At 68.6% G+C, this 884,561-nt stretch carries 830 protein-coding genes, 1 tRNA gene, 19 pseudogenes and 1 riboswitch (2 of these 851 only partly in view); of the genes and pseudogenes, 381 read left to right on the top strand and 469 right to left on the bottom strand.

The window, feature by feature from the left end; genetic code table 11:
• The 3 genes in view from ABSY19_RS18475 to ABSY19_RS18465 are tightly spaced (each overlapping or abutting the next) and all read right to left on the bottom strand, a layout consistent with a single transcriptional unit that may run on beyond the window.
• Positions 1–52, bottom strand: the 5' end (the start) of a protein-coding gene (locus ABSY19_RS18475) for a crotonase/enoyl-CoA hydratase family protein (protein ID WP_382154469.1). The gene continues 740 nt to the left of window position 1, outside the view; the window shows 52 of its 792 coding nt (coding positions 1–52); it begins with the start codon at positions 50–52; the stop codon falls past the left edge of the window.
• Positions 49–423 (bottom strand): hypothetical protein, encoded by a 375-nt coding sequence (locus tag ABSY19_RS18470; RefSeq protein WP_382154466.1) that lies wholly within the window; start codon positions 421–423, stop codon positions 49–51. The genes ABSY19_RS18475 and ABSY19_RS18470 overlap by 4 nt, the downstream gene beginning before the upstream one ends.
• The gene (locus ABSY19_RS18465) at positions 420–1,904 is read right to left on the bottom strand and encodes an acyclic terpene utilization AtuA family protein (protein ID WP_382154463.1); all 1,485 of its coding nucleotides are present in this window, start codon (positions 1,902–1,904) and stop codon (positions 420–422) included. Before ABSY19_RS18465 ends, ABSY19_RS18470 begins: the two co-directional genes overlap by 4 nt.
• 171 nt (positions 1,905–2,075) lie before the next feature.
• Between ABSY19_RS18465 and ABSY19_RS18460 the strand changes: the two genes are divergently transcribed.
• From ABSY19_RS18460 to ABSY19_RS18425, 8 genes are all read left to right on the top strand, one after another.
• A complete protein-coding gene (locus tag ABSY19_RS18460) occupies positions 2,076–2,951 on the top strand; it encodes a branched-chain amino acid ABC transporter permease (protein ID WP_291117951.1) in 876 nt (291 codons plus the stop codon).
• Between the two features lie 12 nt (positions 2,952–2,963).
• Positions 2,964–4,040 (top strand): branched-chain amino acid ABC transporter permease, encoded by a 1,077-nt coding sequence (locus ABSY19_RS18455; RefSeq protein ID WP_382154460.1) that lies wholly within the window; start codon positions 2,964–2,966, stop codon positions 4,038–4,040.
• Complete coding sequence (locus ABSY19_RS18450) at positions 4,037–4,864, top strand: ABC transporter ATP-binding protein (protein ID WP_382154456.1); 828 nt, start codon at positions 4,037–4,039, stop codon at positions 4,862–4,864. Before ABSY19_RS18455 ends, ABSY19_RS18450 begins: the two co-directional genes overlap by 4 nt.
• 82 nt (positions 4,865–4,946) lie before the next feature.
• Positions 4,947–5,735, top strand: coding sequence for an ABC transporter ATP-binding protein (locus ABSY19_RS18445; RefSeq protein WP_297401548.1), 789 nt, complete (start codon positions 4,947–4,949; stop codon positions 5,733–5,735).
• 3 nt (positions 5,736–5,738) lie between these two features.
• Complete coding sequence (locus ABSY19_RS18440; protein ID WP_382154453.1) at positions 5,739–7,595, top strand: AMP-dependent synthetase/ligase; 1,857 nt, start codon at positions 5,739–5,741, stop codon at positions 7,593–7,595.
• A gap of 38 nt (positions 7,596–7,633) precedes the next feature.
• On the top strand, positions 7,634–8,800 hold the full coding sequence (locus ABSY19_RS18435; RefSeq protein WP_382154451.1) for an ABC transporter substrate-binding protein: 1,167 nt from the start codon (positions 7,634–7,636) through the stop codon (positions 8,798–8,800).
• Between the two features lie 44 nt (positions 8,801–8,844).
• Positions 8,845–10,011 (top strand): ABC transporter substrate-binding protein, encoded by a 1,167-nt coding sequence (locus tag ABSY19_RS18430; protein WP_382154448.1) that lies wholly within the window; start codon positions 8,845–8,847, stop codon positions 10,009–10,011.
• A gap of 108 nt (positions 10,012–10,119) precedes the next feature.
• Positions 10,120–10,533 (top strand): DUF2784 domain-containing protein, encoded by a 414-nt coding sequence (locus tag ABSY19_RS18425; protein ID WP_382154445.1) that lies wholly within the window; start codon positions 10,120–10,122, stop codon positions 10,531–10,533.
• A 16-nt stretch (positions 10,534–10,549) separates the two neighbouring features.
• Here the strand turns inward: ABSY19_RS18425 and sctU are convergent, their stop codons facing one another.
• The 12 genes from sctU to ABSY19_RS18365 all read right to left on the bottom strand — a co-directional run bounded on the left by sctU (position 10,550) and on the right by ABSY19_RS18365 (position 19,051).
• Complete coding sequence (gene sctU, locus ABSY19_RS18420; RefSeq protein WP_382154443.1) at positions 10,550–11,602, bottom strand: type III secretion system export apparatus subunit SctU; 1,053 nt, start codon at positions 11,600–11,602, stop codon at positions 10,550–10,552.
• The gene (locus ABSY19_RS18415; RefSeq protein ID WP_382163860.1) at positions 11,599–12,081 is read right to left on the bottom strand and encodes an EscT/YscT/HrcT family type III secretion system export apparatus protein; all 483 of its coding nucleotides are present in this window, start codon (positions 12,079–12,081) and stop codon (positions 11,599–11,601) included. The genes sctU and ABSY19_RS18415 overlap by 4 nt, the downstream gene beginning before the upstream one ends.
• Positions 11,970–12,533 carry a hypothetical protein gene (locus tag ABSY19_RS18410; RefSeq protein WP_382164016.1) on the bottom strand — a complete coding sequence of 188 codons (564 nt, stop codon included), beginning with the start codon at positions 12,531–12,533 and terminating at the stop codon, positions 11,970–11,972. Before ABSY19_RS18410 ends, ABSY19_RS18415 begins: the two co-directional genes overlap by 112 nt.
• Complete coding sequence (gene sctN, locus ABSY19_RS18405; RefSeq protein WP_382163858.1) at positions 12,530–13,849, bottom strand: type III secretion system ATPase SctN; 1,320 nt, start codon at positions 13,847–13,849, stop codon at positions 12,530–12,532. Before sctN ends, ABSY19_RS18410 begins: the two co-directional genes overlap by 4 nt.
• A 37-nt stretch (positions 13,850–13,886) precedes the next feature.
• Positions 13,887–14,918, bottom strand: a complete 1,032-nt coding sequence (locus ABSY19_RS18400; protein WP_382154440.1) for an FHA domain-containing protein — start codon at positions 14,916–14,918, stop codon at positions 13,887–13,889.
• Between the two features lie 6 nt (positions 14,919–14,924).
• Positions 14,925–16,220 carry an FHIPEP family type III secretion protein gene (locus tag ABSY19_RS18395; protein ID WP_382154437.1) on the bottom strand — a complete coding sequence of 432 codons (1,296 nt, stop codon included), beginning with the start codon at positions 16,218–16,220 and terminating at the stop codon, positions 14,925–14,927.
• A gap of 337 nt (positions 16,221–16,557) precedes the next feature.
• Positions 16,558–17,007 (bottom strand): CesT family type III secretion system chaperone, encoded by a 450-nt coding sequence (locus ABSY19_RS18390; protein WP_382154434.1) that lies wholly within the window; start codon positions 17,005–17,007, stop codon positions 16,558–16,560.
• A 25-nt stretch (positions 17,008–17,032) separates the two neighbouring features.
• Complete coding sequence (locus ABSY19_RS18385) at positions 17,033–17,305, bottom strand: hypothetical protein (protein WP_382154432.1); 273 nt, start codon at positions 17,303–17,305, stop codon at positions 17,033–17,035.
• Positions 17,306–17,338: 33 nt separating this feature from the next.
• On the bottom strand, positions 17,339–17,485 hold the full coding sequence (locus ABSY19_RS18380; RefSeq protein WP_382163857.1) for a hypothetical protein: 147 nt from the start codon (positions 17,483–17,485) through the stop codon (positions 17,339–17,341).
• A gap of 83 nt (positions 17,486–17,568) precedes the next feature.
• Positions 17,569–18,339, bottom strand: a complete 771-nt coding sequence (gene sctJ, locus ABSY19_RS18375) for a type III secretion system inner membrane ring lipoprotein SctJ (RefSeq protein ID WP_382154429.1) — start codon at positions 18,337–18,339, stop codon at positions 17,569–17,571.
• Positions 18,336–18,770, bottom strand: a complete 435-nt coding sequence (locus ABSY19_RS18370) for a hypothetical protein (RefSeq protein WP_382154426.1) — start codon at positions 18,768–18,770, stop codon at positions 18,336–18,338. Before ABSY19_RS18370 ends, sctJ begins: the two co-directional genes overlap by 4 nt.
• Entirely contained in the window at positions 18,767–19,051 is a 285-nt protein-coding gene (locus tag ABSY19_RS18365) for a hypothetical protein (protein ID WP_382154424.1), read from the bottom strand. The genes ABSY19_RS18370 and ABSY19_RS18365 overlap by 4 nt, the downstream gene beginning before the upstream one ends.
• Before the next feature lie 209 nt (positions 19,052–19,260).
• Between ABSY19_RS18365 and ABSY19_RS18360 the strand changes: the two genes are divergently transcribed.
• On the top strand, positions 19,261–19,863 hold the full coding sequence (locus ABSY19_RS18360) for a hypothetical protein (RefSeq protein WP_382154422.1): 603 nt from the start codon (positions 19,261–19,263) through the stop codon (positions 19,861–19,863).
• Positions 19,860–20,474, top strand: a complete 615-nt coding sequence (gene sctL, locus ABSY19_RS18355; protein ID WP_382154420.1) for a type III secretion system stator protein SctL — start codon at positions 19,860–19,862, stop codon at positions 20,472–20,474. Before ABSY19_RS18360 ends, sctL begins: the two co-directional genes overlap by 4 nt.
• A 6-nt stretch (positions 20,475–20,480) precedes the next feature.
• Here the strand turns inward: sctL and ABSY19_RS18350 are convergent, their stop codons facing one another.
• From ABSY19_RS18350 to ABSY19_RS18290, 13 genes are all read right to left on the bottom strand, one after another.
• Positions 20,481–21,884 (bottom strand): efflux transporter outer membrane subunit, encoded by a 1,404-nt coding sequence (locus ABSY19_RS18350; protein ID WP_382154417.1) that lies wholly within the window; start codon positions 21,882–21,884, stop codon positions 20,481–20,483.
• Positions 21,885–21,888: 4 nt separating this feature from the next.
• Entirely contained in the window at positions 21,889–25,020 is a 3,132-nt protein-coding gene (locus tag ABSY19_RS18345) for an efflux RND transporter permease subunit (RefSeq protein ID WP_382154414.1), read from the bottom strand.
• Positions 25,017–28,145, bottom strand: a complete 3,129-nt coding sequence (locus ABSY19_RS18340; protein ID WP_382154411.1) for an efflux RND transporter permease subunit — start codon at positions 28,143–28,145, stop codon at positions 25,017–25,019. Before ABSY19_RS18340 ends, ABSY19_RS18345 begins: the two co-directional genes overlap by 4 nt.
• Positions 28,146–28,160: 15 nt before the next feature.
• Entirely contained in the window at positions 28,161–29,405 is a 1,245-nt protein-coding gene (locus ABSY19_RS18335; protein ID WP_382154408.1) for an efflux RND transporter periplasmic adaptor subunit, read from the bottom strand.
• A gap of 232 nt (positions 29,406–29,637) precedes the next feature.
• Positions 29,638–30,132, bottom strand: coding sequence for a thioesterase family protein (locus ABSY19_RS18330; protein WP_382154405.1), 495 nt, complete (start codon positions 30,130–30,132; stop codon positions 29,638–29,640).
• Entirely contained in the window at positions 30,129–31,295 is a 1,167-nt protein-coding gene (locus ABSY19_RS18325) for an acyl-CoA dehydrogenase family protein (RefSeq protein ID WP_382154402.1), read from the bottom strand. Before ABSY19_RS18325 ends, ABSY19_RS18330 begins: the two co-directional genes overlap by 4 nt.
• The gene (locus ABSY19_RS18320) at positions 31,292–33,208 is read right to left on the bottom strand and encodes an acetyl/propionyl/methylcrotonyl-CoA carboxylase subunit alpha (RefSeq protein ID WP_382154399.1); all 1,917 of its coding nucleotides are present in this window, start codon (positions 33,206–33,208) and stop codon (positions 31,292–31,294) included. The genes ABSY19_RS18325 and ABSY19_RS18320 overlap by 4 nt, the downstream gene beginning before the upstream one ends.
• Positions 33,205–34,005: an enoyl-CoA hydratase/isomerase family protein gene (locus tag ABSY19_RS18315; RefSeq protein ID WP_382154397.1), complete on the bottom strand. Its 801-nt coding sequence runs from the start codon at positions 34,003–34,005 to the stop codon at positions 33,205–33,207. Before ABSY19_RS18315 ends, ABSY19_RS18320 begins: the two co-directional genes overlap by 4 nt.
• Positions 34,002–35,174 carry an acyl-CoA dehydrogenase family protein gene (locus ABSY19_RS18310; protein WP_382154394.1) on the bottom strand — a complete coding sequence of 391 codons (1,173 nt, stop codon included), beginning with the start codon at positions 35,172–35,174 and terminating at the stop codon, positions 34,002–34,004. The genes ABSY19_RS18315 and ABSY19_RS18310 overlap by 4 nt, the downstream gene beginning before the upstream one ends.
• 42 nt (positions 35,175–35,216) lie before the next feature.
• On the bottom strand, positions 35,217–36,824 hold the full coding sequence (locus ABSY19_RS18305; protein ID WP_382154391.1) for an acyl-CoA carboxylase subunit beta: 1,608 nt from the start codon (positions 36,822–36,824) through the stop codon (positions 35,217–35,219).
• 82 nt (positions 36,825–36,906) lie between these two features.
• Positions 36,907–37,803, bottom strand: a complete 897-nt coding sequence (locus ABSY19_RS18300) for an SDR family oxidoreductase (protein WP_382154388.1) — start codon at positions 37,801–37,803, stop codon at positions 36,907–36,909.
• Complete coding sequence (locus ABSY19_RS18295) at positions 37,800–38,486, bottom strand: TetR/AcrR family transcriptional regulator (protein WP_382163855.1); 687 nt, start codon at positions 38,484–38,486, stop codon at positions 37,800–37,802. The genes ABSY19_RS18300 and ABSY19_RS18295 overlap by 4 nt, the downstream gene beginning before the upstream one ends.
• A 66-nt stretch (positions 38,487–38,552) precedes the next feature.
• The gene (locus tag ABSY19_RS18290; RefSeq protein WP_382154385.1) at positions 38,553–39,713 is read right to left on the bottom strand and encodes a glycosyltransferase; all 1,161 of its coding nucleotides are present in this window, start codon (positions 39,711–39,713) and stop codon (positions 38,553–38,555) included.
• Between the two features lie 121 nt (positions 39,714–39,834).
• Between ABSY19_RS18290 and atzF the strand changes: the two are divergent.
• From atzF to ABSY19_RS18220, 14 genes and pseudogenes are all read left to right on the top strand, one after another.
• Positions 39,835–41,151, top strand: a pseudogene (atzF, locus tag ABSY19_RS18285) (allophanate hydrolase); the annotation flags it as partial.
• Positions 41,152–41,189: 38 nt separating this feature from the next.
• Complete coding sequence (locus ABSY19_RS18280) at positions 41,190–42,209, top strand: ABC transporter substrate-binding protein (protein ID WP_382154382.1); 1,020 nt, start codon at positions 41,190–41,192, stop codon at positions 42,207–42,209.
• Between the two features lie 4 nt (positions 42,210–42,213).
• Positions 42,214–43,056, top strand: a complete 843-nt coding sequence (locus ABSY19_RS18275) for an ABC transporter permease (RefSeq protein WP_382154379.1) — start codon at positions 42,214–42,216, stop codon at positions 43,054–43,056.
• Complete coding sequence (locus ABSY19_RS18270; protein WP_382154376.1) at positions 43,053–43,877, top strand: ABC transporter ATP-binding protein; 825 nt, start codon at positions 43,053–43,055, stop codon at positions 43,875–43,877. Before ABSY19_RS18275 ends, ABSY19_RS18270 begins: the two co-directional genes overlap by 4 nt.
• On the top strand, positions 43,874–44,080 hold the full coding sequence (locus ABSY19_RS18265) for an AtzG-like protein (protein ID WP_382154373.1): 207 nt from the start codon (positions 43,874–43,876) through the stop codon (positions 44,078–44,080). The genes ABSY19_RS18270 and ABSY19_RS18265 overlap by 4 nt, the downstream gene beginning before the upstream one ends.
• Position 44,081: 1 nt before the next feature.
• The gene (locus ABSY19_RS18260) at positions 44,082–45,476 is read left to right on the top strand and encodes an AtzE family amidohydrolase (RefSeq protein ID WP_382154370.1); all 1,395 of its coding nucleotides are present in this window, start codon (positions 44,082–44,084) and stop codon (positions 45,474–45,476) included.
• Positions 45,476–45,850, top strand: a complete 375-nt coding sequence (hpxZ, locus tag ABSY19_RS18255; protein WP_382154367.1) for an oxalurate catabolism protein HpxZ — start codon at positions 45,476–45,478, stop codon at positions 45,848–45,850. The genes ABSY19_RS18260 and hpxZ overlap by 1 nt, the downstream gene beginning before the upstream one ends.
• Before the next feature lie 42 nt (positions 45,851–45,892).
• The gene (locus tag ABSY19_RS18250) at positions 45,893–46,999 is read left to right on the top strand and encodes a BMP family ABC transporter substrate-binding protein (protein WP_382154364.1); all 1,107 of its coding nucleotides are present in this window, start codon (positions 45,893–45,895) and stop codon (positions 46,997–46,999) included.
• 13 nt (positions 47,000–47,012) lie between these two features.
• The gene (locus tag ABSY19_RS18245; RefSeq protein WP_382154362.1) at positions 47,013–48,110 is read left to right on the top strand and encodes an ABC transporter permease; all 1,098 of its coding nucleotides are present in this window, start codon (positions 47,013–47,015) and stop codon (positions 48,108–48,110) included.
• Between the two features lie 61 nt (positions 48,111–48,171).
• A complete protein-coding gene (locus tag ABSY19_RS18240) occupies positions 48,172–49,092 on the top strand; it encodes an ABC transporter permease (protein WP_382154359.1) in 921 nt (306 codons plus the stop codon).
• An 8-nt stretch (positions 49,093–49,100) separates the two neighbouring features.
• Positions 49,101–49,790 carry a cysteine hydrolase family protein gene (locus ABSY19_RS18235; protein ID WP_382154356.1) on the top strand — a complete coding sequence of 230 codons (690 nt, stop codon included), beginning with the start codon at positions 49,101–49,103 and terminating at the stop codon, positions 49,788–49,790.
• Positions 49,787–51,355, top strand: coding sequence for an ABC transporter ATP-binding protein (locus tag ABSY19_RS18230; protein ID WP_382154353.1), 1,569 nt, complete (start codon positions 49,787–49,789; stop codon positions 51,353–51,355). The genes ABSY19_RS18235 and ABSY19_RS18230 overlap by 4 nt, the downstream gene beginning before the upstream one ends.
• 2 nt (positions 51,356–51,357) lie before the next feature.
• Positions 51,358–52,026: a cysteine hydrolase family protein gene (locus ABSY19_RS18225; RefSeq protein ID WP_382154350.1), complete on the top strand. Its 669-nt coding sequence runs from the start codon at positions 51,358–51,360 to the stop codon at positions 52,024–52,026.
• 26 nt (positions 52,027–52,052) lie between these two features.
• Complete coding sequence (locus ABSY19_RS18220) at positions 52,053–52,787, top strand: GntR family transcriptional regulator (RefSeq protein WP_382154347.1); 735 nt, start codon at positions 52,053–52,055, stop codon at positions 52,785–52,787.
• On the opposite strand, the gene ABSY19_RS18215 is transcribed toward ABSY19_RS18220, so the two are convergent.
• Positions 52,784–53,587, bottom strand: coding sequence for a dioxygenase (locus tag ABSY19_RS18215; protein ID WP_382154344.1), 804 nt, complete (start codon positions 53,585–53,587; stop codon positions 52,784–52,786). The genes ABSY19_RS18220 and ABSY19_RS18215 overlap by 4 nt on opposite strands.
• A gap of 98 nt (positions 53,588–53,685) precedes the next feature.
• On the opposite strand from ABSY19_RS18215, the gene ABSY19_RS18210 reads away from it, so the two are divergent.
• Entirely contained in the window at positions 53,686–54,621 is a 936-nt protein-coding gene (locus tag ABSY19_RS18210) for a LysR family transcriptional regulator (protein WP_382154341.1), read from the top strand.
• Here the strand turns inward: ABSY19_RS18210 and ABSY19_RS18205 are convergent.
• The gene (locus ABSY19_RS18205) at positions 54,618–55,091 is read right to left on the bottom strand and encodes a MarR family winged helix-turn-helix transcriptional regulator (protein WP_382154338.1); all 474 of its coding nucleotides are present in this window, start codon (positions 55,089–55,091) and stop codon (positions 54,618–54,620) included. The two genes, ABSY19_RS18210 and ABSY19_RS18205, sit on opposite strands and share 4 nt — an antisense overlap.
• Positions 55,092–55,199: 108 nt before the next feature.
• On the opposite strand from ABSY19_RS18205, the gene ABSY19_RS18200 reads away from it, so the two are divergent.
• On the top strand, positions 55,200–56,180 hold the full coding sequence (locus ABSY19_RS18200; protein WP_382154335.1) for a Bug family tripartite tricarboxylate transporter substrate binding protein: 981 nt from the start codon (positions 55,200–55,202) through the stop codon (positions 56,178–56,180).
• On the opposite strand, the gene ABSY19_RS18195 is transcribed toward ABSY19_RS18200, so the two are convergent.
• The 8 genes from ABSY19_RS18195 to ABSY19_RS18160 form a co-directional block, all read right to left on the bottom strand.
• Positions 56,177–56,566, bottom strand: coding sequence for a YciI family protein (locus tag ABSY19_RS18195; protein ID WP_291111225.1), 390 nt, complete (start codon positions 56,564–56,566; stop codon positions 56,177–56,179). The two genes, ABSY19_RS18200 and ABSY19_RS18195, sit on opposite strands and share 4 nt — an antisense overlap.
• Positions 56,563–56,952: a nuclear transport factor 2 family protein gene (locus ABSY19_RS18190; RefSeq protein WP_382154332.1), complete on the bottom strand. Its 390-nt coding sequence runs from the start codon at positions 56,950–56,952 to the stop codon at positions 56,563–56,565. The genes ABSY19_RS18195 and ABSY19_RS18190 overlap by 4 nt, the downstream gene beginning before the upstream one ends.
• 14 nt (positions 56,953–56,966) lie before the next feature.
• Complete coding sequence (locus tag ABSY19_RS18185) at positions 56,967–57,446, bottom strand: hypothetical protein (RefSeq protein ID WP_382154329.1); 480 nt, start codon at positions 57,444–57,446, stop codon at positions 56,967–56,969.
• Entirely contained in the window at positions 57,439–58,665 is a 1,227-nt protein-coding gene (locus ABSY19_RS18180) for a flavin-containing monooxygenase (protein ID WP_382154326.1), read from the bottom strand. The genes ABSY19_RS18185 and ABSY19_RS18180 overlap by 8 nt, the downstream gene beginning before the upstream one ends.
• A 102-nt stretch (positions 58,666–58,767) precedes the next feature.
• On the bottom strand, positions 58,768–59,214 hold the full coding sequence (locus tag ABSY19_RS18175; RefSeq protein ID WP_382154323.1) for a MaoC family dehydratase: 447 nt from the start codon (positions 59,212–59,214) through the stop codon (positions 58,768–58,770).
• Positions 59,207–60,181, bottom strand: coding sequence for a Bug family tripartite tricarboxylate transporter substrate binding protein (locus ABSY19_RS18170; protein ID WP_382154320.1), 975 nt, complete (start codon positions 60,179–60,181; stop codon positions 59,207–59,209). The genes ABSY19_RS18175 and ABSY19_RS18170 overlap by 8 nt, the downstream gene beginning before the upstream one ends.
• Positions 60,182–60,207: 26 nt before the next feature.
• Complete coding sequence (locus ABSY19_RS18165) at positions 60,208–61,203, bottom strand: acryloyl-CoA reductase (protein WP_382154317.1); 996 nt, start codon at positions 61,201–61,203, stop codon at positions 60,208–60,210.
• A gap of 21 nt (positions 61,204–61,224) precedes the next feature.
• Positions 61,225–62,433: a CaiB/BaiF CoA transferase family protein gene (locus ABSY19_RS18160; RefSeq protein ID WP_382154314.1), complete on the bottom strand. Its 1,209-nt coding sequence runs from the start codon at positions 62,431–62,433 to the stop codon at positions 61,225–61,227.
• 88 nt (positions 62,434–62,521) lie between these two features.
• Between ABSY19_RS18160 and ABSY19_RS18155 the strand changes: the two genes are divergently transcribed.
• Entirely contained in the window at positions 62,522–63,442 is a 921-nt protein-coding gene (locus tag ABSY19_RS18155; RefSeq protein ID WP_382154311.1) for a LysR substrate-binding domain-containing protein, read from the top strand.
• Here the strand turns inward: ABSY19_RS18155 and ABSY19_RS18150 are convergent.
• From ABSY19_RS18150 to ABSY19_RS18125, 6 genes are all read right to left on the bottom strand, one after another.
• Positions 63,439–64,713, bottom strand: a complete 1,275-nt coding sequence (locus ABSY19_RS18150) for an RNA polymerase sigma factor (protein ID WP_382154308.1) — start codon at positions 64,711–64,713, stop codon at positions 63,439–63,441. The two genes, ABSY19_RS18155 and ABSY19_RS18150, sit on opposite strands and share 4 nt — an antisense overlap.
• Before the next feature lie 9 nt (positions 64,714–64,722).
• A complete protein-coding gene (locus ABSY19_RS18145) occupies positions 64,723–65,133 on the bottom strand; it encodes a VOC family protein (RefSeq protein WP_382154305.1) in 411 nt (136 codons plus the stop codon).
• Between the two features lie 37 nt (positions 65,134–65,170).
• Complete coding sequence (locus ABSY19_RS18140) at positions 65,171–65,710, bottom strand: SRPBCC family protein (protein WP_382154302.1); 540 nt, start codon at positions 65,708–65,710, stop codon at positions 65,171–65,173.
• 12 nt (positions 65,711–65,722) lie between these two features.
• Complete coding sequence (locus ABSY19_RS18135; RefSeq protein WP_291111214.1) at positions 65,723–66,154, bottom strand: YciI family protein; 432 nt, start codon at positions 66,152–66,154, stop codon at positions 65,723–65,725.
• Between the two features lie 22 nt (positions 66,155–66,176).
• Positions 66,177–66,659, bottom strand: coding sequence for a VOC family protein (locus tag ABSY19_RS18130; protein ID WP_382154299.1), 483 nt, complete (start codon positions 66,657–66,659; stop codon positions 66,177–66,179).
• Between the two features lie 107 nt (positions 66,660–66,766).
• Positions 66,767–67,132, bottom strand: coding sequence for a YciI family protein (locus tag ABSY19_RS18125; protein WP_291111210.1), 366 nt, complete (start codon positions 67,130–67,132; stop codon positions 66,767–66,769).
• A gap of 79 nt (positions 67,133–67,211) precedes the next feature.
• Here ABSY19_RS18125 and ABSY19_RS18120 point away from each other — a divergent pair, with 79 nt between their 5' ends.
• On the top strand, positions 67,212–67,493 hold the full coding sequence (locus ABSY19_RS18120; protein ID WP_382154296.1) for a cupin domain-containing protein: 282 nt from the start codon (positions 67,212–67,214) through the stop codon (positions 67,491–67,493).
• 10 nt (positions 67,494–67,503) lie between these two features.
• Here the strand turns inward: ABSY19_RS18120 and ABSY19_RS18115 are convergent, their stop codons facing one another.
• The 3 genes from ABSY19_RS18115 to ABSY19_RS18105 are packed head-to-tail and all read right to left on the bottom strand — an operon-like array spanning position 67,504 to position 70,508.
• Positions 67,504–68,472 carry a tripartite tricarboxylate transporter substrate-binding protein gene (locus ABSY19_RS18115; protein WP_382154293.1) on the bottom strand — a complete coding sequence of 323 codons (969 nt, stop codon included), beginning with the start codon at positions 68,470–68,472 and terminating at the stop codon, positions 67,504–67,506.
• Positions 68,473–68,517: 45 nt separating this feature from the next.
• On the bottom strand, positions 68,518–69,795 hold the full coding sequence (locus ABSY19_RS18110) for a CaiB/BaiF CoA transferase family protein (RefSeq protein ID WP_382154291.1): 1,278 nt from the start codon (positions 69,793–69,795) through the stop codon (positions 68,518–68,520).
• The gene (locus ABSY19_RS18105) at positions 69,792–70,508 is read right to left on the bottom strand and encodes a glutathione S-transferase family protein (RefSeq protein WP_382154288.1); all 717 of its coding nucleotides are present in this window, start codon (positions 70,506–70,508) and stop codon (positions 69,792–69,794) included. The genes ABSY19_RS18110 and ABSY19_RS18105 overlap by 4 nt, the downstream gene beginning before the upstream one ends.
• 107 nt (positions 70,509–70,615) lie before the next feature.
• On the opposite strand from ABSY19_RS18105, the gene ABSY19_RS18100 reads away from it, so the two are divergent.
• Both ABSY19_RS18100 and ABSY19_RS18095 read left to right on the top strand, forming a co-directional pair.
• Positions 70,616–71,566 (top strand): LysR substrate-binding domain-containing protein, encoded by a 951-nt coding sequence (locus ABSY19_RS18100; RefSeq protein ID WP_382154285.1) that lies wholly within the window; start codon positions 70,616–70,618, stop codon positions 71,564–71,566.
• 89 nt (positions 71,567–71,655) lie between these two features.
• Complete coding sequence (locus tag ABSY19_RS18095; RefSeq protein ID WP_382154282.1) at positions 71,656–72,891, top strand: CaiB/BaiF CoA transferase family protein; 1,236 nt, start codon at positions 71,656–71,658, stop codon at positions 72,889–72,891.
• A 62-nt stretch (positions 72,892–72,953) separates the two neighbouring features.
• Here the strand turns inward: ABSY19_RS18095 and ABSY19_RS18090 are convergent, their stop codons facing one another.
• The 7 genes and pseudogenes from ABSY19_RS18090 to ABSY19_RS18060 form a co-directional block, all read right to left on the bottom strand.
• Positions 72,954–73,556 (bottom strand): 2-hydroxychromene-2-carboxylate isomerase, encoded by a 603-nt coding sequence (locus ABSY19_RS18090; RefSeq protein WP_382154279.1) that lies wholly within the window; start codon positions 73,554–73,556, stop codon positions 72,954–72,956.
• A gap of 93 nt (positions 73,557–73,649) precedes the next feature.
• Positions 73,650–74,867: a tetratricopeptide repeat protein gene (locus ABSY19_RS18085; RefSeq protein ID WP_382154276.1), complete on the bottom strand. Its 1,218-nt coding sequence runs from the start codon at positions 74,865–74,867 to the stop codon at positions 73,650–73,652.
• 9 nt (positions 74,868–74,876) lie between these two features.
• A complete protein-coding gene (locus ABSY19_RS18080; RefSeq protein ID WP_382154273.1) occupies positions 74,877–76,094 on the bottom strand; it encodes a Tm-1-like ATP-binding domain-containing protein in 1,218 nt (405 codons plus the stop codon).
• A complete protein-coding gene (locus ABSY19_RS18075; RefSeq protein WP_382154270.1) occupies positions 76,091–76,534 on the bottom strand; it encodes an SRPBCC family protein in 444 nt (147 codons plus the stop codon). The genes ABSY19_RS18080 and ABSY19_RS18075 overlap by 4 nt, the downstream gene beginning before the upstream one ends.
• A gap of 26 nt (positions 76,535–76,560) precedes the next feature.
• Complete coding sequence (locus ABSY19_RS18070) at positions 76,561–77,391, bottom strand: phosphoenolpyruvate hydrolase family protein (protein ID WP_382154267.1); 831 nt, start codon at positions 77,389–77,391, stop codon at positions 76,561–76,563.
• Positions 77,392–77,439: 48 nt separating this feature from the next.
• Complete coding sequence (locus ABSY19_RS18065) at positions 77,440–78,393, bottom strand: branched-chain amino acid ABC transporter permease (RefSeq protein WP_382154264.1); 954 nt, start codon at positions 78,391–78,393, stop codon at positions 77,440–77,442.
• A pseudogene (locus ABSY19_RS18060) lies at positions 78,390–79,282 on the bottom strand (branched-chain amino acid ABC transporter permease). The gene ABSY19_RS18065 and the pseudogene ABSY19_RS18060 overlap by 4 nt, the downstream one beginning before the upstream one ends.
• 35 nt (positions 79,283–79,317) lie before the next feature.
• Between ABSY19_RS18060 and ABSY19_RS18055 the strand changes: the two are divergent.
• Complete coding sequence (locus ABSY19_RS18055) at positions 79,318–80,154, top strand: AraC family transcriptional regulator (RefSeq protein WP_382154261.1); 837 nt, start codon at positions 79,318–79,320, stop codon at positions 80,152–80,154.
• Here the strand turns inward: ABSY19_RS18055 and ABSY19_RS18050 are convergent.
• The 3 genes from ABSY19_RS18050 to ABSY19_RS18040 all read right to left on the bottom strand — a co-directional run bounded on the left by ABSY19_RS18050 (position 80,151) and on the right by ABSY19_RS18040 (position 82,975).
• Positions 80,151–80,855, bottom strand: a complete 705-nt coding sequence (locus ABSY19_RS18050; RefSeq protein ID WP_382154258.1) for an ABC transporter ATP-binding protein — start codon at positions 80,853–80,855, stop codon at positions 80,151–80,153. The two genes, ABSY19_RS18055 and ABSY19_RS18050, sit on opposite strands and share 4 nt — an antisense overlap.
• Positions 80,848–81,636 (bottom strand): ABC transporter ATP-binding protein, encoded by a 789-nt coding sequence (locus tag ABSY19_RS18045; RefSeq protein ID WP_382154256.1) that lies wholly within the window; start codon positions 81,634–81,636, stop codon positions 80,848–80,850. Before ABSY19_RS18045 ends, ABSY19_RS18050 begins: the two co-directional genes overlap by 8 nt.
• 112 nt (positions 81,637–81,748) lie before the next feature.
• Complete coding sequence (locus ABSY19_RS18040) at positions 81,749–82,975, bottom strand: ABC transporter substrate-binding protein (RefSeq protein WP_382154253.1); 1,227 nt, start codon at positions 82,973–82,975, stop codon at positions 81,749–81,751.
• Between the two features lie 169 nt (positions 82,976–83,144).
• Between ABSY19_RS18040 and ABSY19_RS18035 the strand changes: the two genes are divergently transcribed.
• From ABSY19_RS18035 to ABSY19_RS18025, 3 genes and pseudogenes are all read left to right on the top strand, one after another.
• Positions 83,145–84,038, top strand: coding sequence for a LysR family transcriptional regulator (locus tag ABSY19_RS18035; RefSeq protein WP_382154250.1), 894 nt, complete (start codon positions 83,145–83,147; stop codon positions 84,036–84,038).
• An 89-nt stretch (positions 84,039–84,127) separates the two neighbouring features.
• Positions 84,128–85,108: a Bug family tripartite tricarboxylate transporter substrate binding protein gene (locus ABSY19_RS18030; RefSeq protein WP_382154247.1), complete on the top strand. Its 981-nt coding sequence runs from the start codon at positions 84,128–84,130 to the stop codon at positions 85,106–85,108.
• Positions 85,105–86,075: pseudogene (locus ABSY19_RS18025) on the top strand (succinylglutamate desuccinylase/aspartoacylase family protein). Before ABSY19_RS18030 ends, ABSY19_RS18025 begins: the two are co-directional and overlap by 4 nt.
• Positions 86,076–86,094: 19 nt before the next feature.
• Here ABSY19_RS18025 and ABSY19_RS18020 read toward each other — a convergent pair.
• On the bottom strand, positions 86,095–86,985 hold the full coding sequence (locus tag ABSY19_RS18020) for an AraC family transcriptional regulator (protein ID WP_382154244.1): 891 nt from the start codon (positions 86,983–86,985) through the stop codon (positions 86,095–86,097).
• A gap of 95 nt (positions 86,986–87,080) precedes the next feature.
• Between ABSY19_RS18020 and ABSY19_RS18015 the strand changes: the two genes are divergently transcribed.
• The 3 genes from ABSY19_RS18015 to ABSY19_RS18005 are packed head-to-tail and all read left to right on the top strand — an operon-like array spanning position 87,081 to position 90,367.
• The gene (locus ABSY19_RS18015) at positions 87,081–88,865 is read left to right on the top strand and encodes a thiamine pyrophosphate-binding protein (RefSeq protein WP_382154241.1); all 1,785 of its coding nucleotides are present in this window, start codon (positions 87,081–87,083) and stop codon (positions 88,863–88,865) included.
• A gap of 40 nt (positions 88,866–88,905) precedes the next feature.
• On the top strand, positions 88,906–89,892 hold the full coding sequence (locus ABSY19_RS18010; protein WP_382154238.1) for a Bug family tripartite tricarboxylate transporter substrate binding protein: 987 nt from the start codon (positions 88,906–88,908) through the stop codon (positions 89,890–89,892).
• A 52-nt stretch (positions 89,893–89,944) separates the two neighbouring features.
• Positions 89,945–90,367 (top strand): heme-binding protein, encoded by a 423-nt coding sequence (locus ABSY19_RS18005; RefSeq protein ID WP_382154235.1) that lies wholly within the window; start codon positions 89,945–89,947, stop codon positions 90,365–90,367.
• A 1-nt stretch (position 90,368) separates the two neighbouring features.
• Here ABSY19_RS18005 and ABSY19_RS18000 read toward each other — a convergent pair whose 3' ends face one another.
• Positions 90,369–91,262, bottom strand: coding sequence for a LysR family transcriptional regulator (locus tag ABSY19_RS18000; protein WP_382154232.1), 894 nt, complete (start codon positions 91,260–91,262; stop codon positions 90,369–90,371).
• A 141-nt stretch (positions 91,263–91,403) separates the two neighbouring features.
• On the opposite strand from ABSY19_RS18000, the gene ABSY19_RS17995 reads away from it, so the two are divergent.
• The 7 genes from ABSY19_RS17995 to ABSY19_RS17965 all read left to right on the top strand — a co-directional run bounded on the left by ABSY19_RS17995 (position 91,404) and on the right by ABSY19_RS17965 (position 98,693).
• Complete coding sequence (locus tag ABSY19_RS17995) at positions 91,404–92,378, top strand: Bug family tripartite tricarboxylate transporter substrate binding protein (protein ID WP_382154229.1); 975 nt, start codon at positions 91,404–91,406, stop codon at positions 92,376–92,378.
• A gap of 82 nt (positions 92,379–92,460) precedes the next feature.
• Entirely contained in the window at positions 92,461–93,234 is a 774-nt protein-coding gene (locus tag ABSY19_RS17990; RefSeq protein ID WP_382154226.1) for an SDR family NAD(P)-dependent oxidoreductase, read from the top strand.
• Between the two features lie 123 nt (positions 93,235–93,357).
• Positions 93,358–94,923 carry a (2,3-dihydroxybenzoyl)adenylate synthase gene (locus tag ABSY19_RS17985; RefSeq protein WP_382154223.1) on the top strand — a complete coding sequence of 522 codons (1,566 nt, stop codon included), beginning with the start codon at positions 93,358–93,360 and terminating at the stop codon, positions 94,921–94,923.
• Between the two features lie 22 nt (positions 94,924–94,945).
• Positions 94,946–95,788, top strand: a complete 843-nt coding sequence (locus tag ABSY19_RS17980) for an amidohydrolase family protein (protein ID WP_382154220.1) — start codon at positions 94,946–94,948, stop codon at positions 95,786–95,788.
• 114 nt (positions 95,789–95,902) lie between these two features.
• Positions 95,903–97,117, top strand: coding sequence for a 3-oxoadipyl-CoA thiolase (pcaF, locus tag ABSY19_RS17975; RefSeq protein ID WP_382154218.1), 1,215 nt, complete (start codon positions 95,903–95,905; stop codon positions 97,115–97,117).
• Complete coding sequence (locus ABSY19_RS17970; protein WP_382154214.1) at positions 97,114–97,923, top strand: crotonase/enoyl-CoA hydratase family protein; 810 nt, start codon at positions 97,114–97,116, stop codon at positions 97,921–97,923. Before pcaF ends, ABSY19_RS17970 begins: the two co-directional genes overlap by 4 nt.
• A complete protein-coding gene (locus ABSY19_RS17965) occupies positions 97,920–98,693 on the top strand; it encodes an enoyl-CoA hydratase-related protein (RefSeq protein WP_382154211.1) in 774 nt (257 codons plus the stop codon). The genes ABSY19_RS17970 and ABSY19_RS17965 overlap by 4 nt, the downstream gene beginning before the upstream one ends.
• Here the strand turns inward: ABSY19_RS17965 and ABSY19_RS17960 are convergent.
• The gene (locus tag ABSY19_RS17960; protein ID WP_382154208.1) at positions 98,690–99,616 is read right to left on the bottom strand and encodes a LysR family transcriptional regulator; all 927 of its coding nucleotides are present in this window, start codon (positions 99,614–99,616) and stop codon (positions 98,690–98,692) included. The genes ABSY19_RS17965 and ABSY19_RS17960 overlap by 4 nt on opposite strands.
• Positions 99,617–99,735: 119 nt before the next feature.
• Here ABSY19_RS17960 and ABSY19_RS17955 point away from each other — a divergent pair, with 119 nt between their 5' ends.
• From ABSY19_RS17955 to ABSY19_RS17935, 5 genes are read left to right on the top strand one after another with little or no spacing between them, the layout of a single operon-like run.
• Entirely contained in the window at positions 99,736–100,707 is a 972-nt protein-coding gene (locus ABSY19_RS17955) for a Bug family tripartite tricarboxylate transporter substrate binding protein (RefSeq protein ID WP_382154205.1), read from the top strand.
• Between the two features lie 5 nt (positions 100,708–100,712).
• Positions 100,713–101,762 (top strand): amidohydrolase family protein, encoded by a 1,050-nt coding sequence (locus ABSY19_RS17950; protein WP_382154202.1) that lies wholly within the window; start codon positions 100,713–100,715, stop codon positions 101,760–101,762.
• Entirely contained in the window at positions 101,759–102,664 is a 906-nt protein-coding gene (locus ABSY19_RS17945) for a VOC family protein (RefSeq protein ID WP_382154199.1), read from the top strand. The genes ABSY19_RS17950 and ABSY19_RS17945 overlap by 4 nt, the downstream gene beginning before the upstream one ends.
• A gap of 31 nt (positions 102,665–102,695) precedes the next feature.
• Positions 102,696–103,562, top strand: a complete 867-nt coding sequence (locus ABSY19_RS17940) for a fumarylacetoacetate hydrolase family protein (protein ID WP_382154196.1) — start codon at positions 102,696–102,698, stop codon at positions 103,560–103,562.
• Between the two features lie 2 nt (positions 103,563–103,564).
• Positions 103,565–105,130: a bifunctional 3-(3-hydroxy-phenyl)propionate/3-hydroxycinnamic acid hydroxylase gene (locus ABSY19_RS17935; RefSeq protein WP_382154193.1), complete on the top strand. Its 1,566-nt coding sequence runs from the start codon at positions 103,565–103,567 to the stop codon at positions 105,128–105,130.
• On the opposite strand, the gene ABSY19_RS17930 is transcribed toward ABSY19_RS17935, so the two are convergent.
• Positions 105,031–106,569, bottom strand: coding sequence for a UdgX family uracil-DNA binding protein (locus ABSY19_RS17930; RefSeq protein ID WP_382154190.1), 1,539 nt, complete (start codon positions 106,567–106,569; stop codon positions 105,031–105,033). The genes ABSY19_RS17935 and ABSY19_RS17930 overlap by 100 nt on opposite strands.
• A gap of 7 nt (positions 106,570–106,576) precedes the next feature.
• Positions 106,577–107,863 (bottom strand): putative DNA modification/repair radical SAM protein, encoded by a 1,287-nt coding sequence (locus ABSY19_RS17925; RefSeq protein ID WP_382163853.1) that lies wholly within the window; start codon positions 107,861–107,863, stop codon positions 106,577–106,579.
• Between the two features lie 100 nt (positions 107,864–107,963).
• On the opposite strand from ABSY19_RS17925, the gene ABSY19_RS17920 reads away from it, so the two are divergent.
• On the top strand, positions 107,964–108,338 hold the full coding sequence (locus ABSY19_RS17920; protein WP_382154187.1) for a VOC family protein: 375 nt from the start codon (positions 107,964–107,966) through the stop codon (positions 108,336–108,338).
• A 22-nt stretch (positions 108,339–108,360) separates the two neighbouring features.
• Here ABSY19_RS17920 and ABSY19_RS17915 read toward each other — a convergent pair whose 3' ends face one another.
• Positions 108,361–108,963 (bottom strand): MarR family winged helix-turn-helix transcriptional regulator, encoded by a 603-nt coding sequence (locus tag ABSY19_RS17915; RefSeq protein WP_382154185.1) that lies wholly within the window; start codon positions 108,961–108,963, stop codon positions 108,361–108,363.
• A gap of 163 nt (positions 108,964–109,126) precedes the next feature.
• On the opposite strand from ABSY19_RS17915, the gene ABSY19_RS17910 reads away from it, so the two are divergent.
• On the top strand, positions 109,127–110,878 hold the full coding sequence (locus ABSY19_RS17910) for a tannase/feruloyl esterase family alpha/beta hydrolase (RefSeq protein WP_382154182.1): 1,752 nt from the start codon (positions 109,127–109,129) through the stop codon (positions 110,876–110,878).
• Between the two features lie 61 nt (positions 110,879–110,939).
• Here the strand turns inward: ABSY19_RS17910 and ABSY19_RS17905 are convergent, their stop codons facing one another.
• Positions 110,940–111,704, bottom strand: coding sequence for an enoyl-CoA hydratase (locus ABSY19_RS17905; protein WP_382154180.1), 765 nt, complete (start codon positions 111,702–111,704; stop codon positions 110,940–110,942).
• Positions 111,705–111,893: 189 nt separating this feature from the next.
• Here ABSY19_RS17905 and ABSY19_RS17900 point away from each other — a divergent pair, with 189 nt between their 5' ends.
• Complete coding sequence (locus ABSY19_RS17900) at positions 111,894–114,167, top strand: patatin-like phospholipase family protein (RefSeq protein ID WP_382154177.1); 2,274 nt, start codon at positions 111,894–111,896, stop codon at positions 114,165–114,167.
• A 110-nt stretch (positions 114,168–114,277) separates the two neighbouring features.
• Here ABSY19_RS17900 and ABSY19_RS17895 read toward each other — a convergent pair whose 3' ends face one another.
• From ABSY19_RS17895 to ABSY19_RS17855, 9 genes are all read right to left on the bottom strand, one after another.
• Positions 114,278–115,099, bottom strand: coding sequence for an acyl-CoA thioesterase (locus ABSY19_RS17895; RefSeq protein WP_382154175.1), 822 nt, complete (start codon positions 115,097–115,099; stop codon positions 114,278–114,280).
• A gap of 168 nt (positions 115,100–115,267) precedes the next feature.
• Positions 115,268–116,473, bottom strand: coding sequence for an acetyl-CoA C-acyltransferase (locus tag ABSY19_RS17890; RefSeq protein ID WP_382154172.1), 1,206 nt, complete (start codon positions 116,471–116,473; stop codon positions 115,268–115,270).
• 10 nt (positions 116,474–116,483) lie between these two features.
• Positions 116,484–118,883: a 3-hydroxyacyl-CoA dehydrogenase NAD-binding domain-containing protein gene (locus ABSY19_RS17885; RefSeq protein WP_382154170.1), complete on the bottom strand. Its 2,400-nt coding sequence runs from the start codon at positions 118,881–118,883 to the stop codon at positions 116,484–116,486.
• A gap of 34 nt (positions 118,884–118,917) precedes the next feature.
• Positions 118,918–119,355: a DUF2147 domain-containing protein gene (locus ABSY19_RS17880; RefSeq protein WP_382154167.1), complete on the bottom strand. Its 438-nt coding sequence runs from the start codon at positions 119,353–119,355 to the stop codon at positions 118,918–118,920.
• A gap of 38 nt (positions 119,356–119,393) precedes the next feature.
• Positions 119,394–121,190, bottom strand: a complete 1,797-nt coding sequence (locus ABSY19_RS17875; RefSeq protein ID WP_382154164.1) for an acyl-CoA dehydrogenase C-terminal domain-containing protein — start codon at positions 121,188–121,190, stop codon at positions 119,394–119,396.
• Positions 121,191–121,230: 40 nt separating this feature from the next.
• Positions 121,231–121,938, bottom strand: a complete 708-nt coding sequence (locus tag ABSY19_RS17870; protein WP_382154161.1) for a TetR/AcrR family transcriptional regulator — start codon at positions 121,936–121,938, stop codon at positions 121,231–121,233.
• Positions 121,939–122,093: 155 nt separating this feature from the next.
• Positions 122,094–122,795 (bottom strand): nucleoid occlusion factor SlmA, encoded by a 702-nt coding sequence (slmA, locus tag ABSY19_RS17865; RefSeq protein WP_382154158.1) that lies wholly within the window; start codon positions 122,793–122,795, stop codon positions 122,094–122,096.
• Between the two features lie 115 nt (positions 122,796–122,910).
• Positions 122,911–123,810 (bottom strand): acetylglutamate kinase, encoded by a 900-nt coding sequence (gene argB, locus ABSY19_RS17860; RefSeq protein WP_382154155.1) that lies wholly within the window; start codon positions 123,808–123,810, stop codon positions 122,911–122,913.
• 75 nt (positions 123,811–123,885) lie between these two features.
• Positions 123,886–125,871 carry an SDR family oxidoreductase gene (locus tag ABSY19_RS17855; RefSeq protein ID WP_382154153.1) on the bottom strand — a complete coding sequence of 662 codons (1,986 nt, stop codon included), beginning with the start codon at positions 125,869–125,871 and terminating at the stop codon, positions 123,886–123,888.
• A 212-nt stretch (positions 125,872–126,083) separates the two neighbouring features.
• On the opposite strand from ABSY19_RS17855, the gene ABSY19_RS17850 reads away from it, so the two are divergent.
• The 4 genes from ABSY19_RS17850 to ABSY19_RS17835 all read left to right on the top strand — a co-directional run bounded on the left by ABSY19_RS17850 (position 126,084) and on the right by ABSY19_RS17835 (position 129,447).
• Complete coding sequence (locus tag ABSY19_RS17850) at positions 126,084–126,611, top strand: phasin family protein (protein ID WP_382154151.1); 528 nt, start codon at positions 126,084–126,086, stop codon at positions 126,609–126,611.
• Positions 126,612–126,731: 120 nt separating this feature from the next.
• A complete protein-coding gene (locus ABSY19_RS17845; RefSeq protein WP_382154148.1) occupies positions 126,732–127,979 on the top strand; it encodes a patatin-like phospholipase family protein in 1,248 nt (415 codons plus the stop codon).
• A 12-nt stretch (positions 127,980–127,991) separates the two neighbouring features.
• A complete protein-coding gene (locus ABSY19_RS17840; RefSeq protein ID WP_291111097.1) occupies positions 127,992–128,651 on the top strand; it encodes a TetR/AcrR family transcriptional regulator in 660 nt (219 codons plus the stop codon).
• A gap of 22 nt (positions 128,652–128,673) precedes the next feature.
• On the top strand, positions 128,674–129,447 hold the full coding sequence (locus tag ABSY19_RS17835; protein WP_382154145.1) for a hypothetical protein: 774 nt from the start codon (positions 128,674–128,676) through the stop codon (positions 129,445–129,447).
• Here ABSY19_RS17835 and ABSY19_RS17830 read toward each other — a convergent pair whose 3' ends face one another.
• The 3 genes from ABSY19_RS17830 to ABSY19_RS17820 all read right to left on the bottom strand — a co-directional run bounded on the left by ABSY19_RS17830 (position 129,448) and on the right by ABSY19_RS17820 (position 133,036).
• Positions 129,448–130,548 carry a M14 family metallopeptidase gene (locus ABSY19_RS17830; protein ID WP_382154142.1) on the bottom strand — a complete coding sequence of 367 codons (1,101 nt, stop codon included), beginning with the start codon at positions 130,546–130,548 and terminating at the stop codon, positions 129,448–129,450.
• Positions 130,545–131,762, bottom strand: a complete 1,218-nt coding sequence (locus ABSY19_RS17825) for a M20 aminoacylase family protein (RefSeq protein WP_382154139.1) — start codon at positions 131,760–131,762, stop codon at positions 130,545–130,547. Before ABSY19_RS17825 ends, ABSY19_RS17830 begins: the two co-directional genes overlap by 4 nt.
• A 122-nt stretch (positions 131,763–131,884) precedes the next feature.
• A complete protein-coding gene (locus tag ABSY19_RS17820) occupies positions 131,885–133,036 on the bottom strand; it encodes an ABC transporter substrate-binding protein (protein ID WP_382154136.1) in 1,152 nt (383 codons plus the stop codon).
• Between the two features lie 182 nt (positions 133,037–133,218).
• Here ABSY19_RS17820 and ABSY19_RS17815 point away from each other — a divergent pair, with 182 nt between their 5' ends.
• The 3 genes from ABSY19_RS17815 to ABSY19_RS17805 are packed head-to-tail and all read left to right on the top strand — an operon-like array spanning position 133,219 to position 136,748.
• Positions 133,219–135,285: a molybdopterin-dependent oxidoreductase gene (locus ABSY19_RS17815; protein WP_382154133.1), complete on the top strand. Its 2,067-nt coding sequence runs from the start codon at positions 133,219–133,221 to the stop codon at positions 135,283–135,285.
• Positions 135,285–136,373 carry an aminopeptidase gene (locus tag ABSY19_RS17810; RefSeq protein ID WP_382154131.1) on the top strand — a complete coding sequence of 363 codons (1,089 nt, stop codon included), beginning with the start codon at positions 135,285–135,287 and terminating at the stop codon, positions 136,371–136,373. The genes ABSY19_RS17815 and ABSY19_RS17810 overlap by 1 nt, the downstream gene beginning before the upstream one ends.
• A 39-nt stretch (positions 136,374–136,412) precedes the next feature.
• Entirely contained in the window at positions 136,413–136,748 is a 336-nt protein-coding gene (locus tag ABSY19_RS17805; protein ID WP_382154128.1) for a polyhydroxyalkanoic acid system family protein, read from the top strand.
• Positions 136,749–136,849: 101 nt separating this feature from the next.
• On the opposite strand, the gene ABSY19_RS17800 is transcribed toward ABSY19_RS17805, so the two are convergent.
• Positions 136,850–137,104 carry an acyl-CoA-binding protein gene (locus ABSY19_RS17800; protein WP_382154125.1) on the bottom strand — a complete coding sequence of 85 codons (255 nt, stop codon included), beginning with the start codon at positions 137,102–137,104 and terminating at the stop codon, positions 136,850–136,852.
• A gap of 304 nt (positions 137,105–137,408) precedes the next feature.
• Between ABSY19_RS17800 and ABSY19_RS17795 the strand changes: the two genes are divergently transcribed.
• A complete protein-coding gene (locus tag ABSY19_RS17795; protein WP_382163851.1) occupies positions 137,409–138,842 on the top strand; it encodes a wax ester/triacylglycerol synthase family O-acyltransferase in 1,434 nt (477 codons plus the stop codon).
• A gap of 1 nt (position 138,843) precedes the next feature.
• Here ABSY19_RS17795 and ABSY19_RS17790 read toward each other — a convergent pair whose 3' ends face one another.
• The gene (locus ABSY19_RS17790; protein WP_382154122.1) at positions 138,844–139,614 is read right to left on the bottom strand and encodes a type III pantothenate kinase; all 771 of its coding nucleotides are present in this window, start codon (positions 139,612–139,614) and stop codon (positions 138,844–138,846) included.
• A gap of 67 nt (positions 139,615–139,681) precedes the next feature.
• Positions 139,682–140,350 carry a helix-turn-helix transcriptional regulator gene (locus ABSY19_RS17785; RefSeq protein ID WP_291111076.1) on the bottom strand — a complete coding sequence of 223 codons (669 nt, stop codon included), beginning with the start codon at positions 140,348–140,350 and terminating at the stop codon, positions 139,682–139,684.
• A gap of 183 nt (positions 140,351–140,533) precedes the next feature.
• On the opposite strand from ABSY19_RS17785, the gene ABSY19_RS17780 reads away from it, so the two are divergent.
• On the top strand, positions 140,534–141,766 hold the full coding sequence (locus ABSY19_RS17780; RefSeq protein ID WP_382154119.1) for a sensor histidine kinase: 1,233 nt from the start codon (positions 140,534–140,536) through the stop codon (positions 141,764–141,766).
• A 5-nt stretch (positions 141,767–141,771) separates the two neighbouring features.
• Positions 141,772–142,758: a response regulator gene (locus ABSY19_RS17775; protein ID WP_291111072.1), complete on the top strand. Its 987-nt coding sequence runs from the start codon at positions 141,772–141,774 to the stop codon at positions 142,756–142,758.
• Here ABSY19_RS17775 and cqsA read toward each other — a convergent pair.
• The 3 genes and pseudogenes from cqsA to ABSY19_RS17760 form a co-directional block, all read right to left on the bottom strand.
• Positions 142,755–144,017, bottom strand: a complete 1,263-nt coding sequence (gene cqsA / locus ABSY19_RS17770; RefSeq protein WP_291111070.1) for an alpha-hydroxyketone-type quorum-sensing autoinducer synthase — start codon at positions 144,015–144,017, stop codon at positions 142,755–142,757. The two genes, ABSY19_RS17775 and cqsA, sit on opposite strands and share 4 nt — an antisense overlap.
• A 163-nt stretch (positions 144,018–144,180) precedes the next feature.
• The gene (locus tag ABSY19_RS17765; protein ID WP_382163850.1) at positions 144,181–144,600 is read right to left on the bottom strand and encodes a rhodanese-like domain-containing protein; all 420 of its coding nucleotides are present in this window, start codon (positions 144,598–144,600) and stop codon (positions 144,181–144,183) included.
• A gap of 24 nt (positions 144,601–144,624) precedes the next feature.
• Positions 144,625–145,305, bottom strand: a pseudogene (locus ABSY19_RS17760) (MBL fold metallo-hydrolase); the annotation flags it as partial.
• Between the two features lie 225 nt (positions 145,306–145,530).
• Here ABSY19_RS17760 and ABSY19_RS17755 point away from each other — a divergent pair.
• From ABSY19_RS17755 to icmF, 5 genes are all read left to right on the top strand, one after another.
• Positions 145,531–146,640, top strand: a complete 1,110-nt coding sequence (locus ABSY19_RS17755) for a TRAP transporter substrate-binding protein (RefSeq protein ID WP_382154117.1) — start codon at positions 145,531–145,533, stop codon at positions 146,638–146,640.
• 87 nt (positions 146,641–146,727) lie between these two features.
• On the top strand, positions 146,728–147,348 hold the full coding sequence (locus ABSY19_RS17750) for a TRAP transporter small permease subunit (protein ID WP_382154114.1): 621 nt from the start codon (positions 146,728–146,730) through the stop codon (positions 147,346–147,348).
• Complete coding sequence (locus tag ABSY19_RS17745) at positions 147,345–149,309, top strand: TRAP transporter large permease subunit (RefSeq protein WP_382154111.1); 1,965 nt, start codon at positions 147,345–147,347, stop codon at positions 149,307–149,309. The genes ABSY19_RS17750 and ABSY19_RS17745 overlap by 4 nt, the downstream gene beginning before the upstream one ends.
• A 139-nt stretch (positions 149,310–149,448) precedes the next feature.
• Entirely contained in the window at positions 149,449–150,339 is an 891-nt protein-coding gene (locus tag ABSY19_RS17740) for a PPK2 family polyphosphate kinase (protein WP_382154108.1), read from the top strand.
• Between the two features lie 34 nt (positions 150,340–150,373).
• Positions 150,374–153,667: a fused isobutyryl-CoA mutase/GTPase IcmF gene (gene icmF, locus ABSY19_RS17735; protein ID WP_382154105.1), complete on the top strand. Its 3,294-nt coding sequence runs from the start codon at positions 150,374–150,376 to the stop codon at positions 153,665–153,667.
• A 24-nt stretch (positions 153,668–153,691) separates the two neighbouring features.
• Here the strand turns inward: icmF and ABSY19_RS17730 are convergent, their stop codons facing one another.
• From ABSY19_RS17730 to ABSY19_RS17715, 4 genes are all read right to left on the bottom strand, one after another.
• A complete protein-coding gene (locus tag ABSY19_RS17730) occupies positions 153,692–154,777 on the bottom strand; it encodes a DUF6352 family protein (RefSeq protein ID WP_382154102.1) in 1,086 nt (361 codons plus the stop codon).
• Positions 154,778–154,874: 97 nt separating this feature from the next.
• The gene (locus ABSY19_RS17725; RefSeq protein ID WP_382154099.1) at positions 154,875–156,200 is read right to left on the bottom strand and encodes a right-handed parallel beta-helix repeat-containing protein; all 1,326 of its coding nucleotides are present in this window, start codon (positions 156,198–156,200) and stop codon (positions 154,875–154,877) included.
• A gap of 325 nt (positions 156,201–156,525) precedes the next feature.
• Entirely contained in the window at positions 156,526–158,148 is a 1,623-nt protein-coding gene (locus ABSY19_RS17720) for a right-handed parallel beta-helix repeat-containing protein (protein WP_382154096.1), read from the bottom strand.
• An 86-nt stretch (positions 158,149–158,234) separates the two neighbouring features.
• On the bottom strand, positions 158,235–159,638 hold the full coding sequence (locus ABSY19_RS17715; RefSeq protein WP_382154093.1) for a right-handed parallel beta-helix repeat-containing protein: 1,404 nt from the start codon (positions 159,636–159,638) through the stop codon (positions 158,235–158,237).
• 351 nt (positions 159,639–159,989) lie between these two features.
• On the opposite strand from ABSY19_RS17715, the gene rocF reads away from it, so the two are divergent.
• Positions 159,990–160,907, top strand: a complete 918-nt coding sequence (rocF, locus tag ABSY19_RS17710; RefSeq protein ID WP_382154090.1) for an arginase — start codon at positions 159,990–159,992, stop codon at positions 160,905–160,907.
• 49 nt (positions 160,908–160,956) lie between these two features.
• Here the strand turns inward: rocF and ABSY19_RS17705 are convergent, their stop codons facing one another.
• Together ABSY19_RS17705 and ABSY19_RS17700 are read right to left on the bottom strand one after the other, a co-directional pair.
• Positions 160,957–161,256, bottom strand: coding sequence for an antibiotic biosynthesis monooxygenase family protein (locus ABSY19_RS17705; RefSeq protein ID WP_382154088.1), 300 nt, complete (start codon positions 161,254–161,256; stop codon positions 160,957–160,959).
• 226 nt (positions 161,257–161,482) lie between these two features.
• Positions 161,483–163,105 (bottom strand): annotated as a pseudogene (locus tag ABSY19_RS17700) (GMC family oxidoreductase); the annotation flags it as partial.
• 154 nt (positions 163,106–163,259) lie between these two features.
• Between ABSY19_RS17700 and ABSY19_RS17695 the strand changes: the two are divergent.
• Positions 163,260–164,111: a 3-hydroxybutyryl-CoA dehydrogenase gene (locus ABSY19_RS17695; RefSeq protein WP_382154085.1), complete on the top strand. Its 852-nt coding sequence runs from the start codon at positions 163,260–163,262 to the stop codon at positions 164,109–164,111.
• Here ABSY19_RS17695 and ABSY19_RS17690 read toward each other — a convergent pair.
• Both ABSY19_RS17690 and ABSY19_RS17685 read right to left on the bottom strand, forming a co-directional pair.
• On the bottom strand, positions 164,105–164,992 hold the full coding sequence (locus tag ABSY19_RS17690; protein WP_382154083.1) for a pyridoxamine 5'-phosphate oxidase family protein: 888 nt from the start codon (positions 164,990–164,992) through the stop codon (positions 164,105–164,107). The two genes, ABSY19_RS17695 and ABSY19_RS17690, sit on opposite strands and share 7 nt — an antisense overlap.
• Complete coding sequence (locus ABSY19_RS17685; protein WP_291111040.1) at positions 164,989–165,612, bottom strand: glutathione S-transferase; 624 nt, start codon at positions 165,610–165,612, stop codon at positions 164,989–164,991. The genes ABSY19_RS17690 and ABSY19_RS17685 overlap by 4 nt, the downstream gene beginning before the upstream one ends.
• 103 nt (positions 165,613–165,715) lie before the next feature.
• Between ABSY19_RS17685 and ABSY19_RS17680 the strand changes: the two genes are divergently transcribed.
• Complete coding sequence (locus ABSY19_RS17680) at positions 165,716–166,621, top strand: LysR family transcriptional regulator (protein WP_382154080.1); 906 nt, start codon at positions 165,716–165,718, stop codon at positions 166,619–166,621.
• Entirely contained in the window at positions 166,618–168,018 is a 1,401-nt protein-coding gene (gene gorA, locus ABSY19_RS17675) for a glutathione-disulfide reductase (RefSeq protein WP_382154077.1), read from the top strand. Before ABSY19_RS17680 ends, gorA begins: the two co-directional genes overlap by 4 nt.
• 6 nt (positions 168,019–168,024) lie before the next feature.
• On the opposite strand, the gene ABSY19_RS17670 is transcribed toward gorA, so the two are convergent.
• The gene (locus tag ABSY19_RS17670) at positions 168,025–169,305 is read right to left on the bottom strand and encodes an MgtC/SapB family protein (protein ID WP_382154074.1); all 1,281 of its coding nucleotides are present in this window, start codon (positions 169,303–169,305) and stop codon (positions 168,025–168,027) included.
• A 61-nt stretch (positions 169,306–169,366) separates the two neighbouring features.
• On the opposite strand from ABSY19_RS17670, the gene ABSY19_RS17665 reads away from it, so the two are divergent.
• Positions 169,367–170,872 (top strand): AMP nucleosidase, encoded by a 1,506-nt coding sequence (locus ABSY19_RS17665; RefSeq protein ID WP_382154071.1) that lies wholly within the window; start codon positions 169,367–169,369, stop codon positions 170,870–170,872.
• Positions 170,873–170,887: 15 nt separating this feature from the next.
• Here ABSY19_RS17665 and ABSY19_RS17660 read toward each other — a convergent pair whose 3' ends face one another.
• Positions 170,888–172,141: a S1C family serine protease gene (locus ABSY19_RS17660; protein WP_382154068.1), complete on the bottom strand. Its 1,254-nt coding sequence runs from the start codon at positions 172,139–172,141 to the stop codon at positions 170,888–170,890.
• A complete protein-coding gene (locus ABSY19_RS17655; RefSeq protein WP_382154065.1) occupies positions 172,138–172,617 on the bottom strand; it encodes a DUF2846 domain-containing protein in 480 nt (159 codons plus the stop codon). The genes ABSY19_RS17660 and ABSY19_RS17655 overlap by 4 nt, the downstream gene beginning before the upstream one ends.
• A gap of 266 nt (positions 172,618–172,883) precedes the next feature.
• Between ABSY19_RS17655 and ABSY19_RS17650 the strand changes: the two genes are divergently transcribed.
• Positions 172,884–175,157 (top strand): molybdopterin cofactor-binding domain-containing protein, encoded by a 2,274-nt coding sequence (locus ABSY19_RS17650; RefSeq protein WP_382154062.1) that lies wholly within the window; start codon positions 172,884–172,886, stop codon positions 175,155–175,157.
• Here ABSY19_RS17650 and ABSY19_RS17645 read toward each other — a convergent pair.
• The 5 genes and pseudogenes from ABSY19_RS17645 to asd form a co-directional block, all read right to left on the bottom strand.
• Positions 175,144–175,845, bottom strand: a complete 702-nt coding sequence (locus tag ABSY19_RS17645) for an anti-sigma factor domain-containing protein (RefSeq protein ID WP_382154059.1) — start codon at positions 175,843–175,845, stop codon at positions 175,144–175,146. The two genes, ABSY19_RS17650 and ABSY19_RS17645, sit on opposite strands and share 14 nt — an antisense overlap.
• The gene (locus ABSY19_RS17640) at positions 175,842–176,408 is read right to left on the bottom strand and encodes a sigma-70 family RNA polymerase sigma factor (protein ID WP_291111024.1); all 567 of its coding nucleotides are present in this window, start codon (positions 176,406–176,408) and stop codon (positions 175,842–175,844) included. Before ABSY19_RS17640 ends, ABSY19_RS17645 begins: the two co-directional genes overlap by 4 nt.
• A gap of 59 nt (positions 176,409–176,467) precedes the next feature.
• The gene (locus ABSY19_RS17635) at positions 176,468–177,016 is read right to left on the bottom strand and encodes a DUF3455 domain-containing protein (RefSeq protein ID WP_382154055.1); all 549 of its coding nucleotides are present in this window, start codon (positions 177,014–177,016) and stop codon (positions 176,468–176,470) included.
• A 107-nt stretch (positions 177,017–177,123) separates the two neighbouring features.
• A complete protein-coding gene (purT, locus tag ABSY19_RS17630) occupies positions 177,124–178,326 on the bottom strand; it encodes a formate-dependent phosphoribosylglycinamide formyltransferase (protein WP_382154053.1) in 1,203 nt (400 codons plus the stop codon).
• Positions 178,327–178,357: 31 nt separating this feature from the next.
• Positions 178,358–179,208, bottom strand: a pseudogene (asd, locus tag ABSY19_RS17625) (archaetidylserine decarboxylase).
• 101 nt (positions 179,209–179,309) lie between these two features.
• Here asd and ABSY19_RS17620 point away from each other — a divergent pair.
• Together ABSY19_RS17620 and ABSY19_RS17615 are read left to right on the top strand one after the other, a co-directional pair.
• Positions 179,310–180,245: an ATP-binding cassette domain-containing protein gene (locus tag ABSY19_RS17620; RefSeq protein ID WP_382154050.1), complete on the top strand. Its 936-nt coding sequence runs from the start codon at positions 179,310–179,312 to the stop codon at positions 180,243–180,245.
• Positions 180,246–180,405: 160 nt separating this feature from the next.
• Positions 180,406–181,181, top strand: a pseudogene (locus ABSY19_RS17615) (ABC transporter permease).
• Between the two features lie 4 nt (positions 181,182–181,185).
• On the opposite strand, the gene ABSY19_RS17610 reads toward ABSY19_RS17615, so the two are convergent.
• The 4 genes from ABSY19_RS17610 to ABSY19_RS17595 all read right to left on the bottom strand — a co-directional run bounded on the left by ABSY19_RS17610 (position 181,186) and on the right by ABSY19_RS17595 (position 184,953).
• Complete coding sequence (locus tag ABSY19_RS17610; protein WP_382154047.1) at positions 181,186–181,443, bottom strand: hypothetical protein; 258 nt, start codon at positions 181,441–181,443, stop codon at positions 181,186–181,188.
• A 162-nt stretch (positions 181,444–181,605) separates the two neighbouring features.
• A complete protein-coding gene (locus ABSY19_RS17605) occupies positions 181,606–182,733 on the bottom strand; it encodes a YbdK family carboxylate-amine ligase (RefSeq protein ID WP_291121182.1) in 1,128 nt (375 codons plus the stop codon).
• Between the two features lie 3 nt (positions 182,734–182,736).
• Complete coding sequence (locus tag ABSY19_RS17600) at positions 182,737–183,924, bottom strand: cation:proton antiporter (protein ID WP_382154044.1); 1,188 nt, start codon at positions 183,922–183,924, stop codon at positions 182,737–182,739.
• Positions 183,925–184,077: 153 nt separating this feature from the next.
• A complete protein-coding gene (locus tag ABSY19_RS17595; RefSeq protein ID WP_382154041.1) occupies positions 184,078–184,953 on the bottom strand; it encodes a class I SAM-dependent methyltransferase in 876 nt (291 codons plus the stop codon).
• 54 nt (positions 184,954–185,007) lie between these two features.
• Here ABSY19_RS17595 and ABSY19_RS17590 point away from each other — a divergent pair, with 54 nt between their 5' ends.
• The 3 genes and pseudogenes from ABSY19_RS17590 to ABSY19_RS17580 all read left to right on the top strand — a co-directional run bounded on the left by ABSY19_RS17590 (position 185,008) and on the right by ABSY19_RS17580 (position 187,292).
• A complete protein-coding gene (locus ABSY19_RS17590; protein WP_382154038.1) occupies positions 185,008–186,051 on the top strand; it encodes a serine/threonine protein kinase in 1,044 nt (347 codons plus the stop codon).
• Positions 186,052–186,356: 305 nt separating this feature from the next.
• Positions 186,357–186,803 (top strand): MarR family winged helix-turn-helix transcriptional regulator, encoded by a 447-nt coding sequence (locus ABSY19_RS17585; protein ID WP_382154035.1) that lies wholly within the window; start codon positions 186,357–186,359, stop codon positions 186,801–186,803.
• Between the two features lie 61 nt (positions 186,804–186,864).
• Positions 186,865–187,292, top strand: a pseudogene (locus ABSY19_RS17580) (organic hydroperoxide resistance protein).
• Between the two features lie 90 nt (positions 187,293–187,382).
• Here ABSY19_RS17580 and ABSY19_RS17575 read toward each other — a convergent pair.
• The 12 genes and pseudogenes from ABSY19_RS17575 to ABSY19_RS17520 all read right to left on the bottom strand — a co-directional run.
• Positions 187,383–187,715 (bottom strand): annotated as a pseudogene (locus ABSY19_RS17575) (hypothetical protein); the annotation flags it as partial.
• Between the two features lie 81 nt (positions 187,716–187,796).
• A complete protein-coding gene (locus ABSY19_RS17570) occupies positions 187,797–188,756 on the bottom strand; it encodes a response regulator (protein WP_382154032.1) in 960 nt (319 codons plus the stop codon).
• 25 nt (positions 188,757–188,781) lie between these two features.
• Positions 188,782–189,963, bottom strand: coding sequence for an ATP-binding protein (locus tag ABSY19_RS17565; RefSeq protein ID WP_382154029.1), 1,182 nt, complete (start codon positions 189,961–189,963; stop codon positions 188,782–188,784).
• Positions 189,960–191,285, bottom strand: a complete 1,326-nt coding sequence (locus ABSY19_RS17560; RefSeq protein ID WP_382154026.1) for a sensor histidine kinase — start codon at positions 191,283–191,285, stop codon at positions 189,960–189,962. The genes ABSY19_RS17565 and ABSY19_RS17560 overlap by 4 nt, the downstream gene beginning before the upstream one ends.
• On the bottom strand, positions 191,278–192,708 hold the full coding sequence (locus ABSY19_RS17555) for a class I SAM-dependent methyltransferase (RefSeq protein ID WP_382154023.1): 1,431 nt from the start codon (positions 192,706–192,708) through the stop codon (positions 191,278–191,280). The genes ABSY19_RS17560 and ABSY19_RS17555 overlap by 8 nt, the downstream gene beginning before the upstream one ends.
• A 115-nt stretch (positions 192,709–192,823) precedes the next feature.
• Positions 192,824–194,770: a molecular chaperone HtpG gene (gene htpG / locus ABSY19_RS17550; protein ID WP_382154020.1), complete on the bottom strand. Its 1,947-nt coding sequence runs from the start codon at positions 194,768–194,770 to the stop codon at positions 192,824–192,826.
• An 82-nt stretch (positions 194,771–194,852) separates the two neighbouring features.
• Positions 194,853–196,118 carry an esterase/lipase family protein gene (locus ABSY19_RS17545; protein ID WP_382154017.1) on the bottom strand — a complete coding sequence of 422 codons (1,266 nt, stop codon included), beginning with the start codon at positions 196,116–196,118 and terminating at the stop codon, positions 194,853–194,855.
• Between the two features lie 68 nt (positions 196,119–196,186).
• Complete coding sequence (locus ABSY19_RS17540) at positions 196,187–197,608, bottom strand: 8-oxoguanine deaminase (RefSeq protein WP_382154014.1); 1,422 nt, start codon at positions 197,606–197,608, stop codon at positions 196,187–196,189.
• Position 197,609: 1 nt separating this feature from the next.
• Entirely contained in the window at positions 197,610–199,034 is a 1,425-nt protein-coding gene (locus ABSY19_RS17535; RefSeq protein ID WP_382154011.1) for a nucleobase:cation symporter-2 family protein, read from the bottom strand.
• A 136-nt stretch (positions 199,035–199,170) separates the two neighbouring features.
• Positions 199,171–200,076: a LysR family transcriptional regulator gene (locus ABSY19_RS17530; RefSeq protein ID WP_382154008.1), complete on the bottom strand. Its 906-nt coding sequence runs from the start codon at positions 200,074–200,076 to the stop codon at positions 199,171–199,173.
• Between the two features lie 5 nt (positions 200,077–200,081).
• Positions 200,082–201,152 carry a pseudouridine synthase gene (locus tag ABSY19_RS17525; RefSeq protein ID WP_382154005.1) on the bottom strand — a complete coding sequence of 357 codons (1,071 nt, stop codon included), beginning with the start codon at positions 201,150–201,152 and terminating at the stop codon, positions 200,082–200,084.
• Positions 201,153–201,159: 7 nt separating this feature from the next.
• Entirely contained in the window at positions 201,160–201,894 is a 735-nt protein-coding gene (locus tag ABSY19_RS17520; RefSeq protein ID WP_382154002.1) for a Crp/Fnr family transcriptional regulator, read from the bottom strand.
• A 163-nt stretch (positions 201,895–202,057) separates the two neighbouring features.
• On the opposite strand from ABSY19_RS17520, the gene ABSY19_RS17515 reads away from it, so the two are divergent.
• From ABSY19_RS17515 to ABSY19_RS17475, 9 genes are all read left to right on the top strand, one after another.
• Entirely contained in the window at positions 202,058–204,004 is a 1,947-nt protein-coding gene (locus ABSY19_RS17515) for an AMP-binding protein (protein WP_382153999.1), read from the top strand.
• A gap of 17 nt (positions 204,005–204,021) precedes the next feature.
• A complete protein-coding gene (locus ABSY19_RS17510) occupies positions 204,022–204,819 on the top strand; it encodes an ABC transporter ATP-binding protein (RefSeq protein ID WP_382153996.1) in 798 nt (265 codons plus the stop codon).
• A 14-nt stretch (positions 204,820–204,833) separates the two neighbouring features.
• Positions 204,834–205,763 carry a branched-chain amino acid ABC transporter permease gene (locus ABSY19_RS17505; RefSeq protein ID WP_382153993.1) on the top strand — a complete coding sequence of 310 codons (930 nt, stop codon included), beginning with the start codon at positions 204,834–204,836 and terminating at the stop codon, positions 205,761–205,763.
• Positions 205,764–205,790: 27 nt separating this feature from the next.
• Positions 205,791–206,867: a branched-chain amino acid ABC transporter permease gene (locus ABSY19_RS17500; RefSeq protein ID WP_382153990.1), complete on the top strand. Its 1,077-nt coding sequence runs from the start codon at positions 205,791–205,793 to the stop codon at positions 206,865–206,867.
• Positions 206,868–206,958: 91 nt separating this feature from the next.
• A complete protein-coding gene (locus ABSY19_RS17495; protein WP_382153987.1) occupies positions 206,959–208,296 on the top strand; it encodes an ABC transporter substrate-binding protein in 1,338 nt (445 codons plus the stop codon).
• 114 nt (positions 208,297–208,410) lie between these two features.
• Complete coding sequence (locus tag ABSY19_RS17490; protein WP_382153984.1) at positions 208,411–209,220, top strand: ABC transporter ATP-binding protein; 810 nt, start codon at positions 208,411–208,413, stop codon at positions 209,218–209,220.
• A gap of 47 nt (positions 209,221–209,267) precedes the next feature.
• Positions 209,268–210,515 carry a phenylacetate--CoA ligase family protein gene (locus tag ABSY19_RS17485; protein WP_382153981.1) on the top strand — a complete coding sequence of 416 codons (1,248 nt, stop codon included), beginning with the start codon at positions 209,268–209,270 and terminating at the stop codon, positions 210,513–210,515.
• A 157-nt stretch (positions 210,516–210,672) separates the two neighbouring features.
• Positions 210,673–211,659, top strand: a complete 987-nt coding sequence (locus ABSY19_RS17480) for a tripartite tricarboxylate transporter substrate-binding protein (RefSeq protein ID WP_382153979.1) — start codon at positions 210,673–210,675, stop codon at positions 211,657–211,659.
• Positions 211,660–211,742: 83 nt separating this feature from the next.
• Entirely contained in the window at positions 211,743–212,756 is a 1,014-nt protein-coding gene (locus ABSY19_RS17475; protein WP_382153976.1) for a Bug family tripartite tricarboxylate transporter substrate binding protein, read from the top strand.
• A gap of 159 nt (positions 212,757–212,915) precedes the next feature.
• On the opposite strand, the gene ABSY19_RS17470 is transcribed toward ABSY19_RS17475, so the two are convergent.
• On the bottom strand, positions 212,916–213,245 hold the full coding sequence (locus ABSY19_RS17470) for a DUF1840 domain-containing protein (protein WP_382153973.1): 330 nt from the start codon (positions 213,243–213,245) through the stop codon (positions 212,916–212,918).
• Positions 213,246–213,428: 183 nt separating this feature from the next.
• Here ABSY19_RS17470 and ABSY19_RS17465 point away from each other — a divergent pair, with 183 nt between their 5' ends.
• The 8 genes from ABSY19_RS17465 (at position 213,429) to ABSY19_RS17430 (ending at position 222,449) form a co-directional block, all read left to right on the top strand.
• A complete protein-coding gene (locus ABSY19_RS17465) occupies positions 213,429–215,873 on the top strand; it encodes a bifunctional salicylyl-CoA 5-hydroxylase/oxidoreductase (RefSeq protein WP_382153970.1) in 2,445 nt (814 codons plus the stop codon).
• Positions 215,870–216,367: a MarR family winged helix-turn-helix transcriptional regulator gene (locus ABSY19_RS17460; RefSeq protein ID WP_382153967.1), complete on the top strand. Its 498-nt coding sequence runs from the start codon at positions 215,870–215,872 to the stop codon at positions 216,365–216,367. The genes ABSY19_RS17465 and ABSY19_RS17460 overlap by 4 nt, the downstream gene beginning before the upstream one ends.
• 110 nt (positions 216,368–216,477) lie before the next feature.
• A complete protein-coding gene (locus ABSY19_RS17455) occupies positions 216,478–217,335 on the top strand; it encodes an enoyl-CoA hydratase family protein (protein ID WP_382153964.1) in 858 nt (285 codons plus the stop codon).
• A gap of 85 nt (positions 217,336–217,420) precedes the next feature.
• A complete protein-coding gene (locus tag ABSY19_RS17450) occupies positions 217,421–218,536 on the top strand; it encodes an acyl-CoA dehydrogenase family protein (protein ID WP_382163849.1) in 1,116 nt (371 codons plus the stop codon).
• The gene (locus ABSY19_RS17445; RefSeq protein WP_382153961.1) at positions 218,536–220,200 is read left to right on the top strand and encodes a benzoate-CoA ligase family protein; all 1,665 of its coding nucleotides are present in this window, start codon (positions 218,536–218,538) and stop codon (positions 220,198–220,200) included. The genes ABSY19_RS17450 and ABSY19_RS17445 overlap by 1 nt, the downstream gene beginning before the upstream one ends.
• Complete coding sequence (locus ABSY19_RS17440) at positions 220,197–220,592, top strand: RidA family protein (protein ID WP_382153958.1); 396 nt, start codon at positions 220,197–220,199, stop codon at positions 220,590–220,592. Before ABSY19_RS17445 ends, ABSY19_RS17440 begins: the two co-directional genes overlap by 4 nt.
• Positions 220,593–220,725: 133 nt before the next feature.
• Complete coding sequence (locus ABSY19_RS17435; RefSeq protein ID WP_382153955.1) at positions 220,726–222,000, top strand: PQQ-dependent sugar dehydrogenase; 1,275 nt, start codon at positions 220,726–220,728, stop codon at positions 221,998–222,000.
• 131 nt (positions 222,001–222,131) lie between these two features.
• Positions 222,132–222,449, top strand: coding sequence for a c-type cytochrome (locus tag ABSY19_RS17430; RefSeq protein WP_382153952.1), 318 nt, complete (start codon positions 222,132–222,134; stop codon positions 222,447–222,449).
• A gap of 22 nt (positions 222,450–222,471) precedes the next feature.
• Here the strand turns inward: ABSY19_RS17430 and ABSY19_RS17425 are convergent, their stop codons facing one another.
• The gene (locus ABSY19_RS17425; RefSeq protein WP_382153949.1) at positions 222,472–222,696 is read right to left on the bottom strand and encodes a hypothetical protein; all 225 of its coding nucleotides are present in this window, start codon (positions 222,694–222,696) and stop codon (positions 222,472–222,474) included.
• Positions 222,697–222,795: 99 nt separating this feature from the next.
• Between ABSY19_RS17425 and ABSY19_RS17420 the strand changes: the two genes are divergently transcribed.
• Positions 222,796–223,401 carry a hypothetical protein gene (locus ABSY19_RS17420; RefSeq protein WP_382153947.1) on the top strand — a complete coding sequence of 202 codons (606 nt, stop codon included), beginning with the start codon at positions 222,796–222,798 and terminating at the stop codon, positions 223,399–223,401.
• A 21-nt stretch (positions 223,402–223,422) separates the two neighbouring features.
• Here the strand turns inward: ABSY19_RS17420 and ABSY19_RS17415 are convergent, their stop codons facing one another.
• The 8 genes from ABSY19_RS17415 to urtA all read right to left on the bottom strand — a co-directional run bounded on the left by ABSY19_RS17415 (position 223,423) and on the right by urtA (position 230,770).
• The gene (locus ABSY19_RS17415) at positions 223,423–223,671 is read right to left on the bottom strand and encodes a PsiF family protein (protein ID WP_291120365.1); all 249 of its coding nucleotides are present in this window, start codon (positions 223,669–223,671) and stop codon (positions 223,423–223,425) included.
• 450 nt (positions 223,672–224,121) lie between these two features.
• On the bottom strand, positions 224,122–224,463 hold the full coding sequence (locus tag ABSY19_RS17410; RefSeq protein ID WP_382153944.1) for a zinc ribbon domain-containing protein: 342 nt from the start codon (positions 224,461–224,463) through the stop codon (positions 224,122–224,124).
• A 10-nt stretch (positions 224,464–224,473) separates the two neighbouring features.
• Positions 224,474–225,700, bottom strand: a complete 1,227-nt coding sequence (fmdA, locus tag ABSY19_RS17405) for a formamidase (protein WP_382153941.1) — start codon at positions 225,698–225,700, stop codon at positions 224,474–224,476.
• 41 nt (positions 225,701–225,741) lie between these two features.
• Positions 225,742–226,431: an urea ABC transporter ATP-binding subunit UrtE gene (gene urtE, locus ABSY19_RS17400; RefSeq protein WP_382153938.1), complete on the bottom strand. Its 690-nt coding sequence runs from the start codon at positions 226,429–226,431 to the stop codon at positions 225,742–225,744.
• A 13-nt stretch (positions 226,432–226,444) separates the two neighbouring features.
• Positions 226,445–227,188: an urea ABC transporter ATP-binding protein UrtD gene (gene urtD, locus ABSY19_RS17395; protein WP_382153935.1), complete on the bottom strand. Its 744-nt coding sequence runs from the start codon at positions 227,186–227,188 to the stop codon at positions 226,445–226,447.
• 16 nt (positions 227,189–227,204) lie between these two features.
• Positions 227,205–228,404 carry an urea ABC transporter permease subunit UrtC gene (gene urtC, locus ABSY19_RS17390; protein WP_382153932.1) on the bottom strand — a complete coding sequence of 400 codons (1,200 nt, stop codon included), beginning with the start codon at positions 228,402–228,404 and terminating at the stop codon, positions 227,205–227,207.
• A 24-nt stretch (positions 228,405–228,428) separates the two neighbouring features.
• Positions 228,429–229,343 carry an urea ABC transporter permease subunit UrtB gene (urtB, locus tag ABSY19_RS17385; protein ID WP_382153929.1) on the bottom strand — a complete coding sequence of 305 codons (915 nt, stop codon included), beginning with the start codon at positions 229,341–229,343 and terminating at the stop codon, positions 228,429–228,431.
• A 149-nt stretch (positions 229,344–229,492) separates the two neighbouring features.
• Positions 229,493–230,770 (bottom strand): urea ABC transporter substrate-binding protein, encoded by a 1,278-nt coding sequence (urtA, locus tag ABSY19_RS17380; protein ID WP_382153926.1) that lies wholly within the window; start codon positions 230,768–230,770, stop codon positions 229,493–229,495.
• A 149-nt stretch (positions 230,771–230,919) separates the two neighbouring features.
• On the opposite strand from urtA, the gene ABSY19_RS17375 reads away from it, so the two are divergent.
• Together ABSY19_RS17375 and ABSY19_RS17370 are read left to right on the top strand one after the other, a co-directional pair.
• Entirely contained in the window at positions 230,920–234,351 is a 3,432-nt protein-coding gene (locus ABSY19_RS17375) for an ATP-binding protein (RefSeq protein WP_382153923.1), read from the top strand.
• Complete coding sequence (locus ABSY19_RS17370) at positions 234,332–235,264, top strand: response regulator (RefSeq protein ID WP_382153920.1); 933 nt, start codon at positions 234,332–234,334, stop codon at positions 235,262–235,264. Before ABSY19_RS17375 ends, ABSY19_RS17370 begins: the two co-directional genes overlap by 20 nt.
• Before the next feature lie 38 nt (positions 235,265–235,302).
• Here ABSY19_RS17370 and ABSY19_RS17365 read toward each other — a convergent pair whose 3' ends face one another.
• A complete protein-coding gene (locus tag ABSY19_RS17365) occupies positions 235,303–237,447 on the bottom strand; it encodes a DNA/RNA non-specific endonuclease (RefSeq protein WP_382153917.1) in 2,145 nt (714 codons plus the stop codon).
• A gap of 151 nt (positions 237,448–237,598) precedes the next feature.
• Positions 237,599–238,429: an NmrA family transcriptional regulator gene (locus tag ABSY19_RS17360; RefSeq protein WP_382153914.1), complete on the bottom strand. Its 831-nt coding sequence runs from the start codon at positions 238,427–238,429 to the stop codon at positions 237,599–237,601.
• Between the two features lie 160 nt (positions 238,430–238,589).
• Between ABSY19_RS17360 and ABSY19_RS17355 the strand changes: the two genes are divergently transcribed.
• The gene (locus tag ABSY19_RS17355; RefSeq protein ID WP_382153911.1) at positions 238,590–239,555 is read left to right on the top strand and encodes an AraC family transcriptional regulator; all 966 of its coding nucleotides are present in this window, start codon (positions 238,590–238,592) and stop codon (positions 239,553–239,555) included.
• An 11-nt stretch (positions 239,556–239,566) separates the two neighbouring features.
• Here the strand turns inward: ABSY19_RS17355 and dkgB are convergent, their stop codons facing one another.
• Together dkgB and ABSY19_RS17345 are read right to left on the bottom strand one after the other, a co-directional pair.
• A complete protein-coding gene (dkgB, locus tag ABSY19_RS17350; protein ID WP_382153908.1) occupies positions 239,567–240,376 on the bottom strand; it encodes a 2,5-didehydrogluconate reductase DkgB in 810 nt (269 codons plus the stop codon).
• Positions 240,377–240,401: 25 nt separating this feature from the next.
• Positions 240,402–241,610 (bottom strand): MFS transporter, encoded by a 1,209-nt coding sequence (locus ABSY19_RS17345; protein ID WP_382153905.1) that lies wholly within the window; start codon positions 241,608–241,610, stop codon positions 240,402–240,404.
• Positions 241,611–241,709: 99 nt separating this feature from the next.
• On the opposite strand from ABSY19_RS17345, the gene ABSY19_RS17340 reads away from it, so the two are divergent.
• Entirely contained in the window at positions 241,710–242,600 is an 891-nt protein-coding gene (locus ABSY19_RS17340; RefSeq protein WP_382153902.1) for a LysR substrate-binding domain-containing protein, read from the top strand.
• Positions 242,601–242,623: 23 nt separating this feature from the next.
• On the top strand, positions 242,624–243,409 hold the full coding sequence (locus ABSY19_RS17335) for an IclR family transcriptional regulator C-terminal domain-containing protein (RefSeq protein WP_382153899.1): 786 nt from the start codon (positions 242,624–242,626) through the stop codon (positions 243,407–243,409).
• A 7-nt stretch (positions 243,410–243,416) separates the two neighbouring features.
• Here ABSY19_RS17335 and ABSY19_RS17330 read toward each other — a convergent pair whose 3' ends face one another.
• The gene (locus ABSY19_RS17330; protein WP_382153896.1) at positions 243,417–243,902 is read right to left on the bottom strand and encodes an Lrp/AsnC family transcriptional regulator; all 486 of its coding nucleotides are present in this window, start codon (positions 243,900–243,902) and stop codon (positions 243,417–243,419) included.
• A 101-nt stretch (positions 243,903–244,003) separates the two neighbouring features.
• On the opposite strand from ABSY19_RS17330, the gene mdeB reads away from it, so the two are divergent.
• Positions 244,004–246,607 (top strand): alpha-ketoglutarate dehydrogenase, encoded by a 2,604-nt coding sequence (gene mdeB / locus ABSY19_RS17325; protein WP_382153893.1) that lies wholly within the window; start codon positions 244,004–244,006, stop codon positions 246,605–246,607.
• Here the strand turns inward: mdeB and ABSY19_RS17320 are convergent.
• The gene (locus ABSY19_RS17320) at positions 246,591–247,580 is read right to left on the bottom strand and encodes a 2-hydroxyacid dehydrogenase (protein ID WP_382153890.1); all 990 of its coding nucleotides are present in this window, start codon (positions 247,578–247,580) and stop codon (positions 246,591–246,593) included. The genes mdeB and ABSY19_RS17320 overlap by 17 nt on opposite strands.
• 147 nt (positions 247,581–247,727) lie before the next feature.
• On the opposite strand from ABSY19_RS17320, the gene ABSY19_RS17315 reads away from it, so the two are divergent.
• The 4 genes from ABSY19_RS17315 to ABSY19_RS17300 all read left to right on the top strand — a co-directional run bounded on the left by ABSY19_RS17315 (position 247,728) and on the right by ABSY19_RS17300 (position 253,913).
• Entirely contained in the window at positions 247,728–248,201 is a 474-nt protein-coding gene (locus ABSY19_RS17315) for a hypothetical protein (protein ID WP_382153887.1), read from the top strand.
• Positions 248,195–249,724, top strand: a complete 1,530-nt coding sequence (locus ABSY19_RS17310) for a class I adenylate-forming enzyme family protein (RefSeq protein WP_382153884.1) — start codon at positions 248,195–248,197, stop codon at positions 249,722–249,724. The genes ABSY19_RS17315 and ABSY19_RS17310 overlap by 7 nt, the downstream gene beginning before the upstream one ends.
• Before the next feature lie 268 nt (positions 249,725–249,992).
• Entirely contained in the window at positions 249,993–252,089 is a 2,097-nt protein-coding gene (locus ABSY19_RS17305; protein WP_382153881.1) for a phospholipase D-like domain-containing protein, read from the top strand.
• A gap of 9 nt (positions 252,090–252,098) precedes the next feature.
• Positions 252,099–253,913 (top strand): tetratricopeptide repeat protein, encoded by a 1,815-nt coding sequence (locus ABSY19_RS17300; protein WP_382153878.1) that lies wholly within the window; start codon positions 252,099–252,101, stop codon positions 253,911–253,913.
• Between the two features lie 57 nt (positions 253,914–253,970).
• On the opposite strand, the gene ABSY19_RS17295 is transcribed toward ABSY19_RS17300, so the two are convergent.
• The 6 genes from ABSY19_RS17295 to ABSY19_RS17270 are packed head-to-tail and all read right to left on the bottom strand — an operon-like array spanning position 253,971 to position 259,920.
• Complete coding sequence (locus tag ABSY19_RS17295) at positions 253,971–255,281, bottom strand: amidohydrolase family protein (RefSeq protein WP_382153875.1); 1,311 nt, start codon at positions 255,279–255,281, stop codon at positions 253,971–253,973.
• Complete coding sequence (locus ABSY19_RS17290; protein ID WP_382153872.1) at positions 255,275–256,105, bottom strand: creatininase family protein; 831 nt, start codon at positions 256,103–256,105, stop codon at positions 255,275–255,277. The genes ABSY19_RS17295 and ABSY19_RS17290 overlap by 7 nt, the downstream gene beginning before the upstream one ends.
• A gap of 11 nt (positions 256,106–256,116) precedes the next feature.
• Positions 256,117–257,184 carry a Rieske 2Fe-2S domain-containing protein gene (locus ABSY19_RS17285; RefSeq protein ID WP_382153869.1) on the bottom strand — a complete coding sequence of 356 codons (1,068 nt, stop codon included), beginning with the start codon at positions 257,182–257,184 and terminating at the stop codon, positions 256,117–256,119.
• Positions 257,185–257,201: 17 nt separating this feature from the next.
• Positions 257,202–258,203, bottom strand: coding sequence for an ABC transporter substrate-binding protein (locus tag ABSY19_RS17280; RefSeq protein ID WP_382153866.1), 1,002 nt, complete (start codon positions 258,201–258,203; stop codon positions 257,202–257,204).
• Between the two features lie 47 nt (positions 258,204–258,250).
• Positions 258,251–259,072, bottom strand: a complete 822-nt coding sequence (locus ABSY19_RS17275; protein WP_382153863.1) for an ABC transporter permease — start codon at positions 259,070–259,072, stop codon at positions 258,251–258,253.
• The gene (locus ABSY19_RS17270) at positions 259,069–259,920 is read right to left on the bottom strand and encodes an ABC transporter ATP-binding protein (RefSeq protein ID WP_382153860.1); all 852 of its coding nucleotides are present in this window, start codon (positions 259,918–259,920) and stop codon (positions 259,069–259,071) included. The genes ABSY19_RS17275 and ABSY19_RS17270 overlap by 4 nt, the downstream gene beginning before the upstream one ends.
• 163 nt (positions 259,921–260,083) lie before the next feature.
• Between ABSY19_RS17270 and ABSY19_RS17265 the strand changes: the two genes are divergently transcribed.
• A complete protein-coding gene (locus tag ABSY19_RS17265) occupies positions 260,084–261,007 on the top strand; it encodes a LysR family transcriptional regulator (protein ID WP_382153857.1) in 924 nt (307 codons plus the stop codon).
• On the opposite strand, the gene ABSY19_RS17260 is transcribed toward ABSY19_RS17265, so the two are convergent.
• The 7 genes from ABSY19_RS17260 to ABSY19_RS17230 form a co-directional block, all read right to left on the bottom strand.
• The gene (locus ABSY19_RS17260) at positions 261,004–261,129 is read right to left on the bottom strand and encodes a hypothetical protein (protein WP_382153855.1); all 126 of its coding nucleotides are present in this window, start codon (positions 261,127–261,129) and stop codon (positions 261,004–261,006) included. The two genes, ABSY19_RS17265 and ABSY19_RS17260, sit on opposite strands and share 4 nt — an antisense overlap.
• Positions 261,130–261,170: 41 nt before the next feature.
• Complete coding sequence (locus ABSY19_RS17255) at positions 261,171–261,953, bottom strand: ferredoxin reductase (RefSeq protein ID WP_382153853.1); 783 nt, start codon at positions 261,951–261,953, stop codon at positions 261,171–261,173.
• A gap of 87 nt (positions 261,954–262,040) precedes the next feature.
• The gene (locus ABSY19_RS17250; RefSeq protein ID WP_382153850.1) at positions 262,041–262,367 is read right to left on the bottom strand and encodes a hypothetical protein; all 327 of its coding nucleotides are present in this window, start codon (positions 262,365–262,367) and stop codon (positions 262,041–262,043) included.
• Between the two features lie 21 nt (positions 262,368–262,388).
• Entirely contained in the window at positions 262,389–263,318 is a 930-nt protein-coding gene (locus tag ABSY19_RS17245; protein ID WP_382153848.1) for a hypothetical protein, read from the bottom strand.
• A gap of 25 nt (positions 263,319–263,343) precedes the next feature.
• Complete coding sequence (locus ABSY19_RS17240; RefSeq protein WP_382153846.1) at positions 263,344–264,231, bottom strand: patatin-like phospholipase family protein; 888 nt, start codon at positions 264,229–264,231, stop codon at positions 263,344–263,346.
• A gap of 10 nt (positions 264,232–264,241) precedes the next feature.
• Positions 264,242–265,168, bottom strand: coding sequence for an alpha/beta fold hydrolase (locus tag ABSY19_RS17235; protein WP_382153843.1), 927 nt, complete (start codon positions 265,166–265,168; stop codon positions 264,242–264,244).
• 118 nt (positions 265,169–265,286) lie between these two features.
• Positions 265,287–267,041 (bottom strand): ATP-binding protein, encoded by a 1,755-nt coding sequence (locus tag ABSY19_RS17230; protein WP_382153840.1) that lies wholly within the window; start codon positions 267,039–267,041, stop codon positions 265,287–265,289.
• 173 nt (positions 267,042–267,214) lie between these two features.
• Here ABSY19_RS17230 and ABSY19_RS17225 point away from each other — a divergent pair, with 173 nt between their 5' ends.
• Positions 267,215–268,564, top strand: coding sequence for an esterase-like activity of phytase family protein (locus ABSY19_RS17225; RefSeq protein WP_382153837.1), 1,350 nt, complete (start codon positions 267,215–267,217; stop codon positions 268,562–268,564).
• 18 nt (positions 268,565–268,582) lie between these two features.
• Here ABSY19_RS17225 and ABSY19_RS17220 read toward each other — a convergent pair whose 3' ends face one another.
• The 6 genes from ABSY19_RS17220 to ABSY19_RS17195 form a co-directional block, all read right to left on the bottom strand.
• Positions 268,583–269,233 carry a response regulator transcription factor gene (locus ABSY19_RS17220; protein WP_382153834.1) on the bottom strand — a complete coding sequence of 217 codons (651 nt, stop codon included), beginning with the start codon at positions 269,231–269,233 and terminating at the stop codon, positions 268,583–268,585.
• A gap of 89 nt (positions 269,234–269,322) precedes the next feature.
• On the bottom strand, positions 269,323–270,948 hold the full coding sequence (locus ABSY19_RS17215; RefSeq protein WP_382153831.1) for a class I adenylate-forming enzyme family protein: 1,626 nt from the start codon (positions 270,946–270,948) through the stop codon (positions 269,323–269,325).
• Positions 270,949–270,950: 2 nt separating this feature from the next.
• Positions 270,951–271,931 (bottom strand): Bug family tripartite tricarboxylate transporter substrate binding protein, encoded by a 981-nt coding sequence (locus ABSY19_RS17210; RefSeq protein WP_382153828.1) that lies wholly within the window; start codon positions 271,929–271,931, stop codon positions 270,951–270,953.
• Between the two features lie 20 nt (positions 271,932–271,951).
• Positions 271,952–273,274, bottom strand: a complete 1,323-nt coding sequence (locus ABSY19_RS17205; protein ID WP_382153825.1) for a thiolase family protein — start codon at positions 273,272–273,274, stop codon at positions 271,952–271,954.
• Positions 273,271–274,263, bottom strand: coding sequence for a fumarylacetoacetate hydrolase family protein (locus ABSY19_RS17200; protein ID WP_382153823.1), 993 nt, complete (start codon positions 274,261–274,263; stop codon positions 273,271–273,273). Before ABSY19_RS17200 ends, ABSY19_RS17205 begins: the two co-directional genes overlap by 4 nt.
• Entirely contained in the window at positions 274,260–275,075 is an 816-nt protein-coding gene (locus tag ABSY19_RS17195; protein WP_382153820.1) for a cyclase family protein, read from the bottom strand. Before ABSY19_RS17195 ends, ABSY19_RS17200 begins: the two co-directional genes overlap by 4 nt.
• Positions 275,076–275,181: 106 nt before the next feature.
• On the opposite strand from ABSY19_RS17195, the gene ABSY19_RS17190 reads away from it, so the two are divergent.
• The 3 genes from ABSY19_RS17190 (at position 275,182) to ABSY19_RS17180 (ending at position 277,247) form a co-directional block, all read left to right on the top strand.
• Positions 275,182–275,868 (top strand): TetR/AcrR family transcriptional regulator, encoded by a 687-nt coding sequence (locus tag ABSY19_RS17190; RefSeq protein ID WP_382153817.1) that lies wholly within the window; start codon positions 275,182–275,184, stop codon positions 275,866–275,868.
• Between the two features lie 136 nt (positions 275,869–276,004).
• Positions 276,005–276,967 carry a helix-turn-helix domain-containing protein gene (locus ABSY19_RS17185; RefSeq protein ID WP_382153814.1) on the top strand — a complete coding sequence of 321 codons (963 nt, stop codon included), beginning with the start codon at positions 276,005–276,007 and terminating at the stop codon, positions 276,965–276,967.
• Positions 276,968–277,043: 76 nt separating this feature from the next.
• Positions 277,044–277,247: a putative motility protein gene (locus ABSY19_RS17180; protein ID WP_291112721.1), complete on the top strand. Its 204-nt coding sequence runs from the start codon at positions 277,044–277,046 to the stop codon at positions 277,245–277,247.
• A gap of 9 nt (positions 277,248–277,256) precedes the next feature.
• On the opposite strand, the gene ABSY19_RS17175 is transcribed toward ABSY19_RS17180, so the two are convergent.
• Positions 277,257–278,156, bottom strand: a complete 900-nt coding sequence (locus tag ABSY19_RS17175) for a LysR family transcriptional regulator (protein WP_382153813.1) — start codon at positions 278,154–278,156, stop codon at positions 277,257–277,259.
• 120 nt (positions 278,157–278,276) lie between these two features.
• Between ABSY19_RS17175 and ABSY19_RS17170 the strand changes: the two genes are divergently transcribed.
• Positions 278,277–278,714, top strand: a complete 438-nt coding sequence (locus ABSY19_RS17170; protein ID WP_382153811.1) for a PACE efflux transporter — start codon at positions 278,277–278,279, stop codon at positions 278,712–278,714.
• 142 nt (positions 278,715–278,856) lie between these two features.
• On the opposite strand, the gene ABSY19_RS17165 is transcribed toward ABSY19_RS17170, so the two are convergent.
• The 6 genes from ABSY19_RS17165 to ABSY19_RS17140 all read right to left on the bottom strand — a co-directional run bounded on the left by ABSY19_RS17165 (position 278,857) and on the right by ABSY19_RS17140 (position 284,470).
• Positions 278,857–279,672 (bottom strand): crotonase/enoyl-CoA hydratase family protein, encoded by an 816-nt coding sequence (locus ABSY19_RS17165; protein ID WP_382153808.1) that lies wholly within the window; start codon positions 279,670–279,672, stop codon positions 278,857–278,859.
• 3 nt (positions 279,673–279,675) lie between these two features.
• Complete coding sequence (locus ABSY19_RS17160) at positions 279,676–280,305, bottom strand: TetR/AcrR family transcriptional regulator (protein ID WP_382153805.1); 630 nt, start codon at positions 280,303–280,305, stop codon at positions 279,676–279,678.
• Positions 280,306–280,388: 83 nt separating this feature from the next.
• Complete coding sequence (locus tag ABSY19_RS17155) at positions 280,389–281,360, bottom strand: PDR/VanB family oxidoreductase (RefSeq protein ID WP_382153802.1); 972 nt, start codon at positions 281,358–281,360, stop codon at positions 280,389–280,391.
• A gap of 12 nt (positions 281,361–281,372) precedes the next feature.
• Positions 281,373–282,164 (bottom strand): SDR family NAD(P)-dependent oxidoreductase, encoded by a 792-nt coding sequence (locus ABSY19_RS17150; RefSeq protein ID WP_382153800.1) that lies wholly within the window; start codon positions 282,162–282,164, stop codon positions 281,373–281,375.
• Between the two features lie 7 nt (positions 282,165–282,171).
• Positions 282,172–283,149: a Bug family tripartite tricarboxylate transporter substrate binding protein gene (locus ABSY19_RS17145; RefSeq protein WP_382153798.1), complete on the bottom strand. Its 978-nt coding sequence runs from the start codon at positions 283,147–283,149 to the stop codon at positions 282,172–282,174.
• Between the two features lie 46 nt (positions 283,150–283,195).
• Positions 283,196–284,470 (bottom strand): Rieske 2Fe-2S domain-containing protein, encoded by a 1,275-nt coding sequence (locus ABSY19_RS17140; RefSeq protein WP_382153795.1) that lies wholly within the window; start codon positions 284,468–284,470, stop codon positions 283,196–283,198.
• A gap of 153 nt (positions 284,471–284,623) precedes the next feature.
• Between ABSY19_RS17140 and ABSY19_RS17135 the strand changes: the two genes are divergently transcribed.
• Both ABSY19_RS17135 and ABSY19_RS17130 read left to right on the top strand, forming a co-directional pair.
• Complete coding sequence (locus ABSY19_RS17135; protein ID WP_382153793.1) at positions 284,624–285,373, top strand: IclR family transcriptional regulator; 750 nt, start codon at positions 284,624–284,626, stop codon at positions 285,371–285,373.
• A 47-nt stretch (positions 285,374–285,420) separates the two neighbouring features.
• The gene (locus ABSY19_RS17130) at positions 285,421–285,807 is read left to right on the top strand and encodes a DUF1090 domain-containing protein (RefSeq protein ID WP_382153791.1); all 387 of its coding nucleotides are present in this window, start codon (positions 285,421–285,423) and stop codon (positions 285,805–285,807) included.
• A 19-nt stretch (positions 285,808–285,826) separates the two neighbouring features.
• Here ABSY19_RS17130 and ABSY19_RS17125 read toward each other — a convergent pair whose 3' ends face one another.
• From ABSY19_RS17125 to ABSY19_RS17110, 4 genes are all read right to left on the bottom strand, one after another.
• A complete protein-coding gene (locus ABSY19_RS17125) occupies positions 285,827–287,419 on the bottom strand; it encodes an MFS transporter (RefSeq protein ID WP_382153789.1) in 1,593 nt (530 codons plus the stop codon).
• 55 nt (positions 287,420–287,474) lie between these two features.
• Positions 287,475–288,368 (bottom strand): 3'-5' exonuclease, encoded by an 894-nt coding sequence (locus ABSY19_RS17120; RefSeq protein WP_382153786.1) that lies wholly within the window; start codon positions 288,366–288,368, stop codon positions 287,475–287,477.
• A gap of 211 nt (positions 288,369–288,579) precedes the next feature.
• Positions 288,580–289,905, bottom strand: a complete 1,326-nt coding sequence (locus ABSY19_RS17115) for an aspartate aminotransferase family protein (protein ID WP_382153783.1) — start codon at positions 289,903–289,905, stop codon at positions 288,580–288,582.
• A gap of 23 nt (positions 289,906–289,928) precedes the next feature.
• Positions 289,929–291,251 carry an NAD(P)/FAD-dependent oxidoreductase gene (locus ABSY19_RS17110; RefSeq protein WP_382153780.1) on the bottom strand — a complete coding sequence of 441 codons (1,323 nt, stop codon included), beginning with the start codon at positions 291,249–291,251 and terminating at the stop codon, positions 289,929–289,931.
• A 254-nt stretch (positions 291,252–291,505) separates the two neighbouring features.
• Between ABSY19_RS17110 and ABSY19_RS17105 the strand changes: the two genes are divergently transcribed.
• Positions 291,506–292,972: an amidase gene (locus ABSY19_RS17105; protein WP_382153777.1), complete on the top strand. Its 1,467-nt coding sequence runs from the start codon at positions 291,506–291,508 to the stop codon at positions 292,970–292,972.
• Positions 292,973–292,976: 4 nt separating this feature from the next.
• Here ABSY19_RS17105 and ABSY19_RS17100 read toward each other — a convergent pair whose 3' ends face one another.
• Genes ABSY19_RS17100 through ABSY19_RS17085 form a run of 4 tightly spaced genes read right to left on the bottom strand, consistent with a single transcriptional unit; the run spans position 292,977 to position 298,258 of the window.
• Positions 292,977–294,176, bottom strand: coding sequence for a pyridoxal-phosphate-dependent aminotransferase family protein (locus tag ABSY19_RS17100; protein ID WP_382153774.1), 1,200 nt, complete (start codon positions 294,174–294,176; stop codon positions 292,977–292,979).
• Positions 294,177–294,199: 23 nt separating this feature from the next.
• Positions 294,200–295,165, bottom strand: coding sequence for a LysR substrate-binding domain-containing protein (locus ABSY19_RS17095; protein ID WP_382153771.1), 966 nt, complete (start codon positions 295,163–295,165; stop codon positions 294,200–294,202).
• 51 nt (positions 295,166–295,216) lie between these two features.
• Positions 295,217–296,707, bottom strand: a complete 1,491-nt coding sequence (locus tag ABSY19_RS17090; RefSeq protein WP_382153768.1) for a M81 family metallopeptidase — start codon at positions 296,705–296,707, stop codon at positions 295,217–295,219.
• Positions 296,708–296,722: 15 nt separating this feature from the next.
• Positions 296,723–298,258 carry an acetolactate synthase large subunit gene (locus ABSY19_RS17085; protein ID WP_382153765.1) on the bottom strand — a complete coding sequence of 512 codons (1,536 nt, stop codon included), beginning with the start codon at positions 298,256–298,258 and terminating at the stop codon, positions 296,723–296,725.
• Between the two features lie 392 nt (positions 298,259–298,650).
• On the opposite strand from ABSY19_RS17085, the gene ABSY19_RS17080 reads away from it, so the two are divergent.
• From ABSY19_RS17080 to ABSY19_RS17065, 4 genes are all read left to right on the top strand, one after another.
• Positions 298,651–299,700 carry an extracellular solute-binding protein gene (locus ABSY19_RS17080; protein WP_382153762.1) on the top strand — a complete coding sequence of 350 codons (1,050 nt, stop codon included), beginning with the start codon at positions 298,651–298,653 and terminating at the stop codon, positions 299,698–299,700.
• A 117-nt stretch (positions 299,701–299,817) separates the two neighbouring features.
• Positions 299,818–300,951 (top strand): ABC transporter ATP-binding protein, encoded by a 1,134-nt coding sequence (locus ABSY19_RS17075; protein WP_382153760.1) that lies wholly within the window; start codon positions 299,818–299,820, stop codon positions 300,949–300,951.
• A complete protein-coding gene (locus ABSY19_RS17070; RefSeq protein ID WP_382153757.1) occupies positions 300,948–301,790 on the top strand; it encodes an ABC transporter permease in 843 nt (280 codons plus the stop codon). The genes ABSY19_RS17075 and ABSY19_RS17070 overlap by 4 nt, the downstream gene beginning before the upstream one ends.
• A gap of 2 nt (positions 301,791–301,792) precedes the next feature.
• Positions 301,793–302,590: an ABC transporter permease gene (locus ABSY19_RS17065; RefSeq protein ID WP_382153754.1), complete on the top strand. Its 798-nt coding sequence runs from the start codon at positions 301,793–301,795 to the stop codon at positions 302,588–302,590.
• 10 nt (positions 302,591–302,600) lie between these two features.
• On the opposite strand, the gene ABSY19_RS17060 is transcribed toward ABSY19_RS17065, so the two are convergent.
• From ABSY19_RS17060 to ABSY19_RS17050, 3 genes are all read right to left on the bottom strand, one after another.
• Positions 302,601–304,790, bottom strand: coding sequence for a copper-transporting P-type ATPase (locus ABSY19_RS17060; protein WP_382153751.1), 2,190 nt, complete (start codon positions 304,788–304,790; stop codon positions 302,601–302,603).
• Positions 304,791–304,835: 45 nt separating this feature from the next.
• The gene (gene cueR, locus ABSY19_RS17055; RefSeq protein ID WP_382153748.1) at positions 304,836–305,390 is read right to left on the bottom strand and encodes a Cu(I)-responsive transcriptional regulator; all 555 of its coding nucleotides are present in this window, start codon (positions 305,388–305,390) and stop codon (positions 304,836–304,838) included.
• A gap of 109 nt (positions 305,391–305,499) precedes the next feature.
• A complete protein-coding gene (locus ABSY19_RS17050; RefSeq protein ID WP_382153745.1) occupies positions 305,500–305,691 on the bottom strand; it encodes a heavy-metal-associated domain-containing protein in 192 nt (63 codons plus the stop codon).
• Positions 305,692–305,876: 185 nt separating this feature from the next.
• Here ABSY19_RS17050 and ABSY19_RS17045 point away from each other — a divergent pair, with 185 nt between their 5' ends.
• Entirely contained in the window at positions 305,877–308,237 is a 2,361-nt protein-coding gene (locus ABSY19_RS17045; RefSeq protein ID WP_382163847.1) for a heavy metal translocating P-type ATPase, read from the top strand.
• A 113-nt stretch (positions 308,238–308,350) separates the two neighbouring features.
• Here the strand turns inward: ABSY19_RS17045 and ABSY19_RS17040 are convergent.
• From ABSY19_RS17040 to ABSY19_RS16915, 26 genes and pseudogenes are all read right to left on the bottom strand, one after another.
• Positions 308,351–308,427 (bottom strand) — tRNA-Met (locus ABSY19_RS17040).
• A 17-nt stretch (positions 308,428–308,444) separates the two neighbouring features.
• Entirely contained in the window at positions 308,445–308,840 is a 396-nt protein-coding gene (rplQ, locus tag ABSY19_RS17035; protein WP_297396129.1) for a 50S ribosomal protein L17, read from the bottom strand.
• An 88-nt stretch (positions 308,841–308,928) separates the two neighbouring features.
• Positions 308,929–309,915, bottom strand: a complete 987-nt coding sequence (locus ABSY19_RS17030) for a DNA-directed RNA polymerase subunit alpha (protein ID WP_297396132.1) — start codon at positions 309,913–309,915, stop codon at positions 308,929–308,931.
• A 93-nt stretch (positions 309,916–310,008) separates the two neighbouring features.
• Positions 310,009–310,632, bottom strand: coding sequence for a 30S ribosomal protein S4 (gene rpsD, locus ABSY19_RS17025; protein WP_297396134.1), 624 nt, complete (start codon positions 310,630–310,632; stop codon positions 310,009–310,011).
• A gap of 153 nt (positions 310,633–310,785) precedes the next feature.
• Positions 310,786–311,190, bottom strand: a complete 405-nt coding sequence (gene rpsK, locus ABSY19_RS17020) for a 30S ribosomal protein S11 (RefSeq protein ID WP_066267872.1) — start codon at positions 311,188–311,190, stop codon at positions 310,786–310,788.
• An 18-nt stretch (positions 311,191–311,208) separates the two neighbouring features.
• Positions 311,209–311,574, bottom strand: coding sequence for a 30S ribosomal protein S13 (gene rpsM, locus ABSY19_RS17015; RefSeq protein ID WP_137917294.1), 366 nt, complete (start codon positions 311,572–311,574; stop codon positions 311,209–311,211).
• Between the two features lie 23 nt (positions 311,575–311,597).
• Positions 311,598–311,711 carry a 50S ribosomal protein L36 gene (gene rpmJ / locus ABSY19_RS17010; protein WP_009514917.1) on the bottom strand — a complete coding sequence of 38 codons (114 nt, stop codon included), beginning with the start codon at positions 311,709–311,711 and terminating at the stop codon, positions 311,598–311,600.
• Positions 311,712–311,754: 43 nt separating this feature from the next.
• Positions 311,755–311,973 (bottom strand): translation initiation factor IF-1, encoded by a 219-nt coding sequence (gene infA / locus ABSY19_RS17005; protein ID WP_086118896.1) that lies wholly within the window; start codon positions 311,971–311,973, stop codon positions 311,755–311,757.
• A gap of 9 nt (positions 311,974–311,982) precedes the next feature.
• The gene (gene secY / locus ABSY19_RS17000; protein WP_297396159.1) at positions 311,983–313,296 is read right to left on the bottom strand and encodes a preprotein translocase subunit SecY; all 1,314 of its coding nucleotides are present in this window, start codon (positions 313,294–313,296) and stop codon (positions 311,983–311,985) included.
• A 23-nt stretch (positions 313,297–313,319) separates the two neighbouring features.
• The gene (rplO, locus tag ABSY19_RS16995; RefSeq protein WP_137917291.1) at positions 313,320–313,754 is read right to left on the bottom strand and encodes a 50S ribosomal protein L15; all 435 of its coding nucleotides are present in this window, start codon (positions 313,752–313,754) and stop codon (positions 313,320–313,322) included.
• Between the two features lie 14 nt (positions 313,755–313,768).
• Positions 313,769–313,951 carry a 50S ribosomal protein L30 gene (gene rpmD / locus ABSY19_RS16990; protein ID WP_159589446.1) on the bottom strand — a complete coding sequence of 61 codons (183 nt, stop codon included), beginning with the start codon at positions 313,949–313,951 and terminating at the stop codon, positions 313,769–313,771.
• A gap of 11 nt (positions 313,952–313,962) precedes the next feature.
• Entirely contained in the window at positions 313,963–314,481 is a 519-nt protein-coding gene (gene rpsE / locus ABSY19_RS16985; protein WP_159589444.1) for a 30S ribosomal protein S5, read from the bottom strand.
• 18 nt (positions 314,482–314,499) lie between these two features.
• Positions 314,500–314,865 (bottom strand): 50S ribosomal protein L18, encoded by a 366-nt coding sequence (gene rplR / locus ABSY19_RS16980; protein WP_382153742.1) that lies wholly within the window; start codon positions 314,863–314,865, stop codon positions 314,500–314,502.
• 11 nt (positions 314,866–314,876) lie between these two features.
• Positions 314,877–315,409, bottom strand: a pseudogene (gene rplF / locus ABSY19_RS16975) (50S ribosomal protein L6).
• Between the two features lie 22 nt (positions 315,410–315,431).
• Positions 315,432–315,827 (bottom strand): 30S ribosomal protein S8, encoded by a 396-nt coding sequence (gene rpsH, locus ABSY19_RS16970; protein ID WP_382153739.1) that lies wholly within the window; start codon positions 315,825–315,827, stop codon positions 315,432–315,434.
• An 18-nt stretch (positions 315,828–315,845) separates the two neighbouring features.
• The gene (gene rpsN / locus ABSY19_RS16965) at positions 315,846–316,151 is read right to left on the bottom strand and encodes a 30S ribosomal protein S14 (protein WP_382153736.1); all 306 of its coding nucleotides are present in this window, start codon (positions 316,149–316,151) and stop codon (positions 315,846–315,848) included.
• Between the two features lie 8 nt (positions 316,152–316,159).
• Positions 316,160–316,699: a 50S ribosomal protein L5 gene (gene rplE, locus ABSY19_RS16960; RefSeq protein WP_297396180.1), complete on the bottom strand. Its 540-nt coding sequence runs from the start codon at positions 316,697–316,699 to the stop codon at positions 316,160–316,162.
• A 2-nt stretch (positions 316,700–316,701) separates the two neighbouring features.
• Positions 316,702–317,022: a 50S ribosomal protein L24 gene (gene rplX / locus ABSY19_RS16955; RefSeq protein ID WP_066267894.1), complete on the bottom strand. Its 321-nt coding sequence runs from the start codon at positions 317,020–317,022 to the stop codon at positions 316,702–316,704.
• Between the two features lie 9 nt (positions 317,023–317,031).
• On the bottom strand, positions 317,032–317,400 hold the full coding sequence (gene rplN, locus ABSY19_RS16950; RefSeq protein ID WP_009514936.1) for a 50S ribosomal protein L14: 369 nt from the start codon (positions 317,398–317,400) through the stop codon (positions 317,032–317,034).
• 150 nt (positions 317,401–317,550) lie between these two features.
• The gene (locus tag ABSY19_RS16945) at positions 317,551–319,167 is read right to left on the bottom strand and encodes an FAD-dependent oxidoreductase (RefSeq protein ID WP_382153733.1); all 1,617 of its coding nucleotides are present in this window, start codon (positions 319,165–319,167) and stop codon (positions 317,551–317,553) included.
• A gap of 69 nt (positions 319,168–319,236) precedes the next feature.
• On the bottom strand, positions 319,237–320,970 hold the full coding sequence (locus ABSY19_RS16940; RefSeq protein ID WP_382153730.1) for an ABC transporter substrate-binding protein: 1,734 nt from the start codon (positions 320,968–320,970) through the stop codon (positions 319,237–319,239).
• A 92-nt stretch (positions 320,971–321,062) separates the two neighbouring features.
• Positions 321,063–321,371, bottom strand: a complete 309-nt coding sequence (locus tag ABSY19_RS16935; RefSeq protein ID WP_382153727.1) for a DUF2160 domain-containing protein — start codon at positions 321,369–321,371, stop codon at positions 321,063–321,065.
• A gap of 10 nt (positions 321,372–321,381) precedes the next feature.
• Entirely contained in the window at positions 321,382–322,194 is an 813-nt protein-coding gene (locus ABSY19_RS16930; RefSeq protein ID WP_382153724.1) for a carbohydrate ABC transporter permease, read from the bottom strand.
• A gap of 70 nt (positions 322,195–322,264) precedes the next feature.
• Positions 322,265–323,158 (bottom strand): carbohydrate ABC transporter permease, encoded by an 894-nt coding sequence (locus tag ABSY19_RS16925; protein ID WP_382153722.1) that lies wholly within the window; start codon positions 323,156–323,158, stop codon positions 322,265–322,267.
• Entirely contained in the window at positions 323,155–324,231 is a 1,077-nt protein-coding gene (locus tag ABSY19_RS16920; protein ID WP_382153719.1) for an ABC transporter ATP-binding protein, read from the bottom strand. Before ABSY19_RS16920 ends, ABSY19_RS16925 begins: the two co-directional genes overlap by 4 nt.
• Positions 324,231–325,307 (bottom strand): ABC transporter ATP-binding protein, encoded by a 1,077-nt coding sequence (locus ABSY19_RS16915; protein ID WP_382153717.1) that lies wholly within the window; start codon positions 325,305–325,307, stop codon positions 324,231–324,233. The genes ABSY19_RS16920 and ABSY19_RS16915 overlap by 1 nt, the downstream gene beginning before the upstream one ends.
• Positions 325,308–325,472: 165 nt before the next feature.
• Here ABSY19_RS16915 and ABSY19_RS16910 point away from each other — a divergent pair, with 165 nt between their 5' ends.
• Genes ABSY19_RS16910 through proC form a run of 3 tightly spaced genes read left to right on the top strand, consistent with a single transcriptional unit; the run spans position 325,473 to position 328,625 of the window.
• Positions 325,473–326,255, top strand: coding sequence for a DeoR/GlpR family DNA-binding transcription regulator (locus ABSY19_RS16910; protein WP_382153716.1), 783 nt, complete (start codon positions 325,473–325,475; stop codon positions 326,253–326,255).
• A gap of 26 nt (positions 326,256–326,281) precedes the next feature.
• Complete coding sequence (gene glpK / locus ABSY19_RS16905; protein ID WP_382153714.1) at positions 326,282–327,775, top strand: glycerol kinase GlpK; 1,494 nt, start codon at positions 326,282–326,284, stop codon at positions 327,773–327,775.
• A 22-nt stretch (positions 327,776–327,797) separates the two neighbouring features.
• Positions 327,798–328,625: a pyrroline-5-carboxylate reductase gene (gene proC / locus ABSY19_RS16900; RefSeq protein WP_382153711.1), complete on the top strand. Its 828-nt coding sequence runs from the start codon at positions 327,798–327,800 to the stop codon at positions 328,623–328,625.
• Positions 328,626–328,898: 273 nt separating this feature from the next.
• On the opposite strand, the gene ubiA is transcribed toward proC, so the two are convergent.
• Genes ubiA through recG form a run of 4 tightly spaced genes read right to left on the bottom strand, consistent with a single transcriptional unit; the run spans position 328,899 to position 333,433 of the window.
• Positions 328,899–329,771 (bottom strand): 4-hydroxybenzoate octaprenyltransferase, encoded by an 873-nt coding sequence (gene ubiA / locus ABSY19_RS16895; RefSeq protein ID WP_382153709.1) that lies wholly within the window; start codon positions 329,769–329,771, stop codon positions 328,899–328,901.
• A 10-nt stretch (positions 329,772–329,781) separates the two neighbouring features.
• Positions 329,782–330,285, bottom strand: a complete 504-nt coding sequence (locus ABSY19_RS16890; protein ID WP_291111885.1) for a Dps family protein — start codon at positions 330,283–330,285, stop codon at positions 329,782–329,784.
• Positions 330,286–330,321: 36 nt separating this feature from the next.
• Positions 330,322–331,281 carry a LysR substrate-binding domain-containing protein gene (locus ABSY19_RS16885; RefSeq protein ID WP_382153707.1) on the bottom strand — a complete coding sequence of 320 codons (960 nt, stop codon included), beginning with the start codon at positions 331,279–331,281 and terminating at the stop codon, positions 330,322–330,324.
• A 55-nt stretch (positions 331,282–331,336) separates the two neighbouring features.
• Positions 331,337–333,433, bottom strand: a complete 2,097-nt coding sequence (recG, locus tag ABSY19_RS16880) for an ATP-dependent DNA helicase RecG (RefSeq protein ID WP_382153704.1) — start codon at positions 333,431–333,433, stop codon at positions 331,337–331,339.
• 70 nt (positions 333,434–333,503) lie between these two features.
• On the opposite strand from recG, the gene queA reads away from it, so the two are divergent.
• The 4 genes from queA (at position 333,504) to yiaA (ending at position 337,543) form a co-directional block, all read left to right on the top strand.
• Positions 333,504–334,610 carry a tRNA preQ1(34) S-adenosylmethionine ribosyltransferase-isomerase QueA gene (queA, locus tag ABSY19_RS16875; protein ID WP_382153701.1) on the top strand — a complete coding sequence of 369 codons (1,107 nt, stop codon included), beginning with the start codon at positions 333,504–333,506 and terminating at the stop codon, positions 334,608–334,610.
• An 11-nt stretch (positions 334,611–334,621) separates the two neighbouring features.
• Positions 334,622–335,839 carry a PQQ-dependent sugar dehydrogenase gene (locus ABSY19_RS16870; protein WP_382153699.1) on the top strand — a complete coding sequence of 406 codons (1,218 nt, stop codon included), beginning with the start codon at positions 334,622–334,624 and terminating at the stop codon, positions 335,837–335,839.
• 25 nt (positions 335,840–335,864) lie between these two features.
• Positions 335,865–337,037, top strand: a complete 1,173-nt coding sequence (tgt, locus tag ABSY19_RS16865; protein WP_382153697.1) for a tRNA guanosine(34) transglycosylase Tgt — start codon at positions 335,865–335,867, stop codon at positions 337,035–337,037.
• A 65-nt stretch (positions 337,038–337,102) separates the two neighbouring features.
• Positions 337,103–337,543: an inner membrane protein YiaA gene (gene yiaA, locus ABSY19_RS16860; protein ID WP_382153694.1), complete on the top strand. Its 441-nt coding sequence runs from the start codon at positions 337,103–337,105 to the stop codon at positions 337,541–337,543.
• On the opposite strand, the gene ABSY19_RS16855 is transcribed toward yiaA, so the two are convergent.
• From ABSY19_RS16855 to ABSY19_RS16835, 5 genes are all read right to left on the bottom strand, one after another.
• Entirely contained in the window at positions 337,540–338,610 is a 1,071-nt protein-coding gene (locus tag ABSY19_RS16855; RefSeq protein ID WP_382153692.1) for a serine endopeptidase, read from the bottom strand. The two genes, yiaA and ABSY19_RS16855, sit on opposite strands and share 4 nt — an antisense overlap.
• A 28-nt stretch (positions 338,611–338,638) precedes the next feature.
• A complete protein-coding gene (locus tag ABSY19_RS16850; RefSeq protein WP_382153690.1) occupies positions 338,639–339,439 on the bottom strand; it encodes a DUF2145 domain-containing protein in 801 nt (266 codons plus the stop codon).
• Entirely contained in the window at positions 339,436–339,891 is a 456-nt protein-coding gene (locus ABSY19_RS16845; protein WP_382153688.1) for a hypothetical protein, read from the bottom strand. Before ABSY19_RS16845 ends, ABSY19_RS16850 begins: the two co-directional genes overlap by 4 nt.
• A gap of 41 nt (positions 339,892–339,932) precedes the next feature.
• Positions 339,933–340,424, bottom strand: a complete 492-nt coding sequence (locus ABSY19_RS16840; RefSeq protein WP_382153685.1) for a YiaA/YiaB family inner membrane protein — start codon at positions 340,422–340,424, stop codon at positions 339,933–339,935.
• A 127-nt stretch (positions 340,425–340,551) separates the two neighbouring features.
• Positions 340,552–342,507, bottom strand: coding sequence for an MFS transporter (locus ABSY19_RS16835; protein WP_382153683.1), 1,956 nt, complete (start codon positions 342,505–342,507; stop codon positions 340,552–340,554).
• A gap of 141 nt (positions 342,508–342,648) precedes the next feature.
• Between ABSY19_RS16835 and ABSY19_RS16830 the strand changes: the two genes are divergently transcribed.
• The 3 genes from ABSY19_RS16830 (at position 342,649) to ABSY19_RS16820 (ending at position 345,994) form a co-directional block, all read left to right on the top strand.
• A complete protein-coding gene (locus tag ABSY19_RS16830; protein WP_382153681.1) occupies positions 342,649–343,380 on the top strand; it encodes a helix-turn-helix domain-containing protein in 732 nt (243 codons plus the stop codon).
• 7 nt (positions 343,381–343,387) lie between these two features.
• Positions 343,388–344,566 carry a nitrate/nitrite transporter gene (locus ABSY19_RS16825; protein ID WP_382153679.1) on the top strand — a complete coding sequence of 393 codons (1,179 nt, stop codon included), beginning with the start codon at positions 343,388–343,390 and terminating at the stop codon, positions 344,564–344,566.
• Between the two features lie 78 nt (positions 344,567–344,644).
• On the top strand, positions 344,645–345,994 hold the full coding sequence (locus ABSY19_RS16820) for a PQQ-dependent sugar dehydrogenase (protein WP_382153676.1): 1,350 nt from the start codon (positions 344,645–344,647) through the stop codon (positions 345,992–345,994).
• A 73-nt stretch (positions 345,995–346,067) separates the two neighbouring features.
• Here ABSY19_RS16820 and ABSY19_RS16815 read toward each other — a convergent pair whose 3' ends face one another.
• Both ABSY19_RS16815 and ABSY19_RS16810 read right to left on the bottom strand, forming a co-directional pair.
• Positions 346,068–346,232: a DUF1328 domain-containing protein gene (locus ABSY19_RS16815; protein ID WP_382153673.1), complete on the bottom strand. Its 165-nt coding sequence runs from the start codon at positions 346,230–346,232 to the stop codon at positions 346,068–346,070.
• A gap of 157 nt (positions 346,233–346,389) precedes the next feature.
• Positions 346,390–347,022 carry a response regulator transcription factor gene (locus ABSY19_RS16810; RefSeq protein WP_291111933.1) on the bottom strand — a complete coding sequence of 211 codons (633 nt, stop codon included), beginning with the start codon at positions 347,020–347,022 and terminating at the stop codon, positions 346,390–346,392.
• A 214-nt stretch (positions 347,023–347,236) separates the two neighbouring features.
• On the opposite strand from ABSY19_RS16810, the gene ABSY19_RS16805 reads away from it, so the two are divergent.
• The 7 genes from ABSY19_RS16805 to ABSY19_RS16775 all read left to right on the top strand — a co-directional run bounded on the left by ABSY19_RS16805 (position 347,237) and on the right by ABSY19_RS16775 (position 352,475).
• Positions 347,237–347,476: a CsbD family protein gene (locus ABSY19_RS16805; RefSeq protein WP_382153670.1), complete on the top strand. Its 240-nt coding sequence runs from the start codon at positions 347,237–347,239 to the stop codon at positions 347,474–347,476.
• A 60-nt stretch (positions 347,477–347,536) separates the two neighbouring features.
• Positions 347,537–347,977, top strand: coding sequence for a BON domain-containing protein (locus ABSY19_RS16800; RefSeq protein ID WP_382153667.1), 441 nt, complete (start codon positions 347,537–347,539; stop codon positions 347,975–347,977).
• Positions 347,978–348,094: 117 nt separating this feature from the next.
• Positions 348,095–348,406, top strand: a complete 312-nt coding sequence (locus ABSY19_RS16795) for a BON domain-containing protein (protein ID WP_382153665.1) — start codon at positions 348,095–348,097, stop codon at positions 348,404–348,406.
• 169 nt (positions 348,407–348,575) lie between these two features.
• The gene (locus ABSY19_RS16790) at positions 348,576–348,917 is read left to right on the top strand and encodes a response regulator transcription factor (protein WP_382153662.1); all 342 of its coding nucleotides are present in this window, start codon (positions 348,576–348,578) and stop codon (positions 348,915–348,917) included.
• 163 nt (positions 348,918–349,080) lie between these two features.
• The gene (locus ABSY19_RS16785; protein ID WP_382153659.1) at positions 349,081–350,400 is read left to right on the top strand and encodes a CHASE3 domain-containing protein; all 1,320 of its coding nucleotides are present in this window, start codon (positions 349,081–349,083) and stop codon (positions 350,398–350,400) included.
• Positions 350,397–351,755 carry an ATP-binding protein gene (locus ABSY19_RS16780; RefSeq protein WP_382153656.1) on the top strand — a complete coding sequence of 453 codons (1,359 nt, stop codon included), beginning with the start codon at positions 350,397–350,399 and terminating at the stop codon, positions 351,753–351,755. The genes ABSY19_RS16785 and ABSY19_RS16780 overlap by 4 nt, the downstream gene beginning before the upstream one ends.
• Positions 351,756–351,779: 24 nt before the next feature.
• Positions 351,780–352,475 carry a DUF1345 domain-containing protein gene (locus ABSY19_RS16775; protein ID WP_382153653.1) on the top strand — a complete coding sequence of 232 codons (696 nt, stop codon included), beginning with the start codon at positions 351,780–351,782 and terminating at the stop codon, positions 352,473–352,475.
• A gap of 12 nt (positions 352,476–352,487) precedes the next feature.
• On the opposite strand, the gene ABSY19_RS16770 is transcribed toward ABSY19_RS16775, so the two are convergent.
• The gene (locus ABSY19_RS16770; RefSeq protein WP_382153651.1) at positions 352,488–352,652 is read right to left on the bottom strand and encodes a hypothetical protein; all 165 of its coding nucleotides are present in this window, start codon (positions 352,650–352,652) and stop codon (positions 352,488–352,490) included.
• A 229-nt stretch (positions 352,653–352,881) separates the two neighbouring features.
• Between ABSY19_RS16770 and pyk the strand changes: the two genes are divergently transcribed.
• Positions 352,882–354,315, top strand: coding sequence for a pyruvate kinase (pyk, locus tag ABSY19_RS16765; RefSeq protein ID WP_291111957.1), 1,434 nt, complete (start codon positions 352,882–352,884; stop codon positions 354,313–354,315).
• Positions 354,316–354,418: 103 nt separating this feature from the next.
• Here pyk and ABSY19_RS16760 read toward each other — a convergent pair whose 3' ends face one another.
• The gene (locus tag ABSY19_RS16760) at positions 354,419–355,186 is read right to left on the bottom strand and encodes a YdiY family protein (protein ID WP_382153647.1); all 768 of its coding nucleotides are present in this window, start codon (positions 355,184–355,186) and stop codon (positions 354,419–354,421) included.
• 144 nt (positions 355,187–355,330) lie between these two features.
• Here ABSY19_RS16760 and ABSY19_RS16755 point away from each other — a divergent pair, with 144 nt between their 5' ends.
• Positions 355,331–356,221, top strand: a complete 891-nt coding sequence (locus ABSY19_RS16755; protein ID WP_382153644.1) for an alpha/beta hydrolase — start codon at positions 355,331–355,333, stop codon at positions 356,219–356,221.
• On the opposite strand, the gene ABSY19_RS16750 is transcribed toward ABSY19_RS16755, so the two are convergent.
• The gene (locus tag ABSY19_RS16750) at positions 356,190–356,762 is read right to left on the bottom strand and encodes a phosphatase PAP2 family protein (RefSeq protein ID WP_382153641.1); all 573 of its coding nucleotides are present in this window, start codon (positions 356,760–356,762) and stop codon (positions 356,190–356,192) included. The genes ABSY19_RS16755 and ABSY19_RS16750 overlap by 32 nt on opposite strands.
• 142 nt (positions 356,763–356,904) lie before the next feature.
• On the opposite strand from ABSY19_RS16750, the gene fba reads away from it, so the two are divergent.
• Positions 356,905–357,969 (top strand): class II fructose-bisphosphate aldolase, encoded by a 1,065-nt coding sequence (fba, locus tag ABSY19_RS16745; protein ID WP_382153638.1) that lies wholly within the window; start codon positions 356,905–356,907, stop codon positions 357,967–357,969.
• Positions 357,970–358,023: 54 nt separating this feature from the next.
• Here fba and ABSY19_RS16740 read toward each other — a convergent pair whose 3' ends face one another.
• Complete coding sequence (locus tag ABSY19_RS16740; protein WP_382153636.1) at positions 358,024–358,851, bottom strand: IclR family transcriptional regulator; 828 nt, start codon at positions 358,849–358,851, stop codon at positions 358,024–358,026.
• A 182-nt stretch (positions 358,852–359,033) separates the two neighbouring features.
• Here ABSY19_RS16740 and ABSY19_RS16735 point away from each other — a divergent pair, with 182 nt between their 5' ends.
• From ABSY19_RS16735 to ABSY19_RS16725, 3 genes are all read left to right on the top strand, one after another.
• Positions 359,034–360,722 carry a long-chain fatty acid--CoA ligase gene (locus tag ABSY19_RS16735; protein WP_382153633.1) on the top strand — a complete coding sequence of 563 codons (1,689 nt, stop codon included), beginning with the start codon at positions 359,034–359,036 and terminating at the stop codon, positions 360,720–360,722.
• A 40-nt stretch (positions 360,723–360,762) separates the two neighbouring features.
• Positions 360,763–361,761: a tripartite tricarboxylate transporter substrate binding protein gene (locus ABSY19_RS16730; protein WP_382153630.1), complete on the top strand. Its 999-nt coding sequence runs from the start codon at positions 360,763–360,765 to the stop codon at positions 361,759–361,761.
• Positions 361,762–361,890: 129 nt separating this feature from the next.
• Positions 361,891–362,799, top strand: a complete 909-nt coding sequence (locus ABSY19_RS16725) for a phosphoribosylaminoimidazolesuccinocarboxamide synthase (protein ID WP_382153627.1) — start codon at positions 361,891–361,893, stop codon at positions 362,797–362,799.
• Here the strand turns inward: ABSY19_RS16725 and trxA are convergent, their stop codons facing one another.
• A complete protein-coding gene (trxA, locus tag ABSY19_RS16720) occupies positions 362,800–363,711 on the bottom strand; it encodes a thioredoxin (RefSeq protein WP_382153625.1) in 912 nt (303 codons plus the stop codon).
• 112 nt (positions 363,712–363,823) lie between these two features.
• Between trxA and purE the strand changes: the two genes are divergently transcribed.
• The 3 genes from purE to ABSY19_RS16705 are packed head-to-tail and all read left to right on the top strand — an operon-like array spanning position 363,824 to position 366,575.
• Positions 363,824–364,312 (top strand): 5-(carboxyamino)imidazole ribonucleotide mutase, encoded by a 489-nt coding sequence (gene purE / locus ABSY19_RS16715; protein ID WP_291111981.1) that lies wholly within the window; start codon positions 363,824–363,826, stop codon positions 364,310–364,312.
• Complete coding sequence (locus ABSY19_RS16710) at positions 364,309–365,550, top strand: 5-(carboxyamino)imidazole ribonucleotide synthase (RefSeq protein WP_382153622.1); 1,242 nt, start codon at positions 364,309–364,311, stop codon at positions 365,548–365,550. The genes purE and ABSY19_RS16710 overlap by 4 nt, the downstream gene beginning before the upstream one ends.
• Positions 365,551–365,558: 8 nt before the next feature.
• Complete coding sequence (locus ABSY19_RS16705) at positions 365,559–366,575, top strand: L-threonylcarbamoyladenylate synthase (RefSeq protein ID WP_382153619.1); 1,017 nt, start codon at positions 365,559–365,561, stop codon at positions 366,573–366,575.
• Between the two features lie 163 nt (positions 366,576–366,738).
• Here ABSY19_RS16705 and dacB read toward each other — a convergent pair whose 3' ends face one another.
• A complete protein-coding gene (dacB, locus tag ABSY19_RS16700) occupies positions 366,739–368,286 on the bottom strand; it encodes a D-alanyl-D-alanine carboxypeptidase/D-alanyl-D-alanine-endopeptidase (RefSeq protein WP_382153617.1) in 1,548 nt (515 codons plus the stop codon).
• A gap of 127 nt (positions 368,287–368,413) precedes the next feature.
• Between dacB and tsaB the strand changes: the two genes are divergently transcribed.
• From tsaB to ABSY19_RS16685, 3 genes are read left to right on the top strand one after another with little or no spacing between them, the layout of a single operon-like run.
• Entirely contained in the window at positions 368,414–369,184 is a 771-nt protein-coding gene (tsaB, locus tag ABSY19_RS16695; RefSeq protein ID WP_382153614.1) for a tRNA (adenosine(37)-N6)-threonylcarbamoyltransferase complex dimerization subunit type 1 TsaB, read from the top strand.
• A 41-nt stretch (positions 369,185–369,225) separates the two neighbouring features.
• A complete protein-coding gene (gene rimI / locus ABSY19_RS16690) occupies positions 369,226–369,813 on the top strand; it encodes a ribosomal protein S18-alanine N-acetyltransferase (RefSeq protein ID WP_382163845.1) in 588 nt (195 codons plus the stop codon).
• Positions 369,810–370,652 (top strand): uracil-DNA glycosylase family protein, encoded by an 843-nt coding sequence (locus ABSY19_RS16685; RefSeq protein WP_382153612.1) that lies wholly within the window; start codon positions 369,810–369,812, stop codon positions 370,650–370,652. The genes rimI and ABSY19_RS16685 overlap by 4 nt, the downstream gene beginning before the upstream one ends.
• 41 nt (positions 370,653–370,693) lie before the next feature.
• On the opposite strand, the gene ABSY19_RS16680 is transcribed toward ABSY19_RS16685, so the two are convergent.
• The gene (locus ABSY19_RS16680) at positions 370,694–371,605 is read right to left on the bottom strand and encodes a DMT family transporter (RefSeq protein ID WP_382153610.1); all 912 of its coding nucleotides are present in this window, start codon (positions 371,603–371,605) and stop codon (positions 370,694–370,696) included.
• An 86-nt stretch (positions 371,606–371,691) separates the two neighbouring features.
• Between ABSY19_RS16680 and pyrF the strand changes: the two genes are divergently transcribed.
• The 5 genes from pyrF to ABSY19_RS16655 all read left to right on the top strand — a co-directional run bounded on the left by pyrF (position 371,692) and on the right by ABSY19_RS16655 (position 377,501).
• Positions 371,692–372,531: an orotidine-5'-phosphate decarboxylase gene (gene pyrF, locus ABSY19_RS16675; protein WP_382153608.1), complete on the top strand. Its 840-nt coding sequence runs from the start codon at positions 371,692–371,694 to the stop codon at positions 372,529–372,531.
• A 155-nt stretch (positions 372,532–372,686) separates the two neighbouring features.
• On the top strand, positions 372,687–374,546 hold the full coding sequence (locus tag ABSY19_RS16670; protein WP_382153606.1) for a DUF1800 family protein: 1,860 nt from the start codon (positions 372,687–372,689) through the stop codon (positions 374,544–374,546).
• 10 nt (positions 374,547–374,556) lie between these two features.
• Entirely contained in the window at positions 374,557–376,017 is a 1,461-nt protein-coding gene (locus ABSY19_RS16665) for a DUF1501 domain-containing protein (protein ID WP_382153604.1), read from the top strand.
• A gap of 150 nt (positions 376,018–376,167) precedes the next feature.
• Entirely contained in the window at positions 376,168–376,887 is a 720-nt protein-coding gene (locus ABSY19_RS16660; protein ID WP_382153601.1) for a glutathione S-transferase family protein, read from the top strand.
• Positions 376,884–377,501, top strand: a complete 618-nt coding sequence (locus ABSY19_RS16655; RefSeq protein ID WP_382153598.1) for a glutathione S-transferase family protein — start codon at positions 376,884–376,886, stop codon at positions 377,499–377,501. Before ABSY19_RS16660 ends, ABSY19_RS16655 begins: the two co-directional genes overlap by 4 nt.
• Before the next feature lie 9 nt (positions 377,502–377,510).
• Here the strand turns inward: ABSY19_RS16655 and ABSY19_RS16650 are convergent, their stop codons facing one another.
• On the bottom strand, positions 377,511–379,064 hold the full coding sequence (locus ABSY19_RS16650; protein WP_382153595.1) for a CHAD domain-containing protein: 1,554 nt from the start codon (positions 379,062–379,064) through the stop codon (positions 377,511–377,513).
• A 215-nt stretch (positions 379,065–379,279) separates the two neighbouring features.
• Between ABSY19_RS16650 and ABSY19_RS16645 the strand changes: the two genes are divergently transcribed.
• Positions 379,280–379,825 carry a hypothetical protein gene (locus ABSY19_RS16645; protein WP_382153592.1) on the top strand — a complete coding sequence of 182 codons (546 nt, stop codon included), beginning with the start codon at positions 379,280–379,282 and terminating at the stop codon, positions 379,823–379,825.
• A 7-nt stretch (positions 379,826–379,832) separates the two neighbouring features.
• The gene (locus tag ABSY19_RS16640; RefSeq protein ID WP_382153589.1) at positions 379,833–380,663 is read left to right on the top strand and encodes a MipA/OmpV family protein; all 831 of its coding nucleotides are present in this window, start codon (positions 379,833–379,835) and stop codon (positions 380,661–380,663) included.
• A 4-nt stretch (positions 380,664–380,667) separates the two neighbouring features.
• Here ABSY19_RS16640 and uvrA read toward each other — a convergent pair whose 3' ends face one another.
• The gene (gene uvrA, locus ABSY19_RS16635) at positions 380,668–383,721 is read right to left on the bottom strand and encodes an excinuclease ABC subunit UvrA (RefSeq protein WP_382163843.1); all 3,054 of its coding nucleotides are present in this window, start codon (positions 383,719–383,721) and stop codon (positions 380,668–380,670) included.
• Between the two features lie 275 nt (positions 383,722–383,996).
• Between uvrA and ABSY19_RS16630 the strand changes: the two genes are divergently transcribed.
• Complete coding sequence (locus ABSY19_RS16630) at positions 383,997–385,190, top strand: MFS transporter (RefSeq protein ID WP_382163841.1); 1,194 nt, start codon at positions 383,997–383,999, stop codon at positions 385,188–385,190.
• Here ABSY19_RS16630 and ABSY19_RS16625 read toward each other — a convergent pair.
• Positions 385,173–386,549, bottom strand: coding sequence for a chloride channel protein (locus tag ABSY19_RS16625; protein WP_382153586.1), 1,377 nt, complete (start codon positions 386,547–386,549; stop codon positions 385,173–385,175). The genes ABSY19_RS16630 and ABSY19_RS16625 overlap by 18 nt on opposite strands.
• 111 nt (positions 386,550–386,660) lie before the next feature.
• Here ABSY19_RS16625 and ssb point away from each other — a divergent pair, with 111 nt between their 5' ends.
• Positions 386,661–387,161 (top strand): single-stranded DNA-binding protein, encoded by a 501-nt coding sequence (ssb, locus tag ABSY19_RS16620; protein ID WP_291112021.1) that lies wholly within the window; start codon positions 386,661–386,663, stop codon positions 387,159–387,161.
• 69 nt (positions 387,162–387,230) lie between these two features.
• Here the strand turns inward: ssb and ABSY19_RS16615 are convergent, their stop codons facing one another.
• Positions 387,231–388,121, bottom strand: coding sequence for a hypothetical protein (locus ABSY19_RS16615; protein ID WP_382153583.1), 891 nt, complete (start codon positions 388,119–388,121; stop codon positions 387,231–387,233).
• A gap of 296 nt (positions 388,122–388,417) precedes the next feature.
• Here ABSY19_RS16615 and ABSY19_RS16610 point away from each other — a divergent pair, with 296 nt between their 5' ends.
• Entirely contained in the window at positions 388,418–389,167 is a 750-nt protein-coding gene (locus ABSY19_RS16610) for a ProQ/FINO family protein (protein ID WP_382153580.1), read from the top strand.
• The gene (locus ABSY19_RS16605) at positions 389,164–390,441 is read left to right on the top strand and encodes an MFS transporter (RefSeq protein WP_382153576.1); all 1,278 of its coding nucleotides are present in this window, start codon (positions 389,164–389,166) and stop codon (positions 390,439–390,441) included. Before ABSY19_RS16610 ends, ABSY19_RS16605 begins: the two co-directional genes overlap by 4 nt.
• On the opposite strand, the gene ABSY19_RS16600 is transcribed toward ABSY19_RS16605, so the two are convergent.
• The 3 genes from ABSY19_RS16600 to ABSY19_RS16590 are packed head-to-tail and all read right to left on the bottom strand — an operon-like array spanning position 390,405 to position 393,451.
• Positions 390,405–391,706 carry an FIST C-terminal domain-containing protein gene (locus tag ABSY19_RS16600; protein WP_382153573.1) on the bottom strand — a complete coding sequence of 434 codons (1,302 nt, stop codon included), beginning with the start codon at positions 391,704–391,706 and terminating at the stop codon, positions 390,405–390,407. The genes ABSY19_RS16605 and ABSY19_RS16600 overlap by 37 nt on opposite strands.
• Before the next feature lie 43 nt (positions 391,707–391,749).
• Positions 391,750–392,583: a PhaM family polyhydroxyalkanoate granule multifunctional regulatory protein gene (locus ABSY19_RS16595; protein ID WP_382153570.1), complete on the bottom strand. Its 834-nt coding sequence runs from the start codon at positions 392,581–392,583 to the stop codon at positions 391,750–391,752.
• 37 nt (positions 392,584–392,620) lie between these two features.
• Positions 392,621–393,451, bottom strand: coding sequence for an enoyl-CoA hydratase/isomerase family protein (locus ABSY19_RS16590; protein WP_382163839.1), 831 nt, complete (start codon positions 393,449–393,451; stop codon positions 392,621–392,623).
• An 86-nt stretch (positions 393,452–393,537) separates the two neighbouring features.
• On the opposite strand from ABSY19_RS16590, the gene ABSY19_RS16585 reads away from it, so the two are divergent.
• Positions 393,538–393,978, top strand: a complete 441-nt coding sequence (locus ABSY19_RS16585; protein ID WP_382153567.1) for a VOC family protein — start codon at positions 393,538–393,540, stop codon at positions 393,976–393,978.
• Positions 393,979–393,987: 9 nt separating this feature from the next.
• Here the strand turns inward: ABSY19_RS16585 and ABSY19_RS16580 are convergent, their stop codons facing one another.
• A complete protein-coding gene (locus ABSY19_RS16580) occupies positions 393,988–394,995 on the bottom strand; it encodes a fumarylacetoacetate hydrolase family protein (protein WP_382153564.1) in 1,008 nt (335 codons plus the stop codon).
• 228 nt (positions 394,996–395,223) lie between these two features.
• Between ABSY19_RS16580 and ABSY19_RS16575 the strand changes: the two genes are divergently transcribed.
• The 3 genes from ABSY19_RS16575 to ABSY19_RS16565 all read left to right on the top strand — a co-directional run bounded on the left by ABSY19_RS16575 (position 395,224) and on the right by ABSY19_RS16565 (position 397,785).
• Positions 395,224–396,099 (top strand): IclR family transcriptional regulator, encoded by an 876-nt coding sequence (locus ABSY19_RS16575; RefSeq protein WP_382153561.1) that lies wholly within the window; start codon positions 395,224–395,226, stop codon positions 396,097–396,099.
• Between the two features lie 11 nt (positions 396,100–396,110).
• Positions 396,111–397,334 (top strand): DUF3108 domain-containing protein, encoded by a 1,224-nt coding sequence (locus tag ABSY19_RS16570; protein WP_382153558.1) that lies wholly within the window; start codon positions 396,111–396,113, stop codon positions 397,332–397,334.
• A 166-nt stretch (positions 397,335–397,500) separates the two neighbouring features.
• Positions 397,501–397,785 carry a DUF3567 domain-containing protein gene (locus tag ABSY19_RS16565; RefSeq protein ID WP_382153555.1) on the top strand — a complete coding sequence of 95 codons (285 nt, stop codon included), beginning with the start codon at positions 397,501–397,503 and terminating at the stop codon, positions 397,783–397,785.
• A 49-nt stretch (positions 397,786–397,834) separates the two neighbouring features.
• Here ABSY19_RS16565 and ABSY19_RS16560 read toward each other — a convergent pair whose 3' ends face one another.
• A complete protein-coding gene (locus ABSY19_RS16560; protein WP_382163837.1) occupies positions 397,835–398,905 on the bottom strand; it encodes an AbrB family transcriptional regulator in 1,071 nt (356 codons plus the stop codon).
• Positions 398,906–398,961: 56 nt separating this feature from the next.
• On the opposite strand from ABSY19_RS16560, the gene ABSY19_RS16555 reads away from it, so the two are divergent.
• Complete coding sequence (locus ABSY19_RS16555) at positions 398,962–399,771, top strand: ChaN family lipoprotein (protein WP_382153552.1); 810 nt, start codon at positions 398,962–398,964, stop codon at positions 399,769–399,771.
• Positions 399,772–399,856: 85 nt separating this feature from the next.
• Here the strand turns inward: ABSY19_RS16555 and ABSY19_RS16550 are convergent, their stop codons facing one another.
• Positions 399,857–401,197, bottom strand: coding sequence for an aminotransferase class III-fold pyridoxal phosphate-dependent enzyme (locus ABSY19_RS16550; protein ID WP_382153549.1), 1,341 nt, complete (start codon positions 401,195–401,197; stop codon positions 399,857–399,859).
• A gap of 124 nt (positions 401,198–401,321) precedes the next feature.
• Here ABSY19_RS16550 and purU point away from each other — a divergent pair, with 124 nt between their 5' ends.
• Both purU and ABSY19_RS16540 read left to right on the top strand, forming a co-directional pair.
• A complete protein-coding gene (gene purU / locus ABSY19_RS16545; RefSeq protein ID WP_382153546.1) occupies positions 401,322–402,170 on the top strand; it encodes a formyltetrahydrofolate deformylase in 849 nt (282 codons plus the stop codon).
• Positions 402,171–402,207: 37 nt separating this feature from the next.
• On the top strand, positions 402,208–403,077 hold the full coding sequence (locus ABSY19_RS16540) for a LysR substrate-binding domain-containing protein (RefSeq protein ID WP_382153543.1): 870 nt from the start codon (positions 402,208–402,210) through the stop codon (positions 403,075–403,077).
• Positions 403,078–403,101: 24 nt separating this feature from the next.
• Here ABSY19_RS16540 and ABSY19_RS16535 read toward each other — a convergent pair whose 3' ends face one another.
• Positions 403,102–403,524, bottom strand: a complete 423-nt coding sequence (locus ABSY19_RS16535; RefSeq protein ID WP_382153540.1) for an Hsp20/alpha crystallin family protein — start codon at positions 403,522–403,524, stop codon at positions 403,102–403,104.
• 208 nt (positions 403,525–403,732) lie between these two features.
• On the opposite strand from ABSY19_RS16535, the gene ABSY19_RS16530 reads away from it, so the two are divergent.
• The 3 genes from ABSY19_RS16530 to ABSY19_RS16520 all read left to right on the top strand — a co-directional run bounded on the left by ABSY19_RS16530 (position 403,733) and on the right by ABSY19_RS16520 (position 409,626).
• Entirely contained in the window at positions 403,733–405,235 is a 1,503-nt protein-coding gene (locus ABSY19_RS16530; RefSeq protein ID WP_382153537.1) for an FAD-linked oxidase C-terminal domain-containing protein, read from the top strand.
• 132 nt (positions 405,236–405,367) lie between these two features.
• On the top strand, positions 405,368–409,144 hold the full coding sequence (locus ABSY19_RS16525) for a PAS domain S-box protein (protein WP_382153534.1): 3,777 nt from the start codon (positions 405,368–405,370) through the stop codon (positions 409,142–409,144).
• The gene (locus ABSY19_RS16520) at positions 409,141–409,626 is read left to right on the top strand and encodes a response regulator (RefSeq protein WP_382153531.1); all 486 of its coding nucleotides are present in this window, start codon (positions 409,141–409,143) and stop codon (positions 409,624–409,626) included. Before ABSY19_RS16525 ends, ABSY19_RS16520 begins: the two co-directional genes overlap by 4 nt.
• Before the next feature lie 24 nt (positions 409,627–409,650).
• Here ABSY19_RS16520 and ABSY19_RS16515 read toward each other — a convergent pair.
• Positions 409,651–411,467, bottom strand: a pseudogene (locus tag ABSY19_RS16515) (carboxyl transferase domain-containing protein).
• 182 nt (positions 411,468–411,649) lie between these two features.
• Positions 411,650–411,952, bottom strand: a complete 303-nt coding sequence (locus tag ABSY19_RS16510) for an RNA-binding protein (protein ID WP_291121781.1) — start codon at positions 411,950–411,952, stop codon at positions 411,650–411,652.
• A 261-nt stretch (positions 411,953–412,213) separates the two neighbouring features.
• On the opposite strand from ABSY19_RS16510, the gene ABSY19_RS16505 reads away from it, so the two are divergent.
• Positions 412,214–415,150, top strand: coding sequence for an EAL domain-containing protein (locus tag ABSY19_RS16505; protein ID WP_382153528.1), 2,937 nt, complete (start codon positions 412,214–412,216; stop codon positions 415,148–415,150).
• Between the two features lie 10 nt (positions 415,151–415,160).
• Here ABSY19_RS16505 and ABSY19_RS16500 read toward each other — a convergent pair whose 3' ends face one another.
• Positions 415,161–416,219, bottom strand: coding sequence for a cupin-like domain-containing protein (locus ABSY19_RS16500; RefSeq protein WP_382153525.1), 1,059 nt, complete (start codon positions 416,217–416,219; stop codon positions 415,161–415,163).
• Positions 416,220–416,267: 48 nt separating this feature from the next.
• Positions 416,268–419,240: an L-glutamate gamma-semialdehyde dehydrogenase gene (locus ABSY19_RS16495; RefSeq protein ID WP_382153522.1), complete on the bottom strand. Its 2,973-nt coding sequence runs from the start codon at positions 419,238–419,240 to the stop codon at positions 416,268–416,270.
• A 105-nt stretch (positions 419,241–419,345) separates the two neighbouring features.
• Between ABSY19_RS16495 and ABSY19_RS16490 the strand changes: the two genes are divergently transcribed.
• Both ABSY19_RS16490 and ABSY19_RS16485 read left to right on the top strand, forming a co-directional pair.
• On the top strand, positions 419,346–419,816 hold the full coding sequence (locus ABSY19_RS16490; RefSeq protein WP_382153519.1) for an Lrp/AsnC ligand binding domain-containing protein: 471 nt from the start codon (positions 419,346–419,348) through the stop codon (positions 419,814–419,816).
• A 69-nt stretch (positions 419,817–419,885) separates the two neighbouring features.
• Complete coding sequence (locus ABSY19_RS16485; protein WP_382153516.1) at positions 419,886–420,434, top strand: DUF3617 domain-containing protein; 549 nt, start codon at positions 419,886–419,888, stop codon at positions 420,432–420,434.
• On the opposite strand, the gene ABSY19_RS16480 is transcribed toward ABSY19_RS16485, so the two are convergent.
• On the bottom strand, positions 420,418–421,137 hold the full coding sequence (locus ABSY19_RS16480) for a YggS family pyridoxal phosphate-dependent enzyme (protein ID WP_382153514.1): 720 nt from the start codon (positions 421,135–421,137) through the stop codon (positions 420,418–420,420). The two genes, ABSY19_RS16485 and ABSY19_RS16480, sit on opposite strands and share 17 nt — an antisense overlap.
• Positions 421,138–421,176: 39 nt before the next feature.
• Between ABSY19_RS16480 and ABSY19_RS16475 the strand changes: the two genes are divergently transcribed.
• The 3 genes from ABSY19_RS16475 to ABSY19_RS16465 all read left to right on the top strand — a co-directional run bounded on the left by ABSY19_RS16475 (position 421,177) and on the right by ABSY19_RS16465 (position 424,481).
• Positions 421,177–422,220 (top strand): type IV pilus twitching motility protein PilT, encoded by a 1,044-nt coding sequence (locus ABSY19_RS16475; RefSeq protein WP_291121788.1) that lies wholly within the window; start codon positions 421,177–421,179, stop codon positions 422,218–422,220.
• Between the two features lie 112 nt (positions 422,221–422,332).
• Positions 422,333–423,469: a PilT/PilU family type 4a pilus ATPase gene (locus ABSY19_RS16470; RefSeq protein ID WP_291120124.1), complete on the top strand. Its 1,137-nt coding sequence runs from the start codon at positions 422,333–422,335 to the stop codon at positions 423,467–423,469.
• A 109-nt stretch (positions 423,470–423,578) separates the two neighbouring features.
• Positions 423,579–424,481, top strand: a complete 903-nt coding sequence (locus ABSY19_RS16465) for an NAD(P)-dependent oxidoreductase (protein ID WP_382153512.1) — start codon at positions 423,579–423,581, stop codon at positions 424,479–424,481.
• Positions 424,482–424,588: 107 nt separating this feature from the next.
• On the opposite strand, the gene ABSY19_RS16460 is transcribed toward ABSY19_RS16465, so the two are convergent.
• From ABSY19_RS16460 to ABSY19_RS16450, 3 genes are read right to left on the bottom strand one after another with little or no spacing between them, the layout of a single operon-like run.
• The gene (locus ABSY19_RS16460) at positions 424,589–425,251 is read right to left on the bottom strand and encodes a BON domain-containing protein (RefSeq protein ID WP_382153509.1); all 663 of its coding nucleotides are present in this window, start codon (positions 425,249–425,251) and stop codon (positions 424,589–424,591) included.
• The gene (locus tag ABSY19_RS16455) at positions 425,248–425,868 is read right to left on the bottom strand and encodes an SIS domain-containing protein (RefSeq protein WP_291120132.1); all 621 of its coding nucleotides are present in this window, start codon (positions 425,866–425,868) and stop codon (positions 425,248–425,250) included. Before ABSY19_RS16455 ends, ABSY19_RS16460 begins: the two co-directional genes overlap by 4 nt.
• Positions 425,869–425,904: 36 nt before the next feature.
• Positions 425,905–426,342, bottom strand: coding sequence for a YraN family protein (locus ABSY19_RS16450; RefSeq protein ID WP_382163836.1), 438 nt, complete (start codon positions 426,340–426,342; stop codon positions 425,905–425,907).
• On the opposite strand from ABSY19_RS16450, the gene rsmI reads away from it, so the two are divergent.
• Complete coding sequence (gene rsmI / locus ABSY19_RS16445) at positions 426,342–427,253, top strand: 16S rRNA (cytidine(1402)-2'-O)-methyltransferase (RefSeq protein WP_382153506.1); 912 nt, start codon at positions 426,342–426,344, stop codon at positions 427,251–427,253. The two genes, ABSY19_RS16450 and rsmI, sit on opposite strands and share 1 nt — an antisense overlap.
• Here the strand turns inward: rsmI and ABSY19_RS16440 are convergent.
• Entirely contained in the window at positions 427,247–427,609 is a 363-nt protein-coding gene (locus ABSY19_RS16440; RefSeq protein ID WP_382153503.1) for a hypothetical protein, read from the bottom strand. The genes rsmI and ABSY19_RS16440 overlap by 7 nt on opposite strands.
• Before the next feature lie 138 nt (positions 427,610–427,747).
• Here ABSY19_RS16440 and ABSY19_RS16435 point away from each other — a divergent pair, with 138 nt between their 5' ends.
• From ABSY19_RS16435 to ABSY19_RS16425, 3 genes are all read left to right on the top strand, one after another.
• Entirely contained in the window at positions 427,748–428,329 is a 582-nt protein-coding gene (locus tag ABSY19_RS16435; protein WP_382153500.1) for a DUF502 domain-containing protein, read from the top strand.
• Positions 428,330–428,466: 137 nt separating this feature from the next.
• Complete coding sequence (locus ABSY19_RS16430) at positions 428,467–429,093, top strand: intradiol ring-cleavage dioxygenase (RefSeq protein ID WP_382153498.1); 627 nt, start codon at positions 428,467–428,469, stop codon at positions 429,091–429,093.
• 23 nt (positions 429,094–429,116) lie between these two features.
• Positions 429,117–430,127 carry a metal-dependent hydrolase gene (locus ABSY19_RS16425; RefSeq protein ID WP_382153495.1) on the top strand — a complete coding sequence of 337 codons (1,011 nt, stop codon included), beginning with the start codon at positions 429,117–429,119 and terminating at the stop codon, positions 430,125–430,127.
• On the opposite strand, the gene ABSY19_RS16420 is transcribed toward ABSY19_RS16425, so the two are convergent.
• From ABSY19_RS16420 to dinG, 3 genes are all read right to left on the bottom strand, one after another.
• Complete coding sequence (locus tag ABSY19_RS16420; RefSeq protein WP_382153492.1) at positions 430,124–431,626, bottom strand: phospholipase D family protein; 1,503 nt, start codon at positions 431,624–431,626, stop codon at positions 430,124–430,126. The two genes, ABSY19_RS16425 and ABSY19_RS16420, sit on opposite strands and share 4 nt — an antisense overlap.
• A gap of 61 nt (positions 431,627–431,687) precedes the next feature.
• Positions 431,688–432,158, bottom strand: a complete 471-nt coding sequence (locus tag ABSY19_RS16415) for a CopD family protein (protein ID WP_382153490.1) — start codon at positions 432,156–432,158, stop codon at positions 431,688–431,690.
• 24 nt (positions 432,159–432,182) lie between these two features.
• The gene (gene dinG / locus ABSY19_RS16410; RefSeq protein WP_382153488.1) at positions 432,183–434,513 is read right to left on the bottom strand and encodes an ATP-dependent DNA helicase DinG; all 2,331 of its coding nucleotides are present in this window, start codon (positions 434,511–434,513) and stop codon (positions 432,183–432,185) included.
• A gap of 95 nt (positions 434,514–434,608) precedes the next feature.
• Here dinG and ABSY19_RS16405 point away from each other — a divergent pair, with 95 nt between their 5' ends.
• A complete protein-coding gene (locus ABSY19_RS16405; RefSeq protein ID WP_382153485.1) occupies positions 434,609–435,685 on the top strand; it encodes a patatin-like phospholipase family protein in 1,077 nt (358 codons plus the stop codon).
• Positions 435,686–435,713: 28 nt separating this feature from the next.
• On the opposite strand, the gene nadC is transcribed toward ABSY19_RS16405, so the two are convergent.
• The 12 genes from nadC to ABSY19_RS16345 form a co-directional block, all read right to left on the bottom strand.
• On the bottom strand, positions 435,714–436,559 hold the full coding sequence (gene nadC, locus ABSY19_RS16400) for a carboxylating nicotinate-nucleotide diphosphorylase (RefSeq protein ID WP_382153482.1): 846 nt from the start codon (positions 436,557–436,559) through the stop codon (positions 435,714–435,716).
• 36 nt (positions 436,560–436,595) lie between these two features.
• Positions 436,596–437,057: a bacteriohemerythrin gene (locus tag ABSY19_RS16395; protein WP_382153480.1), complete on the bottom strand. Its 462-nt coding sequence runs from the start codon at positions 437,055–437,057 to the stop codon at positions 436,596–436,598.
• Positions 437,054–437,806, bottom strand: coding sequence for a sulfite exporter TauE/SafE family protein (locus tag ABSY19_RS16390; RefSeq protein ID WP_382153478.1), 753 nt, complete (start codon positions 437,804–437,806; stop codon positions 437,054–437,056). Before ABSY19_RS16390 ends, ABSY19_RS16395 begins: the two co-directional genes overlap by 4 nt.
• A 38-nt stretch (positions 437,807–437,844) precedes the next feature.
• Complete coding sequence (locus ABSY19_RS16385; protein ID WP_382153475.1) at positions 437,845–438,834, bottom strand: ABC transporter substrate-binding protein; 990 nt, start codon at positions 438,832–438,834, stop codon at positions 437,845–437,847.
• Between the two features lie 12 nt (positions 438,835–438,846).
• Positions 438,847–439,851, bottom strand: coding sequence for a PDR/VanB family oxidoreductase (locus tag ABSY19_RS16380; protein ID WP_382153473.1), 1,005 nt, complete (start codon positions 439,849–439,851; stop codon positions 438,847–438,849).
• Positions 439,848–441,020 carry a Gfo/Idh/MocA family protein gene (locus ABSY19_RS16375; protein WP_382153471.1) on the bottom strand — a complete coding sequence of 391 codons (1,173 nt, stop codon included), beginning with the start codon at positions 441,018–441,020 and terminating at the stop codon, positions 439,848–439,850. The genes ABSY19_RS16380 and ABSY19_RS16375 overlap by 4 nt, the downstream gene beginning before the upstream one ends.
• The gene (locus ABSY19_RS16370; RefSeq protein ID WP_382153469.1) at positions 441,020–441,553 is read right to left on the bottom strand and encodes a MarR family winged helix-turn-helix transcriptional regulator; all 534 of its coding nucleotides are present in this window, start codon (positions 441,551–441,553) and stop codon (positions 441,020–441,022) included. Before ABSY19_RS16370 ends, ABSY19_RS16375 begins: the two co-directional genes overlap by 1 nt.
• A 43-nt stretch (positions 441,554–441,596) precedes the next feature.
• Positions 441,597–442,694, bottom strand: a complete 1,098-nt coding sequence (locus tag ABSY19_RS16365) for an ABC transporter ATP-binding protein (RefSeq protein ID WP_382153465.1) — start codon at positions 442,692–442,694, stop codon at positions 441,597–441,599.
• 25 nt (positions 442,695–442,719) lie between these two features.
• A complete protein-coding gene (locus ABSY19_RS16360; RefSeq protein ID WP_382153462.1) occupies positions 442,720–444,477 on the bottom strand; it encodes an ABC transporter permease in 1,758 nt (585 codons plus the stop codon).
• An 8-nt stretch (positions 444,478–444,485) separates the two neighbouring features.
• The gene (locus ABSY19_RS16355) at positions 444,486–445,526 is read right to left on the bottom strand and encodes an ABC transporter substrate-binding protein (protein ID WP_382153459.1); all 1,041 of its coding nucleotides are present in this window, start codon (positions 445,524–445,526) and stop codon (positions 444,486–444,488) included.
• A gap of 73 nt (positions 445,527–445,599) precedes the next feature.
• A complete protein-coding gene (locus ABSY19_RS16350) occupies positions 445,600–446,331 on the bottom strand; it encodes a class II aldolase/adducin family protein (RefSeq protein ID WP_291120189.1) in 732 nt (243 codons plus the stop codon).
• Positions 446,324–447,613: a Rieske 2Fe-2S domain-containing protein gene (locus ABSY19_RS16345; RefSeq protein WP_382153456.1), complete on the bottom strand. Its 1,290-nt coding sequence runs from the start codon at positions 447,611–447,613 to the stop codon at positions 446,324–446,326. Before ABSY19_RS16345 ends, ABSY19_RS16350 begins: the two co-directional genes overlap by 8 nt.
• Before the next feature lie 274 nt (positions 447,614–447,887).
• Between ABSY19_RS16345 and ABSY19_RS16340 the strand changes: the two genes are divergently transcribed.
• From ABSY19_RS16340 to ABSY19_RS16325, 4 genes are all read left to right on the top strand, one after another.
• Positions 447,888–448,868 carry a porin gene (locus tag ABSY19_RS16340; RefSeq protein WP_382153453.1) on the top strand — a complete coding sequence of 327 codons (981 nt, stop codon included), beginning with the start codon at positions 447,888–447,890 and terminating at the stop codon, positions 448,866–448,868.
• 162 nt (positions 448,869–449,030) lie between these two features.
• The gene (locus tag ABSY19_RS16335; RefSeq protein WP_382153450.1) at positions 449,031–449,318 is read left to right on the top strand and encodes a GNAT family N-acetyltransferase; all 288 of its coding nucleotides are present in this window, start codon (positions 449,031–449,033) and stop codon (positions 449,316–449,318) included.
• A 37-nt stretch (positions 449,319–449,355) separates the two neighbouring features.
• Positions 449,356–449,649, top strand: a complete 294-nt coding sequence (locus ABSY19_RS16330; protein WP_382153447.1) for a GNAT family N-acetyltransferase — start codon at positions 449,356–449,358, stop codon at positions 449,647–449,649.
• A 51-nt stretch (positions 449,650–449,700) separates the two neighbouring features.
• A complete protein-coding gene (locus ABSY19_RS16325; protein WP_382163835.1) occupies positions 449,701–450,336 on the top strand; it encodes a glutathione S-transferase in 636 nt (211 codons plus the stop codon).
• On the opposite strand, the gene ABSY19_RS16320 is transcribed toward ABSY19_RS16325, so the two are convergent.
• The 3 genes from ABSY19_RS16320 to ABSY19_RS16310 are packed head-to-tail and all read right to left on the bottom strand — an operon-like array spanning position 450,299 to position 453,036.
• Positions 450,299–450,982, bottom strand: a complete 684-nt coding sequence (locus ABSY19_RS16320; protein ID WP_291120206.1) for a MarC family protein — start codon at positions 450,980–450,982, stop codon at positions 450,299–450,301. The genes ABSY19_RS16325 and ABSY19_RS16320 overlap by 38 nt on opposite strands.
• A 13-nt stretch (positions 450,983–450,995) precedes the next feature.
• Entirely contained in the window at positions 450,996–452,525 is a 1,530-nt protein-coding gene (locus ABSY19_RS16315) for a BCCT family transporter (RefSeq protein ID WP_382153444.1), read from the bottom strand.
• A gap of 13 nt (positions 452,526–452,538) precedes the next feature.
• Positions 452,539–453,036: a MarR family winged helix-turn-helix transcriptional regulator gene (locus ABSY19_RS16310; RefSeq protein ID WP_382153441.1), complete on the bottom strand. Its 498-nt coding sequence runs from the start codon at positions 453,034–453,036 to the stop codon at positions 452,539–452,541.
• Positions 453,037–453,132: 96 nt separating this feature from the next.
• Here ABSY19_RS16310 and ABSY19_RS16305 point away from each other — a divergent pair, with 96 nt between their 5' ends.
• From ABSY19_RS16305 to ABSY19_RS16295, 3 genes are all read left to right on the top strand, one after another.
• The gene (locus ABSY19_RS16305; protein ID WP_382153437.1) at positions 453,133–454,101 is read left to right on the top strand and encodes a Bug family tripartite tricarboxylate transporter substrate binding protein; all 969 of its coding nucleotides are present in this window, start codon (positions 453,133–453,135) and stop codon (positions 454,099–454,101) included.
• A gap of 172 nt (positions 454,102–454,273) precedes the next feature.
• Positions 454,274–455,239 (top strand): Bug family tripartite tricarboxylate transporter substrate binding protein, encoded by a 966-nt coding sequence (locus ABSY19_RS16300; RefSeq protein ID WP_382153434.1) that lies wholly within the window; start codon positions 454,274–454,276, stop codon positions 455,237–455,239.
• 7 nt (positions 455,240–455,246) lie between these two features.
• The gene (locus tag ABSY19_RS16295) at positions 455,247–456,584 is read left to right on the top strand and encodes a sulfatase (RefSeq protein WP_382153431.1); all 1,338 of its coding nucleotides are present in this window, start codon (positions 455,247–455,249) and stop codon (positions 456,582–456,584) included.
• On the opposite strand, the gene ABSY19_RS16290 is transcribed toward ABSY19_RS16295, so the two are convergent.
• Both ABSY19_RS16290 and ABSY19_RS16285 read right to left on the bottom strand, forming a co-directional pair.
• Positions 456,554–457,282 (bottom strand): hypothetical protein, encoded by a 729-nt coding sequence (locus ABSY19_RS16290; protein ID WP_382153428.1) that lies wholly within the window; start codon positions 457,280–457,282, stop codon positions 456,554–456,556. The genes ABSY19_RS16295 and ABSY19_RS16290 overlap by 31 nt on opposite strands.
• Before the next feature lie 158 nt (positions 457,283–457,440).
• The gene (locus tag ABSY19_RS16285) at positions 457,441–458,355 is read right to left on the bottom strand and encodes a LysR substrate-binding domain-containing protein (RefSeq protein WP_382153425.1); all 915 of its coding nucleotides are present in this window, start codon (positions 458,353–458,355) and stop codon (positions 457,441–457,443) included.
• Between the two features lie 129 nt (positions 458,356–458,484).
• On the opposite strand from ABSY19_RS16285, the gene ABSY19_RS16280 reads away from it, so the two are divergent.
• From ABSY19_RS16280 to ABSY19_RS16245, 8 genes are read left to right on the top strand one after another with little or no spacing between them, the layout of a single operon-like run.
• Positions 458,485–459,465, top strand: coding sequence for a tripartite tricarboxylate transporter substrate binding protein (locus tag ABSY19_RS16280; protein WP_382153422.1), 981 nt, complete (start codon positions 458,485–458,487; stop codon positions 459,463–459,465).
• A 7-nt stretch (positions 459,466–459,472) separates the two neighbouring features.
• Positions 459,473–459,961 (top strand): tripartite tricarboxylate transporter TctB family protein, encoded by a 489-nt coding sequence (locus ABSY19_RS16275; RefSeq protein WP_382153419.1) that lies wholly within the window; start codon positions 459,473–459,475, stop codon positions 459,959–459,961.
• Entirely contained in the window at positions 459,958–461,463 is a 1,506-nt protein-coding gene (locus tag ABSY19_RS16270) for a tripartite tricarboxylate transporter permease (protein WP_382153416.1), read from the top strand. The genes ABSY19_RS16275 and ABSY19_RS16270 overlap by 4 nt, the downstream gene beginning before the upstream one ends.
• Positions 461,464–461,498: 35 nt before the next feature.
• Positions 461,499–462,545 carry a Rieske 2Fe-2S domain-containing protein gene (locus ABSY19_RS16265; RefSeq protein ID WP_382153413.1) on the top strand — a complete coding sequence of 349 codons (1,047 nt, stop codon included), beginning with the start codon at positions 461,499–461,501 and terminating at the stop codon, positions 462,543–462,545.
• Positions 462,542–463,495, top strand: coding sequence for a PDR/VanB family oxidoreductase (locus ABSY19_RS16260; RefSeq protein WP_382153410.1), 954 nt, complete (start codon positions 462,542–462,544; stop codon positions 463,493–463,495). The genes ABSY19_RS16265 and ABSY19_RS16260 overlap by 4 nt, the downstream gene beginning before the upstream one ends.
• Before the next feature lie 10 nt (positions 463,496–463,505).
• Positions 463,506–464,264: an SDR family oxidoreductase gene (locus tag ABSY19_RS16255; protein ID WP_382153407.1), complete on the top strand. Its 759-nt coding sequence runs from the start codon at positions 463,506–463,508 to the stop codon at positions 464,262–464,264.
• Positions 464,261–465,694: an NAD-dependent succinate-semialdehyde dehydrogenase gene (locus tag ABSY19_RS16250; RefSeq protein ID WP_382153404.1), complete on the top strand. Its 1,434-nt coding sequence runs from the start codon at positions 464,261–464,263 to the stop codon at positions 465,692–465,694. Before ABSY19_RS16255 ends, ABSY19_RS16250 begins: the two co-directional genes overlap by 4 nt.
• A 29-nt stretch (positions 465,695–465,723) precedes the next feature.
• A complete protein-coding gene (locus tag ABSY19_RS16245; RefSeq protein ID WP_382153401.1) occupies positions 465,724–467,409 on the top strand; it encodes a SulP family inorganic anion transporter in 1,686 nt (561 codons plus the stop codon).
• Between the two features lie 16 nt (positions 467,410–467,425).
• On the opposite strand, the gene ABSY19_RS16240 is transcribed toward ABSY19_RS16245, so the two are convergent.
• Positions 467,426–467,917, bottom strand: coding sequence for a DsrE family protein (locus ABSY19_RS16240; RefSeq protein ID WP_382153398.1), 492 nt, complete (start codon positions 467,915–467,917; stop codon positions 467,426–467,428).
• 165 nt (positions 467,918–468,082) lie between these two features.
• On the opposite strand from ABSY19_RS16240, the gene ABSY19_RS16235 reads away from it, so the two are divergent.
• Positions 468,083–468,556, top strand: a complete 474-nt coding sequence (locus ABSY19_RS16235) for an acyl-CoA thioesterase (protein ID WP_382153395.1) — start codon at positions 468,083–468,085, stop codon at positions 468,554–468,556.
• A gap of 62 nt (positions 468,557–468,618) precedes the next feature.
• Here ABSY19_RS16235 and ABSY19_RS16230 read toward each other — a convergent pair whose 3' ends face one another.
• The 4 genes from ABSY19_RS16230 to ABSY19_RS16215 form a co-directional block, all read right to left on the bottom strand.
• Entirely contained in the window at positions 468,619–470,331 is a 1,713-nt protein-coding gene (locus ABSY19_RS16230) for a hypothetical protein (RefSeq protein ID WP_382153392.1), read from the bottom strand.
• Positions 470,332–470,446: 115 nt separating this feature from the next.
• Positions 470,447–471,601, bottom strand: a complete 1,155-nt coding sequence (locus ABSY19_RS16225) for an ABC transporter substrate-binding protein (RefSeq protein ID WP_382153389.1) — start codon at positions 471,599–471,601, stop codon at positions 470,447–470,449.
• Between the two features lie 178 nt (positions 471,602–471,779).
• On the bottom strand, positions 471,780–473,219 hold the full coding sequence (locus tag ABSY19_RS16220; RefSeq protein WP_382153387.1) for an alpha/beta hydrolase: 1,440 nt from the start codon (positions 473,217–473,219) through the stop codon (positions 471,780–471,782).
• 185 nt (positions 473,220–473,404) lie between these two features.
• Entirely contained in the window at positions 473,405–475,099 is a 1,695-nt protein-coding gene (locus ABSY19_RS16215) for an FAD-dependent oxidoreductase (RefSeq protein WP_382153384.1), read from the bottom strand.
• Positions 475,100–475,152: 53 nt separating this feature from the next.
• On the opposite strand from ABSY19_RS16215, the gene ABSY19_RS16210 reads away from it, so the two are divergent.
• Complete coding sequence (locus tag ABSY19_RS16210) at positions 475,153–475,668, top strand: MarR family winged helix-turn-helix transcriptional regulator (RefSeq protein ID WP_382153381.1); 516 nt, start codon at positions 475,153–475,155, stop codon at positions 475,666–475,668.
• On the opposite strand, the gene ABSY19_RS16205 is transcribed toward ABSY19_RS16210, so the two are convergent.
• Both ABSY19_RS16205 and ABSY19_RS16200 read right to left on the bottom strand, forming a co-directional pair.
• On the bottom strand, positions 475,640–476,626 hold the full coding sequence (locus ABSY19_RS16205; RefSeq protein ID WP_382153378.1) for a Bug family tripartite tricarboxylate transporter substrate binding protein: 987 nt from the start codon (positions 476,624–476,626) through the stop codon (positions 475,640–475,642). The genes ABSY19_RS16210 and ABSY19_RS16205 overlap by 29 nt on opposite strands.
• 90 nt (positions 476,627–476,716) lie before the next feature.
• Positions 476,717–477,805: a tartrate dehydrogenase gene (locus tag ABSY19_RS16200; RefSeq protein WP_382153375.1), complete on the bottom strand. Its 1,089-nt coding sequence runs from the start codon at positions 477,803–477,805 to the stop codon at positions 476,717–476,719.
• A 112-nt stretch (positions 477,806–477,917) separates the two neighbouring features.
• Between ABSY19_RS16200 and ABSY19_RS16195 the strand changes: the two genes are divergently transcribed.
• The 4 genes from ABSY19_RS16195 to ABSY19_RS16180 all read left to right on the top strand — a co-directional run bounded on the left by ABSY19_RS16195 (position 477,918) and on the right by ABSY19_RS16180 (position 480,125).
• Complete coding sequence (locus tag ABSY19_RS16195; RefSeq protein WP_382153372.1) at positions 477,918–478,844, top strand: LysR substrate-binding domain-containing protein; 927 nt, start codon at positions 477,918–477,920, stop codon at positions 478,842–478,844.
• A 123-nt stretch (positions 478,845–478,967) separates the two neighbouring features.
• Positions 478,968–479,327: a hypothetical protein gene (locus tag ABSY19_RS16190; RefSeq protein WP_382153369.1), complete on the top strand. Its 360-nt coding sequence runs from the start codon at positions 478,968–478,970 to the stop codon at positions 479,325–479,327.
• 109 nt (positions 479,328–479,436) lie between these two features.
• Positions 479,437–479,709, top strand: coding sequence for a hypothetical protein (locus ABSY19_RS16185; protein ID WP_291116867.1), 273 nt, complete (start codon positions 479,437–479,439; stop codon positions 479,707–479,709).
• Entirely contained in the window at positions 479,706–480,125 is a 420-nt protein-coding gene (locus tag ABSY19_RS16180; protein ID WP_382153367.1) for a hypothetical protein, read from the top strand. Before ABSY19_RS16185 ends, ABSY19_RS16180 begins: the two co-directional genes overlap by 4 nt.
• On the opposite strand, the gene ABSY19_RS16175 is transcribed toward ABSY19_RS16180, so the two are convergent.
• On the bottom strand, positions 480,085–480,489 hold the full coding sequence (locus tag ABSY19_RS16175) for a RidA family protein (RefSeq protein ID WP_382153364.1): 405 nt from the start codon (positions 480,487–480,489) through the stop codon (positions 480,085–480,087). The two genes, ABSY19_RS16180 and ABSY19_RS16175, sit on opposite strands and share 41 nt — an antisense overlap.
• A gap of 146 nt (positions 480,490–480,635) precedes the next feature.
• Here ABSY19_RS16175 and ABSY19_RS16170 point away from each other — a divergent pair, with 146 nt between their 5' ends.
• Together ABSY19_RS16170 and ABSY19_RS16165 are read left to right on the top strand one after the other, a co-directional pair.
• Positions 480,636–481,577 (top strand): LysR substrate-binding domain-containing protein, encoded by a 942-nt coding sequence (locus ABSY19_RS16170; RefSeq protein ID WP_382153361.1) that lies wholly within the window; start codon positions 480,636–480,638, stop codon positions 481,575–481,577.
• A gap of 93 nt (positions 481,578–481,670) precedes the next feature.
• Positions 481,671–482,018, top strand: a complete 348-nt coding sequence (locus ABSY19_RS16165; RefSeq protein WP_382153358.1) for a DUF1428 domain-containing protein — start codon at positions 481,671–481,673, stop codon at positions 482,016–482,018.
• A 10-nt stretch (positions 482,019–482,028) separates the two neighbouring features.
• Here the strand turns inward: ABSY19_RS16165 and ABSY19_RS16160 are convergent, their stop codons facing one another.
• From ABSY19_RS16160 to ABSY19_RS16140, 5 genes are all read right to left on the bottom strand, one after another.
• Positions 482,029–482,454, bottom strand: coding sequence for a hypothetical protein (locus ABSY19_RS16160; RefSeq protein ID WP_382153355.1), 426 nt, complete (start codon positions 482,452–482,454; stop codon positions 482,029–482,031).
• Positions 482,451–483,146, bottom strand: a complete 696-nt coding sequence (locus ABSY19_RS16155; protein ID WP_382153352.1) for a Bax inhibitor-1 family protein — start codon at positions 483,144–483,146, stop codon at positions 482,451–482,453. The genes ABSY19_RS16160 and ABSY19_RS16155 overlap by 4 nt, the downstream gene beginning before the upstream one ends.
• A gap of 54 nt (positions 483,147–483,200) precedes the next feature.
• The gene (locus ABSY19_RS16150) at positions 483,201–483,959 is read right to left on the bottom strand and encodes a TerC family protein (RefSeq protein ID WP_382153348.1); all 759 of its coding nucleotides are present in this window, start codon (positions 483,957–483,959) and stop codon (positions 483,201–483,203) included.
• Between the two features lie 80 nt (positions 483,960–484,039).
• Positions 484,040–484,399, bottom strand: a complete 360-nt coding sequence (locus ABSY19_RS16145) for a hypothetical protein (RefSeq protein WP_382153345.1) — start codon at positions 484,397–484,399, stop codon at positions 484,040–484,042.
• Between the two features lie 40 nt (positions 484,400–484,439).
• Positions 484,440–485,642, bottom strand: a complete 1,203-nt coding sequence (locus ABSY19_RS16140) for a Bcr/CflA family efflux MFS transporter (RefSeq protein ID WP_382153342.1) — start codon at positions 485,640–485,642, stop codon at positions 484,440–484,442.
• A 509-nt stretch (positions 485,643–486,151) separates the two neighbouring features.
• Here ABSY19_RS16140 and ABSY19_RS16135 point away from each other — a divergent pair.
• The 6 genes from ABSY19_RS16135 to ABSY19_RS16110 are packed head-to-tail and all read left to right on the top strand — an operon-like array spanning position 486,152 to position 492,317.
• Entirely contained in the window at positions 486,152–489,094 is a 2,943-nt protein-coding gene (locus ABSY19_RS16135) for a monovalent cation/H+ antiporter subunit A (RefSeq protein ID WP_382153339.1), read from the top strand.
• Entirely contained in the window at positions 489,094–489,438 is a 345-nt protein-coding gene (locus ABSY19_RS16130) for a Na+/H+ antiporter subunit C (RefSeq protein ID WP_291116838.1), read from the top strand. The genes ABSY19_RS16135 and ABSY19_RS16130 overlap by 1 nt, the downstream gene beginning before the upstream one ends.
• A gap of 35 nt (positions 489,439–489,473) precedes the next feature.
• Positions 489,474–491,156: a monovalent cation/H+ antiporter subunit D gene (locus tag ABSY19_RS16125; RefSeq protein ID WP_382163833.1), complete on the top strand. Its 1,683-nt coding sequence runs from the start codon at positions 489,474–489,476 to the stop codon at positions 491,154–491,156.
• On the top strand, positions 491,153–491,644 hold the full coding sequence (locus tag ABSY19_RS16120) for a Na+/H+ antiporter subunit E (RefSeq protein WP_382153336.1): 492 nt from the start codon (positions 491,153–491,155) through the stop codon (positions 491,642–491,644). The genes ABSY19_RS16125 and ABSY19_RS16120 overlap by 4 nt, the downstream gene beginning before the upstream one ends.
• Entirely contained in the window at positions 491,641–491,919 is a 279-nt protein-coding gene (locus ABSY19_RS16115) for a K+/H+ antiporter subunit F (RefSeq protein WP_291116828.1), read from the top strand. The genes ABSY19_RS16120 and ABSY19_RS16115 overlap by 4 nt, the downstream gene beginning before the upstream one ends.
• Positions 491,916–492,317: a Na+/H+ antiporter subunit G gene (locus tag ABSY19_RS16110; protein WP_382153333.1), complete on the top strand. Its 402-nt coding sequence runs from the start codon at positions 491,916–491,918 to the stop codon at positions 492,315–492,317. The genes ABSY19_RS16115 and ABSY19_RS16110 overlap by 4 nt, the downstream gene beginning before the upstream one ends.
• Positions 492,318–492,337: 20 nt before the next feature.
• Here ABSY19_RS16110 and ABSY19_RS16105 read toward each other — a convergent pair whose 3' ends face one another.
• The 6 genes from ABSY19_RS16105 to ABSY19_RS16080 all read right to left on the bottom strand — a co-directional run bounded on the left by ABSY19_RS16105 (position 492,338) and on the right by ABSY19_RS16080 (position 498,140).
• Positions 492,338–492,871, bottom strand: coding sequence for a MarR family winged helix-turn-helix transcriptional regulator (locus ABSY19_RS16105; RefSeq protein WP_382153330.1), 534 nt, complete (start codon positions 492,869–492,871; stop codon positions 492,338–492,340).
• A 75-nt stretch (positions 492,872–492,946) separates the two neighbouring features.
• Complete coding sequence (locus ABSY19_RS16100) at positions 492,947–494,227, bottom strand: TRAP transporter large permease subunit (protein ID WP_382153327.1); 1,281 nt, start codon at positions 494,225–494,227, stop codon at positions 492,947–492,949.
• A gap of 11 nt (positions 494,228–494,238) precedes the next feature.
• Complete coding sequence (locus ABSY19_RS16095) at positions 494,239–494,736, bottom strand: TRAP transporter small permease (protein WP_382153324.1); 498 nt, start codon at positions 494,734–494,736, stop codon at positions 494,239–494,241.
• Positions 494,737–494,755: 19 nt separating this feature from the next.
• Positions 494,756–496,144 (bottom strand): FAD-binding oxidoreductase, encoded by a 1,389-nt coding sequence (locus ABSY19_RS16090; protein ID WP_382153321.1) that lies wholly within the window; start codon positions 496,142–496,144, stop codon positions 494,756–494,758.
• Between the two features lie 65 nt (positions 496,145–496,209).
• Positions 496,210–497,232: a TRAP transporter substrate-binding protein gene (locus tag ABSY19_RS16085; RefSeq protein ID WP_382153319.1), complete on the bottom strand. Its 1,023-nt coding sequence runs from the start codon at positions 497,230–497,232 to the stop codon at positions 496,210–496,212.
• A complete protein-coding gene (locus tag ABSY19_RS16080) occupies positions 497,229–498,140 on the bottom strand; it encodes a fumarylacetoacetate hydrolase family protein (protein ID WP_382153316.1) in 912 nt (303 codons plus the stop codon). The genes ABSY19_RS16085 and ABSY19_RS16080 overlap by 4 nt, the downstream gene beginning before the upstream one ends.
• Before the next feature lie 119 nt (positions 498,141–498,259).
• Between ABSY19_RS16080 and ABSY19_RS16075 the strand changes: the two genes are divergently transcribed.
• The 3 genes from ABSY19_RS16075 (at position 498,260) to ABSY19_RS16065 (ending at position 500,627) form a co-directional block, all read left to right on the top strand.
• A complete protein-coding gene (locus tag ABSY19_RS16075; RefSeq protein ID WP_382153313.1) occupies positions 498,260–498,937 on the top strand; it encodes a GntR family transcriptional regulator in 678 nt (225 codons plus the stop codon).
• A 70-nt stretch (positions 498,938–499,007) separates the two neighbouring features.
• The gene (locus ABSY19_RS16070; protein ID WP_382153310.1) at positions 499,008–499,943 is read left to right on the top strand and encodes an aldo/keto reductase; all 936 of its coding nucleotides are present in this window, start codon (positions 499,008–499,010) and stop codon (positions 499,941–499,943) included.
• 9 nt (positions 499,944–499,952) lie between these two features.
• Positions 499,953–500,627 carry a DUF6064 family protein gene (locus ABSY19_RS16065; protein WP_382153307.1) on the top strand — a complete coding sequence of 225 codons (675 nt, stop codon included), beginning with the start codon at positions 499,953–499,955 and terminating at the stop codon, positions 500,625–500,627.
• On the opposite strand, the gene ABSY19_RS16060 is transcribed toward ABSY19_RS16065, so the two are convergent.
• Genes ABSY19_RS16060 through ABSY19_RS16050 form a run of 3 tightly spaced genes read right to left on the bottom strand, consistent with a single transcriptional unit; the run spans position 500,590 to position 503,006 of the window.
• Positions 500,590–500,847 (bottom strand): VF530 family DNA-binding protein, encoded by a 258-nt coding sequence (locus ABSY19_RS16060; RefSeq protein ID WP_382153304.1) that lies wholly within the window; start codon positions 500,845–500,847, stop codon positions 500,590–500,592. The genes ABSY19_RS16065 and ABSY19_RS16060 overlap by 38 nt on opposite strands.
• A complete protein-coding gene (gene gshB / locus ABSY19_RS16055; RefSeq protein WP_382153300.1) occupies positions 500,844–501,791 on the bottom strand; it encodes a glutathione synthase in 948 nt (315 codons plus the stop codon). The genes ABSY19_RS16060 and gshB overlap by 4 nt, the downstream gene beginning before the upstream one ends.
• A 12-nt stretch (positions 501,792–501,803) precedes the next feature.
• On the bottom strand, positions 501,804–503,006 hold the full coding sequence (locus ABSY19_RS16050; protein ID WP_382153297.1) for a benzoate/H(+) symporter BenE family transporter: 1,203 nt from the start codon (positions 503,004–503,006) through the stop codon (positions 501,804–501,806).
• A gap of 160 nt (positions 503,007–503,166) precedes the next feature.
• On the opposite strand from ABSY19_RS16050, the gene ABSY19_RS16045 reads away from it, so the two are divergent.
• Both ABSY19_RS16045 and ABSY19_RS16040 read left to right on the top strand, forming a co-directional pair.
• Positions 503,167–503,529 (top strand): hypothetical protein, encoded by a 363-nt coding sequence (locus tag ABSY19_RS16045; protein WP_382153294.1) that lies wholly within the window; start codon positions 503,167–503,169, stop codon positions 503,527–503,529.
• A 7-nt stretch (positions 503,530–503,536) separates the two neighbouring features.
• Positions 503,537–505,414, top strand: coding sequence for a hypothetical protein (locus ABSY19_RS16040; protein ID WP_382153291.1), 1,878 nt, complete (start codon positions 503,537–503,539; stop codon positions 505,412–505,414).
• Positions 505,415–505,417: 3 nt separating this feature from the next.
• Here ABSY19_RS16040 and ABSY19_RS16035 read toward each other — a convergent pair whose 3' ends face one another.
• Positions 505,418–507,286 (bottom strand): potassium transporter Kup, encoded by a 1,869-nt coding sequence (locus ABSY19_RS16035; protein WP_382153288.1) that lies wholly within the window; start codon positions 507,284–507,286, stop codon positions 505,418–505,420.
• 133 nt (positions 507,287–507,419) lie between these two features.
• Entirely contained in the window at positions 507,420–508,712 is a 1,293-nt protein-coding gene (gene gshA, locus ABSY19_RS16030; RefSeq protein ID WP_382153285.1) for a glutamate--cysteine ligase, read from the bottom strand.
• A 118-nt stretch (positions 508,713–508,830) separates the two neighbouring features.
• On the opposite strand from gshA, the gene ABSY19_RS16025 reads away from it, so the two are divergent.
• Positions 508,831–509,118 carry a hypothetical protein gene (locus tag ABSY19_RS16025; RefSeq protein ID WP_382153282.1) on the top strand — a complete coding sequence of 96 codons (288 nt, stop codon included), beginning with the start codon at positions 508,831–508,833 and terminating at the stop codon, positions 509,116–509,118.
• 3 nt (positions 509,119–509,121) lie between these two features.
• Here ABSY19_RS16025 and ABSY19_RS16020 read toward each other — a convergent pair whose 3' ends face one another.
• The 12 genes from ABSY19_RS16020 to ABSY19_RS15965 all read right to left on the bottom strand — a co-directional run bounded on the left by ABSY19_RS16020 (position 509,122) and on the right by ABSY19_RS15965 (position 518,804).
• Positions 509,122–509,793 carry a hypothetical protein gene (locus ABSY19_RS16020; RefSeq protein WP_382153279.1) on the bottom strand — a complete coding sequence of 224 codons (672 nt, stop codon included), beginning with the start codon at positions 509,791–509,793 and terminating at the stop codon, positions 509,122–509,124.
• Positions 509,794–509,859: 66 nt separating this feature from the next.
• Positions 509,860–510,132 carry a DUF2277 domain-containing protein gene (locus ABSY19_RS16015; RefSeq protein ID WP_382153277.1) on the bottom strand — a complete coding sequence of 91 codons (273 nt, stop codon included), beginning with the start codon at positions 510,130–510,132 and terminating at the stop codon, positions 509,860–509,862.
• 26 nt (positions 510,133–510,158) lie between these two features.
• Complete coding sequence (locus ABSY19_RS16010; protein ID WP_382153274.1) at positions 510,159–510,659, bottom strand: BON domain-containing protein; 501 nt, start codon at positions 510,657–510,659, stop codon at positions 510,159–510,161.
• 18 nt (positions 510,660–510,677) lie between these two features.
• On the bottom strand, positions 510,678–511,958 hold the full coding sequence (locus ABSY19_RS16005; RefSeq protein WP_382153272.1) for a glutamate-5-semialdehyde dehydrogenase: 1,281 nt from the start codon (positions 511,956–511,958) through the stop codon (positions 510,678–510,680).
• A 44-nt stretch (positions 511,959–512,002) separates the two neighbouring features.
• Positions 512,003–512,314, bottom strand: coding sequence for a single-stranded DNA-binding protein (locus tag ABSY19_RS16000; RefSeq protein WP_382153270.1), 312 nt, complete (start codon positions 512,312–512,314; stop codon positions 512,003–512,005).
• A complete protein-coding gene (locus ABSY19_RS15995) occupies positions 512,311–512,793 on the bottom strand; it encodes a hypothetical protein (protein WP_382153268.1) in 483 nt (160 codons plus the stop codon). The genes ABSY19_RS16000 and ABSY19_RS15995 overlap by 4 nt, the downstream gene beginning before the upstream one ends.
• A gap of 30 nt (positions 512,794–512,823) precedes the next feature.
• Positions 512,824–513,789 (bottom strand): Bug family tripartite tricarboxylate transporter substrate binding protein, encoded by a 966-nt coding sequence (locus tag ABSY19_RS15990; protein WP_382153265.1) that lies wholly within the window; start codon positions 513,787–513,789, stop codon positions 512,824–512,826.
• A 14-nt stretch (positions 513,790–513,803) separates the two neighbouring features.
• On the bottom strand, positions 513,804–515,363 hold the full coding sequence (locus ABSY19_RS15985; RefSeq protein WP_382153262.1) for a sulfatase: 1,560 nt from the start codon (positions 515,361–515,363) through the stop codon (positions 513,804–513,806).
• A gap of 8 nt (positions 515,364–515,371) precedes the next feature.
• Positions 515,372–516,424 (bottom strand): porin, encoded by a 1,053-nt coding sequence (locus ABSY19_RS15980; RefSeq protein ID WP_382153260.1) that lies wholly within the window; start codon positions 516,422–516,424, stop codon positions 515,372–515,374.
• 126 nt (positions 516,425–516,550) lie between these two features.
• Positions 516,551–517,450, bottom strand: a complete 900-nt coding sequence (locus tag ABSY19_RS15975) for a LysR family transcriptional regulator (protein ID WP_382153258.1) — start codon at positions 517,448–517,450, stop codon at positions 516,551–516,553.
• A gap of 7 nt (positions 517,451–517,457) precedes the next feature.
• Positions 517,458–517,928, bottom strand: a complete 471-nt coding sequence (locus ABSY19_RS15970; RefSeq protein WP_382153256.1) for a CreA family protein — start codon at positions 517,926–517,928, stop codon at positions 517,458–517,460.
• 72 nt (positions 517,929–518,000) lie between these two features.
• A complete protein-coding gene (locus ABSY19_RS15965) occupies positions 518,001–518,804 on the bottom strand; it encodes an IclR family transcriptional regulator (protein ID WP_291113755.1) in 804 nt (267 codons plus the stop codon).
• Between the two features lie 110 nt (positions 518,805–518,914).
• Between ABSY19_RS15965 and ABSY19_RS15960 the strand changes: the two genes are divergently transcribed.
• The 3 genes from ABSY19_RS15960 to ABSY19_RS15950 are packed head-to-tail and all read left to right on the top strand — an operon-like array spanning position 518,915 to position 521,096.
• On the top strand, positions 518,915–519,928 hold the full coding sequence (locus ABSY19_RS15960; protein ID WP_291113752.1) for a TRAP transporter substrate-binding protein: 1,014 nt from the start codon (positions 518,915–518,917) through the stop codon (positions 519,926–519,928).
• Positions 519,929–519,933: 5 nt separating this feature from the next.
• A complete protein-coding gene (locus ABSY19_RS15955; RefSeq protein WP_382153253.1) occupies positions 519,934–520,383 on the top strand; it encodes a type II 3-dehydroquinate dehydratase in 450 nt (149 codons plus the stop codon).
• Positions 520,384–520,412: 29 nt separating this feature from the next.
• Entirely contained in the window at positions 520,413–521,096 is a 684-nt protein-coding gene (locus tag ABSY19_RS15950) for a hypothetical protein (protein WP_382153251.1), read from the top strand.
• Positions 521,097–521,312: 216 nt separating this feature from the next.
• Here ABSY19_RS15950 and ABSY19_RS15945 read toward each other — a convergent pair whose 3' ends face one another.
• Both ABSY19_RS15945 and ABSY19_RS15940 read right to left on the bottom strand, forming a co-directional pair.
• Complete coding sequence (locus ABSY19_RS15945; protein WP_382153249.1) at positions 521,313–522,959, bottom strand: alkaline phosphatase PhoX; 1,647 nt, start codon at positions 522,957–522,959, stop codon at positions 521,313–521,315.
• Between the two features lie 106 nt (positions 522,960–523,065).
• Entirely contained in the window at positions 523,066–523,956 is an 891-nt protein-coding gene (locus ABSY19_RS15940; RefSeq protein WP_382153246.1) for a class I SAM-dependent methyltransferase, read from the bottom strand.
• A 139-nt stretch (positions 523,957–524,095) separates the two neighbouring features.
• Here ABSY19_RS15940 and ABSY19_RS15935 point away from each other — a divergent pair, with 139 nt between their 5' ends.
• Positions 524,096–524,767 (top strand): winged helix-turn-helix transcriptional regulator, encoded by a 672-nt coding sequence (locus ABSY19_RS15935; protein WP_382153244.1) that lies wholly within the window; start codon positions 524,096–524,098, stop codon positions 524,765–524,767.
• Positions 524,768–524,775: 8 nt separating this feature from the next.
• On the opposite strand, the gene ABSY19_RS15930 is transcribed toward ABSY19_RS15935, so the two are convergent.
• The 6 genes from ABSY19_RS15930 to ABSY19_RS15905 form a co-directional block, all read right to left on the bottom strand.
• Positions 524,776–526,299, bottom strand: coding sequence for a tripartite tricarboxylate transporter permease (locus tag ABSY19_RS15930; RefSeq protein ID WP_382153241.1), 1,524 nt, complete (start codon positions 526,297–526,299; stop codon positions 524,776–524,778).
• A gap of 1 nt (position 526,300) precedes the next feature.
• Positions 526,301–526,747, bottom strand: a complete 447-nt coding sequence (locus ABSY19_RS15925; RefSeq protein ID WP_382153238.1) for a tripartite tricarboxylate transporter TctB family protein — start codon at positions 526,745–526,747, stop codon at positions 526,301–526,303.
• 4 nt (positions 526,748–526,751) lie between these two features.
• Positions 526,752–527,747: a Bug family tripartite tricarboxylate transporter substrate binding protein gene (locus tag ABSY19_RS15920; RefSeq protein WP_382153236.1), complete on the bottom strand. Its 996-nt coding sequence runs from the start codon at positions 527,745–527,747 to the stop codon at positions 526,752–526,754.
• Between the two features lie 122 nt (positions 527,748–527,869).
• Positions 527,870–529,282, bottom strand: a complete 1,413-nt coding sequence (locus tag ABSY19_RS15915; protein ID WP_382153233.1) for a sensor histidine kinase — start codon at positions 529,280–529,282, stop codon at positions 527,870–527,872.
• Positions 529,279–529,947: a response regulator gene (locus tag ABSY19_RS15910; protein ID WP_382153229.1), complete on the bottom strand. Its 669-nt coding sequence runs from the start codon at positions 529,945–529,947 to the stop codon at positions 529,279–529,281. Before ABSY19_RS15910 ends, ABSY19_RS15915 begins: the two co-directional genes overlap by 4 nt.
• 62 nt (positions 529,948–530,009) lie before the next feature.
• The gene (locus ABSY19_RS15905; protein WP_382153226.1) at positions 530,010–530,330 is read right to left on the bottom strand and encodes a hypothetical protein; all 321 of its coding nucleotides are present in this window, start codon (positions 530,328–530,330) and stop codon (positions 530,010–530,012) included.
• Between the two features lie 671 nt (positions 530,331–531,001).
• Here ABSY19_RS15905 and dsr1 point away from each other — a divergent pair.
• The gene (gene dsr1, locus ABSY19_RS15900; protein ID WP_382153223.1) at positions 531,002–534,802 is read left to right on the top strand and encodes an anti-phage defense-associated sirtuin Dsr1; all 3,801 of its coding nucleotides are present in this window, start codon (positions 531,002–531,004) and stop codon (positions 534,800–534,802) included.
• A gap of 330 nt (positions 534,803–535,132) precedes the next feature.
• Here dsr1 and ABSY19_RS15895 read toward each other — a convergent pair whose 3' ends face one another.
• A complete protein-coding gene (locus ABSY19_RS15895) occupies positions 535,133–536,542 on the bottom strand; it encodes a kelch repeat-containing protein (protein WP_382153220.1) in 1,410 nt (469 codons plus the stop codon).
• A gap of 282 nt (positions 536,543–536,824) precedes the next feature.
• Here ABSY19_RS15895 and ABSY19_RS15890 point away from each other — a divergent pair, with 282 nt between their 5' ends.
• Together ABSY19_RS15890 and ABSY19_RS15885 are read left to right on the top strand one after the other, a co-directional pair.
• Positions 536,825–537,916, top strand: coding sequence for a type IV toxin-antitoxin system AbiEi family antitoxin (locus ABSY19_RS15890; protein WP_382153217.1), 1,092 nt, complete (start codon positions 536,825–536,827; stop codon positions 537,914–537,916).
• Between the two features lie 3 nt (positions 537,917–537,919).
• Positions 537,920–538,837 carry a hypothetical protein gene (locus tag ABSY19_RS15885; RefSeq protein ID WP_382153214.1) on the top strand — a complete coding sequence of 306 codons (918 nt, stop codon included), beginning with the start codon at positions 537,920–537,922 and terminating at the stop codon, positions 538,835–538,837.
• A 77-nt stretch (positions 538,838–538,914) separates the two neighbouring features.
• On the opposite strand, the gene ABSY19_RS15880 is transcribed toward ABSY19_RS15885, so the two are convergent.
• From ABSY19_RS15880 to ABSY19_RS15855, 6 genes are read right to left on the bottom strand one after another with little or no spacing between them, the layout of a single operon-like run.
• A complete protein-coding gene (locus tag ABSY19_RS15880) occupies positions 538,915–540,369 on the bottom strand; it encodes an aldehyde dehydrogenase (RefSeq protein ID WP_382153211.1) in 1,455 nt (484 codons plus the stop codon).
• 29 nt (positions 540,370–540,398) lie between these two features.
• Positions 540,399–541,226, bottom strand: a complete 828-nt coding sequence (locus ABSY19_RS15875; RefSeq protein WP_382153207.1) for an ABC transporter ATP-binding protein — start codon at positions 541,224–541,226, stop codon at positions 540,399–540,401.
• Positions 541,223–542,026 (bottom strand): ABC transporter ATP-binding protein, encoded by an 804-nt coding sequence (locus ABSY19_RS15870; RefSeq protein WP_382153204.1) that lies wholly within the window; start codon positions 542,024–542,026, stop codon positions 541,223–541,225. The genes ABSY19_RS15875 and ABSY19_RS15870 overlap by 4 nt, the downstream gene beginning before the upstream one ends.
• A complete protein-coding gene (locus ABSY19_RS15865; protein WP_382153201.1) occupies positions 542,016–543,044 on the bottom strand; it encodes a branched-chain amino acid ABC transporter permease in 1,029 nt (342 codons plus the stop codon). Before ABSY19_RS15865 ends, ABSY19_RS15870 begins: the two co-directional genes overlap by 11 nt.
• Positions 543,041–543,943: a branched-chain amino acid ABC transporter permease gene (locus ABSY19_RS15860; protein WP_382153198.1), complete on the bottom strand. Its 903-nt coding sequence runs from the start codon at positions 543,941–543,943 to the stop codon at positions 543,041–543,043. The genes ABSY19_RS15865 and ABSY19_RS15860 overlap by 4 nt, the downstream gene beginning before the upstream one ends.
• Before the next feature lie 4 nt (positions 543,944–543,947).
• Positions 543,948–545,144 (bottom strand): amino acid ABC transporter substrate-binding protein, encoded by a 1,197-nt coding sequence (locus ABSY19_RS15855; protein ID WP_382153195.1) that lies wholly within the window; start codon positions 545,142–545,144, stop codon positions 543,948–543,950.
• A gap of 168 nt (positions 545,145–545,312) precedes the next feature.
• On the opposite strand from ABSY19_RS15855, the gene ABSY19_RS15850 reads away from it, so the two are divergent.
• Positions 545,313–546,293 (top strand): helix-turn-helix domain-containing protein, encoded by a 981-nt coding sequence (locus tag ABSY19_RS15850; protein ID WP_382153193.1) that lies wholly within the window; start codon positions 545,313–545,315, stop codon positions 546,291–546,293.
• Positions 546,294–546,353: 60 nt separating this feature from the next.
• Here the strand turns inward: ABSY19_RS15850 and holA are convergent, their stop codons facing one another.
• The 7 genes from holA to ABSY19_RS15815 all read right to left on the bottom strand — a co-directional run bounded on the left by holA (position 546,354) and on the right by ABSY19_RS15815 (position 553,382).
• Complete coding sequence (gene holA / locus ABSY19_RS15845; protein ID WP_382153190.1) at positions 546,354–547,406, bottom strand: DNA polymerase III subunit delta; 1,053 nt, start codon at positions 547,404–547,406, stop codon at positions 546,354–546,356.
• Positions 547,407–547,428: 22 nt separating this feature from the next.
• The gene (gene lptE / locus ABSY19_RS15840; RefSeq protein WP_382153187.1) at positions 547,429–547,968 is read right to left on the bottom strand and encodes an LPS assembly lipoprotein LptE; all 540 of its coding nucleotides are present in this window, start codon (positions 547,966–547,968) and stop codon (positions 547,429–547,431) included.
• A gap of 10 nt (positions 547,969–547,978) precedes the next feature.
• Entirely contained in the window at positions 547,979–550,660 is a 2,682-nt protein-coding gene (gene leuS / locus ABSY19_RS15835) for a leucine--tRNA ligase (RefSeq protein ID WP_382153184.1), read from the bottom strand.
• 114 nt (positions 550,661–550,774) lie between these two features.
• Positions 550,775–551,209, bottom strand: a complete 435-nt coding sequence (locus ABSY19_RS15830) for an ExbD/TolR family protein (RefSeq protein ID WP_382153181.1) — start codon at positions 551,207–551,209, stop codon at positions 550,775–550,777.
• 79 nt (positions 551,210–551,288) lie between these two features.
• A complete protein-coding gene (locus ABSY19_RS15825) occupies positions 551,289–551,966 on the bottom strand; it encodes a MotA/TolQ/ExbB proton channel family protein (protein WP_382153179.1) in 678 nt (225 codons plus the stop codon).
• A 31-nt stretch (positions 551,967–551,997) separates the two neighbouring features.
• Complete coding sequence (gene dapB / locus ABSY19_RS15820) at positions 551,998–552,762, bottom strand: 4-hydroxy-tetrahydrodipicolinate reductase (protein WP_382163832.1); 765 nt, start codon at positions 552,760–552,762, stop codon at positions 551,998–552,000.
• A 53-nt stretch (positions 552,763–552,815) separates the two neighbouring features.
• Entirely contained in the window at positions 552,816–553,382 is a 567-nt protein-coding gene (locus ABSY19_RS15815) for an outer membrane protein assembly factor BamE (RefSeq protein WP_382153176.1), read from the bottom strand.
• A 187-nt stretch (positions 553,383–553,569) separates the two neighbouring features.
• Here ABSY19_RS15815 and fur point away from each other — a divergent pair, with 187 nt between their 5' ends.
• Positions 553,570–554,013: a ferric iron uptake transcriptional regulator gene (fur, locus tag ABSY19_RS15810; RefSeq protein WP_291113688.1), complete on the top strand. Its 444-nt coding sequence runs from the start codon at positions 553,570–553,572 to the stop codon at positions 554,011–554,013.
• Positions 554,014–554,124: 111 nt separating this feature from the next.
• On the opposite strand, the gene hprK is transcribed toward fur, so the two are convergent.
• The 3 genes from hprK to hpf form a co-directional block, all read right to left on the bottom strand.
• Positions 554,125–555,075: an HPr(Ser) kinase/phosphatase gene (hprK, locus tag ABSY19_RS15805; RefSeq protein WP_291113686.1), complete on the bottom strand. Its 951-nt coding sequence runs from the start codon at positions 555,073–555,075 to the stop codon at positions 554,125–554,127.
• Between the two features lie 92 nt (positions 555,076–555,167).
• Complete coding sequence (locus ABSY19_RS15800; protein ID WP_382153173.1) at positions 555,168–555,638, bottom strand: PTS sugar transporter subunit IIA; 471 nt, start codon at positions 555,636–555,638, stop codon at positions 555,168–555,170.
• A 142-nt stretch (positions 555,639–555,780) separates the two neighbouring features.
• A complete protein-coding gene (gene hpf / locus ABSY19_RS15795; RefSeq protein ID WP_291113681.1) occupies positions 555,781–556,110 on the bottom strand; it encodes a ribosome hibernation-promoting factor, HPF/YfiA family in 330 nt (109 codons plus the stop codon).
• Between the two features lie 230 nt (positions 556,111–556,340).
• On the opposite strand from hpf, the gene ABSY19_RS15790 reads away from it, so the two are divergent.
• The 3 genes from ABSY19_RS15790 to corA all read left to right on the top strand — a co-directional run bounded on the left by ABSY19_RS15790 (position 556,341) and on the right by corA (position 560,617).
• A complete protein-coding gene (locus ABSY19_RS15790) occupies positions 556,341–558,122 on the top strand; it encodes an ATP-binding protein (protein ID WP_382153170.1) in 1,782 nt (593 codons plus the stop codon).
• A 31-nt stretch (positions 558,123–558,153) separates the two neighbouring features.
• Positions 558,154–559,419, top strand: coding sequence for a patatin-like phospholipase family protein (locus ABSY19_RS15785; protein WP_382153167.1), 1,266 nt, complete (start codon positions 558,154–558,156; stop codon positions 559,417–559,419).
• A gap of 211 nt (positions 559,420–559,630) precedes the next feature.
• The gene (corA, locus tag ABSY19_RS15780; protein ID WP_382153164.1) at positions 559,631–560,617 is read left to right on the top strand and encodes a magnesium/cobalt transporter CorA; all 987 of its coding nucleotides are present in this window, start codon (positions 559,631–559,633) and stop codon (positions 560,615–560,617) included.
• A gap of 97 nt (positions 560,618–560,714) precedes the next feature.
• Here the strand turns inward: corA and ABSY19_RS15775 are convergent, their stop codons facing one another.
• The 6 genes from ABSY19_RS15775 to ABSY19_RS15750 form a co-directional block, all read right to left on the bottom strand.
• Positions 560,715–561,407 (bottom strand): 5'-methylthioadenosine/adenosylhomocysteine nucleosidase, encoded by a 693-nt coding sequence (locus ABSY19_RS15775; protein ID WP_382163830.1) that lies wholly within the window; start codon positions 561,405–561,407, stop codon positions 560,715–560,717.
• Between the two features lie 134 nt (positions 561,408–561,541).
• Positions 561,542–563,230, bottom strand: coding sequence for a long-chain-fatty-acid--CoA ligase (locus ABSY19_RS15770; RefSeq protein ID WP_382153161.1), 1,689 nt, complete (start codon positions 563,228–563,230; stop codon positions 561,542–561,544).
• A gap of 200 nt (positions 563,231–563,430) precedes the next feature.
• Positions 563,431–564,855 (bottom strand): NAD(P)(+) transhydrogenase (Re/Si-specific) subunit beta, encoded by a 1,425-nt coding sequence (locus ABSY19_RS15765; RefSeq protein WP_382153158.1) that lies wholly within the window; start codon positions 564,853–564,855, stop codon positions 563,431–563,433.
• Positions 564,856–564,940: 85 nt separating this feature from the next.
• Positions 564,941–565,264 (bottom strand): NAD(P) transhydrogenase subunit alpha, encoded by a 324-nt coding sequence (locus ABSY19_RS15760; RefSeq protein WP_382153156.1) that lies wholly within the window; start codon positions 565,262–565,264, stop codon positions 564,941–564,943.
• 15 nt (positions 565,265–565,279) lie between these two features.
• Positions 565,280–565,642, bottom strand: coding sequence for an aspartate 1-decarboxylase (panD, locus tag ABSY19_RS15755; protein ID WP_382153153.1), 363 nt, complete (start codon positions 565,640–565,642; stop codon positions 565,280–565,282).
• Positions 565,639–566,769, bottom strand: a complete 1,131-nt coding sequence (locus tag ABSY19_RS15750) for a Re/Si-specific NAD(P)(+) transhydrogenase subunit alpha (protein WP_382153150.1) — start codon at positions 566,767–566,769, stop codon at positions 565,639–565,641. The genes panD and ABSY19_RS15750 overlap by 4 nt, the downstream gene beginning before the upstream one ends.
• 104 nt (positions 566,770–566,873) lie before the next feature.
• Here ABSY19_RS15750 and ABSY19_RS15745 point away from each other — a divergent pair, with 104 nt between their 5' ends.
• Both ABSY19_RS15745 and ABSY19_RS15740 read left to right on the top strand, forming a co-directional pair.
• Positions 566,874–567,371 (top strand): NUDIX hydrolase, encoded by a 498-nt coding sequence (locus tag ABSY19_RS15745; RefSeq protein WP_382153147.1) that lies wholly within the window; start codon positions 566,874–566,876, stop codon positions 567,369–567,371.
• 77 nt (positions 567,372–567,448) lie between these two features.
• Positions 567,449–568,816, top strand: a complete 1,368-nt coding sequence (locus ABSY19_RS15740; protein ID WP_382153144.1) for a DUF3422 family protein — start codon at positions 567,449–567,451, stop codon at positions 568,814–568,816.
• Here ABSY19_RS15740 and mnmA read toward each other — a convergent pair.
• Positions 568,813–569,964 carry a tRNA 2-thiouridine(34) synthase MnmA gene (mnmA, locus tag ABSY19_RS15735; RefSeq protein WP_382153141.1) on the bottom strand — a complete coding sequence of 384 codons (1,152 nt, stop codon included), beginning with the start codon at positions 569,962–569,964 and terminating at the stop codon, positions 568,813–568,815. The two genes, ABSY19_RS15740 and mnmA, sit on opposite strands and share 4 nt — an antisense overlap.
• Before the next feature lie 79 nt (positions 569,965–570,043).
• On the opposite strand from mnmA, the gene ABSY19_RS15730 reads away from it, so the two are divergent.
• The 4 genes from ABSY19_RS15730 to ABSY19_RS15715 all read left to right on the top strand — a co-directional run bounded on the left by ABSY19_RS15730 (position 570,044) and on the right by ABSY19_RS15715 (position 573,591).
• On the top strand, positions 570,044–571,459 hold the full coding sequence (locus ABSY19_RS15730) for an ethanolamine ammonia-lyase subunit EutB (protein ID WP_382153138.1): 1,416 nt from the start codon (positions 570,044–570,046) through the stop codon (positions 571,457–571,459).
• Positions 571,456–572,238, top strand: coding sequence for an ethanolamine ammonia-lyase subunit EutC (gene eutC / locus ABSY19_RS15725; protein WP_382153135.1), 783 nt, complete (start codon positions 571,456–571,458; stop codon positions 572,236–572,238). The genes ABSY19_RS15730 and eutC overlap by 4 nt, the downstream gene beginning before the upstream one ends.
• Before the next feature lie 32 nt (positions 572,239–572,270).
• Positions 572,271–572,675 (top strand): alternative ribosome rescue aminoacyl-tRNA hydrolase ArfB, encoded by a 405-nt coding sequence (arfB, locus tag ABSY19_RS15720; protein ID WP_382153132.1) that lies wholly within the window; start codon positions 572,271–572,273, stop codon positions 572,673–572,675.
• 172 nt (positions 572,676–572,847) lie between these two features.
• On the top strand, positions 572,848–573,591 hold the full coding sequence (locus ABSY19_RS15715) for a hemerythrin domain-containing protein (protein WP_382153129.1): 744 nt from the start codon (positions 572,848–572,850) through the stop codon (positions 573,589–573,591).
• Here ABSY19_RS15715 and ABSY19_RS15710 read toward each other — a convergent pair.
• Both ABSY19_RS15710 and ABSY19_RS15705 read right to left on the bottom strand, forming a co-directional pair.
• Complete coding sequence (locus ABSY19_RS15710) at positions 573,588–574,955, bottom strand: GAF domain-containing protein (protein ID WP_382153126.1); 1,368 nt, start codon at positions 574,953–574,955, stop codon at positions 573,588–573,590. The two genes, ABSY19_RS15715 and ABSY19_RS15710, sit on opposite strands and share 4 nt — an antisense overlap.
• Positions 574,952–575,449 (bottom strand): hypothetical protein, encoded by a 498-nt coding sequence (locus ABSY19_RS15705; RefSeq protein WP_382153123.1) that lies wholly within the window; start codon positions 575,447–575,449, stop codon positions 574,952–574,954. The genes ABSY19_RS15710 and ABSY19_RS15705 overlap by 4 nt, the downstream gene beginning before the upstream one ends.
• Positions 575,450–575,557: 108 nt before the next feature.
• On the opposite strand from ABSY19_RS15705, the gene ABSY19_RS15700 reads away from it, so the two are divergent.
• Positions 575,558–576,160, top strand: a complete 603-nt coding sequence (locus ABSY19_RS15700) for a TetR/AcrR family transcriptional regulator (protein ID WP_291113625.1) — start codon at positions 575,558–575,560, stop codon at positions 576,158–576,160.
• A 58-nt stretch (positions 576,161–576,218) separates the two neighbouring features.
• Positions 576,219–577,102, top strand: a pseudogene (locus ABSY19_RS15695) (alpha/beta hydrolase).
• 18 nt (positions 577,103–577,120) lie between these two features.
• On the opposite strand, the gene ABSY19_RS15690 reads toward ABSY19_RS15695, so the two are convergent.
• Positions 577,121–577,597, bottom strand: coding sequence for a MarR family winged helix-turn-helix transcriptional regulator (locus ABSY19_RS15690; protein ID WP_382153120.1), 477 nt, complete (start codon positions 577,595–577,597; stop codon positions 577,121–577,123).
• A gap of 123 nt (positions 577,598–577,720) precedes the next feature.
• On the opposite strand from ABSY19_RS15690, the gene ABSY19_RS15685 reads away from it, so the two are divergent.
• The 4 genes from ABSY19_RS15685 (at position 577,721) to ABSY19_RS15670 (ending at position 581,234) form a co-directional block, all read left to right on the top strand.
• A complete protein-coding gene (locus ABSY19_RS15685) occupies positions 577,721–578,923 on the top strand; it encodes a 3-hydroxybenzoate 6-monooxygenase (protein WP_382153117.1) in 1,203 nt (400 codons plus the stop codon).
• Positions 578,924–578,937: 14 nt separating this feature from the next.
• Positions 578,938–579,996 carry a cupin domain-containing protein gene (locus tag ABSY19_RS15680; protein ID WP_382153114.1) on the top strand — a complete coding sequence of 353 codons (1,059 nt, stop codon included), beginning with the start codon at positions 578,938–578,940 and terminating at the stop codon, positions 579,994–579,996.
• Between the two features lie 61 nt (positions 579,997–580,057).
• Complete coding sequence (locus ABSY19_RS15675; protein ID WP_382153111.1) at positions 580,058–580,714, top strand: fumarylacetoacetate hydrolase family protein; 657 nt, start codon at positions 580,058–580,060, stop codon at positions 580,712–580,714.
• A gap of 118 nt (positions 580,715–580,832) precedes the next feature.
• The gene (locus tag ABSY19_RS15670) at positions 580,833–581,234 is read left to right on the top strand and encodes a YbaN family protein (protein ID WP_382153108.1); all 402 of its coding nucleotides are present in this window, start codon (positions 580,833–580,835) and stop codon (positions 581,232–581,234) included.
• A 6-nt stretch (positions 581,235–581,240) separates the two neighbouring features.
• On the opposite strand, the gene ABSY19_RS15665 is transcribed toward ABSY19_RS15670, so the two are convergent.
• The 8 genes from ABSY19_RS15665 to ABSY19_RS15630 form a co-directional block, all read right to left on the bottom strand.
• Entirely contained in the window at positions 581,241–582,137 is an 897-nt protein-coding gene (locus tag ABSY19_RS15665; RefSeq protein ID WP_382153105.1) for a LysR family transcriptional regulator, read from the bottom strand.
• A gap of 12 nt (positions 582,138–582,149) precedes the next feature.
• Complete coding sequence (locus ABSY19_RS15660; RefSeq protein WP_382163828.1) at positions 582,150–583,235, bottom strand: ABC transporter ATP-binding protein; 1,086 nt, start codon at positions 583,233–583,235, stop codon at positions 582,150–582,152.
• A gap of 31 nt (positions 583,236–583,266) precedes the next feature.
• A complete protein-coding gene (locus tag ABSY19_RS15655; protein ID WP_382153102.1) occupies positions 583,267–584,997 on the bottom strand; it encodes an ABC transporter permease in 1,731 nt (576 codons plus the stop codon).
• A 74-nt stretch (positions 584,998–585,071) separates the two neighbouring features.
• Entirely contained in the window at positions 585,072–586,406 is a 1,335-nt protein-coding gene (locus ABSY19_RS15650; RefSeq protein WP_382153099.1) for an ABC transporter substrate-binding protein, read from the bottom strand.
• Between the two features lie 123 nt (positions 586,407–586,529).
• On the bottom strand, positions 586,530–587,726 hold the full coding sequence (locus tag ABSY19_RS15645; protein WP_382153096.1) for a phosphoglycerate kinase: 1,197 nt from the start codon (positions 587,724–587,726) through the stop codon (positions 586,530–586,532).
• A 70-nt stretch (positions 587,727–587,796) separates the two neighbouring features.
• Positions 587,797–589,551 (bottom strand): phosphoethanolamine transferase, encoded by a 1,755-nt coding sequence (locus ABSY19_RS15640; RefSeq protein WP_382153093.1) that lies wholly within the window; start codon positions 589,549–589,551, stop codon positions 587,797–587,799.
• Between the two features lie 65 nt (positions 589,552–589,616).
• The gene (locus tag ABSY19_RS15635; RefSeq protein ID WP_382153090.1) at positions 589,617–590,969 is read right to left on the bottom strand and encodes a sensor histidine kinase; all 1,353 of its coding nucleotides are present in this window, start codon (positions 590,967–590,969) and stop codon (positions 589,617–589,619) included.
• Positions 590,966–591,676: a response regulator gene (locus ABSY19_RS15630; protein ID WP_382153087.1), complete on the bottom strand. Its 711-nt coding sequence runs from the start codon at positions 591,674–591,676 to the stop codon at positions 590,966–590,968. Before ABSY19_RS15630 ends, ABSY19_RS15635 begins: the two co-directional genes overlap by 4 nt.
• A 110-nt stretch (positions 591,677–591,786) precedes the next feature.
• Here ABSY19_RS15630 and ABSY19_RS15625 point away from each other — a divergent pair, with 110 nt between their 5' ends.
• Entirely contained in the window at positions 591,787–594,483 is a 2,697-nt protein-coding gene (locus ABSY19_RS15625) for a sulfatase-like hydrolase/transferase (RefSeq protein ID WP_382153084.1), read from the top strand.
• 16 nt (positions 594,484–594,499) lie between these two features.
• Here the strand turns inward: ABSY19_RS15625 and ABSY19_RS15620 are convergent, their stop codons facing one another.
• The 5 genes and pseudogenes from ABSY19_RS15620 to def all read right to left on the bottom strand — a co-directional run bounded on the left by ABSY19_RS15620 (position 594,500) and on the right by def (position 597,623).
• A complete protein-coding gene (locus ABSY19_RS15620) occupies positions 594,500–594,835 on the bottom strand; it encodes an AzlD domain-containing protein (RefSeq protein WP_291121731.1) in 336 nt (111 codons plus the stop codon).
• The gene (locus ABSY19_RS15615) at positions 594,828–595,571 is read right to left on the bottom strand and encodes an AzlC family ABC transporter permease (protein ID WP_382153081.1); all 744 of its coding nucleotides are present in this window, start codon (positions 595,569–595,571) and stop codon (positions 594,828–594,830) included. Before ABSY19_RS15615 ends, ABSY19_RS15620 begins: the two co-directional genes overlap by 8 nt.
• Positions 595,571–596,550, bottom strand: a pseudogene (gene fmt / locus ABSY19_RS15610) (methionyl-tRNA formyltransferase). Before fmt ends, ABSY19_RS15615 begins: the two are co-directional and overlap by 1 nt.
• Positions 596,551–596,589: 39 nt before the next feature.
• Complete coding sequence (locus ABSY19_RS15605) at positions 596,590–597,105, bottom strand: hypothetical protein (RefSeq protein WP_382153078.1); 516 nt, start codon at positions 597,103–597,105, stop codon at positions 596,590–596,592.
• Positions 597,102–597,623: a peptide deformylase gene (gene def, locus ABSY19_RS15600; protein ID WP_291121735.1), complete on the bottom strand. Its 522-nt coding sequence runs from the start codon at positions 597,621–597,623 to the stop codon at positions 597,102–597,104. Before def ends, ABSY19_RS15605 begins: the two co-directional genes overlap by 4 nt.
• A gap of 221 nt (positions 597,624–597,844) precedes the next feature.
• Between def and ABSY19_RS15595 the strand changes: the two genes are divergently transcribed.
• Both ABSY19_RS15595 and dprA read left to right on the top strand, forming a co-directional pair.
• The gene (locus ABSY19_RS15595; protein WP_382153075.1) at positions 597,845–599,080 is read left to right on the top strand and encodes a LysM peptidoglycan-binding domain-containing protein; all 1,236 of its coding nucleotides are present in this window, start codon (positions 597,845–597,847) and stop codon (positions 599,078–599,080) included.
• 8 nt (positions 599,081–599,088) lie between these two features.
• Complete coding sequence (gene dprA, locus ABSY19_RS15590) at positions 599,089–600,195, top strand: DNA-processing protein DprA (RefSeq protein WP_382153072.1); 1,107 nt, start codon at positions 599,089–599,091, stop codon at positions 600,193–600,195.
• 16 nt (positions 600,196–600,211) lie between these two features.
• On the opposite strand, the gene ABSY19_RS15585 is transcribed toward dprA, so the two are convergent.
• From ABSY19_RS15585 to ABSY19_RS15565, 5 genes are all read right to left on the bottom strand, one after another.
• Positions 600,212–602,608: a DUF1631 family protein gene (locus ABSY19_RS15585; RefSeq protein WP_382153069.1), complete on the bottom strand. Its 2,397-nt coding sequence runs from the start codon at positions 602,606–602,608 to the stop codon at positions 600,212–600,214.
• A gap of 83 nt (positions 602,609–602,691) precedes the next feature.
• Positions 602,692–603,645 (bottom strand): protein translocase subunit SecF, encoded by a 954-nt coding sequence (gene secF, locus ABSY19_RS15580; protein ID WP_382153066.1) that lies wholly within the window; start codon positions 603,643–603,645, stop codon positions 602,692–602,694.
• A 15-nt stretch (positions 603,646–603,660) separates the two neighbouring features.
• The gene (gene secD / locus ABSY19_RS15575) at positions 603,661–605,535 is read right to left on the bottom strand and encodes a protein translocase subunit SecD (protein WP_291121740.1); all 1,875 of its coding nucleotides are present in this window, start codon (positions 605,533–605,535) and stop codon (positions 603,661–603,663) included.
• A 93-nt stretch (positions 605,536–605,628) separates the two neighbouring features.
• Positions 605,629–605,955: a preprotein translocase subunit YajC gene (yajC, locus tag ABSY19_RS15570; RefSeq protein WP_291121741.1), complete on the bottom strand. Its 327-nt coding sequence runs from the start codon at positions 605,953–605,955 to the stop codon at positions 605,629–605,631.
• Between the two features lie 120 nt (positions 605,956–606,075).
• Complete coding sequence (locus tag ABSY19_RS15565; protein WP_382153063.1) at positions 606,076–609,675, bottom strand: indolepyruvate ferredoxin oxidoreductase family protein; 3,600 nt, start codon at positions 609,673–609,675, stop codon at positions 606,076–606,078.
• 181 nt (positions 609,676–609,856) lie between these two features.
• Here ABSY19_RS15565 and ABSY19_RS15560 point away from each other — a divergent pair, with 181 nt between their 5' ends.
• From ABSY19_RS15560 to ABSY19_RS15530, 7 genes are all read left to right on the top strand, one after another.
• Positions 609,857–610,360, top strand: a complete 504-nt coding sequence (locus ABSY19_RS15560) for an Lrp/AsnC family transcriptional regulator (RefSeq protein ID WP_382163826.1) — start codon at positions 609,857–609,859, stop codon at positions 610,358–610,360.
• Positions 610,361–610,567: 207 nt separating this feature from the next.
• Positions 610,568–611,158 carry a hypothetical protein gene (locus ABSY19_RS15555; RefSeq protein ID WP_291121743.1) on the top strand — a complete coding sequence of 197 codons (591 nt, stop codon included), beginning with the start codon at positions 610,568–610,570 and terminating at the stop codon, positions 611,156–611,158.
• Between the two features lie 131 nt (positions 611,159–611,289).
• Complete coding sequence (locus ABSY19_RS15550; RefSeq protein ID WP_382153060.1) at positions 611,290–611,949, top strand: hypothetical protein; 660 nt, start codon at positions 611,290–611,292, stop codon at positions 611,947–611,949.
• Positions 611,946–612,407 carry a hypothetical protein gene (locus ABSY19_RS15545; RefSeq protein WP_382153057.1) on the top strand — a complete coding sequence of 154 codons (462 nt, stop codon included), beginning with the start codon at positions 611,946–611,948 and terminating at the stop codon, positions 612,405–612,407. Before ABSY19_RS15550 ends, ABSY19_RS15545 begins: the two co-directional genes overlap by 4 nt.
• 7 nt (positions 612,408–612,414) lie before the next feature.
• Complete coding sequence (locus tag ABSY19_RS15540) at positions 612,415–613,233, top strand: hypothetical protein (protein ID WP_382153054.1); 819 nt, start codon at positions 612,415–612,417, stop codon at positions 613,231–613,233.
• An 8-nt stretch (positions 613,234–613,241) separates the two neighbouring features.
• Complete coding sequence (locus tag ABSY19_RS15535; RefSeq protein WP_382153051.1) at positions 613,242–615,218, top strand: hypothetical protein; 1,977 nt, start codon at positions 613,242–613,244, stop codon at positions 615,216–615,218.
• A gap of 63 nt (positions 615,219–615,281) precedes the next feature.
• Positions 615,282–615,746 (top strand): hypothetical protein, encoded by a 465-nt coding sequence (locus ABSY19_RS15530; RefSeq protein ID WP_382153048.1) that lies wholly within the window; start codon positions 615,282–615,284, stop codon positions 615,744–615,746.
• 126 nt (positions 615,747–615,872) lie between these two features.
• On the opposite strand, the gene ABSY19_RS15525 is transcribed toward ABSY19_RS15530, so the two are convergent.
• Entirely contained in the window at positions 615,873–616,301 is a 429-nt protein-coding gene (locus ABSY19_RS15525; protein ID WP_382153045.1) for a helix-turn-helix domain-containing protein, read from the bottom strand.
• Between the two features lie 352 nt (positions 616,302–616,653).
• Between ABSY19_RS15525 and wbaP the strand changes: the two genes are divergently transcribed.
• Genes wbaP through ABSY19_RS15440 form a run of 17 tightly spaced genes read left to right on the top strand, consistent with a single transcriptional unit; the run spans position 616,654 to position 636,062 of the window.
• A complete protein-coding gene (wbaP, locus tag ABSY19_RS15520) occupies positions 616,654–618,240 on the top strand; it encodes an undecaprenyl-phosphate galactose phosphotransferase WbaP (protein WP_382153042.1) in 1,587 nt (528 codons plus the stop codon).
• A complete protein-coding gene (locus ABSY19_RS15515) occupies positions 618,240–619,220 on the top strand; it encodes a GDP-L-fucose synthase family protein (RefSeq protein WP_382153039.1) in 981 nt (326 codons plus the stop codon). The genes wbaP and ABSY19_RS15515 overlap by 1 nt, the downstream gene beginning before the upstream one ends.
• Before the next feature lie 19 nt (positions 619,221–619,239).
• A complete protein-coding gene (gene gmd / locus ABSY19_RS15510; RefSeq protein WP_382153038.1) occupies positions 619,240–620,391 on the top strand; it encodes a GDP-mannose 4,6-dehydratase in 1,152 nt (383 codons plus the stop codon).
• Between the two features lie 19 nt (positions 620,392–620,410).
• The gene (locus tag ABSY19_RS15505; protein ID WP_382153036.1) at positions 620,411–621,754 is read left to right on the top strand and encodes a lipopolysaccharide biosynthesis protein; all 1,344 of its coding nucleotides are present in this window, start codon (positions 620,411–620,413) and stop codon (positions 621,752–621,754) included.
• Positions 621,751–623,352, top strand: a complete 1,602-nt coding sequence (locus ABSY19_RS15500; RefSeq protein ID WP_382153033.1) for a GMC oxidoreductase — start codon at positions 621,751–621,753, stop codon at positions 623,350–623,352. Before ABSY19_RS15505 ends, ABSY19_RS15500 begins: the two co-directional genes overlap by 4 nt.
• Positions 623,349–624,284: an aldo/keto reductase gene (locus ABSY19_RS15495; RefSeq protein ID WP_382153030.1), complete on the top strand. Its 936-nt coding sequence runs from the start codon at positions 623,349–623,351 to the stop codon at positions 624,282–624,284. Before ABSY19_RS15500 ends, ABSY19_RS15495 begins: the two co-directional genes overlap by 4 nt.
• Complete coding sequence (locus tag ABSY19_RS15490; RefSeq protein WP_382153026.1) at positions 624,281–625,546, top strand: O-antigen ligase family protein; 1,266 nt, start codon at positions 624,281–624,283, stop codon at positions 625,544–625,546. Before ABSY19_RS15495 ends, ABSY19_RS15490 begins: the two co-directional genes overlap by 4 nt.
• Positions 625,543–626,655: a glycosyltransferase gene (locus ABSY19_RS15485; protein ID WP_382153023.1), complete on the top strand. Its 1,113-nt coding sequence runs from the start codon at positions 625,543–625,545 to the stop codon at positions 626,653–626,655. Before ABSY19_RS15490 ends, ABSY19_RS15485 begins: the two co-directional genes overlap by 4 nt.
• Positions 626,652–627,806, top strand: coding sequence for a polysaccharide pyruvyl transferase family protein (locus tag ABSY19_RS15480; protein WP_382153020.1), 1,155 nt, complete (start codon positions 626,652–626,654; stop codon positions 627,804–627,806). The genes ABSY19_RS15485 and ABSY19_RS15480 overlap by 4 nt, the downstream gene beginning before the upstream one ends.
• Complete coding sequence (locus ABSY19_RS15475; RefSeq protein WP_382153018.1) at positions 627,803–628,375, top strand: putative colanic acid biosynthesis acetyltransferase; 573 nt, start codon at positions 627,803–627,805, stop codon at positions 628,373–628,375. Before ABSY19_RS15480 ends, ABSY19_RS15475 begins: the two co-directional genes overlap by 4 nt.
• Positions 628,368–629,324: a nitroreductase family protein gene (locus ABSY19_RS15470; RefSeq protein WP_382153015.1), complete on the top strand. Its 957-nt coding sequence runs from the start codon at positions 628,368–628,370 to the stop codon at positions 629,322–629,324. Before ABSY19_RS15475 ends, ABSY19_RS15470 begins: the two co-directional genes overlap by 8 nt.
• 10 nt (positions 629,325–629,334) lie before the next feature.
• Positions 629,335–630,309 carry a glycosyltransferase family 2 protein gene (locus ABSY19_RS15465; RefSeq protein ID WP_382153013.1) on the top strand — a complete coding sequence of 325 codons (975 nt, stop codon included), beginning with the start codon at positions 629,335–629,337 and terminating at the stop codon, positions 630,307–630,309.
• Between the two features lie 11 nt (positions 630,310–630,320).
• Positions 630,321–631,187, top strand: coding sequence for a hypothetical protein (locus tag ABSY19_RS15460; RefSeq protein ID WP_382153011.1), 867 nt, complete (start codon positions 630,321–630,323; stop codon positions 631,185–631,187).
• Entirely contained in the window at positions 631,184–632,446 is a 1,263-nt protein-coding gene (locus ABSY19_RS15455) for a glycosyltransferase WbuB (protein WP_382153009.1), read from the top strand. The genes ABSY19_RS15460 and ABSY19_RS15455 overlap by 4 nt, the downstream gene beginning before the upstream one ends.
• Complete coding sequence (locus ABSY19_RS15450; protein WP_382153007.1) at positions 632,443–633,189, top strand: polysaccharide biosynthesis/export family protein; 747 nt, start codon at positions 632,443–632,445, stop codon at positions 633,187–633,189. The genes ABSY19_RS15455 and ABSY19_RS15450 overlap by 4 nt, the downstream gene beginning before the upstream one ends.
• A gap of 13 nt (positions 633,190–633,202) precedes the next feature.
• Positions 633,203–635,593: a GumC family protein gene (locus ABSY19_RS15445; protein WP_382153004.1), complete on the top strand. Its 2,391-nt coding sequence runs from the start codon at positions 633,203–633,205 to the stop codon at positions 635,591–635,593.
• A gap of 1 nt (position 635,594) precedes the next feature.
• Complete coding sequence (locus tag ABSY19_RS15440; protein ID WP_382153001.1) at positions 635,595–636,062, top strand: DnaJ family molecular chaperone; 468 nt, start codon at positions 635,595–635,597, stop codon at positions 636,060–636,062.
• Here the strand turns inward: ABSY19_RS15440 and ABSY19_RS15435 are convergent.
• On the bottom strand, positions 636,002–637,270 hold the full coding sequence (locus ABSY19_RS15435; protein WP_382152999.1) for a murein transglycosylase A: 1,269 nt from the start codon (positions 637,268–637,270) through the stop codon (positions 636,002–636,004). The genes ABSY19_RS15440 and ABSY19_RS15435 overlap by 61 nt on opposite strands.
• Between ABSY19_RS15435 and ABSY19_RS15430 the strand changes: the two genes are divergently transcribed.
• Positions 637,203–637,355: a hypothetical protein gene (locus ABSY19_RS15430; protein WP_382152996.1), complete on the top strand. Its 153-nt coding sequence runs from the start codon at positions 637,203–637,205 to the stop codon at positions 637,353–637,355. The genes ABSY19_RS15435 and ABSY19_RS15430 overlap by 68 nt on opposite strands.
• A 15-nt stretch (positions 637,356–637,370) precedes the next feature.
• Here ABSY19_RS15430 and ABSY19_RS15425 read toward each other — a convergent pair whose 3' ends face one another.
• The 4 genes from ABSY19_RS15425 to ABSY19_RS15410 are packed head-to-tail and all read right to left on the bottom strand — an operon-like array spanning position 637,371 to position 645,146.
• Complete coding sequence (locus tag ABSY19_RS15425; RefSeq protein ID WP_382152994.1) at positions 637,371–638,000, bottom strand: response regulator transcription factor; 630 nt, start codon at positions 637,998–638,000, stop codon at positions 637,371–637,373.
• Positions 637,997–640,090 (bottom strand): nitrogen regulation protein NR(II), encoded by a 2,094-nt coding sequence (locus ABSY19_RS15420; RefSeq protein WP_382152991.1) that lies wholly within the window; start codon positions 640,088–640,090, stop codon positions 637,997–637,999. Before ABSY19_RS15420 ends, ABSY19_RS15425 begins: the two co-directional genes overlap by 4 nt.
• Positions 640,091–640,101: 11 nt before the next feature.
• Positions 640,102–640,908, bottom strand: coding sequence for a carbon-nitrogen hydrolase family protein (locus tag ABSY19_RS15415; protein WP_382152989.1), 807 nt, complete (start codon positions 640,906–640,908; stop codon positions 640,102–640,104).
• Positions 640,909–640,937: 29 nt separating this feature from the next.
• Positions 640,938–645,146, bottom strand: coding sequence for a YhdP family protein (locus ABSY19_RS15410; protein ID WP_382152986.1), 4,209 nt, complete (start codon positions 645,144–645,146; stop codon positions 640,938–640,940).
• A 14-nt stretch (positions 645,147–645,160) separates the two neighbouring features.
• On the opposite strand from ABSY19_RS15410, the gene glnE reads away from it, so the two are divergent.
• Both glnE and ABSY19_RS15400 read left to right on the top strand, forming a co-directional pair.
• On the top strand, positions 645,161–648,073 hold the full coding sequence (gene glnE / locus ABSY19_RS15405; protein ID WP_382152983.1) for a bifunctional [glutamate--ammonia ligase]-adenylyl-L-tyrosine phosphorylase/[glutamate--ammonia-ligase] adenylyltransferase: 2,913 nt from the start codon (positions 645,161–645,163) through the stop codon (positions 648,071–648,073).
• A gap of 14 nt (positions 648,074–648,087) precedes the next feature.
• Positions 648,088–648,690, top strand: a complete 603-nt coding sequence (locus ABSY19_RS15400; RefSeq protein ID WP_382152980.1) for a rhomboid family intramembrane serine protease — start codon at positions 648,088–648,090, stop codon at positions 648,688–648,690.
• 30 nt (positions 648,691–648,720) lie between these two features.
• Here the strand turns inward: ABSY19_RS15400 and ABSY19_RS15395 are convergent, their stop codons facing one another.
• Entirely contained in the window at positions 648,721–649,566 is an 846-nt protein-coding gene (locus ABSY19_RS15395) for a ferritin-like domain-containing protein (RefSeq protein ID WP_291111587.1), read from the bottom strand.
• A 210-nt stretch (positions 649,567–649,776) separates the two neighbouring features.
• On the opposite strand from ABSY19_RS15395, the gene ABSY19_RS15390 reads away from it, so the two are divergent.
• From ABSY19_RS15390 to ABSY19_RS15350, 9 genes are all read left to right on the top strand, one after another.
• On the top strand, positions 649,777–650,367 hold the full coding sequence (locus ABSY19_RS15390; RefSeq protein WP_382152977.1) for a glutathione peroxidase: 591 nt from the start codon (positions 649,777–649,779) through the stop codon (positions 650,365–650,367).
• 338 nt (positions 650,368–650,705) lie between these two features.
• Entirely contained in the window at positions 650,706–652,130 is a 1,425-nt protein-coding gene (locus tag ABSY19_RS15385) for an NAD(P)/FAD-dependent oxidoreductase (protein ID WP_382152974.1), read from the top strand.
• Positions 652,127–652,936, top strand: a complete 810-nt coding sequence (locus ABSY19_RS15380) for a DUF1365 domain-containing protein (RefSeq protein WP_382152972.1) — start codon at positions 652,127–652,129, stop codon at positions 652,934–652,936. The genes ABSY19_RS15385 and ABSY19_RS15380 overlap by 4 nt, the downstream gene beginning before the upstream one ends.
• The gene (locus ABSY19_RS15375; protein ID WP_382152969.1) at positions 652,933–654,162 is read left to right on the top strand and encodes a class I SAM-dependent methyltransferase; all 1,230 of its coding nucleotides are present in this window, start codon (positions 652,933–652,935) and stop codon (positions 654,160–654,162) included. The genes ABSY19_RS15380 and ABSY19_RS15375 overlap by 4 nt, the downstream gene beginning before the upstream one ends.
• Positions 654,163–654,172: 10 nt before the next feature.
• Positions 654,173–654,736 (top strand): chalcone isomerase family protein, encoded by a 564-nt coding sequence (locus tag ABSY19_RS15370; protein ID WP_382152966.1) that lies wholly within the window; start codon positions 654,173–654,175, stop codon positions 654,734–654,736.
• Complete coding sequence (locus ABSY19_RS15365) at positions 654,733–656,049, top strand: MFS transporter (protein ID WP_382152963.1); 1,317 nt, start codon at positions 654,733–654,735, stop codon at positions 656,047–656,049. Before ABSY19_RS15370 ends, ABSY19_RS15365 begins: the two co-directional genes overlap by 4 nt.
• A 9-nt stretch (positions 656,050–656,058) precedes the next feature.
• Positions 656,059–656,598, top strand: a complete 540-nt coding sequence (locus ABSY19_RS15360) for a DUF3833 domain-containing protein (RefSeq protein WP_382152960.1) — start codon at positions 656,059–656,061, stop codon at positions 656,596–656,598.
• Between the two features lie 83 nt (positions 656,599–656,681).
• On the top strand, positions 656,682–657,446 hold the full coding sequence (locus ABSY19_RS15355; RefSeq protein WP_382163825.1) for an SDR family NAD(P)-dependent oxidoreductase: 765 nt from the start codon (positions 656,682–656,684) through the stop codon (positions 657,444–657,446).
• A 7-nt stretch (positions 657,447–657,453) separates the two neighbouring features.
• A complete protein-coding gene (locus ABSY19_RS15350) occupies positions 657,454–657,894 on the top strand; it encodes a nuclear transport factor 2 family protein (protein WP_382152958.1) in 441 nt (146 codons plus the stop codon).
• Between the two features lie 93 nt (positions 657,895–657,987).
• Here the strand turns inward: ABSY19_RS15350 and ABSY19_RS15345 are convergent, their stop codons facing one another.
• Entirely contained in the window at positions 657,988–658,602 is a 615-nt protein-coding gene (locus ABSY19_RS15345; RefSeq protein ID WP_382152955.1) for a glutathione S-transferase N-terminal domain-containing protein, read from the bottom strand.
• A 125-nt stretch (positions 658,603–658,727) separates the two neighbouring features.
• Here ABSY19_RS15345 and purB point away from each other — a divergent pair, with 125 nt between their 5' ends.
• The gene (gene purB / locus ABSY19_RS15340; RefSeq protein WP_382152952.1) at positions 658,728–660,155 is read left to right on the top strand and encodes an adenylosuccinate lyase; all 1,428 of its coding nucleotides are present in this window, start codon (positions 658,728–658,730) and stop codon (positions 660,153–660,155) included.
• Here the strand turns inward: purB and ABSY19_RS15335 are convergent, their stop codons facing one another.
• On the bottom strand, positions 660,156–660,578 hold the full coding sequence (locus tag ABSY19_RS15335) for a DUF3717 domain-containing protein (protein WP_291111565.1): 423 nt from the start codon (positions 660,576–660,578) through the stop codon (positions 660,156–660,158).
• 442 nt (positions 660,579–661,020) lie between these two features.
• Here ABSY19_RS15335 and ABSY19_RS15330 point away from each other — a divergent pair, with 442 nt between their 5' ends.
• The gene (locus ABSY19_RS15330) at positions 661,021–661,773 is read left to right on the top strand and encodes a TerC family protein (protein WP_382152949.1); all 753 of its coding nucleotides are present in this window, start codon (positions 661,021–661,023) and stop codon (positions 661,771–661,773) included.
• Between the two features lie 93 nt (positions 661,774–661,866).
• Positions 661,867–662,217: a phage holin family protein gene (locus ABSY19_RS15325; RefSeq protein WP_382152946.1), complete on the top strand. Its 351-nt coding sequence runs from the start codon at positions 661,867–661,869 to the stop codon at positions 662,215–662,217.
• 26 nt (positions 662,218–662,243) lie between these two features.
• On the opposite strand, the gene ABSY19_RS15320 is transcribed toward ABSY19_RS15325, so the two are convergent.
• Positions 662,244–663,938, bottom strand: coding sequence for a M48 family metalloprotease (locus tag ABSY19_RS15320; RefSeq protein WP_382152943.1), 1,695 nt, complete (start codon positions 663,936–663,938; stop codon positions 662,244–662,246).
• 57 nt (positions 663,939–663,995) lie between these two features.
• Here ABSY19_RS15320 and moaC point away from each other — a divergent pair, with 57 nt between their 5' ends.
• On the top strand, positions 663,996–664,493 hold the full coding sequence (moaC, locus tag ABSY19_RS15315; RefSeq protein WP_382152940.1) for a cyclic pyranopterin monophosphate synthase MoaC: 498 nt from the start codon (positions 663,996–663,998) through the stop codon (positions 664,491–664,493).
• Between the two features lie 10 nt (positions 664,494–664,503).
• On the opposite strand, the gene tfpZ is transcribed toward moaC, so the two are convergent.
• From tfpZ to sucC, 9 genes and pseudogenes are all read right to left on the bottom strand, one after another.
• Positions 664,504–665,280 (bottom strand): TfpX/TfpZ family type IV pilin accessory protein, encoded by a 777-nt coding sequence (tfpZ, locus tag ABSY19_RS15310; protein ID WP_382152937.1) that lies wholly within the window; start codon positions 665,278–665,280, stop codon positions 664,504–664,506.
• Positions 665,277–667,106, bottom strand: a complete 1,830-nt coding sequence (locus ABSY19_RS15305) for a Wzy polymerase domain-containing protein (protein ID WP_382152934.1) — start codon at positions 667,104–667,106, stop codon at positions 665,277–665,279. Before ABSY19_RS15305 ends, tfpZ begins: the two co-directional genes overlap by 4 nt.
• A 64-nt stretch (positions 667,107–667,170) precedes the next feature.
• Positions 667,171–667,659, bottom strand: a complete 489-nt coding sequence (locus tag ABSY19_RS15300; RefSeq protein ID WP_382152931.1) for a prepilin-type N-terminal cleavage/methylation domain-containing protein — start codon at positions 667,657–667,659, stop codon at positions 667,171–667,173.
• A gap of 187 nt (positions 667,660–667,846) precedes the next feature.
• Complete coding sequence (locus tag ABSY19_RS15295) at positions 667,847–668,650, bottom strand: 3',5'-cyclic-nucleotide phosphodiesterase (protein WP_382152928.1); 804 nt, start codon at positions 668,648–668,650, stop codon at positions 667,847–667,849.
• Between the two features lie 194 nt (positions 668,651–668,844).
• Entirely contained in the window at positions 668,845–669,474 is a 630-nt protein-coding gene (locus ABSY19_RS15290) for an FHA domain-containing protein (RefSeq protein WP_382152925.1), read from the bottom strand.
• A gap of 50 nt (positions 669,475–669,524) precedes the next feature.
• Positions 669,525–670,309: pseudogene (locus tag ABSY19_RS15285) on the bottom strand (Stp1/IreP family PP2C-type Ser/Thr phosphatase).
• A 10-nt stretch (positions 670,310–670,319) separates the two neighbouring features.
• Positions 670,320–673,013, bottom strand: coding sequence for a CHASE2 domain-containing serine/threonine-protein kinase (locus ABSY19_RS15280; protein WP_382152922.1), 2,694 nt, complete (start codon positions 673,011–673,013; stop codon positions 670,320–670,322).
• A 228-nt stretch (positions 673,014–673,241) separates the two neighbouring features.
• Positions 673,242–674,135, bottom strand: coding sequence for a succinate--CoA ligase subunit alpha (gene sucD, locus ABSY19_RS15275; RefSeq protein WP_291111541.1), 894 nt, complete (start codon positions 674,133–674,135; stop codon positions 673,242–673,244).
• Positions 674,136–674,150: 15 nt separating this feature from the next.
• Positions 674,151–675,311, bottom strand: a complete 1,161-nt coding sequence (sucC, locus tag ABSY19_RS15270) for an ADP-forming succinate--CoA ligase subunit beta (protein WP_291111539.1) — start codon at positions 675,309–675,311, stop codon at positions 674,151–674,153.
• Between the two features lie 171 nt (positions 675,312–675,482).
• Here sucC and argC point away from each other — a divergent pair, with 171 nt between their 5' ends.
• Both argC and ABSY19_RS15260 read left to right on the top strand, forming a co-directional pair.
• On the top strand, positions 675,483–676,394 hold the full coding sequence (gene argC, locus ABSY19_RS15265) for an N-acetyl-gamma-glutamyl-phosphate reductase (protein WP_382152919.1): 912 nt from the start codon (positions 675,483–675,485) through the stop codon (positions 676,392–676,394).
• Positions 676,395–676,495: 101 nt separating this feature from the next.
• Positions 676,496–678,055, top strand: coding sequence for an MFS transporter (locus ABSY19_RS15260; RefSeq protein WP_382152916.1), 1,560 nt, complete (start codon positions 676,496–676,498; stop codon positions 678,053–678,055).
• Between the two features lie 9 nt (positions 678,056–678,064).
• Here ABSY19_RS15260 and recX read toward each other — a convergent pair whose 3' ends face one another.
• Positions 678,065–678,526: a recombination regulator RecX gene (gene recX, locus ABSY19_RS15255; RefSeq protein WP_382152914.1), complete on the bottom strand. Its 462-nt coding sequence runs from the start codon at positions 678,524–678,526 to the stop codon at positions 678,065–678,067.
• Positions 678,527–678,543: 17 nt separating this feature from the next.
• A complete protein-coding gene (gene recA / locus ABSY19_RS15250; RefSeq protein ID WP_382152911.1) occupies positions 678,544–679,665 on the bottom strand; it encodes a recombinase RecA in 1,122 nt (373 codons plus the stop codon).
• 134 nt (positions 679,666–679,799) lie between these two features.
• Between recA and ABSY19_RS15245 the strand changes: the two genes are divergently transcribed.
• The 3 genes from ABSY19_RS15245 (at position 679,800) to ABSY19_RS15235 (ending at position 682,588) form a co-directional block, all read left to right on the top strand.
• Positions 679,800–680,318: a MarR family winged helix-turn-helix transcriptional regulator gene (locus ABSY19_RS15245; RefSeq protein WP_382152908.1), complete on the top strand. Its 519-nt coding sequence runs from the start codon at positions 679,800–679,802 to the stop codon at positions 680,316–680,318.
• A 100-nt stretch (positions 680,319–680,418) separates the two neighbouring features.
• Positions 680,419–681,093, top strand: coding sequence for a response regulator (locus ABSY19_RS15240; RefSeq protein ID WP_382152905.1), 675 nt, complete (start codon positions 680,419–680,421; stop codon positions 681,091–681,093).
• A 115-nt stretch (positions 681,094–681,208) separates the two neighbouring features.
• Positions 681,209–682,588 carry a sensor histidine kinase N-terminal domain-containing protein gene (locus ABSY19_RS15235; RefSeq protein WP_382163823.1) on the top strand — a complete coding sequence of 460 codons (1,380 nt, stop codon included), beginning with the start codon at positions 681,209–681,211 and terminating at the stop codon, positions 682,586–682,588.
• A gap of 4 nt (positions 682,589–682,592) precedes the next feature.
• Here the strand turns inward: ABSY19_RS15235 and ABSY19_RS15230 are convergent, their stop codons facing one another.
• Positions 682,593–683,243 carry a glutathione S-transferase family protein gene (locus ABSY19_RS15230; protein ID WP_382152902.1) on the bottom strand — a complete coding sequence of 217 codons (651 nt, stop codon included), beginning with the start codon at positions 683,241–683,243 and terminating at the stop codon, positions 682,593–682,595.
• Between the two features lie 22 nt (positions 683,244–683,265).
• On the bottom strand, positions 683,266–686,211 hold the full coding sequence (locus ABSY19_RS15225; RefSeq protein WP_382152899.1) for a DNA topoisomerase III: 2,946 nt from the start codon (positions 686,209–686,211) through the stop codon (positions 683,266–683,268).
• A gap of 97 nt (positions 686,212–686,308) precedes the next feature.
• Between ABSY19_RS15225 and ABSY19_RS15220 the strand changes: the two genes are divergently transcribed.
• The 3 genes from ABSY19_RS15220 to ABSY19_RS15210 all read left to right on the top strand — a co-directional run bounded on the left by ABSY19_RS15220 (position 686,309) and on the right by ABSY19_RS15210 (position 688,529).
• Positions 686,309–686,848: an SET domain-containing protein gene (locus ABSY19_RS15220; RefSeq protein ID WP_382152896.1), complete on the top strand. Its 540-nt coding sequence runs from the start codon at positions 686,309–686,311 to the stop codon at positions 686,846–686,848.
• 113 nt (positions 686,849–686,961) lie between these two features.
• Positions 686,962–687,762, top strand: coding sequence for a biotin--[acetyl-CoA-carboxylase] ligase (locus tag ABSY19_RS15215; protein WP_382152893.1), 801 nt, complete (start codon positions 686,962–686,964; stop codon positions 687,760–687,762).
• On the top strand, positions 687,756–688,529 hold the full coding sequence (locus ABSY19_RS15210) for an SPOR domain-containing protein (protein ID WP_382152891.1): 774 nt from the start codon (positions 687,756–687,758) through the stop codon (positions 688,527–688,529). Before ABSY19_RS15215 ends, ABSY19_RS15210 begins: the two co-directional genes overlap by 7 nt.
• 19 nt (positions 688,530–688,548) lie before the next feature.
• Here ABSY19_RS15210 and ABSY19_RS15205 read toward each other — a convergent pair whose 3' ends face one another.
• From ABSY19_RS15205 to tkt, 5 genes are all read right to left on the bottom strand, one after another.
• Positions 688,549–689,907, bottom strand: coding sequence for a S8 family serine peptidase (locus ABSY19_RS15205; protein WP_382163822.1), 1,359 nt, complete (start codon positions 689,905–689,907; stop codon positions 688,549–688,551).
• A 694-nt stretch (positions 689,908–690,601) separates the two neighbouring features.
• Positions 690,602–691,498: an alpha/beta fold hydrolase gene (locus ABSY19_RS15200; RefSeq protein WP_382152888.1), complete on the bottom strand. Its 897-nt coding sequence runs from the start codon at positions 691,496–691,498 to the stop codon at positions 690,602–690,604.
• A 10-nt stretch (positions 691,499–691,508) separates the two neighbouring features.
• Positions 691,509–692,111: a TetR/AcrR family transcriptional regulator gene (locus ABSY19_RS15195; protein ID WP_382152885.1), complete on the bottom strand. Its 603-nt coding sequence runs from the start codon at positions 692,109–692,111 to the stop codon at positions 691,509–691,511.
• A 114-nt stretch (positions 692,112–692,225) separates the two neighbouring features.
• Entirely contained in the window at positions 692,226–693,224 is a 999-nt protein-coding gene (gene gap / locus ABSY19_RS15190; protein ID WP_382152882.1) for a type I glyceraldehyde-3-phosphate dehydrogenase, read from the bottom strand.
• Positions 693,225–693,268: 44 nt separating this feature from the next.
• Entirely contained in the window at positions 693,269–695,269 is a 2,001-nt protein-coding gene (gene tkt / locus ABSY19_RS15185; protein WP_382163821.1) for a transketolase, read from the bottom strand.
• 298 nt (positions 695,270–695,567) lie between these two features.
• Between tkt and ABSY19_RS15180 the strand changes: the two genes are divergently transcribed.
• From ABSY19_RS15180 to ABSY19_RS15155, 6 genes are all read left to right on the top strand, one after another.
• Positions 695,568–696,272: an NDP-sugar synthase gene (locus tag ABSY19_RS15180; protein ID WP_382163819.1), complete on the top strand. Its 705-nt coding sequence runs from the start codon at positions 695,568–695,570 to the stop codon at positions 696,270–696,272.
• A 45-nt stretch (positions 696,273–696,317) separates the two neighbouring features.
• Entirely contained in the window at positions 696,318–697,715 is a 1,398-nt protein-coding gene (locus ABSY19_RS15175) for an aminopeptidase P N-terminal domain-containing protein (RefSeq protein WP_382152878.1), read from the top strand.
• A 132-nt stretch (positions 697,716–697,847) separates the two neighbouring features.
• On the top strand, positions 697,848–699,032 hold the full coding sequence (locus ABSY19_RS15170) for an imelysin family protein (protein WP_382152875.1): 1,185 nt from the start codon (positions 697,848–697,850) through the stop codon (positions 699,030–699,032).
• 151 nt (positions 699,033–699,183) lie between these two features.
• A complete protein-coding gene (locus ABSY19_RS15165) occupies positions 699,184–700,677 on the top strand; it encodes a di-heme oxidoredictase family protein (RefSeq protein ID WP_382152872.1) in 1,494 nt (497 codons plus the stop codon).
• Positions 700,674–701,768 (top strand): imelysin family protein, encoded by a 1,095-nt coding sequence (locus ABSY19_RS15160; RefSeq protein ID WP_382152869.1) that lies wholly within the window; start codon positions 700,674–700,676, stop codon positions 701,766–701,768. Before ABSY19_RS15165 ends, ABSY19_RS15160 begins: the two co-directional genes overlap by 4 nt.
• 99 nt (positions 701,769–701,867) lie before the next feature.
• Positions 701,868–702,980: a DUF1513 domain-containing protein gene (locus ABSY19_RS15155; protein ID WP_382152866.1), complete on the top strand. Its 1,113-nt coding sequence runs from the start codon at positions 701,868–701,870 to the stop codon at positions 702,978–702,980.
• Here the strand turns inward: ABSY19_RS15155 and ABSY19_RS15150 are convergent.
• From ABSY19_RS15150 to ABSY19_RS15110, 9 genes are read right to left on the bottom strand one after another with little or no spacing between them, the layout of a single operon-like run.
• Positions 702,977–703,408, bottom strand: a complete 432-nt coding sequence (locus ABSY19_RS15150; RefSeq protein ID WP_382152863.1) for a hypothetical protein — start codon at positions 703,406–703,408, stop codon at positions 702,977–702,979. The genes ABSY19_RS15155 and ABSY19_RS15150 overlap by 4 nt on opposite strands.
• Positions 703,405–704,352, bottom strand: coding sequence for a heme ABC transporter ATP-binding protein (locus ABSY19_RS15145; protein WP_382152860.1), 948 nt, complete (start codon positions 704,350–704,352; stop codon positions 703,405–703,407). Before ABSY19_RS15145 ends, ABSY19_RS15150 begins: the two co-directional genes overlap by 4 nt.
• A complete protein-coding gene (locus ABSY19_RS15140) occupies positions 704,349–705,431 on the bottom strand; it encodes a FecCD family ABC transporter permease (protein ID WP_382152857.1) in 1,083 nt (360 codons plus the stop codon). The genes ABSY19_RS15145 and ABSY19_RS15140 overlap by 4 nt, the downstream gene beginning before the upstream one ends.
• Complete coding sequence (locus ABSY19_RS15135; RefSeq protein ID WP_382152855.1) at positions 705,428–705,925, bottom strand: hypothetical protein; 498 nt, start codon at positions 705,923–705,925, stop codon at positions 705,428–705,430. Before ABSY19_RS15135 ends, ABSY19_RS15140 begins: the two co-directional genes overlap by 4 nt.
• Positions 705,922–706,806, bottom strand: a complete 885-nt coding sequence (locus ABSY19_RS15130; protein ID WP_382152852.1) for a hemin ABC transporter substrate-binding protein — start codon at positions 706,804–706,806, stop codon at positions 705,922–705,924. The genes ABSY19_RS15135 and ABSY19_RS15130 overlap by 4 nt, the downstream gene beginning before the upstream one ends.
• A 32-nt stretch (positions 706,807–706,838) precedes the next feature.
• Complete coding sequence (locus tag ABSY19_RS15125) at positions 706,839–707,240, bottom strand: VOC family protein (protein ID WP_382152849.1); 402 nt, start codon at positions 707,238–707,240, stop codon at positions 706,839–706,841.
• Complete coding sequence (locus tag ABSY19_RS15120; protein ID WP_382152846.1) at positions 707,237–708,310, bottom strand: hemin-degrading factor; 1,074 nt, start codon at positions 708,308–708,310, stop codon at positions 707,237–707,239. The genes ABSY19_RS15125 and ABSY19_RS15120 overlap by 4 nt, the downstream gene beginning before the upstream one ends.
• A 44-nt stretch (positions 708,311–708,354) precedes the next feature.
• Positions 708,355–708,687 carry a hypothetical protein gene (locus ABSY19_RS15115; protein WP_382152844.1) on the bottom strand — a complete coding sequence of 111 codons (333 nt, stop codon included), beginning with the start codon at positions 708,685–708,687 and terminating at the stop codon, positions 708,355–708,357.
• 19 nt (positions 708,688–708,706) lie between these two features.
• Positions 708,707–710,962, bottom strand: coding sequence for a TonB-dependent hemoglobin/transferrin/lactoferrin family receptor (locus ABSY19_RS15110; RefSeq protein WP_382152841.1), 2,256 nt, complete (start codon positions 710,960–710,962; stop codon positions 708,707–708,709).
• A gap of 198 nt (positions 710,963–711,160) precedes the next feature.
• Between ABSY19_RS15110 and bfr the strand changes: the two genes are divergently transcribed.
• From bfr to ABSY19_RS15095, 3 genes are all read left to right on the top strand, one after another.
• A complete protein-coding gene (gene bfr, locus ABSY19_RS15105) occupies positions 711,161–711,637 on the top strand; it encodes a bacterioferritin (protein WP_382152838.1) in 477 nt (158 codons plus the stop codon).
• A 142-nt stretch (positions 711,638–711,779) separates the two neighbouring features.
• Positions 711,780–712,004: a bacterioferritin-associated ferredoxin gene (locus ABSY19_RS15100; protein WP_382152835.1), complete on the top strand. Its 225-nt coding sequence runs from the start codon at positions 711,780–711,782 to the stop codon at positions 712,002–712,004.
• Positions 712,005–712,230: 226 nt separating this feature from the next.
• Positions 712,231–714,558, top strand: coding sequence for an NADP-dependent malic enzyme (locus ABSY19_RS15095; RefSeq protein WP_382152832.1), 2,328 nt, complete (start codon positions 712,231–712,233; stop codon positions 714,556–714,558).
• 21 nt (positions 714,559–714,579) lie between these two features.
• Here the strand turns inward: ABSY19_RS15095 and ABSY19_RS15090 are convergent, their stop codons facing one another.
• Complete coding sequence (locus ABSY19_RS15090) at positions 714,580–714,780, bottom strand: hypothetical protein (protein ID WP_382152830.1); 201 nt, start codon at positions 714,778–714,780, stop codon at positions 714,580–714,582.
• Here ABSY19_RS15090 and ABSY19_RS15085 point away from each other — a divergent pair.
• Together ABSY19_RS15085 and ABSY19_RS15080 are read left to right on the top strand one after the other, a co-directional pair.
• Positions 714,779–715,201, top strand: coding sequence for a ribonuclease domain-containing protein (locus ABSY19_RS15085; protein WP_382152827.1), 423 nt, complete (start codon positions 714,779–714,781; stop codon positions 715,199–715,201). The two genes, ABSY19_RS15090 and ABSY19_RS15085, sit on opposite strands and share 2 nt — an antisense overlap.
• A 54-nt stretch (positions 715,202–715,255) precedes the next feature.
• Positions 715,256–715,651, top strand: a pseudogene (locus ABSY19_RS15080) (barstar family protein); the annotation flags it as partial.
• 196 nt (positions 715,652–715,847) lie between these two features.
• Here the strand turns inward: ABSY19_RS15080 and rsmA are convergent.
• The 3 genes from rsmA to ABSY19_RS15065 are packed head-to-tail and all read right to left on the bottom strand — an operon-like array spanning position 715,848 to position 720,499.
• Positions 715,848–716,621, bottom strand: coding sequence for a 16S rRNA (adenine(1518)-N(6)/adenine(1519)-N(6))-dimethyltransferase RsmA (gene rsmA / locus ABSY19_RS15075; RefSeq protein ID WP_382152825.1), 774 nt, complete (start codon positions 716,619–716,621; stop codon positions 715,848–715,850).
• A gap of 34 nt (positions 716,622–716,655) precedes the next feature.
• Positions 716,656–718,041 carry a peptidylprolyl isomerase gene (locus tag ABSY19_RS15070; protein WP_382152822.1) on the bottom strand — a complete coding sequence of 462 codons (1,386 nt, stop codon included), beginning with the start codon at positions 718,039–718,041 and terminating at the stop codon, positions 716,656–716,658.
• A complete protein-coding gene (locus ABSY19_RS15065; RefSeq protein ID WP_382152820.1) occupies positions 718,034–720,499 on the bottom strand; it encodes an LPS-assembly protein LptD in 2,466 nt (821 codons plus the stop codon). The genes ABSY19_RS15070 and ABSY19_RS15065 overlap by 8 nt, the downstream gene beginning before the upstream one ends.
• 144 nt (positions 720,500–720,643) lie before the next feature.
• Between ABSY19_RS15065 and ABSY19_RS15060 the strand changes: the two genes are divergently transcribed.
• Positions 720,644–721,735 (top strand): aminoglycoside phosphotransferase family protein, encoded by a 1,092-nt coding sequence (locus tag ABSY19_RS15060; RefSeq protein ID WP_382152817.1) that lies wholly within the window; start codon positions 720,644–720,646, stop codon positions 721,733–721,735.
• 2 nt (positions 721,736–721,737) lie between these two features.
• Positions 721,738–722,478, top strand: a complete 741-nt coding sequence (locus ABSY19_RS15055; RefSeq protein ID WP_382152814.1) for a 16S rRNA (uracil(1498)-N(3))-methyltransferase — start codon at positions 721,738–721,740, stop codon at positions 722,476–722,478.
• Between the two features lie 5 nt (positions 722,479–722,483).
• Here ABSY19_RS15055 and ABSY19_RS15050 read toward each other — a convergent pair whose 3' ends face one another.
• Both ABSY19_RS15050 and ABSY19_RS15045 read right to left on the bottom strand, forming a co-directional pair.
• Positions 722,484–724,043 (bottom strand): methyl-accepting chemotaxis protein, encoded by a 1,560-nt coding sequence (locus ABSY19_RS15050; RefSeq protein ID WP_382152811.1) that lies wholly within the window; start codon positions 724,041–724,043, stop codon positions 722,484–722,486.
• 122 nt (positions 724,044–724,165) lie between these two features.
• Complete coding sequence (locus tag ABSY19_RS15045) at positions 724,166–724,882, bottom strand: aspartate/glutamate racemase family protein (RefSeq protein ID WP_382152808.1); 717 nt, start codon at positions 724,880–724,882, stop codon at positions 724,166–724,168.
• Positions 724,883–724,906: 24 nt separating this feature from the next.
• Here ABSY19_RS15045 and ABSY19_RS15040 point away from each other — a divergent pair, with 24 nt between their 5' ends.
• Complete coding sequence (locus tag ABSY19_RS15040) at positions 724,907–726,082, top strand: MFS transporter (protein ID WP_291121852.1); 1,176 nt, start codon at positions 724,907–724,909, stop codon at positions 726,080–726,082.
• Between the two features lie 41 nt (positions 726,083–726,123).
• Positions 726,124–726,645: a YidB family protein gene (locus tag ABSY19_RS15035; protein ID WP_382152805.1), complete on the top strand. Its 522-nt coding sequence runs from the start codon at positions 726,124–726,126 to the stop codon at positions 726,643–726,645.
• A gap of 8 nt (positions 726,646–726,653) precedes the next feature.
• Here ABSY19_RS15035 and ABSY19_RS15030 read toward each other — a convergent pair whose 3' ends face one another.
• The 7 genes from ABSY19_RS15030 to ABSY19_RS15000 all read right to left on the bottom strand — a co-directional run bounded on the left by ABSY19_RS15030 (position 726,654) and on the right by ABSY19_RS15000 (position 736,755).
• Positions 726,654–727,511: an alpha/beta hydrolase gene (locus ABSY19_RS15030; RefSeq protein WP_382152802.1), complete on the bottom strand. Its 858-nt coding sequence runs from the start codon at positions 727,509–727,511 to the stop codon at positions 726,654–726,656.
• A gap of 9 nt (positions 727,512–727,520) precedes the next feature.
• On the bottom strand, positions 727,521–729,023 hold the full coding sequence (locus ABSY19_RS15025; RefSeq protein WP_382152799.1) for a M20 family metallopeptidase: 1,503 nt from the start codon (positions 729,021–729,023) through the stop codon (positions 727,521–727,523).
• Between the two features lie 171 nt (positions 729,024–729,194).
• Positions 729,195–730,715, bottom strand: coding sequence for a methyl-accepting chemotaxis protein (locus ABSY19_RS15020; protein ID WP_382152796.1), 1,521 nt, complete (start codon positions 730,713–730,715; stop codon positions 729,195–729,197).
• 19 nt (positions 730,716–730,734) lie between these two features.
• Complete coding sequence (locus ABSY19_RS15015; RefSeq protein WP_382152793.1) at positions 730,735–732,315, bottom strand: methyl-accepting chemotaxis protein; 1,581 nt, start codon at positions 732,313–732,315, stop codon at positions 730,735–730,737.
• 58 nt (positions 732,316–732,373) lie between these two features.
• The gene (locus ABSY19_RS15010) at positions 732,374–733,930 is read right to left on the bottom strand and encodes a methyl-accepting chemotaxis protein (protein ID WP_382152790.1); all 1,557 of its coding nucleotides are present in this window, start codon (positions 733,928–733,930) and stop codon (positions 732,374–732,376) included.
• 35 nt (positions 733,931–733,965) lie between these two features.
• Positions 733,966–736,188 (bottom strand): methyl-accepting chemotaxis protein, encoded by a 2,223-nt coding sequence (locus ABSY19_RS15005; RefSeq protein WP_382152787.1) that lies wholly within the window; start codon positions 736,186–736,188, stop codon positions 733,966–733,968.
• Positions 736,189–736,227: 39 nt separating this feature from the next.
• Positions 736,228–736,755, bottom strand: coding sequence for a chemotaxis protein CheW (locus tag ABSY19_RS15000; protein WP_382152784.1), 528 nt, complete (start codon positions 736,753–736,755; stop codon positions 736,228–736,230).
• Between the two features lie 206 nt (positions 736,756–736,961).
• On the opposite strand from ABSY19_RS15000, the gene ABSY19_RS14995 reads away from it, so the two are divergent.
• A complete protein-coding gene (locus tag ABSY19_RS14995) occupies positions 736,962–737,648 on the top strand; it encodes a transglutaminase family protein (RefSeq protein WP_382152782.1) in 687 nt (228 codons plus the stop codon).
• 13 nt (positions 737,649–737,661) lie between these two features.
• On the opposite strand, the gene metW is transcribed toward ABSY19_RS14995, so the two are convergent.
• Complete coding sequence (gene metW / locus ABSY19_RS14990) at positions 737,662–738,243, bottom strand: methionine biosynthesis protein MetW (RefSeq protein ID WP_382152780.1); 582 nt, start codon at positions 738,241–738,243, stop codon at positions 737,662–737,664.
• 61 nt (positions 738,244–738,304) lie between these two features.
• Positions 738,305–739,474 carry a homoserine O-acetyltransferase gene (locus tag ABSY19_RS14985; protein ID WP_382152777.1) on the bottom strand — a complete coding sequence of 390 codons (1,170 nt, stop codon included), beginning with the start codon at positions 739,472–739,474 and terminating at the stop codon, positions 738,305–738,307.
• A gap of 54 nt (positions 739,475–739,528) precedes the next feature.
• Positions 739,529–739,604: riboswitch (SAM riboswitch) on the bottom strand.
• Between the two features lie 282 nt (positions 739,605–739,886).
• Here ABSY19_RS14985 and ABSY19_RS14980 point away from each other — a divergent pair.
• Entirely contained in the window at positions 739,887–740,294 is a 408-nt protein-coding gene (locus ABSY19_RS14980; protein WP_291115208.1) for an RNA-binding protein, read from the top strand.
• Positions 740,295–740,390: 96 nt separating this feature from the next.
• Here the strand turns inward: ABSY19_RS14980 and ABSY19_RS14975 are convergent, their stop codons facing one another.
• The 4 genes from ABSY19_RS14975 to ABSY19_RS14960 are packed head-to-tail and all read right to left on the bottom strand — an operon-like array spanning position 740,391 to position 743,452.
• A complete protein-coding gene (locus tag ABSY19_RS14975) occupies positions 740,391–741,203 on the bottom strand; it encodes an SDR family oxidoreductase (protein ID WP_382152774.1) in 813 nt (270 codons plus the stop codon).
• Between the two features lie 25 nt (positions 741,204–741,228).
• Positions 741,229–741,900 (bottom strand): LPS export ABC transporter periplasmic protein LptC, encoded by a 672-nt coding sequence (gene lptC / locus ABSY19_RS14970; RefSeq protein WP_382152771.1) that lies wholly within the window; start codon positions 741,898–741,900, stop codon positions 741,229–741,231.
• Complete coding sequence (locus tag ABSY19_RS14965; RefSeq protein WP_382163817.1) at positions 741,897–742,442, bottom strand: KdsC family phosphatase; 546 nt, start codon at positions 742,440–742,442, stop codon at positions 741,897–741,899. Before ABSY19_RS14965 ends, lptC begins: the two co-directional genes overlap by 4 nt.
• 11 nt (positions 742,443–742,453) lie before the next feature.
• A complete protein-coding gene (locus ABSY19_RS14960; RefSeq protein ID WP_382152768.1) occupies positions 742,454–743,452 on the bottom strand; it encodes an SIS domain-containing protein in 999 nt (332 codons plus the stop codon).
• 60 nt (positions 743,453–743,512) lie between these two features.
• Between ABSY19_RS14960 and ABSY19_RS14955 the strand changes: the two are divergent.
• Both ABSY19_RS14955 and ABSY19_RS14950 read left to right on the top strand, forming a co-directional pair.
• A pseudogene (locus ABSY19_RS14955) lies at positions 743,513–745,497 on the top strand (monovalent cation:proton antiporter-2 (CPA2) family protein).
• Positions 745,498–745,710: 213 nt separating this feature from the next.
• Complete coding sequence (locus ABSY19_RS14950; RefSeq protein ID WP_291115220.1) at positions 745,711–746,256, top strand: adenine phosphoribosyltransferase; 546 nt, start codon at positions 745,711–745,713, stop codon at positions 746,254–746,256.
• Between the two features lie 14 nt (positions 746,257–746,270).
• On the opposite strand, the gene ABSY19_RS14945 is transcribed toward ABSY19_RS14950, so the two are convergent.
• From ABSY19_RS14945 to rpmH, 7 genes are all read right to left on the bottom strand, one after another.
• A complete protein-coding gene (locus ABSY19_RS14945; protein ID WP_382152765.1) occupies positions 746,271–746,972 on the bottom strand; it encodes a hypothetical protein in 702 nt (233 codons plus the stop codon).
• Between the two features lie 94 nt (positions 746,973–747,066).
• Complete coding sequence (locus tag ABSY19_RS14940; RefSeq protein WP_382163815.1) at positions 747,067–747,558, bottom strand: cyclic nucleotide-binding domain-containing protein; 492 nt, start codon at positions 747,556–747,558, stop codon at positions 747,067–747,069.
• Between the two features lie 106 nt (positions 747,559–747,664).
• Positions 747,665–749,065 carry a tRNA uridine-5-carboxymethylaminomethyl(34) synthesis GTPase MnmE gene (gene mnmE / locus ABSY19_RS14935; protein WP_382152762.1) on the bottom strand — a complete coding sequence of 467 codons (1,401 nt, stop codon included), beginning with the start codon at positions 749,063–749,065 and terminating at the stop codon, positions 747,665–747,667.
• 63 nt (positions 749,066–749,128) lie between these two features.
• Positions 749,129–750,847, bottom strand: coding sequence for a membrane protein insertase YidC (yidC, locus tag ABSY19_RS14930; RefSeq protein ID WP_382152759.1), 1,719 nt, complete (start codon positions 750,845–750,847; stop codon positions 749,129–749,131).
• Positions 750,844–751,131 (bottom strand): membrane protein insertion efficiency factor YidD, encoded by a 288-nt coding sequence (yidD, locus tag ABSY19_RS14925; RefSeq protein WP_291115232.1) that lies wholly within the window; start codon positions 751,129–751,131, stop codon positions 750,844–750,846. Before yidD ends, yidC begins: the two co-directional genes overlap by 4 nt.
• On the bottom strand, positions 751,121–751,501 hold the full coding sequence (locus ABSY19_RS14920; protein ID WP_382163813.1) for a ribonuclease P protein component: 381 nt from the start codon (positions 751,499–751,501) through the stop codon (positions 751,121–751,123). The genes yidD and ABSY19_RS14920 overlap by 11 nt, the downstream gene beginning before the upstream one ends.
• A 109-nt stretch (positions 751,502–751,610) precedes the next feature.
• Entirely contained in the window at positions 751,611–751,745 is a 135-nt protein-coding gene (gene rpmH, locus ABSY19_RS14915) for a 50S ribosomal protein L34 (RefSeq protein ID WP_006299042.1), read from the bottom strand.
• Positions 751,746–751,980: 235 nt separating this feature from the next.
• Here rpmH and dnaA point away from each other — a divergent pair, with 235 nt between their 5' ends.
• From dnaA to gyrB, 3 genes are all read left to right on the top strand, one after another.
• On the top strand, positions 751,981–753,399 hold the full coding sequence (gene dnaA / locus ABSY19_RS14910) for a chromosomal replication initiator protein DnaA (protein ID WP_382152757.1): 1,419 nt from the start codon (positions 751,981–751,983) through the stop codon (positions 753,397–753,399).
• A 138-nt stretch (positions 753,400–753,537) separates the two neighbouring features.
• The gene (dnaN, locus tag ABSY19_RS14905) at positions 753,538–754,644 is read left to right on the top strand and encodes a DNA polymerase III subunit beta (RefSeq protein WP_297401592.1); all 1,107 of its coding nucleotides are present in this window, start codon (positions 753,538–753,540) and stop codon (positions 754,642–754,644) included.
• Positions 754,645–754,726: 82 nt separating this feature from the next.
• Entirely contained in the window at positions 754,727–757,342 is a 2,616-nt protein-coding gene (gene gyrB / locus ABSY19_RS14900; protein ID WP_382152754.1) for a DNA topoisomerase (ATP-hydrolyzing) subunit B, read from the top strand.
• Between the two features lie 545 nt (positions 757,343–757,887).
• Here gyrB and ABSY19_RS14895 read toward each other — a convergent pair.
• From ABSY19_RS14895 to ABSY19_RS14885, 3 genes are all read right to left on the bottom strand, one after another.
• Positions 757,888–758,862 (bottom strand): Bug family tripartite tricarboxylate transporter substrate binding protein, encoded by a 975-nt coding sequence (locus ABSY19_RS14895; protein WP_382152752.1) that lies wholly within the window; start codon positions 758,860–758,862, stop codon positions 757,888–757,890.
• A gap of 104 nt (positions 758,863–758,966) precedes the next feature.
• Complete coding sequence (locus ABSY19_RS14890; RefSeq protein WP_382152744.1) at positions 758,967–760,760, bottom strand: hydantoinase B/oxoprolinase family protein; 1,794 nt, start codon at positions 760,758–760,760, stop codon at positions 758,967–758,969.
• Positions 760,753–762,786, bottom strand: coding sequence for a hydantoinase/oxoprolinase family protein (locus ABSY19_RS14885; RefSeq protein WP_382152741.1), 2,034 nt, complete (start codon positions 762,784–762,786; stop codon positions 760,753–760,755). Before ABSY19_RS14885 ends, ABSY19_RS14890 begins: the two co-directional genes overlap by 8 nt.
• A 420-nt stretch (positions 762,787–763,206) precedes the next feature.
• Between ABSY19_RS14885 and ABSY19_RS14880 the strand changes: the two are divergent.
• Both ABSY19_RS14880 and ABSY19_RS14875 read left to right on the top strand, forming a co-directional pair.
• Positions 763,207–763,886: pseudogene (locus ABSY19_RS14880) on the top strand (integrase core domain-containing protein).
• Positions 763,887–763,890: 4 nt separating this feature from the next.
• Positions 763,891–764,793: a LysR substrate-binding domain-containing protein gene (locus ABSY19_RS14875; RefSeq protein ID WP_382152738.1), complete on the top strand. Its 903-nt coding sequence runs from the start codon at positions 763,891–763,893 to the stop codon at positions 764,791–764,793.
• A gap of 74 nt (positions 764,794–764,867) precedes the next feature.
• Here the strand turns inward: ABSY19_RS14875 and ABSY19_RS14870 are convergent, their stop codons facing one another.
• Positions 764,868–765,812 (bottom strand): LysR substrate-binding domain-containing protein, encoded by a 945-nt coding sequence (locus ABSY19_RS14870; RefSeq protein WP_382152735.1) that lies wholly within the window; start codon positions 765,810–765,812, stop codon positions 764,868–764,870.
• A gap of 333 nt (positions 765,813–766,145) precedes the next feature.
• Here ABSY19_RS14870 and ABSY19_RS14865 point away from each other — a divergent pair, with 333 nt between their 5' ends.
• The 10 genes and pseudogenes from ABSY19_RS14865 to ABSY19_RS14820 all read left to right on the top strand — a co-directional run bounded on the left by ABSY19_RS14865 (position 766,146) and on the right by ABSY19_RS14820 (position 775,164).
• Positions 766,146–767,171: an ABC transporter substrate-binding protein gene (locus ABSY19_RS14865; protein WP_382152733.1), complete on the top strand. Its 1,026-nt coding sequence runs from the start codon at positions 766,146–766,148 to the stop codon at positions 767,169–767,171.
• Positions 767,172–767,204: 33 nt separating this feature from the next.
• Positions 767,205–768,218 (top strand): ABC transporter ATP-binding protein, encoded by a 1,014-nt coding sequence (locus ABSY19_RS14860; RefSeq protein ID WP_382152731.1) that lies wholly within the window; start codon positions 767,205–767,207, stop codon positions 768,216–768,218.
• A complete protein-coding gene (locus ABSY19_RS14855) occupies positions 768,215–769,060 on the top strand; it encodes an ABC transporter permease (protein WP_382152728.1) in 846 nt (281 codons plus the stop codon). The genes ABSY19_RS14860 and ABSY19_RS14855 overlap by 4 nt, the downstream gene beginning before the upstream one ends.
• Positions 769,057–769,866, top strand: a complete 810-nt coding sequence (locus ABSY19_RS14850; protein WP_382152726.1) for an ABC transporter permease — start codon at positions 769,057–769,059, stop codon at positions 769,864–769,866. Before ABSY19_RS14855 ends, ABSY19_RS14850 begins: the two co-directional genes overlap by 4 nt.
• The gene (locus ABSY19_RS14845; protein ID WP_382152723.1) at positions 769,863–770,144 is read left to right on the top strand and encodes a (2Fe-2S)-binding protein; all 282 of its coding nucleotides are present in this window, start codon (positions 769,863–769,865) and stop codon (positions 770,142–770,144) included. The genes ABSY19_RS14850 and ABSY19_RS14845 overlap by 4 nt, the downstream gene beginning before the upstream one ends.
• A complete protein-coding gene (locus ABSY19_RS14840; protein WP_382152720.1) occupies positions 770,141–771,505 on the top strand; it encodes an FAD-dependent oxidoreductase in 1,365 nt (454 codons plus the stop codon). Before ABSY19_RS14845 ends, ABSY19_RS14840 begins: the two co-directional genes overlap by 4 nt.
• A complete protein-coding gene (locus tag ABSY19_RS14835; RefSeq protein WP_382152717.1) occupies positions 771,502–772,638 on the top strand; it encodes an NAD(P)/FAD-dependent oxidoreductase in 1,137 nt (378 codons plus the stop codon). Before ABSY19_RS14840 ends, ABSY19_RS14835 begins: the two co-directional genes overlap by 4 nt.
• Before the next feature lie 250 nt (positions 772,639–772,888).
• The gene (locus ABSY19_RS14830; RefSeq protein ID WP_382152714.1) at positions 772,889–773,956 is read left to right on the top strand and encodes a porin; all 1,068 of its coding nucleotides are present in this window, start codon (positions 772,889–772,891) and stop codon (positions 773,954–773,956) included.
• Positions 773,957–774,054: 98 nt separating this feature from the next.
• Positions 774,055–774,291 (top strand): annotated as a pseudogene (locus ABSY19_RS14825) (hypothetical protein); the annotation flags it as partial.
• Between the two features lie 15 nt (positions 774,292–774,306).
• On the top strand, positions 774,307–775,164 hold the full coding sequence (locus ABSY19_RS14820; RefSeq protein ID WP_382163812.1) for an NAD/NADP octopine/nopaline dehydrogenase family protein: 858 nt from the start codon (positions 774,307–774,309) through the stop codon (positions 775,162–775,164).
• Between the two features lie 303 nt (positions 775,165–775,467).
• On the opposite strand, the gene ABSY19_RS14815 is transcribed toward ABSY19_RS14820, so the two are convergent.
• Entirely contained in the window at positions 775,468–775,863 is a 396-nt protein-coding gene (locus ABSY19_RS14815) for a hypothetical protein (protein ID WP_382152711.1), read from the bottom strand.
• A 41-nt stretch (positions 775,864–775,904) separates the two neighbouring features.
• Entirely contained in the window at positions 775,905–777,356 is a 1,452-nt protein-coding gene (locus ABSY19_RS14810) for a hypothetical protein (protein ID WP_382152708.1), read from the bottom strand.
• A 258-nt stretch (positions 777,357–777,614) separates the two neighbouring features.
• On the opposite strand from ABSY19_RS14810, the gene ABSY19_RS14805 reads away from it, so the two are divergent.
• The 3 genes from ABSY19_RS14805 to ABSY19_RS14795 are packed head-to-tail and all read left to right on the top strand — an operon-like array spanning position 777,615 to position 780,368.
• Entirely contained in the window at positions 777,615–778,871 is a 1,257-nt protein-coding gene (locus ABSY19_RS14805) for an FAD-dependent oxidoreductase (RefSeq protein WP_382152705.1), read from the top strand.
• A 48-nt stretch (positions 778,872–778,919) separates the two neighbouring features.
• Entirely contained in the window at positions 778,920–779,660 is a 741-nt protein-coding gene (locus ABSY19_RS14800; RefSeq protein WP_382152702.1) for an SDR family oxidoreductase, read from the top strand.
• A gap of 48 nt (positions 779,661–779,708) precedes the next feature.
• On the top strand, positions 779,709–780,368 hold the full coding sequence (locus ABSY19_RS14795) for a hypothetical protein (protein WP_382152699.1): 660 nt from the start codon (positions 779,709–779,711) through the stop codon (positions 780,366–780,368).
• 73 nt (positions 780,369–780,441) lie between these two features.
• On the opposite strand, the gene ABSY19_RS14790 is transcribed toward ABSY19_RS14795, so the two are convergent.
• Positions 780,442–781,185, bottom strand: coding sequence for a TetR/AcrR family transcriptional regulator (locus tag ABSY19_RS14790; protein WP_382152696.1), 744 nt, complete (start codon positions 781,183–781,185; stop codon positions 780,442–780,444).
• 279 nt (positions 781,186–781,464) lie between these two features.
• Here ABSY19_RS14790 and ABSY19_RS14785 point away from each other — a divergent pair, with 279 nt between their 5' ends.
• The 9 genes from ABSY19_RS14785 (at position 781,465) to ABSY19_RS14745 (ending at position 793,779) form a co-directional block, all read left to right on the top strand.
• On the top strand, positions 781,465–783,042 hold the full coding sequence (locus ABSY19_RS14785; RefSeq protein WP_382152693.1) for an ABC transporter substrate-binding protein: 1,578 nt from the start codon (positions 781,465–781,467) through the stop codon (positions 783,040–783,042).
• Between the two features lie 21 nt (positions 783,043–783,063).
• Positions 783,064–784,005 carry an ABC transporter permease gene (locus tag ABSY19_RS14780; protein ID WP_382152690.1) on the top strand — a complete coding sequence of 314 codons (942 nt, stop codon included), beginning with the start codon at positions 783,064–783,066 and terminating at the stop codon, positions 784,003–784,005.
• 22 nt (positions 784,006–784,027) lie between these two features.
• A complete protein-coding gene (locus tag ABSY19_RS14775; protein ID WP_382152688.1) occupies positions 784,028–784,969 on the top strand; it encodes an ABC transporter permease in 942 nt (313 codons plus the stop codon).
• 2 nt (positions 784,970–784,971) lie between these two features.
• Positions 784,972–786,609 carry an ABC transporter ATP-binding protein gene (locus ABSY19_RS14770; RefSeq protein ID WP_382152685.1) on the top strand — a complete coding sequence of 546 codons (1,638 nt, stop codon included), beginning with the start codon at positions 784,972–784,974 and terminating at the stop codon, positions 786,607–786,609.
• The gene (locus ABSY19_RS14765; protein ID WP_382152682.1) at positions 786,606–788,102 is read left to right on the top strand and encodes a M81 family metallopeptidase; all 1,497 of its coding nucleotides are present in this window, start codon (positions 786,606–786,608) and stop codon (positions 788,100–788,102) included. The genes ABSY19_RS14770 and ABSY19_RS14765 overlap by 4 nt, the downstream gene beginning before the upstream one ends.
• Before the next feature lie 26 nt (positions 788,103–788,128).
• Complete coding sequence (locus ABSY19_RS14760) at positions 788,129–789,421, top strand: aspartate aminotransferase family protein (RefSeq protein ID WP_382152679.1); 1,293 nt, start codon at positions 788,129–788,131, stop codon at positions 789,419–789,421.
• Positions 789,418–790,464 (top strand): phosphotriesterase, encoded by a 1,047-nt coding sequence (locus ABSY19_RS14755; protein WP_382152676.1) that lies wholly within the window; start codon positions 789,418–789,420, stop codon positions 790,462–790,464. The genes ABSY19_RS14760 and ABSY19_RS14755 overlap by 4 nt, the downstream gene beginning before the upstream one ends.
• A 187-nt stretch (positions 790,465–790,651) precedes the next feature.
• Complete coding sequence (locus ABSY19_RS14750; protein WP_382152673.1) at positions 790,652–791,767, top strand: porin; 1,116 nt, start codon at positions 790,652–790,654, stop codon at positions 791,765–791,767.
• 2 nt (positions 791,768–791,769) lie between these two features.
• Positions 791,770–793,779, top strand: coding sequence for an acetoacetate--CoA ligase (locus tag ABSY19_RS14745; RefSeq protein ID WP_382152670.1), 2,010 nt, complete (start codon positions 791,770–791,772; stop codon positions 793,777–793,779).
• 10 nt (positions 793,780–793,789) lie between these two features.
• Here the strand turns inward: ABSY19_RS14745 and ABSY19_RS14740 are convergent, their stop codons facing one another.
• Positions 793,790–794,740 carry a LysR family transcriptional regulator gene (locus tag ABSY19_RS14740; RefSeq protein WP_382152667.1) on the bottom strand — a complete coding sequence of 317 codons (951 nt, stop codon included), beginning with the start codon at positions 794,738–794,740 and terminating at the stop codon, positions 793,790–793,792.
• A gap of 10 nt (positions 794,741–794,750) precedes the next feature.
• Positions 794,751–794,927, bottom strand: a complete 177-nt coding sequence (locus tag ABSY19_RS14735) for a hypothetical protein (RefSeq protein WP_382152664.1) — start codon at positions 794,925–794,927, stop codon at positions 794,751–794,753.
• 26 nt (positions 794,928–794,953) lie between these two features.
• On the opposite strand from ABSY19_RS14735, the gene ABSY19_RS14730 reads away from it, so the two are divergent.
• From ABSY19_RS14730 to ABSY19_RS14720, 3 genes are all read left to right on the top strand, one after another.
• Positions 794,954–795,163: a DUF4148 domain-containing protein gene (locus ABSY19_RS14730; RefSeq protein WP_382152661.1), complete on the top strand. Its 210-nt coding sequence runs from the start codon at positions 794,954–794,956 to the stop codon at positions 795,161–795,163.
• Positions 795,160–795,519 carry a hypothetical protein gene (locus tag ABSY19_RS14725; RefSeq protein ID WP_382152658.1) on the top strand — a complete coding sequence of 120 codons (360 nt, stop codon included), beginning with the start codon at positions 795,160–795,162 and terminating at the stop codon, positions 795,517–795,519. The genes ABSY19_RS14730 and ABSY19_RS14725 overlap by 4 nt, the downstream gene beginning before the upstream one ends.
• A gap of 166 nt (positions 795,520–795,685) precedes the next feature.
• Entirely contained in the window at positions 795,686–796,684 is a 999-nt protein-coding gene (locus tag ABSY19_RS14720; RefSeq protein ID WP_382152655.1) for a LysR family transcriptional regulator, read from the top strand.
• Here ABSY19_RS14720 and ABSY19_RS14715 read toward each other — a convergent pair.
• From ABSY19_RS14715 to ABSY19_RS14705, 3 genes are all read right to left on the bottom strand, one after another.
• Complete coding sequence (locus ABSY19_RS14715; RefSeq protein ID WP_382152652.1) at positions 796,570–797,643, bottom strand: NAD/NADP octopine/nopaline dehydrogenase family protein; 1,074 nt, start codon at positions 797,641–797,643, stop codon at positions 796,570–796,572. The two genes, ABSY19_RS14720 and ABSY19_RS14715, sit on opposite strands and share 115 nt — an antisense overlap.
• A gap of 8 nt (positions 797,644–797,651) precedes the next feature.
• Positions 797,652–798,629, bottom strand: a complete 978-nt coding sequence (locus ABSY19_RS14710) for a Bug family tripartite tricarboxylate transporter substrate binding protein (RefSeq protein WP_382152649.1) — start codon at positions 798,627–798,629, stop codon at positions 797,652–797,654.
• 107 nt (positions 798,630–798,736) lie between these two features.
• Positions 798,737–799,522: an IclR family transcriptional regulator gene (locus ABSY19_RS14705; protein WP_382152646.1), complete on the bottom strand. Its 786-nt coding sequence runs from the start codon at positions 799,520–799,522 to the stop codon at positions 798,737–798,739.
• A gap of 74 nt (positions 799,523–799,596) precedes the next feature.
• On the opposite strand from ABSY19_RS14705, the gene ABSY19_RS14700 reads away from it, so the two are divergent.
• The 4 genes from ABSY19_RS14700 to ABSY19_RS14685 all read left to right on the top strand — a co-directional run bounded on the left by ABSY19_RS14700 (position 799,597) and on the right by ABSY19_RS14685 (position 803,828).
• A complete protein-coding gene (locus ABSY19_RS14700; RefSeq protein WP_382152643.1) occupies positions 799,597–800,697 on the top strand; it encodes a CobW family GTP-binding protein in 1,101 nt (366 codons plus the stop codon).
• Positions 800,685–802,085 (top strand): dihydroorotase family protein, encoded by a 1,401-nt coding sequence (locus ABSY19_RS14695; RefSeq protein WP_382152640.1) that lies wholly within the window; start codon positions 800,685–800,687, stop codon positions 802,083–802,085. The genes ABSY19_RS14700 and ABSY19_RS14695 overlap by 13 nt, the downstream gene beginning before the upstream one ends.
• Positions 802,086–802,118: 33 nt before the next feature.
• Positions 802,119–803,114, top strand: coding sequence for a Bug family tripartite tricarboxylate transporter substrate binding protein (locus tag ABSY19_RS14690; RefSeq protein WP_382152637.1), 996 nt, complete (start codon positions 802,119–802,121; stop codon positions 803,112–803,114).
• Between the two features lie 327 nt (positions 803,115–803,441).
• On the top strand, positions 803,442–803,828 hold the full coding sequence (locus ABSY19_RS14685) for a hypothetical protein (protein ID WP_382152635.1): 387 nt from the start codon (positions 803,442–803,444) through the stop codon (positions 803,826–803,828).
• 22 nt (positions 803,829–803,850) lie between these two features.
• Here ABSY19_RS14685 and ABSY19_RS14680 read toward each other — a convergent pair whose 3' ends face one another.
• The 13 genes from ABSY19_RS14680 to ABSY19_RS14620 all read right to left on the bottom strand — a co-directional run bounded on the left by ABSY19_RS14680 (position 803,851) and on the right by ABSY19_RS14620 (position 816,862).
• On the bottom strand, positions 803,851–804,990 hold the full coding sequence (locus ABSY19_RS14680; RefSeq protein WP_382152632.1) for a porin: 1,140 nt from the start codon (positions 804,988–804,990) through the stop codon (positions 803,851–803,853).
• 153 nt (positions 804,991–805,143) lie between these two features.
• Positions 805,144–805,527 carry a nuclear transport factor 2 family protein gene (locus ABSY19_RS14675; protein WP_382152629.1) on the bottom strand — a complete coding sequence of 128 codons (384 nt, stop codon included), beginning with the start codon at positions 805,525–805,527 and terminating at the stop codon, positions 805,144–805,146.
• 2 nt (positions 805,528–805,529) lie between these two features.
• Positions 805,530–806,381, bottom strand: coding sequence for a fumarylacetoacetate hydrolase family protein (locus ABSY19_RS14670; RefSeq protein WP_382152626.1), 852 nt, complete (start codon positions 806,379–806,381; stop codon positions 805,530–805,532).
• A gap of 33 nt (positions 806,382–806,414) precedes the next feature.
• The gene (locus ABSY19_RS14665; protein ID WP_382152623.1) at positions 806,415–807,962 is read right to left on the bottom strand and encodes a bifunctional 3-(3-hydroxy-phenyl)propionate/3-hydroxycinnamic acid hydroxylase; all 1,548 of its coding nucleotides are present in this window, start codon (positions 807,960–807,962) and stop codon (positions 806,415–806,417) included.
• 12 nt (positions 807,963–807,974) lie between these two features.
• The gene (locus ABSY19_RS14660) at positions 807,975–808,718 is read right to left on the bottom strand and encodes an IclR family transcriptional regulator (protein ID WP_382152621.1); all 744 of its coding nucleotides are present in this window, start codon (positions 808,716–808,718) and stop codon (positions 807,975–807,977) included.
• 34 nt (positions 808,719–808,752) lie between these two features.
• The gene (locus ABSY19_RS14655) at positions 808,753–809,571 is read right to left on the bottom strand and encodes a VOC family protein (RefSeq protein WP_382152617.1); all 819 of its coding nucleotides are present in this window, start codon (positions 809,569–809,571) and stop codon (positions 808,753–808,755) included.
• Positions 809,572–809,667: 96 nt separating this feature from the next.
• A complete protein-coding gene (locus ABSY19_RS14650; RefSeq protein ID WP_382152614.1) occupies positions 809,668–810,441 on the bottom strand; it encodes a class II aldolase/adducin family protein in 774 nt (257 codons plus the stop codon).
• 4 nt (positions 810,442–810,445) lie between these two features.
• Positions 810,446–811,171: a dienelactone hydrolase family protein gene (locus ABSY19_RS14645; RefSeq protein ID WP_382152611.1), complete on the bottom strand. Its 726-nt coding sequence runs from the start codon at positions 811,169–811,171 to the stop codon at positions 810,446–810,448.
• A gap of 21 nt (positions 811,172–811,192) precedes the next feature.
• Positions 811,193–812,293 carry an alcohol dehydrogenase catalytic domain-containing protein gene (locus ABSY19_RS14640; RefSeq protein ID WP_382152608.1) on the bottom strand — a complete coding sequence of 367 codons (1,101 nt, stop codon included), beginning with the start codon at positions 812,291–812,293 and terminating at the stop codon, positions 811,193–811,195.
• Between the two features lie 34 nt (positions 812,294–812,327).
• On the bottom strand, positions 812,328–813,305 hold the full coding sequence (locus tag ABSY19_RS14635) for a hypothetical protein (RefSeq protein WP_382152605.1): 978 nt from the start codon (positions 813,303–813,305) through the stop codon (positions 812,328–812,330).
• A gap of 115 nt (positions 813,306–813,420) precedes the next feature.
• On the bottom strand, positions 813,421–814,281 hold the full coding sequence (locus ABSY19_RS14630; protein WP_382152602.1) for a fumarylacetoacetate hydrolase family protein: 861 nt from the start codon (positions 814,279–814,281) through the stop codon (positions 813,421–813,423).
• Complete coding sequence (locus tag ABSY19_RS14625; RefSeq protein WP_382152599.1) at positions 814,278–815,207, bottom strand: VOC family protein; 930 nt, start codon at positions 815,205–815,207, stop codon at positions 814,278–814,280. The genes ABSY19_RS14630 and ABSY19_RS14625 overlap by 4 nt, the downstream gene beginning before the upstream one ends.
• Positions 815,204–816,862 (bottom strand): FAD-dependent monooxygenase, encoded by a 1,659-nt coding sequence (locus ABSY19_RS14620; RefSeq protein ID WP_382152597.1) that lies wholly within the window; start codon positions 816,860–816,862, stop codon positions 815,204–815,206. The genes ABSY19_RS14625 and ABSY19_RS14620 overlap by 4 nt, the downstream gene beginning before the upstream one ends.
• A gap of 91 nt (positions 816,863–816,953) precedes the next feature.
• Between ABSY19_RS14620 and ABSY19_RS14615 the strand changes: the two genes are divergently transcribed.
• Positions 816,954–817,853: a LysR substrate-binding domain-containing protein gene (locus tag ABSY19_RS14615; protein WP_382152594.1), complete on the top strand. Its 900-nt coding sequence runs from the start codon at positions 816,954–816,956 to the stop codon at positions 817,851–817,853.
• A 22-nt stretch (positions 817,854–817,875) separates the two neighbouring features.
• Here ABSY19_RS14615 and ABSY19_RS14610 read toward each other — a convergent pair whose 3' ends face one another.
• Both ABSY19_RS14610 and ABSY19_RS14605 read right to left on the bottom strand, forming a co-directional pair.
• Positions 817,876–818,844 (bottom strand): TAXI family TRAP transporter solute-binding subunit, encoded by a 969-nt coding sequence (locus tag ABSY19_RS14610; RefSeq protein WP_382152591.1) that lies wholly within the window; start codon positions 818,842–818,844, stop codon positions 817,876–817,878.
• An 11-nt stretch (positions 818,845–818,855) separates the two neighbouring features.
• Positions 818,856–819,827 (bottom strand): Bug family tripartite tricarboxylate transporter substrate binding protein, encoded by a 972-nt coding sequence (locus tag ABSY19_RS14605; protein ID WP_382152588.1) that lies wholly within the window; start codon positions 819,825–819,827, stop codon positions 818,856–818,858.
• Positions 819,828–820,025: 198 nt separating this feature from the next.
• On the opposite strand from ABSY19_RS14605, the gene ABSY19_RS14600 reads away from it, so the two are divergent.
• Genes ABSY19_RS14600 through fahA form a run of 4 tightly spaced genes read left to right on the top strand, consistent with a single transcriptional unit; the run spans position 820,026 to position 823,821 of the window.
• Positions 820,026–820,706 (top strand): TetR/AcrR family transcriptional regulator, encoded by a 681-nt coding sequence (locus ABSY19_RS14600; RefSeq protein ID WP_382152585.1) that lies wholly within the window; start codon positions 820,026–820,028, stop codon positions 820,704–820,706.
• 10 nt (positions 820,707–820,716) lie between these two features.
• Positions 820,717–821,505 (top strand): cyclase family protein, encoded by a 789-nt coding sequence (locus ABSY19_RS14595; RefSeq protein ID WP_382152582.1) that lies wholly within the window; start codon positions 820,717–820,719, stop codon positions 821,503–821,505.
• Between the two features lie 42 nt (positions 821,506–821,547).
• Positions 821,548–822,543, top strand: coding sequence for a Bug family tripartite tricarboxylate transporter substrate binding protein (locus tag ABSY19_RS14590; RefSeq protein ID WP_382152579.1), 996 nt, complete (start codon positions 821,548–821,550; stop codon positions 822,541–822,543).
• Positions 822,544–822,549: 6 nt separating this feature from the next.
• Positions 822,550–823,821 (top strand): fumarylacetoacetase, encoded by a 1,272-nt coding sequence (gene fahA, locus ABSY19_RS14585; RefSeq protein ID WP_382152576.1) that lies wholly within the window; start codon positions 822,550–822,552, stop codon positions 823,819–823,821.
• A 30-nt stretch (positions 823,822–823,851) separates the two neighbouring features.
• Here fahA and ABSY19_RS14580 read toward each other — a convergent pair whose 3' ends face one another.
• Both ABSY19_RS14580 and ABSY19_RS14575 read right to left on the bottom strand, forming a co-directional pair.
• Positions 823,852–824,718 (bottom strand): serine hydrolase domain-containing protein, encoded by an 867-nt coding sequence (locus ABSY19_RS14580; RefSeq protein WP_382152573.1) that lies wholly within the window; start codon positions 824,716–824,718, stop codon positions 823,852–823,854.
• A gap of 24 nt (positions 824,719–824,742) precedes the next feature.
• Positions 824,743–825,144 carry a helix-turn-helix domain-containing protein gene (locus ABSY19_RS14575; RefSeq protein WP_382152570.1) on the bottom strand — a complete coding sequence of 134 codons (402 nt, stop codon included), beginning with the start codon at positions 825,142–825,144 and terminating at the stop codon, positions 824,743–824,745.
• Between the two features lie 105 nt (positions 825,145–825,249).
• On the opposite strand from ABSY19_RS14575, the gene ABSY19_RS14570 reads away from it, so the two are divergent.
• The 8 genes from ABSY19_RS14570 (at position 825,250) to ABSY19_RS14535 (ending at position 831,912) form a co-directional block, all read left to right on the top strand.
• Entirely contained in the window at positions 825,250–825,453 is a 204-nt protein-coding gene (locus ABSY19_RS14570; protein WP_382152567.1) for a hypothetical protein, read from the top strand.
• The gene (locus tag ABSY19_RS14565) at positions 825,450–825,749 is read left to right on the top strand and encodes a hypothetical protein (RefSeq protein ID WP_382152564.1); all 300 of its coding nucleotides are present in this window, start codon (positions 825,450–825,452) and stop codon (positions 825,747–825,749) included. The genes ABSY19_RS14570 and ABSY19_RS14565 overlap by 4 nt, the downstream gene beginning before the upstream one ends.
• Positions 825,750–826,062: 313 nt before the next feature.
• A complete protein-coding gene (locus ABSY19_RS14560; protein WP_382152562.1) occupies positions 826,063–826,485 on the top strand; it encodes a very short patch repair endonuclease in 423 nt (140 codons plus the stop codon).
• The gene (locus ABSY19_RS14555) at positions 826,485–827,699 is read left to right on the top strand and encodes a DNA cytosine methyltransferase (RefSeq protein WP_382163810.1); all 1,215 of its coding nucleotides are present in this window, start codon (positions 826,485–826,487) and stop codon (positions 827,697–827,699) included. The genes ABSY19_RS14560 and ABSY19_RS14555 overlap by 1 nt, the downstream gene beginning before the upstream one ends.
• Entirely contained in the window at positions 827,696–828,361 is a 666-nt protein-coding gene (locus tag ABSY19_RS14550) for an Eco29kI family restriction endonuclease (protein ID WP_382152559.1), read from the top strand. Before ABSY19_RS14555 ends, ABSY19_RS14550 begins: the two co-directional genes overlap by 4 nt.
• A gap of 18 nt (positions 828,362–828,379) precedes the next feature.
• The gene (locus ABSY19_RS14545) at positions 828,380–829,246 is read left to right on the top strand and encodes an FRG domain-containing protein (protein ID WP_382152557.1); all 867 of its coding nucleotides are present in this window, start codon (positions 828,380–828,382) and stop codon (positions 829,244–829,246) included.
• Between the two features lie 2 nt (positions 829,247–829,248).
• Positions 829,249–830,358, top strand: coding sequence for a DUF262 domain-containing protein (locus ABSY19_RS14540; protein ID WP_382152554.1), 1,110 nt, complete (start codon positions 829,249–829,251; stop codon positions 830,356–830,358).
• Between the two features lie 228 nt (positions 830,359–830,586).
• Positions 830,587–831,912, top strand: a complete 1,326-nt coding sequence (locus ABSY19_RS14535; protein ID WP_382152551.1) for an NAD(P)/FAD-dependent oxidoreductase — start codon at positions 830,587–830,589, stop codon at positions 831,910–831,912.
• Between the two features lie 11 nt (positions 831,913–831,923).
• Here ABSY19_RS14535 and ABSY19_RS14530 read toward each other — a convergent pair whose 3' ends face one another.
• The gene (locus tag ABSY19_RS14530) at positions 831,924–832,667 is read right to left on the bottom strand and encodes a class I SAM-dependent methyltransferase (protein ID WP_382152548.1); all 744 of its coding nucleotides are present in this window, start codon (positions 832,665–832,667) and stop codon (positions 831,924–831,926) included.
• 317 nt (positions 832,668–832,984) lie between these two features.
• Here ABSY19_RS14530 and ABSY19_RS14525 point away from each other — a divergent pair, with 317 nt between their 5' ends.
• The 5 genes from ABSY19_RS14525 (at position 832,985) to ABSY19_RS14505 (ending at position 838,249) form a co-directional block, all read left to right on the top strand.
• Positions 832,985–834,094, top strand: coding sequence for a porin (locus tag ABSY19_RS14525; protein WP_382152545.1), 1,110 nt, complete (start codon positions 832,985–832,987; stop codon positions 834,092–834,094).
• 311 nt (positions 834,095–834,405) lie between these two features.
• On the top strand, positions 834,406–835,236 hold the full coding sequence (phnC, locus tag ABSY19_RS14520; protein WP_382152542.1) for a phosphonate ABC transporter ATP-binding protein: 831 nt from the start codon (positions 834,406–834,408) through the stop codon (positions 835,234–835,236).
• Positions 835,237–835,283: 47 nt separating this feature from the next.
• Positions 835,284–836,234, top strand: coding sequence for a phosphonate ABC transporter substrate-binding protein (gene phnD, locus ABSY19_RS14515; RefSeq protein ID WP_382152538.1), 951 nt, complete (start codon positions 835,284–835,286; stop codon positions 836,232–836,234).
• A gap of 41 nt (positions 836,235–836,275) precedes the next feature.
• Complete coding sequence (gene phnE / locus ABSY19_RS14510; RefSeq protein WP_382163808.1) at positions 836,276–837,061, top strand: phosphonate ABC transporter, permease protein PhnE; 786 nt, start codon at positions 836,276–836,278, stop codon at positions 837,059–837,061.
• Between the two features lie 39 nt (positions 837,062–837,100).
• Positions 837,101–838,249: a TIGR03364 family FAD-dependent oxidoreductase gene (locus ABSY19_RS14505; RefSeq protein WP_382152535.1), complete on the top strand. Its 1,149-nt coding sequence runs from the start codon at positions 837,101–837,103 to the stop codon at positions 838,247–838,249.
• 46 nt (positions 838,250–838,295) lie between these two features.
• On the opposite strand, the gene ABSY19_RS14500 is transcribed toward ABSY19_RS14505, so the two are convergent.
• Positions 838,296–839,567, bottom strand: a complete 1,272-nt coding sequence (locus ABSY19_RS14500; protein ID WP_382152532.1) for a PQQ-dependent sugar dehydrogenase — start codon at positions 839,565–839,567, stop codon at positions 838,296–838,298.
• On the bottom strand, positions 839,564–839,947 hold the full coding sequence (locus ABSY19_RS14495; protein ID WP_382152529.1) for a hypothetical protein: 384 nt from the start codon (positions 839,945–839,947) through the stop codon (positions 839,564–839,566). The genes ABSY19_RS14500 and ABSY19_RS14495 overlap by 4 nt, the downstream gene beginning before the upstream one ends.
• A gap of 128 nt (positions 839,948–840,075) precedes the next feature.
• On the opposite strand from ABSY19_RS14495, the gene ABSY19_RS14490 reads away from it, so the two are divergent.
• On the top strand, positions 840,076–840,840 hold the full coding sequence (locus tag ABSY19_RS14490; protein ID WP_382152526.1) for a cytochrome c oxidase assembly protein: 765 nt from the start codon (positions 840,076–840,078) through the stop codon (positions 840,838–840,840).
• Entirely contained in the window at positions 840,837–841,484 is a 648-nt protein-coding gene (locus ABSY19_RS14485; protein ID WP_382152523.1) for a cytochrome b, read from the top strand. Before ABSY19_RS14490 ends, ABSY19_RS14485 begins: the two co-directional genes overlap by 4 nt.
• Here ABSY19_RS14485 and ABSY19_RS14480 read toward each other — a convergent pair.
• Entirely contained in the window at positions 841,423–842,109 is a 687-nt protein-coding gene (locus tag ABSY19_RS14480; protein WP_382152520.1) for a c-type cytochrome, read from the bottom strand. The two genes, ABSY19_RS14485 and ABSY19_RS14480, sit on opposite strands and share 62 nt — an antisense overlap.
• Here ABSY19_RS14480 and ABSY19_RS14475 point away from each other — a divergent pair.
• The 5 genes from ABSY19_RS14475 to ABSY19_RS14455 all read left to right on the top strand — a co-directional run bounded on the left by ABSY19_RS14475 (position 842,108) and on the right by ABSY19_RS14455 (position 846,994).
• On the top strand, positions 842,108–842,527 hold the full coding sequence (locus tag ABSY19_RS14475) for a c-type cytochrome (protein ID WP_382152517.1): 420 nt from the start codon (positions 842,108–842,110) through the stop codon (positions 842,525–842,527). The two genes, ABSY19_RS14480 and ABSY19_RS14475, sit on opposite strands and share 2 nt — an antisense overlap.
• Positions 842,490–843,488 (top strand): cytochrome c oxidase subunit II, encoded by a 999-nt coding sequence (gene coxB / locus ABSY19_RS14470; RefSeq protein WP_382152514.1) that lies wholly within the window; start codon positions 842,490–842,492, stop codon positions 843,486–843,488. Before ABSY19_RS14475 ends, coxB begins: the two co-directional genes overlap by 38 nt.
• Complete coding sequence (locus ABSY19_RS14465) at positions 843,485–846,091, top strand: cbb3-type cytochrome c oxidase subunit I (RefSeq protein ID WP_382152511.1); 2,607 nt, start codon at positions 843,485–843,487, stop codon at positions 846,089–846,091. Before coxB ends, ABSY19_RS14465 begins: the two co-directional genes overlap by 4 nt.
• On the top strand, positions 846,088–846,393 hold the full coding sequence (locus ABSY19_RS14460) for a hypothetical protein (RefSeq protein ID WP_382152508.1): 306 nt from the start codon (positions 846,088–846,090) through the stop codon (positions 846,391–846,393). Before ABSY19_RS14465 ends, ABSY19_RS14460 begins: the two co-directional genes overlap by 4 nt.
• 130 nt (positions 846,394–846,523) lie before the next feature.
• Positions 846,524–846,994 carry a hypothetical protein gene (locus ABSY19_RS14455; RefSeq protein WP_382152505.1) on the top strand — a complete coding sequence of 157 codons (471 nt, stop codon included), beginning with the start codon at positions 846,524–846,526 and terminating at the stop codon, positions 846,992–846,994.
• 46 nt (positions 846,995–847,040) lie between these two features.
• On the opposite strand, the gene ABSY19_RS14450 is transcribed toward ABSY19_RS14455, so the two are convergent.
• On the bottom strand, positions 847,041–847,436 hold the full coding sequence (locus ABSY19_RS14450; protein ID WP_382152502.1) for a hypothetical protein: 396 nt from the start codon (positions 847,434–847,436) through the stop codon (positions 847,041–847,043).
• 351 nt (positions 847,437–847,787) lie between these two features.
• Here ABSY19_RS14450 and ABSY19_RS14445 point away from each other — a divergent pair.
• The 3 genes and pseudogenes from ABSY19_RS14445 to ABSY19_RS14435 all read left to right on the top strand — a co-directional run.
• Positions 847,788–848,045, top strand: a pseudogene (locus tag ABSY19_RS14445) (IS21 family transposase); the annotation flags it as partial.
• Between the two features lie 594 nt (positions 848,046–848,639).
• Positions 848,640–848,894, top strand: a complete 255-nt coding sequence (locus tag ABSY19_RS14440) for a hypothetical protein (RefSeq protein ID WP_382152499.1) — start codon at positions 848,640–848,642, stop codon at positions 848,892–848,894.
• A gap of 154 nt (positions 848,895–849,048) precedes the next feature.
• Positions 849,049–849,231, top strand: a complete 183-nt coding sequence (locus tag ABSY19_RS14435; RefSeq protein WP_382152496.1) for a hypothetical protein — start codon at positions 849,049–849,051, stop codon at positions 849,229–849,231.
• Here the strand turns inward: ABSY19_RS14435 and ABSY19_RS14430 are convergent.
• The gene (locus tag ABSY19_RS14430; RefSeq protein WP_382152493.1) at positions 849,215–849,487 is read right to left on the bottom strand and encodes a 2Fe-2S iron-sulfur cluster-binding protein; all 273 of its coding nucleotides are present in this window, start codon (positions 849,485–849,487) and stop codon (positions 849,215–849,217) included. The genes ABSY19_RS14435 and ABSY19_RS14430 overlap by 17 nt on opposite strands.
• Before the next feature lie 40 nt (positions 849,488–849,527).
• Here ABSY19_RS14430 and ABSY19_RS14425 point away from each other — a divergent pair, with 40 nt between their 5' ends.
• Both ABSY19_RS14425 and ABSY19_RS14420 read left to right on the top strand, forming a co-directional pair.
• Positions 849,528–849,875 carry a hypothetical protein gene (locus ABSY19_RS14425; protein ID WP_382152490.1) on the top strand — a complete coding sequence of 116 codons (348 nt, stop codon included), beginning with the start codon at positions 849,528–849,530 and terminating at the stop codon, positions 849,873–849,875.
• An 88-nt stretch (positions 849,876–849,963) separates the two neighbouring features.
• The gene (locus tag ABSY19_RS14420) at positions 849,964–850,644 is read left to right on the top strand and encodes a hypothetical protein (protein WP_382152487.1); all 681 of its coding nucleotides are present in this window, start codon (positions 849,964–849,966) and stop codon (positions 850,642–850,644) included.
• Here ABSY19_RS14420 and ABSY19_RS14415 read toward each other — a convergent pair.
• The 14 genes from ABSY19_RS14415 to ABSY19_RS14350 form a co-directional block, all read right to left on the bottom strand.
• Complete coding sequence (locus ABSY19_RS14415; RefSeq protein ID WP_382152484.1) at positions 850,619–852,343, bottom strand: FAD-dependent oxidoreductase; 1,725 nt, start codon at positions 852,341–852,343, stop codon at positions 850,619–850,621. The genes ABSY19_RS14420 and ABSY19_RS14415 overlap by 26 nt on opposite strands.
• Complete coding sequence (locus ABSY19_RS14410; RefSeq protein ID WP_382152481.1) at positions 852,333–853,772, bottom strand: amidase; 1,440 nt, start codon at positions 853,770–853,772, stop codon at positions 852,333–852,335. Before ABSY19_RS14410 ends, ABSY19_RS14415 begins: the two co-directional genes overlap by 11 nt.
• The gene (locus ABSY19_RS14405; protein ID WP_382152479.1) at positions 853,769–855,226 is read right to left on the bottom strand and encodes a mandelate racemase; all 1,458 of its coding nucleotides are present in this window, start codon (positions 855,224–855,226) and stop codon (positions 853,769–853,771) included. The genes ABSY19_RS14410 and ABSY19_RS14405 overlap by 4 nt, the downstream gene beginning before the upstream one ends.
• Positions 855,227–855,239: 13 nt before the next feature.
• Positions 855,240–856,061, bottom strand: coding sequence for a sugar phosphate isomerase/epimerase family protein (locus ABSY19_RS14400; protein ID WP_382152476.1), 822 nt, complete (start codon positions 856,059–856,061; stop codon positions 855,240–855,242).
• A gap of 38 nt (positions 856,062–856,099) precedes the next feature.
• Complete coding sequence (locus ABSY19_RS14395; protein WP_382163806.1) at positions 856,100–856,876, bottom strand: ABC transporter ATP-binding protein; 777 nt, start codon at positions 856,874–856,876, stop codon at positions 856,100–856,102.
• A 115-nt stretch (positions 856,877–856,991) separates the two neighbouring features.
• The gene (locus ABSY19_RS14390; RefSeq protein WP_382152473.1) at positions 856,992–858,008 is read right to left on the bottom strand and encodes an ABC transporter substrate-binding protein; all 1,017 of its coding nucleotides are present in this window, start codon (positions 858,006–858,008) and stop codon (positions 856,992–856,994) included.
• A gap of 73 nt (positions 858,009–858,081) precedes the next feature.
• Positions 858,082–858,858, bottom strand: coding sequence for an ABC transporter permease (locus tag ABSY19_RS14385; protein ID WP_291120880.1), 777 nt, complete (start codon positions 858,856–858,858; stop codon positions 858,082–858,084).
• A 19-nt stretch (positions 858,859–858,877) separates the two neighbouring features.
• Positions 858,878–859,942: a dihydrodipicolinate synthase family protein gene (locus tag ABSY19_RS14380; RefSeq protein WP_382152470.1), complete on the bottom strand. Its 1,065-nt coding sequence runs from the start codon at positions 859,940–859,942 to the stop codon at positions 858,878–858,880.
• Between the two features lie 3 nt (positions 859,943–859,945).
• A complete protein-coding gene (locus tag ABSY19_RS14375) occupies positions 859,946–860,779 on the bottom strand; it encodes a GNAT family N-acetyltransferase (protein WP_382152467.1) in 834 nt (277 codons plus the stop codon).
• Entirely contained in the window at positions 860,766–861,821 is a 1,056-nt protein-coding gene (locus ABSY19_RS14370) for an NAD-dependent epimerase/dehydratase family protein (protein WP_382152464.1), read from the bottom strand. The genes ABSY19_RS14375 and ABSY19_RS14370 overlap by 14 nt, the downstream gene beginning before the upstream one ends.
• A 129-nt stretch (positions 861,822–861,950) precedes the next feature.
• Positions 861,951–862,598: a TetR/AcrR family transcriptional regulator gene (locus ABSY19_RS14365; protein WP_382152461.1), complete on the bottom strand. Its 648-nt coding sequence runs from the start codon at positions 862,596–862,598 to the stop codon at positions 861,951–861,953.
• 64 nt (positions 862,599–862,662) lie between these two features.
• On the bottom strand, positions 862,663–863,763 hold the full coding sequence (locus tag ABSY19_RS14360; RefSeq protein ID WP_382152458.1) for a nucleoside hydrolase: 1,101 nt from the start codon (positions 863,761–863,763) through the stop codon (positions 862,663–862,665).
• A gap of 6 nt (positions 863,764–863,769) precedes the next feature.
• Positions 863,770–864,750 carry a Bug family tripartite tricarboxylate transporter substrate binding protein gene (locus ABSY19_RS14355; RefSeq protein WP_382152455.1) on the bottom strand — a complete coding sequence of 327 codons (981 nt, stop codon included), beginning with the start codon at positions 864,748–864,750 and terminating at the stop codon, positions 863,770–863,772.
• A gap of 9 nt (positions 864,751–864,759) precedes the next feature.
• A complete protein-coding gene (locus tag ABSY19_RS14350) occupies positions 864,760–865,848 on the bottom strand; it encodes an adenosine deaminase (protein ID WP_382152452.1) in 1,089 nt (362 codons plus the stop codon).
• A gap of 143 nt (positions 865,849–865,991) precedes the next feature.
• Here ABSY19_RS14350 and ABSY19_RS14345 point away from each other — a divergent pair, with 143 nt between their 5' ends.
• On the top strand, positions 865,992–866,900 hold the full coding sequence (locus ABSY19_RS14345; protein WP_382163804.1) for a LysR family transcriptional regulator: 909 nt from the start codon (positions 865,992–865,994) through the stop codon (positions 866,898–866,900).
• Here the strand turns inward: ABSY19_RS14345 and ABSY19_RS14340 are convergent.
• The 6 genes from ABSY19_RS14340 to ABSY19_RS14315 are packed head-to-tail and all read right to left on the bottom strand — an operon-like array spanning position 866,887 to position 872,076.
• Complete coding sequence (locus tag ABSY19_RS14340) at positions 866,887–867,846, bottom strand: Bug family tripartite tricarboxylate transporter substrate binding protein (protein WP_382152449.1); 960 nt, start codon at positions 867,844–867,846, stop codon at positions 866,887–866,889. The two genes, ABSY19_RS14345 and ABSY19_RS14340, sit on opposite strands and share 14 nt — an antisense overlap.
• A 12-nt stretch (positions 867,847–867,858) precedes the next feature.
• Positions 867,859–868,854 (bottom strand): Bug family tripartite tricarboxylate transporter substrate binding protein, encoded by a 996-nt coding sequence (locus ABSY19_RS14335; protein WP_382152446.1) that lies wholly within the window; start codon positions 868,852–868,854, stop codon positions 867,859–867,861.
• A gap of 44 nt (positions 868,855–868,898) precedes the next feature.
• Positions 868,899–869,102 (bottom strand): hypothetical protein, encoded by a 204-nt coding sequence (locus ABSY19_RS14330; RefSeq protein WP_382152443.1) that lies wholly within the window; start codon positions 869,100–869,102, stop codon positions 868,899–868,901.
• Entirely contained in the window at positions 869,099–870,685 is a 1,587-nt protein-coding gene (locus tag ABSY19_RS14325; RefSeq protein WP_382152440.1) for an FAD-dependent oxidoreductase, read from the bottom strand. The genes ABSY19_RS14330 and ABSY19_RS14325 overlap by 4 nt, the downstream gene beginning before the upstream one ends.
• 18 nt (positions 870,686–870,703) lie before the next feature.
• A complete protein-coding gene (locus ABSY19_RS14320; protein WP_382152437.1) occupies positions 870,704–871,513 on the bottom strand; it encodes an alpha/beta fold hydrolase in 810 nt (269 codons plus the stop codon).
• Between the two features lie 8 nt (positions 871,514–871,521).
• Positions 871,522–872,076 carry a cupin domain-containing protein gene (locus ABSY19_RS14315; protein WP_382152435.1) on the bottom strand — a complete coding sequence of 185 codons (555 nt, stop codon included), beginning with the start codon at positions 872,074–872,076 and terminating at the stop codon, positions 871,522–871,524.
• Positions 872,077–872,192: 116 nt separating this feature from the next.
• Here ABSY19_RS14315 and ABSY19_RS14310 point away from each other — a divergent pair, with 116 nt between their 5' ends.
• The gene (locus tag ABSY19_RS14310; RefSeq protein ID WP_382152432.1) at positions 872,193–873,143 is read left to right on the top strand and encodes a LysR family transcriptional regulator; all 951 of its coding nucleotides are present in this window, start codon (positions 872,193–872,195) and stop codon (positions 873,141–873,143) included.
• Positions 873,144–873,152: 9 nt separating this feature from the next.
• Here the strand turns inward: ABSY19_RS14310 and ABSY19_RS14305 are convergent, their stop codons facing one another.
• A complete protein-coding gene (locus ABSY19_RS14305; protein ID WP_382152429.1) occupies positions 873,153–873,701 on the bottom strand; it encodes an NYN domain-containing protein in 549 nt (182 codons plus the stop codon).
• 145 nt (positions 873,702–873,846) lie between these two features.
• Between ABSY19_RS14305 and ABSY19_RS14300 the strand changes: the two genes are divergently transcribed.
• A complete protein-coding gene (locus ABSY19_RS14300) occupies positions 873,847–874,236 on the top strand; it encodes a LysR substrate-binding domain-containing protein (protein WP_382152426.1) in 390 nt (129 codons plus the stop codon).
• Positions 874,237–874,261: 25 nt separating this feature from the next.
• Here the strand turns inward: ABSY19_RS14300 and ABSY19_RS14295 are convergent, their stop codons facing one another.
• The 6 genes from ABSY19_RS14295 to ABSY19_RS14270 form a co-directional block, all read right to left on the bottom strand.
• Positions 874,262–874,909, bottom strand: coding sequence for a hypothetical protein (locus ABSY19_RS14295; protein WP_382152423.1), 648 nt, complete (start codon positions 874,907–874,909; stop codon positions 874,262–874,264).
• A 173-nt stretch (positions 874,910–875,082) separates the two neighbouring features.
• Complete coding sequence (locus ABSY19_RS14290; RefSeq protein WP_382152420.1) at positions 875,083–876,150, bottom strand: porin; 1,068 nt, start codon at positions 876,148–876,150, stop codon at positions 875,083–875,085.
• Positions 876,151–876,209: 59 nt separating this feature from the next.
• Positions 876,210–877,187 carry a tripartite tricarboxylate transporter substrate binding protein gene (locus tag ABSY19_RS14285; protein WP_382152417.1) on the bottom strand — a complete coding sequence of 326 codons (978 nt, stop codon included), beginning with the start codon at positions 877,185–877,187 and terminating at the stop codon, positions 876,210–876,212.
• 39 nt (positions 877,188–877,226) lie between these two features.
• The gene (locus tag ABSY19_RS14280) at positions 877,227–878,021 is read right to left on the bottom strand and encodes an alpha/beta fold hydrolase (RefSeq protein ID WP_382152415.1); all 795 of its coding nucleotides are present in this window, start codon (positions 878,019–878,021) and stop codon (positions 877,227–877,229) included.
• Between the two features lie 15 nt (positions 878,022–878,036).
• Positions 878,037–878,744 (bottom strand): alpha/beta fold hydrolase, encoded by a 708-nt coding sequence (locus tag ABSY19_RS14275; RefSeq protein WP_382152413.1) that lies wholly within the window; start codon positions 878,742–878,744, stop codon positions 878,037–878,039.
• 5 nt (positions 878,745–878,749) lie between these two features.
• Entirely contained in the window at positions 878,750–880,249 is a 1,500-nt protein-coding gene (locus ABSY19_RS14270; protein WP_382152411.1) for a carotenoid oxygenase family protein, read from the bottom strand.
• 116 nt (positions 880,250–880,365) lie between these two features.
• Here ABSY19_RS14270 and ABSY19_RS14265 point away from each other — a divergent pair, with 116 nt between their 5' ends.
• Positions 880,366–880,815: a MarR family winged helix-turn-helix transcriptional regulator gene (locus ABSY19_RS14265; RefSeq protein ID WP_382152407.1), complete on the top strand. Its 450-nt coding sequence runs from the start codon at positions 880,366–880,368 to the stop codon at positions 880,813–880,815.
• Positions 880,816–880,840: 25 nt separating this feature from the next.
• Here ABSY19_RS14265 and ABSY19_RS14260 read toward each other — a convergent pair whose 3' ends face one another.
• The gene (locus tag ABSY19_RS14260) at positions 880,841–881,674 is read right to left on the bottom strand and encodes a DUF2325 domain-containing protein (RefSeq protein ID WP_382152405.1); all 834 of its coding nucleotides are present in this window, start codon (positions 881,672–881,674) and stop codon (positions 880,841–880,843) included.
• Positions 881,675–881,924: 250 nt separating this feature from the next.
• Between ABSY19_RS14260 and ABSY19_RS14255 the strand changes: the two genes are divergently transcribed.
• Complete coding sequence (locus ABSY19_RS14255; protein ID WP_382152402.1) at positions 881,925–882,158, top strand: hypothetical protein; 234 nt, start codon at positions 881,925–881,927, stop codon at positions 882,156–882,158.
• Between the two features lie 159 nt (positions 882,159–882,317).
• Positions 882,318–882,515, top strand: coding sequence for a hypothetical protein (locus tag ABSY19_RS14250; protein WP_382152400.1), 198 nt, complete (start codon positions 882,318–882,320; stop codon positions 882,513–882,515).
• A 21-nt stretch (positions 882,516–882,536) separates the two neighbouring features.
• On the opposite strand, the gene ABSY19_RS14245 is transcribed toward ABSY19_RS14250, so the two are convergent.
• From ABSY19_RS14245 to ABSY19_RS14235, 3 genes are all read right to left on the bottom strand, one after another.
• The gene (locus tag ABSY19_RS14245) at positions 882,537–883,397 is read right to left on the bottom strand and encodes an alpha/beta fold hydrolase (RefSeq protein WP_382152398.1); all 861 of its coding nucleotides are present in this window, start codon (positions 883,395–883,397) and stop codon (positions 882,537–882,539) included.
• Positions 883,398–883,408: 11 nt separating this feature from the next.
• Positions 883,409–883,900 carry a GFA family protein gene (locus tag ABSY19_RS14240; protein ID WP_382152396.1) on the bottom strand — a complete coding sequence of 164 codons (492 nt, stop codon included), beginning with the start codon at positions 883,898–883,900 and terminating at the stop codon, positions 883,409–883,411.
• Between the two features lie 81 nt (positions 883,901–883,981).
• A complete protein-coding gene (locus tag ABSY19_RS14235; protein WP_382152393.1) occupies positions 883,982–884,224 on the bottom strand; it encodes a glutaredoxin domain-containing protein in 243 nt (80 codons plus the stop codon).
• A 237-nt stretch (positions 884,225–884,461) separates the two neighbouring features.
• On the opposite strand from ABSY19_RS14235, the gene ABSY19_RS14230 reads away from it, so the two are divergent.
• A protein-coding gene (locus ABSY19_RS14230; RefSeq protein WP_382152390.1) for a hypothetical protein crosses the window boundary here: on the top strand, positions 884,462–884,561 show its 5' portion. The gene runs 1,424 nt beyond the window's last position; only the first 100 of its 1,524 coding nucleotides appear in the window; its start codon is at positions 884,462–884,464; the stop codon falls past the right edge of the window.

Genomic DNA, 884,561 nt, shown 5'->3' with positions numbered 1-884,561 from the left:
CCAGCGTGACCACCCACACCTCGCCCAGCTTTTCGGTGGTGACGGCGCTCATGGCCACACCCCCACGCGCGGCGCGTTCAAGGCCGCGTCCAGTTCGTCCTGTGTCACGTCGATCTCCATGCGGAGCAGCGCGCCGGCCATGGCCTTGCCCAGGTTGTCCAGGCGCAGGTTGCGCGCGCCGCCACCCTGCAGCGCACCGCGCAGCACGAACTTCAGCGCGAGGATGTTGGGCAACGGCCAGGCGTCCACCTCGCCAGGCAGCCAGGGCGCGAAATGGGCCTGCACGCGCTCGGCCGTCACCTCGCGCGCCAGCAACCGGTAGCCGGCGTCGTTCCAGGCGAACAGGCCGAAGTCCACCCAGTCGGCCTTGTCGCCGCTGCGCGCGTGGGCAATTCGCACCAGGGGTATGCGGATCGTGCTCATGCGCGGTCCGGCGCAGGGCCGCCCCAAGCCGGAACAGCCCCCTCGGGGGGCAGCGACCCGCGCAGCGGCGGAGCGTGGGGGCTCATTTCCCCCAGCAGCTCCATCCGCGCGCCCGCTTCCACCTCGGCGCGGGGAATCAGCGTGGGCCAGATGCCCAGCAACTCGCTGGTGTTGTGCAGGCCGGTGAAGCCGCAGGTGTAGGCCGGGCCGCTCAGTCCCATCCAGGGGAACAGGCGGCCGAAACCATCGGCCGCGGCCTTGTCGGGCGTGCGCAGCACCAGGCGCGTCCAGATCTCGTTGGCCTGGTTGAGCGCGTCGGGTTTGGGCAGGGGCGCGAGCGCGCCGTGCGCCGAGTTCAGGCCGGGGTACTCCACATACAGCTCGTCGTGCGGGATGCGCTTGTCCTTGAGCAGTGCGCGGATGGTGGCCTGCGCGGCCTGCGCCTTGTCCCAGGCGTCCGGCCAAGAAAACCCCCAGGTGACCTCGGCCTTGTAACCATCCCGGAAACCCGCCACCACCTTGAGCGTGTCGGTGGGCGCGGTGCCGCGCGCGCCGGTCAGCCGAACGCGGTCCCCGCCCTCGTCCTGCAACTGGATGTCGCCCATGTCGAGCACCACGTCGGGCGAGAAATAGGCGTGGGGGTTGTGCACCTCGTACAACAGCTGCTGGCGCACGGTGTCGAAGTTGACCCGCCCGCCGGTGCCGGGCGCCTTGGTGATGAGCGCGCTGCCGTCCTCCCACACCTCGGCGATCGGGTAGCCGATGTGCGCCAGATCGGGAATGGCCTGCCACGCGCCCTGGCTGCCGAAGTTGCCGCCGCTGCCCTGCCCCGAACACTCGAGCAGGTGGCCCACGGTGAGGCCTTGCGCGAGGCGGTCGAGGTCGTGGGCCTGGGTCGCACCGCCCAGCGTCCAGCCCAGGCCGTGCACCAGTGGCCCGAGGAACAGCGCGGCATCGGCCACGCGCCCGGTGATCACGATGTCGGCGCCCGCATCGAGCGCGCCCACGATGGGTTGCGCCCCCAGGTAGGCGTTGCCGAACACCAGGCGCTCGCGCACCTCGGCCAGCGGCGCGCCGGTGAAGAGGTGGGCGAAGGCGCTGGCGGGCGTGGCGCCGTCGAGCAGGCGGGGCAGCACGTCGTCGCCGCTCACCACGGCCACGCGGGCCTGCCAGCCGCGGCTCTTGAAGGCCGCCAGCACCGCCTGCGCGGCGCCCTGCGGGTTCAGGCCGCCCGCGTTGCACACAAAGCGCACGCCTCGCTCTTGCATCAGTGGCCATAGCTTCATCAGCAGGGGCACCACGTCGCGCGCGTAACCCAGCGAGGGGTCGCGCTGGCGGTCTTTCTGCAGGATCGCCAGCGTGAGTTCGGCCAGGTGGTCGCTGGCGATGAATTGCACCCCGCCGCGTTCGATGCTCGCGGCCACGGGTTCCCAGTTGTCGCCGTAGAACCCGAGGCCGGCGCCGATTCGTATGGACTTCATGATGGTTTTGATCTTCATGGCACCTGAGCGACTCAGGATGGGGGACAACCCCTAGCGCCAGTCTCATGCAAGACAGCTATAAATTGCGCTCACCTGCTGGGCAGACTGCCACAAAGATTGCAGCGCCACCCCGCCGCCACCGCGTCGACAGAACCATACAGGAGACATCGCGTGCAATTGCTGCAACTGCTCATCAGCGGTGTGGCCCAGGGCTGCATCTATGGGCTGATCGCGCTGGGTTTCGTGCTGATCTACAAGGCCACCGAAACGGTGAGCTTTGCCCAGGGCGATCTGATGATGGTGGGCGCCTTCGGCGGCCTGGCGGCGATGACCATGCTGGGTTTCCCGTTCTGGCTGTCGGTGCCCGCCGCCATCGTGGGCATGGGCCTGTTCGGCGTGGTGCTCGAGCGCGTGGTGATCCGCCCCATTCTGGGGCAGCCGGCCTTCTCCATCGTGATGCTCACCATCGGCGTGGGTTACACGCTGCGCGGGCTCATCACCATGCTGCCCAACATCGGCACCGACACACACACGCTGCCGGTGCCCTACGCCAACGAGGTGCTTCGCCTGGGCGCGCTGGTGGTCTCGGCCGAGCAGATCGTGGTGATCGGCTCCACCGCCGTGCTCTGCGCCGGGCTGTTCGCCATGTTCCGCTACAGCAAGCTGGGCATTGCCATGCAGGCCTCGTCGCAGAACCAGCTCGCGGCCTACTACATGGGCATTCCGGTCAAGCGGCTCAACGGCCTGGTGTGGGGCCTGGCCGCGGCCGTGGCCGCCGTCGCCGGCCTGCTGCTCGCGCCCATCACCTTCGTGCACGCCAACATGGGCTTCATCGGCCTCAAGGCCTTCCCCGCCGCCGTGGTGGGCGGCTTCGGCAGCCTGCCCGGCGCCATCGTGGGCGGCCTGATCATCGGCATCGTCGAGGCGTTCTCGGGCTTCTACCTGCCCGAAGGTTTCAAGGACGTGGCGCCCTACATCGTGGTGCTGCTCATGCTGGTGCTCAAACCCAACGGCCTCTTCGGCGAGAAGCTGCGCAAGAAAGTCTGAGGCACCACGAACATGCGATTCCTCTTCAAGACCGACTACAACCAGGACATCCGGCTCGCCAAGCACGGTGGCCACACCTTCTGGTACAGCCTGCTGGGCCTGTTCCTGGTGGTGGCGCCCTGGGCGATCCCGGAGTACTGGCTCGCGCAACTCACCTTCGTGCTGATCTACGCCGTCGTCGGCCTCGGCCTGATGCTGCTGGCAGGTTTCACCGGGCTGTTCTCACTGGGCCATGCGGCCTTTCTCGGCGTGGGCGCGTACACACAGGCCATCATGGTGAACGCGGGCATTCCCTTTCCACTGGCCCTGGCCTGCGCGGGCCTGCTCTCGGCGGCCGTGGGCATGGTGGTGGGCCTGCCGGCGCTGCGCGTCAAGGGCATCTACCTCGGCATGGCGACGCTGGCTTTCGGCTTCATCGTCGAGGAGGTGATCGCGCGCTGGGAGCACGTGACCGGTGGCAACGCCGGCCTGATGGTGCAGTACCCCGCCCTCTTCGGCTGGTCGCTGGATTCCACCGAGGAGTTCTACTTCCTGTGCCTGGTCGTGACCGTGCTGGCCACGCTGGGCATCGTCAACCTCATGCGCTCGTCCACCGGCCGCGCCTTCGTCGCCATCCGCGACTCGGAGATCTCGGCGCAGAGCATGGGCATCCAGCTCGCGCGCTACAAGACGCTGAGCTTCGCGCTCTCGGCCGCGCTCGCGGGCATCGGCGGCGCGCTGTACGCGCACAAGATCCAGTTCCTCTCGCCCGAGCAGTTCAGCATCATCCAGTCGATCGACCTGCTGCTGATGGTGGTGATCGGCGGGCTGGGCTCGATCCACGGTGCCTTCCTCGGCGCGATTTTCCTGATCGTCATGCCCCAGCTCATCGCGCTGGGCAAGGATTACCTGCCCGAGGCCATCGGCCAGGCCGCCGGCCTGCAGGGTGCGGTGTACGGCCTCGTGCTGATCGCCTTCGTGCTGTTCGAGCCCATGGGCCTCTACGGCCGCTGGCTCAAGGTGCGCACCTGGTTCCAGCTCTTCCCGTTTTATCGCAAGGGCCTGTTCAAGCGGCAGAAAACGTTCCAGAAATCGGATCGCCTGAAATGAACCCAAACGTGCTTCTTTCGGCCAGGAACCTGAGCGTGCGCTTCGGCGGCGTGCTGGCGGTCAACAACGTGAGCTTCGACGTGAAGCGCGGCGAGGTCTTCACGCTGATCGGCCCCAACGGCGCGGGCAAGACCACGGTGTTCAACCTGATCAGCCGCATCTACACGCCCACCACCGGCACCATCGACTACGCCGGCCCCAATGGCGAGTTGCGCCTGACCGACCAGGCGCCGCACCAGATCGCCAAGCTGGGCATCGCGCGCACCTTCCAGAACATCGAGCTGTTCGAGCACGCCACGGTGCTGCAGAACCTGCTGATCGGGCGCCACACGCACCGCAAGACAGGGCTGTGGAGCGAGATCTTCTTCACAGGCAAGACGCGCGCGGCCGAGATCGAGGCGCGCGAGAAGGTGGAACGCGTGATCGACCTGCTCGACCTGCAGCACCACCGCGAGTCCATGGTGGCCGGCCTGCCCTACGGCGTGCGCAAGGTGGTCGAACTCGCGCGCGCGCTGTGCACCGAACCCCAACTGCTGCTGCTCGACGAGCCGTCGTCCGGCCTGAACGTGGAGGAGACCGAGGACATGGCGTTCTGGATCACCGACATCAAGGAAGAGCTGGGCATCACCGTGCTGATGGTCGAGCACGACATGAGCCTGGTCTCCAAGGTGTCGGACCGCGTGCTGGCCATGAGCATGGGCACCGAACTGGCCTCGGGCACACCCGCCGAGGTGCAGAGCGACCCCGGCGTGATCGAGGCCTACCTGGGCTCGATGGACGACGTCTCCAGCCTGCGCCGCGAAAACCACAAGGTGGCAACATGAGACATGCCGGGCCGCCCCAAGTGGCGAAAGCCCCCTCGGGGGGCAGCGCAGTACACGAAGTGACAAGCGTGGGGGTCATTCCATGAGTGTTGCCACTTCCGACGCCCCCGTGCTCAAGCTGCTCAACGTCGAGAGCGCCTACGGCCCGATCAAGGCGATCCGCGGCGTGAGCCTGCAGGTGCGCCGCAGCGAGATCGCCACCGTGCTGGGTTCCAACGGCGCGGGCAAGACCACCATCCTCAAGACCATCAGCGGCATCATCGACCCCCGCAAGGGATCGATCGAGTTCAAGGGCGAGAACATCACCGCGCAGGACCCGGCGCTGATCGTGCAGCAAGGCCTGTCCCACGTGCCCGAGGGGCGCGAGGTCTTCCCCCTGCTCTCGGTGCGCGACAACCTGCTGATGGGCGCCTACACCCGCAAGGACCGCGACGGCGTGGCGCGCGACATGGAGGTGGTGTTCAACTACTTCCCCATCCTGCGCGAACGCGCGTTGCAGGACGCCGGCCTGCTCTCCGGCGGCCAGCAGCAGATGCTGGCCATCAGCCGCGCGCTGATGGCCGACCCCGACCTCATCCTGCTCGACGAGCCCAGCCTGGGCCTCTCGCCCAAGCTCACCAAGGAGATCTTCGAGATCGTGGTGCGCATCAACCGCGAGCGCGGCACCACCATCCTGCTGGTCGAGCAGAACGCCAACATGGCGCTCAATGCGTCCGACTACGGCTACGTGCTGGAGAACGGCCGCATCGTGATGGAAGACACCTGCGCCCACCTGCGCGAGAAGGACGACATCAAGGAGTTCTACCTCGGCATGAAGGAAACCGGGGCGCGGGGTGAGCGGCGCTGGAAAAAGAAGAAGAACTGGAGATAAGGCATGAGTTACCTCTGGGATCTCTCACACATCCAGCCGCGGACCGAGGTGGTGCTGCCCGGCGACACCATTCCCGCCCTCTTCTGGAACGGCGTGAAGGCGCGCGGCCCGGCGATCTGGATGCGGCAGAAAGACTTCGGCATCTGGCGCAGCTGGACCTGGGACCAGACCGGCACCGCCGTGCGCGAGATCGCCCACGGCCTGATGGCGCTGGGCTTCGAGGCGCGCGAGACCGCGTCCATCCTCTCCAACACCACCGTCGAATGGGTGCTGTGCGACCTGGCCGTGCTCAGCGCGGGCGGCGTGGCCAACGGCATCTACCCGACCGACGCGGCCGAACAGGTGCAGTACCTCTGCGACGACTCGGCCACCACCGTGCTGTTTGTGGAAGACGACGAACAGCTTGACAAGGCGCTGGAGGTGCGCGCCCAGTTGCCGCGCCTGAAGAAGATCGTGGTCGCCGACATGGACGGCCTGCGCGACCTGAACGACCCGCAGGTGATCAGCCTGGCCGCGCTGCGCGACATGGGCCGCGCGCACCTGGCGCAGCACCCCGGCCTGGTCGAAGCGCGCGTGGCCGCGGTGAAGCCCGAAGACCTGGCCATCCTGGTCTACACCTCCGGCACCACCGGCCGCCCCAAGGGCGCCATGCACAGCCACCAGGGCCTGGTCTACACCGTGCGCGGCTACAACACGCTGATCGCGCGCGACGAACACGACGAGTGCATGTGCTTTCTGCCGCTGTGCCACATCGCCGAGCGCATGGGCGGCGAGTATTTTTCGCTCTACACCGGCGCCAGGCTCAATTTCGTGGAGAACCCCGAGACCGTGCCGGAGAACGTGCGCGAGATCGCCCCGACCGTGTTCACCGCCGTGCCGCGCGTCTGGGAAAAGTTCTATTCGGGCGTGATGATCACGCTCAAGGAAGCCAGCCAGCTGCAGCAGGCTGCCTACGCCTGGGCCATTGGCGTGGGGCAGAAGGTGGCCGACCGGGTGATGGCCGGGCAGCCGGTGCCCGGCGGCCTGCGGCTGCAGTTCCGCCTGGCGCGCGTGCTGGTGCTGGACAACGTGCGCAAGCTCATCGGCATCCACCGCGCGCGCTTCCTGGTCACCGGCGCGGCCCCCATCTCGCCCGATCTGGTGCGCTGGTACCTCGCCCTGGGCGTGCCCATGCTCGAGGTGTGGGGCATGACGGAAACCTGCGGCGCGTCCACCGGCATCCCTGCCGATCGCATCAAACCCGGCAGCATCGGGCCGGCCGCCACCTACAACGAGGTGAAGCTCGATCCACAGACCGGCGAGATCCTGGTGCGCGGGCCCAACGTGTTCATGGGTTACCTGAACCTGCCCGAGAAAACCGCCGAGACCATCGACGCCGATGGCTGGCTGCACACGGGCGACGTGGGGCAGGTCGATGAGGAAGGGTTTTTCCGCATCACCGACCGCATGAAAGACATCATCATCACCGCAGGCGGCAAGAACATCACCCCCAGCGAACTGGAGAACGAGCTGAAGTTCTCGCCGTATGTGACCGACGCCGTGGTGATCGGTGACAAGCGCCCCTACCTCACCGTCATCATCATGATCGACCAGGAGAACGTGGAGAAGTATGCGCAGGACAACGACGTGCCGTTTTCCAACTACGCCAGCCTCACCCGCGCGCCCGAGGTGCAATCGCTCATCCAGGCCGAGATCGACCGTGTGAACAAGAAGTTCGCTCGCGTCGAACAGATCAAGAAGTTCTTCCTGCTCGACACCCAGCTCAGCGCCGAAGACGAAGAACTCACCCCCACCATGAAGCTCAAGCGCAAGCTGGTGCAACAGAAATACGCCGAGCAGATCGACGCCATGTACCGCTGAAGCGACCGCCCCCCTTTCAACCCCCAGGAGACAAGCCCGTGACGACCGCCCGCCCCACCCTGATCGCCCTCGCGCTGTGCCTGTCGGCTGGCGCCGCCTTCGCCCAGACGCAGGGCGTGAGCAAGGACGAGATCGTTCTCGGTTCGATCCAGGACCTCTCCGGCCCGCTGGCGGGTTTCGGCAAATCCGTGCGGCAGGGCATGGTGCTTCGTGTCGACGAGATCAACGAGCAAGGTGGCATCAACGGCCGCAAGATCAAGCTGCTCGTCGAGGACAGCAAGTACGACCCACGCAACGCCGTGCTGGCCGCGCAGAAGCTCGTCAACCAGGACAAGATCTTCGCCATGGTCGCCCACCTGGGCACGGCGCAGAACATGGCGGCCATGCCGGTGCAGTTCCAGAAGAACGTGGTGAACTTCCTGCCCGTGACGGCCGCGCGCGAGATGTACGAGCCCTTCCACAAGCTCAAGTTCGCCAACATCGGCCCGTACTACGAGCAGATGCGCACCTTCCTGCCCCGCATGGTGCAAGAGAAGAAGCCCAAGGCGGTCTGCGCGATCTACCAGGACGACGAGTTCGGCCTGGAGGTGCTGCGCGGTGCGGAAGAAGGCCTCAAGGCCGTCAACATGCAGATGGTCGAGAAGACCTCGTTCAAACGCGGCGCCACCGATTTTTCATCGCAGGTGGCTCGCATGAAGTCCGCCAGTTGCGACTTCGTCGTGCTGGGCACCATCATCCGCGAGACCATCGGCACCATCGCCACCGCGCGCAAGCTCGACTTCAACCCCACCTTCTTCGGCTCGCAGGCGGCCTACACCGACCTCATCCACAAGCTCGGCGGCCCGGCCATGAACGGCCTGTACGCCACCATGACCACCCAGCACCCCTACCTGGACGAAGCCTCGCAGCCGATCCGCTTCTGGGCCAACAAGTTCAAGACCAAGTTCAACGAAGACCCCAACGTCTTCTCGGTCTACGGCTACAACGCCATCGACATCTTCGCCCGCGCCGCGGGCCGCTCCGGCGCCAACCTCACCACCGACAGCTTCGTCAAGACCATGGACAGCCTGACCGTGCCGACCGACATCTTCGGTTCGCCCGAACTGCGCTTCAGCCCGCAGCGGCGCTACGGCAGCATGGCCATGCGCCTGTCGCAGATCCAGGACGGCCGCTGGAAGGTGACGTCGGACTACGTAAACCAGTGATCCCGCATCCCCGTGTCAACCACCCTTTACAGGAGACATCAGCGATGAAAACGACACTGACCGCCGCGGCCGTGCTGGCACTGGCCGCCGGGCCGGCCCTGGCCCAGACGCAGGGCGTGAGCAAGGACGAAATCGTGATCGGCTCGATCCAGGATCTTTCAGGGCCGATCGCCGGCTTCGGCAAGCAGGTGCGCATGGGCATGCTGCTGCGCGTGGACGAGATCAACGAACAGGGCGGCATCAATGGCCGCAAGATCAAGCTGCTGGTGGAAGACTCCAAGTACGACCCGCGCAACGCCGTGCTGGCCGCGCAGAAGCTCGTGAACCAGGACAAGATCTTCGCCATGGTGGGCCACATCGGCACCGCGCAGAACATGGCGGCGATGCCGGTGCAGTTCCAGAAGAACGTGCTGAACTTCTACCCCATCACGGCCGCGCGCCAGATGTACGAGCCCTTCCACAAGCTCAAGTACTCGTTCGCCGCCACCTACTACGACCAGATGAAGATCGTCACGCCCATGCTCGCCAAGGAGAAGGGTGCCAAGAAGGTCTGTGCGATGTACCAGGACGACGAGTTCGGCCTGGAAGTCAAGCGCGGCGCCGAAGACGGCCTGAAGGCCGCCGGCATGACGCTCGCGGCGGAGACCACCTACAAGCGGGGCGCCACCGACTTCGCCTCGCAGATGCAGAAGCTGCAGGCCGACCAATGCGACCTGGTGGTGATGGGCACCATCATCCGCGAGACCATCGGCGGCATCGCCACCGCGAAACGCCTGGGCTTCAACCCCACCTTCGTGGGTTCCAGTGCGGCCTACACCGACCTCATCCACAAGCTCGGTGGCCCTGCGATGAACGGCTTCTACGCCGCCATGACGGTGCAGCACCCCTACCTGGACTCGGCCTCGCAGCCCCTGCGTTTCTGGGCCAACAAGTACCAGACCAAGTTCAACGAAGAACCCACGGTGTTCTCGGTGTACGGCTACGGCTCCATCGACGCCTTCATCCGCGCCGCCACCAAGGCCGGCCCCGGCCTGACCACCGACAGCTTCATCAAGGCCATGGACACGATGAAGATCCCGCCAGACATCTTCGGCAGCGCCGAGATGACCTTCAGCCCCACCAAGCGCCTGGGCAGCAGCGCCACACGCCTGTCGCAGATCACGGACGGCCGCTGGAAAGTGCTCAGCGACTATATGTCTGCCAAGGATTGAGTACCGCGCCGCCCGCTTCGGCGGGCCATGCGCGCAGCCGCCAGCGCCCCGTGCCCTGGCGGTTTTTTTTCGCCGGCCGTGGGGCCGGCGACGTACCATGGCGCCACCATGTGGGACCCGAACCTCAGCCCCGCCACCGCCGCCCTGCTGGCCGACGCGCTGCTGGCGCTGCACACGGGCATCGTGGTCTTCGTGGTCGGCCTGCTGCCCCTGGTGCTCCTGGGCGGCGCCCTCGGTTGGCGCTGGGTGCGCCATGCGGGCCTGCGGATCGGCCACTTGGGGCTGATGGTCTTCATCGCCGCCCAGGCGTGGCTGGGCCAGCTGTGCCCGTTGACCGTGTGGGAGCAAGCCCTGCGCCGCGCCGCCGGCCAGAGCAGCTACGGTGAGAGTTTCATCGACCACTGGCTCTCAAGGCTGCTGTACTGGGACGCCCCTTGGTGGGTGTTTGTGGCGGCGTACACAGCCTTCACGGTGATCGTGGCCCTGGCTTGGTGGTGGGTCAGGCCAACGCAGCGCACGTAAGACCCCGCCACAGACCTCAGGATCGAGGGCGCTCTGCGGGCGCCACCTCTTTCACGGCCTTCAGCACATCGATGACCAGTTCGAACAGATGCTCGGGCACAGGCTCGTCCACCTCCACCTGCGCGACCAGCGCACGGGCCAGTGGAATGTGCTGGATGATGGGAATGCCCTCTGCGCGCGCATCCCGGACGATGGCCTGAGCGTGCAGACCCGCGCCCTTGGCCAGCACCAGGGGCAGTGGGGTTTCACCATGCTCGTAGAGCAGTGCAACCGCAAGGTGCGTGGGGTTGGTGACCACCAGCGAGGGTTTGCGCTTGCCACCGCCGCCGCCCTGGACGATTTCCCGATGCAGCTTTCGGCGCTCTCCCTTGATTTCAGGCGCTCCATCGGACTCCTTGTGTTCGCGCTTGACCTCATCCTTGGTCATCATCTGCTGGCGGGCGAACAGCTTGCGCTGAATGAGCCAGTCGAAGCCTGCAATGACTGTGAAGACGAAGGCCGTGGACAGCAGCAATGACTTGATCAACAAGCCCAATCCCGCCGTCACCGGCTGGATGCCGGAGCCCGCCAGCAGCATGAGCGTCCCCAGGTTGTCGTGGACCAGCTTCCAGACGATGGCGGTGAGCGCCACCACTTTCACCACCGACTTCAGCGCCTCGATGAGGTTGCGCGCCGAAAACAGGTTCTTCACATTCGCCACGACATCCAGCTTCTGGAAGTTGAACTTCATCTTTTCCGGGGCAAACACCGGCCCTGCGGTCATCAGTTCACCAAGGACCGCCAGCACGGTGACGATCAACATCCAAGGCAGCAGCGCCAGACTCAGCTCCTTCAGCGCCAACCGAAGAAAGGCCGCCAGCACCTCGCGGAAGGGGCCGTTCGCGTGCGTGCCCGCCCACTCGATCAGGAACAGCATGGCGTCGGTGAGCTGGCTGGCGGAAAACAGCAGGTAGCCTGCGCAGGCCCAGATCATCAAGGCCTTGGACGCGTCCTTGGCGTGCGCCACATCGCCCTTTTTCCGTGCATCGGTCAGGCGCTTGGGGGTGGGCTTCTCGGTCTTCTCGCTCATCGCGCCAGCTTTCCCAGGTCCGGCAGAAACACCGCCATCGCGCGTGCGTGGTCACCCAGGTAACCCATGAGCATGGCGAGATAGATCATCAACACAAAGAGCGCGATGCAGGCCTTCACCGGCATGGCCAGGAAAAACACGGGCAACTGCGGCGCGAACATGCTGACGATGGCCAAGCCGATCTCGGCCAGCAGCATGGCGATCATGGCAGGCGCGGCCAGCATCACGGACAGGCGCATCATCGCGTCGAAAAGCTGGAGCCAATGGGCCGGAAAACCGGCATCGAGCGAGGGCCATGTGGCGGCCAGCGGCCACACGGCATAACTCGCGTAATACGTCTCCAACACCGCGTTGGCGCCGCCGTGCATCAGAAACAGGACCAGGTACAACTGAAGCAACAACACCCCCAACGGCGATGCCTCGTTGCCCGTGAGCGCATCGTTCGTGTTGCCCACCGTGGCGCCGTACTGGTTGGAAATGATGAAGCCGATGGCTTCCGCCGCCCAGAACGGCAAAGCGCTTCGGCGTTGTGTGCGTCGCGCGAGCCCTGCAGGAGGGTGCCGAACTTCTCGACCTTGATCGCCTGCTCGCGCCAAGCCCGCACCGCCTCCGACGTGCGCTGCACCGAGGCGGCCACATCCGATCGGGCCTCCTTCACGGCCTTCTGCGCGGCCAGAAGAGCGTCCTTGGCCGCCAACAGCTGGTGCTGCGCCTTGTTGAGTGCGGATGGATTCACGGTGCCCGTGAAGAGCACGCCATCGATGTCGTGCTTGAGCCGAAGACCTCTTTCGCGCGTGGTTTCCTCCGAGCGGCAGCGCTCGTCAAGCAGGAACTCAAGATCTGCCTGCTCGGCCCTTGCCTGTTTCAACGCCGCTTCCAGCGCAGTCAGGCGACGACGGTGCAACTGATCTATGACGATGATCTGCTTCATACCGCGATGCCTTCGAGATGGCGGAGCATCTCCGAGGCACTGGTTTTCTCGGACGGGCGCTGGCACAAGAAGGCGTGGATGTCGGCCATGCGATCAATGGCCTTGTCGGCCAAGCTGTCGGAACCCCGCTTGTATTCACCCAAACGCACGAGCAGCTCCACCTCGTCGTGCTTGGCCATCAGCGCCCTCACCGCTTCGGCGTGCCGGCGGTGCTCGGTACCGACCACCGCATTCATCACACGACTCACGCTGGCCAGCACATCCACCGCCGGGTAGTGCCCGGCCGCAGCCAGCTTGCGCGACAGCACGATGTGCCCATCCAGGATGGAGCGGCTCTCGTCCGCCACGGGTTCGTTCATGTCGTCGCCTTCCACCAACACGGTGTAGAACGCGGTGATGGAACCACGGTCGTTCATGCCCGCGCGCTCCAGCAACCGAGGCAGCATGGCGAAAACCGACGGGGGAAAGCCCCGCCGCGTGGGAGGCTCGCCCGCCATCAACCCCAGCTCGCGCTGCGCTCGAGCCAGACGCGTCAGCGAGTCCAGCAGCAACAGCACCCGCATGCCCTGGTCGCGGAAAAATTCGGCGATGGCCGTGGCCACGAAGCCGGCCTTCAATCGTTCCATCGGTGCCTTTTCCGAGGTGCTGCACACCACCACGGCGCGCTTCATGCCTTCTGCACCCAGTTCGCGCTCCACGAACTCCCGCACCTCGCGGCCGCGCTCTCCGATCAGGGCGACCACGGTGACATCGACATCGGCGTTCTTCGCCAGCATGCCCATCAGCGTGCTCTTGCCGCAGCCCGCCGCCGCGAAGATGCCCAGGCGTTGCCCTTCCCCGCACGCCAGCATGCCGTCCAGCGCCCGCACACCCATGTGCATGGGGCTGTCGATCATGCGCCGTTGCAAGGGATGGGGTGCGTCGGCGTACACCGGGTAATACGCTTCGGCCAAAGGCAGGTCGCCACCGTCCAGCGGGCGCCCGAAACCATCGACGACACGGCCCATCAGTCCCATGCCCACGCCGACCTTGTGGGTGTGGCCACCCGGAGTGACGATGGTGTTGGACGACACGCCACGCATGTCGCCCACCGGCGCCAGCAGCGCGTCGCCCTCACTGAAACCGATGACCTCGGCCTCCAGACGGAAGGTCTCACCAGGCGTGTGCAGCACACACATCTCGCCGATGCGCGCACTGGGCGCTGTCGCTCGAACCACGGTGCCCAGCACCTCCTTCACGCGACCGCGAACACTCACAATGGGCGCCGTCTCCAGGGCATCGTTCAGCGATGCCATCAGTGCCAGCGGCTTGCGCAGCAGCGCATTGGCAGGGACGGGTTCGCTGTCCCCCCCCTCAGCATGACAACTCCACGTCATAGCGTCCTCGCAGCCGCAACCGCTCCGGAGACACCCTTGTGATCTCGTAGCCCTTGTGACTCGCCCCTTCGAAGAGCTTGACCCCCTTGTCGGTGGTGATGCTGGCCACCTCACCGCAAGCCACCTGTCGAACCACGAAAGGCAGGCGTGCGAGGTCGGCGGCCGATGCAGGGCCAGCGGCAGTGCGCTCGGGCCGGTCGCGGGTGCGGCCCGGCACCAAATGGGATCCAGCCAGCGGCAATCCCAGCATCGGGCTCTCGACCACTGGTGCCGCAGTGGGTGCGGGGCCCAGCAGAACGAGTCCGGACGAAGACGGCTTCTGAGCTGGTGGGGAAGGCTCCTTCGCGGAAACCGGAGCAGGCTCAACCGGCCGCACCTCGGGCATCCCTGTGCCCATCTCCACCACCGGCGCTTCGGTGAATCGGGAGAGGTGCGCTGCGGTCATGGCACGCATGTTGGGGAGGTATTCCATTCCGAATTTGAACCAAGCCAGGACGCCCAGACCACCCAGGCAAAACACCGCGATGCACCAAGCCGTCCATTTCAGCCACCACAGCAGCCGGCGCGGCTCGCTGGCCGGTCTCACCGACTCGGATGCCACCACTCCTCGCGCCACCTTCACTGTGTCGGCTGCCTCGATCGACAGGGCCTCAAGAGGCGGTGGCGCCGAAACCAGCCATGAACGATTTTCTGGCCAGGGGCTGGCTTGGTGGTCCACGACCAACCAGATGTCACCCAGGTGGAATGGAACGCCTGGCAGCAGCATGAAGGGCTCACTGAGGCTGTCGCCAGCGCTCAGGCCGCAACCCGGTTGACCGGGTTGCAGAAGCAACTGAACGCCGTCCACCACAATGACCAGCGCCTGCGGCTCGATGCCAGGCCCGGCCAACACGACCTCGCACGACTCCCCGCTGCCAAGCACATGCCGGCCGTCCGAAAGTGTCAGACGCGCACCGGCCTGGAGGCCGGCGAGGACCCGCAACTCAAGCAAGATTGCGCGTTCATCCATGGATCGTCACGGCCCGAGTTCGATGCGCGCCAGCGGCTGCACGTTGATCTCTGGAACCAGTTCCTGGTAAGAGAGCACGGCCACTTCGTACAACGATTCTTCGATCATCTTTCGCACATAGCGCCGGATGTCCATGCTGGTGAGAATCACTGGCTTGTGGCTGATGGCGGACAGGTCGCCCACGGTCTCCGTGATCCGGTCCAGGAGGTTGCTGGTCTGCTCTGCATCCAACGCGAGGTAGCTGCCCATCGAAGTCTGGCGGATGCCATTGCGAATGATGTCTTCGACCGCGGGCGACAGCAGGTAAGCGGCCAGCATCTGGTGGCGGTCGGCGAACTGGTGCGAGATCTGGCGTTTGAGGGCGGTGCGCACATGCTCGGCCAGCAACACCACGTCGCGCTCCTTGCCACCCCAATCGACCAGGGCTTCGGCAATGGTGCGCAGGTTGCGCACCGACACACCCTCGCTCACCAGCCGCTGCAGCACGTCGGCCACCCGCTGCGCTGGCACGACGCGCTGCAGTTCGGTGATCAGGTCGGGATAGTCCGCCTGCATCTGCGACAACAGGAATTGCACTTCCTGAATGCCGATGAATTCGCGCGCATGGCGCTTGAGCGTCAGCCGAAGGTGGTGCGCCAACACCTGCATGGTGTCCATCGCCTGAATGCCGTACTCGCGCAACCGCGCCGCCTCATGCTCCGGCGTCCACAGCGCGGCGATGTTGGGCAGGAACGCCGCCGTCTCTTCGAAGGGAATGCCCAAGGCTTCCAGATTCTCCGGCGCCTCGCGCACCAGCAGGTGGCCTGGCTGCAGCAGGCCACGCGCAGACGAGATCTCGTGCACCAGAATCTGATAAGCGCCACGCACCAGGCCCTTGTTGTAGCGCAGGTGCACCGCCGGCAAAGGCACTCCCAGTTCCATGTAGGTCTCTTCGCGCACCCCCTGCAAGGCGGCAATCAGGGTTCGCGCGTTCAAGGTGCTTTCCAGTTCGTGCGCCAAGTCCAGCACCAGCGGCATGGTCGGTGCGTAGGAGGCCGCCGCCTTGCCATCGCCGTCACCATCGGCCTGTGCTGGCCCCGCGCCGGCACGTGCCGTGGGGCCGGCAGTGCGGTCCCCGGGTGCCGCCGCCCCCTTGAGTCCGCGCCCCAACAATACGAAGCCCACCACGCCCGCCAGCACGGCCAACGTCATGAACACCCAACCCGGCATGCCAGGAACCAGCGCGAAGCCCAGCATGATGGCGCCGGCCACCAACAGGGCGTTGGGCTGCGCCAGCACCTGCTCGGCGATGTCCCGGCCCACGTTGCTGCGCCCACGCGAGTGACATGGATCGTGCCAGCATAGTGGAACCAGTCCAGCCCCGCGGATGCGGTCACGGTGTTCAGGAACTCGGACGCCGATGCAGCACCCAGACGACCACTCATGCGGGTCGCAATGCCGGGGTCGATTTGAAGCTGAATGCCGAAGTTGGCACAGAACTCGGCCAACATCTTCGCGACGGGCGTTTCGTTGGCGTAGTAGGAATACGGGCTGCCGTCGAAAGGCAGCGGCGCGGCGTGCGCCTGAGGCAGCAAGGCAACAGCGGCGCACAGCACCATGGCCGCCTTCCATCGCACGCGGCGGCACGATCGTCTTTCACTCATGGGAGGACCGTCACAAGCCGAGCCGGTGCCGCGGTGCGGTAGGTCACGACCTCCACACCCAGACCTAGCGCCGTCCACCAGGCATCCGCGGCATTGAGAAACTGTTCGAGCGCACGCTCGACCGCAGCAGGGCCCGCTCGCGCGGGGATTTCGCATTGCAGCAGCAGGCCATCGGCGTCCGGTGACAGGCACAAGATGTCGTGACGCGTCGGCATGCGGACGGTGGAGAAGCGCAACGCCCTCTCCAGCAATGCCACACGGGCTGCACCGGGCTCAGGCAGGGAGATCAAGTGGACTTCCAGTATCAGCCGACCGTCCGCAAGAGGGTGAACGTCCAGCCTTCGGTCGCCGTCATGAGCCACCGAAAAGCGGCCATCGGCGCGAGGCTTCAGCTCCGCGACCCCCCATCTCTCCAGGGCGTGAGACAGGTCCTTGACAGCTTGCATGTCGCGATCCGATGGCTTCGAACACTCAAGCAACGTTCTTGAGCACCGAACTGACCATGTCACGCAGCGATTTCATGAGCTCCGACGTCAGCTGCGTGGCTTCGGCCATTTCGCCCGTCTCGCGCTGCACCGCCAGCAGGTCCTGGCTGGACATGTCACCCTGCTGCTGCAATTGCTGGATGAGGTCGCGGAAACGCAGGTTGTTGGCCTGCAGCATCGGCGTGAGCGTGCCGTACACGGCTCCGATGTTGATGCCAGAGCCAAGGACGTCGACACCTGAGGTTTTGAACAAAGCCATGGGAATCTCCTCGCAAAGAAAATGATGCGGGCATCAGCAACGCTGAGCGTCGCATGACGCAAGCACCTGCTGTGCCGTATCCACCGCCGTCTTCAACAGGCAGAGCTCGCTGTACCACTGAGGCGATCCCCCTCGCCGCATTGCCGAAATCACGGCTTCGCTTGCCCGTTCCAACTCCATCCGAAGCTCCTTGAGGCGAGCAGGGGTCATGCCAAGGACACCGTCCACCGCATTGAGACCCGGCATGGCATTCATGTGCATCCCTACAAGGCGACGCCATCCTGGCGCAGGCGAATCAAGAACCGCACACCCCAGGCAACGCCACCCACGATGGCCGCGCCCAGCACACCCAACAAGGTCCACAGTGCGGCAACGGATTCGTGGCCCACCCGCATGAACAGCACCTTGGCAAGGGCCGCACTCTGGCCTGAAGCCTCTGCACCGGCTGCCGGCACCAGCACCACGGCCACGCGGTCTGGCGACAACCCGGGAATGCCATTGGCCACCAAGGCCCGGACGGGCACGACCACGCTCTCTACGCCATAACCCTTCTGGAACTTCAGGAAAACGGACGCCGAAGAAGGGGTGGAGGCCTCCAGGGGACCAGCGCGCTCGGGCAGCACCACATGAACGCGGGCCGTCACCACCCCGTCGATGGAGGACAAGGTTTGCTCCAGCTCCTGCGACAACGCGTACAGGTAACGCGCTCGCTCCTCCAACGGCGAGGAGATGAGGTTCTCCTTCTTGAACACATCGCCCAGTTTGGAGCGCCGCTCGCGAGGCAGCCCATTTCGGTGCAGGATGTCGATCGCTGCGGACACCGAGCCAGCTTCCACCTGGATGCCCACACCGGTCTTGCTGGCGGTCTTGGTGGCAGAGATATCGGCACTGAGCAGCAGACCAAGCACTTCGTTCGCTTCGGCCTCCGTCAGCCCACTCACCAAATTGACGGCGCCAGAACATGCCACCAACAGGCTGGTGATCAACAGCACCCGCCACCAGCGACCTACCACCTGAAGTGCCATCAGGATCATTGCGTGCGGGAAATCTGATCGACGGTCTTGGCCGCCTGCTTGCTCAGAAGAGAAGCGAACTCCACCTCCAGCATGAAACGCTGCAGGTGCATCTGCCGATTCAGGAGGTCCGCACTGTTGAAACCGACCGCCGGATTCAATGGCGCGGCCACATGCTTCCAATGCTCTCGCGCACTCTGCCCCATGCGGTCCATGGTGTTGAGAATGGCGTCACCCAGGGTGAGAGGACGGTCCACGGCCGAGGTTTCCGCAGGCTTGGGCAATGGCGCTTCGGCCGCTGCAGGCGTCACACCCACGCGCTCGGCATGCAGGGCTGCGAACGATGCGACAGACACCGGACCTTCTGGCTTCCCTCGACCGGTCAACCCAGGCTCTGGGGACGAGACAGGAGACAGCCCCCCCTTCGCGGCAGAGATGTTCAATGAACTCACGGCATGACTCCTTTTCGCACAGCCCTGTTCCGCAATTCGGCCAGCGCCCAACTTTCAGGGACCTGGGCCAGACCCAGGCTCGCCCAGTGCGCTGCAGCTTCCCACCGGCACTGCAGCAACTCGATCAGGGACAGGCCCACATACGGGCACTCGCTCTGCAACCGAAACCCCATGAGCACCGAGAAGATCCGCTGCGCGCGCGACCAATCCTTCAGATCGATCGCAAGGAAACCCACCTCCGCCAACGACTTCGCCAAGTCGGGTGAGAGCAAGTCGGGCATCGAGATGGCCACCGCGTGTTGCACGGAAGGGGCAGGGTTGGGGGATCGCATGGCTGAGCGGACGTGGTTGAAGGGCTGAGTGCGCAAGGTCTGAAAGAAAGTTCGGGCAAGCCGCTGGCTCTTCGGGGATTTCTGACGGGTGTGAACCTTGAAGCCCCCAACCCCACTCATCCTTCCAACCGCTCCCGGACTTCGCATGCCACCGGTCCATGCCATTCATTGACTTCCCCTCCACCATGGGTATCGACGCCGCCACGCTCAGCGAGCGGTCCCGTGCGCTGCTGATGGCGGCTGGCGGCCACGCCCCCCAGGAGCCGGCAGCGCCAGCCCCCGGACAGGCGCACGTTCTGCTCTGGACCTTGCTGGTGATGCGCGTGTCGCGCCTGCGGCGATTCGCGGACCATGTGGGCATGCTGGGCGCTGGGGCCTCCCTGCGGCATGTGCTGGAAGGCCGGCGCATCGTGGCCTTCCGCGAACAGCTCGGCCACGAGCTCTACCAGTTCGGCATGCTGAGAGCGCCGTTGATCGGCACGATCTCGGTGGCCCCTTCGGCATTTGATGACCCCGGACGCGTGAGCTCGGCCGTGCGCGAAGTCGGCATGGCTGCCTTGCAGGCCTTCTGCCATGGCCCCGATGTCGAAGAACATCTCCACCTTCGCGCCCGCCTGTCGGCCCGTTTGCGTGAGATCGCGCCGAGCGACCCCACCCGAATCTTCGTCGCCCCACCGAGTGGCGCGCTCCTTCAACGGGTGCTGCGCGAAGTGGAGCCCGTGCTCGCCAGCGCCTTCGATGGCATCGGAGCCCACCCATGAGATCGGGAAAGATCATTCGCCGCGAGGATGCCAGCCACCTCCGCCAGGCCGTCCAGGTGCTGGCGGACGCCCGAGCCGAAGCGGCTTCGTTGCTGGAGACCGCGCGCCATCAAGCCGCCTCGGAGGCCGAACGCATCCGCCAGGACAGTGTGGAAGCCGCCGCCCAGGAGACCTCCCGCCTCATGCTGCAAGCCATCGCGAGCCGGGACGCCTACATGACGGAAGTCGAATCGGAGCTGGTGAGCGTGGTCATCAACGCGGTGCGATCGATCTTCTCCCAATACAACGACCACGAGCGCGCGGTCCTGGCCGTCGGCAAGGCGCTCAAGGCCCTTCGCCAGCAGACACAGGCCACGCTGCACGTGCACCCGAGCCACCACGATGCGCTGTGCGCGGCCGTCCCGGCGCTGCTGCGCGACACCCCCGGCCTGCAATCGCTGGTCGTGGAAAGGGACTCTCGACTCAAGCCCGGCACCTTTGTGTTGAGGAGCGCCATGGGCCTGGTGGAAACCGACCTCGAATCGCAATTGCGCGCGATCGAAAACGCCTTGGTGCGCAGCGTCAAGGCCTCGGACGCCGCCCGTCACATGGTGGCCGGCGTCCCGATCTGAGCGGGCTCAGCGCGCAGTCGCCGGCCAGCCGCCGCCCAATGCGGCCACCAGCGCCATGCTGGCCGCCAGCCGTTCGGCCTGCACGTCGAGCGCCGCGCGGCGCGCCGACAGCGCCAGGTTCTGCGCGGTCGCCACCTCCAGGAAGCTGATCTCGCCGGCCTCATAGCGGTAGCCGACCACACGCTCGTTCTCGCTGGCCAGCGTCACCAACTGCTGTTGCTGGCGGTCCTGCTCGGCCAGCGTGGCCAGTTGCACCAGCGCGTCCTCGGTTTCGCGCACAGCCGAGAGCACGCCACCACGCCAGGCCGCGGCCTGCTCGTCGTAGGCGGCGAGGAAGGTGGCTTCATCGGCGCGGCGCGTGCCGCCATCGAACAGCGTGGCCGCGAGTTGCGGGCCAAGTGACCACACCCGCGCGGGCGCGTCCAGCAAGCGGGACCAGCTGCTGGCCTGCAGGGTGCCGCTGGCCGAGAGCGTCAGGTCGGGCAGCCAGGCGCGCTGCGCCACGCCCAGGCGCGCGTGCGCTGCGGCGAGTGCGCGCTCGGCGGCGGCCAGGTCGGGGCGGCGGCGCAGCAGCTCACCGGGCAAGGCCCCGGGTATCGCGGGCACCACCGGCAGCCCTCCGTCGCGCGCGGCCATCGGGTAGTCGCCGGGCGTGGAACCCGCCAGCAGCGCTAGCGCGTTGGCTTCCAGCGCGCGCTGGCGCTGCAGGGTGAACACCTGTGTGCGCAGCGACTGCAGCTGCGTCTCGGCCTGGATCACGTCGGCGCGCGCCACCAGGCCGGCTTCGTATTGCAGCTGCGTGACCTGCAGCGAACGCGCATAGGCCACGTCCGCCTGGGCCTGCAGCGCCAGTTGCGCGTCCAGCGCGCGCAGCCGCACGTATCCCTGCGCGGCCGCCAGCTGCAGCGCCAGGCGCGCGGCATCCACCAGCGCTGCCTGCGCCTGCGCCCCGGCCGTGGCGGCCTGGCGCGAGAGCGCGACACGGCCCCAGAGGTCGGGCGACCAGGACAGGTCCGCACCCGCCGCGTACAGCCGGCGCGTGCCGGCGTTGGCGCCGGCGGCCGCGTTGCCACCGCTGCGCGTGGCGGACGCGCCCACCCCGACCTGGGGCAGCGCCAGCGCACGGGCGGCATCCACCTGCGCCAGCGCCTGGCGCCAGCGCGCCTCGGCCTGGGCGAGTTCGGCGTTGGCCTCGCCCACGCGGCGCAGCAGCCGGTCGAGTTCGGCGTCGGCGTACACGGCCCACCAATCGGGCTGGATCTCGGTGGCCGTCGGCTGGGTGCCGGCGTGCTGGAAGCTGGCGGGCAGCGCGATCTCGGGGGCGCGGTAGTCGGTGCTGGTGGCGCACGCCGCCAGCAGCAACGGCAGGGCGGCGAGCGCGAAGCGGGATGGATGCAAGAAAAAGGGCATGGGTTCAGGCGGTCTGGGCCACCGGGCTCGGGCCTTGCACACGGCGGCGCAGGCGCTCGAGCGCGAGGTAGACCACGGGCGTGGTGTAGAGCGTGAGCAGCTGGCTCACGGCCAGGCCGCCGATGATGGCGATGCCCAGGGGGCGGCGCAATTCCGAGCCTTCGCCCAGGCCCAGCACCAGCGGCATCGCGCCCAGCAGCGCAGCGAGGTTGGTCATGAGGATGGGGCGCAGGCGGCGCAAGGCGGCCTCGTGAATGGCGGCCTGCGGCGCCAGCCCGCGCGTGCGCTGTGCGGCCAGCGCGAAGTCGATCATCAGGATGGCGTTCTTCATCACCACGCCGATCAGCAGGAACAACCCCAGCAGCGCGATCAGGCTGAACTCGGTGTCCGAGATGCGCAACGCCAGCAGCGCGCCCACGCCTGCCGACGGCAGCGTGGACAGAATGGTCAGCGGGTGCAGCGTGCTTTCGTACAGCATGCCCAGCACCAGGTAGACCGTGACCAGCACGGCCAGGATCAGCCAGGGCTGGCGCTTGAGCGTGGCCTGCAGGCTGTTGGGGTCGCCCGCCCGCTCGCCGGTAGAGATGCTGGTGGGCAGCAGCAGGCCGTTGACGGCGCGGTCGATCGCCTGTTGCGCCTGCTGCAGGCTCACACCGGGTGCCAGCGCGTAGCTGATGCCGGCGGAGGCGAACTGGGCGTCGTGCTGCACCCGATCGCGCGTGAGGCCGTAGCGCCAGGTGGCGAGGGCGCTGAGCGGCACGCGCTCGCCGGCGTCGTTGAGCAGCTGCACCTGGTTCAGCGCGGAAGGTTCGCTGTTGCCGCGCGGGTCGGCCTCCATCACCACGCGGTACTGGTTGAGCGGGTCGTACAGCGTGGCGACCTGGCGTTGCGAGAACGCGTTGTTCAGGGCCGTCGTCACGGTGTCCATGCGCACCCCCAGGCGGCGCGCGGCCTCGCGGTCCACGTTCAGCACCACCTGCTGCGCGTCTTCACCGGCGCCGAAATCCACATCGGTCAGCTCGGGCAGCGCGCGCAGCGCCTCGCCCACCGGTTTGGTCCAGCCGCGCAGGTCCTGCAGCGAATCGGAGCGCATGACGAACAGGTACTCGTTGTCGCCGCCGCCGCTGGAAAGGCGGATGTCCTGGTCCACGTTCACGAACAGCACGCCGCCAGCGATCTGCGGGGCATTGGCGCGCAGGCGCGCCACCACGGCCGAGGCGGGCTCGCCGCGTTCCGCCAGGGGCTTGAGGCGGATGCGGAACCAGGAATTGCTGGTGCCGGTGCGCCCGCCGCTCACGCCCGTCACGTCGGCCACGGCGGGGTCGGCCACCAGCAGGCGGCGAAAAGCCTCCACCTTGGGCTGCATGCCCTGGAACGAAAAACCGTCGTCGCCGCGCACGAAGCCGCCGAGCTGGCCGGTGTCCTGCTGCGGCAGCATGCCCTTGGGAATCGCCACGTAGAGCCACACGTTGAGGGCCACGGTGCCGGCCAGCAACAACAGGGTGAGCACGCGGTGGCGCAGGGCGAACCCCAGGCTGCGCGCGTAACCCGCCTGCACGTCGGCCAGCAGGCTGGCGATGCCGCGCGCCAACGGGCCTGGCGGCTTGGGCGGGCCGGCCGGCAGGCCGTGCGCGCACAGCGCGGGCGTGAGCGTGACCGACACCGCCAGCGAGATCAGCATGGCCGCCACCAGCGTGATGGAGAACTCGCGGAACAGCCGCTCGACCACACCGCCCATGAACAGGATGGAGATGAACACCACGATCAGCGCCAGGTTCATCGCCAGCAAGGTGAAGCCCACCTCGCCGGCGCCGGTGAAGGCCGCGCGCCAGACCGTGCGCCGCCCCACCTCGCGCTGGCCGTTCGCGGCCTGCGCCGCACGCGCGCGCTCGATGTGGCGCTGGATGTTCTCCAGCACCACGATGGCGTCGTCCACCACCAGGCCGGCGGCCACGATCAAGGCCATGAGCGAGAGGTTGTTGAGTGAGAAGCCCTGCCACCACATCACCGCGAAGGCGCCGATCAGCGAGACCGGCAAGGCCAGCGCCGGAATCAGCGCGGTGCGCACGCTGCCCAGGAAGGCCCAAACCACCGCCATCACCAGCACGCAGGACAGCACCAGCGTGAACTGCGCCTCGCGCAGCGTGGCGCGGATGCCAGGCGAGCGGTCCATGACCACACGCAGCTCGGTGTCGGCCGGCAGCAGCGCGCGCAGTTGCGGCATCTGGGCGTGGATGGCGTCGATGGTCTGCACGATGTTGGCGCCGGCGCGCCGGCTCACCAGCAGCACCACGGCGGGCCGGTCGTTGTGGTAGCCGGCGGTGTAGCGGTTCTCGACCGAGTCCGTCACCTCAGCCACGTCGGCCAGGCGCACCAGCGCCCCGCCCTCGTTGCGCACCACCAGCTGCGAAAAGTCCGCCGCCGTGCGCAGCGGCGTGGGCAGCGCGATCTGCCAGCGCTGGCCGCCCTGCTCGGTCTGGCCGAGCGGGCGCCAGGCGTTGGCCTGGGCGATGGCCTGGCGCACGTCGTCCAGCGACATGCCCCGGTGCGACAGCGCCTCGGGTTTCGCCTGCACGCGCACGGCGGGCAGCGACGAGCCGTCCACCGTGACCTCGCCCACGCCCACGATCTGTGCGAGCTTCTGCGCCAGCACGGTGGAGGCGTTGTCGTACAGCGCCGACGACGGCAGCCGGGGCGAGGAGAGCGCCAGCGCCATGATGGGCGCCTGCGAGGGGTTGACCTTGACGTAGCTCGGGTTGCCCGTCATGCCCGAGGGCAGCTGCCCGCGCGAGGCGTTGATGGCGGCCTGCACCTCGCGCGCGGCTTCGTCGATGTCGCGGTCCAGGTTGAACTGCAGCGTGACGCTGGTGCTGCCCTGGTTGCTGCTGGACCGGATGCTCGCCACGCCCGCGATGCTGCCCAGCGCGCGCTCCAGCGGCGCGGCCACGGTGGAGGCCATGCTCTCGGGGCTGGCACCGGGCAGGCTGGCGCGCACCTGGATCACCGGAAAATCCACGCGCGGCAGCGGCGACACCGGCAGCAGCCGCCACGCCAGCAGGCCCACCAGCACGATGCCGATGGCCAGCATCACGCTGCCGATGGGGCGGCGGATGAAGAAGCGGGCCAGCGCGTTCATGCCATCTCGGTGCGCCGGCGCGCCAGCCGGTCGAACGCCAGGTAGACCACGGGCGTGGTGAACAGCGTGAGCACCTGGCTCACGATCAGCCCGCCCACCATCACGATGCCCAGCGGCTGGCGCAGTTCGGCGCCCGAACCGCTGGCCAGCATGAGCGGGATGGCGCCGAACAGCGCGGCCAGCGTGGTCATGAGAATGGGGCGGAAGCGCAGCAACGCGGCGCGGTGGATCGCCTCGCGCGGTGAGAGGCCCAGGCGGCGCTGCGCGTCCAGCGCGAAGTCCACCATCATGATCCCGTTCTTCTTCACCAGGCCGATCAGCAGCACGATGCCGATCACCGCGATCAGGTCCAGCGGCCGGCCCGCCAGCAGCAGCGCGGCCAGCGCCCCCACCGTGGCCGAGGGCAGCGTGGAGAGGATGGTGAGCGGGTGCACCGCGCTCTCGTACAACATGCCCAGCACCAGGTACATCACCACCACGGCGGCCAGGATCAGCCACAAGGTGTTCGCCTGCGAATTGCGGAAACCCTCGGCCGCGCCCTGGAAGGCCAGTTCCACGGCCACCGGCAATTCCACCTGCCGCTGCACGGCTTCGATGGCGGCCACGGCCTCGCCCAGCGAATGCCCGGGCGCGAGGTTGAACGACAGCGTGACCGCCGGGAACTGGCCCTGGTGCTCGATGGCCAGCGGCGCGCGCCGCTCCACCGCGCGCGCCACGGCCGACAGCGGCACCGGCTTCGCGTCGGCCCCGCCCCCGGCGGGCTGCACGTACACCCCCTCCAGCGCCTGCAGGCCACCCTGTTTCGCGTCGTCGCTCTCCAGCACCACGCGGTACTGGCTGGCGTGCGTGAACAGCGTGCTCACCTGCCGCTGGCCGAACGCGCTCTGCAGCGCGGAGGCGATGTCGCCCATGCGCAGGCCCAGGCGGGCCGCCGCGTCGCGGTCGATTTCCAGGTAGGCCTGCAGGCCTTCGCGCTGCAGGTTGCTGGCCACGTCGATCAGCTCGGGCCGCTCTTTCAAGGCGGCCAGCAAACGCCCGGCCCACTCGCCCAGCAGCGCGCTGTCGGGCGAGCTCAGCGTGAACTGGTACTGCGTGCGGCTGATGCGGTCTTCCATGCCGAGTTCCTGCACCGGCTGGAACCAGGCTTCGATGCCGCCCACGTCGCGCGCGCGCTCACGCAGCCGCTCGATCAGTTCGCTGGCCGACACCGAGCGCTGCGCGTGCGGCGCCAGGGTGAGCAGCATGCGCCCGCTGTTGAGCGTGGCGTTGCTGCCGTCCACGCCGATGAAGGACGAGAGGCTCCGCACCGGCGCCTCGGCCAGCAGCGCCTGGGCCAATGCCTGCTGCCGCTCGGCCATGGCGCCGAAGGACACGCTCTGCGGCGCCTCGGTCACGACCTGGATGGCGCCCGCGTCCTGCACCGGGAAGAAGCCCTTGGGCACGGCCAGGTAGAGCAGCGCCGTGAGCACCAGCGTGGCGGCCATGGCCAGCAGCGCCAGCGGCTGGCGCGCCAGCACCCAGTCCAGCCCGTGCCCGTAGCGCTCGATGGTGCCGCTGAGCCAGTCGCGCCGGCCTTCGGCGTGCGCGGGCGCCTGCTTGAGCATGCGCGCGGCCATCATGGGCGTGAGCGTGAGCGAGACCACCAGCGAGATGGCGATGGCCACCGCCAGCGTGACCGCGAACTCGTGGAACAGGCGGCCCACCACGTCGGCCATGAACAGCAGCGGAATCAGCACCGCCACCAGCGAGACCGTGAGCGAGACCAGGGTGAAGCCGATCTCGCTCGCGCCCTTGAGCGCGGCCTCCATCGGGCCCGCCCCCTCCTCGCGGTGGCGCGCGATGTTCTCCAGCATCACGATGGCGTCGTCCACCACGAAGCCGGTGGCGATGGTCAGCGCCATCAGGCTCAGGTTGTTGAGCGAATAACCCAGCAGCAGCATGGCGGCGAAGGTGCCGACCAGCGAGAGCGGCACCGCCACGCTGGGAATCAGCGTGGCCGCGAGCGTGCGCAGAAAGACGAAGGTGACCAGCACCACCAGCGCGATGGCGAACAGCAGCTCCTTCTGCACGTCGCGCACCGAAGCGCGGATGCTCTCGGTGCGGTCCGACACGATCTGCACCTTCACATTCGCCGGCAGCGTGGCCGTGAGCTGCGGCAGCAGCGCGCGCACCTGGTCGGCCACGGCGATCACATTGGCGCCGGGCTGGCGCTGGATGTTCAGCAGCACGGCGGGCGCGAGGCCGCAGCCGCCGCTCTGCCCCTCGGCGCAGGCCATGCCGGCCCAGGCCGCGAGAAAGCGGTCTTCCGCGCCCTCTTCCACCTGGGCCACGTCGGCCAGCCGCAGCGGCGCGCCGTCGCGCCAGGCCACGATGAGCCGCTGGTACTCGGCCGCCGAGCGCAGCTGGTCGTTCGCGTCCAGCATGGTGCTGCGCAACTGGCCGTCGAAACTGCCCTTGGGCTGGTTGTTGTTGGCCGCCGCGATCGCGGTGCGCAGCTCTTCCAGCGTCAGGCCGTTGGCGGCCAGCGCGCGGCTGTTGGCCTGCACCCGGATGGCCGGGCGCTGCCCGCCCGCCAGGCTCACCAGGCCCACGCCCGGCAGGCGCGACAGCTGGCCCGCCATGCGCGTGTCCACCATGTCCACCACGCGCGGCAGCGGCAGTGTGTCCGAGCCGATGGCCAGCGTGAGGATGGGCACATCCGCCGGGTTCACCTTGCGGTAGATCGGCGGCGCGGGCAGGTCGGAGGGCAACAGGCTGTTGGCGCTCTGCAGCGCGGCCTGCACGTCCTGCTCGGCCACGCCCAGGTCCACCTCCAGGGCGAACTTCAGGGTGATGACCGAGGCGCCGCCCGAGCTGGTGGACGACATCTGCGACAGGCCCGGGATCTGCCCGAGCCGGCGCTCCAGCGGCGCGGTGACGGTGCGCGCCGTCACGTCCGGGCTGGCACCGGGCTGGAAGGTGAACACCTGCATCACCGGGTAGTCCACCTGGGGCAGCGCCGACACCGGCAGCTGGCGCCAGGCCAGCAGGCCGGCGATGAGCACGGCCAGCATCAGCAGCGAGGTCGCCACCGGCCGCAGGATGAAGGGGCGCGAGAGCGAGAGGGGAGCGGCGGCGGAAGACATCGGCGAACGCCCCCGTCAGCGCGCCGGGGTGGCGGGCGCCGCCGGCTGATCGGGTTCCGGCGCCAGCGGCGAACCGGCGGGCAGCGCCGCCGCCTGCACCACGTTCACCGCGCGGCCGTTCTCCAGCCGGTCCAGGCCTTCGAGCACCACCGGCTCGCCGCTGACCAGGCCCTTGAGCACCACGGTGCGCCCGCCGCTCGCGGGGCCGAGCGTGAGGTCGCGCACCTGGGCCTTGTTCTCGGCGATCACATACACATAGCTGCCGCGCGAGCCGTGCTGCACCGCGTCGGTGGGAATCGTCACCGCGCCGGGCAGCTGGCGCAGCGCCAGGCGCACGTTCACGAACTGGTTGGGAAACAGCGCGTCGTCCGCGTTCTCGAAACGCGCCTTGAGCCGCAGCGTGCCCGTGGCCGCGTCGATCTGGTTGTCCAGCGTGTCCAGCCGGCCCAGGGCCAGGCGGGTTCGGTTGTCCCGGTCCCAGGCCTCGGCGGAGGGTGGGTTCTTGCCGTCGTGCGCGGCGCGCACCTCGGCCACCTGCGGCTCGGGCACGCTGAACACCACCGACACCGGCTGCGTCTGCGTCAGCGTGAACAGGCCATTCGCGTCGTTCGCGGACAGCAGATTGCCCGCGTCCACCCGGCGCAGGCCGATGCGGCCAGCGATGGGCGCCACGATGCGCGTGTAGGAGAGCTGCAGCTTCGCGTTGTCCACCTGCGCCTCGTCGGATTTCAGCGTGCCGCGCAGCTGCTGCACCAGCGCGGCCTGGCGGTCCAGCACCTGGCGGGCCACGGCGTCGCGCTTGAAAAGACCTTCATAGCGGGCCAGTTCGCTCTCGGCGTTGCGCAGCTGGGCCAGGTTCTGCTGCTGCTGGCCCTGCGCCTGCGCCAGCGCCACGCGCAAGGGCTCGGGGTCGATCTCGGCCAGCAACTGACCGCGCGCCACCTTCTGCCCTTCGCGCACCAGCACGCGCGCCAGCTGCCCGTCCACCCGGCTGCGCACCGTCACCGTGTTGTAAGGCGCCACCGTGCCTACGGCGCGGGCCTGCACCGTGAAGTCTTCGGTGCGCGCCGGCTCCACCCGCACCGCCACCGGACCGCGCCAGGCGCTGGGTGCGGCGGGGGCTTGTGGCGGCGGGCGCAGCAGGAACCACCAGGCCGCGAAGCCGACGCCCAGGAACAGGCCCAGCCACAACAGCCGGCGCGGCCAGGACAGACGGGAAGGCGAGTGCGCAGAGGCGGAAGAAGGCTCAGGTGCGGACATGAAAACGTGTGGAAAGGCGAAAGGGAGAGGCGAAAAGCGGGCCGGTGGCTGGTCGAACACCGGCCTCTCTGGCGGCGTCGACACTGGCTGCGTGAGAGCAGGCACGAACGACAGATGATAGCCATTCGCAACTGCTTGTAACGGCGTCTGACCGCGGCCGGCGTGGAAGGTTCACTTCACATCACGCCAAGTCTGTCGACCCTGGGAGAAGGCCGAGCGCACCGCCCCTTCTTCAAGAAACGATGTAAGCCCCCGCCCCCACACACAGCAACTTGCCATCCGCCCCCTCGAACGCCATGCGCGTGTTCGCCACCCGCGAGCCCAGCCGCAGCACCTCGGCGCTCAGCTTGAAGTACTCGCCCACGCAAGGCCGCAGGTAGTCGATGCGCAGGTCGATGGTGCCGAGCTTGGCGAAGCGCTGCAGGCGCTGCATCGGCTCTTCGTTCATGTGGCGCGCGCCGTTGGCGGCAATGCAGGCCAGGCCCCCCATGGCGTCGAGCGCGGCGCTGACCACGCCGCCGTGCACGCGGCCGTGCTGGTAGTGGCCGATCAGGTCGGCCTTCATGTCGATGCGCGCGGTCACGCGCTCGGGGCGGATGTCCTCGATCTTCAGGCCCAGCACCTTGTTGAAGACGATCTTGTTCTCGAACAGGTCCTTGAGCACGGCGATGAACTCGGGCTCGAACTCGGTCGGCGCGGAAGAAGTGGCAGCGGTGTGTTTGCTCATAGTCCCCATTGTCGTGCGGCCAGTTCCTTCATGATTTCCTCGGCGCCGCCGCCGATCATCATCACCTTCACTTCGCGGTAGACGCGCTCGCTCACGGTGCCGCGCATGTAGCCCATGCCGCCGAGGATCTGCACCGCGGCATCGGCGCAGAACTGCATGGTCTGCGTGGCATGGTTCTTGAGCAGGCAGACGTTGGCCACCCAGTCGCCGCCGTCGTCGCCCGCGTCCACGCGCGCGCCCAGCGCCTCCAGCCAGGCTTCGGTGGAGCGGATGCGCATCTGCATGTCCATCAGCTTGTGGCGGATCACCTGCCGCTCGATGAGCGGCGCGCCGAAGGTGCTGCGCTGTCGGGCCCAGGCCAGGGCTTCGTCGTGGCAGGCTTCGGCGAAGCCGAGCGCCATGGCGGACAGGGCCAGGCGCTCGCCGTTGAAGTTGCCCATGACCATGCGAAAACCCGCGCCCTCGGCGCCCAGGCGGTAGCGCGCGGGCACGCGCACGCCGTCGAAGCGCAGGTGCGCGGTGTCCGAGCACAGCCAGCCCATCTTCTGCAGCGCGCTGCGCGAGATGCCCGGGGCATCGCAGGGCACCACGAGCATGGAGATGCCGCTTGCGCCCTTGCTCTGCGGGTCGGTGCGCACCGCGAGGGTGATCCAGTCGCAGCGCATGCCGGAGGTGATGAACACCTTTTCGCCGTCGATGACGTAGTCATCGCCCTCCAGCCGCGCGGTGGTGCGCAGGGCCGCCACGTCGGAGCCGCCGCCGGGCTCGGTGATGCCCAGGGCCGCGATCTTCTCGCCGCGCAGCACAGGCGGAATCACCTCCTGCTGCAGCTCGGGCGTGCCGTGCGCGAGCACGGGCGGCAGGCCGATGTTGTGGGTGAACAGGCTGGCCATCACGCCGCCGCTGCCGCCGTACCGGGCAAGCGTGCGCGACATGGCGTTGCGCGCGCTCCAGGGCGCGGGCGTGCCACCCAAGGGCTCGGGGTAGCCCAGGCCGAGCAGGCCGATGTCGGCGGCCTCGCGGTGCAGCGAGCGCGGCAGTTCACCCGCGTCTTCCCAGGCGGGCACGTGGGGCGCGATCGCCTGGGTGGCGAAACGCCGCACGGTGTCGACCAGCGCGGCGCGGTCTTCGGCGGTGAAGGCGGAGAGGTCGGTGGTGTTCATGCGGCGAAGGTCACCAGCAATTGCCCGGGCGCGACCTGCTGGCCCGCCACCACCGAGAGCGCTTCCACGGTGACGTCGCGTGGCGCGGCCAGGGTGTGTTCGAGCTTCATGGATTCGATGACCAGCAGCGGCTCGCCCTTGGCGATGACCGCCCCCGGTTGCGCGTGCACCGCGATCAGTTTGCCGTTGAAGGGCGCGCGCAGTTCGCGCGCGGCGGACGCACCGCCCGCGCGCTCGCGCGGCGCGAGGCTGAGATCGGTGAGCGACAGGGTGTGCGCACCGGCCTGCACCTGCCAGCGGCCCGCGCCCAGCGGCGCGGCGGCCACGGGCCAGGTGACACCGCCGATGACCACACGGCCCGGGGCCACGCGGGCGGGCACGGTGCGCTCGCCCCAGGCCACGCTCAGGGCGCCCTGCCCTTGTTCCTGCACCGCGAGGTCCAGCACCTGGTCACCGTGCAACCAGCGCAGCGGGCGGGCGAAGGGGCATGGCAACGCGGTGGCGGGCGCCTGCGCACCGAACACCGCCGCGAGCACACCGGCCAGCACCGCGTCGGGCGGGTGCAGCAGCATGGCGCGCACGGTGTCGCCCTCTTCGGCCAGGAAGGGGATGAGCGCGCCGCCTTCGTGGAACACGGGGTGGCGCAGGCAGGCCGCGAGAAAGGCGCGGTTGGTCGGCAGGCCCAGCACCAGGGTCTGGTCCAGCGCGTGGGCCAGGCGGTCGATTGCCTCCCGGCGGGTGGGCGCGTGGGCAATCAGCTTGCCGAGCATGGCGTCGTAGTGCGGCGTGACCTCGCTGCCGGTTTCCAGCGCGTGGTCGAAGCGCAGGCCGCTCGGCAGGGGTGGCTCGGCGAAGTGCCGCACGCGGCCGGTGTGCGGCGTGTAGTGCTCGTCTTCGGCGCACAGGCGCACCTCGATGGCGTGGCCGTGGAAGCTGATGGCGTCCTGCGCGAGCGGCAGCGCTTCGCCGCGCGCGACGCGCAGCTGCCATTCCACCAGATCGAGCCCGGTGAGCGCTTCGGTCACGGGGTGTTCCACCTGCAGTCGGGTGTTCATCTCCATCAAGAAAAACTCGTTCCCCTCCACCAGGAATTCCACCGTTCCCGCCCCCACATAGCCCGCGGCCTGCGCCAGCGCCACGGCGCAGCGGCCCAGCTGTTCGCGCAGCTCGGGCGAGACGGCCGGGCTCGGCGCTTCTTCGATGATCTTCTGGTGCCGGCGCTGCACCGAGCAGTCCCGCTCGCCCAGGTGCACGCAGTGGCCGTGGGCGTCGGCGAACACCTGCACCTCCACGTGCCTCGGGCGCAGCAGGGCGCGTTCGATCAGCAGGTCGCCGTCGGCAAAACCCGCCAGCGCCTCCGAGCGCGCGCCCTTGAGCGCGGGCAGCAGCTGCGCGGCCTCGTGCACCAGGCGCATGCCGCGCCCCCCACCGCCGGCCACGGCCTTGACCATCAGCGGGAAACCGACGCGCTGCGCCTCGGCCACGAAGGTGTCTTCGCGCTGGTCGTCGCCGAAGTAACCGGGCAGGCAGGGCACACCGTGTTGCACGGCCAGCGCCTTGGCGGCGGACTTGCTGCCCAGCGCGCGGATGGCCGAGGGCGGCGGGCCGACCCAGGTGAGGCGGGCGTCGATCACAGCCTGCGCGAAGTCGGCGTTCTCGCTGAGGAAACCGTAGCCCGGGTGCACGGCGTCGGCCCCGGTGGCCACGGCGGCGTCGAGCAGGCGGTCCACGCGCAGGTAGGAATCGGCCGAGGCCGCGCCACCCAGCGCGTAGGCGCTGCCGGCCTCGCGCACGTGCAGGGCGCCGGCGTCGGGCTCGGAGAACACGGCCACGGTCTCGATGCCCAGGGCGTGCGCGGTGCGGATGATGCGACGGGCGATCTCGCCGCGGTTGGCGATGAGCAATCGTTTCATGGCTTCGGTGCCCAGGGCGCGGGCTGCTTTTTCGCGAAAGCGGCCAGACCACCGGCCGCCTCCGGGCCGCGCAGCGCGCTGGCAAAGGCGATGGCGGCTTCGTCGCGCAAGTCCGGTGTGTCGCCGCGCAGGCGCTGCAGCAGGCGCTTGGTGCTGGCCACGGCGCCGGGCGCGGCGCGCTTCATGGCCTGCACTCGTTCGGGCAGCGCGGCGGCCAACGCGCCATCGGGCACCACCTCGTCCACCAGGCCGAGCGCCTGCGCGTCGGCCGCGCGATAGGCGCGGCCTTGCAGCAGGCACTGGCGCGCGGCCGCGTCGCCCAGGCGCTGCCAGACGAAGGGCGCGATCTGCGCGGGCGGCAGGCCCAGCGTCACCTCGGGCGTGGCGAAGCTGGAGCCTTCGGTGGCGATCACGTGGTCCGCGCAGCACACCAGGCCAAAGCCGCCGCCCATGGCCGCGCCGTCCACCGCGCACACCAGCAGCTGCGGCAGCGCGCAGAGCGCGTGCAGCACGTCGCCGAAACCCCGGTTCAGCGCGATCAGCGGGTCGTCCTCGCCGGGCTGCAATGGCTGGCCGATGGCGCTGGCGAAGTTGCCCAGGCTGCCACCGGCGCTGAACGCGCCCGGCGCGCCGGTGAGGATGACCACGCGCAACGTCGAGTCCTGCTGCGCGCGCAGGCAGGCCTCGTACAGGCCCACCACCATGGCGTCGCTCAGGGCGTTGCGTGTGGCGGGGTCGTTGAGCGTCCAGCGCTCCACGTCGCCCGCGCGCTCGACCAGGAAAGCGGCGCCGCTCACTTCTGCGGCCTCTTGGCGATGCCCATGATCTTGCTCAGGATGCCCATCATCACCTCGTCGGCGCCGCCGCCGATGGAGGCCAGGCGACCGTCGCGGTACATGCGCGAGACCTTGTTCTCCCAGGTGAAGCCCATGCCGCCCCAGAACTGCAGGCAGGTGTCGGGCACGATGCGGTTGAGCCGGCCGGCCTTGAGCTTGGCCATGGTGGCCCACTCGGTCACGTCCTCACCGGCCACGTAGTGCTCCACCGCCAGGTAGGTGAGCGCGCGCAGGCTCTCCACCTCGGTCTTGAGCTCGGCCAGCTTGAACTGCACCCACTGCTGGTCGGCCAGGCTGGCGCCGAAGAGCTTGCGGTCCTGCGCCCACTCCACTGTCCAGCCGATGCAGTTGGAAAGGCTCTGCAGCGTGCTGGCCGCGCACCAGAGTCGCTCTTCCTGGAACTGCTGCATCTGGTAGATGAAGCCCGAGCCTTCGGTGCCGATCAGGTTTTTCTGCGGCACGCGCACCTCGTCGAAATAGATCAAACCGGTGTCGCTGCTGTTCATGCCGATCTTCCGGATCTTCTGCGCCACCTCGATGCCCTTGACCAGTTTGCCGTTCTCGCGCATGCGCACCATCACCAGGCTCTTGTTCTTGTGCGCCGGGCCGTCGCTGGTGTTGACCAGCATGCACATCCAGTCGGCCTGCAGGCTGTTGGTGATCCACATCTTCTGGCCGCTGATGAGGTAGTCGTCGCCGTCTTTGCGCGCCACGCTCTTGATGGCCGAGACGTCGCTGCCCGCGCCGGGCTCGCTCACGCCGATGCAGCCCACCATGTCGCCCGCGATCGCCGGCGCGAGGAATTCGCGCTTGAGTGCCTCGCTGCCGAAACGCGCGAGGGCGGGCGTGGCCATGTCGGTCTGCACGCCGATGGCCATGGGCACGCCGCCGCAGTGGATGTGGCCCAGGGTCTCGGCCATGGCCATGCTGTAGCTGTAGTCCAGTCCCGCGCCACCATATTCCTCGGGCTTGGTCAGGCCCAGCAGGCCCAGCTTGCCCAGGCCCTTGAAGATCTCGTGCGCCGGCATCATCTCGGCCGCTTCCCATTCGTCCACGTGCGGGTTGATGTGCTCGTCGATGTAGCGCTTCAGGGTCTTCTGCACTTCGCGGTGTTCGTGGCTGAGCTGCATGGTCTTGTCTCCGTGGTGTTTTGAAGGGATGGGCGGGCTTGGCTACATGCGCGCCACGCCGAACTGCATGCGCCGGGGTTCGCGCGCGGCGGCCTCGGCGCAGGTGTCCAGGCAGAAGGCGAGCACGGCGCGGGTGTCGCGCGGGTCGATCACGCCGTCGTCGAGCACCAGGCCGCTGGTGTGGAAGGCGTCGGCCTGGCTTTCGAACACGTTCACGATCTGGTCGAACTGGGCCTGCATCTGCGCCGGGTCGGGCGTGATGCCTTTGCGGGCCATGCCGGCCTCGGCCACGATCTGCATGGTGCGCGCGGCCTGCTCGCCGCCCATCACGGCGGTTTTCGCCTGCGGCCAGCTGAACAGGAAACGCGGCGAATAACCGCGCCCGCACATGCCGTAGTTGCCCGCGCCGAAGGAGGCGCCGCACTGGATGGTGATCTGCGGCACGGTGGCGTTGGTCACGGCCTGGATCATCTTGCTGCCGTGTTTGATCATGCCGCCCTGCTCGCTGTCCTTGCCCACCATGTAGCCGGTGGTGTTCTGCAAGTAGATGAGGGGGTGGCCGAGCTGGCACATCCACTGGATGAAGTGCGTGGCCTTGTTCGCGCCCGCCACGTCGATCGGGCCGTTGTTGCTGATGAGGCCGACCGCATGGCCTCCGATGCGCGCCTGCGCGCACAGCGTGGCGGCGCCGTAGAGCGGCTTGAACTCGAGCAGCTCGGAGCCGTCGACGATGCGCGCCATGACTTCGCGCATGTCCACCGGCTCGCGGTGGTGGGCGGGCATGAGGCCCAGCAACTCGTCGCGCTGGAACACCGGCTCGGGGGCCTGAGGCCTTGAAACGCCCTGCCAGCCGATGCGCTGCAGCAGGTCCCTCGCGATGCCCAGGGCCTGCCGGTCGTCCTCGGCCAGGTACTCGCCCAGGCCCGACACGCCGGTGTGCATCTCGGCGCCACCGAGCTCCTCTTCCGTCGCCACCTCGCCCGTGGCCGCCATCAGCAGGGGCGGCCCAGCGAGAAAGGCGCGCGAGCGGCCACGCACCATGATCACGATGTCAGAGAGCCCCGGCATGTAGGCGCCGCCCGCCGTGCCCGAGCCGTGCTGCACGGTGATGACGGGAATGCCCGCCGCCGAGAGGCGCGCGAGGTTGCGGAACAGCGAGCCGCCGTGCACGAAACCCTCCACCTTGTACTTGGTGAGGTTGGCGCCCGCGCTCTCCACCAGGTGCACGAAGGGCAGCTTGTTCTCCAGCGCGATCTCCTGCACGCGCAGGATCTTCTCCAGCCCGCGCGCCTGGATCGCGCCCGCGTCGATGCCCGAGTCGCTGGCCACCACCATGCAGCGCACGCCGCCGATGAAGCCCATGCCGGCCACCATGCCGCCGCCGGGCACGGATTTTTCGGGGTCCTTCGTGTCCTGCAGGTAACCGGCCAGCGCGCACAGCGTCACGTAGGGCGCGCCCGGGTCCAGCAGCAGGGCCACGCGCTCGCGCGGCAGCAGCTGGCCCCGCTTGTCGAACACGGGCTTCGATTTCGCGGAGGTCAAGGCGGCGCGGTCTTCGAGCGCGCGCAGCTGGGCGATGCGCGCCAGCATGGCTTCGCGCCGCTGTTGGGCCGAGGGGCTCTGAGGGTTGAAAGACGACTCAAATGTCATTGAACCCCCACGCTGGTCACTTCGTGTACGGCGCTGCCCCCCTGGGGGGCGCGAGCTTGCTTGGGGCGGCCCTGCGCTGCGCTCATGACTGGAACACCTTGGGCACGACGTAGCGGTGGAAACCATCGAAGGGCTTGACGGCGTCGCGGCCCTGCGCCTCGGCCGGCGCGGCCACCTGGCCCCAGCCCATGCGCACCTGCGGCCGCGCGCCGTCCACGCGCAGCACCGTGCCGCTGATGAAGCTGGCCGCCGGGCTGAGCAGGAACACGATGGCGGCCGAGGTTTCGGCCTCGTTGCCGAAGCGCCCGGCCGGCACCGTCTCGCGCATCTCGCGCAGCATGGGACCGGCCTCGGGCGGGTAGTGGTCCATGCCGTGCGAGGCGATGTAGCCCGGCGCCACGGCGTTCACGCGCACGCCGCTGCGCGCCCATTCCAGCGCGGCGGTTTCGGTGAAGTTCACCATGCCCGCGCGCGCCGCGCCGCTGTGGCCCATGCCAGGCATGGAGCCCCACATGTCGGCCACGATGTTGACGATGGCGCCGCCGTGCGCCTGCATGCTCTGCACGTAACACTCGCGCGCGAACAGGAAACCGCCCGTGAGGTTGGTGTCGATCACCGCCTGCCAGCCCTTGGCGCTGATGTTCTCCAGTGGCGTGATGTACTGGCCGCCCGCGTTGTTCACCAGGCCGTCGATGCGGCCGTGCGCGCCCACGATGGCCGTGACCACGGTGCGCACCGTGTCTTCCTGGCGGATGTCGCAGGCGTGGAAGCTGGCGCGCCCGCCGTCGCTCACGATCTCGCCGGCGGTGTCCTGCAGCCTGGCGAGGTTGCGCCCGATCAGCACCACGTGCGCGCCCAGGCTGGCGAGCTCGTGCGCGGTGCAGCGGCCGATGCCCGAGCCGCCGCCGGTGACGACGACCACGCGGCCGTGCAGCAGGCCCGGCGCGAAGGCCGAGCGGTAATGGGAAGTGGTGCTCATGCCGGCTCCTTCAGGAAAAGTTTCAAGGCCGATTCGGTGAGTTCATCGAGCGAGACGCGCGAGCGCGCCTTGGCGCTGCGGCCCGAGGGCGGCACGTACCACTGGGCCGACCAGTTGAGCGCGCCGAAGATCATGAGCCGCGCGAGCACCGGGTCGGCACCGAGCTGGCCCTGCGCGTGCAGGGCTTCCAGCTCGGGCACCCAGTCGCCCTCGTAGCGGTCCTTCAACTGGTTGACCTCGCCGCGCTGCGCGGTGTTGAGCGAGCGCCATTCGTACAGCATCACGGGAATGAAATCGCTGTCGGGCCCGAGCAGCACCTCGAAGTGGTTGCGCATCAACACGCGCAGGCGCTCGCGCGGCGGTGCACCGGGCGGCAGCAAGGCCAGCGCGGCCTGCTGGCGCTGCAGCGCGCCCTGCATGCCTTCGAGCATCACCGCGCCGAGCAGGGCATCCTTGCTTTCGAAGTGGTAGAAGGGCGAGCCCGAGCGCATGCCCACGGCGGCCGCGATGTCGCGCGTGCTGGTGGCGGCGAACCCTTGCTGGCGGAACAGGCGGGCCGCGCCCGCGATCAGCTCGCGGCGGCGGTTGCCGTCGTCGCGCTCATCGGCGGTCTTGCGCGGGCGGCCGCGCGGGCGGCGCGGCGCCTCGGCGGCGGAAGAAAGTTCGGTGTCGGCCAGGCTCATGCGCGGCACGATAGCAGCCGGCTTGATTTTCAGCAAGCAGGCGCTTTGTAAAAATAAGAAGCCCTGTCACGCGCCGGACACGCGAACCGGCGGCCCTCCCACGGCCTGCGCCTCGTCCAGCACGCGTTCGAGGATCCGCGGGATCTCGAACAGCGCGCGGTTGTCCATGCGGCGCACGCAGGCGCGGTGGCCGTCCAGGCCGGCCAGCAGCCGCGCCACCGCCGCGTCGATGCCGCGAAAGCTGCGCAGCACCAGGCCCAGGCCGTTCTCGCGCACCCAGTGCGCGTTGTAGCGTTCCTGCGGCATGGTCCAGGCGTTGTCCACCACGATCACGGGCAACCCCTGCTGCACCGCCTCGCTCAGGCTGCCCGGCCCGGGCTTGCCGATGAAGAAGTCGGCCAGGCGCATGTAGCGCGGCACCTCGGTGCTGAAGCCCACCACGCAGCGCGGCGCGCCGCGCGGCAGCGCCTGCAGGCGCGCGGCCAGGGCCTTGTTGTGGCCGCAGATCAGGATCAGCTGCGTGCTGGCCGCCAGGCGCTCGGCGATGCCCAGCATGGCCTTGGAGCCGTGGCCGCCGAACATCACGATGCCGGTGGGCCGCGAAGGATCGTGCCCGAGCTGGCGCAGCTCCTGCTCGCGGTCCAGCCGCATGGGCTGGTAGAACTCGGGCCGGATGATCATGCCGGAGGTGGCGTGCACCCGCTCGGGCGCGTGGCCCAGCGCGAGCGCCTGCGCCACCGCGCGCGGCGTGCCGCAGACCAGGTGCTGGCGCGGGTCGCGCTCGATCCAGAAATTCGGCGGCACATCGGCCAGGTCGGTCAGCACGGTGGCGTAGGGCACGCCCGGCAAGGACGCGCCCAGGCTCTCGAGCATGGCGCGGTTGAAGTTGGGCACCAGCGAGACCACCAGGTCCGGCTCGGTGCGCAGCCAGTGCTGCTGCAGCTGGCGCAGCAGCATGGGGTGCGCCAGGCGAATCAGGCCTTGCAGCAGCTTGAGCTCCTGCGCCATGCCGATGGTCCAGCCGCGCGCCAGGCGCCGGTTGTACCAGTCCTCCGGCGCGCTGCCGGTCATCTGCTGGAACTTGGCCTTGGGGTCGAGCACCTCGAACAGGTTGACGAGCCGCACGTTCCAGGGCGTGGGCTGTTCGCGCAGCACCGCCTCCAGCGCCAGGGCGGAAGCGCGGTGGCCGCCACCGGCGTTGAAATAGATCAGGTCGACGGTTCGCATGGGCCGATTGGATCGGTGGTTTGTGTCAACGGTGTGGCAGCCCTCGGGACCGCGCCGACAGCCGACCGGGGCTGGCATTCAACTTGCATGACACCTTGTATCCAAGATGGAATGCCTGTTCATGGTGCAAGACACCCTTTCTCTTCCTGCCGCAGCCGACCCGTGGGCGAAGCTCTCCGAGCCCTTCGCGCCCGAGGCCTGGATCCACCGGCCGGCGCGGCCGCTGGCCGGGTCATCGGAGGGAGCGCTCGCCGGCCTGAGCTTCGCCGTCAAGGACAACATCGACGTGGCGGGCTGGCCCACCACGGCCGCCTGCCCCGCCTTCGCCTACACCGCCAGCGCGCACGCCAGCGTGGTGCAAACCCTGCTCGATGCTGGTGCGACCTTGCACGGCAAGACCAACCTGGACCAGTTCGCCTGTGGCCTGAACGGCACACGCTCGCCCTATGGCGCCGTGCCCAACGCGATCAACCCACTGTATGTGTCGGGCGGCTCCAGCTCGGGCTCGGCCTATGCCGTGGCCACCGGCCAGGTGGACTTCTCGCTGGGCACCGATACCGCCGGCTCGGGCCGCGTGCCCGCCGGCCTGAACAACATCGTGGGCTTGAAACCCTCGCGCGGCCTCATCAGCGCGCGCGGCGTGGTGCCGGCCGCGCAGGCGGTGGACTGTGTGTCCATCTTCACCACCACCGTGGCCGGCGCGGCACGGGTGCTGGCAGCCGCCATGGGCCACGACGCGGCCGACCCCTACTCGCGCGCGCTGGTGATGGCCGGCACGCCCTTTGGCCCCACCTTTCACTTCGGCGTGCCGGCGCAACCCGAGTTCTTCGGTGACACCGCCGCCAGCGCGGCCTACGGCGATGCGCTCGCGCAACTGGCGGCCATGGGCGGCGAAGCCGTGCCGCTGGACTTCACGCCCCTCGCCGCCTGCGCCGAGATGCTGTATGGCAGCGCGCTGGTGGCGCAGCGCTACGAGGCGATTCGCAGCTTTTTTGACGCACACGAAGACGAGGTGATGGAGCCGGTGCGCGGCATCATCGCCGCCGGCCGAGGCTACAGCGCGGCCGACCTGGTGGCCGCGCAGACGCGGCTGGCCGCGCTCGGGCAACAGGCGGGGGCGCTTTGGCAGGGCATCGATCTGCTGGTGGTGCCCACCGCGCCCACGCACCACACCATCGCCCGCATGCAGGCCGACCCGGTGGCGCTCAACCGCCAGCTCGGCGCCTACACAAACTTCGTCAACCTGCTCGACTACGCCGCGCTCTCGGTGCCGGCCAGCCTGCGCGCCGACGGCCTGCCTTTCGGCGTCACGCTGATCGGGCGCTGCGGATCGGACTGGCAGCTCGCCGAACTCGGTCAGCGCTTCCACCACGCCACCGGCCTTCCCCAAGGCGCCACGCGCATGCCTTTGCCCCCGATGCAAACCATTCCGGGGCTCGCCCCAACCTTTCTTTCCCAACCCTCCAGGAGCCCCGCATGAAACACGCCCCCGCCGCCCCCACCTCTTCCACTTCCGCGCGGCGCCGCCAGGTCTTGCAGCTCGGCGTGGCCGGCGCGACCATCGGCCTGCTGGGCGCGCCCGGCGTGCTGCGCGCGCAGACCGGGCCGAAGATCCGCATCGGCTACTGGCCGATCGCCGCCGGCCTGCCGTTCTACTCGGCCATCGAACTGGGCTACTTCAAGGAGGCGGGCCTGGACGTGGAGCCGCTCAAGTTCGCCGGCGCGCAGCAGGTGATGGAGGCGGTGCTCTCGGGCCGCGCCGACGGCACCGCCAACGGCACCGGCTCGGCCAACATCGCCATTGGCGAGATCGCCCAGCCCGGCACCTTCAAGATTTTCTGCTCCAACCCGAGCAACGTGAAGCACGTGCTCGACGAAGTCATCGTGCCGGTGGCCAGCCCGGCCAAGGTGATGGCCGACCTCAAGGGCAAGCGCATCGCCTCGGGCCCGGGCATCCAGAACGTGACGCTGGCCAAGACCATCCTCGAGCGCGGCGGAGCCAGTGGCGCGACGGTCGTCGAACTGCCGATCGGCCAGCACGTGGCGGCCCTCGCGGCCGGCCAGGTGGACGGCGCCTACACGCTCGAACCCACGGGCACCATCGGCCGCATGAACGGCACCACCAAGGTGCTCGAAGCCGGCGTGATCGCGAAGTACGTGTTGGGCGACCCGATGGCGCCCTGGTTCGGCGGCTCGGCCTCGCTCTCGTCGGACTTCATCAAGAAGAACCCCGACGCGGCGAAGAAGTTCGTGGCGGCCTACGGCAAGGGGGTGGCCTTCGTGCGCACCAAGGCCGCCGACGCGCGCCAGTACCTCAAGGGCTACACCGCCATCGAAGGTCCGCTCACCGGCGAGGTGCCGCTGGCCGCGTACACCATGTACAACGAGTTCACCCCGGCCGACGTGGCGCACTTCCAGAAGTTCTTCGACCTGTTCAGCGAGAAAGGCATCTTCGCCTCGCGCCTGATGGTCGACTCCATGCTCTACAAGGGCTGAGGCCATGAGCACCACCCCGCCCGTGGTCACCGAAGCGGCCACCCCACCCTGGAACCCGCCGGCGTCGGCCGGCGCACCCACGCCAACGAGGAAGACCGACTGGGGCAAGGCCCTGCCTTTCGTGGGTCCGGTGGTGCTGTTCATCATCTGGGACCTGGCCGTGCGACTGGGCTTCATCAAGCCCATCCTGCTGCCGCCGCCGGTGGACGCCCTGGGCGCGCTGCTGAGCGGCCTGGCCGGCGGCCCGCTCATGACCGACTTCGCCGTCACGGTCTGGCGCACGGTGCAGGCCTTCCTGATCGCGGCGGTGGTCGGCATGCCGCTGGGCGTGCTGCTCGGCAGCAACGAAAAGGCCTACCGCAGCGTGGAGTTCCTGATCGATTTCTTCCGCTCAACGCCCTCGTCCGCGCTGATCCCGTTGTTCCTGATGATCTTCGGCGTCTCCGACATCAACAAGGTCGCGATCGCCGCGTTCGGCGCACTGCTGATCGTGGTCTTCAACAGCGCCTACGGCGTGATCAACGCGCGCAAGCAGCGCGTGATGGCGGCCAAGGTGATGGGCGCGACGCGCTGGCAGGTGTTCAAGGACGTGCTGGTGTGGGAAAGCCTGCAACCCAGCTTCGTGGGCCTTCGCTCGGCGGTCTCGATGGCGCTGGTCATCGTGATCGTGGCCGAGATGTTCATCGGCGCCGACAGCGGCCTGGGCAACCGGATCATCAACTCGCAGCAAGTGATGAACGTGAAGGACATGTACGCGTCCATCCTGGCCGCCGGCGCGCTCGGCTACGCGCTGAACGTGCTGTTCCTCGTCATCGAAAGAAAGATCGTTCACTGGAGTGGAAGATGAACACAGCCGTCAACGCACCGGTGTACGACGCCGACGTGCCCGCCCCCGCCTTCCAGCCCGGGCCGGCCGGCACGCACATCACCATCCGCGGCCTGACCAAGTATTTCGCGGGCTGGCCGCTGTACGAGAACTTCGACCTCGACATCCCCAAGCACAAGATCGTTTCGGTGTTCGGCCCCAACGGCTGCGGCAAGAGCACGCTGATCAACATGATCGCGGGCCTGATCCCGATCGACAGCGGCGAGATCCTGTTCGACGGCAAGAGCCTTAAGGACACCAAGATCGGCTACGTGTTCCAGAACTACCGCGAGGCGATGTTCCCGTGGATGCGCACCATCGACAACATCGCCTACCCGCTCAAGCTGGAAGGCCGATCCAAGGCCGAGGTGGACCGCCGCATGGCCGAGCTGGTCGCCTCGTTCGACGTGAAGTTCGATCTCAACCGCTACCCCTACGAGCTCTCCGGGGGGCAACAGCAGACGGCTTCCATCATGCGGGCCCTGGCGCCCAACCCCGAGGTGCTGTTCCTGGACGAGCCCTTCTCGGCCCTGGACTTCGAGATGACGCTGTTCATCCGCGAAAAGCTGCAGGAGGTCTTCATGCAGACCGGCACCACCATGATGCTGGTTTCGCACGACCTCGAGGAAGCGGTGTACCTGGCCGACCAGGTGCTGCTGCTGACCAAGCGGCCGACCAAGGTGGCCGAGATCCTGGCCTACGACGACCCGCGTCCGCGCACCACGGCGACCCTGTCCGAGGCCAGCTTCATTGCCGCCAAGAAGCGCAGCCTGGAGATCTTCCAGCGCGAGGTGCGGCGATGACCGAGGTGCAGACCCTGATCTACGTGCAGGCCGCTGCTGTGGCGCTGGACCTGCATCTGGACACGGCCCAGGCCGCGCGCGTGGCGTCCCACATGCACCGCACCGCCGCCATGGCCGCATTGCTGGACGCCGACCCATTGCACGACGAGGACGAGCTGGCCGAGATCTATTGCCCGGCACCGTTCCCATCGGAGGCGCGCTGACATGGCCTTGCCCCCCACCCTCAGCCAGACCGCGCAGGCGGTGGCCGGCGGCCAGCGCAGCGCGACCGAGGTGCTGGACGCGTGCATCGCGCGCATCGAAGCCACCGAGGCGCGCGTGAACGCCTTCACCAGCACGCGCTTCGAGGACGCGCGCGCCCAGGCCGCGCGCATCGATGCCTGGCGCGCGCGCGGCGAGCCCCTGGGCCCGCTGGCCGGCGTGCCTTTCGCGGTGAAGAACCTGTTCGACATCGCGGGCGAAGTGACACTGGCCGGCTCCAAGGTCAACCGCGGCAACCCACCCGCCACCGCCGACGCGGTGCTCGTGCAGCGCCTGCAGGACAGCGGCGCGGTGCTGGTCGGCTCGCTCAACATGGACGAGTACGCCTACGGCTTCACCACCGAGAACAGCCACTACGGCCCCACGCACAACCCGCACCGGCCCGGCCACGTGGCCGGCGGATCGTCGGGCGGCTCGGGGGCGGCGGTGGCCGCCGGCCAGGTCCCGCTCACCCTGGGCTCGGACACCAACGGCTCGATCCGCGTGCCCTCGTCGTTCTGCGGTGTGTGGGGCTTGAAGCCCACCTTCGGCCGGCTCTCGCGCCGCGGCAGCTACCCCTTCGTCGCCAGCATCGACCACCTCGGCCCCTTCGCCGACGATCTGGACGGCCTGGCCCTGGCCTACGACGCCCTGCAAGGCCCCGACCCGCGGGACCCGGGCTGTTTCGCCACCTCGGTGCAGGCCGCCGCGCCCTCGCTCTCCCAGGGGGTGCAGGGCCTGCGGGTGGGCCTGCTCGGCGGCTACTTCGTGGACCACGCCAGCGCCCCGGCGCGCGAGGTGGTGGCGCGCGCCGCTGCCGCGCTCGGCGCCAGCGCCACGGTGGCCTGGCCCGACGCGGCCCAGGCCCGCGCGGCCGCTTTCATCGTCAGCGCCAGCGAAGGCGGCGCGCTGCACCTGCAGCGCCTGCGCCGCCAGGCGGCCGACTTCGAACCCCTCTCGGTGGACCGCTTCATCTCGGGCGCGCTGCAACCCGCCGCCTGGTACGTGCGCGCACAGCGCTTTCGCCGGGTCTACCGCGACCGGGTCAACGCCCTGTTCCGCGATTGGGACGTGCTGATCGCGCCCGCCACGCCGGTGCCCGCGCCGGCCATCGGCACCGAGTGGATCGAGATCAACGGCCAGCGCTTTCCCTGCCGGCCTTCCATCGGCCTGCTCACACAACCCATCTCGTTCGCCGGCTGCCCGGTGGTGGCCGCGCCGATGTGGCCCGAAGGCACCGACGGCCTGCCGATCGGCGTGCAGCTCATCGCCGCGCCCTGGCGCGAGGACCTCGCGCTGCGCGCGGGCTGGGCGCTGGCGCAGGCCGGCGTGGCGCACCTCAAGGAAACCCGCCTGTGATGGACATCAACCTGCCCGACGTGCTGGCCGAGGTGACGGCCGCGTTCGAACGCTACGAGCTGGCGCTCGTCGGCAACGACGTGGCCGTGCTCGACGAGCTGTTCTGGAACAGCCCGCACACGCTGCGCTACGGCACCACCGAAAACCTGTACGGCCATGGCGCCATCCGCGAGTTCCGCGCGAGCCGCCCGTCGAGCGGTCTGGCGCGCACGCTGGGCAAGACCGTGATCACCACCTACGGCCGCGACTTCGCGACCGCCAACACCGAGTTCCACCGCGCCGGCAATGCCAAGGTCGGCCGCCAGAGCCAGACCTGGCTGCGCACACCCGAGGGCTGGCGCGTCGTCTCGGCCCACGTGAGCCTCATGAGCTGAACCCCGTCCCGTCCCCGTCCGTCCCCAACCAGGAGCGATCCCATGAACCACCCCGCCTTCACCCGCCGCGAAACGATCAAGACCCTGGCCGCGCTCGGCGCGGCTGCCGCCAGCCCGTGGGCCCTCGCGCAGAAGCCCATCACCGTGGGCGTGATCTATGTCGGCCCGCGCGACGACTATGGCTACAACCAGGCCCACGCCGAGGCCGCCGCGCAGCTCAAGAAGATGGCCGGCGTGAAGGTGGTGGAAGAAGAGAACGTGCCCGAAACCGCCGCCGTGCAGCGCAGCATGACCGGCATGATCGCGCAGGACGGCGCCTCCCTGGTGTTCCCCACCTCCTTCGGCTACTTCGACCCGCACATGCTCGCCGTGGCCGGCAAGTTCCCCGATGCGCGCTTCGCCCATTGCGGCGGCATGTGGACCGAGGGCAAGCACCCGAAGAACACGGCCAGCTTCTTCGGCTACATCGACGAGTGCCAGTACCTCAACGGCGTGATCGCCGGGCACATGACCAAGAGCAACAAGATCGGCTTCATCGCCGCCAAGCCGATCCCGCAGGTGCTGCGAAACATCAACGCCTTCACCATGGGCGCGCGCTCGGTCAAGCCGGGCATCACCACGCAGGTGATCTTCACCGGCGACTGGTCCATGCCCGTGAAGGAGGCCGAGGCCACCAACAGCATGGCCGACCAGGGCGTGGACGTGTTCACCATGCACGTGGACGGCCCCAAAGTGATCGTGGAGACCGCCGCCAAGCGCGGCAAGATGGTCTGCGGCTACCACGCCAGCCAGGCCAAGCTCGCGCCCCAGGCCTACCTGACCGGCGCCGAATGGAACTGGCTCACCGCCTACACCGCCTTCCTGGAAGCGGCCCGCAGCGGCAAGCCGCACCCCAACTTCGTGCGCGGCGGCCTGAAGGAGGGCTTCGTCAAGCCCTCGGCCTACGGCCCGGCGGTGACCGATGCCGCGAAGAAACAGGCCGACGGCATCAAGGCGCAAATGGTGGCCGGCAGCTTCGACATCTTCAAGGGACCGCTCAAGGACAACAAGGGCGCGACCGTGATCCCCGCCGGCAAGGTGTTCAAGCAGATCGACCTGGAGCTCGAGAAGATGAACTACCTGGTCGAAGGCGTCAACGGCAGCGTCTGACGCCTTCACGGCCATGCGCAACATCCTGCTGCCCGTCGGCGCCATCCTCGCCGCCCTGCTGCTGTTCGGGCTCTTCGTCTCGTTCGCGGGCGTGGACCCGGTGGAGGTGTGGGTGCTGCTGTTCAAGGGCGCGTTCGGCGACTGGTATTCGTGGCAGAACACGCTGCAGCGCGCCGCGCCGCTGATGCTCACCGCGCTGTGCGTGGCGATCCCCGCGCGCGCCGGCCTGGTGGTGATCGGCGGCGAGGGCGCGCTGGTCCTGGGCGGCCTGGCCAGCGCGGCGCTGGCCCACGCGGTGCCGCTGCCGGCCCACCTGGCCGGCACGCTGGCGGTGTGCCTCGCGGGCGCGCTGGCAGGGGCGCTGTGGATCGCACTGGCCGGCTGGCTGCGCCAGTTTCGCGGCATCAACGAAACCATCAGCAGCCTGCTGCTGGCCTATGTCGCCATCGGCCTGTTCAAGCACCTCGTGGAGGGACCGCTGCGCGACCCGGCCAGCCTGAACAAGCCCTCTACCCCCGCGCTGGACGAGGGCCTGTTGATCGGCGGCATCGCGGGCTCGGACGTGCACTGGGGCCTGGTGATCGGCATCGGGGTCTGCCTGCTCGCCGGCCTTTGGCTGCGCCTCACGCCCTCGGGTTTCGCGGTCCAGGTGGTGGGTGGCAACCCCCGCGCAGCGCAATTGGTGGGCCTGCCCGCCACGCGCCTGATCATCGTGGCCTGCGCGCTCGGCGGCGCGGCCGCCGGCCTGGCCGGCGCGATCGAGGTGGCGGCCGTGCACACCAGCGCCAACGCCGCGCTGATCGCCGGCTACGGCTACGCGGGCATCCTGGTGTCGTTCATCGCGCGCCACCACCCGGTCGCGGTGGTGCCGGTGGCCATCGTGTTCGGCGGTTTCGGCGCGGCCGGCAGCCTGCTGCAACGCCGCCTGGGCTTGCCCGATGCCTCGGTGCTGCTGCTGCAGGGCATCGCCTTCGTGCTCATCCTGGCCAGCGAGGCCCTGCGCGACCTGGACTGGAAACGCGTCTTCGATCGTCTGGGCCAGTTCGGGCCGTCCGAGCCGGTGCCCATCGTGATGCCCTCGCCCGACACGGCCAAAGGAGAGCCGAGGTGACCGCAGCGCCGGGCCGCCCCAAGCCAGGTCGCACCGCAGTGCGAAGCACGGAGGATTTCGAATGAGCGCCGACCAGTTCCTGATCTTCCTTGCCGGCATCGTCGGTGGTGCGCTGCGCGTGGGCGTGCCTTTCCTCTTCGTGAGCCTGGGCGAGTGCCTCACCGAAAAATCCGGCCGCATCAACCTCGGCCTCGAAGGCGTGCTGGTGCTCTCGGCCATGGTCGCCTTCGGCGCCTCCTACCTGAGCGGTTCGCCCTGGGTGGGCGTGCTCGCCGCCGCCGTGGCGGGCGCCTTGCTGGCCACGCTGCACGGCCTGTTGTGCTCGCTGCCGCGCGTGAACGACATCGCCACCGGCATCGCGCTCATGCTGCTGGGCATGGGCCTGGCGTTCTACCTCGGCAAGCCGCTGATCCAGCCGCAGGCCGCGCAGTTGCCCGCGATCCCGCTGGGCTTCTGGAGCGAGTCGCCGGCCGTGCGCTCGGCCTTGCAGATCAATGCCCTGCTGCCCATCGGCCTGCTGCTGGCGCTGGCCATGGGGTGGGCGTTCGCGCGCACCCGCGCCGGCCTGCTGGTGCGCATGGCGGGCGACTCGGCCAACGCCACGCGCGCGCTGGGGTACTCGGTCTCGGGCATCCGCATCGCCGCCACCGCGGCGGGCGGCCTGATCGCCGGCCTGGGTGGCGCCTCGCTCACGCTGTTCTACCCGGGCAGCTGGAACGAGGGCATCTCCAGCGGCCAGGGCCTGATCGCCGTGGCGCTGGTGATCTTCGCGCGCTGGAGCCCGCTGCGCTGCGTGGGTGCCGCGCTGCTGTTCGGCGGTGCGGGTGCCATCGGACCGGCGCTGCAGTCCATCGGCATCGGCTGGGGCTACCACCTTTTCAACATCGTGCCCTATGTGCTCACGCTGCTGATCCTGGTGCTCACCTGCCGGCCGGGCGTGATCGTGCCGGGCAGCCCGACCGAACTTTCGTCCAACAAGTGAGACCCGCCATGGAACGCTTCGTCGACGCCAATCCCTATGCCTGGCCTTACAACGGCGACCTGCGGCCGCAGAACACCGCGCTGATCGTGATCGACATGCAGATCGACTTCTGTGGCACCGGTGGCTACGTGGACAAGATGGGCTACGACATCTCGCTCACACGCGCACCCATCGAGCCGCTGAAGACGCTGATGGCCGGGATGCGGCAGGCGGGGTACCACCTCATCCACACCCGCGAAGGCCATCGGCCCGACCTGTCGGACCTGCCGGCCAACAAGCGCTGGCGCTCGCGCCAGATCGGCACCGACGGCGTGGGCATCGGCGACGACGGTCCGTGCGGCCGCGTCCTGGTGCGCGGCGAGCCGGGCTGGGAGATCATTCCCGAGCTCGCCCCGCTGCCGGGCGAGGCGGTGATCGACAAGCCCGGCAAGGGCTCGTTCTACGCCACCGACCTGGAGCTGCTGCTGCACACGCGCGGCATCCGGAACCTCATCCTCACCGGCATCACCACCGACGTGTGCGTGCACACCACCCTGCGCGACGCGAACGACCGCGGCTTCGAATGCCTGCTGCTGTCGGACTGCACCGCCGCCACCGACCGGGGCAACCACGAGGCCGCGCTGAAGATGATCACCATGCAGGGCGGCGTGTTCGGCGCGCACGCCACCTCCACGTCGCTCCTGGAGGCCATCGCATGACCGACACCACAGCCCCCATTGGCGGCCTGCCCCTGCCCACCGGCGCGCTCGCGCTGGATACCTATGAGATGGGCATGCAGTTCGGCAGCTTCAAGGCGCTGGACGGCGTGAGCATGAAGGTGGCGCCCGGCACGGTGCATGCCCTGCTCGGCGAGAACGGCGCGGGCAAGAGCACGCTGGTGAAATGCGTGGCAGGCTTCCAGCGGCCCACCGCCGGCAGCATCCTGATCGACGGGCGCGAGCAGGCCATTCCCAACCCGGTGGTGGCGCGCACCCTGGGCATCGGCATGGTCTACCAGCACTTCACCCTGGCACCGGGCATGACGGTGGCCGAGAACCTGCTGCTCGCCGGCGGCAAGACGCCGGCTGTCATCAACTGGAAGCGCCAGCGCGCCGAACTGGAGGCATTTCTGTCCTCCACCCCGTTCCAGCTCGACCTGGACGCGCGCCCGCAATCGCTGGCCGCCGGCGAGAAGCAGAAGCTGGAGCTGCTCAAGCAGCTCTACCTGAAGCCGCGCCTGCTGATCCTGGACGAACCGACCTCGGTGCTCACGCCGCAGGAGGCCGACGAGGTGCTGGGCCATGTGCGCCAGTTCGCGCGCAGCGGCCTGTGCACCGTGCTCATCATCACGCACAAGTTCCGCGAAGTGATGGCCTATGCCGACGACGTGACCGTGTTGCGCCGTGGCAAGGCGGTGCACCACTGCGCCGTCATGGACACCAGCCCGGCCCTGCTCGCCCAGGCCATGGTGGGCGAGTCCGGCGCCGCAACCGAACGCCAGGCCACGCGCGCGGCCCTGCCCTCGACCGTGCCGAACGCGCTCGCTTCGCTGGAAGTCCAGGGTTTGAAGGTGATGGGCGACCGGGGCACCCTGGCGGTGCAAGACCTGAGCCTGGCGGTGGCACCCGGCGAAATCCTCGGCATCGCGGGCGTCTCGGGCAACGGTCAGCGCGAGCTGGTGGAGGCGCTGGTGGGCCAGCGCCCGCGCGCGGCCGGCGCGGTGAGCGTGCAGGGCCAGGCCTACGCCGCACGGCGCGAGGAGAACCACCGGCTGAAGGTGCGAAGCCTGCCCGAAGAACCGCTGCGCAACGCCTGCGTGGGCGAACTTTCGGTGGCCCAGAACATGGCGCTGCGCGACTTCGACCGCCCTCCTCTGTGCAGCGGAGGGCGCCTGCGCTTCGGCCATTGGCGCAGCCGCGCGCGCGAGTGGATCGCCGGCTACGGCATCAAGACGCAGGGTGAAGGCGCGCCGATCCGCAGCCTCTCGGGCGGCAATGTGCAACGCGCCGTGCTGGCGCGCGAACTCCACGGCGACATCCACGTGCTGATCGCGGCCAACCCGGTGTTCGGCCTGGACTTCGCGGCGGTGAAGGAAATCCACGGCCGCCTGCGCGGTGTGCGCGACCACGGCGGCGCGGTGCTGCTGATCAGCGAAGACCTGGACGAACTGCTGGAGCTGGCCGACCGCATCGTGGTCATGAGCGAAGGCCGCATCGTGTTCGAGACGCCCGCCGCCTCGGCCAACCGGCAGACCCTGGGTGCCCACATGGGTGGAGGACATTGACCATGCGGCAGATCGACGCCCAACCGTTCACCTACGAGTTCGATGTGGCGCGCACCGCCCTGGTCATCATCGACATGCAGCGCGACTTCATCGAGCCCGGCGGCTTCGGGGAAACGCTGGGCAACGACGTGGCGCTGCTCGCCGCCATCGTGCCGGCCTGCCAGGCGGTGCTGGGCGCCTGGCGCCGCGCGGGCGGCACGGTGGTGCACACCCGCGAGGCGCACGCGCCCGATCTGTCGGACTGCCCGCCCGCCAAGCGCCTGCGCGGCAACCCCAGCCTGCGCATCGGCGACGTGGGCCCCATGGGCCGCATCCTGGTGGCCGGCGAGCCCGGCAACCAGATCATTCCCGCGCTTTCGCCGGTGGCCGGCGAGAGCGTGATCGACAAACCGGGCAAGGGCGCGTTCTACGCGACGCCATTGCATGCGCAACTGCGCCAGGCCGGCATCACGCACCTGATCTTCATGGGCGTGACCACCGAGGTCTGCGTTCAGACCAGCATGCGCGAGGCCAACGACCGCGGCTACGACTGCCTGCTGCTGGAAGACTGCACCGAGAGCTACTTCCCGCATTTCAAGGCCGCCGCCGTGGCGATGTTGCGCGCCCAGGGCGCCATCGTGGGCTGGACCGCCACGGGCCCGCAACTGATCGCCGCCTTGAAAGCACCCTGAGACGGCAAGACTGCTAGAGTTTCCCTGTGCCCACCACCCCACTCACCCGCCGCAGACCCATCTCCGCGCCACTGGCAGGCGCTCACCGCTCGCGCGCCAGCGAGGTGTACGAACAACTCAAACGCGACATCGCCGACTTCCGCATGGTGCCTGGCGACCGCTTCAGCGAGCACGAACTGTGCAGCCGGCTGGAGGTCTCGCGCACGCCGGTGCGCCAGGCGCTGACCCGGCTGCAGCAGGAAGGCCTGGTGGAGGTGATGTTCCGCAGCGGCTGGCGCGTGTTGCCGTTCGACTTCGACAAGTTCGACCAGCTCTACGACCTGCGCATGGTGCTGGAAACCACCGCCGTGCAACGCCTGTGCCTGCAGGAAGTGGAGACCTCCGGCCCCGCCCTGCAGGCGCTCAAAGACCGCTGGCTGGCACCGGCGGCCGAGCGCAGCAGCGACCCGGTGCAGGTCGCCGAATGGGACGAGGATTTCCACGAGGCGCTGGTGCGCGCGGCGGGCAACCCCGAGATGGCGCGTGTGCACCACGACGTGACCGAGCGCATCCGCATCATCCGCCGGCTCGATTTCCTCAAGCAGGTGCGCATCGACGCCACCTACGACGAACACGCCAAGATCCTGCGCGCCATCCTGGCCCGCAAGGCCGACCGGGCCGACCTGCTCATGCGATCGCACATCGAGACCAGCCGGGTCGAGGTGCGCAAGATCACGCTGCACCAGGTGTTCATGGCGCAGCAGGTGGCACCGCCGGGCTAGTTGCCCTGGGAGGGAGCGGCCACCGCGCCAAAGAGGAAGCTGTCCATGGACAGCACGCCGTGCGTGATGCCGCCGTCGATCACGTCGGCGCGGACGCCCTCGCCCGCCGCGCCCGCCGCCACCAGCAGTGGCAAAAAGTGCTCGGTGGTCGGGTGGGCGCGCTGCGCGTGCGGGGCGTCGTCCAGCGTGCGCCGCACGCGCCCGCTGTCGCCCTGGCGCACCGCCTCGCGCACCCAGGCCACGAACTCGGTGGCGTAGGCCTCGTCGTCACCGTGACCGCTGCGGAATTCGTAGAGGTTGTGGGTGAGGCTGCCCGAGCCGATCACCAGCACGCCCTCGTCGCGCAGCGGTGCGAGCGCCTGCCCGAAGGCCCAGGCGCCGGCCGCGTCCAGCCCGTGCGGCAGCGACACCTGGAACACCGGCACGTCGGCGTTCGGATACAGGTAGCGCAGCGGCACCCAGGCACCGTGGTCCAGGCCGCGGTGCTCTTCACCCTGGGCGGTCCAGCCTGCGCGCTTCAACGCGTCCAGCGTGCGGCGGGCCAGATCGGCGTGCCCGGTGGCCGGGTAGGTGATCTCGTAGAGCGGCTGCGGAAAACCGCCGAAGTCGTGGATGGTGGCCGGCTGCTCGCTCAGGCCCACGCGAGCGCCGCGCGTCATCCAGTGCGGCGAGACGATCAGCACCGCCGTGGGCGTGGGCAGCGCGGCGCCCAGCGCGTTCAGTTTCGGGCCGGCCAGGCCGGGCTCCAGCGCGAACGTGGGGGCGCCGTGAGAGACGAACAGGGTGGGCAGGCGGTTCATGGTGGCTCCTTCAAGACATCGATGGAAGGACTTTAAAAGTTCCACATCAAGAGATAAACATGATCCAATGAGACAGACTGTTCCTGATTCAGAGACAAATGGACCGATTTGAAGCGATGAGGGTGTTTGCGGCGGTGGTCGATGCCGGCAGCTTTGTCGCGGCGTCCGACGCCCTGCCCATGTCCAAGGCGGCGGTGTCGCGGCACGTGGCGGAGCTGGAGTCGCACCTGGGCGTGCGCCTGCTCAACCGCACGACGCGGCGGCTCTCGCTCACGCCGGAAGGCGAGGTGTTCCACGCGCGCTGCAAGGAGGTGCTGGCCTCGGTGGACGAGGCCGAGGCCGAGATCACCTCGCGCAGCGGCGAGGCCACCGGGCTGCTGCGCGTGAACGCGCCCTTCACCTTCGGCCTGCTGCACCTGGCGCCGCTGTGGGTGGCCTTCATGGCCAGCCACCCCAAGCTCACGCTGGACGTGACGCTGTCGGACCGCGTGGTCGATCTGGTCGAGGAAGGCTTCGACATGGCGGTGCGCATCGCGCGCCTGCCCGACTCCAGCCTGGTGAGCCGCCAGATCGCGAGCACGCGCCTGGTGCTGTGCGCCTCCCCCGGCTACCTGCGCCAGCACGGCACGCCCCGGCACCCGGCCGAACTCGCGCAGCACCAGGTCGCCGCCTACAGCCTGTTCTCCATGGGTGACCACTGGAGCTTCACCGGGCCGCAGGGGCCGGTCTCGGTGAAGGTCTCGCCCCGGCTGCGCTGCAACAACGGCGACACCTGCCGCCTCGCGGCCCTGCGCCACCAGGGCATCGTGCTGCAGCCTTCCTTCCTCGTGGGCCCGGACCTGCAGGCCGGCACCCTGGTGGAGCTGATGCCCGAGTTCCGCTCCATCGAGCTGGGCGTGTACGTGGTCTACCCCTCGCGCAAGTTCGTCTCGCCCAAGGTGCGCCTGCTGATCGACTTTCTGGTCGAGGCCTTCCGCATGCAGGCCTGGCCGACGCAGAAACGCGCCAAAGGGCGCAGCGGCGGTGAGCGCTAGCGCCGCACGGGGCGCGAGCGCCGCTGCTTGGGCAGGTCCAGCGCCGCGAGGTTGGCCTTGGCGCGCTCGGCCAGGCGGTCCATCAGCCCGTCGAGTTGCGCGACCTCCTCGGGTTCCAGCGCCAGCAGCAGCTGCCGGTTGAGCTCCACCACCACGGGCAGAAACTCGTCGTGCAGCGCGCGGCCCTTGTCCGTCAGGGACACCTTCGCCTGCCGGCGGTCGCTGGGGATGACCTCGCGAGCGGCGAGTTCGAGGTCGACCAGGGTCGTGACGATGCGCGAGGTGCGCGCGCGGTCCAGTTGCGCCAAGTCCGCCAGCTCCGACGACAGCACCGGACCGTGCCGGGCCAACACCACGATCAGCCGCCACTCGCGGCGCGACACGCCATAGCGGGCCTGGCACAGCCGCCCCACGGGCGCGACGGCCACCGCCTGAAGGCGGGTCAGGCGGTAGAGAAAGAGTTCACCCATCACACATCGACTCCACCAGTGAATACCCTGAGCATAGTTGTATTGGTCAACCAATCCAGGAGGGCATAGATTCGAAAAAGGCACCCGAACATCATCCAGGAGACTCCCATGCCATCCCCCCATTCCCCTGTGCGCGTCCTCTTGCTCGCCCTCGCGGCCGGCCTGGCCGCGCCCCAGGCCTTCGCGCAGACCTGGCCGAGCAAACCGGTGACCCTGGTGGTGGGCACACCGGCCGGCGGCGCGGTGGACGTGTACGGCCGGGCGCTGGCCGACCAGTTGGCGAAACAGACCGGCGGCACCTTCGTGGTGGAGAACAAGGGCGGGGCCAACGGCAACCTCAGCGCCGAGCAGGTCCGCAACGCGGCCGCCGACGGGCACACGCTGTGGATCAGCACCCAGGCCATGTTCACAATCAACCCCTCGGTCTACCCGGCCCTGCGCTGGAAGCAGTCGGACTTCAAGCCCATCGCCAAAGGCGTGGAGAACCCGCTGGTGCTGGTGACCCACCCGTCCGTGCCGGCCAGGACGCTGCCCGATCTGGTGAAGTGGGTGGCGGCCAACCCGGGCCAGGTCACCTACGCCTCGTTCAGCCCCGGCACGCCGTCGCACTTCCTGGGCTTCCAGCTCAACGAACGCTTCAAGCTGGACATGGTGCACGTGCCCTACAAGGGCAGCGCACCGCAGATCACCGACCTGCTCGGCGGCCAGGTGCGGCTGGGTTTCGCTCAGTTGCAGGCCGCGCTGCCGCACGTGCAAAGCGGCAAGCTCCACGCCATCGCGGTCACCTCGCGCGAGCGCACCCGCTTCCTGCCCCAGGTGCCCAGCCTGGCCGAACTGGGTTACCCGGACCTGGGCGCCACGGTGTGGTTCGGCCTCATGGCACCGTCGGCCACGCCCAAGGCGGTGGTGGACCAGATCCAGGCCGCCACGGTGAAGGCCCAGGCCGACGCGGACTACAAGGCCAGGCTGGAAGCGCAGGGCTTTGACGTGCCGCGGGAGAATGGCGAGGCCTTCGCGGCCACCATCGCAAGCGAGACGGCGCGCTGGGCCCAGGTGGTCAAGGCCACCGGTTTCAAGGCCAACGACTAACGCGTCGGTGTTTCGCTGGTCAGCGCGAACGCGCTGGCGCGCACCGGCTCGAACGGCCGGATCTCGTACTGCAGGCCGCAGGCCAGGCAGGGGTTGTCGGCCGAGAGGCGCGCGGCTTCTTCCAGGCTGGTGGCGCGCACGAACCAGAAGCCGCCCACCACCTCCTTGGCCTCGGCGAACGGGCCATCGACGATGCGCTCGCGCGTGACCAGTTTGCCGTCGCGCGCCAGCCGCTGGCCCGAGCGCATCACCCCCCGGGCCACCAGCTCGCCGTGCCACACGTAGAAGCGGTCGATCGCGGCCTGGATCTCCTCGGGCGACTTGTCGGCGTCCCACTGGCCGCGCGAGATCACCAGGAATTCCCTGGGTTCGAGGTCCGAGCTCATATCGCCACCCCGGCCGGTGGTTGCGGCGTGCGTTGCGCCGGGTCGTAGAAGAACTGCTCGGACACGATGCGCTCGCCCTCCCAGCGCTGCCAGGCCAGTTCCTCCATCTCGGTGACCGACTCGTCCCGCCAGACGAAGCGGAACCGCCAGCGGATCACCACGTGGTCGCCGTGGACGAGCACCGGGCGCACGCAGCGCGACTTGATGGACGCCGCGCGCGCCATCACCTGTCGCTCGCCGGCCACCAGCTGGTCGCGGCCCACGCGCGGCGGCGCCTGGTTTTCCTGCATGGTGGCGTGCGGCGCGTAGAAGTCTTCGATGGCCTGGTCGTGCGCGTTCTGCTCCACCAGGGCGATGAAACGTTCGAGGGTGTCGGGGTTGGGCATGGCGGTGGGTGGGTTCAGTCGTTGGGGGCCCGCAGCATCAGCGATGCGAAGCCGAGGTGGTGCATGGTCTCGCGCAGGATGAGCACGTAGGCCGCGAATTCGGGCTGCGGCGGCAGGCCCGAGGAGGTGGCGGGCCGGCCGAGCGAGACCGCCGCGATCTGGTTGAACACCTGCTCGATGTCGTCGATCAGGAGCAGCGCGCCGCCGGCCTCGCGCTCGTGCACCAGGCGGCGCAGCTCGTGCGCGGCGGCGTCCGACGTCACCAGCTGGGAGCCGCGCGGCAGCTGCCGCAGCAGCGGCATGACGGCGTTCTCCACGTGTTCGATCGCGGTCTCGATCTCCAGCGCCGTGGGCGGCGTGTGCTTGAACGGGCCGTTGCCCAGCGCGCGGGTGCCGATGTCCAGCATCCACTCCAGGCTGCCCCCTTCGACGGGCTCGGTCGCGATGAAGTTCTCCTGCTTGCCGATCTCGATGTGGGTGCGCGCCTCACGCATGCCGGCCTCCGTTCGCCTGCCGCGCCGAGATGCGCTGCGCCACCCGCGGCGCCTGCAGGGCGATGGTGCGCAGCAGGCCGCCGGGCTGGCGCACGTCGAAGCCCACGAAGTGCAGGCCTTCGAGCGCGCCCTCGCCGCTCAGTTGCAAGGGGATGCCGCGTTCGTCCAGCGGCAAGGCGGTGCGGGGAAAGAGTTCACCCAGCGCCGCGTCGTAGCCGGTGGCCAGCAGCACGGTGTCGAACGGGTGTTCGCTGCCGTCGGTGAACCGCACCCCGCCCGACGTGAGGCGCTGGATGCCGGGGTAGACCAGGATGTCGCCGGTCTTGATGCGCTGCACCGTGCCCACGTCGATCACCGGCGTCTTGCCCTCCTCGCGCAACTGGCGCAACGGCGAGACGCTCGCGCTGGGCAGGCCGTGGCGGCGCAGGTCGCCCACCGTGAGGTTGCGCAGCAGCACGGCCAGCGCATCGCCCAGCACCGGCGGCAGTTGGCTGAGCATGAGACTGGAGAGCTGCGCGGGCCGGCCGAGCACGTCGCGCCGCACGATGTTGACCGGCGAGCGCACCGAGAGCGCTGTGCGCACGCCGTGTTCCACCAGGTCCAGCGCGATCTCGGCGCCGGTGTTGCCCATGCCGACCACCAGCACGCGCTGGCCCTTGAAGGGCGCGGCGTTGCGGTAGCCGCGGCTGTGCAGCAGGCGGCCCTGGAACACGTCTTCGCCCGGCAGGCGGGGGGCGCGCGGCTGGCGGTTGGCGCCGGTGGCCACCACCACGTGGTTGGCCGACAGCTGGCGCCCGTTGGCCAGCGCCACCTGCCAGGGCGCGCCCGGGCCCTGCCGGGGTTCGATCGCCGTCACGTTCTGTCCCAGCGTGGGCTCGATGCCATGCTGGCGCGCGTAGGCGACCAGGTAGTCCACCACCCCCTGGCGCGGCACGTAACGCGGCGCGTCGTCGGGGAATGGCCGGCCGGGCAAGGCCGAATGGGTCTTGACGGTGTGCAGGTGCAGGCGCTCGTAATGGTGGCGCCAGGACGAGGCGATGTCCTGCGCGCGGTCGATCACCAGCGGGCTGTGCCCGCGCTGCACCAGGCAGGCCGCCACCGCCAGACCGGCCGGGCCGGCGCCGACGATGATCACGTCGGCTTCCGTCTCGGGGTCGAGGGGGGCGTGGTTGGAACCGCGAAATGGCTCGGTGTGGAAATCGGGCGGGTCGTGTTCCATGGCGGTGCCGTTATTTTCAGCCAGTTTGGCCGGCACCCTTTGCGCACGCCATGGGGCTTTCACCCACACGCAGGCGCCAAACCTGTCGCACAATGCCTCGCTTCAAGCCTCCGCCAACGGGCCTTGCCACAGCACCTGGGCATGGGCCTCCAGCACCACGGCCCCCTGCTGGTTGACCGTCTCACCCGCCAGCTCCACCACCCACTGCCCCGCCTTCCGGCTTTCGCGCAGGCGCTGCACCGTCCAGGTCGCGCGCAGCGTGTCGCCGGGATAGACCGGCAGCCGGTAGCGGTTGTGCTGCTCCAGCAGGGCGATGCGGCTGCGGGCGAAGCGCGCGCCGATGGCGCTGGCCATGATCGCGGCGGTGACCGCGCCGTGGAAGATGCGGCCGCGCAGGCCCGCATGGGTCGCCGCGCCGTCGCTCACGTGCACCGGGTGCGTGCCCTGGGTCAGGCGCACCGCCTGTTCCAGGTCGTCGCCGGAGAGCTCGCGCGCCAGGCCGAACCGCTCGCCCAGCGCCACCCCGGGGCCGCCGGCCGGCTCAGTCAACGCGGGCTCCGGATTCGCGCACGATGCGGCCCCACTTCGCGTGGTCCTCCTGCAGCAGGCGGGCGAACTCCTCGGGGCTGTTGGGCCGCGCCACGGCGCCGATGGTCAACATGGATTTCTGCATGCCCGGGTCGTCGAGCGCCTTGCGGATCTCCGCGTTCATGGCCATCACGATCTCCGCCGGCGCGCCCTTGGGGAACAGCACCCCCAGCCAGGGGCTCGCGACGAAGCCCGGCATGCCGGCCTCGATCAGGGTGGGTGCATCGGGCAGCTGCGGCACGCGCTTGCCGGAGGCCACGGCGATCAGCTTGAGCCGCTTGGATTCGATGTGCGGCACCGTGACCGTGAGGGTGTCGAAGCTGAGCATCACGTTGCCGGCCACGAGGTCCGCGATCGAGCGCACGCTGCCCTGGTAGGGGATGTGCATCATGGTGATGCCGGCCTCGCGCTTGAGGCGCTCCATCGCCAGGTGCGACAGCGTGCCGTTGCCCACCGACGAGTAGTTCAGCTTGCCGGGGTTGGCCTTGGCATAGGCCACCAGTTCGGCCAGGGTGTTGAACGGCGCCGACGGGTGGGCCACCAGCGCGAGCGGGATTTCCATTGCCACGCCGCTGGGCGCGAAGTCGGTGAGCGGGTCGTAGCCGACCGACTTGTACAGGTGCGGGTTGGTCACCAGCGAGGCCGTGGCGGCCAGCACCATGGTGTAGCCGTCCGGCGGCGACTTGGCCAGGTGGGCCAGGCCCAGGCTGCCGCCCTGCCCTGGCCGGTTCTCGACCACGAAGGGCTGCCCCATGGACTGCGACAGCCGGTCCGCCAGCAGGCGGGCCACGATGTCGGTGGCCTGCCCGGCGGGAAAGCCCACCACCAGTTTCACGGGACGGTCCGGGTAACGGCCGCCCTGCGCGCCGGACAGGCCGGCGAACAGGGTCAGCGTCAACAGCAAAACAAGCCAGCGCGCGGTTTTCATGTTGTCTCCTCGTCGGTTGTCGGGGTCTACAGCTCGGGGGCCACGGCGATCACGGTGCGGCCGGTGTTGCGACCCTCCACCACGTCCTTGATCACCTGGGGCAAGTCGTCGAAGGGCTTGACCTGCGCGATGCGGCCCAGGTGGCGCGGGCGCAGGTCGCTGGCCAGGCGGCGCCACACGTGTTCGCGCAGCGCGGGCTCGTTGTCGGAGTTGACGCCGATGAGCCGCACCCCGCGCAGGATGAAGGGCATGACGGTGGTCACCAGTTCCTGGCCCGCCGCGTTACCGATGCTGGCGATCACGCCGTCCTTGTTCGTGGTGCGGGTGAGCGCGGCCAGGGGTTCGCCGCCGAGCGAATCCACCGCGCCGGCCCACAGCGCCTTCTCCAGCGGGCGGGTGGCGGCCGCCAGGTCGCTGGCCGCGACCACCTCGCTGGCGCCGAGTGCTTTCAGGTAAGGCGCCTGCGCGGGTTTGCCGGTGACGGCCACCACCTCGTAACCCCGCTGGGCCAGGATGTCGATGGTGATGCTGGCCACACCGCCGGTGGCGCCGTTGACGAGCACCCGGCCCCGCCCGGGCGCGAGGCCATTGAGCTCCATCAGGTCCACCGCCAGGGCCGCCGTGTAGCCCGCCACGCCGATGGTGATCGCGTCCAGCGCGCTGAGCCCGGGCGGGATCGGGTTCACCCAGTCGGCCGGCACGCGGGTGCGGGTGGCGTAGCCGCCGTGCTGCGACACCCCGAAGCCGTGGCTGTGCACGATGACGGCGTCGCCCGGCTGGAAGCGCGGGCTCTGCGACGACTCCACCGTGCCCACGGCATCGATGCCGCCCACGCAGGGAAAGCGGCGGATGATGCGCCCCCGGCCGGTGGCCGCCAGCGCGTCCTTGTAGTTGACGCTGGCGTGGTGGATGCGCACGACCACGTCGCCCGGGTCGAGCTGCGACGGCGTCAAGGTGGTGAAGCGGGCCTGCACCGCGTCCGCGCTGCCTTCGATCAGATACGCCCGGATGGGGTCGTCCATGGTCACTCCTTTTGCTGGGGTTCAGATCACGCCGGCGGCCCGCAGGCCGTCCAGCTGGGCGTCGGTCAGGCCGAGTTCGCGGAACACGGCCTGGTTGTGCTGGCCCAGCGAAGGGCCGGCGTGGCGCACCGCGCCCGGCGTCTCGGAGAACGCGGGCACCACGCTCTGCATGCGCACCGTGCCGAGTTCGTCGTCAGGCACGCTGACGATGGCCTGGCGCGCGGCGAAGTGGGCGTCTTCGAAGATGTCGGCGATGTCGCAGATCGGGCTGAACCCGACCTCGTTGGCCTCCAGCATGCGCCCCAGCTCGTCGATGCGGTGCTTCGCGATCTCCGCCGCGAGCGCCTGGTCGAGTTCGGCCCGGTGGGCCACGCGGTCGCGGTTGGTGGCGTACCTCGGATCGTTCACCAGATCGGGCCGGCCCAGGGCCGCGCACAGGCGTTCGTAGATGCGCTGCGTCGAGGCGGCGATCGAGGCCCAGCGCCCGTCGGCGGTCTGGTACACATTGCCCGGCGCCGCGTACTGGCTGGTGTTGCCCGAACGGCCGCGCACCACGCCCAGCTGGTCGTACTCGATCGGCAGGAAGTCGAGCACGCGGAACATCGACTCCATCATCGAGCAGTCGATCTCCTGGCCGGGCCGGTCCTCACCGCCCTGGCGCTGGTGGTGCAACGCCGCGAGGATGCCGATGGCGCCGAACAGGCCGCCCACCGCATCGGCGATCGGAAAGCCCAAGTGCAAGGGCGGGCGGTCGGCCTCGCCGCAGAGGTTGGTGAAACCCGTCATGGCCTCGAACACGCGCGCGAAGCCCGGCCGGTTGCGGTACGGTCCGGTCTGGCCGAAACCGGTCAGGCGCAGGATGACCAGCCCTGGGTGGATGCCGTGCAACCAGTCCTTGGTGATGCCCCACTTGTCCAGCGTGCCGGGGCGGAAGTTCTCGACGAGCACGTCGTGCTCGGGCAGCAGACGGCCCAGCAGCTCGCGCCCCTCGTCGCGCCGCAGGTCCAGCGTGATGCCGCGCTTGTTGCGGTTGGCCGCCTTCCACCACAGCGGCACACCGTCCTTGTAGGGCGGCAGGGCGCGCAGCGGGTCGCCCACGCCGGGCATCTCGACCTTGAGCACGTCGGCGCCCAGGTCGGCCAGCAAGGTCGAGGCCCAGGGGCCGGCAATCACGGTGGAGAGGTCCAGGATTCGCAGCCCCTGCAGGGGCCCGGCGGCGGCGGTGCTCATGTCTCGAAATCCTTGTGATGGGTCGGTTTCGATGCCAGTTTAGGGAGCGGATGCAAAATACAGAATACGCATAGGAGGCATTTCAGACATGCTGATTCCGGATCGCAAAGGTTTGCAGATCGAAGACCTGCGCCACTTCGTCCAGGCCGCCGAACACGGCAGCCTCACGGCCGCGGCCACGGCCGCCGGCGTGGCGCAGTCGGCCTTCAGCCGCCAGCTCTCGCGCCTGGAAGCCACGCTGGGCGGGCGCCTGCTGCACCGCACCGGCCGGGGCGTGGTGCTCACCGAACTGGGCCGCCATGTGCTGCCGCGCGCGCACGCGCTGCTGGCCGACGCCTCGGCCCTGGTGGAGGAAGCCGGGGGCAACTGGCAGCGGCCCACCGGGGTGGTGAACGTGGGCCTGCTGCCGTCGATGTCGCGCCCCATGACCGGCCGCCTCTATGCGCGCGTGAGCGAGGCGTTCCCCGACATCCAGCTGCGCGTGGTCGAGGCCTACAGCGGGCAGATCGAGGTGATGCTGGCCGAGGGCCACATCGACGTGGGCACCTTCAACCGCTACCGTCCCCTGCAGCGCGAAAACCAGGACGCGGTGCTGTCCTCGCCCCTGTGCCTGATCGCCGCGCCCGGGGGCCCGCACAGCGGCAAGGCCTCGGTGCGCTTCTCGGCCCTGGCCGGCCTGCCGCTGGTGATGCCGATGCGGCCCAACAGCCTGCGCGCCCTGTTCGAGGAAGTGGCGGGCCGGCGGCGCCTGTCCATGCACGTGGCCCTGGAAGTGAGTTCGGCCACCGCGATGAAGGACGCCGTGATGAGCTGCGGCCTGCATGCCACGCTGCCCGCGCACGCGGTGCAGGACGAGCTGGCCAGGGGCCTGCTGGAGTGCATGCCCATCACCCACCCGGCGATCCGGCAGACCACCTTCATCGACGTGACCCGGCGCCGCCCCGCGTCCTCGGCGGTGCGCGAGGTCGCGCGGCTGCTGTCGGGGCTGGTGCGGCAGCTCGGCGCCTAGGCGCCCGGCAGCGCGGCGGCGCGCGCGCGCAGGAAGGCCTTCTCGCGCTCGTTGCCCGCGAGGTCGGCCGCGCGCTCGAACTCGGCGCGCGCCTCGCCGTCGCGCCCCAGCTTCGCCAGCAGGTCGCCGCGCACGCTGGGCAGCCAGTGGTACTGGCGCAGCGCCTTGTTCTTCAACAACGCGTCCACCAGCACCAGGCCGGCGGCCGGCCCGGCGTGCATGGAGATGGCCACCGCGCGGTTGAGTTCGACCACCGGCGAAGGCGCCACGCGCGCGAGTTCGCCGTACAGCGCGGCGATGCGGGCCCAGTCGGTGTCGGCGGAACGCACGGCGCGCGCGTGGCAGGCGGCGATGGCCGCCTGCAGGTGGTAAGGGCCCGGCTCGGCGCCGATCAGGTCGGCGCGGTCCAGCGCGGCCAGGCCGCGGCGGATCAGCAGGTGGTCCCAGCGGCTGCGGTCCTGGTCGGCCAGCAGCACCGGGCGGCCCTTGGCGTCGGTGCGCGCGGCGGTGCGCGAGGCCTGGATCTCCATCAGCGCCAGCAGGCCCTGCACCTCGGGCTGCTGCGGCGCGATGCCGGCCAGCATGCGGCCCAGGCGCAGCGCCTCGTCGCACAGCGCGGGGCGCATCCAGTCGCCGCCGCTGGTGGCCGTGTAGCCCTCGTTGAACACCAGGTACACCACCTCGAGCACCGAGGCCAGGCGCTCGCCCAGCGCGTCGCCGCGCGGCACCTCGAACGGCACGCCGGCCTCGCTGATGGTGCGCTTGGCGCGCACGATGCGTTGCGCGATGGTGGCCTCGGGCACCAGGAAGGCGCGCGCAATCTCGTGCGTGGTGAGCCCGCCCAGCAGTTTGAGCGTGAGGGCCACGCGCGCATCGGTGGAGAGCACCGGGTGGCAGGCCGTGAAGACCAGGCGCAGCAGGTCGTCGCCGATGTCGTCCTGCCGCGCCTCGTCCAGCGCGTCCACGAAATCGGGCACGTGCGTGGCGCCCAGGGCTTCGAGGTCGGCGGCGATGCCGTCGTGCTTCTCGTCGGCCATCTGGCGGTGGCGCAGGTGGTCGAGCGCGCGGCGCTTGGCGGTGGTCATGAGCCAGGCGGCGGGGTTGTCGGGCACGCCGTCCCTGGGCCAGTGCTCCAGCGCGGCCACCAGCGCGTCCTGCGCGAGCTCCTCGGCCACGCCGATGTCGCGCACCACCCGCGCCACGCTGGCCGTGATGCGCGCGGACTCGAGGCGCCAGACGGTGGCGATGGCCTGGTGGACACTGGAATGCATGGGCCGAATTTACATCTGCGCGGGGGCGGCGCTCATGTCCATCCAGAACACCTCCCATTGGTGGCCGTCGAGGTCGGCGAAACCGTGCTGGTACATGAAGCCGTGGTCCATCGGCGCGTTCGGCGTGGTGGCGCCGGCGGCCACCGCCTTGGCCACCACCTCGTCCACCTGGGCGCGGTGGTCGACCGAGAGCGCCACCAGCACCTCGGTGGCCTTCTTCGCGTCCGAGATCGGCAGTTTGGTGAAGCCCTGGAAGAAGGGCTCGACCAGCAGCATGGCGAAGATGTTCTCGCCCACCTCCAGGCAGGCGCCCTGCTCGTTGGTGAACTGCGGGTTGAAGTTCAGGCCCAGCGACTTGAAGAAGGCCTGCGAGCGGGCCATGTCCTTGATGGGCAGGTTGACGAAGATCTGGCGAAACATGGTGCTTCCTTTCGAAGGGTGAGGGGGTGAAGAAGGTTCAGGACGCCGCCGGCTTCTCGGCCAGGGACTTGAGGTAAGACAGGCCGGCCTCGAAGTCGCGGCCGATCATCTGGTCCATGTTCATGAAGACGCCGATGAGCCGCGCGATGAAGGGGCTGGGGCCGTCCATGGCCCAGGTCACGCGGGTGGCCTCGCCTTCGGGCACCAGGCTGAAGGTGACGACGTTGTGGCCCTCGAAGGGCTCGAACATGTCGAGCTGCATGGTCACGCTGGAGGGCGCGCTGGACGCGGTGATGCCGATGCGGCCCTTGCCCACGTCCTTGTTGCCCTGGAACTCGTACACCGCGCCGGGGCCGGCGGTGGGCCCGCTGTACTGGCCCTGCATGGCCGGGTCCTTGCGGGCGTAGGGGTTCCAGGTGTTGAAGCGCTGCAGGTCGTTGATAAGCGGGTGCAGCCGCTCGGCGCTCGCCTGGATGGTGGTGGAGCGCTCGACGTGGAAGCGGTCGGGCCGGCTCGCGGCGTACAGCAGCAGGGCGGCGATGGCCACGCCGATGAGCAAAGCAAGGATCTTGAGCATGGTGGCGGCTCCTCAGCGCTGGGGGTTGTGCATGGCGTCGAGCTTCTTGAAGTCTTCCAATGGCTCGCTGGGCGGGAAGTCCTCCATCTCGTAGAGCTGGCGCAGTTCGATCACGGCCTCCTTGCCGGCGCCCGCCGGGTTGGGGAAGCGGCGGCTCCACTCCATCGCCTCCTCGCGCGAACGCACCTGGATCAGGGTGTAGCCGGCGATGAGTTCCTTGGACTCGGCGAACGGGCCGTCGACGACGCGCTTTTTGCCGTCGGCGCTGTACTGGATGCGCCAGCCTTTGCGGCTGGGGTGCAGGCCCGAGCCGTCGAGCAGCACGCCGGCCTGGGCCAGCTCCTCGTGGTAGCGGACCATCTCGGCCATCAGCGCCTCGTCGGGCGCGGGCGAGGTCTCGGCTTCGAATTCGTCGCAGGACTTGACGATGATCATGAATCGCATGGTGGGTCTCCTGGAGAGGGGTTCAGGGGTGGTCGAAGGCGTGCTGCAGGGCCGCGATGTCGAGCTTGCCCATGGCGAGCATGGCCAGCGTGACGCTCTGGCGCCGCGCCGCATCGGGATGCTGCAGCTGGGCCATGAGCTGCTCGGGCACGACCTGCCAGGACAGGCCGTAGCGGTCCTGCAGCCAGCCGCAGCGCTCCTGCTCGGGCACGGCCGAGAGGTGTTGCCAGTAGTGGTCCACCTCCTGCTGCGAAGTGCAGCGCACCAGCAGGGAGATCGCGGGCGAGAACCGGAAATGCGGCCCGCCGTTGAGCGCGGTGTGCGGCTGCCCGTCGAGTTCGAAATCGATCGTGAGCACCGTGCCCTCGGGCAGCTGGGCGCCAGGGCCGTAGCGGGTGATCGCGCCGATGCGCGAGTTCGGGAACACCGACACGTAGAACCGTGCGGCCTCCTCGGCCTGTGTGTCAAACCACAGGCAAGGCTGGATGCGGGCGGGTGCGTTCATCAAGAACTCCTGTTGAAATGGGGATCTTCAACAGGCACGACGAACCAGCCCCGCGGTTTTCGACAAGCGCCGACAGAAACACCCAGGAAAAACCCTGAGGCCGGGATTCAGCCCCGGCTGTCGTCGTAACACGGCCCGAGGGCGCGCACCTCGACGGTGGCCCATTCGGCGGCCGGGCACTCCTGGGCGATGGCCACGGCCTCGTCCATGCTGGCGCAGTCCAGCAGGAAAAAGCCGCCGATCATTTCCTTGGCTTCGGCGAACGGCCCGTCCACCACCTGGGCCTTGCCGCCACCGGTGTGCACCCGCACCCCCTGGGACTGGGAGGCCAGCGATTCCGCCGCCAGCAGCTTGCCGCGCGAGCGCAGCGACTCGCCGAAACGCTGCATGCTGGCGTACGCCTCGCGGCCCTGGGCCTCGGTGCGGGTGCCGCGCTGGCCGGCCGGTTCAAGGATCAGGAGCATGTGGGACATGGAGCGCCTCGTTTCGCTGTGCACAAGCCCTCCATGCTAACGCCTCACCCCGCCACCCGATGGCCCACAATGCCTTTCCATGAACCCTGCCAACTTCGAGGCCTTTCGCCTTCAGGCCCTGATCGAAGGCTACGACGAGGTGATCGAGCGCGAGTGGGCGCCCTTCACGGTGCTGGACATGCACACCCACCCCTTTGCCGCCAAGGCGGTGGTCACGCGCGGCGAGATGTGGCTGACGGTGGGCGACCTCACGCGCCAGCTGCGCGCGGGCGACACCTTCCAGATCGACGGCGAGGTGCCGCACGCCGAGCGCTATGGCGCCGAGGGCGCCACCTACTGGGTGGCGCGGCGCAAGGACTGACCGAAAACGCTCAGTCCAGGTAGGCCTCGGCCTGCCGGATCACGGGCGACCAGCGCGCGATCTCCTGGCGCAGGTGCTTGCCCAGCCCTTCGGGCGTGGCCTTGTCCTTGCTCACGGGCAGGGCGCCCAGCTTCTGCAGGCTGTCGCGGAACGCCGGGTCGGCCAGGCCGTCCTGCAGCGCCTTCACCAGCTTTTCGGTGACGGGCCTGGGCAGGTTCTTCGGCGCGTACACGCCGTGCCAGACCGTGACCTCCAGCCCGTCGATCCCCTGCTCGCTCAGCGTCGGCAGCTCCGGCAGCGAGGGCAGGCGCTCGCGCGTGGTGCTGCCGTAGGGCTTGACGCGCGCGGCCTGGATCGGGCCCAGCGTGGTGGTGATCTGGTCGCACAGCAGCTCCACCTGGCCCCCCTGCAGGTCGGCCATGGCGGGCGCGGCGCCCTTGTAGGGCACGGTGGTCATGGCCAGGTTCAGCCGGCTCATCAGCATCAGGCCGCACAGGTGCGAGGCCGTGCCGATGCCGGCGTTGGCGAGGTTGATCTTCTTCTGGTTGAGCGTGATGTACTGGTGCAGCGCCTTGAAACCGGTCGGTTCGAGGTCGCGCTTGCCCACCAGCGTCATGGGCACGTCCGCCACCTGGCCGATGAAGTCCAGGTCGGTGGCCGGGTTGAAGCGCAGCGAGCGCGAGAGCGCGGGCAGCGTGGACATGCCGATGTTGTGGATCAGCAGCGTGTAGCCATTGGCTTCGGCGCGCACCACGGCCTCGGTGCCGACGATGCCGCCCGAGCTGGCGCGGTTCTCCACCACCACCGGCTGGCCCAGCGACTTGCCCATGGCCTGGGCCAGGTGGCGCGCGACCACGTCGGTCGGCCCGCCGGCCGAGAACGGCACGATGAGCGTCACCGGGCGCTGGGGGAACTCCTGGGCCAGCGCGGCGCTGCCCAGGCCCAGCGCGATGGCCAGGGTGAATATCCGTTTCTTCATCTTTGTCTCCTTCGTTGTGGTTCGGTCGATGGGGTCGCGGCGGTCTCAGGCCTCCGTCTTCTCGGTCCATTCGCGGTCCGCGTTCAGCAGGGGGTCGCGCACCAGAACGCCGTCGCGGTACAGCTGCCCGATCTCGTCGTCGTCCAGCCCGGCGAGCGATTTGAGGATCTCCTCGTTGTGCTCGCCCAGCAGATCGGCGCGCAGGCCGCCCGGCACGCGCCACGCGGAGAAGCGCGCGGGCGGGCCCGGGATGTCGAAGCGGCCGATGTAGGGGTCGTGCACCTCGCGCACCACGCCGCGTTCGCGCAGGTGCGGGTGCGCCATGGCCTCGCGCAGGGTGAGCACGGGCGCGCAGGGAATGCGGTGGCGTTCCAGCGCGGCGATGGCCTCGTCGCGCGTGGTGAAGCCGGCCAGCCAGCCCTCGAGGATGTGCTTGAGCGCTTCGTTGTGGTCGCGCCGCAGCGCGGCGGTGGCGAAGCGCTCGTCCTTCAGCAGCTCGGGCTGGCCCAGCGCCTCGACGAAGGCCGCCCACTGGTGCGGCAGCGTGGCCAGCGTGAGGTAACTGCCGTCGCCGCAGCGGAAGATGCCGGTCGGCCCGCCGTCGGGGTGCTGCGAGCCGGTGCGCACCGGGGTGTGGTGCTCGCGCAGGCTCACGCGCGGCACAGCCACCTCGTGCATGTTGAAGTAGGTGTCGAGCAGCGAGGTCTCGATGTACTGGCCCTCGCCGGTGCGCTCGCGGTGCAGCAGCGCGAAGCCCACCGCCATCGCCGCCGCCACGCCGGTGGAGGCGTCGCCGATGGCCATGGTGATCAGCGCGGGCTCGCCGTCGCGCTCGCCGATCAGGTCGGTGATGCCGGCATAGGCCTGGGCCACGTAGTCGTAGCCCGGCTTCTGCGCCAGCTCGCCGGCCTGGCCGGCCAGCGAGATGGAGCACATCACCAGCCTCGGGTTGATCGCCTTCAGCTCGTCGTAGCTCAGGCCCGCGCGCGCCATCACGCCGGGCGAGAAGTTCTCCACCAGCACGTCGAACTTCGGCACCATGGCCTTGATGAGTTCGCGCGCGCGCTCGCTCTTGAAGTCCAGCGCCAGGCTTTTCTTGGAGTGGTTGTGCTGGATGAAGTAGGTGCTCTGGGAGCAGCGCTTGTGCTCGGGCTGGTTGGAGCGCAGGCCGCCCACGCGGGTGCGGTCGCCGAAGGGCGCGAGCTCGAGCTTGACCACCTCGGCGCCCATCTCGGCCAGGATGCGGGTGCAGGTCGGGCCGGCCACGATCTGCGTGATGTCGAGCACGCGGTAGCCGGTGAGCATGGGGGTCTTCTGGGTCATGGGGTCTTTTCCGAGGGGGAGAACTGGCCGGCGCCGAACAGGTTGTCCCAGCGCTCGCCGGTGGGCTTGGCGCCGGAGCGGTCGACCTTCTCTTCCAGCACGGCCAGGCCGCGCTGCACCGCCGGGCGCGCGCGCACCGCCGCGTACCAGCGCTGCAGGTGAGGGAAGTCGGCGAGGTCCTGGCCCTGCCACTTGTGGGCGCGCAGCCAGGGGTAGGTCGCCATGTCGGCGATGGAGTACTGGTCGCCCGCGAGGTACTCGGCCTCGGCCAGGCGGCGGTCGATCACGGTGTAGAGCCGGCGCGCCTCTTTCGTGTAGCGGTCGATCGCGTATTCGATCCTCTCGGGCGCGTACTTGCGGAAGTGGTGCGCCTGCCCGAGCATGGGGCCGACCCCCCCCATCTGGAACATGAGCCACTGCACCACGTCATAGCGCGCGCGCAGGTCCTGCGGCAGGAAGGCCCAGCCCTGCTTCTCGGCCAGGTACATCATGATGGCCCCCGACTCGAACAGCGCGATCGGCGCGCCGCCCGGGCCCTCGGGGTCCACCAGCGCGGGGATCTTGTTGTTCGGGCTGATCCTGAGGAACTCGGGCCGGAACTGCTCGCCCTTGCCGATGTGCACGGGGATGACGCGGTAAGGCAGGCCCAGCTCTTCCAGCAGGATGGAGACCTTGTAGCCGTTGGGCGTGCTCCAGAAGTAGAGATCGATCATGGGCGGTGATGATGGTGCGCATGGCCGAGGTGCGCCAATACCGTGTCGGGCTTGGGGCATCGTGAAAAGATATGGAGCCCCCCAAGGGCCGATAGGACAATGGCCCGATGGAAATCCGCCAGCTCAAGTACTTCGTGCGCATCGTCGAACTGGGCAGCGTCTCGCGCGCTGCCGCCGACCTGTTCATCGCCCAGCCCGCGCTCAGCCACCAGATGGCCAACCTGGAGGACGAGCTCAAGGTCAAGCTGCTCTCGCGCAGCGTGCGCGGCGTCTCGGCCACCGAAGCGGGCGAGGTGTTCTACCGCCATGCGCGCGCCATGCTGCGCCAGATGGAGCGCATGCGCACCGACGTGCAGCACGCCGGCGACTACCCGCAGGGCCTGGTCTCGGTGGGCCTGCCCAGCAGCGCGGCCACGCTGCTCGCGCCTTCGCTGATCGCCGAGGCCGCCGCGAAGTACCCCGACATCCAGCTGCAGATCACCGAGAGCCTGAGCGGCCACCTGGAGGAGCTGGTGGTCAACGGCCGCATCGAGATGAGCCTGCTGTTCGAGCCGCTGGCGCCGGACACCGGCACCGCGCGCCAGAAGGTCTCCAGCCACCTGGACGTGCGCCCGCTGCTGATCGAGGACCTGTTCCTGATGTCGGCACAGGGCGTGGGCGATGGCGACACGGTGTCGCTGGCCCACGCCGCGCCCTGCGCGCTGGCCCTGCCCGGCCGCTCCAACGTGACGCGCCAGATCATCGACGCGGCCTTCCAGGCCGCCGGGCACGAGATGCGCGTGCTGGCCGAGCTCGACTCGCTGGCCACCATCCGCGCGGTGGTGGCCAGCGGCGTGGGCGCCACCATCGGCTCGGCGGCCATTCCGGGCGGCACGGCCGGCCTGCGCGTGCAGCGCATCACCGAGCCGGCGCTGCAGCGCCGCCTCTCGCTGTGCACCTTCGACATCGTGCCCCTGAGCAGCGCGGCGCACCGCATCGTCGAGCTCATCACCGAGGTCACGCACCGGCGGGTGGAGGCGGGTCAATGGCCTGGCGCCTCGCCCGTGCCGCCCCCATAGGACGGCGCGATACCGCCACGTCAAAGACCTATTTCCCCCCGCGTGGACCCGCTGCCTACACTGCGGCGCACATTTCCAACGGTGGGCCCATGACTGCAAAGATCCTCGACGGCGTGGTCGTTCTCGACCTCACGCGCTTTTTCTCCGGCCCCCAGGGCACGCTGTTCCTGGCCGGCCTGGGCGCGGAGGTCATCAAGATCGACGACCCGAAAACCGGCGACCCGACCGCCTTCGCGCCGCCTTTCGCGGGCCCGCAGGGCGTGAGCTTCCAGCGCCAGACCGACGAGGACATGGGCATTGCCTACCTCAAGCGCGCGCGGGGCAAGAAGTCGGCCACGCTCAACCTCAAGAGCGCCGAGGGGCGCGAGATCTTCCTGCGCATGGTGCGCCACGCGGACGTGGTGGTGGACAACTTCAGCGCCGGCGTGGCCGAGCGCCTGGGCGTGGGCTACGCGGCGCTGAAGGAAGCCAACCCGCGCATCGTGTACTGCTCGCTCACCGGCTATGGTGCCACCGGGCCGGACCGCCACCTCAAGGCCTACGACCTGATGGTGCAGGCCGCCGTGGGCCTGATGAGCATCACCGGCCAGCCCGGCAGCGCGCCCACCAAGGCCGGCTCACCGGTGTCCGACGCGATCTCGGGCGTGTTCGCCGCGCTGGGCATCGTGGCCGCGCTGCTGCACCGCGACCGCACCGGCGAGGGCCAGGCCATCGACGTGTCCATGGCCGACTGCCTGTTCTCGCTGATCTTCGACGAGCCGCTGGACTGCTACCCGCAGCTCGGCCTGCAGCCCCAGCAGGGCAACCGCATCATGCGCTTCTCGCCCTTCAACGCCTACCGCACGCGCGACGGCTGGGTCACGCTCGGAGCGGCCACGCACGACGACTGGCTCGCGCTGCTGGAGGTGATGGAGCGCCGCGACCTCCAGGACGACCCGGACATGATGTCGGTCGCCTGGCGCCTGGCGAACAACGCCCAGGTGGACGAGGTGGTCGCGTCGTGGGCGCGGACCATCACCACCGAGGAGGTCGAGGCCCGCCTGGCGCAGGCCAAGCTGGCCTGCAGCCCGGTGCGCGACATCCACGGTGTGCTGCGCTGGGACCAGATGGTCCAGCGCCAGATGGCGGTGCCGCTGTGGAACCCGCTGAGCCGCTCCACCATGGTGGCCGCGGGCTCGGGCTTTCCGATCAAGTTCAGCGCCGCCCCGGGCGGCTACGACCAGCCAGCCCCGCTGCCCGGCGCGCACAGCGACGAGGTGCTCACGCGCCTGGCCGGCCTGGACGCGGCGCAGATCGAGGCCTTGCGCGGCGCGCGGGTGGTCTGACCCTCCCCAAAAAAACGCCGGCTCGAAGCCGGCGTTTTTGTGAAGGGGCGCGGGAGAAACGCTCAGGCGGTGGCGCGCGCCAGCTCGTCTTCCATGAAATCGAGCCGGTCCTTGCCCCAGAACATCTCGTCGCCCACGAACATCATGGGCACGCCGAACACGCCGCGCGCCACCGCGTCGTCCGTGCTCTTGGCGAGCTGGGCGCCGGTCTCGTCGCTGGCGCTGGTGGCCTCGAACCAGTCCGGGTCCACGCCGAGCCGCTCGGCGATGGGGCGCAGGCCCGCGTATTCCACGATGCCCGCGTTGCCCTGTTCCCAATAGGCCTCGAGCGCCGCTTCGACGAAGGGCAGCTCCAGCCCCTTCTGGCGCATCGCCAGCGAACCGCGCAGCACGCGGCTGGACTTGATCGGGAACTGGCGCGGGATCTGGAACGGCAGCTGGTGCTTCTCTGCCCAGCGCATCAGGTCGCGCTTGCGGTAGCGCAGCTTGGCCTTGGACTCCTTCATGAGCTCGTACTCGTTGTTGCGGAACACGTAGCCCAGGTTGTAGGGGTGCAGCACGAGTTCGGCGCCGTGGCGCGCCACGATGGGCTGGAGGAGCTTGAACGCGAAATAGGTGTTCGTGCTGCCGATGTCCCAGTACAGATCGACGTGTGGCTTGGTCATGCGCTTTCCATGGTGGCTGTTGAGTGGCCCACAGTCTAGGAAGCGCGCCGCGCGCTGACCAATACGGAATGGCGATTCGGGTATAGGGCCGCGTTATGGGGCGCCGGCCGGCTCCAGCAGCACGTACAGGCCCATCACCGGTTTCTGCTGGTCTTCGCGCAGCGGCGCCTGCCAGGTCTGGCGCACCTGGAAGCCGTGCGCCCGGGCCAGGCGCTCCACGTAGGCCGGGGCATGCGCGTAGCGCAGGCTGGGCCGCAGTTGCAGTTCTTCGGCGCCGGTGGCGAGTTCGACCGAGAAGGCGAAACAGCCCGAGGGCTGGAGGCGCTCGCGCACCGCGGCGAAGACGCCGTCGAGCGCGCCCACGTAGATGAACACGTCGGCGGCGATCACGAGGTCGGCGGGCTCATTCCGCGCGCGCAGGAATTCGAGCAGCTCGCCCTGCACCACCTGGCGGTAGGCGCCGCTGGCGCGCGCCTGCTCGACCATGGCCTGGGCCAGGTCCACGCCGTCCACCGCGTCGGCGTGCGGGCGGATGAGCTGGCCGCACAGGCCGGTGCCGCAACCCAGGTCCAGCACCAGCGGGTAGCGCCGGCCGCCCACGCGCAGCGGCGCCAGCAGGGTCTCGTGCGCCTGGTACTTCAGCTGGTGGATCAGGTGGTGCTGGAAATCGTCGGCGTACTCGTCGAACAGCGCTTCCACGTAGGCGCGCGGCGGTTGCGGTGGCGTGGCCTCGCCGGCCTTCACCGAGGCCAGGTAGAAGCGGTGCAGGGTTTCGTCGCCACCGTGGGCCAGGGCCTGCTCGAAGCAGCGCGCGGCCTCGGCGTGCCGGCCGGCGTCGCGCAGCACGCTGCCGCGCTGGCTCCAGGCCTCGGCCAGGGTCGGGTCGAGCGCGAGCGCCCGGTCCAGCGCCGCCAGCGCGTCGTCGGGCCGGTCCAGCCGCAGCAGGCACATCGCCAGGGACAGGTGGATCTGCGCGGTGGACGCCCCCAGCCGCACGCCCTGCTGCAGCGCGTGCGCGGCACCGGCCCAGTTCGACAGCGCTTCGTGCGAGAGGCCGAGCGCGACCCAGGCGTCGCGGTGGGTGGGGTCGGCCTTCGTGGCCTGCGCCAGCGTGGCCACGGCCTCGGGCCAGCGGCCCAGGCGGCACTGGGTCACGCCCAGGTTGGCCAGGATGGACGGCCGCCCCGGCACCAGGGCCAGCGCGGCCTGGTAGCGGCTCTGCGCCTCGTCGAGTCGGTCGGCCTCGAAGAGGGCGTTGCCTTCGAAGAAAAAGGCCTTGGCCTGTTCGGTGGGGTCGGTGGCATTGCTCATGCGGCAACCTTACACCACCGCCCTCAGCTGTTCGGCCACGGCCGCCGCGAAGGCCGGGTCGTTGATGTGAAACGGCAGCGGGATCAGCCGGTGCGTGTCGCTCGCCTCGAACAGGCGCTCCAGCGTGTCGAACAGCACCGCGTTGGCCTGGGGCGCGTGGAAAGCCAGGCCGGGCGCGTCGATCATGGACAAGCCGCCCAGCGGCAGCAGCAGGCGCACCGGGCCCCGGGCGCGGTTGAGCTGTTCGGCGATGCGCCGCGCCGCCGCCGCGAGCTCCTGGGCGTTGCTGCGCATCAGCGTCACGTTGGCGTTGTGCACGTGGAAGGTGCGGCCCTGGTGCCGTTCGGGAACGGTGGACGGCGCGCCCCAGTTGATCATGTCCAGCGCGCCCACCGAGCCCACCCAGGGCAGGCCATGGCGCGCGGCGGCGTCGAGCCGGTTCGGCCCGGCGTCGCACACGCCGCCGGCCAGGTGCTGTCCCACCTCGGTGGTGGTGATGTCGACCACGGCGCGCAGCATGCCGGCGGCGGCCAGGGCCTCCAGCGTGCGACCGCCCGCGCCGTTGGCGTGGAACACCTGGGTGTCGAAATCGGCCTCGAGCAACCCGCGCACAGCCTGCACGCAGGGCGTGGTGACGCCGAACATGGTCAGGCCGATGGAAGGCTTGTCGGCCCCGTGGTCCGTCGGCGCGTGGTGCTGCAGCATGCCCACCAGCGCGTGCGCCGCGTTGGCCAGGATGGTGCGCGAGAGCCGGTTCAGGCCCGCGATGTCGGTCACCGGGTACATCAGCGTGAGGTCCACCACGCCCACGTAGGCCGAGACGTCGCCGGCCGCCATGGTGGAGACCAGCAGCTTCGGCATGCCGATGGGCAGCAGGCGCATGGCCGGCGCGATCATGGAGCTGCCACCCGAACCACCCACGCCCAGCATGGCCTGGATGCCGCCTGCGCCCAGGCGCTCGCGCACCAGCGCGCTCAGCGCCTCGCTCATCGCGATCACCGCCTCGCCCCGGTCGGAGGGCTCGAACACGGCCGCCGCGCCCTTGGGATGGTGCCGCGCCACGGCGGCGGCGTCGATGTCGGCCACGCCGATCGCGCTGCGCGTGCCGATGTCCACCGTCAGCACGCGCACGCCGGCCGCGCGCAGCAGGCCGGCGAGGTAGTCCAGCTCGGCGGCCTTGGTGTCGAAGGTGCCCACCACCCAGGCGGTGGCTGGCGCGGTGGTCATCGGGTCTTGCCGTGGTGCGCGTTGACGCACTCGAAGAAGGTGCGGAAGGTGCCTTTCACGCGCTCCACCGCCTCGGCCTCCTGGTCGGCCGGCACGTCCCACTCGGCCCACCACTCGCCGAAGCAGCGGTTGCCTTCGGTGATGGGCAGCAGGTGCATCTCGGCCACGTAGTTCTTCCAGTCGGCGTCGATGTGCAGGATCCTGTAGCGGCAGCGGTGCGTGTCGTCGGACAGCGCGAGCAGCTGTTCGCGCAGGAAGCCGCCGCCGTCGCGCACGGTGAAGTGGCGCACGCAGCCGACCTGGTCGGCCGGTTTGCCGTCCTCGATGTAGGAGTTCTCGAAGTACGGGTGGTAGTTGCCGAGCGCGCCGAAGTCGCGCAGGTAGGCCCACGCCTCCTCCAGCGTCGCGTCCATCACCGCGCTCACGTAGACCCTGGCCATGTCTTGTCTCCTGTGGTGGTTCGAATTCAGAAAGTCACTTGCTTGTAGCGCTCCACGTGCGACTTGATCGCGATCTCCGTCGGCAGCCGCTCCATGCTGCTGGCGCCGTAGAAGCCATTGCAGTGTCGGCTGTGTTTGAGCACGTGGGCCACGTCCTCGGGGCTGGAGATCGGGCCGCCGTGCGCGATCACGATCACGTCCTTGCGCACCTTTCTCGCCGCCTCGCCCCACTCGTCGATGAGTTTCACCGATTCGTCGAGCGACTTGGCCGTGGTGGCGCCGATGGTGCCACCGGTGGTCACACCCATGTGCGGCACGATGAAGTCGGCACCGGCCTCGGTCATGGCCACGGCCTCCTCGGCGGAGAACACGTAGGGCGTGGTCAGCAGGTCGATGGCGTGGGCCTGGCCGATCATCTCGACCTCGGTCGCGTAGTTGATGCCGGTCTCCTCCAGGCTCTGGCGAAAATTGCCGTCGATGATGCCCACGGTCGGGAAGTTCTGCACGCCGGAAAACCCGAGTTCCTTGAGTTTCTTCAGGAACACCGGCATGACGATGAAGGGGTCGGTGCCGTTCACGCCCGCGATCACCGGCGTCTTCTTCGCCACCGGCAGGACCTCGCCGGCCATCTCCAGCACGATGTCGTTCGCGTTGCCGTAAGCCAGCAGGCCGGCCGAGGACGCGCGCCCGGCCATGCGGTAGCGGCCCGAGTTGTAGATCACGATCAGGTCGATGCCGGCGGCCTCTTCGCACTTGGCGGAGATGCCGGTGCCGGCGCCCCCGCCGATGATGGGCTGGCGCTGGCGCACCATGTCCTGGAATTTCGCCATCAGGGCTTGGCGTTCGAAACGCGGCATGAAAATCTCCTTGAAACGGAAAACGGAAACGTGAAGGGGGCCGCGGGCTCAGGGCCCGGGGCGCGGACGGGTTCTGAGCGCATCGATCGCACCGGCGATGCCGCTGCGGAACGAGAGCACGCACACCATGAAGATCAGGCCGGTGACCAGGGTCACCCAGCCGCCGAAGGCGTCGAGGTAGTACTGCAGGCCCACCACCAGCGTGGCGCCGATGGCCGGGCCGAATACGGTGTGCATGCCGCCGAGCAGGGCCATCAGCACCACGTCGCCCGAGAGGTGCCAGTGCACGTCGGACAGCGCGGCGAGCTGGAACACCAGGGCCTTCATGGAACCGGCCAGGCCCGAGAGCGCGGCCGAGAGCACGAACAGCGTGAGCTTGTAGCGCTCCACCGGGTAGCCGAGCGAGCGGGCGCGCGGCTCGTGCTCGCGGATCGCCACCACCACGTGGCCGAACGGCGAGCGCACCACGCGGTGGATGAGCCACAGGCCGGCCACGGTGAGCAGCAGCACCAGGTGGTACATCGCGGTGTCGTTGCGCAGGTCGATGAAGCCGAACAGCGTGCCGCGCGGGATCTGCTGCAGACCGTCTTCCGCGCCGGTGAAGGGCAGTTGCAGGAAGATGAAATACACCATCTGCGCCAGCGCCAGCGTGACCATGGCCAGGTAGATGCCCTGGCGGTGGATGGCCAGCGCGCCGAACACCGCGCCCAGCAGCGCCGCGAACAGCGTGCCGCCCAGCAGGCCCAGCTCGGGCGGCAGGCCCCAGATCTTCACCACCAGGCCGGTGACGTAGGCCGCGCTGCCGAAGAAGGCCGCGTGGCCGAAGGACATCATGCCGCCGAAGCCGAGCAGCAGGCTGTAGGCGCAGGCGAACAGCGCCATGCACAGCAGCTTCATCACGAACACCGGGTAGACCACCTGCGGCACCCAGGGCACCGCGAGCAGCAGCAACAGCAGGACCCCGATGAAGGCCTTCTGCCAGGGAGCGAGCGTCTTGCTCATGCGGAGCCCTCCTTGCCGAACAGGCCACGCGGGCGGAACAGCAGCACCAGGGCCATGACGACGAAGATCACGGTGGTCGATGCCTCCGAATAGAAGACCTTGGTGAGCCCCTCGATCACGCCGATGCCCAGCGCGGTGACGATGGAGCCGAACACCGAGCCCATGCCGCCGATGACGACGATGGCGAACACGATGATCACGAGGTTGGAGCCCATGCCCGAGTTCACGTGCAGGATGGGCGCGGCCAGCACGCCGGTGAAGGCGGCCAGCGCGATGCCGCCGGCGTAGGTGAAGGTGAGCAGGCGCGGCACGTTCACTCCGAAGGACTGCGTGAGCGCCGGTTTCTCGGTGGCGGCGCGCAGCCGCGCGCCCAGCGAGGTGCGCTCGATCAGCCACCAGGTGAGAAGGCACGCCGCGAGCGCCGCGAAGATCACCCAGGCGCGGTAGATCGGCAGCACCATGAAGCCCAGGTTGAACACGCCCTGCAGGTTGGCCGGCACCGGGTAAGGCTGGCCCGAGGTGCCGAAGGCCACGCGAAAGCCCCCTCGAGCACCAGCACCAGGCCGAAGGTGAGCAGCAGGCCGTAGATCGGGTCCAGACCGTAGAGGCGGCGCAGCAGGCCGCGCTCGAACACGCCGCCCAGGCCACCCACCACCAGCGGCACCAGCAGCAGCGCGGCCCAGTAGCCCAGGCCCGCGTAGCGCTGCAGCATCCAGGCGCCGAAGGCACCTGCCATGAAGAAGGCCCCGTGCGCGAAGTTGACGATGCGCAGCAGGCCGAAGATCACGGCCAGGCCCAGGCTGAGCACGGCGTAGAAGCAGCCGTTGACCAGCCCCAGCATGACCTGGCCCGCGAGCACCGGCAGCGGCAAACCGAACACCTCCGTCATACAGCCTTCCTCTCTATGATGCGCAGGCCATGTCGATGAAACATCCCGATATCTCCACAGAAACCCATGTGCTGGGCGAGGCCACCGTGCAGACGGTGGTGCGCGCCGAACATTGCGATGCCCTGGCCGCGCGCCACATCGCCCACGTGGCGGTGGTGGACGCGGCCGCGCCCTACACGGTGGTGCGCACGCACCTGAGCGGGGCCTTCATGCAGGTCTGCCTCAGCGGCGAAGGCCAGACCCTGCTCGACGGCCGCTGGTACCCGCACAAGCCCGGCAGCGTGAGCTTCGCGCCCGCGCACGTGCTGCACGCCTTCCATTGCGTGCCGGGCCAGCGCTGGCGGCTGGCCTGGGTGCGCTTCATGCCCGACTCGGTGCGCTCGGTGGACGGTGCCATGGCCCCGACCATGAGCCCGTTCGACGGCCAGGTGCTGGAGCACGCCATCCTCGGCCTGCACGGCGAGATGCAGGGCGCGGCCGACCCCGGCACCTGCGTGGTGTGGGTGGACGTGATCGAGCGCTACGTGGCCCGCCTGCTCGAACCGCTGCAGCGCGAGCCGCGCCTGGTGCCGGTGTGGAACGCGGTGAAGGCCGACCTGGCGCGCGACTGGACCCTGGCCGACCTGGCCAGCCTGGCCAACACCAGCGAGGAGCACCTGCGCCGCCTGTGCCAGAAGAACCTGGGCCGCAGCCCCGGCCGCCAGCTCGCCACGCTGCGCATCGCGCACGCGGCCCACCTGCTGGCCACCAGCGACGAGAAGGTCGAGGCGATCGCGCGCAGCGTGGGCTACGTGAACCCGTTCGCGTTCTCCAACACGTTCAAACGGTTGACGGGATTTCGCCCTTCCGATTACAGGATGCGCCATCTCTAGACTCCGATCCTGGCGGTGATCGCGTCGAAATCGCGCAGCAGCGTGGCGGCGTCGAAGGTGTCGGTGATGCGGCCCGATTCCATCAGGCAGTGCCGGTCGGCCAGCTCGGCCGCGAAATGCACGTTCTGCTCCACCAGCACGATGGTGTAGCCCTGCCCTTTCAGCTGGCGGATGAGCTCGCCGATGCGGTCCACGATCACCGGGGCCAGGCCCTCGGTGGGTTCGTCCAGCAGCAGCACGCGCGCGCCGGTGCGCAGGATGCGCGCGATCGCCAGCATCTGCTGCTCGCCGCCCGAGAGGTGCGTGCCGGCCGAGCCGGCGCGCTGCGCGAGGTTGGGGAACAGCTCGTACAGCGCCTGCTCGCTCATGCCGCCCTCGGCCACCACGGGCGGCAGGCGCAGGTTCTCGCGCACCGTGAGCGAGGCGTAGATGCCCCGGTCGTCCGGGCAGAAGGCCAGCCCCAGGCGGCCGATGTGGTGCGGCGCCATCCCGATGAGTTCCCGGCCCTGGAAGCGGATCGAGCCCTGGCGCCGGCCCATCATGCCCATCACGGTCTTGAGCAGGGTGGACTTGCCGGCGCCATTGCGGCCGAGCAGCGTGACCAGCTCGCCTTCGCGCACGTCCAGGCTCGCGCCGTGCAGGGCCTGGCTCGGTCCGTACCAGGCCCTCACGTCGCGCAGGGTCAGCAGCGGTTCAGCCATGCGGGGCCTCCGCCTTGTGGTGCTTGCGCTGGCCGCCATGGCCATGGCCCAGGTAGGCCTCGACCACGCGCGGGTCGCGCGAAACGCCGGCGTAGTCGCCCTCGGCCAGCACCTCGCCGCGCGCCAGCACGGTGATGCGGTCGCACAGGTCGGCCACCACCGAGAGGTTGTGTTCCACCATGAGCACGGTGCGCCCGCGCGCGGCCTGGCGGATCAGCGCCGCCGCGTGGGCGATGTCCTCGGCGCCCATGCCGGCCATCGGCTCGTCGAGCAGCAGCACGCGCGGCTCCAGCGCCAGCGTGGTCGCCAGCTCCAGCGCGCGCTTGCGGCCGTAGGGCAGTTCACCGGCGCTGTGCTCGGCCCAGGCCGAGAGGCCGGCCTCGTCCAGCAGCTCGCGGGTGCGGCCGTCGTACTGGGCCAGCGCGCGGTCGCTGCGCCACCAGTCCAGCGAATGGCCGCGGCGGCGCTGCACCGCCAGGCGCACGTTCTCGAACACGCTGAGCTGGCCGAACACGGCCGAGATCTGGAACGAGCGCACCAGGCCCAGGCGCGCCACCGCGTCGGCCGGTGTGCGCGTGATGTCCTGGCCCTGGAAGCGGATGCGGCCGGCGCTCGCGTCGATGAAGCGGGTGAGCAGGTTGAAGCAGGTTGTCTTGCCCGCGCCGTTGGGGCCGATGAGGGCGTGGATGCTGCCTTCGCGCACCGACAGGTTCACGTTCGAGACGGCGTGAAACCCGTTGAAGCTGCGCGAGAGGCCCTGCGTTTCGAGGATAGAAGACATGGTGGAGAGAGGCAATCAAGGGGCCGCTGCGCACGGCCGCTCCGAAGCGGCCGGCCCGCCCCCCGGTGGGGGGTATGCGGCTACACGCAGTGAGCAAGCAACGGGGGGCTTCTTACTTCTTGACGAGGTAGCAGGTGCTCTGCGCCAGCGGCATGAAGGCTTGCTCGCCGGGGATGGTCTTCACCAGCTTCAGGTAGTCCCACGGGTACTTGGACTCGGCCGGCGTCTTCACCTGCCACAGGTACATGTCGTGCACCATGCGACCGTCTTCGCGGATCTTGCCGCCCTTGGCGAACATGTCGTTGATCGGCAGCTCGCGCATCTTGGCCGAGACGGCGTCCGGGTCGTCCGAACCGGCGGCCTGCACGGCCTTGAGGTAATGCAGGGTGGACGAGTAGTCGCCCGCGTGCGCCATGTTGGGCATCTGGCCGCCCACGCGCTGCTGGTAGCGCTTGGCGAAGGCGCGCGTCTCGTCGTTCATGTCCCAGTACCAGGCGTTGGTGAGCTGCAGGCCCTGCGCGGTCGGCAGGCCCAGGGCGTGCACGTCCTGGATCCACAGCAGCAGCGCGGCGAGCTTCTGGTTCCTGGTCAGGCCGAACTCGTTGGCCGCCTTGATCGCATTGATCGTGTCGTTGCCGGTGGAGGCCAGGCCGATGATCTTGGCCTTGGACGCCTGCGCCTGCAGCACGTAGGACGAGAAGTCCGTCGTGCCCAGCGGGTGGCGCGCGGCGCCCACCACGCGGCCCTTGGCGTTGCGCACCACGTCACCCACCTGCTGCTCCAGGCCGATGCCGAAGGCGAAGTCCACCGTCAGGAAGAACCAGGTGTCGCCGCCGCCTTCCACGATGGCCTTGCCCGTGCCGTTGGCCAGGGCGTACGCGTCGTAGGTGTAGTGCACCGCGTAGGGCGAGCACTGCGCGTTGGTCACGCCCACGTTGGACGCGTTGTTCACGATGGCGTGGCGCTTCTTCTCCTTCGCCACGCCGGCCACGGCCAGCGCCACGCCGGAGTTGGCGAGGTCGTTGATCATGTCCACGTTGCCCGAGTCGTACCACTCGCGCGCCTTCGCGGCGCCCACGTCGGCCTTGTTCTGGTGATCGGCGAAAACCACCTCGATCGGCTTGCCGAACATCTTGCCGCCGAAGTCCTCCACGGCCATCTTCACGGCCTCGACCGCGCCCTTGCCCGAGATGTCGGCGTAGACGCCGGAGATGTCGGTCAACACGCCGATGCGCAGCACGTCGTTCGACAGTTTGCCCTGCTGGGCGGTTTGAGCCTGGGCCACGCCCACGCTGGCGGCGGCGACAACGGACGCGGCGGCCCACAGTTTCAGATCCATGCTGCTTGTCTCCTGTTTTGGTGATGGCCCCGAACAAGGGTGTTCGAGTCGGGCCAATGCTAGGAGACGGGGGGCCCCTCAACCATGGTCTGAAGGCACAGGAATCTACTCAAAACCCACATGGCCACTTCCACGCATCATGTGCCATCCCTTCAACGAGGACCACCCCATGCAGATCAAATGGCTGGAAGACCTGATTGCCCTGGCCGAGACCCGGAGCTTCGTGCGGGCCGCGGCTCGGCGCCATGTCACCCACCCCGCGTTCGGCCGGCGGATCCGCAGCCTGGAACAATGGGCCGGCGCGGAGCTGGTGTCGCGGGAGGGCGCGCCGGTGAGCTTCACCCCGGCCGGAGAAACCCTGCTCCAGCATGCGCGGCAAGCGGTGGAGGCACTGGCGTCCGCCCGCAGCGAGATCCAGGACCGCGCTTTCCCCGGGCAGAACGTTCTCACGCTGGCCACCGGCCGTACCCTGGCCCGGACGCTGGCCGCCGACTGGCTGTGGCGAATCAGGGCCCACACTGCCGGGGCGCTGGTCCATGTGCGCACCGGGTCGATGGGTGAGTCGCTGCAGCGCTTCGAGCGCGGCGATGCCGACTTCCTGCTGACCTACTACCACCCCGCCATCAGCGTGCGCCTGCAACCCTCCCGGTACCTGCAGCACACCATGGCACACGACCGGCTGGTGCCGGTGTCGCGCGCCAGCGCCGGCGGAAAGCCGCTCTACAACTTCTCGTCCAGCAAACCCGTGCCCTATCTGGCCTACGCCAACACGCTGGCGCTGGGACAGCTGGTCTCCGATCACCTCTCGAACCATGCCCAAGCCCCGCGTCTGACGCCCACTCTGCAATGCGATTCGGCCGACGCCCTGCTGGAGTACGTGCTCAAGGGACTGGGCGTGGCATGGCTGCCCTGGTCGCTGGTGGTGGGGGCTCACAAGGCAGGAAAGGTCATCCCGCTGGCCGGCAAGGCGCTGGAGGTCGTTTTCGAGATCCGGATGGTCCGCACCAAACGGCGCCTCTCATCGCTGGCGGAAAGGCTCTGGGAGGTCTCCTGCGTGGGCTGATGTCAAAAAGGCACCGAAAGGTGCCGTTTCAGCACCCTGGCGAAAGGCCCCGACACCAAGAATCGCGGTTGTTCAAAGAGGAGACCCACATGAGAAACTTTCACCGCGTCCTTTCCACCGTCCTGCCGATCATGCTGTCCGTGGGCCTGGCGCCTGCCGCGCTGGCCCAGACCGACGCCTATCCAGAGCGCCCGATCACGGTCGTGGTGGCCTACCCGCCAGGCGGCAGCACCGACCTCACCGGCCGGGCCGTGGCCGACCAGCTGGCGAAGAAGCTGGGCGTCGCCGTCATCGTGGAAAACGTGGGCGGCGCGGGCGGTGCCATTGGCGCGCACAAGGTCTCGCGCGCGGCACCGGACGGCTACACGCTTCTCCTGGGGGCCAACAACGAGATCGCGATCAACCGCCTCATTTCGCCTTCGGTCAAATACAGCTACAAGGATTTCACGCCCATCGGGCTGGTGGCGTCGCAGCCCATGGTGCTGGTGGCCTCCGCGCAGAGTGGCGTCAAGACGGTGGACCAGTTCATCAAGACGGTCAAGTCCAGGCCTGGCAAGTACATCTACGGCAGCTCCGGGGTGGGCACCGCGCTGCACCTGTCGGCGGAAATGGCCAAGCAGCAGGCCGGCCTTTTCATGTCGCATATTCCTTACCGCGGTGTCGGCCCGCTGACGACAGACCTGTACGCCGGCACGGTCGATTTCGGTGTGTACGTGCTCTCCAGCGGGCTGCCGCACATCCGCGGTGGCAAGGTGGTGGCCCTGGGCATCACCGAGAAGAAGCGCTCGGCCGTCGCCCCGGACATCGCGCCGCTGGCCGATCACCCCTCGCTCAACCAGATGGACATCAGTGTCTGGTTTGCCCTGATGGCACCACCCAATCTGCCCGAGGCGATCACGGTGCGCCTGCGCAACGCGCTCGCCGAATCCCTGCAGACACCGGAGTTCCGCAAGAAGCTGGAAGACAGCGGGTCGACCGTGGCGCCGCTCAACGTCGAGATGAACGGGTTTCTCGCCGCGGAGTCGGCGAAGTACCAGAAGATCGTCGACTTCGCGAACATCAAGGAATGAGCCATCCCATGTTCTCCCTCAGCCCTCCCGACCTCGGCCGCTGGCGCGTCGGCAACACCGGCGTCGAAGGCGTGTGGCACTTCGACACCGGCGTGGCCGGCCGCCGCGTCATGCTGAGCGCGCTGGTGCATGGCAACGAGTTGTGTGGTGCCTGGGCGGTGAAGGAACTCCTCGAGGCGGGCCTGCGCCCCGAGGCCGGTTCGCTCACGCTGGCGTTCTGCAATCTGGCGGCCTTCGACCGCTTCGACCCGGCCGACAGCGATGCATCTCGGTTCATCGACGAAGACATGAACCGGCAATGGACGCCAGAGCGCCTGCGCGGTGCCGACACCCGCGAACGCCAACGCGCTGCCGCCCTGGAGCCCTTTGTCAAACGCGCGCAGTGGCTGCTGGACCTGCACTCCATGCACGAGCCAGGACAACCGCTCTCGCTGGTGGGGTTGCACGGGCGCAACCTGGCGCTGGCGCGCCAGCTGGGCGCGCCAGCGCACGTGGTCGTGGACACGGGTCATCAGGACGGGGTGCGCATGCGGGACTATGGCCAGTTCGGCCTGCCGGACGAGGACGCGCCCGACACGCGCTCCCTGCTCATCGAGTGTGGCTATCACGGCGACCCGACCAGCCTCGATGTCGCCCGCGATCAGTGCGCGCGCTTCCTGCTTCAGGCCGGCACGGTCACGCATGCGGGCGCGCTCCGATGGATGCCGGGGTGGAGGCAGCCCGATGCCCCCGGCAGTGGGCGCTGCACGTGACCGGGGCCGTGGTGGCGAGAAGCCCCCGCTTCTTCTTCACCGAGCGCTTCCTGGGTTTGGAGACGATTGCCCACGCGGGCACCGTGATCGGGGACAACGACGGCGAGCCGGTGGTGACGCCGCACGACGACTGTGTGCTCGTGATGCCCTCGACGCGGCAGGCCCGCCGGGGTGTGACGGTGGTGCGGTTCGCGCGCCGCGAAGCGCTCGACTGACCTCCCGCACGGCGTTTCGTCAGGCCGCGCCGCGCACCCCGCTGGCCACCAGCGCGCGGTAGTCCGAGGGCGTGTTGCCCACCGCGCGGCCGAAGAATTTGCTGAAGTAGGCCGCGTCGTCGTAACCCAGTTGCTGTGCCACCTGCGCCACCGGCAGCGACGAATACGCCAGCAGGCGGCGCGCCTCCAGCATCAGCCGCTCGTGCAGGATCTGCAGCGCCGACTGGCGCGCCACGTGGCGGCAGGTGCGGCTGAGGTGGTCGGGCGTCACGCCCAGGGCCGACGCGTAGAAGCTCAGCGGCTCGTGCTCGCGGTAGTGCTGCTCGACCAGCGCGAGGTAGCGCTTGACCAGCGCATCGCGCTCGCCCTGCCCGCGCTCGCGCTTGAAGTGCTCGCCGCGGCGGCGCAGGTACTGCACCGCGAGCAGCGTGGCGCTGGCCAGCAGCGCGTGCACGCGGCCCGGGTGCTGGGCGCGGAACTCGCGTGCCACCTGCGCGAAGAGGTTCGCGCATTCCGCCTCGTCCCCGTCCTGCAGGCGCGGCAGCACGCAGGAGGTGCCCAGCCCGTCGTCCACCAGCTTCGAGCCGCCCAGCAGCTGGCGCAGCGTGGTGGTGGGCAGCGTGACCTGGTGGCCCACAGCGTCGGGCGTGTAGGTGAAACCGTGCACCGAGCCCGGCGCGAGCAGCAGCATCACCGGGGCCTGGGCCTCGAAGTCCTGGCCGTCGATGGTGCCGCGCACGCTGCCGTGCGCGAGGAACTGGAACTGGTGCAAACCCTCGTGCCGGTGCGCCGGAATCGTCCAGTCCATTTCGGCGCCGCGCACCGCCACGGACTCGTAGTGCAGGCAGTCGTCGGGCTGGTCGTGGCGGACTTCCCGGAAGGGAACGAGCAGCAAGGGGGAGGCGGTCATGGCAGGGGCGGGTGGCAGGTGATGCCGGAAAAGTACCTGAATCGGGCCGAAACGTCCATCGCTTCGGCGGCGCGGCTCGCGCATCATCCGCCTCCATGACACGCAACCCCCACCCCGACGCCGCGCTGCCGCCGGCGCCCGCGACCGCCACCCCGCCCCTGCGCCTCACGGGGGCGCAGGCGCTGGTGAACGTGCTGCTGGCCGAGGGCGTGGACACGGTGTTCGGCATCGTGGGCGGCAAGCTCTCGCCGCTGTTCCATGCGCTCAGCCGCGAGCCGCGCATCCGCTTCATCGGCGTGCGCCACGAAGCCGCCGGGCCGATGATGGCCGCCGCCGTGCACGCGGGCACCGGCCGGCTCGCGGTGGCCGTGGGCGAGCTGGGCCCCGGCGGCCTCAACCTCGCCGCCGGCCTGGGCGTGGCCTTCAACAACAACCTGCCGCTGCTGGCCGTCACCACCAACCAGCACCGCGCCTCGTCGTATCCGCACAGCGGTGTGTTCATGGACCTGGACACGGTGGCCGTGACCCGGCCCCTGACCAAATGGAACGCGGTCGTGCACGACGCGCGCCGCATGCCGGAACTCGCGCGGCGCGCTTTCCGCGAGGCCCTGGGCGGGCGGCCCGGCCCGGTGCACCTGGACATTCCGCAGGACGTGCTGGGCGAGGTGCACGCCTTCGCGGCCGACGAGTTCGACGTGGCCCCCGGGCGCTACCGCGCCACGCTCGGGCCGCGCCCGGCACAGGCGGCGGTGGAGGCGGCGGTGCAACTGCTGCGCGGCGCGCAACGCCCGCTCATCGTGGGCGGTGGCGGCGTGGTGGCCGCCGGGGCCGCCACCGCCCTGCGCGCGCTGGCCCAGCGCCTGAACGCGCCGGTGGTGCCCACGCAGATGGCGCTGGGCGTGGTGCCCTCGGACAGCCCGCACTTCATCGGCCACGGCGGCATCATCGCGGGCGATTCGGTGAAACATGCCTTCGAGCGCGCGGACGTGATCCTCAGCGTGGGCTGCCGCTGGTCGTCGTGGATGTGGGACGCGCGCGGCGCGCTCGCGCGGCGCCACCACCGGCTCATCAACATCAACATCGACCCGTCCTCGCTCGGCCAGGCCGCGCTGCACGAGGTGGCCATGCAGGCCGACGCGGGCGAGGCGCTGCGCGACCTGCTCGCGGCCCTGGGTGAATCCACCGCGACGGCCGACGGTGCCTGGCTCGCCGAGCTGCGCGCGGTGCGCGCGGGGCACGAAGGCCAGCTCGCGCGCATGGTCGCCGACCCCGACCCTGTGATGCACCCCGCCGCGCTGGCCAAGGCCCTGGGCGATGCGCTGCCGGCCGATGCGCTCGCGGTCTACGACGGCGGCCACACCACCTTCTGGAGCAACGACCTCACGCCGGTGCACGAGGTGCGCACGCGCTTTCACGAACCCGGCATGTCCCACCTGGGCTACGGCCTGCCGGCCGCGATCGCGCTGCAGACGCAGTTCCCCGGCCGCCCGGTGCTCAACATCACCGGCGACGGCGCCTTCGGCTTCACGCTCAACGAACTCGACACCGCGCGCCGCCACCGCCTGCCGGTGATCACGGTGGTGCACAACAACGCGGCCTGGGGCGTGATCCGCATGGGCCAGAAGGCCGGGCTCGGCTTCGAGATGGCGACCGGCCTGGAAGACACCGACTACGCGGCCATCGCGCGCGGCTTCGGCTGCCACGGCGAGGTGGTCACGCGCGCGGCCGACGTGGCCCCCGCGCTGCAGCGCGCGATCGCCTCCGGCCTGCCCGCCGTGCTCGACTGCCGCACCCGCTTCGTGCCACACCCGGCGGTGGGCGCGTTCGTGGGCATGAACAAATACGGTTTCGCCTCGCTCACCCGGCTCGACCCGCCCTGACACCGGGCGCCCCGTTTTCCACAACAACAGGAGACAAGACATGCAACGCAGAACCCTGCTGCGCGCCAGCGCCGCCTTCGGTGGCCTGGCCACCACCGGCCTGCCCCTCTTCGCGCAAGGCCCGGCCGCCAACGCCACGCTCTGGTCCGGCTTCCCGGTCGGCGGCGGCCTGGGCGACCAGGTCGCGCGCCCGCTGATCGACCAGCTGCGCGGCAAGTACCCGCAGCCCATCATCTACGACAGCAAGCCCGGCGCGGGCGGCCGCATCGCGGCCGAGTTCGTCAAGCGCGCGGCCCCCGACGGCAACACCCTGTTCGGCTGCCCGAGCTCGCTGATGACGCTGCACCCGCACGTGTTCAAGAAGCTGCCCTACGACACGCTGACCGACTTCACCCCCATCGCCGGGCTGTGCACCTACACCGCCGTGTTCACCGCCGGCCCGGGCCTGCCGGCCGAGATCCGCACCGTGGCCGACTACCTGAAGTGGGCCAAGGCCAACCCGAGCCAGGCCAACTACGGCGTGCCGGCCACCGGCTCCTCGCTGCACCTGGCCGGCGCGATGCTGGGCAAGCAGTCCGGCGTGGACATGCAGGCCGTGCCCTACAAAGGTGGCGCGCCGTTGCTCACCGACCTGCGCGGCGGCCAGATCCCGGTCAGCTTCAACGTGGTCAGCGAGGTGCTGCCGCACATCCGCGCGGGCAGCCTGCGCGCGCTCGCGGTCTCGGCGCCCACGCGCTGGAAGGCCCTGCCCGACACGCCCACGCTGACCGAGCTCGGCTACAAGGACGTGGCATTCGTCGACTGGCTCGGCTGGTACGGCCCGGCCGGCATGGACAAGGCCAAGGTGGCCGCGCTCAACACCGCCGTGAACGACGCGCTGGCCTCGGCCGCGATGAAGGACGTGATCGACAAGAACGGCCTGGAGGTCATGCGGGTGACGCCCGAAGGCCTGGCCAAGGCCATCCGAGACAACCACGCGTTCTGGGCCCACGTGGTCAAGGTCACCGGCTTCAAGCCCGAAGACTGAGCATGGCAAGATCGCGCGCCCCTTTTTTCCCTTTCCGAACCGCCACCCCACCATGAGCCTCACCCTCGATCAAGCCCGGCAGATCCTCGACGCCGCCCTCGCCACCTCCAAGGAGAAGGCCTACGCGCCGATGGCCATCGCCGTGCTCGACGCCGCCGGCCACCTCAAGGCCTTCGTCAGCGAAGACGGCGCCAGCATGTTCCGCTTCGACATCGCCCAGGCCAAGGCCTGGGGCGCGGTCGGCATGGGCGTGTCCAGCCGCACGCTGAGCGAGCGCGCCAAGGGCAACCCCAACTTCTTCGTCTCGCTCGCGGCCACGGCCGAGGGCAAGTTCCTGCCACAGACCGGCGCCGTGGTGATCAAGGATCCGCAGGGCCGGCTGCTCGGCGCGGTGGGCGCCAGCGGCGGCACCGGCGATGAAGACGAGCTGATCTGCCTGGCCGGCGTGGCCGCCGCCGGGCTGCAGGCCGGCTGATTCAGGCCTTCGGCAGGCCGCGCAACAAGACGTCGCAGAAGAACTCGGCCGGCGGCGAGAGCGGCAGGTCGGGCCGCCGCACCAGCACGATCGCCGGCGCCGGCAGCCGCTCGCGCACCGGGATCACCTCCAGCAGGTCGCGCGTCATCGCGAAGTCCATCCACTGCCGGGGCAGCATGGCCAGCAGGTCGGTCTGCACCAGCGCCACCTGCACCGACAGCGCCGAATGCGCGCTCAGCATCACGCGCGGCGCGGGCTGGCCGTGGGTGGCGAACAAGCGTGCCAGGTCTTCCTCGGCGTTGTAGTCGATGGTGGTGCTGGCCCAGTCGGCACCGGCCAATGACTTCAGGCTGCGCACGCGCGCCAGCGGGTGGCCCTTGCGGCAGACCACCACGCGGGTGTTGTCGCACAGGTGCTGCATGGCCAGACCCGGCGCGGTCTTCTGCCAGGGCGCCGCGCCGAGGTAGAAGTCCAGGCTGCCGTCGCGCAGCGCGCCCTCCACCGCGGGCATCAGGCTTTCGGTGAGGTTGAGCTTGACCTTGGGGTAGGTCTTGCGGAACACCGACAGGGCGTCGGGCAGCATGCCCAGGTGCGGCATGATGGACAGCGCCACCGACACCGTGCCTTCGTAGCCCGGCCCGGGGTGCTGCACCTCCTCGCGCGCGCGGCGCGCTTCGCTGGAGATCACGCAGGCCCGCCGGTGAAAGCGCACGCCTTCGGCCGTCAGCACCATGCCCGTGGTCTGCCGCGCGAACAGGCTCACCCCCAGCTCCCGCTCCAGCGCGCGCACGCTGCGCGTCAGCGCGGGCTGGGGCATGTCCAGCCGCCGCGCGGCCGAGCGCAGGCTGCCGTGTTCGACGATGGCCATCAGGTGCTGCAGCTGATCGAGTTTCATGCGCGGGCGTGTCTCCATGGGGATGCGATTTTCGTATCGCTTTCGCAATCACGCCATCTTATTGGAATCCTCGTGTTTGCCTAGAGTCCGCCTCAGCCCCACCGAGCGGGGACACCAAGACCAACGATCCGGAGACACGACATGACCTGCCTTTCCAGACGCCATGCCCTGCATGCGGCTTTCCTGCTGCTCATGCTGGGCAGCACCACCGCCATGGCCCAGGCCTGGCCCCACAAACCGGTGCGCATGATCGTGCCCGTGGGCGCCGGCTCCGCGCCCGACGTGATCGCGCGCATCGTGGGCGACAAGCTCGCCGCCGCCTGGGGCCAGGGCGTGGTGGTGGACAACCGGCCCGGCGCGGGCGGCATTCCCGGCATGTCGGCGCTGGCCCGCTCGGCGCCCGACGGTTACGCCATCGGCTTCGTGCCGGCGGCCATGGGCACCATCACGCCGCTGGTGTTCAAGAACCCGCAGTTCAATCCCGACACCGACCTCACCCCGGCCGCCACGGTGGGCATCAGCCCGCTGATGCTGGTGGTGCCGGCCGCCAGCGACATCCGCTCCGTGAGCGACCTCGCCAAACACGCCAAGGCCCAGCCCGGCAAGGTGAACTTCGCCGCGCCGCAACTCAACTCGCTGCCGCACCTGGCCGGCGAGATGGTCAGCAAGGCCGGCGACATGGGCATGTTCACCGTGCCCTACCGCACCCCGCCGGAGGCCGTGGCCGCCGTGCTCGCGGGCGACGCGCTGCTCACCGTAGACGGCGTGCCGGGCCTGCTGCCGCATGTGAAGTCCGGCCGCCTGCGCGCGGTGGGCGTCACCTCGGCCAAGCGCCTGCCGGGCATCGACGCCCCCGCCGTCGCGGAGACCTACGCCGGCTACGAGGCCATCGGCTGGTTCCAGATCATCGTGCCCGCCGGCACGCCGGCCGCCATCGTCGAGCGCATCAACGCCGACGTGAACCGCATCACCGCCTCGCCCGAGGTCACCGCGCGCCTGGGCGAGCTGGGCGTGTACCCGCGCCAGGACAGCGTGGCCGGCGCGCGCGAGTTCTTCGTGCAGCAGCAGGCCGCGATGAAGCACCTGGTGACCGAACTCGGCGTGCAGCCGCAATAAGCCGCCTCAACCCCACCGCCCGAGGGCACCGGTCGCGCCGGTGTCCGGGATGAACTCACCCTTTCAACTGGAGAAACCCACCATGACCCCACGCAAAAAAGCCCTCGTGACCGGCGGCGGCACCGGCATCGGCCGCAGCGCCGTGCTGGCCCTCGCCCAGGCCGGTTACGACGTGGCCATCAACTACGCCTCCAGCGCCAAAGCCGCGCAGGCGGTGGCCGCCGAAGCCCAGGCCCTGGGCGCGAAGACCCTGCTGCTGCAGTGCGACGTGAGCGACGACGCCGCCGTGCGCCGGATGCTGGCCCAGGTGGGCGAGGCCTTCGGCCATCTGGACGCGCTGGTCAACAACGCCGGCACCACCGCCACCTGGAAGGTGAAGGACCTGGAAAGCCTGGACATGGACGCATGGGACCGCACCTTCGCGGTCAATGTGCGCGGCAACTTCCAGGTCAGCCGCGCGGCCGTGCCCCTGCTTCGCAAGAGCAAGGAACAGGGCGGTGAGCCCTGCATCGTCAACACCGCGAGCATCGTGGGCCTGCGCCCCGGCCCGCAACCGCCCCCGTACGCCGCCAGCAAGGCCGCCGTGGTGAGCCTGACCAAGATGCTGGCCTGGAACCTCGGCCCCGACATCCGCGTGAACGCGGTGGCGCCGGGCTGGATGGAGGGCGACTGGATGGAGCGCATGCTGGGCGACAAGTACGACGCCCTCATGGGCGCGCGCGCCAAGGCCACGCCGCTCAAGCGCTGCGTGACCGCCGACGACGTGGCCGAGGTGATGCTCAACCTGATCCAGGGCATGCGCTTCGTCACGGGCGAGGTTGTCGTCATCGACGGCGGCTTCACGAGCTCGACCTGACCCCACCGCACCCAGGAGACCCACCATGCTTGAAGGATTCGTTCCCTTCCCCCCGAGTACGCCGCGCGCTACCGCGCCAAGGGCTACTGGCGCGACCAGTCGCTGGCGCAGGAGTTCGACGCCGTGTTCCAGCGCTACGCGGACCGCGTGGCGCTGATCGACGGCGACGTGAGCTTCACCTACGCCGAGCTCGACCGCATCACCACCAACCTGGCGCTGAACCTGCTCGAACTCGGTCTGAAACCGCTGGACCGCGTGGTGCCCACACTGCCCAACGTGCACGAGTTCGTGCTGCTGTACTTCGCGCTGCAGAAGATCGGCTGCATCCCGATCGCGGCGCTGGTCACGCACCGCTACGCCGAGATCAGCCAGTTCGTGCAGCTCTCGGGCGCGACCACCTGCGTCTACCCGGACACGTCGGGCGACTTCGCCTTCGCCCCGGTGATCGCCCGCGTGCAGGCGGAAAACCCGTCGCTGAAATTCCGCCTCGTGCTCGGCGAGGCCGGCCCGGGCGAGGTCTCGCTGCGCGAGCTGATCAACAAGCCCGCCACGCTGCCGGCCTCGCGCCTGGCCGAGATCCGCATCGACCCGACCGACCCCTGCATCTTCCAGCTCTCGGGTGGCACCACCGGCATCCCCAAGCTGATCCCGCGCACCAACAACGACTACGCCTACAACTCCAAAGTGGCCGCCGACGTGACCGAGATCGACGCCGAGTCGGTGCTGCTGCTGGTGCTGCCCATCGCGCACAACCTGCCGCTGGCCTGCCCCGGCATCCAGGGCTTTCTGTTCAAGGGCGCCAAGGTGGTGCTGCACGCCAACACCCGGCCCGCCGAGATGTTCGCGCTGATCGAGAAGCACAAGGTGACGCACCTGAAGGTGGTGCCCGCGCTGCTGATCCGCCTGATCAACGACGACGCGGCCGAGGACTTCGACCTCTCCAGCCTCAAGCTGATCCAGAGCGGCGGGCAGCGCATGCAGCCCGAGGTGCGCGCGAAGACGCGCGCGCTGATCCCCGGTGTGTTCGTGCAGGAGAACTTCGGCATGTCCGAAGGCACGCTGATGTTCGTGCGCGCCGGCGACCCGGAAGAGGTCAAGCTCGAGACCTGCGGCCGCCCGGTGTGCGACGACGACGAGGTGCTGCTGCTCGACGAAGAAGGCCGCGTGGTGCCCGACGGCGAGGTGGGCGAGTTCACCGTGCGCGGCCCCTACACGCTGCGCGGCTACTTCGGCGTGCCCGAGTACAACGCGCGCCAGTTCACGCCCGACGGCTTCTACCGCTCGGGCGACCTGATGCGCAAGCACCCCTCGGGCAACTACATCGTGGAGGGGCGCAAGAAGGACCTGATCAACCGGGGCGGCGAAAAGATCAGCGCCGAAGAGGTGGAGAACCTGATCCTGATGCACCCCGCCGTGCAGAACGTGGCCTGCGTGCCCATGCCCGACGCGGCCCTGGGCGAAAAGATGTGCGCCTTCGTGATCCTCAAACAGGGTCAGTCGCTGCACCTGAAGGAACTCGTGGGCTTCCTGCTCACCAAGGAAATCGCCAAGTTCAAGCTGCCCGAGCGCCTGGAGGTGCTGCCGGATTTCCCGGTCTCCACCTTCGGCAAGGTCTCCAAGAAGGCCCTGGGCGAACTGATCGCGCACAAGCACGCGGAAGAAGAGGCCGCGCGCCGCGTGCCCCACTGAACACCGAAAGAAAAGAGCCACCATGCGAATCATCGACCTGCACTGCTACCCCGGCACCCCGACCTGGATCGAGTCCCAGGGACCCTACCCCGCCGAACTGGCCCGCTACTGGAAACGGGACTGGGTCGGCAAGACCGAAGACGAGGTGATCGCCGAGTTCACCGGTGCCGGCGTCGAGGCCTGCCTCGTCGCGCTGGACCTGGAGACCACGGTCGCCGCGCCGCCCTGCACCAACGAATACGTGCACGGCATGTGGAAGCGCCACCCGAAGCGGGTCATCCAATGCTGGGGCGCGGTGGAGCCGGCCAAGGGCGAGATCGCGATGATCCAGGCCCGCAAGGCGATCCGCGAGCTGGGCTTCATCGGCTTTCACTTCCATCCCATCATGCAGCACTTCGCCGTGAGCGACCGGCGCTACTACCCGCTGTTCGAGGAGATCAACGCCATGGGCGCGGCGGTGATGATCGACGTGGGCACCACCGGCATGGGCGCCGGCATGCCGGGTGGCAACGGCGCGCTGGTGCGCCACGCCCACCCCAAGCACATCGACCAGCTGGCCGCCGACTTCCCGAACCTGAAGATCATCATGGCCCACCCCGGCTGGCCCTGGGTCGACGAGACCACCGCCGTGGCCTTGCACAAGGGCAACGTGTACTGGGAGATGTCGGGCTGGGCGCCCAAGCATTTCCCGGGCAACCTCAAGGTGGACATCCGGGGCCGGCTGCAGGACAAGATCATGTTCGGCAGCGACTACCCCAGCCTGCCCTACGAGCGCATCCTGCGCGAGTGGGACGAGCTGGGCTACAAGCCCGAGGTGATGGAAAAAATCATGCACGGGAACGCCGAGCGCGTGCTCGACTTGTAACCCCCCGCGTCGGCTTCGCCGCCACCCCCCAGGGGGCGACGCTGGCGGCCCGGCAAAGCCGGTTCCGCGGCGTCCTCGACCTGGCTCCCCTTCACGCCTACCTGGTCTCACTTCATGAACGCATATCTCTGTGACGGCGTGCGAACGCCGATCGGCCGCTACGGCGGCGCGCTCTCGGGCCTTCGCACCGACGACCTCGGTGCCCTGCCCCTGCAGGCCCTGCTGGCGCGCCACCCTTCGCTGGACCCGGCGCTGATCGACGAGCTGATCTACGGTTGCGTCAACCAGGCCGGCGAAGACAACCGCAACGTGGCGCGCATGAGCGCGCTGCTCGCGGGCCTGCCGGTGGAGGTGCCGGCGGTCACGGTCAACCGGCTGTGCGGCTCGGGCCTCGAAGCCGTGGCGCAGGCGGCGCGCGCGCTGCACGCGGGCCAGGCGCGGATCGCCGTCGCTGGCGGCGTGGAAAGCATGAGCCGCGCGCCGCTGGTGATGCCCAAGCCCACGGCCGCGTTCTCGCGCCACGCCGAGGTGCACGACTCCACCATCGGCTGGCGCTTCGTGAACCCGCGCATGGAGGCGCTGCACGGCGTGGACAGCATGGGCGAGACGGCCGAGAACGTGGCCCGGGAACACCGCATCTCGCGCGCCGACCAGGACGCCTTCGCGCTGCGCAGCCAGCAGCGCGCCGCGGCGGCACAACAATCGGGTGTGCTCGCGCAGGAGATCGTGCCGGTGTCCGTGCCCGGCCGCAAAGGCGCGGCCACGCGGGTGAGCGTGGACGAGCACCCGCGCGCCGACACCACGGCCGACAGCCTGGCCGCGCTCAAGCCCGCGTTCCGCCAGGGCGGCACCGTCACCGCCGGCAACGCCTCGGGCGTGAACGACGGCGCGGCCGCGCTGCTGATGGCCAACGAAGCGGCGGCGCAGCGCCACGGCCTGCGGCCGCTCGCGCGCATCGTCGGTTGCGCGAGCGCCGGCATCGCGCCGCGCGTGATGGGCTTCGGCCCCGTGCCCGCGGTGCACAAGCTGCTGGCGCAGACCGGCCTGCGGATGCGCGATTTCGACGTCATCGAACTCAACGAGGCCTTCGCGGCCCAGGGCCTGGCCGTCACGCGCGCGCTCGGCCTGCCCGACGACGCACCGCATGTGAACCCGAACGGCGGCGCCATCGCCTTCGGCCACCCCCTGGGCATGAGCGGCGCGCGCCTGGTGCTCACCGCGGCGCGGCAGCTGCAGCGCAGCGGCGGGCGCTATGGCCTGGTGACCATGTGCGTGGGCGTGGGCCAGGGCGTGGCCATGGCGATCGAACGCACGGGAGACACGCCATGAACGATCGACCCATCCGCTTCGAGCGGCGCGGCCATGTCGCGCTGCTCACCCTCGACCGGCCGGACACGCGCAACGCCCTGAGCGGCGAAGCCATGTTCGCGGCGTTCGAACAGACCTTCGCCGCACTGAACGCCGACCTGGGCGTGCGCGTGGCCATCCTCACCGGTGCGGGCACGGCCTTCTGCTCGGGCGGCAACGTGGCCGAGATGCGCGACCGCACCGGCATGTTCGCCGGCTCGCCCGAGCAGATCGCCCAGGGCTACCGCGAGGGCATCCAGCGCATCCCGCGCGCCTTCGAGGCGCTGCAGGTGCCCATCATCGCGGCGGTCAACGGCCCGGCCATCGGCGCCGGCAACGACCTGGCCTGCATGTGCGACCTGCGCATCGCATCGACCAGCGCGCGCTTCGCCGAAAGCTTCGTCAAGGTCGGCATCATCCCCGGCGACGGTGGCTGCTGGCTGCTGCCGCGCGTGATCGGTCACGCGCGCGCGGCCGAGATGGCCCTCACGGGTGACACCATCGACGCCGAAGAGGCCTTGCGCTTCGGCCTGGTCTCGCGCGTGGTCGCCCCCGAGGCCCTGCTCGACGAGGCGTTCCGCCTGGCCGGTCGCATCGCGGCCAACCCGCCGCAGGTGCTGCGCTGGACGCGCCAGCTGCTGCAGCAGGCCCGCACCGGCACGCTGGACGAAGCGCTGATCGCCGCCGGCCGCCTGCAAGGCCTGGCCCACCACACGGCCGACCACGCCGAGGCGGTGGCCGCGTTCTTCGAGAAGCGCGCGCCCACGTTCACAGGCGGTGCGGCATGAGCGAGCTCATCCTGCTGGAAGAACGGCCCTTCGAGGGCGTGGCCCTGCTGCGCCTGAACCGCCCCGAGGTGTTCAACGCGCTCAACCTGGCCTTGCGCCACGCGCTGGCCGAGGCCTTTCGCCGGCTGGACGCCGACCCCTCGGTGCGCGTGCTGGTGCTGGCCGGCGGCCCGCGCGCCTTCTGCGCGGGCGCCGACCTGAACGAGTACGTGGACGCCACGCCCATGGACCTGCTGGCGCGCCGGCACGACCTGCTCTGGGGCCCCATCGCCGCCTGCCGCAAACCGGTGATCGCGGCGGTGCGCGGCCACGCGCTGGGCGGCGGCTGCGAGCTGGCGCTGCACGCCGACCTGATCCTGGCCGGGCGCAGCGCGCGCTTCGGTCAGCCCGAGGTGAAGGTGGGCATCATGCCCGGCGGCGGCGCCACCCAGCGGCTGACGCGCGCGCTGGGCAAGTTCGGTGCGATGAAGCTGCTGCTGCTCGGCGAGCCGATCGGCGCGGAGGCCGCCCTGCACGGCGGCCTGGTGGCCGAGGTGCTCGACGACGACGCCGTGGACGCCACCGCCCTGGCGCTGGCGCAGCAGCTGACCGAGCTGCCGGCGGTGGCGCTGCGCCTGATCAAGGAGTCGGTGCTGATGGCGATGGAGACGCCGCTGTCGGCCGGCCTGGAGTACGAGCGCAACGCCTTCCAGACCGCCTTCGCCAGCCCCGACAAGCACGAGGGCATGCGCGCCCGGCTGGACAAGCGGCCCGCCAAGTTTGCCCGCTAGGGCCGCAGCCCTTCGTTCGCCTCGCGCCGGTTCACCTCGTGGAACAGGCCGCGCAGCCAGCGATTCGCCGGGTCGTGCTGCATGCGGCGGTGCCAGAACTGCTGCACGTCGATCACTGGCACCGCGAAGGGCAAGGCGATGCGGCGGATGGCGATGTGGCGCTCCATCACGGTCGCGATGTCCTCCGGCACCGTGGCCACCAGGTCGGTGCCCGGCAGCAGCGAGAGCAGGCTCATGAAGTGCGACAGCTCCAGCGTCACGTGGCGCTGCCAGCCTTTGTCGTCGAGGTAACGGTCCAGCAGGTGCTCGCGCCCGTCGGGCCGCACCACCACGTGCCGCGCCGCCAGGTATTGGCGCTGCGTCATGCGCTCCACCGCCGGCCCGGCGTGCGCGCAGGTCACACACGCGTAGGAGGTCTTGAACAGCGCCTGCTGGAAGAAGCCGGCCTTGTGCAGGTCGGGGAAAAACCCCACGGCCAGGTCGCCCTCGCCCGACTCCAGCGCCTCGGCGGCGGCGAAGCGCGTGCGCGCCGTGGCCCGCAGGCGCACCTGCGGCGCCTCCTGCCGCAGCCGCCGCAGCACGCCGGGCAGGAAGGCCACCTCGCCGATGTCGGGCGTGAGGATGGTGAAGGTTCGCTCGGTTCGCGCGGGGTCGAAGCTGGCCTTCTGCAGGATCTCGGCGTTGATCGCCTCCACCACGCGGTGCACCGCGGGCGCCAGCTCCATCGCGCGCGGCGTGGGCTTCATCTGCGCGCCGGCGCGCACGAACAGCGCGTCGTCGAACACGGTGCGCAACCGCGCCAGCGCCGCGCTGGTGGCCGGCTGGCTCAGGCCCAGGGCCTCGCCCGCGCGGCCCACGCTGCAATGCCGGGCCATGGCGTCGAACACCACGAGCAGGTTCAGGTCCACGGTTCGAATATCCATGGCATGGATTCTATGAATCCATGGAGGCGTCTGGTCATCCATGGCGTTGATCCCTAGCATCCGCAGCGGATTCTTCCTACAACCACCGCGCCCCCGCACGGCGCCCAGGAGACAAGACCATGAAACGCAGAGACTTCGCGGGAGCCGCGCTCCTCTTGCCGCTGGCCGGCGCCTTGCACGCGCAGACCCCGGCCTGGCCGCAGCGCCCGGTGAAATTCATCCTGTCGCAGCCGGCCGGCGCCGGCCCCGACATCCTGGCGCGCTACCTCGGCGAGCAGCTCGCCCGCCTGTGGAACCAGGGCGTGGTGGTGGAGAACCGCCCGGGCGGCCAGAACGTGATCGGTGCGCAGGCCGCCGCGCGCTCGGCCGCCGACGGCTACACCTTCTACTACGCCACCACGGCCGCGATGGTGACCAACGCCTTCACCTTCAAGGCCCTGCCCTACGACCCGGTGAAGGATTTCGCGCCGGTGCGCCTGGTGGGCCGCAGCCCCTTCGTGATCGCCACCGCCAGCGCCGCGCCGTTCAAGGACCTGGCCCAGGCCCTGGCCGCCGCCAAGGCGCAGCCGGGCGCCGTCACCATCGGCACCGAAGGGCCCAAGACCTTCTCCGGCATGCTGGCCGACAGCGTGGCCGTCAAGGGCGGTGTGAAGCTCAACCACGTGTCGTACACCAAGGGCCCGGAAGCGATCCAGGACCTGATCGGCGGCCGCATCCAGCTGGTGTGCCTGCCCGACGCGGCGCTCACCGCCTTCATCAAGAGCGGCCAATTGCGCGCGCTCGCCATCAGCACGGCGCAGCGCCAGCCCGACATGCCCAATGTGCCGGCGCTCGCCGAGACCTTCCCCGGCTTCGAGTACACCGGCTGGAACGGCCTCTTCGCGCCCGCCGGCACACCGGCCGACGTGGTGGCCCGCGTGAACCGCGACCTGGAGACCGTGCTGCGCCAGCCCGAGGTGGCGCAGCGCCTGCAGACGCTGGGCTCGCTGGCCGAGCCGAAGATGTCGGTGCCCGAGTTCGAGGCCTTCATGCGCGGCGAGCACGAGCGCTGGCGCGAGGTGATCAAGTCCCTCGGCATCACGGCGGAGTGAACGGAATGAGCGGCGTGGCGGCACGGGCTTCCTGCACCTGCGGCGGCATCGACGTGCATGCGCACGTCGTGCCCGAGAACTTCCCGGCCTACATCGGCCGCAGCATGCCGGCCGACTGGCCGTCCATGGCGCCGGCGCAGCCCTGCCACCGCCACGTGATGATCGCGGGCAAGAACTACCGCACCGTGTCCGACCGATGCTGGGACGTGGCCAAGCGCCTGCAGGACCTGCCCGGCATGGGCCTGGCGCTGCAGGTGATGTCGCCCATGCCCGAGCTGCTGTCGTACTGGATGCCGGCGGCCGATGCGCAGCAGCTGCTGCGCTTCCTCAACGACCAGATCGCCGCCATGGTGGACGCCGGCGGCGGCCAGCTGGCCGGCCTGGGCGCGGTGCCGCTGCAGGACGTGGACCTCGCCATCCGCGAGCTGGAGTACGCGGTGAAGGCGCTGGGCTTCGCGGGGGTGGAGGTGGGCAGCAACATCAACGGCGTGCCGATCGGTGCACCGGTGTTCGACCCCTTCTTCGAGGCCTGCGAGGCGCTGGGCGCGGCGGTGTTCGTGCACGCCATCCGCCCCGCCGGCATGGAGCGCCTGGTGGGCCCCGCGCCCCTGCAGCAGGTGATCGCCTACCCCGGCGACGTGGGCCTGGCCGCCGCCTCGGTGATCACCGGCAACCTGCTGGTGCGCCGGCCGAAGCTGCGCATCGCCTTCAGCCACGGCGGCGGCACGCTGGCTTCGCTGCTGCCGCGCCTGCAGCAGGGCTGGGGCGTGTTCCCGGCGCTGCGCGACAGCGTGCTCGCAGCCCCGGCCGAGCAGGCGCGCCGCCTGTTCTACGACACCCTGGTGTTCGACACGCCCACGCTGCGCCACCTGGTGGCCAGCTTCGGCGACACGCAGCTGATGGTGGGCACCGACCACCCCTTCAACTTCCACGACCACACGCCGGTGCAGCGCATCGAGGCCGCTGGCTTCGATGCCGACACCACCGCGCGCCTGGTGCACCAGAACGCCGAGCGTTTCCTCGGCCTGCCGCACAAGAAAGTGAGCACCCCATGAGTTCCCCCTGGATCGAGGCCGTGCGCAGCGTGGCCCTGAACGTGCCCGACCTGGCGCAGGCCGAGGCCTTCTACACCGAGGTCTGGCGCCTGAGCGTGGCGCACCGCGGCGAGCAGGCGATCTGCCTGCGCGGCACCGGCAGCGACCACCACCTGCTCGCGCTGCACGCGGGCGGCCCGGTGCCGCAGATCCGCCAGGTCACGCTGCGCGCGCGCAGCCTCGACGCGCTGCACGCCGTGGCCGAGGCCGTGCCGCGCGCGGGCGGCACCCTGCTCTCGCCCATCGGCCCGCTCGATCACGACCCCGCCGGCGGCACCGGCCTCACGCTGCGCGACCCGCACGGCCGCGTGATCCAGGTGGTGCACGGCGATGCGCGCGGGGAAGACACCGGCCCGCAGCGCGACCAGCCCGCGCGGCTCACGCACGTGGTGCTCAACAGCCACGCGGTGGACGACACGCAGCGCTTCCTCACCGAGGCCCTGGGCTTCACGCTGGCCGACCGCACCGTGGCCATTGCCTTCATGAACTGCAACCACGACCACCACACGCTCGCGGTGGGCGTGGCCGACAACGACGCGCTCAACCACATCGCCTTTCTGATGCCCGACGCCGACTCGGTGATGCGCGGCGGCGGCCGCATGAAGGACGCCGGCCACCCCATCGAATGGGGCCCCGGCCGCCACGGCCCCGGCAACAACCTCTTCAACTACTTCATCGACCCCTTCGGCATCGTCATCGAGTACACGGCCGAGGTCGAGCAGGTGGATGAAAGCTACGTGCCCCGGGGCCCGGCGGAATGGAAATGGCCGCCCGGCCGCGTCGACCAGTGGGGCATCTCGCCGCCGCCCGGCGCCACGCTCAAGGAAGCGCAGCGCCGCGTGCTGTTCGCCTCCATGCCCTGAACCCGTTTTTTCTCCGCAACCTGACCGCACCATGAAATTCACCACCTACCTGCGCGACGGCGCGCCCCGCCTGGCCGTCGTGAACGGCGCCGACTTCGTCGACCTGCACGACGCCCAACCCCAGGTGCCGACCGACCTGCGCGCCGCGCTGAAGGCCGGCGTGGACCTGCACGCCGCCGCCCAGGCCGCGCTGGCCGGGCCCTTCAAGCGGCAGGCGCTCGCCGGCGCCGCGCTCGCGCCGCTGCTGCCCGAACCCGGCAAGACCGTGTGCCTGGGCCTCAACTACTTCGACCACGCCAAGGAAGGCGGCCGCGAGAAACCCGACTACCCCTGGTTCTTCTACCGCGGCAGTTCCTCGCTGATCGCGCACGGCGACGCCGGCGTGGTGCCCCGCGTCTCCGGCAAGTTCGACTACGAGGCCGAGCTCGCCGTCGTCATCGGCCGCACCGTGCCGCGCCACACCACGCAAGCGGATGCGCTGCAATACGTGTTCGGCTACAGCTGCTTCAACGACATGAGCGTGCGCGACTACCAGAAGCGCACGCCGCAATGGACCATCGGCAAGAACTTCGACGGCACCGGCGGCTTCGGCCCGGTGCTGGTGACGGCCGACGAACTGCCGCCCGGTGCCGCCGGCCTGAAGATCCAGGGCCGCCTCAACGGCCAGGTGATGCAGGACGCCAACACCAGCGACATGATCTTCAGCGTGGCCGAGACCATCGCGCTGCTGGCCGAGGTGCTGACGCTGGAAGCCGGCGACGTGATCGTGATGGGCACGCCCGCCGGCGTCGGCCAGGCGCGCACGCCACCCGTCTGGATGAAGGCCGGCGACACCTTCGAAGTGGAGATCGAGCGCATCGGCACGCTGGCCAACCCCATCGTGAACGAACAGGCCTGACCATGCAGCAGCGCGTTTTCGATGTCGCCATCGTGGGCTGCGGGCCCTCGGGCGTGGTGGCCGCCGGCCTGCTGGGCCAGGCGGGCCTGAGCGTGTACGTGTGCGACCGGCTCGTCGACGTGCACCAGATCCCGCGCGCCATCGCGCTGGACCACGAGATCATGCGGGTGTTCCAGCAGCTCGGCGTGGCCGATGCGGTGGCACCGTTCTGCGAACCCTTCACGCCCTCCGAGTACTTCGGCGTGGACGGCCAGCTGATCCGCCGCATGACCATGGTGGCGCCGCCCTTCCCACAGGGCCACACGCCCTCGATGGTGTTCACCCAGCCCGAGGTCGAGAAGGTCCTGCGCGCGCGCGTCGCGCAGCTGCCCAACGTGGTGGTGGAGCTCGGCGTGGAGATGACCGGCCTCACGCCGCACGACCAGGGCGTGGACCTCGCCATCGGCGGTGCGCAGGGCGGGCCCGCCCGCACGGTGCGCGCGCAATACACCATCGCCTGCGACGGAGGCTCCAGCGCGGTGCGCACCGCACTGGCCATGCCGCTGGAAGACCTGGACTTCGACGAACCCTGGCTGGTGGTGGACGTGCTCATGAACGAGCGCGGCCTGGCCAAGCTGCCGAAGGTCAGCGTGCAGTACTGCGAACCCGAACGGCCTTGCACCCTGGTCATCGGCCCGAAGAACCACCGCCGCTGGGAAATCTCGCTCAACCCCGGCGAAGACCCGAAACACGCCGCCACCCCCGAGGAAACCTGGCGCCTGCTCTCGCGCTGGATCACGCCCGAGGACGGCACGCTGTGGCGCCAGTCGAGCTACCGCTTCCACGCCTTGGTGGCGCAGCAATGGCGCCGGGGCCGCGTGTTCCTCGCGGGCGACGCGGCGCACATGCAACCGCCCTTCCTCGGCCAGGGCATGTGCCAGGGCATCCGCGACGTGAGCAACCTCGCCTGGAAACTCGCGGCCGTGCTGCGCGGCGAGGTGTCCGGCGCGAGCGCCGAGGCTCTGCTCGACAGCTACGGCGACGAGCGCAAGGCCCACGTGCGCGAACTCACCAGCCGCATCAAGCACGTGGGCGCGGTGATCTGCGAACGCGACCCGGTGAAGGCCCGCGAGCGCGACGCGGCGATGCTCGCCCAGTGCGGCGGCAAGGTGAAGGACACGCCGCGCCAGGACATCCTGCCGCCGCTGAGCACAGGCTGGCTCGCGCCGCAGGACCACGCCGCGCGCGGCAGCCTGTTCCCCCAACCCTGGCTGCTCAGCGGCCCGCAGCGCCAGCGCATGGACGCCATCGCCGGCAACGGCTGGCGGCTGGTGCTGGCCCCGGGCCAGGCCGTGCCCGGCGGGGCGGGTGCCCTGCCGTGGTTGCGCTGCGTCGCGCTCGGCACGGTGGGCGCGCTGGAGACCGACGGCGTGGCCGAAGCGTGGCTGCAGCGCCACCAGAGCGTGGCGGCGCTGGTGCGGCCGGACAACTATGTGTATGGCGTGGCCGGCACGACCGATGAGGCGGCGGCGCTGTTGTCGGCACTCGCCACGCGGCTGGGCGTGGCGGCCGAGGCCTGCGCGGCCTGAGGCCAAGCCGGGCGCAGCGCCTCCACCCAGTCCTCGAACGGCGGCGCGCCCGACTCAGCACGGCGCAGCACGGCCGCCGGGTGGTGCACCACCCAGACCGGCAGGCCATCGGCCCGCGCCTGCCAGCGCCCCAGGCTCTGCGCCACGCCCACCCCCCCGCCGAGCAGGCTGGACGCGGCGGTGGCGCCGAGCGCGATCACCGCCTGCGGCTGGACGAGGCGGATCTCCGCTTCCAGCCACTGCTCACACGCTTCGGCCGCGCGCTGGCCGGGCGTCTTGTGCAGGCGCCGTTTCCCGCGCGCCAGAAAATGGAAGTGCTTGACGGCGTTGGTGAGGTAGATCGCGTCCACCGGCCAGCCGAGTTCGGCGATGGCGCGCCGCAGCAGCGCGCCGGCGGGCCCGACGAAGGGGCGGCCCGCGAGGTCTTCCTGGTCGCCCGGTTGTTCGCCCACGATCATCAGGCGCGCGCCCACGCGGCCTTCGCCCCAGACGACCTGGGTCGCGCTGCAGGCCACCGGGCAGTCCGAGCAGTGGCGCGCGCGGCGACCCAGGTCGTCCAGCTGCTCCTGCGGTGTGCGCGGTGCGCGCGCCGCCGCGCGAGGCGCGCCGATGGGCAGGCGGCGCTGCGACTCGCTGACCTGCGCCACCATGCGCGCGCTGCGCTGCGGCGCGGTCCGGATCAGTTCGGTGATGGCCTGCGTCTCGGGCAGGTTGTGCCAGTAGCGGCGCGGCATCTCGCGCAGCATGGCGGCGGTCTTGAGCCGCGAGGGGTTGAAGATGCTGCGGTAGTAGTCGAGCCACAGGGCCTCGCCGGCATCGGGCGGGGGCGCGAGCGAGCGGTCCACCCCGGGCGAGAACTCGAGGCCTTCGCGGTTCCAGTGCACACACAGGCGCGGTGTGAGGATGGCCCAGCGCATGGCCGCGAAGCGCTGCGCGAAAAACGGCGCGGCCGCGCGAACGATGTGATGCACCGGCTCGAACCAGGCCACGTAGCGCGTGCCGCCGCCATCACCGTCCTCGATCGGGCGGAAGCGCACGAAGGCGTGCATCTTGTGGATTTCGCGCCGCACCTCGCGCGCCATGCGCTCCAGTGCGAGGCGACGGGGGTCGAGCGCATCGCGCCAACGGCGCGGGTCGGCTTGCAGATCCAGCGCGAGTTCGTGCAACCAGCGGAACCGCTCGGGGTGCGCGTGCTGCGCCACCGCATCCGCCAGGTCCATGGCCCCGGCGGGCAGGCTTCGCAGCGCGCGCAGGGGCACGGCTTCGGGCGGCGGCGCGGTGGCGGGCGAGGCCGCGTCTTCACCCAGCAGATCGCCCTGCCCTTCGGTGCCGTCGCGCCACGCCACGCCGTGCGGCTCGGCGCCGCAGGCGATCAGCGCCGACAGCGCGCGCAGCGTGGCGGGCACGTCGTTGGCGTCGTACTCGATCTGCCAGCGCATGGGCGTCTCAGGCAACGGCGGGCGCGTCGAACAGATCGGGCTGCTGGCGCACGTCGGCCTGTCTGACCGGCCTGGGCCGCGCGGTGGAAGACAAGGGCACCGCACCGGGCCGGTGGTCCGGCAGGTGCACGAAGTCCAGCGCCTTGCGGCCCGCCGTGCCCAGGCGCTCCATATCGGCGCGCCGCACCTGGCGCACGCGCCGCGCGTCGAGCAGGCGCTGCACCGAGTGCGCGCCCAGCCCGGGCACGCGCAGCAGGGTCTCGCGCGGCGCGCGGTTCACATCCACCGGAAACCACTCCGGGTGCGCGAGGGCCCAGGCGAGCTTGGGGTCCATGTCCATGGCCAGCATGCCGCCGGGCAGCACGAGTTCGCTCGCGTCGAAACCGTAGAAACGCATCAGCCAGTCGGCTTGGTACAGGCGGTGCTCGCGCACCAGCGGCGCGGCCTGGCCGGGCAGCCGGGCGCTGGCGTGCGGGATCGGGCTGAAGGCCGAGTAGTAGACGCGCTTGAGACGGTAGCCCGCGTAGAGCCCGGCGCTGACCTGCAGGATGCTGCGGTCGTCCGACGCGTCGGCGCCGACGATCATCTGCGTGCTCTGGCCGGCGGGCGCGAAACGCGGCGGTGGCGCGCTGGCGGCGGGCCGGCCGGGCAAGGAGCGGATCTGTTGCGCCTGCGTCTTCTGCTCGCGCGCTTCGTCCAGCTTCAGGCGGATGCCGGCCATCGACTGGCGGATCTGCCGGCTGCTCTTGCCCGGCGCGAGCGCGTCGAGCGAGTCCTGGCTGGGCAGCTCGATGTTGATGCTGAGGCGGTCGGCGTAGCGCCCGGCGCGCGCGAGCAGGGCCTCGTCGGCATCGGGAATCGTCTTGAGGTGGATGTAGCCGCGAAAGCCGTGCACCTCGCGCAGCTGGCGGGCCACCTCCGCGAGCTGCTCCATGGTGTAGTCGGGCGAGCGGATGATGCCGGAGCTCAGGAACAGGCCCTCGATGACGTTGCGGCGGTAGAAATCGAGCGTGAGGTTCACCACCTCTTCCACGCTGAAGCGGGCGCGCTCGACATCGCTGGAGACGCGGTTGACGCAGTAGAGGCAGTCGTACACGCACCAGTTGGTGAGCAGGATCTTGAGCAGCGAGATGCAGCGCCCGTCGGGCGCGTAGCTGTGGCAGATGCCCATGCCCTCGTTCGACCCCAGGCCCTGCTGGTCCCTCGAATCCCGGCGCGTGCCGCCGCTGGAGGCGCAGGAGGCGTCGTACTTCGCGGCATCCGCGAGGATGCGGATCTTGCGGGCGACGGACATCATGCTGTAATTTTATACAGTATCTCGTCCGGGCGCTCGCCGGCTGTCACTTGGCGGCCGTCTTGCCCTACAGTGCGCCGATCACACCGAGGAGATGCCCATGCCCAACCTGGCCACCATCGAGATCAAGGCCTTCCTGCCCGCGATCGACTTTGACCAGTCCCGGCGCTTCTACATCGACCTGGGCTTCACCGAGGCCTGGGCTTCGGAGCAGATGGCCTACCTGCATGCCGGCAGGAGCAGTTTTCTGCTGACGAAGTTCTACGTGAAGGACTTCGCCGAGAACCTCATGATGCATTTGCTGGTGGAGGACGTGGACGCGTGGTGGGCGCACGTCGAGGCGCAGCGGTTGGGCGAGCGCTACGGTGTGCGCGCCGAGCCGCCCGAAGACCGGCCCTGGGGCATCCGCGATTTCATCCTGAACGACCCGGCGGGCGTGTTGTGGCGCATCGGGCAGGACATCGAGGGCAAGTAGGTCTCGCCGCCCACGCCTTGCTTCAGCGCGAGCGTGCCAGCTTGTGCAGCAACTCCGCGAGCATGAGGTGCTCGGCCGGTGTCAGGGTCTTGAAACTGGCTTTTTCGTTGTCGAGCAAGCGCCTGGTGAGTTCCTTCACCAGCGACTCGCCTTGCTCGGTCACGGAAAGGTGAAAGCCTCGTCTGTCGTTTTCGTTTGTTTCACGAACTACCAGACCACGGCCAGCCAGCTTGTCGAGGCCGTTGGTGATGTAGGGGGCGCTCAGCCCGAGCGCCTTGGTCAACTGGGCGGGCGACACCAGCGGGTTGGCGTGGATCAAGGCCAGCAGGGTGTACTCCACCGTGCGCAGCGAATGCGAATTCCCGACCACATCCTGGAACAGGCCGATCGTGACGATGGAGGCCTGGGCCAACTGGTAGCCGAGCAGCTGCTGCAAGGCGCCCTCGCGCAGGCGCCCGGCGGGCGTTGACTCCATCGCCAGCTTGGGTTCATCGGCCCTGGCACGCACCACCTTCTGCGGCAGCCCCTTCTTCGATGCGGCAGCGGGCTCTGCGCCGTCGCGGGACTGCGCCCTGTTCTTGACGGTCTTGGAAGGTGGCGTGTTGAGGCTGCGCTGTTTGTCCATGAAGTTCTCCTCAGCACGAGATGCACCGGAGAGGGTGGATTCTGCCTGCTTCAGCTCCTAGGGTATTCACCAGTCTTTTTATTTAGTTAACTGAACTAACCTTGTTCCGCGACATGGGCGCAAACCCTTCGCAAGACACCACAAACAAACGTAGGAGACAGTCATGCTTCAAATCAGGATGGCCGCGTTCGCGACGGCCAGCACTGCGGTTTTGCTCGCGGCCTGCGGAGGAGGAGGAGGTGGTGGCGGCCAGGAAGCTGCGGCCCCGTCCACACCGACCACACCTTCCCTGGCCATTCCGGCACCCGGCTCGCTGCTGCCGGCGGCTGATGCCAAGACCATCACCGCGGCCGACTGCACGGCGGCCAAGCTGGGCACCAGCGTCGCGGTCGCGGACATTGGCGAGCCGGTGTCGGCGGTGACATTGAACGCGCCCGTCTGGACGGCCGCGGCGGGATCGAATCAGGCCTACTGTTCGCTCACGGGTGCCATCTATGCCGTGGACCCCAGCGCACCGGTGATCAACTTCCGCGTTTCGCTGCCGGCGAGCTGGAGCCTGCGTGCGGTGCACACGGGCGGTGGTGGCATGAACGGCTTTGCGCCGGGCGCGCCGTCTGCCGCCATCCTCGCGCTGGGCGCGGCCACCTGGGGCAGCGACTCCGGCCACAGCTTCCTGGACTCGACCTGGGCCCTGAACGAAGAAGCCATGATGAACCTGGGCTTCATGCAGATGAAGAAGACGCGCGATGTGGGCGTCAAATTGACCGAGCGCATGTACGGCGAAAAGCCTCGCTTTACGTATTGGCAGGGCGGCTCGCAGGGTGGCCGGGAGGGCCTGACGGTGATGCAGCGCTACCCGGCTGACTATGACGGCGCGGCCCTCACCGTGCCCATCGTCAATTTCTCCACCTTGCTGCTGGCACCCGAACTGATCCGCATCCAGGAGAAGCCCCTGGCAAACTGGGTTCCCCCCGTCAAGGTGGCGGCGATCCGCCAGGAGTTCATTCGCCAGTGCGACAAGCTCGATGGCCTGGCCGACGGCATCATCAACAACTACCAGGCTTGCCGGGACATCTTCAACGTCAAGGCGGGCGCGCCCGGCCGCAATCCGTGGCTGAGCAAGCGCTGCCCGGGCAACGTCGACCCCAATCCGACCGACAGCACGGCCACCGCCTGCTTCACCGATGGGCAGATCCAGACGCTGAATTTCATCTATTCACCTTATGAGTTTGCCACCCCGCTGGCCAATGGCGTCACGTCGTTCGGCATGTGGGCGCCCACGACCGATCCAGGTGGCTCGGGCTTGCTCATCCCTGCCCGCCATGTGGGCCAGGAAGGTGCCGACCCGGGTGCCACCAACCACACCCACCTGGGCATCCTCGGCGTGACGGGCTTCCTCATGAAGAACCTGAATGCGAACCCGCTGGACTACGTGGAAGGCGGCGCCCTCAATGCACGCCGGGTCCAGATCTCGCGGCACCTGGATGCGACGAACCCGGACCTGACAACGTTCTACCGGCGCGGCGGCAAGGTGCTGATCACCATCGGCTCGAACGACAGCCTGGCCTCCACAGGCGCACAGCTGGACTACTACCAGTCGGTGCTCGACAAGATGACCCGGCCGGTGGTGGACGCTTTCGCGCGCTTGTGGGTGTTGCCACAAACCGGCCACGGTCTGTCCGGCACCAACCACACGGTCGATGGCGATGGCGCCACCATCCCGGCGACCGCGATTCCCAATTCGTTCAACGGCCTGCAGATGGTGGTGGACTGGGTGGAGCAGAACCGCGCCCCGAGCAAGAACCCCACGGTGACGGCGGGCACCAAGGCACTGCCCATGTGCTCATACCCGCAGCACCCGAAGTACGTTTCGGGTGACGCCGCGCTGGCGGCGTCCTACACCTGCGCGGACTGAGCACGGCGGTCCCGGACAGACAAAAGGCCTCGCGATCAGCGAGGCCTTTTTCGCTGGCGCCTCACACCTTCGAGAAGTCCGGCTTCCTGCGTTCCATGAACGCGCCAAACGCCTCGCGCGCGGCCGGCTCGCCCAGCATGCGGCCAAAGCTCGCGCCCTCTTCGGCCATCACGGCCATCACCTGTGGCGTCTGGTGCTTCTTCATCAGGCGCTTGGTCTCGATCAGCGCGCTGATGGGCTTGGCCGCGAGCTTGCGGGCCACGGCCTGCGCATAACCGGCCGCCTCCATCGGGGGCAGCACGCGGTTGACCAGGCCCACTTCCAGCGCGGCCTCGGCCATGAAGGGCTCGCCCAGCAGCAGCGCCTCGGCCGCACGGTGGTAGCCCAGCATCTGTGGCACCAGCAGGCTGGACGCGGCCTCGGGGCACAGGCCGAGGTTGACGAAGGGCATGGAGAAGGCGGCGTTGTCGCCGGCGTAGACCAGGTCGCAATGGAACAGCATCGTGGTGCCCACGCCCACGGCCGGGCCGCACACCGCCGCCACCAGCGGCTTGGGAAACTGCGCGATGCCGCGCAGGAAGCGGAACACCGGCGAATCCGTGCCGGCCGGCGGGTTGTTGAGGAAGTCGGCGATGTCGTTGCCGGCGGAGAAGATGGTCTCGTTGCCCTGGAGCACGACGCAGCGCACGGCGGCATCGTCCTGCGCGGCCTGCAGCGCGTCGGCCAGCTGGCCGTACATGGCCGCGGTGATGGAGTTCTTCTTGTCGGGGCGGTTGAACGTGAGGGTGCTGACGCCGGCTTCGGTGTGGACGAGGATGTCGCTCATGGGTGTCTCTCAGTGTGCGAAGAAAGGACCCGCAAATTACCACGAACGGGCGTGCTTTTTTGAGGCGGGCCGCCCAGGGGCTGACCGGTGCGTGACAGGGTGTTTCCGGCCACGCCCGGGACACGGCCGCCGCCTACACTTGCCGCTTCCGGGCGCCATGGCGCCGCCGTTGTCCACAGGTGCCGTTCCATGCCAGCCCGACTCACCGCCCTTTTCGTCCACGGCCTCGCCGGCGCGCTCGCCCTGCTGCTGGCCGGCGCACCCGCGCTGGCGCAGCAGGCACCCGCGCCGAAGGCCGAGCGCCCGCGCGTGGGCCTGGTGCTCTCGGGCGGCGGGGCGCGCGGCTTCGCGCACGTGGGCGTGCTCAAGGCGCTGGAAGCGGCGCGCGTGCCGGTGGACCTGATCGTGGGCACTTCCATGGGCGCGATCGTGGGCGGGCTGTACGCCAGCGGCATGACGGCGGACGAGCTCGAGCGCGAGATCCTGGCGGTGAACTGGGGCGACCTGTTCGACCGCCGCGAACCGCGCCAGCTGCTGTCGCAACGCCGCAAGGAAGAGGACTTCGAACTCTCGCCGGTGCTGATGCTGGGTTTTCGCGACGGCGCCTTCGTGCTGCCCACGGGCGCGGTATCCACCCGCTCGCTGGAAATGCTGCTGCGGCGCTACACGCTGTCCACGCGCCACCTGGCCAGCTTCGACGGCCTGCCCACGCCGTTTCGCGCGGTGGCCACCGACATGGAGACCGGCAAGGCCGTGGTGCTGGACCGCGGCGACCTGGCGGCCGCGCTGCGCGCGAGCATGTCGGTGCCGGGCGTGTTCTCGCCGCTGGCGGTGGACGGGCGCATCCTGGGCGACGGCGGGCTGGTGGACAACCTGCCGGTGGCCGTGGCGCGGCGCATGGGCGCGGACGTGGTGATCGCGGTCAACATCGGCACGCCGCTGGCCGGGCGCGAGACGCTGGGCAGCGTGGTGGGCATCACCACGCAGATGGTGAACATCCTGACCGAGCAGAACGTGCAGGCCAGCATCGCCACGCTGACGCCGAACGACCTGCTGCTGACGCCGCCGCTGGGCCAGCTCACCTCGTCCGATTTCGGCCGGGCGCCCGAGCTGGTGAAGATCGGCAACGACTACGCCAAGACGGTGGGCGACGCCCTGGCGCGGTTCTCCGCGGACGCGCCGCGCTACGAGCGCTGGGTGGCCGCGCGCGAGGCGCAGGAGAAAGCCAACACGGGGCGCATCGGCACCGTGGCCTCGGTGACCTTCGAAGGCGTGAACGAGATCCGCGCCGAGCGCCTGGCCACCGCGCTGGACACCTCGGAAGGCCAGCGGCTGGACGTGCCCAAGCTGGAGAACGACCTGCAGCGGCTCGCGGCCATGGGCGACTTCGAGGCCGTGGACTACACCCTGACGCGGCGCGAGGACGGCGCCGAGGACCTCAAGGTGCACCTGCGCGAAAACACCTGGGGCCCGAACTACCTGCGCGTGGGGCTGGACCTGCGCACCGACTTCCAGGGCCAGGGCGCGTTCAACCTGCGCATCAGCCACAACCGGCACTGGCTCAACGACACCGGCGCCGAGTGGCGCAACCGGGTGCAGGTGGGCGAGACGCTGGGCCTCTATTCCGAGATCTACCAGCCGCTGACCCTGCGCAGCGACCGCTTCGCGGCGGCCTACGTGGACGCGAACCTGCGCAAGGTGGAGCTGTTCGGCACCGAGGGCGAGGCCCTGGCGCTGGTGCAGCGGCAGAGCCTGCGCGTGGGCGCCGACATCGGCTGGCCCATGGGCCTGCTCGGCAACGTGGGCGACATGCGCGTGGGCCTGGTCGCGGCGCAGCGCAAGGTGACGCCGGAGCTGCTGGCCGCCGCCATCCCGGCCGGCGCCACCACCTCGCTGAAGTGGCGCGAGGTCGGCGTGCGCGGCGCGGTGATCGCCGACCAGCTGGACTACGCGAACTTCCCCTCGCACGGCTACCGCGCGCAGGGCGAGGTGGTGTTCGGCCGGCGCAGCTTCGACGGCGCGCCCAGTGGCAGCTTCACCAGCTTCGAAGGCACGGCCACGGCCGTGAAGAGCTGGGGCCCGCACACCTTCAACTTTGGCGCACGCCTGGCGAAGACCAGCCAGATCCCGCTGGGCGCGATCGACGAGTATTCGCTCGGCGGTTTCCAGCAGCTCTCGGGTTACCGCGTGGGCCAGGTGGCGGGCAACTACCTGGTGTTCGGCCGCCTCACCTACTACCAGCGCCTGCCCTGGAGCGTGGGCGTGGCGCGCGCGCTGTTCGTGGGCGGCTCGCTGGAGGCCGGCAACGCCTGGACGGCGCGCCGGGACATCTCATTGGGCGACCTGCGCGCGGGCTCCAGCCTGTTCGTGGGCGCGGACACCGGCATCGGCCCGCTCTACCTGAGCATCGTGAGCGCGCCGCGCGGCTACACCGGCCTGTATCTTTTCCTGGGCCGGCCGTAGCAACGCACCGTCCGCGCGCCAAGCACCCGTCCGGAGACAGCGCGGAACCGGCTTTGCCGGGCCGCTGCTGTCGCCCCCTTGAGGGGGTCGCGCGCAGCGCGGCGGGGGTGCTATTCCTTGTAATAAACGATCTGGTGCGTGGTCGCCAGCAGCACACCGGCCTCGTTCCAGAGCTGCGCGGTCTGGTCGAAGAATCCATTGCGAAAGGCCTGGGCGCGCGCCTGCGCGAGCAGCCAGCCGCTGCCGGTGGCGGCGTGTTCGGCCGAACCGGCGTGGAAGTACACCGTCATGGACACCGTGCCCGTGGGCACGCGCGTGGCGCGGCGCAGCCAGATGCGCGGGTAGAACACGTCGGCCAGCGCGGACAGGCTGGTGAAGTCGAGCCCGCGCCGCGGTTCGTCGCGCACCCACATCTGGATCAGACTGGTGTCGCCCTGGCCGTCCCAGCGCTCGGGGATGATGCCGGTGACGAAATGCATGGCGTAGCGCTGAGGCCAGGCCACCTGCGGTGCGATCGAGGCCCGCGCGATGCGGTCGGGCGAAGGCACCGAGGGCATGGGCTCGTCGTCCACGCCCCAGGTCTCGCGCCGCACGGCGGTGACGGCGGTGGCCGTGAGCACGGTGGCGGGCGCGCCGCTCGCATCGGGCTGGGTGATCTCCATCACCCAGTGCTGCGTCGAGCGGTTGGTGCGCACCGGCCGCGCGGTGACGGCGAATTCGCCATCGGCCAGCGCGGCGGCGTAGTTCACCGTGAGCGAGATCGGCTCGCCCAGGCGCTCGGGGTGCTGCATCACCGACTGCATGGCCGTGGCGGCCGTGATGCCACCGAACGGCCCCACCATGTTGGCGTAGGCGGGCGAGGTGGCGCCGCGGTATTGGTGGGCGCCGGTGGGGTGCAGCGCGACGGCCTGGTCGAGAGCGTGTGTGGTCATGCGATCAGTGTGCAAGAGGCCCGAACAATTCAACGTCTACCTCGCGACAGTCCATCCGGAGCGAAGAGCAACGCCGATCCAGGGATGCCGCGGAACCGGCTTTGCCGGGCCGCAGGCATCGCCCCTTTCAGGGGGTGACGCGCCGCAGGCGCGGCTCGGGGTGGGTCGTCAGACCCTTTCGAAGATGCCGGCGGCGCCCTGGCCCATGCCCACGCACATCGTGACCATGCCGTACTTCTTGTTGTGCCGCTTGAGCGCGTGCACCACGGTGGCCGAGCGGATGGCGCCGGTGGCGCCCAGCGGGTGGCCCAGCGCGATGGCGCCGCCCATGGGGTTGACCTTGCTCGGGTCCAGGCCCAGGGTGTTGATGACGGCGAGCGACTGCGCGGCGAAGGCCTCGTTGAGCTCGATCCAGTCGATCTGGTCCTGCGTGAGGCCGGCGTACTTCAGCGCAGCGGGAATCGCCTCGATCGGGCCGATGCCCATCAGGTGCGGCGGCACGCCGCGCGAGGCGTAGCTCACGAAGCGCGCCAGCGGCGTGAGGCCGAAGCGCTTGATGGCCGCTTCGCTGGCCAGGATGAGCGCGCCCGCGCCGTCGCTGGTCTGCGAGCTGTTGCCGGCGGTGACCGAGCCGCGCGCGGCGAACACCGTGCGCAGCTTGGACAGGCCTTCGATGGAGGTGTCGGGCCGCGCGCCTTCGTCCAGGCTCACGGTGCGCGTGCTCGTGCTGACCTCGGCGCTTTCCAGATTGACGCTGCGTTCGGTCACTTCCACCGGCGTGATCTCGTCGCTGAACTCCCCGTTCTTCATGGCCAGCACAGCGCGCTGGTGCGACTGCAGGGCGAAGGCGTCCTGCGCCTCGCGCGAGACCTTCCACTTCTGCGCCACCTTCTCGGCCGTGAGGCCCATGCCGTAGGCGATGCCGTAGCTCTCCACGTCGTCGGTGTTGCGGAAGATGGTGGGCGAGAGGCTGGGCGAGTTGCCCATCATGGGCACCATGCTCATGCTCTCGGTGCCGGCGGCGATCATCACGTCGGCCTCGCCCACGCGGATGCGGTCGGCCGCCATCTGCACGGCCGAGAGGCCCGAGGCGCAGAAGCGGTTGACGGTGATTCCGCCCACGCTGTTGGGCAGGCCGGCCAGGATGGCGCCGATGCGCGCCACGTTCAGGCCCTGCTGCGCCTCGGGAATGGCGCAGCCGCAGATCACGTCTTCGATGGCCTTGGGGTCCAGGCCCGGGGCCTGCGCCAGCGCCGAGCGCAGCGCGAGGGCGAGCATGTCGTCCGGGCGCAGGTGCTTGAAGGAACCCTTGTGCGAGCGGCCGATGGGGGTGCGGGTGGCGGCGACGATGTAGGCGTCTTGAATCTGTTTCATGGGGGTGTCCTCAGTTCCGCACCGGCTTGCCGGTGTTCAGCATGCCCAGGATGCGCTCCTGCGTCTTGGGGTGCACGATCAGCGAGCAGAAGGCCTGGCGCTCCAGCGTCATCAGGTAGTCCTCGTTCACCAGCGTGCCGGGTTCGACGTCGCCGCCCGTCACCACGTTGGCGATCAGCGAGGCGATGTGGAAGTCGTGCTGGCTGATGAAGCCGCCGTCGCGCATGTTGACCAGGCTGCCCAGAATGGTGGCCTTGCCGTCGCGGCCGGCCACCGGGAACAGGCGCTTGTGCGGCGCGCGGTAGCCGCCGTTGAACAGGCCCTTGGCCTCGTTGATGGCCACGTACAGCAGCTCGTCCTTGTGCGGCACGATCACGTCGGAGTGCAGCACGTAACCGAGCTGGCGCGATTCCAGCGCGCTGGTGCCCACCTTGGCCATGGCCGCGGCGGTGAAGCCCTCGGTGAGGAAAGGCAGCAGGTCCTTGCCCGTGGAGGTCTCGGCGTTCTCGGCCGCGCGGCGCGCGATGTAGGTCAGGCCGCCGGCCCCGGGCACCAGGCCCACGCCGACTTCCACCAGGCCGATGTAGCTTTCCATGTGCACCACGCGGCGCGCGCTGTACACGGCCATCTCGCAGCCGCCGCCCAGCGCCAGGCCACGCACGGCGGAAACCACCGGCACGTTGGCGTAGCGCAGGCGCAGCATGGTCTGCTGCATGAAGCCTTCGGCGTCTTCGATGGCGCTCACGCCCACGGCCATGAAGGCCGGCAGCATGGCCTGCAGGTCGGCACCGGCGCTGAAGGGCTCGTCACCCGACCAGATCACCAGGCCCTGGTACTCCTTCTCGGCCAGGTCCACGGCGGCCATCAGGCCTTCGCACACCTCGGGGCTGATGGCGTGCATCTTCGTCTTGATGCTGGCGATGAGCACCTGTTCGTCCAGCGTCCAGAGGCGGATCGAATCGTTCTCTTCCAACGTGCTGCCGGCGGTCTCGAACTTCGGACCGGCTTCCCCGAGCAGCAGCTCGGGGAAGTGCTGGCGCTGGTAGACCGGCAGTTGCAGGCGCGCCTCGAACGTGCCTTTGGTGGGGTTCCACGAACCCTGCGCGGTGTGCACGCCGCCAGCCTCGGCCACCGGGCCCTTGAACACCCAGTCGGGCAGCGGCGCCTTGCTCAGCGCCTTGCCGGCGTCGATGTCTTCCTGGACCATCTTCGCCACCTCGAGCCAGCCGGCTTCCTGCCAGAGCTCGAACGGGCCTTGTTTCATGCCGAAGCCCCAGCGCATGGCCTGGTCCACGTCGCGCGCGGTCTCGGCGATGGTCGCCAGGTGCACGGCGGCGTAGTGGAAGCTGTTGCGCAGGATGGCCCAGAGGAAGCGGCCTTGCGGGCCTTCGCTGTTTCGCAGCAGTTTCAGGCGCTCGGCGGCCGGGCGCTTGAGCATGCGGCCGTAGACCTCATCGGCTTTCTCGCCGCCGGGCACGTACTCGCCGCTCTCCAGGTCGAAGCGCAGGATGTCGCGACCGACCTTCTTGTAGAAGCCGACCTTGGCCTTCTGGCCCAGGTTGCCGGCCTCGATCAGCGCCTTGAGCACCGGCGGTGTGCCGAAGCTGCCGTAGAACGGGTCGGTCTCCAGGCTCAGGTTGTCCTGCAGGGTCTTGACCACGTGGGCCATGGTGTCCAGGCCCACCACGTCGGCGGTGCGGAAGGTGCCGCTGCTGGCGCGGCCCAGGCGCTTGCCGGTGAGGTCGTCGACCACGTCGTAGGTCAGGCCGAAGTTCTCCACCTCCTTCATGGTGGCCAGCATGCCGGCGATGCCGATGCGGTTGGCCACGAAGTTGGGCGTGTCCTTGGCGCGCACCACGCCCTTGCCCAGGCCGCTGGTGACGAAGGTCTCCAGGTCGTTGAGGATCTGCGGCTCGGTGGTGGGCGTGGCGATCAGCTCCACCAGCGTCATGTAGCGCGGCGGGTTGAAGAAATGGATGCCGCAGAAGCGCGGCTTGATCGCCTCGGGCAGGGCTTCGCTGAGCTTGGTGATCGACAGGCCCGAGGTGTTGGACGCGACGATGGCGTGCTCGGCGATGAAGGGCGCGATCTTGGTGTAGAGGTCGAGCTTCCAGTCCATGCGCTCGGCGATGGCCTCGATGATGAGGTCGCAGTCGCGCAGCTGCTCCATGTGCTCTTCGTAGTTGGCCTGGCCGATGAGGTCGGCGTCGGCCGCCACGCCCAGCGGCGAGGGCTTGAGCTTCTTCAGGCCTTCCACCGCGCGGGTGACGATGCCGTTCTTCGGCCCTTCCTTCGCGGGCAGGTCGAACAGCACCACCGGCACCTTGACGTTGACCAGGTGCGCCGCGATCTGCGCGCCCATCACGCCTGCGCCGAGCACGGCGACTTTCTTCACTTGAAATCGGTTCATTGGTTTTCCATGAAAGGGGTCGGACGCGCGGGCTTCACTCGACACGGATCCACACCTGGGTGCGGTAGAACGGGCCGATGTAGCCGCGCATTTCCAGCTTCTTGCCGTCTTCGACGGGCTTGAGGCGCGTGCGGTAGACCTTGCCGTTGTTCGGGTCGACGATGTCGCCGCCGTCGTAGACGGTCTTGTCGTCGGCGCTCTGCTTGAGGTTGCGCAGGATGGTCATGCCCAGCACGGGCTTGTCCTTGCGCTCGTCGGTGCACTTGTCGCACACCGCGTCCTGCTTGCTGCTGGGGTCCAGCAGCTTTTCGATGGTGCCGCTGTAGACGCCGTTGTTTTCCTTGATGCGCACCAGGGACTTCTCTTTCTTCGAGTCGTCGTCGATCGTCTTCCACAGACCCACGGGCGACATCTGCGCGAACGCGTGGCCGGTGAGCACAAGAAGCGAAACTGCCAACGTGGTCTTGATCATGAAAGTCTCCTGGTGGTGGTGGGAAAGAAACCGCGTGTTTACGCCAGCGCCGCGTCGGTGTCCATCAGCACCTTGCTGCCGGCGCGCGCGGTGCGCATCAGCGTCGCGGTCTCGGGGAACAGCTTGGCGAAGTAGAAACGCGCGGTCTGCAGCTTGGCGGTGTAGAACGGGTCGGTGTTGCCGGCCGCGATCTCGCGCAGCGCGACCTGCGCCATGCGCGCCCAGAAGTAACCGAACACCAGGTGGCCGGCCACGCGCAGGTAGTCCACGGCGGCGGCGCCCACTTCGTCGGCGTTCTGCAGGCCCTTGAAGCCGATCTCGGTGGTGAACTTGGTGATCTGCTCACCCAGCACGGCCAGCGGGTTGATGAACTCGGCCATCTTCTCGTTGACGCCCTCTTCCATCACCAGCGCGCCGACCAGCTTGCCGAACTTCTTGAGCGTGGCGCCGTTGTTGCCCAGCACCTTGCGGCCCAGCAGGTCCAGGCTCTGGATGGTGTTGGTGCCTTCGTAGATCATGTTGATGCGGGCATCGCGCACGTACTGCTCCATGCCCCATTCCTTGATGTAGCCGTGGCCGCCGAACACCTGCTGACACTGCGTGGCGGCGTTGTAGCCGTTGTCGGTCAGGAAGGCCTTGGTGATGGGGGTGAGCAGCGAGAGCATCTCGTCGCTGTCCTTGCGCACCTTCTCGTCGGGGTGGTTGTGCGCCTTCTCCAGCAGCACCGAGCAGAACATGGCCAGCGCCCGGCCGCCTTCGGCGTAGGCCTTGGCGGTGAGCAGCATGCGGCGCACGTCGGGGTGCACGATGATGGGATCGGCCGGCTTGTCCTTGGCCTTGGGGCCGGTCAACGAGCGCATCTGGATGCGGTCCTTGGCGTAGGCCAGCGCGTTCTGGTAGGCCACCTCGGTCAGGCCCAGCGACTGGTTGCCCACGCCCAGGCGGGCCGCGTTCATCATCACGAACATGGCCTGCATGCCCTTGTTGGGCTGGCCCACCAGGGTGCCGATGGCGCCGTCGATCACGATCTGCGCGGTGGCGTTGCCGTGGATGCCCATCTTGTGCTCCAGGCCGCCGCAGTAGATGCCGTTGCGCTCGCCGAGCGTTCCGTCGACCTTCACGTTGAACTTGGGCACGATGAACAGGCTCACGCCCTTGATGCCGGGGGGCGCGTCGGGCAGCCGGGCCAGCACCAGGTGGATGATGTTGTCGGCCATGTCGTGTTCACCGGCGCTGATGAAGATCTTGTTGCCGGTGAGCTTGTAGGTGCCGTCGGCCTGGGGTTCGGCCTTGGTGCGCATCAGGCCCAGGTCGGTGCCGCAGTGCGGCTCGGTCAGGCACATGGTGCCGGTCCACTCGCCGCTGGTCATCTTGGGCAGGTAGGTCTTCTTCTGATCGTCGGTGCCGTAGGTGTGCAGGGCAGCGTAGGCGCCGTGCGTGAGGCCGGGGTACATGGTCCAGGCCTGGTTGGCCGAGTTCATCATCTCGTAGAAGCACTGGTTCACCACCAGCGGCAGCCCCTGGCCGCCGAACGTGGGGTCGCACGACAGCGCGGCCCAGCCACCTTCGACGTAGGTCTTGTAGGCGTCCTTGAAGCCGGTAGGCGTCTTGACCTCGTGCGTGGCCTTGTCCAGCGTGCAGCCTTCGGTGTCGCCGCTGATGTTGAGCGGGAAGATCACCTGCGTGGCGAACTTGCCGGCTTCTTCGAGCACGGCGTTGATGGTGTCGGCGTCGACCTCGGCATGCTGCGGCATGGTCTTGAAGTCGTCGGTGACCTTGAGCACTTCGTGCATCACAAACTGCATGTCTCGCAGGGGCGGGTTGTAAACGGGCATGAGGAACTCCTGTGCTGGGTTTGTGAAAAGGCGAAAGGGATCAGTCCTGCGGCTTGCGCGCAGGCACCGGGGATTTGCGGGCGCGCGCGGGGGCGTCGCCGGGGGCGTGGCTGTAGCGTTCCACGATGCCCTCGAACGCCTGCAGCGCGCGGCGCACCGAATCGGGGCTGCGCAGGAAGCGGGCTTCGTAGTGCAGAGCGAGGATCTGTGCGTGGATTTCAAACGCCATCTGTGACGCGTCGGTGTCGGCCGCCAGGTGGCCTTCCTCGATCGCGATCTCGACCGCGCGGCGCATGGCCGAGAGCCAGGTGTTGACCGAGCTGGCCAGCGCGTCGCGCACCGGGCCGGGCCGGTCGTCGAACTCGACCGCGCCGCTGATGTAGATGCAGCCCGAATCGATCTCGACCGAGGTGCGCTTCATCCAGTTGTCGAACAGCTTGCGCAGGCGCGGCAGCCCGCGCGGCGCGACCATGGCAGGGTAGAACACCTCGTCCTCGAAACGCGTGTGGTACTCGCGCACCACCGAGATCTGCAGTTCCTCGCGCGAGCCGAAATGGGCGAACACGCCGGACTTGCTCATCTGCATGACCTCGGCCAGCGCGCCGATGGACAGACCTTCCAGGCCGATCTGCGTGGCCAGGCCGAGCGCGGCATCGACGATGGCGGCCTTGGTCTGCTGGCCCTTCTGCAAGGGCTTGTGGGCCGGGGCGTCGGCGCGCGCGCGGCGGGCAGTGGGTGTGACGCTCATGGGGGTCGGTCCTGGTTGGATGAGGGCTCGAAAAAAACGACCGCCCGAATAAATACGAACGGTCGTTCTATTTTTACCGCAAAACCGGGCTCCGGTGCAAACCACCGGCGTTTTGTGTGACCTTTGTTTAGGGGCTGCGCCCTAAATGCCGTGTTTCAGTGGCGAACGATGGGCAGCAACAGCGCGAGGCTGTGCTCCAGGCTTTCGCTGGGCGAGCGCTTGAAGCCGCTGCGCGCGAACCGTTGCAGGCGCCCGACGCAGAACGCCGTGATGGCCGAGGCATCGGCCTGGGCATCGACCGTGGGCGTGGCGGCACCGGCCACCAGCGAGGTTTCGCGCAGGTTCTGGCGCAGCGCGGCTTCGATCTTGTCGAAGAACAGGTTCATGCGCTGCTGCAGGCGCTCGTTCTCGAACACCAGGGCGTCACCGACCATCACGCGCGTCATGCCGGGGTTCTTTTCGCCGAACTGCAGCAGCAGGGTGACGAGCTTGCGCGAGCGCACGTTGGCGTCGGCTTCGCGTTCGCCCAGCTGGTTGATGAGGCCGAACACCGACTGCTCGATGAACTCGATCAGGCCTTCGAACATCTGGGCCTTGCTGGCGAAATGGCGGTACAGCGCGGCCTCGCTCACCTCCAGCTTGGCGGCCAGGGCGGCGGTGGTGATGCGCTCGGCGCCGGGCTGCTGCAGCATGGTCGCCAGGGCTTCGAGGATCTGCACCCGGCGCTCGCCGGGTTTGGGCCGCTTGCGCCCACCGCCCCCATCGGCATGGGCCGCTGCGTCGATGGCCTCGGCGGCTTCACGCGCGGCAGCGGCTTTGTCTTCCGGGGAGGGGGACTCAGGGGCGTTGGATGTCATGGGCGAGCGATCCGTGTGGTTTCAAACATTCTCGCACAGCCCCTTGACTTTTTCTCAGCGCCATTGGGCCCTCCAAAGACAGTGAGTGACCGCCTCCATGAAGCGGTCACGTCACTCAGTGGGAGCGGATCATGGTGCCGAAGGGCTCGTTGCCGAGCACCTCCAGCAGCAAGGCGTGCGGCACGCGGCCGTCGATGATGTGCACCGCGTTCACCCCGCTCTTGGCCGCATCCAGCGCGCCGGCGATCTTGGGGATCATGCCGCCGGAGATGGTGCCGTCGACCACCAGGTCGTCGATCTGGCGCGGCGTGAGTTCGGTGAGCAGCTGCATGTCCTTGTCGAGCACGCCGCGGATGTTGGTGAGCATCAGCAGCTTCTCGGCCTGCAGCACGGTGGCCAGCTTGGCGGCCACCACGTCGGCGTTGATGTTGTAGCTCTCGTTCTGCTCGCCGAAGCCGATCGGGCTGACGACAGGGATGAACTGGTCGTCCTGCAGGGCCTTGACCACGGCCGGGTCGATGCTGACGATGTCGCCCACCTGGCCGACGTCGTGCTCCAGGTTCGGGTCCTTCTGGTCGGTCATGCGCAGCTTCTGCGCGCGGATCATGGCGCCGTCGCGCCCGGTCAGGCCCACGGCCTTGCCCCCGGCCTGGTTGATCAGGCCCACGATGTCCTGCTGCACCTCACCGGCCAGCACCCACTCCACCACTTCCATGGTCTCGGGGTCGGTCACGCGCATGCCCTGGATGAACTGGCCCTGCTTGCCCAGGCGCTTGAGCAGCGTCTCGATCTGCGGGCCGCCGCCGTGCACCACCACCGGGTTGATGCCGACCAGCTTGAGCAGCACCACGTCCTCGGCGAAATCCTGCTGCAGGGCCGGGTCGGTCATGGCGTTGCCGCCGTACTTGATGACCATGGTCTTGCCGTGGTACTTGCGGATGTACGGCAGCGCCTGCGCCAGGATCTCGGCCTTGTCGCGTGGCGCAATGGAGGTGATGTCGGTGGGCTCGGTCATGCGGGATTCCTGGGAAACGGGCAAAGCCAAATTCTAGGGCCGGCGCATGACACGCCCGCCGGCCCCGGCCCGCGGTCAGAAGTGAATACCGCGCATCATCTGCTGCATGGCCACGGCTTCGGGTGACAGCTGCGGCTTCGCGCCCTTCTCGCCCTTGGCCGCCGACGAGTCCGGGAACATGCGGAAGCTGGTGTTCATCACGATCTGCGCCACGCGCGGCACCAGCGCGTGCATCACCTGGCCGGTGACGCCCAGGCGCGTGGCGATGCGCACCGGCTTGAAGATGCAGGCCTGCGCGATCATGTCGGCCGCCTCTTCGGGCGCCAGCGTGGGCACGTTCTGGTAGATCTTGGTGGGCGCGATCATGGGCGTGCGCACCAGCGGCATGTTGATGGTGGTGAAGGTGATGCCCTGGTCGGCGAACTCGCTGGAGGCGCAGCGCGTCCAGGCGTCCAGCGCGGACTTGCTGGCCACGTAAGCCGAGAAGCGCGGCGCGTTGGTGAGCACGCCGATGGAACTGATGTTGACCACATGGCCCTTGCGCTTGGCCACCATGCCCGGCAGAAAACCCATGGTCACGCGCAGGCAGCCGAAATAGTTGAGCTGCATGGTGCGCTCGAAGTCGTGGAAGCGGTCGTAGCTGCCCTCGATCGCGCGGCGGATCGAGCGGCCGGCGTTGTTGATCAGGAAGTCCACCCCGCCGTGGTTCTGGATCAGCAGCTGCACGAAGCGGTCGGCGTCGGCCATGTCGGCGATGTCGGCCGGGTAGGCGATGAACTGGTAGCCCTTGTCCTTGGCCTCCTTGCAGACCTCGTCGAGCTTGTCCTGGTCGCGCCCGCAGATGATGGTGACGGCGCCCGCCTCGGCGAACTTGTGCGCCGCCGCCAGGCCGATGCCCGAGCTGCCGCCCGTGACCAGCACCACCTTGCCCGCCACCGTGCCCTTGAGGCTGCGGTCGATGTGCAGGTCGGGGTCGAGGTGGCGCTCCCAGTAGTCCCACAGGCGCCAGGCGTAGTCCTTGAGGTTGGGGCATTCGATGCCGCTGCCCTTGAGCGCGGCCAGCGTCTCGCGGCAGTCGAAGCGCGTGGGGTAGTTGACGAAGGTCATCATGTCCTCGGGCAGGCCGAGGTCCTGCATGACGGCCTTGTAGACCCGGCGCACCGGCGCCAGCGCCATCAGCCCCTTCTTCACGCTCTTGGGGATGAAGCCCATCAGCGCGGCGTTGACGAACAGGTTCATCTTGGGCGCGTGCGCGGCCTTGCTCAGGATGTCGAGCACGTCGCCGACGCGGTAGCCCATGGGGTCGACCAGGTGGAAGCAGGCACCGCTGCCGCGCTTCTGGTGGGCGATGTGGTCGAGCGAATCGACCACGAAATCGACCGGCACGATGTTGATGCGCCCGCCCTCCAGGCCCACGCTGGGCATCCAGGGCGGCAGGATCTGGCGCATGCGCTGGATCAGCTTGAAGAAGTAGTAGGGCCCGTCGATCTTGTCCATCTCGCCGGTGCGCGAGTCGCCCACCACGGCGGCCGGCCGGTACACGCTCCACGGCACCTTGCATTCCTTGCGCACGATCTTCTCGCTCTCGTGCTTGGTCATGAAGTAGGGGTGGTCGTAGTTCTCGGCCTCCTCGAACATGTCCTCGCGGAACACGCCTTCGTACAGGCCGGCAGCAGCGATCGAGGAGACGTGGTGGAAATGGCCCGCACCGATCGCCTTGGCGAACTCGACCGTGTTGCGCGTACCGTCCACGTTGACGGCGATCTGGCTTTCCTCATCGGCCTCCAGGTCGTACACGGCGGCGAGGTGGAAGAAGTGGTCGACCTGGCCCTTGAGCGCCTTCACGTCGTCGGCCGACACGCCCAGCTTCTTGGCCGTGAGGTCGCCGAACACCGGCACCGCGCGCGAGGCGCTCACGCCCCAGTACTCGCGCAGCCCCGCCACCTTGCCTTCGCTCTCCTGACGGATCAGGAAATGCACCACCGCGCCCTTGCGCTGCAGCAGCTTGGCCACCAGGCGTTTGCCAATGAAGCCGGTGGCACCGGTGACGAAGTAATGCATGAAGGTCTCCTGAAGCGGTTGGATCAAAGAAAGAGGGGCGCAGTGTGCCCGCCATTCTTGACCAGGTCGGGGGCCCCCGCCTTCCGCAAAAACCCGTGTGGGGTTTAGTCTTGCGCCCCTACACACGCCCGGCGCGCGGGCCGTACAGTGGCCCATCGTTGCGGCGGCCCGTTCGCCCACCCCGTTTTTCCAACCCCTCCAGGAGCCTCCCCATGGTCAAGAAAATCCAGAAAGCCGGCAGCGCCGCCAAGCCCACCGCCGCGGGCTTCAACTCCCCGCTGTCGGGTGCCATCAAGGACTCCGCGCAGCAGATCTGGCTGGCCGGCCTGGGTGCGTTCTCCAAGGCGCAGGAAGAAGGCGGCAAGGCCTTCGAGTCGCTCGTGAAGGAAGGCCTGTCCATCCAGCGCAAGACGCAGGCCGTGGCCGAGGAACGCATTTCCGAAGCGACCAACCGCGTGAGCAGCATGGCCGCCGACATCTCGTCCAAGGCCACCGGCCAGTGGGACAAGCTGGAAAACATCTTCGAAGAGCGCGTGGCCAAGGCGCTGAACAAGCTGGGCGTGCCCTCGGCGCGCGATGTCGAAGCGCTGATCGAACGCATCGACGCGCTCAACCGCCACGTGCAAGGCCTGAGCGGCAAGGCCCCGGCCAAGACCGCGGCGCGCAAGGCCGCACCGGCCAAGAAGGCCGCTCCCGCCAAGAAGGCGGCCGCACGCAAGGCCCCGCGCAAGGCGGCCTGAGCCGATGCGGGCCGGCCACGGCACGAAGAACCAGGGGGCGCATGACGCCCCCTTTTCGCGTCCGCGCCGCATGCTGCAACGCAGCAGTTTCGCCGCGCTTCGCGGTCTACACTCAAACGCATGACGACGTCCCGCAAAGCCTCCCAACGACCGGCCTCGCAGAAGTCGCGCCGTCCCCGCATCGCCCTGGCCCTGGCCGGCGGCGGGCCGCTCGGGGCGATCTACGAAATCGGCGCGCTGTGCGCGCTGGACGACACCCTGCCGGGCCTGGACCTCAACGACTGCGAGCACTACGTCGGCGTGTCCGCCGGCGGGTTCATCGCCGCCGGCCTGGCCAACGGCATCCGCCCGCGCCAGCTGTGCGAGGCCTTCATCGAAGACCGGCCGGGCGACGACAACTTCGACCCGTCCTGGTTGCTCAAGCCCGCCTGGGGCGAGTTCGGTGACCGGCTGCAGCGCCTGCCGCGCCTGATCGGCAGTGCCTTGTGGGCCTGGGGCGTGCACCGCAAGCCCTTCACCCACGCGCTCGAACGCGTGGGCGCGGCGCTGCCCACCGGTGTGCTCGACAACGAGGGCATCCACCAGCAGATTCAGCGCCTGTTCAGCCAGCCGGGGCGCAGCAACGACTTCCGCGAACTGCGCGCGCGCCTGACCCTGGTGGCCACGCAGCTCGACACCGGCGACGCGGCGCCCTTCGGCCGCCCGGGCTGGGACCACGTGCCGATCTCGCGCGCCATCCAGGCCAGCGCGGCCCTGCCCGGTCTGTTCCCGCCGGTGGAGATCGGCGACCAGCACTACGTGGACGGCGCGCTCAAGAAAACGCTGCACGCCACCGTGGCGCTGGACGAAGGCACCGACCTGCTGCTGTGCCTGAACCCGCTGGTGCCCTTCCACACCAACCCCAGCCTGCACGACGGCCGGCGCATCCCCTCGCTGGTCGAAGGCGGCCTGCCCGCGGTGATGAGCCAGACCTTCCGCTCGATGATCCATTCGCGGCTGGCGCTGGGCCTCAAGCACTACGAGCGCGCCTACCCCGGCACCGACATCGTGCTGATCGAACCCGACCAGCGCGACGCCACGCTGTTCTTCGCGAACACCTTCAGCTACCGCCAGCGCCGTGAGATCGCGGAGCACGCCTACCAGCAGACCCGCCGCATGCTGCTGGACCGCCAGGCCGAGCTGGGGCCGCAGCTGGCGCGCCATGGTGTCACGCTGGACCTGGCCGCGCTGCGCGACCCGCAGCGGCGCCTGCTGGGTGCCGCGCGCACCCCACCGGCACGCACCACCCTGGCCGCGCGGCTGCACGCCACGCTGGATGACCTGCAGCGGCACCTCGAAGGTCCCGCCGCGCCCGCCCACAGCCGCTGAAAGCGCCGCGCCATGGCCAAGAAAGCCCCGCGACGCACTGCCGAGCGCATCCTGGAGGTGACGCTGGAGCTGTTCAACCGCTTCGGCGAACCCAACGTCTCCACCACCCTGATCTCGGCCGAGCTCGGCATCAGCCCGGGCAACCTGTATTACCACTACCCGGCCAAGGACGAGCTGATCAACTCGCTGTTCGAGCGCTACGAGCGCTCGCTCGGTGAACTGCTCAGCGCCAGCGAAGGCGTGCGCAACGTGGAGGACGCCTGGTTCTTCCTGCACTCGCTGTTCGAAATCATCTGGGAGTACCGCTTTCTCTACCGCGACCTCAACGACCTGCTCTCGAAGAACCGCCTGCTGGAAACCCGTTTCCAGACCGTGCTGAAAAACAAGTCACGCGCGATCCGCCACCTGCTCGACGGCATGAGCCGCCACGGCGCGGTGAGCATCGACGCGCGCGAGAGCGAACCCACCGCCACCAGCATGGTGGTGGTGCTCACCTACTGGCTGAGCTTCGAGTACGTGCGCGACCCGCGCAACGCCCTGGAGCCCGACAACGCGCAGCAGGCCCTGCTGCGCGGCGCACACCACGTGCTCAACCTGCTGGCGCCCTACCTGGAAGCCACGCAGCGGCAACACCTCATGACGCTCACCGGCGCCTACGGTCCCCAGTCCTGAACACCTCCCGGGAGAATCCACCATGGCCGATTGGAAACCCTTTCCCTCCGCAGGCCACACCCCGTTGGACGCCGACCGCCTCAAGGCGCTCTGGAGCCGGCTGCACCGCGGCGATGCCGAACCCTGGCCCGACGAGTCGGCCGTGGTGCAGGCCTGGGTGCTGTTCCACAACGGCGAGTTCCAGCGCGCGGCCGAGGCCGGCCTGGCCTTGGGCGACGCGGGCATGAACGTGGCCAACAAGGCCACCTGCATCTACGCCAACTACCTGGAGGCGCGCGAGCAGGTCCGCCAGGACCTGCTGCTCGAGGCCGCGGCCCGGGCCGAAGCCCTGCAGCGCCGGCAGGCCGACCACACCGGGGCCTGGTACTGGCAGGCCTACGCGCTGGGGCGCTACAGCCAGGGCATCAGCGTGGCCAAGGCGCTCACGCAGGGCCTGGGCGTGCGCATCCGCCACGCGCTGGAGACGACGATCTCGCGCTGCCCGCACCACGCCGATGCCCACCTCACCCTGGCCGCGTTCCACGCCGAGGTGATCGACAAGGTGGGCAGCATGGTCGGCGGCATGACCTACGGCGCCAACAAGGCGACCGGCCTGTCGCTGTACCAGAAGGCGATGGCGCTCAACCCGGACTCGGTCGTGACGCTGACCGAGTACGCCAACGGCCTGGTCATGCTGGAAGGCATCGACGCGCTGCCCGAGGCGAACCGGCTGCTCGACCGCGCGGCGGCCATCGAGCCGCAGGACGCGATGGAACGCCTGTACGTCGCGTCGGCGCGGGTGGCGCTGGACAGCTGATCAGCCGGCCGACAGGCCGTCGACCGCCTGGAACAGGGCCTGCCGCGCCTGCGCCACGATCTGCGCCTTCCACTCGTCGGTGTCCACGTAGAACGCGGCCAGCGTGCGCGCCTTGATCGCGGCGCGCAGCTCGGCCGGTGCTTCCGGATGAATGTGCTGCCAGTGGTCGCCGCGCAGCGCGTCGATCACCTCGGTCACGGGCACCGTGCCGTACTCCATGGCGATGCCGGTGTACTCGGCCTGCGGGCACTCTTCGTACGCCGCGCACCACATCAGGCCGGTGAGCAGGGCCGAGGTGGACGAGCCGTCGTAGATCGACGTCACGGGAGTCTTGCCATCACCGCCCCACCAGGCCCGCGCGCGCTGGAGCGCGGCCGCATCGTCGGCGCAGGCGAAGATGCGCTCGCCCAGGCCCGTGGGTCCCAGGCCGGTGTGCAGGTCGATCCATCCGAGGCGCCGGGCCTGGCGGCCGTGCCGGCGCAGCACCGCGCGCAGCGTCTGGTTGCTCCAGGTCGCGGCGGTGCCGCCAAAGAACAGGCCGTCGGCGAACGCATGCTGGCCCTGCGTCACCGCCGCCTGGAAACGCGGGAGGCCGTGTTCGGCGATCCAGGCCTGGATCGCGGCCTCGTTCTGCGCCGTCGGCGGCCACTGCGCGGGCAGCAGCAAGCCGTGCAACTCGGCGTAGGCCGGGTTCTGCGGCAGGGGCTGGCTGAAGTCCTGGAAGTTGCGGTTGAGATCCACGTTCTCGTTCGTCACGCGGCGCACCCACGAGAAGCCGTGCGGGTTGAGCGCGTGGATGTAGAGCACGGCCACACCGGCCGAGCGCGCGTGTTCGCGCCAGTCGGCGTCGTGCGTGGCGAACACCTGCACGCCCGAGCCGCAGTAACCCTCGACCCCATGGCAGGCGCTGCTCACGATCAGCAGGCGCTCGGCATCGGGCGAGCCGTCGAGCGCCACGTCCATCGCGAGCGTCTCGCCGTCGCGGCCCGGCAGCGGGTGGTTGTGGCTGGTGATCGCCATGCCGGCGGCCGCCGCGCCTTCGAGGAAGCGCACCCGGGCGCGGGCGTAGGAAGGGGAAAAGGCGTCCTGAGGCGAGATCAAGCGGCACCTCCGGTGCGTGCCTGGCCCAGCCACTTTTCGGCCAGTCGCACCCAGAAGGTCGCCCCCAGCGGGATCAGGTCGTCGTTGAAGTCGTAGCTCGGGTTGTGCAGCATGCAGGGGCCGCCGCCATGACCCATCTCGCGGTGCGCGCCGTCGCCGTTGGCGATGAAGGCGTAGCAGCCCGGCTTTTCCTGCAGCATGTAGGCGAAGTCTTCCGCGCCCATGGTGGGCTCCTGCTCCAGCACGTGGTCCGCACCGACGATCTCGGCCATCACCTCGCGCGCGAACGCGGTCTCGGCCGGGTGGTTGATGGTGGGCGGGTAGTTGCGGTGGAACTTGAACTCCACCGTGGCGCCGAAGGCCGCGCAGGTGTGCTGGGCGATCTCCTGCATGCGGCGCTCGATCAGGTCGAGCACCTCGTAGGTGAAGGTGCGCACGGTGCCCTGGATCTCGCAGCTGTCGGGCACCACGTTGGTGGCCTCGCCGGTGTGGATCATGGTGACCGAGATCACGCCGGCGTCCACCGGCTTCTTGTTGCGCGTGATGATGGTCTGGAAGGCCTGCACCATCTGGCAGGCCACGGGCACCGGGTCGATGCCGTTGTGCGGCAGCGCGGCGTGCGAGCCCTTGCCGCGGATGACGATGTGGAACTCGTTGCTCGACGCCATCACCGGGCCGGCGCTCGCGGCGAAGGTGCCCACGGGCAGGCCAGGCCAGTTGTGCATGCCGAACACGGCCTCGACCGGGAACTGCTCGAACAGCCCGTCCTTGATCATCTCGCGCGCGCCGCCGCCGCCCTCTTCGGCCGGCTGGAAGATCAGGTAGACCGTGCCGTCGAAGTTGCGGTGTTTCGCGAAATGCTGCGCCGCGGCCAGCAGCATGGCGACGTGGCCGTCGTGGCCGCAGGCGTGCATCTTGCCGGCGTGCTGGCTGGCGTGCGCGAAAGTGTTGTGCTCCTGCATGGGCAGGGCGTCCATGTCGGCGCGCAGGCCGATGGCGCGCCCGCTTTGGCCGCCGTCGCGGCCGTGCACGATGCCCACCACGCCGGTGGCGCCCAGGCCCCGGTGCACCGGAATGCCCCAGTCGGTGAGTTTCTGCGCCACCACGTCGGCGGTGCGCACTTCCTGGAAACAGAGCTCGGGGTGGGCGTGGATGTCGCGTCGCACGGCGGCGATGCTGGCCGCCTGGGTCAGGATGGAGTCAATCAGCTTCATGGGGAACCCTCTCGATACCCCTCGGGGCACCTGTTCAAAGGGGCCATGGTACCCAAGGCAGGGGACCACGATGGCCCCCGGGGCGACAACCGAGTGCGTTCAGGGGAATCCCCCTGGCGGGCTCAGCGCCGGATGCGGCCGTCTTCGGTGAGCAGGGTCATCTCGACGAAGCGCGAGCCGGTGTGCTTGTTGGGCCCGAAATCCACCGGGAAACCACCCAGATCGAGGTTGCGCAAGCCCTGGACGGCGTGGATGAAGCTCTCGCGCGTGAGGTTGCGCCCGGCGCGCTGCGCGGCTTCGCTGAACACCTTGGCCGCGACGTAGCCCTCCATGCTGGAATGGTTGGGCACCAGGCCCGGCCGGGCCTTGACCGCGGCGAGGTACTCGCTGGCAATGGGCGTGACCGGCGTGTAGGGAAAGGGCATGACCTGGCTGACCAGCACGCCCTTGGCCATCGCGCCGAGTTCATCGAGCAGGGCCTGCGTGCCGACCACGGAGACGTTGTAGAAGTTGCCGGTGTAGCCCCGGCCGCGCGCCAGGCGGACGAAGACCGCACAGGCCTTGTAGACACCGATCTGCACGATGGCCTCGGGCCGCCGGGCCAGGATCTCGTCGACCGCTTTCACCACGTCCACCGAATGGCGTTCGACGGTGCCCAGCGCCACGGGCGACAGGTTCTGCGCCTGGAGCGCGCGCGCCACGCCCTCCAGACCAGCTTGGCCATAGGCATCGTTCTGATGGAACACGGCGATCTTCTTGATGCCGGTGCCGGTGATCTGGCGCACGATGGCCGCGGTCTCGTCCTGGTAAGAGGCGCGCACATGAATGGCATAGCGGTTGAAGGGCACGCGCAAGGCTTCGGCCCCGCTGGCGGGCGCGAAGAACGGCAGCTTCGCTTCGGTGGCCAGGGGCAGGGCCGCCGCGCTGGTGAGCGTGCCGATGTAGCCGAACAGCGCGAACACGCCTTCGCTCAGGAATTGCTGGGTGTTGGCCGCGCAGCGATCGGGATCGTCCCCATCGTCCAGGCGCCGCAACTCGATGCGCCGGCCCTGCACGCCGCCCTTCTGGTTCAGGGCCTCGAAAAACAGCTGCGCGCCCAGGTAGAACTGCAGGCCCAATTGTTCGGACGCCCCGCTGAACGGGGCCGACTGCCCCAGCACGATGCGGGTGTCGCTGATGCCCACCGACTGCGCCCGGGCGGCGAGCGCCACCCCGCCCAGGGTGGGCCAGAGGGCCAGGCGGCCCGCGTGTTCAAGCATGTCTCTGCGTCGCATGATCCGTTCCCCCAACCGCGTAAACGTGTTCCGCAGCGTAGGCCAAATCTCCGGCGAAAGTAAGGCTTTCGGCCTGCATTTCGTCGCCGATGAACGGGGGCCGCGTGAGCGAGTGCACGCAAGTGCGACCGGCAAGGACATGGGGGCGCGAATATCATGAACGGCTGCCACACCATCGCCCCATGACACCCCTCACGACCACCCCGGAACCGCAACAGGTGCGTGGCGCCTGCCCGCACGACTGCCCCGACACCTGCGCCCTGGTCACCACGGTGGAGAACGGCGTGGCCCTGCGCGTGCAGGGCAACCCGGCGCACCGCCACACCGACGGCGCCTTGTGCACCAAGGTCTCGCGCTACGCCGAGCGCAGCTACCACCCCGAGCGCCTGCTCACGCCGCTCAGGCGCAGCGGCCCCAAGGGCAGCGGCCGCTTCGAGCCGGTGGGCTGGGACGAGGCGCTCGACGACATCGCGCAACGCCTGCAGGCCATCGCCGCGCGCGACCCGCAGGCCATCCTGCCCTACAGCTACGCCGGCACCATGGGCCTGGTGCAGGGCGAGGCCATGGCCGGGCGCTTCTTCCACCGCCTGGGCGCGTCCCTGCTCGACCGCACGATCTGCGCCTCGGCGGGCGGCGAAGGCCTGGTGCAGACGCTGGGCGGCAAGGTCGGCATGAAGGTCGAGCACTTCGCGCGCTCGAAGCTGATCCTGATCTGGGGCAGCAACTCGATCGGCAGCAACCTGCACTTCTGGCGGCTGGCGCAACAGGCCAAGCGCGAGGGCGCACGCCTGGTCTGCATCGACCCGCGCCGCACCGAAACAGCCGACAAGTGCCACGAACACATCGCCCTGCGCCCCGGCACCGACGCCGCGCTGGCGCTGGCGCTGATGCACCAGCTCATCACCCACGGCTGGCTGGACCACGGCTACATCGAACGCCACACCCTGGGCTGGGAAGGCCTGCGCGAACGCGCCCTGCAATGGCCGCCCGAGCGCGCCGCCGAGGTCTGCGGCGTGCCGGTGCAGCAGATCGTGGACCTGGCGCGCGCCTACGGCACCACGAAACCGGCGGCGATCCGCCTCAACTACGGCATGCAGCGCGTGCGCGGCGGCGGCAACGCGGTGCGCGCCATCGCCTGCCTGCCCGCCCTGGTGGGCGCCTGGCGCGACCCGGCCGGCGGCCTGCTGCTCTCGGCCTCGGGCCATTTCCCCGTGCAGCGCGCGGCCCTGCAGCGGCCCGACCTGCTGGCCGGGCGCGCGGCGCGCACGATCAACATGAGCACCATCGGCGACGACCTGCTGCGCCAGACCTCGCCCGGCTTCGGCCCGAAGGTCGAGGCCGTGATCGTCTACAACAGCAACCCGGTGGCGGTGGCGCCGGAGTCCGGCAAGGTGGTGCAGGGCTTCGAGCGCGAAGACCTGTTCACCGTGGTGCTGGAGCATTTCCAGACCGACACCGCCGACCTCGCCGACTACATCCTGCCGGCCACCACGCAGCTGGAGCACTGGGACATCCACACCAGCTACGGCCACACCGACGTGCTGCTCAACCGACCCGCCATCGCCCCGGTCGGCCAGGCCCGCACCAACACCGACATCTTTCGCGCGCTGGCCGCGCGCCTGGGCTTCGACGAACCGTGTTTCGCCGACGACGACCTCACGCTGTGCCGCACCGCCTTCGGCGACGCGGTGGACTTCCAGCAGCTGCTGGACCAGGGCTTTGCCACGCTGAACCTGCCCGAGGCCCCGTTTGCCGATGGGCAATTCCCCACCGCCTCGGGCCGCTGCGAGTTCCACAGCGCGCGGCTGGCGGCCAAGGGCGAGGATGGCCTGCCCGATCACCTGCCCAACTTCGAGGCCTTCGGCAGCTCGACCCAGTTCCCGCTCGCCATGATCTCGCCGCCCGCGCGCAACTTCCTCAACTCCAGCTTCGTCAACGTGACCAGCCTGCGCGACATCGAAGGCGAGCCCTTGTTGGAAATCCACGCCGACGACGCCGCCGCGCGCGGCATCGCCAGCGGCCAGATGGTGCGCGTGTTCAACCAGCGCGGCGAATACCGCTGCAAGGCCAGCGTGTCCAAGCGGGCCCGCCCCGGCGTGGTCAACGGCCTGGGCATCTGGTGGCGCAAGCTCGGACCCTTCGGCACCAACGTCAACCAGGTCACGAGCCAGCGCCTCACCGACATGGGCGGCGGCCCGGTGTTCTACGACTGCCTGGTCGAAGTGGCGACCCTGCCCGAGGGCGCCTGATGCGGCGCGGCCTGGCGCTCATGGCCCTCGCCCTGCTGGGCGCGGGCTGCGCCAGCACCACTGGCGTCGGCTATTACTGGCAGTCGGTCACCGGCCACCTGCGGCTGATGCAGGCCGCGCGCCCGGTGGACGACTGGCTGGCCGACGCCCAGGCGCCGGAGCGCCTCAAGGAACGGCTGGCGCTGGCCCGGCGCATCCGCGCCTTCGCCGTCACCGAGCTCGCCCTGCCCGACAACGCCAGCTACCACCGCTACGCCGACCTGCAGCGCCGCGCCGCGGTCTACAACGTGGTCGCCGCGCCCGCGCTCTCGCTCACGCTGCAGACCTGGTGTTTCCCGGTCGCCGGCTGCGTGGGCTACCGGGGCTACTTCGACGAGGCCGACGCGCGCGCCTTCGCCCGCACCCTGCCCGCCGACCTGGAGGTCGTGGTCTACCCCGTGCCCGCCTACTCCACCCTGGGCTGGATGAACTGGGCCGGCGGCGACCCCTTGCTCAACACCTTCATCGGCTACCCGGAAGGCGAGCTGGCCCGCATCGTCTTCCACGAACTCGCGCACCAGGTGGCCTATGCCCGGGGCGACACCGAGTTCAACGAGGCTTTCGCCACCAGCGTGGAGCGGCTGGGCGGTGCACGCTGGCTCACGACCCAGGCAAGCGAGCAGGCGCGCACCGACTACGCGGTGTTCGACCAGCGCCGACGCGCCTTCCGCTCGCTCACCTTCTCCGTGCGCCAGCAATTGCAGGACATCTACCGGGACACCACGATCGACGACGCCGAAAAGGCGCGGCGCAAGGCCACCGCCATGACCGGCTTCCACCGCAGCTACCAGGACCTCAAGCGCGGCTGGGGCGGCTTCGCCGGCTACGACCCCTTCGTGGCCCAGGCCAACAACGCGAGCTTCGCGGCCCAGGCGGCCTACGACGGCCTGGTCCCGGCCTTCGAGGCCTTGTTCGAGCGCGAAGGGCGGGACTTCGCGCGGTTCTATGATGCGGTTCGCACCCTGGCCGCGCTGCCCAAGGAAGAACGGCAGACGCAGTTGCGCCGCCTGGCACCCGCTGGCGCGCCCCAGGTGGCCCGCCACCCCTGACCCCGACAACAACACCACCACCCACACACGAGGCAAGCCATGGCAGACATCCACATCGAACGCGAACACGCCCTGGGCCTGCCCGCCGCGCGCAAGCTGGCCTGGCGCTGGGCCGAGCAGGCCGAGAACGAGTTCGACATGAGCTGCACCTACGAGGAAGGCGACGGCTGCGACGAGGTGCAGTTCACGCGCTCGGGCGTCAGCGGCACGCTCAAGGTGTCGGGCGAACGTTTCGAACTGGACGCCCGCCTGGGCTTTCTGCTCGGTGCGTTCAAGGACCGCATCGAAAGCGAGATCGTGAAGAACCTCGACACGCTGCTGGCGGCCAGGAAGCCGGCCGCCAAGGCGGCGGCCAAAAAGAAGAAAGCCGGCTGAGCCGGCTTCGTTTTCCTCCAGGGCACCCGCGGAACCGGCTTTGCCGGGCCGCCAGGCGCGCCCCCCTGCAAGGGGGGTGACGCCGAAGGCGGCGCGGGGGGTCAGCTCAATTCTTCGATGAGGTCGACGTACTGCTGCATCGCGTCCTCGCTGCCCGTGCCCTTGAGGCCGTTCCAGGCGTCCCACTTGGCGCGGCCCACCATGTCGCCGAAACCGGGCTTCTTCTCGGCGTTGTCGCCGGTGGTGGCCTGCTTGTACAGCGCGTAGATCTTGAGCAGCGTGGCGTTGTCGGGGCGCTCGCTCAGGTTCTTGGAATTCGCCACCGCGGCGTCGAAACGGGACTTGAGATCGGCCATGAATGCTCCTGGTTTGAAATGAAACGCCCGGCGCGGGTCGGCCGGGCTTAGGGCTGTCCCGCTATCTTACGGTTTGGTCTGTCTGCACAATAGAGCCACAACCCCAAGACCCGCGGCACCGGCCTTTCAGCGGCCTGGTTCACGCACCCGAGGAGCATCCATGGTTCAACGCGTCGCCGCCCGGCCCGGCCCTTCCGCAGCGCGCCCACCCGCCACCGCCAAATCCCCGGTGGCCCTCGTGCGGGGCGCGAGCGCCTCGGTCCAGCAGGCGCTGGCGAGCACCCTGGGCATGGAAGGCGAGCGCATGAGCAAGGTGGACACCGCCTGGCTGCGCATGGACTCGCCGTCGAACCTGATGATGATCGTGGGCGTCTGGATCCTGCGCCCCGGCCTCACGCCGGATGCCTTGAAGGCGCGCGTGCGAGAACGCCTGCTGCCCTACCCGCGCTTCGTGCAGATCGCGCGCGAGGACGCCGCCGGCGCGCACTGGTCCAAGGACCCGGATTTCCAGATTGATCGGCACATCGTCACGCACAAGCTCAAACGCCGGCCCGGCCAGACTGAGCAGGACGCGCTGCAGGACCGCGTGGGCGACCTCGCCATGCAGGCGCTGGACCCCGAGCACCCGCTCTGGCGATTCGAACTGATCGAGCGATACGACGGCGGTTCGGCCCTGATCGCGCGCATCCACCACTGCATCGCCGACGGCATCGCGCTCATCAGCGTGATGATGAGCCTGGTCGATGGCGGCGGCGCGCCCCCCGAGCGCCAGCGCCGCAAGCCCCCGAAGATCGGCCTGGACGGCGCCGAGGACTGGCTGGCCGACACGCTGATCCGGCCCTTTGGCGACATCACGGCCAAGGCATTGGAAGCCGCTGGCGGTGGCGCGGCGAAATCGCTCTCCATGCTTGCCGCTCCGCAGCAGAGCCTGAGCGACACGCTGGGCCAGGCGGTGGACCTCGCGCGCATGGGCGGCCAGCTCGCCAGCGACCTGGCCTCGCTGGCGCTGATGCCCGACGACTCGCCGACCCGGCTCAAGGGCCAGCCCGGCCGCACCAAGCGCGTGGCCTGGTGCGAGCCCATCCCGCTGGACGAAGTCAAGGCCATCGGCAAGGCCATGAACTGCTCGGTCAACGACGTGCTGCTGGGCTGCGTGGCCGGCGCCATCGGCGCCTACCTGCGCGGTCTGGGCGACGACACCGGCGGCAAGGAAATCCGAGCCATGGTGCCGATCAACCTGCGCCCGATGGAAGACGCCTGGAAACTGGGCAACCGCTTCGGCCTCGTGCCCCTGGTGCTGCCCATCGGCCTGGACAACCCGATCGAGCGCGTGTTCGCGGTGCGCGCGCGCATGAACAACCTCAAGGGCAGCCTGCAGCCGCTGCTGACCTTCGGCCTGCTCTCGGTGGCGGGGCTGCTGATCAAGCCGGCGCAGGACGCCATGCTCAGCCTGTTCGGCCGCAAGACCACCGCGGTGATGACCAACGTGCCGGGGCCAGCAGCCAAGCTCAAGGTGTGCGGCGCCACGCTGGAGCAGACCATGTTCTGGGTGCCGCAGACCGGCACCGTGGGCCTGGGCGTGTCGATCCTGAGCTATGGCGGTGGCGTGCAGTTCGGCGTGATCGCCGACACCCAGCTGTGCCCGGACCCGCAGCAGATCATCGACCGCTTCGAGCCGGAGTTCGCCCGGCTGCTGACGCTGACGCTGATGCTGCCCTGGGGCGAGGCCAAGGGCTAGTTCAGACCAAGGCCAGGCGTCGGTCGGCGATTTCGAGCAGGCCGTCGAAGATCAGGCTTTCCACCAGCTCCACCTCGGTGGACATGCTGGGCGCCATCTTCCAGCCCGCGCCCCCGGTCATGATGCAGACCGGCTGCTCGCCGCAATGGCGCCGCAAGTTTTCCACCATGCGCTGCACCGCACCGGCAATGGCGAAGGTACCGCCGCTGGTGAGCGCGTCGCTGGTGTTGGTGGGAAAGTCGCAGACCTCGCCGGTGGGCACGTGCAGACCCGCCGTGCCCGACTCCAGCGCGCGCAGCATGATGCCGTGGCCAGGCAGGATGATGCCGCCCAGGAAGCGCCCCTCGGTGTCGATGGCCTCCACCGTGACGGCCGTGCCCACCATCACCACCACGCAGGGCTTCGCAGGGCCCCGGGCGAGCAGCCGCTGGCGCGCACCGATCATGGCGACCCAGCGGTCCGACCCCAGCCGGGCCGGGTGGTCATAGCCGTTGACCAACCCCGCTTCGGCGCTGCTGGACACGACCCAGTGTGGCGTCACGTCCCACAGCTCGAGCTGCTCGCCGACCCGCCGCTTGACCGCGTCGCCAGCGACCACACAACCCAACACCCATTGCGGGGCAGGCAGGTGGCGCCAGTCGCCGTCTTCCAGGGTTTCGATGTTTTCCAGAAACTGCGCACCGCTGGCCAACAGCGTGGCCCCCACGCGTGGCGCGTCGTAAAGGGCCCACTTGAGGCGGGTGTTCCCTACGTCCAGGGCCAGAAAAGTCATGCGCGGATTATGACCAAGCCACCGTGCCCGGATTGCCGCAGTGCAGCATGGGGCGCGGCAGGCGGGTTCAGATCAGTCCGATCCAGCAGGCGCGCTGCACGGCGGCCAGCTTGTTGTCGGTCTGCAACTTGGACATCGCGTTGGCGAGGTGGTAATTCACCGTGCGCTCGGAGCAGTCCATGCGCAACGCGGTCTCGCGCGCGGTCAGACCTTCGAAGGCCAGGTTGAGGCTTTCGAGTTCGCGCGGGCTCAGGCCCACGCGCTGCTCGGCGATGGTGCGTCGCAACATGGGCCACACGTTGAAGGCCGACCAGGCCAGCACCGCCGCCTCGGAGCGGTCGGCAAAGGCCCGTGGGCTGAACATGAAACACTCGAAGGCACGGCCCGCCGGCAGGCTGAAGGCCACGCGCACCAGTGTCTGGTAGCCGTGCGCCAGCCACAGGCGGCGCCAACGGCTCGACTGTTCGAACGAGGATTTGGAAATGTCCTGCCAGGCCACGAGCGGCGCATCGCTGTCGCGCCAGCCCGCGCCGAAGTCCCGACTTTCGGCCAAGGCCTCGGCGGCCCCCACCAGCCGGGGGGGATGCACCGCCAGCACCTCGCGCTGATCCCGCCCGCCCAGGGGGTTCGGACCAAGAACCAGCACGGCGTCCACCCCTTGATCGCGCAGCGCGCAGACCCAGTCGGCCAGAATACCGTCCAGCCCGACACTGTCAAAGTTGACAGGCAGGGTCATGGTTGATAACACCCTGTTGCATACACAATGCCTGATGAATCAGGATGGGAGTCACGCGCCACAGGTGTTTGGCGATCGAAGGAGTGCATATTGTCTTTTGACCGGTTGTGGATGCTCAGCGCCAAAGCCCGCATGTGGCGGTGGGTGCTGGACGAGGTTGTCCACGCGCCTGTGGAGCCTATTTTGCACCCATCGCGGTACCGGCTGCTGTGGATCGGGGCATTCACGTTCGTCGGCCACCTGGTCATCTATGGCATTTGGGGCCATCTGGTGCCCCAGCCCTATGAAAATGTGTGGGCCCGCCTGGTGATGGCCTTCCTGGCACTCATTTATGTGCTGCCCCGGATTTCGCGCGACCCGTCGTCCACGGAAAGTGGGCGCCTCTTCAGCCTGGCCACCTGGATCCAGCTGCCCTGGTTCTTCACCTGGATGTACTGGATGAACGGGGGCAATGCCGCCTGGCTGGGCAGCGTCGCCGCCATGATCCTCATTTATTACCACGCGACCGACTGGCGCCTGGCCACGCTCGGCCTGATCACCGGCGGCATCGCGGGCTGGGCCACGGCGGAGTTCTATGGCGGCAGCACCCGCCCGTTCGAGGAGCCCCTGGCGAACGTGGTGGTGATCACTTTCTCCTGGCTCATGGGCCTGATGCTGGGTTTCTCCAGCGCCAACCTGCGCCGCGCCCGCCTGCTCAACACGCTGAGCACCATGGGCGTGATGGCGCACGAGCTGCGCACGCCGCTGGCCACGGTGAACCTCATGGGCGACGTGCTGCGCAACCTGGTGCAACACGACATCCCGGACCCCAAGCGCAAGAAGCTGGAGGAACTGGCCACGCGGCTGCAGAACCTGGTGCGCAGCATGAACCGCCAGATCGACACCCAGATTTCCAACGCGCAGCTCATGCGCCTGCCGCGCGAGCAGTCCCTGATCATGGCGGCCGAGCTGGTGCAGGAGGTGGTCAACCAGTACCCCTACCGCTCCTCGCGGGAGCGCGACTGCGTTCAGGTGCACATCCAGAGCGACTTCTGCTTTTCGGCTTCCCGCCCGCTGTTCGCCCAGGTGCTCACCAACCTGATCAAGAACGCGCTGCACGCGCTGGCCGCGGCCAGCACGGCACCCAGCCCGGGCGACCTGCGGGTGGACGTGGGCCTGCACCACGGCAAGGGCCGCATCGCCGTGTCGGACGACGGCATCGGCATCACGCACGAGCAGCAGCAGCGCATTTTCGAGCCCTTCTTCTCGACCCAGAGCGGGGCCGGCAACGGCCTGGGCCTGACCTTCTGCAAGAACGTGGTCGAGGCCGCCCATGGCCGCCTCAGCGTGCACTCCCAACCTGGGCTGGGCGCGGTCTTCATGATCGACCTCCCCCTCAACACATCTGCGGCCCAGACCTTGGCCGTCTCAGGCTGACCACGATGGCACTGACGATCTCACTCTTTCACCGCCCTGGCAGCGTCCTCTTCCTGGATGACGACACCGACTACCTGGAAATGCTGGGCATGGTCATCCCCTCGCACTGGCAGGTCGAGCTCTATTCACGCCCCTCGGGCTTCGCCGCCCGCATGCAGAACGAGCCCGCGCGCTGGGAGGCCGACGCCATGGCCCAGCTGCAGATGATCGAGCGCTGGCGGCAGGGTCAGCCGCTGCTGCCGCAGGTGTTGCGGTACTGGGCCGTGAGCGCCTCGCGCTACGAGCTGGCCCAGATCTGCGTGGTGGACTACGCCATGCCCGGCACCGACGGCCTGCGGGTGCTCAACACCCTGCTCGACTGGCCGGGCTCGCGCGTGCTGCTGACGGGCCAGGCGGACGAGCAGATCGCCATCCAGGCCTTCAACAACGGCTTGATCGACCAGTTCGTGCCCAAACAGACCACGGACATCACGCGCCACCTGCTCGGTGTGCTGCGCAAGCTGTCCCAGACGCCACACCCCCGGCTCAACACGCTGTGGCGTGCCGCCCTGCGGCCGGCGCAGCAGTCCATGCTGCAGATCCCGTCGGTGGCGCAGGCGCTGCGCGCCTACACCGAGCAGCACTGGGTGGAGTACGTGGTGCTCGGCGAGCCCTTCGGCCTGGTCGGCCTGGACTCCATGGGCAACTGCCACTGGCTGCAGCTCGAACCCACGGCCAGCCTGCCCGATCTGGCCGAGCTCGCGGGCTCGGCCGGGTTGGGCTTCGATGCCGTGCGTGCCGTGCAGGCCGGGCAACGGCTGGCCGCCGTGGAACTGCACCAGCAAATGGGCCTGCGGGGCCCGGTGCGGACCGCGCAGGCTTTCCCGGTCGGGGACGACGGCGTGCTCTCCGGCGCCCTGTTCAGCCTGGACCGCGCCGACCTGCCCCAGCCCATTTATGCCTACCGGCACTTTCTGGAAGCCCAGGGCGGGCGCGAGGTTCACGACACTTAGGCCGCCAGGGCCTCCTCCTGGGCACCGGCCTGCACGCGGGCGCGCCGGGCACAAGGCCAATCCCAGGGTTTGACGATCGGCGCGATCTCGCGCGCCACCGCCTCCAGGTGATCGAGTTCGGCCTCGGTCAGCGCCGCGTTGAGCGTGAGTCGCACCAGGGCGCGCTTGCTGCTGGTGGCCGGGGCGCAGAAGATGGCGCCGAACACGCCGCGCTTTTCCAGCTCGTCGCGCAGGCGCATGGTGTCCGGCTCGGTGCCGGCTTCCAGCGAAATGATCTGCTCGGTGCCCTGGTGGATCCAGTAGCCCAGGCCGCCCAGGGTGTCGCGCACCCGGCGGGTGATGGCCTTGAGGCGGGCCCGCTCGTCGTCGGCCTTCTGCAGCACCTCGACCGTGGCCCGCAGGCCGGCGATCTCATGGGGCAGCAGGCAGGAGCTGAAGATGTTGGGGAAGCTCGAGCTCAGGATGTAGTAACGCATGCTGGCCGGTGCGGTGAAGAAGCCGGCGCGCCCCGCGACCGACTTGGCCAGGCTGGCGGAAATGAAGTGCACCCGGTCCGTCAGGCCGAGTTCGGCGCACAGGCCCGCGCCGCCCGGGCCGTGCGTGCCCAGGGAATGCGACTCGTCGACCAGGATCATGCTGCCGTGCTTTTCCACCACCTCGATCATGGCTTCCAGCGGGCACACGGAACCGGTGGTGCTGTAGACCGAGTCCACCACCACCACGCCCGGGCCGTTCTTGGCCATGATCTTGTCCAGGTGGGCCGCGTCGTTGTGGCGGAAGGCAAAAGCCGGCGCGCGCGCGGCATGGGCCCCTTCCCACAGGGAAGCGTGCGCCTGGGTGTCCAGGTACACCGGGGTGTTGGCGTCGGCAATGGACTGCAGCAGGCCGACGTTGGCCGAGTAGCCGGACTGGCAGACGAAGGCGTCTTCCTTGCCGACCCAGCCCGCAAGAGCCATTTCGAGCGCGCGCGTGGGGTGCTGCTGGAGGAGGAACACACCCGACTGCACCACGAACTCGCTGGACTTGGTGATGGCCTCGACCTGGGCCGCGACGATGCTCGGGTGGCCCGTCACGCTCAGGTAGTCGTTGCCGTCCAGGCGCACCGCATTGGGGCCGGGCGAAGAACCGTGCAGCACGAACTTGCCGCCCCAGTTGCCTTCCCAGCGGGGTTTGAAATCACGTTCCATCCGCTGAACCAGGGTGGCGGCCAGCGGTGGGTTCTTGTAAACGGCGTCTTGAGCGCGTTCCAGCGTTTCCATGGGATTCCCCTTAGCGGATAGAAAACCCCATTAAAAAAAGAAATCCGTGAAAAAACACACGACCCCTGTCAGGTTTGACAGGGGTTATGAGGCTTTCTTCTCAAGTTTCGGCTCGTTCTGCCGACAGGCGGTTACGCGGCGTAACAACCCTTGAATGGCTGGCTCAGTTCTGGCGCCAGGGCAATTCGCGGAACCGCCACCCCCCTTTGCGCCCCCGGTGGGCGTCGGCATCGGGGTCGCCTTCGAAGCCTTCGAGGATGTTGTAGGCCTCCAGCCCGAGCTCGGTGGCCCGCTTGGCGGCGGCAATGGAGCGCACGCCGCTGCGGCACAGCAGCACCAGCTTCTTGCCGCCGGCCGCTTCCCGCACCTGCTGATCGAAGGTCGGGTTCAGCGCCATGCCGGGCCACTGCTTCCAGGCAACGGGCACCGCGCCCGGCACAAAGCCCACCCACTCCCGCTCCGCGTCGGTGCGCACGTCCACCATCACGGCCTCGCCGCTCTGGACCCAGCGCCAGGCCAGTTCGGGCGATACGTCACCGGCGTAGGTGCCCTGGTGGGCGCCCGAGGGCGGCAGGGGTTGCATCTGCAGCGCGCCGTCGGCGTCGTGGCGCAGGCCGGACGTGAGGTTGGCCGGCACGGCCTCGTCGATGCGCCGGGGGCGCGGCAGGTTCAGCGAGTTCATCAAGGCCACGAACTCGGCCTCGGTCTTGCCCGCCACCCGCGTGTTGGTGGTTTTCTCGCGGCCGATGCTGGAACACGAACGGCCCTGGTAGTCGTGGCCGGGCCAGACGATGGTGTCGTCCGGCAGCGCGAACAGCACCTGGGTCAGGCTGCGGTACAGGGCCTCGGCACTGCCCGACTGGAAATCGGTGCGGCCACAGCCGTTGATCAGCAGGGTGTCGCCGGTGAACACGTGGTTGCGCCAGAGAAAGCTCATGCTGCCGGCGGTGTGGCCCGGGGTGTGCAGGGCCTTGAGCACCTCCCCGCCGAACTTCAGGGTGTCGCCATCCTGGAGCTGCACGCCCGCGGTGCCGATGCCACACCCCAGGGGCGCGGCGGTCTTGGCGCCAGCCAGCTCGGCCAGCCGGCCCGCGCTGGTGATGTGGTCCGCATGGGCGTGGGTCTCCACGGTCCAGACCAGTTTCAAGCCGTACTCCCGCAGGGTCGCGAGATCGCGCTCGATCTGCTCATCCACCGGATCGATGAGCAGCGCGTCGCGGCTGAGTTGGTCGAACAGCACGTAGGTGTAGGTGCTGGAGGCGGGGTCGAACAGCTGGATCGGTTTCATCTGAAAGCACAAGTGGAACTCGGGGGCCGACCATCATGCCCGAGGCTGGGCGTCATGGATTTTCAACAGGGCGTGAAGATATTTTCACGCCCATTTTTGGTGCCGGAACAGCCAAAAACAAGGGCTTGCGGCCACGTGTATTCACTGGTCGGTGAAAACCCTGCGCTCCGCAGTGGCACCTTGGGCGCATCATCGGCGCCTCATCAACCCGACTGGAGACAACAGATGACTGACAAGAAGACCGTCACTTCGCGCCGAGGCATGCTCAAAGGCGCCGCCGTCGCGGCCGGCGCCATGTCCGTGCCCATGATTGCCACCGCGCAGACCACCACGCTGCGCTTCCAGAGCACCTGGCCGGCCAAGGACATCTTCCACGAGTACGCAGGTGATTTCGCCAAGAAGGTCAATGACATGGCCGGCGGTCGTCTGAAGATCGAGGTGTTGCCAGCGGGCTCGGTGGTACCGGCCTTCCAGCTGCTGGACGCGGTGGCCAAGGGCACGCTGGACGGCGGCCACGGCGTGGTCGCCTACTGGTACGGCAAGAACTCCGCCCTGGCCTTGTGGGGTTCCGGCCCGGGCTACGGCATGGACGCCAACATGGTGCTCGCCTGGCACAAGTACGGCGGCGGCAAGGCGCTGATGGAAGAGATCTACAAGAGCCTGAACCTCGACGTGGTCTCCTACCTGTACGGCCCCATGCCTTGCCAGCCACTGGGCTGGTTCAAGAAGCCGGTGTCCAAGGTCGCCGACATGAAGGGCCTGAAGTTCCGCACCGTGGGCCTGGCGGTGGACGTGTTCACCGACATGGGCACCGCTGTCAATCCGTTGCCCGGCGGCGAGATCGTGCCGGCGCTGGACCGCGGCCTGATCGACGCGGCCGAGTTCAACAACGCCTCCAGCGACCGCGTGCTGGGCTTCCCCGACGTGGCCAAGAACTGCATGCTGCAGAGCTTCCACCAGTCCGGTGAGCAGTTCGAGATCCTGTTCAACAAGACCAAGCTCAACGCCCTGCCGGCCGAACTCAAGTCCATCATCGAGTACGCGTCGGAAGCCTCCAGCGCCGACATGAGCTGGAAGGCCATCGACCGCAACTCGCAGGACTATGAAGCGCTGAAGAAGGGTGGCGTGAAGTTCTACAAGACGCCCGATCCGATCCTGCGCGCGCAGCTGGCTTCGTGGGACAAGACCATCGCCAAGAAGGCGGCCGAGAACCCCTTGTTCAAGAAGGTGCTCGACTCGCAGAAGGCCTTCGCGCAGCGCGCCGGCCAATGGCAGAACGACTACACCGTCGACTTCAAGATGGCCTTCAACCACTACTTCGCCAAGAAGAGCTGAGACCCGCAGGCCGGGACGAGGGGCATGGCGCCGGCGCGATGCCCCTTTTTTTTTTGCCCGTTTCACCGCGCCGGCTGAGGAATGACGATGCAATCCATCTTGTGGACCATCGATCGGCTGTCCACGCTGATCGGCAAGGTCTTTGCCTGGTGCGCCCTCCTGCTGACGCTGCTGATCAGCTGGGAGGTGTTTTCGCGCTATGTGCTGAACGAACCCCACGCCTGGGTGCTCGACGCCCAGATCATGTTGTACGGCACCATGTTCATGACGGCCGGCGCCTACACCCTGTCCAAGAACGGGCACGTCCGGGGGGACGTGCTCTATGGTTTCTTCCAGCCGCGAACCCAGGCCACCGTGGATCTGCTGCTCTACATCGTGTTCTTCCTGCCCGGCATCATCGCGCTGACCTGGGCCGGCTGGGTCTACGCCGGCGAATCGCTCGCGATCCGCGAACAGACCTTCTCGGCCGACCCCCTGCCGCTGTACCCCTTCAAGTATGTGATCCCGCTGGCGGGCATCACGTTGCTGCTGCAGGGCCTGGTGGAGATCGTGCGCTGCGTCCAATGCATCCAGACTGGCGCCTGGCCGGCGCGTGAAGACGACGTGCAGGAAGTCGACGTCGAAAAACTCAAGGAAATGGTCAACGTGAAAGACGAAGACATCGCCGCACTCGACGCCGTGGTCGTCGCCCAGGAGAAAAAACAATGAAGCTGCGCAAGGAACTCTGGTTCGGCCTCAGCTTCATGGCCCTCATCGTGGTGCTGGCGGCGGGCGTGCTGCTCAGCGCCGAGACGATCACGCAAGGCCACCTTGGCCTGCTGATGCTCTCGCTGGTGGTGGTGGCGATCATGCTGGGCTTTCCCACCGCGTTCACGCTCATGGGCATGGGCATGCTGTTCACCTGGCTGGCCTATGAGCGGGATGTCACGCGCACGCTGGACCTGATGGTGCAGTCGGCCTACAAGACCATGGCCAACGACGTGCTCATCGCCATCCCGCTGTTCGTCTTCATGGGCTACCTGGTCGAACGCGCCAACCTGATCGAGTCGCTCTTCAAGAGCATGCACCTGGCCATGGCCCGGCTGCCCGGCGCTCTGGCGGTGGCCACGCTGGTGACCTGCACCATCTTCGCCACGGCCACCGGCATCGTCGGCGCGGTGGTAACCCTGATGGGCCTGCTGGCCCTGCCGGCCATGCTGCGCGCCGGCTACAGCGTGCCGCTGGCGGCTGGCGCCATCACGGCGGGGGGCTGCCTGGGCATCCTGATCCCGCCTTCGGTGCTGCTGATCGTCTACGGTGCCACGGCCGGCGTGTCCGTGGTCCAGTTGTACGCCGGTGCGTTCTTCCCCGGGCTGATGCTGGCTACCCTGTACATCTTGTACGTGATCATCGTGGCCAAGCTCAAGCCGCAATGGGCGCCGCCGCTGAGCGCCGAAGAGCGCCAGGTCCACCTGCCCACGCTGACCCAGCGCCTGACCACCGACCCGACCGCCCATGCGGTGCTGGGCTTGCTCAAGGGCCGGCGCAATGCCGGTGTGCCTCTGTCGCACCTGCTCAAGCAGATCTGCCTGGCCGCGCTGCCCGCGCTGATCTTCGCCGCGGTGATGATCCCGAGCTACCAGGCGGTCACCACGGTGAGAGCCGAGGCGGTGTACGAGATCGAGGAAATCGGCGCCAGCCGCTCCAGCGCCTCCGCAGGCGGTGGCCTGGCCGAGCCCCCGGCCGAAGGGGGCCTGGCCGAACCGCCATCCGAATCGGGCGGCCTGGCCGAACCTCCGGCAGACCCCGATGTGCCCGAGGCCGCCGGCGCCCTGCAACCCCCTCCCGGCGCCGAAGCCGCCGCGGCCGAACCCGCCGCTGCGGCGCAAGCAGCGGTCGAAGGTGTCGAGGTAGACAAAGAAATCGCCACGACCCAGCCCGCACCCACCTGGTGGTGGGTGGTGTTTGCGGTCATGGGCGCGCTCGTCACCCTGTTCTACCTGTTCCTCAGCTTCGCCCGCCTTGAAATCTTCAAGATGCTGCTGGCCTCGTTCTTCCCGCTGGTGCTGCTGATCCTGAGCGTGCTGGGTTCGATCGTGCTGGGCCTGGCCACGCCCACCGAGGCCGCGGCCATGGGCGCGCTGGGCGGCATGTTGCTGGCGGCCGCCTACCGGCGGCTCAACATGGCCGTGCTCAAGGAGTCGGTCTACCTGACGGCCAAGACATCGGCCATGGTGTGCTGGCTGTTCGTGGGCTCGGCGATCTTCTCCGCGGCGTTCGCGCTGTTGGGCGGGCAGGCACTGGTGGAGCAGTGGGTGCTCAGCATGGAACTCACCAAGATCGAGTTCCTGGTGATGACCCAGATCATCATCTTCCTGCTGGGTTGGCCGCTGGAATGGACCGAGATCATCGTGATCTTCATGCCGATCTTCATTCCCCTGCTGGCCCATTTCGACGTGGATCCGCTGTTCTTCGGCCTGCTGGTGGCGCTGAACCTGCAGACCGCCTTCCTCAGCCCGCCGGTGGCCATGGCCGCGTTCTATCTCAAGGGCGTGTCCCCGCCGCACGTCACGCTGAACCAGATCTTCCTGGGCATGTTGCCGTTCATGGGCATCCAGATCCTGGCCATCGTGCTGCTGTACATGTTCCCCGGCATCGGCCTGTGGCTGCCGCAGCTGCTCTACAAGTGATCTGACGGGTCCGATCCACCCCAGGGGGCGCTTCGGCGCCCCTTCTTTTTTGGGGGAAACGGGTTATATTACGTTTACGTAAACGTCAATTGACCGGATGCGCGAAGAATCGTGTCCGAGCCCCCTAGCTGGAGACCGCATGCCCCGCCCGAACGACGCCTCCCTGCCCTTTCCGCGCGCGGCCTTGCGCGCGGGCAAGAACGGCGCGTGGCGCGACTGGCAGATCGAGCCGGTGGCCGAGGGCGCGCCGGCCGCCAAGGTCTCGCTCAAGAAGCTCAAACCGGACGCCAAGCCCTTTTCCAGTGGCGACAAGGCGGCCGACCAGGCCAGCGTGCAGGCCATCGCCGAAGAACTCGACGGCCTGCAGGACCTGTTCTACGCCGACCGCCGCTTCAAGCTGCTCGTGGTACTGCAGGGCACCGACACCGCCGGCAAGGACGGCACCGTGCGAGGCGTGTTCGCGCGCACCAGCCCGCTGGGCGTGCACACCGTGGGTTGGAAAGCCCCGACCGAGGCCGAGCGCGACCACGACCACCTGTGGCGCATCCACCAGCAGGTGCCCGGCGCCGGCGAGACCATGGTCTTCAACCGCAGCCACTACGAAGACGTGCTGGTGCCGGTGGTCAACCGCTGGATCACGCCCGCCCAGACCGCTCAGCGCTACGCGCACATCAACGACTTCGAGCGCCTGCTCGCCGAGACCGGCACCGTGATCCTGAAGTTCATGCTGCACATCGGCAGCGACGAGCAGCGCCAGCGCCTGCAGGAGCGCGTGGACGACCCGACCAAGCACTGGAAGTTCAGCGAGGGCGACCTCGACGTGCGCAAGCAGTGGGCCGACTACCAGCGCGCGTACGAGGCGCTGCTGGCCCGCACCAGCACCCCCTGGGCCCCCTGGAACGTGGTCCCCGCCAACTCCAAGACCCACCGCAACCTGATGATCGCGACCATCGTGCGCGACACCCTCAAAGCCCTCGATCTGCGTTACCCGCCGCCCAAGCCCGCCTTGGCCGGCCTGCGCATCGAATGAGGCTTTCCGCCATCCGCCCCCAGAGAGAGACACCATGAGCAACCTCGCCGCCGAGTACCAGGCACTGGCCAACTACCGCCCCACGCACAAGGTGCGTTTCGTCACCGCCGCCAGCCTGTTCGACGGGCACGACGCCGCCATCAACATCATGCGGCGCATCCTGCAGGGCATGGGCGCCGAGGTGATCCACCTGGGCCACAACCGCTCGGTGGACGAGGTGGTCACCGCCGCGCTGCAGGAAGACGCTCAAGGCATCGCCATCAGCTCCTACCAGGGCGGCCATGTGGAGTACTTCAAGTACATGGTGGACCTGCTCAAGAGCCGGGGCGGCGAGCACATCCAGGTGTTCGGCGGCGGCGGCGGCGTGATCGTGCCAGCCGAGATCCGCGAGCTGCAGGACTACGGCGTGACGCGCATCTACAGCCCCGAAGACGGCCAGAAGATGGGCCTGGCCGGGATGATCGGCGAGATGGTGATGCGCTGCGACCGCGACCTCAGCCCCTACGCGCCCAAGGCCTTGGCAGCCATCGAGGGCGGCGGTGAGATGAACTGGCGCGCGCTGGCCCAGCTCATCACGGTGCTGGAGAACGGCAGCGCGGACGCGGCCATCGTCTCGGCCCTGCGCGAGCAGGCCCAGACCAGGAAGGTGCCGGTGCTCGGCATCACCGGCACGGGCGGCGCGGGCAAGTCCTCGCTGACAGACGAACTCGTCCGCCGCCTGCGGCTGGACCAGGACGACCGCCTGCGCGTGGCCGTGATCTCCATCGACCCCTCGCGCCGCAAGAGCGGCGGCGCGCTGCTGGGCGACCGCATCCGCATGAACGCCATCAACCCCTGGGGCCAGGGCCCGCGCGTCTACATGCGCTCGCTGGCCACGCGCGACTTCGGCAGCGAGATCAGCGCCGCCCTGCCCGACGTGATCGCGGCCTGCAAGTGCGCGGGCTTCGACCTGATCGTGGTCGAGACCTCCGGCATCGGCCAGGGCGACGCGGCCATCGTGCCGCACGTGGACCTGCCCATGTACGTGATGACGCCCGAGTTCGGCGCGGCCAGCCAGCTCGAGAAAATCGACATGCTGGACTTCGCCGCCTTCGTGGCCATCAACAAGTTCGACCGCAAGGGTGCGCTCGATGCCCTGCGCGACGTGGCCAAGCAGGTGCAGCGCAACCAGGAAGCCTGGAGCACACCGCCCGACCAGATGCCGGTGTTCGGCACCATGGCCGCGCGCTTCAACGACGACGGCGTGACCGCGCTGTACCAGGCGCTGAAAGTGCGCCTGGGCGACCTCGGCCTGCCGTTGCAGGAGGGCCGGCTGCCCGCCGTGAAGGTGCGCCACAGCACCAACCAGACGCCCATCGTGCCGCCCGCGCGCACGCGTTACCTGGCCGAGATCAGCGACACGGTGCGCGGCTACAAGAAGAAGGCGATCGAGCAGTCGCGCCTGGCGCGCGAGATCCAGCAGCTCAACGCCAGCGCGGCCATGCTGCGCAAGGACAAGCCCGAGCGCGCGCGCGCCGCCGAGGCGGTGATCGACCTCGCTCAATTGCGCGAACTCGACCAGGATCCGGCCGCTCGCAAGCTGCTCGCCCAGTGGCCCGACATGCAGAAGGCCTACGCGGGCGATGAGTATGTGGTGAAGATCCGCGACAAGGAGATCCGCACCGCGCTCACCACCAAGAGCCTGTCGGGCACCACCATCCGCAAGGTCGCGCTGCCCAAGTACGAGGACCACGGCGAGATCCTGAAGTGGCTGATGCTGGACAACGTGCCCGGCAGCTTCCCCTACACCGCCGGCACCTTCGCCTTCAAGCGCGAGGGCGAGGACCCCACGCGCATGTTCGCCGGCGAAGGCGACGCCTTCCGCACCAACCGCCGCTTCAAGCTGCTCTCCGAAGGCATGGCCGCCAAGCGCCTGTCCACCGCCTTCGATTCGGTCACGCTCTACGGCAATGACCCCGACCCGCGCCCCGACATCTACGGCAAGGTGGGCAACTCCGGCGTGAGCATCGCCACGCTCGAGGACATGAAGGTGCTCTACGGCGGCTTCGACCTCTGCCACCCGGCCACCTCGGTCTCCATGACCATCAACGGCCCGGCGCCCAGCATCCTGGCGATGTTCATGAACACCGCGATCGACCAGAACCTGGAGAAGTTCGAGACCGAAAACGGCCGCCAGCCTACCGCCACCGAGGCCGCCAAGATCCGCGAATGGGTGCTGGCGAACGTGCGCGGCACGGTGCAGGCCGACATCCTCAAGGAAGACCAGGGCCAGAACACCTGCATCTTCTCGACCGAGTTCTCGCTCAAGGTCATGGGCGACATCGCCGAGTACTTCGTGCACCACGACGTGCGCAACTTCTACTCGGTGTCCATCAGCGGGTACCACATCGCCGAGGCCGGCGCCAACCCCATCAGCCAGCTCGCCTTCACGCTCTCCAACGGCTTCACCTTCGTGGAAGCCTACCTCGCGCGCGGCATGCACATCGACGACTTCGCGCCCAACCTGAGCTTCTTCTTCAGCAACGGCATGGACCCGGAGTACACCGTGCTCGGCCGCGTGGCGCGCCGCATCTGGGCCACCTCGATGCGCGACCGCTACGGCGCGAACGAGCGCAGCCAGAAGCTGAAGTACCACGTGCAGACCAGCGGCCGTTCCCTGCACGCGCAGGAGATCCAGTTCAACGACATCCGCACCACGCTGCAGGCGCTGATCGCGATCTACGACAACTGCAACAGCCTGCACACCAACGCCTTCGACGAGGCCATCACCACCCCCACCGAAGACTCGGTGCGCCGCGCGATGGCGATCCAGCTCATCATCAACCGCGAGTGGGGCCTGGCCAGGAACGAGAACCCCAACCAGGGCGCCTTCATCATCGACGAGCTCACCGAGCTGGTGGAAGAGGCCGTGCTGCAGGAGTTCGAGAAGATCGCCGAACGCGGCGGCGTGCTGGGCGCGATGGAGACCGGCTACCAGCGCGGCAAGATCCAGGACGAGTCCATGCACTACGAGATGCTCAAGCACACCGGCGAGTACCCGATCGTGGGCGTGAACACCTTCCGCAACCCGCACGGCGACCTCACGCCCGAGACGCTGGAGCTCGCGCGCTCGACCGACGACGAGAAGCAGAACCAGCTCAAGCGCCTGGCCGACTTCCACGCGCGCCATGCCCATGAGTCGCCCGCCATGCTGCAGCGCCTGCGCCAGGCCGTGATCGAGAACGGCAACGTGTTCGAGGTGCTGATGGACGCGGTTCGCGTGTGCTCGCTCGGCCAGATCACCAGCGCGCTGTTCGAGGTGGGCGGGCAGTACCGCCGCAACATGTGAGCCTCGGGCCTCACGGCCCCAGGTTCACATCGGGTTCGCCAGCGGCAGGTTGAGCAGCAGGTTCTGCGGCTTGAGCTTGAGCAGGCCATCGGGCCCCATGGCCAGGCCCAGGTAGACCGGCTTGCCGCGCACGTCGGCACGCATGTCCATGGGGTCGGCGAAGCTCAGCCGGAACAGGCTGATCAGCCGGCGCTGGCGCTCGGAGTCCACCTCGTTGCCCAGGTAGAGGTCGTTGAGCAGCGCGGTCGAGGCCACGTCCAGCCCCACATGCCAGCGCCACGACGGGTCTTCCACCCGCGCTTCGGGCTGGATCTTCACGGCCACGCCGTGGAAATGGCGCACCCACTTCTCCAGCACCGAGGCCAGCGCCTTCAGGCCCGAGCGGGAGCGCGTCATGGTGAGCGTGAGCCCATGCGGCAATTCGTTCTGGATTTCGTGCGTGAGGTCGAGCACGAAGTTGAAGCGCCCAGCCCCCTCCCGGCTGCGCAGGTAACGCGGCGCGTTGTCGTCGCCCAGCACCTCGATCTGCGTGGCCGGCAGGGCCGCGCCGCCCTGCACCAGCAGGCGCCCCAGCTCGCCCAGGCCGCCGGTTTCATTGAGCAGGTCCAGCACCTCGCTGTCGCCGCTGAGCACGCGGCCGTCCTGCACGCTCACGCGCTGGCGGCGAAACAGCATCTCGGCCGCGCGCCAGGCCCAGGCGTCGGGCTCGTCCTCCAGCAGGCGGCACACCAGGGCCTGCACCACCAGGTCCAGGAACAGCGGCGGGATCTGGATGGCGCCGGCCTGGAAGAAGCCGGCGTAGGCGGCTTCGAGCGAGCCGGCGGCGATCACCGCGTCCCGGAAGCCCAGGAACAGGCGGTGGTTGGCGCGCGCGTCGTCGTCCTCGAAGGCGTCCAGCTCGGCTGCCGTCACGGCGCGCGTGGGCGCAGCCATCAAGGCAGCGTGCAGCGCGCGCTCGGCGGCACAGGATTCCTCGACCAGCGCGAGTTCCGGGCGCTGCAGCCAGAGCCGCCAGTAGCCGTCGGTGGGGCTCAGCCAGCCGCGCGCATCGCGGTTGAGCAGTTCGTGGCCGCAGGACGACCAGATGGGGAGAGAAGGGGCGTCGGACATGAAGAAAACCCGCTGCGCGCGGGGGCGCGTGGCGGGTTGGGAGTCGAGGGGTGAACGCATTGTCGTTCACCCGCGGCGGCGCCGGGGCGCCGCAGGTTCAGGGTGCGGCCTGCAAGGCGCCGGCTTTGCGGCTGCCCGTGATCGCCCGCGAGGCGTAGGGCGCGGGCGCATCGCGCGTGTAGGTCGCATCCGGCACGCCGGGCAGCGCGATCAGGGCCTGCAAGGCCGCGTTGGGCCAGAAGTTCGGGCTGCTGATGCTGGTGGCACCCGCCAGGTTGCTCGCCACCGAGCTCACGTTGTTGGACTGCGAGGCGTTGCCCGCGACGTAACCGCCCGTGATCGCGGTCTGGTTGCCGGTGCCCGCGAACAGGTTGGCCGTGAGCGTGACCGACGAGGTGCCGTTGGCGATGGCCAGAAAGGCGCCGCCCGAGCGGGTGATGGTCACGGTGTTGTGCACGGCCTCGAAGGTGTTGGTCGGGTTCGACAGGCCTTCGGCCCCGTAGGAGATGGCATTGGGGTTGCTCGCCTGCGGGCCCTTGTGAAACAGGTTGCCCTTCAGGACCACCTTGCCGCCGTTGGGGAAATCGGCCAGGTAGCTGGAAGTGCCGCTGGGCCCGTCCATGAAGTAGCTGTTCTGGATGATGGACTCGCGCGCCCGGCTCTTGAGGTTGTGGCCAACCTTGGCCTCGTGGAAATAGCTCGAGTTCACCGTCAGCCGGTCGATCTGGTTGACGTAGATGTTGTGCGTGTAGCCATCGCCCAGGCCGTTGCGCGCGAACTCCGAACTCTCGATCGTGATGGTGGCCGAACCGGCATTGGCCAGGATGCCGTTCTGGTTGTCGTAGAAGCCGCTGTTGAGGATGCGCAGGTCGCCCGTGTGCTCGGCGCGGATGCCGGCGCCGTTCTGGTCGGGCACCGTGGTGTCGCGGAACTCGATGTTGTCGATGGTGATGTTCGCGCCCGACACCACCCACAGGCCCTTGCCCCGGGCGTTGTTGCCGTTGGCGAACAGGCGCGCGCGGCTGCCCACGCCGCAGATGGTGAGGTTGTTGACGGTCCAGGAGGCGACGTCGCCCCGGTAGTCGCCGCCCGCGATCTTGATCACATCGCCCGCCTGCGCCACCGCGGCCGCCGCGCTGGGCATGGCATAGGTCTGGCCAGGCCCCACCTGCAGCACCCGGCCCGGTGCGGTGTCGCACGCCGCGCCGGCCGACAAGGGGGGCGCCGGCGACGGCGTGGAGCTGCCGCCCCCTCCGCCACCACCGCCCGACGGGCTGTCGCCATCACCCCCGCCCCCTCCGCCACCACCGCCACCACACGCGCTCAAGGTGGCGGCCAGCAACAGCGCGAAGCCAGGAACAACGAGGGAAGAGGACAGACGGCGAGCAGGGGCGCTCAGGTGCGGAGTGGGTTGGATGTTCAAGATAGGCAACGGAAGAAAAACAGACACCGGCCAGGCAGGCCAATCGTCCGCGTTCTGATGAAGGGGTCCGGATCCATCGAAGACAAGGGTACGGGGTGGAGTATCGCCGCTCAGCGCCCTGCCCCGCGCCAGGACCGGGAAATGGTCGCCAGTGTGGCCGCTGGCACCGGGTCGCCTGCCACAGAAGGTGTTTTTATGTAACCGAGATTCGCCGCCCTGCCCCGCAGCCCCGCTGGGCGCGGCTTCGGCCGTAACAGCTCATACGCTTTGATGCATGAAAAAGGCCCGCGCGAGGCGGGCCTGGGAAGCGGTGTGCGGACCGGGCTCAGGGCGCGGACTGCAGCGCGCCGACCTTGCGGCTGCCCGAGATCGCGCGCAGTGCGTAGGGCGCGGGCGCGTCGCGGGTGTAGCTGGCGTCGGGCACCACGGACAGGGCAATCAGGGACTGCAGCGTCGCGTTGGGCCAGAAGTTCGGGGTGGCGACGTTGGACGCGCCCGGGATGTTGCTGGCGACCGAGGTCACGTTGTTCGACTGCACCGCGCTGCCGGCGGCGTACCCGCCGGTGATCAGCGCGGGGCTGCCCGTGCCGGCGAACAGGTTGGCCGTGAGCTTGACCGAGCTGGTGCCGTTGGCGATGGCCAGGAAGGCACCGCCCGAGCGGGTGATCACCACCGTGTTGTGCACGGCCTCGAAGGTGTTGCTCGGGTTGGACAGGCCTTCGGCGCCGTAGGAGATGGCGTTGGGGTTGTCCGCGTTCGGGCCCTTGTGGAACATGTTGCCCTTCAGCACCACCTTGCCGCCGTTGGGGAAGTCGGCCAGGTAGCTCGACGTGCCGGTGGCGCCGTCCATGAAGTAGCTGTTCTCGATCACCGACTCCTTCGCCCGGCTCTTGAAGTTGTGGCCGATCTTGGCTTCGTGGAAGTAGCTGGAGGTCACCGCGATGCGGTTGATCTGGTTCACGTAGATGTTGTGCGTGTAGCCATCGCCCCGGCCGTTGCGGCCGAACTCGGAGCGGTCGATCGTGATCGTGGTCGCGCCGGCCGCGGCCAGGATGCCGTTCTCGTTGTCGAAGAAGCCGCTGTTGCGCACCGTCAGGTTGACGCCGGGTTCCACGCGGATGCCGGCGCCGTTCTGGTCGGGCACGGTGGCGTTGCGGAACTCGATGTTGTCGATCGTGATGTTGGGGCTGGAGACCACCCACAGGCCCTTGCCCTGCACGTTTTTCCCATCGGCGAACAGGCGGGCCTTGCCGCCCACGCCGCAGATGGTGAGGTTGCTGGCCTTCCAGGTCGCCGCGTCACCGCGGTAGTCGCCGGCGGTGATCTTGATCACGTCACCGGCCTGCGCCACGGCGGCGGCGGCGCTCGGCACGCTGTAGGCCTTGCCCGGGCCCACCTGCAGCACGCGGCCGGTGGCCGTGTCGCAGGCCGTGCCCGAGGGAGCGGGTGCCGGCGCGGGTGCGGGAGCGGGAGCAGGGGCTGGCGCCGGTGCAGGCGCGGGTGCCGGTGCCGGTGCAGGCGCGGGTGCCGGTGCAGGCGCGGGTGCCGGTGCCGGTGCCGGTGCAGGAGCGGGGGCTGGTGCGGGTGAAGGCGCCGGGGCGGGAGCCGGTGCAGGTGCAGGCGCCGGGGCTGGCGCGGGCGCGGCAGCGGCCATCACTTCACAAGTCTTGGTCGCGCCCTTGGCGGGATCGCTGCCGAAATAGCTGGCGGTGCAGATGCCGGCCGTGCGGACCGTCTTGTATGCCCAGCGGGTGCCGGTGCCATAACGCACGTTCTTCGTGCCGGAGAACCAGAAAATCTTGCCTTCGTTGGCGACCTTGGTCCAGGTCGCGGAGGCCGTCTGAGCCTGGGCCGGGGCTGTGGCGGCCACCATCGAGAACATGACCGCACAGGCGGCCAACACACCGGCGTGCGAAGCCGGACGGGAGAGGGAATCGAGTTGGGACATGGGAAGAATCACCTGAGAGCTGAAGAAAGAACGGCCGCCTCCTGAACACGGGTCTTCCGTGCCCTCCTGCCTGGCGGTCCGGCGGTTTATGGGGATGACTGCAGTGCGCCCGCCTTGCGGCTGCTTGAGATCGCCCGCGAGGCATAGGGCGTGGGCGCATCGCGCGTGTAATTCGAGTCCGGCACCACCGACAGGCCGATCAGGGCCTGCAGCGCCGCGTTGGGCCAGAAGTTCGGGCTGGCGATGCTGCTGGCGCCCGGGATGTTGCTGGCCACGGAGGTCACGTTGTTCGACTGCGCCGCGTTGCCGGCGGCGTAGCCGCCCGTGATCAGCGACGGACTGCCCGTGCCGGCAAACAGGTTGGCCGCGAGCGTGACCGACGAGGTGCCGCTGGCGATGGCCAGGAAGGCGCCGCCCGAGCGGGTGATGGCCACGGTGTTGTGCATGGCCTCGAAGGTGTTGGTCGGGTTCGACAGGCCCTCCGCACCGTAGGAAATGGCATTCGGGTTGCTCGCCTGCGGCCCCTTGTGGAACAGGTTGCCGCGCAGGTAGACGCGGCCGCCGTTCGGGAAGTCGGCCAGGTAGCTCGACGTGCCCGTGGGGCCGTCCATGAAGTAGCTGTTCTCGATCACCGTCTCCCGGGCCCGGCTCTTGAGGTTGTGGCCCACCTTGGCTTCATGGAAGTAGCTGCGGCTCACCGTCAGGCGGTTGATCTGGTTGACGTAGATGTTGTGCGTGTAGCCATCGCCCAGGCCGTTGCGCGCGAACTCGGAGCCTTCGATGGTGATGGTCGACGAACCCGCGTTGGCCAGGATGCCGTTCTGGTTGTCGTAGAAGCCGCTGTTGAGGATGCGCAGGTCGCCCCCGTGTTCGGCGCGGATGCCGGCACCGTTCTGGTCGGGCACCGTGGTGTCGCGGAACTCGACGCTGTCGATGGTGATGTTCGAGCCGGTGACCACCCACAGGCCCTTGCCGCGGGCGTTGTTGCCGTTGGCGAACAGGCGGGCCTTGCCACCCACGCCGCAGATGGTCAGGTTGTTGACGGTCCAGGAAGCGACGTCGCCCCGGTAGTCGCCGGCGGTGATCTTGATCACGTCACCCGACTGCGCCACCGCGGCCGCGGCGCTGGGCATGGCATAGGTCTTGCCCGGTCCGACCTGCAACACGCGGCCGGTGGCGGCATCGCAGGCGGTGGCCGAGGGTGCCGGTGCCGGTGCCGGTGCCGGCGCTGGGGCAGGAGCAGGAGCAGGAGCAGGAGCAGGGCTTGGCGCGGGCGAAGGGCGAGGTGCTGGCGAAGGAGCCGGGCTCGGCGCTGGCGCCCCGGCCACCGGTTCGTTGACCGTGCCACCACCCGTGGCCGTCCCTCCGCCGCCCCCACCACCGCAGGCGGTGAGCGTGGCCGCGAACAGCACGGCCAGCAAGGGCAGCGACTTGCGGGTCGAAGGGCCCTCCATCCAGGGCGTCGGGGTCGGAATCGGAGTCGGGTTCATATCGGCGGCACAAAAACACCTTGACGCTCACACGAGGGCGGCGGCAGGGGCGATCGGGAAAGGGTTCCAGGTCACACTGCGCTGCAGTGTCGGACAGGCCAGGAACGTGAGATAAATCACCACGATGGGCGGAGACCCGCTCAGCGCGAACGGAGTATCAGCTTCCCAACGGCTTGGAGTCCGGCACGAAAGGTGTGGGTTGGTAACAAAATTCCCCGCCCGAAAAGGGGTGTCCGGTGGAGGGCGTGTGCGCGATGTCCGCCCGCCGACCGGTGGCTGGTAACACGCCATACGTTTTGAAACCAGCCCGAAGGCCGTCACACTCGGGATTCACCGACTCACAATACCGCCATGCAAAAAAACCTCAGCCTCATCGGGGTGCCGACCGACATCGGCGCCGGTGCCCGCGGTGCCTCCATGGGCCCCGAGGCCTTGCGCGTCGCGGGCCTGGCCACGGTGCTCGAAGGCCAGGGCCTGAGCGTCGCCGACCGCGGCAACCTCGGCGGTCCGGCCAATCCCTGGTTGCCGCCCACCGACGGCTACCGCCACCTGGGTGAAGTGGTGGCCTGGAACCAGAGCCTTCATGAGGCCGTGCACGCCGAACTCGCGCTGGGCCGCCTGCCCATCGTGCTCGGCGGTGACCACTGCCTGGGCCTGGGCTCGATCAGCGCGGTGGCGCGCCACTGCCGCGAGGCGCGCAAGAAGCTGCGCGTGCTCTGGCTCGACGCCCACGCCGACTTCAACACCGCCGCGCTCACGCCCAGCGGCAACATCCACGGCATGCCGGTGGCGCTGCTCTGCGGCATGGGCCCGCCCGAACTCACCGGCATCGGCGGCACCACGCCGGCCATCGACGCCGGCGTGGTGCGGCAGATCGGCATCCGCAGCGTGGACGCGGGCGAGAAGCGCCTGGTGCACCAGGCCGGCCTGGAGGTGTTCGACATGCGCTACATCGACGAGATGGGCATGCGCCACACCATGGAGCAAGCGCTGATGGGCGTGGACGAGCAGACCCACCTGCACGTGAGCTTCGACGTGGACTTTCTCGACCCGGAGATCGCGCCCGGCGTGGGCACCACCGTGCTCGGCGGTCCGACCTACCGCGAGGCGCAGCTGTGCATGGAGATGATCGCGGACACCGGCCGGCTGTGCTCGCTCGACGTGATGGAGCTCAACCCCGCGCTCGATGTGCGCAACCGCACCGCCGAGCTGGCGGTGGACCTGATCGAAAGCCTGTTCGGCAAGTCCACCCTGATGCGAAAAAACTAAAGTTGTAACTCAATTACAACCAAAGGCTGCCCGCGAGGGCAAGCAGCCATCAGCTCTTGCCAACCACTTCGAAGTGCTCGACCACCGGGGGCTGGGCGAAAAACGGCCCGACGATGGCGCGCCACTGCGGGAAGGCATCGGAGCCCCGGAAGGCCACGGTGTGGTCTTCCAGCGTCTCCCACTGGATCAGCAACAGGTAGCGCCCGGGGGTCTCGATGCTGCGCTGGACCTGGTAGCCCTTGAAGCCCTTCGAATGGGCGATGACGGTGCTCACCCCACGAAGAATGGCCTCTTCAAAGGCTGAACTCTTCAGGGGGTCGATGCGGATGTCGGCGTGCTCGAGAATCATCTTGTGGAGCCCCCGCGCCGCTTCGCGTCACCCCCAGGGGGCGATGCCTGCGGCCTGGCAAAGCCAGTTCCGCGGCATCCTGGATGACGTGCGTGCGCGCCGGAGGAGAGTGGTGGATCGGAGAAGCAAGGTTAACCGGGAACCGCGTGGAACCGGCTTTGCCGGGCCACTGCGGCTGCCCCTTCGGGGGGTGACGCGCCGTCAGGCGCGGCGCGGGGGGTCTGTCGCTGCGCATCATATCGACCGCCTTCTCCGCCATCATGATCACCGGGGCATTGGTGTTGCCCCCCACCACGCTGGGCATCACCGACGCGTCCACCACACGCAGGCCGGCCACGCCATGCACGCGCAGGCGCGCGTCCACCACGTCCAGGCCGCCCGGCGCGCCATTCGGGCCCATGCGGCAGGTGCCCACGGGGTGGTAGATGGTGTCGGCGTGATCGCGGATGAATTGTTCGATCTGCGCATCGCTCTGCGCCTGGGCCGACGAGGCCGACTCGGTGCCACCATGGCGCGTGAGCGCGGGTTGCCGCAGCAGCTCGCGCATGCGCTTGAAGCCCAGCACCAGGCGCGCGGTGTCGTCGCTGTCCTGCAGAAAGGCGGGGTCGATCAGCGGCGTGGCCTGCGGGTCGGCGCTGGCCAGGCGCAGGCTGCCGCGGCTCTTGGGGCGCAGCAGGCACACGTGGCACGAGTAACCGTGGCCGAACACCGTCTTGCGGCCATGGTCCACCAGCTTGCCGACCACGAAGTGCAGTTGCAGGTCGGGAATGGGCTCGTCGGGCGCGCTCTTGATGAAGCCGCCCGCTTCGGCGAAGTTGGTGGTCAGCATGCCGCTGCGCTGGCGCCGCCATTCGAAGATGCCGCGCACCGCGCGCGCCACGCCGGTGAGCGAGAGGCCGAACAGGTCCTTGACCTTCGGCGCGTTGACCACCATCACCACGTCCACGTGGTCGTGCAGGTTCTGGCCGACGCCCGGCAGGTTGTGCACCGGGGTGATGCCGTGTTCGCGCAAATGCGCGGCCGGGCCGATGCCCGAGAGCATGAGCAGCTGCGGCGAGCCGAAGGCGCCCGCGCTCAGCACCACCTCGCCGCCGTCCTTGAGGCGCAGGATCTGCAGCGGACCGCGCCCGCCGTTGCCCCGGTACTCCACGCCCGCCGCGCGCACCGTGCCGCCGTCTTCGGTGTCGGTCACCACGCGGGTGGTGAGCGCATTCGTGATCACCTGCAGGTTGGGCCGCGCCAGGTGCGGCGTGAGGTAGGCCTTGGCCGCGCTGTGGCGCTCGCCGTTCTTGTGCGTGACCTGGTAGGCGCCGATGCCCTCCTGCTCGGGGCCGTTGAAGTCGGTGTTGAGCGGATAGCCCGCCTGCGCGCCGGCTTCGACGAAAGCGGGCAGAAAGGCATTGGGGCTGCGCAGATCCATCACATTGAGCGGCCCACCCTGGCCGTGCCACGCGCCGGCGCCGCGCTCGTTGTGCTCGGCGCGCTTGAAGTACGGCAGCACCTCCTGGAACGACCAGCCGGGGTTGCCCAGCGCGGCCCAGCCGTCGTAGTCGCTGGCGTGGCCGCGCGCGTAGATCATGGCGTTGACCGAGCTCGAGCCGCCCAGCACCTTGCCGCGCGGCTGGTAACCGCGCCGGCCGTTCAGACCGGGCTGGGGCACGGTCTGCAGGCCCCAGTTGGCCTGGCCGTTCTTCGCCAGCAGCGCCAGACCCGCCGGGCAGTGGATGAGCACGCTGCTGTCGGGCGGGCCGGCCTCCAGCAGGGCCACCCGGGTGCCGGGGTCTTCGCTGAGGCGGGAGGCCAGCACGCAGCCGGCCGATCCGCCGCCAACGATGATGTAGTCGAACATGGTGTCTCCGTGGTGGTCAGCGCCGTGCAAGCGTGCGCGACAATCAAGGGCCAAGGTAGCACAGGGCCTCGCGCCCGGTTAGGCAGCACCGCCTAGGAAAGACACGCCGGCGACGCCGGGTTTTCACGGATTTTTGAACAGGAGCAGCGTCTTCATGAACAGCATCAACACGGTCGGCATCATCGGCTCGGGCACCATGGGCAACGGCATCGCACAGGCCTGCGCCACGCGCGGCATCCGCGTGGTCATGGTCGACATCGCGCAGGCCGCGGTCGACAAGGGCCTGGCCACGGTGGCTGGCAGCCTGGACCGGCTGATCAAGAAGGAGAAGATCACCGCCGCCGACAAGGACCAGGCGCTCGCCCTGATCAAGGGTTCGACGAACTACGAAGACCTCAAGGGCGCGCAGCTCGTGATCGAGGCCGCCACCGAGAACGAAGGCCTGAAGATCAAGATCCTGCAGCAGCTCGACGGCCTGCTCGCGCCCGAGGTGATCGTGGCCACCAACACCAGCTCGATCAGCATCACCAAGCTGGCCGCCGCCACCCAGCGGCCCGACCGCTTCATCGGCATGCACTTCTTCAACCCGGTGCCCATGATGGCGCTGGTGGAGATCATCCGCGGCCTGCAGACCAGCGACGCCACGCACGACGCGGTGAAGGCGCTGGCCGAGGCCCTGGGCAAGTCGCCCATCACGGTGAAGAACGCGCCCGGCTTCGTGGTCAACCGCATCCTCGTGCCCATGATCAACGAGGCCTTCTTCGTGCTGGCCGAAGGCATCGCCACGGCGGAGGACATCGACGCCGGCATGAAGCTGGGCACCAACCAGCCCATCGGGCCGCTGGCCCTGGCCGACATGATCGGCCTGGACGTGTGCCTGGCCGTGATGAACGTCTACATGGCCGAGTTCAACGACGGCAAGTACCGCCCCGCCCCGCTGCTCAAGGAAATGGTGGCCGCCGGCTACCTGGGCCGCAAGACCGGGCGCGGCGTCTACACCTACTGAGCATCGCCGGGGGTCGCCCAGCGCAGCGGCAAGGCCCCCTGCACCCGCCGCGCGTGGGTCACCTGCATGCGCAGCAGGCGCAGGCTGCCGTCCCACACCACCTTCGCCTGCACCGCGAGGTACAGCAGGTCGCCCCTGTCGAAGTCCACGAACAGCAGGCCCGCCGCCGGGTGCAGGGCGATGTTGCCCAGCGTGTTGAAGAAGTGGTTGCCCGCGTAGTCGGGCACGGTCAGCACCTCGCCGGCCACATTCACGAAACCCGGTGGGCCGCCCCGGTGCGACACGTCGACCCCATGGCTGCGCTCGCCGCCCGCAGACGCCTGGGGGTGCGCGGTGGCGATGAAGAAGGTGTCGGCGGCGCGGATCAGCCCGCGCGACGCCTCGTCCAGGCCCGGGCTTTCGAAAGCGATCTGCCCCGCAGGTGCGCCGGGTACCCACACCGGCTCCCGCGCCTGGATGTACTTCGGGCAATTGCCAAAGCTCTGGCCGACCTCCACCGTGACACCGCCGTCCTGCAGCCGCGCCGTGCCGTTCATGCGGTTGCGCCGGCGCGTGTGCGGTTGAATGCCGAGCAGACCCAGCGCGGCGCCATCGCGCAGCGTGGTGTTCAGCGGGTCGTGCGGCAGGGGCCGCGCACCGATGTGCAGGTGCGTGGGGTCGGGCGATTGCATGAAGCCCGGCGCGCCCGCGAGCACGCTGGCCCAGGGCTGTCCCTGCGCGTCCACGCTGCCCACCAGCACGAAGGGCAACAGGCCGAAGAACTCGCGGTGCTGGTCGGGCATGTGATCGCGCAACACGCGCGGGCCGATCTGCGCCATCTGCGCCTGCACACCGGCGCGCGCCTGCATCGCCTGTTCACCGGTGTGAAAGGCGGCGCTCATGCCGCCAGCCCCACTGGCGACGTCACCATCGGCACGAAGCCCGGCAGGGCCTCGATGCGCGCCAGCCAGGCGCGGATGGCCGGATACGGCTGCAGCGACACCAGGCCTTCGGGCGCCCGGGCCACGTAGGCGTAGTGCGCCAGGTCGGCCAGCGTGGCGCGCTCGCCGACCAGAAACGGAGTGCGCTCCAGTGCGCCTTCCATGAACTCGAACAGGGCTTGCGCGCGAGCGATCGCCTCCGCCGGGTCGGTGGGCAGCCCGAAGAGCTGCACCACGCGCGCGGCGGCCGGTCCGGACGCGAGCGGGCCAGCGGCCAACGAGAGCCAGCGCTGCACGCGGGCCGCGCCCACCGGATCGCGCGGCAGCCACTGGCCCGGCGCGTAGCGGGCTTCGAGGTACACCAGGATGGCGTTCGAGTCGCTCAGGATGAGGTCGCCGTCGCGCAGCACCGGCACCTGACCCAGGGGGTTCAGCGCCAGGAAGGCGGCGGACTTCTGCTGCTTGCGCGGCAGGTCGATCTCGACCGTCTCGAACGGCAGGCCGAGCAGCGAGAGAAACAACTCGACGCGGTGGCAGTGGCCGGAGATGGCGCTTCGGTGCAGCTGGATGGAAGGTCCCATGGATCGCTCCTGAAAGAGGAAAGGCGCCATCTTCTTTCTTGCAAGCACAATCACAAATACCCCTGCACGCACAAGACTGCTCCACAAATCGGTTTAATGGCGCATGGACAAGCTCCGCGCCATGGCCACCTTCGTGCAGATCGCCGACGCCGGCAGCCTCACCGCGGCGGCCTGGGCGCTGGGCGCCTCGCTGCCGGCCGTGGTGCGCTCGCTCGCCGCCTACGAGGCCGAGCTGGGGGTGCGCCTGTTCAACCGCACCACGCGCCGCATCTCGCTCACCGAAGAAGGCCGACGTCACCTTGAGAGCTGCCGCCAGCTGCTGGCGGCGGTGGACGATGCCGAGGCCGCGTTGAAGGACGATGCCACCGAACCCACCGGCCTGCTCACCATCACCGCCCCGGTGCTGTTCGGCCAGATGCACGTGGCCCCCGTCGTCACGCGTTTCGTGCAGCGCCACCCCCAGGTGCACTGCCGCGTGATGCTGATGGACCGGGTGGTCAACCTGCTGGAAGAAGGGCTCGACGTCGGCATCCGCATCGCGCACCTGGAAGACTCCAGCCTGGTCGCCCTGCCGCTGGGCGAGATCCGCCGCGTGATCGTGGCCAGCCCCGCCTTCCTGCGCGAACACGGCCGCCCGCAGCACCCCAACGACCTGCTCAAGGCCAACTGCGTGCGCCTCGTGGGCTACGCCCCCCATTGGGGGCGTTTCCAGGAAGGCAGCAAGACCTTCAAACTCACCGTCGGTGGCAACCTGGAGTTCAATCACATTGCCCCGGCGGTGCAGGCCTGCGCGGACGGCGCGGGTTTCGGCCAGTTCCTCTCCTACCAGGTGGCGCCCTTGCTGCAATCCGGCGCGCTGGAAACCGTGCTGGACGACTTCGCGGACGCGCCGCGCCCGATCCACGTCGTCTACCCCCACGCCCGCCTGCTGCCCACGCGCACGCGGGCTTTCATCGATTTCATCCGACAGGAACTCAAAGGCTTCGAGCCCGGACACCCCCCACCATGAGCACTTCCTCTTTCGACTTTGACCTCTTCGTGATCGGCGGCGGCAGCGGCGGCGTGCGCGCCGCCCGCATGGCCGCGCAGCGCGGCGCGCGCGTGGCGCTGGCCGAAATGCTGGGCACCGACGGCCTGGGCGGCACCTGCGTGAACGTGGGCTGCATCCCCAAGAAGCTCTACAGCTACGCGGCGCACTATGCCGAAGCCTTCGAGGAATCGCACGGCTTCGGCTGGGAGCTGGACAAGCCCCGTTTCAACTGGGCCACGCTCAAGGCCAACCGCGCCAGAGAGATCAGCCGCCTCAACGGCATCTACGGCAACCTGCTGACCGGCTCGGGCGTGACCGTGTTCGATGCCTTCGCGCGCATCGACGGCCCGCAGGCCGTGGTGCTCAAGCTCCATGGCGAGGCCGGCGAAAAACGCGTGACGGCGAAGCACATCCTCATCGCCACGGGCGGCAAACCCAGCGTGCCCGACATCGAAGGCCGCGAGCACGTCATCGACTCCAACGCCATCTTCGACCTCGAACCCTTTCCCCAGCGCCTGCTGATCGTGGGCGGCGGCTACATCGCCAGCGAGTTCGCCTCCATCTTCAACGGCCTGGGCGCGAAAGTGACCCAGCTCTACCGGGGCGAGCAGATCCTGCGCGGCTTCGACGACGAGATCCGCCACTTCGTGGCCAACGAGATGATCAAGTCGGGCGTGGACCTGCGGCTGGGCGCGGACGTGGCCGCCATCGTGAAGACCCCCGACGGCCTGCAGGTGAAGCTCCAGGGCGGCGGCGAGGTGATGGCCGATGCCGTGCTGTACGCCACCGGCCGCGTGCCCACGGTAGGAGGCCTGGGTCTGGACGCGGTGGGCGTGGCCCAGGGCAAGGGCGGCGAGGTGATCGTCGACGAGCAGTACCGCACCAACGTGCCCTCCATCTTCGCCGTGGGCGACGTCACCAGCCGCATCCAGCTCACCCCCGTGGCGCTGGGCGAAGCCATGGTGGTGGTGGACCAGCTCTTCGGCCCCGCCGCGGGCAAGCCGCCGCGCAGCATGGCCTACGACTTCATTCCCACCGCCGTCTTCACCCACCCCAGCATCGGCACCGTGGGCCTGAGCGAGGCCGACGCGCGCCAGCAGCATGGCGAGGTGACCATCTTCCGCAGCGAGTTCAAGGCGCTCAAGCACACGCTCTCGGGCAGCACCGAGCGCACGCTGATGAAGCTGGTGGTGGACACGAAAAGCGACCGCGTGGTGGGCCTGCACATGGTGGGCGCCGAAGCGGGCGAGATCGTGCAGGGTTTTGCGGTGGCGCTCAAGGCCGGTGCCACCAAGGCGGTGTTCGACAGCACCATCGGCATCCACCCGACGGCGGCGGAAGAGTTCGTGACCATGCGCGAACCCGTCAAGGCCTGATCGGGCTCAGCGAAACACGGCCAGCAAGGCCATGCACACCGCCGTGTGTGCCCACAGGCCGGGCACCAGCCAGGCCGCGTAGCGAACCCCGCCGCTCAGCGCGGCGGTGAGGCTCTTGCTCAAGGCGTGCACGCCCAGCGCCAGCATCACCGCCCAGGGCACGCGGCCCTGCGGCGGCTCGACCGACGCAAACACCGCCGCCAGCGCCGAATGCAGATCCACCAGCGAGGCGAGCAAGGTGCCGGCCAACACACCGGCTTCGCCCAGCCAGAGGTCCAGCGCATGCACCAGCACCTGGATGCCGGCCAGCAAGGCCGCAATGGCGGTGGCGCCCCAGAGGCTGAACATGCGATCGCCCTGCGGCGCCCCCAGGCCCTCGGTGTGCGGCGATGAACCCATCGTGCCGCCCTGCGCCATGGGCGCCCCGCGCACCAGCCACCCGCCCCACACCATGGCCAGCGCCGCGCCCGCCAGCGCCGGCAGCCACAGGCTGGCGAGCCAGGCCGGGCGGACCGCGGCCGCCACCAGCAGCATCTGCAGCAAGGTGGGCACGCACGACAGCAAGCCTCCCCCCGCCATCAGGCGGGCCTCGTCGCCCTTCTGGCGCGCGCCCATGCCCAGCGTGGCGATGGTCGCCGTGCTGGACACGAAGCCGGAGGCGAAGGCCGAAAACGCCACCGCCTGCCGCGCCTGCAGCAGCCGCCGACACAGGTGGGCCAGCGACTGCACCGCCAGCAGCAGCGCCAACAACTGCACGATGGTGGCCGGATTGAGCACCGGCCCCCACAAGGGCCGGTTCGGCATCAGCGGCAGCGCCACGAGCACCAGCGCGGCCAGCACGATGCCGTCGCGAATCTCCGCCGGGCGCAGCCACTCGGTCACGAAATGGTGCAGCCGCTCGCGCGCGGCCAGCAGCGCCGTCAGCCCGGCGGCCATGGCGGCCGCCAGCGGCAGCTGCCAGACGCACACCACGCCGATCAGGTAGGTCAGCAGCAGCGCCACTTCGGTGGTCGCACCCGGGTCCTCGGACCGGTCGCGCGCATAGGCCACCACGCCCAGCGCCGCCACGAACGCCGCGCCGATCAGCACCAGTCCCGTGTGGCCCAGGAGCGCGGCCAGCGCGCCGCTCACACACACCAGCGCGAACGTGCGCAGCCCGGCAAAGGCCCGCGCCGGGCCCTCGCCCTTGCGGCGCTCGCGCTCGACACCGATCAGCAACCCGCAACCCAGCGCGGCGGCCAGCGGGGCGGCGGCGGTGGTCCATTCGGGCAGGGTGATGGGCAACATGCGGTTTTCCTCCAGTTTCGGTCGTCCTGCGGTGCCAGGCAACGGCGCGCCACAATAGCGCATGCAAAAAACACCTGCCTACACCGCACCGCTCGTTTTCAAGGACCCGGCCGAGGCGCTGGCCCAGGTGCAGCGCATCTACCAGGACAACGTGGAATTCCTGCGCCAGGCCATGCGCGATTTCGTCGCCGGCGGCGATTTCACGCAGACCCATGTGCGGGCGTGTTACCCCTACGTGCGCTTGCACACCCACAGCGTGCTGCGCCAGGACAGCACCATCGGCCAGCCGCTGAGCCGCCTGAGCTATGGCTTCGTGGCCGGCCCCGGGCGCTACGAAACCACCCTGACCCGGCCCGACCTGTACAGCGACTACTACCTGGAGCAGTTCCGCCTGCTGCTGGCCAACCACGGCGGTGAGCTGGAGGTGGGCACCAGCACGCAGCCCATCCCCATCCACTTCTCGTTCGCCGAACACGACCACGTGGAAGGCAGCATGGATGTGATGCGCCGCGCGCTCATGCGCGACGTGTTCGACCTGCCCGACCTCACCGCCATGGACGACGGCATCGCCAACGGCACGCACGAGCCCCGCGCGGGCGAGGCGCACCCGCTCTCGCTGTTCACCGCGCCCCGGGTGGACTACTCGCTGCAGCGCCTGCGCCACTACACCGGCACCGCGCCCGAGTGGTTCCAGAACTTCGTGATGTTCACCAACTACCAGTTCTACATCGACGAGTTCATCAAGCTCGGCCGCGCCGAGATGGCCGACCCCGACAGCGAGTACGTGGCCTTCGTCGAACCGGGCAACGTGGTGATGCGCCGCACCGGCCTGGCCGCCGAGAACGGTGACGAACTCGGCAGCGCACCGCCGCGCCTGCCGCAGATGCCGGGCTACCACCTGCTGCGCGAAGACCGCAGCGGCATCACCATGGTCAACATCGGCGTGGGCCCGGCCAACGCCAAGACCATCACCGACCACATCGCCGTGCTGCGCCCGCACGCCTGGCTCATGCTCGGCCACTGCGCCGGCCTGCGCACCAGCCAGCAGCTGGGCGACTACGTGCTGGCCCACGCCTACGTGCGCGAAGACCACGTGCTGGACGAAGAACTCCCGCTGTGGGTGCCGATTCCCGCGCTGGCGGAGATCCAGCTCGCGCTCGAAGCCGCCGTGGCCGACGTGACCGGCGTGCCGCCGGCCGAGCTCAAGCGCATCATGCGCACCGGCACCGTGGCCAGCACCGACAACCGCAACTGGGAGCTGCTGCCCGACAACATGCCGCAGCGCCGCTTCTCGCAGTCGCGCGCGGTGGCGCTGGACATGGAGAGCGCCACCATCGCCGCCAACGGCTTCCGCTTCCGCGTGCCCTACGGCACCCTGCTGTGCGTGAGCGACAAGCCGCTGCACGGCGAGATCAAGCTGCCCGGCATGGCCAACCACTTCTACCGCGAACGCGTGGACCAGCACCTGCGCATCGGCATCCGCGCCATCGACATCCTGCGCGCCGGCGGCACGGACCAGCTGCACAGCCGCAAGCTGCGCAGCTTCGCGGAAGTCGCGTTCCAGTGAGCCGGGGCGCCGGCCTCAGCCCCGGCCTGCGCGCACCAGCTCCACGGTTTCCTTGCGGTCGGTGCTGCCCAGCCGCTCCAGCGTGAAGCGCACGACCCGCATCAGGTCCGGCGAATACCACAACGTGGCCTGGTAACGAAGGTTCGACGCCGCGACGCGGTGCACGGGCAGGCGGGAGGTCCACCCCCGGACGTCGATGCGCACCGCGTTGTACTCACGCTCGCCCATGCGGAGCGTTTGAGAGAGAGACGCTACCGCCGTGACGTCGAACGTCGTGGTGTCGCCTCCCTTCGTGGTCGAAAAATTGAAGGTCTGCACCCCGTTGAGCACCTTGCCACCCGGCGCCCAGCCGCCAGGCGGTGTCACCAGATCGAGTTCCAGCAGCGCGGGCGACGAAGAATCCAGCACAAGGCCGGTTTCATCCTCCACCCGACCGCCCCCGTTGAAAACGACGCGGGCGCCGTCCACGCGATCCACCTTCAGGCTGACCGTGCTCTTGAGCTGGGTCTGCGCGTCCGTCACCACATACTCGAACCAGTCGCCTGCCCGCCGCTGCGCCGTCGGCTGCAGGCCCGCCGAAGGCGCGGCCACCGATGCCACCGCCACCCGGGCGGCGTTGGCGGCGGCACGCCGTTCGAGCAGCTCGCGCCCTCGCTCAGGCAACTCTGTGATGCGGTAGGCGGGCACGGCGAGGTTGATGTTCTGCGCCTCGCGCCGCATGAGCGTGGTGATGCCGATCAACCGGCCTTCGGTATCGAACAGGCCACCGCCGCTGGACCCGGGCGAAATCGGCGCGGTGGTCTGCACGAACAGCAACTGCCCCTGCTCGTCGCGGCGCAGGCCGGACAGCAAGCCATCGCTCAGCGTGGCCTCCAGGCCCTGCGGCGTTCCGATCGCATAGACGCGCGCGCCCACCCGCAAGGTGTCCCTGGGCGCGAGCTCGATGGCCGGAGCCTGGAAGTTGTCCACCCGGATCTGGCACAAGTCGTTCTCCGGGTCGGGAAACTCCAGCTTGCCGCCGTAGCTCACGTTGTCCTTCGCGACCTGGAAGCGGGTCATGCGCGCCAGCACATGGCAATTGGTGATCAGACGCCCAGGGCCGATCACCACCGCACTGCCCTGAGACTGGTTGCGCCCCTGGGCATCGGAGGCCACCACCGTCCAGACGCTGGGCGCCACCTTGGCGAACAGGGCATCGGGCTCCAGCGCCAACGCAGGGGAAGCACTTGCGGCGGCTCCCACCACCAGGACCCAGGCGCGCCAGCTCATCGTGCGGCTCCGGCGGGCGACGGTGGCAACAAGGCCTCCAGGTCAGCCATCGTCACGCGTGCCCGGGGCTTGGGGCTGGAGGCCACCGGTGGGGAGGTCTCCGTGGTTGGCGCGCGCACCACGTCGGGTGGTGCCGTCGGCGCCATTCCGACGCCGGTGTAGCGCAAGGGCGACAGCGCCGACAAGGCCACCGCCTCGGGCTGAAGGTTCAACTGCACCCGGCCGACCAGCACGCCCAACGTGATGCTGGACGCCACATACACGGTCTGGCCCGCTTCGATGTCGAACTCCAGCCGCGCCTCGTTCTCGGTCTGCGAACTCGCCAGATGGCGGCCAGGGTGCGTGTCCACGTAGAAGAATCCGCCAGGCTGCGACTTGCCAACGACTTGGTTGTCCAGCCGTATTTCCGGCTGCATGGCCGCGCCCACCATCGAGTCGGTGCGGTAGAAGAACACACGGCAACCGTTGTCCTTCAAAGGCGGTATGGAGCTGGTCACCGCCAGATAACTGTGCCCATCCGCAGCGCATCCCGACAACAGCGCCACCGCCAGCAAGACCAGTGCGCTCGCCCATCCACGAACTCCGCCCATCATCGCCCCTCATTGCATGATTGGCGCCAATGCCAACCGTTTGTAACAAAACGAAATCCTGGGGCTTTCACCAGCCAGCGTGGTGCAGGCGCCGCACGCGGCGGGCCGCGTTTCGGGTTTAAGCTGCGCCGACCCGCCCACCGGAAAACCCCATGACCACCACCCGACGCAAGTTCCTCCTCGGCACCCTCGCCGCCAGCGGTGCGCTGGTGCTGGGCTGGTCGGCGCTGCCGCCGCGCCAGCGGCTCACCACGGCGCAGCCGCTGCCGGTGGGCGCGAACGAGGCGGCCCTCAATGGCTGGGTGAAGATCGATGCGGACGGCAGCGTCACCGTGATGCTGGCCAAGAGCGAGATGGGCCAGGGCGTGGCCACCTCGCTGTGCATGCTGCTGGCCGACGAGCTGGACGCCGACTGGTCGCGCGTGCGCTTCGAGGCCTCGCCCATCGACAAGATCTACAACAACATCGCCACCGTGGTCGACGGCCTGCCGGTGCACCCGGACACCGAGAGCCGGGTGCTGGACGCGGCGCGCTGGATGGCGGCCAAGGCCATGCGCGAGATCGGCGTGATGATGACCGGCGGCTCGTCGAGCGTGAAAGACCTGTGGCTGCCGATGCGCGAGGCCGGGGCTTCGGCGCGCGAGATGCTGGTGAACGCCGCGGCCCGGCAGTGGAACACCGAGCCCGGCCACTGCCGCACCGAGAACGGCGAGGTGCTCGGGCCCGCCGGGCAGCGCGCGGGCTACGGCAGCCTGGCCGGCGCGGCCGCGCAGCAGCGCCTGCCGCGCTCGCCCACGCTCAAGACGCCCGCGCAGTTCAAGCTGATCGGCCGGCCCACGAACCGCATCGAGGCCGCGAGCAAGACCGATGGCAGCGCGCGCTTCGGCATCGACGCGCGGCCCGAAGGCCTGCTGCACGCGAGCGTGCAGATGTGCCGCACCCTGCGCGGCCGCGCCACCCGCTTCGACGCGGCCGCCGCCCAGGCCATGCCGGGCGTGCGCACGGTGGTGCCGTTCGAGCCCAGCCACGGCGGCACCGGCGGCGTGGCCGTGATCGCCGACCACCCCTGGCGCGCCAAGCAGGCGGCCGAGGCGTTGAAGATCGAGTGGGACGCGGGCAAACTCGCGAACTTCCAGAGCGCCGACGCGCTGGAGCAGCTCGCGCGCACGCTGGACACCGACAAAGGTTTCGCCTTCTTCACCGAAGGCGACGTGGACGCGGCCATGGCCGGCGCGGTGCGCGCCATCGAGGCGGAGTACCGCGCGCCCTACCTCGCCCACACGACGATGGAGCCGATGAACTGCACGGTGCGCTTCGACGGCGACCGCGCCACGGTCTGGGTCTCGACCCAGGTGCCCGGCCTGGCGCGCAAGGCCGCCGCCGACGCGCTCGGCCTGCCCGCCGAGGCGGTGACGGTGCACGTGATGCTGCTCGGTGGCGGCTTCGGCCGGCGGCTGGAGGTGGACTTCATCGCCCAGGCCGCCACCATCGCCAAGGCCGTGCCGGGCGCGCCGGTGCAGACCCTGTGGTCGCGCGAGCAGGACCTGCGCCACGACATCTACCGCCCGGCCTGCGTCTCGCGCTTCAAGGCCGGCTTCGATGCCCAGGGGCAGCTCGTGGCCTGGCAGAACACCAGCGCGGGCCAGGCCATCGTGCCGCAGGTGCTGGGCCGCCTGTTCGGCCTGCCCGGCGGCGGGCCGGACAAGACCACCTCGGAAGGCGCGTTCGACCAGCCCTACGAATGGCCGGCCGCGCGCATCGCGCACGCCGCCGTCGCCCTGCCCTTGCAGGTGGGTTTCTGGCGCTCGGTGGGCCATTCGCACCAGGCCTTTTTCAAGGAAAGCTTCGTCGACGAGGCCGCGCACGCCGCCGGCGCCGACCCGCTGGTCTTTCGCGAACGGCTGCTGCAGCGCCATCCCCGGCACCTCGCGGTGCTGCAGGCGGCGGCCCAGGCCGGCGGCTGGGGCACGGCCTCGCCACCCGCGCCCGACGGCGCCAAGACCGCGCGCGGCATCGCCTTGCACGAGTCCTTCGGCTCCATCGTCGCGCAGGTGGCCGAGGTCTCGCTGGCCGCCGACAAAACCATCCGCGTGCACCGCGTGTGGTGCGCCGTCGACTGCGGCACGGCGGTCAACCCGACCGGCATCGTGCAACAGATGGAGAGCGCCATCGTCTACGGCCTCTCGGCGGCCCTGCACGGCCAGGTGGACATCGTCAACGGCCAGGTGCAGGCCAGCAACTTCCACGACCAGCCGGTGCTGCGTTTCCACGAGATGCCGGCGGTCGAGGTGCTGATCGTCCCGAGCAGCGCGCCGCCCGAGGGCGTGGGCGAGCCTGGCCTGCCGCCGATCGCCCCGGCGGTGGCCAACGCGCTGTTCGCGCTGACCGGCCAGCGCCACCGCAGCCTGCCGCTCAGGTCAGCTTGACCGCGCGCCCGATGTAGAGGATCGGCCCGGTCGGGCGGCCGGTGGGCGAGCCGTTGTAGGGCTCCAGCGTGATCTCGAACAGCTGGTTGGGCACCAGCGGCGGCAGCTGGTCGAGCTTCACTTCCAGCGGCTGGCCCGGCTGCACCAGGCCCAGCGAGACCGGTGCGTTCCAGTCGTCGGCCTTGGTCCAGAACTGCAGCGAGCGCTGCTCGGGCACGGCCGTGGTGCCCAGTGGCACCAGGCGCAAGCTGTTGGCGCCGCTGGTCTGCACCACCCAGCCCGGGGCCGTGCCGTTGGGCGCGACCAGCACCACCATGTATTGAGGCGCGGCCGGCGCGAACAGGCCGGTGGACGGCAGCAACGCGACCACCGACGCGGCCACGAAACTGGTGGCGGCCACCGCGCGCCAGAAGCCCAGGCTGCTCCACCAGGTCTGCCAGGCGCTGGCCTTGGCCGCTGCGCGTGGAGGGGCGATGGCGCGTTCGATGCGCGCCCACAGCGCGGGCGAGGGCTCCACCGCCTCGACCAAGGCGGTCAGCGGCAGCAGCCGGCCTTCCCAGCCGTCGACCGCGTCGCGCAAGGCGGCATCGGTGGACAGGCGCGCCTGCACCTCGCGCCGCTGCCCGGCCGAGAGCGTGCCCAGCACGTAGGCCGCGGCCAGTTCGTCGATCGGATCGAGGGCGGTCATGCCAGGCACTCCCGCAACGACGCCAGCCCGCGGCGGATCCAGGCCTTCACCGAGCCCAGCGGCGCGCCCAGGCGCTCGGCGATCTCGCTGTGGCTGCAACCGTCCAGGTAGGCGTAGAGCACGCAGTTGCGCTTGGGTGTGTCCAGGCGCGCCAGGCAGTCGTCGAGCCGGCCGAGGTCGGCACGCAGCGCGAAGGCCTCGGCCATGTCGGGCGCGGCGGGCGGGTCCTCGGCCTGCAGCGCGTCCATCTGCGCCTCGTCGGCCGACACGGTGCGCGCACCCGAGCGCACGGCATCGAGGGCGCGGTGGCGCACGATGCCGTACATCCACCCCCGGCCCGCGCCACGGCGGGCGTCGAAGGTGGCGGCGCGGGTCCAGATGTTCATGAAAGCGTCGTGCAACACGTCTTCAGCGGTGGCGCGGTCGCGCACGATGCGCAGCGCCACCCCCAGCAGGTAACGGCCTTCGTGCTCGTACAGGCGGCGCAGGGCCGCACGATCGCCCCGCGCACAGGCGGCCAGGGCGGCATCGTGATCGAAAGCGTCGGGGTCGGATGGGGGCAAGGGCGGTGCTCGCAAGTGCGGGGCTGCCGGCCATCCTAGCCGACGGCAGCCCCGCCCGCTCAGGATGCCTTGTAGAAAATGTAGTCGGCCTGGTACTGCACGAGCTGTTTGGCGCCCACGTTGGCGGCACCACAGGCGGCGTTCGGTGCCACGCCGCCCTTGGTGGCCACGCGCTGGGTGTAGGTCACGCCGTTCAGGGCGCCCATGCCCATGGCGGGGTTGGCCTTCACGAGCTGCAGCGGGATGTTGCCCTCGCCGTTGGGCGCCACGGCGACCTGGGTGGCGGTGAACTTGGAACCGTCCATGGCTTCCCAGGTGGCGGGCGGGCCGTAGTACTTGCCGACCTGCTTGCCGCTGCGGTCCATCAGCTTGGCGTCGGGGCCGCCGAACACCCACTCATACTGGCCGGCCATGTTGGCCTTGACCTTGCATTCGTAGGAGATCTGGCCGACGCCCACGGTTTCCCAGGCAACCTTGTGGCCGGCGGGCACCTTCACCGCGTCGGGCAGGCTGGCCTGCGAATACATCATGGCGGGCGAGCCCATGTGGGAAGCGCAGGCGGTCATGGCGAGCACCGCTGCGGCGGCCAGGGTGGATTTGAACAGCATGGCAAAACTCCTCGGGGTTGGGGTTGTGGGCAGCAGCGCAAAAACGGCGCCACTGCTTCCACTACTCGCCAACCGGCGTTTTGGATGCAGCCGGGTGAAAAAAAACTTCAGGCCCGGTGCGGCCGGACCTTCGAGGCCGCCAGCTTGGCCTGGGTGCGGGCATGTTCGACGTCGGCGTCGAAGGCCAGCGCCACGCCCATGCGGCGCCTGGTGAAGCTCTCGGGCTTGCCGAACAGGCGCAGCTCGGTCTGCGGCACCTGCAGGGCCTCGTCCACCCCGTCGAAGGCAATGCCCGTGGCCTCGACGCCGCCGTAGATGACGGCGCTGGCGCCCGGGCTCTTGAGCGTGGTGGAGACCGGCAGGCCCAGGATGGCGCGCGCGTGCAGCTCGAACTCGTTCTGCCACTGGGTGATCAGGGTGACCATGCCGGTGTCGTGCGGGCGCGGGCTGACCTCGCTGAACCACACCTGGTCGCCCTTGACGAACAGCTCCACGCCGAACAGGCCCTGGCCGCCGAGGTCGTCGGTCACGGCCTGGGCGATGCGGCGCGACTCGGCCAGCGCCTTGGGCGTCATGGGGTGCGGCTGCCAGCTCTCCACGTAGTCGCCGCTCACCTGCACGTGGCCGATCGGGTCGCAGAAGTGCGTCTCGATGCCGCCGTCGGCGCCCCGGGCGCGCACGGTGAGCTGGGTGATCTCGTAGTCGAAATCGATGAAGCCTTCCACGATGATGCGGCCCGGGCCGACGCGCCCGCCCGACATCGCATAGTCCCAGGCGGTCTTCACGTCGGCCGGGCCGTCGATCTTGCTCTGGCCCTTGCCGCTGCTGCTCATCACCGGCTTGACGATGCAGGGGTAGCCGATGCCGCCATCGATGGCGGCCTGCAGCTCGTCGAGCGAATCGCAGAACTTGTAGGGGCTGGTGGGCAGGCCCAGGGTCTCGGCGGCCAGGCGGCGGATGCCTTCGCGGTCCATGGTCAGGCGCGCGGCTCGGGCGGTGGGGATCACGCGCACCACGCCAGCGGCTTCGAGCTCCTGCAGCATGGGCGTGGCGATGGCTTCGATCTCGGGCACCACCAGGTGCGGGCGCTCGGCCTCGATCAGCGCCTTGAGCTGCGCCGGGTCGCTCATGGTGATGGTGCGCGCGTGGTGCGCCACCTGCTGGCCCGGGGCGTTCTCGTAGCGGTCCACCGCGATGGTCTCCACGCCCAGGCGCTGCAGCGCGATCAGCACCTCCTTGCCGAGTTCGCCCGAGCCCAGCAGCATGACCCGGGTGGCCGAAGGAGACAAAGGGGTGCCCAGCGTGGTCATGTGAAGCTCCGGAAGAAAGAAAGGGAAATGTTCAGAGGGACTGGCCCATGGCCTCGCCCAGGCGAACGGCGTTGCCGGGTGCCCAGTCGGGGTTGAAGGCGATCGTGTCGCGCGGCCACAGCAGCACCACGGTGGAGCCGAGCAGGAAGCGGCCCATTTCCTCGCCGCGCTGCAGGTGCAGCGGCTGGTCGTTGTAGGACCACTCGCGCACCGTGCCCGGGCGCGGCGGGTTCACCACGCCGTGCCAGGTGGTGGCCATGCTGCCCACGATGGTCGCGCCCACCAGCACCTGCACGAAGGGCACGGTGGTCTCGCCCACCTGCAGGTCGAACACGCACACCACGCGCTCGTTGCGCGCGAACAGGCCGGGCACGCCCTGGGCCGTGGCGGGGTTGACCGAGAACAGGTCGCCCGGCACGTGGATCATGCGGCGCAGCGTGGCCGCCGCCGGCATGTGGATGCGGTGGTAGTCGCGCGGGCTGAGGTAGATGGTGGCGAAGGCGCCGTCGTCGAACAGCGCGGCCAGCGCGGCGTCACCGCCCACCAGCGCGCGCGTGCTGTAGGTGTGGCCCTTGGCCTGGTAGATCTGGTCGCGCGCGATCGCGCCGAACTGGCTGATGGCGCCATCCACCGGACAGACGAAGGCCGCATCGGCCAGCGGGCGGGCATCGGCGCGCAGCGCGCGGGTGAAGAACTGATTGAAGCTGGCGTAGGCCTGTGGGTCGGGGTTCGCGGCCTCCGCCATGTTCACGCCGTACTTGCGGATGAAGCGGCGGATGATCCACTGCGTGATGCCCCCCAGCGGCCGTTGGCCACCCAGCCCCCAAACACAGTGAGTGCGCGCTTCGGGAAAACGTATTGCAGGGCAACGGCGAATGACATGGGTGGGCAGAACGGTGGCGGGGACAAGACCCTGGCGGGCAGCCCTGCATTGTAGGGGCCGGCCCCAGGCGCGGCGGCGCGAGCGGGCACAATGCCGGCACATGAAAGACGCCCTGTTCGAATGCCAACACCTGGTCAAACGCTATGGCGACAGCACTGTGGTGAACGACCTGAGTTTTGCCATCGGCCCCGGTGAATGCCTGGGCGTGATCGGGCCCAACGGCGCCGGCAAGACCACCACCATCCGCATGTGCCTGGGCCTGACCGCGCCCGACGCCGGCACCATCACCGCCTTCGGCCAGGACATGCCGCGCGACGCGCTGGCCATCAAGGCCCAGCTCGGCGTGGTGAGCCAGATGGACACCCTGGACCCGGACTTCGACTGCGCCGAGAACCTGCTGGTGTACGGCCGCTATTTCGGCCTGCCGGCGGCCACCGTCCGCGAACGCATCCCGAAGCTGCTGGAGTTCGCCGCGCTCTCGCACAAGGCCAACGCCAAGCCGGGCGAACTCTCGGGCGGCATGAAGCGGCGCCTCTCGCTGGCGCGCGCGCTGGTGAACGACCCGCGCCTGCTGATGCTCGACGAGCCCACCACCGGCCTGGACCCGCAGGCGCGCCACCTGATGTGGGAGCGCCTGCAGATGCTGCTGCAGCAAGGCAAGAGCATCCTGCTGACCACGCACTTCATGGACGAGGCCGAGCGCCTGTGCTCGCGCCTGCTGGTGCTGGACCACGGCCGCAAGATCGCCGAGGGCCGGCCGCGCGAACTGATCGCCCAGCACCTGGAGCCCGACGTGGTGGAGGTCTACGGCAACGGCGCGCTGGCGCTGGCCCACGGCGAGGCGCACGCCGCCCTGCGCGCGCTCGCCGCGCGTGTGGAGGTGAGCGGCGAGACCGTGTTCTTCTACACCGCGCAGGCCCTGCCGCTGCTGGCCGCGCTCGGCGAGCACCACCACCTGCGCACCCTGCACCGGCCCGCCAACCTGGAAGACCTCTTTCTCAAACTCACGGGTCGCCAGATCCGCGAGGATGGATGACATGACCACCACCCCTACCCAAAAACCGGCCGAAGAAGGAGACGCTCCCGTCCAGAGCACCCACGGAACCGGCTTTGCCGGGCCGCAGGGTGCGCCCCCCTCAAGGGGGGAAGCGCGCAGCGCGGCGGGGGGTTCTCACTTTGCACCACCGCGCCTGTCCATGCGCTGGTGGCCGGTTTTCCTGCGCAACCTGCTGGTCTGGCGCAAGCTCGCCATCCCGAGCCTGGTGGGCAACATCGCCGAGCCGCTGATGTGGCTGGTCGCCTTCGGCTACGGCATGGGCGCGCTGGTGGGCCAGGTCAACCTGGGCACGCCGCAAGGCGGCAGCGTGGCCGTGCCCTATATCCTGTTCCTGGCCAGCGGCAGCATCTGCATGAGCGCGATGAACGCGGCCAGCTTCGAGGCGCTGTACTCGGCCTTCTCGCGCATGCACGTGCAGAAGACCTGGGACGGCATCATGAACGCGCCGGTGAGCCTGGACGATGTGGTGCTGGCGGAGATGCTGTGGGCGGGCTTCAAGGCCCTGTTCACGGTGACGGCCATCCTGGGCGTGATGCTCGCGCTGGGCATCAGCCATTCCCCCAAGCTGCTGCTGGCCTGGCCGGTGCTGCTGGGGGTGGGCATCACGTTCTCGTGCATCGCCCTGGTGTTCAACGCCCTGGCCAAGGGCTATGACTTCTTCACCTACTACTTCACCCTGTTCCTGACCCCCATGATGTTTCTCTCGGGGTGTTCTTTCCGCGCGAGCAGTTGCCCGGGGTGGTGCGGCAGATCTCGGACTGGCTGCCACTGACCAATGCGGTGGAGCTGGTGCGGCCCCTGTTTATGGACCAGTGGCCCACGCAGGCCTGGCTGCACGGCGGGGTGCTGCTCGCCTACACGGTAGGCGCCTTCTGGCTGGCCCTCGCGCTCACGCGCAAGCGCTTCGCGAAATAGTCTGTCAGTGGACGGCGCGCAGCGCAGGCTGGGCGTCGCTGTACAGCTCGCTGCCGGTGTCGATGAAGTCTTCGGCCTCGATCACGGCGTCGAACTCGCGGGCGGCGGTGTCGAAGATCTTGGGAATCAGGGGCTTGTCCAGCGGGCGGCAGATGCGGCTGCGGATGCCGCGCAGGTTGGCGCTGGTTTCCATGGCGCTGATCACGGCTTCCGGATCGAGCATCAGGACGAAGGGGTTGAGGCGGGTGGCGGTGGTGGACATGGGGGCTCCCTGGGGTCGGTTTGAACGGTGACAAATGGGCTGTCGATGAAACAAACTGTACCGGCGCCCCCCTGGAACGTTAAGTCGGCGCCCCGCCATTCGCGCTGTAGGAACTTCGCTGACAGAGCGTGCGTTGTCCCTACAGGCGGTTCGTGAACTGCATCACGAACGGGGGCCGCGCAGCGCCTCCACGCTGGCGCGCACCACCGACTGCACGCTGCCGCTTTCCTTGAACTGGTTGCGCAGGTAGGTCGCGTGGTTGCCCACGCGGCCGGCCGTGCGCTCGATCTCGTCCAGCGCCGCCAGCGAATTCAGCGCCACGCCATGGGGCGTGAGGTGGCGCAGCGTGGCGAGGATGTCCTCGCGGATGCTGATCTGCTCGCGCGTCTTGGGGTTGACCATCATGCCGTCCAGGCCGAAGCGGCAGGCCTGGAAACGGTTGTAGGTGTAGACCAGGTAATCGTCTTCTTCCGGCGGCAGCTCGCGCCGCTCCAGCAGGTGGCGGCACAGCGCCTGCAGGTAACACGCCAGCCCCGCCGCGCGCTCCACCGTCAAGGGCGTGTCGCACACGCGCAGTTCGATGGTGCCGTACTCGGGCTTGGGCCGGATGTCCCAGTAGAAGTCCTTCATGGACTTGACCACGCCCGTGCTCTCCATCTTGGTGAAGTAGACGTTGGTGAACTCCTCCCAGCTGAGCACGAAGGGCGCGCGCCCGCTGAGCGGGAAGGCGAACACCGAGTTCAGGCGCGCCGAATCGAACAGCGTGTCCACGCCCTGCGAGAACGGCGACGAGGCCGACAGCGCGATGAAGTGCGGCACGTAGCGGTTGAGCGAGTGCAGCAGGAACAGCGCCTCGTCGGCGCTGGCGCAGCCGATGTGCACGTGCTGGCCGAACACGGTGAACTGCTTGGCGAGGTAACCGTACAGGCCCGAAAGCTGCTCGAAGCGCGGCTTGGAGAAGATGCGCTGCTCGAACCAGCGCTGGAACGGGTGCGTGCCGCCGCCCGAGAGCTCGATGTTGAGCCGGTCGCCCGCGCTCACCAGGGTGTCGCGGATCTGCTGCAGCTGCGCGAGCAGGGGGCCGTGTTCGCGCTGCACGTCGGTCGCGATCTCGATCATGCTCTGCGTCATTTCGGGCGTGACCACGCCCGGGAACGGCTTGCGGCGCAGCAGCTCCAGCAGGTCGTTGGCGCTGCTGGACAGATCGAGGTCGTAGGTGTTGACGAGCTGCAGTTCGAGCTCGACGCCCATGGTCAGCGAGTCGGAGGATTTGAAGGCTTCCAAGGGCATGGCTCAACCTTTCGTGACGTGGGTTTCATGCGCGGCCAGCAGCGCGCGCTGCGTGACCACCGGGCCGAGCAATTCCTGCAGCAGCATCATGCCGGCCATGACCGAGAGCACCTCCACCGCGGGCGCGAAACCATACAGGCGGCTCTGCTCGATCAGCAGGATGGCGAAGGCCGACATGGGCGTGAGCGCCAGGCCGGTGAGCAGGCCCTTGCGCTCGGTGATGCCCGAGAGCCGCGCGGCCACGAGGTTGCAGCCGACCTTGGAGGCCGTGCGCACGAGGATGAGCAGCAGGCCCAGCAGCATGCCGGTGCCCACGTCGGCCCAGTCGAGCAGCGAGGCGATGTAGACGAAGAGGAAGATCGACAGCAGGTCGCCGGCGGTGCCGAAGTCGCGCTGCGCGTTGGTCAGGTGCACGCGGCGCTCGCGCGCCACGATGCCGAAGGTGAGCGCGGCCAGCAGCGGCGAGAGCTTGAGGCCATAGGCCGCCGTGGTGAGCAGCAGCACCGACAGCGCGAACACCACGGTGACACCGCGCTCGTGCGTGTTGCGCAGGCGCAGCAGCCAGGGCACGGCCACGCCGAGCAGGCCACCCACGGCCACCGAGGTGCCCACCTGGTGGATGCTGCCGAAGGCCGCAAGCACTAGGTCTCCCGAGGTGCTGAGGTACCAGTAACCCACCACCAGCTTGAGCGCGAGCACGGAGACCATGCAGTTGATGGCGCACAGGTGCAGCACGCGCTCGGTCACCTGGCCGGCGCTGCGCAGCTCGTTGGCCACGCGCACGATGCCGGCCGGCGAGGCCGAGATCGACAGCGCCGCGATGATGAGGCGCAGGTCCGTGGCGAGGTCGAACCAGCCAGTGACCCAGTACATCACCCCGAAGGTGACGATGGACTCGACCACGCCGAGCACCAGCACCCAGGGGTTGTGGCGGAACCAGCGCAGGTTGATGCGGTAGCCCAGCTCGAACAGCACCAGCGAGAGCGCCACGTTGGCCAGGAAGGGCAGCCCCGGTACGTCGGTGGTCAGACCGGGCAGGTTGACCAGCCCGCCGACCAGCCCCACCGCCACGTAGCTGGTGACGCGCGGGATGTGCCAGACCTCGTGCGCGCGCTCGGCGATGAACCAGGCAAGCAGCAACACCAGGGGCCAGGCAATGGACTGGAGCAGAAAACTGTAATCGGTAAGCATGGGTAAAACTCCTCGGCGAGAGTTTGATGAACGAATGCCGCCACGCGTGTAGGACACGCGCTGAAAACATCAAGACGTCCGGCCATCAGCGAAAGCTGAACGGAGCGCCGCGAACACGGCAACAGGAATGCCTGGTGAGAAGGCGAGAAGCGGTCAAGCCGCGAAACGCTGCGTGAGCTCTTGCAGGTGAAGCTCGTCGAGCACCTGCTGCAAACGCTGCCTGGCGCGCTCCTGCGTGCCATGGCGGTCCGAGCCCATTCTACGGGCCAGAATCAATTCGTTCTTGAGCGAGTGTTCCCACCCCACCAGCTCGGTGACGGTCACGCTGTAACCCTGGGCTTCGAGCTGCAGGCAGCGCAGCACGTTGGTGATCTGGCTGCCGAACTCGCGCGTGTGCAGCGGGTGGCGCCACAGCTCGGCCAGCGGCGTGCGCGACAGGCTCAGCGCCTTGTGCTTGCGCATCACGCCGGCCACCTCGGCCTGGCAGCACGGCACCAGCACCATGTGGCTGGCCTGCTTGGCCAGGCCGAACTGGATCGCGTCGTCGGTCGCGGTGTCGCAGGCGTGCAGCGCGGTCACCACATCGACCGTGGGCGGCAGCGCCGGGTGGGTGAGCGCCTGTTGCACGGTGGTGGCGAGAAAGTCCATGCGCTCGAAGCCCAGGCGCGCGGCCAGGGCCTGCGATTTCTCCACCAGCTCGGCGCGGGTTTCCACGCCGGTCACGCGGCCCACCGGTTTGTCCTTGAAGAACAGGTCGTACAGGATGAAGCCGAGGTAGGACTTGCCCGCGCCGTGGTCGGCCAACGTCACGTCGCCGCGAGCGGCCAGCACCTCGGCCAGCAGGGGCTCGATGAACTGCACGAGGTGATACACCTGTTTGAGCTTGCGCCGCGTATCCTGGTTGAGCTTGCCCTCTCGCGTGAGGATGTGCAGTTCCTGGAGCAGCGCGACGGACTGGCCGGGCCGCAGTTCGGGCAGCTGCTCTTGCAGCGTGGGCGTGGGCCGCGCATTCGCCTTGTGTTTCGACATGCGCCGATCATAGGTGAGCCCCTTTGGCCTCATGGCCAGCAGCGACAATCGCGCATGATTTCCAACAACGACAGCAGCAGCCACCCCTACAGCACCCTCACACCCGACGTGGTGCAGGACGCGCTGGCCCACATCGGCCTGTGGGGGGACGGGCGCCTGAGCGCGCTCAACAGTTTCGAGAACCGCGTGTACCAGATCCATCTGGAGGCGCCGGTGGAGGGGGTGGATCAGGTGGTGGCGAAGTTCTACCGGCCCGGGCGCTGGAGCGATGCGCAGATCGCCGAGGAGCATGCCTTTGCCGAGGAGCTGGTGGCGGCCGAGATTCCGGCGGTGCCGCCGCTGCGCGTGCAGGGCGAGACGCTGCACCACTTCGGCGGCTTCACGTTCGCGGTGAGCCCGCGCCGGGGTGGGCGCCGGCCCGAGCTGGACAATTTCGAGGTGCTGGAGTGGATCGGCCGTTTTCTCGCGCGCATCCACACCGTGGGCGCGCAGCGGCCGTTTGCGGTGCGCCCGGCGCTGGATGCCGCGGCCTTCGCGCACGAGCCGCGCGACTGGCTGATGGCGCATGCGGCGATCGCGCCCGAGGTGCGTGGTGCCTGGGCGTCTGCGCTGGAGGAGGCGCTGGCCTTGATCGAGGCGCACCCGGTGCTGCGGGCGGGCGCGGTGGTGGACGAGGACGGCATTCAGCGCATCCGCCTGCACGGGGACTGCCACCCGGGCAACATTCTCTGGACGCCCGAGGGCCAGCCGGGCGCGGGGCCGCATTTCGTGGACCTGGACGATGCGCGCATGGGGCCGGCGGTGCAGGATTTGTGGATGCTGCTGTCGGGCGATCGGCGTCAGCAGATGCAGCAGCTGGGGGCGCTGGTGGATGGTTACGAGCAATTCCGGCCGTTCGATCGCCGTGAGTTGGCGCTGATCGAGCCTCTGCGGACTTTGCGCCTGATCCACTACAGCGCCTGGGTCGCTCGGCGGTGGGACGATCCCGCTTTCCCGATCAACTTTCCCTGGTTCGGCAGCCGGGACTATTGGCAGGGACAGGTGGGCATGCTGGTGGAGCAGATCGAGGAGATGCAGGGTGAGCCTTTGATGGCCTGAGCCCTGTTTCTGTTTGAGACCTCGCGGGGCTCGGCCAGCTTGGTGTGCAACCACCTCGCTGGTCGGATGGCGTGGGTGCGCGGGCGCAGGCCCCCATTCGCGGTTGCCACAGAGGGTGCGCGCCAGTCACCTTGTTGACGAAACGGTGCGGGCGCGCCCGGGCAGACGCCCGCGAGCAGGGCCGGAGAACGCGCACCCACGCCAGCCGGCCCGCACCATGTCACTCCGATGAAAGCCCCCAATCCCAAAAAGGTTGCTAAAAATTCAATTGCACGCAATACAAATAACAAATACAGTCTCGACCCATGAAGATCGAAAGCCCCAGCGACCAAGCCCTCCAGCTCGACCACCAGTTGTGCTTCGCGCTCTACTCCGCCTCGCTGGCGATGACCAAGCTCTACAAGCCCCTGCTCGAAGAGATGGGCCTCACCTACCCCCAATACCTCGCCATGCTCGTGCTGTGGGAAAACGACGGCGTCACCGTCTCCGAACTCGGTGACCGCCTCTACCTCGACTCCGGCACCCTCACCCCCCTGCTCAAGCGGCTCGAAACCGCCGACCTCGTCACCCGCCTGCGCGACGTGCAGGACGAACGCCGCGTGCTCATCCGCCTCACCGCCGCCGGCCGCAAACTCAAGGCCCGCGCCGCGCGCATCCCCGGCTGCGTGCTGCAAGCCACGCAATGCGACGTGTCCGAAGTGATGGCGCTCACGCAGCAGGTGCAAACCCTGCGCGACCGCCTCACCGCCTGATCATTCCCTTTCACCCACCCCCAGCTTCCACCCGAAGCCCTTCAACCTCAGGAGCCACACCATGCCCACCTCCCTCGACAAAGTTCTCTACACCGCCCGCGCCCACACCACCGGCGGCCGCGACGGCGCTTCGCGCAGCGACGACGGCCTGCTCGACGTCAAGCTCTCCCCCCCAAGGCCATGGGCGGCGCCGGCAACGCCACCAACCCCGAACAACTCTTCGCCGCTGGTTACTCCGCCTGCTTCATGGGCGCGCTCAAGCACGTCGCCGGCATGAAGAAAGTGGCCGTGCCCGCCGACGCCTCCATCGACGCCGAAGTGGACATCGGCCCGATCCCCGCCGGCTTCGGCATCGCCGCGCGCCTGGCCGTGAGCCTGCCCGGCGTGGACCGCGCCGTGGCGCAGGACCTGGTGGACACCGCCCACAAGGTGTGCCCCTACTCCAACGCCACCCGCGGCAACATCGACGTGACCATCACGCTGAAGTAAGCCCTTCCCTGGCACCCAGCAAAAAAGCCCACCGGTTCGCACCGGTGGGCTTTTTTCTGATGCTTTTCGCGGCGCTCAGTTGCGGTCGTGCGGATCGTGGATCACCGTGCTGGTGCCCACCCCCACGCCCACGCTGGCCCCACTGTTGCCGATGCGCGTGCTCGTCCCCACCCCCGCGCCGGCACTGACCTGGCCGCGCTGGTTCACACCCACCCCGACGCCGACCGGTCCGACACCGGTGCTCACACCGGCACTCACCCCGCCGGTGCCCGCGCCCACGCCGATCGAAAACGGGCCCAGGGGCACACCCACCCCGATGCCCACGCCCGCCGAGCCACAGCCGGCCAGCAGGGCGGCTCCCGCCAGCAACACCCCCGCGGCACCGCGGAGGACAACAGGGTGGTTTTGAGGTGAAGTGGTCATGGCACGGGTCCTTGAATGCGGAACAGATGCCATTGTGAGCGCGGGTTCAGCCAAAAGTGCCCTCCGTTGTGCAACGTTTCGTCACAAGCCCGCTCGGACCACCCCCTGGCCCAGGCGCTCGATCGCGTCCGCGAGCCAGTCCGTCGGCAGAGCGGCCGCTTCCACAGGCCGCACCGCCCAGGCGCCGTCCACGGCCACCGCCTCGGCCAGCCCACCCTGCCAGAGCAGCCAGGCCAGCCAGGCGCACTGGGGCGCCGTCGGCCATTCGCCCACCGGCAGGGAGAGCAGTGCCGTCAACACCGTGCCGTCGGCCAGTTGCACATGGTCCCCCTGGAGTTCGCCGCCCAGGGCCTGGGCCAGCACCGACAGGGCGCCCGCACCGTCGCGCCGCGGGCCGAACTCGCGCAGCCACTGGCGCAGGTGGGCCGCGATGGCCGCGCCGCGCTGGGCCTCGGCCTGCATCAGGTCCGCGTGGTCCCAGCGGTTCCAGTCGATGGCCGGCTGGGTGCTGCCCACGCGCAACGCGGCCTGGGCAAAGCGGTGCAGCGCCTGCTCCACGTCCTCGCTGTGCACCGCCGCGCCCACCATCAACAGCGCCGACAGGCGGTTGGCCAGCAATTGGCCCTGCTGGGCCATCAGCCGGTCGCGCATCAGGCTGTCGCGCTCGCTGCGCAGTTCGGCCAGTTCGAGCGCGTTCTTCAGGTCGGCGCGCAGGCTCTCCAGCTCCCAGGGCTTGTTGATGTAGCGGTAGATCTCGCCGGTGTTGATGGCCTCGATGGCATCGCCCAGTTCGGAATACGCGGTGGTCAGCATACGCACCACGCCGGGGTGGTACTCGCGCGCATGGCGCAGCAGCTCGTTGCCGTACTCACCCGGCATGCGCTGGTCGCACACCAGCACGGCGATCTCGGCGCCATGCGCCGCGAGCATCGCCCGGCCCTCTTCCACCGAGGTCGCGGTGAGCACCGGTGCCAACGGACTCACCAGGCGCTCGAAGTACTTCAGGGCCATGGCCTCGTCGTCAACGTACAAAATTTTCACGGGCTTCACGGATTCTCCTGACTGGTCATTGCGCGAAAGGGAAATAGAGGGACACGCTGGCGCCTTGGCCGGCCTCGGACCTCACGACGATGGAGCCGCCCAGCGAGGTCATCACGCGGCGGCAGAACACCAGGCCCATGCCGCTGCCCCCGGTGCTGGCGCGGGTGGTCAGGGGTTCGAGCGTCAAGCGGCCCAACACCTCGGCCGGAATGCCGGGGCCGTTGTCGCGCACCTGGATGGCCGCCTGCACCGGCAGGCCCGGCGCGGGGGCCTCGCGCAACAGCACCACGTGCACATTGGGCTGGGCCGGCGGGTTCGGGCGCAGTGCCAGCACCGCGTTCTTGACCAGGGTGCAGAGCACGAGGTAGAGCAGGTCCCGGCGGCCGGGCAGCACGAAATCGTCGGCGAGATCGCTGGTGAGCCACTGCGCCTCGTCGTGGTCGAACGGGTATTCCTCGCGCACCGCCTGCACCAGGTCGCTGGCGCGCAGGCTGGGCGCGCTGTCGGGCTGGTAGGCGTCGCGCGCGGTCTGCACGAAGGTCGACACCAGCGACTGCGCGTACTCCGCCCGGCGCTGCGCGGCCTCGATCATGAACAGCACGTCGCCCGGCTTCTGTTCCTGGATGTGCGCCACGCCACGGTCCCCTTCCGTGGGGTCGACGTGGCGTTCGCGCATGGCCGACAGGTAACCCTGCACCGTGGCCAGCGGCGTGGTGACCTCGTGCGCCAGAAAGCCCAGGGTCTCGCGCAAGGTGGCCGCTCGCCGCTCGATCAGGGCCCGCTCGCGCGCGCGTTCCTGGCTGGCCTGCAGCGCATCGCGCAGGGACTGCCGGGTCAGCGCTTCGTCCAGCGGCTTCTCCAGGATCTTTTCCACGTGCCCCTGGTTGACAGCGGACATCGCCATGTCCTTGTCGGCGTAGGCCGAGACCAGCAGGCGCGCCACGTGCGGGTACTGCTGGCGCACTTCGCTGAGCAGGGTCACGCCGTCGCGCTGCGGCATGGCGTAGTCGGTGAGCAGCACGGCCACCTCGTGGCCGCGCTGGGCCAACACGGCCAGGGCCTCGTCCGCGCTGCCGGCGGTGAGCACCACGAACTCGTCGCCATACAGGCGGGCAAACCACTTGCAAGCCTGCAGCTCGTCGTCCACCATCAGGATGGCATGGGCGCCCAGCAGGCCGCGCGTCACGGAGGCGTCGTCGGGTTTCATTCGGGCCTCGGCAGGTCAAAGGTGAATTCGGTCCAGCTGCCCAGCTCGCTTTCCACCGCCAGCGTACCGCCATGCCGGTGCACGATGCCGTAGCTCACGCTCAGGCCCAGCCCCAGACCGGCCCCCACATCGCGGGTGGTGAAGAAGGGCTCGAACACCCGACTCAGGTTGTCCGGGTCGATGCCCGAGCCGTTGTCGCGCACGGAAACGCCCAGGCGGTGGCCTTGCAGGGTGGCCGTCACCGCGATGCGGGGCTGTTCGCGCTTGGCCGCCTGCAGGGCGAGCGCGGCATTGCTCAACAGGTTGATCAGCACGCCGATGATGGCCGGCTCGTCGCCCAGCACGTGGCTGTCCTGCGGCAGATCGATCACCACATCGACGCCCTTGAGTTCGTAACCCGCCAGCCGCACGGCCGAGCGCACCGCGTTCTCGAGCAGGAAGGGGCGCAGGCTGTCCTGACCGGGCTTCTGGTAGGCGAAGGTCTTGAGGTCGGTGACGATGTTCTGGATGCGCTGCATGCCTTCACGCGCATCGACCAGGCTCTCCTTGAGCATCTCGTCGCTCTGGGCGCCTTTGCAGGTCAGGCCCATGTTGATCGCCATCAGGCTGTAGTTCACCGGGTTGTTGAGCTCGTGCAGCAGGCCGGCCGAGAGCGTGCCGATGGCCGCCATCTTCTCGCGCTGCAGCAGCTGGCCCTTGACCTCGGCCAGCGTCTGGTTGATCTCGCGCAGCGAGGCGTTCTTCTCGGACACCTCGTGCTGCAACTGGAACAGGCGCAGGCGGGCCTTCTCGTTGAACCAGGTGCACACCGCGCTGGCCCCGGCGGAGAACAGGATGAACAGCGAGTTCGTCACCATGCGCGCCGTGCTGCTCGCCGCGTCGGGGTGCAGCGCACAGGCCACCACATAGAGGACCAGCGTGACGACGCCAAAGCCGATGCCTTCGAAGAAGCTGATCGGCAGGATGATGCCGACCGCGTACAGCGCCAGGTGCAGGCCCACGAAGTAGATCGACTGCGCGCCGTCGGTCTCGTAGATCATGAAGGCGATCATGATCTGCGGCAGCAGCAGCCAGAGCATGGTGAGCGAGCGCACATGGCGGCGACCGAATTCGGTGAACAGCACGCGCAGGATGCCCAGCGTGAGCACCACCACCAGCACGCGCAGCAGGGTGAATTCGAGCAGGCGGTCCGGGTACGAGAAATAGTCCAGGCCGAAGCCCGCGAGCACCAGCACGATGGACGTGATGCTGCCCGCCTTGCTGTAGGTCAGGCGGAAGTCCGAGAGCTGCTGCTCGTAGGGCGAGCTCGGCCGGTCAGCCATTTTCAAGTGCCATGGCCTTCAGGTTTGCGTTGACCACCACTTCCGCGAAGATGTTGACGCCCGTGGCGTCGGTGTACATGATCGCGGGCGCGTTCACCTCTTCCATCACGGACTGCATCTGCTTCTCGTCGCGGTAGATCAGGTGCCACTCCAGCAGGTGCTCCATGCCGTAGCGCTCCGGGTTGTCGGCGTGCACGTTGGTGACCAGCAGATGGGCGCCCGGGTTGCTGCGCGAGAGGAAGTAACGGATCAGCCGCGCGCACACTTTGTCCGACAGGTAGTCGAACAGACCGGCGCAGTAGACGAAATCGAAACCCTCGCCGTCGGCCGGCGCGGTGTCGCGGGTGGCGCGCTTGAGCAGCTCGTGCACCGATTCCTGCACGTACTCCACCTGCACCTTCGACTTGTGCAGCTGCGCGGCCGCCTCGATCTTCTGGCGCGTGTAGTTCAGGGTCTCCAGGCTGAAGTCGATCAGGGTGAACTGCAGGCGCGAGAGGTCTTCGCCGGTGGCGATGAGCTTCTGGATCTCCACGCCCGGTCCGCAGCCCACGTTGAGGATGCGCACCGGCCGGCCCTTGCTGGCGGCGCTGGCCACGGCCTTCTTGAGGAACTCGACCAGGATGTCGATGCGGTTGCGGTGCGCCACGGCCACCGCCGCGCGCAGGAACATGGCGTTGACGAGCTGGATGTAGGTGCTGCTGCCCTGGCGCGGGTCGCCCAGGATCTGGTTGACCATCTCGTAGTCACCCGCATAGCCCAGCGGCTTGGCGAAGGTGCGGTAGACGAAGGGCGCGCGCAGCACCAGGGGGTGCAGCGCCGTCTGTGCGAAAGACCGGTGCAGCAGCGAGTCTTCCACCGGCAGGCGGGAGGCCTCGTCCTCGAGCCGCACCAGGAACTCCTTGCCCTTGATCATCAGGGGCTCGGCCATCGCGCCGAACACCTCGTCGGTCAGGCGCCCGTCGGGCAGGCGCGGCAGGGAATCGACCATGTCGGCCTGGTCGATCCAGCGCGCGGTCTCGGACAGGAAGGCGCGGAACTCGCTGATGGTGACCTGGTAGCTCTGCCGGATCTTGAAGCGCGACTCCCAGTCAGCCACGAAGCGCGCGGCCTCGTCGCGCACCTGGCTCACGTTGCCCCGGATCGCGTTGAGGTCGGACCATTCGTCGATGAGCGCCACCGAGATCACCGCCATCAGGCCAGTGTTGAGCAGGCTCACCACCACCGCCTTGCCCTTGTAGATGATGCGGTCGCCTGACCGAATGGTCAGCTCGCTGAGCACCTCGCTCACCTGCACGATGGAGTACGGGTTGTAGATCTCCATCACCAGCGAGCGCCGCTGCAGGCTGGTGAGGGTGCCGCGCGCGCTCTCTCCCTGGCTGTTGCGGAAGGTGACGACGTGATCGAATGGTCGCTGTAGGTACACGTTGTGGCCGGTGGATCAGGTGGACGGGGCAGGTGCGGTGCACTGCGCCTTTGAGGACTCCCCGGCCCCGAGTGTAGTCAACCCCCATGCCGTGCTCATGGCACGGGGTTTGCCCTCAGACCAACAGGGCGTTGACGCGCTTCACATAGGCCGCCGGGTCGTCCGGCAAGCCACCCTCGGCCAGCAGCGCCTGGTCGAACAGGATGTGGGCCAGGTCGTCGAAATGGGCGCTGCCTTCGAGCTTTTTCACCAGCGCGTGTTCGGCATTGACCTCCAGGATGGGCCGCACCTCGGGCGCGGGCTGGCCGGCCTGCTTGAGCATGCGGGCCAGCTGCGTGGAGTAGTCGCCGTCCTCCACCACCAGGCAGGCCGGGGAGTCCACCAGGCGCGAGGTGACGCGCACGTCCTTGGCCTTGTCCTTGAGGCTTTCCCTGAGCCGCTCCAGCACCGGTTTGAAGGTCTCGGCGGCGGCCTCGGCGGCCTTCTTCTCCTCCTCGTCCTGCAGCGAGCCCAGGTCCACCGCGCCCTTGGCCACGCTCTGCAGCGGCGTGCCGTCGAACTCGTGCAGGAAGGACAGCGCCCACTCGTCCACGCGGTCGGTCATCAGCAGCACCTCGATGCCCTTCTTGCGGAACACCTCCAGCTGCGGGCTGTTCTGCGCGGCCGCGCGGTTGTCGGCGGTGATGTAGTAGATCGCTGCCTGGCCTTCCTTCATGCGGGCCTTGTAGTCGGCCAGCGCGGTCAGCGCGGTGCCATGGGTGCTGGCAAAGCGCAGCAACCTGGCGATCTTGTCGCGGTTGGCGAAGTCCTCACCCAGGCCTTCCTTGAGCACGGCACCGAACTCGGCGTAGAACGCGGTGTACTTGCCCACGTCCTTCTCGGCCGCGGCCTTGTCCTCGGCGGAGACCACGTCGGTCACGCCGTCCGCGCCTTCGCCCGGCGCCGGCGCCTGGTCCTTCTTCGCCAGGTCTTCCAGCATCGCGAGCACGCGGCGGGTGTTGCCTTCGCGGATCGCCTTCACGTCGCGGCTTTCCTGCAGCAGCTCGCGGCTCACGTTGAGCGGCAGGTCGGCCGAGTCCACCACGCCCTTGACCCAGCGCAGGTAGGAAGGCATCAGGGCCTCGGCCTCGTCCATGATGAAGACGCGCCGCACGTAGAGCTTGATGCCGGCCTTGCGGTCGCGGTTCCAGAGGTCCTGCGGGGCCTTGGCCGGGATGTAGAGCAACTGGGTGTACTCGGTGCTGCCTTCCACGCGGTTGTGGCTCCAGGCCAGCGGCGCCTCGGTGTCGTAGCTCAGGTTCTTGTAGAACTCGGCGTACTGCTCGTCGCTCACGTCCTTCTTGCTGCGGGCCCACAGCGCGTTGGCCGAGTTCACGGCCTCCCATTCGTCGAGCAGCACCTGCTCGCTCTTCTCGGCGTCCCACTCTTCCTTCTGCATCAGGATGGGCAGGCTGATGTGGTCGGAGTACTTGCCAATGATGGACTTGAGCTTCCAACGATCGAGGTAGTCGCTGGCGTCGTCGCGCAGGTGCAGGATCACGCTGGTGCCGCGCGCGGCGCGCTCGAGGGTCTCGACCTCGAAGTCGCCCGTGCCGCCGCTGGTCCAGCGCACGCCCTCGGTCGCCGGCAGGCCGGCGCGGCGCGATTCCACGGTGATCCTGTCGGCCACGATGAAGCCGGAATAGAAGCCCACGCCGAACTGGCCGATGAGCTGGGCGTCCTGCTTCTGGTCGCCCGAGAGGCGGCTCATGAAATCCTTGGTGCCGCTCTTGGCGATGGTGCCCAGGTGGTCGATCGCCTCCTGCGCGCTCATGCCGATGCCGTTGTCCGTGATGGTGATGGTGCGCGCCTCGCGGTCGAAGGCCACGCGCACCTCGAGGTTGGGCGCGTCCTCGAACAGGGCCGCGTTGTTCAGCGCCTCGAAGCGCAGCTTGTCGCAGGCGTCCGACGCGTTGGAGACCAGCTCGCGCAGGAAGATGTCGGGGTTGGAATAGAGCGAGTGCGTGACCAGGTGCAGCAGCTGCGCCACTTCGGCCTGGAAGGACAGGGTTTGTTTGCTCATGGGGGTCGACTGACGTGAAAACGAAGGAACGCGCTCCGGAAGAGCGCAACGCGAGGCGGAATTATGGGCTGGCCGCCGGATTTCAAGCCTCGACCACGGCCGGCGCCAGCCAGGCCCGCAGTTGCTCGGCCACCACCGGGCTGGAGAGCAGCTCCAGGTGGCCCGTGCGGTGCACCGTGCGCTGGCTCTCGCGCGCGAACACCAGCCGGTGCCGGGGGTCGTCGTGCTGGCCCAGCGCGCTGCGCAGCGGCACCAGGCCGTCGCCGGTCAGGCGATCGGCCAGCAGGCCGCGCTGCGGCGCCAGCGTGGCGGCGACGGTGAAGCAGGCCACGCCCTCGGGCAGGGGCAGGGGTTCGCGGTGGTCGGCACTGGAGCCGAAGCGCTCGCGGCCCTGCCAGTCGGCGTCGCGCACGTGGCCGTGGCGCAGGTCGGTGATGCCGGCGCTGCGCAGCTGGCCCAGGCGCGTGAACGGCGCGGTGAAGGGGGTCGAGGCCAGCAGCACGTCCACCCCATGGCCGGCGCGCTCCAGCGGCGCGCCCTGGTGGGGCGTGCCCAGGAACACCAGGTGCCGGAGCAGCGGGCGCCAGCGGTGGTCGGCCTGCCGACCCTCTTCGCAGGCGGCGCGCGCCACCAGCCCGCCCATGCTGTGACCGATGAGGGTGATGGAGGCCAGCGGCACTGGCCACTGCGCCACCAGCACTTCCAGCTGGCGCGCGAATTCGCGGCCGTTGGTGGAGGTGTGCAGGCCGCTGTTGTAGCGCAGGTAGACCGGCGTGGCGCCCAGGGCCTGCGCGAGGAAGGCGCCGTGGTCGTGGCCGTTGCGTTGCCATTGCGTGTCGTTCATGCACAGGCCGTGCAGCAGCACGATCAGGTGCGGCGTGGCCGGCCCCAGCCGCTGATGCAGCAGCGGCCGGTTCTCCAGCGGCAGGCGCCGGCCCGCGTGGCGCAGTTCCATGGCCTGGGCCAGCGGGTTGCCGGTTTCCAGCAGGCGGTCGCCCAGCACGCCGTTGAGCGCGGCCAGCACGGCCTCGCGGCCGGGCGAGGGCTCGGGGTGGCGCGTGGGGTCGTCCACCATGGGCAGCAAGGTGGCCAGCGCGCTGTCCAGCCCATGGCCCACCAGCTGCGTGACGCCGCGGATGCCCTGGTAGATCTGGCCGGTCAGGCCGCCGGTGCGGCCCGGCTCGAGGCCGGCGGGCAGGCCCAGGCGGTTGCGCACCGCCTGGTGCACGCCCTCGGCCACGCCGATCGCGCCGGTGGTGGCCTGCGTGACGAGTTGCACCGCGGCCTTCAGGTCGGCCGGGCGCACGTGGCGCAGCAGCGCCTCGCGGGTGGGCTTGAGCGGGGTCATGGGCCATTGTGGCCCCGGAAGGTGCGGGCGTGTGTGACAGGATGCGCGCCCGCCGCCGCCCTGCCCTCTCAGGCGGTGTGCGGGTGCCGGGCCGATTCGTAGAGGGCGCGCGCCAGCGCGCGGTGGCGCGCCAGCAGGGGGTCGAGTTCCATGCCCACCAGGCGGCCGTCGCGCACCCGCACGCGGCCGTTGATCACGCTCAGCGCCACGTCCGCGCTCTGGCAGAACACCAGCGCGGCCACCGGGTCGTGGCCGGCACCGGCGTGCGCCACGCCACGCAGGTCGAAGGCCACCAGGTCGGCCGAGAGGCCGGGCACCAGCGCGCCGATGTCGTCGCGGCCCAGCACGCGCGCGCCGCCCAGGGTGGCGATCTCCAGCGCCTCGCGCGCGGTGAGCGCGGCGGGGCCGAAGCCCACGCGCTGCAGCAGCATCGCCTGGCGCACCTCGCCCAGCATGTGGGCGCCGTCGTTGGAGGCGCTGCCGTCCACGCCCAGGCCCACCGGCACGCCCGCGCGGCGCATCGCGCCCACCGGGGCGATGCCCGAGCCCAGGCGCATGTTGGAACACGGGCAGTGCGCCACGCCGGTGCCGGTGCGGCCGAACAGCGCGATGCCCGCCGGGTCGAGCTTGACGCAGTGCGCGTGCCACACGTCGCGCCCGACCCAGCCCAGGTCCTCGGCGTACTCGGCCGGCGTCATGCCGAACTTCTCGCGCGAGTAGGCCACGTCGTTGTCGTTCTCCGCCAGGTGCGTGTGCAGCGACACGCCGTGCGAGCGCGCGAGCACGGCCGATTCGCGCATCAGATCGCGCGAGACCGAGAACGGCGAACACGGCGCGAGCACGATGCGCCGCATGCTGTGGCGCGAGGCGTCGTGCCAGCGGCCGATCAGGCGCTCGCTGTCGGCCAGGATCGCGGCCTCGCTCTCCACCACCGAGTCGGGCGGCAGGCCGCCGGCGCTGCGGCCCACGCTCATGCTGCCGCGCGCGGCGTGGAAGCGCATGCCCATGGCGTCGGCGGCCTCGATGGAATCGTCCAACCGCGAGCCGTTGGGGAACAGGTAGAGGTGGTCGCTGGTGGTGGTGCAGCCCGAGAGCATCAGCTCGGCCATGGCCGTCTGCGTGGACACGCGCACCATCTCGGGCGTGAGCCGCGCCCACAGCAGGTAGAGGTTGTTGAGCCAGCCGAAAAGCTCGGCGTCCTGCGCCTCGGGCACCACGCGCGTGAGGCTCTGGTACATGTGGTGGTGGGTGTTCACCAGCCCGGGCATCAGCACGTGGCCCTGCAGGTCGATGGCTTCGGCGCCGCCGCTGGCGATCGCCTCGCGCCAGGGCGCCGGCAACTCGGCCGTGGGCCCGACCCACTCGATCACCGGCCCGTTCACCACCACGGCCCCGTCGGCGATCTCGCGCCGCTGGGCGTCCATGGTGACCACCACGTCGGCGTGGCGAAGGATCAGGGGGGCGGCGGCTGCCTGGGCAACAAGGTTCATGTCATTCCGTTCCGTGTGAAGTGCGCGCGGCCAGCAGGAACGAGCGCTCCTTGGACACCACGCCGTGGTAGAAAAGGTTGAGCACCACGGCCGCGCAGGTCCCCAGCACGATACCGCTGTGCGTAAAGGGGTGCGTCCAGGCCGGCAGGTGCTGGAAGAAGTTCGGCGACAGCGTGGGGATGAGCCCCAGGCCGATGGAGATGGCGATCACGTAGAGCGCGTGGCGCTCCTTGCCGTAGTCGATGGCGCCCAGGATGCGCACGCCCGTGGCCGCCACCATGCCGAACATCACGATGCCCGCACCGCCCAGCACGAAGGCGGGCACCGAGGCCACGATGTGCGCCACCTTGGGGAACAGCGCCAGCAGGACCAGGAAGCCGCCGGCCATCGCCGCCACGTAACGCGAGCGCACGCCAGTCACGGTGACGAGCCCGACGTTCTGCGAGAACGAGGTGTAGGGAAAGGTGTTGAACACGCCACCGATCAACGTGCCCAGGCCATCGGCGCGCAGGCCGCGCGTGAGCAGCTGCGGCGTCATGCGGCGGCCGGTGATCTCGCTGAGCGCCAGGAACATGCCGGTCGATTCGACCAGGGTGATCAGCATCACGATGCACATCGAGAGGATGGCCGTGAACTCGAAGCGCGGCAGGCCGAAGTGCAGCGGCGTGGTCACCGCCACCCAGCTGGCGTCCGACAGGCCGTCGAAGTTCATGTAGCCCAGCGCCAGCGACACCACCACGCCGGCCATCACGCCGAGCAGGATCGAGATGTTGGCCCACAGGCCCTTGGCGAAGCGCGTGATGCCCAGCACCACCAGCAGCACCAGCGCCGCGATCGCGAGCTTGGCCGGGTCGCCGTAGTCGGGGTTGGCCACGGCGTGCGCCACGCCGTCGACCATGCGCGTGACCGTAGGCTGCCCGCCCGCGGCCCAGTTGATCGCCACGCCCATGAGCGAGACGCCGATCAGCGTGATGACGGTGCCGGTGACCAGCGGCGGAAACACGCCCAGCAGCCGCCCCATGAGCGGCGCGACCAGCATGCCGAAGAGGCCGGCCACGATGGTGGCGCCGTAGATCGCCTGCAGGCCCAGCGAGGGGTCCAGGCCGATGGCGATCATCGGCCCGACGGCGGCGAAGGTCACGCCCATCATCACCGGCATGCGGATGCCGAAGCCCCACAGGCCCAGCGCCTGGATCAGCGTGGCGATGCCGGCGACCAGCAGGTCGGCGTTGATGAGGAAGGCGATGTCCGCCTTCGACAAACCCAGCGCACCGCCCACGATCAGCGGCACGGCGACGGTGCCGGCGTACATCACGAGAACGTGCTGCAGGCCCAGGGCCGCGCAGCGGGGAAGGGGCAATTTCTGGTGGACCGCGTCGCTCTCTGGGTTGTCTCCGGCGCCGGTCGTCTTGGTATCGGGAAGCATCTTGGGCCTTTCTGCCGGCTCGCGCACAAGGCGGCGCATCGGCCAGCGGGCGCAGTCTAGGAGCCCGGTTGCGCCAGCGCAAAGTCAATAAATCGCCCCAGGTGTGCACGAAAAGTGGACACCCCTGCCCGCCGCTTCAGGGCCCGACCAGCGCGCTCTCCAGGCCGTCGGTGACGTGCCGCGCCAGCACCTCGGCGGCCGCGCTCAGCGCCGGGCCCGCGCGCGTCACCAGCGCCAGGCCTTGTGGCCGCAGGCCGGCGTCGCGCAGCGGCACGAACAGCAGCCGGCCGGCGCGCACGTCGTCGGCCACATCGAGGCGGTTGAGCAGGGTGATGCCCATGCCCTGCGCCGCCAGCTGGCGCATGAGCGCGGTGGAGGTGGTCTCGATCACCGGCGACACGCTCACGGCGGAGCGGCCGAAGGCGCCGTCGAGGATGGGCCGCAGCGACATCGGGGCGGCCGGCAGGATGAGCGGGAACCCCAGGCAATCGGCCAGGGTGGTGGTGGCGCGGTCGGCCAGCGCATGGCCCGGCGGCACCACCGCGCCCAGCGGCCACTCGCTCTCGAACAGGGTGCGCAGGCCGGCGGTGGCGGGCACGTCGTAGGCCAGCGCCAGATCCGCGTCGCCCTCGGCCACGGCGCGCAGCACCCCGGCGATGGGCAGGTCCAGCAGCTTGAGGTGGATGCCCGGGTGCGCCGCGCGGCAGCGCTGCACCACGCCGGGCAGAAAGGCGCCGGCCAGCCCGGTGGTGGTGGCCAGCGAGGCCTCGCCCTGGTGCAGACCCCGCACCGCCTCGATGTGCTGGCGCACCGCGTCGAAGTCGCGCAGCGTGCTGCGCGCGTGGGCCAGCACGATCTCGCCGATGGGCGTGAGCTTGAGCTTGTTGTGGATGCGCTCGAACAGCGGCGCACCCAGCTCCTCCTCCAGGTTGAGGATCTGGCGGTTCACCGCCGTGGGCACCACATGCAGCTGCTCGGCGGCCTTGCGGATCGAGCCCGCGCGGACCACCTCGATGAAATAGCGCAGGACCTTGGCGTGCATGCCGCTCAGAACCGTTCGTCGGCCCCGAGAAAGCGCCACTGCCCCACCGGCAGGTTGCCCAGCAGCACCCGCCCGATGCGGATGCGCTTCAAGCCCACCACGTGCAGGCCCACCTGCTCGCACATGCGGCGGATCTGGCGCTTCTTGCCTTCGGTGAGCACAAAGCGCAGTTGCTCGGGGTTCTGCCAGTCCACCTGCGCAGGCCGCAGGGCCTGGCCGTCCAGGCTCAGGCCGTGGCGCAGCAGGGCCAGCTGCCGGGCGGGGAACACCGCCTGCACATCCTGCGCCACCAGGCCCGCGCCCTGCGGCCCGTTGGGCGCGAAGTGCACCCGCACCAGGTACTCCTTCTCCACGCCGCTGTTCTCGCCGATCAGGGTGCGCGCCACACGGCCGTCCTGCGTGAGCACGAGCAGGCCGGTGGAATCGATGTCGAGCCGGCCGGCCGGCGCCAGGTTGCGCGTGTGCTCGGGCAGGAAACGCCGGCCGTCCGCCGGCATGCGCGCATCGCCGCGCCACTGGCTGGGCGCGCCGATCAGCGTGGCCGCCGCCTCGTGGCCGTCTTCGGGCTGGCCGCTCACATACCCCACCGGCTTGTGCAGCAAGATGGTGACCTGCCCGCTCTGCTGGTGGCGCGCCTGCGGCGCGACCTCGACCTGCGCATCGGGCGGCACCGGCTGGCCCATCACCGCCGGCTGGCCGTTGACCTTGACCCAGCCGCGCGCGATCCATTCGTCGGCCTCGCGGCGCGAACACAGGCCGAGGTCGGCCATGCGCTTGTTGAGGCGCACTTCGCCGCGCACGTTGCCGACCCGCGCGAGGTCGGGCCGCAGGGGTTGGGACGGGCGCGGCGTGGGCGCGGGCGCACGCGGTGGGCGCGGCGGCTCGGCGCGCGAGGCACTGTGGACGGGCGCGGGCTGGCGCGGCGGCTTGGGCGCCGACGCCGACACGCTCTTGGCGCGCGCCGGGCCGGGCGGACGCACCGGAGCACGGCGCGGGGCGAAGGGATCGGAAGGGGGCTTGCTGGCAGCGCCCGGCTTCAGCTTGAGCGTGCGGGCGGCGGGTTTGTCGGTCGTCATGGGGGGATCATCCCTCATCCAGCGTGCCGGAGCGCAAGGCCGCCAGATCCAGCACGCGCAGCCCCCCGTAGTCCACGCGGATCCAGCCCTTGGCGGCCAGCGTGGTCAAAGCCTCGTTGACGCGCTGGCGCGAGAGGCCCACCAGGTAGGCCAGCTCCTGCTGGGTGATGCGCAGCACACCGCCCACGTTGGGCGAGAGCAGCGGGTGGAACAGCGAGGCCAGGTTGCGCGCCACGCGCAGGTCGGGGCTGTTGAGGCGGTCGATCTCGCGCGCCGCGATGAACTGGCCCAGGCGCTCGTTGAGCTGGTGCATCACGAAGCGGTTGAAGCCGATCGAGTGGTCCAGCAGCCAGTCGAAGGTCTCCACCGGCAGACCGGCCACGCGGCTGCGGCGCAAGGCGAGGATGTTGTAGCGGTACTGCTCGTGCTTGAGCACCGTGCCTTCGCCGAACCAGCCCCCCGGCGCCACGCCGGTGAAGGTGATCACCGGGCCCTGCGAATCGTCGTTGCTCATCTTGAGCAGGCCGTCGACCAGACCGAACCAGTAGGTGACCGGGCGGCCGAAGCGACAGATATGGTCGCCCGCCTCGGCATCGCCCACCACCAGCGCGGCCACGGCGCGCTCGCGCTCGGTGGGCGTGAGGCTTTTCAGCCAGGGAATCTCGGCCAGTTCCTCCTGCGTGGGTGGGCGCGCGCGGTCGCGCAGGACGGTGCCGGAACGGCGGGAGGTCAAGGCGCTCATGGGTGGGAATGGTCTAGGGAAAGTCCTAGGAGGGTTGACCCCAGATTGTCGTCGAACCGACAACATAACGTCAAACGAAGGCCTACCATGCGCAGCAGAACGGAATGTCTCAACCGGGACATTTCAAGCACCGGCGCCACGGCGCCGGCCTCAGGAGACACGCATGCAACACACGTTCCCCCGGCTGCTGCTGGGCCACGCGCAAAGCCACCCGGAGGGTGCGGCGATGCGCGAGAAGGAATACGGCATCTGGCAGACGACGACCTGGGCAGGTATGGCCGAGCTGGTGGAGCGCCTGGCCTGCGGGCTGCACCAGGCGGGCCTGCAGCGCGGCGAGCACATGGTGGTCATCGGCGCCAACCGCCCGCGCCTGTACGCCACGATGCTGGCCGCGCAGTCGCTGGGCGCGATCCCGATCCCGCTGTACCAGGACGCGGTGGCCGCCGAATGCGTCTTCCCGATCAACAACGCCGAGGTGCGCTTCTGCGTGGTGGAGGACCAGGAGCAGGTCGACAAGATGCTGGAGATCCGCGAGCGCTGCCCGCAGCTCAGCCACCTCTACTACGACGACCCGCGCGGCCTGCGCAACTACGACCAGCCCGGCCTGCGCAGCATGGCCTCGCTCATCGAAGCCGGCCAGGCCCACGCCAAGGCCCACCCCCAGCTGTTTCGCGAACAGGTGGAGCTGGGCCGCACCGAGGACGTGGCCGCCATGTTCTTCACCAGCGGCACCACCGGCAACCCCAAGGGCGTGGTGCACACCCACCAGACCCTCATCAACCGCGCCACCGTGGGCGCCAGATTCGACAAGCTCACGCGCGAAGACGAGATCCTGGCCTACCTGCCCCCGGCCTGGATCGGGCAGAACATCTTCAGCTACGCGCAGTGGCTGGTGGCCGGCTACGTGGTGAACTGCCCGGAGTCGGCCTCTACGGTCACGATCGACCTCAAGGAAGTCGGCCCGACCTACTACTTCGCGCCGCCGCGCATCTTCGAAGGCCTGCTCACCAGCGTGATGATCCGCATGGAAGACGCCGGCGCGATCAAGCGCGGCATGTTCCACCGCTTCATGGCGCTGGCCCGCCGCGTGGGCCCGGACCGCATGGACGGCAAACCCATCGGCCTGATCGACTCGATCAAGTACCGCCTGGGCGACTGGCTGGTCTACGGCCCGCTGCGCAACAACCTGGGCATGAGCCGCGTGCGCGTGGCCTACACCGCGGGCGAAGCCATCGGGCCCGACCTCTTCAGCTTCTACCGCTCCATCGGCATCAACATGAAGCAGCTCTACGGCTCCACCGAAACGGCCGTGTTCGTCTGCCTGCAGCCCGACCACGAGGCCCGCGCCGACACCGTGGGCGTGCCCTGCGAGGGTGTGGAGATCAAGCTCTCCGAGACCGGCGAGATCCTGGTCAAGTCCCCCGGCCTGCTCAAGGGCTACTACAAGAACGAGGCCGCCACGGCCGAGGTGCTCACCGCCGACGGCTGGTACCACACCAGCGACGCGGGCTTCATCGACGCCTCGGGGCACCTGAAGATCATCGACCGCGTCAAGGACGTGGGGCGGCTGAAGGGCGGCGCGCACGACGGCGCCATGTTCGCGCCCAAGTACGTGGAGAACAAGCTCAAGTTCTTCTCCCACATCAAGGAGGCCGTGGCCTACGGCGACCAGCGCGAGCGGGTCTGCGTGATGGTCAACATCGACTTCGAGGCGGTGGGCAACTGGGCCGAGCGGCGCAACCTGCCCTACGCGGGCTACACCGACCTGGCGCAGAAGCCCGAGGTGTACGAACTCATCCGCGAGTGCGTGGAGAAGGTCAACGCCGACCTCAGCCGAGACGAGCTGCTCGCGGGCAGCCAGATCAGCCGCTTCCTGGTGCTGCACAAGGAGCTGGACGCCGACGACGGCGAGCTCACCCGCACCAACAAGGTGCGCCGCGGCTTCATCGCCGAGAAGTACGGCGTGCTGGTCGAGGCGCTGTACGGCGGCAAGGCCGAGCAGTACATCCAGACGCAGGTGAAGTTCGAGGACGGGCGCACCGGCTCGGTCAGCGCCACGCTCAAACTGAGCGACGCGAAGACCTTCACCCCCGTCAAGGCCGCAGCCTGATTGAGCCAGACCCCAACATGACACAGAAGAAGATCGGCGACGTCGTCCTCAACGTCCAGAACATCAGCCTGCGCTTTGGCGGCGTCAAGGCGCTGACCGACATCAGCTTTGACGTGCGCGAGCACGAGGTGCGCGCCATCATCGGGCCCAACGGCGCGGGCAAGAGCTCCATGCTCAACTGCATCAACGGGGTGTACCAGCCCCAGGAGGGCTCGATCAGCTTCCGCGGCCGCACCTTCAGGCACATGAACAGCCGCCAGGTGGCCGAGATGGGCATCGCGCGCACCTTCCAGAACCTGGCCCTCTTCAAGGGCATGAGCGTGATCGACAACCTCATGACCGGGCGCAACCTGCGCATCAGGAGCGGGCTGCTCGCGCAGGCCTTCCGCAACCCCTTCGGCATCGGCGGCGCTCAGAAGGAAGAAGAAGCGCACCGCGAGTTCGTCGAACACATCATCGACTTCCTGGAGATCCAGGCCCACCGCAAGACGCCGGTGGGGCAGCTGCCCTACGGGCTGCAGAAGCGCGTGGACCTGGGCCGAGCGCTGGCCATGGAGCCGCAGGTGCTGCTGCTGGACGAGCCGATGGCGGGCATGAACCTGGAGGAGAAGCAGGACATGAGCCGCTTCATCCTGGACGTGAACGACGAGTTCGGCACCACCATCGTGCTGATCGAGCACGACATGGGCGTGGTGATGGACATCTCCGACCGCGTGGTGGTGCTGGACTACGGCAAGAAGATCGGCGACGGCACCCCCGAAGAGGTCCGCCGCAACGAGGAGGTCATCAGCGCCTACCTCGGCACGAGTCACTGAACGAGAACGACACCATGGCATTTTTTCTTGAGACTTTGTTCGGCGGCCTGATGGTGGGCATGCTGTATTCGCTGGTCGCGCTGGGCTTCGTGCTGATCTTCAAGGCCTCCGGCGTCTTCAACTTCGCCCAGGGCGCCATGGTGCTCTTCGCCGCCCTGGCCATGGCCCGCTTCTCCGAGTGGATCCCCCTGTGGACCGGCGTCGAGAACAAGTGGGTGGCCAACGCCGCGGCCTTCGTGGCGGCGGGCGCGCTCATGTTCGCCATGGCCTGGCTGATCGAGCGGCTGGTGCTGCGCCACCTGGTGAACCAGGAGGCCGCCACGCTGCTGATGGCCACGCTGGGCATCACCTACTTCATCGACGGCCTGGGCCAGAGCCTGTTCGGCAGCAACATCTACAAGATCGACATCGGCATGCCCAAGGACCCGGTGTTCGTGCTGGACTCGGTGTTCCAGGGCGGCCTGCTGCTCAACCAGGAAGACGTCATCGCCGCGGCCATCGCCGCCGCGATGGTGATCGCGCTCAGCCTGTTCTTCCAGAAGACGGCCACCGGCCGGGCCCTGCGCGCCGTGGCCGACGACCACCAGGCCGCGCAATCCATCGGCATCCCGCTCAACCGCATCTGGGTCATCGTCTGGTGCGTGGCCGGCCTCGTGGCGCTGGTGGCCGGGATGATCTGGGGCTCCAAGCTGGGCGTGCAGTTCTCGCTCACCACCATCGCGCTGCGCGCGCTGCCGGTGGTGATCCTGGGCGGCCTCACCTCGGTGCCCGGCGCCATCATCGGCGGCTTGATCATCGGCGTGGGCGAGAAGCTCTCCGAGGTCTACCTCGGGCCGTTCGTGGGCGGCGGCATCGAGATCTGGTTCGCCTATGTGCTGGCGCTGGTGTTCCTGCTGTTCCGGCCCCAGGGGCTGTTCGGCGAAAAGATCATCGATCGCGTGTGACCCAGAACAAAAAAGAGAAAGCCCGCCATGTTCTATCGTGAAAACGGTCAATTCAAGACCACCTACCGCGCCGACCAGCAGATCTTCCCGATCGCGCAGGACCGCTGGTTCATCCTGGCCCTGATCGCGCTGGCCTTCGTCGCCGTGCCCATGCTCGCCAGCGACTACCTGATGCGCGCCATCCTGATCCCCTTCCTGATCTTCTCGCTCGCCGCCGTGGGCGTGAACATCCTGGTCGGCTACTGCGGCCAGATCTCGCTGGGCTCGGGGGCCTTCATGGCCGTGGGGGCCTACGGCGCCTACAACTTCTTCGTGCGCGTGCCCGGCATGCCGTTGGTCCCGGCGCTGATCCTGGGTGGGTTGTGCGCCACGCTGTTCGGCATCCTGTTCGGCCTGCCCAGCCTGCGCGTGCGCGGCCTGTACCTCGCGGTGGCCACGCTGGCCGCGCAGTTCTTCGCCGACTGGATGTTCCTGCGCATCAAGTGGTTCACGCTGGACACGCCCTCGGGCTCGGTGGCGGTGTCCAACCTGCAGGTCTTCGGCCTGCCGCTGGAGAGCGCCGCGAGCAAGTACCTGTTCTGCCTGGCGGTGCTGGCGGTCATCGCGCTGCTGGCCAAGAACCTGGTGCGCAGCGCCATCGGCCGCGAGTGGATGGCGATCCGCGACATGGACGTGGCCGCCGCCGTGATCGGCATCCGCCCGATGTACGCCAAGCTCAGCGCTTTCGCAGTCAGCAGCTTCATCATCGGCGTGGCCGGCGCGCTCTGGGCCTTCGTCTACCTCGGCGCGTGGGAGCCCTCGGCGTTCTCCGTGGACTACTCCTTCCGCCTACTGTTCATGGTGATCATCGGCGGCCTGGGTTCCATCATGGGCAGCTTCTTCGGCGCGGCCTTCATCGTCGTGCTGCCCATCGCCCTGAGCCAGTTCCTGCCCTTCGTGGCCGGGCTGTTCGGCTTTGAAATTTCCACCACCGCGGTCTCGCACGCCGAGCTGATGATCTTCGGTGGGTTGATCGTGTGGTTCCTGATCGTCGAGCCCCATGGGCTGGCGCGGCTGTGGTCCATCGGCAAACAGAAGCTGCGCCTGTGGCCCTTCCCGCACTGAGCGGCAGGTTGCTCGCAAGTACCGATGTTTTTCGTGGTGTTTGAGCGTTTACTGAGTGTGTGTTTCAACCTTTCATGACATGGAGACAACTATGAAACTTCGCAAGATCGTTGTGGCCGCCACGGTGGCGCTCGCGGGCGCCGCGTCGCTGGTGTCGACCGCCGCACTGGCCCAGGCCAAGGAGCAGTACCTGCCCGTGCTGTCGTACCGCACCGGCGCCTACGCGCCCAACGGCACGCCCACCGCCAACGGCATCGTCGACTACTACAAGCTGGTCAACGCGCGCGGCGGCATCAACGGCGTCAAGCTGCTGGTGGAAGAGTGCGAAACCATGTACGACACGGCGCGCAGCGTGGAATGTTATGAACGCCTCAAGGGCAAGAACGGCGGCGCCGCGCTGATCCACCCCTGGGCCACTGGCGCGACCTTCGCGCTGACGGAAAAAGCCTCGGTCGACAAGATCCCGCTGATCACCACCGGCTATGGCCGCAGCGAGAGCGCCGACGGCACCATCTTCAAGTGGAACTTCCCGCTGCTGGGCACCTACTGGGTGGCGGCCGACGTGATCGTCCAGGCCATCGCACAGAAGGAAGGCGGCCTCGACAAGCTCAAGGGCAAGAAGATCGCCCTCGTGTACCACGACTCGCCGTTCGGCAAGGAACCGATCCCGCTGCTGCAGGAGCGCAGCAAGATGCACGGCTTCGAACTGCAGCTGCTGCCCGTGGCCGCGCCCGGCGTGGAACAGAAGGCCACCTGGCTGCAGATCCGCCAGTCGCGCCCCGACTACACCCTGCTCTGGGGCTGGGGCGTGATGAACTCCACCGCCCTGAAGGAAGCCCAGGCCACCGGCTACCCGCGCGAGAAGATGTACGGCGTGTGGTGGTCCAGTGCCGAGCCCGACGTGAAGGACGTGGGCCAGGGCGCCAAGGGCTACAACGGCGTCACGCTGCAGCACGGCACCGACAAGAACGCGCCCATCATCAAGGAGATCCTCGCCAAGCTGCACGACAAGAACCAGGGCACGGGCCCGCGCGACGAGGTCGGTGAAACCCTGTACCTGCGTGGCGTGGTCAGCGCCGCCATGGGTGTCGAAGGCATTCGCGCGGCGCAGGAGCGCTTCGGCAAGGGCAAGGTCATGACGGGTGAACAGGTGCGCTGGGGCCTGGAAAACCTGAACCTGACGCAGGCCAAGCTGGACGCGCTGGGCTTCAAGGGCGTGCTGCGCGGCCCCATCAGCACCTCGTGCGCCGACCACGTGGGCGCGGGCGCTGCGCGCATCCACACCTGGGACGGCACCAAGTGGACCTTCAGTTCCGACTGGATCGAGGCCGACCAGCAAATCATCAAGCCCATGGTGAAGACCACGGCCGCGAAGTACGCGGCCGAGAAAAAACTGACGGCCCGCACGCCGGCCGACTGCCAGAGTTAAGCACCCCCGCCGCGCTGCGCGCGCGGCGGTTCTCTCGCGGCTGGTTTTTCCAGCCGCCATCTGCCAGGGTGGCGCGCCGCCCTGGCAAATGGTCCCCAAGGAATCGGAATCTCCATGAACACGCCCACCACCGTTCTCAACGTCAACGGCATCGAGGTCATCTACAACCACGTCATCCTGGTGCTCAAGGGCGTCTCGCTGCAGGTGCCCCAGGGCCAGATCGCGGCCATCCTGGGCGGCAACGGCGCGGGCAAGACCACCACGCTGCGCGCCATCTCCAACCTGCTCAAGGGCGAGCGCGGCGAAGTCACCAAGGGCAGCATCGAACTGCGCGGCGAGCGCATCGAGAACCTCTCACCCGCCGACCTTGTGCAGCGCGGCGTGGTCCAGGTCATGGAGGGGCGCCACTGCTTCGCCCACCTCACCATCGAGGAAAACCTCATGACCGGCTCCTACACCCGCAAGAGCAAGGCCGAGGTCGCGGCCAACCTGGAGAAGGTCTACACCTACTTCCCGCGCCTGAAGACCCGGCGCACCAGCCAGGCCGCCTACACCTCGGGCGGCGAGCAGCAGATGTGCGCCATCGGCCGCGCCCTCATGACCAACCCCAGCGTGATGCTGCTCGACGAACCCTCCATGGGCCTGGCCCCGCAGATCGTCGAAGAGGTGTTCGAGATCGTCAAGGACCTCAACCAGAAGGAGAAGGTCACCTTCCTGCTGGCCGAGCAGAACACCAACATGGCGCTGAAGTACGCCGACTACGGCTACATCATGGAGAGCGGGCGCATCGTGATGGACGGCGTGGCCAGCGAGCTGCGCAACAACGAGGACGTCAAGGAGTTCTACCTCGGCATGGGCGGGGGCGAGCGCAAGTCCTTCAAGGACATCAAGAGCTACAAGCGGCGCAAGCGCTGGCTGGCCTGACTGTTCACGGACCCCGACCCGACACCCTCCTTCACTGGCTCTTCTCCATGAACGAATTCTTCGACGCCCTGGAAACCCGATCGCCCGAGCAACGCGAGCGCGAGCAGATGGGCGAGCTGGCCACCCAGGTGGCGCACGCCCAGCGGCACAGCACCGCCTTCGCCGAGATCCTGCGCGGCGTGGACGCGCAGGCGGTGAACAGCCGCGCGGCCCTGGCGCGCCTGCCCGTCACGCGCAAGACCGAGCTGCTCGAACGCCAGAAGGCCTCGCGCGCCAGCGACCCCTTCGGCGGTTTCTCCACGCTGCGCCGCGGCCCGGCCATGGCGCGCGTCTACGCCTCGCCCGGCCCGATCTACGAACCCGAGGGCGCCACGCGCGACTACTGGCGCGCCGGGCGCTGCCTCTACGCGGCGGGCTTCCGTGCCGGCGAGCTGGTGCACAACGCCTTCAGCTACCACATGACCCCGGGCGCCTTCATCCTGGAGTCCGGCGCCCACGCCGTGGGCTGCTCGGTCTTCCCCGCCGGCACCGGCCAGACCGAGCAGCAGCTGCAGGCCATCACCGAACTCCAGCCCGAGGCCTACACCGGCACACCCAGCTTCCTGCGCATCCTGGTGGAGAAGGCCCAGGCCGAGGGCATCGACATCGGCAGCATGCGCAAGGCCGTGGTGGGCGGCGAAGCATTGCCGCCCAGCCTGCGCGACTGGTTCGCCGAGCGCGGCGTGGCGGTCTACCAGAGCTACGCCACCGCCGACCTGGGCCTGGTGGCCTACGAGACGAGCGCGCGCGAGGGCCTGGTGGTGGACGAGGGCGTGATCGTCGAGATCGTGCGCCCGGGCACCGGAGAACCCGTGCCCGAGGGCGAGGTGGGCGAGCTGGTGGTCACCACCCTCAACCCGGCCTACCCGCTGATCCGCTTCGGCACCGGCGACCTCTCGGCCATCCTGCCCGGCGCCTGCCCGACCGGGCGCACCGCGCCGCGCATCAAGGGCTGGATGGGCCGCGCCGACCAGACCACCAAGGTGCGCGGCATGTTCGTGCACCCGGCCCAGGTGGCCGACATCGCGCGGCGCTTCCCCCAGGTGAAGAAGGCCCGCCTGGTGGTCAGCGGCGAGATGGCCAACGACCAGATGTGCCTGCGCGTGGAGGCCAGCGAGGCCGACAGCGGCCTGCGGCAGCAGATCGAGGCCGCCGTGCGCGAGGTCACCAAGCTGCGCGCCCAGGTCGAGCTCGTCCAGCCAGGCTCCCTGCCCAACGACGGCAAGGTGATCGAGGACGCGCGCAGCTACCAGTAGGAAAAGCCCCGCAACCATCGCGGAACTGACGCCAAACTGACGCCAAAAGTGCGCCAACGAGGGTTTTCCCCGGCCCGGAGCTAAGTAATTTCCGCGATACGGACAAGGGATGGCGGGGCTACGATCGCCCGGTAATCAACCTCTCAAGGAGCATCGTATGAAGAAGATCCTCGCCCTGGCGGCCTTGGCTGCAAGCATTTCGTCAGGCGCCTTCGCGCAGGGCTTCCCCAACAAGCCCATCTCCTTCGTGGTGCCCTTCGCCGCGGGCGGCCCGACGGACCTGGTGGCACGCCGCCTCGCCGAAGCCATGCGCAAGCCCCTGGGCGGCGCCAACATCGTGGTGGAAAACGCCGCCGGCGCCGGCGGCACCATCGGTGCCACCAAGGTGGCCCGGGCCGCGCCGGACGGCTATACCCTGCTGGTCTGGCACATCGGCATGGCCGCCACCACCAGCCTGTACCGCAAGCAGACCTTCAAGCCGCTCGAAGACTTCGAGTACCTGGGCGCGATCAACGACGTGCCCATGACCCTGCTGGGCAGCAACAAGCTCAACGCCAACACCTACCGCGACTTCGAGGCCTACATCCGCGCCAACGGCGGCAAGCTCAACCTGGCCCACGCCGGCCTGGGTTCCGCGTCGCACATCTGCGGCCTGATGTGGCAGTCGGCCATGAAGCTCGACAAGTCGCTGACCACCATCCCCTATGGCGGCACCGCACCGGCCATGAACGACCTCATCGGCGGCAACGTCGATGTGATGTGCGACCAGACCACCAACACCACCTCGCAGATCGAAGCCGGCCGCGTGAAGGCCTTCGCGGTCACCACCGCCAAGCGCCTGGACAGCCACAAGCTGCTCAAGGACTACCCCTCGCTGCAGGAAATGGGCCTCAAGGACTTCAACCTGACCATCTGGCACGGCCTGTACGCCCCCAAGGGCACGCCGCCCGATGTGACCAAGAAGCTCAACGAAGCCCTGCAGGTGGCCCTGAAGGACCCGGCTTTCATCAAGAGCCAGATCGACCTGGGCGCCATCGTGGTGACCGACAACCGCGTCACGCCGGCCGGCCACAAGGCCTTCGTGGCCAGCGAAATCGCCAAGCTCAAGGCCGCCATCGACGGCGCCGGCCAGTACGCCGACTGATTTCGTGCCGCACGCCCGAAAGGGCGGCTCCATGCAAGCCGCCCTCGGGCGGCTTTTCTTTTTGCCACCCAAGGAGACATCGCATGGACGACAAGCTGTTTTCCGCCTCGCGCCGCCACCACCTGCGGACCCTGGCCGCCGCCACCGCCGCCCTGGGCCTGCCAGGCCTTGGCTGGGCGCAGGCCTGGCCGAGCAAACCGGTGCGCATCGTCGTGCCGTTCGCGCCCGGCGGCACCACCGACATCCTGGCCCGTGTGCTGGCGCCCGAGCTGAGCAAGACCCTGGGGCAGTCCTTCGTGGTGGAAAACCGCGCGGGGGCCGGCGGCAACATCGGCGCCGAGGTGGTCGCCAAGTCGCCGGGCGACGGCTACACCCTGCTCATGGGCACGGTGGGCACGCACGGCATCAACAAGTCGCTCTACGACAAGCTGCCCTACGACCCGCAGAAGGACTTCGCGCCCATCACCCTGGTGGCCGGCGTGCCCAACGTGATGGTGATGGGCACCAAGCGGGCGCAGGCCCTGGGCATCACCAGCGTGGCCGACTTCGTGAAGTACGCCAAGGCACACCCCGGCCGGCTGAACATGGCCTCCAGTGGCAACGGCACCTCCATCCACCTGGCGGGCGAGCTGTTCAAGTCGCGCACCGGCATCTTCATGACGCACATTCCCTACCGCGGCTCCGGACCGGCGCTGACCGATCTGCTGGCGGGCTCGATCGACGTGATGTTCGACAACCTGCCCTCGGCGATGCCGCACATCCAGGCCGGCAACCTCAAGGCCTTCGCGGTGACCAGCGCGGTGCGCTCGTCGGCCCTGCCCGACGTGCCCACGGTGGCCGAGGCCGGCAACCTGCCCGGCTTCGAAGCCAGTTCGTGGTTCGGCCTGCTCGCGCCCACCGGCACGCCGACCGAGGTGGTGAACCGGCTGCAGCAGGAGACCGCCAAGGCCCTGAACCTGCCGGCGGTGAAAGAGCGCCTGGTGGCCCAGGGCGCCATCCCCAGCGGCAACACACCGGCCGAATTCGCGCGCCTGATCGACGCCGAGACCACCAAGTGGGCCGCCGTGGTCAAGGCCTCCGGCGCCCGCGTGGACTGAAGAACCCGCGCAGCGGCGCGGCCCGCAACGAAAGAAGTGCACCCTCCAGAGGCATCAAGGGTCCGGCAGCACCGGCCCGCGATGCCGTCCCCCCTCGAAGCGCCGAAGGCGCGCCACGGAGGGGGGAAGCCGCGCAGCGGCGCAGGGGGGTGTTTCTCCTCACACTCCCCAGACGATCTCGACGTTCGCCTTCTCGCAGCGCTCCAGCATCTCGATGAAAGGCGCCGCGCGCATGCGCAGGCTCACCGGATCGATCTGCGCGTCGTCGTGGTGGCCGTCCGCTTCCGCTTTCTCTTTCTGTTTCTGACGGGCCGCGTCGTCCGCCGCCACGGCGGCCCGGATCTTCTGCACGGCCGCGTCCATTTCGCCGGGCTGGATGATGCCGGGGCCCGACAGACGCTTGCCCAGGATCTCGAGCATGCGTTGGCCGTGCTGCTGCAGCATGACGAGGTCGCCCGTTTCGCGGGACTTGAATCGATACACAGACATGAGTGCCTCCGGGGGTGGTGAGGTAAGACCATTCTTGCACCTACACGCCATGGAAAACCAGGGGATTTGTAGGAAGGACGTCCCGACGGATGTAGGACGCATGGCCCGGGGCGTCGCCGCAGCCGAATGGGCTACGGGTTTACCCGATTGGAGTTGTATATTTTAAACCTAAACTAATTAGGCATGAAAACATCCGTTCCAGCGCTTCGGCGCATCCTGTGCATCGGTGGCGGCCCGGCGGGCCTGTACTTCGCTCTGCTCATGAAGCGGCGCGACCCCTCGCTCACCGTCACGGTGGTCGAGCGCAACCGGCCGTTCGACACCTTCGGCTGGGGCGTGGTGCTGTCGGACCAGACCCTGGGCAACCTGCGCGAAGCCGACCCCGAATCGGCCGCGCTGATCGGTGAGGCCTTCAACCACTGGGACGACATCGAGGTCTTCTTCAAGGGCGGCCGCGTGCGGTCCGGCGGCCATGGCTTCTGCGGCATCGGCCGCAAGAAGCTGCTCAACATCCTGCAGGAGCGTTGCCTGGCGCTGGGCGTGAACCTGGTGTTCGAGACCGACGTGACCGACGACCAGGCGCTCGCGGCGCAATACGAGGCCGACCTGGTGATCGCCAGCGACGGCCTCAACAGCCGCATCCGCACGCGCTACGCCGACACCTTCCAGCCCGACATCGACACCCGGCAATGCCGCTTCGTCTGGCTCGGCACCAAGAAGACCTTCGACGCCTTCACCTTCGCCTTCGTGCAGACCGAACACGGCTGGTTCCAGGCGCACGCCTACAAGTTCGACGGCGAGACCTCCACCTTCATCGTGGAGACGCCCGAGGAGGTCTGGAAGGCGCACGGCATCGACCAGATGAGCCAGGAAGACGGCGTGGCCTTCTGCGAGAAGCTGTTCGCCCCCTACCTCGACGGCCACGCCCTCATCAGCAACGCCTCGCACCTGCGCGGCTCGGCGATCTGGATCCGCTTCCCGCGCGTGATCTGCCACACCTGGGTGCACTGGCAAGAGATTGCTCGCCCCCACGCTCCACCGCTGCGCGGGTCGCTGCCCCCCGAGGGGGCTGATCCGACTTGGGGCAGCCCGGCGCCGGATCACGGCGGCCGCAAGACCCCCATCGTGCTCATGGGCGACGCCGCGCACACCGCGCACTTCTCCATCGGCAGCGGCACCAAGCTCGCGCTGGAAGACGCGATCGACCTGGCCGACGAGTTCTCGCGCCACGCGAACGCCGACGTGGCCGAGGTGCTGCAAGGCTACGAGGCGCGCCGCAGCGTGGAGGTGCTCAAGATCCAGAACGCCGCGCGCAACTCCACCGAGTGGTTCGAGAACGTGGACCGCTACACCGGCATGGAGGTCGAGCAGTTCGCCTACTCGCTGCTCACGCGCAGCCAGCGCATCAGCCACGAGAACCTGCGCCTGCGCGACGCGAAGTGGCTCGAAGGGTATGAAGCCTGGCTGCAGACCCAGGCCCAACCCGGCGTGCCGGTGAAGAAGCACCCCACGCCGCCCATGCTGCTGCCGCTCACGGTGCGCGGCCTCACGCTGAAGAACCGCATCGTGGTCTCGCCGATGGCGCAGTACAGCGCGGTCGACGGCGTGGTGGGCGACTACCACCTGGTGCACCTGGGCGCGCGCGCCATGGGCGGCGCCGCGCTGGTGATGGTGGAGATGACCAGCCCCACGCCCGAAGGCCGCATCACCCCCGGCTGCCCGGGCCTGTGGAACGAGGCGCAGCAGGCCGGCCTGAAACGCATCGTCGATTTCGTGCACGGCCACAGCAGCGCCAAGATCGGCCTGCAGCTGGGCCACAGCGGCGCCAAGGGCTCGACCCAGCTCGGCTGGGAACAGATCGACGAGCCCCTGCCCAGTGGCAACTGGCCGCTGCTCTCGGCCAGCGCCGTGCCGTATGGTGAACAGAACCAGGTGCCGCGCGCCATGACGCGCGCCGACATGGACGCCATGACGGCGGCCTTCGTCGCTTCCACCCAGCGCGCGGCCGAGGCCGGCTTCGACTGGCTGGAACTGCACGCGGCCCACGGTTACCTGCTGTCCAGCTTCATCACCCCCCTCACCAACCAGCGCACCGACGACTACGGCGGCTCGCTCGCCAACCGCTGCCGCTACCCGCTGGAGGTGTTCACCGCCATGCGCGCGGCGTGGCCGGCCGACAAGCCGTTCAGCGTGCGCATCTCCGCGCACGACTGGGCGCCGGGCGGCAACACGCCGGACGACGCGGTCGAGATCGCGCGCCTCTTCAAGGCCGCCGGCTGCGACCTGATCGACGTGTCCTCGGGCCAGACCACGCGCGCGGCCAAGCCGGTGTACGGCCGCATGTACCAGACGCCGTTCGCCGACCGCGTGCGCAACGAGGCCGGCATCCTCACCATGGCGGTGGGCGCGATCACCGAAGCCGACCACGCCAACAGCATCATCGCGGCCGGCCGCGCCGACCTCTGCGCCGTGGCGCGCCCGCACCTGGCCGACCCGGCCTGGACGCTGCACGAAGCCGCCAAGCTGCAGACCCGCGCCATCGAATGGCCGCGCCCCTACGAGAGCGGGCGCGACCAGCTCTACCGCGAGATCGCCCGCCAGCAAGCCCTCAACGCCCCAGCACCATGACCCCTCCTTCACCACTCGACCTCGAAGCCCGCGCCCACAGCGAACACGCGCACGAGCTGCGCCTGTGGCTGCGGCTGCTGACCTGCTCGCAACTGATCGAGAAGCGCGTGCGCGCCGGCCTGCGCGAGCAGTTCGACACCACGCTGCCGCGCTTCGACCTCATGGCCCAGCTCGAACGCCACCCCGACGGGCTGAAGATGAAGGAGCTCTCGCACCGGCTCATGGTCACGGGCGGCAACGTCACCGGCATCACCGACCAGCTCGTCAACGAAGGCCTGGTGGAGCGCATGGGCGTGGACGGCGACCGGCGCGCCTTCCGCGTGCGCCTCACGCCGCACGGCCGCGCCAGCTTCGTCGAGATGGCCCAGCAGCACGAGAGCTGGATCGTCGAGGCCTTCGAAGGCCTGAGCCCGCGCGACCTGGACAGCCTGCACAAGCTGCTGGGCAAAGTGAAACAGCACCAGCTCGAACTCAACCAGCGGATAGAGGAATGAACACCCCCGCCGCGCTTCGCGCGACCCCCTCCAGGGGGCGATGCCGACGGCCCGGCAAAGCCGGTTCCGTGGCATCCCTGGGCAAGACACGTGCTTCGCAAGGACTTTGAATGAAACACCCCATCCCCGACCACAACCCGATGCGCGGCCAGTACGGCCCCAAGGCCACGCCCGCCCCCACCCACTTCGCGCTCCGCGTGGGCGACGACGGCGTGGCCACCGTCACGCTCAACCGGCCCGAGCGCAAGAACCCGCTGACCTTCGACTCCTACGCGGAATTGCGCGACTGGTTCCTCGGCCTGCAGAAGGCCACCGACGTGCGCGCCGTGGTGCTCACCGGCGCGGGCGACAACTTCTGCTCGGGCGGCGACGTGCACGAGATCATCGGCCCGCTCACGAAGATGAGCATGCCCGAGCTGCTGGCCTTCACGCGCATGACCGGCGCACTGGTGAGCGCCATGCGCGCCTGCCCGCAGCCCATCGTGGCCGCGATCGACGGCGTGTGCGCCGGTGCCGGTGCGATGATGGCCCTGGCCTCCGACCTGCGCCTGGGCACGCCGCAGACGAACACCGCCTTCCTGTTCACCCGCGTGGGCCTCGCGGGCGCCGACATGGGCGCCTGCGCGCTGCTGCCGCGCATGATCGGCCAGGGCCGCGCCAGCGAGCTGCTGTTCACCGGCCGCGCCATGAGCGCCACCGAAGGCCACGCCTGGGGTTTCTTCAACGCGCTGCACGACAGCGCCGCGCTGCTGCCCGCCGCGCACAAGCTCGCCGCGCAACTCGCGCAGGGCCCGACCTTCGCGCACGGCATGACCAAGACCATGCTGCACCAGGAATGGGCCATGACGCTGGACCAGGCGATCGAGGCCGAGGCCCAGGCCCAGGCCATCTGCATGCAGACGCAGGACTTCCGCCGCGCCTACGAGGCCTTCGCGGCCAAGCAGCGCCCGGTCTTCGAAGGAGATTGACGTGGTCGCCTTCGAACACCCGCACGGCCTGCGCCCACCCCAAGCGCAGTGGGAACTGCCTTTCTTCGACGCCCACCACCGCGAGATGGCGCCGCGCCTGGCCGACTGGGCCGCGCTGCAGGGTGTCGATGAAACCGACGACCGCGCCGCCTGCCGCGACTGGGTGGCACGCCTGGGCCAGGACGGCTGGCTGCGCTACTGCGTGCCCGGGGCGCACGGCGGCGCCCTGCCCTCGCTCGACTCGCGATCGCTGGTGATCCTGCGCGAAACCCTGGCCTTCCACTCCCCGCTGGCCGACTTCGCCTTCGCCATGCAGGGCCTGGGCAGCGGCGCCATCACGCTCGCCGGCACCCCGGCCCAGAAAGCGCGCTACCTGAGCGCGGTCGCCAGCGGCCAGAAGATCGCCGCCTTCGCGCTCAGCGAGCCCGACGCCGGCTCCGACGTGGCCGCCATGGCCACGCGCGCCACGCAGGCGGCGGGCGGCTGGGCGCTCGACGGCAGCAAGACCTGGATCAGCAACGGCGACCTGGCCGACTTCTACGTCGTCTTCGCCAAGACCGACCCCGAGGCCGGCGCGCGCGGCATCAGCGCCTTCATCGTCGACGCCCGGCAACCCGGCCTGGACAGCAGCGAACACCTCCACGTGATGGCCCCGCACCCGCTGGCCACGCTGCGCTTCAGCGGCTGCGCCGTCGGCCCCGACGCCATGGTCGGCCCGCTGCACGGCGGCTTCAAGCTCGCCATGCAGACGCTGGACATCTTCCGCGCCTCGGTCGCCGCCGCCGCGCTGGGCATGGCGCGGCGCGCCTTCGCCGAAAGCGTCGCGCACGCCAAGCAGCGCAAGATGTTCGGCCAGACCCTGGCCGACTTCCAGCTCACGCAGGCCCGGCTCGGCGAGATGAGCGCGCTCATCGACGCCGCCGCCGTGCTCACCTACCGCGCCGCCTGGCAGCGCGACTGCAGCGCCACGCAGGGCGCGGGCACGCCGGCCTACACCACGGCCGCGGCCACCGCCAAGCTCACCGCCACCGAAAACGCGCAGCGCGTGATCGACATGGCGCTGCAGATGTTCGGCGGGCGCGGCGTGCAGGTGGGCCAGAAGGTCGAGAGCCTGTACCGCGACATCCGTTCGCTGCGCATCTACGAGGGTGCGAGCGAGGTTCAACTGTTGATCCTCGGCAAGGCCGCGCTGAAGTCATGATGAAAATCGCCATCCCGTCCGCCCAGCCCGACCACTTCGTGCACGACCGCCTGCCCCCGCCGGCGCAGTGGCCGGAACTGCGCTTCGACCGGCCCGAGCTGCAACTGCCCGCGCAGGTCAACGCCGTGCACGCGCTGTTCCAGCGCGCCATCGCGGCGGGCCATGGCGACCGCCCGCTGTTCCGCAGCGAGGAGCGCACGCTGACCTACGCGCAGGCGCAGCTCGAGGTGAACCGCATCGCCAACGCGCTCACGGTGGAGCTGGGCCTGGTGCCCGGCAACCGCGTGCTGCTGCGCGGCGGCAACTCGGTGGCCATGGCGCTGGCCTGGCTGGGCACGGTGCAGGCCGGCCTGATCGCGGTGGCCACCATGCCGCTGCTGCGCGCGAAGGAACTCGGCGCCATCCTCACCAAGGCCCAGCCCTCGGTGGCGCTGTGCGACGGGAAACTGCAGGACGAGCTCAAGGCGGCGCTCGCCGCCGACCCCGCCATGGCCGGCATGAAGCTGCTGACCTTCAACACGGCCGAAGGGGAGGCGCCGCACTCGCTCGAAGCCCTGGCGCGGCGCCAGTGCGAACACGGCACGCCCTGCCCCACCGCCGCCACCGACATCGCGCTGCTGGCCTTCACCTCGGGCACCACCGGCACACCCAAGGCCGCCGTGCACACCCACCGCGACGTGCTCGCCGCCTGCGAGACCTGGCCGCGCCACGTGCTGCGCGCCACGCCGGACGACATCGTCATGGGCTCGCCGCCGCTGGCCTTCACCTTCGGCCTGGGCGGCCTGCTGGTCTTCCCCATGTGGGCCGGCGCCTCGGTCTACTTCCCGTCCATCCCCTACACGCCCGAGGCCATGGTGCAGCTCATCGGCCGCGTCGGCGCCACCATCTGCTACACCGCGCCCACCTTCTACCGCCAGATGGCCGCGTTCGCGCGCCAGCACGGCATCGGCCGCCTGCGCATCAGCGTGAGCGCCGGCGAGGGCCTGCCCGATGCCACGCGCCAGCTCTGGAAGGAAGCCAGCGGGCTGGAGATGCTCGACGGCATCGGCGCCACCGAGATGTTCCACATCTTCATCTCCTCCCCGCCCGAGGCGGTGCGCCGCGGCGCCATCGGCCAGGTGGTGCCGGGCTACGAAGCGCGCGTGGTGGACGACGAAGGCCGGCCGCTGCCCGTGGGCGAGGTCGGCAAGCTCGCCGTGATCGGCCCGACCGGCTGCAAGTACCTGGACGAACCGCGCCAGACCCAGTACGTGCGCGACGGCTGGAACTTCCCCGGCGACGCCTTCCGCCAGGACGCCGACGGCTACTTCTTCTACCAGGCGCGCACCGACGACATGATCATCACCGCCGGCTACAACGTGGCCGGCCCCGAGGTGGAGGCCGCGCTGCTGCAGCACCCGGCGGTGGCCGAGTGCGGCGTGGTCGGCAAGGCCGACGAGGAGCGCGGCCAGATCGTGCTGGCCTATGTGGTGCTCAAACCCGGCGAAGCCGCCGACGCGGCGCAGGTCAAGGCGCTGCAGGAGCACGTGAAGCAGAACATGGCGCCCTACAAATACCCGCGCGAGGTGGTCTTCGTGAACCAGCTCCCGCGCACCGAAACCGGCAAGCTGCAGCGCTTCGCGCTGCGCCAGCAAGCCCAACAACATCGAAGCCAACCGACATGATGAAACACCTGCAACCGCCCGGCTGGGCAGCACCCAGGGGCTACGCCAACGGCATCGCCGCGCGCGGCACCCACGTCTACGTGGGCGGCCAGATCGGCTGGAACGCCGCCCAGGTGTTCGAGAGCGACGACTTCATCGCCCAGACGCGCCAGACCCTGCTCAACGTGCGCGACGTGCTCGCCTGCGCCGAGGCCGGGCCGCAGCACATGGTGCGCATGACCTGGTACGTGATCGACCGGGTGGAATACAACGCGCGCCTGCGCGAACTCGGCGAGGTCTACCGCGAGGTGATGGGCCGCCACTTCCCGGCCATGACCTGCGTGGAGGTGAGCGCGCTCATGGAAGCGCGCGCCAAGGTGGAGATCGAAGTCACGGCGGTGGTGCCGGACTGAGCGCGGGCGTGCACGCTGCAGTGCACCAAGACAACGACGGCGCAGGGGGCTCCTGGGTGCGGCCGCGGGTTTGATTCCAGAATGGCCGGTTCCGAAGGATGGTCCTTCGGGATTCACCCTTCGGAGGAGACCCATGAAAAGCACACGACTGTGGATGGCATTGCTGGCCTGCGGGTTGGCGACGGGCGCGATGGCGCAGGCCGGCAAGGACAACCTCGCCACGCTCAAGCAGATGAAGGTCTCGGGCGTCGACCTGAACATTCCGCCGGTGCCCCAGGAAGGTCGCAATGCCGAGGCGATCCGCGCCAACCTGCGGTCCGTGAAGCTGCCCCCGGGATTCAAGATCGAGTTGTACGCGGTGGTGCCCGACGCGCGCCACATGGCGGTGGCGCCCAGCACCAACATGCTGTTCGTGGGCACGCGCAAGACCCGCGTGTGGGCCGTGACCGACCGCAACGGCGACGGCACGGCCGACGAGGTCAAACCCTTCGCGCCTTCGCTCAACTTCAAGGTGCCCAATGGCGTGTGCTGGACCAAGGACGGCTTCCTCGTCGTGGTCGAGCACAACCGCGTGCTCAACTTCCCGGCCGCCGAGTTCTTCTACGAAGGCCCCGACGTGGCGGTGATCGAGGTGGTGGGCCAGGGCAAGCTGATCCCGGAGGAAGAGGAGTCCTTCAACCACGGCGCGCGCGTGTGCCGCGTGAGCGACGACGGCAAGCTCTACATCACGCTCGGCCAGCCGCACAACGTGCAGCCGGCGGGCAAGCTCGCGCTGTACGACCAGGTCGGCATCGGCGGCATCGTGCGCCTGAACCCCTTCGACGGCTCCGGGCGCGAGGTGTTCGCGCGCGGCGTGCGCAACTCGGTGGGCATGGACATCAACCCCAAGGACAAGACGGTGTGGTGGACCGACAACCAGACCGACGGGCTGGGCGACGAGGTGCCGCCCGGCGAGCTCAACCGCTCCACCGCCGCCGGCCAGCATTTCGGCTACCCCTACTGGAACGGCAAGTTCAAGGTGGCCGGCTCGGCCGCCGCGCCCGACCTCAAGGACATGAAGGAGCCGGCCAACGCGGTGTTCCCGCAGGTGGAGTTCCCGGCCCACCAGGCGCAGCTGGGCATGGCGTTCTACAACGGCAGCATGTTCCCCACCAAGTACCGGGGCGGCATGTTCGTGGCGGCCCACGGCTCCTGGAACCGCACCAAGGCCACGGGTGCGCTGATCAACTACGTACCGGTCAACGCCGACGGCACCGCCGGCAAGTCCGAGGTCTTCGCCGAAGGCTGGCTGGACGCCAACGGGGTCTACAAGGGCCGGCCGGTGGACGTGGCGCCGATGAAGGACGGCTCGCTGCTGATCTCGGACGACTACGTCGGCGCGATCTACCGCGTGACGTACTCGAATTGATGGGACACCCCCCTGCGCCGCTGACGCGGCTTCCCCCCTCCGTGGCGCGCCTTCGGCGCTTCGTGGGGGGACGGCAGCTTGGGCCGGCGGAGCCGGACCCTCGCTGCCTCTGGTGGGCATGGCCTCATGCGTTGCGGATCCTGCTCCTGGTGATGGTGGTGGGTGGCGCGAGCGTTGGCGTGGCGGCGGCGGACCTCGAGGCGGGCAAGGCCCGCGCGGCCACCGCGTGCGCGGTGTGCCACGGCCCGGTGGGCCTGTCGATGCAACCCAACGTGCCCCACCTCGCGGGCCAGCCGCTGTTCTACCTCACGGAACAGCTGCGCAACTACCGCAGCGGCAAACGCGCGAACGAGGTGATGTCGGTGATCGCCAAACCGCTGACGGACGCCGAGATCGACAACCTGGCGCTCTGGTACTCGTCCTTGCAGGTGCGGGTGGACGCGCCCTGAGGCCGGCGCGGCCGCGGGCGCGTCACCAGAGCGCGGAGTCGCGCATGTCGTCGAGCTTGCGGCGCTGGCGCTGCAGGCGCGCCTGCACGATCACCGCCACCACCACGCCCAACATGCCGCCGAGCAGCACCGTCTCGGCGATGGAGAGCGCCCGGCCGAGCCAGGCGGAAACGACCCAGGCGACGCCTGTCAGGCAGGCGGCCCACCCGGCAGCGGCGGCAATGATCAGGGGAAGGTGGTGGGGCATGGAGGGCAAAAGGCGGGCGTCACGGGGAAATCATTCTCGCATTCCCGCCGCCGTTTGGGGACTCTACACTGGCGGCCTCTCCAACACCCCGTTTCGGCCATGGAAATTCTGACCCTGGTGCTGGCCTTTTTCGCCGGCCTCGCTTTTCTCAATTCACTGGACCAGAAAAAACGCATCGAGCTGCTGCGCAAGCACCTGGGCCCGTACCAGATCGACGTCATGCTGGAAAAACTCGCCGAAGGCTACGAGCGGGCCCTGGCGGAGCCAGACCCCGAGCGCCGGGAACAGATCTGGAGCGTGCTGGAAGGGGCCGAGCGCTCCATCGCGAAGCAGTTCACCCGGTTCGTGCACTTTTTCGTCGATGTCGAGGCGGCTGCCACGCGCGTGAGCAAGCTGCCCTTCGCCCTGCCCTGGGCGCACCGCTGGTGTCGCCGCGCCACGTTCGACCTGCGCGCGGCTTTCATGGTCCACGCGTACGCCATCACCGAGGCGGTCGACAACAACGCCCAGCGGCCGCCGCGCGACAAGGCCTACCTCATCCTGGCCGAGCTGTTCCTGATGCAGCACACCTGCCACTGGTTCTGCCGCTCGTTCAGCACCGCGTCGACGCGCATGGTGCGCAGCCACAAGACCGGCTACCGGCAGGTGCTCGCGGCGGTCTCCCCCTACACGCGGCGGGCCTACGGCGAACTCACCAGCCTCTGAACGCGGCCGGCGGCCGGGGCATCAGCCCACGGCGTCCCGGTTGCATTTCTTGTTGAAGCTGGTCTTCGCGGCGCCCGCGAGTTTCTTCTCGGCCGCCGCCATGTCGCAGCTGGCCGCCGCGTCGCGCGTGCATTTCTTCAGGAACGAGGTCTTGGCCGCGCCGGCGAGTTTCTTCTCGGCGGCGGCGGCGTTGCAGCTGGGGCCCTCGGCAAAGGACGCGATGGGCATCAGGGCGGCAACGGCGAAAGAGCACAGGACAACGAGGCGCATGAACATCTCCAGGGACGAAAGCCCCATTGAAGGCGCTGGCGGTGACGCTGTCAAGAATACCCCCCAGGGGTAGACCACCCGACAAACCCTAGGCTGACAGGTTCACGCTGACGACTCCAAGCGACTACCTCGCAGGCGCATGGGTCTCAGGCGCTCTGCTCCGCGGGTGTCCCCCGGCGGCTGGTGCCGCCTCCTCCTTTACCCCGCTGCGCAGAACGCCTGAGACCCATGCGCCAGAAGGGATGCTGGATCGCCAACGGACCGAGTGCCAATGAGGTCATCGGCGCCCAGGGGGAGCGGCGCAGCGAAGTAAAGGAGGAGGGCTGGGCGAAGCCCAGACCGGGGGACATGAGCGGAGCCGCTCCCCCTGGGCGCCGATGACCGGTGCAACGCAAAAAAACAACGCCGACCCGCCGACGAACCAGCGCCGGCCCACGAAGGAAGGGGGTCTCAATGGGAAATCATCCAGGGGCGCTTGCTCGGGAAAGCCTTCGCGCCATTCGGCGCCGTCACCGTCGCCTTGCTGCGGCCCGAGCTGCAGCAGCCGCAGCCCGCCGGGTGCTTGAGGCGCTGGTAGTCGCGCGAGGTCTTGGGTTCGTGGCGCGCGCGCTCGTTGATGCCGATGGCGGTGCGCGTGCCCCCGTCCATGAGCGCCAGGCGCGGCGCGCTCACGAAGACGCGCGCCGACGCGGTGCCGCAGTCCGGGCAGGCGGCGGGCTCGTTGCGCTCGCTCAAGGGACGGAACGCGTCGAAGCCCCCGCAGGATGGGCAGTCGTAGTCGTAGGTCGGCATGGCGAAGGCCTCAGAGGTCCGGCGACAGCGGCATCACCACCGAGCCGTCGAGGTGCTTGATCGGGCCGCTCGCGTTCGGGTTGATGTCGAAGTCGAAGATCTGCGTCGGCAGCCACAGCGTGGCGCAGGCGTTGGGCACGTCCACCACGCCGCTGATGTGGCCCTGCACTGGCGCCGTGCCCAGGATGGAGTAGGCCTGCGCGCCCGAGTAGCCGAACTTCTTCAGGTACTCGATGGCGTTCAGGCAGGCCTGGCGGTAGGCCACGTTCACGTCCAGGTAGTACTGCTTGCCGCTCTCGTCCACGCTGATGCCCTCGAAGATCACGTAGTCGTTGTAGGTCGGCGTGATCGGGCTGGGCTTGAAGATCGGGTTCTTGATGCCGTACTTGGCCATGCCGTCCTTGATGATGGACACCTTCATGTGCACCCAGCCGGCCATTTCGATGGCGCCGCAGAAGGTGATCTCGCCGTCGCCCTGGCTGAAGTGCAGGTCGCCCACCGAGAGGCCCGCGCCGTCCACGTAGACCGGGAAGAACACCTTGGAGCCGCGCGAGAGGTCCTTGATGTCGCAGTTGCCGCCGTGTTCGCGCGGCGGCACGGTGCGCGCGCCGGTGGCCGCCGCCTTGGCCTTGGCCTCGCCGGTGAGCTTGCCCATGTGCGCCGTGCCCGCGAAGGGCGGGTTGGCCAGGCCGCTGGTGGCCGGGTCGGAGTCGATCAGCGCCTGCTCGCGCGTGTTCCAGGTCTCCAGCATCTTGGGGTCGGGCAGGCAGCCGATCAGACCGGGGTGGATCAGGCCGGCGTACTTCACGCCCGGCACGTGGCGCGACTCGGTGAACATGCCCTTGAAGTCCCAGATCGATTTCTGCGCCTGCGGGAAATGCTCGGTGAGGAAGCCGCCGCCGTTCTTCTTGCTGAAGAAGCCGTTGAAGCCCCACAGGCTGTCGTCCTTGGCGCCGATGTCGAGCAGCTCGACCACCAGCAGATCGCCGGGCTTGGCGCCCTTCACGCCCACCGGGCCGCTGAGGTAGTGCACCGTGGTGAGGTCGATGTCGCGCACATCGTCGGCGCTGTCGTTGTTCTTGATGAAGCCGCCGGTCCAGTCGTAGGTCTCGAGCACGAAGTCATCGCCAGGGTTGACCCAGCAGGCCATCGGGATGTCCGGGTGCCAGCGGTTGTGCACCATTTCGTTGGACGGTGCGGGGGCGTTCAGATCGACTTTGATGAGGGTCTCGGGCATGGCTTGTGCTCCTGGGGTGGACGGGAAAGGGAAAGGGGGAATCAGACGGAGAGGTAGGACTTGATGCGCTGCTGGTCGGTGTCGGCGCGGTCGGTCTCGTGCACCAGGCGGCCGCCCTCGATGACGAACAGCCGGTCGGCCACGTCCATGGCGAACGAGAGCACCTGCTCGGAGACCACGATGGTGATCTTGCGCATCTTGCGGATCTCGTTGAGCGCCTTGGCGATGTCCTTGATGATGGACGGCTGGATGCCTTCGGTGGGTTCGTCGAGCAGCAGCACCTTGGGGTCGGTGACGAGCGCGCGCGCGATCGCCAGCTGCTGCTGCTGGCCGCCCGAGAGGTTGCCGCCCTTGCGCCGGCGCATGTCCCACAGCACCGGGAACAGCGCGTAGATCTCTTCGGGGATGGTCTTGTCCTTGGCGTTCTCCAGGCCGGTCTGGATGTTCTCTTCCACCGTGAGCGTGGGGAAGATCATGCGGCCCTGCGGCACGTAGGCGATGCCCTTGGCCACGCGCTGGAAGCTCTCCAGCTGCGAGACCTCCTGGCCGGCCACCGAGATGTGGCCGCTCTTGATCGGCAGCACGCCGATCAGGCTCTTGAACAGCGTGGTCTTGCCCATGCCGTTGCGGCCCATGATGGCCACGGTTTCGTTCTCGCGGCCTTCGAACGAGATGCCGTGCAGCGCCTGGCTCTGGCCATAGGCGACGACGAGGTCCTTGACTTTCAGCATGGTGGTGACTCCTTCAGTGGCCGAGGTACACGTCGATGACCTTGGGGTCGGCCTGCACCTGGTCCATCGGGCCTTCGGCCAGGATCTTTCCCTGGTGCATGACGGTGACCTTGTGCGCGATCTTCTTGACGAAGTCCATGTCGTGCTCGATCACGATCACGGCACGGTTCTGGCAGATGCGCTGCAGCAGCTCGGCCGTCAGGTCGCGCTCGCGCGCGCTCATGCCGGCAATGGGCTCGTCCAGCATCAGCAGCTCGGGCTCCTGCATCAGCAGCATGCCGATCTCCAGCCACTGCTTCTGCCCGTGCGAGAGCAGGCCGGCCTCGGTTTCCAGCTTGTCGCCCAGGCCGATGTCCTCGGCCACCGCCTTCACGCGGGCCTGGATCTCGTCGGTGGCGGTGAAGGCCAGCGCCCCCCAGACCGAACGGCCCGAGGGGAAGGACACCTCCAGGTTCTGGAACACCGAGAGGTTCTCGTAGATCGACGGCGTCTGGAACTTGCGCCCGATGCCCTTGCGCACCCGCTTGTGCTCGGGCACCTGGATGATTTCCTCGTTCTTGAACTTGATGCTGCCCGCGCTGGCCTTGGTCTTGCCGCAGATCAGGTCCAGCAGCGTGGTCTTGCCCGCGCCGTTGGGGCCGATGATCACGCGCAGCTCGTTCTTGTCCACGTAAAGCGTGAGGGCGTCGATGGCCTTGAAGCCGTCGAAGGAGACGGTGAGGTCTTCCACGGAGAGGGCGAAGTCGGTGTTGCTCATGAGGTTCTCCGTGGGCTCAGACGCCTTGGCTTCGGGTGCCGTCGGGCAACTTCACCTCGGCCTTGGGTTTGGCCATCGGTGCATGAGGGGCCGGCGAAGGCGGCTGGGGCCGCGCGGCCGAGGCCTCGCGCAGCGCGGCCTGGCGCGACTTCCACCAGGGCACGATCCTGCTTTCCCACAAGCCGGCCAGACCCATGGGGAAGGCCATGGTCACGCCGATGAAAAGGCCCGCCATGAGGAACAGCCAGAGGTCGGGAAAGCTCTCGGAGAAGAAGGTCTTGCCGGCGTTGACCAGCAGCGCGCCGTACACCGCGCCCACCAGGCTCATGCGCCCGCCCACGGCGGCGTAGATCACCATCTCGATCGAGGGCACGATGCCCACGAAGCTCGGCGACATGAAGCCCACCTGCAGCGTGAACAGCGCGCCACCGATGCCCGACAGCGCGGCCGCCAGGCAGAACACGAAGATGCGGAAGTCGGCCACGTCGTAGCCCGAGAAGCGCACGCGGTCTTCCTTGTCGCGCATGGCCAGCAGCAGGGTGCCGAGCTTGCTGGTCTGGATCCAGCGACAGACCACGATGGACAGCACCAGCAGGCCCACGCAGACGTAGTACAGGATGTATTTGGCGCTGTCGGTGCGCGTGTCCCAGCCCAGCAGGGTCTTGAGGTCGGTCATGCCGTTGACGCCGCCGGTGTAGCCCTGCTGGCCGATGATGAGCACCGTGAGGATCAGCGCCACGGCCTGCGTGATGATGGCGAAGTACACGCCGCCCACGCGCCGCTTGAACATGGCGAAGCTGACGAGCCAGGCCAGCAGCGTGGGCACCACGATGACGGCGGCCAGCGCGAACGGAAAGCTCTTGAACGGCACCCAGAACGCGGGCAGCTCGGTGAGCTGGTTCCAGTCCATGAAATCCGGAATGCCGGGGGTGGACTGGATCTTCGTCGCTTCAGGGTCGGAGGCTTCCAGCTTGAGGAACATCGCCATGGCGTAGCCGCCGAGGCCGAAGAACACGCCCTGCCCCAGGCTGAGCACGCCACCATAGCCCCACAGCATCACCAGGCCGATGGCCACGAAGGCGTAGGTGAGGTACTTGCCGACCAGGTTGAGGCGGAAGATGTCGAGGCTGAGCGGCAGCACCACCGCGAGCAGCACGGTGAGCAAGACCAGGCTGGCGAGCTGGTAGCGGGTGATCCAGGCTTTCAGGGCGTTCATGACGGACTCCGGGAGACAAAGAAATCAACGACGCACCTTGGATGCGAACAGACCCTGAGGCCGCAGCATCAGGATCACGACGATCAGCGACAGCGTGAGCATCTTGGCCATGGAGCCGGCCATGAAGAACTCGGTGATCGACTGCGTCTGGGCGATGCCGAAGGCCGAGACCACGGTGCCCAGCAGGCTGGCCGCGCCGCCGAAGGTGACGACCAGGAAGGCGTCGACGATGTAGAGCGAGCCCGAGGTGGGGCCGGTGGAACCGATGGTGGTGAAGGCCGCGCCGGCCACGCCGGCGATGCCGCAGCCGATGGCGAAGGTCAGCCGGTCGGTCTTCCTGGTGTCGATGCCGATGGCGTTGGCCATCACGCGGTTGCTCACCGTGGCGCGCACCCGCAGGCCCCAGCGGCTCTTGTGCAGCGCGATCAGCACGCCGGCGGTGACCACGATGGCCAGGGCCAGCACGAACATGCCGTTGATGGGGATGTCCAGCCCTTCGGCCGGTGCCCAGGAGCCCAGCAGCCAGTCGGGCAGCGTGGGGCTCACTTCCTTGGGGCCGATGAAGGTGCGGAAGCACTGCTGCAGCGCCAGGCTGATGCCCCAGGTCGCCAGCAGCGTGTCCAGCGGGCGCTTGTACAGGTGGCGGATCAGCGCCCACTCCACCAGCCAGCCCGCGATGAAGGCGAAGAAGAAGGCGGCCACGATGGCGAACGGAAAGTACGCCGCCACCGCGCCGGGGCTGATCGCATTGGCCAGCGTCGAGCCCAGGAAGACGGTGTAGGCGCCGATGGTCATGAACTCGCCATGCGCCATGTTGATCACGCCCATCTGCCCGAAGATGATGGCCAGGCCCAGGCCCATGAGCAGCAGCACCGCGAACAGGCTCAGGCCGGCGAAGCCCTGCATCAGGCCGATGTTGAGCAGGTCGTTGAAACTCATGATGAAGACTCCAGGGCAACGAAAGAAAGGCTTTCTCGAGGCGAGCGCAGCGAAGCCCCCTCCAGGACGCCGCGGGTCCGGCTTGGCCGGCCCGCCAGCGTCGCCCCCTTGAGGGGGTCACGGCGCCAGTGCGCCGTGGCGGGGGTGGGTCACTGGTAGCCTTTGGGGAACGGATCGGGTTTGATCAGCTCGGGTGACTCCGCCACCACCTTGAAGGTCGCGTCCGGCATGCCCATGGCGATGCGCGACTTGCTCCACAGGTGGTGGTTCGGGTCGAGCTTCACGTAGCCCTCGGGCGCCGTGGTGAGTTCGATGCCGGTGCGCGAGGCGGCCACCACCTTGTCCACGTCGAAGCTCTTCGCCTTCTCGACCGCGGCCTTCCACAGCCAGGGGCCGAGGTAGCCGGCCTGCGTCACGTCGCCGATCACCGCGTCCTTGCCGTACTTGGCCTTGAAGGCGGCCACGAACTTCTTGTTGTTCGCGTTGTCCAGCGACTGGAAGTACTTCATCGACGAGTAGAAGCCCGCGAAGTTCTCGCCGCCCACGCCGGTCATCTCGTCCTCGGTCACCGAGAGCGTGACCAGCAGCTGCTTGTCGCCGGTGATGCCGGCGGCCTTGAGCGCCTTGTAGAAGGCCACGTTGGAGCCGCCCACCACCGCGCAGAAGATGCAGTCGGGCTTCTGCAGCTTGATCTTGTTCATCAGCGAGCCGAAGTTGGTGCTGCCCAGCGGGTAGTACTCCTCGCCGACGACCTTGCCCTTCTGGAAGTTCTCGATGTGCTTGCGCGCGATCTTCATCGAGGTGCGCGGCCAGATGTAGTCGGAGCCGATCAGGAAGAAGGTCTTGGCCTTCTTCTCCTTCTGCGCCCAGTCCAGGCTGTAGAGGATCTGCTGCGTGGCTTCCTGGCCGGTGTAGATCACGTTCTTGGACTGCTCCAGGCCTTCGTAGAAGGTGGGGTAGTACAGCAGGCCGTTTTCCTTCTCGAACACCGGCAGCACGGCCTTGCGCGAGGCCGAGGTCCAGCAGCCGAACACGGCGGCGCAGCGGTCGTTGATCAGCAGCTTCTTGGACTTCTCGGCGAAGGTCGGCCAGTCGGAGGCGCCGTCTTCCTTGATCACCTTGATCTTGCGGCCCAGGATGCCGCCCATGGCGTTGATCTCGTCGATGGCGAGCTGCTCGGCCTGGATGGAGCCCGTTTCCGAGATCGCCATGGTGCCGGTGGACGAGTGCAGCTGGCCCACGGTGACTTCGGTGTCGGTCACGGCCAGCTTGGTGGTGTTCACCGAGGCGGTGGGCTGGCCGAAGCTCCAGGCCGGCAGGCCGGCCAGACCGGCGACGCCCAGCATCTGCAGCACGCGGCGGCGGCTGGCTTCCGGGGTTTCGAGGGTCTCGGGCGACTGGGCGTTCGGATCGGAGAGGTGTTTCATGGAAGACTCCTGGGACGTTTGGGGCGGTGGAACCGGCGGTGTGCCGACTGGGGTGAAGACTAGGGGAAAGCCCTTGATCCGGCCCATACGTCAAATAACGTAGAGGCCCCGTCTGGTGGGTAGGGCCGGTTCTTGCTAGCGTCCCGGGCATGCCCTCGCCCGAGCCCGCCCACCCCGTCGCCACGCAGAAAATCTTCCGGTTCCGCCGGGAATACAACTCGTGGGTGGCCGACGAGACCATGGAGGACTACGCCCTGCGCTACACGCCGCGCAGCTTCCGCAAATGGAGCGAGTGGCGGGTGGCGAACACCGCCTTCGGCTCGCTGTCCTTCCTGGCGCTGGAGGCCATCGGCGGCGCGATCGCGGTCAACTACGGCTTCGCCAACGCCATGTGGGCCATCCTGGTGGTGGGGCTGGTGATCTTCTTCACCAGCCTGCCCATCGCCTACTGCGCCGCGCGCTACGGGCTGGACATGGACCTGCTCACCCGGGGCGCCGGCTTCGGCTACCTGGGCTCGACCATCACCTCGCTGATCTACGCGGTGTTCACCTTCATCTTCTTCGCCATCGAGGCGGTGATCATGGCGCTGGCCCTGCAGATGGCGACCGACTGGCCGCTGGCCTGGTGTTACCTGATCTCGGCGGTGGTGATCATTCCGCTGGTGATCCGGGGCATCACCCTCATCTCCAGGCTGCAGGCCTGGACGCAGCCGCTCTACCTGTTCCTGCTGGTGCTGCCCTTCGTGTGGATCGGGCTGTCGCAACCCCAGCTCTACCGCGACTTCACCAGCCTCACCGGCATCCGCTCGGGCAGCAGCGAGTTCCACCCGCTGATGTTCGGCGCGGCGGCGGCCGTCATCTTCTCGCTGGTGGTGCAGATCGGCGAGCAGGTCGATTTCCTGCGCTTCATGCCCGAGCGCAAGCGCGAGAACCGCTGGCGCTGGTGGGCCGCGGTGCTGATCCCGGGCCCGGGCTGGATCGTCATGGGCATGCTCAAGATGGTGGGCGGCGCCTTTCTCGCGTTCGCCGCCATGCAGTTCGAGGTGAACCCCGAGCGCACCACCGAGCCCACGCAGATGTTCCTGGCCGGCTTCACCGAGGCCGTGGGCCACCCCGGTCTGGCGGTGGCGATGACGGTGGTGTTCGTGATCCTGGCGCAGATCAAGATCAACGTGACGAACGCCTACGCCGGCTCGCTGGCCTGGTCCAACTTCTTCGCGCGCGTCACGCACAGCCACCCCGGCCGCGTGGTCTGGCTGGTGTTCAACGTCTGCATTGCCACGCTGCTGATGCTGCTGGGCGTGTTCGCCGGCATCGAGAAGGTGTTGGGCGTCTACAGCAACGTGGCGATCGCCTGGGTCGGCGCGCTGGTGGCCGACCTCATCATCAACAAGCCCCTGGGCCTGAGCCCCAAGGGCATCGAGTTCCGGCGCGCCTACCTGTACGACTTCAACCCGGTGGGCATGGGTTCCATGATCATCGCGGCGCTGGTGGCCAGCCTGGCCTACGCGGGCGTGATGGGCGAAGTCGCGGCGGCCTTCTCGCCCTTCATCGCGCTCGGCCTGGCGCTGCTGCTCTCGCCCCTGATCGCCTGGGCCACCCAGGGCAGGTACTACCTGGCGCGCACGCCCTCGGGCGGCTGGGCGCCCGGCGAGGCGGTGCGCTGCTCGGTGTGCGAGAACCAGTTCGAGTCGGAAGACATGGCCAGCTGCCCGGCCTACCAGGCGCCCATCTGCTCGCTGTGCTGCTCGCTCGAGTCGCGCTGCCACGACCGCTGCAAGACCAACTCGCGCGCCATCGACCAGGTGCGCGCCGCGCTCACCGCCGTGCTGCCGCAGGGCGTGATGGTGCGGGTCAACTTCCGCGCCGGCCAGTTCCTCGCGGTCTGGTTGTCGCTGAGCGCGGTCATGGCCTTCCTGATCGGCATGGTCTACCTGCAGGAGAGCCTGCACGCGCCGGCCGAGGCCCTGCAATCGCCCTTGCTCAAGATCTATGCCTTCCTGGTGCTGCTGGCGGCGGTGTGTTCGTGGTGGGTGGTGCTGACCACCGACAGCCGGCGCATGGCGCAGGACGAGTCCGAGCGGCAGACGCAGCTGCTGATGCGGGAGATCGACGCCCACCAGCGCACCGATGCCGAGCTGCAGTCCGCGCGCGACCGCGCCGAGACCGCGAGCCAGGCCAAGACGCGCTACGTGGCCGGCATGACGCACGAGCTGCGCACGCCGCTCACCAGCATCCTGGGCTATGCGCAGATCCTGCTGAAGAACAACGAGATCTCGGTCTGGGTGCGCGAGACCATCGCCACCATGCAGCGCAGCGGCCAGCACATGCACGCGCTGATCGACGGTTCGCTCGACCTCGCGCGCATCGAGGCCGGCCGCCTCAAGCTCGACCCGGTGCCGCTGCCGCTGGGCCAGCTGCTGGAAGACGTGGAGCGCATGGTGCGCCCGCAGGCCGAGGCCAAGGGCCTGCGCTTCGTGGTGCAGCAGGAAGGCGAGCTGCCGGCCTGGGTGCGGGCCGACGCCAAGCGCCTGCGCCAGATCCTGATCAACCTGCTGAGCAACGCGGTGCGCTTCACCGACCAGGGCGAGGTCACGCTGCGGCTGGACTTCCGCCAGCAGGTGGCGCGCATCGACGTGATCGACACCGGCATCGGCATCGCCGCGCAGGACCAGAAGCGCATCTTCCTGCCCTTCGAGCGCGGCAGCGCGGGGCGGCGCGCGCTGGACACCGGCACCGGCCTGGGCCTGACCATCACGCACCTGCTCACCGACATGATGGGCGGCGAGCTGCTGCTCAAAAGCCGCCCGGGCCACGGCAGCACCTTCTCGCTGCGCCTGTACCTGCCGCCCATCCCCTCGGACCCGAAACACCCGCTGCCCATCCCCTCCACGCTGCGCGCGGTCACCGGCTACCTGGGCGAGCGCCGCACCCTGCTGGTGGTGGACGACCAGCCGCTGCACCGCCAGCTGCTCGCCAGCATCCTGGTGCCGCTGGGCTTCGTGGTGCGCGAGGCCGCCAGCGGCCAGGAATGCCTGGAGATCATCGAACAGCACGCGCCCCACGGCCTGCTGCTGGACCTCACCATGGACGGCCTCGATGGCTGGCAGACCGCCGCCGCCGTGCGCCAGCTGCTGCCCGCCTCCCGCCTGCCCATCGTGTTCGTCTCGGCCAACCTGTTCGACAACCGGCCCGAGCAGCTGACCGCGCTGGACTGCCAGGGCTTCGTCGCCAAGCCCATGATGGAGTCGGAACTGCTCGACGCGCTGAAGCACGCGCTGGCGCTGGAGTGGGTGACCGAGCAGGCGCCGGCCACCCCGCCGGTGAGCTTCGTGCGCCACCGCGTCACCGGACTGCCGCTGCCCGAAGACCTGCGCGAGGAGCTGCAGCGCCTGGCCCGCCAGGGGCAGGCCGCCGCGCTGCGCCAGCGACTGTGGCAGGCCCAGACCGCCGAACCCGCGCACGCCGCCACGCTGGCGCTGCTGCAGTCCTGCGCGGACCGCTTCGATTTCCAGACCCTGATCGAGTACCTCAGAGACACCGCGGAGCTGACGGAAGAAGATGACACCATCGACCACTGACCCTGTGACCGCGCCACCCCCACCGGCCGCCACACCCCCCGTGATCCTGGTGGTGGACGACGCCGTGGACACCCTTCGCATGCTGGGCGACGCGCTGGTCGCCGAGGGCTACGTCGTGCTCGCCGCGCGCGACGCCGACGAAGCCCTGGAGCGCTTCGAGGTCGCCGTGCCCGACGGCGTGCTGCTCGACGCGGTGATGCCCGGCATGGACGGTTTCACGCTGTGCGAGCGGCTCAAGGCCACGCCGGCCTGGTCGCACGTGCCCATCGTCTTCATGACCGGCCTGTCCGAAAGCGAGCAGATCCTGCGCGGCTTCGCCAGCGGCGGGGTGGACTACGTGGTCAAGCCGCTGCGCATTCCCGAGGTGATGGCGCGCCTGGCCACCCACGTGCGCAACGCGCGCGTGACCCGCCTGGCGCAGGAAGCGGTGGACGTGGCCGGCATGGGCACGGTGGTGCTGGACACGCAGGGCCGCCTGGCCTGGCGCTCGCCCCAGGCCACGGCCTGGCTGGCGCTGGCCTTCGGTCAGGACGCCGCCGCCGGCCAGCGCGCGCGCGAATGGCTGGGCGCCTCGCTGAACCAGCGCGAGACGCTGCGCGACCTCGGCCGCCACGGCCGCCTGCTGGCGCGCCACATGGGCCAGGGCAACCTGGGCGAAGCCATGCTGCTGCTCACGCTCACGCCGCCCGACAGCGACGCCGCGCAGCGCCTGCGCGACATCGCGCTCACGCCGCGCGAGACCGAGGTGCTGTCGTGGCTGGCCAAGGGCAAGACCAACCGCGACATCGCCGACATCCTGGGCATGAGCCACCGCACGGTGAACAAGCACCTGGAGCACGTGTTCGAGAAGCTGGGCGTGGAGACGCGCTCGGCGGCGGCGGCGATCGCGGGCAAGCTGCTGCCGCAGGATTGAGCGCGGCGGCCAGGCAGCGGCTCCGCCGCCTGCGCCGCCTACAGCTCGATGTCGCCCAGCGAGCGCAGCAGGATGCCGCTCACCGCCTCCGCGCCGACGTCGGGTTGGCCGGCCTGGCGGATCGTGTCGGCGGCCCGCACATCGGCGCCGAAATCCAGGCCGGTGCGCTTCTCGATGGACCTGATGGCGACGCGCCACTGTTTGACGTCCACGTGGGACGGTGCGGTGGGCGGTCCGAGGTTGACCCGGGCTTCGTCCAGCAACGGCCCCTGGTCGACCACCAGCCCGACCGCCTTCAGCTTGTCCGCGCCCCGCCACACCACCACCTTGAAGAAGGACGAGGGAATCTGCACGTCATCGGCCCAGCGATCGATGGTGTCGTCGAAGATCGGCCCGGAGAAGACGCACAGCGCGCGCCGGACCTCCTGCGCGAGCACACCGGTCTCCAGGATGTAGCGCTCCACCCCCTGCCAGAACCGGGCCTTCTGGTTGAAGCGGAAGTGCTGCGGCGAGCAATTCGCGAAGTGGTAGGTGTCGGCGTTGGCGCGCTCTGCCTGTTCGGGGGTGCCCCAGGTGGGATCCGTGCGCCGCGTCAGGTGGCCGCGATCGAAGTAGGTCGACCAGGCCGAATAGAAGTCCTGGTTCAGCGTGAAGCTCTCGCTGACACGGGGGTCCTTGAACCACTTTTCGCCTTCGGATGCCTTGACCTCGCCGGTGTCCCTGTCCACGGCCAGGTAGGTCTCGCCATCGATGTTGGTGGCGGTGAAGATCGCAAGGTGTTTCGTCCGGTGCAGCTTGATGCTGAAATGCTCGTACTTCAGCTCGCCCGACGCGGCGTCCGGCTCTGTCGCCCGAAGTGGGGCCACCTGATCCGCCAGGTCACCCCGCAGGGTGGGCAGCGGCAGGTGGGCGCCGGGAACGAAGTCTTCCCGATAGCCGGAACGGTTGCCGTAGTTGCTGTCGACGCGGATCGCCTCCGACGCTCGCGCCAGCGGGTGCCCGAGCGCCAGCACCGGCGCCACCGAACCCGCCTGGGAGACGCCCGGCGCCTGCGCGGTGACGACCGAGGGGCCATCGGCGCCCAACGCCACGGTGATCCGCAGGGGAACCATGAATTCGACCGAAGTGCCCGAAGGGGAAGCAGTCATGGGGTTGGCCTCGCTGTGGGGGTTGTGAAGTGGCTGGGCAACGGGTCGCGGCGTGGGCGCTGGCGGCGCAGTGGGCCTGGGAGGGCCAAGGCTCGGACCACTCGACCGGACCGACGCCCGCTCGCCCAGTTCCAGCGCCTGGACGAGCAAGGGCAGCGCGGCCAAGGGCAGTTCACCGCGCCGGGCCATCAGGTGGCCCACCAAGGCACTGACTCGAATGCCCTCGTTGACTTCCTGCGGCACGGGCTTGCCTTCGTCGTCCACGCGCCGCAGAAACGGCTCGCCCCAATGGTGCAGCGCCACGACCTCCCAGTCGTCATTGAAGACCGGCGAGCCCGACGAGCCGACCTGCGTGTCGGTCTCGTACAGCAGCGTGGTCTCCGTGCGCACGACGAGCAGGTTGTTCCGGATGGAGATCAGCTTGCGCTGCCCCAGAGGGTGCTGAATGATGTTGGTGTTCATGCCCACCACGTGCTTGTCCGGCGCGTTCGAGAGAGGGCAATACCCAAAGCCGGCCAGCTCGCGGTCGCCCGCCAGCCGGGGGCCCACGGCGATCAGCGCGTAGTCGAGTTCGGACTCGTCGGAAAAGAGCGCGAACGCCGCGGGGTCGAGCCGGAAGGTCGTGGTCGCCCTGGGGCGCCCGAACTCATCCAGTTCCCGATCGAAGACGATCGACGCGCCCATGGCCGCCTCCGCATGCGGGATCACGTGCTGGTTGGTGATGAACAGCCGCGGGCTGATCATGAACCCCGAACCGGTCGTGCTGGTCGTGCCGTAGGTGGCCTCCACGAAGGCAACGGCTCGCCGCACGACCGCACCCTCGTCGAGGAAGCTGACCGGCTGGTAGTCCAGGCTGCCGCGCTGGATGGCTTCCGCACCGCTGCGGGTGCGGATCTCGATGCGCTTGGCCGCGAACCGCTGGAACCGGTCGGCGTCGGGCTCGGCCCGCTTCCATTGCCCGCTGGCCACCAGAAGGCGAACGCGGGCACGCTCGTCCTGCGTGGCATCAACCCGATTCCGGAATCCCTGGTCCATGGCGCGCTTCCCCTGGTTGGGGCCGTTGAGGTTCGCTCAACCTGGCCGGAAATCATCCCACCTCGATGCCGACAAGGCATCCTCAAAATGGAGGATGGTGCGCGGAGATGTCAGGGCCATGACCCGCGCGACCGGGCCCCGCCGCCTTGGTTCAGCGCGGGCGCCACACCCCGCTGGCCGCCGCGTCCCGCGCGAATTCCGCGAAGTCGCGCGGCGCCCGGCCCAGGGCGCGCTGCACGCCGTCGGCCAGGTGGGCGTTGCGGCCGTCCAGCACGTCGTTGAACAGGTAGCGCAGCAGCTCCACCACCTCCGGCGGCTCACCCTGCGCCGCCATCGCGTCGGTGAAGGCGTCCAGCGGGATCGGTGTGCAGCGCACCGGCCGGCCGATGGCGCGTGCGATTTCCTCGGCCGCCTGCGCGAACGTGAGCAGGCGCGGGCCGGTCAGCTCGTAGACCTGCCCCCCATGGCCGTCTTGCGTCAGCGCGGCCACGGCCACGTCGGCGATGTCGTCGGCGTCCACGAAGGGCTCGGCCACGTCGCCCACCGGCAGCGCCAGTTCACCGGCGAGCACGCCGTCGAGGAAGCCGCCTTCGCTGAAGTTCTGGTTGAACCAGGTGGCGCGCACCACGGTCCAGTCGGCGCCCGAGGCCTGCACCGCCTGCTCGGCCCGTTCCGCGCCCTCTTCCCCGCGCCCGGACAGCAGCACCACCCGGCGCACGCCGCGCTGCACGGCCAGCCGCGCGAACGCGCCCACCGTGTCCGCCGCGCCGGGCACGGCGAGGTCGGGGAAGTACGAGAGGTAGACCGAGCCCGCGCCTTGCAGGGCCGGCGCCCAGGTGGCGGGGTCGTCCCAGCTGAACGGGGGCGTGGCGCTGCGCGAGCCCATGCGCCAGGGCCGGCCGAGCGCGCTCAGGCGCTGCGCGACGCGGCGGCCGGTCTTGCCGTGGCCGCCGAGCACCAGGGTGGGTGAGGGGGTGGTCATGTCGAATCTCCTTGGGATCGGTGCCGGCGAACGTGCCGGCTTGCCAGGCGTCCAGTGTCCGCAGGCCACATGGGATTCACAATGATTCAGAAGCGCTCGTTCATGACCATTCGTCCAGGTGCATTGGACGATGGCACCGCACCGGCCGATACTCCCCGGCATGAAAGCCAAAGACCTCTGGCCCGCCATCGACCCGCTCGGCGAGGCCCTGCATTTCCTGCGCATGAGCGGCAGCTTCTATTGCCGCTCCGAGGTCACGGCGCCGTGGTCGGTGGCCTTGCCCGCGCTCGACGACTGCCTGATGTTCCACGTCGTGACGGCCGGCGAATGCTGGATCGCGGTGCCCGGTGTGGCGCCCCGGCTGCTGCGCGCCGGCGAGTTCGCGCTGGTGCCGCACGGCCAGGGCCATGCCTTCTACAGCGGCCCCGACGTGCCCACCGTCGCGCTGTTCGACCTGCCGCGCCAGACCGTCAGCGAGCGCTATGAAGTCCTGCGCCACGGCGGCGGCGGTGCGCCCACCAGCATGGTCTGCGGCGTGGTGCGCTTCGATCATCCCGCGGCCGAGCGGCTCGTGAAGCTGCTGCCGAAACTGCTGTGCGTCGACAGCGCCAGCGCGGGGCAGCACGAGTGGATGCAGCACAGCCTGCGCCTGATGATGTCGGAGGCGCGAACGCTGCTGCCCGGGGGCGAGACCATCATCACGCGGCTGGCGGACATCCTGGTGATCCAGGCCATCCGCAACTGGATGGCGCAGGACCCGGCCGCGCAGACCGGCTGGATCGGCGCGCTGCAGGACAAGCAGATCGGCCGCGCGCTCGCGCTCATCCACCTCGACCCCGCCCGGCCCTGGACGGTGGCCTCGCTGGCCTCGGAGGTGGCGATGTCGCGCTCCGCGTTCTCGGCCCGCTTCACGGCGCGCGTGGGTGAGCCGGTCATGCAGTACCTCGCGCGCTGGCGCATGCACCTCGCGCTGGCACAACTCAAGGAAGACGACGCACCGCTGGCCGACCTGGCGAGCCGCCACGGCTACGAGTCCGAGGCCGCCTTCAGCCGCGCCTTCAAGCGCTGGGTCGGCACCTCGCCGGGCGCGGCGCGGCAGGCCTCACGCCGCGCGGCCCGGGCCTGAGGGGCCGCCGCTCAGTCCCACACCGGCGCCAGGCCGTCGGGGTTCACCAGGCGCTCGCCCCGGTCCAGCGCGTCGATGCGCGCCAGCTCGCTGTCGCTCAGGCGCAGCGTGGGCGCGAGCAGGTTGCCCTGCAGGTTCTCGCGCTTCGTGGACGAAGGAATCACCGCGAAGCCGCGCTGCAGCGCCCAGGCCAGCACCACCTGGGCCGGTGTCCAGCCGTGCGAGCGCGCCAGCTCGGTGACCACGGCATCGCCCAGCACCTTGCCGTAGGCCAGCGTCATGTACGAGGTGAGGTGGATGCCCTGCTCGCGCGCGAAGGCCACGAGTTTCGGGCTTTGCAGGTAGGGGTGCAGCTCGATCTGGTTGGTGGCGATGGCCTTCGCGCCCACCACGTCGATCGCCTGGCGCAGCAGCGGGATGGTGAAGTTGGAGACGCCGATGTGCGCCGTCAGGCCCTGGGCCTGCGCGGCCTGCAGCGCGTGCAGCGAATCCGCCAGCGGCACGGCGCCCGCGGGCGAGGGCCAGTGGATCAGCGTGAGGTCCACCTGGTCCAGGCGCAGCTTGCGCAGGCTCTCCTGCAGGCTGGGCACGAGCTTCTCGGCGGCCAGGTGCTCGGTCCAGACCTTGGTGGTGACGAACAGCTCGCGGCGCGGCACGCCGCTCTCGGCGATGGCCTGGCCGACCTCGGCCTCGTTGCCGTAGATCTGCGCGGTGTCGATGTGGCGGTAGCCGAGTTCCAGCGCCTGGCGCACGGAGTCGATGACGACCTGGCCCTGCAGGCGGAAAGTGCCGAGGCCGAAGGAAGGGATGGGGGTGTTCATGGTGTGTCTTTCAAAAAAAAGGGAGTCAGTGGCCAGCGTACGCCGCCGTGCGTCCGCCGCTGCGGGCCGGTGCCGGGTCGCGCGCGTCGAGGCGGCCGCTCCACACGGTCAGGCCGAACGCGCCGAGCACCACCAGGGCGCCGATCCAGGGTGTGTGGCGCAGGCCGATGCCGTCCACGATCCAGCCACCGCCCCAGGCGCCGAGCGCGATGCCGAGGTTGAAGGCCGCGATGTTCAGGCCCGAGGCCACGTCGATGGCGCGCGGCGCGAAGCGCTCGGCCTGCTGCACCACATAGACCTGCAGGCCGGCCACGTTGCCGAAGGCCACGGCGCCCCAGGCCAGCACGGTCAGCACCATGAGCCAGGGGTTGGCGGCGGTGAAGGTCAGCACCAGCAGCACCAGCGCAAGCAGCGAGAAGATGATCTTCAGCGCGGGGATGGGGCCCTTGCGGTCGGCCAGCCTGCCGCCCCAGAGGTTGCCCACCGCCACCGACAGGCCGTAGGCCAGCATCACGCCGCCGACCGCGCTGGCCTGGAAACCGGTGACCTGCTGCAGCATGGGCGCGAGGTAGGTGAAGGCCACGAAGGTGCCGCCGTAGCCCACGGCCGTCATCGCGTACACCAGCAGCAGGCGCGGCTGCCTGAGCACCGCCAGCTGTTGCAGCAGCGAGGCGGGCTGGCTGTGCGCGAGCTTGCGCGGCACGAACAGCAGGCTGCCGACGATGGCCACGATGCCCAGCGCGGCAACCGCGAGGAAGGTGGCGCGCCAGCCGAAGTGCTGGCCGATGAAGGTGCCCAGCGGCACGCCGGTGACCAGCGCCACGGTGAGGCCGCTGAACATGGTGGCGATCGCGCTGGCCGCCTTCTCCTTGGGCACCAGGCCGGTGGCGATGGTCGAACCGATGGAGAAGAACACACCGTGCGCCAGGCCGGTGAGCACGCGCGCGGCGATCAGCGTCTCGTAACCCGGCGAGAGCCAGGCCAGCAGGTTGCCGACGGTGAAGAGCGCCATCAGCGAGAGCAGCAGCGTCTTGCGCGGCAGCTTGCCGGTGAGCGCGGTGAGCACCGGCGCGCCCACGGCGACGCCCAGCGCGTACAGGCTGACCAGCAGGCCGGCCGAGGGCAGGCTCACGCCGAGGTCGGCCGCGATGGTGGGGATGAGGCCGACGATGACGAACTCGGTCGTCCCGATGGCGAAGGCGCTGATGGTCAGCGCGAGCAAGGCTAGAGGCATGAAACCACTCCGAAGGGCTGGAAAGGTTCGCAGTGTGGGCCGGTTCTTTCTTGAGAAAAAGCGGTTGCCTGGAACAACATTTGTGCCGAAAATTCAAGAATGAAGACCACCCTCGACGAACTGCTCGCCTTCAGGACCGTGGTGGACACGGGCTCCATCAGCGCCGCCGCCGAGCAGCTGGGCCAGACCAGCTCGGGCATCAGCCGCGCGCTCAGCCGGCTGGAGCAGAAGCTCAACACCACGCTGATGCGGCGCACCACGCGGCGCCTGGAGCTGAGCGAGGAAGGCCAGCTGTTCCTCGCGCGGGCGCGCGAGATCCTGCAATCGGTCGAGGCCGCCGAGGACGAGCTGGCCTGCCGCCACTTGAAACCCGCCGGCAAGCTGCGCGTGAACGCGGCTTCGCCCTTCATCCTGCACGTGCTGGTGCCGCTGGTGAACGACTTCCTGGCCGAGTACCCCGACATCGAGCTGGAGCTGCACAGCGGCGACAGCATCATCGACCTGATCGAGCACCGCGCCGACGTGGCGGTGCGCATCGGCACGCTGCGCGACTCCACGCTGCACGCCAGGCCGCTCACCTCGTACCGCCTGCGTCTGTACGCCAGCCCGGCCTACCTGAAGAAGGCCGGCCGGCCGACCAAGGTGGAGGACCTGGCGCGCCACGCACTGCTGGGCTTCACCCAGCCCGAGGTCCTCAACACCTGGCCGCTGCGCCACCCCGATGGCGACGGCCTGGCGATCACGCCCACCATCGCCGCCTCCAGCGGCGAGACGGTGCGCCAGCTCGCGCTCGCGGGCGCGGGCATCGCCTGCCTGTCCGACTTCATGACCGGGCCCGACCGCGCCCGGGGCGATCTGGTGCAGGTGCTGATGCGCGACACGCTGGAGCAGCGCCAGCCGGTGCACGCGGTCTACTACCGCAACACCGAGCTGGCCTCGCGCATCCGCTGCTTCGTGGACTTCCTCGCGCTGCGCCTGGCCAGCGCCTGAACGCAGCCGGCAGAATCCACCGCATGCCGCCACCACCCTACAACGCCCCCCAGGACATGGAACGCCGCGACTGGATCGCCGGCCTGGAGAAGGGCCTGCACCTCATCGAGGCCTTCGACGCCGAACACTCGCGCCTGACCGCCAGCCAGGCCGCGCAGCGCTGCGGCATGACGCGCACCGCCACCCGCCGGTATTTGCTCACGCTGGTGCACACCGGCCATGTGACCACGGACGGCAAGCTGTTCTGGCTCACGCCGCGCGTGATGCGCCTGGGCCAGGCCTACCTGGAATCGGCGCGCCTGCCGCGCGCCGTGCAGCCCTACCTGCAGCGCGTGACCGCCGGCACCGGCGAGGTCGCCTACAGCGCCGTGCTGGACCACGACGAGCTGGTCTACATCGCGCGCAGCGGCACGCAGCGCCACCTCAACACCGGCTACATGCTGGGCTCGCGCGTGCAACCGCACCTGACGGCCGCCGGCATGGTGATCCTGGCCGCGCTCGGGCCGGGCTTCTGGGAGCCCTGGCTCGCGGCGCAGACGCTGCGCCCCTTCACCTCGCACACCGTGCTGGACAAACAGCAGCTGCAGCAGAACCTGGTGCAGGCGCGCCTACAGGGCTGGGCGATTTCGGAGCAGCAGCTGGAGATGAACTACCGGGGCATCGCCGTGCCGCTGTGGGACCACAACGACGAGCTGCTGGGCGCGATGAGCGTGACCATGCCCATGAACAACGAGACCAGCGAGCTCGCGGTCAAGCGCATCCTGCCGGTGCTGCAGGACACCGCGCGCAGCGCGCGGCCCCTGCTGTGAACATCCTTCAGACCTCGCTCAGCGGCAGCGCGGTCTTGTAGCGCACCTGCTTGAGCGCGAAGCTCGAGCGGATCTTCTCCACCTGCGCGATCGGCGAAAGCTGCTCCAGGATGAAGCGCTCCAGCGCCGGCATGTCGGGCACGGCCACGCGCAACAGGTAGTCGGCGTCGCCCGTCATCAGGTAACACTCCATCACCTCGTCGCGGATGCCGATGCGCGCCTCGAATTCCTCCAGCGCCTCGCGGCTCTGCTGCTTGAGGCTGATGGAGATGAACACGTTGAGGTGCAGCCCGAGCTGCTTCGCGTCCAGCAGCGCCACGTACTGGCGGATCAGCCCACGCGCCTCCAGCGCCCGCACCCGCGCCAGGCAGGGCGATGGCGAGAGGTGCACGCGCCGCGCCAGCTCGACGTTGGACAGGCTGGCGTCGTTCTGAAGCTCTTCCAGAATCTTCAGATCGGTGGCATCGAAGTGGTTTGTGCCGTCTGTTTTCATGATCGAAGCATTTTATGCCTACCGACCGCGTGGCCGTGCGTCCGATCGACACCAACTGCCAGCGGGGCGCGCCTACAGTGCCTGATCCAGGAGAACCCACCATGAACGACGTTTCGAAGCAGCTGCATTTCAGCGAGTCCCTCTCTACCGATCCGGACCCGCAAGAGACCCTCGAATGGCGTGAGTCCCTGCTCTCGCTGGCGGCCAGCCAGGGGCCGGCGCGCGCGCGGCAGATCCTCGACGAACTCGCGCGCCTGGCGCGCCAGCAGCGCATCGGCTGGCAGCCCGAGCTGAACACGCCGTATGTGAACACCATCGCGGTGGAAGACCAGCCCGCCTTCCCCGGCGACCTCGCGGTCGAGGAGCGCCTGGCCTCGCTGATGCGCTGGAACGCGCTGGCCATGGTGGTGCGCGCGAACCAGGCCTATGGCGAACTCGGGGGGCACATCGCGAGCTACGCGAGCGCGGCCGACCTGTTCGAGACCGGCTTCAACCACTTCTTCCATGCGCGCAGCGAACAACACGGCGGCGACCTGGTGTTCTTCCAGCCGCACAGCGCGCCCGGGGTGTACGCGCGCGCCTTCCTGGAGGGCCGGCTCAGCGAAGCCGACCTGCTGCACTACCGCCAGGAGATCACTGCACCGGCCAGCGGCGCGCGCGGCCTCTCGAGCTACCCGCACCCCTGGCTCATGCCCGACTTCTGGCAGTTCCCCACCGGCTCCATGGGCATCGGTCCGATCAGCTCGATCTACCACGCGCGCTTCATGCGCTACCTCACGCACCGAAACCTGCAGGACTGCGCGGGCCGCAAGGTGTGGGGCGTGTTCGGTGACGGCGAGATGGACGAGCCCGAGAGCATGAGCGCGCTCACCCTGGCCGCGCGCGAGAAGCTCGACAACCTGGTGTGGGTGGTCAACTGCAACCTGCAGCGCCTGGACGGCCCGGTGCGGGGCAACGGCCGCATCATCGACGAGCTGGAAAAACTCTTCGCCGGCGCGGGCTGGAACGTGATCAAGCTGGTGTGGGGCAGCGACTGGGACGGCCTGTTCGCGCGCGACGTCACCGGCGCGCTGGTGCGCGCCTTCGCCCACACGGTGGACGGCCAGATGCAGACCTTCGCCGCCAAGGACGGCCGCTTCAACCGCGACAACTTCTTCGGCCAGAACGAGGAACTGGCCCGCCTGGCGCAGGGCATGACGGACGAGCAGATCGACCGCCTGAAGCGCGGTGGCCACGACCTGGTGAAGATCCACGCCGCCTACGCGGCCGCCGCCGCGCACACCGGCCAACCCACCGTGATCCTGGCGCAGACCAAGAAGGGCTACGGCATGGGCAGCGCGGGCCAGGGCAAGATGACCACGCACAGCCAGAAGAAGTTCGACGGCGCCGACCTGATCGAATTCCGCAACCGCTTCAACCTGCCGCTGAGCGACGAGCAGGCCACGGGCCTGGCCTTCTTCAAGCCCGCCGACGACAGCGCCGAGATGCGTTACCTGAGCGAGCACCGCGCCCGCCTGGGCGGTGCCATGCCCCGGCGCGAGACCGCCTGCGAGGTGGTGCCCGTGCCCGCGATCGACGCCTACGCCGCCTTCGCGCTCAAGGCCGACGGCAAGGAGATGAGCACCACCATGGCCTTCGTGCGCATGCTCGGCGGCCTGCTGAAAGACGGGCAACTCGGCCCGCGCATCGTGCCCATCGTGGCCGACGAGGCGCGCACCTTCGGCATGGCCAACCTGTTCAAGCAGGTCGGCATCTACAGCAGCGTGGGCCAGCGCTACGCGCCCGAAGACATCGGCTCGGTGCTGAGCTACCGCGAGGCGCTGGACGGGCAGATCCTGGAAGAGGGCATCAGCGAGGCCGGCGCCATCGCGAGCTGGACGGCGGCGGCCACCAGCTACAGCGTGCACGGCCTGGCGATGCTGCCCTTCTACATCTACTACTCCATGTTCGGCTTCCAGCGCGTGGGCGACGCGATCTGGGCCGCGGCCGACCAGCGCTCGCGCGGCTTCCTGCTCGGCGCCACCTCGGGGCGCACCACGCTGGGCGGCGAAGGCCTGCAGCACCAGGACGGCAGCAGCCACCTCGTGGCCGCCACCATCCCCAACTGCAAGGCCTACGACCCGGCCTTCGCGGGCGAACTCGCCGTCATCCTGGACGCGGGCATGCGCGAGATGCTGGTGGAGCAGCAGGACGTGTTCTATTACGTCACGCTGATGAACGAGAACTACGCCCAGCCCGACCTGCCCGAGGGCGCGGCCGACGGTGTGCTCCAGGGCGGCTACCGCTTCGGCCGTTTCGGGCCCGACAACGCGGCGCAGCAGGTGACCCTGCTGGGCTCGGGCGCGATCTTCACCGAGGTGCTCAAGGCCGCCACGCAACTGGCCGAACAAGGCATCGGCGTGCATGTGTTCAGCATCACCAGCTGGAGCGAGCTGGCGCGCGACGGCGTGGCGCGCGGCGAGCGCTCGCACCTCACGCAACTGCTGGCCGACAGCGCGGGCCCGGTGATCGCCGCGACCGATTACGTGCGCACCGTGCCCGAGAACGTGCGCGCCTTCGTGCCTGAAGGCCGGGCTTTCCACACGCTGGGCACCGACGGCTTCGGCCGCAGCGACACGCGCGCCGCGCTGCGCGCCTTCTTCCAGGTCGACGCGGAGCACATCGCGCGGCAGGCGACGGCGGCGCTGCTCAGGCCGGCGCGCTGAGCGCGGGGGCCGGCACGGGCGTCAACGCCCGGCCGGTCTCGAAGAATCCGATCAGGTTGTCCGCCGCCAGGTGGGCCATGCGCAGGCGGGTCGCGCGGCTCGCGCTGGCCATGTGCGGCGTGAGCACCACGTTGGGCAGCGAGAGCAGTCCCGGGTGCACCGCCGGCTCGTGCTCGAACACGTCCAGTCCGGCCGCCGCGATGCCGCCGCTTCGCAGGGCCTCGACCAGCGCGGCCTCGTCCACCACGCCGCCGCGCGCGATGTTCACCAGCGTGGCGCCCGGCTTCATGCGCGCGAGCGCCCGGGCATCGATGAGATGGTGCGTGGCGGCGCTGTGGGCCAGCGTCAGCACCAGGTGGTCGGCCTCGCGCAGCAGCTCGTCCATGCCGACGAAGCGGGCCGGCAGCGCGGCCTCGTCGGCCGGGCTCAGGCGCGTGCGGCTGTGGTAGATCACGCGCATGCCGAAGCCGTGCGCGCCCCGGCGCGCCACGCCCTGCCCGATGCGCCCCATGCCCAGGACGCCGAGCGTGCTGCCGTGGATGTCCTGCCCGGCCATGAAGTCGACGGACCACTTCGTCCATTGACCCTCGCGCACGCAGCGCTCCCCCTCGCCCAGGCGCCGCGCGGTCGCCATCAGCAGCGCGAAGCCGAAATCGGCCGTGGTCTCGGTCAACACGCCCGGCGTGTGCGTGGCCACGACGCCGCGCGCCGACATCGCGGCCAGGTCCAGGTTGCCGAAGCCCACCGCGAGGTTGGCGCAGATGCGCAGCGACGGGCAACGCGCCAGCAAGGCCTCGTCGATCACATCGCCCGCCGTGGACAGCAGCGCCTGCTTGTCCCCGAGCCGACCGGCCAGCTGCGTGGCGTCCAGCACGGTGTCGGCCTGGTTGCTGTCCACCTCGAAACAGGCCTCCAGGCGTTGGATCACTTCGGGAAAAACGGCGCGTGCGATCAGCAGGCGGGGTTTGGGCAAGGGTGGGTTCATGGTGCGGCCCAGTATCCCGAGCACCCGGTCCTTCGGTCCATGCGTTCAGCGGATCGGCGTCATGCGGGCGCGGGCATGGAATGCAAAGGGCCCTGTTCCCATACTCGGCGGCCAGTGCCCATTCTTCAGCCACCCATGCCCGCCACCCCCACCGAGACCACCGCCCCGTTCATGTTGCTTCAGGGGCGCGTCGAATCGCGGCGCGTGCTGCGGCCCGCGCCCGATGGACCGCGCATGGAGATCAGCTTCAGCGCCGCGCTGACTTCGACACAGCTCGGCCCGGGCAGCGCGGCCTGCAGCTTCATTGGCCACCTCGGCCCCGACGGCCACTACCAGTGGCAAGGGCGCGGCGCGCTCTTTCTGAGCGCGGGCACGGTCACGGCGCGCAGCCGGGGCCAGGGCCAACGGCGGGGCAACACCATCGTCTACCAGGGTGCCATGGTCTTCCGGTCGCACGCGAGCGCGCTGCAGTGGCTCGACGGCCTGCAGGCGTCCTTCGAATACGTGCAGGACCTGGCGAGCCTGGACGTCACCGTGCGCTGCGAGGAAGCCAGCGCCGCAGAGACCGCCCACCCCTCCACCCCACAGAAAGGACCTTCCCCATGCTGATGCATCAGTTGATCACCGACGGCGCGATGCGCCACCCCGACAAGACCGCCTTCGTCTGGGTGGATCGGCAGGCCCGCCTGTCGTACGCCGAGACCGTCGCGCAGATGGAGCGCATGGCCGGCGCGCTCGCGCACCTGGGCGTGCGCCAAGGCGACCGCGTCACGGTGTTCGCGCACAACGGCATGGACTACCTGCTGGCCATGCTGGGCGCGTGGCGCATCGGCGCGATCGCGGCGCTGGTCAACGTCAAGTTCAAGGACGACCTCGCCTACTACCTGGCCGACCACCGCCCGCGCGTGCTGATCTACACCCACGACATGCGCGACGCCGTGCTCGCGGCCGTGGCCCAGGTGCCGGGCATCGACCACCTGGTGTGCATGGACGGCGCGCAGCCGGGCGCCCACGCTTTGCCCGAGCTGATGGCCCAGGCCTTCGCGGCGCCGCCCGACCCCGAGGACGAGGGCGCCATCGCCCACCTGTCCTACACCTCGGGCACCACCGGCAAACCCAAGGGCGCCTGCCTGAGCCACGAACCCACGGTGCGCGCCAGCCGCTGCATCGCCGAGCGCCTGCGCGTCCGGGCGGACGACGTCTCGTTCGGCCCGACCGCGCTGTCCAGCTCCTACCAACTGGTGGGCAACCTGCTGCCCGCGCTCTCGCGCGGCGCGACCGTGCAGGTCATGCGGTTCTGGACCCAGACCGCCGGCTGGGACGCGCTCGAACAGGCGCAGGCCAGCATCCTGGTGGGCAACCCCACGCTGCTGGAAGAGCTGCGCACCGAAAGCGCCCTGCGCGGCCGCGCGCCCGGCCGCCTGCGCATGGGCCTGTCGGGCGGCGGACCGGTGCCGCCGACCCTCAAGCGCGCCTGGCGCGACGAACTGCGCCTGCCGCTGGTGGAGAGCTTCGGCCAGAGCGAGCTCGGCGGCTTCATGGCGCTGGGCTACCCCGAACTCGAACCGGAAGACAGCAAGCTGATGCGCGTGGGCCCCGCCCTGCCCGACAAGGAGGTCTGGATGATGGGCCCCGATGGCCAGCGCCTGCCGCCCGGTCAGCTGGGCGAGATCGTGCTGCGTGGCGGCTTCATGTGGGGCTACTGGGGCAAGCCCGGCAAGACGGAGGAGGTGACGGCCCAGGGCCTGCTGCGCACCGGCGACATCGGCCTGATCGACCACGATGGCCACGTCACGATGCGCGGGCGGCGTTCCGAGCTGCTGCACGTCAACGGCGTGAGCTGGTTCCCGCGCGATGTCGAGGAAGCCCTCTGCCGCCAGCCCGGCGTTCGCCAGGCGGCGCTGATCGGTCTGCCGGCCGAGGGCGGTGAAGGCGGCGTGCGGCCGCGCGCCTTCATCACCTGCCAGGCCGGCGCCGAACCGGACCTGGCGCGGCTCAAGGCGGCGGTGCAGGCCGAGGTGGCCTACGACCTGGCGTCGATGGAGGTGGTGGGCATCGACGAGCTGCCCATGACGCCCACCGGCAAGATCGCCAAGGGCGACTTGCTCGCGCTGGCCATGGCGACGCACTGAACGTCGGCTCATCCAGGCACCAGAGTGTTGCGTCGCGCTCACGCCGTCGTCATGCGCGTTGGTGCGCGCCTCCCTGCGGAGAAACTGGCTTTTTCAACGAACCAGCTAGTGTTTGCATCGAGTTGCCAATTTGAAGCCATGAGATGCATCTTCAAACAGGGTACCCAGTCGCCGCGGGTGTCAATCCAGTGAAGTCCTGCCTTGGATGAAGCGTTGTGGGTCGCGGACCATGCGACGCGATCCACAACGACAACATCAGGAGGGCCTCATGAAGCAGTTGGCCGACGCAGACCTTCTGGACACCGCGTGTCCCCAAACCGTGTACATCGGGCTGGACAGCCGGGTGGCGACGGGCACGCAGCAATGGCTGCTGGAGAAAAGCCTTTCGCACCCGATCACCACGGGCAACACCCTGCGGACCTTCATCGGCGGAGAAGAAGGCTTTGGGCAGATCGCGGCCGACCTCGAAGCGGCGCGCCAGAGCATCGACCTCGTGTGCTGGGGGTTCGACCCCGGCATGGCCCTGGTGCGTGCGCAGTCGCGCCCCATGCACCCCTGGGCGATGGGTGAACCCTACGGCGAACTGTTGCGGCGCAAGGCCGCGCAGGGCGTGCTCGTGCGCCTGCTCGTCTGGTACAGCCCCAGCGGGTCGGCCGTGCAGAACTCGCTGGTTGGCTATGTCAACCCCGACGAACCCCTGTCAGGTGGCGTCATCAACCTCACCTCCGACGAAATGGGGGCCGTGACCAGCGGCATGTCGAGCGGGATCGGGGGCTACGCCCACGCACCCGCGCGCAGGCCGGCCCCGTCCGTGGCCGAGCAGCGGCAGGACTATTGCACCCGCTGGTGGCGCGAAGCCACCGCCGGAATGATCCCGAACCTCGAAGTGCGTTGCCGCGACGGTGTGGCCGGCAAGGTCAAGGCCAGCGTCGGCAACGAAGCCGACCCGCCCAGCGCGGCCGGTGGCCAGCTCGGCGGCTACTTCGACGAAAAGGAACTGATCGAGAACTGGGCGACGCACCACCAGAAACCCATCCTGATTGACTACGGCCACGCAGGGAAAAGCGCGGGCCAGGGCCCCGGGCACAAGGCCGTGGGTTTCATCATGGGCCTCAACAGCGTGAGCGACTACTGGGACAGCGCCGAACACCGCTTCGACGACCCCTTGCGGGAAAAAGACCACGAAGGCCGCAGCGACGCCTTGTCCAAGGCGGTGGCCCGAACCCGGCCCATCAGCCGCAAGCCCTTGCGCGACTACGCCTGCCGCATCGAAGGCCCGGCATTGATCGACGTGTACCGCAACTTCAGCGAGGCCTGGAACCGCGCGGCGCTGCTGCCCAAGCTGCGATGCGCCAGCAATGCGGGTCACCAGGCCGTTCGCAGCACGGACCTGAACCCCGCCCTGGCGCCCGCCGCGCTCGCCAGGACCGATGCCGCCCCGTTGGGCCTGCGCCTGCGCTTGCAGGTGCTGCGCACCCAGCCCGAAGAAGGTGGCCGCGACGTGCAAGGGGCGTGGCCGTTCGACAAGAGCATCAAGCAGGCCTACTTCCAGGCCACCGCCTCGGCCCGCAACTACCTCTACCTGGAGAACCAGTACTTCTTCTACGAAGAGTGGGCGCGCCACCTCAAGGCCCAGCGCCAGGCCTTCATGAAGGGCACGCAGGCGGCCAAGGCCGCGAGCCGGCAGGCGCCGCCCCTGCACCTGATGGTGGTGATCCCCACGCCCGAGAACGACGGCATGGTGCCGCGCACCTACGACACGCTCAAGAGCCTGGGGCAGGCCCACTCCATGCCCCACCAGCACCGGCTGGTGCAGGACCGCAGCGAAGACGGCTGGTTCGACCGCAGTGTGTCCCCGGGTGCCACCGACATCGCGCGCAGCGCGCTGCAGGTGCGCGAGCCCACGCTGGACAAGGAGGGCGTGCTGATGCAGGACGGCAAAAGCCTGGGGCTCAAGGTGCTGGTGGCGCGGCTGGTGAGCCAGAACCGGGGAGGCAACGCCCATCTGGGCCAGTACCGAGACATCTACATCCACAGCAAGCTCATGCTCGCCGACGACTGCTTCATGACGCTGGGCAGCGCCAACCTCAACCAGCGCAGCATGGCCGCGGACAGCGAGATCAATGTCGCCACCGACCACATCCCCCACAACCGCGCGCTGCGCCAGCGGGTCTGGGGGCAGTTGACGGGTGGGGATCGGAACGCTGTGGGCGGTTCGGGTTCGCCGGAGGAAATGGTGCGAGCCTTTGAACGATGGAAAGCCCTTGCTGTGAAAAACAGGGATTCCATTTCAAAAAGCCAGTCGTTGCTGGGCCTTCTCGTTGAATTTTCGGATGACCGGACCGCTACCGAACGCGTTGGTTGAGGCCCCTAAATGACCTTTCCTCACACCGCCTTGCGCACCTTCGCCATTCATAGCTGCCTGACCTTCCTTTTTTTTCTCAGCGGATGCCACCCCATGAAAGCCTACAGCGAGCCCTTCACCGCGTTGTCTGACCTTGCTCTGTTGAGCGAAGAAGGTGTACTGCCGCGCAACATCAACCTCAAGACCTTCGAGCCGCACCGCGAGGCCTTCATCTGCGAGCACGCGGCCCGCCGCGCTCCCGTCTGGAGCGCCGAGGCACAAGAGCGGTTCGAAGAGGGCATGAGCTTGACCAGCCCGGCCCTTTGGCCCAACGAACGCAACTGGCCTCGCGCCATGAAGTTGTGGGACGAAGCGGCCCGCCTGGGCCACTGGAAGGCCGCGATCATGTGGATTCAGACCGCGCAGACCGGGCAGGGTGAAGACAGCGAGAAGGGGCGCTTCGCGGTGGCCGCGCAGGACCCCGAGGAGGTTGTGCAGCGGGTGGAGGTACTGATGCGCCAGAACGTGGCCGAAGGCTTCTACCTCATGGGGGTCTTCCACGACACGGGCTACGGCGTCAAGTTCAGCGTGGACCGGGCATGGGCGTTCTGGGAGCTGGCGGCCGATATGGGCAGTGCCAGGGCGCAGACACGGATTGCAAAGTCGCTGGGGTTTGTCGATCGCGCCCAGGAAAAGCCAGGCGTGGCGGAATGGGCTAATGAGACGGTGCAGTTCCTGATGCTTGAGTGCGCCTATTCGCAAGGTCATGGCGAAGGAGGCTTCAGGCTTGGGATGCTTCTAGACCTTCTGGCAGAAGGCGGTCGAGCTATCAACGATGACTCAAAAGCCCAATTCGCCCGAGCCCGACAGATCCTGCACGACGCCGTCAAATTTGGCAGCGAAGATGCGGCCGGCTACCTGTCCTCGTCCTATCGATCGAATGACCCTCTGGTCAGACCGTACATGGACATTGCCCGCGCCGACCGTTACCACGTGTTGGCCCACGCCCTCTGGGACAACCCTGACCTGCGTTTCCCCAACCTCGACAAGGTTCTGCCCCTGCCCCCGGCCCTGCTGCCGCAGTGGGACGGCAATCCCGACACGCTGATCGACGCAGCCAAGGGCGTGCGTGTTGCACCCCAGCCCGTGACCACTTCGGTCCACCGGCTCCCGCCCCAGGACCGAGCCCACATCCCGCCCGGCCACACCCTGCAGGTGCCCGCCCACCTGAGCAGCTTCGCCCGCAGATCCTTGGCCGGCTTCACCACCGCGCTGGAAGACAACACCCGGCCCCCGGGCATGGCCCGCGCGCCGGTGGCCGGCTACTGGCAGCCCCGCGTGCTGCCCGCCCACGCCTACGACGATGCCTACACCACCCATCTGCGCCGCGAGCTGGCCGACCTGCCACCCATGCGCTTTCGCGAGCACGAGCGCCTTCAGATCGCCTTGCGGGGCACCACCCTGGCGTACGAGGACGCGGTACACCGCCTCGTGCGCTGGCACTTCATGGGCATGGCCGTGCCCCAGGTCCTGCCCAAGGACTGGCTGGCCCAGGCCGGCACCGTGCGCGCCATCGCAGCGGCCACGCGCACCACCTGCGCCAGCGGCCAGCCGTGCCCGCAGAGCGGCATCTGGCAGCCGTATGCGCTGGACGCGTCACACCCGATGGCCCGTGTGCTGAGCACGGCCACGTTGAACGAAGCCTGGAAGCGCCAGGCCTTCGTGCCTCAGGGTGAGCGCATGCCCCGCCTGGGCGCCCAGGGCCTGCCCGTGGAAGACGATCAGGTGGGTTGGTGGTTGATACAGGCTTGCGAAATGGGCTTTGGTACACCCATCACGACCTGAAGAAACTCCTGCCGTCGAACACCCTTCAGAAAAGACCAAGCCCTCGCACCAAGCGGCTCAGTTCGTGGGCCCGGGTGCGTCGAGCGATCGGAAGTCCGGCAGGCCAGCGTCGAGCAGGCGGCCCCGGTGCAGCACGCGGCGCTGCGGCCGGCCGCAGGCTTCGGCGCTGTTGCGGCCCGCCAGCAGCACGAGGTCGGCGGGAGCGCCCGCGCGCAGCCGGCCATCCCAGGCCAGCCCCATCGCGGCGGCGGGCGTGGTGGTGGTGCTGTGAATCCAGTGCGCGAGAGGGTCGTCCAGGTGGGCCGCGAGCGCGCCCAGCGCCAGCACCTGCAGCAGGTCGAAATCGGCGAAGGGCACGAAAGCGTCCTGCACGTTGTCGGAGGCCAGGCTGACCGCCACGCCCAGCGCCCTCGCCTCCCGCAGCGGCGCGATGCCGCGCAGGCGCGGCGTGCGGCCTTCGCCACCGTCTTGCAGTTGCAGGTTGGCCAGCGGCAGGCCGATCAGCCCGACGCCGGCCTCGGCCAGCGCGCGCAGCACGGCGTGGCCTTCGTCGGCCGGTGCCACCGACAGGGCGCAGGCGTGTCCCACCGTCACCCGCCCCTGCCAGCCATGGCGCGCGGTCAGGCGGGCGATGCCGCGCAGGCCTTCGATGTCGTTGTGCAGGTGTTCGTCCGCGTGAAAGTCCAGGTCCAGGCGGTGCGCCACGGCCAGGTCGAACACGCGTTCGAGCAGGCCGCGCTGGCCGGGCATGGGGTGCACCGAGGCGCCCAGCACGCCGCCTTGTTCGGCCACCACCGCCGCCACGGCGGCGCCCGCGCCGGTGTCGGCGAACAGGGCCAGCGGCGAGAGCGAGGCCAGTTGCAGTTCCATGCGGTCCGACCATGCCCCGCGCAAAGCCTGGCCCACCGCCCAGGCCGGTGGCGTGGCCGCGCTCACCCAGTCGATGTGCGTGCGCATCGCGCGCGTGCCGTGCGCGTGGGCCGTGCGCAAGGAAAATTCCATGCGGCGCCGGATGTCCCCGGCCGTCCAGCGCGCTCGGTCTTCGCCGGAAGCGGCCACGGCCTCGCGCAGCGTGTGGTGGTGGCCACCGATGCGGGTCGCGGTGTGGCTCTTGTCCAGGTGGGTGTGCAGGTCCACCCAGCCCGAGCTCACGATGCCGTCGGCGAGGTCCACCACCGGCAGGCCGTCGTCCGCCACGGCCGGCGCCAGCGCATCGATGCGGCCGCCCCGCAGGCGCAGGCAGACCGTGCGCAGGCCCGGAGCGGCCGGCGCGAAGGCCTCGCGCGCCATGGCGTCGAGCAGCGGCTCGGGCACGCGCGCGCGGGCCAGCCAGCAGTCGCCGGTCGGGAAGGCCGCCCCGGCTACCACGCCGTGGCGCTGTCCAGCGAGGCCAGGGGCACGCGGTGCACGTCTTCGAGCACCTGGGCGAACTGGCCGCCCACGAAGTCCAGCGTGGCACGCCCCTTCTCGGCCGTGGCCAGCATCGCATTGCCGCAGGCGCCTTGCGGGTTCAGGTCCTGCGTCTGCCAGGCGACGCGGGCCTTGCCCTCCACGTAGGACAGGTAGCGCGAGCCCTCGCTGAGGGCGCGGTCGGTGCTGGCGAAGTCCTTGGCCCGGTCCATGCGCACGAACTCGGGGTGGATCTGCAGCAGGATGGAACTCTCCAGTTCACCCGCGTGGATGCCGTGGCGCATCTCGTCGTCGCCGATCAGCCCATCGGGCAGGCCGAGCTGGTACCAGTTCACGCACACCACCAGCATGTCGTGGCGCTCGCGCAGGTCGCGGGCCACGATGTCCATGATGGACTCCTGCCCGCCATGGCTGTTGAACAGCACCAGCTTGCGCACACCGGCGGCGGCCACGCAGGCGCCGATCTCGCTCCACAGGGTGATCAGCGTCTGCGCGGACAGGGTCAGCGTGCCCGGGTAGCGCGAGTGCTCGTTGCTCTTGCCGATGGGCTGCGTGGGCAGGAACAGCACCGGCAGCTCCGCGCCCAGGTGCGGCAGCGTGGCCGCCACCATGGCGTTGACGGTGGCCGTGTCCACCGACATCGGCAGGTGCGGGCCGTGCTGCTCGATCGCGCCCACGGGCAGCACGGCGATCACGCTGGCCCGGTCCAGGCGCGAGAAGGCCTCGCTGGTCAGGTCGGCCCAGAAGCGGGAGGGCACGGTGGCGGCGAAGGTGTCGGCCATGGCAGCGCCCTTCACGCCGAGGCGGTTTCGACACGGATGCCGAAACGCGCCAGGTTGCGCGGCGTGCGCACTTCCTTCTCGCCGCGCGCCTCCATCATCTTCAGCAGGCGCCGGCGCATCGCCAGACCCGGCCGGTCGGTGTACATGTGGGCCTCCTCGGCGTTGGCGGGGGCCAGCGGCACGTCCGGGTCCAGCCCTTCGAGGATCAGGATGTCCTCGTTGGTGATGCGGCGGTCCATCTCGATGCAGTCGGCCGCGCTGACCTCGGCCTCCGTGTCGTTGCGGTAGATCCACTGGCACAGCATGGAGCGCTCGTCGTCGATGGGGGTGGCCGAGGTCACCAGCGAATGGATCAGGCCGTTGGGGTAGTTGATCTGCGACTTGCGCATGAAGGGCATGTACCACTTGCTGACCATGTGCCGCACCGACTCCAGCCCGCTGTCGCGCACGACGCGCTGGATGTGTTCGTCGGCGTTGAGCACCGGCACATCGCCACGCAGCACCAGGCCGTGCTCGGTTTCCTCGATCTCGGTCTTGCGCGGCTTGGCGTCCACCAGGTTGCCGAAGGTGCCCTTGTGCACGAAGCTCGTGTGCGAGAAGTCGAAGAAGTTTTCCATCAGGCGCAGGCCGGTGGCGCGGCAGGGCTCGTAGAACTCGTGGATCAGGCGGAAGCCCGGCGCGCCGTCTTCTTCCAGCACCGGAATGGTGTTGATCGGATCGGGCTCCAGGCAGACCCACACGTAACCGTAGCGCACGTCCGTCAGGTGGCTCTTCACCTTGTAGGGGATCTTCTGGGCCTCGGGGCTCTGCGGCATGGCCACGCATTGCCCCGTGCAGTCGTAGGCCCAGCCGTGGTAGCCGCAGACGATGCGGTCGTCCTCCAGCCAACCCATCGAGAGCTTGGCGGTGCGGTGGCAGCAGCGGTCTTCCATCGAGGCGTAGCGCCCTTCGCCGACTTTCCAGAGCACGATGTCTTCGCCCAGCAGCCGGAAGGCCTTGGGGTGGCCGGCGTCCAGCAGGTGCGTGGGCATGACGGGGTACCAGAAGTGGCGGAACATGGGTTGTTGGGTGATCAGCATGGGCGTGTCTCTTTCGGTTATTGGGGATACAGCTGCTTGACGAATTGCAGGTCGTAGGCCTTGCGCGGGTCGAGTCCGGGGGGCAGCGCCTTGGCGGCCACCATCTCCTGGTAGAAGGCCGTCCAGCGGGCATCGCTCATGGCGCCGATCCGGCCGCCCGCGGCGTCGCCCGACTCGACCAGGCCGTACTGCTTCATCTGCGCCATGGCGTAGGCGATCTGTTCGTCGGTCATCTGCGGGTTGTTCGCCTTGATCAGGCGCGAGGCCGGCGCGGGGTCCTTGAAAAAGGCGCGCCAGCCTTCCACCGTGGCTTTGACGAAGTCGCCCACGAGCCTGGGGTTCTCCTTGATGAGCCGCTGGGTGGTGTCGATCGTGTAGTTGTAGCTGGACCACCCGTAGTCGGCCAGCAGCAGGCAGTCCATGGCGAGGTTCTGGCGCTTGAACTGGAAGCCGTCGTTGGTGATGAAACCTTGCTGCACCATCTTGGGGTCCTGCAGCAGGGCTGCGTAGCTGGTGTCGAACGGCCGCAGCTGGCTGTCGTCGAAGCCGTGCCGGACCTTCAGCCAGGGCCAGAAGCTGCCGCGCGCGAGCTGGGCCACGCGGATCGGCGCGCCTTTCATGTTCTCCAGCTTGGCGTACGCCCCCTGGTGATGCACCAGGCACTGTGGGTCGCGCTGGAACACGGCGGCCACCGACACCAGGGGAATGTCCTCGCGCACCGCGTTGAGGGCGCGCATGCTCCAGCCGTTGACGAAGTCCATGCGGCCCGAGACCATCAGCTGCATGTTGTTGCCCTGCGGGCCGACCTGCGTCACCTTCACGTTCAGGCCGTGTTTTTCGTAGATGCCTTCGGCCAGCGCCGCGTAGTAGCCACCGTGTTCGGCGGAGGCGTAGAAACTCAGCGCCACGTTGACCTCGCGCGGGGCCTGCGCCTGGGCGGGGAGCGCCACGGCGGTCAGCGACACGAGACAGGCGGCCAGGGCGCCGCGCGCCGAACCAAGAACCGATCGGACATTCATGGGGAGAACTCCTTGTGGGGGTGGGGCGAAAACGGAACGGGTGAAACTCAGTGCTCGGTCTTGACGGTGCTCTCGTGCCACGCGCCGAGCACGCGGTTCGAGATGAAGACCATCAGCGCGAACAGCACGATGCCGGTGAGCGAGATCAGGAACAGCGAGGCGAACATGCGAGGCACCTTCAACTGCACGCCCGATTCGAGAATGATGTAGGCCAGCCCCGACTGCGTGCCGCCGGTGCCGGCCACGAACTCGGCCACCACGGCACCGATCAGCGCCAGGCCGCTGCTGATGCGCGCGCCGGCAAAGAAGTACGGCAGCGCGGCCTTGAGCTTGAGCCGGGTCAGGGTCTGCCAGTTCGAGGCGCGGTAGATCCGGAACAGGCTCTGCAGGTTGGGCGCCACCGAGCGCAGGCCCAGCGTCATGTTGGACACGATGGGAAACAGCGCCGTGATGCTGGCGATTGTCACCAGGGCCACGAAGGTGTTGCTGACCCAGATGATGATCAGCGGGGCGATCGCCACGATGGGCGTCACCTGCAGGATCACCATGTAGGGCATGACGCTCTGTTCCAGCAGGCGGCTCTGCGACAGCAGGAACGAGATCGCCACGCCCAGCAGCACCGCCACCGCGAAGGCCAGCACCGTGACCTTGAGCGTGAACAGCAGGCCGGTGAAGAGCAGGTCCGAATCCGCGTACAAGGCCTTGAGCACATCGAGCGGCCCCGGCAGCACGTACACCGGCAGCGACAGGGCCACCACCACCAGCTGCCACACGGCCAACAGGCCCACGCCGATGGCCAGCACCGGCAGCTTGCTCGAGCCCCAGTTCACCTGGCGCGCGGCGTTGCGGGAAATGTCCGGGCTTTTCATGGTGCGATCTCCTCGCCCCGGCTGGCCGCGTCCAGCGCGGCGCTCAGGCGGGTCATGTACTGCAGGTACTCCGCCGACAGGCGGAAGGCCGTGCCCCGGGGGAAGGGCGCGTCGATGCCCACCTCGGCGATCACGCGCCCGGGCCGGGCCGCCATCACCACCACGCGCGACGACAGGTAAACCGCCTCGTGCAGGCTGTGCGTGACGAACACCACCGTGAGCTTGCGCTCGTGCTGGATGCGCATCAGGTCGTCGTTGAGCTTGTTGCGCGTCATCTCGTCCAGCGCGCCGAAGGGTTCGTCCATCAGCATCAGGTTGGGCTCGGTGACCAGCGCGCGCGCGATCGACACGCGCATCTGCATGCCGCCCGACAGCTCCCTCGGGTAGGCCTGCTGGAAAGCGCCCAGGCCCACCAGGTTCAACACCTCCTCCACCTTGCGCTGGATCGTGGCGCGGTCCAGCGTGCCCTTGAGTTCCAGCGGCAGGGCCACGTTCTCGAACACGCGGGCCCAGGGCATCAGCGTGGGGTCCTGGAAGACGAAGGCCAGCTTCTGGTCGGGCCGCTCCAGCACCGGGGTGGTCTCGCCCCACCACTGGATCGAACCCTCGGTGACCGCGCCCAGGCCCGAGAGGATGCGCAGCAGCGTGCTCTTGCCGCACCCCGAGGGACCGATCAGGGTGACGAAGTCGCCGCTCCAGATCTCCAGCCGGGCCCGTTCCAGGGCCACCGTGCCATTGGCATAGCGCTTGCTGACGTTGTCGACCTGGATGATCGGCGCGCCCCGGTGGTAGAGGCCCTTGCCATCGCACCGGGGCAGCTCGGCCCTCGCGGTGTTCAAGGCGTTCAAAACTGCGGTGTCCAAACCTGTTGCTCCTCGTGGGTGACCGGCCTCTTCGAACCGGTGTTGCCTGGAATGTCCCTGGACTCTCGTGCCTTGCGCCACCGCGCCAAGGTTGAACTAGTATCCCGATGTGCCAACCCCCAGTCCATGCGGACTGTGTATGAAAACCATGCGCCAAAAAGATGATCTGTCGCTGAACTTCTACCTGCTCAGGTGCCTGGTCGCGCTGGTCGATCACTCGCAGGTGACGCGCGCCGCCGATGCGCTGGACATCAGCCAGCCGGCCATGAGCCGGGCCATGAGCCAGCTGCGGCAACTGACCTCGGACCCGATCCTGGTGAAAGCCCAGGTCGGGCTTGTGCCGACCGCCAAGGCCATGCAGCTGCGCGAGTTCGCGCTGCGCATCCTCCACGAGATGGACCAGCTGCTCGGGCAGGCCATCGCGTTCGACCCCGAGACGGCGCGCCGCAACTTCCGGGTGGTCGCCACGGACTACCTGGAATGCGTGTTCATGGACCCCCTGGTCACGCGCCTGGCGCAGAACTACCCCGGCATCTCGGTCTCGGTCTGCCACCCGGTGCATCCGCGCAACCTCAACCAGGTGCTGGAGAGCGGCGAAGCCGACTTCTGCGTGGGCATGCTGCCGCCCGCGGTGGAGGACCTGCGCCACCGCGTGATCTTCCGCGACCGCGTGGCCTGCATCGCGGCCAATGGGCATGCCGCCGTCGGGCAGACGCTCAGCCCCGAGGCCTTCGCCGCGCTCGACCACGTCGTGATCAAACCCACGGTGCACGCGTTTGGCGATGCGGTCGACAAGGCCCTGTCCCAACTCGGGCTGGCGCGCCACATCCGGCTCACGACACCGAGTTACCTCTCCGTGCCGTACCTGATCGAAAAAACCGGCATGGTGGCCCTGATGCCCGAGTCACTGGCCCAACGCTTCTGCGAGCGCTTCGCGCTCGCCACCGTGGAGGTGCCGATCGAGCTGCCGCCCTACGACGTCTACCTCTACTGGCACGAGCGCACGCACCACCACCGGGACCACATCTGGTTCAAGGAACAGGTGATGCTCGACCTCAAGAGCGCGGGCTAGAGGTCGAGCACCAGGCGCTCGCCGAGCGAACCGGCGCAGCAGAGCGCCAGCTGGTGCTGCCGCTCGTGCGCGCTGAGGAAGGCGTCGCCATGCACGGGCTGGCCTTCGAGGTAGGGCGTCACGCAGCTGCCGCACACCCCGGCCTCGCAGGAGGTGAGCGGGTTCAGCCCCGCCCCCGCAGCGCCTGCAGCAGGGTCTGCCCCGCCTCCACCCGCACGCTGCGGCCGCTGCGCGCCAGCGCCACGGTGTAGCGGTCGAGCCCCTTGGGGTTCGCCGCCGGTTCGGCCGCGAAGCGCTCTTCGTGCAGCTGCGCGCCGGGGCATTGGCTGGTGGCCTGCCGGGTCGCGGCCATGAAGCCCGCCGGGCCGCACACGTAGAAGTGCGTGCCCTCCGGTTGGTGCGCGCAGAAGGCCGACAGATCCACCTGATGCGAAGGCGTGTCATCGAAGTGGAAGCGCACCTGGGCGGCCCAGGGCGCCGCCTGCAGTCGGCCCCGAAAGGCCGCGTGGGCACGGCTGCGCGCGAAACAGACCAGGTTGAAAGAGTGGCCCCGGCGGCCGAGTTCGTGCGCCATCGCCACCAGGGGCGTGATGCCGATGCCCCCCGCCAGCAGGCAATGGTGGACCGCCTCGGACACCAGCCGGAAGTTGTTGCGGGGCGCGCCGATCACCAGGCGGGCGCCCACCTTGAGCGTGTCGTGCATCCAGCGCGAGCCGCCCCGGCCACCCGCCTCGCGCTTCACCCCCACCACGTAGGGGCCGTTCGCCTCGTGCAGGTTGCACAGCGAGTACTGTCGCGGGCCCACGGCGGTGTGCACGTCGATGTGCGCTCCGGCCTCGAACGGGGGCAAAGGTCCATCCGTTCGGCTCAGCTCAAAACAGGAGACTTCGTCGGTCTCCCGCGACACGGCGCTGACCACCACATCCAACAACAGGTTCTGATTCATGCGCCGAGTATCGGAACCGGGCCGCGTGCCCGACAAGCGCGCGCGGCGCATGGGCCGCATCCACCCAGCGCATGCCGGGTGCGCCGCTCAGTCCGTGCCGGCGCTCAGCCCGAGCAGGAAGACCGCGTGCGGCCGCCCGGCGCGAGCGGCCTGCTCCAGCCAGGCCGTGGCGCGCGCCACATCGCGCGGCACGCGCGGGCCGTAGGCCGCCGGTCCCTGCATCAGCATGTAGCCCGCGCGCTCGGCGGCTTCGGCGTCGCCTTGCGCGGCCAGTTGCTCGTAGAGCGCGAGCGAGCGCTCGTACTCGGCGATGTAGTGGGCGTGGTGGGCCCGCTCGATACCCATGGGTTGCGCACCGGCCGGGCCGGCCGCCGCCAGCAGGAGGGCGGCGTGGAGAAGAAATCTGCGTGACATCAATGACTCCTTTTGAACGGTTCAGGACAACAGCGGCGCCAGCGCCGCCTGAATGCGCTGCAGCTGGGGCGTCGTGGTCATGGCCACCAGCAGTTGCCGAAAGCGCGGCGACTGCAGGCCCGAGCCGATGTACTGCCAGCGGTAGGCGCCCAGCAGCCCGGCGGCGAGGCGGGCGTCCTGTCCCGGCGCGAAGCGGCGCGGGTTGGTCTCGCTGAAGTAACGCGCGTCGGCGGTGGCCTGTTGCCGCAGGATGCCGTCGATCGCGCCCAGCAGGCCGATCAGATCGTCCACCGCCACGTCGCGCTCGCGCGGCGTGAGGCGCCCGTGTTCGCGCTCCCACTCCAGCTCGTCGAGGATGGCGTGCTGCGACTCCTCCTTCCAGTGGAAGAGGAACACGTCCTTGTAGAGCCCGGCGATGTCTTCCATGGGCTGGATGCTCTGGCGGTAGTGCACCTGGGTGAACAGCTCGATGTGGCAGGTGAGCGCGAGCACCGCCCAGGTGGACGCCTCCAGCACCTGCGAGGCCACGGCGTTCGCGGTGGGCAGGAACTCGTAGCCATCGGCCATGCCCGCCGCGGCCAGGCGCTCGACGCGGCGGAACAGCTCCTGGTGCTTGAGTTCCTCGTCGGTGAAGCGCACCAGCGCCTCCAGCGCGACCTGGTCGCCGAACCAGTGGTGGCGGCTGCACGAGAGCATCTGGATGCCGATGAAGCGCTCGACCAGACCGAACATGTTGGCGTAGGTGCGGCCCTGCACCTGGCTCAGCCGCAGCTGCTCGGCGGGTTTCAGGAAATCGAGCCGGCTGATGCGCGAGAGCCCGTCGGGCAGGAAGGGTTTGCCGAAGTCGAGCCGGCGGGCGCGGATCACGTCGTGCTCGATGTCCCAGCGCACGCGGCGCGAGGCGGCGATGCAATGGGCGTAGCGCTCGGTGTGGACGGTGGTGTGGGTCATGCGTCTGAGTTCCATGGGGAGGGGTTCATTCAATGAAGGTCAGCTCGCGCTCGGGTGCCTGCGCGGCCTCCAGCGCGGCCACGATGTCGAGCAGCCGCGCCTCGGCCGCGCGCCAGCCGGCCTCGAACAGGGCCGGCATGGCGGCGGTCTCCCACAGGCCGACCGGGCGCTCCAGGTCCAGCTCCAGGCCGATCAGCTTCTGCCCCCGGGCCAGCGCGGCCTCGGTGCGCGCCTGCATCAGGTTGTTGATGAGCGTGGTGCTGGTCTGCGCCACCAGGCGCGAGACGCGGTCCACCCGGCGCGGCAGGCCGCCGAAGAAGCCGAGCGAGAGCACGACGCGCGCATCGGCCGCCGCCGCCAGGGGCAGCGGGTCGGAGAGCACGCCATCGACCAGGCGCCGCCCGCCGATGGCCACGCTGGGGAACAGGATGGGCACGGCCATGCTGGCGCGCAGCGCGTCCACCAGGCGGCCTTGCGTGAGCACCACGGCCTGGCCGGTGGCGGCGTCGGTGGCGGCCACGCGCAGCGGCGTGGGCAGGTGCTCCAGGCGCGTGTCGCCGAAGGCGTTGCCGATGCGCTCGGCGATCAGGCGGTCGTCGCGCAGCGCGAAGCCCTCGCCAAAGCCCGCGAGCCTGGGCGCGATGAGCTGCAGGTAGGCGCGCCAGCGGCGCTGCTGCGTGAGCTCGGCCGACCACAGCGCGGTGGCCAGGCGCACGGCCTCTTCGCCGTGCATACCCTGTGCCACCTGCGCGCCGAACAACGCGCCCGAGCTGCAGCCCACCACCAGATCGGGCTGGATGCCCTCGCGCGCCAGGCGCTCGGCGATGCCCAGCGCCGCGATGCTGCGCACGCCGCCGCTGCCCAGCACCAGGGCCAGCCGATAGGGGAAGGAGGAGAAAGACGGGTTCTGCATGGCCGCCTCCTCAGTGCGCGAGGAAATCCACCACGCGGCGGATCACCTCGGGGTTGCGCGCCACGCGGTGGTGCCCCAGGCCGTGCGTGGCCTTGAACTGCGTGCAGGGCATCGCGGCCGCGAGCGAGAGCCCGTGCTCGAACGGAATCTCTTCGTCGGTCTCGTCGTGCACCAGCAGCGCGGGCAGGCCGGCCTGGCGCGCCATCTCCAGCACCGACATGCGGCCCCAGTCGAGCCGGCCGCCGTAGCGCTGCACGAAGAGCTCGCGCACGCGCCCCAGCACCTCGGGCGTGAGGCCGATGTGCCGCGCGAACATCTCGACGAACCAGTTGCAGTGGTTGAAGGAGCTGATGAGCACCAGCCGCGAGGTGGCCACGCCCCAGTCGCGCGCGGCGAACATCGCCATCGCGGCGCCGAAGGAATGGCCGATGACGGCGTGCAGCGGACCGGCGTGGCGCGCCACGGCCGCCACGGCGTTGGCGAACTCCACCATGTCGGTGCGGTGGCCCGACGAGCGCCCATGCGCCGGCGCATCGAAGGCCACCACGCGAAAGCCCGCGTTCAACAGCGGGCCCACCATGCGACCCAGGTGCATGGCGTTCGAGCCCCAGCCATGCACCAGCAGCACCGCCGGCCCCTGCCCCCACTCGTACACCGCGAGCTCACCCGCGCCGCACGGCAGGCGGCGCGGGCGCGTCTGCTCGCGCACCGCCAGCGGCCACTTGCCGAGCGCCGCGCGCGGCGGCGTGGCGAGCTGGCGGTAGGCCAGGCGCGCGGCCACGGCGGGCGCGCAGCGGCACAGCCAGCCGTAGGCGCGGCGCAGCGAGGGCGTGCCGCGCGTTTCGGCAAAACGGCCCAGACGCGGCGGGCGTGGGCTCGGCACCACGGCGGGGGCCGCGTGGGGCGATTCGAGATCGGGCGAGAACTGGTGTCTCATGGGGGTTCCTTCGGTCGGGCCCGCCACACGGGCGGCGTGGCAGGGTTTTGAATCTACCGACGCACCCCGTGCGCAACCACGTGAAATTGGTCATGCCCCGAAGGACATGGGCACGCGCCTACAGCCCTTGCAAGGCCGCGAGCAGCTGCGCGCTCGACACCGGTTTGATCAGCAGCGGCAGGCGGTGCCGCGCGGCCGATTCGCGCAAGGCCGCGTGCGTCTCGCCGCTGATGAGCAGCACGCGCTGGCCCCGCTCGCGCAGGCTCAGCGCGAGGTCCAGGCCCGAGGCCGCGTGCGGCAGCCGCACGTCGCAGATGGCCACGTCGCCGAACGCCGCCTGCGCCAGCGCCTCGGCGGCCGTCTCCACGTGCAGCACCTGCAGGCCCCAGCCCACGAGCTGGTCGCGCGTGGCGGCGGCGACCAGCGAATCGTCTTCCACCAGCAGCACACGCTCCACCGCGAACGCGGGCGAAGGCACAGCGTGCTCGGGCAGGGGCAGCAGCGCGCCCGGCATCGAATGCGCTTCGTGCGCCGGCGCCGGCGCGGCCTCGGGCGGCGGTTCGGCGCGCGGCACGCTCACCGTCATGCAGCTGCCCTGCCCCAGCGCCGAGCGCACCGCGATGTCGCCGTTCATCAGCAGCGCGAGCCGCCGCGCGATCGCCAGCCCCAGGCCCAGGCCCTGGCGGCGGTCGCGCGCCTCGTTGTGCATCTGCACGAACTCTTCGAAGATGCGCGCCTGCGCCTCGGGCGCGATGCCCAGGCCCGCATCGCGCACTTGCAGCCGCCAACACCCACCGTCACCCCGGCGCAGCGCCACCAGCACGGTGGCCCCGGCGGGCGAGAACTTGATGGCGTTGTCCATCAGGTTGGAGAGCACGCGCACCAGCATCAGCCCGTCGGCCAGCGCGAAGGCCTCGGGGCGCACCAGCGCGACGAGGCGCACGCCCGCCGCCTCGGCCACGGCGCTGTGCTGGCGCACCAGGCTCGCCACCAGCGGCGCCAGTTCGGTGGGCCGCAGCTCGGCCTGCACCACGCCCGAGTCCATGCGCGTGAGGTCCAGCACCTGCGAGAGCAGGTCGTCCAGCGCGCGCCACGACTGGCCGATGCCGTCGATGGCGCGCAGGGCCGCGCGGTCCTGCGCGCGCTCGGCCAGGCTCACCAGCGGCGCGAGGTACAGGCCGATGGCGTGCACCGGCTGGCGCAGGTCGTGGCTCACCGCCGCGAAGAAGCGCGACTTCGCCAGCCCCAGCGCCGCGATCGTGTCGGCCGCCGCCTCGGCGCGGCGCCGCTGCTCCACCTGGCGCATCACGCCGATCTCCTGCGCGCGCGAGAGGAACACCATGGTGATGGTCATGAGGATGCCGCCGATGCCCATCAGCACCAGCAGCGTGTGGCCGCCCAGGCCGTCGACGATCAGGCGCACCGAGGTCGGCAGCACCGCCAGGCACAGCGCGATGGTGGTGCGCACGACATCGCCGGTGAGGCGCACCGCGATCAGCGTGGCATTGCCCAGCAGGTAGCTCATGAGCACCGCGAGCATGGGCACGTTGTCGGGCACGTAGAGGAACCAGCAGGCGCTGCCCACGAAGGCCATCAGCACCCACATGTAGAGGCGGTACGCGCGCTGGCGGCGCGCCTTGGGCAGGGCGCGGAACGCCGGGCGGTTGACGTGCCACCAGCGCAGCAGGCCCATGCCCGCGATGACGGAGAACCACGCGGCCGGCTGCTGCCAGGGCAGGGCGGTGGCGAACATGAGCGCGCACAGCAGCTCGCAGGCGCGCAAGGCCCAGAGCGAGGCCACCGTGTGGGCGCTGTCCTCGGGGTCGGGCTGATCGTCCCGGCGCGCGCGGGGGGAAAGGGCGTCCCGGTGCATGCCGGCATCTTGCGCACCGGCGGGCCGCCTGTCTTCGCAATGCGCGCGCCAACGCCTGGCATGGCGTGCGAGGCCGTCAACACACCGTCATCAAAAGGTCGCACCGCTGTCATGGCAGGGCGGCAAGCTCGGCCCCGATCCGCGTCCATTGACCCCAACGAAGGCACCCTCTCATGAAGCTGCACCCCCCTGCCCTGCTCGCCCTGGCCGTCGCCAGCCTGAGCCTGTCCGCCCAGGCCCAGACCGCCTACCCGGCCACCCTCGCCGGGCACGCCTTGCTGCCCGCGCAGACCCTGATCGCCGCGCCCAAGGACGCGCCGGCCGATCTGCGCGTCAGCGGCAAGTTCACCACCGACCGCCGCGTCGAGGCCATCGGCAGCGTGGAAGGCCTGTCCGCCGGCCGGCCCACGGGGGTGTCGCTGCCCTTCAAGGGCCAGCCTGTTCAGGGCCACTCGGGCATCAAGCGCATGGCCGACGGCAGCTACTGGCTGCTGACGGACAACGGCGCCGGCGCCAAGGCCAACTCGCCCGACTTCATGCTGTTCCTCAACCACTACCGGGTGGACTTCAAGAGCGGGCAGTTCAAGCGCCTGGGCACCGTGTTCCTGCACGACCCCGACAAGAAGGTGCCGTTCCGCATCGTGCACGAGGGCACGGCGCAACGTTACCTGACGGGCTCGGACCTCGACACCGAGAGCTTCCAGATCGCGGACGGCCACTTCTGGATCGGCGACGAATTCGGCCCCTACCTGATCAAGGCCGACATGAAGGGCCGCGTGAAGGCGGTGTACGAAACCCAGGTGGATGGCAAGACCGTGGTTTCGCCCGACCACCCGGCGGTGAAGACGCCCGGTGCGCAGGGCGGCGAGGTGAAGTTCCAGGTGCGCCGTTCCAAGGGCTTCGAGGGCATGGCCTCATCGCCCGACGGCAGCAAGCTCTACCCCCTGCTGGAGGGTGCCGTGTGGGACGAGGCCGCCAAGGCGCCGGAAGCCATCGACGGCAAGCCGTACCTGCGCGTGCTGGAGTTCGACGTGAAGACGGAGAAGTGGACCGGTCGCCACTGGAAGTACGTGCTGGAAGCCAGCCACCACGCCATCGGCGACTTCAACATGATCAGCCCCACCGAAGGCCTGATCATCGAGCGCGACAACGGCGAAGGCACGGCCGACAAGGCCTGCCCGGAAGCCACGAAACGCGCCGATTGTTTCCACGACCTGGCCAAGTTCAAGCGGGTCTACAAGGTGGAGCTGAGCGAAGCCCTTGCGGGAGGCCCCCTGCGCAAGATCGGCTACATCGACCTGATGAACATCGCCGACCCGAACCAGCTGGCCCGCAAGCCGTTGAACAACGGCGTGCTCACCTTCCCGTTCTTCACCATCGAGAACGTGGACATCGTCGATGCGCGGCACATCGTGGTGGGCAACGACAACAACCTGCCGTTCTCCAGCAGCCGCGACCCCAACAAGGCGGACGACAACGAGCTGGTGCTGCTCGAAGCGGGCGACTTCCTGTCGGCGCGCTGAGCCCGGCCCGGGCGGGCTTCACAGGCGGTCGGCGTCGAGCTGCGCCGCCTGCGTGCGGTTGGACACCTGCAGCGCCTTGAAGATCTCGCTCATGTGGTTCTTCACCGTGCCCTCGCTGATGCCCAGCGTGCGCGCAATGAGTTTGTTGCTCATGCCCTGGCGCAGCAGCTGGCGCACCTCTTCCATGCGCGGCGTGAGCACCACCTCGGGCCGCCGCGCCTCCGGGGCGCGGTGCGCGAAGGGCAGCTTGCGGCCCTGCAGCGCCGCGCCGATCGCGGCCATGATCTGCGCCGAGGGCGCGCTCTTGGGCACGAAGGCGTGCACGCTGGGAATCTCCAGCGTGCGCCGCACCACGTCGGGCGACGTGAGCGCCGAGATCACCACCAGCGGCAGGCCCGGGTGGCGGTGCGCGAGTTCGGCCAGGCGAAAACCGCGCTCCATGCCGGGCATGTTCAGGTCCACCAGGGCCAGCCCGGCCGCCGGGTGCGCCTGGGCCGCGCGCATCAGCGCGTCGCCATCGCCCACCTCCAGGCAGACCACCTCGCCGAGCAGGCCGGCCACGAGGCCGCGCATGCCATCGCGCACCAGCGCGTGGTCGTCGGCGATCAGGACCGTGGTGGGTGGCGGGGTGTCGCAGCAGCGCGAAGGGGAGGAAGCGTCAAGGCACACACCGCCATCTTGCGCAGACTCAGGCCAACTGTCTTCGCAAACCGCGCGCCAAGGCTTGGCAATGCGCGCGCGAAAAGTTCAGACCGTGCTCATGTGCTCAACGGCGTCGATGCCGGCCAATCCAGGGCCTGATCCGGTCGGTCCGCCAGGAGCTGGCACAGCACGCGGGCCAGGGGTTTCTCCGAGGCGGTCTTGGGGATGGCATCCAACGGCAGGACCTGCTGCAGGACCACGGGCCGGGTCAAGGCGGCGTGGAGTGCCGCGACAGCGGGTTCCCGCTGGACAGGCGCTCCCGGCTTGAAGACGACCGCCGCCACCACATCCGATTCGCCGGGAACGCGGGACGCGGCGGGCACCCCGAACACGAAGACGTCGTCCACCAGCGCGGTTTCGGCCAGCGCCTTTTCAATGGCCGCGGCGTCGATGAAGTCGCCATTGCGGCGGATGCCGTGCCCCAGGCGAAAGTCGAAGAACAGCCAGCCCTGCGCATCGGCGTGCACCACGTCGCCCGTCCACAGCCAGCCACCGCGGCACTTGGCTTCGGACGCGTCGGGGTCGTCCACATAGGACACCTGGAAAGGCGTGCCGTCCGAGGACCGGATCAGCAGTTGGCCCCGCTCGCCGGGTGCCACGTCCTGCCCCGCGCCGTCCACGATGCGCGTGCTCAGCGAAGGTGGCGGCTGGCCGATGCTGCCGATGGGCCCGACCCCGGCGGGCTTCATCGTCAGGCCGCCCTCGGCGGTGCCGTAGAACTCCAGCAGGCTCACGCCGAAGCGGTGTTCGAAGTCGCTCCAGATGGCCGCCGGCATGCCGGCGGACACCACCAGGCGCACCTGGTGGTCGCGATCGGCCGGCGTCGCGGGGTCGCAGTAGATGGCGGTGGTCATGCCGCCGAGCAAGGTCAGGCTGGTGCAGCGGTGCTCACGCACCGTGCGCCACATCCGGCGCTTGCTGAACCGCCGCGAGAAGACCACGGGCAGCCCGCGGACCAGGGCCGCGCCCAGGGTCACCAGCTGAGCATTGGCGTGGGTCAGCGAGAGTCCGGAGTACAGCCTGTCGCCCGGACCGTACCCGAAGGCCGTGGCGGCCATGCGGGCCGTGTCGGCGAACTTGCGGTGGCTGTACACGATGCCCTTGGGGTTCCCGGTGGTGCCCGAGGTGAAGAGGATCTGCATGTCCTCGTCGGCGGGGCGCCGAAGGGCGGCAAGCGCGGGCGACGCGGTGGCGGCGGGCAGGCTGTCGTAAGGCACCACGCCCGCGACCAGGGGCACGCCGGGGTGGCCGAGCACCGCCATCAAACGCAGGTCGGGGCAGGCGCCACGCACCGCCAGCGCACCCTGCAGCGCTTCGGGCTCCGCGATCAGCAGCGAACAGCGCGTCTTGGTCAGCATGTAGGCCAGCCGCTCGGGAGGCGTGCGAGGGTCCATGGGCACCAGCGTGAGCCCGGTGAGGCCGCTGGCGACCAGCATCTCCACGAACTCCGGGTGGTTGGCCATGAGAAGGGCCACCCGTTCACCGGGGCGGAAACCTTGCTGGCTCAGGCCGGTGGCAAGGCGTGTGGCGGCCCGCCACAGCTGCGCATAGGTTCGGCGCTGGGTGCCTTCCTCCTCCTTCGCCGCGGCGTGGTCGACGAAGGTCAGGGCCAGATCGTCGCCGCGCTCGCGCGCCAAGGCCTCCACCAGATCGGCGATCGTGTGCGGGGTCGCGGGTGCCATGCTCAATCCGCCTTGATGCCTTTTTCCCGGATCAGCTTGCCCCACTGCGCGGATTCCTGGACGGTCAACTGGTCGAGTTCGCCGGGCATCGAGCCCTGGGGATCGATGCCCATGTCGCCAAGCCGCTTGCGCAGTTCGGGTTCCTGCAGCGTGGCCTGGATGGCGCGGGACATCTGGTCCACCGCATTCGCCGGTGTGCCCGCGGGGGCCCAGACGGCGTTCCAGCCGGTGAGCTCAAAACCGGGCACCGTCTCCTTCAGGGTGGGAACTTCCGGCAGCGCGCTCATGCGGGTGCCCGTGGTGACCGCCAGGGCCTTCACCTTGCCGCTGCGCACCAGCGGAACGGCCGAGGACTGCGTTTCGATCTTGACGTGGATCTGGTTGGCCATGAGGTCGGTGTTGGCCGCCGCGCTGGTGCGGTAGGGCACGTGCAGCAGATCGATGTCGGCGCGTTGCTTGAGCAGTTCCATGCCCAGGTGGGGCGCGCTGCCATTGCCGAAGGACGCATAGACCAGGGCGCCGGGATGGGCCCGCGCGTGTTTGATCATGCCCGCCACGTCATCGAAAGGCACCGACGGGCCGGCGAGCAGCACATAGCCCCCCTTGGAGATCAGGCTCACCGGCGCGATGCCGCGCACCGGGTCGTAAGGGAGCTTGGCGTAGATGTGCAGATTCATGGTCATCAGCTGGTTGAATCCGAACAGAAAGGTGTAGCCGTCCGGTGGCGCGTTCAGGGCCTTGTCGGCCCCCAGGATGCCGGAGGCGCCCGGGGTCGGTTCGACCACGATGGGTTGGCCCAGGCGCCGTGCCAGCCGATCGCCGATCAGGCGCGCCATGACGTCCGGGCCGCTGCCCGGGCTGGCGGGCACCACCAGCCGGATGGGTTTGCTGGGCCAGGGGGTTTGTGCCCACAGGGGCGATGCCACCGCGAGGCTGGCCAGGCACGCCAGCGCGTGGCGGCGGGGGATGGGGGTTCGTTTCATGTCAGGGTTCCTTGGGGTGTTCAAGCTCGTCTCCGGCGGCCGGCGCCAAGGAGGGTGACGCAAGCGACGGCCTCCTCGTTCTCGATGAATCCGCCACCGTTCTCCGCGAGGGCCACGCGCGCACCCGCGACCTGTCGCAGGCCCGCCTGCCCGCGCAGCTGCTGCGTCAGCTCGGCGATCTGCATCAGGCCGGTGGCGCCGATCGGATGGCCCTTGGATTCGAGTCCACCCGAGACATTGATGGGCAGCGATCCGCCGAGCGCCGTCGCGCCGGATTCGGCAAACACGCCCCCTTCGCCGCGGGCACAGAAACCCAGCGCCTCGGTCTGGAGGATTTCGCCGAACGCGGTGGCATCGTGGACCTCGGCCACGTCCACGTCCTCGGGCCCGATGCCCGCGCCTTCGTAGGCGGCCAGGGCGGCCCGGCGCGTGATGGCGAGGTCCACGTCGTCGTCGTGGCGGGGAAGACCGCTCACCAGTTGGCAAGCCAGCACATCGACGGGTGCCGCGCCGGACAGGCGCCGCAGTCCGGCCGCGTTGCAGACGAGCACCGCCGCGGCCCCGTCCCCGATCGGCGCGCACATCGGCAGCGTCAGGGGGTCGGCGATGGCACGGGCGGCCAGCACCTCGTCGATGGACCACGCATCGCGGTATTGCGCGAGCGGGTTGTGCACCGAGTGCGCGTGGTTCTTGGCCGCCACGGCCGCCAGCTGGCGTTGCGTCAGGCCGTGGCGCTGCATGTGGTTCACGGCCAGCGCCGCGTAGATGTCCATGAAGACACTTCGCTGCGGCGAAGAAACCGCCGGGTCGGCCGGCGCGCCGGCCGCGCCTTTCAGGCGCTCCAGGTAGGCCAGCAGCTCGCCCTGGCGGGTCACATCGAAGCCGCCGCCGAAGATCTCGAAGGACTTGGACTTGTTCGCGTCGTACAGCTTCTCGGCCCCCACCGCGAGCGCCATGTCGGCGCTGCCGCTGCGCACGCTCTGGCACGCCAGCCAGAAGGCCGTCGAGGCGCTGGCACAGGCGTTCTCGACGTTGACGATGGGCACCCCGACGATGCCGAGTTCGCGCAGCACGACCTGGCCGGCCACCATGTGCTGGCCTTGCAGGTAGGAAGCCGCCACGTTGGAAAAGTACGCCATCTGCACCTGCGCGCCGGTGGCCCCGGCATCCGCCAGCGCCGCGCGCACCGCCGTGGCGGTGAGCTGGTGCAGCGTGGCATCGGCGAACTTGCCGGTCGGCGTCATGCCGACGCCCACGATGTAGACGGCCGAGCTCACTGGAACACCTTCGCCCTGCGGACTGCGGTGCGAGCCTGCTTGGGAGCGGCCCTGCGCCGCGCTCATGCGCCGCCTTTCAGGGCGGCACCGGACGCGACGATGGTGTTCTCCAGAATGCCGATGTGCTCGGCCTCCAGCTCGATGCGGTCCCCGGGCTGCAGCAGCCGGCCGGTCTCCACGCCACAACCCCGCGCGAAGGTGCCCGAGGCGAACACCTCCCCGGCGTGCAAGGTGCAGGACCGGCTGGCGTAGGCGATCAGGTCCTCGAAGCCGATTTCCATGCTGGCCGTGCTGTCCACGGTCTGCGTCTCCCCGTTGAGCCGCGAGGTCACGCGCAGCTTGTACAGGTCGGGCAGCTCGTCCAGCGTGACGATGCAAGGGCCCAGCGCGTAGGCGCCGTCGAAGTCCTTGCTCTTGCCCGCGGGCTGGCCTTCGGCCGCCTGCACGTCGCGGGCCGTGAAGTCGTTGAACAGGGTCACGCCCAGGATGAAATCGCGCGCCCGGCCCTGAGGAATGTCCCTGCCCGTGCGCCCCAGAACGATGGCGAGTTCCAGCTCGTAGTCGAGTTTCTGCGCGAAGGCGGGCCATTCGATGGCCTGGCCGGGCCCGGCCAGGTTCAAGGGGTTGGCGGTGTAGAAGCGCGGCACGCTGAACCAGTTGGCGGGCAGATCCAGCAGGCCTTCCTGGCGCGCCGCTTCCAGGGCCGCCGCGGGATCCGGGCTGGCCTGCGCGCGTTGGCGCGCGCGCATTGCCAGGAAGAACTTCGGGTGCGCCGTCATCGTGCCCCAGTCGCGCATCAGGGGTGGGCGTTCGAGCGGGGTCAACAACCCATAACCACCGGGTGGCACTTCGTTCGGATGCCCGGGGCGGTGGGCCTCGGCATCCCGGCGCGCCTGCGCGAGCGCGTCTTCGCCTGCCGCGATCAGGGCGGCCATGGACGAAAAGCGGGCGTCGCCCGCATGCCGGCTGGTCAGGCACAGGAGGGCGCCATCGCCCTGGAGAACGCCGAGCCGGGGCGGCTGCGTGGGCGCGGATCGGTAGGTGACGAGTTTCATGGCGTCTTCAGGAGGTCGGGAAGGAAGGCGACGGCGCGGGCCGGTGCCGCGCTGGTGCGCGCCAGCTTGATCGGAAAGAAGCCGACGTGGAAACCGCTGGCCGGCAGCGCTTCCAGGTTGCAGAGCTGCTGGACGATGAAGGCTTCGCACTCCGTGATGGCCTTGTGCGCGTCCCACAGATACCGGCGGTCGCCGGTGCGGCGGAAATCGGCCGCCATCGTGGGAAACGGCCGATCCCAACCCACGGCGTCGGTGCCCAGCACCTTGGCGCCCAGGCCGGTGAGATGGAGCGTGCTTTCGCGCGTCATCCCCGGGTACTGGAAAAAGCCCGGCTCCCCGATCCGGAAGCGCTCCTGCCCGGTGCGCAGCAGCACCGCGTGGCCGGCGATGTCGCCCACGCCGGCCGCGCCCAGGGCCTCGTTCAGCATGGCGGGGGTGATCGCGCCACAAGGCTCCACCATGGCGCGCAAGTCGAGCACGACGCCCGGGCAGTAGAGCTCGTCCAGGGCAATCTGATCGATCGTCCGGGCCGGTTGGCCCGCGCAGCGGGAGCCGCTGTGCATCGGCGCGTCCACGTGCGTGCCGCAGTGCGAGGACATGTCGGTCAGGACTTCCGACCCCCAGCCCTCCCCGTCCGGGAGGTCTTCGTGGGTGCAGCCGAAAAACGCGCAGAAGCGGTCCTTGCCTTCGGCTTCGTCGGGGCGCTGGTATTCGATCCGGGGAGCGACAACGCCGGCCGCTGCACTGAGCGATGGCGGCAGAAGGTCTCGGTCCTGGGGGTCCAACAAGGTGCTGAGGTCGATGAGTTTCATGTTTATACGTTCGTGTAATTTGAGTTTATACGCACGTATGACTTCATGTCAACAGGCACAATGGCCGAACCGATTTGAGCGCTCGACGGCGGGCGCGGGAGAGCACATGGCCACGAAAAAGTTGAGTCCGACCGGCAGGCGCCCACGCGCCGAGGCCGTGGGCGAATCAGAACGCCCCAACACGCAGGCGCTGATCCTGGACGCGGCGGAGCAGCTGTTCGCGGCCCAGGGCTATGGCGGAACGAGCATTCGCCAGATCGCGGAAGCCGCCGGGGTCAACCTCGGCATGTTCCATTACTACTGGGGCTCCAAGCAGGCGCTGTGTCGCGCCGTGCTGGAGCGCCGCCTCGGGCCCATCATGGCGGAGCGCATGGCCCGGCTCTCGTCCGCCGTGGAGACGAACGCCCCCATCGAGGACCTGCTGCTGGCCGCCATGGAGCCTTCGCTGCGCGTGGCGGGCGCCGCCGCGGAGCAGCGCGACGCGTTCCGGAGCTTCTATGGCCGCATGCTGGCCGACCCATCCCCCGACGTGCGGGAAGCGATGGGATCGATCGTGGACGGGTTCGCCAAGGACTTCATGCAGGCGCTGCATCGGCGTTGCACGCACCTCGACGACAAGGAGTTCTACTGGCGCATGGTGTTTCTCTTTGGCGCCTTCTTCTACGCCCACAACGCCCACGACCGGATCCTGACGCTGCTGGGTGCGGAGTTCACCGCCCCACCGATTGAAGATGCCGCGAAGTACCTGGTGCGCTTTGTCGTGGGCGGCCTGCAGGCCACGCCGCTGGCATAGCCTGCCCGGGCCGTGCCCGGCGTCCTGAGCACAAGCCGCTCAATCGATTCGCTTCTGTGCATATTCCCGCGATATTGTTCGTTTTGATCAAAACGCTGGATACTGGCAGCCGTCCCAACCAGGAGGCAGTTCCACCATGCTCACGGAGTGGTCCACCGACAGCGTGCCGGCCGCCACGCGCTTCGACGAATGGCGCGAGGCGTGTTGCGAGCACGTGTACGCGCTGACGCCGCAGCGCCAACCGGCGGTGCACCCGCGCCCCCCCTTCCATGGCGCGATCGCGCGGCGCCACCTGGGCGCGCTGGACGTGACCGACATCGTCTGCGACGGCCACCTGGTGCAGCGCCGTGAACAGGACATCGATGAGTGCCCGGGCGACACCTACTACGTGTACCTGCAGCGGCAGGGCCGCGCGTGGTTCGAGCAGCAGGGCCAGCGCTGTGTGGCCGAGGCCGGCGACATCGTGATCGCCGACCCCAACCTGGCCTTTTGCACCGGCACCGACGGGGTGTTCGATTTCCGCCTCTGGCGCATCGAGCGCGCGCGGCTGCACCCCTTGCTGGCGCTGCGCTCGGGTGAGCCGCTGCCCATGCACCACATCGACCGCGCGCACACCGAGCGCGAGCTGATCGCGAACTGGCTCGACGGCCTGTTGCGGCACCACGCGGGGCTTTCCGCCGCGAGCCGGGACATGGCCCTGGGCACGCTGTGCGCGCTGGTGGCGGGCGCGGTGGGTGCGGGCCCCGATCAGCACGAGCCCACGCGGCTGGCGCGGCGGCGCGCGCTGTTGCTGCGCGTGCAGCAGCAGGTGGAGCAGCGCTCGAGCGAGATGGACCTGACGCCCGAGCGCGTGGCGCGGGCGTTCGGCGTGTCGCTGCGCACGCTGCACCAGCTGTTCGCGCTGTCGGACGGCAGTTTTCACGAATACCTCACGCGCGCCCGGCTGGCGCGCGCGCACGCGCTGTTGCGCGACCCGGCGTCGCGCCACCTGGGCACGGCCGAGATCGGTTTCGCGGCGGGCTTTGGCGAGGTGTCGACCTTCTACCGGCGCTTCAAGCAGCGCTATGGCGTGGCACCGGGGGAGTTCCGCGCCGGCTGAACGGCCCACAGGCCGGTCAAGTTCGCCCGGGAGCGGCCGATACAAGGGGCATCTTTTCTCCCTGCCTGGAAGCCCCATGGACGTTTCTCCCGCCGCCCTTGTTCACGCCGTCGCCGACATGAAGCGCGATCAGGTCACCAGCGAAGTGCAGATCCAGGTGCTGAAGAAGGCGCAGGACATCCAGTCGTCCAGCGCCATGGCGATGCTCAACGCCTTGCCGGCCGCCCTGCCGCTGGCCAGCGGCGGCTCGCTGGGCACGCAGGTCAACGCGCTGGTCTGAGCGCCCGGCTCAGGCCGGTCCGCTCGTCGCGGCCTGCCGCATCAACTCGATGAAGCGCTTGGCACCGAGGCCCATGGGCCGGTCGGTGTGCCACACCACGTCCACCCACACGCGCAGCTGGTTGCTGATGTTGTTGAAGCGGATTTCCGTCAGCGTGCCGGCCGCCACCATGGGCGCGATGAGGCTGCGCGGCAGGTAGGCCCAGCCCAGGCCGGCTTGCACCAGGCTGAGCGTGGCGAGGTGGCTGTCGGTGCGCCAGATGTGGCGCGAGAGCAGCAGGCGGGGGTCGCGCCCGCGCGGGTCGCGGCTGACCACGGCGATCTGGCGGATGTCGATCAGGTCGTTCAGCTGCAGCTGGCCCTGGCGCGCCCGCACCTCGGGGTGAGAAGGTGAGATCACCGCCACCAGGATTTCCTGACCCAGTTCCTGAAAGCCTTCGCGCTCGTCGGTGCCCGGGCGCTCGAACACGAGCGCGAGCTGCGCGTCGCCCGCGTGCAGCATGCGCAGCGCATCGGCCTGCGGGGCGGACAGCACTTCGACGATGAGCGCGGGGAACTCGGTGGCCAGCACGGCCAGCGGCTGGCTCCAGGGCGCGGACAGCAGCTCGGGCGCGATGGCGATGGTGAGCTGGCGCTCCAGCCCCTGGTGCAGGCCTTCGGCGTGCGCCTGCAGCTGGCGCAGCTGGCTGGCGAGCTGCCGGGCCTGCGGCTCCAGCGCGCGCGCCACGTCGGTGGGCCTGGGTTCGCGCGCGCTGCGGTCGAACAACACGAGATCGAGCTCGGCTTCCAGGTGGGCAATGGTCATGCTCACGGCCGAGGGCACGCGCCCGAGCTGGCGCGCGGCGGCCGAAAACGAGCCGGCGTCGAGCACCGCGAGGAAAACACGCACGTTGTCGCTGGAAAAGGCCATGGCGGCTAACTTATCAGATTTTCTGAAAGTATCTGACTTTTATCGTCAGCCAAGCCGACCTACCATGCGCTCATTGCCTCAGCCACACCGGCCCGGAGGCCAGGGAAATCGGAGTTCGCCATGCAAGGCATCAAACGCAAAGTCGTCTACATCACCCTCTACGAGATCATCGCCATCACCATGTCCACCACGGGCCTGGCCCTGCTGTCGGGCGCCAACATGGGCCACGCGAGCGTGGCGGCCATTGCCGCCTCGGCCATCGCGGTGATCTGGAACCTGGTCTACAACACCTTGTTCGAACGCTGGGAGGCGCGCCAGGCCAAGCGCGGGCGCAGCGTGCTGCGCCGCGTGGCGCACGCCATCGGTTTCGAAGGGGGCCTGGTGATCACGCTGGTGCCGCTGTTCGCCTGGTGGCTGGACATCTCGCTCTGGCAGGCCTTCGTGCTGGACCTGGGCCTGATCGTGTTCTTCCTGGTCTACACCTTCGTGTTCAACCTCGCGTTCGACAAGATCTTCGGCCTGCCGGCCTCGGCCCAGCCCGCGCCGCAAGCGGCCTGAGCCGGCACGCGGCCCGCAACGAGAGAGGCAACGCCCACCAGAGGCATCAAGGGTCCGGCTTCGCCGGCCCGAGATGCCGTCCCCCTCGAAGCGCCGAAGGCGCGCCACGGAGGGGGAAGCCGCGCAGCGGCGCAGGGGGGTGTCAGATCTTGCTGAAGTCGCCGCTGCGGCCCAGGCCGGCAGCGAAGCGGCCCGCGCCGTCGGCTCCTTCGATGAAGTGCGCCTCCACGCCGTTGTGCCATTCGCGGCGCATGGCGTCGCGCAGGGGCAGGCCGTAGGTTTCGTGCACGGTGCGGCGGTCGGCGCGCACGGCGGCCTGCGGGAAGCGCGCGATCTCCTGCGCCATGGCTTCGGCGGCCGCGCGCGCACCGCCCTCGCCCACCACCTTCTCGCACATGCCGATGGCCAGCGCTTCGGTGGCCGGCACCTTGCGGCCGGTGAGGATGATTTCCATCGCGCGGCCCTGGCCCACCAGGCGCGGCAGGCGCACGGAACCGCCATCCAGCAAAGGGATGCCCCAGCGGCGGCAGTAGACGCCGAAGTAGGCGGTGTCGGCCATGACGCGGATGTCGCACCAGAGCGCGAGTTCCATGCCGCCGGCGACGGCCGGGCCTTCCACGGCGGCGATGACGGGTTTGGAGAGTTCGAGGCGCGTGGGCCCGAGCGGGCCGCGCGGGGCGTCGTTGGCGCCCATGGGGAAGGCCAGGCCACGCGCGATGTCGGCATCGAACCGCTCGCGGTCGCCCAGGGTGCTGGCGTATTTCAGGTCCCAGCCGGCGCAGAAGGCGCCGCCCTCACCCCAGAGCACGGCCACGGAGGCGCCCGGGTCCTTGTCGAAGGCCTGCAGCGCGGCCACGAGCGCGTCGGCACTCTCGGGGTCCATCGCGTTGCGCGCCTCGTCAAACCGGCTGTGAATGATGGTCCAGACGGCGCCGTTCTTCTCGGTTCTCACGGTCATGTGTCATGTCTCCTGCGGTCCGGCGGCTCGCCGGCGGGTGGTCAATGAATGCTCGATGAGCTGCTTGGGGGAAAACTTCGACACCTGCAAACGCCCGGCCTGGTGCAGCACGAGCGTGCCGATGAGCTGGGCGAAGGTGGCCATGGCCTCGGCGTCGGGCGGGCTGGTGCGGCTGCGCCGCTCGTGCGGTGAGAGCAGCACGAGGGTGTCGATCAGCGCTTTGTTGAGTGCGCGGTCGTGTTCCTTGCCGACACCGAGTTTCTTCAGGCCGTTGAAGGCGTAGAGGCCGAGGTTCACCTCGTAGGGGCGCGCGAGGTAGTGGTCGAGAAAGGCCTTGGCGGCGCGCTCGTGCGGCAGGCCCGCGCCCGCGCCGCTGGCGGCGGCGGACACATGGGCGTGCAGGTCGGCCAGCGAGGTGGCGAGCAGCTCGGCGTAGATCAGCTCCTTGCTGGCGAACAGCGGGTAGATGGCGCCGGTGGTGCAGCCGGCGCGCTGCGCGATCTGGCGCATGGTGGCGCCCTGCAGGCCCTCTTCGCCAAACACCTCGCTCGCGGCGGCGAGGATGGCCACGCGCTTCATGTCGCGCACGCTGGACGCCCAGGGGCCGGTGGAACTCGATGAGGGAGGGTTCATGTAGCAGCGGTACGTTTCAATAACGTTGTTATATTACCGCCGCAAAATGAGCCGCGCAAGGGCCGCGCGGCGGGTGGGTGGGCTCAGGCGTCGAGCACGAGGCGGCCCGAGCGGCAGCGCGAGACGCAGACCATCATGGACTGGTTGGCCGCGCGCTCCTGCTGGGTGAGGATGAGGTCGTGGTGCTCCACGTCGCCCGAGATGACCTTGGTCTCGCAGGCGCCGCACACGCCTTCGCGGCAGCTGTGGTCCAGGGTCACGCCGGCGTCGAGCAAGGCGTCGAGCAGCACCACGCCGGGCGCGACCTGCACGGTCTTGCCGGACTGGCGCAGTTCCACGCTGTAGCCCACCGCGGCCGTGGTGTCGGCCACGGGCGCGCCGGCGGCGAAGCGCTCCAGGTGCACGTTCGCCTGGCCCAGTTGCGCGCAGGCGCGTTCGTAGGCGTCGAGCATGGGCGCGGGGCCGCAGGCGTAGAAATGGGTGTCCTTGGCGTGGCCGTCGAGCAGTTGCACGAGGTCGGGCGGCCCGCCGTGTTCGTCGTCGAAGTGGCAGCGCAGCGACAGCGCGGGGTGCGCCCGCACCAGGGCCTCGATGTCGGCCACGAAGGCCGCTTCCTTGCGGCTGCGCGCGCAGTAGATGAGCCAGGCCGGGCGCTGCAGTTCGGCCAGGCGCTGGAGCATGGCGAACACCGGAGTGACACCGATGCCGCCGGCCAGCAGCACGCTGCGCGGCGCGTCTTCCTGCAGTCGGAAGTGGTTGCGCGGTGCACCGATGGCGATGACCTGGCCCACGCGCAGCTGCTCGTGCACGTAGCGCGAGCCGCCCCGGCTGTGCCGGTCGTTGAGCACGGCGACCACGCAGCGGTGGCTTTCGCCCGGGTTGGTGAGCGAGTAGCTGCGCACCAGGCCATTGCCCAGGTGCAGGTCGATGTGGGCACCGGCCTCCACCACGGGGAAGGCGGTGCACGGCGCCACGGGACGCAGCTCGACGCTGACGATGCCCGTGGCCTCGTGCCGGAGGTTGTGGACGAGGGCCTGCAAGGTGGGAGACGACATGCCAGTCACCACTCACATGATGTGCAGCCCACCGTCGACCATCAGCGTGGTGCCGGTGATGAAGGACGCTTCGTCCGAGGCCAGCCACACGATGGGCCAGGCGATTTCCTCGGGCGAGGCCCAGCGGCCGATGAGCGAGCTGTCCTTGCGCTCGGTCTTGAGCTGCTCGACGCTCTTGCCCGCGCCCTGCGCGCGGCCGACGTGGAAGTCGGTCAGCGTGGAGCCGGGGCAGACGGCGTTGGCGCGCACGCCGTGCGGCGCTTCCTCGAAGGCCAGGCTGCGCGTGAACGCGAGCTGGGCCGCCTTGGTGGCGTCGTACAGCGCCATGCCCTTGCGGCCGGTGACGGCGTAGCAGGACGAGACGTTGACGATGGCGCCCGCGCCGCTGTGCCGCAGGGCCGGCAGGGCCGCGCCGCAGTAGTTGGACATGCCCACCAGGTTCACGCCCACCATGGCCTGCCATTCGGCGGCCGTGGCGTGGGCGGCGGCGGTGTAGTTGCGCATGGCGGCGTTGTTGACCAGGATGTCGAGCCCGCCCCCTTGTTCGGTGCACTGCGCCACCGCCGCCTTCGCGGCGGCCTCGTCGGCCACGTTGGCGGCGACGGTGCTCACGCACGCTTGCGGCATGGCCCGCAGGATGGTTTCCTTCGTGCGCGCCAGGGCCTGGGCGTCGGCGTCCACCAGCAGCACGGCCGCGCCTTCGCGGCAGAACAGCCGGGCGGCGGCGGCACCGATGCCGGCGCCCCCGCCGGTGATCAGTGCGGTCTTGCCCGCCAGACGGGGTTCGCGTTGGGGTTCGCTCATGGGTCGCTCACTCCGCCTTGGCGCCGGTGGCCTTGATGACCTTGCCCCAGCGCACGATCTCGGTGCCGATCCAGTCGCTGAATTGCTTGGGCGAGCTGGCGATGATCTCGAACTCCATCTCGTGCAGGCGCTTCTGGATCTCGGGCGACTGGAGGATGCGCACCATCTCGTCGTGGTAGCGGTTGATGATGGCGGGCGGCGTGCCGGCGGGCGCGAGCAGGCCGATCCACGAGGTGGCCTCGAAGTCCTTGAGGCCGGACTCGGCGAGCGTGGGCACATCAGGCGTGCTGGGGAAGCGCTTGGTGCCGGTGGAGGCGAGCAGCTTGAGGCGGCCCTCCTTCACGAAGCCCTGCACGTTGCCCGGCACGAAGAAGCCGGCCTGGACGTTGCCGGCGATCAGGTCGGTCACGGCCGGGCCGGCGCCCCGGTAGGGAATGTGGGTGGCGTGAAAGCCCGCCGCCGACTTCATCATTTCCATGGTGAGGTGCGAGGCGCTGCCCATGGCCACCGAACCGTAGCTGTACTTGGACGGGTTGGCCTTGGCCTTGGCGATGAAGTCCTTGACGTCGGTGAAGCCGGCGGCGGGGTTCACCACGAGGTACTGCGGCGACTTCACGGCCAGCGTGATGGGCGCGAGCTCCTTCATCGGGTCGTAGGGCATCTTGTCGAACAGCGTGACGTTGATGGCCAGAGGGCCGTTGTAGCCGATCAGCAGGGTATGGCCATCGGGCGCGGCGCGCGCCACTTCGAGCGCACCGATGTTGCCGCCCGCGCCGGGCTTGTTCTCGACCACGAAGGGCTGGCCGAACGCCTTCTGCAACTCGGGGCCGATCAGGCGCGCGAGCACGTCGTTGGTGCTGCCGACGATGGGCACGATGATGCGCACCGGCTTGCTCGGGCGCCAGTCGGCGCCTTGCGCCCAGGCCGAGGTGGCCGCGCAGGCCGCGAGCGCGACGGCGGCCGCGAGTTTGAGATGGGACTTCATGGGTGTCTCCTGTGTTGGTCTGTCGTGGGGGAAAAGGGGAAGCCGCTCAGAGGCTGAAGACCGGTTTCTTCGTGGCGTCGGCGAGTTCCTCGCGCGCCCAGGCCACCGGGTCCTGCTCCTTGGGCAGCAGCACGCCGGCGGGGCGCACGTGCTGTGCGCTGGCGTCGAGCGCGGGCGGCGTCTGGCCCTGTTCCAGGCCGAGCGCGGCTTCGTGCAGCATGCGGCGCGCCATCACGATGGCCTTGTCGGTGGGCAGCAGTTTCTCGGCCTCGTGGTCCTGGATGGTGCCCATGCTTTCCTGCAGCGAGTAGTCCTGCGCGGAGAAGCCGAAGACGCCGCTGTAGGAGCGGTCTTCGCGCTGGGCCACGCGGTCCATGCCGTAGTCGTTGTCGCGGTTCTGCCTGGGGATGAAGCTGCCCGGCGCCTCGTACTCGACGTGGATGCCCTTGCCCTCCTGCATCGCGGTGCGCTCTTCCTCGGTGAGCGGCTGGCCGGGTTGCCAGTTGATGCTCCAGGCCCAGCAGTTGTGGTCGTCGATCGGCACCCACACATGGCCGCCCAGCGCGTGGTCGCCGAACGGGGCGATGAGCGTGAACCAGGGGAACAGCCACTGCGTGATGCGCCAGTAATAGGAATCGGGCTCGCCGTTGCGGCGGCCGAACAGGCTCAGGCCGAAGGGCGTCTGCTCGATCTCGAACTTCACGTTGCCGTCGGCCTTGATGTAGTCCAGCGCCTTGACGCCCTGGTGCATGGGATCGGTGTCGACCTCGAAGCGGTGCACGTAGGACACGTGGGCGGTGTCGATGCCGCCTTCCATGGCCTGCAGCCAGTTGCTGTATTGCAGGCGCTTGGAGACGAACACGTGTTCGGGCGGCAGCGTGCACCACTCCAGCTCGGGCGGCGCGGGCTGCTGGTCGGCCGGGCCCATGTAGGTCCAGACGATGCCGCCGCGCTCGACGCAGGGGTAGCCCTTGATGTGCATGCGCGCGCAGGCCTGCGGCGCGGAAGGCACGTCCACGCACTGTCCATCGCCGTCGAACTTCACACCGTGGTACGCGCAGCGGATGCCGTTTTCCTCGTTGCGGCCGAAGTAGAGCGAGACGCCGCGGTGCGAGCAGAACTCGCCGATCAGGCAGGCCTTGCCGTCGGTGTTGCGAAAGGCCAGCAGCTTCTCGCCGAGCAGCTGCACGCGCACCTGCGGCCCGTCGGCCTCGGGGATTTCGCTCGATGCCAGCGCGGGCACCCAGTAGCGGCGCATGAGGTTGCCCATGCGGGTGCCGGGACCGACGCGGGTGAGCGTTTCAGACATTTCCTTGTTCACTGGGGGACTCCGTGGGGTGGGTTGCTTGTACGTCAGGTGAGACAGGTGTCCATTCTAGAAATCCCATTTGATCCATGTCAAAGAAAATGAGCCGACTGTCCATCAGGCGGACGCATTTCATACAATGCGGGCTCCAACACCCGGGAGATGGCGATGAGCATCGACAAGAGCAACGAAGGCGTGCGCGCCGTGGACCGCGCGCTGGACATCCTGATGGCCTTTCGCGCGGGCGACCGGCAGCTGAGCGCGAGCGAGCTGCTCAAGCGCGTGGACCTGAGCCGCCCCACGCTGTACCGGCTGCTGCGCACGCTGGAGCTGCGCGGTTTCATCGTGTCCGTGGGCGAGCCGCAGCGTTTCCAGCTCGGCCCCTCGGTGGCGCACCTGGCGCACATGTGGACCTCGGGCCTGGACCTGGCCACGCTGTCGCAGCCCATGATGCGGCGCCTGTGGGAGCAGACGGGCGAGACGGTGGCGCTGCTGGTGCACCACGGCGAGGAGCGGGTGTGCGTGGCGGAGATGCCGAGCGCGCAGCCGCTGAGCTTCAAGCGCGGCGTGGGCCACAGCGAGAAGGTGATCCTGGGCGCGAGCGGGCGCGCCATTCTCGCGTTCGCGCCCGATGCGCTGCACTACATCGAGGGTCGCATTCCGAAGGCACGCCAGAAGGCCTACCTGGACGAGCTGGTGCGCATCCGCGAGGCCGGCTACGCGATCAGCCGCGACGAGCTGATCCGGGGCGCGGTGGCGATCGCCGCGCCGTTTTTCTCGGCCGGCGCCAAGGTGGTGGGCTCGCTCGCGGTGTACGGCCCGAGCGCGCGCGTGGACGACGCGCAGGTCAGGCGCATCGCGCAATGGCTGCTGGAGGCCGCGCGCGATCTCTCGCAGAAGGCCGGCGCCGGCCCATAGCGCGCGGGCCTATGATGGCCGCTTCATCCCCCAGGAAGGAACCGCCCATGAAAGCCATCGCCGCCCTGTGCTGCGCCTCTGCCCTGCTGGTGTTCGCCGCGCCGACGCTGGCCAACGAGCCCTCTTCCGCCTGCCAGGCCAAGCGCCGCAACATCGAGGCCCAGCTGGCCAACGCCACCGAGCACGGCCGCAAGCAGGAAGTGGCGGGGCTGAAGAAGGCCTTGCGCGCCAACCAGGCCAACTGCACCGACGCGTCGCTGGAGAAAGAGCGCAGCGCCGAGATCAGACAGGCGCAGAAGAAGGTGGCCGAACGCGAAAAGAGCTTGCACGAGGCCCAGCAGAAAGGCGACCCGAAGAAGCTGGCCGAGCGCCAGGCCAAGCTGGACGAGGCGCGCCGTGAACTGACCGAGGCCGAGCGGCCGATCGAGCGCTGAACGACCTGCGCGCCGCCGTTCAGACGGTGGTTTCCATCAGGCAGCGGGTGACGCGCGGCGGTTCGTCGCCGAGGTGAAAGGCGAGCTTGCGGTCGCGCAGCGCGACGTCGGCGGCGGTGACGCGGTCGAAGCGGCGCAGGTGGTCCGTCCACGACTCGTCGACGATGACCTCGACGAAGCGGCCCGGGTCGTTGATGTCGTGCAGCAGCTCCCAGGACAGGGCGCCGTGGCGCAGCCGGCCGCGCCGGCTTTCGTTGAGCATCAGCAACCGGAATTCCGCCGCGCGCGCGGGGTCGACGCGGTACTCGATGCTGACCATCACATGGCCATGCCCCGGCGGCTCGGGGGTCGACGGGGCGGGGAAGATGCGCTTGGGGGTGAGGTCGTCTTCCAGCCCGGCGTCGGGCATCCAGCGGTTGACGGCCGCCATGGCGCTGATGCCGCTGACGGCGGCGATGCCCAGGCAGACGGGCACGCTGGTCCAGGTGGCGACCTGGCCCCAGAGCGCCGCGCCCGCCGCGCTGCCGCCCATGATGGACATCTGGTAGATCGACATGCCGCGCGCGCGCACCCAGTCGGGCAGGCCCATCTGGATCGACACACTGAGCGTGTTGGCCACGGTGATCCAGGCCGCGCCGCCGAGGAACATCGAGGGCACGGCGATCCAGAGCTGGTGGGTCACGGCCATGACGGCCATCGCCGTGGCCTGCACCGCGGCGCCGCGCAGCACCAGGCCGTCGCGCGAGTAGCGGCGGCGCAGGCGCGGCAGGAAAGCGGTGGAGGTGATGGCGCCCGCGCCCATGGCGGCCAGCAGCAGGGTGAAGGTGCCGGCGCCGCCGTCTTGCATGCCGCGCGCGATCAGGGCCAGCAGAGCCATCAGCGCGGTGGAGTGGAAGAAGAAGATCGAGATGCGCAGCAGCACGCCCTTGAGCAGGTAGGACTGCGCCACGTACTGCAGGCCCACGCGCATCGCCGAGCCCAGGCGCTCGCGGCCCAGCGGGTTGGGGGTGTGCTCGCGCTTCCAGCGGCTGATGATGATGGCCGCCCCGATCGACAGCAGCGCGTTGAACAGGAAGACCCAGGCGCTGCCGGCGCTGGCGATCAGCGCGCCGGCGACCAGCGGGCCGATGATGCGCGAGGCGTTCATCGACACGCCATTGAGCCCGAGCGCCGCCGGCAGCTGCGAGCGGGGCACGAGCTCGGGCACGATGGCCGAGAAGACCGGCCAGCGCATCGCCATGCCGATGCCGTTGGCGAAGATCAGCACCAGCAGCAGCGGGGGCGTCATCACGTCGAGGAAGATGACCACGCTCAGCAGGGTGGCCACCGCCGCCACCCACAGCTGGGTGAAGAGGAAGTAGCGCTTGCGGTCCAGGTTGTCGGCCAGCGCCCCGCTGGGCAGGCCGAGCAGGAACACGGGCAAGGTGGCGGCCGTCTGCACCAGCGCCACCCAGAGCGGCTTGGTGGTCAGCGAGGTCATCATCCAGGCCGCCGCCACCTCGCTCATCCACATGCAGATGTTGGCCATGAGCCAGGTGGTCCACAACATGCGGAACACCGGCAGACGCAGGGGAGCGATGGGCGAGAGGCTGTCGTCGTCGGCTTGGGACATGGTGGGGCCACTGTAAAGGACAAAGCCAGGGCCGCTGCGCCCGGGAAAGGGGTTCTTACAGCCCTCTTTGCGACACCACGCCCGGTCTGGCCGAGTAGCGCACCAGGCCGTCCAGGGCCTCGATCTCCACGCGCGCCTGGCGCCGGCCATAGACCTCGGCCTTGAGCCATTCGAGTTCGGCGTCCAGGCGTTCCTGGTCGGCCAGGGTGCAGTACCAGACCTTGGCATCGCCGTCCCACCGGTAGCCCCGGGCCTTGAGCAGGTCCTTGGACTCGAACGGCGAGCCGGTGGCGCGCAGCTTGAAGCTGGCCTGGGCCGCCACCGAGATCAGCCGGTTCAGGCCGGTGGCCGGGCCCTGCGGGCCCACGGGCCGCGAGAGCACCTGCAGCAGGGCGTGGCAATCCACCTGCGCGCGGTGGGCGTCGTAGAACCAGCCGTGGTTCTGCGCCAGCGCGCTGAGCTTGGCCGACTCGGCGCCCGCGGCCTTCCAGTCGATGTCCGCGAAGGAGCAGGCCCAGGCCTTGGCCGCGAAGCCGGGGAAGCGCGCTTCCACGAAAGGGCGGTCGAAGCCGGCGTTGTGCGCCACGATGAGATCGGCCCGGGCCACCAGGGCCTCGACCTGCGCATCGTCCAGCCGGTGCCCGGCCACCATGTCGTCGCTGATGCCGGTTACCTGCTGGGCCACGGCCGGGATCGGCATGCCGGGGTCTTCAAAGCCTTCGAACAGCGTCACCGGCCCGAACGGCAGGCCCGAGGCGAGGTCCACGTCCACCAGCAGCATGGCCAGTTCGATGATCTTGTCGGCCTGGTGCGACAGGCCGGTGGTCTCGGTGTCGAGCACCAGCACCCGCCGGACCTGCGCGGCCAGCGGCGGGGGGCCGAAGTCCATGAGGGGGACGAGTCGGCGCAGGACGCGGAAGTCGGGGTCGTGCTCCAGCCGCCGGGCCATGTCTTCCAGCGTCAGGGCCGGCGCTGTCGGCGCTGGCCGCCTGGCGCGGGATGGAACGGGGGCGGGGACGGGCGCAGGTTGCGCCTCGCCCGGCGCGTCAAATTCAAAACTGGATTGGTTCATCAACGAAGGCCATCGCCCGGCGCCCGGACTGGGGCGCCATCGCAAAGCCCCATTATCGTGAGCTTCGCCGACCCTCGCCTGCCGTGCGCTACCCGGCCGCCCGTTCGATCAGGCCCCGGTACCGTTCCCCGAACCCGGCCAGTGCCTGCAGCAGCCGGTCGGTGTGCGCCTCGGTCATCGGCAGCGAGAGGTAGATGTCGCCGCGCGCGCAGACCAGCACGCCCTCCAGCTGCAACGCGCGGTGCAGCAGCTTGCCGATGGCGGCGCTGGCGGCCGGGATGTCGCCCGGCGAATGGATGGGCGCGCTGCCGCAATGGGGCGACAGGATCGACCCCACGCCCGTGGCCTGCATGGGCAGGCCCATGGCGCGGTACTGCGTGTTGATGCGTTCGCGCACGGCATCGCCCCAGTCGGTGAAGCGGGCCGCGCGCTCCGGGGTGTAGACGGTGCCGATCCCCGCCACGCCGGCGTGCAGCGAGAAGACGTTGTTGTTGAAGGTGCCGGCGTGCTTGAGCCCCTGGGCGTCGGCGGGGTCGAAGCGGCGCATGATGTCCGCGCGGCCACCGAAGGCGGCCAGCGGCAGGCCGCCGCCGAGGTATTTGCCCAGGGTGGTGAGGTCGGGCGTCACGCCTTCGCGGCCCTGCATGCCACCCGGCCCCAGGCGCGAGGTCTTCACCTCGTCGAAGACCAGCAAGGCGCCGGCCTGGTCGGCCAGGCGGCGCAGGCCGGCGAGAAAACCGGGCAAGGGGGCGATGTTGCCCCCCGCGCCCAGCATGGGCTCGACGATGATCGCGGCCAGGTCCTTCCCCACTTCCCGCACGCGCGCGGCGACCGAGTCCAGGTCGTTGAAGCGCGCCAGCCGCACGTCGAAGGGCACGTTCATGGGCGAGGCGCGGTCGGAGAAGGTCAGCACGCCGCCGTGGTAGCCCTGCTCGAAGGCGAGGATGGTGGAGCGGCCGGTGACGGCGCGGCAGGTGACCAGCGCGAGCAGGTTGGCTTCGGTGCCGGAGTTGCAGAAGCGCACCTGTTCGATCGATGGGAAGCGCGCCGCCAGCAGCGCCGCGAGCCGCTGTTCCTCGGCGATGGGCGCGGCCATCACCCAGCCGCGCTCCAGCGCGGCCTGGACCGCCGCGCGGATGACCGGGTCGCTGTGACCGAACAGACCGGCGGAGAACTCGCCGACGAAGTCGACGCAGCGGTGGCCGTCCACATCGATCGATTCCGCGCCTTCGGCCGAGGCCATGTAGACCGGGTAGGGGTCGGCGTGCAGCACCGAGCGCGTATTGCCGCCCGGCAGGTGGGTGCGCGCGCTCTCGGACAGCGCGCGGCTTCGGGGCGTGCGCGCGAGAAAGGCGGGCGTCAGCGCCTCGCGGGCGGCGTGGATGTCCTGGTGGAGCGACGAGAGAGAGGGCATGGTCCGTCCGGTTCAGCGCGCGTTCAGCGCAGGTTTTCATCAACGTAGTCGGCCAGCCGGAAGGCCGTGCCCACCATGGGCAGGAACCAGGGCTTGCCACGGTAGAAGGGTATGCGGGGCAGCGTCACCCGGTCGAAGTCGGTCGGCCCCTTGATCGCACCGGCGATCTTCAGGCCCACCTGTGTGCCCAGGTAGGGCATCACGGTGATGCCGCCGCCGCAGCAGGCGGCCACGTAGTGCACGCCGTCGAACTCACCGGCGTGGGGCAGCGCATCGCCGCTGAAGGCCACGTTGCCCTGCCAGGCGCGGGCCACGCGCACCTCGGCCAGTTCGGGAAAGCGGCGCACCAGGCCGGCGTGCAGCAGCCGGGCGTTGAGTTCGAAAGGCGTGGTGGTGAAGCGCGAGCGCCCGCCGAAGAGCACGCGCCGGCCATCGGGCGTGAGCCGGAAGTAATGCATGATGCGCCGCGTCTCCGAGAAGGTGCGGCCGTTGGGCGAGATGCGCCGCGCCAACGCGGGAGGGATCTCGTCGGTCACGATGATGTGGCTCGCCACGGGCACCAGGCGGTGGTGCAGGCGGGGCACGAGGTTGTCGGTGTAGCCGTTGGTGCAGACGGCCACCTGGCGCGCGCTGAAGCGGCCGCGCCCGGTGTCGAGCGCCCAGCCGCTGCCGTCGCGCGCCAGGCGTTGGACGCGGCTTTGATCGACCAGGGTGATCGCCGGATGGCGCTGGCAGGCCCGCAGGTAGCCCTGGTACAACAGCGCCGGATGCAGCTTGGCCGCCGCGTTGAAGACCAGGCCGCCGTGGTAGTAGTCGCTGCCGATCTCCTCGCGCTGCTGCTCGCGGCCGATGAGCCAGCAATCTTTCGCGCCGCTGCGCTGCAGCTTGTCGAAGCGCGCCTGCAGCCACTGGTAGTGGTGCGGCGCGCAGGCGCCCAGGAAGCGGCCGCGCCGCTCGAAGTGGCAATCGATGTGCTCCCGCTCGATGAAGCGCTCCAGGTGCGCGAACGAATCGCGCGCCCAGCCCACCACCATGTCGACCACCTCGGGCGGGTAGTCGAGGGCCTTGCCGGTAAGGCTCTTGCCGATGCTCAGGCCCGCGCTGAGCGCGCCCCCGCTGCGGGTGCTGGCCCCGTCGCCGAACAGGCCGGCTTCGAGCACCACGACGGACAGGCCGTGCCGCGCGACTTCGAGCGCGACGGCCAGTCCGGCGTAGCCGCCCCCGACCACGGCCACGTCGTGGCTGCGCCCGGGATCGCTGCCCTGCAGGGGGGCGGGACGGAACTCATTCCACCAGTACGGTTCGGCGCGGAAATCGGTGGTGAAGAGGTCGTCGCTGCGGTTCATGCGGTTCGTGTGGGTGGACCCCGAGGGGCGATGCGCCTATTGAAAGGCCGCCGTCACGAGGCGTCAAAGTCCGATTGGCGCGGAGTTGATGCCTCAACGTTATGGACGCCAGCGCGCCGCGCGGTTCATGCCACCAGGGAATGAAGATGCTGCGAATTAACATTTGCCTGGGGCTTGCCCCTGCGGGGATGATCCGGGCACCTGGCGCGGCCAGCGCGCCCGGCCTGTCCTGGAACCTTTCACGGAATCGATGCATGAACCAAGCCCTGTACCAATGGAGTGCCACGCAGATCGCGCAGGCCGTGGCCCGGCGTGAGCTGGGCGTCCGCGAAATCACGCGCGCGGTGCTGGAGCGCATCGAGGGCGTCGACCCGAAGATCACGGCCTACGCGCGGGTCGATGCCGAAGGCGCGCTGGCCACGGCCGACCAGCTGGACGCGCGCCTGGCGCGCGGCGAGTCCCTGGGCCCGCTGGGAGGCGTGCCCTTCAGCGTGAAGGACCTGCTGGCGACGGCCGGCCTGGAGACCGCCTTCGGCTCGCACCTGCTCGCGGGCAACGTGCCGGCGCGCGACACGGTCGCGGTGGCGCGCCTGCGCGCGGCCGGCGGCGTGCTGCTGGGCAAGACGACGACGCCGGAGTACGGGCACAAGGCCCTGACCTCCAGCCCGCGCCACGGCCACTCGCGCAACCCCTGGCACTTCGGGCATTCGCCGGGCGGCTCCAGCGGCGGCTCGGCCGCGGCCGTGGCCTCGGGCCTGGGCCCCTTGTCGCTGACGACCGACGGCTCCGGCTCGGCGCGCATCCCGGCGTCGGCCTGCGGCGTGCTCGGGCTCAAGCCCACGCTGGGCCGCATTCCGAACGAGAACGCGGTGGAGCTGTTCACCAACTTCATCACCCTCGGGCTGGCGACGCGCACGGTGGCGGACCTGGCGCTGGGCCTGCAGGTGACGGCGGGCCCGGCGGCGGAAGACCCCTGGTCGCGCGGTGCGCCCGCGCCGGACTTCCTGGCCTGCGCGCAACGCGGGCGCGAGGGATTGCGCGGCCTGCGCGTGCTGGTGATCGAGCGCATGGGCAACGAACGCCTCTCGGCGGGCATGGCGGCGGCGCTGGAGCGCACGGTGCGGGCGCTGGAGGACGCGGGCGCCACGGTGCGGCGGCACGAAGCGCCGGTGGACAACGGCCGCCAGCTGCTCGTCACCATGATGCGGGCCTACCAGAACATCCGCCTGCGGCCCATGCTGGCCACGCACCGCGACCGCATGGACCCGACCCTGGTCGAGGCGCTGGAGGAAGGCGCCTCGCAGACGCTGGCCGACGTGCAGCGCGCGCCGGCCGATCGCAGCGCGCTGTACCGCTCGGTCGAAGCGATGCTGGCCGAACACGACCTGCTGCTCACGCCCACCGTCTCGTCGGCCGCGCCGCGCGTGGACCAGGGTCAGAACGAGCCGCTGGTGATCGACGGGGTGGCGGTGGGCGCGCTGCGCGCGCAGTGGTATTGCTACACGGGCCTGTTCAACCTCACCGGCCACCCGGCCCTGAGCGTGCCCGCGGGCTTCGACGCCGACGGCCTGCCGCTGGGCATCCAGCTCGTGGGGCCGTGGAACGGCGAAGCGCGGCTGCTCGCCGCCGCGGCCGGCCTGGAGGCCGCGATGCCCTGGGCCGCGCACTGGCCGGCGCTGGACGGCGCGGGCGGCCCCCTGCCCTACCCACCCGCGCGCTGAGGCCTCAGGCGGCCAGCACCGAGGCGGCCCTGGCCGCGCCGCCCGGTGTGTGCGCCACGCCGAGCGCGGCCATCGCGCCTTCCAGCGCGCCGAGCACGCCCAGTGTCATGTGCATGTTCACGTGGCCCATGTGGGCGATGCGCAGGAAACCGTCGGCCCCGGGATCGCCCTCGGGCACCATGCCGATGCCCACGCCCAGCGTCACGCCCGCGTGGGCCTGCAGCCATTGGCGCAGCCGCGTGGCCATGGGCGTGGGGAAGTGCACGGTCGTCACGGCGTGCGAGCGGCTGTCGGGGTCGGGCACGTTGAGCCAGATGTCGGCCGACGGGTCCGCGCCCCAGACCTCGAAAGCGGCGGCCACCGCGCGCGCCAGGCGCGCATGCCGCCGCCACACGGCCTCCAGCCCTTCCTCGCGCAGGATCATGTCCATCGAGGCGCGCAGCGCGAACAGGTGGTGCGTGGGCGCGGTGCCGCCGAAGCGCTGGTAGAACAGCTCGGGCTGGGTGCGCAGCGTCCAGTCCCAGTAGGGCGTGCGCCAGCCCGACGACTGGCCAGCCTGCCGTGCCTTGTCGCTGAGCCACACGAAGCCCAGGCCGGGGGGCGCCATCATGCCTTTCTGGCTCGCGCCGACCAGCACGTCGATGCCCCAGCGGTCCATCTCCACCACGTCGCAGCCGACGGAGGCGATGCCGTCGACGGCGAGCAGCGCCGGGTGGTCCGCCGCATCGATCGCGGCGCGCACCGCCGCGATGTCGTTGCGCACCGAGGTGGTGGTGTCGACGTGCGACATCAGCACCACGCGGATGCGGCGCTCGGTGTCGGCGCGCAGCGCGGCCTCGACGCGGGCCGGCCGCACGGCGCCGCGCAGGCCGAAGTCCAGGCGCGTCACCGCCACACCCAGCGCCTGCGCCGTCTGCGCCCAGCCTTCGCCGAAGCGGCCGGTCACCAGGGCCAGGGCGGCGTCGCCCCGGCTGAAGAGGTTGGTGTTCGCCGCCTCCCAGGCGCCATGGCCGTTGGCGATGTAGACCGCCACGTGGTGCCGCGTGCGCACCAGGGCCTTCAGGTCGTCGTAGAGCGCGGGAACCATCTCGGGCAGGGCGCCGGCGTAGATGTCGGGCGCGGGGCGGTGCATCGCGTTGAGCACGCGGTCCGGGATCACCGAGGGTCCGGGAATGGCGAGGTAGTGGCGGCCAGTGTCGGGCATGGGCAATGAAGGTGAGGGGGAACTCAGTCGTTGCGGGCCGCCGCCGCGCGCTCGCGCGAGGGCAGCCGCAGGGCCAGGCGCGGCAGGTCCGTGGCACGGCCTTCGGCGATGTCCGCGACGCGCTGGGTCAGGATCTCCAGGAAGCGGTCGCTCAGCCGCGCGTTGCCGCGCTCGCGCGGACGCATCCACGAAAAGGTGAATTCGATCGAAGGCACGAAGGGAATGCCCACCACGCGCGGCCAGTGGCCGCAGTGCACGTTGATCGGCTCGACCAGCGCCACGCCGCAGCCGCGCGACACCAGGGCATTGGCTTCGGCCGACGAGAACACCTCCATGTGCATGCGCCGGCTCACGCGGCTCTGCTCGAACACCGCGTCGGTGATGTGGCGCATGCGGCTCTCGCGCTGGAAGGAAATGAAGTCCACGCCGTCCAGGTCTTCCGGCACGATGCGCTCACGGGTGCTGAGCGCATGGCCCTGCGGCACGACGCAGATCGCGTCGGTGTGGAACAGCGGCGCGCTGTGCAGGGCCGGGTGGTGGAACTGGGTGACCGAGAAGCCGATGTCGACGTTCTGCGCCAGCAGGTCCTGCCCCACCGAGGAGGAGGTTTCGAGGGCGACGTTGACCTCGGGGTACTCGCGCGAGAAGACCTCGACGGCGTCGGCCACCAGCGTGTGGCCGAGCGAAGCGGCGGTGACGATGCGCAGGTCGCCCGCGCGGATGTTGCGCAGGTCCTGCGCGAAGCGTTCGATGGCGGTGACGGAGGACAGCAGGCGCCGCACCTCCTTGTACAGCAGCCGCGCGTCGTCGGTGGGCGTGAGCCGCTTCTTCTCGCGCACGAACAGGGTGAGGCCCAGGTCGGACTCCAGCGCCGCGAGCATCTTGCTCATCGCGGGCTGGGTCACGTACAGCCGCTCGGCGGCGGCGGTCACGGTACCGGACTCCATGAACTGCCGGAAGGCTTCCAGCTGGCGGTGGTTGATGCGCATGTCGTGTCGTCTCCCTCGTTCTTCACGCCCGCGCAGCGCGGTGGCGGCTGCTCACGAAGGCATGGCCTTCGCATGTTGCCATCCCGTGGGCCATTCCACACAAGGCCAGTAGTCGCCATTGCGCTGGCGGTAGGGCGAGACCGGGCCTTCGAACGGCACCGCGCCCGAGCTGCGCACGTACAGGATCTCGCCGGCCAGCGGCGCAAAGCCGGCGTGGAAGTGCTGCGTGGATTTGAGCACGATGAGCGGACAGTCCGCGCAGTGAATGCCCACGCCGGTGAAGGCGTCGGGGTGGAAGGTCTGCGTGCGCACGTCGTTGAGCACGATGCGCACGCCCTCCTCGGTTTCGAGCAGCACGAGGTTGCCCACCGGCATGCGCTGGCCCGCCACCGTGGTCTGCTGCTGGTCGCGCGCGATGCGTTGCACGCGCACGCGCAGGTCCAGCGGCGTGCCCGAGCGCGGCCCGAACTTGCCGCCCACGCGCAGGTGCAGCGCGGCGCCCTCCTCCACCCCCAGGCACAGCTGCACGGCCATGGGGTCGTACAGCAGCCCGATGAGCGCGCCCCGGGCCCGCTGGCGGATCAGTTCGGCCAGCAGTTCGGTGTGGTCGGCGCCCGCGCCGATGCCGGGGTTGTCGGACACGTCGGCGATGACGACCGGCTTCGGGCCGCTGCGCGCCAGGGCCTGGGCCACGCCGTCGGCGGCGCCCAGCCAGCGCCTGCGCGTCTGCTCGCGGATCGACCAGATGCGCCGCGCCATCTGGTCGGCCAGCGCCTGCGCGGCCGCCACGTCGCCATCGGCATAGACCAGCATGCGCGAGCCCAGGCCGGGCACGTCGCCCAGCGCAAAGGCATGGCAGAAGCTGACGGACAGGATGCCGTCGCGCTGCTCGGCGGCCTTCATCTCGCGCACGAAGTCGTTCATCGGCGCGCGCGTGGTGTGCCAGACCGACAGCATGTGGCACTCGGCGCGCGCGGCCACGGGGCGCACCTCGCCGGCCAGGGCCCGGGCCGCGAGCCGCCACAGTTCGTCGGCGCACGCGACGATGTCGGTGTGCGGGTACTCCTTGTAGGTGACGATGAGGTCGGCGTGATCGACCATGCGGTCGGTGACGTGGCAGTGCGGGTCCAGCTCGCAGCCGATGACGGCCTGCGGCGCGATCTCGCGCGCCGCCTGCAGCAGCGCGCCTTCGCAGTCGGGCTCGCCGTCGGCGATCATGCCGCCGTGCAGGTTGAGCAGGATGAGGTCGAGCGGGCCGGCCTCGCGCAGGTCCTGCACCAGGCGGTCGCGCAGGCGGGCCCAGGTGCGCGCGGTGGTGACGCCGCCCGGTTGGGCACTGGCCATCAGCCCTTCCACGACGGTGTGCCCGGCGGCCTCGGCATGCGCGCGCCACTGGTGCAGCGGCGCGGTGAAATGCGCCGGCGGGTGGCGCGTGGCGTCGCCATGGAAAAGGCCCCCTTCCTCGAAGTCGGCCATCACGGTGGGCACCGCGGCGAAGGAGTTGGATTCGGTGGCGATGCCGCCAATGAAGACTCGGCTCATGGGAGGTGCCTCCATTCAAACATCGACCTGGATCAGCAGGGGGCCGCGCGCGCGCAGGCCTTCGGCCAGGGCCGCGGCCAGTTGCGCGGCGTTGTGCACGCGGCGCCCGGGCACGCCCATGCCCTCGGCCAGCTGGACGAAGTTCAGATCGGGCGCGCCGATGTGCAGCGCGGCTTGCATGGCCGGCCCCGGTGGGTGCACCTGCATGCGCGCGGCCTCCAGCTCCAGGATGCGGTACGCACGGTTGGCGATGATCAGCGTGATCACGGGCAGCCGCTCGCGCGCCTGCGTCCACAAGGCCTGGATCGTGTACATGGCCGACCCGTCGCCGATGAGGGTGATCACCGGGCGACCGCCAGCGGCCAGGGCGGCGCCCGTGGCCGCCGGCGCGCCGTAGCCGATGGAGCCTCCCATGTTCTGCAGGCACAGGTGCGGCGGCGCCGACGCGGTGGCCGCGGCAATGGCCACCGCATGGGTCAGGGCCTCGTCGACGACGATGCACCCCTCCACCAGCGAGGACGCCAGCGCCTGGCCGATCCAGCTGTCGCCGCCGGGCGCCGGCTCGGCCTGGTGGCGCCGCACGCCCGCCGCCGAATGCGCACCGAGGCGATCGGCCAGCGCGAGCAGCGCCGCCTGGGCATCGGCGTGTGGCGCCGCGAGCTCCACCAGCGCGCAGCCGGGCGGCCAGAGCCGGCCGGGTTGATCGGGCCGGGCGAAGAAGGCCACGGGCGCGCGCGCGCCGGCCAGCACCAGGGCCGGCACACCGCAGAGGCGGCGCAGCGCGGCATCGGCGGCGAACGGCAGGCGTTCCACGCAGACCCGGCCCAGGCCCCGTTCGAGCACCGGGTTGGTGGTCTGGCCGACCAGGGCCGCCCCCGTCGCGGCGGCGATGCGCCCGGCCGCTTCCAGCGCTTCGCCGCGCACCGCGCCGAAGCCGAGGAACAGCACGGCACCGGGTTGGCGCAGGGCGGCGGCGGCCGCGTCCAGCGTGGCGGCATCGGGCACTGCGGACGGCGGCTCGGCGGCCCGCGCCGCCACGGGCCGCTCTGTGGCCTCGGACCAGGCGGTGTCGGCCGGCAGCAGCAGCGTGGCCACGCCCGGCACGGGTCCGCGCGCCTGGGCGATGGTCGAGGCGGTCTCGGCCGCGATGTCCGCGCCGGGCAGCGCGGTGCGGGTGGCCACGCCCACGGTGCGCGCGAGCGCCTCGATGTCGGAGGTCAGCGGCGCGTCCAGCCGGCGGTGCGCCACCGCGTGGTCGCCGACGATGTTCACGACCGGCGAGAGCGCGCGGCTGGCGTTGTGCAGGTTGGACAGCCCGTTGGCCAGACCCGGCCCGAGGTGCAGCAGGGTCGAGGCGGGCCGACCGGCGATGCGCGCGAAACCGTCGGCGGCACCGGTCGCCACGTTCTCGTGCAGGGCAAGCACCGCGCGCAGGCCGGGTTGCGTGTCCATGGCCGCGAGAAAGTGCATCTCCGAGGTGCCGGGGTTGGCCAGGCAGAGGTCTACCCCCTGCGAGACGAGTGTCCTGACGACGGTCTCGGCTCCGTTCATGTGGTGGTCTCCTGGGGGCTTGGTTGAGCGCGGTTGGGGGGCGCCGCCATGCTAGGCGCAGCGCTTTTCAGGGGATAGGGCCGGGGCGAAGGTATTTGATTCAAAAAAGTTATGTTCGAGCGGGCGCGCGGGCCATCCGGCCCCCGCGCAGGCTCGGACGAGGCCGGCCGACACATGGGGAGAACCCTAGCCTCTCCCCTCGGAGAAAGGGCTTTCGGCGGGCGACAACGAGGCCGTCCCGGGCGTCGCGGCCGCCCTCGCAAAAGATCATGAAGAATAATTATGAAATCAGCCCGCAAAGGAACTTTACAGAAGCTCGCCCGTTCGCGGACAGTGACGCACCGCCTCCGCTGCTGCGAAGCGGGCCAGATCACTCACATGGAGACATCGATATGCGCGCCAGACTCAGCTTGTTGCTCATCGGCTTGACCACCTTGGCCTCATCCCCGCCGCTGCTGGCGGACGTCGTGCACGCCACCTGGGGAGGTGGCGGCGCGAAGATGCTGCGCGAGAAAGTCCAGGAGCCCTTCACCAAGGCCACCGGCATCGCCGCCCGCATGGTGGAGGTGCCGAACACGGCCGGGGCCGTGCGCTCACCGGCCGCCAAGCAGTACAGCGTGGTGGACGTGACCTTCTTCGAAGGCGTCGCCATGGCCGACACGGACCTGCTGGAGCCCTTCACCGACGAGGAGCTGCCCGAAGTCAAGAACCTCACGCCCGAGACGGTCCTGCGCAACAAGGACGGGCGCATCGTCGGCGTCTCGACCTACTACTCCTACTACGGCATCGCGTACAACGCCAACTTCGCCAAGGCCGAGGACTTCAGCTCCTGGAAGAACCTGGCCGACCCCAAGTGGAAGGGCAAGCTCAGCGTGACCCGCCCGGTGTACGGCTCGGCCTACGACCTGACCATGATGGCGCGCGCCAACGGCGGCGACGCGGCCAACATCGAGCCCGGCATGCCCCTGCTCAAGGGCCTGATCGACAACGCGCTGACCACCTACACCTCGCTCGCGCACGTGAACACGCTGCTGGGCACGGGCGAGGTCATCGCGCTGCCGATGTACTCCACGCGCATCTGGCACCTCAACCGCGAGGGCATGAAGCACCTGAAGATGGTGATCCCCAAGGAAGGCGGGCTGATGCTCTCCTACCTCGCGGTCTCGCCCAAGGGCTCGGGCAACCGCAAGGAAACCATCGCCTACCTCAACAAGCTGGTCAGCGCCGAGTCGCAGGTCGCCACCGCGATGGCGGGCGGCAACCTGCCGACCAACCGCAACGCCAAGCTGCCGCCGGAGTACGTGGAGTCGCTGGGCACCACGCAGGAGGAACTCAAGACCCGCCTGTACGTGCCGGACTGGCGGCAGATTTCGACCCACCACGAAGAGCGCATCAACAAGGTCGAGCAGTTGATGTCCCGGGCGGGCAAGGCCCCCAAGTAAGCCCGCCTTTCGGGCGGCCCAGGCCCGCGCCCGGGCCGGCGCTGGGGCAATGCCAGCGCCGGTCTGCGTGCGGACAACAGATTTCCCAACCAGTGCAGGAATGCGGTGAGTGCTCAATTGAATGAACGCCAGATCGGCGCCATCCGGATCGAAGCGGTGGCCAAGTCGTACGGAGACACGGAGGTGCTCTCGGCCGTGGACCTGTCCATCGAGCCCGGCAGCTTCGTCACGCTGCTGGGTCCCTCCGGCTGCGGCAAGACCACCTTGCTGCGGCTGATCGCGGGATTCATCTCGCCCAGCCGCGGGCGCATCTGCATCGATGGCACCGACATGGCCGGCATCCCGACGCAGCGCCGGCCCATCGGCATGGTGTTCCAGAACCTGGCCCTGTTCCCGCACCTGAACGTGTTCGAGAACATCGCCTACGGTCTGCAACTGCGCCACCGGCCCAAGGACGAGATCGCGCGCCGGGTGGCGCAGTTCATCGAGATCGTGGGGCTCGCCGGCCTGGGCGAGCGCCGCATCGCGCAGCTCTCGGGCGGGCAGAAACAGCGCGTGGCGCTGGCGCGCTCGCTGGTGCTGGAGCCGTCCATCCTGCTGCTCGACGAACCGCTCTCGGCGCTGGACCTGCAGCTGCGCAAACAATTGCAGGTGGCGCTCAAGGACATCCAGCGCAAGCTGGGCACCACCTTCGTCTTCGTCACGCACGACCAGGAGGAGGCCACCCTGATGTCCGACACCATCGTGGTCATGAGCCAGGGCCGCGTCCAGCAGGTGGCCAACCCCTCCACCATCTATGCCGCGCCGGCCAACCTGTTCGTCGCCAAGTTCGTCGGCGAACTCAACGAGCTGCCCGCCCGCGTCACGGCCGTGGGCACCAGCCTCGCGCTGCAGACCGAGGCGGGTGAGATGAGGGTGCCGGCATCGGCCGCGCAGGGGTTCACACCCGCCGTGGGCGATGCGGCCGCGCTGTGCCTGCGGCCCGAGAGCCTGGTGGTCTCCAGCGGCGAGGTGCCCGCGCACCATGTCCGGCTGCCGGCGCAACTGGTCGATGTGATCTCGCTGGGCCCGGTCTCGCGCCTGGTCCTGCAGGCCGCCGGGCGCCGCCTGACTTCCATCGTGATGTCCGAACAGCGACCGCGCGACCTCGCACCGGGGTCGGCCTGCAGCCTGCACTTCGATCCGGACAAGGCGCGCGTGTACGCACCGCTGGCCGGTGCCAGCGCCCGGGCCTTCGGAGAGGCCGCGTGAACGCCAGCGCCGAACGCCTGCCGCCCTCGCGGCTGTTGCTGCTGCTGCCGGTCGCGATCGTGCTCGGCCTGTTCTTCACCTCGGTGGTGATGCTGTTCTCGAACGCCTTCATCGAGCGCGGCACGGTGTCGCTGCGCTACTTCCAGCAGATCCTGGACCGGCCCGACTACCAGCTGGCCTTCGCCCGCACGGTGCTGTCCTCCATCCTGGTCTCCTTCTCGGCGGTGCTCCTGGCTTACCCGATCGCGCTGCTGCTCTGGCGCGCGGGCGACCGCTGGCGCAACCAGCTGCTGATCGTGGTGCTGGTGCCCTGGCTCGTGAGCCTGGTGGTGCGCTCCTACGGCTGGATCATCCTGCTGGGCCCCAAGGGCTTCATCAACGCCATGCTGGCCTGGATCGGCGTGCTCGACGAGCCCCTACCGCTGATGTTCAACGACTTCGGGATCATCGTCGGGCTCACCCACGTGCTGATGCCCTTCGCGGTGATCTCCATCCTGTCGTCGCTGCTGGCGATCGAGTCGAACCTGGAAGAGGCCTCGAACGCGCTGGGCGCCACCGGCCTGCAGACCTTTCGCCGGGTGGTGCTGCCGCTGTCGCTGCCCGGGGCCTTCACCGCTCTGATGGTGGTCTACCTGGCCTGCATCGGCGCCATCGTCACGCCGCTGCTGCTGGGCGGCGTGACGCAGAAATTCGTGGGCTCGCAGATCTACCAGGAAGTCATGTCGACCTACAACATGAACAAGGGCGCCGCCTGGTCGCTGTGCCTGCTGGCCATTTCCTTCCTCTCGCTCGTGCTCTTCAAGGCCATCGAGCGGCGGGCTTTGCGCGGACAGGCATGAGCATGACGGACAACCACCGCTTCACCCGCTACCTCGGCATCGCGCTGCTGCTGGCCTTGCCGCTGCCGATCTTCATCGTCTTCGGCGGCTCGTTCAACGGCACGGGCTACTTCCAGTTCCCGCCGGAAAGCCTGTCCTGGCGCTGGTACATCGAGGCGCTGACCGACCCGCGCTGGCTGCGCGCCGCCTGGACCAGCCTGTGGATCGCCGCGGTCGCCTCGGTGGTGATCACCGCCGTCAGCTTCATGACGGCCTACTTCACCATCCGCTATGCGCCGCGGCTCAACCACCTGCTGGAGCTGCTGATCTTCGCGCCGCTGTTCTTTCCGCACGCGGCCATGGGCGTGGCCACCGTGGTGCTGCTCGCCAAGTTCGACATCGTCGGCACCTCGCTGGCCATCGTGCTGGCGCACCTGATGGTGGTGCTGCCCTTTTCCTACCGCCCGGTGCACATCGCGCTGCGCTCCATCGACCCCGACCTGATCCGCGCGGCCGAGGTCATGGGGGCGTCCGAGTGGCGCGCGCTGTGGGACATCGTGCTGCCGCTGTGCCGCTCCGGCCTGCTCACCTCGCTGCTGTTCTCGGCCATCATTTCCTTCGACGAGGTGACCGTGACCATGTTCCTCGTCGGTCCCAACATCACGACACTGCCGGTGCAGATCTTCACCTTCATCCAGGACGAGGCCACGCCCGTGCTGGCGGCGATCTCCACACTGTCGGTGCTGGTGACCTTCCTGGCGATCCTGCTGCTGGAACGGGTCGCGGGCCTGACCTTCTTCGTGCAACGGGACGCGGGATGAAGGTGACTCCTCAGTCTTCCCGAATCGCCGCGCCGCGCAGCCGCAAGGCGTTGCCGATCACCGACGCCGAGCTCAGGCTCATGGCCAGCGCGGCGATCATGGGCGACAGCAACCAGCCCGTGAACGGGTACAGCAGGCCCGCGGCCAGCGGAATGCCCAGGGCGTTGTAGAGGAAGGCGAACGCCAGGTTCTGTTTCATGTTGGCCACGGTCGCGACCGAGAGCGCGCGGGCCGTGGCGATGCCGCGCAGGTCGCCCTTGACCAGGGTGAGCTGGGCGCTGTTCATCGCCACGTCGGTGCCCGTGCCCATGGCGATGCCCACATCGGCGCGGGCCAGGGCCGGCGCGTCGTTGATGCCGTCGCCGGCCATGGCCACCACGCGGCCTTGCGCCTGGAGCTGCTCCACCAGCTGGAGCTTGTCGGCGGGTTTCACCTCGCCGTGGATCTCATCGATGCCCAGGCGCTGGCCCACCGCGCGCGCGGTGGTCAGCCCGTCGCCCGTGGCCATGATCACGCGCACATTCGCCCGGCGCAGCGACTTCAGCGCATCCGCCGTGGTGGCCTTGACCGGGTCGGACACGGCCAGCAGGCCGGCCAGCGCCTGGTCCACCGCCAGGTGCATGACGCTGGCGCCCTGCGCGCGCAGCGCTTCGGCCTCGGCGGCCAGGGGCGAGGCGTCCACGCCCAGCTGTTGCATCAGCGCGGTGTTGCCCAGGGCCAGGCCCTTGCCGCCCACCACTCCCCGCACCCCGATGCCGGACTCGGAGTCGAACTGCTCGGGCTTGTCCAGCACCAGGCCCTGTTGTTTCGCGGCGGCCACGATGGCGTGGGCCAGCGGGTGTTCGCTGCCCTGGTCCAGGCTGGCGGCGAGGCGCAGCACCTCGTCCTCGGAGAAGCCGCCATGGCCCACGGCGCGTTCGAAGCTCGGGCGGCCTTCCGTGAGGGTGCCGGTCTTGTCGACGATCAGCGTGTCCACCTTGCGCAGGTTCTCGATGGCCGCGGCGTCGCGGAACAGCACCCCGTGGGTGGCGCCGCGCCCGGTCGCCACCATGATGGACATGGGCGTGGCCAGGCCCAGCGCACAGGGGCAGGCAATGATCAGCACGGCCACCGCATTGATGAGGGCATAGACCCAGCTCGGCTCGGGGCCGAACAGGCCCCAGCCGAAGAAGGTGAGCAGCGCCACCGCCACGACGCCCATCACGAAGTAGCCCGCCACCTGGTCCGCCATGCGCTGCATGGGCGCGCGCGAGCGCTGAGCCAGGGCGACCATCTGCACGATCTGCGAGAGCACGGTGTCCGAGCCCACGTGCTCGGAGCGCATCACCAGGGCACCGCTGGTGTTGAGCGTGGCGCCGATCAGCTTGTCGCCGGCCTGCTTGCTCACCGGCAAGGGCTCGCCGGTGAGCATGGATTCATCGACCGAGCTGCGGCCCTCGACCACGGTGCCGTCGGTGGGCACCTTCTCGCCGGGGCGCACGCGCAGCAGGTCGCCCACGTGCACGTGGGCCAGCGGCACGTCTTCCTCCTGCCCTTGGGCCGTGATGCGCCGCGCGGTCTTGGGTGCCAGGCCCAGCAGCGCGCGGATGGCCGCCGAGGTCTGTGACCGCGCCTTGAGTTCCAGCAGCTGGCCCAGCAGGGTCAGCGAGATGATCACCGCCGCCGCCTCGAAGTAGACCGCGACACGCCCCATCGACACAAAGGAGTCGGGGAACACCTGCGGCGCCACCGTGGCCACCACGCTGTAGACGAACGCCGCGCCGGTGCCCAGCGCGATCAGCGTCCACATGTTGGGGCTGCGGTTCGTCACCGACTGCGCGCCGCGCACGAAGAACGGCCAACCGGCCCACAGCACGATCGGGATGCTCAGCACCAGTTCGATCCAGCTCTGCGTGGCCATGTCGAACCAGCCGAGCTTGTGGCCGAACATCGCCAGCACGGCGACCACCACCGTGAGGGGCAAGGTCCACCAGAACCGCCGCTGGAAGTCCACCAGCTCCGGGTTCTCGTCGTCGTCCAGTTCGGGCAGGACGGGTTCCAGCGACATGCCGCACTTGGGGCAGTTGCCCGGGTGGTCCTGCCGGATCTCGGGGTGCATGGGGCAGGTGTAGACCGTGCCCGGCTTGCCTTGCGCCACGGGCGCGGGCGCCGCGGGGTCCGCACGGTGATGGTGATGGTGGTGATGTGCGTGCTGGTCCATGTCGGCTCCTCCTGAAAATTCGAATCCCTGGTGTTGGTCCGGTGCTCAGCGCTCGGGCTGGCCGGCCTGGTGCACCTGGACACCGCGCATCCAGGCCATGAGGTCGATGGGGCTGGAAGAACGTTCGCCGGCGGCCTCGTCGCGTGGCAGGCGCCCCTTCCGGAGTTGGGGCTTGTGCTCTGGCTGGTGCTGGGCCGGGCTGTGCAGCGAGAGCTTGTCGAGAATGGCGCAATGGGGTTGGTCGTTGCCATGGCAAGCCTGCACCAGCACCGACAGCCCGTCCATCATCTGCTCGATCTCGCGCCGCTTTTCTTCCAGGTCGGCCAGGTGGCGTTGGGCCACGGCCTTGACCTCGCGGCTGCTTCGCCGCGAATCGCTCCACAGGCCGATGAGCTCGGCGATCTGCGCCACCGAAAAACCCAGCCGGCGCGACTGCCGGATGAACCGCAGCACCGAGACCTCGCGCTCACCGTACAGGCGGTAACCCGATTCGCTGCGCTCGGCCGCGGGCAGCAGGCCGATCTGTTCGTAATGGCGGACCATCTTGGCCGACACGCCGGCCGCGGCGGCCGCTTCGCCAATGTTCATCAAGGGGGTCATGGTGTGTTCCGTGAGGTCGGGTGGGGAATGGAATGTGGAATGAAGGGAGGATGCAGCTTGACACCGTGGGAAGGTCAAGGCCCCCACCGAGGGCCTTGACGAACGGTCGTCAGGCCGGTGGGTAGCCGGCTTCGCTGAGCGCGTCGATCAGCGCGGCGCGGTCTTCGTCGCTGCGCACCTGGACCTTGCGCTGCGGCAGATCGAGCTGGATGTCGCAGGCGGCGTCGAGGCGCTTGAGAGCGATGCTCACCTTGGAGGCGCAGTGGCCGCAGGTCATTTCGGGGAGGTGGAACTCGTGCATGGAAAACTCCGTGAAAGTTGAGGGAATCCGCACTCTGGGCATTGCCACGGAGGCAAGGTCAAGCGGCGCCGGTGGTTGACCTGACCACCGTGTCAAGGCTGAGCATCCGAGGTCTCAACCTACCGGAGACCCCCTTGAACACCACCACCCTTGCGCTCACCGAGCACCAATTTCCCATCGAAGGCATGACCTGCGCCTCGTGCGTGACCCGCGTGGAGAAGGCCTTGAAGGCCGTTGCCGGCGTCAGCGAAGTCAGCGTCAACCTGGCCACCGAACGGGCCACCGTGAACGCCACCGCCGCCACCACGGGCACCAGCCTGGCGGCTGCGGTGCAAAAGGCCGGGTACAGCATGGGCGCTGAAACCTTTGAGTTGACGATTGAAGGCATGACCTGTGCTTCGTGCGTGGGCCGCGTCGAGAAGGCGCTGAAGGCGGTGCCCGGCGTGCAGGCCGCCGAAGTCAACCTGGCCACCGAACGGGCCACCGTGAGAGCGGTGGGGACGTCACCCGATGCCCTGGTCGCCGCGGTGGACGCGGCCGGCTACCACGCCACACCGTTCGAGGAAGGCGCCGCCGCACCACCCGCGGCCCGCCCGGGCGAACCCTGGTGGCCCGTGGCGCTGGCCGCCGCGCTCTCGTTGCCCCTGGTGCTGCCCATGGTCGGCATGCTGTTCGGCGCCGACTGGATGATCAATGGCTGGCTGCAACTCGCGCTGGCCACGCCCGTGCAGTTCTGGCTGGGCGCGCGCTTCTACAAGGCGGGCTGGAAGGCCGTGCGCGCCGGTGCCGGCAACATGGACCTGCTGGTCGCCCTGGGCACCAGCGCGGGCTATGGTTTGAGCCTGTACCTGCTGTTCAAGCACGCCGAGCACGGCACCCCTCACCTGTACTTCGAGGCTTCGGCCGTGATCATCACGCTGGTGTTGCTGGGCAAGTGGCTGGAGGCCCGCGCCAAACGCCAGACCACCGCCGCCATCGCGGCCCTCAACGCCCTCAAGCCCGACGTGGCGCGGGTGCGCATGCCTTACGGCGATGTGGACGTGCCCATGGCGCGCGTGAAACTCGGGGACATCGTGGTCATCCGCCCGGGTGAACGCATACCGGTGGACGGGATCGTCACCATTGGTTCCAGCCAGGTGGACGAATCGCTGATCACCGGCGAGAGCCTGCCCGTGGCCAAACACGCGGGCGACAAGGTCACCGGTGGCGCGGTCAATGCCGAGGGCCTGTTGCTGGTGGAGACCACGGCCGTGGGCGCGGAGTCCACGCTCTCGCGGATCGTGCGCATGGTCGAATCGGCCCAGGCGAAGAAGGCCCCGATCCAGCGCATCGTGGACCGCGTGAGCGCGGTCTTCGTGCCGGTGGTGCTGGTGATCGCCGCGATCACCCTGCTGGGCTGGGGCCTGGCCACGGGCCACTGGGAGCAAGCCATCCTGAACGCGGTGGCGGTGCTGGTGATCGCCTGTCCTTGTGCGCTGGGTCTGGCCACGCCCACCGCCATCATGGCCGGCACCGGGGTGGCCGCGCGCCACGGCATCCTGATCAAGGACGCCGAGGCACTGGAGGTGGCGCACCGCATCGACACGGTGGCTTTCGACAAGACCGGCACGCTGACCGAAGGCAAGCCGCAGCTGGTGTCGGCCCTGCCGGCAGCCGGCCATGAGGCGGCGCTGCTGTCGTGGAGCGCGGCCATCCAGGCCGGCAGCGAACACCCGCTGGCGCGCGCCGTGATGGACGCCGCGAAAGCGGCCGGCGTGCCCACGCTCTCGGCCGCCAAGGTGAGTGCCGTGCCCGGGCGCGGCATGTCGGCCGAGGTGCAGGGCCGCGCACTGCGCCTGGGCAGCCCGCGTTACATGCAGGAGCTCGGCGTGGACACCGCCGCGCTGGCCGGGCCCTCGCAGCAGCTCCAGGAAGAAGGCCGCACGGTGTCCTGGCTGGCCGACGTGACGGACTCGCCGGTGCTGGTGGGCCTGCTGGCGTTTGGCGATGCCCCCAAGGCCAGCGCCATCACCGCGGTGAAGAGCCTTCAGGCCATGGGCGTGCGCACGGTGATGCTCACGGGCGACAACCGGGGCAGCGCGGCGGCGGTGGGCGGTGCGCTGGGCATCGACCACATCGAGGCCGAGGTGCTGCCGGCGGACAAGGCAGCGATCGTGAACCGGCTCAAGGCCGGCGGCCGCTCGGTGGCCATGGTCGGCGACGGCATCAACGATGCGCCGGCCCTGGCGGCAGCCGATGTGGGCATCGCAATGTCCACCGGCACCGACGTGGCCATGCACGCGGCCGGCATCACGCTCATGCGCGGCGACCCGGCGCTGGTGGCCGATGCGATCGACATCTCGCGCCGCACCTACCGCAAGATCCGCCAGAACCTGTTCTGGGCCTTCGCGTACAACGTCATCGGCATCCCGCTGGCCGCGGCGGGTTTGCTCAATCCGGTGGTGGCGGGTGCGGCCATGGCGCTCAGCAGCGTGAGCGTGGTGAGCAACGCGCTCCTGCTGCGAGGCTGGCGCGCGGGCAACGATCGCGCTTCGTCTGTGCGTTGACCATGGAAGTCGGGGCGCACCGTGCGGTGCCACCGACTTCGCTCGAAGCCTCGACAGAAACAAAAAAGCCCACGTGACCGTGGGCTTCAATGACAAGCAAACGCTTGGTTTTTTGGTTGCGGAGGCAAGATTTGAACTTGCGACCTTTGGGTTATGAGCCCAACGAGCTACCAGGCTGCTCCACTCCGCGTCAAGCCTTGTATTCTATCACGCTTTGTCAGCGTCGGCCGCCGGGGCGGCATCTTCTGCACGATCCACCAGTTCGACCAGTGCCATCGGCGCGTTGTCGCCCACGCGGAAACCCATCTTCAGGATGCGGGTGTAGCCACCGGGGCGGGCCTTGAAGCGCGGGCCCAGTTCGTTGAACAGCTTCACGACCACATCGCGGTCGCGCAAGCGGTCGAACGCCAGGCGGCGGTTGGCCAGCGTGGGTTCCTTGGCCAGGGTGATCATGGGCTCGACCACGCGGCGCAGCTCTTTGGCCTTGGGCACCGTGGTCTTGATGGCTTCGTGCGTGAGCAGCGAATTCATCATGTTGCGCAGCATGGCGAGGCGGTGCTCGCTGGTGCGGTTGAGTTTGCGAAGTCCGTGTCCGTGACGCATTTTTTCATCCTTTCAGTGTTTTGCCCCAGCCGTATCAGGTACTGGGAGTTGGTCCGGGTCTGGCCTCCATGGCCAGACGCTGCGGTCTTTAGTGCTTGTCCAGGCCGGCAGGCGGCCAGTTTTCAAGCTTCATGCCCAAGGTCAGGCCGCGCGAGGCAAGCACTTCCTTGATTTCGTTGAGCGACTTGCGACCCAGGTTAGGGGTCTTGAGCAGCTCGTTCTCGGTGCGCTGGATCAGATCACCGATGTAATAGATGTTCTCGGCCTTGAGGCAGTTGGCCGAGCGCACGGTCAGTTCCAGCTCGTCCACAGGACGCAGCAGGATCGGGTCGAATTGCTGCGAGCTGCGCTGTGCCGGGGCATCGAACGCCGAGAGTTCCACGCCTTCGAGCTGCGCGAACACCGCGAGCTGTTCGACCAGAATCTTGGCCGAGGCGCGAACCGCTTCTTCCGGACCGATGGAGCCGTTGGTCTCGATCTCGAGCACCAGCTTGTCCAGATCGGTGCGCTGCTCGACGCGGGCGCTTTCCACCGTGTAGCTCACGCGCTTGACGGGCGAGAACGAGGCGTCGAGCACGATGCGGCCGATCGAACGCGTCTGGTCGTCGTTGCGGCGCAGGCTGCCCGGCACATAGCCACGGCCCTTTTCCACCTTGATCTGCATGTCCAGCTTGGCGCCGGCAGACAGGGTGGCAATCACGTGCCCGGGGTTGACGATCTCGACGTCGTGCGGCGTCTGGATGTCGGCAGCCGTCACGACACCTTCACCATCCTTGCGCAGACTCAGCGTGACTTCATCGCGGTTGTGCAGCTTGAACACCACGCCCTTGAGGTTCAAGAGCATGTTGACAACATCTTCCTGCACGCCGTCGATCGACGAGTACTCGTGCACGACACCCGCGATGGTGACCTCGGTCGGCGCGTGGCCGGTCATGGACGACAGCAGAACCCGGCGCAGGGCGTTGCCCAGCGTGTGGCCATAACCACGCTCGAAGGGCTCGAGCGTGACTTTGGCGCGATTGGTCGAGACTTGCTCGACGTTGATGGTCTTGGGCTTCAGCAGATTGTTCAGCATTCAAACTTCCTTCAGGACCCTCGGCTCGTTACACCGATAAGGCAGACGGAGCATGGCCCGACCGCACCGCGAGGATGCCGGCCGGGAACGGAATTAACGGGAATACAGTTCGACGATCAGCGATTCGTTGATGTCGGAGCCGAACTCATCGCGGTCGGGCGACTTCTTGAACACGCCTTCGACCTTGTCGGTCGACACGTCGACCCAAGCCGGGAAGCCAATCTGCTTGGCCAACTCGAGGGCTTCGATGACGCGGCCTTGTTTCTTCGACTTCTCGCGCACCGCGATCACGTCACCGGCCTTCACCGAGTACGACGGGATGTTGACCGACTGGCCGTTCACCGTGATCGCCTTGTGCGACACGATCTGGCGGGCTTCGGCGCGGGTGGAGGCAAAGCCCATGCGGAACACCACGTTGTCCAGGCGCGCTTCGAGCAGGAACAACAGGTTCGCGCCGGTGTTGCCACGGCGGCGATCGGCTTCGGCGAAGTAGCGGCGGAACTGGCGCTCCAGCACACCATAGGTGCGCTTGACCTTCTGCTTCTCGCGCAGCTGCACGCCGAAATCGGAGGTGCGCTGGCCCGAGGTGCGGCCGTGCTGGCCGGGCTTGGAGTCGAATTTGGCCTTGTCGCTGATCGAGCGGCGGGCGCTCTTGAGCAACAGGTCGGCGCCTTCACGGCGGGAAAGTTTGGCCTTGGGGCCGAGGTAACGTGCCACGTTGGTTTCCTTGGTTTCACTGCCGCAACCGGTTGTTGCGGGAGCCATCCCTCAGGGGAGATGGCGGTGGGCTTAGCAAAAATGCCACCGCAGGCGACTGCGGTGGCGCTCGAAAAAAGCCTTCAATTATACCGCGATCAGCGCGGTCGTGCCTCAGATGCGGCGGCGCTTCTGCGGGCGGCAGCCGTTGTGCGGCACCGGGGTCACGTCGGAGATCGAGTTGATGCGGATGCCCAGGGCGCCCAGGGCGCGCACCGAGGATTCGCGGCCAGGGCCGGGGCCCTTGATCTCGACGTCCAGGTTCTTGATGCCTTGTTCAATGGCGGCGCGGCCAGCCACTTCCGAAGCCACCTGGGCAGCGAAAGGCGTGGATTTGCGCGAGCCCTTGAAGCCCTGGCCACCCGACGAAGCCCAGGACAGTGCGTTGCCCTGGCGGTCGGTGATGGTGATGATCGTGTTGTTGAACGAGGCGTGCACGTGTGCAATGCCGTCGGCAACGTTCTTGCGGACTTTCTTGCGAACGCGGGCGGATGCGCTGCTGGAGGGAGACTTGGCCATGAGGGTCCTTCTAACCGTTTATTTTTTCAGCGACTGGGCGGCCTTGCGGGGACCCTTGCGCGTACGGGCGTTGGTCTTGGTGCGCTGACCACGCAGCGGCAGACCACGGCGGTGGCGGAAGCCACGGTAGCAACCGATGTCCATCAAACGCTTGATGTTCATCGTGGTTTCACGACGCAGGTCACCCTCGATCGTGAACGTACCGACCTGGTCGCGCACTTTTTCGAGTTCCGCGTCGCTCAGATCCTTGATCTTCTTGGCGTAGTCGATGCCGCAGGCTTCGCAGATCTTGCGAGCGCGGGTGCGGCCAATGCCGAAGATTGCCGTCAAGCCGATTTCGGCGTGCTTGTGCGGCGGAATGTTGATGCCTGCAATACGAGCCATGTTGGGTCCTCTTAACTAACCGGTCAGCCTTGACGCTGCTTGTGACGCGGATCGGTGCAAATGACTCGCACGACGCCATGCCGTTTGATGATCTTACAGTTGCGGCACATTTTCTTGACCGAAGCCGAAACTCTCATAGTCTTCTCCTAGATATTCCTAAAACATTCAACAACTGACCATTCACTTCGAGCGGAACACGATTCGCGCTCGGGTGAGGTCGTAGGGCGTGAGCTCTACCTTGACCTTGTCCCCCGGCAGGATCCGGATGTAATGCATCCGCATCTTGCCGCTGATGTGCCCCAGCACCACATGACCGTTTTCGAGCTTGACCCTGAAGGTCGCGTTGGGGAGGTTTTCAATCACCTCACCCTGCATCTCGATCACATCGTCCTTGGCCATAAGCGAAGTTCAAGGGGAGGTTTTGAAACTGGCCTTCTTGAGCAGCGATTCGTATTGCTGCGACATCATGTAATTCTGAACCTGGGCCATGAAGTCCATGGTGACCACCACGATGATCAACAGGGAGGTGCCGCCGAAATAGAACGGCACGTTGTACTTCAGGATCAGGAACTCGGGCAGCAGACACACGGCGGTGATGTACACAGCGCCAGCCAGTGTCAGCCTCAACAAAATCTTGTCGATGTAGCGGGCGGTCTGGTCACCCGGGCGGATGCCTGGAATGAACGCGCCACTCTTCTTCAGGTTGTCGGCCGTCTCGCGGCTGTTGAACACCAGTGCGGTGTAGAAGAAGCAGAAGAAAACGATGGCCGCGGCGTACAGCGCCACGTAGATCGGTTGACCGGGTGACAGCGCCGCCGCGATGTCGCGCAACCAGCGGGTCGAGTCACCGGTGCTCACCCAGCTCACCACCGTGGTGGGCAGCAGAATGATGGACGACGCGAAGATCGGCGGAATCACGCCAGCCATGTTCAGCTTGAGCGGCAGGTGCGAGGACTGGCCTCCGTACACCTTGTTGCCCACCTGACGGCGTGCGTAGTTCACCAGGATCTTGCGCTGGCCGCGCTCGACGAACACCACGAAGTAGGTGACCAGGATCACCAGCGCGATGATGAAGATCGACACCAGGATGTTCATGGCACCGGTGCGCACCAACTCCAGCAGACCGCCAATGGCGCTCGGCAAACCGGCCGCGATACCCGCGAAGATCAGGATCGAGATGCCGTTGCCCAGACCACGCTCGGTGATCTGCTCACCCAGCCACATCAGGAACATGGTGCCGGCCACCAGACTGACCACCGCCGTCAGGCGAAAGCCCATGCCAGGATCGATCACCAGACCAGGCGAACCTTCCAGGGCCAGGGCAATGCCCATGGCTTGGAAAATGGCCAGGGCCAGCGTGCCGTAGCGCGTGTACTGCGTGATCTTGCGGCGTCCGGCCTCGCCCTCTTTCTTCAGCTGCTCGAACGTGGGCACCACGTAGGTCATGAGCTGCATGATGATCGAGGCCGAGATGTACGGCATGATCCCCAACGCGAACACGGTGAAGCGCGAGAGCGCACCGCCCGAGAACATGTTGAACAGGCTCAGAATGCCGCCCTGCTGCCCCTGGAACAATTGCGCCAGTTGCGCGGGGTCGATGCCGGGCACAGGAATGTGTGCACCGATGCGGTAGACCACCAGCGCCAGCAACAGGAACACCAGCCGGCGACGCAGGTCGCCGAACTTTCCGGTTTTGGCCAGGGACGTGGATCCAGTTGCCACAGGAATCTTCCGTTCGAGTCCGATCAGGCCGCCAGGGAGCCGCCAGCGGCTTCGATGGCCTGCTTGGCACCCGCGGTCGCGGCGATGTCCTTGAGGGTCACGGCACGCGTGATCTCACCGGTCTTGATCACCTTGACGCGCTTGGCCAGGTGAGGCACCAGGCCAGCCTGCTTGAGCACGAGCACATCGACCTCGCTCACGTCGAGGGCGTTGAGGTCGGCCAGCGTGACTTCAGCGTTGAACTGCAGTTGCGCCGACTTGAAGCCGCGCTTGGGCAGACGGCGCTGCAGCGGCATCTGACCGCCTTCGAAACCGACCTTGTGGTAGCCACCCGAACGGGACTTCTGACCCTTGTGGCCACGACCTGCCGTTTTGCCCAGGCCCGAACCGATGCCGCGGCCGACACGGCGCTTGGCATGCTTGGCGCCTTCGGAAGGCTTGATGGTATTGAGTTGCATGTCAGTGACTCCGATCAGACGATTTTGACCAGGTAGCTGATCTTGTTGATCATGCCGCGCACGGCGGGCGTGTCCTGCAGCTCGCTGACGCTGTTGAGCTTGCGCAGGCCCAGGCCACGGACGGTGTCGCGGTGGGATTGCTTGGTTCCAATGGGGCTGCGCACCAGTTGAACCTTGACGGTGTTTTGAGTGGTCATGATCGCTCCAATCAACCCAGGATCTCTTCGACGGACTTGCCACGCTTGGCAGCCACGTCGGCAGGGGTCGTCGAATTCTTCAGTGCGTCCAGCGTGGCGCGCACCAGGTTGTAGGGGTTGCTCGAGCCATGGCTCTTGGCCACGACATCGGTAATGCCCAACACTTCGAACACCGCGCGCATCGGGCCGCCAGCGATGATGCCGGTACCCTTGGAAGCCGGCAGCATCATGACGTTGGAAGCGCCGTGCTCGCCGTGCACGCTGTGGTGCAGCGAGCCGTTCTTGAGCGACACCTTGATCATGTTGCGACGGGCCTGTTCCATGGCCTTCTGCACGGCCACCGGCACTTCACGCGCCTTGCCCTTGCCCATGCCCACGCGGCCATCGCCATCACCGACCACGGTCAGCGCTGCGAAACCGAGAATGCGACCGCCCTTGACCACCTTGGTCACGCGGTTGATCGCGATCATCTTCTCGCGCAGACCGTCTTCGTTCGCTTCTTTGTTGATGTTTGCCGTAAATTTAGCCATTTTGTGTATTCCGTTTGATCAGAACTGCAGACCGGCTTCACGAGCCGCGTCTGCCAGGGCTTTCACCCGGCCGTGGTAAGCAAAACCGGAACGGTCAAACGCCACCTTCTCGATGCCGGCGGCCTTCGCCTTTTCGGCGATGCGCTTGCCCACCAGGGCAGCGGCAGCGGTGTTGCCACCCTTGCCAGCGCCACCGATCTGGGCACGCACTTCGGCTTCGGCGGTCGATGCAGCAGCCAGCACGCGGCCGCCGTCGTCGGAGATGACGCTGGCGTAGATGTGCAGGTTGGTGCGGTTCACGCTCAGGCGCACGGCGCCTTGTTGCGCAATGCGGATGCGCGTTTGGCGGGCGCGGCGGAGACGTTGCTCTTTTTTGGTCAACATGATCCTGGTCCTTATTTCTTCTTGGTTTCCTTGATCACGACCTTTTCATCCGCATAACGGATGCCCTTGCCCTTGTAAAGCTCGGGGGGCGAACGGCTCGCACCTCGGAAGCGATCTGGCCCACGCGCTGGCGGTCGGAACCCTTGATCAGGATTTCGGTCGGCGTCGGGGTTTCCACCTTGATGCCGGCGGGCATGTCCATCACCACGGGGTGGGAGTAGCCAACCGTCAGGTTGAGCTTGGCACCCTGTGCCTGGGCCTTGTAGCCCACGCCCAGCAGCGTCAGCTTCTTCTCGAAGCCCTTGCTCACACCATTGACCATGTTGTTGACCAGCTGGCGCATGGTGCCGGACATGGCATTGGCTTCGCGCGATTCGTCCACGGGGACGAACGTCAGCGTGCCCGCCTTGTTTTCAACCTTGACCAGCGTGTTCAGCGTCAGCGCCAGGGCACCCAGGGCACCCTTGACATTGATCTGGTTGTCCTTGACGGCGACTTCCACCCCGGCTGGGACGGTGACCGGCAGTTTTCCAATACGTGACATTAATTTCTCCTCAATGCCCGCATCAGGCGACGTAACACAGGACTTCGCCACCGACACCGGTAGCGCGTGCCTTGCGGTCGGTCATCACGCCTTGCGGCGTGGTGACGATGGCCACGCCCAGACCGTTCTGGACCTGGGGGATGGCGTTGCGGCCACGGTAGACGCGCAGGCCGGGACGGCTCACGCGCTCGATGCGCTCGATCACGGGACGACCGGCGTAGTACTTGAGAGCGATCTCAAGTTCGTTCTTGCCGTCGGTGCTCTTGACCTGGAACCCGTCGATGTAACCCTCGTCCTTCAGGACCTGGGCGATCGCGGCCTTGACCTTGGAAGCCGGCATCGTCACAACGGCCTTCTCGACCATCTGTGCGTTGCGGATGCGGGTCAACATGTCAGCAATAGGATCACTCATGCTCATTTGTGGTTCTCCTAATGCTTACCAGCTGGCTTTGGTGATGCCGGGGATTTCACCGGCAAACGCCATTTCACGGACCTTGGCACGGGCCAGGCCGAAGTGGGCGAAGGTGCCACGCGGACGACCGGTGATCTCGCAGCGGTTGCGCTGACGGGTCGGGTTCGCGTTGCGGGGCAGCTTCTGCAGCGCCAGGCGGGCTGCATCGCGTTCTTCTTCGCTCTTCTTGGCGTCGTTGGACGTCGCCTTGAGTTCGGTGTATTTCTTGGCGAACTTGGCGGCGAGCTTCTCGCGCTTGAGTTCACGTTGGAGTAGTGCTTGTTTAGCCACGCGCCACCTCAGTTCTTGAACGGGAAACGGAAACCGGCCAGAAGAGCCTTGCACTCTTCGTCGTTCTTGGCGGTCGTCGTGATGCTGATGTTGAGACCGCGCAAGGCATCGACCTTGTCGTACTCGATCTCAGGGAAAATGATCTGTTCCTTGACGCCGACGTTGTAGTTGCCGCGGCCGTCGAACGAACGGCCGGAGATGCCACGGAAGTCGCGCACGCGGGGCAGCGCCACGGTGACGAAACGGTCCAGGAATTCGTACATGCGCGCGCCACGCAGGGTGACCATGCAGCCAATGGCCTGCTGTTCACGAATCTTGAAACCCGCGATGGCCTTGCGGGCCTTGGTCACGACCGGCTTCTGGCCAGCGATCTTGGTCAGGTCGCCGACGGCGTTGTCCATGACCTTCTTGTCGGCCACAGCCTCGCTCACACCCATGTTGAGCGTGATCTTGGTGATGCGCGGCACTTCCATCGTCGACTTGTAGCCGAACTTCTTCATGAGGTCCGGGGCGATGGTGTCGCGGAAAACTTCTTGCAAACGTGCCATGGTCATGCCACCTTGATTTCTTCGCCGCTGGACTTGAAGACGCGCACTTTCTTGCCGTCGGCCAGGAGCTTGATGCCCACGCGATCCGCCTTGCCGGTGGCGCCATTGAAGATGGCGACGTTGGACTGGTGGATGGGCATGGTCTTTTCGATGATGCCGCCGGTGATGCCCTTCATGGGGTTCGGCTTGGCATGCTTCTTGACGAGGTTCACGCCTTCGACAACCAGACGGCTGTCGTCGCTGCGCTGCAGCACCTTGCCGCGCTTGCCCTTGTCGCGACCGGCAATCACGATGACTTCATCGCCACTACGAATCTTGTTCATGATGAGTCCTCAGAGAACCTCGGGCGCCAGCGACACGATCTTCATGAACTTCTCGGTGCGCAGTTCGCGCGTGACCGGTCCGAAGATGCGGGTGCCGATGGGCTCCAGCTTGGCGTTGAGCAACACTGCTGCGTTGCCGTCGAATTTGATCAGGGCGCCGTCCTGACGACGGATGCCCTTGGCGGTGCGGACCACCACAGCGTTGTAAACCTCGCCTTTTTTGACGCGGCCACGGGGCGCTGCTTCCTTGATGCTGACTTTGATGACGTCGCCCACACTGGCGTAACGACGCTTGGAGCCGCCGAGCACCTTGATGCACATCACGGACTTCGCGCCCGTGTTGTCAGCAACATCGAGTCGAGATTGCGTTTGAATCATTTGATTTAAGTCCCAACTTGAATCCCCCCAGCCACCACGGCCGGGAGTGATCAGTCTTGGGCCCGTCGTTGAAGGCTTGCCGGGCATTGCACCCGGCTCACCCCCTTCGGTGGGCAGATAGCTCTTCGCCTTTTCAAGCGAAGCCGCGAATTATGGCATGGATGCGGCCGGCGCGTCAACTGGGGATGCAGAAACCGGCAGATACCGCGCGCACAGGGCCTGGAAAGCCGCCAGTTCCGGGTCGCCGGACAGCTCTTCGGCCAGGATGGCCGCCACGGCGGGCGCCAGGCGGGCGGCCTCGGCGGCATCCAGGAACAGGACGCGCCAGCGCCGGGCCAGCACATCCTCCACGGTCTGGGCGTACTCGAAGCGGGCGGCATAGCGCACCATGGCCTCGGTCAATCCGGCACCCAGCAGGTTCGCCTGCCCCGGGCAGGCCCCCACCTGCGGGGCTTCGGTCCCATACAGGTGAAGACCGGGTGGCGCATACAGCGGCGTGACCGGGCTGGCGGTGGCTCCGGCGCCCAGCAGCACGTGGCCGGCGCTCTGGCCACCGGCGCGGTGCGGCAGCAGGCGGCTGGCGAAGCAGCGCTCCAGCACGTCCTCGGCCATGGCGCGGTAGGTGGTCCATTTGCCGCCGGTGACGGTGACCAGGCCATTGGCATCCACCACGATGGTGTGTTCGCGCGACAACACCTTGGTGCCGCCCTCGGCCGCCTCGGGCGCCGCCACCAGGGGCCGCAGGCCGACCCAGAGGCTTCGGATGTCCGCGCGGCGCACCGGCCGGCTCAGCGCCTGGCTGGCTTCGCTGAGGATGAATTCCAGCTCTTCGGCGAAGGCGTCCGGTTCGCGCGGCAGGTCGCGGCGGGGGGTGTCGGTCGTGCCCAGCACCAGTTTGCCCAGCCAGGGCACGGCGAACAGCACCCGGCCATCGCGGGTCTTGGGCACCAGCAGGGCGTGGCCGCCGGGCAGGAAATCGCGGTCCACCACCACGTGCACCCCCTGGCTGGGGCTGACCATGTGGGAGGGCGTGCCACCCTGGTTCACCGGCGGCTGGGTGCGGTCGCGCAGGGCGTCCACCCAGACGCCCGTGGCGTTGACCACGCAGCGGGCCTGCAAGGGGGAGCTGCCGCCGCCGCGCCGGTCGGTCACGTCCAGCACCGACATCGGCTGATCGGCGCCTGCAAGCTGGCGCACCGCCGTGACCTCGGCGTAGTTCAACACGCGGGCGCCCGCGGCCTCGGCGCTGCGCGCCAGCGCCAGCGCCAGGCGGGCGTCGTCGAACTGGCCGTCCCAGTACTTCACCCCGCCCCGCAGGCCGTCGGGCTTGACGCCGGGCAGGGCCTGCAGCGCCTGCGCCCGGTTGAGGAATTCGGTGCGGCCCAGGCCCGCGCCGCCGGCCAGCAGGTCGTACAGCTTGAGGCCGAGGCCGTAGAAAGGCGTCTGCCACCATCGATAGGACGGCATGACAAAGGGCAGCGGCTGCGCCAGGTGCGGCGCGATGCGCAGCACCGTGGCGCGCTCGGCCAGGGCTTCTCGCACCAGGGCCAGGTTGCCCTGCGCCAGGTAACGCACACCGCCGTGCAGCAGCTTGGTGGAGCGCGACGAGGTGCCACCGGCGAAGTCGTGCGACTCCAGCAGCACCACGGAAAAACCGCGCAGCGCCGCATCGAGCGCCACCCCCAGGCCGGTGGCCCCGCCACCGACCACCGCGAGGTCGTACACGCCATGGCGGGACAGCGATTCAAGCAGTTCTGCGCGTTTCATGGGGAGGTGGATGGTCCTCCGCACCCAGGCGGCACGGAGGACGGTTGCTACAAAAGCCGATGCATCACATCAGCGGACCTTGCCATTCTTCCATGCGTTGAGCAGCTGGTCGTAGGCGATGGTCTCTCCCTTGGGCTTTTCGTTGGCCAGCTTCTTCCAGGGCGCGGCCTTGTCGCTCAGGTACTTGTTGGGATCGCCCTTGGGGTTGAGCTTGGGCGCGCAGCGCTCCATGCCGGCGCGCTCCAGGCGGCTCATGACCTGGTCCATCTGCTCGGCCAGGTTGTCCATCGCGGCCTGGGGCGTCTTCTCGCCGGTCACGGCCTGGGCCACGTTCTGCCACCAGAGCTGCGCGAGCTTGGGGTAGTCGGGCACGTTGGTGCCGGTGGGCGTCCAGGCCACGCGGGCCGGGCTGCGGTAGAACTCGACCAGGCCGCCCAGCTTGGGCGCGAGGTCGGTCATGGCCTTGCTCTGGATGTCGCTCTCGCGGATCGGGGTCAGGCCCACGATGGTCTTCTTCAGCGAGGTGGTCTTGGCGGTCACGAACTGCGCGTACAGCCAGGCCGCCGCGGTCTTGTTCTCGTCGTGGCCGTTGAAGAACGACCAGGAGCCCACGTCCTGGTAGCCGTTCTGCATGCCCTGCTTCCAGTAGGGGCCGTTCGGGCCGGGCGCCATGCGCCACTTGGGCGTGCCGTCGGCATTCACCACCGGCAGGCCGGGCTTGGTCATGTCGGCGGTGAAGGCGGTGTACCAGAAGATCTGCTGCGCGATCTGGCCCTGTGCGGGCACCGGGCCGGCTTCGCCGAAGGTCATGCCGGTGGCCTCCTTGGGCGCGTACTTCTTCATCCAGTCGATGTACTTGGTGAGGGCGTACACGGCGGCCGGCGAGTTGGTGGCACCGCCGCGCGAGACGCTCGCGCCCTGCGGGTTGCAGCCATCGGCCGAGGCGCGGATGCCCCATTCGTCCACCGGCTTGCCGTTGGGGATGCCGATGTCGGCGGTGCCCGCCATGGACAGCCAGGCGTCGGTGAAGCGCCAGCCCAGCGACGGGTCCTTCTTGCCGTAGTCCATGTGGCCGTAGATCGGCTTGCCGTCGATGGTCTTGACGTCGTTGGTGAAGAACTCGGCGATGTCTTCGTAGGCGCTCCAGTTCAGCGGCACACCCAGGTCGTAGCCGTACTTGGCCTTGAACTTGTCCTTCAGGTCCTGGCGCGCGAACAGGTCGGCGCGGAACCAGTAGAGGTTGGCGAACTGCTGGTCGGGCAGCTGGTAGAGCTTCTTGTCGGGCGCGGTGGTGAAGCTGGTGCCGATGAAGTCCTTGATGTCCAGGCCGGGGTTGGTGTACTCCTTGCCCTTGCCGGCCATGTAGTCGGTCAGGTTCATCATCTTGCCGTAGCGGTAGTGCGTGCCGATCAGGTCGGAGTCGCTGATCCAGCCGTCGTAGATCGATTTGCCCGACTGCATGGAGGTCTGCAGCTTCTCGACCACGTCGCCTTCCTGGATCAGGTCGTGCTTGACGGTGATGCCGGTGATCTCGGCGAAGGCCTTGGCCAGCGTCTTGCTCTCGTACTCGTGCGTGGTGATGGTTTCCGACACCACCGAAATCTCTTTCACGCCCTTGGCCTTGAGCTTGGCGGCCGCGTCGATGAACCACTTCATCTCGGCCGCCTGCTGGGCCTTGGTGAGGGTGGAGGGCTGGAACTCGCTGTCGATCCACTTCTTGGCGGCGGCCTCGTCGGCCCACGCGGGCAAGGCACCCATGGCCAGCAACGCGGCCAGGGCCAGGGTGGTGTGTCGCAATTTCATGTCGTCTCCTCTAGCGGTGCGCTTCCCCGGTCTGTGAGAGATCTCGGCCCCGGGGAAGCATTGGGCCGAATCCACGAAGAAAAACGGCGGGGTCAGCCCTTGCGCATCACCAGCACCAGCCAGCCCATGGAAAGCACGAAGGCGATCCAGATGCTGGGCTCCTGCTCCAGCGAGAACCACTGCGCGAACCAGCCCGCCAGGCCGATGAAGGCCAGGTTGATGTAGGCCGCGCCGAGCAGGCCGATGAACAGGCGGTCGCCGCGCGAGGTGACCATGGGCAGGAAGCCCTTGCGCTCGATCGTCGGTGCCTTGACTTCCCACAGCGTCATGCCCGCGAGCATGAGCGCGATGCAGGTGAAAAACACCGCCACCGGCGTCGTCCAAACCATCCACTGGAACATGTCGATCTCCTCAGACGCGGCCCATCGCGAAGCCCTTCGCGATGTAGTGCCGCACAAACCAGATGACGATCGCGCCCGGCACGATGGTGAGCACGCCGGCCGCGGCCAGCGTGGCCCAGTCCATGCCGCTGGCACTCACGGTGCGCGTCATCGTCGCCACGATGGGCTTGGCGTTCACGCTGGTGAGCGTGCGCGCCAGCAGCAGCTCGACCCAGCTGAACATGAAGCAGAAGAACGCCGCCACCCCCACCCCGGCCTTGATCAGCGGCAGGAAGATGGTGAAGAAGAAGCGCGGGAAGCTGTAGCCGTCGATGTAGGCCGTCTCGTCGATCTCGCGCGGAATGCCGCTCATGAAGCCTTCCAGGATCCACACCGCCAGCGGCACGTTGAACAGCAGGTGCGCCATGGCCACGGCGATGTGCGTGTCCATCAGGCCCAGCGTGGTGTAGAGCTGGAAGAAGGGCAGCAGGAACACGGCCGGCGGCGTCATGCGGTTGGTGAGCAGCCAGAAGAACACGTGCTTGTCGCCCAGGAAGCGGTAGCGCGAGAACGCGTAGGCCGCCGGCAGCGCCACGGTGAGCGAGATCACGGTGTTGATGCCGACGTAGATCAGGCTGTTGATGTAGCCCGAGTACCAGGACGGGTCGGTGAAGATGGTCCGGTAGTTGGCCCAGGTGAACTCGGCCGGCCACAGGGTGAAGGACGACAGGATTTCCTGGTTGGTCTTGAAGCTCATGTTGACCATCCAGTAGATGGGCAGGAGCGCGAACACCAGGTAGGCGACGAGGAACAGCGACCTCGCCCGGAAACGCCGCTTATCCATGGAGCCCCCTTGGCGCTGCGCGCCGTCCCCCAAGGGGGAGTGATTTTTCTTGAGGCGGCTCGGCGAAAAATCATCCATGACCCTGCTCCTTCTCCGACGTGCCCAGGCTCTGCATCCAGTTGTAGAGCACGAAGCAGAACAGCAGGATGATGAGGAAATAGATCAGCGAGAACGCCGCCGCCGGGCCGAGGTCGAACTGGCCGACCGCCTTGGTGGTGAGGTACTGCGAGAGGAAGGTGGTGGCGTTGCCGGGGCCGCCGCCGGTGAGCACGAAGGGCTCGGTGTAGATCATGAAGCTGTCCATGAAGCGCAGCAGCACCGCGATCATCAGCACGCCGCGCATCTTGGGCAGCTGGATGTAGCGGAACACGGCCCACTTGCTCGCGCCGTCGATGCTGGCGGCCTGGTAGTAGGCGTCGGGGATGCTGCGCAGGCCCGCGAAGGCCAGCAGCGCGACCAGCGGTGTCCAGTGCCACACGTCCATGATCAGCACCGTCCACCAGGCGTGCACCGGGTTGCCGGTGTAGCTGTAGTCCATGCCGGCCCATTGCAGGAAGTAGCCCATGAGGCCGATGTCGGCGCGGCCGAAGATCTGCCAGATGGTGCCGACCACGTTCCACGGGATCAGCAGCGACAGCGCCACCAGCACCAGCACGGCCGAGGACTTCCAGCCCTGCGCCGGCATGGACAGCGCCAGCGCGATGCCCAGCGGGATCTCCACCAGCAGCACCGCGAGCGAGAACTGGATCTGCCGCCACAGCGCCAGGTGCAGCTCTTCGTCGCGCATCACGGCGGCGAACCATTCGGTGCCCACGAACACGCGGCGGTCGGGCGAAAGCACGTCCTGCACCGAGTAGTTCACCACCGTCATCAGCGGCAGCACGGCCGAGAAGGCCACGCAGAGGATCACCGGCAGCACCAGCCACCAGGCCTTCTGGTTCACGGGTTTGGTTGTATTGCTCATGCCACCAGCACCTCATCCTTGTAAAAGCAGGTGTGCCGCCCGAGCACGCGCAGGTGCACGGTCTCGCCCACCCCGGGCGCGCTGGCTTCGGGCGCCAGCCGGCACTTGAGGCGGTGCCCGCCCGCTTCGCAAGTCACCATCACGTAGGTGCCGATGTCCTGCACGCGCGTCACCGTCGCGGGCAGCGTGTCGGGCTCGCCGGCCTGGCCGATCGCCAGGTACTCGGGGCGGATGCCGAGCTTGACCGGCCCTTCGGGCAGCACCTGGCCGTTGGTGAGCGCCAGCGGGTGCTCCAGCACCACCACGCCGCCGCGCACGCTGGTCGCGGGCAGGAAGTTCATGCCCGGCGAGCCGATGAAGTGGCCCACGAAGGTGTGCGCCGGCCGCTCGAACAGCGCCGCCGCCGCGCCCACCTGCACCGCGCGACCGCGCGTCATCACCACCACCTCGTCGGCGAAGGTCAGCGCCTCCACCTGGTCGTGCGTCACGTAGATCAGCGTGAGCTTGAGCTCGTGGTGGATCTGCTTGAGCTTGCGCCGCAGCTGCCATTTCAGGTGCGGGTCGATCACGGTCAGCGGCTCGTCGAACAGCACGGCCGACACGTCCGAGCGCACCAGGCCCCGGCCCAGCGAGATCTTCTGCTTCTGGTCGGCGGACAGGCCGGCCGCGCGCTGGTCGAGCTGGTGGCTCATCTCCAGCATCTCCGCGATGCGGCCCACGCGGTCTTTGATCTCGGGCTCGGGCACCTTGCGGTTGCGCAAGGGGAACGCGAGGTTCTGCGCCATGGTCATGGTGTCGTAGATCACCGGGAACTGGAACACCTGGGCGATGTTGCGCTGCTGCGGGCTCTGGCGCGTCACGTCCACGCCGTTGAAGCGCACCGTGCCTTGCGACGGCGCGAGCAGGCCCGAGATGATGTTGAGCATGGTGGTCTTGCCGCAACCGGAGGGGCCGAGCAGCGCGTAGGCGCCGCCGTCCTCGAAAGTCATCTGCAGCGGCAGCAGCGCGTAATCCTCGTCCGCCTTGGGATGGGGCCGGTAGGCGTGCGCCAGGTCGAGTTCGATGCGTGCCATCAGCCCGCCCTCCCCGCGCGCGCCGGGGCCTGCACCAGCGGGCCCTCGGCATCGAAGACGAACAGCTGATCGGGCCGCAGGTACAGCGTGATGGGATCGCCCAGCGGGCAGTCGTGCACGCCGGTGAGCTGGGCCACCAGCTCGCCCACGGCCGTGTGCACGTGCACAAACGTGTCCGACCCCGCGATCTCGGCCAGCTCCACGCGACCGGGCACCGCCACGTCGCCGGGTCGCTGCACCACCCGCAGGCCACCGGCGCGCAGGCCGAGCGTGAGCCGCGCGGGCGCATCGGCCGACAAGGCCAGGGGCCAGACCTCGCCGCCGGCCACGCGCACACCGCCTGCGACCGCCTCGGCGGCCATCAGGTTCATCGGCGGGTCGCTGAAGGCGCGCGCCACGCGAATGCTCCTGGGCGCATGGAACACCTCGGCCGTGGGGCCGTACTGCAGCAGCTCACCCGCGTCCATCACCGCCGTGTGGCCCCCGAGCAGCAGGGCCTCGCCCGGCTCGGTGGTGGCGTAGACCACGGTGGAGTCGCTGGTGGCGAACAGGTGGGTGAGCTCCTCGCGCAGTTCCTCGCGCAGCTTGTAGTCCAGGTTCACCAGGGGTTCGTCGAACAGCATCAACGGCGCCTGCTTGGCCAGGGCCCGCGCCAGCGCCACGCGCTGCTGCTGGCCGCCCGAGAGCTCGGCCGGCAGGCGGTCGAGGAAGGGTTCGATGTGCAGGCGCGCGGCCAGCTCGCGCACGCGCTGGCCCACGCCGCGCTCGCCGCGCAGGCGCATGGGCGAGGCGATGTTCTGCGCCACCGTCATGGAGGGGTAGTTGACGAACTGCTGGTAGACCATGGCCACGTTGCGCTGGCGCACCGGCACCCGCGTCACGTCCACCCCGTCGGCCAGCACCCGGCCGACGGTGGCCGTGTCCAGCCCGGCCATCACGCGCATCAGGCTGGTCTTGCCGGCCTGGGTCGCGCCCAGCAACACCGTCACCTCCCGCGGGGCCAGGTTCAGGCTCAGGGGATAGAGGTGGGCCGTTGGCCCGACGGTCTTGCCCACGTGCTCCAGTGACAGCTGCATTCGAGTCCCAGTGTGAAAAAGCGCACACCCGAAAGCAGGCGGCGATTCGTTTTACCGATTATGTTGTTCGTTTATGTTCCTTTTTATTCGGTACTTACCCTGAGGAGGGCCCAAAAGAATTCCGTTATGTTCGGGTGGCCTTTTCACCCACGACCGCCCGCCCCGATGAACCTCAACCCCCGCCACACCCAGCTGCTCGACGAAGTGCGCGCCCACGGTCCCCAGACCATCGAAGCCCTGGCCGAGCGCTTCGGCGTCACGCTGCAGACCGTGCGCCGCGACGTGCAGCGCCTGGCCGAGGCCGGCCTGCTGTCGCGTTTTCACGGCGGGGTGCGGCAACCGGGTTCGACCACCGAGAACATCGCCTACCGCCAGCGCCAGGCCATGCAGGCGGACGCCAAGACGCGCATCGCCCGCGCCGTGGCCCGGCGCGTGCCCAACGGCTGCTCGCTGATCATGAACATCGGCACCACCATCGAGGCCGTGGCGCGCGAGCTGCAGCACCACCGGGGGCTGCGCGTGATCACCAACAACCTGCACATCGCCTCGCTCATGAGCACCAACCCCGACTGCGAGGTCATCGTGGCCGGCGGCCTGGTGCGCGGCGCCGATCAGGGCATCGTGGGCGAGGCCACAGTGGACTTCATGCGCCAGTTCCGGGTCGACATCGGCCTGATCGGCATCAGCGGCATCGAGGCCGACGGCACCCTGCGCGACTTCGACTACCGCGAAGTGAAGGTGGCGCGCGCCATCGTCGAGCAGTCGCGCGAGGTCTGGCTGGCCGCCGACCACAGCAAGTTCAACCGCCCCGCCATGGTCGAACTCGCGCGGCTGGACGACATCGACGTGGTCTTCACCGACGTGGCGCCGCCGCCACCGTTCGACGAGCTGCTCGCCCAGGCCAACGTCGAGTGCGTGCGCGCCGGCATCGGCACCGACAACGCCTGACCAACACTGTTCTCCCGGAAGACGCCATGACCTACCTGCTCGCCCTCGACCAGGGCACCTCCAGCTCGCGCAGCATCGTGTTCGACCGCCAGGGCCGCGTGGTCACCATGGCGCAGCGCGAGTTCCGCCAGATCTACCCGCAGCCGGGCTGGGTCGAGCACGACCCGCGCGACCTCTGGCAGACGCAGCTGGAGACCGCGCGCGAGGCCTTGAAGCAGGCGAAGCTGCGCACCGACCAGATCCAGGCCGTGGGCATCACCAACCAGCGCGAGACCACACTGGTGTGGAACCGCCAGACCGGCGAGCCGGTGTACAACGCCATCGTCTGGCAGGACCGCCGCGCCGAGAACACCTGCGCCGAATTGCGCGAGCGCGGCGCGAGCGACACCGTGCTGCAGAAGACCGGCCTGCGCATCGACGCCTACTTCTCAGGCACCAAGCTCAAGTGGATCCTGGACCACGTGCCCGGGGCGCGCGAGCAGGCCGAGCGCGGCGAACTCGCCTTCGGCACCGTGGACAGCTGGTTGATCTGGCAGCTCACCGGCGGCGAACGCCACGTGACCGACGTGAGCAACGCCTCGCGCACCATGCTCTTCAACGTGCACACGCGCGAGTGGGACGACGAGCTGCTGGCCCTGCTCGACATCCCGAAGCGCCTGATGCCCGAGGCCCTGCCCTCCAGCGCGCACTTCGGCCGCATGAAGGCCGAGTGGCTGGGCGCGCCACTGGAGATCGGCGGCGTGGCCGGCGACCAGCAGAGCGCGCTCTTCGGCCAGGCCTGCTTCACCGCCGGCATGGCCAAGAACACCTACGGCACTGGCTGCTTCATGCTGATGCACACCGGCGAACGTTTCCAGGTCAGCGAGAACGGCCTCATCACCACCGCCACCGCCCAACCACCCGGGCCACAGCAGTACGCGCTGGAGGGCAGCGTGTTCATCGGTGGCGCCGTGGTGCAGTGGCTGCGCGACGGCCTGAAGGCGATCCCCTCCAGCAGCGAAGTGCAGTCGCTCGCCGAGAGCGTGCCCGACGCGGGCGGCGTGGTGCTGGTGCCCGCCTTCACCGGCCTGGGCGCGCCCTACTGGCAACCCGAGGCGCGCGGCAGCATCACCGGCCTCACGCGCGGCACCACCATGGCCCACATCGCGCGCGCCGCGCTGGAGAGCATCGCCTTCCAGAGCGCGGCCCTGCTCGACGCCATGAGCCGCGACGCGCTGGCCGCCGGCGGTGTGCCGGTGAGCGAGCTGCGCGTGGACGGCGGCGCCTGCGCGAACAATTTGCTGATGCAGATCCAGGCCGACCTGCTGGGCATTCCCGTGGTGCGGCCGGCGGTGATCGAAACCACCGCGCTCGGCGCGGCCTACCTGGCCGGCCTGCACAGCGGCGTCTATGGCGGGCTGGACGAACTCTCGAAACAATGGCGCGCCGAACGCACCTTCCACCCCACGCTCTCGCGCGAGCGCGCGGCCGAGAAGATGGCGCAGTGGGAACACGCCGTGCGCCAGACCGTCGCGCCCTGATGCGACGCGCGACAATGTCGCGATGAACACCACCACCCATCCCACCATCACCTTCATCGGCGGCGGCAACATGGCCAGCGCCATCGTCGGCGGCCTGGTCCGCCAGGGCCACCCCGCCAGCGCGCTGCAGATCGTCGAACCCTGGGACGAACAGCGCGCGAAACTGGCGCAGCAATTCCCCGGCGTCAGCGTGCTGCCGGCCGCCGGCCCCGCGCTCAAGCCGTCGGGCCTGGTGGTCTGGGCGGTGAAGCCGCAGACCTTCAAGGAGGCCGCGCTGGCCAGTGCGCCGCACCTGAAAGACGCGCTGCACCTGAGCGTGGCCGCCGGCATCACCAGCGAGAGCATGGCCGGCTGGCTGCAGACGCAGCGCATCGTGCGCGCCATGCCCAACACCCCGGCCCTGGTCGGCCTGGGCATGACCGGCCTGTTCGCCCGCGCGGGCGCCAGCGACGCCGATCGCGCGCTGGTGGAGGCCGTGGTGAAGACCACCGGCGACCTGGTGTGGGTGGCGCAGGAAACGCAGCTCGACGCCGTGACCGCGCTCTCGGGCTCGGGCCCGGCCTACGTGTTCTATTTCCTCGAAGCCATGCGCGACGCGGGCGCCCGCATGGGCCTGCCGCCCGAGGTGGCCTACCAGCTCGCGGTGGGCACCTTCGTCGGCGCGGCCACGCTGGCCCAGCGCTCGGAGGACCCGCCACAGACGCTGCGCGAGCGCGTCACCTCGAAGGGGGGCACGACCTACGCCGCGCTCATGTCGCTGGATGCCGCCGGCGTGAAGACGAAGTTCGAGGAGGCGCTGTTCGCGGCACAGAAACGCGCCGAGGAGCTTGGCCGCGAGTTCGGGAAGTAAACGTTACGTTGTTTCTCTCGCTGCTCGCGGACGCGGCGCACTCTGCTCCGCGGCTGTCCTCCGGCCGGCTGCGCCGGCCTCCCCCTTTACGCCGCTGCGCAGAGCACGCCGCATCCGCGAGCGGGTGTCACAAACGAGAAAGCCGCTCCTGCGCCGGTGGGCGTGATGTGTTCTGCGCAGCGGCGTAAAGGAGGAGGCGGCACCAGCCGCCGGGGGACAGCCGCGGAGCAGAGCACATCACGCCCGCCGGCCGCGAGGTCCAACGATCGAAACTCAAAGCAACCCGAGCACCACGCCCACAAACACGGCAAAGCCCAACCAGTGGTTGAGCCGGAAGGCCTTGAAGCAACCGTCGCGTGTGCGGTCCTTGATCAGGCCGAAGTGCCAGACCACCTGGGCCAGCGCCACCACCAGCATGGCACCCCAGACCCAGAGATTCACCACCGGCCAGAGCGCGACCGTCCAGACCACCAGGAACACCAGATAGAAGCCGGTCACAGCGGGCACATCGGCCCGACCCAGCGTGATGGCCGAGGTCTTCATGCCGATGCGCAGGTCGTCGTCGCGGTCCACCATCGCGTACTCGGTGTCGTAGGCCAGCACCCAGAACAGGTTGCCCACCATCAGCACCCAGGCCAGCAGCGGCACCTGCGACTGCACCGCCGCGAACGCCATCGGCACGCCGAAGCTGAAAGCCACGCCCAGCACCGCCTGCGGCATGGACACATAGCGCTTGGCGTAGGGGTAGATCAGCGTGATCGCCAGCGCGGCGAACGACATCTGCACGGTGAGCGTGTTGGTGGTGAGCACCAGCCCGAAGGCCGCCAGCGCCAGCACGGCCCCCACCGCGAGCGCCTCGCGCGTCGAGACCTTGCCCGAGGTGACCGGGCGCTGCGCGGTGCGCTTGACGTGCTTGTCGAAGTCGCGGTCGGCCACGTCGTTCACGCAGCAGCCCGCGCTGCGCATGAGGATGGTGCCCAGCACGAACACCGCCAACAGGTGCCAGCCCGGGAAACCGCCCGCGGCCACCCACAGCGCGGCCAGCGAAGGCCAGAGCAGCAGCAGCCAGCCCGCGGGCCGGTTCCAGCGGATCAGATCGAGGTACAGCGACAGGCGCGACGGCGCGGGCGAGGTGGCGGCAACCATGGCAGGCGAATCACTCCTCAAGCAGCGAACGCAGCATCCAGGCGGTCTGCTCGTGCACCGTCAGGCGCTGCGTCAGCAGGTCGGCGGTGGGCTCGTCGCCCGCCTTCTCCACCACGGGGAACAGCTGGCGCGCGGTGCGCGCCACCGCCTCGTGGCCCTGCACGAGGATGCGCACCATCTCCAGCGCCTTGGGCGGCGTGGCCGGCACATCGGGCACCGAGCTGAGCTTGCCGAACTGCGCGTAGCTGCCCGGCGCCGCGTGACCCAGCGAGCGGATGCGCTCGGCCACCGGATCGACCGCGTTCCACAGCTCGGTGTACTGCGTCATGAACATGGTGTGCAGCGACGTGAACATCGGACCGGTCACGTTCCAGTGGAAGTTGTGCGTGGTCAGGTACAGCGTGTAGGTGTCGGCCAGCAGCTGCGACAGGCCCTTGGCGATGGCGGCGCGGTCCTTCTCGCCGATACCGATGTTGATCGCGGGGGCGGTGACGGTGCCTCGGGGTTTGGCCATGGTGTGCTCCTTGGGATGGTGAATGGAAAGGAAAAACTAGGACAGGCGTTTGACGCCCGGCAGCTCGCAGGCGTAGATGGCGTTGCGCAGCTCGGCAATGGCCTCGTAGCGCGTGAAGCTGCGCCGCCAGGCCAGCACCACGCGCCGCGTGGGCGCCTCGCCCTGGAACGGCAGGTAACGCACGTAGGACGAATCGCCGAAGTCCTGGCCCGGCGCGCTCGCGCCGTCCAGCGCCGAGGAGGGCACCGACAGGCGCGGCACCAGCGTCACGCCCATGCCGGCGGCGACCATGTGCTTGATGGTCTCCAGCGAGGAACCTTCGAAGCTCTTGCGGATGCCTTCGGCGTCGTTCGAGAAGCGCGCGAACTCGGGGCAGACCTCCAGCACGTGGTCGCGGAAGCAGTGGCCCGTGCCCAGCAGCAGCATGGTCTCGCGCTTGAGCTCTTCGTTGGTGATGTGCTCCTGCTTCGCCAGCGGATGGGTGTGCGGCACGGCGGCCAGGAAGGGCTCGTCGTACAGCGGCGCGATCGCGAGGTTGGTGTCGGGAAAGGGCTCGGCCAGGATGGCGCAGTCGATCTCGCCCAGGCGCAGCTGTTCCAGCAGCTTGACGGTGAAGTTCTCCTGCAGCATCAGCGGCATCTGCGGCGTGCGGTCGATGACGTGGCGCACCAGGTCGGGCAGCAGGTAGGGGCCGATGGTGTAGATCACGCCCAGCCGCAGCGGCCCGGCCAGCGGGTCCTTGCCGCGCTTGGCGATCTCCTTGATGGCGGCGGCCTGCTCCAGCACGGTCTGCGCCTGGCGCACGATCTCCTCGCCCAGCGGCGTCACCGCGATCTCGGTGGCGTTGCGCTCGAAGATCTTGAGCTCGAGTTCCTCTTCCAGCTTCTTGATGGCCACCGACAGCGTGGGCTGCGACACATAGCAGGCCTCGGCGGCCTTGCCAAAGTGCTTCTCCCTCGCCACGGCCACGATGTACTTGAGTTCGGTGAGCGTCATGGGGTGCTATTTTGCGCCCGCGGCCCGCGGCGTGCCGGGCGCCTCAGCCATTCACTCAGGCTTTCAGGTACTCGGCCTTGCCGCCGAGCCAGCGCGCGATGTGTTTTTCCGCCGCCGCCGGGTACTGGGTGAGCATCACCGGCGCGGCCTCGCGCGCCCAGTCGAGCAGGTGGGTGTCGGTCGCCAGGTCGGCAAAGCGCAGCAGCGGCGCGCCCGACTGGCGCGCGCCGAGGAACTCGCCCGGGCCCCGGATCTCCAGGTCGCGGCGCGCGATCTCGAAGCCGTCGCTGGTGTCGGCCATGGCTTTCAGGCGCTCGCGCGCGGTCTCGCCCAGGCGCCCGCCATCGGGTGGCGTGTACATCAGCACACAGGCCGAGGCCGCCGCGCCGCGCCCCACGCGCCCACGCAGCTGGTGCAGCTGCGAGAGCCCGAAGCGCTCGGCGTGTTCGATCACCATCAGCGAGGCGTTGGGCACGTCCACCCCGACCTCGATCACGGTGGTGGAAACCAGCACGCCCATCTGCCCACCGGTGAACAGCGACATCACGGCCTTCTTCTCGGCCACCGGCATGCGCGAATGCAAGAGGCCGACCAGCACGCCGGGCAGGGCCTGCGACAGCTCGGCGTGCGTGGCCGTGGCGTTCGAGAGGTCGATCGCCTCGCTCTCCTCGATCAGCGGGCAGACCCAGTAGACCTGCCGGCCCTGCCCGAGCTGGCCGCGGATGCGCTCGATCACCTCGGCGCGGCGGCTGTCGGCCACCACCTTGGTCACGATGGGCGTGCGCCCGGGCGGCAGTTCGTCGATGGTCGACACGTCGAGGTCGGCGTAATAGCTCATCGCGAGCGTGCGCGGAATCGGTGTGGCCGTCATCATCAGCAGGTGCGGCTCCTGCTCGGTGCCGTCTTCCGCCACGCCCACCTTGCTGCGCAGCGCCAGCCGCTGCGCCACGCCGAAGCGGTGCTGCTCGTCGATGATGGCCAGCGCGAGGTGCTTGAACACCACCTGGTCCTGGATGACGGCGTGCGTGCCCACCACCAGCGCGGCCTCGCCGCTGGCGATCAGGGCCAGCATCTCGCCGCGCTGCTTTTTCTTCTGGCTGCCGGTGAGCCAGGCCACGCGCTTGCCCAGCGGCGCGAGCAAGGGCTCCAGCCAGCCGATGAGCTTGGCGAAGTGCTGCTCCGCGAGGATCTCGGTCGGCGCCATCAGCGCGCACTGCCAGCCCGCGTCGATGGCGATGGCGGCGGCCAGCGCGGCCACCACCGTCTTGCCCGAGCCCACGTCGCCCTGCAGCAGGCGGTGCATGGGCACCTGGCGCAGCAGGTCGCGCGCGATCTCCTCGCCCACGCGGCGCTGCGCGACGGTGAGCGCGAACGGCAGCGCGCCCAGCAGCTGCTCGTGCAACCCGCCCGCGGCGGCGCGCAGGGCCGGCGCGCGCAAGGCGGCGCGCTCCTGCTTGGCCGTGAACTGCGAAAGCTGTTGCGCCAGCAGTTCCTCGGCCTTGAGGCGCTGCCAGGCCGGGTGGCTGCGGTCTTCCAGCGCGTCGAGCGACACGTCCGGCCCCGGGTGGTGCAGGTACTGCAGCGCGTCGCGCAGCGTCCAGGTGCCGCGCACCACGGCCTGCAGGCCTCCCAGCAGCGCGGGCGGCAGCGTCTCGCTCAGGTCGGCGCGCTTGAGGCCGCTGGCCACGGCCTTGCGGAGGTAGGCCTGCGGCAGCTGCGCGCTGGTGGGATAGACGGGGGTGAGCGCGTCAGGCAGCTCGCCACCGGCCGCGTGGAACGCCGGGTGCACCATGGTCCAGCCCAGGAAGCCGCCGCGCAGCTCGCCGCGCACGCGCACCCGCTCGCCCACCGCCAGCGTCTTCTGGTGCGCCGGGTAGAAGGTGAAGAAACGCAGCGTGCAGGTGTCGGTGCCGTCGTCCAGCGTCACCAGCAGCTGGCGGCGCGGGCGAAAACTGATCTCGCTGTTCGTCACCGTGCCCTCGATCTGCGCCAGCTGGCCGTCGCGCGCGCCGCGCAGGCTCACGATGCGGGTCTCGTCCTCGTAGCGCAGGGGCAGGTGCAGGGCCAGGTCGATGTCGCGCACCAGCCCGAGCTTGTGCAAGGCCTTCTGAGGGGCAGACAGGGGCTTGCGGGCAGGGGTGGCGTCGGGCATGGGACAATTCTGCCCGGTTCCCAACCCCTCCTTTTCACTTGGCACGGGCCTTGTTCGGCCCTCAAGCAGCATGACCGCTTCTTCCTTTCCCGACACCGTCGCGCGCCCCTTCACCGTCGCCGACTTCGACTTCCACCTCCCCCCCGAGCTGATCGCCCAGCACCCCGCCCCCGAGCGCAGCGCCTCGCGCCTGCTCGACGGCACCGGCCCCGCGCCGGTGGACCGCGTGTTCCGCGAGCTGCCCGCCCTGTTGAACGACGGCGACCTGCTGGTGTTCAACGACACCCAGGTCGTCAAGGCGCGCCTCTTTGGCCAGAAGGCCAGCGGCGGCCAGCTGGAAATGCTGATCGAGCGCGTGCTGCTGCCGCACGAGGCCAGCGACGGCACGGCGCACGAGGTGGTGGCCCACCTGCGCGTGAGCAAGAAGCCCCAGCCCGGCGGCCGCCTGCACATGGCCGGCGGCCTGAAGGGCGGCGGGTTCGACGCGGTCCTTCTCGGTCGCTGGCCCGACGAGCAGGGCCAGCTGTTCCGCTTCCGCCTGCACGGCCCGGCCGGTGACACGCCTTACGACCTGATGGCGCGCCACGGCCATGTGCCGCTGCCACCCTACATCACCCACGCCGACGAGGCCGACGACGAGCGCCGCTACCAGACGGTGTTCGCGCGCGTGCCCGGCGCGGTGGCCGCGCCCACCGCCGCCCTGCACTTCGACGAGGCCGTGCTGGCCGCGCTCGAAGCGCGCGGCGTGCGCCGCGCCAGCGTCACCCTGCACGTGGGCGCGGGCACCTTCGCGCCCATGAAGGCCGGCCGCATCGAAGACCACGTGATGCACCACGAGCGCTACGCCATCCCCCCAGAGACGCTGCAGGCCATCGCCGATTGCCGCGCGCGCGGCGGCCGCGTGGTGGCGGTCGGCACCACCACCGTGCGCACGCTGGAGAGCTGGGCGCGCTCGGGCGAGACCCAGGGCGACACCAACATCTTCATCACCCCGGGCTTCGGTTTCCGTGTGGTGGACCTGATGGTGACCAACTTCCACCTGCCGCAGTCCACGCTGATGATGCTGGTGAGCGCCTTCGCCGGTTACGACCGCATCCGCGCGCTGTACGACCACGCCATCGCCAGGCGCTACCGCTTCTTCAGCTATGGCGACGCCATGCTGCTGCGCCGCGCCTGAAGCACCCCACCATGCGCCCCCTTCTCCTGGCCCTGCTCGCCCTGCTGCTGCCACCCGCCGCGCCGGCCGCCCAGCCCCTGTATGCGGCCAAGGGCCGTTGCGACGGCCACCCGGGCATCGCGTTGAAGGTGCCCGATGGCTGGTGCGCGGGCCTGGTGGCCGATGCGCGCGATGGCCTGCGCATGCCGCGCCGCCTGCTGGCCGTGGCGCCGCACCGGTTCTGGATCATCGACATGGGCAACTGGGAGCCGCGCCGAGGCCGCCTGCTGGAGCTGCGCACCGACCTCGCGCGCGGCGAGGCAGGGCGCGTGCGCGTGCTCGCCAGCGGCCTGGACCGCCCGCACGGCCTGGCCCTGGGGCCGGACGGCCGCGTCTACATCGGCGAAGCCGGCACCGTGTGGCGCACGCCGGTGGGCGAGGCGGTGCAGCGGCAGGACGTGATCACCGGCCTGCCCACCGGCGGCGCGCACCCGCTCAAGGAACTGGCCTTCACGCCCGATGGCCGCCTGCTGGTCAACCTGGGCTCGGTCACCGACGCCTGCCGGGGCGACGACCAGCAGCAGCCCCAGCCCTGCCCCGAACTCACCGGCCCGCAGCCGCGCGCCGCGGTCTACGTGGCCCGTTTCGGCGACGCGGACTTCGCGCTGCAGAGCTTCCAGCCCCTGGCCACCGGCCTGCGCAACTCGCTCGGCCTGGCCGGCACGAGCGCGCGCGACGGCACGGTGCGCCTGTGGCAGGCCGAGAACTCGGTGGACTACACCGACGCGGCACTGCCCGCCGAGGAACTCAACGAACTGAAGGACGGCGCGTCCTACGGCTGGCCCTACTGCGTGAGCGATGCGCGCGGCAAGGCCGTGCCGGCGCGCGGCTACGAAGGCAGGGCACGCTGCGCCACGCACACGGCGGCCCACGCGGCCTGGCCGGCGCACGTGGCCCCGCTGCAACTGCTCAGCGCGCCCCAGACCCTCACCACCGGTCCGTTCGCCGGTCGCCTGCTCGCCGTCTGGCATGGCTACCGCACGGGCGGCCACCGCGTCGTGGCCTGGCGGCTCGACGAACACGGCCGCCCTGGCGGCGCGCGCGAAGACCTCGTGAGCGGCTGGCACGCCCAGGTGGGCGTGCGCCCGCTGGGCACCCCCGCCGGCATCACCCTCGACGCCGAGGGCCGCCTGTGGATCGTCGAAGACCGCAACCGCAGCGTGATCGTGATCGCGCCCAGCCCACCCTGAACACCCATCCCCCAAGAGACCCACCATGCTCCAGTTCGACCTGCTCACCACCGACCCGAACAGCCACGCGCGCCGCGGCCGCCTCACGCTCAACCACGGCGTGGTGCAGACCCCCATCTTCATGCCCGTGGGCACCTACGGCACCGTCAAGGGCGTGATGCCACAAAGCCTGCACGACATGGGCGCGCAGATCATCCTGGGCAACACCTTCCACCTCTGGATGCGCCCGGGCCGCGAGGTGATGCAAAGCTTCGGCGGCCTGCACGCCTTCGAGCAATGGCACAAACCCATCCTCACCGACTCGGGCGGCTTCCAGGTCTGGTCGCTCGGCGCGATGCGCAAGATCACCGAAGAAGGCGTGACCTTCGCCTCGCCGGTCAACGGCGACAAGCTGTTCATGTCGCCCGAGGTCAGCATGCAGATCCAGACCGGGCTGAACAGCGACATCGTGATGCAGCTCGACGAGTGCACGCCGTACGAGACCAACGGCCACCTCACCACCGAGGCCGAGGCGCGCAAGAGCATGGAGATGAGCCTGCGCTGGGCCAAGCGCTCGCAGAACGAATTCGCGCGGCTGGAGAACCCCAACGCGCTGTTCGGCATCGTGCAGGGCGGCATGTTCGAGCACCTGCGCCAGGAGTCGCTGGACGCACTGGTCGAGATGGACTTCCCTGGTTACGCCATCGGCGGCGTGAGCGTGGGTGAGCCCAAGGAACAGATGCTGCAGATCATGGCGCACACGCCGCACCGCCTGCCCGCGCACAAGCCGCGTTACCTCATGGGCGTGGGCACGCCCGAAGACCTGGTGCAGGGAGTGGCCGACGGCGTGGACATGTTCGACTGCGTCATGCCCACGCGCAACGCGCGCAACGGCACGCTGTTCACGCGCTTTGGCGACCTGAAGATCCGCAACGCGCGCCACAAGACCGACCACCAGCCGCTGGACGCCACCTGCACCTGCCACGCCTGCGCGGGCCAGAGCGGCGTGAGCTGGGCCGACGGCGGGCGCGACGGCTTCAGCCGCGCCTACCTGCACCACCTGGACCGCTGCGGCGAAATGCTCGGCCCCATGCTGACCACCATCCACAACCTGCACTACTACCTGAACCTCATGCGCGAGGTGCGCGAGGCGCTGGACGCCGGCACCTTCAGCGCCTTCCAGGCGAAGTTCAAGACCGACCGCGCGCGCGGGGTCTAGCGGGCGGCGCCCGGGGCGCCGAATCCACTACAGTGGCGAATCCAAAACCAAGGAGGAGGATTCCCATGCCCAAACAACACATCCAGAAGCCCACGGGCGCCTTCGTGGCGGCCGCCTGGGCCGCCATGCTGGTCGGCGCCATCACGTACCTCTCGGGCCTCTGGAACGCCCAGATGCAACTCAACGAGAAGGGCTACTACTTCACGCTGCTGATGTACGGGCTGTTCTCGGCCGTCTCGCTGCAGAAGTCCGTGCGCGACCGGCTCGAAGGCATTCCCGTGACCGGCATCTACTACGGCCTGTGCTGGCTGTCGCTGGGCCTGGCCGTGCTGCTGCTGACCGTGGGCCTGTGGAACGCCACGCTGGCCAACAGCGAAAAGGGCTTCTACGCCATGGCCTTCCTGCTCTCGCTGTTCGGTTCGGTCACGGTGCAGAAGAACATCCGCGACGCGGCCCAGTTCAAGACCGAAACGCCCCTCGACGACGAAATCCCCACGGTGCGCTAAGCCCCGGGCGCACCCACCACCGGCGCCTCGACCTTCGCCGCCGGTTCACCACACGAGTAGCAGTACCGCGCGAACGCGCTCTTGCGCGCCTGGCAGGCCGTGCAGTGGTTGTGCAGGCCCATGCCACAGTGCGGGCAGAAGTCGTTCTTCGGGTCCTTCAGGTCCACCGCGCGCTCGCAGCCCGGGCACACGCCCTTGGCCAGGCGGGTCTGCGCGAGGTCGTAGTCCAACTCCTGGCGGCGCTGCCGATCGGGCAGCGCCTCGGCCTGCTGCTGGCGCTCGAGGTAACGCTGCAGCGCCTGAATCGCGTAGCGCCCCCCAATCACCGTGAGCACGATGCCCACGATGTAGCGCACATAACCGCCGTAGCTCGGCAGGTAGGGCACGAGCTCGACGAAGAACGCGAACAGCGCGAAGAAGATGAAGCCCCAGACGAAGGGCCACCAGGTGCTCTTGCGCTGCTTCGCGAACAGCCAGCCCGCCACCACCAGCAGGGGCAGCGTGAGCGCCAGCCGGTAGAGGAACACGCGCAGCTCCTGCGCGCGCTGGGCCGATTCGTAGGACTGGCGCGCGTCTTCCTGCATCTGCTGCAGTTCATCCTGGGCGCGCTGCTGCACCTGCCGCGCGTCAAGCGCTGCCTGACGTTGTGACTCCACCGCCGCGAGCGCCTCGCGCTCGGCCTGGCGGTAACCGTCGAGCTGGCGCGTGCGCTCGATGAGTTCCGGGTCCTGCTCGGGCCGTTGTGTGGCCTGGCGGGTATTCAACCAGTTGCCGAAGGTGTCGCGCGCCGCGCGGTGGTTGGCCTGCGCGGCCTGGTGCTGAAGCTGCGCCTGATCGAGCGCGTCCTGGGCCTCGCGCGCCCTGCGTTGCGCGGTCTCGATGACCTGCCGAACCTGCGGGGCGCGCTGCGGGTCCAGAAAGTCGTCGAGCGTGCGCTGCTGCTCGACCTGCGGCAGGTCGCCCACGATGGTGCTGCCCAGCCCCACCAGGAACCACGCGAACACGAAGGCCACCAGCCAGAGGCCTCGGTGGAACCACTTCTCCGACCAACGCAATGCCTTGCCCATGTTCAGTCCTCCAGAAAGCCGCATCGTTTCACAAAGCCAGCGCCTGCGGCGCGGACGCCATGCCGCTGCGCGCCAGCCATTCGAACACCGAATCCACCGTCACGGTCTCGATGCGGTCGGCAAACCGCTTCTCGTTCGGGTGGTCGTCGAAGGCCACGTTGGCCGTGCCGGCGCGCGCGCCGAGCCGCGTGAACGCGCCCAGCTTGAGCGTGGTCGGCTGGTAGCCCTTGAAACGCAGCCAGGCCTGGGCCTGTTCGCGCGTGCCGACACCGCTTTCGGCCGCCATCGCCAGGGTTTCGATCGCCCACTGGTTGGACTGCTGGTAACGCTGGCCCCAGGCGTAGCTCACCAGGTTGTAGGGCCGCGCGTGCAGGGCCACGGAACGCCGGGGGTCGTTCAACAGCTCGAACAGCGGCGCCTGCAGGGCGGGCGCCGGCACCACCCAGGCGGCTTCCTGGCGCCACAGGTCGTCCAGGAAGAACTCGCCCAGGCCCTGGCGGTACAGGTCGCCGGTGGCGGTGCCGCACTGGTTGAGCTTGTGCAGCACGCGCCACGGCCCTTGCGCCGTCTTGTAGGCCCAACCCAGGTGCGAGTAGCGCAATTGGTACTTGCTCAGGTCCTGCCCGGCGCGGGCCAGCACCACCACGCGCGCGCCGCTGCGGGCGTGCTCGGCGTCCAGCGCCTGCGCGGTGCGCTGCGCCAGCGCCATGCCCTGCTCGATGGTGTGCGCGGTGAGCGGTTTCTGGTCGCAGGAGCGGCCGGCGTGGGCCACCGCCGTGAACATCAACGCGGCAGCGCATCCGCAAGCGAAACGCAGCGCGGCCTTCATTGCGTCACCCGTTCGTTGTGCAGCAGGGCGCGGCCCAGCTCGTTGGGGATGAAGGCCAGCACCTCGCCGGCCGCCGAGAGCAGCACACCGGTGCCGATCACGCTGACCGCCACCACGGTGCCCACGCCGACCACCACACCCGAGGCCGCACGCCCAGCGACCTCCACGCTGGCGCGGGCGCCGTCGGAGGCGCGTTCCAGCACATAGACCGTGCCGCGCGCGGTGCTCTCCACCGTCTTCACCACCAGCACCGCGCCGACGGTGGAGAACGCCACCGGCAGCACGCTGACGGCCGCCGCGCCCGCCGAGGCGGTGACGACCACGGAGGCCACCGGCAGCAGGGACAGCGCGGCCGAGGCCTCGCTCTGCGCCCGCGCCGGGGCGCTGGCCAGGGACAAGGCCAGGCAGACGCTGGCGAGCAGCGACATCGATTTCAGTTTGAACGTGTTCATGGAAGACTCCGGCTGGAAAAGAAAAGAAGGGGTGGGTCGGTTCATTCGGCGGTGCCGGCGGCGCGTTCCTGCATCGCCTGCTGACGGCCGCGAATCTGGGCCTCGCTCAGGTCGGCCTCGTGGCGGTCGCGCAGGGTCTTGGCCAGCGTGAACGCCGAGGTGACGAGGTAGAGCCAGCTCACGCCCAGGTAGGCGCGGTAGGTGTCGTTGATCTCCATGCGCATCAGGCCCCAGCCGGTCAGGCCCATGGCGACGGCAAAACCGCCCCAGACCACGATGCGCCACATCGGCGTTTCGGCCTCGCCACTGAGCGTGGCCTTCTGGCCATCGCGCACCGCCTTGGACAGCACGAACACGGTCGAGAGACAGAACACGTAGCCCATCACCATGAACGCGCGGTCCAGCGACTGCCCCGGCAGCCAGGCCAGGCCGGTGGCGCACAGGAAGACGGCGACACCGAACGACACCCACACCTGGAGCTGCCAGGCACGGGTGTCGCGCATCACGATGAGGGAAGAACGGTTCGAGGCCATGTGAAAACCCTTGGGGTTGTTGAGGAGCCGCGATGGTGCCGCTGGCGCGCCTCGAAAGACCCGGGAAACTCGACCTGTATCGAAAAACGGCTGATCAGGTATCGAATTTCGATACCTGATCAACCCATCAGCGCAGCAGCTGGGCGACGCGCGCCTGCAAGGCCTCGGGCGTCACGGCCGAGGACGGCATCGGTTCGCCCACGTTCAGCCCGACGCGGTTGAACAGGCCGCGCCGGAACGGGCGCACCATGGCGGTCTTCTCGCCGTGGCGCACCTCGACCCGGCTGAAGAAGGAGCCCCAGAGGTTGGTCAGCGCCATCGGGATCACCGGCACCTGCAGGCCATCGGCCTCGGCACGTTCGAGGATCTTCATCACGCCACCCTTGAAGGGCTGCAGCTGACCGTCGGCCGTGATGCCGCCTTCGGGGAAGATGGCCAGCAGCTCGCCCTCGCGCAGCACGGCGGCGGCGGCGTCGAACGCGGCCTCGTAGGCCGCCGCGTCTTCCTTCTGCGGCGCGATCGGAATCGCCTTGGCCAGCCGGAACAGCGCGCCCAGCACCGGCACGCGGAAGATGCGGTGGTCCATCAGGAAGCGGATCGGGCGCGGGCTCGCGGCCATGAGCAGCACCGCGTCGACAAAGCTCACGTGGTTGCAAACGATCACGGCCGCGCCGTCGGTGGGGATGTGCATGTCGCCCGTGACCTTGAAGCGGTACACGCAGCGCGAGGCCACCCAGGCCACGAAGCGCAGCAGGTACTCGGGCACCAGCATGAAGATGTAGAACGCCACCACCGCGTTGGCCAGGCCCACCAGCAGGAACATCTGCGGGATCGTGAAGCCCGCGCCGAGCAGCGCCCCTGCGATGAGCGCGCTGGCGATCATGAACAGCGCGTTGAGGATGTTGTTGGCCGCGATGATGCGCGCGCGGTGCGTGGGCTGGCTGCGCATCTGGATCAGCGCGTACATGGGCACGCTGTACAGGCCGGCGAACAGGCTGAGCAGGGTCAGGTCGGCCAGCACACGCCAGTGGCCCGGCACCGCCATGAACTCCGCCACGCCCTGGCTGGCCACCGGCGGCAGGCCGCGCGAGGCGAAGTACAGGTCGATGGCGAACACGCTCATGCCGATGGCGCCCAGCGGCACGAGGCCGATTTCCACGTGCCGGCGCGAGAGCACCTCGCACAGCAGCGAGCCGGTGCCGATGCCGACCGAGAACACGATGAGCAGCAGCGAGGCCACCTGCTCGTTGCCGTGCAGCACCTCCTTGGCGAAGCTGGGGAACTGGCTCAGGAAGACCGCGCCGAAGAACCACATCCAGCTGATGCCCAGCACCGAGCGGAACACCACCGTGTTGGCGTGCGCGAGTTTCAGGTTGCGCCAGGTCTCGGTGAAGGGGTTCCAGTTGATCTTCAGCCCCGGGTCGGTGGCGGGCGTGGCGGGCACGTAGTGCGACGTGACGCGGCCGAGGATGGCCAGGGCCACGCAGCTGAAGCCGACGTGGTGCGCGCCGATCTCGGGCACGGCGATGATCAGGCCGCCGGCCAGGTTGCCCAACAGGATGGCCACGAAGGTGCCCATCTCCACCATGCCGTTGCCGCCGGTGAGCTCGCGCTCGCCCAGGTGGTGTGGCAGGTAGGCGAACTTCACCGGGCCGAACAGCGTGGAATGCAGACCCATGAGGAAGGTGCAGGCCAGCAGCAGCACGATGTTCGTGCTGAAGAAGGCCCACGCGGCCAGGGCCATGATGAGCACCTCCAGCCGTTTCACGAAGACGATCAGCGTCTTCTTGTCGTATTTGTCGGCGAGCTGGCCGCTGGTGGCCGAGAACAGCAGGAAAGGCAGGATGAACAGGGCGCCGATCACCAGCCCGGCCAGGGTGGGCGGCAGCCAGGCCACCTGCAGCTGGTAGGTCACCAGCACGGTGAAGGCGAACTTGAACAGGTTGTCGTTCGCCGCGCCGAGGAACTGGGTCCAGAAAAACGGCGCAAAGCGGCGCTGGCCCAGCAGCGCGAACTGGCCGCCTTCGTGGGCCGGGGCGTGAGACGGATGGGCCACGGCGGACGTGGCGGTGGATGGGCTCATGTGCATCTCCTCCTGTTGGGCTTGTGCGGCGGATTCTGCCGCACGGCGCAGTGTCATGCTCCCCACCCCATCGGGCATCGTCTTCCGATACAGTCGATCCAGACCCAACCTCAAGTACCGCATCTCGATACCGGACACCCCATGAGCACCACCGCCGACCTCGTTCTCGCGCTCAAGAAGGAACTGAAGGCCGCGCAGATGACCTACGCCGACCTGGCGCAGGCCATCGGCATGGCGGAGTCCAGCGTCAAGCGCATGCTGGCCGGCGGCGACATGTCTCTCTCGCGCGTGGACGAGATCTGCCGCGCCCTGAAGCTGGATTTCGCGGAGCTGTCGCGGCGCGTGGCCGACACCCAGCCCCTGCTGCGCGAGATGTCGCAGGAGCAGGAGCGCGCGGTGGTGGCCGACAAGAAGCTGCTGCTCGTCGCCATCTGCGTGCTCAGCCAGTGGACGCTGGAGCAGATGACCGCGCAGTACCGGCTGAGCGAGGCAGAGTGCGTGAAGTACCTGGCGCAGCTCGACCGCATCGGCATCATCGAGCTGCGCCCGCTCAACCGCTACCGCCTCAAGCTGGCCAAGACCTTCCGCTGGCGCCCGCACGGCCCGTTGATGAACTACTTCCGCGAGCACGCGCTGCTGGACTATTTCGCCGGCGGCTTCGACGGCAGCGGCGAAGGCGTGATGCTGGTGCACGGCTCGGTCAGCCGCACGCTGGCGCCGGCCTTCCTGGAGCGCCTGCAGCGCGTCGCGCAGGACTTCGCGCAGCAGCACCAGACCGACCAGAAGCTCAGCGAGAAGGACCGCGAGGGCTACACGCTGGTGCTGGCCATGCGCAGCTGGGAGTTCGAGGCCTTCACACAGCTGCGGCGCTGAGGCCGGCATGAACGCCTCCGTGCCCCGCCACATCCTGCCCGTGCTGGTGCTGGCCCAGTTCCTGGGCACCTCGCTCTGGTTCGCGGTCAACGCCGTCATGCCCGACCTGCAGCGCGAGCTGGGCTGGCCCACCAGCGCGGTGGGCACGCTCACCTCGGCGCTGCAGTTCGGCTTCATCGCCGGCACGCTGGTGTTCGCGCTGCTGGCCATCGCCGATCGGTTCGCGCCGCGCCTCGTGTTCCTGGTGTGCTCGCTGGCCGGTGCGGCCTGCACCGTGGGGGCCTGGTGGATGGTTCGCGACCACACCGCCTTGCTGGCCTGGCGCTTCGCCACCGGTTTTTTCCTGGCCGGGATCTACCCGGTGGGCATGAAGATCGCGGCGCAGTGGTACACGCGCGGCCTGGGCGGTGCGCTGGGCCTGCTCATCGGGGCGCTGGTGCTGGGCTCGGCCAGCGCGCACGCGTTGCGCGCGCTCAGCGGCGCCCTGCCCTGGCCCACGCTCATGCTGGGTGTGGCGGCGCTGGCCGCCGCGGGCGGCCTGCTGCTGTTCTTCGGCACCAGCGACCCGCCCGGCGCGGCCCAGCGCGTGACCACGCTGCAATGGCGCGCCCTGGCCACGCTGTGGACGGATGCGCGCGTGCGCAGTTCGGTGCTCGGTTACTTCGGCCACATGTGGGAGCTCTACACCATGTGGGTGATGGTGCCGCTGGTGCTGGCCACGCGCTTCGAGGGCACGGGGCTTTCCTGGACCGCATTCCTCGTGCTGGGCGCGGGCGCCATCGGCTGCGCGGGCGGGGGCTGGCTCGCGCCGCGCTGGGGCAGCGCGCGGGTGGCGGGCACGCAACTCGCGCTCAGCGGCGCCTGCTGCCTCGCCGCGCCCTGGGCCCTGGGCGCGCCGACCCCGCTGTTCATCGGCTGGCTGCTGCTCTGGGGCATCACCGTTTCGGGCGACTCGCCGCAGTTCTCCACGCTGACCGCTCGCAATGCACCACCACAGGCCGTGGGCAGCGTGCTCACGCTCACCAACAGCATCGGCTTCGCGATCTCCATCGCGAGCATCCTGCTGTTCGTGTCCCTGGCCGAACACGTGCCGCTGGGCCCGCTGCTGCCCTGGCTGGCGGTCGGGCCCGCGCTGGGGCTGTGGGCCTTGCGCCCGCTCTGGCGGGAGGACGCCCGCGCGCGCTGAGCACGGCGCGTGCGCTGGCGAACAGACCGGCCCGGGCACAGGTCCTACCGTGGAAGCCCACCCGCCACGAAGAACCCCATGCCCCAGCCCCAGCTGCTTCCTTCGCCGAACTGGCGCGCCCGCACCGCCGTGGGCCTGACCGCGCTGCTGGCGCTCGGCGCCTGCGCCGAATCGGCCCGCCACAGTGTGGCCGAGGGCACGGGCCCGAACCCGGTCCTGCCGGCACCGAACAAGACCCTGATCCCCACGGTGAACGTGGCGCCCGTCGTCGGCTGGCCCAGTGACGCGGCGGCGCCCACCCCCGCGCCGGGCACGCGCGTGACGGCCTTCGCGCGCGACCTGGCGCACCCGCGCTGGCTGCTGGTGCTGCCCAACGGCGACGTGCTGGTGGCCGAGTCCGCCGCGCCCCCCAAGCCGGAAGGCAGCGGGGGTGGTTTCAAGGCCTGGGTCACCGGCCTGTTCATGAAGCGCGCGGGCGCGGCCGTGCCCAGCGCGAACCGCATCACCTTGCTGCGCGATGCCGACGGCGACGGCGTGGCCGAGTTCCGCTCGGTGCTGCTCAGCGGCCTGCACTCACCGTTCGGCATGGCGCTGGTGGGCGAGCGCCTGTTCGTGGCGAACGCCGACGCGGTGCTCGGCTTTCCGTACCGCACGGGCGACACCACCATCGGTGCGCCCGGCACCCCGCTGGTGGCCCTGCCGGCCGGCGTCAACCACCACTGGACCAAGGGCCTGATCGCCAGCCCCGACGGGCAGCGGCTCTACGTGAGCGTGGGCTCCAACAGCAACGTGGGCGAGCGCGGCATGGCCGCCGAAGAAGGCCGCGCCGCGATCTGGCAGGTGGATGTGGCCACGGGCGCGCACCGCCTCTTCGCCACCGGCCTGCGCAACCCCGTGGGCATGGCCTGGGACGCCTCGGGCCGCACGTTGTGGACGGTGGTGAACGAGCGCGACGAGCTCGGCAGCGACCTGGTGCCCGACTACCTCACCTCGGTGCGCGACGGCGGCTTCTACGGCTGGCCCTACAGCTACCATGGCCAGCACGTGGACGCGCGCGTGCAGCCGGCGCAACCCGCGCTGGTGGCCACGGCGATCACACCCGACTACGCGCTGGGCCCGCACACCGCGTCGCTCGGCCTGGCCTCGTCCCGTGGCAGCGCCTTGCCCGCGCCGTTCGTGAGCGAGGGCATGTTCATCGGCCAGCACGGCTCGTGGAACCGCCAGCCGCACAGCGGCTACAAGGTGATCTTCGTGCCCTTCCAGGCGGGCCGGCCCGCCGGCATGCCGGTCGATGTGCTGACCGGCTTCCTGAATGCGGATGGCAAGGCCCAGGGCCGGCCGGTGGGCGTGGCGATCGACCGGCGCGGCGGCTTGCTCGTGGCCGACGACGCGGGCAATGTGGTCTGGCGGGTGAGCAGCGAACGCTGACGCCAAAAAACGAGGGCCCGACCGGCAGACGCCGGTCGGGCCCTCATGGCGGTGAAGCGAGCGGAATGGCTCGTCAGCGCTTGCGGATCAGGCCGACCACGATCGAGACCAGGGCCATGACCAGGAAGACCACGAAAAGCAGCTTGGCGATGCCGGCCGCGCTGGCGGCGATGCCGCCGAAGCCCAGCACAGCGGCAATCAGGGCGATGACAAAGAAAACCACGGCGTAGTGCAGCATGGTGGGCTCCTGTGTGAGGCCGGTGGTCCGGCCTTTTGGTGGGTTCACAACGACCACCGTTGTGATGCCTTCACTGTAGGGACACCGGTGCTCGAAAGCTGCAAGCCCGAGCGCCGTTGTCTCGTAGGACGGCACCGACACTTCGCGCGCACGCCGCCTACTGGATCAGGCCGTTCTTCAGCGCGTAGTAGGTGAGGTCGCTGTTGCTCGTGAGCTTGAGCTTTTCGAGCACGCGCGTTCGGTAGGTGCTGACGGTCTTGATGCTCAGGAACATGGACTCGGCCATGTTGCCGATGGTCTCGCCCTTGGCCAGGCGCAGAAACACCTGCAGCTCGCGCTCGGACAGCAGCTCGTGCGGCGGGCGCTCGGCATCGCCTGCTGCGTTGTCGGCCAGCAGCTCGGCCACGGCCGGGCTGATGTAGCGCCGGCCGCGCGCCACCGTGCGGATGGCGGTGACGATGTCGTCGGGCGCGCAGTCCTTGTTCAGGTAGCCGCTGGCGCCGTAGCGCAGCAGCGTGGTCGCGTACTGGGCCTCGGGAAAGCCGCTGAGGATGAGCACTGGCAGATCGGGAAAACGCGCCTTGATGGCCTGCAGCGCGTCCACACCGCTGTGGTCGGGCATGGAGATGTCCATCAACAGCACGTCCACCTCGCCCCCGCGCACGAGTTCGAGGGCCTCACGGCCGTTGTTGGCCTCGCCCGTCACTTTCAGGTCCACGTGTTCGCTCAGGAACTGGCGCAGGCCCGACCGCACGATGGCGTGGTCGTCAACGATTCCGACTTTGATCATGGTGTCCTTGATGCTCTCTTCTGTAGGGGCCGCAAGCAATTTAACAGGCCGGCTCCCCGGGGGCAGTCAGACGGCTCCTACAACCCCGCCCCGCGCATCGGCCATGTCCTACACAGGCTCGGCCCGCCGCCCGACATCCGGCAACCGGCGGATTTCCTACAGTGACTCCACGGTCTTCTGACCGGTACCTGCAACCCAACCACAAGGAGTCGCCATGAACTGGGATCGCATCGAAGGCAACTGGAAACAAGTCAAGGGAAAGATGGTCGAGCAGTGGGGCAAGCTCACCGACGACGATTTCGACGTCGTGGCCGGCCGCCGTGAACAGCTCACCGGCAAGATCCAGGAGCGCTACGGCGTGGCCAAGGACGAGGCCGAACGCCAGGTGGCGGACTGGGAACGCCGCGTCAGCGACGACTGGTTCGAAAACCCCAACGACCGCAAGCCGCACTGACCTGCGAATTTGCTTCATTCACCTTCGTCGGCCTGACCGGCGATCTGAAAGGACAACATCATGAAACGCAACACCCGACTCGCGGCCCTCGCGGCCGCCGCCATGGCCACCAGCCTGATCGTGGCCTGTGGCCAGAAGGAAGACGAAACCGTGGGCCAGCGCATGGACAGCACGGTGGAGCAAACCCAGGCAGCGGGCGCTGAACTGCGCGCCGATGCCAACAACGCCGCTCAGGACGTGAAGGCCGCCGGCAACGAAGCCGCCGACAAGATCGCCATGGGCGCCGCCGACGTGGCCATCACCGCCAAGGTGAATGCCGCCCTGGCCGGCGACTCGCAACTGAGTGCGCTCAAGATCGACGTGGACACCACCAATGGCCACGTGGAACTCAAGGGCACCGCACCCGACCCCGCTGCCCGAGATCGCGCGACCGTCCTGGCCGCTGCCGTCGAAGGCGTGGTGAAGGTGGAAAACCGCCTGACCGTCGAGGCCAAGGGCTGACCAGCCCCAGGCCCATCTCTCTCTCTCTGAATTTCAAATGACCACCACCGCCACCGGCGGGCCCCGTCCACAGGGGCTCGCCGGTCGCTCCAAGAACCCAACCTCGAGGAGAATCCCATGAAACTGTCACACACCCTGCTGGCCATTGCCGCTGCCACCGCCGTCGTTCAGATCACCGGCTGTGCCGTGGCCCGCGATCAACAGACCGTCGGCGCCTACGTCGACGACGCCACCATCACCACCCGGGTGAAGGCCGCCTACGCCAAGGATCCGGTTGTGGCCGCCACCTCCATCCATGTGGAAACCCTCAACGGCACGGTGCAGCTCTCGGGCTTTGCCAAGTCCGCCGGTGAAAAGAGCGCGGCCGAGCGCCTGGCGCGTGAAGTCAACGGGGTGAAATCCGTCAAGAACGACATCGCGGTCCGCTGACCGCGAGCGACGGCCGCCGCGTGTAGGACTCCGCCTACACGAAAATCAGCGGCCGTGAAGGCGCGGGAGCGCACAGGCGCGGCAAGATGGCCGCGCTTGTGCGTGAAGGCATCCTGGATGCCATTCGCCCGCACCGGATATCCTTGGAACGCTCACGCCCGCCTGCCCCATGTCGCCGCTCAGAACCTACATCGTCGAGGACAACAAGGTCATCTATGAGAACCTGGTGTCCACGCTGGAAGAGCTGGCCAATGTCGAAGTGGTCGGTCACGCCAGCGACGAAGAGACGGCCGTGCACTGGCTGCAACAGGGTGATCGGTTCGACCTCATGATCATCGACATCTTCCTGGTCACCGGCTCGGGCCTGGGTGTGCTGAAAGCCGCCCAGGAGTCGAATGTGCCGGCGCGCCGGGTGGTGCTCACCAACTACGCCACACCCGATATCCGCAAGCGCTGCGCGCTGCTGGGGCGGACCGGGTGTTCGACAAGTCGTGTGAACTGGACGATTTGATCGCCTATTGCGAACGCATTTCCGACGGCTCGGCCACCGCGCCCGGCGGTCTTCAATAGGTCCGGCCCGCCCCTCCAATGCCCTCCCCCCTCCCATCCCTGGGCGCCGCGCACCCTGGCGAACCCCGCTGGCCATCGCGCTGGCGGTGTTGCTGGCGCTGGGGGTGTTGGCCGGAGCGGAGTGGACCTACCAGCGCGCCCTGGACTCCCTGGCCAGCCTGGGCGCGCGGGACACCGCGCGCAACGCCATCCAGACCGTGATGCGCCGCCTGCTGGACATGGAAACCGCCCAGCGCGGCTACCTGCTCACCGGCCGACCGCAGTACCTCGACCCCTACCAGGCCGCCGAAACCGACATCGCGCATGCCATCAGCCGCTTGCGCGAGCACTACCGCAGCGACCCCGATCTGCTGCGCCTGGTGGACAGCCTGCAGGAGCGCGCGCGCGAAAAAACCTCGGAGGTCACCGAGACCATCGCCCTGTACAACGCCGGCTCCCACGCCGCCTGGCACGGGCTGATGCTCACCGACATCGGCCGCGAGAAGATGGAAGGGGTGCGCCGGGTGGCCGACGTGCTGATGGTCACGGAAGAGCGCCGGCTGGGCATCGAGCGCGCGGCCATCTACCGCACGCTGGCGGCGGGCCACATCGGCGTGTACGTTCTGACGCTGCTGAGCCTGCTGGCCTACGTGTTCTTCCTGCGCAAGAACGCCGCCCTGCAGACCAGCCAGATCGAACATGCCCGCCACCTGCAGACGGAGCGCGATTCGCTGGAGAGCCAGGTGCGGCTGCGCACGGAAGAGCTCGCGCAGCTCAACCTGGGCCTGCAGGAGATGCGCGACGGCGAGCGCAGCGGCCTGGCGCGCGCGCTGCACGACGACCTGGGCGCCCTGCTCACCACCGCCAAGCTCGACCTCACGCGGTTGCGCCACTCGCTGCACACCACCGACCCGGAGGTGACCGAGCGACTGCGGCACCTGAGCTCCTCGCTGGATGAAGGCATCGGGATGAAGCGGCGCATGATGGAAGAGCTGATGCCATCGGCCCTGCACAACCTGGGCCTGCAGGCCGCGATCGAGCACCGCGCCACCGAGTTCGAGCAGCAGACGGGCGTGACCATCGACCTCGCCTTCATGCCCGTGACGCTGGACGTGCCGTCCGAACAGGCGCTGTTCGCGGTGGTGCAGGGCGCGCTGTCCAATGTGGAGCGGCACGCCAGCGCCACGATCGTTTCGCTGCGCCTGGCCCAGGAAGGCATCCACGCGGTGGTCGAGGTGCAGGACAACGGACTGGGCTTTGCCGACCGCCAGGGCACCACCTCGGCCAGTGGACTGAGGAACCTGCGCCACCGCATCGAGTCGCTCGGCGGGCAGTTCAGCGTGCACTCGGTGCCGGGCTCGGGCACCCGCGTCATGGCGCGCCTGCCGTTGCGCCAGCGCGATCCGGCCCAGCCCGGTGCCCCACGTGCTACAACCTCCGGATGATGATCAAGTCCTCCATCGAACGTGTGGCGCGCAACCGCTTCGGGATGCCCATCATCCTGGCGCTGGCGCTGATCATGCTGGTGGTCAACGAAGCCAGCTACCAGCATTCGCGTTCCACGCTGATGCAGGGCATCACGCTGAGCGATGCGCGCCAGCAGGCCGCCCGCACCCTGCAGGCCCTCACCGACGCCGAGGTCGCGGTGCGCGCCTTCATGCTCAGCGCCCAGCAGGCCGACCTGAGCAACTACCGCGAGGCCATCAACGAGATGGAGGGTGTTCAGCAGGACGCGTTCAAGCGGCTGGAAGAGCTGGACCCCAAGCGCACCGTGTCGGTGGTGAACGTGCGCAAGCGGATCGAGGAGCGCACGGCCACCTTGAACCAGTGGGTGAGCATGACCGAGCAGGGCCGGCGCATGGATGCCCAGACACTCGCCGTGAGCGACCAGGGCCGCCTGCGTTATGCCGAACTGCGCCAGGAGTTCGAATTCGTGCTCGAACGCGCCGCCGCGATCCAGAAGACGGCGCGGGTGTCGCTCTACGACGCGATGATGATCAACCGGCTGGCGATCCACCTGCTGGTGCTGGTGGCCTGGGTGGCGCTGATCCTGTTCATGCGCCAGTTGCGCGACAACGACCGGCGCCTGTCGGAGGAGCACCAGCGGCTGGCCACGCAGGTGGCCTTGCGCACCACCGCGCTGCGCAACCTGGCCGGCCACCACGTCAACGCCCGGGAAGACGAGCGCGGGCGGGTGGCGCGCGAACTGCACGACGAGATGGGCGGCCTGCTCACCGCGATGAAGCTCGACATCGCGCGCCTGCGCCGCGTGCCCGCCCTGCCGCCCCCGGCGCTGGAGCGCCTGGCCAGCATCGAACAGCGCCTGACCGAGGGCATTGCCGTGAAGCGGCGCATCATCGAACACCTGCGGCCGTCCTCGCTGGACCAGCTGGGCCTGATCCCCGCGCTGGAAATGCTCTGCCAGGACGCGGCCGGCCGCATGGGCATCGAGGTGGAGATGCACCTCTCGCCGGTCGAACTCGGCAAGGACGCGGAACTCACCGTGTACCGGCTGGTGCAGGAGTCCCTGACCAACGTCCAGAAGTACGCACGGGCCCACCGCGTGTGGGTGGGACTGGCGCAGGAGGACAGCACGGTGCGCGTCTCGGTGCGCGACGACGGCCAGGGATTCGACATCGACAGCGTGCCGGCGGGCCACCACGGCCTGCTGGGCATGCGGGTGCGGGTGGAGTCGCACAGCGGCCAGCTGCACGTCCACAGCGAGCCGCGCCAGGGCACCCTGGTCGAGGCCGAGCTGCCGGCGAAGACCGTGGACACCTCCGCCGCAGATCCGGCCTGAACGCGCCGCCCTGCCCGCCGGCCCATGCCCCGCTCACGGCCCACCCACCCGCTGCCGCACCGGCTGACCCACCTCACGGCCTGGGAGCGGCAGGCGGTGGCCTTGCTGCCGGCGGTGCTCGTGGGCGCCGCCAGCGCCATCTGGGCCTCCCTCCCCGGCCCCGCCCCCTGGCTCATGGCCTGGATCGTGTACTGCGCCACCTACGTGGGTCTGGTCTGGCACCTCGCCGCGCGCCTGGACGCAACCGCCACCCAGCAACGCGCGCAACGCGAAGACCCGGGTGCCGCGATGCTGTTCGTGCTGGTCACCGCCGCGGCTTGCGCGAGCCTCGTGGCGGTGGCGATGAACGTGCAGGCCACGCAGGCGCTGCAAGGCTGGCAGCGCGCGTCCAGCCTCGGGCTCATGGCCTTGTCGCTGGCCGGCGCGTGGCTGCTGATCCAGGGCGTGTTCACGTTGCACTACGCGCGGGTGTATTACCGCAGCCAGGGCAGTGCAGGCACGCCGGACCGGGGGCTCGGCTTTCCCGACGGCAAGGACCCGGACTACCTCGACCTGCTGTATTACAGCGCGGTGATCGGCATGACTTCGCAAGTGTCCGACGTGAGCATCCGCAGCCGCGGCATGCGGCACCTCACGCTGGTGCACGCCCTGCTGTCGTTCGCGTTCAATCTGATCGTGCTGGCCACGGCGGTCAACGTGTTCGCCAGCGCCGGGCGCTGAGAGCCGCCAGGCTCAAGGCGTGAGCGTGGTGGCCAGGGCCGAGACGGCGGTGTTCATGCCCGCCACGGCCCGCACGAAATGGGCCTCGACGTCGAACCAGGGATGGACCGCTGCCGCCGACACGGCGATCACCAGGGTCGCGATGTAACCCACGATGGCGGGGGCGGGCATGTGCATGGGGTCCTCCGTGAATGGCTTCGGCGTTCCGGAGGGCATCCTTCGCGCGTGGGTTCACTGTAGGGACGGCTGGCCCGCCGCCCCACCGGACAACGGCGGCTTGGGGTGTCGGACGTGTCCTACAAAAGCGACAGGCGGCGGCCTGTAACCAGCGCGTAACTGGTTTCACGGATAATTGAAACCAAATTACAAACCGGCCTCGCGGCCCCTTCTGGAGACAGCTTCCATCATGTCCATGCGCGCCACCAAGATCGTTGCCACCCTGGGTCCTGCCTCCAGCGACCCCGACCTGCTGGAGCGGATGATCCGCGCCGGTGTCAACGTGGTCCGGCTCAACTTCTCGCACGGCACCGCCCAGGACCACATCGACCGCGCCGAACTGGTGCGCGCGGCGGCCCAGCGCGCGGGCCGCGAGGTCGGCATCATGGCCGACCTGCAGGGGCCCAAGATCCGCGTCGGCAAGTTCGCCCAGGGCAAGGTCATGCTGGAGCCGGGCATGCCCTTCGTGCTCGATGCCTCGCGCACCGAACCTGGCGACATCGAGGGCGTGGGCCTGGACTACAAGGAGCTGCCACGCGATGTGAAGGCCGGCGACACCCTGCTGCTCAACGACGGCCTGATCGTGCTCACCATCAACAAGGTGGTTGGCCCGGCGGTGCACACCACCGTCAAGCTCGGCGGAGAGCTGTCCAACAACAAGGGCATCAACAAGCAGGGCGGCGGGCTGACCGCCCCCGCGCTGACCGCCAAGGACATGGACGACATCAAGACCGCCATGGGCCTGAAGGCCGACTACGTGGCGGTGAGCTTCCCCAAGAACGCGACCGACATGGAACTGGCCCGCCAGCTCTGCAATGTGGCTGGCGCCGCCCTCGCCCACAAACCGGCGCTGATCGCCAAGATCGAGCGCGCCGAGGCGATCCCCGAACTGGCCGCGATCCTCAAGGTGTCCGACGGCATCATGGTCGCGCGCGGCGACCTCGCGGTGGAAGTGGGCAACGCGGCGGTGCCCGGCCTGCAGAAGCACATGATCCGTCTCGCGCGCGAAATGGACAAGGTGGTCATCACCGCCACGCAAATGATGGAGAGCATGATCGTCAACCCGGTGCCCACGCGCGCCGAGGTGAGCGACGTGGCCAACGCGGTGCTCGACGGCACCGATGCGGTGATGCTCAGCGCCGAGACCGCCGCCGGCCGCTTCCCGCTGGAAACCGTGATGGAGATGGCCAACATCTGCTCGGAAGCCGAGAAGGCCGAGTACCGCGAACTGTCTGCCGACTTCCAGGGCAAGACCTTCAAGCGCATCGACCAGTCCATCGCCATGGGCGCGCTGTTCACCGCCCACCACCTGGGCGCCAAGGCCATCGTGGCGCTGACCGACTCGGGCTCCACCGCGCTGTGGATGAGCCGGCACAACGTGCGCATGCCGATCTACGCCATGACGCCCAACCTCTCGACCCAGCGCCGCATGACGCTCTACCGCAACGTGCGACCGCTGCTCATGGACAACAGCACCGACCGCGACTCCGCGCTGCTGGACGCCGAGGCGCACCTGAAGAAGCGCGGCATCGTGCAGACCGGCGATGTCTACGCCATCACCGTGGGCGAACCCATGGGCCAGCCCGGCGGCACCAACACGCTCAAGATCTGCCGCGCGGCGTAAGCGAGCTCCCCCCGCCGCGCTGCGCGCGTCCCCCTCAAAGGGGGCGCACCCTGGGACCGGCAAAGCCGGATCCTCGTGTGCCCTGGCCAAAGGCAGCGCCTACTCAGTCAAACCGAAGCGAGACGCCGGTCACGAACATCGTGTCGGCTTTCTTGAGGTTGGTCCCGGGGTCGCTGTCGTAGCGGTAGCTCAGACCGGCCGACAGGTTGAGCGTCTGCGTCATCGCAACGGTCAGACCCGTGTCCAGCACGGCGCGGTACTTGCCGGAATCCCGCAGGTCGGGGTACAGCGAGAATTTCTGGCGCAGGCTGGTGGTCTCGGTGAGCTTGTGGCTGGACTCCTCCGCCAGCACCAGCTCCAGGCGGCCGTACCGGTCGCGCATGGCGCCGGCGATGTCGGTGGACCGGATGTAGCGGTCGTAGGTGTATCCCAGACCGACGGACACGTCGAAGAAGCCCCGCTCTTCCTGCCACACGTGCCGGCCCACACCACTGGCCACCGAGGTGCGGCTGGAGATGTTGGCCAGCCGGTCGCGCAGCAGCTCGCCCGAACCGAAGCCGAACCAGTCCACCGAGAAGTCGCGGTTGTACTGGGTGCGCAGGCCGTAGCGCTCGGTGGTGTCCACGCCCGAACTGCGCGCGCGATCGGCCTTGGCGGCCCAGGTCCACTTGTCGTCGTCGGTCTCGCGCGCGCCCTCGGCCGCGAGGTTGAGCGTGCCGGCGTTGTTGTTGCCCGAGGAGATGTTGGCCCCCGCGGTGAGCAGGTAGCGCCATTGGCCATCGGGTTTGAGCGTGACCTGGGCCTGCGAGAGGGCTGGCGCGAGCAGGGCCGAGACAGCGGTCAGTGTCGCGATCAGGGGGCGGCAGGGCATGGCGAGTCCTTTCTTGTTGTGTCCGGAATGGCAAAGTGATCCTTAAGAGGGTTCGCCTTGGCGGGGCCGCAGTTCCCCGTGTTTTGTGACGAAAGGTTTCGATTCGCCTTGAATCCATCCACCGCCCGGCCGCGTAAAACCCGAATGACCACCCATTCACCGATCCCCACGCCACGCCGTCGCCTGCTGGCAACGCTCGCGTTGCTGCCGTGGCTGCAGGCTTGCTCGCCGCTGCGCCTCATCAATGCCACCGTCAGCAGCGACACGCACACGGTGCTGCGCGACCAGGCCTACGGCAGCCACGCGCGCCAACGGGCTGACGTGTACATCCCCGCCCCTGCGATCACCGCCGCGCCCCTCGCCGTGTTCTTCTATGGCGGCAGTTGGAGCAGCGGCGACCGGGCGGACTACCGGTTCGTCGGCGAGGCCCTGGCCTCGCGCGGCATCGTCACCGTGGTGGCCGACTACCGTCTGAGCCCCGATGTGCGCTACCCGGTGTTCCTGGAGGACGGCGCCGACGCGGTGCGCTGGGCCGCCGACCACGCGGCGTCGTTCGGCGCCTCGCGCGAACACATCTTCGTGGTGGGCCACAGCGCGGGAGCCTACAACGCGGCCATGCTGGCGCTCGACCCTCGCTGGCTGGCGCGCGTGGACCTGGCCCCGCGCCAGTTGGCCGGCTGGGTGGGCCTGGCCGGGCCCTACGATTTCCTGCCCATCGGCAATCCCGAGGTGCAGGTGGCCTTCGAATGGCCCCACACGCCGGCCGACTCGCAGCCCCTGTTCCACGCCAACGCGGGCCATGCCACGCCCCAGCGCGTGCTCCTGCTGGCCGCCCGGAAAGACACCCTCGTGAACCCGCAGCGCAACACACTCGCCATGGCTCGGGCGCTGGAACGGCGGGGCACGCCGGTGGACGTCGAGCTGTTGGACCGCGTCAACCACACGACGTTGATCGGCGCGATGGCACGCCCGCTGCGCGGACTGGCGCCGGTGCTGGATCGCGTCAGCGGTTTCCTGAACCGGCCACCGGCCTGACCGGCCAGGCGGCGCGGCGCCGCGCCAGCCAAGCGAAGCCCTGCCGGGCCGTCACCGCGCACGCCGCCCCCAGCAGCAGGCCCACGGCGATGTCCGACACGAAGTGCAGGCCCAGGAACACCCGGCTCCAGGCGATGGTCAGCGCCACCCCACCGGCCACGACCAGCCAGCGGCGCGGGCGCGACGGGGCGAACAGCGTGAGCGCCAGGGCCCAGGCGCCCGCCACCGCCGCATGAAAGCTCGGAAAGCTCGCCGTCGCCGCATGCTCGAGCCACTGCCCGCCCAGGCCCAGTTCGAAGGGCCGGGCCACGTGCACCGTTTCGCGGATGCCTCGCACCGCCAACCAGGCCAACACCATGGCCAGGCACACGCCGAGGAACTGCCGGCGACCGGTTGGACCGAACAGCAGCAGGGGCACCAGGCCCAGCACCGCCAGGGCGGGCAGGTCGGTGGACACCCAGCGCGCCAGCGCGAGCAGCCAGGCCGGCGTGTCGGCCGTGGCATTGATCCAGAGGAAAAGCAGGGTGTCGAGGTGGGTCATGGTGTGGCTGAAAGTTCGACCCAGTCTGGCCCGCGCACATTAAGGGCGTGTGAAATGACACAAGCTCATCACATCCGCGTTACAGGTCGAAAGTTAAAATGCCGGGTTACACCACGGTTACCAACTGATTAAGGGGAATCTCATGGCGCTCGTTTCCATGCGCGAACTGCTCGACCACGCCGCCGCCAACGGCTACGGCATTCCGGCTTTCAACGTCAACAACCTCGAACAGGTGCAGGCCGTGATGGCTGCCGCCGACGAAGTCGGCGCGCCGGTGATCCTGCAAGCCAGCGCCGGGGCCCGCAAATACGCCGGCGAGCCCTTCATCAAGCACCTGATCCAGGCCGCGATGGAGGCCTACCCTCACATTCCCCTGGTGATGCACCAGGACCACGGCACCTCTCCCAAGATCTGCGAAGGCGCGATCAACCTGGGCTTCGGCTCGGTGATGATGGACGGTTCGCTGATGGAAGACGGCAAGACCCCGGCCTCGTTCGACTACAACGTGGACGTGACCCGCAAGGTGGTGGACATGGCGCACAAGGTCGGCGTCACCGTGGAAGGTGAGCTCGGCTGCCTGGGCAACCTGGAAACCGGCGAAGCCGGCGAGGAAGACGGCATCGGCGCCGAAGGCAAGCTGGACCACAGCCAGATGCTGACCGACCCCGAAGAAGCCGCCGTCTTCGTCAAGGCCACCCAGCTCGACGCCCTGGCCATCGCCATCGGCACCAGCCACGGCGCCTACAAGTTCAGCCGCAAGCCCACCGGCGACATTCTCGCGATCAGCCGCGTGAAGGAAATCCACAAGCGCATCCCCAACACCCACCTGGTGATGCACGGTTCCTCGTCCGTGCCGGCCGAGCTGCTGGCCATCATCAACCAGTACGGCGGCAAGATGAAGGAGACCTACGGCGTGCCGGTCGAGGAGATCCAGGAAGCCATCAAGCACGGCGTGCGCAAGATCAACATCGACACCGACATCCGCCTGGCGATGACCGGCGCGGTGCGCAAGTTCCTGGCCGAGAACCCCGACAAGTTCGACGCCCGCGAGTGGCTCAAGCCCGCGCGCGAAGCCGCCAAGCAGGTCTGCAAGGCCCGTTACCTCGAGTTCGGCTGCGAAGGCCAGGGCAGCAAGATCAAGGGCGAGAGCCTGCAGGTCGTCGCCGCCAAGTACGCCAAGGGCGAACTCGCCCAGCTCGTGAACTGAGCGTTCACCGCTCCCGCGCCCACGCCACCCTCGCGGTGGCGTTTTTCATGGCGCTCAATCCTCCCATGCCGCGGCCTGGATGGCCGCCACGATCTCCCGGCCCGAGCGCACCAGCGCAGGCCCGAAGTTCTCGTGCAGCAAGGCCCCCTGCAGGCGCGAGGCCGGCCCGCCCACGGTGAGCGCCAGCGGCTCGCGGCCGTCGCCGAGGTCGATGCCCACGCCGATCGCGGCGATCTCGCTCTCCCATTCGGACTCCGACGTCACGCACCCGCGCTCGGCGTGGTCGGCCTCGGCGCGCCGCAGCCCGGCTTCGCGCACCGGCCACAGCGCCGCGTTTTCCGCCTGCAGCCGGCCGGCGATCAGCGCCCGCATGCCCGGTGGTGTGGCGCACCAGATCGCACGCCCCATCGCGGTCTCGGCGAACGGCAGGCGCGTGCCCACGTCCAGCCCGAGGATGAGGCGCGCCGTGCTGCGGCAGTGCGCCACATAGACCACCGAGGTGCCATGCCGCACGCCCAAGGAGATCGCGGCCTGGGTGTGCTCGGCCAGCGTCTCCATGAACGGCCGCGCGATGCGCCCGACCTGGAAGTTGGACAACACGCTGAAGCCCAGCGAGAGCACCGCCGGGCTCAGCGCGTATTCGCCAGTGGCCGCGCGGTGCCGCAGGTAGCCCAGGCTGGTCAGCGTGAACGTGAGGCGCGAGACAGTGGCCTGCGGCAACCCGGTGCGGCGCGCGAGCTCCTGGTGCGCGAGCCAGCGGTCCGACGGCCCGAAGCTGCGCAGCACCGTGAGCCCGCGCGCCAGCGCAGTGACGAAACGGCGGTCCTCGGCGGGATCGGTGTCGGCCAGCGGGGTGGTTGGCGTGTGGCGCTGGCGCCCCATGGAATGTCTCCTTTTTCTGCAGATCGGAATACGGCACCTCCCGTATTCCGCGCATCGGAATTCTGAAGCTCTTTCGTCGGATGCCGGATGCTCGGTTTCCCTGAATGGCATTTACACGGCCAAGGCGTGGACCGTATATTGATCTTCATCTTCTTGTTTTCCGCTAAGCGGAATCAAACACCATGCCCTCGCAAACGGCCCACTGGCCGCCCGGCCTGCCCCGGCAACTCACGCTGCCACAGACCAACCTTTTCTACAACCTCGAGGTCTCGGCCACGCGGTTTCCCGACAAGCCCTTCATCGTCTTCTACGACACGCCGCTGAGCTACGCGCAGTTCCTGCGCGAGGCCGAGCACATCGCCGGGCACCTGCAACAGGTGTGCGGCGTGAAGCCGGGCGACCGCGTGCTGCTGTGCATGCAGAACAGCCCGCAATGGGCCCTGGCCTTCTACGGCATCCTGCGCGCCAACGCGGTGGTGGTGCCGGTGAACCCGATGAACCGCGAGGAAGAGCTGCGCCATTGCCTCAGCGACAGCGGCGCGCAGGCGGCCTTCGTGGCGCAGGACCTGTTGCCGCAGCTGCGACCGCTGCTCACCACCGAGGATGAAGGCCTGCGCCACCTCGTGGTCGCCACCTACAGCGACCACCTGCGCGTGCCCACCGAACTGCGCGTGCCCGACTTCGTGGCCGCGCCGCGCGCACCCATCGAAGGCCCCGGCCTCGTGGCCTGGGCCGACATGGTGGCCGCCGCCCGCGCGCCCGGGCCGCTGACCACCGGGCCCGACGACCTCTGCGCCATGCCCTACACCTCGGGCACCACCGGCCTGCCCAAGGGCTGCATGCACACCCACCGCAGCGTGATGAGCACGCTGGTCGGCGGCGTGCGCTGGTTCGGCACCTCGCAGGATGCGGTCTGTCTCTCGGTGCTGCCCTTCTTCCACGTCACCGGCCTCTCCGGCAGCCTGAACGGCCCGCTGTACGCGGGCGCGACTCTGGTGGTGCTCTCGCGCTGGGACCGCGAGGTCGCCGCGATCTGCATGCAGCGCTACCGCGTCACGATGTGGCAGGCGATCTCCACCATGGTGATCGACTTCCTCGCGCACCCGCAGCTCGACCAGTTCGACCTCGCCAGCCTGGCCTGCGTGCGCGGCGGCGGCGCGGCCATGCCCGACGCGGTGGCCGCGCGCCTCAAGGCGCTCACCGGGCAGGACTACATCGAGGGCTACGGCATGTCCGAGACCATGGCCGCCACCCACATCAACCCCACACACCGGCCCAAGTCCCAGTGCCTGGGCCTGCCGGTGTTCGACGTGGACGCGCGCGTGCTCGACCCAGACACCCTGGCCGAACGCCCCGCCGGCGAGACCGGCGAGATCGTGGTGCACGGGCCGCAGCTCATGCAGGGCTACTGGCGCAACCCGCAGGCCACCAGCGAGGCCTTCATCGAGATCGACGGCCAGCGCTTCCTGCGCACCGGCGACCTCGGCCACGTCGATCAAGAAGGCTACTTCTTCATGACCGACCGGCTCAAACGCATGATCAACGCGAGCGGCTTCAAGGTCTGGCCGGCCGAGGTGGAGGCGCTCATGTACCACCACCCGGCGATCCAGGAAGCCTGCGTGATCGGCGTGCGCGACGCGCGCCGCGGCGAGACCGTCAAGGCCCTGGTGGTGCTGCGGCCCGGACAGCGGGGGCTGGTCAGCGAACAGGACGTGATCGACTGGGCGCACGGCCACATGGCCGCCTACAAGAGCCCGCGCATCGTGGAATTCGTGGAAACGCTGCCCCGCTCGGGCAGCGGCAAGGTGATGTGGCGCGAACTGCAGGAGCAGCAGGCCGCGCGCGACGCACAGACACCCCATCCCTCCTGAGCAACCGCCCACCCGGCATCACCACAGAAGGAGACAAGGCATGCAACACCCCTCATCACCCCCCTCGAAACGCCGCCGCGCGCTGCTGCTGGCCAGCGCCGCCAGCGCGGGCCTGGCCCCGTTCGGCCTCGCGCAGGCGCAATCGCCCGCGTACCCGAACCGCCCCGTGACCATGATCATTCCCTGGCCCGCCGGCGGCTCGACCGACCGCCACCTGCGCGCGCTGGCCGAGATCGCCAGCAAACACCTGGGCCAGCCCATCGTGATCGAGAACCGCCCCGGTGCCGGCGGCACCCTGGGCCCCAGCACCATGGCGCAAACCGCCAAGCCCGATGGCTACACCATCGCCCAGTTTCCGCTCGGCCTGCTGCGCATGCCGCACATGCAGAAGACCAACTGGGACCCGCTGACCGACTTCACCTACATCATCGGCGTCTCGGGCTACACCTTCGGCCTCACCGTCAAGGCCGACTCGCCCTACAAGACCTTCAAGGACTACATCGAGGCCGCGCGCAAGCAGCCCGGCGCCATCAACTACGGCTCCACCGGCACCGGCAGCAGCCCGCACCTGCTGATGGAAGAGCTGGCCGGCAACGCCAAGGTGCAGCTCACGCACGTGCCCTTCAAGGGCAACGCCGACCTGCAGGCCGCCCTGCTCGGCGGCCACGTGATGGCGCAGAGCGACGCCAGTGGCTGGGACAAGTACGTGGACGGCGGCCAGATGCGCCTGCTGGTCACCTTCGGCGAACAGCGCACCCAGCGCTGGCCCGAGGTGCCCACCGCGCAGGAACTCGGCTACGGCGTGGTGTCCACCTCGCCCTACGGCCTGGCCGGCCCCAAGGGCATGGACCCGGCCGTCACCAAGGTGCTGCACGATGCGTTCAAGAGGGCCATGGAGGACCCCAGGCACATCGAGGTGCTGGGCCAGCTCAACCAGGCCATGTGGTACCGCAGCGGCGACGACTACCGCAAGTGGGCGGCCGAGACCTACGCCAAGGACAAGACCCTGATCGAGCGCCTGGGGCTCGCCGCCAAATAGGCGCCGCACCGGCGGACTCGACTTTCGGCCCCATCCCGCCGCCAACTTGCGATAATCCCCCGGAATGGTTCAAAGCCCGTTGGCTGTTCAACGGGCTTTTTTCTTGTCCTGCTTTTTTCCGATCCGATCATGACCTCTGCCTTGCACACCTCGGCCCTGACCTCCCTGCCCCTGCTGGCGCGCGGCAAGGTGCGCGACAACTACGCCGTGGGCGACGACCGCATCCTGATGGTGGCGAGCGACCGCATCAGCGCGTTCGACGTGATCATGGGCGAACCGATCCCCGGCAAGGGCGAGCTGCTCACCCGGCTCTCGCTGTTCTGGTTCGACCAGCTCGGCCCCAAGGGGCTGAACATCTGCCCGATCCACCTCACCGGCGACGCGCCCGAGAGCGTGGTCTCGCCCGCCGAGGTGCCGCAGGTCACCGGCCGCTCGATGCTGGTGCAGCGCCTCAAGCCGATACCGGTGGAAGCCGTGGTGCGCGGCTACCTGGCCGGCAGCGGCTGGAAGGAGTACCAGGAAAGCCGCTCGGTCTGCGGCGTGAAGCTGCCCGAGGGCCTGCAGAACGCCTCGCAGCTGCCCGAGCCCATCTACACGCCCGCGGCCAAGGCGGCCATGGGCGAGCACGACGAAAACATCACCTTCGAGCGCACGGTCGAGATGATCGGCCCCGAACTCGCCGCGCAGATCCGCGACGTGTCGATCGCGCTCTACAAGGCGGCCGCGGCGATCGCGCTGAAGAAGGGCATCATCATTGCCGACACCAAGTTCGAGTTCGGCCTGGACAAGGCCGGCAAGCTGGTGCTCATGGACGAGGTGCTCACGCCCGACAGCTCGCGCTACTGGCCGGCCGAGAGCTACGTGGTGGGCCAGAACCCGCCCAGCTACGACAAGCAGTTCCTGCGCGACTGGCTGGAGACCGCGCAGGTCAGCGGCAAGCCCTGGGACAAGACCCCCCCCGCGCCGCGCCTGCCGCGCGAGGTGATCGAGAAGACCGCCGCCAAATACCAGGAGGCGCTCACGCGCCTCATGAACTGATCAGCTGAGAACCACGCTGGAGAGGCGGCGGCGGTAGGTCGCCACCGTCGGGTCTTCCGGCGGCACCTGGCCTTCGGCCACCTTGGGCTTGGGTGGGTCGATCACGTCGAGGATGGCGATGAAGGTCTTGCGCGCCAGCTCCTCTTTCCAGGCCTTGTCGCGCATCAGGATCTCCAGCAGTTCGTCCATGGCCGCCGTCCACTGGCCGTAGGCCATGAGCAGTTGCGCGAGCGCGAAGCGCGATTCGAAGTCGCGCTTGTTGGCGGCGATGGCGGCCTGCAGCTCCGCCGCGCGGGCATCGGGGTCGGCCACCTCGGCCTGCGCATCGCGCGCGGCCATCCAGCGCTGCAGCGAATCGAGCCGGCGCACGCCCGCGGCCTTGGCGATCACCGGGGCGAACGCCACCTTGGCGTCGTCGTCCTGCCCCATCTCCAGCAGCAGCTTCACAAGGTCGAAGCGCGCGTCGTCGTTGTCCGGTGCCGCCTGCACCGCCTCGCGCATCTTCTCCAGCGCGCCGTCCAGGTCGCCCTGGGCGAGCGCGTCCTGCGCATCGGGCTCCACCGCCTCGGCCTCGGGTTCGTCGCCGCCGGGGGGCAGGTGCTTGTCGAGAAAGGCCTTGATCTGGCCCTCGGGCATCGCGCCCATGAAACCATCGACCGGCTGGCCGTTCATGAGCAGCACGCAGGTGGGAATGCTGCGGATGCCGAAGGCGGCGGCGAGCTGCTGCTCCTGGTCGGAATCGATCTTGACCAGCTTGAAGCGGCCGGCGTAGTCGGCCTCCAGCTTCTCCAGCAGCGGGCCGATCACCTTGCAGGGGCCGCACCACGGGGCCCAGAAATCCACCAGCACGGGGGTGTGCATCGAAGCCTCGATGACCTCGGCTTCAAAGTTGGCGACGGTGACGTTGATCATGGGAGCGGCCTGGGCAAACGTAAAATCCACACTTTACCGGAGACGCCATGCCCTGCCATGCGCGCGACCGCTCCAGCCCCCCGCGGGGGGCGCATCGGCCAGAGGCACCGTCATGAACTCCATCCAAGTGGGTGTGCTCATGGGCTCCAGCAGCGACTGGGACACCATGCAGCACGCCGTGCAGATCCTGCAGGACTTCGGCATCGCGCACGAGGCGCGCGTGGTCTCGGCGCACCGCATGCCCGACGACATGTTCACCTACGCCGAAGCGGCCGCGGGGCGCGGGCTCAAGGCGATCATCGCCGGGGCCGGCGGCGCGGCGCACCTGCCGGGCATGCTGGCGGCCAAGACCGTGGTGCCGGTGCTCGGCGTGCCGGTGGCCAGCAAACACCTCAGCGGCGTGGACTCGCTGCACAGCATCGTGCAGATGCCCAAGGGCATTCCCGTGGCCACCTTCGCCATCGGCGCGGCCGGCGCGGCCAACGCGGCGCTGTTCGCCGTGGCCCTGCTGGCCAGCCACGACCCCGAGCTGCGCCACAAGCTCGACACCTTCCGCGCCCAACAGACCGCCGCCGCCCGCGCGATGACCCTGCCCGCATGAGCTTCAAGACCCTTCTCCCCGGCAACCCTTCCGTGCACAGCGGCCAGCAGACCACGCTGGGCGTGATGGGTGGCGGCCAGCTCGGCCGCATGTTCGTGCAGGCGGCGCAGGCCATGGGCTATTTCACCGTGGTGCTCGACCCCGATCCGGCCAGCCCCGCCGGCCTGGTCAGCCACCACCACATCAGGACCGCCTACGACGACGAGCAGGGCCTGGCCCAGCTGATGCAGCGCTGCGACGCCATCACCACCGAATTCGAGAACGTGCCGGCGCACGCCCTGCTCACGCTCGCGGCCCAGCGGCCGGTCGCCCCGTCCGCCGCCTGCGTGGCCGTGGCGCAGGACCGCGTGAAAGAGAAGGCCCACTTCGAGCACTGCGCGCCCATCAGCGGCGTGGCGCCAGCGCCGCACGCCGTCATCACCACCGACGCCTCGCTCAAGGCCGTGCCGGCCGATCTGCTGCCCGGTATCCTGAAGACCGCGCGCATGGGCTACGACGGCAAGGGCCAGGTGCGCGTGTCCACGCGCGAGGAACTCGCCGCCGCCTGGGACGACCTGGACAAGGTGCCCTGCGTGCTGGAGAAGATGCTCCAGCTGCGCGCCGAATGCTCGGTGATCGTGGCCCGCGGCGCCGACGGCCAGGTCGTGAGCTTCCCGGTGCAGAAGAACACGCACCACGACGGCATCCTCGCCCTCACCGAGGTCTTCGACGGCGCGCTCGATCCCACGCTGGCACAGCGCGCGCAGGCCAGCACGGTGGCCATCGCGAACCACCTGCAGTACGTGGGCGTGCTGTGCGTCGAGTACTTCGTGGTGCAGAACGCCGATGGCGCGCTCGACCTTGTGGTCAACGAAATGGCGCCGCGCCCGCACAACAGCGGCCACTACACGCAGAACGCCTGCGACCTGTCGCAGTTCGAAGCCCAGGTGCGCGCACTCGCCGGCCTGCCGCTGCCCACGCCGCGCCAGCACAGCCCGGCCATCATGGTCAACCTGCTGGGCGATCTCTGGTTCGCGCCCAATGCCGTGCGCGCGCAAGCCAGCAGGACACCCGTGTCGCCGCCCTGGGGCGCGGTGCTGGCCCTGCCCGGCACCCACCTGCACCTCTACGGCAAGCTGGGCGCCCGCCCGGGCCGCAAGATGGGCCACCTCAACATCACCGGCGCCAGCGTGGCCCAGGTGCGCGAGACCACCGCGCAGGTGCTGGCGCTGCTCGGCCTGCCCGCGCTCGGCGCCTGAGGCGCGCCATGCCACCGCCGCTGCTGTCCGCGCAAGACCCCGCCGCCATCGAGCTCGCGGCGCAGCGCCTGGCCGACGGCTCGCTGGTGGGCATGCCCACCGAAACCGTCTACGGCCTCGCGGCCGATGCCGACAACGCCATGGCGGTGCACCGCATCTTCGAGGCCAAGGGCCGCCCGGCCGACCACCCGCTGATCGTGCACCTCGCGCCCGGCCCGGGCGCGCACGGCTGGCGCGCCGGCGTGGACCACTACGCGCGCGAAGTCCCCGCCTTTGCCGCCGCGCTCATGCACGCCTTCTGGCCCGGCCCGCTCACGCTGATCCTGCCGCGCCGCGAGGGTGTGGCCGCGGTCGCCGCGGGCGGACAGGACTCGGTCGGCCTGCGCTGCCCGGCCCACCCCGTGGCCCAGGCCCTGCTGAGCGCGGCCGCCGCGCGCGGCGTGAGCGGCGTGGCCGCGCCCAGCGCCAACCGCTTCGGCCGCGTGAGCCCCACCACCGCCGCGCACGTGGCCGAGGAGTTCGCCAGCCTGGCGGAAGACGAATTGCTGATCCTCGACGGCGGCGCCTGCCCGGTGGGCATCGAATCCACCATCGTCGACTGCACGCGCGGCCACCCCGTGCTGCTGCGCCCCGGCATGATCACCGTCGCGCAACTTGAAGCGGCCTGCGGCCAGCCCCTGCGCGAGCGCGACGAGGCCGCGCCGCGCGCCTCGGGCACGCTGGAATCGCACTACGCGCCGCGCGCCAAGGTGCGGCTGATGGACGCGCATCAGCTGCGCTCGGCCTTCCAGGTGCTGGGCAACGACGCGAAGCACATCGCGCTCTACGCGCGCAGCCCCGTGGAGCCCGCGCGAAGCGTGCCGCGCCGGCGCATGCCGGACGACGCGGCCGCCGCCGCCCAGGAACTCTTTGCCGTGTTGCGCGAACTCGACGCCACCGGCGTGCGCCTGATCTGGGTGGAAACGCCACCGGAAGACCCGGCCTGGGACGGCGTGCGCGACCGGCTGAGGCGCGCCGCGGCTTGAGGGGAACACCCCCCTGCGCCGCCTTGCGGCCTCCCCCTCTGTGGCGCGCCTTCGGCGCTTCGAGGGGGACGGCATCTCGGGCCGGCGCAGCCGGACCCTTGATGCCCCTGGACGGGGCTGCTTCATCCGATGCGGGTCGCGCTCCGGCCCGGTAAAAGCCGCATCAATCCGGCAGCAGGGCCGTCCACTCCAGCAGCGCGTCCAGCGCGGGCCGGGCGGCGGAGGCATTGGGGTGGTTGATGAAGCCGACCACCACATAACGCGCCCCATTGGCCGCGTTGACGTAGCCGGCGATGCCGGTGACGTCGCGCAGCGTGCCGGTCTTGACCCAGGCGTTGCCGCGCGCGGCGCTCTGGCCACCGCGCGCCAGCCGCGCCGCGGTGCCGCTGACACCCGCGATCGAAAGCGACTGCACGAACTGCACGCCCTGCGGGTGGCGCGCGGCATGGCGCAGCAGGCCCGCCAGCGCCTCGGGCGTGATGCGCTCCTCGCGCGAGAGGCCCGAGCCGTTGTCGAGCACCGGCCCCGGCACGCGGGGGCCGAAGGTGCGTTTCCACCAGTCGGTCACGACCTCGCGCGAGTATTCGAAGCGCGCCGGGCGCGAGGGCACCAGCCGGGCGGCGGCGGAACCCGGGGCCACCACGGCCAGCACGGGCGTGGCCGTCTGCGGCGGCGCCAGCTGGCCCAGCGTGAGGAACACCTGCTGCGCCATCACGTTGTTGCTCCACTGGTTCACGTCCACGATGACCTCGGACAGGGGCAGCGAGCGCGCCTCGTGCAGCAACTGCACCTCGGCCGGCATGGTGCCGTCGCGCACCTGGCCAGTGATGGAGCCGCCGCTGGCGCGCCACAGACCTTCCATGGCGCGCGCGGCGTAGCTCGCGGGCTGCTGGTAGGCCACGGGCCACTTGAGTTCGCCGCAGACCTGCGGGTAGCGGCCTTCGAAGCGAATGCGGTTCGGGTCGTCGAAGCGGGCCTGCACGGTGCCACGCCAGTCGCCGCAGGCGGTGCCGCGCGAGAGCGGCACGGAGGCGTCGACCGCCAGGCCGGCCATGGGCGGCTCGCTGACCACGCGGGCCACGCCGTTGGCCAGATCGGGCTGGAAGGTGAGGATGACCGACTTGAAATTGACCAGCAGCGCGTCGGGCGTGGCGTTGTAGGGCCGCAGGGCCTCGCCGTCGAAGGCGCCGGGGTCGATCGCGGGCAGCTCGAACGCGCTGTGATCGAGCACCATGTCGCCCAGGATCACGCGCACGCCCTTGGCCTGCAGGGCCAGGTAGGCCTCCTGGATGCGTTCGAGCACGAACTTGGGATCGCCGCCCCCGCGCACGTACAGGTTGCCGCGCAGCACGCCGTTCTCGACCGTGCCGTCGGTGTAGAAGCGGGTGTTCCAGGTGAAATCGCTGCCCAGCAGGTCGATGGCGGCGTAGGTCGTCACCAGTTTCATCACCGAGGCCGGGTTCACCGGGGTGCTGGCGCGGTGGCGCAGGCGCTCATGGGCGTCGGGATCGACCGAGATCACCAGCGCCGACAGCGCGCTGGCCGGCACCTGGGCCCGGCTCATGGCCGCCAGCACCGCGGGCGGCAGGGGGTCGCTCCGGCCCGCCATCTGGGCGCACGCGGGCAGCGCCAGGCCGGCCAGCAGGCTCAGCACCAGCCCGCGCACCGGGCGCAAGGCGGTCACACGGCGAAGGAAGTCGATATCGAACATGGTGTTTCATTATGAAACGGCACCGGGGAAGAACCGGCCACGGCCGTGTGAATGGCCGTTGCGGTGGATGGCCGGCGGCGCGCCCCCACCCCGGAAGCGGGGGCACCCGGTGCCCGATAATCCCGGGATGCCTTCCGCCTTGCGCCTGCTCGCCCTTGAAACCAGCACCGACACCCTCTCGGTCGCCCTGGGCAGCGGCGCGCCCGACGGCCCGCTGTGGCAGCACAGCGGCCCGGGCGGCGCGATGGCGTCCACCACCCTGCTGCCGCTGGTGAAACAGCTGCTCGATGCCTCGGGCTGGGCCCTGAACAGCCTGGACGCCGTGGTGTTCGGCCGGGGGCCGGGCTCGTTCACCGGCCTGCGCACCGCCTGTGCCGTGGCCCAGGGCCTGGCCTACGGAGCGCAGGATGCGGCCCGCCCGCAGGGCCTGCCGGTGCTGCCGGTCGACACCCTCCTCGCCCTGGCCGAAGAGGCCCGCTGGAACCACCAGCACGCCGGCCAGACCCCGCCCAAGCGCATCGCCGCCCTGCTCGACGCCCGCATGGGCGAGCTGTACGTGGCCACCTACGCCTGCGCGCCAGCAGGGCTGTCACCGCTGGCGCCGGCCCGCCTGTGCGCGCCGGCCGACCTGGGCGCACACCTTCAGGCCGATGGCGCCACCCTGCTCGCGGGCAACGTGTTCGACAGCTGCGCCAGCGCCCTGGCCGAACTGCCGGGCACCCGCCTGCCGGCCCTGCCCACGGCCGCCGCGCTGCTGCGCCTGGCGCCCGGCCTGCTGGCCGCGGGCGCGGCGGTGGCCGCGCGCGATGCCCTGCCGCTGTACGTGCGCGACAAGGTGGCCCAGACCACCGACGAGCGCGAACGCCTGAGAGCCGCCGTGGCAGCCGTCACGCCCTGAGGCTCACGATGGACACCACCGTGAACGCCCTGCTGCGGGCCATGACCCCCGGCGCCACCCAGCCCCCGCAGGCGGTGTGGCCACTGCCGGACACCGTGCGCCCCCCGGCCACCCGCGAACGCCGCATCGCCTTCGAGCCCATGACCGAGGCCGACCTGGACGCCGTGCGGGCGGTGGAAGTCACGGCCTACGCCCACCCCTGGTCGCGCAAGCATTTCCACGATTCGCTGCAGGCCGGCTACCCGGCGGTGTTGCTGCTGGGCGAGGCGCTGCCAGGTGAACAGGCGCAGGCCGTGCGCGCCGACGGCCGCGTGCTGCTGGGTTACCTCGTGGCCATGCCGGGCGTGGACGAGGTGCACCTGCTCAACATCACCGTGGCGCCGGCCCACCAGCGCCAGGGCTGGGCGCGCTTCATGCTCGACGCGCTGGTGCTGTGGTCGCGCGGCCAGCAGGCCCAGTGGCTCTGGCTGGAGGTGCGCCAGAGCAACGAAGTCGCGCGCCGCCTGTACGAGCGCTACGGTTTCTCGCAGGTCGGCCTGCGCAAGGGCTACTACCCGGATGGCCACCTGCGCCGGGAAGACGCCATCGTCATGAGCCTGAACCTGATGGCGGCGCGGGGCACCCGATGAGCGACGACGTGCTCGACACCTCCTTTGTTCCGCTGCTCGATGCGCGCCAGCGCGCCATGCTGGCCGAGATGGGCGTGCGCGTCTGGGCGCCCAGGCCCGTGCCGCCGGCCGTGGCGGGCCCCGTGGTGGAGGCACCCCAGGTCGCCACCGGGACGCCCAGGGTCGCAGCGCCACCGGCCACCGCGCCTTCGCGCCCGGCGCCAACCCCAGCCCCGAGCAGCGCGCCGCTCGCGCCCGCCGAAGCCCCTCCCGCCCGCCCCAGCCACGTGGACCGCATGGACTGGCCCGAGCTGCGCGAGACCGTGGCCAACTGCCAGGCCTGTGGCCTGTGCAAGGGCCGAAAGAACACCGTGTTCGGCGTCGGCGACGTGCAGACCGACTGGATGATCGTGGGCGAGGCGCCCGGTGAAAACGAAGACCTGCAGGGTGAACCCTTCGTGGGCGCGGCCGGCCAGCTGCTCGACAACATGCTGCGCGCGGTGGGCCGCAGCCGCCAGGGCGAGGGGGCGCAAGGCGCCTACATCGCCAACGTGCTCAAGTGCCGACCGCCCGCCAATCGCAACCCGCAGCCCGAGGAAGTGGCGCGCTGCGAGCCCTATCTGGTGCGCCAGGTGACGCTGGTCAAGCCCAAGGTCATCGTGGCCATGGGGCGCTTCGCGGTGCAGTCGCTGCTCAAGACCACCGAACCCATCGGCCGCCTGCGCGGCCGGGTGCACCGCTACGAAGGCGTGCCGGTGATCGTGACCTACCACCCGGCCTACCTGCTGCGCACCCCCGGCGACAAGGGCAAGGCCTGGGCCGACCTGTGCCTGGCGATGCACACGCTGGACAACGCCTGAGGAAGGCCACGCGATCCGGTGCCGGGCCGCCCCAAGCCGGATCAGTCCCCTCGGGAGGCAGCGACCCGCGCAGCGGCGGAGCGCGACGGCCACAACACCGACGCGATCGCCACCATCACCAGCGCGACGGCGGCCCAGTCCTGCCAGTGCAGCACCTCACCCAGCCACCACGCGCCGGTGAACACGCCCAGCACGGGGATGAACATCACCGATAGCGTGGAGGCGATGGGCGGCAGGTCACGCGCGAGCGAGAGCCAGGCCACCTGGGCGAAGGCAAACACGCCCAGCGCATTGAAGACGATGGCCCACCAGATGCCCGGCGTGGGCCAGACCCAGGCCGAGCGCTCGAAGGTCAGCGACAACACGGTCATCCACACCGTGGTGAGCGCCGTGAGCCAGAACGAGATGGTCAGCGTGGGCGTCGGAATCGTCGTGCGGCGCATCATCTGCGTGCCCACCGCCCAGGTGGCGGCGGCCACCAGCATCATCACCACCCCCAGCGGCTTGCCCGAGAGTTGCGTGAGTTCGTGCCACAGCAGCAGTAGCACGCCCAGCGCCGCCGCCGCCACGCCACCCCAGGCCCGGCCCGCCAGCCGCTGGCCGAACCACCAGCTGCCCACCAGCGCCGAGAACACCGGCATGGTGTAACCCAGGATCGCGGCGCGCCCGCTCGACAGCGTCTGGATCGCCAGAATCGCCAACGTGTGCCAGAACAGCATGTTGAACACCGTGAGCACCGCCAGCTCCCGCCAGTGCTCGCGCGGGATGCGGAAAGGCACACGCCGCCACCACAGGAACAGGCCCAGCACCGGCAGCCCGATCCACATGCAGATGGTGCGGAAGGTCAGGGGTGGAAAGCCCGTCACACCGAACTTCATGATGGGCCAGTTGATGCCCCAGACGAGGGTGAGCAGGACGAGCAGGACGAGTTGTTGTCGGGACAGGGCGTGCATGGCCGTGATCTTAGGCGGCGCGGGGCGGCGGTGTCCGTCGCGGGACCGCCAAGACCTCGCGGCAGGCGGCCAACTAAAATCGGCCCATGACCTTTCTCGACATGCTGCGCACCGCCGAGCGCCAGAACCGTTCCCTGCTGTGCGTGGGCCTGGACCCCGATCCCGCCCGTTTCCCCGCGCACCTGAAGAACGACGCCTCCCGCATCTACGACTTCTGCGCCGCCATCGTCGAGGCCACGGCCGACACGGCGATCGCCTTCAAGCCGCAGATCGCCTACTTCGCGGCGCACCGCGCGGAAGAGCAGCTGGAGCGGCTGATGGCGCACATGCGCCGCGTGGCGCCGCAGGTGCCGGTGATCCTGGACGCCAAGCGCGGCGACATCGGCAGCACCGCCGAGCAGTACGCCATCGAGGCCTTCGAGCGCTACGGCGCCGACGCGGTCACGCTCTCGCCCTTCATGGGCTTCGACTCGGTGCAGCCTTACCTGCAGTACCACGGCAAGGGCGCGTTCCTGCTCTGTCGCACCTCCAACCCCGGTGGCGACGACCTGCAGAACCAGCGCTTCGCTTCCATCGACGGCGAACCGCGCCTGTACGAACACGTGGCGCGCCTCGCGCAAGGACCGTGGAACCTCAACGGCCAGCTCGGCCTCGTGGTGGGCGCCACCTACCCCGCCGAGATCGAGCGCGTGCGCGAGATCGCGCCCACCCTGCCGTTGCTGATTCCCGGCGTGGGCGCGCAGGGCGGCGATGCCGTGGCCACCGTGAAGGCTGGCCTGCGCACCCAGGGCGATGAGACCACCGGTCCCATCATCGTGAACTCGTCGCGCGCCATTCTGTATGCGTCGGCCGGTGCGGACTTCGCGGACGCGGCGCGCCGGGTGGCGCAGAAAACACGAGACGAACTGCGCACCGCGCGCACCTGAATTTCGACGGATGGCCGCCGGGCAAACCCCGGCGGTAGCGCCGTCAGGCGGGTGCCGCGAACGCGCCACACCCACTTGTAACGACTTGAAATTCGGCCTTTTCCGCTGAAGGCGCCTCCCTACACTCGCGCTCGTCGAACCGAGGAGGGATCGTCATGATGGACATCGAAGAAGCGCCTGAACAAGCGGCCGATGCGAGCGCGGCCGACGCACACCACGAACCAGGTTCTTCGCCGGAGAACCCCACGCCAGCATCCCGGCACGCGCTCACGCCGCTGGCGGCGGCCGCGCTGCTCGCGGCTTGTGGTGGCGGAGGTGGTGGCGGCGGCGGCACCGCCGACGCGGCACCGGCAGTGGGCGTGATCGACTTTCCCATCGCTGGCTACAGCCACATCAACCCCACGAACGACGCCGAGGCCGCGCGCTTCCTTCAGCAGGCGCAGTTTTCCTCCACACCGGCGGAGATGACCGAGCTGCGCGGCATGGGCTGCGCGCAATGGCTGTCCAACCAGTTCGCGCGCTACCAGGGCATCACCGGCTGGAACTGGCTGGAAGCCCGGGGCTATGGCGCGGTGGACGCCAACAACTACTTCTTCACCTACTACCCGGCCGACTTCATGATCTGGAACCAGCTCCTGAGCGGGCCGGACATGATGCGCAAGCGCGCCGCGCTGGCGCTCTCGGAGTTCTTCGTGGCCTCGCTCGCTTCGGCCGAGTTCACCTGGCGCTCGCACGCCTACGCGAGCTGGTGGGACACGCTGGCGCGCAACGCCTTCGGCAACTACCGGCAGTTGCTGGAAGACGTGACGCTGCACCCGGCGATGGGCTACTTCCTCAACACCAAGGGCAACCAGAAAGAAAACGCCAGTACCGGCCGCGTGCCCGACGAGAACTACGCGCGCGAGGTGATGCAGCTCTTCACCATCGGCGTGGTCGAACTCAACCTCGACGGCACGCCCAAGACCAGCGGCGGCGTGCCGCTGGAGAGCTACACCCAGGCCGACGTGACCGGCCTGGCGCGCGTGTTCACCGGCTACAACTTCGACACCTCCGACGGCGTGCGCCATCCGGTGGACAACTACACCATCGAGTCGAAGGCCTTCGCGGGCAAGCGCATGTCGTTCAACGCCAACCGGCACTCCAACCTGGAAGCCCGCTTCCTGGGCACCACGGTGCCGGCCAACACACCGGGGCCCACCGCCCTGCGGATGGCGCTGGACACCCTGTTCAACCACCCGAACGCCGGCCCCTTCTTCGCGCGCCAGATGATCCAGCGCCTGGTGACCAGCCACCCCAGCCCTGCCTACGTGGCGCGCGTCGCATCGCGCTTCAACGACAACGGTGCGGGCGTGCGTGGCGACCTCAAGGCGGTGTGGGTGGCGATCCTGCTCGACGACGAGGCGCGCGGTCCGGCCTCGCTGCAAAGCACCACCTTCGGCAAGCTGCGCGAACCCATGCTGCGCTTCATCCAGTGGGCGCGCACCTTCGGCGTCACCTCGGCGGCGGGCAGTTGGAAGATCTTCGAGCTGAACAACACGGCCACCCAGCTCGGCCAGAGCCCGCTGCGCTCGCCCTCGGTGTTCAACTTCTTCCGGCCGGGCTATGTGCCACCGGGCACCGCGCTCTCGGCCTCGGGCGCCACCGCGCCCGAGTTCCAGCTGGTCAACGAGTCCACCGTGGGCGGTTACCTGAACTTCATGCAGGGCGTGATCGAACGCGGCATCAACTGCCCCGAGCCCGGCGCGCCGCAGGCCGCCTGGACCAACTACGCCTACGACGTGCAGGCCAACTACAGCCGCGAACTCGCGCTGGTGGCCGATGCCACGGCGCTGGTGAACCACGTCTGCCTGGTGCTCGCCGCGGGCCAGGTCTCCAGCGCCTCGCGCGCCACCATGGTCTCGGCGCTCAACGCCACGCCGGTGACCACGGCCAGCAGCGACACCGTCAAGCGCCGTCGCATCTGGGCCGCCATCCTGATGGTCATGGCCTGTCCCGAATACCTGATCCAGAAATAAGGGGCCCGACATGCACTTCATCCAGCCCGATCTGCACACCCGCCGCGCCTTCCTGCGCCGCGCCGGCCAGCTGGCCTTCACCGGCGCGGCCCTGCCCACCGCCCTCAACCTCGCGGCCATGGCCGACGCGGCGGCGTTCAACGCCACCGACTACAAGGCCCTGGTCTGCGTGTTCCTCAACGGCGGCAACGATTACGCCAACACCGTCGTCAACTACGACACCGCCAGCTACGACCAGTACAGCGCCATCCGCGGCGGCGGCGCGAACCGCACGGCCGGCGGCATCGCCCTGGCGCAGGCCGCGCTCACGCCCACCGTGCTCAACCCCACCGTGGCCCTGCCCGGTGGCAAGCAGTACGCCTTGCACCCGGCCATGACCGGGCTGGCCGGCTTGTTCAACAGCGGCGTGGCGGCGGTGCAGCTCAACGTCGGCCCGCTGGTGGCGCCCGTCACCCGCCAGCAGTACCACGGCAGCAACCGCGTGGCCTACCCGCTGCCGCCCAAGCTGTTCTCGCACAACGACCAGCAGTCAGTCTGGCAATCGTCGCAGCCCGAAGGCGCCACCACCGGCTGGGGCGGCCACATCGGCGACCTCGCGCTCTCGGCCAACACCAACCGCGTGCTCACCTGCGTCTCGGTCACCGGCAACACGGTGTTCCTCTCGGGCGACCAGGCGCTGTCGTACCAGGTCAGCACCAACGGCGCGGTGAAGATCGGCGCGGTCAACAACAACGTCTACAACTCGGCCGCGGTGCGCGCGGCCATCACCTCGCTGGCGCTGCAGACCCGCACCCACGTGCTGGAGAACGAATACAACCTCGTCACCGCGCGCGCCGTGGGCGCCGAAAGCGCGCTCACCTCGGCGCTGGCCGCCTTCCCGGCCACCGACGCACCGTTCAACGCCTTCCCCACCGCCAACGGCCTGGCCGACCAGCTCAGGATGGTGGCGCGCCTGATCGCCGCGCGCACCCAGCTGGGCAACCAGCGCCAGGTGTTCTTCGTCTCCATCGGCGGCTTCGACCTGCACGACAACCTCATCGGCGGCCAGGCCACGCTGATGGACCGCGTGAGTTCGGCGCTCACCGCGTTCTACAACGCCACGGCGGCGCTCAACGTGGCCGACAAGGTCACCACCTTCACCGCGTCCGACTTCGGCCGCACGCTCAGCTACAACGGTGACGGCTCCGACCACGGCTGGGGCAGCCACCACTTCCTGGTCGGCGGTGCGGTGCGCGGCAAGGCCTTCTACGGCAAGGCGCCACCGGTGAGCGTGGGCAACTCCACCACCGACGCCAACGACCAGTGGCACGTCGGCCAGGGCCGCCTGCTGCCCAGCACCTCGGTGGACCAGTACGCCGGCACCCTGGCCACCTGGTTCGGCGTGCAGGGCGCCGAGATGAACGGCATCCTGCCCAACCTGGGCAACTTCAACAGCGTCGACTACCCCACCAACCTGGGCTTTATGCTCTAGAGGGCTCCCCCCGCGCCGCACCTGCGGCGCGTCACCCATCAGGGGCAACACCTGCGGCCCGGCAAAGCCGGTTCCGCGGTGTTCCCGACCTGACACCGCCCTCCGGTGAAGTGCCCCTAAGATGGCCCGACTTCTTCAGCGGGCCTCTGCATGATCGACCTCTATACCGCCGCCACGCCCAACGGGCACAAGGTGTCCATCGCGCTCGAAGAGCTGGGCCTGCCCTACACGCTGAAGGTGCTCAAGCTGAGCGAAGGCGAACAGCGGCAGCCCGACTACCTGAAGATCAACCCCAATGGCCGCATCCCGGCCCTCGTGGACCACGAGGCCGGCGGTTTCGCGGTGTTCGAGTCCGGCGCCTGCCTGATCTACCTGGCCGAAAAAACCGGCCGGCTCATGCCGTCGGACATGAAGGGGCGCTCGCTCGTGATGCAGTGGCTGATGTTCCAGATGGGCGGCATCGGACCCATGATGGGCCAGGCCAATGTGTTCTTCCGCTACTTTCCCGAGAAGATCCCGGCCGCGATCGACCGCTACCAGGGCGAATGCAAGCGCCTGTTCCGCGTGCTCGACGGCCACCTGGCGCAGCACGAATACCTCGCGGGCGACTACTCCATCGCCGACATCGCCAACTGGGCCTGGGTGCGCACCCACCGCTGGTCCGGGGTGGACATCGGCGACCTGCCCCACCTCAAGCGCTGGCGCGACGCGATCCGTGCGCGCCCGGCGGTGCAGCGCGGCATCGAGCGGCCGGCCTCGACCATGGACCTGGAGCGCGACGGGGAACAGGGCGCGCAGCGCTTCGCCGAGGACGCCCGGCGCCTGATGGAAACCGGCCAGAGCCTGAAGGCGGGCGGGGGTGGCGCATGAAGCTGTACGTGTCGCCGCGCGCCCCCAACCCGCGCCGGGTGCTGATGTTCCTGGTCGAGAAGAACATCAACGGGCTGGAGCTGGTCAACATCGACCTCAACGCCCAGGAACACAAGACCAGCGGCTACCGCGCCAAGAGCCCGCTGGCGCGCGTGCCCGCGCTGGAGTTCGACGACGGGCGCGTGCTCACCGAGACGCGCGCGATCTGCACCTGGATGGAAGGCCGCTACCCCACGCCCAACCTGATGGGGCAGAACGCCGAGGAACGTGCCTTCATCGAGATGGCCGACCGGCGCGTGGAGTGGTACTTCATGCTGCCCATGGCCAACGCCATCCGCCACACGCACCCGGGCCTGGCGCCGCTGGAGCAGCCGCAGTTTCCCGATTTCGGCCATTCGCAGGTGGCCAAGGCCCGCGAGACCGCCGCCTGGCTCGACGCCGAGCTGCAGCGCCAGCCCTGGGTGGCCGGCAACCGCTTCACCATCGCCGACATCACCGCCTTCTGCACCGTCGAGTTCGCGCGGCTGATGCGCTTCAAACCCGCCGACGAAGGCTTCCACGCGCTGCAGGCCTGGCGCGACCGCGTGGCCACGCGCCCCAGCGCCCTGGTCTGAAGCCCTGGCTCAACCCCAGGGCGTGGGTGTGCGCGCCAGCGCGCGCTCCATGGCCGGCAGGGCCTGCAGGCCCGATGCCAGCTGGTCCCGCAGCGCCTCCTGCCAGCGCTCGACCCAGGGCGTGGCCAGGCCTTCGGGCACGGTGGCCAGCAAGGCCTGCGCGGTGCTCAGGTCGTTGAGCTGCCCCAACAGCTCCTGCGCATCGGCCAGGGCCTCGGTGCTGCGCTCCAGCCGCCTGGGCGGCAACACGCTGGCCAGGAATTCCTGCGCGTACCGCAGCTTCTTCAAGACGATGCGCAGTTCGTGCCGCCCCTCCGGTCCGAGCCGGCGCGCGCGGCGCGCTTCGGCTTGCAGCGCCATGTGGCGCTGGCGCAGCGTGTCGCGCGCCCAGTCGGGCAGGCTCTGCGGAACTTCGCCGCGGGCCTGCAAAGCCAGCACGGCCCGGGTGAATGCCAGCATTCGAAGCGTGTGCTCACATCCACCCAGGGCATCGGCCGCGCGCTGGTGGGCCGCCTGGCGCTGGTCCCGCACCCAATCAAGCAAAGCCTGCTCGGCGGGCGCCATCGCTGCGCCCGGCACGGCCTCGGGTTGCCACGCGGGCAGGCGTTCGGTGACGAACACATCCCAGTTGCGCGCGTCGCCGAGCTGGCCCGCGAGGGTTTTCCACTCGGCCGCCCAGTGCGCGACGAAACGGCGTGGCAGGTGGGCCCGGAACAGGCGCAGGCCGGTGCGCAGCCGCCGCAGGGCCACCCGCGCCTGGTGCACGAACTCGGGGTCGGGCACGGCGCCATCCGGCCCGGGCGACCGCACGCCGGCCTCATTGGCCTGCAGGTGGCTCAGGCAGCTCAGCGCGGCGGCCTGGAAAGCCTGCACCGGCGCCATCTGCGCGTCCAGCGCGAGCGGCTCGGCCTTGCTGGGCCGCAGGCGTTCACCGGTGAAGAGGGCATAGCCCCGCTCGGCCTTGCTGCGCTGGGCCGGCAGCAGGCGCAGCCCCTGGGCGGCGTGCCCGCTCGGGCCCAGGGCCAGCGTGTGCGCCAGGTCCAGCAAGGCATCGACCGGGCCGCTGAGCAACTCCAGCTCCAGCTCCAGAATGGCCTGGCGGTGGTTGCCCTCGGCGTTGCCGGTGGTGATGGCCCCCTGGTCCAGCGCCACCTCCACCACCGCGCCGCCGTGCGACAGGGTCCAGCTGCGGCGCGTGAAGTCGGTGCGGAACACCGGCACCAGCTGCCACGCCACACACAGCAGTTGCTGCGCCAGCGCCTCGTCGTCGACCAGGGCCGCGAAGTCGAAGCGGCCCGGGCGGCAAGCGGCCTCCCACTCGCCGCGGCGCGACAGGCCCCCCACCGAGGTGCCCGCCGTCTTCACCGTGAGCAGGGTGCGGCGGCCCACGCGGCGCTCGCGCACCGCCAGGCGCTGCGCGCACAGGGTGAGGGTGGAGGTGTCGAAATAGGTGTTGAACAGGCGCTCGCGGCGCGGCGCATGCCCGCTCAGCAGCGGGTGCGCGAGCAGGCGCGGCAGGTCCTCGGGGTGCAGTTCGAGCTTGAGTTCGGTTTCCTGGGGCATGGGTCGTTGGGGAGCGGGGGGAGCGGGGGGAGCGGGGGGAGCGGGGGGAGCGGCGAGTCTGCCAGCACCGTGGAAATTCATCTACCGCGCCACGCGGCGAGCCCGCCACAGCCTTACGCCTTGTAACGCCGGCGGCCACGCGCTACGCCAGAATCGCGACAGGCCGCGCCCCCTCGGACCCGGTCGTTCGACACAACACCCCACAAGCCCACGACATGACCCACCCACCGCGCACGCACCTCTCCATCGCCCTCCTGAGCCTGATGCTGCTGGGCAGCCTGCCGGCCCTGGCCGAAAAACCCGAATGGGCCGGCAAACAAGGCGGCAAACACGACAAGCATGAAAAACACGAGAAGCACCGGGACGACCGCCGCGATGACCGGCGGGAAGACCGCCGCGACGGGCCACGCTCGCCCTCGTCCAGCGTGTCGGTGAACATCCAGATCGGCGGCTACTTCGGTGAGCCCCAGCGCCGCATCGCCCACGAGTACTACGAGCCCCGGTTCAAGGCCGGAAAATGCCCGCCGGGCTTGGCCAAGAAACACAACGGCTGCATGCCCCCCGGCCAGGCGAAGAAGTGGCGCATGGGCTATCCGCTGCCACACGACGTCGTGTACTACCCGGTGCCCAACAGCGTGTCGGTGCAGATCGGCCTGCCCCCCTCGGGCTACAAGTACGTGCGCGTGGCGGCCGACATCCTCATGATCGCCGTGGGCACGGGCATGGTGGTGGATGCGATCGAAGACCTCGGCCGGTTCTGAGTTCGCGATGAGCCCCACCGCCCTGGGGGCCGCAGCGACCCTGCTCACCCTGGGCAGCGGGGCGAGTGCGGTGCAGCCGCCCGCCGACACCGTGACCCTGGAGGCCAGCCGCGATTACCTCGTGGGCGCCGCCGTGGCGTCGTCCGCGCCGCAACTCGGCAGCGATGTCGAGCAGCGCCTGCGGCTGCGCCCGATCTGGGCCTTTCAGCTCGGGCGCTTCCGCTTCGCCACCTCGGGCGCCAGCGCCCTGCTCAGCCAGGGCCGCCAGAGCGTGGACACCGGCGTGAGCACGGTGCTGGCCGGCAACGACCGCTGGTCGCTGAGCACCTCCCTGTCGATCGACGAGGGGCGCTCGTGGGACGACGACGCCGTCTTCCGCGGCCTGCCCGACGTGCGCGCCACGCTGCGCGGCCGCGTCGGCGCCAACGCGGCCCTGAGCCAGCGCTGGACCTACTCGGTGCGGGCCTCGCAAGACCTGCTGGGCCGCGCCGGCGGCCTGCGTGTGGACCATGGCCTGAGCTACCGCTACCCCATTTCCTCGCAGACCCACTGGGATCTGTCGCTGGGCGCGGGCTGGGCCAACGGCACCTACCGGCAGACGCACTACGGCGTGGACCCGGCCCCGGCGGCCGCCACCGGTGTGCCGGCGTTCGCGATCGGCTCGGGCTGGGACACGGTCTCGCTGGGTTGGCGCATCACCTCGGCGCTGAACCGCCACTGGGTGGCCTACGGCGGCGTGGGCGTCTCGCAGCTGCAGGACGCGGCCGCGCGCAGCCCGCTGGTGGGGCGCCAGACCGCCTACGGCGCCACCGTCGGCCTGGCCTACCGCAACAACTAGGCCTCTAGACCGTCAGCAGGCGGCGCAGGTAGCGCCCGGTGTGGCTGTCGGGGTGCGCCGCGATGGTCTCGGGCGTGCCCTGCGCCACCACCGTGCCACCGCCGGAGCCCCCTTCGGGCCCCATGTCGATGACCCAGTCGGCGGTCTTGATGACGTCGAGGTTGTGTTCGATCACCACGATGGTGTTGCCCGCGTCGCGCAACTGGTGCAGCACCTTGAGCAGCAGTTCGATGTCGGCGAAGTGCAGGCCGGTGGTGGGCTCGTCCAGGATGTAGAGCGTGCGGCCGGTGTCGCGCTTGGAGAGCTCCAGCGCGAGCTTGACGCGCTGCGCCTCGCCACCCGAGAGCGTGGTCGCGCTCTGGCCGAGCTGGATGTAGGACAGGCCCACGTCGAGCAGGGTCTGCAGCTTGCGGTGCAGCGTGGGCACGGCGCTGAAGAAGGCGTGCGACTGCTCCACCGTCATGTCCAGGATCTGCGCGATGTTGCGGCCCTTGTACTGCACGTCCAGCGTCTCGCGGTTGTAGCGCTGGCCGTGGCAGACCTCGCAGGGCACGTACACGTCGGGCAGGAAATGCATCTCCACCTTGACCACGCCGTCGCCCTGGCAGGCCTCGCAGCGCCCACCGGCCACGTTGAAGCTGAAACGGCCCGGGCCGTAGCCGCGCTCGCGCGCGGTGGGCATCTCGGCCATGAGTTCGCGGATGCCGGTGAACAGGCCGGTGTAGGTAGCCGGGTTGCTGCGCGGCGTGCGGCCGATGGGCGACTGGTCGACGTTGATGACCTTGTCGAAGTGCTCGATGCCTTCGATCGCGTCGTGCGCGGCCGGCTCGTCGTGCGAGCGGTAGAGCGTGCGCGCCACCGCCGCGTACAGCGTGTCGTTGACCAGGGTGGACTTGCCCGAGCCCGAGACGCCGGTGACGCAGGTCAGCAGGCCGACCGGGAACGCCACGCTCGCGCCCTTGAGGTTGTGCCCGCGCGCGTTGACGACGCGGATTTCCTGCAGCTCGCCCAGCGTGGCCTGGTGCGCGGCCTCGCGCGCGGCGCGGCGCTCGGCCGCCGGGCTGGGCGGGAAACGCGGCTTGGCGGGCGTGGCCTTCGGGGCATCGCCCTTCTTCACCACCGGCAGCCAGGGGGTGCGGCGCGCGGGCACGGCGATCTGGCGCGTGCCGCTGAGGTACTGGCCGGTAAGCGAATCGGCCGTGGCCATGACCTGCTCGCAGGTGCCTTGCGCCATCACGCGCCCGCCGTGCACGCCCGCGCCCGGGCCCATGTCGATCACGTGGTCGGCGGTGCGGATCATGTCCTCGTCGTGCTCGACCACCAGCACCGTGTTGCCGAGGTCGCGCAGGTGCTGCAGCGTGGCGATGAGGCGGTCGTTGTCGCGCTGGTGCAGGCCGATGCTGGGCTCGTCGAGCACGTACATCACACCGGTCAGGCCACTGCCGATCTGGCTGGCCAGGCGGATGCGCTGCGCCTCGCCACCCGAGAGCGTGTCGGCGCTGCGGTCCAGGCTGAGGTAGTTCAGGCCCACGTCGTTCAGGAACTTCAGGCGCTGGCGGATCTCGTTGATCACGCGCGCGGCGATGTCGCCCTTGGCACCGTGCAGCTCCAGTTGCTGGAAATAGGCCAGCGCCTCGCCCAGCGTGACGTGGCTGATCTTGTAAATGGGCTGCTTCTGTTCACCCTCGCCCACGAACACGTGGCGCGCCTCGCGGCGCAGGCGCGAACCGCCGCACTCCGGGCAGGGCTGCACGGCGCGGTAGCGCGCCAGTTCCTCGCGCACGGCGGCGCTGTCGGTCTCGCGGTAGCGGCGCTCGAAGTTGCGCACGATGCCTTCGAAGGGGTGCTTCTTGCTGATCTTCTTGCCCGCGCGCTCGCCGGATTCGAGCGCGTAGCTGAACTTCACCTCTTCCTCGCCCGAGCCGTAGAGCAGCACCTGCTGCACCGCGTCGGGCAGGCTCTCCCACGGCGCTTCGGCATCGAACTTGTAGTGCGCCGCGAGGCTCTCGATCATGGCGAAGTAATAACCGTTGCGCCGATCCCAACCCTTGATGGCACCGCTGGCCAGGCTCAGCGAGGGAAAGGCGACCACGCGCGCGGGGTCGAAGAATTCGGTGTGGCCCAGGCCGTCGCAGGTCGGGCAGGCGCCCATGGGCGAGTTGAACGAGAACAGGCGCGGCTCGAGTTCGCCCACGGTGTAGTGGCACAGCGGGCAGGCAAAGCGCGCCGAGAAACCGTGCTCGCGCGGCACCGCGCCAGGGGTTTCCGGCGCGTCCATCTCCATCGCGATGGCCCGGCCGTCGGCCAGGCGCAGCGCGGCCTCGAAACTCTCGGCCAGGCGCTGGCGCAAGGGATTCACGCCCTCTTCCTCACCGTCGACGCGCACCTTGATGCGGTCGATCACCACGTCGATGTTGTGCTTCTCGGTTTTCTTCAAGGCCGGCAGCGCCTCGGCCTCCAGCACCGCGCCGTCGACGCGGAAGCGCACATACCCCTGGGCCTGCATGTCGGCGAAGAGCTCGGTGAACTCGCCCTTCTTCTCACGCGCCACCGGGGCCAGGATCATCAGGCGCGTGCCCTCGGGCAGCGCGAGCACCGTGTCCACCATCTGCGCCACGCTCTGCGAGGTCAGCGGCAAGCCATGGTCGGGGCAGTGCGGCGTGCCCGCGCGCGCGAACAGCAGGCGCAGGTAGTCGTGGATCTCGGTCACCGTGCCCACGGTGGAACGCGGGTTGTGGCTGGTGGCCTTCTGCTCGATGGCGATGGCGGGCGACAGGCCTTCGATCAGGTCCACGTCGGGCTTGTCCATCAGCTGCAGGAACTGCCGCGCATAGGCCGACAGGCTCTCCACGTAGCGGCGCTGGCCTTCGGCGTAGAGCGTGTCGAACGCCAGGCTGGACTTGCCCGAGCCCGACAGCCCGGTGATCACCACCAGGGCGTGCTTGGGAATGTCGAGGTCGATGTTCTTGAGGTTGTGCGTGCGCGCACCGCGCACCGACAGGAACGCGCTGGCATGCCGCAGGGCGGCGCCCAGGTAACGGGGGGATGGCTCGCCCACGGACGGCGGCGCCCCGGGGGTGTCGGCGCCGGTCGATCCAGGCAATTTCAGGTCCGGGGGAAGGTTCTGGTTCAAGGCGCGATGCGGGGTTCAGGGCAACCCGACATGATAAGCCGCCACGCGGTTTTGCGCCCCTCCGCCCGGCGGGCGCCGGCCTTTCGCCGACAATACGCCGTCCCCTGTCTCCCCTGCCCGCCCTGCCGGCCTCCGCTGCCTTGTCCACCCTGAGCCCTTCCCCCGCCAACGCGGCCACCACGCCGCCCGACGCCGCCCGCATGACCCCTGCCGAGCGCCGCGCCAGCGCCTCCCTGGCCCTGGTGTTCGCGCTGCGCATGTTGGGCCTGTTCATCGTGCTGCCGGTGTTCGCGCTGGAAGCCGCGCGCCTGCCCGGCGGCGAGGACGCAGCCCGGGTGGGCTTCGCCATGGGCCTGTACGGGCTGACGCAGGCCTTTCTGCAGATTCCCCTGGGCCTGGCGTCCGACCGCTTCGGGCGCAAACCCGTGATCGTGGCCGGCCTGCTGCTGTTTGCCCTGGGCAGCGGCATCGCCGCCTGGGCGCCCGACCTCACCTGGCTGGCCATCGGCCGCGCGGTGCAGGGCGCGGGCGCCATCTCCGCCGCCGTGACGGCCTTCCTGGCCGACGTCACGCGCGACAGCGTGCGCACCAAGGCCATGGCCATGGTGGGGGCCAGCATCGCGCTGATGTTCGCGCTCTCCCTCGTGCTGGCGCCCGCGCTGGCGGCCTGGGTCGGCCTCTCGGGCATCTTTGCCCTCACCGGCGCGCTGGCGCTGCTGGCCATCGCCGTGGTGATCTGGGTGGCACCGCCCGAACCGCGCGAACACCGGCCTTCCGACATGCAGCAGTTGCGCGCCGGCTTGGCCGAGGTGCTGCGCCACCGGGGCCTGCTGCGCCTGAACCTGGGCGTGTTCGTGCTGCACGCGGTGCAGCTGGCGATGTGGATGGCGGTGCCGGCCCTGCTGGTGGCTGCCGGCCTGCCCAAGGCGGACCATGCCCAGGTCTACCTGCCCGCCGTGGTGGCGTCCCTGCTGGTGATGGGCGGCGTACTCTTTCCCATGGAGCGCCGGGGCCGGCTGCGCGCGGCCTTCCTGATCGCCATCGCCCTGATCGGTGCGGTGCAGCTCGCGCTGCGGGCCCTGGCCGACGCCTCACCAGGCCTGTGGACCCTGGGCGGGCTGCTGTTCGTGTTCTTCATCGGCTTCAACACGCTGGAAGCCAGCCAGCCCAGCCTGGTGTCCAAACTGGCGCCCGCGCACGCCCGGGGTGCGGCGCTGGGCGTCTACAACACCCTGCAGTCCGTCGGCTTCTTCGTTGGCGGCGCGGTGGGCGGCTGGCTGGCGCGCGCGCACGGCGCGCCAGGCCTGTTCGCGGTCTGTGCCGTGGCCATGCTGGTGTGGCTGGTGGTGGCCTGGCCGATGCAGGCGCCGCCGCCCTCAGCGGCCCGGCGCTGAACCCTCGCCGGGCGACGGCGGCGCAGCCGTCACACCATCGCGCATCGAGCGCATCATCAGCTGCGACATGGTGCTGTAGAGCGGCCGGCTGATCATGCGCGAGATCAGGCTGGCCAGCAGCGCGCAAGCCATCAGGCTGAGCACCATGCTGTGGCCATCGGTCATCTCCATCACGATGATCATGGCGGTGATCGGGGTCTGCGTCACGGCCGCCAGGAAACCGCACATGCCCAGCGCGATCAGGGCCGCGCCGTGCGGAGAATCGAGCAGCCAAGCCACGTCCGCGCCCACCCCGGCGCCGATCGACAGGCTGGGCCCGAACAGCCCGCCGGGCACACCCGCCCACGACGACAGCCACGAGGCCACGAACTTCAGGCCCGTGAACACCAGCGGCTGGTGCGACGCACCCGGTGTGCCGACCTGTTCCAGCATCACCTTGGTGTGCTCGTGTCCACCGCCCACGGCCGTGCCGTCGCTGATCACGGCGATCACCGCCACCGCGAAACCGCAGATCGCCGCGAAGGTGACCGGGCGCTTGCGCCGGTAGGCGCAGAAGCGGTCGGGCAGACCGATGAACGAGGCCAGCATCAGGCGCGACATCAACCCGCCGAGCAGCCCGCAGCCCACGGCCACCAGCGCGCCGGGCAGGAACAGGCTCCACGACAGGGCCTCGGCCCGCACCCGCCCGAAGTACGACAGGTTGCCGAACGCCGAAACCGCCACCAGGCCGGCGATCACGATGGCCGCCAACATCAGGCCGCTGTTGCGGTCCTGCAGGCGCCGGGACAGCTCTTCGATGGCGAACACGATGCCGCCCAGCGGCGTGTTGAAGGCCGCGGCGATGCCGGCCGCGCCGCCAGCCACCAGCAGTTCGCGGTGGGTGATGCCCGAGTTCGGCGACAGCCAGCGGCGCGCGTGCAGCATGACCCCGGCGGCGACCTGCACCGACGGGCCCTGGCGGCCGATCGACAGCCCGGCCAGCACGCCGCCGGACACCGCCACCATCTTGACCAGGCTCAGCCGCAGCGAGACGAAGCGCGAGCGCTCGCGCAAGGGCGTGGCCGGGTCCAGCGCGGTCAGCACCTGCGGCACACCGGAGCCGGCCGCCCCGGGGGCCCAGCGGCGGATGGCCCAGACCACCAGCGCCGTGAGCGCGGGCGTCCACACCAGCGGCGCCCACCACCAGCCGCTGCGCAAGCCGCTGTACAAGGCAAAGGCCCCCTCGGCCAGCAAGGTGAACGCCACCACCGCGAGGCCCGCCAGCACGGCATAGACGATCACCACCGCGCGGTCCAGCCATTGACGCCCCCCGCCCATTTCGTCGCGCAGGTTCTGCAGGAAGTCCGGTTCGCCTTTCATGGGGGACCAGTGTATCGACCGATACGGGCCGGCGCGCCGGCACTTGCGGCACAATGTCAGGCCGCGTCCCGGCCGCGTCCGGGCCCGCCCTCTCTTCAGGACAACACCACCATGGCATCCGTCAACAAAGTCATCCTCGTCGGCAACTGCGGCCGCGATCCCGAAATCCGCTACCTGCCGTCCGGCCAGGCCGTGGCCAACGTCAGCGTGGCGACCTCCAGCCGCCGCAAGGACAAGAACAGCGGCGAGATGATCGAAGACACCCAGTGGCACCGCGTCACCTTCTACGACCGCCTGGCCGAAATCGCCGGCGAGTACGTGAAGAAAGGCCGCCCGATCTACGTCGAAGGCCGCCTCAAGTACGGCAAGTACACCGACCAGTCCGGCGTGGAGAAGAACACGGTGGACATCATCGCCACCGAACTGCAGCTGCTCGGCGGCCGCGAAGGCATGGGCGGTGGCGGCGGTGAAGAAGGCGGTGGTGGCGGCGGCTACTCGCGCCCCGCCGCGGCCCCCCGAGCCCCGGCACCCGCGCCGCGCCAGGCCCCGGCGGCCGCGCCCGCGCGCCAGTCCAGCGGCTTTGACGACATGGACGACGACATCCCGTTCTGACGCCGCCCCGCCAGGTTTCACGATCAGGCCCGCACGCGCCTCGGCGCTGCGGGCCTTTTTGCCGGCCCCTCAGCCTACCCCGAAGTGCGCGGGCAACTGCAGGGCCACGGCGTAGAGGGCATGGCGCGTCATGCAGGCATGTGCCTCCCGCATGAGCAGGTTGCTGCGTTGCCATTCCTGGCCGGCCACGGCCTGAGCGAACGCCATCGCGCCTTGAGATCCGGTGTGACACCCGGGCTCGGCCAGTTGGCGCACGCGACCGGCGCGGGCCCATCGGGCTTGCGCCAGCTCCCAGTCCATGACCGCCTGCAGGTAGGTCTCCCTGGCCTGGGCAAAACGATCGCTCGCCGAGGTGCGATGCCCATCCGGCGTCTTCGAAATGGCCTCATCCCCTTGCCGCTGCGCTTCGAGCGCCAGCCGGTCGATCTCGGCAGGCGCCGCCGGGATGAAGCTGGTCCCATTCGTGTCCAACTGGGCCGGCAACAGGCGCGTCACCCGCGTGAAGTGCCGGCCCGCCGCCTCCCACATCGCCGTGGCCATCTCCACCGTGCATCGCAAGTCCGCCAGCATTTCCGTGAGCTTGCGCTGCTCCGTCCCTGGGCCCAACCCAGCGTCCCCCCTTGCCGTGAGGAGGTGGGCCAGGCTTTTCAAGGTCTGCTGGGTGTTCAGGCTGCCCATCAGCCGCCGCCGGGCCGTGTCCACCTCGTGGCACGCGGTCAGCACGCACAGGAGCCGCCCGTTGAGCCGCCGCAGATCGGCGGGCTCGTGCGCATCGCGTTCGGCTTCACGCACGTACACGTGCTGCAGCACGTCCCGAAACGCCATGCCCGTGACGCCGCGCCCGGCCGCACCGCCCATGGCCTCGGGCGCGCCTGCCTCGTGCCGCCCAGGCCTCCCCCACCCCTCTCCCCTGTGATGAGTGGCACCAAGCCCCCCACCCTCGTCGAATGCGTCGAACATGCCGAGGTCTTTCCCGAATCAAGTTGGATTGAAACCAAGGGGCATCACCATCCGGCGCGATCCGACCATCGCCGGCATGAGGTGCCCATCGGCACTTGCTGCGCGGAGTCCGTCTCTGGTGGACCGTTCAAAACACCCGCGCGCGGAAATTTATAACACTGTTTTTCTACAAAACCCATGCTTTTCCGGCATGAAATGAACAAAAAGGTTATCGAAATCCAGAAATGGCCGGCGTGCCATGGATCGTTCTGGCAGCCCATGCATGGACGAAGGTGGCCCGCATCCCAGGCACTGGCATGATGTCGGACTTCGCAGCCCCGCTGCCGGTCCCACTCCCAGCCATGAACACAGCCACCACCCCGCCCGACGCGCCCGCCACCGCCCAACCGGCCCGGGCGCGCCGCGGCGCGCCGCGCAACAAGGCCCCACGCACCGATGCGCGCCCACCCCGCCAGCACCCGGTGCTCGACCAGTTGACCCAGCTCGCGCCCGGTCTCTTCGGCGAGGTGCTCAAGCCGCTCAAGCGCGGCATCTACCAGGACCTGCTCGACGCCCACCCAGGCGTGCTGGACGCCGAAGGCCTCAAGGCCGCGCTGGCCCTGCACACCCGCTCGTCGCGCTACCTGACCGTGGTGGCCTCGGGCCAGCCGCGCCACGACCTCGCCGGCCAGCCGGTGGAGGCCCTGGCGCCCGAGCACGTGCACCATGCGCTGATCGAGGTCTTCCGCCGCCGCCAGGGCCGCTCGCCGGAAGACCTGGTCCCCAAGCTGCGCCAGCGCATCGTGCAGGCCTTCGAGGCCTCGGGCCTGGGCCGTGAGGCCTACGCCACGCTGGTGATGGGGCGCGACGAGACCGTCAACGCCATCACCGCCGAAGCCCTGGCCGAAGCGGCCAGCCGCGCCGCGCGCGACGAAGCCCTGCTGCGCGCCTTCGACGCCAGCGGGCAGACGGTGGAGGCCTTCGCCGACATGTACGGCATGCCGGTGCACGAAGCCCGGCGCACGCTGGAGCGCGCCCGCGCCCGCCAGACACCCCGCGCCGCATGAGCCCCGCGACGACCACCGAATCACCCTACGCGTGGTGGCGGCTGGTCGTCTCGCTCTTGCTCATGACGCTGGGCGGCGTGGGCATGTACTCGGTCACCGTGGTGCTGCCGCGCATCCAGGCCGACTTCGGGGTGGATCGCGGCGCCGCCTCGCTGCCCTACACGCTCACCATGGTGGGCTTCGGCGTCGGCGGCATCCTCATGGGCAAGCTGTCCGACCGTTTCGGCGTGATGGTGCCGGTGCTCGGCGGCGCCGTCGGCCTGGGCCTGGGCTTCATCGCCGCCGGCGCGGCCACCACGCTCTGGCAGTTCAGCCTGGCGCAAGGCCTGCTCATCGGCCTGCTCGGCACCTCGGCCACCTTCGCGCCGCTGGTGGCCGACACCTCGCGCTGGTTCGACCGGCGCCGCGGCATCGCGCTGGCGATCTGCATGAGCGGCAACTACGTGGCCGGTGCGATCTGGCCACCGGTGACGCAGCATTTCATCGACCACGGCGGCTGGCGCGAGGCCTACACCTTCATCGGCGTGTTCTGCCTGCTCACCATGCTGCCGCTGGCCCTGGTGCTGCGGCGGCGCCCGCCCCCTGAAGCAGCGCCGGTGCCGGTCGCTGCGCCCGCCAGCGCGACCGTCGTTCAAGGCGATCGGCCGCTCGGCCTGTCGCCCGGCACGCTGCAGGCCCTGCTGTGTGTGGCCGGGGTGTCGTGCTGCGTGGCCATGTCCATGCCGCAGGTGCACATCGTGGCCTACTGCACCGACCTGGGTTTCGGCGCCGCGCGCGGCGCCGAGATGCTCTCGGTGATGCTGGGCATGGGCGTGGCGAGCCGGCTGATCTCCGGCTGGATCTCCGACCGCATCGGCGGCCTGCGCACGCTGCTGCTGGGTTCGGTGCTGCAGGGCGTGGCGCTGCTGATGTTCCTGCCCTTCGATGGCCTGGTGCCGCTGTACCTGATCTCCGGCCTGTTCGGCCTGTTCCAGGGCGGCATCGTGCCGAGCTACGCCCTGATCGTGCGCGAGCACTTCGCGCCCATGCAGGCCGGCGTGCGCGTGGGCACGGTGCTGATGGCCACGCTGCTGGGCATGGCGCTGGGCGGCTGGATGTCGGGCGCGATCTTCGACCTGACCGGCTCCTACCAGGCCGCCTTCCTCAACGGCATCGGCTTCAACCTGCTCAACGTCAGCATCGTGTTCTTCCTGCTGCGGCGCGCGCGGGCGCGCGGCATCGGCCTGGGCCGGTCGTCTCAGGGCATGGTGAACACGGTGAGCACGCCGGTGTAACCGTAGAGGCTGTGGTGAGCGATCTCGCCACCGGCGAAGAAACCCACCAGCGGCACATCGCCGAGCGCGCGGCGCACCACCTGAAGCTCGGCGCTGGGGCTGCCGAAATGCGGTCCGCCGCGCCCCGAGCAGCTGATGTACACCGCCCCGGCGATGCGACGCGCGGCATGCGGGCCGGCCTCCACGTCGGTGGACGAGAGCGCTGTCGCCATCGACAGGCCCAGCTCTTCGGGCTCGAGCTCTTCACGCACCTCGGCGCACACGCGCACGAGGTCGGCGCGCGCGGCCTCGGCGTTGCGTTCGCAGAAGGCCAGGCGCGTGCCCACCGGCGCCACGTCGGCAATCGCAATGCCGCGCCGCCCCGGGTCCAGGCCGATCAGGTGGCGCACCAGCACCTCGGTGCCGAACTGGCCGCGCACGCGCGGGGTGGGCGCTGAGGACGCGCTGTGCTCGGGCAGCGGCGGCGAGAGCCCCACCAGCGTCGCGCGCAGGCGCGGCATGGCTTCTTCGGGTTGCTCCAGCGAGATCACGCGCTCGCGCAACAGCACGTCCAGCGCGGGTTCGTCGTCGAGCATCAGCACCAGGTTGCCGTCGGACGCGGTGACCGTGCGCTCGCGGTCCACCGGCTGCGCCCCCTGCGTGACGCGCGAGACCAGGCCCACGTCCGCCCCGAAGGCCACGCCGCTCAGGCCGCCATGGAACACCCCGCTGGCCGCGCCCTGACCGTCGAGGTTGCCCGCGCTGCTGAGCGAAAACTGCACGCTCTGGTGCCGGCTCGCCGCCAGCCCACCGAACACGTAGCCGCTGCGCGTGCGCTCGGCCATTTCGGCAATGAGTTCGGCCAGCTCGGGCGTGCCGCCATCGGCATGCACCAGCGCCGTGTGCGCCTCGAAACGATCGGCGATCGCGGGCCGGCCACTCGTGGAGAGTGGCGCCACCCCGCTGAACACACGGTACTGGCCCGGGTGCAGATCGCACAGCATCACGCACATCGCGGGCTCGTCGAAATACTCCACGTTGTTGGCCGCGATGCCCACGCCCACGGTGCCGGCCCAGTCGATCGCCTCGGACGACAGCTCGGCACTCAGGTGCTTGAGGATGGCCTCGGCTTCGTCGGCGTAGTGGTCGGTGATGTAGAGCAGCCCCAGGCAGGGCGACTTGGCGTATTCGGGCAGCGCCATCTGCGCGCGCAGTTGCGCGAGCACGAGAGCGGCGGCCATCCGCCATTGCGGGTGGGTGGCGTGGGCGTAAGGAAAGAGTTTCATGAGAAAAAAGGCGGCGCGCCGCAGACGCGGTGGCGTGGGAGGTTCAACGTCGGCTGGCGGCCTTGCGGGCCGGGGCCTTCCTGGCGGCCGGCTTGGCGGCGGATTTCGCGGCAGGGCGCGGGGCAGAAGGGCTGGCGGCCGGCCGGGCCACCGCCCGCGCGGCAGCGCGGCCCACGCCCCGGGCGGCCTTGCCGGCCATGCCGGTGGCGGTCTTCAGGGCCTGGTCGGTCAGGCCGCTGGCGACTTGCCGCGTGGTGTCGAGCGCGGTCTGCTTGGCCACGTCTTTCATGGCGTTGCTCGCGATCTGCTGGAACTGCTGCGACAGCGCGCCCCACCATTGCATCGGGTCCACCACGCCACCGGCGGCCGGCGCGGCGGTGGTCGCCGCCTTGCGGGCTGGCTTCTTCTTGCGCGGCGCCGGCGCAGGCGCGGCTTCGGGCTCGGCAGGGGTGCCGTAGGTGCGCGGCGGCACTTCCAGGCCGGCGAACGGCGTGGGCGCGGCGGCGGGTGCGCCGGTGAAGCCGGCCAGGGTGTCGGCGGCCTTGATCTTGAGCGCGTTGGCCACGTCGCCCATGCTGAAGTTCATCGTCTTGAGCGTGGACAAGGTCATCTTCTGCACCTCCAGCGCCTGGATGGTGGCCCCCAGCGCCTTGGCGTTCTGGTCCAGCCAGAAGTGCACGGCTTTGAGTTCCTCGATGCGTTTCTCGAGGTCTTCCACATTGAAAGTGGGCGCCACCCAACTGCCGAGGTTGGGCAACTGAGGGATGTTCTGGCTGATGCCCTGCGCCACCCCGCCGGCCGCCTGGCCCGCGAGGTTCTGCAGGAACTCGAAGCCGGGAACGAATTTGCCGAAACCGCTGCCGGGGGCGTCGCTCATGGAGATCTCCTGTCGTGCCGTCTAGGTCTTGTCTGTCTCAGCCGTCCACGCCGTAGCGGGGTGCGCGGCGCTCACGCAAGGATGCCACACCTTCACGCACATCGGGCCCGGCAAAACCCATGAATTCGAGCGCCAGGGAGGTGTCGAACGCGGGGCCGGCCTGGCGCAGCCAGTTGTTGAGCGAGTACTTGGTCCAGCGGATCGCGGTCTGGCTGCCACTGGCCAGGCGGTCGGCCACTTCATAGGCCTTGTCGAGCAGGGCCGCGTCCTCCACCGCGAGCGAGACCAGGCCGATGCGCTCGGCCTCCTCGCCGCTGATGGGGTCGCACAACATCAGGTAGTACTTGGCCTTGGCCAGGCCGCACAGCAGGGGCCAGACGATGGCCGCGTGGTCCCCGGCCGCCACGCCCAGGCGCGTGTGCCCGTCGACGATCTTGGCGCTCTTGGCCGCGATCGAGATGTCGGCCAGCAGGCCGGCCACCAGGCCCGCGCCCACGGCCGGGCCGTGCATGGCGCTGACGATGGGCTTGTCGCAGTTGATGACGTTGTAGACCAGGTCGCGCGCTTCCTTCCAGACGCGCGTGCGCACCTCGAAGTCGGTCGCCATGTCCTGCACCAGCGCGAGGTCGCCGCCGCCGGAAAAACCCATGCCGCTGCCGCGCAGCACGGCGCAGCGCACGCTGTCGTCGCGCCCCACGTCGCGCCAGATCTCGCTGAGTTCCCAGTGGCCGTCGTGGCCGGCGGTGGGCAGCTTGCCGTTGCCGCCCGGGCCGTCGGCGCGCATCTGGATGTCGAGCACGGAAGGCACGCCGTCCACGGTGGGGCCGCGGCGGGTGATGGCGAGGGTCTGGTAGCGGCTGTAGTCCACGGGGCTGCTCATGCGGGTCTCCTGAAGGGCTGGGGGTTCTGTCGGTCATTGTGCTCGACCGCGCGCCAGCGTCTATGCTGGCGGCCATGAACCCGTCCACCGCTGCGCTGCACACCCGCAGCCTGTTCCATTTCGCCTTCAACGTCACCGACCTGGACGCGGCGCGCCGCTTCTACGGCGGCGCGCTCGGCTGCGCCGAGGGCCGCAGCACCGACACCTGGGTGGACTTCGATTTCTTCAGCCACCAGATCTCGCTGCACCTGGGCGAGCCGCTGAAGACGCAGCGCACCGGCCGCGTGGGCGAGCACCTGGTGCCCATGCCGCACTTCGGCCTGGTGCTGCTGCTGCCGGAGTGGCAAGCGCTGGCCGCGCGGCTGCAGGCCGCGAACGTGGACTTCGTGCTGCCGCCCCAGGTGCGCTTCGAGGGGCAGCCCGGCGAGCAGTGGACGATGTTCTTCTGCGACCCCTTCGGCAACCCGATCGAGGTCAAGGGCTTCGCGTCGATCGAGCAGGTCTACGCTGTTTGAACGCTGGCCTCAGGCCAGCGGCGCGATTTTCTGGTCGATCGCGCCGAACACGGACTGGCCGTCCTTGCCCTTCATCTCGATGCGGATGGTGTCGCCGAACTTCATGAAGGCGGTCGAGGGCTGGCCGTCCAGGATGGTCTCGATCGCGCGCTTCTCGGCGATGCAGCTGTAGCCCTTGGGCCAGTCCTTGCGGCCGTCCACGTCCGTGCCCTTGTTGCTCACCGTGCCGCTGCCCACGATGGAGCCGGCGCGCACGTTGCGCGTCTTGGTGATGTGGGCCACGAGCTGGCCGAAGTGGAAGGTCATCTCCGGGCCGGCCTCGCACATGCCGACCTTGCGGCCGTTCCAGGTCGACTGCATGGTCAGGTGCACGCGGCCACCCTGCCAGGCGTCGCCGAGCTCGTCGGGCGTGACCGCCACCGGGCTGAACGCGGTGGCCGGCTTGCTCTGGAAGAAGCCGAAGCCCTTGGCCAGTTCGGCCGGGATCAGGTTGCGCAGCGACAGGTCGTTGGCCAGCATCAGCAGGCGCACGCCCTCCAAGGCCTGCTCGGGCGTGGCGCTCATGGGCACGTCGCCGGTGATGACGGCGATCTCGGCCTCGAAGTCGATGCCGAAGTCTTCACTGGCCACCACCACGTCTTCGCAGGGGCCGATGAAGTCGTCGCTGCCGCCCTGGTACATCAGCGGGTCGGTGTAGAACGACGCCGGCACTTCGCTGTTGCGCGCGGCGCGCACCAGTTCCACGTGGTTGATGTAGGCCGAGCCGTCGGCCCACTGGTAGGCGCGCGGCAGCGGGGCCATGCACTGGGCGGGGTCGAACGGGAAGGCGTGGCGCGCCTTGCCCTGGTTGAGCGTGACGTACAGGTCGTGCAACTGGGGGCTGATGAAGTTCCAGTCGTCCAGCGCCTGCTGGAGCTTGTGGGCGATGCCGGTCGCATAATGCGCCGTGCTCAGGTCGCGGGAGACCACCACCAGTTGTCCGTCGCGCGAGCCGTCTTTGTAAGTGGCGAGTTTCATGCAAGTCTCCTGCTGTCAGGTTGGGGTCAAAGCGGGCACATTGTCCGCCTGGGGGCGGTTCGGTGGCACACTCGGGGGATGTCTTTGAATTACGAATAGTGAAATTGATTCACCTATTCGTAAATACGGGATTCTAGACGAAAGCCCCGTGAACCGCTGCAAGACCCGCCACCGGCCCGGGGAACCCACCGCCCGACCGACCGTCCAACCTTCGTGACCCTGATTCACATGCCTGTTGCCCAACGCCCCGCCATCGACACCGAAACCCGTGACGACGCGGAACCGTTGCGCGCGGGCATCCAGTCGGTGGAAGTGGGCTTCGAGCTGCTCGATGCCCTGTCGCAGGCCGACGGTGCCCTGATGCTGCGCGACCTGGCCGCCGCGGCCGGCATGAGCGCGGCCAAGGCCCACCGCTACCTGGTGAGCTTCCAGCGCATGGGCCTGGTGGTGCAGGACCCGGTGAGCACGCGCTACGACCTCGGCCCCGCCGCGCTGCGCATCGGGCTGGCCAGCCTCGCGCGCCTCGACGCCGTGAAGTTCGCGCGCGAACGCATCGATGGCCTGCTGGCCGAGACCGGCCACACCCTGGCCATCGCGGTGTGGGGCAACCAGGGCCCCACCATGGTGCACTGGATCGAGGCGCCTCAGACCGTGCCCGTTACCCTGCGCCTGGGCGACGTCATGCCGCTGCTGACCTCGGCCACCGGCCGCTGCTTTGCCGCCTTCATGGGCAACGAAGGCCGCGACGCCCAGCGCATCGCCCCCATGGTGCGCGACGAACTCACGCGCCTGAAGAAGCTGCCGCAACACGGCGACCTGCCCCTGGTGGACGTGCCCCAGTCGCCGCAGGAGGTGCAGGCCCTGCTCGAAGACACCCGGCGCCGGGGCCTGGCGCGCGTGGTGCACAGCCTGCTGCCCGGCGTGGGCGGCTTCTGCGCCCCGGTGTTCGACGCCCAGGGCCGGCTCGCGCTGGGCTTGGTGGTGCTCGGCTCCGTGGCCACGCTGGACACCGACTGGCAGGGCGCCCCCGCCACCGCCCTGCTGCGCTGCGCCCGCCAGCTCAGCGCCGACCTGGGGCACCGCCCCGCCCCTTCCAGCCCGTGACCCAAACGCCCTTGTCACCTTCTGCCTCGCCACGCGGGTCGGTGCTCGCCGCGCTGGTGGCGCTGGTGCTGGGCCTGCACCTGGTCCTGCTCGCCGGCGGCATCACGCTTCAGCTGCCCGACACCGCCCGGGCGCCAGCGCCCCCGGCCACCGGCGCCAGGGCATCCGCCGCGAACGCCGAACCGCCCGCCACCGCCTCCAACCCGGCAGCGCGCCCGCAGCCGGCGCAGGTGAGCACCGTGCGCTGGATCGTGCCCGCCGCCCCGGCGCCCGCGCCGCGCCCCGAACCCGCGCCCCGGCCCAAGCCTGTTCCGAAGGCGGCGCCCACGGCCCGCCCCGCCCCGGTTCCCGAACCCATCGCCGTGGCCCAGGCAGCGCCCGAACCCGCCGAGGCCGTCGCCCTCGCGCCGACTGAGACGCCGGCCATCGCTTCGCAGGAAGTGGCCGTGAGCGAACCTCCGGCGCCGGCACCCGAAGCGCCGGCAGAAGCGGTGGCGGCGCCTCCTGCCACGCCCGAAACACCCCCAACCAGCGAGCCCACCGGCACCACGCCGTCGGCAGCAACCGACGGCAAACCCAGCGCCCCCGTCGCCCTGCCACCCGCCACGCCGCCGCCCAGCACCCGCCTGCACTACGACGTGACCGGCAACGTCAAGGGCATCGGCTACAAGGCCCAGGGCACGCTGGACTGGGCCGTGGCCGACGGCCGCTACGAGGCCCGCATGGAGATGCGCGTGCTGCTGCTGGGCAGCCGCTCGCAGACCAGCATCGGCCACGTCGGCCCCAACGGTCTGATGCCCGAGCGCTTCGCCGACAAGAGCCGCAGCGAGAAAGCCGCCCATTTCGATGCGGCGCAACAGCGCATCCGCTTCAGCAGCAACGCGCCCGAAGCACCGCTGCAGCCGGGGGCGCAGGACCGCCTGAGCCTGTTCCTGCAGCTCGCCAGCCTGCTGCAGGCCCACCCGCAGGCCTACACCACCGGCCAGACGGTGGACATGCAGGTGGCCGGCACGGGCGACGCCCCCGTCTGGCGCTTCGACGTGGGCGAAGAATCGACGATTTCGCTGCCAGCGGGCGAATTCAAGGTGCGCCACCTGGTGCGCCAGCCGCGCAAGGAATTCGACAGCACGGTCGAAATGTGGCTCGCGCCCAGCCTGCACCACCTGCCCGTGCGCCTGCGGGTGAAACAGTCGAATGGCGATGTGGCCGATCAGCAACTCAGCCAGATGCCGTAAGGCAAGCACCTGTAGGACAAACACCCATCTGTGCCAAAAAAGACACGCATCTTGAAGTCCGGGGGAACGTCGCCACGTAAAGCTGCATCTGACCTATAAATCGGCGCGTATTTGCCGATATAAGGTTGTCAGGAACGCAGATTTTTTCTATTCAAGGATTTCAGTCATGCACATGCTTTACGACTCGGATGCCTTCGCTGTGGTCCACATCCTGGCCAATGCGCCCGTCGAGGGCGACAACGAAGTGGCCGACGGCCCGCAGATTCCCCGCCACGGTTTCGAGATCGTGGACAAGCGCTCGGGCAAAGAGGTGTACCTCGACGGCTCCTGGGCCGAGATGTTCCAGCTCCAGATCACCGCCTGGCAGCAGAGCACGCCGTCCCAGGAAGAGGTGGAAGACACGCTCGAGGGCTATGCCACGCTGGCCCAGATGCCCGTGGTCATGCACTGAACGAACGCGCTTCCTCTGAAAAAAGGCCGCTGCACCCCAGCGGCCTTTTTCATGTCGGGCCGTGGCGCCAGCGGTACAGCGGCTCGGCCAGCACCAGCACCGCCACCAGCCGGCAGACCTGGAACGCCGTCACCACCGGCACGCCCAGCTGCAGCACCTTGGCGGTGATGGCCATCTCGGCAATGCCGCCGGGCGCGGTGCCCAGCAGCAGCGTGACCGGGTGCAAGCCCGTCAGCTGCGCCAGCACCCAGCCGAAACCGGCGCACAGGCCCATCATCACCAGCGTGGCGAAAGCCACCGACGCCAACCAGCGCGGCGCCGTGTGCACGAAAGTGGGCGTGAAACGCACACCCAGGCTCACACCGATCACCAACTGCGCCGCGTTCGACAGGCTCTGCGGGATGGCCGACAGGGTGTGGCCGCTCAAGGTCACCACCATGGTGACCACCAGCGCGCCCATGAACCAGGGGTTGGCGCGGCCCAGGCGCTGCATGGCCAGCGCGCCCAGCAGCGTGAGCCCGGCCAGCGCCAGCAGCCCCAGGGCTTGCACGTCCCGCACGCCTTGCGCCCCGGTGTCGAGCCCGCTCACGCCCCCGAACTGCAGGGCAAACGGAATGGTGACCGTCACCAGCAGCACCCGCAGGCTGTGCGCGGCCGCCACCAGATCGGTGCGCGCGCCCTGGCGCTCGGCGATCAGCGTCATCTCGGACGCGCCGCCGATCGCGCCAGCGAAATAGGTGGTGCAGCGCAGCTCCGCGGGCGTCAAGGCCACCAGATGCCCCGCGTGCAGCCAGCGCAGCCAGGCTGCAAAACCCAGGCCCAGGGCCAATGCCCAGGCGATGCCGAGCGCGATGGCCCACCAGAGGCTGGCCACGAGCGCGCCCACGGCCGGCGTGAAGTACAGGCCCAGCGCGGTGCCGATCACCCACTGCCCGCTGTTGCGCAAAGGCGTCCAGCTCTCGGTGCGCATGCCCAGCACCGACACCAGCGCGGTCGCCAGCAGCGGACCGATCATCCAGGGGATGGGCGTGTGCAGCCAGCGGCACAGCAAGGCGGCGGCCAGGGCGATCGTCAGGGTGAGGCAGACGCGCGGCCACGAAGCGGGCCGCCAGGCAGGCAGAAAGGACACGCGGAAAGGGAAGGTGAGGGGGCGTCGGGTGCGCTTAGTATCCACGCATGACCTGTCGAACCGCTGTCGCCCTCGCCCTGGGCCTGTCCTTGCTCGCGGCCTGCGCGCACCGCCCACCCACCACCGTGCCGGCCCTGCTCGACCGCGTGCTGCCCGCGCCGGTGTTGCTGCTCGGCGAGCAACACGACGCCGCCGAGCACCAAGCCCTGCAGCGCGACGTGGTGCTGGCCCTGGCCCGGCGCGACCAGCTAGGCGCGGTCGTGATGGAAATGATCGAACAGGGGCGCAGCACGCAAGGCCTGCCCAGCGACGCCGACGAGGCGCGCGTGCGCGAGGCCCTGGGCTGGACCGAGCAGAGCGGCTGGCCCTGGCCGGTGTACGGCCCGGTGGTGATGGCCGCCGTGCGCAGCGGCGTGCCCGTGATCGGCGGCAACCTGCCGCGCGCGCAGATGCGCAGCACCATGGGTCAGGCCGAGCTGGACGGCCTGGTGAGCGAGAGCGTGCTGCAGCGCCAGCGCGACGGCATCCGCGAGAGCCATTGCGGCCTGCTGCCCGAGAGCCAGATCGCGCCCATGACGCGCATCCAGCTCGCGCGCGACCGGTCGATGGCGCAGACGGCCGCGCAGGCCCTCATCCCAGGCAAGACGGTGCTGCTGGTGGCCGGCAACGGCCATGTGCGCGAAGACCTCGGCGTGCCCCTGCACCTGCCCGCGTCCGTGGGCCACAAGGTGGTGATGGCGCAGGCCGGCACCACCAAGGACGCCAGCGCACCGCCAGCCGACGCGGTGTGGCAGACCCCCGCGCTGCCCCCGCGCGACCACTGCGCCGAATTGAAGCAGCGCATGCCGGTGCGCTAAGCCCAGGGGCACCGAGGGTCCGGCTCCGCCGGCCCCAGGTGCCGTCCCCCCACCGGGGGGAAGCCGCGCCAGCGGCGCAGGGGGGTTACCCCAGCCTTTTGATCGCGTCGGCCAGCGTGCCCACCATGGTCTCGATCTGCGCGCGATCGACGATGTAGGGCGGCGCGAACACCAGGTTGTCGCCCGCGTTGCGCACCAGCACGCCCCGGTGGTAGCAGTCCATGAACACGTCGAACGCGCGCTTGCCGGGCAGGCCCGGTTGCGGCGCGAGTTCCACGGCGGCCGCCAGCCCGAGGCTGCGGATGCCGATCACATGCGGCAGGCCCTTGAGCGCGCTGTGCATCGCGTCGCCCAGCACCGGCCCCATCTCGCCCGCGCGGGCGAACAGGTTTTCCTCGCGGAACAGGTCCAGCGTGGCGATGGCCGCCGCGCAGGCCACCGGATGGCCCGAGTAGGTGTAGCCATGGAAGAACTCGATGGCGTGGTCCGGCGCGCTGCCGTGCGCGCCCATCATGGCGTTGTAGATGCGGTCGGTGCAGACCACGCCGCCCAGCGGGAACACGCCGTTGGTCACGGCCTTGGCGAAATTCAGCATGTCGGGCTGCACGCCGTAGTAGTCCGACGCGAAAGCCGTGCCCAGGCGGCCGAAACCGGTGATCACCTCGTCGAAGATCAGCAGGATGCCGTGCTTGTCGCAGATCTCCCGCAGGCGCTTGAGGTAACCCTGCGGCGGCACGTACCAGCCCGCGCTGCCGGCGACGGGCTCGACGATCACGGCCGCCACGTTGCTGGGGTCGTGCAGCGGCAGGATGCGGTTCTCCAGCTCCAGCAGCAGGTCTTCGTCCCACACCGGTTCGGTGTTGTGCACGTAGGCGTGCTTGACCGGGTCGTGGATGAAGCGCAGGTGGTCCACGCGCGGCAGCAGGGCGGCGCCGTAGACCTTGCGGTTGGCCGGGATGCCGCCCACGCTCATGCCGCCAAAGCCCACGCCGTGGTAACCGCGCTCGCGGCCGATGAAGATGTTGCGGTGGCCTTCGCCGCGCGCGCGGTGGTAGGCCAGCGCCACCTTCATCGAGGTGTCGGCGGCCTCGCTGCCGGAGTTGCAGAACAGCACCTTGTTCAGGTCTCCCGGCGCCATGGCGGCGATCATCTCGGCGGCGCGAAAGGCCTTGTCGTTGCTGACGCTGAAGGCGGTGCTGTAGTCCAGCGTGTCCAGCTGCTGCTTGATGGCTTCGTTGATCGGCTTGCGGTTGTGGCCGGCGCCCACGCACCACAGGCTGGAAATGCCGTCGATGACCTGGCGGCCGTCGTGCGTCGTGAAGTACATGCCGTCGGCCGCCACGAAGACCCGGGGGTCTTTCTGGAAACTGCGGTTGGGCGTGAAGGGCAACCACTGGTTGTCCATGCGGAAATCGTTGTAGGCCATGCGGGCGTCTCCTGCGGCAAAAGGACGGGGAAGCGGCATTTTGTCACCGCCTCCCGCCTCCAGGGGCTCCATTGCGCCGGGTTCGGCCAGGCCCACCGCGCCTTGCTGCGACAATTCGCACGCCATGAATCACACCTACGTTCTTACCCTGTCCTGCTCGGACCGCCCGGGCATCGTGCACGCCGTTTCCGGCTTCCTGCTGGAGCACGGGGGCAACATCGAAGAAGCCGCGCAGTACAACGACCATGCCACCGGCCTGTTCTTCATGCGCGTGCAGTTCGCCTGCGGCCAGCTCACCCAGGACGACCTGCGCCTGCACCTGAAGCTGTTCGCCGAACCGTTCGCCATGCAGTGGAGCCTGCACCCGCTGGCCGAGCCGGTGCGCACCGTCATCTTCGTCAGCAAGGAAGGCCACTGCCTCAACGACCTGATGTTCCGCTGGAAGAGCGGCCTGCTGCCGCTGGACATCCGCGCCATCATCAGCAACCACCGCGACTTCTACCAGCTCGCGGCCAGCTACAACGTGCCCTTCCACCACATCCCGGTGACCGCCGCCACCAAGCCGCAAGCCGAGGCCAAGCAGCTGGAGATCATCCAGAACGAAGGCGCCGAGCTGGTGGTGCTGGCGCGCTACATGCAGGTGCTCAGCAACGACCTGTGCCGCGAACTCTCGGGCAAGGCCATCAACATCCACCACAGCTTCCTGCCCAGCTTCAAGGGCGCCAAGCCCTACTACCAGGCGCACGACCGGGGCGTGAAGCTGATCGGGGCCACCGCCCACTACGTGACAGCCGACCTCGACGAAGGCCCCATCATCGAGCAGGACGTGGCCCGGGTGGACCACACCGACGCGGTGGAAGACCTCACCGCGCGCGGCCGCGACACCGAAAGCCAGGTGCTGGCGCGCGCCGTGAAATGGCACAGCGAACACCGCGTGCTGCTCAACGGCCACAAGACCGTGGTGTTCAAGTGAACGAGACCACGCGTCAGCGGTGGAGCGTGGGGGCGCCATGAGCATCCGGATTCCTCCCATCCAGTGCCTCCTGACTTTCGAGGCGCTGGCGCGCCTGCGCAGCGTGACGCAGACGGGGGAGGAACTGAACGTGACGCCCAGCGCGGTGAGCCACCGCGTGCGCCAGCTGGAGCAGATCCTGGGCACCAAGCTGTTCGGCCGCGCCGATTTCTCGCTCACCACCGAGGGCAGCGAATACCTGGCCCACGTGCGCGAAGGCCTGGGCATCCTGCAGCGTTTTCCGGGCGGCAACACGGCGCCGGGCAAACGCAAGCTCAAGCTGGCCGTCACACCGACCTTCGCGCGCTCGATCCTGATGCCGCGCCTGCGCCAGTTCACCGAGGCCTACCCGGAGATCGACCTGACGCTGCAGGTCTCGATCCCGCTGCTGGACGTGGTCGCCGAGGACGCCGACCTCACGGTGCGCTACGGCACCGGCCGCTACGCCGACGTGGAGCACATCTGCCTGCTCAAAGACGAAGTGACGCCGCTGGCGTCTCCCGCCTACATCCGCGAGAACGGCCCGTTCGACACGGTGGAAGACCTGCAGCGCGCCGCCCTGTTGCGCAGCCCGCTCGAACCCTGGCGCACCTGGTTCGCGGCGCACGAACTCGACTGGCCCGAGCCGGTCGAGGGCTCGTCGTTCAACGACATCGGGCTGATGTGCGATGCCGCGGCGCAAGGCCTGGGCGTCGCCCTGGTGCGCCTCAAGCTGGGCGCGCCCTGGATCGAGAACGGCTCGCTGGAACGCATCTCGGAACGCAACATCCCATCGCCCCATGCGCACTACCTGTGCTGGCAGGCCGGTGCGATGGAGCGGTGGGAATGCGCGGCGTTCGCCGAGTGGCTCAAGAAAAGCGTGAACTGAAGAGCCCGCAGGCGGATCGCGGGTTTATTCGATCGCCAGGCGCTGGGCCGCGGCGGCGGTCTTCTTCGGCAGCGTGAGCTGCAGCACACCGTTCTCGTACTTCGCTTTCGCGGCGCTGTTGTCCACGTCGACCGGCAACTGGAAGCTGCGCGAGACGGCACCGTAGTAACGTTCGCTGCGCAGCAGCTTGCCGCCTTCGGTCTGGCTGTCCTGCTGCTTGATCTCGGCGCGCAGGGTCACCAGCTTGCCGTCGACGTTGACGTGGATGTCGTCCTTGGACACGCCGGGCACTTCGGCCTGCAGGGTGTAGGCCTCGGGCGTCTCTTTCACATCGACGCGGATCTGCGCCGGCAGGCCGTCGCCGTGCAGCGGCTTGACGTAGAAGGCGGGGGCGACGTCGTTGAAGAAGTCGTCGAAAAAACCACGGCGGGCAATGAGGCTGTTCATGGCAAGAAACTCCTGATGGATGGTGAGGTTCCAGGGCGCGACAGGCGTCCTGCGGTGAACACAACTTGATGCCACCGCCCGCCGATTTCAAGGGCCCTTCGTCACCGCCCGCCGAAGCGTTCACAAAGCGCTGCAAGTTTCTTCAATCCGGCACGCAAGCTTTGGCCTAGACTGGAGCGGCCCTTGATCCGACCCGCACCGGCCCCACATGAACGCACCCGCCCGCCCCGCCGAAAACACTTCCCTGCAACGCGCGCAACGGCAGGCCGACGTGGTGCGCGCGCTGCAGGCCGTGGTGCCGGCGCACGCACTGCTCTGGCAGGCCGAGGACACGGTGCCCTACGAATGCGATGGCCTGACCGCGTACCGCGAGCGCCCGCTGGTGGTGGTGCTTCCCGAGACCGAGGGCCAGGTCGCGGCCGTGCTCAAGGCCTGCCACGGCCTGGGCGTGCCGGTGGTGGCGCGCGGCGCGGGCACGGGGCTCTCGGGCGGTGCCATGCCGCACGCGCTGGGCGTCACGCTGTCGCTGGCCAAGTTCAACCGCATCGTGCGCATCGATCCGCGCTCGCGCACCGCGGTCGTGCAGGCGGGCGTGCGCAACCTCGCGATCTCCGAAGCCGCCGCCCCGCAGGGCCTGTACTACGCCCCCGACCCCAGCAGCCAGATCGCCTGCACCATCGGCGGCAACGTGGCGGAGAACTCGGGTGGTGTGCACTGCCTCAAGTACGGCCTGACCCTGCACAACGTGCTGGCCGTGCGCGGCTTCACCGTCGAGGGTGAGCCCGTCACCTTCGGGGGTGATGCGCTCGACGCACCCGGCCTGGACCTGCTGCCCCTGGTGATCGGCAGCGAAGGCATGTTGGCCGTCACCACCGAGGTCACGGTCAGGCTGGTGCCCAAGCCGCTGCTGGCGCGCTGCATCATGGCCAGCTTCGACGACATCCGAAAGGCCGGCGACGCGGTGGCCTCGGTGATCGCGGCCGGCATCATCCCGGCCGGCCTCGAAATGATGGACAAGCCCATGACCGCGGCGGTGGAGGACTTCGTGCACGCGGGCTACGACCTGAGCGCCGAAGCCATCCTGCTGTGCGAGAGCGACGGCACGCCGGAGGAGGTGGAAGAAGAGATCGGCCGCATGAGCGCGGTGCTGCGCCAATGCGGCGCCACCGCCATCGCCGTCAGCCGCGACGAAGCCGAGCGCCTGCGTTTCTGGAGCGGGCGCAAGAACGCGTTCCCGGCGAGCGGGCGCATCAGCCCCGACTACATGTGCATGGACTCGACCATTCCACGCAAGCGCCTGGCCGACATCCTGCTGGCCATCGCCGAGATGGAGAAGAAGCACGGGCTGCGCTGCGCCAACGTGTTCCATGCGGGCGACGGCAACCTGCACCCGCTGATCCTGTTCGACGCCAACGACGCCGACCAGTTGCACCGCTGCGAGCTGTTCGGTGCCGAGATCCTGGAGACCAGCGTCGCCATGGGCGGCACGGTCACCGGCGAGCATGGCGTGGGCGTGGAAAAGCTCAACAGCATGTGCGTCCAGTTCTCCGCCGAGGAAAATGCACAGATGTTCGCCGTCAAACGGGCCTTTGATACCAATGGGCTACTGAATCCGGGCAAGGTCATCCCGACCCTGCAACGTTGTGCTGAATACGGTCGGATGCTGGTGCGCGCGGGGGCTTTGGCGCACCCTGAGCTACCGCGTTTCTAGCTGTCAAATATCACGCTGGAGAAAGAGGGCCCTGGGGTACAGTTGTGCCGGATGAGCACCCTTTTTCCCTCGGAGGACAAACGCGTTGACAGCCACAGAACCGAACGCTCGGCTGTGGAGCGTGAGCGTGCGTTGCTTCTGGAGCTGGAAACCCTGCGAGCGGAGAACGAGCACCTGCGCCGCAGCTACGCGCAGCGGCTCAGCGGCCAGCCCGACAGCACCGACCTGAAGCGCCAGGCCAACCTGCCACTGCCTCTGGAAACCGCGCTGGAAGCGGCCGCCTGGGACCGGGCTCCGCACACCGCGCAGATCGAATACGAAGCGCTGTTCTCGGCCCTGGCCAGCGTCTTTCCCATCGGCGTCTTTCGCACCGACCACGCGGGCGTGCTGACCCACGTGGACGAGCAGCTGCAGGCGATCTTCGCGCTGAAGAAGCAGGACTTCCCCAACTTCGGCTGGTTCAGCCGCGTGCACCCCGACGACCTGGAACGCGTGCAGCAGCACTGGTTTCGGGCGATCTCCGAGGCCGAAACGCTCAGCGTGGAGTTCCGCCTGGTGCGCCCGGGCAACGAGGTGGTCCATGTGCTGGTGCGCAACGCACCCTTGCGCGATGCCAACGGCGCCGTCGTCAGCCAGCTCGGTTTCATGCAGGACATCACGCCCATGCGCACGCTGGAAGCCGACGCGCGCATCAAGGACGAGCTGAACCGCCAGATCATCTCCAGCAGCCCCGACTGCACCAAGGTGCTCGATCTGCAAGGCCGCGTGGTGCAGATGACGGCCCAGGGCTGCCGCCTGGTCGAGGTGGACGATTTCGAACAGGTGCGCAACAGCGAATGGGTCACCTGGTGGCCGGACGACGGGGCCTTGCTCTCGCGCGAAGCCCTGGAGAGCGCACGCCAGGGCAAGAGCGCGCGCTTCGTGGCGTTCGGCAACACCTTCAAGGGCACACCCAAGTGGTGGGACACGGTGGTCACCCCCATCTGCGATGCGCAGAACCGGCCCGTGATGGTGCTGGCCGTCTCGCGCGACATCACCGCGCTGCACCAGCAGCAGGAAGAGATCCAGCGCTTCAACGTCGAGCTGGAAGCCCGCGTGCGGCAACGCACCGACGAACTGGCCGACGCCAAGGAGCGCATCCACCAGGCCCTGCGCGATGCCCAGGCCCTCTACAACCAGGCCCCCTGCGGCTACCACTCGGTGGACGCCGACGGCGTGTTCGTGCTGATCAACCGCACCGCGCTGGACTGGCTGGGCTACGAGCGCGACGAGGTGGTCGGCAAGCTGCGCTTCCACGACATCGTGCCGCCCGAGCACCAGCACCTGGTCGGCGAGCGCCTGGCGCGCATGACGCGCGGCGAAAAACTGGAGGCCGCCGAGTTCCCGATCCGCCGCCGCGACGGCAGCACCTTCCTGGCCCTGCTCAGCAGCACCGCGGTCGTCGACGAGCACGGCCGTTTCGTCCGCACCAACAACACCCTGGTGGACATCACCGAACGCAAGGGCGCCGAGAACGCCCTCGCGGGACAGCGCAATTTCCTGCAGGCCATCACCAACAGCGTGCCGGTGCAGCTGGCGTTCTTCGACCGCGACCTGATCTGCCGCTTCGCCAACGCCAGCTACGCGCGCTGGGTGCAGGGCGATACCGAGCAGCTGATCGGCATGCACCTGAGCCAGATCGCACGGCCCCAGGATTTCGAGGCCTCGCGCCTGAACCTGGCCGCCGCGCTGTCCGGCGAAATCCAGCGCTTCGAAGGCAAACGAGCCTTCCCTGATGGGCACAGCTTCTACGCCGGCATCGAATACACACCGTACTGGCATGCGGGTCAGGTGCAGGGAATCATCATCCAGATGATCGACCTCTCCCAGCGCAAGGCGTCGGAAGACCTGGTGCGCCAGGCCAATGGCCAGCTCAACAGCGCACTGCGGCAGTCGCAGGACCTCTACAACAACGCGCCCTGCGGCTACCACTCGCTCGACGTCAACGGCATCTACGTGTCCATCAACGACACCGAGCTCGACTGGCTGGGCTACCGCCGCGACGAGGTGGTGGGCAAGATGGCCTTCCGCGACATGATGGCGCCGCGGCACACGGATCTGCTGGAGCACCGCATGCAGAAGATCCTGAAGGACGATGCCTTGGAGGCCGTGGAGTACGAGATGCGCCGCCGCGACGGCAGCACCTTCCACGCCCTGCTCTCGTCGTCCGCCGTGCGCGATGCCGACGGCCGCTTCCTGCGCAGCAACACCACGGTGGTGGACATCACGCTGCGCAAGGCGGCCGAGATGGCGCTGCGCGACAACCAGCGCTTCCTTCAGACCATCACCGACCACGTGCCGGGCCTGATCGCCTACCTCGATGCGGGCCTGCATTTCCGGTTCGCCAATGCCGAGCACCTGCGCGTCTATGGCATGGACCCCCAGTACATCATCGGGCGGCACATCGGTGAATGCGTGAAACCCGACGTCTGGGCCGACATCGAGCCTCGCATGCGGATGGCGCTGGCCGGCCAGCCCCACCACTTCGAGACCTGGCGCCCCACCATCGATGGCCAGCAGATCTTCGTGAGCGCGAGCTACCTGCCCGACTTCAATGACGAAGGCAAGGTGCAGGGCCTGTTCGTGCAGATCATCGACATCACCGACCGCAAACGCATCGAAGAGCGCGTCGTCCACCTCAACGAGGAACTGGAGCAACGCATCAGCGAGCGCTCGCTGGAACTGCTGGAGAGCGAACAGCGTTTCCGCCTCATGGTGGACAACCTGCGCGACTACTGCATCTTCTTCATGGATGCCGACGGCATCATCACCGACTGGACCGACAGCGCCCAGCGCATGGACGGCTATTCGCCCACGCAGATGCTGGGCCGCCACTACGGCGTGCTGTTCGATCCGGTCAACCCGGACCATGGCAAGGTCAGCGCCATGCAGATGCTGCGCCTGGCGGCCTCACGTGGGCAGCACGAGCTGCACAACTGGCACACCCGCAAGGACGGCTCGCAGTACTGGTCGCACTCGGTGCTCATTGCCCTGCGCGACGACAGCGGCGAACTCAAGGGCTTCGCCAAGGTCAACCGGGACATGACCGACGCCAAGCGGCTCGACGACCTGATGCGCAACATCAACGACGAGCTGGAGAACCGGGTGGTCGAGCGCACCGAACAGCTGCTCGCCGCCAACAAGGACCTGGAGTCGTTCTCGTACTCGGTCTCGCACGACCTGCGGTCGCCCCTGCGCCACATCTCGAGTTTCGTCAGCCTGCTGGAGGAACACCTCGGTGGCCAATGCGACGAGGTGAGCGCCCGCTACCTGAGCACGATCGGCAATTCAGCCCGGCACATGAGCCAGCTCATCGACGGCCTGCTCGCGTTCTCGCGCCTGGGGCGTTCGGCCGTGAACCTCACGGCGGTGGACTTCACCCTGCTGGTGGATGCGGTGGTCGGCCAGATCGGGCACGACACCGAAGGCCGGGTGGTCGACTGGGTGGTGGCGCCCGACCTGCCCGTGGTGCAGGGCGACGCCCTGCTGCTGCGCGAGGTCTGGGCCAACCTGTTGGGCAATGCCTACAAATACACCCGTCCGCGTGAAAGAACGCGCATCGAGGTGGGTTGGAGCATGGACCCTGTTGTCGGCTATACCTTCTTTGTTCGTGACAATGGCGTGGGTTTTGACACAAAATACGCCCAGAAGCTGTTTGGCGTTTTCCAACGCCTGCATCGCGCCTCGGAGTTTGAAGGCACTGGCATCGGCCTGGCACTGACGCGGCGCATCATTGAGCGACACGGCGGCACCATCTGGGCTGAAAGCCAGCTCGGAGAGGGCAGTGTGTTCTATTTTTCGCTACCTTTTGAAGGCGCCCATGGGTTCGAGTCTCCTCCCGACTCCATGCCGGCCGCCCTGGAACCATGAGCAAAAACGCCGACGCCATCCTTCTCGTTGAAGACAATCCCGACGATGCCGAGCTGACCAAGCTGGCCTTGGCGCGCCATGGGCTGGACGGGCGGGTGACGCACGTCTCGGATGGCATGCAGGCCCTGGACTACCTGCACCGCCGCAACAGTTTCACCAACCGCTCGGGCAGCAACCCCATGCTGGTGCTGCTGGACCTGAAGATGCCCCTGCTGGATGGCATCGGCGTGCTCCGGGAAATCAAGGGCTCGGACAACCTGCACCACATCCCCGTGGTGGTGCTGACCTCCTCCACCGAGCCGAGCGACCTGCTGCGCGCCTACGACGCGGGCACCAACGCCTACATCGCCAAGCCCACTGAGTTCTCGCAGTTCCTCAGCGCGATGAAGCACGTGTGCGAGTTCTGGATCAACATCAACCAGACCGCGCCGCAACTGCCCAGCGCGGGCGTGCGCACCACCGGTTTCGGCGACCTGATCTGATGAACCCGGGGCCCTCCTCGGGCCTCACCAGGTGTCGATGAATCGCCCCGGGCGGGGCTCTGACACCTTCGCCCCCGCCAGTCCCCTGACCAGCCAGTCGCGCGTGAGCGCCGGGTCGATCACGGCATCGATCTCGAGCGTGGTCGCCATCTGCACCGCCGAGCCATTGGCGTACTGCTGCGCCAGCAGCCGGTCGAACAAGGCATCGCGCTGCGGCCCCTCCGGCTCCGCTTCGAGCTCCTTGCGATAGCCCAGGCGCACGGCGCCTTCCAGCCCCATGGCGCCGAATTCGGCCGTGGGCCAGGCCACGGTGAAGGCCGGCGAATGGAACCCACCGGCCGTCATGCCCATGGCGCCCAGGCCGTAGCCCTTGCGCAGCACGACGCTGAAGAAGGGCACACGCAGGTCCGCCGCCACCACGAACAGGCGGCTGACGTGCCGCACCTGCGCCCGCGCTTCGATGTCCGGCCCGACCATGAAGCCCGGCGTATCGACTAGGCTCACGATGGGCAGGCCGTGTGCGTTGCACAGCTGCATGAACCGCGCGGCCTTGTCGGCGGCGTCGGCGTCGATCGCACCGCCCAGGTGCAGCGGGTTGTTGGCCATCAGGCCCACCGCGCGCCCTTCGATGCGCGCCAGCGCGGTGTGGATGCCCACGCCGAAGCCGGTGCGCAGCGGCAGCAGGCTGCCGACATCGACCAGCCCTGTCATCGCCGCCTGGGTGTCGTACACACGCAGCCGGTTCTCCGGCACCACGTCGCGCAGGGCCCGGGCATCGGGTGCACATCCGCCGTCGACCGGGCCCTGGAAGAACGACAGGTATTGGCGGGCCACCGCCACCGCCTGCGCTTCGTCGTCCACCAGCACGTCGATCACGCCATTGGCGTGCTGCACCGGGCTCGGGCCGATCTGCTCGGGCCGGAACACGCCCAGCCCGCCCCCTCCACCATGGCCGGGCCGCCCATGCCGATGTTGCTGCCCCGGGTGGCGATCACCACGTCGCAGCAGCCCAGCAAGGCGGCGTTGCCCGCAAAACAGCGGCCACTGACGATGCCCAGCACCGGCACCTGGCCCGAGAGGCGCGCGAACGCGGCGAAGGTGCCCACATGCAGGCCGGCGACGATGGGCATGTCGGTGTCGCCCGGTCGCCCACCACCGCCTTCCGCAAACAGCACCACCGGCAGGCGCTGCGCCAGCGCAAGGCCCAGCAGCCGATCGGTCTTCTGGTGGTTGCGCATGCCCTGCGTGCCCGCCAGCACCGTGGCGTCGTAGGCCATCACCGCGGTGCGCGACCGCTCGGCGCCGTATTGGGCGGCATTGACGGAACCGATGCCGGTCACCATGCCGTCGGCCGGGGTGTGGGCGATCAGGTCGTCTTCGCTGCGGCGCTGGCGCTGCGCGGCCACCGCCAGCGCGCCGTACTCGATGAAGCCGCCCTCGTCGCAGAGGTCGGCGATGTTCTCGCGCGCGGTGCGCTGGCCCAGGGCGTGGCGGCGCGCCACCGCCTCGGGCCGGGCCGCGTCGAGCGTGCGGGCCTGGCGGTCGAGCAGGCGCTGCAGGTCGGGCCTGAGCGCGGCCGGCCCGGCCTGGGCGGTCTCCTGCGGTGCGGTGGTGGGCAGGGTGGCGGCGCGTGCGACCGGCTCGGCGCGCAACAGGACGTCGCCCTGCTGCACCGACTCGCCCGGGGCGAACAAGAGCTCCAGCACACGGCCAGGCGCTTCGGCACGCAGCTCGTGCTCCATCTTCATGGCTTCGAGGATCACCAGCACATCGCCCTGGCGCACCGGGTCACCAGGGGCGACCAGCCATTGAACGATCTGAGCGGCCAGGGGAGAGCGCAAGGCATTCATGCGCCAATTCTGCGCGGCGCCAGGGCGCGCAGAGGTCAATCGGGAGACAGGGGGAGGTGGGAGCGAGGGAGCGAGGGACTGCCTGTCCAGGGACACCAAGGGTCCGGCTCTGCCGGCCCGAGGTGTCGCCCCCCTTCAGGGGGGTGGCGCCGCAGGCGACGCGGGGGGTGCTTTCAATAGATGTCGGAGTCGGCCCACTGGGACGAAGGACCGTCCTCGGCCGTCACGGGCACGTTGAGGTTCAGCACGAAGACGACTTCACCCCCGAAGCGGCCCACGCCCAGGCTTTTCATCAGCACCTGCTCCTGCTCGGGACGCTCCATGCGCAGGAAGCAGATGGCCTGCTTGGTGCCTTCGTGCATGGCGGTAAGGATGTCGAGCCGCGTGATGCGCCCGAACTCACTGCACAGCTGGTGCAGTGCGGATTTCAGGCTGGAGACGTCGCTGTATTGCCTGAGTTCTGCGAGTGTGCTCACAATCAACTCCCTCAAAGTTCAAATCGGCGGTGGTGGCGATGCGGTGGCGCGAAAGTGTTGTGAAAACGGAGGCTTGGCATCGGCGATGGGGCCATGTTAGAACATAAGCAACAAAATCTAACATTTATGTTACAAAAATTCCCCACATTTGGGGAGGCCGTGCGGAAGTTCACACGCCTGGGTCGACCTTACGCCCGCCATGTGTGCGGCAGATGACAGACGGTCTGTATGCTGCACCCTCGACCACCGAAACCCCTTGCCATGCGCCCTGGATCCGACAACCGCCCCCCTTTGGTCGCCGACACCGCGATGGAGCGCACCGGCGCCTGGACCGTGCCTCACCAGCGCGGTGAGCTCGATCGCCTGGCCCAGATGGCCACGCAGCTCGCGGGCACGGGCGCGGCGCTGCTGGTGGACCTGTCTCACGCACCGCCCGAAGTTCTGGGCTCGCACGGGCTCGACCCGGATCAGGCGGCCAGGGCCCTGGAGGCCTGCACCGCGCTGCTGCGCGAGCGCGCCGATGTGGAGCGCTGGCTGCCCGAGGCCGCCAGCCCTTGGCGCCACGGACATTGGCTGCCGGTGTTCGATGCGGTGGGACAGTCCGGCCTGCTGCTGCTCGACCACAGCCCGCGCGAACAGCCGGCGATCGGCACGCCCCTGCTGCAGTTGCTGTCGCAACACGCGGCCGATGTGCTGGCGCTGGCGCGCCGCTGCGAACAAAGCGAGCAGTACAACGCCAACGTGCTGCGCGAAAGCGAAAGCCGGCTCAACCTGACCGAGCACACGGCCGGCGCGGGCAGCTGGTCGTTGCAGCTCTCCACGCGCGAGGTGGTGCACTCGGACGAGTTCGCCACCATCCTTGGGCTGACCGATCACCGGCAGGTGCGCAACCTCGAGGACATGGTGCAGCGCTACTCCCCCGAGTGGCGCAACGGCATCCGCCAGCGCCTGGAGCGCTGCGCGCAGTACGGCGAAGGCTTCGACGAGGAGATCCAGGTGATGGTCGAAGGCGGCGCGCCCAAGTGGGTGCGCACCGTGGGCACCGCCGTGCGGCGCGCCAACGGCCAGATCGTGCGCATCCAGGGTGCGATCCAGGACATCTCGGCGCAGAAACAGGCCCAGCAGGACACGCTGCGCCTGGCGATGCGCCTGACCACCACCCTGGCCAGCATCACGGAAGCCTTCGTCACGCTGGACCGGCAGTGCTGCTTTACCTACCTCAACCAGGAGAGCGAACGGCTGCTGCAGAAGACCACCGCCGATCTGCTGGGGCTGGAGGTCTGGCAAGGTTTCAGCGCCGGCCTCTCGCAGCGCCTGAAAGACCAGCTCACGAAATCGCTCAACACCAACCGCCGCGTGGAACTGGAAGACTTCTTCCCCACGCTGGGCAAATGGCTGGAGGTTCGGGCCTACCCGTTCGCCGAAGGCCTGGCGGTCTACTTCCGCGACGTCACCGAACGGCGGCGCTCGCAGGAACAGCTGATGCTGCTGGAGACCAGCGTGTCCCGGCTCAACGACATCGTGGTGATCGCCGAGACCGGCGCGGGCAGCGACGACCAGGAGCCGCGCATCGTGTTCGTGAACGACGCCTTCGAGCAGCACACCGGCTACAGCCGCGCCGAGGTGCTGGGGCAGACGCCGCGCATGTTGCTCGAACTCGACCCGGCCATCCCCAAGCTGCGCGAACTCGCGCAAGGCCTGCAGCAGACGCAACAGGCGCGCACCGAACTGATGGTGCGCCGCAAGAACGGCGCCATGTTCTGGGTGGAGCTCGAGGTGGTGTCGGTGCAGGCCACCGCCGAAGAGGTGACGCACTGGGTGGCGGTGGGGCGCGACATCACGCAGCGCAAGACCGCCGAGGACATGATCCGCCACCTGGCGTTCTACGACGCGCTGACCGATCTGCCCAACCGTCAGCTGCTGCTGGACCGGCTGCAGCAGGCCCTGGCGGCGAGCGCGCGCTCGGGCCAGCACGGTGCGCTGATGTTCATCGACCTGGACAACTTCAAGATCCTCAACGACACGCTGGGCCACCACATGGGCGACCAGCTGTTGCAGAAGGTGGCCGCGCGCCTGACCAAGAGCGTGCGCAAGACCGACATGGTCGCGCGCCTGGGCGGCGACGAGTTCGTGGTGATGGTCGACGACCTGAGCACCGACCCGGATGCCGCCGCCTTCAAGGCCACCGCCCTGGCCGAGAAGGTGCTCAACACGCTGCGAGAGCCCTTCCAGCTCACCGGCCACCAGCATTTCGCCACCCCCAGCATCGGCGTGACCTCGTTCAACGGCCAGCAGAGCGACGTGGGCGAGCTGCTCAAGCAGGCCGACCTGGCGATGTACCAGGCCAAGTCGCTGGGCCGCAACACGCTGTGCTTCTTCGACCCCAACATGCAGGCCACGGTGAGCGCCAACGCCACCGTGAGCTCCGACCTGCGCGTGGCGCTGAGCGAGCAGCAATTCGTCGTGCACTACCAGCCGCAGGTGGACCGTGTGGGCGTGATCACCGGCGTGGAGGCCCTGGTGCGCTGGCAGCACCCGCAGCGCGGCCTGATGTTCCCGGCCGATTTCATTCCCGTGGCCGAAGACACCGGCCTGATCCTGCCGCTGGGCCAGTGGGTGCTGGAGAAGGCCTGCGAGCAGCTCGCGGCCTGGGCCGACCGGGCGCAGACCGCCAACCTGAGCATCGCGGTCAACGTGAGCGTGCGCCAGTTCCGCCACCCCGATTTCGTGGACATGGTGATGGCCGCGATCACGCGCACCGGCATCCGACCGCACAAGCTCAAGCTCGAGCTCACCGAAAGCCTGCTGGCCGACCGCATGGAGATCACCATCGACAAGATGGGCATGCTCAAGGCCTTGGGCGTGACGCTCTCGCTCGACGACTTCGGCGTCGGCTATTCCTCGCTCTCGGTGCTCAAGCGCCTGCCGCTGGACCAGCTCAAGATCGACAAGGGCTTCGTGGCCGACGTGCTCACCGACCCGAACGACGCCGCGATCTCGCGCGCCATCATCGCGCTGGCACAAAGCCTGAGCCTGCAGGTGGTGGCCGAAGGCGTGGAAACGCAGGAACAGCGCGACTTCCTGGCCTACCAGGGCTGCGACCAGTTCCAGGGCCACCTGTTCGCCAAGCCCCTGCCCATCGAGGCGCTCGACGCCCTGCTGCAGAACCCGACCGCGGGCATGCTGGTGCTGTCCTGAACGGCCGCTCTCACCAGTTGGTGATGGTGGGGTTCTGGAAGCTGTAGTGGTTGGGCAGGGCCAGGTTGGAGAACGAGAACGACAGGCTCACGTCCAGCGCCGTCACCTGGTGCCACCAGCCCAGGGGCAGGAACACCGTCTCGCCCGGCTCGACGATCACCTCGAGCACCGTGGCCTGGCTGAACAGCGGATAACGCGCGAGGTCCGGCCGGTCCAGATCGATCGGGCTGTAGACCTCGAAGTGGTTGTAGAGCAGCGGCGTCTGCAAGGGTGAGATGAAGCGCCAGCGCTTGCGCCCCACGATCTGCGTGTGGCACAGCATGAGCGTGTCGTGGTGCAGCGGCGTGACCGTGCCCGCCGGGCCGAACCAGAACGAGGCGCGACGCGCCAGCTGCGAGGGGTCGCAGAAGGCCGGCAGGCTGCCGATGTCGGCCAGGATGGGCGCGAATTCGGGCCGCGCCAGCATCTCGTTGTTGGCGGTCAGGTAGTAGTCGTTGGTGGTGCCGCCGGCCAGCACCTGATCGACAAAATTCGCCAGGCCCACGCTGCGCCGGTGGTCCAGCTTGTTGACCTCGTAATTCGGGTCCGCGCTGCGCTCGGCCTGGATCTCCACCTGCAGGTGGCCGAAGCGCTCGCGCAGGTCCTGGGGCGACCAGCGTTGCAGGGCGGGCCAGTCGCGCGCCACGCCGGTGAGCACCAGCGGGCGGCTGCCCACCACGTATTTCTCGACGAACTCGTCCAGCGGCACGTCGCCGCGCTTCTCCACCTGCCCATAGCGCGGGTTCAGCTCCAGCAGCTTCTGCTGGTTGGCCATCACCGATTCGAGCTTGGTCTGCAGCTGCTGGAACTTGCGCGCGGCAAGGAACGCGGGGTCGCTGTCCATCGCCCGGATCGCGGGCTCGCACTCGGCTGGGTCCAGGCCTGCGTCGGTCATGGTGACCAGCATGGATTCGGGCGTGCAATGGCGCAGCCGGTTCTCGGCGATCCATTGCAGCCAGCCCGTGTCGAGCGGGCGAAAGGGCGCCGCCTCCAGAGGCTTGGGCGCGGCGGGAATGGTGGGCGGGCTCATGGCGGCGGCCAGTATCGCACCCGCCGGGTGTCGAAACGTGTCGGATGGTTACCCGGTGAACAGCGCCACATTGCCCCCGGCCGCCGTGGTGTTGATGGTGAGCGTCTGCTCGGCGCAGAAGCGCTGCAGGTAGTGCGGACCGCCCGCCTTGGGCCCGGTGCCGCTGAGGCCTTCGCCGCCGAAGGGCTGCACGCCCACGACGGCGCCGATCATGTTGCGGTTCACGTAGACGTTGCCCACGCGCGCCGCGCCGGCCAGCGCCAGCGCCCGGCTGTCGATGCGGGTCTGGATGCCCAGCGTGAGGCCGTAGCCCAGCGCGTTGATCTGCTGGATGACGCCCATCGGGTCGCCGCCCCAGCGCACCACCTGCAGCACCGGGCCGAAGATCTCCTGCACCACCTCGGCGATGCCGCCCACCTCGTACATGTGCGGCGCGACCAGCCGAGGCAGGGCCGGCGAGCGGTTCGCGTCGAGCAGCGGCCGGGCCTGGGCATTCAGGCGCTGCAGATGGCGGCCGATGCCCTCGAAGGCTTCGGCATCGATCACCGGCCCCAGGTCGGTGGCCAGATCGGCCGGGTCGCCCGCCACCAGCTCGCTCGCCGCGCCCTGGATCATCGCGATCACGCCATCGGCCACGGCCTCGTGCACGCACAGCAGGCGCAGCGCCGAACAGCGCTGGCCCGCGCTGCGGAACGCGCTCTGCACCACGGCATCGGCCACCTGCTCGGGCAGGGCCGTGCTGTCCACCAGCATGGCGTTGATGCCGCCGGTCTCGGCGATCAGCGGCACGATGGGGCCGTCCTTCGCGGCGAGCGCGCGCTGGATCAGCTTGGCCACCTGCGTCGACCCGGTGAACACCACGCCGGCCACGCCGGGCTGCGCCACCAACGCCGCGCCCACGGTGTCGCCCGGGCCGTGCAGCAACTGCAGCGCGTCGGTAGGCACGCCCGCCGCGTGAAGCAGCTTCACCGCTTCTAGCGCGATGGCGGGGGTCTGCTCGGCCGGCTTGGCCAACACGGTGTTGCCCGTGACCAGCGCCGCCGCCACCTGGCCGGTGAAGATCGCCAGCGGGAAATTCCAGGGGCTGATGCAGACCCAGGCGCCGCGCCCTTCCAGGCGCAACGTGTTGCTCTCGCCGGTGGGCCCGGGCAGGGCCTGTGGCGCCATCACGCGCTCGGCGTCGTTCGCGTAGTAGCGCAGGAAATCGATCGCCTCACGCACCTCGGAGACCGCGTCGTTCCAGCCCTTGTGCGCCTCCTTCACCAGCAGCGCGCACAGCCGCGGCATCTGCTGCTGCATGGCGTCGGCCGCGCGGCGCAGCGTGGCCGCGCGCTCGGCCAGCGGCGTGTGGTTCCAGCCGGCAAAGGCCCGCACGGCGGCATCCACGGCGGCTGGTGCGTCGGCGGCGCGGGCCTCGGCCACCGCAGGCACCACCAGCGCCGCGTGCGCGGCCAGCAGCGGCTCGCGGTGCGCGACCACCGCGAGGTCCAGCCCCTCGCTGTTGGGGCGCGCCCGGCCGTACAGGTCGGGCGGCAAGGGCAGCGGGGACACGATGGCCTCGGGCCGGGACTGTGCCAGCGGCGACACCAGCAGCTCGTCCATGCCCACCGACTCGTCGGCCAGCTGGTGCACGAACGACGAGTTCGCGCCGTTCTCCAGCAGGCGGCGCACCAGGTAGGCGAGCAGGTCGCGGTGCGCGCCCACCGGGGCGTAGACGCGGCACGAGACGGCCGGGTTCTTCAACACCTCGCGGTAGATGCCTTCGCCCATGCCGTGCAGGCGCTGCAACTCGAACGGCGTGCCCTGCTTCGCCGCCATCTGCAGGATGGCCGCGATGGTGCCCGCGTTGTGCGTGGCGAACTGCGGGTGGATCGCGTCGTGCGCCGCGAACAGGGCCCGCGCGCAGGCCAGGTAGCTCACGTCGGTGTGCGGCTTCTGCGTGAATACCGGGTAGGCCGGCAGGCCCAGCTCCTGCGCGCGCTTGATCTCGGCGTCCCAGTACGCGCCCTTGACCAGGCGGCACATGAACTTCAACCGGTGCTGCCGCGCCAGGCCCGCCACGTGCTCGATCAGCTCGACCGCCCGCGTCTGGTAGGCCTGCAAGGCCAGGCCGAAACCCTGCCATTGGGGGCAGTGTTGCGCCACCCGGGTCGCCAGGGCCTCGAACACGGCCAGCGAGAGTTCGAGCCGGTCCACCTCTTCCGCGTCGATGGTGAGGTTGAGGCTGGCGGCGGCCGCCACCTCGCACAGCGACCACACGCGCGGCACGAGCTCGCGCATCACGCGGTCGTGTTGCGCGTCCTCGTAGCGCGGGTGCAAGGCGCTGAGCTTGATCGAGATGCCGTCGTTCTGGCCCGGGTGCCGCGCCGGGTCGGCGCTGCGCGCGATGGCCGCGATGGCGTTGCGGTAGCTCGCGAGGTAGCGCAGGGCGTCTTCGTCGGTGCGGGCGCCCTCGCCCAGCATGTCGAAGCTGAAGCGCAGGTTGGCCTGGCGCCTGCGCGCCGAGGCGGCCTCCTTCATGCCCTCCTCGATGGTCTGCCCCAACACGAACTGGCGGCCCAGCAACTGCACCGCGCGCAGCGTCGCGGCCACCACGGTCTTGGCACCCAGCTTGGCCATCAGACCGGGCTCGCTGCCCGCGTGCGGCAGGAAATGTTTGGACATGGCGATCGCCGTGGACGAGAGGCGCGCCAGCGTCGAGTCGGCCGCGCCATCGAAGTCGGCTCGGCCCAGCTGGTCGGCGGTGAGGGCGATCGCGGTCTCGGCGTCGGGCACGCGCAGCAGCGCCTCGGCCAGGCGCATCAGGGCCAGGCCCTCGGCGCTGGAGATCGGGTACTCCTTGAGCAGGCTCTCCATGGCCCAGAACGGCGGCGGGTTCTCGCGCACCGCGCGCACCCACGGCGCCGCATGGTCCGCGGCGGCCGCCCAATCCAGGGCACCGCGCAAGGCGCTCAGGCGCTGGGCGAGAACGCCGGCTTCGGGGCGGTAAGGGAACGGCAGGCGGTCTTGGGCACGGGGCATGGAACACTCCAGAAAGGCGGGCGATCGGTGAATTCACGCATGGTGCCGCCGAATCAACCGAGTTTTTCACCAAAAATGCCGGCGTCAACCGGATAATTCACCACCATGTCCGACGCCCAGGAACCCGACCGCATCGACCTGAAGATCCTGCAGCTTCTGCAGGCCGATGGCCGGCTGACCAACCTCAAGCTGGCCGAGGCGGTGGCCCTGTCACCCACCGCCGTGCTCGCGCGCACCCAGCGCCTGCAGCGCGACGGCTACATCCTGGGCTACGAGGCGCGGCTGAACCCGCTCAAGCTCGGGCGGGGCATGATGGTCTTCGTCGAGGTGCTGCTCGACCGCACCACGCCCAACGTGTTCAACGAATTCAAGGCCGCCGTGCAGGTGCGCGACGAGATCATGGAATGCCACATGGTCGCCGGCGGTTTCGACTACCTGCTCAAGACCCGCATGGCGGACATGGCCGCCTACCGCGACTTCGCCGGCAGCGTGTTGTGGCAGCTGCCCGGCGTGCGCGAGACGCGAACCTACGCGGTGATGGAAGAGGTGAAGAACAGCTCGCGGTTGCCCTTGTGATCCATTGACGCCGCCGTTGACACGCCCACCTGGCGCCGCACAATGGCACTCTCACCCATGGGAGCCGCCATGCACCACACCACCATCACCCCCCTGTTGCTGGGCGTCACGCTGGCCGCCACCACCGCGCACGCCCAGAGCATCAAACCCGGCCTGTGGGAGATGACGCAGAAGGTCGGCGGCAGTGCCCAGATGGACCAGGCCATGGCGCAGATGCAGCAGCAGATGGCCAGCATGCCGCCCGCGCAACGCAAGCAGATGGAGGACATGCTGGCCAGACAGGGCAAGGCCATGCCCACGCCGGGCCCGGGCGGCGGCATGGCCATGAAGGTCTGCATCACGCCCGAGATGGCCGCGCGGCAGGACATGCCGATGCAAGGCGATGGCGACTGCACCAACACCGTCACCTCGCGCAGCGCCACCGCGCTCAAGATGAGTTTCGTCTGCAAGAAGCCCCCGTCCTCCGGCGAAGGCACCTACACCTTCAGCGGCGACGCCGCCTACACCGTGAAGATGGTGATGAACACCACGCACCAGGGCAAGCCCCAGACCATGACCATGGACGGCCAGGGCAAGTGGCTGTCGGCCGACTGCGGGACGGTCAAGCCAAGGAAGTGAGTTTGGCGGGGCGGCCGCCGAACACGGCGCGCCCCACGCGCACCATGGTCGAGCCGGCGGCGATGGCGGCCTCGAGGTCGTCGCTCATGCCCATGGACAGCGTGTCGAGCGCCAAGCCCGCGCCATTGAGTTGATCAAACAACTCCTTCGCCTGCAGGAACACCGCGCGCTGGGCCTCGAAGGTCTCGGCCGGTTCGGGGATGCACATCAGGCCGCGCAGGCGCAGGTTCGGCAAGCGCGCCACCGCCTGCGCCAGTTCGCGCAGTTCGGCCGGCGCCACGCCCGCCTTCGTGAGGCCACCGTCCACATTCACCTGCAGGCACACCTGCAAGGGCGGCAGTCCTTCGGGGCGCTGTTCACTCAGGCGCTCGGCGATCTTGAGCCGGTCCACCGATTGCACCCAGTCGAAATGCGCGGCCACCAAACGGGTCTTGTTGCTTTGCAGCGGGCCGATGCAGTGCCATTGCGTTGGCGTCGGCGCAACAGCCGACTCGCGCAGCGCGAGGATCTTCTCGACGCCTTCCTGCACGTAGTTTTCGCCAAAACACCGCTGACCGGCGGCCTGCGCCTGACGAACGGCGTCCGGTCCGAAGGTCTTGGAAACCGCGAGCAAAACCACCGCCTCCACGGGGCGTCCGGCATGTGAACAAGCACGCGAAATGCGCTCTTTCAGCCCTTGGAGATTGCGTTCAATGGTCGTCATAATCTGCCGTCATACCTCAACACCGCACGGGACCCCGGGATGGATATCACCCAACTGCTGGCTTTCAGCGTCAAGAACAAAGCATCCGATCTTCATCTCTCGGCCGGTCTTCCACCCATGATACGGGTGCATGGTGATGTGCGACGCATCAACGTCGAACCGCTGGACCACAAGCAGGTCCACGGCATGGTGTACGACATCATGAACGACAGCCAGCGCAAGCAGTACGAAGAGTTCCTGGAGTGCGACTTCTCGTTCGAGATCGAAGGCCTGGCGCGCTTTCGCGTCAACGCCTTCAACCACAACCGCGGCGCCGGCGCGGTGTTCCGCACCATCCCGAGCAAGATCCTCACGCTGGAGCAACTCAACGCACCCAAGATCTTCGGCGACCTCGCCCTGCGCCCGCGCGGCCTGGTGCTGGTGACCGGGCCCACCGGCTCGGGCAAGTCCACCACGCTCGCCGGCATGGTCAACCACCTCAATGAAACCGAGTACGGCCACATCCTCACGGTGGAAGACCCGGTGGAGTTCGTGCACGAGTCCAAGAAGTGCCTGGTCAACCAGCGCGAGGTGGGCCCGCACACGCTGAGTTTTTCGAACGCGCTGCGTTCGGCGCTGCGCGAAGACCCGGACGCGATCCTGGTCGGCGAAATGCGCGACCTCGAAACCATCCGCCTGGCGATGACCGCCGCCGAGACCGGTCACCTGGTGTTCGGCACGCTGCACACCTCCAGCGCGGCCAAGACCATCGACCGCATCATCGACGTGTTCCCGGCCGAAGAGAAAGACATGGTGCGCGCGATGCTCTCCGAATCGCTGGTGGCGGTGATCTCGCAGACGCTGTGCAAGACCAAGGACGGCTCGGGCCGCGTCGCGGCGCACGAGATCATGCTGGGCACCAGCGCGATCCGCAACCTGATCCGCGAGGCCAAGGTGGCGCAGATGTACTCGGCCATCCAGACCGGCAACAGCGTGGGCATGCAGACGCTGGACCAGAACCTCTCGGAGCTGGTCAAGCGCAATGTGATCAGCCCGGCGGAAGCACGCGGCAAGGCGAAGATCCCCGAAAACTTCCCGGGCTGAGATGACCACCCCCACGCTCCACCGCTGCGCGGGTCGCTGCCCCCCAAGGGGGCTGGCCTTGCTTGGGGCGGCCCTGCGCGGCGGCCGTCGCTGCTGATCAAAGGACACTCTCATGGAACGCGACCAGGCATCCAAATTCATCAACGACCTGCTGCGCCTCATGCTCAGCCGCTCGGGCAGCGACCTGTTCCTCACCGCCGATTTCCCGCCGGCAATCAAGGTCGACGGGTCGGTCGTCAAGGTGTCGCCGCAGCCCCTGAACGCCACGCACACGCTGGCGCTGGCGCGCGCCATCATGAACGACAAGCAGGCCGCCGAATTCGAGCGCACGAAGGAGTGCAACTTCGCGATCTCGCCGCCGGCCATCGGGCGCTTCCGCGTCAACGCCTTCATCCAGCAGGGCAAGGTCGGCATGGTGCTGCGCACGATTCCCGCCGTGCTGCCCACCATCGACAAGCTCGGCCTGCCCCAGGTGCTCAAGGACGTGGCGCTCTCCAAGCGCGGCCTGTGCATCCTGGTCGGCGCGACCGGCTCGGGCAAGTCCACCTCGCTGGCGGCCATGGTGGACTGGCGCAACGAGAACACGCACGGCCACATCATCACGGTGGAAGACCCGATCGAGTTCGTGCACCCGCACAAGAACTGCGTGGTGACGCAGCGCGAAGTGGGCCTGGACACCGACAGCTGGGAGGCCGCGCTGAAGAACACGCTGCGCCAGGCGCCCGATGTGATCCTGATGGGCGAGATCCGCGACCGCGAAGCCATGGAGCACGCGATCCAGTTCTCCGAGACCGGCCACCTGTGCCTGGCCACGCTGCACGCCAACAGCGCCAACCAGGCACTGGACCGCATCATCAACTTCTTCCCCGAGGAGCGCCGTGCCCAGCTGCTGATGGACCTGTCGCTGAACCTGCGCGCGCTGGTCTCCCAGCGCCTGGTGCCGCGCCAGGACAACAAGGGCCGGCACGCGGCGGTGGAGATCATGCTGAACTCACCGCTGATCTCCGACCTGATCTTCAAGGGCGATGTCGCCGAGATCAAGGAGATCATGAAGAAGAGCACCCAGATGGGCATGCAGACCTTCGACCAGGCGCTGTTCAACGCCTTCGAGGCCAACCTCATCACGCTCGAAGACGCGCTGCGCAACGCCGATTCGCTCAACGACCTGCGGCTGCAGATCAAGCTCAACAGCCAGCGCGCCAAGTCGCTGGACCTGGCGGCGGGCACCGAGCACCTCACGATCGTGTAAAAACACCCCCGCGCCGCGCTGGCGCGCGTCACCCCCTCAAGGGGGCAATGCCTGCGGCCTGGCGAAGCCAGTTCCGCGGCATTCTTGAACCCACACGAAGGACCTCTTCATGAGCAGCATCGCCCAACGCCCCTACGAATCCACCCCTGCGCGCAAGGTCGCCTTCATCGGCCTGGGCGTCATGGGGTACCCCATGGCGGGGCACCTGGCGCGCGCCGGCCACACCGTCACGGTCTACAACCGCTCCGGCGCCAAGGCCGCTGCCTGGGTGGCCGAATTCGGCGGCGCGCACAAGCCCACGCCGCGCGAAGCGGCCCAGGGCGCCGACATCGTGTTCGCCTGCGTGGGCAACGACGACGACCTGCGCTCGATCACGCTCGGTGCCGACGGCGCTTTCGCCGGCATGGCCCCCGGCGCGGTGTTCGTGGACCACACCACCGCCTCCGCCGACGTGGCGCGCGAGCTGCACGGCGCGGGCAAGACCCTGGGCATTGCTTTTGTGGACGCGCCCGTCTCGGGCGGTCAGGCCGGCGCGCAAAACGGCGCCCTGACCGTGATGTGCGGCGGTGAGGCGGCCGCGTTCGACGCCGCCAGGCCGGTGGCCATGGCCTTCTCGCGCGCCTTCACCCGCCTGGGCGAGAGCGGCGCGGGCCAGCTCACCAAGATGGTCAACCAGATCTGCATCGCCGGCCTGGTGCAAGGCCTGTCCGAAGCGATCGCCTTCGGTCAGAAGGCCGGCTTGGACATGACCCAGGTGCTGGAGGTGATCGGCAAGGGCGCGGCCCAGAGCTGGCAGATGGACAACCGGGGCAAGACCATGGTGGCCGACAAGTTCGACTTCGGCTTTGCCGTGGACTGGATGCGCAAGGACCTGGGCCTGGTGCTGGACGAAGCCAAGCGCAACGGCGCGCGCCTGCCGGTCACCGCGCTGGTGGACCAGTTCTACGCCGACGTGCAGGCCATGGGCGGCCAGCGCTTCGACACCTCCAGCCTCATCAAACGCTTGAAGTAGGTCCCCCCCGCGCCGCCTTCGGCGTCACTCCCCAGGGGGCAACACGTGCGGCCCGGCGAAGCCGGTTCCGCCGTGTTCTGGAAGGGGCCGCGCCTCTTCGAGCGGCGTTATTTGGCGGGGTTGGTCGGTGCCGGCTGCTTGGCGGCGCCGATGTTGGCGAGTTCCTGCTCGGAGATGATTTCGAACACGCGCACCACGCGCGACACGTTCTGCGTGTTGCGCGCGATGTCGGTGGCGCGGTCGGCTTCGCGCTGCGTCACACGGCCCATCAGGTACACCGTGCCGCGTTCGGTCAGCACCTTGAAGGCGCTGGCCGAGAGGTCCTTGGCGTCCACCAGCGAGGCCTTCACCCGGCCGGTGATCAGCGTGTCGCTCGCGCGCTCCTTGAGCGAGGGGCTGTTGGTCACGCCCAGCTCGTTGATGACCTCGCGCACGTTCTCCACACCGGACACGATCTGCGTGACCTTGGTCTTGATCGCCTCGCTGGAGGCCTCGCCGGTGATCAGCACGCGGCGGTTGTAGCTGGAGAGGTTGTAGCGCGCATGCGCGTCGCCCAGCTCGTCCTTCAGGCGGTTGGACGCCCTCAGCTCGATGCCCTGGTCGTCGAGCTGCGCGCCCGAGGTGCGGCGGTCCACCGCCACCAGCGCGGTCACGGCCGCGCCGCCCACCACCAGGGGCGCGCAGGCGCTCAGCGTGGCGCCCAAGGCGGCCACGGCGAGCGCGGCGGCGGCGATGCGGTGAAAGGAAGGGGTGTTCTTGATCTGGCTCATGAGGCACTCTCCATAGGGGTGTTGGACTCGTCGGGCAGGCCCAGCAGCTGGGCGTCCACACCGTCGCAAATGCAGTGCAGCACGAGGTGATGCACTTCGAGGATGCGGGCCGGCAGCTCGTGCGGCACGCACAGGTGCACGTCGGTGTCGCGCAGTTGCATCGAGAGGCGGCCGCCGCGCGCGCCGGTGAGCGCCACCACGACCATTTCGCGCTCGTGCGCGGCCTCCACCGCCGCCAGCACGTTGGCCGAATTGCCGCTGGTGGACAGCGCCAGCAGCACATCGCCGGCCTGGCCGAGCGCGCGCACCTGGCGGGCGAACACCGCGCGGGCATCGAAATCGTTGGCGATGCCGGTGAGCACCGCCGCGTCGGACGAGAGCGAAAACGCCGCCAGCTCGGGCCGCTCGCGTTCGTAGCGGCCCACGAAACTGGCCGCGAAGTGCTGCGCGGCCGCGGCCGAAGCGCCATTGCCGCAGGCCAACACCTTGCCGCCGCCCGTGACGCTGGCCAGCACGGCCGCGATGGCCGACTCCACCATCGGTGCCAGGGACTGGGCGCACTGGTACTTCAGGTCGGCGCTGTCGATGAACTGTTGCTGGATGCGTTGCAGAAGCATGGCGCGATCATAGCGGTGAGGGGTGTATCCATTTGCTCAGAATGCCACGGAGGCATCGAAGGCGGCGCGCAGCCACTCGATGCGCACAGGCGTCGGCGCGTCGAACGCGCCATCGATCAGCACCACATCGAAGCGGCATGCAGGCTCTGAGCCGAGCCGCAGCAAAAAGTGCCGCGCCGCGAACACGATGCGGCGTTGTTTCACCCCGGTGATGCTGGCGCCGGCCCCACCCTGGCGCTGGCTGGCGCGCTGGCGCACCTCGACGAAGACCAGCGTGCCATCGGGCTCGCGCATAATCAAATCGACTTCGCCACCGCCCCGGCCCGGGGTCCTGAAGTTGCGCCGCACCAGCGCCAGGCCATGGCGCCGCAGGTGGACCAGGGCCGCATCCTCCGCGGCGTCGCCCCGGTCCTTGGTGGTCTGTTTCGCCGCGCCGCTCCCCGAGGGCGCCGCCTGTTTTCTGGATGTCCACATTGTCTGCAAGCACTCCATCCCTGTTGGCCGCCGCCCGCGACGCGGCGGGGCACCAGCATTATCCGCAGGGCGCGCTCTACATGGTCGCCACCCCCATCGGCAACCTGGCCGACATCGGGTTGCGCGCGCTGCAGGTGCTCTCGCTCGTGGACACCGTGGCCTGCGAGGACACGCGCCACACCGCCGCGCTGCTGCAGGGCTATGGCCTGCACAAGCCGCTGCTGGCGCTGCACGAACACAACGAGGCCGAGGCCGCGCAGACCGTGTTGCAACGCCTGCAGGAAGGCCAGCGCATCGCCTACGTGAGCGACGCCGGCACACCCGGGGTGAGCGACCCGGGCGCGCGCCTGGTCGCCGCCGTGGCCGGCGCCGGCCTGCGCTGCCTGCCGATCCCGGGCGCCAGCAGCATCACCGCGCTGCTCAGCGTGGCCGGGCACAGCGGCTGGGACGGTCGTTTCGTGTTCGCAGGCTTTCTCTCGCCCAAGGCGGCCGAGCGCCAGCGCGAGGTGCAGCAGATCGGCGCCGATGCGCGCGCCTGCGTGCTGCTGGAGGCGCCGCACCGCATCGAGGCTTTGGCCAAGGACCTGGCCACCTTGGGCCCACGGACCCTGACCGTGGGGCGCGAGCTGACCAAGCAGTTCGAGGAGATCGCGCCCATGCCCGCCGAGGCCCTGCCTGGCTGGCTGCAGGCCGGCGCGCACCGCACGCGCGGCGAGTTCGTGTTGATGGTGCACCCGCTGGCGGCCGAGGCGGTCGAAGCCGGCGCGGTGGACGCGGCGGCGCTGCGCACGCTGGACCTGCTGCTGGCCGAATTGCCGCTGAAGACCGCCGTGCGCCTGTGCGCGGAGATCACCGGCCAGCCGCGCAACGCCCTGTACGAGGCCGCGCTGGCCCGGCGGGCCGATCAGTAGATCACGCGCGCCGTGTGGTCGGGGCCCGATCGGGAACCCGGTTCGCGCGGCGGGGACGGTGCGTCGGGCACCTCGGTGGCCTCGACATCCACCACATCGCCCATGGGCCGGCGCACGCCGCCCGTGCCGCCTGGCCACACGCCCTGGGTGTAGCGCTGCGAGGTCTGGCGAAAACGGCTGAACACCACCGCCGGGGCGGGCTTGCGGCCGGTCACCAGCGACCAGAGCGAGACGCCGACCACCACCACCAGGGACGCCAGCAGCAGGCTGAGCACGAAGACCAGGGCGGCCAGGGCCAGCGCCAGCCGGATCACGCCACGCAGCACGCGGCCAAAGAAGTCGAAGAGTCCGTTCATGGATGAGAGAGCCTCCTGGCCCCGAGGGAGTTCCTGAACTGGCGCGAACGCCAGGCATGCCACCCGGCATGGGGCAAACAGCGGGCAGGTGGGGGCATTCTGGCGGTTTGCAAGCCACCTCGCGGTATGCTCCCGCGTGTGAAACCGATCTACCAGTACTTCTTTCGCGGCCTGATCACCTTCCTGCCGGTGGCGCTCACGGTCTACGTGCTGTACCTGTTCATCGTCTGGGTGGAAACCATCGCCATGTGGGCGATCCGACCGCTGGTCGGCGACTTCTACCTGCCTGGCCTGGGCATCGTGATCGGCGCGGCCATGATCTTCGGCCTGGGTTTCCTGATCTCCCAGCCCGTGACGGCGCGCATGCTCTCCTGGGTGGAGCTGCCGTTCACCAACCTGCCGGTTGTCAAAAGCATCTATTCCTCGCTCAAGAGCTTCGCCGACTACTTCGCGCCCAACAAGAAGGACGCCCAGCAGCAGGTGGTGATGCTGAAGATGCCGGACAACGAGATGACCATCGTCGGCCTGGTGACGCGCCAGAACATGGCCGGCCTGCCGCCCGGGCTGGCCGAGCTGGACCACGTGGCGGTCTACCTGCCCATGGGCTACATGATCGGCGGCTACACCGTGTTCGTGCCACGCAGCTGGACCACGCCGATCGAGATGTCGGTCGAGGAAGCCATGCGAGCCTCGCTGCTCGCCTGGATGAGCACGAAGTAACCCCCCGCGCCGCCTGCGGCATCACCCCCCAGGGGGCAACACCAGCGGCCTGGCAAAGCCAGTTCCGCGGTGTTCTGGTCCGCGGAACTTGCGCCCGGACGGATCTTCCAATCAGACTGCCGTCTTTGGAGACTTGCATGAGCATCCATCCCCTCCGCCGCCGCCTTCTCATCGCCAGCGCCGCCGCCGTGGCCGCACCGGCCTGGCTGTCGCCCGCGATCGCCCAGTCGAAGTCCCTGCGCCCCACGCCGAGCCAGACCGAAGGCCCGTTCTACCCGGTCACGCTGCCGGCCGACAGCGATGCCGACCTGCTCAGGAACGGCAAGGCGGTCTACAGCAAGGGCCAGCCGACCTGGGTCGACGGCACGGTGACCGACCTTGCCGGCGTGCCGGTGGCGGGCGCGGTGGTGGAGATCTGGCAGTGCGACCACGAGGGCCGCTACCACCACCCCGGCGACGGCGGCAAGGCCGACCCGGCGTTCCAGGGCTTCGGCCAGGTCACGGTGGGCCGCGACGGGCGCTACCGCTTCCGCACCCTCAAACCCGTGCCCTACACCGGCCGCACGCCGCACATCCACGTGAAGGTGCGGCTGGACCGGCAGGAATTGCTCACCACCCAGCTGTACGTGGCGGGCGACCCCGGCAACGAGCGCGACGGCCTCTGGCGGCGCATGAACGAAGAGGCCCGCGCCGCGGTCACCGTGCCCTTCACCCCCGGCAGCGACGGCCTGCGCGCCACCTTCCCCATCGCCGTGCAGGCTTGAAGCCGGGCGGCTAAGCTCGCCGCATGGATTCATTGACCCAGATTGCCCTCGGCTCGGCCGTGGGCGTGGCCGTGATGGGCCGGCGCACCGCCGCGTGGAAGGCCGCGCTGTGGGGCGCCATCGGCGGCACCCTGCCCGACCTGGACGCCTTCATCAACCACGGCGACGCCATCCTCAACATGACGCGCCACCGCGCCGAGAGCCATGCGCTCTTCGTGCTCACGCTGGCCGCGCCGGTGCTCGCCTGGATCGTCTCGCGCGTGCACGGCGAGGCCGCGCTGTTCAGGCGCTGGTGGCTGGCGATGTGGCTGGTGCTCATCACCCACCCGCTGCTCGACACCATGACGGTCTACGGCACACAGCTGCTGCAGCCGTTCAGCGACTACCCATTCGCCGTGGGCAGTGTCTTCATCATCGACCTGGCCTACACCCTGCCGCTGATCGTGGGCGTGGTCGCGGCGCTGCGGCTGAAGTCCGCGCGCGGCCTGGCGTGGAACACCGCCGGGCTGGTGCTCAGCACGCTCTACCTGGGCTGGAGCGTGGGCGCGCAGCAGCATGTCACGCGGGTGGCGCAGGCGTCCCTGCAGGCCGACGGCATCGCGGCCGAGCACCTGCTGGTCACGCCCTCGCCGTTCAACACCGTGCTCTGGCGGCTGGTGGCCACCACACCCACCGAGTACCGCGAGGGCTTCTACTCGCTGCTGGACGACAGCCCGCGGATCACCTGGACGGTGCATGAGCGCGGCGCGGACCTGATCGCGCAACACCACAACGAGCCCTACCTCGCGCGCATGGCGGCCTTCACCCACGGCTTCTACAGCGTGTCGGCCACCGAGGGCCATCTGTTCGTGACCGACCTGCGCATGGGCCAGGAGCCGCACTACACCTTCCGCTTCGACCTGGGCAGCGATACGGAGCGGACCAACGGGGGCCACCGCCCCACCCTGAACGGCTCTCGCCCGGACCTCGCCACCGCGCTGCCCGGCCTGTGGCACCGGCTGCTGGGCAACCGGCCACCGTCACCGGCGAGCTAGAGCAGCCACTCGATCGGCAGCACCGACAGCAGGCCGATCCAGGCGCGTTGCCCCAGCGAGCTGCCCGGCTCGCGGGTGTGGCGGATCTCCTGGCCGTCGCGGCGTTCGATCCACACCAGATCGCCCCGCTCATCGAGCCGCACCGCGTACGCCGTGGCCGGCACCTCGCGGTCGAAGGCCTCGGCGACCGCGCGCGCCATGGCCGGGCTGTCGATGATGAACCCCAGCTCGGTGTTCAGGTGCGCCGAGCGCGGATCGAAATTCATCGACCCCACGAACACGCGCTCGCCGTCGAGCGCGAAGGTCTTGGCGTGCAGGCTGGAGCCCGAGCTGCCGAACACGCCCGAGCGGCCCATCACCACCGCGCTGCGGCGCATCTCATACAGCTCGATGCCGCCGCGCAGCAGGTCCTGGCGGTAGCGCGCGTAACCCGAGTGCACGGCCGACACGTCGGTCGCCTCCAGCGCGTTCGTCAGGATGCGCACGCGCACGCCCCTGGCCGCCAGGCGCTCGAAGACCGCCACGCCCGCCGCGGTGGGCACGAAGTAGGGCGAGATCAGATCCAGCGAGCGCACCGGCGGGCGTGCCAGCACCTGGGCCAGCTGGTGGGTCACCAGCCCGTCCTTCTCGGCCAGCCCCAGGCCTTTGCGGGGGTCGTCGCTGACCATCTCCACGCGCGCCCACTGGGGCACGATGCCACCCGTGAGCAGGTCGGTCACGAAGCGCGACTCGCGCAGGGCCTGCAGGTAGCGCGTGGCGCGCGGATCGCGCTCGGCCTGCCCCGCGGCGTCCGGTGCCGCCACCACCGTCCCGGCCGGGACGATGCGGTCGATCGGGTAGGCCGAGGCGCTGGCCCAGTAGCGGTCGAAGTCGGCCGACAGCTCGGGCACCACCGCCCCGGTGGCCAGCACGTCGAGATCGGCGAACAGCACGCCATCGGTGGCGCCGAAGTACTCGTCGCCCACGTTGCGCCCACCCATGATGGCGGCCTGGCTGTCGGCGACCAGCGCCTTGTTGTGCATGCGCCGGTTGGCGCGGCTGAAGTGCGTGAGGTAGCCCAGCGCCTTGGGCTGGCGGATGGAGAACGGGTTGAACAGCCGCACCTCGATGGCCGGGTGCCGGTCCAGCGCGAGCAGCTTGCCGTCCATGGCCACGCCGTTGTCGTCCAGCAGCAGGCGCACGCGCACGCCGCGGTCGGCCGCCTCGCGCAGCGCGTTGAGCAAGAGGTTGCCGGTGATGTCGTCGCGCCAGATGTAGTACTGCACGTCCAGCGTGCGCTCGGCCGCGCGCACCAGCAGCACGCGCGCCGCGAACGACTCCAGCGCATCGGCCAGCGGCAGGATGCCGGACTCGCCGGGATGGGCCTGCGCGTCAGCGCTCAGCACACGGCCCAGCGCCGTGGCAGCCGCCTCGGCCGGCGCCAGGGCGCGGGATTCGGTGCGCCCTTCCAGCGGAGGCAGGGCACAGCCCTGGAGCAGGGCAGTCAGCAACGCCATCATCCACCCACCTCGTTGGAAGATCCCCATGGAAGGCACGCTCATGACGGCGCGGCGGAGGCGTTCAGCCCATCAGCAGCGTCACGCAGACGATCACCACGCCGATGCACAGGTTGACGAACACCCAGCTGCGGATGGACGCCATGGCCGCGCCGGCCGCGGGCCAATCGCTGGCGGCCACGGCGCGCGTGAGGCGCTTGAACAGCGCGAAGCGGATGTGGCCAAAGATCAGGATCATCACGATGCCCAGCGTGGCCATGATGGTCCAGTCCAGCGGCATGTTGAAGGCCAGGCCGGCCTGCACCGTTTCCTTGGCCGTGCGGCCGATCATCCACAGGCCCGTGGCCAGCACCACCAGAGAGGCCCACAGCACCACCGAGAAGAAGCGCTTCATCACGGCCTGCAGCAGGCGCAGGCGCACTGGCGGCTCCAGCGCCTGCACCGAGGGGCGCAGAAAGAAGTGCGCGAAGGCCATGCCGCCCACCCACAGGATGACGGCCAGCACGTGGATGAGTTTGAGGGCGGAGAAGATCATGCGCGGGGCTTTCTGTGAGGAAGGTCAGGCTTCGGTCAGCACGCCGTCCACGCGGCGCTGCAGCCGGTAGGGCGGCAGGCCCTTGAGCATGCGCCGTCCGTAGGACTGGCGCAGCAAGCGGGCATCGTAACAAACGACCACCGCCTCGTCGGCCTCGGTGCGCAGCGCGCGCCCGGTCCATTGCAGCAGGCGCGCGCCGGTGGCGGGCACCACGAGTTCGCTGAACGGGTCGCGGCCCTGGCTCTTGAGCCAGTCGGCGCGCGCCTGCCCCACCGGGTCGCTCGGCGAGGCGAAGGGCAGCTTGGTGATGAACACCCATTCGCACAACTCGCCGGGCAGGTCCAGCCCTTCGCCGAAGGACTGCAGGCCGAACAGCACCGAGGGCTTGCCCTCGGCCACGCGCTCGGCGTGGCGGCGCAGCAACACGGTGCGCGAGGCCTCGCCCTGCACCAGCACGCGGTCGCGCAGCGCGCCGTGTTCGCCGCGCTCCAGCAGGCCCTGTGCCTGGCGCATCTGCGCGCGCGAGGTGAACAGCACCAGCGCGCCGCGCTCGACCTCGCGCAGGTCGGCCATCAGCAGGGCCAGCATCTCGCGCGTGTAGCCGTCCACATCCTTGGGGTCGGCCGTGGTCTGCACCACCACCAGACGGCCCTGGCGCGCGTGGTCGAACGGGCTCTGCACCTCGCGCGCGGCCACCGCGCCGTCCCAGGCCAGGCCGGACTCGTGCAGGAAGTGATCGAAGCTGCCGCAGGTGGTGAGCGAGGCCGAGGTGACCACCGCCGCGCGCACCTGGTTCCACAAGTGGTTGCGCAGCAGGCTGCCGGGCTGCAATGGGCAGGCGTGCGCGGTCAGCGTGACCAGGCCGTGGCTCACGCCGGCCTCCAGCCACTTGGCCAGGGGCGGCTGCCCGTCGCCCGCCGCCTGCTGCCAGTAGCTGGCGGTTTCCTGCGCGCTCTGCAGGCGCGGCGCGAGCACGCCCAGGCGGCTGTAGAGCTTGGCGCAGCGCGCCGCGTCGCCCGGGTTCTCGCGCGCGTTGGCCTTGAGCTGGGTGGCCAGCGCCTCGAACACCTTCAGCAGGCTGCTGGCGTTGGCGTGCAGCTTGCCCACCACCTCCAGCCACTCCGCCGGCAGCACGCCGCCGTCGAAACGGTCCACCACCGGCGCGCCGGCGTCGTTGAAAGAACCGCCACCGGCGCGCGCGGGCGAGCGGCCGGCGGACCGGCCGGTGAGGTCCAGCCAGGCCGGCAGCGAGCCGATGCGCTGCATCGCGAGCCGCGCCAGCTCGGTCTGCGCGCTCTTGAGTTCCTTGGTGAACGCGGCCACATCGATGGTGGGCTTGTGGTCGATCGCCGTGGCCACCTCGTCCACCGCGCGCGGCAGCTTGTCCAGCCAGTGGCCGCGCATCAGGTCCATGGACGCGGTGAACTGCCCCTGCGCCACCGAGCCCAGGTGGTGGGCCTCGTCGAACACGAGGTAGCAGTCCTGCGGCGCGGGCAGCGCGTGCAGGCCCAGGGTGGAGAGCAGCAGGTCGTGGTTGACGACGATCACCTGCGCCTGCGCCAGTTTGGCGCGCGCCTGGTAGTAGCTGCAGCTGTTGTAGCTGGGGCAGTGGCGCGCGGTGCAGGTGTGGCGCTCGGCGGCCACGGGCGCCCACAGGCTGCCGTCGGGCGGGTCGTCCAGCCGGTCGCGGTCACCGTCCCAGCTGCCGCCGTCCAGCGCGTTGGCCCAGGCGGTGTACTGCACGCCGCGCTCCTGCCAGCGCGCCGCGGCGGCGGCCGAGGCCACGGCCTGCGCCGCCATACCGGCCGCGCTGGTGTCGCCACCCCCATCGTCGCTTTCGAACAGGTCGGCGCTCGCCGCGTCGCCCCCGCTGAGCTGGTCCAGTTTGAGGCGGCACACGTAGCGCCCGCGCCCCTTGGCCAGCGCGAAGCTGAAGGGCTGCGGCAGCGTGGCGGCCAGCGCGGGCAGGTCCTTGGCGATCAGCTGTTCCTGCAGCGCCACCGTGGCGGTGCTGATGATCACGCGCTTCTGCTGCGCCAGCGCGAGCGGAATCACCGTGGACGCGTAGGCCGCCGATTTGCCCACGCCGGTGCCCGCCTGCACCACCGCGATGCCGCGCGCGGGCAACGCCGCGTCGCTCGCCACCGCGCCGTCGCCCAAGGTCACACCCGAGAGCGTGTGCGCGATGTGGGCCGCCATCTCGCGCTGGCCCGGCCGCGCGCGGTAACCCGGCGCGTGCGCCACCACGTGGTCGAACGCGGCCAGCGCGATCGCCTCGCGCGCCAGCGGGCCGGCCACCGGCGCGGCGGATGCGCCGGTGTCGGCGGAAGAGGGCTCAAGGGTGGGGGTGGACATGCGAACGCGAAAGCAAACGCCGATTGTCCCAGACCGGGCCCGATGTCACCCGGCCATGGTGCAATGCACCACCCTCCCCCCTGACAATGCGATCCATGGCCCAGACCCCCCGCCCCGGCAAACACCCGATCGACCTCGCGCTGCAGGGCGGCGGCTCGCACGGCGCCTTCACCTGGGGCGTGCTCGACCGCCTGCTGGAAGACGACACGCTGGAGATCGCCGCCGTCAGCGGCACCAGCGCGGGGGCCATGAACGCGGTGGCCCTGGCCTCGGGCCTCATGGACGGCGGGCGCGAAGGCGCGCAGCGCGTGCTGCGCCAGTTCTGGACGCGCGTGGCCGAGCTCTCGCCCTTCCACCGGCTGCAGACCAGCCCGATCGGCGTGCTCATGGGCCCGGCCACCGACTGGCTCGCGCCCTGGCTCAAGCCCTGGACCGAGCCGCTGAAGCAGGCGGCCGATGCGTTCGGCCACACGCTTTCGCCCTACCAGCTCAACCCGCTCAACCTGAACCCGCTGCGCGACATCCTGGTCGAAACCATCGACTTCGACCGCGCGCGCCGCTGCCACAAGACGCAGCTCTTCATTGCCGCCACGCAGGTGCGCACCGGCGCGCTGCGCGTGTTCGGCCAGCAGGAACTCACGGCCGACATGGTGCTGGCCTCGGCCTGCCTGCCGCTGCTGTTCCAGGCGGTGGAGATCGAGGGCGAGGCCTACTGGGACGGCGGCTACGCGGGCAACCCCACGCTGCTGCCGCTGGTCAACGAGACCCGCGCCGACGACCTGCTGCTGGTGCAGATCAACCCCACGCAGCGCGAGAGCGTGCCCACCAGCGCGCGCGACATCCTCGACCGCATCAACGAAGTGACCTTCAACGCCAGCCTGGTGAAAGAGCTGCGCACGCTGGCGCTGCTCAAGCAGGTCATCGGCGAGCAGCGCTCACCCGGCAGCCCCGCGCTGTTCCAGCGCGTGCAGCGGCTGCGCGTGCACCTGATCGAGGGCGGCGACTCGCTCGCGGCGCTGGGCGCGGGCAGCAAGACCAACACGCAATGGGCCTTCCTCTCCAACCTGCACGCCATGGGGCGCGAAGCGGCGGACCGCTGGCTGCATGCGCACCGCAAGGACCTGGGGCAACGCAGCACGCTGGACCTGGGGCCGGTGCTCAAGGACGTCTGAGCCGCGCGCCCCGCCAAGGGGGTCGGACTCAGGCCGCGAAGCGCATGGAAAAGTCGGCGGCGGTGACGTCCTTGACCAGCGCGCCCACCGAGATGCGGTCCACCCCGGTCTCGGCATACGCGCGGATGTTCTCCAGGTTCACGCCGCCCGAGACCTCCAGGCTGCACCGGCCGCCGGCCATCGCCACCGCGCGGCGGACCGACGCCAGCGGCATGTTGTCCAGCAGCACCATGGTCACGCCGATGGCCAGCGCCTCTTCCAGCTGCGCCAGGGTTTCCACCTCGACCTGGATGAAGCTGGCCTGAGGCGCCAGCGCCTGGGCCGCGCGGAACGCGGCCGGGAGGCTGCCGGCCGCGTGGATGTGGTTCTCCTTGATCAGCACCGCATCGAAGAGCCCCATGCGGTGGTTGTGCCCGCCGCCGCAGCGCACGGCGTATTTTTGGGCCTGGCGCAGGCCGGGAATGGTCTTGCGGGTATCGAGCACGCGGGCGGCCGTGCCCTGCACCCGATCGACGAAGACCGCCGTCCGGGTCGCGATGCCGCTGAGGAACTGCAGGAAGTTCAGGCAGGTGCGTTCGGCGGTGAGCAGTTCGCGCGCGCCACCCTCGACCTCGAAGATCGCCTGCCCGGGTTCGCAACGCCCGCCGTCGGGCACCCGCCAGGTCACCGTGGCAGCCGGGGCCAGCTGGCGCAGCGTGGCCCGCACCCAGGGCTCGCCGCAGATCACGGCGGCCTGCCGGCAGATCACGACGGCGCGCGCGCGCCGCTCGCCGGGCACGATGCCGGCGGAGAGGTCGCCCGCGCCCACGTCCTCGGTCAGGGCGCGTTGCACGTCGGCGTCGATCTGGGTGGGGGGAATGTCGAGGTCCATCATCGTCGGCAGAGAAGGGGGAGAGAGAAAAAAAAGGGGCTAGGAACGTCGCCGCAGGACCACCGGCTTGCCGCCCAGCTGGGCCTTGCACATCCAGTGCGCCAGGGCGGAATCGAGGTGGGTCGCATGGCCGGGGAACCAGTCTTCCAGCGCATCGGCCAGGCGCCGGCAAGGCGCCATCTCGCCCTGCAGCAGCAGGGAGCGCACCTCGGCGGCCGAGCGGAGCACGGCCGCGTGCTCGTCCACATGGCACTGGCGGGGCGGAAACCCGCTCTCTTCCATCCAGCGGTCCTCTTCGCCAAAGTGCTCGGCCAGGTGGTGGATCATGGCGTCCAGCGCCATCGGCAGGATCTCGTCGGGCGCGCGCTGCAGGTCGCCCAGGCAGGCCACGAACTCCTCGTGCCGGTGGTCCATGGGTGGGTAACCGAGCAGGAGCTCGTCGCTCCAGGCCAGGGGGCCCTGTTCGGACACGGGCGTGGGCGGGAGGGCGTCCTGGTTCACTTGAACAGCAGCACCGTCGCCAGCACCGTCAGAAAGGCCAGCAGCAGCGCGCGAAAGCGCGTCTCGCTGAGCCGGTAGCGGATCTTCTTGCCCAGCGCGAGCCCGAGCAGCATGGGCAGCACGGTGGCGCAGGACACCAGCAGCTCGAAGGCGCCGAAGCGGCCGTACCAGACCATGGCCGAGTACATGAACACCGAACCGAAGAGGTAGATGACGCTGATGCTGCCGATGAACTCCTCGCGCTTGAGGTTCAGCGCCATCAGGTAGGTGATGAGCACCGGGCTGGTGAGGGACGACACCCCGCCCATCACACCGGCCGTGATGCCGGCCAGCACGCTGGCCGCGGTTTCGTGGCGCGGCGCGATCCGCACGTTGGGCCGGGTCGCCATCAGCAGCACGGAGACCAGGATCGCGCAGGCGAACATCACGTTCATCTGGTCGGCCGAGAGGCTGGAGGTCAGGCGCACGGTGAGCACGACGGACAACAGCTGCGACAGGATCAGCCAGCGAAAGCGCTTCACGCTGTAGATCGGCGAACCGCGCTCGATGGTCTGGACCACGTTGGACCACAGCACCGGCACCACCATCAGGCCGATGGCCTGGGCCGGCGGCACGAAGAGGGACAGCATGGGCACGGCCAGCATGCCCATGCCCACGCCCATCGCGCCTTTGACGATGCCCGCCGCCAGGACGATGACCGCCCCCGCCAGCAGGAACACCAACCAGGCGGCGGGCTGGAATTCACTCATTCGATGGACCATGGCAGGCGGCGGCGGCGCGGCCGGCCTCAGATGCTGTAGCTCTCATAGGTCGACGGGTGGAACAGCTCGGCGAGCTCGACTTTGCGGGCCGACAGGCCTTGCGCATGGTGATGGTGCAGGAAGGCCTCGAGGGTCCGGGTGTTGGGCGCCACGCCGTAGGACCAGAAATCGTTGCCCAGCAGTTCGCGCGCGGCCTTGAGCTGCTCCTCCACGAACGGCAGCGTGACCTTGGTGGCCGAGGTGTCGGCCAGCAGCTCCAGCGCGCGCGCCTTGGATTCGCTGAAGGCCTTGAACAGCGCGGCGGGCAACCAGGGGTGCTGCTGCACCAGCTCCTTGCGCACACCGACCACGTGCATGATGGGGAAGATGCCCTTGCGGGCGTAGTAGTCCTTCGCGGCCGCGGTGGGGTCGTCGAACAGCCAGCCCACCTGCGGGTTGCTCAGGGCGGGACCGCTCGGCGGGCGCGGCGCGATGAAGGCATCGATCTCGCCCTGGTCGAGCAGGTCGGAGATGGTGCGGCCTTCCGGCGCGCTCGTCACGTCGACGCCGGGCGGCAGGTTCAGCTTGATCTTCTCGGGACGCCCCGGCGTGTCGATGCCGCCGCGCACCCACTTCACGTCCTCCGGCCGGATGCCGAAATCATCCTGCAGGATCGAGCGGGCCCAGACGATGGCGGTGAGCTGGTACTCGGGGATGCCGATGCGGCAGCCCTTCAAGTCCTCGGGGCGCCGGATGCGGTCCTTGCGCACGTAGATCGAGGTGTGCCGGAACGCGCGCGAGAGAAAGACCGGGATGGCCACGTAGGGGCTGTCACCGGCCGAGTGCTTGACGAGGTAGCTGGAGAAGGACAGCTCGGTGACGTCGAAGTCGCGGTTGCGCATGGCGCGGAAGAACATCTCCTCCGGGCTGAGCAGCATGTAGACCGGGTCGCAGCCATCGATCTGGACGCGGCCGTCGAACAGGGCGCGGTTGCGGTCGTAGTCGCCCATGGCGACGGAGATTTGCAGTTGGGACATGGTGGGGGTTTCTCAAAGGTCGATTTCGATCACGGAGCTCTTGGCGCGGGAGACGCAGATCATGATTTCGCTGTCGTGCTGGTCTTCGTCGAGCACGTAGTCGCGGTGATCGGCCACACCGGCCACGAGCCGGGTGCGGCACGAGCCGCAGGTGCCGCTCTCGCACGAGCTGGGCACCAGCACTCGGGCCTCGCGCAGTGCGTCGAGGATGGTCTTGCCGCAGGGCACGTCGATCAGCTGGCCGGTCCTGCTGAGCTTGACCTTGAACGGGATGTCGGTGTGCGCATCGGAGACCTCGCTGGTGCCGAAGTCCTCGAAATGCACCGTGCCGCCCGGGCGGCCGCGCGCCAGTTCCTTCACCGCATCCATCAAGCGCCGGGGGCCGCAGCAATAGATGTGGGCGTCGGCCGGGCAGGCCTGCATCGCGGCCGCGAGGTCGAAGCGCTGCGCCGGGTCGGCGTGGTTGTGGTGCACGGTGGCGTGCGGCGCCAGATCGGAGGCCAGCAGTTCGTCGCGGTAGGCCGCCGACTCGGGCAACTGCGTGAGGTACAGCACCTTGAAGGCCTTGCCGCGCTGCCGCAGGGCGCGCGCCATGGACAGGATGGGCGTGATGCCGATGCCGCCGGCGATCAGCCAGTACGAGGGCGCCTCCATGCCCAGCGGGAAGTAGTTGGCGGGCGGCGACACCGAGACCGGGTCCCCCCGCTGCACCTGGTCCACCAGGCTGCGCGAGCCCCCCAGGCCCTGCGCCTCGCGCTTGACCGCGATGCGGTAGAGCGCCGTCTCGCCCGGGCGGTTGCAGACGGAGTAGCGCCGCGTGAGGCCGTTGGGTGTGAGCAGCGTGATGTGGGCGCCGGGTTCGGCGGGTGGCAAGGCACCGCCACCGGCCCGCGCCAGCTCGAACTCGTGCACATCGCTCGCGATGCACTGTTTGCCCACCACCTGCAGGCTCATCCAGCCGTTGTCCACGGTGGACGGGGTCGGGGCCGTGGCGACGGCCAGGTCTTCTTTGCTCATACGGGAACCGCTCTCTGTTCGTTCAGGGCCACGTCGGCGTTCTGCTCGGAGGACTCGAGCGCCGCCAGACACACTTCCAGGTTGGCCATGCCCCACAGGCCGTCGTGCACCGCGGCCGCGCGGCCGCGGATCGCATCGCCCCATTCGTCGAGCACGAGCTCGCGCGGGCTGCGGTCGGTTGGGAAGCGGAGTTCCTCCACGCCGTCGCGGTCGTACACCTGAAGCCCTTGTGGCGACTGCCGGATGTCGCCGCCCTCGCAGCTGACCAGCGTGATGCCGAAGAAGGGATGGAAGGGCGCCTGGTCCGGAATCACCTGGCCGGCACGCGCCTGCTTGGCCTGGAGTTCGGCGGCGGCGTCGCGCGCGCCGCCGGCGCCGCGGCGCTGCACGCGCCAGCCCTGCTCGGGGGCGGCGAAGCCCCATTCCGACAGCCCGCCGAGGATCTCGGTGGTCTGGAAACCGCCGTAGCCGTTGTACACGGCGGTGGCCACCGCGCCGTTCTCGAAATCGAGGTAGACGCAGTGCGCGCCGATGGCGCGCCGCCCGCGGTCCAGGTCGAAGGCGCGGGCGCGCACGCGGCGAACCTCGCCGCCGCACAGCAGCCGCAGGATGTCGAACTGGTGCGAACCCTGGCGCAGCGTCACGCCACCCCCTTGCCGGGCATCCAGCTCGTCAGGGCGGCGCGGGCGGTAGATCCAGTCGGTGAAGCACCAGTTGTGGGCCATGCGCACGCCACCCAGGCGGCCCGAGGCGATCACTTCGCGCATCTTGCGGATGGGCAGGTCGTAGCTGTGGGAATGACCCACCAGCAGGACCACGCCGCGCTCGCGCGCCGCCCGCACCATGGACCGCGCGTCGTCCAGCGCGATGGCCATGGGCTTCTCGACCAGCACGTGCAGGCCCGCCTCCATGGCCTGCAGCGCCTGGGCCGTGTGGTATTCGGTCGGCGAGGCGATGCAGACCGCGTCCAGGCGCGGGCCTTCGGCCAGCAGCTGCGCCAGCGTCGCGTGGCCCGGCACACCGTACTTCGCCTGTGCCGCCAGACGGGCGTTTTCGTGCGGTTCGACGAAGGCCGCCAGCTCGAATTCCGGGTGTCTGGCGATCGCAGGGACGAAGGCCAACCCGGCATTGCCCATTCCGAGCATGCCGATGCGAAGGGGAAGGGACATCACGGTTCTCCGTCGAGGCCCAGGTCGTCGTCACCGTCCACCTGCCGGGCGGCGTCCCGGCTCAGGTTGTCGATGATGGCCAGCAGGGTGCGCCGCGTCGTGGCCAGGTCCTCGGCCGGCACGCCCTGCGAGGCGATGGCGTTGACCTCCTCCGCGCAGATGACGATGGCCGAGCGCAATGCCACGCCCTTGGGCGTGAGGAAGACGCGGTTGTTCTTCTTGTTGCCCGGCACCTTCTGGCGGAAGACATAGCCCTGCGCCTCCATGCCCTTGAGGGCCGTGATGGTCGAGGGCTCGGTCACGCCGGCCTGCTCGCTGAGCTGGCGCTGCGTCAGGCCGTCGCCGCGCCACAGGATGCGCAGCAGGGTCCAGTGGCCGTAGAGCACATCGTGCTGCTTCAGCCGGCGCGAGAGGCTGCTGGAGGTGCAGCGGAACGCGGTCTTGACCAGGTGGGCCAGGCGCTCGTCGTTGAGCACCCCGCGCCAGTCGGCGGCAATGGCTTCTTTTTCCCTGTTGTTTTCTGCTTGAGACATGGCGATCGGTGGGCTTGAGGCGGGGTCGGGGTGGATGGAAGCGTCAGTCCGGGCTGATGCAGATGCATTTTTCGGGGTTGATCCTGACATACAGGGGCTCGCCCACCATGGTCTTGAGCGAAGGGTGCGCGCGCGCCATCAGGGAACGGTCGCCGAGTTTGACCTGAAAGTCGATGAACTCGCCCAGGAACACCTTGGCGTCGACCGTCGCGGCCAGCACGTTCTCGCCCACCGGCGCCAGTTCGCTGAGCTCCACGTCCTCGGGCCGCACCGAGAGCAGCACCCGTGCGCCCACGGGCAGCTTTTCGTAGGCGGTGACCCGCAGCAGGCCGATGCCGGTCATGACGTCGCACAGGTTCTCGCCCACCCAGGCCCGCACGTCCCCTTCGATGAAGTTGGTCAGGCCCACGAAGTCGGCCACGAAGCGGTTGGCCGGGCGCTCGTAGATGTCACGCGGCGAGCCGATCTGGCGGATGCGGCCTTCGCTCATCACCGCGATCTCGTGCGACAGCGCCAGCGCCTCGCTCTGGTCGTGGGTGACGTAGATGGTGGTCAGGCCGAGTTCGCGCTGCAGGCGCTTGAGTTCGAAGCGCATGCGCTCGCGCAGCTTGGCGTCCAGGTTGGACAGCGGCTCGTCGAGCAGCAACAGCTCGGGCTCCATGGCCAGCGCGCGCGCCAGCGCCAGGCGCTGCTGCTGGCCGCCGGAGAGCATGGTCGCCTCGCGGTCCGCGAAGTTCTCCAGGCCCACCACCGTCAGCACGCGCATGACCTTGTCCTCGATCTCGCGGCGGCTGAATTTCTTAGAGCCCACCTCGAGCGGGAACGCCGCGTTCTGGAACACGTTCATGTGCGGCCAGATCGCGTAGGACTGGAACACCATGCCGAAATTGCGCTTGTTGGGCGCGATGAAGACGCCAGTGCTCGAGCAGTAGACCGGCTGGCCATTCACCGTGATCTTGCCCGACACGGGTTTCTCCAGGCCGGCCACCGAGCGCATGGTCGTGGTCTTGCCGCAGCCGCTGGGCCCGAGCAGGGTGAACAGCTTGCCCCGCGGCACCTCGATGGAGATGTCCTGCGCCGCCTTGACGATGCGCCCGTGGCTGTCCTTGTATTGCGTGTTGAGGTTGCTTACGCGCAGCATGTGCTTGTCTCCAGTTGCTTGTTCATCAGATTTCCTTCACCCCGAAGCGGCGTCCCACGTACTGGGCCAGGATCACCAGCATCAGCAGGGCCAGGATGAACACCACGCCCAGCGCGGACAGCTCCACGAACTGCCCGTTCTCCCACAGCTCCCAGATCACGATGGCGATGACCTCGTTGCCCGGGCTGTACAGCAGGATGGAGGCCGAGAGCTCGCGGATCGAAACGATGAAGACGTAGATCCAGCCGGCCAGCAGGCCCGGCTTGAGCAGGGGCAGGAGAATGCGGTAGAACATCGTGCCCCAGCCCGCTCCGCTCATCTGGGCCGATTCCTCCAGCTCCTTGTGGATCTGCAGCATCGACGTGCTGTTGTAGCGCATGCCGTAGGGCATGAACCGCGTCACGTAGACGATCAGCATGATCCACAGCGTGCCGTAGACGCCGATGTTGAAGTTCAGGTAGAAGACCATCACCGCCAGGCCCAGCACCAGGCCCGGGAAGACCAGCGGCAGCGAGGCCACGTTGTCCAGCAGCCAGCGGCCGGGCAGTTTGGTCTTGATCACCATCCAGCACACCACCGAGGTCATCAGCATCACGATGGTGGCGCTGCCGAAGGCCAGCAGCAGGCTGTTCCACACCGAGTTGGCGATGGTCGGGTGGTCCCAGAGGAAACGGTAGGCGTCCAGGCTCATGTTGCGCGCCGCTTCCATGGAGGGCACGGCGTAGTAGCTCTGCAGCGACGACCACAGCAGCACCAGGAAGGGCAGCAGCACGATCAGCGCGAAGTACAGGATGAACACCGCGGCCGTGACATAGCGCCAGGCGCCCAGGTCGACCACGCGCGGGCGGAACCCCTTGCCGGTGACGGTGGCGTACTTGCTGCCCTTGCCGGTGAGCCGGGACTGCAGGTAGATGCCCGCCGTGGTGATGAGCAGCAGCGTGGTGCCGTACGAGGACGCCAGGCCCACCTGGCTCGGGTACTGGTGCACCGCCTGGTAGATGGCGGAGGTCAGCACCTGCGTGCCCACCGGAATGCCCAGCAGCGCGGGCACCTCGAAAGCCTCGATGGCGCGCACGAACAGGATCAGCATCGAGGCGAAGATCGCCGGCCAGGTCAGCTTGAGCGTCACGCGCCAGAAGATCTGGCCGATGCTGGCGCCGCTCATCAGGGCCGACTCCTCCAGCGAGGGGTCCATCGAGCGGAACGCCGCCGTCATCATCAGGAAGGCCATGGGCGAGTAGTGCAGGCCCTCGACCCAGATCATTCCCCAGATCGAGTACACGTTGACGAACACGTGGTCGGTGGCGAACCAGCTCTGCAGCAGCAGGTTGATCAGGCCGATCTTCGGGCTGCCCAGCAGGATCCAGGAGATCGTGAACATGATGCCGGGAATGATCAGCGGGATGATCGAGAGCGCGAAGAACAGCTTCTTGAAAGGCGTGTTGGTGCGCTCGTTCATCCAGGCCAGCATGCCCCCCACGCCAAAGGCGAACACCGCCGTGCCGCTGGCGAACACCAGCGAGTTGCCCATGAGGTGCAGGGTGTCGGTCGAGCCGTAGGCCCGGGCGTAGTTCTCCAGCGTGAAGCGCGAGGCCTCGCCCGCGGTGTCGGGCGTGAAGAAGCTCTGCCAGATCAGGAAGCCCAGCGGCATCAGGGCCAGGTACGCCACCGCCAGCAGGCAGGCCCCGATCACCAGCCACTGCATGTTCAGCGCCCCGCCCAGCCTGCGCCAGGGTGGCACCCTGGCCGGGCGGGCACCGGCGGCATTCAGCGAAGTGCTCATGTCGGTGATCACTTGGCTTTCTTGACGATCATCTCGTCAAAGGTGGTCAGCCAGGCGTTCTGCATGTCGATGGCCTTGGCCGGATCGATGTAGCGCAGGGCGTCGTCGCGCAGGGGGTGAGGCAGCTTCTTGTGCGTGGTCACATAGCTGAACTCCTGCAGGATGCGCTGCCCCTCCTCGCTGACGATGAAGTCGTAGAACAGGATGGCCGAGGCCGGGTTCGGCGCCTTCTTCAGCAGGGCCACGGTGCTGGGCTGGGCGATCACGGGCTTGAGCGTGAAACCCTTGATGGGCGCGCCCTTGGCCTTGAGCTGCTCGGGGTTCCAGTTGTAGACCGTCAGAGCCAGCGGCACCTCGCCGGAGGCGACCATGGTGGTCAACAGGGAATGCCCCTTGCGGGCGGAGATGCCGTTGGTGGCCACGATGTTCTTGAAGATCTCGCGCCCGCGCTCCTCGCCCATCTCCAGCAGCAGGGTGCCGAACCAGCCGTGGTTGTTCGCCTCGATGCCCAGGCGCCCTTTCCATTTCGGGTCCTGCAGGTCCTCGTAGCTCTTGGGCAGCTCGGCTTCCGTGATGCGGCTGGTGTTGTAGGCCGCGGTCCAGACGTCCAGGGTGACGCCGACCCACTCGCCGTGCGCCGGTGTGGCCTGAGGGATCAGCTCCGCCGTGAAGGGGGAGCGCACGGCCTGCAGCAGCTTCTCGCGGTGGGCCGCCTCGTTTTCGGGCGCGTTGTTCTGGACGATGTCCACCTCGAAGCGGTTGCCGCGCGACTCCGTGATCACGCGCTGGAGAATGGCCTCCGAGCCTGCGCGCCAGGCGCGGGTCTTGATGCCGTACTTCTTGGTGAAGGCCGCCATCACGTTGGTGAGCGCAGGATACGAGTGGTACACCGTGATCCCGTTCTCCTTCTTGGCCGCCTCCACCAGGCGCGCCTGCCGGTCGGGGCCCTGGTACAGGGCCAGTTCACTCACGCTGCCCTGGGCCAGGGCACCCTGGGCACCGAGCACCACGAGGGCGCTCGCCACCACTTTCTTCAGAATCTTCTTCATTGCTGTGTCTCCTTCATCATGGGGTCCAGGCGGTGTTCCCGGCGCGGCTCGCAACGGCTGGATGGCTCGTCTCTCAGCTCTTCTGGCGGATGGCGCGCCGTCGCAGGTATTCAAAGTTGATCGTGTATTGCTCCGTCTTGGTGATGGTGTCGTGCAGGCGCTCGATGCACGCCCGGTCGAACTCGGCCCCGGCGGCACCGGCCGCGTCGGCCAGCAGCTGGATCTCGCAGGCGTTCTCCAGCAGGATCGCCAGGATGGTCGACTCCTCGACGCTGGCGCCCACCACCGCCACGCCATGATTCCTCATCAGCACGGCCTTGTGGGGACCCAGGGCTTTGGCCACGCCGGCCCCCATTTCGTGCGTGCGGATCAGCTCGATGGTGTCGGTGTACACCGGCAGGCCATCGAGGAACGCCACGCTGGGCTGGCTGATCGGCCGCATGGCCCGCCCCGTGGCCGAAAAGGCCACGGCGTGCGTGGGGTGCGTGTGGATCACGCTCATGACATCGGGCCGCGCCTTGTAGATTTCGGAGTGGATGTACACCTCGCTGTGCTTTCGCCCGCCGCCCCCGATCTTCTCGCCATCCAGGTTGCAGATGACGATGTTTTCGTGGGTGATCTCGTCGAAGCCGAAGCTGTGCGGCTTCATGTAGAAGTGGGTCGGGTCGCCGGGCACGCGCACCGACACGTGGCCGCGCGTGAGGTCACCCTGGCCCGCGGCCTCGAGGATGAGCCCCGAGTCGATGAGCACCTGCCGGGCGTCTTCCGCGCTCAGGCCGCCTCGGGTCTGCGCCGGGTTAGCCATGCTGCGCTTCCAGTGCGGCTTCGGTCGCTTCCCGAAGCCTGGGGTTCTCGAACACGTTGACCAGGTCCTGCGCGATGGGCGAGTACTTGGCGTGGGTGCGCAGCATGAAGCTGGCGAAACCGTCGCTGTTGTGGTGCTTCTTCTTCTCGTTCGGCAGGTCGATGCAGGCGTTGCGCGCGGCATCGCGAACGATGCCGATCGGGTCCTGCCCCTGCTGCATCTTCTTGATCTCGCGCCGCAGCACGCGGCGGTAGGTGGCGATGCCCTTGTCCGACGCGCCCAGGTTCTCCAGGGTGCGGTCGGCGATCGCGCCCTGGGTGATCCAGGCCATCATGTCCTGGCCGTCCACGTTGTCCACGATGAACTCGCCTTTGTCGTCCTTGAAAGGCACGTCGTAGGTGTGCACCTTGTCCAGCAGGCGCTGCGGCACCGAGACACCCTCGGGCGGCACGTAGGCGTTGTACCAGAGGTGCAAGGTGTTCTCATCGTCCATCGGCACCCGGATCTGGAACGAGAAGTAGCGCGACTTCTCGTCGCCATTGCCCACGGCCAGCATGTTCGGGAACACGACCGGATGGCCAATGCGCCAGTCGTCGCCCTCCTCCGAATGCCCCTCCAGCAGGCGGTGCTTCGTGATGCCGAACTCGAACTCGCGGAAATCGATCTTCACATGGTGGGCGCTGATCGCGACCTTGATGCCTTCCTGCTCCTTGAGGAACTCGTAGTGGTGCCCGTGCAGCCACTCGGTGTGGATCGGATCGAGCGAGTTCTCCATCACCTGAAGCCAGTTCACCGGCAACTCCGCGCGACCCAGCATGCGGATCGTGCCGCCGGCGACGAAGCCGTCGAAACGCGGCAGCAGCGGCGCGGGCTGGGGGCCCAGGTAGGCGAACACGAGGCCACCCAGCTCCTGCACCGGATAGGCATCGATGGCCACCTTGTCGCGGAACGCGCAGTTGTCGACCTCGTTCGGCTGCTCGATGCACTTGCCAGCCACGTCGAACTGCCAGCCGTGGTACGGGCAACGGATGCCCTCGGCCGTGGGGATGCCGTGCAGGAACGACGCGCGCCGGTGGGGGCAGCGCTCCGCGATCAGGCCCAGTTCGCCCTGGCGGTTGCGGAACAGCACCAGGCGTTCGCCCAGCAGCCGCACCGGCCTCGTCCACTTGCCGTCCATGTCGGCCACCGCGCAAATCGGGTGCCAGTACCGCCGCATCAGCTCGCCCATGGGTGTGCCTTTGCCCACCTGGGTCAAGAACTGGTTGCCTTCAGCCGTTTCCATCGCTCATCTCCTATCGAGGGGTTTGGTCAGATTTCAGAAAAATACTTAGCCATCTATCATTCGATGGTTGCCAGTGTAAAGGCGCCATATCCTTTGAATCAACGCCATTTTTGGGCATTTTTTTAGGGGTTTACCCTGATGATTTTAAATACACCGGGTATTTTTACTTAGATAGAAAATTTTGCTCTTCTGCCTACAATCCGCCCGCCTTCCGCACGGTGCGGAAGGCGGGGGCCCTGACGGGCTCCGACCGAACCACAAGGAGATATCCCTCATGAAAAAGAGCTTGATGGCTCTGGCCGTCCTGGCCTGTACCGGCAGCGCCATGGCGCAAACGAACGTCACCCTCTATGGCCGCATCGATGCCTCGCTGGGGGCGACGAAGCTCAACGGCGTGAGCACCACGCAGCTCTACAGCGGCAACCTCACCAACAGCCGCTGGGGCATGCGCGGCAGCGAAGACCTGGGCGGCGGACTCAAGGCCCTCTTCCAGCTCGAGACGGCATTCAACGCCGACGACGGCACCGGCGCGGCCGGTTTCTCGCGCCAGTCCTGGGTCGGCCTGAGCGGCGGCTTCGGCTCGGTCCGCATGGGCAAGGCCGACAGCATCTACAAGGACATCTTCGACCTGGGCAACACCTACAACATCTCGGCCGACTCGCAGTTCAACTCCGCCGTCGAGGCCTACCGCGCCGGCCTGGCCGCCTACGTCGCCCGCCCGAACAACCAGATCCGCTACGACTCGCCCAGCTTCGGCGGCTTCAGCGCCGGCCTGACCTACGCGCTCGACGAGGACGTGGCCGGCACACCCAAGGTGACTGCCATCGGCGCGCGCTACCGCGCCGGCAACCTCGACCTGGGCGTCGCCCACCAGGACGAAGACCAGCCGCTGTTGGTCAACGACCGCCAGCACACCACCGTCGGCGCCACCTACAACTTCGGTCCGGCGCGCCTCTCCGCGCAGTACCAGAACGTCAAGGCCGGCGACAACCGCAAGGACAACGAGATGGCGCTGGGCGTGAGCGTGCCGCTGGGCAACCTGGAGCTGACCGCCGGCTACTCGCGCAGCAAGGCCAAAAACGCCGCCGGCGCCACCAGCGGCAAGGGCGCGGCCTTCGCCCTGGCCGCGACCTACGCCCTGTCCAAGCGCACGCGCGTGTACGGCGGCTACCTGGACGGCGAAACCGAGAACGCCGCGGGCGTGACCACCCGCGACTACCGCCTGTACGCCGTGGGCATCCGCCACGATTTCTGAGCGCGCCCCACTCCAAGGCTTCAAGCCTGCCAGCCCTCACGGGTTGGCAGGCTTTTTTTCGACCCACTCCGAGATGGCGGTGCGCCTGTCAGTGTCCGCCGACAGACAGGTGATTGGCACGGGTGGTAGCCTGACGGCTGCAACCTTCACCGGAGAACCGCCATGGAACATGCCATCGAACACGAAGAAAGCGGCTCGCGCGGCGCCTTCCACGTCCTGCGCAGTGGCCAGCGCGTCGGCGAGATGACCTACAGCCGCACCAACCCCTCGCTGGTGGTCGTGGACCACACCTACGTGGACCCGAGCCTGCGCGGCCAGGGCGTGGCTCAGCACCTGCAGGCCGCGATGGTGGCCTGGGCCCGCGAGACGGGCAACAAGGTCGTGCCCGTCTGTTCGTACGTGAAGGCCCAATTCAACCGCGATCCGTCGATCCGAGACGTGATGGCCTGAACCGTCTCCTTTTTTCTTCAACCACCCTCCCCATCCCATGGCACAACACACCATCCAGCACCAGGAACAGGATTCCAAAGGCGCCTTCTACGTCGAACAGGGCGCGCAGCGCATCGCCGAGATGACCTACAGCCGCACCAACCCCACGCTGATCGTCATCGACCACACCGAGGTGGACGAAAGCCTCAAGGGCCAGGGCGTGGGCCGCCAGCTGCTCGACGCGCTGGTGGCCTGGGTGCGCTCGACCAACACCAAGGTGATCGCGCTGTGCCCGTTCGCGAAAGCGCAGTTCGACAAGGACCCGTCGATCCGCGACGTGCTGCGGGCCTGAGGGGCCCGGGTGGCCCCGCTGCTGTACAGCTACCGCCGCTGCCCGTACGCGATGCGCTCGCGCATGGCGCTGCTGGTGGCGGGCATCGAGTTCGACGCGCACGAGATCGTGCTGCGCGACAAACCCGCCGAGATGCTGGCCCTCTCGCCCAAGGGCACGGTGCCCGTGCTGGTGCTGCCCGGCGGCGAGGTGCTGGAGCAAAGCCTGGACATCATGCGCTGGGCCTTCTCGGTGCACGACCCGGCGGGCTGGTGGGCGCGCGCGCAGAGCCCGGCCCATCTGGAGCTGCTGTCCTTGTGCGACGGCGCCTTCAAGCACCACCTGGACCGCACCAAGTACCCCGAACGTTTCGACGGTGCCGACCCCGCTCGGCACCGCGCGCAGGCGGTGCACGCGCTGCTTCAACCCCTGAACGTCCGCCTGCAACAGAGCGCCCAGCTGGGCGGCGACCGCCCCTGCGCCACGGACCTCGCCATCTTTCCCTTCGTGCGCCAGTTCGCGGCGGTGGACCCGGCCTGGTTCGAGGACCGCTTGCCCCTGCCCGCGCTGAAAGCCTGGCTGGCCGGGTGGTTGTCGCACCCGCTGTTCACCGCCGCCATGGCGAAGCTGCCCAGTGGTCAGGTGACGAGATTCCCCGCCCCGCCGGCGCTCACGCCGCCACCAGCAAGCCCCGCAGCAATTCGCTGACCCCGTCCCACACGATCTGCACGCCCAGGCAGAGCAGGATGAAGGCCGACAGCCGCAGGAAGATCACCGTGCCGGCTTCGCCCAGGGGTTTGAGCAGGCGGTCGGCGTAACGGAACGCCAGGTAGAGCAGCACGCCGATGACGAACAGCGCCAGCACACCGCCGCCCATGCGGGCCAGCGAGAGCGCGAAGCGCTGGTCGTGCAGGGCCACGCCCACGGTGATGGCCGCCGCGATGGAGCCCGGGCCGCAGCTGATGGGAAAGGTGAGCGGGTAGAACGCCTGCCGGCGCGCCTGCTCGGGCGTGAACGCCTCGGCCAGTTCGGCTCGGCTGTCCTGGGTGGCGTGGCCGGCGTTGAGCAGGCGCCAGGCCGAGGCCGCCACGATGAGCCCCCCGCCCACACGCACGATGGGCAGGGAGATGCCGAAGAAGTCGAGCACGTAGGAGCCCACCAGCATGGAGCCGATCATGAGCGCGAACATGTTGCGCGCGATGCGCCGCGCCAGCAGCGCGCGCGTGGACGGCGAGGCGCCTTCGGTGAGGCCGAGGAAGATGGGCGCGGTGGCCGCCGGGTTCAGGATCGGCAGGATGGCGGCGAACACGAAGAGAAAGCTCTTCCCGAGCGCCAGCAGAAGTTCGAGGGTCATGCGCCCGATTGTCTCAAGGCGCGCGCGGCGGCTCCACCAAGTCGCGCATGCGCCGGCGCAGCGCGCGCTCGCGCCGCTGCTCTTCGTTCCAGTCGTCGCGCACGCCGCGCCACAGGGCGATGGCCATCAGCACGATCACCACGGTGAAAGGCAACGCGAACACGATGGTGGCGGTCTGCACGGCCTTGAGGCCGCCGGCCAGCAGCAGGCTGATGGCAATGCCCGAGATCAGCAGGCCCCAGGCGATCTTCACGCGCGCGCCGGGGTTCTCCTGCCCACCGGTGCTCATCATGCCCAGCACCAGCGTGGCCGAGTCACCCGAGGTGACGAAGAACAGCAGCACCAGCAGCGTGGCCACGCCGGACAGGAGCCCGCTCATGGGCAAAGCGTCGAACAGGGCGAACAGCGCCGTAGCCACATCGGCGTTGACCGCCTCCGCAATAGGCACCCCCTGCATGATCTGCAGGTGCAGCGCGGCGCCACCGAACACCGAGAACCAGATGAATGCCGCCAGCGAAGGGGCCAGCGCCGTACCCAGGATGAACTCGCGGATCGTGCGGCCGCGCGAGACGCGCGCGATGAACAGCCCCACGAAGGGCGACCAGCTCACCCACCAGGCCCAGTAGAAGATGGTCCAGCCACCCACCCAGGTGCTGTCGCGAAACGGTGTCATGCGCAGGCTCATGCGCACCAGTTCGCTGACGTAGCTGCCCAGCGTGCTCGTGAACGTGTCGATGATGACCACGGTGGGGCCGAGCACGAAAACGGACAGGGCCAGCAAGGTCGCGAGCACGAGGTTGATGTTGGAGAGCCACTTGATGCCCTTGGCGACGCCCGTGACAGCCGAGGCCAGGAACAGCACCGTGGTCACCACGATGATGCCGACCTGCGAGGCATCGCCCACCGGCACGCCGAGCAGCGCGTTGAGGCCGCTGTTGATCTGCAAGGCACCCATGCCCAGCGAGGCCGCCACCCCGAAGGCCGTGGCAATCACGGCAAGCACGTTGACCAGCGGCCCCATCCGGCTCACGAAAGTCCAGGGCAAGGCCTGTATGGCCGTGCTCACCAGTGCGGAACCTCCCTTGCGGAACTGAAAGAAGGCGATCGCCAGGGCCACCATGCTGTACACCGCCCAGGGGTGCAGTCCCCAATGGAAAAAGCTGTAGCGCATGGCCGCATTGGCGGCCTCCGGCGTGCGCGCCGCGATGCCGGGCGGCGGCGTGCCGTAGTGCGAGATCGGCTCGGCCACGCCCCAGAACACCAGACCGATGCCCATGCCGGCCGCGAACAGCATGGCGAACCAGCTGCCGATGGAGAACTCGGGTTCATCGTCCTCGCCACCGAGCTTGAGATCGCCATAGCGGCTGAACGCCAGCACCAGCGCGAACAACACCAGGCCCAGCACCACCCATAGGTAGAGCCAGCCGAAGTCGCGCGTGATGACCGCCAGCGCACCCTGGAACAGCACGTCCAGGGAATCGGGGGCGATGACGCCCCACAGAACGATGGCCAGGATCACGCCGGCCGAAACGATGAGTTGCATGAAAGGGTCCTCCTCAATCTCCACCGTCCTGCGGTGTCGGGGTCTCGGGCCGGGCCGCCACCATGCGGCCGGCCTGGGCCTGCAGGGCATCCACCATGGCGTCGAGCTGTTCGAGCCGAGGGCCATCGAGATCGGCCACCAGCTCGCGGTTGATCGCCGCCACGCGCGGGTAGATCTCACCATACAGCCGCCGGCCCTCGTCGGTCAGGAAAACGTGCACCTCGCGCCGGTCCGACGGGCGAGGCTGGCGCACCACGAGTTTCTTGGCCGCCAGCGTGCTCAGGGTGCGCGAGGTGCGCGCGCGGTCGAGCATGGCGTGTTCGGCCAGCTGGGACGAGAGCGCGCCCTCGCGCTCGGCCAGGAAGGACAGGATGCGCCACTCGCGCCGCGTGATGCCGAATTCGCTCTCGCACATGTGCACCACCAGCCGCCCGGCGGTGGTGTGGATGCGGTAGAGCCGGTACAGCAGCAGGTCGGCCTGCCGCTGCGGCGCCGTGATTCGGTTGCTCATCAGGGAAAACACCCGCAATGATTGATTTCTGCAATTGATTGTCGCTGCATAGGATGCTGGGTTGCTCGGGAAAATTTTCCCCTCTGGAGACCCACCATGACCCCCCGCCGACGGCTGCTGTTGTCCCTCACCGCCGCGCTTGCCGCGTCCACCGCCCTGCCGGCCCACGCGCAGGCCCTCGAAGGCCCCCTGCGCGTGGTGGTGCCTTACGCGCCGGGTGGTTCGTCCGACCGCGTGGCGCGCCTGGTGGCCGACAAGCTCGGGCCCAAGCTGGGCCTGACCGTGGTGGTGGAGAACCGCACCGGCGGCGGTGGGCGCATCGCGGCCCAGCAGCTCAAGGCCACGCCGGCCCACCAGAACGTGCTGCTGCTGGCCAACCCGGCGCTGATGCTGGTCGCGCCGCTGGTGTTCAAGGACGCGGGCTACGACCCCGACAAGGATTTCCAGCCGGTGTCGCAGGCCAGCAGCTACGAGTTCGCGGTGGCGGTGGGTGCGGGTGTGCCGGTGCGCGAACTCAACCACCTGCTGGCTTGGCTGCGCGCCAACCCCGAGCAGGCCAACTTCGGCGTGCCGGCCACTGGCAGCCTGCCGCACTTCTTCGGCCTCATGGTGGGCGAGAAGGCGGGCGTGAAGGCCCAGGTGGTGGGCTACCGGGGCTCCGGTCCGCTGCTGGCCGACCTGATGGGCGGGCAGGTGCCGGTGGCCTTCGACACCTTCGACACCCTGCTGCCGCAGCACGAGGCCGGCAAGATCCGCATCCTCGCCGTCTCCAGCGCCAAGCGCTCGCCCTTCGCGCCCGCCATCCCCACCTTCAAGGAAGCCGGGCTGGACCTCGGCGCCGACGGCTGGAACACCTTCTTCGCCCCCGCCAGCATGCCCGCGGCCCGCGCGGCACAGCTCGGCCAGGCGATCCGCGAGGTCATGCAGGACCCCGAAACCGTGCGCCGCTTCAACGACGCGCGCCTGGGCCCGGTGGCCAGCACGCCCGAGCAGACGCGCCGCATGCTCGCGGCCTACCGCGCTCAATGGGCCCCCGTGGTGCAGAAGTCCGGGTATCAGCCGTGAACACCCCCCTGCGCCGCTGCGCGGCTTCCCCCCTCCGTGGCGCGCCTTCGGCGCTTCGAGGGGGGACGGCATCTCGGGCCGGCGCAGCCGGACCCTGGATGCCCCTGGTGGGCGCTGTTTCGGTTCATCCTGCACGGGAAAAACCAATTTCCTCTTTCTTTTTATCTGTCCCATGAAGATCCCTGCCCTTCGCCTCGCCCTCGCCCTGCTCACGGCCACCGCCGTTCCCTTCGCCGCCGCCCAGGACGGCTACCCGAGCAAGCCGGTGCGCTTCGTCAACAACTTCCCCGCCGGCGGCCCGTCCGACCTGCTGGCCCGCTCCGTGGCCGCGGTGCTGCAGGAAACGCTCAAGCAGCCCTTCGTGGTGGAGAACAAGGCCGGCGTGGCCGGCAACATCGGCGCGGCCGACGTGGCGCGCGCGCCGGCCGACGGTTACACCGTGCTGTTCGGCATCGACACCACCTTCACCGTCAACCCCCACCTCTACGGCAACATGCCGTTCAAGCGCGGCGACCTCAAGCCCCTGGTGGTGATGGCCTCTTCCGGCCTGCTGGTGGGCGTGAACCCGGCCACCGGCATCAAGAACCTGGCCGGCATGGTCGAGATGGCCAAGACCAAGGGGCTGAATTTCAGTTCGGCCGGCAGCGGCAGCCCGGGCCACCTCGCGGTGGAGGTCATCAAGGAAGCCACGCGGGCGAAGATCATCCACGTGCCCTACCGCGGCAACACGCCGGCCGTCACCGCCGTGCTCTCGGGCGAGGTCGACGGGGGCGTGCTCGCCACGCCCGGCATGCTGCCGCACGTGCAGACCGGCAAGATCACCGCGCTGGCCGTCACCAGCCGCCAGCGCTCGCGCCTGGCGCCCGAGCTGCCCACGGTGGCCGAAGCCGGCCTCAAGAGCCTGGAGCAGGAGGTGCTCTACATCGTGATGGTGCCCGCCGCCACCCCCGACGCGGTGGCGCAGACGCTGCAGAAGGGCATCGTGGACGCGCTCAAGCGGCCCGACGTCCAGGCCCGCATGACCCACCTGGACCTGTTCTTCGAAGGCCTGACCGGCGCGCAGGCCAGCCAGCGCCTGGACGCGCTGTACAACCGCTACGGCCCGATCGTCAAAGCCACCGGCATGAAGGTGGAGTGAGCACACCATGACCTCAACGCAGCAACGCCCCAACCTCATCTACATCGTCTGCGACGACCTCGGCTACGCCGACCTCGGCTGCTACGGCGGGCGCGAGGCCGACTTCGGCGCCGTCTCGCCGCACATCGACCGCCTGGCCGCCGGCGGCGTGAAATTCACCCAGGGCTACGCCAATTCGCCGGTGTGCTCGCCCACGCGCTTCGCGCTCATCACCATGCGCTACCAGTACCGGCTGCGCGGCGCGATGGAAGAGCCCATCAACAGCCGCAGCAAGGGCAGCACCACGCTGGGCCTGCCGCCCGAGGTGCCCACCTTGCCGTCGCTGCTGAAGAAGGCCGGTTACCACACGGCCCTCATCGGCAAATGGCACCTGGGCTACCCGCCCTCGTTCGGCCCGCGCCGCTCGGGCTACGACGAGTTTTTCGGCATCATGGCCGGCGGCGTGGATTACTTCACCCACTGCTCGTCCAGCGGCGAACACGACCTCTACATCGACGAGCAGGAGCACCACGAGGTGGGCTACCTCACCGACGTGCTGTCGCAGCGCGCGGTGGACCACGTGCGCCAGCGCGCGGCCGACGCGAAAGCCGGCCAGCCCTTCCTGCTCAGCCTGCACTACACCGCGCCGCACTGGCCCTGGGAAACGCGCGACGACGCGCACGTGGCCTCGGACGTGGCGAAGAACCTGTTCCACCTGCACGGCGGCGACGTGCAGACCTACCGCCGCATGATCCACCACATGGACGAAGGCATCGGCCGCCTCATGGCCGCGCTGCGCGAAGAGGGGCTGGAAGAGAACACCCTGATCGTCTTCACCAGCGACAACGGCGGCGAGCGTTTCTCGGACAACTGGCCGCTGGTGGGCGGCAAGATGGACCTGACCGAAGGCGGCATCCGCGTGCCCTGGATCGCGCACTGGCCCGCCGCCATTCCCGCCGGTACGGTGAGCACCCAGCACTGCATGACCATGGACTGGTCGGCCACCCTGCTCGAAGCCGGCGGCGGCCAGGCCGACCCGGACTGGCCCCTGGACGGCGTGAGCCTGCTCCAGGTGCTGCGCGACCCCGCGCAGCGCTTCGAGCGCCCACTCTACTGGCGCATGAACCACCGGGGCCAGCGCGCGCTGCGCGAGGGCGACTGGAAATACCTGCAGGTGGATGGGCACGAGTACCTGTTCAACATCGGCAAGGACGAGCGCGAGCGCGCCAACCTCGCCGCGCGCGAGCCCGAGCGGCTGGCGCGCATGCGCGAACAGTGGGTGAGCTGGAACGAGAGCGTGCCGCCGATCCCGGCGGACGCTGGCGTCAGCCTGGGCTACTCGGCCAAGGACATGCCGCAGCGCTGAGCCGGCAGCAGAGGTTCTTCCCTCAGGCCGAACAGGTCCAGCTGCCAGCTCGCCTCGTTGGCGATTCTCGACAGCACGTCGCGGATGCAGGGATACGCATCTGCAGGCAGCAGGCCCTGGAGCCTGGCGATGCGCTGCACGCATTCGCGGAGCTGTTCACCGCCCATGGGGCCGAGCTGAAGCACGGCGATGTCCACCACTTCGATGCGGTCCAGCGGCCCGATGGACGGGTCGTCGCACAAGGACTGGAACTCCATCCGGAAGCCATGGGACAGCCAGGACTCCTCCTGCGCCTGCGCCTTCAGGTGTTTCAACAGCGCCCGGAGCCGGGCGACGATGGCCTCAGGGGCGTCGGGGACGCCCGACCGCTCGGAGCAGAAAAACGCGTGCAGGGCCACCCCGGTGGCACGGGCGCGCGGCCAGGGCAAGGCCAGGTGCGCGACCGACGGGGGCAGTGCCTCACCCCGACCCATCAGGTACCGGGCGATCGAGGGCCACTCGCCGTCGGGGATGCGCCCCTCCCCGTGCTGCCGCATCAGGGCGCTCAGGAATCCCCGGAGCTGGTCGTTGGCGACGAGGGCATCGGCCTGTTGCGGCGGCTCGAACGCCGGGCGCGGTGGCAAACGGGCGGCAGGACCGGCATCGGCCTGCGCGGGGGCAAGGGCACCGTGAAAACGGCTGATGAGGCTTGAGAACATGGCACGGCTCCTCGAAGCGAAGCGGATCGACAGGGTTCGCTGTGAGTGACCGGCCTTTTCGCAGCGGTTCGCGCCGCGTGTCCGCTCGCGCAGAATCAGGCACGAGGCGATGGATCGCGAGCACGAACCGCAGGCGCCTGACCAACGGTCGGCCGTGCTCAGCCCGGCCGTGGCGAGCGCCGCTCGGCCAGCGCCACGTGCTGGATCCAGCCGATCAGTTCGCGCGCGGCAGGCGTCAGCGGCAGATCGTGCCGGCGCAGCACGCAGATGGTCGGGCTGGGCATCGCTTCCTGAATCGGAACGATGCACAGGCCGTCGCGGAACGCGTTCATCTCGAACAGGGTGCGCGGCATGGTCGAGACCATCTGCGAATGCACCACCACGCCAGGCAAGGCGAGAAAAGACTCGCACACCATGCCCAACCGGGGCGCACCCAGCCCCTGCCCGGCGAACAGCTCCTCGATCACCGCGCCCGGCCCGCCGGGCGCACTGGAGAGCACCCACTGGCACTCGCGCAACTCGGCCACGCTGGTGGCGCCGGCCAGCGCGTGACCCTTGTGCGCCACGATGACGATGTCGCTCTGGTACAGCGGCTCGGCCACCAGATCGCTCTGCACCTCCTGCCGGTGCGCCGGCGTGATCGCGAAGTCGAGCGTGCCGTCGCGCAGCGCGGGGGTGATGCCGGGGTAGAGCCCGTCGCGCACCGACAGCATCACGCCGGGGTACTTGGCCGAGAACGAGGCCAGGGCCTGCGGCAGGATCGACAACGCGATGGCCGGCGAGGTCGAGAACCGCACCTGCCCCTCCCACAGTCCGCGCAACTGGGCGATCTCGTCCTGCGCCCGCTGGCTCTGGGACACGATCAGGCGCGCATGCCGCATGAAGGCCTGGCCGAAGCTGGTGAAGGTCACGCCCTGCTTGCTGCGCAGCAGCAAGGGGGCCTGCAGCTCTTCCTCGAGCTGCTGCACCGCCGCCGTCAGCGCGGGCTGCGACAAGTGCATGCGGCCCGCCGCCGCCCGGATGCTGCCGAGCTCCTCGATGTCGATCAGCGCTTGCAGGGTCTGCAGTTTCATGGATGCAAGGGTTAGTACTGAGATCTGATTTTCTGATCATAGGTCGGCAAAAGCGATTTGGTCCACGGCACCCACCCTCAATAGCATCCCCTCACGCCTTCCTCACCTCGAACGACTGGAGACACCCCCATGACGACCTCACGCTCTCGCCGCAGCCTCGTCCTGCGCACCACCCTGATCGCCGGCGCCGGCCTGCTGGCCGCCGGGCTGACCCATGCCCAGGCCCGCTACCCGAGCAAGCCCATCGAGGTCATCGTTCCCTGGCCCGCCGGCACCTCGGCCGACGTGGGCATGCGAACCGTCTCGCAGGCGCTGAGCAAACAGCTGCGCGTGCCGGTGCAGGTGATCAACAAACCCGGTGGCCAGGCGGTGATCGGCACGGCCGAGTTCGTCAAGGCCCACCCCGACGGCTACACCCTGGGTTCGATCAACATCGGGCCGGCGGTGTCGCAGGTGATCGCGGGCAACGCGCCCTACACCATGGCCGACATGACGCCGATCGGCATCTACAACGTGTTGCCCTTCGTGGTGGCCACCAAGACCGATGCGCCCTTCAAGACCATGAAGGAGCTGGCCGCCCACGCCAAGGCCAGTGGCAAGGACGTGATCCTGGGCAACTTCGGCCCGGGCGCCGTGCCCACCCAGACCGTGGTGCGCATGGCCGGCACCGATGGCTGGAAAGCCAAGCTCGTGGCCTTCCCCTCGCCGGGCTACACCCAGCTCAACGCGGGCGACGCCGACGTCGTGACCGTCGAGTCGATCAACATCATGGGCCAGGTCAAGGCCGGCAATGCGCGCGTGCTCGTCACCATGACGCCCAAGCGCCTCCCCGCCTTCCCGGACGTGCCGACCGTCAAGGAACTCGGCTACGGCTTCGATGTGTCGATCTGGACCGGCCTGTTCGCCCCCAAGGGCACGCCGCCCGAGATCGTTCAGACCCTGGCCAAGGCGCTGGAGGCGGCGCTGCAGGACCCTGGCGTGAAGGCCTATGCCGAGAAATCGGGCACCTTCTTCGACCACATGTCGCCCGAGCAAACCGCCGCCCTGATTCAGCAGGACACCGCCTGGCTGCGGCCGGTCATGGAATCGCTGGGCCTGGTGAAGAAGTGAGCACACCATGAGCATGCCGGGCGCCGTGGCGCGATGTCTTTCCGTGGCGCTGGGCCTGCTGGCCCTGCTGCTGTCGCTGAACCTGTCTTCCCTGGTCGGGGGCATGGAGCTGGCCCAGCGCTGGTACGAGTCGGCCGGCGCCTTTCCCCTGATCGCCGCCGCCCTGATCGTGTTGGGGGCCCTCTCCCACCTGGCCAGCCTGTGGCACCGCGGCGACCAGGCGCTGGGCGGCGAGGAGGTCGACACCGGCAACGCCCGCGTGGGCGTGGCCGCCGGTGGCCTGCTGCTGTTCGTGCTGCTGGTGCCCGCCGTGCTGCTGGCGGGCTTCGCGCCTGGGGTCGCCGTCTTCCTGCTGGCGGTCACGCGCTGGGCCGGCCTGCCCTGGCGGCGCTCGGCGGTGTTCGCGGTGGTGACGGCCGCGGTGCTGTACCTGGTGTTCGTGCTCGGCTTCAACGTGTGGTTCCCCGAACCCTGGATCGCGGGGTGGACGGCATGAGCTGGCTGGAACCTTTCGTGGGCTTCGCCGGACTGGCCGAACCCGTGGTGCTGCTGGCCATTGCCATCGGCGCCTTCACCGGCATCGTGATCGGCATCCTCCCCGGCATCGGCCCGGGCGTGGCGATCGCCGTGATGCTGCCCCTCACCTACGGCATGAGCCCGCTGGCCGGCATCACGCTGCTGCTGGGCATCTACGTCGGCGCCTACTACGGCGGCGCGGTCACCTCGATCCTGATCCGCACACCGGGCGAAGCGTCCTCGATCATGACCATGTTCGACGGCGCGCCCATGGCCGAGCGCGGCGAGGCCGAGCGTGCCCTCTCGCTGGCCTTCGCCTCGGCATTCATCGGAGGCATCGCGAGCGCGCTGGTGCTGGCCTTCGTGGCCGCACCGATCTCGCAGTTCACCAGCCGCTTCGGCGCAGCCGAGAACTTCATGGCGGCCCTGCTGGCGATCATCTTCATCGCCCGGGCCTACGAACGCCAGCTGGGTGCCGCGGTGATGATGATCGGCGTCGGCCTGCTCGTTGGCACCGTGGGCATCGATCCCACCTCCAACGAACAGCGGTTCACCTTCGACTGGACCGCCTTGCAAAGCGGTCTGCCACTGGTGCCGATGGTGATCGGTCTCTTCGGCATCGCCCAGGCGCTGGTGTTGCTGGCCAGCACGCCCGAGGCGTCGGGCAAACCCCTCGCGGCCTTCGGCAAACCACAGATCGGGCACTTCCTGGAACCCCTGCGCTACCCCCGCACGCTGCTGCGCTCGCTGGGCATCGGCACGGCCATCGGCATCCTGCCCGGCGTGGGTTCGGCCCTGTCGACCACCATGTCCTACTTCGCCGCGCGCCGCGCCTCGAAAGACCCCGACAGCTACGGCAAGGGCAACCCCGAAGGCATCGTGGCCGCCGAGACCGCCAACAACGCCAACAGCGGGGGCGCCATGCTCACGGTGCTCACGCTGGGCATTCCAGGCGACGCCATCACCGCCATCATCATGGGCGTCTTCATCGTGCACGGCATCGTTCCGGGACCGACGCTGTTCGCCGACAAGCCCGACCTGGTCTACGGCATCTTCGCCGGCCTGATCTCGATCAACCTCGCCATCATCCTGATGCTGTTGTTCCTGGCCCGGCCTTTCGCCCGACTGAGCCAGCTCGACCCGCGCTGGCTGGGGGCAGCCATCCTGGCCTTGTGCTTCACCGGCGCCTACTCCACCACCAGCTCCATGTACGGCGTGTGGGTGGCCATGGGCGCAGGCCTGCTCGGCTGGGCTTGCGCGCTGGGCCGTTTGCCCGTGATCCCCCTGGTGCTCGGTCTGGTGCTCGGCGACATCCTCGAATCCACCCTGCGCCAGACGCTCACCGTGTCCTCGGGCGACTGGTCCATCTTCCTGCACCGCCCCATCGCGGCCGTGCTGCTGCTGTGCTGCGCCCTGGCCGTGCTGCAACCGCTGCTGCGCCAGTTCAAGCAAGGACTGCGCGCGCGTGAAGCCCGCAGCTGAACCACTTCGCCGAATCAAGACAAGAAGGAAACCCCATGTTCATCCGCAACGCCTGGTACGTGGCCGCCTGGGACATCGAAGTCCCCGCCGAGGGCCTGTTCGAACGCACGCTGCTCAACGAGCCCGTGCTGCTCTACCGCGACAGCCTGGGCCGCGCCGTGGCCCTGGAAAACCGCTGCTGCCACCGCGCCGCTCCCCTGCACCTGGGGCGCAGGGAAGGCGACTGCGTGCGCTGCATGTACCACGGCCTCAAGTTCGACCCCACCGGTGCCTGTGTGGAGATCCCCGGCCAGGACCTGGTGCCCCCCAAGGTCTGCGTGCGCAGCTACCCGGTGGTGGAGCGCAACCGACTGGTCTGGATCTGGATGGGCGACCCCGCCCTGGCCGATGCGGCCGACATCGTCGACTTCTTCTGGCACGACTCGCCCGAATGGCGCATGAAGCCCGGCTACATCCACTACCAGGCCAACTACAAGCTGATCGTCGACAACCTGCTGGACTTCACCCACCTGGCCTGGGTGCACCCCACCACGCTGGGCACCAGCAGCGCGGCCGACCTCAAGCCGCGGATCGAGCGCGACACGCAGGGCAACGGCACCCTGACCATCACCCGCTGGTACCTCGACGACGAGATGCCCAACCTGCACAAGCGGGTCGCCCGTTTCGAAGGCAAGGTGGACCGCTGGCAGATCTACCAATGGTCGCCGCCCGCGCTGCTGCGCATGGACGCCGGCTCGGCCCCGGCCGGCTCGGGTGCACCCCAGGGCACGCGCGTGCCCCAAGCCCTGCAGTTCCGCCACACCTCGATCCAGACGCCCGAGACGGAGCACACCAGCCACTACTGGTTCTGCCAGGCGCGCGACTTCGAACTCGACAACGACGCCATGACCGAACAGATCTACCGGGACGTGGTGGTGGCCTTCGAGGAAGACCGCACCATGATCGAAGCGCAGCAGAAGGTCATCCAGCTCGCGCCCAACCGTCCGATGATCCCGATCGCGGCCGACGCCGGCCTGAACCAGGCCCGCTGGCTGATCGACCGGCTGAGCAAGGCCGAGGCCGGCGCGCCCCCCGCCCCATGAGCACCGGCACCGACGTCCTCGTGAGTGCGGTGCGGGCCGTGGCCCGCGACGTGCTCGCGGTCGAACTCCGGCAGCCGGGCGGGGCGCCGCTGCCCGGCGCCTGCGCGGGCGCGCACATCGACCTTTCACTGCCCAATGGCCTCACACGCCAGTACTCGCTGGTCAACGCGCTGGGCGAAGCGCGGCAGACCAGCTACCTCGTGGCGGTGGGGTGGGACAGCGCCAGCCGAGGCGGCTCCCAGTGGGTCCACGAACGGCTGCGCGTCGGCCAGCCCCTGCGGGTCAGTGCACCCCGCAACCTGTTCGCCATGGACCCGGCTCACCACAAGGTGCTGCTGCTGGCCGGCGGCATCGGCATCACCCCCATCTTTGCGATGGCGCAGCAATGCGCTGCGCGGGGACTGGACTGGAACCTGCTGGCCTGCGCCCGCAGCGCCTCGCGACTGGCCTACCGGGACGAGCTCAAGGCCCTGGCCGGCGCGCGATTGCACACCCATTTCGACGACGAGGCCGGCGGCCCGTTGAACCTGGGCGAGCGCCTGGCCGAGGTGCGCCGGGATGCCATCTATGCCTGCGGCCCCGCGCCCATGCTCGACGCCCTCGTGCAAGCCACGGCCCACTGGCCTGCCGGCTCGGTGCGCATGGAACGCTTTCAGGCCGCCCCCGCCGCCGCCGGCGAGCGGCAGGCCTTTGAACTGCGGCTCTCGCGCAGCGGTCTGACCACCACGGTGTCGCCCCACGAAAGCGTGCTCGACGCGCTGGAGCGGCTCGGGGTGGGCCATCCGGCCTCCTGCCGCGAGGGCCTGTGCGGCACCTGCGAGGCCCCGATCCTCGAAGGCCAGGCCCTGCACCTCGATGCGGTGCTCTCACCCCAGGAGCGGGCCGCGCAGCAGCGGCTGATGGTTTGTGTCTCGCGATGCGCCGGCAACCGGCTGGTGCTCGATCTCTAAAGGAAATCCCATGCAACTCCACAACAAGGTCGCCATCGTCACCGGTGGCGCCTCCGGCTTCGGTGCGTCCATTGCGCGGCGACTCGGCCAGCGCGGCGCCGCCGTGATGATCGCCGACCTCAACCTCGAAGGCGCCGAACGCGTCGCCGCCGAACTCCGCGCCGCCGGGATCCAGGCTGCCGCCACGGCCTGCGACGTCGCGAGCGAAGCCGCCTTCCGCGACATGGTGGCGCACACCCGCCAGACGCTCGGCGGCCTGCACATCATGGTCAACAACGCCGGCACCACGCACCGCAACAAACCCGCGCTGGAGGTGACGGAAGACGAGTTCGACCGGGTCTACCGCGTCAACCTCAAAAGCCTCTTCTGGTCCGCGCACTCGGTGCTGCCGGGTTTCGTCGCACAGGGCGAAGGCAGCATCATCAACGTGGCCTCCACCACCGGCGTGCGCCCGGGGCCCGGCCTGACCTGGTACAGCGGCAGCAAAGCCGCCATGATCAACCTCACCAAGGGCCTGGCGCTCGAATTCGCGCGCGCCGGCGTGCGGGTCAACGCCGTCAACCCCATGATCGGCGAGACCGCGATGCTGGGCGACTTCATGGGCATGGAGGACACGCCGCAGAACCGAGAGCGCTTTCTCGCGCGCATTCCGTTGGGACGCTTCACCCGTCCCGACGACGTGGCCTCGGCCGTGGCCTTCCTGGCGTCCGACGAAGCCAGCTACCTCACCGGCGTGTGCCTGGACGTGGATGGGGGACGCAACATATGAGCACCGACCTCTACCGCTGCCCCGACCTGCTGATCGCGGGCACCTGGCGCCGTGGCGCCGGCGCGCACCGCATGCCGGTGGTGAACCCGGCCAACGCCGAGATGCTGGGCGAGCTGGCCCTGGCCAGCGCGCAGGATCTGCAGGACGCGCTGGACGCCACCGGCCCGGCCTTCGAACAATGGCGCCGCGTCCCGGCACACGAACGCTGCGCGCGCCTGGAGCGCGGCGTGGCACGGCTGCGCGAACAGAGCGAGCACATCGCCCGGCTGCTCACGCTGGAGCAGGGCAAGCCCCTGGCCGAGGCGCGCGCCGAATGCGCCATGGCCGCCGACCTGATCAAGTGGTACGCCGAGGAAGCACGGCGCGTGTACGGCCGTGTGATCCCCGCGCGCACCCCCGACAGCCGCATGACGGTGCTCAAATCGCCGGTCGGCCCGGTGGCGGCGTTCTCGCCCTGGAACTTCCCGCTCGTGCTCTCGGCGCGCAAACTGGGCGGCGCCCTCGCCGCCGGTTGCTCGATCATCCTCAAGGGCGCGGAAGAAACGCCAGCCAGCGTCGCCGCCATGGTCGACTGCCTCCACCAGGAACTGCCCCCCGGCGTGTTGCAACTGGTCTATGGCGTGCCAGCCGAGGTCTCGGACACCTTCATCGCCTCACCCACCATCCGCAAGCTGAGCTTCACCGGTTCGGTGCCGGTGGGCCGTCACCTGGCTCAGCAGGCCGGCCGCCACCTCAAGCGCATCACGCTCGAACTCGGCGGCCACGCGCCGGTGATTCTCTGCGAGGACGCGGACCTGGCGCGCGCCGTGCCCCTGCTGGTGGCGCAGAAGTTCCGCAACGCCGGGCAGGCCTGCCTGGCGCCCACGCGCTTCTATGTCGCTCGCCGGCTCTACGGCGACTTCCTCGACGCCTTCTCGCACGCCAGCCAGTCCTTGCGCCTGGGTCCAGGCCTGGACGCCCAGACCCAGATGGGGCCGGTGGCCAACGGCCGACGGCAGGCCGCACTAACGCAGCTGATCGAACGCACCGTGGCCCAGGGCGCGCGCAAGCTCGCCGGCGACGCCCCCGATGCCGGCCACTTCGTGGCACCCACCCTGCTCGCCGACGTGCCGCACGACGCGGCGGCCATGCAGGAGGAGCCGTTCGGCCCGGTGGCCTGCGCGCTGCCGTTCGACACCCTGGACGGCGCCATCGCCATGGCCAATCACAACCCCTACGGCCTGGCCGGCTACCTCTTCACCGACAGCGCGCGCGCCATCCTGGCCGTTTCGGAACGGCTGGAAGTCGGCAGCCTGGCCGTCAACAACCTGGGCGTCTCGGTGCCCGAGGCCCCGTTTGGTGGCGTCAAGGACAGCGGGTACGGCAGCGAGTCGGGCATTGAAGGCATGGAGGCCTTTCTCGACACCCGGTTCCTGCATTGCGCGGCCTGAGCGCGGCCCGGGCCCAGTAGGATCGGGGCATGTCACGTTCCCATCGCCTGTTCCCCTTCCTCCGCTGGCCGCGCCCCGACGCCGCCCTCCTGCGCGGCGAGGCCTTGGCCGGCCTCACCGTCGGCCTCATGGTGATCCCGCAGGGCGTGGCCTACGCCGCGCTGGCGGGCATGCCGCTGGTCACCGGCATCTACGCCTCGCTGCTGCCGGCGCTGATCGCGGTGCTGTTCAGCGCCTCGCCGCGCCTCTCGGTCGGGCCCACCGCGCTCACCTGCCTGCTGGTGGGCGCCTCGCTCAGCGGGTTGGCCGAACCTGGCAGCGCGCAATGGGTGGCGCTGGCGGTGTGGCTCGCCCTGCTCACCGGCCTGCTGCAGATCGCGCTGGGCTTCGCGCGCTTCGGCTGGCTGCTCAACCTCGTGAACTCACCCGTGCTCATGGCCTTCACGCAGGCTGCGGCGGTGCTCATCATCGCCTCGCAACTGCCGGCCCTGCTCGGTTTCGCGGGCTGGGACACGCTGTTCACCCAGCCCAACGTGCACTGGCCTTCGCTGGCCTTCGGTGTGGCCAGCTTCGCGCTGCTGGTGCTGGCGCGCCGCTGGCGGCCGGGCTTTCCGACCGTGCTCACCGTGGTGGTGGCGAGCGCGGCCATCAGCTACGCCGTGGGCTTCGAGGCGCTGGGCGGCGCGGTCATCGGCTCGCTGCCGCAGGGCCTGCCGGCCGCCTACTGGCCCGGCTGGCCGGGTTGGGCCACGCTCGGCCAGCTGGTGGTGCCCACGCTGGTGATCACGCTGGTGAGCTTTCTGGAAACCGCGTCCAGCGCCAAGGTGGACAACGGACAGCGCGGCCAGCGCTGGGACCAGGACCAGGACCTGATCGGCCAGGGCCTGGCCAAGCTGGCCTCGGGCCTGAGCGGCGCCTTCCCCACCAGCTCCTCGTTCTCGCGCTCGGCGCTCAACCTGTACGCGGGCGCCAAGACCGGCTGGGCCACCATCTTCTCGGTGATCGTGGTGCTGATCACCCTGCTGCTGTTCATCCCGCTGCTGCACCACGTGCCGCTGGCGGTGCTGGCCGCCATCGTGCTGGTGGCGGTGATGGGCCTGATCAAGCCGCGCGCCTTCAGCCAGCTGTGGAAGCTCTCGCGCGTGGAGACGGTGATCGCCGGCATCACCTTCGCGGTGACGGTGCTGGCCGCGCCGCGCCTGTACTGGGGCGTGCTGGCGGGCGTGCTCATGGCGCTGTCGCACTTTCTCTATCTGCGGCTGCACCCGCGCATCATCGAAGTGGGCCTGCACCCCGACGGCAGCCTGCGCGACCGCCACCTCTGGAAACTGCCGCCGCTGGCGCCGCGCCTGTATGCGCTGCGCATGGACGCCGCGCTGGACTTCGCCACCGCCAACGGCTTCGAGCGCGCCGTGTCCGAACACATCGCGGCCCACCCCGACACCCGCCACGTGATGCTGATCGCGCACCCGATCAACTGGATCGACGCCACCGGCGCCGAAGCCTTCGGCCGCCTGCGCGAACAGCTCGACGACCAGCGCATCGAACTGCACCTGGTCGGCATCAAGCTGCCGGTGGAAAACGTGTTGCGCCTGGCGGGGCACCTGGAAACAGGGCCGCGCCTGCACCTCTACCGGACCGAGGCCGACGGCCTGCGCGCGGCCGATGCGCTCACCGAGGCGGCGCCCACCGTGCAGGGCGCCGCCCCGGCCTGAGCCGGCCGTCCGTGGCTTACTGCAGTTCGATCGTCTGCTTCACGAGCTCCTCGCGCGTGAGGCGCGGGAAGCTCTCGGCGTACATGTAGCTGTAGCCCTCGTTCTGCCACTTGGCCAGGTCGATCACGGCGGCCGGCACGACGGTGATCACGTCGTAGAACTCGTCGGGCTTGTAACCGCGCGAACGCGCCGCGTTGCTGCACACGCGGATCGTCACGCCCGCGTCCTTCAGCGCCTTGAGTTCCTCGTACATGTCCGGGTAGGCCGCGCGGTTGAGGCGCGAGAAAGCGTGCAGCTCGTTGCCGTGCGCCACGATCACGATGTGCGATCGGGCCGGGTCGCCGTATTCCTTGATCGCGCGCAGGTGGTTCTTGATGTAGCCGAACGCCGCCTTGCCCTCGAGCGGCTTGGCGAAGTTGAAGTCGTACAGCGCTTTCTGAGGGGCGTAACGCGTGCCGTCGAAAGGCGAAGGGTCCTGGGGGCCGGCCCAGGCGGCGGTGCTCAGCAAGGCGGCGAGCGCCAGCGGGACAAAACGGGTGTTGATGATGGTCTCCTGTGGTGGGGGAGCCCGAGGTTAGCTTGAAAATCCGGATATTCGAAACAGCTTCTTTAATGCCTGCAGAATCACCCGCCTGCGCCCCGCTCTTGCGCCAACCGACCCACGGACCGATTCATGGAACTGCCCCGACACCAACTCAGCATGACGGTGCTGATGACCCCCGACACCGCCAACTTCTCGGGCAAGGTGCACGGCGGCACCGTGCTCAAGCTGCTCGACCAGGTGGCCTTCGCCTGCGCCAGCCGCTACGCGGCGTCCTACGTGGTCACGCTCAGCGTGGATCAGGTGATGTTCCGCCAGCCGATCCAGGTGGGTGAACTGCTCACCTTCCTCGCCGCCGTGAACCACACCGGCACCTCGTCGATGGAAGTCGGCATCAAGGTGATCGCGGAGAACATCCGCACCCAGGCGCAGCGGCACGTGAACAGCTGCTTCTTCACCATGATCGCGGTGGACGACCACGGCAAGCCCCAGGCCGTGCCGCCGCTCGAACCCGGCACGCCCGACGAGCACCGCCGGCACGCGGCGGCCACGCTGCGCAAGACCATGCGCCAGGAAATGGAACAGCGCTACGCGGCGATCCGCTGAGAGTGTGGCGCACCGTCAGCGCTTCAATCGGAATTGCAGGGCGATTCGACTCGATCAGTGGTTCAGGTTGGATGCGCTGCGCCTCCCTCAGAAACGTTTCGTTGGTTGTCCCACAGTGCGTTCCAGACGTCCCGGAGACCTCGCCCGATATATGCGAAGAACTGGCCCACCTTCGCAATGCCCTGCTTGATCACGCTGCCGACCTTGACCACGAAGTTGCCGATGGGTTTCAGCACGTTCCGAAAGATGGCACTGCCCACATCAACGAAGAACTGGCCCACCTTCGCAATGCCCTGCTTGATCAGGCTGCCCACCTTGACCACGAAGTTGCCGATGGGTTTCAGCACGTTCCGATAGATGAAGCTGCCCACATCAACGAAGAACTGGCCCACCTTCGCAATGCCCTGCTTGATCAGGCTGCCCACCTTGACCACGAAGTTGCCGATGGGTTTGAGCACGTTCCGATAGATGGCACTGCCCACATCAGCGAAGAACTGGCCCACCTTCGCAATGCCCTGCTTGATCAGGCTGCCCACCTTGACCACGAAGTTGCCGATGGGTTTGAGCACGTTCCGATAGATGGCACTGCCCACATCAGCGAAGAACTGGCCCACCTTCGCAATGCCCTGCTTGATCAGGCTGCCGACCTTGACCACGAAGTTGCCGATGGGTTTGAGCACGTTCCGAAAGATGGCGCTGCCCACATCAGCGAAGAACTGGCCCACCTTCGCAATGCCCTGCTTGATCAGGCTGCCCACCTTGACCACGAAGTTGCCGATGGGTTTCAGCACGTTCCGATAGATGGCACTGCCCACATCAGCGAAGAACTGGCCCACCTTCGCAATGCCCTGCTTGATCAGGCTGCCCACCTTGACCACGAAGTTGCCGATGGGTTTGAGCACGTTCCGAAAGATGGCGCTGCCCACATCAGCGAAGAACTGGCCCACCTTCGCAATGCCCTGCTTGATCAGGCTGCCCACCTTGACCACGAAGTTGCCGATGGGTTTGAGCACGTTCCGAAAGATGGCACTGCCCACATCAGCGAAGAACTGGCCCACCTTCGCAATGCCCTGCTTGATCAGGCTGCCCACCTTGACCACGAAGTTGCCAATCGGCTGTAACACGTTTCTATAGAAGGCACGAAGGCCAAGATAACCGAGATAAATTGGAATGGCTATCGGACTAACAAGGACTGCCAGGATTTTTTCACCCAGACTCCATTTTTTCCAGAGTTGAGATAACGAAGGATTTTTGTGTTCAATCTGATTGACATGGTCCGCCAGATTCTGGATATGGACCTTTTGAACGGGCTCAAGCGTTGCGTCCTTTGCTTCCGCAAGGTCCTTTTCAGCCAAGCTCCGGTCTTGAATCTTTTTCGGGGCGCCTTCCCCATTGCTTTCCTGGTCAAGCCTTAAGCTGAGGCTTCTCTTTATCCCCTCTTCTTTGAAAGAAATATTAAAACCAGCAAAGAAAGAATCGGCCATTTCCGAAGAGTCATTGGACCGCTCACTTGCGGCCTCGGAAATAGACGAGTCGGCATCAGGCAAGTTCTCGTGGACGTATGAACCGAAAGAGTGGTTAGAGACGGTGATATCGATATCTTCTGCGCTCACAGAGGAACCGCTGGCGTTTGACATCGAACTCGTGATCGATTTACTCATGATTTCCAAGCAAGGAGTTTTGAAGGCGAGGGGGACGTCGCTCAATGCTCGAAAGTGAGAAGTCCTCAGCAAAAGTTCTATGCGCAGCGCGCATGAAAACAGCAGCGCCTTCATCCAAATTGCCCTGGACAACCACGGCAAGCCCCACGCCGTCCCAAACCGGCCACGTTGCGCAACACCATGCGCCAGGAAATGGAGCAGCGCTACGCGGCGATCCGCTGAGAAGGCCTCAGGTCCGCACCTTGCCGTCGCCGGTGAGCATCGACAGCTCGGCGAAGCTGGACGCCACGTGGTCGTTCGGGCCCAGCGAGACCTGGAAGCCGCCGAAGGATTGTTCGCCGATGGCCTCCATGCCGTTGATGAAGCTGTCGCGCGTGACCCGCGAGCCTGCGCGGCGCAGGCCTTCGCTGAACAGCCTCGCGGCCAGGAAACCTTCCATGCTGGAGAAGTTGGGCTGCACCTTGTTGCCGCCCTTGCCGATGGCTTCGATGAACTCGCGCGTGATCGGGCGCGATGCGCTGTACGGCGTGGGCACCACCTGTGAAACCACCACGCCCGCGCCGTCCTTGCCGAGTTCGTCGGCCAGGGCCTGCGTGCCGACGAAGGACACGTTGTAGAAGGTGCCACCGTAGCCCGCCGCGCGCGCGGCACGGATGTAGGCCGCGCACGACTTGTAGGCGCTGATCTGCACCACCGCGTCGGGCTTGGCCGCGTTGATGGTGGCCACGGCCTGCGCCACATCCACCGAGTTGCGCTCCACCGTGGCCGTGGCCACGGGTTTGAGGTTGCGCGCCGTCAGCGCGAGCACCGTGCCATCGAGGCCGGCCTTGCCGTAGGCGTCGTTCTGGTGGAACACCGCCACCTTGTTCAGGCCGAGGTTGGTGAGCTGGCGCACGATCAGCGCGGTCTCGTCGTTGTACGAGGCGCGCAGGTGGAAGGCGAGCCGGTTGAACGGCTGGCGCAGGCCCATGGCCCCCGTGAAGGGCGCGATGAACGGGGTCTGCGCCTTGGTCGCCAGCGGCAGCGCGGCCAGGCTGGTGGGCGTGCCGATGTAGCCGAACAGCGCGAACACCTCGCTGGCCAGCAGCTTCTGGGTGTTTTCGGCGCAGCGGTCCGGCTCGTAGCCGTCGTCGAGCTGCACGATCTCGATGCGCTGGCCGTTCACGCCGCCCTGGCCGTTGAGCTGGTCGAAAAACAGCTTGGCGCCGGCGTGGAACTGGATACCCAGCTGCGCCGCCGCGCCCGTGAACGCGGCCGACTGGCCGAGCACGATGCGGTTGCCCGACTGCGCCCGCAACGCGGGCGCGCCCAGCACGGCGGCACCGGCCACGAGGCCGTTGAAGTGGCGGCGCGAGAGGCCGGGCATGGGCGGGGAGGACTGCATGTGGGGCTCCGTTTATAGGTATCGAACGGGGGCGCCACACCAGGCGCGACCCCACGTTCCATCCTATCGAGTACCCCTCCCGGGTATGCCTTCACCGGGCGCTCGGATTCAACCGCTCATCGATTCCGGCGCCCCAGCCTCGGGTGCGTTGCCGCACCGAAGCTGGGGACACCCTCGCTCAGGGCGGGCAGACGCCGGGCAGCGCGCCCAGGATGGCGGGACGGAACAAGGACGCGGCGGAGCCGGCATCGTCCGGCCCGATGGTGTTGTCGGTGAACGTGCAGCCGTAGGTGGGGGCGGCCACGGTGGCCGGGGTGCTCACGTCGTCACCGGCTGGCGGCGGCCCGCCTTCGGCCCAGGCCACCATGTCCGAAAACGCCCGCACCTGCTCGGCCACGGTGAAATCGCAATGGCTCGCGCCCCGGATCGCACGCTGCACCAGCAGATTCCCGTTGCCCTTGGCCACCGCGCGTTGCCGGTAGATCTGCTGCATGCTGAAAGGCACGAACAGATCGCCCAGCGTGTGGATGGACACCACCGGCACTTTGAAGTCGCCGTGGATCGCCGGGATCCAGCGCAGGCCGTCGCGGCGAAGCCGGTTCGCGTCGGGCGCGGCCGTCAGCTTCTGCACCGAGGCGTTCAGGGCGGTGGAGTTCGGCACGTCGCCGTCGATCATGTAGGTGTAGGCGTTGGTGTCCAGCACGTTCTTGTTCAGGATGCCGTTGACCGTGCCATCGCTGCCAAAGACGCCGTAGGCCGACTGGAAGCTGCGGCCGAAAGCCACCCCCTGATCGAACAGCGGGCGATCGCCGCCGGTGAGGTTCTCCACCACCGACAGGTACCTCACGCCCAGCGGGTTGCTCGGCACGATGTTGGCGTTGTTGTAGGTGGTGAACAGGGCGGTGGTGACCAGGCCCTGGATCTCCGACCACTTGTTGGTGGGGTAACTCGGCACGCCCGCGATCGCCTGGGCCGCGACTTGCATGCCCGCGAAGCGGTTGAAGAGCTCGGCATCGCCCATCACGCCGCACATGGGCGCGGCGCCGTTGTAGCGAACCTTGTTCTTCGCCGTGGCGTAGGTCTCTTCTTCGATCGCGGCCCCGGTGACGTGCCCGCCCATGGAATGGCCCGTGATGTACAGCTTCGTGGGCGCCGGCAGCGGGCGGCCTCGGGCCGCCGCAATCTGGTTGAAGGCGAGCGCGAGCGCGTTGGTGTCCTCCACGCCCGCGCGCACGTCGTACGAGTTCTTCGAGTAGCTCGACGCGGCCCAGGCGTAACCGTTCTCGATCAGGTAGCGCCGGATCGTGGGCGCCGTGACGTTGAGCGTCGGCACTTCACCCACATAACCGTGCGCGTACATCACCAGCTTGCCGTTCCAGGTCGCCGGCACCTCGATCTGGTAGGACGCGCCATTGAGCACGCCGGCCCATCGGTCCGTGCCGACCGCCACGCCGGCCATGACGGCAAAGGTGGTGGCGCCCGGCGCGGCCGGTGTGTAGACCTTGCTGTCCTGAGCGCGGGCCTCTTCCGGAACCACCGGCGCGGGCGGCGCGGGCTCGTTGCCACCGCCTCCTCCACCACACGCCGCGAGCCATGCCGTGCCCGCCAAAACCGCCAAACGAAGTCTGATAGGTGTTTTCAAGCTTGTCTCCTGTCGTTGTAGGGAACCGATGCCTGCCCGCGCATGGCTGAGCAGGGAGACGGTTATGCGACTGGAGATCGCCCGAACCCATAGTGAATACCCGGTGCCAGTCGCCCAGGCGACGCGGGCCCCACCACCGGTCGGGCACCGCTTGCCAAGGCTCAGGTGCGTGCCACACGCGCCCAGAGGGCGGCGGCGTTCTCGGGCACGTCCGCGCCGCGCCAGGCAATGACCTGATCGGGCCGCACCAGCAGCAGGCCCTCGGCCAGCAGGTCGCCGCCCTCTTCGGCCTCCAGGCTCAACACGGCCACGTCCAGCCCCGCCGCGCGCCCGGCCTCGGCCAGGCGCGTGGCCTCGGCCCCTGCGTGGGCCGGCGCCAGCACCGTCCACTCGAAGCCCAGCAGGTCGTACAGCGAGCGCTCGCCCTCCAGCCAGCGGTGCGGCAGGCGCCCGCCCGGCTGGGTGGACGGGTGGTAGGCGTTGGCCTGGTCGGGCGGCACCCGGGCCGGGTCGCCGAACACGATGGGCGACGTGTCCACCCGTTCACCGAAGGTGACGCCGGGGATGTTGAACTCGCGCCGCACGTGCGCGCCCAGCACCTCGCTGGCCTGCGCGCGCAGGGCGTCGCCCGTGGCGCCCTCGGCCTCCAGCTCGGGCGTCACCTCGAACAGGCCCACCGAATCGGCGAACTCGCGCGCATAGGCCGTGTTGCGCAGGCCGATGGGACGGCGCTCCTGCTCGTAGCTGTCCAGCAGGGAGGCGTGCGCCTGCCCCTTCACCACCGCCGCGAGCTTCCAGCCCAGGTTCACCGCATCGCCCACCGCCGTGTTGTAGCCCAGGCCCCCGGTGGGCGTGAACAGGTGGGCCGCGTCGCCCGCGATGAACACGCGCCCGCGCTGGTAACGCTCGGCGACCAGCGAATGGCCCGCGATCCACACGCCGGTGGACAGCACCTCGAAGTCGATGTCCATGCCGCTGGCCTCGGCGAAGATGCGGCGCGCGTCGGCGTGCGTCCAGTCCTCCGGTGTCTCGTGCGGGTGCACGGCGGCGTGGAAGGCGAACTCGCCGCGCCCGTCCACCGAGGCCATGAACACGCGCCGCTCGTGGTTCACCGAGACGTACATCCAGGCGATGTCGTGCGGATACCGCTCGTAGAACGCCGGCGCGCGCAGGTAGATCGCGAACATCTTGCCGCCCATGAACTGGCGCTGCAGGCCGGTGGCACCGCCCATCTCGATGCCCAGCGCGCCGCGCACAGCGCTGCGCGCGCCGTCGGCCCCCACCAGGTAACGCGCCCGCACCGCGACCGCGCCACCGCCGGCGGCAGGCGCCACCTGCGCCACCACCTCGTCGCCGGTGTCGTCGAAGGATTGCAGCCGCCAGCCAAAACCGATCTGCCGGCCGGTGCGCTGCTCGGCATGCTCGCGCAGCACGGCCTCCACGTACTTCTGCGACACGCGGTGCGGCAGCTCGGCCGCGCTCCACGAACCGGCCAGGGTCTTGATCTGCTCGGTGGCCTGCGCGGCGGTGGGCAGGCGCAGGCGCGCCAGCTCGTGCCGCGCGAACCGGGTGAAGTAGGCGATGTCGGTCGGGTGGTCGCCGGGCAGGCCCAGCGCGCGGATCTGCCGCGCGATGCCGATGCGGCGGAAGTGCTCCATGGTGCGCGCCTGCGTGGCGTTGGCCTGCGGGTTGAAGGCCGTGGTGGCCTTGGGGTCCACCACCAGGCACGGTACATTGCGCAAGCCCAGTTCGTTGGCCAGCATCAGCCCGCAAGGGCCCGCGCCCGCGATCAGCACGTCCACCCGCAGTTCGCCGCATTCAGCCCGCGCCTGTTCCAGCGTCAAGAATTCCGCCACACCCGTCTCCATCGTCGATTTAATTAGGCAACCTAAGCAAATCCATTGTACGCATGAAAACCGAAACCCCTCAACCCCGGCGCCGCGCGCCCGATGCCTGGCGCCTGGGCAACGCGGGGCGCGTGCTGGGCAACGCCGTCACGCGCTTCGAGTCGCGCGTGCTCGAACTCATGGCCGCCGCCGGCCATGCGGACACCCGGCTCTCGCACGTGAACCTGACGCGCCACCTCGACCTGGAAGGCACACGCATCACCGAGCTGGCGCGCCGCGCCCGCATGACCAACGCCGCCATGACCGAGCTGATCGACCAGTGCGAAGGCCTGGGCCTGGTGCAACGCGAGGCGGACCCGACCGACAAGCGCGCTCGCATGGTCAAGTTCACCGAGGCGGGCCGCGAATGGCTCAAGGCCTTCGGCCTGGCGGTGAAGAAGGCCGAGCGCGAGATGCTGAAAGACATCGGCCCCGAAGCGGCGGAGGTGCTGCTGCGGGGCCTGGCGCGTTACGCGGGCACGGTGGAGTCAATCCGCGTGGGCGCTTTGCTCAGTCGATCACCACGTTCGCGTCCTTGACGAGCCTGGCGAACTTCTCGGTTTCGGCCTTGATGGTCTGCGCCATCTGCTCCGGGCTGTCGCCGATCGGGTCGGCGCCGATGTCGGCCATGCGCTGGCGGAACTCGGGCGACTTGATGATCTTCACCATCTCGCTGCTCAGGCGCGCCTGGATGTCCTTGGGCGTGGCCACCGGGGCCAGCACCCCGAACCAGGTGCCGATGTTGAAGCCCTTGAGGCCGGCCTCGTCCAGCGTCGGCACGTCGGGCAGCGCGGGCGAGCGCGTGGCGGTGGTGACGGCCAGCGGGCGCAGCTTGCCGGCCTTGATGTGGGGCAGCACCGGCGTGATGGTGTCGAACGACAGCAGGATCTGACCACCCAGCAGATCGGTCGCCAGCGGGCCGCTGCCCTTGTAGGCGATGTGCGTGAGCCTGGCGCCGGTGTTGTTCTGGAACTGCGTGCCGATCAGGTGCTGGGCCGTGCCGTTGCCGTTGGAGCCGTAGTTCGCCCGGGCCGGCTCGGCCTTGAGCAGGGCCACGAGTTCGTTCACGCTCTTCGCCGGCGTGGCGGCGTTGACCACCAGCACGTTGGGCACCATGGCAATCGTGGTGAGCGGCGCCAGGTCTTTCTGGAAGTCGTAGGGCAATTTCTTGTAGACACTGGTCGCGATGGTGTGGTGCACCGCGCCCACCAGCAGCGTGTAGCCATCGGGCTTGGCCTTGGCCACGAAGTCCGCGCCGATGGTGGCGCCCGCGCCCGGCTTGCTCTCGATCACCACCGGCTGCCCCAGGCTCTGCTGCAGCCGCTCGCCCAGCGCGCGGGCCAGCACGTCGGTGGTGCCTCCGGCCGGGAACGGCACGATGAGCGTGATGGGCCGGTTCGGCCAGGCCTGGGCCATGGTGCCGGTGACCGTCATGGCGGCGGCCAGGGCCACCCCCTGAAGGACGAGGCGGCGCGGGATGGGGCGGGCGTTCTGCATGTCTGTCTCCTGTTGCACGGTGTGCGTGTGAACCGCCGGACGAACCGTCCGGTCGTGGGCGCGGGATTGCGCCGGGAACCATCAAGGAATTCAGGCGGCCTTGCGCTGCAGGCTCGCGGTGAGCAGCTCGCACACGGCCTGCGTGACCTGCGCGGTGGTGGCCTTGCCGCCCAGGTCGCCGGTGTGCAGCGCGGGGTTGGCCGTGACCTGCTCGATGGCCTGCATGAGGCGTTGCGCCGCATCGAACTCGCCCAGGTGTTCGAGCAGCATCACGCAGCTCCAGAAGGTGCCGACCGGGTTGGCCACGCCCTTGCCCATGATGTCGAAGGCCGAACCGTGGATGGGCTCGAACATCGAGGGGTAGCGGCGCTCGGGGTCGATGTTGCCGGTGGGCGCGATGCCCAGGCTGCCCGCGAGCGCGGCGGCCAGGTCGCTCAGGATGTCGGCGTGCAGGTTGGTGGCGACGATGGTGTCCAGCGTGGCGGGGCGGTTCACCATGCGGGCCGTGGCGGCGTCCACCAGCTCCTTGTCCCAGGTCACGTCCGGGAACTCTTTCGCGATCTGCACCGCGATCTCGTCCCACATCACCATGGCATGGCGCTGGGCGTTGCTCTTGGTGATCACGGTCAGTTGCTTGCGGGGGCGCGACTGCGCCAGCTTGAACGCGAAACGCATGATGCGTTCTACCCCCGCGCGGGTCATCATGCTCACGTCGGTGGCGGCCTCGATCGGGTGGCCCTGGTGCACGCGGCCGCCCACGCCGGCGTACTCGCCCTCGGAGTTCTCGCGCACGATCACCCAGTTCAGGTCTTCGGCCTTGCAGCGCTTGAGCGGTGCGTCGATGCCCGGCAGGATGCGCGTGGGGCGCACGTTGGCGTACTGGTCGAAGCCCTGGCAGATCTTCAGGCGCAGGCCCCAGAGCGTGATGTGGTCGGGGATGTGCGGATCGCCCGCCGAGCCGAACAGGATCGCGTCCTTGCCGCGCAGCGCGTCCAGGCCATCGGCCGGCATCATCTCGCCGTGCTGGCGGTAGTAGTCGCCGCCCCAGTCGAAGTCCTCGAACTGGAAGCGGAACGTGTGGCTGGTGGCGGCCAGCGCCTCCAGCACCTGCTGGCCGGCGGGCACGACTTCCTTGCCGATGCCGTCTCCGGGAATGGTCGCGATCGCGTAGGTCTTCATAACGGTGTCTCTGATGGGGTGGGTCGATGGGTGGACTGTAGGGATTCGACGATCGACTGAAACACCGCTAAAGTGAATCCATCGTTAACCTGGATTCAACAATGAGACCGCCATGAGTTCCGCCATCCAGCCCGCCGACCTGGGCTTCTTCTCGGTGCTCGCCAGCGCCGGCAGCCTGAGCGCGGCCGCGCGCGAGCTCGGCATCACCACCCCGGCGGTGAGCAAGCACCTGGCGCTGATGGAGTCGCGCGTGGGCGTGGCCCTGCTCAACCGCACCACGCGGCGCATGAGCCTCACGCCCGAAGGCGAGGTCTACCTGCAGCACGCGCGCCGCATCCTCGGCGAGATCGACGACATGGAGGAGCTGCTCGGCGTCTCGCGCTCCACGCCCACCGGCCTGCTGCGCGTCAACGCCACGCTGGGCTTTGGCCGCAGCCACGTGGCGCCGCTCATCTCGCGCTTCGTGCGCAAGCACCCGCAGGTGGAGGTGCAGCTGCAGCTCTCGGTGAACCCGCCGCCGCTCACCGACGACGCCTTCGACGTCTGCATCCGCTTCGGCGCGCCGCCCGATTCGCGCATGATCGCGCGCCAGATCGCGCCCAACCGGCGCCTGCTCTGCGCCTCGCCCGCCTACCTGGCCCGACACGGCGTGCCCAAGGTGCCGCACGACCTCACCCGACACAACTGCATCGGCATCCGCCAGGGCGAGCAAGCGTATGGCGTGTGGCGCCTCTCCAGCGGGCGCGGCAAGACGGTGAGCACCGAGGCGGTGAAGACGCGCGGCAACCTCACCACCAACGACGGCGAGATCGCTGTCAACTGGGCGCTGGACGGCCACGGCATCCTGATGCGCGCCGAATGGGACATCGAGCGCTACCTGCGCAACGGGCGGCTGGTGCAGGTCCTGCCGCAGTACTTCACGCCCGACGCCTCCATCCACGCGGTCTACCCGCAGCGCCACCAGCTGGCCGCGCGCGTGCGGGTCTTCGTGGATTTCGTGGCGCTGGCCTTCACGCAGCAGGCCGCGGTGAGCAAGTAGGCGAAGAGGCGCGCGGCAAGTTCCTGGGGCGGCCCGATGCGGCGTCTCCCTCATGTGTGCATCGGCTTGCGGGCCGGCGCGCATAGACTGCCTTCACCTCCATCCAACGGGAAGGACCACACCATGGTGGCCAACGCGAACGCCGACGACATTCCCCCTGAACTGGTGCGGGCCATCCAGCAGACGCAGGTCGAGCGCGAGCGCGTGCGCCAGGCGCACCCCGAACTTTTCGCCGCGGTGTCGGGTGCCATGTTTCGCCGCGACCCCGTCGAGATCAACTACCACTTCAACACCGACGAGTACGACGCGGAAGCGGGCACGGTCATCCCGAGGCTGCGGGACTGCCAGTCCGCCCAGGAGGTGGCCACCGTGCTGCACGAGGAGTTCGTGCGCTGGTTCGGCGCGGAGACGGCCGGGCCGCGCGAGCGCTATCTCGAGCTGTCGCAAGACATCTGGGCGCTGTGGACGGCGCCCGCGACCTGACCGGCTGCACGGCAGCCAGGGTATCCAGCGGACGGCATTGCCTATATTCTTCGTCAGGGCCCGGCCGCGCCGCCGCCCGCCTTCCCCCTCAACGAAGCAGGAGACCCACATGATCGACAAGGCTCAGGCCGACATGGCCAAAACGCTCTGGGAACAATCCAAGGCGGCCGCCCAGCAGGCCCACGAAGCCTGGTGGATGGTGCTGAAATCCCAGAAGGCGCTGCTGGACTCCATGCGCGGGGTGGGCATGCCGTTCGAGGTGGCGGCGGACCAGTTCGAGAAGCTGATGCAGTTCCATGCCGAGCAGCACAAGGCCGCGCTGGACTACATGGACAAGATGTCCGTCGACTACGGGCGGGCCGTCGCCAAACAGAAGAAGTGACGCGGCCCGCCCTGCGGGCAACGTCCATCTGCGTCCTGACCCTGCTGCTGCTTGGCGGTGGGTGGCCCGCCCAGGCGGCGGAGCATCCCACCGACCTGCGCCAGTTCCTGGAGCGGCGCGAGGAATGCGATCACTGGCGCGGTGAAGCAGGCTACGACAAGGCGCGGCAGGCCGACATCGACCGCGGCGTGTGCCGCACCTGCACGGGCACGGACGCCGAACTCGCGCGGCTCAGGAAGAAGTACCGGGCCAACCCCGGTGTGATGGACGTGCTGGATGAGCTGGAGGACCGGATCGAAGGGCCCGACAAGGCCACCGCGACACGCTTCTGCCGCCGCATCCAGCCACAGAAACAGCCGCAGAACGACCGGCCGTTCAGCCCCCCTGGCCCTGCGGCAACCGGGCGATCACCTTGATCTCGAACTGGAAACCGTAGAGCCAGGTCACGCCGACGCCGGTCAGCGTGGGATGCGGCGCTTCGCCCCAGTATTCGGGCACGATGCCCCAGACTTTCCCGAAGTTCGCTTCGGGATCCACCAGGAAGACGGTCACGTCCACCACGTCGTCGAAGGTGCAGCCGGCGGCCTTCAGGATGGCGTTCAGGTTGTCGAACGCGCGGCGGACCTGCGCGTCCAGTTCGGGCTCGGGTGATCCGTCTTCCCGGCTGCCGACCTGCCCCGAAACGAACAGGAAGCCGTTGGAGCGGATCGCCGGTGAATATCGGTTTCTCTCGTAGAGCGCCTGCCGCCCGGCGGGAAAGACAACGTCGCGTGTGGCCATGGGTGGAATTCCTTCTTGACTGGGTCGAAGCGACCCGTTGATGCGATGAAGGGACTTTAGGGACGTCGGCCACGCAGATAAACAGGCCAGGCCAACAATCACTGTTTGCACAATCCAAACAATCTTTGAACCGTCAAGGAGCCTCGATGGACCGTTTCGATGCGATGCAGGCGTTCGCGCGGGTGGTGGAGACGGGCAGCTTCACCAAGGCCGCCGAGACGCTGCGCATGAGCAAAACCAGCGTGACGCAGCTGGTGCAGCAACTGGAAGCCCGCCTGCGCGTGAAGCTGCTCAACCGCACCACGCGCAAGGTCAACGTGACGGCCGATGGCGCGGCGTACCACGAACGCGTGGTGCGGTTGCTGGCGGACATGGACGATGCCGAAACGAGCCTGTCCAGCGCGTCGGCCTTGCCCAGGGGCCGCTTGCGGGTGGACGTGCCCAGCCCGCTGGCCCGCACGATCCTGGTGCCGGCACTGCCTGCCTTCCACGCGCGCTACCCCGACATCCAGCTCGACATGGGCGTGAGCGACCGCGTGGTCGACCTGATCGACGAGAACGTGGACTGCGTGGTGCGCGGCGGCGAGCTCAGGGACCAGTCGCTGATGGCCCGCCGCGTGGGCGATCTGCCGTTGGGCGTGTACGCCGCGCCGAGCTACCTGGCCCTGGCGGGCACGCCCACGCACCCAAGGGAGCTGGGCGGCACGCACCACCGCATCGTGGGTTTCATCTGGGCCCGCACCGGCAAGGCCGTGCCCTACGCCATGCACCGGGACACCGAACGCGTCGAGGTGCAGGGCCGCCACGTGCTCTCGGTCGACGACGGCAATGCCTACCTCGCCGCCGGCATCGCCGGACTGGGCATTCTCTGGCTGCCGCACTACATGGCGCGCGAGCCGCTGGCGCGCGGCGAACTGGTTCCCCTTTTCGACGGCTGGCGGCTCGACCCGATGCCGCTGTACGTGGCATTTCCGCCGAACCGGCACGTCAGCGCCAAGCTGCGGGTGTTCATCGACTGGATCGTCGACCTGATGGCCGAGCACGCGCCGGTCGGCGCACCCCAAAAATTGGGCGCTGACAGACGGTAGGACTGTCGATCTCCCCGGGCCTGATTCGTCGTAAGGTCAGGTGAGGCGTTTGGGCGCCTGCCTTCCCTTGTTCCCTACCCCAGGAGATTCAGCATGAAATACATCGATGGATTCGTGGCCGCCGTGCCCAGCAACAAGCAGAAGGAGTACCTCGAACACGCCCGCCTGGCGGCCGTGGTCTTCAAGGAGTTCGGCGCGCTGAACGTTGTGGAGACCTGGGGCGACGACGTGCCCGACGGCAAGCTGACCTCGTTCCCCATGGCCGTGCAGCGCAAGCCGGACGAAACCGTGGTCTTCTCCTGGATCACCTGGCCCTCGCGCGCCCAGCGCGACGAGGGCATGAAGAAGTTCATGGAAGACCCGCGCGTGAAGGACATGAAGATGCCCTTCGACGGCCAGCGCATGATCTACGGCGGCTTCGAGGTGATCCTCAACGCCTGACCGCCTGCGCTCAGGCACCTGCCGCGCAGTGCCGCGGCAGGAAGTCCACCAGCCACTTCATCTGCGCGGCGTCGTGCGCGTCCACGCCCTCGAGCACCAGCACGCCCTGCGCGTCGCCGGTGGGCGCCACGCGCACCGCGTGGCTGCCGGTGTTGGCGTCCTTCTCCACCACGGCCACGGAGCGCCGCAGCGCCACCTGCACCGGTTCGCGGTCGCGCAGGAAGCGCCTGGCCTGGGCCTGCAGCACGCAGCCCGGCAGCAGCTCGTAGTGCCAGTGGTGGTCGAGCTGGCGCCGGTGGCCCAGGTGGTGCATGGCACCCAGGGCCTTGTTCAGCTCCATGTCGTGGCTGAGATGGAGCGCGCCGTCCTCGCTGGGGTAACCGTCGGCGCAGGCCGCCAGCAGCGCGGCCAGCGCCAGCAGCAGCCCCCGCCTCACTCCTCGCGGCCGCCGGCGATGCCCAGCAGGGCCAGCAGGCTCTGGAAGATGTTGAACAGGCTCAGGTACACGCCCAGGGTGGCGGTGATGTAGTTGGTTTCCTCGCCGTCGCGCACGCGCTTGAGGTCGTACAGGATGAAGGCCGAGAAGATGCCGATGGCCAGCACGGAGAGCGTGATCATGAGCGCGCCGGACTGGATGAACACGTTGGCGATGCCGGCCACGAGCAGCATGATCATGCCGATGAACAGGAACTTGCCCATGTTGCCCAGGTCGCGCTTGATGACGGTGGACAGCGTGGCCATGCCGAGGAAGATCACGCCGGTGCCGGTGAAGGCGGTCATGATCAGGCCCGCGCCGTTGGCCAGGCCGAGCACCGAGCCGATCAGGCGCGAGAGCATCAGGCCCATGAAGAAGGTGAAGGCCAGCAGCACGGGCACGCCGGCGGCGGAGTTCTTGGTCTTCTCGATCGCGAACATGAAAGCGAAGGCGCCGCCCAGGAAGACGGCGATGCCGAGGAAGCCGGTGAGCGGCGCGGTGATGCCGGTGACCACGCCGAGCCAGGCGCCCAGCACGGTGGGGATCATGGAGAGCGCGAGCAGCCAGTAGGTGTTGCGCAGCACGCGGTTGCGTTCAACGGCAACGGCCTGGCCGGCGGCGGCGGGGGAAGAGAGGTCGAGATGCGGGTTCATGGGGGTCCTTGAGAAAAGCAATGGAAGGGTGAGTGAGAGAAAAAGAAGTGGTGTTCAGGTGCCCTGGCGCGCGGCCAGGGCCTGCCGCTTGGCGCGGGCGCGGATGTTGAGCGCCTCGACCGCGAGCGAGAAGGCCATGGCGGCGTAGATGTAGCCCTTGGGCACTTCGCGGTCGAAGGCCTCGGCGGTGAGCGCCATGCCCACCATGACCAGGAAAGCCAGGGCCAGCACCTTGACGGAGGGGTGGGCGTCCACGAAATTGCCGATCGGCCGGGCCGCCACCAGCATCACGCCGACCGACACGACCACGGCGGCCACCATCACGCTGATCTGGTCGACCATGCCCACGGCGGTGATGACCGAGTCGAGCGAGAACACGATGTCGATGATGGCGATCTGGCCGATGATTCCCCAGAACAGCTTGCTGCCCGCGGCCTTGAGCTCGGCGCTGTCGGTCGCGGCCGGGCCGTGCTGCTCGCGCGCCTCGACCTCGACGAAGATTTCGTGCGAGGCCTTGTAGAGCAGGAACAGGCCGCCCAGCAGCAGCACGATGTCGCGCCCGCTGATGCCCTGGCCGACCACGGTGAACAGGTCGGCCGTGAGCCCCATGACCCAGCTCAGCGTGAACAGCAGCGCCAGCCGCGAGAGCATGGCAAAGCCCAGGCCGAGGCGGCGGGCCTTGTCGCGCAGGTGCGGTGGCAGCCGGCCCACGAGGATCGAGATGAAAATGATGTTGTCGATGCCGAGCACGATTTCGAGCGCGGTGAGCATCGCGAACGCGATCCAGACATTGGGGTCGGTGAGCAGTTCCATGGAACGGGGCGCCAGCGGCCTGGCGAAAAAAGGGGACACCTGGGCGCCGGAGCGGCCTCAGGGCCGCGCGGCGGAAACGGTCAGGCGAGGGCGAGCTGGCCGCGCGGCGGTCGCTGGAGCCCGTCGAGCACAGGCGGCGTGAGGTCTGGCGCCGGGGGCGGCGACGGTGTGCGCAGGTGTTCGCCCGGGCCGGAGGTGGCGATGGGCGCGTCCAGGCACTCGGGCAGGTCGGCCTGGGCATCGGCCAGGCCGTGCTCGGGCCAAGGGTCGGCGCTCAGGCCGTCGTCGGGCGTCGGCTGGACGGCAGCGACCACCTCGATCACCAGGCTCTGCGCGTGGCTGGCCTGAACGGCCTCCACCCCATGGGAAGGCCCGAATGCCCACGCACCCACACTCAGGAAGAGGTGCAGGGCGAAGACGGCGGCAAGCCAAGGGCGCATGGTCGGGCCAGTATACCGGCGCCCCTGTTCGAGCGTGTGATCAGCCGGCCGCCGGGCGGGTGGCCTGGCCGCGCTGCAGCAGCGCCATGGCCACGGCGGCGCAAGCCGAGAGCGCGAGCATCAGCCAGCCCAGGTTCACCGCGCCGTCGTGCGGCACCAGGCCCACCACGAAACCGCCCACCGCACCCATGAGCTGCTGCATCAGGCCGGCCACGGCGGCGGCCGCGCCCGCCAGCGCCGGCAGCAGGCCCACGGTGCCGATGAGGGTGGGCGGCACCAGCAGGCCGTGCCCCATGCCCAGCAGCAGCAGGGGCAGCGAGAGGGCCAGCGGCGTGTCCACCCCGGCCAGCGCGAGCGCGAGCATGAGGCCGATGCCCAGCAGCGAGCTGCCCTGCCCCAGGCGCATCACGGTGCGCTCGCCGATGCGGTGCACCAGGTGGGTGGTGAGGTAGTTGCCGACGATGTAGGCCAGCGGCACCAGCATGATGTGGTACCCGATGCCCGCCGGGCCCACGCCGTAGCTGCCGAGCACGATGGGCGCGCCCGCGAGGAAGGCGTAGAAGGTGGCGGTGGTCATGGAGAGCAGGGCCACGTAGAGCAGGAAGCCGGGCGCGCGCGCGAGTTGCGCGTAGGACGAGGCCATGTCGCGCAGCCAGTGCGTCTGCTGCGGTTCGGCTGGGGCGGTGTGGTCGGGCAGGCCGCGCCAGGCGGCGATGAACAGCACGAGGGACAGCCCGGTCAGCAGCACGAAGTTGGCCTGCCAGCCCAGGCGCACGTGCAGCTGCCCACCGATGATGGTGGCCAGCGGCGGGACCAGGCCCATGGCCATGCCGATGTAGGCCATGACGCGGGTGCGCTCGGGGCCGTCGAACAGGTCCTGCACCATGGCGCGGCCGACCACCATGCCGGCGGCACAGCCCGCGCCCTGCAGCACGCGCGCGGCGGTGAGCATGAGCAGATCGCCCGCGAGCGCGGCCAGCAACGAGCCGAGACCACCCAGGGCAATGCCGAGCAGCAGGATCTTCTTGCGCCCGAGGCGGTCGGACAGCGGGCCATACAGCAGTTGCAGGCCGCCATAGGCCACCACGTAACCGCTGAAGGTGAGCTGCACCGCGGCCTGGCTGGAGCCGAAGATCGCACCCCACTCCTGCATCGAGGGGATGCAGATGGTCATGGCCAGCAGGCCGAAGGCGAGCTGGGCGACGAGGTTGGCGATCAAAGGGCCGTGGCGGGGGGCGGTCATGCGTCTGGGTCTTGGCGGGGCAACCGGGCATGGTGCCATAAAGCTTCTCGCCTCTGCGTGGGCAAGGTCGGGTGGTCCGGTCATTCGGCCGCTGGCCGCTCGCGGGCGTCTGCCCGGGTCCGCACACACCCGTGTGTCAACACCGTGTCTGGTCCACGCCCTCTGTGGCAACCGCGAATGGGGCCAGCGCCCGAATGCCCAAACCACCCGCCCCAGAAATGATGTTGGCAAGCAAGGCTGGCATGCACAGGTGTGTTGCGGAACGGGGGTGGGGACCGCCTGCGCAGGCCCCCATTCGCGGTTGCCACAGAGGCAGAGTGCCCGCCCGGTGTTGGCGAAGGGTTGCAGGCCAACCCGGTCAGGCGCCCGCGAGCAAGGCCGGAGCCGGCGGTCCCCACCCCCGTCCCGCCGCGAAGCAGCCGAGCGCAAAGAGAGAAAAACCCGCAACACACCCCCCACGGGGGAACCCTCGAGGCCCTGCAAACTCATGCCACTAAACTCGAAGCCACATGCACGTCTCCCTGATCTTCCTCGTCGCCCTCCCCTTCGTGGGCAGCCTCATCGCTGCGCTGCTGCCCGCGAACGCGCGCAACACCGAATCCACACTGGCCGGCGCCATCGCGCTCTTCTGCACCGTGCAGGCCGCGATGTACTTCCCTGAAGTCGCCGCCGGCGGCGTCATCCGGCAGGAATTCGTCTGGCTGCCCTCCCTCGGCCTGAACTTCGTGCTGCGCATGGACGGCTTCGCGTGGATGTTCTCCATGCTCGTGCTCGGCATCGGCTCGCTCGTGGTCCTGTACGCGCGCTACTACATGTCGCCCGACGACCCCGTGCCGCGCTTCTTCTCCTTCCTGCTCGCCTTCATGGGCGCCATGAGCGGCGTCGTCCTCTCGGGCAACCTGGTCCAGCTGGTGCTGTTCTGGGAACTCACCAGCCTCTTCTCCTTCCTGCTCATCGGCTACTGGCACCACCGCCGCGACGCGCGGCGCGGCGCGCGCATGGCCCTCACCGTGACCGGCGCGGGCGGCCTGTGCCTGCTGGCCGGCGTGCTCGTGCTGGGCAACATCGTCGGCAGCTACGACCTCGACGTCGTGCTGCGCGCTGGCGACGTGGTCCGCGCCCACCCGCTCTACACCACCGCGCTCATCCTCATCCTGCTCGGCGCGTTCACCAAGAGCGCGCAGTTCCCGTTCCAGTTCTGGCTGCCGCACGCCATGGCCGCGCCCACCCCGGTCTCGGCCTACCTGCACTCGGCCACCATGGTCAAGGCCGGCGTGTTCCTGCTGGCGCGGCTGTGGCCGGTGCTCGCGGGCACCGACGAGTGGTTCTGGATCGTCACCTGCTCGGGCCTGATCACGCTGCTGATCGGCGGCTTCGCGGCCATCTTCCAGAACGACCTCAAGGGCCTGCTCGCCTACTCGACGATCTCGCACCTGGGCCTGATCACCACGCTGCTGGGCATGAACAGCCCGCTGGCCGCGGTGGCCGCCGTGTTCCACATCATCAACCACGCCACCTTCAAGGCCTCGCTGTTCATGGCGGTGGGCATCGTCGACCACGAGGCCGGCACGCGCGACATGCGCCGCCTCTCGGGCCTGGCCCGCTACATGCCGGTGACCGCCACGCTCACCGTGGTGGCCGGCGCGGCCATGGCCGGCGTGCCGCTGCTCAACGGCTTCATCTCCAAGGAGATGTTCTTCACCGAGGCCGTGTTCGTGAGCGCGGCGCCCTGGTTCCAGCGCCTGCTGCCCACGGCGGCGGTGATCGCCGGCATGTTCAGCGTGGCCTATTCGCTGCGCTTCACGGCGCGCGTGTTCTTCGGCCCCGACACCTGCGCCAACCTGCCGCGCGTGCCGCACGAGCCGCCGCACTGGATGCGCGTGCCGATCGAGGTGCTGGTGCTGGCCTGCCTGGTGGTGGGCATCGTGCCGCAGTGGTCCATCCAGCACATCCTGGGCACGGCCGCCTCGCCGGTCGTGGGCGGCACCCTGCCCGAGTTCGACCTGGCCGTCTGGCACGGCTTCAACCTGCCGCTGTGGATGAGTTTCCTCGCGCTGGCCGGCGGCATCGTGCTGTACCTGCTGCTGCGCAAGCCCCTGCAGAGCGGGCGCATCCTGCGCGCCCCGCTGGTGGGGCTGTTCAACGGCAAGCGGCTGTTCCACCACACCATGGCCCGGCTCACCGCCGCCGCCCGCAGCGCCCTGCGCCTGCTGGGCACGCGGCGCCTGCAGCCGCAGCTGTTCCTGCTGGTGCTGGTGACGGTGGTGGGCGCGGTGGCCGCGTTCCGCCTGGCCGTGCCCAACCCGGTGCTCTCACCCGGCGATCGCACGCTGCTGCCGTTCTCGCCCATGTTCGCGCTGCTCTGGGTGGTGGGCGTGGGCGCAGCCATCGGCGCGGTCTGGCAGGCCAAATACCACCGGCTCACCGCGCTGGCGCTCATGAGCGTGTCCGGCCTCACCACCGTGATCACGTTCGCCTGGTTCTCCGCGCCCGACCTCGCGCTCACGCAGCTTTCGGTCGAGGCGGTGACCACGGTGCTGATCCTGCTCGGCCTGCGCTGGCTGCCCAAGCGGCTGGAGGTGCAGGACGCCCGCGAACCGCTGTGGGACCGCGCCAAGGCCAAGGCCCGGCGCTCGCGCGACCTGCTGCTGGCGCTGGCCGCGGGCGCCGGCATGACCGGCCTGTCCTACGCGGTGATGACGCGCGACTTCCCGCAGAGCATCTCGCCCTTCTTCCTGGAGCGCGCGCTGCCTGAAGGCGGCGGCACCAATGTGGTCAACGTGATGCTGGTGGACTTCCGGGGCTTCGACACGCTGGGCGAGATCACCGTGCTGGGCATCGTGGCGCTCACGGTGTACGCGCTGCTGCGCCGCTTTCGCCCCGCGCCCGAGAGCACCGAACTGCCGCCGCAGCAGCTGGCCCTGCCGGCCGACCTGGACACCGACCTGGTGAACCCGCAGCTGGCCGAAGACACCGCGCAGGGTTACCTCATGGTGCCGGCGGTGCTGGTGCGCCTGCTGCTGCCGATCGCGGCGGTGATCGCGGTCTACCTCTTCATGCGCGGCCACAACGAACCCGGCGGCGGCTTCGTGGCCGGGCTGGTGCTCTCCACCGCCTTCATCCTGCAGTACATCGTCTCGGGCACGCAGTGGGTGGAGGCCAACATGCAGCTGATGCCGCAGCGCTGGATCGCGGCCGGCCTGCTCACCGCCACCGCCACCGGCCTGGGCTCGTTCTGGTTCGGCTACCCGTTCCTGACCACGCACACGGCCCACCTGCACCTGCCGCTGCTGGGCGACATCCACGTCGCCAGCGCGCTGTTCTACGACATCGGCGTCTTCACCCTGGTGGTGGGCGCCACCCTGCTCATCCTCACCGCGCTGGGCCACCAGTCGGTGCGCGGCCACCGCCAGGCCAAGGTCGAGCAGGAAAAAGAAGAAGGAGCCTCCTGATGGAACTCGTCATGGCCATCGCCATCGGCGCCCTCACCACCTGCGGCGTGTGGCTGATGCTGCGCCCGCGCACCTACCAGGTCATCATGGGCCTGTGCCTGCTGGGCTACGGCGTCAACCTGTTCATCTTCAGCATGGGCCGGCTCTCGGTGGACAGCGAACCCGTGCTCACGCCCGGGCTGGAGGCCACGCTGCTGCAGTACGACGACCCGATGCCGCAGGCCCTGGTGCTCACCGCCATCGTGATCGGCTTCGCCATGACCGCGCTGTTCCTGGTCGTGCTGCTCGCGCAGCGCGGCTTCTTCGGCAATGACCATGTGGACGGACAGGGGGACGCGGAGTGACGGGAGGCTTGATCCAGTCGATCACCGCGGCGCTCATGCCGCACCTGATGATCGCGCCCATCCTGCTGCCGCTGGTCACGGCCTGCCTGCTGCTGTTCGTGGGCGACCGGCGGCACCGCACCAAGGCCACCATCAGCCTGAGCGCCACCGTGATCAACCTGGCGGTGGCCGTGGCGCTGCTGCTCTGGAGCAAGCAGGGCGAAGGGCCGAGCGCGTTCGGCGTCTATTTGCCCGGCAACTGGGACGTGCCCTTCGGCATCGTGCTGGTGCTCGACCGCCTCTCGGGCCTGATGCTGCTGCTGGCCGCGATGGTGGCGCTGATGGCGCTGCTGTTCGCGCTGGCGCGCTGGCACAAGGCCGGCGCGCACTTCCACCCGCTGTTCCAGATCCAGATCATGGGCCTGAACGGGGCCTTCCTCACCGGCGACCTGTTCAACCTGTTCGTGTTTTTCGAGGTCATGCTGGCCGCGTCCTACGGCCTGCTGCTGCACGGCTCGGGGCCCTCGCGCGTGAAGGCCGGTCTGCAGTACATCTCGATCAACCTGGCCGCGTCCTCGCTGTTCCTGGTGGGCGCCTCGATGATCTACGGCGTGACCGGCACGCTGAACATGGCGGACCTGGCCGCGCGCATTCCGGACGTGGCCTCGGCCGACCGCGCGCTGCTGCACACCGCCTGCGCCATCCTGGCCGTGGCCTTCCTCGCCAAGGCCGCCATGTGGCCGCTCAACTTCTGGCTGGTGCCGGCCTACTCCAGCGCCAGCGCGCCCTCGGCGGCGATGTTCGCGCTGCTCACCAAGGTGGGCATCTACGTGCTGCTGCGCCTGTCCACCCTGCTCTTCTCGCCCGAGGCCGGCCATTCGGCGGGCTTCGGCAGCGAGTGGCTGGCCTGGGGCGGCATGGCCACGCTGGCCTTCGGCGCCATCGGCATGCTGGCTTCGCAGCGGCCCGCACGGCTGGCGGGCTTCTCGGTCATCGTGTCCTCGGGCACGCTGCTCGCGGTGCTGGGCTTCGCGCGGCCCGAGCTCACCGCCAGCGCGCTGTACTACCTGCCGAGTTCCACCCTGGCGGTGGCGGCCTTCTTCCTGCTGGCCGAGCTCATGGACCGCTCGCGCACCGACCCCGCGAGCCAGCGCGCGCCGGAAGACGAAGAGGACCACCTGCCGTTCGCCCTGGCCGACCTGGAAATCGCCAGGACCGCCAACCTCGACGAAGACGAAGAGGTGCTGATCGGCCGCGCGATCCCCGCGACCACCGCGCTGCTGGGCCTGGCCTTCATCTGCTGCACCGTGCTGGTGGCCGGGCTGCCGCCGCTCTCGGGCTTCATCGGCAAGTTCGCCATGCTCTCGGCGCTGCTGCCGCTGCAGAGCGGCACACCAGCGGTGAGCGCGGCGAGCTGGACGCTGATGGTGCTGGTGATCACCTCCGGCCTGTTCGCGCTGGTGGCGCTCTCGCGCACCGGCATCCGGTTCTTCTGGGCACCGATGGAGCGCGGCGGGCACATGCTGCGCGTGGCCGAGTACGTGCCCATCGCGGTGCTGATCGGCCTGTGCGTGCTGTTCACGGTGCGCGGCGAGGCGGTGATGCGCTACACCGCCGCCACCGCGAGTTCGCTGTACCACCCACGCGGCTACATCGACGCCGTGTTCTCGGCCCAGCCGCTGCCCACCCCCACCAACGCCGAGCGCCTGGGCGTGCCCGTGCCGGAGAAGCAGCCATGATGCGGCGCCTGTTCCCCGCCCCCCTGCTGTCGCTCGCGCTGGTCGCGCTGTGGCTGGTGCTCAACAACCCCTACAGCCTGGGCCAATGGCTCATGGCCCTGGTGCTGGGCTTCGCGGTGCCGCTGCTCACGCAGTCGCTGCGCCCGACGCCGGTGCGCTTCAGCCACCCCTGGGTGGCCGTCAAACTCTTTCTGCGCGTGGGCGTCGACGTGATCGAATGGAACTGGCGCGTGCTGCGCGGCACGCTGGGCCGCGGCGAGCACATGCCGCAGGGCGGCTTCATCACCGTGCCGCTGGACCTGCGCGACCCCAACGGCCTGGCGGTGCTGGCCGCCATCATGTGCGTGATCCCGGGCACCATCTGGTCCGAGATCGCGCTGGACCGCAGTGCGCTGCTGGTGCACATCTTCGACCTCAAGGACGCGCCGCACGAGATCGCGCTGATCAAGCAGCGCTACGAGCGTCCCCTGATGGAGATCTTCGAATGAGTCCCTTCCTCTTTGGCGCCATCGTCTTCGCGCTGGCCTGTTACGTGCTCGCCATGGCGCTGGGCCTGCTGCGCCTGTACCGCGGCCCCTCGGCGCAGGACCGCGTGCTCGCCATGGACCTGATCTACACCATCGGCATGCTGGTGCTCATGGTGCTGGCGATCCGCTACCGCAGCGCGATGTACTTCGAAGCCGCGCTGCTGATCGCCGTCTTCGGTTTCGTGAGTTCGGCTGCCATGGCCAAGTTTTTGCTGCGCGGCGAGGTGATCGAATGATGATGCCGGCCGGTGTCTCGCTCTGGGCCGAAATCCCGGTGGCGCTGCTGCTGATCCTCAGCGGCATCTTCACGCTCACCGCCGCCATCGGTGTGGTGCGCTTCAAGACCTTCTTCCAGCGCATGCACCCGCCCGCGCTGGCCTTCAGCTTCTCGGCCTGGTGCGTCACCCTGGCGAGCATCGTCTACTTCTCGGCGCAGGACGAACGGCTCTCGCTGCACGCCTGGCTGATCATCATCTTCCTCTCGCTCACGGTGCCGGTGACCACCATCCTGCTGGCGCGCACCGAGCTGTTCCGCCGCCGCATCGGCAACCCGGGCACGGGCGAGATCCCGCCCTCGCTCAGCCACGTGGTGCCCCGGCCCACCGACGGCGACGAAGCGCGCGCCAGGGACTGAGCGCGGCGGGCGCGCCCGCCTCAGGCTTTCTTCTTGCGCGGGCGCGGAGCGGCGGCGGCCTCGGGCGGCTCGTACTCGTTCACGAACGGGACGTTGGCCGTGGTGCGCACCAGCAGGTCCAGCAGCGTCTCCACCTCGCTGGCCGACAGGCCCTTGAGCAGGCGGCGTTCGCGCTCCAGAGCGGCGCGGATGACCTCGTCGTGGACGGCATACCCCTCGGGCGTGAGCGCCAGCGTGTGCCGGCGCGGGCTCTCGGGGTCTTCCTCCACCGTGAGATAGCCCTTGGTTTCGAGCTTGCGCATCTCGCGGCTGACGGCGCCCTTGTCCAGCCCGATGACCTGGCAGACGCGCACCGGCGAGATGCGGGGCTCGACCGCCAGCATGGCCAGCACGCGCCACTCGATGATGCCGATGCCATAGCGCTGGAGGTACAGCCGCGAGGCCCCGCTGGAGAGCCGGTTGGCCAGCACCGTGAGGTGGGAGGTGACGTAACCAGCGAGGTTGAGCACCTTGCGCCCTTGTCGCACCGCCGTGTTGCTGCGCCGAGTCGCCATCGTGAGTCCACTTTCCGGGTGTTGAACGTGGGCCGTACTGTACCCGGCGCGCGGACCGCGCCCCGCCCCGCTGGCTCAGCGCGTGAGGAAGCGCAGCGGCGCCAGCACCAGCTGGGGGAAGAGCACCAGCAGGAACAGCACCCCGAGCTGCGCGAGCAGGTAGGGTGAGACGGCGCGGATCACCGACTCCAGCCGCACGCGGGAGACGCCGCAGACCACGTTGAGCACCGTGCCCACCGGCGGCGTGATGAGTCCGATGGCGTTGTTCATGATGAAGAGCACGCCGAAATACACCGGGTCGATGCCGGCCATGCGCACCACCGGCATGAGCACCGGCACCAGGATCAGGATGGTGGGCGCGAAGTCCAGCGCCGTGCCCACCACGATCACCAGCAGCATGATGACAATCAGCAGCAGCGTGGGCGAGTCGGCCAGCGGTTGCAGCATGTCCGCCACCACCATGGGGATGCTGGCGGCGGCGATCAGCCAGGCCGTGACCTGCGCCGCGGCCACCAGGAACATCACCACGGCCGAGGTCTTGCCGGCCGCGAGCAGCAGCGCATGGAGCTGCGCGACCTGGAGCTCGCGGTACACCACGAAGCCCACGAAGAGCGCGTAGAACACCGCCACCACGGCCGCCTCGGTGGGCGTGAAATAACCGCCCTTGAGGCCGCCGACGATGAGCACCGGCAGCAGCAGCGCCCACACGCCCGCGAAGGTGGCCGACCAGCGCTCGCGCATCGACACTTTGGGTTCGCGCGGCATGTCGTCGCGTTTGGCCTGGTACATCCACGTGCCCACCAGCGCAAGCGCCATCAACAGGCCGGGCACGATGCCGGCGATGAACAGGCTGGTGATGGACACGTTGCCGACCACGCCGAACATCACGAAACCGATGGAGGGCGGAATGATGGGCGCGATGATGCCGCCCGAGGCGATCAGGCCCGAGGCGCGCGGCATGTCGTAGCCGGCCTTGCGCATCATCGGGATGAGCAGCGCCGCCACGGCCGCGGTGTCGGCGATGGCCGAGCCCGAGAGCGAGGCCATGATGACGCAGGCGAAGATGGCCACGTAGCCCAGACCGCCCTTGAAGTGCCCGACCCAGGCGCCCGCCACCGCGACGATGCGCCGCGAGATGCCCCCGGCGTTCATGAGCTCGCCGGCCAGCACGAAGAAGGGAATCGCCATCAGCGGGAAGCTGTCGGCGCCGGACAGCATGTTCTGCGCCAGGATCTGGGCGTTGAAGATGTCCATCCAGGCCATCATGGCCAGGCTGGAGACCATGAGCGCGAAGGCGATGGGCATGCCCAGCGCCATCGCCGCGAGCAGCGCAAAAACGAAGATGAGGACGATCATGGGAGGGGCGCTCAGGCGGCGTCGGTGAGTTGCGGGTCGGGCAGGTCCTTGCCGCGCAACAGGGTGACGATGTTGACGAGGACCATCACGCCGATGGAGGCCGCGCACAGGTAGGCGACGGAATAGACGATGGCCAGCGAGAGGCCGGTGACCAGGCCGATGTTGGCCACGTTGATGCCGTGCTGCAGGATCAGCCCCCAGAGCAACACGGCGCAGCAGGCGAGCACCAGCAGCTGGGAGAGCATCTGCGCCACCCAGCGGGTGCGGCCGGTGAGGCGGCGCACCACCATGTCCATGCCCAGGTGGCCGCCTTCGCGCATCGCCACGATGGCGCCCAGGAAGGTGAGCCAGATGAACATGAAGCGCGAGAGCTCTTCCGAGGTGTTGATGCCCGAGTCGAACACGTGGCGCAGCACCACGTTGCCGAACACCATGACGCACATGGCGGCCAGGCACAACACCATGACCCCCTCGAGCGCCTTGAAGTACCAGTGGATAAGGGTTTTCATGGGATGCGTGGCCGAAGCTTCAGAAGGAAAAGATCTTGCCTGGGTTCATCAGGTTGTGCGGGTCCATCGCGTGCTTGATCTGCCGCATCAGCGCCACCGGCGCCTCGCCCAGCTCGTCGAGCAGGAAGCCCTGCTTGTGCAGGCCGATGCCGTGCTCGCCGGTGCAGGTGCCGTCCATCGCCAGCGCGCGCGCCACCAGCCGCGCGTTGAGCGCCTCGGCCTGCGCCACCTCGTGTTCGCTGTCGCCGTCCACCAGCATCTGCACGTGGAAGTTGCCGTCGCCCACATGGCCGACGATGGGCGCGATCAGGCCCGACTGCGCGAGGTCCTGCGCGGTCTGGTTCACGCAGTCGGCCAGCTGCGAGATCGGCACGCAGACATCGGTCACCACGCTGCGGCTGCCCGGGCGCAGCTGCAGCGCGGCGAAATAGACGTTGTGTCGCGCCTCCCACAGGCGCGTGCGCTCTTCGGGGGTGTGTGACCACTGGAAGCTTTCGCCCCCGAGTTCGTCCGCGATGGCCTGCACCAGCTCGACCTGCTCGCGCACGCCGGCCTCGCTGCCGTGGAACTCGAAGAACAGGTGCGGCTGCTCGGGCAAGCCGGTCTTGCTGTAACCATTGAGCGCGCGGATCGCCACGCGGTCGACGAATTCGCAGCGCGCGATCGGCACACCCACCTGGATGGTCTGCACCACCGCCTGCACCGCCGCGTCGATGCCGGGAAAGGCGCACACCGCGGCCAGGATGGATTCGGGCAGCGGGTGCAGCTTCACCGTGGCTTCCACCACCACGCCCAGCGTGCCTTCGGAGCCCACGAACAGGCGCGTGAGGTCGTAGCCGGCGGCGCTCTTGCGCGCGCGCCGCGCCGTCTTCACCAGCTGGCCGTCGGGCGTGACCACGGTGAGGTTGACCACGTTCTCGCGCATGGTGCCGTAGCGCACGGCGTTGGTGCCGCTGGCGCGCGTGGCGCACATGCCGCCGATGGTGGCATCGGCCCCGGGATCGATCGGGAAGAACAGGCCCTTGTCGCGCAAGGCGGCGTTGAGCGCCTTGCGCGTCACGCCGGGTTGCACGGTGGCGGTCTGGTCCTCGTCGTGGATCGCGACGAGCTGGTCCATCTGCTGCAGGTTGAGCGTGACGCCGCCCTGCACGGCCAGCGTGTGGCCTTCGAGCGAGGAGCCCGCGCCGTAGGGCACCAGCGGCACCCGGTGCTCGCGGCACAGGCGGACGATGGCGAGCACCTCGTCGGTATGCCGCGCGTAGGCCACGGCGGCGGGTGGCATGGGCGCGAAGATGGATTCGTCGCGGCCGTGGTGCTCGCACACGGCGGGGCTGGTGGAGAGGCGCTCGCCGAGCAGCTGGCGCAGGCCGTCCAGCACGGCGGCTGGCAAGGGAATCGAGGCGGTCATGGCAAGGCCGACCGGGCGCGCGGCCCGGTCGTGTGAGGGAAGGAACAGCGCCTGGGAAGGCGGGCTTACTTCGACGCGGTGCGCACCTTGGCGATCTCGCTGCGCACCAGGGTCATGAACTCGGGGCCGATCTTCTCCAGGTGCGGCGCGATCGCCGGCGGCACGCGGTCGCGGATCGCCTGCAAGTCGGCGGGCGAGAACTGCGTGACCTGCACGCCCTTGTCCTTCATGCCCTGCAGCGCGCTGCCCGCTTCGGCGGCGGTGGACTTGCGCTGGAACGCGGTGGCGTTCTTCGCGGCGGTGTTCATCGCCTTCTGCTCGTCGGGCGAGAGGCTGTCCCAGTACTTCTTCGACACCGCGAAGATCAATGGCGAGTAGACGTGGCCCGAGAGCGTCATGTACTTCTGCACTTCGTAGAAGCGCTGGGTGTACATCAGCACCACCGGGTTCTCCTGGCCGTCGAAGGCCTTGGTCTCCAGCGCCACGAACAGCTCGGACCAGGGCAGCGGCGAGGCGTTGGCGCCGATGGCCTTGAAGGCGTCGAGCGTGAGCGGGTTGGGCTGGGTGCGCAGCTTCAGGCCCTTGAGGTCGTCCAGCGTGTTGACCGGGCGTTTGGAGTTGGTGATGTGGCGAAAGCCGTTCTCCCACCAGCCCAGCACGTGGATGCCGACCGCGGCGAGCTTGGCGTTGAGGTGGGCGCCCACCGGGCCGTCGAACACGGCGTGTGCCTCGGCCTCGGTGTTGAAGAGGAAGGGCACGTCCTGGAAGCCGAGCTCCTTGACCTGGCCCAGCATGGCGAGCGCGCTGCCGGTGTAGAACTCCTGCACGCCGCCCTGCAGCGCGGCCAGCATCTGCGGGTCCGGGCCCAGGGCCTGGTTGGCGATCACGGCGATCTTCATCTTGCCGCCGCTGGCCTTCTCCATCTCGGTGGCGAACTGCTTCGCGGCCTGGCCGGCCGGGTGGGCGTCGGCCATGCCGTGGCCGAAGCGCGCGTTGCGCGCCTTGAAGTCCTGCGCCAGCGCGGCGGTGCTGCCGAGCGCGGCGAAGGTGGTGAGGGCCATGGCGGCCAGCAGGCGGTTGAGCTTCATGCGGTTGTCTCCTCTTTGGGGGCGGGGTGGTGAGGGGTGGACGCGGGCGCGCGCGCCTCGATGCGGTTGCGCAGCAGGCCGATGCGCTCGATCTCGACTTCGCAGACGTCGCCGGGCTGCATGTACAGGCGCGGCTCGCGCGCATGGCCGATGCCCGCGGGCGTGCCGGCCACGATCAGGTCGCCGGGCTCCAGGGTGATGGCCTCGCTGATGGTCACGATGAGCGAGGCCACGTCGAACACCATGTCGCTGGTGTTGGCCGACTGCACGGTCTGGCCGTTGAGGCGCGTTTCCAGCCGAAGGCCGCGCGCGCCGGGCGGCAGCTCGTCGGCCGTGACCAGCCAGGGGCCGAAGGCGCCGGTGCGATCGAAGTTCTTGCCCATGGTCCACTGCGGCGTCTTGAACTGGTACTCGCGCACGCTGCCGTCGTTGAAGACCGAATAGGCCAGCACGTGCGAGAGCGCGTCCTCGTGGCGGATGCACGAGCCACCGGTGCCGATCACCGCCACCAGTTCGCCTTCGAAGTCCAGCGAGTCGGACAGGCCCGCGTGCTCCAGCGGCGCGCCATGCGGCACCACACTGGTGTTGAAGCGCGAGAACAGCGTGGGGTAGGCCGGCTGCTCGAAGCCGCTTTCTTCGGTGTGGTCGCGGTAGTTCAGGCCCACGCAGATGATCTTGCGCGGCTCGGCCACCGGGGCCAGGAAGCGCACGGTGGCGAGATCCACCACCGGCTGGGCGCGCATCGCGGCGGCGGCGGCGTCCAGCGCCGGGCGGCCCCCGCGGATCGCGGCGTCCAGCGCGCCCGGGTAGGCGGCGGCGCCTTCGGTGGCGCCATGCCAGCCCCCGCTGGCCGGATCCTGCACCGCCCAGCCCTCACGCCCGTCCCGCTGGAAACGCAACAACTTCATCGAATGCTCCTCTGTGTGTGAATGTGTCTGGGTCGGGACTCTATCATTGACGATGTATCTTTCAACAAATAATCTATTCTTTTCTCATTGGTACATTCCCTCATACAATCTCGCCTGCCATGCCCACCCCCGCCGCCAAACTCACCCAGGCCGAGACCGTCTGCCAGCTCATCCGGGCGGAAATCCTGGAGGGCCGCCTGCTGCCGGGGGCCAAACTCAACATCAAGGCGCTGGAACAGCGGTTCGAGGTCAGCCTGGGCGCCATCCGCGAAGCCCTCTCGCGCCTGGGGGCCGAGGGCATGGTGGTCGCCGAGTCCCACCGGGGCTACCGCGTGGCGCCGGTCAGCAGGGAGGAACTGCTGGACCTCACGCGCACGCGCGTGGAGTTGGAATCGCTCTGCCTGAGCAAGGCCATGCAGCACGGCGACGTGGAGTGGGAGATCCGCATCGTCGCCGCGACGCACCGCATGGAGCGGCTGCAGGACATCCCCTCGGACGAAGAGGCGCGCAAGGCGCCGGCCTGGAACCAGGCCCACGGCGCCTTCCACGAAGCGCTGGTGAGCGCCTGCCCCAGCGTGTGGCTGCTGCGCATGCGCGAGCTGCTCTACGCACAAAGCGAGCGCTACCGCCTGCTCTCTGTGCCGCTGGACACCGATCACCACCGCGACGTGAAAGCCGAACACAAGCGCCTGGTGGATGCGGTGCTCGCGCGCGACGAGCCCGCCGCGCTCAAGGCGCTGGAAGAACACTTCTTCGCCACTGTGCAGATCATCCTGCGCTCGCCCTTGCTGAAGTAAGCCGCGCGGGCCGGAACTTCCCGGCACCGCGCCACGTCCCACGGCTTTCACGCCCCAACGGGAGGCCACCATGTTTCCTCCGCCGTTCCGCGGCAACCGCCGCCAGTGGCTGGGCGCCGCGCTCGGCGCACCCCTGGCCGCGGCCTGGCCGGCCTGGGCCGCCAACCCGGCGGCACCGGGCCTGCTCACGCGCCGCATCCCGGCCAGCGGCGAGGCCCTGCCCGTCGTCGGCCTGGGCAGCTGGATCACCTTCAACGTGGGCAACGACCCGCAGGCGCGCGACGCCTGTGCCGAGGTGGTGCGCGCCTTCTTCGAGGCCGGCGGGCGGCTGATCGACAGCTCGCCCATGTACGGCTCCTCGCAACCCACCATCGGCCACGCGCTGGCGAAACTCCGGCACCCGGCCGCGCTGTTCTCGGCCGAGAAGGTGTGGGTGGGCGACGCGGCGCGCGGTCACGCGCAGATGGAGGCCTCGCGGGCCTTCTGGGGCGTGCCGCGCTTCGACCTCATGCAGGTGCACAACCTGCTGGGCTGGGAAGGCCACCTGCCGCGCCTGTTCGAGATGAAGGCGCAAGGCCGCCTGCGCTACGTGGGCATCACCACCTCCGAAGGCCGGCGGCACACCGAGCTCGAACGCGCCATGCGCACCCAGCCGATCGACTTCGTGCAGCTCAGCCTCAACCTGCTCGACCGGGAGGCCGAGCAGCGCCTGCTGCCGCTGGCGCAGGAGCGCGGCATCGCGGTGCTCGCGAACCGGCCCTTCCGCGAGGGCGCGCTGCTGCGCGATCTCGCGCGCCACAAGCTGCCGGGTTGGGCGGCGGAGATCGGCTGCGACGGCTGGGCGCAGGTGGCGCTGAAGTTCGTGGTCTCGCACCCGGGCGTGACCTGCGCGATCCCCGCCACCAGCCAGGTCGCGCACCTGCGGCAGAACATGGGCGCGGCGCGCGGCCCCCTGCCCGACGCGGCGCTGCGCGCGCGCATGGCGCGCGACGTGGCCGCGCTGTAGGGCCACGCCATGAGCGAATGGTGGACCTACCGGCCGGCGGATTTCCTGATGTTCGCGCCGCGCACCTACTGGCGGCTGTTCGAGCTGCAGAACGCCGCGTGGTGGCCGGCGCCCTGGGTCTTCAGCCTGCTGGCGATGGCGCTGGCGATCGGCCTGTGGCGCCGCCCTGCCCAGGCCGCGCGCGTGGGCCTCATCGGCGCGGCGCTCGCGTGGGCCTGGGTGGCCTGGAGCTTTCTCTGGTGGCGCTACACCCCGATCAACTGGGCCGCGAGTGCCTTCGCCATCGCCTTCGCGCTGCAGGCGCTGGGCCTGCTCGCGCTCGCTTGGCGCCGGCCCCACGCCACCACCTCACCGGGCCGCCGCCGGCTCGGCCTGGGCCTGCTGCTGTGGGCAGTGGGGCCGCATCCCGCGCTGCCCCTGGTCTTCGGCCGCCCGTGGTCGCAGGCCGAGGTGATCGGCCTGGCGCCCGACCCCACGGCCATCGCGACGCTGGGCCTGCTGCTCTGCCTCGACGCCCACCCGCGCGCCCTGCCGGGGGCGCTGCGCGCCGGCGCGGTGGCCTGGCTGTTGCTCAGCGCGGCCACGCTGGCCACCCTGGGTTCGGCGCAGGCGGTGGTGCCACTGGCCGCCGCGCTGCTGGCGCTGGTCAGTCCCGGCCCGCGCGGCGCTGTTCGCGCAGCATGAACAGGTACAGCCCTTCCACCTTCTCGCGCGCCCACGGCGTCTTGCGCAGGAAGCGCAGGCTGGACGGGATGCTCGGGTCGATGTTGAAACAGCGCACCGGGATGCGCTCGCCCAGGCCGTCCCAGCCGTAGTGGTCCACCAGCGCGGTGAGGATCGCCTCCAGCGTGAGGCCGTGCAGCGGGTTGCGCGGCTGGGCCGAAGGCGCAGGGGTGTCGCTCATGCGAGCGCCGCCTCCAGCGCGTCGACGAACATCGCGGGCACGTCGAAACCGGTCTGCTGCTGGATCTCCTGGAAGCAGGTCGGGCTGGTGACGTTGATCTCGGTCACCTTGTCGCCGATCATGTCCAGCCCCACCAGCAGCAGGCCGCGCGCGGCCAGCGTGGGGGCGATGGCCTCGGCCACGGCACGGTCGGTGTCGCTCAGCGGCTGGGCCACGCCCTTGCCGCCGGCCGCGAGGTTGCCCCGCACCTCGCTGCCCTGCGGAATGCGCGCGAGCACGAAGGGCGCGACCTGGCCGCCGATCAGCAGCAGGCGCTTGTCGCCCAGCACGATCTCCGGCAGGTAGCGCTGCACCATCACGCTGGTGGCGCCGCCCTGGTTCAGCGTCTCGATGATGGAGCCCAGGTTCATGCCGTCGGGCCCGACGCGGAAGATGCCCATGCCACCCATGCCGTCGAGCGGCTTGAGGATGATGTCCTTGTGCTCGGCGTGGAAGGCGCGGATGGCCTCGGGCCGGCGCGTCACCAGCGTGGCCGGCGCGAACCGCGCGAACTCCATCAGCGCGAGTTTTTCCGGGTGGTCGCGCAGCGCGCGCGGGCTGTTGAACACGCACGCGCCTTCGCGCTCGGCCTGCTCCAGCAGGTGCGTGGCGTAGAAGAACTCGCTGTCGAACGGCGGGTCCTTGCGCATCAGCACGGCATCGAAGCTGTGCAACGGCTCGCGGCCTTCGCGCGTGGTGGTGAACCAGGCCTCGGCGTCACCGGTGAGCGTGACGTGGCGCACCTGCGCCGTCACCGGCTGGCCGCTCTGCCACTGCAGGTGCTCGGGCTCGCAGGCCGCCAGCGTGTGGCCGCGCCGCTGCAGCTCGCGCATCATGGCGAAGGTGGTGTCCTTGTAAATCTTGAAGGCTTCGAGCGGGTCGGCGACGACGAGGATCTTTTTCATGGCGTTGTTCGTTCAGGGCTTTTTCGAGGTGAGTCCGTACTGTTGCACAAGCAGCGCGACGGCGCCGGCGACCACGCCCCAGAAGGCCGAGCCGATGCCGCCGATGACCACGCCGCTGAGCGTGACGAGAAAGGTGATGAGCGCGGCCTCGCGGTGCGCGTCGTCCTTGAGCGCGGCGTGCAGGCCGCCACCGATGCTGCCCAGCAGCGCGATGCCGGCGATGGCCATGACCAGCTCGCGCGGGAAGGCGATGAGCAGGCCGGTGATGGCCGCGCCGAAGAGGCCGATCAGCACGTAGATGCCGCCGCACACCACGGCGGCGGTGTAGCGTTTCTTCGGGTCGGCGTGGGCTTCGGGGCCCATGCAGATGGCCGCGGTGATGGCGCTGAGGTTGAGCGCGAAGGCGCCGAAGGGCGCGAGCACCAGCGTGGCCGCGCCACTGAGCGTGATGATCTTCGAGATCGGCATGTCGTAACCCGCCGCGCGGATCGCGGCCACGCCCGGCAGGTTCTGCGAGGCCATGGTGACGACGAACAGCGGCAGCGCCAGGCTGGTGAACGCGGCGAGGCTGAAGACGGGCATGGTGAACACCGGCATGGCAAGTTCGAAGCTCACCGCGCCGCCATTGAACTGGCCCCGCGCCACCACGTAGGCGATGGCCACCGCCAGCGTGAGCGGCACCGCATAACGCGGCAGCAGGCGCCGGCCCAGCAGGTAGGCCAGCAGCATCAGCACCACCAGCGGCAGCGCGGTCTGCGCGGCGGCGAAGGCCTGCAGGCCGAAGCGCGCCAGCACGCCGGCCAGCAGGGCCGAGGCGATCGCCATCGGAATCTTGTTCATCACGCGCTCGAACCAGCCGGTGGCGCCCACCAGCACGATCAGCGCGGCGCTGATGAGGAAAGCCCCCACGGCATCGGCCATGGTGAAGCCACCGGCCAGGCCCGCCGTGGCCAGCACCGCCGCGCCCGGCGTGCTCCAGGCGATCATGACGGGCTGGCGCAGCACCAGCGAGGGAATGGCCGAGCACAGGCCCATGCCCAGGCCGAGCGCCCACATCCACGAGGTGATCTGCGCGGGGGTGGCGCCAAACGCCTGCGCGGCCTGGAAGACGATGGCCACCGAGCTGGTGAAGCCCACCAGCACGGCCACGAAGCCGGCCGTGGCGGCCGAGAGGTTGACGTCTCGAAAAAAGGAGGGGGACGCGGTGGAAGACATCGGGCGATTGTGCCGGGCGGCGGCACAACGCACGGGGGCCACCGGCAATGGCCCCGGAACCCCGCTCGGCGGGCGCCGACGGAACCGAACCGCCAGGTCCCGCACTACTCCCTGACGGGTCGCGCTCGAGACGGCCCGGCCGTTCAACCAGGACCCCACCATGCGCTATGCCGCCTTGATGCACAAGCTCTTTGAGCAAACCCAGCTGGACAACTGGCAGGGCACCGCCCGGACCCCTCACTTCGAGGTGGACGGCACCATTGTCGGACTGATTCCCAAAGGCGATTCGGGTCTCGTCGTGTACGTCGACCTCGGCCATCAACCCGGCAATGAGATTCAACTGCTGGAGTACAACGCCCGCGCCAATGACGAGGTGTCGGGCTGCTTTGTGGTCGTGCCCAACTCGGGGAAGGTGGCGTACCGCTTCGACGTGCCCCTGGACGCGCTGGAACGCACCCCCTCCTTGCCGGCCTGGCTGCAGGCGCGCGTCAACCAGGCCCGCACCGCGCTGGCCAGCGCCTGAGCCCCTCATGAACCCCATCATCAGAAACGCCCTCGGCACCTGCCTCCCCGGCGTGGGCAGCGCATTCGTCAAGGTCCACGCCAAGCCGTTCGCCCAGCTGTTGTTCAGCGAGACGAGGCGCAACCCCGAGGGCGCGCTGTCGAAGACCGGCCACATCGCCTTCCGACTGAACGCCACGGAATTCACCTCGCTCCAAAGCTTCCTGGGCCAGCCCGCAGACGCCGAACACCCGGGGTCCATCGGTCATCAGCCCGACAACCACACGCCGGTGCTTCGCCGCGACACCATCCACACCGACATGGGTGGGAAAGACGTCGAGTACGAGAACCTCACCTGGCTTGCGCTCCCCCGGTGGGCAGAACAGCGCTTCGACCACACCCCTCGGTCCATGGGCGTCGGTGAACTCACCCCCCAACACCTCGAAGCACTGGCGCGGGTCATCGGGGGTGAAGAATTCGGCCTCTACTCCCTGCGCGGTGACAAGCCCATCGACATGCTCAGCGCCGAAGACCTCCGCGCATTCCTGATCGACGGCAAAGCGCCCCGGCACGCTCCCAACTGCGTCGATTTCGTCAAGGCGGTCCTGGTGGCATGGGCCCGGCTGGAGGGCTCACCCGAGGCCGTGATGCGTTTCGCCGCCTCACTGGCCGACTGCCGCTATCCCCAGGATGTCGCCGCGTTGGCCCAGGTGCATTTCGGGGCGGACGACAAAGGGGTCATCCAGTTTCGACCCGGCAAGGAGGTAGCGGCCCCCGAACGACTCGACAACCAGCGCTTCCACGGCCAGTTCCTCGAAGCGTCCGGGCTGTCCAAGGAGGTCTTTGACAGGATGTGCGCCGACCTGGCGGCCAAGGGGCTGATCTTCGGCGAGGTCTTCGAGCACGACGGGACCTGGGGCACCACCTTCTTCAACGGGCTCGGCAAGCGGCTGCGGGCGTGCCAGCCGCACGAAGGCGTGGCGGCCATCTGCTACCACCAGGATACCTACAAGGGTGGCATCACCCACGTCTCGCTGATGGCGTTCGCCCCGGATGGCGGCGCATCGGTCTGCCACCACGAGTCCATCAGGGTGTCGGCCCAAGACCCTGTGAGCAACCTGATGCCGGGCATCGTCGGGGTGCCGTCCAACACCTACGACACCACGGACCTTCACCAGCGGGTGCTGGGCGACAAGGCCCGTGAGGTCACCACGTTGCCGATCCGGCACTCGTACGACCTCTCCGGCCCGCCCATGGTCCAGTTCGCCCACCTGAACAACTGGGCCGCCTTGCGCGAATTCAACGATCGCACCGCGCACGAGAGTTATGTGAACGCCCGCGCGCTCGCCTACGGCACCGATCCCGACCAACATCTGCTGGAGAAAAAAGGCGCCTTCGGCCGTGGCCTGACCAGCACCGTCTCCGTGCCGGGCCAACGCTTCCCGCACGAACCCCTGATGCTGCCGCCCGGCGAGCGCGAAACCTCCTCCGCGGGTGCCTGGACCAACAACTGCGCGGCCCACACCCTGCGCTGCCTGCAGGCCGGCGGCTGCACGGCCCTGCCGACATGGCGCGAGCCTGTGGGCGAGTGGCGGCTGAGTGAAGTCGCCGAGGTGCTTCTGAAGACGGGCCTCATGCCGTGCACCGACCCGGAGGTTGCGCACATCATGGACGACGCCGGCTACAGATACGATCCCGAAGAGGGTGTCGTCGTCGATGCCGGCTCGTTCCTGACCCTGGCGTACCACTGGTCCATGTCGCCCGTCGGCTCACCGGGCGTCTACCCACCCGATGTGCCGCGCAACGAGGTCCAGGACAAATCCCTCGCCGAGGCCGTGCTGAGGAAACGGCTGGACCGGCTGAGCAAGACCATCTCGGACCACCAGGCGTCCTTCCGGAAAATCTGACCCCTAGATCTCCACCTTCGAGCCCAGCTCGATCACCGCGTTGCTCGGCAGGTTCAGGAACTCGGCCGCCGCGCTCGCGTTGTGGTGCATCTGGGCGAACAGCTTCTCGCGCCAGGGCGCCATGCCGCTGCCGATGGTGGGCACCACCACATCGCGCGAGAGGAAGTAGCTGGTGGTCATCGGGCCCATGTCGCAGCCGCGCCCGCGCATGGCCGACAGCGCCTCGGGCAGGTCCAGGTCGTTCTTGAAGCCGTAGTTCACCACCACCTGCCAGCAGTCGTGCCCCAGCGGCTCGATCTCCAGCCGCTTGTTCAGCCCGATCCAGGGCACTTCCTGGCTGCGCACGGTGACGAACAGGTTCTGCTCGTGCAGCACCTTGTTGTGCTTGAGGTTGTGCAACATGGCGTTGGGCACGGTGCCGATGTCGGCCGTGAGGAACACCGCTGTGCCCTCCACCCGCACGGGCGGTGCGATGAACAGCGCATCGAGGAAGCTGTTCAGCTCGATCGATTCGGCGTGCTGCGCCTCGGTCATGAGCGAGCGGCCGCGCTTCCAGGTCATCATGAGCGTGAACACCGCGCCGCCGATGAGCAGCGGGAACCAGCCGCCGGCGAAGAGCTTGAGCAGGTTGGAACTGAAGAAAGCCAGATCGACCAGGAAGAAGAAACCGGTGGCCAGCGCGCACAGCCACAGCGGGTACTTCCAGCTGTAGCGAATCACGTAGAAGGTGAGCACCGTGGTGATGAGCATGTCCAGCGTGACCGCGATGCCGTAGGCCGCCGCGAGGTTGCTGGACGACTTGAACATCACCACCGCCAGCACGATGGCGGTGAACAGGCTCCAGTTCACGAACGGCATGTAGATCTGGCCGGTGTGCTTCACGCTGGTGTGCTGGATCTTCAGGCGCGGCAGGTAACCGAGCTGGATCGCCTGCTTGGTCACGCTGAAGGCGCCGGTGATCAAGGCCTGCGAGGCGATCACCGTGGCCATGGTGGCCATGATCACCAGCGGCAGCAGCAGCCACTCGGGCGCCATGTTGAAGAACGGGTTCTTCACGGCCGCCGGGTCGGCCAGCAGCAATGCGCCCTGGCCGAAGTAGTTCAGCGTGAGGCAGGGCATGACGACCGAGAACCAGGCCAGGCGGATCGGGCGCTTGCCGAAGTGGCCGAGATCGGCGTAGAGCGCCTCGGCGCCGGTGACGCACAGCACCACCGCGCCCAGGATGATGAAGCTGGTGCCGGGCTGCGCCCACATGAAGCGCAGCGCGTGCAGGGGGCTGAGCGCGCCCAGGATCTCGGGATGGCCCACGATCTGCGACACGCCCAGCGCGGCGATGGTGAGGAACCAGGCCAGGGTGATCGGGCCGAAGAAGCGGCCGATGCCGCTGGTACCACGCTTCTGCACCGCGAACAGCGCGAACAGCACCAGCAGGGTGATGGGCACCACGTAGTGCTTGAAGTGCGGCGAGATCACCTCCAGGCCCTCGACGGCCGAGAGCACCGAGATCGCCGGCGTGATGACGCCGTCGCCATAGAACAGCGCGGTGCCGAAGATGCCGATGGCCAGCAGCGTCTGGCGCAGGGCGGGCCGCTCCTTCACCGCCATGGAGGCCAGCGCGAGCATCGCGATCAGGCCGCCTTCGCCGTTGTTGTCGGCGCGCAGCACCAGCACCACGTACTTGAGGGAGACGATGACCGTCAGCGTCCAGAACAGGATGGACAGGATGCCGTAGACGTTGGCGTGGGTGAAAGGCACGTGGCCGGAGCCAAAGACCTCCTTCATGGCGTACAGCACGCTGGTGCCGATGTCGCCGTACACCACGCCGATGGCGCCGAGGGTGAGCGCAGCCAGGGACGATTTGGAAGCGGACACAAAACAACCCCGGCCTGTTGGCACGGGGTTCGGTTGTCGAGGGAACGCGATTGTGCGCCCGCCGGCAGGGCCTTGTCTGCCGGCTCAGCGCTCTAAACGGCGGCGTCCGCGCCGAATGTTGCGCCGCAGCAACTCACTCGTAGACTTCGGCGTCCGGGTCGGTGGCTTCCAGCTCGTAGCTCGCCGCCAGCATGGCCAGGCGGCCGATCACGCCGTACATGTAGAAGCGGTTGGGCACGCTCGCGCCGGGCTTCTGGCCGGGCTGCGGCAGCTGCGCGCTCTGCTCGAACGCCAGCGGCACGTAGCTGGAGCCGGGCGCGTTGAGGTTCTCGTCCACGCCGCGGTCGGCGTGCACGCGGTAGAAGCCGCCGACCACGTAGCGGTCCATCATGTAGACCACGGGCTCGGCCACCGCGCTGTTGATGCGCTCGTTGGTCAGCACGCCTTCCTGGATGATGACCTCGTGCACCTCCTGGCCGGCCTGGCCCACGGCCATGCGGGCCTTGGTCTTGGCCGAAAGGTTGTCGATGTCCTTGGCGTCGCGCACCGTCAGGATGCCCATGCCGCCCGTGCCGTTGTCGGCCTTGACCACCACGAACGGCTTTTCGTTGATGCCGTATTCCTTGTACTTGCGGCGGATCTTGCCCAGCAGCGCGTCGGTGTTGCTGCGCAGGCATTCCAGCCCGGCGTCCTCGTTGAAATCGACCTGCCCGCACTGGTTGAACATCGGGTTGATCAGCCAGTGGTCCATGCCCAGCAGCTTGCCGAAGCGCTTGGACACCTCTTCATAGGCCTTGAAGTGGTGGCTCTTGCGCCGCGTGCCCCAGCCGCCGTGCAGCGGTGGCAGCAGGTACTGCTCGTGCAGGTCTTCCAGGATGCCGGGCACGCCCGCGCTCAGGTCGTTGTTGAGCAGGATGGTGCAGGGGTCGAAGTTCTTCAGGCCCAGGCGGCGCTTGCTGCGCAGCAGCGGCTCCAGCACCACCTTGTCGCCGCCGGGCAGCTCGATGGTGGTGGGGGCCTTGATGTCGTTGGAGAGCGAGCCCAGGCGCACATTGAGCCCGGCCATGTAGAAAATGCGCTGCAGCTGCGCCAGGTTGCTCAGGTAGAAGGTGTCGGTGGTGCTCTCGGGCACCAGCAGCAGGTTCTTGGCCTCGGGGCAGATCTTCTCGATCGCCGCCATCGCGGCCTGCACCGCCAGCGGCAGCATCTCGGGCGTGAGGTGGTTCCAGCCGCCGGGATACAGGTTCGTGTCCACCGGCGCCAGCTTGAAACCCGCGTTGCGCACGTCCACCGAGGTGTAGAACGGCGGCGTGTGCTCCATCCACTCGAGGCGGAACCAGCGCTCGATCACCGGGGTGGACTCGAGGATGCGCTGCTCGAGCTCGTTGATGGGGCCGGTCAGGGCGGTGACGAGGTGCGGGACCATAGGGGGAGGGGTATTGGCGGCTGGGGAGGCAACCAGTGTAATGGGGGCGCATGACGCCAATTTCAAGCCGGTTCCAGCGCCTGGAAGCGGCCCCATTCGTGCCCGAGGGAGGGCCCCGATGACTTTTTTTGCCCTGATGACCGCCCTGGCCGCCTGGTTCAGCGTGTGGCGGCCACCCGAGAGCACCGGCCTGCGGGTGCTGCTGATGGGAATGTTCCTGCTGCTGGGCGCCCTGTTCGCCCTGGCCGGCGGCTTCGCCTACTGGTGGGACGGCGGCATGCGGCCGGCCCGCGCCAGCCCCTGGCTGCTCATCTGGGGCCTGCTGACCCTGGCCTCCCAGGCCGGCAACCTGCTGCGCGCGGTGTTCGAAGGGGAAGGCGGGACGGACTGGCCGGGGCGGCGCTGAGGCTCAGTTTTTTTCCCAATAAGTCTGGGCTTCATTCCGGCTCCAAGGCGGCAATACAGCCTTCTGGATTTCCACTCCGTCCAAAGCGGTAAAGGTCTTTTTGAAAAGAGCCACATCTCTCTCGTAAGCGTCCGTGATTTCAATATCGAAAGTCCCGGTCGAAGCCCCCGCAATCGCCTGATCAATCAATGGGACAACAGGGCCTGCACGGAATTCGTTGTCCCGTCGTTCGCGAATCACCGCATTGACCGCCCCAAGGTAGTGAGCGCCGGCGGTTGCCAAGGGCAGTTCGGAGTGCAAAGGCACGAAGTAAGTGCCCAGTACGGGAAACGCAGCGCTCATGGCGTTGAGGCCGCGAAGGGTGTACGCCGCACTATCGACCGTGAAACGCAATAGGTAGGTCACGCTTCCGTCTTCTGCAGGTGAGACGACACGGCCCTTGCCGTCCATCCGAAAGGCCACCTGCTCAGGTTTTGCCACGCCTCCACGCGCATCCAGAAGAACACCAAGCACATCTGGCTTCCACCTCGGCTTGTGTTCATTGTTCACGCGCACCGACATCAGATACAGCGGTTTCGAGGGATCAACTTTGGGGGCCCCCTCGGCCAGAGGCATGGGCAAGGAAGCACATGCCGTTGTCAGGGCCGCAAGCGTGGCTGCGAAGAAAATCTTCATCTTTTTACTCAATTTTTGTTAAACAAGTTGAGTATTTTAGACGAAAAGTTCTAATTAACTATCAAATCAGCCTGGTCCAAAACGCGCCAGCGAACGCGCCCTCGCCCTGGCCGCCTCCACCTCGCGGTTGCGCGGCGCGGCGGTGGTGCGCAGCGAGGCCATGAGTTCGCGCGCCGTCGCGGCCACCTGCTCCACCGCACGGTCGAACGCCGCTTCGTTGGCCTGCGACGGCACATTGAAGCCGCTGAGCTTGCGCACGAACTGCAGCGAGGCGTCGCGGATCTCCAGCTCGGTCGCGGGCGGCTCGAAATTGAACAGGGTCTTGATGTTGCGGCACATGGTCTCTTCACTCCTGGTGAACGCCCTCAGGGGCGGTCGGCGGCGGTCCGGTAGGGCGGGCGCGCCGAGGGGTCGTGGCGGATGATCGCGCTGGCCTGCTGCACGTGCGGCAACGCCCGCGCAAAGGCCTCGGCCTGCGCCGCCACGGCCTGGCGCCGGGCACAGCCCTCGATGTACACCACACGCCCCTGCACCGTCACCCAGAGCGTGCTGGCGGCGGTGAACGCGGGGCGCCGTTTCAGGGCCTGCCGAAAGGCGGTGGCGATGTCCTGGTCGTAGGCGAAGGCGTTGGGGCGATCGCAGGCTTTCGCGAGCCAGCAGGTCGTGCCCTTCTCGGCGCGCCGGTGCGTCTGGGCCAGCCGCTCGCGCTCGGTGATGAACGGCCCCGCCGGCCGGGGGCAGTCGGGCACGGCGGCCGAGATCTGGAAGAACGGGTCGTTGAACCAGTTCTGCGCCGCTTCACCCGCCACGGCCCCACCCGCATGCGCCAGGGCCAGGAATGCCAGCAGGCGCACCGGGCGTTTCAAGGCCGGTCTTTCAGGGCCTCAGCCCCGCACTTCGCCCTCGCCCAGCACCACGTACTTGAGCGAGGTCAGGCCTTCCACGCCCACCGGGCCGCGGGCATGGAACTTGTCGGTGGAAATGCCGATTTCGGCGCCCAGGCCGAACTCGAAACCGTCTGCGAAGCGGGTGCTCGCATTCACCATGACGCTGGCCGAATCCACTTCGCGCAGGAAACGCTGGGCGTGCACGTGGTCGGTGGTGATGATGGCGTCGGTGTGGTGGCTGCTGTAGCGGTTGATGTGGGCGATGGCCTCGTCCACGCCCGCTACCAGCTTGATGCTGATGACCGGGGCGAGGTATTCCTCCGACCAGTCGGCCTCGGTCGCCTCCTTCAGGTTCGCACCCGGCACCGCCGCCAGGATCGCCCGGCTCTCGGCGCAGGCCCGCATCTCCACGCCCTTGGCGGCGAAGATGGCGCCGATCTTCGGCAGGAAATCGGCCGCCACGCCGCGCGCCACCAGCAGGCTTTCGGTGGCGTTGCAGGGGCTGTACTTCTGCGTCTTGGCGTTGTCGGTCACCTTCACCGCCAGCGCGATGTCGCAGGGCTCGTCCACGTAGGTGTGGCAGTTGCCGTCCAGGTGCTTGATGACCGGCACCTTGGCCTCGGCGCTGATGCGCTCGATCAGCCCCTTGCCACCGCGCGGGATGATCACGTCCACGTACTGCGGCATGGTGATGAGCTGGCCCACGGCGGCGCGGTCCGTCGTCGGCACCAGTTGCACCGCGTCGGCCGGCAGGCCGGCGTCCGTCAGCGCGCGCTGCACCAGTGCGGCCAGGGCGCGGTTGGATTCGATGGCCTCGGAGCCGCCGCGCAGGATGGCCGCGTTGCCGCTCTTGATCGACAGCGAGGCGGCCTCGATCGTCACGTTGGGCCGGCTCTCGTAGACCATGCCGAACACGCCGATGGGCACGCGCATCTGGCCCACGCGGATGCCGCTGGGCATCTGCTTCATGCCGCTGATGTCGCCAATGATGTCGGGCATGGCCGCGAGCTGCTCGCAGCCCTGGGCGCAGGTCTCGATGACCTTGGGCGTGAGCTTGAGCCGGTCCACCATGGGTTCGCTCAGGCCATTGGCGCGGGCGCGCTCCAGGTCCTTCGCGTTGTCCACCTGCAGCGCGTCCACGTTGGCGCGCAGCAGCGCGGCCAGGCCGCGCAGGGCCGCCAGCTTGGTGGCCGCGCTGGCCTTGGCCATGAGCGCCGAGGCCGCCTTGGCCTGCAGCCCCAGGGTGTTCATGAGTTCGGTGGTGTTGGTCGCGTTCATCCGGGCGATTTTCGCAGAGGCGCGCGCCCTTGGGGCAAGCGGGGTCAAGCCCCGGCGCCGGGCTGGTGCGCCGACAGCACGTGGGTGGCCACCATGTCCAGGCTGGGGCGAACGATGCCCTGTTTGTCCGTCCAGACCTTGGGCGTGAGCCCGCCCGAGAGGCTGAGCGACTCGCCGTCGCGCAGCGCCACCAGCGCCTGGCCCACCGCCTCGTCGAAAGCGATCACGTTGACGATGAATTCCTCGTCCGCCCGGTTGCGGGCCAGCACGCGGGCCACGATGTAGCCGCGCCCGGCCTTGTCCACGCGGCGGGAGGCCTCGCCCATCAGGCGCCCGGCGACCAGGCCGTCGATCATCGCGCGGGCCTCTCGAAACCGGCGGCGATCCAGGCCTGCGCGCTGTCCACGTTCAGCCTGAAGGTGGGCGGCACGGACACGCAGGCCAACTCGGCGTCGAACTCGTCGAGCGCGCGCAGCGTGGCGGTGGCGCCCTCCTCGTCGGGCACGATGGCCAGGGCGACGCGGATGCGCTGCCCGTCCACCGCCACGGTCACGTTCTTGTTCAGCTCCGCGTGCCGCTGCTGCTCGGAGCGGCGGATCACCTCTTTCGCGGTCTTCACCAGGGTGTTGAAGGCCGCGGTGTCCAGCGGCTTGGGGTTCTTCTTGTCGCGGCCCATGGTCCAGGGGCCGACCAGCGCCGGTTCGGCCCCGTTGTCCAGGTACATGGCGACGGCCCAGCCGTCGTCGTCGTCGTTCTTGATGACGCGGGCGGTCCAGTGTTCGTCGCTCCAGACGCGGGCTTCGTGAATGGGTTCTTGGGTGTCGGATGTCGTCATCCGGCCAAGGGTACAGGCAAACGGCGCGGCTCAGTCGGCCGTGATCTTCGCATCCACCACCACCTTGCGCCAGCGCTGCGCCTCCGATTGCACGAAGGCCTGGAACGCGGCCCCGGCCACACCACTGACTTCGGCGCCCGAGGTTTCGATGCGCGCGATCACCGCCGGCTGGGTCAGGGCCGCCGCGAAGGCCTTGGCCAGCTTCGCGGTCACGGCCGCCGGCACCCCGGTGGGCACGACGATGCCGGTCCAGCCGCGCAGGTCGATGCCCGGAAAACCCGCCTCCGCCAACGTCGGCACGCTGGGAAAGCTGGCCTTGCGCTGCGGCGCCGAAAGGGCCAGCGGCACCATGCGCCCGCCGTTGAGCCCCTGCTGGGCCGCGGCCGAGCCCGCGAGCACCACGTCCACCGTGCCGCCGGCCAGGTCGGTGACGGCCGAGGCGACGGTGCGGTAGGGCACGTGCCGCATCTCGATGCCGGCCGCGCGCTGCAGCAAGGCCATGCCCAGGTGCGAGGGCGTGCCCGCGCCAGCGCTGCCGAACGTGAGCTGGCCCGGCTGCTTCTTCGCCAGCGCGACCAGCTCGGCCAGCGTGCGCGCGCCCAGGCCTTCGCGCGCCAGCAGCACCGGCGATTCGGAGGTGAGCTGCACCACCGGCACGAAATCGCGCTGCAGGTCGAACGGCGTCTTCGCGCGCAGCGCGGGGGCCACCGCCGTCTGCAGGTTGATCAGGCCCAGCGTGTAGCCGTCGGCGGGCGACTTGGCCACGGCTTCGACGCCGATGATGCCCTGGCCACCCGCGCGGTTGTCCACCACGATGGCCTGGCCCAGGTGCTTGGGCAGCACGTCCTGCATGGCGCGGATGGCGACATCGGCCGGTGAGCCCGGCCCGCCCGGCACGATCACGCGGATGGCGCGGTCGGGCCATTCCTGGGCGAAAGCGAGCGGACCCAGGCCGAGGCCCAGGCCGGCGCCCACGATGAGTTGACGGCGTTGCATGTTGTTGGTCTCCTTCACGCTGCGTAGCGCGCCTGCGGACTGGGGTCCACGGCATCCAGCATCTTGTGCAGCAATCGTTGAATCAGGCTGGATCGAAGCGTTTGATGGGCCGGCGAATCCCAGAGGTTGTGGGTTTCGTCGGGGTCTTCCTGGTGGTCGTACAGCTCGCCCCAGGCCTCGTCCTTGTAGACCGAGAGCCGGTGGCGCGGCGTCAGCAGCGTGCGCACGCAGGCCGGGCGCGCGAAGCCCTGGCGCGCGCGGTTGTCCTGGTACTCGATCAGCAGCTCGTCCTGCACCGCCGCCTGGCCGTCCAGGCAGGGCAGCAGGGAGCGGCCCTGCAGGCCGTGGTACGGCGCGATGCCGCTGCGCGCGAGGATGGTGGGCGCGATGTCGATGGTGGAGGCCAGCGCGCGGCTCACGGCCGGCGCGGGCGCGCGCGGGTCCGACCAGATGAAGGGCACGCGGGTGATGGCCTGCGACGCCAGCGCGCCCTTGAGCGCCAGGTTGAACTCGCCGAGGTAGTCGCCGTGGTCCGAGGTGAAGACGATCACCGTGTCTTCGCGCAGGCCGTTGTCGTCCAGCGCGCGCACGATGTCGCCCACCGCGTCGTCGATCATGGTGATCATTCCGCAGGTCAGCGCCATGGCCTCGCGCAGCTCCTGCCCGGTGGCGAAGAAGCCGTCGTGCGGCCCCTGGCGGTGGCGCGCGTGCTGCGCCCATTGCTCGCGGCACCAGCGCATGGGCGGCGTCGGGTTGCGGTGCGCCTCGTAGGGCAGGCGCACCTCGAAATCGGCCGGGTCGTAGAGGTCCCAGTAGCGCCCCGGCGGCGTGAACGGGTGGTGCGGATCGGGGAACGAGACGAACGCAAAGAAAGGCTGCTCCGCGCCGCGCGCGCGCCGCAGGAAATCCACCGCGCGGTCGCGGATGTAGCGGGTCGGGTACAGCGCCTCGGGCACGGCGGTGCGGTGGGCCTGCGGGCAGGTGTACCCGTGCGGCAGCTGGTTCGCGGGGTCGCGCAGGCGGTCGGCGTCGGGCCGCTGCGCGCGCAGCCATTGCAGATAGTGGCCGCCCGCCTGATCGCCATGGAAGGTGACCATGTCCACCTCGTCGTAGCCGTAGTACGGCGTGGCGAAGGCCTGGCGGTCGGTGCCCTGGTAGTGGTGCGGCTGCTCCTGCGTGTAGTCGCCGCCATCGTCCTTCCAGGCGTCGAGGCTCGCCACGGGCGCGCCGTCCTGCCGCGCGGCGGGCCGGTCCGTCATGGGCTGCACGTGGCTCTTGCCCAGGCTGGCCGTGCGGTAGCCCTGCTCGCGCAGCAGCTCCACGAAGGTGGTGGCGCGCCGCGACAGCACGCCGCCGTTGATGCGCAGGCCGTGCGCCGACGGATAGCGCCCGGTGAGCAGCGACGCCCGGTTGGGCATGCAGACCGGGCTGGCCACGTGGAAGCGCTCGAAGCGCGTGCCGCGCGCGGCCAGGGCGTCGATGTGGGGCGTGCGCAGGATCGGGTGGCCATAACAACCCAGGTAATCGGCGCGGTGCTGGTCGGTGACGATGACCAGAAAGTTGGGACGGCTCATGCGACGGCTCAGAAGTTGTGGCGCACGCCCAGCGCCACGGCGCGCACATCGTCGCCGCTGCCCGCGTTGACCACCGCCTGCGCCAGCGCGTTGGACGCCGTGCCCCGGTTGCTCAGGTGCAGCAGGCGGCCGTACAGCGCGGTGCGCTTGCTGAGCCTGTGGTCGTAGCCAAGGGCGATGGCCAGCGCGTCGTTCGGGCTGCCTTTCAGATCGCGGCGGTTGGCCTCCAGCATCCAGCGGTGCGGGCCGGCGTCGTGCGCCAGCCCGAGCACGGTGTGCGCCGCGCGCCGGCCACCTGGCAGGCTGCTGTCGGACACCAGGTGCGCGCCCGAAATCGTCCACGCGCCCAGCGTGTAGCTGCCGTTCACGCCCTGGATCTCATTGCGGAACTTCGTCACCGCCGCCGTGCCGCTGTCGATGCGCTGACCGGCGTAGCCGATGAAGAAGTGGTCGCCCCGGTAGCTGGCACCGAAGCCGACCATGTCGCCGCTGTTGGTGGCGTCCTCGCCCGGCGCGGCCACCACGTCCACGTTCAGCCCCTTGGCGTTGGGGCCGCCGCCGTACCGGTAGCGCAGCAGGTTGGACTGGCGCAGCGGAAAGCCCAGCGCGCGCACGGCGGCGGGCTGCCCGTCCATGCTGGTGGACATCTGCACCGGCGCCCAGTTCACGTTCATGCCAAAGGGCACGGTGGCCAGCAGGTTGAAGAACAGCGGCGTGTACTGGCGCCCCGCCTCCAGCGAACCCCAGGGTGCCCGGTAGCCCACGAAAGCCTGGCGGCCAAAGCCGCTGCTCACGGCGGTGGTGCCGACGTCGACCAGCATGCCCATCTCCAGCGCGAAGTAGGCGGCGTGACCGCCGCCCAGGTCTTCACGGCCCCGGAAGCCCAGGCGCGACGCGGCGTTGCCGCCGTCGTCCACCACGGTCTTCGTGCTGCTGCCGCGCACGCTGCCCACGTACACATCGGCAATGCCATAGATCTGCACGTCCTGCGCGCCGGCGCCGAACGCCAGGGCTGCGAGCGCGGTGCCGCCCAGGGCATGGCGAATGCTTTTGTTCTTCACGACGTCTCCTCGTTATCGGTGTGGAGGCGCCACTGTGCCGCCGCCTTTTCGCGTCGGCCAATACTTTGTGACGATGCAGCCATCACGTTGCGCAATGGAAGGGCGCGGGCACCGCGCCAGCGCGGCTCAAGCGCGGCGCAGCACGTCGCCCAGCACGCGGCCCAGGATGGACTCGCCCACCAGCACGGCGGCGGAGCGGTGCGCGTCGTGCTGCAGGGCGATGCGCAGGTGGCGCTCCAGCCCGCGCTCGGCGATGGGCAGCACCGCCATGCCGCGCCGCTCGGCCGCGCGCTTGGCCACGAAGGAGGTGAGGATGGTCACGCCCAGCCCGGCCTCGCACAGCTCCAGGATCGACGCCACGTCCTCGATGCCGCCCACCACGTCGAGCGAGAGCCCTTGCTGCTCCGCCGCCTCCATCACCAGCCGGTGCGCCGGCTGCATGGGCGAGAGCAGCAGCGGCATGCCCACCACGTGCTTCAGGCGCGGCCGGCGCGACACCGGGGCCAGCATCGCCGACGAACCCACCAGGCACAGGCGCTCGGAAAACGCCATCGTTCGCGCACCGCCGCCCTGCCCGGGCTCCGTCACCAGCGTGGCAAGGTCCAGCGCGCCCTGGTGCAGCATCGCCTCCAGCTCGGCCGAGTAGCCCACGCGGATCTGCGGGCGCACGCCGGGCATGGCCTCGCGCAGCTCGGTGAACAGGCGCACGCTGAGCACCGGCGAGAGGCTGCGCAGCAGGCCGATGGTCAACACGCCCTCCACCACACCGGCCTTCTCCTTCACGGCGGCGGTGGCGTAGTCGATCTGCTTGAGGATGCGCTTGGCGTTCTCGTGCAGCTCGACGCCGGCCGGCGTGAGGGCCGTGCCCACGCGGCCGCGCACCACGAGCTGCACGCCCAGTTCCTTCTCCAGGTCGCCGAGCCGCTGGCTCAGCGCCGGCTGGACGATGTGCAGCCGGCGCGAAGCCTCGGTGAGGGAGCGCGACTCGGCGATGCCGACGAAGTACCGGAGCTGGCGAACGTCCATGGCGCCGTCACTTCACCGGCATCGGCGTGGCGCGGTCCACCGCCACCACCGCCACCGAGTTCTGCGGCGAGCCTTCGATCACACGGTCGGAGTAGGTGAGGTAGACCAGCGAATGGCGCTTGGCGTCCACCATGCGCACGATGCGCAGCCGCTTGAAGATCAGGCTGGTGCGCTCGCTGAAGATCTCTTCCTGCTCCTTGATGGGCTTGGCGATGGCGATCGGGCCGACCTGGCGACAGGCGATGGACGCCTCGGACTTGTCCTCGGCCAGGCCGAAGGCGCCTTTGATGCCCCCCGTCTTGGCGCGCGAGATGTAGCAGGTGACCCCCGTCACGCCGGGGTCGTCGTAGGCCTCGACCACGATCTTGTGGTCCGGCCCGATGAACTTGAACACGGTGTCCACCGAGCCGATCTCTTCGGCATGGGCGGCGGTGGTGGCGGCGGCGAGCAGCAGGCAGGGAGCGAGGAAATGGCGCATGGAGGGCTTTCCGGTAGGGTGGCGATGCCCACACGGTAGCAGGCCGCGACATGCCGGGACACCCGACAGGCCTCAACCGGGCTCGGTCTCGCGGACGCGGTAGCGCTCGAAGATGGGCGAAGAGGTGCTGGCCAAGGCCAGTTCGGCAGCGATCGCGACCAGCGCCGGGCCGAGCTCCTTCATGCGCGATTCCGTCAAGCGGATCAGCGGGCCTGCGATCGTGATCACGCCGATGGCGGCTTCGCCCGGGCGCTGGATCGCCGCCGCCATGGCACTCATGCCTGGCGCGAACATTTCATTGATCGTGCTGTAGCCGCGCCGGCGCGTGTCCTCGAGGATTTTCGCGAGTGCCTTCACGGTGTTGGGCGCCTTGGGCCCAAACTGCTCGCGGCTGCCAAAGCCCTGGCGCGCCACGATCTCCAGCGCCTGGTTCTCGGGCAGGGTGGCCAGCCACGCATGGCCTGCCGAGCTGCACGACAGGCGCACATCGGTGCCTGCGTCCGGGTCGTAGCGCAGGCCCGCCTTGGCGCCCTGCGCCTTGGCAACGAAGGTCAGGCGCTCGCCGTCAACGATGGCCAGACGCACGAGTTCGCCCGAGATCTCGGCCATTCGGTCGATCAGCGGCTGCGCGATGTCGACGATGCCGGACCCGCTCAGGTAGTTGAGGCCCAGCGCGGCAAGCTTGGTGGTGAGCGCGTAGTCGCCGTGCTCGCGCATCTGGCGCACCCAGCCGCAACGAACAAGGTCGCTGAGCATGCGGTGGCATGCGCTGCGCGGGATGTTCAGGTCGTCGGCAATCGAGGCCAGAGGCTGGCCTTCGGGGCGTGCCGCGAGGTACTCAAGGGCAGCGAGGGATCGGTCGAGGTTGATGGCCATGGATTCCGCTATTGCAACACACGGCAAAAATGGAATAGCATTCCAACTGGAACATAATTCTCAAAATCGCCGTCCCATTCGATTCTGACGCAATTCCAAGGAGACAACACGTGAAGATCAAGGCATCGCTGGCCGTGCTGGCCACCGCTCTTTCGCTCGGCCTGGCCAGCGGGGCGGGTGCGCAGGACATCCAGGAACGCACCATCAAGTTTGGCCATCTGAACAATGCGGGCCATCCCACCAGCCTGGGCGTGCGCAAGTTCGCCGAGATCGTCGCCGCCAAGACCGGCGGCAAGATCAAGGTGCAGGAGTTCGCGTCGTCCCAGCTCGGCAACGAGCTGCAGCAGCAGGCGGCCCTGCAAGGCGGTGTGCAGGAGATGCTGGTGGCATCGACCACCTCGCTCAATGGCATCGTCAAGGAATTTGGCCTGCTGGACTTTCCCTTCCTGTTCGCGAATGAGCGGCAGGCCGATGCGCTGGTGGACGGCCCGCTGGGCAAGATGCTCACCGCCAAACTGCCGGAAAAGGGCCTGGTGGTGCTGGGCTTCTTCGATCTGGGGTTCCGCAACGTCACCAACAGCAAGCGGCCCATCACCAAGGGCGCCGATCTGGAAGGCTTGAAGCTGCGCGTGATCCCCAACCCGGTGTTCCTGGAAACCTTCAGGACATTCAAGGCCAACCCGCTGCCGATGCCGTTTGCCGAACTGTACGGCGCGCTCGACAGCAAAGCGGTCGATGGGCAGGAGAATCCCTTCGCGGTCATCGAGTCGAGCAAGTTCTACGAAGTCCAGAAGTACGTGAGCGGCACCAACCACGTCTACGCGACCAATCCCATCCAGATCAGCAAACGTTTCTGGGACCGCCTCTCGCCGGTGGAGCAGAAGATTCTTCAGGAAGCCGCCACTGAAGCCCAGAACTGGCAACGAGTCATCAGCCGGGAGGTCTCAGGCAAAGCGCTGGGCGAGCTCAAGGCCAAGGGCATGATCTACAACGACATTCCCGCCGCAGAACTGGCCCGCATGCGGGCCGAAGTGCGCCCCGTCTACGACAAGTTCTCCGCCGCCTACGACCAGGCGGTCGTCACCCTCTTCAGAGCCGAACTGGAGCGGGTCTCCAAGCTCTGAACCCCATGAAAATCCTTGTCCTGCACGGACCGAACCTGAACCTGTTCGGCCGGCGCGAACCCCACATCTACGGCACCACCACGCTCGCGGAGATCAACGACCGCCTGCGTGCGCTCGCGGTGGAACTGGAGGTCGAACTTGAGATTCACCAGTCCAACCACGAAGGGGTGCTGGTGGACCGCTTTCACGACAACATCGATGTGGCGGCCGGCGCGCTGCTCAACCCCGCGGCACTCACCCAGCACGGCGTGTCGCTGCACGACGCGATCAAGGCCATGCCCTTTCCGGTGCTCGAGATCCACATGTCGAACATCGGCGCGCGCGAGCAGTGGCGCCATCACTCGATCATCTCGCCCGCGGTCAAGGCAACGATCCAGGGCCTGGGCTGGCGCTCGTACACCGCGGGCCTGCGCGCGCTCGTCGAACTGGTGCGCGAAGCGCGCGCCACCGCCTGACAGCGGGCACGGCGAAGCCAGGAAACACCATGGCGCTGCTGGGTCAAGGAGCCGTGGCCATGTGGTGGGACATTGCGCCCGCCTTCAGGGCCGAATTCGAGGACTGGCACACGCACGAGCACTTCCCGGAGCGCATGGCGATACCGGGATTCCACCGCGGCTCTCGCTGGTCCGCTGCCGATGGCGGCGAAGGCTTCTTCGTGCTGTACGAACTCGAGGCCTATGAGACCCTGGCGTCGCCCGGCTACCTGGGTCGGCTCAATGCGCCCACCCTCTGGTCCGCGAAGATGATGCCGCATCACCGCCACATGGTTCGCAGCCAGTGCCGTGTGCTCGAGAGCTTTGGCGGCGCGCTGTCGCGCCACGCGCTCACGGTGCGCCTTTCACCGAGCGAAGGTGCCGCCGAGCGGCTGCGCGATCAGTTGCGCACGCAGGCCAACGCATTCAGGTCGCGCCCCGGCATCTCGGCCGCTCACCTGCTCGTCCACCAGGCCCCCAAAATCGAGACCACGACAGAGCAGAAAATTCGCGGCGGACCGGACCCTGCAGCCGACTGGATCTTCATCGTCTGCGGCTACGACCTCGCGTCACTGCAGGCCCTGGCCGGCACGGAGCTGTCCGATGCGGTGCTTACCGGCGCGGGCGCAAAAATCGGCGCGGTGCGCGGTCTGTATGCACTGTCGCACACCAACACCGCCACCGACGTCGACTGAAGGAGGGGCGCTGTCAGGCAACGCCACCGCTTCAGCGCAGGCCGAAGAAACTCAGAATGACGCCAATGACGACGACCAGGCCCACGATGTAGATGATGGTGTTCATGAGGTGTGCTCCTTGTAGAGATACCCCATCGTAGGGAGCCTGGATCGTCTGGCGTGTCAGCCGCCGCGATGCCTCTTTGTAGGACGGCGCGCACGCCGCCCGCGCAAGCCTCAGAGGTTGCCCTTGGTCCAGGGGCCCACGATGGCCACCGTGATGCCGGGCGTCTGCAGGTTGGCGAACAGGATGCGGCCGGTCGGGTCGAAGCAGGCGCCGCAGAACTCGTAGCCCCGGTAGTCCGCCGCGCCCACGGTCTTGCCGGCGGTGGCGATCTGGCCGGCGTCCAGGCTGAGGTTGTTCTTGCACAGGATGTAGGCCTCGCCCGCCGGATTCAGGCCCAGCAGGCGCGAGCCGGTGCCGAAGGCGTCGGTGGAACCGCCGCCGTCTTCGCACAACACCACGCCGCCGCGCGGACTCACCGTCACGTTGTCGGGGTTGTTGCCGGCGGTCTGGTGGCCGCTGACGAAAACCGCGCGCAGGCGCATGGTCGAGATCGTCAACTCCCACACCGCGCCCTCGCCCTGGCCCACGCGGCCGTTGCCGTCGACACCGGCGGCGGTGTCCACGATGAACAGCTTGCCGCCCGAGTACCAGATGCCTTCGCCCCGGCTCATGCGCGCGCAACCCTGGCTCAAGGCCTGGTAGGTCGGGCCGGCCGCGAAACCGATGCTCACGCCACCGGGCTGGCCGACCACAACCACCGGGTCGGCGTCCGGGTCGGCGATGTCGACCCACTCCAGCTCGTACTCGTCGCCGATGTCGGGGTTCAGCAAGCCCTGGTCGTTGGCCTGGGCCAGCGTCGAAGGCCGCGCCTGGCGCACCAGGGTCTTGATGCGCGCGGCCTGCAAGCGCCCACCGTGGTGCAGGCTGCCGAGCTGACCCGAGGTGTCGTCCGGCACGTAGCGGAAGAAGGCCGCCACGTTGCGGTTGTCTTCGGTCTCGTAGACGTGGCCCGTGGCCGGGTCCACCGCGACCGCCTCGTGGATGAAGCGGCCCATGCCCACGATGGGCTGGGCGATCGACTCGGCCGCGTCGTCGGCCACCTCGAACACGTAGCCATGCTTCTTGCCGCCGATGCCCGAGAAGTCGTAAATGGTTTCTTCGCAGGTGAGCCAGGTGCCCCAGGGCGTGGGGCCGCCCGCGCAGTTGCCCAGGGTGCCGCTGAGGGAGCCCACCGAGCCGGCCCATTGGCCGTCGCGGAACAGCAGGTTGCTGGTGCCGCCCGCGGGGTAACCCACGAAAGGCGCGGGCGCGGGTGCGGCGGGGTTGGTCACGATGCCGCCCGCGCCGATGCGGATCGGCTGGCCGCCGTAGAACACGGTGATGATGCCGTTGACCTCGGTCGTGGCGTAGGCATGGGGCGCCTGGATGGCCTCGCCCGGCGTGGCCACCAGGCCGCGCTCGTGGTTGCGCACCAGCACCAGTTCGCTGCTGCGACCCACGCGGCGCGAAGTCACCACGGCCATGCCGTCGTGGTTGCCCGGGGTGGGGAAACCGTCGCTCATGGCGTCGCCCGTCCAGCCGTGGCTGCGGTAGCTGAAGCCGGCTGGCAACTGCAGCAGCGGCAGGCCGGTGGTCATGTCGTTCACCGGCGAGACCGGCCCATAGGGCGAGACGGCGGAGACCGCCTGCTTGCCGGTGGCGGCGCGCGCGTTGCTCGCGTAGAGCGCGCCCATCAGGCCGGTGAAGCGCGTGGCGGCGATGGCGCCGGAGCCCTGCAGCAGGCGGCGGCGGACGGGGGAGAACGGGACGGAAGACATGGCATGACCTCGTGGGGTTGTGGGTTTGCCACCATCTTCCGCCGCGCTCATTGCCGTTCTGTCGCACACCGGCCCGAAGCGAATGGGCCGTTTGGTGCCCCCCGGATCAGCGCGTGCCCGCCCCCACCAGCATCTCGCAAGGGCCCACGAAACCACCCGCCTCGGTTTCGAAGCGGGCCAGGGCCTGCTCGATCTCCGTCCACGTGTCGGCGCGTTCGTCCTCGCTCAGGCCCGCCAGCATCTGGTGCAGGGCACCGAAGGACTCGCGCTCGAACCGCACGCACTCGGCGGCCGTGGGAAGGCGCACGGGGGAATCGACCCTGCGCACCTCCACATCCCGAAAACCCGCTTGCTCCAGCGTCTTCGCCAGCACGCCCTCAGCGCCCAGGGAGAACGGCCCCGGTTGCCCGGGCAGGGGCGGCGGCAGCTGCGCGCGGCGCCGGATGATGCCGACCGGCACGGCGAAGAAAGGGTTGCGCTCGGCGGTGGAGTACACCACCGCGGCGAACCGCCCGCCCGGCTTCAAGGCATGGCGGATGCCGGCAAGGGCGCGTTGCTGGTCGGGGAAGTAGATCAGACCGACGCGCGACACCGCCGCGTCGAAAGAGGCGCGAGGCAAAACGTCGTGGCGCTCACCATCGAGTTCCAGGGTGTCCACGTTCGACAGGCCGGCCTGCTCGGCCGCCGATTTCGCGTGGCGCAGGATCGCCGGGGAGATGTCGGTCGCCAGCACGTGGCCGCGCGCGCCCACGCGGCGCGCGGCGACCAGGGTCTGTTCGCCCGCGCCCGCCGCCACGTCGAGCACGCGCGAGCCGGGGCCGACGGCCGCCATGTCCAGCATGGCCTCGGTCGCGGGGCCCAGCCAGCGGGCCAGCAAGGGCGCCCATCGGTCCCAGGCTTCGGCGGCGTTCTCCCACTGCGCGCGCGTGGACTGGCGGAACTTCTCGGCATCGAAAACAGCCGGGGCGGCGGGGGAGTCAATGAAGGTCTCGGTCATGGCAGTGCTCCTTGAAAAGACCGCTGCGGGTTGCACGGTCGGTCTTCAAGTTAAGCCCGATGCCAGGCAGCCTCAAGTCCAGAATCTGGAGTAGGCAAGCCGGCGGCACACCGATAGACTGGCCCGCATGATCGACTACATGCAGTTCTGTACCGTCGCCCGAGGCGCCGAGGTATTGGGCGAGCTGTGGACACCCCTCGTGGTGCGCGAGCTGCTCTGCGGCAGCCACCGCTTCAACGACATTCACCGAGGCGTGCCGCGCATGTCGGCCACGCTGCTGACGCAGCGGCTGCGCAAGCTCGAAGAGATCGGCGTCGTCGAGCGGCGGCGCGTCGAGAAGAGCTGGGAGTACCACCTGACGCCCGCAGGCGAGGAACTGCGGCCGATCGTCGTCGGCATCGGGCATTGGGGCGCGCGCTGGATCGGTAGCCGGCTGCGGCACGAACAACTCGATGCAGGCTTTCTGATGTGGGACATTCGCCGCTTCGCGCGCCTGGAAGCGTTTCCCGACGGAGAACGCACCGTCGTCCACTTCCGGTTCAGCGATGCGCCGGCGGCCGAGCGGCAATGGTGGCTCGTGGTGGAGCACCACGAGGCCGACCTCTGCCGCGACGACCCGGGTCACGACGTGAGCGTGCTGGTCGACTCGACGGTGCGCGCACTCACCGAAATCTGGACCGGTGACAGCGACCCCGAACAGGCCATCCAGTCCGGGAGCCTCACGGTGCAAGGCGCGGGCCGCAACGGTCAGCGGCTCTGGCGCTGGTTGGGGCGCAGCATGTTCGCCCCGACGCGCATGGCGCAGCGCTGAAGGCGCGGCTACTTCCCGACCGGCGCGATGGCGCCGATCGGCGGCCTGCGCCGCGATCGCCACCGCCTCAGCACCGGCAGCAACAGCATCAGGCCGCCACCCAGCCAGAGCCCGATGGAAATCGGGCTGCCGACCAGGATGCCCGCATCGCCGTTGCTGATGGACAGCGCGCGGCGCAGGTTCTGCTCCATCAGGTCGCCCAGCACGAAACCCAGGATCAAGGGCGCCATCGGCACGCCCTGCTTGCGCAGCAGGTAGGCCACGAAGCCGAGCACCACCATGAGCATCAGGTCGAAGGTGGTGGCGTGCACCGCGTAAACCCCCACGCTGCTCACGGCCAGGATGGACGGCACCAGGAACCAGTTGGGCACGCTGAGGATGCGGGTGAAGAAACCCACCATCGGGATGTTCATCACCAGCAACATCACATTGGCCAGGAACAGCGAGGCGATCAGCCCCCACACCAGCGTGGGCTGCTGCGTGAACAGCGCCGGGCCCGGCGTGATGTTGTAGAGCGAGAGCGCGCCCATCATCACGGCCGTGGTGCCCGAGCCGGGGATGCCCAGCGTGAGCATGGGCACGAAGGAGCCGGTGGCGGCGGAGTTGTTGGCCGCCTCGGGCGCGGCCACGCCGCGAATGTCGCCCTGGCCGAACGTGCCGTCCTTGTCGGTCAGCCGTTTCTCCATCGAGTAGGCCATGGCGCTGGCGATGGTGGCGCCCGCACCGGGCAGCACGCCCACCACGAAACCCAGGACGCTGGAGCGCAACGTGCCCCACCAGGTGGCCGCCATCTCGCGCAGGTTGAACAGCATGCGGCCGGTCTGCGTGATCACGCCCGCGCTGCTGTGGTGCTCCTGCAGCATGAGCAGGATCTCGCTGATGGAGAACACCCCGATCACGACCACGACGAACTGGATGCCGTCGGAGAGGTGGATGTCGCCACCCGTGAAGCGGTACACGCCGGAGTTCGAGTCCAGCCCCACGCAGGACATGGCCAGGCCGATCATCGCGGCCACGCCGGCCTTCACCGGCGCATCGCCCATCAGCCCCGCGATGCAGGCGAACGCGAAACACATGAGCGCGAAATACTCCGCCGGGCCGAACGACAGCGCCCACTGCGCCAGCAGCGGCGCGAGCAGCACGATGCCCAGCGTGGCGATCAGGGAGCCGACAAACGAACTCCAGGCAGAGATCGACAGCGCCACGCCACCCAGGCCCTGGCGCGCCATCGGGTAACCGTCGAGCGCCGTCATGATCGCGCCCGCATCGCCCGGCACGTTGAGCAGGATGGACGAGATGCGCCCGCCGTACTCGCAGCCAATGTAGACCGCCGCCAGCAGGATCAGCGAGGTCTCCGGCGGCAGCTTCATCGCGAAGGCCAGCGGCATGAGGATGGCCACGCCGTTGATGGGTCCCAGGCCGGGCAGCAGCCCGACGATGGTGCCGATGAACGACCCCAATGCGGCGATGACCAGGTTGACGGGGCTGAACGCCACGCCGAAACCCTCCATCAGGTGTTTGAGCACATCCATCTCACAGACCTCCCAGCCACGCGGCCAGCGGGCCGACGGGCAGCACCACGTCGAGCACCTTGTCGAACAACAGGTACAGCACCAGCCCCAGCGCCGCACCGCCCGCCAGCGCCTTGCGCCAGCTGCCGCCAAACGCCATGCCCACCGGCACCGTCATGAGCGCCGTGGCCAGCGCGAAACCCAGCGCCTGGAACAGCGCGGCATACGCCAGGATCGCGCCCGCGCACCACAGCGTGGGCACCCAGGGCACGCCCTTGAAAGCCTCAGCGCCTTGTGTGGGGCGGAACATCAGCCACAGGCCCGACAGGCCCAGCCCCACCGCCAGCAGCAAGGGGAAGGCGCGCGGGCCCAAAGGCTCGTAGGAAAAGGCGGCGGTGTAGTCGCGCGCCGCCGCGGCCATGGCCACGGACGCGAGGGCACACGCCGCGCCAAGTGCTCGATCGCTCATGGCCTTACTTGGCGGGCGTGGTGGCCAGCCCGAACTCGTCGGCGAGTTTGCGGTAGCCCGCCACCTGCTTCTTCACATACGCGTCCAGCTCGGCCCCCGTCATCGCGAGCGGGAACAGGCCGCGCTCCGCGCGCATCGCGTTGTAGGCCGGCGTGGCCATCATCTTGTTGAAGGTGTCGACCCAGACCTTGTAGTCCGCGTCGCTGACCTTGGGGCCCAGATAGAAGCCGCGGATGATCGGCCACTGCACGTCGAAGCCCTGCTCGGTCGCGGTGGGGATGTTGGCCATGTCGCCGCTCAGGCGCTTGTCGTGCATCACCGCGAGGATGCGCACCTTCGCACCCGCCTTGATCTGCTGCTGGGCCTCGGCCGCGTCGCCCGTGAACACGTGGATGTGGCCGCCCTGCAAGGCCGTGAGCGCCTCGCCGCCGCCTTCGAACGCCACATAGCGCATGGACTTGGGGTTGACGCCACCGGCGCGCGCGGTCAGCGCGGCCTTCATCCAGTCCTGGCTGCCCACCGTGCCGCCCGCGCCCAGCACCACCTTGGTGGGGTCGGCCTTCATCGCGGCCATCACGTCCTTCAGGGATTTGAACGGCGAACCCTCGGCGACCACCACCGCGCCGTAGTCCGTGCCGATGGCTGAGAGCCAGCGCACGTCGTTCTCGGTGTAGCGGCCGAACTTGCCTTGCGCCAGGTTCAGCAGCGAGCCGCCGGAGAAGGCGATGATGGTGTTCGCGCTGTCGGGGCGCTGGGCGATCACGGTGTTGTAGGCCACCGCGCCGATGCCGCCGGGCATGTAGGTCACGCGCATCGGGTCGGCGATGAACTTGCCGTCCACCAGCGTGCTCTGCACCAGCTTGCAAGTCAGGTCAAAACCGCCGCCGGGTTTGGCGGGCGCGATGCACTCGGTTTTCTCCAGGGCGCCGGCCGCGTGCGCCGACAGGGCGCCCGTCGCGAAGGCGGTCATCGCCAGAAGAAGGCGGGTGGGAAATTTCATGACAGTGTCTCCTCGGTAAGGCGGTTCGATGGCTGAATGCCCGCGCGGTCTCGGCGTGGCAGGCCACTGTAAAAAATGCGCACTTTCAAGACGCTTTCAGCGCGACCGCGAATCCCCGAGGGTTAACCCGCAAACCCGGCGGGCAAGGCCAGCGCCACCACCAACCCGCGCCCATCGGGCCCGGGCCGCACCAGCATCGAGCCCCCATGCCGCAGCGCCACCGAGCGCACGATGGACAAACCCAGCCCCGAGCCCGGCAGCTGCCGGCCACCACCGCCCCGGAAAAACCGCTCCCCGGCACGCTGCAGCTCCTCCGCCGGCATGCCCGGCCCGTCGTCCACCACGCTGAAGCACACCTGCCCACCTTCGCCGCCCAGGAACAGCGTGACGCGGCTGCCCTCGCCCCCATGGCGGATCGCGTTGTGCAACAGGTTCGACAAAGCCTCGTTCAACAGCGCGGGCTCCCCCTGGAACGGCAGCGTGGCCATGGGCGCGTGCAGGCCCAGGTCCACCCCCTGCTGCCGCGCCACGGGCCACCAGCGGCGCATCAGGTCTTCGGCCATCACCACCGCGTCCAGCGCTTCGGGCGCGGGCGGCGCGCTGTCGGCCTTGGCCATCGCCAGCATCTGGTTGGTCTGGCGGATGGTCTCGTCCAGCTGCGTGCGGATGTCGTCCACCACCGTGCGCAACGCGGCCGGGTCGTCTTCGCGCAATGCATAAGCCACCTGCGTGGACAGCGTGGTCAACGGCGTGCGCAGCTGGTGCGACGCGTCGTCCACGAAACGCCTCTGCTGCTCGCTCTGCGCGCGGTTGCGCTCCACGTGGTGGTTGATCGCGCCCACCAGCGGCAGCAGCTCGGCCGGCACGTCGTCGCTCGCGATCGGCGTGAGGTCTTGCGGCGAGCGCGACTCCACGTCCTGCCGCAGGCGTGCCAGCGGCTGCAGTGCCCAGGCGATGGTGAGGCCGAACAAGGCGCTCGCCACCACCACCAGAAAAAAGTCTCGCGCCACCGACTGCATCACCAGCGCGTCCTGAAAATCGTTGCGCGCCTCCAGCGTCTCAGCCACCTGGATCACCACGCGCTGCGAGCCCGCCTCGCCCGTGAGCGGCGGCGACAGCTCGCGCGCGTAGCTGCCCACGCGCACCGCCTCGCCGAAATACTCGCCGTCGTAGAACTGGGGCACGCCGGTTTTCAAAGGCTGGGGCGGCGCGGGCAGCCCCGGGCTGCCGATCTCCACCAGGCCGTCTTCCGAGGCCACGCGGTAATACACCTTGCCGTTGGCCGTCAGCTCGAAGAACTCCAGCATGCGGTACGGCAGCTCCACGCCCAGCCCGCCGCTCGCGGTGGAAATGCTCGAATCGATCGACTTCACCGCGCCCAGCAGCGAGCGGTCGTAAGCCGCGTCCGCCGCGTCACTCGCCGTGCGCCAGGCCAGCCACAGCTCGGCCGAGAACACCAGCAACATGCCCGGAATCAGCACCACCAGCAGCGCCCGCCGGATGCTCGACCGCAGCCAGCGCCGGGGCCGCTTCATGGCGCGCATTCCAGCAGGTAACCCATGCCGCGCAGCGTGGTGATGCGCACCGGCGAAGCCTCCAGCCGCTTGCGCAGGCGGTGCACCAGCACCTCGATCGCCTCGGGGTGCACATCGCTCTCGTCGGAAAACACGCGCTCCACCAGCTCGCGCTTGGACAACGGCTCGCCGCTGTGCTGGATCAGCGCGCGCATCACCGCGTGCTCGCGCGGCGTGAACGTCAACACCTCCTGCTGCAGGCGGAACTGCCGGCTCGCGCTGTCGTAGCTCAAGGGGCCGCAGGCGAAGCGCGCGTGGTCCACACCATGAGAGCGCCGGATCAGCGCCGTCAACCGGGCTTCCAGCTCCGCCAGCTCGAACGGCTTGGCCAGGAAATCGTCGGCCCCGCCGTGCAGGCAGCTCACCCGCTCCATCAACGAGTCGCGCGCGGTGAGGATCAGCACGGGCAGGCGCTGGTCCGCTTCGCGCAGATCGGCCAGCACATCGTGGCCCTCCACCCCGGGCAGGCCCAGGTCCAGGATGAGCGCGTCGTAGCGCGTGGCCTTGAGGCTGCGGCGGACCAGGCGGCCGTCGTTCACCCAGTCGATCAGGAAACCGTTCTGCGCCAAGGCCTTGGTGAGCCAGTTGCCAAGATCGGCATCGTCTTCGGCGAGCAGTATCCGCATGGTGAGGTGCCTCCTGAATGCGGAGCAGAGGATACCCGCAGGCAGCAGCGCCGGGCCGCCGATCAGATCTCCAGGCTCGTCACCCTGTCCGTGCAGTCGTACAGCGCGTCCACGGTGAGCGACAGCACCTTGAGCTGGCGCCGCATTTCGTCGTTGAGCGTCTGCTTGAGCACGGCGCGCTGCACGTCTGGCGGCGCGGCGTTCTGAACACCTCGCTTCACCGGCTCCACCAGTGGGTCTTCCAGCGAAGCGCGCGTGTCCATGAGCAGCGACAGCTGCCCCACCTGTTCGTTGGTCTGGACGACGAGGGCGAGGAGATGGGTGAAGAGTTGCTCGGCTTGGGCGCGAACGGATGGGCGGAGAGTGGTCTTTGTTTTAGCCATGGGTTGGCTCCCTGCGTTCGGTTGATTGCTGACAACCGCCGCGCCTCTCTCGTAAAGAGGGCGGCGGCTCGAACGGGTTTGACGGACCGGAAACACCGCTTGCGCGAAAAAACCGGCGAGCCTCGCGGCTACCCCATCCGAGCCGCCATAAAACGGCACGGACGACAAGTCGCCACTCGGCTGCGCCGAGAAAGACACGACTTGCGTCGCATCGGTGTTTTTTCTGGCCGTCAAACCAGGTCGCCCCTTTTTTTGGCGCGACGGCGGAGTATAGCCAGGCGATTAACCCGAAAGCATTCAAGTTAACCCCTATACAGGGCGACCTGCGCGAGAGCGAGTGTGAGACCTATGCCTCGCCCAAACAAATCCCGCTCGCGCCGTTCACGCGATTGGTCGGCGACTGTTATGCAGCGGAGGCGGTCGCTCGAATCAGGTCTGTCGCTGACCGCTTGTAACGAAAGCAGTCATTCAGCACGAAACGGACGACAACCTTAGCTATGCGGCGGAGGGCAGCCAAGTGCGGACAAGAGAAGCTGCTGCCTCATGTGCGGTCGCGGTGGGGCAGTGTCGAAACACTCGGGGCTGCAAGTCGGTGATCCTCGATGCGGATGGCGTCGTAGACTGGCGGTGCCGCAACACCCAGTAAACGAACAGCGTTTTCCTACGCCTGCATGATGCAATTCATACGCAATGGCCCCGACATCCCAGAGCGATTGTTGCAAGCCCATGAAGACGGGCGTGTCGTGTTCTTCTGCGGTGCAGGCGTCTCCTACCCAGCGGGGCTGCCTGGATTCGGAGGACTGGTGAAGAAGCTGTACTCTGCATTGGCGCCCGCACCCAATGCCGTGCAACAGGCGGTTATCAAGAGCGGCCAATTCGATACTGCTATTGGTCTGCTCGAGTCGGACATCGTGAGCGGACGTGAGGCCGTGCGACGGCACCTCGCGGTCGTCCTGACCGCCACGTCAGGCACCCCGAGCTCAACGGCTACACACGAAGCGCTGCTCACCCTTGGCCAAAGCCGCGAAGGCAGGACTCGACTCATTACGACAAATTTCGACAGGTTGTTCGAAGAAGTGATCGCCGCGCGCTCGATTCAGGTCGAGCGATACCGAGCGCCGCTGCTACCTGTCCCAAAGAACAGATGGGACGGATTGGTCTATCTGCATGGTCTCCTGGACGCGAAGCCGAATCCTGCAACCCTTGATCGACTAGTCGTCTCCAGTGGCGACTTCGGCCTCGCATATCTGACCGAGCGCTGGGCGGCTCGTTTTGTCAGTGAGCTGTTCCGCAGCTATACGGTGTGCTTCGTCGGCTACAGCATCAACGACCCTGTACTGCGCTACATGACGGATGCGCTGGCCGCCGACCGGCTGCTTGGGGAATCGTCGCCTGAGATGTTCGCTTTCGGCAGCTTTTCGAAAGGGAGCGATTTGGAGCGCGCCAACGAGTGGAAGGCGAAGAACGTTACGCCGATCCTTTACCGGGAGCATCAGCGTCACGCTTACCTTCACAAGACCTTGCGTGCTTGGGCCGACACGTATCGCGACGGTGTTCGCGGCAAGGAAAGTATCGTCGTTGCGTCTGCCATTGGGCGACCGCTGGCAAGCACAAAACAGGACGACTTCGTTGGACGGGTCCTGTGGGCGCTGAGCGATCCTGGCGGACTCCCTGCGCAGCGATTCGCAGATATGGACCCCGTGCCTTCGCTCGACTGGTTGGAGCCGTTCAGCAACGACCGCTTCGGCCATGCTGACCTAGGGCGCTTTGGCGTTTCGCCTGCCCCAACCAAGGACGACAAGCTCGCGTTTAGTTTGCTTTACAGACCTACGGCGTACGCCCTTGCTCCGTTGATGACCATCGTCGGCAGGAGTGTGGCGGGAGGCAGGTGGGACGCCGTGATGCACCAGTTGGCTCGATGGCTAACTCGCCACCTCGACGACCCGGCCCTGGTAATTTGGATGGCGAAGCATGGCGGCCAACTGCACGACGAATTTGTTTGGCTGATCGAGCGCAAGCTGGAGGAACTGGACAAGCTCGAACGCGACGGCGACATGGCCAAGCTGGAGCACATTCGTTTCAACGCGCCGAATGCTGTGCCGCGACCCATGATGCGCACGCTATGGCGTTTGCTGTTGACCGGGCGCGTAAGGTCGGAACGACGGTCGTTCGATTTGGACCGATGGCACGAACACTTCAAGCGAGACGGGATGACTGCTAGCCTGCGGCTGGCGCTGCGCGAGGCCTTGGCGCCTTGCATCTCACTGCGTGAGCCATTTCAGTGGCCCCGGGATAACGACGTTGACCACGGGCCCAAGCGCATCAAGGATCTCGTGGAATGGGAGCTTGAACTCGCCACAGATCATGTGCACTCAGGGCTCCGCGATCTTCCGAAGGATGAGCGGTGGGCTAACGCGTTGCCGGAGTTACTGGACGATTTCACGGCGCTACTGCGCGACGCGATGGACCTGAGGCGCGAGCTTGGAGACGTTGAGGACCGAGTCGATTATTCCTATGTACATCGACCGTCGATCAGCGATCACGGACAAAACAACAACTTCCACGACTGGACCGCGCTGATCGAGTTGGCGCGGGATGCGTGGCTGGCGTTGGCGGCGCGTTCGCCGCAGCAGGCTAGGATGGCCGCCGAGGCATGGATGGCCACGCCTTACCCGGTCTTTCACCGGCTTGCGTTCTTCGCCGCCGCCCAAGCGGAGGTGATACCCACGCGTCTCGCCCTTGACTGGCTGCTAGGTGATGAGCACTGGTGGCTGTGGTCCATTGAGACGCAACGAGAGACGATGCGTCTGCTGGTGGCCCTGGCACCGCGGCTCGACGTCGAGATGCTCGGGGAGCTGGAACGTGCCATCCTGACCGGCCCCCCGCGCGAAATGGTCAGTGTCGATATCGAGCCTGAGGTATGGGATCGGCACATTGCTCGCGAGGTATGGCTGCTCTTGGCAAAGGTAGCGGGGGCTGGCATCAAGCTGGGTGACGAAGCGAGGCTACGGCTGGACACGCTCTCTTGGCAGTATCCAGAGTGGCGGCTCGATGCGAGCGAGCGGGAAGAATTTTCGGTCTGGTCCGAAGGCGCAGGATGGGTGGGTGAGATTGACCCGTGGCGACCGTTCACACCACTGCCGCAGAGCCGACGTGGGGTTCTGATCTACCTGCGCGAGCATCCTGACCTTTACCCCGGCCAGCAGGACGACTGGAAGCAGCGCTGCCGAGACAGTTTTCAGGCAACGGCATACGCCCTTTGCCAGCTAGCACAACAGGGCGTCTGGCCCGCCGGCCGCTGGAAGGACGCTCTGCAGGTATGGTCGGATGAGAAGTTGCGGGAACGATCATGGCACGTGATGGCACCCCTCCTCAGCGCTGCCCCCGATGAACTGCTGACGGCGGTGGATCGCGGCGTCAGCTGGTGGTTGCAGGAGGTCGCGAAAACTTTTCAGGGACATGCGGAACATTTCCTGAATCTCGCTCGACGGATCCTGCAACTGAATGACAAGGACGAAGGCGCGGTCGATGACCCGGTCTTTCACGCCATCAACGACCCAATCGGCTATGTCACGGAGGCGCTGCTGCGTTGGTGGTATCGGCAGCCGCTCGAAGATGGTCAGGGGTTAAATAGCGACATCGCACCCATCTTCAGTGCCCTCTGCGATACACAGGTCGGCAAGTTCAGGCATGGCCGCGTCTTGCTGGCCGCTCATGTCATCACCTTGTTCCGCGTAGATGCAGATTGGGCTAAACAGCATCTGTTGCCACTTTTCGACTGGCAGCGTTCTGAGTTGGAGGCGCGCGCGGCCTGGGAGGGGTTCCTATGGTCGCCGCGGTTGTACCGCCCGTTGATGGAAGTGCTCAGTTCGGCATTTTTGGCAACGTCGAATCACTACTCTAGGCTGGGCGATCACGGCAAGCAGTACGCCGCGATCCTGACGTTTGCAGGCCTCGATCCGGGCGATACCTTCAGTCGAACGGAACTGGCCCAGGCAATGCGAGCTTTGCCAGCCGAAGGTCTGCATGAGGCGGCAGGAGCGTTGGTGCGCGCGCTGGAAGGAGCGGGCGAACAGCGCGAGGACTATTGGAGAAACCGCGTGCTTCCCTTTTGGGAAAAGGTCTGGCCCAAGTCCAACGATGCGGTATCTCGCAGCAACGCCGAGCCGCTAGCGCGCCTGTGCGTTGCTGCGGGCGCTGAGTTTGGTTCTGCTGTGGCAGCGGTAGGGAACTGGCTACGAACGGTGGAGCATCCAAATTTCGTCGTCCATCGACTGAACGAGTCAAGCCTGGCTTGCCAGTTTCCGCGGGACGCGCTTTACTTCCTCGATGCCATCCTGCATGACCGGCCGCGCTGGGCGCCGCGCGAACTACGCCAATGCCTGGACGACATCGTTCGGGCAGCACCTGACTTACGACAGGATCACATGTGGTTTCGACTAGATCAATACGCGCGGGAACATGGGGGCTGAAGCTGACTTCGCGCCCGACATTTCTCGCGCCGTGCTACGTACAGTCCGAAGCAAAGGTGTGCTTGGTTACGGCAAGTCGCGTGAGAACAGTCAGCATTGGTGAAAGGCCGTTTTCGGAGGAGCGCCCAGGGGTTCGACCGTTCTTGCAGAAAGTAGTCGCTGGTTCGGCGAATCCGAGCGCCCGCAATCAGTCTAAAGCTGCCACCCAAGCAGCTTGCACTTCACCGGGCCCTCTTCGTTAAAACCCAAGTCCGACAAGACCCTCAGCTTCACCCGTTAAGGCGCGGCGCCTCATCCTGAGCCGCGCTGCGCCGCGGCCCAGCCGGTGCATCAGGGCGTGTAGCGCTCCGTCCCATTCACCTCGCCCGCGCCACTGAAGCCACCGACCACGAGCACGCTGCCGTCGCCCAGCAGCGCGGCAACAGCTGCTCGCCGCACGGCGGCCATGGGGGTGGCGGTGGTCCAGCGGTTGACGTCGGGGTTGTAGATCTCGGCGGTGTTCAGGTTCGTGCCACCGGCCAGCAGCACGCGCCCGTCGGCCAGCACGGTCATGGTCGGCAAGAGGCGCGTGGCGTTCATGGTGCTCGGGGTCCAGGTCGTGGTGCCCGGGTTGAAGCGCCAGGCGGTGGTGCTGGTGTCGTTGATCACCAGCACGCTGTCGTCGTCCAGTTGCGCCGCCACGTGGACGTTGCCGGCACCGCTGTAGGGGATCACCGTGGTGCTGGTGCCGTCCACCGTGTACAGCTCGGCGCTGGCAACGTAACCCAGTGAGTTGACGCCGCCCACCAGCAACAGCGTGTTGCCACCCGGCAGCAGCGCGGCCGCGTGCTGTGTTCGCGCTGCCGAGAGGGGGGTGGGCAGCTGGGTCCAGGTGCCGGTGGCCGGGTTGTACAGCTCGGCGGTGTTGTGGAACACCGTGGCGGGCGTGCGCTCGTACCCGCCCGTGACGAGCACCTTGCCGTCGGCGAGCACCGTGGCCGTTGGCCGGGTTCGTGCCGAGGTCATGCTGCCGGTGGCCGTCCAGGTGTCGGCCACCGGGTCGTAGATTTCAGCCGTGGCGGTGGTCAAGTTGCCAGCGGTATCGCCCCCAAAGACCAGCACGCGGCCGTCGAGCAGCACCACGCTCATCGGGTCCGCGCGCTCCACCAGCATGTTGGCCGCAGCGCCCCAGGTGGCCGTGAGGGGGTCGTAGACATAGGCCGAGTCGGTGGGCCCGCCGGCGAGCTGCCCGCCGGCGACGAGGAGCTTTCCCCCTGCCAGCGGCGACAAGGTGGCGTAGTGCCGCGCGCCGGGAATGGTTGCGGTGGCGCTCCAGGCGCCCCGCCCGGTGACCGTGAAGCGCAGCTGTGTTTGCGCAGCACCCCCGCCGTTGCTCGCGGTGACGGTGTAGGCGGTCTGCCGCTGCAGGGTGGTGGGTGTGCCGGTGATGAGGCCGGTGCGGGTGTCCAGGCTCAGGCCGCCGGGCAAGGCGGGGGTGGCGGCAAAGGTGGCCGTGCCGCTGTCGCCGGTGAGGCGCGCGGTGTTGGGCGTGATGGATTCGCCCACCACATAGAGCGCCTGCTCGGTGTCGTAACTCAGGGCGGTGGGAGCCCCAGGGGCCACAGGGGCTGCGGTCGTGTGGCTGCTGCCACCGCAGGCGGAAAGGAGCGCCAGTGCGCACACGGGCAAGGCCCATGACCATGGGCGGTGCGGCCGGGCGCGCGTGGCGGTGGTGAAGGGGGCGGTGGTCGCGTGGTCCATGCAGTGAGGCCTTGGGTCGTGTTGCTATGCAGAATCTAGCATCGATTGCTTAGCCAACAACCCCAAGGGCCTCACCCTGGCACCGACGACTCAGAACGGATAGTGCCTCGGCGTCGTCTGCATCGTGATCCACCGCAGCTCGGTGAATTCGTTGATGCCGGCTTTGCCACCGAAGGGCGTCAATGCTGATTTGGAGAAAATCATCAGTTTGCTGAACAGCAAATCAATGAAAATCGCTAAACTACCGAAAATTTCATTTTATTTGCTGCTCAGCAAGCGATCATGCCCTCTGCTCCAAACGAGCCCCTTATCGATCAGTTCGTCCAAGCTTTCGAAGCTGCCAGCAAGACTCGCGTCTGGCACGAGCGCCAGTTCGAAGTCCCTTTTGAGCGAACTGGAGGAGTGCGGCACCTCGACCTTCTGCTGCGCGTGGACAGTCCTCACGAAGACCTCTATCTCGCCGTGGAGATGATTCGCGAGGGCTATCCACGGGACGTGCGCAACGCGGTGTGGCAATTGGAGGAGTACCGACTAGCCAGCCATCATGGGGCTCAAGTCGTTCCTGTCGTGCTGGCGGAGCACCTCAGCACAGGGGCGAGAGAAAGTCTGCGCCAGCGCAACGTCGCCTACTTCGATGCCAGCGGGAGCCTTTACCTGAATCACGGCCAGTGGCTGATAAACATCGAACGTGCAGGCAAGCCTGCAAGGCCACGGCGAGCAGGCTCACTCTTCACCGGTGCACGCGAGCAAGTGGTGCATGCGCTACTCCAGTCGAAGCGGGCGTGGCTAAGCGGCCAAGAGTTGGCCAAGTCCGCCGAGACCTCGACCTACACCGTCTCACTGACCATGCAGGAGTTGGAGCGCCTGGAGTGGGCAGAGTCTCAAGGCAGCGGCCGAAACCTCCGCCGGCGCCTAACGCAGCCCGGCAAGCTCCTGGACGCCTGGAGCGAGGCATGGCGCAAGCGCAAAGAGTCGCGGACTCGCTGGTACATGTACACGCACAACCCCGACAACTTGCTTCTGGCCATCACCAACAAACTGCATCGCACCCAGCTCTCGGGGTGGGCGTTCACTGGAACGGCAGCCGCCAACGTGCTCGCCCCGCTGCTCACCAGCGTCGACACGGCCGAGCTGATCGTCCCTCTGGGTCACGCCGAACGCTACGCAGACACCTTGGAACTGAAGCAGGCGGACAAGGGCTCGAACATCGTCCTCGTCGAGCGCAGCGGGGCGAGCCTCCTTTTCTGCCAGGAGCATCCTGAGCTCCCCTCCCGGTTTGCAAGCCCGTTTATCCAGTACCTCGATCTGCTGGACGGCCGCGGCCGAAACAAGGAGTTGGCCGCCCACGTCCGTGAAGTCATTCTGAAGATCTGACCAATGGCCACAACAAAACCAAAAACCGCCAATGGGTATGACGCCGACCACACCCTCGCCTGCGAACGTGCACTGATAACGCTACTTCGAGGGTTCGGCACTCTCAAGCACACGCTGCGGTTGGTCGGCGGACTGGTGCCGCGCTATCTGACGCCAGAGAAACCACCCGACGTGCCCCCGCATGCAGGCACCACGGACGTGGACATCGTGTTGAATCTTCAGGTTCTGACGGATGACGAGGCCTATAAATCCCTTGCGACGCAACTAAAGGATCGCGGATTCACCAGACACGTGAACAAAGAAGGCAAAGCCAGCAGTTGGCGCTGGCAGCGACAGGTGTCAGAGCACGAGTACGTTCTCGTCGAGTTCCTGCGAGATGCAGATGAGAAACTGCAGGGCGGCAAGGTGGCCGCTGTCGATGGCGAAGACATTTCGGCACTTGCCATCAAGCACGCCGGTATCGTGCACGAATGGTTCGCCGAAAAGGAGATCACCGCCGAACTTCTCGACGGCGGAGGCAAGGCCACGGAGACCGTGCGCTTCGCCGACGTCATCGCGTTTCTGGTGCTCAAGTCGCTGGCATTCGACGACAGAGCGGAGAACAAAGATGCCGCCGACCTGGTCCATGTCATGCGCTACGCCGGTACCCTTGAGTGGATCGCACAACAGTTCATCGACAGGCAAAAGGCCGGCCAACACCGAGACGCCATCGCCGGTGCACTGGACGCGCTTCGGCGACGCTTCTGTGACGGCGAAGACGTCGAAGGCTATGAACGAGACGGGCCAGTGGCATGTGCGAGCTTCATGCACGGTGCAGATGCAGATGTCAGCGAACTGCGCATTCTCGAACAGCGCAATGTTTCAGGCATGGTGACGGAGTTCTTGCGCCTCGTCGAGCAGGGTCCATCAATTCATGGGTAGTGGCACACGCGAATGCGCAGACCGGCGCCCACGGCGCAGACGGCCTGTATCTAGGCCGTGCGCCGCAGGGGGCGAATTCAAAACGGATAGTGCCTCGGCGTCGTCTGCATCGTGATCCACCGCAGCTCGGTGAATTCGTTGATGCCGGCCTTGCCGCCGAAGCGCCCGATGCCCGAGCCCTTCACGCCGCCGAACGGCATCTGCGCTTCGTCGTGCACGGTGGGGCCGTTCACGTGGCAGATGCCGGAATCGACCTTGCGCGCCACGTTGAAGGCGCGCGCGATGTCGCCGCCGAACACGGCGGAGGACAGGCCGTACTCGTTGTCGTTGGCGCAGGCAATGGCTTCTTCCACGCCGTTCACGCGCACCACGCATTTCACGGGGCCAAACGTTTCCTCGTGGTAGATGCGCATGGCGGGCGTGACGTGGTCGAGCACGGTGGCGGGCATGAGGGTGCTGTCGGCCTTGCCGCCGCAGAGCAGCTTGGCGCCTTTGGCGAGTGCGTCGTCGATGAGGGCGTTGCAGTGGTCCACCGTGCCCTGGCCGATGACGGAGCCGAGCACCACGGGCTCTGGTTTGCGCGGGTCGCCCAGCGGCAGGGCCTTGGCCTTGTCGCTGAATTTCTTCACGAATTCGTCGGCGATCTTCTGGTCCACGATGAGGCGCTCGGTGCTCATGCAGATCTGGCCGCTGTTGGCGAAGCAGCCGAAGGCGGCGCCGTTGACGGCGTCTTCGATGTTGGCGTCGTCGAGGATGACCATGGGTGCCTTGCCGCCCAGCTCCAGCACCACGGGCTTCAAGTATTTCGCGCAGGTCATGGCGATGATCTTGCCGACCTTGGTGGAGCCGGTGAAGTTCACGCGGCGCACCGCGGGGTGGGCGACCATGGCTTCGACCACCGCGCCGGCATCGGCCGGGGCGTTGGTGATGTAGTTCACCACGCCGGGGGGGAAGCCCGCGTCCTGGAAGGATTCAACGATGAGCTGGTGCGTGCGCGGGCAGTTTTCGCTGCCTTTGAAGATGACGGTGTTGCCGCAGGCCAGGGGCACGCAGATGGCGCGCACGCCGAGGATGATGGGCGCGTTCCACGGGGCGATGCCGAGCACCACGCCGGCGGGCTGGCGCACGCCCATGGCGAGCGAGCCGGGCACGTCGGAGGGGATGACTTCGCCGGCCACTTGCGTGGTGAGCGAGGCGGCCTCGCGGATCATGCTGGCGGCGAGCATGTTGTTGAAGCCGGCCCACATGCCGGTGGCGCCGGTTTCGGCGGCCACGGCTTCGATGAACTGGGGCAGCTTGGCTTCGAGCGCATCGGCGGCCTTGAGCAGCAGGGCGCGGCGGGCGTTGGGGCCGGTTTCGCTCCAGGTCTTGAAGGCTTCGGCGGCGGCTTCCACGGCCATCACGGCGTCGGCCGGGCTGGCGGCGGGGGCGCGGGTGGCCACGCTGCCATCCAGCGGGTTGCGGCGTTCGAAGGTGGCGCCTTTTTCGGCCGTGACTTTGAGGCCGTTGATGAGCATGGACAGATCGGACATCGGGTTTTCTCCTGGGTGTTTTGGGGTGTTCAGTGGGTGGTGGCAGCGACGGCCACGGCCTTGCGGCGTTGCACGGCGTCGGCCGCGCTGGTGGTGCCGCTGGCGGGGTCCTTGTCGACGCCGAGGTAGGCCTCGCGGATGACGGTGGAGCGCGCGAGCAGCTTGGCCGGGCCGCTGGCGACGAGCGTGCCGCGTTCGAGCACGTAGCCCCGGTCGGCGACGGCGAGGGCCTTCTTCACGTTCTGTTCGACCATGAGCACGGTGGTGCCGGCGTCGGCGATGCGGCGCACGATGGCGAGCAGTTCATCGACCATGCGCGGCGCGAGGCCGAGCGAGGGTTCGTCGAGCATGAGCAGGCGCGGCGCGCACATCATGGCGCGGGCCACGGCCACCATCTGCTGTTCGCCGCCGCTCATGGTGCCGGCGAGCTGCGTGGCGCGTTCCTTGAGTTTGGGGAAATCGGCGAAAGCCTGTTCGAGCCGTTGGGCGCGCTCGGTCTTGGGCACGAGCCAGCCACCGAGTTCGAGGTTTTCCGTCACGGTCATCTGCGGGAACAGCTGCCGGCCTTCGGGCACAAGGGCCACGCCGGCCTGCACGATCTCGTGGGTTTTCTCGGCGAGTTCCTGGCCGTCGAGCAGCACGGTTCCGCTGCGCGGGATGAGGCCGTTGAGCGCCTTGAGCAGCGTGGTCTTGCCCGCGCCGTTGGGGCCGAGCACGACGGTGAGGCCGGGCTGGATGTCGAGCTTGACGCCGCGCAGCACGAGGAAGGCGCCGTAGCCGGCGGACAGGCCGTCGACCTTGAGGCGCGCACGCGCGCCGCCGCCGAGTTCGAAGGGGGTGGGTCGGTACCACATCATGCGGCGGCCTCTTCTTCTGCTGCTGCTTCGTTCATCTCGTCGCCCAGGTAGGCCTCGATCACTTCGGCGTTGCGCACCACCTCGGTGGGTGTGCCGTCGGCGATCTTGCGGCCCTGGTGCAGCACGATCACGCGCTCCACGTGGCGCAGCAAGGTGGTGACAGCGTGTTCGATCCAGACCACGGTGAGGTCGAGCTCGTCGCGCAGGCGGCGGATGAGGCGCGCCATTTCCTCCACCTCGTTTTCGGTGAGGCCGGCGGCCACTTCGTCGAGCAGCAGCAGGCGCGGGCGCGTGGCCAGGGCCATGCCGATTTCGAGCAGGCGCTGCTGCGAGGGCGTGATGGCGGCGGCGGGCAGGTCGGCCTGGGCGCTCAGGCCGATGAGGCCGAGGATGCTTTCCGGCGTGCGCAGCACCCAGGGCACGGAGGCTTCTTCGCCCCACAGGATGTACTTGCGCGGGCGGCGGCCGGCGAACTTGAGGCCGAAGGCGATGTTGTCGCGCACGGCCATGTCGCCGAAGACGCGCGGCGTCTGGAAGGTGCGCGCCAGGCCGTTGGCGGCGAAGCGGTGCGGGCCCTGGCCGGCGAGTTCGCGCCCCTGCACCGAGAGCGCGCCACTGGTGGGCTTGGTCACGCCCGAGATGGCGTTGAAGAAGGTGGTCTTGCCGGCGCCGTTGGGGCCGATGATGCCGACCAGTTCACCAGGCAGGAAGCGCGCGCTGACGGCGTCCACCGCCGTGAGGCCGCCGAAGCGCACGGTGACGTCGCGGGCGTCGAGCAGGGCTTGCCGTTCAGTAGACATGGCTGCGCTCCCGCTGGTCTTTCTCGCGCTGCTTGCGGCGTTTGGTTTCGCCGCTCAGGTCGTCCTTGATGTCCGCCCACCAGACCTTGGCGTCGTCGCGCCAGGCGCGGAAGGTGTCGGCGCGCAGCGAGGCCAGGCCGCCGGGCAGGTAGAGCACGGCGAGGATGAGCAGCAGACCGAGCGACATCATGTAGACCTGCGGCACCTGCAGGCGCAGGGTTTCGGCGAGCACGCTGAAGACGATGGCCGCGATCAGCGGGCCCCACAGCGTGGCCGCGCCACCGATGAGGGCGATGAGCACGGTCTGGAAGCCGATGAAGGGGTTGAACACGGTGTGGGGGTCGATGTAGGTCCAGCGCACCGACATGGCCGCGCCCACCGCGCCGGCCACGGCCGCCGTGAGCGCAAAGCCGGCGATCTTGACGAGGCGGGTGTTCACGCCCAGGGTCTGCGCGCGCTGTTCGTCGGCGCCGATGCCGAGCATGGCCAGGCCGAAGCGCGTGCGGCGGATGGCGATGGAGAGCGCCACCGTGCCCACCGCGAGCAGCAGCACGGTGAAGTAGATGGTGTCGCGCTCGGGCACGACCATGAGCACGCGGCCCACGGTGCCGGTGACGGATTTTTCGAAGTAGCTGATGGCGTGGCGGATGAGCTCGGTCATGCCGAAGGTGAGCACGGCGAAGTAGGTGCCGCGCAGGTGCAGCACGGCCGCGCCCATAACGATGGCCACACCGGCCGCGATGAGCGCGCCCAGGCCGATGGCCTGCGCCCAGGACACCTTCTCGAGCAGGATGGCGCTGGCGTAGGCGCCGATGCCGAAGAAGGCCGAGGTGGCGAGCGAGAGGTAGCGCGTGGTGCCGCAGAAGAGCGCCCAGCTGGAGGAGAGCGCGACGTACATCAGGCAGGTGAGCGCCATGGAGACGACGAACTCGCTGGCGAAGCCGGGCAAGGCCACGGCCCAGCCGGCGAAGCCGAAGAGGACCAGCAGGTCGCGGATGAGGAACTGGCGGGAATTCATGCTTTGCGACTCTTTCGAGCGAAGAGTCCTTCGGGCCGCAGCAGCAGCACGCCGATGAAGACGACGTAGCTCAGCAAGGCCTTGAGTGAGGGGTTGGTGAAGTGCATGCCCAGGGCTTCGATGACGCCGAGCAGCAGGCCGCCCGCGAGCGCGCCGCCCATGCTGCCGAAGCCGCCGAGGGTGATGACGATGAGCGCGGTGACGGTGTAGGGCTCGCCCATGGAGGGGCTGATGGTGTAGGCCATGGAGAGCAGGCAGCCGGCCACGCCCGAGAGGCCCAGGCCGATGCCGAACATCATGGGGTGCAGGCGCTTGGTGTTGATGCCCATCAGCTGCGCGCCGGTGGGCGACTGCATGAGCGCGCGAACGCCCTTGCCCAGCAGCGTGGTGCGCAGCAGCAGGATGAGCGCGCCCGAGAACAACAGGGCCAGCCCGAACACCACCAGCTTGTTGACGGCGAACTGCGCGCTGCCACCCGGCAGGGGAATGGCCAGCGGCTGCGTGAGGTAGTCGTAGCCGCGCAGGTCACCGCCCCACACGTAGGAGATGAAGTTCTGCACCAGGAACATGAGGCCGAAGGCGACCATGAGGCCGCGGGCCTCGAACACGTCGAGGTTGGGCGAGGTGGCGGTGAGGCGGCGGAAGCACAGCCAGTGCACCGCCACGCCGAGCGCGAACAGCAGGCCGAACGAGACCGGGATCATGAGCAGCGGCGAGAGGCCGAAGGAGGTTTGCACCATCCAGGTGAGGAAGGCCCCCACCATGAGGAACTCGCCGTGCGCGATGTTGAGGATGCGCATGAGCCCGTACTGAAGGTTCAGCCCGAGCGCGACGAGTGCGTAGATGCCTCCGGTGATGAGACCGGAGGCGATGAGTTCTAGCCAGGCAGAGAAAGACAAGTGTTCACTTCCAGGCCGGTTTGCTGGGGTTCAGCTTGGCGGTGGCGACTTTCTGCGGCCACACCACCTCGAACTCGCCGTTCTGCCACTGGCCCACGGTGCCGGGCGTGCCCACGTTCTCGCTGCCGCTGAACTTGATGTCGCCGATGATGGTCTTGTGGGTGGTGTTGGCCACGTAGTCGCGGATGGCCTTGCGGTCCAGGCCCTGCGCCTTCACGGCGTTGGTGAGGATTTCCAGGCCGGCCCAGCAGGCGCCGCTGGCCCAGCGATCGGGTTCCTTCTTCTGGCTGGCGACGTGGGCATCGAAGTAGGCCTTGGCGCCCGGGCTGGTCTTGCTGTTCCACGAGCCCATGCCGAGCACGCCTTCGGCGCCGGCGGGGGTCATGACGTTCTTGTAGAGCGGGAAAGCGGTGCCCACCGAGGCGTAGAAGAACTTGGGGTTGAAGCCGATTTCCTTGGCCTGGCGGCTGGCGAGGATGGTGTCGGGCGGGTAGGTGAAACCGACGAAGGCGTCGGGGTTCTTGTCCTTGATGCTGCGCAGCGTGGGCGAGAGGTCTTTCACGCCACCGGGGTAGCTGGTTTCCTGCACGAGGTTGATGCCGGTGCCTTGCAGCGCGACCTTGAGGGCGGAGTAGTTTTCGAGCCCGAAGAGGTCGTCCACGTAGACGACGGCCACGGTCTTCACGCCGTTGGCCTTGAACATCTCCACCAGCGCGTCGCACATGGGCTTGGGCTGCTGCAGCAGGAGGAAGAAGTAAGGCAACTTCATCTCGGCCAGGCGGCGCGAGAGCGCGGTGGGCGCGAGGAAGGGGTAACCCAGGCGGTTGGCCAGCGGGGCGACGGCGAAGTTGGCGTTGCTGCCCCAGGGCGGGAGGACGAGGTCGACCTTGTCGCTGCCCATGAGTTTTTCGTAGGTGCGCACGACGGTTTCCATGTCGCTGCGGTCGTCGCTGCTGATGAGCTCGATCTTGCGGCGCACGCCTTTCACATCGAGGCCGCCCGCGGCGTTCTGCTGTTCGGCCCACAGCAGGTAGTTGGGTTCCTGGCTGACCTGGGCACCGCCCGTCCACGGGCCGGTGCGCGACATGGAGTAGCCGACGCGCACGGGCGCGGATTGCGCGAGCAACTGGGGCGCGAAGGACATGGCGCCCACCGTGGCGGCGGCGCTTTGAATGACCAGACGGCGATTGGGATGGGCCATGGTGTGTCTCCTGGAGTTGTGGTGGACCAAGCCGCATCGTAGGGAGAACCGGGGCGCGCCGCTATGCTGGCCGTGCACTGCCTGCTTGTCGGAATGTGCACGCCGATTCGGGTTAACCCTTGACCTCGCGCGCCGCGCCTGGGCGGACCGCGCCCGATAATCCGGCCCATGACCGCCCCCTCCCCGTCATCCACCATGACCACCGATGCCGTCGCCCCGGGCGAGCGGGCGGCGATCTGGCGCGACTGGGTGTGGACGCATTTCGGGGGCCTGGAGTCGGACCTGTATGGCGACGTGGGTTTCGACGGCCACATGCACGCCTCGCACGCGGGCGACGTGGTGTTGACCAAGCTGGAGGCGAACCGACACCGGGTGCTGCGCAGCCCGCAGTTGGCGCGGGGCAGCGAGCGGGCGTATTTGAAGATCGTGGCGCCGTGGCAGGGCAGCGCGGGGGTGCAGCAGCACAACCGCGAGGCCTGGGTGCGGCCGGGGGGCTGGGCGATTTACGACACGACGGGCAGTTACGAGATCGCGAACCCGGAGCGGGTGGAGCACTTGATCGTGATGTTGCCGAAGGAGCAGCTGGCGGAGCGCGGTTTGCGGCTGGAGCCTTTGATGGCGCGGCATGTGGGCGGCGTGAGCGGGATCGCGCGGGTGGCGCTGGAGACGATGCGCACGACGTACCAGGAGTTGCCGGGGATGAGCGAGAACGCGGCGCGGGGGGCGGGTGAGCTGATCGTGGAGTTGGTGCGTTTGTCGTTGCAGGAGTTGTCGGGGCGCGAGAACGGCACGACGCAGCTGGAGGCGTTTCGCGATCGCATCCGTGAGCACATCGGGCAGCATTTGCGCGATCCATCTTTGACGTTGGACCACATTGCGCAGGCGCTGAATTGCAGCAAGCGGCATTTGCACAAGGCGTTCAGCGCGGAGGACGATACGCTGGCGCATTACATCCAGCGGCAGCGCGTTCAGGCTTGCATGCGGGAGCTGGCGCATCCTTCGCGGGCGCATCGCACGATCACGGAGATCGCGTTTTCCTGGGGCTTCAACAATGGGGCCCACTTCAGCCGCGTGTTTCGCGAGCACACGGGGCAGTCGCCCAGCGACTTCCGGGAGTCGGCTTTGCGGTCCAGTGCTTCGGCTGCTTGAGGTTTTCGCTTTCGTTGCGTTTCTGGCTGAGACCTCGCGTCAGGCCAGTGGGGTGAAAGCCTACCGAACCGAACAGGCCAAAGAAACCTTCATGGCCATCTGCTGCAAAGCCTGCCAGGGATCGGCCGGCCAGGTAGGCACTTTGAGGCCCTTGACGATGCCATCCACCGTGTGCGCATCGTCGAGCCAGCGCGAGAGGGTGGCGATGCTGAGCAGAGGAATCGCCCGCTCCATGAGCTTCTCCTTCACCCCCCACACCCGGTTTTCGCGCAAAGCCATCGGCAACGGCCGCCCCGCATCCATCGCGGTGCGGATGCGGTGCAGCGTGCGAATGTCTTCCGACAAAGCCCAATGCACCAACACCGGCGCCTCGCCCTCCGCCTGCAAACCGTCCAGCATGCGCTGCACCCGTTGCACTTGCCCACCCAGCACCGCCTCGGCCAGCTTGAAGGCGTCGTAGCGGGCCACGTTCAACACCGCCCCCTCCACCTGCTCGAAGCTGAGTTCACCCGCAGGATGCAACAGCGCGAGCTTCTGGATCTCCTGGTGCGCCGCCAGCAGGTTGCCCTCCACCCGGTCGGCGAAGAACTGCAGCGTGCGCTGCCCCTCCTCGCCCGAGGCCACGCGTTGCCCCTGCTGCTGCAGGCGCTGCGCGATCCACTGCGGCAAAGCCTTGCGGTCCACCGGGTCCAGCTTCACCGTGGCGCCAAAACTCTCCAGCGCCGCGAACCAGGCGCCCTTCTGCGTCGCCATGTCCAGGCGCGGCAACAGCACCAGCGTGAGCGTGCTGTCGTTGCCCTGCGAAGCCTCGGCAATCTGCTGCAACACCTGCGAGCCGTCCTTGCCAGGCTTGCCGGAAGGGATGCGGATCTCGATCAGCTGCTTGTCGGCGAACAGGCTCATCGAGCCGCCACTGGCCAGCACCTCGCCCCAATCGAAATGCGCGCCCGCCACGGTGTGCACCGTGCGCTCGGTGTAGCCCTGCTCGCGCGCCACCGCGCGGATCGCGTCGGCCGCCTCCTGCACCAGCAAGGGCTCGTCACCGTGCAGGGTGTACAGGCTCCTGAGCCCGCGCTGCAGTTGGGCGGTGAGTTGGGGTGGGGCGATCTGCATGGGTCTCGCTGGGCGCTGTTCGTCAGAGGGATTTCACCGCCGCCATGCGGCGCACGACCTGCTGCACGGCATCGCTCACCATGTCCCGATACAGCAGCTCTTCTTCGGCCGCCTTCGAGAGCACGACCGTTTCGTTGAAGCTCAGGTCGCGTTCGAGCAGCAGCTCCGTGTCCTCGATCAGTTCCTTGTCCGTCGCCGTGCGCAAGCGGAAGGTGAAGCGCGTGCGCAGCTGCAGTTCGCGCACCTGGCCGGCGGCCGTCTGGCCCACGGCGATGCGCTCGCGCTGGTCGGCAACCACGGTCAACACCACGTCGGCGGGTGCCGCACCGCTCACCACCTGCAGGCCGTTGGTGAGCAGCGCCTTCCGCAACTCGTACGCCACGGGTGTGCTCGCGGCACTGGCGAAGCGCACGGTCTTGAAGGCGAAGGTGGGCGCCTGGCGCAGCTTGAAGCCGCAGCCGGCAACGCCGCCCGTCAGCACCACGGCGCCCGCCGCCAGTTGCAACAGCGCGCGGCGGCGCGTGGCGGAAGGAGACGAAGGGAGCGCGCGGCGGGTTGGCATGTATCGACTTTCAGATGACCACGTTGACCAGGCGACCGGGCACGACCACCACCTTTTTCGGCGCGGCGCCCGCGGCCTGCTTGATGAAGGCTTCGCTGGCCAGCGCCGCGGCTTCGATGGTGGCCTTGTCCGCTGCGGCGGGCACGGTCACGCTGCCGCGCAGCTTGCCGTTGATCTGCAGCATGAGTTCGATCTCGTCACGCTGCAGCGCGGCGGGGTCGGCCTCGGGCCAGGGCGCATCGAGCAGCTCGCCCGCGTAGCCCAGGTCGCTCCAGAGCGTGTGCGCGATGTGCGGCGTGGCCGGGTAGATCGAGCGCAGCAGGATGCCGAAGCCTTCGGCCAGCGCGGCGTTGTCGCCGGCGGAGCCGTCGGGCTTGAAGTCTTCCAGCGCGTTGAGCATCTTCATCGCGCCTGAGACCACGGTGTTGTATTGCATGCGCTGGTAGTCGTAGTCCACCTGCTTGAGCACGGTGTGGATTTCCAGCCGCAGCGCCTTGGCGGGCTTGGACAATGCCTGGCCCGCCACGCCGGCGGCGAGCGCGCCCAGGCCAGCGGTGGCCGAGAGCTTCACGCCGAAGGCCCACACGCGGCGCAGGAAGCGGTAGCTGCCCTCCACCGCCGCGTCGTTCCACTCCAGCGTGGCTTCGGGCGGTGCGGTGAACATGGTGTACAGGCGCGCGGTGTCGGCGCCGTATTTCTCGATCAGGTCTTGCGGGTCCACGCCGTTGTTCTTGGACTTGGACATGGTGCCCACGCCCTCGTAGTCGATCGGTGTGCCCACGGGCAGCATGCCGTCGCCGCTGGTGGCGGGGTTCTTGAGCTTGGCGCCCACGATCTTGCCGCCTTCGTCGAGCACGTGGTCCACGTCGTGCGGCCAGAAGTAGTCCTTGCCGCCCTTGGCGGTGCGCCGGCTGTAGATGTGGTTGAGCACCATGCCCTGCGTGAGCAGGTGGGTGAAAGGCTCGTCGACCTTGACCAGGCCGAGGTCGCGCATCACCTTGGTCCAGAAGCGCGCGTACAGCAGGTGCAAGATGGCGTGTTCGATGCCGCCGATGTACTGGTCCATCGGCATCCAGTAGTCCGCGCCGCCAGCGACCATCTGCTCGTCGTTGGTGGGGTCGCAGTAGCGCATGAAGTACCAGGACGAGTCCACGAAGGTGTCCATGGTGTCGGTCTCGCGGCGCGCGGGCGCACCGCACACGGGGCAGACCACGCCGGCGTGGAAGCCCTCGTGCTTGTGCAGCGGGTTGCCCGAACCGTCGGGAATGCAGTCCTGCGGCAGCACGACCGGCAGGTCCTGCTCGGGCACGGGCACGGCGCCGTGTTCGGCGCAGTGGATGATGGGAATGGGGGTGCCCCAGTAGCGCTGGCGGCTCACGCCCCAGTCGCGCAGGCGGAAGGTGGTCTTCTTCTCGCCCATGCCCTTGCCGGCCAACAGCTCGGCGACCTTGTCGACGGCGGCCTTGTGGCCCAGGCCGTCGAGCACGCCGGAGTTCACGCACACGCCGCGCTGCTTGTCGCCGTACCAGTCGGCCCAGGTCTCGGTGCTGAAGGTTTCGCCCTCGACCGCCACGACCTGCTGGATCGCGATGCCGTACTTGTTGGCGAACGCGAAGTCGCGCTCGTCGTGCGCGGGCACGCCCATCACGGCGCCGTCGCCGTAGCTCATGAGCACGTAGTTGCCGACCCACACATCCACCTCCTTGCCGGTGAGCGGGTGGGTGACGGTCAGGCCCGTGGCCATGCCCTTCTTTTCCTGCGTGGCGAGTTCGGCTTCGGTGGTGCCGCCGGTTTTGCACTCTTCGATGAACGCGGCCAGGGTCTTGTTGCCTTCGGCCGCGTGCGTGGCCAGCGGATGCTCGGGCGCCACGGCGCAGAAGGTCACGCCCATGATGGTGTCGGCGCGCGTGGTGAAGACGTACATCCGGCCGCCGCCGATCGGCGCGCCACCGGCGTCCTGAATCGTGTGGGGGAAAGCGAAGCGCACGCCCTCGCTCTTGCCGATCCAGTTTTCCTGCATCAGGCGCACCTTGTCGGGCCAGCCGTTGAGCGTGGCCTTGGGGTTGCCGATCTGCACATGGTCGAGCAGTTCGTCGGCGTAGGCGGTGATGTTGAGGTAGTAGCCCGGGATCTCGCGCTTCTCGACCACCGCGCCGGTTCGCCAGCCCTTGCCGTCGATCACCTGCTCGTTGGCCAGCACGGTCTGGTCCACCGGGTCCCAGTTGACGACCTGGGTCTTGCGGTAGGCGATGCCCTTTTGCAGCATGCGCAGGAACAGCCACTGGTTCCACTTGTAGTAGCTCGGGTCGCAGGTGGCAACTTCGCGCGACCAGTCGATGGCCAGGCCCATGGCCTGCATCTGCTGCTTCATGTACGCGATGTTTTCGTAGGTCCACTTCGCGGGTGGCACGCCGTTCTTGAGCGCGGCGTTCTCGGCCGGCAGGCCGAAGGCGTCCCAGCCCATGGGCATGAGGACGTTGTGGCCCTTCATGCGCAGGTGGCGCGCGAGCATGTCGTTGATGGTGTAGTTGCGCACATGCCCCATGTGCAGCTTGCCACTGGGGTAAGGCAGCATCGAGCAGGCGTAGAACTTCGACTTGCCCGCATCCTCGCTCACGCGGTAGGCGTCGATGGCGTTCCAGTGGGCGTGCGCGGCGCGCTCGACTTCCTTGTGGGCGTATTTGTCTTGCATGAACCAGGGGCCGGACCAGCCGGGGACGGGGTGAAAGGAGAGAGGGCGCGCGGTGGCGCGGGGAGATGCGGGATTTTAGGCCTTGGCCCGATCCGCACGCCCGTGCCCCGGCATTCAGCGCGCGGCGGGGGGCGCGCTGTCGGCCACGAAGCCGATGCGCGAGAGGCCGGCGCTCTGCGCCAGGCCGATCAGCTGCACCACGCGGCCATAGGGCGCGGCGGCGTCGGCGCGCAGCTGCAGCTCGGTGGCGGGGTTGCGCCGGGCAGTCTCCTGCAGGCGCTGGCGCAAGGCGTCCTCGGCCAGGGGTTCGTCGTTCCAATGCAGCTGACCCTGGGCGTCCAGGGCCAGGGAAACAAAGGCATCGGCCGCCGCCGGGGCGGTGGCGGGCACCTCGGCCTTGGGGAGTTCCAGGGCCAGCCGGCTGGCCATGAAGGGGGCGGCAATGATGAAGATCACCAGCAGCACCAGCATCACGTCCACCAGGGGCGTGACGTTGATGTCGCTCATGGGCCGGTCGCCCGTGGGGCGTTCCAGCCTGCCGAAGCTCATGCCCCCACGCTCCGCCGCTGACGCGGGTCGCTGCCCCCCGAGGGGGCTGACCTGCCTTGGGGCGGCCCGGCGGCAGGTCTCACGATGGACTCCCTGAATGCGCCAGGAGCTCGCGCAGGTCACGCGCGAAGCCTTCCAGGTCGGCCTCGATGCGGGCGATCTGGCGGCCCAGCACGTTGTAGGCGAGCACGGCGGGAATCGCCACCGCCAGGCCGGCGGCGGTCATCACCAGCGCCTCGCCCACCGGGCCGGACACCTGCTCGATGCGGAAGGGCCCATCCAGCCCGATGCCGGTGAGCGCGTGGTAGATGCCCCAGACGGTGCCCAGCAGGCCCACGAAGGGCGCGGTGGAGCCCACGGTGGCCAGCAGCACCTGGCCGAACTGCAGGCGGTGCAGCACGCGGTGCAAGGCATCGCGCAGCACACGGGTGAGCTGTTGGGAGCGGTCGCCGGCGGCAGCCAGGGTGTGGGGGGCTGCGCTGTCCAGGCCGCGCGCGGCCTGCAGCAGGGGCAGCACGATCCGCTGCGGGTCGAACCGGCCCAGGCGCGCCTGGGCGTCGTCCAGGTCGCTGGCCTGCCAGAAGGCGGCGGTGCTCAGGCTCAGGTCGGCTGCGGCGCGGCGCAGCAGCCAGGCCTTCCAGAGAATGACCACCCAGCTCGCGACCGACATGGCCAGCAGCAGCAGGGCCACGGCACGGCCGAGCGCGTCGGCCTGGCTCAGGGTTTGCAAAAGCCCGACCGGGGCGCTGGCGTCCATGGCGCTGGGGTTCTTCTGCGGGGACCCGGGCTCAGCGCAGGCTGAGCACGTCGAACATGTCGTACAGCCCGGCCGGTTTGCCCGCCAGGAAGCGCACCGCGCGCAGGCTGCCCTGCGCGTAGGTGGTGCGGCTGCTGGACTTGTGCGTGATCTCGATGCGCTCGCCGGTGCCCGCGAACAGCACGGTGTGGTCGCCCACAATGTCGCCGCCGCGGATGGCCGCGAAACCAATGGTCGACGGGTCGCGCTCGCCGGTGACGCCTTCGCGCGCGTAGACCGCGCATTCCTTGAGGTCGCGGCCCAGCGCGTCGGCGATCACCTCGCCCATCTTGAGGGCGGTGCCGCTGGGCGCGTCCACCTTGTGGCGGTGGTGCGCCTCGATGATCTCGATGTCGTAGCCCGTGGCCATGGCCTTGGCCGCCATCTCCAGCAGCTTGAGCGTGACGTTGACGCCCACGCTCATGTTGGGCGCCATGACGATGGGGATCTGCTTCGCGATCTGCGCGATCTCGGCCTTCTGCGCGTCGGTGAATCCGGTGGTGCCGATGACCACGGCCACGCCCAGCTTCGCGCATTCGCGCAAATGCGCCATCGTGCCCTCGGGGCGGGTGAAGTCGATCAGGAACTGGCTGCCCGAGAGGCCGGCGGTCAGGTCGGCGGTGATGGCCACACCACTGGCTTGGCCCGCAAAGCCGGCCGCGTCCTGGCCGATGGCCGGGCTGCCGGCGATGTCGAGCGCGCCGGTCAGGGTGCAGTCGCCGCTGTCGCGCACGGCTTCGACCAGCATTTGGCCCATGCGGCCGCTGGCGCCGGCCACACACACGCGCAGGGCGGCGTTCACGGCGGCGCTCAACGTGCCGCTCCCGAGCTCTCCAGCGGTGGGTAGACGGTGTCGGGCGATGGCGCCGGCGGCGTCGGCTCGGGCGCCAGGGGGGTGTTCTTGTCCTGGAAGGATTTCAGCTGGGCCTCGGTGGCCTGCAGCGGCGGCACCTTGCCGAACTTGCGCCGCGCGTCGAGCGAAGCCACGAATTCCACCTCGCTGGGCAGCTCGTCGCCCTCAAAACGTTCGAGCGTCTCGCCCTTGAAGAACGCCGTCAGCTTGCGCTGCTGGGGCTCCTGGCCCTGGCGGCGGAAGGTGAACACGTAGTCCCAGCGGTCGGCATGGAACACGCTGGACAGCAGGGGCGAGCCCAGGATGTCGCGCACCTCGGCCCGCGACATGCCGGGCTTGAGCGCCTGCGCCTGCTCACGCGTGACCACGTTGCCCTGCACGATGTCGATCTTGTAGGGGGTGATGATGGTCGGGACGTAGCTGCAGGCCGAGAGCGAGGCCACGGCCATCAGCGCGCACAGGGCGTGCGCCAGACGCGGGGACGGCTTCGTGGAACGGGCGCGGCGGGGTGAGAGGAAATGCATGTGGGCTGACCCTGGAGGCGTAACGCCGTGTGCCGCACAGGGAAAAATGCGGCAGCCGGCGGACGCTGGCGATATGATCCGGTCATTGTAGCCCCGGGGTCCTGCACCGGAGGGCACCCACCCCAGGGGTCGGCGATGCCCGGTGGCGCTCATTTGCGCCTGTTTCAACCCCTTGCACCTGCCTGCCATGACCAACATCGAAGAACTCAAGAGCACGGGGCTCAAGGCCACCCTGCCCCGGCTGAAGATTCTGGAGGTGTTCCAGAACGCCAAGCAACGGCACATGACGGCCGAAGACGTGTTTCGCGTGCTGCTCGAAGAACGCTCGGACATCGGCCTGGCCACGGTCTACCGCGTGCTGATGCAGTTCGAGCAGGCGGGCCTGCTCACGCGCAGCAACTTCGAGTCGGGCAAATCGGTGTTCGAACTCAACGAAGGCCAGCACCACGATCACCTGGTCTGCCTGGACTGTGGCCGGGTCGAGGAGTTTTTCGACGCCGAGATCGAGAAGCGCCAGCAGATGGTGGCCAAGGCCCGTGGCTTCGTGCTGCAAGAGCACGCGCTGTCGCTCTACGCCAATTGCAGCAAGACCGACTGCCCGCACCGGGGCAACGTGCACCGCGTCACCTGACGAACGCACCCGGGTTTTCTTCTCAAGAAGCGCCGCGGAACTGGCTTTGCCAGGCCGCAGGCACTGTCCCCTGGAGGGGGTGACGCCGCAGGCGGCGCGGGGGTGTTCCTTCTACTCACTGCGCGACATGGCCGCGCGGTGGCGTGAGACGAATTCCTGGTAGGTGTCGATGCCGCGCAGCTGCAGGATGGTGTTGCGCACGGCCGCTTCCACCAGCACGGCGATGTTGCGGCCGGCCACCACCTGGATCACCGCCTTGCGCACCGGCACGCCCAGCACGTCCTGGTACAGCGGCTCGTGGGGCATGCGCTCGTAGTCCCGCTCCATGGTTTCTCGGCGCACCAGGTGCACGATCAGCGAGAGCCGCATCTTGCGGCGCACCGCGGTCTCGCCAAAGATGGCCTTGATGTCGAGCAGGCCGATGCCGCGCACCTCGAGCAGGTTCTGCAACAGCTCGGGGCAACGGCCCTCGATGCTGGTCTGGTTGATGCGGTAGAGGTCCACCGCGTCATCGGCCACCAGGCCGTGGCCGCGCGAGATCAGTTCCAGGCCCAGTTCGCTCTTGCCCAGCCCGGATTCGCCGGTGATCAGCACGCCCATGCCCAGGATGTCCATGAACACACCGTGCATGGAGGAACGGTCGGCGAAGTGGCGCGAAAGATAGGCACGCAGCACGTCGATGACAAAAGCCGCCGACTCCTGCGTGGAGAACATCGGGATCTGGGCCCGCTCGCACATCGCGGTGAGGGCGTCGGGCGCGGTCTGCCCGTCGGCCACCACCAGCACCGGCGGCTCCAGCGTGACGATGCGCGCCACGCGGCGTCGGTTGTCGTCCTCACTGGGGCTGGTGAGGTAGGCGACTTCGCGCTCGCCGAACACCTGCACGCGGTAGGGGTGGATGTAGTTGAGGTACCCGACCAGATCGGCGCCGGAACGCGCGGCGCGGATGGCGACTTCGTCGAAACGGCGCTCGGAGGCCCCGAGGCCGGCGATCCACTGCCATTTCAGGGCGTCGCGATGGTCCTCGAACAGGACATCGGCGCTGACGACGGTGGGTTTCAAGGCGAGTGGCCAGCCGCAGGGCTGCCCCAAGGCTGGTCAAGCCCCTTGGGGGGCAGCGACCCGTGAAACGGTGAAGCGTGGCGGCTCAAAATTCAGGCGGCGGCGTGGGCCGACTGCCAGGACGTGATCAGCTTGTGCAGCTCGGCAGCGTCGGTGGAGGTCTTCATCTGCTCGCGCAGGGCGCTGTCGCTGAGCATCTCGGCGATCTCGGACAGGATTTCGAGGTGCTTCTGCGTGGCCACTTCGGGCACCAAGAGGAAGATCATGAACTGCACCGGCTGCTCGTCGGGCGCGTCGAAGCCGATCGGGCTGGCGAGCTGGAACACCGCGGCCAGCGGCTGCTTGAGACCCTTGATGCGCCCGTGGGGGATGGCCACGCCATGGCCGAGCCCGGTGGAACCAAGACGCTCACGCGCGAAGAGGCTGTCGGTGATCAGGGCGCGGTTGAGTCCGTGCTCGGTTTCAAACAGCAGGCCTGCCTCTTCGAATGCGCGTTTCTTGCTGGTGGCATCGACGCCAACGAGCACTTGCACGGCGGGCAATATGGCGGAAAGTCGGTTCATGTGGGCCCTTTCGGACCGCAAATTATGCCGAGTTGGTGTCCCTTGGCTAGACTGCGGGCACAAAAAAGCCGCTTGACATATCAAGCGGCTTGCTGCAATGCAACATTCTTCACGCTCCCGGCGCCGGGAGCCGTGAGCGGGGTCACATCAACCGTTTGACCGTACCGTGGTGATGGTCTTGCGTCTTGTCCTTGTAGCGCAGCACCTGGCGGTCCAGTTTGTCGGCCAGTTCGTCTACCGCCGCATACAGATCGGCATGGACGCTTTCCGCAAACAGGTCGCGCCCTTTGACGTGGACATTGCACTCGGCCTTTTGTCGCAGGTCCTTCTCCTTGAGGTTGTCCACCGTCAACAGCACCTTGATGTCGACCACTTGATCGAAGTGTCGGGAGATGCGTTCCAGTTTGGTGGTGACGTAACCGCGCAAGGCGGGTGTGACCTCGAGGTGGTGACCGCTGATCGTCAGGTTCATAGATGAGCCTCCATTTGCTCCGGGTTGACACAAGCCGCCTGGGGCAAGACCTCCCGACGGCCACGGGGATGTCTTGAGACCACTATGCCCATGAATGCCCGCCGGCGCAAGCCGCAGGGGGCAACAAAGCGTGATAAACCGATGAAACGCTGCAGTGCCAGAAGCGTAAACTGGCAGCCACACGGGAGTTGGCAAGCGACCGAGGGGTGGCCTCAGGTACGAATTTGTTCATGCCCGACACCGTCGACACGTTGAAGCTGAAACAGCGCCTGTTGCATGAGCAGGTGAGCATCCTCTTGCGCCACCTGCCGGGCATGGCGGTGGGCACCGTGCTGCTGGCCAGTGGTGCCGCCTGGCTGCTGATCCTGCGGCATCAGCCCTCGGATCTGGTGCTGGGCTGGTGGGCAGGGATGGCGCTGTATTCGGCCTTGCGCCTGGTGCTGTACCTTGGCCGGCAGCGATACCCCGTCACCGACGCCAACGCACGCCGGTGGGCGCTCGTGCTGATCGCGACCTCAGGCGGCGCCGGCCTGATGTGGGGCTCGATCACGCTGCTGTTCTTCACCCCCGATGACCTGTACACGCAGGCCATCATCGCGATCGTGCTATGCGGCATCCTCTCCAGCGCCACCCAGTCGATCGGATCGTACTGGCCCGCGCACCTGGCATTTGCCATTCCCTGTTCGTTGCCCTTTTCGATCCACTGCCTGATCGCGGGCGGTTCGGCCTTGACCATCCTGGGGCTGCTGTCGCTGCTGTTTCTGGTGTTCACCGCCTCGTTCGCGCGCAGCATTCCCCTGTCGCTGCGGCAATCGATCCAGTTGCGCATGGAGAACGAGGCGCTGGTGGAAAGCCTCACCCGGGCCAAGGAGCATGCCGAAGCGTCCGAGCGCCGAAAGACGCGGTTTCTCGCCGCGGCCAGCCACGATCTGCGGCAACCCATCCACGCCATGGGCCTGTTTGTCCCCGCGCTCCAGCGCCTGGTGCGGCACGCTCGGCCGTCCCCTCAGGCGCTGGCCGATATCGCCGATCGCATGCATTCGGTGCTGGAGAGCATGGGCCAGTTGCTGCAGGTGCTGATGGAAATCTCCCGGCTGGACTCTGGCGCCGTCATGGTTCGAAGGGCCCCCTGTGCGATCAACCCCGTCCTGTTGCAGGTCGGCGAGGTCTTGCGCGACCAGGCGAAGGCAAAGGGCCTTCGGCTCCGACTGATGGACACCCCTCTGTGGGTGCAGGCCGATCCCGCGGTCTTGCACACGGTTCTGCTCAACCTGGTGGCCAACGCGGTGCGCTACAGCGAGCGCGGCGGGGTGCTGGTGGGTGCCCGGCGGCGGGGCGACGAGGTGGAAATTCAGGTCTGGGACACCGGCATCGGCATTCCGGAAAGCGACATGCCCCGGGTGTTCGACGAGTTCTACCAAGCCAGCAATGCGCGCCGGGCATCGGCGCAGTCGCGTGGCTTCGGCCTGGGCCTGTCGATCGTCCATCGTTCGGCGGAGTTGCTGGACGCGCGCCTCAACGTGCGCTCGCGCGTGGGCCGGGGCTCGGTGTTCTCGGTGTTCCTGCCACGCTGCGATCCCGTGATCGAGGCGCCCGCCCCCACCAGGACATCTGCACCGGCTGCGCCCACTCAGGTGGTGCTGGTGCTGGACAACGACGAGCAGGTGGTTCGCGCGCTCACGCATTTGCTGAGCGGCCTGGGCCATCGGGTGCTGGGCGCGCAGACGATGCGCGGCGCCCTCGTCCTGGCATGGAACAACAGCGCCTCGATTTCGCTGATCGTGGTCGACTACCACCTGAGCGAGACCTTCGATGGCCTTCAGGCCATCTCCCGGCTTCGGGGCATTCTCGAACGCGAGGTGCCGGCCCTGGTGATCACCGGCGACGCGAGCGTGCAATTGACGGACGAGGACCTGCGGCAGGACATCACCCTGCTGAACAAGCCCGTCGATCCCCGCGCGCTGCAGCGCTGGATGGCCGAGGCCGCCCCATCGGCCGCGGCGATTGTTTAGGATGTGACGATTCACACCTTTCGACACCCCTTTGTCCCTCGACACCCTCATCACCCACAACACGCTGCTGCCTGCGTCACCCGAATACGGTGACGGCGCCTGCGCGCTGGTGCTCATGGGGGGCGGCGCGCGCACCGCGTACCAGGTGGGCGTGCTCAAGGCCGTGGGCGCCCTGCTGGCCACGCGAGCGACCGCGGGCCCGGCGGTGCCGGTCTTTCCGTTCCAGTGGCTGTTCGGCACCTCGGCCGGCGCGCTCAACGCGAGTTACCTGGGCAGCATCGCCACCCAGGGCCTGCCCGCGCTGTCGCAACTGGCCACGTTCTGGAGCGGCCTGCGCTCGGAACGCGTCTACCGGCTCGAAGCGCCCGGTTGGGTGCGCGCGAACCGCGTGGTCGCCGGGCTCACGCTGGCGCGGCAGGTGCGCCGGCACCGTGCGCTGCTCGACACGCTGCCACTGGTGGACACGCTGCACCGCGCGATCGACCTGCAGGGCCTGGAACGCGCGCTGGAGCAACGGCTGATCCATGTGCTGGGCGTCACGGCATCGAGCTACACGACCGGCGAGCACTGGACCTTCTGCCAGACCCGGCTCGGCCACCCGGTGCAGCCCTGGCACCGGCCGGGGCGGCGCTCGGAGTTCCAGCCCATCACCATCGAGCACCTGATGGCCTCGAGCGCCATCCCCTTCCTGTTCCCGGCCGTGCCGCTGTGGGTGGACGGGCACAAGGAGCATTTCGGCGACGGTTCGATGCGGCAGCTCTCGCCGCTCTCACCGGCGATCCAGTTCGGCGCGCGCCGCATCCTGGTGATCGGCGTCGGCCAACCCCAGCGCGCCGGCCTGGCCGCGCGCAACGGCAGCGAGCCCACGGCAGGCACCATCGCCGGCCACGCCATGGCCAGCGTGTTCCACGACACCCTGCAGGCCGACGTGGAACAGACCCAGCGCGTGAGCCAGACCCTGGCGCGGCTGCCGCCGAGCCTGGCCGCCGCGCTGCCCTACCGGCCGGTGGAGGTGCTGGCGATCCAGCCCAGCTTCTCGCTGGACGAGCTCGCGAGCAAGCACATCCGCGAACTGCCCGCGCCCACCCGCAACACGCTGGCGGGCCTGGGCGCACTGGACACGCGGCGTGGAGCGGCCGGCAGCGCGGCCGCGCTGGCGAGCTACCTGCTCTTCGAACCGGGCTTCGTCAACGCCCTGATCGAGTTGGGCGAACACGACGCCTGGCGGCGAAAGGACGAACTGATGCGTTTTTTTGGCACATCCGAAGACCTCGGGGCTGGCACCGCGGTGCCATAATTCGGCCTGTTTCACACATGGAGACCCGCATGGAAAGCACGCCCCCCAGTTGCGTGCTTTCAGCCACCCCCGCGACCGTCTGAGCGCCGCCCCCGAGCGGCTTTGGGTCAGGCGGCCGGACGGCTGAAAGCAGCACCCGAACCGCCCCCGAGGCCCGCGGAGCCGGCCTCGACCCTTTGCCAGACAGCACGAAACCGCCGGGAGCGCCGTCATGCTCAACGTATTCACCCTGGCCAATGGCCGCCTGTTCCAGGAAGAAATCGAGTCGCTCGAAGAGCTGGCCCGCTTCAAACCCATCTGGGTCGACCTGGAAGACCCCACCCCCGAAGAACGCCGCTGGGTCAAGCAGCACTTCGGCCTGTCGATTCCCGAAGACGCGATGGACGAGGACATCGAGGAATCGGCGCGTTTCTTCGAGGAAGACAACGGCGAGCTGCATGTGCGCTCGGACTTCCTGATCGACGACGACGAAGACCCGCGCGCGGTGCGCGTGGCCTTCATCCTGAACGAGCACAACGACACGCTCAAAAGCCGGGGCGTGCTGTTCTCCATCCACGACGAGGACGTGCCGGTGTTCCGCCTGCTGCGCATGCGCGCGCGCCGCATGCCGGGCCTGATCGAGGACGCCAAGGACGTGCTGCTGATGCTGTTCGACGCCGACGCCGAGTACTGCGCCGACACGCTCGAGGACATCTACGACGAGATCGAGACCGTGAGCAAGAAGGTGCTCGACAGCAACGCCTCGGACAACCTGCTGAGCGAGGCGCTCTCGGCGATCGCGCGGCACGAGGACATGTCGGGCCGCATCCGCCGCAACGTGATGGACACGCGCCGCGCGGTGAGTTTCATGATGCGCAGCCGCATGCTCAGCGTTGAACAGTTCGAGGATGCGCGCCAGATCCTGCGCGACCTGGACTCGCTCGACAGCCACACGGCCTTCCTGTTCGACAAGATCAACTTCCTGATGGACGCGACGGTCGGTTTCATCAACATCAACCAGAACAAGATCATCAAGATCTTCTCTGTGGCCAGCGTCTCGCTGCTGCCCCCGACGCTGGTGGCCAGCAGCTACGGCATGAACTTCGACTTCATGCCCGAGCTGAAGTGGCACTACGGCTACCCGCTGGCGCTGGCGCTGATGGTGCTGTCGGCGGTCTTGCCGATGCTCTACTTCCGCAAACGAGGCTGGTTGAGATAGCCCACCCCCGCGCCGGCCCGATGCTCTGGCCGTCACCCCCTCAAGGGGGCAATGCCTGCGGCCTGGCAAAGCCAGTTCCGCGGCATTCTGGCGCGCATCACTTCTCTCGCAGCAGGGTTTCAATGACCGCGCCGCTGTAGCGGCTCGCCACCTCGCGCAGAAAGCGCGGAAAGTCCACGTGGGCCGCGTCGTCGGCCCGGTCGGAGATGGTGCGCACCATGGCCAGCGGCACGCCGTAGTCGTGGCACACCTGGGCGAACGCGGCGCCCTCCATTTCCACCGCGAGCGCATCGGGCAGCGTTTCGCGCAGGCCCAGACTCTCGGTGGTGGTCGAGACGAAACGGTCGCCGCTGATCAGCAGGCCCTGGTGGCAGCGGGGCGTCTCCAGACCAAAGGCCTGCATCACCTCGGCACCGAGGCGTGCGGGCAATTCGTGCAGCACCCGCTCGCTCGCCTGCACGAGCTGCGTGGTCAGCGTGGGGTCGGCATCGAAGCGGGAGCGGCCATAACCGGGCACCTCGTGCCGCGGGAAGATCGGTGAGGCGTCCATGTCGTGCTGCAGGAAGTGCCGGGCCACCACCACGTCCCCCACGCGCACGCCCGGCGCCAGCCCGCCGGCCACGCCGGTGAACACGATGCGCTGCACGCCGAAGCGCTCGATGAGCGCGGTGGCGGTGGTGGCGGCAGCCACCTTGCCGATGCCCGAAAGCACCGCCACCACGTCGTGCCCGTGCAGATGGCCACGCCAGAACGTGCGCCCGCCCACCACTTGCTGCTGTTCGTCGGGCATGAGCGCGAGCACAGCGGCCAGCTCTTCGTGCAGGGCGCTGACGATGGCGATGGTGGTCACGGAACGGTCCCTCCTGGACGGGCAAAAGAAAAGGCGGCCGAAGCCGCCTTGCATTGTGGCGCAGCGCGCCCGCTTCATTTCTTGTCGCGCAACTCGCGCCGCAGGATCTTGCCCACGGGTGTCTTGGGCAGCTCGGTGCGGAACTCCACCACCTTGGGCTGCTTGTAGCCGGTGAGATTGGTCTTGCAGTACTCGCGCACCTGCGCCTCGGTGAGGCTCTCGTCCTTCTTGACGATCACGAGCTTGACCGCCTCGCCCGACTTCTCGTCCGGCACACCGACCACGGCGCATTCCATCACGCCGGGCAACAGGGCCACCACGTCCTCCACCTCGTTGGGGTACACGTTGAAGCCGCTGACCAGCACCATGTCCTTCTTGCGGTCCACGATCTTGAAGTAGCCGCGCGCGTCCATCACACCCACGTCGCCGCTCTTGAAGAAGCCGTCGGCCGTCATGACCTTGGCGGTCTCGTCGGGGCGCTGCCAGTAGCCCGCCATGACCTGCGGACCCTTGATCGCGATCTCGCCCGGCTGGCCCATCGGCACCTCGTTGCCATCGTCGTCCAGGCACTTCATGTAGGTGTTGGGCAGGGGCACGCCGATGGTGCCGCTGTACTCGGTGCTGGTGGTCGGGTTGCAGCTGGCCGACGGGCTGGTCTCGCTCAGGCCATAGCCTTCGCAGATCGGGCAGCCGGTCTTCTCCAGCCAGAGCTTGGCCACCGCGCTTTGCACCGCCATGCCACCGCCCACCGAAACCTTGAGGTTGCTCCAGTTGACGGTGTTGAAGTCGGGGTGGTTGGCCAGGCCGTTGAACAGCGTGTTGACCGCCGGGAAGCTGTGGAAGGTGTGCTTGCTCAGCTCCTTGAGCACGGCCGGCAGGTCGCGCGGGTTGGGGATCAGGATGGTCTTGCCGCCCGTGCGCATGGCCAGCATCATGTTCACCGTGAACGCGAAGATGTGGTACAGCGGCAGGGCGCACACGCTGGTGGGCTGCTCACCAGCCGGCACCTTCTTCATCACGGGGTCGTTCCAGGCCTCGGACTGCAGCACGTTGGCGATCACGTTGCGGTGCTGCAGCACCGCGCCCTTGCTCACGCCGGTGGTGCCGCCGGTGTACTGCAGCACGGCCATGTCGTCGGGCTTGATCTCGGGCCGCTTGAGCGTGCCACGCGTGCCCTTGGCAATGGCGTCGTTGAAGCGCACCGCCTGTGGCAGGCTGTAGGCCGGCACCATCTTCTTGACGTTGCGCACCACGTAGTTCACCAGCGCGCCCTTGAGCAGGCCCAGCTGGTCGCCCATGGCCGTGAGCACCACGTGCTTGGTCGGCGTGTTGGCGATGCACTGCTGCAGCGTGTGCGCGAAGTTCTCGATGATCACGATCGCCTTGGCGCCCGAGTCCTTGAGCTGGTGCTCGAGTTCGCGCGGCGTGTACAGCGGGTTGACGTTGACCACCACGAAGCCCGCGCGCAGGATGCCGGCCACCGCCACCGGGTACTGGGGCACGTTGGGCATCATGATGGCCACGCGGTCGCCCTTGACCAAGCCCAGGCCCTGCAGGTAGGCCGCGAAGGCCTGCGAGAGGCTGTCGGTCTGCGCGAAGCTGACGTCCTTGCCCATGAAGCTGTAGGCGGTGCGACCGGCGTGCTTCTGGAAGCTTTCCTCCATCAGGTGCACCAGCGAGGGATATTGCGCCACGTCGATGTCGGCAGGCACGCCGGCGGGATAAGCCCCCAGCCAGGGACGGTTGGCCGTCGGTTCGCTCATTCGGAATCTCCTCGTTCTTGTGGATACAACAACCGGGCATTGTCAGTGGGAAGCAAGGCACGGGGCCTCGTGTTTTTCCCTTACGCGGTTCTGACAGCCCACTCTAAAACCCGCGACTGGCTGCAAGCATGCTACAAAAACCGAAGGGCCGGTGTCGCCACGGGCCCTTCGGGTATCGGTCGGAAATGGACGCTTTCGATTTACTCGACGGCCTTGGTCATGTCCTCGACGACCTTCTTGGCGTCGCCGAAGACCATCATGGTCTTGTCCATGTAGAACAGCTCGTTGTCCAGACCCGCGTAGCCGGCGGCCATGGAGCGCTTGTTCACGATCACCGTCTTGGCCTTGTAGGCCTCCAGGATCGGCATGCCGTAGATCGCGCTGCCCTTCTGCAGGGCGGCCGGGTTCACCACGTCGTTGGCCCCCAGGATGATGGCCACGTCGGCCTGGCCGAACTCGCCGTTGATGTCCTCCATCTCGAACACCTGGTCGTACGGCACCTCGGCCTCGGCCAGCAGCACGTTCATGTGCCCCGGCATGCGGCCGGCCACCGGGTGGATGGCGTACTTCACGGTGATGCCCTTCTCGGTCAGCTTGTGCGCCAGCTCCTTCACCGCGTGCTGAGCGCGCGCCACGGCCAGGCCGTAGCCGGGCACGATGACGACGGTCTCGGCGTTGCCCAGGATGAAGGCCGCGTCGTCGGCGCTGCCGCTCTTGGCGGTGCGCTGCACGCCACCACCGGTGGCGGCCGCCGTGGCGTCGCCACCGAAGCCGCCCAGGATCACGTTGAAGAACGAGCGGTTCATCGCCTTGCACATGATGTACGAGAGGATGGCACCGGAGGAGCCCACCAGCGAGCCGGCGATGATCAGCATGGAGTTGTTCAGGCTGAAGCCGATGCCGGCGGCCGCCCAGCCCGAGTAGCTGTTGAGCATGGACACCACCACCGGCATGTCGGCGCCACCGATGGGGATGATGATGAGCACGCCCAGGATGAAGCCCAGGGCAATCACCAGCACGATGTCCATCCAGCTCTGCGAGTGCCAGAAACCGAAGATGAAGAAGGCGGTGGCCAGGCCCAGCACCAGGTTGAGCTTGTGCTGGCCGGCGAAGGTGACCGGTGCGCCCTGGAACAGGCGGAACTTGTACTTGCCCGAGAGCTTGCCGAAGGCGATGACCGAGCCCGAGAAGGTGACGGCCCCGATGAAGGCGCCCAGCGCGAGTTCGATGCGGTTGCCGCCCGGGATCGCTTCGCCCTTGGCGACAATGGCGAAGGCCCAGGGCTCGGCCACCACGGCCACCGCGATGCAGACCGCAGCCAGGCCGATCATGCTGTGCATGAAGGCGACCAGCTCGGGCATCTTGGTCATCTCGACCCGGTTGGCCATGAGCGCGCCGATGGCGCCACCGACCACCAGGCCACCCAGCACCCAGACCATGCCCTGTGCCTTGCCGCCGGAGAGTTCGACGATGAGCGCGGCGGTGGTCAGCACGGCGATGGCCATGCCGGTCATGCCAAAGAGGTTGCCCCGGATCGAGGTGGTGGGGTGCGACAGGCCCTTCAAGGCCTGGATGAAGCAGACGCTGGCAACCAGGTACAGCAGCGTGACGAGGTTCATGGACATTATTGGGCCCCCACGTTTGTCACTGGCGTGTACTCACTGCCCCCCATGGGGGCGCGAGCTTGCTTGAAGCGGTTCTGCGCGGCGCTCATTTGTGCGCTCCCTCAGCTGCGGGCGCCTTGCGCTCTTTTTTCTTGAACATCTCCAGCATGCGCCGGGTGACCAGGAAGCCACCGAAGACGTTGACCGCGGCCAGCGCCACGGCCAGCACGCCCATGGTCTTGCCCAGATTGGTTTCCGTGAGCGCGGCGGCCAGCATGGCACCCACGATCACGATGGCCGAGATGGCGTTGGTCACGGCCATCAGCGGCGTGTGCAGCGCGGGCGTGACGTTCCACACCACGTGGTAGCCCACGTAGATGGCCAGCACGAAGATGATGAGGTTGAGCACGGTGGGGGATACGGCGTCCATAGGAGTCTCCTCGCTTCAGGTTTTCTTGATCTCGTTGATGCGGTTGCCCTCGCCGAGCAACACGACACGCGGCTTCCACTGCGGCACGGCCGCGTCGTCCACCGGGGAGTAGGTGCAGATGATCAGCAGGTCGCCCACGTGCGCCTTGCGCGCGGCCGCGCCGTTGAGCGAGATGGCGCCCGAACCGCGCGCGGCCTTGATGATGTAGGTCGAGAAGCGCTCGCCGTTGTTGACGTTGTAGAGCTCGATCTTCTCGTACTCGCGCATGTCGGCCGCGTCCAGCAGGTCCTCGTCGATGCCGCAGGAGCCTTCGTAATGCAGGTCGGCCTCGGTCACGGTGGCGCGGTGCAGTTTCGCGCGCAGCATCACACGGCTCATTTGCGCTTGACCTCGCCGCCTTGCGCCATCAGGCAGGCCGCCACGATGTCGTCTTCCATGTCCACATGCAGCGCACCGTCCTTGTTGACGATGAGCTTGAGGAAGTCGAGCACGTTGCGCGCGTACAGGGCCGAGGCATCGGCACCCACCATCGCCGCCAGGTTGGTCTCGCCGACCAGCGTCACGCCATGTTTGACCACCGTCTTGTCGGCCTCGGTCAGCGGGCAGTTGCCGCCCACGCCGTCCGCGCCCTTGCCGGCGGCGATGTCCACGATCACGCTGCCGGGCTTCATGGACTTGACCATGTCCTCGGTGATGAGCACGGGCGCGGCGCGGCCGGGGATGAGCGCGGTGGAGATGACCACGTCGGCCTGGGCCACGCGCTTGGCCACCTCGGCCTTCTGGCGCTCCAGCCAGGACGGCGGCATCGGGCGGGCGTAGCCACCCACGCCTTCGGCGGCTTCCTTCTCTTCGGCGGTCTCGTAGGGCACATCGATAAACTTGCCGCCCAGCGACTCGACCTGCTCCTTCACGCTCGGGCGCACGTCGGAGGCCTCGATCACCGCGCCCAGGCGCTTGGCCGTGGCAATGGCCTGCAGGCCGGCCACGCCCACGCCCAGGATCACCACGCGCGCGGCCTTGACCGTGCCCGCCGCCGTCATGAGCATGGGGAAGAAGCGCTGGTAGTGGTGCGCGGCGACCATCACGGCCTTGTAGCCGGCGATGTTGGCCTGCGAGGAGAGCACGTCCATGCTCTGCGCGCGCGTGGTGCGCGGCGCGGCTTCGAGCGCGAAGGCGGTCAAGCCGGCTTTGGCCAGGCGCTGCAGGCCCTCTGCATCGAAGGGGTTGAGCATGCCGACCACGGTGGCGCCGGGTTTCATCAGGGCCAGCTCGTTGTCGAACGGCGGGCGCACCTTGAGCACCAGGTCGGCGCCCAGGGCGCCGGCCGCATCGGTGATCTCCGCGCCCACGGCGGTGTAGGCCGCGTCGGTGACGCTGGCGGCCACGCCCGCGCCCGATTGCACGCGCACGGTGTGGCCTTGCGCCACGTACTTCTTTGCCGTCTCCGGGGTCACGGCCACTCGGGTCTCGCCCACTGTGGTCTCAGCGGGTACGCCTATCAGCATGAATATCTCCTCACCCACAAGTTGAATGTGAAAGTCGGGCGAGCTTACCCGAAAGCGCCCGATTCGGCCCATGCCGGCGCGCCGCAAAGCCCATAATGCGCGCCATGAACACCCGATGGAAACCCAGCGTCACCGTGGCCGCCGTCATCGAACGCGACGGGCGCTTCCTGCTGGTCGAGGAGCACACGGCCGACGGCCTGCGCCTGAACAACCCGGCCGGCCACCTCGATCCGGGCGAAGGCCCGCTCGAAGGCGTGGTGCGCGAAACGCTGGAAGAGACCACCCACGCGTTCACGCCCACGGCCCTGGTGGGCGTGTACCTCTCGCGCTTCCAGCGCCCGGGCCGCGCGGGCCAGCCGGACGAGGACATCACCTACCTGCGCTTCGCCTACAGCGGGGAGCTGGGCGAGGTGCTGCCCGGCCGCGCGCTGGACGCCGGCATCGTGCGCACCCTGTGGATGACACCCCAGGAAATCCGCGCCAACGCCGCGCGCCTGCGCAGCCCGCTGGTGCTGCGCTGCATGGAAGACCACTTGTCGGGGCAGCGCTATCCCTTGTCGCTGGTGTTCACCGACCCATCGGTCGCCCCCTCGGTTCGCTAGGGCCTGTCACCCCTCAGGGGGCAGCGGGGGCCACGTCGCTTCGCATACAGTGAACGTCCATCGCCGATGCCCCGCCCATGAACGAATCCCCCGAAACGTCCGCTCCGACCGCCCTGCCCCAGGGCCTGCTGCCCGCCGACGACGCGCTGCGAGCCGAGTTGCACAACGAGGTGCACGCGCGGCCTTCCGCGCGCATCCGGCTGCCCGCGCTGGTGGTGTTCGTCGCCGTGCTCAACGAGGGCGTGAGCCGCGAGCAGGAACGTGAGCACCTGCGCCGGCTGCCGGGCCAGCAGGGCCTCTCGCCCGAGCAGATGCAGGGCAACTTCCTGCGGCTGCGCTTCGGAGAGCACACGCTGAAGTGGGAGCGCCACACCGAGTTCACGCGCTACTCCCTCGTGCAGGCCCTGCCCGCCGAAGCCGGGCTGGGCGCCAGCGATCCCGACCTGCTGGAGGCCCTGGTGACGCCACCGGGCTGGCTGCGCGACATTCCCGGCCGGACCATCGCGGCGATCCAGCTCGTGATGCTGCACGCCGAGCTGCCGGAGCAGACGCCGTCGGCCCAGGCCTGCCTCATGGGGCCGGCCCAGCGCTGGTTCGGCCACCGCACCGTGGTGGCCTCCCAGCTGGGCGGCGGCCACTCGTGGGCGGTGACCGACTTCCACCTGCAGCCCTCGGGCTTCGAACGCGTGCTGGTGATCGCGCCGCCCCACGTCAGCGAAACCCGGGCCGGGCGCATCTCGCAGCGCCTGCTGGAGCTGGAGACCTACCGGCTGATGGCGCTGCGCGGCCTGCCCGTCGCCAAGGCCCTGGGGCCCACGCTGACGCAGGCCGAAGCTCAGCTCGCCAGCATCACCGCGCAGCTGGAAAACAAGTCGGCCTCGGAACAGGACCTGCTCGATCAGCTGGTATCGCTCGCCGCGCGCGTGGAGCGCGCCACGGCCGAGAACACCTACCGCTTTGCCGCGACGCGCGCCTACGACGCCCTGGTCACACAGCGCATCGCCGAACTGCGCGAGCGGCCCATCCCGGGCACGCAGACCATCGGCGAGTTCATGCAACGGCGCCTGTCACCGGCCATGGCCACGGTGGCCGCGAGCGCGCAGCGGCTCACGTCCTTGTCGGAACGCGTCGCGCGCACCAGCGCCTTGCTGCGCACCCGGGTGGACATCGTGACCGAGGCGCAGAACCAGCAGTTGCTGGAGAAACTCACGCGCGGCCAGGAAATGCAGCTGCACCTGCAGACCACGGTGGAAGGCCTGTCGATCGCGGCGATCTCGTACTACGTGATCAGCCTGCTGCTCTACGTGGCCAAGGGCGCGAAGGCGGCGGGCCTGCCGATCCAGCCGGAGATGGCGGCGGGTGCTTTGATTCCCCTGGTGCTGTGGGCCGTGTGGCGAACCACGCGGCGGATTCACGCCCGGCTCGGGGCGTCGCACAAGGCCTAAGCCGTCACGGGCCGGGCCTTCGCCGGCGATGCCTGGAAGGACGCGGCGTCGGTCGTGATCACGCCACCCCCCAGGCAGACCTCGCCGTCGTACAGCACCGCGCTCTGGCCCGGGGTCACGGCCCATTGCGGGTCGGTGAAGTCCAGCGCAAAGCCCTGATCGCCCTCGGCCTCGAAACGGCAGGGCGCATCGGCCTGGCGGTAGCGCGTCTTGGCGGCCAGGCTGGCGGCCTCGGGCGCATGGCCGGCCACCCAGCTCGCGTCCTGCGCGCGCAGGCGCGGCGTCAGCAGCCAGGGGTGGTCGTGGCCCTGCACCACCCACAGCGTGTTCTTCTCGACGTCCTTGCGCGCCACGAACCACGGCGCATGCTCGTTGCCGCCCTTCTGCGCTCCCTTCTCGCGCACACCGCCGATGCCCAGGCCCTGGCGCTGGCCCAGGGTGTAGAAGCTCAGGCCCACGTGCTGGCCGAGCACGCGGCCCTTGGCATCCTTGATCGGCCCGGGTTCCTTGGCGATGTAGCGGTTGAGGAAGTCGCGGAACGGCCGTTCGCCGATGAAGCAGATGCCGGTGCTGTCCTTCTTCTTCGCGTTGGGCAGGTTGATCTCGGCCGCGATGCGGCGCACCTCGGTCTTGGGCAGCTCGCCCACGGGGAACAGCGTCTTGGCCAGCTGCGCCTGGTTCAGGCGGTGCAGGAAGTAGCTCTGGTCCTTGAGCGGGTCCCTGCCCTTGAGCAGCTCGAACGCCCCGGCGCGCTCACGCACCCGGGCGTAGTGGCCCGTCGCGATCTTCTCGGCACCCAGGCGCATGGCGTGGTCCAGGAAGGCCTTGAACTTGATCTCGGCGTTGCACAGGATGTCGGGGTTGGGCGTGCGCCCGGCCTGGTACTCGCGCAGGAACTCGGCGAACACGCGGTCCTTGTACTCGGCGGCGAAGTTCACGTGTTCGATGTCGATGCCGAGCACGTCGGCCACGCTGGCGGCGTCCAGGAAGTCCTGCCGCGTCGAGCAGTATTCGCTGTCGTCGTCGTCTTCCCAGTTCTTCATGAAGATGCCGATGACCTCGTGCCCCTGCTGTTTGAGCAGGTACGCGCTCACCGCGGAGTCCACTCCCCCGCTCAATCCGACCACCACGCGCTGTTTGCTTGCCATGGGGCGATTATCCCAGTGCGGCCATCCACCCACGGGTTCCGGGGTGACTGGAGCCGCGCTTGGCCGTACAGTGGGGCGCATGGGTTTTCACCACAGCGTCGGCACACAGAGCCACCGGTTCGACGACCTGCGCACGCTGCTGGCGCGCGCCACGCCCCTGCGCTCGGGCGACCAGCTGGCCGGCGTGGCCGCGGCCAGCAGCCAGGAGCGCGTGGCCGCGCAGATGGCGCTGGCCGAACTCCCGCTCTCGCACTTCCTGCACGAGGCGGTGGTGCCCTATGAGGACGACGAGGTCACGCGGCTGATCGTGGACACGCACGACGCGGCGGCCTTCGCGCCGGTGGCACACCTCACGGTGGGCGATTTCCGCAACTGGCTGCTCGGCGACGCGGCCAGCCCCGAGGCGCTTGCCGCGCTGGCCCCGGGCCTCACGCCCGAGATGGTGGCCGCGGTGAGCAAGCTCTGCCGGGTGCAGGACCTGGCCCTGATTGCGCGGAAATGCCGGGTGGCGACGCGCTTTCGCGGCACCATCGGCCTGCCGGGGCGGCTCGCCACGCGCCTGCAACCCAACCACCCGACCGACGACCTCGCCGGCATCGCGGCCAGCCTGCTCGACGGTCTGCTGCACGGCAGCGGCGACGCGGTGATCGGCATCAACCCCGCGAGCGACAACCTGCCCCAGGTGATGCGCCTGTTGTCCATGCTCGACGAGCTCATCACCCGCTACGCCATGCCCACGCAGAGCTGCGTGCTCACCCACGTGACGAACACGCTGCAGGCGATCGAACGCGGCGCGCCGGTGGACCTGGTGTTCCAGTCCATCGCCGGCACCGAGGCCGCCAACCGCGGCTTCGGCATCCACCTCGCGCTGCTGGCCGAAGCGCGCGCCGCGGCGCTCTCGCTGCAACGCGGCGCGCTGTTCGACGACGGCCGGCGCGGCGAGCACGTGATGTATTTCGAGACCGGCCAGGGCAGCGCCCTCTCGGCCGGCGCGCACCACGGCTGCGACCAGCAGACCCTGGAGGCACGGGCCTACGCCGTGGCACGGCATTTCCAGCCCTTGCTGGTCAACACCGTGGTCGGCTTCATCGGCCCGGAGTACCTCTACAACGGCAAGCAGATCCTGCGCGCCGGGCTGGAGGACCATTTCTGCGGCAAGCTGCTGGGCCTGCCCATGGGCTGCGACGTGTGCTTCACCAACCACGCCGAGGCCGATGCCGACGACATGGACGCGCTGCTCACCCTGCTCTGCACGGCGGGCGTGCACTTCATCATGGGCGTGCCGGGCGCCGACGACATCATGCTCAACTACCAGAGCACCTCGTTCCACGACGCGCTGGCCATGCGGCAGCTGCTGGGCCTGCGGCCGGCGCCCGAATTCGAGGCCTGGCTGCGGCGCATGGGCGTCACCGAAGCCGGCGACGTGCTGCGCCTGAGCCCCACCCTGCCGGCCGCGTTCGCGCCGGCCATCGCCCGGCTGGGCCGCAGCGCATGAGCGCGCCGGTGATCCCCGCCACCTGGGCGCGTTTGCAAGGCTTCACCGACGCGCGCATCGCGCTCGGCCGCGCGGGGCACAGCCAGCCCACCGCCGCGCACCTCGCCTTCCAGCTGGCGCATGCCCAGGCGCGCGATGCGGTGCACCTGGCCTTCGACCCGGGCGACCTGGCCGGCGCGCTGCAGGCGCTCGACCTCACCAGCCTGCACCTGCACAGCGCCGCGTCGGACCGCGCCGCCTACCTGCAGCGCCCCGACCTCGGGCGGCGGCTGGACGCCGCCTCGCGCGAGCGCTTGCAAGGCGGGGACGCCGCCCCCGCAAGGCCCGACCTGGCCTTCGTGATCGCCGACGGCCTCTCGGCGCTGGCCGTGATGCGCCACGCCGCGCCCCTGATGGCCGCGCTCCTGCCCCGGCTGCGCGCCGACCCCGCCCACCGCTGGACGGTGGCGCCCGTGGCCCTGGTCGAACAAGGCCGCGTGGCCATCGGCGACGAGATCGGCGAAGCCCTGGGCGCGCGCACCGTGGTCGTGCTGATCGGTGAGCGCCCCGGCCTGAGTTCGCCCGACAGCCTGGGCATCTACTTCACCTGGGCACCCCGGCCCGGCCGCCGCGACGCCGAGCGCAACTGCATCTCCAACGTGCGCGACGCCGGCCTGCCACCCGCGCGCGCCGCCGCGAAACTGCACGCGCTGCTCGCGCAGGCCCGCCAGCGCCAGCTCACCGGCATCGGACTCAAGGACGAGACGGACGACGGCCCCGCGACCCTGCCGCCCGGCTGAGTGCGGCATGTGGCGCGTGGCACACTGCGCCGATGCCGATCACCATCGATCCCGCCGAGGTCGAGTTCACCGCCATCCGCGCCCAGGGCGCGGGCGGGCAGAACGTGAACAAGGTCTCCAACGCGGTGCACCTGCGCTTCGCGGTGCACGGCTCGTCCCTGCCCGAGGCGGTGAAGGAGCGCCTGCTCGCGCTGAGCGACCAGCGCATCACCACCGAGGGCGTGGTGGTCATCAAGGCGCAGACCAGCCGCAGCCTGGAGCAGAACAAGGCCGAGGCGCTGGAGCGGCTGCAGGCCCTGGTCGACAGCGTGGCCACGGTGCCCAAGGCACGCAAGGCCACGAAACCCAGCTTCGGCGCCAAGCAGCGGCGGCTGGAAGGCAAGGCGGCCCGCTCCGGCGTCAAACAATTGCGCGGTCGCGTGCGCGGTTTGGACTGATGGCGGCCCGGTTTTGACGGGTTAAGGTTTTTTTACGATTCCTTTAAGCGCTATTTAGCGGCGCGCTTCGGCGCGGATTCCTAGACTGACTCTCCATGATTCGTCGCACATGGGGTGCGGCGGTCATCCCGAGACAAGGCCGGGCCATTCGCCTGCCAAAGGAATCCACACCATGCAATCCCACGCCCTCGAAATGGCGCACGTCGCCGCCACCGCCCGCACCGGCCTTGGCCGCTTCAACCTCTATGCCGGCATCCACAAGGCCTTGCGCGCCTTCATGGCCGACACCCTGCTCACGGTCGGCCGCACCGACCCCACCGACGGCGCGGAGTTGGCGCGCACCGTCGCGCAGGTGGTCGAGCTGATGGCGCTGTGCGCCAACCACGTGGCGCACGAGAACGGCTTCGTGCACCCGGCGCTGGAGGCGCGCTGCCCGGGCGCCTGCGCCCGCGTGGCGCAGGAGCACGATGGGCACCTGCACCACATCCAGCACCTGAGCGACGCCGCCCAGGCCCTGCCAGGCTGCGACGCGGACGAGCGCGAAGCCGGCCTGCACGCGCTGTACCTCGCGCTCGCCCTGTTCGTGGCCGACAACCTGCAGCACATGCACACCGAAGAGACCGCGCACAACGCCGCGCTCTGGGCCGCCTACACCGACGCCGAGCTGGTGGACGTGCACAACGCCCTGGTGGCGACCATCCCGCCAGCCGAGATGATGCTCGTGATGCGCTGGATGCTGCCCAACCTCAACGCGCCCGAACGCCTGGGCGTGATGCAGGAGATGCGGGCGGGCGCACCGGCACCGGTGTTCGAAGGCATGCTCGACGCCACGCGCGGCATGCTCAACGCGCACAACGCGATGAAGCTCGCGCGCGGGCTCGGCCTGCCGCCCGTGCCCGGCCTGGCCACGGTCTAGGCGGCCACCTCTTCCAGCTCGACCGGGCGCAGCGCCTCGAAGCGGAAACACCCCCGCCCCGTCTTCTGGATGCGCAACTGCGGGCACTGCTCGGCCAGCCGGCGGTGCAGCAGCAGCAGGCGGGCTTCCAGGTTGTCGGCCACGTCGGGCAGGCGCAGCGAGGTGTCGAGGCGCAGCTCCCGGTTGGTGAACTCGCTTCGGCCCTGGCGCTGGCCGTCCTGCAGCAGTTTCCACAGGATCGCCCCCGCCACGCCCTTGATCAGGTAACTGTTGTTGACGAACACGCTGTCGTTGCTGCGGTAGTGCCGCACGCGCAGCGCGGGGCCAGCCGGCACCGGTGCCGCGGTGGCGGCGGCGCTCGCGGTCTCCTCTTCGGTGCAGGCCGCTTCAGACGCCTGCATCAGGTCGATCACGGCACCGAGCTGCCCACCCAGCGCCACCAGCAGGTCCTCGTCTTCGTAGCTGAACCGCAGGTCCAACGGGCTTTCAACAAAGAGCACGCCGGTCACGCGGCCGGCCGACAACAGGGGCACGGCCAGCTGGCTGTGCGGCTCGGACAGACCGGGGTACGGGATGTCGGTGCCGGCCGGGACGCTGCCGTCGCCGCTCACCAGACTGTCGCGCATGGCCCGGCTGTAGAGGTAGGCGCTGGCCATGTGGCCGATGCGCACCGGCGTGCGCTCGCGCGCGGCCACGCCGATCACACCGTCGCCCAGCGCGATCTCCGACCCCACGCCCGAGGTGGCGTAACCCCGGCTGGCCACGGTGTAGAGGCGCTGCGAAGCCGCATCGAGGATCAGCAGCATCGCGTGCGGCATGGCCAGCTCGTTCTCCAACACGTCCAGCGTGGCTTCCAGCACCGCGCCCAGGCTGCGCGCGCTCGACAGGCGCGCACTGGCCCGGCGCAGCACCGCGAGCGCCGCCGGCGGGGCAGGCGGCAGCGGCAGCGGTTCGGCCAGCGGCTCCTGCGGCAGCCGCTCCACCTCGATCACCTCGTGGATGTCCGAGCCACGCAGGCGGAACACCTCGGCCATGCCGGTGTGGGAAGCGATGCCGGCGAGCTGCGCCTTCATGCTCTCGAACACCGGGCCTGCGTCTTCGGTGCGCAGGTAGCGCAGGTGCAGGCGGTAGAACACCGCGTTGAGCGGGTTGAGCACCAGCAGCGTCGAGCGCGGGTGGGCCAGCAGGTTCTGGCGCGTCTTGTTGAAGAACTGGAACGACAGCGCGACGTGGCCCTCGTCCACGTAATAGACCTGCGAGATGTAGGCCACGTTGGGCGTGCCGTCGGCCGCCGTGGTCGCCACCATGGCGGGGATCACCCCTTCCAGACAAGGCCGCACCTCGGCCAGGTCCACCGCCGTCATGCGCGCCCCGCGATCGGCTGGCCGGCCTTGCTGCCCGGCGTCTGGTCGAAGGCTTGTTCGGGCTCGAACTCGATCGCCACCACGTCGTCGAGGCGGTGCGTGAGCATGGCCCGCGCGTAGACGCGGTCGAAGCCGAGCAGGGCCAATTCGTGCTCCATGCCGCGCAGGTAGCGCTGCAGCACCGCCGCTTCGTCCTCGCGCGCCTCGCGCAAGCGGGCGGTGCGCGTCTTGAGCTGCACGGTCTTGTGGGTGCTGGGTTGGCTGAACACCGCGGCGAGGCGCCCGCTGCGGGCGATGTCGCGCAACAGTTGCGCGGACTGGCTGCGGCACAGGTACACCGTGATGAGGCGGCCCTGCGGCCCGACCTGGCTGCCCACGGCCCGCATGACGCTGGGCGTGAGGTCCGGCCCGCAGCTGCTGACGATGACGGAAACCCCGGCATCCATCATGGCCAGGTGTTCCAGCGTCAGCAGGGGGGAGTGGGGGGGTTCCAAGGGCGGCCACCAAGGGTGCACAGGACGCCGCGATCATAGCGACGGCGGCGGGCCGCGCCAAGCGGGTCAGGGTCTTGTTATTTCGCACGATCGTGCTAAAGTTGCGCCATGGACGCCCGGACCCAGAAGAGTGAAATGACACGCGCCGCCATCGTGGGCGCGGCGCTGGACCTGGCCGCGTCCGACGGGCTGGAGGCCATCACCCTGCAGGCGGTGGCCGACCGCATCGGCATTTCCAAGAGCGGCGTGTTCTCGCGCGTGGGTTCGCGCGAGGCCTTGCAGAAGGCGGTGATCGAGGAGTTCGGCCGCCGCTTCATCGGCGACGTGTTCGTGCCCGCCATGCAGGCGCCCAAGGGGCTGCCGCGCCTGAGCGAGATCGTGCGGCGCTGGCTCATCCGCCTGCGCGACGTGGAGGCGCACACCGGCTGCCTCTACACCTCCGGCGCCTTTGAACTCGACGACCGCGAAGGCGAGCTGCGCGACCTGCTGCTGGGCGAGGTCACGCGCTGGCGGGCCGCGCTGCGGCGCACCGTGCTGCAGGCGATCGAACTCGGCCACCTCCAACCCGACACCGACCCCGAACAACTGGTGGGCGAGATCTGCAGCCTGGCGATCGGGCTGGTTCACGACGTGCGCTTCCTGCGCGATCCGCGCGCCGCCGAACGCGCCCAGGCGACCTGGGCCCGCCTGGTCAAGACCTACGAACACTGACCGCTTCTCTTTTTTTGCCCAAATTTCGCACGATTGTGCGATTTAACGGAGACCCCCCATGAGCACCACCCCCTTGCAAACCGCTTCCACCTACTACCAGGCCAACCCGGGCACGCGCTGGCTGCGCTGGGCGCTGGGCCTGTCCGAGAAGCTCTGGCCGGCGCTGGCGGTGCGCGGCGCCTACCGCGTGTTCGGCACGCCGCTGCCGCCCAAATGGCTGCACCGCCGCCAGCCCGCGCTGGCCGCCTGGCGGGCCACGCCCTGGCCCTTCGAGCAGGCCAGCATCACGCTGTACGAGCCGCCCGGCGCGCCCGGCCCCGTGGTGCTCCTGCTGCATGGCTGGGGCGGCCACGCCGCGCAGATGCTGCCCCTGGCGCAAGCCTTGAGGGACCAGGGCCTGCGGCCCGTGCTGGTGGACCTGCCCGCGCACGGGCGCAGCCAGGGCAGCACCAGCAACCTGCCACAGTTCGCGCGCGCCATCGAGTACCTCACCGCGCGCCTGCAGCAGCAGGGCCACGAGGTGCGCGCCGTGGCAGCGCATTCGCTCGCGGCCAACGCCCTGGCCTATGCGGCCGCGCGCGGCCTGCCCGTGGCCCGGCTCGCGCTGCTCGCGCCCCCGCCTCGCCCCATGCGTACACCCGCCTGTTCGCGAAGGTCTTCGGCCTGAGCGAGGACACGCGGGAGCGCCTGCAGCAGCGGGTGGAGGCGCGCGAGGGCATCCTGATGCGCCAGTTCGAGCCGGCGGCGGTCGGCCCGCGCGTGGCCGCGGCCACGCTGATCGTGCACGACCGGGAGGACCGCATCAACCGGTTTGCCGACGCCGAGGCCTACCGCGATGCGATCGCCGGCGCGCGCCTGATGGCGACCGATGGCCTGGGCCACACGCGGCTGCTGCGCGACGAGCAGGTGGTGAACGCCGTCGTGGCGCACCTGCGGGGCTGAGCCGCCCCGCCACGCGGCTCACTTCATCGCTTCGCTGGGTGCGCGGCTGTGCGCGTTGTTGGTGTCCACCAGCAGGCGCAGCAGCTTCATGAACTCGCCGCGCTGGCGCTCGGACAACGGCGCCAGGATGTGCTCCTGCACCTGCAGCATGGCCGGCACGGCATCGGCCAGCAGCGCGTCGCCCGCGTCGGTCAACACCAGCTGGCGCGAGCGCCGGTCTTCGGGTGAGGTGCGCCGCTCCAGCCAGCCGCGCGACTCCATGCGGTCGACCACGCCGCCGGTGGTGGACGCATCCAGCGCGATGGTGCGCGCCAGCGTGCGCTGGTCGATCCCGGGGTGGTTGGCCACGGTCTGCAGCGCCGCGTATTGCACCGGCGTGAGCTCCAGGTCGCCCAGCTCCCGAAGAAAGATGCCCACCGAAATCTGGTGCAGCCGCCGGATGTTGTGGCCGGGCTGATCGTCGATGTCGATTGCCGGAGGCAGGCTGCGCTTCATGGAAGGGGAAAGGAAGGGGGGCGGGAGCGTCAGGGGACGGGAGGGGCTTGCCGGAATCCTAGCATCGCCCATACAATAAGTACACTTATCATCAGCATGCCTTGCATGTGAAGGAGACAACCCATGACTTCGCCCTCCCAGGAACTCCCCGTGCTGGTGGCCGGTGGTGGCATCGGCGGCCTGGCCGCCGCGCTCGCCCTGGTGCGCCAGGGTTTTCGCGTCAAGGTGCTGGAGCAGGCGCCCGAGATCGGCGAGATCGGCGCCGGCATGCAGCTGGGCCCCAACGCCTTTCACGCCTTCGACGCGCTCGGCGTGGGGGAGCAGGCGCGCAGCCGCGCGGTCTACACCGACTTCATGGTGATGCACGACGCGCTCGACGAGTACCAGGTCGGCAAGATCCCCACCGGCGAGGCCTTCCGCCAGCGCTTTGGCAACCCCTATGCGGTGATCCACCGCGCCGACGCCCACGGCTCGCTGCTTGAAGGCGTGCAGGCCAGCGGCCAGATTCAGTTCCTCACCTCCACGCGTGTGGAGCGCATCGAGCAGGACGCCGCGGGCGTGACGGTGCACGACCAGCACGGCAAGGCGCACCGGGGCCTGGCGCTGATCGGTGCCGACGGCGTGAAGTCCGTGGTGCGCCAGCAGTTCGTGGGCGACGAGGCCCGCGTGACCGGCCACGTGGTCTACCGCGCGGTGGTGGACAAGGCCGACTTCCCCGAAGACCTGCGCTGGAACGCGGCCAGCATCTGGGTCGGCCCGAACTGCCACCTGGTGCATTACCCGCTGCGCGGCGGCGAGCAGTACAACGTGGTCGTGACCTTCCACAGCCGCGACGCCGAAGAGTGGGGCGTGAAGGAAGGCAGCAAGGAAGAGGTGCAGAGCTACTTCCAGGGCATCGTGCCTCGAGCGCGCCAGCTGATCGACCTGCCCAAGAGCTGGAAGCGCTGGGCCACGGCCGACCGCGAACCGATCGGCCAATGGAGCTACGGCCGCGTCACGCTGCTGGGCGACGCCGCCCACCCCACCACGCAGTACATGGCGCAAGGCGCCTGCATGGCGATCGAGGACGCGGTGACGCTGGGCGAGGCCTTGCGCGTGAACCACAATGACTTCGAGAAGGCGTTCGACCTGTACCAGCGGTCGCGCGTGGCGCGCACGGCGCGCATCGTGCTGAGCTCGCGCGAGATGGGCCGCATCTACCACGCCAGCGGGGTGGAGCGCCTGGTGCGCAACGACCTCTGGCGCGACCGTTCGCCGGAGCGCTTCTACGATGCGATGGAGTGGCTGTACGGCTGGAACGTCGAGAACTGTCTGGCCCCTCACTGAACCCAGGAGACCCCATGAACGACCTCGGACGACTCGAAGACCTGCCCGCCGACTACGTGGCCGAGCTGCGCGCGCTCAACCTGGTGCCGCTGTGGCCCAGCCTGCGCGGCGTGCTGCCGCCGAAGATGCCGTCGCGCCAGACGCAGGCCACGCACTGGGCCTACCAGTCGATCAAGCCGCTGCTGCTCAAGGCCGGCGAACTCACGCCGATCGAGAAGGCCGAGCGCCGCGTGCTGGTGCTGGCCAACCCGGGCCACACGCTGGAGAAGATGCAGGCCAGCTCGGCCATGTACCTCGGCATGCAGCTGCTGATGCCGGGCGAATGGGCGCCCAGCCACCGCCACACGCCCAACGCGGTGCGCATGGTCGTGGAAGGCGAAGGCGCCTGGACCACGGTGGACGGCGAGAGGTGCCCGATGTCGCGCGGCGACCTGATCCTCACGCCCACGGGCCGCTGGCACGAGCACGGCCACGACGGCGACCAGCCCGTGATCTGGCTCGACGTGCTCGACCTGCCGCTGATGTACTACCTGGAGGTGAGCTACCACCTCAACGGCGGGCGCCAGGAAACCCTGCCGGGCCGCGGCGACCGGGCCTATGCGCGGCCGGGCGTGGTGCCCACGCCGGTGTTCGGCCGCAGCGGCAAGCGCTACCCCATGCTGCGTTATCCCTGGGTCGATGCCAAGGCCGCGCTGGAATCGATGGCGGCCGACCGGCCCGACCTCGACGCCGTGCAGGTGACCTACACCAACCCCGAGTCCGGCGAGGACGCCGAGAACGTGCTGGGCTTTCATGCCCTGATGCTGCGCCCGGGCCAGGCGCTCGCGCTGCCTGCGCGCTCGCCCGCGGTGATCTACCACGTGATCGAAGGCGCGGCCCGCGTGGCCACCGACGCGCAGGGCTTCGACCTGGTGGTGGCCGACACCTGCTGCATTCCCGGCTACACCGCCACCACGCTCACCAACGCCTCGGCCAGCGCCCCGGCTTTCCTGTTCATCGCCGACGAGTCGCCGCTGCACCGCAAGCTCGGCGTCTACGAGGTGCGCCCCGACAACCAACCCGCCATGCCCTGACCCGGCCTTGAAGACCCATGACCACCTACCTCTTCCCCCGCCCCCCGTCGCTTCGGTTCCCGTGCGCGGCAAGACCGAACAATTCCCCGTCAACCGCCTGTTCTTCGTCGGCCGCAACTACCACGCGCACGCGGTGGAAATGGGCAAGCCGGTGGACAAGACGGCCGAGCGGCCGTTCTACTTCACCAAGGCCCCGCAGACGCTCGCGCTCTCGGGCGCGACCACGCCCTACCCCAGCGAGACGAACAACTACCACTTCGAGATGGAGCTGGTGCTGGCGGTGGGCAAGGCGGGCTTCCGCGTGAAGGCGGAGGACGCGCAGGACATCATCTACGGCTACGCCTGCGGCCTGGACATGACGCGGCGCGACTTGCAGCTGGTGGCGCGCGACAAGGGCCGTCCCTGGGACCTGGGCAAGGACGTGGAGCACTCGTCCGTGTGCAGCGAGATCGTGCCCATGCCGGGCGTGGTGATCGAGCGCGGCGGCATCGAGCTGGCCGTCAACGGCGAGGTCAAGCAGAAGTCCGACGTGGACAAGCTGATCTGGAACATCCGCGAGATCATTGCCGACCTCTCGCTGTTCTACCACCTGCAACCCGGCGACCTGATCTACACCGGCACGCCCGAAGGCGTGGGCGCGGTGCAACCGGGCGACAAGATCACGGGCAGCGTAGACGGTGTCGGCACGGTCGAACTGACCGTCGGCCAAAAATCTTGACATCCCCCCGCGCCGCCTTCGGCGTCACCCCCTGAGGGGGCGCACCTGGCGGCCCGGCAAAGCCGGTTCCGCGGTGGCTCTGGCTGCGGTCCCTGGCGCTGGCTAAGATGCTGGCGTCATGCCCTCTTCTCCCTCGTCCTCCCGCACCGTGCGCTGGCTGCTCTGGCTGGCCGGCACGGTGTCGCTGGCGCTGGGCCTCATCGGCGTGGCGCTGCCGGGCCTGCCCACCACGCCCTTCGTGCTGCTGGCCGCGGCCTGTTACGCCAAGGCCTCGCCCCGCCTGCACGGCTGGTTGCTCAACCACCGTTTCCTCGGTCCCATGGTGCGCGACTGGGAGCAGCACCGCAGCCTGACCCGGCGCACCAAGACAGTGGCGATCGGCTCCATGGTGGTGATGGTGAGCCTCTCCGCCTGGGGCTTTCGCCACCAGCCCTGGGTGCTGGCCGCGCTGCTGGCCGCGGCCGCCATCGGCCTGGTCGTGGTGGCGCGCATCCCCACGCGCGAACGCCCCACCTCCTGAGCCGCCTCAGGCCGGCTGGCGCGATGGCAGGCCCCAGACCTGGCGCAGCACCGACAGCGCCGCGACGATGGCCGGGTCGTGCTCGGCGGTCTTGGGGTAGATGAAGCTCAACAGGGCGGCCACGCGCGTGTGCGGCCAGATCACCAGTTCCTCGCGCTCGGCGGCGGGCACGGCCATGTCCTCGCGCAGCAGCGCCAGCCCCAGGCCCGCGCGCACCAGGCTGTAGGGCGCGGAGGCATCGTCGGACTCCACCACCTGGTTGGGCAGCAGGCCCTGGCGCGAGAACAGGTCGCGCAGCAGCGTCTGCACGTGGCCGGCGTGCGGCGTGCCGATCCAGGGCAGGTCGGCGATCTCGCGCCAGCCCGCGTGCAGCAGCCGGTCGCGGTAGGCCACCGGCGCCACCACCCGGTAGTGCAGCGTCTGCAGGGGCAGTCCGAGCACGTCGCGCGGGATGTGGGGACCGATGTAGAACGCCGCCTGCAGCGTGGAGGTGGCCACGCCCTCGCGCAGCGTCTCGGCGTCGCCCGAGCGGGTCTTGATGTCCAGCAGGGGCAGCGCCGCCACCAGACCGCCGAGCAAGGAGCCCAGCCGCAAGGCATCCGGGTCGCCCAGCGTGCCGATGATCAGCGAGCCGGCCACCTCGCCCTGCAACTCCTTGGCGCGGCCGATCAGCGAGCCGGCGGCGGCCAGCACCTTCTCGGCCTCGGGCAGCAGGCGCTCGCCGGCGCGCGTGAGCGCGATGCGCCCGGGCCGCCGGTCGAACAGCGAGACGCCCAGCTCTTCCTCCAGCGCCTTGATCTGCCCGGTGACGGCGGGCTGCGTGACGTGCAGGGCCTCGGCCGCTCGCGTGAGCTGGCCGATCTTGGCCACCGTGACGAAGGCACGCAGCTGGTAGATCTCCATGCGGGCGGGCGCTCAGTGCGTCAGGAAGCGCGCCTGCGAAGGCTCGATGCCCAGCCGCACCTCGGCCCCGGGCGGGAACAGCGAGAGGCCCGAGAAGTGCGCCTGGTTGGCGACGATCAGGGTCTCCCCCACGCGCACGCGGTAGCGCGAGGTCTCGCCCAGGAACTCGGAGCTTTCCACCCTGCCGTCGAGCCAGATGCGCGAGGCGTCGCCATGTTCGTCGCGCACGCGGATGTGCACGGTGTGCGGCCGGAACGACAGCGATGCCGGCCCGGTGCCCGGGCTCTCCTGGTTGCGCGGCAGCACCATCGCGCCCAGGCCTTCGGCCTGGAAATGCAGGGTCTCGCCGTTGACGTGCGTCACCCGGCCCTGCACGAGGTTGGCCGTGCCCACGAAGCTGGCCACGAAGCGATTGGCCGGGAAGTCGAACAGCGCGGCGGCCGTGCCCACCTGCTGCAGCACACCCTTGTCGAGCACGGCCATGCGGTCGGCGGTGGTCATCGCCTCTTCCTGGTCGTGCGTCACGAAGATGGTGGTCAGGCCCAGCGTGCGCTGCAGGTTCTTGAGCTCCTCGCGCATCTGCACGCGCAGGTTCTTGTCGAGGTTGGACAGCGGCTCGTCGAGCAGCAGCAGCTTGGGCTCGATCACCACCGTGCGCGCCAGCGCCACGCGCTGCTGCTGCCCGCCCGAGAGCTGGCTCGGCCGGCGCTGCGCGTAGTCCTGCAGGCCCACCAGTTCGAGCGCGGCCCCCACCTTGCGGCGCAGCGACTCCTTGGGCTCCTTGCGCTCCACCAGACCGAAGGCCACGTTGTCCCACACCGTCATGTGGGGCCACAGCGCGTAGTTCTGGAACACCATGCCCACGTTGCGCAGGTGCGGCGGCGTGCCGGTGATGTCCTTGCCGTCGATCAGCAGTTCGCCGCGCTGGTGCTGGTTGAAGCCGGCGATGAGCCGCAGCAGCGTGGACTTGCCGGAGCCCGAGGGGCCGAGCAGGGCGAAGAACTCGCCCGGCTCGATGCGGATGTTGACGTCCTTGAGCACCTCGGTGCTGCCGTAGCTCAGGCTGATGTGGCGCGCTTCGAGGGAGACCTTGTTCAGATGCATGGCTGTCTTTCGATGTGTCTGTCGTTCAGGGCTGCGCGGCGCGGGTGGGGGCGCGCGATTTCTCCACCACGCGGTGCGAGAGGTAGGTGCCGATGGCCACCACCACCACCGCCACCACGCCGAGGGCGGCGCCCGGCCCGCGCCCGGCGATGCTCTGCATGTAGAGGTAGATGCCATAGCTCATGGGCGCCTGGCTCTGCGCCGAGGTGAGCAGGATGGTGGCCGAGAGCTCCACCGCGGCGGTGATGAAGCTGGTGACGAAGCCGGCCAGGATGCCGCCCATCATGAGCGGCACCATGATGCGCCGCACCGTGCTGACCTTGCCCGCGCCCAGGCTCTGCCCGGCCTCTTCGAGCGAGATGTGCACCTGCTGCAGCGCGGCCATGCAGGAGCGCAGCGCGTACGGCAGGCGGCGCACCGCGTAGGCGATCATGATCAGCACCCAGGTGCTGATCACCGGCGTGTCGGTGAACGGAATGTCCACGCCCTTGAACATGCGCAGGTAGCCGATGGCCAGCACCAGGCCGGGGATGGCCAGCGCGATCGAGGCGATGTAGTCGAGCCAGCGGCGCGCGGGCAGCTCGGTGCGGAAGATCAGGTAGGCGATGAGCGTGCCCAGCACCACGTCCAGGCTCGCGGCCATCAGGCAGTACTTGAGGGTGTTGACCACCATCAGCTTGGAGTCGGTGAAGATGGTGGCGTAGTGCTCCAGGGTGTAGCTGTCGGGCAGCACCGAGAAGCTCCAGACCTTGGAGAAGGACATCAGCAGGATGCCGATGTGCGGCGCCAGCGTGACCAGCAGCACGAAGCCCACCCAGGCGTAGGCCAGCACCGAGGCCCAGCCGCGCAGCGTGCGGCGCTGCAGCGAATTGCCGCCCTTCTGCAACGTGGAGTAGTCCTTGCCCTTCATGACGCGCGAGGCCATCCACAGCGCCAGGATGGACAGCACGATCATGATCACGCTGATGACGTAGCCCAGCGGGTCCTCGATGCCCACCGAGGTGATCCGCAGGTAGGCCTGCGGCGCGAGCATGTTGGTCACGCCCATCACCAGCGGCGTGCCCAGGTCGTCGAACACCTTCACGAACACCAGCGCCGCGCCGGCCAGGTAACCCGGCAGCGAGAGCGGGAAGATGATGCGCCAGAACAGGCGCCAGCCCTTGGCGCCGAGGTTCTGCGCCGACTCTTCCATGGCGCCGTCGATGTTGCGCATCGCGGCCACGAGGTTGAGCAGGATGAAGGGGAAGTAGTGGATGCTTTCGACGAAGGTCACGCCGACCAGGCCGTCCATGATGGGCACGGTGAAGCCGAACGCGTCGTTGAGCAGCAGGTTGACCGAACCGCTGCGCCCGAAGATGAGCTGCAGTGCGACCGCGCCCACGAAGGGCGGCATGATCAGCGGCAGCACGCCCAGCGTCTGGATCAGCAGGGCGCCGCGGAACTCGAAGCGCACCGTGAGGTAGGCCAGCGGGATCGCGATCACCGAGGCGAAGAACACCGAGGCCAGCGCCACCACCAGGCTGTTGATGAGGGACTCGCGCAACAGGCTCTGGCCGAAGAAGTTGCTGAAATGCCCCAGCGTGGGCGCGCCGGTTTCCGTCACGAAGGCGGTGTAGATCACCTCCGCGATCGGCAGCAGCAGAAACAGACCGAGGAAGGCGAACACCAGGCCGGCGAGCAGCCAGTGGCCCCACACGGTGGGCGGGCGCAGCCGGCGCGGCGCGGGCGCGTCGGGACCTGTCAGGACAGCGGACATGGGCAATCTTTCGGGAAAGAGAGGGGCCCGCGCGCGGCAGGCCGCCGCGCGGGCATCACAGGGCGTTCAGGCGCTCACTTGGCCAGCGCGCCGGCCTGGTTGGCCAGGGCGCGCGCGCGCTCGTAGTTGGCCTTGGCCTTCGAGCTCCACAGCTCTTCGAGCCCGGTGAGCTGCTTGGCCACTTCCACGTCGCGCTTGTTCTGGCGGAACAGGTTGAGGAATTTTTCGTCCTTCACCATGCCCTCGGGCACCAGCGACGAGTAGGCGAAGCTGCGGGCCTGGCGCAGCAGCTCGCTGCCGTGCGCGTTGGGTTTGGCGTGCAGCTTGCGGTCGGCCTCGTGGATGGCGCGCGTGGCGGCCTGCAGCTCCTTGAGGCGGAAGGTCACCATCTGGTCGAACAGGCTCACCACCACCTGGTAGCGGTTGCTGGAGAGGTCGGTGTTGAACTGCACCTTGGCGCGCTTGGCGATTTCCTGTGCGTCGGGATAGCCGGCCGGCGCCTTGTTGCCGAACGAGGCGTTGGGCAGCACCGGCAGGCGGCTGATCTTCGGGTCGAACAGCAATTCCTGGCCTTCGCGCGAGAGCGTGTAGGCAATGAACTTCTTGGCCTCGTCGGCGTTCTTGCCGCCGCTGATGAGCGCGATGTTGGCCGGCACCACCGCCGTCACCGAGGGGTAGTGGAACTCCACCGGGTAGCCCGAGTACTTGCCGGCCAGGCCGAAGAAGTCGATCACCATGCCGACGCCGTACTGGCCGTTGTTCACGCCATCGGGCACCGCGAAGCTGCGGTCGGTCACGGCCGCGCAGTTGCCCGCGATCTGCAGCATCTGCGTCCAGCCCTTTTCCCAGCCTTCGCCCTGCAGGATGGTCTCGACCGTGAGGTGGGTGGTGCCCGAGCGCGAGGGCGAGGAGATGGCCACGTGGCCGAAGTAGGCGGGCTTGGTCAGGTCGGCCCACTCGCGCGGCGCGGGCACCTTGTTGGCCTGCATGTAGCGCGTGTTCCACATCAGGCCGTAGCCCGCGAGCGCCTGGCCGTAGTACAGGCCGTTGGGGTCGTTGATGGGGTAGTTGCCGACCTTGGCCGGCACCTGGGCGTTCTTGACCTCGGGCGCGGCCTGCAGCAGCTTGTCGCGCGCCAGCACCTCGAAGGCATCGGGCGCCGAGGCCCACATCACGTCGGGCCGCTGGCCCACCGCCAGCTCCTTGATGTAGGCGATGCTGGCCGTGGTGTTCTTGTTGAGGATCTCGATCTTGATGCCGGGGTTGGCGGCTTCAAAGGCCTTCTTGTAGGCCTCCGTCAGTTCCTTGGGGAACGAGGTGAGCACGGAGACCGTGCCGGCTTGCGCCGCGGACCATGCCGTCACCAAGGAAAGAACCACCACCTTCAGTGCTGCTGTCTGTCGTGCCATGCCTGTCTCCATCGTTGTGTTTGCGACGGGACCAATTTAGCAACAGAAAGCGCGCGCGACCAATCATGGTTTCTGATAGGCCGCATAAACCGCGGCGTGAGTCGGGTAAACCCCGAGCGAGGCTCAGGCCTTGGCGCGGCGTTCGAGGACCTCGAAGGCCGGCAGGGTCTTGCCTTCGAGCACTTCGAGGAAGGCGCCGCCACCGGTGGAGATGTAGCCCACGTCCTTCTCGATGCCGTACTTGGCGATGGCCGCCAGCGTGTCGCCACCGCCGGCGATGCTGAACGCGCTGCTCTTCGCGATCGCGTCCGCAATCGTCTTGGTGCCGCCCTCGAAGGCCGCGAACTCGAACACGCCCACCGGGCCGTTCCACACGATGGTGCCGGCCTGCATCAGCTGCGCCGCCAGCTTCTGGGCCGTCTGCGGCCCGATGTCCAGGATCAGGTCGTCGTCGGCCACCTCCGTGGCCTTCTTCACCGTGGCCGGTGCGTCCGCCGCGAAGGCCTTGGCCGTCACCACGTCGGTGGGGATCGGCACCTCGGCGCCGCGCGCCTTCATGGCCTCGATCACCGCCTTGGCCTCGCCCACCAGGTCGGCCTCGGCCAGGCTCTTGCCGATCTTCAGGCCCGCCGCGAGCATGAAGGTGTTGGCGATGCCGCCACCCACGATCAGGTTGTCCACGTTGTTCGCCAGGCTCTTGAGGATGGTCAGCTTGGTGCTCACCTTGCTGCCGGCCACGATGGCCACCAGCGGGCGCTTCGGCGCGGCAAGGGCTTTGGCAATCGCGTCCATCTCGGCGGCCAGCAGCGGGCCGGCCGAGGCGATGGGCGCGGTCTCGGCGATGCCGTAGGTCGTGCCTTCGGCGCGGTGGGCGGTGCCGAAGGCGTCGTGCACGAAGATGTCGCACAGGGCGCCGAGTTTCTTCGCCAGCTCGGGGCTGTTCTTTTTCTCGCCCACGTTGAGGCGGCAGTTCTCCAGCAGCACGACTTCGCCGGGGGCGACGGAGAAGTCGCCGTCGATCCAGTTGGCGACCAGGCGCACCGGGCGGTCCAGCAGCTCGCCCAGGCGGGCGGCCACGGGGGCCAGCGAGTCTTCGGGCTTGAAGGCGCCCTCGGTGGGGCGGCCCAGGTGGCTGGTGACCATCACGGCCGCGCCCGCGTCCAGCGCCAGCTGGATGGCCGGCAGGCTCGCGCGGATGCGCGTGTCTTCGGTGATGCGGCCGGCGTCGTCCTGCGGCACGTTGAGGTCGGCGCGGATGAAGACGCGCTGGCCCTTGGCTTGGCCGCTGGAGCAGAGGTCGGAGAAACGGATGAAGGACATGGTGGGCGGGTGGGTCGTCAGAAAGAAGCCCGCATTGTAGGAAACGCGGCCCCCCATGCCCGTCGGCCGCTCAACCCGTGTGCACGAGAGCGACCGGTGGCTCGCCGGGCGAGCGGGCCTGCGACGCCGCGCTGCAGGGCATCAGCGCGTCCAGCGCGGGCTGGTAGGCGCGCGTCTGCACGTCCATCAATCCCAGCACGGAATGGAAGACATGGTCGTGCGAGATCGGCGCCGCCGCGTGCCCGCGCAGGCAACCCATCGACAGGCCGGTGCGGCGCTGCAGGCCGGGCGAGAACCAGCTCACCATGGGCACCTGGGTCTGCTGTGTCGGCGCCAGGGCGTAGGGCACGCCATGCAGGTAGAGCCCGTTTTCGCCCAGCGACTCGCCGTGGTCGGACACGTAGATCAGGCCCGTGTCCTCGCTGCCGCGATCGGCGCGCGCCTTCAGCCATTGCAGGGTCTGGCCCAGGAAATGGTCGGTGTAGGCGATGGAGTTGTCGTAAGCGCTGACCAGTTGCTCGTGCGGGCACTCGGACAGCGTGACGCTCTGGCACTCGGGCTGGAACGGCTTCTGGTCGGCGGGCGCGCGTTTCGCGTACGCCGGCCCATGGCTGCCCATCTGGTGCATCACCACCACCACGCCGCGCGCGCGGCGCTGCGGGTCCAGCGCGGCGAGGCGTTGGTCCAGGCCGTCCAGCATGGCGGCGTCGTAACACTCGCTGCCCTCGCACAGGCCGGGCACGGCGTGGTCGCCCGCGTAGGCGTTCGGCACGCGGTCGCACACGCCCTTGCAGCCGGCCTGGTTGTCGATCCACAGCACGGCCAGGCCGGCGCGCTGCAGCACGTCGAGCAGGTTCTCGTGTTCGGGGGTCTTGTCGCCGCCCTGCGCGCGCGTGAGCGGCGAGAAGATGCAGGGCAGCGAGACCTGGGTGTTGGTGCCGCAGGAACTCACCTGGGCGAAGTTCACCAGATCACCTTGCGCCTGCCAGCGCGCGAGCATGGGCGTGGTGTTGCGCGCGTAGCCGTTGAGCCCGAAGTTCTGCGCGCGCGCGGTCTCGCCGATCACCAGCACCAGCAACGGCGGCCGCGGCTGGTGCGCGTAGCTCGCGCCCAGGGCCGCGTCCTGGCCCACCGGCTGCAGTGGGCGCACCTGGCGCGGCAGCTGGTCCACCGCCAGGCGGGCGCCGGCGTACACGGTGTTGAGCGGGTTGGCCATGTAGCGCAGGTCCTTGTGGTTGCGCATGAGCGAGGCCAGACCCTGGTAGCTCATCAGCGCGGCCGCCACCAGCAAGGCGAGCGCGGCCAGGGCCCCCGTGAGGTTGCGCACGGCTTGCGGCCCCAGGCTGCGCAGGGCCAGCGGCCGGCGCCAGAGCGCCCACAGGGGCAGCCCGGCCACCAGCAGCACCGTGCCCGGCAGGGCCCACGAGAGCAGGTCGCGCACCTCGCGCACGTCGGTGTGCACCACATTGGCGAGCATGGTGGGATCGATCACCACCCCGTACTGCCACATGAAGTGGGTGTTGAACGCGGCCACCAGCAACAGCGCGCTGGCCGCTGGCCGCAACACGCGCGGCCAGGCCAGCAGCGAGAGCAGCGCCGCCAGGGCACCCACCAGCAACAGGCCCAGCCCGACGATCAGCGCCAGGCGCTGGGTGGGTGTGCCGCCGAGTCCATCGATGCGCTGCCACAGCGGCAGGTTGCCCACGCTGGCCAGCCACAGGGCCAGGCCCCACACCGCCACCCTGGGGCGTGTGCGCGCGCCGGGCGGGGAGAGATGGAAGATCGGGAAAAAGCGGGGAAACGCAAAGGGCAACGAGAGCTGCATGGCCGGCATCCGAATGCCAGCACATGCCGGCCCCGGCACTGTGCGCAGCCGACGTTAAATCAACCTTATGCGCGCGGCCAGCGCAGCGTGAAGCGCGTCGTCATCGGCGCTTCGCCCCGGTCGCGCTCCAGCCGCGCGCCCATCTGTTCGGCGATGCGCTCCACCAGGCGCAGGCCCAGCCCCAGGCCACCGCGCTCGGCGGCCAGGGGTGCCGCGTCGGCGCGCTGGCCGTCGTCGCTCACCGAAACACCCAGGTCCGCGCCGGTCCGCCACACCGCCACCGCCACCTGCGAGCCGCTGGGCGTGTGGCGCAGCGCGTTCTCGATCAGGTTGCGCAGCGCGAGTTCCAGCAGCATGGGCTGGGCCTGCACCACCACCGGCTCGTCGGGCTGCGACAGGGAAAGCTCGTGGCCGCTCTCGTAGGCCGAGGGGGCGTGGGCCGCGATCAGCCGCGCCGCGAGTTCGCCCAGCGCCACCTGCCCCGCGACCAGGGGCCCCGCGCCCGCGCCCGCGATGGCGTTGCGCTGGGCGCGCGCCAGTTCCAGCAGCTGCGAAAGGATGCGGCCCGCGCGCAAGGCCTCCTGCTCCAGTTGCGCCAACCGCTCGGGGGACGGGTCGTGCTGCGCCGCGCCGGCCTGCAAGGCGAGCGCGGCCAGCGGCGTGCGCAGTTCGTGCGCCACGTCGGACGCGAACTCGCGCTCGCGCTGGGCGCGCGTCTGCAAGGTGTCGACCAGCGCGTTGATCGCGGCCACCGTGCTCGCGAACTCGCGATGGCGGTGCTGCGTGCCCAGGCGCTGGCCCGCGAAGCCGTCGAGCGCGGCCACCTCGCTCGAGAGCTGGTCGAGCGGGCGCAGGCCGCGGCGGATCGCCCACCACAGCAGCAAGCTCACCAGGGGCAGCACCAGCAAAGCGGGCAGGGCCACATGCTCCGCGATGTCCTTGCCCAGTTCATAGCGCTGCTTCAGGTCCATGAGCACGATCACGCGCCGCACCCGCCCCTCCTGCGTGGCCTGGGCCGAGTAGGCGCGCCACTCGGGCACCAGGCCCGGGACCTTCACGCGCACCGTGGCGAAGCCCTGCAACGGCAGGGCCGCCACGTCCAGCCCGCCCACCATGCCATGGGTGTCGGCGACCAGGCGGCCGTCGTCCCAGGCCACCACGGCCACGTCCTGCAGGTACTCATGCCGAAGATCAGGCGCCTCGGTGGCCTCTGCGCGCTCCAGACGGTGAGGCGTCAAGGTCAACCAGAGCTTGGCCACCGCCGTCATCTGCCCGTCGGAAAACTGGCGGGCCTCACGGAACGCGGTGGACCAGGCGAAGGCGATCAGCGCCAGCCAAACCACCACCAGCACCCCGAGCGCCCAGGTCAGCAGGTAGTGGCGCAGGGTCTTCGCTCGCGCGGCCACGGCGTTGTTCATCGCCGCGCCCCGGGCTCGTCCTGCGGCACGAAGTACCCCACGCCGCGCACCGTCCTGATCAGGGACTCGCCGAGCTTGCGGCGCAGGTGGTGGATGTGCACCTCGATCGCGTTGCTCTCCAGGCCTTCGTCGAAGCCGTACAGCGCCGATTCCAGCCGCGCCTTGGACAGCACCTGCGGCCGCGCCTGCAGCAGCGTGAGCAGCAGCGCGAACTCCTTGCCGCCCAGCGGCACCGGCTCGCCCGCGCGCCGCACGGTGTGGGCCGCCGGATCGACCACCAGCTCGCCGTGCTGGATCAGCGGGTTGCTGCGCCCGCCAGCGCGCCGCAGCATGGCGCGCAGCCGGGCGAGCAGCTCGTTCGCGTCGAAGGGTTTGACGATGTAGTCGTCGGCGCCGCTGTCCAGGCCGCTGATGCGGTCGCTCACGCCGTCGCGCGCGGTCATGATCAGCACCGGCATGTCGTGGCGTGGCAGGTCGTCCCGCCCCGGCGCGGGCGCGGGCCGCCGGCGCAGCCGGGCCAGCAGGTCCAGGCCTTCGCCATCGGGCAGGCCGAGGTCGAGCAGCATGACGTCGAAGGGTTCCACGGCGAGGGCCAGCCAGGCCGTGTCGAGCGAAGAGCAGGTGTCCACCGCATAGCCCGCCTGGCGCAGCGAAGCCTGCAGGCCGCTGGCAATGCCGGGGTCGTCTTCCACCACGAGAGCGCGCATGTGTTTGAAGGGGACGCGGGGTCCGTTGAGGCTGAACCCGTTCATTATGGGTTCGCGCCTTAGCACCGCCTTAAGGCGCATTTAACCTGGGGCTCCCACAGTGCCGCACCATGCACGCACTGTCTCGCCCCCGCTGGGTCACCGTCCCCTTCCGATCGTCCCCCGCCACCTGGCTGCTCGGCCTGTTCACCCTCACCCTGCTCTGGGACCTGGGCGGCCTGGACATGGCGGTGATGCGCGCCATCGGCACGCCGCGGGGCTTTGCGCTGCAGGACAGCTGGTGGCTCTCTCGCGTGCTGCACGACGGCCTGCGGCAGGCCATGACGGGTGGCTGGCTGCTGCTCTGCGCCTGGGCCTGCTGGCCTGGACTGCAGATGCCCCGGCGCGAACGCTGGACCGTGGTGGCGCTGGCCACGATGTCGCTGCTGGCGGTCAACCTGGTGAAGAACACCAGCCTGACCAGTTGTCCCTGGGACCTGCAGGCCTTCGGCGGACCGGCGCGATGGGTGTCGCACTGGGCCTGGGGCGTGGCCGACGGCGGCCCCGGGCGTTGTTTCCCGGGCGGCCACGCGTCCAGCGGTTTCGCGTTCATCGGCCTGTGCCTGCCCTGGCTGGACGCGACGCCAGGCACGCCCCATCGCCAACGCGCGACCGGCCTGCGCTGGCTGGCCGCCGTGCTGTTCGTGGGCGGGTTGGCGGGTGCGGTGCAAACCCTGCGGGGAGCCCATTTCCCCAGCCACACGCTGTGGACGCTGCTGATCTCCGCCGGCGTGTCGTGGGCGGGCTGGCGGCTGGCCCAGCCGTGGTTGACCCCGCCGAAGAGCGCGCGGCGCGCGCCGGCGGTGGGGGAGGCCGATCACCCACCTCGCCGGCCCCGCCCGACCCACCTCCTCGCCGTGCTGCGCCCCCTGCTCATGCCCATGGCCTGCATGCTGGCGGTGCTGTGGCTGTCGCGCGCCGGGCTGGCCTGGTGGCAGGCCGACCGCATCGCCCAGGCCCAGGCGGCGCCATTGGTGTGGTGGGAAGGCTTGCGCTTTGACGCGGTGCTGATGGGCCTGGCCTGGGTGTTGCCCGCCACGCTCACGCCCTGGATGGCCACCCACCAGCGCAGCCAGCGCGCGTGGGGTGTCTTCCTGCGCGTGTACGGCGGCCTCGCCCTGCTGCTTGTGGTCTTCATGGAACTGGCCACCCCGGCCTTCGTGCTGCAGTACGACAGCCGACCCAACTATCTCTTCGTGGAGTACCTGGGCTACGCGAAGGAAGTGGGCGGCACGCTGATCAAGGACTATTGGGCGCACCTGCTGACCACGGCGGTGCTGCTGCCCACCGTCGGCTGGGCCTATGTCCGGCTGACCCGCCCCGCGCCGCACCCACCCGCGACCTTGCGGGTCTGGCAGGCCGGGCTGCTGTCGGTGCTGCTGTTCGTGGCGCTCGCGCTCTGCGCGCGCGGCGCGCTGGGGCACCGCCCGGCCAACCCCGCCACCGCGGCCGTGACCACCGACCACCTGGTCAACGAGTTGCCCCTGAGTTCGCTCTACACCGTGACGTACGCGATCTACCAGTCTCGCAAGGCCGAAGAAGGCGGCATCACCTACGCCGAGATGCCGCAGGAGCGCGTGATCGACATCGTGCGGCGAGAAACCGGGCTGCCGCCCGGCGCCTTCACCGACCCCGCTTCGCCCCTGCGCCACACGCTGACCAGCCAGCAGCCGCGCGAGCGGCCGCTGAACCTGGTGATCGTGCTCGAAGAGAGCCTGGGCGCCGAGTTCGTCGGCCGCCTGGGGGGCCTGCCGCTCACGCCGAACCTGGACCGGCTGGGCGACCAGGGCATCTGGTTCGACCAGCTCTACGCCACCGGCACGCGCTCGGTGCGCGGCATCGAGGCGGTGGTGGCGGGCTTTCCGCCGACCTCGGCGGTGAGCACGGTGAAGCTGGCGAAATCGCAACGCGACTTCTTCACGCTGGCCAGCTTCCTGAAGCCCAGGGGCTACGAGTCCACCTTCTACTACGGCGGCGAATCGCACTTCGACAACATGCGCAGCTACTTCATGGGCAATGGCTTCGATCGCGTGGTGGAGCAGAAGGACATGCCCGCCAGCGCCTTCATCGCCACCTGGGGCGCGTCCGATGGCGACCTGTTCGATGTGGCCCACCAGCGCTTCAGCCAGCAGCCCGCCGACAAGCCCTTCTTCGCCCTGGTGTTCAGCTCGTCCAACCACGCGCCCTTCGAATTCCCGGACGGCGGCTTCGAGCTGCACGAGCAGCCGAAGAACACCGTGAACAACGCGGTGAAGTACGCCGACCACGCCCTGGGGCGCTTCTTCGACCAAGCGAAGCAATCCGCCTACTGGGACAACACCCTCTTCCTCGTGGTCGCCGACCACAACTCGCGCGTGTACGGCCCCTCGGTCATCCCGATCGAGCGCTTTCACATCCCCGGCCTGATCCTGGGCGGCGCGGTGCGCGCACCCGAGCGCATCCGCACGGTGGCCAGCCAGATCGATCTGGCGCCCACGCTGATCTCCATGATGGGCCTGAGTGGCGAGGTTCCGCTGACCGGCCGCGACTTGAGCGACCCGGCGCAGCGCGCCCGGCCCGGCCGCGCCATCCTGCAGTTCGACAAGATCCAGGCCTACATGGAAGGCTCCAACGTGGCGGTGCTGCAGCCCGACAGCCCACCCCGGCTCATGAGCTACCTGGATGGCCAGCTGAAGGACAGCACCGAGAGCCACCCGGCCCTGGTGGACAAGGCGCAGGCGCATGCGCGCTACGCGCAGTGGGCCTACCAGAAACCATGGCACCGTTGAAAAACGGCGCCAGGCCTCACCAGCCCAGGCCCAGGCGCAGCGGCAGGTAGACCGCCATGCCGCAGACGATGGTGCCGAGCACGCCGCGCTTCCAGAAGAACCAGGCCATGCCGGCGGCCGCGGCGAACAGGCGCGCGTCCTTCCAGGTGGTGATGAGCGCGCCCTGGTTCATCACGATCTCGGGAACGATCACCGCCGCCAGCGCCGCGATGGGCGCGTACTGCAGGCCGCGCTGGGCCCAGTGCGGCAGGCTCCAGGGCTTGCTGGAGATGAAGAAGAAGCCGCGCGTGATCACGGTGATGCAGCCCAACGCGACGATGGTGAGCAGGGTCCAGGGGTCGAGGTCAAACATGGTGTGCCCCCTGCCCCGGCGCCTGGGGTCTGAATTTCTCGAGCACCAGGCAGATCGCCACCGCGCTCGCGATCGCCACCAGGATGTTGAGCTTGAGCGGAAGCGCCCAGGCCGCGACCGCTGCCGCGCCGGCCACGCCGGCCGAAACGAAGCGCAGCTTCGATGAGGCCAGCGAGCACAGCACGCCCAGCAGCGCAAGGATGCCGGCGAAGCCCAGGCCCCAGGCCACGGGGATCGCGTTGGCCAGAGCAATGCCGGCCAGGCTCGCGCCCATCCAGGCCACGTAGTTCACCGCGCAGTTGCCCATGAGGTAGGCCTGCTGCTGCGCCAGCTCTTCCTCGTTGGTGCCCGGGTGCGGGTAGCGGCGCGCGAAGAACACGTAGCTCAGGTCGCCGGTGATGTAGCCCTTGATCAGGCGCTCCCAGCGCGGCAGGTGCATCAGGTAGGGCCGCAGGTGCGCCGAGAACACGACGAAGCGCAGGTTCACACAGAAAGCCGCCGCCAGGATCACCCACAGCGGCGCGCCCGCGGCGATCATGGGCACGGCGGCGAGTTGCGCGCTGCCGGCGTAGACGATCAGCGTCATGAGCACGGCCTCCAGCGCCGACAGGCCGGACTGCACCATGGCCACACCGGTCATCAGGCCCCAGGCACCGATGCCCATGGCCACCGAGACCTGGTCGCGCACGCCATCCCAGTACTCGGGGCGGTCGCGGTATTCACGACGGTGGAACATCAGGCCGCCTCTTTCGGCGAGGGCGCGGCGTCCAGCACCTGACCGGGTGCGAGCGCAAAACCGCGCAGGAACTCCGCCGCCGCGAGGCGCTTGCCGCCCGCGCGTTGCAGCTCGGTGAGCACCAGCACTCCGCCGCCGGTGGCCACGCGGATGCCACTCCCCTCCACCGCCAGCACCTGGCCGGGCGTGCCCTGCGCCGCTGCGGCCTCGGCGTGCGCGGACCACACCTTGATGGCCTCGCCCGCCAGCGCCGTGGCCGCCCCGGGAAGGGGTTGAACGCGCGGACCCGGCGCGCCAATGTCTCGGCCGGCGCGGTCCAGTCGATCGCGGCCTCGGCCTTTTCGATCTTGTGCGCGTAGGTCACGCCCTCGGCGGGCTGTTTCTCGGCCTTCAGGCCACCACAGGCGGCGATCTCCAGTGCTTCCACGATCAGGCGCCCGCCCAGCGTGGCCAGGCGGTCGTGCAGGCTGCCGGTGGTGTCCTGGGCCTGGATGGGCAGGCGCTCGATCAACAGCATGTCGCCGGTGTCCAGGCCGGCGTCCATCTGCATGATGGTCACGCCGGTCTGCGCGTCGCCCGCCTCGATGGCGCGGTGAATCGGTGCCGCGCCACGCCAGCGGGGCAGCAGCGAGGCGTGGATGTTCAGGCAGCCCAGGCGCGGCGTGTCCAGCACCCACTGGGGAAGGATGAGCCCGTACGCGGCCACCACCATGGCATCCGCCTGCGCGGCCTCGATGGCGTCACGCGCCGCCCGCGCGTCGTCGGGGTACTTGCCGTCCAGCCGCAGGCTGCGCGGCTGCGCCACGGTGATCTGCTGTTCCAGCGCGAGTTGCTTGACAGGCGAGGGCTGCAGTTTCATGCCGCGCCCCGCCGGCCGATCGGGCTGGGTCAGCACCAGTGGCACGCGAAAGCCGGCCGCGAGCAAACGCTCGAGCGCCACACGCGCGAATTCCGGCGTGCCGGCAAAAATGAGGTTCATGAAAAAGGAAAGAGGCCGATGGCGCGACGCCGCGCGGCATCAGGGATGGGACACGGCGTCGACGGGATCGCCGAGCACCTGGTCGTCGGAGAACATCAGCTGCCGCACCACACCCGAGGGGTCCAGGTGCACATGCACCAGGCGCGGCCGCGTGGCTTCCAGGAAGCGGTAGCTCCAGACCTCGCCATCGAAGCGCGCCACGCGCTCCACCATGGCCGGGCGACCCATGCCGCGCAACACGTCTTCGCGCGTCCAGCGGCCGATCTCGATGTGCCGCAGCAGCCAGCCCGCGTCCATCACCTGCTCGTACCGCACCAGGCGGCCATCGGGTCCGAGATCGAGGTTGTGCACCCAGGGGCCCGAGGGCTGACCCGAGTACTGCAGGCGCGTGCCCGCGGGCAGCGTGTGAACCAGCGTCGGCCCGCCCAGCCGGGTCTCGATCTCGCTGCGCGGCGTGCCCGTCGCCACCTGTTCGGGCATCAGTGAACAGCCCGCCAGTGCCAGCGCGCTCACCACGACCAGGCCACGCAGCGAAGAAGCCAGAGAGATGTTCATGCGCGCAATGCCTCTCGTTGAGCCTTGACCAGTTTGGATTTGATGCGATCGCGCTTGAGCGGCGAGAGGTACTCCACAAAGACCTTGCCGAGCAAGTGGTCCATCTCGTGCTGGATGCACACCGCCAGCATGCCCTGGGCATCGATCGTGCGCTCCACACCGTTGCCGTCGAGCGCGCGCACCCGCACGGCGATCGACCGCTCCACGCCGTCGTAGATGCCGGGCACCGACAGGCAGCCCTCTTCGCCCTTGCGCTTCTCCGGGCTGGCCCATTCGATCTCGGGGTTGATCAGCACCAGGCGCTCGTCGCGCGTCTCGCTCACGTCGATCACGATCAGGCGCTCGTGCACATCCACCTGCGTGGCCGCCAGGCCAATGCCATTGGCGTCGTACATGGTCTCGAACATGCGCTCGATCAGCGAGCGGATGCGATCGTCCACCGCCTTGACCGGCTGGGCCACGGTGTGCAGGCGCGGGTCGGGGTAACGCAGGATGGGCAGAAGCGACGGCGAATTCATGAAAATCGGGTGGGTTCGGGACAGGTCCAGGCAGGGGCCTCCATTGTCGCGGGGCGACGGCTGGCGGCAAGCCGGTGACAGGCGGAAGACGATGTCGCTATTTTCGCCACTTTTGCGACGGCGCGTGAAATCCCTCCGCCATATACGTTGCCCAATCAATGGCTTGGGCGCAAAATCAAAAGCGACTTGTCAAGACGCGATCGCCGCTCAGGGGCCACTTCATGCCATTGCAAACCCGCCAGTCCGCCGAATTTTTCTTCTTGCGCCAGCGACGTTCGCTGGTCTGCGCCGCCGCCGTGCTGGCCACCTCGATCACCGGCAGCGCCTTGGCGCAGAACTTCCCGATCACCCCCGGGCAACGCGCCACCGCCGACCAGGTGGCGCAGAACGGCGTGCCACTGTCCGAACTCGCGCCCAATGCGCCCGACAGCTACACCATCAAACGCGGCGACACCCTGTGGGCCATCTCCGGCGTGTTCCTCAAGACGCCTTGGCGCTGGCCCGAGCTCTGGGGCATGAACCGCCAGGACATCCAGAACCCGCACCGCATCTACCCCGGCCAGGTGCTGTACCTGATCAAGTCCGGCGACCGCGCCATCCTCAGCACGCGCCCCGCAGGCAACGGCGACCCGGCCACCGTTCGCGTGTCGCCCCGCACCCGCTACGAAAGCCTCGGTGACTCGGCAGTTCCGCCGGTGTCGCTGCAGGCCATCGAGTCGTTCCTGACCGAACCCATGATCGTGGACGAAGCCACTTTCGCGCGCGCACCGCGCATCGTGGCCACGCAGGAAAACCGCGTGCTGCTCACCCGGGGCGACCGCGCCTATGCGCGCGCCCTGTACGGCGACGGCCCGCAGAACGAACCGCTGCGGGTCGTGGACGGCAAGTCGATCGACTACCGCGTGTTCCGCAACGCCACCCCCCTGCGCGATCCCACCACGAGCGAAATCCTGGGCTACGAAGCCCAGTATCTTGGCAAGGCCCAATTGGTGAGCGGCGAGACCCAGCGCCCGGCCGCCGACGGCAAGGCACCGGCCGAGATCGTGCCGGCCTCCATCGACATCGTCGCGGCCAAGGAAGAGATGCGCATCGGCGACCGGCTGTTGCCCGAACCGGAACGCGAACTCAGCCACTTCGTGCCACGCGCGCCCGACACGCCACAAAGCGGCCAGATCGTCTCGGTGTATGGCAACGCGGTGCGCTATGCGGCCCAGAACCAGGTGGTCTCCATCAACCGCGGCCGCGCGCACGGCATCGAGCGCGGCCATGTGCTGGCGCTGCAGCGCGAAAGCAGCCTGATCACCGACACCACCGACCAGACCCGGCCGCAACTGCGCCTGCCCGGTGAGCGCAACGGCCTGATGATGGTCTTCCGCACCTTCGACAAGGTGTCCTACGCGCTGGTGCTGCAGATCACCGACGGCGTGAAGGTCGGCGACCGCTTCGTCAACCCCTGATCGGCGCGATGCCCCGACCCGAGTTGGCCGCCTGGTTGCGGCTGCTGCTCACGCCAGGCGTGGGCCTCGACTCCGCGCGAAAACTGCTCGCGGCCTTTGGCCTGCCCGAAGCGGCCTTCGCCCAACCGGCCTCGGCCTGGCAGGCGGTCGTCGGGGCCCGCGTGGCGAACGCGCTGAAACAGCCCCCCGAAAACCTCGAGGCGCAGGTGGATCGCACGCAGGCGTGGCTGGCCGACGCCACGGACCGCCACATCCTGACCCTGGGCGATCCGCTCTACCCGCCCGATCTGCTGCAGATGGCCGATCCGCCGGTGCTGTTGTACGTGCTGGGCGACGTGCAGGCCCTGCACCATCCCCGGCGGCTGGCCATCGTGGGCAGCCGCAACCCCACACCCCAAGGCGAAACCAACGCCCGCCAGTTCGCGCAGGCACTCGGGCAGGCCGGGGTCTGCGTGGTCTCGGGCCTGGCCCTGGGCGTGGATGGCGCCGCGCACGATGGCGCGATGCTGGGCGGCGCTCCCACAGTGGCCGTGGTGGGCACCGGGCTGGACCGCGTCTACCCCAAGCGCCACCTGGCCTTGGCCCACCGCATTGGGGCACAGGGCGCCATCGTCAGCGAGTACCCGTTGGGCACCCCACCGCTGCCAGCCCATTTCCCGCAACGCAACCGCATCATCGCCGGCTTGTCGCAAGGCACGCTGGTGGTGGAAGCGGCCGTGCAGTCCGGCTCGCTGATCACCGCGCGGCTGGCGGCGGAGCAGGGTCGCGAGGTGTTTGCGATCCCGGGCTCGATCCATGCGCCGCAATCGCGCGGCTGCCACGCGCTGATCCGCCAGGGCGCCAAGCTGGTCGAGTCGGCGCAGGACATCCTGGAAGACCTGCGCTTCGCCGAACCGGTGCCGCCGGACGACAGCGCCGCGCCGGGCAGCGGCCATGGCGCCAAGGAAGACAGCCTGTTGCGGGCCATGGGCCACGATCCGGTGAGCCTGGATGCCTTGCAGGCCCGCACCGGCCTGGACACGGCGCACCTGCAGGCGCGCCTGCTCGAACTGGAACTGTCGGGAGAGGTGGCCCGCCTGCCAGGCGGGTTGTTGCAACGGCAGGGCCAGGGCTGAGCCCCGGCAGGCCCGCTCAGTTGAGCAGGCGCTCGGGGTTGGCCTCGAGCTTGGCCATCGCGTCGCGCGTGGCGCGCACGGTGAGGGCCTCTTCCTCGCTGGGCACCAGCAGGCCCGCCTGCAGGTAGGACGCCACACGCATCGCCTGGATCAGGAAACAGCGCCCACCGTTGGTCACGAACAGGTAGAGCTGACCACGCTCGCTGCGCCAGGCCAGTTGCACGCTGTTGAGCTTGCCGTTGTGGTCCAGGCCGAACCACGAACCGATCTGCAGCTCCACCGCCCAAGAGCGCATCGCCTCGTTGGGCTGGCTGCCGCCCTGGTTGATCACCTCGATGTTGCTGGCGTCCACGCCGGTGATCATCTCGATGCTCTCGGTGTCCAGATCCAGGTCGCCCACACCGTTGGCCGGCAGGTAGTCTTCCAGGTTGGCCAGCCGATCGGACAGGTTGTCCAGGCTTTCCTGCGAGATGGGTTCGGTGCGCGACATGAAGGCATCGGCCAGCGTGTCGCTCACCGACTTGATGTGCTGGTCCTGCAGCGAGGTCGGGAAACCCAGCAGCCCCATGCCATGGCGCAGGCGCTGCAGCAGGCCGGGCAGTTGCTGGATCACGCGGGCGCGGTCGTTGCGATTGGGCTTGGCGCTGGCCGCCCACAGCAGGTCGGACGCGACCTGCTTGAGCGAGGTCGTCTCTTCGTGCTTCAGGCCGTACTTCACGCTGGCCACGGCCAGCACATCGACCCACACCTTGAACAGGAAATCGCGCACCTCGTCGCGCACCGGCACATCGTCCAGCAGCTTGCGCAACTCGATCGTGTACTGCACCGACAGGGTTTCCTTCTGCTCCACCTGCTGCGCGACGCTCACGAAGCGGCTGGCGCTGCCTTGCTCGCTGAGGTAGGTGGAGAGAAATTTCTGGAACTCGTCGAACACCAGCTGGAACACGCGTCGCCCGGTTTCGGGGTATTGCTCGATCACCTGCACCACGCGCTTGATCTCGGCCTCCAGCGCGGCCGAGCCGACGTTGGACTCGAAGCCCATCACACAGGAGCCCATGCGGTCGATCAGGCGGCGCGCCGGGTGCTGCAGGGCGCTGAAGAACTCGGGCTCGGCCAGCGCAACGCGCAGCACCGGGATCTGCAGCCGCGCGAACCAGACCCGAACGCTCGGCGGAATGCGCTCTTCGGCCAGGATGCTCTGGAACATCAGCGCCACGACCTCGATGGTGGCCTTTTCGGTCGGCGTGCTCGCGGCCTGCTTGAGTTCGGCGGTGCGCTGGCGCAAGGAGGTCGCGACCCGCTCCACATGCGAGGCGTCCACATACACCGCGCCCCCACCCGAGGAGCCGGACACGTAGAGACCCGCGGCCACGCTGGGCGACGCCACCTGATGCTGGATCGCCTGCTGCAGACGGGGCGAGGGCGGCAACAGCTGTGTGGCCTCGAAATCGCCACCGACGCGGTCGATCAGCATGCGCTTGAGGCGTCCGACCACGCCCTGCGCCCGCATGCGCGCCCGCGCCAGCGGAGACGTGCCCGTCATGAGCCGGGTTTCATCGTGCACACCCATGCCGGACGATGGCGCGCCCGCGCGGCCAGCACCGAAGTTCGATCCCGGCCCCATGCCGGACACACCGCCAGGCGCGGAGGCGGGCATGGACGCCGGCCCGCCGGCCATCCGCTGTCCCGCCGTCATCGAGCGCGGCGCGGTGGTGGCCGCCGCCGACGCGTCGCGGCGCACCACCGGCCCTTCGCTGCGGCTGCCCGGCACCCGCTTGACCAAGGCCTGCAGGTCGATTTCCTTCATCACCCCGCTGGCCACCAGAAACTCGTTCGCGGCCTTGTAGGCCTCATGCAGCTTGGTGGCCATGACCGGCGCCAGCGCGTCCTGCACCAGCACCCAGGCCTCCCGCGTCATGTGAGCGTCCAGCCACTGGTCCACCAGGATGCGGGCGGTGACGTCGGGCAACAGCACGTCGCCCCGAGGCAGCTCCAGCCGGCCTTCCAGGTGCTGGATGCGCAGGCGCAATTCGTTGAGTTCGGTGGACGACTTGTCGAGCACCTGCATGGCCAGGCGCGAGGCCAGGATCTGGTCGTCGATCGCGCCTTCGGCCACCAGCTCCAGCTGGCCCGAGACGCTGGTGGGACTGCCGGAGTTGGAGAAGCGCGGCAGCAGCGAGCGCTGCAGCGCCTTGCGGCTCTGGTTGAGCCAGGTGGTCTGGTTTTTCTGGAACCCGGTCCATGCGTCGCGACGGGCCTGCATGTCGCGCGCCGAGCCGGCCTGATCGAGGATCGAGGTCAGCCGCGTGTCACAGACCTTGACCCATTCGGGAAGCGCCCGTCCCACATGAACCACGAAGAGTTCACGTGCCTGTTTGGCCAGGGATGAAACGTGCTGATCGGGCGGCGACACAATGTGTGCAGTATGACACGATTGGATTCATCCACAGGCGCCACGCGCGCGAGGCGCGCTGTATAAGGCGCGCGCTTTCGCGCTTAAACGACAGCACCGGCGTTCGGGTCGTCCGGATCGCCTTCGGTCTTGCTGCTGGTCTTGACCAGGTCTTCGCGCTTGATGCCCAGCCACATCGCCATGGCAGCTCCCACGAACACCGACGAGTAGATGCCGAAGCAGATGCCGATGGTCAGGGCCAGGGCGAAATAGAACAGCGTGGGGCCGCCGAACACCAGCATGGACAGCACCATGGCCTGCGTGGACCCGTGGGTGATGATGGTGCGGCTGATGGTGGAGGTGATCGCGTGGTCGATCACCTGCTGCGTGTTCATCTTGCGCTGGCGCCGGAAGGTCTCGCGGATGCGGTCGAAGATCACCACCGACTCGTTGACCGAATAGCCCAGCACCGCGAGCACCGCCGCCAGCACGGCCAGCGAGAACTCCCACTGGAAGAAGGCGAAGAAGCCCAGGATGATGACCACGTCGTGCAGGTTGGCCACGATGGCCGAGACCGCATACTTCCATTCGAAACGGAACGCCAAGTAGATCATGATGCCCACGATCACCAGCCCCAGCGCCAGCAGGCCGCTGGTCACCAGTTCCTGGCCCACCTGCGGGCCAACGAACTCGGTGCGGCGCAGTTCCACAGCGGGGTTCTGCGCCTTGAGGGCTGCAAGCACGATCTCGCTCTGCTGGCTGGAGGTCTTGCCCGCCTGCACCGGCAGGCGCAGCAGCACGTCGCGCGAGGTGCCGAAGTTCTGCACCGGCACATCGGCGTACCCCAGCGATTCGATGACCTTGCGCACCGAGGTGAGGTCGGCCGGCTGTTCGTAGGCCACCTCCATGACGGTGCCGCCCGTGAACTCGACCGACAGGTGCAGGCCGCGCGTGGTCAGGAAGAACACGGCGGCGATGAAGGTGAGGAAGGAGATCGCGTTGAGCAACAACGCGTTCTTCATGAACGGGATGTCGCGGCGGATGCGGAAGAATTCCATGGCGTGAGGTCCTGATCAGTCGGCCTTGGCCGTGGCGTTCTGGGCGTCGGGACGCCAGACGGTCCCGATGGAAACGGTCTTGAGCTTCTTCTGACGGCCGTACCAGAGGTTGACCACGCCGCGCGAGAAGAACACCGACGAGAACATGCTGGTGAGGATGCCCAGGCAGTGCACGACGGCGAAGCCGCGCACCGGACCGGAGCCGAAGATCAGCAGCGCGATGCCCGCGATCAGCGAGGTGACGTTGGAGTCCAGGATGGTGGACCATGCGTGGTCGTAGCCCGCGTTGATGGCCATCTGCGGCGAAGCGCCCCGGCGCAGTTCCTCGCGCACGCGCTCGTTGATCAGCACGTTGGAATCGATCGCCATGCCCAGAGCCAGCGCCATGGCGGCGATGCCGGGCAGGGTCAGGGTGGCCTGCAGCATGGACAGCAGCGACACCAGCAGCAGCACGTTGAAGCCCAGCGCGATGCTGGAGAACACGCCGAACAGGGCGTAGTAGATGCACATGAACACCACGATCGCGATGAAGCCCCACAGCACGCTGTGGAAACCCTTGGTGATGTTCTCGGCACCGAGGCTCGGGCCGATGGTGCGCTCTTCGATGATTTCCATCGGCGCGGCCAGCGAACCGGCGCGCAGCAGCAGCGCAGTGTCGTTGGCTTCCACGGTGGTCATGGCGCCCGAGATCTGGACCCGGCCACCGCCGATTTCGCCGCGGATCACGGGCGCGGTGACGACCTCGCCACGGCCCTTCTCGAACAGAATGATGGCCATGCGCTTGCCGACGTTCTCGCGCGTGACGTCGCGGAACACGCGCGCGCCCTTCGCGTCCAGCGTGAGGTGCACGGCCGCTTCCTGGGTCTGGCTGTCGAAGCCGGCCTGGGCATCGGTGAGGTTCTCGCCAGTCAGCAGCACCTCGCGCTTGACGACCACCGACTGGCCGCCGCGCTCCGGATAACGCTCGGCACCGAACGGCACCGGCCCGGTGCCGCGCGCGGCCGCCTGGGCTTCCATGCTCTCGTCCACCATGCGCACTTCCAGCGTGGCGGTGCGGCCCAGGATGTCCTTGGCCTTGGCCGTGTCCTGCACACCCGGCAGTTGCACGACGATGCGGTCGGCGCCCTGCTGCTGGATCACCGGCTCGGCCACGCCGAGTTCGTTGATCCGGTTGTGCAGCGTGGTGATGTTCTGCTTGAGCGCCTGTTCCTGCACGCGTCGCGCGGCTTCGGGACTGATGGTGCCCACCAGCCGGAAATCGGCCGTCTCGGTGACCTGCAGGTCGGCGAACTGGGTGCGGATCAGGTCGCGTGCCGCGCCCAGGGTCTGGGCGTCACCGGCGCGCAGCTCGATGGTCTGGCCGCTGCGGTTGATGCCGCCATGCCTCAGGCCCTTTTCGCGCAGCAGGGTGCGCAGGTCGGTGGCGAGCACGTCGGCGCGCCGCTGCAGGGCGGCCTGCATGTCCACCTGCAGCATGAAGTGCACGCCCCCGCGCAGGTCCAGGCCCAGGTACATGGGCGAGGCGCCCAGGGAAGCGAGCCAGGCCGGTGTGCGGGGCAGCAGGTTGAGGGCCACCACATAGCTGGCATCGGCCGGATCCGGGTTGAGCGCTTTCTCCAGGGCATCGCGCGCCTTGAGCTGGTCATCGGTGCTGTCGAAGCGGGCCTTGACCGAATTGGCATCGAGCTGGATGCGCGTGCTCTGCACGTTCTGCGCCGCCAGCGCCTGCTCCACCCGAATGACCGTGCTGGGCTCGATGCGCACCGTGGACCGGGCCGCCGAGACCTGCACGGCGGGCGACTCCCCGAACAGGTTGGGCAGCGCATAAAGCGCACTGATCAGCAGGGCGACCAGGATGATCGCGTACTTCCACAGCGGGTAACGGTTCATGGTGAAGCCGGGCCTGAGGCCTGGAGTTGTTCAGCGGAGGCGAAAGCGCATTTCAAGGGCCCGGTCCGACACAGCGGCGCCGGGCCGGCTTGCTCAGACGCTCTTGATCGTGCCCTTGGGCAGCACCTGCACGACGGCGGTGCGTTGCATCTGGACTTCCATGCCGTCGGCAAGTTCCACGCCCACATAAATCTCGCCGATCTTGGACACCTTGCCCAGGAAACCACCGGCGGTGACGACTTCATCGCCCTTGGCCAGGGCCGAGACCATGGCCTTGTGCTCTTTCTGGCGCTTCATCTGGGGGCGGATCATCACGAAGTACAGCACCACGAACATCAGCACCAGGGGCAGCATGCCCAGCAGGGTGGATTGGGTGTCGCCAGCGGCAGCGGCTTGGGCGTAAGCGGAGGAAATGAACACGGGAGGTCTCCAACAGGTTCGGGGTCAGGACAACGCCAAAGGCCCGGGGCCGCCTGGATGAGGCGACGCCGGGCACTCCGGACTCAACCGGCGATTGTATGCCGGGGGTGGTTCCGCGGATCAGGCGGCGCGGGCCAGGTTCGGCGCCGCTTCGGGCTGGCGCCATTGCTGCAGCAGGCCCTCCCGGCGGCTGCGCGCGGCGGCGAGGTGGCGCTCCTTCACATGGCCAAAGCCCTTGATCTGCTCGGGAAGGCGCGCGATCTCCACCGCCAGGGCGTGGTTCGTGCTGGTCAGGCCGGTCAGCAGAGCCTCGACATCGGAGCGGTACTGCCCGATCAGGGCCCGCTCGGTGCGGCGCTCTTCGGTGCGGCCGAAGATGTCCAGCGAGGTGCCACGCAGGCCCTTGAAACGCGCCAGCAGCTTGAACACCTTGAACATGAAGGGGCCGAACGGCTGCTTGACCAGCTCGCCCCGCTCGTTCTTCTTGGCGATCAGCGGTGGGGCCAGGTGCACCTTGAGCTTGTAGTCGCCTTCGAACTGGCTGGCCAGGCGGGCGTGGAACGCCGGGTCGCTGTGCAGGCGGGCGACCTCGTACTCGTCCTTGTAGGCCATGAGCTTGAACAGGTTGCGCGCCACGGCTTCGGTCAGCGTGGTCTTGCCCAGCGAGGCTTCCGACGCGCGCACGCGGTTCACGAAGTGCCGGTACTGGTCGGCGTAGCCGGCGTTCTGGTAGCCGGTGAGGAAGTCGACGCGGCGGGCGATCAGGTCGTCGAGCGAGTCGCGTTTCTTGAACTGGATCACCTGCTCGCCCGCCCCGGCCTTCTGCCACAGCGCGGCCACGGCCTGCAGGTCGTGCGCGGCGCGGCGGCCCCATTCGAAGGCCGCCTTGTTCTTGTCGATCTGCACCGCGTTGAGTTCGATGGCGCGCATCAGCGAAGCCAGTTCCAGCGGCAGCCAGCCCTTCTGCCAGGCGTAGCCCAGCATCATGGGGTTGGTGTACAGGCTGTCGCCCATCAGGCGCGTGGCCGCCGTCTCGGCGTCGAACGTGCCCACCGCATCGGCCCCCAGGCTGTGCACCAGCGCGTCCACACAGGCCTGCGCCGGGTTCTGCCAGTCGGGGTTCTTGACGAAGGCCGCGGTGGGCGTGGCGTTCACATTGAGCGCCACGTGCGTGCGGCCGGCGCGCAGGCGGGCCCAGGTTTCCTTGTTCGCGCTGACGATCGGGTCACAGCCCAGGATCAGGTCGGCCGACGCGGCCGACACGCGGGTGGTGCGGATGTCGTCCTGCCGTGCGCCGATGAGCACATGGCTCCAGGTCGCGCCGCCCTTCTGCGCCAGACCCGCCGCGTCCTGCGTCACGATGCCCTTGCCTTCCAGGTGCGCGGCAACACCCAGCAGCTGGCCGATGGTGATGACACCGGTGCCGCCCACGCCGGCGACGATGATGCCCCAGGCCTCCGCGTCCAGGGTGGGCAGCACGGGCAGCGGCAACGCGCCACCGGTCCATTCGAGCTTGGCTCCGCCTTTTTCCTTCTTGCGCAACTGGCCGCCTTCGACGGTGACGAAGCTCGGGCAGAAGCCCTTCACGCAGGAATAGTCCTTGTTGCAGGTGCTCTGGTTGATGGTGCGTTTGCGGCCGAATTCGGTCTCCAGCGGCTCGACGGACAGGCAGTTGGACTGCACGCCGCAGTCGCCGCAGCCTTCGCACACCAGCTCGTTGATCACCACGCGCTTGTCCGGGTCGACCAGGGTGCCGCGCTTGCGGCGACGGCGCTTCTCGGTGGCGCAGGTCTGGTCGTAGATGATGACCGTGGTGCCCTTGATCTCGCGGAACTCGCGCTGCACGGCATCGAGCGTGTCGCGGTGCTGGATCGCGATGCCCTCGGGCAGGCCCTTCACACTGTCGTACTTCTCGGGTTCGTCGGTGACGATGGTGATCTTCACCGCGCCTTCGGCGCGCATGCTCTGCGCGATCTGGACCACGCTGTGGCCTTCAGGGCGCTCGCCCACCTGCTGGCCGCCGGTCATGGCCACGGCGTCGTTGTAGAGGATCTTGTAGGTGATGTTCACACCGGCCGCGATGCTCTGGCGCACCGCCAGCAGGCCGCTGTGGAAGTAGGTGCCGTCGCCCAGGTTGGCGAACATGTGCTGGTCGTGGCTGAACGGCTGCTGGCCGACCCAGGGCACGCCTTCGCCGCCCATCTGGGTGAAGCCCACGGTGGCGCGGTCCATCCAGATCGTCATGAAGTGGCAGCCGATGCCGGCCATGGCGCGCGAGCCCTCGGGCACGCGCGTGCTGGTGTTGTGCGGGCAGCCCGAGCAGAACCAGGGCTGGCGCTCGGCGCCGGCCACGCCCTGCGTGAGCAGGGTCTGCATCGACTGCTCCTGCGCCGTCAGGATGGCGAGCTGGGCATCGATGCGCGCCATCACGTCCTCAGGGACGCCGCCGATCTTCTTGAGGCGCTTGGCCACGGCGCGCGCGATGATGGCCGGCGAGAGGTCGGCGTTGGCGCGCAGCAGGGTGCGCGCGCTGGGGTTGGGCATGCTCCATTCGCCACCGCTGAAATCGCCCTCGACCTCGTCGAACTTGCCCAGCACGTTCGGGCGCACGTCGGGGCGCCAGTTGTAGAGCTCTTCCTTGAGCTGGTACTCGATGACCTGGCGCTTCTCTTCCACCACCAGGATCTCGCGCAGGCCGGTGGCGAACTCGCGCGTGGTCTGCGCCTCCAGCGGCCAGACCACCGACACCTTGTGCAGGCGCAGGCCGATGCGGCGGCAGGTCTCGTCGTCCAGCCCCAGGTCCAGCAGGGCCTGGCGCGTGTCGTTGTAGGCCTTGCCGCTGGCGATCAGGCCGAAGCGGTCGTTCGGCCCGGCGATCACGTTGTGGTTGAGCTTGTTGGCGCGCACATAGGCCAGCGCGGCGTACCACTTGTAGTCGAACAGGCGGGCTTCCTGGTCGAGCGCGTGGTCGGGCCAGCGGATGTGCAGGCCACCGGGGGCCATCTCGAACTCGGGAATGACGATGTTCACGCGCCCGGGATCGATTTCGGCCGTGGCGCTGGATTCGACGATCTCCTGGATCGTCTTCATGCCGGCCCACACGCCGCTGAAGCGGCTCATGGCCAGGGCGTGCAGGCCCAGGTCCAGGATGTCCTGCACCGAGGTCGGAAAGAACACCGGCAGGCCGCAGGCCTTGAAGATGTGGTCGCTCTGGTGCGCGGCGGTGGAGCTCTTGGCCACGTGGTCGTCGCCGGCCACGGCGATCACGCCGCCCCAGGGCGTGGTACCCGCCATGTTGGCGTGCTTGAAGACGTCGGAGCAGCGGTCCACGCCCGGGCCCTTGCCGTACCAGATGCCGAACACGCCGTCGAAGCGGTTGCTGCCCGCTGGCGCGAAGCCCAGTTGCTGGGTGCCCCAGAGCGCGGTGGCGGCCAGTTCCTCGTTCACCCCGGGCTGGAACACGATGTTCTGCGCCTTCAGGTACGGCGCCGCCTTCTGCAGGGCCTGGTCGTAGCCCCCCAGCGGCGAACCCCGGTAACCGCTGATGAAGCCCGCGGTGTTCTTGCCCAGCAAGGCGTCTCGCTGGCGCTGCAGCATGGGCAGCTTCACCAGCGCCTGCACGCCGCTCATGAAGGCGCGACCGTGATCGAGTGCGTATTTGTCGTCGAGGGTGACCGTCTCGAGCGCGCGGCGGATGTGGTCGGGCAGGGGGGCGTTCATCGGCTTGTCTCCGTGGGGGATGGGGGCCTGCTTCGTGGGCGGGTCGTGAACGGGGTGTGCAACGGGTAGATGCACGCCTCCAGTGTGGCGCACAGTGTATGCCCCAGTGCGCGATAGGTGTTTGCGTTTCATGCCTGTTTTCACGATGATCGAGAAAGATTCATTCTCAAAACAGGTCATCATGGAAACACTCGATAAGTTTGACATCGCCATCCTGCAAGAACTTCAAAGCGACGGCCGCCTCACCAACGCCGAGCTGGCGCAGCGCGTGGGCCTGTCGGCCGCGCCGTGCTGGCGGCGCGTGCGGGCGCTCGAGGAGTCGGGCTTCATTCGGGGCTACCGCGCCGAGATCGACCGCGAAAAAATCGGCCTGGGCGTGCTGGCCTTCGTGCGCCTGGACGCCGACCGCAACAGCGGCGACGTCACGCGCACCCTGGAAAACGCGATCCGCCGCATCCCCGAGGTGGTGTCCTGTCACTACATCAGCGGCTCCGGCACCTTTGAGCTGCAGGTGGTCAGCCGCGACCTGAACCACTTCAGCCAGTTTGCCCGGGAGGTCCTGCTCAACCTGCCCAACGTAAAGGACCTGCACACCAGCTTCTCCCTGGGCGAGGTGAAGTCCGGCAGTGCACTTCCGTTGCAGCACCTGGCAACCAGAAGTACGAACACGGCAAAAGGTGTGTGAACTTGAGCACTTTTTTCGCCGCTCGTCTTCGTTTTTTTACCGTTGGTTAACAAAGTCGCCGTAAGTGCTTGAAAAGTGTGAATTTTTTCCTCGTTCACATATTGATCCGCGAAGTGACTTTACGTAACATCCGCCCATCACCCACCCGTGGGCCGCGTACCTAAAAGTGCTCAGACCCCACTTCTGCACCGTCCTGAAGGAAACGTCGTGAAAAAAGCCCTGTTGCTCCAATCCGCCCTGGCGCTGGCCCTGGCCACCCCGCTGATGGCTTCGGCCGAATCCCAGCTCGTCACCGGCGCGGGCAGCGCGGTGGCCCGCCTGGACTTCCGCGTGACGATTCCCCGGGTGCTGTTCCTGGCCGTGGGCACCGGTGCCGGCGCTTTCGCGACCAACACCACGATCGACACCGTGACCTTCGACTACACCAGCAACCCGGCCGCCGTCGGCACGGGTGCGACCGCCGGCGCGGTCACCGGCAACGTGGTGCCGGTCCGCGTGGTGGGCAACAACGGCCAGGTCACCCTGGCCGCGTCCACCACCGGCGCGCTGACCAACGGCACGGCCGACACCATTCCCTGGTCCGAGATCTCGGCCACCAGCAACCTGGCCGCGCTGCCCAGCCCGGCCATTCCGAACACCGGCGCGGGCGCGGCCTCCAACGTCACGCTGTCCTCGGGCACCAAGATCACCGACCGCACGGCCAACTGGACCTTCAGCTACGCCAACTCGGCCGTGGTGGCACCCGGCACCTACGGCACGACCAACGGCCGCGTGACCTACACCGCCTCCATGCCCTGAGTCTGCGCAGCAGACCTTCAGAGGGCGGCCCCACCGCCGCCATCGGCCTCCCGGAGGGCTTGCCCCGTGCAACCCTCCGTCGCCATTTCAGGCGCCAAGCTTTTTCGGACAGCCACGGTCAGCCAGACACCATGAAGCGCACGACAACCCGATCCAGCCAGGCCCGCCTCGCGGCGGCCGCCGGCCTGGCTTTGTTGTGTCTGGCGGAAATGGCCGCCGCGCACGCCTGGTCGCTGACGATCACCTCCGGCAGCCGCCGCCTGTTCCTGCACGTGGGCAACGGCGCCATGAGCGGCACCAGCGGCACCTTGAATGGCACGGCCGGCACCAGCGGGCCCGTCAACCTGGTGCAGGTCACGGTGCCGGCGGCGCAGCTGGGCAATGGCACGGACCTGGCCATGACCAGCGACAGCACGCAGTCCACCAGCCTGTACGCCGACGGCTACACCACCTGCCCCACGCCCGCCAGCCAGGTCATGGTGGGTGCCGGCTACCGCCGAAACAGCGGCTCGGCCAACGCCACACTCACCGTCTCCTCGCCCACCAGCCTGACCAACGCGGGCGGCGACACCATTCCCTTCACCGAGATCAGCTGGACCGTGTCGGCCCCGGGCAGCGGCGCGCCCAACGTGATCCCGGCCGGCACCTTCAACGGCGGCACGCAGACGCTGGCGACGGTCCCGGGCAACACGTATTTCGAGAACTGCCACTCTTACGTCTACGCCAACAACGCGGTGCGGGCAGCCGGCACCTACAACGGCCGGGTGACCTACACCCTGAGCAGCCCATGACGGCTTTCCGACGCTTCGCCCTGGCGACGCTGTGCGGCCTGCTGACCAGTACCGCCTGGGCCAACCCGCACCGCCTGGACGACTCGCTGAGCCACACGGTGCCACCCAACGTGCAGATGCAGTGGCTGCCCCTGAAATCGGGCCAGCCCTTCGCGGGCGGCATGGAGGCCTGGCTGCGCGTCAACATCCGCATCGACACGCGCGACTGGATCGGGCGCAGCGGGCGCATCTACATGGTGCTGCCGCGCGACGAGGCCTCCACCGTGGAAGCGGTCTGGACCACCCGGGGCCGCCTGCAGGCGGGCCGGCTGGTGTCGGGCGAGCGCGCGCTGGTGCATGCCGGCCCGATCACCACCCCCACGCTGGAAGACCAGTTGCAGGTGCGCCTGCGCTCGAACGCCGACTGGCAGTCGAACAGCCGCCGCCTGAATTTCCATTTCGAACTGGATGCCGACTGATTCCGCCATGCGCCCTGCATTCCTGAGCCTCTTTCGCCGCCCCGCCCTCGCGCTGGGCGCCATCGCCCTGGCCAGCGCCTCCCACGGCGCGTTCGCGCAGGGCTTCGCGGCCTACATCACGCCCCCGCGCTTCGAGGTGCAGGTCGCGCCCGGTCAGAACCTGCGCCAGGTGGTGGAGATCCAGCATGTGGGGCAGCAAAAAGGCAACTACCGCATCTACACCAACGACTGGGCCTTCCTGCCCGACAACTCGGTGGCCTTCAGCGACGCGCTCGCCGCCGACAGCTGCCGGCCCTGGGTCGCGGTCGAGCGGCGCGAACTGACGATCGAGCCTGGCGCGCGCTACCGCTACCGCTTCGAGATCGCGCCCCCGCCGGGCACGCCGGCGCGCGAGTGCCGCTTCGCGCTGATGATCGAGGGCCTGGAGCCCGCGCGCGTGCAGGGCGACCTCAATTTCCCCGTGGGTGGCCGCATCGGCGTGATCGTGTACGCCACCATCGGCGACGCCGCCCCGAAGCTGGAGATCACCGGCACCCGCGTGGCCCAGGTGGATGGCCAGCCCAGCGCCGTGGTCGAGGTGCGCAACCTGGGCAACGCCCACGGTCGCCTCGAAGGTTTCGTCAACGGCACCGACGCCAGCGGCGCGCGCTTCGAGATGGCGCCGGCCGACCTGCCCATCCTGCCGGGCGAGACGCGGCGCATCGCGATCACGCCGGTCGCCGAGAACGGCAAACCCACGCCCACGGTGCGCTTTCCGCTGACGGTCAAGGGCAACCTCGAATGGGGCAAGAACCGCCTGCCGCTGGACGCGAGCTTCGCTCCATGAGGGGGCTGGTGCCGCGCCCGTCCCATTGCCTGCTGGCGCTCCTGGGTGCATCAACCCCCTGGCTGGCGGCCTGGGCGCAGAGCGCGGCCCCACCTCCCCCCTCCCCCACCAGCGCACCCGCCTACCAAGACCGGGTGATCGAGGGCCTGCCGCCCGAACCGGCGGAGGACGCCGAGGCCTATGCCTACGACCGCCAGGGCTGGCCGCGTTTTCTGCGCCTGGAGACCCGCCTGGGCACCCAGCCCTTCGACGCGGCGCGCAAGACCCGCATCGGCTATGGCATCTACGGCCTGCTGGAGACGCCCAACCACGGCTCCCTCTCCATCGACGGCACCTACGCGCCCAGCGACAGCAGCGGCACGCTCACGCTGCGCCAGCGCGCGATGCCGCTCTCCGGCGGCTGGCTGATGAGCAACGAGCTGGGCGTGATCAACCCGCCCACGCCCGGCATCCTGCGCCTGCCCGCGCGCATCTACCTGCCTTCGGCCATCGTGCAGGGCATCAGCACCGAGTGGGAGAACCCCGGTGCCGGTCTGCAGCTGCAGGCCAGCACCGGGGAGCCCGGCCGGCTGGACTTCCTCCCGGCCAACGGCTTTCGCAAGCTGCCGGGCCAGCGCACCTCGTTCGGCGGCCAGTGGCGCCTCAACGCGGACGGTGCGAACCCCCTGTCCCACCAAGGCTGGACGCTCGCCCTGCAGCACGAGGACGCGCGCAAGGTCTCCAACCTGGACGTGCCGCTGCAGACCAGCGACATCGTCGACGCCAACTCCACCTTGCTGGCGCTGCGGCACGAAGGTGCCGAGCACCGCATCCAGGGCCAGGTGCTGCGCACCCAGGCCAACAACCTGAACGGCGCGCGCACCGGCTTCTGGGTCGACGGCGAATGGGACGACGGCCCGCGCCGGCACGGCCTGGGCGCCTACCGGCTCGAGCAGGACCTGAGCTGGGCCAATCTGCCGCTGGCCAACGACCTCGTGGGCGCCTACGCGCGCACCAGCTGGCGCACGCGCCAGTGGTCGGCCGAGGGCTCGGTGGACTGGCTGGATTCGATCAGCGGGCGCAGCGGCAGCGGTTTCTTCGCCACCGGCTCGGCGCGCTGGCGCCTCAACCGCGACCACACCGTGGGCGCCGGCACCACGGTGCGCCGCTTCGACGGCGACGCCTGGAGCAGCTACGGCGACTGGCGCTTCCAGAACGGCTGGGGCAACAGCGGCCTGCGCCTGGAGTTCGTGCACAGCGACAACGAGGCCCACTCGCGCTGGCTGACCTGGGACCAGGAATGGCTGGTGCCGCAGAGCTGGGCCGTCTCCACCAGCCTGGGCACCGGCCGATACGACGCCTACCAGGGCCGCCCCCGGGAATCGGTCTGGAGCGCCGCGCTCAGCGTGTCCGCGCCGATCACGAACAAGGCCAGCCTGCGCGGCAACCTCAACACCGAACACAGCAACACCGGGCAGTCGCGCCACAGTCTCAACCTGGGCGGCCACTGGCGCATCGACCCGCGCTGGAGCGTGGAGGCCAACTACAACCGCTCCACCGGCCGCAGCCGCTTCAATCCCTCGCTGGACCCGCTGGCGCCGCCGCTGGCCATCGTGATCCCCGAGTCGGACCGCTCCTTCTACGCCGTGCTGCGCTACGAGCTCGAAGCCGGCAGCCGCAGCGTGCCGCTGGGCGGCCGGGCCAGCGACGGCGGCGGCCGCATCGTCGGTACGGTGTACTTCGACGCCAACCGCAGCGGCACGCAGGAAGCCAGCGAACAGGGCGTGCCCAACGTCACCGTCTACCTGGACAACCGCTACGCCGTGCGCACCGACAGCCAGGGCCGTTTCGAATTCCCCTTCGTGGCCGGCGGCCCGCGCACCGTGAGCGTGCGCGGCGAGACGCTGCCACTGCCCTGGAACGTGGTGGACCAGGGCCAGGCCAAGGTCGACGTGCGCCTGCGGGAAAGCGCCTCCGTCAGCATTCCGGTGCAGCGCAGCGAATAAGCGGGGGATATCCCCTTCTTATCTTGGGATTCAAGTTCCCGGAATGGGGGCCGATAGTGGGTCATGCCCTCCCACCGCCTCCTCTCCGCACTGGCCGCCAGTGCCCTGATGCTGGTCCCCGCGACCAGCATCGGCGAGAGCGTGCTGGCGCACCAGGGCCAGGCCGGCGCCTCGCTGGACTTCCGCATCATCATCCCGCCCATCATGCGGGTGCTGGAAAACAGCCACCCCCAGCTGCTCGACACCGCCGGCGGCGAGGCCAGCGCCGAACAGCGCCTGGTGGTGATGTCCAACATGAAACGGGGCTTCTGCGTCTCGCTGCGGCGCGCCGCGCCCCAACTCGGCACCTGGGAGCTGCAAACCGCCCCACAAAGCGGCGTCCAGCTCAGCCCGGTGGCCGACGGCTACCGGCTCTGCGGCACTCGCCCGGGGCAATACACCGTGCTGCTGCAGCACCGCTTCGGCACCGGCGACAGCCGAGTCAACGCGCTTCACTGGCCGGTGCAGACCGACATCTCGGCCATTTAACCGTTCGTCGTGGCCGCTGGTCCACGAAAACGGGTTTCGGGATGTAAACCCCTCATCCGCGCGCAAACGGCCATTCAGCAGGCCAATTGCTGCACTGCGCCATTTTGGTCTGCACTTATGACTTGATCACTCCGCCGCGTGCGGTTTGATGCCGTTGCGCTGCCACACCCGGCGGATGGTGGTGGCGCCCAGGCCCAGGTACGAGGCCAGCGTGCGCGTGCTCCACTGCGCGGCTTCGGCCGGTTGTTCGTGCAGCGTCGTGCTCACGATATGCGACTCGAGCGCCGACGTCACGCTCGGTGTGCGCCCCGAACGTGGCGCGTCCTGCAGCAGGACCTCGAGGCCGCCCTCGATGAAGCGCCGCCGCCACAAGGCCACCTGCCGCCGATCGAGCTTGACCTCGTCCGCAATGTCCTTGTTCTGCCACCCTTGCGCCGCCAGCAGGATGACGCTGGCGCGCTGCTTCACGCGGGCCTCGACCCGCCGTCCCTGGGCCAGCGTGCGCAAGGCACGCTCGGTTTTCGCATCCAGCTCGATCGCTTCGGCCACTCGCATCGCTTCACCTCCTGGCGCATTGTGAGTCCGCTCAAGAACATAAGTTCCATCAATTAAGGCGCACACCCCTCGCACGGCACCTGACCTCGCATCGAAGCAAGGTTCAGTCCTACACAAGCCTCGTGGCTTAACTCAAAGCTCGTTACATCTCGCGCTTTTTCGTGGCCTAAAAAGAAAAGGCGAACGCAGCGCTGCATGCCTGCGAACCGTCAACGAACCCAGGGAGTGCACCTATGCCGTGCTTCAGCCACCCGTTATTCCTGTGCGCCGCGCGCGCTTTCCGAGTGCATTCCATGCACCGGCATGGGGCCCCGCCATCGGCCCGTTCCATCTTCAGCGGGCGCTGACTGACATGGCCCGCGCGCGCACCCATCCCCGGGAGAGGCCGTCACCCTCGCCCGCGCCCACCGAAGCCGGCCCGGGCGTCGTCGTCCCGCTCTACAACGAACACGACCTCGCCCGCAGCCTGCTCCCCTGGGCCGATCTCGCGCGGCGCCAGCAGAAGGTCAAGGCCTGGCTGGTGCTCACCGATCTGTGCGTGCTCGCGTTGTGCTTCGTGGCGGGCCGCCTGCCCGCGTGGCTGCGCGACGAGATCAGCCTCTCGCAGGCCATGAACGTGTGGTGGGCCGCCAATGGCCACCTGCGCCTCACGCTGTTCGCCGCGGTCGCGCTGACCATGGTGAGCTGGATGTGGACCGTGCAGGGCCACTACTCGGCGCACCGCCGCAAACCCTGGTGGGACGAGACCCGTCAGCTGATCCAGGTGATCGTGCTCGCGGCCTTGCTCGATGCCATGGTCATCTACCTCGCCAAGTGGCCGCTCTCGCGCCTGTGGACCGGCGCCACCTGGGGCCTGGTGCTCGTCCTGCTGCCGCTGTCGCGCCTGGCCGTGCGCCACGGGTTGCTGCGCGCCGGCCTGCTCGCGCAGCCCTATGTGCTCATCGGCCACCCCGACGATGTGGAAAAGGCCGCCGCCGCCCTGGCCAGCGAGCCGCTGCTGGGCTACAAGCCGGTGGCCGTGGTCTGTCCCGACCCCGGCGCGCGGCTGGTCCAGCTCGGCGGTGGGCAGACGGCCGCCCCCACCGCGCTGACCCCGGGCGTGCGCGAGTTCCTCGCCCGGCCCGGGCCCCACCAGCTGGTGGGCGTGCTCGGCATCCGGGACAACAACTGGCTGCGCGAACTCGCCGAGGAACTCATGCTCACGCGCGACGACCTCGTCATGGTGCCCGCGCTCGGCGGCCTGCCCATCTACGGCATGGAGGTCTCGCACTTCTTCAGCCACGACGTGCTGCTGCTGCGCGCGCGCAACAACCTCAACCGGCGCGGTCCGCAGGTGCTCAAGCGCGCGCTCGACATCGTGGGCGCCGCCGCCCTGCTGGTGCTGCTCGCGCCGCTCTTTGCCTGGGTCGCCTGGCGCATCAAGCGCGACGACGCGGGCCCCGCCTTCTTTGTGCAGAAGCGCGTGGGCGTGGACGGCCAGCTGTTCGACTTCATCAAGTTCCGCAGCATGGTGATGGACGCCGACGGCGCCCTGGAGCGCTGGAAAACCGAGAATCAAAAACTCTACGTGCAGTACCTGGCCAGCAACTTCAAGCTCGCCAACGACCCGCGCATCACCAAGATCGGCCGCCTGATCCGCCGCACCAGCATCGACGAGCTGCCCCAGCTCATCAACGTGCTGCGCGGCGACATGAGCCTGGTCGGCCCGCGCCCGCTGCTGGCGCGCGAACTGGACGAGTACGGCAAGAGCATCGCCGCCTACGGCAAGGCCCGCCCCGGCATCACCGGCCTGTGGCAGATCAGCGGCCGCAGCACCAGCACGTTCCAGCACCGCATCAACATGGACCTCTGGTACGTGCGCAACTGGTCGCTCTGGTACGACCTCGTGATCATGCTGCGCACCGTGCGCGTGGTCCTCAGACAAGAAGGAGCCTGCTGATGAACACCCCTGACACCATTTACGTCGCCGGTCACCGCGGCATGGTCGGATCGGCCATCGTGCGGCAGCTGCGCGCGGCCGGCCATCCCGCCAGCCACATCGTCACGCGCACACACGCCGAACTCAACCTGACCGACCAGGCCGCCGTGCGCGCCTTCTTCGCGCGCACCAAACCGCAACAGGTCTACCTCGCCGCGGCCAAGGTCGGTGGCATCCACGCCAACAGCGTGTTCCCCGCCGACTTCATCTACCAGAACCTCATGATCGCGGCCAACGTGATCGAGGCCGCCTTCTGCAACGGCGTGCGCAAGCTGCTGTTCCTCGGCTCGAGCTGCATCTACCCCAAGCTCGCGCCGCAGCCCATGAGCGAGCACGCCCTGCTCACCGCGCCGCTGGAAGCCACCAACGAGCCCTACGCCGTGGCCAAGATCGCCGGCATCAAGCTCTGCGAAAGCTACAACCGCCAGTTCGGCGCCAGCCACGGCGTGGACTACCGCAGCGTCATGCCCACCAACCTCTATGGCCCGGGCGACAACTACCACCCCGAGAACAGCCACGTCATCCCCGCGCTGATCCGCCGCTTCCACCAGGCCCGGATGGCGGGCACGCCCGAGGTCGCCATCTGGGGCAGCGGCAAGCCGATGCGCGAGTTCCTCTACGTCGACGACATGGCCGCCGCCTGCGTGCACGTGATGAACCTGGCCAAGGCCGACTACGAGCAGCACACCCAGCCCATGCTCAGCCACATCAACGTGGGCTCCGGGTCGGACCTGACCATCGCCGAGCTCGCGCACAGCGTGGCCCGCATCACCGGCTTCGAGGGCGGCATCCGCTTCGATGCCAGCAAGCCCGACGGCACGCCCCGCAAGCTGATGGACAGCAGCCGCCTGCACAGCCTGGGCTGGCAGGCCAAGGTCGATCTCCCCGCCGGCCTGGCCCTCACGTACCAGGACTTCCTGCAGCACGCCGCCGCCCACTGACCTTCGCGAGCCCAACACCATGACCCAGAACCCGCCCATCCCCCACACCCAGCCCAAGGTCGCGCTCATCACCGGCGTCACCGGGCAGGACGGCTCCTACCTCGCCGAGCTGCTGCTCGAAAAGGGCTACATCGTGCACGGCATCAAACGCCGCAGCAGCCAGTTCAACACCCAGCGCGTGGACCACATCTACCAGGACCCGCACATCGACGACGCGCGCTTCCACCTGCACTACGGCGACCTGAGCGACACCAGCAACCTGATCCGCATCGTGCAGGAGACCCAGCCCGACGAGATCTACAACCTCGGCGCGCAAAGCCATGTGGCGGTGAGCTTCGAGAGCCCCGAATACACCTCCGACGTGGACGGCCTGGGCACGCTGCGCCTGCTCGAAGCGATCCGCATCCTCGGCCTGGAGAAGAAGACCCGCTTCTACCAGGCCAGCACCTCCGAGCTCTACGGCCTGGTGCAGGAAACCCCGCAGAAGGAAAGCACGCCCTTCTACCCACGCAGCCCCTACGCCGTGGCCAAGCTCTACGCGTACTGGATCGTGGTGAACTACCGCGAGGCCTACGGCATGTACGCCTGCAACGGCATCCTGTTCAACCACGAATCCCCGCGCCGCGGCGAGACCTTCGTCACCCGCAAGATCACGCGCGGCCTGGCCAACATCGCCCAGGGGCTGGAGCCCTGCCTCTACATGGGCAACCTGGATTCGCTGCGCGACTGGGGCCATGCCAAGGACTACGTGCGCATGCAATGGATGATGCTGCAGCAGGCGCAACCCGAAGACTTCGTCATCGCCACCGGCGTGCAGTACAGCGTGCGCCAGTTCATCGAGATGAGCGCGCGCGAGCTGGGCATCACCCTGCGCTTCGAGGGCCAGGGCGTGAACGAACAGGCCATCGTGCAGGCCGTCGAAGGCGACAAGGCGCCGGCGCTGCGGCCGGGCCAGGTGATCGTGAAGGTGGACCCGCGCTACTTCCGCCCGACCGAAGTGGAAACCCTGCTGGGCGACCCGGCCAAGGCCAAGAACACGCTGGGCTGGGTGCCCCGGATCGCGCTGCAGGACATGGTGACGGAGATGGTGGTCTCCGACCTGGCCGACGCCCAGCGCCACGCCCTGCTCAAGCACCACGGCTACGCCGTGGCCGTCTCCAGCGAACACTGAGCACCCGGTGCCGATCGCCATGTCCGCCCCCTTTCGCACCGCCCCCACCCGCCGCGTGTCCATCGCCCGCCGCATGGCCTCGGGCGCGGGCGCCTACGGTTATGCGCAGGCGGTGAGCATCGGCACGCAACTGGTGGCCTTGCCGGTCTTCCTCCACCACTGGGACATGGCCACCTACGGCTACTGGCTGGCCCTGACGGCACTGCCCTTCTACCTGTCGATGGCCGACGCCGGCATCTCCACCGCCTCGTGCAACCGGATGATCGCGCTCATCACGCAGGGCCAGAAGGCGCGCGCGGCCGGGGTGTTCCAGAGCGCCGTGGCCTTTCTGCTGAGCGTTTCGCTGCTGGCCCTGCTCGCGGTGGGCGCCGCGCTGCTGCTGTTGCCCGACACCACCTTGCAGGCGCCGCAGTGGAAGGCCGTGCTCATGCTGCTGTCCCTCAGTGTGGTGCTCAGCCTGTTCTGCAGCCTGGCCGAGGTGGTCTACAAGGCCACCGGCGGCTACGCGGCGGGCACCTACCTCGTCACCACCGGGCGCCTGGTCGAATGGGCCGGTGGCCTGGCCGGTCTGGTGCTCACGCAGACCTTCATCGGCGTGGCCAGCTCGGCCCTGCTGGCCCGGCTGGGCTACACCGCGCTGAGCATCGGCCTGAGCCAGCGGCGCACCGATTTCCTGCGCTGGGGCGTGGCGCGCGCCAGCTGGGCCGACGTGCGACAGACCGCCGCGCCGGGTGCGCTGTTCTTCTCGATCTCGATGACCAACGCGCTCAGCCTGCAAGGCTTCACCCTGCTGGTGGCGGCCACGCTGGGCCCCGCCGCCACCGCCGTGTTCAACACCTACCGCACCGTCGCCCGGGTCGTGGTGCAGGTCACCAACGCGCTGAGCAACCCGCTCTGGCCGGAGCTCACCGCCCTCAAAGGCCAGCAGGACGACCACGCCTTCTGGAAGCTCTACCGCCGGGCCAAGCACCTGGGCCTGCTCATCGCCGCCGCGGGCGCGCTGCTGGTGTACCTGGTGTCGCCCTGGCTGCTCGAGGTCTGGACGCACGGCCAGATTCCCTTCACCGCCACCAGCATGGCGCTGTTCCTGCTCTATGCCGCCGTGTGCTCGGCCACCCAGGTCCCGCGCGTCGTGCTCATGTCCATCAACCGCCATGCCGGCCTGGCCGCGCAGAGCCTGATGGCCGCCGTGGTCTCGCTGGTGGTGGCCTGGCTGGTCTGGCGCAGCGCCGGCATGACGGGCGTGGTGGCCGCCATGGTGCTGGGCGAGGCCCTGGTCTGGCTCACCGCCACGCGCGCCGTGCGCCGCCTGCACCGCCAGCACCGGCTTCAGGCCCCGCCGGCCACAGGGGTCGCCGCATGATCATCGACCTGAACCACGCCCCGCCACCGGAGACCGCGCAGGACGTCGTCATCGTCGGCGGCGGCACGGTGGCCCTGTTGCTGGCCGTGCTGCTCGAGCGCCAGGGCCAGCGCGTGACGGTGCTGGAGAGCGGCGGCGGCGGTTTCGAAACGCCGGCCCAGGCGCTCAACGACGCCACCGTCGTCGGCCGGGCCCACAGCGGCATCGCCGTGGCGCGCGGGCGCGCGCTGGGCGGCACTTCGAACCTCTGGGGCGGCCAGCTCACCGGCTTCGTGCCCTCGGATTTCGAGGCCCGCGCCGGCGTGTCGGACGCGCCCTGGCCCATCACCTACGAGGAGCTGCTGCCCTGGTACGAGGCCGTGGCCAAGGAACTGCGGCTGGCCGACGCGCTCGACGAGCACACGCCCCAGGCGCGCAAGCTCTTCGGCGGCGGCTACCCCGACATTCCCGGGTTCACGCTGTTCCTCACGCGCTGGCTCAAGGAGCCCGCCATGGCGCGCCACTTCCGCGAGCGCCTGCAGAACGCGCCCAAGCTCACGGTGCTGCTGCACGCCCACGCCACGGGCCTGGACCTGTCGCCCGACGGCGAGCGCGTCAGCACGGTCCGCGTGGCGCGGCCCGACGGCAGCCTCACCGCCATCGCCGGCCAGCGCGTGGTGCTGGCCAACGGCACCATCGAGATCGCCCGCCTGCTGCTGGCCAGCGCTGCCGAGCAGCCCCAGGCTCCCTGGGTCGGCAACCCCTGGGTGGGCGCCGGCTTCCAGGACCACCTGGAAATGCGCGGCGGGCGCGTGCACCCGCTGGACAAGCCGCGCTTCCTGCGCACCTTCCAGAACATCGTGCTCGGCGGCCACAAGTACCAGCCCAAGCTGCGGCTGGCCAGCGCCAGCGCCGGCGCGGGCACCCTCGCCGCCGACCCGGCGCTGCAGGTCACCGGCTATTTCGCGTTCGAGTCCAGCATCGCCGAGCACCTGCAGCACCTGAAGGTGATGGCCAGGTCGCTGCGGCGCGGCGCGCTGCCGCGCCAGGGCCTGGGCGAGCTGTTGCGCCACCTGCGCGGCATGGGCAGCGCGTGGCTTCCCATGGTCGTGCAGTACCTGCGGCACCACCGCATCCACAACCCGGCCGACCGCGGCGTCTGGCTCGTCATGCACGCCGAGCAGCTGCCGCGCCACGACAGCCGCATCACCCTCGACCCGCAGCGCAAGGACCGCTTCGGCATGCCGCTGGCCAAGCTGGACTGGCGCATCGGCGGCCAGCCCGAGCTGCGCGCCATGGCCGGCTTCATGCGCCGCATCGGCGACAGCCTGCAGGCTGCGGGACTGGCCCGGGTGGAGATCGACTCGCTGCTCGCCAACGAAGACACGCGCGCGCTGGAGCAGGCCACCGACACCTACCACCAGTGCGGCGGCGCCCGCATGGGCCACCACGCGCTCGATGGCGTGGTCGACAACGGGCTGCGCGTGTTCGGCACGGACAACCTCTACGTCGCCGGGGCCGCGGTGTTCCGCACCTCCAGCTACGCCAACCCCACCTTCACCGCCATGGCGCTCACGGCCCGGCTGGCCGAGCAGCTGCGCCCGGAGGTCCCTGTATGAACCTCACCGCCAACGACCTGATGACCCAGCGGCTGGGCTTCGGCTGCGGCCGCCTCAACGGCGGCGCCGACAAGGCGACCTCGCTGCGCCTGATCCACGCCGCGCTGGACCAGGGCATCCGCCACTTCGACACCGCGCCGCCCTATGGGCTCGGCGCGTCCGAATCCGTGCTGGGCGAGGCCCTCAAGGGCCGGCAGGAGGACGTGACCGTGGTGACCAAGGCCGGGCTGGCCCGCCCCGCCTCGCCCGGCCTGATGCAGAAGGCCCGGGCCGTGGTCAAGCCGCTGGCCCGCTGGGTGCCCGGCCTGCGCCAGGCTGTGCTCAAGGGCATGGCCCGGCGCGCCCCCGCCGGCAACTTCGACACCGGGTTCATCGCCCAGTCCTTCGAGGCCAGCCTGCGGCAGCTGCAGCGCGAGCGCGTGGACTGCCTGCTGCTGCACGAGGCGCAGCCGCACCACACGCTGGCCCCCTTGCGGGAGCTGCTCGACCGCTACGTCGCCCAGGGCCAGCTCGGTGCCTACGGCAGCTCCACCGGCGAACCGATGAACCAGCTCGTGCGCTTCGGCGCCGTGTCGCAATACCGCAGCCCGGCCCCGGGCGCCGAGTGGACACCGGTGGCCGCGGACGACGTGCTGCACGGCGCCCTGCGCTTCGTGGCGCCGGCCATCGGGCCCGCGATGGCGCGCGACCCCCAGCTCAAGGCCCGGCTGGCCAGCCTGCTGCCCGAGGGCACCGACCCCGCCAGCGCCACCGGATCGCTCGCCCTGGCCTATGCGCTGGCCCGCTTCGAGAGCCGGCTGCTCATCTCCACGCACCAGCCGCAGCGCCTGACCCGCACCGTCGACGAACTGCGGCACATCACGGCCTCGCCCGAATGGCTGCCCGCCATGTCGGCCCTGCACTGCGCCTTCAAGCGGGCGCCCGCGCCATGAACCCGCTGCTGCGCCTGCTCTCGCTGTGGCTGCTCGGCCTGGCCGTCTACCTGGGCGGCTGGTACGTGGAAGGCCCGGCGTTCCAGGCCGTGCAGATGGGCTCGGTCGCGCTGTTCATCGGCGCCGGTTTCCTGGCCCTGCTGGCGGGGGACACGCGCCGCATCGAGCTCAGCACCGCCGAGTACATCGTGGGCGGCGCTTTCCTGTTCGCCATGCTGGTGGCCTTCGCGCGCGAGAACACGATGTCGGTCGCTTACGGTGCCATGTTCCTGATGGTGCTGGTCTCGGCCGCGGTGCTGGCGCGCCAGCCCTGGGGGCCCAGCGTCGACCAGGTGTTCCGGCGCGTCTACATCGCCCTGATCGCCTCCGTGCTGGTGGTCCAGCCGGCCGACTACCTGACCTCGGTGGTGGGCACGGTCGAGCGCAGCGTGGGGCTGGTGCGCTTCACGCCGCTGGGCATGCACCCCAACCTCGCCGGCCTGGTGTACGGCGGGGGCAGCCTGCTGTTCTTCCAGCACTTCCTCGGCAGCACCCGCGCCCACCAGAAGCTGTTCGCGCTGGCGATGTCCGGGCTGTGCCTGAGCATGGTGCTGGCCGCGTCCGCGCGGGCCAGCCTGCTGGCCCTGGGGGTCACGGGCGCCGTCGCCGTGCTGCTCATCGCCTGGCGCGGCTCCCGCCGCGCGCGCACCGCCCTGGGCCTCGCGGCCATCGGCGCGCTGGCCCTCGGCCTGGCCAAGGCGGGCGCCATCGCCGGCTACCTGAGCACCATCCTGGACCTGGACTCGCCCACGCGCGGCACGGCCTCGGGCGCGACGGGCCGCGAGGACCTGTGGCGCGACGGCATCGAGCTCGTGTTCTCCGACCCGGTGCTGTTCTTCACCGGCCGGGGCGTGCGCGCCGCCGGCCCCGAGGTGATCGGCTTTCCGGTGGAGAGCTCCTACATCAACCTCGCGCTCGAACACGGCGTGGTGCTGGGCGGGCTGATCGCCCTGACCTTCCTGTTCACCGCATGGCGCGCCCTGCGCCGCGGCTTCGACACCGGCGCGATGAACCCGGCCCTCTTCCTCAGCGGCTCGATGCTGTTGTTCGCGCTGGTGCAGTCGGTCTTCAACCGCTACCTGATCGCGGTCGGCAACCCCTTCTCGCTGCTGATCCTGTTGCTGCTCCTGCAACTCAACCTCGGCCCGCCCCGGCTTCGCGCCGCGGCGCTTCCTCCATCGCCAGGCCCCGTCCTGCGCCACCCCGCGGGATTCTCACCATGACCTACGTCTTCTGGCATTCCTACCTCATGTTCCACCAGGCCGCGTACATCCGTGCCCTGGCCGAGCTGCCCGGCAACACCGTGCACTGGTGCGTGACGCAGGACCTGCCCGCCTACTACCGCGACCGCGGCTACCCGGTGCCCGACACCGGCCAGGTCCAGGTGCACCGGGCGCCCACGCCGGCCCAGACCGCCGAGCTCGCTTCGTTGCCCGGCTCGGTGCAGGTGTTCTTCGGCCTGCGCGGTTTCGCGCTGCCGCTGGCCGCCTTCCAGGCCAGCCTGGGCGCGCCGGTGCACCGCTTCCTGATGACGGAGAACCGCTACGAGCCGGGCGCGCGCCTGCTGCCTCGCTGGCTGGCCTACACCTGGGACGCGCTGCGCTACCGCCGCCACCTCAGCGGCGTGTTCTGCATCGGCCACTCGGGCCGCTACGGCGGCGCGCGCTTCTTCTCCGCCTGCGGCTACCCCCGCGAGCGCATCGTGCCCTTCGTGCACGTGGTGGACCGCACGCCGGTGCGGCACGCGCCGGTGCGGCGCGGGCACAAGGAGATCCTCTACGCGGGCCAGCTGATTCCGCGCAAGCGGATCGATGTGCTGCTGCAGGCGTTCAGCCAGCTCGCCGTGCCCTCGGCCCACCTGCGCATCATCGGGCAGGGCCAGGAGGCCGCGAACCTCCAGCAGCTCGCCCATGAACTCGGCATCGCCGAGCGGGTGGATTTCTCGCCGGCCCTGCCCAACGCCGAGACCGTCGCGGCCATGGCCGCCGCCGACGTGCTGGTGCTGCCCAGCCGCTTCGACGGCTGGGGCGCGGTGGTCAACGAGGCCCTGATGGTCGGCACACCGGTGATCTGCAGCAACCGCTGCGGGGCCAGCGACGTGATCGAGAACGGGCGCAACGGCTATGTGTTCGAGGCCGGCAACGCCCGCTCGCTGCGCGAGCGCCTGCAAAGCATCTGCCAGGACTTCCACTGGAACCGCGCCGCGCTGGCGGCCGCCGAGTCCACCCGCCTGGGCGGTGCCGCGGTGGCCGCGCGCTTTCAGAAGAGCGTCCTGCGCCTGCTGGCCGCCGAGCCGGCCAGCCTGTCCTGGAAACCGGAGGTGTCCCAATGAACATCGGCATTCTCACCTTCCATTTCAGCGACAACTACGGTGCCGCGCTGCAGGCCTATGCGCTGCGCCGCTGGTTGACGGAGCGGGGCCACCGCGCCAGCTTCATCGACTACCGGCCCGCGCACATCGAGCGCGGCGGGCGGCTCTGCGTGCCCACCTCGCCGGCCAAGCTCAAGGCCGACCTGAAGGTGGTCTACCTGGCGGTGTCCTCGTTCCTCCACCAGCACTTCGGCCACCGGGGCCAGCGGGAGAAGTTCGTGCGCTTCCGGGAAGATTTCCTGGGCATCTCCACCGATGCCGCGCCCACGGACAACGGCGCCTCGCTCGCCGCGGCGCAGGCCTACGACCTGATCGTGGCGGGCAGCGACCAGATCTGGAGCCCGTCCCAGCATTTCGGTTTCGACCCGAACTACTTCCTGGCCTTCGCGCAGTCGTTCCGGGCCCGCAAGATCTCGTACGCCGCCAGCTTCGGCCGCGATCGCGTGTCCCCGGACGAGGCCGCGCAGCTGCCCGAGCTGCTGCACCACTTCGACGCGATCTCGGTGCGCGAGGCCTCCGGCGCCACGCTGGTCGAGCGCACCACCGGGCAGCGCCCCGCCAACGTGCCCGACCCGACCCTGCTGCTCAACAGCTACGCGGAACTGACCGACCCGGCGCCCACCGCCAGCCCCGGCACCGAGCCCTACCTCTTCTGCTACGGGCTGCGCTCGCCCGACAACATCCGCCAGACCGCCGAGCTCGTGGCCAGCCAACTGAGCTGCCCCATCCTCTCGCCGCACAACCCGCACCGGCGCTGGGTCGAGATCGGCCAGACGGTCTATCCCGATCCGGCCGAGTGGGTGGCCCTGGTCAAGAACGCGCGTTTCGTCGTGACCAACTCGTTCCACGGCACCGTGTTCTCGCTGCTGTTCAAGAAGCCCTTCATCGTGGCCGGGCTGACCGGCGACAAGGCCGCCGCCAATGCCCGCGCCATCCACCTGCTGCGGGCCGTCGGTCTGGAAAACCGTTTCGCGGCGTCGTTCTCGGCGCAGCAGACCGAGGCCCTGATGGCCACGGCGATCGACTGGGCCGCCGTGGACCAGCGGCTGGCGGACCTGCGGCAGGCCGGCAACGAATTTCTGAACGGGCAACTGAAGGCGGTGGCGCCATGAACCCCATGAGCGACTTCGGCGCGCTGAGGTACCGCAACCGGTTCAGCTCCACGGACAAGCTGCGGCGCTGGGCCTGGGAGCTGGTGTGGCTGCTCGGGTTCCGGCCCACGCCGCGCTGGGCCCTGCACGGCTGGCGGCGCTTCCTGCTGCGCTCGTTCGGGGCCCAGGTCGGCACCGGTTGCCGCATCGCGCCCTCGTGCCGCGTCTGGGCGCCGTGGAACCTGAGCATGGGTGAGTTCTCGGCCCTCGGCGACGGCGTGGACTGCTACAGCATGGACCGCATCACCCTCGGCTCCAAGGTCGCGGTCAGCCAGCGCACCTTCCTGTGCGCCGGCTCGCACGACATCCGCTCCCTGTCCCGGCCCCTGATCACCGGCCCCATCACGATCGAAGACCACGTGTGGATCGCGGCCGAGAGTTTCGTGCACCCGAACGTGGTGATCCGGGAAGGCGCCGTCATCGGCGCGCGCTCGGTCGTGACCAAGGAGGTGCCGGCCTGGTCCGTCTGCGCCGGCCACCCGTGCCGCAAGCTCAAGGACCGCGTGGTGAGGGAGCGCCACCATGTTTGACAAGCTGCTCAAGGTGGCCGGCATCTTCAGCGAGGCCTTTCGCGACGCCGTGCTGTTCCTGCGCTTCAACTCGTACTCGCCCTTCGTGGACCCGTCCCGGCGCGCGTTCTACAAGATCCTCATCGAGGCCCACACGATCGAGAAGGGCCTGTCCCTGCCGAACCCGAAACCCCTGTTCGGCAAGGACAAGATCCGTTTCGTCATGAACGCACTGTCGCGCTACGACATCCGGCACTCACCGATTCCCGCCCACATGTCGCTGGGCGCGCTGGACGCCTACGTGAACTTCCACGCCAAGGCGGGCCTGAGCGACCCCTTGCTCGACGAGATCTCGGGCTACCTGAAAGCCTGGGAAGCCAAGCTGCCCAGGCCCTGGAAGGGCGGCACTCGGGACTACTCCTTCCTGGGCCAGCCGCTGAACAACCTGCAGCAGCTGATGGCCAGCCGCTCGAGCATCCGCACGATGCGGTCCACGCCGCTGCACCCCGACCGCATCCTGGAGGCGATCGCGCTCGCGCAGCTCGCGCCCTCGCAATGCAACCGCCAGTCCTCGCGGGTCCATGCCTACCAGGACCCCGCCCTCATCCAGCAACTGCTGGCGCTGCAGGGCGGCTCGCGCGGCTTTGCGGAAACGGTCGGCAACCTGTTCGTGGTGAGCTCGGAGATCTGCGCCTGGGGCGGGCCCGGGCAACGCAACCAGGCCTACGTCGACGGCGCGCTGTTCGCCATGTGCCTGATGTTCGCCTGCCGCTCCATGGGCTGGGGCGCCTGCCCGCTGAACCTGGCGATCGACCACAAGACCGAGGCCGCGATCCGCCGCGCCGGCGGCATCCCGGCGGGCGAGCGGCTGATCATGATGATCGCCTTCGGCGAGCCGGTGGCGCCCGACACCAAGGTGGCTTTCTCGCCGCGCAGGCCCGCGGCGGAGATCGCCACCCTTCACGCCTGAGGAGCCCACGATGAGCATCACCGCCGTCATCCTGACCTACAACGAAGCCCTCCACCTGGAGCGCGCCATCCGCTCCATCCAGGCGTTCACGGACCAGATCCTGGTGGTCGACTCCGGCTCCAGCGACGGCACCGCCAAGATCGCGCAACGCCTCGGGGCCGAGGTCCACACGCACGCCTTCGTCAACCAGGCCCGGCAGTTCCAGTGGGCGCTCGACACGCTCGACATCCGCGGCGAGTGGGTGCTGCGCCTGGACGCCGACGAGATCATCGAGCCCGACCTCGCGCGGGAGATCAGCGAAAAACTGCCGCGGCTGCCGGCCGAGGTGGTGGGCGTGAACCTCAAGCGCAAGCACATCTTCATGGACCGCTGGGTGCGCCACGGCGGGCGCTACCCGCTCGTGATGCTGCGGCTCTGGCGCCATGGCAAGGGCCGCGTGGAAGACCGCTGGATGGACGAGCACGTGGTGGTCTGGGGCGGGCGCACCGTCACCTTCGACGGCGGCTTCGCCGACCACAACCTGCACGACCTGAGCTACTTCACCGACAAGCACAACAAGTACGCCACGCGCGAGGCCATCGAGGTGCTCAACCAGCGGCTCGGCCTGTTCGCCCGCGACGAGGCGCTCAACGCGCGCAGCGCCTCGTTCCAGGCCTCGTTCAAGCGATGGGTCAAGGAGCGTGTCTACAACCGCATCCCGTTCACCGTCAGCGCCACGCTGTATTTCCTGTACCGCTACATCGTCCAGCTCGGTTTTCTGGACGGCCGCAGCGGCCTGGTCTACCACTTCCTGCAGGGCTGTTGGTACCGCTTCCTGGTGGGCGCCAAGGTCATGGAGCTGGAACGGGCCGTGGCCCACCTGCACGACGACAAGGCCGCCATCTGCGCCGAATTGAGCCGACTGACCGGGCACAAGCTGGTGGCCCGAAGCGACACCGTGGCGCCCACCGACGTGCGCGACCCGCAGCTCGCCCCCCGACTTTGAAAAGGACCGGCATGCACACCCCCACCCCGTCCCAGTTCATCACCGCCCTGTGCCTGGCGTGGCCCGCCTGGGCGCACGCCAACGACGCGCTGATCTGCCAGGACGCCTCGACGCCGGAGGGCGCCACGCAGGTGGGCGCGCTGCAACCGCTGTTCCGCGATTGCCCCCGGGTCGACGACGTGGACTTCACGGGCCGGGCCGACGGGCGCAAGTACTACAACGGCCTGTACTTCACGCCGCCGAAAGACCGCAGCCTCTACGAGCAGGCCGACGATGGCGTGGTGCTGCAGCGCGGCGGCGTGATGGCCACCGCGAAGATGAGCTCGCACCCCGGCCAGTTCCCCCTGCTGCGCGGCGACCGGCCGTTCTACATCGAGGCGCAGGTCGCGATCTCGTCCAACCACCGCGACAACTTCCCAGCCATCTGGCTGATGCCGATCGAGCACAACCTGCGCATGGAGGACGTGTACGAAGGCGATCCGAAAAGTTTCGAGCGCTGGTTCGAGCTGGACATCGACGAAGGCGGCTTCGGACCGGGCGGCCACCACACCGCGATTTCCTGGACCGGCATCTACCCCAACTACAAGAAGATCCAGAACCCCAACCCGACGTCGAAGGAGCCGCTGGACCGCACCCAGCCCAACGTCTTCGGCGTCTCCTATTCCCCCGACACCCTCACCGTGCGCTGGTGGCTCAACGGCCGGCAGGTGCTGGAGGCGGGGCCCCCCTACGTGCCCGAGATCGCCCGGCGGCAGAACTTCTACCTGATCATCTCCGCGCAAAGCCACAAGAACGTCAGCCACTACCAGATGAAGTTCATGGGCGTGCGCGCCTTCGTGGGCGGCGCGGTGGCATCGAAAGCGAAAGGCCGGCCGTGAAGCTGCTCATCTACGGCATCAACTTCGCGCCCGAGCTCACCGGCATCGGCAAGTACACCGGCGAGATGGCGCAGTGGCTGGCCGACGCGGGGCACGAGGTGCGTGTGATCACCGCGCCGCCCTACTACCCGGCCTGGAAGGTGGGCGAGGGCCACAGCGCCCGGCGCTACCGCACCGAGTCCTGGCAGGGTGTTCAGGTGATGCGCGCGCCGCTGTGGGTGCCGCACCAGCCCGGCGGCCTCAAGCGCCTGCTGCACCTGGGCAGCTTCGCCCTGAGCAGCCTGCCGTTGCTGTGCGCGCAGTGGCGCTGGAAACCCGACGTGGTGTGGGTGGTGGAGCCGCCCCTGATGTGCGCACCCGCCGCGGTGGCCTTCGCGTCCCTGCGCGGCGCCAGCAGCTGGCTGCACATCCAGGACTACGAGGTGGACGCCGCGTTCGACCTGGGTCTGATCCAGGGCCCCACGCTGCGCCGCTGGGTCGAGCGCGCCGAGCGCTGGTTGATGCGCCGCTTCGACCGCGTCTCCACCATCTCGGGCCGCATGGTGGACCGGGCGCGGCGCAAGGGCGTGGCGGCCGAGCGGGTGCTGCACTTCCCGAACTGGGTCGACATCAGCGGCATCACGCCGCTGGCCGCGCCCAGCGCCTACCGCGCCGAGCTGGGCCTGGCGCCCGACGCCGTGGTGGCCCTCTACTCCGGCAACATGGGCAACAAGCAAGGCCTGGAGACCCTCGCCGAGGTGGCCCGCCTGCTGCAGGACGAGCCGCGCATCCAGCTGGTGCTGGGGGGCAACGGCTCCGGCCGGGCCGACCTGCAGGCGCGCTGCGCGGGCCTGCCCAACGTGCGCTTCCTGGACCTGCAACCGCTGGACCGCCTGAACGACTGGCTGGGCCTGGCCGACGTGCACCTGCTGCCCCAGCGCGCCGATGCCGCGGACCTGGTGATGCCGTCCAAGCTCACCGGCATGCTGGCCAGCGGCCGCGCCGTGCTCGCCACCGCGTTGCCCGGCACCGAGCTGTGCCGGGTGGTGGTGCAGGACGCCGCCTGCGGCCTCGTGGTACCGCCCGAGAACCCGGCCGCCCTGGCCGACGCGCTGCGCGCACTCGCGGCCGACCCGGTGCGCCGCGCCGAATGGGGCGCCAACGGCCGCCGCTACGCGGAGGCCGAGTTGAGCCAGGACGTGGTCCTGCGCCGCTTCGAAATGCAATTGCTGGCCTTGGGCCAGAAAGGGGAAACGCTATGCGCCACCAGCTCTTCATGACCCTCCGGCCCTGGGTGTTCTGGGCCACCGGGATGCTGATCCTGGCCGCGGCCGGGCCGCTGCAGGCCCAGACCCAGACGCCCGTGGCGGCGGACGCCGCGAAGGCGCAGGCCGTGCCGGCCAGCGCGCCGCTCGACCCCAACGGGGCCACCCTCGGGCCCACGCCCTCACCCGCCGAGGGCGTGGACGCGAACTACCGCATCTCGCCCAACGACCTGATGGCCTTCGACGTGTTCGGCGTGCCCGACATGAAGCGCGATGTGCGCGTGAACGCCTCGGGCGAGGTTTCGCTGCCGCTCATTGGCCAGGTGCCGGTGGCCGGGCTCACGGCGCAGGCCGCGGAGCGGCTGATCGCCCAGCGCTACCAGGAGAAGTACCTGCAGGACCCGCAGGTCTCGCTCTTCATCAAGGAGTTCACCACGCAGCGCGTCGCCATCGAAGGCGCGGTGATCCGGCCGGGCATCTACCCGGTGACGGGCCAGCTCACCTTGCTGCGCGCCCTGGCCTTGTCGGGCGGCTTCGCGCCCTACGCCGACATCAACCAGATCGTCGTCTACCGCCACGGCAGCAGCGGCGCGCGCGAGCAGTTCACCTACGACCTCGACAAGGTGCGCGCGGGCCAGGAGAAGGACCCGAACATCCGCTCGGACGACGTGATCGTGGTCCAGCGCAACGCCCGGCGCACCGCGCTGAGGGATTCGCTCTTCAGCGACATCCTGAGCACGCTCAACCCTTTCAAGTGACGGGAGATCCGCCATGGCCACCGACCAACACCCCCTGCCCTTCGTGCCCGACCCGAGGGACGCGCTGGGCCCGCACCGCGAGGCCGCGCCGTCCGAGCGGGCGCGCTCCCGCGGCGAAGCCATCGCGCTGACCGAGGACCGCATCGACCTGCGGACCCTCTACCGCGCGCTGGTGCGGCGCAAAGGCACCATCCTGGGCATCGCCGTCCTGGGCACCCTGGCCGCCGGCGTGTACACGCTGAGCCTCACGCCGCAGTACGAGAGCTCGGCCATGCTGCAGATCGACCGCGCGGCGCAGAAGGTGGTGGGCTTCAACACCGAGGTCGAGGTGGAGGAGGGCCCGCTGTCCGATCAGCTGCAGCTGCGCACCCAGGTGGAGCTGCTCAAGAGCCGCAGCCTGGCCGAGCGCGTGATCGATGAAATGGGCCTGCACAAGCCGGGCGCCATGAGTTCACCGCCCCCACCGGACGTCGCCGAAGCCGCCGGGGTGGTGAGCGGCACCGGGCTGCTGGACCAGGCCGCGGCCCTGGCCCGCCAAGCGTGGAGCCAGCTGCACGCGCTGATCGCCCCGGTGCCGTCCAGCCCCGAGTCGTTCAGCCGGGCGGGCACGTTGGCGCAGTTCCAGCAGGCGGTCACCGTGGAGCCGGTGCGCAACTCGCGGCTGGTGCAGGTCAGCGTGCGCAACGCCGACCCGGATCTGGCCGCCGCCATCGCCAACACCATGGCCAAAGCCTTCATCGCCATGCACATCGAGCGCCGGCTGGACTCGTCGATCTACGCGCGCCAGTTCCTGGAGGAGCAGATCCGCCAGAGCAAGGCCAAGCTGGAAGCGAGCGAGCGCGTCATCAACGAGTACGCCAAAAAGAACCAGATCCTGAACCTGGGCAACAAGGGCAGCGCCACCACCCAGACCTTCGTGGACTTCTCCACCGCGCTGACCCAGGCGCAGCAGGAGCGCATCAAGGCCGAGACGCTGTACAACCAGGTCCGGCTCAACCCCGAGAGCGCGCCCCAGGCGGTGGTCAACGAAGCCATCCGCGCCTACAAGGAACAGCGTGCCCGGCTCGAGGCCGACTACGCCAAGAACCGCAGCGTGTTCAAGCCGGACTACCCCGCCATGGTGCAGGCGCGCGCCCAGATCGCCGAGCTCGATGGCCGCATCAAGACCGAGGTGAACACCATCCTCTCCAGCATCCAGGGCCAGTACATGGCCGCCGTGAAGGCCGAAGAGCAGCTCAAGAACAAGGTGGCCGCCAGCCGCAGCGAGGTGCTCACCGTGCAGGACCGCAGCGTGGACATGAACCTGCTCAGCCGCGAGCTGGACACCAACCGGCAGGTGTACGACAGCCTGCTGCAGCGCCTGCGCGAGGTCAGCGTGACCGCGGGCATCACCACCAACAACGTGAGCATCGTCGATCAGGCGGCGGTGCCGCGCTTCCCGGCCTCGCCCAACCTGAAGATCAACATCGGGCTGGGCCTGGTGCTGGGCCTGTTCCTGGGCATGCTGGCCGCCCTGCTGCGCGAGCAGATGGACGACTCGGTCAAGAGCGCCAACGACATCGAGGGCTCTTACCAGCTGCCCCTGCTGGGCCTGATCCCGTTCACCCGGGGCCCCCGGGTGCGCCGCGAACCGGTGGCCCTGCTGGCGCACCGCGAGCCGCGCAGCACCTTCGCCGAGTCCTACCGCTCGGTGCGCACCGTGCTGCAGTTCGGCTCGCCCGACGGCCCGCCCCAGCGCTTCATGGTGACCAGCTGTGGCAACGGCGAGGGCAAGAGCACCACCGCGCTCGCGCTGGCCATCAACTTCGCCCAACTCGGCCAGAGGGTCCTGCTGATCGATGCCGACATGCGCAAGGGCGGGCTGCACAAGATGCTCAAGCTGTCCAACGAGCGCGGCCTGTCCAGCCTGCTGGAGGCCGACCGCGCGATCCAGGGCGTGATCCAGGAGACAGCGGTGGCGAACCTGGGGGTCATCACCGCGGGCCCCACGCCGCCCGACCCGGTGGAGCTGCTGATGGGGCCCCGGCTGGGCGCCCTGCTGGAGCAGGCGCAGGCCCTGGGCTACACGCAGGTCGTGATCGACGGGCCGCCGCTGCTGGGCCTGGCGGACGCGATCGTGCTGGGCAACCAGATCCCCAACATCGTGCTGGCGGTGAAGGCCGGCGGCACGCGCAAGGACAGCATGAAGGACGCGCTGCGCCGCCTGCGCACCGCCGGCCTCGCCCCCATGGGCGTGGTGCTCACGCACGCCCGCAACGAGCACAGCAACGACCACGCCTACGCGGCCTACTACGGCCACGGCGCGCCGCCCGCGCCCAAGCCGGCACCAGTGCGCAGCCCGGCCCCCGTCGCGTTGCCGCCGGGCACCCGCATCGAGCCCACGCTGGACCCGTCCGCCGCCTGACATGACCCCGCCCGACGGGAGACGCCTGCTGCCGGCCCTGCTGGCCTTCGAGCGCGCGCCCGGCCGCTACCCCGTGGCGCTGCGCGAACCGCGCCCGCTGTTCGCGCACATCGACAGCGTGATGCGCCTGGCCGCCGGGCGCCCGGTGGAGGGCCTGCCGGCGGCCGCCGCCCACAACCCCGAGCTGCGCCGCGCGGCGCGCTTCTTCGTGCGCACGGTGATGCTGCGCCCGGGCTCGGATCCCTACACCCTGCTGGGCCTGACGCCGGACTTCGAGCCGGCGCAACTGCGCGAGCACTACCGGCTGATGATCCGCCTGACGCACCCGGACTTCGAAGCCGCTGGCGAACGCTGGCCCGCCGGCGCGGCCACCCGGATCAACCTGGCCAACGACCTGCTGTCACTGCGTCAGCGCGGCCACAAGGCCCACAGCTGCAGCGGCTGCTTGAGCGCGGCGGCCGTGAGGTAGGCCTCGTCGCTCCAGCCGCCCCAGCCCGTGAACAGGTCGGCGCGCACCGCGCCCACGATGGCGCCGCCCGTGTCCTGCGCCATCACCAGGCGCTGCGCGTTCATCGTCGGGCCCTGCGTGGCCAGCCACACCGGCGTGCCATAGGGAATGCTCTGCGGATCGACCGCGATCGAGCGCCCGGGCGTCAGCGGCACGTTCTGCGCACCGCGCGGGCCGAAGCGCGCGTCCAGCTCCGACAGCGCCTCTTCGCGGAAGAACACGGTGCGCGGGTTGCTCCACAGCATCTCGTTGAGGCGCTGCGGGTTCTGCAGGGCCCAGGCCTTGATGGCCGACCACGAGGCCTCGTTGATGGCGCGCTGGTCGAGCAGCCAGCGGCCCACGCTCTGGTACGGATGGCCGTTGTGCGCCGCGAAGGCCACCCGCACCTGGCGCGTGCGCCCGTCGGCCTCGGCGAGGTTCAGGCGGCCCGAGCCCTGGATCTGCAGGATCAGGGCGTCGATGGGGTCGGCCAGCCAGGCCACGGCGCGCCCCTGCAGCGCGGCCTGCGCGGCGGGCAGCGTGTCGATCTCCTGGCGGCTGTGCCAGGGCTGGCCGGGCCGCAGCCCCGGCGGCGGGCCATAGAGCGGCACGCGGTAGGTGGCGGTGGGCACGCGGCTGGCGGCCATGATGGGCTCGTAGTAACCGGTGAGCAGGCCGGCCGGCAGGCTGCCATCGACCTCGGTGACGCGGTAGGGCAGGAAGCGGCGCATCACCCAGGCCTGCTGCTCGGCGGCGGTGGCGATGGAGAGCTGGCGCACTTCGGCGCACAGGCCCGCATGGCCCGCCACCGGCCGCTCGCAGCCACGCACCCAGGCGTTCCACACCTCGTGCAGGCTGTCCTGCCCCCAACCAGGCAGCTCGCTCCAGCGCACCGGCACCCAGCGGCTCTTGCCGCGCTGCATCGGGGCGGGCAGCACCGTGTCGTCGGGCGCCGCCACCACCGGGGGCACCCCGGTGACCGGAGGCGGCATGGGGGGATAGGTGCGGGGGTCGATCGCGCAGGACGCCAGGCTTCCTACAATCAGGGCGCTCCCGATCCAGCGCAGCGCCCTCTGGCCGCTGCCGTTCTTTCCACCCCTCGCAGAAACGCCATTCCTTCCCATGACCCTGTTGTTGCTTGAAGCGCTTGGCGCGCTGGTGTTGCTGGTGTTCATCGTGTGGTGGACCATGTTTTCGGGTCGCAAGAAAGGCGAGTTGCCCGAGGAAGCGGCGCCACGCGAGAAGGACGAAGCCCCGCCATCCCGGCGCGACTGAGGCGAACGCCGCCGCTCACGGCGGGCGCAGCACGTTGGCCAGTTCGACCGCGGACTTCACGCCCATCTTGTCGAACACGCGCGAGCGATGCACCTCCACCGTGCGCACGCTGATGTTGAGCTGGTCGGCCACGAGCTTGTTGGGCAGGCCGGCGATCACCAGGTCCATCACGTCGCGCTCGCGATCGGTCAGGCTGTCCAGGCGCTGCTGCAGCTCGCGCTGGATGCGCTGCTGGGCCAGCACCTGCGCCGAGCGGTCCAGCGCCTGCTCGACGCGGTCGACCAGCGCGTTGTCCGAAAACGGTTTCTCGCAGAAGTCGAAGGCGCCGCGCTTGACGGCGTCGACCGCCGTGGGCACGTCGGCGTGGCCCGAGAGAAAGATCACCGGCACCGCGGCCTTCCAGGGCAGCTGCTGCATGCGCTCGAACAGCGTGAGCCCGCTCATGCCCGGCATGCGCACATCGAGCACCACGCAGCACGGCGCCTCGGGCGCCTGGGTCCACACGGCGGCCTCGGCCTGGAAGGCCTCGGCATGGTCGTAGCCTTCGCTGAGCAGGCGGCGCGTGCGCAGCAGCCAGGCCAGCGCCTGGCGCACCTCGGCGTCGTCGTCGACGAGGTAGATCTTCGCGTCGGGATGCTGCGTCATGCGCCAGATGATAGAGGAGCGACCTGCACCGGCGCCGCGGGCAGGGTGAAGCGGAACACAGTGCCACGCGGCTCGTTGGGCTCGTGGGTGAGCGCGCCGCCGTGCTGCTCGATCACGGTGCGGCACAGGCTCAGCCCCAGGCCCATGCCCTCGGCGCGGGTGGTGAAGAAGGGCGTGAACAGCTTGGCCTGCACCTCCTCGCTCAGCCCCAGGCCATGGTCGGTGACGGAGAAGGCGACCCAGGCCTTCTGCGGCAGGCCGCCCGGCGCGAGGCCCGAATGCAGGCGCGCCTGCCCCACCTCCAGGCGCAGCACGCGCAGGCTCATGCGCGAGGACGGATCGGTCAGCGGCATGGCCTGCATGCCGTTGCGCGCGAGGTTGAGCAGCACCTGTTCGACCATGGTGCGGTCGCACAGCACCGAGGGGCACTCGGGCGCGATCTGGATCTGCAGGCGGATGCCCTGCTTCTTGGCCTGCAGGCTCAGCAGCGGCAGGATGGCGTCGATCAGGCTCTTGGGCGTGACCGCCTCGCGCACCTGTTGGCGCCGCCGCACGAAGTCGGCCACGCTCTTGATGACGCGGGCCGCGCGCTCGGCCTGCTCGCCGATGCGCCGCACGGCCTGCATCAGGTCGGCCTGCACCGGATCGGCCACCGCCACGCCCGAACCCTCGGGCTGCTCCAGCAGGTTGAGCGTGCCGCTGGCGTAGCTCGAGATCGCGGCCAGCGGCTGGTTGAGCTCATGGCTCAGCAGCGAGGCCATCTCGCCCATGGTGGCCAGGCGCGCGGTGGCCTGCAGGCGCTCCTGCGAGGCGCGGTTGAGGTCTTCCACGCGGCGCTGCTCGGTCAGGTCCAGGATGGCGCTCATGAAACCGGTCTGCTTGCCCTGCGCATCGATCAGCGGCGCCTCGATGATGAGCACCGGAAAGCGCGTGCCGTCGGGCCGCTGGAACACCGACTCGTAACCCTCCCGCGGCAGCACCTGCCCGGCCAGCCGCACCATCTGGCGCTGCTGGTACTCGTCCACCAGTTCGGGCGGCCACCAGGGCGCCGGCAGGCCGGTGCCCACGAGCTGTTCGGCCGTGAGGCCCACCATGTCGCAGAAGGCCGGGTTCACGTAGGTGATGCGGCCCTGCATGTCGCGCGCGCGCAGGCCGGTCACCAGCGAGTCTTCCATCGCCTTGCGGAACGCCAGGGATTTGGCGACCTCCATCTCGGCGCGCTGGCGACGGCGGATGTCGCGCCCGAGCAGGAACAGCACCGACAGCAGCGCCAGCGACAGCGCGCTGACCATGGCGGTGAGCACATTGGGGAACAGGCCGCGCAACAGGCGCGGGCTCTGCAGCTGCAGGATCAGCGTGTGGCCCGGCAGGTCGAGCACCTGGCGCGCGGTGAGGGTGCGGCGCGTGCCGGTGACGATGCTGTGCAAGGCCAGGCGCGTGCCGTCGGCCTCGTTGAAGGCCAGCCCCCGGCCGCGCAGCAGGTCCCGGTTGGTCAGCTCCGAGAGCAGGCCGGGCAGCGAATAGGTGGCCACCAGGAACCCATTGGGCAGGCCGGCGCGCGCCACCGGCAGGCACATCTCGATCAGTTCCAGGCCCTTGCCGTGGCGCAGCGGCCAGAAGTAGCTGCTCGAGTAGGCCGGCCCGGACAGCCGCCGCGCGTGGTCGCAGGCCAGGCGCACCTCGGGCAGGGCCTGGTCGCGGTCCAGGTAACCGAACAGCTCGGGGATGAAGGGCGTGTCGCGCGCGGCGGTCACCTGTTGCGCGTTGTCGCGCCATTCGAGCCGAACGATCTCCCGGTGCTGCGCCATCAGCTCGGCCGCCGGGAAGGCCCAGGAATCGGCCGTGGGCGCCACGCTGTGCAGCGATTGCAGGGTCTGCACGTTGCGCACCAGGCTGCTGCGGATGTCGCTCACCAGCGAGGCCGCGTCCTGCTCCAGCGCGGTCTGGTCGCGCGCCTCTTCGTACTCCGCGGCCAGGAAGATCAGCACCCCCAGCAGCGTCACCACCAGCAGCAGCAGCGCCGCCCACAGGCGCCAGCGGAGCGAGCGAAGGCTTTCGCGCCACGCGCGGATGAAGTGCGGGCGCTCCATGGTCGACAGGGTCAGAGGCGGCGGTGCTGCAGCGAAGGCAGTTGTTCGCGCACGCTGCGCAGGCGCTCGATGTCCAGGTCGGCCAGCACCACGCCGGGGCCTTCGGCCTGCAGCGCCATCACCTCGCCCCAGGGGTCGATCACCATGCTGTGGCCCCAGGTGCGGCGGCCGTTCTCGTGCACGCCGCCCTGGGCGCTGGCGATCACGAAGGCCTGGTTCTCGATCGCGCGGGCGCGCAGCAGCACCTCCCAGTGCGAGCGGCCGGTGGTGAAGGTGAAGGCCGCCGGCACGAGCAGGATGTCGGCGGCGAGCATGCGGTAGAGCTCGCCAAAGCGCAGGTCGTAGCAGACGCTCTGGCCCACGCGCCAGTCCTGGCCCGCGTGGTCGCGGCACTCGAACACGGTGGGCGTGTCGCCCGCGACCAGCACCGTGGCCTCGTCGTAGTGCTCGGTGCCGTTGTCGTAGCGGAACAGGTGGATCTTGTCGTAGCGGCTGGTGCTCTCGCCGCGCGGGTTGTAGACCACCGAGGCGTTGGCCGCGTGGCTGGGGTCGTCGGTGGCCATGGGCAGCGTGCCGCCGACGATCCACATCTTGAGGTCGCGCGCGGCGTCGGAGAGGAAGTCCTGCACCTTGCCCAGGCCGGGCGTTTCGGCCAGCACCAGCTTGTCCTCGTCCCTGGCGCCCATGAAGCAGAAGTACTCGGGCAGCACCGCGAGCTCGGCCCCACCCGCTGCGGCCTGGCGCAGCAGGCGCAGGGCTTCGCTGAGGTTGACGTCCAGGCTGATGCCCGAAACCATCTGGATGGCGGCGACTTTCATGCGGTGTCCTTTCGGTGAAGCCTGACAGCTTACTGCAGCACGGGCGTGGGCTCGCGCGGTGCCGCGGCGGCCGGTGACGCCCGCTCGACCTTGTCCACCTGCGGGTCGGCCCAGCTGCCGGTGATGCGGAACTCCTGCGTCGTCGCCGACTGCAGCGGCTGGCGCAGCAGGAATTGCGCCAGGAAGGTGCCCAGGCCGATGGCCGGGTTGATGGCGGTGGCGATCAGCGAGGCGGTGCCGGCGTTGATCTCGGGCACCACCACCACCTTGAGGTCCTGCTGCTCGCGCGCGATGTCGGCGCTGCCTTCCATCAGCACGGCCGCGTTCACGCCCTTCATCTGCAGGTTGTTGGTGTGCAGCACGCCCTGCTCCAGGCGCGCGTCGCCGCGCACGAAGTCGAAGGCGAAGCCTTCGGAGAACACGTCTCGGAAGTCGAGCACCAGGCGGCGCGGCAGGGCCTGCAGGCTGAGCACGCCCAGCAGGCGCCCGGCGCCGGGGTCGACCTTGAGGAACTGGCCGCGCTCGATGTCGGCGTGGATCTGGCCCGACAGGCTGGGGTAGTCGATCGCCAGCGGCGAGCCGATCCAGCCGATGTTGCCCTCGAGCCGACCCTTGCCGCCGCGCACCAGGCCCTCGCGGCCGAAGCGGGTGAGCAGCTGGCCCGAGTCGTCGATGTCGAGCCGGAAATTGAGCGCGGTGCGGCGCTGGCCGGCCGCGCCGGCCCCGGCGGCGACCCAGTTGCCGGTGGCGCTCAGGCGCGCCTCGGGCGAGGCGATGCGCAGCCGGGTCAGGCGCCATTCGCTGCCGCGCAGCGGCCCGCCGCGGTTGATGGCCTCGACCTCCACGCGCCCCAGGTTGCGACCGGCGATGGTGAGCTCGTCCACCGCGATGTCCAGCGAGGGCACGCTGGTGGTGGGCTGCTCCAGCAGCTGTTCGACCTCGGTCGCCGCCGAGGGCTCCAGCTGCAGGCGCTTGAGGCGCGCGTACACATTGCCCGCCGTGCCCGGGCCCGACTGGCGCACCGACACGTAGCCGTTGAGCTCGTTGGCGTCGATGTTGGCCTGCCACTGGGCGCCTTCGCGCGAGCCCCCCAGCACCACGCGGTGGAACTGGCGCCCGCGCACCGTGAGGCGGTCGGCGCGCACCGCCAGCGTGGTGGGCAGGTAGGCCAGGCTGGCGTTCTGGTCGCTGACCGGGCCCACGCGCGGCAGCACCGTGGCGCCGGCCGTGGCCGCCGTGCGCACGTCTACCCCCGTGGTGGTGTTGAACGCGCGCTCCCAGGCATCGGTGTCGAGCTGCGCGAGCTGCACATGGGCGGCCACGCCCTCGGGCGGCAGGGACGCGGCGGTGTTGTCGCCCTCCACGCCGACCGCGATGGCGCCGCGCAGCACCCGCGGCTCGCCGCTGCCGAGTTCGCGCTCGTACTGCAGCGAGGCCACCGGCGCCAGCGAGGAACCGAGCTGGATCGCCAGCCGGTCGGTGCGCGCGCTCTCGCCCGCCACGTTGAGCACGTGGTTTTCGTAGCGCAGCGGCAGGCTGGCCTCGGCCGCCTTGTTCAAGGGCGCCGGCAGGTTCAGCGCCAGGCCCTGCAGGTTGCTCGTCACCTGCAGCTCGGGCACACCCGCGCGAAAGCCGAGCTGGGCCGTGTAGGCCGTGCTGCCGCTGGCGTGCTGGAACAGGCGCGAGACAAAACCCAGCCCGGCCTCGCGCAGGCCGTCGGCGCTGGCCAGGCCCTGGCCCCGGAACTGCACCTGGGCCACGCCCTTGGCATCGACCTGCATGCCGCCCTCGAAGCGCAGGTCGCCGCCGTACACCCGGGCCTGGGCGGCCTTGACCGAGAAACCGGTTTCGCTGAAGGCCAGGTTGCCGCTGGCGCGCCCGAGCAGGGGCGCATCGGGGCTGATCTGCAGGTCGTTGCCGTCGAGCTTGACGGTGCCGCTGACCTTGGTGGCGTGGGGGTCGGCCAGCGGCAGCTGAAGCGCGAACCCCACTTGCGCGGCCCCGGCGCCGGTGCGGGCCCGCGCCAGCGCCTGGCCCGTCATGGCGTTGAGCGGCGAGCCCTGCACGAAGCCCAGCGCCTCGTTCGCCGGCCCCTGGGCCTGGGCGTTCACTTGCAACACACCGTCGTGGCCCAGGTGCTCGATGCCCACCTGCCCCTTGCTCAGGCGCACGCCGGGCGCGTTCGCCACGCCGCCTTCGAGCGCGCTGAGCTTGAGCGAGGCGCGCTCGAGCAGCAACTCGCCCGAGACACCGCGCAGCGCGGGCCAGGCCGCCTCGCCCGCTTTCTGCAGGTGGGCCGGGATGTAGTCGAAGTCCACGTTGCGCAGCGGCGCGCTGATGCGGAACTCGCCGCGCTCGCCGGGCTTCTCGAAGGGCACGTGATCGACCAGCCCCTGCACGCGGAACTCGACCCGGTTCGAGCTGCCGCCGCGCACCGCCTCGCGCACGTAGTGGCGCGCGTCGGCATTCACGGTGAGCGGCAGGTAGCGGTGCACGCGCGTGGCGTCGGCGCGGGTGAGCGTGGCGGTGAGGTCGAGCACGCCCGGAAAACGCGAGGCGGTCGAGCCGGCCGGCACCTCGCTGGTCTGCCAGCGCACCTGGGCCGTGCCCTCGGCATCGGCGTTGCTCAGGCGCAGGTTGTCGAGCTGGGCTTCGATGCGCTCGCCCTGCACGCGCCAGGAAAAATCGGCCTCCAGCTGATCGACCGGCACGCTGGGGTCTTCGAACACATCGGGCAGTTCCACGGTGCCGTCCGCCACGCTGATGTGCGCCCGGCCGCCCGCCTGGTTGAGGTCGAAGTCCACCGTGGCGCCCGAGATGCCGGGGCGACCGGGCAGCGGGAAACGCCCCGAGATGGACATGCGGCCGCTGGGTTCGCCCGCGACGGACAGGCCGCTGACCCGCCCCTTGGCCTGGTAGCTCGCCAGGTCCCAGCCCGACGGCGGCGCCGCGCCGGCCGCGCGCTGCCAGCGGGCCGAAAAGCCGTCCACCCGGCCCACCGGCCGCAGCTGCTCCAGCCGCCGGTGCGCTTCGGCCGGCAGGGGCAGGCGGCTGGCCAGGGCCGCGAGCGCGCCCAGCTCCAGCCGCTCGGCGCTGAGCTCGGTGCTCGCGCCCTGCTGCCCGGCCAGGGCGGCCGTGTGCTGCAGGCGCAGCCGGCCGCTGGGCCAGTCCACGCCCTCGCGGGTGCGGAAACGCAGGTCGTCGGTGGCCACATTGAAGCCCGCCTCGGACCACTGCGCGGCCAGCCGGCCCTGCAAGTCGTCGATCGCCAGGGCCGGCAGCCCGGGGCCGAGCTGGGCGTCCACGTCGCGCAGCGCCAGATCGGTGGTGGCGCCCGCCACGGCCCCGTTGACCACATCGGCCCAGGCGCGCAGCGCGCCTTGCCCGGCGCGCACGTCCACGCCCCAGGTCGACAGGTCCGCGTAGGCCCGCAGGCGCGCGACGTCCACATGGCTGAAGTCCGCGTACAGCTCGCCGCCCCAGTTGTGCCAGATCGATTGACCGGGCGCGCGGCCGCCGAGCTCGATCAGGGGCTCGCGCAGGCGCCCCCGCACGCTCAGGCCCTCGCCCCATTCGGCCGGCGGCGTGGCGTCGAGCCGGAACTGGTGCGTGCGGGCGGTGTTGCGCACCACGAAGCTCAAGGCCCCCAGGGCCAGCGGGGGTTGGGCGCGCAGCTCGTCCGTCCAGCGCACGGTGCCGTTCTGGATGACGAACTCGCGCAGGGAGAAGAACCAGTCGGCGGCGCGGCCGTCCTGCTGGCCCGGGCCCGCGATGTCGAGCCCGGCCACCTCGATGCGGCCCTGCGCGGTGCGCCGCACGTCCAGCACCGGCTGGTCGATCACGACCTGTTCGAAGTTGCCGTGCCAGAGGGAGCGCACCGACACCGCGGTGCGCACCAGCGGCAGGTGCAGGGCGACGCGGCCGTGGGGATCGAACAGCTGCACGTCGCGCAGCTCGAAAGACGGCATGAAGGCGGGCAGGAAACCCAGGCCGCTGGTGGTGTTGTCGGCCCGGATCTCGCCCACCTTCACCGGAGCACCCACCGCGCTGCTGGCCCATCGTTCCAGCTCAGGGCGCCATTCGCCGATTCGGGGCACAATCCACCAATTCAGCGCTGCCCAGGTCAGCACGAAGAGGCCCCAGGCCAGGAACACGAGCCACAAGCAAAGCCGGGCCACCACCGAAAGTGTCTTGAGGGTTCGCGTGGCAGGGGCGATGGGAGCCGGGCTTTGATTCATGTCCACCGCAAATTATGACGGCCAGCCATTTCACAGGTTCCACAGCGGAAGCGCCCGTTTTGTCATCAAATGTGAACCCCTGTCCGCCGCTCTCGGCCCAAGACCGCCAGGCCGAGCATTCGCGCTTCGTGCAGCGGGTGCGCCGCCGCTACGCCACTGAACTGCCCTGCCTTCCCCCGGGAGAACCCGTGCTCGCCAGCATGCGGGCCTGCCTGGGCGTGCTGCGCGAGCGCGGCCTGCCGGTGCCCGCCGCCCTGCGCGTGCTGCGCCAGCTGGTGCTGGAGCGCCTGGTGGTGCTCGACTGCGAGCAGGGCGCGCCGCTGGCCGTGGTCACGCGCGCCGTCACCGAACTGGCCGAACTCGCGCTCGACGAAGCCTGCACCCTGGCCTGTGCCGATCTGGACGAGCTGCACGGCGCGCCGCAGTTCACCACACCCAAGGGCGAGCTGCAGCGCGCGCAGCTGTGGGTGATCGGCATGGGCAAGCTGGGCGCGCGCGAGCTCAATGTGTCGAGCGACATCGACCTGATCTACGTCTACGACCAGGACGGCGAGACCGCCGGCAACGCCCAGGGCCGCCAGCGCATCAGCAACCACGAGTACTTCGGCAAGGCCGTCAAGCACATCTACAACACCGTGGGCGAGACCACCGAACACGGCAACGTGTTCCGCGTCGACCTGGCCCTGCGGCCCAACGGCAACTCCGGGCCCAGCGCGGTCTCGCTCGGGGCGCTCGAAGAGTATTTCCTGGTGCAGGGCCGCGAGTGGGAACGTTTCGCCTGGCTCAAGAGCCGCGTGATCGCCCCCACCGCCTGCGTGCAGGACCGCAGCGCCAGCGCGCTGCGCGGCACCGTGTTGCCCTTCGTGTTCCGCCGCTACCTCGACTACGGCGTGTTCGATGCCTTGCGCACGCTGCACCGGCAGATCCGCGACCACGCGTCCAAACGCGCCGCCGGCAACCCGGGGCGATCGAACGACGTGAAGCTCTCGCGCGGCGGCATCCGCGAGATCGAGTTCACCGTGCAGCTGCTGCAGGTGGTGCGCGGCGGCCAGTTCCCCGAGCTGCGCACGCGGCCCACGCTGGATGCGCTGCAGCGCCTGTGCAAGGCCGGCCTGATGCCGCCGGCCACGGCCACCGCGCTGGCGCAGGCCTACGAATTCCTGCGACGGGTCGAGCACCGCATCCAGTACCTGGACGACCAGCAGACCCACGTGATGCCCACGCGCGACGACGACCTGGCCTGGCTCGCGGCCACGCTCGGTTACCCCGACGTGTGCGCCTTCCTGCACGCGCTGGACGCGCACCGCGAGCTGGTGGCCCAGGAGTTCGACACCCTGCTCGGCGGCCCCACCAACGGCGGCTGCAACGGCAAGGGCTGCGGCAGCAAGAAGAACGGCGCCAACGGCCGCAGCGCGGTCGACGACCTGCAAAGCGTGCTGGAGCAACTGCCCCCGGCCTTCGCGGCCCGCGTGGGCCAATGGCTCGAACACCCGCGCGTGCTCGCGCTGCGCGAAGACACCCGCGCGCGCCTGGTGCGGCTGGTGCAGCGCACCGGGGCCTGGATCGACGAAGACCGCGTGAGCGAAGAGGCCGCGCTGCGCATGGCCGACTGGATCGAGCCGCTGCTGCGCCGCGAAAGTTACCTCGCCCTGCTGCAGGAACGGCCCTCGGTGCACGAGCGCCTGCTGCGCCTGCTGGGCGCGGCCAAGTGGCCCGCGCGTTACCTGATCAAGCACCCCGGCGTGATCGACGAACTCGCCAGCCAGCAGCTGCTGACCGACCGCTTCGATGCCGCGCAGTTCGAGGACGAGCTGGAGGCGCGGCGCACCGCGCTGCGCTCCACCGGCGAGGACGATGAAGAAGCCCTGCTCAACCTGCTGCGCCGCGCGCACCACGCCGAGGTGTTCCGCACCCTGGCGCGCGACGTGGAGAAGGTGCTCACCGTCGAACAGGTGGCCGATGACCTCTCCGCCCTGGCCGACTCGGTGCTGCGCACCACCGCGCGCTGGTGCTGGGCCCGCCTCAAGAGCCGCCACCGGGACGAGCCCAGCTTCGCCATCATTGGCTACGGCAAGCTCGGCGGCAAGGAACTCGGCTACGGCAGCGACCTGGACATCGTCTTCGTCTACGAGGACGAACACGAGAACGCCCCCGAGATCTACGCCGCCTTCGTGCGCAAGATGATCAACTGGCTCACGGTGAAGACCGGCGAGGGCGACCTGTTCGAGATCGACACCGCGCTGCGGCCCAACGGCAACTCGGGCCTGCTGGTCACCAGCTTCACGGCCTACGCCAACTACCAGCAGCAGCGCGGCAGCAACACCGCCTGGACCTGGGAACACCAGGCCATGACGCGCGCGCGTTTTGTGCTCGGGGGTGTGGCCGAGAGCCCGCCACCGGGCCGCCCCAAGGCGGGCTCAGCCCCCTCGGGGGGCAGCGACCCGCAGAGCGGCGGAGCGTGGGGGCTCTCCCTCGCCGGCCGCTTCGACGCGGTGCGCGAGGCGGTCATCACGGCCGAGCGCGACGCCGCCTCGCTGGCCGCCGAGATCGTCGCCATGCGCGGCAAGGTGCGCGCGGCGCACCCGGTGCGCGGCGAACGCTTCGATGTGAAACACAGCCCGGGCGGCATGGTGGACGTGGAGTTCGTGGTGCAGTACCTGGTGCTGCTGCACTCGCGCGCGCACCCCGAGCTGCGCGCCAACACCGGCAACATCAACCTGCTGCGGCGCGCCGAAAGCGCGGGCCTGCTCGAGCCCGGCATGGGCGAGGCCGCGGCCCGCGCCTACCGCGAGCTGCGCCAGATCCAGCACACCGCGCGGCTGGACGAGGCGCCCACGCAGGTCGATGCGGCGCAGGTCGAAGAAGCCGCTCGCGCGGTGCTGGCGATGTGGCAACACGTGCTGGGCCGCGTCGCGTCGACCGCTTGAACGGTCGACCCGCCGTGACACCGTGGCGCGGCAGCTGGTTGTGGCTTTGCGGCCTGCATGCGGCGCTCAGCCTGCTGGTGTGGTGCTCCCCTCCCGGTGTGGCCGACGCGCTCACCTGGCGCTCGGGCGAATGGACGGCACGGCCCTGGACGCTGTGGAGCAGCGCCTGGGTCCACCTGAACCGCCCCCATCTCGTGGGCAACGTGCTGGCCATGGGCGGCGTGGCCGCCGCGGGTTGGGTGCTGCGGCCTGGTGCGCGCTGCACGCTGGCGTGGCTGCTGGCCTGGCCACTCACGCAGGCCTCGCTGCTGCTGTGGCCGCAGGTGGGCTACGCGGTCGGCCTCTCCGGCCTGATGCATGCCGGCGTTCTGGTGCTGGCGGTGCAGGTCGCGCTGCGCCGCCTGCCCATCCGTGGCGCGCGGTTCTGGGGCGGGCTGCTGGTCGTGGTGGTGCTGACCAAGGTGCTGCTCGAACGGGGCTGGTCCCAGCCCATCGTGTGGGACGCCGACAGCCACCTGTCGGTGGTGCAGGCCGCGCACGTCACCGGCGCCTTCTGGGGCGTGGTGCTGGGGCTGGCGGAACCCCTGCTGAAGCGCCCACGAAAAAGCCCGCCGTAGCGGGCTTTCAGGCACGGGGCCCGCAGGGCCTCAGGCCGCCGACGGTGCCGCGGTGACCGAGACCGCCTTGCGGAAGCGGTTGAGTTCCTGCACGGTCTTGAAGCTCTGCTCCATCAGCAGGCTCATGTTGTGCAGGATGCGATCGACCACGCGCGTTTCCCACACCGCATCGAAGTTGATCTGCTTGTCCAGCCAGTGCTCCAGCCACTCGGGGTTGGGCAGGCGGCTCTGGATGGTGTCGTTGGGGAACAGGTTCTTGTTCACGTGCAGGTTGGTCGGGTGCAGCGCCTGCGCGGTGCGGCGCGCGCTGGCCATCAGCACGCCCACCTTGGCGAAGGCCGAGCGGGCCTCGTTGCCGAACTTGCCGATCGCGCGCTTCATGTAGCGCAGGTAGGCGCCGCCGTGGCGGGCCTCGTCCTGGCTGAGCGTGCTGTAGATCTGCTTGATCACGGGTTCGGTGTGCCACTCGCTGGCGCGGCGGTACCAGTGGTTCAGGCGGATCTCGCCGCAGAAGTGCAGCATCAGCGTCTCCAGCGGCGGGGCCGGATCGAACTCGAAGCGGATGTCGTGCAGCTCCTGCTCCGTGGGCACCAGCTCGGGGCGGAAGCGGCGCAGGTACTCCATCAGCACCAGCGAGTGCTTCTGCTCTTCAAAGAACCAGATCGACATGAAGGCCGAGAAATCGGAATCGTCGCGGTTGTCGCGCAGGAACATCTCGGTGGCCGGCAACGCGGCCCACTCGGTGATGGCATTCATCTTGATGGTCTGCGCCTGTTCATCGGTCAACGCGCTGGCGTCGAACTTGTCCCAGGGAATGTCCTTGTCCATGTCCCAACGCACGGATTCGAGTTGTTTGAAGAGTTCAGGATAGAGCATGGTGGTCTTTCTTAACGCGGACATTCTATGCGGCGGGCTTTCACGGCAATGACAAACCACCCCATCGTTCGGGACTTGCCCCCTCGGAAAGTTCCGATGGCACCGGTTTGAATCCACCCAGCCGCCACCTGCGTAGTGGAGATCAGACTTGCTTGAGTTTGCGACAGGCCCATGTTGGAATGAATTTTTTTGACCCCCTGGAGTTGCCGCATGAAGCACCTTGAAACCCTGGGCCTGGCCCTGTCCGTCGCGCTGGTATTCGCCACGGTGCCGCCCGCCGCGGCCCAGACCACGCCCGCGCCCACGAGCGCCAGCTGCCCCGCGCTGCTGCAGCACCGCTTCGACCGCCTGCAGGATGAAAAGCCCCAGTCGCTGTGCCAATACAGCGGCAAGGTGGTGCTGGTGGTGAACACCGCGAGCTTCTGCGGTTTCACCAAGCAATACGAAGGCCTGGAGGCGCTCTACGCGCGCTACCAGTCCCAGGGCCTGGTGGTGCTGGGCTTCCCGGCCAACGACTTCGGCAGCCAGGAGCCGGGCAGCAACCAGGCCATCGCCGACTTCTGCGAGAACACCTTCGGCGTGAAATTCCCGATGTTCAGCAAGACCAGCGTGGTCGGGCGCGACACCAACCCGCTGTACCGCCAACTGGCTGAAAAGACGGGCGACCACCCGCGCTGGAACTTCCACAAATACCTGATCGCGCGCGACGGCCAGACCGTGCGCAGCTACGCCAGCGGGGTCGATCCCAAAAACCCCGCATTCGTCAAGGACATCGAAAAGTTTCTATCGACTAAATTGTGACTGATGAGTCACAATGAAAACCAATAAGTATTTCAACGCGAGTTGCCAACATGCCCCTGCCCAGCCATTCCCGCTCTGCGCGCCCGACGACCGGGGCATGGAACTTTTCTCGCGCACCGGGCGTCGTAAACAGCAGGCCGGACAGCGTGCCGGCCGCCGATTTCCGTTTTGTACTGCGAAGCCTTCCGGGTCTGCGTGATCCGGCTGCAATCCCGAGGCGCTTCTCCTCCTCCTCCCTCCCTCCCTTGTTCGTCTGGGGGCGCTTCGCAGTCTTTTGTATTGGCCTCCGTGGCCGCCGCACCCGCCGGTGCGCGGCCCACCGGCCCTGAGGTCCGTCCATGCAGCCGGGCCTCTTCCCCACCTCCGTCTCTCCTGCGCGCGCCGCCGTCTCCCGGCCTTCGCGCGTGGCCATCGTCGGCTCGGGCATTGCCGGCCTGGCCGCCGCCCACACCTTGCAGGGCCTGGCCGACGTCACGCTGTACGAGGCGGGCGACCATTTCGGCGGCCACGCCCACACGGTGGACGTGACCCTGCCCGATGCCTATGGCGTGCCCACCACCTTTGGCGTCGACACCGGCTTTCTGGTGCTCAACGAGCGCACGTACCCCAATCTGCTGGCCCTGCTCGCCGCGCTGGAGGTGCCGACCGCCCGCGCCGACATGTCGTTCTCGGTCCAGGTGCCGGGTGCCGGGCCCGGCGGCGACGCGCTCGAATGGAGCGGCAGCGACCTGTCCTCCGTGTTCGCGCAGCGCCGCAATCTGGCCAACCCACGCTTTCTGCGCATGCTGGCCGACATCGCGCGCTTCAACCGCGTCACCACCCGCCTGGCCGAACGTGGCGACGACCTGCGGCCCGACAGCCCCCTGCTGCAACCACTGGGCGATTTCCTGCGCGAACAGCGCTTCTCGGCCGAATTCCGCGACTGGTACTTCCTGCCCATGATGGGCTGCATCTGGAGCTGCCCGACCGACCAGATGCTGGCCTTCCCGGTCGCCACCATGGTGCGCTTCTGCCACAACCACGGCCTGATCCAGGTCAGGAACCGGCCGCAATGGCACACGGTCGCGAGGGGCGCCCGCCAGTACGTGAGCAAGATCCTGCGGGGGGTGGGCGACCTGCGCCTCCTCACGCCGGTGCAGCAGGTGCTGCGCGACGATGAGGGCGTGCGCGTGGTCTCACCCGGCCATGTGGACCGCTTCGACGCCATCGTGATGGCCTGCCACAGCGACCAGGCGCTGCGCCTGCTCGGCGACCAGGCCTCGGTGGCCGAACGCGAGTTGCTCGGCGCCATCCGCTACCAGCCCAACCGCGCCGTGCTGCACACCGATGCCTCGGTGCTGCCGGAGAACCCGCGTGCCTGGGCGGCCTGGAACTACGAGCGCGCGTCCAGCGCCGATCAGGAATCGGCCAACGTCTGCCTGCATTACCTGATCAACCGCCTGCAGCCGCTGCCGGTGCCGCAACCGGTGGTGGTCTCGCTCAATCCGCAGCGCGAGATCAACCCCACGCAAGTGCTGGGCGAGTACGCCTACGAGCACCCGGTGTTCGACCTCGGTGCCATCCGCGCCCAGGCCGGCGTGCCGGCCTTGCAAGGCCATCGCCACATCTGGTTCGCCGGTGCCTGGACCGGCTATGGCTTTCACGAGGACGGGCTCAAGTCGGGCCTGCAGGCCGCGCGCGGCCTGATCGATGCGCACCGCCTGGTGCCGCTGGCCAACGAGCGCGAGCTGCGCCGCGCCGCGCTTCCCGGGGTGTTCGCATGAACGCGGCCGTGGCGCAGCTGGGCTTCGGCCAGGTGCGCCACACGCGCCACCGGCCCCGGCACCACGCGTTCGCCTACGCCACCTGCTTTCTGATGCTGCCCATGCGCAGCCTGCGCGCGCACGGACCCGGCGCGCTGGCGCGCAATCGAAGTGCCGCGCTGAGCTTTCACGACACCGACCACGGCGATGGCCGCGCCGACAGCCTGGGCTGGCTGGACGAGGTGCTGCACCAGCACGGCATCCACGACGCGCAGGGCGAGGTCTGGCTGCACACCTACCCACGCATGCTGGGCTACAGCTTCAAGCCGGTGAGTTTCTGGTACTGCCACCGCCCCGATGGCTCGCTGCGCGCGGTGCTCGCCGAGGTGAACAACACCTTTGGCGAACGCCATTGCTATTTGCTCGACGCGCCCCGCTATGGCCAACCCTGCGAAGCCGCCAAGGTGTTCCACGTCTCGCCGTTCTGCCCGGTGCGCGGGCGCTACCGCTTCGTCTTCATGCGCACGCAAGGCCCCACCGCCCGCACCGTGGCGCGCATCGACTACTTCGATGGCGCGGGTGAGGCGGCCCTGCTCAACACCAGCGTGAGCGGCGAACTGCTGCCGCTCGATGCCCGCACGCTGCGCCGCGCGCTGTGGTCCCACCCCGCCATGACCCTGGGCGTGATCGCCCGCATCCACTGGCAGGCCTTGCGCCTGTGGTGGCAGAAGGCCCCATTCTTCCGCCAGCCGCCCGCGCCGGGCGACTTCGTGACCGCCGCCGTGCCCTCGGCGCCCACCGTGACCGCCGAGCCGCGCCAACCATGAACAGCACCACCGCCTCCCGCCGCCCCATGGGCTTCGAACTGCCGCGCAACACGCCGGCCGCCGCGCGCACCGTCCTGCAGCTGCTGCAGCGCCTGGTGCACGGCAGCCTCACGCTGCAGCTGCCCGACGGCTCGGTGCAGCGCTTCGGGCAGTCCGACGGACCGCACGCGAGCATGAGGCTGCACAACTGGAACGTGTGCGGCGCCACGCTGAAATCGGGCGACATCGGTTTCGCCGAAACCTACATCGCCGGCGACTGGAGCACGCCGCACCTCACCTCGCTGCTCTCGCTGCTGGTGGCCAACCGCCGCGAGGTGGAGGACATGGTCTATGGCTCCTGGCTGGGCCGCCTGGCCTACCGCGTGCGGCACCTGCTCAACCGCAACTCCAAGGCCAACAGCCGCAAGAACATCCACGCGCACTACGACCTGGGCAATGCGTTCTACCGCCTGTGGCTGGACGAGACCATGAACTACTCGTCGGCCTGGTTCGAGACGCCGGACCAGCCGATGGTGATGGCGCAGCACGCCAAGGTGCGCCGCGCGCTGCGCCTGGCCGGTGTGCGCCCGGGCGACCGCGTGCTGGAGATCGGCTGTGGCTGGGGCGCCCTGGCCGAGAAGGCCACCACCGAGTTCGATGCCTCGGTGGTCGGTGTGACGCTGTCGACCGAACAGCTGGCCTTCGCGAAACAGCGCCTGCAGGCCATCGGCCGCCAGGACCGCGCCGACCTGCGGCTGCAGGACTACCGCGACATCCCCGACGCGCCGTTCGACGCCGTCTGCTCGATCGAGATGGTCGAGGCGGTGGGGCGCTCGTACTGGCCGACCTACTTCCAGACCGTGGCCCGCCTGCTCAAACCCGGCGGCCGGGCCTGCATCCAGAGCATCGTGATCGCCGACGCGCATTTCGACCGCTACATCAAGGGCACGGACTTCATCCAGCAATACATCTTCCCGGGCGGTTGCCTTCCCTGTCCGCGCGAGCTGCGCGCGCAGGCCGCGCAGGCGGGGCTGGAGGTGGTCGACGAGTTCGCCTTCGGCCAGGACTACGCGCGCACGCTGTCGATCTGGCGCGAGGACTTCCTGCGCGAACAGGAGCGCGTGCTGCAACTGGGCTTCGACCAGCGCTTCCTGCGCATCTGGGAGTTCTACCTCGCTTATTGCGAGGCGGCGTTCGAGCAGCAGAGCGTGGACGTCGTGCAGTACACGCTGCGCAAGCCGGCCTGAGGCCCGCGCCATGCCCACCCGCCCTCTTCACCTGTCCGTGGCCCTCGCGCTGCTGGTGGGGGGACCCGCAAGCGCGCAGCCCGCGCCAGCCCCCATGCTGAGCGCGGCGCTGCAAGACCAGACGCTCAGCGGCAGCGCCCGCCTACGGTACTGGGGGTTCGACGTCTACGACGCGCGCCTGTATGTCGCGCCAGGCTTTGATATTCAGCGCTTCGAAGACCAGCGCTTCGGCCTGGAACTGAGCTACCTGCGCGGCTTCAAGGGCGCCGACATCGCCGAGCGCTCCATCGAGGAAATGAAAGGCCTGGCCCGGCTGGACCCCGCGCAGGCCCAGCGCTGGCAAGCCGCGATGAGCGCCCTGTTCCCCGAGGTGCGGCGCGGCGACCGCCTCACCGGCGTGCACGTGCCGGGCAGCGGCGCGCGCTTCTACGTCAACGGCCAGTGGCTCGGCGAGATCGCCGACGACGCCTTCTCACGCCTCTTCTTCGGCATCTGGCTCTCGCCCAGGACCTCGCAGCCGCGCCTGCGCGAGGCCCTGATCCAGTCCCTCGGCGGTCCGCCGCGCGCGCCATGAGCGAACCCGCCGCCCGCTTCATCGGGCCAGGCGCCTGGCGCCATGGGCTGCGCTACGGCCTGTTGGGCCTGCCGCTGGCTTTCGTCGCGTTGCCGCTGTACGTGATCCTGCCCAACCACTACGCGCGCGCGTTCGGCGCGCCGTTGGCGGCCCTGGGGGCGGTGCTGCTGGCCGCGCGGCTGATCGATGCCGTGCTCGATCCCTGGATCGGGCGCTGGTGCGACCGCCTCTTCGCGCGCTCGATCGCGGCCGTGCTGGGCGCGGCGGCCGGGGCCGCGCTGGTGCTCGCGGGCGGGCTGTGGGGCCTGCTGTTTCCGCCGGCCGCCGTGCGCGACGCGGGCAGCGCGATCCTGCTCGGCTGGGCGGGCGGGCTGATGGCCCTCACCTACATCGCCTACAGCATGATCTCGGTGACGCACCAGGCCTGGGGCGCGCGCCTGGGCGGCGACGAGGCCCAGCGCAGCCGCGTGGTGGCCTGGCGCGAAGGCCTGGCCTTGCTGGGGGTGCTGATCGCCGCCGTGCTGCCCGCCACGCTGGGGCTGGGCGCCACGGCCTCGGCCTTCGCCGTGCTGCTGGCGCTGGGCTGGTGGGCCTGGAGCCGCTCCACGCGCCCGCTCGACCGGTCCATGGCCACCGCGGCGGGTGGCCCCTCCCCGCTGAGGCAACCCGCGTTCCGGCGCCTGCTCGCGGTGTTCGTGATCAACGGCACCGCCAGCGCCGTGCCGGCCACGCTGGTGCTGTTCTTCGTGCAGGACCGGCTGCAGGCACCGGCGGCGGTGGAGCCGGCCTTCCTCGCCACCTACTTCCTGTGCGCCGCGCTGTCCATGCCGCTCTGGGTGCGGCTGGTCGCCCGCCTCGGTCTGGCGCGCACCTGGCTCGCGGGCATGGGCGTGGCGGTGGCGGTGTTCGTCTCGGCGGCCCTGCTCGGCGCGGGCGACGTGCTGCCCTTCCTGATCGTGTGCGCCCTCTCGGGCGTGGCGCTGGGCACCGACCTCGCCCTGCCCGGCGCGATGCTCGCCGGCCTGATCGGCCGGCTGGGTGAACGCGGCCAACGCGAGGGCGCGTACTTCGGCTGGTGGAACTTCGCCACCAAGCTCAACCTCGCGTTGGCCGCGGGTCTCGCCCTGCCGCTGCTGGCCTGGTTCGGCTACACCCCGGGAACGCGCGACCCCGCCGCGCTGCAGACCCTGACCATCGCCTACTGCCTGCTGCCTTGCGCGCTCAAGCTGCTGGCCGGGGGCGCGCTGTACGCGCTCGTCATCCGGCCCGGGCAAAAGCCCGCGCCACCGCGCCCCTCCCTGTCCACGAACTGAAAGACCGCCATGCAACGACGCCATTTGCTCGCCGCCGGCATCGCGGGCGCCGCCGCACTCTCGGGCTGCGCAGGCCCGCAGATCGCGCAGTACGCGGGCGAAAAACCGGTGCTCGACCTGCGCAGCTATTTCAACGGCACGCTCGACGCCTACGGTGTCTTCACCGACCGCTCGGGCGAGGTGATCAAGCGCTTCACCGTGGTCATGCGCTGCCAATGGAACGGGGACGACGGCGTGCTCGACGAGGCCTTCACCTACTCGGACGGCACGACACAGAAGCGCGTGTGGCGCATGAAGCACCTGGGCAACGGTCGCTTCAGCGGCACCGCCGACGACGTGGTGGGCACCGCGCTCGGTGAGCAGCAGGGCAACGCCTTCCGATGGGGCTACACGCTGCGGCAACCGGTGGACGGCAAGACCTACGAAGTGCAGTTCGACGACTGGATGTACCTGATGGACGACCGCGTGATGCTCAACAAGGCCACGATGAGCAAGTTCGGCATCCGCCTGGGCGAGGTCACGCTGTCGTTCGTGAAGCGCCGGCCATGAGCATCCCCAGGACCTTCGTCGATGCGCCCATGCCGCCCCCTCGGGCGGCGAGCGGTGCGCGCGGCTTCTCGCTGTTCGGTCCCATGAACCCCCGCATCACCGACTGGCGCGGCCTGCGCGTGTGGCTGATCGGCGCTTCCAGCGGCATTGGCGAAGCCACCGCCTCGGCCCTGCACGCGCGCGGGGCGCAGGTGCTGCTGTCGGCTCGCAATGCGCCCGCGCTGAACGCTTTCGTGGCCGCGCACCCGGCCGCGCAGGCCTGGCCGCTGGACGTGACCGATGCCACCGCGGTCATGCGCACCACCTACCAGATCCTCGCGCAAGGCCCGCTGGACCTGGTGCTGTACTGCGCCGGCCACTACCGCGAGATGCGCGCCACCGACATGGACCTGGCCGACCTTCGGCGCCACGTCGACATCAACTACCTCGGCGCGCTGCACGTGCTCGACGCCGCCGTGCCCGCGATGGCGGCGCGGGGCCATGGGCACATCAGCCTGATCAGCAGCGTGGCGGGTTTTCGCGGCCTGCCCAAGAGCCTGGCCTACGGTCCGACCAAGGCCGCGCTCACCCACCTCGCCGAGACGCTGTACCTGGACCTGCAGCCCCTGGGCCTGGGCGTGAGCGTGGTGCATCCCGGCTTCGTGAGCACGCCCCTGACGGCCCGCAACGGCTTCACCATGCCCGCGCTGATCACACCAGCACAGGCGGCCCAGGCCATGCTGGCCGGCTGGGGCCAGGGCGCGTTCGACATCCACTACCCCAAGCGCTTCACGCGCTGGATGAAGCTGTTGCGCCTGCTGCCCTACCGCGCGTACTTTCCGGCGGTGCGCCGCGTCACCGGGCTATAACGCGTTCATGTTCACCGACCACCGCGCCGCCATCGACCACCTCTGCGACTGGTTCGAGTCGCTCTCCCCCGGCTCGCTCGCCCGGCTTGGCGAGTTCTACACGCCGGACGCGCGCTTCAAGGACCCGTTCAACGAGGTGCAGGGCATCCCGGCCATCACACGCGTGTTCGAACACATGTTCGACAGCCTCACGGCGCCGCACTTCATCGTCACGGGCCGGCTGGTGGACAGCGCGCAATGTTTTCTGGTGTGGGAGTTCCGCTTTCGTTTTCAGCGCTTTGACACCGTGACCGAGCAGGTGGTGCGCGGCGGCTCGCACCTGCGGCTCGCGCCCGACGGCCGCGTCAGCGACCACCGCGACTATTGGGACGCGGCGGAAGAGCTGTACGAAAAACTGCCTGTGCTGGGCGGGCTGATGCGCTGGTTGAAGAAGAAAGCGCAGGAGTGAGCGGCTTTCGGCCAGGATGCCGCGGAACTGGCTTTGCCAGGCCGCAGGCATCGCCCCCTGGGGGGTGACGCGCCGCAGGCGCGGCGCGGGGGGTTAGGCCGGCCTCGTGTCGACGAAGCTCTGGCGCAGGTTGAGCTTCTCGGCCAGGCGGGCCAGGTTGGGGTACTGCGAGCGCCAGTCGATGCTGGCGAAGCGGAAGTCCAGATAACCCAGCGCGCAGCCCACGGCCACGTCGGACAGGCTGAAGTGGATGCCCGAGCAGAACGCCTTCTCGCCCAGGCCCTGGCTCATGGACTTCAGGCTGGCGTCGATCTTGGCGCGCTGGCGCTCGATCCACGCCTCGCTGCGCTCGCCCTCGCCACGGCCGGGCCAGGTGGCTTCGAGCCGGGCCAGCACGGCGGCGTCCAGCAGGCCATCGGCCAGGGCTTCCCAGGTCTTGACCTCGGCGCGTTCTCGGCCTTGCGTGGGGATCAACTTGCCCACCGGTGAAAGGGTGTCGAGGTACTCCACGATCACGCGCGAGTCGAACACCGCCTCGCCGCCTTCCATCACCAGGCAGGGCACCTTGCCCAGCGGGTTGGAGGTCATGATGGTGGTGTCGGCGGACCACACGTCTTCCAGGATGAACTGGTAGTCCAGTTTTTTCTCGGCCATGACAACGCGCACTTTTCGCACGTAGGGGCTGGTGATGGCGCCGATGAGTTTCATGGGGAATGGAATGGTCGTTGGACTGGGGAACACGATTCTAGCCAGCGCCAGGGGCTCCCCCTCGGACGGCGGACACGGCGCCCGGCGGTGGGCCCGCCGCCGGACGGGCCTCCTACAATCGTGGGATGCGCCCGACCACCTCTTCTCCCGCCACGCCCACCCACACCATCCCCGGCGCCCCCAGCGCCATTTCCGCCCTGTCGCCGCTCGACGGCCGTTACGCCGGCCGCCTGGCCAGCCTGCGCCCCTTCATGAGCGAGCAGGGCTACATGCACCGCCGTGTGCAGGTCGAGATCGCCTGGTTCATTGCGCTCTCCGACGCCGGCCTGGCTGAGTTCAAGCCGCTCTCGCCCGGCGCGCGCACCTACCTGCTGGGCCTGGTGAAGAACTTCAGCGAAGCCGATGGCCAGGCCATCAAGGACATCGAGAAGGTCACCAACCACGACGTGAAGGCGGTCGAGTACTGGATCAAATCGCGCTTCGAAGCGCGTCCTGAGCTGGAGAAGGCCGCCGAGTTCGTGCACTTCGCCTGCACCAGCGAAGACATCAACAACACCAGCCACGCCCTGCAGCTCAAGGGCGGGCGCGACGTCGTGCTGCTGCCCGCGCTGGACGCGGTGATCGACAAGCTGCGCGATATGGCCCACGCCTACGCGGCCGTGCCCATGCTCAGCCGCACGCACGGCCAGACCGCCAGCCCCACCACCGTGGGCAAGGAAATCGCCAACGTGGTGGTGCGCCTGAGCGCCGCGCGCGACCGCATCGCCGGCGTCAAGCTGCTGGGCAAGATGAACGGCGCCGTGGGCAACTACAACGCCCACCTGAGCGCCTGGCCCGAGTTCGACTGGGAGGCGTTCAGCCGCAACGTGATCGAGCAGCCCGAGCCACTCGGTCTGGGCCTGACCTTCCAGCCCTACAGCATCCAGATCGAGCCGCACGACTACATGGCCGAGCTGTTCGACGCGGTCGCGCGCACCAACACCATCCTGATCGACCTCTCGCGCGACATCTGGGGCTATGTGAGCCTGGGCTATTTCAAACAACGCCTGAAGGCGGGCGAGATCGGCTCGTCCACCATGCCGCACAAGGTCAACCCGATCGACTTCGAGAACGCCGAAGGCAACCTGGGCCTGGCCAACGCGCTGCTGCGCCACCTCTCCGAGAAGCTGCCCATCAGCCGCTGGCAGCGCGACCTGACCGACTCCACCGTGCTGCGCAACATGGGCGTGGCCCTGGGCTACGCGGTGCTGGCCTACCACTCGATGGGTGTGGGGCTGGGCAAGCTCGAACTCAACGAGGAAGCCATCGCCGCCGACCTCGATGCGTCCTGGGAAGTGCTGGCCGAGCCGATCCAGACCGTGATGCGCCGCTACGGCGTCTCGGGCGCCTACGAAAAACTCAAGGAAGTCACGCGCGGCAAGACCGTGACCGCCGAGGCGCTGCACGAACTCATCCGCAGCCTGGACATTCCCCAGCCCGAAAAAGACCGCCTGCTGGCCATGACCCCGGGCAGCTACGTCGGCAAGGCCACCGAGCTGGCACGGCGCGTCTGACTACCGCCCGGAACCGGGCTCTTCCAGCGCGCGCTCGGCGTAGCGGTTGAAGCGCCAGGCGTCGCCTTCGATGGTGATGCGCCGCCAGCTGGCGCGTTTCTCACCGGGGGTCATCTCGGTCCAGCGCTGCACTTCGTCGAAGCGCCGGCCACAGCCCTTGCAGACCTCGTCACCCTGGCTGGTCGAGCAGATGGCGATGCACGGCGTGTCGGGCGTGGTTTCGTACCAGGCCAGCCAGGCCTCGCGGGCGCGGGCGGGCAACGTGGCCTCGTCGGCCTCGGTCTCGTGGAACCAGATCATCAGCGCATACACCTCGGCCAAAGCGCGAAGCTCCTTGCACAGGGAAACACCGTCTGGCGAGGGTGAGCGCTCACGCCAGTAGTTGATCGCGGCTTCGATGTCGGTGATGTGGATGCCGGCCATGGGGTGTGGATCATAGCCAGTCTGGCCCTTCGATGAACGCACCGGCAACCGGAACCAACCCTGGCCTTGTGGTAACTGCGTACCCGTCCCAGGCACCGCACGCGGTAGCGGCCCGCTACAATCGCGGGTCTCGAAGGGGAGTAGCTCTCCGCTCCAGCGCTTGCCGCTGGACATTCGGGTTGTCGTCAATACGAAGCCACCGCTTCCGGCAACCCGGGCCCGGCAATCACCTTGCCGGGCTGAGCAAGACCTTTGATAGGCCCCATGGGCCGATCAAGGCATGTCCATCCCCTTCGCCAGCGCAGTTGCGCCATTGCGGGCGGATGACACAGCGCCTTCCGATCGACCATGGTGGTCGATACATGAGAAGAGAAGGCCGGGCGGATGGCGACGAGATCGGCTCGCGCCCCCACCCATTTGGACAAACGACAACGAGGAATTTATGGATTTCCTGACATCGCCCGCGTTCTGGGTCGCCCTGGGACAGATCATCATCATCGACATCCTGCTGGGTGGCGACAACGCGGTCGTGATCGCGCTGGCCTGCCGCAAGCTGCCGCCCGCACAGCGCACCAAGGGCATCATCTGGGGCACGTTCGGCGCCATCGTGCTGCGGGTCATCCTGATCGCCTTCGCGATGACGCTGCTGACCGTGCCGTTCATCAAGCTCGTCGGCGCGCTGCTGCTGGTGTGGATCGGTGTGAAGCTGCTGGCCCCCGATGACGAGGCGCATGGCGACATCCAGGGCAGCGACAAGCTGTTCGCCGCCATCAAGACCATCATCGTGGCCGATCTGGTGATGAGCGTGGACAACGTGATCGCCATCGCCGGCGCCGCACAGAACGCGGGCGAGCACTCGTTCCTGCTGGTGGTGCTGGGCTTGCTGATCTCCATTCCCATCATCGTCTGGGGCAGCACCATGGTCATCAAGCTGATGGCCCGTTTCCCTATCATCATCACCCTGGGCGGCATGCTGCTGGGCTGGATCGCCGGGGGCATGCTGGTCACCGACCCGGCCTTCGTCACCCCCGACAAGTGGACCTTCATGCCCAAGCTCGGCACGGTGGATGAGAAGGGCATGGCGGTCATCTCCGACACGCTGTACTGGTCGGCCCACGTCGTCGGTGCGCTGTTGGTGCTCGCACTGGGCAAGTGGATCTCCTCCCGCCGTCCGCCGGTGGTGCACGAAGGCTGAGCCGGCCTTTCGAGGTCCTGACACACCAGGGCGGCGTCCGAAAGGGCGCCGCCCTTTTTTTTTCAACGAGCGACCAGTGCTATGCTGGTCCGCATGAAACTCATCCTGACCTGGCTGCTCGCGGCCTGCGCCCTGCTGGTGGTGGCCTACATCTACCCCGGTGTGCAGGTGCAGAGCTTCACTTCCGCCCTGATCGCCGCGGCGGTCATCGGCCTGTTCAACGCCGTGCTGCGGCCCATCCTGGTGATCCTGACCTTGCCCGTCACCATCGTCACGCTGGGTCTCTTCCTGTTCGTCATCAACGCCCTGATGTTCTGGGCGGCGTCGGGTGTGCTCGATGGCTTCCGCGTCAACGGTTTCCTGGCCGCGCTGCTGGGCTCGTTGATCTACTCGGTGTTGATGCTGGTGGTGAGTTCCGCCATGCGCTCCATCGGCTCGCGCTGAGCCGATCGGTCGGCCCGTCGCCGGGCCTACTTCTCTTCGCGCACGGACTCGCGCAACTGCGCCTCGACTTCACGGCGGCGGCTGTCCACGATGGCCAGTTCCATGCCGTCCGCGCGTTGCGCGGCGGGCAGCGCCTGGGCCGCCTTGAAGCGGTCCACCGCACCACCGAAGTCCAGGTGGGCGGCACGCGCCTCCGCCTCGGCACGGATGGCGCGCAAGGTCTGCCCTTGCACGGCATAACCCCGTGACAGCGTTTGCCAGGCCACCGCGTCGCGCGGCTGCAGCGCCACCCAGGCCTGCAAGCGGCTGACCGCGCGCTGCGGCTGACCGGTGGCCAGCGCGGCCTGCGCACCGAGCAGGGCACTGGCGCGGGAGGTTCCCGCCAGGGCCTGGTCGCGCAGTTCCGCCAGCAGGGCCGCCTGCGCGGGAGGCAGGGAAGGCACACCGCCCGCGACGGGCGACAGCAAGATGTCGAGCAGCAGCGCATCCACCGTGGGGCGAGCCTCGGGCGCCACCGCTGCGCGCAACTGCTGCGCCAGCTCCAGGGCCAGATCGCGCTGCCCCAGGCGCAATGCCGAGAGCGCGGCCGCGTAGCGGTCGCCGGGCGAGGCATTGGCCGATCGGCCGTTGGCGAGCCAGGCGCGCTGCCGATCAGGACCGTTTTCCGCCAGCACCCTGGCGCGCGCCGACACCAGCACGTGCACGCTGCGCGAGGGCATGGGCAAGCCCACGGAGGCGCTGGACGTGCCCCGCGCGCCTGGCAGGTCCAGACGCAGGCCCAGGGGAGCGGTCGGTGCGGTGGCGCCGCTGGCATCCGGCGTGGTGGCCTTGATCGGGCCCACTTGGCCGCCTGCCGCTGCGGCCGGCCCGGAGGGCACCCGGGACCGCATGTCGGCAATGCGCTCCCCCGTCAACGGGTGGCTGCGCAGGTAGGGGAACGAGCCGTCGTCGTAGCGCGAGGACTGCTGCATCTTGTCGAACATGCTCACGAAGCCCAGGCCGTCAAAACCGGCTCCCGTGAGGACGCCAAAACCCACGCGGTCGGCCTCGCGCTCCATGTCGCGCGAGAAGTTCAGCTGCGTCTGTGCCGCGACGGCCGTGCTGCCCGCGATCGCGGCGCTGGCCACCTGCGGGTTGGACCCGGCCGCCAGCGCGCCCAGGATCATCGCCCCCATCATCCACGGCGCCATGCGCTCCTCGCGCGTCATCATGCGGGCGATGTGGCGCTGCGACACGTGGCTGAGCTCGTGCGCCATCACCGAAGCCAGTTCCTCGGGCTTGTCGGTGATCGCGATCAGGCCCAGGTTCACGCCGAGGTACCCCCCTGGCAGGGCGAAGGCATTGACGCGCTTGTCGCGCGAAACCACCAGCTCCCAGGCCAGGCGCTCGGCCAGTTCGGGCGGCACGTCACCGCGATCGCGCGCCGCGCCCAGCAGGGGCTGCCACAAGGCCTGCAGGTAGTCGCCCAGCACGGGATCGTCCAGGTAGTCCGGATCGCGGTAGATGTCGCGCGCGATGCGGTCCCCCAGGCGCCGCTCGGCCGCGATGGACATGCCATCGCCGTCGCCCAGGCTGGGCAGCGAGGAAGTGGACGTGCCGTCACGGACCGGCTGGGCGATCGAGGCCGGTGTGGGCAGCAGCATCGACGCCATGGCCAGCACGCCCAGGCCCAGGGCGGTGCGTCGAACAGGGGAAAGCAGCGACTTCGGTAAAAAACGCATCCCCGTATGATGCCGCCAACGCCCGACGGTTCTGTAAAGCCCGCGAAACAAGCCCCCATGACCGATACAAAAGCTTCCTCTCCCCTGACCCACTTCGACGCCCAGGGCCAGGCCCACATGGTCGACGTGGCGGCCAAAGCCAGCACCCACCGGGTGGCCGTCGCGGAAGGCCGCATCACCATGTTGCCGGCCACGCTGGCGTTGATCCAGGCGGGCACCGCGAAAAAGGGGGACGTGCTCGGCATCGCGCGCATCGCCGGCATCCAGGCCGCCAAGAAGACCAGCGACCTCATCCCGCTGTGCCATCCGATCGCGCTGACCCGCGTGGCGGTGGAATTCGACATCGAACCCGAGTCCCACAGCGTGCGCTGTATTGCAACCGCCGAATGCACCGGTCAGACCGGGGTGGAAATGGAAGCCCTGTCTGCGGTGTCGGTGGCGCTGCTCACCATCTACGACATGTGCAAGGCGGTGGATCGGGGGATGGTGATGGGCGGGGTTCGGCTGGTGGAGAAACGAGGAGGGAAGAGCGGGAGTTTTACGGCGGCCGCTTGACCTCCCACTCTCAATAGGGGTCCACAGGCAGAAAGAGCACGGGCCGTGCATCCAGCGGCGAGAGGATGGCGGTCCAGAACGCATGTCGGCTGGCCACCGGCAAGTAGCGCACACCGTCCAACGTCAACCCCGCCGACGCCAGGCCGGCTTGAACCACCGACGCGGCCTCGGGTTTGGCGGCAAGCAACGCGCTGAGCGGCTGGGCGGCCGACTGAATGGCTTGCGTCTGCGTGTCATACCCAACCCAGAGATCGGCACGCGCACCGATGTCCACGCCTTGCAAGGCCGCCATCGTCACCTCCATCCTTTCGGTTGCCGAGGCAAACGGGCGCACCGCCACCAGCTCGGGGCCACGGACCGGCAGCGAGCGGAATTCGGGCGCGCTCTGAGCCAGCAAGCCTGGGTCGACATCGATCGCGTGAATCACTCTCAGGCGATCGATCTCGAAGGCCAGGTACACCGGCCGGGCCTGGAACACGGTCCAGGCGCCATACGACAAAGCGCCGACCTGCACGAGCGCAATCAGGGCCACGTCCATGCGCAGCTCTTTGAGCGGCTTCTTCGCGGCCGCGACCGCGAAGGTGCACACGGGACCCAGCACGACGTCCACGGCCGCCACGAGCAGGAACAGGTTCAAGCCGCCCGCCAGCACCCGGTAAGGGTGGGGGTACCAGACGAAGAAGATCAACCCGCCCACCACGAGCAGGATCAGGGCACTGACCAGGAAATGTCCGATGGCCCACTTGAATCGGTATCGAAGAGCTGCGTGCATGACGGAGAGACTCACGGGGTTGGCAAGGAAACCTGCGGATTGTCGAACGGCGCAAGGGGCAGGGGCTCGGAGCGATCCACGGTTTCCGGCGCCAGCTGGAAGGAGGTGCTGCGTCCGGCATAGTCCGGCCAGTTCAACGAGGCGAGCGATGGATACGCCGCCTGATCGCGCGCCCAGATGCCTCGCGCCCTGGAGACGAGGTCGGCGCCCACGATGGCATTGAATCGCATCATCCAGACATGAGCCGCTTCGACCTGACCGGCGAGTGCATGCGCCTTGGCCGCCGCGTAGTAGGCCGGCGGGGAGTTCACGCTGCGCGCCGTGTCCGAGATCCAGAGGAGTTCTTGCTCGCTCATCCCCGGCCGCAGCGGCAGGCGGTACAGCACCAGTTCATCGTGAATCTGGTTGAGCACGCGCGGCTCATGCACTTCGATGTCTGGCCGTTTGCCCACGCCATTGTTTTCAAAGCGCCACTCGGTGTAGCGCTCCTGATACGGGAAATAGTCGGCCGACATCCAGCCTGCCACGCCCAAGGTCAGCAGTCCGACCATGCCCCACGACCATCGGGGCAGCGAAGGCCCCTTCGACGTGGCATCCACTGGCATCAACCAACCGGCGAACAAGGCGGCAGGCACCATGAAATAGAGAAACTGGTGTGGCAGTTCAAGCATGGCGTGCACACCCAGCGCCGCCAGCACGGCCAGTGCAAAAACGTTGTCGGGCCGTTTCGGCAGCTCCAGCAGCCGCTTGCTCAGCCAAAGGCCCAAGGCGCCCAGCAGCATCAGCCCGAGGGGGATTCCGAACCACAGCAACACGTCGAGGACGGCGTTGTGCGCATGAGCGAAACGCTGGCCGATGTACAGCTCGGGTTGAAGATGCGCCACGGCCACGTAGGCAAACCCGCCATCGGTCAAACCGTAGCCGAACCACGGGCGCTCGAGCAGGGCCGCGCCAAAGGCCCGCCAGGCGTCGATGCGGGCACCATCGATGGCCGTGAGACGCGTTTCGGCGTTCTGCAGTGCCCCCAGGCCCAGCCAGCTGGCCACCTCCTTGAAGTTCAACAGCCACAGAATCAACAGCGCCAAGCCCGAAAACCAGACCGTGCCAATGGCCCGCCTCCCTTCACCCTTCAACACCAGGGCCAGCAGTCCGGCCACCACAGCCATCTCCAGCAAGCCCGCTCGCGACTGGGTCAACCCGATGCCGATGCCGATCCATGCGAACAGCAGAACGAACATGCCCTGTGACAGCATGCGACGGTGCCGGAACCACGTGAGGCCGATCAGACCCCAGACCTGGATGGTCGCCAGCTGGTTGGGCTGCAGGATCATGCCCGAGGGACGCTGACGATCGTTGATAGGGGTGACCAACAGCAGCACCAGGGAGTCGAAATCGCTGGAGTACCACTGCAACCACTGGATCCATTGCACCGGCACGTTCAACGCTGCGCCCAGGGCCAGGGCCGCGAAAACAATGTCCAGCAGCCGGTGGTGCTGGTTCGACCGCGCAGCATGACCGAGCAGAAAGGCCACCAGGACGGCGGCCACGTAAGCCGATGACACCGCCGCCGTGCCAGCTTTGGGCATCAGACCGCCGAGCCACTGCCCCCAAGGCACCAGGATCAGCAGCCCCAGCACGCCAACGAACGCCGACAGGGGCACGCGCCAGCGGGTCTGCCAAGCCACCACGATGGCCATCAAGCCCAGCACAACCGCCATCGCGACTTCATGATGAAAGGCGTTCCAGGGCAATTGGTGGTTGGGCACCGTCCAGATCAGCGACAGCACGAGCACCGCGAGCGTGTTCTCGATCAGCTGGAAGCGCGTGTAGTGAAGTGGCATGGCACAACAGAAGGTCAAGAAAAAGGGCCGCAAAGCGGCCCTTCATGCTGAAAATGCGCTTGGCTTAGCCGCGGCAGGAGCCGGGCAGGAAGCGAGGATTCATGCCATTGGTGGTCGTGGGGCCGCAAACCCAGCGGGTGATGACCGCACCCGCATGCGTAGCGCCATCCAAAGCCACGGTGTCAGACACAAACGGCGCCAGCTGGATTTGGTTGTTGGTGCCGATGCCACCACCGATGTTCGTGGCGTTGCCGATGATCGTGATCACGCCGTCTGCATCGGCAAAACCGGATTGCACCATGCGTGTCGGCACGATTGCGCAGGAACCGGAGATGGCCGAGCTGATGTCGGTGCCAGGTGCAGCGGCTTGAACCGTCTCGGTGATGGAAGTGCGGCACGACGATGCGGCCAGCACGACTTCCGACACGCGGGCGCGCACCGTGTAATCTTGATAAGCGGGCAGCGCGACGGCAGCCAGAATACCGATGATGGCCACCACGATCATCAATTCGATCAGGGTGAAGCCTTTTTGGACGGCGCGTTTCAATTTCATGGAGAACTCCTTGGGGCAGGGTTGGGGTAAAGACGCATCCCAATCAGCAGACACCGTGCCAGCCCGAAATGCCGCGCTTTTTGAGGTCTTTTTAGCGCTTTACCCTGCATCAGTGACATTTGGTGACCCCTGCATCGGCATGAGACCGACAATTTTTGTCACCTCGCCCTCAGGCAACGGCTTTTTGTCACAGTTCGAAGGTCTGCCCCGCGCTGAGCCAGCGGATGTCGTGGCGCGCATCGCCCGTGTGGTTGGGCGCTTCGTCGAAGCGGCGGATCTCTTCCATGATCAGGCCGGTTTCTGCCGGCTTGGTGTGGGTGATGTAGATCGGGTAGCGCTGGCGGCCATCGATCTGCTCCAGTTCCTGCGCCAGCAGGCTGGGGGCCAGGTGCAGGCTGCGCTGCGCGAGGGCGTGCTCCCGGTCGCTGAAGGCGGTTTCGATCACCAGCAGGGCCACCGGCAGCTGGTTGACGCGCTGCCAGAACGCCGGGTTGCGCCCGGTGTCGCCACTGAAGACCCAGTGACCCGAGGCGCTGGCGGCGGCAAAGCCGACCGCCGGCACGGTGTGCACCGCCGGCAAGACCTCGACCGACTTGCCGCCGACATGGAGCACCTCGCCGACCGCAATGGACACGAAGCGCATGAGCGGCGTGTCCACACTGGGAATGGCGGAGAAGTCGGGCCAGATCAGGTTGTTGAAGATGTGCACCTTGAGCGCGGCGATGGTACCGGGCAGCGCGTGCACCTGCAGCGGCGCAGCGCCACTGGCCAGGCGCCGGGCGGCCACGGCATCCAGCATGAGGGGCAGCGCGGCCACGTGATCCAGGTGCGAATGGGTGAGCAGGACGTGGTCCACCCGCGCCATCTCATCCAGGGTCAGATCGCCCACGCCGGTGCCGGCGTCGATCAGGACGTTGTCGTCGAGCAGAAAGGACGTGGTGCGGCAACCATGGGCGATGGCGCCAGAGCACCCCAGTACGCGGACCCTCATTTGGCAGCTTTGGCAGTGGCATGGCCGGGACCGCCGGCACATTGGATGGGGAAACTGGTTGCCTCAACCCGAACAAGCCGGGCCGGCAACCGACTGCCGAAGGCTACCCGTTTGACCAGGCGCCGGAAAGGACTTTTTTGGCATTTCTGCCGATGGCCGCCATGCCCGGTCCACGGGCATGGCTCGGGTCCGCCTCAGTGCTGGACGAACTGCATCTGCGTGCCGGCCAGTTCCAGCAGGTCGCCATGGTGCAGGTTCACGGCGTCGGTCCCGATGGGGCTGCCGTTGATGGTGGGTTTCTGCGTGCCTTCGACCAGGGCCACCACATAACCATGGGGCCGGCGCGTGATGGCCGCCACCGCCACACCGGGTTTGCCAATGGTGGTCACCACCTTGACCAGAGGCACTTCGCGGCCGGCCGCGGTGCCTGACATGACCTTGATCGCGGCATTGCCCAGCGGTGCGCCCTGGGAGTCGCCGGCCTCCACCACGGAGCCGGCGTTGATGACGGTGGTCTTTTCGTAGGTTTCGCTCGCGCCTTCGTGCACGAACTTGATCTTGTACTTGCCGATTTCGACGGCGTCGCCGTTCTGCAGCTGCTGCTTCTTGATCGCCTTGCCGTTGACGTAGGTGCCGTTGGTGCTGTTGAGGTCTTCCAGAAACACGTCCATGCCCGACATCTGCATCACGGCATGCTCACCGCTGACCGCGAGGTTGTCGATCACGATGTCGTTGTAAGGACGCCGGCCCAGCGTGGTGCGGTCTTTCGTGAGTTGCACTTCCTTGATGACGACACCGTCGATGGAAACGATCATTTTCGGCATGGCCGACTCCTCTGGAACCTATTGATTGAATTCTGAAATGGCGCTGGCGACTACTTGCCGAGCATCCGCGAGAGCAGGCCTTTGCGGATCGGCTTCGATCGAGCATACGCCAGTATCACCGAAATATTGTCGCGTCCACCGCAGTCATTGGCCCCGTCCACCAGGGCCTGCGCCTTTTCCTCCAGCGTGCCCGCGGTCACCAGAATGGCGGCAATGCGCTCGTCGCTCATCATGTCGCTGAGCCCGTCGGAACAGAACAGATAGAGGTCTTCGTCCTCGACCCGGTACTCGTTGACTTCGAGCAACACCGTGTCTTCCACCCCCAGGGCGCGGGTGACCAGGTTCTTGTGGGTGGCGTACTGGGCCTGCTCCAGCGAAATGAGCCCGGCGTCGATCTGCTCCTGCAGCAAGGAGTGGTCCCGCGTGATCTGCACGAAGCTGCCGGCGCGCAGGCGGTAGCAGCGCGAGTCGCCCACATGGCCGATCATGGCGCGCGCGCCATGGAACACGCCCATGACCAGGGTGGTGCCCATGCCGGCGTATTGCGCGTTGGAATTCGCGGCGTTGAAGATGGACCGGTTGGCGTTGTCGATGCAGATTTCCATGGCGCGCTTGAGTTCGCGCGCGCTGGCCTCATGCCCCCCTCGGACATCCATCGCCCGAGCTCGGTCCGGATGAAGGTGGTCGCCATCGCGCTCGCGACTTCACCCGCGTTGTACCCGCCCATGCCATCGGCCAGCACCACGATCTGGTTGTCGGGATCGAGGGCCACGGAGTCCTCGTTGTTGTCCCTGACCAGACCCGGATCTGTCAGACAAAAATACTCAAAAATCATATTGTTGGATTTATAAGCGGATATCGAAGCTGACTGTCTCGGGCTCGCGCGACGAAACCGGCACCGGCGTGACAACTGTGGCAAGCACCGCGTTTTCATGGCCACGCCCATGGGAAACGGGCACGGTCTGAGGCGCCATGTGTACGTCGGGGGACGTCGACAGGGCGGCGATGGTCTTGCGGAGGTCGGCGGCGATTTCGAGCCCTGTCTGGTACCTTTCCGCAGGTGATTTCGACAGGGTCTTGCTCAGTATATCGGCCAGTTCCGGCGGCAATTCAGGACGTCGTTCACGCACATCGGGCGCGGGCTGGTTGGCGATCTGGTACATGAGCGCGGCCATCGAATCGCCGCGCAGCGGCAAGCTGCCCGTGAGCAACTGGAACAGCATGACCCCCAGCGAATAGAGGTCCGAGCGGCCGTCCACGCGCTGGCCGGCCAGCTGCTCGGGCGACATGAAGCTCGGGGTGCCCAGCACCATGCCCGTGCGGGTCTTGCTGGACCCTGTGATGCGCGCGATGCCGAAGTCGGTGACCTTCACCGAACCGGTGGCGGAGTCGTACATCACGTTGGCGGGCTTGATGTCGCGGTGCACCACCTGCTGGCGGTGCGCATGGTCCAGCGCCAGCGCCACGCGTTCGCCGATGGACAGCACGGCCGCGACCGGCAACAGCTGTCCGTCGCGGGTGTGCGCCGCGAGGTCGCGCCCCTGCAGGAACTCCATCGCGATGTAGGCCAGGTCATGCTCTTCGCCCGCGTCGAAGATGGTGACGATGTTCGGGTGCTGCAGCCGCCCGGCCGTTTCGGCTTCTCGGAAGAAGCGTTCGCGCACATCGGCCAACTCCGCGCCTTCGAATTCGGCGCTCAGCGCCAGCGTCTTGATGGCCACGGTGCGCCCGATCTTCGGATCCAGGCCCTGGTACACCACGCCCATGGCGCCCTTGCCCAGCTCCTTCTCGATCCGGTATCGGCCCAGCATGGGTTTCTCGACATGCTCATCGCCGAGCACCAGCGTTCCGCCTGGATGCGACGAGCCCGGCCCCAGCACCACCGTGTTCGAAAGATGCCTCGTCCGCTGAAGGCGTGCCACCACATCGGCGTCGGTGCGATCGAACCGGGTCATGTGCTCGTACACCGCTTCGGCCTTGTTGAACTGGCGCTTGCGCTCGAAGTCCAGCGCGAGGTGCCGGAGGTTGTCCATCAGCGCGGGACTGAAGGGCACGCGGCGCAGGCGGTCGAACGCCATGTCGAGCTGGCCCTGGCCCTGCAGCGCCAGGCCCATCATGCGATTGGTTTCGGCCGACTCCTCGTCCGCCTTGATCTTGCCCGCTTCCGTTGCGAGGAAGCGCCGGGTGGTGAGCGCGAGGTGCCCGATCAGCAGCAGCGCGACCGGGAACACCAGTTGCAGCCAGACCGCAGCCGACGCCAGAAGCTGATATTCGACCCCCAGCAGGAGCAGGAACAGCCCAGCTGTCACCGCGGCGCCCGCAGCGGCGGACAGGCGCGGCAGCAACGCCACCAGATGCGCCACGACCACCAGCAACACACCCAACACCGCCAGACCACCCCAGGCCGGCTGGGCGATGAAATGCCCATTGAGAAGGCTGGAGGTGATGTGCGCGAGGATGGCGGCAGGGGACATCGCCGGCGACACCGGGGTGGTGAAGAGCGTGCCCACGCCCGCGGCGGTCGCGCCGATGATGACCACCTTGTCGGCGTACTTGCTGGCGGGAATGCGCCCGGAGATCACGTCGTAGAAGGAGTCCACCGAGAAGGCGGGCTTGCCGTCGCGATCGGCGTAGAACTGCGGCAGCAGGCGCGCGGCTTCGTCGGTCGGCAGGCGGGTCGGGCCCAGCTGCACGCCCTCGCCCGGCCACAGGCGGATGTCCTCCATGCCCAGGTTCAGGCTGTGCGCCGCGACGCTCAGCGCCATGGACGGCACCGCGTAACCATCGAAGTCCACCAGCAGCGCTTCCCGGCGCACCGCGCCGTCGGCATCCTGAATCTGGTTGAGGTGGCCCACCGCCCGGGCGGCCTCCCCCACGGCGGGCAGGGGCTGTTGCGTGCGTTGCGCCGGCAGGCCGAAGGCGCTGTCGTCGGCCAGCGCGCTGCGCTGGGCGAAGGCGGGCAAAGGCGCGTCGGGCCGGCCCAGCGGTTCACCCAGGGTGAACACCGAAGGCACGATCACGTTGCCCGCGCGCGCCATGCTGGCGACCAGCCGGGCGTCGGTATCCAGCCGTTGCTCGGCCTCGCCAATGAATCCCAGCAGGCGCTGGCGCGACACGGCGCCCAGATCGGGCAGCGTTGTGGCGCCGGGTGCCGTGCCGTCGAGTTGGCCGCGCAAGGCCCGCAGCTGGGCCAGGCCCCGGTCGGTCTGCGGTTCGAAGAAGAAGGCGGTGTGGGCGACGGTCTTGGCCTTGGCCGCGCTGAGCTGGTCGATCAGCTCCGCATGCACCTCGCGTGACCAGGGCCACCGCCCGATGTTGGCGATGCTCTGGTCGTCGATCGCGATGATGGCGATGCGCTCACTGGGCTGGCGGCTGCTGGCCGCGCTGGCGACGTCGTAGAAGCGGCGTTCCAGACCGTCAAACAGGTCGGTCGAAGCGTGCAGCGCGAAAACGGCGAGCACCACGCCGAGGCCCAGGAAGGCGTCGGATCGCCAGATCCGGCCTCGGCCTTGCAGGGGTTTCGTCTTGCGGGTGGACACGTCGCGCATTCTCCGGGTGGGTTCGCCTGAAGGTCGCCGCGAACTGCCCAAAGGTCAGAGACAAGCGCACCGTCGGTGCCGGCAAATCGCTGGCATCCTGGATGTTGCATTTTGTTGCAATCAGGTTCGGCCGAGCAAGCGCCTTTGTGGATTCGGCACCTCAATTTCCGTGCGGACATAAAAAAAGGCAACGCAAGCGTTGCCCTTTTCACACCCGCAGGGGGTGACTCAGAGCTGGGCCTTGAGCAGCTTGCCCAGTTCCGAAGGGTTGCGCGTGATGATGAAGCCGGACTCTTCCATGACGGCAAGCTTGGCATCGGCCGTGTCGGCGCCGCCGGAGATCAGCGCGCCCGCGTGGCCCATGCGCTTGCCGGGAGGCGCGGTCACGCCCGCGATGAAGCCCACCACCGGCTTCTTCATGTTGGCCTTGCACCAGCGGGCCGCGTCGGCCTCGTCCGGGCCGCCGATCTCACCGATCATGATCACGGCGTCGGTGTCGGGATCGTCGTTGAAGGCCTTCATCACGTCGATGTGCTTGAGGCCGTTGATGGGGTCGCCACCAATGCCCACGGCGGTCGACTGGCCCAGGCCCACTTCCGTCAGCATGGCCACGGCTTCGTAGGTCAGCGTGCCGGAACGGCTCACCACGCCGATGCGGCCCTTGCGGTGGATGTGGCCGGGCATGATGCCGATCTTGATCTCGTCGGGCGTGATCAGGCCGGGGCAGTTGGGGCCCAGCAGCAGGGTCTTCTTGCCGCCGGCGGCTTCCTTGGCCTTCATCTTGTTGCGCACCTCGAGCATGTCGCGCACCGGGATGCCTTCGGTGATGCAGATGGCCATGTCCAGGTCGGCTTCCACGGCCTCCCAGATGGCGGCGGCGGCGCCCGCGGGCGGCACGTAGATCACCGACACGGTGGCGCCGGTCTGCGTCGCGGCTTCCTTGACGGAGGCGTAGATCGGGATGTTGAAGATCGACTCGCCGGCCTTCTTCGGGTTCACGCCGGCCACGAAGGCGTTCTTGCCGTTCGCGTATTCCTGGCACTTCTCGGTGTGGAACTGGCCCGTCTTGCCCGTGATGCCCTGGGTGATGACCTTGGTGTCTTTGTTGATGTAGATGGACATGATGTTTCTCCGGGCTTACTTGACGGCAGCAACGATCTTGGTCGCCGCTTCGGCCATGGTGTCTGCGGCGATGATGGGCAGGCCGGATTCGGCCAGCAGCTTCTTGCCCAGCTCTTCGTTGGTGCCCTTCATGCGCACCACCAGCGGCACGGACAGGTTCACGGCCTTGCAGGCGGTGATCACGCCGGTGGCGATGGTGTCGCACTTCATGATGCCGCCGAAGATGTTGACCAGGATGCCCTTGACGTTGGGGTTCTTGAGCATGATCTTGAAGGCTTCCGTCACCTTCTCCGCGGTGGCGCCACCGCCCACGTCCAGGAAGTTGGCGGGCTCGCCACCGAACAGCTTGATGGTGTCCATGGTGGCCATGGCCAGGCCGGCGCCGTTGACCAGGCAGCCGATGTTGCCGTCCAGGCTGATGTAGGCCAGGTCGAACTTGGAGGCTTCCACTTCGGCCGGGTCTTCTTCGTCCAGGTCGCGGTAGGCCACGATCTCAGGGTGGCGGAACAGGGCGTTCGCGTCGAAGTTGAACTTGGCGTCCAGCGCCATCAGGTTGCCCTTGGAGTCGCAGTTCAGCGGGTTGATTTCCACCAGCGACGCGTCCGTGTCCATGTAGCACTTGTAGATCTTGGAGAAGATGTCCACGGCCTGGTCGACGGAGGCGCCGGTCAGGCCGATGGCCGCGGCGACCTTCTTGCTCTGCTCGGCGGTGATGCCGGTCAGGGGATCGATCATCTCGGTGATGATCTTTTCGGGCGTGGCGTGCGCCACTTCCTCGATGTCCATGCCGCCTTCGCTCGAAGCGATCAGGGCCACCTTCTGCGTCGCGCGGTCGGTCACCAGCGAGACGTACAGTTCGTTCTTGATGTCGGCGCCGTCTTCGATGTAGAGGCGGCGAACCTTCTGGCCTTCGGGGCCGGTCTGGTGCGTCTTGAGCTGCATGCCCAGGATTTCGCCGGCCAGGCGCTTGACGTCGTCCACCGACTTGGCCACCTTCACGCCACCGCCCTTGCCACGGCCACCGGCGTGGATCTGGGCCTTGACCACCCAGATCGGGCCGCCGAGCTTTTGAGCGGCTTCCACCGCCTCTTGCACCGTAAATGCCGCAATGCCGCGGGGCACGGGCACACCAAACTGGCGCAAGATTTCCTTGCCTTGGTATTCATGGATCTTCATGAGGTGTCTCTCAGGAACAGGTAAAAGAGTGACGGCCGAACCGGGGTGGCCGCTGGGTGGGCACTGAAAACAGCAACCCGGGACTGTATCATGGTGCAACGCACCAAAAGCGCGCATTCGACGCGCGGGTTTGGTAATCCCCCTGAATCCAACTGACAAGGCAGAGCGGCCATGGCCAAGGTTTTCATCGACGGCGAAGCAGGCACCACCGGGTTGCAGATTCGCGAGCGCCTGCAAGGCATGCCGCAGATCGAACTCGTGAGCATCGCACCCGAGCGCCGCAAGGACCCGGTCGCCAAGCGCGAGCTGATGGCGCAGGTCGATCTGGTCATCCTCTGCCTGCACGACGACGCGGCGCGCGAGTCGGTCGCCATGATCGACGCCCTGCCCGGCCAGCAGCCCAAGGTCATCGACGCCTCTACCGCCCACCGCACCGCACCCGGCTGGGTGTTCGGCTTCCCCGAACTCGCGCCGGGCCAGCGCGACGCGGTGGTCAACGCCCGCCGCGTGGCCAACCCGGGCTGCTATGCCAGCGGCGCCATCGCCCTGCTGCGCCCGCTGGTCGACGCCGGCCTGCTGCCCGCCGACTACCCGGTCTGCCTGCCGGCCGTCAGCGGCTACTCGGGCGGAGGCCGCACCATGATCGAGGCCTACGAAAAAGGCGAAGCCCCGGCCTATGAGCTGTACGCCCTGGGCCTCAAGCACAAGCACATCCCGGAAATCCTGGCCTACACCGGCCTCACGCGCCGGCCCATCTTCGTGCCATCCGTCGGCAACTTCGCACAGGGCATGTTGGTGCAGTTGCCCCTGCACCTGGACACCCTGCCCGGCCAGCCCACGCTGGCCGACCTGCACGCGGCCTACGCGAAGCACTACGCGGGCAGTGAATGGGTGAGCGTGCAACCGGCGACCGAAGACGGCAAGCTCGACGCCCTGGCCTTGAACGACACCAACCAGCTCGAAATCCGCGTGTTCGGCAACGCCGAGGCGAAGCAGGCGGTGGTGGTGGCCCGGCTGGACAACCTGGGCAAGGGCGCCAGCGGCGCCGCGGTGCAGAACCTGAAGCTGATGCTCGGCCTGTAAGGCTGGGCGGCGGGTTGTCGAAACGCCCGGCCCTGGTTCGTCGTACCCCAGGATGGCGCCGGATCTCGGCGTGATCCACCGCCGAACCTTGAGGAAACCCCATGCCTGCCACTCCGCCAGCCATCGAGATCGCTCCACCCCGGGCCACGCGCCGCGAATGGGTGGCGCTGGGCGTGATCGCCCTGCCCTGCCTGGTCTATGCCATGGACCTCACCGTGCTCAACCTCGCGCTGCCCGCCATCAGCGCCGACCTGCGTCCTTCGTCCGCGCAACTGCTCTGGATCATCGACATCTACGGCTTCATGGTCGCCGGCCTGCTGATCACCATGGGCACGCTGGGCGACAAGATCGGGCGGCGCCGGCTGCTGATGATCGGGGCGGCGGCGTTCGCGGCCGCCTCGGTGGCGGCGGCCCTGTCCACCACCGCGCAGGCCCTCATCGCCACGCGCGCGCTGCTCGGCGTCGCCGGCGCCACGCTGGCGCCGTCCACGCTCTCGCTCATCTCCAACATGTTCCGCGATGAGCGCGAGCGCCGCATCGCCATCGGCATCTGGATCTCGAGCTACTCGGTGGGTGGCGCGATCGGCCCGCTGGTGGGAGGCGTGATCCTGCAGTACTTCGCCTGGCCCGCGATCTTCTGGGCCGCGGTGCCGGTGATGTTGCTGCTGTTGGCGGTGGGCCCCTTCCTGCTGCCCGAGTACCGCGACCCCGAGGCGGGCCGGCTCGACCTGGGCAGCGTGGCGCTCTCGCTCACCGCCGTGCTCGGCGGCGTGTTCGCGCTCAAGCAGGCGGCCGAAGGCCATGTGGACGCGCCGACCTGGGTGGCCGCGGCGCTCGGCCTCGCGGCGGGCGTGGCCTTCGTGCGGCGCCAGCGCCGCATCGCCTACCCGCTGCTCGACCTGCGGCTGTTCGGCCAGCCCCGCTTCGCGGCCGCCATCTGCACCTACGCCCTCACCTCGTTCGCGATGTTCGGCGTCTACATCTTCATCTCGCAGCACCTGCAGCTCGTGCTGGGCCTCTCACCCCTGGTGGCGGGCGTGTGCACCGTGCCCTGGGCCCTGTCGTTCGTGGTCGGTTCGATGCTGACACCGGCCATCGCGCAACGTTATTCGGCGCCCCGCACCATGGTGACGGGGCTGGCGGTGGCTGCGGTCGGCTTCGCGGGCGTGGCGCTGGTCGATGGCCCCCATGGCCTGCTCGCGCTGGTCGCGGGCATGACGCTCATGGGCATCGGCATGGCGCCGGTGTTCACGCTGGGCAACGACATCGTCATCAGCTCGGCGCCGCCCGAGCGCGCGGGCGCGGCATCGGCCCTGTCGGAAACCAGCGCGGAGCTGTCCGGCGCTCTGGGCATCGCGGTGTTCGGCAGCATGGCCACGGGCCTGTACCGCGCCGGCATGGCGGGCCAGTTGCCGGCGGGCCTGCCCCAGGAGGCCGTGGCCGAAGCCTCGACCCTGGGCGGCGCGCTGCGGGTCGCCGAAAGCCTGCCCGCGCCGCTGGCCGAGGCCCTGGGGCTGGCCGCGCGCACCGCCTTTGTCGATGGGCTGCAGGCCGCCGCGGTGCTGGGCACGGGCATCATGGTGGCCAGCGGCCTGCTGGCCTGGCGCATGCTGCGCCCGCCCCGGGCGCCGGGCGGCGCCTCGGCCACCCAGCCACGCTGACGCGCGCGTTCAGTCCTCGCTGTCGTCGGCAGGCGCGCCCTTCACCACGCGCCGCACCACCTCGGCGCCAAAGCCGCGCGTGAGCAGGAAACGCATCTGCTTGCCGCGCTCGGCGGCGTCGGCCGGCGGTCCGGCGAAGCGCTTGCGCCAGACCTCGCGCGCGCGCGCTTCTTCCGAACCTTGCAGGCCCGCCACCGCCTCGGCCACCGCCTGCGGGTCCAGCCCCTTGGCCTGCAGCTCCTGGCGCACGCGCGACGCGCCCAGGCGGGCCGAGCGCCGGTGCAGCACCGACTCCAGCACGCGCTGCTCGTTGATGAAGCCTTTGGCCTCCAGCTCGTCCAGCGCTTTCGCCAGCTCGCCGGGCTCGGTTTCGTGCACGCTCAGCTTGCGCTGCAACTCGGCGCGTGAATGTTCGCGCCCGGCGAGCAGGCGCAGCGCACGGCCTTTGAGGGAAATCTGGTCGAAGGCCATGCGCGCAAGGGCGGGGATCAGGCCGCCGACGTGGCGTCAACGTCCTTGGCCTTGGCCGCCTTCTCGGCCTTTTCGGCCTTGCCGCCCTTGGCGGGCGCCGGCGCTTCGTCCACCGGCAGCAGCGGCACGCCCAGTTCGGTGCGCACCTTGTTCTCGATCTCCACGCGCAGTTCGATGTTCTCGCGCAGGAATTCGCGCGCATTGTCGCGGCCCTGGCCGATCTTCTCGCCGTTGTAGGCGTACCAGGCGCCCGACTTCTCGATCACGCGGTGCACCACGCCCAGATCGAGGATCTCGCCCTCGCGGCTGATGCCTTCGCCGAACAGGATGTCGAACTCGGCCGTCTTGAAGGGTGGCGAGACCTTGTTCTTGACCACCTTGACCTTGGTCTCGTTGCCGATCGCTTCCTCGCCCTTCTTGATCGTGCCGGTGCGGCGGATGTCCAGGCGCACCGAGGCGTAGAACTTCAGCGCGTTGCCGCCGGTGGTGGTTTCGGGGCTGCCGAACATCACACCGATCTTCATGCGGATCTGGTTGATGAAGATGACCATGCAGTTGGTCTTCTTGATGTGCGCCGTGAGTTTGCGCAGCGCCTGGCTCATCAGACGGGCCTGCAGGCCGGGCAGCGAATCGCCCATTTCGCCTTCGAGTTCGGCCTTGGGCGTGAGCGCGGCCACCGAGTCGACCACGATCAGATCGACCGCGCCGGAACGCACCAGGCTGTCGACGATCTCGAGCGCCTGCTCGCCGGTGTCGGGTTGGGAAATGAGCAGGTCCTGCAGGTTCACACCGAGCTTCTGCGCGTACTGGATGTCCAGCGCGTGCTCGGCATCGACGAAGGCGCACTGGCCGCCGAGCTTCTGCATTTCGGCAATGACCTGCAGGGTCAGCGTGGTCTTGCCCGAGGATTCCGGGCCGTAGATCTCGACCACGCGGCCCTTGGGCAGGCCGCCGACGCCCAGGGCGATGTCCAGGCCCAGCGAGCCGGTGGAGACGACCTGGATGTCCTCGATCACCTCGCCCTCGCCCAGCCGCATGATGGTGCCCTTGCCGAACTGCTTTTCGATCTGGGCCAGCGCGGCCTGCAAGGCCTTGGCTTTTTCGCTGTTGAGGGGGTTGTTCTTGACGGCTGCGTCCATGAGGGGCTCCTGAGCGGGTGGTAGAGGTTCGCAAAGCCTGTAAATGTGTACAGGCTGGATGCTTGAGCAGGAGTTTACAGGCAGGTTGAATTCGAACAAGGTGTTATTTGGTCAGTTTGCCTTACCATCAGCGAATGCCCGACACCTCCCCTGTTTTGCCCGATGACCGCTGGCGCGGCGGCCACCTGGGGCGCCTGATGGGCCTGGCACTGCGCCGCTTCGACGAGCGCGTGCTCAGCCTGATGGCGCACGACGCCAACGTGCCGCTGGCGCTCTCGCACCTGGCCGCGAGGGCGCAGGTGGGCGCCGCGCACATCCACATCACGCGCCACCTGGGCCTGCACGGCTCGCGCCTGACCGAGCTGGCGCACCAGGCGGGCATGAGCAAGCAGGCCATGGGCGACCTGGTGACGCAGTGCGAGGCCTGGGGCCTGGTGCGGCGCGAGCCGGACGCGCGCGATGCGCGGGCACGGCGCATCGTGTTCACCGACACCGGCCTGCTGTGGCTGGAGGCGTTCCGCCAGGCCGTGGCCCAGGCCGAGGCGGAATTCCGCGCCCAGGTGGGCGACGCGGTGGCCACCGTGGTGGCGCTCGGCCTGGAGGCCTATGGCTCGGAATCGCCCGGCGCGCGGGCGGCCGTGCCACCCCGCTGAACACCGTGCCGCAGGGGCCTGCGCGGCCTAAAATGGTTCGCCCGATGCCGGGCATTCCCCGATGAAGCGCTGCCCCGGCAGCCACCCAGGAGACCTTCCCATGCGCATCCTGATTGCCGAAGACGACCACGTGCTGGCGGACGGCCTGCTGCGCAGCCTGCGCGCCGCCGGCGCGGCGGTGGACCACGTCACCAGCGGCACCGAGGCCGACGCCGCCCTGCTGACCAACAACGAGTTCGACCTGCTGATCCTGGACCTGGGCCTGCCCCGGCTGCACGGCCTGGAGGTGCTCAAGCGCCTGCGTTCGCGCGGCTCCACGCTGCCGGTGCTCATCCTCACCGCGGCCGACAGCATCGAGGAGCGCGTCAAGGGCCTGGACTACGGCGCCGACGACTACATGGCCAAGCCGTTCTCGCTGCAGGAACTCGAAGCCCGCGTGCGCGCGCTCACCCGGCGCGGCATGGGCGGCTCCACCAACACCATCCGCCACGGCCCGCTCGAATACGACCAGGCCGGCCGCGTGGCCACCATCGACGGCAAGATGGTCGAGCTCTCGGCGCGTGAACTCGGCCTGCTGGAGGTGCTGCTGCAGCGCGCCGGGCGCCTGGTGAGCAAGGACCAGCTGGTCGAGCGCCTGTGCGAGTGGGGCGAAGAGGTGAGCAACAACGCCATCGAGGTCTACATCCACCGCCTGCGCAAGAAGATCGAGAAGGGCCCGATCCGCATCGCCACCGTGCGCGGTCTGGGCTACTGCCTTGAAAAAATCGCCGGCTGAAACCGAGGCTTTGATCGAGGCCGCACCGCCGCCGGTGGCGGGCCGCCCCATCCCGAAGTCGTTCGGCCTGTTCCAGCGCGAACAGCGCAGTCTGTTCGGCGAGATCCTGGACTGGATGCTCACGCCGCTGCTGCTGCTGTGGCCGCTGTCGCTGGCCCTGACCTGGTTCGTGGCCCAAGGCATCGCGAGCAAACCGTTCGACCGCGCGCTGGAGTTCAACCTGCAGGCGCTCACGCAGTTCGTGGCGAACCAGAACGGGCAGATCAGCTTCAACCTCAACGCGCAGGCGCGCGACCTGCTGCGCGCCGACGACAGCGACCTCGTCTACTACCAGGTGATCGACCCGCGCGGCAAGCTCGTCAGCGGTGAGCTGGACTTTCCCCGCCCGCGCGAGGACGAGACGCCCGAGGCCGGCCGCGTGCTGCTGCGCGACGATGTGGTGCGCGGCGATGAGGTGCGGGTGGCCTACACCTGGCTCGAGCGCAACGACGCCCAGCACCTGGTGCTGATGCAGGTGGCCGAGACACGCGGCAAGCGCTCCACGCTGGCGGCGGAAATCATCAAGGGCGTGATGGTGCCGCAGTTCGTCATCCTGCCGCTGGCCGTGCTGCTGGTGTGGCTGGCGCTGGTGCGTGGCATCCGCCCGCTCAACGAGCTGGAGCAGCGCATCCGCGCGCGCAAGCCCGACGACCTGAGCCCGATCGAGGAGTCGGCCATTCCGCAGGAGGTCGCGCCGCTGGTGTCGTCGATCAACGACCTGCTCACGCGCCTGAAGGCCTCGCTCACCACGCAGCGGCGCTTCCTGGCCGACGCGGCGCACCAGCTCAAGACGCCGCTGGCCGGCCTGCGCATGCAGGCCGAACTGGCCCAGCGCGAGAGCAACGCGGAGGAAATCCACAGCTCGCTCAAGCAGATCGCGCGCTCCAGCTCACGCGCCACGCACACCGTGAACCAGCTGCTCGCGCTGGCGCGCGCCGAGACCACCGGCCGCACCCTGCCCAGCGCGCGCGTGGACCTGGCGCGCCTGGTGCGCGGTGTGGTGCAGGACTCGGTGCCGCGCGCGCTGGAACACGGCATCGACCTGGGCTGCGAAGGCCCCGAGGAGGTGCCGGAAGACTGTCTGATGGACGGCAACCCCATCCTGCTGCAGGAGATGGTGCGCAACCTGGTGGACAACGCGATCAACTACAGCGGGCGCGGCGGCGTGGTCACCGCGCGCGTGCTGATCGATCCGTTCAGCGGCGTGCAGATCCTGCAGGTGGAGGACAACGGCCCGGGCATTCCCGAGAGCGAACGCGAGTTCGTGCTGCAGCCGTTCTACCGCGCGCTGGGCACCAACGTGGACGGCTCGGGCCTGGGCCTGACCATCGTGCAGGAGATCGCGCAGCAGCACGGCGCCACGGTGCTGATCGACAGCGCGCACCCCGAGCGCAACCCGCCCGGTCTGCTGGCCTCGGTGCGCTTCACCCCGAAGACGCCCCGACTGCCGGCCTGAACGTTCAGGCCTTGGGCTTGTAGATGTTGAGCATCAGCTTTTCGCGCTCGACCGCGCGCGCCACCGGCGGCAGCGCGGCGAAGCGCTGGGCCAGGTCCCAGGTCGCCGGCTGGGTGGTGGGATCGATGCCCGCAAAACCGCCCCAGCGCAGCAGCGTGAGCGCGTAGGCGTCCAGCGCGCCGGGGCGCTCGCCCATCATCCAGGGCGAGGCCTGCCTGGCCATCCCCTCGATCTCGTCCAGCAGGCCCTTGTAGGTCTTGGCGGCGTGGGCGCGGATCGCCTGCTTGGCGGCCTCGTCGTCGGTGAACTTGTCCGGCATGAACACGTGCGTGAAGGTGGGGTGCACGGTGTTGTTCATCCAGGTCAGGGTCTGCAGCGCGCGCGTGCGCGCCAGGCCGGACGCCGGCAGGATGCCCGCCTCGGGCAGCTTCGCATCGAGGTGCAGCAGGATGGCCACGATCTGCGTGATCACCTGGCCATCGTCCACCAGCACCGGCACCTGGCCACGCGGGTTGATCGCCAGGTACTCGGGGCTGCGCTGCTCGTTCTTGTGCAGCTTGACGCTGTGCGGCTCGAACGCGGCGCCGGAGAGCTCCAGCATGCTGTGGGGCACGAAGGAACACGCGCCGGGGGCGAAATAGAGAGTCAGGCTCATGCGGAAATCCTCTTGAAAACAATCAGCTCAGGTGCTGGCCCACGATGCCGGCGATCTCGAACATGGTGACCTGCGGCTTGCCGAACACGGCGGCGAGCTTGGCATCGGCGTTGACGCGGCGCTTGTCGGTGGCGTCCTGCAGGCCATTGGCCTTGATGTAGTCCCACAGCTTCTTCACCACCTCGGGGCGGGACACCGGGCCTTCGCCGATCACCGCGGCCAGGGCGGCGCTGGGCTGCTTGCCGCTGGCCGCCGTGGTCTTGCGCGGTGTCTTGGGCGTCTTGGCCGCCGCGGCTTTCTTGGCCGCGGGTGCCTTCTTGGCGGGCGCGGCCTTCTTCGCCGGGGCGGCCTTGGCCGGCGCGCCGGCGGCGGTCTTGCGTGGCGGGAACTTGCTCGCGCGCGGCTCGAACTCGAAGTTCACCTTGCCAGCCTCCTTGTCCCAGGCCAGGAAGGCCTTGAACGCGCGGCGCGTGCGCATGGAGACAAACTTGTCGAGCAGGTCGGTCTTGCCGGTCTCCAGCAGCTTGTTCATCTGCTCGCGCGCCACCGGCTGTTGCAGGATGATCTTGCCGCTCTTGAAGTCGCACGTGGGCGTGGGCTGGGCCAGGGTCGGCACCGATTTTTCGCACACGTAGTTGCTGCCGTGCTCGTGCACCGGGCTGCCGCACTTGGGGCAGGCGCCGAGCGACTCGCTGCCGGTGAAGTCCACCAGCTCGCCGCTTTCTTCGCCCTTCTTGTCGTCGCCGAAGTCGAACTCCAGCTTCCAGTTCTTTTCTTCTTCGTTGAACTTGATCACGATCTCGGCCACGAAGGGCCAACCCGCCTTGGAGCGGAAGCCTTCGAGCGGGCCGATCTTCTTGTCGCGCAGCAGCTGTTCGGCCTCCTCGGGTTCGAAGGTTCGCCCGGCGGGCGACTTGCCGAACGAGAAGCCGCAGCCCTCGCTGTTGCCGTCGGCCCCGGTGCAGGTGTAGCGGCGGTAGTTTTCCTTCACCACGCCGCCGCAGTTCGGGCAGGGCGTGGACAGCGTGGCGTAGTTGCCCGGAATGGTGTCGCGGTCGTATTCCTTGGCCTTCTTCACCATGCGCTCGGTCATGGCGGCGATCTCGCCCATGAAGGCGGCGCGGCTGAGCTGGCCATGCTCCATCTGCGCGAGCTTGTATTCCCACTCGCCGGTGAGCTCGGGCTTGGAGAGTTCTTCCACGCCCAGGCCGCGCAGCAGCGTCATGAGCTGGAAGGCCTTGGCGGTGGGGATGATCTCGCGGCCTTCGCGGAACATGTACTTCTCGGTCAGCAGGCCTTCGATGATGGCCGCGCGCGTGGCAGGCGTGCCCAGACCCTTTTCCTGCATGGCTTCGCGCAGCTCGTCGTCGTCCACCAGCTTGCCGGCGCCTTCCATGGCGCCCAGCAGCGTGGCTTCCGAATAGCGCGCGGGCGGCTTGGTCTTCAGGCCCTTGGGCTCGACGCTCTCGGTGCGCACGGTCTCGCCCTCGCGCACGGGCACCAGGTTCTGGCCCTTGTCACCGTCCTTGGCATCGGCCACGTCCTCGGCGGCCTCCTTGCCATAGACGGCCATCCAGCCCGGCTTCACGAGCACCTTGCCTTCGGTCTTGAAGTGGTGGTTCAGCACCGAGCTGATGCGCGTGGTCACCATGAACTCCGCGCTCGGGAAGAACACCGCCAGGAAGCGGCGCACGACTAGGTCGTACAGCTTCTGCTCGGCCTCGCTCAGGCCGCTGGGCGCCTGCAGCGTGGGGATGATGGCAAAGTGGTCGCTGACCTTGCTGTTGTCGAAGATGCGCTTGCTCGGGCGGATGTAGCTGTTGTCCAGCGCGGTCTTCGCGTGCGGCGCGAGGTGCTTCATGCCGCTGCCGGCCAGCATCTCGAAGGTCTGCCTGACGGTGGGCAGGTAGTCCTCGGGCAGGGCGCGCGAGTCGGTCCGGGGGTAGGTCAGGGCCTTGTGGCGCTCGTACAGGCTTTGCGCCAGTTGCAGCGTGGTCTTGGCCGAGAAGCCGAAGCGGCCGTTGGCCTCGCGCTGCAGGCTGGTCAGGTCGTACAGCAGGCCGCAGGCCTGGGTGGTGGGCTTGCTCTCTTCCTTGACGCTGGCGGCCTTGCCCCGCACGGCGTCGGCGATCGCCAGCGCCTCGCGCTGGGTCCAGACGCGGTCGGCGCGCAGCTCGGCGTCGGCATCGTCACCGGTGGGCTTCTTGAAGTTGGGGTCGAACCACTTGCCCGGGTACTCGCCGGCCTCGGCCAGGAAGCTGGCGTGGATTTCCCAGTAGTCGCGGCTCCTGTGGGCGCGGATCTTTTCCTCGCGCTCGACCACGATGGACAACGTGGGCGTCTGCACCCGGCCGACGGTGGTGAGGAAGAAGCCCCCGTCGCGCGAGTTGAAGGCGGTCATGGCGCGCGTGCCGTTGATGCCGACCATCCAGTCGGCCTCGGAACGGCTGCGCGCGGCATCGGCCAGGCCCAGCATCTGCTCGTTGCTGCGCAACTGCTCGAAGCCGTCTCGGATGGCCGCGGGCGTCATCGACTGCAGCCACAGGCGCTGCACCGGTTTGCCCAGGGGCTGGTAGCTGCCGTTCTTCAGGCCGCCTGCGTACTGCTCGATCAGGCGGAAGATCAGCTCCCCCTCGCGGCCCGCGTCACAGGCGTTGATGAGGCGCGACACATCCTTGCGCTTGACCAGCTTGACCACCGCGGACAGCCGCGACTTGGTCTTGTCGATCGGCTTGAGTTCGAAGTACGGCGGCAGCACCGGCAGGTGCGCGAAGCTCCACTTGCCGCGCTTCACGTCGAATTCCTCCGGCGCAGCGATCTCCACCAGGTGACCCACGGCGGAAGTCACCACGTACTTGTCATTCTCAAAGTGGTCATCGTGCTTGTCGAACTTGCCCGCCACCGGGGTAAGCGCTCGCACGATGTCTTGGGCCACGGATGGCTTCTCGGCAATGACCAGGGTTTTCATCTCTACAATCGGCTTTCCACGCGCGTGTACACGCGCACATGGGCACGCGCACACCCGCGCGCACCTGCATGAAACAACCTTACCAAATATTTCGGCCGTGACGAAAAGCCCCCGCCAGACGCAGCCGCGCCCTTCTTCCACCAAGACCAAGGCCGCCGCCCCCGCCGCCAGCCGCCGCATCCAGACCCGGCGCTCCGGCGTGCATGGCAAGGGCGTGTACGCCGTGGTCGATCTGGCCGAGGGCGAGACGCTCATCGAATACGTGGGCGAGATCATCACCTGGGAGGAGGCGCTGCGCCGCCATCCGCACGACCCGAGCGACCCGAACCACACGTTCTACTTCCACATCGATGAAGAGCACGTGATCGACGCCAAGGTCGGCGGCAATTCGGCGCGCTGGATCAACCACAGCTGCAAGCCCAACTGCGAAGCCGACGTGGAAGACGGCCGGGTGTTCATCCGCTCGCGGCGCCCCATCCAGGCCGGCGAAGAGCTGTTCTACGACTACGGCCTGGTGATCGACGAGCCCTACACGGCCAAGCTCAAGGCCGAGTACCCCTGCTGGTGCGGCGCCAAGAAGTGCCGCGGCACGCTGCTCGCCCCCAAACGCGCGGGACGCGCCTCCAAACTGGGCTGAACATGAATTACCCCCCGAAGCGCCTTTGGCGCCTCCCCCCGGGGGCAACACCTGCGCCCCGGCAAAGCCGGTTGCGCGGTGTTCTGGACGAGCGCCCGAGCGCGCCACGGTCTGTGTCTGATCTGCTCTCGCACGCGGAAGCGGTCTGGGAAGCCGTGGTGCCCCTGCTGCCGGGTTTCACGGTGGAGGTGCTGCCCAGCATCGACTCCACCAGCAGCGAGCTCATGCGGCGCGCGCGCAGCGGCCTCATGGAACCGGTGCTGCTGACCGCCGAGCAGCAGACCGCCGGACGGGGCCGGCTCGGCAAGGGCTGGCACAGCAAGCCGGGCCAATCGCTCACGTTTTCCATCGCCCTGCCGCTGGCGCCGTCGAACTGGTCGGGCCTGTCGCTCGCGGTGGGCGTGAGCCTGGCCCACAGCCTGCACCCCGACGTGCGGCTGAAATGGCCGAACGACCTCTGGCTGCACCAGCGCAAGCTCGGCGGCATCCTGGTGGAGACCGCCAGCACCGGTGACGCCGCGCAGGGCCAGCGCATGGTGGTGATCGGCGTGGGCATCAACATCGCCCGGCCCGAGGCCTCGGCCGTGGCCGCCCTGGTGCCCGACGGCTCGACCGTGGCCGCCATGGCGCCGGCCGGACTGGCCGAGGTCAGCGTGGGCATCACGCCCGGCGAGGTGCTCGAGCGCGTGGCGCCACCGCTGGTGCAGGATGTGCTCGCGTTCGCCTCGCAGGGCTTTGGCGCCTTTGCGCAGCGTTTCGCCGGCCTGGACGCCTTGCAGGGCCTGGCCGTGCAACTCTCCGATGGCACCCGGGGCACGGCCTGCGGGGTGACCCCCGACGGTGCCCTGCAGGTGTTGACCGACCAGGGCATGTTGACCGTCACCAGTTCAGAAGTGAGTGTGCGCCCATGTTGAGGTGGGCGGTCATCGTGCTGGTGCTGGCCAACGCGGGCTATTTCGCCTGGACCCAGGGCTACCTGGGTGGCCTGGGCCTGGCCCCGATCGAGCAGCGCGAGCCCCAGCGCCTGGCGCAGCAGCTCAGGCCGGAGGCCTTGCGCCTGCTCAATGGCCCCAAGGGAACGCCGGCCGACACCGCCACTGCGCCGGAGCCCGAGACGGCGGCACCACCGCCCGCGCTGCCGGCCCCGGCGGTGGAAGCCGCTCCGACGCCACCGGCCGCGCCCACCCCGGCCCCACCCACAGCGGCCGCCCCAGCGAGCGATGGCCCGCGCGCCTGCTGGCAGGCCGCCGGCTTCACCGAAGCCCAGGCCGAGCTGCTGCGCGCCGAACTCGCGCTGCTGGGCCTGACGGCGAACGGCTGGCAACTCAACGAGACCCGCAGCAGCGGCCGCTGGATCGTCTACATGGGGCGCTACGACAACACCGAGCAGGTGGAGCGCAAGAAGGCCGAGTTGCGCGGGCTGGGCGTGCAGTTCCGAGAGCTCACCGCGAATGGCCTGGCCCCGGGGCTGGCGCTGGGCACCTACTCCACTGAAGCCGCCGCGCGGCAGGCGCTGCAGCAGACCGAGCGCGACGGCGTGCGCACCGCCAGGGTGGCGCAGGAACGGGCGGAAAGCGTGTCGTTCGCGCTGCGCCTGCCCGCCATCACCGACGCCCAGCGCGCGGCGGTGGAGGGGTTGCGCGAGGCCATGGCCGGCAAGGCGCTGCGCCGCTGCGGCTGAACCGACGGGCGGGCTCGGCTCAGATCCGACGGCGGCGGCGCTGGCACAGCGCCACGGCGATCACCCAGGCCCACAGGCTCAAACCCCAGAGCTGGCCAGCGGAGCCGCCGCCTCCTCCTCCGCTGCTGCTGGCGGCGAGCACGGGCATGGCCGCCACCGCGCGCACGGTGTCTTCACCCGTGCGGCCGAAGTTGTCGACCACGGTGAGCGAGAACACATAGCTGTCCTCCGCCACGAGCGTGCCCTTGGCCACCGCGCTGCTGGCCGACGAGAGCGTGACCGGCGGCCCGCTCACCTGCACCCACTGGTAGGACACGATGCTGCGACCGGGAATGGGCACGCTCTGGCTGCCGTCGAGCGTGATCACCGTGCCCGGCTCGACCTCACCCACCGGCTTGATCACCACCGCCGGGCCGGTGGCCAGCTGCACCGAGGTGTTGGCGTCCAGCAGGCCGGCGCCGCAGGTGGTGGTGGTGCAGTTGCAAACGGCGCCCGCGCCCGGGGTGCCGCACGCGGCCAATCCCGTCACCACGTGAGGTCGGGCCCCCGCCTTCATGCGCTCGATGAGCTGGCGCGGGCTCAGGAAGGGGTTGACCGCCAGCATCAGGCTGGCGATGCCCGCGGCCTGTGGCGCGGCAAAGCTGGTGCCCTGCTTGTAGCCATACATGTCGACCCCTGGCGTGGTCGTGCCGCTGTTGTCGGTCGAGTACAGCAAGGTCGATGGGCCTGCATCGGTCGAGCCCCCGGGCGCGGCCAATGCCACGCGGGTGCCGAAACTGGAATAGTCGGCCTTCGCCCCATCCTTGCGCACCGAGGCCACGGTCATGACCCGGCGGCAGTCGGCCGGGCGGGTCAGCGTGGTGTTCGAATTGCCGGCCGCCACGACGATGAGGGCGCCCGCGTTGGTGACCGCGTCGATGGTGGTCTGGTAGCCCGGCGTGCAGGCCGAATCGCCACCAAAACTGAGGTTGATCACGCGCGCCGGGTTCGGGTTGATCGGCAGGCCCGAGACCGGCAGGCCGGCCGCCCAGCGCAGGCCGTCGAGCAGGTCCGACAGGTGCGCGCCGCATTTGCCCGAGACGCGCACCGGCAGCACCTTCGCACCCCAGTTCAGGCCCGCGACGCCCTGGGCGTTGTCGGTGGCGGCGGCGATCTGCCCCGCGATGAAGGTGCCGTGCCAGGTGCTGTTGGACAGGTCGCAGCCCGCGAACAGCGGATTCGCCAGGTCGGCAGGGTGCACCCAGTCACCCGGGTCGCTTGGGTCGGGGTCGCGCCCGTCGCCGTCGTTGGACACGGCCAGCTCACTCACCAGGTCGTAGCCGGGCAGCAGCTTGCCGGCCAGATCCGGGTGTCCCGCCCGGATGCCGCTGTCGACCACCGCCACGACCGCCGTGGACCCGGAGGTGCTGCCGGTCGTGTCGCCCCAGGCGGGGGGCAGGTTCAGGCCCGTCAGGTTCACCAGATCGGGCGTCTGCAGGTGCCATTGCTGGGGAAACAGCGTGTCGCTGGGGGTGACGGGCGCGCCCAGGCGGGGCACCAGCACATCGGGCTCGACCCAGGCCACGTCGGGATGCAGGCGCGCGCGGCGCACGGCGTTGTCCAGCGCCTGGCCACGCAAGGGCCGATCGAAGCGCAGCAGGCGGGCGTTGCCTGCCTCGCCGGCTTGGCCCGACGGCAGCCCGACCTCGCGCGCCCAGCGGGTCAGGCGCTCGCGGCCCTGGCGGGCGTTGCGGTCCCATTGCGAACGGGCCCGCTCACGTCCGGAGGCCCAGGGCCCCTGGTCCGTCGCGGTGTTCGATTCGAGTTCGTCGCCCTTGAAGCCGATGATCAGGCCGGCCGCCTCACGCCGGCTGGACGGCTCCTGCGCCATGGCGGGAGTGGCAATCAGGCCCGCCAGGGTGGCCGTGCACAGGAGCAGTGCTGGAAACAGTCGCCGCATGGAATGGGGAGGGCCGGAAGGGCAAGCGAGGCAAGGTGGGGGATGTGTCGGAACATTTTGACATGCCGGTCTTTCGCATGGCCCTTATCCCCTGGCGATTCGGCATTTCCGCACAGCTTTACAACACCCGCGCTCAGCGGCCGGCCAAAGGGGCGGCGGCGGGACGCAGCGCCTCGAACCAGTCGAGCGCCTCGTTCCACAAGGGCAAGGCCTTGGGCCGGAAGTAGCCCATGTGGCCGATCGGCCCCAGGCCCGCGCGGCGCGGGTCGATGGTGACGGCCCGCACCGAGCTGTTGCGGTAACCGGCCATGAAGGCATCGCGCGAGGCCGGTGGCGCCCAGGCATCGTCCAGCGCGTTGGCGGCCACGATCGGGAAACGCACCTGGCCGAAGCGTTCGGTGGTGGCCTGCATCTGCGGGTCGTCGAAGAAGTAGCGCGGGAAGCGGCACCAGCCGCGCCACTGGCGGTACACGTCCAGCGGCAGGTCTTCGCCCATGCCCAGGCGGCTCCAGGGCAGGTAACCGGCGAACCTGGTCCACACCGGCCCCAGCACGCGCCACATGAACAGCACCCTCATGCGCTCCAGCGGCGGCATCCAGCCGTGCCAGCCGGCGCCGGTGGCGAAGGTGTAGGCGCCGTCCACCCAGTCGTGGTGCGGCAGCAGGCCCAGGGCATGACCGCCGTACGAATGGCCCACCAGGTACAGCGGCATGCCGTCCTGGCGCATGGCTTCGACGGCGGCGGCCAGGTCGAGCCGGCCCCAATCGAGGTAGTCCATGCGAAAGCCCTTGAGCGTGGGCGGGGCCGACTCGCCGATGCCCCGGTAGTCCAGCGTGAGCACGTCGAAGCCGCGGCGCGCGGCATGTTCGGCAAAGCGCTTGTAAAAGCCCTGTGGCACGGCGGTCGCACCCCCGATCACGAGGTGGGCGCGGGCCGGCGTGGGGCTGCGGTAGCGGCGGGCCGAGAGCGGGTAGCCGTCGGCGGCGGTCAGCAGGAGGGTTTCGATGCGAACGTCCGGGGGGGTGCTCATGGGGGTCTCCTCAAGTGGTGCCCGTTCCGCGCGGGCGGCGCGCGGCGAGCAGGCCCAGCAGCGTCTGGACGGCCTGCTGGATGGGTTCGGTGCTGTGGGCCACGCGCGCCTGCAACAGCCCGCCTTCGTAGGTGGCGACGATCAGCGCCGCCACACCCCGGGCCGACTCGCGCGGCTCGCCGGCCTGTTCCAGCGCCAGCGCGATGCGCTCGCGCAAGGTGGCGAAGGCGCGCGCCAGGGCCTCGCGCAGCGCGTGGTCGTCTGGCGTGCTCTCCAGCGCGACGGTCGCCAGCGGGCAGCCGGCGTGAAAGCCCGTGCTGCTCAGGCGCTGGGTCGCGCCCTGCATCCATTGCCGCGCGGCTTCGATCGGGTCGCCCTCCTTGGCCAGCAGGCCGTCCAGCCAGCCCAGCATGCGCGCGACCACATCGTCGATCGCGGCCACGGCGAGTTCGGTCTTGCCGCCGGGAAAGTGGTGGTACAGCACGCCCTTGGGCGCGCCGGCCTGGGCCAGCAGTTCGGTCAGGCCGATGCCGTGCAGGCCGCGCCGGCGCAGGGCGTCGGTCATGGCCGCGATCAGGCGTTCGCGGGTGCCGGGGGCGGGGGTGTCGGTCATGGGGCGCAATCTATAGACCGGTCGGTCTAGTGTCAATGCGCGCCTGTCACCGAGGTGAACCGGGCAAGAAAAAAGCGCCCGAAGGCGCTTTTTTCAAGTCGAGTGAGCTTGCGCTTACTTGGCGACGACGCGAACCATTTCGAGGCACTTGTTGGAGTAGCCCCATTCGTTGTCGTACCAGCTCACGACCTTGATGAAGGTCTTGTCCAGCGCGATGCCGGCGTCCGCGTCGAAGATCGAGGTGCGCGTGTCGCCCCGGAAATCGGTGGCCACCACCTTGTCGGTCGTGTAGCCCAGCACGCCCTTCAAGGCGCCTTCGCTCTGCGCCTTCATCTCCGCGCAGATCTCTTCGTAGCTCGCTTCCTTGTTCAGCTCCACCGTCAGGTCCACCACCGAGACGTCGGAAGTCGGCACCCGGAAGCTCATGCCCGTGAGCTTCTTGTTGAGCTCGGGGATCACCACGCCCACGGCCTTGGCCGCGCCCGTGCTGCTGGGGATGATGTTCTCCAGGATGCCGCGGCCGCCGCGCCAGTCCTTGTTGCTCGGGCCGTCCACCGTCTTCTGCGTGGCCGTGGCTGCGTGCACCGTGGTCATCAGACCGCGCTTGATGCCCCACTTGTCGTTGAGCACCTTGGCGATCGGCGCCAGGCAGTTGGTGGTGCACGAGGCGTTGGAGATGATGGCCTCGCCCTTGTAGGTCTTGTCGTTCACGCCGTAGACGAACATGGGGGTGTCGTCCTTGCTCGGGGCCGACAGGATCACCTTCTTCGCACCCGCGTCCAGGTGCTTCTGGGCCGTGACCTTGTCCAGGAACAGGCCGGTGGATTCGATCACCACGTCGGCGCCGACTTCGGCCCACTTCAGGTTGGCGGGGTCGCGCTCCTGGGTCAGGCGGATCTTCTTGCCGTTGACGATCAGCGTGTTGCCCTCGACCTTGACTTCACCCTTGAAGCGGCCGTGCACGCTGTCGTACTGCAGCATGTAGGCCAGGTAGTCGGGTTCGAGCAGGTCGTTGATCGCCACCACTTCGATGTCTTGGAAGTTCTGGATGGCGCTGCGCAACACGTTGCGGCCGATGCGGCCGAAGCCGTTGATGCCGATCTTGATCGTCATGTCTCGTCTCTCCTGGAAGGTTTCAAAAAAGGGTTAACCAAAATTCACTTCGCGAGCACGGCGCGCACCGTGTCCGCCACGTTCTGCTCGGTGAAGCCGAAGTGCTTGAACAGCACCGGCGCCGGGGCCGACTCGCCGTAGGTGTCGATGCCGACCACGGCGGCCACGCCGTACTTCCACCAGCCGTCGGTGGTGCCCATCTCGACCGCGATGCGTGGCACGCCGGCCGGCAGCACCGAGGCCTTGTAGGCGGCGGTCTGGCGGTCGAAGGTGGTGGTGCTGGGCATGGAGACCACGCGCACGGCGATCTTGTGCTCGCGCGCCAGCAGTTCCTGCGCCTTCAGGGCGAGCTGCACTTCGGAGCCGGTGGCGATGATCACGGCCTGCGCCTTTTTCTTCAGGCCCACCTCGGCCGGCTCGGCCAGCACGTAGGCGCCCTGGCTGATGTGGCCCAGGTCGTTCTTCGGCGCGTAAGGCAGGTTCTGGCGGCTGAGCAGCAGCGCGGTCGGGCGACTGGCGTTCTCCAGCGCCACGGCCCAGGCCACGGCGGTCTCGGCCGTGTCGGCGGGGCGCCACACGTCCAGGTTGGGGATCAGGCGCAGGCTGGCCGCGTGCTCGATGGACTGGTGCGTCGGGCCGTCTTCGCCCAGGCCGATGGAGTCGTGCGTGAACACGTGGATCACGCGCTGCTTCATCAGCGCGGCCATGCGGATGGCGTTGCGGCTGTAGTCGCTGAAGGTGAGGAAGGTGCCGCCGTAGGGGATGAAGCCGCCGTGCAGCGCCACGCCGTTCATGATCGCGGCCATGCCGAACTCGCGCACGCCGTAGTTGATGTGGCGCCCGCCCTGGCCCTGCTCGTTCTTCACCACGTCACCTGCCATGTTGAAACGCAGGCTGGGGGTGGACTTGGTGTTGGTGAGGTTGGAGCCGGTGAGGTCGGCGCTGCCGCCCAGCAGCTCGGGCAGCGCGGCGGTGAAGGTCTCCAGCGCCAGCTGGCTGGCCTTGCGACTGGCCACGGTTTCGGCCTTGGTGTGCGCGCCCACGGCGGCGTCCACCGCGACCTGCGCGAAGTTCTTCGGCAGCTCGCCCTTCATGCGGCGGGTGAACTCCTTGGCCAGTTCGGGGAAGGCGGCCTTGTAGGCGGCGAACTTCCCGTTCCAGTCGGCCTCCACGGCCTGGCCGGCGGCCTTGGCGTCCCAGGCGGCGTACACGTCCTGCGGCACCTCGAAGGGCTTGTGCATCCAGCCCAGGGCCTCGCGGGTGAGCTGGATCTCTTCGCCGCCCAGCGGCTCGCCGTGCGCCTTGGCGGTGTTGGCCCGGTTCGGGCTGCCCTTGCCGATGTGCGTCTTGCAGATGATCAGCGTGGGGCCAAAGGTGCCCATGCTGGCCTTGTTCTTGGCGTCGGCGATCGCGCGGTCCACGGCGTCGGTGTCGTGGCCGTCGATCGGGCCGATCACGTTCCAGCCGCTGGCGGTGAAGCGCAGCGCGGTGTTGTCGATGAACCAGGGCGTGACCTGACCATCGATCGAGATGCCGTTGTCGTCGTACAGCGCGATCAGCTTGTTGAGCTTCCAGGCGCCGGCCAGGGCCACGGCCTCGTGGCTGATGCCTTCCATCAGGCAACCGTCGCCCAGGAACACGTAGGTGTGGTGGTCGACGATGGCGTGGCCATCGCGGTTGAATTCGGCCGCCAGCAGCTTCTCGGCCAGCGCCATGCCCACGGCGTTGGTGATGCCCTGGCCCAGCGGGCCGGTGGTGGTTTCCACGCCGGGGGTGATGCCCACCTCGGGGTGGCCGGCGGTCTTGCTGTGCAGCTGGCGGAAGTTCTTGAGTTCGCCGATCGGCAGCTTGTAGCCCGTGAGGTGCAACAGCGCGTAAATCAGCATGGAACCGTGGCCGTTCGAGAGCACGAAACGGTCGCGGTTGGCCCACTGCGGGTTGGTCGGGTTGTGGCGCAGATGGCGCCCCCAGAGGGCGACCGCCATGTCCGCCATGCCCATGGGCGCGCCGGGGTGGCCCGAGTTCGCCTGTTGCACCGCGTCCATGGCCAGGGCGCGGATGGCGTTGGCCTGGGTCTGGGCGGTCACGGCCGAAGCGGCGGGGGCGGTGCGGGGGGGGTGCTGGCGGCGTCGGACATGGGGTGCTGGGGGAGGGTATGAGGAAGGAACAATTGCGCGGCGGCGCAAAACAGGGGATTTTATCGGGCCGCCCGGACCAGCGCCCCAGACGGCCGGCCGAGCCGCGCGCAGGCGCTCATAATTCCGGATGCGTCGGGCCCTGTGAACCCGGTACGCCCACCGTCCACCACCCATGACCCGACTTGCCACCGCCCCCATCCCGGCCATGCTGCTCGCCGCCGGGCGCGGCATGCGCATGCGCCCCCTGACGGACGAAACGCCCAAGCCCCTGCTGACGGTGCAGGGCCGGCCCTTGATGCAGTGGCCGATGGAGGCCTTGCTGGCCGGCGGCTTCCGGCGCCTGGTGGTCAACACCGCCTGGCTGGGTGAACAGATCGACGCCTTCTGCGCCGACTGGCAGGCGCAGCACCCGGGCACCGAGGTGACCGTCTCGCGCGAAGGCCAGGACTTCGGCTACGCGCTCGAAACCGCCGGGGGCATCGCGCGCGCGCTGCCGCTGCTGGGCGATGTGTTCTGGGTGCTCGCGGGCGACGTGTACGCGCCGGAGTTCGCCTTCACGCCGACCAACGTGGCCCGCTTCAAGGCCAGCGGCCAGCTCGCCCACCTCTGGCTGGTGCCCAACCCGCCGCACCACCCACGCGGCGATTTCGGCCTGAGCGCCGAGGGCCTGGCGCTCAACGAGGCCGAGATGCGCCACACCTACAGCACCATCGGCCTGTACCGCCGCGAGCTGTTCGAGGCGCCCTGGTGCGAGATCGTGCCGGGCAACCCGCAGGGCACGGCCGAGCCGCTGGCACCGCTGCTGCGCCGCGCCATGGACGCCGGCCTGGTGAGCGCCGAGCTCTACACCGGCCCCTGGGTGGACGTGGGCACCCCAGAGCGACTCGCGGAACTGAACACCGCGGGCTGATCCCCACGCCCCACGGCGCGCGCCAAAACGCCGACAATGGCCCGCATGGACTCCACCACCCACACCACCCTGTACGCGGAGCGCCGCGCCCGCGTGGCCGCCCAGCTCGGTGCCGGCGGCATCGCCATCGTGCCCACCGCGCTGGAACGGCCACGCAACCGCGACACCGATTTCATCTACCGGCACGACAGCTACTTCTATTACCTCACCGGTTTCACCGAGCCCAATGCCTGGCTGGTGATCACCGCCGAGGGCCAGACCACGCTGTTCTGCCAGCCCAAGGACCTGGAGCGCGAGATCTGGGACGGCATCCGTCTGGGCCCCGAAGCCGCACCGGAACACCTGGGCGTGAGCGAGGCGTTTTCCGTCGCCGAACTCGACCAGCGCCTGCCCAAATTGCTGGAGAACCGCCAGACCGTGTGGTACCCCTTCGCCACGCACGCGGGGCTGGAGAGCCGCATCAACGGCTGGCTGCAACCGGTGCGCGCGCGCGTGCGCTACGGCGCGCTGTGCCCCGAATCGCAGCGCGACCTCTGCGGCATCCTCGACGAACTGCGGCTGGTGAAGGACGCCTTCGAGCAGGCCACCATGCGCCGCGCCGCGCAGATCAGCGCCAAGGCCCACATCCGCGCCATGCAGCGCAGCGCGGCCATGCTGCGCGCCGGGCAGGACGTGCGCGAGTACCACCTCGACGCCGAGCTGCTGCACAGCTTTCGCGAACACGGCTCGCAGTACCCGGCCTACGGCAGCATCGTGGCCGCCGGCGCCAACGCCTGCGTGCTGCACTACCGCGCCGACGCCGCGCCGATCCGCAGCGGCGAGCTGGTGCTGATCGACGCCGGCTGCGAACTCGACGGCTACGCCAGCGACATCACCCGCACCTTTCCCGCCAACGGCCGCTTCACCGGCCCGCAGCGCACGCTGTACGACCTCGTGCTCGCCAGCCAGGACGCCGCCGTGGCCGCCACCAAGGCCGGCGCGCGCTTCGTCGACCCGCACGAGGCCACCGTGGCCGTGCTGGCCCAGGGCCTGCTCGACGTCGGCCTGCTGGACCGCAACAAGGTCGGCAACGCGCAGGACGTGATCGCCCACCGCGCCTACTTCCCGTTCTACATGCACCGCACCGGCCACTGGCTGGGCATGGACGTGCACGACTGCGGCAGCTACGTGGAGCCCTCCGAGCTGGGCAGCGTGAGCGAGCGCCAGGACCCGCTCAGCGGCGAGACCATCAAGGACCGGCCCAGCCGCGTGCTGCGCCCCGGCATGGTGCTCACCATCGAGCCCGGCCTGTACGTGCGGCCGGGCGAAGGCGTGCCCGAGCATTTCTGGAACATCGGCATCCGCATCGAGGACGACGCCATCGTCACCGCGACCGGCTGCGAACTCATCTCGCGCGACGTGCCGGTGAAGGCCGACGAGATCGAAGCCCTGATGCGCGCTTGACGCAGGTCAAGGACGCCGCCGATGGGCCCATCGGCGGCTGGGTCTTGGATACATAGCAGGAATCATTCTCATTTACACTGTGAGACCCACCGGCGCTGCCGGCCCGATTCCTTCACTCCAAGCCCTTCCGCCATGAAACCCACCCTGCTCGTTCTGGCCCTGTCGGCCACCCTGTCCCTGCTGCACACACCGGCCCACGCCCAGGCCGCCGCTCCCGCGGCCGCGAGCGCGCCCGCCGCCGCGACCTACGCCACCGTGGCCACGCACTACGCCGCGCTGGTGCACGCCAACTACAGCGACACCCTGGCCGCCGCGCAGGAGATGCAGACCACCATCAAGGCCTTCGTGGCCGCGCCCTCGGCCGACGGCCTGGCCGCCGCGCGCAAGGCCTGGCTGGGCGCCCGCGAGTTCTACGGCCAGACCGAGGCCTTCCGCTTCTACGGCGGTCCGATCGACGACGACAAGGGCCCGGAAGGCCAGATCAACGCCTGGCCGCTGGACGAATCCTACGTGGACTACGTGCAGGGCAAGCCGAAATCGGGCCTGATCGCCAACACCAAATTCAAGATCACCAAGACCAACCTGGCCAAGTTCAACGAGCGCGGTGGTGAAGAGAACATCAGCTCCGGCTGGCACGCGATCGAGTTCCTGCTGTGGGGCCAGGACCTGAGCGAAACCGGCCCGGGCAACCGCTCGTTCGAAGACTATGTGGACGGCAAGACGCCCAACGCCGACCGCCGCCGCCAGTTCCTCACCGTGGCCACCGAGCTGCTGGTGGACGACCTGAACTTCCTGGTCAAGGCCTGGGCGCCCGGCCAGAAGAACTACCGCGCGCGCTTCGAGAAGGGCGGCAAGGAATCGGTGCGCAAGATCATCGTGGGCCTGGGCTCGCTCTCGCGCGGCGAACTCTCGGGTGAGCGCATGGAAGTGGCGCTGAACTCGCAGGACCAGGAAGACGAACACTCCTGCTTCTCCGACAACACCCACCGCGACATCGTGACCAACGCCACCGGCATCCAGAACGTGTGGCTGGGCCAGTACAAGAAGCGCGACGGCAGCGTGCTGCAAGGCCCGGGCGTGCGCGACCTGGTGGCCGCCAAGAAGGCCGACCTGGCCGAGAAGACCACCGCGCAGATCGCCGCCTCGGTGGCGGGCGCCGAGGCCATTCCCGCCCCGTTCGACCGCGCCATCGCCAAGGGCTCGACCGGCCGCCCGGCGATCGAGAAGACCGTCGCCAGCCTGGTGGAACAGTCCAAGCTGCTGGTGGAATCGGCCAGCGCGGTGGGCATCGCCAAGCTGACGCTCGTGGAGCCTTGAACGCCCCCCTGCGCCGCTGCGCGGCGTCCCCCCTCTCTGGCGCGCCTTCGGCGCTGGGAGGGGGGACGGGGTCTCGGGCCGGCGGAGCCGGACCCTTGCCCCCCTGGATTGACACCCGCTCTCTTGCCTCCGTTTCTTTAGGCCTTTCACCATGTCGCTCCTTCCCACAGCCACGCGCCTTGCGCTCGCCATGGGGGTCCTGTTTTGCGGCTCCACCGCGCTCGTCCTGCACGCCGACGAAGCGCCCGACCCGTTGGGTGAGAAGACCGGTGGCGCGACCACGGTCTACGCCACCGGCAAGAACGCGTTCTCGTTTCCGCTGGCCAACTTGGACGATCCGGGGCGCACGCGCTTCGTGATCGGCAACTCGTTCTTCAAACGCAACTGGGTGGAGGCCCCGGCGTCGACCACCGCGCGCGACGGCCTGGGCCCGCACTTCATCGCGCGGTCCTGCGCGGGCTGCCACGTGCTCGATGGCCGGGGCGAGCCGCCGGCCTGGAAGAACACGCTGGGCCCCGAGCCCGAAGGCACGGTGGCGCTGCTCATGCGCCTGTCGGTGGCCGGCACGCCCGACCCCAAGGCCGGCGTGCGGCCCGACCCGGTGTACGGCGACCAGTTCAACAACGCGGCGATCCAGGGCGTCAAGCCCGAGGGCCGGGTCGAGATCCGCCAACAACCCGTTCACGGCCGCTTCGCGGACGGCACGCGCTACACGCTGCAAAAGCCCATCTACAAGCTGACCGACCTCGCCTACGGCCCGTTCGCGCCGGGCCTCATGGTCAGCCCGCGCATCGCACCGCAACTCGCCGGCATCGGCCTGATCGAAGCCATTCCCGATGCCGAGATCCTGCGCAACGCGCGCGAACAGGCCGCCACGCCCGGCCCCATCAAGGGCCAGCCCAACCGCGTGTGGGACGTGTTCGCGCAGGAAGAGCGCCTGGGGCGCCTGGGCTGGAAGGCCAACGTCGCCACCCTCGCGCACCAGACCGCCGGCGCCTTCCATGGCGACATCGGCATCACCTCCAACGCCTTCCCGCACGAGACCTGCACGCCCACGCAGAAGGACTGCCTGGCCGCGCCGCACGGCGGCGGCAAGACCACAGGCCGCGACGGCATCGTGCCGGCGGCCAACGCGACCGCGCTGAAACCCGAGATCGACGACGAGACCCTGGGCCAGGTGATCTTCTACCAGGCCACGCTGGCCCCGGCGGCGCGGCGCAACGTGAACGACCCGCAGGTGCTGCGCGGCCAGGCGCTGTTCGCGCAGGCGCAATGCGCCGCCTGCCACCGCCCGAGCTACGTCACGGCCGAAGGCCCGTTTCCGCCGCTCACCAGCCCGGCTCTCAAGGGCCAGCGCATCTGGCCCTACACCGACCTGCTGCTGCACGACATGGGCCCGGATCTCGCCGATGGCCGCCCGGACTACCTCGCCAGCGGCAGCCAGTGGAAGACGCCGCCGCTCTGGGGCATCGGCCTCATCAAGGACGTCAACGGCCACACCCGCCTGATGCACGACGGCCGCGCCAACGGCGTGCTCGAAGCCATCCTCTGGCACGGCGGCGAGGCCCAGGCGTCCAAGGAGCAGGTGCTCAAGATGAAACGGGCCGACCGCAGCGCGCTCGTGAAATTCGTGGAGTCGCTATGACACCTCATGCCTTTGCCTTTCTTCGTCGCGCCACCACGCTGGCCCTGGGCCTCACGCTGTCCGGCCTCGCGGCGGCGCAGAACGCCCCCATCGTGGCCGCGCCCTACTACTCGGCCGAGCAGGCCCTGCAGGGCGTGTACACGCACCACCTGCCGCCGCTGGCGCGCGACTTCCAGGCCCAGGCCGATCGCCTGGTCGAGACCACGGCCCAACACTGCAAGGGCCAGGCCACGCTGCCCGCGCTGCGCGCGCAGTGGCAGGACACGCTGGTGAGCTGGGAGACCCTGTCCACGCCGGCCGTGGGGCCGCTGGTCACGCGGCGCTCGCAGCGCCAGATCGACTTCTGGCCCACGCGCCCGGACCTGCTGCGCCGCTCGATGGAGAAGGCGCCCAACACCCTGGCGGACATGGAGCGCGTGGGCACACCCGCCAAAGGTTTCCCCGCCTTCGAGCTGCTGCTGAACCAGTGGGCCGGCAGCCGCCAGCCCGCGCCGGCCCCCGCCTGCCGCTACGCCGAGCTGGTGGCGCAGGGCATCGCCGCCGAGGCGCGCGCCCTGAACGACGAACTCGGCCAATGGGCCACGAAGGAATGGGACGACGAGCCCGAGGTCACCACCGCCTCGCTGGCCGAATGGGTCAACCAGTGGCTCGCCGGCCTGGAGCGGCTGCGCTGGGCCCACATCGAAAAACCCATCACCACCCACCAGACCACCGGCAACGCGGCCAAGGGCGCGCCGGTGCCCTACGCCCGGCTCGACCGCGAGAGCAACCTGCGCGACTGGCGCGCGCAATGGCAGAGCCTGCGCCAGCAAGGCCGCCTGCCCCCCGGTGCGCAACCACCCGCCGCCGGCCAGGCCCTGGTGCCGATGGAGGCCCTGCTCATGGGCCGGGGCCAGCTCGCGCTGGCGCAGAAATGGGGCCAGGCGCTGGACCAGGTGACGGCGGGCATGGACAAGCTCACGCCGCGCTCGAGCGAGCGTGAGCTGCTCGCGCTCACGAAGTCGATGAAGGCCGTGACCGTGCTGTTCCAGAACGAGGTCGCGGCCGCGCTGGATGTGCCACTCGGGTTCTCCGATGCCGATGGAGATTGAATGAACACCCCCCTGCGCCGCTGCGCGGCTTCCCCCCTCTCTGGCGCGCCTTCGGCGCTGGGAGGGGGAACGGCATCTTGGACCGGCGAAGCCGGACCCTTGTTGCCCCTTGACGAAGGCACGCGGCACGCAGCGCGTTTTTCGCTGTCGCGCCGCCAGTGGCTGGTGGCGATGGCGGCCCTGGGCCTCGCGCCGGCCTGGGCCGCGCGCAGCGCGGGCACGCGCCTGGTCTCGGCCTGGCAGACCTCGAACGAACACCGCATCGGCGTGATCGCGGTGGACGGGGCGCGCTGGTCGGTGCAGCGCTCGCTCGCCGTGCCCACGCGCGCGCACGGCCTGCTGCTCGAAGCCGATGGCAGTGTGCTGGCCGCCGCGCGCCGCCCGGGCGACTGGCTGCTGCGCTGGCACCCGGTGAGCGGGCAGACGCAATGGCACTGGATCGAGGACGACCGCCGCTTCAATGGCCACGCCGTCGCCAGCCCCGATGGCCGCACGCTCTGGACCACCGAGACCGACCTCGACACCGCGCAGGGCCGCCTGGCCACGCGCGACGCGAAGACGCTGGAGAAATCCGCCGAATGGGCCACGCGGGGCATGGACCCGCACGAGCTGATCGTGCTGCCGCAGCGCGTGGGCGAGATCCCGGCCGGCAGCCTGCTGGTCGCCAACGGCGGCATCCCCACGCTGCCCGAGACCGGGCGCAGCAAGCGCCAGCTCGACCGCATGGACGCCTCGCTGGTGGCGCTGGACCCGCGCGACGGCGCGGTGCTGGGCCAGTGGCGTCTGGACGACCCCTACCTGAGCATCCGCCACCTGGCCTGGGACCCGGTGTCGCGCACCGTGGGCATCGCGCTGCAGGCCGAGCACCCCGATGCCGAGGCCAAGCGGCGCGCGCCGGTGTTCGCCGGGTGGAACGGCGAGCGCCTGCAGGCCTCGCTGGCCCAGCCCGCGGTGCAGGGTTATGGCGGCGACATCTGCGCCCTGCCCGAAGGCGGTTTCGTGGTGAGCTGCCCGCGCGCGGACGCGCTGGCCCTGTTCGGCGCCGACGCGCGCTGGTCGCAGAACCTCGCGCACCGCGAGGCCTATGCGCTCGCGGCCGACCAGGGCCACTGGTGGGCCAGCGGTGCCGAAGGCGTGTGGTGCGCGCCCGAAGGCACCGAAGCCCGCTCTTCCGAACGCCTGCAGATCGACAACCACTGGGCCGTTCTCTAGGCCCCTTCGGCCTGCCCCGTCAGTTGGGTGCACGCCACGCCGGTGCGGCGACACTGGCCGTCGGCCTCCAGCCAGGGGTGGGCATGGCCCACGCAGCCGGTCTGGCAGATCACGCTGCTGGCCTCCCGCATCGCACCGGCTTCGGCGCGCTCGGCCAGCAGGCGGGCACGGCGCGCCAGCGGCTTCATGACGCCGGCCACGCCCAGGCCCCAGAGCAGGCTGGTGCGCGAGACGATGAGTTGCGCGCGCAGGTGCAGCACCTCGTCTTCCAGCGCCGAGACCTGCATGGCATGGGCGCGCAGCTGCTCGCCCACGCGGCGCTGCAGGCCGGCCACCTGGCGGGTCAGCACACCGTGTTCGATGGCGATCTCGCGCGCGGCCGCGCTGTCGTGGCGCGTGAGCAGGATCGATGGCGGGGTCTGTGTCATGGGCGGTCCTTCCCGGGCAACGGCGGCGCGCCGGCCGCGATGAGCAACTGCGGCACGCCGTCGGCCGCGCGCACGGTGCTGGCCTGCACCTGCCACACGCGCCGCACCAGCGCCGGCCGCAGCACGCGCGCGGGCGGGCCGCTGGCCTGCAGCACCCCACCGTCGAGCACCCACACGCGGTCGGCGTAGCGCAGGGCGAGGTTGGGGTCGTGCAGCACGGCGAGCACGCCCACGCCCTGCTCGCGCGCCCAGCGCTGCACGGTGCTCAGGGTCTCGTGCTGGTGGCGCAGGTCGAGCGCGGCCGTCGGTTCGTCGAGCAGCAGCCAGCGCGGCGCACCGTCGGCGCGCGGCGCCCAGATCTGCGCCATCACGCGCGCCAGCTGCGCGCGCGCGCGTTCGCCGCCGCTCAGGCTGCTGATGCTGCGCTCGGCCATGTCGGCCACGCCGGTGGCCCGCATCGCGGCGCGCACGATCGCGGCTTCGTTCGTTGACGGTTGCAGGTGGTGCGGGTAGCGCCCGAGTTCCACCACGTCCTGCACACGGAAGTCGAAGGCCACCGCCGTCTCCTGCGGCAGCACCGCGCGGTGGCGCGCGAGCAGGTGCACGGTCGCGGGCGTCACGGCCAGGCCATTGAGCGTGACGCGGCCGGTGTCGGGCGCGCGCAGGCCCGAGAGCACCGAGAGCAAGGTGGACTTGCCCGCGCCGTTGGGGCCGAGGATGGCGCCGACCTCGCCGGGCGCGAGCCGCAGTTGCACGCCCTGCAGCAGGGTGCTGGCACCAGCGCGCACGCCCACGTCCAGCGCGCACAGGCCCTGCCCATCGTCCAGGGTGGGGGCGTCGTCCACGGGGTCATCGTCATCGTCGTCCAGCCACAGCGGGCGTTCGCCGGCCGGCAGTTCGCCGCAGGCGCAGCGCCAGTCAGCGTCGAGCAGGCGCGCGTTCACAGGCGCCTCCCGTGCGCGCTGCGCAGCAGGATCAGGAAGAAGGGCACACCCACCACGGCGGTGAGCACGCCCAGCGGCAGCTCGGCCGGTTGCAGGAGGGTGCGCGCGACCGCGTCGGCCAGCAGCACCAGCACCGCGCCCAACAGGGCCGAGCCGGGCAGCACCCAGCGGTGGTCGGGCCCGGCCACCAGGCGCACCATGTGCGGCGCGACCAGGCCGATGAAACCGATGATGCCGGTGGTGGCGGTGACCGCGCCCACGGCCAGCGCCGTGACCACGATGGCGATCTGCTTCACGCGCTCGACCGACACGCCCAGCAGCACCGCCTGGGCCTCGCCCAGCGCGAGCGCGTTGAGCGGGCGCGCCAGCCGCAGCCCGATCCCTCCGGCCACGAGCGTGATGCCGCCCACCAGCGCGACCGCGCTCCAGCGCGCGCCGCCCAGGCTGCCGAGCAGCCAGAACTGCAGGTTGCGCAGCTGCTCGTCGGTGGCCAGGAAACTCAGCAGGCCCAGCCCCGCGCCGGCCAGCGCGTTGACCGCGATGCCGGCCAGCAGCATCAGCCCCACGCGCGTGCCGCCTTCGCCGCGCGAGAGCAGGTAGATCAGCACCGTGACCGCCAGGCCCCCGCCGAAGGCCATGAGCACCAGCGTCCAGCTGCCCAGCGAGCGCGGCAGGTCGGGGAACCAGAGGTTGCCCATGACGATGGTGGCGCCCGCCGCGAGCGCGGCGCCGCTGCTCACGCCGATCAGGCCCGGGTCGGCCAGCGGGTTGCGGAACAGGCCCTGCATGAGCGCGCCGGCCAGGCCCAGGCCGGCCCCGGCGGCCAGGCCCAGCACCAGGCGCGGCAGCCGGATGTTGAAGAACACCAGCTCGGCGCCGCTGCCGCCGGGCGCGGTGGTGGTCACCGCGCCCAGCAGCACGCCCGGCAACTCGCTCAGCGGCAGGCTGTAGGCGCCCTGGCCCGCCGCCCACAGCAGCGTGAGCACCAGCAGCGCGCCCAAACAGAGCAACAGGCTCGGGCCGGAGAGGCGGCGCGGCGTCCAGCGCAGGGCCGCCACCGCCGGCACGGCCGCGTTCACGAGCGGTCCTCCATGCGCTGCTCGCCGGGCTGGCGTTGCGCCGACACGTCGGGCCACCAGGCCACGCGGTCGATCAGGTGCAGCACGTTGCCGTCGATGTCGCTGAGCGTGAGTTCCCACGCGCCCCAGGGCTGCCAGCGCGGCGACTCGCCTTCGAAGCGGTGAGCGTGCAACGGCTTGCGCCCGCCCAGGCCGGTGCGGCAGGGGCGCAGCACGGCCGCGCGCAGGCTGGCGTGCAGCACGTGGATGCGCGGTACCTCCACGCGGTGGTGGCCGGGCGCGAAGCCGCGGTCGCCCGGCGTGGGCCGTTCCCAGCGGCCGGGCGTGGCGGCGCAGGCCCAGAGCTGCACCTGCAGCGGGCCGTGCGCCACCAGCGCGCACACGCCGGGAATGTGCTGCCGGCATTCGAAGCCCAGCACCTCGGTGTAGTCGGCCACCGCGCGCCGCAGGTCGGGCGTGCGCACATTGGCGAGGTCGTGGCGCACGGCGTTCATGTCTTCACCACCTGGTCGTGCAGGCGCTCCACCACCTCGGGCAGGCGCGGGCCGAAACCGAGCAGCTCCAGCGCGTCCAGGTGCACCAGCGTTTTGCCGGATGCGCGGCGTTGGAAGGCCGGCGTGAGCGCGAGTTCGGGGCGTTGCCAGAACTTCGCTTCGCCACCGATGGCTTCGATGCCTTGCGTGGTGGTCAGGATCAGGTCGGGCGCGGCCTGCGCCATGGCCTCGGCCGTCATCGGCCGGTAACCCTGGAAACCGCCGAGCGCGTTGCGCGCGCCGATGAAGCGGATCAGCGCATCGGCCGCCGTCTTCTCGCCCGAGACCTGCGGGCTGCCGCTGTGCGAGAGCACGAACAGGATCTTCGGCCCCGGACCCTTGGCCGCTTGCACGCGCGCGCTCACGGCCTGCCAGCGCGCATCGAGCCGGGCCTGCAGCTCGCGCGCGGCGGCTTCGCGGTTCGAGGCGCGGCCCACGGCGGCGATCTTGCGGCGCACCTCGTCCCAGGTGTGGTCGGACGCCACCAGCTCCACGCGCACACCGGCGCTGCGCAACTGGTCGATCACCACCGGTGGGCCGGCGTCGGTGCCGGCGATCAGCGCGTCGGGCCGCAGCGCGAGCAGGCCTTCGGCCGAGAGCTGGCGCATGTAGCCCACCTTGGGCGTGGCCTGCGCCGCCGCCGGGTACAGACTGGTGGTGTCGGTGCCGACCAACTGGTCCTGCGCGCCCAGCGCGTAGACCACCTCGGTGATGCCGCCGCCCACCGTGATGAGGCGCGGCGCAGGGGTGGCCGCCATCAGACCCAGGGGCGACCCCGCTGCCGCCATGGCCGAGAGGGCCTGCAGCGCGCGCCGGCGCGAGAGGGAGGAGGAATTGAACATCGGGGGTTCCCTGGAAACTGGAGAAAAGGCGTTCAGGGCAGACGGCCCACCGGCTCGAAGCCGGGCGTGTTCTGCCCGATGTGCCAGCACACGCCCGAGGGATCGATCACCACGAACTCGGTGATGCCCCAGGGCTGCGCCGTCACCGGCGTGATGCGCGCGCCGTAGCGGCCCGCGAGGTCCTGCGCGTCGACGTGCGCGCGCCAGGCGTGCACATCGGTCACCAGCAGGTGCATGACGAGGTTCTCGGCCAGCGCCTGCTCGCAGAAGTCCTGCAGCAGGAAGGGACAGTCGCCCACGCAGAAGTACGCCACACCGCCGCCTTCGGAGCGCTGGGTGAAACCCAGGTCGGCGTAGAAGCGCTTGGACAGCGCGAAGTCCTTCGCCGGCACGAAGGCCTTGATCTCGACGGCCTGCAGGGCAGCAGCGCTCATGCGGTCACCGCGGCAGCCTGCAGGTGCGCGACGATGTGGCGCCAGGCCTGCAGCTCGCTCTGGCCGGGCTTGCGCGCGCCGAAGAACATGGCCATGAGTTCACCGCGCGCGTCGAAGGCCTCCACCGAGGAGACGACGCCGTCGCTGGTCGGCTTCTCGACCACCCACACGTCCTGGATCAGGTCCTCGCGCAGGTGCAGGTTGAAGCCGGGGTCGAGCACGTTGAGCCAGGCCTTGCCCTGGATCTCCATCGGCTCCACGCGCTTCACCGGCCCGGTGTGGATCTGGATGCAGCCCGGGCTGCCCACGAAGACCATGATGGGCGTGCCATCGAAGGCCGCTTCCACCAGCAGCTCGCGCACCGCCGCCTTTTCCACGCGGTGCGTGTAGCGGCCCTCGACCAGGCGAAAGCCCTGCTGGCGCTCCAGGCCGAACTGCTTGAGCAGCGGGAAGAACTGGTGCGTGTCGGTCATCGCACCCCAGGCCGTGCCGAACGCGTTGGCGTCCACCAGGGGCTGGGGCGAGGCCGTGCCGCCGGCCGCGGCGCGCGCCACGAAGTCGATCTCACGCTGGTCGTCGCTGTGCGCGGCGATCACGCGCTGCCACGCGGCCAGGTCGGTCTGCTCGCGCACGTAGATCTTGTGCACGGCCACGCCGTGGCGGTCGAAGAACTGCAGGCTGGGCGTGCCCATGCCGGGCTGCGACTTGAGCGCCTCGACCACCACGAAGCCCGCGTGCCACTGGTTGAAGAACAGGCGCAGGTCGATCTGCTCGCCCAGCGCCAGGCCCACGGGCCCGCTGGCCGAGACCTTCTGGTACACGCCGGTCTTCTCGTGCACCACGCTCTCGTTGCGCGTGAGGGCCATCAACGGGCCGCAGGCTTCGAGCGACTGCAGCAGGCCCAGCCAGTCGGGCTTGAGCGCGATGGCCTGCAGCGGCGCGCCGTGCGCGCCGCGGTGCGCGGCGATGGCCGCGCCTTCGCTCAGGCCCAGCGCTTCGGCGGCCTCCTTGGCCCGCAGGCCGCTGGCGCGCATGCCCTGGAAGGCGGTTCGGATGTCGTGGGCATTCATGTGCTTCTCCTGGAAGTGGGGTGGGGCCGGCGCGCGTCGGTCGGTCACTGCACGCGGGCGGGAACGGGGTGCCACAGGGGCGTGGGCGTGGTTTCGACGGCCATGGCCTCCGCGGTGTGCTCCAGCTCGAGCTGCCAGCGCGTGCGCAGGTTGGCCAGCATGGTCTGCATGGGTGGCGAGAGCTGCGGGTGCGCCGAGAGGTACAGCAGGTTGGACACCAGCTTGCGCGCCATGCACGGGCGGTGCGGGCAGTCGCGCGCGCTCTGCGCGTAGCCGGTCATCAGCGCCAGGGTGCCCGCGAGCAAGGCCTCCACGCTGGGCAGGGTGTACTCCTCGTCGGCGGTCGTCTCGGTGTGGTGGTCGGCTGCGGCGGGCATGGTGGCTCCTGCGAGGTGGCTAGAAGTCGGTGACGAGCGCCACCGAGAAGCTGCGGCCCGGCGCGGTGTAGGCGTCGAGCACGGGCGAGTTCGCGGCCACGCCGACGACGTTGGTCCACTCCCAGTACTTGCGGTCCGTCACGTTGTGGATCGCGGCGCTGAGCCGCGTGGCCTTGCTGACCTGCCAGCTCGCGCGCAGGTCCAGCGTGGTGGACGAAGGCGGTGCGAACTGGTTGGCCAGGTTGGCGTAGTTGATGTCGCTGGTGGACTTCTTCATCGTGTGCGCGACCACGGCGCCCAGCTTCCAGTCGCCCACGCGCTGGTCCACGCCGAGCAGCAGGCGCGCCGGGTTGACCGTGTTCAGCGGCGCGCCCAGGCGGGTGTCCTTGTCCTTGGTCTGGCCATAGGCCAGGCGCAGGTCGGTGGCCGGGCCGAGCGCGAACTTGCCCTTGAGCTCGAAACCGCTCAGGCGCACCTGGCCGCGGTTGACGGCCTGGTAGGTCAGGGGGTTGAGCGGGTTGCCCGCCTGGCCGCCCACCACCACGAGCTCTTCGATGAAGTCCTTGTAGCGGCCGGTGAACACGGCGGCCTCCCACTGCACCGGGCCCACCTTGTCGCGCGCGCCGAGTTCCAGCGTGCGGCTGCTCTCGGGTTTGAGGTTGGGGTTGGGAATCGTGCGGTAGCTCGCGAGCGTGTTCTGGAAGTAGTTGTTGAGCTGCAGGGCGCTCGGCGCCTTGAAGCCGGCCGCGAGGTTGGCGAACAGGTTCAGCTCGGCGCCGGGGCGGAAGATCGCGCCCAGCTTGGGCGAGAGCGCCGAGTCCGACAGACTGGCCGGCTGCAGCGGGTACAGCGGACTGCCCTTGGCCTTGAGATCGAAGCGGTCGTAGCGCAGCGCCGGGATGATGCTCCAGCGCTCGCTGGCGAACTCGCTCTGCACGAACAGCGCGGTGTTGGTCTCGCTGGTGGGCGGGAAGCGCTTGAGCGGGTAGCTCTCGTAGGCGGGCGCGCCCACGCCGGTGACGATGTTGTCCATCTTCGCGACCGACACGTCCATGCCATAGACCAGCTTCTGCCCCCAGTCGGCGCCCAGCGATCGGGCCTTTTCGGCCTGCAGCACGCCTTGCCAGAGCTTCTCGGTGTAGCTCACGTCGCGCACGCGGTAGGTGGGCGCGGCGCTGCGCCGCTCGGTCGAGACCTCCTGCGATTCGGCCTGCTGGTAGCCCACGGTGGCGCGCAACTCGTCGGCCCAGGCCGAGTTCACCTTGAAGCGGCCGTCCCAGCTCAGGCGCGTGCGCTCCATGTCGGTGGTGCCGTCCACGTCCTGCGTGGTGACGCCCATGCTGGTCGCGCGGGCCGTGTAGGCCTCGACCTCGCCCGACTTGTCCACGTGCTCCAGCGTGACGGTGTGGCGCTGGCCCGCGCCGGGGGTGAGCACCACCTTGCCCAGCAGCGAGACGTTCTTGTCCTTCTGCGGGTTGGGCGCGGTGCGCGTGCTGTTGAGCGATTCGTTGGTGCCCTGGTTGTCCAGCTCGCCGCTGCGACCGACCTGCACGCTGCCCAGCCATTGCAGCGTGTCGTTCGGGGCGCCGACCAGCGTGACACCGACGCCGCGGCTGTCATCTTCGCTGTCGGCCTTGAGCCCCACGCGGCCACCGAAGGTCTTGCCCGGCTGGAGCAGGTCCTTGGGTTCGGTGGTGAACATCGCGACCATGCCGGCCAGGCCATCGGAACCATACAGCGCGGAGTTCGCGCCCCGCACGATTTCCACGCGCGAGATCAGGCCCAGGTCGTAGTAGTCGCGGCCGAACGAGGCCGAGCCGAACACGCCGCTGGAGAGTTCGCGCGGCACGCGGATGCCGTCGACCGTGAGCAGCACGCGGTTGCCTTCGAGACCCCGCAGGTTGAAGCCGGCGTTGCCATCGCGCCCGGTCGAGCCGGTGACGCCACCGAAGCGCTGCGGCGCGCGGCGCACGCTCATGTTGGGCACCTCGCGCACGAGGTCGCGGATGTCCTGCACGCGCGCGGGGTCGAGGTCCTCGCCCGTGATCACGTCGATGCTGGCGGGCACGTCCTCGATCGCGCGCTCGCTGCGCGAGCCGCTCACCACCACCTCGCGCAAGGTGGATGCCTGAGCCACCTGGGTGGCCTGGGGCGCGGTCTGGGCCAGGGCCGGGCCGGACAGCAGGGCGAGGCAGGCCAGGCAGAGCGGGCTGAGCGGGCTGAGCCACAGGGAAGAAAGGGAAGAAAGGGAGACGGGGGAGCGCGAGGGGGTCAAGACGGCACCTGGATCCAGAGGGTGGAGGACAAGGCTGGCGTCACGACCTCAGGCGGGTTGCCGGGTGCAGGCTGGCTGGAGGATCGATTATATGCGAACGATTCTCATTTGCAAGCTGTACCGATTCTCAGCACTGAATTGATAGCGCGCTCCGCGCACAATGCGCGCCTGTCAACCAAAAACGAAAGGAGTGGTCCCATGAAAGGCGACGCCCAAGTCATCACCCATCTGCAAGCGCAGCTCAAGAACGAGCTCACCGCCATCAACCAGTATTTCGTCCACTACCGCATGCTCAAGCACTGGGGCCTGGACAAGCTGGCGGCCAAGGAATACGAAGAGTCGATCGGCGAAATGAAGCACGCCGACAAGCTCATGGACCGTATCTTCACGCTCGACGGCCTGCCCAACCTGCAGGACCTGGGCAAGCTGCACATCGGCGAGGACGTGCCCGAGATCCTCAAGAGCGACCTGGGCCTGGAAACCGGCGCGCAAAAGACCATCAAGGACGGCATCGCCCACTGCGAATCGGTGCGCGACTACGTCTCGCGCGATCTGCTGCAGACGATCCTGGACGACACGGAAGAGCACATCGACTTCCTGGAAACCCAGATCGACCTGCTGGACAAGGTGGGCATCCAGAATTACCTGCAGAGCCAGATGGGCTCGGTCAGCTGACCGCTCCCGCCCCAGGCCGTTCCCTTCTTGCCACAGAGCCCCGCCTTTTCGCGGGGCTTTTTTTTGGTCTTTTGAATACGATCAATTATCATTTGCGCACACGTTCACTTTGAACCACCCTTTTTCCGTCCCACCCAGCCTCATGATCGTTTGCGTTTGCCACCGAGTCAGTGACCAGACCATCGCACGTTGTGCGCGGTCGGGCATGGCATTCGACGACATTCAGCTCGAGCTGGGCGTGGCCACCCAGTGCGGCCAGTGCGAGTCCTGCGCGCGCACCCTGTGGTCGGAGTGCACACCCCACCAGTCGGTGGTGCACCTGCAGCTGCACCCCGCCACCTTGCCCGCCCAAGCCGCTGCGGCCTGAGCGGCGCAGGGCTTTCCCCCTCCTGACTTTCCCTGCCCGGCGCGCGCCGGGTGAAATCGCTGCCGCATACTGCGGCTGTTGGCGTTGCGATGCCATTCCGTCCCGAAAAGTCAAAGGCACCCGGACGCTTTACGCGGTTCCACGCACTAGGGTTTTCCCGCCCGCCGCTTTAGAATGCGCAATTCCTTTCCGCATCGCAAGATAACGACCCGCTGGAGACAAGAGCATGAGCATGGAAAACAGCCCTGAGAACAAGCGCGCCGAGCTGCGCCGAGCCGCCCTCGAATACCACGAGTTTCCGACCCCGGGCAAGGTGTCGATCGCCGCCACCAAGCAGCTCACCAACCAGCGCGACCTCGCCCTGGCCTACTCGCCCGGTGTGGCGGCGCCCTGCGAAGAGATCGTGGCCAACCCGGTCAACGCCTACAAGTACACCGCCCGCGGCAACCTCGTGGCGGTCATCACCAACGGCACCGCCGTGCTCGGCCTGGGCGACATCGGCCCGCTGGCGGCCAAGCCGGTGATGGAAGGCAAGGGCGTGCTCTTCAAGAAGTTCGCCGGTGTCGACGTGTTCGACATCGAGATCAACGAGAAGGACCCGGTGAAGCTGGTCGAAGTGATCGCCGCGCTGGAGCCGACCTTCGGCGCGATCAACCTCGAGGACATCAAGGCGCCGGACTGCTTCTACGTCGAGCGCGAGCTGCGCAAGCGCATGAAGATCCCCGTGTTCCACGACGACCAGCACGGCACGGCCATCACGGTGGCGGCGGCGATGCTCAACGGCCTGAAGGTCGCGGGCAAGGACATCGGTCAGGTCAAGCTGGTGACCTCGGGCGCGGGCGCGGCGGCACTGGCCTGCCTGAACCTGCTGCTCAAGGTCGGGCTCAAGCGCGAGAACGTGTTCGTCACCGACCTGGCCGGCGTCGTCTACGAGGGCCGAGAGGAACTCATGGACGACGACAAGCGCCAGTACATGCAGAAGACCGACAAGCGCAAGCTCGCCGAAGTGATCGTCGGCGCTGACGTGTTCCTCGGCCTCTCGGCCGGCGGCGTGCTCAAGCCCGAGATGGTGGCCTCGATGGCGGCCAAGCCCGTGATCTTCGCGCTGGCCAACCCGAACCCCGAGATCGCGCCCGAGGACGCGCACGCGGTGCGCAACGACGTCATCATGGCCACGGGCCGCACCGACTACCCGAACCAGGTCAACAACGTCCTGTGCTTCCCCTACATCTTCCGCGGCGCGCTCGACGCGGGCGCCTCCACGATCACCGATGAGATGGAGATCGCCGCGGTGCACGCCATTGCCGAGCTGGCGCAGGCCGAGCAGAGCGAGGTGGTCGCGGCGGCCTATGCCGGCGAAAAGCTGGCCTTCGGTCCCGAGTACCTGATCCCCAAGCCGTTCGACCCGCGCCTGATGATGAAGATCGCGCCGGCCGTGGCGCAGGCCGCGGTCGACAGCGGCGTTGCCCAGCGGCCGGTGCCCGACATGGCGGCCTACCGCGAAAAGCTGCAGAGCTTCGTGTTCGCCTCGGGCACCATCATGAAGCCGATCTTCTCGGCGGCGAAGGCAGCGGCCCGCAAGCGCGTGGCCTACGCCGAAGGCGAAGAAGAACGGGTGCTGCGCGCCTGCCAGATCGTGGTGGACGAAGGCCTGGCCCGTCCCACGCTGATCGGCCGCCCGGCCATCATCGCCCAGCGCATCGAGAAGTTCGGCCTGCGCCTGCGCGAGGAACTGGACTACGACGTCGTCAACGTCGAGCAGGACGACCGCTACCGCGACTTCTGGCAGACCTACCACCGCATGACCGAGCGCAAGGGCGTGACCCAGCAGCTCGCCAAGATCGAGATGCGCCGGCGCCTCACGCTGATCGGCGCCATGCTGTTGCACAAGGGCGAGGTGGACGGCCTGATCTGCGGCACCTGGGGCTCCACCCAGCACCACCTGAAGTACATCGACCAGGTGATCGGCAAGCGCGAGGGCGGCAGCCCCAGCACCGCCCAGGACGTGCGCATCTACGCCTGCATGAACGGCCTCATGCTGCCCGGCCGCCAGGTGTTCCTGGTCGACACGCACGTCAACTACGACCCCACGCCCGAAGAGCTGTGCGAGATCACGGTGATGGCGGCCGAGGAAATGCTGCGCTTCGGCCTGCAACCCAAGGCGGCCCTGCTGTCGCACTCCAACTTCGGCTCCAGCGACGAACCCAGCGCCATCAAGATGCGCCGCACGCTGGCGCTGCTGCGCGAGCAGGCGCCCTGGCTGGAGGCCGACGGCGAAATGCACGGAGATGTGGCACTGGACCCCAACGCGCGCCACACCTTGATGCCCAACTCCACGCTGAAGGGCCCCGCCAACCTGCTGGTGCTGCCCAACATCGATGCCGCCAACATCGCCTACAACCTGCTCAAGACCGCGGCGGGCGGCAACATCGCGGTCGGGCCGGTGCTGCTGGGCGCCGACAAGCCGGTGCACATCCTCACCGCCAGTGCCACCGTGCGTCGCATCGTCAACATGACAGCCCTCACCGTGGCGGATGCCAACGTCTCGCGTTGACGCCTCCCAAACAAGCAAGCGCTAACTTTTACACACATTCTCGGCGCGGAGATTTGCTGAATATTTCAGCAGACGCTTGCTTTTTCCCCCTGGCTCAGGCACACTAGCGCGCTTGGATTTCAGGGTTAACCCGCCCTCCAGTGCGACGCAAAATAATGCTTTGGCATTGCTTTCAAAAAGTGCTGGTGGCGGGTTGATGTCTTCAGGAGCTGGGAATTTCATGGGTCTGAAACAGATCCGGGCTCGTGTCGGGAAGGCCAGGGGAGTGGCCCTCGCCGCCGTTCTGGCGGCGGTATTGGGCACCATTGCGGTGCAGGCCCGCGCCCCGAATGCTTCATGGTCCGATCCGGGTGCCGCGTCGGTGGTGGTCACGGGACTGCCGCCGCAAGGTCAGGATGTGATGAACCAGATCCGGCAAGGCGGGCCCTTCCGATACGACAAGGACGGCTCGGTGTTCGGCAACCGCGAACGCCTTCTGCCCAGCGAGAAGCGCGGGTACTACCGGGAATACACGGTGCCCACGCCGGGCCTGAACCACCGGGGAGCCCGGCGGATCGTGTGTGGCGGGTTGAAGCCCCGGGCCCCTGAAGCGTGTTATTACACCGAAGACCACTACAGCAGCTTTCGGCTGATCGTGCAGTGAGCCTCCGGTGGTGTGAACGGATTTTTAACTTTGACCTTAGAAAGAGACGCGGAGATGGACACGCCACTTCGTAACGTACGCCCCAACATCGTTCAGTCGATTCGCGCCCATGGCGTGAAAGACCTGCAGGCCGCGGCCGAGCACCTGGGGCATCACTTCCTGTACGCCAACCTGGCCAAGGCCCAGAGCAAGCAGGACGTGTTGGAGTTGATCGCTGCCCAGTACACCTTGCCGTCGCACTTCGGCAAGAACTTCGACGCGCTCTACGACTGCATGACCGACATGGTCCACAAGTCGGGCCCGCAAACCGGCTTCATCGTCGTGCTGGAGCACATCCCGGCGCACGCCAAGTTCGACAAGGAAGCGCGCGAACAGCTGCTCGACATCTTCCGCGATGCGGCCGACTACTGGTCGGACCGCAAGATCCCGTTCCGCTGCTTCTATTCGTTCTCCGTGGCGCGCGCGCCCAAGGGCGAAGAGCCGATCGAGGTGCAGACCGACGAGCCCATGCCCACCGACAAGATCCTGGACGTGAGCCCGATGGCGCTGCGCATGAGCAGCCCGTTCAACGCGGGTTATTGGCTGGCCGCCGCCTGATCGCGGTCGTCCCGCTCGCCCAAAAGCCGCTGCAGCCCAGCGGCTTTTTTCATGCCTTTGCGGGGGTGGCCTGCGCCAGCGCGACGTATTCGCTCACCGGCACCTCTTCGGCCCGGCGTTGCAAGTCGAAGTCGCCCGCGAAGCCTTGTTCGTCGAGCCAGCGGCCCAGGGTGTTGCGCAGGATCTTGCGGCGCTGGCTGAACGCCACCTGAACCATCGCCCCATAGCGGGCCACGTCCAGCGCGGGCGGCGTGGCCAGCGGCACCATGCGCACGATGGCGCTGTCCACCCGGGGAGGCGGGTCGAAACTCTCCGGCGGCACGAACAGCACGTTGTCCATCGCGTAGCGCCACTGCAGCATCACCGACAGCCGGCCATAGTCCGCCGTGGCGGGGCGCGCCACCATGCGGTCGATCACCTCTTTCTGCAGCATGAAGTGCTGGTCCTGCACGACCGCGACGTGGTCGAGCAGGTGGAACAGGATGGGCGTGGAGATGTTGTAGGGCAGGTTGCCCACCACGCGCAGGCGCCGCTCGGTGTCCAGCCGCTGGGCCAGCGCGCTGAAGTCCACCTTGAGCACGTCCGACTCGATCACGTCGAGCTGGCCGTGCTCGCGCAGGCGCACGGCCAGGTCGCGGTCGAGCTCGATCACCGTCAACCGGCCCAGGCGCTCCACCAGGGGCTGCGTGAGCGCGGCCAGGCCAGGCCCGATCTCGACCATGGCGTCGCCCGGCGCCGGCGCGATGGCGGCCACGATGGCATCGATGATGGCGCTGTCGGTCAGGAAGTGCTGGCCGAACCGCTTGCGGGCGATGTGCTTCATGCGATGGCTGGCGTCGCGCCACGCGGCATTGGCCTCACGGCTGCGGCGGGTCGCGGTACTCGACGTAGGCCCGGCTGCGCGTGTCCTGCGTCCAGACCCGCAAGGCGTCTTCGAGCTTCTTCTCACGCGCCAGCCCGCGCACCATGTCGCGCTGTTCGCGCTGCGTGAGCGTGGCCTGCCGGCGTTCGTCGACGCGGATCAGGTGCACCCCGAAACGCGACACCAGCGGCGCCGACATCTCGCCCGGGCGCAAGGCGTTCATGGCCTGCTCGAACTCGGGCACGAACATGCCCGGCCCGGCCCAGCCGAGGTCGCCGCCCTGGCTGGCCGAGCCGTCCTGGCTGTGCTCGCGCGCAAGCGCTTCGAAGTTGGCCTGGCCGCTGGCGATCTGCTGGCGGAAACCGGCAAGCCGCGCGACCGCGTCCGCCTGGCTCAGCTGCGGCCCTGTGCGCAGCAGGATGTGGCGCGCCCGGGTCTGCGTGACGACGGCGTCGGGCATGCCCGCCTGCTTTTTCTCGATCACCTTGAGCACGTGAAAGCCGGCCGGGCTGCGCAACGGTCCGGCCACGCCGCCCGCGTTGAGCGTGCGCGTGGCGTCCACGAACAGGGTGGGCAGGCGATTGGCGGGGCGCATGCCGAACAGGCCTCCGTTGGCCCGCTCGGGCGCATCGGACGACTCGCGCGCGAGCTGGGCGAAGTCAGCACCGGCACGGGCTCGATCGGCCACCCCTTGCGCGCGGGCCTGCAGTTCCTGGATGCGCTCGGGCGTGGCGCCCTCGGGCACCGCCACCAGCACGTGGGCGAGGTTGAGCTCCAGGCTCGCGAGGTCGTTGTTGCCACGCTGTTCGCGGATGAAGTCGTCGATGTCCGCATCGGTCACGCGAACGCGGGAATCAACCTGGCGTTCCTGCACGCGCTGCAACAGGATCTGGTTGCGCAGGTTGTTGCGGAAGCGATTGATGTCGATGCCTTCGGCCGCCAGGCGGCGCCGAAGCTCGTCGGGGCTGAGCTGGTTCTGCGCTGCGATGGCCTGTTCGGCCTGCGTGACGGCGGCTTCGTCGACCGTGATGCCGAGCTCGCTCGCCTGTTGCGTCTGCGCCCGCTCGTTGATGATCTGCTCCAGCACCTCGCGCACCAGCACGTCGCGCGCCGGCATGGCCGTGCCTTCCTGGGCGATCTGCTGCTCCACGCGCAACAGGCGCTGGCGCACCTCGTTGTTGGTGACCGGCTCGGAATTGACCAGCGCGACGATGAAATCGGCCGTGCCCTGCTGGGTCGGCGTGGCGGCTGCGGTGCTGCGCGGCAGATTGAGCTGGCCCGTGGACCGCAGGCCTTGCGCCTGGGCGGTGCAGGCCCACATCAGGGGCAGGCACAACAACCAGGTGGACAGGCGTGAGGGGGCGGTGTGGCGATCAGTCATATTGTTGGAACCGGCTGGGCGGGTTGATTTCTTCGCGCAGGTACTGGTAGCGCGGCACGTTGTCCTTCAGCGTCTTCAACGGATTGGAGCCGAGGCGGGAGAAGCCGGAGAACTCCAGCTGGAACAGGATACGCTGATTGGCGGAGGAGGCGCTGCGCTGCAGCCGCTCCAGCACGACGCGCCCGATCCAGCAACCGGCATCGTACTCAAAGCCCGCCACCAGATCGACCACCTTGCGGTCGGGCACGCTGTAGTTGATGCGGCCCACGCTGTACCACTGGCCCGCGCCCAGGCCACGGCCGGGCACGCCAGTTTTCGCGGGCGTTTCCCACAGGTCGTTGAGCGGCCACTGCCAGCCGAAGTCGTACTGCTCGCTGCTGCCGCGCTGCAGGCGGTAGGCCGCGCTGAACACGCGGTAGCGGCTGGGCATGTAGCGCACACCGAGCGTGGTGCGCACCGACTCGCGTGCACCTGGGCTGTACTGGAAGTTGGTGTCGACGGTCCAGCGCGGCGTCCACTGCACGCGCGTGGCCAGCAGAACGTCGCTCAGGCGATCGGTCACCGGCGCACCACCCGACAGGGCACTGGTGTTGGGCAGGAAGACGTTCTGGTCGCGGATCAGGTAACGCTGGGCCAGCCCGACGCGCACGATCTCGGCGCCGGAGTCCGGATCGAGCAGGCGCGAACTCGCGCCCACCGTGAAGGCGCGCGTGTCCGAGATGCGGTCGTTGCCGCCAAACACGTTCTCCGAGAAGATGGTCGCGAAATTGAAGTCGTTCGCGGCGGAATCGTAATTGGGCAGCAGGCGCTGATCGCGGTAGGGTGTCCAGGTGAAGAAGGCGCGCGGCTCCAGCGTCTGAACGAACGCGCGGCCAAAATAGCTCGTGTCGCGCTCGAAGATGAGGCCGCTGTCCAGGCTGACCGTGGGCAGCACGCGCGAAGCGGTGCGCGAGCCATCGGCCAGAGGGTTGTCGAAGTGGTACTGCGTGGCGTGCAGCTGCGCGCGTGGCTTGACGAACCAGCCAGGCGTCTCCCAGCGCCGGCTGAGCTCGGCAATGGCCATCGAGCGCGAACCGTTGGGCTGGCGGGTGAGCAAGGGGTCGGACTCGAAGCGGGTGTACTCGCTCAGCACCGAGTAGTCCCAGCCGCTCACGCCCCCGATGCGGCCATCGCCGCGGCTGTAGCGCACGGCGACGGAGGGCAGGCGGTCATACGGCGGCGTGATGGGGGCGTCGATGTCCTGCAGGGTCTGCCAGGTGTAGACGCCAGCGCTGACGGCCCAGGGGCCAAGGCCCCAGTTGTAGACTGCATTGCCCGGGAGCAGGCGGTTGGTGAGCGTGCCGAAAGCGCGCGGGAAATCGCGCCAGTAGTTGTCGTCGCTCACGCGGTTGAGGTCCAGCGACAGGCCAGCCGAGCCGCCCAGGCCCAGGCTGGTGTTGCTCAGGCTCTGGTTGTGTTGCAGCGAATAGCCCCAGCGGTCGGCATCGCGCAAGGGATCGGACGGCAGGAACGATCCACGCACCTGGCCCGCGTAGCTCGGCTGCAGGTAGCGCACCTCGGCACCCAACTCCAGGCCTCGCTTGCTCATCAGCGTCGGGTAGATCGTGGCATCGAGGTTGGGCGCGATGTTGAGGTAGTAGGGCAGCGTCAGCTCGAGCCCGTTGATGTTGTCCAGGTTGATCGTGGGCGGCAACAGCCCCGACTTGCGCTTGTCGGTCAGCGGAAAGCTGAAGCGCGGCCAGCCCAGGATGGGCACGCCCTTGAACTCCAGCACCCCGCCGGTGGCGGTGCCCATCTCCTCCACGTTGTCGAAATCGATGCGCGTGGCCCGGACCAGCCAGGCGGGCATCCAGTCGGCCCCTGGCGTGCGCGGGCAGGTGGAGTAGCGGGCCTGGTGCGCTGTCGCATGGTCCTCGCCCAGGAAGTCGAGCCGGCTGGCATCGCCCTTGCCTTCGTTCTGGAGCAGCGTGAAATTGGGTTTTTGGAACTGGCCTTTGAAAGTGTCCACGTTGATCTGCAGCTCGGGACCTTCGAAACGATCGCCATTGCGGTTGATCAGCACGTTGCCGGTGGCCTTGGCCTCGCTGTCGCGCTGGTCGAATTCCAGCCGATCGGCTCGGATCACGGTGTCATGCCGGCGCAGTTCGGCATTCCCTTCGACGGTGGTGACGCTGTCGGTCTGCCCTTCGATGCGATCACCCCGGACGAAGGTCGGCGCCTGCTGGCGCGCGTCCTCCGGCAGACTTTCCTGCAGCAGGCGGCTGGGCTTGAGGTGCACGGTGGCTTCATCGCCATCGCCCGACTGCGCGCGCACGGCGCCGGGCACGAACAGCGCGCCCCAGGCCATCACGGCCAGCAGCACATGCACCGCGCGCGCCACAGGCGCCGCCACGAATTGCGGGTTGGCGAGGACTCCGTGCGGGCGCTTGGAGGGCAACGGATCGGTGCGGCGGTTCAAGGGTGGAATTCGGTGGTCCGGCTGCCAGAACGGGCCCGGAGGCCAGTCGCCGCGATGCAGGGGGTTTGTAGAATCAAGGGCGATTATCCACTGCCCGACACCCGGACAGGTCGCACGGCCACCCACGTCCCACCCTCCGCCCCCATGAGCCCGTCCCACCCCGCTGTCACCTGGGCCGATCCGGTTCGGGAAGCCGCCTTTCACGCCTGGATACAGCCGCTGGCCGACCGCCTGGGCCTGCTGCCCGGCACCCTGCGCCCCGCCTCGGCCGACGCGAGCTTTCGCCGCTACCTGCGCCTGGACGCGCAAGCCGGCGGCAGCCTGATCGTGATGGACGCGCCACCGGCGCAAGAGAACTGCCAGCCCTTCGTGCACGTGGCCGGTCTGCTGCGCGAGGCCGGCCTGCTGGTGCCCGAGATCCTGGCGTGGGACGAACCGCAGGGCTTCATGTTGCTGAGCGACCTCGGCCACCAGACCATGCTCGACGGCATCGACGCCGAGAGGCCGCAGGCCAACCACGCGCGCTACATGCAGGCGCTGGATGCGCTGCTGGCCTGGCAGCTGGCCTCCAAACCCGGTGTGCTGCCGCCCTACAACGACGCCCTGCTGCGCCGCGAGCTGCAGCTCTTTCCCGACTGGTACCTGGCGCAGCACAAAGGCCTCGCGCTCGATGCCACGCAGGCGCAGACACTGCAGAAAACCTTCGACACCATCGTCGCGCACAACCTCGCGGCGCCGCAGGTCTATGTGCACCGCGACTTCATGCCGCGCAACCTCATGTTGCCACTGCAACCCGGTGATACACCCGCGCGGCAGCTCGGCGTGCTCGACTTCCAGGACGCGGTGCACGGCCCCATCACCTACGACGTGGCCAGCCTGATGCGCGACGCCTTCCTCAGCTGGGACGAGGACTTCGTGATCGACGTCACCGTGCGCTACTGGGAAAAGGCGCGCGCGGCCGGCCTGATGGACTTCGAGGACTGGCACAGCGACTTCGGCGCCTTCTACCGGGGCGTGGAGTGGATGGGCCTGCAGCGCCACCTGAAGGTGGCCGGCATCTTCGCGCGCCTCACCCTGCGCGACGGCAAACCCAAGTACCTGGCCGACGCGCCGCGCTTCATCGGCTACATCCGCCACACGGCGCACCGTTACCGCGCGCTCGGCCCGTTCCTGAAGATGCTCGACGAGATCGAAGGCCTGCAGGCCGCCTCCGGCTACGCCTTCGGGCGCGTCTGAGCATGCCGCGCTTCCACTGCCCGGCGCCACTGCTCGAGGGCCAGCCCCTTGCGCTGCCCGCCGCCGCGGCGCGCCATGTGCAGGTGTTGCGCCTGCAACCCGGTCAGACCATCACGCTGTTCAACGGCCAGGGCGGCGAGTGGGACGCCACCATCACCCGCATGGGCCGCAGCGACGTGGAGGTGGTGCTCGGCGCGCACCACGCCACCGAACGCGAGCCCGCCCGCGCGGTGCACCTGGCCCTGGGCATGCCGGCCAACGAGCGCATGGACTGGCTGGTGGAGAAAGCCGCCGAACTCGGCGTGGCCAGCCTGCAGCCGCTGCACACCTCGCACAGTGTGCTGCGCTTGAGTGGCGAACGCGCGACGAAAAAACAGGCGCACTGGCAATCGGTGGCGGTGGCCGCGTGTGAACAGTGCGGCGGCAACCGCGTGCCCACGGTGCACCCGGTGAGCGACTTCGCTTCATGGCTGAAGGCGCTTGCGCCCGCCGATGCGGCAACCCCCTCGCTGCGCTGCCTGCTCTCGCTGGCCGAAGGCACGCAGCCGCTGGCGAACGCCTTGGCACAGGCACCGGCCCAGGCGCCGGTCTGCTTCCTCAGCGGCCCCGAAGGGGGCCTGAGCCCGAGCGAGGATGCGCTGGCCCGCGCGGCCGGATTCCTGCCCGTCACGCTTGGGCCGCGCGTGCTGCGCGCCGAGACGGCCGCGCTCACGGCGCTCACGCTCGCGCTCGCGCTGGGCTGACGCGCTCAGGCCGGCGCGAGCCGGAACACCTGCACGACACCGGCCAGGCGCCGGGCCTGGTCCTTGAGGCTCTCGGCGGCGGCCGCGCTCTCTTCCACCAACGCCGCGTTCTGCTGCGTCATCTGGTCCAGCTGCGTCACCGCCATGTTCACCTGCCCGATCCCGTCGCTCTGCTCTCCCGCCGCCGCCGTGATCTCCCCGATGATGTCGCTCACCCGCTGCACCGAGCCCACGATCTCGCTCATCGTCTGCCCCGCATCGGCCACCAGCCTGGAGCCCGTCTCCACCTTGTCCACGCTCGCGCCGATCAAGCCCTTGATCTCCTTGGCCGCCTGCGCGCTGCGCTGCGCCAGATTGCGCACCTCGCCAGCCACCACCGCGAACCCACGCCCCTGCTCCCCGGCCCGCGCGGCTTCCACCGCCGCGTTCAGCGCCAGGATGTTGGTCTGGAACGCGATCCCGTCGATCACGCCGATGATGTCGCTGATCTTCTTGCTGCTGTGGTTGATTTCGTCCATGGTCGTGACCACCTGGCCCACCACTTCACCACCGCGCACCGCGATCTCCGCGGCGCTCGCCGCCAGCTGGTTCGCCTGGCGCGCCGCATCCGCGCTCTGGCGCACCGTGCTCGTGAGCTGCTCCATGCTCGCCGCCGTTTCCTGCAGGTTGCTCGCCGCCTGCTCCGTGCGCGCGCTCAGGTCCTGGTTGCCCGAGGCAATCTCGCCGCTGGCGATCTTCACACCATCGACGCCCTCGCGGATCTCGCTCACGATGCGCGCGAGCCCACTCTGCATGCGCTCGATGCCGGCCAGCACGCGCGCGATCTCGTCGCGCCCCAGGGCCTGCACCTGCGTGCTCAGGTCGCCGCCGGCCACGCGCTCGATCGCGCGCGCCGCCTCGTCCAGCGGGCGCGTGATGCTGCCGCTGACCACGTAACCCAGGCCGAGCGCGAGCACCAGCACCGCCAGCGCGGCCAGCACCGTGACCCACATGGCTTGCCGTTGCAGGCGGGCCAACGCATCGACCATGCCGTCCACGCGCACGCCGACCGCGTTGCTGATCTCGACGAAGGCCTCGTCGGCCGAGCGCACATCGGCCTTGGCCGGCTCCATGGCGCTGTTGGCGCGCCAGGGGTCGTTGATCTCGCCGCGCGTGATGCCCAGGTGTATGGCATTGACCGCCTCGCGGTACTTCGCGAGGCCCGCGGTCATGCGGTCGAGCGCGGCCTGCTCCTGCGCGTGCAGGCCGGGCCGCAGCTGGGCCAGCTGCCCCAGGCCCAGGTCCACCTGCTGTTGCCAGGCCGAGTGGTAGCGCTGCAGGGCCGCTTCGTCGGCCAGGTTGAGAAAGAGGTCCTTCTCATAGCGCCGCATGTTGCCCACGGCGGCGCGCACGTCGCCCAGCGAACGCAGGGCGGACACCTCGACCTGCACCAGTTGCTGGCTCGCCGAGACGGCGCGGTCCAGGCTGAAGAGCGCCGACAGCGCCACGGTGAGAATGCCCAGCGCGCACAAGGCCAGCAGCAGCGCGAGTTTGGCGCGCACGGAAATGTAGGAAAGCCAGTTCATGGGAGGTCTTTGAGAAGCGGGTGGCGCGAATGCCACCCTTGCTCCTGCTTCGACGCCCGACCGGGCTTCTTGAGCACCGTTACCGCATGCCACCCCGGTGCGGATGGGCTTTCATCAAGCGGTCATGTGCCGGCCGCCGAAACCCCCACGGCCCGCGCCAGCGCCGCGCGCGCGAGCAAGCGGGTGGAGTCCAGCGTGGGCAGGGGCGAGTTCGCGTCGCTCATGATCAGCGGGATCTCGGTGCACCCCAGCACCACGGCGTCGCAGCCCTCCTCGGTCTGCAGGCGCGCGAACACGGCCTGGAAGCGCGCCACGCTCTCCGGCTTGAACACCCCGCAGACCAGCTCGTCCATGATGATGCGGCCGATCTCCTCGCGCTCGGCCACGCTGGGCCGCACCGCCTGCACACCCACCGCGGCGAGCTTCTCGGGATAGACCTCGCTGTCCACCAGCCAGCGCGTGCCGGTGATGCCCAGGCGCCGGTGGCCCGCCTGCACCGCCGCCTGCGCCACCACCTCGGCGATGTGCAGCCAGGGCAGCGGCGAACGCGGCTCGACGAGGTGGAACGCCTGGTGGATGGTGTTGTCGGGGCAGATCAGGAAGTCCGCGCCGGCGGCCGCCAGCTTGTGGGCCGACGCCAGCATGAGATCGGCCACGCCGCGCAGATCGCCCCGGTTCAGACAGTCCACGTAGTCGGCGAGCGAGAGCGAATGCAGCGAGACCTCGGGGTGCGCGTGCGGCCCGAGCAAGGCCGCGCCTTCGACGCAGATGGTGCGGTAACAGAGGGCCGCCCCTTCGGCGGAGCAGGCCACGATGCCAATGTGCTGGGTCTTGCGCATACCGCATTGTATAAACGATGACTTATGAACAAAAACCTCTGGCTGCTGGCCGGCGCGCAAGGGCTTTTTCTCACCAACAACGTGGTCTTCATGGCCATCAACGGTCTGGTGGGTCTCGCGCTCGCGCCCCTGGGCTGGATGGCCACGCTGCCGGTGATGGGCTATGTGCTGGGCGGCGCGCTGTCCACGCCCCTGGTGGCGCGCACCCAGAGCGCCTTCGGGCGGCAGGCCTCGTTCCAGATCGGCCTGCTGGTGGCCCTGGCCTCGGCCCTGCTGTGCGCCTGGGCGGTGATGGACAGGAACTTCTGGCTGCTGGTGGCCGCCACCGTGGTCGCGGGCTACTACAGCGCCAACGGCCAGCTTTACCGCTTCGCGGCGGCCGAGCTGAGCGCGCCCGCGTTCCGCGACAAGGCGGTCTCGCTGGTGCTGGCGGGCGGCCTGGTGGGCGCGGTGCTCGGGCCCAACCTGGCCGTGCGCACCAAGGACTGGCTGGGTGCGCCGTTCGCCGGTGCGTATGTGGCGCTGGCCCTGGTGGCCCTGCTCGCCATGGCGCTCATGGCCTTTCTGCGCTTCCCGCCCGCGCCGGCCCCGGTCGCGGGCGCCGACCGGGGCCGCCCGCTCTCGGTGATCGTGCGCCAGCCGGTGTTCATCGTCGCCACCGCTGGCGCGGCGCTGGGTTTCGGCGTGATGAACCTGCTGATGGCCGCCACGCCGCTGGCCATGCAGGTCTGCGGCTTTGCGTTCGATGACGCGGCCCTGGTGCTCGAATGGCACGTGATCGGCATGTTCGCGCCGGGTTTCTTCACCGGCCACCTGATCGCGCGCTTTGGCGTGCTCACCATCATGGGCGTGGGCGTGGTGCTCAACATCGCGTGCATCCTGGTGGCGCTCTCGGGCGTGGACCTGCACCAGTTCCTGATCGCGCTGTTCCTGCTCGGTGTGGGCTGGAACTTCCTCTTCACGGGCAGCACGACGCTGTCGCTGCAGGCCTACCGACCCGAGGAGAAGAACCGCGCGCAGGCCGCGATCAACTTCTGCGTGTTCGCCACCATGGCGCTGACCTCGTTCGCCTCCGGAGCGCTGGTCACCACCCAGGGCTGGCAATGGCTCAACATCGGCTCGCTGGTACCGGTGGGTCTCACCGGACTGGCCCTGGTCTGGCTTGCCTGGGTGCGCCGGCAGGCCCACAATCCCGCCTGACCGCGCGCCCATTTCGGGCGCCCATCACAGGGAACAATGCCATGGGACTTCTGGATTCATTGATCGGTGCCGCCGCCGAGGCCGCTTCGGGCTCGCTGCAGGGACAACAACGGGGCCCCTCCGCCAACGGCCTGCCGGGTGGGATGGACCCGCAGATGCTCATCGCCCTGGTCGGCTCGCTGCTCGCGAGCTCGGGCGGCTTGCAAGGCCTGCTGGCCAAGCTGCAATCGGGCGGCCTCGGTGACGCGGTGCAATCCTGGATCGGCACCGGCGCGAACCAGCCGGTGTCGGGCGACCAGCTCGGCAGCGCGCTCGGCCCCGACCTGATGGGCATGATCGCCTCGCAACTCGGCGGCAGCCCCGCGCAGGCTTCGGGCACCTTGGCCGACCTGCTGCCCGGCCTGATCGACCAGCTCAGCCCCAAGGGGCAGTTGCCGGCCGACAACGACCTGGGGGGTCTCGGTGGGCTGGGCGCCCTGCTCGGCGGGGGCGGTGGCCAGGGTGGCGGCGCTGGCGCGGCCGACCTGATGGGCCTGTTCGGGCTCACACCCCCCCGCCGCTGAACCTCGGCTCAGGCCTGCGCGGGCGCGACCACGTCCAGCCAGGCCTTCAGGGTGCCGTACACGGCCGAGGGATCGGCCTCGTTGAAGATCTCGTGGTACAGGCCTTCATAGACCTGGGCATGCACCTTGTCGCGCGGTGCGGCGGCGGCGAACGCCTTGCTGCCCGCAGGCCGCACCAGGCTGTCAGCCCCCGCATACAACAGCAGCGTGGGCACGCGCCACTGCGCGGCGGCGGCCACCACGGCCGGGCCGTTGCTGTCGATGAACTGCGCCAGCCGCGCGCTGATGCGGTCGTGCACCAGCGGGTCCTTCTTGTAGGCCTCCACCACCGCTGCGTTGTGCGAGATCTTGCTCGCGTCCAGGCCGTTGGAGATGGCGAAGTTGGGTGCGAAACGGTAGAGCAGGGAAATCAGCTTTTTCTGCAGTGCGCCGATGCCCGCGTCCAGCGCGGGCGACGACAGCACCAGCGCGTCGACAGGCGCCATGCGCCGCTGCACGAAGGTGGACGCGACCAGCCCGCCCATGCTGTGGCCCATGAGAATGAGCGGGCAGGCCCAGGGTTCGGCGATGTGGTTGCGCGTGTCCTCCAGCACCTCGGCGAGGTCGTCGAGCAAGGTGTCGTCATCGGGCAGCACACCGCGCGCGCCACCCGACTCGCCGTGGCCGCGCTGGTCGTACGCGCGCACGCAGAAGCCCCATTCGTTCAGGCGCTGCGCCACCGGGTCGTAGCGCCAGGCGTGTTCACCCAGGCCGTGCACGATCAACACCACCGCGCGTGGGCGCCAGCGCATCGGCAGCGGCCAGTCGAACAGGGCCAGGTTCAGGCCATCGCGGAGGGTGAAAGGCGCCTGGGTGGTGTCGGACATGATGGCGGCTCAGGGCATGCGGGCCATGACCTGGGCCACCGTGGCGGTCAGGCGCTGCGCGTAGTCCAGGTGCAGGAACTCGTTCGGACCGTGCGCGTTGCTCTTGGGGCCGAGCACGCCGCAGACCATCATCTGCGCGGTCGGAAAACCCTTGCTGAGCATGTTCATGAGCGGGATGGTGCCGCCCTGGCCGATGGTGCCGCAGCCCGCGCCGAAGTGGGCTTGCGAAGCGTCCTGCAGCGCCTGCTCGAACCAGGGCGCGGTGGTGGGGGCGTTCCAGCCGCTGGCCGCGCCTTCGCCCTCGAAGGTCACGCGCGCCTGGTAGGGCGCGTTGTTCTCCAGCAGGGCCTTGAGTTCCTGCACGGCCGCGGGCGCATCCACCAGCGGCGGCAGGCGCAGGCTGAGCTTGAACGCGGTGTAGGGCCGCAGCACGTTGCCGGCGTTGCGCAGCTCAGGGAAACCGTCGGCGCCCGTGACCGACAGCGTGGGCCGCCAGGTGCGGTTGAGCAGGGCCTCCACCGGGTCGGTCGTGGTGGGCAGGGTGAACACGGTGGAACCACCGCAGTCGTGGTGCGCCCAGGGGAAGCGCTTGTGGATCTCGTCGCCCAGGATGGCGGCGGTGGCGCGCGCCTGCTCGATGCGCTCGGCCGGCACCTCGCAATGGAAGCTGGCGGGCAGCAGGCGGCCGGTGGCGCTGTCTTCCAGCCGGTCCAGCACCTGGCGCATGATGCGAAAGCTCGACGGCACCAGGCCCGAGGCATCGCCCGAGTGGATGCCCTCGGTGAGCACCTCCACCTTGAGCACGCCGCTGGCCATGCCGCGCAGGCTGGTGGTGAGCCAGAGCTGGTCGTAGCTGCCGGCGCCGCTGTCCAGACAGATCACCAGACCCACGTCGCCCAGGCGCGGGCGCAGCGCGTCCACGTAGGGCAGCAGGTCGCCCGAACCGCTCTCTTCGCAGGTTTCGATCAGCCCGACGATGCGCGGGTGCGCCACGCCCTGGGCCTTGAGCGCCTGCAGCGCGGCCACGCTGGCGTAGACCGCGTAACCGTCGTCGGCACCGCCGCGGCCATAGAGCTTGCCGCCGTCGATCTTGGGCGTCCAGGGGCCGAGGTCGTTGCGCCAGCCGGTGAACTCGGGTTGTTTGTCGAGGTGGCCGTACATCAGCACGGTCTGGCCGGAGGCGGGGGCCGGTGTGCCGTCGCGCCCGGCGCTGGCCGGCACCTCGAAGAACAGCACCGGCGTGCGAGCCCGGCCCTGCGCGTCGTTCAGGCGCACGATCTCCAGCTGGAGACCTTCCACCTGCTGCGCCCGCACCCAGTCGGCCGCGCTCTGCAGCACGCGCTCCAGCAGCCCATGGGCGGCCCAGTCGGGGTCGAAGGCCGGCGACTTGGCCGGCACCTCGATGTAGCGCGTCAATTCGGGGACGATGCCGCGCGACCAGCTCGCCTCCACATGGGCCTGCAAGGCGGCCGGATCCAGGGGCGGCGAGGCGTGGGGCAGGCGAGCGTTCATGGCGTCGGTCTCCGGGTGCGCGGGCGGTGAGGCGCCGGCATGCCGGGACGAAAATCCCCGGGGCCGGTACAGGGGAAACAGTATAGGCACGCCCGTGGCTTGTACACGGCACGAGGACCCTGTTTCGGCCCCCTGCGCGCGCGGTTGCGGCGACCAGCGGCCGCCTTTGGCTTACAGGCGGAACAGCTGCACGACACCGGCCAGGCGTCGGGCCTGGTCCTTGAGGCTCTCGGCGGCGGCCGCGCTCTCCTCCACCAACGCCGCGTTCTGCTGCGTCATCTGGTCCAGCTGCGTCACCGCCACGTTCACCTGCCCGATCCCGTCGCTCTGCTCTCCCGCCGCCGCCGTGATCTCCCCGATGATGTCGCTCACCCGCTGCACCGAGCCCACGATCTCGCTCATCGTCTGCCCCGCATCGGCCACCAGCCTGGAGCCCGTCTCCACCTTGTCCACGCTCGCGCCGATCAAGCCCTTGATCTCCTTGGCCGCCTGCGCGCTGCGCTGCGCCAGGTTCCTCACCTCGCCAGCCACCACCGCGAACCCACGGCCCTGCTCCCCGGCCCGCGCGGCTTCCACCGCCGCGTTCAGCGCCAGGATGTTGGTCTGGAACGCGATCCCGTCGATCACGCCGATGATGTCGCTGATCTTCTTGCTGCTGTGGTTGATCTCGTCCATGGTCGTGACCACCTGGCCCACCACTTCACCACCGCGCACCGCGATCTCCGCGGCGCTCGCCGCCAGCTGGTTCGCCTGGCGCGCCGCATCCGCGCTCTGGCGCACCGTGCTCGTGAGCTGCTCCATGCTCGCCGCCGTTTCCTGCAGGTTGCTTGCCGCCTGCTCCGTGCGCGCGCTCAGGTCCTGGTTGCCCGAGGCAATCTCGCCGCTGGCCACGTCGATGCCCCCGCTGGACTGCTGCACCTGGCCCACCAGGGTGCGCATCGAGGTCTGCATGGCCGAGAGCGCGCCCATCAGGCTGTTGGGATCCTGCGCGGGCGGCGTGGCGCCACTGAGGTCGCCGTCGGCGATGCGGCGCAAGGCGCTGCGCGCCATGGCCGGGTCGCCGCCGATCTCGCGCTTGAGCGTGCGCTGCACCACCAGCCCCAGCACCACGGCGGCCGAGAGAGCCAACAAGGCCAGGCCGATGGCCAGCGCGCGGGCGCGGTCGGCTTCGGCGTTGACCTGCTCGTGCGTCTGCGTCGACAGCGCCTGCGAGGCCTTGCCCAGCTGCAGCAGTTCGCCGCGCAGCTTGCGCCAGGCCGGCGTTTCTTCCGTGTTGAGCATCTGCACCGCATCGGGTGCGCTGGTCTTCAGCAGGGCCAGCACCTTGTCCTGCGCCTGGGCCTGGGCCGTGCGCAAGCCGGCCAGTGGGGCCAGACCCGCTTCGGCGGGCGTGCCCTTGGCGGCCGCGAGCGTGGCCTGGTGGGCGGCGTCGAAGGCCTCGCGCGCCGCCTCCAGGTTCTTGTAGGCCTGCTGGTTGCTCGGGTCGAGCACGATGTTGCGCAGCGCCTGGCCCATCTGCAGGCCTTGCGCATACATGTCCTGCAGGCCGCTGGCCGTGGCCTGCTCGGTCTTGATGTAGTGGTCGAAGCGCGACTGCGTCTGCGCCAGCGACCAGATGCTGCCCGCCAGGCCGGCCACGAAGAGCGCGGCCGGCGCGACGAACGCCAGAAGAAGGCGTTGGTTGAAGTTCATGGCGTGCCCCTCGCAGCGCTCAGGCGCGCAACATCGGGGTGCCGTCGTCGATGCGGAAGAACCGCACCGCTTCGGCCAGGCGACCGGCCTGGTCCTTGAGGCTCTCGGCCGCGGCCGCGCTCTCCTCCACCAGTGCCGCGTTCTGCTGCGTCATCTGGTCCAGCTGCGTCACCGCCACGTTCACCTGTCCGATCCCGTCGCTCTGCTCGCCGGCGGCGGTGGTGATGTCGCTGATGAAGGCCGACACCTTCTCGGCGTTGGCCACGATCTCGCCGATGGTGCTGCCGGCCTGCGCCACCAGGCGCGAACCATCTTCCACCTTGCCCACGCTGGTCTCGATCAGGCCCTTGATCTCCTTGGCCGCCTGCGCACTGCGCTGCGCCAGGCTGCGCACCTCGGCCGCCACCACGGCGAAGCCCCGGCCCTGCTCACCGGCCCGCGCGGCTTCCACCGCCGCGTTCAGCGCCAGGATGTTGGTCTGGAACGCGATGCCATCGATCACGCCGATGATGTCGCCGATCTTCTTGCTGCTGTGGTTGATCTCGTCCATGGTCGTGACCACCCGGCCCACGACCTGGCCACCGCGCACCGCCACCTCGGCGTTGGCCACGGCCATCTGCGTGGCCTGGCGCGCGGCATCGGCGCTCTGGCGCACCGTGCTGGTGAGCTGTTCCATGCTGGCGGCAGTTTCCTGCAGGTTGCTCGCCGCCTGCTCCGTGCGGCTGGAAAGATCCTGGTTGCCGCTGGCGATCTGCTGGCTGGCGGTGCCGATGCTGTCGGTGGAGCTGCGCACCTCGCCCACGATGCGGGCCAGCGAGGCCTGCATGTCGCCCAGCGCGCGCATGAGCGCGGCCGTTTCGTCCTTGCCTTCGCGCTGGATCGTCCGCGTGAGGTCGCCCTTGGCGATCGCGCTGGCCAGATGCTGGGCTTCGTCCAGCGGGCGGCAGATGCTGTTCATGTTGGACAGCGTGGTCGGCACCACCACCAGGGCGGCGATCGCCACGGCCAGGCCGAACAGCATCAGGGTCTGGTCGTTGGCGCTCTTGCCCGCCTGGCGGGCACTGGCGGCATCGGCCATCAGCACCTCTTCCAGCTGCTTGAGGCTCTGCAGCAGGTCGCCGTAGTTGGCGTGCGCGCGGCCCAGCATGCGGTTGGCCACCGTCGCCGAGTCGTAGCCGGAGGACTCCAGCTGGTTCGTCACCGGCCCCACGGCCGCGACGTACTTCGTGAGGTGCGACTGCATCTCGCGCACCAGTTCGTTCTCGCCCTCTTCCTTGCCGGCCTGCAACACGTCCATCTGTTTCTGGGCTTCGTCGCGGGCCGCCTGCCACTGGGCCTTGGCCTTGAGCACGGCCTCGGGCTTTTCGTAGGCAATGATCATGTCCTTCTCGTGGCGGCCCATGTCGCCCAGCGCCACCTGCAGGCGCGAGAGCGTGAGCGTCTCTTCGAAGGTGCGTTCGACAAAGTCCTCGTTCAGCGCGTGCATGCGCGCCATGCCCCACCAGCCGGCGGTACCGACCAGCAGCAGCAGCATCAGGACCACGCCGATGGCGGCCCTCATGCGGATTCGGATGGAAAACTGGCGCATCAAGTGTTGCATGACTGTCTCTTCGTCTTGTTGATTGAAAGGATGCGGCGGGGTCAGGCGCCGCCCGTGTTCATGAGGAATGGGCGTCCGTGCGGAAGATCTGCACGACACCGGCCAGGCGCTTGGCCTGGTCCTTGAGGCTCTCGGCGGCGGCCGCGCTCTCTTCCACCAGCGCCGCGTTCTGCTGCGTCATCTGGTCCAGCTGCGTCACCGCCATGTTCACCTGCCCGATCCCGTCGCTCTGCTCTCCCGCCGCCGCCGTGATCTCCCCGATGATGTCGCTCACCCGCTGCACCGAGCCCACGATCTCGCTCATCGTCTGCCCCGCATCGGCCACCAGCCTGGAGCCCGTCTCCACCTTGTCCACGCTCGCGCCGATCAAGCCCTTGATCTCCTTGGCCGCCTGCGCGCTGCGCTGCGCCAGGTTGCGCACCTCGCCAGCCACCACCGCGAACCCACGCCCCTGCTCCCCGGCCCGCGCGGCTTCCACCGCCGCGTTCAGCGCCAGGATGTTGGTCTGGAACGCGATCCCGTCGATCACGCCGATGATGTCGCTGATCTTCTTGCTGCTGTGGTTGATCTCGTCCATGGTCGTGACCACCTGGCCCACCACCTCACCACCGCGCACCGCGATCTCCGCGGCACTGGCCGCCAGCTGGTTCGCCTGGCGCGCCGCATCGGCGCTCTGGCGCACCGTGCTCGTGAGCTGCTCCATGCTCGCCGCCGTTTCCTGCAGGTTGCTCGCCGCCTGCTCCGTGCGCGCGCTCAGGTCCTGGTTGCCCGAGGCAATCTCCACCGACGCCGTGTTGATGCTGTCCGTCGCGCTGCGCACCTGGCTCACGGTCTGGATCAGCGAGTTCTTCATCGCACCCAGGGCGTTGAGCAAGTCGCCCAGCTCGTCCTTGCGGTCGGTCTGCACCGGCACCGACAGGTTGCCATCGGCCACGGCCGAGGCGATCACCACCGCCTGGTGCACCGGCACCGTCACCGAGCGGGTGATGCGCCAGGCCAGCAGGGACGCCACCACCACCGCCAGCGCGGCCAGCGTCACCAGCCAGGTCACGTTGCGGCTCACGGTGTGGGCGGAATCGGCCATGGCGGCCTGCACCAGGCTGCGCTGGGCGGCCAGCATCTCGTTCTGGGCACCGCTGTAGCGGTCGGCGGCCGGCAGCACCTGGCTGGCCAGGATCTGGTTGGCGGCCACGAGGTCACCCGTCTTGAGGGCGTCGAAGAAGGTCTTTCGCACCGCGATGTACTCGCCGCGCACCGTTGAAATCTTGGCCAGCAAGGCCTTGCCTTCGGCGCTGGTGATCTCGGCTTCCAGCGTCTTCTGCAGTTCGCTGATGCGCGTGGACGTCTGCGCGATCAGCGGCTTGAAGTAGGCATCGACCTCCGGGTCGGCGCGGGACTTGGCCACGGCGAGCGCGCGGCTGATGTTCAGCGTCGTGCCGGCGGCCCACTCTTCCGTGACCGAGGCGAGGTGCTCGAGATGGATCACGCGCTCGGTGGCCGCCTGGGTGGCGCGAAGGCCGCTCCAGCCCAGCGCGGTGACGGCCAGGAGCAGCACCAGCACGCTGAGAAAACCCAGGCCCAGCCGATGACCGACCTTGAATTGATGGAAAGACATGGGAAAGAGGAATCCGTGTGGGTGAGAAGAATCGATCAGAAGCTTTCCCAGTCGCCTTCGCTGCCGGCGCTGGGAGCGCTGGCCACGGCAGGCGCGGGACGAACCGGCGCCGCCACCGGCTCCACCGGCCGGCTGGCCTTGGGCTTGGCCGGGGTCGGCTGGGCCACCACCACGGGAACGATCGCCGCCTTGGTGGGCACTGCGGCCATGGCCTTGGCGGGGGCCGCGGACGTGGCCGGTTTCACCACCGAGGTCAGCACCGGTGCCGATGCCGGCGGCGTGGCGACGGTGGCCACGGGGGGCGACGGCTCGGCAGGACGTTGATGCTCGGCGTCGCCGGTGCGGAACACGCGCACCACCTGGTCCAGGCGCTTGGCCTGGTCCTTGAGGCTCTCGGCGGCGGCCGCGCTCTCCTCCACCAACGCCGCGTTCTGCTGCGTCATCTGGTCCAGCTGCGTCACCGCCACGTTCACCTGCCCGATCCCGTCGCTCTGCTCTCCCGCCGCCGCCGTGATCTCCCCGATGATGTCGCTCACCCGCTGCACCGAGCCCACGATCTCGCTCATCGTCTGCCCCGCATCGGCCACCAGCCTGGAGCCCGTCTCCACCTTGTCCACGCTCGCGCCGATCAAGCCCTTGATCTCCTTGGCCGCCTGCGCGCTGCGCTGCGCCAGATTGCGCACCTCGCCAGCCACCACCGCGAACCCACGCCCCTGCTCCCCGGCCCGCGCGGCTTCCACCGCCGCGTTCAGCGCCAGGATGTTGGTCTGGAACGCGATCCCGTCGATCACGCCGATGATGTCGCTGATCTTCTTGCTGCTGTGGTTGATTTCGTCCATGGTCGTGACCACCTGGCCCACCACTTCACCACCGCGCACCGCGATCTCCGCGGCGCTCGCCGCCAGCTGGTTCGCCTGGCGCGCCGCATCCGCGCTCTGGCGCACCGTGCTCGTGAGCTGCTCCATGCTCGCCGCCGTTTCCTGCAGGTTGCTCGCCGCCTGCTCCGTGCGCGCGCTCAGGTCCTGGTTGCCCGAGGCAATCTCCACCGACGCCGTGTTGATGCTGTCCGTCGCGCTGCGCAGCTCGCGCATCATGCCGAGGAAGCGCTGGCGCATGCTCTCGACCTCGCGCACCAGGCGACCGATTTCGTCGCTGCGGCTGGACTGGAAGGCCTGGCTCAGGTCACCCTGCGCCACGGTGGTGACGGCGGCGGTCAGCTGGGCCAGCGGCTGGCTCACGTTGCGGCGCACCAGCAGGTACATGCCAGCGCCCAGAGCGGCCGTGGCCACGGCCAGCATGGCCCACAGTGCGTACATGGTGCGCCAGTAGCTGGCCATGGCTTCCTTGTCGGACACCTCGGCCACCACCCACCAGCCCGACTGGGACTGGCGCTTGACCGCCCAAGGACGCTCGATGGACGCGTTGAACAAGGGCGTGGCCCCGCCCACGAACACCTCCGGCGATGCGCGCATTTCGCTGAGCATCGCGGCGGCACCGGGGTTTACCTCCAGCACCTTCTTGCCCGCGGCCGTGGGGTGCGAGACGAACACCGCGTCCTCGTCCGATCCGGCGGGGTCGATCACATAGCTGCCACCGCTCTCGAAGAAGCGCGCTTCGTCCACGAGCTTGTCCAGCGCGGTCTGGAAGTCGGCCATGTCGAAACCGATGAACAGGATGCCGACCACCTTGCCGGCGTCGTCCTTCAGGGCCTCGTAATGCGTCATGTAGGGCTTGCCGAACAGCACGGCGCGGCCGGTGTAGGTCTTGCCTTCCAGCATCAGCGGGTAGGCCGGGTGCTTGCGGGCCAGCAGCGTGCCCATGGCGCGCTCGCCGTTTTCCTTTTTCAGCGAGGTGCTGATGCGCTCGAAGTCGTCGCCCTTGCGCATGAAGATCGTCGCCGCGCCACCGTTGGTGCGGCCGAAGGTGTCGACCTCGGAGAAGTCGTTGTTGAGCAGCATGCCCCAGCCCTTGAGCATGCCGGCCTGCACGTCGAGCTCGAACTTGTCGGCGAACTTCTGGCGGAACGGCTTGTAGGCCCGGTCCGTCATCATGCGCGCCGTGGTGTCGAAAGCGTCGATCGAATTGCCCACGGACAAGGCCTTGTCGCCCGTCCACTGGACCATGCGCTCGCGCGAGGATTTTTCCGCCATGACGGACATGACGCCACTGATCAGCACCAGCACCACGGACAGCAGGGCCACGGCGAGCAGGGCGACGCGGCGCGCCACCGAGCTTTGTCGGTTGTCGGTTGGTCTCATCTTCGGAAGCTCCTCGTCGCGGCCCGGGCCGCGGGCTTGTTATTGAAGTGCCTGGGCGTTGTCCATCAAGCCCATGTCGCTGCCGGACATGAGGGCTTCGATGTCCATCAGGATCAGCATGCGTTCACCCACGCTGGCGATGCCGGTGATGAAGCTGGTGTTGACGTTGGTGTTCATCTCGGGCGCCGGCTTGATCAGGTCGCCGGCGAGCTCGAGCACGTCGGAGACGGAGTCGACCACCGCGCCGACCACGCGGCCGTGCACGTTGAGCACGATCACCACGGTGAAGCCGTTGTATTCCACCTTGTCGCAACCCAGCTTGATGCGCAGGTCCACCACCGGCACGATCACGCCGCGCAGGTTGACCACGCCCTTGATGAACGCCGGGGCGTTGGCGATGCGGGTGGGCTCTTCGTAGGAGCGGATTTCCTGCACGCGCAGGATGTCGATGCCGTACTCCTCGCCACCCAGGCGGAAGGTCAGGAATTCGGCGCTGGCAGCTTGTGCGGCGGCGGCCCTGGCACTGTCGTGGCGGGCAAGGTGGTTGGCTTCGTTGCGCATGTCCATGGATCGGGTCCTCAGTTGACGGGTTGGTCCCAGGAATATCGGCCAGCGCGGCGGCGGCTGAAGGCGTAAAAAAGCCGACAAACCCGCCCCAATCACCGCTCACCAAACACATCGAGTACCAAAGTACGCAGAATCGGCCCCGCGCCGGCTCAGGGTTTGTCCCTGAGGCGTCGGTGGCCCCACCGGCCATCTGGTAACTTGAACCGATGAACGACACCACCCCGCCTGGCCCGCAACACCTGGCCGCCACCCGCTGGATCGAAACCGACCACCCCGCCGTGCGCGCCTTCGCCCGGGAACACGTCCACGGCGAGACACCGCGCGAGAAGGCGGTGTCGCTGTACCTCGCCGTGCGCGACGGGCTGCGCTACGACCCCTACCGCATCGACATGTCCGACGCCGGCATGAGCGCGAGTCGCGCGCTGGAACAAGGCCATGGCTGGTGCGTGCCCAAGGCCGTGCTGCTGGCGGCGGTGTGCCGCGCCGAGGGCATTCCCGCGCGGCTGGGCTTTGCCGACGTGCGCAACCACCTCTCCACCGAGCGCATGCGCCACACCATGAAGACCGACGTCTTCGTCTGGCACGGCTACACCTCGCTCTGGATCGACGGCGCCTGGCGCAAGGCCACGCCGGCTTTCAACATCGAGCTGTGCGACAAGTTCGGCCTGTTGCCGCTGGAGTTCGATGGCGAGGTCGATTCGATCTACCACCCCTTCGACCGCGAAGGCCGCCAGCACATGGAGTACGTGAACGAACACGGGGCCTTCGACGACCTGCCCCTGGCGCGCATGCGCGAGGTGTTCCGCGAGGTCTACCCCGACATGCCCACCGACGCGCAGCCGATCGAGGGCGACTTCGGCGCCGACGCCGCGCGCGAAGCCGGCCGGACCTGAGCCGGGCCGCCGATCAGCTCGAGAAGCGGAACACGGCCGTGCTGGCCATCAGGTTGGGCAGCACGCGGACCTCGCGGCCCTCGTGCAGGCCGAAGCTGTCCTCGATGGTCAGGCCGTTGCGCCGCGCCAGCACCTCGAAGTCGGCGTGCGTGCCGACGCGGATGTTGGGCGTGTCGTACCACTGGTAAGGCAGGCGCTTGGTGACCGGCATGCGGCCCTGCAGCACGTGCAGGCGGTTGGGCCAGTGCGCGAAGTTGGGGAAGGCGACCACGCCCAGGCGGCCCACGCGCGCGGTCTCGCGCAACATGGTTTCGGCGTTGCGCAGGTGCTGCAAGGTGTCGATCTGCAGCACCACGTCGAACGCGTTGTCACTGAACATGGTCAGCCCGTCTTCCAGGTTGAGCTGCAGCACGTTGACGCCGCGCCGCATGCAGGCGAGCACCTTGGCGTCGTCGATCTCCACGCCATAGCCGCTGCAGCCGCGCGCCGCCTGCAGATGGGCCAGCAGGGCGCCGTCGCCGCACCCGAGGTCCAGCACGCGCGAGCCCGGCGGCACCAGGCGGGCGATGGCGTCCATCAAAGGCTTTTCGCTCATTTGAAAACCTCCGTGCTGCGCACTGCGGAGCGAGCTTGCTTGGGGCGGCCCGGCGCGGCGCTCATACCTTGCCTCCCGCGATGGTCTGTTCAAAGTAGGCCCGCACCGCCTGCAGGTAACGCGGATCGTCGAGCAGGAAGGCGTCGTGGCCGTGCGGCGCATCGATCTCGGCGTAGCTCACGTCGCGCTGGTTGTCGAGCAGGGCCTTGACGATCTCGCGGCTGCGCGCGGGTGAAAAACGCCAGTCCGTGGTGAAACTCACCAGGAAGAACTTCGCCTGGGCGCGCGCCAGCGCGGCCGTGAGGTCGCCGTCGAACGCGCGCGCCGGGTCGAAATAATCGAGCGCGCGGGTGATCAGCAGGTAGGTGTTGGCGTCGAAGTACTCGCTGAACTTGTCGCCCTGGTAGCGCAGGTAACTCTCGATCTGGAACTCGACGTCCTGCGTGGAGTAGCGGTAGGCCAGTTCGGCCGCCGCCGCGGGATCCTGGGCATCGCTCGAGCGCAGGCTGCGCCCGAACTTCTCGTTCATCACGTCGTCGCTCAAGTAGGTGATGTGGCCGATCATGCGCGCGATGCGCAGGCCCCGGCGCGGCAGCGTGCCCTCGCGCAGGTAGTGGCCGCCGTGGAAATCGGGGTCGGTCACGATGGCGCGCCGCGCCACCTCGTTGAAAGCGATGTTCTCGGCCGTCAGGTTGGGCGCACTGGCCACCACCACCGCGTGGCGCACGCGCTCGGGGTACTGCAGGGTCCAGCTCAGGGTCTGCATGCCGCCCAGGCTGCCGCCCATCACCGCCGCCAGCGTCTGGATGCCCATGGCGTCGAGCAGGCGGGCCTGTGCATCCACCCAGTCCTCCACCGTGACCACCGGGAAATCCGCGCCCCAAGGCGTGCCGGTGGCGGGGTTGGTGTGGGTCGGACCGGTGGAGCCGAAGCAAGAACCCAGGTTGTTGACCCCGATGACGAAGTACTTGTCGGTGTCGACCGGCTTGCCCGGGCCGATCATGTTGTTCCACCAGCCCTCGCTGCGCGCCAGCGGCTGGCCGCTGTCGTCCGCGTACCAGCCCGCGACATGGTGCGAGGCATTGAGCGCGTGGCAGATCAGCACCGCGTTGGACCGGTCGGCGTTGAGCGTGCCATAGGTTTCCACCACCAGCTCATAGGCCGGCAGGGTGGCGCCAGAACGCAGCGGCAGCGGTTCGGAGAATGGGAAGGTCTGTGGCGTGACGATCAAGGCCTTGTCCTGCGGGCGGCGTTTGCCCAATAAAAAAACCCGGTGCCGCCAAGAGCGAGACCGGGAATCTCCCCTTTAGCGGCATTTTTAAAGCGCCCGCAATCTGGAACAAATCGGCGCTGGGCGTCAGTATAAATTGATCCGACGGCCCCTGCAGCCGCCGGCCAGGGCCCGCCAAGACGGGTTTTCCCGCTGTTTTCGCCTCCCTGTTGTTGCCGCGCATCGGGCTTACCACACCTTTGCACATCCTGAAAAATAGTTAGTGTTTGCAGGACATTCAGCGCATAATCCCTCGGCGAGCGTGGAAAACGCTCGTTTTGACAAGTGATCGGTTGGTTTCGCGTGCTACAGGTTTTTGTGTGCTAACGGGGCTCCATCGCTATTTTTCTCTGTGTTATTAGGAGTCCCAACCATGGGCAACAAACTGTACGTGGGCAATCTGCCTTACACCGTGCGCGACGAAGACCTGCAACAAGCTTTCAGCGCCTATGGTTCTGTCAACAGCGCCAAGGTCATGATGGAACGCGAAACGGGTCGCTCCAAGGGCTTCGGCTTTGTGGAAATGGGCAGCGATGCCGAAGCGCAAGCCGCGATCGAAGGCATGAACGGTCAATCGCTGGGCGGTCGCAGCCTGGTGGTCAACGAAGCACGTCCGATGGAAGCCCGCCCGCCCCGCAGCGGTGGTGGCGGCTTCGGCGGCGGCCGCAGTGGCGGCGGCGGCTTTGGTGGTGGTGGCGGTGGTGAAGGCGGCTTCCGCAGCCCCTACGGCGGCGGTGGCCGTCGTGAAGGCGGTGGCGGTGGTGGCCGCGGCGGTTACTGATCGCCCGCACCCGTCGGCCTGAACCGGCGCCTGGCGCCGGTCGACACGACACAAAAGCCCTGTGGCATCTGCCCCAGGGCTTTTTTCATGGCCGCCTCAGCGGGTGGCGTCCCGCTCGCCCTGGCGGTGCTTGCGCGGGCGGCCGGCGAGCAGGCGGTCGAACCAGGGGTTGGGCAACAGCCGCAGCAGCTTGGCGACCACGCCCATCTGCCAGGGAATGACGCGGTAGCTCGTGCCCGCGCCGATGGCGTCGAACGCGCGGTCGGCGAAGGTTTCCGCGGTCAACAGAAACGGCATGCGGTAGCGGTTCTGGCGCGTCAGCGGCGTGTCCACATAGCCCGGCAGCAGGGTGACAACGGCCACACCGCTGCCCCGCAGCTCGCCCCGCAGGCTCTCGCAGTACGCCACCACCGCGGCCTTGCTGGCGCAGTAGGCGCCGTGCCCGGGCAGGCCCCGGATGGCGGCCACGCTGCCGATGCCCACGAGCGCGCCGCTGCCGCGCGCGGTCATGGCCGCCACGAAAGGGTGGAAGGTGGCGGCCAGGCCGGTGTTGTTGGTGGCGAAGGTGCGCGCCATCACGTCGATGTCGCTCCGGTCGGCGGTGTCCATGCCGATGCTGATGCCGGCGTTGGCGATGACGACGTCGGGCACGCCTTGCGCGGCCAGGCAGGCCTGGCCGGCGGCGACGATGCTGTCGATGTCGGCCACGTCGGCGCCATACACCTGGCAGCGCGCGGCGTCGAAGCCCTGTGCCTGGGCCCAGGCCTGCATGTCTTCGGTGCGGCGCGCCACCAGCGCGAGCCGGTAACCCGCCCGCGCGAAGCGGGCCGCCAGGGCCTGGCCGATGCCGCTGGAAGCGCCGGTGATGAACACCAGCGGGCCGGAGACGGTGGGGGTCGAGGGGTGCATGGTGGGGTGGGCCTGGGTGGGGCGCTCAACGCGGCGCCAGCTGCACTTTCACGCGGCCCTTGAAGCGCGCGACCTGGTCCTCGCCGGTGTAGTCCAGGGTGTCGGCGACCAGGCGGTCGCTGCCGCGCAGCAGCGTGACGGGCTGGTCGGAGACGATGCGGTCCGGCTCCAGGAACACGTGCAGGAACTCGCCGCGGAACTCCAGCCGGGGCTGGGGCTGGCCATTCAGGTCGTTGCCGGCCTCGCGCACGATCACCGCGTTGCCCCGGAGCACGAACTCGGTGTTGTCGCCATTGGTGGTCACCAGTCGCGCGGTGGCCAGCGTGGGCAGGCCTTGGTCGCCGATGTGGCGGATGCGCGCGTCGTCGATCTCGACCATGTCGGTGGCGGGGTAGTGGCGAGCCTCCACGCCTTTGACCTCGGTCTTGAGCGTGCCCTTGGCATCGAAGGCCTTGACCGAGAAGCGGCGCATGAAATAGTCGGGCTCTGTGCTCACCGGGCGCTCGGGTTCGGCCGACTCGGGCGCCGGCGTGGCGCGCAGCAGCCAGTAGGAGGCGAGCGCGAGCAGGCCCATGAGCAGCACGGGCAGGTAGATCGAGAGGTTGTCCAGCAGCTTGCGCTTGCGGCGTGGCGCGCGCGGCGCATCGATCGTCTGGTCGACGGTGTCGAAGAAATCGAGCGGGTCGGACGTGCTCACCGCGCGGCCGCCTCCAGCTCACGGGCATACGCGCCTTGGGCCACCAGCAGCAGGTCGCACAGCTCGCGCACGGCGCCCGCACCGGGCTGGCGCTCGGTGACGTGGTGGGCCACGGCGAGCACCTCGGCGTGCGCGGTGGGGGGGGCGGCGGCCAGCGCGGCGCGGCGCAGCAAGGGCAGGTCGGGCCAGTCGTCGCCCATGGCGGCGGCGGCGCCCCAGTCCAGGCCGAGTTCGGCCAGGATGGCCTCGGCCGCCGGGGCCTTGTCTTCGGTGCCCAGGCACGCATGCACCACGCCCAGGGCGGACAGGCGCAGGCGCAGAGCGGCGGAGTCGCGCCCGCTCACCACGGCCGGCGTGATGCCGGCGCGCTTCAACAGCTGCAGGCCCAGGCCGTCGAGCGTGTGAAAGCGTTTCAGCGTTTCGCCCGCTTCGCTGAAGTACAGGCTGCCATCGGTCAGCACGCCGTCCACATCGAAGAAGACCACGCGCACCGGCTGGGCACGCAGCAACAGGGCGGGTGGGAAACTCAGCACCGGGCGCAGGGGTTCCACGTTCAGATCACCTTCGCGCGCATGAGGTCGTTGCTGTTGAGCGCGCCCTGCAGGCGGCCGGCGCCGTCCACCACCAGCACGCTGGTGATGCGGTTGGCTTCCATCAGACCCGCGGCTTCCACGGCCAGCGCGTCCGGGCGCACGGTGCGCGGCTGGGGGTGCATCACGTCGCGCGCCACCAAGGAGCGCAGGTCGGCGCCGCTGCCGGTCTTCTCGATCAGGCGGCGCAGGTCGCCGTCGGTGAAGATGCCCACCACGCGCTCACCGCTGTCGACGATGGCGGTCATGCCCAGGCCCTTGGCGCTGATCTCGCGCATGAGCTCCATGAGGCCGGCGTCCGGGCCCACGCGCGGGGCCTCGTCGCCGCTGCGCATGACGTCGCTGACGTGGGTGAGCAGCTTGCGCCCGAGCGCGCCGCCGGGGTGGGAGCGCGCGAAGTCGTCGGCCTTGAAACCGCGTGCGTCGAGCAGGGCCACGGCCAGCGCGTCACCGAGGGCGAGCTGGGCGGTGGTGCTGGCGGTGGGGGCCAGGTTGTGCGGGCAGGCTTCCTTGTCGACCGAGGCATCCAGCACCACGTTGGCGTGGCGGCCCAGTGTGGAGTCGGGCCGGCCGGTGATGGCCAGCAGCGGCACGCCCATGCGCTTGATGAGCGGCAGGATGGCCGTGAGCTCTTCGCTTTCGCCGCTGTTGCTGATGCCCAGCACCACGTCGGCGCTGGTGATCATGCCCAGGTCGCCATGGCTGGCCTCGGCCGGGTGCACGAACATGGCCGGCGTGCCGGTGGAGGCCAGCGTGGCGGCGATCTTGCGGCCGATGTGGCCGCTCTTGCCCATGCCCATGACCACCACGCGTCCGGGAATGCCCAGCACCAGTTCGATGGCTCGAGTGAAGGATGCGTCCAGGCGCTGGGCCACGGCGGTCACGGCCTGTGCCTCGATGCTCAGGGTCTCCTGCGCCAGGGTCAGGGCCCGGGCCGGGTCGAAGGAAGGGGGCAGGGTCATGGGCGCAATTATCGCCGCCGGCCCGCCGCCGCGTGGTGGGCCAGCCATTACCATCGCTTCATGAATTCGCTCGACCTCGCCCTGCTCTATCTGCTGGCCGCCGTGCTGGCCGTGGTGGCGTGCCGCACCTTGCGCCTGCCGCCGATGCTGGGCTACCTGGTCGTGGGTGTGGTGATCGGGCCGAACGCGCTGGCGCTGGCGCAGAACTCGAGCGGTGTGCGCTACCTGGCCGAGTTCGGCGTGGTGTTCCTCATGTTCGTGATCGGGCTGGAATTCAGCCTGCCCAAGCTGCGCGCGATGAAGCGGCACGTGTTTGGCCTGGGCATGTCGCAGGTGGTGTTGACAGTGCTGCTGACCACCGTGGGCTCGCTGCTGCTCACCCTGGCCTTGCCCACCTGGTGGAACGTGCCCTGGCAGACCGCGCTGGCGCTGGGCGGCGTGATGGCGATGAGCAGCACCGCCATCGTGATCAAGATGGTCGCCGAGCGACTGGAACTGGAATCGGAGCACGGCAAGCGCGTGCTGGGCATCCTGCTGTTCCAGGATCTGGCCGTGGTGCCTCTGCTGGTGATCATCCCTGCCCTGGCCTCGGAACCCGAAGAGCTGCTGCGCGCACTGGGCTGGGCCACGCTCAAGGCCGTGCTGCTGCTCGGCCTGCTGCTCACCGGTGGGCAGCGGCTCATGCGCTGGTGGCTCACGCAGGTGGCGCGCCGCAAGAGCGACGAGCTCTTCATGCTCAACCTGCTGCTCATCACCCTGGGCCTGGCCTGGTTGACCGAACACGCCGGGCTCTCGCTCGCGCTGGGCGCCTTCGTGGCCGGCATGCTGATCTCGGAGACCGAGTTCAAGCACCAGGTGGAGACCGACATCCGGCCCTTCCACGACGTGCTGCTGGGCCTGTTCTTCATCACCATCGGCATGATGCTGGACTGGCGCCTGGTGCTGGACCGCTGGCCGCTGGTGCTGTTGCTGCTGTCGGTGTCCATGGCGTTCAAGCTCGCGCTCATCACGGGTGTCACGCGCGCCTTCGGCGCCCCCATGGGCGTGGCGCTGCGCACCGGTCTCTATCTGGCGCAGGCCGGCGAATTTGGTCTGGTGCTGCTCACGCTGTCCGGCCAGAACAACCTGGTGCCGCCGCAGCTGTTCAACCCCATCCTGGCCAGCATGGTGATCTCCATGCTCGCCACGCCCATCGCCATCCTTTACGCCAACAGCATCGTCACGCGCCTGGTGGGCAGCGACTGGCTGATGCAGTCGGTGCAGATGACCAGCATCGCGCGCAAGGCCATCAACGCCGACAAGCACGTGATCATCTGCGGCTACGGCCGCTGCGGCCAGAACCTGGCGCGCCTGCTGGAGGCCGAACACATTCCCTACATGGCACTCGACCTCGACCCCGACCGCGTGCGGCAGGCCGCGGCCGCCGGCCATTCGGTGGTGTTCGGCGATGCCGCGCGCCTGCAGGCCCTGATGGCCGCCGGCCTGCACCGCGCCAGCGCCGTGGTGGTGACCTACCTGGACACCCCCAGCGCGCTCAAGGTGCTGCGCCACGCGCAGGAGCAAGCTTCGCACGTGCCGGTGGTGGTGCGCACGGTGGACGATGCGGACCTGGAAAAACTGCGCACCGCCGGCGCCACCGAGGTCGTGCCCGAGGCGATCGAAGCCAGCCTGATGCTGGCCAGCCATGCGCTGGCGCTCGTGGGCGTGCCGATGCGGCGCGTGATCCGCGTGGTGCAGGACCAGCGCGACGCGCGCTACAACCTGCTGCGCGGCTACTTCCACGGTGCCGACGACGACGGGGCCGACGAGATCGACCACGAGCGCCTCAACACCGTGACCCTGCCCCGGGTGGCCGCAACGTCGGCAAGACCCTGGGCAGCCTGGCGCTGCACGCGGTGGGCGTGCGCGTGGTGAGCCTGCGCCGCGCCAGCGGCAAGCCCCAGTCCCCGAGCGACGAGACAGTGTTCGAAAGCGGCGACACGGTGGTGATCAGTGGCAAGGCGCCCGCGCTGGCCCTGGCCGAAGAGAAGCTGCTCTCGGGCTGAGCACGCCACTTCGTCGGCTGGCAGGCACCACACGCCGGAAGCCCTGGCGGGCAACGGGCCCGGGAAATCAGAATGCGCCCAGGGCCGGTCACGGCCTCCCGTTCCAGCCCATGGCTTTGTACAAGGGTCGCCATGGTCTGCGCCCCGGCCGTAGTGCCGGGGCTTTTTTTTGCGCCACCGCAGATAATGGCCGCTCCCTCACGGACCGAGCCCATGGACACCTCCGCCTTCCTGAAATCCCACATCCGCACGGTGCCCGACTGGCCCGCACCGGGTGTGCAGTTCCGCGACATCACACCGCTGCTGCAAGACCCCAAGGTCTTTCGCGTGCTGATCGACACCTTCGTGCACCGCTACATGGACACGGCGCTGCGCCCCACCGTGGTGGCCGGACTCGATGCGCGGGGTTTCATCATCGGCTCGGTGCTGGCCTACGAACTGGGCGTGGGCTTCGTGCCGATTCGCAAGAAGGGCAAGCTGCCCTTCACCACGGTGGAAGAAACCTACGAGCTGGAGTACGGCAGCGCGACGGTGGAACTGCACACCGATGCCGTGAAGGCAGGCGACCGGGTGGTGCTGATCGACGACCTGATCGCCACCGGCGGCACCATGATGGCCGGGCGCCGGCTGCTGGAAAAGCTGGGCGCGCAAGTGATGGAAGGCGCGGCCATCGTCGACCTGCCGGAACTCGGTGGCTCGGAGAAGCTGCGCGCCTCCGGCCTCAAGCTCTTCACGCTGCTCGATTTCGCCGGCCACTGAGCGACCGGCCAGGCTCAGAGCTTGCCGTACTGGGTTTCGCTCAAGGCCCCGAAATCGCTGTGCGACTCCGGCACCGGCAGCTGCGCCTGCGCTTCAGCAGGGGAACGGTAGGGTGGCTTGGCCACGCTCTGCAAGGCAAGGCGAAACGCCTCCACCTCGTCTTCCCCCACCACCTGCGCGGGCGCGCTCGACGGCGTCATGACGGGTCGGGGAATGGCCGTGGGGCTGGGCATCGGGCTGGTGACCTTGGCTTCAGGCACCAGGCCCGGCGTCATCGGCACGGCCTCGCGGCGCGTCTGGGCCGCCACGGCGGCCTTGAGCGCCATACCGACCTGGTCGTGCACGGCCTTGCGGCGCCAGTAGACGGAGCGCACGTCCATCTCGTGCCGCGTCTGGGCACTCTGCTGGATCCAGCGCTCGATCTCCAGCAGGTATTCATCGGGCATGGCCTTGGCGGGCAGCGCGAGGTCGACCAGCACCAGAAAGCTGTCGCCGTTGGCGTCCAGCGTGAGCACCTTGAACTCGTAACTGGTGGACAACACGCCCGCGCGGATGAGCGACTCGCGCACCACGGCGAACAGCTGCTCGCGGCGCAGGATGCGGCGCCCGCGGCGCGGCGAGATCAGCGGCAGCGTGGTCTGGCTGAACTTCTTGCGCGCACGGGTGAAAGGACCCTTGTCGGGTGTGGCGGATTTTTTGGCCTGTAGCCAGCTCATCAAGGACATGGGCAAAGTGTGCGCCAGGGACGCGCGCGCAAAAGGTTGAAAAAGCAACACAGGACGGCCTTGATTCCGTTCGTGCCCGCGGCGCTCAGGTCACGGCGACCCGTTTGGGCCGGTTGTACATGCGCCGAGCCAGCACCGCCGACATGGCCACGCTGAGGTCCAGCGCCACATCGGGGTGGCGCGAGGAGAGTTCCCGAAAACGCAAAGGGGTCAGACACCAGAGCCGGCAATCGCTGCCCGCGTGCACCGTGGCGCTGCGCGGCAGGTGGCTGAAAAACGCGCCCTCGCCCAGCAAGGAGCCCGCACCGACCACGGCGATGCGCACGCGCTCGCGCGAATCCTCGTAGTGCACGGTGAGGGTGCCGCTCTCCACGAAGTAGACCGTGCGGTCCTTCACCCCTTGCTCGATCAGCACCTGCCCCTGCTGCAGCGCCACCGGCTGCAGGTAGTTGGCCAGCTGCACCCACTGGGGGTCGTTGAGGTTCAGGGGCACGGCGTCCAGCGCGCTGCTCAGCCGCATGGACTGGGCCAGGCCTTGAATGTCAAAGCGCACGGACGTGGGCAACTGGGCGTTCATGCGGTCAAGATAACCGCGCACGACCGGCGCGCGCAAGCCTGTTCTTACCCGTGCTTACAGTTGCACTCTCGGCGGTCTCAGAGCGGCACCGAGCGGTGCGCTGGCCTCATTTGCCGATGCAAAAACGCGAAAAGATTTCGCCCAGCAGGTCGTCGGCGGTGAACTCGCCGGTGATCTCGCTCAGGGCCTGTTGCGCCAGGCGCAGCTCCTCGGCCAGCAGGTCCAGGTGCTCCGCGCGCGCCTGCAGCAAGGCGTTCGAGGCGTCGAGGTGATCGCCCACGCGGCGCAAGGCCTGCAGGTGCCGTTCGCGCGCCATGAACAGGCCGTCGCCCGCGTGCTGCCAGCCCGCCAGGCTCAGCAGGCGCTGGCGCAAGGCCTCCAGGCCGGTGCCGTGTTTGGCCGAGATCGCCAGTGTGTCGGCCTGCGCGTCCATCACGGCCGCCGCGGGCGCCTGGTCCAGCTTGTTCCAGACATGCAGCACGGGCACGTCGGCGGGCAGGGTGCTGGCCAGGCTGGCCGCGATCGAGGCATCGGCCGTCTGGTAGTCCGCCCCTTCGCTGCGGCTGAGGTCGTGCAGGAACAGCACCGCGTCGGCGCGCTGAATGCGCTCCCAGGCGCGCTCGATGCCGATCTTCTCGACCTCGTCCACATCGGGGCTGTCGCGCAGGCCGGCGGTGTCGATCACGTGCAGCGGCACGCCCTCGATCTGGATCGTCTGCTGCACCACGTCGCGCGTGGTGCCGGCCACGGGTGTGACGATGGCCAGCTCGGCCCCGGCCAGGGCATTGAGCAGCGAACTCTTGCCCGCGTTGGGCTGGCCCGCGATGACGACCTGCAAACCGTCGCGCAGCAAGGCGCCTTGGCGCGCCTGGGCCTGCACCTCGGCCAACGCGTCGCGCAGCCGTTGCAGCTGGCCCGTGGCATCGGCCTTCTGCAGGAAGTCGATGTCTTCCTCGGGGAAGTCCAGCGTGGCCTCGACCAGCATGCGCAGGTTCACCAGCGCGTCGCGCAGCGTGTGCACGCGGCCCGAGAACACACCGGCCAGCGAACGCGAGGCGCTGCGCGCGGCGGCCTCGGTGCTGGCATCGATCAGGTCGGCCACCGCCTCGGCCTGCGCGAGGTCAAGCTTGTCGTTGAGAAAGGCGCGTTCGGTGAACTCGCCCGCGCGCGCCAGCCGCAGCGTGGGCGCGGTGTCGCGCGCCACCTCCAGGCAGCGCGCCAGCAGCAGCTGCAACACCACCGGCCCACCGTGGCCTTGCAGCTCGAGCACGTCTTCGCCGGTGTAGGAGTGCGGGCCGGGAAACCACAGGGCCAGGCCGTGGTCGATGGGCTGGCCCGCGGCATCGGCCAAGGACAGGTAGGTCGCCTCGCGCGGCTTCAGGTCGCGCCCCAGCAGAGCCAAGACAAAAGCCGCCAGGCCCCGCCCCGACACCCGCACGATGCCCACGGCCCCACGACCGGGCGCGGTGGCGATGGCAACGATGGGGTCACGCGAGGCAGCGAGCATAGGAGGCGAGCATAAAAGACAAAGGGCCTGCAGCAGCAGGCCCCGGTCAGCGGCGCAGGGGGGTCACGCCTTGAAATTCGGCATGCTGAATTTCAGCGGCACGCCCATGCTCTTGTTGATCACGGCCTGTTGCGCGATGGTCAGCACGTTGTTCGTGATCCAGTACAGCACCAAGCCGGACGGGAAGAAGAAGAACATGACCGAGAACATCAGCGGCATCAGCCACATCAGCTTGGCCTGCAGCGGGTCCGGCGGCAGCGGGTTGAGCGCGGTCTGGATCAGCGTGGTCACGGCCATCACCAGGGGCAGGATGAAGTACGGGTCGGGCGAGGACAGGTCGGTGATCCAGCCCACCCAGGGCGCGTTGCGCATTTCCACGCTGGACAGCAGCACCCAGTAGAGCGCGATGAACACGGGGATCTGGATCAGGATGGGGAAGCAGCCACCCAGCGGGTTGACCTTTTCCTCGCGGTAGATCTTCATCATCTCCTGCTGCATCTGCTGCGGGTTGCCCTTGAGGCGCTCGCGCATTTCCATGATGCGGGGATTGATCTTCTTCATCTTGGCCATGCTGCGGTACGCGCTGGCGTTGAGCCAGTAGAACGCGGCCTTGATCAGCACCACCAGCAGCACGATGGACCAGCCCCAGTTCGCCACGTAGCCGTGGATCTTCTCCAGCAGCCAGTACAGCGGCTTGGCCAGGATGGTGAGCCAGCCATAGTCCTTCACGAGTTCCAGGCCGGGGGCGATGGTCTCGAGCACTTTCTCTTCCTGGGGGCCCAGGAACAGGCGCGACTGCTGGCTCTGGCTCCGGCCCGGTTCGATGGCGGTCAGCGCGGTGATGCTGCCCACAGCGAACAGGTTGTTGTCGATCTTGCGCGCGAAGTTCTCGCGCGCGACGCCATCGCCCAGCAGCCAGGCCGAGGCGAAGTAATGCTGCACCATCGCCACATAGCCGTCGCTCGCCGACTTGACGAACTCGGCCTTGTTCTTCTCGATGTTGGCGAACTCGATCTTCTGGTACTTCTTTTCCGCGGTGTAGACCGCCGGCCCGGTGAAGGTCGAGTAGAAGGGGGTTTCGCTGCTGAGCTTGCTGCCGTCGCGCACCAGCTGCAGGTAGAGCTGGGGCGTGACCGCCTGGCTGCCCACGTTCTGCACCTCGTGCTGCACGCCGATGTCGTAGCGGCCGCGCGTGAAGGTGTAGGTCTTGACCAGCTTCACACCACCGACCTCGGCCGATTCAAAGCGCACCTGCAACTCGTTCTGGCCGTCGGCCAGGGTGGTGGGGTTGCCCACCAGCGCCATCGGCGTCTTGTGGGTGGGGAAGTTGCCACCGATCAGGCCTGTCTGGGCCACGTAGATGTGCTCGCCACCCTGGGCCAGCAGCGTGAACGGGCGCTCGGTCTTGTCCTTGCTCTGGCCGGTGGCCTCGGCGTGCTTGAGCAACTCGGCGCCGATCAGCGAACCGCCTTCGCTGTTGAACACCAGCTTGAACAGATCGGTGGTGACTTCGTGGCGCTGGGCCACGGCGCCGGGCGCTGCGGCCGGGGTTTCGCCGACCGGTGTCGCACCGCTCTGCGCCGCCGTCGGCACGCCGGCGTTGCTGCCGCTGCCGCTGCCGCCGGCCGGCTGGCTGGTGGACGCGGCGGGCGCGGTCACGGCCGGCGCGGCGCCGGGAAAGAAGGTGGGCTTGTGGCCATTGTGAATCTGCCACTTGTCCCAGATGAGGACCATCGACAGACCAAAAACCACCCACAGGATGGACCGACGGATGTCATTCATGACGGGTTCTTCTTTTCGCAGGAAGGTGAAATCAGGCTGGAGAACAGCGTGGGCAGGGAGGCGGGCACCGGGTCATGGCCACCGTCGCACCACGGGTGGCAGCGGACCAGGCGCCGCAGCGTGAGGTAGGTGCCGCCCAGGGCACCATGGCGCTCCAGCGCACCGATGGCGTAGAGCGAGCAGGAAGGTTCGAAACGACAACCGCTGCCGAGCCACGGGCTGAGCAGCAGACGGTATCCCTTGACCAGGCCCAGCAGGCCCTGGCGCGGCCAGTCAGACAGCATGTCGGATCTCCGCAGGCGGCGCCGCGCGTGGCGCGGAACGCGGCGGCGCGAGCAGCTGCTCCAGCTCGGCGCGCACCGCGCGCTTGAGCGCGTCGGAGGTGGCGCTGACGAACTGCTGGCGGCTGAACTCGCTGCGCAGGCGCACCACGAGCGCCGCCTGGGGCAGGCTCGCGGCCCGGTGGCGGGCGACTTCGTAGATCTGGCGGCGGATCGCATTGCGCGTGACGGCGCGCTTGGCCCAGCGTTTGGGCAGCAGCACCCCTACCCAGGCGTCGGCCACGGGAAACAAGGCCCTGCCCTCGTGCGCGCTGGAAAGCGCGGCGCGGTGCAGGGCAAAGTGAGGGGTCTTGGCCACGGGGGCGCCCGCCATGACGGCCTGGAACTGTTGCCGGGACCGCAGCCGCTGGGTCACCGCTGAACCGTCCGGGTCACGCGGTGAGGGAGCCGGGCGAGTCGGCGCCGGCAGAACACGCGCAGCCTCAGACGGCCAGGCGCTTGCGGCCCTTGGCGCGGCGGGCGTTGATCACGGCACGGCCCCCGCGGGTTTTCATGCGGACGAGGAAGCCGTGGGTGCGGGCGCGGCGGATCTTGGAGGGCTGGTAAGTGCGTTTCATGGTGCTCTGTAGAAATCGGGGAAACCCGCAATTATCGCAAATAAACCCGATGTCCGGCAAGCACTTGGCGGTGGGAGCCGCCGCATCACTTCAAGCGACCGGGCTTGGCCACCGACTGCCCACCCCCTGCCAACGGTGATTTCCCTGCCTTGTGGATAAGTCGCGGCGCACACTACAATCGTCGGATTGCCCCGAGACATTTGTCCACAACCACAACGGCTTCACCGCTCCCAGCATGATCGAGGGCATTCCCCCTGATGCGTCCCTGACCGCTCCCCGGCCGGACGCCCTCTCGCTCTGGTCCACCTGCCTGGACCGGCTCGCGCAAGAGATCCCCGAACAACAGTTCAACACCTGGATCCGGCCCCTGACCGCCACCGTCGCGCCCGACGGTTCCAAGGTGGTCGTGGCCGTGGCCAACCGGTTCAAGATGGACTGGATCCGGGCCCAGTACGCGTCCCGCATTTCGGCCCTGCTGGAGACTCTCCAGGGGGTCCCGGTGACGCTGGAGTTGGTGCTTGCTCCGCGCGAAACGCCCAGCCGAACGTCGCCGGCGCCGCGCACGGTGCAAGATCAAGTGCTGTCCGAGCTGCCCGACCTGGCGCCGGCCGAGGTCGCCGCGCCCAGCGGCCCCAAGACCCGGCTGAACCCGGCGCTCGCGTTTTCCACCCTGGTCGAGGGCTCGGCCAACCGCATGGCGCGCGCCGCGGCCATGCACGTGGCCGGCAGCCTGGGCCAGCTGTACAACCCGCTGTTCATCTACGGCGGCGTCGGCTTGGGCAAGACCCATCTGGTGCATGCCATCGGCAACCACCTGCTGGCCGACCGTCCACAGGCCAAAGTTCTGTACATCCACGCCGAGCAGTTCGTCTCCGATGTGGTCAAGTCCTATCAGCGCAAGACTTTCGATGAGTTCAAGGAACGCTACCACTCGCTCGATCTGCTGCTGATCGACGATGTGCAGTTCTTCGCCAACAAGGAGCGCACCCAGGAGGAGTTCTTCAACGCCTTCGAGGCGCTGCTGGCCAAGAAGAGCCACATCGTGCTGACCAGCGACACCTACCCCAAGGGCCTGGCCGACATCCACGAACGGCTGGTCTCGCGCTTCGACTCGGGCCTCACGGTGGCCATCGAGCCGCCCGAGCTGGAGATGCGCGTGGCCATCCTGATCAACAAGGCGGCGGTGGAGAACGCCGTCATGCCCGAGGAAGTGGCTTTCTTCGTGGCCAAGAACGTGCGCTCCAACGTGCGCGAGCTCGAAGGCGCGCTGCGCAAGATCCTGGCCTATTCGCGCTTCAACCAGAAGGAAATCTCGATCCAGCTCGCGCGCGACGCGCTCAAGGACCTGCTGTCGATCCAGAACCGGCAGATCAGCGTGGAGAACATCCAGAAGACGGTGGCGGATTTCTACAAGATCAAGGTCGCCGACATGTACAGCAAGAAGCGCCCGGCCAGCATTGCGCGGCCGCGCCAGATCGCCATGTTCATCGCCAAGGAACTGACCCAGAAGAGCCTGCCCGAAATCGGCGAGCTGTTCGGCGGGCGCGACCACACGACCGTGCTGCACGCGGTGCGCAAGATCGCGGCCGAACGCCAGCAGAACACCGAGCTGAACCAGCAGTTGCACGTGCTGGAACAGACGCTCAAGGGATGAGCGGGAAGACCCGGGGGCCGTTTTGCGGAAGCCGCTCACAAAAAGGCGAAAATAGCGAGGATTTGGCCCAAACAATGAAAAGGGCCAACCGGGAGGCAGGAACCGGCCGACAAGCAACCAGAGAAGAAAGAGTCTGACATGATCGTTTTGAAATCGACCCAGGACAAGGTTTTGGCCGCGCTGCAATCGGTCGCGGGCATCGTGGAACGCCGCCACACCCTGCCGATCCTGGCCAACGTCCTGCTTCGCAAGACCGGCTCGCAGGTGCAATTGACCACCAGCGACCTGGAAATCCAGATCCGCACCACCGCCGAACTCGACGGCGACAGCGGCAACTTCGCCACCACGCTGGGCGCGCGCAAGCTGATCGACATCCTGCGCACCATGCCGGGCGACCAGACCGTGAGCCTGGAGTCCAACGCCGGCAAGCTGATCCTCAAGGGCGGCAAGAGCCGCTTCACGCTGCAGAGCATGCCCGCCGAAGATTTCCCGCTGGTGCAGGAATCGGCCAGCTTCGGCCCCGTGTTCTCGGTGCCGCAGAAGACGCTCAAGAGCCTGCTGAGCCAGGTCTCGTTCGCGATGGCGGTGCACGACATCCGCTACTACCTCAACGGCATCCTGTTCGTGGCCGAAGGCAAGCAGCTCAGCCTGGTCGCCACCGACGGCCACCGCCTGGCCTTCGCCTCCAGCACGCTGGACGTGGAAGTGCCCAAGCAGGAAGTCATCCTGCCGCGCAAGACCGTGCTCGAACTGCAGCGCCTGCTGTCCGACAAGGAAGGCGCGATCGAGATGCAGTTCGCGGCCAACCAGGCCAAGTTCAGCTTCGACGGCATGGAGTTCGTCACCAAGCTGGTCGAGGGCAAGTTCCCCGACTACAACCGCGTGATCCCCAAGAACCACAAGAACATCGTCACCCTGGGCCGCGCGCCCCTGCTGGCCAGCCTGCAGCGCACCGCCATCATGACCAGCGAGAAGTTCAAGGGCGTGCGCCTGAACGTCGAGCCCGGCGTGCTGCGCGTGGCCTCGAGCAACGCCGAACAGGAAGAGGCCGTGGACGAACTCGACATCGACTACGGTGGCGACACCATCGAGATCGGCTTCAACGTGACCTACCTGATCGACGCGCTGCAGAACATGTCGCAGGAGATGGTCCGCATCGAACTGTCCGACGGCAACAGCTCCGCGCTGGTCACCAACCCCGACGACAACGCCTTCAAATACGTTGTCATGCCGATGCGCATCTGAGGTCCAACCCCCTGGTTGCTCCCGCATTCCAAACCCGCGAACACCGCGGGTTTGGCGTTTACTGAGATCGAGAAATTCCACCATGTCCGACGCCAACAAGCCCGCCGAATCCGTCAACACCGGTGAGGCGCAAGCCGAAAGCTCCAATTTCCAGCCCACCATCGACGCCCACCAGGCCGGTGCCAGCGAGGGCTATGGCGAAGGCTCGATCCAGATCCTGGAAGGCCTGGAAGCCGTGCGCAAGCGCCCAGGCATGTACATCGGCGACACGTCCGACGGAACCGGCCTGCACCACCTGGTGTTCGAGGTGGTCGACAACTCCATCGACGAAGCCCTGGCCGGCCACTGCGACGACATCGTGGTGACCATCCACACCGACAACTCCATCAGCGTGGTGGACAACGGCCGCGGCATCCCCACTGGCGTGAAGATGGACGACAAGCACGAGCCCAAGCGTTCGGCGTCCGAGATTGCGCTGACCGAACTGCACGCCGGCGGCAAGTTCAACCAGAACAGCTACAAGGTCTCGGGCGGCCTGCACGGCGTGGGCGTGAGCTGCGTGAACGCGCTCTCGCAGTGGCTGCGCCTCACCGTGCGCCGCGAAGGCCATGTGCACCTGCTCGAGTTCGCGCGCGGCTTCGTGCAGAACCGCGTGATCGAGACCACGCCCACCGGCGTGGAGATCTCGCCCATGCGCGTCACCGGTGCCACCGAGAAGCGCGGCACCGAGGTGCACTTCCTGCCCGACTACGAGATCTTCCGCGAGAACGCCGACTTCCACTACGAGATCCTGTCCAAGCGCCTGCGCGAACTCTCCTTCCTCAACAACGGCGTGCGCATCCGCCTGAAGGACGAGCGCAGCGGCAAGGAAGACGACTTCTCCGGCGCCGGCGGCGTCAAGGGCTTCGTCGACTTCATCAACAAGGGCAAGACCGTCCTGCACCCCAACGTGTTCCACGCCATGGGCGACCGCCAGAGCGACCAGGGCACCAACATCGGCGTGGAAGTCGCGATGCAGTGGAACAGCGGCTACAACGAGCAGGTGCTTTGCTTCACCAACAACATCCCGCAGCGCGACGGCGGCACCCACCTCACCGGCCTGCGCGCGGCCATGACGCGGGTCATCAACAAGTACATCGAAGAGCACGAGCTGGCCAAGAAGGCCAAGGTGGAAGTTACCGGCGACGACATGCGCGAAGGCCTGTGCTGCGTGCTGTCGGTCAAGGTGCCCGAGCCCAAGTTCTCGAGCCAGACGAAAGACAAACTGGTCTCCAGCGAAGTGCGCGGCCCGGTCGAAGACATCGTAAGTCGCCTGCTGGCCGACTACCTGCAGGAGCGCCCGAACGACGCCAAGATCATCTGCGGCAAGATCGTCGAAGCCGCGCGCGCCCGCGAGGCCGCACGCAAGGCCCGCGAAATGACACGCCGCAAGGGCGTGCTCGACGGCATGGGCCTGCCCGGCAAGCTCGCCGACTGCCAGGAAAAGGATCCGGCGCTGTGCGAGATCTACATCGTGGAGGGTGACTCCGCCGGCGGCTCGGCCAAGCAGGGCCGCGACCGCAAGTTCCAGGCGATCCTGCCGCTGCGCGGCAAGATCCTGAACGTGGAGAAGGCGCGCTACGAGAAGCTGCTGACCAGCAACGAAATTCTCACGCTCATCACCGCGCTGGGCACCGGCATCGGCAAAGCCACGGGCGCGGGCGGCACGGCGGGCGTGGACGACTTCAACGTTGCCAAGCTGCGCTACCACCGCATCATCATCATGACCGACGCCGACGTGGACGGCGCGCACATCCGCACCCTGCTGCTGACCTTCTTCTACCGCCAGATGCCCGAGCTCGTCGAACGCGGCCACATCTACATCGCTCAGCCGCCGCTCTACAAGGTGAAGGCCGGCAAGGAAGAGCTGTACCTGAAGGACGCTTCCGCGCTCGACGGTTTCCTGCTGCGCATCGCCTTGAAGGACGCCAGCGTGTTCACCGGCGGCGCCACGCAGACCACGCTCAGCGGCGACACCCTGGGGGAGCTGGCGCGCAAGCACCAGATCGCCGAGAGCGTGATCGCGCGCCTGTCCAACTTCATGGACGCCGAGGCCCTGCGCGCGATCGCCGATGGCGTGGCGCTCAACCTCGACAGCGTGGAGCAGGCCGAGGTCAGCGCGGTCGCGCTGCAGGCCAAGCTGCGCGAACTGGCCACCACCGGCGTGCCCGCCGAAGTGGCGGCCGAGTTCGACGTGCGCACCGACAAACCCATCCTGCGCATCAGCCGCCGCCACCACGGCAACATCAAGAGCAGCGTGCTCACGCAGGACTTCGTGCACGGCGCCGACTACGCCGCGCTGGCCACCGCCGCCGACACCTTCCGTGGCCTGCTGGGCGAAGGCGCCAAGGTGATGCGCGGCGAGGGCGACAAGCAGAAGGAAGAGAAGGTCGGCGACTTCCGCCAGGCCATGCGCTGGCTCATCAGCGAAGCCGAGCGCACCACCAGCCGCCAGCGCTACAAGGGCCTGGGCGAGATGAACCCCGAGCAGCTGTGGGAGACCACCATGGACCCGAACGTGCGCCGCCTGCTGCGCGTGCAGATCGACGACGCGATCGAAGCCGACCGCGTGTTCACCATGCTGATGGGCGACGAGGTGGAACCGCGCCGCGACTTCATCGAGACCAACGCACTGCGCGCGGGCAACATCGACGTCTGACCTGGGATCTTGAGAGGAACTCGAATTCGTCGGACTGAACTCGAGTTCCTCAGATTGGAGAAACTGAAATAGTCAGACTTTCTCGCCTACATCTTCAGAAAAACGGCGCTCTTTTTTGCGCAAGCAGCCCGACATCAAGGCTCTGGCATTTTCGACCAAGGCATGGGGGAACATTGCGCGGTCCTGCTTGCCGAACTGGCAACTTCTCCGAGATCGAAAGCTTTTGCCCGCCTCAGCTGGCTCATCCCCACCTCGGCCCAGTCTTCAACTGACAGATGTTCCTCTAGGAGGTTTAGCGCTGCGGCTACGTCCAATTGCGGAGGAGTGGTCTGTCGGGCTGCGCTAGCCCATATTCACATCGCATAACGTGCCATCTGAATTTTGCGGCGCGATGGGCGGTGATCATTGAAGAGATCTAAACCGCCAAGCACCTGCATTCGGCGTTCAGCTACCGGTCACGAAACGAGTTCGAAGATCAACGGGGGACAGCAAGCAGATCTGACTCCCGTTGGCTCGGCTACAGAGGTTCTCTCCAGGGAACAAACTCATTGCTCGACCTTGATGTTGGCATCGACGATCACCTTGCGCCACTTCTGGATGTCGTCTTTGACTCGAACAGCGAACTCGTTCGGAGTGCTCGCAACTATCGAAAAACCTGCTGCTTCTAATTTTTGACGCATCTTCGGTTCCGTGAGCACTGTCCGGACATCTGCGCCAATCTTGTTGACAATGCCGGGAGACGTTCCCGCTGGCGCGAACAATCCAAACCACACATCCGACTCGTACCCTGGATAGCCGGATTCGGCAATGGTAGGAATCTGCGGTAACAAGGGGCTTCGCTTGGCGCTCGTCACGGCCAGCACACGCAGCCTTCCCGCCTGCATATGTGGAAGCGTCGTCATGATGACGTCAAAGCTGGTTTGCAGCTGCCCAGCCATCAAGTCGTTCATTGCTGGGCCAGACCCCTTGTAGGGGACTGGCAGCATTTTTATGCCTGCACGCGCAGCCAACAACTCCATGGACATATGAGGCGTAGCGCCAACGCTACCGTTATATGCGAGCTCCCCTGGCTTGGACTTGGCATAGGCGACCAGATCCTGGACCGAATGAACAGGTAGAGAGGGATGTACCGACAACAACTGCGGAATCGTGACCATTTCTGTGACCGGTACGAAATCGCGCTGGGCGTTGTAGGGGAGTTTGGGATAGAGAGTCTGAGCGACTGCGTGCGTTGTGACCGTGCCCAAGAGCAGGGTATATCCATCGGGTTTCGATTTTGCGACCGCATCGGCGCCGATGGAGCCTGCCGCGCCTGCCCGGTTCTCTATGATCACTGCCTGCTTCCAATTTTCGCCGAGTCGTTCGGCCAAGCTACGTGCCAGCAAGTCCGTAGATCCACCTGCCGCAAACGGAACGACAATTTTGACGACTCTGTTTGGATATCCGTCCTGGGCGTGGGCATATGGGCCCATCAGAATGACCCCAAGAAGGAAGGAAAAGAACGGGAAGAACTGCTTCATTTGGATTCTCCAATTAAAAGGTCGTAAGTAAGCGATCCCGCGCTCTGCGCGACGACGACGATGGTGGTGACGTGAACGGCGTCCCTTGTGCGGGACCGACTACTTCATCGCGTCTCAGCCAGCGAAGATGGGTAGACAAGGTTGCGGGCCTGCTCTGTTAGCTCAGTTCCGTAAAGGCGCTCACAAGCGTTTGCGGAGAGGATTTCGTCACGCAAGTCTTCGGCGATAGCCTCGACGTCACGGAGTGAAGGACGCCCAAAACCTGCACCGCCTGGCGTTTCAATTCGAATGGTTTCCCCTTTGGCGAGAACGAGGTGGGTTACCTTTGAGGCCAGGACCTCTTCATTCGGCAGGCCCGCATTTCGCAACAGGCGCCCACGCCCGCCTTCGCCTCCTCCATCGAATCCTTCCGCACCCTGCAGATGGCTGTCTGAACGGGAGGAAACGATGGTGCCGTCTTGCAATGCGCGGACTTGGCGCACGATCCCAAGTCCGCCGCGGTGCTGGCCCGCGCCGCCTGAGTCCACGGCGAGGCCGTAAAGATCAACATGAAGTGGAAATTCGTTCTCAAGAACCTCTGTGGGGAGATTCCTTGAGTTGGTCACGTGCACATGGATTGCATCCATCCCATCTGCATCTGCGCGCGCTCCCCCTCCACCTCCCAACGTTTCACCGCAGAGGTAAAAGCGGCTGCTGACCGGATGCGTTCCGGAGAACGAGATCGCCGGAAGGGTATCGTTGCCCGATGCGATCAGTCGCTCGCGAGGAAGCAGCGTGCGGAAAGCGCCGAAGATTGCTCCAGCCACACGCTGACATGTAATGGTGCGGGCACCGCAAGCGGCAGGAGCTCGCGGATTGACGATAGATCCCTCGGGCGCTCGAATCACGATGGCGTCGGCCAAGCCACTGTTGGCCATCAGGTCGTGATCCAGCATTGCCTTCACGCTGTAATAGACAGTGGCGCGAAGCGCGCTTGCCGCTACGTTCAGCGCCCCTCGCGACTCGGGGCCGGTACCGGCCATGTCGACAACCAGCCTCGAACCTTCAACGAAGACCGTCGCCGTCACGGCTACCTGACCGCCTTCTCCGCTGCCATCGTCGTCGAGCCACGTTGTGAAGGAATGACGCCCTGCCGCAAGTGCGGCAATCCGGTGTTCCAGGCGGCGCGAGGTATAGGCCAGTACGTCGTCGACGGCTTTGTGAAACGCGGATACGCCACCCATTCGGTTGATGAGCGAGCGCATCGTCGTAGCGCCATGGTTATTGGTGGCGATCTGGACACGGAGATCAAGCGCACGCTCTTCGGGCAGCCGAGAGTTCAGCGCAACGAGTGCGATCACGTCGTCGTCGACTTCGTGCGACCGTGCCACCCTCAGAATGGGAATGCGAAGCCCTTCCTCGTAGATCGTGCGCGCGCGGGCCGACGTTGAGCCTGGTGTGGCTCCTCCGATATCGGAGTGGTGACCAATGTTGGCGGCAAATGCCACGAGCACGCCGTCCAGAAAGATCGGCGTGACGATTGAGATGTCCGGCAGGTGCGTTCCCCCCGCCGCGTAGGGGTCGTTGCAAATGTAGACGTCACCTTCACGTATTTCGGCTGAACAATATCGCTCCCGTACAGCTTCCATCGCTCCTAGCAAAGATCCCAGGTGAATCGGGATGTGGGTGCCTTGCGCAATCAGCCGACCAAGGTGGTCGAAGATGCCCACTGAGAAGTCGTGGCGCTCTTTGATCTGAGGCGAGAACGACGCCCGCATCATGTTGCTGGCCATCGATTCGGTAATGGCCAGCAGACGGTTTGTAAAAACCTCGACCGCGATGGGATCGAAGGCGCTTGCGCCACTGGTGGCATGCGATTCGTGAAGACTATGTGCGGACACAGTGGATACCTCAAACATCAATGCGGATATTGCCGAAACGATCGATCACGGCCAGTTGCCCCGGTAGCACCACGGTGGTCGAACTCATTTCCTCAATGACCACAGGTCCCTTGAACTCGAAGCCAGGCGCCAGCGCGTTGCGGTGATGGACGGGGGTTGTGACCCATCCGTGTTCTGGGCCGAAATAGACGGGGCGTTCCGTCGTACAACCTGTTCCCACAGGGAGCGGCACTTTGGGGACCGGGTCCTTCGCGACCAGCCCCATGGCTTGCACTCGGCAGGCTACGATTTCCAGGGGTCGTCCCGCATGGTCGTGCCCGTACTGCGCGCGGTGTGCCTGATGGAACGCTTCGATGAATGCAGATTGACCCGCATGATCCACTGACTCGACCTGAACACGAATGTCGTGCGTCTGGCCGCGGTAGCGAGCATCGATGGCAAGGTGGAATCGACGCTGTCCCACAGGAACACGCTCGCGCTCGAGCCAAACGTCTCCCTCGCTGAGCATTTCTTGTGTCAGACGCCCCACCTCGCTCCAGGTTTCGTGATTAAGCAAAGCCAGCTGGGTTCGTACGAAATCACGGCTGATGTCCGCAAGCAGAATGCCGCGTGCGCACATAGTCCCAGGCTCGCGCGGAACAAGTACGCTCGCGATACCGCATTCCTGGGCGACTTCCGTCGCATGAAGGGGGCCTGCACCGCCGAAAGCGAACAGCACAAAGTCAGCCGGGTCGTGGCCGTGCTCGGTGGAGATGGCACGGATGGCGCGACTCATGCTGGCCGTGGCAATGCGCAGTACTCCGAATGCGGCCTCCTCCAACGAGAGACCTAGAGGACGTGCGATGCGTTCTTCGATCACGGCGACAGCAGCCTGCCGATCTACCACCATGCGACCATCGAGCAGTGTCGAAGGATTGAGCCGCCCGAGCACGATATTGGCATCGGTCAGGGTTGGTTCCACCCCCCCTTTCTGAAACGCGACAGGGCCTGGCACTGCACCTGCACTGTCAGGCCCGACCTTCAACGCCCCGATGTCGTCAAGCCGAGCGATGCTCCCCCCGCCGGCCCCTACGACATGGATGTCGACCATTGGCATCTTCACGGGGTAGCCGGCGACCAACCGGTCCGAAGTAAAGCTTGGGCGCCCGCCGGTGATGAGAGAGACGTCGGTACTGGTGCCACCGACGTCGAAGGTGATGATCTCTGACAGTCCCGCAGTTGCGCCAATGACAGTTGAACCCACAACGCCTGCCGCCGGCCCTGACAGGCAGGTCAGGACCGGCAGGCGCTCAACCGTCTTGACGGGCATCAATCCGCCGTTGGAATGGAATGTCAGCGGTTCAACGTTGACGCCCACCTCGGTGATTCGCTTGCACAGCTGTTCGAGGTAATGCTGCATGCGCGGAGCAACATACGCATTCAGCACCGTTGTCGAGGTGCGCTCGAACTCACGAAACTCGGGCAGCACTTCGGACGAAACGCTCACGTGCATTCCAGGTGCCACCCGTTCAATGATCCGGCGTGCCCTGTCTTCATGCTCAGGGTTGCGATAGGCATGGAGAAAGACGACGGCAATGGATTTGACCCCACTTGCCACCAACTCGCGCACTTGGGTTTCCAACGTGCGTTCGTCAAGCGGGCGCAAGACGTTCCCTTTCGCGTCAAGGCGCTCTTCGTTCTCGAGCCGGCGCCAGCGCGGCACCAATGGCGTCGGCTTCTGAACGCCGTAGTCAAACAGTGAAGGACGGGTTTGCCGCCCAATGGCAAGGACGTCACGGAAACCGCCTGTTGTGATCAGGCCGGTGAGTACGCCGCGACGCTCGATGACCATATTCGTCGCGACCGTGGTGCCGTGCCCGAAGTACTCCACCTCGGCGGGCGATACCCCGAAATGCTCGAGCATTTCGCGCGTACCTTGGGCGATCGCCACCGAGGGGTCTGCGGGCGACGAAGGCACCTTGAAGAATGACAACGTGCCCGCGTTCGTGTCAGTCATCACGAAGTCCGTGAAGGTGCCGCCTACATCAATACCGATTCGAACCATGAAAATTTATCCTGCTTACTTCTTGCTGCCAGGGACAGCGTTTGAGACTGAACTGTCTGATCCACGTAGAAGACACTCGCAACCCATGCCCTTCCTTGCAGGAAGGTGTAGAAGGTCAGAGGCGCCATCAGAGGACGGATTTATGTCGTAAATCCGCTGATCGAACTACACGATTCGCTTTCGTGTGGGTCAGATCCTGTGGGCTCGATGATCGATTGGCAGGCCTGAATAAACAACTCCAAGGACGGTTGGACGCATATAAGGCTTTGTTATGTCCTTGGAAGAGGCGAGTAGGTAGGATGTCGGCATCTCACGACGCAGCTAGTTGTGAAGGCCCAATAGGTTGTATGTGTTCATCTGAGTTGAGTTTGAGAGACTGGGAATTGCCACACCCCCAGACCCCTCAAGGTACTCAACCAGATGAACATCCATAAGAATCCCCGACTTACGCTGGCGCGTCGAATCGAAATGGTTCAAGACATCACCATGCATGGACCGAGTGCCTGTGCAGCCGCCCGGGCGCACGGCGTGAGCACGCCCGCCGCGCGCAAGTGGCTGGGCCGCTGCCTGGCTCTGGGACAGGCGGGCCTGACGGATGCCTCCTCGCACCCATCCCACTCACCCCGCGCCATCGAACCCGCCAAGGGGAGATGCTGTTCGTGGCCATCGACGACCACGCCCGCATCGCCTTCATCGACATCCACGCTGACGAGAAGGCCCCCAACGCGGTGCAGTTCCTGCGCAACGCACACGCCTACTACGCCAGCCTGGGCGTGCGCATCCAGCGCCCGCTCACCGACAACGGCGCCGCATTCCGCTCACGAGACTTTGCACTGGCCTGCCAGGAGCTGGGCATCCGCCACCGGTTCACCCGCCCCTACCGGCCGCAGACCAACGGCAAGGCCGAGCGCTTCATCCAGTCGGCCCAGCGCGATTGGGCCTATAGCTTCACCTGCCAGAACTCCAGCGAGCGAACAGCTGCGCTGGACTACTGGAATCACCACTACAACTGGCACCGCCCTCATCAAGGCATTGGCGGCGTCGCTCCCATGTCCCGACTCAACTCGTCAGGAAACAACCTCTTGACTCTTCACACCTAGGCCCATGCAGATCAACCCTCGACAACTCGAAGCCTTCCGCAAGGTCATGGTGACTGGCAGCATGACCATGGCCGCTGAACTCCTGGAGGTGAGCCAGCCGGCAGTTAGCCGTCTGATCAAGGATCTTGAGAAAGCGCTGTCTATTCGGTTGTTCAGGCGCGAAGGCAATCGGCTCATCCCTGGCGCGGAGGCTCAGCGGTTGTTTCGCGAGGTAGATCGCTTTTACCAAGGCCTTGAGCAAGTGGAACGGGTCGCGCAGGACCTGAAATCCGTGCGTATCGGCACACTTCGCATCGCCTCCATCAGCGCGCTGGGACTGGGTTTCCTCAGTGAGGGCATCCGCCGATTCACCGCGGCCCACCCGCAGGTTGCCATCTCACTCGAAGTTCGCCCCTCGCTGGGTGTACTTGAGCTGACGGCCATGAATCATGTTGATATCGGCTACGTCGGATTCATGGGCGCAGAGTACCCTGGCGTGGATGTGTTCCCGCACCCGAGCGTTGCAGCCGTGTGTGTACTCCCGCGGGGTCACGCACTGGCGCGAAAGAAGACAGTGAAGATCACAGACTTGCAGGGCGAGAACCTGATCTCATTGCACGACAACAGCCCCTTGCGCATGCGAGTCGAAATGGCATTGAGCTCTGCCGGCGTGAGTTGTACGCGGTCGATAGAGACGACCTTCGCGCATTCCGCTTGCAGCATGGTCGCCAGCGGACTCGGCGTGACGGTGGCCGACCCGTTTACGGCAGCCTATCTGCGCGATCCGGCAATCATCTGTCGCCCGCTAGTACCGACGGTGCCGTATACCTTCTCCATGGTGTTGCCCAGCCATCAACAGCGATCCAAGGTACTTAGCGATTTCATCGCTGTGATGAAAGGGTTGTTCGCTGAAAAAATGCCGCAGTAAGGCGGTCTTGGTGGGCTGCCCTTGGGCCCTGGTGTCGACTTCAAAAGCCTGCTCCTTGAATACGCGAAAGGCGGCTACGTCGGTTGCTGCTTCGCTCGGAGCTTGGTTGCGCGCGAGGACAGATTCATTCGATACGAGTCTCGATTCGCACGCTGCAGTTCGTCCAGCAACGCATCGACCAACGGATGTCGGGCACGTCCTTCCACGGCAAATGCTCCGACGGAAAAGTCAATGCTGGGCTTGAGTGCAACGGCGTGCCCGCCAGAGCGCACATGGTTCAATGCTGTGAAGGAGTCTACGACCCCAACGTAGTCACCTTGCATTACGAGGCTGCTAATGAAAATTGAACTCGAAGCTTCAGCAACATAGTTGGGCTGCAGATCTTCGCGAGAGAACGCCGCGTCAAGCCGCGTGCGGGTTTCCGTATTCTCGCTGTAGGTTACAAGCGGTGCATCTATCAAGTCTGCCAGTGTCATCGACCTTCGACGTCGATCAGGATGCCCCGGCGGCAGGATGACACGGCATTCGCCGGCCACTTCAGCAATCTGGGCAAGTCCGCGGCCGGCATTAGACACAAGTCCAAGAGCCACGTCGAATCTATTCTCTTTCACGAGTTGCAGGCCGGCTTTTGAACTCACGACCTGTACCTCGATGTGGGCCTTCGTTGCCAACGTGAGTGTCCGGACAGCAAGAGGCAACAGGGTGAGCCCGAGCGCGGGCAGGCAAGCCACCCGTAGCGTCCGCAACTTTGTAGCGTTCAGTCGCTTGCCCACGGCTTCAAGGCGAGCGAGGCTGGCGAAGGAGTACTCAACCTCTTGATAGAGCGCCAGCGCATCTTCGGTGGGTTTGACGCGACGGCCATCGGGCACAAAAAGTTTCCAGCCAAGCACCGACTCTAGATCGTGCACGAGCCTCGTCACTGAGGGCTGCGAGACATGCAGCATCTCGGCGGCCTTGGTAACGCCGCCGGTCAACATGACCGCACGAAACGCTTCCACCATTCGAAAGGTAATCGTCATATTAGTGGAAGACTGGTTTGTATAGAGCGGTGCACGACACAACGATCGGTTCGGCCTTGGTGCCTTGGACTCGTGTCTTCGTTGGGACTTCGGCCCTATGCCCATCCGCACACGCTGCCATGCGCGCGGTTGCTTGTAGCACGCGTCGGGCATACCGGCAGACGCAGGCCCCTAGGAGCGTCGGTGAGCAATCGAAGCCGCCAGTCCGCAGCAGTGAAGATCTTCTGCAAATACATACGATTCGTGGATGAATAGATCAGTTAATAGTATTTGTTGGATATGTCAAGTTGGCGAAGAATAACCTCACTCATGTCATCCATAAAGGTGCCGATCATGAAAATATCACTGGTTGCAGGTATGGCCGCCATTGCGGTGACGGTCCATGCGCAGAGCGTCCCCACGCTCTACGTGGCGGGCTACGGTGGTTCATCTGAGAAGGTTTTTCGCGAGCAAGTCATTCCGATCTTTGAGAAAGTCCAGAAGGCCAAAATCGAGTACGTGGCCGGCACCTCCGCGACCAACCTGGCCCGCCTGCAGGCCGAACGCGCAAAACCTGAAATCGACGTCGCGGTCCTCGACGATGGACCGATGCAGCAGGCCATCTCGCTGAAGCTCTGTGAGCCGATCGCTAAGTCGAAGGAGTTCGACGCCCTGAACCCCATTGCCCGTTTCTCTGGGGATCGCGCTGCGGGAGTCGGGGTAGTGGCGACAGGAATCGCTTACAACAAGGACGAATTCAAAGCGCGTGGCTGGCAATCGCCCACATCGTGGCGCGACCTGGCTGACCCCAAATACAAGGGCCAGTTGCTAATTCCCAGCGTCAACAACAGCTACGGTCTGCACGCGCTGGTAATGCTGGCTCGCTCCTATGGCGGGAGCGAAAGCAACATCGAGCCTGGCTTTCAAGCAATAGAGAAGTTTGCACCGAATGTTGCCTCCTTCGAGAGCACGTCGAGCAAGATGTCTGAGCTGTTTCAAACAAGGGCTGTCTCCATCGGCGTGTGGGGCAGTGGTCGTGCTCAAGCGCTGGCGGAAACGGGTTTCCCTTTGGCCTTCGTCTATCCGAAGGAGGGCGTCGTCGCGCTGTTTACCTCGGTATGCCCCGTTTCTGGCAGTGACCAACCCGAACTTGCTCAAGCCTTCGTGCGACACCTGATGTCACCGCAGATTCAGATCATCCTTGCAAAGGGGGCGGGATGGGGGCCAACCAACAAGAGCGTCGAGCTTGATCCGGAAACTGCCGGCAAAGTTGTGTATGGCCCGCAAGCTTTCGCCAAGCTGATCGCCCCGAATCTTCAGCTCCTGAACGAACAAAAATCCGAATGGGCTAAACGGTGGGCGCGCCGCGTTGAGAGATAGCGAATTTGTGCGTGAACAGCGATAGGAAACAAGATGGCATTTCTAGAGATAAGAGGGCTGACGAAGTCATACGCCGGCGTCGTTGCGGTTGACGGCGTAGACCTCGACATCGAGCAGGGCGAGTTGGTATGCCTGCTTGGGCCCTCGGGCTGCGGCAAGACGACCACCTTGCAAATGATTGCGGGTTTTGTAGAAGCAAGCGCCGGGAGAATCACGCTTTCAGGTCGGGATCTGCTGCGAGTTCCAGTGCAGAGCCGCGGTATCGGCATCGTGTTCCAGAGCTACGCCCTTTTCCCCCACATGACCGTCGAGCAGAACGTCGCGTTTGGTCTGGAGATGCGCGGCATCAAGGTGGACGAGCGGTCGCGACAGGTGAAGAAAGCCTTGGACGCCGTCAGGCTGACTGCTTTCGCACTCCGCTATCCCAAGCAGTTGTCCGGTGGCCAGCGCCAGCGCGTGGCCTTGGCACGTGCAATGGTCATCGACCCGCCGCTGCTTCTGCTCGATGAGCCGTTGTCCAATTTGGACGCGCAGTTGCGCGAGGAGATGCAGGTAGAGTTGCGTCGCGTTTGCCGAGACGCCGGTCTCACGGCCGTAATGGTGACGCACGATCAGGCCGAGGCGCTCGCCTTGGGCGACAAGATTGCCGTACTGAACAACGGACGACTGGAACAGGTCGGGCCGCCCGCGCAAATTTACGACGCACCGCGAACCACCTTCGTTGCGGGCTTCATTGGCAAGATGAACCTGTGGAACACCGAGCAGTGGCGTGCCGTCGTTCCGGGTGTGGACGTGGGTAGCGGTGCTGTCGGGTTACGGCCGCAGGTGCTGCGCTTCTGTGAGCAGCATGAGGCCCGCTTGCAGGGCAGGGTCGTAGCGCGTGTTTATCAAGGCGACCATCTGATATACGTGGTGAACACACAGCTCGGTGAGGTTCTGGTGCAGTTGCCGACACACCAGCGTCCAGCTCCAGGAGAGCAGGAATCGGTAGGCCTCACTTGGTCCGATGCCGATCTGCACCGGGTTGACGGCAAGGTGGAATCATGATTCGGTCCGCGCGCTCCTTCGCGCTAACCGTGCCAGCGCTGGCACTTTACGCCGCCATACTGGCGGTCCCGCTGGTACTCATGCTTGCCCTGAGCTTTCGTGTGGACGCACAGGACGAGGGTTGGACCGTTAAGCACTACGTCGAAGTGTTGGGGGACAGCTACTTCTGGAGCGTGTACGGCCGTACGTTGTCAATGTCGCTTCTGGTGATGGTTATCTGCGTGGTGCTTGGCATTGCGCAGGCCTACGTCATCTACAGAATGGACCGGCGCTGGCAGGGCCTTGTCCTGCTCATCGTGCTGGCGCCTCTTCTAGTGGCTGTGGTTGTTCGCACTCTGGGCTGGGCGCTGCTGTTGGGGCCAGCGGGCCCCGTCGTCAGTGTCATGACGCGATTTGGGTGGGTGGAGCCCAACTTCACTTTGTTGCAGTCGATGACAGGTGTGGTGATCGCGTTGGTGCACGTATTGGTCCCCTTCGTTGTTATCTCGGTATGGACCAGCCTGCAGCGCCTTGAGGGAGACACATTGCGTGCGGCAGTCTCGCTCGGGGCGGGCCAATGGACGTTGCTGCGCCGGTTGGTGTTACCGCAAGTGGTGCCCGGCGCGTTATCCGGCGCGGTGGTTGTGTTCTCACTGGCGGCCACGGCGTTTGCGACACCGGCGATCGTTGGTGGTCGACGCTTCAAGGTTGTGGCTACCGCGGCCTATGAGGAGTTTCTGAGCAACATGAATTGGCCTTTGGGCTCAGCCCTCGCGGTCCTGCTTCTGGTGGTGAACATTGCCATCGTGGTCGGCATCAACAAGGTCGTTGTAAAGCGCTACGCCCAGGTGTTCGAATCATGAAAAACGGTCCTTTTGCACTGATTTTTCATTGGCTCTTCGTCGCTTTCCTGGCCTCACCGCTCGTGATGGTGGTTCTGGTCTCGCTGACGGCCAACAACTACCTGTCCTTGCCCACCAACGGAATGTCGCTGCGCTGGTACGAGGCCATGCTACAGAACAAGCAGTTCATTGCCGCCTTCAAAAACAGCTTGTGGCTGGGCGTGGCTTCGGCGTCGTTCGCGGTGCTGTTGTCCATTCCCGCCGCGTTGGCGATCGCCCGCATGCACTTTCCAGGGCGCGACACGATCGCGACGGTACTGATGTCGCCATTGCTGGTGCCTCACCTGGTGCTGGGCATTGCATTTCTGCAGTTCTTCGCGCTGACCAGCATGCGCGGCAGCTTCGTCGGTTTGGCGCTAGCCCATACGGTCGTGGTGATGCCGTATGCACTGCGTCTGCTGATGAGCGCGTACACCGGCATGGACGGGAGCATTGAACAGGCGGCACGCTCACTGGGAGCGTCGGCTTTCACTGCGTTTCGACGCGTCACGCTGCCGTTGGCATTGCCGGGGGTGGTAAGTGGCTGGCTGATGGCATTCATTCACAGCTTTGACGAGACGACGATGACCGTCTTCCTGGCTTCGCCTTCCATGACGACGTTGCCTGTCCGCATCTACCTGCACATTGAGGAGACCGTAGATCCCATGGTGGCCGCGGTTTCCTCCACGCTGATCTTCTTGGCATTGGCACTTATGGTTGTGCTGGATCGTGGCTTTGGCCTGGATCGCCTGCTATCCGGCGAGGGTGCGAAGGGAGACACACGATGACGGTGCGCTTCGACGACGTGGCACTTGCCGATGCAGTCGGGACGGTGGTCATCACCGTCAACGGTACGCCGCGCGATGTAGCCGAGGGGATCAGCTTGGCGGCAGCGCTGCTTCGTGGGGGCGAGGTGACGCTGCGCACACATCCGGTCACGCAGTTGCGACGTGCGCCGTACTGTCTGATGGGCGTATGTTTTGAATGTGTGCTCGAGGTAGACGGTCGGCAGCAGCGCGCCTGCATGACGCGCGTCAGAGCCGGAATGGATGTGAAGACGGTATGAAGACGCAATACGACCTGATCGTGATTGGCGCGGGACCGTCCGGGATAGCGATGGCCAGTGAATGCGCGCAAGCGGGTATGGAGGTGCTTCTTCTCGATGAGCAGCTCGAGGCTGGTGGGCAGATCTATCGCGGCGTGTCAAGGTCGCGTCTACGTGCGGCAAAGATCTTCGACGAAAACTACTGGCGGGGCGCGAAGCTGGTGAACACGCTGAAATGCGAAAAGCTTACTCATGTCGCGGGTGCGCGGATCTGGCATGCGTTACCGTCCGGTGAGGTCTGGTTTAGCGTCAGCGGGGAATCGACCCGAGCCAGTGCGAAAACTCTGGCCATCGCGATCGGCGCCCGCGAGCGGCCTGTGGCCATCCCTGGCTGGACGCTGCCAGGCGTCTTCACGGTTGGCGCGGCGCAGGTGATGCTCAAGAGCGCCGCGATAGCCGTCCACGGCGCTGTGCTTGCCGGATCGGGTCCACTGCTCTACCTAGTCGCGGCACAGTACATCGCTGCTGGCCGGAAAGTTCGGGCTCTGCTCGACACGACGCCTTGGCGCAATTACCCGGCCTCTCTTCGTGCGCTTCCAGGCGCAATTGGCCACGGACAGCTCTACAAGGGGTTGAATCTGCTGGCTCGGATCCGGCTGGCGGGCGTTGCGGTTCACAACTGTGTAAGTGAACTGCGCATCCACGGCGACACAGCGGTAGAGGGGATTGGCTGGAAGGCACGTGGCAAGACGCACCGACTGCCGTGCGATGCCGTATTGCTGCATGAAGGCCTTGTGCCCAACGTTGAACTTGGCTTGGCCCTGGGCTGTGATTGGTCCTGGTCATCGGAGCGTCGCGCCTGGGAGCTGACCGTCGGCGAGAACGGTGAAACGTCGCAGCCGAATATCTACGCCCTCGGGGATTGCGCCCGCATCGTGGGTGCTGACGCGTCGGAAATTCAGGGTCGGTTGGCCGCCTTGCATCTTGTGCGCAACACGACAGGTCAGCAGCTATCTGCGCGGGAGACATCGCTGGTGCATGAACTGCGCAAGCACATGCGGTTGCGGCGCTTCCTGGATCGCCTGTACTCGCCAAGCGATCGCAACTTGCTCGCGAGCGACCCGAGCACGGTGGTGTGCCGATGTGAGAGCGTGACGATCGGGACACTCGCTCCCCTCATGGGACGCGCGAATGGCAATCTGAACTTTGTGAAAAGCTTCACTCGCTGCGGTATGGGGCCGTGCCAAGGTCGAATGTGCTCACATTCAGTGGCGGCTCTTGGCCGTGAGGGCCAACTTCCACTCAGCGCTCCTCCGCGCCAACGCCTGCCCCTTTCGCCAATCACGATCGGTGAATTGGCGGCTGTTAAGGATGACGAGTGACAACATTCACGACTCAGGTTGCCATCGTCGGCGCAGGGATACAAGGCTGTGCAGCGGCTCGGGAACTGGCATTGCGAGGGGTGGACGTACTGGTCCTTGACTCGGAGTACGCGGGCCGACATGCATCTGGCGTCAACGCGGGGGGCGTACGGACCCTCGGACGGCATATCGCAGAGCTACCCCTGGCGCTGGCTTCGAAGCGCCTGTGGACACGTATCGGCGAATTGGTGGACGACGATTGCGGATACCGCCAGTCGGGGCAATTGAAGATCGCCACCAGTGCCGGGACCTTCGAAGCGCTGCGTGTTCGCAGTGACCGGATCGCTGAGTCTGGTCTACCGCATGTGGAGCGTCTGTTGACGCCACTCGAAGTACGCGACCTCGTGCCTGCCTTCGTCGGACCAATCACCGGAGCCGCTTATGTCGTCGACGATGGAAGCGCGCTGCCATTTCGAACGACCCAGGCCTTTCGTCGCAAGGCAGAAAGCCTCGGCGCTCGCTTTGTCGAAGGTGCGTCCGTTCACTCGGCATCGAGAGTCGGAGGTGAGTGGCGACTTCTCACGAAAAACGGACACGAGATTCACGCCAATCAGGTGATCAACTGTGCAGGAGCCTGGGCCGCATCCGTCGGTAGCATGTTCGGCGACAAACTTCCCATCCAGCCCAACGGCTCGATGCAGATCGTCACCACTCGTTTGGCACCTTTTCTATCCCCTGTCGTCAGCGTCTTTGGTCAAGCGCTATCTATCAAGCAGTTCGACAACGGCACGGTCGTGATTGGAGGTGGCCATCGCAGTCCTGTGGATCTATGCACTGCACGAGCGGAACTCACTTTGTCGGGCCTGGCACAGGCTGCCCGTCAAGCCTCAAAGTTCTTCCCGATCCTGATGCAGGCAACGATTGCGCGTTGCTGGTCAGGGATCGAGGGCTTCACACCCGATGGTCTGCCATTGATCGGCGTCGGCAGTGCGCCATCTGTGGTACACGCGGCGGGCTTCTCCGCACACGGTTTCCAGCTTGGCCCCGCAGTCGGTGTCGTACTGGCGGATCTGGTCACCACAGGCAACGCTTCCATTCAGATTTCGGGCCTTGACCCGCGGCGTTTCCGCGAGCTGTCCTCTGAATCTTCATAAAGGAGCGCGTATCGAAGATGTGAACTGAACCCGCCTCGAATAACGGATATCCGCGATCTTTTGAGACCGCGGTGGGCCTCCTTTTGCCGCGTCGCCCACGGCAAGCATTCGCCACTTCCACATCCCGCCGTTGTCATGTCATGGCAGGGAGGGGAGAACTTTTTTATCGCCCGCCTTGAGCACTGGATGCGAACTCCCGAGGGACCACGCAGGGGAGGAGCTACGCCTGGGCATTTTATAGGAACAACCCATGAAAAATCTCGCAATCTCCTCGGCACTGCTGGCGGCATCAAGCCTGGCAGTTGCTCAATCGTCCGTCACGCTGTATGGCGCAATCGACACGAACATCCAGCGAGGCTCGGGCAGCGTCGCAGATCGCACGCAAGTAGGTTCGGGCGGCACGGGGAGCTCACGACTGGGCTTTCGCGGCGTGGAAGACCTGGGCGGCGGACTGAAGGCCAGCTTCGCGCTCGAAGGCGGGTTTCTGGCTGACACTGGCACCGGCAGCACCACGAATACCAACAACCAGTCCACGGGTAACACCGGTGGCGGTGGCTTCACCTTCGGGCGTCGCTCGACCGTCAGCCTTTCGGGTGGTTGGGGCGAGCTGCGGCTTGGGCGGGACTATTCTGCGGCGTACTACAACCGCTTCGAATTCGATCCGTTCGGCAACAGTGGCGTCGGTGCGTCACAAGCCTACGTAGGCGCGCTCACTGGCCCCATCCCCACGCGCGTGTCCAACGCGATCATGTACTTCACGCCACAAAACCTCGGCGGGTTCTATGGGCTGGTCCAACACTATCTTGGAGAAAATCCAAGCAACGCCGGCGCGACGAAAGATGACGGTACTGGCAGCGGTCTGCGCTTCGGGCACAAGGCTGGTCCGCTCAATGTCGCTATTTCGGCCACGCACACCAACTACGCGACCACGGCCACGACCGGCAACATCACTTCGGCCAACCTGGGCGCGAGCTACGACTTGGGTGACTTCTCGCTCATGGGCGGCTACTACCGCGAGAAGGTTGATACCTTGGCCGGTCTCACCGGGCGCGGCCCGCAAATTGGCGGTAGATATCGAGTGGGGAACGGAGAGTTCAAGGCGCAGTGGTCTGCCTACAAGACTTCAGGCGCAGGCAATCCCCAAACCAAAAAGATCTCACTGGGCTATGTGCACAACCTTTCCAAGCGCACATCGCTGTATGGAACTTTCGCCCGGGTGAACAACAGTGGTGGTGCGACTGCCGCGCTCAATGGTTCGAGCACAGCGGCAAACCGGTCATCCTCCGGATTCGACTTGGGCGTACGACACAACTTTTAAGCGATGGGGTCCCTAGGTTTGGCATCGGGGCGTCCCGATGCCTTTTTTGTTGATCAATGGTTGTTGCCTGTGAAGAAAAATAGCTTGAAGGACATGTTGTGAAGATTGGCCTAATTGGATCCGGGCCGATAGCCTTGGGGTATGCGGCACTCTTGTTGCACCGAGGCTATGAACCTTGCATATGGTCGCCGCGCGACTCGCTACCGAGGACCTCTCTGCGAGGCACACGAATCGCTGCTCGCGGGCTGCTCGACTCGACCGTCGAGGTTGAGATCGCCCTGTCACCGCAGGAGGTGGCAGCATCTGATGTCATCGTGCTGTGCGTCCGGGGCAATGGGTACAAGTCTGTGATGGAGGCTTTGGCACCGCATCTCAATACCAAGCACCTCGTGATTGTCAGCTCGCATTGTTCGCTGGGGGCGCTGTACCTGTCGCGACTGCTGGCCAGCCGGAACATGGTCGTTCCGATTCTCGCCCTCCCGACCACCGTCTTGACGGGCTCGATGAACGACGGCGATGTGTATGTCAAGACGTTGCGCAGCGAAGTTGATGTTGCAGCAGTGCCGTCAGCTGCTTTGCCCGCTGGGCTGTCGGTTCTCCGGGATCTGTTTGGCGATGTATTCGTCGAAGGTCAGGACCTATTGACGATTGCGCTCAGCAATTTGAACCCACAGCTGCACATGGCTGGTGCTGTCCTGAACTACACGCGAATGGAGCGGGGTGAGCGCTGGGACGTCTTCGGCGGTATCACCCCGTCAGTAGGTCGCCTGATAGGGCGGCTCGACGATGAGCGACTGGCCATCGCATCGGCCTTCGGCGTGAGAGTCAGAACGGCTCGCGAACATTACCTCAAGTCCTTTAGTGGATTGCCCTCCGCAGGCCGCATACATGAGTTCGCCGAGGCTATTGCCGCCCAGCGGCCTACTGGTACGCCGGGACCCACAACGCTCGAAAGCCGCTGGCTGACAGAGGATCTTCCATTCGGCATCGCAACTACGATCGAGTTGGGCAAATTGACGGGCGTGGCAACACCATTGCACGAGGCAGGCTTGGAGATTCTGAGCGCCGCAGCCGGACGAGACTACCGTCGAGAGAACGACATCCTTCCGGCTCTGGGGCTCAAGGACATGACGCCGATGAAGCTACAAGCGGCTGCGCGTGGAGGATGGCCACTACCAGTACCTCGATCTCCCGCACCACCTACCTGAATCGGCTGCAGTCGATCGGAATCACTCGCAGAACTTTGCCAGCACTGCGCTTGGGCGCTGAAGTCGTTCGGAAACGGACTGCCATGCGCTTGTCGGGAAAGGGAGTTCTGACGTGCAATGGCCAGCCTGAATCCGTAGACACGAGGAAGTCCAGCTTATTTGCTCTCCCTCAAGCAGAAAGTCCAGTTTTCCCACGTTTGAAGGTCACAGGAAGTGCAAGATAAGTTGGACAACCCTTGTTTTCGAAGGGCCGCATGTCCAGCAACATTGGTCTCTCTCATCTGACGAATCAACGGCCCGCCGTCATTGGTCAGCTTTGTGTGCTGAATCCCATGAAAGCACGCACAGCCTGACGGAGATCTTCTCCTTAAACCAAGGCATTGCGCCGCCGGGCTGGTGGATCGAAAGACCCAGGACCTTGTCTTCCAGGCGGCTCTCGGCATTGAAAAAATGCGCGGCCGCTTCGGTTGAGACCAGCGCGGGTGACAACAGGAAACCGGTCTGGCCCGCCTCGCGCAGATACCGGAAATCGGTGCTCCCCATCGGGGTGGCGATCGTCATGCGAAGAACGGGGGGGCCGGTCAACACGCTCAGGATCCGTCCGAGCCAGGTGGTTTCCACGTCCATCTCGGCCCAAACCGCTTGATCCGGGCCCACGGAGGGAATCAGCAGGGGCAGATCGAACTCCGTTTCAGACATGCGGCACCGCTCGGACTGCGCCAGCGGCGAAGCACGGCGCGTCAACAGCAGGGCGTTCGGCGTCTGCCGGTCAACTTGGTACTGCCGCCGGTAGGCTCCCAGGGTGAGCGGATCTTCCTGGGCTGCGTAGCGGCCATCGATGGGCACGACGCTGAAAACCACCGACCGCGGAGCCTGCGGGCTGGCGAGGAAATCCGCGTTGCGCGCCGACATGTAGCGGCTGGTGGCAAAGTAGGACTGAAATGCGGGCCGCGAGGCGATCGGCAACCCCGACGCGTAAGCCAGACTGAACTCGAAGGGGAAGACATCGATGGGGCCTTCAACGCCCACAAATGGCAGGGCTGAGCGTGCCTCCATGAGCGCCGTCTCGTGGTGACGGCGCCTGTCGGCATCCGAGGCGGCCCGGTATCCTGGGTCCAGCACATAGCGGATGCGATTCTCCACAGCGTGGACGTATCCTGTGATGTAGCCCCCTGCGGCAGCAAGGATGCCGAGATGTGGATGACCAGCAAAGCCGCGGCCATCGCCACTGCGGCAATCACACGCCGATGGTAGCGGGTCGGAACATCGACGCTTGGGCTCCCAAGTTGCACGGCGCACAGCAAGGCCAGCGCGAGAAACGAAGCTCCGGGGTTCGCGCCATGCCGAACAAAACCCATCTTGTAGGCCACCAGCAGATACCCCAGCGTGAGGAGGCTGAGCACGGTGCTGGCAGGATGGGTCATGCGCAGCGTCGCAGCGAGAAGGACTGCGGCGCCAACGATGTAGGCGCCATGCAGCGCGAACGGCGCGGGCAGTCCCATGTCCGCGTTGTAGGCCAGCGAGACATCGACATAGCCGCGCAGAAAGGCGAACACGCCTGAGACATCCTGGCCAGACAACCAGAACAGCAGGACGAAGGACAAGACAAAACACACGGGGACAATGGGCCGGTAGTCCCGCACGGTGAAGCGGTAGAGGCTCGCCAGGACAAGGGCGGGCAAGGTAAAGAACAGGGCGTTCGCCTTGACCAGGCATGCAAACGCGGCGGCGAACGCGAGCAGAACCGAAAGCGCGAGTTGCGCGGCATGGCCCTGCTGTCTGCGGCATTCATGGTGGCACAGCAGCAAGGCCGGCAGGAGCAGGTACACATCCCGCCAGATGCCCATCAGCAGGGTCAGGCCCCCCCAGGCCAGCAAAGCCCCTGCGCTCCTGATTTGCAGTACCAGGAAACAACCGATGCCCACCATCAGCAGGAAGGCGGCCTTGTAGAGCAGCCTTTCCTGATGGGATTGTTCGAAGTAAATGACCGACTCGATGAAAGACAACGGCCCGTAGTTGAATAGGATCTGACTGCCGTGCTGAAGTTTGTTTTCGTGGGCGTACCCCAGCATCACGTGCCAGGACAAATCGAGCCCGCGCATTGACGGTGCGAAATCCCCGTACAGCAAATACCCGAGCATGAACAGCGTTCCGGCAAGCGGCACCGCGAAAGAGAGAAGTCGGGTTTTCATGGATGGATGGACATCGAGCGAGAACTGTTTTTTTTATCGGCGAACCCTGCGGCCGTTGTCCATTCCAGCCCATGGCATGGACAACTCCCATGCTAGCATCGCCGCCATGCGTCCACCTTGCCTCTCCATCACCATGCGATGCATTGGTGGCCCCATCGGCCTGGCATTGGACTGCACCATCGACCGCGAAAGCGTTGCACCCCAGGCGGCCTGATGGAGTTGCATGGCTGGGGTCGCTATCCGAGGCAGGAAGCCCATGTGGCCGAGCCGCTGTCGAGACAGCAGTGCATGCGTGCCGTGCCTGGCGCCTTGCCACTGATCGCTCGCGGACGGGGGCGAAGCTATGGCGACAGTGCGCTGGGCCCCCAGGTTCTTTCAACCCGCTATCTGGATCGGTTTCATGACTTTGATCCGGAGACGGGTGTGCTTTCCTGCGATGCAGGTGTTTCGCTGGATGACATTCTGCGAACCTTCGTGCCACGCGGCTGGTTCCTGCCCGTCATGCCCGGCACACGCTTCATCACCGTCGGAGGTGCCATTGCCAGTGACGTCCACGGAAAGAACCACCACCGTGACGGCACCTTCAGCGCCCATGTTGCGTCGATCCGGATTCTTTTGGGCAACGGGGAGTGCGTGGGTGCGTCCCCATCCGACAAGGCCGAGCTTTTCCACGCCACCTGTGGCGGGATGGGCCTGACCGGCGTCATCGTGTCCGCCGTGTTGCGGCTCAAAGCCATCACCGCCAGCGACATCCTGGAGACCAGGATCAAGACACCCAGCCTGGACGCGGTGCTCGAGGCCTTTGACGCGCATGCCGCAAGCGCCTATTCGGTCGCCTGGATCGACTGCATGGCGCGTGGCCCCCACCTGGGCCGCTCCATTCTCGTCATGGGGGAGCAATGCACCGAAGGCCCGCTGGTCGCACAACAGGTCAAGGCCCTTGGAATACCTGCCGAAATGCCCTCGGGTTTGCTCAATCGAGCGGTGGCCAAGATGTTCAATGCCGCCTATTACGGCCGGGCACGCGCCAATGCGCAAAAGTCGCGCAAGCCGTTCGAGTCATTTATTGCCCCGCTGGATGCCATTACCGGGTGGAGCAGCTTGTATGGCCGCCCTGGATTTCTGCAATACCAGTTTGTATTGCCCAAGGCATCCGGCGCGGACGGATTGCGGGAAATACTCCAACACATCGGTCAATCCAGACTCGGTGCTTTCCTCGCTGTTCTGAAATTGTTTGGCGACGCCAATGCCAACCCGTTGAGTTTCCCCCTGAAAGGGTATTCGCTGGCGGTGGATTTCAAAGCGGAAGCCGCGACATTTGAACTGCTCGACGTGCTGGACGGCATCGTTGCCGCGCATGGCGGGCGGCTGTATCTGGCCAAGGATGCGCGGATGAGCGAAGCCATGTTCAAGGCGGGTTACCCACGGTGGCAGGAGTTCGAGGAGGTGCGCGCCCGCTGGCATGCCCACGGCAAATTCAGCTCGACCCAGTCGCGCCGCCTGGGCCTGGCGTAAGCGCTGCACGCAGACACGCCCTTCAGATTCATCTGGACCCAACAAATCATGACGAGAATTTTGATCATCGGTGCGACTTCAGCCATCGCGAAAGCGACGGCGCGTCGCTGGGCGCGCGAGGGGCATGAGCTCTATCTGGTCGGGCGCGACACGGATCATCTGCACGAGATCGCGGGCGATCTGAAAGTTCGCGGCGCTCAGTCGGTCCAGTGTGCGGCGCTGGACGTGAACGACTTCGCACAGCATGCCGCTGTGATCGACGCCGCCGCAGGCGCCCTCGGGGGGCTCGACGTGGCCCTGATTGCCCACGGCACATTGGGCGATCAAAAAGCCTGTGAGCAGGATTTCCAGGCCGCGCTCCAGGAACTGAACACCAACGCCATCAGCGTCATTTCGTTGCTCACCCATCTGGCGAACCGATTTGAAGCGCAAAAGCAGGGCGCCATCGTCGTTCTCGGCTCGGTGGCCGGCGATCGCGGCAGGCAATCCAACTACGTGTACGGCACCGCGAAAAGTGCCGTGGCGACGTTCCTGCAAGGCCTGCGCAACCGATTGCACAAGTCGGGCGTCCAGGTCTTGACGATCAAGCCGGGGTTCGTGGACACACCGATGACGGCGGCATTCGACAAGAAGGGGCCGCTTTGGAGTTCTCCCGATGCCATCGCCCAGGAGATTCTTCGCGGCATCGCCAAGCGACGCGATGTCGTCTACGCACCCTGGTTCTGGTGGGGCGTGATGGCCATCATCCGGTCCATTCCCGAGCGCCTCTTCAAGAGGTTGTCGCTCTAACCCGTGCCGACCAGCGGCGAGGTCGGCGCTTGTGTCAAAGTCGCGGTCATGACTTCCCGCACGAGCAGCGCCGCCGATTTCCTTCTGGCGCCTGAGGTTCAACAGATCCTCAAAACCGTTTTCGCCAACCCCACCCAACCGCACTCGAGGTCCGCGCTCGCCAAGGCGACGCAGCTGACGCCCGACGATGTCGAGCGCACGCAGCAGCACCTGCTGCAAAGCGGCATTCTGATCCAGCACCCCGCCGAAGCCGATGGCGAGGCCGGGCCGGTGAGCGCCAACACCGGCTTCGTCTTCTACGCCGAGCTGCGCCGCATCGCGCTCAAGTCCTTCGCCGCGGCGGAACCGCTGCGCGCCATGCTGCGCACCAAGTTCAAGGACTCGGTGCTGCAGGCCGTGCTGCTGGGCGAGGACGCCGAGGGCACGCTGAACCTGCTCATCGTGCACGGCGAACGCCTGCCCGAGGCCGCCGCCATGGCGGCGGCCTGCCAGAAGCTGCGGGGCACATTGGGGCGCCACCTTCAGGTGCACGTGCTGAGCCACGCCTCCTTCGAGGCCCATGCGGCGCGAACCCAGTTGGCGCAGCGCCTGGCCTCGGGCGAAGCGATGCAGATCCTCGCCCCGGGCGAGACCAAAGCCCAGGCGCCCAGCGGGCGCGGTGGGCTCTTGCAGGCCGCCAAGGCGCGCTTGACGGCGTTCAGGCTCTGACCGGGCTCAGCCCTTCAACAGCGCGCGCGATGGCACGCCAAAGCAGACACTTTGGCGCCCGGCGGCGGCCGCCTCAGCTCGCCTGGGGTGCCTCGCCGCGAAGAAAGACCTCGAGGCCCCCGAGAAAAATCTCGACATGGGCATCGAAGCTGCTGTTGAGCGGCACGTCGGTGCCGTTCTGCCAGCGCAGGATGAAAGCGCGGTTGGCCAGCAAGGGCAGGTAGCGCACCAGCGTGGGATTGGCCAGCGGGTCGATGGAGCGCACCCGGCCTTCCAGCGCGGTGGCCCAGCCCTCGGGATCGTCGGTGGGCAGGGGCGCCAGTTCCATCGTCATGAAACCCATCATCGCGGAGATGACGCAGTTGTAGGCCTCGCGCAGGTTGGCCTCGGTGGCGCCCGCTTCCAGCAGGGCCTGGATGACGCCTTCGATCAGGTCGGTGCTCAAGGCGCCGTTCGACGCCAGCTGCGCACCGATCAACTGCGCCACGTTGGGGTGCTTGCGCACGGACTTGCGGTAGCGGTTGAACAGCTTGCGCATCCAGGCGCGCCAGTCGCCGTCGCCGCGCGGCGGCACCACACCGGCCATCACCAGATTCGACACCTCGGCCAGCAGCGCGTCCTTCGACGCCAGGTGCCAGTAGATGGTGCTGGGGTACACGTCCAGCGAGCGCGCCACGTCCCGCATGCTGAACGCATGGATGCCCACCCGGTCGATCTGGGCAAGCGCCACCTCGACGATGAGCTCGCGCGTGATGGTGCTGTTGGTGGGCCTTCCCGCCGTCTTGCGGGCGGGCTTGGAGGAAGCTGAGGGGGGCATGGCGTCGGGACGGCGTTGAGGATGCCGGGCCGATGGTACACGCTCCACCCCCGTGCGACGCACCCTTCCCGGGCACGCCCACCGACCCGTTTGGTGCGTTGCGCGCACCGTTGTCGGGCAAGGGCCCCAGCCTGCCGCCTAGGGTTATCCCTCTCCTGTCGCCCTGCTCCATCCGACAAAATCTAATTATCCAGTGAACAATAAAGTAATTGTCCTGCGTGGCATATTGCTTGCTTGAAGCTGAACGTCCCCACTCAACGTGTCCACCAAGGAATGCCCATGCCCTTCACGCGCCGCTTCATGTTCGCCTCCACCCTGGGGGCTGCCCTCGTCCTCGCGGCGTCGTCCGCCCTGGCGCAGGGCAGCACGTTCCGCCTGGTGCCTTCGTCCGATCTGAAGGTGCTGGACCCGGTCTGGACCACGGCCGTGGTCACCCGCAACCACGGCTACATGATTTACGACACGCTCTTCGGCACCGACGCCAAAGGGCGCATCCAGCCGCAGATGATCGAGTCCCACAGCGTGAGCAGCGATGGCAAGAGCTGGATGTTCAAGCTGCGCGCCGGCCTGGCCTTCCACGACGGCCAGCCGGTGACGGCCGAGGACGTGCTCGCCTCGCTGGCGCGCTGGGCCAAGCGCGACCCCATGGGCCAGCGCATGTACGCCGTGCTGGACAAGGCCGAGGCGGTGTCGGCCGGCAGCTTCCGCCTGGTGTTCACCGAACCGTACGGCGTGGTGCTCGAGTCCCTGGGCAAGCCCTCGTCCCTGGTGCCTTTCATCATGCCCAAGCGCATCGCCGACACACCGGCCGACAAGCAGATCGCCGAGCACATCGGCTCGGGCCCGTACGTCTTCAAGGCCGACGAGTTCCGCCCGGGCGAACGCGCCGTCTACCTGAAGAACGACAAGTACGTGCCGCGCACCGAAGCCCCCTCGGGCACCACCGGCGGCAAGACGGTGAAGGTCGATCGCGTGGAGTGGGTGGTGCTCAAGGACGCGCAGACGCAGGTCAATGCCCTGGTCAACGGCGAGGTCGACATGCTCGAGTCCGTGCCCTTCGAGCACTACAACGCCCTGAAGGCCAACAACCGCATCATCACCGCGGCCGCGGCCGGCGGGCAGTACCTGCTGCGCTTCAACCACCTGGTGCCGCCGTTCAACGACGTGCGGGTGCGCCAGGCCGCCATGCTGTCCATGAACCAGGACGCGCTGCTGCGCACGCAGGTCGGCATTCCCGAGCTGTACAAGACCTGCATGTCGGTCTACCCCTGCGGCTCGCCATTGGCCTCGACCAAGAGCCTGGGCTTCACCGACAAGCCGCAGTTCGCCAAGGCGCGTGAACTGCTCAAGGCCGCGGGCTACAAGGGCCAGCCGGTGGTGCTGCTGCACGCCACCGACAACAGCCTGCTGGCCAAGCTGCCGCCGGTGGTGGCGCAGCTGCTGCGCCAGGGCGGCTTCACCGTCGACATGAAGTCGATGGACTGGGGTTCCGTGGTGGCGCGCCGCGCCAAGAAGGAGCCGGCGAGCCAGGGCGGCTGGGACGCCTTCGTGACCTACTGGGGCACCGAGGACGCGCTGAACCCGATCAACTACGCCCCGCTGTCGGCCAACGGCGAAGCCGGCTGGTTCGGCTGGGCCAGCGACGAGCGCCTGGAGCAGCTCCGCTCCGCCTACGCGCGCGCCACCACCGAAGCGCAGCGCAAGCAGCTGGCCGACGACATCCAGGTGCGCGCCTACGAGATCGGCGCCTTCGCCCCCATGGGCGAGCTGCTGCGCCCGGTGGCCTTCCGCAAAGGCGTGGTCAGCGGCGTGCTCGTCGGAGCGACCAACGTCTACTGGAACATCAGCAAGCCCTGACGCACCGCCGGTCCCCACGCCATGTACACCTTCATCGCCCGCCGGCTGCTTTCGACGCTGCCGGTCCTGATCTTCGTCGCGGTCTTCGTGTTCCTGATCCTGCGCATGACGCCCGGCGACCCCGCGGCGCTCATCGTGGGCGACATGGGCACCGAGGCCGACCTCGCCCGCGTGCGCCAGAGCCTGGGGCTGGACGGTTCGCTGTTCTCGCAGTTCCTGATCTGGATCGGGGAGCTGCTGCGCGGCGACCTGGGCGAGTCCTACTACTTCAAGACCAGCGTGGCCACGCTGATCGCGCAGCGCCTGGAGCCCACGCTCTCGCTGGCCGCGCTCACCATCGTGCTGGCCGTGCTGATCGCCGTGCCGCTGGGCGTGCTCGCGGCGGCGCGCCACGGCGGCTGGCTCGACCGCATGCTGATGGGTTTCTCGGTGCTGGGCTTTTCGGTGCCGGTGTTCGTCATCGGCTACGCGCTGATCTGGCTGTTCGCCCTCAAGCTGGGCTGGCTGCCGGTGCAGGGTTATGCGCGCCTCTCTTCGGGCGTGGGCCCCTGGCTCGCGAACCTGGTGCTGCCCGCCATCACGCTCTCGCTGGTCTACACCGCGCTGATCGCGCGGGTCACGCGCGCGGCGGTGTCGGAGGCCTTGACCGAAGACCACATCCGCACCGCGCGGGCCAAGGGCCTGGCCGAGCGCGCCGTCCTCATGCGGCACGCGCTGGCCAACGCGGCCGTGCCCATCGTCACCGTGATCGGCATCGGCATCGCGCTGCTGATCGGTGGCGTGGTGGTCACCGAGACCGTGTTCGCCATCCCCGGCCTGGGCCAGCTCACCGTGGACGCGGTGCTCTCGCGCGACTTCCCGGTCATCCAGGGCGTGATCCTGCTGTTCTCGGTGGTCTACGTGCTCATCAACCTGCTGATCGACCTGAGCTACGTGCTGCTGGATCCGCGCATCCGCTACTGACCGACCTGCCCGAATGACGACCATGACCTCCGATCCCCGCGACCTGCCCTCCGTGGCCCCCGAAGAAGCCACGCCGGCTCGCCAACGGCCCTCCACCTGGCGCCTGGTGCGCGCCAACGGCGCCGTGCGCGTCGGCGCCTGCGCGCTGGCCCTGCTGAGCTTCGTGGCCCTGGCCGCGCCCTGGCTGGGCACGGTGGACCCCTCCGCCATCGACCCGGCCAGCATCAACATCGCGCCCGGCACGCGCGCGCCCTTCACCGACCTGGCCGGCGATGCCAGGGACCATCTCTTCCTGCTCGGGGCCGACGGCTTCGGGCGCGACACCTGGAGCCGCATCGCCTACGGCGCGCGCGTCTCGCTGCTGGTGGGCGTGGCGGTGGCCGTGCTCGCCATGCTGGGCGGCGGCCTGATCGGCCTGGTGGCCGGCTACTTCCGCCGCCTCGACGGCGTGCTGATGCGCCTCATGGACGGCTTCATGGCCATCCCCAACATCCTGCTGGCCATCGCGCTGGTCTCGATGTGGCGCGCCAGCCTGCTGACCATCGTGGTGGCCATCGCCATTCCCGAGATCCCGCGCGTGGCGCGGCTGCTGCGCTCCATCGTGCTCTCGGTGCGCGAGGAACCGTACGTGGAAGCCGCCGCCGCGCTGAACACACCGACCTGGAAGATCCTCTGGCGCCACATCCTGCCCAACGCCGTGGCCCCGCTGATCGTGCACGCCACCTACGTCTGCGGTTCGGCCATGCTGGTCGAGGCCATTCTCTCCTTCCTCGGCATCGGCCTCTCGCCCGAGATCCCGACCTGGGGAAACATCATGTCCGAGGGCCGCGTCAACTTCAACGAACACCCCGAGAACGTGCTGTTCCCGGGCGCCTTCCTGGCGCTGACGGTGCTGGCCGTGAACATCCTCGGGGACGGCCTGCGCGACACGCTGGACCCCAAACTGCGCCGCCGCGGAGCCTGACCATGACCCTTTCCAACGCCGCCATCGAGCCCGTGCTGACGGTCCACGACCTCACGGTGCAACTGCCCCCCAACGCCGACCGGCCCCATGCGGTCGAGCGCATCGGCTTCGAGGTCTTCGCCGGCCAGACCACCTGCCTGCTGGGCGAATCGGGCTCGGGCAAATCCGTCATCGCGCAGACCGTGATGCGCCTGCTGCCGCCCGCCGTGTCGCCCGTGCGCGGCAGCGTGCGCCTGCTCGGCGAAGACGTGCTGGCCATGCCGGTGGAGCGCCTGCGCCGCGTGCGTGGCGAGCGCATGGCCATGATCTTCCAGGAGCCCATGACCGCGCTCAACCCGGTCATGACCTGCGGCCAGCAGCTCGACGAGATGCTGGCCGTGCACACCGATCTCTCGCCCGCCGAGCGGCGCGAGCGCATCCTCGAGGTGTTCGGCCGCACGCGCCTGCCCTCGCCCCCGCGCATCTTCGGCGCCTACCCGCACCAGCTCTCGGGCGGCCAGCGCCAGCGCGTGATGATCGCCATGGCGCTGATCCTCAAGCCCGCGCTGCTGATCTGCGACGAGCCCACCACCGCGCTGGACGTGACCACGCAGGCCGAGATCCTCAAGCTCATCCGGGAACTGCAGCGCGAGAACGGCACCGCCGTGCTCTTCATCACGCACGACTTCGGCGTGGTGGCCGAGATCGCCGACCACGTGGTGGTGATGCGACTGGGCGAGATGGTCGAGCAGGGCCCCAAGCTCGCGGTGCTGCAGGCGCCGCGCGAGCCCTACACCCGCATGCTGCTCTCGGCCGTGCCCGGTCTCGAGCCGGTGCGGCGCGCGCCCGTGGCCGAGGCCGCGCCCCTGATCGAGGCGCGTGGCCTGGCCAAGACCTACAGCACGCGGCGCCTCTTCGGCGGCCGCAAGGACGTGCACGCCGCGCGCGACGTGTCGCTGCGCGTGCGCCCCGGCGAGACGGTGGGCATCGTGGGCGAATCGGGCTCGGGCAAGTCCACCGTGGCGCGCTGCATCGCGCGCCTGATCGACCCCAGCGCGGGCGAGGTGCTGTCGCACGGCGAGGCCGTGGAGAAAGCCAGCGGGCGCCGGCTCAAGGCGTTCCGCGAGCAGGTGCAGGTGGTGTTCCAGGACCCCTACCGCTCGCTCAACCCGCGCCAGACCGTGGGCGAGTCCATCATCGAAGGCGCGGTCAACGCCGGCCAGCGCCACGAACAGGCCTGGGCCCGCGCCGAGGAGCTGATGCGCCTGGTGCGCCTGCGCCCGGACGCGCTGCACCGCTACCCGCACGAGTTCTCGGGCGGCCAGCGCCAGCGCATCTGCATCGCGCGCGCGCTGGCCTGCAACCCGCAGGTGCTGATCGCCGACGAAGCGGTCTCGGCGCTGGACGTGTCGGTGCAGGCGCAGATCCTCGAGCTGCTCGACGACATCCAGCAACGCCTGCGCATCGGCCTGCTGTTCATCACCCACGACCTGCGCGTGGCCAACCAGATCTGCGACCGCATCATCGTGATGCACCAGGGCGCCATCGTCGAGGAAGGGCCGGCGCACCAGGTGTTCGCCGACCCGGCCCACGCTTACACCCGCGCCCTGCTGGACTCGGTGCCCGGCCGCGGCTTCGCCTTCCACGGAGCCACGGCATGAGCGCCCCCCAAGTGGTGGTGGCCCGGCTCAGCCACGAGAGCCACGCCTTCAGCCGGCTGCGCACCACGCTGGCCGAGTTCGGCCGCGAGGAGCTGCTGTTCGGCGACGAGATCGTCGAGCGCATGCGCGGCACGCGCACCGAGCTGGGCGGCATCATCGACGCCGCGCAGGCGCAGGGCTGGCAGCTCGTGCCCACGGTCAGCGCCTGCGCCTCCACCGCCGGGCCCGTCACCCGCGCGGCCTACGACGCGCTCACCGAGCCCATGCTGCGCGCGCTGGCCGAGCACCCTCACGTGGCCGCCGTGGTGCTGTCGCTGCACGGCGCGATGTTCGTCGAAGGCCTGCCCGACCCCGAGGGCGATCTGCTGTGCCGCATCCGCCAGCAGGTCGGCCCGCGCGTGGTGGTCGCCGCCACGCTGGACCTGCACGCCAACGTCACCGACGCCATGGTGCGCTACGCCGACATCCTCACCAGCTACCGCACCACGCCGCACGTGGACCAGTACGAGGCCGGCCAGCGGGCCTGCGCGCTGGTGGGGCGCGCCCTGGCCGGCGAGATCCGCCCGCGCGTGCACCTCGCGCGGCGCGACATGATCGCCGGCATGGACCTGGGCCGCACGCTGCGCGAGGGCCCCATGACGCGCCTGCACGCCCGCGCGCGGGCCTGGGAGCAGCGCGAGGCGGCCGTGCTCGATGTGAGCCTGAACGCGGGCTACTACATGGGCGACGTCTACGAAGCCGGCCCCTCGGTGCTGGTGGTCGGCGACGGCGACGCCGCGCTGTGCCAGCGCGTGGCGGACGAGCTGATCGACGACGCCTACCGCTGGCGCGACCAGAAGACCGTGCACCTGCAAAGCGTCGACGAGGCGCTGGCGCGCTGCCGCGAGCCGGCCCAGGGCCGCGGCCCGCTGATCCTGGCCGACTACACCGACGGCCCGGGCGGCGGTGGCTACGGCGACGCCACCGCCCTGCTGCAGGCCCTGCTGGCCGCCAACCTGCCGGGCACGCTGGTGGGGCTGCTCCACGACCCCGAGAGCGCGCGCCAGGCGATCGAGGTCGGCGTGGGCCAGGCGCTGGACCTGCGCATCGGCGGCAAGACCGACCCGGCCTTCGGCGGCGGGCCCGTGGCCGTGCGCGCCCAGGTGCTCGCGGTCTCCGACGGCCGCTTCGTGCGCAGCGGCCCCTTCAAGACCGGCACACCGGCCTCCATCGGCGCCAGCGCCCTGCTGCAATGCGGCGAGGTGCAGGTCATCGTCGCCAGCAACCGCGTGCAGGCCGAGGAGCGCGGCCAGTACCGCGTGCTCGGCGTGGACGTCGAGCGGCTCAACGTGCTCGCCCTCAAGGGCATCAACCATTTCCGCGCCGACCTCGAACCCATCGCGCGCGGCATCGTGTTCGTGGAATCGGGCGGCATCCACGCCACCGACCTGCGCACCCTGCCTTACCGCAACGTGCGGCGCCCCCTCTGGCCGCTGGACGACACCGCCGGCTGATTTCCCCTGCTTTCTCTGACCATCACATGAACCTCGACACCGAACTGAGCCAGCTGCGCGACGCCTACGTGGCGCGCCACCCCCAGAGCCAAAGCCGCTACCAGGCGGCCACCGCCGTCATGCCCGGCGGCAACACCCGCTCGGTGCTCTACTACGACCCCTTTCCGCTGGCCATGGCCCGCGGCGAAGGCGCCCGCCTCTGGGACGCGGACGGCCATCCATACCTCGACTTCCTGGGCGAGTTCACGGCCGGCCTGTACGGCCACAGCCACCCGGTGATCCGCGAAGCCATCCAGGCGGCGCTGGACGGCGGCATCAACCTCACCGGCCACAACCTGCTCGAAGCGCGGCTGGCGCAACTGGTGACCAGCCGCTTCCCCTCGGTGCAGCGCCTGCGCTTCACCAACTCCGGCACCGAGGCCAACCTGCTGGCCATCGCGGCGGCCAAACACTTCACCGGTCGGCAGAAGATCCTCGTGTTCAAGGGCGGTTACCACGGCGGCGTGCTCACCTTCGCCGCCGGCCACTCGCCGATCAACGTGCCGCACGACTTCGTGCTGGGCACCTACAACGACCAGGCCGGCACCGCCGCGCTGGTGGCCGAGCACGCGAAAGACCTGGCCGCCATCCTGGTCGAGCCCATGCAGGGCGCTGGGGGCTGCATCGTCGGGCGCCCCGAGTTCCTGGCCGACCTGCGCCGCCTCGCCACCGAGACCGGCGCGCTGCTGGTGTTCGACGAGGTGATGACCTCGCGCCTGGCGCCGGGCGGGCGCCAGGCCGCCCTGGGCATCGCACCGGACATGACCACGCTGGGCAAGTACATCGGTGGCGGCATGTCCTTCGGCGCCTTCGGCGGCCGGCAGGACGTGATGGCGCTGTTCGACCCGCGCGCGCCGGGCCACCTGGGCCACGCCGGCACCTTCAACAACAACGTGATGACCATGTCGGCCGGCATCGCGGGTCTGAGCCAGATCTACACGCCCGAGGCGGCGGTGGCCTTCAACGCGCGCGGCGACGCGCTGCGCGAGCGCCTGAACGCGACCGCCCGGGCGCGCGGCACCCGCCTGCAGTTCACCGGCCTGGGCACGCTCATGAACCTGCACGCCACGCCGGGCGAGATCCGCCATTGCGACGACATCCCCGCCGCCGAACAGATCGTCAAGGACCTGTTCTTCTTCCACATGCTGGCCCAGGGTTTCTACGTGGCGCGGCGCGGCTTCATCGTGCTGTCGCTGCCGCTGACCGACGAGGACCTGGACCGCTTCCACGGTGCCTTCGAGGCCTTCGTGGACCGCTACGGCCAGGGCCTTCAGCCATGAGCACGGTTGAGCCCCGCCAAGGCCGCGTGCAGACCGTGCTCGGCCTGGTGGACCCCGCCGCGCTGGGGCCCACGCTCATGCACGAGCACGTCTTCATCGACCTCACGCCGCCCCCGCTGCGCCTGAACCCGCCGGCCGAGCAGGAAGCCGACATCGAGCTCTGCAACTGCTGGGGCATCGCCTACGGCCAGAAGCCCTTCATGCGCAACTACCGGCTGGACGAGACCGACGTGGCCGTGGCCGAGTTGCGCGACATGAAGGCCGCGGGCGGCGCCTCGCTGGTGGACCTCACGGTGGGCGGCCTCAACCCCCAGCCCGATCGGCTGGTGGAGGTGGCGCGCGCCACCGGCGTGCACATCGTCATGGGCTGCGGCCACTACGTGAACGACTACCAGCACCCGGCCAACCACACGCGAACGGCCGACGACTTCGCGCGCGAGATGGTGGAGCAACTCACCGTGGGCGCCTGGGGCACCCAGGTGCGCGCCGGCATCATCGGCGAGATCGGTTGCCAGGCCCCGTGGACGGACCTGGAGCGGCGCGTCATGCACGGCGCGCTCACCGCGATGCAGGCCACCGGGGCCGCGCTCAACGTGCACCCCGGGCGCGATGCCGACCAGCCCATGGAGGTGGTGGACTTCATCCGCGCGCGCGGCCTGCCGGTGGACCGCGTGGTCATCAGCCACATCGACCGCACGATCTTCGACGACGACCGGCTGCTGCGCCTGGCCGACACCGGCTGCGTGATCGAGTTCGACCTGTTCGGCTGGGAGCAGACCGCCTACCCGGCGGCCGACATCGACATGCCCAACGACGGCGCGCGGCTGCGCATGGTCAAGCTGCTGGTCGACCGGGGCCACCGCGATCAGGTGCTGATCAGCCACGACATCTGCACCCGCACCCGGCTGGGCCGCTACGGCGGCCACGGCTACCAGCACATCTTCGCCAACATCGCGCCGCGCATGCTGCGCCGCGGATTCACCCAGGCCGACGTGGACACCATCCTGGTGAAGACCCCGCGCCGCCTGCTGACGTTGATCTGAGCCAAGCGCACCCGCAAGCCATTTCCTTTCCCCCCGACAGAGCGCTGCGCGCGCGCCCCAGGGCGCACGTGCCGGGACTTCTGTTGCCCGAAAACGGCCGCAAGGCTCACCCAAGGCCCGGAGCACCCGCTCCGGAATCGCAACCGGCGCCACGCAGGCGCCACCACTGGCAAATGGAGCAAGCACTGTGAAACATTCGAAACTCGTTGGTCTGGCCTGCCTCGGCATGGTCGCGCTGAGCCCGCTCAGCGCATCCGCGCAAACGGCCCCCGCGCCCACGTCGAGCGTCAGCCTCTATGGGGTGCTGGACATCGGCCTGAGCCGGGTGAGCAACGTCGGCGGCAGCGGCATCACGCGCGTGGACGACGGCGTGTCCCAGGGCAGCCGCATCGGCTTTCGTGGGCGCGAAGACCTCGGTGGTGGTCTGGCCGCGATCTTCAACCTGGAGATGGGCGTGGCGACCGACAACGGCACGCTGCGCCAGGGCGGCCTGGCGTTCGGCCGCGCGGCCTTCGTCGGCCTGTCCGACCAGAAGCTGGGCCAGTTCACGGTGGGCCGCCAGTTCGACCAGATGGTGGGCGCCCTGCTGCGTTACCACCCGGGCTTCAACACCGGCATCTACGGCATGACGCCGGGCGACGCCGACCGCGTGGCCGGCGCCTGGCTGGACAACCAGATCACCTACGTGAGTCCCGACCTCGCCGGCTTCAAGGTCGCGGTGCAGCGCGCGCTCTCCGAAGGCGGCACCAGCGCGACCAACGCGGGCAACGCCTGGAGCGCCAGCGCGACCTACGGCAACGGCCCGTTCAACCTGGGCGTGGCCACCACCAGCATCCAGGGCCACACCGTGCGCCCGGGCAGCAGCTACGGCGTGTCGCAGTTCCTCGGCACCCCGCTGGCCACCGCGGCCACCGCCTTCGTGCTGCCCGAGTACCAGGCCACCGGCATCGGCGCCTCCTACGCCTTCGGGCCCGCCACCGTGGCGGCCCTGACCACGCGCTCGACGTTCGAGCTGGCCAACGGCGCCTCGGACGCGATGAAGACGGTCGGCCTCTCGCTGTCGTACAAGCTCGGCGAGCTGATCCTGTCCTCGGGCGTGCAGCGCGCCAAGCTGGCGTCTTCCGCCTGGACCACCGTGACGCTGGGCGCCGACTACTACCTCTCCAAGCGCACCGACGTGTACGTGACCTACAACGCGCGCAAGGCCTCGGGCCCGAACACGCGCGCGGTGCTGGTGACCAACGGCCCGTCGTCCGACGACAGCCAGAACGCGCTGCGCGTGGGCATCCGCCACCGCTTCTGATCATGGCGACCACCACCGCTTCGAACGCCCACCCCTTGCCGGACGGCGCCGGCGAGTTGCTCTGGTCGCCCACCGCCGAGCAGGTGCGGTCCAGCCGCCTGGCCCACTACCAGGCCTGGCTGGGCGAACACAAGGGCGTGCGCACCACCTCCTACGACGAGCTCTGGCGCTGGTCCACCGAAAACCTCGACGGCTTCTGGCAATCCATCTGGGAACACTTCGAGGTGGTGGCCGAGGGCAGCCCGCAACCCGTGCTCGGCGAGCGGCGAATGCCGCATGCGCAGTGGTTTCCGAATGCGCGCCTGAACTACGCCGAGCACATCTTCCGCAACGCCACCGCCGAGCGCCCCGCCATCCTCGCGCACGCCGAAGACGAACCCTTGCTGAGCCTCTCGTGGGCCTCGCTGGAGCGCGACACCGCCGCGCTCGCCGCCACCCTGCGCTCGCTCGGCGTCGGCCCCGGCGACCGCGTGGCCAGCTACCTGCCGAACCGGCCCGAGACGGTGATCGCCTTCCTGGCCTGCGCGAGCGTGGGCGCCATCTGGTCCAGCTGCGCGCCCGACATGGGGCCCACCGTGGTGCTGGACCGGCTGCGCCAGATCGAACCCAAGGTGCTGTTCGCCACCGACAGCTACCGCTACAACGGCAAGGCGCACGACCGCGCGCCCCAGGTCGAGAACCTGCTCGCCGAACTGCCCAGCGTGCGGCACGTGGTGCACGTGCACGGCCCGGCGCACACCACCCGCGCCGTGGGCTGGCGCGACCGCCTGGACTGGTCCGAGTGCATCCAGCACGCGGCGCCGCCGCGCTACGAGCGGGTGCCCTTCGCGCACCCGCTCTGGATCGTGTACTCCTCCGGCACCACCGGCCTGCCCAAGGCCATGGTGCACAGCCACGGCGGCATCGTGCTCACGCACCTCAAGACCATGGCCCTGCAGCACGACCTGCGCGCGGGCGACCGGCTGCTGTTCCTGGGCAGCACGGGCTGGATCGTCTGGAACTGGCAGGTCGGCGCGCTGCTCACGGGCGCCTCCATCGTGCTCTACGACGGCAACCCCGGCTGGCCGGACACCCAGGCGCTCTGGCGCTTCCTCGACGAACAGGGCGTCACCCTGTTCGGCTGCGGTGCGGCCTTCCTCATCAACGCCATGAAGGACGGCCTGCGGCCGCGCGACTTCTGTTCGCTCCAGCACCTGCGCGCCATCAACGCCACCGGTTCGCCCCTGCCCATCGATGCCTACCGCTGGGTCTACAGCGCGGTCAAACCCGACGTCTGGCTCGCCTCGATCAGCGGCGGCACCGACATCGCGGCCGGCTTCGTGGCCTGCGCGCCCTCGCTGCCGGTGCACGCGGGCGAGATCCAGTGCCCCGAACTGGGCGTGGCCGCCCAGGCCTACAACGACGCGGGCCAGCCGGTGATCAACGAGGTGGGCGAGCTGGTCATCACCCAGCCCATGCCCTCCATGCCGGTCTTCTTCTGGAACGACCCGGACGGCCGGCGCTACCGGGAAAGCTACTTCGACACCTTCCCCGGCGTCTGGCGCCACGGCGACTGGATCCGCTTCACCGAGCGCCGCACCTCGGTGATCTACGGCCGCTCCGACAGCACCATCAACCGCTTCGGCATCCGCATGGGCACCGCCGAGATCTACCGGGTGGTGGAAGAGCTGCCCGAGGTGCGCGACAGCATGGTGGTGGACCTGGAGTACCTCGGCCGGCCCTCCTTCATGCCCCTGTTCGTGGTGCTGCAGCCCGGCCTGGCGCTGGACGAGGCGCTCAAGGCGCGCATCGTCGAGCAGATCCGGTCGAAGGCCTCTTCGCGGCACGTGCCCAACGAGGTGCTGCAGGTGGCCGACATCCCGCGCACGCTCAGCGGCAAGAAGATGGAGGTGCCGGTGCGCAAGCTGCTGCTCGGCGCGCCACCCGACCAGGTGGCCAGCCCCGATGCCATGCAGAACCCGGGCAGCTTCGACTTCTTCGTCGACTACGCGAAAGAGAGGGTGCCCACCTGAACCGCGCGACCTAGACCGCCAAACTGGCCTCGGCGGGCGTGCAGGTGGTGAGCGCGCTGCCCACGCGGGCTCGGGTCTGCTCGACGAGGTAGTCCAGGAACACCTCGGTGCGGCGCGGCATGAACTTGCGGCTGGGCAGGGCCGCGTACATCGTCAACCGGTCCGTGATCCAGGGGTTGAGCACGCGCACCAGCTCGCCGCTTTCGATGAAGGGCGCGGCCAGGCCGATGGCGCAGGCACCGATGCCGGCGCCATCGAGCGCGGCGTGCATCAGGGTGTCGGGGTGGTTGACCCAGAGCACGGGCCGCACCTCGATGTCGACGAAGCGGGCTTCGTCCGTCTCGTGCAGCAGGCGCCAGCTGCGGCCCCGGCCCACCGCGGCCCTGTAGCGCAGGCAGTCGTGTTGCGCCAGGTCCTCGGGCCGCACGGGCGTGCCCTTGCGCTGGAGATAAGCGGGCGAGGCCAGCAGCACGGTGACGCTGGAGAGCACCTTGCGCGCGATCACGTTGGCATCGAACGAGGCGGGCGTACCCATGAGCGTGATGTCGTAGTCCTGGATCGGGGGCTCGCGGTGCGACTCCACGTCGATGTCGAGCAGGATCTTGGGGTAGGCCTGCCGAAAGCCGCTGACCAGGGGCGCGAGCACGTGCGTGGCGAGCACGGGCGGCGCCAGCAGGCGCAGCACGCCCGCGAGTTCGCTGGTCTGTGAGCTCACCAGCGCGTGCGCCTCGTCGAGCTCCTGCAGGATCACGCGCACCCGGTCGAGGTAGTTCTCGCCCGCGTCGGTGAGGGAGACGCGGCGCGTCGTGCGGTGCAGCAGGCGGGTGCCCAGGTGGTCTTCCAGATCGGCCACCAGCCGCGTGACCACGGCGGGCGACAGGTCGAGCGCCCGGGCGGCGGCCGCGAAGCCGCCTTCGTCGGTCACTTTCTGAAAAACACGCATTGAAGTCAGACGGTCCATGAGACCCAATTTAAAGGGTTTTCCCGGAGAAATTTGCCATCATTGTTGCCAATTCAGCAATACATAAAGCCTTCAAGTGCTGTTTTTCTTCTGATTCAGAAACTTTACAGTTCATCCCATCGATGCACGCAAACCCCTCCGCAGAGGCATCGAAGCCGGCCAGACCGCACAACGGACCGACCGGCATGTTCAACCCTCTCCAAGGAAACTGTCATGAAAAAGCTGTCTGTTGTTGCCATCGCCCTCTCCACCCTCGTTGCCGGCCACGCCTTCGCCGCCGATGCCTCCGTGGGCAAGACCCGCGAACAAGTCCGTGCCGAACTGATCCAGGCTCAACGCAACGGTGACCTGATCGCCGACGGCGAAACCGGTGCCCGTTACAAGGACCTCGCCCCCACCTCTACGCCCAGCCCGTGGCCGTGAGCAAGAGCCGCGCTGAGGTGAAGGCCGAGCTGGCCGAAGCCATCCGCACCGGCGACATCGTGGCCGACGGCCAGACCGGCGCCAAGGCCAACGAGCTGTTCCCCGCCCAGTACGCCCAAGCCCGCGCCGACAAGGCCGTGACCGCCACCGCCGCCGTGGGCAAGACCCGCGCCGAAGTGAGGGCCGAAGTGGCCGAAGCCATCCGCACGGGCGACTACGTGATCGACGGCCAGACCGGTGTCAAGGCCAACGAACTGTTCTCCGGCCAATACGCCCAGCCGGTGCTGGCCGACAGCAAGGCACGGGGTGACGTGCGCGCCGAACGCGTGGAATCGCGCAGCAGCAACGGCGGCTAAACCGCGGTTCTGACCACGCCCCCTGGCCGATGGCCGCCGATGGACGATCCGTCCACGGCGGCCATCGGCTTTCGGAGGCTCCATCACCAAGACGCTATGCTGGTTGGCCGTCCTGTCCCGCAGGACCCATGAAAGGCGTCGAGTGAGGAACCCATCGCAGCGGCTCATGGCCGCCCTGCGTTTTCGCCAGCTGGAGCTGCTCAGCACGCTGGCCGACACCGGCAACATGCGGGCCGCGGCGCAGCGGCTGCACATGACCACGGCCGCGGTGAGCAAGGGCCTCAAGGACGTGGAGGCGCTGTTCGAGCAGCCGCTGTTCCACCGCCTGCCGCGCGGCGTGGTGCCCACCGTGGCCGGCACGTTGGTGGTGCAGCGCGGGCGCGTGCTGCTGGCGGAGATGGAGCAGCTCTCCGACGAACTGGCCGCGCCACTGCGCCCGCTGCACGAGCGGCTGAAGATCGGCGCCACGCCGTTCCTGACCTGGACCGTGCTGCCGCGCATCCTCTCGGTGCTCGCGGCGCAGGACCAGCTGCCCGGCGTGCTGCTGCTCGAAGGCCGGCTGGCCGACATCTCGCGCCAGCTCGAGGCCGGCGAGGTGGACGCGCTTATCACCATGGACACGCCTTCGGAACTCGGCAGCCTCTCGGCCCAGGGGTTCACCATCGAGCACATCGGGCTGGAGCAATGGCGCGTGGTCGGCTCCCCGCACCATGCGCTGGCCGCGAACCGCAGCGCGAAAAGCCCACCCTTGCGCTGGGCCGAGGTGGCGCAGGCCCACTGGATCCTGCCGCCCCGGCCGACCAACTCGCGCATGATGCTGGAGCACACGCTGCGCGGGCACGGCCTGCCGGCGCTCATCCCGCACATCGAGACCATGAGCGCGATCACCCACCTGGAGCTGGCCGAGCAGAACCTGGGCCTCACGCTCGCGGCCCAGGGCACGCTGACCGAGCGACTGCGGCGCGGCAGCCTGGTGGAGCTGCCGATGGAGAGCCTGCCGCCGCCCGTGCCCATCGCCATGGTCTACCGCCGCAGCGGCAACGACCGGGCTCAGCTGGCCGGGCTGGCCGCCGCCGCGCAGCGCGCCAGCAGCGCGTCGGCGCCACCGCCCGCGATGTCCAGCGCGTCGAGCAGGAAGTTGTCGGCGCGGAAGTCGCGCCCGTAGGCCACGGCCAGCAAGCCGAGGCAGGCCGAGAGCACCGGCGTGCGCACCCCGGCCGCGTGCCCGAGCGCTTCCAGGAAGGCCAGGCCGAACGGCGCGTCTTCCAGCACGTAGCGGTGCTGCAGCGAGGCCGGCCCGTTCGGGCTCATGCCGTTGGCGGTGATCGCGGCCGCCATGGTGTGCAGCGGCCCTTCGGGCACGTGGTAGGAGCGCGCGTAGTGCTGGCGCAGCGAAGGCACTTCGAGCCCGAAGCCCTGCGCCACCGCACGGCGTTCGACGTCCAGCGCCTCGGCCATGTTGCCCACGACCTCGGTGAAGTGACCAAACAGCGACCAGGCTTCGCCGGCCTCCATGCGCGTGAGGTTCGGGATCACCTCGGCCGCGTGCGCGATCGGGTTGATGTTGGCCAGCGTGGGCGTGAGCAGGTTGTCCGCCGCGACGAAGCGGTCGCCGAACAGGTCCGCGCACAGCTGCCGCGCCTCCGAAGGGTCCAGCGGGCCCACGGTGGCCATGTCGATGCGGCTGCGCAGCGGGTTGACGTGCAGGCTGCCGTCGGGCTGGAAGTGCGTGGTCGTGAGCGTGGTGCCCCAGCCGCTGACCTGCACGCCCTCGGCCGCCGCCGCGATCCACAGCGGCGCCAGCGACAGGGCGCCGCTCACGATCACGTGCTGGCCGGGCCGCCACAGCGCGTTCAGCGGCCCGAGCACGCTGGCGTAGGCGTCGGCCGGCAGGCAGACCAGCACCACGCCGAACTCGGCGAGGCGCTCCGGCGAGGCCAGCCATTCGACCTCGACCTCGCCAGCCACGGCGCCCGAGCAGCTGAAGCTGGCGCGGCCCGCGTGGCGCCGCACCCGACGCCCGGTGGGCGACCACAGCGCCGGCGCGATGCCGTCGCGCGCGAGAAAGGCGGCGGCGGCACAGCCGACCGGCCCCGCGCCCACGATGGCGATCCGCGATGTCATGCGGCGCATCAGTCCAGCGAGAGCTTGCGCTCGCTGATCAGCCGGCCCCACTTGGCGAGGTCGTCGGCCGCGTCCTTGCGCAGCTCCGCCGGGCTGGCGGCGACCAGCTCGATGCCTTGCTGGCGCAGCCGGTCCTTGAGTTCGTCGTTCTTCTGCACGCTGCGCACCGCCTCGTAGAGCCGGTCGATGACGGCCGGCGGGGTGCCGGCCGGCGCGAACAGCGCGAACTTGGTGGCCGACTCGAAGCGCGGCACGCCCGCTTCTTCCACCGTGGGCACCTGGGGCAGCACCGGGCTGCGCGTGCTGCCGGAGACGGCCACCGCCTTCAGGCGGCCGGCGCGGATCAGCGGCACGGCCACGCCGATGTCGACGAAGCCCAGGTCCACCTCGCCGGAGGCCACGGCCAGCGTGGCCGGTCCACCGCCCTTGTAGGGGATGTGCGTGATGGAGGTGCGCGTGAGGTCCTTGAACAGCTCGCTGGCCAGGTGGCTGGTGGAGCCGTTGCCGCCCGACGAGTAGTTCAGCCGGCCGGGCTGCTGCCGCGCGAGCGCGATCACGTCCTTGACGCCTGGCGCGTTGAGCGTGGGCCTGACGGTGAGGATCAGCGGACTCGTGCCCACCAGAGAGATCGGCGCGAGCGCATCGGGCCCGTAGGGCAGGGGCTTGATCAGGTGCGGCGCGATCGCGTAGGTGCTGTTGGTCGCCAGGATGATGGTGTAGCCATCCGGCTTGGCGCGGCTGGCTTCGCTGTGGGCGATCGTGCCGACGGCGCCCGCGCGGTTGTCCACCACCACCGGCTGCTCCAGCTGCCGGGCCATGTGGGCCGCGAGGTGGCGCGCGAGCAGGTCGGTGGCGCCGCCGGCCGTCCAGCCCACGAGCAGTTTGATGGTCTGGTTCGGGTAGGTGCTCGCCTGCGCGAAGGCGGTGGGGGCGGTGCCGACCGCGATCGCGGCCAGGCCCGCGGCCAGGGCTTGTGTCAATGTCATCGTCGCAACCTCAGGGTGTTTCGCTGAGCGCGAGTCTAGGCAGCGGCGCGCGCCACCACCAGCGAAGCCTTCTCAAGAGGTCTTAACCGCCGGTGAACGCAGGGAGTTCAGGCCGAGGTTTCCAGCGCCGCCGAAATCGCCTGCGCGCAGCGCCGCACCTCGGCCGCGAAGGCGGCCTCGTCGTAGCGCGCGAGCTCGAACACCAGGCTCACGCCCGCCACCACCTGGCCATCGCCGAACACCGGCGCGGCGATGCCCACCCGGCCCCGGGCCACCTCCGAATCGGTGCAGGCGAAGCCGGTCTCGCGGATCGCCTTCATCTGTTTGGCGAAGTCCTTCCAGCCCCCCAGGCCCACGGATTCGCGGATCTCCTGCTCGTGGTCGAGGTAGATCTGCTTGAGCGCGCGGTCACCCAGGTTCGCCAGGATGGCCTTGGACGTCGCGCCCTTGAACATGGGCAGGGCCACGCCGCGCTCGTAGGTGGACGAGGGCGGGTGGTCGCTGCCCTTCTCCTGGTGCACGCACATCACCTGGTCGCGAAAGCGCCGGCTGATCAGCACCACCGCGTGCTGCGTGGTGCGCGCCAGCAGCTCGCGCATCGGCCCCGAGGCCGCCTTCACCAGCGGGTCGCCCTGGCGCATCAGCAGGTCGTAGCGGATGAAGGCCGGGCCAAGCATGTACGCCGAGCGCGTCGACGGCGCCAGGAAACCCAGGTTGCTCAGTTCCTTGACATCCCGGTAAGCCGAGCTGATGGACACGCCCATCTCGGCGGCGATCGCCTCCACCGTCCACAGCGTGCGCCGCTCGAAGAGCTGAAGGATGTGCAGCGTCCGGTTGCGCGTGCGGATGCCCGCGCCCTCGCCCGAACGAACTTGTTTCGCATTTGTTTCCATTTTGCTATTATTCGCACTTGTTGCGAAAAACGATGCACCGCAAGCCGGTGCGATTTTCACCAAGGAGAGCCATTATGAGTTCCGATCGTGCGCGGTTGCCGGTGGCCCTGCTGACCGGTTTCCTGGGCAGCGGCAAGACCAGCCTGCTCAACCGCTGGCTGCGCGAGCCCGCGCTGTCGAACGCGGCGGTGGTGGTCAACGAGTTCGGCGACATCGGCATCGACCACAACCTGATCGCCAGCAGCAACGACAACACCATCGAGCTGAGCACGGGCTGCCTGTGCTGCAGCGTGCAAGGCGATCTGGTGGAGACCTTGCGCGAGCTGCTGGACAAGCGCAGCCGGGGCCTGGTGCGCGCCTTCGACCGCGTCGTGATCGAAACCACCGGCATGGCCGACCCCGGCCCGGTGCTGCAGGCCCTCATGACCTTCCCGGTCTCCAACGGCTACCGCCTGGCCCAGGTGATCACCACGGTGGACGGCGTCAACGGCGCCACCACGCTGGACGGTTTCGAGGAAGCCACCAAGCAGGTGGCCGTGGCGGACCAGCTGGTCGTCACCAAGATGGACCTGGCCGACCCGCCGCAGGCCCAGGCGCTGCAGCAGCGCCTGCAGGCGCTCAACCCGGGCGCCACGGTGAGCTGGGCCACGCCGACCCATGTGCCCTGCCTGGAGGTGCTCACCGAGCTCGACGTGTACGCCGCCGCGACGCCGGCCCCCGCGGTGCGGCGCTGGCTCAACGCCGAGGCCCACGCCGACCAGCCCGCGCGCTACCGCCCGATCGGCGCGGCGGCCGCGCCCCACCACACCGAGGGCATAGCGACCTTCTCGCTCGTGTACGACGCGCCGCTGGCCTGGCAGGAACTCGCCGCCTGGCTCGATGCGCTGGTGCTCGCGCACGGCGACGACCTGCTGCGCGTCAAGGGCATCCTGAACATCGCCGGCGAGGCCCGGCCCATCGTCGTGCACGCGGTGCAGCGCCTGTTCCACCCGCCCGCGCCGCTGGCCGAATGGCCCTACGAGGACCGCCACTCGCGCCTGGTCTTCATCACCCGCGGCCTGGACCGCGCCTACGTCGAACACATCTTCGACGTGATCCGCGGCCGCGCGCCCCGCCCGTCCCCTTCTTCCACCACCCCCCTCGCTCACAAGGAGAACATTTCATGGACACATTGATCCGCCACGGGCTGATCGTCACGCCGCAAGGGCGCCGCGTCGCCTCGATCGGCATCCAGGGCGGCCGCATCGCCGGCATCTACGAACCCGGGGCCGAGCCCGAAGCGCGCGAGGTCATCGAAGCCGACGGCCTGGCCATCGTGCCCGGCGCCATCGACATGCATTCGCACCACCGCCAGGGTTCGCTGCCGGGCTTCGAATACAAGGACACCATCCACACCTCCACGCTGCAGTGCGCGGCCGGCGGCGTGACCACCAGCGTGGCCATGCCCAACGTGCAGCCGCCGCCGAACTCGCTGGAGCTGCTGGAGCGCCAGTACGACATCTACCGCAGCGACGCGATCGTGGACTGGAACTTCAACCCCGCGCCCACCATCAGCGAAGAGATGCCCGGCATGGCCGACACCGGCATCGCCGCGTTCAAGATCTTCATGGTCGTGGACACCGGGCGCGACTACCCGCACATGCCCGGCATCGGCGTGCACGACCACGGCAAGATCCTGGAGATCATGCAGCGCTGCGCCGAGCTGAACGTGCCGCTGATGGTGCACCCGCACGACCAGGCGCTGATGGACGTGATCGAGCAGAAGTTCTGGGACCGCGGCGAGCGCGACGCCCTGGCCTACGCCAAGGCCTACGCCGCGCACGACGGCGTGATCTGGGAAACCGCCATCGCCACGCTGCTGCGCCTGCAGCGCGCCTCGGGCTGCCACCTGCACATCCTGCACACCCAGACCGCCGGCAGCGTGGAGCTGATCCGCCAGGCCAAGGCGGCCGGGCAGAAGGTGACCTGCGAGATCAACCCCTGGGCGCTGTTCCTGGGCTGCGAGTGGTCGGCCATCCAGCGCCTGGGCTCCTACGCGCTCTCGTACTGGGTGCCCGAGAAGAACGTGCCCGGCCTGTGGGAAGGCCTGCGCGACGGCACCATCGACATCGTCGCCACCGACCACGCGCCGCACACGCGCGAAGAGAAGGAGATCGGCTGGACCGACGGCTGGAAGGCCCACACCGGCACGCCCTCGACCCAGTTCTACTACAGCATGTTCATGACCGCCGCGCTGGAAGGCAAGATCAGCCTGGAGCGCGTGGTCGAGGCCTGCAGCGCCAAGCCGGCCGAGCTGTTCAAGCTCGCGAACAAGGGCGCGCTGACCGTCGGCGCGGACGCGGACCTGGTGCTGGTCGACCTGAACCGCGAGTACGAGGTGCGCGACGAGGACGTGCTCAGCCTCATCGGCTGGAGCCCCTACGCCGGCCGCAAGCTCAAGGCCAAGCCGGTGCGCACCATCGTGCGCGGCACCACGGTCTACCTCAACGACCAGGTGATCGGCCAGAAGGGCTTCGGCCAGCACGCCAAGGCCGTGCGCGAACCCGCCGCCGCCCTGGCCTGAACAGCCCCCACCCCTGCCAGCCAAGGACTTTCCATGAAACGACGCTCCTTCGTCCAACACTCCCTGCTGCTGCCCGCCCTGGGCGGCCTGGGCCTGGCCACCACCGGCAGCGCGGCGCGCGCCCAGGCCAACTGGCCCGAGCGCCCCATCAACATGGTGGTGCCCTACCCCGCGGGCGGCAACACCGACTTCGTCGCGCGCATGACGGCGGACTACCTCAACCGCGCGCTCGGCGTGCCAGTGGTGGTGGACAACCGCGCCGGCGCGGGCGGCACCATCGCCTCCATGCACGCGGCCAAGCTGCCGGCCGACGGTTATTCGGTGTTCCTCGCCTCCATCGCCCAGATCTCGCTCGCGCCCTTCCTCTACAAGATCCGCTACGACCCGTTCAAGGACTTCCTGCCGATCGCCAACGTGGCGGGCAATCCCCAGGTCATCGTGGTGCCGGCCGCCTCGCCGCACAAGAGCCTGAAGGACCTGGTGGACCACGGCCGCGCGAACCCGGGCAAGCTGCTGATGGCGCACGCGGGCACCGGCTCCATGTCCTTCCTCGCCGGCGCGGCGTTCCTGAAGCGCGCGGGCATCGAGGCGGTGATGGTGCCCTACAAGGGCGGCGCGGCGGCCATCGCCGACACCATCGCGGGCATGACCGAGGTCTACACGGCCAACATCTCCGAGACCCTGCCCTACCTGCAGAGCGACCGCCTGCGCCTGCTCGGCGTGACCAGCCCGCAACCCGTGGCCATGCTGCCGGGTGTGCCCACCATCGCCTCGCTGTTCCCGGGCTTCCAGACCGAAACCTGGAACGGCCTGCTGGCGCCGGCCGGGCTGCCGGCCCCGATCGCCGACCGCCTCGCGGGCGCGGTGGCGAAGATGTTCACCGACGACGCGGTGCTCTCGCGCATGGCCAAGGCCGGCCTCATTCCGCAGACCGGCCAGCAGACGCCGAAGGACTTCGCGCGCCGCATCCAGGCCGACGTGGAACTCTGGCGGCCGGTGATCAAGGCGATCGACGTCAAGCCCGAGTAGGCCCGGGCCGGGGCTTCTTCGATGCCAGTGGGCGTGGCTGCCGTTCTCCGGCGCCTGCTCGCGGGCGCCGGCGCCCGGCAACCCCACCCACCGTCGAGAGTGCACCGCAGGCATGCGGTGCCTTCCTTTCGGCGGGCCCGGGACGACCTCTCGGCGGATGGTGCTCCCCCCGGGCGCAGGCGCCCCATTCGCGGTTGCCACAGAGCTTGAGCGTCGGGGTCGTGTTGACGAAGGGGTCGCTGTGGACCCGGGCAGACGCCCGCGAGCAGGCGCCGGAGAACGGGGGGACGCCAGCCGACAGCGAAGAAGCGGCCCACAATGGCGACCATGACCCTGGAAGACTTGATGGCCATCGCCAAGCAAAGCCGCACCACCACCACTTGCCCCCACTGCCAGGCCCTGGTGTGCAAGGGCTGGGACTCCGTGCCCGGCGGCTTCGATCTCTCGCGCCTGACACGCGTCGGCAGCTTGCGCGACCCCGACGCCGACGAACCCACACTGGCCGAGCACCACCCGAACGGCACAGGCGCCTGGTCCGACGACGCGCCCATCGCCCTCGGCTGGTTCCCCTACAACCGCTGCGACGTCTGGCAATGCAGCGGCTGCGCCCGGCCCTTCCTGCGCTACACCGAGGTCGGCGGTTACTACACCGACGAGCGCATCCGCGAACTGCAGGCCCACCTGATCGTGCGGCCTCCCCCCAACCCCGCTTGAGCGGTCGGCCGGGCCAAGCTCCTCAGAACGAGTGCCGGATGCCCAGCGCCAGGCCCGTGCCCGAGCGCAGGTTCGTGGCGCGGTCGGCGATCGCCACGCCGTACAGGTCGGTGCGCTTGGAGAGCGCGTGGATGTAGCCCGCCGACAGCGTGCTGCGCACGCGGTCGCTGACGCCGGCCTGCTCGCGCTTCGTGCGCGCCCAGGACGCGACGATGCGGCCCGCGCCCACCGGCACCTGCGCGCTCAGGCCCAGCGTGTCCAGGTCGATCTCCCGCAGGCCGCGCGCCTGCACCGCGCCGGTGGAGTACTGGCCGAACACCTTCACCACCTCGAAATCGTAGGACACGCTGGCCAGCGTGCTCTTGGTCTCCAGGATCACGTAGGGCGCACCAGCGGGCTCGGCCGCCGCGCGTGGCGTGGTGATGGCGGCCCCGTCCACGCGGCGGTGGTTCAGCGCGGCGGCGAAGGCGCCCTGGCGGTAGTTCGCCGTGAGGTCCACGCGGCGGCCTTCGGTGGAGGCCTCGCGCGCCACGTACTGCAGGTTCGCCGACAGGCCGCCGAAGGTGGGCGTGGTGTAGGCCACCGAGTTGCTCCAGATGCCGTCGGTGGCGCCGTTCACCGCGTTCATGGGTTGTGAACCCGTGATGGTGTGCATGAGGAAGGGACCGAGGTTCACCGACTCCGCGAAGGGCGTGAACTGCAGCGTGGCGATGTAGCTGCCGGTGGGAATGCGGCCCATGCGCAGGAAACCGAAGCCGCCGCGCAGGCCCACCCACGAGGCCAGCGAGAAGGTGCGGCCCACCGCCGTGTCGCCCGGGTGGCGGCCCGCTTCGCCGGTGTCCATGCGGAAGTGGCCGCCGATGTCGAACGCGGCGCTCAGGCCGCCGCCCAGGTCTTCGCTGCCGCGCATGCCCCAGCGCGGCATGGAGAGCAGGCCGCTGTCCATGCGCGAGACCGTGGCCTCACCGGCGAGGTTGCGGCGGTAGTAACCGCCGTCGAGCACGCCGTAGAGCGAGACCTGGCTGCTGCCGCTGCCGCCGCCACCGGGCGCCTGCGCGAAGGCCTGGGGCGCGGCGCCGATCAGCGCGAGGCTGGCGAGGGCCAGGTGCACGCAACGGCCCAGCGAGCGCGGGGCACGGGAGGTTTTGGAAGAATGGGGCATCGATGTCTCCGTCCCTCTCTCTGCGGAGAGGGTGATGTGGTTGATGAGAAGAAAGAGAAGCAGATGCGATGCCTTCAGGCACCGGCGTCGGCATGATGTTCAGAGGGGGTCGCGAGCGTCAAAGCCTTGCCTCAGATGATGAGAAACGGCGCCTCACTTCGCCCACGCCGCGTCGTCCACGCGCGTCGCTTGAAAGCCGCGCAGCTTCCACGCACCGGCGGTGTGGACCCACAGCTGCGACACGAAGGCGGTGGAAGCCACGGCCTCGCCGCCCGGCATCCGCTGGCCGCGCAAGCGCATCAGGCCCGTCATCCACGCCACATCGCCGTGGGGGTGCACCACGAGGCCCTGGCGCTCCACGGCCTCGTAGCGGATGCGGTGCGCGAGGAAGTCCAGCAGTTGTGGCTTGTCGTGGACCAGGCCGGTCGAATGCACGTAGACCAGCTGCGCGTCCAGCACCGCGTCGATGCCACTCAGGTCGCCCGCCACCAGGGCCTGGCAGCGCTGCGCTTCGAGCGCGATCAGGGCCTCCTGCACGCTCAGGCCTCCTGCACCACGCCGTTGCTCAGCACACCCACCGAGGAGATCTCCACCTCCACGAGGTCGCCCGGCTGCAGCCACAGCGGCGGCACGCGCTTCACGCCCACACCCCCCGGCGTGCCGGTGACGATCACATCGCCCGGCACCAGCGTCATGAAGGTGGACACATAGGCCACCAGGCGCGGGATCGGGAAGATCATCTGGTCGGTGCGCGCCTGCTGCACCACCTTCCCGTTGACGCGGGTCTGCAGCGACAGCACGCGGTCGGCGGGCAGTTCGTCCAGCGTCACCAGCGCGGGGCCGAAGCCGGCCGTGCCCGCGAAGTTCTTGCCCGGACCGAACTGGCGCGTGTGGTGCTGCCAGTCGCGCACGCTGCCGTCGTTGAAGCAGCTCACGCCCGCGATGTGCGCCCAGGCGTCGGCCTGCGCGATGCGGCGCCCGCCCTGGCCGATCACGATGGCGAGTTCGCCTTCGTAGTCCAGCTGCGTCGATTCGCGCGGGCGCACCAGCGCCACGCCGCTGCCCTGCAGCGACTCGGGGTGGCGGAAGAAGATGGACGGGTGCTCGGTGGGGTCGCGCTGGGTCTCGACGCGGTGCTCCTCGTAGTTGTGGCCCACGCAGGCGATGGTGCGCGGCTGCGGGATCACCGGCAGCGGCGTCAGCGCCGCGAGCGCATGGTCGGCCTTCGCGTCCGCGTGGGAGCGCGCGAGCGCCTGCCAGTCCGGCAGGGCCAGCAGCTCGCGCAGCGTGGGCGCGGCCACGCCGAGGCGGCGGCCGAGGTCGATCACGCCCTCGGCCGTGCACAGCCCGTAGGAGGCGTGACCGCCGATCTCAAAACTCATCAATTTCATGGGGGGGGTTCCTGTGAAAGAAAAAAGAAAGGCTCAGGCCGGCTGGGGCACCACGGCGTAGACGTAGCGGTCCGGCCGCAGCACCAGGGCGGCGGCCCCGAAGCGCGCGAGCAGGGCCGCGAGTTCGCCGCTCGCATCGCGCACGCGCACCACCGCGCCGCCGTCGTCCGCGGGTGTGTCGAGAAAATCGTCTTCGCTGCGCACCAGCGCCACCTGCCCGGTGCACAGGCCGCTGGGCACCACCTGGCGCGCGGCCTCGCGCACCACGGCCGCGTCCCAGCCGATCACCGAGAAGCCCGCGCCCAGCACCTCGTCCAGCCGCAGCTCTTTCGCCGGGCGCTGCTGCACCCAGGGCTGGGGCGCGAGTTCGGTCGCGCTCAGGTTCGGCGAGGGCAGGAAGCAGCCTTGCGCGAAGCGCGGCTTGGGCTTGAACTTGAGCTGCAAGATGTAGTCGCGGCAGGCCGGCAGCAGGCAGGCCGCGCGCAGGGCGGTCTGCGTCAGCGCCGCGCCCAGCACGCTCTTGGGCTGCATCACGCGGCCGATGCGCAAGGCCATCTGGATCAGCGCGGCCGCGTGCGGGCGCCGCTCCTGCTCGTAGCTGTGCAGCACCGACTCGGGCAGGCTGCCGCGCAGCAGGGCCGCGAGTTTCCAGCCGAGGTTGGCGGCGTCGCGGATGCCGCTGTTGAGGCCCTGGCCCGCGAACGGCGGCGTGAGGTGGGCCGCGTCGCCCGCGAACAGCACGCGGCCTTCGCGCCAGCGCGTGGCCACGCGGGCGTGGAAACCGTAGATCACCTTGCGCACCAGCGGCAGGTCGCGGTCGGCCGGCACGCGGCGCGCGATCCACTCGCGGAAATTCCGCTCGTCGAGCACGTCCTCGTCGCGGTCGCCTTCGCGCAGCATGAACTCGTAGCGCAGCGCGCCGCGCGGCCCCGGCAGGCGGATGGTGGGCCGCCTCGGGTCGCAGTAGGTGCTGGTGTGGCGCAGCGGCACGGTGCGCTCCGCGAGGTCCACGATGAGCCAGCGCTCGGCGTAGGTCTCGCCTTCGAGCACGATCTGGCAGAACTCGCGCACCGGGCTGCGCCCGCCGTCGCAGGCCACCAGCCAGCGCGCGCGCACGGGGCGGGCTTCGCCCTCGGCCGGCACCTGCACCTGCACGGTGATGCCTTCGGCGTCCTGCTCGAAGGACGTGAAGCTCTGGCCGAATTGCACCGCCACGTGTTCGAAGCGCGCCAGCCCGTCGAACAGCGTTCGCACCAGCAGCGGCTGGCGGAACGCGTTGCGCTTGGGGTAGCCGTATTCCTGGCGCGTCGGCTGGATCGCCGCGAAGGGCCGGCCGCGCCAGTCGTGGTACTGCACGCCGTAGCCCAGCACCACGTCCTTCAGCACCGCGTCCAGCAGGCCGGCGCCCTGCAGCGTGCGCAGGCTCTCGTCGTCCAGCGTCACCGCGCGGGGCTCGGGCTCGAGCGCCGCGTTGCGTTCGATCACCAGCGTGCGCACGCCGTGCGTGCCGAGCAGGTTCGCCAGGGTGAGCCCGACCGGACCCGCGCCGACGATCACCACGTCGGGGTCTTTTCCATCCATCCACATAAGTTGTCAGCGCGGCGTTTCCAGCCGCCCTCCGATGCGCAGCGCCGCGCGCAGGACGTGGTCCGCGACGCGCTGCGGGTTGATGTTCGGTGCCTGGGCCCACATCACCACCGAGAGGCTGCCCAGCAGCAGCTCCCCCTGGTGGATCGGTGCGGCCCAGCCACAGGCTTCGGCGTCCACCTCGGCCGCCGTTACGCAGACCTTGTCGCGCCGGATCTGCGCCATCAGCGCCGACAGCGCATCGAAGCTGCCCGGCAGGCCCGCTTCGCGCAGGGCCGCCGTGTCGTGGCGCACGAGGTCGCGCAGGTCTTCGGGCGCCATGTGCGCCAGGATCACCTTGGACGTGGCGCCGCGGTACAGCGGCATGGCCCGGCCGCGCTCGTAGCTCACGTGCGGCGGCCCATGGCGCCCGCGCACCTGGTGCACGCAGACCACCTTGCGGCTGTGCAGGCGGCTGAGCAGCACCACGCCACCCGTGCGCTCCGACAGGGTCTTCATGATCTCGCTGGCGGCCGCGATCAGCGGGTCGTTGATGCGGATCAGGCGGTCGAGCTCCACGATCTCCGGGCCCAGCACGTACTGGCCGATCGAGGTGCGCTCGATCAGGCCGGCCTCTTCCAGGTCGGCGAGGTAGCGGTAGGCCGTGGCGGTGGAGATGCGCAGCTCGGTCTCCACGTCCACCGCGCGCACGTGCTTGAACCCCTGCTTGAACAGGCGAAGAACCTGCAAGGCCTTGGCGGTGGTGGTCATGGGTGGCGCTCCTGAAAGGGCAAGACGGTGGGGGCTAGCTTCGCATGATGGCCACACCCCAGCGGTTGAGGGTTGAGGGCTGGTGCGGCCATTCGCCGACCGCGCGCCCGGGCTCGCAGACCTCCAGCTCGGCGGAGATCTCCGCCATGTTGCCGTCCATGTCCTTGAGCATGAAGAAGGTGTCGTTGCCCGGCCCGTGCCGGCCCACGCCCCAGGCCAGCGGGAAGCCGGCGTCGGCCATGTGGTCGGCCCAGTCGCGCAGCGCGGCCCAGTCCTGCGCCTCGCACGAGAAGTGGTCGAAGCGCGCCAGCGGCGCGCGGAAGATGGCCATGGCGTGGTGCTCGGCGTCGGTGCGCAGAAAGGCCGCCGTGATGGCGCCGGCCTCGTCGCGCACGCGGTCCGAGAGCACGAAGCCCAGTTGCCCGGTGTAGAAGGCCAGCAGCGCGGCGGGGTCGGGCGTGCGCACCGCGAAGTGCTGCAGGCGCGCGCTCGGCAGGCCGTCGGCGGTGGACGCGGCGGGCGCGGCCGGGCCGTGCTCGAAGCGGATGCGGCGGCCTTCGGGGTCGAGCACGGTGTGGGCGCTCTCGCCCACCTCCTGCAGGGCCACGCCGCGCGCCTGCAACTGCGCGCGGTGCGCGTGCAGCGCGGCGGCGCTGTCGAAGCGGAAGCAGGCCAGGTGCAGCTGGCCGCCCTCGCCGGGCCGCAGCACGAGTTCGCGTTCGGGCGCGCGGCACACATGGGCATCGCCCTGCTGCGAGACCGCGAAACCGAAGGTGCGGGCGTAGAAGCCGGCCAGCGCAGCCGGGTCGCTGGCGGTGAGTTCGAGTCGCGCGAGATGCGCTCCGATTTCCATGGATGTCCTTTCGAGATCGAGTGGTCGATCATGGACATCGGGTGCCGGCCGGTCAAAACCGTTTCTCACTTCCTGAGAAATGAGAACCCAGATGGCTCAGGCGCGCCGGCGCCGGGCCTCTTCCTTCCACAGCGCCCAGGGCCGCTCGGCCTGGGCCTCGTGGCTGCTCATGCACGAAGCGCACTCGGCCTCGCTCAGGTAGCTCACCTCGCCCAGACCCAGGGCGGTGGTCTGGACGCGCGCGTTCACCTCGGCATACACCGCGCGGTACACCACCTGCTTCAGGCTCTCGCCCACCACGGTGCTGCCGTGGCCGCGCATGAGCACGATGGGATGGCCCTCGAACTGACGCGCCAGCGCGGCGCCGATGCGGCCGTCGCGCACCAGCAGGTCGCTGCCGTCGCCCACCACGTCGCGGATCTCGAACACCGGCGCGCCGGTGCCGATGAAGCCGGCCATGTGGAACACCGCGCGCAGCGGCGTGCCGCGCGAGATGGTCAGCGGCACGATGGCCGGCGAGTGGCTGTGCACGATGGCCTGCACCTGCGGGTGCGCGCGGTAGATCTCGGCGTGGATGAAGCGCTCGATGTAGACGCGCCGGCCGCCCGCGTCGATGGGCTCGCCATCGAGCGTGAACGAGACGATGTCCGATGCGCCCACCTGGCCGGGCGCCATGTTGCGCGCGAGCAGGAAACGCCCGGGGTCGCGGTCGTGGCGCACGCTGACGTGGCCGAAGGCATCGACCACGCCCTGGTCGTAGAGGATGTGGTTGGCGCAGACCAGGTCCGCGAGCAGGCCGTCGCCCGGGGGCAGCGGCGCGCGCTTCACGTCATCGAGGGCAGCGGCCAGGGAAGTGGAGGGTGGGCACATGCGCTCATTGTCCGGGAGGCAGCTCGGTATTCAGGAAATCCAGTGTGCGCTGCCAGGCCTGGGCCGCCGCGCCTTCGCGGTACATGGCGGGGCGCGCGTCGCACAGGAAGGCGTGCCCGGCGCCCGGGTACACGTGCTGCGCGAAGCGCACACCGGCGGCCTGCAGCGCGGCGTCGATGGCCTGCACCTGCGCGGGCGGGATGGTCGGGTCTTCCGCCCCCACGTGCAGCAGCAGCGGCGCGCGGATGGCGCCCGCCTCGCCCAGCGTGGCGTGCGGGCCGGCGGCGATGCCCGGCCCGTAGAACACCACGGCCGCGCCCAGATCGGGCAGGCGCGTGGCGGCGGTGAAGGCGGCGCGGCCGCCGAAGCAGAAGCCCACCAGGGCGCTGCGGCCGGCTTCGATCTGCTCCGCGGCCTGGAGGTGCGCGAGCACGGCCTGCACGTCTTCGAGGATGGGCGACACGCCGATCTGCGAGATCAGGGCCACGGCCTCGCTGTGCTGCGCGTAGGCGAGTTCGCGCGTGCCGCTGCGGTGGAACAGGTCGGGCGCGAGCGCCAGGAAGCCTTGTGCGGCGAAGCGCTCAGCGATGTCCTGGATGTGCGGGTTCACGCCGAAGGCCTCCTGCAGCACGATGACCGCGCGCGTGGCGGGCGCGGCGGGGCGCGCCACGTAGGTCTGCATGGGGCCGGCGGCGGTCGGCACGGTGATCCAGGGGTTGCGGTCTTGCAATTCAATCTCCGGTGGAAAGGGTCAGGGTTTCACCACCGCCATCCAGATGGGCAGGGTGCGGGTGCGGGTGGCTTCCAGCGCCTCGTTGACCTGCTGCAGGCCGAAGCGGTGGGTGATGAGGTCTTCCGCGTCGAGGCGCTGGTCGGCCAGCAGGGCGAGCACCTCGTCGGTGTCGGAGCGGGTGCAGGCGCGCGTGCCGACGAAGCGCCAGCAGAAGATCATCATGTCGCGCAGCGCGAAGGGCAGCGCGGCGTTGCTGCCGCCCATGTGCACGAAGCTGGCGCCCTGGGCCATGGCCGAAGCGGCCTGCGCCGAGCCCGGCCCGTCGGGGAAGTAGTCGAGCACGGCGTCGGCGCCGCGCGGCATGAGTTCGCGCAGGCGTTTCGTGAGGCCTTGCGTCTCGGCCCAGTCGGGCGCGAGTTCGTCGAGCACCGCGAGCTGCACCGGCAGCTCGCCGGCCAGCGGGCGCAGGGCTTCGAGCCGCTCGCGCGAGCGGCCCACCAGCACCAGCTCGCGCGCGCCGTAGAAGCGCGCGAGCTTGATGCTGGCCGTGCCCATGGTGCCGGTGGCGGCGGTGATGACCAGGCGGCCGGTGGCGGGCAAGGCCGCGCCCTTGAGCGCGCGCACCGCGTTGGCCAGGTCGTGCACCTTGGCGCCCACGTCGAAGCTGACGTGCGCGGGCAGGCGGTCCAGCAGGTCGGCGGGCACGCAGGCGTACTCGGCCAGGCCGCCGTTGTGGTACTTCGCGTACAGCGCCATCGGGCCGCGGCCGAAGCCGGCGTGGCCCATCATGGCCGCGTCGTTGCACATCTGCTGACGGTCCGAGCGGCAGTAGTCGCACTGGCCGCACGAGAGCATGGGGTGCACACGCACCCGCGCGTCCTGCCAGGCGGCGTCCACGCCACGGCCCAGCGCCACCACGGTGCCGGCGATCTCGTGGCCCGGCGTGGTGGGCAGGTGCTTGAAGCGGCCCATCTCGAGCAGCTTCATCATGCCGGGCGCGATGCCGGCCGACGCCACCTTGACCAGCACTTCGCCCTCGCCCGGCGTGGGCACGGGCAGGGTTTCCAGGCTGAGTTCGCGCGCGCCGGGGTGGGCGCGCGCGGCCATCATCGTTGACATGTCTGTCTCCTTGTTGTGATTGGTTCTGAAGCGCTCAGGCGCCGCGCAGCCGGGCCAGCTCGTCGGCCGGCAGGCGCGTGCCCTGGCGCAGGGCCGGCGCCACCTGCGGGATCGGCAGCGTGCTGGCCAGGGCCAGGTGTTCGCTCGGGCCGGTGTGCAGGCTGGTGAAGGCGATGCCGCGCGGGATCTGCACGAAGTCGCCCGGCACCAGGTGCACGCTGCCGCGCTGCGTGACCAGGGTGCGCTCGCCCTGGATCTGATACTGCACCTCGCAGGCGTCGCGGTGCCGCGTGTACACGGCGCCGTCGTCCGAGGCCTTGCGCGAGCGGCCGATGGCAACCGCCGCGCTGCGGTACAGCCATTGCAGGCCCTCGCCCTCGGGGCGCAGCACCTGGATGCGCTCGGCGTCCTGCTCCGCGTGTTGCAGCAGCAGGGCCTCGTCGACCGGCGAGAGCGCGAGGTCCTGGCCCGGGCCGCCCACGCCTTCGGTGGTGAGCTCGTTGATCACGGCCGGCGTCCAGCCGGGGAACGGGGTGCTCAGGTACTCGGCCTGGCGGCTGGGGGCGACCAGTTCGCGCACCGGGCCCGGCACGTAGAACAGCAGGTGCACGTCGTGCCGGCCGAAGTTGTCGTGCGCCACGCCGTTGGGGATGCGCGAGAAGTCACCCGGCCGCAGCTCCACCGTGCCGAGTTCGGTGATCAGGGTGCGCTCGCCGCAGACCTGGAACGAGAGCTCGTCCACGCCGGTGTTGCGGTGGTAGAACGGCTGGCGGCCGTTCATGTTCTGCCATTCGATGCGGATGTCCGCGCTCTCGTACACGCCCACGGGCGGCGCGAAGGCGCGCTCCACGTAGGCCGCGCCGAGGTGCGCCACCTCGATCGGCGGGTACTCGCGCGCCCGCTTCATCGGGGACGGCAGCGGATCGGCGAGCAGCAGCGCTTCACGGCGCTCCAGCACATAGGGCGGCGCATCGAAGGGAAAGGCATCGATGTGTTCGCGGACCAGCTTCATGGGGTTTCTGCCTGACATGGAAATTGCGTGAAGGACAACAGCACGGTGGGAGCATGCCCACCGGTGCGGCCGGGGTCAAACCCGTTTCTCGGATGCTGAGAAACGGGGTCGGCAATCATCGCTCGTCCACGATGGGGTTGCGCAGCACCCCCACGCCTTCGACCTCCACCTCGCACACGTCGCCCGGCTTCATCCACAGCGGCGGCTTGCGCGCCAAGCCCACGCCGGCGGGCGTGCCGGAGATGATGAGGTCGCCCGGCACCAGGGCCATGGCCTCCGAGCAGGCGGCCACCAGCGTGGCCACGTCGAAGATCATGTCGCGCGTGTTGGCGTCCTGCACCACCTGGCCGTTGAGCCGGCATTGCAGGCGCAGGCCGTGCGCGCCCGGGGGCAGTTCGTCGGCGCTCACGAACTCGGGGCCGAAGCCCCCGCTGCGGTCGAAGTTCTTGCCCATCATCCACTGGTTGGAGCGGAACTGGTGGTCGCGGAGGGAGCCGTCGTTGAACAGCGTGTACCCCGCGACGTGGTCCAGTGCGTCCTCCTGGCGGATGTAGCGGCCGCCCTTGCCGATCACCGCCACCAGCTCGGCCTCGTAGTCGAACTGGTCCGACACGTGCGGCCGCACCAGCGGCTGCCCATGGGCGACCCAGGACGAGGGGTAGCGGTGGAAGATCACCGGGTGCTTCGGTTTCTCGAAGTGGCTTTCGGTCGCGTGGTCCACGTAGTTCAGGCCGATCGCGAAGGCCTTGGCGGGCTCCAGCACCGGCGGCAGATAAGTGAGGCCGGCGAGCGGGCGCGCGTGCTGGCCGCGCTCGATGGCCGCGCGCGCCGCACGAAAGCCTGCATCGCCCTGGCGCAGCAGTTCGTCGAGCGAATCGGGCAGGCCGGCGGCGGTGAGGTCCAGCAGCGTGTGGTCGTTCACGCGCGCGCCCAGGCGCGCGGCGCCGCTCTCGTCTTGGAAGGCAATCAGTCTCATGGGGTCTCGTGGTTGGTGATGAAGTGGGTGGGAACGGCCGGGCCCCAGACGAACAGCGCGTCCTCGGCGGGGTGGTCGGCGGCGGGCCAGTCCAGGCCGGCGGGCACGTGGTCGATGCCGGCCGAGTACTCGCAGAAACTGCCCCAGGGGTCTTGCACGTAGTTGAAGTAGTTGGAGCCGAGCACGTGCCGGCCCACGCCCCAGCCGTCGCCGTAGCCGGCGCTGCGCATCTGGTCCATGCCCTGACCCACCTCGTCGAGGCCGGGCACGTCCCAGCTGCTGTGGTGCAGGCCGGGGCCGTGGGATTTCGCGAAGGCCACCAGGTGGTGGTCGCTGCCGTGCGGCGTGTGCAGGAAGGCGATCACATCGCCCGAGCGGTCCGACAGGCGCAGGCCGAGCATCGATGAACAGAAGGCCAGCATGCCCAGCACATCGGGCGTGAATTGCAGGATGTGCGAGAGGTAACGCGGCCGCACGGGCCCCAGCCGGCTGCGCGGCGAGGCCTGGCCCTGGCCGGGCACGGCGGGCACCGGCGGCCGGGGCACCGAGGCCGAGGACGGCGAGACCTTGGGCGCGACCACCAGCTGCAGCGCCAGGCCATCGGGGTCGCGCAGCCACAGCCCCGGCTCCTGCGCCAGCGGGTGCGGCTCGCCCGCGCGGCCCTGCGCCGCGATGCGCTCGGCGAAGGTCTCCACGTCGTCGGCGTGGATGCCGTAGGCCACATATTGCAGGCGCTTGCGCTCGCCGCCTTCGAGCACGTGGGCCCAGACGTGCGGGTGGCCGAAGGTGCGCAGCAGCAGGCGGTCGCCGTCGCGCCGCACGTCCAGGCCGAAGCAGGTGTAGAAGCGCTCGGCCTCGGCCAGGTCGGGCACGGTGAAGGTGAAGCGGTGCACCGAATGCACCGCGGCGGGCAGGCGGGTGTTCATGCGAGGGCCTTCTGTCGAGGGGAAACCACGAGGGTGTGGCCGGTGATGCGCGCCACCAGCGCGTCCGGCGCGTCGGGCCAGTCATCGCCGCGCCAGGCCACGTGCTGGTCGGGCCGCACCAGCGTGAGCCGGGTCGGGTACAGCTCGGCGAACGCGCCCCAGGCCGGCCGCAGCACGGTGAGCGGCACGCCCGCGGCGCGCAAGCGCTCGCGCACGGCCTGCACCACGGTCTCGGGCACATCGGCGTGCGCGAGCAGGGTGAAGCCTTCGCCGAAGTGGTCGTACAGCGAGCTGCCGTCGTGCAGCCAGGCGTGCGGCGCGCGCGCGCCGGGCCGGTTGGACGGCACGTAGTTCAGGTAGTCCATCTGCGGCGCGCGGCTGCCGTCGTGGGCGATCACGGGCGAGTCCTCGTAGCGGTAGCCGAGCACCACGCCCAGCGTGGTGAACTCGCGCGACTTGGCGGCCTGGATGCGCGCGCCCACGTCCTTGCGCAGGGCCGCGCCGGCCGGGTCGTCGGCGTCCAGCCCGGCGCGCGCGAGCTGGTTGCCCAGCAGCGCGTGGTTGGCCACGGCCTCGTCGAGCACCATCTGGTGCACCGGGCGGCGCTCGGCCATGTAGCTGTCCAGCAAGGCCTCGCCGCCCCAGCCCGCCAACACGGCCGCGAGCTTCCAGCCCAGGTCCACGCTGTCGGCCACGCCCATGTTCATGCCGTAGCCGCCGAAGGGCGGGTGCAGGTGGCAGGCATCGCCCAGCAGGAACACGCGCCGGTCGCGGTAGTTGTCGCCCAGGAAACGGCTGGCCACCCACTCGTCGGTGGACAGGGCGCGGTAGGGCAGGTCGATGCCGGTGGCGCGGCGGATCAGGGCCGCGCTGCCCTCGGCGTCGAGCCGGAAATCGGGCGGCACGCCGGTGGGCATGAAGAACCAGGTGTCGCCCCGGTCCATCGGGCCGATCAGGCTGGGCACGTCCTCGTTGATCTGCCAGTACATGATGGCCGGCCCCAGCGCGTGGGCCTGCGCCAGGCCCGGCGCGTGGAACACGATGTTGTAGTTGCGCGAGAGGCCGTACTGGCCTTCCAGTTTCGCGCCCATGCCTTCGCGCACCAGGCTGCGCGCGCCGTCGGCGCCCACCAGGTAGTCGGCCGACACCGTGTAGGTGTTCTCGCGCTGGAGGTCGCGCACCGTGACGTGCACGCCTTGCGCATCCTGCTCGAAGGCCAACACCTCGCTGTTGAAGCGGATCTCCACGCCGGGCAGCGTCTGGGCGTGGGCGCGCAGCACCTCTTCCAGGCTGTACTGCGGGATCCATTGCGCGTGCTCGGCGTAGAGCGGGTTGCGGCCCGGCGCGCAGAAGAAGGCGTTCTCGAAGCGCGTGAGTTCGTGGCCCGAGAGCCGGGTGCAGAACACCACGTTGGACGGGTAGTCCACGCCCAGCGGCGAGGCCGCGCGCAGCTGCGGCGCGATGCCCCAGCGCCGCAGGTGCTCGCGGGTGCGCACGTTGGTGGTCTTGGCGCGCGGCGCGTAGCCCACGCGGTCGTTGCGCTCCAGCAGCAGGCAGGGGATGCGGCGCTGGCCCAGCTCGATGGCCAGGGCCAGGCCGGCGGGGCCGGCGCCGACGATGAGCACGCGGGGAATCACGGGGGGCGAGGTCTTCATGCGGCCGCATCGTAGGCAGCCACCGCGAATCGGAAAAGACGGAGAATTGTGGGATGCGATATGCTTTTTCGATCACCCGGAGCGGCCCGGCATGAAGTTCAACGCCTTGCGGGATTTCCTCGCCGTGGCCGAGCGCGGCAGCCTGCGCGCGGCCGCGCGCCAACTGGGCAGCGCGCAGCCCGCGCTGAGCCACAGCATCAAGGAACTGGAGAAGGAACTCGGTGTGGTGCTGTTCGAGCGGCGCTCCACCGGCGTGGTGCTGACCGACATGGGCGCGGCCTTCCACAAGCGCGTGGCCTGCGCCATGCACGACCTGCGCCGCGCCACGGAAGAGCTGGACCAGCTGCGCGGCGAGGTGCACGGCAACCTGGCGGTGGCCATGTCCAGCGTGGCCCACATCGCGTTGCTGCCGTTTGCACTCGGCGCATTCCGCGCGCGTTACCCGAAGGTGCAGATCGACATCGTGGACGCGGTGTACCCCGGCAGCGAGCCCGGCCTGCTCGACGGCAGCCTGGACCTCTACATCGGCCCCGCGCCGGCCGACGTGGTCTCGGCGCTGCAGGTGGAAAAGCTGTTCGACAACACGCGCACCATCGTGAGCCGAAAGGGCCACCCGCTGGCGCAGGCGCGCTCGCTGCGCGAGTTGGTGGACGCGGAGTGGATCACGACCTCGATCACGCACAACGCCGAAGAAGAGCTGGGCCCGCTGTTCGCGCAAAACGGCCTGCCGGCGCCCAGGCTGGTGATGAAGGCGCACTCGGCGCTCACCTTCATGGTGGCGCTGGCGAACTCCGACCTGCTGATGATGCTGCCGGTGCAGTGGATCCAGTCGGAGTCGCTGGCGCCGCTGCTGGCGCGCATCGACGTGCGCGAGCCCCTGCCCGCGCCGCCGGTGTGCCTGGTGCGCCGCGCCGGCCTGCCGCCCACGCCAGCGGCGGAGTACTTCTGCGACATGGTGCGCCGCGCGGTGCAACACATGCGCGCGCCCTGAGCGGGGGCGCCGCGCGCACGGCTCAGAGGTGGCCCGCGGCCTCGTAGTAGCGGCGCGCGCCCGGGTGCAGGGCAATCGAGGTCCGCGCCATCGCCGAGGGCACCAGCGGGTAGCTCAGCGGGCTGCGCTGCGGCGGCAGGTGGCGGTACTGGCGCTCGATGGCCGCGCGCGTTTCCACCAGGCACCAGGTCAGCAGGTGGGCGATGTCCTCGGGCATGTCGTCGCGCACCAGGATCAGAAAGTCCGAGAAATCGAGCGCGGGCAGCGAGGTCTGCAAGGAAGGCCAGTAACCGGCCGGCAGGTCGTTGCGGCCGAAACCGTAGTCCTTCTGGAGCTGCTGCAGCACCGCCTCTTCGGACGGCAGCGGCACCACCTTGCCGGCCTCGACGATGTCGGACCACCAGGGCGTCATGATCGCTTCCTGCAGCACGCCGTCCACCTCGCCGTCCTGCATGCGCTGCAGGCTTTCGCGCGGGTTGGAGTCTTCCACGTAGGTGCCGCCCCAGCTGGCGAAGGTGGCGTCGTCGATGCCGTGCGCCTGCATGAACAGGCGCGCCACGTAGCCGATGAAGTTGGTGCCGTCGTTGCGCGAGGTCGCGATGCGCAGCGCCGGTTTCTTCTGGCGCAGTTCCTCGAAGCTGCGGATGCCCAGGTCCGGCCGCAGCGCGAGCACCATGCGGTCGTTCTGCGGCAACACGGCCAGGGCGCGCAGGTGCGGCGCGGCGCGGCCCTGGAAGATCAGGCGGCCGTCGAGCGCGGCGGGCATGAGCATGGCCGGCGTGACGATGCACAGATCGGCCTCGCCTTCCTCCACCAGGTCGATGGCCTCGATGCCACCGGCGCGGATGCTCCAGATCGCCACGCGGCTGCGTGGGCCGCTGCGCTTGCAGAACTCTTCGCACAGCCAGGAGCAGATGCGGTGGAAATTGGCCTGGCCCCAGTCACCGACGAAGCGCAGGTGGTGGGAGTGTTCGAGGCGGGGTGCGGTCATGTGCGGGGCGTTCATTCGGGCTTGACGTCGGCGTCCTTGATCACCTTCTTCCAGTAGGCGGTCTGCGCCACGATCAGCTTGCCGAACTCGGCCGGGCCCTGGCTGTGCGGTTCGAGGCCGAGCGTGATCAGGCGCCCCTTGACCTCGGGCTGGGCCAGCACCTTGATCACGTCGCGCGAGATCTCGTCCACCAGCGGCTGCGGTGTGCCGGCCGGCACCACGAGGCCGCCGAAGCCCACGGTCTCGAAGTCCGCGTAGCCGGCCTCCTTCATCGTGGGCACGTCGCGGCTCAGCGGCGAGCGCTCGGCGCCGGTGCTGGCGAGGATGCGCACCCGCCCGCTCTGCACGTGCGGCACCAGGTCGGAGTAGCTGGCGAAGGTGGCGGTGACCATGCCGGCGGCCAGGTCCACCACGGCGGGCGCCACGCCCTTGTAGGGCACGTGCAGCATCTCGATCCTGGCCTGGTGCGCGAGCTGGCTCGCGTTCAGGTGCGGCGTGGAGCCGTTGCCCGGCGAGGAGTAGGCGAACTTCGCGTTCGGCGCCTTCGCCAGCGCCACGAACTCCTTGACGGTGCGCGCGGGCACCTGGGTGTTCACCGCCAGCCAGAGGCGCGCGTCGAACATCTGCGCCACCGGCGCGAAGCTGGTGACCGGGTCGTAGTCCAGTTTGGTGGAGAGGAAGGGTGCCTGGATCGTGGGCGTGACGGACAGCAGGATCGTGCGGCCGTCCGGCGCGGCCTTCGCGGCCACGCTGGTGGCCAGGATGGTGGCCGCGCCGGGGCGGTTGTTCACCACGACCGGGATGCCCCAGGTCTTGGCCAGGCCGTCGGCCAGGGCGCGCGCGGCGTTGTCGAACGAGCTGCCCGAGGAGGCCGGCGTGATCAGCGTGACGATGCCGCCCTGGAAAGGGCCGGCCCAGGCGGCGCTCGCGGCGCCCAGGCTGAGGGCGGCCAGGGTGCGCGCCAGGATGCGGGAAGGTTTCATGGAGTCTCCAGTATCGAATGGGAAGCGGTGTGAGGGTCGGGATGGTGGCGCCGCGCCCCGGGGCCGGTCAATTTGCATTCTCGTTTGATGAGAATCCGCCTCGGAGATGCGGCCCGCATTCCCCGCCGACCTAGGGTTTGTACCAATGCCTCAGGCCAGACTTCAAATCTACATTTCAAATTGAAATTTGAATTTCACATGAACACCCCAGCCCCCAAACCCAAGGACTCGACGCGCTCCAAGATCGTGATGGCCGCGCTGCGCGTCTTCGCCACGCGCGGTTTCGAGGCGGCCTCGCTCAAGGAGATCACCACCGCGAGCGAGACCAACGTGGCGGCGATCCACTACCACTTCGGCTCCAAGGAAGCGCTGATCCGCGAGGTGCTGCAGACCGTGGCCGACCCGGTGAACCAGCTGCGCCGCGAGATGCTGGCGCAGCAGCCCGACGGCCCGGGCCGCTCGCTCGAGCACGTGGTGGAAGCGCTGCTGGCGCCCCCGATCCGCCTGAGCGCCGACGCCACCGGCGACGGCCGCCTGCTCACGCGCCTGATCCTGCAGGCGCGTGCGCTGCCCAGCGAGTTCACGAACAGCGCGCTGTTCCAGCAGTACGACAGCACCGCCCTGCTGTTCGTGCAGGCCCTGATGGACGCCGAGCCCGGCCTGAGCCGGCAGGACGCGTTCTGGCGCTACGCCTTCGCCATCGGCGCCATGCACTACATCGTGTCCGACGCGGACGCGGCCTACCACCGGCTCAACCGCCTCTCGGGCGGCCTGTGCGACACCGACGACCCCGAAGCCATCGTGCGCCAGCTGGTCGCCTTCGTGGTCGCCGGCCTGCGCGCGCGGCCCGCCTCGCCTTCCTCCCCCTCCTCACCGTAAACAAGCCCCCATGCCCCGCCGCATCATCGACCTCTCCGTCACGCTGGAAGACAAACCCACCTCGCCGGCCCACCACCGCCCGCAGATCCAGTACGCCGACCACGACCAGTCGTGGGAGCTGTTCTCCAAGCTGTTCCCCGGCATCGGCCCCGACTCGCTGCCCGAAGGCAAGGCCTGGGCGGTGGAGAAGATCTCGCTCTCCACCCACGCCGGCACGCACATGGACGCGCCCTGGCACTACCACCCCACCACCGACCACGCGCTGCAGGACGGCGGCCGCCCCGCCCCCGGCATCGACGAGGTGCCGCTGGACTGGTGCCTGCGCCCCGGCGTGAAGCTCGACTTCCGCCACTTCGAGGCCGGCTACGTGGTCACGCCGCAGGACATCGAAGCCGAGCTCAAGCGCATCAACTACGAACTGCAGCCGCTGGACATCGTGGTGGCCAACACCCGCGCCGGCGCGCGCCAGGGCCAGGAGGACTACTGGGAAAGCGCCTGCGGCTTCGGCCGCGCGGCCACGCTCTACCTGCTGGAGCGCGGCGTGCGCGTGGTCGGCACCGACTCCTACAGCTGGGACGCGGCCTTCAAGTTCGTGGTCGAGCGCTTCGAGCGCGACGGCGACCCTTCCATCATCTGGGAAGGCCACAAGGCCGGCCGCGACATCGGCTACTACCAGATGGAGAAGCTCTCCAACCTCGACCAGCTGCCCCCGCACGGCTTCGACGTCAGCTGCTTCCCCATCAAGATCAAACACGGCTCGGCCGGCTGGGTGCGCGCGGTCGCGGTCATCAACGACTGACCCCTTCTTTCCTTTTTTCCCCTTTCCTTTTCTGGAGACAACATGAGCAACGCTTCCCCTGCATTCACCCGCCGCCGCACCGTCGTGGCTGGCGCCCTGGCCCTGGCCGCCGGCGGCCTGCCGCTGAGCGCCCTCGCGCAGAGCGGCCCCTACCCGAACAAGACCATCCAGGTGGTCGTGCCCTTCCCCGCAGGCGGCATCGTGGACAACGTGACACGCAAGCTCGGCACCGAACTCAGCGCCAGCCTGGGCCAGACCCTGGTGGTGGAAAACAAGGGCGGCGCCGGCGGCTCCATCGGTGCGGCCCAGGTCGCGCGCGCCAAGGCCGACGGCTACACCCTGCTCACCGCCTTCGACACCCACGCCGTCAACCCGCTGCTCTACAAGCTCACCTTCGATTCCGACAAGGACCTCAAGCCCATCGCGCTGATCGCCACCTCGCCGCTGGTGCTGGTGGTGCACCCCTCGGTGCCGGCCAAGACCCTGCGCGAACTCGTGGACCTGGGCAAGAGCAAGCCCGACACGCTGCACTACGCCTCCACCGGCGCGGGCAGCTCCAACCACCTCACCACCGAACTCTTCAAGGCCACCACCGGCGCCTCGTTCAACCACGTGCCGTACAAGGGCGGCGCCCCCGCCATCACCGACGTGCTCGGCGGCCAGGTGCAGGTGATGTTCGTCAGCGTCACCTCGGTGCTGGCCCACATCCGCGCCGGCAAGATGCGCGCCCTCGCCGTGACCACGCGCGAACGCATCCCCGCGCTGCCCGACGTGCCCACCGTCAGCGACACCTACCCCGGCTTCGAAGCCACTTCCTGGGTCGGCCTGCTCGCGCCCGCCGGTGTGCCGGCCGACGTGGTCAGCAAGCTCAACGGTGGCGTGAACGCCGCGCTGAAATCGCCCGAGTTCCAGAAGTTCCTGGAAGAACAATCGCTGCGGCCCGCCGGCGGCACGCCCGAGCAGTTCGCCGCCTTCATGAAGGCCGAAACCCAGAAATGGGGCGCGGTCATCAAGCGCCAGAACATCCAGGTGGAGTAAAGCCCCATGGCGCCGCCCCGCATCGACGACACCCACGGCGCCGGCCTGCAGAGCTGGCTGGCGGCCGCGAACGACCCCGCCACCGACTTCCCCATCCAGAACCTGCCCTACGGCCGGTTCAGGGTGGGCGATGAACCCGGCTGGCGCATCGGCGTGGCGATCGGCGACCAGGTGCTGGACCTGCAGCGCGCCGGTGTGCTCGACCACAGCGACATGGCGCGCCTGCTGGCGCTGGCGCCCGAGCAGCGGCGGGCGCTGCGCCGCGCCCTCAGCGAAGGCCTGCGCCAGGGCAGCCCGAAAGAAGCCACGTTCAAAGCCGCGCTGCACCCGCAGGCCCGCGTGCGCATGGGCATGCCCTGCGACGTGGGCGACTACACCGACTTCTACACCGGCATCCACCACGCCACCACCGTGGGCAAGCTGTTCCGGCCCGACAACCCGCTGCTGCCCAACTACAAATGGGTGCCCATCGGCTACCACGGCCGCGCCTCCACGCTGCGCGTGAGCCCCGATCAATTCAAGCGCCCCATGGGCCAGCTGAGCCCCGGCAACGGGGCCGCGCCCACGCTGCAACCCACGAAGCGGCTCGACCACGAACTCGAACTCGGCCTGGTCATCGGCCAGCCCAGCCAGCAGGGCGAACCCATCGCCATCGAAGACGCGGAAGACCACCTCTTCGGCATCGTGCTGCTCAACGACTGGAGCGCGCGCGACATCCAGGCCTGGGAATACCAGCCCCTGGGCCCCTTCCTCTCGAAGAACTTCGCCAGCACGCTCTCGCCCTGGATCGTCACCCTGGAAGCGCTCGCGCCCTACCGCCAGGCCTTCACCCGGCCCGACGGCGACCCGGCACCGCTGCCCTACCTGGACTCGGCCAGCAACCGCGAGCAAGGCGCGATCGACATCGCGCTGGAAGCCTGGGTGCAGACCGCCGCCATGCGCGCGGCCGGCCACGCGGCCGAGCGGCTCAGCCGATCCAACTTCACCGACGCCTACTGGACCGCCGCGCAGCTGGTGACCCACCACACCGTCAACGGCTGCGACCTGCGCGCGGGCGACCTGCTGGGCAGCGGCACGCTCTCGGGCCCCGCGCCCGAACAGGGCGGCTCGCTGCTGGAACTCACGCAAGGCGGCCAACGCCCGCTGACGCTGGCCAACGGCGAGACCCTGGGCTTCCTCGCGGATGGCGACACCATCGTGCTGCGCGCGCACTGCGAGCGCGAAGGGTACCGGCGCATCGGCTTCGGGGAGTGCCGGGGCACGGTGCTGCCTCGGTAACCGAGACCCTCGGGCGCCGCCCGGCCGGCCTCAGCGCGTCAGGCACCGCGAGAGACGATCGACCACGTCTCTCTCCGCGCGGCCTTCGTCGGCCCCCGCATGAAACACCGCGCAGGTCGCCGAGCCCGCGCCCTGGGCGCAGCGGTAGACCGCCACCACGCTGCCCGGCCCGACGCCGGTGTGCCCGGCCACCGTGAGCCCCGCGTCCACGGTGCCCTGCATCAGCCCCAGGCCATAACCCGCCGACGTCCACGGCCGCCCAGGAATGGCCCCGCCCAGGTGGCGCGCCGTCTGCATCTCGCGCAACAGCGCATCGGGCAGCAGCTGCCCGGCCAGCAGACGGTCCAGAAAGAGCGCCGCGCCCGACAGCGGGCCCACCAGCAGACCGTGATAGACCCAGCCCGGGTGGTAGGCCAGGCCCACCACATCCGCCGGCGTTTTCGCGAGAAGAGCACCCGCCACACCCAGCGGCGCCAGCGCCCGCTGCACCAGCGCGTCTTGCAGCGCGAGGCCGGTCACGCGCTCGATGAGCCGCGCGACATACAGGTAACCCACATTCGAGTACCGCCAACCGGTCCCGGGCTCATACCGCAGACGGCTGGCATCCAGGCGCTGCAGCATCTCACCCGCCGGCCAGGGCGCCTCATGGCGCGCCACGGCGGCGTGGTAGTCGGGCAGCTCGCCATAGTCCGCCAGCCCGGCCTCGTGCCTTAGAAGATGGCGCAGCGTGAACGGGCCTTCGGGCGCCGCATCGTCGAGCCTGACCAGGCCATCGCGCACCAAAGTCAGCGAGGTGGCCGACAGCACCGTCTTCGTGAAACTCCACCACGGCACCGCCGCGTTGTGCGGCTCTTCGTGCGGCAGGGGCGAACCGTTGCAGATCAGCGAGAAGGCCATGGACGGATCTTCAGGCTGGCCTGACTAGTCGTTCTTCTTTTTTTGTTTGGCGGGGGCGGTGGCCTTTGCCCGCGGTTTTCGGGCTGGCGTGCTCGAAGCCGTTGGTGCCACGCCCTTGGCCATCAGCGCGGCGTGCTTCACCAGTTCGAGCTGCGCCTCCGGGGTGCATCGCTCGAAGTCGTCCAGCAGCGAGCGCTGCATCGGGTCCAGGTCCAGCCTGGTGCCAACGCGCTCGCCCGTCAGCACGTAGTACACGTCCATGCCCAGATCGATCAAACGCATCAGCACCTCGGCATCCGGGCTGCGCACCCCTCTCTCATAGGTTCCCATCGCGCGCTTCGAAAGCCCAGTGACGTCGGCGATCTCCTGCTGGATCAGGCCGAGCCGGCGGCGCTCCTCGCGAAAACGTGAGCCAAAAGTATTCATGGAATCGTTCAAATCGTTTAAAATGGATCGTTTGATCGCATTTTTCCGCTTGGTTGTGTATTTTTCCGTTACTCAATGCTAGCCCAGGGAAGGAGCTACTTCGCCATGACCCGATCAGCTGACTCTTCGACACGCAAGCGTGTGCCCAACGGCGTCAACAGCTCGCGCCCCATCGCACTGAGGCTCACGCCGGCCGAGCTGGAACGTGTGAAGGAGCGGGCCGAGCGCGAACACCGCTCCATGGCCAGCGTGTGCCGCCTCGCGGTACTGCGCGAGCTGGGCATGAACGACACGGGGACGGCCCCATGAAACTCCGCCGGATTCCATTGCCCGAGCCGGTGTACCTCATGCGCTGCACCGTGCCCGCGCAGCGCATGTCACTCTCGATTCAGCAACGCACGATGGCCGGCCTGAGCGTGGCCGCGAGCCGCACGGCGGAACCGGATGTGCCTGCGGTGGTGCTGCTGCAAGCCCGCGAAGCCCCCTTCGAACTGGAATGGAGCCTCAGCCCGACGCAGGCGCGAGCGCTTGCGGCCAGGTTGCTTGATGCTGCAGCGAACTGCAATAGGCTTGATAGCGTGGCCTGTCACGCTCGTTGCGATTGAAAACACTTGAGGTTCGTTCTCGAAGCGCGCCTTGTCACTTGAGGTAGTACCACCCCGCAACGGTTACAGTCCGTGCCGGTTAAAACCGCAATGCCACCCCGATCGTCTAACAGCATCAAACACTTAGACCGATTCGCACCAAGTTTCAAACAGAACGCGGCTCGATGATGCAGTTCTGGGCCGACTACCTTGACCGTCTGGGCTGCGGAGCTGAAGTGACAGTGCATCCCATTGGTGTGGAGAGATATTTCGGTTCAGCTCCCGCCGAACAGACGGCAAGCTATGCCTAGGGTGTGCACTCGTAGAATGCCATATGGACACGCTCAGCCCAGCGCAACGATCTAAGCGCATGGCGCTGGTACGCAGCGTAGACACCAAGCCAGAGCTGATCGTCCGGAAGTTGCTTCACTCTCGCGGATTTCGCTATCGCTTGCATGACAAGAAATTGCCGGGTACTCCGGACTTGGTTTTCCCTAGCAGGCGCAAGGTGGTGTTCGTCCACGGGTGCTTTTGGCATCGTCACAACGATTGTTCCCTGGCTCGCATGCCAAAGTCTAGATTGGACTTCTGGGGCCCTAAACTTGAAGGCAATCGGGAGCGTGACCTCCGAAAACTTTCGGACCTCGTGCGGCTGGGGTGGGATGCGATGGTCGTGTGGGAATGCGAGTTACAAGATTTGAGTGCACTCGTCCTGAAACTGGAGGGATTTTTGAATGAAGGAAAACAAGCAAAATGATGCGCGCCGTTGAGCTCTACGCAGGTGCCGGGGGGCTGGCGATGGGTGTCAGCCTTGCGGGTTTCGAATCGCTCGCAGTGGTGGAATGGGACAAGTGGGCATGTGACACGGTTCGTGAGAACCAGCGCCGAGGGTACCCGCTGGTCGCCAACTGGCCACTAAATGAGGGTGATGTACGCGACCTCGATTGGTCTACCGTTCCTAAAGATATAGAGCTGCTAGCAGGAGGCCCCCCTTGTCAACCCTTCTCCATGGGAGGCAAGCACCAAGCGCATGACGACAAGCGGGATATGTTTCCTGCCACGGTCCAAATCGTGCGACAGCTACGTCCCAAGGCTTTCATCATCGAAAACGTAAAGGGGCTAACGCGGTCCTCGTTCGCAAACTACTTCGAGTACATCAAGCTCCAGCTCGAGTTTCCAGAAGCCCCGCGGCGCGGGCATGAAAGCTGGTTTGATCATCTCATGCGCTTGCAGGCTGAGAAAACATCTGGACGCATGCATGATGGTGCTTTGACGTACAACGTCACCTCCACGTTAGTAAACGCGGCAGACTATGGTGTGCCCCAAAAGCGTGAACGAGTGTTCATTGTTGGCACGCGGTCAGATCTGAATATCGATTGGCACTTTCCCGACGCGACACACAGCGAGGACGCCTTGCTTCACTCGCAGTGGGTGACCGGCGAGTATTGGTCCCGCCACCGCATTGCGAAGAAGAGCCGGCCTTCCATGCCGGATAAACTGTCAGCGCGCGTTCGCCGCCTCGGCGCCACTTCGCCAAAGGAGGCGCCATGGCGCACAGTGCGCGATGCCATCGCAGACCTGCCGGATCCACGCACACGCGCGGCACTGGCGGTGCGCGATCATCGCTTCCAGGACGGTGCGAAGGTCTACCCTGGTCATACAGGAAGTCCTTTGGATCAGCCGGCAAAGACCATCAAAGCGGGCGACCACGGCGTACCTGGCGGCGAGAACATGATGGTCCACCCTGATGGGTCTGTGCGCTACTTCACCGCCCGAGAAACGGCACGTATCCAGACTTTTCCAGATGGATATGTATTCCACGGGTCTTGGACGGAAACTATGCGCCAGCTTGGTAACGCCGTGCCAGTTGCGCTAGCACGGCTGGTCGCCTCATCGGTTGGACAAGCAATCTTGGAAGCTGACTGCCGGAGCGTTTCGGCCATGGCCCTCGGCGCAAGGGCCGCCGCATGACGAGCGCTGAGATCATTCCTTTCAACCCGCTGGACAAGAAGAGCCTAGGCGCAAGCGTCGCCGAAGCGCTGGTGAGCCAGCCTGTTCATTCGCTTGCATCGCTCAATTCATTCATGGGCACCGGCATCTATGCGATCTACTATCACGGTGATTTTGAGCCATATTCGCCGATTGCCGAGCCCAACAAGAAGGATTTACGCTTTCCTACCATTCCTATCTACGTGGGAAAAGCCGTGCCTCAAGGAGCCCGTAAAGGCAAAGTGATGGCTGATCCGACCCGCTCGAAGGCACTGTTTACCCGATTGTCCGAGCATGCTGATTCGGTAAGAGCGGCGAGCAGCACTCTTTCCGTGGGCGATTTTTCTTGTCGCTATCTGGTAGTGGATGAAATTTGGATTTCTCTCGGAGAGTCCCTTATGATCACCAAATTTTCACCTCTGTGGAATTTGTTTCTAGACGGCTTTGGCAACCACGATCCTGGCAACGGCAGATACCAAGGATTTCAACCGCGCTGGGATGTCATACATCCAGGACGCCAATGGGCGACCAAATGCAAGCCGCGTTTAGAAAGTGCAGAAGAAATTGCCCGTGACATTCGCACGCATCTAAGGGTGATAAATATTCCTGAAAACCCACATTTTCTTGGAAACGCTCCGCCCTAAAACGAATGAAAGGGAGACATGCCTGCTCTTGCATCTGTCACTGCGAAGACGATTGGCGAGTTCATCAATCATGCTCAAAAGCTACTTCCAACGGTAGACATCAACGATCACGATCACAAGTTCGAATCAAACTGGTACAGAGGTATTGGCTCAACCGAGCATGAACTAGTTCCAGGTCTATACCGACATCCGATCAAAAAATCCATTGATCCATTGCTAGTCATGGAAAGAGAGATTGTCGAGGATTTCAAACGCCAAGCGATCTTTCATACCGAAAAATTTGATGACGAGAGCGAAGCGGCCGAACTACGCATACTGTTCATCATGCAACATCATGGCATCCCGACCCGTCTCCTTGATTGGTCAACCAATCCTTTGATATCTTTGTATTTTGCATTAACCAGCGCCAAAACGATTAACAATGCGTATACCCATGATGCGGCGGTATGGGTATTAAATCCATACAAGTGGAATGAGCATGCCCTCAGAATTTCCAAATACGGAGATATTGGCCCGTTGAATCAAGGGTCTTTTGAATCCAAATCTTATGCCCCTCGTCGAACTCAAGGTAGGGAGTTGATTCCCCAGGCACTCTCGCAAATGCACGAACATCCGGCAGCTATTCTAGGGATCAGCAACAGTGCGAGGATGTTCGCTCAGCGTGGGGTTTTCACAATTTTTGGTCGCAATGTTAGCTCGATGGAGACCCAATTTAAATCCGGAGGCTTCGCCAAGGACGCGCTGCGAAAAATTATTATTCCCAAAGAATACATTGAGCAACTATTGCATTCACTAATTCGACTCGGATTCACCGACTCTTTGAGCTACCCAGATTTGCAAGGGGTTGCCATGGAAATTCGACGCCTTCGCGGCTTTGGAGGGTGAAGATGATCAAGATAACCCTTCATGACTCCAAAGACCTTCAATGGTGGTACTACCAGCACTTGGAAGGACGAATTGACCTAAGCCCACCGTATCAGCGCAGATCAAGCATCTGGTCGAAATGGAAGCAAGCGCATCTGATCGACTCATTGATCAATGGCTTCGATGTTCCGAAGCTGTATTTCGGTAATTTTCTAGAAATGCCCAACTCGGCCGCCTTGAACGCCAGCGGTTCAGCCTACGCCGTTATTGATGGGAAGCAGCGGCTTGGCGCAATTTTTTCATTCTTCAAAGACGAGCTCCGGCTGAATAAATCATCAGTTTTTGAAGACGATTTGTCGCAACAAATTCAAGGCCTGTCGTACACGGAACTCAAAATGAGGCATCCATTCATCGCGGCTAGGGTTGAACGATTTTTGCCTGCCGTGATGAGCGTAGTGACAAATGATGTTCGTAAAATCGAGGAGTTGTTTATTCGCCTGAATATGGGCGAAGCAGCGAATGGAGCGGAGCAAAGAAATGCGATGGGCGGACCGATCCCAGAACTGGTCCGTGAACTGGCTCTGCACCCATTTTTCGTGAAAAAAATCAAATTTAGCACCAATCGGATGCAAGAGTTCAATTTGATTGCGAAGCTACTTTTGATCGAATACAAGCAAAGCTTGGTGGATACGAAAAAGAGCGATCTAGATAGCTTTGCCCAGCTGGGGTTAAGGTTGGCCAAAGAGGTCGACGATCCCAATCATTACCTAGAGCGAGGTGAATTCTTCGATGCGAAGGAGCGAGTACTAGATTGCCTGGAAGTACTTGCGCCGGAATTCAGCGATCGCGATCCGCTTTTGGCTTCTAGCGGCAGTATCCCGATCTACTATTGGTGGACGCGCACGCACAAAAGAAAAGTAGGTGACCTACATGGTTTTTTAACAGATTTGAACGAAAAAATCAAAGATGCTACGAAGAATCAAAAGGCTGGAGCACCCGCAGACAATAGACTTCTGAGCTATTACACCGCGAGTAGAACGACAAATGATGGAGAAAGCCTCCGAACTCGTCTACGCATTTTTGAAGAACTCTATCGAGAGTGGACAAACCCAGGAGCACGAGCTTTTAGATAGTGACCGGGATCTGGTCTCGGCCTCAGCAATCGTTAGCTATACAAAGCACCCGGCTAGCAGGGGAGTCACGAAGCACTGTTCGACGTTCAAGGCGAGGCTAAGTAGCGCTTGCTCCCCCTCTTGATGGTGTGCAGATCCGCTCCAGATTTTTGATCTTTTGGTCATTAAGTCGTGGACCGCATTCAAACCCCCAGCTTTTCCGCCCTGCACCAACCCAGGAGCCCCCCAATGCACCCAACTGAGAATTGCGACGTCCTAGTAGTCGGCGGCGGCCCCGCTGGCTCCACCATCGCCGCCCTGCTCGCGCGCGAAGGCCGCAAGGTGGTGTTGCTGGAGAAAGAGCACCATCCCCGCTTCCACATCGGCGAGTCGCTGTTGCCTGGCAACGTGGCCTTGTTCGACAAGCTCGGTGTGCGCGACCAGATCGAAAAAATCGGCATGCCGAAGTTCGGCATCGAGTTCGTGCCGCCAGATCTGGACTATTGCAGCTATGTCGATTTCGCCGAGGGTTGGGATCCGTCGATGGCATCGGCCTGGCAGGTGCGCCGTTCCGAGATGGACGAGCTGTTGTTTCGCCATGCGGCCAAGGTGGGCGCCGACGCGCTCGAAGGCGCGAAGGTCACCGAGGTGGCTTTCGACGACAACGGCGCCAGTGCCGAGGCGGTGCTCGACAGCGGTGAAACGCGCCGCTGGCGCGCCCGCTTCGTGGTGGACGCCACGGGCCGCGACACCCTGCTGGCGAACAAGTTCAGGTGCAAGCAGAAGAACAAGGACCACAACAGCACGGCGCTGTTCGGCCATTTCCGAGGCGCGCGGCGCCTGGAAGGCAAGCGCGAAGGCAACATCAGCATCTGCTGGTTCGAGCACGGCTGGTTCTGGTTCATCCCGCTGGCCGACGGCACCACGAGCGTGGGCGCGGTGTGTTGGGCCTACTACCTGAAAGCGCGCGACAAGCCGCTGAAGGACTATTTCTTCGACACGATCGCCCTCTGCCCGGAGCTGCACGATCGCCTGAAGGACGCGACGCTGGTGGACGACCAGGTGCATGCCACGGGCAACTTCGCCTACTCCAGCACGCACGCCACGGGCGACCGCTACCTGATGGTGGGCGACGCGTTCACGTTCATCGACCCGATGTTTTCTTCGGGCGTGTTCCTGGCGATGCAGAGTGGCTTCGACGGCGCGCAGTTCGTCGCCACGGCGTTGGACCAACCGCAGCGCCTGCCCGCGGCCCGCGCCGCGTACGAGAAGCGCGTGCGCATCGGCCCGCGAGATTACTCGTGGTTCATCTACCGCGTCACGAACCCCACCATCCGCGACATGTTCATGCACCCGAACAACCGGTTCAAGGTGAAGCAGGGTCTCATGTCGCTGCTGGCGGCGGACATCCACCACGGCCCGGCCTATCGGATGTCGCTGGTGATGTTCAAGCTGATCTACTACGTGGTCTCGGTGGCGAACTGGCGCCGCACGTATGCGGGCTGGAAGCGGCACCGCTTCAACATCCGCGACATGGGGGCCCTGCGCGGCGAGACGATCATGAAGGCCGACTGACTGAGATCCTCTCAGGGCCGCACGGCGGTGTACTCCGAGAACACGCCGAGCTCGGTGTGGCGCTGCACCTGCTGGAAGCCCGCGCGCTCCATGGCCTGCAGAATCTGCGCGGGCGGAATGCAGGTTTCGATGGTGTCCCAGTAGTAGCGCCACAGCTCCGCGCTGCCGCGCTCGCGGGCCACGAAGCGCGCCAGGGTGGGCACGACGCGGCGCATGTAGAACTTCACCAGGGTGCGCGAAAGGCGGCTCGAAGGTTGGCTGATTTCCAGGATCAGCAGGCGGCCGCCGGGCCGCAGCACCCGATGGAACTCCCGCAGCGCGGCGTCCACGTCCGACACGTGCCGGAAGGCATAGCCGAAGCTCAGGAAGTCGGCTTCGCCCGTGGCGCAGGGCAGTTCCTCCGCCCGGCCGGCGCGCAGTTCCACGCCCGGCAGGTCCACCTGCGCCAGCATGCCGGGGCTCGGGTCCACGCCGATCAGGCGGCCGTGCTCGCCGATCAAGTCGCAGGCCTGGCGCGCCAGCAGCCCCGTGCCGATGCCCACGTCGACGATTTTGTCGCCGGCCGCCAGGCCTGCCCGCACCAACGCCTCGCGCCGGTACCAGCCACCCGAGCCGAACGCCATGGCGCGCTCGATGCGGTCGTAGTCGACGGCGGTCTCGTCGAAGATGCGGCGCACGTAGCGCGCATGGTCGGCCTCGTCGCGGTAGTAGGCGGGCAGGGGCGCATGCGGCAGGGAAGGGGTGGTGGGGTCCATCGAAGGTCTGCTCCTTGGGCCAGTGGCCGGGTGGGTGGGGGATGGGTGCATTGTTGACGCAATAGAAACAGACTACTCCTGGTTATCGTCTTTATCCGAAGCGAGGTCGTGCCTATAGTTCTTTCCATGGGCTTCCACCTTCGTCATCTTCATTGCGCCATCGGCGCAGGCGCGCTGCGCGCCGCCTTCCAGGCCGCGGCACCACCGCCTTCCTGAGCGTCCCCGCCCCCCTGTTCCTTCCATGGAAATGCCAACCCCGGTTTTCGCCAGGGACGGCCTCGTTCGCCCTCAACTTTCTTTACCCAAGAAAAGACACCATGAAAAAAATCGCCGCCGCAGCCGCTCTTGCAGCACTTGCAGTTCCCTCCTTCGCCCAGTCGAGCGTCACGCTGTATGGCGTGGCCGACATGTTCTATCAGTACGCCGATGGCGCGAACTCGCTGTCCCGCGCGCAATCGGGTGGCCTGGCCGGCAGCCGTTTTGGTCTGCGTGGCACGGAAGACCTGGGCGGTGGCCTGCGCGCGAACTTCACGCTGGAAGGTGGCGTGAACGTGGACGATGGCACCAGCGGCCAAGGCGGCGCGATGTTCGGCCGTCAGGCGCACGTGGGCTTGTCGGGCGCCTTCGGTTCGGTCTCGCTCGGCCGCCAGTACACCGCGCTCTACGCCGCCACGAACGACCACAGCCTGTTCACCAGCGCGGCCGCCGGCCCGTCCACCGCACTCATCGGCGGCTTCGGCGGCGGCTACGAGCTGGTGCGGGGTGCGTCGGCCACCGGCGCGCCTCCGCAAGCGGGCGCCACGGGCAACGGTGGTCCCGCGCGGATCAACAACTCGATCAAGTACGAGTCCCCGAGCCTGGCCGGCTTCAAGCTGGGCGCGGTCTACGGCATGGGTGAAGTCGCCGGCGCCAGCGGCGACAACCAGGTGATGGAAGCCTCGGTGCGCTACACCGGCCATGGCTTCGACGTGATCGGCTCCTACCTCACCGACGAGGCCCGTGGCGGCATCGGTGTGAATTCGACGGACGCGCGCATCGGCACGCTGTCGGGCGCCTACAACTTCGCGCCGTTCCGCGTGGTGGCCGGCTACATCAACTTCGACGACAAGCGCGTGGCCGATCTCGATGGCGAAGGCGCCTGGATCGGTGTGGACTACCAGACCGGCAAGACCACGTGGAAGGCGCAGTACGTGCTCAACTCGCCCAAGAACCTGAGCAACGCGGACAGCAAGGCCTTTGGCGTGGGCGTGGTGTACGACCTCTCCAAGCGCACGGCCCTCTATTCGAGCCTGACCCGCTTCCGCAACGACGCCAACGCCGGCGCCGGCGGCCTGGGTCGTTTCAATGCGGCGCTGCCGGCCGGCCTGACCTCGGCGGCGGACAACGACATCACCGAGTTCGCCGTCGGCATCCGCCACACGTTCTGAACTTTTTCTGGAAGGCGCCGCTCAGACACCTATCTGGCGGCGCCGCCGCAACGTCTCTCCAAGGGTGGTCCATCCCAGATGACTCCACCTTTTTCACAGCCCCTTCGGGGGCTTTTTTTTTGCGCGAAGAAGAAGCGCCGGGGCCGCTGGAAAGATGCATAGATTGGATCAATAGTTAACGATAAATTTTTGAATGGATTAAATGGCTGAGGGGGCGTGCGCTGTCACGGATCTGTCAAACGGCGTCGAAATACTGCCCTCATCCCAGTTGCAAGGCCCATCGCCACCCCGGCGCGCAAGGCCTCCATTCCATGAATCCCATCGTCTTGAGCGCAAGCGCCGTGCACCGCAGCTACGGCGGCCATCAGGCATTGCGCAATGTGTCCCTGGAGGTCCAGCGCGGTGAGCGCGTGGCCCTGCTGGGGGCGTCCGGCTCCGGCAAGTCGACGCTGATCCGGTGCCTGTGCGGGCTCGAAACCACCGACCCGGACGGCGGGCGCATCGAGGCCTTCGGCCAGTTGCTGCAGGCGCGGGGCCGGCTCAGCCCGGACATCCGCGCCCTGCGGCGGCGCATCGGCGTGATCTTTCAGCAGTTCAACCTGGTCGGCCGCCTGAGCGTGATGCAAAACGTGATGACGGGCCTGGCCGCGGAGGCGCCGCTGTGGCGCGCACTCGCCGGCCGGTACGACATGAGCGACCAGGCCCGGGCCTTGGACGCGCTCGATGCCATCGGCCTGATGCCTCAAGCCTTCCAGCGCGCGTCCACGCTGTCGGGTGGGCAGCAGCAACGCGCGGCCATCGCGCGCGTCCTGTTGCAAGGCGCCGAACTGGTGCTGGCCGACGAGCCGGTCGCGTCCCTGGATCCGCAGTCCACCCACCGCGTGATGGAGCAACTGGCCGCCCTGAACCGCGAGTCGGGCATGACGCTGGTGGTGAGCCTTCACCACGTGGCGCTGGCGCAGCGCTACTGCGATCGCGTGGTGGCGCTGCGCGATGGCGCCCTGGTCTACGACGGCCCCAGCAATGCACTGACGCCGGGTTTCCTCCAGCACCTCTATGGGACCGCCGCGGCGGAACTGCTGCACGAGCCCGGCACCGAGGCCCCTGCGCGCGACATGTTCCCACTGGCGCTGGCGGCCTGAGGCCGGCGCCCGCTTCTCTCACACCCCAACCTCCCAAAGGAAATTCCATGTTCAAGCTTCACACCCTGGCCATCGCCGCGCTGTCGCTCGCGGCCACCGTCGCCCATGCGCAGGACATCAACTTCGGCATCATCGCCACCGACTCGGCCTCCACCCAGCGCGAACGCTGGGAGCCCTTCTTCCGCGACATGGAGAAGAAGACGGGCCTGAGCGTCAAGTCCTTCTACGCACCCGACTACGCGGGCGTGATCGAGGCCATGCGCTTCAACAAGATCCAGGTGGCCTGGTACGGCAACAAGTCGGCCATGGAAGCGGTCGATCGCGCCAACGGCGAGGTCTTCGCGCAGGTCATGTTCGCCGACGGCAGCTTCGGCTACAAGAGCCTGCTCATCACCCGCCAGGACAGCCCGCTGAAGTCGTGGGACGACGTGGTGAAGAACGGAAAGTCGCTGAACTTCGGCATCGGCGACCCGAACTCCACGTCCGGCTTCCTCGTCCCCACCTTCTACCTGTTCTCGCAGAACAAGATCGACTACCGCACGGCCTTCAAGACCGCACGCAACGCCAGCCACGGCGCCAACATCCAGGCCGTGCTGGCCCGCCAGATCGATGTGGCCACCAACAACACCGAAGAGCTGGACAAGCTCAAGGCCAACAAGCCCGAGCTGGCCAGCCAGATTCGCGTTCTGTGGGAAAGCCCCCTGATCCCCAGCGACCCCTTCGTCTGGCGCAAGGACCTGGACCCGGCCGTCAAGGCCAAGCTCAAGGGCTTCATCCTGAACTACGCCAAGACCGACGAGCAGGAAAAGACGATTCTCAAGAACATCTACAACTACGGGGGCTTCCGCGAGTCGAGCAATGACCAGCTGGTGCCAATCCGTCAGCTCGAGCTGTTCAAGGACCGCAGCAAGATCGAAAACGACACCGCGCTGGATGCCGCGACGCGGGCCAAGCAGATCGCCGACATCGACGCCAGGCTGGCGGCCCTGAAGCTGTGAACGCCACGACCCTCCCCCGCACCGCGCCCAGCGCGGCGGCGCTGGATCGACTGAGGGCGCGCGCCGAAAGCGAGCGGCCGGGCCTGCTGACCTACCTGGCGTGGGCCGTGGTGCTGGGCGTGCTGGCCTGGGCCTGGCGCGGTGCGGAGATCCGGCCACTCGATCTGATCCGCGACGCCGGCAACATCGGCACCTACGCCAGCGACTTCTTCCCGCCGGACTTCCGCGACTGGCGCATCTACGCCAATGAGATGCTGGTCACCGTGCACATCGCCATCTGGGGCACGGTGTTGGCGCTCGTGGCGGCGGTCCCGGCCGGGTTGCTGTGCGCCTCGAACGTGGCACCGCCCTGGGTGTACCAGCCCATGCGCCGCCTCATGGACGCCTGCCGAGCCATCAATGAAATGGTGTTCGCGATGCTGTTCATCGTGGCGGTCGGCCTGGGTCCGTTCGCAGGTGTGCTGGCGCTGGCCATCCACACCACCGGCACGCTCGCCAAGCTCTTCTCCGAGTCGGTGGAAGCCATCGACCCGCGCCCGGTCGAAGGCATCCGCGCCACCGGGGGCCACCGTCTGGTGGAGGTGATCCACGGTGTCATTCCGCAGGTGCTGCCGCTGTGGCTCAGCTTCACCTTGTACCGTTTCGAGTCGAACGTGCGCTCCGCCTCGGTGGTGGGCATGGTGGGCGCCGGCGGCATCGGGGTGGTGCTGTACGAGGTGATCCGCAGCTTCCAGTACGGGCAGACCGCCGCGGTGCTGTTGATCCTGGTGGTGACGGTCTCTCTGATCGACCTGGTGTCGGCCAAGGTGCGAAAACGATTCATCTGAAAAAGGCGCCTGGCCTGTTTCTCATCGAACTCCAAAAAAATGACGGACATCCTTCACACGCCCACCACCGCGCCGTCCCACTTCGACCTGATCGTCGTGGGCGCCGGCATCGTGGGCCTGGCCCATGCCTACACGGCGGCCAGCCGAGGCCTGAAGGTCTGCGTGGTCGAGCGCGACGCCGCCTGCATCGGTGCGTCGATCCGCAACTTCGGCTTCGTCACGGTCACGGGCCAAGGCGCGGGCAGCACCTGGCGCCGGGCGCGCCGCTCGCGCGAGGTGTGGGACACGGTGGCCCCACAAGCCGGCATCGACGTCCTGCACCGCGGCCTGTACCTCTGCGCGCGGCGACCGCTGGCGCGCGCCGTGGTGGAAGCCTTCATGCGCACGGAGATGGGTGAAGGCTGCGAGCTGCTCACGCCGGCCGAAGCCGAGCGCCGTGCACCGGTGCTGCGGCTGGATGAAGCGCAGGCCGTCCTGTACAGCCCGCATGACATGCGGGTGGAGTCCCGCACCGCCATCGGCTTGCTGGCCCGCTGGTTGGCCGAGCGGCACGGCGTGGTCTTCCGCTTTGGCGAAGCCGTGCTGGAGGTCGCCACGCCGCGCGTTCGAACCTCGCGCGCCGTGCTGCACGCCGATCGCGTGGCCGTGTGCACCAACGCCGAACTGCACGGCCTGTTTTCCGAGCGGCTGGCCGCGCAAGACTTGCGCCTGTGCCAACTGCAGATGTTGCGGGTCACGCCAGAGGCCGGGTTCCGGCTGCCGGGCTCGGTGATGGGCGATCTGAGCCTGGTTCGTTATCACGGCTACAGCCAGTTGCCCGAAGCCGCGCCCTTGCTCGCCCAGCTGCGGCACGAAGAGAGCGAATCGCTGGCCCACGGCATCCACCTCATCGTGGTGCAAAGCGCCGACGGTTCGCTGGTGGTGGGTGACTCGCATCACTACGGCGCGGCACCCGAGCCGTTCGCGCAAGAGCACGTGGACGCATTGATCCTGCGCCACCTTCGCGAGACGCTCCAGCTCCAGCAGGCGACCGTCAGCGCCCGGTGGGTCGGCACCTACCCCTCGTCCGCCACCCGCGACTGCTTCATCGACGCCCCCGACGATGCCACGCGCCTCGTGCTCGTGACCAGCGGCACCGGCGCGAGCACCGCCTTCGGCATCGCCGAAGAAGTGTTCGCGGCCTGGTAGTCGGCATCCGGCACGCGCGTGACGGGGCCGGGGCCCCGCCCCGTGCTCAGCGCGCCGGCGTCACGCGCCAGACGGTGTTGGACAGGTCGTCCGCCACGATCAAGGCGCCCTTGGGGTCCACGGTCACGCCGACCGGTCGGCCCATGGTCTTGCCGTCGCTCTGGAAGCCGGTGACGAAGTCGACCGCCGGGCCGCTGGGGCGGCCGTTGGCGAAGGGCACGAATACCACCTTGTAGCCCACAGGCTCGTCGCGGTTCCAGCTGCCGTGCATGCCGATGAACGCCCCCGCGGCGAACGGCGCCGCGGACCCAGGCTGCACGAAGGACAGCCCCAGAGGCGCCGAGTGCGACGGCAGGGCGAAGTCCGGGCGCACGGAGGCCTGCACTTTTTTGTCGTCCTGGGGCTGCACGCGGCGGTCGACGTTCGGGCCCCAGTACGCATAGGGCCAGCCGTAGAACACGCCTTCCCGCACCGACGTGAGGTAGTCCGGCACGAGGTCGGGGCCGAGCTCGTCGCGCTCGTTCACCACGGCCCAGAGCTGCCGGCTGGTGGGCTCGAACGCCAGCGCCGTGGGGTTGCGCAGGCCGGTGGCGAAGGTGCGCGTGGCGCCATGGCTGGCGTCGATCTGCCAGACCACGGCGCGGTTCTCTTCCACCGCCATGCCGCGCTCGCCGATGTTGCTGTTGGAGCCGATGCCCACGTAGAGGTAACGGCCCTCGGCATCGGCCGCGAGCGACTTCGTCCAGTGGTGGTTGACCGCCGAAGGCAGCTTGGTGACGCTCACGGGCGCCGCCGTGGCCTGGGTCTGCCCGGCCACGTAATCGAAGCGCACCAGTTCGTCCTGGTTGGCGACGTACAGCTTGTTGCCCACCAGCGCCAGGCCGTAGGGCGCATTGAGGTCCTTCGCGTAGACCCATCGGCCTTCGTAGGTGCCATCGCCATCGGCATCGCGCAACAAGGTCAGCTGGTCGCCGCCCTTGACGGCGGTGTTGCCCTTGGCCTTGATGATGCCGGCGATGTAGTCCTTGGGCCGCAGGGTCGGCGCACCGCCGCCCTTGCCTTCGGCCACCAGGATGTCGCCATTGGGCAGCACCAGCGACTGGCGCGGGACTTTCATGTCGGTGGCGATGGACTTGATCGTCCAGCCTGGCGGCACGGTGGGCCGGCGCTCGCCCCAGCCGGCGGGTTCCGCGATGCGCATGCTCGGCAGCAAGCCCCGCTGCGGGGGCGGCAGCTCGGGGTTGGCGGGTTGCTGTGCGCCGCTCGCCGCGGCCGCCAAGGCCAGGGTGGCGCCCATCCACAGGGCCCGGGCCGTCATGCCGTCCTCCGCAGAAAACCGGCAAGCCCGCTCGCGCTGGCCGCCACGGCGAGCACCAGCACCACGGCCGACAGGATCAGGCCGGCCGGCATCGTGGCCCAGCCATCCTTGCCGTGGATCAAGGCGTTGACGAAGCCGACGACGAAGGTGATCAGCAGCAAGGCCAGATAGAGCAGGCCCCCACGTGGACGGTGCGCCGACGCACGCAGCGCGTCCACGGCGGCCCACAACAGCACCGGGCCGGCGATCAGCAAGCCGCCCGCGTTCAGCCACGCGGCGAAGTTGAGCCACTGGATTTCCTGGCTGCCGGCGTAGGCCCAGTCGCTGAGCAGCGCGCCCAGGAAGAGCGGCACGGAGGAGAGGGCGAAGAGGGCATGCATGCGGGTATTCACGGTCCAACAGCGGTGTTGCTGAGGCCATGATCGCCAGGGGCTGGGGCAGGTGTCTGTTCGCCACCGAACAGTGCACGATGTCGCTCCGTGGTGTCATGCACGTGGAGGTACATGCCTTGGACGAACTGAGGAGGTGGGTTCCCTACTGCGGCGAGGCACCCGGCCCGGAGGTCTGGCTGAGCCGATGGAACCTCGACCCCGTGCTCGGGGCCGTTCTGTTGCTGGCGGCGCTGGCCCTCTGGCGCATGCCGGTGGGGAGCGACGCCACGCCCAGCCGGCGCCTGAGCCTGCGCGGCGCGTGGGCCCTCGCGGTGGTGCTCTACGTGTCGCCGCTGTGCGCGCTGAGCTCGGCCTTCTTCACCGTGCGGGTGATCCACCACCTCGCGCTCGTGCTGGTGATGGCGCCCTTGCTGGTGTTCGGTCTGGAGCCCTGGCTGCGGCGCTTGCCGGTGTCGCTCTGGAGCGCCACGGCCATCGCCACCGTGGTGTTCTGGATCTGGCATGCGCCGGCGCCGTACGCGGCGGCCCTGTCGTCGGACGGGATCTACGCGCTGATGCAAGGCACGCTGCTGGCCAGCGCCATGGCGTTCTGGCTCGCGGTGCGTCGAGCCGCGCCGGCCGCGGCGATGGGCGCCGTGCTGGTCACGACGGTGTGGATGGGGCTGCTGGGCGCCTTGATCACCTTCGCCGGGCGGCCGCTGTATCCGCCGCACTTCGCGTCCGCCCTGAGCTGGGGCGTGGCGCCGCTGGAAGACCAGCAACTCGCCGGCATCACGATGTGGGCGCCGGGCAGCATCGCCTACCTGGCCGCGGCGATGTGGATCGGCTGGCGCTGGATGGGCGCCGAACGCGCGCGCGCCGTGCGCGCCGACCTCGCATGAACCTCATTGCCGCCATCGAATGGGCCGAGGGCTACAACCGGCGCGGCCTGTACTCGCCGATCGGCGTCACCTTCCACTGGGTGATGGCGGCGCTGATGATCTTCCAGCTGGCGCATGGCTGGTACCTGGGCTGGCAGCCGGTGGGGGGCGACAAGTACGTCGGTTACCAGACCCACACGCAGATCGGCCTGACGATCATGCTGCTGGGCACGCTGCGCCTGTTCTGGCACAGCCAGCTCAGCGGCCCCGACACCGTGGACGAGGCCTCGTTGGCGGGCAAGGCCAGCCGCCTGCTGCAGACCTGGTTCTACGTCAGCTTTTTCGCTTTGCCGATCAGCGGCTGGGTGATGTGGTCCACCTTGCCCAGCGACCTGCCGCTGTCGATCGCGGGCCTGATCCCGTTCCCCAACCTGCCTTTCGATCAGTTGTCCGAGGGCCTGCAGCACCGCCTGATGCAGTGGGCCGCGACCGCCCACTTCTGGATCGTGTGGATCACGGCGCTCCTCATTCCCGGCCATGCCGGGGCGGCCGTGCTGCACTACGTGATCAAGCGCGACCGCGTCCTGCCTTCGATGTTCGACCTCAACGGCCCGGACTCGCCGGGCGTGGTGGGATCCGCGCCAGATAAAGGCCCAGTTGCCTGACCTGCCCGGCATCGAGCTGCTGCGCCACCTCCAACATCCCATGCTTGCCGTCATTGCGCCGTTTCGACCGCTGCCAGTCCTGCAATTGCTGGCTCAGGTAGAAGGCCGGCTGGGCGTTCAGCGGCGGCCCGTTCTCGCTGCCCACGCCTTCGGCGCCGTGGCACTGCTGGCACGCGCGCGCATACAGCGCCGGCGTCGTGGCATCGATGGTTTCCTGCGTGGCGGGTGCCACCGCCTGCGGCGGCAAGGCGGCGTAGTGGTTGGCCACCCGCACGCGTTCGTGGCTGTCGAGAAAACGCGCCACGTCGCGCATCACCTCGTGTGGCCGCAGGCCGGCGGCGTAGTCTTCCATCTGCTTCTGCAGGTAGCCCGCCGGCAGGCCGGCGAGCCGCGGCGCGTCGAAACCATTGCCCTCGCCGCGCACACCGTGGCAGGTCGCGCAGGCGTAACGCGCGCCGGCTTCGCCGCCGCTCATCGCGATGAGTTCGCCGCTGCGGCTCCAGCGGTCGTCGCTGGGGGTCTTGCGGTCGGTGCAGGCCGTCGTCAGGAGCAGGGCGCACAGGGCCAGCCACAGCCTGCCGGTGTGGGCGGGCCGGTGGGTGTGCAGCAGCGGGTGGGTGCGCATGGAAACTAGATCATCGTTCATGCCGGGCCCCGGCGGCACATGGAGGGGCTATTGCGGCCGCTGGCTGGTGCTGGCCTGCTTCAGCCTGGTGGCCTGCGACGGCCCGCCCGACCGCACGCCGACGCTGGGCGACGCCGACGCCGCCACCGGCCGACGCCTCGTCGCCGACAAAGGCTGCGTGGCCTGCCACACCTTCCCCGACGTGAAGTGGCCGCGCGGCGGGCTCGGGCCCTCATTGCACGGCTTCGCCCGGCAGGGCCTGATCGCCGGGCAGTTGCCGAACCAGCCCGGCGTGCTGATGCAGTTCGTCAGAAACGCGCCCGGGCTGGTGCCCGGGACGGCCATGCCGGCCATCACGATGTCAGACCAGGAAGCCCGCGATGTCACAGCCTACCTCCTCACGCTCCAGTCTCGCTGAGGCCCTGAGCGGCTGGCCCCCGCCCGTGCTCGATCCGCACGGCCCGTTCTCGAACACGGTCACCTCGCTCGCCTGGGTGCTGATCGCGCTCGTCACGCTGATCTTCGTGCTGGTCTGCGCGGCCCTCTGGGTGGCGCTGTACGGCAGCGACGAATTGCGCGCCAGGCTCGGTGGCGAAGGCGTCGTCAGATGGTTCGGGCTCATCGTCCCGACCGGCATCCTCTTCCTGCTGCTGGTCTGGGGCCTGACGCTGGCCGCTGGCATGAGCACCATCAAGGGCGACGAGCTGCGCATGCGCGTCTCGGGCAACATCTACTGGTGGCGCGTGTCCTACCTGGATGCGGCGGGCAACGAGACCCACGCCGACGCCAACGAACTGCACATCCCGGTGGGCCAGCCGGTGGTGGTGGACATGGTGTCCGAGGACGTGATCCACAGCTTCTGGGTGCCCAAGCTCGGCGGCAAGATGGACATGATCCCGGGCCGCACCAACCGGCTCAAGCTGCAGGCCGACAAGGCGGGCGTCTACGGCGGGCAATGCGCCGAATTCTGCGGCGGGGCGCACTCGCTGATGGGCTTCGTGGTGGTGGCGCACGAGCCGGCCGACTGGCAGCGCTGGCGCGAGGCGCGCCTGGCGCGCCAGCAGCCACCGCCGGCCCCGGCCGCAGCCCCCGTCAACGACGAGGTGCTGCGCGGCCGCCAGCTCTTCGGCGACATGGGCTGCGCGGCCTGCCACCGCATCGCCGGCACGGCCGCGCAAGGCCTCTCGGGCCCCGACCTCACGCACATCGGTTCGCGGCAGTCGCTCGGCGCCGGCATCCTGCCCAACAACCGCGGCACGCTGATCGGCTGGATCGGCGACAGCCAGTCGATCAAGCCCAACAACCGCATGCCCGCCTACCGCTCGCTGCAGGCCGCCGAGCTGCACGCCTTGGCCGCGTACATGGAGTCCTTGAAGTGACGAGCCGGATTCCCTCCGGCGTGGCGGGCGCGCTCGACGACGCGGCGAGCGCGCCGTCGGAAACCGGTTTCGACGCGCGGCTCTACGAGCGTTTTCCCACCAAGGGCCGAAGGCCGCGAGGTGAGCTCGAGGAACTGAAGAAGGTCTGGGAAACGCCCACGGGCTGGCGCGCCTTCAGCGCCGTCAACAACAACTTCATCGGCTTCCTGTTCATCGTCACGGCCTTCGGCTTCTTCGTCGCCGCCGGTGTGCTCTCGCTGGTGATGCGCGTGCAGCTGTCCGCGCCGCTGGCCGGCATCGTGCCGCAGGAGACCTACAACCAGCTGTTCACCATGCACGGCTCGGTGATGATGTTCCTGTTCGCCGTGCCCGCCGTCGAGGCCATCGCCGTGCTGCTGCTGCCGCAGATGATCGGCGCGCGCGACCTGCCGTTCCCGCGGCTGTCGGCGTATTCGTACTGGGCCTACCTGATCGGCGGCGTCGTCTTCTTCTGCTCGATCTTCTTCAGCCTGGCGCCGTCCGGCGGCTGGTTCATGTACCCGCCGCTGAGCTCGGCGGTCTACGCCCAGGGCATCAACGCCGACTTCTGGCTGCTGGGCATCGGCTTCATCGAGATCAGCGCGATCGCCGGCGCCATCGAACTCACCGTGGGCGTGCTGCGCACGCGCGCCCCCGGCATGACGCTGGCGAAGATGCCGCTCTACGCCTGGGCGGTGCTGATCTTCGGCGTGATGATCATCCTGGCCTTCCCCGCGATGATCATGGTGACCTTCCTGCTGGAGCTCGAGCGCGCCTTCAACTGGCCGCTGTTCGACGCCACGCGCGGCGGCGACCCGCTGCTGTACCAGCACCTGTTCTGGTTCTTCGGCCACCCCGACGTCTACATCATCTTCATCCCGGCCTCGGCCATGCTCTCGACCATGATCGTCACGGTCGCGCAGAAACCGCTGGTCGGCCACGAGATCGTGGTGCTGGCGCTGATCGCCACCGGCTTCATCAGCTTCGGGGTCTGGGCCCACCACATGTTCACGGTGGGCCTGCCCGGCCTGTCGGCCGGCTACTTCTCCGCCGCGTCGATGGCGGTGGCCATCCCGGCGGGCGCCCAGGTGTTCGCGTGGATCGCCACGCTCGCGGCGGGCAGGATCCAGCGCAACGTGCCCTCGCTGTTTCTTGTCGGCGGCATCCTCATCTTCGTGATGGGTGGCCTCACCGGCGTGATGGTGGGGATGGTCGCTTTCGACGGCCAGGTCCACGACACCTACTTCGTCGTCGCGCACTTCCACTACGTGCTGATCGGCAGCATGGTGTTCCCGCTGTTCGCCGCGTTCTACTACTGGACGCCGATGATCAACGGCCAGCAACTCTCCGAGCGCGTGGGGCGCTGGGTCTTCTGGCTCAACTTCGTCGGTGTGCACGTCTGCTTCCTGCCCATGCACCTGAGCGGGCTGATGGGCATGCCCCGGCGCGTGGACACCTACCTGCCCGGTCGGTCCATGGAGGTGCCCAACCTGATCTCGACCGTGGGCGCCTTCATCATGGCGGCCGGGGTGCTGCTCTTCCTGATCGACGCCATCCGCTGCTACAGCCGCCAGGGCATGGGCGGCGGCGGGGGGAACGCCCGCAACGTCTACCACGGCGGCACGCTGGAGTGGCTGTCCACCGGCAACTACGGCATCCGATCCATTCCCGTCGTCAGCTCCCTCGAACCCCTGTGGGCCGATGCCCGGCTGCGCGAGAACGTCGAGGCCGGGCGCTACTTCCTGCCCGGCACCACCACCGGCGCGCGCGAGACGCTGATCACCAGCAGCTCGCGCGCCGAGCCGCAGTACGTGCAGATCATGCCGGGGCCCGCCTGGTCGCCGCTGCTGGCGGCGCTCTTCACCGCCGGCTTCTTCCTGCTGCTCACGGTGAAGGCCTTGACGCTGAGTGCGATCTGCGGCGTGCTCACCATCGTCTGCGTGATGCGCTGGGTCTGGCACAACGACCGGCACATCCCGCAGAAGCAGGTGGACGCGGGCGGAGGCATCCTGCTGCCCACCTACGTGACCGGCCCGCAATCGCACGGCTGGTGGGCCGCGGTGCTGCTGGTCATCGTGCTCGGAATGATCTTTCTGATGGCGATGTTTTCCTACCTGTACCTGTTCGGCGCCCACCCGGACTGGTGGCGCATCACCGCGCCACGCGGCGCGCTGGCGCCTGGCCTGCTGCTGCTCGGCGCCTCGGCAGGCCTGGCCTACGCGGCCCGGCCCTTGCTGGCGAGGTTCAGGCGCGGCAGCGGGCTCAGCGCCATCGCCATGGCGCTGAGCATGGTGTGCCTCGTCGCGGCGCTGGCGGTGGACTGCCTCGACTGGTGGAACGCCGGGCTGCGCGGCGATGCCAGCGGGCAAGGCGCGGCGGTCTATGCCATGTTGGCGTGGCACAGTTCCATCGTGCTGGCGGTCGCGCTCTCGGCCGTGTACTACCTGGCGCGCTGGATGCGCGGCCTGGCACCGGGCCCGGCCAACAAGACCCTGGAGGCGCTGCGCATCCTGTTCATGTTTGCCGCGTGCGAAGGCGCGGCCGGCCTGCTGTTGCCGCGCGTGCTGCCGTGGGGCGGCCTGTGAAGGCGCTCCAGCCCTCGAGCGGGCGGCCGATCGTCACGGCCCTGGCCATCTGGTTCGCGCACTTCATGGTGATCTGGGCGGCGAGCGAGATCTGGCCGCACCAGTGGACGGCCAACGCGGTGGCCTGGGGCGCCACGGCGATCGCGCTGCTGGCCGTGGGCGTGCACGACGTTCGACTGAAAGCCCGGCACGCCGAAGGCCGCCTGCCGGGCTGGAGCTACCGCATCGCGCGAGGGTCCACCGTCATTGCCACGGCGGCGGTGGTGTTCAGCGCATTGCCTTCCGTGGTGTTTCTGCCCTGAGCGGCAAAACTTGCAGACCTCGGGGAACAGGCCGGGCACCGCGCCCAGGGCAGACGGGCGGGCACGCCAACTGCCGGAGACCCTGTGGGCGCGGCACACCGCGCCCATCGACCCGAAAGGAAACCACACCATGGCACGCAGCAGCATCCAGGGCACCACCCCTGCACCACCCGAACCCGCCGGCCGCGACACCGCGTCGCTCGGCCCCGGCGACTCCTCCGACAGCGGCAGCGACATGATGGGCATTGCCGACAGCGACGGCGGCGACCCCAACGCGCCCGCCGACTTCGACACCCGCGACGAACAGCGCCCCAGCTTGCTGTCGCCCGACGCCCTGGCCTCGCCGAGCGACGCCGCAGGCACCGGCGAGAGCCGCAGCGCCGGTGGCGACGGCGGCAAGCGCGATGGCTGGGACATCGGCGTGGACCACGTGATCACGCCCGGCGGCACGGACGCGGCCTCCGACGACGAAGACCCCGACCTCGCCTTCATCGACGACGCCGAAGCCGGCGACCCGCTGAGCGACGAGGGGTTGGACGAGAGTGAGGAAGACGGCGCGGCGCCACCGAGGCCGAGTTCGCCGAAGTCTCCGAAGGCGTGATCTGGAGCGATCGGGGTCAGCTGCTCTTCTTTCGCTTGGAGAGTGCTTAGCCCTTGGCCTGGGGCTTTCGCGCTGGAGCAATTGGCACCGTGGGCAATGGTGGCGGCGTCATGCCTGCGGCGAGCATGCCCACGTACTTCACCGCCTCGACCTGCTTCTCCGGAGAGCAACGTTCGAGGTCATCCACCACGGCGCGCAGCATCGGATTCAGGCCCGATCGCTTGACAAGGCGCTCGCCCGTCAGAACGTAGAGAGCGTCCACGCCCTCGGCAGCAAACCGCGCCAGCAACTCGGCCGTAAGGCGCTTGCGGCCATTGCAAACGTCGCGAAGACCGGCTCCATTCGGCTCGCCGATTTTCCGGGAGGCTTCGGCGATCGAGCCAAACCGGTCCAGCTCGGCACGAAAACGAGTAACTAATTCTTCCACATCGACGGTTGACATTATCTGATATTTCCTCAAAACTACATCCAAAGTACTTATTTAGAAGACAAGCCTCTCACTTGCTTGTGTATTTTTCCGTTACTCAATGCTAGCCCAGGGAAGGAGCTACTTCGCCATGACCCGATCAGCCGTCTCTTCGACTCGCAAGCGTGTGCCCAACGGCGTCAACAGCTCGCGCCCCATCGCACTGAGGCTCACGCCGGCCGAGCTGGAACGTGTGAAGGAAAGGGCCGAGCGCGAACACTGTTGTCTTCCATTGAAAACTGACCCAGTTAGAGCTGCAATTTCCATTTAAAGCTGACCCACGTAAGAACCCTATCCTGCTGCTTTTGACAGCAGGAGATTTCAGGAGTGATAGACGTGGCGACACTGAGTGTCATAAGACGCTGGGCATTGCGCGAGCAGATGTCCATTCGCGAGATCTCCAGGCGCACAGGCCTGGCTCGCAACACCGTTAAGAAGTACCTGCGGGCGGGCGATGAAGAACCCCGCTACGCCAGGCGTGCGAGCTCCAGCAAGCTCGATCCCTACGCCGACAAACTCTCAACCTGGCTATCGATCGAGGCAACAAAGTCGCGCAAACAGCGGCGCACTTTGCTGCAGCTCCACACACCAAGTCTGAAAAGGAGAAAACGAAGCACTTATCCACACCGTGAGCTACTTTGCTCACAAAGCGGGTGGGTCAGTATTCGATGGAAATCTCGGGTCAAAGATCGGTGGAATTCAACAACCCGGTGATGCTCCGAGGTCCACTCTTGAGGCGAGAAGAAGATGCTCGCGCAACCGCAGTCACATCGGCCCACGACGCGTAGTCCTGAAGTCAGGTACTCATCATCAACTTGAAAACCTCCGCCAAAAGGTGCGCTTCTGATGGCAGCAGCGATAACGGCCGCTTCAGTTGGCGTGAGTAAACGAGGATCAAGCGCAATCATGGGGAGTTGAGCAGATGTCCGCTTCTGGCCGATTGCGGCAGTCTAGCCGTGACACCGCTTCCTGCAAGTCCTAGACCTTCACCGCCAATGGCTGAATGACTGCAATGTGTTGCAGATCCCACCTTGGCCACCCCCGCCCCGCGAAGGCTTTTCGGTCCACGCCAGAAACATCCGTTTACTCAAAACCCGCCGGATCGATAGACGCGAGCCCAGCTCGAAGGCAAGCTGTTTGTTGGTGGAGCGCTTGGACCCCACCCCCCAGGAGAAGGCGATGAGCATCCTGCAGGCACCCGTGGGCAAAGGGCACACCGTTCAAAGCGTGCACCACATCGCGCGAATTTGCTGCACGCCCGCTGCAAGCAAGCTCAAGCGCGAAACCTCCACTTCCACCCATTGGCAGACAGCGGATCCCGCTGTTCTTCAGACGCTCAGGACCGTGGTCGAAGCGGGCAATGAGAAGTTCGGCCACGGCTCACACTGGATTGAAAGACGCTACACGGCGGATGATCCTTCTTCTGCCCGCTAGAAAGCAGCAAGCGCACTCAGCAGCGTTTTTTTGACGAGGCCGGACAGGGCCTACAGGTCCACAGAGAGTTGGCCTACCGGGGCGCATGCGCTTCAACCTGACACTGAGCCTTCGGACCGATTTCCGGTCCCGCCACGCTCAGGAGCCACGCAACATGTCCATCACCCCCAACCCGCCAGGCCAGACCCCCGGCAAGCCCATCGACCAACAGCCCCCTGGCGACGACCGCGCGCCGGGCGCGAACCCGACGCATCCGGATCGGGCGCCTCAGACCAACCCCGCCGATCGCAAGCCGGGCGAAGCGTCGGGTGGCTCGGGCTTCAAGCCCGGGCAATGACCAAATCGGCCATGGGCCGGGCCACGCAGGGCAGGCAATAGCCGTCCTGCTTTTCGTCGGCGCTCAGGCCAGGCCAGGGAATGTCGTAGCGCACCTGCCCCTGCAGCAAGCGGGCGATGCAGGTGCGGCAGGTGCCGTTGCGGCAGGACACCGGCCACTCGATTCCCGCGCGCGCCATCGCCGCGAACAGGCTGGTCTCGCTGTCGGCCTCGGCGGCCACGGCCTGGCCGTCAATCTGGATGCGGAAGGTTTTCATGCGCGTCGAAAGGGGAATGGCGTGGGCTTAGACTTTCCCCATGACCTTGGAATATTGGAAGTATGACGCGGGCACCGAATCCGTCGCCTCCCTGGTGATTCCCGCGGCACTGGGCCGCGCACGCACTTTCGACCTCGATGCCACCCTGCTGGTGTCGGTGCTGGCGGACGCCGCCGAGCCCTCGCACGAACTGGTCGTGGAGGTGGACGGCCGGCGCTTGTGGGCTCGCCGCGTCCCGGGCCACAGCCCCGGCGAGACCGACGGCCTGGATTACCACTGCCGCCTGACGGTCGAGGCCGATGCCGAATGCCGAGTGCGCGCCAAGGCGAGCTGCAAGGGCTCCCGGGTGCTGTCGCTGGTGCTGGAAGCCCGCGAGACGGCTTACTGAGACCCCTCCATGGATGGTGGCTTCGGTTGCCGCTGACACGGCGCTGCGCTAGCCTGCGGCTTCCTTCCACCGTGCCCAGGAGCCTCCCATGCCCAGCCGTTCCCTTCTTCTCGCCAGCGCCGCCGTTGCCACTGTCGCCCTGATCGCGGGTTGCGGCGCCATGAAGCCATCGGGCGGCTCCCCCATGGGTTTCTTCATCACCAGCGCCAACCCGGGCAAGGGCGGCGACCTCGGCGGCCTGGCCGGCGCGGACCGCTTCTGCCAGTCGCTGGCCACCGCCGCCGGCGCGGGTGGCAAGACCTGGCGCGCCTACCTGAGCACCGCCGCCATGGATGGGCAGGCTGCTGTCAATGCGCGCGACCGCATCGGCTCCGGCCCATGGACCAATGCGAAGGGCGTCGTCGTCGCCACCAGCGTGGCCGACCTGCACAGCGCCAACGCCAAGCTCGGCAAGGACACCTCGCTCACCGAGAAGGGCGAAGTGGTCTCCGGATTCGGTGATGCGGTCAACCGCCACGACATCCTCACCGGCTCGCGCCCCGACGGCACGCTGGCCGTGCCCGAGCCCGGCAAGGACACCACCTGCGGCAACTGGACCAAGAGCGATGGCGGCTCCGCCATGGTGGGCCACCACGACCGCAAGGGCACCAACCCCGACCCGGTGGCCAACGCGTCGTGGAACTCGTCGCACGGCACGCGCGGCTGCAGCGTCGATCAGCTCAAGATGAGCGGCAGCGCGGGGCTCATGTACTGCTTCGCGGCGAACTGACCTGGGTGGAGGTGCGCCGCCCCACCGCGTGCATCACCGCCCGCCAGGCAAACACCATCGCCGGCCCCAGCGTCACTCCCGGCCCGGGGTAGCGCCCGCGCATGATGGACGCCATGTCGGCCCCGGCCGCGTACAGCCCTTCGATCGCCTGGCCGTCGCGGCCTAACACCCGCGCGTCCACATCGGTGCGCAGGCCCACGCTGGTGCCCGCGTCGCCGGGCCACACCGTCACCGCGTAGAACGGCGCCGCCGCGATGGGGCCGATGCAGGGGTTGGGCGTGTGGGTCGGGTCGCCGTTGAAGCGGTTGAGTTCGCTCGTGCCTTTGCCGTAGTCCAGGTCCACGCCGGTGTGCGCGAAGCCGTTGTGGCGCGACACGGTGACGCGCAGGCCTTCGGGGTCGACGCCGAGCTGGCCCGCGAGCGCGGCCAGCGTGGGCGCGCGCTTGAGGTAACCGGCGCGCAGGTAGGGCCGCAGCCGCCATGCGCCCGGGCGCACCAGGCCCAGGCCGTAGCGGTGCAGAAAGTGGGCGTCGCAGATCAGGTGCGCGGGCACGGCGGGCTCGGGCGAGGCGTTGAGCATCGCGAGCACGAAGTCGTGGTACGAGTCGCCTTCGTTGACGAAGCGCCGGCCGCTGGCGTCCACCGCGATCAGGCCGGGCTTGGCGCGGTCCAGCGCGAAGTGCGGGAAGCGCTGCTCGGTGCCGTCCGCCTGGCGCAGCACCGACACCGGCACCCAGAAAGCCGGCGTGCGGTGCCCGGTCTCGTCGATGGCGGCGCCCACGCTTTGCGCGAGGCGCAGGCCGTCGCCGGTGTTGCCTTCGAACAGGAGCGATTGCGTCTGCGCGGGCGCGGGCAGCAGGCGTTGGCGCCACTCGGGCGCGTGGCCAAAGCCGCCGCAGGCGAGCACCACGCCGCACCGCGCCTGCACGCGCCAGGTGCGCCCGCCTTGCGAGAGCGTGGCGCCGCTCACCCGGCCGCCGTCTTCGTTCAACTGCTGCACGGCCACGCCCATGAGCGGGTCCACGCCGCGCTGGCGCAGGCTCAGCAGCAGGCGCGCGATGAGCGCGTTGCCCATCACCAGCCGCGTGCCGCGCGGGTGGCGCAGGCGGTCGCGCGCGTGGCGGCTCAGCAGGGTGACCACGTGGCGCAAGGCGGCCCGGGAAGCGAGGGGCTTGAGCAGGGGCGCGATGTCGTCCTTGCTGACGGACATGCCGCCCAGCACCATCATGTGGCTCATGGGCGGGCGCACGCGCGCGAAGTCCGGGCCGAGTTCGCGCCCGTCGAAGGCGCGCGCGACGAGCGCCCGGCCGCCGATGGCCGCGCCGGCGTGCTGGTCGTGGTAGTCGGGGTGGCGCACGGCGGGCACGAAGCTGACGCAGGAGTGTTGGGCCAGGTAGTCGAGCACGCGCGGGCCGGTGGCCAGGAAGGTGTCGCGCAGGTCGGCGCCGCTGTCGGTGTCGATCTCGGCGGCCAGGTAGTGGTGCGCGCGCACCACCGGGTCGGCCAGGCCGGCGCGCTCGCTCTGGCTGCTGCCGGGTATCCACACGGTGCCGGCCGAGGTGGCGGCGGTGCCGCCGAGCTGCTCGGTCTTCTCGCAGACCAGCACGCTCAGGCCTTCGATGGCGGCCACCAGCGCGGCCGTGAGCCCCGCCACGCCGCCGCCGATGACGAGCAGGTCGACCGTTTCCTCAGTGCGCATGCGGGAGGCCGCTCACCGGCGGGCGCCGGTGGAACCAGGGCCGCGCGGCTTCGAGTTGCGCGCACAGGCGCAGCAGCAGGCCCTCGTCGCCATAACGCGCCGCGAACTGGCAGCCGATGGGCAGGTTGTCGGCCGTCCAGTGCAGCGGCACCGAGGCCGCGGGCTGGCCGGTGACGTTGAAGGGGTAGGTGAAGGGCAGGTAGGCCGCGAGCTTGCTCATCCAGTCGCGCACGTCGCTGGAGCGGATGTTGAAGTGGCCGATGGCCCGGGGCGTCTGCGCGAGCGTGGGCGTGAGCCACACGTCGAAGCGCTCGAAGAAGCCCGCGATGCGCCGCGACTGCCGCTGCAGCGCATGCAGGTTGAGGATGTATTCGGCCGCGCTGGGCACGCGGCCCAACTGGGCCAGCGCGTAGGTCAAGGGTTCGACCAGTTCCGGGTCGGGCAGGGGGCCGCCGGTGGCGCGCGCGATGTTGGCCATGGTGTGGGTGGCGAACACCATTTCGAAACCGCGCTCCACCACCTGGGCGTCGTAGTCGGGCGAGGCTTCTTCCACGTGGTGGCCGAGCTGTTCGCACAGGCGCGCGGCGTCTTCCACGGCGGCCACGCAGGCCGGGTCCACCGGCACGCCGGTGGGCGCGGTTCTGGCGAAGGCGATGCGCAGGCGCCCGGGCGCGCGGCCCATCTCTTCCAGGTAGGGCCGCTCGGGCGGCACGGCGCTGTAGGGGTCGCCCGGCATGGGGCCGGCGATGGCGTCGAGCAGGGCCGCGCTGTCGCGCACGCTGCGGCTCACCACGTGCTGGTGGGCCAGGCCGTTGAGGCCTTCGCCGCCTTCGGGGCCGGCGGTGATGCGCGCGCGCGTGGGCTTCAAGCCGAAGAGGCCGCAGCACGAGGCCGGGATGCGGATGGAGCCGCCGCCGTCGGTGGCGTGGGCCAGCGGCACCATGCCCGAGGCCACGGCCGCCGCCGCGCCGCCGCTGGAGCCGCCGGGCGAGAGCTCGGTGTTCCAGGGGTTGCGCGTCACGCCGTACAGCAGCGACTCGGTGATGGGCGAGAGCCCGAACTCGGGCGAGTTGGTCTTGCCTGCGATCACCAGCCCCGCGCGGCGCAGGCGCGCCACGATCTCGCTGTCGGCCGCCGCGGTGTTGTGCGCGTACAGGCGCGAGGACGCGGTGGTGGCCGCGCCCGCCACCGAGGCCACCAGCTCTTTCACGAGAAAGGGCACGCCCTGGAACGGCCCGGCCGGCAGGCCGCGCGCGATCTCGGCGCGCGCCGCGTCGTACAGCGGCGTGACCACGGCGTTGAGCGCCGGGTTGTGCGCGGCGATGCGCGCGAGCGCGGCCTCCAGCAGCTCCTGCGGCGTCACCTCGCCTTGCTTGACCAGCTGCGCCAGGCCCAGGCCGTCGTGGCTTTCGTAGTCGATGCTGCTCATGGGGTCTCCGATGCGTGGGGGGGCCAGTCGGCGCGTGGCATGGCGGCGGTGCCGCTCAGCTCCGGCTCCACGGCGGAGCCGAAGCCCACACCGGCGAGCGAGCCCAGGGCCAGCTGCCCGCGCGCTATGCGCAGGCGCACGCCACCGGCCTGCCGGTGGTAGAGGTCGGGGTGCGCGGCGAGGTAGGCGTCGGCCTCGGCCGGTGGGCGGCCGTTGAAGCCGTCGATGAAGTGGTGGGCGTTGCGCTCCACGTGGGTGATGCCGAGCAGGCTGACCAGCGCCAGGTCCTGCTGCACGCTGATGCCGGGCTGGGTGGTGAGGTCTTCGGCCGACATGAAGAAGGTCTCGCGGCCCTCGGCCTGGTTCCACACCTGGCAGCGCGCGAGGTTGAGCACCGATTTGTAGAAGCCCTTGCAGGCCTTGGTGGAGACGCCGGTGTAGCCCAGCGCGCGGGCGCAAGGGAAGGCGTCGAGGTCACCGTCGGACTCGTCGATGATCACGGGCTTGTGCCGCGCCAGCGCCGCCACCGGCTGGGCCAGCGCCATCTGCCGCTTGATGGGCTGTTCGATCAGCAGCGTGGCCTCGCACAGGCGGCGCAGCGCGGGCTCGGCGGCCATGCGCTGCCACAGCGCGGCGATGGCCTCGGCGTTCTCGTACTGCTCGTTGCCGTCGAGCGTGACCACGTAGGGGTCTTGCAGGCGGTCGAGCACGGAGGCGATGCGGCGCAGCCGCTCGAGGTCGGCGTCGGCCTGGCCCGAGACCTTGAGCTTGAAGTAACGGTTGCCGTGCGCGGCCACCACCTCTTCCAGGGTTTCGGGCAAGCCGTCGTTCACGCGCGTGCCGGCGGCCTGGTCGCCCGCCACGATGGGGTCGAGCAGGCCCACGGTGTGGCGCACCGCCAGCGAGGTCAGTGGCGTGAGGCCGCGCAGGAAGGGCGCGAGCGCGAAGCCTTGCAGGTCGGGCGCGATGGGGTGCGCGCGCATGCCGGGCCGGTTGTGCTGCATCGCCTGCCAGAAGCTCAGGCCTTCGATGCGGCACAGCGCGTCGAGCACCGCGCGGTCGATCAGGGCCGGGCCGTAGCTGGTCACCAGCGGGTTCAGGCCGCACGCGGCGCCGGCCTGCAGCAGCTCGCGGTAGTGGTTGGCATACAGGTCGAAGGCGCTGAGCGGGGGCGCCGCGCCGTAGGCTTCGGCGGTGAGTTCCAGCGCCTTGCGCAGCTGGTCGTGGTTCTGCGCGTCGGAGAGCGCGGGGTTCTTGTCGAACCACTTGGCGCCCAGCGCTTCGGCGGCGTAGCCCGTGCCTTCGCGCCCGTTCTCGTGGCGCACGCGCACGCGCACGATGGCCTGGCGGCCTTCGGTCACGGTGATGACGCCGAAGCGGAACGGCAGGCGCAGCCGGTAGGGCGACTCGAAGCGCTCGACGGACAACACTTGGACGCGGGGGGCGGTGGGCATGGCGGTCATTTCCTCAATGCAGGGCCTCCAGCAGGCCCCGCAGGTAACCGATGGCGCGGGCGGCGGCCATGGGGCCATCGGGTTGGTAGTCGAAGGGCTCCACCGCCACCCAGCCGGCGTAGCCGTGCTGGCGCAGCGTGCGCAGGATGTCGGCGAAGGCCAGCGCGCCCTGGCCGGGGCCGCGCAGGTTGGGGTCGTTCACCTGCACGTGGGCGAGCAGGCCGGTGGGCAGCCAGCGCGCGAGCACGGCAGGCACCGGCTCGGCCTCGGCGCGCGCGGCGGCGCAGCAGTCGAGCATGGTGCGCAGCGCGGGACGGCCGATGGCGCGCACGATGGCGGCGGCCTCGGCCACGGTGTGGATGAAGTCGGCCTCGGGCGCGGCCAGGGGTTCGATGCAGTAGACGACGCCGGCCGCCTGCGCGTGCGCCGCCACGGCGGCGAAGGCCTCGATGCCGCGTTCGCGCGCGGCGGCTTCCTCACCCGGCGGCAGGCGGCGCTGCGCGGGCGAGCCGTGCACCAGCACCGCGCCGCCGAGGTCGGCGCAGAGGTCAATCTGGTGGCGCAGGGTGTCGAGCGTGCGGGCGCGCACGGCGGTGTCGGCCGAGGTGATGGACAGGCCCGCCGGCTGCCGCAGCAGCCAGTGCAGGCCCGAGACCTCGATGCCCGCGTCCGCCGCCGCGCGGCGCAGTCCGCTGCGCCGCGCGCTCGACAAGGGTTGCTCGCCCAGCGTGAAGGGCGCCACCTCCAGCCCGTCGTAGCCCAGGGCGGCCGCCACCTCGCACTGGCGGGCGAACGGCAGCGGCGCCAGCACCTCGTTGCACAGGGCGATGCGCACGGGGCCGCTCTTTCAGCCGCGCGGGCGGTGGCGAAGGTTCACCACTGCGGGCCGGCCCGCGTCTCGCGCCGGCCGGTGGCGCCCGAGAGTTCGGTGTACAGCTCGAAGGACATGCGGCCCAGCGCCGGGTCGGCGCGCGTCTCGGCGGTGCGCGGGCGCGCGATGTCCACCTGGCGGATGTTGGCCACGCGGCCCGGGCGCGGCGACATCACCACCACGCGGTCGGCCAGGAACACGGCCTCGGGAATCGAGTGCGTGACGAACACGATGGTCTTGCGCTGCCCGCCGCTGCTGCTCTCACCCCAGATGCGCAGCAGCTCGATGTTCATCTCGTCGCGCGTCATGGCGTCGAGCGCGCCGAAGGGCTCGTCCATCAGCAGGATGGGCGGGTCCAGGATCAGCGCGCGGCAGAGCGAGGCGCGCTGCTGCATGCCGCCCGAGAGCTCGCCCGGCCGCTTGTTCGCGAAGTCGCCCAGGCCCACCATCTTGAGCAGCGCGTGCGCGCGCTCGCGGTACTGCGCGGGGTTGCCGCCGGAGAGTTCCACCGGCAGCAGCACGTTGTCGAGCACCGAGCGCCACTTGAGCAGCAGCGCGGCCTGGAACACCATGCCCACCTTGGGGATCGGCTTGTCCACCGGCACGCCGTCGACCAGGATGCGCCCGCTGGTGACGGGGCGCAGGCCGGCGATGGCGCGCATCAGCGTGGACTTGCCGCAGCCGCTGGGGCCGACCAGCGCCACGAACTCGCCTTCGCGGATCTGCAGCGAAATGTCGCGCAAGGCCTCCACCGGGCCGCTCTCGGCCTGGTAGATCATGCCGGCATGGTCCACCTCGATGAGGACGCGGCCCGAGGCCACGCCATCCGTTTGTTCTGTTGCTGGGCTCATCTCGTCGGTGTCCTGCATGCCTGGTTTCTTGCGCGCTGTGGGCTTACTTGACCGGCAGCGGCATCGCCACCTTGGTGAAGTACTCGGTGCTGAACACCGTCTTGCAATCCACCTTCTTGGGCAGGCCCATGTAGGTGTTGACGATGTCGGTGGAGGCGCACATCTTCTTCTCGTCGATCCAGCCGATGCCGTTGTCGGCGTAGTTCCTGGTGCGCATGAGGTCGAAGCCCATCATCATGTTGGCTTCGATGATGGCGACGTCGATCTCGGGCACGCGCTTCTTGAAGATGGCCAGCGCTTCCTTGGGGTTGGCCATCACGTCGCGCCAGCCCATGTACGAGGCTTCGAGGAAGGCCTTGAGCTGCTTGGGCTTGTCGGCCATGGTCTTCTCGCCCGCGATGATGGACATGGCGTAGAGGTCGAAGCCGTAGTCGGCCCACTGCAGGCGCACGGCCTTGCCCGGGCCCATGGCCTTGTCGTAGAAGGGCTGGCCGGTGGTGTAGTCGGCCACGCCGTCCACGCGCTTCTCGGCGATGGAGGCGACCTTGGCGGTGGGCTCGATGTTGACCCAGCTGACCTTGTTCGGGTCGATCTGGTTCAGGCGCGCGAAAGCGGGGAAGGCCAGGCGCTGGCTGTCGCCGGCGGGCGCGGCCACGGTCTTGCCTTCGAGGTCCTTGGGCTTGAGCAGCGGCGCGTCGGCGTGGCTGAAGAAGGTCATGGGGGTCTTGTCGAACACCATGCCCACCATCTTCACGCGCGCGCCGCGCGAGGCGGCCGAGATCACCGGCACCGCGTCGGCCAGGCCGGCGTCGGCGCGGTTGGTGTCCACCTTGGCGATGGAGTCGCCCGAGCCCTTGGAGTTTTCCAGCGTCACGTCCAGGCCGCGCTGCGCGTAGTAGCCCTTGTCCAGCGCCACCCAGTAGGCGGCGTGGTCGCCCACGGCGAACCAGTTGAGGGCGAAGGTGAACTTCTCCTTGGCCTGGGCCGAGGCCGTGGCTGGCAGCAGCGCCAGCAGGGCCGCGCAGACGGCGGCGGCGGAAACAGCGATCCTGGGAGTCATGGTGCTTTCCTTTCGGAGGACGGGTGGGGAGGAGGAGAACGGCGGGGAGGGAAGGGGTTGTTGTTTTCTTTGATCAGCGCGGGGCTTCTTCGGCCCAGGGCGCGAGCAGGCGCGAGAGCAGGGCCACCAGGCCGTACAGCAGCAGGCCCAGCACCGAGATCCACACCAGCGCGGCGAACGCGGCCGGCGTGTTCATGCTGCTCTGCGTGGTGATGATCACGTAGCCCAGGCCCTTCTGCGAGGCCACGAACTCGCCCACCACCGCGCCCACCACGGCCGAGGTGGCGGTGACCTTGAGCGCGCTCAGGATGTAGGGGTAGGCGTTGGGGATGCGGATCTTCATGAACACCTTCCACTTGGGCGCGCTGAACACGCGGCCCAGGTCCACCATGTCCTGGTCGATCTGGGTCAGGCCCACGGCGGTGTTGATGACCACCGGGAAGAAGCCGATCAGCGCGCCGATCAGCATGTTGGGCAGGATGCCGTAGCCCAGCCACATCAGGAACAGCGGCGCGATCGCCACCTTGGGCAGCGTGTTCACGAACACCAGGAAGGGCGTGAGCGCGCGAGAGATGCCTTGCGACCAGGCGATGGCCATGCCCAGCATCACGCCGGCCACACCGGCCAGCACGAAGGCGCCGAGGATTTCCACACCCGTGATCCAGGCGTGGCTGAACCAGGGAATCTCGTCGCTCAGCATGGCCTGCCACACCGAGTAGGGGCTGGGCAGCAGGTATTCGCGGATGCCGAACACCGACACCGCGAGCTGCCACAACACGATGAAGCCCACGAACAGCCCGATGGCGGGCAGGTAGTGGGCGGTCCAGCGGGCGATTCTGTTTTGCGTCATGGTGGGTTTCTTCTTTCCGTCACGCGAGCCAGCGGCTCAGGCCGGCCTTCACGAAGGCGTCGTCGGCCAGGTCGCCGTGCTCGGCGCACACGCGGTCGATGGCTTCCTTCTGGCCCGGGCTCAGGCCTTCGTTCGGGTCCAGGCACCAGATGCCTTCGAGCAAACCCTGGCGGCGCAGGATCTCATGGCAGCCGGCGATGCAGCCGTGGAAGTCGTTGGCCACGTCGAAGAAGGCGCTGTTGCAGTCGGTCACGCGGCTGTCCAGCGCGAGCATCTCGGCCGTCACCACCGAACCCTTGGCCGCGGCCTTGCACAGCTCCAGCATGCGCACCGCGCCCGAGGTCCACACCGACCAATGGCCGAGCAGGCCACCGCGAAAACGCACCGTCACCGGCTGGCCGTCGCGCGGCACGGTGAAGGGCGTGATCAGGTCGAGCACGATGTGGTCGTCGTTGCCGGTGTAGAGCGTCACGCGCTCTTCGGCGCGCGCCTGCACCAGGCCGCGCACCACGTCCAGCGTGCGGTAGCGGTGGAAGGGCGCGACCTTGATCGCTACCACGTTCGGAATCGCCGCGAAGCGGGCCCAGAACGCGGCGCTGAGGTTCATGCCGCCCACGGCGGGCTGCAGGTAGAAGCCGATCAGCGGAATCTCTTGCGCCACCGCCTCGCAGTGCGCGATCAGCGCGTCCTCGCTCTGGCCCTTCATCGCGGCCAGGCTCAGCAGGCCGGCGTTGTAGCCCAGGCCGCGCGCGAGGGTCGCTTCGGCCACGGCCTGTTCGGTGCGGCCGCACACGCCGGCCACCATGGCGAGTTCGCGGCCGGGTTCGACCCAGGCGCGCGCGGTCTCCATGGCCAGGCGCAGCACCTCTTCATACAGCCCCACCTCGCGGATCGCGAACTGCGTGGTGTGCACGCCCACGGCCAGGCCGCCGGCACCGGCATCGAGGTAGTAGCGGCTGAGCGCGCGCTGGCGGCGCACGTCGAGCTGGCGCTGTGCGTTGAGCGCGAGCGGGTGCGCCGGAATGGCCAGGCCGCGGCGCAGCAGCGCGCGGGTGTGTTCGACTTGAGAGGCAGTGAGGCTCATGGTTCAACCAAATTCGGGACCGGCCAGCACGAACAGCCGGTCGTTGACAGAGGCGATGGGGGCGGCGCCGAGCGACATGCGCACGAAGGAGCGCTGGCGCACGAAGCCGGCCTGTTCCAGCCAGGCCCGCAGCGCGGCCCAGCGTTCGGGCACATCGAGAAACACGCGGCCGCTCAGGCCCGACAAGGCGGCCTGCAGCAGCGAGAGCGCCGAGCTTTCGTCGTCGGCCACCAGCGGGCCGATCTGCGTGGCGCGGCGGCCTTCGCGGGCGATCACGAAACCGGTGCGCGCCGGCGACAGGCCCACCCGCGTGCCGGCACGTTGCAAGAAGTCGGCCAGCAGAAAGCCCCGGCCGCAGCCGTTGGCCTGGGCATCGAGCGCCGACACCGTGCCGGCATCGGCCGGTGGCGCGGGGCGCGGGGCGGCGGCAGTCACCGAGCCTTCCCAGCGCGCGAGTGCAAAGCCATCTTCGAAACCGATGCGCAGGTAGGCCTGCTGGCCGGCGGGCGTGGCGTCCAGCACCGGCGTGGCGCCCAGCGAGCGCAGGTGCGCCACGCAGCGCGCCATCAGCGCGGTGGCCAGGCCCTGGTGCCGCCACGCGGCGTTCACCAGCACCATGGAGACCCAGCCGATGCCGCCTTCGTAAGGCAACGCGGCGGCGGTCGCCACCAGCGGGCCCGCATCGCCGTCGCGCAGGCCGAAGACCCGGCCCTGCGTGACGAACACGCGCCAGTCGTCGGCGGTCTGGTTCCAGCCCGCGGCGTCCGACAAAGCGAGGCCCTCCGGCACATCGTCCGGACCGAGGATGACCGAGGTCAGTGCCTCAGAAGGCGCCATCCCGGACCTCGAACTTGGTCGGCTTGCCGTGCGCCGGCTGCTCGCGCTTGACCCAGTCGGCCACCCAGTCGAGCATGGCGCCCAGCGGCACCAGCGGGTAACCGAACAGCTTGCCCGCCAGCGTGGTGTCCGACAGCAGCGCGGTGGCCGCCTCCTGCCCGCTCACCTGCGCCTTCACGCCCAGGCGCGCGGCGAACTCGTCCACCAGCCAGCGCACCGACAGCGTTTCCGGCCCGGTGCAGTTCACCGGCGTGGCCGGCACCGTGCAGTGGCGCAGGCAGCGCAGCACCTGCGCGTTCGCGTCGCCCTGCCAGATCACGTTCACGTGGCCCATGGTCACGTCCACCGTCTCGCCCCGGTGCACCTTGGAGGCGATGTCGTACAGCACGCCGTAGCGCATGTCGATCGCGTAGTTGAGCCGGAAGATGCGGCCCGGCGTGCCGTGCTGGCCCGAGAAGTACTCGAACATGCGCTCGCGCCCGATGCACGACTGCGCGTACTCGCCCAGCGGCGCGGGCGGCGTCTTCTCGCTCGCGCCCTGGCGGCCCACCGTGGTCAGCGGGTAGATGTTGCCGGTGGAGAAACCGACGATGCGCGACTCGCGGAAGGTGTCGGCCACCAGGGCCGGCACGTGGGTGTTCATGGCCCAGGTCAGGGCCTGGTTGTCCTTGGCGCCGAACTTGTGGCCGGCCGCGAAGACGATGTTGGGCACGCGCGGCAGCGCCTCGAGCGCAGCGCGGTCCAGCAGGTCGGCGGCGATGGTCTCGATGCCCCAGGCTTCCATGCGCTGGCGCACGGCGGGGTCGCTGAAGCGCGCCACACCGATCACGCGCTTGTGCGGCGCGGCGTTCTTGGCCAGGCGCGCGAGCGTGGGGCCCATCTTGCCGGCCACGCCCAGGATCATGATGTCGCCGTCCACCTGCGCCAGATCGTCGATCAGGGCCTGGCTCGGCCGCGACAGGAATTCCTCCAGCGCCTCGACCGACTCGAAACGAGCCGGCAGCTGCGCGGGATCCAGCAGTGTGACAACGTTGCCTGACATGGCATGACCCTTTTCTCAAACGCGATGGGATGAGCATATGGGCGTGTCAACTTCGTGTCAACCGTTTGGTTGAAATCGGAGCAAAGGGTTTGCCCGGATGCGTTCGCGCCCTCGAATGGTGCGGTGGAATCAGGCGCGCAGACCGGCCATGGCGAAGGCCACGACGTGCGCGCGGTAGGCGCCCACCGCGTCGGCCGACGAGAGATCGCGGCTGAAGATGGACGACAGAGTCAGGCGGTTGGAGAAGAAGAAATACGACATGCCGGCGACCGAGATGTAGAGCTCCACCGGGTCGATGCCACGGCGGAACACGCGCGCGCGGATGCCGCGCGCCAGGGTCTTGGCGATGAGCTCGATCAGCGGCGAGTTGGTGTCGCGGATCGCGCTCGAATCGCGCACGTGCTGCGCGCCCTGCGCGTTCTCGTGGTTGAGCAGGCCGATGAAATCGGGGTGCTCGGCGAGGTAGTCGAACGAGAAACCGATCAGCGTGGCCATTGCCTCCTCGGGCTGCATGTCGCCCAGTTTCAGGCTGCGCTCCTGCGTGCGGATCTCGGTGTAGACCACCTCCAGCGCGGCGCGGTAGAGGTCTTCCTTGCTGCCGAAGTAGTAGTAGATCAGCTGCTTGTTGACGCCGGCGCGGGCCGCGATCTCGTTGACGCGCGCCCCGGTCAGCCCCTTGGCGGAGAACTCCGAGCGCGCCGCCGCGAGGATGGCCGAGCGCGCGGCGCTGCTGTCGGCATCGGTGGGGCTGGAAGCGGAAGCGCGGCGTGGTGGCATCGTGGGTCTGCGGCTGGCGGGGCGATGGGGCGGATTATGTGCCCGGCTCCGCAGACCCGTCACATCACGGCAAACGCGCGATCTGTTTTTCGAGCAGGCGGTAGAAGCCGTCGATGTCCACCGCGTTGACCCACAGCGTGTTGGCCTTGCGCTTGGTGTAGCCGCGGAAGTCCACCACAGTGGCGCCGCTGGTGAATTCGCCCCGGGTCTCGATGTCCACCGGCACGCGCGCGCCCTTGAACAGCTCGGGCTGGAGCAGGTAGGCGATGACGCAGGGGTCGTACATCGGGCCGACCTTCACGCCCCGGCGGCGCATGGCGTAGTCCATGGCCGAGTCCAGGATGTCGGCGACCACCTTGCCGGCGTTGTTGCCCATCTGGCGGAAGGGCGCGATGCGCTCGGGCGTGACGAGCACGCGCCGCGCGGCGTCGTGCGAGATCGCCGTGACCGGCACGCCGCTGCGGAACACCACCGACGCGGCCTCCGGGTCGGCATACAGGTTGAAAGTGGCGGCCGGCGTGATGTTGCCGCCCACGCCCCACGAGCCACCGAGCACCACCACCTCGCTGATGGCGGCCTTGATGTCCGGCGCCATGTTCAGCGCGGCGGCGATGTTGGTCAGCGGGCCCAGGCCCACCACCACCACGCTGGCGGGCGCGGCGGCGCGCAGGGTGCTGATGAGGTAGTCCACCGCGTGGCCGGGCGCGAGCGGGCCGCGCGGCTCGTGCAGCGTGGGGCCGTCCAGGCCGGTCTTGCCGTGCACGTCGTCCGCGAAGATGGGGTCGCGGATCAGCGGCCGGGGGTAGCCGGCGTACACCGGCACCTCGGTGCGCCCGGCCCAGTCGCGCACGCGGCGGGTGTTCTTCTCGGTGACGCTCAGGGGCATGTTGCCCACCGAGACGGTGAGCGCGCGCACGTCCAGCCGCTCGGGCGCGGCCAGCGCGAAGAGCAGCGCGATGGCGTCGTCCTGGCCCGGGTCGGTGTCGATGATCACGGTGCGCTTGCTCGCCGGAATGGCCGGCAGCTGCTGCGCCGCCACGCCCAGCAGCACCTGGGTCTGCGCGTCCTGCGCGAACGCGGGCAGCAGGCCGGTGGCCGCCACGCTGGCCAGGGCCAGCGAACCGGTGGAAAGAAAACCGCGACGGGAAGCCAGGTCGATGGGCATGTTGTTTCAGTCCTTCAGGTTGAGGGTGGGCACCAGCTTCTGGTTGCGCGCGAATTCGGCCTGGGCAAAGCTGCCCAGCGCCTCGGGGGATCCGCTGCCCGGCAGGGCGCCCTGCTCGGCGAGGCGGGCGCGCACCTCGGGGTCTTTCAGCGCGTCGTTGAGCGCTTCGTTGAGCTTGCTCACGATGGCGCCCGGCGTGCCCTTGGGCGCGAAGATGCCGGTCCAGGTGAGCACGTCGTAGCCCTTGAGGCCGGGCATCTCGTCGAAGGTGGGCACGTCGGGCAGCGAGGCGATGCGCTGCTTGCCGGTCACGCCCAGCGCCTTGAGGCTGCCGGCGCGCACGTGGGGAATGCTGCTCGCGCTGACCAGCATGGCCAGGTCCACCTGCTTGCCCATCACGTCGTTGGCGATCTGCGCGCCGCCCCGGTAGGGCACGTGCGTGACGAAGATGCCCGAGCGCTGCTTGAGCTGCTCCATGGCGAGGTGCAGCACGGTGCCCACGCCCGAGGTGGCGTAGGTGTATTTGCCGGGCTCGGCCTTGGCGAGCTTGACGAAGTCGGCGTAGTTCTTGATCGGCAGGTCGGTGCGCGCCACCAGCAGCATGGGCGCGGTGTTGAGCATGCCCACCGGCACCAGGTCCTTGAGCGGGTCGAAGCGGTAGGCCGCCGGGTTGGCCAGCTTGCCGATGGCGATGGCGCTGTCGGGCCCGGCCACCAGGGTGTAGCCGTCGGGCGCGGCGTTCACGGCTTTCTGCAGGCCGATGGCGCCGCCGGCCCCGGCCACGTTCTCGATCACCACGGTCTGGTTGAGGCGCTCGCCCAGTTTGGTGGCGACCTGGCGGGCGATGAAGTCCACGCTGCCGCCGGCCGTGAACGGCACGATCAGCGTCACCGGTTTGGCCGTGGGCCAGGCGGGGCCCTGGGCGTGGGCCGAGAAGGCCAGCAGCAGCGAGGCGGCGAGGACGAGGCTTGAGCGTTCGTGGGCCATGGGGGTCTTTCAGGTGGGGATGGAAGCGGAAGAAAAAGAAGTGGCGCGCAGCGCGTCGAACTCGGCGGACCACTCGGTGCGCCAGCGGCGGCGCTGCGTGTCGTCGATCCACGCGCCGTCCAGGCCGTTGTGCATGAAGCCACGCAGGTCGTCGAGGTGGAAACCGAAGTCGCGCACCATCATGGTCCACGCGCCGGTGGGCGTGACGTGGTGCAGGGTGGGGTCGTCGGTGTTGGGGTGGATGCGCAGGCCCAGGCCGGGCATGCGGCGGATCGGGTGGTCCAGCGCCCAGCGCTCGGGCGGCAGCGTGCGCAGGTAGTAGGAGTTGGTGGGCACCACGGTGAACAGCACGCCGCGCTCGGCGCACTGCCGCGCGAAGGCCGGGTCGTCCACCACCGTGTAGCCGTGGTCGATGCGGTCCACCTGCAGCAGCTCCAGCGCGGTGCGCACGTTGGTCCAGGGCATGCCGAACTCGCCCGCGTGCGCGGTGGTCTTGAGGCCCGCGCGCCGCGCGTTCTGGTAGGCCTGCGCGAACAGCTCGGGCGGGCGCTCGTTCTCGCGGTAGTCGATGCCGATGCCGATCACCTCGTCGCAGCGGTGGGCCGTGACCCACTCCACCATCTCGGTGGCGGCCTGCGGGCTGGCTTCGCGGTCCACCGCGGCGATGAGGCGGCCCACGATGCCCAACGGCCTCTCCGCGTCGCGGATGGCCTGCACGATCGCGTCCTGCGCGGCGGCATAGGGAATGCCGGAGACCCGCACCGTGCCGGTGGGGTTCCAGAAGAACTCGGCATAACGCACCTGGTGCGCGGCCGCGTCTTCCAGGTACTCGATGGTGAGGCGGTACAGGTCGGCCGGGTTGCGCACCAGCTGCGCGTCCAGCGAGCGCAGCACGCGCAGCACGCCCACGGGTTTTTCACCGCGGGTGTAGAAGCCGGTCACTTCTTCGTCCGTGAGTGGCGCGCCGGCGCGGCGGTTCAACTCGGCGAAGGTGTCGCGCCGCACGGTGCCGAACAGATGGCAGTGCAGCTCCATCTTCGGGATGGCCTGCAGAAAGCGGTCCAGGGCCTGGTCGGCCGGGTCGTTCGTGGGGAGCATGCGGCCAGTCTAGGCAGGCGTGCTTGATAAGAGAAGTTTTAAGTTTCTATAATTTCATTCATCCGATTTATCACCAGGCCGCCGTGGAAAACCCCGCCATCCGCGCGCTCACGCTGCGCCACCTGCAGTTCTTTTCCGTGCTCATGCAGGAAGGTCATTTCGGCCGCGCGGCCAAGCGGCTGGCCATCACGCAGCCGGCGCTGAGCAACGCCATCAAGCAGATGGAGAAGCTGCTGGGCGCGCAGCTGCTCACGCGCAACACCCACCGGCTGGAGATCACGCCGCTGGGCACCGAGGTGCTGGCGCGCACCGACTTTCTCGTCAACACCGTGGATCTGGCCCTGCAGGACATCCACCACGTGGTGCAGCGCGGCCGCGCGCTGGTGCGCGTGGGCGTGATCCCCTCGGCCAGCACGCGGCTGGCGGCGGCGGTCAACGCCTTCAAGCCCACGGGCGGGCCGGCGGTGGAATTCGTCTGGCGCGACGCGCCCTCCACCGTGCTGCTGCAGGAGGTGCGCGAAGGCCGGCTCGACCTGGCCCTGGCCGCCATCACCGAGCCGCCTGGCGGCCTGACCTGCATCGACCTCTTTCAAGACGCGCTGGTGCTGGTGGTGCGGCGCGACCACCCCTTGGCGCGCGAGGGCAAGGCGAGCTGGAAGGCCATCGGCCATGAACGCCTGGTGCTGTTCGAAAGCGGCAGCATGCCCGCCCTGGGCGAGCCGGCGCGCGCGCAGTTCGGCCAGCAGGGCGCGCAGGCGCCGTACCACGTGCGTTACTCGGAAACGCTGTACGCCCTGGTGCGCGGCGGCATGGCGCTGGGCCTCATGCCCCAGCTCTACACCACCTCGCTGCACGACCCCGAGCTGGCCGTGCTCGCGCTGCAGGACCCGCGCATCGAACGCCGCGTGGTGCTGGTCTACCGGCCCGGCCCCATGCGCAACGCGGCGGCGAAAGACTTCATCGATTTCCTGCGCGAGCACCTCACCCAGCCGAAGAAGCCGAAGGTGAGGCGCTTCACGCGCAAGGCCGGACCGAAGCTCAGTCCAGGCTGACGTTCGCCGCCTTCGCCACCGCGCTCCAGTCCGCACCCTCGGCCTTGATGACCGCCGCCGTCTCCTCGGGGCTGCGCCCGGTCACGTGCAAACCCTGCGCGTCCAGGCTCTTCTGGAACTCGGGGTCCGAGGTGATGGCCTTGATTTCGGCGGACAGCCGCGCGATCACCGCCGCCGGTGTGCCCGTGGGCGCGAACAGGCCGATCCATGCGTTGCGCGCGGTGCCCAGGCCCTGGTTCTTCAGCAGCGGCACGCCGGCGAAGCGCGGCGAGGGCGTGTCGCCCAGCACGGCCAGCGCGCGCAGCTTGCCCGCGTCGATGTGCTGCGCCACCAGCGAGTACGACAGGCTCGACACCTGCACCTGGTCGCCCAGCAGGCCGTTGAGCGCGGGCCCGCCACCCTGGTAGGGCACGTCCACGATGCGCGCGCCCAGCTTCTCGTTGACCTGCGCCATGAACAGGTGCGACGAGCTGCCGATGCCGAAATGGCCCCAGTTCAGCTTGCCCGGGTGGGCGCGGTCGTACTGCACCAGCTCCTGGATGCTGCGGATCGGCAGGCTAGCGCTCACCACCACGGCGGTGTCGATGCGGCTGATCTCCGAGATCGGCGCGAAATCGCCCACCGCGTACGGCAGCTTCTTGTAGATCGCGGGGTTGATGACCAGCGTGTCGCTGAGCAGGATGCACAGCGTCTGCCCGTCGGGCGCGGCGGACTTGCAGGCGTTGGCGCCGATGATGCCGTTGCCGCCCGCGCGGTTCTCCACCATCACCGGCTGGCCCAGCTGCTTCGTCAGGCGCTCGCTCACGCGCCGCGCCACGAGATCCACCGGGCCACCGGCCGCCAGCGGCACGATCACCTTCACGGCGCGGCTCGGGTAGGCGGTCTGCGCGCCGCAGGTGCCAGCGAACAGGGCCAGGGAGAGGGTCAGGAAAGCACTTGTCTTCATGGCTCAGTCCCCTCAGTCCAGTTGAATGCCGGTCTGGCGCACCAGCTCGCCCCAGACCTCGCGGTCCTTCTTCAGGAACGCGGCGAACTCTTCCGGTGTCTGCGCGCGGGTGCGCATGGCCATGGTCTGGTTCTGCTCGCGCATGGCGGGGGTCTGCATCGCGGCCGTGACCTGCGCGTTGAGCTTGTTGACGATGCCGCGCGGCGTGCCGGCCGGCGCCATGAGGCCGAACCAGGTGAAGGTGCCCGGGTCGCCCACGCCGGCCTCGGTCAGCGTCGGCACCTCGGGCAGCTGCGCGGAGCGCGTGGGCGCCAGCACCGCCAGGGCGCGCATCTTGCCGGCCTTGGCCTGCGCCACGATGCCGGGGTTGCCCACCGACACGTAGAGCAGCTGGATGTCGCCGGTGAGGAAGGCCTGCATCATCGGGCCGAAGCCGTTGAAGGGCACGTGCAGCAGGTCGGTCTTGGTGGCGCGCTTGAGCCACTCCATGGTGAGGTGCGTGTCCGAGCCGTTGCCGAACGAGCCGTAGGCCAGCTTGCCCGGGTGCTTCTGCGCGTGCGCGATCAGCTCCTTCATGCTGTTCACCGGCAGCGCGGGCGAGACCAGGAAGACCATGTCCGGCACCACCAGCGGCGTGACCGCCTCGAAGTCCTTCGCCGCGTCGTAGGGCAGCTTGCGGTAGAGGTGCGGGTTGATCGACAGCGAGCTGCCGCTCACCACACACAGCGTGCTGCCGTCGGGCGGGGCCTTGGCGCAGGTGTCGGTGCCGATGATGGTGTTGGCGCCGGGCCGGTTCTCCACCACGAAGGAGGGGCCGTTCTTCTCGGTGAGGATCTGGCTCAGCAGCCGCGTCACCACGTCGGGCGCGCCGCCCGCGCCCAGCGGCACGATGATGCGCACGGGCTTGGTGGGGTAGGCCGCTTCGGGCTGCGCCCAGGCGTGGGCCGCGCCGGCCAGGGCCAGCGCACCGGCCACGATGCGACCTATCCAGGTTGTCGTCGTCTTCATGTCTTTGTCTCCTTGTTATCAAAAAATCCGGGAACGGGGCTCGCCTAGCCCGAGAGGTGCCGGCCCGCGCGCTCAAGGCGGTCGGCCAGCAGACCGGCCGGCGCGCCGGCGGCCAGCAGGATGACCAGCTTGGTCAGGAACAGCTCGCGCTGCGGCGCGGGCACCCGGTCGATCGCGCCGGCGAGGTCGACGAAATCGCGTTCGGCAAAGGTGGCCGAAGAAGAGGTGTTGTCGGTGGTGGTGCTCATTGGAGTTCCTCGGTGCGGGCGGCGCACAGGGCGATGTTCAGGGCTTCGTCCACCTGCTCGGGCGTGGCCTCGCGCCAGCGCGCGGCCACCCGGTTGTCGGGGCGGACGAGATAACAGCTGCCCGGGCGCGCGTCGAACAGCCGGCCCACGGTGCTGTCGGCCTCGAAGCCCAGCACCTGCAGCGGCAGGGTGGCGAAGCGCGCGGCGTCGGTGAAGGCGACCAGCGTGAAGCGCGGGCCGAAGCGGTCGTACAGGCGTTCGCCCGCCGCGCCCACCACGGCATCGGGCACCAGCGCGCCCGGGCGGCAGGCGGGCCCGAAATCGCCGCCGGCGTCCGCCGTGTTGAGCGGGCTGTCGGTGCAGTCGTGCGGCGGCGTGGCGTAGGGGTCGAACAGGTTGCCCAGGAAGTTCTCGCTCAGCGAGAGCGAGAGGATGGCCTCGCGCACCAGCGCGATGCCCGGCGAGGGCGTGGTGATGAAGATGGTGGTGCGCGTGAGCTCGGCCAGCGTGGCCAGCAGCGCGCCCCGGCGCTCCTGCGTGTACGAGTCCAGCAGCTGCGGGTCGGACACACCTTTGACCACGCGCGCCAGCTTCCAGGCCAGGTTGTGCGCGTCTTCGTAACCATGGTTCACACCGCGCCCGCCAAAGATCGGCACCTGGTGCGCCGCATCGCCCGCGAACAGCACGCGCCCCGTGTTGTAGGTGGGCAGCGAGACCGCATTGGCCTTGTAGACCGAGGTCAGCACCAGCTCGTAGTTGGGCTCGATGCCCATCAGCTCGAAGTGCGCGCGGATGCGCGCATGCACCTGCTCGGGTTGCATCTCGGTCTCGGCGTCCTGGTCGTCCATCAGCTGGAAGTCCAGCCGCCACATGTCGAACGGCGCCTTGTGCATCAGCACCGTCTTGCCCGGCAGGTAGGGTGGGCTGAAGAACAGGCGCCGGCCTTCGGGCAGCGGCTCCTTGCAGAGGATGTCGTTGATGACGAAGCGCTGCGAATACGAGGTGCCTTGGTAGTCGATGCCCATGCAGCGCCGCGTGAGGCCGCGCGGGCCGTCGGCCGCCACGAGGTAGGCCGCGTCCAGCGTGCAGGCGCCCTCGGGCGTGGACACCGAGAGCCGCACCCCCTCGTCGCTGGCCTCGATCTGCGTCACCGTGTGCTGGTAGCGCACGTCCGACAGGCCGCTGGCCAGCAGCTCGTCGAGCAGCAGCTGCTCCATCCAGCACTGCTGCAGGTTGGTCTGGCCGTGTTTCTCGTGCGGCGGCGAGGCGATGTTCATCGAATGCACCTCCTGGCGGCCGTAGAAGGTCCAGCCGGCCGACCAGGTGAGCGACTTCTCGAGCACGCGTGCGCCCACGCCGAGCTGGTCCAGGATCTGCATCGAGCGCCGGCTCATGGCCAGCGCGCGGCTGCCCTTGGAAATCGTGTCGCGCGCTTCAAGCACCACGGTGCGCACGCCCTCGCGGGCCAGGCCGAGCGCGGTCGCCAGGCCGACGGGGCCGGCGCCCACGATCACCACCTCGGCCGACGCCTTGTCCAGGCTGGCGAGCGGTTGGAGCGGCAGGGTTTGCCAGTTGAAATACATGGGGGTTCTCTTTCTCTCTCAACGGAGAAAAGCGAGCAGGGCCCGGTTGAAGGCCTCGGGCTGCTCCAGGTTGCTCAGGTGGCCTGCGCGTTCGATGCGCGCGTGCGCCACACCGGGGATGCGCGCCAGCAGCTGGCGCGTGACCGGCTCGGGGTACACGCGGTCCTGGTCCGAGGTGATCACCAGCGTGGGGCAGGCGATCTGCTCCAGGCGGTCGCCCCGGTCCTGCCGCGTCGAGGCGACCAGCACCGCCAGGTAGTTCTTCAGGCGGATGCGCTGCATCGCCTCGGCCGCGGTGCGCAGCGCCTCCGGCGCGGCGTCGGGCGCGCACATGGCGCGGGCCTGGTCCATGCCGAAACTGGCCGGCACCTGCCCACCCTGAAACGCCGCCGAGCGGTCGGCGATGAAGCGGTCCACCTCGTCCGCCCCCATCGCGTCAAAACCCGGGCTGCTGTTGGCCAGCACCAGCGAGGCCACGCGCTCGGGGTGGCGCAGCGCCAGCGAGCGCGCCACGCGGCTGCCCATGGACAGGCCCACCAGGTGCGCGCGCGGCACCTGGAAATGGTCCAGCACCGCCAGCAGGTCGGCGCCGAAGTCGCGGTGGAAATCCAGCGCGCCTTCAATGTCGCCGCTGCCGCCGTAGCCGCGCAGGTCCACGCTGGCGGCGGTGAAGCCTTGCTGCGCCAGCGCCTCGATCTGCGCCCGCCAGCTGTGGCGGTCGCCGCCCATGCCGTGCACCAGGAGCACCAGCGGCCCCTGGCCGGCCACGCTCACCGCCAGGTGCGGCGAAGGCGGCGTGCGCGCCACGGTGATCGTCTGCACGTCCATGGCCCGGCTCAGCCCCGCGCCGGCAGCGCCAGCGCGTCGATCAGCACAAACGCCACCGAGGCCGGCGCCGCCGTGCGGTTGCTCCAGCCGTGGCTGGTGCCGCGCTGCACCAGCACGTCGCCCGCCTTCAGCAGGGTCTCGCCCTCGTCCATCACCGCCCAGATCTCGCCCGAGAGCACGATGGCGTAGTCCACCGACGCCGTGGTGTGCATGCCCACCGTGTTGCCTTTGCGGGTGGCCGAGCCGGCCAGGTCGTGGCCCATCGCGGCGAAGGCCGCGTGCTCGTCCCAGCCGTCCATGTAGCCCGCGTCGGGCGGGAACTGCACCACGCGGAACACGCTGCCGCCGGCGGGCGGGGCCAGCGTCACGTCCCCGCAGGGTTCGGCGGCGTCGCTGTTGTCGGCGGGGGTGCGAAAGGTTTTCCAGAGGTCCGTCACCACCGGTCCGGTGGCCGTCGTCCTCAACACGAACGGCGAAGCGCCGTCCTGCTCGATCACCGAGCGGCCCGCCGCGTCGTGACCCGTCACCACACGGCGCACCGCGCCGTGGTTGTCTTTAGCCATGGTCTGTCTCCTTGAGCCGCGATGGTAGGGAGAGACAGGGATATGCGATACATGAGAATCGACATGGCAGTTCAACGACAATCGTTGAACCTGAACCCGACCCCGATGGAGGCCGCATGGACCTGAAACTGGTGGACTGCTTTCTGCGTGTGGTCGAAGCCGGCAGCATCAACAAGGCCGCCGTCGACATGGAAATCACCCAGCCCGCGCTCTCGCGCCGGCTCAACGCGCTGGAGCACGACCTCGGCATCCAGCTGCTGGTGCGCGAAGCGCGCGGCGTGAAACTGACCGAAGCCGGCACCCTGCTCTACAACGGCGCGCGGCCCCTGCTGCGCCAGGCCGAGCTGCTGCGCGACGAGCTCGGGCGCGAGGCGCGCACGCAGGTCTCCATCGGCCTGCCGTTCTCCATGCACCGGCTCGTCACCGCGCCCTTCGCCGCGGCCGAGATCCCCTCGCGCTCGGCCGTGTCGCTGCGCATCTACGAAGGCTTCATCCACCACCTGCGCGAGTGGCAGCACCAGGGCCTGGTGGACGTGGCCATCATGGACTTCGAGGAAGGCAGCTCACCGCTGCACGACCAGACCCCACTGGTCTGCGAGCCGCTGCTGCTGGTGGGCCCGGTGGACGCCGGCCTGCACCCCGACCGCCCCGCCAGCGCCGAGAAGCTGGGTGCGTGCAAGCTCATCCTGCCGGGCCGACCCAACCTCGTGCGCAAGAGCGTGGACGCCTACCTGAAGCGCCACGGCCAGAAGTTTCGCCGCGCGGCCGATGCCGAGACGCTGCAGCTGTGCCTCTCGCTCGTGAAAGACGGCCTGGGCTACACGGTGATGCCCTACTGCGCCATGCACGACTTCCCGCAGATGAGCGAACTCAGCGCCACGCCCATCAAGGGCCTGACCATCACCTGGTCGCTCTACGTGAGCCAGGCGCGCCGCCACAGCGCCGGCGTGCGCTCCACCGCGTTGAGCCTGCAGCGCATGATGCTGGGCCTGGTGGAGCGCGGCGAGTGGCCGCTGGCGCAGGCGGTGGCGGCGAGCCCCGCCGGCGCGGCCACCCGCCGCGGCTGAGCGCGCGGCCTACGGGGCCGGCGGCCGCGCCGAAGACAGGCCCTGGCGCACCAGCAGCTCCGGGCTTTGGCTGCTACCGCTGCTGCTGCCGTCCAGAAACACGAACTCGTCGCACGCCGCCACGAAGGCGGGCGAAGCGCTGTGCTGCCCGAAGCCGTAGACCACGTGCCCGTGCGCCTGAATGCGGCCCGCGAGGCCGACGAAATCGCTGTCGCAAGAAGCGATGCAGATGCCGTCCACGCGGCCACGGTGCAACCGCTCCATCACGTCCATGATGAGCGCGGCGTCGCTCGCGTTCTTGCCCTGCGAATAGTGGAACTGCTGCACCGGCCGGATGCCCAGCGGATGCAGCCACTTCTTCCAGGAGAGCAGGAAGTCGGTGGTCCAGTCGCCATACGCGCAGCACAGCGTGGGCCTGCCGCGCTGGTTCACCAGCCGCATGAGCTGCTCGGCGTGCTGGCCGCTCACGTTTTCGGCGTCGATGTAGACGGCCAGGCGCGGGCGGCGGCGGTGGGCGTGGTGGGGGAGATGAGACGAAGAAATGCGGGGATGTTGCATGTGCCTTCCCTATCAGGTGGGTGATACCACCGCCCCCCTTGTGAGGGGGCGGTGGCCCGAACGGGTTGGCATACCGGAACGTCGAATCAACACCGGCGAGCCTTGCGGCTCCCCATCCGGGCCACCGCTCGCGCGCGCGGGCCATGTGCCGGCGGCGCTGCTGCGGGAATACGACTTCATCGTGCGCGAGCAGGGCTCGGGCACGCGCGCGGCGCTGGAGAAATTCCTGGCCGACGAGCACGTGGAGCTGCGCGTGATCATGGAGATGGCCAGCAACGAGACCATCAAGCAGGCCGTGATGGCCGGCATGGGCCTGAGTTTTCTGTCGCTGCACACCATCGGCCTGGAGCTGAGCAACCAGCTCATGACCGTGCTGGACGTGGAGGGCGCGCCGGTGGTGCGCGCCTGGAACGTGGTGCACACGCAGTCCAAGCTGCTGTCACCGGCGGCGGAGGCGTTCCGCTATTTCGTGCTGGAGCGCGGGGAAGCGTATCTGGCGGAGAGTTTTCCCGCCCCACCGCCGCCCGCGCGCTGATGGGGTTCGAGGCGGCCAGGGCCGATCAGGACACCCGCCGGTCGTGGGAGCCCACCTCGATCACCCACCGGATGCCTTCTTCGCCCAGGTGGGTTTCGAAGGTGTCCAGCAGCCGGTCGTACCGGTCGACCGCCTCCGCATCACCACGCCGCAAAGCCGCGGCACGGACTGGCACACCTTCGCAGTTCCTGGCCAGCAGCAGCGCCTGGAGTTCCCGGGGCTTCAGGCTGTCTTTCAACCACTCCAGCGCGAAGCCATGGAGATGGAACTGTTCGGCCGTCCCCCACAACAGCACCTGGTGAAGGGCTTGGGCGTTCGTCGCGCACTGACGGGGATCGCGGAATGCCTCGATCGTCTTGCACAGCAACTTCGAGGCTTGCACGGCCTCTTCGGTGGACATCGTCTGCCGGAACTGGGGATGCTTGTTCAGATAGGCGAACCATTCCAGGCCAGGCTCATGGTTGCCCCATTTCGCCTGCACGTTCCGCGCTTTCTCCAGCATCATCCCGCGCTGCATCGCGTCCTGGGCGAAGTACTGGCGAGCGTGGTCGAAGCTCAGGGGGGTCTCGGAACGGTCCTCTTCCAGGAACGGGACGGTGTCGGGGCTGTAGTTGTAGTAGTCGCGGGCAGCCTCCAGGTTGAAGCTCGGGGTCGGATGGGAGATCGGGTTCATTCTGAAAAAAAAGTCGGTAAGCAAACGGGAAACGTCGATTCCCTCGACCGTGCAGGCGCACGGCCGAGGGAACCACGGCAAAAGTGCGGCGCGGCGTGAATTGGTTCATTCAGGACATTTCATCCCGCGGACCGCCGTGCCCCGTCGTCTCCCCTGGGCTGCGACCGTCGATCTCAGAAGTGGTGGCGCAGGCCCACTTCGTAGCCGCTGGAGCTGGTGCCGGGCGCGTTGCCGGCGGGGCCGCCCGAGATGGCGAAGGTGGCCCGGCCCTTGTTGGAGACGTGGCCGGCGTTCACGTACACGGCCGTGCGCTTGGACAGGTTGTGCACATAACCCACCGCGAAGCGCTGGGCGTCGTCGGCGGCGATGCTGGCGCCCGCCGCGTCCCGGCCGCTCTGGTCCACCTTGACGTACGAGGCCTTGATCACCCCCACGCCCACCGGCACGCTGAGGCCGACCAAGAGTGCCTTGTGCTTGGAGCCCAGGTAGGCCGATTGCGTGAAGCTGCCCGAGAGGATGGCCCCGCCGAAGTGGTACGAGGCGCGCGCGCCCGATTGTTTGAACTGCGCATTGGTCGCGTCGATGCGGGTGTTGCCGTAGAAACCGCCGACGTCGAACGGGCCCGCCGCGTAGCCCAGGCGCGCGCCGTGGTAGTCGTAGCTGCCCTGCGCGTTGCCCTCCTCGCCCGGCGCGACCATGAGCTGCCCGTACACCCCGCCCAGGTTGGCGGGCAGGAGGTATTGCAGGGCATTGTTGGAACGCGACAAGGTGGTGGCGCCCGCGCCGAAGGCCCGCCGCAGCGCGACGGAGGGGGCCGAGGCCCACATGTTGATCGCGCCACCCACGCCGACCACCACGAAGGGGTCGGTGCCGGCCCAGGACAGGAAGGCCGGGTTCCAGTCGCGGCCGAGCCGCACTTCACCCCAGGGGCCAGCCAAGCCGACGGTGGAGCGGCGGTCGAAGAACTGGTTGCTCACGGCGGAGGTGCCGGTGTCGGCGTTGAAGGCGCCTTCCAGCCAGAAGCTGGCCTTGAGGCCGCTGCCCAGGTCTTCCACGCCGCGGATGATGAAGCGCGAGGTGGAGTTGCTGCCACTGGCCAGGGAGGTCAGCGAGCCTTGTGAGTTGGTGCTGTGGCGCACCGCGGCGTCCACCACGCCGGTGAGCGTGACGTTGGATTGGGCGCTCGCGCCGGCGCCGAGCGCGCACAGCACCGCGCCAGCCAGCAGCTGGTTGCATGTCATGGGGTTTGTCTCCGGGGGAAAGGAAGGGGAAGAAAAGCGGGCGCGGCTGCGCCCTGGCATCAGTCGAGCTTCACGCGGCCCGACTTGACGATCCTGTCGAACTGCACGATCTCGCGCGCCGTGACGGCGCTGAGTTCCTGCGGCGTGCTGCCGATCGCGCTGTAGCCCTGCCCCTCGAGCAGTTTCTGCACCGAGGATTGTTTCAAGGCGGACGCGAAGGCGCTGTTCAGTTTTTCCGTGACACCGGCGGGCAGACCGGCCGGGCCGAAGTAGGCGAGCCAGCCGGAGGCGGCCACGCCGTCCACACCCAGTTCCTTGAGCGTGGGCACGTCGGGGAACAGGCGCCAGCGCTCTTCGCCCGAGGTGGCGATGACGAGCAGCTTGCCGCTGTCCACGTAGGGCTTGACGCTGCCGCTGATGAGCACGAACTGGACCTGCCCGCCGAGCAGGTCGGTGACGGCCGGCGCTTCGCCCTTGTAAGGCACATGGACCGCCTTGATGCCGGCCGCCTCCAGGATGGTCTCCGACCAGAGGTGGGAGCTGGTGGCGTTGCCCGCCGAGCCATAGGCCATCTCACCCTTGAGAGCGCGCGCGTAGGCCACGAAGTCCTTGAAGTTGCGCGCGGGGATGCGGTGCGGGTTGATGGCCAGCCCGACCTCGGTCCGCACAGCGATGGTGATGGGCGTGATCTGCCGGTTCAGGTCGGCGTAGCGCGGGTCGGTGACGGGCAGCAGGGACAGGGTGGCGGGCACGCCCAGGCCGATGGTGTAGCCGTCTTTCGGCGCGCGCACGATGGCGTCGGTGCCGATGCGGCCGCTGGCGCCGGTGCGGTTGTCCACCACCACCGTCTGGCCCAGGGTCTTGCTGACTTCGGCGGCCAGGGAGCGGGTGACGTTGTCGGCGAAGCCCCCGGGCGGGTACGGCACGATGAGGGTGATGGGCTTGCTCGGCCAGGTGTCGGCCATCGCCAGGTGGGGCAGCGCCGCGAGCGCGGCCATGGCCGCCAGGCGGCCCAGGGTCTTGTGAAGGGGGCTCATGGAAACGGTCTCCGTTCTTGTGGGGGCGATGGGCGTCGGTCAGTACGCGGGGGCCGTGCGGCCGAGGAAGGACAGCAGCACCTGGTGGTACTCGTCGGGCCGCTCGGCCCAGCCGAAGTGGGCCACGCCTTTCATCTCGTGGTACTCGCCCCGCTTGAGCAGACCGGCCATGCGGCGCATCACCGCGGCGGGGCAGGTGGCGTCGAGTTCACCGGCGATGCACAGCGTGGGCGCGGCGATGCGCGACAACACGTCTTCTTCGAGGTAGGCGGCCGTGGCCTGGATGGCTTTCTGGAAACCGGCAGCGTTCATGAGGCGGACGTTGTGCAGCACGTGGTCGATGGCGGGGCCCTGCGCGCCCGGTCCCATCATCGAGCGCAGCATCTCGGGCGCATAGTCCGCGATGGCGCGGCCCTGTGTCAGGGGCGCCACGCGCGTGGCCAGGAAGTTGGCCTGCCATTCAGGGCCCGAGTGGTTGAAGGTGTGCGCGGTGGCCGAGAGCACCAGCGCCTGCACGCGGTCGGGAAAGAGGTCCGCCGTTTTCTGCGCCACCATGCCGCCCATGCTGTGGCCGAGCACCACGTTGCGCCCCGTGCTGGTCGCGCCGATCAGGCGGCCGGCCACGCGCGCCATGTCGGTCATGCTGAGGGTGTCGGGCACCGGGCTGGTGCCGTAGCCGGGCGCGTCCCAGGCCACGACGCGGTAGCCGGCCTGGTTGAGCGCCTGCGTGGTGCAGCGCCAGTATTCCTTGGCACCGTAGGCACCGTGCAGCAGGTAGACCGTGGTCGGCCCTTCGCCCGACACCAGGTAGTCGGGCAGTTCATAGGTTCGCATGTCGGGATCCTTGGTTCAAAGAGAGGACGTGGCGGCGACCCAGCGCGCCAGATGGGCCGCCAGCGCCTCGGGCTGCTCCAGGGGAAGCAGGTGGCCGGCGCCGGGCACGGTGTGGAATTCGGCCCCCGGAATGCCCTGCGCGAGCGCGCGCTGGTGCTCGGGCGCGAACAGCTTGTCGTGCGAGCCGGCCACGATCAGCGTGGGCACGCGGCCGTCGAGCAGGGCCCCGCGCTCGGGCCGCGCGAGGCTGGCTTCCTGGTGCGCCATGAAGCGCTCGGCGCCGTAGGCGGCCACCATGGCCGTGCGCCGCTGCATCAGCGGCGCATCGCCCAGGCTGTCGGGGTGGAAGGCGGACGCGGTCTGCGCCGCGACCAGCTGGGCGTGGCCACCGTTCGCCGCCGTGCCGATGGCCTGGCGGCGCGCGGCGGCCTGCGCCGCCGTGTCGGCCTGGGGCCCGCTGCAGACCAGGCCCAGGCCGCTCAGGCGCTCGGGGGCCAGCGCCCGCATGGCCAGCGCGACGTAACCCCCGAAGGAGAAGCCGACGAGGTGAAAACGCGCGGGCAGCGTCTTGAGAAGCGCGGCGGCGATCGCGTCGACGTCGGCCAGGGCCGGCAGTTCGGGCGTGTGCACCGCGAGGGTGGAAGGCAGGGCGCTTCGCACGCCATCGAAGACCGCGGCGGTGGTGTTCAGACCGTGCAGGAGCACGAGGGGATGCGAGGACATGGTGCTCACGCCAGCGCGGCCGGGTCGCGGTGTTCGCCGTCGATGCGGTCGCCCTCGACCCAGCAGGCGTGGGTGCCGACGCACATGCGCTCGGGCAGCACGATGGTGGCCAGCGGGCCGCGCGCGACGTCGGCCGCGTCGAGCACCAGCACCTCGGAGCGGTTCTGGCGCATGTCGGCCACCATGACGACGACGTAGCCGTCGTCCTCGGCCTTCGCGCCCAGGCGGCGCGCCACCTGCGGCTCGCTGCCGTAGCGGCCCTCGCCGTATTCGTAGCGCTGCGCCGCGCCGGTGAGCAGGTCGAAGCGCTTGAGGCCGGCGAACAGCCAGTCGCCGGGCTTGTACAGCACGTTGTAGCTGTAGCGGTAAGGGCGGCCCACGCAATCGTTGCTGCAGACCGGGAACTCGGTGACCTCGTCGTCGAGGTACTGCTCGGTGGTCTGGCCGGTCTTCAGGTTGAAGCGCCAGCGGTGCATCAAGGTCTTGTTGTGGTGCTTGTCGAGGTTGGCCAGGATGCGGTCGTACACGTTCATGTCGGCGCTCACCGGGATCTTCTTGAAGTCCGGCATGATGCAGCCGTCCATCACCACCTCGTCGCCGTCTTCGTAGCAGTTCGAGAGGTGGAGGATGAAGCAGGGCTTGGCCTCGAACCAGCGCACCTGGCTGCTGTCCCCATGGCGCGGGATGACGCCGAAGCGCGCCGCCTGGTCGCGGTTGAACACCAGATCGTGCTCGCCGGTCTTGAGCTTGACCGGGTCGAAGTACAGCGGCAGGTCGTGCAGGATGGTGTAGTGCTTCGTGATGCCCTGGTCGTGCGGCCAGCGCGCGCCCGGCAGCTCGATCGGCACGTAGTGCACCAGCTGGTTGTGGCGGTCCACCACGCCGTAGTGCATGTACGGCCATTTCTCGGGGTAGTTGAAGAACATCATCTCCCCGGTTTCCGGGTCGACCTTGTAGTGCGAGCTCACGCCCTCGGGCACCTTGCGCGCCCAGTTGGCGTCGGGCCCGAGCGTCTCCAGCGTGCGCGGGTCCAGGCGCCAGGGTTCGCTGCCTTGCGACATGCTGGCGATCAGCTTGCCCGCGTGGCAGATCACGTCGGTGCCCGCGTTGTCCTTCATCGCGCCGATGGCGCCCCAGCCGCGCCGCGAGGCCAGGTGCGGCTGCAGCAGCCCCGGCCACAGGGAATGGCCCGCGCCCTTCTCCGCCAGGTAGCCGGTGGTGCGCACCAGGCGGTTGCGGTAGGTGGCGCGGCCGTTCTCGAAATGCACCGCGTGCAGCATGCCGTCGCCATCGAACGGGTGGTAGATGCCCAGCGGTTCGTGCACCTGGTTGTGCGTGTTGCGCACGTAGATGCCGTGCAGGTCCTTCGGGATCTCGCCGATCACCTGCAGGCTGTCGGTGTCGGCCGTGTACTCGTTCGCGTTGGGCGTGAACGGGCCCTGAAGAAAAGGGTTGTCGTTGTCCGCCCGGATCGTCAGGGCGATCCTGTCCACCACCTCAATCATTTGCCCGCTCCAATGGTTGCCTGCGCCAAGTAATGAAGGGAGTATCCGGCAATCAATTGCTTGTGGCAAGCAATTTTTCGATCGATAATGGAAAGTACCTAGCACGCACCGACGACATGACCAAGAAAGCCAAGTCACCGCCCGTCCAGAGCACCATCTTCCTGTGGCTGGGCAAGGCCTACCACGCCGCCACCAACGCCTTCGAGGAGAGCACGGGCGTCACGGCCGCGCGCTGGCGGCTGCTCTTTCTGATCCACCGGCAGCGGGGCTGCACGCAGAAGGCGCTGATCTCGGAGATCCGCGTCGATCCCGGGTCGATCACCCGCCAGCTCAAGGCACTGGAGGCGGAGAAGCTGATCGTTCGCGAAGACGATCCGGCCGACAACCGGCTGACGCGCGTCTCGCTGTCCCCGCTGGGCGACAAGCTGGTGCAGGGCATTCTGGAGAAGCGCAAGCGCTTCCTGGAGACCATGCTGCAGGGCATCCCGCCCGAGGAGGTGGACGCCTGCATCCACGTGCTGGAGCGCATCAGCATGAACGTGGGCGACGACCGCCCGATCCCCTGAGGCGGCCGCGGGGCGTGACGCCGGCTCAGCCGTGCCGCAGGCAGAGCCTGTTGACCGGCGCCGACACGCGAGGCAGGGCCATGGTGGTGCACAGGCCGGCGGCAAAACTGGCGACGCTGGCGGTGCGCAGCGGCACATAGTCCAGGCCGTTGTGCTGGCAGGCGCGCTGCAGCGCCACGGCGGATTCGCGGTCCACGCAGTCCAGCGGCGCGACAACGAGGTCGGCCCAGGCCAGCGCGGCCAGCAGCCGTTCGTTGCGCGGGTCGATCACGCTGCCTTCATGCCGCCGGTACTCGCCGCTGTGCCGCTCCACCAGCGCGCGGATGGACGGGTTGGCGCTGGGGCGCCCGCCCACGTAGAGCAGCTTGCGGCCACGGATGAGCGGCCCGAGCGACGTGGGTTCGGTGCCTTCGCCGTTCATCCAGCCGCGCAGCTGTTCTTCCACCACCGTCAGCTCGCGCCCGAGTTCGCCGAGCTGGACCTGGAGCTGGAGCTGGATCGTTTCCTGCTCCAGGCGCAAGGCGTTGGCCTCGGCGGCGAGCGTGGCGACTTCGGCCTGCTCCCGGCGACCGACCTGGAACATCAGCGCCGACGACAGCGACTCGGCCCGCTCCCGCGCGTCCCTGGCCGCTTCCCACAGGCCCTGCAAGGCGCGAGCCACACCGGCGTGCTGCGAGGCGAGCCGCGCGGCCTCGCACCGCAGCGCGAAGTCCGACGGGTTCAGCACGTCGGTGAAGGGCGCCATGAGCTGCCGCAGGCCGTGCGCGGGCAGGCAGGTGCGCAGCACCATGCCCTGCAGATGGGGGGCGAGACAGACCCAGTGCAGACGGTGACCGGGATGGGCAGTGGGGGATGGCATGCGGTGGGCGCTTTCGATATATGCAGCCGAATATAACGCTACTGCAACCGAGCCCCCTGGTGCCGCGGGGTCGAACCGGCCCCCCTGCCGTTCGCCGTTTCCCGTTCTCCCTCGTGAAAATTGCCACAACTCCTACACGGCGATCGCGTCCTGCGTCATATTCTTGCCGCGCAACGGTGGCAGCATGTGCGAAAGAAGTTTCAAGTGCATGCGACCCATCCCTTGTCCAATTGCTTCTGGGAGTGCTTTCGTGTTTATCTACAAGATTTTTGGTGAACAACCCGGCTTTGCCGAAGGGCTGATCTTCAACAGCTGCGTGAAGAACCTGCAGAACCAGCCCGACCTGTGGCTCGACGAGTGCCCGTACCTCTACCCGCGTTCGTCCTCCCGGCTGCCCGAAGGCTTGCGCGTGGTGCAGCTCGGCACGGCCGAAGAGCACGCGCCTCAACAACCCAGCCCCCCGCGCTGGATGCTGGCCGCCTGAGCCCCCCGGGCCGCCCGCCCCTCCCTCTCGGAGGGGTTTTGTCGTGTGGGACATCTCCTACATCCGCATTTTTGGTCTTCCTACAGAGTCGCCCGAGGTTCAAATCCACACTCGTCTCCTGCTGTCACGGACCGTTACCGTTGATTCAAGGAGATGGCGATGAAAGAATTTTTCAAGCTGTGCGTGATCACGGTGGCCGGCATGGCGGCCATCGCCTCTCTCCTGCATCTGGCGGTAGCCCTGGGCCAGGACCAGTCTCCCTGGAACGCGCTGATCTACCTGGGCATTTCCAGCGGCGCACTGGGTCTGATGGGCCTGCTGGACATGGAGAAGCGCATCGACCAGATGACCGCCTGACGGCCCGAACGGTTGGCCCGTTCAGGCGGCCGTTCCAGCGGCCCGCTCGCAGCGGCGGATGAAATCGCGCATCAGCGCGGCGCATTCGGCGGCGTGCGTCTCCAGCAGAAAATGCGGCCCGTCCAGGATGTGGGCTTCCATGCGCGGCAGGGCCTTCATCCACGAAAGCGTTTCGGCCAGTTCGAAAAAGACGTCGTGCCGGCCCCAGAGCATCAGCGCCGGGGGTTGCCAGCGGGCCAGGCAGTCGGCGATCTCGCCAAAGCGCGCGTGGTGCTGGCCGTAGTCGAGCACGAGCTGGCGGTGCATCTCGATGCGCCCGGGCAACGACATGACGCGCCAGTCCTCTTCCCACACGCTCGAATCGATGCGCCGCGCGATGTCGTCGGGCACACCCCCCACGTACTGGTCGCGCGTGCCCGCCCGGGTCAGGTGCGTCGTGGCCGCGGCGGCGCGCTCGGGCGTGGGGTCCTGCCAGTAGGCCTTCGTGTCCGCCCAGGCCGGGCCCATGCCGCTTTCATGCGCGTTGGCGTTCTGGACGATGAGGCTGCGGATGCGGCCCGGTGAGCGGGTCGCGAGGTGCAGCCCCACGGCCGCGCCGAAGTCGTGCAGGTAGAGGTGGAAGCGGGCGACGCCCAGTCGCTGCAGCAGCCGCTCGATGAGGTCTGCGAAGCCCGCGAAGGACGGGGGATCGATGGGCTCGGAATGCCCGAAGCCGGGCAGATCGGGCGCGATGACGAAACAGTCCTGCGCCAGCCCGTCGATGACGTTGCGGAAGGACACCGACGAACTGGGGAAGCCGTGCAGCAGCAACAAGGCCGGCCGGTGGGAGTCGCCCGCAAGGCGCACCGCCACGCGGATGCCATCGATTGACAGGGTGTCCATGCGGCGCCGGCTCAGGATGCCTTGGACTTTCTGGCGTGCTGCCTGTGCCAGTCCTTGAGCGAGAAGTCGGGGTACCCGTCAAAGCGCTGGTCGCCCTTGCGGCCTTCCACGCGCACCCACGGGGCTTTGGAGTCCAGCAGGATGTGCACGTTCGCGGGCGGCTCGGGCAAGGGCGTGTCGATGGCGCCCGCGTGCGGGTGCACCAGCTCGGGCCAGCTCGGGTCGTACAGCCAGAGCGCGGTGCCGCACACGCCGCAGAAATGGCGCTGGCCGGTGCTCTGCCGCACCTCGTCGCCCTCGGTGATGCTGGCCTGGTAGACGCGCAGGTGCCGTTTGCCTTTCACCTTCAGCGTGCGGTGGTCGGCGCCCAGGTTGATCGCGTAACCACCGGTGCCCGCGGTCTTGCGGCAGATGGAGCAGTAACACCGCATGAAGGGCACGGGCTCGGCCGAGTCGACCGAGAAGGTCACGCGCCCGCAATGGCAAGAGCCTTCGAGCTTCATGGCGATCTCCTTGCAAACCCCCATTGGGCCCGCCCGACGCCCCGAAGGCTGTCGGACAACGCGCTACAACGACGGGCGGCCTTACCGGCTCAGTTGCGCCAGCGCCGCCTGCAGCCCCTGCAGGCCACCCACGCGCTGGTCGTTGATGAAGATCTGCGGCATCTGCCGCACGGAGGGCCCGCACTTTTCGTAGAAGGCCATGCGTTCGGCCTCGTCGTCGATCTTGATTTCCTCGAAACCGAGCGAACGGGATTTCAGCAGCATCTTGGCCGACTCGCATTGCGGGCAGGCGGACTTGGAGTAGACGACGATTTGGAGTGACATGGCTGAGAGTTTACGGGGGGAGGGTATGCGCGACATGGCAAAAAATCGGCATAGAACTTTCGGTCGACAGCGCGGTACTCATGCCGCCATGGGAGTTTTTTTGACAGGCCTTCAGCGCAAAGCGCCTGGTTCGCGACCGTTCATGACGAGATGTACTCACTGGATACCCGATACGCATTCGACACCGAATACCAAGACCTGCGACATCAAGAAGAAGATGATTCATCAGACGAGCGCGTGGCACTGCGTCTGCTGATGCGAAAGGGCGAGATCGCCACCCTCTCCCGCTTTCCCATCCAAGACCCCAAGCAAACCGCCGACCTCTGTCTTGAGTTGG

The sequence above is a fragment of the Hydrogenophaga sp. ANAO-22 genome (genome assembly GCF_042466645.1).
GTDB lineage: Bacteria > Pseudomonadota > Gammaproteobacteria > Burkholderiales > Burkholderiaceae_C > Hydrogenophaga.
This window is presented reverse-complemented; position numbering and strand designations above follow the sequence as displayed.

Excerpts from the sequence above, each read along its gene's own strand:
- ABSY19_RS17410 (WP_382153944.1), bottom strand. The coding sequence starts at position 224,463 with ATGCCGACCTACGACTACGACTGCCCATCCTGCGGGGGCTTCGACGCG.
- ABSY19_RS17150 (WP_382153800.1), bottom strand. The coding sequence starts at position 282,164 with ATGAGCGAACCCCAACGCGAACCCCGTCTGGCGGGCAAGACCGCACTG.
- ABSY19_RS17845 (WP_382154148.1), top strand. The coding sequence starts at position 126,732 with ATGACGACGTCCCGCAAAGCCTCCCAACGACCGGCCTCGCAGAAGTCG.
- ABSY19_RS16335 (WP_382153450.1), top strand. The coding sequence starts at position 449,031 with ATGGAACATGCCATCGAACACGAAGAAAGCGGCTCGCGCGGCGCCTTC.
- ABSY19_RS17590 (WP_382154038.1), top strand. The coding sequence starts at position 185,008 with ATGATTTCCAACAACGACAGCAGCAGCCACCCCTACAGCACCCTCACA.
- ABSY19_RS16615 (WP_382153583.1), bottom strand. The coding sequence starts at position 388,121 with ATGTTCGACGCATTCGACGAGGGTGGGGGGCTTGGTGCCACTCATCAC.
- ABSY19_RS16100 (WP_382153327.1), bottom strand. The coding sequence starts at position 494,227 with ATGATCGTCCTCATCTTCGTTTTTGCGCTGCTCGCGGCGATGGCGCTG.
- ABSY19_RS14920 (WP_382163813.1), bottom strand. The coding sequence starts at position 751,501 with ATGGCGGGCGCCCCCGTGGCCAAGACCCCTCACTTTGCCCTGCACCGC.
- ABSY19_RS15670 (WP_382153108.1), top strand. The coding sequence starts at position 580,833 with ATGCCCTCTTCTCCCTCGTCCTCCCGCACCGTGCGCTGGCTGCTCTGG.
- ABSY19_RS17050 (WP_382153745.1), bottom strand. The coding sequence starts at position 305,691 with ATGCACGAGTTCCACCTCCCCGAAATGACCTGCGGCCACTGCGCCTCC.
- dkgB (WP_382153908.1), bottom strand. The coding sequence starts at position 240,376 with ATGAACACCCCCATCCCTTCCTTCGGCCTCGGCACTTTCCGCCTGCAG.
- ABSY19_RS16205 (WP_382153378.1), bottom strand. The coding sequence starts at position 476,626 with ATGCAGAACGCCCGCCCCATCCCGCGCCGCCTCGTCCTTCAGGGGGTG.
- ABSY19_RS15655 (WP_382153102.1), bottom strand. The coding sequence starts at position 584,997 with ATGTCCGCTGTCCTGACAGGTCCCGACGCGCCCGCGCCGCGCCGGCTG.
- ABSY19_RS15950 (WP_382153251.1), top strand. The coding sequence starts at position 520,413 with ATGGCGCTGCTGGGTCAAGGAGCCGTGGCCATGTGGTGGGACATTGCG.
- ABSY19_RS14600 (WP_382152585.1), top strand. The coding sequence starts at position 820,026 with ATGAACACCCCAGCCCCCAAACCCAAGGACTCGACGCGCTCCAAGATC.
- ABSY19_RS17610 (WP_382154047.1), bottom strand. The coding sequence starts at position 181,443 with ATGTCCACCACCGCCACCCGCCTCAACCCCTTCGTCCTGATGCTCGAT.
- ABSY19_RS17335 (WP_382153899.1), top strand. The coding sequence starts at position 242,624 with ATGCCGCCACCACCCTACAACGCCCCCCAGGACATGGAACGCCGCGAC.
- ABSY19_RS18230 (WP_382154353.1), top strand. The coding sequence starts at position 49,787 with ATGACCGACACCACAGCCCCCATTGGCGGCCTGCCCCTGCCCACCGGC.
- ABSY19_RS18215 (WP_382154344.1), bottom strand. The coding sequence starts at position 53,587 with ATGAACCGCCTGCCCACCCTGTTCGTCTCTCACGGCGCCCCCACGTTC.
- ABSY19_RS15765 (WP_382153158.1), bottom strand. The coding sequence starts at position 564,855 with ATGTCCATGAACCTCGTCACGCTGCTGTACCTGGTTGCCAGCGTCTGC.
- ABSY19_RS15035 (WP_382152805.1), top strand. The coding sequence starts at position 726,124 with ATGGGACTTCTGGATTCATTGATCGGTGCCGCCGCCGAGGCCGCTTCG.
- ABSY19_RS16315 (WP_382153444.1), bottom strand. The coding sequence starts at position 452,525 with ATGCAACTCATCGTTTCGGCCGGCGTGATCCTGGCCATCGTTCTGTGG.
- ABSY19_RS18195 (WP_291111225.1), bottom strand. The coding sequence starts at position 56,566 with ATGAGCTCGGACCTCGAACCCAGGGAATTCCTGGTGATCTCGCGCGGC.
- rpmD (WP_159589446.1), bottom strand. The coding sequence starts at position 313,951 with ATGACCACTCAAAACACCGTCAAGGTTCAACTGGTGCGCAGCCCCATT.
- ABSY19_RS17085 (WP_382153765.1), bottom strand. The coding sequence starts at position 298,258 with ATGAACGGAGCCGAGACCGTCGTCAGGACACTCGTCTCGCAGGGGGTA.
- mnmE (WP_382152762.1), bottom strand. The coding sequence starts at position 749,065 with ATGCTCGCTGCCTCGCGTGACCCCATCGTTGCCATCGCCACCGCGCCC.
- rsmA (WP_382152825.1), bottom strand. The coding sequence starts at position 716,621 with ATGAAGCACATCGCCCGCAAGCGGTTCGGCCAGCACTTCCTGACCGAC.
- ABSY19_RS15120 (WP_382152846.1), bottom strand. The coding sequence starts at position 708,310 with ATGAATGCCCACGACATCCGAACCGCCTTCCAGGGCATGCGCGCCAGC.
- ABSY19_RS15170 (WP_382152875.1), top strand. The coding sequence starts at position 697,848 with ATGAAACCCACCCTGCTCGTTCTGGCCCTGTCGGCCACCCTGTCCCTG.
- ABSY19_RS18325 (WP_382154402.1), bottom strand. The coding sequence starts at position 31,295 with ATGAACACCACCGACCTCTCCGCCTTCACCGCCGAAGACCGCGCCGCG.
- ABSY19_RS15920 (WP_382153236.1), bottom strand. The coding sequence starts at position 527,747 with ATGAAATTTCCCACCCGCCTTCTTCTGGCGATGACCGCCTTCGCGACG.
- ABSY19_RS17720 (WP_382154096.1), bottom strand. The coding sequence starts at position 158,148 with ATGTCCCAACTCGATTCCCTCTCCCGTCCGGCTTCGCACGCCGGTGTG.
- ABSY19_RS16730 (WP_382153630.1), top strand. The coding sequence starts at position 360,763 with ATGCAACACCCCTCATCACCCCCCTCGAAACGCCGCCGCGCGCTGCTG.
- rpmH (WP_006299042.1), bottom strand. The coding sequence starts at position 751,745 with ATGAAACGCACTTACCAGCCCTCCAAGATCCGCCGCGCCCGCACCCAC.
- ABSY19_RS15870 (WP_382153204.1), bottom strand. The coding sequence starts at position 542,026 with ATGTCTACTGAACGGCAAGCCCTGCTCGACGCCCGCGACGTCACCGTG.
- ABSY19_RS15230 (WP_382152902.1), bottom strand. The coding sequence starts at position 683,243 with ATGAGCCTGACTCTCTATTTCGCCCCCGGCGCGTGTTCCTTCGTGCCC.
- ABSY19_RS16665 (WP_382153604.1), top strand. The coding sequence starts at position 374,557 with ATGCACTTCATCCAGCCCGATCTGCACACCCGCCGCGCCTTCCTGCGC.
- rplN (WP_009514936.1), bottom strand. The coding sequence starts at position 317,400 with ATGATTCAAACGCAATCTCGACTCGATGTTGCTGACAACACGGGCGCG.
- ABSY19_RS17850 (WP_382154151.1), top strand. The coding sequence starts at position 126,084 with ATGGTCAAGAAAATCCAGAAAGCCGGCAGCGCCGCCAAGCCCACCGCC.
- ABSY19_RS16480 (WP_382153514.1), bottom strand. The coding sequence starts at position 421,137 with ATGACGACCATTGAACGCAATCTCCAAGGGCTGAAAGAGCGCATTTCG.
- ABSY19_RS16295 (WP_382153431.1), top strand. The coding sequence starts at position 455,247 with ATGACCTCAACGCAGCAACGCCCCAACCTCATCTACATCGTCTGCGAC.
- ABSY19_RS15125 (WP_382152849.1), bottom strand. The coding sequence starts at position 707,240 with ATGAGCGCTGCTGCCCTGCAGGCCGTCGAGATCAAGGCCTTCGTGCCG.
- ABSY19_RS16235 (WP_382153395.1), top strand. The coding sequence starts at position 468,083 with ATGGAACTGCCCCGACACCAACTCAGCATGACGGTGCTGATGACCCCC.
- ABSY19_RS16600 (WP_382153573.1), bottom strand. The coding sequence starts at position 391,706 with ATGAAACTCTTTCCTTACGCCCACGCCACCCACCCGCAATGGCGGATG.
- ABSY19_RS16890 (WP_291111885.1), bottom strand. The coding sequence starts at position 330,285 with ATGGCCAAACCCCGAGGCACCGTCACCGCCCCCGCGATCAACATCGGT.
- ABSY19_RS15825 (WP_382153179.1), bottom strand. The coding sequence starts at position 551,966 with ATGGACGCCAGCGCCCCGGTCGGGCTTTTGCAAACCCTGAGCCAGGCC.
- ABSY19_RS14720 (WP_382152655.1), top strand. The coding sequence starts at position 795,686 with ATGGCCGCCCTGCGTTTTCGCCAGCTGGAGCTGCTCAGCACGCTGGCC.
- ABSY19_RS16670 (WP_382153606.1), top strand. The coding sequence starts at position 372,687 with ATGATGGACATCGAAGAAGCGCCTGAACAAGCGGCCGATGCGAGCGCG.
- ABSY19_RS16190 (WP_382153369.1), top strand. The coding sequence starts at position 478,968 with ATGGTGGCCAACGCGAACGCCGACGACATTCCCCCTGAACTGGTGCGG.
- ABSY19_RS18180 (WP_382154326.1), bottom strand. The coding sequence starts at position 58,665 with ATGGAACACGACCCGCCCGATTTCCACACCGAGCCATTTCGCGGTTCC.
- icmF (WP_382154105.1), top strand. The coding sequence starts at position 150,374 with ATGAGCAACCTCGCCGCCGAGTACCAGGCACTGGCCAACTACCGCCCC.
- ABSY19_RS18245 (WP_382154362.1), top strand. The coding sequence starts at position 47,013 with ATGCGCAACATCCTGCTGCCCGTCGGCGCCATCCTCGCCGCCCTGCTG.
- ABSY19_RS15150 (WP_382152863.1), bottom strand. The coding sequence starts at position 703,408 with ATGACACAGACCCCGCCATCGATCCTGCTCACGCGCCACGACAGCGCG.
- ABSY19_RS17795 (WP_382163851.1), top strand. The coding sequence starts at position 137,409 with ATGAGCAAGGTGGACACCGCCTGGCTGCGCATGGACTCGCCGTCGAAC.
- ABSY19_RS16580 (WP_382153564.1), bottom strand. The coding sequence starts at position 394,995 with ATGAAACTCGCCACTTACAAAGACGGCTCGCGCGACGGACAACTGGTG.
- ABSY19_RS17185 (WP_382153814.1), top strand. The coding sequence starts at position 276,005 with ATGCTCACGGAGTGGTCCACCGACAGCGTGCCGGCCGCCACGCGCTTC.
- ABSY19_RS15485 (WP_382153023.1), top strand. The coding sequence starts at position 625,543 with ATGACCTACGTCTTCTGGCATTCCTACCTCATGTTCCACCAGGCCGCG.
- pyk (WP_291111957.1), top strand. The coding sequence starts at position 352,882 with ATGTCCATGCGCGCCACCAAGATCGTTGCCACCCTGGGTCCTGCCTCC.
- ABSY19_RS15710 (WP_382153126.1), bottom strand. The coding sequence starts at position 574,955 with ATGACGGCGGTGGACCTGGCCGAGGTGCGGCCTTGTCTGGAAGGGGTG.
- ABSY19_RS17465 (WP_382153970.1), top strand. The coding sequence starts at position 213,429 with ATGAAAACATCCGTTCCAGCGCTTCGGCGCATCCTGTGCATCGGTGGC.
- ABSY19_RS16475 (WP_291121788.1), top strand. The coding sequence starts at position 421,177 with ATGGATATCACCCAACTGCTGGCTTTCAGCGTCAAGAACAAAGCATCC.
- ABSY19_RS16845 (WP_382153688.1), bottom strand. The coding sequence starts at position 339,891 with ATGAACACGTTCAAACTGAAATCGATGTCGCTGCTCGCCAGCGTCTGC.
- ABSY19_RS17450 (WP_382163849.1), top strand. The coding sequence starts at position 217,421 with ATGGCGCCGCGCCTGGCCGACTGGGCCGCGCTGCAGGGTGTCGATGAA.
- ABSY19_RS16120 (WP_382153336.1), top strand. The coding sequence starts at position 491,153 with ATGATGCGGCGCCTGTTCCCCGCCCCCCTGCTGTCGCTCGCGCTGGTC.
- ABSY19_RS15895 (WP_382153220.1), bottom strand. The coding sequence starts at position 536,542 with ATGGACCACGCGACCACCGCCCCCTTCACCACCGCCACGCGCGCCCGG.
- ABSY19_RS17110 (WP_382153780.1), bottom strand. The coding sequence starts at position 291,251 with ATGAACCGCAGCGACGACCTCTTCACCACCGATTTCCGCGCCGAACCG.
- ABSY19_RS17825 (WP_382154139.1), bottom strand. The coding sequence starts at position 131,762 with ATGAAGCTGATTGACTCCATCCTGACCCAGGCGGCCAGCATCGCCGCC.
- ABSY19_RS15815 (WP_382153176.1), bottom strand. The coding sequence starts at position 553,382 with ATGCATTTCCTCTCACCCCGCCGCGCCCGTTCCACGAAGCCGTCCCCG.
- ABSY19_RS16820 (WP_382153676.1), top strand. The coding sequence starts at position 344,645 with ATGCCCCAGCCCCAGCTGCTTCCTTCGCCGAACTGGCGCGCCCGCACC.
- ABSY19_RS17520 (WP_382154002.1), bottom strand. The coding sequence starts at position 201,894 with ATGAGCGCCTTGACCTCCCGCCGTTCCGGCACCGTCCTGCGCGACCGC.
- ABSY19_RS16365 (WP_382153465.1), bottom strand. The coding sequence starts at position 442,694 with ATGCTGCGCGTAAGCAACCTCAACACGCAATACAAGGACAGCCACGGG.
- ABSY19_RS15910 (WP_382153229.1), bottom strand. The coding sequence starts at position 529,947 with ATGCGGATACTGCTCGCCGAAGACGATGCCGATCTTGGCAACTGGCTC.
- ABSY19_RS17745 (WP_382154111.1), top strand. The coding sequence starts at position 147,345 with ATGAAGCTGCGCAAGGAACTCTGGTTCGGCCTCAGCTTCATGGCCCTC.
- glnE (WP_382152983.1), top strand. The coding sequence starts at position 645,161 with ATGACGGCCAGCCATTTCACAGGTTCCACAGCGGAAGCGCCCGTTTTG.
- phnC (WP_382152542.1), top strand. The coding sequence starts at position 834,406 with ATGAATCCCATCGTCTTGAGCGCAAGCGCCGTGCACCGCAGCTACGGC.
- ABSY19_RS17905 (WP_382154180.1), bottom strand. The coding sequence starts at position 111,704 with ATGAGCGACATCCTCGTCCACACCGAAGCCGGCGTCAGCACCCTCACG.
- ABSY19_RS16925 (WP_382153722.1), bottom strand. The coding sequence starts at position 323,158 with ATGAGCAATACAACCAAACCCGTGAACCAGAAGGCCTGGTGGCTGGTG.
- ABSY19_RS15715 (WP_382153129.1), top strand. The coding sequence starts at position 572,848 with ATGCAATCCCACGCCCTCGAAATGGCGCACGTCGCCGCCACCGCCCGC.
- ABSY19_RS18450 (WP_382154456.1), top strand. The coding sequence starts at position 4,037 with ATGAACCCAAACGTGCTTCTTTCGGCCAGGAACCTGAGCGTGCGCTTC.
- ABSY19_RS16705 (WP_382153619.1), top strand. The coding sequence starts at position 365,559 with ATGCCACCGCCGCTGCTGTCCGCGCAAGACCCCGCCGCCATCGAGCTC.
- coxB (WP_382152514.1), top strand. The coding sequence starts at position 842,490 with ATGTCACAGCCTACCTCCTCACGCTCCAGTCTCGCTGAGGCCCTGAGC.
- ABSY19_RS17540 (WP_382154014.1), bottom strand. The coding sequence starts at position 197,608 with ATGAACCTTGTTGCCCAGGCAGCCGCCGCCCCCCTGATCCTTCGCCAC.
- recG (WP_382153704.1), bottom strand. The coding sequence starts at position 333,433 with ATGCCCGACGCCACCCCTGCCCGCAAGCCCCTGTCTGCCCCTCAGAAG.
- ABSY19_RS15615 (WP_382153081.1), bottom strand. The coding sequence starts at position 595,571 with ATGTTCCACCGTCGTGAATACCGCGACCGCCCCGAGTACTGGGATGGC.
- ABSY19_RS14440 (WP_382152499.1), top strand. The coding sequence starts at position 848,640 with ATGAGCATCCTGCAGGCACCCGTGGGCAAAGGGCACACCGTTCAAAGC.
- ABSY19_RS14870 (WP_382152735.1), bottom strand. The coding sequence starts at position 765,812 with ATGACGATTACCTTTCGAATGGTGGAAGCGTTTCGTGCGGTCATGTTG.
- ABSY19_RS15415 (WP_382152989.1), bottom strand. The coding sequence starts at position 640,908 with ATGAAAGTCGCCGCCATCCAGATGGTTTCGGGCATCAGCCTGGACGTC.
- ABSY19_RS17315 (WP_382153887.1), top strand. The coding sequence starts at position 247,728 with ATGCCCGCCACCCCCACCGAGACCACCGCCCCGTTCATGTTGCTTCAG.
- ABSY19_RS17940 (WP_382154196.1), top strand. The coding sequence starts at position 102,696 with ATGAAATTCACCACCTACCTGCGCGACGGCGCGCCCCGCCTGGCCGTC.
- ABSY19_RS15300 (WP_382152931.1), bottom strand. The coding sequence starts at position 667,659 with ATGAAATTGAAACGCGCCGTCCAAAAAGGCTTCACCCTGATCGAATTG.
- ABSY19_RS18140 (WP_382154302.1), bottom strand. The coding sequence starts at position 65,710 with ATGCTCAAGATCCTTGCTTTGCTCATCGGCGTGGCCATCGCCGCCCTG.
- ABSY19_RS14495 (WP_382152529.1), bottom strand. The coding sequence starts at position 839,947 with ATGCATGCCCTCTTCGCCCTCTCCTCCGTGCCGCTCTTCCTGGGCGCG.
- ABSY19_RS15390 (WP_382152977.1), top strand. The coding sequence starts at position 649,777 with ATGAAGCACCTTGAAACCCTGGGCCTGGCCCTGTCCGTCGCGCTGGTA.
- ABSY19_RS17690 (WP_382154083.1), bottom strand. The coding sequence starts at position 164,992 with ATGAGCGCCGCCTTTCACACCGGTGAACAGGCGATGCAGGCGCGCGCC.
- ABSY19_RS15525 (WP_382153045.1), bottom strand. The coding sequence starts at position 616,301 with ATGCGAGTGGCCGAAGCGATCGAGCTGGATGCGAAAACCGAGCGTGCC.
- ABSY19_RS16585 (WP_382153567.1), top strand. The coding sequence starts at position 393,538 with ATGAACCCGTCCACCGCTGCGCTGCACACCCGCAGCCTGTTCCATTTC.
- ABSY19_RS17740 (WP_382154108.1), top strand. The coding sequence starts at position 149,449 with ATGCCCCGCCCGAACGACGCCTCCCTGCCCTTTCCGCGCGCGGCCTTG.
- yidC (WP_382152759.1), bottom strand. The coding sequence starts at position 750,847 with ATGAATGACATCCGTCGGTCCATCCTGTGGGTGGTTTTTGGTCTGTCG.
- sucC (WP_291111539.1), bottom strand. The coding sequence starts at position 675,311 with ATGAAGATCCATGAATACCAAGGCAAGGAAATCTTGCGCCAGTTTGGT.
- ABSY19_RS15995 (WP_382153268.1), bottom strand. The coding sequence starts at position 512,793 with ATGACGACATCCGACACCCAAGAACCCATTCACGAAGCCCGCGTCTGG.
- ABSY19_RS17525 (WP_382154005.1), bottom strand. The coding sequence starts at position 201,152 with ATGACGACCGACAAACCCGCCGCCCGCACGCTCAAGCTGAAGCCGGGC.
- ABSY19_RS16930 (WP_382153724.1), bottom strand. The coding sequence starts at position 322,194 with ATGGATAAGCGGCGTTTCCGGGCGAGGTCGCTGTTCCTCGTCGCCTAC.
- ABSY19_RS15305 (WP_382152934.1), bottom strand. The coding sequence starts at position 667,106 with ATGCCACTTCACTACACGCGCTTCCAGCTGATCGAGAACACGCTCGCG.
- ABSY19_RS16755 (WP_382153644.1), top strand. The coding sequence starts at position 355,331 with ATGACCACCCATTCACCGATCCCCACGCCACGCCGTCGCCTGCTGGCA.
- ABSY19_RS15030 (WP_382152802.1), bottom strand. The coding sequence starts at position 727,511 with ATGTCCGACACCACCCAGGCGCCTTTCACCCTCCGCGATGGCCTGAAC.
- gshB (WP_382153300.1), bottom strand. The coding sequence starts at position 501,791 with ATGAAAAAGATCCTCGTCGTCGCCGACCCGCTCGAAGCCTTCAAGATT.
- ABSY19_RS17680 (WP_382154080.1), top strand. The coding sequence starts at position 165,716 with ATGGACAAGCTCCGCGCCATGGCCACCTTCGTGCAGATCGCCGACGCC.
- ABSY19_RS15890 (WP_382153217.1), top strand. The coding sequence starts at position 536,825 with ATGCCCTCTGCTCCAAACGAGCCCCTTATCGATCAGTTCGTCCAAGCT.
- ABSY19_RS15875 (WP_382153207.1), bottom strand. The coding sequence starts at position 541,226 with ATGATGTGGTACCGACCCACCCCCTTCGAACTCGGCGGCGGCGCGCGT.
- ABSY19_RS18125 (WP_291111210.1), bottom strand. The coding sequence starts at position 67,132 with ATGTCCCACATGCTCCTGATCCTTGAACCGGCCGGCCAGCGCGGCACC.
- ABSY19_RS17355 (WP_382153911.1), top strand. The coding sequence starts at position 238,590 with ATGAAAGCCAAAGACCTCTGGCCCGCCATCGACCCGCTCGGCGAGGCC.
- ABSY19_RS16000 (WP_382153270.1), bottom strand. The coding sequence starts at position 512,314 with ATGATCGACGGCCTGGTCGCCGGGCGCCTGATGGGCGAGGCCTCCCGC.
- ABSY19_RS15880 (WP_382153211.1), bottom strand. The coding sequence starts at position 540,369 with ATGTCCGATCTGTCCATGCTCATCAACGGCCTCAAAGTCACGGCCGAA.
- ABSY19_RS14480 (WP_382152520.1), bottom strand. The coding sequence starts at position 842,109 with ATGCGCACCCACCCGCTGCTGCACACCCACCGGCCCGCCCACACCGGC.
- ABSY19_RS15865 (WP_382153201.1), bottom strand. The coding sequence starts at position 543,044 with ATGAATTCCCGCCAGTTCCTCATCCGCGACCTGCTGGTCCTCTTCGGC.
- ABSY19_RS17165 (WP_382153808.1), bottom strand. The coding sequence starts at position 279,672 with ATGACCGTGAGAACCGAGAAGAACGGCGCCGTCTGGACCATCATTCAC.
- ABSY19_RS16225 (WP_382153389.1), bottom strand. The coding sequence starts at position 471,601 with ATGCAGTCCTCCCCGCCCATGCCCGGCCTCTCGCGCCGCCACTTCAAC.
- gmd (WP_382153038.1), top strand. The coding sequence starts at position 619,240 with ATGACCCAGAACCCGCCCATCCCCCACACCCAGCCCAAGGTCGCGCTC.
- ABSY19_RS14475 (WP_382152517.1), top strand. The coding sequence starts at position 842,108 with ATGGAAACTAGATCATCGTTCATGCCGGGCCCCGGCGGCACATGGAGG.
- ABSY19_RS18350 (WP_382154417.1), bottom strand. The coding sequence starts at position 21,884 with ATGCCCTTTTTCTTGCATCCATCCCGCTTCGCGCTCGCCGCCCTGCCG.
- ABSY19_RS15800 (WP_382153173.1), bottom strand. The coding sequence starts at position 555,638 with ATGAACCGACTTTCCGCCATATTGCCCGCCGTGCAAGTGCTCGTTGGC.
- ABSY19_RS17475 (WP_382153976.1), top strand. The coding sequence starts at position 211,743 with ATGGACGACAAGCTGTTTTCCGCCTCGCGCCGCCACCACCTGCGGACC.
- ABSY19_RS15040 (WP_291121852.1), top strand. The coding sequence starts at position 724,907 with ATGAACAAAAACCTCTGGCTGCTGGCCGGCGCGCAAGGGCTTTTTCTC.
- ABSY19_RS16245 (WP_382153401.1), top strand. The coding sequence starts at position 465,724 with ATGTCACGTTCCCATCGCCTGTTCCCCTTCCTCCGCTGGCCGCGCCCC.
- ABSY19_RS16550 (WP_382153549.1), bottom strand. The coding sequence starts at position 401,197 with ATGGCCTACAACGATTTCCGCATGGACAACCAGTGGTTGCCCTTCACG.
- ABSY19_RS14865 (WP_382152733.1), top strand. The coding sequence starts at position 766,146 with ATGAAAATATCACTGGTTGCAGGTATGGCCGCCATTGCGGTGACGGTC.
- ABSY19_RS18165 (WP_382154317.1), bottom strand. The coding sequence starts at position 61,203 with ATGGACGACCCCATCCGGGCGTATCTGATCGAAGGCAGCGCGGACGCG.
- ABSY19_RS14615 (WP_382152594.1), top strand. The coding sequence starts at position 816,954 with ATGAAGTTCAACGCCTTGCGGGATTTCCTCGCCGTGGCCGAGCGCGGC.
- ABSY19_RS17530 (WP_382154008.1), bottom strand. The coding sequence starts at position 200,076 with ATGCACGCCAAGGTCCTGCGCTATTTCATCGAGGTGGTCCGCGCGGGC.
- argB (WP_382154155.1), bottom strand. The coding sequence starts at position 123,810 with ATGACCGAGCCCACCGACATCACCTCCATTGCGCCACGCGACAAGGCC.
- ABSY19_RS16380 (WP_382153473.1), bottom strand. The coding sequence starts at position 439,851 with ATGAGCAAAGAAGACCTGGCCGTCGCCACGGCCCCGACCCCGTCCACC.
- ABSY19_RS18120 (WP_382154296.1), top strand. The coding sequence starts at position 67,212 with ATGAACCCTGCCAACTTCGAGGCCTTTCGCCTTCAGGCCCTGATCGAA.
- ABSY19_RS14410 (WP_382152481.1), bottom strand. The coding sequence starts at position 853,772 with ATGAGCAGCATCGACTACGAAAGCCACGACGGCCTGGGCCTGGCGCAG.
- dnaA (WP_382152757.1), top strand. The coding sequence starts at position 751,981 with ATGATCGAGGGCATTCCCCCTGATGCGTCCCTGACCGCTCCCCGGCCG.
- ABSY19_RS15410 (WP_382152986.1), bottom strand. The coding sequence starts at position 645,146 with ATGAATCAAAGCCCGGCTCCCATCGCCCCTGCCACGCGAACCCTCAAG.
- ABSY19_RS17755 (WP_382154117.1), top strand. The coding sequence starts at position 145,531 with ATGACTGACAAGAAGACCGTCACTTCGCGCCGAGGCATGCTCAAAGGC.
- ABSY19_RS16650 (WP_382153595.1), bottom strand. The coding sequence starts at position 379,064 with ATGCCCCAGGAAACCGAACTCAAGCTCGAACTGCACCCCGAGGACCTG.
- gap (WP_382152882.1), bottom strand. The coding sequence starts at position 693,224 with ATGACGATCAAGATCGGCATCAACGGCTTCGGCCGCATCGGCCGCAAC.
- ABSY19_RS17785 (WP_291111076.1), bottom strand. The coding sequence starts at position 140,350 with ATGACCCTGCCTGTCAACTTTGACAGTGTCGGGCTGGACGGTATTCTG.
- ABSY19_RS14855 (WP_382152728.1), top strand. The coding sequence starts at position 768,215 with ATGATTCGGTCCGCGCGCTCCTTCGCGCTAACCGTGCCAGCGCTGGCA.
- ABSY19_RS16070 (WP_382153310.1), top strand. The coding sequence starts at position 499,008 with ATGTTTCCTCCGCCGTTCCGCGGCAACCGCCGCCAGTGGCTGGGCGCC.
- ABSY19_RS15005 (WP_382152787.1), bottom strand. The coding sequence starts at position 736,188 with ATGAGACCAACCGACAACCGACAAAGCTCGGTGGCGCGCCGCGTCGCC.
- ABSY19_RS15015 (WP_382152793.1), bottom strand. The coding sequence starts at position 732,315 with ATGCAACACTTGATGCGCCAGTTTTCCATCCGAATCCGCATGAGGGCC.
- ABSY19_RS15225 (WP_382152899.1), bottom strand. The coding sequence starts at position 686,211 with ATGAAAACCCTGGTCATTGCCGAGAAGCCATCCGTGGCCCAAGACATC.
- ABSY19_RS17425 (WP_382153949.1), bottom strand. The coding sequence starts at position 222,696 with ATGCCCCACCACCTTCCCCTGATCATTGCCGCCGCTGCCGGGTGGGCC.
- ABSY19_RS16855 (WP_382153692.1), bottom strand. The coding sequence starts at position 338,610 with ATGGGCAAGGCATTGCGTTGGTCGGAGAAGTGGTTCCACCGAGGCCTC.
- ABSY19_RS14265 (WP_382152407.1), top strand. The coding sequence starts at position 880,366 with ATGACCAAGAAAGCCAAGTCACCGCCCGTCCAGAGCACCATCTTCCTG.
- ABSY19_RS14875 (WP_382152738.1), top strand. The coding sequence starts at position 763,891 with ATGCAGATCAACCCTCGACAACTCGAAGCCTTCCGCAAGGTCATGGTG.
- ABSY19_RS16440 (WP_382153503.1), bottom strand. The coding sequence starts at position 427,609 with ATGAACGGACTCTTCGACTTCTTTGGCCGCGTGCTGCGTGGCGTGATC.
- ABSY19_RS18425 (WP_382154445.1), top strand. The coding sequence starts at position 10,120 with ATGTGGGACCCGAACCTCAGCCCCGCCACCGCCGCCCTGCTGGCCGAC.
- ABSY19_RS16290 (WP_382153428.1), bottom strand. The coding sequence starts at position 457,282 with ATGTTCTCAAGCCTCATCAGCCGTTTTCACGGTGCCCTTGCCCCCGCG.
- ABSY19_RS16660 (WP_382153601.1), top strand. The coding sequence starts at position 376,168 with ATGATCGACCTCTATACCGCCGCCACGCCCAACGGGCACAAGGTGTCC.
- bfr (WP_382152838.1), top strand. The coding sequence starts at position 711,161 with ATGAAAGGCGACGCCCAAGTCATCACCCATCTGCAAGCGCAGCTCAAG.
- ABSY19_RS14270 (WP_382152411.1), bottom strand. The coding sequence starts at position 880,249 with ATGATTGAGGTGGTGGACAGGATCGCCCTGACGATCCGGGCGGACAAC.
- ABSY19_RS17920 (WP_382154187.1), top strand. The coding sequence starts at position 107,964 with ATGCCCAACCTGGCCACCATCGAGATCAAGGCCTTCCTGCCCGCGATC.
- ABSY19_RS14320 (WP_382152437.1), bottom strand. The coding sequence starts at position 871,513 with ATGGACGTGCAGACGATCACCGTGGCGCGCACGCCGCCTTCGCCGCAC.
- ABSY19_RS14310 (WP_382152432.1), top strand. The coding sequence starts at position 872,193 with ATGGACCTGAAACTGGTGGACTGCTTTCTGCGTGTGGTCGAAGCCGGC.
- ABSY19_RS16710 (WP_382153622.1), top strand. The coding sequence starts at position 364,309 with ATGAGCTTCAAGACCCTTCTCCCCGGCAACCCTTCCGTGCACAGCGGC.
- ABSY19_RS16280 (WP_382153422.1), top strand. The coding sequence starts at position 458,485 with ATGACGACCTCACGCTCTCGCCGCAGCCTCGTCCTGCGCACCACCCTG.
- ABSY19_RS17965 (WP_382154211.1), top strand. The coding sequence starts at position 97,920 with ATGAGCGAGCTCATCCTGCTGGAAGAACGGCCCTTCGAGGGCGTGGCC.
- fur (WP_291113688.1), top strand. The coding sequence starts at position 553,570 with ATGACCAACATCGAAGAACTCAAGAGCACGGGGCTCAAGGCCACCCTG.
- corA (WP_382153164.1), top strand. The coding sequence starts at position 559,631 with ATGCTCAACGTATTCACCCTGGCCAATGGCCGCCTGTTCCAGGAAGAA.
- ABSY19_RS15135 (WP_382152855.1), bottom strand. The coding sequence starts at position 705,925 with ATGAACGCCGTGCGCCACGACCTCGCCAATGTGCGCACGCCCGACCTG.
- ABSY19_RS17695 (WP_382154085.1), top strand. The coding sequence starts at position 163,260 with ATGAACAGCATCAACACGGTCGGCATCATCGGCTCGGGCACCATGGGC.
- purB (WP_382152952.1), top strand. The coding sequence starts at position 658,728 with ATGCGCCCGACCACCTCTTCTCCCGCCACGCCCACCCACACCATCCCC.
- ABSY19_RS18445 (WP_297401548.1), top strand. The coding sequence starts at position 4,947 with ATGAGTGTTGCCACTTCCGACGCCCCCGTGCTCAAGCTGCTCAACGTC.
- ABSY19_RS15645 (WP_382153096.1), bottom strand. The coding sequence starts at position 587,726 with ATGTCCTTCATCCGTTTCTCCGACCTCTGCTCCAGCGGCCAAGCCAAG.
- ABSY19_RS15635 (WP_382153090.1), bottom strand. The coding sequence starts at position 590,969 with ATGAACAACGCCGTGGCCGCGCGAGCGAAGACCCTGCGCCACTACCTG.
- htpG (WP_382154020.1), bottom strand. The coding sequence starts at position 194,770 with ATGAGCAAACAAACCCTGTCCTTCCAGGCCGAAGTGGCGCAGCTGCTG.
- ABSY19_RS18035 (WP_382154250.1), top strand. The coding sequence starts at position 83,145 with ATGCAGATCAAATGGCTGGAAGACCTGATTGCCCTGGCCGAGACCCGG.
- ABSY19_RS16040 (WP_382153291.1), top strand. The coding sequence starts at position 503,537 with ATGAACCCCATCATCAGAAACGCCCTCGGCACCTGCCTCCCCGGCGTG.
- ABSY19_RS14575 (WP_382152570.1), bottom strand. The coding sequence starts at position 825,144 with ATGAATACTTTTGGCTCACGTTTTCGCGAGGAGCGCCGCCGGCTCGGC.
- ABSY19_RS17360 (WP_382153914.1), bottom strand. The coding sequence starts at position 238,429 with ATGACCACCCCCTCACCCACCCTGGTGCTCGGCGGCCACGGCAAGACC.
- gshA (WP_382153285.1), bottom strand. The coding sequence starts at position 508,712 with ATGGTCCCGCACCTCGTCACCGCCCTGACCGGCCCCATCAACGAGCTC.
- ABSY19_RS17305 (WP_382153881.1), top strand. The coding sequence starts at position 249,993 with ATGAAGCAGTTGGCCGACGCAGACCTTCTGGACACCGCGTGTCCCCAA.
- ABSY19_RS17500 (WP_382153990.1), top strand. The coding sequence starts at position 205,791 with ATGTTCTATCGTGAAAACGGTCAATTCAAGACCACCTACCGCGCCGAC.
- ABSY19_RS14385 (WP_291120880.1), bottom strand. The coding sequence starts at position 858,858 with ATGACGCAAAACAGAATCGCCCGCTGGACCGCCCACTACCTGCCCGCC.
- ABSY19_RS15680 (WP_382153114.1), top strand. The coding sequence starts at position 578,938 with ATGAACGACCTCGGACGACTCGAAGACCTGCCCGCCGACTACGTGGCC.
- ABSY19_RS17225 (WP_382153837.1), top strand. The coding sequence starts at position 267,215 with ATGAAGCTGCACCCCCCTGCCCTGCTCGCCCTGGCCGTCGCCAGCCTG.
- ABSY19_RS17365 (WP_382153917.1), bottom strand. The coding sequence starts at position 237,447 with ATGGACCAGGGATTCCGGAATCGGGTTGATGCCACGCAGGACGAGCGT.
- ABSY19_RS17370 (WP_382153920.1), top strand. The coding sequence starts at position 234,332 with ATGACACCATCGACCACTGACCCTGTGACCGCGCCACCCCCACCGGCC.
- mdeB (WP_382153893.1), top strand. The coding sequence starts at position 244,004 with ATGAACGACGTTTCGAAGCAGCTGCATTTCAGCGAGTCCCTCTCTACC.
- ABSY19_RS15640 (WP_382153093.1), bottom strand. The coding sequence starts at position 589,551 with ATGCAGCTCTCGTTGCCCTTTGCGTTTCCCCGCTTTTTCCCGATCTTC.
- ABSY19_RS15070 (WP_382152822.1), bottom strand. The coding sequence starts at position 718,041 with ATGACTGATCGCCACACCGCCCCCTCACGCCTGTCCACCTGGTTGTTG.
- sucD (WP_291111541.1), bottom strand. The coding sequence starts at position 674,135 with ATGTCCATCTACATCAACAAAGACACCAAGGTCATCACCCAGGGCATC.
- ABSY19_RS14435 (WP_382152496.1), top strand. The coding sequence starts at position 849,049 with ATGTCCATCACCCCCAACCCGCCAGGCCAGACCCCCGGCAAGCCCATC.
- ABSY19_RS15965 (WP_291113755.1), bottom strand. The coding sequence starts at position 518,804 with ATGGCCATCAACCTCGACCGATCCCTCGCTGCCCTTGAGTACCTCGCG.
- ABSY19_RS17670 (WP_382154074.1), bottom strand. The coding sequence starts at position 169,305 with ATGTTGCCCATCACCCTGCCCGAATGGACCACCGCCGCCGCCCCGCTG.
- ABSY19_RS18335 (WP_382154408.1), bottom strand. The coding sequence starts at position 29,405 with ATGTCCGCACCTGAGCCTTCTTCCGCCTCTGCGCACTCGCCTTCCCGT.
- ABSY19_RS14830 (WP_382152714.1), top strand. The coding sequence starts at position 772,889 with ATGAAAAATCTCGCAATCTCCTCGGCACTGCTGGCGGCATCAAGCCTG.
- ABSY19_RS16725 (WP_382153627.1), top strand. The coding sequence starts at position 361,891 with ATGACCTCTGCCTTGCACACCTCGGCCCTGACCTCCCTGCCCCTGCTG.
- ABSY19_RS18400 (WP_382154440.1), bottom strand. The coding sequence starts at position 14,918 with ATGGATGAACGCGCAATCTTGCTTGAGTTGCGGGTCCTCGCCGGCCTC.
- ABSY19_RS16065 (WP_382153307.1), top strand. The coding sequence starts at position 499,953 with ATGAGCGAATGGTGGACCTACCGGCCGGCGGATTTCCTGATGTTCGCG.
- ABSY19_RS14560 (WP_382152562.1), top strand. The coding sequence starts at position 826,063 with ATGGACACGCTCAGCCCAGCGCAACGATCTAAGCGCATGGCGCTGGTA.
- ABSY19_RS17895 (WP_382154175.1), bottom strand. The coding sequence starts at position 115,099 with ATGACCACACACGCTCTCGACCAGGCCGTCGCGCTGCACCCCACCGGC.
- ABSY19_RS16210 (WP_382153381.1), top strand. The coding sequence starts at position 475,153 with ATGAAAACCGAAACCCCTCAACCCCGGCGCCGCGCGCCCGATGCCTGG.
- ABSY19_RS15690 (WP_382153120.1), bottom strand. The coding sequence starts at position 577,597 with ATGAAGCGCAGCCTGCCTCCGGCAATCGACATCGACGATCAGCCCGGC.
- ABSY19_RS16085 (WP_382153319.1), bottom strand. The coding sequence starts at position 497,232 with ATGAAGCTCAACCGCCTGCTGGCCGCCATGGCCCTCACCACCTTCGCC.
- ABSY19_RS17345 (WP_382153905.1), bottom strand. The coding sequence starts at position 241,610 with ATGCCTCTAGCCTTGCTCGCGCTGACCATCAGCGCCTTCGCCATCGGG.
- ABSY19_RS15200 (WP_382152888.1), bottom strand. The coding sequence starts at position 691,498 with ATGAGCACCCCCCCGGACGTTCGCATCGAAACCCTCCTGCTGACCGCC.
- ABSY19_RS17275 (WP_382153863.1), bottom strand. The coding sequence starts at position 259,072 with ATGAAAAGCCCGGACATTTCCCGCAACGCCGCGCGCCAGGTGAACTGG.
- ABSY19_RS17105 (WP_382153777.1), top strand. The coding sequence starts at position 291,506 with ATGAACCAAGCCCTGTACCAATGGAGTGCCACGCAGATCGCGCAGGCC.
- ABSY19_RS17340 (WP_382153902.1), top strand. The coding sequence starts at position 241,710 with ATGAAGACCACCCTCGACGAACTGCTCGCCTTCAGGACCGTGGTGGAC.
- ABSY19_RS18300 (WP_382154388.1), bottom strand. The coding sequence starts at position 37,803 with ATGAGCACCACTTCCCATTACCGCTCGGCCTTCGCGCCGGGCCTGCTG.
- ABSY19_RS18200 (WP_382154335.1), top strand. The coding sequence starts at position 55,200 with ATGCCATCCCCCCATTCCCCTGTGCGCGTCCTCTTGCTCGCCCTCGCG.
- ABSY19_RS16165 (WP_382153358.1), top strand. The coding sequence starts at position 481,671 with ATGAAATACATCGATGGATTCGTGGCCGCCGTGCCCAGCAACAAGCAG.
- ABSY19_RS17900 (WP_382154177.1), top strand. The coding sequence starts at position 111,894 with ATGCCAGCCCGACTCACCGCCCTTTTCGTCCACGGCCTCGCCGGCGCG.
- ABSY19_RS15290 (WP_382152925.1), bottom strand. The coding sequence starts at position 669,474 with ATGCCGAAAATGATCGTTTCCATCGACGGTGTCGTCATCAAGGAAGTG.
- ABSY19_RS17585 (WP_382154035.1), top strand. The coding sequence starts at position 186,357 with ATGAAGATCGAAAGCCCCAGCGACCAAGCCCTCCAGCTCGACCACCAG.
- ABSY19_RS16075 (WP_382153313.1), top strand. The coding sequence starts at position 498,260 with ATGCCCACCCCCGCCGCCAAACTCACCCAGGCCGAGACCGTCTGCCAG.
- ABSY19_RS15060 (WP_382152817.1), top strand. The coding sequence starts at position 720,644 with ATGAGCCCGTCCCACCCCGCTGTCACCTGGGCCGATCCGGTTCGGGAA.
- sctL (WP_382154420.1), top strand. The coding sequence starts at position 19,860 with ATGAGATCGGGAAAGATCATTCGCCGCGAGGATGCCAGCCACCTCCGC.
- ABSY19_RS18385 (WP_382154432.1), bottom strand. The coding sequence starts at position 17,305 with ATGGCTTTGTTCAAAACCTCAGGTGTCGACGTCCTTGGCTCTGGCATC.
- ABSY19_RS16760 (WP_382153647.1), bottom strand. The coding sequence starts at position 355,186 with ATGCCCTGCCGCCCCCTGATCGCGACACTGACCGCTGTCTCGGCCCTG.
- ABSY19_RS17880 (WP_382154167.1), bottom strand. The coding sequence starts at position 119,355 with ATGATCAAGACCACGTTGGCAGTTTCGCTTCTTGTGCTCACCGGCCAC.
- ABSY19_RS16020 (WP_382153279.1), bottom strand. The coding sequence starts at position 509,793 with ATGAAGATTTTCTTCGCAGCCACGCTTGCGGCCCTGACAACGGCATGT.
- dsr1 (WP_382153223.1), top strand. The coding sequence starts at position 531,002 with ATGATGCAATTCATACGCAATGGCCCCGACATCCCAGAGCGATTGTTG.
- ABSY19_RS18055 (WP_382154261.1), top strand. The coding sequence starts at position 79,318 with ATGAAACATCCCGATATCTCCACAGAAACCCATGTGCTGGGCGAGGCC.
- ABSY19_RS18235 (WP_382154356.1), top strand. The coding sequence starts at position 49,101 with ATGGAACGCTTCGTCGACGCCAATCCCTATGCCTGGCCTTACAACGGC.
- ABSY19_RS15500 (WP_382153033.1), top strand. The coding sequence starts at position 621,751 with ATGATCATCGACCTGAACCACGCCCCGCCACCGGAGACCGCGCAGGAC.
- ABSY19_RS17870 (WP_382154161.1), bottom strand. The coding sequence starts at position 121,938 with ATGAGCGTCACACCCACTGCCCGCCGCGCGCGCGCCGACGCCCCGGCC.
- ABSY19_RS16275 (WP_382153419.1), top strand. The coding sequence starts at position 459,473 with ATGAGCATGCCGGGCGCCGTGGCGCGATGTCTTTCCGTGGCGCTGGGC.
- ABSY19_RS15345 (WP_382152955.1), bottom strand. The coding sequence starts at position 658,602 with ATGAAACTCATCGGCGCCATCACCAGCCCCTACGTGCGAAAAGTGCGC.
- recX (WP_382152914.1), bottom strand. The coding sequence starts at position 678,526 with ATGGCCTTCGACCAGATTTCCCTCAAAGGCCGTGCGCTGCGCCTGCTC.
- ABSY19_RS15790 (WP_382153170.1), top strand. The coding sequence starts at position 556,341 with ATGCCCGACACCGTCGACACGTTGAAGCTGAAACAGCGCCTGTTGCAT.
- ABSY19_RS16375 (WP_382153471.1), bottom strand. The coding sequence starts at position 441,020 with ATGTCCCTTCCCCTTCGCATCGGCATGCTCGGAATGGGCAATGCCGGG.
- ABSY19_RS15625 (WP_382153084.1), top strand. The coding sequence starts at position 591,787 with ATGCACGCACTGTCTCGCCCCCGCTGGGTCACCGTCCCCTTCCGATCG.
- ABSY19_RS16425 (WP_382153495.1), top strand. The coding sequence starts at position 429,117 with ATGGATTCATTGACCCAGATTGCCCTCGGCTCGGCCGTGGGCGTGGCC.
- ABSY19_RS15260 (WP_382152916.1), top strand. The coding sequence starts at position 676,496 with ATGCCTGCCACTCCGCCAGCCATCGAGATCGCTCCACCCCGGGCCACG.
- urtC (WP_382153932.1), bottom strand. The coding sequence starts at position 228,404 with ATGAACGCCCTGAAAGCCTGGATCACCCGCTACCAGCTCGCCAGCCTG.
- slmA (WP_382154158.1), bottom strand. The coding sequence starts at position 122,795 with ATGACATCCAACGCCCCTGAGTCCCCCTCCCCGGAAGACAAAGCCGCT.
- ABSY19_RS17600 (WP_382154044.1), bottom strand. The coding sequence starts at position 183,924 with ATGCTTACCGATTACAGTTTTCTGCTCCAGTCCATTGCCTGGCCCCTG.
- ABSY19_RS16405 (WP_382153485.1), top strand. The coding sequence starts at position 434,609 with ATGGCCCAGACCCCCCGCCCCGGCAAACACCCGATCGACCTCGCGCTG.
- ABSY19_RS14625 (WP_382152599.1), bottom strand. The coding sequence starts at position 815,207 with ATGAACACCCGCCTGCCCGCCGCGGTGCATTCGGTGCACCGCTTCACC.
- ABSY19_RS17950 (WP_382154202.1), top strand. The coding sequence starts at position 100,713 with ATGAGCGGCGTGGCGGCACGGGCTTCCTGCACCTGCGGCGGCATCGAC.
- ABSY19_RS15595 (WP_382153075.1), top strand. The coding sequence starts at position 597,845 with ATGCCATTGCAAACCCGCCAGTCCGCCGAATTTTTCTTCTTGCGCCAG.
- ABSY19_RS14940 (WP_382163815.1), bottom strand. The coding sequence starts at position 747,558 with ATGAACGCCCAGTTGCCCACGTCCGTGCGCTTTGACATTCAAGGCCTG.
- ABSY19_RS18105 (WP_382154288.1), bottom strand. The coding sequence starts at position 70,508 with ATGATCGATCTCTACTTCTGGAGCACGCCCAACGGCTACAAGGTCTCC.
- ABSY19_RS17635 (WP_382154055.1), bottom strand. The coding sequence starts at position 177,016 with ATGCTGTTCAAATCCACCCTGGCCGCCGCAGCGGTGCTCGCCATGACC.
- moaC (WP_382152940.1), top strand. The coding sequence starts at position 663,996 with ATGACCGATACAAAAGCTTCCTCTCCCCTGACCCACTTCGACGCCCAG.
- cqsA (WP_291111070.1), bottom strand. The coding sequence starts at position 144,017 with ATGGAAACGCTGGAACGCGCTCAAGACGCCGTTTACAAGAACCCACCG.
- ABSY19_RS18030 (WP_382154247.1), top strand. The coding sequence starts at position 84,128 with ATGAGAAACTTTCACCGCGTCCTTTCCACCGTCCTGCCGATCATGCTG.
- ABSY19_RS14695 (WP_382152640.1), top strand. The coding sequence starts at position 800,685 with ATGGACACATTGATCCGCCACGGGCTGATCGTCACGCCGCAAGGGCGC.
- ABSY19_RS17855 (WP_382154153.1), bottom strand. The coding sequence starts at position 125,871 with ATGCATTACTTCGTCACCGGTGCCACCGGCTTCATTGGCAAACGCCTG.
- ABSY19_RS14365 (WP_382152461.1), bottom strand. The coding sequence starts at position 862,598 with ATGCCACCACGCCGCGCTTCCGCTTCCAGCCCCACCGATGCCGACAGC.
- ABSY19_RS18160 (WP_382154314.1), bottom strand. The coding sequence starts at position 62,433 with ATGAGCACCGCCGCCGCCGGGCCCCTGCAGGGGCTGCGAATCCTGGAC.
- ABSY19_RS18340 (WP_382154411.1), bottom strand. The coding sequence starts at position 28,145 with ATGTCTTCCGCCGCCGCTCCCCTCTCGCTCTCGCGCCCCTTCATCCTG.
- ABSY19_RS16300 (WP_382153434.1), top strand. The coding sequence starts at position 454,274 with ATGAAGATCCCTGCCCTTCGCCTCGCCCTCGCCCTGCTCACGGCCACC.
- ABSY19_RS14670 (WP_382152626.1), bottom strand. The coding sequence starts at position 806,381 with ATGAAATTGATGAGTTTTGAGATCGGCGGTCACGCCTCCTACGGGCTG.
- ABSY19_RS17310 (WP_382153884.1), top strand. The coding sequence starts at position 248,195 with ATGCTGATGCATCAGTTGATCACCGACGGCGCGATGCGCCACCCCGAC.
- ABSY19_RS14680 (WP_382152632.1), bottom strand. The coding sequence starts at position 804,990 with ATGCCCCATTCTTCCAAAACCTCCCGTGCCCCGCGCTCGCTGGGCCGT.
- ABSY19_RS16430 (WP_382153498.1), top strand. The coding sequence starts at position 428,467 with ATGAGCATCCATCCCCTCCGCCGCCGCCTTCTCATCGCCAGCGCCGCC.
- ABSY19_RS14890 (WP_382152744.1), bottom strand. The coding sequence starts at position 760,760 with ATGTTTGAGGTATCCACTGTGTCCGCACATAGTCTTCACGAATCGCAT.
- ABSY19_RS17495 (WP_382153987.1), top strand. The coding sequence starts at position 206,959 with ATGAAACTTCGCAAGATCGTTGTGGCCGCCACGGTGGCGCTCGCGGGC.
- purT (WP_382154053.1), bottom strand. The coding sequence starts at position 178,326 with ATGACCACGCTGGGCACCCCTTTGTCTCCTTCGGCCACCCGGGTCATG.
- ABSY19_RS14850 (WP_382152726.1), top strand. The coding sequence starts at position 769,057 with ATGAAAAACGGTCCTTTTGCACTGATTTTTCATTGGCTCTTCGTCGCT.
- ABSY19_RS15620 (WP_291121731.1), bottom strand. The coding sequence starts at position 594,835 with ATGTTTGACCTCGACCCCTGGACCCTGCTCACCATCGTCGCGTTGGGC.
- ABSY19_RS16740 (WP_382153636.1), bottom strand. The coding sequence starts at position 358,851 with ATGGGGCGCCAGCGCCACACGCCAACCACCCCGCTGGCCGACACCGAT.
- ABSY19_RS17835 (WP_382154145.1), top strand. The coding sequence starts at position 128,674 with ATGGCCGATTGGAAACCCTTTCCCTCCGCAGGCCACACCCCGTTGGAC.
- ABSY19_RS15365 (WP_382152963.1), top strand. The coding sequence starts at position 654,733 with ATGAGCGAACCCGCCGCCCGCTTCATCGGGCCAGGCGCCTGGCGCCAT.
- ABSY19_RS15475 (WP_382153018.1), top strand. The coding sequence starts at position 627,803 with ATGAACCCCATGAGCGACTTCGGCGCGCTGAGGTACCGCAACCGGTTC.
- ABSY19_RS17460 (WP_382153967.1), top strand. The coding sequence starts at position 215,870 with ATGACCCCTCCTTCACCACTCGACCTCGAAGCCCGCGCCCACAGCGAA.
- ABSY19_RS17505 (WP_382153993.1), top strand. The coding sequence starts at position 204,834 with ATGGCATTTTTTCTTGAGACTTTGTTCGGCGGCCTGATGGTGGGCATG.
- ABSY19_RS18110 (WP_382154291.1), bottom strand. The coding sequence starts at position 69,795 with ATGACCCAGAAGACCCCCATGCTCACCGGCTACCGCGTGCTCGACATC.
- ABSY19_RS16935 (WP_382153727.1), bottom strand. The coding sequence starts at position 321,371 with ATGTTCCAGTGGATGGTTTGGACGACGCCGGTGGCGGTGTTTTTCACC.
- ABSY19_RS18390 (WP_382154434.1), bottom strand. The coding sequence starts at position 17,007 with ATGCAAGCTGTCAAGGACCTGTCTCACGCCCTGGAGAGATGGGGGGTC.
- ABSY19_RS14305 (WP_382152429.1), bottom strand. The coding sequence starts at position 873,701 with ATGCAACATCCCCGCATTTCTTCGTCTCATCTCCCCCACCACGCCCAC.
- ABSY19_RS14860 (WP_382152731.1), top strand. The coding sequence starts at position 767,205 with ATGGCATTTCTAGAGATAAGAGGGCTGACGAAGTCATACGCCGGCGTC.
- ABSY19_RS17945 (WP_382154199.1), top strand. The coding sequence starts at position 101,759 with ATGAGTTCCCCCTGGATCGAGGCCGTGCGCAGCGTGGCCCTGAACGTG.
- ABSY19_RS14545 (WP_382152557.1), top strand. The coding sequence starts at position 828,380 with ATGCCTGCTCTTGCATCTGTCACTGCGAAGACGATTGGCGAGTTCATC.
- ABSY19_RS17565 (WP_382154029.1), bottom strand. The coding sequence starts at position 189,963 with ATGAAACCCGACGACGCCTCCGTGACGCGCGGCCTGCTGGGCGCCCAT.
- ABSY19_RS17420 (WP_382153947.1), top strand. The coding sequence starts at position 222,796 with ATGGAAATTCTGACCCTGGTGCTGGCCTTTTTCGCCGGCCTCGCTTTT.
- ABSY19_RS14735 (WP_382152664.1), bottom strand. The coding sequence starts at position 794,927 with ATGCCGGTCGGTCCGTTGTGCGGTCTGGCCGGCTTCGATGCCTCTGCG.
- ABSY19_RS16940 (WP_382153730.1), bottom strand. The coding sequence starts at position 320,970 with ATGAAATTGCGACACACCACCCTGGCCCTGGCCGCGTTGCTGGCCATG.
- ABSY19_RS16485 (WP_382153516.1), top strand. The coding sequence starts at position 419,886 with ATGCACCACACCACCATCACCCCCCTGTTGCTGGGCGTCACGCTGGCC.
- ABSY19_RS15355 (WP_382163825.1), top strand. The coding sequence starts at position 656,682 with ATGAACCCCCGCATCACCGACTGGCGCGGCCTGCGCGTGTGGCTGATC.
- ABSY19_RS15085 (WP_382152827.1), top strand. The coding sequence starts at position 714,779 with ATGGGTCTGAAACAGATCCGGGCTCGTGTCGGGAAGGCCAGGGGAGTG.
- ABSY19_RS17175 (WP_382153813.1), bottom strand. The coding sequence starts at position 278,156 with ATGGCCTTTTCCAGCGACAACGTGCGTGTTTTCCTCGCGGTGCTCGAC.
- ABSY19_RS16775 (WP_382153653.1), top strand. The coding sequence starts at position 351,780 with ATGCCCCGCTCACGGCCCACCCACCCGCTGCCGCACCGGCTGACCCAC.
- ABSY19_RS14770 (WP_382152685.1), top strand. The coding sequence starts at position 784,972 with ATGACCCTTTCCAACGCCGCCATCGAGCCCGTGCTGACGGTCCACGAC.
- ABSY19_RS14570 (WP_382152567.1), top strand. The coding sequence starts at position 825,250 with ATGACCCGATCAGCTGACTCTTCGACACGCAAGCGTGTGCCCAACGGC.
- ABSY19_RS17820 (WP_382154136.1), bottom strand. The coding sequence starts at position 133,036 with ATGCGACGCAGAGACATGCTTGAACACGCGGGCCGCCTGGCCCTCTGG.
- ABSY19_RS16195 (WP_382153372.1), top strand. The coding sequence starts at position 477,918 with ATGAGTTCCGCCATCCAGCCCGCCGACCTGGGCTTCTTCTCGGTGCTC.
- ABSY19_RS16260 (WP_382153410.1), top strand. The coding sequence starts at position 462,542 with ATGAGCACCGGCACCGACGTCCTCGTGAGTGCGGTGCGGGCCGTGGCC.
- ABSY19_RS18270 (WP_382154376.1), top strand. The coding sequence starts at position 43,053 with ATGAACACAGCCGTCAACGCACCGGTGTACGACGCCGACGTGCCCGCC.
- ABSY19_RS16015 (WP_382153277.1), bottom strand. The coding sequence starts at position 510,132 with ATGTGCCGCAACATCAAGACCCTGTTCAATTTCGAGCCGCCCGCGACC.
- arfB (WP_382153132.1), top strand. The coding sequence starts at position 572,271 with ATGCCGATCACCATCGATCCCGCCGAGGTCGAGTTCACCGCCATCCGC.
- ABSY19_RS14530 (WP_382152548.1), bottom strand. The coding sequence starts at position 832,667 with ATGGACCCCACCACCCCTTCCCTGCCGCATGCGCCCCTGCCCGCCTAC.
- ABSY19_RS14590 (WP_382152579.1), top strand. The coding sequence starts at position 821,548 with ATGAGCAACGCTTCCCCTGCATTCACCCGCCGCCGCACCGTCGTGGCT.
- ABSY19_RS15605 (WP_382153078.1), bottom strand. The coding sequence starts at position 597,105 with ATGAACATCTCTCTGGCTTCTTCGCTGCGTGGCCTGGTCGTGGTGAGC.
- queA (WP_382153701.1), top strand. The coding sequence starts at position 333,504 with ATGACCGCTTCTTCCTTTCCCGACACCGTCGCGCGCCCCTTCACCGTC.
- ABSY19_RS18190 (WP_382154332.1), bottom strand. The coding sequence starts at position 56,952 with ATGCCCAACCCCGACACCCTCGAACGTTTCATCGCCCTGGTGGAGCAG.
- ABSY19_RS17875 (WP_382154164.1), bottom strand. The coding sequence starts at position 121,190 with ATGCCCGTTTACAACCCGCCCCTGCGAGACATGCAGTTTGTGATGCAC.
- secD (WP_291121740.1), bottom strand. The coding sequence starts at position 605,535 with ATGAACCGTTACCCGCTGTGGAAGTACGCGATCATCCTGGTCGCCCTG.
- ABSY19_RS15530 (WP_382153048.1), top strand. The coding sequence starts at position 615,282 with ATGCCCTCCCACCGCCTCCTCTCCGCACTGGCCGCCAGTGCCCTGATG.
- ABSY19_RS14535 (WP_382152551.1), top strand. The coding sequence starts at position 830,587 with ATGCACCCAACTGAGAATTGCGACGTCCTAGTAGTCGGCGGCGGCCCC.
- rocF (WP_382154090.1), top strand. The coding sequence starts at position 159,990 with ATGCAAAAAAACCTCAGCCTCATCGGGGTGCCGACCGACATCGGCGCC.
- ABSY19_RS15245 (WP_382152908.1), top strand. The coding sequence starts at position 679,800 with ATGCCCGACACCTCCCCTGTTTTGCCCGATGACCGCTGGCGCGGCGGC.
- gyrB (WP_382152754.1), top strand. The coding sequence starts at position 754,727 with ATGTCCGACGCCAACAAGCCCGCCGAATCCGTCAACACCGGTGAGGCG.
- ABSY19_RS14760 (WP_382152679.1), top strand. The coding sequence starts at position 788,129 with ATGAACCTCGACACCGAACTGAGCCAGCTGCGCGACGCCTACGTGGCG.
- ABSY19_RS17970 (WP_382154214.1), top strand. The coding sequence starts at position 97,114 with ATGAACGATCGACCCATCCGCTTCGAGCGGCGCGGCCATGTCGCGCTG.
- ABSY19_RS16870 (WP_382153699.1), top strand. The coding sequence starts at position 334,622 with ATGCGCCCCCTTCTCCTGGCCCTGCTCGCCCTGCTGCTGCCACCCGCC.
- hpf (WP_291113681.1), bottom strand. The coding sequence starts at position 556,110 with ATGAACCTGACGATCAGCGGTCACCACCTCGAGGTCACACCCGCCTTG.
- ABSY19_RS17265 (WP_382153857.1), top strand. The coding sequence starts at position 260,084 with ATGCGCCAAAAAGATGATCTGTCGCTGAACTTCTACCTGCTCAGGTGC.
- ABSY19_RS17205 (WP_382153825.1), bottom strand. The coding sequence starts at position 273,274 with ATGAGCGCGGCGCAGGGCCGCTCCCAAGCAGGCTCGCACCGCAGTCCG.
- ABSY19_RS14235 (WP_382152393.1), bottom strand. The coding sequence starts at position 884,224 with ATGTCACTCCAAATCGTCGTCTACTCCAAGTCCGCCTGCCCGCAATGC.
- ABSY19_RS14285 (WP_382152417.1), bottom strand. The coding sequence starts at position 877,187 with ATGAGCCCCCTTCACAAGACCCTGGGCCGCCTGGCGGCCATGGCCGCG.
- panD (WP_382153153.1), bottom strand. The coding sequence starts at position 565,642 with ATGAGCCGTGTGATGCTGCGCGCGAAACTGCACCGCGCCACCGTGACC.
- ABSY19_RS16610 (WP_382153580.1), top strand. The coding sequence starts at position 388,418 with ATGATGTCGGACTTCGCAGCCCCGCTGCCGGTCCCACTCCCAGCCATG.
- dprA (WP_382153072.1), top strand. The coding sequence starts at position 599,089 with ATGCCCCGACCCGAGTTGGCCGCCTGGTTGCGGCTGCTGCTCACGCCA.
- ABSY19_RS15330 (WP_382152949.1), top strand. The coding sequence starts at position 661,021 with ATGGATTTCCTGACATCGCCCGCGTTCTGGGTCGCCCTGGGACAGATC.
- ABSY19_RS15375 (WP_382152969.1), top strand. The coding sequence starts at position 652,933 with ATGAACAGCACCACCGCCTCCCGCCGCCCCATGGGCTTCGAACTGCCG.
- ABSY19_RS15325 (WP_382152946.1), top strand. The coding sequence starts at position 661,867 with ATGAAACTCATCCTGACCTGGCTGCTCGCGGCCTGCGCCCTGCTGGTG.
- ABSY19_RS15945 (WP_382153249.1), bottom strand. The coding sequence starts at position 522,959 with ATGTCTTCCGTCCCGTTCTCCCCCGTCCGCCGCCGCCTGCTGCAGGGC.
- ABSY19_RS15990 (WP_382153265.1), bottom strand. The coding sequence starts at position 513,789 with ATGCAACGCCGTCAACTCATCGTGGGCGCCGGCCTGGGCCTCGGCCTG.
- urtB (WP_382153929.1), bottom strand. The coding sequence starts at position 229,343 with ATGAGTTTCAACGACCTGCTCAACATCGGCCTGATGCAGGGCTTCGCC.
- ABSY19_RS17955 (WP_382154205.1), top strand. The coding sequence starts at position 99,736 with ATGAAACGCAGAGACTTCGCGGGAGCCGCGCTCCTCTTGCCGCTGGCC.
- ABSY19_RS15320 (WP_382152943.1), bottom strand. The coding sequence starts at position 663,938 with ATGCGTTTTTTACCGAAGTCGCTGCTTTCCCCTGTTCGACGCACCGCC.
- ABSY19_RS14745 (WP_382152670.1), top strand. The coding sequence starts at position 791,770 with ATGGCGACCACCACCGCTTCGAACGCCCACCCCTTGCCGGACGGCGCC.
- ABSY19_RS14595 (WP_382152582.1), top strand. The coding sequence starts at position 820,717 with ATGCCCCGCCGCATCATCGACCTCTCCGTCACGCTGGAAGACAAACCC.
- ABSY19_RS16800 (WP_382153667.1), top strand. The coding sequence starts at position 347,537 with ATGAAACGCAACACCCGACTCGCGGCCCTCGCGGCCGCCGCCATGGCC.
- ABSY19_RS17490 (WP_382153984.1), top strand. The coding sequence starts at position 208,411 with ATGAACACGCCCACCACCGTTCTCAACGTCAACGGCATCGAGGTCATC.
- ABSY19_RS15175 (WP_382152878.1), top strand. The coding sequence starts at position 696,318 with ATGGACTCCACCACCCACACCACCCTGTACGCGGAGCGCCGCGCCCGC.
- ABSY19_RS16095 (WP_382153324.1), bottom strand. The coding sequence starts at position 494,736 with ATGAAAACCCTTATCCACTGGTACTTCAAGGCGCTCGAGGGGGTCATG.
- ABSY19_RS18205 (WP_382154338.1), bottom strand. The coding sequence starts at position 55,091 with ATGGGTGAACTCTTTCTCTACCGCCTGACCCGCCTTCAGGCGGTGGCC.
- ABSY19_RS18170 (WP_382154320.1), bottom strand. The coding sequence starts at position 60,181 with ATGAAAACCGCGCGCTGGCTTGTTTTGCTGTTGACGCTGACCCTGTTC.
- ABSY19_RS17800 (WP_382154125.1), bottom strand. The coding sequence starts at position 137,104 with ATGGCCGATCTCAAGTCCCGTTTCGACGCCGCGGTGGCGAATTCCAAG.
- ABSY19_RS18050 (WP_382154258.1), bottom strand. The coding sequence starts at position 80,855 with ATGGCTGAACCGCTGCTGACCCTGCGCGACGTGAGGGCCTGGTACGGA.
- ABSY19_RS17330 (WP_382153896.1), bottom strand. The coding sequence starts at position 243,902 with ATGAAAACAGACGGCACAAACCACTTCGATGCCACCGATCTGAAGATT.
- ABSY19_RS16565 (WP_382153555.1), top strand. The coding sequence starts at position 397,501 with ATGCACATGCTTTACGACTCGGATGCCTTCGCTGTGGTCCACATCCTG.
- ABSY19_RS15165 (WP_382152872.1), top strand. The coding sequence starts at position 699,184 with ATGTCGCTCCTTCCCACAGCCACGCGCCTTGCGCTCGCCATGGGGGTC.
- ABSY19_RS17515 (WP_382153999.1), top strand. The coding sequence starts at position 202,058 with ATGCAACACACGTTCCCCCGGCTGCTGCTGGGCCACGCGCAAAGCCAC.
- ABSY19_RS18265 (WP_382154373.1), top strand. The coding sequence starts at position 43,874 with ATGACCGAGGTGCAGACCCTGATCTACGTGCAGGCCGCTGCTGTGGCG.
- ABSY19_RS16780 (WP_382153656.1), top strand. The coding sequence starts at position 350,397 with ATGATGATCAAGTCCTCCATCGAACGTGTGGCGCGCAACCGCTTCGGG.
- ABSY19_RS16790 (WP_382153662.1), top strand. The coding sequence starts at position 348,576 with ATGTCGCCGCTCAGAACCTACATCGTCGAGGACAACAAGGTCATCTAT.
- ABSY19_RS17065 (WP_382153754.1), top strand. The coding sequence starts at position 301,793 with ATGACGGACAACCACCGCTTCACCCGCTACCTCGGCATCGCGCTGCTG.
- ABSY19_RS16450 (WP_382163836.1), bottom strand. The coding sequence starts at position 426,342 with ATGTGGACATCCAGAAAACAGGCGGCGCCCTCGGGGAGCGGCGCGGCG.
- ABSY19_RS16325 (WP_382163835.1), top strand. The coding sequence starts at position 449,701 with ATGCGCTCGCGCATGGCGCTGCTGGTGGCGGGCATCGAGTTCGACGCG.
- ABSY19_RS16355 (WP_382153459.1), bottom strand. The coding sequence starts at position 445,526 with ATGAAGAAGATTCTGAAGAAAGTGGTGGCGAGCGCCCTCGTGGTGCTC.
- ABSY19_RS16850 (WP_382153690.1), bottom strand. The coding sequence starts at position 339,439 with ATGAAGGCCGCGCTGCGTTTCGCTTGCGGATGCGCTGCCGCGTTGATG.
- ABSY19_RS18100 (WP_382154285.1), top strand. The coding sequence starts at position 70,616 with ATGGAAATCCGCCAGCTCAAGTACTTCGTGCGCATCGTCGAACTGGGC.
- phnD (WP_382152538.1), top strand. The coding sequence starts at position 835,284 with ATGTTCAAGCTTCACACCCTGGCCATCGCCGCGCTGTCGCTCGCGGCC.
- ABSY19_RS18145 (WP_382154305.1), bottom strand. The coding sequence starts at position 65,133 with ATGTTTCGCCAGATCTTCGTCAACCTGCCCATCAAGGACATGGCCCGC.
- ABSY19_RS17120 (WP_382153786.1), bottom strand. The coding sequence starts at position 288,368 with ATGGCCCGGCGGCTGGAGCACGACCCCGACTTCCGCGTCCTGCGCCGA.
- ABSY19_RS14580 (WP_382152573.1), bottom strand. The coding sequence starts at position 824,718 with ATGGCCTTCTCGCTGATCTGCAACGGTTCGCCCCTGCCGCACGAAGAG.
- ABSY19_RS16770 (WP_382153651.1), bottom strand. The coding sequence starts at position 352,652 with ATGCACATGCCCGCCCCCGCCATCGTGGGTTACATCGCGACCCTGGTG.
- ABSY19_RS16305 (WP_382153437.1), top strand. The coding sequence starts at position 453,133 with ATGACCCCCCGCCGACGGCTGCTGTTGTCCCTCACCGCCGCGCTTGCC.
- rplX (WP_066267894.1), bottom strand. The coding sequence starts at position 317,022 with ATGAACAAGATTCGTAGTGGCGATGAAGTCATCGTGATTGCCGGTCGC.
- ABSY19_RS14610 (WP_382152591.1), bottom strand. The coding sequence starts at position 818,844 with ATGACCGCACCCCGCCTCGAACACTCCCACCACCTGCGCTTCGTCGGT.
- ABSY19_RS18440 (WP_382154453.1), top strand. The coding sequence starts at position 5,739 with ATGAGTTACCTCTGGGATCTCTCACACATCCAGCCGCGGACCGAGGTG.
- ABSY19_RS18260 (WP_382154370.1), top strand. The coding sequence starts at position 44,082 with ATGGCCTTGCCCCCCACCCTCAGCCAGACCGCGCAGGCGGTGGCCGGC.
- ABSY19_RS16420 (WP_382153492.1), bottom strand. The coding sequence starts at position 431,626 with ATGATGGCGTTGCTGACTGCCCTGCTCCAGGGCTGTGCCCTGCCTCCG.
- ABSY19_RS16535 (WP_382153540.1), bottom strand. The coding sequence starts at position 403,524 with ATGAACAGCCTCATTGCCCGCCGTGGTTTTTTCGACGACTTCTTCAAC.
- rplQ (WP_297396129.1), bottom strand. The coding sequence starts at position 308,840 with ATGCGTCACGGACACGGACTTCGCAAACTCAACCGCACCAGCGAGCAC.
- eutC (WP_382153135.1), top strand. The coding sequence starts at position 571,456 with ATGAGCGCGCCGGTGATCCCCGCCACCTGGGCGCGTTTGCAAGGCTTC.
- ABSY19_RS17650 (WP_382154062.1), top strand. The coding sequence starts at position 172,884 with ATGACCACCACCCGACGCAAGTTCCTCCTCGGCACCCTCGCCGCCAGC.
- ABSY19_RS17485 (WP_382153981.1), top strand. The coding sequence starts at position 209,268 with ATGAACGAATTCTTCGACGCCCTGGAAACCCGATCGCCCGAGCAACGC.
- ABSY19_RS18250 (WP_382154364.1), top strand. The coding sequence starts at position 45,893 with ATGAACCACCCCGCCTTCACCCGCCGCGAAACGATCAAGACCCTGGCC.
- tkt (WP_382163821.1), bottom strand. The coding sequence starts at position 695,269 with ATGGACGCGGTGCAACAGGCGAACTCGGGCCACCCCGGCGCGCCCATG.
- ABSY19_RS14325 (WP_382152440.1), bottom strand. The coding sequence starts at position 870,685 with ATGTATTTCAACTGGCAAACCCTGCCGCTCCAACCGCTCGCCAGCCTG.
- ABSY19_RS16490 (WP_382153519.1), top strand. The coding sequence starts at position 419,346 with ATGTCCGACGCCCAGGAACCCGACCGCATCGACCTGAAGATCCTGCAG.
- ABSY19_RS15450 (WP_382153007.1), top strand. The coding sequence starts at position 632,443 with ATGACCCTCCGGCCCTGGGTGTTCTGGGCCACCGGGATGCTGATCCTG.
- ABSY19_RS18470 (WP_382154466.1), bottom strand. The coding sequence starts at position 423 with ATGAGCACGATCCGCATACCCCTGGTGCGAATTGCCCACGCGCGCAGC.
- ABSY19_RS15830 (WP_382153181.1), bottom strand. The coding sequence starts at position 551,209 with ATGAGCTTCGGCAGGCTGGAACGCCCCACGGGCGACCGGCCCATGAGC.
- purE (WP_291111981.1), top strand. The coding sequence starts at position 363,824 with ATGAACTCCATCCAAGTGGGTGTGCTCATGGGCTCCAGCAGCGACTGG.
- ABSY19_RS17115 (WP_382153783.1), bottom strand. The coding sequence starts at position 289,905 with ATGCCCTCTCTCTCGTCGCTCCACCAGGACATCCACGCCGCCCGCGAG.
- ABSY19_RS15545 (WP_382153057.1), top strand. The coding sequence starts at position 611,946 with ATGACGGCTTTCCGACGCTTCGCCCTGGCGACGCTGTGCGGCCTGCTG.
- ABSY19_RS16655 (WP_382153598.1), top strand. The coding sequence starts at position 376,884 with ATGAAGCTGTACGTGTCGCCGCGCGCCCCCAACCCGCGCCGGGTGCTG.
- ABSY19_RS15420 (WP_382152991.1), bottom strand. The coding sequence starts at position 640,090 with ATGGAGCGCCCGCACTTCATCCGCGCGTGGCGCGAAAGCCTTCGCTCG.
- ABSY19_RS17080 (WP_382153762.1), top strand. The coding sequence starts at position 298,651 with ATGCGCGCCAGACTCAGCTTGTTGCTCATCGGCTTGACCACCTTGGCC.
- ABSY19_RS16340 (WP_382153453.1), top strand. The coding sequence starts at position 447,888 with ATGAAAAAGAGCTTGATGGCTCTGGCCGTCCTGGCCTGTACCGGCAGC.
- ABSY19_RS14395 (WP_382163806.1), bottom strand. The coding sequence starts at position 856,876 with ATGATCTACCAGGCCGAGAGCGGCCCGGTGGAGGCCTTGCGCGACATT.
- ABSY19_RS14290 (WP_382152420.1), bottom strand. The coding sequence starts at position 876,150 with ATGACATGCAACCAGCTGCTGGCTGGCGCGGTGCTGTGCGCGCTCGGC.
- ABSY19_RS18130 (WP_382154299.1), bottom strand. The coding sequence starts at position 66,659 with ATGAACGCACCCGCCCGCATCCAGCCTTGCCTGTGGTTTGACACACAG.
- ABSY19_RS15335 (WP_291111565.1), bottom strand. The coding sequence starts at position 660,578 with ATGGCCGGCATCCACATCACCGACATCGAAGCCGCGATCAACTACTGG.
- ABSY19_RS14980 (WP_291115208.1), top strand. The coding sequence starts at position 739,887 with ATGGGCAACAAACTGTACGTGGGCAATCTGCCTTACACCGTGCGCGAC.
- ABSY19_RS14945 (WP_382152765.1), bottom strand. The coding sequence starts at position 746,972 with ATGAGCTGGCTACAGGCCAAAAAATCCGCCACACCCGACAAGGGTCCT.
- ABSY19_RS14360 (WP_382152458.1), bottom strand. The coding sequence starts at position 863,763 with ATGCCCATCGACCTGGCTTCCCGTCGCGGTTTTCTTTCCACCGGTTCG.
- rplR (WP_382153742.1), bottom strand. The coding sequence starts at position 314,865 with ATGTTGACCAAAAAAGAGCAACGTCTCCGCCGCGCCCGCCAAACGCGC.
- ABSY19_RS18330 (WP_382154405.1), bottom strand. The coding sequence starts at position 30,132 with ATGAGCAAACACACCGCTGCCACTTCTTCCGCGCCGACCGAGTTCGAG.
- sctU (WP_382154443.1), bottom strand. The coding sequence starts at position 11,602 with ATGAGCGAGAAGACCGAGAAGCCCACCCCCAAGCGCCTGACCGATGCA.
- ABSY19_RS17230 (WP_382153840.1), bottom strand. The coding sequence starts at position 267,041 with ATGCACCGGGACGCCCTTTCCCCCCGCGCGCGCCGGGACGATCAGCCC.
- ABSY19_RS15770 (WP_382153161.1), bottom strand. The coding sequence starts at position 563,230 with ATGAGCGAACCGACGGCCAACCGTCCCTGGCTGGGGGCTTATCCCGCC.
- ABSY19_RS17245 (WP_382153848.1), bottom strand. The coding sequence starts at position 263,318 with ATGACCCACACCACCGTCCACACCGAGCGCTACGCCCATTGCATCGCC.
- ABSY19_RS15470 (WP_382153015.1), top strand. The coding sequence starts at position 628,368 with ATGTTTGACAAGCTGCTCAAGGTGGCCGGCATCTTCAGCGAGGCCTTT.
- tgt (WP_382153697.1), top strand. The coding sequence starts at position 335,865 with ATGCTCCAGTTCGACCTGCTCACCACCGACCCGAACAGCCACGCGCGC.
- ABSY19_RS16270 (WP_382153416.1), top strand. The coding sequence starts at position 459,958 with ATGAGCTGGCTGGAACCTTTCGTGGGCTTCGCCGGACTGGCCGAACCC.
- ABSY19_RS15395 (WP_291111587.1), bottom strand. The coding sequence starts at position 649,566 with ATGCTCTATCCTGAACTCTTCAAACAACTCGAATCCGTGCGTTGGGAC.
- ABSY19_RS17290 (WP_382153872.1), bottom strand. The coding sequence starts at position 256,105 with ATGGCCGACACCTTCGCCGCCACCGTGCCCTCCCGCTTCTGGGCCGAC.
- rplE (WP_297396180.1), bottom strand. The coding sequence starts at position 316,699 with ATGGCACGTTTGCAAGAAGTTTTCCGCGACACCATCGCCCCGGACCTC.
- ABSY19_RS14715 (WP_382152652.1), bottom strand. The coding sequence starts at position 797,643 with ATGACATCGCGGATCGCCATCGTGGGCGCGGGGCCGGTCGGCTGTGCC.
- ABSY19_RS17605 (WP_291121182.1), bottom strand. The coding sequence starts at position 182,733 with ATGCCCTTGGAAGCCTTCAAATCCTCCGACTCGCTGACCATGGGCGTC.
- ABSY19_RS14565 (WP_382152564.1), top strand. The coding sequence starts at position 825,450 with ATGAAACTCCGCCGGATTCCATTGCCCGAGCCGGTGTACCTCATGCGC.
- ABSY19_RS15010 (WP_382152790.1), bottom strand. The coding sequence starts at position 733,930 with ATGTCTTTCCATCAATTCAAGGTCGGTCATCGGCTGGGCCTGGGTTTT.
- ABSY19_RS17250 (WP_382153850.1), bottom strand. The coding sequence starts at position 262,367 with ATGTCACGCAGATTTCTTCTCCACGCCGCCCTCCTGCTGGCGGCGGCC.
- ABSY19_RS16910 (WP_382153716.1), top strand. The coding sequence starts at position 325,473 with ATGAACCTCAACCCCCGCCACACCCAGCTGCTCGACGAAGTGCGCGCC.
- ABSY19_RS16045 (WP_382153294.1), top strand. The coding sequence starts at position 503,167 with ATGCGCTATGCCGCCTTGATGCACAAGCTCTTTGAGCAAACCCAGCTG.
- ABSY19_RS17180 (WP_291112721.1), top strand. The coding sequence starts at position 277,044 with ATGGACGTTTCTCCCGCCGCCCTTGTTCACGCCGTCGCCGACATGAAG.
- ABSY19_RS17480 (WP_382153979.1), top strand. The coding sequence starts at position 210,673 with ATGAAGAAGATCCTCGCCCTGGCGGCCTTGGCTGCAAGCATTTCGTCA.
- ABSY19_RS16835 (WP_382153683.1), bottom strand. The coding sequence starts at position 342,507 with ATGAGCCCATCCACCGCCACGTCCGCCGTGGCCCATCCGTCTCACGCC.
- ABSY19_RS14995 (WP_382152782.1), top strand. The coding sequence starts at position 736,962 with ATGAACGACACCACCCCGCCTGGCCCGCAACACCTGGCCGCCACCCGC.
- ABSY19_RS15915 (WP_382153233.1), bottom strand. The coding sequence starts at position 529,282 with ATGAAGCGGCCCCGGCGCTGGCTGCGGTCGAGCATCCGGCGGGCGCTG.
- ABSY19_RS14340 (WP_382152449.1), bottom strand. The coding sequence starts at position 867,846 with ATGAAGACAAGTGCTTTCCTGACCCTCTCCCTGGCCCTGTTCGCTGGC.
- ABSY19_RS16810 (WP_291111933.1), bottom strand. The coding sequence starts at position 347,022 with ATGATCAAAGTCGGAATCGTTGACGACCACGCCATCGTGCGGTCGGGC.
- ABSY19_RS16125 (WP_382163833.1), top strand. The coding sequence starts at position 489,474 with ATGCCGCACCTGATGATCGCGCCCATCCTGCTGCCGCTGGTCACGGCC.
- ABSY19_RS17125 (WP_382153789.1), bottom strand. The coding sequence starts at position 287,419 with ATGTCCCAAGCCGACGACGACAGCCTCTCGCCCATCGCTCCCCTGCGT.
- ABSY19_RS14525 (WP_382152545.1), top strand. The coding sequence starts at position 832,985 with ATGAAAAAAATCGCCGCCGCAGCCGCTCTTGCAGCACTTGCAGTTCCC.
- ABSY19_RS17415 (WP_291120365.1), bottom strand. The coding sequence starts at position 223,671 with ATGCGCCTCGTTGTCCTGTGCTCTTTCGCCGTTGCCGCCCTGATGCCC.
- ABSY19_RS18295 (WP_382163855.1), bottom strand. The coding sequence starts at position 38,486 with ATGAGCCTGGCCGACACCGAACTTTCTTCCGCCGCCGAGGCGCCGCGC.
- fmdA (WP_382153941.1), bottom strand. The coding sequence starts at position 225,700 with ATGCCCGAGACCCTCATCAAAGTCGATCTGAACGCCCCCGCACCGTCC.
- holA (WP_382153190.1), bottom strand. The coding sequence starts at position 547,406 with ATGCAGATCGCCCCACCCCAACTCACCGCCCAACTGCAGCGCGGGCTC.
- ABSY19_RS17045 (WP_382163847.1), top strand. The coding sequence starts at position 305,877 with ATGACCTGCGCCTCGTGCGTGACCCGCGTGGAGAAGGCCTTGAAGGCC.
- ABSY19_RS14540 (WP_382152554.1), top strand. The coding sequence starts at position 829,249 with ATGATCAAGATAACCCTTCATGACTCCAAAGACCTTCAATGGTGGTAC.
- ABSY19_RS18000 (WP_382154232.1), bottom strand. The coding sequence starts at position 91,262 with ATGAAACTCGATCAGCTGCAGCACCTGATGGCCATCGTCGAACACGGC.
- ABSY19_RS18065 (WP_382154264.1), bottom strand. The coding sequence starts at position 78,393 with ATGAGCAAGACGCTCGCTCCCTGGCAGAAGGCCTTCATCGGGGTCCTG.
- ABSY19_RS17445 (WP_382153961.1), top strand. The coding sequence starts at position 218,536 with ATGAAAATCGCCATCCCGTCCGCCCAGCCCGACCACTTCGTGCACGAC.
- ABSY19_RS16115 (WP_291116828.1), top strand. The coding sequence starts at position 491,641 with ATGAGTCCCTTCCTCTTTGGCGCCATCGTCTTCGCGCTGGCCTGTTAC.
- ABSY19_RS14415 (WP_382152484.1), bottom strand. The coding sequence starts at position 852,343 with ATGCGCACTGAGGAAACGGTCGACCTGCTCGTCATCGGCGGCGGCGTG.
- ABSY19_RS16145 (WP_382153345.1), bottom strand. The coding sequence starts at position 484,399 with ATGCGCCCTTGGCTTGCCGCCGTCTTCGCCCTGCACCTCTTCCTGAGT.
- ABSY19_RS14950 (WP_291115220.1), top strand. The coding sequence starts at position 745,711 with ATGGACACCTCCGCCTTCCTGAAATCCCACATCCGCACGGTGCCCGAC.
- ABSY19_RS17665 (WP_382154071.1), top strand. The coding sequence starts at position 169,367 with ATGCAAAAAACACCTGCCTACACCGCACCGCTCGTTTTCAAGGACCCG.
- ABSY19_RS14370 (WP_382152464.1), bottom strand. The coding sequence starts at position 861,821 with ATGTCAGGCAACGTTGTCACACTGCTGGATCCCGCGCAGCTGCCGGCT.
- ABSY19_RS15935 (WP_382153244.1), top strand. The coding sequence starts at position 524,096 with ATGCAGTTCTGTACCGTCGCCCGAGGCGCCGAGGTATTGGGCGAGCTG.
- ABSY19_RS16520 (WP_382153531.1), top strand. The coding sequence starts at position 409,141 with ATGAGCAAAAACGCCGACGCCATCCTTCTCGTTGAAGACAATCCCGAC.
- ABSY19_RS15240 (WP_382152905.1), top strand. The coding sequence starts at position 680,419 with ATGCGCATCCTGATTGCCGAAGACGACCACGTGCTGGCGGACGGCCTG.
- ABSY19_RS14755 (WP_382152676.1), top strand. The coding sequence starts at position 789,418 with ATGAGCACGGTTGAGCCCCGCCAAGGCCGCGTGCAGACCGTGCTCGGC.
- ABSY19_RS16105 (WP_382153330.1), bottom strand. The coding sequence starts at position 492,871 with ATGGCGACTCGGCGCAGCAACACGGCGGTGCGACAAGGGCGCAAGGTG.
- ABSY19_RS18040 (WP_382154253.1), bottom strand. The coding sequence starts at position 82,975 with ATGGATCTGAAACTGTGGGCCGCCGCGTCCGTTGTCGCCGCCGCCAGC.
- ABSY19_RS16455 (WP_291120132.1), bottom strand. The coding sequence starts at position 425,868 with ATGCTTCTGCAACGCATCCAGCAACAGTTCATCGACAGCGCCGACCTG.
- ABSY19_RS15685 (WP_382153117.1), top strand. The coding sequence starts at position 577,721 with ATGACTTCGCCCTCCCAGGAACTCCCCGTGCTGGTGGCCGGTGGTGGC.
- ABSY19_RS15360 (WP_382152960.1), top strand. The coding sequence starts at position 656,059 with ATGCAACGACGCCATTTGCTCGCCGCCGGCATCGCGGGCGCCGCCGCA.
- ABSY19_RS14790 (WP_382152696.1), bottom strand. The coding sequence starts at position 781,185 with ATGCCCCCCTCAGCTTCCTCCAAGCCCGCCCGCAAGACGGCGGGAAGG.
- gorA (WP_382154077.1), top strand. The coding sequence starts at position 166,618 with ATGAGCACTTCCTCTTTCGACTTTGACCTCTTCGTGATCGGCGGCGGC.
- ABSY19_RS17300 (WP_382153878.1), top strand. The coding sequence starts at position 252,099 with ATGACCTTTCCTCACACCGCCTTGCGCACCTTCGCCATTCATAGCTGC.
- ABSY19_RS14775 (WP_382152688.1), top strand. The coding sequence starts at position 784,028 with ATGACCTCCGATCCCCGCGACCTGCCCTCCGTGGCCCCCGAAGAAGCC.
- ABSY19_RS14975 (WP_382152774.1), bottom strand. The coding sequence starts at position 741,203 with ATGCACCCCTCGACCCCCACCGTCTCCGGCCCGCTGGTGTTCATCACC.
- metW (WP_382152780.1), bottom strand. The coding sequence starts at position 738,243 with ATGAGCGAAAAGCCTTTGATGGACGCCATCGCCCGCCTGGTGCCGCCG.
- ABSY19_RS15985 (WP_382153262.1), bottom strand. The coding sequence starts at position 515,363 with ATGAGCCGTCCCAACTTTCTGGTCATCGTCACCGACCAGCACCGCGCC.
- ABSY19_RS15460 (WP_382153011.1), top strand. The coding sequence starts at position 630,321 with ATGCACACCCCCACCCCGTCCCAGTTCATCACCGCCCTGTGCCTGGCG.
- ABSY19_RS14390 (WP_382152473.1), bottom strand. The coding sequence starts at position 858,008 with ATGACTCCCAGGATCGCTGTTTCCGCCGCCGCCGTCTGCGCGGCCCTG.
- ABSY19_RS14685 (WP_382152635.1), top strand. The coding sequence starts at position 803,442 with ATGACCCTGGAAGACTTGATGGCCATCGCCAAGCAAAGCCGCACCACC.
- pcaF (WP_382154218.1), top strand. The coding sequence starts at position 95,903 with ATGAACGCATATCTCTGTGACGGCGTGCGAACGCCGATCGGCCGCTAC.
- ABSY19_RS14665 (WP_382152623.1), bottom strand. The coding sequence starts at position 807,962 with ATGGATGGAAAAGACCCCGACGTGGTGATCGTCGGCGCGGGTCCGGTC.
- ABSY19_RS16680 (WP_382153610.1), bottom strand. The coding sequence starts at position 371,605 with ATGCACGCCCTGTCCCGACAACAACTCGTCCTGCTCGTCCTGCTCACC.
- ABSY19_RS14630 (WP_382152602.1), bottom strand. The coding sequence starts at position 814,281 with ATGAGACTGATTGCCTTCCAAGACGAGAGCGGCGCCGCGCGCCTGGGC.
- ABSY19_RS14605 (WP_382152588.1), bottom strand. The coding sequence starts at position 819,827 with ATGAAACCTTCCCGCATCCTGGCGCGCACCCTGGCCGCCCTCAGCCTG.
- ABSY19_RS15740 (WP_382153144.1), top strand. The coding sequence starts at position 567,449 with ATGAACGAATCCCCCGAAACGTCCGCTCCGACCGCCCTGCCCCAGGGC.
- ABSY19_RS16170 (WP_382153361.1), top strand. The coding sequence starts at position 480,636 with ATGGACCGTTTCGATGCGATGCAGGCGTTCGCGCGGGTGGTGGAGACG.
- ABSY19_RS18225 (WP_382154350.1), top strand. The coding sequence starts at position 51,358 with ATGCGGCAGATCGACGCCCAACCGTTCACCTACGAGTTCGATGTGGCG.
- ABSY19_RS14250 (WP_382152400.1), top strand. The coding sequence starts at position 882,318 with ATGAAAGAATTTTTCAAGCTGTGCGTGATCACGGTGGCCGGCATGGCG.
- ABSY19_RS16685 (WP_382153612.1), top strand. The coding sequence starts at position 369,810 with ATGAGCGACGACGTGCTCGACACCTCCTTTGTTCCGCTGCTCGATGCG.
- ABSY19_RS17765 (WP_382163850.1), bottom strand. The coding sequence starts at position 144,600 with ATGCAACCCCTGCCGCCCTCGGGCGCCCACCAGGGCACCTACGCCGGT.
- ABSY19_RS15565 (WP_382153063.1), bottom strand. The coding sequence starts at position 609,675 with ATGAACGCCCCCCTGCCCGACCACATCCGCCGCGCGCTCGAGACGGTC.
- ABSY19_RS14810 (WP_382152708.1), bottom strand. The coding sequence starts at position 777,356 with ATGAAAACCCGACTTCTCTCTTTCGCGGTGCCGCTTGCCGGAACGCTG.
- cueR (WP_382153748.1), bottom strand. The coding sequence starts at position 305,390 with ATGACCCCCTTGATGAACATTGGCGAAGCGGCCGCCGCGGCCGGCGTG.
- ABSY19_RS15350 (WP_382152958.1), top strand. The coding sequence starts at position 657,454 with ATGTTCACCGACCACCGCGCCGCCATCGACCACCTCTGCGACTGGTTC.
- ABSY19_RS14500 (WP_382152532.1), bottom strand. The coding sequence starts at position 839,567 with ATGACGGCCCGGGCCCTGTGGATGGGCGCCACCCTGGCCTTGGCGGCC.
- ABSY19_RS17195 (WP_382153820.1), bottom strand. The coding sequence starts at position 275,075 with ATGAAACTCATCGACCTCAGCACCTTGTTGGACCCCCAGGACCGAGAC.
- ABSY19_RS15850 (WP_382153193.1), top strand. The coding sequence starts at position 545,313 with ATGACCGCCCCCTCCCCGTCATCCACCATGACCACCGATGCCGTCGCC.
- ABSY19_RS15195 (WP_382152885.1), bottom strand. The coding sequence starts at position 692,111 with ATGACCGACACCCCCGCCCCCGGCACCCGCGAACGCCTGATCGCGGCC.
- ABSY19_RS15930 (WP_382153241.1), bottom strand. The coding sequence starts at position 526,299 with ATGGATGTGCTCAAACACCTGATGGAGGGTTTCGGCGTGGCGTTCAGC.
- ABSY19_RS16330 (WP_382153447.1), top strand. The coding sequence starts at position 449,356 with ATGGCACAACACACCATCCAGCACCAGGAACAGGATTCCAAAGGCGCC.
- ABSY19_RS14275 (WP_382152413.1), bottom strand. The coding sequence starts at position 878,744 with ATGTCCTCGCATCCCCTCGTGCTCCTGCACGGTCTGAACACCACCGCC.
- ABSY19_RS17885 (WP_382154170.1), bottom strand. The coding sequence starts at position 118,883 with ATGAACCGATTTCAAGTGAAGAAAGTCGCCGTGCTCGGCGCAGGCGTG.
- ABSY19_RS17705 (WP_382154088.1), bottom strand. The coding sequence starts at position 161,256 with ATGATTCTCGAGCACGCCGACATCCGCATCGACCCCCTGAAGAGTTCA.
- ABSY19_RS18210 (WP_382154341.1), top strand. The coding sequence starts at position 53,686 with ATGGACCGATTTGAAGCGATGAGGGTGTTTGCGGCGGTGGTCGATGCC.
- yidD (WP_291115232.1), bottom strand. The coding sequence starts at position 751,131 with ATGCTGTCTGACTGGCCGCGCCAGGGCCTGCTGGGCCTGGTCAAGGGA.
- ABSY19_RS15750 (WP_382153150.1), bottom strand. The coding sequence starts at position 566,769 with ATGCTGATAGGCGTACCCGCTGAGACCACAGTGGGCGAGACCCGAGTG.
- ABSY19_RS18150 (WP_382154308.1), bottom strand. The coding sequence starts at position 64,713 with ATGCATTCCAGTGTCCACCAGGCCATCGCCACCGTCTGGCGCCTCGAG.
- ABSY19_RS17145 (WP_382153798.1), bottom strand. The coding sequence starts at position 283,149 with ATGAAGTCCCATCTCAAACTCGCGGCCGCCGTCGCGCTCGCGGCCTGC.
- ABSY19_RS16795 (WP_382153665.1), top strand. The coding sequence starts at position 348,095 with ATGAAACTGTCACACACCCTGCTGGCCATTGCCGCTGCCACCGCCGTC.
- secF (WP_382153066.1), bottom strand. The coding sequence starts at position 603,645 with ATGGAATTCTTCCGCATCCGCCGCGACATCCCGTTCATGAAGAACGCG.
- dacB (WP_382153617.1), bottom strand. The coding sequence starts at position 368,286 with ATGTTCGATATCGACTTCCTTCGCCGTGTGACCGCCTTGCGCCCGGTG.
- ABSY19_RS14700 (WP_382152643.1), top strand. The coding sequence starts at position 799,597 with ATGAGTTCCGATCGTGCGCGGTTGCCGGTGGCCCTGCTGACCGGTTTC.
- ABSY19_RS18005 (WP_382154235.1), top strand. The coding sequence starts at position 89,945 with ATGAGCCTCACCCTCGATCAAGCCCGGCAGATCCTCGACGCCGCCCTC.
- ABSY19_RS15665 (WP_382153105.1), bottom strand. The coding sequence starts at position 582,137 with ATGGAGATCTACCAGCTGCGTGCCTTCGTCACGGTGGCCAAGATCGGC.
- rplO (WP_137917291.1), bottom strand. The coding sequence starts at position 313,754 with ATGCAACTCAATACCATCAAGCCTTCCGAAGGCGCCAAGCATGCCAAG.
- ABSY19_RS17595 (WP_382154041.1), bottom strand. The coding sequence starts at position 184,953 with ATGTCGAAACACAAGGCGAATGCGCGGCCCACGCCCACGCTGCAAGAG.
- ABSY19_RS16885 (WP_382153707.1), bottom strand. The coding sequence starts at position 331,281 with ATGACGCTCACCGAACTCAAGTACATCGTGGCCGTGGCGAGGGAGAAG.
- dapB (WP_382163832.1), bottom strand. The coding sequence starts at position 552,762 with ATGGGCCAAATGCTGGTCGAAGCCGTGCGCGACAGCGGCGACTGCACC.
- ABSY19_RS15385 (WP_382152974.1), top strand. The coding sequence starts at position 650,706 with ATGCAGCCGGGCCTCTTCCCCACCTCCGTCTCTCCTGCGCGCGCCGCC.
- ABSY19_RS14420 (WP_382152487.1), top strand. The coding sequence starts at position 849,964 with ATGCCCAGCCGTTCCCTTCTTCTCGCCAGCGCCGCCGTTGCCACTGTC.
- rpsK (WP_066267872.1), bottom strand. The coding sequence starts at position 311,190 with ATGGCCAAGTCTCCCTCCAGCAGCGCATCCGCCCGCGTTCGCAAGAAA.
- ABSY19_RS18080 (WP_382154273.1), bottom strand. The coding sequence starts at position 76,094 with ATGACCACCGCGCCAGCCACCGCCTGGGTGGTGGGCACCTTCGACACC.
- ABSY19_RS14885 (WP_382152741.1), bottom strand. The coding sequence starts at position 762,786 with ATGGTTCGAATCGGTATTGATGTAGGCGGCACCTTCACGGACTTCGTG.
- ABSY19_RS18280 (WP_382154382.1), top strand. The coding sequence starts at position 41,190 with ATGAAACACGCCCCCGCCGCCCCCACCTCTTCCACTTCCGCGCGGCGC.
- ABSY19_RS16505 (WP_382153528.1), top strand. The coding sequence starts at position 412,214 with ATGCGCCCTGGATCCGACAACCGCCCCCCTTTGGTCGCCGACACCGCG.
- ABSY19_RS16915 (WP_382153717.1), bottom strand. The coding sequence starts at position 325,307 with ATGCAGCTGTCACTGGAGCACGTGGGCAAGACCGTCGGGCCAACGGCC.
- rimI (WP_382163845.1), top strand. The coding sequence starts at position 369,226 with ATGACCCCCGGCGCCACCCAGCCCCCGCAGGCGGTGTGGCCACTGCCG.
- ABSY19_RS14650 (WP_382152614.1), bottom strand. The coding sequence starts at position 810,441 with ATGTGCCCACCCTCCACTTCCCTGGCCGCTGCCCTCGATGACGTGAAG.
- ABSY19_RS17235 (WP_382153843.1), bottom strand. The coding sequence starts at position 265,168 with ATGAGACACCAGTTCTCGCCCGATCTCGAATCGCCCCACGCGGCCCCC.
- ABSY19_RS14660 (WP_382152621.1), bottom strand. The coding sequence starts at position 808,718 with ATGACCACCACCGCCAAGGCCTTGCAGGTTCTTCGCCTGTTCAAGCAG.
- ABSY19_RS18095 (WP_382154282.1), top strand. The coding sequence starts at position 71,656 with ATGACTGCAAAGATCCTCGACGGCGTGGTCGTTCTCGACCTCACGCGC.
- mnmA (WP_382153141.1), bottom strand. The coding sequence starts at position 569,964 with ATGGCAAGCAAACAGCGCGTGGTGGTCGGATTGAGCGGGGGAGTGGAC.
- ABSY19_RS16005 (WP_382153272.1), bottom strand. The coding sequence starts at position 511,958 with ATGAACGCGACCAACACCACCGAACTCATGAACACCCTGGGGCTGCAG.
- ABSY19_RS16530 (WP_382153537.1), top strand. The coding sequence starts at position 403,733 with ATGAACGCACCCGCCCGCCCCGCCGAAAACACTTCCCTGCAACGCGCG.
- ABSY19_RS18360 (WP_382154422.1), top strand. The coding sequence starts at position 19,261 with ATGCCATTCATTGACTTCCCCTCCACCATGGGTATCGACGCCGCCACG.
- ABSY19_RS16415 (WP_382153490.1), bottom strand. The coding sequence starts at position 432,158 with ATGATCTTCTCCGCCCTCAAACTCATCCACGTGCTGGCCGTCATCCTG.
- ABSY19_RS18275 (WP_382154379.1), top strand. The coding sequence starts at position 42,214 with ATGAGCACCACCCCGCCCGTGGTCACCGAAGCGGCCACCCCACCCTGG.
- ABSY19_RS14375 (WP_382152467.1), bottom strand. The coding sequence starts at position 860,779 with ATGGCGCCTTCTGAGGCACTGACCTCGGTCATCCTCGGTCCGGACGAT.
- ABSY19_RS16025 (WP_382153282.1), top strand. The coding sequence starts at position 508,831 with ATGACTTTTTTTGCCCTGATGACCGCCCTGGCCGCCTGGTTCAGCGTG.
- ABSY19_RS17470 (WP_382153973.1), bottom strand. The coding sequence starts at position 213,245 with ATGTCTGTGTATCGATTCAAGTCCCGCGAAACGGGCGACCTCGTCATG.
- ABSY19_RS14765 (WP_382152682.1), top strand. The coding sequence starts at position 786,606 with ATGAGCGCCCCCCAAGTGGTGGTGGCCCGGCTCAGCCACGAGAGCCAC.
- nadC (WP_382153482.1), bottom strand. The coding sequence starts at position 436,559 with ATGATGGACCTCGACATTCCCCCCACCCAGATCGACGCCGACGTGCAA.
- ABSY19_RS17280 (WP_382153866.1), bottom strand. The coding sequence starts at position 258,203 with ATGAATGTCCGATCGGTTCTTGGTTCGGCGCGCGGCGCCCTGGCCGCC.
- leuS (WP_382153184.1), bottom strand. The coding sequence starts at position 550,660 with ATGCAAGACAAATACGCCCACAAGGAAGTCGAGCGCGCCGCGCACGCC.
- ABSY19_RS17435 (WP_382153955.1), top strand. The coding sequence starts at position 220,726 with ATGAAAAGCACACGACTGTGGATGGCATTGCTGGCCTGCGGGTTGGCG.
- ABSY19_RS17840 (WP_291111097.1), top strand. The coding sequence starts at position 127,992 with ATGGCCAAGAAAGCCCCGCGACGCACTGCCGAGCGCATCCTGGAGGTG.
- urtD (WP_382153935.1), bottom strand. The coding sequence starts at position 227,188 with ATGAGCAACACCGACTTCGCCCTCTCCGTGGAAGACCTCACCGTCTCC.
- ABSY19_RS17910 (WP_382154182.1), top strand. The coding sequence starts at position 109,127 with ATGCTTCAAATCAGGATGGCCGCGTTCGCGACGGCCAGCACTGCGGTT.
- ABSY19_RS15100 (WP_382152835.1), top strand. The coding sequence starts at position 711,780 with ATGATCGTTTGCGTTTGCCACCGAGTCAGTGACCAGACCATCGCACGT.
- ABSY19_RS18380 (WP_382163857.1), bottom strand. The coding sequence starts at position 17,485 with ATGGAGTTGGAACGGGCAAGCGAAGCCGTGATTTCGGCAATGCGGCGA.
- sctJ (WP_382154429.1), bottom strand. The coding sequence starts at position 18,339 with ATGATCCTGATGGCACTTCAGGTGGTAGGTCGCTGGTGGCGGGTGCTG.
- ABSY19_RS15235 (WP_382163823.1), top strand. The coding sequence starts at position 681,209 with ATGCTCACGCCGCTGCTGCTGCTGTGGCCGCTGTCGCTGGCCCTGACC.
- ABSY19_RS15160 (WP_382152869.1), top strand. The coding sequence starts at position 700,674 with ATGACACCTCATGCCTTTGCCTTTCTTCGTCGCGCCACCACGCTGGCC.
- rpsH (WP_382153739.1), bottom strand. The coding sequence starts at position 315,827 with ATGAGCATGAGTGATCCTATTGCTGACATGTTGACCCGCATCCGCAAC.
- ABSY19_RS16605 (WP_382153576.1), top strand. The coding sequence starts at position 389,164 with ATGAGCCCCGCGACGACCACCGAATCACCCTACGCGTGGTGGCGGCTG.
- ABSY19_RS14335 (WP_382152446.1), bottom strand. The coding sequence starts at position 868,854 with ATGAAGACGACGACAACCTGGATAGGTCGCATCGTGGCCGGTGCGCTG.
- ABSY19_RS14555 (WP_382163810.1), top strand. The coding sequence starts at position 826,485 with ATGCGCGCCGTTGAGCTCTACGCAGGTGCCGGGGGGCTGGCGATGGGT.
- ABSY19_RS15885 (WP_382153214.1), top strand. The coding sequence starts at position 537,920 with ATGGCCACAACAAAACCAAAAACCGCCAATGGGTATGACGCCGACCAC.
- ABSY19_RS16805 (WP_382153670.1), top strand. The coding sequence starts at position 347,237 with ATGAACTGGGATCGCATCGAAGGCAACTGGAAACAAGTCAAGGGAAAG.
- ABSY19_RS18135 (WP_291111214.1), bottom strand. The coding sequence starts at position 66,154 with ATGCGATTCATGATCATCGTCAAGTCCTGCGACGAATTCGAAGCCGAG.
- ABSY19_RS15940 (WP_382153246.1), bottom strand. The coding sequence starts at position 523,956 with ATGACCGAGACCTTCATTGACTCCCCCGCCGCCCCGGCTGTTTTCGAT.
- ABSY19_RS14690 (WP_382152637.1), top strand. The coding sequence starts at position 802,119 with ATGAAACGACGCTCCTTCGTCCAACACTCCCTGCTGCTGCCCGCCCTG.
- ABSY19_RS17100 (WP_382153774.1), bottom strand. The coding sequence starts at position 294,176 with ATGCCCGACACTGGCCGCCACTACCTCGCCATTCCCGGACCCTCGGTG.
- ABSY19_RS16640 (WP_382153589.1), top strand. The coding sequence starts at position 379,833 with ATGAGCCCCACCGCCCTGGGGGCCGCAGCGACCCTGCTCACCCTGGGC.
- purU (WP_382153546.1), top strand. The coding sequence starts at position 401,322 with ATGAATCACACCTACGTTCTTACCCTGTCCTGCTCGGACCGCCCGGGC.
- ABSY19_RS16350 (WP_291120189.1), bottom strand. The coding sequence starts at position 446,331 with ATGGCTAACCCGGCGCAGACCCGAGGCGGCCTGAGCGCGGAAGACGCC.
- ABSY19_RS15210 (WP_382152891.1), top strand. The coding sequence starts at position 687,756 with ATGTTGAGGTGGGCGGTCATCGTGCTGGTGCTGGCCAACGCGGGCTAT.
- ABSY19_RS14240 (WP_382152396.1), bottom strand. The coding sequence starts at position 883,900 with ATGAAGCTCGAAGGCTCTTGCCATTGCGGGCGCGTGACCTTCTCGGTC.
- ABSY19_RS15020 (WP_382152796.1), bottom strand. The coding sequence starts at position 730,715 with ATGAACTTCAACCAACGCCTTCTTCTGGCGTTCGTCGCGCCGGCCGCG.
- def (WP_291121735.1), bottom strand. The coding sequence starts at position 597,623 with ATGAATTCGCCGTCGCTTCTGCCCATCCTGCGTTACCCCGACCCGCGC.
- ABSY19_RS18010 (WP_382154238.1), top strand. The coding sequence starts at position 88,906 with ATGCAACGCAGAACCCTGCTGCGCGCCAGCGCCGCCTTCGGTGGCCTG.
- ABSY19_RS15465 (WP_382153013.1), top strand. The coding sequence starts at position 629,335 with ATGAGCATCACCGCCGTCATCCTGACCTACAACGAAGCCCTCCACCTG.
- rpsM (WP_137917294.1), bottom strand. The coding sequence starts at position 311,574 with ATGGCTCGTATTGCAGGCATCAACATTCCGCCGCACAAGCACGCCGAA.
- ABSY19_RS16495 (WP_382153522.1), bottom strand. The coding sequence starts at position 419,240 with ATGCCCCGTGCCCAAGACCGCCTGCCGTTCCCTTACCGCCCCGAAGCC.
- proC (WP_382153711.1), top strand. The coding sequence starts at position 327,798 with ATGAACACCACCACCCATCCCACCATCACCTTCATCGGCGGCGGCAAC.
- ABSY19_RS15730 (WP_382153138.1), top strand. The coding sequence starts at position 570,044 with ATGGGTTTTCACCACAGCGTCGGCACACAGAGCCACCGGTTCGACGAC.
- ABSY19_RS17160 (WP_382153805.1), bottom strand. The coding sequence starts at position 280,305 with ATGAACCCTCCCTCATCGAGTTCCACCGGCCCCTGGGCGTCCAGCGTG.
- hpxZ (WP_382154367.1), top strand. The coding sequence starts at position 45,476 with ATGGACATCAACCTGCCCGACGTGCTGGCCGAGGTGACGGCCGCGTTC.
- ABSY19_RS16595 (WP_382153570.1), bottom strand. The coding sequence starts at position 392,583 with ATGAGCGACGCCCCCGGCAGCGGTTTCGGCAAATTCGTTCCCGGCTTC.
- ABSY19_RS15490 (WP_382153026.1), top strand. The coding sequence starts at position 624,281 with ATGAACCCGCTGCTGCGCCTGCTCTCGCTGTGGCTGCTCGGCCTGGCC.
- ABSY19_RS15925 (WP_382153238.1), bottom strand. The coding sequence starts at position 526,747 with ATGAGCGATCGAGCACTTGGCGCGGCGTGTGCCCTCGCGTCCGTGGCC.
- ubiA (WP_382153709.1), bottom strand. The coding sequence starts at position 329,771 with ATGGTTGCCGCCACCTCGCCCGCGCCGTCGCGCCTGTCGCTGTACCTC.
- ABSY19_RS15090 (WP_382152830.1), bottom strand. The coding sequence starts at position 714,780 with ATGAAATTCCCAGCTCCTGAAGACATCAACCCGCCACCAGCACTTTTT.
- ABSY19_RS15700 (WP_291113625.1), top strand. The coding sequence starts at position 575,558 with ATGGACGCCCGGACCCAGAAGAGTGAAATGACACGCGCCGCCATCGTG.
- ABSY19_RS15515 (WP_382153039.1), top strand. The coding sequence starts at position 618,240 with ATGAACACCCCTGACACCATTTACGTCGCCGGTCACCGCGGCATGGTC.
- ABSY19_RS17935 (WP_382154193.1), top strand. The coding sequence starts at position 103,565 with ATGCAGCAGCGCGTTTTCGATGTCGCCATCGTGGGCTGCGGGCCCTCG.
- rpsE (WP_159589444.1), bottom strand. The coding sequence starts at position 314,481 with ATGGCTAAATTTACGGCAAACATCAACAAAGAAGCGAACGAAGACGGT.
- ABSY19_RS16185 (WP_291116867.1), top strand. The coding sequence starts at position 479,437 with ATGATCGACAAGGCTCAGGCCGACATGGCCAAAACGCTCTGGGAACAA.
- ABSY19_RS17375 (WP_382153923.1), top strand. The coding sequence starts at position 230,920 with ATGCCCTCGCCCGAGCCCGCCCACCCCGTCGCCACGCAGAAAATCTTC.
- ABSY19_RS14740 (WP_382152667.1), bottom strand. The coding sequence starts at position 794,740 with ATGGACCGTCTGACTTCAATGCGTGTTTTTCAGAAAGTGACCGACGAA.
- ABSY19_RS17925 (WP_382163853.1), bottom strand. The coding sequence starts at position 107,863 with ATGTCCGTCGCCCGCAAGATCCGCATCCTCGCGGATGCCGCGAAGTAC.
- ABSY19_RS15095 (WP_382152832.1), top strand. The coding sequence starts at position 712,231 with ATGAGCATGGAAAACAGCCCTGAGAACAAGCGCGCCGAGCTGCGCCGA.
- ABSY19_RS14960 (WP_382152768.1), bottom strand. The coding sequence starts at position 743,452 with ATGACCCTGCCCCCTTCCTTCGACCCGGCCCGGGCCCTGACCCTGGCG.
- ABSY19_RS15380 (WP_382152972.1), top strand. The coding sequence starts at position 652,127 with ATGAACGCGGCCGTGGCGCAGCTGGGCTTCGGCCAGGTGCGCCACACG.
- ABSY19_RS15295 (WP_382152928.1), bottom strand. The coding sequence starts at position 668,650 with ATGAGGGTCCGCGTACTGGGGTGCTCTGGCGCCATCGCCCATGGTTGC.
- ABSY19_RS16265 (WP_382153413.1), top strand. The coding sequence starts at position 461,499 with ATGTTCATCCGCAACGCCTGGTACGTGGCCGCCTGGGACATCGAAGTC.
- ABSY19_RS17815 (WP_382154133.1), top strand. The coding sequence starts at position 133,219 with ATGACACCCCTCACGACCACCCCGGAACCGCAACAGGTGCGTGGCGCC.
- ABSY19_RS14620 (WP_382152597.1), bottom strand. The coding sequence starts at position 816,862 with ATGAAGACCTCGCCCCCCGTGATTCCCCGCGTGCTCATCGTCGGCGCC.
- ABSY19_RS14655 (WP_382152617.1), bottom strand. The coding sequence starts at position 809,571 with ATGGAAATCGGAGCGCATCTCGCGCGACTCGAACTCACCGCCAGCGAC.
- ABSY19_RS16050 (WP_382153297.1), bottom strand. The coding sequence starts at position 503,006 with ATGTCTTCCACCGCGTCCCCCTCCTTTTTTCGAGACGTCAACCTCTCG.
- fahA (WP_382152576.1), top strand. The coding sequence starts at position 822,550 with ATGGCGCCGCCCCGCATCGACGACACCCACGGCGCCGGCCTGCAGAGC.
- ABSY19_RS16255 (WP_382153407.1), top strand. The coding sequence starts at position 463,506 with ATGCAACTCCACAACAAGGTCGCCATCGTCACCGGTGGCGCCTCCGGC.
- ABSY19_RS15540 (WP_382153054.1), top strand. The coding sequence starts at position 612,415 with ATGCGCCCTGCATTCCTGAGCCTCTTTCGCCGCCCCGCCCTCGCGCTG.
- ABSY19_RS14815 (WP_382152711.1), bottom strand. The coding sequence starts at position 775,863 with ATGTCTGAAACGGAGTTCGATCTGCCCCTGCTGATTCCCTCCGTGGGC.
- ABSY19_RS16200 (WP_382153375.1), bottom strand. The coding sequence starts at position 477,805 with ATGAAGACCTACGCGATCGCGACCATTCCCGGAGACGGCATCGGCAAG.
- ABSY19_RS17170 (WP_382153811.1), top strand. The coding sequence starts at position 278,277 with ATGCAAGGCATCAAACGCAAAGTCGTCTACATCACCCTCTACGAGATC.
- ABSY19_RS16285 (WP_382153425.1), bottom strand. The coding sequence starts at position 458,355 with ATGAAACTGCAGACCCTGCAAGCGCTGATCGACATCGAGGAGCTCGGC.
- ABSY19_RS15050 (WP_382152811.1), bottom strand. The coding sequence starts at position 724,043 with ATGAACTGGCTTTCCTACATTTCCGTGCGCGCCAAACTCGCGCTGCTG.
- ABSY19_RS17440 (WP_382153958.1), top strand. The coding sequence starts at position 220,197 with ATGATGAAACACCTGCAACCGCCCGGCTGGGCAGCACCCAGGGGCTAC.
- ABSY19_RS14800 (WP_382152702.1), top strand. The coding sequence starts at position 778,920 with ATGACGAGAATTTTGATCATCGGTGCGACTTCAGCCATCGCGAAAGCG.
- ABSY19_RS18345 (WP_382154414.1), bottom strand. The coding sequence starts at position 25,020 with ATGAACGCGCTGGCCCGCTTCTTCATCCGCCGCCCCATCGGCAGCGTG.
- ABSY19_RS16815 (WP_382153673.1), bottom strand. The coding sequence starts at position 346,232 with ATGCTGCACTACGCCGTGGTTTTCTTTGTCATCGCCCTGATTGCCGCT.
- ABSY19_RS15430 (WP_382152996.1), top strand. The coding sequence starts at position 637,203 with ATGACCCTGTTGTTGCTTGAAGCGCTTGGCGCGCTGGTGTTGCTGGTG.
- ABSY19_RS17715 (WP_382154093.1), bottom strand. The coding sequence starts at position 159,638 with ATGAACCCGACTCCGATTCCGACCCCGACGCCCTGGATGGAGGGCCCT.
- ABSY19_RS16830 (WP_382153681.1), top strand. The coding sequence starts at position 342,649 with ATGAGCACCACCGCCGACCTCGTTCTCGCGCTCAAGAAGGAACTGAAG.
- ABSY19_RS16840 (WP_382153685.1), bottom strand. The coding sequence starts at position 340,424 with ATGGCCTCGAACCGTTCTTCCCTCATCGTGATGCGCGACACCCGTGCC.
- ABSY19_RS16575 (WP_382153561.1), top strand. The coding sequence starts at position 395,224 with ATGCCTGTTGCCCAACGCCCCGCCATCGACACCGAAACCCGTGACGAC.
- ABSY19_RS18155 (WP_382154311.1), top strand. The coding sequence starts at position 62,522 with ATGCTGATTCCGGATCGCAAAGGTTTGCAGATCGAAGACCTGCGCCAC.
- ABSY19_RS16345 (WP_382153456.1), bottom strand. The coding sequence starts at position 447,613 with ATGGAAACGGCTGAAGGCAACCAGTTCTTGACCCAGGTGGGCAAAGGC.
- ABSY19_RS16370 (WP_382153469.1), bottom strand. The coding sequence starts at position 441,553 with ATGTCTCAAGCAGAAAACAACAGGGAAAAAGAAGCCATTGCCGCCGAC.
- ABSY19_RS17130 (WP_382153791.1), top strand. The coding sequence starts at position 285,421 with ATGAAAGCCATCGCCGCCCTGTGCTGCGCCTCTGCCCTGCTGGTGTTC.
- ABSY19_RS16625 (WP_382153586.1), bottom strand. The coding sequence starts at position 386,549 with ATGAAAGGCGAACCGGACTTCCTGCAGAACCTGCGCGACGAAATGGGC.
- recA (WP_382152911.1), bottom strand. The coding sequence starts at position 679,665 with ATGGACGCAGCCGTCAAGAACAACCCCCTCAACAGCGAAAAAGCCAAG.
- ABSY19_RS17660 (WP_382154068.1), bottom strand. The coding sequence starts at position 172,141 with ATGAGCTGGCGCGCCTGGGTCCTGGTGGTGGGAGCCGCCGCAAGTGCT.
- ABSY19_RS17215 (WP_382153831.1), bottom strand. The coding sequence starts at position 270,948 with ATGGCACCCGCGACCCCGCACACGATCGCCGATCTGGTGGAGGCCTTG.
- ABSY19_RS16645 (WP_382153592.1), top strand. The coding sequence starts at position 379,280 with ATGACCCACCCACCGCGCACGCACCTCTCCATCGCCCTCCTGAGCCTG.
- ABSY19_RS16175 (WP_382153364.1), bottom strand. The coding sequence starts at position 480,489 with ATGGCCACACGCGACGTTGTCTTTCCCGCCGGGCGGCAGGCGCTCTAC.
- ABSY19_RS17285 (WP_382153869.1), bottom strand. The coding sequence starts at position 257,184 with ATGCTGATCACCCAACAACCCATGTTCCGCCACTTCTGGTACCCCGTC.
- ABSY19_RS16320 (WP_291120206.1), bottom strand. The coding sequence starts at position 450,982 with ATGACCCTCGAACTTCTGCTGGCGCTCGGGAAGAGCTTTCTCTTCGTG.
- ABSY19_RS15560 (WP_382163826.1), top strand. The coding sequence starts at position 609,857 with ATGGAAACACTCGATAAGTTTGACATCGCCATCCTGCAAGAACTTCAA.
- ABSY19_RS14350 (WP_382152452.1), bottom strand. The coding sequence starts at position 865,848 with ATGCTCCCCACGAACGACCCGGCCGACCAGGCCCTGGACCGCTTTCTG.
- ABSY19_RS17775 (WP_291111072.1), top strand. The coding sequence starts at position 141,772 with ATGGCACTGACGATCTCACTCTTTCACCGCCCTGGCAGCGTCCTCTTC.
- ABSY19_RS17805 (WP_382154128.1), top strand. The coding sequence starts at position 136,413 with ATGGCAGACATCCACATCGAACGCGAACACGCCCTGGGCCTGCCCGCC.
- ABSY19_RS17090 (WP_382153768.1), bottom strand. The coding sequence starts at position 296,707 with ATGAGCCGAGTCTTCATTGGCGGCATCGCCACCGAATCCAACTCCTTC.
- ABSY19_RS18015 (WP_382154241.1), top strand. The coding sequence starts at position 87,081 with ATGACACGCAACCCCCACCCCGACGCCGCGCTGCCGCCGGCGCCCGCG.
- ABSY19_RS15975 (WP_382153258.1), bottom strand. The coding sequence starts at position 517,450 with ATGGACGTTCGCCAGCTCCGGTACTTCGTCGGCATCGCCGAGTCGCGC.
- ABSY19_RS18410 (WP_382164016.1), bottom strand. The coding sequence starts at position 12,533 with ATGAAGCAGATCATCGTCATAGATCAGTTGCACCGTCGTCGCCTGACT.
- ABSY19_RS17210 (WP_382153828.1), bottom strand. The coding sequence starts at position 271,931 with ATGAAACGAACCCCCATCCCCCGCCGCCACGCGCTGGCGTGCCTGGCC.
- ABSY19_RS16080 (WP_382153316.1), bottom strand. The coding sequence starts at position 498,140 with ATGAAGTTGTTGCGTTTCCAGCGGGACGGGCGTGAGGGCTGGGCGGTG.
- ABSY19_RS15180 (WP_382163819.1), top strand. The coding sequence starts at position 695,568 with ATGCTGCTCGCCGCCGGGCGCGGCATGCGCATGCGCCCCCTGACGGAC.
- fba (WP_382153638.1), top strand. The coding sequence starts at position 356,905 with ATGGCGCTCGTTTCCATGCGCGAACTGCTCGACCACGCCGCCGCCAAC.
- ABSY19_RS17240 (WP_382153846.1), bottom strand. The coding sequence starts at position 264,231 with ATGCAGAACCCGTCTTTCTCCTCCTTCCCCTATCGGCTGGCCCTGGTG.
- ABSY19_RS17730 (WP_382154102.1), bottom strand. The coding sequence starts at position 154,777 with ATGTCCGACGCCCCTTCTCTCCCCATCTGGTCGTCCTGCGGCCACGAA.
- ABSY19_RS17980 (WP_382154220.1), top strand. The coding sequence starts at position 94,946 with ATGCGAATCATCGACCTGCACTGCTACCCCGGCACCCCGACCTGGATC.
- ABSY19_RS15775 (WP_382163830.1), bottom strand. The coding sequence starts at position 561,407 with ATGCCCGACGAACAGCAGCAAGTGGTGGGCGGGCGCACGTTCTGGCGT.
- ABSY19_RS16465 (WP_382153512.1), top strand. The coding sequence starts at position 423,579 with ATGAGCAGCATCGCCCAACGCCCCTACGAATCCACCCCTGCGCGCAAG.
- ABSY19_RS14840 (WP_382152720.1), top strand. The coding sequence starts at position 770,141 with ATGAAGACGCAATACGACCTGATCGTGATTGGCGCGGGACCGTCCGGG.
- ABSY19_RS15425 (WP_382152994.1), bottom strand. The coding sequence starts at position 638,000 with ATGACGCAGCATCCCGACGCGAAGATCTACCTCGTCGACGACGACGCC.
- ABSY19_RS14845 (WP_382152723.1), top strand. The coding sequence starts at position 769,863 with ATGACGGTGCGCTTCGACGACGTGGCACTTGCCGATGCAGTCGGGACG.
- ABSY19_RS17455 (WP_382153964.1), top strand. The coding sequence starts at position 216,478 with ATGAAACACCCCATCCCCGACCACAACCCGATGCGCGGCCAGTACGGC.
- ABSY19_RS14245 (WP_382152398.1), bottom strand. The coding sequence starts at position 883,397 with ATGGACACCCTGTCAATCGATGGCATCCGCGTGGCGGTGCGCCTTGCG.
- ABSY19_RS14315 (WP_382152435.1), bottom strand. The coding sequence starts at position 872,076 with ATGGCTAAAGACAACCACGGCGCGGTGCGCCGTGTGGTGACGGGTCAC.
- ABSY19_RS18075 (WP_382154270.1), bottom strand. The coding sequence starts at position 76,534 with ATGGCCAGGGTCTACGTGAGCGCGGTGATGGACGCGACGCTGGAGGAG.
- ABSY19_RS14820 (WP_382163812.1), top strand. The coding sequence starts at position 774,307 with ATGGAGGCTTTGGCACCGCATCTCAATACCAAGCACCTCGTGATTGTC.
- ABSY19_RS16540 (WP_382153543.1), top strand. The coding sequence starts at position 402,208 with ATGAGCATCCGGATTCCTCCCATCCAGTGCCTCCTGACTTTCGAGGCG.
- ABSY19_RS16150 (WP_382153348.1), bottom strand. The coding sequence starts at position 483,959 with ATGGAACTGCTCACCGACCCCAATGTCTGGATCGCGTTCGCGATGCTC.
- glpK (WP_382153714.1), top strand. The coding sequence starts at position 326,282 with ATGACCTACCTGCTCGCCCTCGACCAGGGCACCTCCAGCTCGCGCAGC.
- ssb (WP_291112021.1), top strand. The coding sequence starts at position 386,661 with ATGGCATCCGTCAACAAAGTCATCCTCGTCGGCAACTGCGGCCGCGAT.
- infA (WP_086118896.1), bottom strand. The coding sequence starts at position 311,973 with ATGGCCAAGGACGATGTGATCGAGATGCAGGGTGAGGTGATTGAAAAC.
- ABSY19_RS18430 (WP_382154448.1), top strand. The coding sequence starts at position 8,845 with ATGAAAACGACACTGACCGCCGCGGCCGTGCTGGCACTGGCCGCCGGG.
- ABSY19_RS17255 (WP_382153853.1), bottom strand. The coding sequence starts at position 261,953 with ATGAATCAGAACCTGTTGTTGGATGTGGTGGTCAGCGCCGTGTCGCGG.
- ABSY19_RS17030 (WP_297396132.1), bottom strand. The coding sequence starts at position 309,915 with ATGCTGAACAATCTGCTGAAGCCCAAGACCATCAACGTCGAGCAAGTC.
- ABSY19_RS15025 (WP_382152799.1), bottom strand. The coding sequence starts at position 729,023 with ATGAACGCTCGCCTGCCCCACGCCTCGCCGCCCCTGGATCCGGCCGCC.
- ABSY19_RS15955 (WP_382153253.1), top strand. The coding sequence starts at position 519,934 with ATGAAAATCCTTGTCCTGCACGGACCGAACCTGAACCTGTTCGGCCGG.
- ABSY19_RS15000 (WP_382152784.1), bottom strand. The coding sequence starts at position 736,755 with ATGGACATGCGCAACGAAGCCAACCACCTTGCCCGCCACGACAGTGCC.
- ABSY19_RS16920 (WP_382153719.1), bottom strand. The coding sequence starts at position 324,231 with ATGGCACGCATCGAACTCGACCTGGCGCACGCCTACCGGCCCCATCCC.
- urtE (WP_382153938.1), bottom strand. The coding sequence starts at position 226,431 with ATGCTGAAAGTCAAGGACCTCGTCGTCGCCTATGGCCAGAGCCAGGCG.
- ABSY19_RS14635 (WP_382152605.1), bottom strand. The coding sequence starts at position 813,305 with ATGAAGCTGGTCCGCGAACACATCGATGCCTTTCCCTTCGATGCGCCG.
- ABSY19_RS18465 (WP_382154463.1), bottom strand. The coding sequence starts at position 1,904 with ATGAAGTCCATACGAATCGGCGCCGGCCTCGGGTTCTACGGCGACAAC.
- ABSY19_RS17750 (WP_382154114.1), top strand. The coding sequence starts at position 146,728 with ATGCAATCCATCTTGTGGACCATCGATCGGCTGTCCACGCTGATCGGC.
- ABSY19_RS15760 (WP_382153156.1), bottom strand. The coding sequence starts at position 565,264 with ATGGACGCCGTATCCCCCACCGTGCTCAACCTCATCATCTTCGTGCTG.
- ABSY19_RS17620 (WP_382154050.1), top strand. The coding sequence starts at position 179,310 with ATGAAAGACGCCCTGTTCGAATGCCAACACCTGGTCAAACGCTATGGC.
- ABSY19_RS15855 (WP_382153195.1), bottom strand. The coding sequence starts at position 545,144 with ATGGCCCATCCCAATCGCCGTCTGGTCATTCAAAGCGCCGCCGCCACG.
- ABSY19_RS16230 (WP_382153392.1), bottom strand. The coding sequence starts at position 470,331 with ATGAAGGCGCTGCTGTTTTCATGCGCGCTGCGCATAGAACTTTTGCTG.
- yiaA (WP_382153694.1), top strand. The coding sequence starts at position 337,103 with ATGCCCAAACAACACATCCAGAAGCCCACGGGCGCCTTCGTGGCGGCC.
- dnaN (WP_297401592.1), top strand. The coding sequence starts at position 753,538 with ATGATCGTTTTGAAATCGACCCAGGACAAGGTTTTGGCCGCGCTGCAA.
- ABSY19_RS18185 (WP_382154329.1), bottom strand. The coding sequence starts at position 57,446 with ATGCGTGAGGCGCGCACCCACATCGAGATCGGCAAGCAGGAGAACTTC.
- ABSY19_RS14785 (WP_382152693.1), top strand. The coding sequence starts at position 781,465 with ATGCCCTTCACGCGCCGCTTCATGTTCGCCTCCACCCTGGGGGCTGCC.
- ABSY19_RS15745 (WP_382153147.1), top strand. The coding sequence starts at position 566,874 with ATGAACACCCGATGGAAACCCAGCGTCACCGTGGCCGCCGTCATCGAA.
- ABSY19_RS16555 (WP_382153552.1), top strand. The coding sequence starts at position 398,962 with ATGACCTGTCGAACCGCTGTCGCCCTCGCCCTGGGCCTGTCCTTGCTC.
- urtA (WP_382153926.1), bottom strand. The coding sequence starts at position 230,770 with ATGAAACACCTCTCCGATCCGAACGCCCAGTCGCCCGAGACCCTCGAA.
- ABSY19_RS17685 (WP_291111040.1), bottom strand. The coding sequence starts at position 165,612 with ATGGGACCTTCCATCCAGCTGCACCGAAGCGCCATCTCCGGCCACTGC.
- ABSY19_RS15445 (WP_382153004.1), top strand. The coding sequence starts at position 633,203 with ATGGCCACCGACCAACACCCCCTGCCCTTCGTGCCCGACCCGAGGGAC.
- ABSY19_RS17095 (WP_382153771.1), bottom strand. The coding sequence starts at position 295,165 with ATGCGCATCAACCACCGCCAGCTGGAAGCCTTCCGGCAGTTCATGGAG.
- ABSY19_RS14895 (WP_382152752.1), bottom strand. The coding sequence starts at position 758,862 with ATGAAGCAGTTCTTCCCGTTCTTTTCCTTCCTTCTTGGGGTCATTCTG.
- ABSY19_RS17990 (WP_382154226.1), top strand. The coding sequence starts at position 92,461 with ATGACCCCACGCAAAAAAGCCCTCGTGACCGGCGGCGGCACCGGCATC.
- ABSY19_RS18305 (WP_382154391.1), bottom strand. The coding sequence starts at position 36,824 with ATGACATTTGAGTCGTCTTTCAACCCTCAGAGCCCCTCGGCCCAACAG.
- ABSY19_RS16750 (WP_382153641.1), bottom strand. The coding sequence starts at position 356,762 with ATGACCCACCTCGACACCCTGCTTTTCCTCTGGATCAATGCCACGGCC.
- pyrF (WP_382153608.1), top strand. The coding sequence starts at position 371,692 with ATGACCTTTCTCGACATGCTGCGCACCGCCGAGCGCCAGAACCGTTCC.
- ABSY19_RS17545 (WP_382154017.1), bottom strand. The coding sequence starts at position 196,118 with ATGACCCCGCTCAAGCCCACCCGCGAGGCGCTGCTGCGCCACGTGCGC.
- ABSY19_RS14640 (WP_382152608.1), bottom strand. The coding sequence starts at position 812,293 with ATGTCAACGATGATGGCCGCGCGCGCCCACCCCGGCGCGCGCGAACTC.
- ABSY19_RS15480 (WP_382153020.1), top strand. The coding sequence starts at position 626,652 with ATGAACATCGGCATTCTCACCTTCCATTTCAGCGACAACTACGGTGCC.
- ABSY19_RS14795 (WP_382152699.1), top strand. The coding sequence starts at position 779,709 with ATGACTTCCCGCACGAGCAGCGCCGCCGATTTCCTTCTGGCGCCTGAG.
- ABSY19_RS18070 (WP_382154267.1), bottom strand. The coding sequence starts at position 77,391 with ATGCCGCGTTTCGAACGCCAAGCCCTGATGGCGAAATTCCAGGACATG.
- ABSY19_RS16470 (WP_291120124.1), top strand. The coding sequence starts at position 422,333 with ATGGAACGCGACCAGGCATCCAAATTCATCAACGACCTGCTGCGCCTC.
- ABSY19_RS18310 (WP_382154394.1), bottom strand. The coding sequence starts at position 35,174 with ATGCAGCTCAGCCACGAACACCGCGAAGTGCAGAAGACCCTGAAGCGC.
- ABSY19_RS15370 (WP_382152966.1), top strand. The coding sequence starts at position 654,173 with ATGCCCACCCGCCCTCTTCACCTGTCCGTGGCCCTCGCGCTGCTGGTG.
- ABSY19_RS17810 (WP_382154131.1), top strand. The coding sequence starts at position 135,285 with ATGCGGCGCGGCCTGGCGCTCATGGCCCTCGCCCTGCTGGGCGCGGGC.
- ABSY19_RS14355 (WP_382152455.1), bottom strand. The coding sequence starts at position 864,750 with ATGGCCCACGAACGCTCAAGCCTCGTCCTCGCCGCCTCGCTGCTGCTG.
- ABSY19_RS16130 (WP_291116838.1), top strand. The coding sequence starts at position 489,094 with ATGGAACTCGTCATGGCCATCGCCATCGGCGCCCTCACCACCTGCGGC.
- ABSY19_RS16140 (WP_382153342.1), bottom strand. The coding sequence starts at position 485,642 with ATGACCGCCCCCCGCCACGGCCCTTTGATCGCCAACCTCGTCGCCCAG.
- lptE (WP_382153187.1), bottom strand. The coding sequence starts at position 547,968 with ATGCCAACCCGCCGCGCGCTCCCTTCGTCTCCTTCCGCCACGCGCCGC.
- ABSY19_RS16110 (WP_382153333.1), top strand. The coding sequence starts at position 491,916 with ATGATGATGCCGGCCGGTGTCTCGCTCTGGGCCGAAATCCCGGTGGCG.
- ABSY19_RS18455 (WP_382154460.1), top strand. The coding sequence starts at position 2,964 with ATGCGATTCCTCTTCAAGACCGACTACAACCAGGACATCCGGCTCGCC.
- ABSY19_RS16250 (WP_382153404.1), top strand. The coding sequence starts at position 464,261 with ATGAGCACCGACCTCTACCGCTGCCCCGACCTGCTGATCGCGGGCACC.
- ABSY19_RS15130 (WP_382152852.1), bottom strand. The coding sequence starts at position 706,806 with ATGTTCAATTCCTCCTCCCTCTCGCGCCGGCGCGCGCTGCAGGCCCTC.
- ABSY19_RS17155 (WP_382153802.1), bottom strand. The coding sequence starts at position 281,360 with ATGTCGTCTCCCACCTTGCAGGCCCTCGTCCACAACCTCCGGCACGAG.
- ABSY19_RS17790 (WP_382154122.1), bottom strand. The coding sequence starts at position 139,614 with ATGACTTTTCTGGCCCTGGACGTAGGGAACACCCGCCTCAAGTGGGCC.
- ABSY19_RS18320 (WP_382154399.1), bottom strand. The coding sequence starts at position 33,208 with ATGAAACGATTGCTCATCGCCAACCGCGGCGAGATCGCCCGTCGCATC.
- wbaP (WP_382153042.1), top strand. The coding sequence starts at position 616,654 with ATGGCCCGCGCGCGCACCCATCCCCGGGAGAGGCCGTCACCCTCGCCC.
- ABSY19_RS17135 (WP_382153793.1), top strand. The coding sequence starts at position 284,624 with ATGAGCATCGACAAGAGCAACGAAGGCGTGCGCGCCGTGGACCGCGCG.
- ABSY19_RS17560 (WP_382154026.1), bottom strand. The coding sequence starts at position 191,285 with ATGGCTGACCGGCCGAGCTCGCCCTACGAGCAGCAGCTCTCGGACTTC.
- ABSY19_RS17645 (WP_382154059.1), bottom strand. The coding sequence starts at position 175,845 with ATGACCGCCCTCGATCCGATCGACGAACTGGCCGCGGCCTACGTGCTG.
- ABSY19_RS14485 (WP_382152523.1), top strand. The coding sequence starts at position 840,837 with ATGAACCTCATTGCCGCCATCGAATGGGCCGAGGGCTACAACCGGCGC.
- ABSY19_RS16155 (WP_382153352.1), bottom strand. The coding sequence starts at position 483,146 with ATGAACCCGCATCTCGACCTCTCTTCCCCCGCCGCCGCCGGCCAGGCC.
- ABSY19_RS16090 (WP_382153321.1), bottom strand. The coding sequence starts at position 496,144 with ATGACCGCCTCGATTCCCTTGCCAGCCGCCGTGCTGGACGGCCTGCGC.
- argC (WP_382152919.1), top strand. The coding sequence starts at position 675,483 with ATGGCCAAGGTTTTCATCGACGGCGAAGCAGGCACCACCGGGTTGCAG.
- ABSY19_RS14260 (WP_382152405.1), bottom strand. The coding sequence starts at position 881,674 with ATGCCATCCCCCACTGCCCATCCCGGTCACCGTCTGCACTGGGTCTGT.
- ABSY19_RS16460 (WP_382153509.1), bottom strand. The coding sequence starts at position 425,251 with ATGAGCCAGATCAAGAACACCCCTTCCTTTCACCGCATCGCCGCCGCC.
- ABSY19_RS16135 (WP_382153339.1), top strand. The coding sequence starts at position 486,152 with ATGCACGTCTCCCTGATCTTCCTCGTCGCCCTCCCCTTCGTGGGCAGC.
- ABSY19_RS15045 (WP_382152808.1), bottom strand. The coding sequence starts at position 724,882 with ATGCGCAAGACCCAGCACATTGGCATCGTGGCCTGCTCCGCCGAAGGG.
- ABSY19_RS15115 (WP_382152844.1), bottom strand. The coding sequence starts at position 708,687 with ATGCCCGCCGCAGCCGACCACCACACCGAGACGACCGCCGACGAGGAG.
- ABSY19_RS15905 (WP_382153226.1), bottom strand. The coding sequence starts at position 530,330 with ATGGCTAAAACAAAGACCACTCTCCGCCCATCCGTTCGCGCCCAAGCC.
- ABSY19_RS14705 (WP_382152646.1), bottom strand. The coding sequence starts at position 799,522 with ATGGAAACAAATGCGAAACAAGTTCGTTCGGGCGAGGGCGCGGGCATC.
- ABSY19_RS14455 (WP_382152505.1), top strand. The coding sequence starts at position 846,524 with ATGGCACGCAGCAGCATCCAGGGCACCACCCCTGCACCACCCGAACCC.
- ABSY19_RS17890 (WP_382154172.1), bottom strand. The coding sequence starts at position 116,473 with ATGAAACAGATTCAAGACGCCTACATCGTCGCCGCCACCCGCACCCCC.
- ABSY19_RS14380 (WP_382152470.1), bottom strand. The coding sequence starts at position 859,942 with ATGAGCCTCACTGCCTCTCAAGTCGAACACACCCGCGCGCTGCTGCGC.
- ABSY19_RS14345 (WP_382163804.1), top strand. The coding sequence starts at position 865,992 with ATGCAGGAAGGTCATTTCGGCCGCGCGGCCAAGCGGCTGGCCATCACG.
- ABSY19_RS17190 (WP_382153817.1), top strand. The coding sequence starts at position 275,182 with ATGGCCACGAAAAAGTTGAGTCCGACCGGCAGGCGCCCACGCGCCGAG.
- ABSY19_RS14550 (WP_382152559.1), top strand. The coding sequence starts at position 827,696 with ATGACGAGCGCTGAGATCATTCCTTTCAACCCGCTGGACAAGAAGAGC.
- ABSY19_RS14780 (WP_382152690.1), top strand. The coding sequence starts at position 783,064 with ATGTACACCTTCATCGCCCGCCGGCTGCTTTCGACGCTGCCGGTCCTG.
- ABSY19_RS17930 (WP_382154190.1), bottom strand. The coding sequence starts at position 106,569 with ATGCGCTGGCAGATCGAGTACGACGCCAACGACGTGCCCGCCACGCTG.
- ABSY19_RS17535 (WP_382154011.1), bottom strand. The coding sequence starts at position 199,034 with ATGCTTCCCGATACCAAGACGACCGGCGCCGGAGACAACCCAGAGAGC.
- ABSY19_RS16630 (WP_382163841.1), top strand. The coding sequence starts at position 383,997 with ATGACCCCTGCCGAGCGCCGCGCCAGCGCCTCCCTGGCCCTGGTGTTC.
- ABSY19_RS17060 (WP_382153751.1), bottom strand. The coding sequence starts at position 304,790 with ATGGACCAGCACGCACATCACCACCATCACCATCACCGTGCGGACCCC.
- ABSY19_RS18365 (WP_382154424.1), bottom strand. The coding sequence starts at position 19,051 with ATGCCCGACTTGCTCTCACCCGACTTGGCGAAGTCGTTGGCGGAGGTG.
- rpmJ (WP_009514917.1), bottom strand. The coding sequence starts at position 311,711 with ATGAGAGTTTCGGCTTCGGTCAAGAAAATGTGCCGCAACTGTAAGATC.
- ABSY19_RS18240 (WP_382154359.1), top strand. The coding sequence starts at position 48,172 with ATGAGCGCCGACCAGTTCCTGATCTTCCTTGCCGGCATCGTCGGTGGT.
- ABSY19_RS14730 (WP_382152661.1), top strand. The coding sequence starts at position 794,954 with ATGAAAAAGCTGTCTGTTGTTGCCATCGCCCTCTCCACCCTCGTTGCC.
- ABSY19_RS18115 (WP_382154293.1), bottom strand. The coding sequence starts at position 68,472 with ATGAAGAAACGGATATTCACCCTGGCCATCGCGCTGGGCCTGGGCAGC.
- ABSY19_RS15650 (WP_382153099.1), bottom strand. The coding sequence starts at position 586,406 with ATGGCACGACAGACAGCAGCACTGAAGGTGGTGGTTCTTTCCTTGGTG.
- ABSY19_RS14330 (WP_382152443.1), bottom strand. The coding sequence starts at position 869,102 with ATGAGCACCACCACCGACAACACCTCTTCTTCGGCCACCTTTGCCGAA.
- ABSY19_RS15440 (WP_382153001.1), top strand. The coding sequence starts at position 635,595 with ATGACCCCGCCCGACGGGAGACGCCTGCTGCCGGCCCTGCTGGCCTTC.
- ABSY19_RS14505 (WP_382152535.1), top strand. The coding sequence starts at position 837,101 with ATGACGGACATCCTTCACACGCCCACCACCGCGCCGTCCCACTTCGAC.
- ABSY19_RS18090 (WP_382154279.1), bottom strand. The coding sequence starts at position 73,556 with ATGACCAAGCCACACGTCGATCTGTACTGGGACATCGGCAGCACGAAC.
- ABSY19_RS14405 (WP_382152479.1), bottom strand. The coding sequence starts at position 855,226 with ATGCCCACCGCCCCCCGCGTCCAAGTGTTGTCCGTCGAGCGCTTCGAG.
- ABSY19_RS16060 (WP_382153304.1), bottom strand. The coding sequence starts at position 500,847 with ATGAGCGACACCCCTGCGCCTTCGGCCCAGCCGCGCAACCCGCTGCAC.
- ABSY19_RS17200 (WP_382153823.1), bottom strand. The coding sequence starts at position 274,263 with ATGAAACTCGTCACCTACCGATCCGCGCCCACGCAGCCGCCCCGGCTC.
- ABSY19_RS16825 (WP_382153679.1), top strand. The coding sequence starts at position 343,388 with ATGAACGCCTCCGTGCCCCGCCACATCCTGCCCGTGCTGGTGCTGGCC.
- ABSY19_RS15630 (WP_382153087.1), bottom strand. The coding sequence starts at position 591,676 with ATGCGCGCTCTCGTGGTGGAAGACGACCCCGGCATTGCCAGCGGCCTG.
- ABSY19_RS15550 (WP_382153060.1), top strand. The coding sequence starts at position 611,290 with ATGAAGCGCACGACAACCCGATCCAGCCAGGCCCGCCTCGCGGCGGCC.
- ABSY19_RS15970 (WP_382153256.1), bottom strand. The coding sequence starts at position 517,928 with ATGCGCCATTTCCTCGCTCCCTGCCTGCTGCTCGCCGCCGCCACCACC.
- ABSY19_RS14450 (WP_382152502.1), bottom strand. The coding sequence starts at position 847,436 with ATGTCAACCGTCGATGTGGAAGAATTAGTTACTCGTTTTCGTGCCGAG.
- tsaB (WP_382153614.1), top strand. The coding sequence starts at position 368,414 with ATGCCTTCCGCCTTGCGCCTGCTCGCCCTTGAAACCAGCACCGACACC.
- ABSY19_RS15055 (WP_382152814.1), top strand. The coding sequence starts at position 721,738 with ATGCCGCGCTTCCACTGCCCGGCGCCACTGCTCGAGGGCCAGCCCCTT.
- ABSY19_RS16390 (WP_382153478.1), bottom strand. The coding sequence starts at position 437,806 with ATGAGTGAATTCCAGCCCGCCGCCTGGTTGGTGTTCCTGCTGGCGGGG.
- ABSY19_RS16310 (WP_382153441.1), bottom strand. The coding sequence starts at position 453,036 with ATGAGCAACCGAATCACGGCGCCGCAGCGGCAGGCCGACCTGCTGCTG.
- ABSY19_RS14295 (WP_382152423.1), bottom strand. The coding sequence starts at position 874,909 with ATGAACCCGATCTCCCATCCGACCCCGAGCTTCAACCTGGAGGCTGCC.
- ABSY19_RS16945 (WP_382153733.1), bottom strand. The coding sequence starts at position 319,167 with ATGAAACGCGCAGAACTGCTTGAATCGCTGTCCCGCCATGGCGTGTAC.
- ABSY19_RS16360 (WP_382153462.1), bottom strand. The coding sequence starts at position 444,477 with ATGAGCACTTCGCTGAATGCCGCCGGTGCCCGCCCGGCCAGGGTGCCA.
- ABSY19_RS15505 (WP_382153036.1), top strand. The coding sequence starts at position 620,411 with ATGTCCGCCCCCTTTCGCACCGCCCCCACCCGCCGCGTGTCCATCGCC.
- trxA (WP_382153625.1), bottom strand. The coding sequence starts at position 363,711 with ATGATCAACGTCACCGTCGCCAACTTTGAAGCCGAGGTCATCGAGGCT.
- ABSY19_RS14710 (WP_382152649.1), bottom strand. The coding sequence starts at position 798,629 with ATGACATTGACACAAGCCCTGGCCGCGGGCCTGGCCGCGATCGCGGTC.
- ABSY19_RS17960 (WP_382154208.1), bottom strand. The coding sequence starts at position 99,616 with ATGGATATTCGAACCGTGGACCTGAACCTGCTCGTGGTGTTCGACGCC.
- ABSY19_RS16500 (WP_382153525.1), bottom strand. The coding sequence starts at position 416,219 with ATGAGCCCGCCCACCATTCCCGCCGCGCCCAAGCCTCTGGAGGCGGCG.
- ABSY19_RS15435 (WP_382152999.1), bottom strand. The coding sequence starts at position 637,270 with ATGGTCCACCACACGATGAACACCAGCAACACCAGCGCGCCAAGCGCT.
- ABSY19_RS17915 (WP_382154185.1), bottom strand. The coding sequence starts at position 108,963 with ATGGACAAACAGCGCAGCCTCAACACGCCACCTTCCAAGACCGTCAAG.
- ABSY19_RS14280 (WP_382152415.1), bottom strand. The coding sequence starts at position 878,021 with ATGCGAACCTATGAACTGCCCGACTACCTGGTGTCGGGCGAAGGGCCG.
- ABSY19_RS18045 (WP_382154256.1), bottom strand. The coding sequence starts at position 81,636 with ATGTCTTCTATCCTCGAAACGCAGGGCCTCTCGCGCAGCTTCAACGGG.
- ABSY19_RS17995 (WP_382154229.1), top strand. The coding sequence starts at position 91,404 with ATGACCTGCCTTTCCAGACGCCATGCCCTGCATGCGGCTTTCCTGCTG.
- ABSY19_RS15495 (WP_382153030.1), top strand. The coding sequence starts at position 623,349 with ATGAACCTCACCGCCAACGACCTGATGACCCAGCGGCTGGGCTTCGGC.
- ABSY19_RS16735 (WP_382153633.1), top strand. The coding sequence starts at position 359,034 with ATGCCCTCGCAAACGGCCCACTGGCCGCCCGGCCTGCCCCGGCAACTC.
- ABSY19_RS14425 (WP_382152490.1), top strand. The coding sequence starts at position 849,528 with ATGACCTTGGAATATTGGAAGTATGACGCGGGCACCGAATCCGTCGCC.
- ABSY19_RS18020 (WP_382154244.1), bottom strand. The coding sequence starts at position 86,985 with ATGACCGCCTCCCCCTTGCTGCTCGTTCCCTTCCGGGAAGTCCGCCAC.
- ABSY19_RS16385 (WP_382153475.1), bottom strand. The coding sequence starts at position 438,834 with ATGTCCCAACTGCAAATCTCCGTCGCCATGGGCGACTACGACCGCAAC.
- ABSY19_RS18290 (WP_382154385.1), bottom strand. The coding sequence starts at position 39,713 with ATGCGAACCGTCGACCTGATCTATTTCAACGCCGGTGGCGGCCACCGC.
- ABSY19_RS17510 (WP_382153996.1), top strand. The coding sequence starts at position 204,022 with ATGACACAGAAGAAGATCGGCGACGTCGTCCTCAACGTCCAGAACATC.
- ABSY19_RS14430 (WP_382152493.1), bottom strand. The coding sequence starts at position 849,487 with ATGAAAACCTTCCGCATCCAGATTGACGGCCAGGCCGTGGCCGCCGAG.
- ABSY19_RS18085 (WP_382154276.1), bottom strand. The coding sequence starts at position 74,867 with ATGAGCAATGCCACCGACCCCACCGAACAGGCCAAGGCCTTTTTCTTC.
- dinG (WP_382153488.1), bottom strand. The coding sequence starts at position 434,513 with ATGTCCACCCCCACCCTTGAGCCCTCTTCCGCCGACACCGGCGCATCC.